645 protein-coding genes, 11 tRNA genes, 3 rRNA genes and 5 pseudogenes (1 of these 664 cut by a window edge) are annotated in these 694,978 nt (G+C 61.2%); 367 read left to right on the top strand and 297 right to left on the bottom strand.

Going from position 1 to position 694,978, the window contains the following annotated elements; all coding sequences use genetic code 11:
• Both R3E82_16755 and eda read right to left on the bottom strand, forming a co-directional pair.
• A partial coding sequence (locus R3E82_16755) for an FGGY family carbohydrate kinase (protein MEZ5552536.1) occupies nt 1–370 on the bottom strand: 370 nt, incomplete at its 3' end.
• A complete protein-coding gene (gene eda, locus R3E82_16750) occupies nt 367–1,002 on the bottom strand; it encodes a bifunctional 4-hydroxy-2-oxoglutarate aldolase/2-dehydro-3-deoxy-phosphogluconate aldolase (protein ID MEZ5552535.1) in 636 nt (211 codons plus the stop codon). The genes R3E82_16755 and eda, both read right to left, overlap by 4 nt.
• Nucleotides 1,003–1,035: 33 nt before the next feature.
• On the opposite strand from eda, the gene R3E82_16745 reads away from it, so the two are divergent.
• Nucleotides 1,036–1,866 (top strand): phytanoyl-CoA dioxygenase family protein, encoded by an 831-nt coding sequence (locus tag R3E82_16745; protein ID MEZ5552534.1) that lies wholly within the window; start codon nt 1,036–1,038, stop codon nt 1,864–1,866.
• A gap of 75 nt (nt 1,867–1,941) precedes the next feature.
• On the opposite strand, the gene R3E82_16740 is transcribed toward R3E82_16745, so the two are convergent.
• From R3E82_16740 to R3E82_16715, 6 genes are all read right to left on the bottom strand, one after another.
• Nucleotides 1,942–5,004 (bottom strand): TonB-dependent receptor, encoded by a 3,063-nt coding sequence (locus R3E82_16740; GenBank protein ID MEZ5552533.1) that lies wholly within the window; start codon nt 5,002–5,004, stop codon nt 1,942–1,944.
• Between the two features lie 262 nt (nt 5,005–5,266).
• Nucleotides 5,267–5,920: a hypothetical protein gene (locus R3E82_16735; protein ID MEZ5552532.1), complete on the bottom strand. Its 654-nt coding sequence runs from the start codon at nt 5,918–5,920 to the stop codon at nt 5,267–5,269.
• Entirely contained in the window at nt 5,917–8,640 is a 2,724-nt protein-coding gene (locus R3E82_16730; GenBank protein ID MEZ5552531.1) for a TonB-dependent receptor, read from the bottom strand. Before R3E82_16730 ends, R3E82_16735 begins: the two co-directional genes overlap by 4 nt.
• Nucleotides 8,598–8,978: a hypothetical protein gene (locus R3E82_16725; protein MEZ5552530.1), complete on the bottom strand. Its 381-nt coding sequence runs from the start codon at nt 8,976–8,978 to the stop codon at nt 8,598–8,600. The genes R3E82_16730 and R3E82_16725 overlap by 43 nt, the downstream gene beginning before the upstream one ends.
• A gap of 264 nt (nt 8,979–9,242) precedes the next feature.
• Nucleotides 9,243–10,664 carry a M20/M25/M40 family metallo-hydrolase gene (locus R3E82_16720; protein ID MEZ5552529.1) on the bottom strand — a complete coding sequence of 474 codons (1,422 nt, stop codon included), beginning with the start codon at nt 10,662–10,664 and terminating at the stop codon, nt 9,243–9,245.
• Nucleotides 10,665–11,132, bottom strand: coding sequence for an FxsA family protein (locus R3E82_16715; protein ID MEZ5552528.1), 468 nt, complete (start codon nt 11,130–11,132; stop codon nt 10,665–10,667). It abuts the gene before it with no gap.
• 95 nt (nt 11,133–11,227) lie between these two features.
• Between R3E82_16715 and R3E82_16710 the strand changes: the two genes are divergently transcribed.
• Both R3E82_16710 and R3E82_16705 read left to right on the top strand, forming a co-directional pair.
• Nucleotides 11,228–12,052: an enoyl-CoA hydratase-related protein gene (locus R3E82_16710; GenBank protein ID MEZ5552527.1), complete on the top strand. Its 825-nt coding sequence runs from the start codon at nt 11,228–11,230 to the stop codon at nt 12,050–12,052.
• Nucleotides 12,049–12,762, top strand: coding sequence for an AAA family ATPase (locus tag R3E82_16705; GenBank protein MEZ5552526.1), 714 nt, complete (start codon nt 12,049–12,051; stop codon nt 12,760–12,762). Before R3E82_16710 ends, R3E82_16705 begins: the two co-directional genes overlap by 4 nt.
• Nucleotides 12,763–12,958: 196 nt before the next feature.
• On the opposite strand, the gene R3E82_16700 is transcribed toward R3E82_16705, so the two are convergent.
• From R3E82_16700 to R3E82_16680, 5 genes are all read right to left on the bottom strand, one after another.
• Nucleotides 12,959–14,488 (bottom strand): transposase, encoded by a 1,530-nt coding sequence (locus R3E82_16700; protein ID MEZ5552525.1) that lies wholly within the window; start codon nt 14,486–14,488, stop codon nt 12,959–12,961.
• Between the two features lie 771 nt (nt 14,489–15,259).
• Entirely contained in the window at nt 15,260–15,847 is a 588-nt protein-coding gene (locus R3E82_16695) for a nitroreductase family protein (protein ID MEZ5552524.1), read from the bottom strand.
• A gap of 16 nt (nt 15,848–15,863) precedes the next feature.
• The gene (locus tag R3E82_16690; protein ID MEZ5552523.1) at nt 15,864–16,781 is read right to left on the bottom strand and encodes a pirin family protein; all 918 of its coding nucleotides are present in this window, start codon (nt 16,779–16,781) and stop codon (nt 15,864–15,866) included.
• Between the two features lie 37 nt (nt 16,782–16,818).
• Nucleotides 16,819–17,790, bottom strand: a complete 972-nt coding sequence (locus tag R3E82_16685) for a glutathione S-transferase C-terminal domain-containing protein (GenBank protein MEZ5552522.1) — start codon at nt 17,788–17,790, stop codon at nt 16,819–16,821.
• 147 nt (nt 17,791–17,937) lie between these two features.
• Nucleotides 17,938–18,834, bottom strand: a complete 897-nt coding sequence (locus R3E82_16680) for a LysR family transcriptional regulator (protein ID MEZ5552521.1) — start codon at nt 18,832–18,834, stop codon at nt 17,938–17,940.
• Between the two features lie 325 nt (nt 18,835–19,159).
• Between R3E82_16680 and R3E82_16675 the strand changes: the two genes are divergently transcribed.
• A complete protein-coding gene (locus tag R3E82_16675) occupies nt 19,160–19,612 on the top strand; it encodes a DoxX family protein (GenBank protein MEZ5552520.1) in 453 nt (150 codons plus the stop codon).
• A gap of 323 nt (nt 19,613–19,935) precedes the next feature.
• Nucleotides 19,936–20,814, top strand: coding sequence for a 4,5-DOPA dioxygenase extradiol (gene ygiD / locus R3E82_16670; GenBank protein ID MEZ5552519.1), 879 nt, complete (start codon nt 19,936–19,938; stop codon nt 20,812–20,814).
• A gap of 610 nt (nt 20,815–21,424) precedes the next feature.
• On the opposite strand, the gene R3E82_16665 is transcribed toward ygiD, so the two are convergent.
• Genes R3E82_16665 through R3E82_16650 form a run of 4 tightly spaced genes read right to left on the bottom strand, consistent with a single transcriptional unit; the run spans nt 21,425 to nt 26,967 of the window.
• Nucleotides 21,425–24,553, bottom strand: coding sequence for an efflux RND transporter permease subunit (locus R3E82_16665; GenBank protein ID MEZ5552518.1), 3,129 nt, complete (start codon nt 24,551–24,553; stop codon nt 21,425–21,427).
• Complete coding sequence (locus tag R3E82_16660; protein MEZ5552517.1) at nt 24,540–25,649, bottom strand: efflux RND transporter periplasmic adaptor subunit; 1,110 nt, start codon at nt 25,647–25,649, stop codon at nt 24,540–24,542. The genes R3E82_16665 and R3E82_16660 overlap by 14 nt, the downstream gene beginning before the upstream one ends.
• A 32-nt stretch (nt 25,650–25,681) precedes the next feature.
• Nucleotides 25,682–26,113, bottom strand: coding sequence for a PaaI family thioesterase (locus tag R3E82_16655; GenBank protein MEZ5552516.1), 432 nt, complete (start codon nt 26,111–26,113; stop codon nt 25,682–25,684).
• The gene (locus R3E82_16650) at nt 26,110–26,967 is read right to left on the bottom strand and encodes an alpha/beta hydrolase (GenBank protein MEZ5552515.1); all 858 of its coding nucleotides are present in this window, start codon (nt 26,965–26,967) and stop codon (nt 26,110–26,112) included. Before R3E82_16650 ends, R3E82_16655 begins: the two co-directional genes overlap by 4 nt.
• Here R3E82_16650 and R3E82_16645 point away from each other — a divergent pair.
• The gene (locus R3E82_16645; protein MEZ5552514.1) at nt 26,966–27,550 is read left to right on the top strand and encodes a MarR family transcriptional regulator; all 585 of its coding nucleotides are present in this window, start codon (nt 26,966–26,968) and stop codon (nt 27,548–27,550) included. The two genes, R3E82_16650 and R3E82_16645, sit on opposite strands and share 2 nt — an antisense overlap.
• A gap of 240 nt (nt 27,551–27,790) precedes the next feature.
• Complete coding sequence (locus R3E82_16640) at nt 27,791–28,039, top strand: hypothetical protein (GenBank protein MEZ5552513.1); 249 nt, start codon at nt 27,791–27,793, stop codon at nt 28,037–28,039.
• On the opposite strand, the gene R3E82_16635 is transcribed toward R3E82_16640, so the two are convergent.
• The 13 genes from R3E82_16635 to R3E82_16575 are packed head-to-tail and all read right to left on the bottom strand — an operon-like array spanning nt 28,002 to nt 41,077.
• The gene (locus R3E82_16635) at nt 28,002–29,168 is read right to left on the bottom strand and encodes an acyl-CoA dehydrogenase family protein (protein ID MEZ5552512.1); all 1,167 of its coding nucleotides are present in this window, start codon (nt 29,166–29,168) and stop codon (nt 28,002–28,004) included. The two genes, R3E82_16640 and R3E82_16635, sit on opposite strands and share 38 nt — an antisense overlap.
• Before the next feature lie 9 nt (nt 29,169–29,177).
• Nucleotides 29,178–30,377 (bottom strand): amidohydrolase family protein, encoded by a 1,200-nt coding sequence (locus tag R3E82_16630; GenBank protein ID MEZ5552511.1) that lies wholly within the window; start codon nt 30,375–30,377, stop codon nt 29,178–29,180.
• A 34-nt stretch (nt 30,378–30,411) separates the two neighbouring features.
• Entirely contained in the window at nt 30,412–30,861 is a 450-nt protein-coding gene (locus tag R3E82_16625; GenBank protein MEZ5552510.1) for a zinc ribbon domain-containing protein, read from the bottom strand.
• The gene (locus R3E82_16620; GenBank protein MEZ5552509.1) at nt 30,858–31,958 is read right to left on the bottom strand and encodes a hypothetical protein; all 1,101 of its coding nucleotides are present in this window, start codon (nt 31,956–31,958) and stop codon (nt 30,858–30,860) included. Before R3E82_16620 ends, R3E82_16625 begins: the two co-directional genes overlap by 4 nt.
• Nucleotides 31,955–32,764 carry an enoyl-CoA hydratase/isomerase family protein gene (locus R3E82_16615; GenBank protein ID MEZ5552508.1) on the bottom strand — a complete coding sequence of 270 codons (810 nt, stop codon included), beginning with the start codon at nt 32,762–32,764 and terminating at the stop codon, nt 31,955–31,957. Before R3E82_16615 ends, R3E82_16620 begins: the two co-directional genes overlap by 4 nt.
• An 11-nt stretch (nt 32,765–32,775) precedes the next feature.
• Nucleotides 32,776–33,945, bottom strand: coding sequence for a CaiB/BaiF CoA-transferase family protein (locus tag R3E82_16610; GenBank protein ID MEZ5552507.1), 1,170 nt, complete (start codon nt 33,943–33,945; stop codon nt 32,776–32,778).
• A 2-nt stretch (nt 33,946–33,947) separates the two neighbouring features.
• A complete protein-coding gene (locus R3E82_16605; protein ID MEZ5552506.1) occupies nt 33,948–34,751 on the bottom strand; it encodes a thioesterase family protein in 804 nt (267 codons plus the stop codon).
• The gene (locus R3E82_16600; protein ID MEZ5552505.1) at nt 34,748–35,596 is read right to left on the bottom strand and encodes a MaoC/PaaZ C-terminal domain-containing protein; all 849 of its coding nucleotides are present in this window, start codon (nt 35,594–35,596) and stop codon (nt 34,748–34,750) included. Before R3E82_16600 ends, R3E82_16605 begins: the two co-directional genes overlap by 4 nt.
• Nucleotides 35,596–36,846 (bottom strand): acyl-CoA dehydrogenase family protein, encoded by a 1,251-nt coding sequence (locus R3E82_16595; protein MEZ5552504.1) that lies wholly within the window; start codon nt 36,844–36,846, stop codon nt 35,596–35,598. Before R3E82_16595 ends, R3E82_16600 begins: the two co-directional genes overlap by 1 nt.
• A gap of 10 nt (nt 36,847–36,856) precedes the next feature.
• Entirely contained in the window at nt 36,857–37,966 is a 1,110-nt protein-coding gene (locus R3E82_16590) for an acyl-CoA dehydrogenase family protein (GenBank protein ID MEZ5552503.1), read from the bottom strand.
• A 44-nt stretch (nt 37,967–38,010) separates the two neighbouring features.
• Nucleotides 38,011–39,129, bottom strand: coding sequence for an amidohydrolase family protein (locus R3E82_16585; protein MEZ5552502.1), 1,119 nt, complete (start codon nt 39,127–39,129; stop codon nt 38,011–38,013).
• Nucleotides 39,126–40,316 carry a nitronate monooxygenase gene (locus R3E82_16580; protein MEZ5552501.1) on the bottom strand — a complete coding sequence of 397 codons (1,191 nt, stop codon included), beginning with the start codon at nt 40,314–40,316 and terminating at the stop codon, nt 39,126–39,128. Before R3E82_16580 ends, R3E82_16585 begins: the two co-directional genes overlap by 4 nt.
• On the bottom strand, nt 40,313–41,077 hold the full coding sequence (locus R3E82_16575) for an IclR family transcriptional regulator (protein MEZ5552500.1): 765 nt from the start codon (nt 41,075–41,077) through the stop codon (nt 40,313–40,315). Before R3E82_16575 ends, R3E82_16580 begins: the two co-directional genes overlap by 4 nt.
• Nucleotides 41,078–41,182: 105 nt before the next feature.
• Here R3E82_16575 and R3E82_16570 point away from each other — a divergent pair, with 105 nt between their 5' ends.
• Together R3E82_16570 and R3E82_16565 are read left to right on the top strand one after the other, a co-directional pair.
• Nucleotides 41,183–41,377, top strand: a complete 195-nt coding sequence (locus R3E82_16570) for a ferredoxin (GenBank protein MEZ5552499.1) — start codon at nt 41,183–41,185, stop codon at nt 41,375–41,377.
• A gap of 14 nt (nt 41,378–41,391) precedes the next feature.
• Nucleotides 41,392–42,618 carry a cytochrome P450 gene (locus tag R3E82_16565; GenBank protein ID MEZ5552498.1) on the top strand — a complete coding sequence of 409 codons (1,227 nt, stop codon included), beginning with the start codon at nt 41,392–41,394 and terminating at the stop codon, nt 42,616–42,618.
• A 403-nt stretch (nt 42,619–43,021) separates the two neighbouring features.
• Here R3E82_16565 and R3E82_16560 read toward each other — a convergent pair whose 3' ends face one another.
• The 3 genes from R3E82_16560 to R3E82_16550 form a co-directional block, all read right to left on the bottom strand.
• Nucleotides 43,022–44,446 carry an IS1380 family transposase gene (locus tag R3E82_16560; protein ID MEZ5552497.1) on the bottom strand — a complete coding sequence of 475 codons (1,425 nt, stop codon included), beginning with the start codon at nt 44,444–44,446 and terminating at the stop codon, nt 43,022–43,024.
• Nucleotides 44,447–44,682: 236 nt separating this feature from the next.
• On the bottom strand, nt 44,683–45,135 hold the full coding sequence (locus R3E82_16555) for a PaaI family thioesterase (GenBank protein ID MEZ5552496.1): 453 nt from the start codon (nt 45,133–45,135) through the stop codon (nt 44,683–44,685).
• 53 nt (nt 45,136–45,188) lie between these two features.
• Nucleotides 45,189–46,280 (bottom strand): zinc-binding dehydrogenase, encoded by a 1,092-nt coding sequence (locus R3E82_16550; GenBank protein MEZ5552495.1) that lies wholly within the window; start codon nt 46,278–46,280, stop codon nt 45,189–45,191.
• 73 nt (nt 46,281–46,353) lie between these two features.
• On the opposite strand from R3E82_16550, the gene R3E82_16545 reads away from it, so the two are divergent.
• Nucleotides 46,354–46,536 carry a hypothetical protein gene (locus R3E82_16545; protein MEZ5552494.1) on the top strand — a complete coding sequence of 61 codons (183 nt, stop codon included), beginning with the start codon at nt 46,354–46,356 and terminating at the stop codon, nt 46,534–46,536.
• Between the two features lie 294 nt (nt 46,537–46,830).
• Here the strand turns inward: R3E82_16545 and R3E82_16540 are convergent, their stop codons facing one another.
• From R3E82_16540 to R3E82_16530, 3 genes are all read right to left on the bottom strand, one after another.
• A complete protein-coding gene (locus R3E82_16540; GenBank protein ID MEZ5552493.1) occupies nt 46,831–47,319 on the bottom strand; it encodes a MarR family transcriptional regulator in 489 nt (162 codons plus the stop codon).
• Nucleotides 47,320–47,565: 246 nt separating this feature from the next.
• Nucleotides 47,566–48,039: an aromatic-ring-hydroxylating dioxygenase subunit beta gene (locus R3E82_16535; GenBank protein MEZ5552492.1), complete on the bottom strand. Its 474-nt coding sequence runs from the start codon at nt 48,037–48,039 to the stop codon at nt 47,566–47,568.
• Complete coding sequence (locus R3E82_16530; protein MEZ5552491.1) at nt 48,036–49,313, bottom strand: Rieske 2Fe-2S domain-containing protein; 1,278 nt, start codon at nt 49,311–49,313, stop codon at nt 48,036–48,038. The genes R3E82_16535 and R3E82_16530 overlap by 4 nt, the downstream gene beginning before the upstream one ends.
• A gap of 96 nt (nt 49,314–49,409) precedes the next feature.
• Between R3E82_16530 and R3E82_16525 the strand changes: the two genes are divergently transcribed.
• Together R3E82_16525 and R3E82_16520 are read left to right on the top strand one after the other, a co-directional pair.
• Nucleotides 49,410–50,282 carry a VOC family protein gene (locus R3E82_16525; GenBank protein MEZ5552490.1) on the top strand — a complete coding sequence of 291 codons (873 nt, stop codon included), beginning with the start codon at nt 49,410–49,412 and terminating at the stop codon, nt 50,280–50,282.
• A gap of 57 nt (nt 50,283–50,339) precedes the next feature.
• A complete protein-coding gene (locus R3E82_16520) occupies nt 50,340–51,212 on the top strand; it encodes an SDR family oxidoreductase (GenBank protein MEZ5552489.1) in 873 nt (290 codons plus the stop codon).
• A 24-nt stretch (nt 51,213–51,236) separates the two neighbouring features.
• Here R3E82_16520 and R3E82_16515 read toward each other — a convergent pair whose 3' ends face one another.
• Nucleotides 51,237–51,716 (bottom strand): MaoC/PaaZ C-terminal domain-containing protein, encoded by a 480-nt coding sequence (locus R3E82_16515; GenBank protein ID MEZ5552488.1) that lies wholly within the window; start codon nt 51,714–51,716, stop codon nt 51,237–51,239.
• Between the two features lie 120 nt (nt 51,717–51,836).
• On the opposite strand from R3E82_16515, the gene R3E82_16510 reads away from it, so the two are divergent.
• A complete protein-coding gene (locus R3E82_16510) occupies nt 51,837–52,793 on the top strand; it encodes a 4-hydroxythreonine-4-phosphate dehydrogenase PdxA (protein MEZ5552487.1) in 957 nt (318 codons plus the stop codon).
• A gap of 58 nt (nt 52,794–52,851) precedes the next feature.
• Here R3E82_16510 and R3E82_16505 read toward each other — a convergent pair whose 3' ends face one another.
• The 9 genes from R3E82_16505 to R3E82_16465 are packed head-to-tail and all read right to left on the bottom strand — an operon-like array spanning nt 52,852 to nt 63,980.
• The gene (locus R3E82_16505) at nt 52,852–54,519 is read right to left on the bottom strand and encodes an acyl-CoA synthetase (protein MEZ5552486.1); all 1,668 of its coding nucleotides are present in this window, start codon (nt 54,517–54,519) and stop codon (nt 52,852–52,854) included.
• A gap of 12 nt (nt 54,520–54,531) precedes the next feature.
• Nucleotides 54,532–55,662: an LLM class flavin-dependent oxidoreductase gene (locus R3E82_16500; GenBank protein ID MEZ5552485.1), complete on the bottom strand. Its 1,131-nt coding sequence runs from the start codon at nt 55,660–55,662 to the stop codon at nt 54,532–54,534.
• Nucleotides 55,659–57,344, bottom strand: a complete 1,686-nt coding sequence (locus R3E82_16495; protein ID MEZ5552484.1) for an amidohydrolase family protein — start codon at nt 57,342–57,344, stop codon at nt 55,659–55,661. Before R3E82_16495 ends, R3E82_16500 begins: the two co-directional genes overlap by 4 nt.
• Nucleotides 57,345–57,362: 18 nt before the next feature.
• The gene (locus R3E82_16490) at nt 57,363–58,469 is read right to left on the bottom strand and encodes an amidohydrolase family protein (GenBank protein MEZ5552483.1); all 1,107 of its coding nucleotides are present in this window, start codon (nt 58,467–58,469) and stop codon (nt 57,363–57,365) included.
• Nucleotides 58,466–59,857 carry an amidohydrolase family protein gene (locus R3E82_16485; GenBank protein ID MEZ5552482.1) on the bottom strand — a complete coding sequence of 464 codons (1,392 nt, stop codon included), beginning with the start codon at nt 59,855–59,857 and terminating at the stop codon, nt 58,466–58,468. The genes R3E82_16490 and R3E82_16485 overlap by 4 nt, the downstream gene beginning before the upstream one ends.
• A complete protein-coding gene (locus R3E82_16480) occupies nt 59,854–60,258 on the bottom strand; it encodes a Zn-ribbon domain-containing OB-fold protein (protein MEZ5552481.1) in 405 nt (134 codons plus the stop codon). Before R3E82_16480 ends, R3E82_16485 begins: the two co-directional genes overlap by 4 nt.
• Nucleotide 60,259: 1 nt before the next feature.
• Nucleotides 60,260–61,423: a hypothetical protein gene (locus R3E82_16475; GenBank protein ID MEZ5552480.1), complete on the bottom strand. Its 1,164-nt coding sequence runs from the start codon at nt 61,421–61,423 to the stop codon at nt 60,260–60,262.
• A gap of 51 nt (nt 61,424–61,474) precedes the next feature.
• A complete protein-coding gene (locus R3E82_16470; protein ID MEZ5552479.1) occupies nt 61,475–62,278 on the bottom strand; it encodes a glucose 1-dehydrogenase in 804 nt (267 codons plus the stop codon).
• A 49-nt stretch (nt 62,279–62,327) separates the two neighbouring features.
• Complete coding sequence (locus tag R3E82_16465; GenBank protein ID MEZ5552478.1) at nt 62,328–63,980, bottom strand: NAD(P)/FAD-dependent oxidoreductase; 1,653 nt, start codon at nt 63,978–63,980, stop codon at nt 62,328–62,330.
• A gap of 139 nt (nt 63,981–64,119) precedes the next feature.
• Here R3E82_16465 and R3E82_16460 point away from each other — a divergent pair, with 139 nt between their 5' ends.
• Both R3E82_16460 and R3E82_16455 read left to right on the top strand, forming a co-directional pair.
• On the top strand, nt 64,120–65,244 hold the full coding sequence (locus tag R3E82_16460; protein MEZ5552477.1) for a nitronate monooxygenase family protein: 1,125 nt from the start codon (nt 64,120–64,122) through the stop codon (nt 65,242–65,244).
• 41 nt (nt 65,245–65,285) lie between these two features.
• Nucleotides 65,286–67,088: an NAD(P)/FAD-dependent oxidoreductase gene (locus R3E82_16455; GenBank protein ID MEZ5552476.1), complete on the top strand. Its 1,803-nt coding sequence runs from the start codon at nt 65,286–65,288 to the stop codon at nt 67,086–67,088.
• Between the two features lie 118 nt (nt 67,089–67,206).
• Here R3E82_16455 and R3E82_16450 read toward each other — a convergent pair whose 3' ends face one another.
• Both R3E82_16450 and R3E82_16445 read right to left on the bottom strand, forming a co-directional pair.
• Complete coding sequence (locus R3E82_16450) at nt 67,207–68,316, bottom strand: zinc-binding dehydrogenase (GenBank protein MEZ5552475.1); 1,110 nt, start codon at nt 68,314–68,316, stop codon at nt 67,207–67,209.
• Nucleotides 68,317–68,409: 93 nt separating this feature from the next.
• On the bottom strand, nt 68,410–68,784 hold the full coding sequence (locus tag R3E82_16445; GenBank protein ID MEZ5552474.1) for an HTH domain-containing protein: 375 nt from the start codon (nt 68,782–68,784) through the stop codon (nt 68,410–68,412).
• A 26-nt stretch (nt 68,785–68,810) separates the two neighbouring features.
• Here R3E82_16445 and R3E82_16440 point away from each other — a divergent pair, with 26 nt between their 5' ends.
• On the top strand, nt 68,811–69,005 hold the full coding sequence (locus R3E82_16440; protein ID MEZ5552473.1) for a hypothetical protein: 195 nt from the start codon (nt 68,811–68,813) through the stop codon (nt 69,003–69,005).
• Between the two features lie 585 nt (nt 69,006–69,590).
• Nucleotides 69,591–70,430, top strand: a complete 840-nt coding sequence (locus tag R3E82_16435) for an alpha/beta hydrolase (GenBank protein ID MEZ5552472.1) — start codon at nt 69,591–69,593, stop codon at nt 70,428–70,430.
• 187 nt (nt 70,431–70,617) lie between these two features.
• Here the strand turns inward: R3E82_16435 and R3E82_16430 are convergent, their stop codons facing one another.
• Nucleotides 70,618–71,424, bottom strand: coding sequence for an enoyl-CoA hydratase/isomerase family protein (locus R3E82_16430; protein ID MEZ5552471.1), 807 nt, complete (start codon nt 71,422–71,424; stop codon nt 70,618–70,620).
• A 30-nt stretch (nt 71,425–71,454) separates the two neighbouring features.
• A complete protein-coding gene (locus R3E82_16425) occupies nt 71,455–72,012 on the bottom strand; it encodes a carboxymuconolactone decarboxylase family protein (protein MEZ5552470.1) in 558 nt (185 codons plus the stop codon).
• A gap of 143 nt (nt 72,013–72,155) precedes the next feature.
• Here R3E82_16425 and R3E82_16420 point away from each other — a divergent pair, with 143 nt between their 5' ends.
• The 3 genes from R3E82_16420 to R3E82_16410 all read left to right on the top strand — a co-directional run bounded on the left by R3E82_16420 (nt 72,156) and on the right by R3E82_16410 (nt 74,898).
• On the top strand, nt 72,156–72,908 hold the full coding sequence (locus tag R3E82_16420; protein ID MEZ5552469.1) for an SDR family NAD(P)-dependent oxidoreductase: 753 nt from the start codon (nt 72,156–72,158) through the stop codon (nt 72,906–72,908).
• Nucleotides 72,909–72,913: 5 nt separating this feature from the next.
• The gene (locus tag R3E82_16415) at nt 72,914–74,092 is read left to right on the top strand and encodes an acyl-CoA dehydrogenase family protein (GenBank protein MEZ5552468.1); all 1,179 of its coding nucleotides are present in this window, start codon (nt 72,914–72,916) and stop codon (nt 74,090–74,092) included.
• Nucleotides 74,093–74,157: 65 nt separating this feature from the next.
• Complete coding sequence (locus tag R3E82_16410) at nt 74,158–74,898, top strand: enoyl-CoA hydratase/isomerase family protein (protein MEZ5552467.1); 741 nt, start codon at nt 74,158–74,160, stop codon at nt 74,896–74,898.
• A gap of 35 nt (nt 74,899–74,933) precedes the next feature.
• Here the strand turns inward: R3E82_16410 and R3E82_16405 are convergent, their stop codons facing one another.
• The gene (locus tag R3E82_16405; protein ID MEZ5552466.1) at nt 74,934–75,740 is read right to left on the bottom strand and encodes an enoyl-CoA hydratase-related protein; all 807 of its coding nucleotides are present in this window, start codon (nt 75,738–75,740) and stop codon (nt 74,934–74,936) included.
• 230 nt (nt 75,741–75,970) lie between these two features.
• Here R3E82_16405 and R3E82_16400 point away from each other — a divergent pair, with 230 nt between their 5' ends.
• Entirely contained in the window at nt 75,971–77,590 is a 1,620-nt protein-coding gene (locus tag R3E82_16400; GenBank protein ID MEZ5552465.1) for an NAD(P)/FAD-dependent oxidoreductase, read from the top strand.
• A 75-nt stretch (nt 77,591–77,665) separates the two neighbouring features.
• On the opposite strand, the gene R3E82_16395 is transcribed toward R3E82_16400, so the two are convergent.
• The 5 genes from R3E82_16395 to R3E82_16375 form a co-directional block, all read right to left on the bottom strand.
• A complete protein-coding gene (locus R3E82_16395; GenBank protein ID MEZ5552464.1) occupies nt 77,666–78,817 on the bottom strand; it encodes an amidohydrolase family protein in 1,152 nt (383 codons plus the stop codon).
• Nucleotides 78,818–78,884: 67 nt separating this feature from the next.
• Nucleotides 78,885–80,063: a cytochrome P450 gene (locus tag R3E82_16390; GenBank protein MEZ5552463.1), complete on the bottom strand. Its 1,179-nt coding sequence runs from the start codon at nt 80,061–80,063 to the stop codon at nt 78,885–78,887.
• A complete protein-coding gene (locus R3E82_16385; GenBank protein MEZ5552462.1) occupies nt 80,060–81,760 on the bottom strand; it encodes an amidohydrolase family protein in 1,701 nt (566 codons plus the stop codon). Before R3E82_16385 ends, R3E82_16390 begins: the two co-directional genes overlap by 4 nt.
• The gene (locus R3E82_16380; GenBank protein MEZ5552461.1) at nt 81,757–82,650 is read right to left on the bottom strand and encodes an MBL fold metallo-hydrolase; all 894 of its coding nucleotides are present in this window, start codon (nt 82,648–82,650) and stop codon (nt 81,757–81,759) included. The genes R3E82_16385 and R3E82_16380 overlap by 4 nt, the downstream gene beginning before the upstream one ends.
• 26 nt (nt 82,651–82,676) lie before the next feature.
• Complete coding sequence (locus tag R3E82_16375; protein ID MEZ5552460.1) at nt 82,677–83,618, bottom strand: hotdog fold thioesterase; 942 nt, start codon at nt 83,616–83,618, stop codon at nt 82,677–82,679.
• Nucleotides 83,619–83,715: 97 nt separating this feature from the next.
• On the opposite strand from R3E82_16375, the gene R3E82_16370 reads away from it, so the two are divergent.
• From R3E82_16370 to R3E82_16345, 6 genes are all read left to right on the top strand, one after another.
• Nucleotides 83,716–84,753 carry a TIGR03617 family F420-dependent LLM class oxidoreductase gene (locus R3E82_16370; GenBank protein ID MEZ5552459.1) on the top strand — a complete coding sequence of 346 codons (1,038 nt, stop codon included), beginning with the start codon at nt 83,716–83,718 and terminating at the stop codon, nt 84,751–84,753.
• Nucleotides 84,750–85,832, top strand: coding sequence for an isocitrate/isopropylmalate family dehydrogenase (locus R3E82_16365; GenBank protein MEZ5552458.1), 1,083 nt, complete (start codon nt 84,750–84,752; stop codon nt 85,830–85,832). Before R3E82_16370 ends, R3E82_16365 begins: the two co-directional genes overlap by 4 nt.
• 75 nt (nt 85,833–85,907) lie before the next feature.
• Nucleotides 85,908–87,065 carry an acyl-CoA dehydrogenase family protein gene (locus R3E82_16360; protein MEZ5552457.1) on the top strand — a complete coding sequence of 386 codons (1,158 nt, stop codon included), beginning with the start codon at nt 85,908–85,910 and terminating at the stop codon, nt 87,063–87,065.
• A complete protein-coding gene (locus tag R3E82_16355; protein ID MEZ5552456.1) occupies nt 87,058–88,323 on the top strand; it encodes an acyl-CoA dehydrogenase family protein in 1,266 nt (421 codons plus the stop codon). The genes R3E82_16360 and R3E82_16355 overlap by 8 nt, the downstream gene beginning before the upstream one ends.
• 46 nt (nt 88,324–88,369) lie before the next feature.
• Nucleotides 88,370–89,455, top strand: a complete 1,086-nt coding sequence (locus R3E82_16350) for a hypothetical protein (protein ID MEZ5552455.1) — start codon at nt 88,370–88,372, stop codon at nt 89,453–89,455.
• A 41-nt stretch (nt 89,456–89,496) separates the two neighbouring features.
• The gene (locus tag R3E82_16345) at nt 89,497–90,705 is read left to right on the top strand and encodes an LLM class flavin-dependent oxidoreductase (GenBank protein ID MEZ5552454.1); all 1,209 of its coding nucleotides are present in this window, start codon (nt 89,497–89,499) and stop codon (nt 90,703–90,705) included.
• Nucleotides 90,706–90,740: 35 nt separating this feature from the next.
• Here R3E82_16345 and R3E82_16340 read toward each other — a convergent pair whose 3' ends face one another.
• The 4 genes from R3E82_16340 to R3E82_16325 all read right to left on the bottom strand — a co-directional run bounded on the left by R3E82_16340 (nt 90,741) and on the right by R3E82_16325 (nt 95,028).
• Nucleotides 90,741–91,880, bottom strand: a complete 1,140-nt coding sequence (locus tag R3E82_16340; GenBank protein MEZ5552453.1) for an amidohydrolase family protein — start codon at nt 91,878–91,880, stop codon at nt 90,741–90,743.
• A gap of 120 nt (nt 91,881–92,000) precedes the next feature.
• Nucleotides 92,001–92,930 (bottom strand): TIGR03619 family F420-dependent LLM class oxidoreductase, encoded by a 930-nt coding sequence (locus R3E82_16335; protein MEZ5552452.1) that lies wholly within the window; start codon nt 92,928–92,930, stop codon nt 92,001–92,003.
• The gene (locus tag R3E82_16330) at nt 92,927–94,123 is read right to left on the bottom strand and encodes a CaiB/BaiF CoA-transferase family protein (GenBank protein MEZ5552451.1); all 1,197 of its coding nucleotides are present in this window, start codon (nt 94,121–94,123) and stop codon (nt 92,927–92,929) included. The genes R3E82_16335 and R3E82_16330 overlap by 4 nt, the downstream gene beginning before the upstream one ends.
• Nucleotides 94,120–95,028, bottom strand: coding sequence for an SDR family oxidoreductase (locus R3E82_16325; GenBank protein ID MEZ5552450.1), 909 nt, complete (start codon nt 95,026–95,028; stop codon nt 94,120–94,122). Before R3E82_16325 ends, R3E82_16330 begins: the two co-directional genes overlap by 4 nt.
• Before the next feature lie 388 nt (nt 95,029–95,416).
• Between R3E82_16325 and R3E82_16320 the strand changes: the two genes are divergently transcribed.
• Nucleotides 95,417–96,496: a Zn-dependent alcohol dehydrogenase gene (locus R3E82_16320; protein ID MEZ5552449.1), complete on the top strand. Its 1,080-nt coding sequence runs from the start codon at nt 95,417–95,419 to the stop codon at nt 96,494–96,496.
• A 4-nt stretch (nt 96,497–96,500) separates the two neighbouring features.
• Here R3E82_16320 and R3E82_16315 read toward each other — a convergent pair whose 3' ends face one another.
• Nucleotides 96,501–97,661 carry a thiolase family protein gene (locus tag R3E82_16315; protein MEZ5552448.1) on the bottom strand — a complete coding sequence of 387 codons (1,161 nt, stop codon included), beginning with the start codon at nt 97,659–97,661 and terminating at the stop codon, nt 96,501–96,503.
• Complete coding sequence (locus tag R3E82_16310) at nt 97,658–97,972, bottom strand: OB-fold domain-containing protein (protein ID MEZ5552447.1); 315 nt, start codon at nt 97,970–97,972, stop codon at nt 97,658–97,660. The genes R3E82_16315 and R3E82_16310 overlap by 4 nt, the downstream gene beginning before the upstream one ends.
• Before the next feature lie 319 nt (nt 97,973–98,291).
• Between R3E82_16310 and R3E82_16305 the strand changes: the two genes are divergently transcribed.
• The 3 genes from R3E82_16305 to R3E82_16295 all read left to right on the top strand — a co-directional run bounded on the left by R3E82_16305 (nt 98,292) and on the right by R3E82_16295 (nt 100,544).
• Nucleotides 98,292–99,470 (top strand): SRPBCC family protein, encoded by a 1,179-nt coding sequence (locus R3E82_16305; GenBank protein MEZ5552446.1) that lies wholly within the window; start codon nt 98,292–98,294, stop codon nt 99,468–99,470.
• Nucleotides 99,448–99,804 (top strand): carboxymuconolactone decarboxylase family protein, encoded by a 357-nt coding sequence (locus R3E82_16300; GenBank protein ID MEZ5552445.1) that lies wholly within the window; start codon nt 99,448–99,450, stop codon nt 99,802–99,804. The genes R3E82_16305 and R3E82_16300 overlap by 23 nt, the downstream gene beginning before the upstream one ends.
• 95 nt (nt 99,805–99,899) lie before the next feature.
• Nucleotides 99,900–100,544, top strand: coding sequence for an NUDIX domain-containing protein (locus R3E82_16295; protein ID MEZ5552444.1), 645 nt, complete (start codon nt 99,900–99,902; stop codon nt 100,542–100,544).
• A 2-nt stretch (nt 100,545–100,546) separates the two neighbouring features.
• On the opposite strand, the gene R3E82_16290 is transcribed toward R3E82_16295, so the two are convergent.
• The 7 genes and pseudogenes from R3E82_16290 to R3E82_16260 all read right to left on the bottom strand — a co-directional run bounded on the left by R3E82_16290 (nt 100,547) and on the right by R3E82_16260 (nt 104,572).
• The gene (locus R3E82_16290; protein ID MEZ5552443.1) at nt 100,547–102,016 is read right to left on the bottom strand and encodes an NAD(P)/FAD-dependent oxidoreductase; all 1,470 of its coding nucleotides are present in this window, start codon (nt 102,014–102,016) and stop codon (nt 100,547–100,549) included.
• Nucleotides 102,017–102,041: 25 nt separating this feature from the next.
• Nucleotides 102,042–102,602 carry an SDR family oxidoreductase gene (locus R3E82_16285; protein MEZ5552442.1) on the bottom strand — a complete coding sequence of 187 codons (561 nt, stop codon included), beginning with the start codon at nt 102,600–102,602 and terminating at the stop codon, nt 102,042–102,044.
• Nucleotides 102,599–102,925 (bottom strand): hypothetical protein, encoded by a 327-nt coding sequence (locus tag R3E82_16280; GenBank protein ID MEZ5552441.1) that lies wholly within the window; start codon nt 102,923–102,925, stop codon nt 102,599–102,601. The genes R3E82_16285 and R3E82_16280 overlap by 4 nt, the downstream gene beginning before the upstream one ends.
• A 99-nt stretch (nt 102,926–103,024) precedes the next feature.
• Nucleotides 103,025–103,294 (bottom strand): annotated as a pseudogene (locus R3E82_16275) (nitronate monooxygenase).
• A 136-nt stretch (nt 103,295–103,430) separates the two neighbouring features.
• A pseudogene (locus tag R3E82_16270) lies at nt 103,431–103,637 on the bottom strand (nitronate monooxygenase).
• A gap of 75 nt (nt 103,638–103,712) precedes the next feature.
• Nucleotides 103,713–104,132: a hypothetical protein gene (locus tag R3E82_16265; GenBank protein MEZ5552440.1), complete on the bottom strand. Its 420-nt coding sequence runs from the start codon at nt 104,130–104,132 to the stop codon at nt 103,713–103,715.
• Nucleotides 104,129–104,572: a MaoC family dehydratase N-terminal domain-containing protein gene (locus R3E82_16260; protein ID MEZ5552439.1), complete on the bottom strand. Its 444-nt coding sequence runs from the start codon at nt 104,570–104,572 to the stop codon at nt 104,129–104,131. The genes R3E82_16265 and R3E82_16260 overlap by 4 nt, the downstream gene beginning before the upstream one ends.
• 685 nt (nt 104,573–105,257) lie before the next feature.
• Between R3E82_16260 and R3E82_16255 the strand changes: the two genes are divergently transcribed.
• The 3 genes from R3E82_16255 (at nt 105,258) to R3E82_16245 (ending at nt 107,592) form a co-directional block, all read left to right on the top strand.
• The gene (locus R3E82_16255; GenBank protein MEZ5552438.1) at nt 105,258–106,100 is read left to right on the top strand and encodes an alpha/beta hydrolase fold domain-containing protein; all 843 of its coding nucleotides are present in this window, start codon (nt 105,258–105,260) and stop codon (nt 106,098–106,100) included.
• Between the two features lie 157 nt (nt 106,101–106,257).
• Nucleotides 106,258–107,157: an alpha/beta hydrolase gene (locus tag R3E82_16250; protein MEZ5552437.1), complete on the top strand. Its 900-nt coding sequence runs from the start codon at nt 106,258–106,260 to the stop codon at nt 107,155–107,157.
• Nucleotides 107,158–107,319: 162 nt separating this feature from the next.
• Nucleotides 107,320–107,592, top strand: a complete 273-nt coding sequence (locus tag R3E82_16245) for a hypothetical protein (protein MEZ5552436.1) — start codon at nt 107,320–107,322, stop codon at nt 107,590–107,592.
• A gap of 127 nt (nt 107,593–107,719) precedes the next feature.
• Here R3E82_16245 and R3E82_16240 read toward each other — a convergent pair whose 3' ends face one another.
• On the bottom strand, nt 107,720–107,878 hold the full coding sequence (locus R3E82_16240; GenBank protein MEZ5552435.1) for a hypothetical protein: 159 nt from the start codon (nt 107,876–107,878) through the stop codon (nt 107,720–107,722).
• A gap of 174 nt (nt 107,879–108,052) precedes the next feature.
• Between R3E82_16240 and R3E82_16235 the strand changes: the two are divergent.
• The 6 genes and pseudogenes from R3E82_16235 (at nt 108,053) to R3E82_16210 (ending at nt 111,695) form a co-directional block, all read left to right on the top strand.
• Nucleotides 108,053–108,390, top strand: a pseudogene (locus R3E82_16235) (DEAD/DEAH box helicase).
• Between the two features lie 124 nt (nt 108,391–108,514).
• The gene (locus tag R3E82_16230; protein ID MEZ5552434.1) at nt 108,515–108,769 is read left to right on the top strand and encodes a type II toxin-antitoxin system RelE/ParE family toxin; all 255 of its coding nucleotides are present in this window, start codon (nt 108,515–108,517) and stop codon (nt 108,767–108,769) included.
• Nucleotides 108,766–109,098, top strand: coding sequence for a transcriptional regulator (locus R3E82_16225; protein MEZ5552433.1), 333 nt, complete (start codon nt 108,766–108,768; stop codon nt 109,096–109,098). The genes R3E82_16230 and R3E82_16225 overlap by 4 nt, the downstream gene beginning before the upstream one ends.
• A 518-nt stretch (nt 109,099–109,616) precedes the next feature.
• Nucleotides 109,617–109,964 (top strand): type II toxin-antitoxin system RelE/ParE family toxin, encoded by a 348-nt coding sequence (locus R3E82_16220; GenBank protein ID MEZ5552432.1) that lies wholly within the window; start codon nt 109,617–109,619, stop codon nt 109,962–109,964.
• Nucleotides 109,961–110,293, top strand: coding sequence for a helix-turn-helix domain-containing protein (locus R3E82_16215; GenBank protein ID MEZ5552431.1), 333 nt, complete (start codon nt 109,961–109,963; stop codon nt 110,291–110,293). Before R3E82_16220 ends, R3E82_16215 begins: the two co-directional genes overlap by 4 nt.
• Before the next feature lie 266 nt (nt 110,294–110,559).
• Nucleotides 110,560–111,695 (top strand): IS3 family transposase gene (locus R3E82_16210; GenBank protein MEZ5552430.1). Its coding sequence is split into 2 segments (ribosomal slippage): nt 110,560–110,803 and nt 110,803–111,695, totalling 1,137 coding nucleotides; the frame shifts between segments, so codons are not numbered across the junction.
• Between the two features lie 35 nt (nt 111,696–111,730).
• Here R3E82_16210 and R3E82_16205 read toward each other — a convergent pair.
• Both R3E82_16205 and R3E82_16200 read right to left on the bottom strand, forming a co-directional pair.
• Nucleotides 111,731–111,916 carry a hypothetical protein gene (locus tag R3E82_16205; GenBank protein MEZ5552429.1) on the bottom strand — a complete coding sequence of 62 codons (186 nt, stop codon included), beginning with the start codon at nt 111,914–111,916 and terminating at the stop codon, nt 111,731–111,733.
• A gap of 173 nt (nt 111,917–112,089) precedes the next feature.
• On the bottom strand, nt 112,090–113,637 hold the full coding sequence (locus R3E82_16200) for a bifunctional 3-(3-hydroxy-phenyl)propionate/3-hydroxycinnamic acid hydroxylase (protein ID MEZ5552428.1): 1,548 nt from the start codon (nt 113,635–113,637) through the stop codon (nt 112,090–112,092).
• A gap of 111 nt (nt 113,638–113,748) precedes the next feature.
• On the opposite strand from R3E82_16200, the gene R3E82_16195 reads away from it, so the two are divergent.
• The 4 genes from R3E82_16195 to R3E82_16180 all read left to right on the top strand — a co-directional run bounded on the left by R3E82_16195 (nt 113,749) and on the right by R3E82_16180 (nt 117,170).
• Complete coding sequence (locus R3E82_16195; GenBank protein ID MEZ5552427.1) at nt 113,749–114,429, top strand: TetR family transcriptional regulator; 681 nt, start codon at nt 113,749–113,751, stop codon at nt 114,427–114,429.
• Nucleotides 114,426–115,310 carry a fumarylacetoacetate hydrolase family protein gene (locus R3E82_16190; GenBank protein MEZ5552426.1) on the top strand — a complete coding sequence of 295 codons (885 nt, stop codon included), beginning with the start codon at nt 114,426–114,428 and terminating at the stop codon, nt 115,308–115,310. The genes R3E82_16195 and R3E82_16190 overlap by 4 nt, the downstream gene beginning before the upstream one ends.
• 25 nt (nt 115,311–115,335) lie before the next feature.
• The gene (locus tag R3E82_16185) at nt 115,336–115,944 is read left to right on the top strand and encodes a VOC family protein (GenBank protein MEZ5552425.1); all 609 of its coding nucleotides are present in this window, start codon (nt 115,336–115,338) and stop codon (nt 115,942–115,944) included.
• Nucleotides 115,945–116,192: 248 nt separating this feature from the next.
• Nucleotides 116,193–117,170 carry an NAD(P)-dependent alcohol dehydrogenase gene (locus R3E82_16180; GenBank protein ID MEZ5552424.1) on the top strand — a complete coding sequence of 326 codons (978 nt, stop codon included), beginning with the start codon at nt 116,193–116,195 and terminating at the stop codon, nt 117,168–117,170.
• Nucleotides 117,171–117,180: 10 nt separating this feature from the next.
• Here the strand turns inward: R3E82_16180 and R3E82_16175 are convergent, their stop codons facing one another.
• From R3E82_16175 to R3E82_16155, 5 genes are all read right to left on the bottom strand, one after another.
• The gene (locus R3E82_16175; protein MEZ5552423.1) at nt 117,181–117,429 is read right to left on the bottom strand and encodes a hypothetical protein; all 249 of its coding nucleotides are present in this window, start codon (nt 117,427–117,429) and stop codon (nt 117,181–117,183) included.
• A 165-nt stretch (nt 117,430–117,594) separates the two neighbouring features.
• Nucleotides 117,595–117,903 (bottom strand): hypothetical protein, encoded by a 309-nt coding sequence (locus R3E82_16170; GenBank protein ID MEZ5552422.1) that lies wholly within the window; start codon nt 117,901–117,903, stop codon nt 117,595–117,597.
• 106 nt (nt 117,904–118,009) lie between these two features.
• Complete coding sequence (locus R3E82_16165) at nt 118,010–118,687, bottom strand: hypothetical protein (protein MEZ5552421.1); 678 nt, start codon at nt 118,685–118,687, stop codon at nt 118,010–118,012.
• A gap of 63 nt (nt 118,688–118,750) precedes the next feature.
• Nucleotides 118,751–119,425: a hypothetical protein gene (locus R3E82_16160; GenBank protein ID MEZ5552420.1), complete on the bottom strand. Its 675-nt coding sequence runs from the start codon at nt 119,423–119,425 to the stop codon at nt 118,751–118,753.
• The gene (locus R3E82_16155) at nt 119,389–119,670 is read right to left on the bottom strand and encodes a winged helix-turn-helix domain-containing protein (protein ID MEZ5552419.1); all 282 of its coding nucleotides are present in this window, start codon (nt 119,668–119,670) and stop codon (nt 119,389–119,391) included. Before R3E82_16155 ends, R3E82_16160 begins: the two co-directional genes overlap by 37 nt.
• Nucleotides 119,671–120,035: 365 nt before the next feature.
• Between R3E82_16155 and R3E82_16150 the strand changes: the two genes are divergently transcribed.
• Nucleotides 120,036–120,521 carry a hypothetical protein gene (locus R3E82_16150; protein ID MEZ5552418.1) on the top strand — a complete coding sequence of 162 codons (486 nt, stop codon included), beginning with the start codon at nt 120,036–120,038 and terminating at the stop codon, nt 120,519–120,521.
• Nucleotides 120,509–121,354: an ankyrin repeat domain-containing protein gene (locus R3E82_16145; protein MEZ5552417.1), complete on the top strand. Its 846-nt coding sequence runs from the start codon at nt 120,509–120,511 to the stop codon at nt 121,352–121,354. Before R3E82_16150 ends, R3E82_16145 begins: the two co-directional genes overlap by 13 nt.
• Before the next feature lie 76 nt (nt 121,355–121,430).
• Here R3E82_16145 and R3E82_16140 read toward each other — a convergent pair whose 3' ends face one another.
• Both R3E82_16140 and R3E82_16135 read right to left on the bottom strand, forming a co-directional pair.
• A complete protein-coding gene (locus R3E82_16140; protein MEZ5552416.1) occupies nt 121,431–121,781 on the bottom strand; it encodes a peptidoglycan-binding protein in 351 nt (116 codons plus the stop codon).
• Nucleotides 121,782–121,847: 66 nt separating this feature from the next.
• Nucleotides 121,848–122,126, bottom strand: a complete 279-nt coding sequence (locus tag R3E82_16135; GenBank protein ID MEZ5552415.1) for a glycosyl hydrolase 108 family protein — start codon at nt 122,124–122,126, stop codon at nt 121,848–121,850.
• 295 nt (nt 122,127–122,421) lie between these two features.
• On the opposite strand from R3E82_16135, the gene R3E82_16130 reads away from it, so the two are divergent.
• Complete coding sequence (locus R3E82_16130; protein MEZ5552414.1) at nt 122,422–123,489, top strand: CHAT domain-containing protein; 1,068 nt, start codon at nt 122,422–122,424, stop codon at nt 123,487–123,489.
• A 56-nt stretch (nt 123,490–123,545) separates the two neighbouring features.
• Here R3E82_16130 and R3E82_16125 read toward each other — a convergent pair whose 3' ends face one another.
• Both R3E82_16125 and R3E82_16120 read right to left on the bottom strand, forming a co-directional pair.
• Complete coding sequence (locus R3E82_16125) at nt 123,546–124,556, bottom strand: hypothetical protein (protein MEZ5552413.1); 1,011 nt, start codon at nt 124,554–124,556, stop codon at nt 123,546–123,548.
• Nucleotides 124,553–124,840, bottom strand: a complete 288-nt coding sequence (locus R3E82_16120; GenBank protein MEZ5552412.1) for a hypothetical protein — start codon at nt 124,838–124,840, stop codon at nt 124,553–124,555. The genes R3E82_16125 and R3E82_16120 overlap by 4 nt, the downstream gene beginning before the upstream one ends.
• A 761-nt stretch (nt 124,841–125,601) precedes the next feature.
• On the opposite strand from R3E82_16120, the gene R3E82_16115 reads away from it, so the two are divergent.
• Nucleotides 125,602–126,135 carry a tetratricopeptide repeat protein gene (locus tag R3E82_16115; GenBank protein MEZ5552411.1) on the top strand — a complete coding sequence of 178 codons (534 nt, stop codon included), beginning with the start codon at nt 125,602–125,604 and terminating at the stop codon, nt 126,133–126,135.
• 225 nt (nt 126,136–126,360) lie between these two features.
• Nucleotides 126,361–126,777, top strand: a complete 417-nt coding sequence (locus R3E82_16110) for a hypothetical protein (GenBank protein ID MEZ5552410.1) — start codon at nt 126,361–126,363, stop codon at nt 126,775–126,777.
• A 71-nt stretch (nt 126,778–126,848) separates the two neighbouring features.
• Here the strand turns inward: R3E82_16110 and R3E82_16105 are convergent, their stop codons facing one another.
• The 3 genes from R3E82_16105 to R3E82_16095 form a co-directional block, all read right to left on the bottom strand.
• Entirely contained in the window at nt 126,849–127,307 is a 459-nt protein-coding gene (locus tag R3E82_16105; GenBank protein MEZ5552409.1) for a GNAT family N-acetyltransferase, read from the bottom strand.
• 56 nt (nt 127,308–127,363) lie between these two features.
• On the bottom strand, nt 127,364–127,834 hold the full coding sequence (locus tag R3E82_16100; GenBank protein MEZ5552408.1) for a VOC family protein: 471 nt from the start codon (nt 127,832–127,834) through the stop codon (nt 127,364–127,366).
• Between the two features lie 123 nt (nt 127,835–127,957).
• Nucleotides 127,958–128,389, bottom strand: coding sequence for a nitroreductase/quinone reductase family protein (locus R3E82_16095; GenBank protein MEZ5552407.1), 432 nt, complete (start codon nt 128,387–128,389; stop codon nt 127,958–127,960).
• A 1,271-nt stretch (nt 128,390–129,660) separates the two neighbouring features.
• Here R3E82_16095 and R3E82_16090 point away from each other — a divergent pair.
• Nucleotides 129,661–131,658, top strand: a complete 1,998-nt coding sequence (locus tag R3E82_16090) for a hypothetical protein (GenBank protein MEZ5552406.1) — start codon at nt 129,661–129,663, stop codon at nt 131,656–131,658.
• A 17-nt stretch (nt 131,659–131,675) separates the two neighbouring features.
• On the opposite strand, the gene R3E82_16085 is transcribed toward R3E82_16090, so the two are convergent.
• Both R3E82_16085 and R3E82_16080 read right to left on the bottom strand, forming a co-directional pair.
• Entirely contained in the window at nt 131,676–132,146 is a 471-nt protein-coding gene (locus R3E82_16085) for a DUF4440 domain-containing protein (protein MEZ5552405.1), read from the bottom strand.
• 88 nt (nt 132,147–132,234) lie between these two features.
• On the bottom strand, nt 132,235–133,272 hold the full coding sequence (locus R3E82_16080; GenBank protein ID MEZ5552404.1) for an alpha/beta fold hydrolase: 1,038 nt from the start codon (nt 133,270–133,272) through the stop codon (nt 132,235–132,237).
• A gap of 293 nt (nt 133,273–133,565) precedes the next feature.
• Here R3E82_16080 and R3E82_16075 point away from each other — a divergent pair, with 293 nt between their 5' ends.
• Together R3E82_16075 and R3E82_16070 are read left to right on the top strand one after the other, a co-directional pair.
• Complete coding sequence (locus tag R3E82_16075; protein MEZ5552403.1) at nt 133,566–134,531, top strand: zinc-binding alcohol dehydrogenase family protein; 966 nt, start codon at nt 133,566–133,568, stop codon at nt 134,529–134,531.
• Between the two features lie 151 nt (nt 134,532–134,682).
• Nucleotides 134,683–135,165 carry a cytochrome c gene (locus R3E82_16070; GenBank protein ID MEZ5552402.1) on the top strand — a complete coding sequence of 161 codons (483 nt, stop codon included), beginning with the start codon at nt 134,683–134,685 and terminating at the stop codon, nt 135,163–135,165.
• Between the two features lie 30 nt (nt 135,166–135,195).
• Here R3E82_16070 and R3E82_16065 read toward each other — a convergent pair whose 3' ends face one another.
• Nucleotides 135,196–136,056 (bottom strand): cytochrome c, encoded by an 861-nt coding sequence (locus R3E82_16065; GenBank protein ID MEZ5552401.1) that lies wholly within the window; start codon nt 136,054–136,056, stop codon nt 135,196–135,198.
• A gap of 188 nt (nt 136,057–136,244) precedes the next feature.
• Nucleotides 136,245–137,426, bottom strand: a complete 1,182-nt coding sequence (locus tag R3E82_16060) for a helix-turn-helix transcriptional regulator (GenBank protein MEZ5552400.1) — start codon at nt 137,424–137,426, stop codon at nt 136,245–136,247.
• Nucleotides 137,427–137,586: 160 nt separating this feature from the next.
• Here R3E82_16060 and R3E82_16055 point away from each other — a divergent pair, with 160 nt between their 5' ends.
• Nucleotides 137,587–138,507, top strand: a complete 921-nt coding sequence (locus tag R3E82_16055) for an alpha/beta hydrolase (protein MEZ5552399.1) — start codon at nt 137,587–137,589, stop codon at nt 138,505–138,507.
• On the opposite strand, the gene R3E82_16050 is transcribed toward R3E82_16055, so the two are convergent.
• Complete coding sequence (locus R3E82_16050; protein ID MEZ5552398.1) at nt 138,442–139,572, bottom strand: aromatic ring-hydroxylating dioxygenase subunit alpha; 1,131 nt, start codon at nt 139,570–139,572, stop codon at nt 138,442–138,444. The genes R3E82_16055 and R3E82_16050 overlap by 66 nt on opposite strands.
• A gap of 232 nt (nt 139,573–139,804) precedes the next feature.
• Between R3E82_16050 and R3E82_16045 the strand changes: the two genes are divergently transcribed.
• The 3 genes from R3E82_16045 to R3E82_16035 all read left to right on the top strand — a co-directional run bounded on the left by R3E82_16045 (nt 139,805) and on the right by R3E82_16035 (nt 141,720).
• Nucleotides 139,805–140,293: a hypothetical protein gene (locus R3E82_16045; protein MEZ5552397.1), complete on the top strand. Its 489-nt coding sequence runs from the start codon at nt 139,805–139,807 to the stop codon at nt 140,291–140,293.
• A gap of 54 nt (nt 140,294–140,347) precedes the next feature.
• Nucleotides 140,348–140,671: a hypothetical protein gene (locus R3E82_16040; GenBank protein ID MEZ5552396.1), complete on the top strand. Its 324-nt coding sequence runs from the start codon at nt 140,348–140,350 to the stop codon at nt 140,669–140,671.
• Between the two features lie 410 nt (nt 140,672–141,081).
• A complete protein-coding gene (locus tag R3E82_16035) occupies nt 141,082–141,720 on the top strand; it encodes a hypothetical protein (protein ID MEZ5552395.1) in 639 nt (212 codons plus the stop codon).
• A gap of 115 nt (nt 141,721–141,835) precedes the next feature.
• On the opposite strand, the gene R3E82_16030 is transcribed toward R3E82_16035, so the two are convergent.
• Entirely contained in the window at nt 141,836–142,291 is a 456-nt protein-coding gene (locus tag R3E82_16030) for a hypothetical protein (GenBank protein ID MEZ5552394.1), read from the bottom strand.
• 64 nt (nt 142,292–142,355) lie between these two features.
• Here R3E82_16030 and R3E82_16025 point away from each other — a divergent pair, with 64 nt between their 5' ends.
• The 10 genes from R3E82_16025 (at nt 142,356) to R3E82_15980 (ending at nt 151,191) form a co-directional block, all read left to right on the top strand.
• Nucleotides 142,356–144,203, top strand: a complete 1,848-nt coding sequence (locus R3E82_16025; GenBank protein MEZ5552393.1) for a DUF4382 domain-containing protein — start codon at nt 142,356–142,358, stop codon at nt 144,201–144,203.
• Nucleotides 144,204–144,254: 51 nt separating this feature from the next.
• The gene (locus R3E82_16020) at nt 144,255–144,794 is read left to right on the top strand and encodes an RNA polymerase sigma factor (GenBank protein ID MEZ5552392.1); all 540 of its coding nucleotides are present in this window, start codon (nt 144,255–144,257) and stop codon (nt 144,792–144,794) included.
• Nucleotides 144,791–145,189, top strand: coding sequence for a hypothetical protein (locus R3E82_16015; protein ID MEZ5552391.1), 399 nt, complete (start codon nt 144,791–144,793; stop codon nt 145,187–145,189). Before R3E82_16020 ends, R3E82_16015 begins: the two co-directional genes overlap by 4 nt.
• A complete protein-coding gene (locus R3E82_16010) occupies nt 145,173–145,421 on the top strand; it encodes a hypothetical protein (GenBank protein MEZ5552390.1) in 249 nt (82 codons plus the stop codon). Before R3E82_16015 ends, R3E82_16010 begins: the two co-directional genes overlap by 17 nt.
• Nucleotides 145,405–145,899 (top strand): DUF3106 domain-containing protein, encoded by a 495-nt coding sequence (locus R3E82_16005; GenBank protein MEZ5552389.1) that lies wholly within the window; start codon nt 145,405–145,407, stop codon nt 145,897–145,899. Before R3E82_16010 ends, R3E82_16005 begins: the two co-directional genes overlap by 17 nt.
• Before the next feature lie 12 nt (nt 145,900–145,911).
• Nucleotides 145,912–146,340 (top strand): VOC family protein, encoded by a 429-nt coding sequence (locus tag R3E82_16000; protein ID MEZ5552388.1) that lies wholly within the window; start codon nt 145,912–145,914, stop codon nt 146,338–146,340.
• Between the two features lie 848 nt (nt 146,341–147,188).
• Entirely contained in the window at nt 147,189–148,025 is an 837-nt protein-coding gene (locus R3E82_15995) for a metallophosphoesterase (GenBank protein ID MEZ5552387.1), read from the top strand.
• A gap of 153 nt (nt 148,026–148,178) precedes the next feature.
• On the top strand, nt 148,179–148,772 hold the full coding sequence (locus tag R3E82_15990; protein MEZ5552386.1) for a MarR family winged helix-turn-helix transcriptional regulator: 594 nt from the start codon (nt 148,179–148,181) through the stop codon (nt 148,770–148,772).
• Nucleotides 148,773–148,956: 184 nt separating this feature from the next.
• Complete coding sequence (locus R3E82_15985; protein MEZ5552385.1) at nt 148,957–149,433, top strand: cytochrome P460 family protein; 477 nt, start codon at nt 148,957–148,959, stop codon at nt 149,431–149,433.
• A gap of 51 nt (nt 149,434–149,484) precedes the next feature.
• On the top strand, nt 149,485–151,191 hold the full coding sequence (locus R3E82_15980; protein ID MEZ5552384.1) for a tetratricopeptide repeat protein: 1,707 nt from the start codon (nt 149,485–149,487) through the stop codon (nt 151,189–151,191).
• A gap of 99 nt (nt 151,192–151,290) precedes the next feature.
• On the opposite strand, the gene R3E82_15975 is transcribed toward R3E82_15980, so the two are convergent.
• Nucleotides 151,291–151,788 carry a hypothetical protein gene (locus R3E82_15975; protein ID MEZ5552383.1) on the bottom strand — a complete coding sequence of 166 codons (498 nt, stop codon included), beginning with the start codon at nt 151,786–151,788 and terminating at the stop codon, nt 151,291–151,293.
• Nucleotides 151,789–151,950: 162 nt separating this feature from the next.
• On the opposite strand from R3E82_15975, the gene R3E82_15970 reads away from it, so the two are divergent.
• Nucleotides 151,951–152,391 (top strand): host attachment protein, encoded by a 441-nt coding sequence (locus R3E82_15970; protein MEZ5552382.1) that lies wholly within the window; start codon nt 151,951–151,953, stop codon nt 152,389–152,391.
• 44 nt (nt 152,392–152,435) lie between these two features.
• Here the strand turns inward: R3E82_15970 and R3E82_15965 are convergent, their stop codons facing one another.
• Nucleotides 152,436–155,153: a cation-transporting P-type ATPase gene (locus tag R3E82_15965; GenBank protein ID MEZ5552381.1), complete on the bottom strand. Its 2,718-nt coding sequence runs from the start codon at nt 155,151–155,153 to the stop codon at nt 152,436–152,438.
• An 83-nt stretch (nt 155,154–155,236) separates the two neighbouring features.
• Complete coding sequence (locus tag R3E82_15960) at nt 155,237–156,364, bottom strand: hypothetical protein (protein MEZ5552380.1); 1,128 nt, start codon at nt 156,362–156,364, stop codon at nt 155,237–155,239.
• 130 nt (nt 156,365–156,494) lie between these two features.
• Here R3E82_15960 and R3E82_15955 point away from each other — a divergent pair, with 130 nt between their 5' ends.
• Nucleotides 156,495–158,495, top strand: coding sequence for a protein-L-isoaspartate(D-aspartate) O-methyltransferase (locus tag R3E82_15955; GenBank protein MEZ5552379.1), 2,001 nt, complete (start codon nt 156,495–156,497; stop codon nt 158,493–158,495).
• Nucleotides 158,496–158,568: 73 nt separating this feature from the next.
• Here R3E82_15955 and R3E82_15950 read toward each other — a convergent pair whose 3' ends face one another.
• Together R3E82_15950 and ppsA are read right to left on the bottom strand one after the other, a co-directional pair.
• On the bottom strand, nt 158,569–159,963 hold the full coding sequence (locus R3E82_15950; GenBank protein MEZ5552378.1) for a hypothetical protein: 1,395 nt from the start codon (nt 159,961–159,963) through the stop codon (nt 158,569–158,571).
• Nucleotides 159,935–162,364: a phosphoenolpyruvate synthase gene (gene ppsA, locus R3E82_15945; protein ID MEZ5552377.1), complete on the bottom strand. Its 2,430-nt coding sequence runs from the start codon at nt 162,362–162,364 to the stop codon at nt 159,935–159,937. Before ppsA ends, R3E82_15950 begins: the two co-directional genes overlap by 29 nt.
• 180 nt (nt 162,365–162,544) lie before the next feature.
• On the opposite strand from ppsA, the gene R3E82_15940 reads away from it, so the two are divergent.
• Nucleotides 162,545–163,516 (top strand): universal stress protein, encoded by a 972-nt coding sequence (locus R3E82_15940; protein ID MEZ5552376.1) that lies wholly within the window; start codon nt 162,545–162,547, stop codon nt 163,514–163,516.
• Nucleotides 163,517–163,587: 71 nt separating this feature from the next.
• Nucleotides 163,588–163,995, top strand: coding sequence for a hypothetical protein (locus tag R3E82_15935; GenBank protein MEZ5552375.1), 408 nt, complete (start codon nt 163,588–163,590; stop codon nt 163,993–163,995).
• 105 nt (nt 163,996–164,100) lie between these two features.
• On the opposite strand, the gene R3E82_15930 is transcribed toward R3E82_15935, so the two are convergent.
• A complete protein-coding gene (locus tag R3E82_15930) occupies nt 164,101–166,728 on the bottom strand; it encodes a hypothetical protein (protein ID MEZ5552374.1) in 2,628 nt (875 codons plus the stop codon).
• A 272-nt stretch (nt 166,729–167,000) separates the two neighbouring features.
• Between R3E82_15930 and R3E82_15925 the strand changes: the two genes are divergently transcribed.
• The gene (locus R3E82_15925) at nt 167,001–167,495 is read left to right on the top strand and encodes a cytochrome c (GenBank protein MEZ5552373.1); all 495 of its coding nucleotides are present in this window, start codon (nt 167,001–167,003) and stop codon (nt 167,493–167,495) included.
• A gap of 21 nt (nt 167,496–167,516) precedes the next feature.
• Here R3E82_15925 and R3E82_15920 read toward each other — a convergent pair whose 3' ends face one another.
• Nucleotides 167,517–170,165, bottom strand: a complete 2,649-nt coding sequence (locus tag R3E82_15920; protein MEZ5552372.1) for a serine/threonine-protein kinase — start codon at nt 170,163–170,165, stop codon at nt 167,517–167,519.
• A gap of 5 nt (nt 170,166–170,170) precedes the next feature.
• Complete coding sequence (locus R3E82_15915; GenBank protein ID MEZ5552371.1) at nt 170,171–170,710, bottom strand: ECF-type sigma factor; 540 nt, start codon at nt 170,708–170,710, stop codon at nt 170,171–170,173.
• Nucleotides 170,711–170,908: 198 nt separating this feature from the next.
• Between R3E82_15915 and R3E82_15910 the strand changes: the two genes are divergently transcribed.
• The 6 genes from R3E82_15910 (at nt 170,909) to R3E82_15885 (ending at nt 181,494) form a co-directional block, all read left to right on the top strand.
• Nucleotides 170,909–172,978: a hypothetical protein gene (locus tag R3E82_15910; GenBank protein MEZ5552370.1), complete on the top strand. Its 2,070-nt coding sequence runs from the start codon at nt 170,909–170,911 to the stop codon at nt 172,976–172,978.
• Between the two features lie 23 nt (nt 172,979–173,001).
• Nucleotides 173,002–173,301: a hypothetical protein gene (locus tag R3E82_15905; protein MEZ5552369.1), complete on the top strand. Its 300-nt coding sequence runs from the start codon at nt 173,002–173,004 to the stop codon at nt 173,299–173,301.
• A gap of 407 nt (nt 173,302–173,708) precedes the next feature.
• Entirely contained in the window at nt 173,709–175,955 is a 2,247-nt protein-coding gene (locus tag R3E82_15900; GenBank protein ID MEZ5552368.1) for an NADP-dependent isocitrate dehydrogenase, read from the top strand.
• Between the two features lie 139 nt (nt 175,956–176,094).
• A complete protein-coding gene (locus R3E82_15895) occupies nt 176,095–177,345 on the top strand; it encodes a hypothetical protein (GenBank protein ID MEZ5552367.1) in 1,251 nt (416 codons plus the stop codon).
• 18 nt (nt 177,346–177,363) lie between these two features.
• Nucleotides 177,364–177,780, top strand: a complete 417-nt coding sequence (locus tag R3E82_15890) for an OB-fold domain-containing protein (GenBank protein MEZ5552366.1) — start codon at nt 177,364–177,366, stop codon at nt 177,778–177,780.
• Nucleotides 177,781–177,957: 177 nt separating this feature from the next.
• Entirely contained in the window at nt 177,958–181,494 is a 3,537-nt protein-coding gene (locus tag R3E82_15885) for a DUF3427 domain-containing protein (protein ID MEZ5552365.1), read from the top strand.
• On the opposite strand, the gene R3E82_15880 is transcribed toward R3E82_15885, so the two are convergent.
• The 3 genes from R3E82_15880 to R3E82_15870 all read right to left on the bottom strand — a co-directional run bounded on the left by R3E82_15880 (nt 181,430) and on the right by R3E82_15870 (nt 182,934).
• Nucleotides 181,430–181,870 (bottom strand): (deoxy)nucleoside triphosphate pyrophosphohydrolase, encoded by a 441-nt coding sequence (locus R3E82_15880; protein ID MEZ5552364.1) that lies wholly within the window; start codon nt 181,868–181,870, stop codon nt 181,430–181,432. The two genes, R3E82_15885 and R3E82_15880, sit on opposite strands and share 65 nt — an antisense overlap.
• 117 nt (nt 181,871–181,987) lie before the next feature.
• Entirely contained in the window at nt 181,988–182,548 is a 561-nt protein-coding gene (locus R3E82_15875) for a hypothetical protein (protein MEZ5552363.1), read from the bottom strand.
• A gap of 95 nt (nt 182,549–182,643) precedes the next feature.
• Nucleotides 182,644–182,934, bottom strand: coding sequence for a hypothetical protein (locus R3E82_15870; GenBank protein MEZ5552362.1), 291 nt, complete (start codon nt 182,932–182,934; stop codon nt 182,644–182,646).
• A 218-nt stretch (nt 182,935–183,152) separates the two neighbouring features.
• Here R3E82_15870 and R3E82_15865 point away from each other — a divergent pair, with 218 nt between their 5' ends.
• The 7 genes from R3E82_15865 (at nt 183,153) to R3E82_15835 (ending at nt 188,938) form a co-directional block, all read left to right on the top strand.
• The gene (locus R3E82_15865; GenBank protein MEZ5552361.1) at nt 183,153–183,986 is read left to right on the top strand and encodes a hypothetical protein; all 834 of its coding nucleotides are present in this window, start codon (nt 183,153–183,155) and stop codon (nt 183,984–183,986) included.
• A gap of 3 nt (nt 183,987–183,989) precedes the next feature.
• Nucleotides 183,990–184,427: a DUF6152 family protein gene (locus R3E82_15860; protein MEZ5552360.1), complete on the top strand. Its 438-nt coding sequence runs from the start codon at nt 183,990–183,992 to the stop codon at nt 184,425–184,427.
• Complete coding sequence (locus tag R3E82_15855; GenBank protein MEZ5552359.1) at nt 184,417–185,487, top strand: hypothetical protein; 1,071 nt, start codon at nt 184,417–184,419, stop codon at nt 185,485–185,487. The genes R3E82_15860 and R3E82_15855 overlap by 11 nt, the downstream gene beginning before the upstream one ends.
• An 11-nt stretch (nt 185,488–185,498) precedes the next feature.
• Entirely contained in the window at nt 185,499–185,978 is a 480-nt protein-coding gene (locus tag R3E82_15850) for a hypothetical protein (GenBank protein ID MEZ5552358.1), read from the top strand.
• A 101-nt stretch (nt 185,979–186,079) separates the two neighbouring features.
• Nucleotides 186,080–186,946 carry an SDR family oxidoreductase gene (locus R3E82_15845; protein MEZ5552357.1) on the top strand — a complete coding sequence of 289 codons (867 nt, stop codon included), beginning with the start codon at nt 186,080–186,082 and terminating at the stop codon, nt 186,944–186,946.
• A gap of 316 nt (nt 186,947–187,262) precedes the next feature.
• Complete coding sequence (locus tag R3E82_15840; protein MEZ5552356.1) at nt 187,263–187,634, top strand: hypothetical protein; 372 nt, start codon at nt 187,263–187,265, stop codon at nt 187,632–187,634.
• A gap of 26 nt (nt 187,635–187,660) precedes the next feature.
• Nucleotides 187,661–188,938, top strand: a complete 1,278-nt coding sequence (locus tag R3E82_15835; protein MEZ5552355.1) for an alpha/beta fold hydrolase — start codon at nt 187,661–187,663, stop codon at nt 188,936–188,938.
• Nucleotides 188,939–189,059: 121 nt separating this feature from the next.
• On the opposite strand, the gene R3E82_15830 is transcribed toward R3E82_15835, so the two are convergent.
• Nucleotides 189,060–189,677: a glutathione S-transferase family protein gene (locus tag R3E82_15830; protein MEZ5552354.1), complete on the bottom strand. Its 618-nt coding sequence runs from the start codon at nt 189,675–189,677 to the stop codon at nt 189,060–189,062.
• A 261-nt stretch (nt 189,678–189,938) separates the two neighbouring features.
• Between R3E82_15830 and R3E82_15825 the strand changes: the two genes are divergently transcribed.
• Both R3E82_15825 and R3E82_15820 read left to right on the top strand, forming a co-directional pair.
• Nucleotides 189,939–190,625 (top strand): hypothetical protein, encoded by a 687-nt coding sequence (locus R3E82_15825; protein MEZ5552353.1) that lies wholly within the window; start codon nt 189,939–189,941, stop codon nt 190,623–190,625.
• Between the two features lie 30 nt (nt 190,626–190,655).
• Entirely contained in the window at nt 190,656–192,107 is a 1,452-nt protein-coding gene (locus R3E82_15820) for a tetratricopeptide repeat protein (protein MEZ5552352.1), read from the top strand.
• Between the two features lie 20 nt (nt 192,108–192,127).
• Here the strand turns inward: R3E82_15820 and R3E82_15815 are convergent, their stop codons facing one another.
• Nucleotides 192,128–193,546: an MATE family efflux transporter gene (locus tag R3E82_15815; protein ID MEZ5552351.1), complete on the bottom strand. Its 1,419-nt coding sequence runs from the start codon at nt 193,544–193,546 to the stop codon at nt 192,128–192,130.
• A 15-nt stretch (nt 193,547–193,561) separates the two neighbouring features.
• Nucleotides 193,562–194,953, bottom strand: a complete 1,392-nt coding sequence (gene dbpA, locus R3E82_15810; protein MEZ5552350.1) for an ATP-dependent RNA helicase DbpA — start codon at nt 194,951–194,953, stop codon at nt 193,562–193,564.
• 319 nt (nt 194,954–195,272) lie between these two features.
• On the opposite strand from dbpA, the gene R3E82_15805 reads away from it, so the two are divergent.
• From R3E82_15805 to R3E82_15795, 3 genes are all read left to right on the top strand, one after another.
• Entirely contained in the window at nt 195,273–196,223 is a 951-nt protein-coding gene (locus tag R3E82_15805) for a hypothetical protein (GenBank protein ID MEZ5552349.1), read from the top strand.
• A gap of 292 nt (nt 196,224–196,515) precedes the next feature.
• The gene (locus R3E82_15800) at nt 196,516–197,517 is read left to right on the top strand and encodes a hypothetical protein (GenBank protein ID MEZ5552348.1); all 1,002 of its coding nucleotides are present in this window, start codon (nt 196,516–196,518) and stop codon (nt 197,515–197,517) included.
• A 63-nt stretch (nt 197,518–197,580) separates the two neighbouring features.
• Nucleotides 197,581–198,762 (top strand): hypothetical protein, encoded by a 1,182-nt coding sequence (locus R3E82_15795; GenBank protein ID MEZ5552347.1) that lies wholly within the window; start codon nt 197,581–197,583, stop codon nt 198,760–198,762.
• A 38-nt stretch (nt 198,763–198,800) separates the two neighbouring features.
• Here the strand turns inward: R3E82_15795 and R3E82_15790 are convergent, their stop codons facing one another.
• From R3E82_15790 to R3E82_15750, 9 genes are all read right to left on the bottom strand, one after another.
• Nucleotides 198,801–201,257: a hypothetical protein gene (locus tag R3E82_15790; GenBank protein MEZ5552346.1), complete on the bottom strand. Its 2,457-nt coding sequence runs from the start codon at nt 201,255–201,257 to the stop codon at nt 198,801–198,803.
• 181 nt (nt 201,258–201,438) lie between these two features.
• Nucleotides 201,439–202,143 (bottom strand): hemolysin III family protein, encoded by a 705-nt coding sequence (locus tag R3E82_15785; protein ID MEZ5552345.1) that lies wholly within the window; start codon nt 202,141–202,143, stop codon nt 201,439–201,441.
• Between the two features lie 82 nt (nt 202,144–202,225).
• Entirely contained in the window at nt 202,226–203,293 is a 1,068-nt protein-coding gene (locus R3E82_15780; GenBank protein ID MEZ5552344.1) for an alginate lyase family protein, read from the bottom strand.
• Nucleotides 203,290–204,825 (bottom strand): polysaccharide biosynthesis C-terminal domain-containing protein, encoded by a 1,536-nt coding sequence (locus R3E82_15775; GenBank protein MEZ5552343.1) that lies wholly within the window; start codon nt 204,823–204,825, stop codon nt 203,290–203,292. Before R3E82_15775 ends, R3E82_15780 begins: the two co-directional genes overlap by 4 nt.
• Nucleotides 204,822–206,159 carry an O-antigen ligase family protein gene (locus R3E82_15770; protein ID MEZ5552342.1) on the bottom strand — a complete coding sequence of 446 codons (1,338 nt, stop codon included), beginning with the start codon at nt 206,157–206,159 and terminating at the stop codon, nt 204,822–204,824. Before R3E82_15770 ends, R3E82_15775 begins: the two co-directional genes overlap by 4 nt.
• Nucleotides 206,156–207,337, bottom strand: a complete 1,182-nt coding sequence (locus tag R3E82_15765) for a glycosyltransferase (GenBank protein ID MEZ5552341.1) — start codon at nt 207,335–207,337, stop codon at nt 206,156–206,158. The genes R3E82_15770 and R3E82_15765 overlap by 4 nt, the downstream gene beginning before the upstream one ends.
• Nucleotides 207,325–208,572: a glycosyltransferase family 4 protein gene (locus R3E82_15760; GenBank protein ID MEZ5552340.1), complete on the bottom strand. Its 1,248-nt coding sequence runs from the start codon at nt 208,570–208,572 to the stop codon at nt 207,325–207,327. The genes R3E82_15765 and R3E82_15760 overlap by 13 nt, the downstream gene beginning before the upstream one ends.
• Nucleotides 208,569–209,345 carry a hypothetical protein gene (locus tag R3E82_15755; GenBank protein ID MEZ5552339.1) on the bottom strand — a complete coding sequence of 259 codons (777 nt, stop codon included), beginning with the start codon at nt 209,343–209,345 and terminating at the stop codon, nt 208,569–208,571. Before R3E82_15755 ends, R3E82_15760 begins: the two co-directional genes overlap by 4 nt.
• Before the next feature lie 10 nt (nt 209,346–209,355).
• Nucleotides 209,356–210,009, bottom strand: a complete 654-nt coding sequence (locus tag R3E82_15750) for a sugar transferase (GenBank protein MEZ5552338.1) — start codon at nt 210,007–210,009, stop codon at nt 209,356–209,358.
• Between the two features lie 256 nt (nt 210,010–210,265).
• Here R3E82_15750 and R3E82_15745 point away from each other — a divergent pair, with 256 nt between their 5' ends.
• The 5 genes from R3E82_15745 (at nt 210,266) to R3E82_15725 (ending at nt 215,994) form a co-directional block, all read left to right on the top strand.
• Nucleotides 210,266–211,687, top strand: a complete 1,422-nt coding sequence (locus R3E82_15745) for a Wzz/FepE/Etk N-terminal domain-containing protein (protein MEZ5552337.1) — start codon at nt 210,266–210,268, stop codon at nt 211,685–211,687.
• A 35-nt stretch (nt 211,688–211,722) separates the two neighbouring features.
• Nucleotides 211,723–212,757 (top strand): polysaccharide deacetylase family protein, encoded by a 1,035-nt coding sequence (locus tag R3E82_15740; GenBank protein MEZ5552336.1) that lies wholly within the window; start codon nt 211,723–211,725, stop codon nt 212,755–212,757.
• Between the two features lie 65 nt (nt 212,758–212,822).
• The gene (locus tag R3E82_15735; protein ID MEZ5552335.1) at nt 212,823–213,374 is read left to right on the top strand and encodes a polysaccharide biosynthesis/export family protein; all 552 of its coding nucleotides are present in this window, start codon (nt 212,823–212,825) and stop codon (nt 213,372–213,374) included.
• 5 nt (nt 213,375–213,379) lie between these two features.
• Nucleotides 213,380–214,846 (top strand): outer membrane beta-barrel protein, encoded by a 1,467-nt coding sequence (locus R3E82_15730; protein MEZ5552334.1) that lies wholly within the window; start codon nt 213,380–213,382, stop codon nt 214,844–214,846.
• A 38-nt stretch (nt 214,847–214,884) separates the two neighbouring features.
• Nucleotides 214,885–215,994, top strand: coding sequence for a hypothetical protein (locus R3E82_15725; protein ID MEZ5552333.1), 1,110 nt, complete (start codon nt 214,885–214,887; stop codon nt 215,992–215,994).
• A gap of 13 nt (nt 215,995–216,007) precedes the next feature.
• Here the strand turns inward: R3E82_15725 and R3E82_15720 are convergent, their stop codons facing one another.
• The 4 genes from R3E82_15720 to R3E82_15705 form a co-directional block, all read right to left on the bottom strand.
• Nucleotides 216,008–216,934, bottom strand: a complete 927-nt coding sequence (locus tag R3E82_15720) for a glutaminase (protein MEZ5552332.1) — start codon at nt 216,932–216,934, stop codon at nt 216,008–216,010.
• An 18-nt stretch (nt 216,935–216,952) separates the two neighbouring features.
• A complete protein-coding gene (locus R3E82_15715; protein MEZ5552331.1) occupies nt 216,953–217,699 on the bottom strand; it encodes a peptidase in 747 nt (248 codons plus the stop codon).
• 121 nt (nt 217,700–217,820) lie between these two features.
• Entirely contained in the window at nt 217,821–219,785 is a 1,965-nt protein-coding gene (locus R3E82_15710; protein MEZ5552330.1) for a TonB-dependent receptor, read from the bottom strand.
• Nucleotides 219,786–219,871: 86 nt separating this feature from the next.
• Complete coding sequence (locus R3E82_15705; GenBank protein ID MEZ5552329.1) at nt 219,872–221,950, bottom strand: TonB-dependent receptor; 2,079 nt, start codon at nt 221,948–221,950, stop codon at nt 219,872–219,874.
• 126 nt (nt 221,951–222,076) lie between these two features.
• Here R3E82_15705 and R3E82_15700 point away from each other — a divergent pair, with 126 nt between their 5' ends.
• Nucleotides 222,077–222,451, top strand: coding sequence for a BlaI/MecI/CopY family transcriptional regulator (locus tag R3E82_15700; protein MEZ5552328.1), 375 nt, complete (start codon nt 222,077–222,079; stop codon nt 222,449–222,451).
• Nucleotides 222,444–223,403, top strand: a complete 960-nt coding sequence (locus tag R3E82_15695; protein ID MEZ5552327.1) for a M48 family metalloprotease — start codon at nt 222,444–222,446, stop codon at nt 223,401–223,403. Before R3E82_15700 ends, R3E82_15695 begins: the two co-directional genes overlap by 8 nt.
• Before the next feature lie 86 nt (nt 223,404–223,489).
• Here R3E82_15695 and R3E82_15690 read toward each other — a convergent pair whose 3' ends face one another.
• Together R3E82_15690 and R3E82_15685 are read right to left on the bottom strand one after the other, a co-directional pair.
• On the bottom strand, nt 223,490–224,476 hold the full coding sequence (locus R3E82_15690; protein ID MEZ5552326.1) for an OmpA family protein: 987 nt from the start codon (nt 224,474–224,476) through the stop codon (nt 223,490–223,492).
• Between the two features lie 77 nt (nt 224,477–224,553).
• A complete protein-coding gene (locus R3E82_15685) occupies nt 224,554–225,504 on the bottom strand; it encodes a hypothetical protein (protein MEZ5552325.1) in 951 nt (316 codons plus the stop codon).
• 190 nt (nt 225,505–225,694) lie between these two features.
• Between R3E82_15685 and R3E82_15680 the strand changes: the two genes are divergently transcribed.
• The 6 genes and pseudogenes from R3E82_15680 (at nt 225,695) to R3E82_15655 (ending at nt 230,698) form a co-directional block, all read left to right on the top strand.
• Nucleotides 225,695–226,255: a hypothetical protein gene (locus tag R3E82_15680; protein ID MEZ5552324.1), complete on the top strand. Its 561-nt coding sequence runs from the start codon at nt 225,695–225,697 to the stop codon at nt 226,253–226,255.
• On the top strand, nt 226,252–226,491 hold the full coding sequence (locus R3E82_15675) for a hypothetical protein (protein ID MEZ5552323.1): 240 nt from the start codon (nt 226,252–226,254) through the stop codon (nt 226,489–226,491). Before R3E82_15680 ends, R3E82_15675 begins: the two co-directional genes overlap by 4 nt.
• 54 nt (nt 226,492–226,545) lie before the next feature.
• Nucleotides 226,546–226,647: pseudogene (locus tag R3E82_15670) on the top strand (hypothetical protein).
• Nucleotides 226,621–228,222 (top strand): amidohydrolase family protein, encoded by a 1,602-nt coding sequence (locus tag R3E82_15665; protein MEZ5552322.1) that lies wholly within the window; start codon nt 226,621–226,623, stop codon nt 228,220–228,222. Before R3E82_15670 ends, R3E82_15665 begins: the two are co-directional and overlap by 27 nt.
• The gene (locus tag R3E82_15660; GenBank protein MEZ5552321.1) at nt 228,222–229,172 is read left to right on the top strand and encodes an alpha/beta hydrolase; all 951 of its coding nucleotides are present in this window, start codon (nt 228,222–228,224) and stop codon (nt 229,170–229,172) included. Before R3E82_15665 ends, R3E82_15660 begins: the two co-directional genes overlap by 1 nt.
• A gap of 14 nt (nt 229,173–229,186) precedes the next feature.
• Complete coding sequence (locus R3E82_15655) at nt 229,187–230,698, top strand: FAD-dependent oxidoreductase (protein ID MEZ5552320.1); 1,512 nt, start codon at nt 229,187–229,189, stop codon at nt 230,696–230,698.
• On the opposite strand, the gene R3E82_15650 is transcribed toward R3E82_15655, so the two are convergent.
• Nucleotides 230,695–232,191, bottom strand: coding sequence for an MFS transporter (locus tag R3E82_15650; GenBank protein MEZ5552319.1), 1,497 nt, complete (start codon nt 232,189–232,191; stop codon nt 230,695–230,697). The genes R3E82_15655 and R3E82_15650 overlap by 4 nt on opposite strands.
• 197 nt (nt 232,192–232,388) lie before the next feature.
• Here R3E82_15650 and R3E82_15645 point away from each other — a divergent pair, with 197 nt between their 5' ends.
• The 5 genes from R3E82_15645 (at nt 232,389) to R3E82_15625 (ending at nt 237,705) form a co-directional block, all read left to right on the top strand.
• Nucleotides 232,389–232,877 (top strand): pyridoxamine 5'-phosphate oxidase family protein, encoded by a 489-nt coding sequence (locus tag R3E82_15645; GenBank protein ID MEZ5552318.1) that lies wholly within the window; start codon nt 232,389–232,391, stop codon nt 232,875–232,877.
• 141 nt (nt 232,878–233,018) lie between these two features.
• Nucleotides 233,019–234,359: an argininosuccinate synthase gene (gene argG / locus R3E82_15640; GenBank protein MEZ5552317.1), complete on the top strand. Its 1,341-nt coding sequence runs from the start codon at nt 233,019–233,021 to the stop codon at nt 234,357–234,359.
• Nucleotides 234,360–234,395: 36 nt separating this feature from the next.
• Nucleotides 234,396–235,667 carry an ergothioneine biosynthesis protein EgtB gene (gene egtB, locus R3E82_15635; protein ID MEZ5552316.1) on the top strand — a complete coding sequence of 424 codons (1,272 nt, stop codon included), beginning with the start codon at nt 234,396–234,398 and terminating at the stop codon, nt 235,665–235,667.
• A gap of 30 nt (nt 235,668–235,697) precedes the next feature.
• On the top strand, nt 235,698–236,675 hold the full coding sequence (gene egtD / locus R3E82_15630; protein MEZ5552315.1) for an L-histidine N(alpha)-methyltransferase: 978 nt from the start codon (nt 235,698–235,700) through the stop codon (nt 236,673–236,675).
• A gap of 187 nt (nt 236,676–236,862) precedes the next feature.
• Nucleotides 236,863–237,705, top strand: a complete 843-nt coding sequence (locus R3E82_15625; GenBank protein ID MEZ5552314.1) for a universal stress protein — start codon at nt 236,863–236,865, stop codon at nt 237,703–237,705.
• Between the two features lie 61 nt (nt 237,706–237,766).
• On the opposite strand, the gene R3E82_15620 is transcribed toward R3E82_15625, so the two are convergent.
• The 7 genes from R3E82_15620 to R3E82_15590 form a co-directional block, all read right to left on the bottom strand.
• Nucleotides 237,767–238,816, bottom strand: a complete 1,050-nt coding sequence (locus R3E82_15620; protein MEZ5552313.1) for a hypothetical protein — start codon at nt 238,814–238,816, stop codon at nt 237,767–237,769.
• A 140-nt stretch (nt 238,817–238,956) separates the two neighbouring features.
• Nucleotides 238,957–240,012 (bottom strand): LLM class flavin-dependent oxidoreductase, encoded by a 1,056-nt coding sequence (locus R3E82_15615; protein MEZ5552312.1) that lies wholly within the window; start codon nt 240,010–240,012, stop codon nt 238,957–238,959.
• Between the two features lie 106 nt (nt 240,013–240,118).
• The gene (locus R3E82_15610; GenBank protein MEZ5552311.1) at nt 240,119–240,910 is read right to left on the bottom strand and encodes a VOC family protein; all 792 of its coding nucleotides are present in this window, start codon (nt 240,908–240,910) and stop codon (nt 240,119–240,121) included.
• 12 nt (nt 240,911–240,922) lie between these two features.
• Nucleotides 240,923–241,294 carry a DUF1428 domain-containing protein gene (locus tag R3E82_15605; protein MEZ5552310.1) on the bottom strand — a complete coding sequence of 124 codons (372 nt, stop codon included), beginning with the start codon at nt 241,292–241,294 and terminating at the stop codon, nt 240,923–240,925.
• A gap of 67 nt (nt 241,295–241,361) precedes the next feature.
• Nucleotides 241,362–241,742 carry a VOC family protein gene (locus tag R3E82_15600; protein ID MEZ5552309.1) on the bottom strand — a complete coding sequence of 127 codons (381 nt, stop codon included), beginning with the start codon at nt 241,740–241,742 and terminating at the stop codon, nt 241,362–241,364.
• A 134-nt stretch (nt 241,743–241,876) separates the two neighbouring features.
• Nucleotides 241,877–242,476, bottom strand: a complete 600-nt coding sequence (locus R3E82_15595) for a hypothetical protein (GenBank protein MEZ5552308.1) — start codon at nt 242,474–242,476, stop codon at nt 241,877–241,879.
• 142 nt (nt 242,477–242,618) lie between these two features.
• Nucleotides 242,619–242,789, bottom strand: coding sequence for a hypothetical protein (locus R3E82_15590; GenBank protein ID MEZ5552307.1), 171 nt, complete (start codon nt 242,787–242,789; stop codon nt 242,619–242,621).
• Between the two features lie 19 nt (nt 242,790–242,808).
• On the opposite strand from R3E82_15590, the gene R3E82_15585 reads away from it, so the two are divergent.
• Together R3E82_15585 and R3E82_15580 are read left to right on the top strand one after the other, a co-directional pair.
• Nucleotides 242,809–243,549: a glutathione S-transferase family protein gene (locus R3E82_15585; GenBank protein MEZ5552306.1), complete on the top strand. Its 741-nt coding sequence runs from the start codon at nt 242,809–242,811 to the stop codon at nt 243,547–243,549.
• A 60-nt stretch (nt 243,550–243,609) separates the two neighbouring features.
• Nucleotides 243,610–243,912, top strand: coding sequence for a DUF2845 domain-containing protein (locus tag R3E82_15580; GenBank protein MEZ5552305.1), 303 nt, complete (start codon nt 243,610–243,612; stop codon nt 243,910–243,912).
• 4 nt (nt 243,913–243,916) lie between these two features.
• On the opposite strand, the gene R3E82_15575 is transcribed toward R3E82_15580, so the two are convergent.
• Entirely contained in the window at nt 243,917–244,840 is a 924-nt protein-coding gene (locus tag R3E82_15575; GenBank protein MEZ5552304.1) for a glutathione S-transferase C-terminal domain-containing protein, read from the bottom strand.
• A 248-nt stretch (nt 244,841–245,088) separates the two neighbouring features.
• On the opposite strand from R3E82_15575, the gene R3E82_15570 reads away from it, so the two are divergent.
• Entirely contained in the window at nt 245,089–245,562 is a 474-nt protein-coding gene (locus tag R3E82_15570) for a hypothetical protein (GenBank protein MEZ5552303.1), read from the top strand.
• 174 nt (nt 245,563–245,736) lie between these two features.
• Here the strand turns inward: R3E82_15570 and R3E82_15565 are convergent, their stop codons facing one another.
• The gene (locus tag R3E82_15565; GenBank protein MEZ5552302.1) at nt 245,737–247,281 is read right to left on the bottom strand and encodes an NAD(P)/FAD-dependent oxidoreductase; all 1,545 of its coding nucleotides are present in this window, start codon (nt 247,279–247,281) and stop codon (nt 245,737–245,739) included.
• A gap of 205 nt (nt 247,282–247,486) precedes the next feature.
• Between R3E82_15565 and R3E82_15560 the strand changes: the two genes are divergently transcribed.
• Both R3E82_15560 and nhaD read left to right on the top strand, forming a co-directional pair.
• Complete coding sequence (locus tag R3E82_15560; protein MEZ5552301.1) at nt 247,487–247,669, top strand: hypothetical protein; 183 nt, start codon at nt 247,487–247,489, stop codon at nt 247,667–247,669.
• Between the two features lie 30 nt (nt 247,670–247,699).
• Nucleotides 247,700–249,016: a sodium:proton antiporter NhaD gene (gene nhaD / locus R3E82_15555; GenBank protein ID MEZ5552300.1), complete on the top strand. Its 1,317-nt coding sequence runs from the start codon at nt 247,700–247,702 to the stop codon at nt 249,014–249,016.
• Between the two features lies 1 nt (nt 249,017).
• Here the strand turns inward: nhaD and R3E82_15550 are convergent, their stop codons facing one another.
• Nucleotides 249,018–249,998, bottom strand: a complete 981-nt coding sequence (locus R3E82_15550) for a hypothetical protein (protein ID MEZ5552299.1) — start codon at nt 249,996–249,998, stop codon at nt 249,018–249,020.
• A 221-nt stretch (nt 249,999–250,219) separates the two neighbouring features.
• On the opposite strand from R3E82_15550, the gene R3E82_15545 reads away from it, so the two are divergent.
• Nucleotides 250,220–250,717 carry a lipocalin family protein gene (locus R3E82_15545; GenBank protein MEZ5552298.1) on the top strand — a complete coding sequence of 166 codons (498 nt, stop codon included), beginning with the start codon at nt 250,220–250,222 and terminating at the stop codon, nt 250,715–250,717.
• Nucleotides 250,714–251,325 (top strand): DUF6134 family protein, encoded by a 612-nt coding sequence (locus R3E82_15540; GenBank protein ID MEZ5552297.1) that lies wholly within the window; start codon nt 250,714–250,716, stop codon nt 251,323–251,325. Before R3E82_15545 ends, R3E82_15540 begins: the two co-directional genes overlap by 4 nt.
• Nucleotides 251,326–251,345: 20 nt before the next feature.
• Here the strand turns inward: R3E82_15540 and R3E82_15535 are convergent, their stop codons facing one another.
• From R3E82_15535 to R3E82_15520, 4 genes are all read right to left on the bottom strand, one after another.
• The gene (locus tag R3E82_15535) at nt 251,346–252,557 is read right to left on the bottom strand and encodes a serine hydrolase domain-containing protein (protein MEZ5552296.1); all 1,212 of its coding nucleotides are present in this window, start codon (nt 252,555–252,557) and stop codon (nt 251,346–251,348) included.
• Between the two features lie 40 nt (nt 252,558–252,597).
• The gene (locus tag R3E82_15530) at nt 252,598–254,919 is read right to left on the bottom strand and encodes a membrane-bound PQQ-dependent dehydrogenase, glucose/quinate/shikimate family (GenBank protein ID MEZ5552295.1); all 2,322 of its coding nucleotides are present in this window, start codon (nt 254,917–254,919) and stop codon (nt 252,598–252,600) included.
• A 36-nt stretch (nt 254,920–254,955) separates the two neighbouring features.
• Nucleotides 254,956–255,384 carry a hypothetical protein gene (locus R3E82_15525; protein ID MEZ5552294.1) on the bottom strand — a complete coding sequence of 143 codons (429 nt, stop codon included), beginning with the start codon at nt 255,382–255,384 and terminating at the stop codon, nt 254,956–254,958.
• A gap of 150 nt (nt 255,385–255,534) precedes the next feature.
• On the bottom strand, nt 255,535–256,605 hold the full coding sequence (locus tag R3E82_15520) for a hypothetical protein (protein MEZ5552293.1): 1,071 nt from the start codon (nt 256,603–256,605) through the stop codon (nt 255,535–255,537).
• A gap of 241 nt (nt 256,606–256,846) precedes the next feature.
• Here R3E82_15520 and R3E82_15515 point away from each other — a divergent pair, with 241 nt between their 5' ends.
• Nucleotides 256,847–258,691: an NAD(P)/FAD-dependent oxidoreductase gene (locus R3E82_15515; protein MEZ5552292.1), complete on the top strand. Its 1,845-nt coding sequence runs from the start codon at nt 256,847–256,849 to the stop codon at nt 258,689–258,691.
• Between the two features lie 4 nt (nt 258,692–258,695).
• Here R3E82_15515 and R3E82_15510 read toward each other — a convergent pair whose 3' ends face one another.
• From R3E82_15510 to R3E82_15500, 3 genes are read right to left on the bottom strand one after another with little or no spacing between them, the layout of a single operon-like run.
• The gene (locus tag R3E82_15510) at nt 258,696–259,592 is read right to left on the bottom strand and encodes a DUF4097 family beta strand repeat-containing protein (protein MEZ5552291.1); all 897 of its coding nucleotides are present in this window, start codon (nt 259,590–259,592) and stop codon (nt 258,696–258,698) included.
• 29 nt (nt 259,593–259,621) lie between these two features.
• The gene (locus tag R3E82_15505) at nt 259,622–260,122 is read right to left on the bottom strand and encodes a hypothetical protein (protein ID MEZ5552290.1); all 501 of its coding nucleotides are present in this window, start codon (nt 260,120–260,122) and stop codon (nt 259,622–259,624) included.
• Nucleotides 260,119–260,655, bottom strand: coding sequence for an RNA polymerase sigma factor (locus R3E82_15500; GenBank protein MEZ5552289.1), 537 nt, complete (start codon nt 260,653–260,655; stop codon nt 260,119–260,121). Before R3E82_15500 ends, R3E82_15505 begins: the two co-directional genes overlap by 4 nt.
• Nucleotides 260,656–260,860: 205 nt before the next feature.
• Here R3E82_15500 and R3E82_15495 point away from each other — a divergent pair, with 205 nt between their 5' ends.
• Nucleotides 260,861–262,009 carry an FAD-dependent oxidoreductase gene (locus R3E82_15495; GenBank protein ID MEZ5552288.1) on the top strand — a complete coding sequence of 383 codons (1,149 nt, stop codon included), beginning with the start codon at nt 260,861–260,863 and terminating at the stop codon, nt 262,007–262,009.
• A 48-nt stretch (nt 262,010–262,057) separates the two neighbouring features.
• Here the strand turns inward: R3E82_15495 and R3E82_15490 are convergent, their stop codons facing one another.
• Entirely contained in the window at nt 262,058–262,651 is a 594-nt protein-coding gene (locus tag R3E82_15490) for a hypothetical protein (GenBank protein MEZ5552287.1), read from the bottom strand.
• 177 nt (nt 262,652–262,828) lie between these two features.
• Between R3E82_15490 and R3E82_15485 the strand changes: the two genes are divergently transcribed.
• The 4 genes and pseudogenes from R3E82_15485 to R3E82_15470 all read left to right on the top strand — a co-directional run bounded on the left by R3E82_15485 (nt 262,829) and on the right by R3E82_15470 (nt 265,294).
• Nucleotides 262,829–263,431: a GNAT family protein gene (locus R3E82_15485; GenBank protein MEZ5552286.1), complete on the top strand. Its 603-nt coding sequence runs from the start codon at nt 262,829–262,831 to the stop codon at nt 263,429–263,431.
• A 20-nt stretch (nt 263,432–263,451) separates the two neighbouring features.
• Nucleotides 263,452–263,715: pseudogene (locus R3E82_15480) on the top strand (NAD(P)/FAD-dependent oxidoreductase).
• Nucleotides 263,716–263,797: 82 nt separating this feature from the next.
• Nucleotides 263,798–264,022 (top strand): hypothetical protein, encoded by a 225-nt coding sequence (locus R3E82_15475; protein MEZ5552285.1) that lies wholly within the window; start codon nt 263,798–263,800, stop codon nt 264,020–264,022.
• Nucleotides 264,023–264,100: 78 nt separating this feature from the next.
• The gene (locus R3E82_15470) at nt 264,101–265,294 is read left to right on the top strand and encodes a DUF3089 domain-containing protein (protein MEZ5552284.1); all 1,194 of its coding nucleotides are present in this window, start codon (nt 264,101–264,103) and stop codon (nt 265,292–265,294) included.
• Here the strand turns inward: R3E82_15470 and R3E82_15465 are convergent.
• From R3E82_15465 to R3E82_15455, 3 genes are all read right to left on the bottom strand, one after another.
• Complete coding sequence (locus R3E82_15465) at nt 265,248–266,900, bottom strand: zf-HC2 domain-containing protein (GenBank protein MEZ5552283.1); 1,653 nt, start codon at nt 266,898–266,900, stop codon at nt 265,248–265,250. The two genes, R3E82_15470 and R3E82_15465, sit on opposite strands and share 47 nt — an antisense overlap.
• A complete protein-coding gene (locus R3E82_15460; GenBank protein ID MEZ5552282.1) occupies nt 266,897–267,430 on the bottom strand; it encodes an RNA polymerase sigma factor in 534 nt (177 codons plus the stop codon). The genes R3E82_15465 and R3E82_15460 overlap by 4 nt, the downstream gene beginning before the upstream one ends.
• Before the next feature lie 221 nt (nt 267,431–267,651).
• Nucleotides 267,652–267,858 (bottom strand): hypothetical protein, encoded by a 207-nt coding sequence (locus R3E82_15455; protein MEZ5552281.1) that lies wholly within the window; start codon nt 267,856–267,858, stop codon nt 267,652–267,654.
• 287 nt (nt 267,859–268,145) lie between these two features.
• Between R3E82_15455 and R3E82_15450 the strand changes: the two genes are divergently transcribed.
• On the top strand, nt 268,146–268,514 hold the full coding sequence (locus R3E82_15450) for a DUF6316 family protein (protein MEZ5552280.1): 369 nt from the start codon (nt 268,146–268,148) through the stop codon (nt 268,512–268,514).
• A gap of 21 nt (nt 268,515–268,535) precedes the next feature.
• Here the strand turns inward: R3E82_15450 and R3E82_15445 are convergent, their stop codons facing one another.
• The 5 genes from R3E82_15445 to R3E82_15425 form a co-directional block, all read right to left on the bottom strand.
• The gene (locus tag R3E82_15445) at nt 268,536–268,970 is read right to left on the bottom strand and encodes a nitroreductase family deazaflavin-dependent oxidoreductase (GenBank protein ID MEZ5552279.1); all 435 of its coding nucleotides are present in this window, start codon (nt 268,968–268,970) and stop codon (nt 268,536–268,538) included.
• Between the two features lie 175 nt (nt 268,971–269,145).
• Nucleotides 269,146–270,051: an ABC transporter ATP-binding protein gene (locus R3E82_15440; protein MEZ5552278.1), complete on the bottom strand. Its 906-nt coding sequence runs from the start codon at nt 270,049–270,051 to the stop codon at nt 269,146–269,148.
• Nucleotides 270,052–270,064: 13 nt separating this feature from the next.
• Nucleotides 270,065–270,991 carry a hypothetical protein gene (locus tag R3E82_15435; GenBank protein MEZ5552277.1) on the bottom strand — a complete coding sequence of 309 codons (927 nt, stop codon included), beginning with the start codon at nt 270,989–270,991 and terminating at the stop codon, nt 270,065–270,067.
• A complete protein-coding gene (locus tag R3E82_15430; protein ID MEZ5552276.1) occupies nt 270,978–272,774 on the bottom strand; it encodes an ABC transporter ATP-binding protein in 1,797 nt (598 codons plus the stop codon). Before R3E82_15430 ends, R3E82_15435 begins: the two co-directional genes overlap by 14 nt.
• 65 nt (nt 272,775–272,839) lie before the next feature.
• The gene (locus R3E82_15425; GenBank protein MEZ5552275.1) at nt 272,840–273,655 is read right to left on the bottom strand and encodes an enoyl-CoA hydratase-related protein; all 816 of its coding nucleotides are present in this window, start codon (nt 273,653–273,655) and stop codon (nt 272,840–272,842) included.
• Between the two features lie 176 nt (nt 273,656–273,831).
• Between R3E82_15425 and R3E82_15420 the strand changes: the two genes are divergently transcribed.
• Together R3E82_15420 and R3E82_15415 are read left to right on the top strand one after the other, a co-directional pair.
• Nucleotides 273,832–274,710: a dienelactone hydrolase family protein gene (locus R3E82_15420; protein ID MEZ5552274.1), complete on the top strand. Its 879-nt coding sequence runs from the start codon at nt 273,832–273,834 to the stop codon at nt 274,708–274,710.
• Between the two features lie 88 nt (nt 274,711–274,798).
• A complete protein-coding gene (locus R3E82_15415; GenBank protein ID MEZ5552273.1) occupies nt 274,799–275,176 on the top strand; it encodes a Rieske 2Fe-2S domain-containing protein in 378 nt (125 codons plus the stop codon).
• On the opposite strand, the gene R3E82_15410 is transcribed toward R3E82_15415, so the two are convergent.
• Together R3E82_15410 and R3E82_15405 are read right to left on the bottom strand one after the other, a co-directional pair.
• On the bottom strand, nt 275,134–276,795 hold the full coding sequence (locus R3E82_15410) for a DUF6178 family protein (GenBank protein ID MEZ5552272.1): 1,662 nt from the start codon (nt 276,793–276,795) through the stop codon (nt 275,134–275,136). The genes R3E82_15415 and R3E82_15410 overlap by 43 nt on opposite strands.
• Nucleotides 276,796–276,971: 176 nt before the next feature.
• Nucleotides 276,972–278,342 (bottom strand): M20/M25/M40 family metallo-hydrolase, encoded by a 1,371-nt coding sequence (locus R3E82_15405; GenBank protein MEZ5552271.1) that lies wholly within the window; start codon nt 278,340–278,342, stop codon nt 276,972–276,974.
• Nucleotides 278,343–278,501: 159 nt separating this feature from the next.
• On the opposite strand from R3E82_15405, the gene R3E82_15400 reads away from it, so the two are divergent.
• Nucleotides 278,502–279,812 (top strand): cytochrome P450, encoded by a 1,311-nt coding sequence (locus R3E82_15400; GenBank protein MEZ5552270.1) that lies wholly within the window; start codon nt 278,502–278,504, stop codon nt 279,810–279,812.
• A 65-nt stretch (nt 279,813–279,877) separates the two neighbouring features.
• Here the strand turns inward: R3E82_15400 and R3E82_15395 are convergent, their stop codons facing one another.
• Both R3E82_15395 and R3E82_15390 read right to left on the bottom strand, forming a co-directional pair.
• A complete protein-coding gene (locus tag R3E82_15395) occupies nt 279,878–280,699 on the bottom strand; it encodes an enoyl-CoA hydratase-related protein (protein ID MEZ5552269.1) in 822 nt (273 codons plus the stop codon).
• Nucleotides 280,696–281,637, bottom strand: coding sequence for a hypothetical protein (locus R3E82_15390; protein MEZ5552268.1), 942 nt, complete (start codon nt 281,635–281,637; stop codon nt 280,696–280,698). The genes R3E82_15395 and R3E82_15390 overlap by 4 nt, the downstream gene beginning before the upstream one ends.
• 268 nt (nt 281,638–281,905) lie before the next feature.
• Between R3E82_15390 and R3E82_15385 the strand changes: the two genes are divergently transcribed.
• Nucleotides 281,906–282,430: a DUF1993 domain-containing protein gene (locus R3E82_15385; GenBank protein ID MEZ5552267.1), complete on the top strand. Its 525-nt coding sequence runs from the start codon at nt 281,906–281,908 to the stop codon at nt 282,428–282,430.
• On the opposite strand, the gene R3E82_15380 is transcribed toward R3E82_15385, so the two are convergent.
• Nucleotides 282,431–283,972 carry a PQQ-dependent sugar dehydrogenase gene (locus R3E82_15380; GenBank protein ID MEZ5552266.1) on the bottom strand — a complete coding sequence of 514 codons (1,542 nt, stop codon included), beginning with the start codon at nt 283,970–283,972 and terminating at the stop codon, nt 282,431–282,433.
• Nucleotides 283,973–284,092: 120 nt separating this feature from the next.
• Here R3E82_15380 and R3E82_15375 point away from each other — a divergent pair, with 120 nt between their 5' ends.
• The 4 genes from R3E82_15375 (at nt 284,093) to R3E82_15360 (ending at nt 287,464) form a co-directional block, all read left to right on the top strand.
• Nucleotides 284,093–285,610 (top strand): long-chain fatty acid--CoA ligase, encoded by a 1,518-nt coding sequence (locus R3E82_15375; GenBank protein MEZ5552265.1) that lies wholly within the window; start codon nt 284,093–284,095, stop codon nt 285,608–285,610.
• A gap of 227 nt (nt 285,611–285,837) precedes the next feature.
• The gene (locus R3E82_15370; protein MEZ5552264.1) at nt 285,838–286,050 is read left to right on the top strand and encodes a bacteriocin, lactobin A family protein; all 213 of its coding nucleotides are present in this window, start codon (nt 285,838–285,840) and stop codon (nt 286,048–286,050) included.
• A 99-nt stretch (nt 286,051–286,149) separates the two neighbouring features.
• Nucleotides 286,150–286,401, top strand: coding sequence for a hypothetical protein (locus tag R3E82_15365; protein ID MEZ5552263.1), 252 nt, complete (start codon nt 286,150–286,152; stop codon nt 286,399–286,401).
• Between the two features lie 178 nt (nt 286,402–286,579).
• Nucleotides 286,580–287,464 carry a neutral zinc metallopeptidase gene (locus tag R3E82_15360; protein ID MEZ5552262.1) on the top strand — a complete coding sequence of 295 codons (885 nt, stop codon included), beginning with the start codon at nt 286,580–286,582 and terminating at the stop codon, nt 287,462–287,464.
• Nucleotides 287,465–287,535: 71 nt separating this feature from the next.
• Here R3E82_15360 and R3E82_15355 read toward each other — a convergent pair whose 3' ends face one another.
• From R3E82_15355 to R3E82_15330, 6 genes are all read right to left on the bottom strand, one after another.
• Nucleotides 287,536–288,423 carry a sulfotransferase domain-containing protein gene (locus tag R3E82_15355; protein MEZ5552261.1) on the bottom strand — a complete coding sequence of 296 codons (888 nt, stop codon included), beginning with the start codon at nt 288,421–288,423 and terminating at the stop codon, nt 287,536–287,538.
• Between the two features lie 4 nt (nt 288,424–288,427).
• Complete coding sequence (locus R3E82_15350; protein ID MEZ5552260.1) at nt 288,428–291,544, bottom strand: efflux RND transporter permease subunit; 3,117 nt, start codon at nt 291,542–291,544, stop codon at nt 288,428–288,430.
• Entirely contained in the window at nt 291,541–292,620 is a 1,080-nt protein-coding gene (locus R3E82_15345; protein ID MEZ5552259.1) for an efflux RND transporter periplasmic adaptor subunit, read from the bottom strand. The genes R3E82_15350 and R3E82_15345 overlap by 4 nt, the downstream gene beginning before the upstream one ends.
• 244 nt (nt 292,621–292,864) lie before the next feature.
• Nucleotides 292,865–294,475, bottom strand: a complete 1,611-nt coding sequence (locus tag R3E82_15340; protein ID MEZ5552258.1) for an arylsulfatase — start codon at nt 294,473–294,475, stop codon at nt 292,865–292,867.
• 119 nt (nt 294,476–294,594) lie between these two features.
• Entirely contained in the window at nt 294,595–295,269 is a 675-nt protein-coding gene (locus tag R3E82_15335) for a gluconate 2-dehydrogenase subunit 3 family protein (GenBank protein MEZ5552257.1), read from the bottom strand.
• A 12-nt stretch (nt 295,270–295,281) separates the two neighbouring features.
• Nucleotides 295,282–296,982 carry a GMC family oxidoreductase gene (locus tag R3E82_15330; GenBank protein ID MEZ5552256.1) on the bottom strand — a complete coding sequence of 567 codons (1,701 nt, stop codon included), beginning with the start codon at nt 296,980–296,982 and terminating at the stop codon, nt 295,282–295,284.
• A 143-nt stretch (nt 296,983–297,125) separates the two neighbouring features.
• Here R3E82_15330 and R3E82_15325 point away from each other — a divergent pair, with 143 nt between their 5' ends.
• The 6 genes from R3E82_15325 (at nt 297,126) to R3E82_15300 (ending at nt 303,818) form a co-directional block, all read left to right on the top strand.
• Complete coding sequence (locus tag R3E82_15325) at nt 297,126–298,052, top strand: DUF1080 domain-containing protein (GenBank protein MEZ5552255.1); 927 nt, start codon at nt 297,126–297,128, stop codon at nt 298,050–298,052.
• Between the two features lie 70 nt (nt 298,053–298,122).
• Nucleotides 298,123–299,055 (top strand): sugar phosphate isomerase/epimerase, encoded by a 933-nt coding sequence (locus tag R3E82_15320; protein MEZ5552254.1) that lies wholly within the window; start codon nt 298,123–298,125, stop codon nt 299,053–299,055.
• Nucleotides 299,048–300,583 (top strand): MFS transporter, encoded by a 1,536-nt coding sequence (locus tag R3E82_15315; GenBank protein MEZ5552253.1) that lies wholly within the window; start codon nt 299,048–299,050, stop codon nt 300,581–300,583. The genes R3E82_15320 and R3E82_15315 overlap by 8 nt, the downstream gene beginning before the upstream one ends.
• A 51-nt stretch (nt 300,584–300,634) precedes the next feature.
• A complete protein-coding gene (locus tag R3E82_15310; protein MEZ5552252.1) occupies nt 300,635–301,315 on the top strand; it encodes a DUF1080 domain-containing protein in 681 nt (226 codons plus the stop codon).
• Between the two features lie 2 nt (nt 301,316–301,317).
• Nucleotides 301,318–303,120, top strand: a complete 1,803-nt coding sequence (locus R3E82_15305) for a GMC family oxidoreductase (protein MEZ5552251.1) — start codon at nt 301,318–301,320, stop codon at nt 303,118–303,120.
• Nucleotides 303,121–303,122: 2 nt separating this feature from the next.
• Nucleotides 303,123–303,818 (top strand): gluconate 2-dehydrogenase subunit 3 family protein, encoded by a 696-nt coding sequence (locus R3E82_15300; protein ID MEZ5552250.1) that lies wholly within the window; start codon nt 303,123–303,125, stop codon nt 303,816–303,818.
• A gap of 21 nt (nt 303,819–303,839) precedes the next feature.
• Here the strand turns inward: R3E82_15300 and R3E82_15295 are convergent, their stop codons facing one another.
• Both R3E82_15295 and R3E82_15290 read right to left on the bottom strand, forming a co-directional pair.
• Nucleotides 303,840–304,622, bottom strand: coding sequence for a hypothetical protein (locus R3E82_15295; GenBank protein ID MEZ5552249.1), 783 nt, complete (start codon nt 304,620–304,622; stop codon nt 303,840–303,842).
• A 22-nt stretch (nt 304,623–304,644) separates the two neighbouring features.
• A complete protein-coding gene (locus R3E82_15290; GenBank protein ID MEZ5552248.1) occupies nt 304,645–306,015 on the bottom strand; it encodes an MFS transporter in 1,371 nt (456 codons plus the stop codon).
• A gap of 121 nt (nt 306,016–306,136) precedes the next feature.
• Between R3E82_15290 and R3E82_15285 the strand changes: the two genes are divergently transcribed.
• Nucleotides 306,137–306,571 (top strand): OsmC family protein, encoded by a 435-nt coding sequence (locus tag R3E82_15285; GenBank protein MEZ5552247.1) that lies wholly within the window; start codon nt 306,137–306,139, stop codon nt 306,569–306,571.
• Between the two features lie 145 nt (nt 306,572–306,716).
• On the opposite strand, the gene R3E82_15280 is transcribed toward R3E82_15285, so the two are convergent.
• Complete coding sequence (locus R3E82_15280; protein ID MEZ5552246.1) at nt 306,717–307,202, bottom strand: hypothetical protein; 486 nt, start codon at nt 307,200–307,202, stop codon at nt 306,717–306,719.
• A gap of 24 nt (nt 307,203–307,226) precedes the next feature.
• Nucleotides 307,227–309,536 carry a TIR domain-containing protein gene (locus tag R3E82_15275; protein ID MEZ5552245.1) on the bottom strand — a complete coding sequence of 770 codons (2,310 nt, stop codon included), beginning with the start codon at nt 309,534–309,536 and terminating at the stop codon, nt 307,227–307,229.
• Nucleotides 309,537–309,859: 323 nt separating this feature from the next.
• Here R3E82_15275 and R3E82_15270 point away from each other — a divergent pair, with 323 nt between their 5' ends.
• The 3 genes from R3E82_15270 (at nt 309,860) to R3E82_15260 (ending at nt 319,114) form a co-directional block, all read left to right on the top strand.
• Nucleotides 309,860–317,053 carry a hypothetical protein gene (locus R3E82_15270; protein MEZ5552244.1) on the top strand — a complete coding sequence of 2,398 codons (7,194 nt, stop codon included), beginning with the start codon at nt 309,860–309,862 and terminating at the stop codon, nt 317,051–317,053.
• 68 nt (nt 317,054–317,121) lie between these two features.
• Entirely contained in the window at nt 317,122–318,228 is a 1,107-nt protein-coding gene (locus R3E82_15265) for a hypothetical protein (protein MEZ5552243.1), read from the top strand.
• On the top strand, nt 318,221–319,114 hold the full coding sequence (locus R3E82_15260; GenBank protein MEZ5552242.1) for a hypothetical protein: 894 nt from the start codon (nt 318,221–318,223) through the stop codon (nt 319,112–319,114). Before R3E82_15265 ends, R3E82_15260 begins: the two co-directional genes overlap by 8 nt.
• Before the next feature lie 21 nt (nt 319,115–319,135).
• Here the strand turns inward: R3E82_15260 and R3E82_15255 are convergent, their stop codons facing one another.
• The 4 genes from R3E82_15255 to R3E82_15240 form a co-directional block, all read right to left on the bottom strand.
• Entirely contained in the window at nt 319,136–319,951 is an 816-nt protein-coding gene (locus R3E82_15255) for a caspase family protein (GenBank protein ID MEZ5552241.1), read from the bottom strand.
• 141 nt (nt 319,952–320,092) lie between these two features.
• Nucleotides 320,093–320,347 carry a DUF2799 domain-containing protein gene (locus R3E82_15250; protein ID MEZ5552240.1) on the bottom strand — a complete coding sequence of 85 codons (255 nt, stop codon included), beginning with the start codon at nt 320,345–320,347 and terminating at the stop codon, nt 320,093–320,095.
• A 147-nt stretch (nt 320,348–320,494) separates the two neighbouring features.
• Nucleotides 320,495–320,992 carry an Hsp20 family protein gene (locus R3E82_15245; protein MEZ5552239.1) on the bottom strand — a complete coding sequence of 166 codons (498 nt, stop codon included), beginning with the start codon at nt 320,990–320,992 and terminating at the stop codon, nt 320,495–320,497.
• Between the two features lie 166 nt (nt 320,993–321,158).
• The gene (locus tag R3E82_15240; protein MEZ5552238.1) at nt 321,159–321,770 is read right to left on the bottom strand and encodes an inorganic pyrophosphatase; all 612 of its coding nucleotides are present in this window, start codon (nt 321,768–321,770) and stop codon (nt 321,159–321,161) included.
• Between the two features lie 104 nt (nt 321,771–321,874).
• On the opposite strand from R3E82_15240, the gene ribH reads away from it, so the two are divergent.
• A complete protein-coding gene (ribH, locus tag R3E82_15235) occupies nt 321,875–322,360 on the top strand; it encodes a 6,7-dimethyl-8-ribityllumazine synthase (protein ID MEZ5552237.1) in 486 nt (161 codons plus the stop codon).
• A 6-nt stretch (nt 322,361–322,366) separates the two neighbouring features.
• Here ribH and smpB read toward each other — a convergent pair whose 3' ends face one another.
• Nucleotides 322,367–322,840, bottom strand: a complete 474-nt coding sequence (smpB, locus tag R3E82_15230) for an SsrA-binding protein SmpB (protein ID MEZ5552236.1) — start codon at nt 322,838–322,840, stop codon at nt 322,367–322,369.
• Nucleotides 322,841–323,003: 163 nt separating this feature from the next.
• Between smpB and R3E82_15225 the strand changes: the two genes are divergently transcribed.
• On the top strand, nt 323,004–324,365 hold the full coding sequence (locus tag R3E82_15225; protein MEZ5552235.1) for a sodium-dependent transporter: 1,362 nt from the start codon (nt 323,004–323,006) through the stop codon (nt 324,363–324,365).
• A gap of 4 nt (nt 324,366–324,369) precedes the next feature.
• The gene (locus R3E82_15220) at nt 324,370–324,654 is read left to right on the top strand and encodes an RnfH family protein (GenBank protein ID MEZ5552234.1); all 285 of its coding nucleotides are present in this window, start codon (nt 324,370–324,372) and stop codon (nt 324,652–324,654) included.
• Here R3E82_15220 and R3E82_15215 read toward each other — a convergent pair.
• Together R3E82_15215 and recN are read right to left on the bottom strand one after the other, a co-directional pair.
• Nucleotides 324,626–325,054 carry an outer membrane protein assembly factor BamE gene (locus R3E82_15215; protein MEZ5552233.1) on the bottom strand — a complete coding sequence of 143 codons (429 nt, stop codon included), beginning with the start codon at nt 325,052–325,054 and terminating at the stop codon, nt 324,626–324,628. The two genes, R3E82_15220 and R3E82_15215, sit on opposite strands and share 29 nt — an antisense overlap.
• 146 nt (nt 325,055–325,200) lie before the next feature.
• Complete coding sequence (recN, locus tag R3E82_15210; GenBank protein ID MEZ5552232.1) at nt 325,201–326,862, bottom strand: DNA repair protein RecN; 1,662 nt, start codon at nt 326,860–326,862, stop codon at nt 325,201–325,203.
• 158 nt (nt 326,863–327,020) lie between these two features.
• Between recN and hrcA the strand changes: the two genes are divergently transcribed.
• The 8 genes from hrcA (at nt 327,021) to greA (ending at nt 338,076) form a co-directional block, all read left to right on the top strand.
• Nucleotides 327,021–328,058 (top strand): heat-inducible transcriptional repressor HrcA, encoded by a 1,038-nt coding sequence (gene hrcA, locus R3E82_15205; protein ID MEZ5552231.1) that lies wholly within the window; start codon nt 327,021–327,023, stop codon nt 328,056–328,058.
• A gap of 88 nt (nt 328,059–328,146) precedes the next feature.
• On the top strand, nt 328,147–328,767 hold the full coding sequence (gene grpE, locus R3E82_15200; GenBank protein ID MEZ5552230.1) for a nucleotide exchange factor GrpE: 621 nt from the start codon (nt 328,147–328,149) through the stop codon (nt 328,765–328,767).
• Between the two features lie 187 nt (nt 328,768–328,954).
• Complete coding sequence (gene dnaK, locus R3E82_15195) at nt 328,955–330,886, top strand: molecular chaperone DnaK (protein MEZ5552229.1); 1,932 nt, start codon at nt 328,955–328,957, stop codon at nt 330,884–330,886.
• A gap of 119 nt (nt 330,887–331,005) precedes the next feature.
• On the top strand, nt 331,006–332,139 hold the full coding sequence (gene dnaJ / locus R3E82_15190) for a molecular chaperone DnaJ (GenBank protein MEZ5552228.1): 1,134 nt from the start codon (nt 331,006–331,008) through the stop codon (nt 332,137–332,139).
• 29 nt (nt 332,140–332,168) lie between these two features.
• Nucleotides 332,169–332,981: a 4-hydroxy-tetrahydrodipicolinate reductase gene (gene dapB, locus R3E82_15185; GenBank protein ID MEZ5552227.1), complete on the top strand. Its 813-nt coding sequence runs from the start codon at nt 332,169–332,171 to the stop codon at nt 332,979–332,981.
• 185 nt (nt 332,982–333,166) lie between these two features.
• Nucleotides 333,167–334,309 carry a glutamine-hydrolyzing carbamoyl-phosphate synthase small subunit gene (gene carA / locus R3E82_15180; protein ID MEZ5552226.1) on the top strand — a complete coding sequence of 381 codons (1,143 nt, stop codon included), beginning with the start codon at nt 333,167–333,169 and terminating at the stop codon, nt 334,307–334,309.
• Nucleotides 334,302–337,541, top strand: a complete 3,240-nt coding sequence (carB, locus tag R3E82_15175) for a carbamoyl-phosphate synthase large subunit (GenBank protein MEZ5552225.1) — start codon at nt 334,302–334,304, stop codon at nt 337,539–337,541. The genes carA and carB overlap by 8 nt, the downstream gene beginning before the upstream one ends.
• A gap of 61 nt (nt 337,542–337,602) precedes the next feature.
• The gene (greA, locus tag R3E82_15170; protein ID MEZ5552224.1) at nt 337,603–338,076 is read left to right on the top strand and encodes a transcription elongation factor GreA; all 474 of its coding nucleotides are present in this window, start codon (nt 337,603–337,605) and stop codon (nt 338,074–338,076) included.
• Nucleotides 338,077–338,138: 62 nt separating this feature from the next.
• Here the strand turns inward: greA and yhbY are convergent, their stop codons facing one another.
• Nucleotides 338,139–338,450 carry a ribosome assembly RNA-binding protein YhbY gene (gene yhbY / locus R3E82_15165; GenBank protein MEZ5552223.1) on the bottom strand — a complete coding sequence of 104 codons (312 nt, stop codon included), beginning with the start codon at nt 338,448–338,450 and terminating at the stop codon, nt 338,139–338,141.
• 116 nt (nt 338,451–338,566) lie between these two features.
• On the opposite strand from yhbY, the gene R3E82_15160 reads away from it, so the two are divergent.
• The 16 genes from R3E82_15160 (at nt 338,567) to R3E82_15085 (ending at nt 354,582) form a co-directional block, all read left to right on the top strand.
• Complete coding sequence (locus R3E82_15160; GenBank protein MEZ5552222.1) at nt 338,567–339,241, top strand: RlmE family RNA methyltransferase; 675 nt, start codon at nt 338,567–338,569, stop codon at nt 339,239–339,241.
• A gap of 163 nt (nt 339,242–339,404) precedes the next feature.
• Nucleotides 339,405–341,306 carry an ATP-dependent zinc metalloprotease FtsH gene (gene ftsH / locus R3E82_15155; GenBank protein ID MEZ5552221.1) on the top strand — a complete coding sequence of 634 codons (1,902 nt, stop codon included), beginning with the start codon at nt 339,405–339,407 and terminating at the stop codon, nt 341,304–341,306.
• Nucleotides 341,307–341,312: 6 nt separating this feature from the next.
• Entirely contained in the window at nt 341,313–342,197 is an 885-nt protein-coding gene (gene folP / locus R3E82_15150) for a dihydropteroate synthase (GenBank protein MEZ5552220.1), read from the top strand.
• A gap of 48 nt (nt 342,198–342,245) precedes the next feature.
• Nucleotides 342,246–343,586, top strand: a complete 1,341-nt coding sequence (gene glmM / locus R3E82_15145) for a phosphoglucosamine mutase (GenBank protein MEZ5552219.1) — start codon at nt 342,246–342,248, stop codon at nt 343,584–343,586.
• Nucleotides 343,587–343,715: 129 nt separating this feature from the next.
• Nucleotides 343,716–344,507: a triose-phosphate isomerase gene (tpiA, locus tag R3E82_15140; protein ID MEZ5552218.1), complete on the top strand. Its 792-nt coding sequence runs from the start codon at nt 343,716–343,718 to the stop codon at nt 344,505–344,507.
• Nucleotides 344,508–344,614: 107 nt separating this feature from the next.
• Complete coding sequence (gene secG, locus R3E82_15135; GenBank protein MEZ5552217.1) at nt 344,615–344,965, top strand: preprotein translocase subunit SecG; 351 nt, start codon at nt 344,615–344,617, stop codon at nt 344,963–344,965.
• An 18-nt stretch (nt 344,966–344,983) separates the two neighbouring features.
• Nucleotides 344,984–345,070, top strand: a tRNA-Leu gene (locus R3E82_15130).
• 91 nt (nt 345,071–345,161) lie between these two features.
• A tRNA-Met gene (locus tag R3E82_15125) sits at nt 345,162–345,238 on the top strand.
• A 375-nt stretch (nt 345,239–345,613) separates the two neighbouring features.
• Nucleotides 345,614–346,072, top strand: a complete 459-nt coding sequence (gene rimP, locus R3E82_15120) for a ribosome maturation factor RimP (protein MEZ5552216.1) — start codon at nt 345,614–345,616, stop codon at nt 346,070–346,072.
• Between the two features lie 15 nt (nt 346,073–346,087).
• Nucleotides 346,088–347,620: a transcription termination factor NusA gene (gene nusA, locus R3E82_15115; GenBank protein MEZ5552215.1), complete on the top strand. Its 1,533-nt coding sequence runs from the start codon at nt 346,088–346,090 to the stop codon at nt 347,618–347,620.
• A 15-nt stretch (nt 347,621–347,635) separates the two neighbouring features.
• Nucleotides 347,636–350,188: a translation initiation factor IF-2 gene (gene infB, locus R3E82_15110; GenBank protein ID MEZ5552214.1), complete on the top strand. Its 2,553-nt coding sequence runs from the start codon at nt 347,636–347,638 to the stop codon at nt 350,186–350,188.
• Between the two features lie 5 nt (nt 350,189–350,193).
• On the top strand, nt 350,194–350,613 hold the full coding sequence (gene rbfA, locus R3E82_15105; protein ID MEZ5552213.1) for a 30S ribosome-binding factor RbfA: 420 nt from the start codon (nt 350,194–350,196) through the stop codon (nt 350,611–350,613).
• Nucleotides 350,591–351,535, top strand: a complete 945-nt coding sequence (gene truB / locus R3E82_15100; GenBank protein ID MEZ5552212.1) for a tRNA pseudouridine(55) synthase TruB — start codon at nt 350,591–350,593, stop codon at nt 351,533–351,535. Before rbfA ends, truB begins: the two co-directional genes overlap by 23 nt.
• Nucleotides 351,536–351,706: 171 nt before the next feature.
• Nucleotides 351,707–351,976, top strand: coding sequence for a 30S ribosomal protein S15 (gene rpsO, locus R3E82_15095; protein MEZ5552211.1), 270 nt, complete (start codon nt 351,707–351,709; stop codon nt 351,974–351,976).
• 41 nt (nt 351,977–352,017) lie between these two features.
• A complete protein-coding gene (gene pnp, locus R3E82_15090) occupies nt 352,018–354,117 on the top strand; it encodes a polyribonucleotide nucleotidyltransferase (protein ID MEZ5552210.1) in 2,100 nt (699 codons plus the stop codon).
• A gap of 234 nt (nt 354,118–354,351) precedes the next feature.
• Complete coding sequence (locus R3E82_15085; GenBank protein ID MEZ5552209.1) at nt 354,352–354,582, top strand: hypothetical protein; 231 nt, start codon at nt 354,352–354,354, stop codon at nt 354,580–354,582.
• 50 nt (nt 354,583–354,632) lie between these two features.
• On the opposite strand, the gene acs is transcribed toward R3E82_15085, so the two are convergent.
• From acs to dksA, 8 genes are all read right to left on the bottom strand, one after another.
• On the bottom strand, nt 354,633–356,576 hold the full coding sequence (gene acs, locus R3E82_15080) for an acetate--CoA ligase (protein MEZ5552208.1): 1,944 nt from the start codon (nt 356,574–356,576) through the stop codon (nt 354,633–354,635).
• 83 nt (nt 356,577–356,659) lie between these two features.
• Nucleotides 356,660–358,237 (bottom strand): glucose-6-phosphate isomerase, encoded by a 1,578-nt coding sequence (gene pgi / locus R3E82_15075; protein MEZ5552207.1) that lies wholly within the window; start codon nt 358,235–358,237, stop codon nt 356,660–356,662.
• Nucleotides 358,234–359,079: a pantoate--beta-alanine ligase gene (locus tag R3E82_15070; GenBank protein MEZ5552206.1), complete on the bottom strand. Its 846-nt coding sequence runs from the start codon at nt 359,077–359,079 to the stop codon at nt 358,234–358,236. Before R3E82_15070 ends, pgi begins: the two co-directional genes overlap by 4 nt.
• Before the next feature lie 115 nt (nt 359,080–359,194).
• Nucleotides 359,195–359,878 (bottom strand): deoxynucleoside kinase, encoded by a 684-nt coding sequence (locus R3E82_15065; GenBank protein MEZ5552205.1) that lies wholly within the window; start codon nt 359,876–359,878, stop codon nt 359,195–359,197.
• Nucleotides 359,879–359,989: 111 nt separating this feature from the next.
• A complete protein-coding gene (pcnB, locus tag R3E82_15060) occupies nt 359,990–361,324 on the bottom strand; it encodes a polynucleotide adenylyltransferase PcnB (GenBank protein MEZ5552204.1) in 1,335 nt (444 codons plus the stop codon).
• Nucleotides 361,321–362,586, bottom strand: coding sequence for a sigma-54 dependent transcriptional regulator (locus tag R3E82_15055; protein ID MEZ5552203.1), 1,266 nt, complete (start codon nt 362,584–362,586; stop codon nt 361,321–361,323). The genes pcnB and R3E82_15055 overlap by 4 nt, the downstream gene beginning before the upstream one ends.
• 37 nt (nt 362,587–362,623) lie before the next feature.
• Nucleotides 362,624–363,532 carry a tRNA glutamyl-Q(34) synthetase GluQRS gene (gene gluQRS, locus R3E82_15050; GenBank protein MEZ5552202.1) on the bottom strand — a complete coding sequence of 303 codons (909 nt, stop codon included), beginning with the start codon at nt 363,530–363,532 and terminating at the stop codon, nt 362,624–362,626.
• 4 nt (nt 363,533–363,536) lie between these two features.
• Nucleotides 363,537–363,995, bottom strand: a complete 459-nt coding sequence (dksA, locus tag R3E82_15045; GenBank protein ID MEZ5552201.1) for an RNA polymerase-binding protein DksA — start codon at nt 363,993–363,995, stop codon at nt 363,537–363,539.
• 238 nt (nt 363,996–364,233) lie between these two features.
• Between dksA and R3E82_15040 the strand changes: the two genes are divergently transcribed.
• A complete protein-coding gene (locus R3E82_15040; protein MEZ5552200.1) occupies nt 364,234–365,406 on the top strand; it encodes an aminotransferase class I/II-fold pyridoxal phosphate-dependent enzyme in 1,173 nt (390 codons plus the stop codon).
• On the top strand, nt 365,399–366,130 hold the full coding sequence (sfsA, locus tag R3E82_15035; GenBank protein MEZ5552199.1) for a DNA/RNA nuclease SfsA: 732 nt from the start codon (nt 365,399–365,401) through the stop codon (nt 366,128–366,130). Before R3E82_15040 ends, sfsA begins: the two co-directional genes overlap by 8 nt.
• 12 nt (nt 366,131–366,142) lie before the next feature.
• Here the strand turns inward: sfsA and R3E82_15030 are convergent, their stop codons facing one another.
• The 4 genes from R3E82_15030 to R3E82_15015 are packed head-to-tail and all read right to left on the bottom strand — an operon-like array spanning nt 366,143 to nt 370,727.
• Nucleotides 366,143–367,147, bottom strand: a complete 1,005-nt coding sequence (locus R3E82_15030) for an adenosine kinase (GenBank protein ID MEZ5552198.1) — start codon at nt 367,145–367,147, stop codon at nt 366,143–366,145.
• Nucleotides 367,148–367,200: 53 nt separating this feature from the next.
• Nucleotides 367,201–368,484, bottom strand: a complete 1,284-nt coding sequence (gene hemL / locus R3E82_15025; protein MEZ5552197.1) for a glutamate-1-semialdehyde 2,1-aminomutase — start codon at nt 368,482–368,484, stop codon at nt 367,201–367,203.
• An 18-nt stretch (nt 368,485–368,502) separates the two neighbouring features.
• Complete coding sequence (gene hemJ / locus R3E82_15020; protein ID MEZ5552196.1) at nt 368,503–368,937, bottom strand: protoporphyrinogen oxidase HemJ; 435 nt, start codon at nt 368,935–368,937, stop codon at nt 368,503–368,505.
• Complete coding sequence (locus R3E82_15015) at nt 368,934–370,727, bottom strand: chloride channel protein (GenBank protein ID MEZ5552195.1); 1,794 nt, start codon at nt 370,725–370,727, stop codon at nt 368,934–368,936. Before R3E82_15015 ends, hemJ begins: the two co-directional genes overlap by 4 nt.
• A gap of 54 nt (nt 370,728–370,781) precedes the next feature.
• Here R3E82_15015 and R3E82_15010 point away from each other — a divergent pair, with 54 nt between their 5' ends.
• From R3E82_15010 to erpA, 3 genes are all read left to right on the top strand, one after another.
• Nucleotides 370,782–371,519: a DUF6776 family protein gene (locus R3E82_15010; protein ID MEZ5552194.1), complete on the top strand. Its 738-nt coding sequence runs from the start codon at nt 370,782–370,784 to the stop codon at nt 371,517–371,519.
• Nucleotides 371,520–371,553: 34 nt separating this feature from the next.
• Nucleotides 371,554–372,006, top strand: a complete 453-nt coding sequence (locus R3E82_15005; GenBank protein MEZ5552193.1) for a polymer-forming cytoskeletal protein — start codon at nt 371,554–371,556, stop codon at nt 372,004–372,006.
• A 196-nt stretch (nt 372,007–372,202) separates the two neighbouring features.
• Nucleotides 372,203–372,529 (top strand): iron-sulfur cluster insertion protein ErpA, encoded by a 327-nt coding sequence (gene erpA, locus R3E82_15000; GenBank protein MEZ5552192.1) that lies wholly within the window; start codon nt 372,203–372,205, stop codon nt 372,527–372,529.
• Nucleotides 372,530–372,615: 86 nt separating this feature from the next.
• Here erpA and R3E82_14995 read toward each other — a convergent pair whose 3' ends face one another.
• A complete protein-coding gene (locus tag R3E82_14995; protein ID MEZ5552191.1) occupies nt 372,616–373,734 on the bottom strand; it encodes an anhydro-N-acetylmuramic acid kinase in 1,119 nt (372 codons plus the stop codon).
• Nucleotides 373,735–373,756: 22 nt separating this feature from the next.
• Nucleotides 373,757–375,181: a peptidoglycan DD-metalloendopeptidase family protein gene (locus tag R3E82_14990; GenBank protein ID MEZ5552190.1), complete on the bottom strand. Its 1,425-nt coding sequence runs from the start codon at nt 375,179–375,181 to the stop codon at nt 373,757–373,759.
• 278 nt (nt 375,182–375,459) lie between these two features.
• On the opposite strand from R3E82_14990, the gene tyrS reads away from it, so the two are divergent.
• The 6 genes from tyrS to rrf all read left to right on the top strand — a co-directional run bounded on the left by tyrS (nt 375,460) and on the right by rrf (nt 382,857).
• Nucleotides 375,460–376,728: a tyrosine--tRNA ligase gene (tyrS, locus tag R3E82_14985; GenBank protein MEZ5552189.1), complete on the top strand. Its 1,269-nt coding sequence runs from the start codon at nt 375,460–375,462 to the stop codon at nt 376,726–376,728.
• 336 nt (nt 376,729–377,064) lie between these two features.
• Nucleotides 377,065–378,612, top strand: a 16S ribosomal RNA gene (locus R3E82_14980).
• Nucleotides 378,613–378,816: 204 nt separating this feature from the next.
• Nucleotides 378,817–378,893: transfer RNA gene (locus R3E82_14975), tRNA-Ile, on the top strand.
• 127 nt (nt 378,894–379,020) lie between these two features.
• Nucleotides 379,021–379,096: transfer RNA gene (locus tag R3E82_14970), tRNA-Ala, on the top strand.
• A gap of 487 nt (nt 379,097–379,583) precedes the next feature.
• Nucleotides 379,584–382,520, top strand: a 23S ribosomal RNA gene (locus R3E82_14965).
• Between the two features lie 221 nt (nt 382,521–382,741).
• A 5S ribosomal RNA gene (gene rrf / locus R3E82_14960) occupies nt 382,742–382,857 on the top strand.
• Together the 16S, 23S and 5S rRNA genes with 2 tRNA genes alongside form the textbook arrangement of a ribosomal RNA operon.
• Before the next feature lie 270 nt (nt 382,858–383,127).
• On the opposite strand, the gene R3E82_14955 is transcribed toward rrf, so the two are convergent.
• The 3 genes from R3E82_14955 to R3E82_14945 are packed head-to-tail and all read right to left on the bottom strand — an operon-like array spanning nt 383,128 to nt 385,304.
• Nucleotides 383,128–384,648 (bottom strand): IS66 family transposase, encoded by a 1,521-nt coding sequence (locus tag R3E82_14955; GenBank protein MEZ5552188.1) that lies wholly within the window; start codon nt 384,646–384,648, stop codon nt 383,128–383,130.
• 24 nt (nt 384,649–384,672) lie between these two features.
• Nucleotides 384,673–384,999 carry an IS66 family insertion sequence element accessory protein TnpB gene (tnpB, locus tag R3E82_14950; protein MEZ5552187.1) on the bottom strand — a complete coding sequence of 109 codons (327 nt, stop codon included), beginning with the start codon at nt 384,997–384,999 and terminating at the stop codon, nt 384,673–384,675.
• A gap of 23 nt (nt 385,000–385,022) precedes the next feature.
• Nucleotides 385,023–385,304, bottom strand: coding sequence for a hypothetical protein (locus tag R3E82_14945; protein MEZ5552186.1), 282 nt, complete (start codon nt 385,302–385,304; stop codon nt 385,023–385,025).
• 11 nt (nt 385,305–385,315) lie between these two features.
• On the opposite strand from R3E82_14945, the gene R3E82_14940 reads away from it, so the two are divergent.
• From R3E82_14940 to rplQ, 51 genes are all read left to right on the top strand, one after another.
• Entirely contained in the window at nt 385,316–385,663 is a 348-nt protein-coding gene (locus tag R3E82_14940; GenBank protein ID MEZ5552185.1) for a transposase, read from the top strand.
• Entirely contained in the window at nt 385,660–385,992 is a 333-nt protein-coding gene (gene tnpB / locus R3E82_14935) for an IS66 family insertion sequence element accessory protein TnpB (GenBank protein MEZ5552184.1), read from the top strand. The genes R3E82_14940 and tnpB (R3E82_14935) overlap by 4 nt, the downstream gene beginning before the upstream one ends.
• 60 nt (nt 385,993–386,052) lie before the next feature.
• On the top strand, nt 386,053–387,591 hold the full coding sequence (locus R3E82_14930; GenBank protein MEZ5552183.1) for an IS66 family transposase: 1,539 nt from the start codon (nt 386,053–386,055) through the stop codon (nt 387,589–387,591).
• 143 nt (nt 387,592–387,734) lie between these two features.
• Nucleotides 387,735–388,691, top strand: coding sequence for a biotin--[acetyl-CoA-carboxylase] ligase (locus R3E82_14925; GenBank protein ID MEZ5552182.1), 957 nt, complete (start codon nt 387,735–387,737; stop codon nt 388,689–388,691).
• Between the two features lie 93 nt (nt 388,692–388,784).
• Nucleotides 388,785–389,552, top strand: coding sequence for an SPOR domain-containing protein (locus R3E82_14920; protein MEZ5552181.1), 768 nt, complete (start codon nt 388,785–388,787; stop codon nt 389,550–389,552).
• Nucleotides 389,553–389,579: 27 nt separating this feature from the next.
• Nucleotides 389,580–389,655: transfer RNA gene (locus tag R3E82_14915), tRNA-Thr, on the top strand.
• Between the two features lie 278 nt (nt 389,656–389,933).
• Nucleotides 389,934–390,018, top strand: a tRNA-Tyr gene (locus tag R3E82_14910).
• A gap of 44 nt (nt 390,019–390,062) precedes the next feature.
• Nucleotides 390,063–390,136 (top strand) — tRNA-Gly (locus tag R3E82_14905).
• A 96-nt stretch (nt 390,137–390,232) separates the two neighbouring features.
• Nucleotides 390,233–390,308: transfer RNA gene (locus R3E82_14900), tRNA-Thr, on the top strand.
• A gap of 77 nt (nt 390,309–390,385) precedes the next feature.
• A complete protein-coding gene (gene tuf / locus R3E82_14895) occupies nt 390,386–391,576 on the top strand; it encodes an elongation factor Tu (protein ID MEZ5552180.1) in 1,191 nt (396 codons plus the stop codon).
• A gap of 29 nt (nt 391,577–391,605) precedes the next feature.
• Nucleotides 391,606–391,682: transfer RNA gene (locus tag R3E82_14890), tRNA-Trp, on the top strand.
• A 15-nt stretch (nt 391,683–391,697) separates the two neighbouring features.
• Nucleotides 391,698–392,060 (top strand): preprotein translocase subunit SecE, encoded by a 363-nt coding sequence (secE, locus tag R3E82_14885; GenBank protein MEZ5552179.1) that lies wholly within the window; start codon nt 391,698–391,700, stop codon nt 392,058–392,060.
• A 53-nt stretch (nt 392,061–392,113) separates the two neighbouring features.
• Nucleotides 392,114–392,647: a transcription termination/antitermination protein NusG gene (gene nusG, locus R3E82_14880; protein MEZ5552178.1), complete on the top strand. Its 534-nt coding sequence runs from the start codon at nt 392,114–392,116 to the stop codon at nt 392,645–392,647.
• A gap of 197 nt (nt 392,648–392,844) precedes the next feature.
• Nucleotides 392,845–393,276 carry a 50S ribosomal protein L11 gene (rplK, locus tag R3E82_14875; protein MEZ5552177.1) on the top strand — a complete coding sequence of 144 codons (432 nt, stop codon included), beginning with the start codon at nt 392,845–392,847 and terminating at the stop codon, nt 393,274–393,276.
• A complete protein-coding gene (gene rplA / locus R3E82_14870; protein MEZ5552176.1) occupies nt 393,276–393,974 on the top strand; it encodes a 50S ribosomal protein L1 in 699 nt (232 codons plus the stop codon). The genes rplK and rplA overlap by 1 nt, the downstream gene beginning before the upstream one ends.
• A gap of 305 nt (nt 393,975–394,279) precedes the next feature.
• Nucleotides 394,280–394,807 (top strand): 50S ribosomal protein L10, encoded by a 528-nt coding sequence (rplJ, locus tag R3E82_14865; protein ID MEZ5552175.1) that lies wholly within the window; start codon nt 394,280–394,282, stop codon nt 394,805–394,807.
• A gap of 45 nt (nt 394,808–394,852) precedes the next feature.
• The gene (gene rplL, locus R3E82_14860; GenBank protein MEZ5552174.1) at nt 394,853–395,227 is read left to right on the top strand and encodes a 50S ribosomal protein L7/L12; all 375 of its coding nucleotides are present in this window, start codon (nt 394,853–394,855) and stop codon (nt 395,225–395,227) included.
• 223 nt (nt 395,228–395,450) lie between these two features.
• A complete protein-coding gene (gene rpoB / locus R3E82_14855; protein MEZ5552173.1) occupies nt 395,451–399,527 on the top strand; it encodes a DNA-directed RNA polymerase subunit beta in 4,077 nt (1,358 codons plus the stop codon).
• A gap of 73 nt (nt 399,528–399,600) precedes the next feature.
• Nucleotides 399,601–403,815 carry a DNA-directed RNA polymerase subunit beta' gene (rpoC, locus tag R3E82_14850; protein ID MEZ5552172.1) on the top strand — a complete coding sequence of 1,405 codons (4,215 nt, stop codon included), beginning with the start codon at nt 399,601–399,603 and terminating at the stop codon, nt 403,813–403,815.
• Between the two features lie 213 nt (nt 403,816–404,028).
• The gene (rpsL, locus tag R3E82_14845) at nt 404,029–404,400 is read left to right on the top strand and encodes a 30S ribosomal protein S12 (protein MEZ5552171.1); all 372 of its coding nucleotides are present in this window, start codon (nt 404,029–404,031) and stop codon (nt 404,398–404,400) included.
• Between the two features lie 281 nt (nt 404,401–404,681).
• Nucleotides 404,682–405,152 (top strand): 30S ribosomal protein S7, encoded by a 471-nt coding sequence (rpsG, locus tag R3E82_14840; protein ID MEZ5552170.1) that lies wholly within the window; start codon nt 404,682–404,684, stop codon nt 405,150–405,152.
• A gap of 73 nt (nt 405,153–405,225) precedes the next feature.
• Entirely contained in the window at nt 405,226–407,328 is a 2,103-nt protein-coding gene (gene fusA / locus R3E82_14835) for an elongation factor G (GenBank protein ID MEZ5552169.1), read from the top strand.
• Nucleotides 407,329–407,393: 65 nt separating this feature from the next.
• Nucleotides 407,394–408,584: an elongation factor Tu gene (gene tuf, locus R3E82_14830; GenBank protein ID MEZ5552168.1), complete on the top strand. Its 1,191-nt coding sequence runs from the start codon at nt 407,394–407,396 to the stop codon at nt 408,582–408,584.
• A 298-nt stretch (nt 408,585–408,882) separates the two neighbouring features.
• The gene (gene rpsJ / locus R3E82_14825; protein ID MEZ5552167.1) at nt 408,883–409,194 is read left to right on the top strand and encodes a 30S ribosomal protein S10; all 312 of its coding nucleotides are present in this window, start codon (nt 408,883–408,885) and stop codon (nt 409,192–409,194) included.
• A 223-nt stretch (nt 409,195–409,417) separates the two neighbouring features.
• Nucleotides 409,418–410,071: a 50S ribosomal protein L3 gene (gene rplC / locus R3E82_14820; protein MEZ5552166.1), complete on the top strand. Its 654-nt coding sequence runs from the start codon at nt 409,418–409,420 to the stop codon at nt 410,069–410,071.
• A gap of 12 nt (nt 410,072–410,083) precedes the next feature.
• Nucleotides 410,084–410,689 carry a 50S ribosomal protein L4 gene (gene rplD / locus R3E82_14815; GenBank protein MEZ5552165.1) on the top strand — a complete coding sequence of 202 codons (606 nt, stop codon included), beginning with the start codon at nt 410,084–410,086 and terminating at the stop codon, nt 410,687–410,689.
• Nucleotides 410,686–410,982 (top strand): 50S ribosomal protein L23, encoded by a 297-nt coding sequence (gene rplW, locus R3E82_14810; GenBank protein MEZ5552164.1) that lies wholly within the window; start codon nt 410,686–410,688, stop codon nt 410,980–410,982. Before rplD ends, rplW begins: the two co-directional genes overlap by 4 nt.
• Before the next feature lie 6 nt (nt 410,983–410,988).
• Complete coding sequence (rplB, locus tag R3E82_14805; GenBank protein MEZ5552163.1) at nt 410,989–411,816, top strand: 50S ribosomal protein L2; 828 nt, start codon at nt 410,989–410,991, stop codon at nt 411,814–411,816.
• 2 nt (nt 411,817–411,818) lie between these two features.
• On the top strand, nt 411,819–412,094 hold the full coding sequence (rpsS, locus tag R3E82_14800) for a 30S ribosomal protein S19 (protein MEZ5552162.1): 276 nt from the start codon (nt 411,819–411,821) through the stop codon (nt 412,092–412,094).
• Between the two features lie 65 nt (nt 412,095–412,159).
• Nucleotides 412,160–412,492 (top strand): 50S ribosomal protein L22, encoded by a 333-nt coding sequence (rplV, locus tag R3E82_14795; GenBank protein MEZ5552161.1) that lies wholly within the window; start codon nt 412,160–412,162, stop codon nt 412,490–412,492.
• Between the two features lie 8 nt (nt 412,493–412,500).
• Nucleotides 412,501–413,163, top strand: coding sequence for a 30S ribosomal protein S3 (gene rpsC, locus R3E82_14790; protein ID MEZ5552160.1), 663 nt, complete (start codon nt 412,501–412,503; stop codon nt 413,161–413,163).
• Between the two features lie 33 nt (nt 413,164–413,196).
• The gene (gene rplP, locus R3E82_14785) at nt 413,197–413,610 is read left to right on the top strand and encodes a 50S ribosomal protein L16 (GenBank protein MEZ5552159.1); all 414 of its coding nucleotides are present in this window, start codon (nt 413,197–413,199) and stop codon (nt 413,608–413,610) included.
• Nucleotides 413,611–413,636: 26 nt separating this feature from the next.
• Nucleotides 413,637–413,837, top strand: a complete 201-nt coding sequence (rpmC, locus tag R3E82_14780; protein ID MEZ5552158.1) for a 50S ribosomal protein L29 — start codon at nt 413,637–413,639, stop codon at nt 413,835–413,837.
• The gene (gene rpsQ, locus R3E82_14775; GenBank protein ID MEZ5552157.1) at nt 413,830–414,096 is read left to right on the top strand and encodes a 30S ribosomal protein S17; all 267 of its coding nucleotides are present in this window, start codon (nt 413,830–413,832) and stop codon (nt 414,094–414,096) included. The genes rpmC and rpsQ overlap by 8 nt, the downstream gene beginning before the upstream one ends.
• Before the next feature lie 2 nt (nt 414,097–414,098).
• A complete protein-coding gene (gene rplN, locus R3E82_14770) occupies nt 414,099–414,467 on the top strand; it encodes a 50S ribosomal protein L14 (protein ID MEZ5552156.1) in 369 nt (122 codons plus the stop codon).
• A 52-nt stretch (nt 414,468–414,519) separates the two neighbouring features.
• Nucleotides 414,520–414,825, top strand: a complete 306-nt coding sequence (gene rplX, locus R3E82_14765) for a 50S ribosomal protein L24 (GenBank protein ID MEZ5552155.1) — start codon at nt 414,520–414,522, stop codon at nt 414,823–414,825.
• 2 nt (nt 414,826–414,827) lie between these two features.
• Nucleotides 414,828–415,367: a 50S ribosomal protein L5 gene (gene rplE / locus R3E82_14760; protein MEZ5552154.1), complete on the top strand. Its 540-nt coding sequence runs from the start codon at nt 414,828–414,830 to the stop codon at nt 415,365–415,367.
• A 14-nt stretch (nt 415,368–415,381) separates the two neighbouring features.
• The gene (rpsN, locus tag R3E82_14755; GenBank protein MEZ5552153.1) at nt 415,382–415,687 is read left to right on the top strand and encodes a 30S ribosomal protein S14; all 306 of its coding nucleotides are present in this window, start codon (nt 415,382–415,384) and stop codon (nt 415,685–415,687) included.
• Between the two features lie 12 nt (nt 415,688–415,699).
• Entirely contained in the window at nt 415,700–416,092 is a 393-nt protein-coding gene (rpsH, locus tag R3E82_14750; GenBank protein ID MEZ5552152.1) for a 30S ribosomal protein S8, read from the top strand.
• A gap of 31 nt (nt 416,093–416,123) precedes the next feature.
• On the top strand, nt 416,124–416,657 hold the full coding sequence (gene rplF, locus R3E82_14745; GenBank protein MEZ5552151.1) for a 50S ribosomal protein L6: 534 nt from the start codon (nt 416,124–416,126) through the stop codon (nt 416,655–416,657).
• Nucleotides 416,658–416,737: 80 nt separating this feature from the next.
• Nucleotides 416,738–417,085, top strand: a complete 348-nt coding sequence (rplR, locus tag R3E82_14740) for a 50S ribosomal protein L18 (protein ID MEZ5552150.1) — start codon at nt 416,738–416,740, stop codon at nt 417,083–417,085.
• A 2-nt stretch (nt 417,086–417,087) separates the two neighbouring features.
• Nucleotides 417,088–417,591, top strand: coding sequence for a 30S ribosomal protein S5 (gene rpsE, locus R3E82_14735; GenBank protein MEZ5552149.1), 504 nt, complete (start codon nt 417,088–417,090; stop codon nt 417,589–417,591).
• Nucleotides 417,592–417,620: 29 nt separating this feature from the next.
• Nucleotides 417,621–417,809: a 50S ribosomal protein L30 gene (rpmD, locus tag R3E82_14730; GenBank protein ID MEZ5552148.1), complete on the top strand. Its 189-nt coding sequence runs from the start codon at nt 417,621–417,623 to the stop codon at nt 417,807–417,809.
• 2 nt (nt 417,810–417,811) lie between these two features.
• Nucleotides 417,812–418,246, top strand: a complete 435-nt coding sequence (gene rplO / locus R3E82_14725; GenBank protein ID MEZ5552147.1) for a 50S ribosomal protein L15 — start codon at nt 417,812–417,814, stop codon at nt 418,244–418,246.
• Nucleotides 418,246–419,577 (top strand): preprotein translocase subunit SecY, encoded by a 1,332-nt coding sequence (secY, locus tag R3E82_14720; protein ID MEZ5552146.1) that lies wholly within the window; start codon nt 418,246–418,248, stop codon nt 419,575–419,577. Before rplO ends, secY begins: the two co-directional genes overlap by 1 nt.
• A 35-nt stretch (nt 419,578–419,612) precedes the next feature.
• Nucleotides 419,613–419,729: a 50S ribosomal protein L36 gene (rpmJ, locus tag R3E82_14715; protein ID MEZ5552145.1), complete on the top strand. Its 117-nt coding sequence runs from the start codon at nt 419,613–419,615 to the stop codon at nt 419,727–419,729.
• Between the two features lie 38 nt (nt 419,730–419,767).
• The gene (gene rpsM, locus R3E82_14710) at nt 419,768–420,124 is read left to right on the top strand and encodes a 30S ribosomal protein S13 (GenBank protein ID MEZ5552144.1); all 357 of its coding nucleotides are present in this window, start codon (nt 419,768–419,770) and stop codon (nt 420,122–420,124) included.
• 40 nt (nt 420,125–420,164) lie between these two features.
• Complete coding sequence (gene rpsK / locus R3E82_14705) at nt 420,165–420,539, top strand: 30S ribosomal protein S11 (protein ID MEZ5552143.1); 375 nt, start codon at nt 420,165–420,167, stop codon at nt 420,537–420,539.
• A 19-nt stretch (nt 420,540–420,558) separates the two neighbouring features.
• Nucleotides 420,559–421,179, top strand: a complete 621-nt coding sequence (gene rpsD, locus R3E82_14700) for a 30S ribosomal protein S4 (protein ID MEZ5552142.1) — start codon at nt 420,559–420,561, stop codon at nt 421,177–421,179.
• Nucleotides 421,180–421,204: 25 nt separating this feature from the next.
• Entirely contained in the window at nt 421,205–422,203 is a 999-nt protein-coding gene (rpoA, locus tag R3E82_14695; protein MEZ5552141.1) for a DNA-directed RNA polymerase subunit alpha, read from the top strand.
• Between the two features lie 72 nt (nt 422,204–422,275).
• Nucleotides 422,276–422,689: a 50S ribosomal protein L17 gene (gene rplQ, locus R3E82_14690; protein ID MEZ5552140.1), complete on the top strand. Its 414-nt coding sequence runs from the start codon at nt 422,276–422,278 to the stop codon at nt 422,687–422,689.
• 636 nt (nt 422,690–423,325) lie between these two features.
• Here rplQ and uvrA read toward each other — a convergent pair.
• Nucleotides 423,326–426,169: an excinuclease ABC subunit UvrA gene (gene uvrA, locus R3E82_14685; GenBank protein MEZ5552139.1), complete on the bottom strand. Its 2,844-nt coding sequence runs from the start codon at nt 426,167–426,169 to the stop codon at nt 423,326–423,328.
• 175 nt (nt 426,170–426,344) lie between these two features.
• Between uvrA and ssb the strand changes: the two genes are divergently transcribed.
• Nucleotides 426,345–426,821 (top strand): single-stranded DNA-binding protein, encoded by a 477-nt coding sequence (ssb, locus tag R3E82_14680; GenBank protein ID MEZ5552138.1) that lies wholly within the window; start codon nt 426,345–426,347, stop codon nt 426,819–426,821.
• A gap of 52 nt (nt 426,822–426,873) precedes the next feature.
• Here the strand turns inward: ssb and R3E82_14675 are convergent, their stop codons facing one another.
• Nucleotides 426,874–427,770, bottom strand: coding sequence for an undecaprenyl-diphosphate phosphatase (locus tag R3E82_14675; protein MEZ5552137.1), 897 nt, complete (start codon nt 427,768–427,770; stop codon nt 426,874–426,876).
• 84 nt (nt 427,771–427,854) lie between these two features.
• On the opposite strand from R3E82_14675, the gene R3E82_14670 reads away from it, so the two are divergent.
• From R3E82_14670 to lipB, 12 genes are all read left to right on the top strand, one after another.
• Complete coding sequence (locus tag R3E82_14670) at nt 427,855–428,466, top strand: LON peptidase substrate-binding domain-containing protein (protein MEZ5552136.1); 612 nt, start codon at nt 427,855–427,857, stop codon at nt 428,464–428,466.
• A 136-nt stretch (nt 428,467–428,602) separates the two neighbouring features.
• On the top strand, nt 428,603–429,892 hold the full coding sequence (locus R3E82_14665; GenBank protein MEZ5552135.1) for a glutamate-5-semialdehyde dehydrogenase: 1,290 nt from the start codon (nt 428,603–428,605) through the stop codon (nt 429,890–429,892).
• Nucleotides 429,889–430,518 carry a nicotinate-nucleotide adenylyltransferase gene (nadD, locus tag R3E82_14660; protein MEZ5552134.1) on the top strand — a complete coding sequence of 210 codons (630 nt, stop codon included), beginning with the start codon at nt 429,889–429,891 and terminating at the stop codon, nt 430,516–430,518. The genes R3E82_14665 and nadD overlap by 4 nt, the downstream gene beginning before the upstream one ends.
• Before the next feature lie 24 nt (nt 430,519–430,542).
• Entirely contained in the window at nt 430,543–430,890 is a 348-nt protein-coding gene (gene rsfS / locus R3E82_14655) for a ribosome silencing factor (GenBank protein ID MEZ5552133.1), read from the top strand.
• Between the two features lie 19 nt (nt 430,891–430,909).
• Nucleotides 430,910–431,377 (top strand): 23S rRNA (pseudouridine(1915)-N(3))-methyltransferase RlmH, encoded by a 468-nt coding sequence (rlmH, locus tag R3E82_14650; protein MEZ5552132.1) that lies wholly within the window; start codon nt 430,910–430,912, stop codon nt 431,375–431,377.
• Between the two features lie 16 nt (nt 431,378–431,393).
• Complete coding sequence (gene mrdA, locus R3E82_14645; protein MEZ5552131.1) at nt 431,394–433,280, top strand: penicillin-binding protein 2; 1,887 nt, start codon at nt 431,394–431,396, stop codon at nt 433,278–433,280.
• Nucleotides 433,277–434,407, top strand: coding sequence for a rod shape-determining protein RodA (gene rodA / locus R3E82_14640; protein MEZ5552130.1), 1,131 nt, complete (start codon nt 433,277–433,279; stop codon nt 434,405–434,407). The genes mrdA and rodA overlap by 4 nt, the downstream gene beginning before the upstream one ends.
• Nucleotides 434,408–434,502: 95 nt before the next feature.
• A complete protein-coding gene (mltB, locus tag R3E82_14635; protein MEZ5552129.1) occupies nt 434,503–435,522 on the top strand; it encodes a lytic murein transglycosylase B in 1,020 nt (339 codons plus the stop codon).
• Between the two features lie 28 nt (nt 435,523–435,550).
• Entirely contained in the window at nt 435,551–436,342 is a 792-nt protein-coding gene (locus R3E82_14630; protein ID MEZ5552128.1) for a septal ring lytic transglycosylase RlpA family protein, read from the top strand.
• Nucleotides 436,343–436,439: 97 nt separating this feature from the next.
• Nucleotides 436,440–437,681: a D-alanyl-D-alanine carboxypeptidase family protein gene (locus R3E82_14625; protein ID MEZ5552127.1), complete on the top strand. Its 1,242-nt coding sequence runs from the start codon at nt 436,440–436,442 to the stop codon at nt 437,679–437,681.
• A gap of 3 nt (nt 437,682–437,684) precedes the next feature.
• Entirely contained in the window at nt 437,685–437,951 is a 267-nt protein-coding gene (locus R3E82_14620) for a DUF493 domain-containing protein (protein MEZ5552126.1), read from the top strand.
• A gap of 59 nt (nt 437,952–438,010) precedes the next feature.
• Nucleotides 438,011–438,601 (top strand): lipoyl(octanoyl) transferase LipB, encoded by a 591-nt coding sequence (lipB, locus tag R3E82_14615; GenBank protein ID MEZ5552125.1) that lies wholly within the window; start codon nt 438,011–438,013, stop codon nt 438,599–438,601.
• Here lipB and moeB read toward each other — a convergent pair.
• The 4 genes from moeB to hemA are packed head-to-tail and all read right to left on the bottom strand — an operon-like array spanning nt 438,558 to nt 442,519.
• Nucleotides 438,558–439,301 (bottom strand): molybdopterin-synthase adenylyltransferase MoeB, encoded by a 744-nt coding sequence (moeB, locus tag R3E82_14610; GenBank protein MEZ5552124.1) that lies wholly within the window; start codon nt 439,299–439,301, stop codon nt 438,558–438,560. The two genes, lipB and moeB, sit on opposite strands and share 44 nt — an antisense overlap.
• Complete coding sequence (gene prmC, locus R3E82_14605) at nt 439,298–440,158, bottom strand: peptide chain release factor N(5)-glutamine methyltransferase (protein ID MEZ5552123.1); 861 nt, start codon at nt 440,156–440,158, stop codon at nt 439,298–439,300. The genes moeB and prmC overlap by 4 nt, the downstream gene beginning before the upstream one ends.
• Before the next feature lie 5 nt (nt 440,159–440,163).
• The gene (prfA, locus tag R3E82_14600) at nt 440,164–441,252 is read right to left on the bottom strand and encodes a peptide chain release factor 1 (protein MEZ5552122.1); all 1,089 of its coding nucleotides are present in this window, start codon (nt 441,250–441,252) and stop codon (nt 440,164–440,166) included.
• 13 nt (nt 441,253–441,265) lie between these two features.
• Complete coding sequence (gene hemA / locus R3E82_14595) at nt 441,266–442,519, bottom strand: glutamyl-tRNA reductase (GenBank protein ID MEZ5552121.1); 1,254 nt, start codon at nt 442,517–442,519, stop codon at nt 441,266–441,268.
• A gap of 164 nt (nt 442,520–442,683) precedes the next feature.
• Here hemA and lolB point away from each other — a divergent pair, with 164 nt between their 5' ends.
• The 7 genes from lolB to R3E82_14560 all read left to right on the top strand — a co-directional run bounded on the left by lolB (nt 442,684) and on the right by R3E82_14560 (nt 447,771).
• Entirely contained in the window at nt 442,684–443,139 is a 456-nt protein-coding gene (lolB, locus tag R3E82_14590; protein ID MEZ5552120.1) for a lipoprotein insertase outer membrane protein LolB, read from the top strand.
• Between the two features lie 193 nt (nt 443,140–443,332).
• A tRNA-Gln gene (locus R3E82_14585) sits at nt 443,333–443,407 on the top strand.
• Between the two features lie 116 nt (nt 443,408–443,523).
• A complete protein-coding gene (locus tag R3E82_14580) occupies nt 443,524–444,456 on the top strand; it encodes a ribose-phosphate pyrophosphokinase (protein MEZ5552119.1) in 933 nt (310 codons plus the stop codon).
• Nucleotides 444,457–444,578: 122 nt separating this feature from the next.
• Nucleotides 444,579–445,244 carry a 50S ribosomal protein L25/general stress protein Ctc gene (locus R3E82_14575; protein ID MEZ5552118.1) on the top strand — a complete coding sequence of 222 codons (666 nt, stop codon included), beginning with the start codon at nt 444,579–444,581 and terminating at the stop codon, nt 445,242–445,244.
• Nucleotides 445,245–445,247: 3 nt separating this feature from the next.
• On the top strand, nt 445,248–445,865 hold the full coding sequence (pth, locus tag R3E82_14570) for an aminoacyl-tRNA hydrolase (GenBank protein MEZ5552117.1): 618 nt from the start codon (nt 445,248–445,250) through the stop codon (nt 445,863–445,865).
• A complete protein-coding gene (gene ychF / locus R3E82_14565; protein ID MEZ5552116.1) occupies nt 445,865–446,956 on the top strand; it encodes a redox-regulated ATPase YchF in 1,092 nt (363 codons plus the stop codon). The genes pth and ychF overlap by 1 nt, the downstream gene beginning before the upstream one ends.
• Before the next feature lie 89 nt (nt 446,957–447,045).
• Nucleotides 447,046–447,771, top strand: a complete 726-nt coding sequence (locus tag R3E82_14560; GenBank protein ID MEZ5552115.1) for a hypothetical protein — start codon at nt 447,046–447,048, stop codon at nt 447,769–447,771.
• On the opposite strand, the gene R3E82_14555 is transcribed toward R3E82_14560, so the two are convergent.
• Nucleotides 447,757–448,425 carry a chorismate lyase gene (locus tag R3E82_14555; GenBank protein MEZ5552114.1) on the bottom strand — a complete coding sequence of 223 codons (669 nt, stop codon included), beginning with the start codon at nt 448,423–448,425 and terminating at the stop codon, nt 447,757–447,759. The genes R3E82_14560 and R3E82_14555 overlap by 15 nt on opposite strands.
• A gap of 85 nt (nt 448,426–448,510) precedes the next feature.
• On the opposite strand from R3E82_14555, the gene R3E82_14550 reads away from it, so the two are divergent.
• Nucleotides 448,511–448,587: transfer RNA gene (locus R3E82_14550), tRNA-Met, on the top strand.
• Nucleotides 448,588–448,646: 59 nt separating this feature from the next.
• Here the strand turns inward: R3E82_14550 and R3E82_14545 are convergent.
• From R3E82_14545 to R3E82_14520, 6 genes are all read right to left on the bottom strand, one after another.
• Entirely contained in the window at nt 448,647–451,838 is a 3,192-nt protein-coding gene (locus tag R3E82_14545) for a BTAD domain-containing putative transcriptional regulator (GenBank protein ID MEZ5552113.1), read from the bottom strand.
• Nucleotides 451,839–451,953: 115 nt separating this feature from the next.
• Complete coding sequence (locus R3E82_14540; protein ID MEZ5552112.1) at nt 451,954–453,135, bottom strand: hypothetical protein; 1,182 nt, start codon at nt 453,133–453,135, stop codon at nt 451,954–451,956.
• Between the two features lie 62 nt (nt 453,136–453,197).
• Nucleotides 453,198–454,256 (bottom strand): hypothetical protein, encoded by a 1,059-nt coding sequence (locus tag R3E82_14535; GenBank protein ID MEZ5552111.1) that lies wholly within the window; start codon nt 454,254–454,256, stop codon nt 453,198–453,200.
• 13 nt (nt 454,257–454,269) lie between these two features.
• Complete coding sequence (locus tag R3E82_14530) at nt 454,270–457,776, bottom strand: autotransporter outer membrane beta-barrel domain-containing protein (GenBank protein MEZ5552110.1); 3,507 nt, start codon at nt 457,774–457,776, stop codon at nt 454,270–454,272.
• Nucleotides 457,777–458,104: 328 nt separating this feature from the next.
• Entirely contained in the window at nt 458,105–459,937 is a 1,833-nt protein-coding gene (locus R3E82_14525) for a hypothetical protein (GenBank protein MEZ5552109.1), read from the bottom strand.
• A 28-nt stretch (nt 459,938–459,965) separates the two neighbouring features.
• The gene (locus R3E82_14520; GenBank protein MEZ5552108.1) at nt 459,966–460,643 is read right to left on the bottom strand and encodes a response regulator transcription factor; all 678 of its coding nucleotides are present in this window, start codon (nt 460,641–460,643) and stop codon (nt 459,966–459,968) included.
• 159 nt (nt 460,644–460,802) lie between these two features.
• Here R3E82_14520 and R3E82_14515 point away from each other — a divergent pair, with 159 nt between their 5' ends.
• The gene (locus tag R3E82_14515; protein MEZ5552107.1) at nt 460,803–461,858 is read left to right on the top strand and encodes an alpha/beta hydrolase; all 1,056 of its coding nucleotides are present in this window, start codon (nt 460,803–460,805) and stop codon (nt 461,856–461,858) included.
• On the opposite strand, the gene R3E82_14510 is transcribed toward R3E82_14515, so the two are convergent.
• Together R3E82_14510 and R3E82_14505 are read right to left on the bottom strand one after the other, a co-directional pair.
• Nucleotides 461,855–462,571 carry a hypothetical protein gene (locus R3E82_14510; protein MEZ5552106.1) on the bottom strand — a complete coding sequence of 239 codons (717 nt, stop codon included), beginning with the start codon at nt 462,569–462,571 and terminating at the stop codon, nt 461,855–461,857. The genes R3E82_14515 and R3E82_14510 overlap by 4 nt on opposite strands.
• A 491-nt stretch (nt 462,572–463,062) precedes the next feature.
• Nucleotides 463,063–463,842: a hypothetical protein gene (locus R3E82_14505; protein MEZ5552105.1), complete on the bottom strand. Its 780-nt coding sequence runs from the start codon at nt 463,840–463,842 to the stop codon at nt 463,063–463,065.
• A gap of 146 nt (nt 463,843–463,988) precedes the next feature.
• On the opposite strand from R3E82_14505, the gene speB reads away from it, so the two are divergent.
• The 5 genes from speB to R3E82_14480 all read left to right on the top strand — a co-directional run bounded on the left by speB (nt 463,989) and on the right by R3E82_14480 (nt 470,853).
• Complete coding sequence (gene speB / locus R3E82_14500; protein ID MEZ5552104.1) at nt 463,989–464,909, top strand: agmatinase; 921 nt, start codon at nt 463,989–463,991, stop codon at nt 464,907–464,909.
• A 22-nt stretch (nt 464,910–464,931) separates the two neighbouring features.
• The gene (locus tag R3E82_14495) at nt 464,932–465,516 is read left to right on the top strand and encodes a glutathione S-transferase family protein (protein ID MEZ5552103.1); all 585 of its coding nucleotides are present in this window, start codon (nt 464,932–464,934) and stop codon (nt 465,514–465,516) included.
• 124 nt (nt 465,517–465,640) lie between these two features.
• On the top strand, nt 465,641–467,152 hold the full coding sequence (locus tag R3E82_14490; protein MEZ5552102.1) for a Na+/H+ antiporter NhaC family protein: 1,512 nt from the start codon (nt 465,641–465,643) through the stop codon (nt 467,150–467,152).
• Nucleotides 467,153–467,188: 36 nt separating this feature from the next.
• A complete protein-coding gene (locus R3E82_14485) occupies nt 467,189–469,093 on the top strand; it encodes a serine hydrolase domain-containing protein (GenBank protein ID MEZ5552101.1) in 1,905 nt (634 codons plus the stop codon).
• 29 nt (nt 469,094–469,122) lie between these two features.
• Nucleotides 469,123–470,853 carry an ATP-binding protein gene (locus R3E82_14480; GenBank protein MEZ5552100.1) on the top strand — a complete coding sequence of 577 codons (1,731 nt, stop codon included), beginning with the start codon at nt 469,123–469,125 and terminating at the stop codon, nt 470,851–470,853.
• Nucleotides 470,854–470,939: 86 nt separating this feature from the next.
• On the opposite strand, the gene R3E82_14475 is transcribed toward R3E82_14480, so the two are convergent.
• The 3 genes from R3E82_14475 to R3E82_14465 all read right to left on the bottom strand — a co-directional run bounded on the left by R3E82_14475 (nt 470,940) and on the right by R3E82_14465 (nt 474,954).
• A complete protein-coding gene (locus R3E82_14475; protein MEZ5552099.1) occupies nt 470,940–471,227 on the bottom strand; it encodes a hypothetical protein in 288 nt (95 codons plus the stop codon).
• A 102-nt stretch (nt 471,228–471,329) separates the two neighbouring features.
• Nucleotides 471,330–471,842, bottom strand: coding sequence for a hypothetical protein (locus R3E82_14470; GenBank protein ID MEZ5552098.1), 513 nt, complete (start codon nt 471,840–471,842; stop codon nt 471,330–471,332).
• A gap of 88 nt (nt 471,843–471,930) precedes the next feature.
• Nucleotides 471,931–474,954 carry a TonB-dependent receptor gene (locus tag R3E82_14465; protein MEZ5552097.1) on the bottom strand — a complete coding sequence of 1,008 codons (3,024 nt, stop codon included), beginning with the start codon at nt 474,952–474,954 and terminating at the stop codon, nt 471,931–471,933.
• Nucleotides 474,955–475,216: 262 nt separating this feature from the next.
• Here R3E82_14465 and R3E82_14460 point away from each other — a divergent pair, with 262 nt between their 5' ends.
• Together R3E82_14460 and R3E82_14455 are read left to right on the top strand one after the other, a co-directional pair.
• Nucleotides 475,217–475,756 (top strand): peroxiredoxin, encoded by a 540-nt coding sequence (locus R3E82_14460; protein MEZ5552096.1) that lies wholly within the window; start codon nt 475,217–475,219, stop codon nt 475,754–475,756.
• A gap of 102 nt (nt 475,757–475,858) precedes the next feature.
• Nucleotides 475,859–476,530 (top strand): Bax inhibitor-1/YccA family protein, encoded by a 672-nt coding sequence (locus tag R3E82_14455; GenBank protein ID MEZ5552095.1) that lies wholly within the window; start codon nt 475,859–475,861, stop codon nt 476,528–476,530.
• A 127-nt stretch (nt 476,531–476,657) separates the two neighbouring features.
• Here the strand turns inward: R3E82_14455 and R3E82_14450 are convergent, their stop codons facing one another.
• The 3 genes from R3E82_14450 to R3E82_14440 are packed head-to-tail and all read right to left on the bottom strand — an operon-like array spanning nt 476,658 to nt 480,399.
• A complete protein-coding gene (locus R3E82_14450) occupies nt 476,658–478,673 on the bottom strand; it encodes a VWA domain-containing protein (protein ID MEZ5552094.1) in 2,016 nt (671 codons plus the stop codon).
• A gap of 41 nt (nt 478,674–478,714) precedes the next feature.
• On the bottom strand, nt 478,715–479,548 hold the full coding sequence (locus R3E82_14445) for a CbbQ/NirQ/NorQ/GpvN family protein (protein ID MEZ5552093.1): 834 nt from the start codon (nt 479,546–479,548) through the stop codon (nt 478,715–478,717).
• Nucleotides 479,545–480,399, bottom strand: a complete 855-nt coding sequence (locus tag R3E82_14440; protein ID MEZ5552092.1) for a hypothetical protein — start codon at nt 480,397–480,399, stop codon at nt 479,545–479,547. The genes R3E82_14445 and R3E82_14440 overlap by 4 nt, the downstream gene beginning before the upstream one ends.
• A 113-nt stretch (nt 480,400–480,512) precedes the next feature.
• Between R3E82_14440 and R3E82_14435 the strand changes: the two genes are divergently transcribed.
• A complete protein-coding gene (locus tag R3E82_14435; protein ID MEZ5552091.1) occupies nt 480,513–481,601 on the top strand; it encodes a hypothetical protein in 1,089 nt (362 codons plus the stop codon).
• Nucleotides 481,602–481,723: 122 nt separating this feature from the next.
• Here R3E82_14435 and R3E82_14430 read toward each other — a convergent pair whose 3' ends face one another.
• The 4 genes from R3E82_14430 to R3E82_14415 form a co-directional block, all read right to left on the bottom strand.
• Nucleotides 481,724–482,026: a putative quinol monooxygenase gene (locus tag R3E82_14430; protein MEZ5552090.1), complete on the bottom strand. Its 303-nt coding sequence runs from the start codon at nt 482,024–482,026 to the stop codon at nt 481,724–481,726.
• Entirely contained in the window at nt 482,023–483,012 is a 990-nt protein-coding gene (locus R3E82_14425; GenBank protein ID MEZ5552089.1) for an alpha-L-glutamate ligase-like protein, read from the bottom strand. The genes R3E82_14430 and R3E82_14425 overlap by 4 nt, the downstream gene beginning before the upstream one ends.
• Nucleotides 483,009–484,544 (bottom strand): inactive transglutaminase family protein, encoded by a 1,536-nt coding sequence (locus R3E82_14420; protein ID MEZ5552088.1) that lies wholly within the window; start codon nt 484,542–484,544, stop codon nt 483,009–483,011. The genes R3E82_14425 and R3E82_14420 overlap by 4 nt, the downstream gene beginning before the upstream one ends.
• Nucleotides 484,545–484,779: 235 nt before the next feature.
• Entirely contained in the window at nt 484,780–485,571 is a 792-nt protein-coding gene (locus R3E82_14415; protein MEZ5552087.1) for a RimK/LysX family protein, read from the bottom strand.
• Between the two features lie 274 nt (nt 485,572–485,845).
• Here R3E82_14415 and R3E82_14410 point away from each other — a divergent pair, with 274 nt between their 5' ends.
• On the top strand, nt 485,846–486,925 hold the full coding sequence (locus R3E82_14410; GenBank protein MEZ5552086.1) for a PA0069 family radical SAM protein: 1,080 nt from the start codon (nt 485,846–485,848) through the stop codon (nt 486,923–486,925).
• Here R3E82_14410 and R3E82_14405 read toward each other — a convergent pair.
• The gene (locus R3E82_14405; GenBank protein MEZ5552085.1) at nt 486,907–488,340 is read right to left on the bottom strand and encodes an APC family permease; all 1,434 of its coding nucleotides are present in this window, start codon (nt 488,338–488,340) and stop codon (nt 486,907–486,909) included. The genes R3E82_14410 and R3E82_14405 overlap by 19 nt on opposite strands.
• A 104-nt stretch (nt 488,341–488,444) precedes the next feature.
• Here R3E82_14405 and R3E82_14400 point away from each other — a divergent pair, with 104 nt between their 5' ends.
• Nucleotides 488,445–488,705, top strand: a complete 261-nt coding sequence (locus R3E82_14400) for a hypothetical protein (GenBank protein ID MEZ5552084.1) — start codon at nt 488,445–488,447, stop codon at nt 488,703–488,705.
• Here R3E82_14400 and R3E82_14395 read toward each other — a convergent pair.
• The gene (locus tag R3E82_14395; protein MEZ5552083.1) at nt 488,659–491,349 is read right to left on the bottom strand and encodes an ATP-binding protein; all 2,691 of its coding nucleotides are present in this window, start codon (nt 491,347–491,349) and stop codon (nt 488,659–488,661) included. The genes R3E82_14400 and R3E82_14395 overlap by 47 nt on opposite strands.
• 42 nt (nt 491,350–491,391) lie before the next feature.
• Between R3E82_14395 and R3E82_14390 the strand changes: the two genes are divergently transcribed.
• From R3E82_14390 to R3E82_14380, 3 genes are all read left to right on the top strand, one after another.
• Nucleotides 491,392–494,823, top strand: coding sequence for a response regulator (locus R3E82_14390; protein ID MEZ5552082.1), 3,432 nt, complete (start codon nt 491,392–491,394; stop codon nt 494,821–494,823).
• 123 nt (nt 494,824–494,946) lie between these two features.
• Entirely contained in the window at nt 494,947–496,392 is a 1,446-nt protein-coding gene (locus tag R3E82_14385) for a coniferyl aldehyde dehydrogenase (protein ID MEZ5552081.1), read from the top strand.
• Complete coding sequence (locus R3E82_14380; GenBank protein MEZ5552080.1) at nt 496,389–497,153, top strand: phytanoyl-CoA dioxygenase family protein; 765 nt, start codon at nt 496,389–496,391, stop codon at nt 497,151–497,153. Before R3E82_14385 ends, R3E82_14380 begins: the two co-directional genes overlap by 4 nt.
• 102 nt (nt 497,154–497,255) lie before the next feature.
• Here R3E82_14380 and R3E82_14375 read toward each other — a convergent pair whose 3' ends face one another.
• Nucleotides 497,256–498,362, bottom strand: coding sequence for a hypothetical protein (locus R3E82_14375; GenBank protein ID MEZ5552079.1), 1,107 nt, complete (start codon nt 498,360–498,362; stop codon nt 497,256–497,258).
• A 79-nt stretch (nt 498,363–498,441) separates the two neighbouring features.
• Here R3E82_14375 and smrA point away from each other — a divergent pair, with 79 nt between their 5' ends.
• The gene (gene smrA / locus R3E82_14370; GenBank protein ID MEZ5552078.1) at nt 498,442–499,065 is read left to right on the top strand and encodes a DNA endonuclease SmrA; all 624 of its coding nucleotides are present in this window, start codon (nt 498,442–498,444) and stop codon (nt 499,063–499,065) included.
• Nucleotides 499,066–499,102: 37 nt separating this feature from the next.
• On the opposite strand, the gene R3E82_14365 is transcribed toward smrA, so the two are convergent.
• The 4 genes from R3E82_14365 to cmoA all read right to left on the bottom strand — a co-directional run bounded on the left by R3E82_14365 (nt 499,103) and on the right by cmoA (nt 502,442).
• A complete protein-coding gene (locus tag R3E82_14365) occupies nt 499,103–500,212 on the bottom strand; it encodes an acyl-CoA dehydrogenase family protein (protein ID MEZ5552077.1) in 1,110 nt (369 codons plus the stop codon).
• Nucleotides 500,213–500,221: 9 nt separating this feature from the next.
• Entirely contained in the window at nt 500,222–500,602 is a 381-nt protein-coding gene (locus R3E82_14360) for a hypothetical protein (protein ID MEZ5552076.1), read from the bottom strand.
• Between the two features lie 84 nt (nt 500,603–500,686).
• Nucleotides 500,687–501,697: a tRNA 5-methoxyuridine(34)/uridine 5-oxyacetic acid(34) synthase CmoB gene (gene cmoB, locus R3E82_14355; GenBank protein MEZ5552075.1), complete on the bottom strand. Its 1,011-nt coding sequence runs from the start codon at nt 501,695–501,697 to the stop codon at nt 500,687–500,689.
• Between the two features lie 16 nt (nt 501,698–501,713).
• A complete protein-coding gene (cmoA, locus tag R3E82_14350) occupies nt 501,714–502,442 on the bottom strand; it encodes a carboxy-S-adenosyl-L-methionine synthase CmoA (protein ID MEZ5552074.1) in 729 nt (242 codons plus the stop codon).
• Between cmoA and ppk1 the strand changes: the two genes are divergently transcribed.
• Nucleotides 502,354–504,633: a polyphosphate kinase 1 gene (ppk1, locus tag R3E82_14345; protein ID MEZ5552073.1), complete on the top strand. Its 2,280-nt coding sequence runs from the start codon at nt 502,354–502,356 to the stop codon at nt 504,631–504,633. The genes cmoA and ppk1 overlap by 89 nt on opposite strands.
• A 3-nt stretch (nt 504,634–504,636) precedes the next feature.
• Here the strand turns inward: ppk1 and R3E82_14340 are convergent, their stop codons facing one another.
• The 4 genes from R3E82_14340 to R3E82_14325 all read right to left on the bottom strand — a co-directional run bounded on the left by R3E82_14340 (nt 504,637) and on the right by R3E82_14325 (nt 509,985).
• A complete protein-coding gene (locus tag R3E82_14340; GenBank protein MEZ5552072.1) occupies nt 504,637–506,130 on the bottom strand; it encodes a Ppx/GppA phosphatase family protein in 1,494 nt (497 codons plus the stop codon).
• Nucleotides 506,127–508,112 carry a M48 family metallopeptidase gene (locus R3E82_14335; protein MEZ5552071.1) on the bottom strand — a complete coding sequence of 662 codons (1,986 nt, stop codon included), beginning with the start codon at nt 508,110–508,112 and terminating at the stop codon, nt 506,127–506,129. Before R3E82_14335 ends, R3E82_14340 begins: the two co-directional genes overlap by 4 nt.
• 23 nt (nt 508,113–508,135) lie before the next feature.
• A complete protein-coding gene (locus tag R3E82_14330; protein ID MEZ5552070.1) occupies nt 508,136–508,729 on the bottom strand; it encodes a LemA family protein in 594 nt (197 codons plus the stop codon).
• A gap of 62 nt (nt 508,730–508,791) precedes the next feature.
• Entirely contained in the window at nt 508,792–509,985 is a 1,194-nt protein-coding gene (locus tag R3E82_14325; protein MEZ5552069.1) for an acyl-CoA dehydrogenase family protein, read from the bottom strand.
• 158 nt (nt 509,986–510,143) lie between these two features.
• On the opposite strand from R3E82_14325, the gene R3E82_14320 reads away from it, so the two are divergent.
• Complete coding sequence (locus tag R3E82_14320) at nt 510,144–510,635, top strand: flavin reductase family protein (GenBank protein ID MEZ5552068.1); 492 nt, start codon at nt 510,144–510,146, stop codon at nt 510,633–510,635.
• Nucleotides 510,636–511,135: 500 nt separating this feature from the next.
• Nucleotides 511,136–511,897 carry a cistern family PEP-CTERM protein gene (locus R3E82_14315; protein MEZ5552067.1) on the top strand — a complete coding sequence of 254 codons (762 nt, stop codon included), beginning with the start codon at nt 511,136–511,138 and terminating at the stop codon, nt 511,895–511,897.
• A gap of 97 nt (nt 511,898–511,994) precedes the next feature.
• On the opposite strand, the gene R3E82_14310 is transcribed toward R3E82_14315, so the two are convergent.
• The 3 genes from R3E82_14310 to R3E82_14300 are packed head-to-tail and all read right to left on the bottom strand — an operon-like array spanning nt 511,995 to nt 514,438.
• Nucleotides 511,995–512,699: an SDR family NAD(P)-dependent oxidoreductase gene (locus R3E82_14310; protein ID MEZ5552066.1), complete on the bottom strand. Its 705-nt coding sequence runs from the start codon at nt 512,697–512,699 to the stop codon at nt 511,995–511,997.
• Nucleotides 512,700–512,754: 55 nt separating this feature from the next.
• Nucleotides 512,755–513,627, bottom strand: coding sequence for a TIGR03620 family F420-dependent LLM class oxidoreductase (locus R3E82_14305; protein MEZ5552065.1), 873 nt, complete (start codon nt 513,625–513,627; stop codon nt 512,755–512,757).
• A 10-nt stretch (nt 513,628–513,637) separates the two neighbouring features.
• A complete protein-coding gene (locus tag R3E82_14300) occupies nt 513,638–514,438 on the bottom strand; it encodes an enoyl-CoA hydratase/isomerase family protein (GenBank protein MEZ5552064.1) in 801 nt (266 codons plus the stop codon).
• On the opposite strand from R3E82_14300, the gene R3E82_14295 reads away from it, so the two are divergent.
• Together R3E82_14295 and R3E82_14290 are read left to right on the top strand one after the other, a co-directional pair.
• A complete protein-coding gene (locus R3E82_14295) occupies nt 514,437–515,867 on the top strand; it encodes an MATE family efflux transporter (protein MEZ5552063.1) in 1,431 nt (476 codons plus the stop codon). The genes R3E82_14300 and R3E82_14295 overlap by 2 nt on opposite strands.
• Nucleotides 515,860–516,744, top strand: coding sequence for a DNA-formamidopyrimidine glycosylase family protein (locus R3E82_14290; GenBank protein MEZ5552062.1), 885 nt, complete (start codon nt 515,860–515,862; stop codon nt 516,742–516,744). The genes R3E82_14295 and R3E82_14290 overlap by 8 nt, the downstream gene beginning before the upstream one ends.
• Before the next feature lie 19 nt (nt 516,745–516,763).
• On the opposite strand, the gene R3E82_14285 is transcribed toward R3E82_14290, so the two are convergent.
• The 4 genes from R3E82_14285 to R3E82_14270 all read right to left on the bottom strand — a co-directional run bounded on the left by R3E82_14285 (nt 516,764) and on the right by R3E82_14270 (nt 522,028).
• The gene (locus tag R3E82_14285; protein MEZ5552061.1) at nt 516,764–517,846 is read right to left on the bottom strand and encodes a hypothetical protein; all 1,083 of its coding nucleotides are present in this window, start codon (nt 517,844–517,846) and stop codon (nt 516,764–516,766) included.
• 4 nt (nt 517,847–517,850) lie between these two features.
• Complete coding sequence (locus R3E82_14280; GenBank protein ID MEZ5552060.1) at nt 517,851–518,720, bottom strand: alpha/beta hydrolase; 870 nt, start codon at nt 518,718–518,720, stop codon at nt 517,851–517,853.
• Between the two features lie 148 nt (nt 518,721–518,868).
• Nucleotides 518,869–520,620 (bottom strand): amidohydrolase, encoded by a 1,752-nt coding sequence (locus R3E82_14275; GenBank protein ID MEZ5552059.1) that lies wholly within the window; start codon nt 520,618–520,620, stop codon nt 518,869–518,871.
• The gene (locus R3E82_14270) at nt 520,601–522,028 is read right to left on the bottom strand and encodes an alanine/glycine:cation symporter family protein (protein ID MEZ5552058.1); all 1,428 of its coding nucleotides are present in this window, start codon (nt 522,026–522,028) and stop codon (nt 520,601–520,603) included. The genes R3E82_14275 and R3E82_14270 overlap by 20 nt, the downstream gene beginning before the upstream one ends.
• Nucleotides 522,029–522,145: 117 nt before the next feature.
• Here R3E82_14270 and R3E82_14265 point away from each other — a divergent pair, with 117 nt between their 5' ends.
• Nucleotides 522,146–522,511: a SirB2 family protein gene (locus R3E82_14265; GenBank protein ID MEZ5552057.1), complete on the top strand. Its 366-nt coding sequence runs from the start codon at nt 522,146–522,148 to the stop codon at nt 522,509–522,511.
• On the opposite strand, the gene R3E82_14260 is transcribed toward R3E82_14265, so the two are convergent.
• The 3 genes from R3E82_14260 to R3E82_14250 all read right to left on the bottom strand — a co-directional run bounded on the left by R3E82_14260 (nt 522,460) and on the right by R3E82_14250 (nt 525,842).
• Entirely contained in the window at nt 522,460–523,737 is a 1,278-nt protein-coding gene (locus tag R3E82_14260) for a hypothetical protein (protein ID MEZ5552056.1), read from the bottom strand. The genes R3E82_14265 and R3E82_14260 overlap by 52 nt on opposite strands.
• A gap of 21 nt (nt 523,738–523,758) precedes the next feature.
• Nucleotides 523,759–524,913: an acyl-CoA dehydrogenase family protein gene (locus R3E82_14255; GenBank protein MEZ5552055.1), complete on the bottom strand. Its 1,155-nt coding sequence runs from the start codon at nt 524,911–524,913 to the stop codon at nt 523,759–523,761.
• Nucleotides 524,914–524,981: 68 nt separating this feature from the next.
• Complete coding sequence (locus tag R3E82_14250; GenBank protein ID MEZ5552054.1) at nt 524,982–525,842, bottom strand: SMP-30/gluconolactonase/LRE family protein; 861 nt, start codon at nt 525,840–525,842, stop codon at nt 524,982–524,984.
• 164 nt (nt 525,843–526,006) lie between these two features.
• Between R3E82_14250 and R3E82_14245 the strand changes: the two genes are divergently transcribed.
• The 5 genes from R3E82_14245 to R3E82_14225 all read left to right on the top strand — a co-directional run bounded on the left by R3E82_14245 (nt 526,007) and on the right by R3E82_14225 (nt 530,671).
• Complete coding sequence (locus R3E82_14245) at nt 526,007–526,345, top strand: hypothetical protein (GenBank protein MEZ5552053.1); 339 nt, start codon at nt 526,007–526,009, stop codon at nt 526,343–526,345.
• A gap of 243 nt (nt 526,346–526,588) precedes the next feature.
• Nucleotides 526,589–527,773, top strand: coding sequence for a thiolase family protein (locus tag R3E82_14240; protein ID MEZ5552052.1), 1,185 nt, complete (start codon nt 526,589–526,591; stop codon nt 527,771–527,773).
• A gap of 228 nt (nt 527,774–528,001) precedes the next feature.
• Nucleotides 528,002–528,619, top strand: a complete 618-nt coding sequence (locus tag R3E82_14235; protein MEZ5552051.1) for a hypothetical protein — start codon at nt 528,002–528,004, stop codon at nt 528,617–528,619.
• Between the two features lie 17 nt (nt 528,620–528,636).
• Nucleotides 528,637–529,350 (top strand): response regulator, encoded by a 714-nt coding sequence (locus R3E82_14230; protein ID MEZ5552050.1) that lies wholly within the window; start codon nt 528,637–528,639, stop codon nt 529,348–529,350.
• Nucleotides 529,343–530,671 carry an ATP-binding protein gene (locus R3E82_14225; GenBank protein MEZ5552049.1) on the top strand — a complete coding sequence of 443 codons (1,329 nt, stop codon included), beginning with the start codon at nt 529,343–529,345 and terminating at the stop codon, nt 530,669–530,671. Before R3E82_14230 ends, R3E82_14225 begins: the two co-directional genes overlap by 8 nt.
• Nucleotides 530,672–530,955: 284 nt before the next feature.
• Here the strand turns inward: R3E82_14225 and R3E82_14220 are convergent, their stop codons facing one another.
• Entirely contained in the window at nt 530,956–531,792 is an 837-nt protein-coding gene (locus R3E82_14220; protein MEZ5552048.1) for a mechanosensitive ion channel, read from the bottom strand.
• A gap of 235 nt (nt 531,793–532,027) precedes the next feature.
• On the opposite strand from R3E82_14220, the gene R3E82_14215 reads away from it, so the two are divergent.
• Genes R3E82_14215 through R3E82_14200 form a run of 4 tightly spaced genes read left to right on the top strand, consistent with a single transcriptional unit; the run spans nt 532,028 to nt 534,454 of the window.
• Nucleotides 532,028–532,705 carry a DUF2959 domain-containing protein gene (locus R3E82_14215; protein MEZ5552047.1) on the top strand — a complete coding sequence of 226 codons (678 nt, stop codon included), beginning with the start codon at nt 532,028–532,030 and terminating at the stop codon, nt 532,703–532,705.
• Nucleotides 532,692–533,489, top strand: coding sequence for an enoyl-CoA hydratase-related protein (locus R3E82_14210; GenBank protein MEZ5552046.1), 798 nt, complete (start codon nt 532,692–532,694; stop codon nt 533,487–533,489). The genes R3E82_14215 and R3E82_14210 overlap by 14 nt, the downstream gene beginning before the upstream one ends.
• Before the next feature lie 45 nt (nt 533,490–533,534).
• Complete coding sequence (locus R3E82_14205) at nt 533,535–534,035, top strand: MaoC family dehydratase N-terminal domain-containing protein (protein ID MEZ5552045.1); 501 nt, start codon at nt 533,535–533,537, stop codon at nt 534,033–534,035.
• 11 nt (nt 534,036–534,046) lie between these two features.
• Nucleotides 534,047–534,454, top strand: coding sequence for a MaoC/PaaZ C-terminal domain-containing protein (locus tag R3E82_14200; protein ID MEZ5552044.1), 408 nt, complete (start codon nt 534,047–534,049; stop codon nt 534,452–534,454).
• Between the two features lie 174 nt (nt 534,455–534,628).
• Here R3E82_14200 and R3E82_14195 read toward each other — a convergent pair whose 3' ends face one another.
• On the bottom strand, nt 534,629–534,913 hold the full coding sequence (locus R3E82_14195) for a YciI family protein (GenBank protein MEZ5552043.1): 285 nt from the start codon (nt 534,911–534,913) through the stop codon (nt 534,629–534,631).
• Between the two features lie 83 nt (nt 534,914–534,996).
• The gene (locus R3E82_14190; protein ID MEZ5552042.1) at nt 534,997–535,950 is read right to left on the bottom strand and encodes an alpha/beta hydrolase; all 954 of its coding nucleotides are present in this window, start codon (nt 535,948–535,950) and stop codon (nt 534,997–534,999) included.
• A gap of 109 nt (nt 535,951–536,059) precedes the next feature.
• On the opposite strand from R3E82_14190, the gene R3E82_14185 reads away from it, so the two are divergent.
• Nucleotides 536,060–536,656 carry an ATP-dependent Clp protease proteolytic subunit gene (locus R3E82_14185; GenBank protein MEZ5552041.1) on the top strand — a complete coding sequence of 199 codons (597 nt, stop codon included), beginning with the start codon at nt 536,060–536,062 and terminating at the stop codon, nt 536,654–536,656.
• An 89-nt stretch (nt 536,657–536,745) separates the two neighbouring features.
• Here the strand turns inward: R3E82_14185 and R3E82_14180 are convergent, their stop codons facing one another.
• A complete protein-coding gene (locus R3E82_14180) occupies nt 536,746–537,489 on the bottom strand; it encodes an enoyl-CoA hydratase/isomerase family protein (protein MEZ5552040.1) in 744 nt (247 codons plus the stop codon).
• 81 nt (nt 537,490–537,570) lie between these two features.
• Here R3E82_14180 and R3E82_14175 point away from each other — a divergent pair, with 81 nt between their 5' ends.
• On the top strand, nt 537,571–538,659 hold the full coding sequence (locus tag R3E82_14175; GenBank protein MEZ5552039.1) for an FAD-dependent oxidoreductase: 1,089 nt from the start codon (nt 537,571–537,573) through the stop codon (nt 538,657–538,659).
• A gap of 13 nt (nt 538,660–538,672) precedes the next feature.
• On the opposite strand, the gene R3E82_14170 is transcribed toward R3E82_14175, so the two are convergent.
• The 3 genes from R3E82_14170 to R3E82_14160 are packed head-to-tail and all read right to left on the bottom strand — an operon-like array spanning nt 538,673 to nt 541,689.
• On the bottom strand, nt 538,673–539,917 hold the full coding sequence (locus R3E82_14170; protein ID MEZ5552038.1) for an acyl-CoA dehydrogenase family protein: 1,245 nt from the start codon (nt 539,915–539,917) through the stop codon (nt 538,673–538,675).
• Nucleotides 539,914–540,486 carry a gamma-glutamylcyclotransferase gene (locus R3E82_14165; protein ID MEZ5552037.1) on the bottom strand — a complete coding sequence of 191 codons (573 nt, stop codon included), beginning with the start codon at nt 540,484–540,486 and terminating at the stop codon, nt 539,914–539,916. The genes R3E82_14170 and R3E82_14165 overlap by 4 nt, the downstream gene beginning before the upstream one ends.
• Before the next feature lie 3 nt (nt 540,487–540,489).
• A complete protein-coding gene (locus R3E82_14160) occupies nt 540,490–541,689 on the bottom strand; it encodes a M20 family metallopeptidase (GenBank protein ID MEZ5552036.1) in 1,200 nt (399 codons plus the stop codon).
• A gap of 173 nt (nt 541,690–541,862) precedes the next feature.
• Here R3E82_14160 and R3E82_14155 point away from each other — a divergent pair, with 173 nt between their 5' ends.
• Complete coding sequence (locus tag R3E82_14155; protein ID MEZ5552035.1) at nt 541,863–542,693, top strand: enoyl-CoA hydratase/isomerase family protein; 831 nt, start codon at nt 541,863–541,865, stop codon at nt 542,691–542,693.
• A 12-nt stretch (nt 542,694–542,705) separates the two neighbouring features.
• Here the strand turns inward: R3E82_14155 and R3E82_14150 are convergent, their stop codons facing one another.
• Nucleotides 542,706–544,259 carry an acyl-CoA synthetase gene (locus R3E82_14150; protein ID MEZ5552034.1) on the bottom strand — a complete coding sequence of 518 codons (1,554 nt, stop codon included), beginning with the start codon at nt 544,257–544,259 and terminating at the stop codon, nt 542,706–542,708.
• Between the two features lie 74 nt (nt 544,260–544,333).
• Nucleotides 544,334–546,073 carry a sulfate permease gene (sulP, locus tag R3E82_14145; GenBank protein MEZ5552033.1) on the bottom strand — a complete coding sequence of 580 codons (1,740 nt, stop codon included), beginning with the start codon at nt 546,071–546,073 and terminating at the stop codon, nt 544,334–544,336.
• 134 nt (nt 546,074–546,207) lie between these two features.
• On the opposite strand from sulP, the gene R3E82_14140 reads away from it, so the two are divergent.
• Together R3E82_14140 and R3E82_14135 are read left to right on the top strand one after the other, a co-directional pair.
• On the top strand, nt 546,208–547,257 hold the full coding sequence (locus tag R3E82_14140; GenBank protein MEZ5552032.1) for an amidohydrolase family protein: 1,050 nt from the start codon (nt 546,208–546,210) through the stop codon (nt 547,255–547,257).
• Between the two features lie 11 nt (nt 547,258–547,268).
• Complete coding sequence (locus R3E82_14135) at nt 547,269–547,745, top strand: nitroreductase/quinone reductase family protein (protein MEZ5552031.1); 477 nt, start codon at nt 547,269–547,271, stop codon at nt 547,743–547,745.
• A 44-nt stretch (nt 547,746–547,789) separates the two neighbouring features.
• Here the strand turns inward: R3E82_14135 and R3E82_14130 are convergent, their stop codons facing one another.
• The 4 genes from R3E82_14130 to R3E82_14115 form a co-directional block, all read right to left on the bottom strand.
• Nucleotides 547,790–548,635, bottom strand: coding sequence for an N-acyl homoserine lactonase family protein (locus R3E82_14130; protein ID MEZ5552030.1), 846 nt, complete (start codon nt 548,633–548,635; stop codon nt 547,790–547,792).
• A 67-nt stretch (nt 548,636–548,702) separates the two neighbouring features.
• Nucleotides 548,703–550,589, bottom strand: coding sequence for a DUF3604 domain-containing protein (locus tag R3E82_14125; GenBank protein ID MEZ5552029.1), 1,887 nt, complete (start codon nt 550,587–550,589; stop codon nt 548,703–548,705).
• Nucleotides 550,590–550,658: 69 nt separating this feature from the next.
• Complete coding sequence (locus R3E82_14120) at nt 550,659–550,865, bottom strand: hypothetical protein (GenBank protein MEZ5552028.1); 207 nt, start codon at nt 550,863–550,865, stop codon at nt 550,659–550,661.
• On the bottom strand, nt 550,858–552,303 hold the full coding sequence (locus R3E82_14115) for a sodium/solute symporter (protein MEZ5552027.1): 1,446 nt from the start codon (nt 552,301–552,303) through the stop codon (nt 550,858–550,860). Before R3E82_14115 ends, R3E82_14120 begins: the two co-directional genes overlap by 8 nt.
• A 104-nt stretch (nt 552,304–552,407) precedes the next feature.
• Between R3E82_14115 and R3E82_14110 the strand changes: the two genes are divergently transcribed.
• Nucleotides 552,408–553,037, top strand: a complete 630-nt coding sequence (locus R3E82_14110; protein ID MEZ5552026.1) for a sulfotransferase — start codon at nt 552,408–552,410, stop codon at nt 553,035–553,037.
• A 26-nt stretch (nt 553,038–553,063) separates the two neighbouring features.
• On the opposite strand, the gene R3E82_14105 is transcribed toward R3E82_14110, so the two are convergent.
• The gene (locus tag R3E82_14105; protein ID MEZ5552025.1) at nt 553,064–553,360 is read right to left on the bottom strand and encodes a metalloregulator ArsR/SmtB family transcription factor; all 297 of its coding nucleotides are present in this window, start codon (nt 553,358–553,360) and stop codon (nt 553,064–553,066) included.
• Between the two features lie 197 nt (nt 553,361–553,557).
• Here R3E82_14105 and R3E82_14100 point away from each other — a divergent pair, with 197 nt between their 5' ends.
• On the top strand, nt 553,558–554,028 hold the full coding sequence (locus R3E82_14100; protein ID MEZ5552024.1) for an ArsI/CadI family heavy metal resistance metalloenzyme: 471 nt from the start codon (nt 553,558–553,560) through the stop codon (nt 554,026–554,028).
• A gap of 22 nt (nt 554,029–554,050) precedes the next feature.
• Here the strand turns inward: R3E82_14100 and R3E82_14095 are convergent, their stop codons facing one another.
• Genes R3E82_14095 through R3E82_14085 form a run of 3 tightly spaced genes read right to left on the bottom strand, consistent with a single transcriptional unit; the run spans nt 554,051 to nt 557,235 of the window.
• Nucleotides 554,051–554,476, bottom strand: coding sequence for an NUDIX hydrolase (locus R3E82_14095; protein ID MEZ5552023.1), 426 nt, complete (start codon nt 554,474–554,476; stop codon nt 554,051–554,053).
• 45 nt (nt 554,477–554,521) lie between these two features.
• Nucleotides 554,522–556,450 carry a pyrroloquinoline quinone-dependent dehydrogenase gene (locus R3E82_14090; GenBank protein MEZ5552022.1) on the bottom strand — a complete coding sequence of 643 codons (1,929 nt, stop codon included), beginning with the start codon at nt 556,448–556,450 and terminating at the stop codon, nt 554,522–554,524.
• Nucleotides 556,450–557,235 carry a PIG-L deacetylase family protein gene (locus R3E82_14085; protein ID MEZ5552021.1) on the bottom strand — a complete coding sequence of 262 codons (786 nt, stop codon included), beginning with the start codon at nt 557,233–557,235 and terminating at the stop codon, nt 556,450–556,452. The genes R3E82_14090 and R3E82_14085 overlap by 1 nt, the downstream gene beginning before the upstream one ends.
• A 125-nt stretch (nt 557,236–557,360) precedes the next feature.
• On the opposite strand from R3E82_14085, the gene R3E82_14080 reads away from it, so the two are divergent.
• The 3 genes from R3E82_14080 (at nt 557,361) to R3E82_14070 (ending at nt 562,259) form a co-directional block, all read left to right on the top strand.
• A complete protein-coding gene (locus R3E82_14080) occupies nt 557,361–557,585 on the top strand; it encodes a hypothetical protein (protein MEZ5552020.1) in 225 nt (74 codons plus the stop codon).
• A 203-nt stretch (nt 557,586–557,788) separates the two neighbouring features.
• The gene (locus R3E82_14075; GenBank protein MEZ5552019.1) at nt 557,789–558,673 is read left to right on the top strand and encodes an ABC transporter ATP-binding protein; all 885 of its coding nucleotides are present in this window, start codon (nt 557,789–557,791) and stop codon (nt 558,671–558,673) included.
• 10 nt (nt 558,674–558,683) lie between these two features.
• Nucleotides 558,684–562,259 carry a M1 family aminopeptidase gene (locus tag R3E82_14070; GenBank protein MEZ5552018.1) on the top strand — a complete coding sequence of 1,192 codons (3,576 nt, stop codon included), beginning with the start codon at nt 558,684–558,686 and terminating at the stop codon, nt 562,257–562,259.
• On the opposite strand, the gene R3E82_14065 is transcribed toward R3E82_14070, so the two are convergent.
• Nucleotides 562,251–562,838 carry a methyltransferase domain-containing protein gene (locus tag R3E82_14065; GenBank protein ID MEZ5552017.1) on the bottom strand — a complete coding sequence of 196 codons (588 nt, stop codon included), beginning with the start codon at nt 562,836–562,838 and terminating at the stop codon, nt 562,251–562,253. The genes R3E82_14070 and R3E82_14065 overlap by 9 nt on opposite strands.
• A 236-nt stretch (nt 562,839–563,074) precedes the next feature.
• Between R3E82_14065 and R3E82_14060 the strand changes: the two genes are divergently transcribed.
• From R3E82_14060 to R3E82_14050, 3 genes are read left to right on the top strand one after another with little or no spacing between them, the layout of a single operon-like run.
• Complete coding sequence (locus tag R3E82_14060) at nt 563,075–564,457, top strand: FAD-binding oxidoreductase (protein MEZ5552016.1); 1,383 nt, start codon at nt 563,075–563,077, stop codon at nt 564,455–564,457.
• Nucleotides 564,458–564,494: 37 nt separating this feature from the next.
• Nucleotides 564,495–565,895, top strand: a complete 1,401-nt coding sequence (locus R3E82_14055; GenBank protein MEZ5552015.1) for an amidase — start codon at nt 564,495–564,497, stop codon at nt 565,893–565,895.
• Between the two features lie 37 nt (nt 565,896–565,932).
• Nucleotides 565,933–566,814 (top strand): DUF4111 domain-containing protein, encoded by an 882-nt coding sequence (locus R3E82_14050; GenBank protein MEZ5552014.1) that lies wholly within the window; start codon nt 565,933–565,935, stop codon nt 566,812–566,814.
• Between the two features lie 33 nt (nt 566,815–566,847).
• On the opposite strand, the gene R3E82_14045 is transcribed toward R3E82_14050, so the two are convergent.
• Both R3E82_14045 and R3E82_14040 read right to left on the bottom strand, forming a co-directional pair.
• Nucleotides 566,848–567,327, bottom strand: coding sequence for an isoprenylcysteine carboxylmethyltransferase family protein (locus R3E82_14045; protein MEZ5552013.1), 480 nt, complete (start codon nt 567,325–567,327; stop codon nt 566,848–566,850).
• Nucleotides 567,296–567,790 carry a Spy/CpxP family protein refolding chaperone gene (locus R3E82_14040; GenBank protein MEZ5552012.1) on the bottom strand — a complete coding sequence of 165 codons (495 nt, stop codon included), beginning with the start codon at nt 567,788–567,790 and terminating at the stop codon, nt 567,296–567,298. The genes R3E82_14045 and R3E82_14040 overlap by 32 nt, the downstream gene beginning before the upstream one ends.
• Before the next feature lie 154 nt (nt 567,791–567,944).
• Here R3E82_14040 and R3E82_14035 point away from each other — a divergent pair, with 154 nt between their 5' ends.
• Both R3E82_14035 and R3E82_14030 read left to right on the top strand, forming a co-directional pair.
• Nucleotides 567,945–568,661 (top strand): response regulator, encoded by a 717-nt coding sequence (locus R3E82_14035; GenBank protein ID MEZ5552011.1) that lies wholly within the window; start codon nt 567,945–567,947, stop codon nt 568,659–568,661.
• Nucleotides 568,654–569,982 carry a HAMP domain-containing sensor histidine kinase gene (locus tag R3E82_14030; protein ID MEZ5552010.1) on the top strand — a complete coding sequence of 443 codons (1,329 nt, stop codon included), beginning with the start codon at nt 568,654–568,656 and terminating at the stop codon, nt 569,980–569,982. Before R3E82_14035 ends, R3E82_14030 begins: the two co-directional genes overlap by 8 nt.
• Before the next feature lie 12 nt (nt 569,983–569,994).
• On the opposite strand, the gene R3E82_14025 is transcribed toward R3E82_14030, so the two are convergent.
• Complete coding sequence (locus R3E82_14025) at nt 569,995–570,384, bottom strand: hypothetical protein (protein MEZ5552009.1); 390 nt, start codon at nt 570,382–570,384, stop codon at nt 569,995–569,997.
• 5 nt (nt 570,385–570,389) lie between these two features.
• A complete protein-coding gene (locus R3E82_14020; protein MEZ5552008.1) occupies nt 570,390–571,226 on the bottom strand; it encodes a MaoC/PaaZ C-terminal domain-containing protein in 837 nt (278 codons plus the stop codon).
• Between the two features lie 203 nt (nt 571,227–571,429).
• On the opposite strand from R3E82_14020, the gene R3E82_14015 reads away from it, so the two are divergent.
• Nucleotides 571,430–572,329 (top strand): L,D-transpeptidase family protein, encoded by a 900-nt coding sequence (locus R3E82_14015; protein MEZ5552007.1) that lies wholly within the window; start codon nt 571,430–571,432, stop codon nt 572,327–572,329.
• Nucleotides 572,330–572,332: 3 nt separating this feature from the next.
• Here the strand turns inward: R3E82_14015 and R3E82_14010 are convergent, their stop codons facing one another.
• On the bottom strand, nt 572,333–572,605 hold the full coding sequence (locus tag R3E82_14010) for an Lpp/OprI family alanine-zipper lipoprotein (protein MEZ5552006.1): 273 nt from the start codon (nt 572,603–572,605) through the stop codon (nt 572,333–572,335).
• Between the two features lie 133 nt (nt 572,606–572,738).
• Between R3E82_14010 and R3E82_14005 the strand changes: the two genes are divergently transcribed.
• The 3 genes from R3E82_14005 to R3E82_13995 all read left to right on the top strand — a co-directional run bounded on the left by R3E82_14005 (nt 572,739) and on the right by R3E82_13995 (nt 575,144).
• Nucleotides 572,739–573,914: a lipid-transfer protein gene (locus R3E82_14005; GenBank protein ID MEZ5552005.1), complete on the top strand. Its 1,176-nt coding sequence runs from the start codon at nt 572,739–572,741 to the stop codon at nt 573,912–573,914.
• On the top strand, nt 573,911–574,342 hold the full coding sequence (locus R3E82_14000) for an OB-fold domain-containing protein (GenBank protein ID MEZ5552004.1): 432 nt from the start codon (nt 573,911–573,913) through the stop codon (nt 574,340–574,342). The genes R3E82_14005 and R3E82_14000 overlap by 4 nt, the downstream gene beginning before the upstream one ends.
• Before the next feature lie 133 nt (nt 574,343–574,475).
• Nucleotides 574,476–575,144 (top strand): hypothetical protein, encoded by a 669-nt coding sequence (locus R3E82_13995; GenBank protein ID MEZ5552003.1) that lies wholly within the window; start codon nt 574,476–574,478, stop codon nt 575,142–575,144.
• A gap of 68 nt (nt 575,145–575,212) precedes the next feature.
• Here R3E82_13995 and R3E82_13990 read toward each other — a convergent pair whose 3' ends face one another.
• The 4 genes from R3E82_13990 to R3E82_13975 are packed head-to-tail and all read right to left on the bottom strand — an operon-like array spanning nt 575,213 to nt 580,826.
• Nucleotides 575,213–577,480 carry a hydroxymethylglutaryl-CoA reductase, degradative gene (locus tag R3E82_13990; GenBank protein ID MEZ5552002.1) on the bottom strand — a complete coding sequence of 756 codons (2,268 nt, stop codon included), beginning with the start codon at nt 577,478–577,480 and terminating at the stop codon, nt 575,213–575,215.
• Nucleotides 577,455–578,408, bottom strand: a complete 954-nt coding sequence (locus R3E82_13985; protein MEZ5552001.1) for a hypothetical protein — start codon at nt 578,406–578,408, stop codon at nt 577,455–577,457. Before R3E82_13985 ends, R3E82_13990 begins: the two co-directional genes overlap by 26 nt.
• Nucleotides 578,405–579,346: a diphosphomevalonate decarboxylase gene (gene mvaD / locus R3E82_13980; protein MEZ5552000.1), complete on the bottom strand. Its 942-nt coding sequence runs from the start codon at nt 579,344–579,346 to the stop codon at nt 578,405–578,407. The genes R3E82_13985 and mvaD overlap by 4 nt, the downstream gene beginning before the upstream one ends.
• A gap of 13 nt (nt 579,347–579,359) precedes the next feature.
• Nucleotides 579,360–580,826: an amidase gene (locus R3E82_13975; protein ID MEZ5551999.1), complete on the bottom strand. Its 1,467-nt coding sequence runs from the start codon at nt 580,824–580,826 to the stop codon at nt 579,360–579,362.
• Between the two features lie 101 nt (nt 580,827–580,927).
• On the opposite strand from R3E82_13975, the gene R3E82_13970 reads away from it, so the two are divergent.
• Nucleotides 580,928–581,947 carry an NADP-dependent oxidoreductase gene (locus R3E82_13970; GenBank protein ID MEZ5551998.1) on the top strand — a complete coding sequence of 340 codons (1,020 nt, stop codon included), beginning with the start codon at nt 580,928–580,930 and terminating at the stop codon, nt 581,945–581,947.
• Nucleotides 581,948–581,994: 47 nt separating this feature from the next.
• Here the strand turns inward: R3E82_13970 and R3E82_13965 are convergent, their stop codons facing one another.
• Both R3E82_13965 and R3E82_13960 read right to left on the bottom strand, forming a co-directional pair.
• A complete protein-coding gene (locus tag R3E82_13965) occupies nt 581,995–582,966 on the bottom strand; it encodes a quinone oxidoreductase (GenBank protein ID MEZ5551997.1) in 972 nt (323 codons plus the stop codon).
• Nucleotides 582,967–583,070: 104 nt separating this feature from the next.
• The gene (locus R3E82_13960) at nt 583,071–584,414 is read right to left on the bottom strand and encodes an MATE family efflux transporter (GenBank protein MEZ5551996.1); all 1,344 of its coding nucleotides are present in this window, start codon (nt 584,412–584,414) and stop codon (nt 583,071–583,073) included.
• 41 nt (nt 584,415–584,455) lie between these two features.
• On the opposite strand from R3E82_13960, the gene R3E82_13955 reads away from it, so the two are divergent.
• The gene (locus R3E82_13955; GenBank protein ID MEZ5551995.1) at nt 584,456–585,622 is read left to right on the top strand and encodes a serine hydrolase domain-containing protein; all 1,167 of its coding nucleotides are present in this window, start codon (nt 584,456–584,458) and stop codon (nt 585,620–585,622) included.
• Between the two features lie 36 nt (nt 585,623–585,658).
• On the opposite strand, the gene R3E82_13950 is transcribed toward R3E82_13955, so the two are convergent.
• On the bottom strand, nt 585,659–586,903 hold the full coding sequence (locus tag R3E82_13950; GenBank protein MEZ5551994.1) for a HAMP domain-containing sensor histidine kinase: 1,245 nt from the start codon (nt 586,901–586,903) through the stop codon (nt 585,659–585,661).
• 430 nt (nt 586,904–587,333) lie between these two features.
• Here R3E82_13950 and R3E82_13945 point away from each other — a divergent pair, with 430 nt between their 5' ends.
• The 8 genes from R3E82_13945 to R3E82_13910 all read left to right on the top strand — a co-directional run bounded on the left by R3E82_13945 (nt 587,334) and on the right by R3E82_13910 (nt 598,686).
• Nucleotides 587,334–588,761 (top strand): hypothetical protein, encoded by a 1,428-nt coding sequence (locus R3E82_13945; GenBank protein MEZ5551993.1) that lies wholly within the window; start codon nt 587,334–587,336, stop codon nt 588,759–588,761.
• Complete coding sequence (locus R3E82_13940) at nt 588,739–590,238, top strand: GNAT family N-acetyltransferase (GenBank protein ID MEZ5551992.1); 1,500 nt, start codon at nt 588,739–588,741, stop codon at nt 590,236–590,238. The genes R3E82_13945 and R3E82_13940 overlap by 23 nt, the downstream gene beginning before the upstream one ends.
• The gene (locus tag R3E82_13935) at nt 590,207–592,492 is read left to right on the top strand and encodes an MMPL family transporter (protein MEZ5551991.1); all 2,286 of its coding nucleotides are present in this window, start codon (nt 590,207–590,209) and stop codon (nt 592,490–592,492) included. Before R3E82_13940 ends, R3E82_13935 begins: the two co-directional genes overlap by 32 nt.
• 13 nt (nt 592,493–592,505) lie before the next feature.
• Nucleotides 592,506–593,282 (top strand): class I SAM-dependent methyltransferase, encoded by a 777-nt coding sequence (locus R3E82_13930; protein ID MEZ5551990.1) that lies wholly within the window; start codon nt 592,506–592,508, stop codon nt 593,280–593,282.
• A gap of 431 nt (nt 593,283–593,713) precedes the next feature.
• Nucleotides 593,714–594,538, top strand: a complete 825-nt coding sequence (locus R3E82_13925) for an inositol monophosphatase family protein (GenBank protein ID MEZ5551989.1) — start codon at nt 593,714–593,716, stop codon at nt 594,536–594,538.
• Between the two features lie 242 nt (nt 594,539–594,780).
• The gene (locus tag R3E82_13920; protein MEZ5551988.1) at nt 594,781–596,307 is read left to right on the top strand and encodes a DUF5666 domain-containing protein; all 1,527 of its coding nucleotides are present in this window, start codon (nt 594,781–594,783) and stop codon (nt 596,305–596,307) included.
• 22 nt (nt 596,308–596,329) lie between these two features.
• Nucleotides 596,330–597,157 (top strand): DUF6502 family protein, encoded by an 828-nt coding sequence (locus tag R3E82_13915; GenBank protein MEZ5551987.1) that lies wholly within the window; start codon nt 596,330–596,332, stop codon nt 597,155–597,157.
• Complete coding sequence (locus R3E82_13910; GenBank protein ID MEZ5551986.1) at nt 597,154–598,686, top strand: DUF5666 domain-containing protein; 1,533 nt, start codon at nt 597,154–597,156, stop codon at nt 598,684–598,686. Before R3E82_13915 ends, R3E82_13910 begins: the two co-directional genes overlap by 4 nt.
• 19 nt (nt 598,687–598,705) lie before the next feature.
• On the opposite strand, the gene purN is transcribed toward R3E82_13910, so the two are convergent.
• Nucleotides 598,706–599,305, bottom strand: a complete 600-nt coding sequence (purN, locus tag R3E82_13905) for a phosphoribosylglycinamide formyltransferase (GenBank protein ID MEZ5551985.1) — start codon at nt 599,303–599,305, stop codon at nt 598,706–598,708.
• Complete coding sequence (locus tag R3E82_13900) at nt 599,302–600,075, bottom strand: MaoC family dehydratase (GenBank protein MEZ5551984.1); 774 nt, start codon at nt 600,073–600,075, stop codon at nt 599,302–599,304. Before R3E82_13900 ends, purN begins: the two co-directional genes overlap by 4 nt.
• 96 nt (nt 600,076–600,171) lie before the next feature.
• Between R3E82_13900 and R3E82_13895 the strand changes: the two genes are divergently transcribed.
• Together R3E82_13895 and R3E82_13890 are read left to right on the top strand one after the other, a co-directional pair.
• On the top strand, nt 600,172–601,047 hold the full coding sequence (locus tag R3E82_13895) for an ArsA family ATPase (GenBank protein ID MEZ5551983.1): 876 nt from the start codon (nt 600,172–600,174) through the stop codon (nt 601,045–601,047).
• On the top strand, nt 601,037–602,149 hold the full coding sequence (locus R3E82_13890; protein ID MEZ5551982.1) for an ArsA-related P-loop ATPase: 1,113 nt from the start codon (nt 601,037–601,039) through the stop codon (nt 602,147–602,149). Before R3E82_13895 ends, R3E82_13890 begins: the two co-directional genes overlap by 11 nt.
• Before the next feature lie 7 nt (nt 602,150–602,156).
• On the opposite strand, the gene R3E82_13885 is transcribed toward R3E82_13890, so the two are convergent.
• The 3 genes from R3E82_13885 to R3E82_13875 are packed head-to-tail and all read right to left on the bottom strand — an operon-like array spanning nt 602,157 to nt 605,183.
• The gene (locus tag R3E82_13885; protein MEZ5551981.1) at nt 602,157–603,509 is read right to left on the bottom strand and encodes a TRAP transporter large permease subunit; all 1,353 of its coding nucleotides are present in this window, start codon (nt 603,507–603,509) and stop codon (nt 602,157–602,159) included.
• Nucleotides 603,496–604,035 (bottom strand): TRAP transporter small permease subunit, encoded by a 540-nt coding sequence (locus R3E82_13880; GenBank protein ID MEZ5551980.1) that lies wholly within the window; start codon nt 604,033–604,035, stop codon nt 603,496–603,498. Before R3E82_13880 ends, R3E82_13885 begins: the two co-directional genes overlap by 14 nt.
• A 2-nt stretch (nt 604,036–604,037) precedes the next feature.
• Nucleotides 604,038–605,183: a TRAP transporter substrate-binding protein gene (locus R3E82_13875; GenBank protein MEZ5551979.1), complete on the bottom strand. Its 1,146-nt coding sequence runs from the start codon at nt 605,181–605,183 to the stop codon at nt 604,038–604,040.
• Between the two features lie 324 nt (nt 605,184–605,507).
• On the opposite strand from R3E82_13875, the gene R3E82_13870 reads away from it, so the two are divergent.
• The 3 genes from R3E82_13870 to R3E82_13860 are packed head-to-tail and all read left to right on the top strand — an operon-like array spanning nt 605,508 to nt 608,307.
• Nucleotides 605,508–606,635, top strand: a complete 1,128-nt coding sequence (locus tag R3E82_13870; protein MEZ5551978.1) for a Re/Si-specific NAD(P)(+) transhydrogenase subunit alpha — start codon at nt 605,508–605,510, stop codon at nt 606,633–606,635.
• 14 nt (nt 606,636–606,649) lie between these two features.
• On the top strand, nt 606,650–606,949 hold the full coding sequence (locus R3E82_13865) for an NAD(P) transhydrogenase subunit alpha (GenBank protein ID MEZ5551977.1): 300 nt from the start codon (nt 606,650–606,652) through the stop codon (nt 606,947–606,949).
• A complete protein-coding gene (locus tag R3E82_13860; protein ID MEZ5551976.1) occupies nt 606,946–608,307 on the top strand; it encodes an NAD(P)(+) transhydrogenase (Re/Si-specific) subunit beta in 1,362 nt (453 codons plus the stop codon). Before R3E82_13865 ends, R3E82_13860 begins: the two co-directional genes overlap by 4 nt.
• Here R3E82_13860 and R3E82_13855 read toward each other — a convergent pair.
• Complete coding sequence (locus R3E82_13855; protein ID MEZ5551975.1) at nt 608,297–609,166, bottom strand: aminoglycoside phosphotransferase family protein; 870 nt, start codon at nt 609,164–609,166, stop codon at nt 608,297–608,299. The genes R3E82_13860 and R3E82_13855 overlap by 11 nt on opposite strands.
• 217 nt (nt 609,167–609,383) lie before the next feature.
• Here R3E82_13855 and R3E82_13850 point away from each other — a divergent pair, with 217 nt between their 5' ends.
• From R3E82_13850 to R3E82_13820, 7 genes are read left to right on the top strand one after another with little or no spacing between them, the layout of a single operon-like run.
• A complete protein-coding gene (locus R3E82_13850; GenBank protein ID MEZ5551974.1) occupies nt 609,384–609,674 on the top strand; it encodes a DUF1330 domain-containing protein in 291 nt (96 codons plus the stop codon).
• Nucleotides 609,675–609,721: 47 nt separating this feature from the next.
• Nucleotides 609,722–610,249 carry an NADPH-dependent FMN reductase gene (locus R3E82_13845; protein MEZ5551973.1) on the top strand — a complete coding sequence of 176 codons (528 nt, stop codon included), beginning with the start codon at nt 609,722–609,724 and terminating at the stop codon, nt 610,247–610,249.
• Between the two features lie 37 nt (nt 610,250–610,286).
• The gene (locus R3E82_13840; GenBank protein ID MEZ5551972.1) at nt 610,287–611,069 is read left to right on the top strand and encodes a hypothetical protein; all 783 of its coding nucleotides are present in this window, start codon (nt 610,287–610,289) and stop codon (nt 611,067–611,069) included.
• A gap of 34 nt (nt 611,070–611,103) precedes the next feature.
• Nucleotides 611,104–611,649 carry a GNAT family N-acetyltransferase gene (locus R3E82_13835; GenBank protein ID MEZ5551971.1) on the top strand — a complete coding sequence of 182 codons (546 nt, stop codon included), beginning with the start codon at nt 611,104–611,106 and terminating at the stop codon, nt 611,647–611,649.
• Nucleotides 611,649–612,239 carry a GNAT family N-acetyltransferase gene (locus tag R3E82_13830; GenBank protein ID MEZ5551970.1) on the top strand — a complete coding sequence of 197 codons (591 nt, stop codon included), beginning with the start codon at nt 611,649–611,651 and terminating at the stop codon, nt 612,237–612,239. Before R3E82_13835 ends, R3E82_13830 begins: the two co-directional genes overlap by 1 nt.
• The gene (locus R3E82_13825; protein ID MEZ5551969.1) at nt 612,236–612,427 is read left to right on the top strand and encodes a hypothetical protein; all 192 of its coding nucleotides are present in this window, start codon (nt 612,236–612,238) and stop codon (nt 612,425–612,427) included. Before R3E82_13830 ends, R3E82_13825 begins: the two co-directional genes overlap by 4 nt.
• 5 nt (nt 612,428–612,432) lie before the next feature.
• The gene (locus tag R3E82_13820) at nt 612,433–612,723 is read left to right on the top strand and encodes a hypothetical protein (protein ID MEZ5551968.1); all 291 of its coding nucleotides are present in this window, start codon (nt 612,433–612,435) and stop codon (nt 612,721–612,723) included.
• Nucleotides 612,724–612,782: 59 nt separating this feature from the next.
• Here the strand turns inward: R3E82_13820 and R3E82_13815 are convergent, their stop codons facing one another.
• Nucleotides 612,783–612,950: a hypothetical protein gene (locus R3E82_13815; protein MEZ5551967.1), complete on the bottom strand. Its 168-nt coding sequence runs from the start codon at nt 612,948–612,950 to the stop codon at nt 612,783–612,785.
• 332 nt (nt 612,951–613,282) lie between these two features.
• On the opposite strand from R3E82_13815, the gene R3E82_13810 reads away from it, so the two are divergent.
• From R3E82_13810 to R3E82_13760, 11 genes are all read left to right on the top strand, one after another.
• A complete protein-coding gene (locus R3E82_13810) occupies nt 613,283–613,873 on the top strand; it encodes a sigma-70 family RNA polymerase sigma factor (protein MEZ5551966.1) in 591 nt (196 codons plus the stop codon).
• Nucleotides 613,870–614,568: a hypothetical protein gene (locus tag R3E82_13805; GenBank protein MEZ5551965.1), complete on the top strand. Its 699-nt coding sequence runs from the start codon at nt 613,870–613,872 to the stop codon at nt 614,566–614,568. The genes R3E82_13810 and R3E82_13805 overlap by 4 nt, the downstream gene beginning before the upstream one ends.
• Nucleotides 614,565–616,220 (top strand): S8 family serine peptidase, encoded by a 1,656-nt coding sequence (locus tag R3E82_13800; GenBank protein ID MEZ5551964.1) that lies wholly within the window; start codon nt 614,565–614,567, stop codon nt 616,218–616,220. Before R3E82_13805 ends, R3E82_13800 begins: the two co-directional genes overlap by 4 nt.
• Nucleotides 616,213–618,168 (top strand): S8 family serine peptidase, encoded by a 1,956-nt coding sequence (locus R3E82_13795; GenBank protein ID MEZ5551963.1) that lies wholly within the window; start codon nt 616,213–616,215, stop codon nt 618,166–618,168. Before R3E82_13800 ends, R3E82_13795 begins: the two co-directional genes overlap by 8 nt.
• Nucleotides 618,146–619,180: a hypothetical protein gene (locus R3E82_13790; GenBank protein MEZ5551962.1), complete on the top strand. Its 1,035-nt coding sequence runs from the start codon at nt 618,146–618,148 to the stop codon at nt 619,178–619,180. The genes R3E82_13795 and R3E82_13790 overlap by 23 nt, the downstream gene beginning before the upstream one ends.
• Before the next feature lie 571 nt (nt 619,181–619,751).
• The gene (locus R3E82_13785; GenBank protein MEZ5551961.1) at nt 619,752–620,519 is read left to right on the top strand and encodes a hypothetical protein; all 768 of its coding nucleotides are present in this window, start codon (nt 619,752–619,754) and stop codon (nt 620,517–620,519) included.
• A gap of 88 nt (nt 620,520–620,607) precedes the next feature.
• A complete protein-coding gene (locus R3E82_13780; GenBank protein ID MEZ5551960.1) occupies nt 620,608–621,030 on the top strand; it encodes a hypothetical protein in 423 nt (140 codons plus the stop codon).
• Entirely contained in the window at nt 621,027–621,350 is a 324-nt protein-coding gene (locus R3E82_13775) for a hypothetical protein (protein ID MEZ5551959.1), read from the top strand. The genes R3E82_13780 and R3E82_13775 overlap by 4 nt, the downstream gene beginning before the upstream one ends.
• A gap of 57 nt (nt 621,351–621,407) precedes the next feature.
• Nucleotides 621,408–622,406: a CsgG/HfaB family protein gene (locus R3E82_13770; protein MEZ5551958.1), complete on the top strand. Its 999-nt coding sequence runs from the start codon at nt 621,408–621,410 to the stop codon at nt 622,404–622,406.
• Between the two features lie 46 nt (nt 622,407–622,452).
• Nucleotides 622,453–622,839, top strand: a complete 387-nt coding sequence (locus tag R3E82_13765) for a hypothetical protein (protein ID MEZ5551957.1) — start codon at nt 622,453–622,455, stop codon at nt 622,837–622,839.
• A 146-nt stretch (nt 622,840–622,985) separates the two neighbouring features.
• Nucleotides 622,986–623,342, top strand: coding sequence for a DMT family protein (locus tag R3E82_13760; protein MEZ5551956.1), 357 nt, complete (start codon nt 622,986–622,988; stop codon nt 623,340–623,342).
• 18 nt (nt 623,343–623,360) lie between these two features.
• Here R3E82_13760 and R3E82_13755 read toward each other — a convergent pair whose 3' ends face one another.
• The 5 genes from R3E82_13755 to R3E82_13735 are packed head-to-tail and all read right to left on the bottom strand — an operon-like array spanning nt 623,361 to nt 628,786.
• Entirely contained in the window at nt 623,361–624,890 is a 1,530-nt protein-coding gene (locus R3E82_13755; GenBank protein MEZ5551955.1) for a sulfatase, read from the bottom strand.
• 17 nt (nt 624,891–624,907) lie between these two features.
• Nucleotides 624,908–625,657, bottom strand: a complete 750-nt coding sequence (locus R3E82_13750; protein MEZ5551954.1) for a LytTR family DNA-binding domain-containing protein — start codon at nt 625,655–625,657, stop codon at nt 624,908–624,910.
• Nucleotides 625,657–626,799 carry a histidine kinase gene (locus tag R3E82_13745; GenBank protein MEZ5551953.1) on the bottom strand — a complete coding sequence of 381 codons (1,143 nt, stop codon included), beginning with the start codon at nt 626,797–626,799 and terminating at the stop codon, nt 625,657–625,659. The genes R3E82_13750 and R3E82_13745 overlap by 1 nt, the downstream gene beginning before the upstream one ends.
• Nucleotides 626,783–628,282: a carotenoid oxygenase family protein gene (locus R3E82_13740; protein MEZ5551952.1), complete on the bottom strand. Its 1,500-nt coding sequence runs from the start codon at nt 628,280–628,282 to the stop codon at nt 626,783–626,785. Before R3E82_13740 ends, R3E82_13745 begins: the two co-directional genes overlap by 17 nt.
• Nucleotides 628,283–628,300: 18 nt before the next feature.
• The gene (locus R3E82_13735) at nt 628,301–628,786 is read right to left on the bottom strand and encodes a DUF2141 domain-containing protein (protein MEZ5551951.1); all 486 of its coding nucleotides are present in this window, start codon (nt 628,784–628,786) and stop codon (nt 628,301–628,303) included.
• 157 nt (nt 628,787–628,943) lie between these two features.
• Here R3E82_13735 and R3E82_13730 point away from each other — a divergent pair, with 157 nt between their 5' ends.
• A complete protein-coding gene (locus R3E82_13730) occupies nt 628,944–630,467 on the top strand; it encodes an FMN-binding glutamate synthase family protein (GenBank protein ID MEZ5551950.1) in 1,524 nt (507 codons plus the stop codon).
• Between the two features lie 80 nt (nt 630,468–630,547).
• On the opposite strand, the gene R3E82_13725 is transcribed toward R3E82_13730, so the two are convergent.
• Nucleotides 630,548–631,024 carry a MarR family transcriptional regulator gene (locus R3E82_13725; GenBank protein MEZ5551949.1) on the bottom strand — a complete coding sequence of 159 codons (477 nt, stop codon included), beginning with the start codon at nt 631,022–631,024 and terminating at the stop codon, nt 630,548–630,550.
• A gap of 166 nt (nt 631,025–631,190) precedes the next feature.
• On the opposite strand from R3E82_13725, the gene R3E82_13720 reads away from it, so the two are divergent.
• From R3E82_13720 to R3E82_13680, 9 genes are all read left to right on the top strand, one after another.
• Nucleotides 631,191–632,348 carry a hypothetical protein gene (locus tag R3E82_13720; protein MEZ5551948.1) on the top strand — a complete coding sequence of 386 codons (1,158 nt, stop codon included), beginning with the start codon at nt 631,191–631,193 and terminating at the stop codon, nt 632,346–632,348.
• 158 nt (nt 632,349–632,506) lie between these two features.
• Nucleotides 632,507–632,971: a prepilin-type N-terminal cleavage/methylation domain-containing protein gene (locus R3E82_13715; GenBank protein ID MEZ5551947.1), complete on the top strand. Its 465-nt coding sequence runs from the start codon at nt 632,507–632,509 to the stop codon at nt 632,969–632,971.
• Between the two features lies 1 nt (nt 632,972).
• Complete coding sequence (locus R3E82_13710) at nt 632,973–635,564, top strand: EAL domain-containing protein (GenBank protein MEZ5551946.1); 2,592 nt, start codon at nt 632,973–632,975, stop codon at nt 635,562–635,564.
• Between the two features lie 81 nt (nt 635,565–635,645).
• Entirely contained in the window at nt 635,646–636,224 is a 579-nt protein-coding gene (locus R3E82_13705; GenBank protein ID MEZ5551945.1) for a carbon monoxide dehydrogenase subunit G, read from the top strand.
• A 71-nt stretch (nt 636,225–636,295) separates the two neighbouring features.
• Nucleotides 636,296–636,760 (top strand): (2Fe-2S)-binding protein, encoded by a 465-nt coding sequence (locus R3E82_13700; protein MEZ5551944.1) that lies wholly within the window; start codon nt 636,296–636,298, stop codon nt 636,758–636,760.
• Nucleotides 636,761–636,779: 19 nt separating this feature from the next.
• Entirely contained in the window at nt 636,780–639,134 is a 2,355-nt protein-coding gene (locus R3E82_13695) for a xanthine dehydrogenase family protein molybdopterin-binding subunit (protein MEZ5551943.1), read from the top strand.
• 34 nt (nt 639,135–639,168) lie between these two features.
• Nucleotides 639,169–639,969, top strand: a complete 801-nt coding sequence (locus tag R3E82_13690) for a xanthine dehydrogenase family protein subunit M (GenBank protein MEZ5551942.1) — start codon at nt 639,169–639,171, stop codon at nt 639,967–639,969.
• Between the two features lie 180 nt (nt 639,970–640,149).
• Nucleotides 640,150–641,190, top strand: coding sequence for a Ca2+-dependent phosphoinositide-specific phospholipase C (locus R3E82_13685; GenBank protein ID MEZ5551941.1), 1,041 nt, complete (start codon nt 640,150–640,152; stop codon nt 641,188–641,190).
• A 6-nt stretch (nt 641,191–641,196) separates the two neighbouring features.
• Nucleotides 641,197–642,609: a M20/M25/M40 family metallo-hydrolase gene (locus R3E82_13680; protein ID MEZ5551940.1), complete on the top strand. Its 1,413-nt coding sequence runs from the start codon at nt 641,197–641,199 to the stop codon at nt 642,607–642,609.
• On the opposite strand, the gene R3E82_13675 is transcribed toward R3E82_13680, so the two are convergent.
• Nucleotides 642,610–642,741 carry a hypothetical protein gene (locus R3E82_13675; protein ID MEZ5551939.1) on the bottom strand — a complete coding sequence of 44 codons (132 nt, stop codon included), beginning with the start codon at nt 642,739–642,741 and terminating at the stop codon, nt 642,610–642,612.
• Between the two features lie 131 nt (nt 642,742–642,872).
• Nucleotides 642,873–643,646: an SDR family oxidoreductase gene (locus R3E82_13670; GenBank protein MEZ5551938.1), complete on the bottom strand. Its 774-nt coding sequence runs from the start codon at nt 643,644–643,646 to the stop codon at nt 642,873–642,875.
• 121 nt (nt 643,647–643,767) lie between these two features.
• Between R3E82_13670 and R3E82_13665 the strand changes: the two genes are divergently transcribed.
• The 4 genes from R3E82_13665 to R3E82_13650 are packed head-to-tail and all read left to right on the top strand — an operon-like array spanning nt 643,768 to nt 646,822.
• Nucleotides 643,768–644,136, top strand: a complete 369-nt coding sequence (locus R3E82_13665; GenBank protein ID MEZ5551937.1) for a response regulator — start codon at nt 643,768–643,770, stop codon at nt 644,134–644,136.
• A gap of 53 nt (nt 644,137–644,189) precedes the next feature.
• Nucleotides 644,190–645,170, top strand: a complete 981-nt coding sequence (locus R3E82_13660; GenBank protein ID MEZ5551936.1) for a threonine dehydratase — start codon at nt 644,190–644,192, stop codon at nt 645,168–645,170.
• A gap of 22 nt (nt 645,171–645,192) precedes the next feature.
• Nucleotides 645,193–646,080: an alpha/beta fold hydrolase gene (locus R3E82_13655; protein ID MEZ5551935.1), complete on the top strand. Its 888-nt coding sequence runs from the start codon at nt 645,193–645,195 to the stop codon at nt 646,078–646,080.
• The gene (locus tag R3E82_13650) at nt 646,061–646,822 is read left to right on the top strand and encodes a hypothetical protein (protein MEZ5551934.1); all 762 of its coding nucleotides are present in this window, start codon (nt 646,061–646,063) and stop codon (nt 646,820–646,822) included. The genes R3E82_13655 and R3E82_13650 overlap by 20 nt, the downstream gene beginning before the upstream one ends.
• 743 nt (nt 646,823–647,565) lie before the next feature.
• On the opposite strand, the gene R3E82_13645 is transcribed toward R3E82_13650, so the two are convergent.
• The 3 genes from R3E82_13645 to R3E82_13635 form a co-directional block, all read right to left on the bottom strand.
• A complete protein-coding gene (locus R3E82_13645) occupies nt 647,566–649,440 on the bottom strand; it encodes a DUF885 domain-containing protein (protein ID MEZ5551933.1) in 1,875 nt (624 codons plus the stop codon).
• 32 nt (nt 649,441–649,472) lie between these two features.
• On the bottom strand, nt 649,473–650,648 hold the full coding sequence (locus R3E82_13640; GenBank protein MEZ5551932.1) for a CoA transferase: 1,176 nt from the start codon (nt 650,646–650,648) through the stop codon (nt 649,473–649,475).
• A 161-nt stretch (nt 650,649–650,809) separates the two neighbouring features.
• Nucleotides 650,810–651,580, bottom strand: coding sequence for a crotonase/enoyl-CoA hydratase family protein (locus R3E82_13635; protein ID MEZ5551931.1), 771 nt, complete (start codon nt 651,578–651,580; stop codon nt 650,810–650,812).
• 224 nt (nt 651,581–651,804) lie between these two features.
• Between R3E82_13635 and R3E82_13630 the strand changes: the two genes are divergently transcribed.
• Nucleotides 651,805–652,287, top strand: a complete 483-nt coding sequence (locus R3E82_13630) for a macro domain-containing protein (GenBank protein ID MEZ5551930.1) — start codon at nt 651,805–651,807, stop codon at nt 652,285–652,287.
• 201 nt (nt 652,288–652,488) lie between these two features.
• Here the strand turns inward: R3E82_13630 and R3E82_13625 are convergent, their stop codons facing one another.
• Entirely contained in the window at nt 652,489–653,235 is a 747-nt protein-coding gene (locus R3E82_13625) for a hypothetical protein (protein MEZ5551929.1), read from the bottom strand.
• Nucleotides 653,236–653,732: 497 nt separating this feature from the next.
• Here R3E82_13625 and R3E82_13620 point away from each other — a divergent pair, with 497 nt between their 5' ends.
• From R3E82_13620 to R3E82_13605, 4 genes are all read left to right on the top strand, one after another.
• Nucleotides 653,733–654,227 (top strand): (2Fe-2S)-binding protein, encoded by a 495-nt coding sequence (locus tag R3E82_13620; GenBank protein ID MEZ5551928.1) that lies wholly within the window; start codon nt 653,733–653,735, stop codon nt 654,225–654,227.
• Complete coding sequence (locus R3E82_13615; GenBank protein MEZ5551927.1) at nt 654,220–656,439, top strand: molybdopterin cofactor-binding domain-containing protein; 2,220 nt, start codon at nt 654,220–654,222, stop codon at nt 656,437–656,439. Before R3E82_13620 ends, R3E82_13615 begins: the two co-directional genes overlap by 8 nt.
• A gap of 71 nt (nt 656,440–656,510) precedes the next feature.
• Nucleotides 656,511–657,224 (top strand): alpha/beta fold hydrolase, encoded by a 714-nt coding sequence (locus R3E82_13610; protein MEZ5551926.1) that lies wholly within the window; start codon nt 656,511–656,513, stop codon nt 657,222–657,224.
• 79 nt (nt 657,225–657,303) lie between these two features.
• Entirely contained in the window at nt 657,304–657,939 is a 636-nt protein-coding gene (locus R3E82_13605; GenBank protein ID MEZ5551925.1) for a heme-binding protein, read from the top strand.
• Nucleotides 657,940–657,976: 37 nt separating this feature from the next.
• On the opposite strand, the gene R3E82_13600 is transcribed toward R3E82_13605, so the two are convergent.
• From R3E82_13600 to R3E82_13590, 3 genes are read right to left on the bottom strand one after another with little or no spacing between them, the layout of a single operon-like run.
• Entirely contained in the window at nt 657,977–658,399 is a 423-nt protein-coding gene (locus R3E82_13600) for a rhodanese-like domain-containing protein (protein ID MEZ5551924.1), read from the bottom strand.
• A gap of 23 nt (nt 658,400–658,422) precedes the next feature.
• A complete protein-coding gene (locus R3E82_13595) occupies nt 658,423–659,751 on the bottom strand; it encodes a DUF3999 domain-containing protein (GenBank protein ID MEZ5551923.1) in 1,329 nt (442 codons plus the stop codon).
• Nucleotides 659,748–662,468: a DUF2339 domain-containing protein gene (locus tag R3E82_13590; protein MEZ5551922.1), complete on the bottom strand. Its 2,721-nt coding sequence runs from the start codon at nt 662,466–662,468 to the stop codon at nt 659,748–659,750. The genes R3E82_13595 and R3E82_13590 overlap by 4 nt, the downstream gene beginning before the upstream one ends.
• A 113-nt stretch (nt 662,469–662,581) precedes the next feature.
• On the opposite strand from R3E82_13590, the gene R3E82_13585 reads away from it, so the two are divergent.
• Nucleotides 662,582–663,793, top strand: coding sequence for an MFS transporter (locus R3E82_13585; protein ID MEZ5551921.1), 1,212 nt, complete (start codon nt 662,582–662,584; stop codon nt 663,791–663,793).
• Between the two features lie 43 nt (nt 663,794–663,836).
• Nucleotides 663,837–665,252, top strand: a complete 1,416-nt coding sequence (locus R3E82_13580) for a Do family serine endopeptidase (protein MEZ5551920.1) — start codon at nt 663,837–663,839, stop codon at nt 665,250–665,252.
• A 78-nt stretch (nt 665,253–665,330) separates the two neighbouring features.
• Here the strand turns inward: R3E82_13580 and R3E82_13575 are convergent, their stop codons facing one another.
• Complete coding sequence (locus tag R3E82_13575) at nt 665,331–666,413, bottom strand: Zn-dependent alcohol dehydrogenase (GenBank protein MEZ5551919.1); 1,083 nt, start codon at nt 666,411–666,413, stop codon at nt 665,331–665,333.
• Nucleotides 666,414–666,457: 44 nt separating this feature from the next.
• On the opposite strand from R3E82_13575, the gene folK reads away from it, so the two are divergent.
• From folK to R3E82_13545, 6 genes are all read left to right on the top strand, one after another.
• On the top strand, nt 666,458–667,066 hold the full coding sequence (gene folK, locus R3E82_13570; GenBank protein MEZ5551918.1) for a 2-amino-4-hydroxy-6-hydroxymethyldihydropteridine diphosphokinase: 609 nt from the start codon (nt 666,458–666,460) through the stop codon (nt 667,064–667,066).
• A 3-nt stretch (nt 667,067–667,069) separates the two neighbouring features.
• Nucleotides 667,070–667,999 carry a hypothetical protein gene (locus R3E82_13565; protein MEZ5551917.1) on the top strand — a complete coding sequence of 310 codons (930 nt, stop codon included), beginning with the start codon at nt 667,070–667,072 and terminating at the stop codon, nt 667,997–667,999.
• Between the two features lie 66 nt (nt 668,000–668,065).
• Nucleotides 668,066–669,016 carry a hypothetical protein gene (locus R3E82_13560; protein MEZ5551916.1) on the top strand — a complete coding sequence of 317 codons (951 nt, stop codon included), beginning with the start codon at nt 668,066–668,068 and terminating at the stop codon, nt 669,014–669,016.
• 102 nt (nt 669,017–669,118) lie between these two features.
• Nucleotides 669,119–670,054 carry an LLM class flavin-dependent oxidoreductase gene (locus R3E82_13555; protein ID MEZ5551915.1) on the top strand — a complete coding sequence of 312 codons (936 nt, stop codon included), beginning with the start codon at nt 669,119–669,121 and terminating at the stop codon, nt 670,052–670,054.
• A gap of 19 nt (nt 670,055–670,073) precedes the next feature.
• Nucleotides 670,074–671,084, top strand: coding sequence for a C-terminal binding protein (locus R3E82_13550; GenBank protein ID MEZ5551914.1), 1,011 nt, complete (start codon nt 670,074–670,076; stop codon nt 671,082–671,084).
• A gap of 23 nt (nt 671,085–671,107) precedes the next feature.
• Nucleotides 671,108–672,064: an alpha/beta fold hydrolase gene (locus tag R3E82_13545; protein ID MEZ5551913.1), complete on the top strand. Its 957-nt coding sequence runs from the start codon at nt 671,108–671,110 to the stop codon at nt 672,062–672,064.
• Here the strand turns inward: R3E82_13545 and R3E82_13540 are convergent.
• From R3E82_13540 to R3E82_13505, 8 genes are all read right to left on the bottom strand, one after another.
• Entirely contained in the window at nt 672,036–672,482 is a 447-nt protein-coding gene (locus R3E82_13540) for an MAPEG family protein (protein MEZ5551912.1), read from the bottom strand. The genes R3E82_13545 and R3E82_13540 overlap by 29 nt on opposite strands.
• Before the next feature lie 107 nt (nt 672,483–672,589).
• Nucleotides 672,590–673,519: a D-Ala-D-Ala carboxypeptidase family metallohydrolase gene (locus R3E82_13535; protein MEZ5551911.1), complete on the bottom strand. Its 930-nt coding sequence runs from the start codon at nt 673,517–673,519 to the stop codon at nt 672,590–672,592.
• An 11-nt stretch (nt 673,520–673,530) separates the two neighbouring features.
• Nucleotides 673,531–675,276 (bottom strand): L,D-transpeptidase family protein, encoded by a 1,746-nt coding sequence (locus tag R3E82_13530; GenBank protein MEZ5551910.1) that lies wholly within the window; start codon nt 675,274–675,276, stop codon nt 673,531–673,533.
• Nucleotides 675,185–675,937, bottom strand: coding sequence for a queuosine precursor transporter (locus tag R3E82_13525; GenBank protein MEZ5551909.1), 753 nt, complete (start codon nt 675,935–675,937; stop codon nt 675,185–675,187). The genes R3E82_13530 and R3E82_13525 overlap by 92 nt, the downstream gene beginning before the upstream one ends.
• A 2-nt stretch (nt 675,938–675,939) precedes the next feature.
• The gene (locus R3E82_13520) at nt 675,940–676,644 is read right to left on the bottom strand and encodes an SDR family oxidoreductase (protein MEZ5551908.1); all 705 of its coding nucleotides are present in this window, start codon (nt 676,642–676,644) and stop codon (nt 675,940–675,942) included.
• Nucleotides 676,637–677,143, bottom strand: coding sequence for a 6-carboxytetrahydropterin synthase (locus tag R3E82_13515; GenBank protein ID MEZ5551907.1), 507 nt, complete (start codon nt 677,141–677,143; stop codon nt 676,637–676,639). Before R3E82_13515 ends, R3E82_13520 begins: the two co-directional genes overlap by 8 nt.
• Nucleotides 677,144–677,200: 57 nt before the next feature.
• On the bottom strand, nt 677,201–677,875 hold the full coding sequence (locus R3E82_13510; GenBank protein MEZ5551906.1) for an HAD-IA family hydrolase: 675 nt from the start codon (nt 677,873–677,875) through the stop codon (nt 677,201–677,203).
• Nucleotides 677,868–678,254, bottom strand: a complete 387-nt coding sequence (locus tag R3E82_13505; GenBank protein ID MEZ5551905.1) for a cereblon family protein — start codon at nt 678,252–678,254, stop codon at nt 677,868–677,870. Before R3E82_13505 ends, R3E82_13510 begins: the two co-directional genes overlap by 8 nt.
• A 22-nt stretch (nt 678,255–678,276) precedes the next feature.
• Here R3E82_13505 and R3E82_13500 point away from each other — a divergent pair, with 22 nt between their 5' ends.
• On the top strand, nt 678,277–678,942 hold the full coding sequence (locus R3E82_13500) for a DNA-3-methyladenine glycosylase I (protein MEZ5551904.1): 666 nt from the start codon (nt 678,277–678,279) through the stop codon (nt 678,940–678,942).
• Nucleotides 678,943–678,954: 12 nt separating this feature from the next.
• Nucleotides 678,955–680,121, top strand: a complete 1,167-nt coding sequence (locus tag R3E82_13495; GenBank protein ID MEZ5551903.1) for an acyl-CoA dehydrogenase family protein — start codon at nt 678,955–678,957, stop codon at nt 680,119–680,121.
• A 234-nt stretch (nt 680,122–680,355) separates the two neighbouring features.
• Here the strand turns inward: R3E82_13495 and R3E82_13490 are convergent, their stop codons facing one another.
• Nucleotides 680,356–681,558 carry an FAD-dependent oxidoreductase gene (locus R3E82_13490; GenBank protein MEZ5551902.1) on the bottom strand — a complete coding sequence of 401 codons (1,203 nt, stop codon included), beginning with the start codon at nt 681,556–681,558 and terminating at the stop codon, nt 680,356–680,358.
• A 134-nt stretch (nt 681,559–681,692) separates the two neighbouring features.
• Here R3E82_13490 and R3E82_13485 point away from each other — a divergent pair, with 134 nt between their 5' ends.
• On the top strand, nt 681,693–682,766 hold the full coding sequence (locus R3E82_13485) for an alpha-hydroxy acid oxidase (GenBank protein ID MEZ5551901.1): 1,074 nt from the start codon (nt 681,693–681,695) through the stop codon (nt 682,764–682,766).
• 28 nt (nt 682,767–682,794) lie between these two features.
• Here R3E82_13485 and R3E82_13480 read toward each other — a convergent pair whose 3' ends face one another.
• The 3 genes from R3E82_13480 to R3E82_13470 form a co-directional block, all read right to left on the bottom strand.
• A complete protein-coding gene (locus R3E82_13480) occupies nt 682,795–684,954 on the bottom strand; it encodes an EAL domain-containing protein (protein ID MEZ5551900.1) in 2,160 nt (719 codons plus the stop codon).
• A 91-nt stretch (nt 684,955–685,045) separates the two neighbouring features.
• Complete coding sequence (locus R3E82_13475) at nt 685,046–686,521, bottom strand: AMP-binding protein (protein ID MEZ5551899.1); 1,476 nt, start codon at nt 686,519–686,521, stop codon at nt 685,046–685,048.
• A 26-nt stretch (nt 686,522–686,547) separates the two neighbouring features.
• Nucleotides 686,548–686,883: a DUF1820 family protein gene (locus R3E82_13470; protein ID MEZ5551898.1), complete on the bottom strand. Its 336-nt coding sequence runs from the start codon at nt 686,881–686,883 to the stop codon at nt 686,548–686,550.
• A 178-nt stretch (nt 686,884–687,061) separates the two neighbouring features.
• On the opposite strand from R3E82_13470, the gene miaB reads away from it, so the two are divergent.
• The 6 genes from miaB to leuS form a co-directional block, all read left to right on the top strand.
• The gene (gene miaB, locus R3E82_13465) at nt 687,062–688,450 is read left to right on the top strand and encodes a tRNA (N6-isopentenyl adenosine(37)-C2)-methylthiotransferase MiaB (GenBank protein MEZ5551897.1); all 1,389 of its coding nucleotides are present in this window, start codon (nt 687,062–687,064) and stop codon (nt 688,448–688,450) included.
• Nucleotides 688,451–688,687: 237 nt separating this feature from the next.
• Complete coding sequence (locus R3E82_13460) at nt 688,688–689,659, top strand: PhoH family protein (GenBank protein MEZ5551896.1); 972 nt, start codon at nt 688,688–688,690, stop codon at nt 689,657–689,659.
• On the top strand, nt 689,649–690,140 hold the full coding sequence (gene ybeY, locus R3E82_13455) for an rRNA maturation RNase YbeY (GenBank protein MEZ5551895.1): 492 nt from the start codon (nt 689,649–689,651) through the stop codon (nt 690,138–690,140). The genes R3E82_13460 and ybeY overlap by 11 nt, the downstream gene beginning before the upstream one ends.
• Nucleotides 690,141–690,147: 7 nt before the next feature.
• Entirely contained in the window at nt 690,148–690,972 is an 825-nt protein-coding gene (locus R3E82_13450; GenBank protein MEZ5551894.1) for a transporter associated domain-containing protein, read from the top strand.
• Nucleotides 690,973–690,980: 8 nt separating this feature from the next.
• Nucleotides 690,981–692,525 (top strand): apolipoprotein N-acyltransferase, encoded by a 1,545-nt coding sequence (gene lnt / locus R3E82_13445; protein MEZ5551893.1) that lies wholly within the window; start codon nt 690,981–690,983, stop codon nt 692,523–692,525.
• Between the two features lie 497 nt (nt 692,526–693,022).
• Nucleotides 693,023–694,978, top strand: the 5' portion of a protein-coding gene (gene leuS, locus R3E82_13440) for a leucine--tRNA ligase (GenBank protein ID MEZ5551892.1). It continues 501 nt past the right edge of the window; the window shows 1,956 of its 2,457 coding nt (coding positions 1–1,956); its start codon is at nt 693,023–693,025; its stop codon lies off the right edge, out of view.

Below are 694,978 nucleotides of genomic sequence, written 5' to 3'. Positions count from 1 at the left end.
TTGCGCCGTAGTTGGGTGTTCCCGGTGCCTGATCCAGGATTCGACGCAGTTGGGCCGCGTGCCGGGTGTCCGACCACGGGTCGACGAAAACATGTCCGTCCGCATCCACGAAAACGGCCGCACCGGCGCGCCCGGAAAGACTGATTCCGGCGACGTGGTCGGCGCGGATGCCTTCGTGCTCCATGAGTTCGCGGGTTGCTGTCACGGCGTCGGTCCACCAGGCGTCGGCGGATTGCGCCGAGCGCTCGCCATCATGCACGTCGACATTGCGGCGGCTCACCTGGGCCACGAGTCGTCCGCGCAAATCAAAAAGTGCGACCTTCAGTCTCGTCGTACCGAGGTCGAAGGCCAGGATGAGCGCTTCAGTCATGGGTCCGGCGCCGAAAGCAGCGCGGTGCACTGACGCGCGAGATTTGTGATGTCATCGAACGCACCGGCCGCAATCAGGTCGGGCGGTGCCAGGAACGACCCGCTGACTGCGAACACATTCGGCAGGGCAAGGTACTCCCGGAAATTCCCGAGGTTCACGCCACCCGAAGGGCAAAACGAGAGAGCAGGCATCGGTCCCGCCATCGCTGAGATGAAAGCGAGGCCCGTTGGTGAATGGGCAGGGAAACACTTTATGCGCGTGTAGCCGCGCAGCTCGAGCGCCATGCATTCGCTCGCCGTGGCTGCGCCGGGCAAGAGGGGTGGTTCCCAGTTCTCTGCCTCGTCCAGTAGTTCTGTGGTCGTACCCGGTGAGACGAGAAAGCGGGCGCCAGCACTGACGGCGCGACCGATGTCCTGGACGGTCTTTATCGTACCGGCCCCAACGGTCATCCCCGGCACCTTCTCCGCGATTGCCTGGATCGCGTCGAGCGCTGCATCAGTTCGCAGTGTCACTTCGATGCAGGCGATGCCGCCCTCAACCAGCGCCCGGGCGAGGGGTACCGCCTGGTCGGCAGCGTCGAGCGCCACCACGGGAACAAGGCGGTAGGCATCGAGAAGTGACGTGGCCCTCATGGCTTGCGCCTGACGATAATCGGGAGACTTGGTATGCTAAACGTCATGATGATTGACGAGCAAGCACGGTCGCGGTTCCTTGAAGACGGTTATCTCGTCGTGCCCGATGTCGTACCTCGCGATCTCTGCCAGAACGTGGTCGACGCCATTGCTGTTTTCACCGGCATCGACCCGCATGACCCGCAGACTTGGTATGACCCGCGATTCACGGGACTCGGTATCGTACCGCTTCATCACCACGAAGCGCTCTGGGCCGTGCGGCAACACCCGGACGTCTACGAGGTCTTTCGCCGGTTGCACGGTCGGGATGAACTCTGGGTCTCGATGGATCGGGTCGGCTACAAACCCCCGGCGTCGCCCGAGACCACGGAGTGGACACGTTCCCCTTTTCACTGGGACTGCGATCCGTGGACGTTCGATGGTTTCTCGCTGCAGGGCATCGTCTACCTCACCGACACGACCGAGGACCAGGGCGCCTTCTGCTGCGTGCCATCAATTTACCGTCACCTGAATGATTATCGCCGCGAACATGCGAACGATGAGACCCGGCGCCAGCCGGTATTCCTCGAGAAAGATGTGGTGTCGGTACCGGGCACGGCGGGCAGCCTCGTGATATTCCATCGCTTGATGCCGCATACGAATGGCATCAACCGGGCAGCGAAACCACGTTATGCCCAGTACGTGACGATGGACGTCGCCGGCGGTGAAGATGAGCGCCTTGCCCGGGTGCACGATTGGCAAACCAGGATGCCGCCGGCATGGGCCGTAAAGCAGAAAATCTCGTGGCAGCAGGTGCCCGAGCCCGGCGACCCGGCGCCCCTTACCGAATTGGGTAAAAAACTAGTGGGCGTGACGCCCTGGTAGTGATCACCTGTCGGGCAAAAAAAAGGGCGAACTCCGTTCGCCCTTTCTCCCGTTTCTTGTGGACCGTTCGATCGGTCAGAACTCCTTGGAGATTCCGATTTCGAACGTACGGCCGTAAGGGTTGCCGATCCGCGGATCGTAGCCCAGTTCCTGGCGGGAAGCGGGCGGATCCTTGTCGGTGATATTGACGATGGACGCCGTAATTGTGGCGAACTCGAACGCACCGATATAGTGAACATCGAACGACAGCCAGTTCTTGCCGAACACGCCATAGTACGATGGTGTCGAGATCAACGTCGTGCCGTTGGTGCCAGCGACATAGCCAGTGGGCGGAATCAACGCGCTTTCGCTCTTGAGCTGCCCGGTCGCCTTGTCGACATAACGATCATCGTCCACACCGCTGACGAAGTTCACGCGGAACCGGACGTTGTGGACGTCACGGCTGTAGTTGATGTCGAAATTGCTACGCCATTCCGGGTGAGCCTGCGCGATGGTCGCGAAGCCCAGGTAACCGAGCTTGTCGTCGGTCGGGATCAGCGTCACGCCGTCGAGAATCGTCGGAGTGGTTTCGTACTTGAGGATGTTGGTTGCCTGCAAGGTGAAACGCATTTCGCCCTCGAAGGCCGCCATCCCGTACTCGAGCCGGATGTCCAGGCCGTTGGTGGTCTGGCCGGGGCCATTGCCGTACGCCGTCGTGATGTTCGAGAAGTCGTCAGCAGTGGTTGTGCCCTGGACGCAGGCGCCGCCGTTGAACGTCACGCGCGAAATGAATGGCGAGGAACAATCAGCGAACTTGAAGCCGCCGGAGGCCGGATTGTTGATGCTGAACACGGCGTTGGCGATGTCATTGGCTGAGGCGAGCAGGCCCAGTTCGTCCTGGGTCTTGACGCTCCAGTAATCGACAGACGCGAGTACGTCACCGTCACCCAGTTCAGACTGGAATACCGCGCCAAGGTTGTAGACCTTGGCCGTTTCCGGCTTGATGCTGTTTTCGGTGATGGTCTGTGCGCCGCGCCAGTTGCCGGCCGCGACCGTGTAACTGTTCACGCCATTGGTGATCTCACCCGGGGTGATCCCGAGGCCGGGCGCCTGGTAGTTGGTGCCGTAGGAGCCGCGGAACGTCAGCGAGTCTGTCGGCGCCCACTTGAACGAGGCCTTGTAGACGGTCGCGTCAAGATCGCCCGGACTGAACTTCTCGTAACGGCCAGCCAGGATCACGTACAGGCTGTCGAGTACCGGCAGGTCCACCTGTGCAAAGTAGGACTGTTGGTTCTGCTTCTCTGCAGTCGGCGGGTTGGTGTCGAAAAATACGAATGGACCGGGACGGTCAGGCGTACAGCCGGTGAACGTGGGATCGGTCGGATCTGCAGGATCCTGGCCTGGCCACGCACAGGGCTGGCTGCCGTTGTAGAGCGGGTCCGGCACGTTGTCGCGGAGCTTGGTGGTACGCCATTGCGTACCGGCCGCCCAGGCGATGTCACCGCCTGGCAGGGAGACACCCAGGTTACCGCTTAACACCGCATCGATGGTGGCGTTCCAGGCGATCGTCTCAGATCCACGCTTGTCGAACACCCATGCGATCAACTCGTTCGGGATTTCCGAACCGGGTACGTAGGAGGGATTCGAGAGACCCAGAACCGGCTGGCCGGCCCATGCCGAAGCAAAGGGGTTCCACCACATGCAATTGCCGGTACCGGCTGCACCCGGGTTTTGCGTACCGAACTGGGTTGTGTCCATATCCGTCGCGTTACAGTCCGGGCCGCCAAAGCCGTTCAGGGCCTCCTGCAGGCGATAGCCGATCACGTCAGGCGCGTCGACATACTCGGTCGAGTGATTCACGGTCAGCGCCACATCGTAGCCGACAGGCTGGTTGAACAGGGTCGTTCCGTCGAAGCCCGCCACAAAGTGGATGTATCGCTTGTCCACTTCCGTCGGCACGCCGAAGTTGCCGCCCTCTGCATAATAGGGATTGCCGCCGTGCGCAAAGGCGCGGTAGGTAATCGGCTTGACAACAGAGGTGAGTCCGGCGAGTGGGTTCGCGGCCCATCCTGAACGTGACGCAAACTCGGCGTAGTAGGGGTTGGTGACCGGCACCGAGAACTGGTAGGTCGCACCTTGCGCTACCGCCGGGCCACGGATGACCGGCTGGGCCGGTGAACCGAGCGCATGCGGCACGTGCAGGCGGGCGAAGTTCAGTTCCATGTGGAATTTGTCGGTATCCGTAATGTCCGAATTGACCTGGAGGAACAGACGGTAGGTGTCCGAATCCTCGACCAGGTTGTAGTACGGTACATAGTCGTAACGACAGGTGTAGCCATTGCTGTAGACGCCGCCAACCGCTTCACAGCTCGCAGGCGTAAAGTCGGATGCGAGTCCCAGTGGCGTACCGCCTGCAGTTTGGGGAACCCAGCCGGCCAGGTTCGTCAGCGTAGACCAGGGGGCCGGGTTGACGGAATAGGGCAGGCTCGCGAAATCGCGCTCGGTGCTGTCGAGCTCGGAACGGTGTTCCCACTCCGCGCTGACGATCACGTTGGTGGCACCTTCACCGAAGCCCCACAGGCCGCCCACGTTCCAGTCGCCATCGTTGCCGTAGTTCTTGTAGGAAGACTGGAGTTTGAGGCCCGTGAAGTTCTCATAAGTGATGAAGTTCACGACGCCACCCGTCGCGTCGGCACCGTAGGTGACCGCCGCACCGTCTTTCAGGATCTCGACGCGAGCGAACGCCATGCTCGGCAGCATTGCCGTGTTGACGCCGCCACCTGCGACGGTTGACGTCGTGTTGCCGATCAAGCGACGTCCATTGAGCAGTGTCAGTGTCTTGTCGGCGCCGAGGCCCCGCAGGTTGACACCGACGTCGCCACCCAGGGACGCACCGGAGAAGTAGTAGTTTTCACCGGTTGTCGCACCGGAGACAGTCAGGCTTTTGACAAACTCGAGTGCGGTCGGACCGCCCAGTTCGTCGAGTTCCGCGGAGCTGTATACCTCCACGGGTAGTGCCGTATCGAGCGGCGTTCCCTTGATCAGCGATCCCGTTACAACAACTTCTTCCATCGGCTGTTGATTTTGCGCCGCCGAGGCGGCTGCCGGAATCGCGAGAAAGGTATAGAGCAGCGCCTTGTTAACAGGCTTTAGTTTCATGAGTACCCCCTCACAATTATCGCTAGGTCTCAAAGGGGCACATCAGTACGCGATGCAGCAGTGGCACCGATCCCCCTTTGACCGGGATCGGTCAGCTGTCGCTACGGATCCCGCACGTGTCGAACGCGCCTCGCCCTCCCTTGACGGGCTGCACGCAAAATTCGACCGTAGGACTGTACACTTGAAGACGGATTGTTATCAAGTGACCTGAGTCAATGGAAAACGGTGAAGGGCGGGTCGGTGACACGAAGGGAGTCGCGTGTCAGTCGATTCGCTGTACGGTGATACGGAACTTCTGGTCCTTCAGCAGCATTGAGTAGTGCCACCGTCGTTTTTCGATTTCGACGTCCTGCTTCGCGTCGATGGGGCGCCGGCCGGGTTCGCGTTCCATCCAGACCTGGCCGTTGGCCAGTGTCATGATGCGGGTACCGGCATTGCTGGTGCGTACGCTCTCTATATGGCTTGCGATGCTGTCACGTTCCTTCGAGTTGTCTCGTTTGCCGAAGATCGTGATGCCGAAGTCTTCCTTTTCTTTCGCGGTGTAGGGCTCGGAATCGGGTGCACTCTTCTCTGGCGTGGATTGCGCCACTGGTGCGTCGTCAGGCATGTCTGTCGCTGGCGCCTGCGAAGTCGTCTCATCGTCCGCCGCAGAGGGCACTTCGGGCTCGGCCTGTGGTCTGGCGAGACGATCGTAGCAAGCGAGGCGCAGGTTGGGGTCGGCAATCGACGCGCAGTCGTTCATCGTGTCATCGGCACCCGCGCCGGCGCTCATCACGAGAATGGTCAGTAATACTGGAAGACGCATCAAGCCTTTGCTGCAAGAAGAAAAGGTGCTGACAATGTATCGAAAGGTCCCGTAAAAAAAAAGGGGCGAGAAATCTCGCCCCTTTTCGAATCGAGTGATCGGGTAGATCACAGATCCTGTTGCAGGCGAACATAGACCATACGACCACGGAGATCGTGGAGGTAGGTTTCAGCACCGCCGAGGTTGAAGATCGGGTCGGGCAACTCGTCAAAGACGTTGTTGGCGCCGACTTCAATCGTCGTTTCACGCTGGCCGAGCAGGCTCGGGAACGTGTACTTGTAGTTGAGGTCCGTATAGAGGATCGCGTCCAACTGGTCGGTACCATTGATCGCCTTCTGGGCGGCCAGCAGTGCACTGGAGTTGAACTGCAGCGTGATGCTGTCGATCCAGCGGAAACGGATGCCAGCGGCATGGTTGCCGAGGAACCAGTTTACGCCACCATTGATGCGGAACTCGGGCATCGGCGGAATCTCGATGATTTGCTCGTTCTGGAAGCCCACGCCGTCGCCCGAGTCGTTCGGGTCGGGCGTGCCGAGGTCATACGAGTATTCCAGTGCCTGCGTGAGTGCCAGGTTGAACGTCAGGTCGCCCCAGTTGTTCAGTGACAGGTTGTAGCGGCCGTACAGGTCGAGAGACCGGTTCAGCATGCTCTGGGCGTTCACCCAGTGGGTTCGCACACGAGTCACGAGGCCGGAGGAGTCACGGAAGATGTCCGGGTCAGAGGCGGAGCTTGCGATCCACGCTTCTGCGTCGTCAGAGACACCGTCCATATCCGCGTCGCCTGTTGCCGGGTCAGCACTGAAACCGGCAGCCAGGAACGCCTGGTAGTCGGCACGCAGCACGTTGTTCACCGTCTCGCGAGCGATACGATCCTTGAACTTGTATTCGGCGTAGTCGATGCCGAGGTTCAGGTCGCCGTCGAGGAGCGAGAAGGATGCGCCGATGTTCCAGACGTCAGCCGATTCCGGGATGAGGTCCGGGTTGCTGTTGACACAACCGACACGGAACGTGCCGCTGTTGTCGTTGGTCAGGCTGTCCTGGACCGTCTGCAGGCCACATACTTCGGAACCGAACTGCTGTGTCAGCGTCGGCGCGATGAACGCGGTGCTGTAGGAGCCACGCACCGAGAGCCAGTCCATCGGTTGCCACAGGATGGCGACTTTCGGGTCGAAGGAACTGCCGACCTTGCCGCTGTAGTCGGTGTAGCGACCGGCGATCTGCGCTTCCATATGCTCGATGATGGGTACGCGAAGTTCGAAGAAGCCGGAGTACACGTCCTGCACGCCGGTCCAGTCGAGTCCGCAACCACCTTCGTGCCAGTCACACTGGTTACGACCGGAGTCGATATCGTCATCGATATTTTGCTTGCGGTATTCGACGCCGAAAGCTGAACCCACCATGCCCGCTGGCATTTCAAACAAGTCGCCACTGGCGATGAGGTTCATCGTCCAGAAGGAAGTGTTCGTCACGTCATGAGACTGGATGTTGACGGCATCGAGAACCTCAACGCTGTTCGCGAAGTCCGGTGTACCGGTATAGGTACAAACCCGAAGTTCACAATGCAGTGCCTGGGTGGCAAAGGGGTTCCAGTAGGAGTAGGTCGCATCCAGCGGGTTGGCCTTCAGCTGGCCGCGAAGGCCGGCCTCGAGGGCGCTCTGGCTGGTGTTCTTGTTCTCCAGGACCGTTTCGATACGCTCGTAGATGCCGGTGAGGTTCACTTCCCAGGTGCTGTCGGGCACGGTGTAGGTCAGTGAGTCGACGACGCGATAATTGATCGTATCGAACGTGTAGTTACCCGTGTTGGATCCGTCCGGGTTCAGCGACGTTGGCTGGTTTGCACTGGGCAGCAGGCCGATCTTGCCGAAGATACGCAGCGCAACCACGTCGACATCTTCGTTGAACGGGATACCGGAGCTGGCATCGAACGGAGTGGCCGACAGGATGACGTCCGGCACGCCGTCACCGTTTGCGTCGGTCGTGCCGCGATCGGGCACTCCGTCAGCATTGGCATCCTGCGCGTACAGCTGTTCACCAGCATCGATCACGCCGTTCGAGTTTGCATCGTAGAACGCAACATACGGGTTACCCGGGTGATCACCCAGGACGATCGGGAACTCTTCGGTACGACCACCCGGGTTCTGGGGAGAACCGCGGCTGTCGGTGATCAGGCGAGAACCCTGGATCTCGAGTTCGTTGGACAGGTTCTCAGTGAACTGGAACTGGTAGTTCCCCCAGAACGAATACTGCTTCTGCGGGTTCATGAAGTTCCAGGTTTCACCGAAGTGAAAGTAGCAGGTACTGCCGCTTGCGCGTTGTCCCGCAAGGTAGTTGCCCTTTGACCCGACGTCCGTACCGCCAGGGCTTGCGTCGGTCGCGCTTTGCACGCCGCAGCCCGGGTCGACCACGGTCGGCGCCGAACCGGCATAAGAGCCATCCGCAGCACGGACCGGAACAGCCCAAGTGCCGGGGTTCGGCGTGGTCGATCGCTCATAACCGCCGCGGAGGTATTGCGGACGCTCGGTTTGCTCAAGCGTGCCACGGTCCTTGAAGGAGAACGCGACCGTGATATGCCCATCGTCGGTATCGGAACCGGCGATGAACTCATACACCTGCTCATGGAGCGTGTCGTCCTTGTCCTGCTGGTAGAACGCCGAGAACTTGGAACCGCTGAAGTTCTTGCGTGTGATCAGGTTGACCACACCGGCAACGGCGTCAGTACCGTAGATGGCCGAGGCACCATCCTTCAGGATGTCGATGCGCTCGATGGCGATCTGCGGCACGGAGTTGTTCAGGTTGCTTGCAATGGATCGCCGGCCGTCAACGAGGTCCAGCGTCGCGCTTGTGCCCAGACCGCGCAGGTTCGCGGCACTGACGTTACCGCCTGTGCGCGGGCAGCGTAAGTATTGGTCTGGAAGTCGGTTCCGTAGTTGAAGGTCTGGTTGACCATCACCTCACCGAGGTTCGGTGTCGCGTTGTCGGCAATAGCTGCCTGGTCGACGACCGTTATCGGTGAAGAGGAGTCGAAACTATCCCTTTTGATATAGGAACCCGTTACAACCACCTCTTCTATTTCTTCTGCGGCGGTTGCAGGCAATGCCGGGAGTAAGGCTAGTGACGAGACAAGCGTCGCGGCACCTGTCCAAACCCCTACTTTGCTAGGTTTAGTCATGGGTATATCCCTCTATTGGTTTTGCTCTATCGAAATCGCCAGACTCGTTGAATCCGGATTCCGATACCCCCCGACCGGGGAACCAACCCACGACAGCATAGAACGGCAATAGCTGCTAAAAGCCCCCCCGTCGCGAATCAGTCTATGCGGTAATAAGGAAGGCCGTCAAACTATTTGGGACAGTCAGGAAAGGTCGGAAGGCCGCTGTTGCTGCGGCTTTCGGCTATAGTTTGGGCGCCTTCGCGATGATGCAGGGCACAATCGTCAGTCAGCGGGTCGTGCCGCCCAGTCGTGGACGATCGATGCGACAGCCGCGGTCAGTTTCTTGGCGTATGGAATATGCAGGAATTCATTGGGACCATGTGCATTCGAGCGAGGTCCCAGCAGCCCCGTGACCACGAACTGCGCCCGCGGCTGACTCTCGGCCAGTGCCTGCATGAAGGGGATCGTACCGCCGCAACCCGTGTAAATGGCGGGCGCTCCAAAGAATTCGTTGGAAGCGTCCTGCATCGCGGACTCGAGCGCCGGCGCGGTGATGGGGGCGTGCCAGCCAGTCGCGGTGTTCTCCAGGTGAAACGCGACATGGACCCCATTGGGGCGCGCTGATTCCAGGAGCCTTTTGACTTCCTCTCCGGCGAACGCTGCATCGGTCGTCGGGGGCAGGCGCAACGATAATTTCGCGGTCGTGTAGGGCCGCAGGACGTTGCCCGCGTTCTCGATGTCGGGAACACCGTCGATGCCGGTGATCTCGAGCGACGACATCCAGGTGTTGTTCAGCACAAGTTCTGTCGGATCGCTCGTCATGGGGCCGCTTTCCCCTGCGTAGGTAAAGAGCGTCGTGAACTCGTGCTCCAGCACTCTGCCCGCGGCGATTGCTTCGATGCGGCGCGGCTCGGGAATCTGCTCGTTCAGGAACGAAGGCAGTATCTGGCCCGTGTTTTCGTCCTCCACCCGCGAGATGAGTTGGCGCATGATCCGGAAGCTGGAGCCGACGATGCCGCCGGCGGCACCGGAGTGTGCGCCTTCTTCGAGTACGCGTACCTCGAGTTTGCCCGCGACGAGCCCGCGCAGCGAGGTGGTGATCCAGAGTTGTTCATAGTTGCCGCAGGTTGAATCCAGGGCGATGACAAGACTCGGTGAGCCGATACGGTCTGCGAGCGCTTGCATATAGTCAGGCAAATCCGGGCTGCCGCTTTCTTCCGACGCCTCGATAAGGGTAACGATTCGGGGAAGGGGCGCTCCCTGCGCAATGAGACATTTGATGACGGCGACTGCGGCGTAGGCAGCGTATCCGTCGTCCGCGCCCCCGCGACCGTAAAGCTTGTCGTCGCGTCGAACGGGCTCCCAGGGCGAAAGACCGGCCTCCCAGCCCGAGAATTCCGGTTGTTTGTCGAGGTGCCCGTAGATGAGGATCGTATCGTCCAGGGTTCCCGGGTACTCCATCAGGATCGTTGGCGTCTTGCCCGGCAGGTGATGGACGCTGACATGGAGGCCGTCGACCTGCAGTTGCTCGATCCAGGCCGTAATATGATCGACAGCCTGTTGCAGGTAGCCGTGCTCAGCCCACTGCTTGTCGAAGCCGGGGGACTTTGCGGGAATACGAATGTACTCCGCGAGACTCGGGAGTATGTCATCTTCCCAGAACGTCTCCACGAACCCGGAGACGGCATCACAATCGAGACTCATTTACTTCCTCCCGTCATCGTCCACATCGACGAATTCACCTTCGATCGTCCGGTTGCCGCCCGGACCACCATTGTCATCTCTTCCGCGCCCACCTGCTGTATGCATGCGGATCGCACTGACGACGCCGCGCCGCATGATCCATCGCGCAAGCGGCCGCCGTAGTCCGGGCAGCAGGCAGATGAATCCCATGGCATCTGTGACGAAACCCGGCGTGAGCAACAACGCGCCGCCGATCAGCAACATGACGCCTTCGAGCAGTTCCGTCTCGGGCAACTCGCCCCGGTCCAGCTTCTCCTGCACGCGTGCCAGCGTGGCAAGGCCTTCGAGTCGCAGGAGCCAGATGCCGAGCACTGCGGTCAGGACGACGAGGCCAATCGTCGGCAATGCCCCGATGATGCCGCCGACCTTGATCAGCACGAACATCTCGACGATGGGAACGGCAATAAATAGGAGGAACAAAAAACGCATGTGTAGCGAGGGTGCGAACGAGGCTCCATTGTACCAGTCGGGAGCCGCAAAATCCGTTGTGATAGATTAGGCGAGAGGCACGTTGGGGCTCCTTCATGGAATACAAGGCAATCCGTTACACAGCGTCTGACGGTATCGCGATCGTCACGCTTTCGCGTCCGCACCGGATGAACGCATGGACGGGCAGGATGCACGCGGAGTACCGTCATGCGATGGCGGCTGCAGACGCTGACAATAACGTTCGCGCGATCGTCGTGACGGGAGAAGGCCGCGGGTTCTGCGTCGGCGCGGACAGCCAGGCATTGACGGGGCATGTTGAAAAGGGCGGATACGATCCCGGCACACCCGAGAAGATGGCGAACCCTGGCTACGGTGTCCGCGACGAGTACGATGTGAACTTTGCGTGGCACTTCGGGCTCACGAAGCCGGTCGTTTGCGCCATCAATGGGCCGGCGGCCGGTGTGGGACTGGTACTTGCCTGCTTTGCCGATATCCGGTTCGCCGCTGCAGGCGTCAAGTTAACCACTGCACATGGCAAACTCAACCTGCCCGCGGAATTCGGACTCTCCTGGCTCTTGCCCAGGATGATCGGCTTGCCGCGTGCGAACGACTTGCTGCTCACCTCGCGCATCTTCATGAGCGAGGAGGCGGCGGAGATGGGGCTCGTCAATGCAGTGGTGCCGGCGGGGCAACTGATGACGCAGACACTTGCCTACGTACGCAGCATGATCGACACCGTCTCACCGGGATCCCTTCGTGAGACACGGAGGCAGATTTATGCGGACCTGCATCGCGATATCGGTGCGTCCGTGGATGAAAGCGAGCGACTTGTCAGGGAGATGATGACGCAGCCCGATTACGCAGAGGGCGTGAAGGCATTCCTGGACAAACGTCCGCCAGAGTGGGGTAAGCATTCGTGAGTGACACAAGTTCAGAAGGCAACGGTGTCCCGGATACCGTGTCTGGATACGCGCTGGAATCGGCTCCTTACTACCTGCCGGTAGGCGACGAAGTCGCTATCTTCATGGCCGCCTACGACCAGCGGTTGCCTGTTCTCCTGAAAGGACCGACGGGTTGCGGCAAAACGCGCTTCGTCGAATACATGACGTGGCGCATCTACCGCGATGATGAGACGCACCCTGAGCGCGCACGTGTCGGCAACCCGTTACAGACGGTCGCCTGCCACGAGGACCTTTCGGCGACTGACCTCGTTGGCCGTTTCCTTCTGAAGGGTGGCGAGACGATCTGGCAGGATGGTCCGCTCACGCGGGCGGTAAAGGACGGCGCGATCTGCTACCTTGACGAGATCGTTGAGGCGCGCAAGGATTCGACAGTACTGATCCACTCGCTGACGGACCATCGCCGGATCCTGCCGGTCGAGAAGCAGGGGCTCATACTCGATGCGCACCCGGATTTCCTGTTGGTCATTTCCTACAACCCCGGCTACCAGAATGTACTGAAGGACCTGAAGCCGAGTACGAGGCAACGCTTTATCGCGATCGACTTCGACTACCCGGACGTGGAGCACGAGTCGGAGATCATCGCAAACGAAAGTGGCGTCGATGCCGAGTACGCGCTTGACCTTGCCCGGCTCGGCCAGAAAGTGCGGCAACTGAAACACCGCGAATAGGGAAAATAACGGGTCTTTTCTCGTGTTGCCAGGCGTATGGCAGGAGTTGGCGTAGCGGGCGGCGCTGGGCCAGCTGATCCTCATCTATAAGGATGGCTTGGAGATCGCACGGCGGTAGTAGCGGTTGTCGTACGGGTGTCGGGGTGAACGGGGAAGCCGAGAGATGGTACGCGCAGCCGGGATGGTCGCCTCGGATTTATTGGCGTTTGGCAAACAGGTCGGGATAGGTTGTATCGGAAGGTGCGCGTCGTGGCGGTAGCCCTGGTGGGGCACGCTTTTGAACGTGGTCGAGGATCTTGCGGATGAGGTCAGGATCGGTGATATCTGCGATCACGCGAAGCTGTCCGCCGCAGAGCGGGCAGAGGGTGATGTCTAGTTCGAACACTCGTTTCAGGCGCTGCGCCCAGGTCAGCGGCGCGGTGGGCGGATCAGCAGAGTCGGTGGGAGTGGCTGCGGGTTGCTGCTCCCGGGTTGCCTGAGCAGTGGCGGGGTCTTTGGACTTTCGTCTCTGCCGAGCTCGTGCTGGAGTCGGCAAGATCGCGCGGCGCATGGGCGAGCTCGGGGCGAAGACTCCGTGGTAGCGAGTGAGATTGACCCACGGGCGTGGCACGAGAGCAGCTAATCGGGCGACGAAGTCTTGCGGGCTGAAAAGGATGTGTGTGGTGCCGTCGCGGAACGGGTTCTTGAGTTGATAGACGACCTGCCCGGCGGCATTCGTTGACAGCCGCTCGAGACACAACGCCGGCCGGGTGATATAGCGGCACAGCCGCTCGAGCCTATCGCGCTGGTGGGCCTGGCAGGCAACGGCGCAGTTCAGGGAGAAGCCGTTCTGATTGGCGGTGAAGGGCTTGGGTGTCGAGTTGGTCCGGACCAGGGCTGGGTTCTTGAGGGTGAGGGTTCTGCCGCCGGCGCCTTGGCCGATCGCGATCCGGTAACGGATCGAGGCGGCGTTCAGATGATCCAGCGTGTCTGAGGGCTCCAGATCGAGCCAGGGCTGTTCAGGATCTTCGATGAGGAGCCCGTCGCCGGTGAGCCTGCGGACGATGCGCCGGACGAGCCGATTGAGGAGACGCTCGAGGCTCCGCGCGTCGGGTGCACCGACGCGATGGAATCGCGGTCCGTTCCGTTCCAGCGTATAGACACCGTCCAGAATCAGCATGTGCAAGTGGACATTGAGGTTCAGGGCGCTGCCGAAACGCTGGATCAGGGTGACGACCCCGGTGCGTGCGCCGGCGCTGGCGGTGAGTCCCGCCCGATGGGCCAGATTGGTCTGGATGGCTCGGATGATGACTGAGAGACAGCGTCCGAGAGCATCAGGCTGGCTGGCGAAGAGCAGGCGCAGAGGCCAGGGGAAGCTGAGCACCCATTGTCGGACGGGCACTTCGGGAAATACGTGATCGACCAGATGGGCTGACGTCTCAATCATCCGCCGTGCGCCACAGGACGGACAGAAACCCCGGCGTTTGCAGGAGAACGCCACCAGGTGTTCGTGCCGGCAGCCATTGCACTTTACCCGCACAAAGCCGTATTCGAGCCGCCCGCAGCGCAGGTAGTCTTGGAACTCGGTCAGCACGAATCGAGGCAGTTGCACCTCGTGACGCTGCAATTCATTCCGCAGAGCCGGAAGCTGCTGTTCGACGATGGGATAGAGCGGCGTGTTCTCCGGTTGATGGCGCTGGTAGCGGTGGCCTGCGCCGATGATCCGGTTGCCGGGAACAGTTTCCACCGGACAATGATGGCCGGCGAGGGCGGTCTATCTCAGCGGTCGATTGCCCGCAGATGCGTAAGACACGCAAGCCAATCACACGCCGCGAGCGCCGTTTTGGCCCGCGAACCATATCAGTTCCTAACAGCTTCTCATGGGGGTATTTTCGGGGGTATTTCAGGCGTTTAGCAATATAACCTGTTGATTTAAAAGGTGATGTGATTGTCGCCGCCTCCACCAAAAACGAAAAAAGCCCCATCGGGGCTTTTTTCGTTTTTGCTGAAGCTGTTGGGTTGAAACCGCGTCCGGAACGGACGTGGGGTCGGGCGCACCGCGCCCGACGGGCGAGCAGCAAATCGCCTACCGGCGATTTGCGGTGACGCGAGCCCTGGTGCTTCGCAGGATGAAGGCGCCGCGGCATGGATGCCGTGAATCATCTTCCTTACCTCTTCGCCTATTCCTGGGCCGAGCACAGTTTGGTCAGGCGAGAGCGGGCGGGCACAGACGCCCGCCCTGGGGCCAGGCTCGAAGTGTAACCTCGCTCCAGGGACGGCGCGAACAACGGTGAGCACGGTAGCATCCCGCCGCCTCCATGCCGCGCAAAAAGCGCCACCCGACGTTGAGACACGATGATGCCACTCGGATTTCAGCCCCTATCGCGATCATGCTTTCGTGCTTGTTACGCCCACCGGGCCGTTTTTCTGTCGCTAGCCACGAAGACTATCAGGAACCCGGGATCGGACCGTGCGAGCGCGACCGTCTCAACGTCCGACGGCCGACCCGGACAGGCGCTCAACCGATCGATCCTGCGAGGATGATCTCGGCGAGCGCTTTACGTTCGCGCGGTTGCCGGTCACGCTGCGCGTATTCGTCGGGAATCATGGACGCCTCGCCGGGGTAGCCGATGGCCAGACCGGTGAAAGCCTCCAGCCCGTCCGCCAGCTCGAATGTCTCACGCGCCTTGTCTGGATCGATGCCGATCATCTGGTGGACGGCCAGGCCGCGAGCCGCTGCTTCGAAGGTCAAACCGGCGGAGGCGGCGCCGAGGTCGTGAACCGCGGCCTTGTTAGGTTTGCCGTTGTGTTCGAAGTTGTGCTGCACGATGCCCAGAGCGAGCACCGGCGCATTCCTGGCCCAAGGCTGGTTGCCCTCCAGCAGCACGTTGAAAATGCGGTCACGGATCTCGGGACTGCCATCGCGCGTGCCGACAATGTAGCGCCAGGGCTGGGCGTTGTAGGACGACATCATCCAGCGCGCGGCTTCGAAGAGTGCATGCAGGTCTTCGGCAGCGACCGTGCGTTCGGGATCAAACGCATACGGGCTCCAGCGCTTGCTCAGTAGTTCCTGGATGGGGGCGTCAGTTGGCGCAACTCGATTCATGATGTATTCCTCCGATTCAGTGGGGTGCAGGGATGAACTCACGCTCATCGCCGGGCACCGTGGGAAAAAGTCCGGCCTGCCAGTCGTGACGCGCCTTCTCGATTCTGTCCGTTGAGCTGGAGACAAAGTTCCACCAGATGTGCAGCTCGCCGTCCAGCGGTTCCCCGCCGAAAAGCATGACGCGCGCACCATGCTCGGCGCTGATGCGGATCGCGCGGCCGGTCTCGAATATCAGCATGCGGCCCGGTGAGGCGCGTTCCGGCCCGCATGAAACCGCGCCTTCGACGACGTACAGAGCCCGCTCGGCATAATCGTCTGGCAGGTTCAGGGTTCCGCCGGCCGACAGGAAAGCCTCCACGTAGAACAGTGGCGAGAGCACGTGCACTGGCGAACTGGCACCGTAGGCCTCGCCGGCCAGAACGCGTAGCTGGTTGCCGTCGCGATCCACCAGCGGCAGCGAATCCGCTGGGTGATGGTGGAAGCTGGGATCGGTCTCCTCGTGGGCGCTGGGCAGCGCCACCCAGAGTTGCAGTCCGTCGAGCTGAGAGGGGTTCCAGCGCTCCTGATCGGCGCTGCGCTCGGAATGCACGATGCCGCTGCCGGCCGTCATCCAGTTGACGGCGCCAGGGCGGATTGCCTGCCGCGAACCCAGGCTATCGCGGTGCAGGATCTCACCGTCGAACAGGTAGGTAACCGTGGCCAGGCCGATATGCGGGTGGGGCCGCACATCCAGTCCCTGGCCCGCAGCAAGGTTCGCCGGACCCATGTGGTCGAAAAACACGAAAGGGCCGACCCGACGGCGAGCGGCCGACGGAAGGAGCCGCCGCACACCGAAGCCGCCGATATCGCGCGGCTTGCCATCGATCAGGGTTGCGATGTCGGGGGTCGACTCGCAGCCGTTGCAGGCGGGGTCCGCTGTGGCTTGGATGCTCATGACTTGATCTCCTGTGTTTGAATCCGAATTTCCGAGCTCAGCGTGCGATACACCGGACACTTGTTTGCGATCTCAAGCAGGCGGGCATGTAGTCGAGCGCCGGCCCGGCGGGAATGATCCCACCCGGATTCAGGGCCTTGATCGAGTAGTAGCCCGCCTTGATGTGATCCGGGCGAACGCTGGCCGCGAAGGCCGGGATCTTGAGCAGTCGGACCAGGTAGTCGTACACCGCCGGGTAGGCGGACAGCGGCATCAGGTTGCACTTGAACAGGCCGGAGTAGGCCAGTTCGAAGCGCACCAGCGTGACAAAGGCGCGGATGTCGGTCTCCGTCAACTGATCGCCGACCAGCCAGGGTGTCGTGCCAAGACGCTGCTGCATCCAATCCAGCGCCGCGAACACCTTGCCGACCGCTTCGTCGTACGCGCTTTGGCTCCCCGCAAACCCGGCCTGGTAGACCCCGTTGTTGAAGTCTGTGTAAAGGTAGGCGCTCACCTCGGCGATCTCCTGCTCCAGCGCGGCTGGGCGCAGGTCGATGTCATGGTGCGCCAGCGCGCCGAAATCGCGGTCGAAGATCTGCAGGATGTCCGCCGACTCGTTGTTGACGATGGTCCAGCGCTTGCGGTCCCAGAGGACGGGCACGGTCGCGCGGCCGGTGTAGGCGGGATCGGCCTGCGTGTAGAGTTCGTGCATGTGGCTGGCGCCATTGACGTCATCGACGTCGCTGCCCATATCGCGGGTGAACGCCCAGCCTTGGTCGCCGAGCCGCGGATCGACGGCGCGGACATCGATGACATCCTCCAGCCCCTTCAGCCGCAGGGCGATCAGCGCGCGCGAAGCCCAGGGGCAGATGTAGGCCAGGTACAGCACATAGCGCCCCCGCTCCGGCGCAAACGCCGAGTCGCCGCCGATGCGATCGCGGAATCCCGAACGCTGCCGTATGAACCGGCCATTCGCATCGCTGTTTTGGACCGGATGCCAGTTTTCGGACCAGCGGCCATTGACGAGCATGATTTCGTCTCCCGTGGGAATGCAGTATTTGAACGATGCGAAACAGCATATTTGGCCATAGATTTCGAATAAACAGGGCTTTTCGAAACTAATTGTTGCTGATAGTGAGACAGTATGGCGAGGAAGTCGCTTCCTTCGCGTCTGCGGTTAGCTGGCGGGTGTATCCGCGAAGTGCTCGCTCAGGAACGCGATCAGAGCTCGGATCTTGGGCGCAATATGCCGGCGTGACGGGTAAATGGCGTATACGCCTAGTTCGGCCGCGCGATACTCGGGCATCAACTCGACCAGGGTTCCGGCCGCGATGTCGTCGCCAACCAAGAAATCGGGCTGCAGGATGATTCCCTGGCCGGCGAGCGCAGCCCCGCGGCAGGTGTCACCGTTGTTGCTATGGATGCAAGGGCGGGTAGAGGCGATGACGGGGCCCTCCGGTCCTTCCAGTTGCCATGCGTCGCCGCTGGAAAAATAGCTGTAGCCAATGACGGCGTGATCCTGAAGTTCGTCGGGATGTTCGGGTGTGCCATGCGAGGCCAGATATTCAGGCGCCGCACACAAGATCAGCCGCGTCACCGTGAGCCGGCGGCTGACCAGGCTGGAGCTGTCCAGCGCGCCGATGCGAATCGCCAGGTCATAGCCCTCCTCGACCAAGTCGACCAGACGGTCCGCCAGCGTGATGTCGAGCCGGACCTGCGAATGGCGTTCCCGGAATTCTCCCCAGAGCGGCGCCAGCCGACGGATACCAAAAGTCACCGGCACGTTCACACGCAGCAACCCGCGCGCGGTATCGCTGCTGGCCGTAATCTCTGCCTCGGCTTCATTGAGGCTCGATAGAAGCTCCCGGCAACGGGCGAGAAAAACTTCTCCTTCCGACGTGAGTGAAAGCCGTCGCGTGGTCCGATGCAGCAAGCGGACACCGAGGCGCGACTCCAGCTCGTTAACGTGGCGCGAGACCGCGGCCTTAGACACGCCTAGCGCATCGGCGGCGCCGACGAAGCTGCCCGCATCAACCACGCAGGTAAAGGTCTGCATCTCGAGGAAGCGATCCATCGTTAAGGCACTCCAGATCAGAAAGAAGGTAGCCGCCAGGACCAGCGCCCGCCGCCTGGCCTAGCCAATACATAGTCTGGGCCAAGGTAAGTTCAGGCATCTGTTCTGGTCATGAGCGTTGTAATCACGCGCATCTGTTTAATTGTTCAATAATTCGGCACAGTCAATCTCAATCTAGCATGTTTATCTCTCCAAAGTGCGCTTTTAGAGTGACATCTCAGTCGCGAGCTTTTCGCAGCCCATTCACTCAGAGAGGAGAGTTCCCATGACAATCGCAGCAACGTCAACCACCGACACACACTTCACAGCCAATCAGGAGACATCCATGTTCAAGAATCTGATCCAGGGTCTTGTTGCGACCGATGCGAACTGGGCCACCATCGCCCTGCGTATTCCGGTCGGCATCATCTTCGCCGCTCACGGTGCTCAGAAGCTGTTCGGTTGGTTCGGCGGCTATGGCCTGGAAGGCACCGGCCAGTGGCTGGCCTCGATCGGCCTCGAGCCTGGCTACCTCATGGCCCTTCTGGCCGGCGGTGCCGAGTTCTTCGGCGGCCTGGCGCTGATCGCGGGGCTTCTGGTTCGTCCCGCCGCAGCCGTGCTGGCCTTCACGATGGTCGTGGCAATCTTCGCGGTGCACATCGGCAACGGCCTGTTCATGAGCAACAATGGCTACGAGTTCGGCCTGGCGCTGCTGGCCGCGTCGGTCTCGCTGGCGATCAGCGGCGCAGGCCGCGCATCTGTGGATCGTGTTCTTGCGGGCCGGATCGGTACTCGATGACACCCGAATTGCAAAGCGCACACCGCCGTCTCCTCGGCCGGCTCAGGACTCTGGGCCGGATCGAGGACGACGGGCCTGAATTCGAAGGCGCTTGCGCAACTGCTTAAAGGCGGCTTGGTCACACGAAGGTTTCGGACAACCATGCCCCCGTTGGCGCCGCGGGTCGAGTACATCCCGATCGACAGCGGTCGGAAGCTGGCACGAGGTGAGCCATCACAGGCATCTGGAAGAAGCCGCCAAACCTGGCGTCCGCTTCAGCAGAAATCGCGGGACGCCTTTCAACAGCCAACAGCGATCGTCCCCAGTCCGAACGGAGAGCAAGAATGGCGACAGAACACATACCAGGAACTATGCCCACGATCTTTGCGGGACACGGCTCCCCGATGAACGCGCTTGAGGAAAATCGCTGGAGCCGCGGCTTTGCGGCCCTGACGCAATCCGTTCCCAGCCCGCGTGCCATTATCGCAATCTCCGCCCACTGGTTTGTCGATGGCACGTGGGTCATGGCCAACGAGCAGCCAAGGACGATCCATGATTTCGGAGGCTTTCCGCAGGCGCTCTACGAAATCCACTATCCGGCATCGGGCCATGCGGACCTGGCGCAACGGGTATTGCAGATGCTGGGCCCGGGGTCAGCAGGGAGCAGCATGGACTGGGGGCTGGATCATGGAACCTGGAGCGTGCTGCGGTGGATGTATCCCAAGGCAGACATCCCCGTGATCCAGCTCAGCATCGATCGGCGTCTCAGTCCGAGGCGTCATTTCGAGATTGGTCGCACACTGGCGCCGTTGCGCGAGGAAGGCGTGCTGATTCTGGCCAGTGGAAATGTTGTTCACAATCTACGCGATGCCTCCTCGCGAATGCGAACAGGCGATCTCAGTACTCCGGACTGGGCGCGCCGATTCGACAACGCGGTTGTCGCAACCCTGGAACAGCGCGACTACGCGGCTCTGCTGTCGCTCGCGTCGGAGACTGATGACGGGTTGCGCGCGCATCCGACCCCGGATCACTGGCTTCCTCTGCTCTATGTCGCCGGTGCCAGTAACCCGAGTGACCGCATCAGCCACTCTTCCGATGGCTTCGACCTTGGCTCTCTGTCAATGCGCAATATATTGTTCGGAGGCGTTACCGGGTCGCCGGGCCGCATCCCGAAAAATCAACAGCGCCAATATCGAACGTCCGTTCCCGGTGCCACAGGTTGATCCGAGCTTTCGCGTTACACGGTCTGAAAGTGGCCCAATACCGGCGGCCATCCCGATGCGCGACTGACCGGCTTCGGCGATTCAGCTGATGAAACGCATCTTGTAGGGCCGCAAGATGTTGCTCCACTATGGGATAGAGCGGCGTGTTCTCTGGTTGATGGCGCTGGTAACGGTGGCTTGCGCCGAAGTCGCGGTTGCCGGGAACAGTTTCCACCGGACATGATGGCCGGCGAGGGCGGTCTATCTCAGAGGTCGATTGCCCGAAGATGCGTGAGATTCGCTAGCGAATCGCACGCCGCGAGCGCCGTTTGAGCCCGCGAACCGTATCAGTTCCTAACAGCTTTGCATGGGGGTATTTTCGGGGGTATTTCTCGCGTTTCGCAACGCAAGATATTGATTCATAAGGCGATGTGATTGTCGCCGCCTCCACCAGATTTTCTGATCAAAATCAATAAGTTATATAACGATTGAGGTGCTCTCTAGGGGCTTTCTCCTTTGCCCGCGGTCATTGAATGTGATTTCCTTTTTCGGGCGTGCCGGACCTCCACAGGGTTCCAACGAAGACACTGCTGCGTGGCGCAACAGTAGGTCACGACACGGTCTCTTTCGCTCAAGTCGATGTCTGGCTACTGGTTTTCAACCAGTGTTTCGAGTTAGCGCCAAGCTTGCGTGCCCTTTGGAGGGCGGCGCTCAAATCCGGCCCGATCACATACGCCGCCGGAACGACTAGGAGAGTGAGCAGAGTCGACGAAGCCAGCCCGCCGATCATCAACGCGCCCATGGCGTTTCGCCACTCTGACCCGTCGGCACCCGAAAGGGCAACTGGCACCATGCCGAACACGGCTGCAAAGGCTGTCATCAGCACCGGCCGCAGCCTTTCTGGCCCGGCCGTTGCCATCGCCTCGGCCGGATTCAACCCAGTAGCTCGCAGTTGATTGGCGCGATCGACCAGCAGAATGCCGTTTTTCATGACGATGCCCATCAATGCGACTAAGCCAATCTGCGCAAACAGGCTCATCTCGTGCCCCGTAAGGTACAACCCGGCAAATGCGCCTGAGAAGCACAACGGCGCAGAAAGCATGATGACCAGCGGTTGCGTGAAGCTGTCGAATTGACTGGCCAGGACGATGTACAGCGCAATGACCGCGAGCAAGAACGCCATACCAATCGCGCTGCCGGTTTCCCGCATCCGCCTGACCTGACCCTCGAAAACGATCGAGACACCGTCGGGTGGCGGCATCTCGGCCAAAGCACGCTCGACGATGGCCGTCGCATCCCCCAAAGCGGTGCCGCTTGCGGCATTGGCGAACACCGAGATCTTGCGCGTGCGGTCCTGTCGCTCGATTCGAGCCGGACCGGAACGAAATTTCAGGTCCACCACGCTGGCCAGATCCACCAGCTGTCCGCGCGCCGTCCGAACCTGCATCTGCTCGATCTGCTCGACGTCAGAGCGATCCGCGTCCCGAAGCCTGACTCTGATGTCGTATCGGGACCCGAGATGTTCATAGGTGCCGGCCTCGACCCCGCCGATCAGCGCACGGCTGGTTGCAGCGATTCCGCGCGCCGATACTCCGAGATCACCGGCGCGATCTCTTCGCACGTCCAGAACGAGCTCTGGCCTGCCCGGCTCAAAGCCGCTGCGGACATCCGAGAGCCCTGCCATCGAACCAAGTACAGCCGCCAAGCGTTCGCTGTACTGGCGAGTTACGTCTAGATCCGCACTCTGCAGCACGAGCTCGATATCGGCCGTGGAGAGTCCGCCCCCGGAAACCCAAGGAACTTCCGCAATGTTGATTGTGCGGGCATTTGGTACAACCTGGTGCGCTGCTTCACGAACGTCATCCATGACTTCGAATTGACCCACATCCCGGGCTTGCTTCGGTGTCAGCGTGCCGTAGACATCTATCCTGCTGGGCTCGCCGGCGGCGCCCGCGCCCACCGTTACGAATACCGACTGCACGTGGGTCACGGCGCTGAGTGCGCGGTTCAGCTCGTGCGCCCTCGACTTGCTCTCCTCGATGGCGGTGCCGGGCGGAAGATCCACTTGGCCCTGAAACTCGCTGCGATCTGCCTTCGAGGTAAAGCCACCGGGCACCTGCGCTGCGATTAGCGCACCGAGATACACCGAACCGATGGCGAGAAGGATTACCAGGTACCGCCATCGCATGGCAGCTCGTACCACTGCCGCATAGGCCTCGGCCATCCAATCGTGAAACCGTTCGAGCGTGGAGAGAACATGACCGGAACTGTCCCGATCGTGAGCAGTGAGATAACGCGAGCAAAGCATCGGACTCAAGGTCAGCGCCACGAGTAGTGACACGGACACCGAGAACACGATGGCCAGCCCGTAATCCCGGAAAAACTGCCCCACGACGCCTTCCATGAAGGCGATGGGAACGAAGACCGCCAGAGTGGCGAACGTACCGGCGAGCACGGCGAGACTCACCCGCCGGGTCGCTTCCGAGGCTGCCTGGGCCGCCGGCTTACCCTCGTTCACGTCCTTCTGGATAGCTTCCACCACCACGATGGCATCGTCGACCAAGAGGCCGATCGCAACGGTCAACGCGAGCAGGGTCAGAATATTCAGCGTGATGCCGGCGAGATCGAATACGAAGAAGGTGGCAATCAGTGAAGTCGGAATAGCCGTAGCCACGATGAGTGTGGCGCGCCAGCTGAGTAGAAAGAAGAACGTGATCATGACCACCAGAAGCATGGCGATCTGCAGTTCCTTGGTGACATCTGCGACAGAGGATTCGATAAACCGGCTGATATCACGTGTGGTCGTGATACTGACACCTTGTGGCGCAGATTCGCGCAACTCACCGACCGCTGTCCGGACCCGCCTCGCTACTTCCACAGTATTCAGACCACTCTGGCGCCGTACCTCGAGCGCGACTCCTCGCTGACCGTCAAGGATTGCGTAAGAGCGCTCGTCCTCGAGGCCATCCTCCACGAGGGCCACGTCACGCAGGCGGGTCGGCGGCGCATTGTCGTTGAATCGAATGACCAGATCGGCAAGCTCCGTAGTGTCCTCAGCCTCCGCGTCGGTTCGCACACCAAGCTCGATGAGGCTCGATGGGAGCTCCATACGGCCGCCAGGCAGTTCGGCGTGTTCTGCCTCGATGCCACGAACGACGTCGTCTGCGGTCACTGCCATGGCCCGCATGCGCTGCGCGTCGAGCCACACACGGATCTCTCGTTCCCGGTCCCCGACCAGGTTGATCGAGCCCACCCCCTGAATGCGCTGCAAACGCTCACGAACGACGTCGTCCGCAAAGCCAGAGAGTGACCGGATGTCGGCATCGCCCGATACCAGCACACTCAGGATCGGCGCGGCGTCAGGATCGACTTTCTCGACGACGGAGGGCTCGGTTTCCTGGGGCAGCTCCGAGCGCGCCAGCGCCACCTTGTCGCGAACTTCTTGGGCCTTGAGGTCAGCGTTTTCCTCGAGCTTGAATTCAATCGTGATCTGCGAGAGACCTTCGCTGCTCGAGGACCGGAGGCGCTCGATTCCCGAAATATTGTTGACGTAGCCCTCCAGAATATCCGTGATTTCGGTTTCCACTGTTTCCGGTGACGCACCCTCGAGCCGAGTGGCCACCGAGACGTAGGGAAACTCAACCTTTGGGAATAAGTCGACGCCGAGGTTGGTGAAGCCAAGGAGGCCGAGAACGACCAGAGAGCCAATCATCATGACCGCAAAGACCGGACGGCGTATGGAAACGTCAGCGATCCACATGCGCCAGATTCCCCCGTCCCGATGTTTCCGAAACTTGATCGCCAGGTCCAAGGAGCACCAGATCGCCCTCTTTCAGCCCCGCCAGCACCTCCACGTCGTCCGTGTTTAGATCCCGCACTTGCACATTTCGACGTTCGGTGCTCTGCCCATCCACGAGAACGACGAACTTCTGGCCCTGCGTCTCCCGAATCGTGGAACGCGGAAGAGTCAGTGCTGTCGTCTTACCAGTGAGCACCTCTGCACGCACGAATTGTCCGGGTTTGATCGCGTAGTCGTCATTGCGCACGGGCAGGCGGAACTCTGCCATCCGTGTGGCAGGGTCTACCCGGTCATTGATTATGAAAACCTCTGTTTCACGAGGAGGGCTGCTTTCACCGACGTACAGTAGCGCGCGTTGTCCGAGGCGCAGCCTGGACAGCACCGCTTCCGGCGCCTGCATGATGCCGGCAACGATGTGAGCTTCCGCCAACTCGACAACGGCCGACTGGCCGCCCATCGAAAATCGGTTGCTCATGTACACGCCTTCGTCGGCGAAACGACCTGTGATAGTTCCGTCGAATGGCGCGTGCACAATCGTGTCTCCAAGCTGCTGCTCGGCAGTGGCTAGGGCGGCTTCGGCCGACCTGAGCTGTGCCTGGGCGACCGCGACATCCGTCTCAGTGAGTTCGAACTGTTCCTGGGAGAGAAGGTTACGGGCGACGAGGCTCCGAGCGCGTACGAAACGCTTCTGCTTGAGTTCGAGCTCTGCACGAACCACGTCGAGCCTGGCCTGAGCCTCATTGACGGCCTGGCGATAGTCGTTCTGCCGAGTGCGGAACAGCGGGTCGCCCCGGCGCGGGCGGTCACCGACACGAACGAAGATCTCGTCAACCACGCCTTCCACCAGCGGGCCGATGCGACTGGTTTGCTTGGCCGCGATGGTCCCGCTGGCCCGGATCACCTCCTCGATTTCCACGCGGCGTACCGCAACGACCTCAACGCTTTGCGGTTGGGAAACGTCAGTAGGTAACCCTTCGATTCGTTCCTTGTTTGAAGCCGAACCTTCCTCCGGGCTCCCACAACCTACGACAGCGAGGACGCAAGCTACTGCGAACATCCATCGCACTTTAATCGGCAATCTGTTCATGTTCAGGGTACAGCCTGAGAACTGGCCGCGAGGTACGCCCCGCGGCCACTTGCGACGAGCAGTTCTCCGTCTTCCTGATAGACGTACACCTCCGCCGTGCTGATGCGGGAGCCGATCTTCAGCGGGCGGCCCCGCGCAAGAAGGACGCCTGGACGCGCTGGCCGGTGGAAATCCACACGCAAATCAGCGGTCGCCGTAACCGCGCCCCCGGCGGCCAAGAGGGTAAACAGCCCTGTCAGATCGACGAGCGCTGCCAAAATTCCGCCATGCGTCGACTCGAGGCGCGGGTTCGAGACCATTTCTTCCCGCCATGCGCAGCGAATTGTGGTCTCATCGGGCCCCGAGCCAAGCAGCTCGAGCCCAAGCCAGCGGTGATAAGGGGAGCTGAGCAGCGCCTGCTCAATGTCTAGCCTGCCGAGTGTCGAATCCGTCACGCGTTTCCCTCCCCCTCAAGGCCCTCGAGAAATTCCCGAACTGCCCCCGTAAACGCGTCGTTCCTGTCTCCGGCAACCATATGACCGGCTCCGGAGATGTCATCGAAGCGAGCATGTGGGACCACTTGCAGAAAGGCCTCGGCAGCCTCTGGTGTCACCAGCTCGCTCATTCGCCCGCGGATGAGCTGTACAGGTAGGCGAAGGCGAGCCGCCGCTTCCTCCAAGCGCTCAAAGCGCCGCTCTTCCCGCGTCGTGACGACATTGCGAATGAAGTTCGGATCCCAGTGCCAGCGATAGCGCCCGTCAGGCCAGCGCCGGAGTGAGCGTCGCAGGCCCTCGCTACTTCGCCGCCTGTCTCGGTGCGGCAGATAGGCGGCGACGGCTTCTGCTGCTTCGTCGACCGACGCGAAACCATCCTCCAGGTGCGCATGCATGAATCCGAGGACCTTCATCACGCCTACGGGATCCATCCGGGGGGTGATGTCCACAAGCGTCAGACTACGAAAGGAACCCGGCGTCACCTCGCCCTCGGCGATCAGCGCCGCCAGCCCCGAAAGCGAAGCGCCAACAACCGCCGGCCTGCTGGGGAGCTGACCCGCTATGGCAATCAGGTCGTCCGCAAACGCTTCTATTTGATAAGCCCCATCTGCCGCCCAGTCACTGTCTCCGTGCCCCCGAAGATCGATAGCGATAGCCAACCACCCTGCCTCCGACAGCAGCTCCGCGGTCTGCCTCCATGCGTGCCGAGTCTGGCCGCCTCCGTGTCCCAACAGAACGGGAGGTGCGCTATCGTTGCCCCAGCGGCTCCCCCGAATGACTAGACCCGAGGGGGTGTTGAACGTGACATCCTGCATGAAAAGTAGTATCTGCAAATACGATATGTTACAATACTATACGACCATGACGACAACAGCAAAGAGGCTCTCGGCAATGGGTCAGGGGAAACGCAACTCCTCCGCGGAAGAGGGCGTTCCGTTGTGGCGCAAGGCGGCGACGTGGGACGCAGAACAGGACCCCGGGTTTTTGATCGCGGACGTGGCACGGTTGCTACGTGCGGCGTTTGAACGACAGATCTTCGAGACCGGGCTCACCCGCACACAATGGCAAGCGCTGGTCTACTTGATCCGCCTAGATGGTCTAACCCAGACAGAGCTCGCACAACAACTGGACATCGGTAAGGCAACGATCGGCGGCGTCGTCGATCGGCTGGCCCGGGCAGGCCTGGTGGAGCGACGCGACGACCCGGTCGATCGCCGAGCCAATCGGGTTTACGTGACAGATGCTGCAAAGCAGCTGGTCCCTCTCATGCGTTCCAAGGCAGCCGAATTGTACGATGAGGTATTCAGCGAACTGCCTCCGAGGCAACGTGAGCACATGCTCAATGGCTTGCAACGTGTGCGTCTGAAGCTGCTAGCCCGAAAAATTCATGAATTCTGAATAAAGAGAAGGCCTGGTTGTGTTAGAAAAGCAGCCGCCAAACACACTTTTCTGCACAAGAAGGCCGTCGCGGGATGAACGATACCACACGACAGTCTGTGCTCTTCAAGGATCTGTTTACGAAGCCGGTGGTTGCCTGCTTCGACCAGCCGGATAGCAGCTCGGACGGCGGCGCGTTGTTTCTGAAGGCGTGCGATGAGCCGCTCGGGCTGACGCAGTCGTTGGCGCGCTGCCTGTTGGATGCTCGCCATCGATTTGTACGCCCGGGCTGCAGACATCGATGTGCCAGTGCACATCGTCCGCGCCACTGAAGGCCGTTTCCCGCCGGGCCTCTACGAGGCGCTGGCGGCGAAGATACCCCGTGGCCGGGTGAGCACCATGGCGGGCGGTCATCTGCTGCCGATGGAGGTCCCGGAAGCGGTGGCGGAGCTGCTGCTTCAGGACCAGGAGATCAGCGCAACGACGCGCCGAGCAGATCCCGGGCGATGACATGCCGCTGCACCTCGCTCGGCCCCTCGCCGATGCGGCGAATGCGCATTTCCCGGTACCAGCGCTCGAAGGGGAAGTCCTTAGTCACGCCGTAGCCGCCGAACATCTGGATGCATCGGTCCACCACCCGCCCGCCGCCCTCGCTTGCCACCAGCTTGGCGATGGCGGCTTCGGTGCGAAACGGCTCGCCGCGCTGAGCCTTGTGGGCCGCGTCCAGGGTGAGCCAGGTGGCTTGCCGGATGTCGATCTCGTTGTCCACCAGCATCCACTGGATCGCCTGGCGTGACGCCAGCGGGGCACCGAAGGTCTCCCGCTGCGGGACGTACTCGAGGGCCATCTCGTGTGCTTTCACGGCGACCCCGATGCAGCCGGCGGCGTACGGCAGGCGCTGTCGGGTGAGCCGGTCGTTGGCGATGGCGAACCCGCCGTTGACTTCCCCGAGCACGTTGCGATGTGGCACGCGAACGTCCACCAGCTCCAGCTCGGTGGCAGGATGGGCGGCGCGCAGCGTCGGGATCACCCGGCGCACGTGAAACCCCGGCATGTCGGTATCGACCAGAAAGCAGGTGATGCCGCCGCGCCCCTTGTCCGGGTCGGTGCGGGCGAACACCAGGCCGAAGTCGGCCTGGTGCGCGCCGCTGATGAACATCTTGGTGCCGTTGATGATCCAGTCGTCGCCGTCGCGTATGGCCCGGGTGCGGATCGCGCGTGCCGGGTCACTGCCGCCGGAAGCTTCGGTGAGGCCGAAGAAACCGCGTTTTTCCCCCTGCAGGACAGGGTACAGGTAGCGCGCCTTCTGATCGTCGGTGGCCTCGAATAGCTGCGCCAGGCCCATGCCCCCGAATACCCCGTAGCAGGGCGCGTACAGACCGGCGCGGTGCTGGCTCATCTCGATGGCGAGCAGCACGTGGGTCACCAGATCGACTTCCGGCCCACCGTATTCCGGCGGCACGCCGAGGTTGTAGAGCCCCATGCCGCGGGTGAGCCCCACCAGCCGGGCGTGGATTTCCGGATCGAGGCTGTCGGCGTCGGGGTCGAGCCCGAGCTCCAGCGGCAGGATCTCCTCACGGACGAAACGACGCACCATGCTGACGAGGAGATCCTGCTCGGCGGTGAGCTGAAGGTCCATGACCCCTTCTCAACCGGCCGTGTGGGGCCGGAACCCGAACAGCCGCGCCGCGTTGCCGCCGAGGATCTTCTCCCGCGACTCGGGCTCTAGCGCCTTCATGGTCCGCTCGATGGCCTCGGGGGAATGCGGCCAGGTACCCTCGTGGTGAGGATAGTCGTTGGCCCACATGAAGTTATCCACCAGATCGAACGGCTCCGCCAGCGCGAGCCCCACGGGATCTTCCTGGAAGCTCGAGAAACCGTGGCGGCGGTAGTACTCCGACGGCAGCGCCTGGAGCTTCGGACGCGCCCACATGTGATGCTTGCGGTAGGCCTCGTCCATGGCTTCGAGCGCCCATGCCACCCAGCCGATGCCGGCTTCGATGGTGGCGAACCGCAGCTTCGGGTGCCGTTCGAGCACGCCGGACGCGCACAGGTTGGCCAGCGGCTCGATGGTCGGCGACAGCGAGTGTGACACGTAGTTGATGACTGCACCGCCGTGCCCTTTCGACGCCCGGGGGTCGCGGCCGGTGGACACGTGAAACGTGATCGGCAGATCGACGTCTTCGATCAGTTCCCAGAGCGGTTCGAACTCCGGCAGGTTGTAGTTCAGGTGGTCGTGATCGTGGGGGCCGAAGATGGGCTTGCAGGGCAGGCAGAGGCCGCGAAATCCGAGCTTCGCACATCGGCCGATTTCCCGCATTGAGCCTTCGATGTCGGCGGTTGCCACGCACGCCATGGGTGAGAGCCGGTCGTTGTAGTCGGCAAAGGTCTCCCAGGCCCACTCGTTCCAGACTCGGCACATGGTCTGGGCGAACTCGGCGTCGCGGGTGGCCCACATCATGAGGCCTTTGTTGGGGAATAGAATCTCCGCGTCGACCCCGTCGATGGCGAGGTCGGCCAGCCGCTCCTGCGGGTCTCGGCCCGCCTGGCTGCGCGCCAGGTCTTCACCTTCGAACATGCTCTCGCGCAGCTTGGTCGGGCGAGACCCCTCGGAGACCATCCACTTGCCGGCCTTCTCGTCGGTTTCCACCCGTGGCAGGCGGCTCTTGAAGCGCTCGGGCATGCGGTCGTAGAACAGGTTGGACGGCTCGTTGACGTGGCCGTCGGCGGAGACCACGAACAGCTTGTCCGGTTCCGTGGGCCGCGCAGTTCGGGGCCAGCCTTCGGCACCCGGCGTGTCGAGGCGCCAGCGGTTCGGTTCGTTGACTTCGATCTTTCTCGCTTCCATGTCTATCCTCCTGAATTCGGGAAGTACAGGTTGGCTAACCTGTGAGCTGCCATTGCAGCAGTGTGTACGGCGGCTCTCCGTCAGGGCGATGCTCGAAAACGCCTTCGACGGCGCCGCCGATGGGCACCGGCTGGTGGGGGTCGCCCAGCAGATTGCCGACGAGCCGGACGTGGTCCGCCTGAGGCAGTTCTACGAGCACCACCAGATACGGCCCGTGCTGCGCGAGCGCCGGATGCACCGGATGCCAGACCCGCTCCCAGCTGAAGATGCGCCCGGCCGCTTCGGTTTCGGCCCAGTCCAGGTCGAAGGACAGGCAGCGGTGGCAGATCCACTCCGGCCCCCACTGCCAGCCGCGGCAGGCAGTGCAGCGCTGGATCAGCAGCTTGCCGCTCAGCAGTCCTTCGTAGTAGGGCGTATCCAGACCGTCGCGGGCCGGACGCGGCGCGGGCAGGCCCGCGGGCAGATGATTCGCTGCGGCGTTCACAGCACCTCCTCGCTGCCGAAGATGGCGTTGCTCGCCGGGGTGACCATGGGTCCCGAGGTAACCATGGAGACCCGGGCGCCGGATACCGGGTTCGGGGAATCTCCACGGATCTGCCGCACGGCCTCGATGACGAGTTCGAGGCCATGCATATAGCACTCGGCCAGGTTGCCGCCGCTGGTATTGAGGGGCAGCCGGCCGGCGGGCGCAATCAGGTTCTCGAACGTGAGCACCTCGTTTGCCTGCTCGGGCGTACAGAAGCCGTGCTCGATGATGGACATCACCACGCCGCCGGTGAAGTTCTCGTAGCTCTGCAGCACGTCGACGTCCCCGGGCGTCACCTCGGCCATCTCATAGAGCCGCGGCGCCAGCGTGGTGAAGCAGGCGGTCGCGTACAACGGCGCGTTGTGGCATGGGGCACCGGCGCGGTGCTCGGACCCGGTGGTGGCGCCCAGCAGGTACACCGGCGTGTTCGGCAGGTCACGGGCACGTTCGGCGGGCACCACGATGAGCGCCGCCGCGCCATCGTTTTCCATGCAGCAGTCGTAGAGGCGATGAGGCTCGACGATCCACCGCGCCTCGTCGTAGGCCTCAGGGAACAGGAGCTGGCCATGCATGACCGCCCGGGGATTGTTCTGGGCATGGTGATAGGCGGCCAGGGATACCGCCTTGTAGGTGTCGCGACTCACGCCGGTCTCGTGCAGGTGGCGCATGCAACGCATGGAGAACATCTGCGCCGGCGACATCAGCCCGTAGGGCATCGTATAGGCGGGCTCGCCCGAGACGCCCGGAAGCCTGGGCCCCTGGCCGAAGCGGGCGAACTGGCCCTGGGCCAGGGCGCGGAACACCACCACGCAGCGAGCCATGCCGGTGGCGACGGCGAGCCGGGAGGGGTCGTTACGATCGTTGCTGTAGGAGGCAAAGCCGTCGATCTCGCGCGGATCGATGCCGGCGTCCTGCGCCGCGGTCAGAATCGCCTTCAGTGCCAGCACGAATTCCGGATCCTCGGCGGCGCCCCGCTTGTAGTAGTTGGTTTCGCCCACGCCGGCAATGGCGGCGCGGCCTCGCAGGGTCCGCTCCCCGGCGGCTGACGTCGTCATTGTCCGATGAACCTCCCGGTTCTGCGCTCGGCCACGGCGCGCACGCCTTCGCGCGCGTCCGCCGTCTTGAGCAGCCAGTTCTGCTCCTCGAGCTCGTGCGCCGTGGCCTGCCGCACCTCGTCGGCGAGATGCCCGCGCAGGGTCTGCCGCACCGAGACCACGGCAAGCGGCGCTGCCGCGGCAATCTGCAGCGCCTTCTGCCGCGCGGCCTCGCGAACGTGGTCCCGGCTGACCAGCCGGTCCAGCAGCCCGAGCGCCAGCGCTTCATCACCTTTCACCCGGCGGCCGGTATAAAACATGTCGCACGCGGCCTGCACGCCGATCAGGCGGGGCAGCGTATAGCTCAGGCCGAACCCGGGATGGATGCCGAGCAGCGTGAAGTTGGCACTGAAGCGTGACTCGGGACAGCCGACGCGGAAGTCGGGCACCAGGGCGAGCCCGAGCCCGCCGCCGACGGCGGCACCGTGGATGGCTCCGACGATGGGTTTGCGATTGCCGAACAGTCGGACCGCCTGCGCGTAGAGGTGTCCGTCGACGCCGTCGCCGCGCGAGCTGCGCAATCCTGCCGGCTGGGCCCCCTGGCGTCCGCCCTGAAAATCGGCGCCGGCACAAAAGGCCCGCCCGGCGGCAGCGAGCACGATCGACCGGCACTCCGGCTCCTCGTCCAGCGCCTCGAAAGCGTCCGCTAGGCCGGTGAGCATGTCCATGTTGAAATGGTTGTGGTCGCCGTTCCGCAGCTCGACGGTGGCGACGTGGTCGTGGTCCAGGGTCACGTCCAGCAGTGGGTAGGGGCCGAGCTTGCGCATGAATCGTCTCCTCAGTCCGGTGGCGGTTCGGGGGCCTGGCGAATCACCCCCGCCTCTTCGAGGCGCCGCACGCGATCGGCATCGAACCCCCAGTCGAGCAGCACCGTGCGGGAGTCCCCGCCGGACGCGGCGGGCGGCCGGGTGAGCTCGCAGGGCGTGCGGCTGAAGCGGGGCGCCGGCGCCGGTTGCGGCACGCCGCCCGGGGACACGAACGTGTGTCGTGCCCGGTTGTGCGCGTGCTCGAGGCTCTCCGAGAGATTCAGCACCGGCGCAAAGCAGGTATCGCTGCCCTCGAGCAACTCGCACCACTCGTCCCGGGTCCGGGTGCAGAAAACGGCGGCGAACCGCGCCTTCATTTCCGGCCAGGCAGTGCGGTCGTGTTGAGGGGGCAGGTCCGCGGCGTCGAGCCCCAGCTTGTCGAGCAGCTCGGCGTAGAACTTCGGCTCGATCGCGCCCACGGAGACGTACCTGCCGTCGCGGGTCTCATAGACGTTGTAGAAGTGCGAGCCGCCATCGATGGCATTGGTGCCGCGGCGCTCGCGCCAGCGCCCGGCGTGCTTCATACCGTAGAAGAGCGTCATCAGGGACGCGGCGCCGTCTGTCATCGCGCAGTCGATCACCTGACCCTGACCGGAGCGGCCGGCTTCGATGAGGCCGGCGAGCACGCCCATGGCCAGATAGAGCGCACCGCCCCCGAAGTCGCCGACCAGGTTCAGGGGATGAACGGGCGGCTCGCCTTCGCGGCCGATGGCATCCAGGGCGCCCACCAGCGCGATGTAGTTGATGTCGTGCCCGGCCGCCTGGGCAAGAGGGCCGTCCTGCCCCCAGCCCGTCATGCGACCGTAAATCAGACGGGGATTCTCGGCGAGGCAGGCCTGCGGCCCCAGGCCGAGCCGCTCCATCACCCCCGGGCGGAAGCCCTCGATCAAGGCATCCGCCCGGCTCACCAGCGCCATGACCGTGCTCACCCCTTCTGGCTGCTTGAGGTCCACGGCAACCGAGCGGCGGCCGCGCAGCAGGGGATCCGCCGCCGGCTCCCGCGGCAGGCCGAGATCGGCGGGCGCCACGCGGTCGACACGGACGACTTCGGCGCCAAGGTCGGCGAGCAGCATTGCGCACATCGGCCCGGGGCCGATGCCGGCCATCTCGACGATGCGCACGCCTGCGAGCGGTCCGGCCACGTCTATCCGCCGCCTCGGCCGCTGGATCCGGGCAGCGGCAGGCACGTGGTCATGGAGGTGCCGGTGCCGAGCAGCATCTCGTCGCTGCCTACCCGGATCTCGGTGCACGCGAGGCCAGCCTCGATCTGGGCGAGCCGGCAGTAACTCTGCAGATGCGATCCTGCATAGCTGGCGCCGGAGAAGCGCAGGGCCAGGTTCGGATTCGGCAACGACGCACGCCCGCTCACTGCCCGGCCCACCGGCGGCCCGACCGAGATGTCGGCGGCGATGCACACCGCCTCGGCGGTCGCTCCCCGGACATCGAACCCCAGACGGATGCGGGTCGTCGTGCTGTCGCCGGAACTGGCGACGATTTCGGGTGCGAAGGTGTCGATCAACGGGATTGGGTGGCCTGCCGGCTGTCGCCATGGCAGCGGCTCCGCGGAGTGGTCGGCGGGTACGCAGATCGTCGGTAGAACCCTGAGAGCCTGCTCGAGCCGGTCGGCATTCACCAGAGTCACCAGCGCCGTGGTGCAGAGCGATCCCGTGTGGTCGCGCGTCTCGGTAGCGATCACGGTCAGCGTACGGCCTTCGCTCAGCGGCCGTGTGGTCACGGTTGCCGTGCCGGGCCGGCAGCCCTTCAGAAAATGACAATCGATGGCTGCAGGCACCAGTCCGTGCCGTTCGCCGCGGGCGGCGTGTAGCGAGACCGCCGCCGCAACGCCGCCGTTGGTGCCACCGAAGGCGCCGTTGAACCGTGCTTCGAGCTCGAAGGTCCAGGATCCATTCTGTCGGCGGGCCTGGAACAGGTTGGCGAACGTGCTCACGCGCGATACCGGGCCCGAGCCTGGGACAGCGCGACTTTGCCGTCCTGGGTCACGGCCTGCACGACGGCGCTGCCCGGTTCCTCGACCCATATGCGGGTGATGATCTCGTCTTCGAACTCCACGCGCTCGGAGAATCGCCCCTCGAGACTCACGAAGTTCGCGGGGTCGTTGCCACACAACTCGTGCAGCACGGCGCGGCCGACGAAGCCGTAAGTGCACAGTCCGTGCATGAACGGCTTGTCGTAGCCCGCCTTCCCCGCAAACTCGGGATCGATGTGCAGCGCGACCCGATCGCCGCTCAGACGATAGATTGCACCCTGTTCCTCCCTCGTCACGTCCCGTACCTCGTGATCGGGGGCACGGTCCGGCGGCTGATTGAGGTCGCGGGTGCTGGGCCCGGATTGGCCGCCGAACCCGCCGCCGCCGATCCAGAACAGCGTGGAGTGTGTCGAGAATACGATGCCGTCGGCGTCGCTGAAATCGGCGGTGACGCCGATGACGGCCGCCTTGCCTTTGTCCCAGATCTCCGAGATTCGGCTGGTCATGGTCAGCTCGCCGCTTGGCGGAAGCGGCCGGTGCAACGTGATGCCTTGCTCTCCGTGCAGCATCCGCGCGATGGGGAGCTCCACCACCTTGTTGATGCTGCCCATGGCCCGCATCCCGGGAATGACGGCGAAAGTCGGCAGCACCTTGGGCCCCCGCCCTTCGTAGATGAAATCGAGATCTCTGCTCGGCCGTGCGCCGACTCCCAGGGCGTAGAGCATCACGTCTTTTTCGTTCCAGCTTACCGTGGTGGGCTCGAACTCGGTCCCCACCATGTCAGGCGACAGCGCTTTTGCGGCCATCAGTTACCTCCCTTGTTGCTCGCGGACGGCATCATCTCCCAGCGACCGTTGTCGAACCGCACTTGCGGCTCACGCGGCAGCCCCAGACCACGTTCGGCGATGATGTTGCGTTGGATGTTTGCGGAGCCACCGCCGATGATGCCCGTAAAGCAGCCGAGCAGGCTTTTCTGCCAATCCCGCTCGGCCTGGTAGGGGCTGCCGTTGTAGAGCGTGCCGGTCTCGCCGAGCACGTCCACGCCCAGGGAATAGATGTCGTACGCGAGCTCGGTTGCCGAGAGCTTGGTGATCAAACCCTCCGTGCCGGTCTGCTCGCCGTTGATCGATTGCGACAGCAGCCGCATCCCGTGGTACTTGTTGGCCAGCGTACGCCCCTGAAGCCTGAGCAGCCGGTCGCGGTAGTGGTCGAGGTCCATGGCCCTGCCCGAGCCGACAGTTTCCTCCTGGAGCAGCTCCACCAGGCCTTTGATGCCGCTCTGGCCCTGATCGGCGCTGCCGAGCATGCCGCGCTCGTACTTGAGCGTCACGTTGGCCACGTGCCAGCCCTGGCCGCGGGCACCGACGATGTTCTTTGCCGGGATGCGCACGTCGTTGAGGAACACCTCGTTGAACGTCGCGTCTCCGGTCATGGTGACGAGCGGACGGATGTCGATGCCGGGCCGGTCCATGGGCATCAGCAGATAGCTGATACCGTGGTGCTTCGGCGCTTCCGGTTCCGTGCGCACGAGGATGAAGCACATATCGGCGACGTGGGCGGAACTGGTCCAGATCTTCTGGCCGTTGATGACCCAGTCGTCGCCATCGAGCTCCGCTCGGGTGCGCAGGCTGGCGAGGTCACTGCCGGCGCCAGGCTCGGAATAACCCTGACACCAGATCATCTCGCCATAGATGGTCGGGCGGATGTAGGCGGCGCATTGTTCCGCGGTACCTACTTCCAGCAGGGTCGGCACCAGCATCGAGATGCCCTGATTGCTGAGCCCGAGGGGCAGGCCGGCGGCCAGGAATTCCTCCTGAATGATGCGACTCTCGATGATGTCGGGCTTGGCGCCGTAGCCGCCGTGCTCCTTGGGGATGGTGCGAGCGGCGTAGCCGTGCTCGATGAGCTTGGCCTGCCAGGCCAGCACGTCGGGGTTCGGACGCTCGGTGACGCCTGGTATGCCGCGGCTGCGATGCTTCGCCGGACGATGGTTACGGCAGAACTCGCGAACTTCAGCGCGAAACTCGTCGTACTCCGGGCCGTAGCTCAGATCCATGAAAGACTCCTCAAGTGGCAGTGGCGGTCAGCGGCTGGACCCAGCCCTGATCGACGGCAGCGGCGTGGCGGACGGTTTCGGGGCCCCCGAGCAGCTGGCGATTCGCTTCGATGCGCTTGTACCAGAGGTGCAGGCCCAGCTCTTCGGTGAAGCCCATCCCGCCGTGAATCTCGATCGAGGAGCGGGCGATGAACTTGCCGATCTCGGAGGCCAGGGATTTGGCGTGACAGGCGTGCAGGACCCGCTCCGCCGGCTGTTCGTCGAAGACGTGGGCGGCGTACCAGATCAGCGAGCGGCACGGCTCGAGATCGGTGACCATGTCAGCCAGGAGATGCTTGACGCCCTGGAACGAGCCGATGGGGCGGTCGAATTGGAAGCGTTCCATCGAGTAATCCCGGGCCCGGAACAGCATGGCCTCGGCGGCGCCAAAGGTGTCGGCTGCGAGCATCAGCCGCCCCGCGGCCAGGAGGGCGTCGATGGCCTGTGCCGCCCCTCCAGATTCGCCGACGGTCTCGAACGGCGTGCGCTCCAGGCCGACGACGGCAAAACCGCGGGTACGGTCGACGTCGTTCAGCATCTCGATCGACACGCCTTCCGCATCACGCTCGATGACTACCAGCGTATCTGCGTTGGCGGTCAGCAGAAAATGGCTGGCGTCGCTCGCATCGAGCACGAAGTAGCAGCGTCCCCAGGCGCGATTGTCCTCGAGGGTTACCTTGCCGAAGTGGCGTGGTGCTCCAGCGACCTCGGTGAGGCCGACGCCGTAGCGATGTTCGCCGCTCGCAATCGGTGCGAGATGTCGCTCCCGCTGCTCAGGTGTGCCGGCGAGCTGCCAAGCCAGCGGCGCCAGCACCGCGGTGCCGAGATAGGGGGCGGGCGCCACCGACCGCCCCATGGATTCAGCAATCACCTCCGCCTCCAGCATGCCGAGCCCGGAGCCGCCGTGGTCTTCCGGAATCAACGCCCCGGTGACGCCGAGCTCCACCAGCGCCCGCCACAGATCCGGGTCGCATGGCTGGCCGGCCGTGCGCTTCAATGTCTCCAGATCGAGACGCTCCCCCAGGCAGCGGCGCAGCATGTCCTGGAGCATCGTCTGTTCTTCGCTCAGTCCAAAATGCATCAGTCCTCCAATGTTGTCTTCGATCGGCTGAACCGGACCCTGACTCAGGCCGCGGCTCGCAGCGTGCCGAGGTCGATGCCATATAGTTGGGCGACGTTGTCGCACAGGATGGCGCGTTTCTGCTCGTCGGTGAGCTGAGCCGTGTGCTCGGCCAGCATCTCCTGTGACCAAGGCCAGGTCGAATCCGAGTGGGGGAAGTCGTTGGCCCACATCAGCCGGCGCCAGTTCATCTGATCGGCAGAGCGAAAGGCCACCCAGTCGTCCTGGAACGTGGTGTAGATGTGATCGGCAAAGAACTCGCTCGGCAACTTCGACAGCGTGACGCCGGGCGCGAGCCAACGGCGGTGTCGCTTGTACGCATGATCCATGCGATACATGTAGTGGGGGACCCAGCCTGCGTCCGCTTCCACGCAGACGACCTTCAGATCGGGGTAACGTTCGAATACGCCCCCGAAGATCAGCGTCCCCATGATGTCCTGGTTGCCGCGGATGATGGACAGGAAGCTGTTGATGCGCGGACCGCGGAAGTGGCTCGACCCCCGGATGGTCAGAATGTGAAACGACACCGGCAGACCGAGCTCGATGGCCGCCTCCCAGACCGGGTTCCAGACCGGGTCGTCGAAGTCTTTCTCCCCCGGGTTTCCCGAAAGCATGACCCCCCGCAGGCCCAACCTCCTGATCTCCCGGAGATCTTCCACCGTGCGCTGTGGGTTCGTCGCAGCCGATTGACCGCAGCCCAGCAGACGGGCCGGGTGGGTGGCACAGTATTCCGCAATCCAGCGGTTGTAGGCCGCGAAGCAGGCATCTTTGTAGGCGAAGTCGCTGTGGTTGCACAGCATCATGCCGACCGTTGGGTAGATGATTTCTGCCGCCACGCCGTCCTGATCCTGCTCGGCGAGCCGAGCGTGTGGATCCCAACCTCCGCGATGCAGGTCGTCGAACCGAACCCCGCCTTCGGCGAGGTCGTCGGGATCCTTGCCGGCGGCGGCGACCAGGCCGAGCGCGATGGGGCGCTCCATGCCGTCAATGACGAACACGTCGCCCTGACTCTCGGTCGTCACGATGCGCGGCGCCTTGTCGCGCCATTGCTTGTCGATGTAGTCGGTATACGTGTTCGGAGCTTCCGTGATGTGGGAGTCCGCGGAGATGATGGGGTAATTCATGAGGGTATCCTACGAAGCTGTTGAACGAGGGGGGTAGGGTGAACGCCGACGTCGAATGGTCGATCGAGAGCCGCGCGTGCGCCGGATACCAGGTCGGCGAGTATATTTTCGGTAGGCCGGATGCATCGGATAAAGCCGGCGGCCGGGCCTGCGGTGCCCGGGTGGACGTCCGCGCGGCCGCTGCTGAGGGCGGCTGCCAGCACTGGGCCGGATATCCGGGCCTGGTAGGGTGCGGCGAGCGGCTCGAGCTCGGTGCGCTCCCACGTGTCGGTCCAGCGCGAGCGCAATGTTCGCAGCGGCTGACCGGTGATGGATCGGGTCACGACCGTGGAGTCGTCGCCGGCACCAATCAGCGCGCGTCGTTGAAAGTCCGGCAGGCGGGCCTCGCGCGCCGCAAGAAATGCAGTGCCGATCCACGCGCCCTGTGCACCGAGCATCAACGCGGCTGCGACACCGCGCCCGTCACCGATGCCGCCACCGGCCAGCACGGGCAGTCCGGGTCCGAGGGCGTCGACGACTTGAGGGACGAGCGGCAGGGTACCGACCGGTGCGTTCGGTCCGCCGGCCTCGTGGCCCTGAGCGACGACCACGTCGACACCGGCGGTTGCCAGCTGCACCGCGTCCCGGACAGTTCCGGCCGGGGCGATCACCAGGATTCCGTGATCGTGGAGTACCTTGAGATCGGGAAGCGGCGTTCCCAGGCCGGCAGCGAAGACAGGTACCTGTTCCTCGATCACTACCTGGAGGTGGGCATCGAGAAATGCGGGCGTGCATAGTGGGATCACGCCCGGCGGTCCGGATTCGTCCTGATGGTCGAGACCGTGCTGCTCCATGAAGGATTCGGCGAATTCGAGACAGTCGACCAGCTCGTCTGCGGGGAGGCGGGCACGCTGTCCGGGGCGCGGCAATCCGTAGGGCCGGGAATCCGGCAGGGTGAGGAAGACGCCGAACGGTCTGTCGGTGAGTTCGCGGGTGCGGCGGATCAGGGCGCGAAGCTCGTCCGGCGTACCAGCATGAACAGCCAGCATTCCCAATCCGCCGGCATTGGACACGGCGGCAGTGAGTTCTGGGCCGGCGACTCCGGGCATGCCGGCCAGCACGATAGGGTGCTGAATCCCCAGCAACTGGCACAGACGCGTCTCTATGCGCGGTTGAGGCATGGCCGGGATGGTCGAGGGCGCGCTCACGCGCGCTTCTCCGCAGGCGTAGCGTATCGGTCGAGCGTCTTTCTAAGCACGGTGAGATGCTCCTGGCGCCTCGTGGCGATCCACTCTTCGGGCGCGGCGAGACCGATGGCGGCGGGCCGGCCGCCCCGGTCCAGGTTCATCGGCACGCCCACCATGGTGGCGCCGGGTACGATCAGTCCTGTGCAGACGGCAAAGCCGTGCTCTCGCGCCTGCTTGATCGCGCGCCGCAGGTCATCGCGTGACGCCTTGCAGTCCGGGTCTCGGGCCATGGATTGTTGGAGCAGGCGTTCGGCTTCCGGTGGGTCGTACTGGCTTAGCAGCACACGACCCAGTGTGGAGGCGTGAAGCAGCCTTCGGGTGCCCGGCTTGACGTGGTAACGGATGGCCGTTGTGCCCTGCAGGACCTTGATGTACTGCACGTGCACGCCGGACCGGATGGCGGCGATGACCGTGCATTGCGTGGCATCGAGCAGCTCCTGCATGAGCCTCTGCACAGCCTTGACCGGCAGACTCTCATGCTCGACCCATTGTCCCAGCATCGAAATTCGGATGCTCGGAAAGAACTCTTTCTCGGTCGAGTCGTACTCGAGGTAACCGAGACTTTCCAGGCTACGCAGCAGAGCGGCGGCGCTGGAATGCGGATAGCGGAGGTGTTCGGCGACCTCGTTGATCGACACTGGCCTGCGCAGCTCATCAAAGAGCTCGAAGATCTCCAGCACACGTGCCGCGGACTTGACGACGTTGGCTGATGGCGGTGGCAAGATTCCTTCCTTCCCGGGGGCGGATATCGCCGGCTGACGCAACGGCTTTACTTTTAACACATATGTGCGAAAGTACAACAGGTTTATGGGATCAGGGAGATGATCATGAAGGTGATCGTTGATATGGAGCTGTGCGAAGCGAACGCACTCTGCGTGATGGAATGCCCGGAGGTGTTTCAGCTCACGGACGACGACAAGCTGATGCTGCTGAAGGAGCATCCAGGTGAGGAACTGCGGGCCAAGGTGGAAGCGGCGGCCCAGCTCTGCCCAAGGCTCGCCATTACCGTGACCGACGAATGACACTGGAGGACGACATGCAGACACCGACGGCTCCCATCGAGATCATCGATCCCGACTATTACCAGCAGAATGGCTACCCCCACGAGTTCTGGGCCGAATTGCGTCGCGACCGTCCCATCGCCTACTGCAAGCACCCGAAGCTGGTTCCTTTCTATGCGGTCACCCGCTACGAGGACATAGTCAACATCTCCAAGCAGCCGAGCGTGTTCGAGAACGCGCCACTGCTCTCCGTTCAGCCGGAGGCCGAGGAAGACCTGATCTCACGCGTGCGGACGCTATTGAACATGGATCCGCCCGACCATCGTATCTACCGTCAGCTCATGAGCCGGTACTTCACCAAGCGCCGGTTGAACGAGGATCAGCACCGGTTGGATCACGTCGCGGAGGTTCTGCTTGACAGCGTGGCGGACGAGACGGAGATGGATTTCGTCACGCGCGTGTCGGCGATCCTGCCGCTGGCCGTCATCGCGGAGCTCATGGGGCTTCCGCAGGAGGATCGCGACCAGTTCTTCCGGTGGACGAACGAGATCGTCGGCGCGAACGACCCTGAGTTTCGGCGTGAGGACGGAACGAGCGGTCGGCAACTGGCGGAGCGCGCGATCGAGGAGGTGTTCGCCTATTGCAACGACTTCGTCGAAGACCGCCGCAAGCATCCGCGCGATGACCTGACGACGGTGCTGGCCACCGCGAAGATCGAAGGTCGGTATCTTCCGCCCTTGGAGTTGTTGTCATACTTGTTTCTGCTGATCGCGGCAGGCAACGAGACGACGAGAAATGCCACGAGCGGTGGCGTGCTGGCGCTCATGGAGCATCGCGACCAGCTCGAACTGGTGCAGAAGCAGCCCGAGCTGCTCGATTCGCTGGTCGAAGAGATGGTGCGCTGGACCAGTCCGGTGATTCACTTCTGCCGTACACCGAACCGCGACGTCACCCTGCACGACGTGTCCATCAAGGCGGGCGAGCACCTGACGCTGTTCTACCCCTCTGCCAATCGCGATGAGACCGTTTTTTCCGAGCCGATGCGATTCGACGTTCGGCGCGACAAGAATCCGCAGATCGGATTCGGCATCGGTGAGCACCTGTGTCTGGGCGCGCATCTGGCGCGCAACGAGCTGCGGGCCATCTTCAAAGCATTGCTCGCACGAATGCGGGAGATTGAGCTCATCGAACCGCCTGAGCGGCTGCGATCGGGATTCATCGGGGGCGTCAAGCACCTGAAGGTACGGCTGCGGCTGGACTGAGGCCGATCGGCGAGGAGAGCGTTGGCGGTGGTTAGGTACCACCGACCACCGGTGGGCGGCCGTCGGATGGAGGGTAGTACTATGTGAGTGGCCGTACACAAGGCCCTCCGTCCAGGATCACTCACTCGAAAGATGGTTGCAAAGGGAGTAGGCGTTCCTCCTCTCGACAGCCACCTAGCCCGCTTAGCTCACCGATTTCAGTTCAGCGCGCCTTCGGCGCTCATTTTGCCGTGGACCGGGTGGTTCGAGCGGGCCCATAGGCCGATTAGGTCGCCGACGAGGGCCTTTGCGTCGTTGCGCGAGGTCTGAGTCGGGCTCTGGAGGCACTTTGGCATTCGTCGGAGCGTAGGTCTCCCTGTCAGTCGTAAATACTGACAAGCGAACGCGGCAATCACGGCAATGGCTATCCGGGCGGCGGCCAGGCGGGATGACGACGGAGGTTGGCCAGGATCTGTGCGAAGTCGCTGGCGTACGGATAGGCATCAGAGAACGACAGCCAGACCCTGCGCACGGTAATGCGCACCCGCGCACCGATCTTCAGTAGCTTCAGCCGGATGGTCGTGCACTGCGCCTTGGCGTGCTGCGTGCCGGCGAGCCCCAACCTTCTCAACCCGTGCATCAGCACGTAGGCGAAGGAGGAGAAGTACAGGCGCAGTTGATTGGCCCGCAGGGTCGCAGTGCTGGTGCGATCGGCGAACAACCCCAACTGCTGCTCCTTGATCCTGTTCTCCATCTCACCGCGTACGCAGTAGAGCTTCTCATAGAGGCGCTTTGCACCGGCCTGGCGGATCGGAAGGTTTGTCACCACGAACCGTGGGTTGGCCTTGTTCGGCAGGTATTCCGCCTTGCCCACCACCCGCCGTTCGGCGGACCAGGACTTGCGCGTCCGATAGCGGAAGTCACGGAAGCGACGGGCCGGCCGGCCGGTGCGGGCATGCTCGATGCGTGCCGCCTCCATCGCCTCGCCCAGGACCCGATTCAGTCGCGCATTACGGGCCAGGCCGAGCAAGTAGTTGACCCGGTTCTTCTCACACCAGCGCATGATCGCCTCGCGGCAGAACCCGGAGTCGCCGCGGATCACGATCCGTGTCTTCGGCCAGCGGGCACGGATCTGCGTAACGATCCGCTCGAGCTCTTCGACGCTGCCCGTAGCACCATCCTGATTCGACGGCCGCAGTCGCGCGCACAGCAGGTGCTCGCCGCAGAAGATGTACAGCGGCAGATAGCAGTAACAACCGTAGTAGCCGTGGAAGAACCGCCCTTCCTGGTTGCCGTGCAGGGGATCGTCCGTCGCATCCAGATCCAGCCAGATCTCGCGCGGCGGCTTGTCGTGGGACTCGATGAACAGATCCACCAGCAGACGATCGAACGCCTTCGGATCGGCCGCGATCTTCTTGTAGCGGTCGGACTTGGCCGATTCCGGTGTCGTCAGTTCCAGCCGGTTCAGCGTGCTCGACCCAGCGAGCGGATTGCCTTTGTCACGTTCTCGCTCGCGGTCTTCGCCCGTCAGGTCGCGTTTACCGACCAGCAGCGCCAGCACGCTATCGGCGCGCAGTGTGTCGTGATCGTTGAGGTCTTCGTAGCCCAGTGCCAACCCGTAAACCCGCTGCGCGACCAGCGACAGCACGCCGTGTTCGATGCTGTTCGGATTGCGATAGTCGGTGAAGCACCGAGCCAGCCGATCCGATAAGCCGAGCCGGTGATCAACCTCGCGTAGCAGCAGTCCGCCGCCGTCCGAAGTGATGCGACCGCCATCGAAGCGACCCACAACTTCTCGCGTTCCCAACGCGTGAAATTCCAACTGGCAGGGAATACACTCTGTCGTCATAGGCCTCTCGTTCTGTTGTGGGTAAGTGCTTGGCGGCTCTTACTTTATGCAACAGAGAGAGGCCTATTTCCATAGGGGCGGTGAGTTTTCCGGGCTAGAAAATAAGCGTACTTACTAAGTCGCGACAGTTTGGGTCCAGAACTCTCTCTTTCCTCCACGCGGAACCTGGTTGCGCGTCCGGGGCTCGGCTTTCGTTGCCTCGGGCGCGCGGCACCTTATGCTGCTTTCGCTTTACGTTACTTCTTTGGATCGCGGATCGTTACGCTGCCTTGCGCGACGGCGGCGAGACGCCCTTCATTGACCACGGCAATGTGGACGACGGCGAGTGTTCGGCTCATGTTGATGATTCGGGCAGTGGCACCGACCGTGCCTTTGCTGACGGGGGCGGTCAGGTTGATCTTGAATTCTGTAGTTGCTGCCCACTGCCCCGGCTTCATTGCCGGATAGCAGACGCATCCGAGCATGTGGTCGCAGAATGCCGACAGAACACCGCCGTGCATGTTGCCGAAGGGTGTGAGCAGTTCCTCGCGCACGTCGAGCTCTCCACTCATGGTGCCCGGTCCGGCCGCCGTGATTCTGAAGCCGAGATACTCGTGCAAGCCGCCAGCGCCGCCACGGTTCGCCAGAAAGCCGTCCGCGATCTTCTGGCTGAAGGGTACGTCGGCAACGGGTATGCTGTAATCGTTCACAATCTGCTCCTTATCTGGAGAATGGGTCGGGGGAATGGTTGGGTGAAACGTGTCTATTTCGGGGGGATCAGGCAGGAATGAATGGATTCGTCATTCTCCACCTCCCGGGCAAGCGTCCGGATCGCGAGATCCGCGTTCTCCAGGGAGAAGTCGTGGGTGTGCATTTGTTGGATGGGGGATCGGCCCGACTCGATCAGCCGAATGGCACTGCGGTAGCCGGAGGAGGTCACCCCGATCGCGCCGTGAATGGTGATCTCCTTCATGACGATTAGATCGGAAACGAAATCATCCACCGGCCGGAAACCTTTCACTCCGGCGAGCACGATTCTGCCTCCCGGCTTGACCATGTCGAGAGCATCGCGGACGGGTTTGGTCGCGTAGGCCGAGACGTCGATCACGACGTCGGCGCCGCCGTCGGTCAGGGCTCTGACTCGCTCGACGGCGGGTTCGTTGTCGACGTCGACAGTGTGGTCGGCACCGAAGGCCCGGGCAAGCGCCAGCTTACGTGCGTCGGCAGCGAGTCCAGTCACGATGATCGTTCCCGCCCCCACTTCCCGGCAGGCAATCACGCAGGACAGACCGCGCTGGCCGGGCCCAAGGATGACGACGCTCTCGCCCGGCATCGTTTTCGGCAGTTCGACCGCCCAGCGGAATCCGGCCCCCAATGGATTGAACATCACCGCCAGTTCGGCGGGTAGCGATGGGTCCATGCGATGAATCACCGAGTTAGCGTGCAGATACATGTACTGAGCGTATCCGCCCCAGAGCCCGGGCGACTCGCTCAGCGGGATGTACGAGTAGATGCGACGGTTCTCGCAGAGGTGATAGCGGCCATCGAAGCAGGTGGAGCAGTGTCTGCAGGACAGCATCGTTTCTACCGCCACCCGGTCGCCGACGTCCACGCCCCACCGCTCGGCCGCGACATCCCCGATTCGAGCGATCCTGCCCAGAGGTTCGTGTCCTGGTATCACCGGCATGGGAGTACGCAGAGCCCCCTCATACTGCTCATAGTCGCTGCCGCAGATACCGCAAGCTTCAAGCTCGAGGATGGCGCTGAACGCGTCGATGTCCGGGATCTCGATGTCGCGGGGTTCGAGGATTCGAACGCCCGTCTGCACCATGGCGAATGATTTTCTGGGCAACATGTCCGATCCCTCCGGTTCGCTTGATCACTGTATAGTAAGCTTATTTACTACGCTTGGGGTAGCAGAAACGCTGGTGAACCTGCAACTCGGTGTGCGGTCGCAGGGCGACCGCTGGGATGCACAGGTCTGGGCACGTAACCTGTTCGACAATCACGTCGAGACGCTGATCTTCGACTCGGTGTTCCAGGCGGGAAGCTTCAGCACATTCTTTGCACCGCCGCGCACCTACGGGCTGACGGTCAGCACCAACTTCTGATCTGCGGCTTCATTCGGGCTGAAACCGGCGGCGCCGTGAGGCGCCGCTTCAGCTGGGCCCCTGGCCGTGGCGGTCAGCGGCGGCATGTTCAGCTCCACGCTCCTCACGCTCGTCGTCGTGCCCGCCGTGTACTCGCTGGTGGTGGAAAATCGTCGGACCGTGGCCGCAGTGGCGGATTCTTCAGCGGTGTCTTGAACTCGCCGGAAGCCGGCTGGGAAAACTCAGGGAAATTCCGGGTGTGCATCGCGGGTCTGACCGCGGTGGCTACCGCGTGCCTTAGTCACATGCGGCGGCTCATACCGCTTCGTCAGCCGAGTCCTGAGTGACTAGTGACCCCACGTTGTGGAGGATCCGCAGCAGCACCTTCACGGTGTTTCGCAGATCTCTCGCAGAAACCCCCGTGATCGAGCCGGCATGCAGTTCCCGCGCAATCGACTCCATCTGCGGCTGCATGTCTCTGGCAGCTTTCGTGAGATGGACGCGTTTGACGCGACGATCGCTCGTATCTTCCTTCCGCTCTACCAATCCCTTGCTTTCCATTCGATCCAGCAACCCGGTCATTGCCATGCGACCGACGCCCAGGTACTCGGAGAGTTCCACTTGGGTGACCCCCGGAAAGCGCTGCACATAGGCAATGGCCCGAGCCTGGGCGCGGGAAAGATCGAGAGAGGACATGCGAGCCGCATAAGCGGCGGTGAATGCGCGCGCCAAATCGTGCACGAGAAACCCTAGATGGTCATTGAGTGGATCGGTCATGTCCACCGTACGCAGCTGTTCTCGCATGGGGTCGATTCCTCATCTGGTGTCAGTAGCAGTGGTCGCGTAGTCACTCTCGCCGCAGGCCGGGCCGTTACTGTACCCCGAGCTGCGGGAGCGTCGGGCGAAAGCGGCGGGTGACGAGGCAGTTCTCGGAAGAGCTTTCCTGACCGTCAACGCATATACTACCACGATTGGTCCAGGGCGTTGAATCCTCAACTTCTGCAGGACGGGAGGGCGCGCTGCATCACGGGTCGGCAGGGCTGGATCGACTCATAGCAGAAAAGTGATGTTCTCCTGCGGCTCGTCGATACCCAGCAGAGTGATCTGCTTGTAACGGATGGCCAGACCGCCGTTGTGCTCGACCAGGCGATAAAGACTGCGTCCCGCGTGCAGACGCTGCACGTGAAGTCGGGTCTCGAAGACGACGAAGTTCGCGGCGGCCTCGATCTCGCCGGCGGCGTCAGCATCGGCCACGACGTTTGCAACGATTCGGCGCATACGCGACGGCGGTGATTGGGCGAAGGCCTTGCCGCTGGCCAGGCGGCGCACGTGGTTTTCAAGCACGGCATGGTCGCCATAGAGGATAGAGACCTCTCGGGTGGGGTCGGCGCCTTCGCGATTCGAGGGAATCCAGTAGCGGCAATCCTCGGTAAACAACGCCAGCCAGTCCTCGTACCGGTTCTCGTCCATCAGGCAGGCTTCCTGGTACAGGAATTGCTCGACGCGATGCTGTAGGTCGCTCATGAAGTTTCCATCAGCGCTTTCCAGCGGCGCCACATGGCCCGCTGTGACACCTCGTCCGTTACCTGTCCGACAATGGTGCCGTCCTCGTCGTGTTGTTCCCGGTGCTTGCCGCGCTGAAACAGCAGCCATGGATCGTGGTCGCATTTCAGGCCTTCGGTCACGCGGCTGAACATCTCGATGTCGTCGTGAATGCCGCCGCCCTGAGGGCTGTAAAACGCTTCGTAGGCACGCAGGCGCTGGGTGTTGATCTCGTCCGGCACGCCCTCGAGCAGCGCCGGTGCCAGCAACACCTCGGTGCGGTCGTGACGGATCGGCCGGATCGTCCTGACCTGCTGACCGAGCACAACGAGATTGGGAAAAACGTTCATGTGGGTGCCGCCGGCGCTCAGGACCATCTCCGCGCGCGGTTCCCCGTGGGCGGCCACCAGGTCCTGGTAGTACTGACGGCCCCAGGAGGTTGCCTGGAGCGCTTCGATACGCGCGCGGGCATGGGTGACGTTGTAACGGCGATAATCGAGCAGCGTGTGACCGTTGCCCAGAGCCCGGCAGAGCGCTGCGGAGTTTCCGTCGAACATGTCCACACGCGCGCCGCCGGGCCCGCGCATGCCGGCGAAGAACGATTGATGGGTAAAGTTCGGATGGTAGCCGTCGATGGAGTTCTCCATCTGCAGCTTCCAGTTGCCATCGTAGGCCAGCTTGGATACGCCCGCCTGAAGGCGGATCCTGCCTTCCGGCGAGAGATCGCAGAACAGATCTATCTGCTCCATGCAGGGGTGTCCCAATTCCTCCTCGAGGCCCGCTCCATCGGCTGCGCAGCTCGCGAACACAAACCCGCGATAGCTGCTCACGCGCGGCGGCTTGCCGAGACCGAGGGAGCCCATGTCGAGGTTCTCGTAGGCCTCGGCGTAGGGCACGCGGTCCAGCTCACCGCTCAGCCGGTACTGCCAGCCGTGGTAATCGCAGTGGAACCCCTCGGCATTCCCGGAGTCCGGCAGGCAGACCAGCGCGGCCCGATGACGGCATCGGTTGAACAGCACCTGGACGCGGTGATCGCGGTCACGGCAGAAAATCACCGGCCGCGTGCCGAGGGTGCTGCGTTTGAAGTCGCCAGGGTGGGGAATCTCGCTGTCGTGTCCGATGTATACCCAGCAACGGGAGAAGATGTGGTCCAACTCCTCGCGAAAGATCCCGGGGTCGGTATAGACGTCACCATGCACGGCGTCCGGGCGGACGAGGTGATCGTAGCTGGCGACCGTCGTAGCCTTGATAAGCATGCCCCCCCCTTGTTGAATGCCAATGTGGTCCGCGACCCAGTAGCCTGATTGTATATGAAGTGACAGAATGAGATCGACAGGTTCAAAGGGGGTGGTATGGCGGTATCGGCGCTGGGTTACATCGGGCTCGAGGTGCGTGACACTGCTGCCTGGGACGGATTTCTGCACGATGCGGTTGGACTGATGCGTGGGAGACCGACGCCGGCTGGCATCGCGACCTACCGGACCGACGACCAGGCTCAGCGGCTGTGCCTGCACCACGGTGCGTCCGACGACGTGGGTTACCTGGGTTTTCAGGTGCGCGACCCGGCGGCGTTGCAGGCCGTTGCCCGGCAGCTCGAGCACGACGGCTTCGGCGTCGAGTTGGCGAGCGGGGATCAGTGCGCTGAGCGCCGGGTAATGGAGATGATCCGAACGACCGACCCGGATGGGCTGGAGGTGGAGATTTTTTGCGGACCCTATCTGGCGCCGGAATGCCCGTTTCGCTCCATCGTCTGCTCGGGTTTCGTGACGGCCGAGCAAGGACTCGGCCACGTGGTGTTGTCGGTGGCCGATTCCGATGCCGCGCGCCGCTTCTATGAGCAAGCTCTGGGCTTTTGCCTCAGCGATTTCGTCGTGCTTGGCCCACCTGGGGGGAGCATCGAAATCGTGTTTTTGCACTGTAACCCGCGACATCACACCGTAGCGCTGGCACCGGTACCGGGCGGCAAGCGGCTGCTTCACTTCATGGTGCAGATGCAGAACCTCAACGACGTGGGATCCGCGCTGGACCGCTGCGGTGCGGGAGGCGTGCCGCTCAGCATGGGTCTGGGCTGTCACACCAACGATCACATGGTGAGTTTCTACGCTGTCACGCCATCCGGTTTCGACGTGGAAATCGGCAGCGGTGCCCGAATCATCGACGAAGCGACCTGGCGAGTGGCGCGCCATGCCGCAGTGAGCATCTGGGGGCATCGGCGTCCCCACTGACCGTTCGCAGCGACGGCGGCGCCCGACACCAGTTTCACAACAGCAGGAGAGCGAGAGATGCCGACCTTGGAAGGAAAAGTGGCCCTGGTGACCGGAGCAGGCGGGGGGCTGGGTCGCAGCCATGCGCTGCTGCTCGCGCGCGAAGGTGCCGCGGTGGTAGTGAATGACCTCGGCGGCGCCCGGGATGGTACCGGTGCAGGTCACGGCATGGCGGATCAGGTCGTCGAGGAGATTCGTATCGCCGGCGGTAAGGCCATCGCCGACTACGGCTCCGTGAGCGATGAACATGATGCCGCTGCCATGGTGCAGACTGCCGTCGAGAATTTCGGTGGTCTGGATATCTGCATCTGCAACGCCGGGATTCTGCGTGACAAGTCATTCAAGAACATGACCGCGGATATGTGGGATGCGGTCATCGATGTCCATCTGCGGGGCACGTACGTCGTGTCGAAGGCCGCCTATGACCGGATGCTCGAGCAGCAGCGGGGCGGGCGGATCATCGTCACCAGTTCCACTGCGGGGCTCATCGGCAACTTCGGCCAGACCAACTACGGGGCGGCCAAAGCGGGTGTCGCCGGCTTCATGCGCTGCCTGGCGCGGGAAGGCATCCGCTACGGCATCACCGTCAACGTGCTGGCACCGGCGGCCTGGTCGCGGATGACCGAGGATCTGCTCCCGGAAGCGGCCAAGGATCGCTTCGCGCCGGAGAAGGTTTCACCGGTGGTGGCGTGGCTGTGCACCGACGCCGCGGCCGACGTGACCGGCAGGATTTTCTGCGCGAGCGGCAACCGCATCAGCATGCTGAACTGGCAGGTCGACACGCTGGCAGAGCAAGAGCAGGACGCGCCGCTGACCGTGGAAGGGGCGGGCGAGATCATGGAGTCGACCCGCGATCGCTGGCCGAAGCCGTTGAACCCGATGGATGTATGACATCGGGCCCCAGCGACGTCTCGATCAGTCGCCGCTCGAGTCTCTCAGGGTGCGCCCCGCGGAGAGCCGCAGCGGTGCGTAAGAGATCACCGTCTCGCCGCGTTGGTTGACGATGTTGTTGCGGGTACGCACCAGGCCCCGGTTGGGGTCCTTCCAGGTGGCCCGGCTTTCCAGCACTTCCACTACCACGTGCACGGTGTCTCCGACGAAGGTAGGGTCCTTGACGTCAAAGGTCATCGACAGGAAGGCAAGGCCGGTCCGCTGCAGCGTGGATTGCACCAGCAGCCCCTCGGCAATCGCATACACCAGCGCGCCCGGCACCAGGCGACCTCCTCGAGGCGCGTGTCGCGCGGCGTACTCGGCGTCCGTGAACAGCACCTCCACCATGCCGGTGGTATTGATGAAGTTGACGAGGTCCGTTTCGGTGACGGTCCGTGCGAGGGTCCGGAAGCGTCTGCCCACCGGCAGATCCTCCCACGCGATTCCGATGCCGACGATCTCCATGGTTCCTCCCTTCCGGCAGCCCGGCCCGATGCGTTCCGGAACTTGCCACGCGGACTGGTGCACGCGTAGTCTGTAGTAAAGTCACTTACGGTTCCAGGGGGGTTCATGGGAGAAAAGCCATTGATCGGTATTACCCCTGGCGATCCCTGCGGCATTGGGCCCGAGGTCGTCGCAAAGTCGCTGGCGACCGGTTTACCCTATGCGAGCTGCCGTCCCGTGGTGATCGGCAGCATAGCAGCGGTTGCACTGGGTGCCGAGGTGGCGGGGGCCGACCTGAAGATCCGGCGGATCGAGGATCTGTCGCAGGCGGGGCGTGAGGAGGGCACCGTGGATGTCTTCGATCCGGGCAACCTCGACGCGTCGGAGATTGAGCTCGGTGTGGCCAAGGAGAGCTGCGGGCGCGCCAACGGGCAGTGGCTCCAGGCCGCCGCCGACCTGGCCATGTCCGGTCGGATCGCAGCCAGTGTGATGGCGCCGGTCAACGGCGAGGCGCTGGCGAAGGGCGGCATGACAGGGGGGCTGCCAGGCACGGATCCGGGTTCCTTGTATCTGACGTTGCTGTCCGGACCGTTGCGTGTCGTGCATGTGTTCGATCACGTCCCCCTCGAGGACGTCTGCCGGAACCTCTCGCAGGAACTCGTCACACGCGCGATCCTCCGCACGGCCGAATCCCTAGAGCGCTGGGGAATCGCCAATCCGCGTGTCGGTGTCGCTGGGCTGAACCCGCACGCGCGCGGGCGCCAGGAAAGTGCGTCGATCGAGCCTGGGGTGGCGGCGGCAGCGGCGGCCGGGGTCGCCGTCGAGGGTCCCATTGCACCGGACACCGTGTTCCGACACTGCATCGAGGGCCGCTACGACGTAGTGATCGCCATGTTCCACGACCAGGGCCATATAGCCATCAAGACCTGGGGTTTCGAAGGCAACTGCGCTGTGTTCCTGGGTGCGCCTTATCTGTTTCTGAGCGTTGGACACGGCACGGCCTACGACATTGCCGGACAGGGGGTTGCCGATCACCGGATGATGCTCTCCGCCCTTCTTCAGGCTGCGAGTCTGGCATCTGGCCGCGGGTTCTGTTGAGCCGAACTCTGTCTTATCGAGAGGAGATGAAGTCCCGGAGTTTACGGTTGCAAATCTCTCAGCGTTTGGCCCCCGAGACGTTGCCGACGGCGGCCCTGGCGAATTCCGTGACAATCTTGTAATCGGCCTTGCCGTTCGGTGCCCGCAGGGGAACGTCGGAGATCAGGATCCGCTTCGGGGCCTTGTAGGGCGCGAGCTGTGACTTGACGTGCTCGCGCAGCGCAGCCTCGTCGAATTTTGCCGGATCCCCGGGGACGACGACCCCGATCACTGCCTGCCCCCAGCGCTCGTCTGGCACGCCCACCACCAACGCGTCCTCCACGTTGGGATGGGTCTTGAGCGCCTCCTCGATCTCCTCGGGATAAATCTTCTCGCCTCCAGAGTTGATACACACGGAGCCCCGGCCGAGCAGGGTCAGCGTACCGTCGGCTTCGACCACGCACCAGTCGCCCGGGACGGAGTAGCGCACGCCGTCGATCACGGGGAACGTCGTTGCCGTTTTCTCCGGGTCCTGGTAGTAACCCACCGGAATCGGGCCGGGGCGGGCGATGAAACCTGGTTCGCCGCTACCGGGCTGTACGGGACGATGATCTTCGGTGAATACTTTGCAGTGCTCGCCGATGCTGAACTTAGCCGTGGTGGCTTCCTCGTCGCCGGTGGTCCGGGACGTGCCGAAGCCTATGGCCTCGGAGGCGCCGAAAGAGTCCATCAGCACCATGTTGGGGTTGTGGCGCAGCAGCCCGCGCTTCACCTCCGGGGACCACATGACGCCCGAGCTGACGATGCCCATCACGCTGGAGAGGTCGTAGCTGCCGGGTTTCTCCTCGAGGGCGCGCAGCAGGGGCTTGGCGAAGGCGTCGCCGACGATGGCCAGCGAGTTGACCCGGTAGCGCTCGACCGTTGCCCACATGGCGTGGGGGTCGAGACTGTGTTCCGGCACCGTGACCACGCAGCCACCCTGGGTCAGCGTGTTGATGCTCGTCAGCATGGCGGTGCCGTGCATGAGCGGACAGGCGGCCAGCATCTTGCCCCGCATGGGGGCCTTGGCGACGCGCTGGGCGTGCTCCGCCGGGGACTCGGGTGCGGACTGGCCGGGATTCAGCAACGAAGCTCCAGAGCCGCCGGCCTGCCAGATGGCTTCGTGCTCCCACATCACGCCCTTGGGCATGCCGGTGGTGCCTCCGGTGTAGATGAAAAGCAGGTCCTTGCCGCTGCGTTCGATGTCGAGTGGCGAGCCGTCGCCTTCGCCGACGACGTCGTCGTAGCACACGGCGAAGTGTGCGGCACGATCTTGCGGCTGCTCGAAGTAGGGTGTGACCTCGATCCAGACACGTACCTTCGGCAGGCGCGGGCGCAGCGCCGCCACGTGCTCGCGGAACTCGGCGCCGTACACTACGGCCTCGGCGTCCGAGTTGTCGAGGATGTAGTGCAGCTCGTTGTTGCGGTAGCGGTAGTTGACGTTCACGTGGACATAGCGGCCCTTGAAGCTCGCGACCATAGTCTCGACGTACGCAGGGCAGTTGCGCATGTAGTGCGCGACCTTGCTGCCCGGACGCAGGCCTTGGGCGGCCAGATAGCGGGCCAGTCGGTTGCTGCGCCGCATCAGCTCCGGCCATGAGATCGTGATGCCTGCCGCGCCGCCCGGGCCCGCGTGGATGCAGGCCGGTAGCTCATCGTTGCTGACCTCGGCGATGGCTTCAAAGACGTCGGCGAAGTTCCAGACCATCGGATTCTCCATTCAGTTATCGGCGAAATTCGGCATCACCTTGCGGGCAAACAGGTCGAGAGAGTCCTGTAGCTGGGCCGGCGTGTGCAGACCCTGAGGAATGAGCAGGAAAGCCTCTTCGATGGGCACGCTCTTCGATACGGTTTCGATCTGCCGGTTCAAGGTCTCGGGAGAACCGACGAGCAGCTGGGGTAGCCCCTGTCCGAATGGGGTGGCCCAGGTCTTCCAGAACCACTCCATGTCTTCGAACAAGGCCTGGGCTTTGGCATCCGTCTCGGCGCACACGGCGATCCCACCCCAGCAGGCCTGTTCCCCCGGCGCCACGTCATGGCCGTGTCGTTTGGCTTCTTCTTCCCATTCCCTCCACAACAGCTCGAGGAACTCGGTGTTGCCCGACAGCACGATCGGCCGTCCCTTGTAGCGGGCCCAGAATTTCGCCGTCCGCAAACTCTGCGAGAAGCCGCCGTAGAGCGGGATGTGCGCCTGGTAAGGCTTGGGCGCAATACCCACCTCGTGCACGCGCATGGCGGCATCCACGCCCCGGCCATATTGAACGTAGACCGGATGATCGTGGGGGTTGACGAAGTCCGGGGGTGGGAACTGCCAGAATCTGCCCTGGTGGTTGATGGTGTCTTGACCGAGCGCCTTGACGACCACATCGACGAATTCGGCGAAGTACTCGCGGTTCAGCTCGTCCTCCGGCGCATGCGCGTTCCAGGGCCCGACGGCGGCAAGCTCCGGGCGGATCTTGTAGTTCTCGACCCAACGAGCCTGATAGCCGCGCACCAAGCCCACGCCGAAACGACCCTTCAACATGTGATCCATGGTCGCGATCTTCTCGGCCGTCATCAGCGGGTTGTTGACGGTGCTGACGAACCCGCAGGTGACGATGCGCAGCCGGCGGGTGTGCTGACCCAGCCACATGGCCATCAGACACGGGTCGTTGGAGATCTCGAAGCCTTCGATCTGCAGATGGTGCTCTGGGTGACCCAAAGCGAAGTACCCGGCATCGTCGGCGAACGCCGCCACTTCGCCGAGCTCGTTGAGCATTCGCTGGTAGAGTTCGGGCCGGCGGCCGGCCATGCCGGCCTCGAGCTCCGCGCGGCGCCCGATGGTGCAGTAGACGAACAGGCCGAACTTCATGCGGCCCTCCCATTGCGCAGCAGCCTGCCGGGCAGGGCACCCGGGCCTGCGATCTGATCCTCGTTCGCCTGGCGCAGCAGGATTCCGTTGACGATCACCGCCTCGATGCCGCGGGCCCGGCTGATGAGGCGCTCCGCCCCGGCGGGCTGGTCCGTGACCCGCTCCAGCGGGCTTGCCCCCACGGTGTCCGGATCGAAGACCACGATGTCGGCGGGCCGGCCGACGGCGAGCAGCCCGCGATCGGCGATGCCGAACACCGTCGCCGGCAGCGAGGTGAGCATCTGCACCGCCCGCTCCAGAGAAAGCACGCCGGTTTCCCGCACCCAATGGCCGAGCAGGTGGGTGCTATAGCAGGCATCGCAAAGCTGACTGGCGTGAGCGCCGGCGTCGGAGAGCCCCAGCACCACATGATCGTTGCTGAGCATCGTCGCCACTTCCGACTCGTCGACATTGGCCACCGGCATGCGAATCCGGGTGTCGAGCTCCTCCTCGATGACGAGATCGAGCACGAAATCGGCGATGCGTTTGTCTTTCTGCGCGGCGAGCTCCGGGAGCAGACGTTCCTGATACTCCGGGTGCAAGCGGCTGTAGGAGACCACCGCCTTGGCGAACGCGTCGGTCAGAGCGCCGCCGTCGATCATCCGGTGGAACTCGCCGCGAAAATCCTCGGAGGCGTATGCCTGCATGCGGCTGGCCGGGTCGGCGCCGGAGAGTTTGTTGAACACCGGGTTCATGTCCAGCAGGAACGGCTCCTTCAGGGTGAATTCCAGCACGAGCGGCCGACAGGCTACCTGGGGCCAGACGTCCGCGCCGCGCGCCTGGATGGCGGCGGATCGTTCGAGCTGATCCGTGACCGAGCTGTTGCGCAGCAGGCCGCCGCCGCCGAGCAGCGCCGTCCAGCTCACGCGGATGCCGTGGCTGTTCGCCAGACGCTCGAACTCGGGCAGCGCCAGGCCCTTGCCGATGGTGGCCTGCATCACGCCGCGGCCGGCGGCGGGAACGGTGGCCGCCAGCGCGTCGATTTCCTTGAAGCCCGCGAGTCGGCTCGGCACCGGCCGGCCCTCGAAGCCGACGTGGGTGGCGGCCTTCGACGTGGCGAAGCCGAGGCCTCCCGCGGCGATCGCTTCACGCACGATCCGCTGCATGGTCGTGATCTCGTCGTCCGTGGCTTCGCGCTCGGTTGCCTCCTCGCCCATCACGTAGAGACGCACCGGAGTGTGGCCGACCAGGGCCGCGACGTTGATGGCACTGCCGCGGCTCTCAATGGCGTCGAGGTACTCGGGGAACGTCTCGAAGGCCCAGTCGTCGCCGAGGCCCGCGAACAGCGCCTCGGCGGTCATGCCTTCGACCTTCTCGAGGGTCCGCAGGATGAGTTCCCGATGTACCGGCCGGGTCGGGGCGATGCCGAAGCCGCAGTTGCCCATGACGACGGTCGTGACGCCGTGCCAGGGAGAGATCGTCAGCATGCGGTCCCACAGGATCTGGGCGTCGTAGTGCGTGTGGATATCGACGAAACCCGGCGCGATCACCTTGCCGCCGGCGTCCAGCGAGCGCCTGGCCTTGCCGCTCACGTCGCCCATGGCAACGATGCGGCCGTCCTTCACCGCGATGCTACCGGGCCGGCCCGGCGCACCGGAGCCGTCTACGAGCGTGCCGTTATCGATTCTCAGGTCGAAAATCATGGCGTTGCCTCCCCGTGCTCAGTGCACCTCGATGCCGTACCAGTCAGCGACGTTGTCGTGGCAGATCCAGTCCTTCTCCTGCTCGGTCAGGTGAGCCGTCTGCGCGGCGAGCACCGATTGCGACCGGGGCCAGGTGGAATCGCTGTGGGGGAAATCGCTCGCCCACATCAGCCGCCGCACGTTCACCAGATCCTTGCACTGGAACGCCACGTAGTCGTCCTGGAAGGTCATGGCAATGTGCTCGCGAAAATACTCGCTGGGCTTGCGTTCAAGCGGCGGCGCTTTCATCCAGTAGCGGTGGTACTCGTAGGCGTGGTCCATACGGTACATGTAGTGGGGCACCCATCCCGCGTCCGCTTCTGCGCAGACCAGCTTCAGCTCAGGATGCCGGTCGAACACGCCGGAGAAGATGAACAGCCCCATCACGTCCTGACAGCCGCGGATGATCTGCAGGAAGGCATTGATCTTGGGGCCGCGCGTCGCGTTCAGGCCGCTGGAGCGTGAGGTCAGGATGTGGAACGACAGGGGCATGCCGAGGTCGATGGCCGCCTCCCACAGTGGATCGAAGCGCGGGTCGTCGTAGTCGAATTCGGTGCCCGGCTCGCCGGGCATCATCACGCCGACGAACCCCAGCTTGCGCATCTCCTCGAGCTCACGCACGGCGGCTTCGACGCTGGTCACGGCAGTCTGCCCGAGTCCGAAGACCCGTCCCGGGGCGCCGGCGCAATACTCGGCGAGCCAGCGGTTGTAGGCCTCCATACAGGCCTGCTTGTAATCGACGTCCGGATGGTTGCACAACACCATGCCCACGGTGGGGTAGAGAATCTCTGCCGCGATGCCGTCGCGCTCCTGGTCCGCCTGCCGGGCCTTTGGGTCCCAGCCGGAGCGGTGCAGGTCCTTGAAGGCAACGCCGTCGGCCTTGATGTCCTTGGGATCGAGGCCGGCTGCGGCGACGAGACCCAGAGGAATGGGCGAGGGCATCCCGTCGATGACGAACACGTCGCCGAGCCCCTGCATCTGCGTGATGTGCGGGGCCTTGTCACGATATCGGGGGCCGATGTGGGCGGTGTAGCAATCCGGGGGCTCCGTGATGTGTGAATCGGCTGAAATGATCGGCTTGCTCATGAGGCGTTCTCCTGGCGGTGTGGCGCGATGACGGTACCGTCGAAAAACCGGGGGTTGACGGCGGTGTACAGTGAAACGGCATTGCCGAACACGAAGTCGCGGAAGTTCGCGGGCGTGATCAGCTCGTGCTCGACGAGTTCGTAGGCCTCCGCCAGCACACCGCTCATGTCCGGCACGTCCCAGTGCCCGATGTCGGAGCTGAACAGTGCCTTGAGCTCGGCGCCGAACGGGTTGCCGCGGCGGTTGAAGGCAAACTGGTTGATCGGGTCGTCCGCTTCGCAGCCGAAATGGAACGGCTCGACGAAAAGCTCGACGATCTGCTCGGCGTGGTCGATCTGCAAGGCGGCGAACTCGTCCAGCGTGGCCGGATCTTCATTCGGGTTGGACAGGATCCGCAGCGTCCGGTCGAGCTGTTCCTTCTTGTCCGCGAAGGGTTTGGGGGCGTAGCGGTCGAACAGGCGCTCGAGCTCGGCCCGGTCGAGCATGGCCGGATCGTAGTGGCGCAGGGCCTCGACGTTACGCTTTTCCCAATGGCCGATCAGATCGGAGAACAGATTGCAGGCCCAGCCGACCCCGCCCTCCAGAAAAGCGAAGGTGAGGCCGGGAAATCGCCGGGTCACGCCGCCGAGGAACAGCGATCGGCAGATCGCTTCCTGGGCGGCGGCGAAATTGCCGATATGGTTGTAGACGTAACTCTTGTCGCTTGCTCGACTGCCCCAGCCCATGCCAGAGGAGTGGAACGCCGGGGCGAATCCCAGGCGCTCGCAGGCGGCCCAGACCGGGTCGTAGTCGTGGGCGTTGTCGAAGCCGACGACGTCGAGCCGCCGGCGGCCGTTCACGTCGCGCTGGCTCATGCCGCCGAGCAGCACGGCCTTCAGCCCCAGCGTTCGGGCGTGTTCCAGTTCCACAACGGCTTCCCCGGGGGTGTTCATGGGAATGACCGCCACCGGCGCCAGCCGATCGGCGAATTCGCCGTAGAGCCGGGCATGGTAGAGGTTGAAGGCCCGGCACGCCGCCTGGCGGACCTCGTCCTCCTCGAGGCCCAGAGCGAACAGCCCGTGGGTCGGGTAGAGCACGGCGAAATCCAGCCCTATCTCGTCGAGCCGGTCGTAGAGTAGGCGCGGGAACATGGCCGTGGCGCGATCGAGGGTGTTACGCGCCGGCACGGCCCACCAGGGCGGCCGGATCGCCGGCCCGGGGCCACCGTTGGCCCTGGCCTCGAGCGCGAGCGGCAGGCCATCCAGGCAGCCGCTGCGCTCGAACTGTCGCGCCACCTCGGGTCCCGCGACTTCCCGGCAGTACTCGGCTACCTGGGGCATGAACTCGACGGTGTGGCCGTCGGCATCGATCACCGGATGATCGAGCCGCTCTCGCAGTGAGCTGCTCATGTCTTCTCCAGCCGGAACACCGGCGTTTGAAAATCGTCGGTGATGCGCTTGAACGCTACTCGGACCGGGGCGCCGAGCTCCAGCTCAGCCGGATCGGCATCGATGAGCTGGCTGACGAAGCGCACCCCCTCATCGAGTTCGATCACGGCAGCGACGAAAGGTACGTCGAACGCGGGATGAAAGACCTGATGGGTAACGGTCCACGAATACAGGGTGCCGCGACCGTTCACCGGCGCCCACTCGTACGCCGTGGAGCCGCACTCGGCGCACTGGTAGCGGGGTAGATGCCGCAGCGTGCTGCAATCCGTACAGCGCTGGAAGCGCAGCACGCCGTCCTGCAGCGACTGCCAGAACTCGGCATTGATGGGGTCGACGTTCTTGGGTAAGGGCCAGTGGCTCATGTCACCTCCGGAGAATGGCTATGCTGCCGTCGCCGAGATCGCCCCAGCCTGTGACGATGCCGATCTCGGCGTCGGTGACCTGGGCGCTGGAGTCGCCGCGGAGCTGGCGTGTGGCCTCGACGACGTGGTTGAGACCCCAGACGTGGGCTTGGCTCAGGAGCCCGCCATGGGGGTTGAGTGGATAGCGCCCGCCGGGCTGCAGGGCGCCGTCCTTGACGAAGTCCCATACCCCGCCGCGCTCGGCGAAGCCCAGAGCCTCGAGCTGCAGCAGCACGACGTAGGTGAAACAGTCGTAGATGCACAGGAAATCCGCGTCCTGCGGCTGGATGCCGGCCATCTCGAAGGCCCGCGGCGCCGCATAGGAGAGACCGATGCGGAACGGATCTTTCCGGGAGGGAATGTCGTCCGCCGGGTATGGATGCCCTTCCGCGGCAGCCATCACGTATACCGGCCGGTGGTGCAGATCACGGGCGCGGTCGGCGCGGGTCAGCACCACGGCGCAGGCGCCGTCCGTTTCCAGACAGCAGTCGTTGAGCCGGAACGGCTCGGAGACCATCCGCGACTGCAGGTACTGGCTCATGTCGAGCGGCCGCTCCCGCATGAGCGCGCGCTCGTTGCTCTGCGCGTGTGCGCGGCAGGCTACTGCGACCTGGCCGGTGGCCTCATCGGGGATGTCGTAGAGCCGCTTGTGACGGGTGGCAAGCCACGCGTACATCTGCACCGGCAGGGTCACGCCGTAGGGAATGTAGAATCCCTGCATGGTCGCGGACAGTGTCGTCATGCCCATGGGGCGAGTCGGCGGCTGACCGGGCTTCGGACGAAGCGCCGAGTAGCCGTTCCAGCCCAGCACCACGAGCACGCTTTCGCAGATGCCGCTGGCGATGGCGGTGGCCGCGTTCTGCAGCGCGGCCGTCGGGCTCGCCCCACCCATATGCACGGTGGACGCGTAGCGCAGGATGGGAATGCCCAGATTCGCCGCCAGCTCCTCGGACGTCGTGTAGATCGGTGGCGGCACCAGCCCGTCGATGTCGCGAGCGGTCAGCCCGGCGTCATCGATGGCGGTGCGGGCGGCTTCCAGCATCAGGTCTACGGCCGTGCGTGCCGTGCCCTTGACGTAGTCGGTCTCGCCGATGCCGACGATGGCCGCCTGGTCCTTGATGGTCATGAACGAAAGCTCCTTCGTGTCGCTGGTTGAATTCTCATCGCCCTCGTTGCCTCATTGCGCCAGATATCCCCCGTCCACCACCAGCTCGGTGCCGGTGACGAAGGCCGCCGCATCGCTGACAAGGTAGGCGACGCCGTCGGCGATGTCGTCGGCGGCACCAAGACGTCCGAGCGGATGGCGGTTGATCACCGCGCTGCGAAAGCGCTCACCGCTGCCGGGCTCGGCTGCCTCCATACGCGCGACGCCGGCCCGAAACAGTGGCGTGTCGATGAAACCCGGATGGATGCTGTTGACCCGGATGTGCTTCGGCGCGAGCTCCAGCGCCGCCGCCTTGCTGAACAAGCGCACGCCTCCCTTGCTGGCGCAGTAGGCGGCCGCGTTCCGCCCGCCGACGAACCCCATCACGGAGGACACGTTGACGATGGCGGCGCCGCCGTGCCAGCGCCCGGCGCGCTCCGCCAGGTGGGGAATGGCGTGCTTGGTGCCGAGGAACACGCCATCCAGATTGATGCTCGTCAGGCGCCGCCAGGACTCGAGCGACAGCGTCTCCAGAGGCCTGGCAGCCGAGGCGACGCCGGCGTTGTTCACGAGCACGTCGAGCGCACCGAAGCGCTCTACAACTGCATCCATGGCCTTCGCCCAGGCTGCCTCGTCCGCGACGTCCAGCCCCAGCCCGGCGGCTTCGCCGCCGCGTTCGACGATCTCCGCCGCCGAGGTCCGGGCGCCCTCTTCCTCGATGTCCGTGACCAGCACGCTGGCGCCGGCGGCGGCGAGGCGCCGGGCGATGGCCGCACCGATGCCGCGCGCGGCGCCCGTGACCAAGGCGACCCGGCCCCTCAGGTCCGGCTCTGCCACGGCGCTCGGCCTCGCGAAATTTGCATGGTTTGCCACTCCGTTTTCATAGCTATTCGATCGTGAAACCCTCGTAACCCGCGGCCACTACGGCGTCACACCGTTCCCGGTAGCGAGGGGCGCCGCCGGCGTAGGCCATGAACGTGCGCTTTTTGTCGGGCAGGTTGCTGTTCACGCCCATGAACCACGAGTCCGCGGTGGGAATCAGCGTCAGGTTCGCCATCTCGTAGACGTGCTGGGTCCACGCGTCCTCGGCGGCCTCGGTCGCTTCCATGCATCGGCGGCCATGCTCGCGCAAGTACACCAAGGCATCGGTCACCCACTCGACATTCTGCTCGATGCATCGGGGAATGTTGCAGAAGGTGGCGGCGTTGTGGGGCCCCACCAGGGTGAACAGGTTGGGAAATCCGGCGCTCTGGATGCCGAGATAGGTCCGCGGGCCGTCGTGCCACTTCTCGCGCAGGCGCCGGCCGTCGCGGCCGCGGATGTCGATGCGGTCGAACGCGCCGGTGATGGCGTCGAAACCGGTGGCGTAGACGATCTGGTCCAGCGGATGAAACTCAGCGCTGGTGCGGATGCCCCCGGGCTCGATGTGCTGTATGGGAGTTTCCCTGAGGTCGACGAGGGAGACGTTGTCCTGGTTGTAGACCTCGTAGTAGCCGGTTTCCAGCGGCACGCGTCGCGTGCCGAAGCCGTGGTCTCGCGGAGTGAGCTTCTCCGCCACTGCCGGATCGAGGACGCGTTCCCGGATCTTGCTGCGCATGAACTCGCTGATGGTGTCGTTCGCGCGCCGGTCGATGATGATGTCGTAGAAGTTACCCATCCAGATGCCGAAGCCGGGCTGATCGTAGAGCTTTTCGTAGAAAGCCTCGCGCTCTTCGGCCGAGACTTCCAGCGCCGAGCGGGGATCAGAACGGTGAATGAAGCAGCCGTTGGATTCCCGGCAGCGGGCGAAGATTTCCGGGTAGCTCGCCTTGATCTGCCGCTGTTCCTCCGGGGTGATAGGCCGGTTGCCCAGCGGCGCGCAGTAGTTGGGGGTGCGCTGGAAGACGGTGAGATGACGCGCGGTCTTGGCCACTTCCTGGATGACCTGCACGCCGGTCGCCCCGGTGCCGATCACGCCGAAGCGCCGGCCTTCGAAGGAGACTGGCTCGTGCGGCCAGCGCGCGGTGTGATGGGACTCGCCGCGAAAGCTCTCCATGCCCTTGATGTTCGGCAGCGTATGAGCCGAGAGGATACCGACGGCGGTGACGAGAAAGCGGCACCGTGCCTGCCTGCCCCGATCGGTCTCGATGCGCCACTCGGCCGCGGCCTCGTCGTAGACGGCCGAGCTGACGCGTTGGCCGAACTCGATGTCCCGGTAGAGATCGAATCGGCGGGCCACGTACTCGGCGTACCGCAGCGTCTCGGGCTGCGGGGAGAAGTGCTCCTGCCACTCCCATTCCTCGAGCAACTCCTCGGAGAACGAATAGCCGTAGGTGTAGGACTCCGAGTCGAAGCGGGCGCCCGGATAGCGGTTCCAGTACCAGGTGCCGCCGACGCCGTCGCCGGCCTCGAACACCCTGACCGAGAAGCCGCGGTCGCGCAGGCGCTTGAGTTGGTAAAGGCCGGCGAGCCCGGCGCCGATGACGATGACGTCGTGGAGGACCGGCCGGCCGGATTCCCCCCCCGGAGCCTTGGTCGTGGTGGTGTCTGCCTCGCTCATGAGAGTCCCCTCAGTACTCGACCGCCCTGCGCGGTAGGTATACCATAAACATGTTTACTAAACTACCGGGTGGCCATTGCGGGCCCATTGGGGGAACCGGGCAGGGCCCCGGAAAAAACGTCAGAAACAAGGGGAATTCATGCAGACAGCATTGGCGAAGAAACTGGGTATCGACTTTCCGGTGTTCGCGTTCACCCACTGCCGGGACGTAGTGGCAGCGGTTTCCAACAGCGGTGGTTTCGGCGTGCTCGGCGCCGTGGGTTTTCACCCCGATCAGCTGAAGGTCGAGCTCGACTGGATCGACCAACACGTGGGAGACAAGCCATATGGGGTCGATGTCATCATCCCCAACCGGTACCAGGGACAGGAGGAGAAGGACCCGGAGAAGCTTAAGGCCCTGATCAGCGCGGCGATTCCGCGCGGCCACCGGGAGTTCGCCGACGAGCTGCTGGACGCCCACGGCGTGCCGCGCCTGCCCAAAGGCCAGCGGACCGACGACCGGCTCAGCATGACCGAAGCGACCTCGGCGCCGCTGGTCGACATTGCGCTCGAGCACCCGAACGTCAAGTTGATCGCCAATGCTCTGGGCACGCCGCCGCCCGAGATCATCCGTCAGATTCAGGACTCCGGCCGGATGGTCGGCGCGCTCTGCGGCTCGCCCAAGCACGCGCGCCGGCACGTGGAAGCTGGCCTCGACTTCATCGTCGCGCAGGGCGGCGAGGGCGGCGGTCACACCGGCGAGATCGGCAGCGTGGTGCTGTGGCCGGAAATCGTCGATATCGCGGGTGACGTTCCCGTCATCGCCGCCGGCGGCATCGGCTCCGGCCGGCAGATGTATGCCGCGCTCTCCCTCGGCGCTCAGGGCGTGTGGTGCGGCTCGATCTGGCTGACGGTGGCGGAGGCGGCGAGCGGCGACGTGGAGCGGGAACTGCTGCTCGCGGCCGGCAGCTCCGACACGGTGCGCTCGAAGAGCGTCACCGGCAAGCACGTGCGTATGCTGCGCAACGCCTGGACGGAGTCCTGGGATTCCGGCAACAATCCGCAGTCTCTCGACGCGCCAATGCAGATGATGGCGGTCGGCAATGCGATGGCGCGGATGCGCAAGTATCCCGACAAGGCCAAGGACCTGCTTTTCGTGCCGGTGGGTCAGATCGTGGGGCGGATGAACCAGACGATCGGCGCCCGGGAGCAGCTCATGGAGATCGTCGAGGAGTACCTGGCGGTGCACGAGCGGATGTGCGCTCTCATGCCGGACGCTGGATGACGTGCCGCGGATGGGGTTGGGCTGGTTTGGAGGAAACGGAGATGACTGAGCACGTGGAGCAACTGGGGTTCGATCCGGACGCGCTGCGCGAGAAGTACCGCAGGGAGCGCGAGAAGCGGCTGCGGGCGGACGGCAACGCCCAGTACGTGGAGGTGACGGGTAGGTTCGCCCACTTCCTGAACGACCCCTACACGGCGCCGGTTCAGAGGGAGCCGTTGACAGATACGGTGGAGGTGGTGGTCATCGGCGGCGGCTTCGGCGGCTTGCTGGCCGGCGCGCGGCTGCGGGAGGCGGGTGTGGAGGACATCCGCATCATCGAGAAAGGCGGCGACTTCGGAGGAACGTGGTACTGGAACCGCTACCCCGGCGCGCAGTGTGACATCGAGTCGTACATCTATCTGCCGCTGCTGGAGGAACTCGGCTACATTCCGAAGGAGAAGTACAGCCACGCGCCGGAGATCCTGGCCCACAGCCAAGCAATCGGCCGCCACTACCGGCTCTACGACAACGCCTGCTTCCAGGCCGAGGTGACCGGCATGCGCTGGGACGAGGTCGAAGCGTGCTGGATCATCGAGACCAACCGCGGCGACCGCATGCGCGCCCGCTTCGTCTGCATGTCGAACGGCCCGCTGAACCGTCCCAAGCTGCCGGGCATTCCCGGCATCGAGTCATTCACCGGCCACACCTTTCATACCAGCCGCTGGGACTACGATTACACGGGCGGCGACGCGAGCGGCAACCTGACGGGGCTGCATGGCAAGCGGGTCGGCATCATCGGCACGGGTGCGACGGCCGTGCAGTGTGTGCCGCACCTCGCGGAAACCGCCGATCATCTCTATGTGTTTCAACGCACGCCCTCGTCGGTGGACGTGCGCGGTAACCGCCCCACCGACCGCGAGTGGGCGGAGTCCCTGGAGCCAGGCTGGCATCGGCGGCGCATGCAGAACTTCAACGTTCTCGTCACCGGCGGCCAGCAGGAGGAGGATCTCGTCAACGACGGCTGGACCGACATCATCCGCAATCTCGGCGTCTCGGCATCCGCCCGGGCGGGCACGGACGGGGTGGATCCTCATGAGATGGGTAGGCGGGTAGAGCTGGCCGACTTCGCCAAGATGGAGCAGATCCGCGCGCGGGTGGACGAGATCGTACAGGATCCGGCGATGGCCGAGGCCTTGAAGCCCTGGTACCGGCAGTTCTGCAAGCGGCCCTGCTTCCACGACGAATACCTGGCCACGTTCAATCGCGGCAACGTCACCCTGGTGGACACGGATGGTCAGGGGGTCGAACGGATGACGGAGCGCGGTATCGTCGCCGCCGGCCGGGAGTACGAGCTGGACTGTCTGATCTTCGCCACCGGTTTCGAGGTGGGCACGGCCTACACGCGCCGGGCCGGCTACGAACTCGTGGGCCGCAATGGCGTCACCCTGAGCGACAAGTGGGCCGGCGGGATGCAGACCTTCCACGGCTATCAGACCCATGGCTTTCCGAATTGCTTCTTCATGGGCGTGACTCAGGGCGGGTTCACGGCCAACTTCCCGCACATGCTGAACGAGCAGAGCCTGCACATCGCCTATATCATCGAGCACGCGCGCCGCAACGGCGTTCAGCGCATCGAGCCGACGCAGGCGGCGGAGGACGAGTGGGTCGACACCATCGAGCGGATGGCGGTGTTCAACCAGCGGTTCCTGCAGGAGTGCACGCCCGGTTACTACAACAACGAAGGGCACCCCGAAGGCGGCAACTCCCTGCTCGGCAGCCAGTACGGCGGCGGGCCGGAGGCGTTCTTCCAGATTTTGCGGGACTGGCGCGACGAAGGCACGCTTCGAGGGTTGGAGCTTTTGTGATTCCCCGTCGCTCCGGCCACGCGCTTGATGAACAGCTCGCGATGCCGGGGCGAGAGGCTCGAGCGCGTCATCAGGTGGCCGGCCAGGGCATTCCAGCTTTCGAGCAGCGGCATATTGCTCATGACATCACCAGGGACGCCCGCCGCGTTCGCCCCGCATCCTGGTCGGCGAATGCCTGCTCGATGCACTCCAGAGGGTAGTCCACCACCACCTCGTCGAGGGGCAGGGAGCCGGCGTGACGACTGAGGAAGTCGATGGCGCGCTGGAGGCTCACGGCATCGTATGATGCCACCGCCTCGATACGTTGGTTCTGCATCACCAGGCGCCCCGGGTCGCACTCGAACGACGTGCCGGGATAGAACGTGCCCATCTCCAGATATCGGCCGCCCAGCCCCAGCATGCGCAGTCCTTCGTTGATCACCCCGGCGAATCCGACCACCTCCACGACCACGTCAGCGCCCCAGCCGCCGGTGAGATCCTTAACGGCCTCGACGCGCTGCCTGGGCTCCGACACCTTGCGGAAGTCGATGACGTGATCCGCGCCCATACGCTCTGCCATCGACAGACGCTCGTCGATGCCGTCGATGGCGATCACCTGCGCAGCCCCGCGCTCCTTTGCGATGGCGCAGGCGTAGAGGCCGAGGCCGCCGCAGCCCTGGATCACGACCTGATCGCCAAGCGCCACATCGACCCGTTCGAGCCCCATCACCACCTGGGCGAGCGCGCAATTGGCGCTCACCACCATGGTATCCGTGACGTTGTCCGGAACCTTGAAGAACGCCTGGTTCGGATGCAGGTAGAGATAGTCGGCGAAGGCGCCGCGAACGTACGGCCACTCGTCGAGCGGACCGCGTTGGATGGCGAAGCTGTCCCGACAGGCTTCGGTCGAGCCCCGGATGCAGCTCCGGCACCGGCCACAGGGCCGGAAGTACTGATATGCGATCCGATCGCCCTCCCGGACGGGAGCGCCGTTCCAGTCCTGGTCGACGCCCTCGCCCAGCGCGTGCACGAAGCCGGTGGCTTCGTGGCCGAGAATCCGCCCCTGAGGCGTGGCGATCTCCTTGAACCGGCCGTCGCCCCGCCAGATGTGAAGCTCGGATCCGCAGATATTGGCGCGGGTGATGCGTAGGGTCAGCCCGCCCCGTCGCGGCTCCGGGATGGGCAACTCGCGGATTTCGAACGGCCTGCCAGGCTCGAAGAACAAGGCGGCACGATTGGCTTGTGACATGCCTCCCCCTGAGGCCTGTTGCTAGACAGTAAATGCGCGTACATCATGTCGTGCAGGCGAGCGGTTATCAATAGCAGCGGGGAGGGGTGACCTTCAACACGGTCTGCCCCGGCTCGCACGGCCGGAGGATTTCCGCGAGGTGGTCAGCTTTTTCCTGTCACCGGGCTCGGGCTTCGTCACCGGGTAGACCATCGGTGTCCCCGGATTCTGTACGACGAGCGGTCGCTGCAGGCCTTTGAGCAACTGGCAGATGGAGACCAGGGCGAACAGTTCGGCGGGGCTGAACCAGAGCCCGGGCAGTTCGTAACGGTCCTGGGCGTCCTCAGCGTAGCGATAACCGTCGCGGTGGCGATCCGATTCGATGGGCGCGCCGAGGCAATTCCACATGTAGCCGATGAGCCGGCTGAGGGTGGGGCGGGAGCATTCCAGGCGCTCCATCAGGGTGGCCGCGGCGGCTCGCGCTGTCACGCCGCGGGCCGGCGGGATCGTTTCCGGTGTCGTTACGCGGCAGCGCAGTCCGCGAAGCCGGCGATGAACTTGCGCAGGGCTTCCCGGCTGTCGGGGTTGGTGAGGTTGCCCTGGTCGTCGAAAAGCCGCATGGCGCCGGACAGGCCCAGTCGGCCTCCGGCTCAGATCCGTCGGCACATCTGGTCGACCATGTCATTCCAGTCGTGCCGGTGCGTCAGTAGGTTGTCAGGCTCCCAGATCTCCGAATCGCTGCCGCGTTTCCCAGAAGCCCCATGATATCGTCGAGTCGCCGTGCGCCAGCATCGAGATCCGGTCGTTGCCCGGGTCCGGCCGCGCCGCGCGCTCGTGCCAAAGCCGCGTGAAGCATTCCAGACACTCGAGCATTTCCCGCTGCCACTCTATCCCGCGAGGTGACCAGACCGCTGTTGCTGATGTCGAACGCCACGAAGCTCCGCAGGCCCCGATTGACACGCTGACGGCGGATGTGGGAACGTCAAATGCCATTAGTCAGCGCACTTACGTTTGGCTGTCCGTCTGCGATCTGAAAAAACGAATAGGGATGAGCCATGCCGAGCCCAGAGTACGAAGCTTTCGTCGAGCTGCCCCCGTGATCCGCCCCTGGGGGTGCGTCGGCGGTCATGAAGATCGCTGTTGTCCAGGCTGTCACATCTCGGAGTTTTGAGGACCGTTTCATCATGAGTGCAGGCAGGCGATTGCCGGGAACGCCGGATCCATCCAGATATTTCGAAGGTGCCGGCGGTTGCCGGCTGGCGGCGGACTAGTGGGGTGACCCCGCAGGGCCGCTGGTGATTTTCCAGCACGGTGGCGGACAGACCCGCCACGCCTGGAAGGGCACCGGCGAGAGGCTCGGCGCTGCGGGTTATCACGCCATCGCGCTGGACGCACGCGGGCACGGCGATTCCGATTGGGCACCCGACGGCGTCTACGGCCAGGACGTCATGGTGGCGGACCTGTGCCGGGTGCTGGAACAGCTCGGCAACCGCCGTCCGGTGCTGGTCGGGGCTTCGATGGGGGGCGGCGTGAGCCTGGTCGCGTGCGGTGAGGACTATATCGACGCCACCGCGCTCGTGCTGGTGGACATCGGTCACCGCATCGAGCCACACGGCGTGCAGAAGATTCAGGCGTTCATGAGCCTCAAACCGGAGGGGTTCGAGTCGCTCGAGGAGGTTGCCAACGCCATCGCCAGCTACCAGCCGCATCGCAAGCGGCCGAAGGACCTGTCCGGGCTCGCCAAGAACGTGCGCCTCGGCGGCGACGGCCGCTTTCACTGGCACTGGGACCCCCTCTTCCGCACCGGCCATCGGGACGTCGACAAGCGTCACGCGCGCCTGACGGCGTGCGCCCGGGCGCTCAGCCTGCCGACGCTGCTGGTGCGCGGCGGGCTCTCGGACGTGCTGAGCGAGGAAGGGGCGCAGGAGTTTCTCGGGCTGTGTCCGCAAGCCGAGTACGCCAACGTGGCCGAAGCCGGCCACATGGTGGCCGGTGATCGCAACGACGTGTTCGCCAACGCCGTGATCGAGTTTCTCGCTCGCGTGGTGCCCGTGGACGGGGAGCCGGTGCAGCCGGCCCACGAGCCGCATCCGCATCACCAGGGGCCGCCGGGAGACGTGAACGACGTGCCGTGAGAGACGGCGAAACGGCGAAGGAGGTATCTTGAACCAGGTGGGGGCTCGGGCTCGGCCGGCGCATGGACAGCGTGGGGCCGACAAAGAGGCGCTCCTAGGAAGCCGTCGGAGTATTGGCGCCGCCAGTGTTATGCCACTTATCAGAGCGATCCGATCGGCATCGATCGGATGCCACCCCGGCGTACCTTTACTGCGCGCTGGGAAACTTCGGCTTTCGCTTCTCGCGCAGCGCCGCGGCCCCCTCGGCGGCGTCGTGCCCCAGGAAGTTCAGCATCTCGAAGCCGAGGCTCGCATCGAATGCCGGAGCCGCCTGCTTCACCCACAGATTGAGAGCGCGCTTGGTCCAGCGGGCCGCGTCCTGGGGCCCCGTGGCAATCTTCGTGGCCACGGTCATGGCTTCCTCCATGAGGGATTCCCGCGGTACGGCCTTCGATACGAGGCCGATCTGGTCGGCCGTTCGTCCGTCGATGAAGTCCGACGTGATGAGGTAGTACTTGGCCTTCGCCAGCCCGCACAGGAGCGGCCAGATGATGTTCGCATGATCACCCGCGGCGACGCCCAGGCGAAGGTGACCGTCGGTGATGCGCGCCTCCTCGGCGATGAGGCTGATGTCCGCCATCAGAGCCACCGCGAGCCCGGCCCCGACGGCGACGCCGTTGATGGCGGATATGATGATCTTCGAGCAGCTGCTCATGTTGTAGACGATGTCGCCGGCCTCCCGGAAGGCGACCTTCATGCCGTCGTAGTCGCCGATCATCGTCTCGATCCAGGCGAGATCGCCGCCCGCCGAGAAGGCGTCGCCGGCGCCCGTGACCACGACGACCCGCACCTCTGGGTCGTCATCGACGTCGAGCCACACCCGGCTGAGCGCATTATGCAGCGGCGCGTCCGTGGCGTTCTTGTGCTCGGGCCGGTCGATGGTGATCAGCAGGATGCCGTGGTCGCGGCGCTCGAAACGCAGACCCGCATATTTGTCGAACCAGGCGTCGGTCATGAATTGCTCTCCTTCCTCATGGCACGGACATCATCCGCCGTCGAATCCCGGTACGCCCGGCTCGCGTTTCACACCCAGCGTCTTCAGCGCCATCGCCAGCATCGCGTACTGCCCGACGGTGAAAATGGCGTCGATGCGCTGCTCCTCGGTGAGCTGGTCGGCGAGCGACTGCCAGGTCGGCTCGGAGACGTACTGCTCGTCGAGCAGCTCATCGGCGGCTTTCAGCAGCGCTCGCTCGATGGCCGGCCAACCGGGATCGTCCGGCCCGGCCTTGATGCGACGATGATCCTTCTCCGACAGCCCCGCCGCCTGGCTCATCAGCACGTGCTGACCCCATTCGTAGTCCGACCCGGTCTGCCACGCCACGCGCATGATCAGAAGCTCCCGGTGTCGCGGCGACAGGCTCGACCCGGTCATCAGGTAGCCGGCGAGAGGGTTCCAGCTTTCCAGTAGCGGCATATGGCGCATCAGTGTTTTCAGGACGTTGAAAACCATGCCGTAGCGGGCCTCGAGGGGTGCGGCCATCTGGCGCTGCTCGTCGGTCCATTGGGATTCCGGCAGTGGCTCGATGCGGGTCGGGAGGTTCACGCGCACTCTCCTCGTCTCCTGAGGGTTTGCCATACGGTAAGGTCACTTACATGGTATGTCCACACTCCGTTATGATGGGAGCGCCCCGGCGTGCGACATGACGGAAAGCACCCGGGCAAGGCACACGGCACGGGAGGGTGCAAATGAGCAAGTTCGACGGTCGCCCCATCATCGTGACTGGGGGAGCCAGCGGCATCGGCCGTGCGCTGGTGGCGCATCTTGCGGCCGAGGGAGCGCACGTAGGCATATTCGATATCAACGGTCCGGCGGCAGAGGAAGCAGCGACCGCCACGTCGGGTACCGCGTCCGCCTACCGTGTCGACATTTCGGACTACGAGGCGGTCGAGGCGGCCGTGCAGCGGTTCGAAGAGGATGCCGGGCCGGTATATGGGCTCGTGAACAACGCCGGCTGGGACGACGCACGACCGTTCGTGGACACCGGCCCCGAGTTCTGGAACAAGGTTTTGGCCATCAATCTCGTGGGTCCGTTGAACGTGACCCACGCCGTCTGCCGGCGCCTGCAGGATCGGCAGGAAGGGCGGGTGGTCAGCATCGGATCGGATGCCGGCCGCGTCGGATCGTCCGGGGAGGCGGTCTACTCGGCCGCAAAAGGCGGCATCATCGCGCTGATGAAAACCCTGGCGCGGGAGTTCGCCCGTCGGGGGGTGACCTTCAACGCGGTGTGCCCGGGGCCGACCGACACGCCGTTGCTCGCGAGCGTCGACGCCGCCGGGGGCGGAAAGCTGGTCAAGGCGCTCGAGCGGGCCATCCCCATGGGGCGCCTGGCCCGCCCGGAGGACTTCTGCGAGGTGGTCAGTCTGTTTCTGTCGCCGGCATCAGGCTACATCACCGGCCAGACCATCAGTGTGTCCGGCGGTCTAACCATGCATGGATGAGCACCATGGCAGATAGAGATGGCACGCGTGGCTATCCGATGCCGGAGCACGAGGCCGGTGATGCCGTGCGCGATGCGGCGCGCGCCTTCGCGGCGGGCGAGCTCGCCCCCGGCTACGAGGCGAGAGAGCGGCTCGGCCGCATCGAGGAGGAGCTGATCGTCCGGATGGGCGAGCTCGGCCTGATCGGCGTCGAGCTGCCGGAACGCCTGGGGGGGATGGGACTCGGCGCGCGTGTGGCGGGTGTCATCATGGAAGAAGTGGCCAGGGCGGACATGAACGTGGCCTACGTGCAGCTGCTGGCCTCACTCACCGGCAGCATGCTGGCGGCTTCGGCAGGCGAGCTCGCCGAGGAAGTGGTGCCTGCCATCTGCCGCGGCGAGTCCCTGGTGGCGCTGGGGCTCACCGAGCCCCGCGGCGGCTCTGATGCGGCGCATTTGTCGTTCCGGGCCGAGCGCCGGGGCGGCGGATATCACTTGAGCGGGGAGAAGACTTCGATCTCGCTCATCGGTCAGGCCGATCGCATCCTGCTTTTCGCGCGCACCGACCCGGACGTGCCGGGGGCCGGAGGGGTCTCGGCGTTTCTGATTCCTCTGGACCAGGAAGGCATCACCCGTACCATCTTCGACGACGTGGGTTCCGGCGCGGTGGGGCGCGGCAGCGTGTTCTTCGACGGCGTGGCGGTGCCGGAGCGCTGGCGAGTCGGCCCGGAGGGCGAAGGTTTCCGCCAGGTGATGCGCGGCTTCGATTACAGTCGGGCGCTGATCGGGCTTCAGTGTCTCGGGGCGGCTGCCGCTTCGCTGGAGGAGACCTGGCAGTATGTGACCGAGCGCGAAGCGTTCGGGGCGCCCATCGCCCGCTATCAGGGAGTGACCGAGCCGCTCGCCGAATCCGAGACGTGGCTGCGGGCGGCGCGGCTGCTCTGCTACGAGACGTTGGCGAGGCGCGATCGCGGCGAGCCACACACCGCGGAGGCCGCCATGTGCAAGTGGTGGGCGCCGAAGGTGGCGTTCGACACGGTGCACCGCTGTCTGCTGACCCACGGCCACGGTGGATACAGCAAGGAGCTGCCCCATCAGCAGCGGCTGCGCGACATCCTCGGGCTGCAGATCGGCGATGGCACGGCGCAGATTCAGAAGATGATCATCGCGAGAGAGAAGATCGGGCGCGTGGCGGTGCCGTACTGACGGCGCCGGTCGAAGCGGGAGGGGGCGACATGGCCGGGATGCTGAGGTGGAGGCACGAGCGTGGGGTGGCCGTGCTGGCGCTGAACCGCCCCGATCGTCTGAACAGCCTGTGCCTCGAGCTTCTCGACGCCATCGAGGCGCGGCTCATGGCGGCGGAGGCGGCGGACGACGTGCACGCGATACTGATCGTCGCCGAGGGACCGCACTTCTGCGCCGGCGCCGACCTCGGCGAGGTGAGCGCGCGGCGGAAAGACCGGGACCGGCTCGCCGAGTTCATCGCCCGGGGCCACGAGGTGTTGCTGCGCCTCGAGGCCTGTCCGTTGCCGGTGGTCGCGGCGGTGCAGGGCTACTGCCTCGCCGGCGGGCTGGAGCTGATGATGGCGGTCGATGTGGTGCTGGCGGCGGAGGATGCCCGGATCGGCTGCCAGCACGCGCGCTACGGCCTGGTGCCGGGGTGGGGCGGCACCCAGCGGCTGGCGCGTCTGGTGGGGCTTCGGCGGGCCCTCGAGTTGATGTACTCGGCGCGCTGGCTCGAGGTGGACGAGGCGCGGAGTTGGGGGCTGGTCAACGACGTGGTCCCCGCAACCGTGCTCGACGAGCGGGCCCTGGAACTGGCGTCCGAGCTGAGCGGCCGCAGCCGGACGGGTCTGGCCGCCATGAAGCGCCTCGCGCGGGAGGGGCTCGATCTGCCGCTGCAGGACGCACTGGCGCTGGAGCGCGAGCGGGTCGTGGACGTCTTGCTCGGCGACGATGCCGCGGAAGGCCTGGCGGCCTTCCGGGAGCGTCGTGAGCCGAGGTTCAACTGAACCCGTGACGATGACCCGGCACCTGGTCGGGGTGTTCATTCACCGCGGAACTCGGGCTTGCGCTTCTCCATGAAGGCACGCGGGCCTTCGATCGCGTCCCTCGATCGCATGACCCGGCCGGCGAGCTCGTTCTCGATGCGAAACGCGTCGTTGAGCGGCAATCCGCTGGTGCGGATGACGGCTTCCTTGCAGGCGGCTACCGCGAGCGGGCCGTTTTCGGCAATGCGGGCCGCGAGTGCTTCGGCGCGGTCGAGTACCTCGGCAGCCGGCACCACCTCGTTGATCAGCCCGATCCGGTAGGCTTCCTCGGCGCTCATGCGATCGCCGGTCAAGAGAATCTGCATGGCCTTGCAGTAGGGGATCTGCCGTGCCAGGCGCACCAGAGAGCCGCCCGCAGGGATGATCCCGCGCATCACCTCAGAGAGCCCGAACTCGGCGTGCTCGGCGGCAATCCGCAGATCGGTCGCCTGCAGAATCTCTGTGCCGCCCGCCAGGGCAAAGCCGTTGACGGCGGCGATCACCGGCTTGTACAGCTCGAAGTCGCGAAGCAGGGCTTTCTGCATCAGCGAGCGGTCAGCGAGTAGCGCCTCGTCGTGCTCGTCCTCCGGCTTGCGGGAGCCGGACAACAGCGGTATCAGCAGCCCGAGATCGGCGCCGGCGCAGAAGGCGCGGTCGCCCGCGCCGGTGAGGATCGCCACGCGCGCCTCCCGGTCGTCGCGGAAGTCCTGCCAGGCCTCGGCCATTTCCACGATCATCTGTGGGCTCAGCGCGTTGCGCCGCTCGGGGCGGTTCATGACCAGGTAGGCGATGCCGTCGCGTTTCTGGTAGTCGAGATGGGGCATGGGCTGGTTTCCTTTGCGTTGCATGGGTTGCAGGAATGATACGGCCGTTGCCGGTTCGAATCGGCCGCGGGTCTGGGGTATGATAAGCGCGCTTACGGACTATTGTCAGGCGCCCGGATCCGCGGCTTCGACGCGAGAGCGACCTATGACCGGCCCATCGTTACGGTCCCGCTTGGAATCCGTAAGCGTAGCAACCATCGAGCACAACGGCGTGGTGAGGTATCGAGGACATGGTCGACAGAGTCGAAGCGGAAACGGAACGGCTGGACGCGCTCATCGTGGGCGCGGGTTTCAACGGCGTGTATCAGCTCTACCGGCTGCGGCAGGAAGGCTTCAAGGCCCGGATCTTCGATGCCGGTCACGAGCTCGGCGGCATCTGGTACTGGAACTGCTACCCCGGCGCCCGGGTGGATTCTCACGTGCCGAACTACGAATTTTCTATTCCGGAGGTGTGGCAGGACTGGACCTGGAGCGAGCGCTTTCCCTCCTGGCAGGAGCTGCGGGCGTACTTCCAGCACGTCGACCGCAAGCTGGACATCAGCCGCGATGTCCGGTTCGACACCCGGGTGACCGAGGCGCGGTTCGACGCCGAGCAGGACGAGTGGCTGATCCGCACCGAGGATGGGCATCAGGTACGGGCGCGTTTCTTCGTCCCCTGTCTCGGCTTCGCGGCGCAGGCGTACGTTCCCGATTATCCCGGACTCGAGACCTTCGCCGGCCCCTGCCACCACACGGCCCGCTGGCCCCAGCACGGCGTCGAGCTCGCCGGCAAGCGGGTGGGCGTGATCGGCACCGGCGCCAGTGGCGTGCAGGTGATTCAGGAAGCCGGGCGGGTGGCGTCCCACACCACGGTTTTCCAGCGCACGCCGATGCTGGCTCTGCCCATGCGCCAGCGGCGTCTCGACGCGGCTGAGCAGGCCAAGATGAAGGAGGAGTATTCGGCCATCTTCGACCGGCGCAATCATGGACCGTCATCGTTCTACGACCTCGTTCCCGACCCGCGCTCGGCCATGGAGGCTTCCGAGGACGAGCGGCTGGCCGTGTTCGAGGACGCGTGGCAGAAGGGCGGCTTCCACTTCTGGGCAGGCACCTTCGCCGACGTGCTGTACAACGAGGCCTCCAACCGGGAAGCCTATCGCTTCTGGCGGGACAAGACGCGTGCCCGGATCAAGGATCCTGCACTCGCGGAAAAGCTGGCGCCTGCCGAGGCGCCGCATCCGTTCGGCGCCAAGCGCCCGTCGCTCGAGCAGTGGTACTTCGAGGTGTTCAACCAGGACAACACCACCCTCGTGGATCTGCGCGAGGACCCGATCGAGGTGATCACCCCCCGGGGCGTGCGCACGGCAGCGGCGCTACACGAACTGGACGTGCTGGTGCTGGCCACCGGCTTCGACGCCGGCACGGGCGGCTTCACGCGCATGGACGTGCGCGGTGTGGACGGCCGCCGGCTGCGGGACTACTGGGCCGATGGCGTGCGCACGCATCTCGGCTACGGCGTGCCGGGATTTCCCAACATGCTCATGCTCTACGGCCCGCAGAGCCCCACTGCATTCTGCAACGGCCCGACCTGCGCCGAAGTTCAGGGGGAATGGGTGGTCGACTGTCTGCGCCGGCTCCGGGCGCAGGGGCGGACGCGCATCGAGGCCACGGAGGAGGCGGCCGATGCCTGGGTGAAGCACATGCACGACCTCTCGGAGATGACCCTCCTGTCCCGCGCCGATTCGTGGTACATGGGCGCCAACGTGCCGGGCAAGCGCCGCGAGCTGCTGTTTCACCCCGGCGTTCGAATCTATCTGGACCATTGCGACACCTGTGCGCGGAATGGCTACGAAGGTTTCCGAATTGGGTGACCACGTCGAGACCCCGGTCTTCGACTAGGTGTTTCGGAGCGGAGGCTTCAGCCCTCAGGCAGCCCGGCACGTTGTTCAGGGCACTGCCTCTCCCGCCATCCGCCAGCTTTCCGCGCCCGCCGGCAGGTTGAACACGCGGGCCGTGTTGTCGCGCAGGATGTCCTGCTTCTGCTGCTCTGTCAGGTGCCCGGTCTGCTCGGCGATGAGCTGTTGTGAGCGTGGCCAGGTGGAGTCGGTGTGGGGGAAATCGCTGGCCCACAGCAGGTGGCGGTGATCGATCATGTGCAGGGACTGAAATGCCGTGCGGTCGTCCTGAAAGGTCGCATAGACATTGCTGCGCACGTATTCGCTGGGCAGTTTCGACAGACCTTTGATGATGCCGTCTTCCGCGTGGATCATGGCGGCGTGGTCCATGCGGTACATGTAGTGCGGCAGCCAGCCCACATCGCTCTCCGCCACCACCAGCTTCAGCTTCGGATGCCGCTCGAACACCCCGCCCAGCACGAACAGCCCCACCACGTCCTGCACGGCGCGGATGATGCCGAGGAAGTTGTTCAGGGCGTGTCCGCGGGGCTTGGTGTGCAGGCTGCCGGCGCGTGAGGTGAGAATGTGGAAGCAGACCGGAAGCTGGAGATCCACCGCACACTCCCAAAGCGCATCGTAATCCGGGTGGTCATAGTCCTCCTGAACCGGGTCCCCCGGCATCATCATGCCGACCATGCCCATCTGCCGGGCGCGACGGAAATCCGCAATGGCGGAGTCCACGTCCAGCACGGCGGTCTGGGCGAGTCCGAAGATGCGGTCGGGCGCCTCGCTGCACATGCTCTGGAGCCAGCGATTGTAGGCCTGCATGCAGGCGTCCTTGTAGTCCGGCTCGCGGTGCATGCACAGGCCCATGCCGACGGACGCGTAGATGATCTCGGCGGCAAGGCCGTCCTGGTCCATGTACGGCAGGCGGGCCTTGCCCCCGTAGGCGGCCTCGCGGATGTCGGAAAAACGGATGCGCCTGGCGCGCTCCAGACGCTCCCGGACGCCGAAGCCGGCCCCGTCGATGAAGCCGAGCGCCACCGGCTTCTTCATGCCCTTGATCACGAACGCCTCGGTGCCGTCCGGTTGCTCGACGATCCGTGGTGCGTCGTCGCGGTACTTCGGATCGATGAAGTCGACGTAGCAGTTCGGGGGCTCGCAGATGTGGCCATCGGCGGAAATGATACCTCTGGGAATCATGATTGGACCTCCGGTTTTTTCTTGACTCGTCCCGATGTGCCGCTCGAGCCTGCGGTCGGGCCACCCATCAGGCCGCCCGCCTGATGAGCAGCGCCTGCGGCCCTCGTACCACCCAGGAGGGCAGCCAGGGCACCGGCGTTTCCAGCTCCGCGCGTCGCAGCAGCGGTACGAGGTGCGTCAACGCGACCCGGGCCTCGGTGCGCGCGAGATGGGAGCCCAGGCAGAAGTGCAGCCCCCAGCCGAAGCCCACGTGGCCCCGGCAGTCGCGGCCGATGTCGAAGCGATCGGGCTCGGCGAAGCGGTCGGGATCGTGGTTGGCCGCGCCGTAGCTGACCCAGACCCGCGATCCTGCGGGAATCGTCGTGTCGCCGAGACGGGTGTCGGCGCGTACGCGGCGAAACAGCCCCTGCACCGGCGAGCAGTAACGCAGCCCCTCCTCGACCGCGCGTTCGATCAGCGCGGGGTCGCGCTCGAGGCGCTCGAGCTGATCAGGGTTCGCGGCCAGCGCAGCGGTCAGCCCGCCGAGGAGATTCGTGGTCGTCTCGTTGCCGGCGGCCAGCAGCAGTATGCAATAGGACAACACCTCGCCCGCGGACAGGCGCCCGGGTTCGCGCTCGGCGGCCACCAGCAGGCCGATCAGATCGTCGCTCGCTGCGGCGCGACGTTGGTCGGCCGCCGCCGCAAGGTAACCGGCGAGCTCGAATACCTCGGCCAGCGCCTGTTCCCGCGCCTCCCCGGAAGCGCCGTTGATGATCGCCACCAGGCCGTTCGACCAGCGCTTGAAGTCGCTTATCCGGCTCCGCTCCACGCCCAGCAGCTCCGAGATGATGATCACCGGTAGCGGCACGGTGAACGCGCTGACGAGGTCGAATTCAGGCTCGTCCGCCACGTCGTCGAGCAGTTCGCGGCACAGCGCGTCGATGCGCCCCGCCAGCGAGCGCATCCGGGCAGGAGTGAACCGCTTGTGCAGAATGCCGCGCAGCCGGTCATGGGTAGGATTGTCGGACGCGATCATGTTGGCGCCGCCGAAGGCGCGTTCGAACAGACGCTCGCGGTCGTGCTCCGAAGGCTCGGAGGAGAACGCCTCGGGACGCTTCAGCACCTCCACCACCCGGTCGAGCGCCGTCACTGCCCACATGCCGCCGGGGTCCACGGGCACTGCCTCGGCTCCGGCGCGAAGCTGCGCGTAGGCCGGATAGGGATCCGCCAGAAACGACGGCGACATCAGATTCAGCCGCGCATTCACGGGCGAATCAGCCGACCGGGCAGCGCGCCGGTCGCCTCTCCCTGCTGGTAGGTGATCTCCCCCGCAACCAGGGTGGCCAGGAATCCGTCGGCCTGCTGCTGCAGCCGCGGCCCGCCAGCCGGCAGATCGTGAACGATGTGGGGGGCGCGCACCCGAAGCGCATCGAAGTCGATGAGGTTCAGATCCGCCCGCTTGCCCGGCACGAGTTCACCCCGGTCGTCGAGGCCAACCGCGGCCGCCGTATCGCGGCTCTGCCGCCGGACCAGCGTCTCGAGACCGATCAGGCCGCCACGTTTGCGGTCCCGCCCCCAATGGGTCAGCAGCGACGTTACGAAGCTCGCATCGCAGATAGTACCGACGTGGGCGCCGCCATCGCCCAGGCCGGGCACCGTGTTCTCGTGCAGCAGCATCTCCCGACAACAGTCGAGGTTGTTCTCGGCGTAGTTGGCGAACGGCGTGTACAGGATGACCTGGCCGTCCCGCTCGAGCAGCAGATCGTAGACGAAGCTCCAGGGGTCGGCGCCGACGGCGTGCGCCCGGGCGGCTATGGAATCCTGCGGAGCGGGCTCGTAATCGGGTGGATCTCCCAGCTCCCACAGCTTCTGGCCGCCGGCCATCACGGCGAACAGTCGCGCGAAGCCCGGCATCGGCTGCTCCTCCAGGATGCGGGCCTTGCGACCCGGGTCGCGCAGGGCGGCGAGGCGTTCGCGCAGCGGCAGGTCGGCTATTTCCTTGAAGCTCGGACGGGTGGAGAACGGGTTCAATGTGGTGGCGTGCCCCATCAGGATGCCGATACCGCGAGGCGCCACCTGCCCCCGCATGGGCAGGCCGCGGGCGTTGGCGTGCTCGATCCGCTCCAGCAGCTTGCGCCAGCCCTGGGGACTGATGCCTTGGGCGAGGGAGATCGACATGGGCCGCCCGCTCGCGTGCACCATGGCCTCGAGGAACGAGAATTCCTCGTCCAGGTCGCCGAAGTCGGAGATCATCTCGATCACGCCCCGGCCGGCGTCCCGGAGGCCGGCGGCAATGCCCAGCAACTCGTCGAGCTCGGCCTTCAGCGACGGCGTCGGCTCCCCCCGGCTGCTGCGGTGGTTGAGCGTGCGGGAGCTCGAGAATCCGAGCGCGCCGGCGCGCACGGCTTCGGCGGTGATTGCGCGCATGGCGGCGATGTCGTCGGCGGTGGCAGGTTCCCGGTCGGCGCCGCGCTGGCCCATCACGTAGACGCGCAGCGCCCCGTGGGGCAGCTGGGCGCCCAGGTCCATGTCGTACTGCCGCGATCCCAGGAAATCCAGGTACTCCGGGAAGGTTTCCCACTGCCAGCGGATACCTTCGGCGAGCACGGCCGCTGGGATGTCCTCGACCCCTTCCATCAGCTCGATCAGCATCTCGTGATCGGCAGACCGGCACGGCGCGAAGCCAACGCCGCAGTTGCCCATTACAACCGTGGTGACGCCGTGGTGACTCGACGGCGACATGCGGTTCGACCAGGTGGCCTGGCCGTCGTAGTGGGTGTGGATGTCGACGAAGCCGGGCGTGACCAGCGCGCCGTCGGCGTCGATCTCCCGCTGACCACGGGCGGCCACCCGTCCGACCTCGCGGATGAGGCCGCCGTCGATGGCAATATCGGCGGTGAAGGCGGTCCGGCCGGTGCCGTCGATCACGCGGCCGCCGCGGATGACCATGTCGTGCTGTGTCATGTTCGTGTGCTCCTTGCCGGTCGCAGCGAATTCAGTCGGAGGGTGGCATCGAACCGGAACGTATCACCGTCGGCGACGATGCGACCGGAGGTGGGCGAGGCGAAGTGGGTGCCGAGTACGAGGGTGTCGCGCCCGAAGCGCTGCATGAAGGCTTGCCGGCTCGCCTCGGCGGTGGTGGAGTCGACGTCTGCGATGTCCTTCCAGTGCGGGCGCGCGAACTGCACCGGATGATGGAAGAGATCGCCGGTGATGATGGCGCGTTCGCCGGCGGACTCGATCAGCACGCTGACGTGCCCGGGCGTGTGCCCCGGAGTCGGCACCAGTCGGACTTCCGGGGTGACCTGGTGGTCCGTTTCCACCAGATCCACGAGGTCCGATTCGATGATCGGCCGGATCGAGTCGTTCTTCGCCTCGGCCCCGAACGGATCATCCTCGTGCTCCCAATAGCCCCATTCCTCGCGGCCGATCAGATACCGGGCATTCGGGAAGGTCGGCACCCAGCGGCCGTTCTCGCGCATGGTGTTCCACCCCACGTGATCCACGTGCAGATGGGTGCACAGCACCGCGTCGACGCCGTGCCGGGGCGCCCCGGCGGCCTCCAGGCGGCTCAGGAAGTCGCTCTGCCGGTGATCCCACTCCGGCAGCGGCCGCGGCTTGTCGTTGCCGATGCAGGTGTCCACCAGCAGCGTCGCGTCCCCCGTGCGCACCAGAAAAGTATGAATGCTCAAAGGCACCGAGCCGTCCGCGTTGACGAAGTGCGGACGCAGCCAGGCGCTCATGGGGGCGAGGTTCTCAGCAGTCGCATCGGGCAGCAGAAACGTGAGGTCGATGTCCTGCAGGACGTCGACCACCCGATGAATGCTGACGTTGCCGATCTGCCAGGTTTCCATGGATGCCTTCCGTTTACGATGAATGGTCAACGCCGTGGCCGCTCGACGATCCGGTAGACCGTGGAGCCGGCAGCAACCGGCTCGCCAGCGGCCGTCACCAGACTCACCTCGGAATGGATCAAATTACCCGTGCCGGCGGCGGCGCGGGCCCTGACCATGCAATCCCGGCAGATGAGCGGTGTGAACGTCTGCAGCTTGGTGTTCACGGTGGAGCCGAAGAGTCCTCGGCTGCCCAGCTTCGAAGTCATCCAGGCAGCCAGCGACCCGGCGTGATCCACGGCGGAGAGCAACGCGCCGCCCGCAATGCCATCCGCCTCGTCGCGGGCGTGCGAAGCGCAGGGCAGGTCGAATTGCACCTCGCCGAACGACCCGCTGCGAAACCGCCAACCGAGCTGCGCCATGTACGGCATGCGGCCGTCCAGATCCCGAAGTATTTCCAGGTTGCGCTCGACACGTGCGGCATCCGGCTGCGGCAGGGCGCCGAGACCGCGCGAGGTGCGAGCGCCGGGCCAGTCCGGCGCCGCCGGATCGGTCGGCGCAGCCGGGAGAGGCTCGGTCGGAGCGATCTGCGCGATGTGGTTCGCAACGGCCAGCAGTTTGCCGTCGCCATTGACGGCCCGGGCGTGGCTGTAGACGATCTCCCGGCCGCGGCGCAGCACTTCGGCCTCGCCGAAGATATCCTCTCCGAGTGCGCCCGCGAGATAACTCACGTCGCAGGCGAGGGTGCGTCCGATCTGTGATTCCATGTCGCGTTCGATGGTCGACCAGCTCGCGAGCATGGCGGCCGCGTCCAGCGTGGCGGCGATGGCTCCGCCGTGCAGCGCGGTGGCTGCTGTGGTGTTGCCCTCATGGTAGGGCAGACGCACGCGCACGGTCCCCTCGCTGGCCGATTCCAAACGAAAACCCACCCGCCGCCAGAAGGGCGAACTCTGCAGACGGCGCTCGAGGGTTGCTCCCGGCTCACCCATGGGCTTCCACGCACCTCACCAATAATAATGCCGCTCGCCACTCTAGCACCGATTCTGTCATCATGCATACAGGTAGACACACAGGGGGTAGTCGCTCATGAAGTTCGATCTGATGGCCGGAAATATGTCGTGGCGCCGCACCGCCGAACTCGCCACAGGGCTCGAGAAGGCGGGCTTCTCCGGCATGTTGTTCACCGAGGCAGGCCAGGTGCCGTGGATGATGATCACCGCTGCGGCTCTGGCGGCGCCCCGGCTCGACTTTTCCACCGGCATCGCGGTCGCATTTCCGCGCAGTCCGATGATCTCGGCCCAGGTGGCCTGGGAACTCGCGAGGAACACCGAGGGCCGCTTCCGCCTCGGTCTGGGCAGTCAGGTGAAGGCTCACGTGACCCGCCGCTACGGTGCCGTCTTCGACAAGCCGGCGCCGCAGATGCGCGACTATCTGGCCGCGGTCCGAGCATGTCTGCGTGCGTTCCGGGGCGAAGAGCGGCTCGACTACGAGGGTCCGTACTACCAGCTCAGCTATCTGCCGGCCCAGTGGGCGCCGCCGCGCCACGATCACGAGGACGTCAAGGTGGACATTGCGGCCGTGGGCCCGCTCATGTGCCGGGTGGCGGGCGAGCTCGCGGACGGCGTGCACGTGCACCCCATGCACTCGATGCACTACATACGTCAACGCCTCCTGCCGGCGCTGCGGGAAGGCGCGGAGCGCGCTGGGCGCTCGATCGACGCGGTCGATCTGATGATTCCGGTTTTCGCGGTCCCCGGCGACATCGCCGAGGAGCGCGAGCCGTTGCTCGGGCGCGCACGGATGCAACTCGCGTTCTACGGTTCGACGCCGAACTATGCGTTCCAGTTCGACGATCTCGGTTTCACCGGCACCACGGCGAAGCTGCGCGAGCGGATGCAAGCCGGCGATCTTCAGGGCGCCCAGGCGGTCATCACCGACGAGATCCTCGAGCACTTCGCGGTCATCGCACGCTGGGACGATCTGGCCGACGCCCTGTGCGAACGCTATGCCGGCGCGGCGTCGCGGCTGGTGATGTATCTGGCGGGCGAATCGATCGCCCGGAATCCCTCCGATCTGGCGCGCTGGGGGGAGGTGGCTCGCGCGGTGACGGGGCCGGCGTCATGAGCAAAACGGTCGCCCTGATACCGGGTGAGGACGCCGCGCCGGAAGCGTTCCTGCCCACCGTCGAGCTGCTCGGGCGGCTGGATCTGGACATCGGCTGGGTATGGCCGCAGGTGGGCATCCCGGCGCAGGAAGCCAGCGGCGATCCGTTTCCACCCGAGGCCCGGCAGGCCATCGACGATTCGGATGCGACCCTGTTCGGCGCCACCAGCGGTCCCAGCGGTCGGGCGCTGCGCTATCTTCGCTGGGGACGAGACACTTACGCGAACGTGCGTCCGGCCCGGTGGATGCCCGGTGCGCGCAGCCCGCTGCGCGACCCGAGCGGGGTGGATCTAGTGATCGTCCGGGAGAACACGGAGGACGTCTACGTCGGCGTCGAGGGCGATCTGCGATCGCTGGACGGGGTGGGGCTGGTCAGCCGGTTGCATCGCCGTCCGGTCGCGCAGATGGGCGAGGGGCGCTTCGCGCTCAAGGTCATCACCGAGGCGCGCACCCGCAAGATCGTCGAGTTCGGTTGCACCCTCGCGCTCGAGCGCGCCGAGCAGCGTGGACGGCCGCCGAAGGTGACGACGGGCACCAAGCACAACATCTCCCCTGTGGCGGATGGATACTTCCTCGAGGTGGCTCGCGAAACCGCACGGCAGTTCCCGGAGGTCGCCTTCGAGAGCCTGCTGGCGGACGATCTCGTGCACAAGCTCGTCATGAGGCCGCAGGCGTTCGACGTGATTGTGCTGCCGAACCTCTACGGCGACCTGTTCTCCGATGCCGCCGCGGCGGTGGTGGGCGGTCTCGGCCTCGGCCCTAGCGGCTGCTACGGCGAGGATTACGGCTATTTCGAGTCCGCCCACGGCACCGCCCCGGACATCGCGGGTACGAACACCATCAACCCGACGGCCACGCTGTTGTCGGCGGCGATGATGCTCGACTATCTCGGCTGTGCGCAGGCGGCCCGGCGGTTGACGGAGGGGGTCGAGCGCGTCTATGCCGAAGGCCGGTGCTTGACGCCCGATCAGGGCGGCGCCGCCACCACGACCGAATTCTGCAACGCGGTGGCCCGCGCGATGGGTATCGGGGGTCGATGAGCGGACGACGGTTGACGGGGCTCTATCGCAGACGGATAGTATACATGGTTACGAAACCAGATAGAGCCCGGGTCCATGAGCCAGTTGAGCTTCAGTGACGAGCAGCGTCAGTTCCGCGACTTCGTGGCCAGATTCTTCCGTGAGCAGTCGCCGGTGGCACGTGCCCGGGAATTGATGCTCAGCGAAGCGGGTTACGATCCCGAACTGTGGCGGCGGCTCGGCGGCGAGCTCGGGCTCACCGGCGTTCACGTTCCCGAGGCATACGGGGGCCAGGGGTTCGGCGCGGTGGAGCTCGGCATCGTCCTCGAGGAGATGGGTCGGGTCGCGTACTGCGGACCCTACTTCGGCTCCGCGGTGCTGGCGACGTACGCACTGCTCGAGGGGGCCACGGCGGCGCAGCAGGAACGCTGGTTGCCGGAACTGGCCGCCGGAGGCGTCATCGGCTCGCTGGCCGTCGCCGAGACCGGAGGTGGCTGGGAAGCCGAGACCGTGCGGGCCAGCGCGCGGCAGTCGGCGGGAAGGTGGCGGCTGGAAGGCACCAAGAGCTACGTACTCGACGGCCGGATCGCCGACTTTTTCATCGTCGCCGCCCGGGAGTCGGGTAGTACCGGCGCCGAGGGATTGTCGCTGTTCGTCGTGCAGGCGGGCGCCGCCGGGCTCGAGGTGGAGCCTCTGCAGACCATCGATGCCACCCGCCGGTTGAGCCGCCTGCGCCTGTCGGGGGTCGATGCGGAGCTCCTGGGAGAACCGGGGGCCGCGGCGCCCGCCCTGCGCCGGGTGCTCGACCGGGCGGCGGTGGCGCTGGCCAGCGAGATGGTCGGCGGCGCTCAGGCGCTGCTCGACTCGGCGGTGAGTTACGCCAAGCTGCGCGTGCAGTTCGGCCGTCTGATCGGGTCGTTCCAGGCGATAAAGCACAGGTGCGCGGACATGTTGCTTGCGGTCGAGCTGGCCAAGTCGGCCGCCTACGGGGCCGCGGAGGTGGCGGCTCGGGAGGCATCAGCCGACGAGCTGGGCGAGGCTGCGGCGTTGGCGAAGGCCCTCGCCGCAGAGGCTTTTCTGCAGGCGGCGGTGGATACCATTCAGATCCACGGAGGCATCGGCTTCACGTGGGAGAACGATACGCATCTGTACTTCAAGCGGGCGAGGGGCTCCGAATTTCTGCTGGGCACGCCGGCGGAGTTCCGCGACCGCTTCGTCGAGTACGTGAGCGCACGGGAGGCAGCCCATGAATGAGCCGGCCGCCGAGCAGGTACGCGAAGAGGCGCGCGCCTGGCTCGCCGAACACTGGGATTCCGAGCTGCCCCTCGCGGAATGGCGTCGGCGCCTGGTGTCTTCCGGCTGGGGCTGTCCTACCTGGCCGGCGGCGTGGTTCGGCAAAGGGCTCTCCGAGGCGCTCGGGGAAGTCGTGCAGGCGGAGTTCCGCCGGGCCGGCGCCGTGGGGGTGGCGTCGTCGGGCGTGCGCATGCTCGCGGCAGCCACGCTGCTCGAGCATGGCAGCGAGGAGCAGAAGGCCAGGCTGCTGCCGCGCATCCTCACCGGGGAAGACACCTGGTGTCAGTTGTTCAGTGAGCCCGGCAGCGGCTCTGATCTGGCGGGACTCACCACCCGCGCAGAGCTCAACCGCGATACCTGGATCGTCAACGGGCAGAAGGTCTGGACGACCAGCGCGCATCACGCCCGGTACGGCATGCTGCTGGCCCGCACCGATTGGGACGTGCCGAAGCACCGTGGCCTGAGCTTCTTCGTGCTCGAGATCGAGCAGCCGGGCGTGGAGGTCCGGCCGTTGCGGCAGATGAACGGGCATGCCTCGTTCAACGAGGTGTTCATGACCGACGCTCGCGTTCCCCGCGACATGCTGGTGGGAAAACCGGGCGGTGGCTGGCAGGTGGCGCTGACGACGCTCGCCCACGAGCGGCGGCTGGCCGACGGCATGCGCACCTGGGGGCAGGCCGAACGGGGCGAAGGCCGGGTCTACCGAGAGCTGCGGGAAGAGCAGGCCCGGGTAATGGAGCCCTACAAGTGGTACCCCCAGCGGGCTGGGCGCGTCGATCTGATTCTGCCGGTCGCTCGGGCAAGCGGACGTCTCCCGGACCCGGTAGTGCGCCAGGAGATCGCCCGGGCGTTGATGCTCGAGCGGGCGGCCCAGTGGACGGCGCGGCGCGCACGTGCGGCCCGTGCGCTGGGGCAACCGCCGGGGCCGGAGGGCTCGCTCGGCAAGCTCGCCGCCAGCGTCGTGGCCCGGGCAGCGGCCCGGGCCCATGCCGCCGCCGTAGGCCCCGATGCCCTGCTAGCCGGGGAGAATGCCCCGGCCGAGGGCATGGTGGCGGAGGTGCTGCTGTCGGTACCCGCCATCTCCATCGCCGGCGGCACCGACGAAATCCAGCGCAATATCATCGCAGAACGAGTGCTCGGACTGCCGAAGGAGCCCCGAGACGACGTCGACGTGCCGTTTCGCGACGTGCGCAGGAATCCATCGAACGTCTCGAGGTGACGACCGGATGGTCCGAGTGCGAGCAGACGCTTACAGAGGTGAGAGCATGAGCCAGTTGAACTACAGCTTCGACGAATTGATGGCCGAGCACGATTACGCGACCAAGATCCGCCACAAAGACAAGACGCTGCACGGCGGCCTGCTAGCGGACGGCACGTATCGCCCGCCGAGATCGCTGAACCGCACACCGGCCATCGAGGCGTGGTGGGGCCGCTTGAAGGCAGAAGGGCGTGATGTCGAGGTCTTGGACCGCGACGCCATCAACCGCGCCAACGTGTTCTTTCCGACAGTGGGGCAGGCGAAGCTGCTCCTGAGTCACGGCTGCAAGGATGCGTTGACCCGCATACTCACGCTGATCGGTGTGATCGAGGGCTTCGGCAACGACGGCATCCGGCTGCTGCCGGAGATAGACTTCAGCGAGCACTTCGTGGAGTCCCTCGACGGCACCTGCATTGCCCACCTGCACCGCGGCCTGCTGGTTGCCCACGGCCAGGACGAAGCGGGCAGCGACGATGAATACGGTCACGACGAGATGTGGTTTGCCATCCGTGACCGGGCGCTGGAGGATCCGACAATCACCGACGACATGTTCGAAAACCTGCCTCTGGCGCCGCCGCCGGGGTATCAGGGCAAGGCCAAGGCGGCGCCAGAGGCCACCTCGGTCGGGAGTGTCACGCGCCTGTTCGAACAGCTCGATCCGATGGTCGAGCTCACCTTCCTGGCGCTGGCGCGGATCCTTCACGTGGAGTATGGCGCGTATACGACCTTCAAGTGGGCGCGGGAGGTGCTGGCGGATCCGGATGTCTCTGCCGCTCCGGAGTGGGCGCCTGCCATGGTCGACAACATCCAGGCCGATGAGGACATCCACGTGCGCTATCTCGGCTGCGCGCTGGCCGAGGCCCGGGCACGGACATTCCGCGGCACCGACAGCAGTACTCTGCCCGGAGAGGTGGTGATCGACCGGCTGGTGGAAGCAGTCTGCAACGCCATGGGCGGTGCGCGCACCGAGCGCATGAAATCGTACCGCTACCGGCACATCGTCGATGAACTGGCGGGCCACCCGCGGGGTGACGAGATTCACCGCGAGCTGGCGAAGCTGGGGCCGCTGCCGAGCCTGCCATCGGCGGCGTGAGCCGGCCGGGGCCGAGCAATCCCCACCCATAGCAGCCATTCATGAGTTTCGGAGTCTTCTACGAGCTGCAGTTGCCGAAACCCTGGAGCGACGGCGCGGAGCATCGGCTGGTCCATGAGGCGCTGGAACAGGTGCGCCTCGCCGACCGGCTGGGAATTCACCACGCGTGGGCGGTGGAGCACCACTTCCTGGAGGAGTATTCCCATTGCTCGGCGTCCGACGTGTTCCTCTCGGTGCTGGCCGCCTGCACCCGGGACATCCGCCTCGGCTTCGGCATCCGCCAGGTGATTCCCCACTACAACCATCCGGCCCGGACGGCCGAATCCGTGGCCATGCTCGACCTGATCTCGAGCGGCCGGGTGGAGTTCGGCATCGGCGAGGGGGCGACGCGGCTCGAGCTGCACGGCTTCGGAATCCCGGCGAAGGAGAAGCAGGCGCTGTCGCTCGAGTCCGCGGAGCAGATCGCCAACATGATGGTGCTGGAGCCGTACCCCGGCTACGAAGGGAAAGGCTTCTCGATGCCCTGTCGCAACGTGATCCCGAAGCCCCTGCAGAAGCCTCATCCGCCCATGTGGCTGGCCTGCACCAACCGCAAGACCATCGAGACGGCCGCCAGGAACGGGCTCCGCGCGTTGGCGTTCACCTTCGTGGATCCGGAGGAGGCGAAAACCTGGTCGGACATCTACTACGGCATCATCCGGTCGGAGGAGTGTGTGCCGATCGGCCACCGGGTCAACGCCAACATGGCGCTCGTGGCCGGGTTTTCCCTGCACCAGGACGCCGAGGAAGCGCGGCGGCGTGGTGAGGATGGCTTCGCCTTCTTTCGGTATGTCATCAACGCGCTGGTGGCCAACGACGCCCGGCCCGGGTATTCGACGCTCTGGGAGGAATACGAGACGCTCAAGGGCCGCGATCTTCCCACCATCGCGGCACCGGCGATCGGCACGCCGGAGCAAGCTCACCCGCCACATCGAAGACTTCGAGGCGGTCGGCGTCGATCAGATCATCTTCCTTCAGCAGGGTGGCAAGAACCGCCACGAGCACATCTGCGAAAGCCTCGAGCTGTTCGGCGCCGAGGTGCTGCGCCGGTCGAGGAACGCCGCGCCCGCCGCGAGGCCGACAAGGCGCAAGCGCTGGGGCCCTATCTGGAGCAGGCGCTCGCGCGCAAGCGCCGGATGGCGCCGCTGGCGGAGGAGGACGTGCCGGTGGTGCCGGCGTCGCAAGAGCGGGAGGCCTACTACCGGAAGTAGCCGGCGTGCCGGGCTCCCGCCCGCTTTTCCTCGGTTCAGCTCAGCCGGTAGAACTCGACGGCGTTGGCGCAGGTGATGCGGTGCACATCGGCCGCCGGTAGGTGCGCGAACTGCTCGCGAATGTAGCGGTCCGACTCGGGCCACACGCCGTCGCCGTGGGGATAGTCGGAGCCCCACATCAGCGTATTTACGCCCATGTCGTCGATGAGCTTGCTGCCGACGATGTCGAACTGGAATGTGGCCTTGCATTGACGCCGCCAGTAGTCGCTGGGTCTCATTTCGAGCCCGAGGTCCTGAAAGCGATCCTCCCACTCGAAATCCATGCGCTCCAGGGCGTAGGGGATCCACCCGCATCCGCTCTCGCCGAAGGCGACACGTACGTTCGGATAACGCTCGAACACGTTGGCGGCCATGAGCGCCGAGAGAATGTTGATCAGGTTCATCTGAAACCCGGATACTACGCTGAAGAACATCGCCCGCCGCCGCTCGGCGGGGATGGCGCGCATGGCGTCCGGAGACACGTTCGGGAACGTGTGGAAGTGCAGCGGCAGGTCCACCTCGTGGACGGCTTGCCATAAGGGCTCCCAGCAGGGGTGCAGCATGGGCTGCATGTCCCACGAGCAGGACAACTCGAGGCCTTTCAATCCGAGATCGGCTACCCGGTAGGCCTCTCTCACCGCCGCGTCGATGTCGCCGTACGGCAGGCAGGCCAGGCCGATGTGGCGCTCGGGATAATGGCTGCAGAACTCCACCAGCCAGTCGTTGTAGATTCGCAGCATCTCGTTGACGGCCTCGGTGTCTCCCAGCCGGCTGGCCGCGCCGAGAATGCCGTACAGCACCTCGGCATGGACCCCGTCGAGGTCCATGTCACGAACCCGCAGGTGGGGATCGGAGACCCGGCGGATGTCCTGTTCGCCGTCGCGGTAGAGACCGGTTTCGGCCATCCGGTCGACACGCGCATGCTGGCCGGGCACATAGGGCGCTCCCGTAGGCCCCACCCCGTTCTTGAGCCCGAGATTGGCGCCGCTCGGCGTCGTCCAGTAGTCACCCTTGGAACCGGACGCGACATAGGGCATGCGGCTTTTCATCGCCGGCGTCGCCTCGTCCGTGAATAGAGTCGGCGGCAGCCAGCAGAGGTCGATGTGACAGTCGGCAGAGACGCGCGAGTACTCCATGGATCCACTCCGAGGGCACAGTAGGGACTCAGACTGTAACGCAGCATACAGTCCTGGTGCCACCGGCAACCGGTGGCCGTGCCGCCGGGGGACGAATCACCCGCTGAGCCGGATGGGTGATCAGGTTTTCAGTAGGGGCATCACCTCGTGGCTGAATCGATGGAGTTGCTCGTGGCGATCGGCCGCGGGCCCGACCAGATCGAGAATCAAGTGCCGGACGCCGGCCTCCCGGTAGCGGTGGATCGTTTCGGCGACGTCCGCGGCCGGACCGAGCGCGCCATAGCGTCGAGCGGCCTTGGAAAAATCCATGGCGTAGCGGCGGCTCAGGTGCTCCGTTGCCGTCCGGTGCGAATCCTCGAAGCGCTCGTCGAGGCGCAGGAATAGCATGTGGGCCGGCGTAAAGGCGTCGAGGCTGCGGCCCGCCGCGGCGGCGGCGCGGCGGATCGTCGTCAGGGAGGCGGAGAAGCGCTGCGGATCGACGGCGTAAGAGACATAGCCGTCGCCCAGCCGGCCCGCCCGCTCGAGCGCCGCCGGGGCTCGTCCGCCGCACCAGACCGGCGGCCCGCCTGATGACGTCGGGGGCGGCAGCATGCGGACGTCGTCCAGCGGGTAGAAGCGGCCGCTTCGGGTGACTGGCTCGGCACTCCACAGCGCCTTCAGCACGTCGATACCTTCCGTCAGTCGAGCGCCCCGCTGATGCAGCGGTACGCCGCATGCGGCGTATTCGTTGGGAAACTCCCCTCCCACCCCGACACCGAGAGCGAACCGGCCCGAGAGCATGCGGTCGAGCGTGGCGGTCTGCTTGGCCACCAGGGTGGGGTGGCGCAGGGGCAGGAGGTAAACGCAGGTGCCGAGGGTGAGACGGCGCGCGAAGGCGGCGGCGAGGGCGAGCTGGGCGAGGGAGTCGAGAATCGGCACCGGAAAGGCCACGTGATCGCCCACCCAGAGGGAATCGAAGCCCAGCCGTTCCGCCTCCTCCACGGTGACCCGGGCCGACTCCGGATCCGGAAAGCCGCTCATCACCCCGAACTGCAGATCCTGATCGCTCATCGTTCGTCTTCCTCGGCGCAGAGCACGCCGCTTGTCCTCAGCCGTTCGATCTCGTCCTCGCTGAGCCCGAGCTTTTCGGTCAGCACGGCGGCATTGTCGGCGCCGCGCCGCGCGCCTGCATGTCGCGGGCCGACGTCGTGGCCGGCGAAGCGAAAGGGCGATCGCGGCAGCTTCACTGGGGTGCCCTGGAGGTTCAACTCCACGAACGCCCGGCGCTCGACGGCCCAGGGTTGCTCGGCGACCTCGGCGAGACTGCGCACCTGGCCCAGCGGCACCCGAGCCTTGTCGAGTGCGGCCTCAAACTTGGTTACCGTGGCGAATTCCGCGGCCCACGATTGCAGCAGCGCGTGGACCTCGGCGGTTTTGTCGCGGGTATCCTCGAAGCCGTGCCAACCGCGCTCCGCAAGCGCCTGCTCCCGCCCCAGTGCCCTGGCGATGGCGAACACGCCCGTCAACGGATTGCCGGGCAACTGGACCCATGCGCCATCGGCGGTGCGAAGCAGGGCCGCTTTGCCGGGGCGGAACGGGCTGATCTCGTCACCGATGCCGCCGTTGACTTCCACCGCGGTCCACTCGTTCATGGCCAGCATCGTCTCGGCCATGGACACGTCGACGTGCTGCCCCTGGCCCGTCTGCAGACGCTGCACCAGGGCAGCCAGAATCCCTGCGGTGGCCTGGGCGGAGCCGGCGAAGTCGGCATGGGAAACGGCTTCCGGCAGCGGCGGGGTGTCGCGCTCCCTGGCGTTGAGCTCGATTAGCCCCACCTCGGCGTGAATGATCGGCGCGTGGGCCCGGCGCCTGGATGCCCTGCCCTCTTGGCCGTAGCCGGAGATGGAGCAATAGATCAGCGCCGGATTGGACTGGCGGAGCAGCTCGTAGCCGAGTCCGAGGCGCGCGGCCACACCCGGCCGGTAGTTCTCGACCACGATGTCGCATTGATCGGCCAGCCGCCGCACCAGGGCTTGCCCGGTCTCCTGGGTCAGGTCGACGCACAGATGCCGCTTCCCGGCGTTCTGCTGCGCGTAGCCGACCGCCACGCCGCCGCGGTTAGGAACCCCGCGGCGCATGAGATCGCCTTTCGGCGGCTCGATCTTCAGCACCTCTGCGCCGAGATCGGCCAGAGTGCGGGTGCAGGCCGGGCCTGCCACCACGCGGGTCAGATCCAGCACCGTGATGTCTTTAAGCAGCGTCATGAGTCCGACTCCTCGGGTGCATCGGTCGTTGCAGGTCCGCCGGCGAGCACCGAAGGCGTGTGTGCGCGGTGGAAGCCTTCGAAAGCCGGCTGTGCCGGCGGGCTCTGCAGGGGAAACATGGGGTTGTTGGTGGTGAGACCGGCGCCGCCATCCACGCGCCACACCTGGCCCGTGACGAAGCGAGCGGCCGGGCTCAGCAGAAAGGCGACGGCGGCGCTGATCTCCGCCTCGGTGCCGAGGCGCCCGACAGGCGTCACCCCAGGAAACGCGTGCAGGGCCCGGAGCATCCGCTCGTCAGTGTAGGTATCGAAGCCACTCGAGGCCACGTAGCCGGGCGCTACGGCGTTGACGCGCACGCCGTCGGCGGCCCACTCCACCGCCGCTGTGGCCGTGAGGTTGTGTACGCCCGCGCGCGCTGCGCCGCTGTGGCCCATCAGCGGCATGCCGCCGGCTTCCCCGGCAGTGATGTTTACGATGACGCCGCCGTGGTGACGCATGCTCTGCCGGTACACGGCAGTGGAGACGAGATACATCGACAGCAGGTTGTTGCGGATCACCGCCTCGAAGCCGTTGGCGGACATTTCGGCGAGCAGGGCGGGGAACTGACCGCCCGCACAGTTTACCAGCCCGTGGATCGGCCCGTTCGCAGCCCAGTTCCGCACCACGCGGTCTACGACGGCGGCATCACGGACGTCACAGATGGCCGTGTCGGCCATACCGCCGTCCGCCCGGATTTCGGCTTGCACGGCCTCGAGCTTGGCCTGGGTGCGCCCGGCAACGAGCACCTGTGCGCCCAGCGCGCACAGCTCGTGGGCGATGCACCGCTCGATGCCGGAACCGCCCCCCGTCACCAGAATGCGGTGGTCGCGAAAGAGCCCCGGCGCGAAGATCGAGGTATAGGTCAATGGTCAACCACCGTCCGGCCGCAAATACTGGCCGTAGACGCGTGGGTGCACTGCGCATCCACGCATGTTCTCAGTCTCAGTAATTGCCCATCTTGTAGCTGAGCTCCAGCCCGTAGTTACGCAGCGCCGTGACACCCGCCGCGCGGCGGAAGAGTTCCGCTTCGCCTTCCCGCAGAACCTGGAGCTATCGACGCTCATTGGAACCCTCTCCTCTCCAAGGTGGTCCGAGTTGATCCTAGTAACGTAACGTATTGTACGTCTACGTACAGCACTTTATGCTAACTCGAATCGGCCAGCGCCGATGGTGATCGCGTTCAGGTCAACGTGACTCAGTCGCGCGGGACAGGAAGGACCGAACCGGGCGCATGTAAGCAAGGGAGAGTTCAGCATGAAGGCTGCCGTGTTCCGAGGCCCAAATAGGCCCATGACCATAGAAGACGTGGACCTTGACGCTCCACAGCCCAGAGAGATCCGGGTTCGCACGCACTTTGCCGGCATCTGCCACAGCGATCTGCATTTCGTGGAGGGCATTTTTCCGTTCCGGGTGCCGGCGGTGCTCGGACACGAATCCGCGGGCATCGTCGAGGAGGTGGGGGCCGACGTCGAGTACGTGAAGCCAGGCGATCATGTGATCACTTGCCTTTCGGTGTTCTGCGGACATTGCAATCACTGCCTTTCCGGCCATCCGAACCGGTGCGGAGGACGGGCCACGGCCCGCAGGTCCGGGGAAAGGCCGCGCCTGTCCATCAACGGCGAGCCGGTCGCGCAGTTCGCGCACCTGTCGTCGTACGCCGAAGAGATGCTGGTGCACGAGAACGCGGTGGTGAAAATACGCGACGACATGCCGCTCGACCGGGCCGCGCTCATCGGTTGCGGGGTGACCACGGGCGCTGGCGCAGTCTTGCGCACCGCCGCTGTCGAGGCAGGCTCTACAGTGGCCGTGATCGGCTGCGGCGGCGTGGGCCTGAGTGCGATCAACGGCGCGGCCATTGCCGGGGCGGGACGCATCATCGCCGTGGACCGGGTGCCATCGAAGCTCGAGCTAGCACGGCAGTTCGGCGCCACCGACACGGTGAACGCGAGCGACGGCGATCCGGTCGAGCAGGTCGTGGCGCTGACCGGAGGCGGCGTCGATTACTCGTTCGAGGCCATTGGCCTCAAAATAACCTGCGAACAGGCTTGGCGCATGCTGGCCATCGGAGGGACGGCCACGGTAATTGGCATGGTGCCTGCTGATCAGGCGATCGAGATCCGCGGTATGGATCTGCTGCAGGAGAAGAAGCTGCAGGGCTCCATGATGGGTTCCAACCGCTTCCGCATCGACATGCCGCGATACGTCGATTTCTACCTGTCCGGAAAGCTGATGCTCGATCCGCTCATCTCGCGACGCATTTCGCTGGAGAAGATCAACGACGGCATGGAAGCCCTCAAGACCGGGGAGGTCGCGCGGCAGGTCATCGCCTTCTGAGTCGTCACTCGCGCTGCAGGATATGGATGGCGCATACGGACCCGGCGCCCATCATGTGCACCAGCGCGTTCCTCGCGCCCGGCACCTGAAACGGGCCTTGCTCGCCGCGTAGCTGCCGAGTCGCATCCCAGACCTGAGCGAGGCCCGTGGGCCTCCCAGGATGGCCGCGAGCAGTGAGGCCGCCGTCGGTGGAGAACGGGATGCGTCCACCGATCGCCGTGTCGCCATCGTGAACGAGGCGGTCCCCTTCGCCCGGCCCGCAGATGCCGAGCAGCTCGTAGTACATCAGCTCCTCGATGGGGAAGGCGTCGTGGACATGGACGAGGCTGAGGTCTTTCGGCCCCAATCCGGCCTCCTCGTACGCGAGCTGCGCCGTGCGTTCGGTGGAGCTCGCAGGGCCAACGACGGCTCCGAGGAAGACGTGGCCCTGGGAGTAGACCTCCGACTGCAGCTGAGAGGCGACCACCTTGACCAGGGGCCGGCCGCTGGCCAGCCGCTTGGCCCACTCCCGCGTGGCGACGATGGCGCAGGCGGCGCCGGCGCCGCTGGCGCACGCCATCATCGCCGTGTGCGGGTAGGCGACCATGGGTGCTGCCAGGACCTCTTCCACGGTGATCTCGTGGTCGGCGCGGCGCTGCGCCATGGGATTATGACGGGCGTGGTTCCAGTTCTTGGCGGCGATGGCCGCAAAGGTCTCCACCGTGGTGCCCGCCTCGTGCATGCGGCGCACCGCCCACATGGCGAAGAAGCCTGCCGGCAGCAGGATGTTTTCGAACCCCGGCACCGCCTTCTTCCGCCCCGGCGGCGGCTTGCGCCGAGGCATGCCAATGCGGGCCATGTCGTCGAACCCCATGGCCATCGCCACGTCGGCCGCGCCGCCGGAGACGGCCCAGACGGCCTCGCGAAACGCCGACGAGCCGGTGGCCGAGGCATTTTCTACGTGGACCACAGGGAGGCCAGTCATGCCCAGATCCTTCGCGTAGCCGACACCTTCCATCATCCCGCCGCCGATGTAGCCGTTGTACAAGCAGCCGATGTCGCGGAACTTCAGACCCGCGTCTTCGAGGGCGCCGACGCCTGCGGTGAAGTACATGTCTCTAAGCGGCACGTAGCCTTTGGTAAAGGGGTGCATGCCGACTCCGATGACGTAGACTTCCCGGTTCACGGCGTGCTCCTTGTGCTCGACGTACTCTGGGGAACGAACTTGAAGCCGCAATATTCCGTGCCGTCTTCATCGGTCGCGACCACGTCGGCTTCCAGCCGCATCGGCATACCGACCTCGAAGTCCTCCGGCCCGCCGTCGATCCGCGTCTGCACGCGTACGCCTTCCGGCAGGTCGATCTGCCCCACCGCATACCCGCCGCCGGGGTCGAATCCATGCTGCCCATCCTGGGCATGTGAATGAACGACCAGGCGTACAGCGTGCCTTCCCGCGAGAGCTCGACGGTGTGGACGGGCTCCTCGGTAATGGGGCAACGTTTGCGGGTGGGAAAGAAAGTGACGTCTGCGGCCGGGCTGTAGGATCCGAGCAGGCGTATGCCGTCTTCCGAGAACACCAGGTAGCCGTCTTCGAGCGCGACACGGTTTGGCATCGATGGGCGGTTGTTGTTCGTATGCTTACAGAAACTAACAGGTCTGCAAATGTCAGTCACCTCATTTCAGAATCTCCCTCTCTTTCAGCCCCACAATCGTCCCCACAAGCTGACTGCCCGCGCAAGGTGGCCAGCTGTGGCCAGCTGTTGTCATTTCGTAAGCCCGCGTACATCATGGCGCTCAACGACGAGGACATGAAACGGTGAAACACGACATCCAGGTGAGCCAGGCGAAGCGCCTGTTCGAGCTGATGGATCGGCGCACGACGGATCTGGCGCCGAGCGTGATGACCCAGCCGGTGGCCGATTACGTCTGCCACGATCTGGCGGCCTGCGAGCGGGCGGTTTTGTTCCGCCGCCTAGCACTACTGATCGCCCTTGGTTGCGAACTGCCGCGCCCCGGCGACTACCTGTGCGACGACTTCTCCGGAATGCCCATCGTCGTGCGGCGCTGCGAGGATGGCTCTGTCGCGGCCTGGCGCAACGTGTGCAGCCATCGAGGCGCCCGTCTGCTTAATGGCCGGGGCTCGTCGCCAGAGCGTCTGACCTGCCCCTATCATGCGTGGACATACGCCGCGGACTCCGGAAGGCTGCTGGCCGTTCCCTTCGAGCGCGGGTTCGAGGAGATCGACACCGGGTGTCTGGGGCTGGTGCCCTTGCCCGTCCGGGAGATTCACGGCCTGATCTTCGCGGTGCCGGAACCGGGCGTCGAGCTGGACGCGGACCGCTTTCTGGAAGAGGTGGGGGACGACCTGGCGCAATTCGGCCTCGAGGGCTATCACCACTTCGAGACGCGCGTGCTGGAGCAGCCGCTCAACTGGAAGCTCGTGGTGGATACTTTCCTCGAGACCTATCACCTCGGCACGCTGCACCGGAGCACCATCGCGCCGATCCTCCACAGCAACCTCAGCACGTTCACGCCGATGGGCCGCCATTTGCGCATGATCGCCGCCCGGCGCAGCATCGAGCAGCTGCGCACGCAGCCGGAGTGCGAGTGGGATCTGGTGCGTCACAGCGCCATGGTATACGTGATCTTCCCGAACACGGTCTTCATCATGCAGGGCGATCATCTGGAGACGTGGCGGGTCTATCCGGGTGCTTCTCCGGACGCCTCGCGCATGCACGTGTCGTTGTACACGCCGGAGCCCGCCTGCAGCGAGTCTGCCGTCCGCCACTGGCGGAAGAACCTGGATCTGTTGATGGCCACCGTGCTGGAAGAGGATTTTCCGCTGGCCGCAGACATGCAGCGGGACTTTTCGGTCCGGAACGATCATCTCTTGTTCGGACGAAACGAGCCTGCCCTTCAACACTTTCACCGGATGCTGCACGACGCACTTAGGAATTCCATAGGAGAACGCGATGACAGAGGAAGAGAAGAGTAAGCTGGCGCGAGCCATCACCGAGCAGCTGCCGGCGCCGGAGGAGATCCGCGACGACTGGGGCCGCTTCATCATCGAGACGGTGCTGCCGGAGGGCGTATGGTCACGGCCGGGGCTGGCGACACGCGAGCGGAGTCTGATCACCATTGCTGCGCTGTGTGCGCTGCACCGGCCGAACGAGCTGAAGCTGCACATCGGCCGGGGTCTGCACAACGGGCTCAGCCGGGCGGAGGTCTCGGAAGTGATCATGCACATGGCCATCTATGGAGGCTTTCCGGTCGCCGTGGAAGGCATGCGTATTGCCCGCGAAGTGTTCGACGAGCATGATGACGGCTGAGCGTGTGCGGGGCGTAGGGGCCGAATCGGGTCACAGCGGCAGCAGCGCTGCCTCCTCACGATGACCGGCAACGAGCCGATCCCCCGGCGGCCACCGTGGTGCTGCTGCGTGAGGCCCCGGAAGTGCAGGTGCTGATGTTGCACCGGACCTCCGAGGTGGCGTTCGGCGGTATGTGGGTGTTTCCAGGCGGGCACATCGATCCGCCCGACTACCCGCCGAGCGGCGATCCCGAGCTGGCTGCGCGCAATGCCGCCGTTCGCGAGGCGGCGGAAGAGGCTGGCGTGGTCTGTCGCCCGCAAGGGTTCGTTTGGTTCGCGCATTGGACACCGCCGCCCATCGCGCCGCGGCGCTTCGCCACCTGGTTCTTCGCGGCGCGTGCCGATAATCAGGCGATTACGGTGGACGGCGGCGAGATACGCGATCATGCGTGGCTCTCGCCTGCAGGGGCGCTGGCACGGCATGCTGCCGGGGAGATCGATCTGGCGCCGCCGACGTGGGTGACCCTGCATCATCTGTCCGCCGAGCGCTCCGTCACGGCTCTGCTCGAGCGCTTACGGTCGTCAGGTCCGAGGTTCTATGAGACCCACGTGGGCAAGCGGGCCGACGGCGTTCCCGTCTCGATGTGGCACGGTGACGCCGGCTACAAGGCATGGGATGCCGACGTGCCGGGGCCTCGTCACCGACTCGTGATGTCGAGAGGCGACTTCCGCTTCGAGTACACGATCGAGGACCCGGGGTAGCCTCAGGCCACCGCGAAGTCCTTCAGGTCGGGTGACCTCATCACTTCCCGGAAGCGCTGCATCGACCAGGGCCACGCGGCTGGGACGCCCCGATCATCGAGATACCAGCTGCTGCAGCCGGAGACCCATACGGTCTTCCTGGTGGCTTCGACCCGTTCGGCTTCGAACCGCTCCGCCGCCTCGGGGGTGGCGGAGAATTGCCGGAATTCCCCCTCGCGCACGCGCGCCACGAGCTGGAAAAAATACGCGAGCTGAATGTCTGCGACGTCGATGAGCGAGAAATTGCCGACGGGGCCGTTGGGTCCGTTGAGCATGACCAGGTTCGGAAAGCCGGGCACGCATACCGAGAGATAGGCTGATGGACGCTCGATCCACGCCTGCTCCAGGGTGACGCCCTCGTAGCCGATCACCTCGATGGGCCGCAGGAACTGGTCGACTTTGAAGCCCGTGGCCAGCACCAGAACGTCAAGCTCGTGCAGCCGCCCGCTTGCGGTGCGCACGCCAGCGGGCTCGATTCGGTCGATGGTGTCCGTGACCAGCTCTGCGTTCGGCCGCTGAATGGCCTCGTAGTAGTTGTCGGACATGATCAGCCGCTTGCAAGCCGCCTTATAGTCCGGACGGAGCTTCTCACGCAGCACGGGGTCTTTGATGTTGTCTTCGAGGTTTGCCAGCGTCAGCGCCTCGATGGCACGGAGCGCCTCGGGATTCTCGCCCACCACGGCAGATGAGAAGCCATGCTCGAAGATTTCCATCTGTTCGGCCCGGATCCTGCGCATGGCATCCGGGTTGCGCCGGAACTCCGCTTTCTCCTCCTCGGTGTAGGCCGGGTTCGGGCGCGGCATGATCCATTGGGCTGTGCGCTGGAACTGGGTAAGCTGGCCCACCTTTCCGGTAATCGCGCCGACCACCTGAATCGCGGTCGAGCCCGTGCCGATGATGCCGACGCGCTTGCCCTCGAGCGGAACCGAGTGATCCCAGCGCGCGGTATGAAAGCAGGGGCCCGCGAACGCGTCGAGCCCGGGAATGTCCGGGTACCGGGGATGGTGCAAAACGCCGGTCGCGGCCACGACGAGATCCACCACGTCCTTACGACCGTCCTTACACTCGAGATGCCACCTGCCGTCGGCGAAGACGATCCGGCAGACCTCGGCGCCCAGCACCACCTTGTCCGTCACGCCGTACTTCTCCGCGACCGTCTCGAAATACTCGAGGATCTCGCCGCCCGGCGCGCAGGTGTGCGACCACTCCGGATTCGGCTCGAAGTCGTAGCAGTAGGAATGGGATGGCACGTCGCAGGAAATGCCCGGGTAGCAGTTCTCGCGCCAGGTGCCTCCCAGCCGGTCCGCTTTCTCGTAGATCGTGAAGTTGGTGTAGCCGGCGTCACGCAGCTTGATGGCGCTGAGAATGCCTGCCATCCCGCCGCCGATGATGGCAAAAGAGAGTTCCTGCTGCCGAGCCGTGGTCTTCGTCATGTTCGCCTCGTTTTCGTGCTCCGTGTCAGATGCTGCGCCCACCGTCGACGTCGATGCTCGTTCCCGTGATCATGTCGGCCTCGTCGGAGGCGAGAAAGGCCACGGCGGCCGCGACGTCACGCGGCTCTGCCAGCCGGCCCCGGGGAATGGTGCTCACCAGTGCCGCGCGCTGATCGGCGCTGAGCTCATCCACGCCCATGGAGCCCTTCATGAACCCGGTGGCCGCTGCCACCGGGTTCACGGCGTTGACGCGTATGTTGTGCCTTGCGAGTTCCAGCGCGAGCCTGCGACTCGAGGTCAGCACCGCGCCATGAGAATAGCCGGCATTGTTGACCAGCACGTCGAGGGCACCGAACGTGGTGCGGTCTGTTTCGATGAGCTTGGGCACATCGTCTTCCTGCGACAAATCCGCTGGCGCGCAGTCCACCGGGCGTTCGCCGCTGCCGAGTTCGGCCGCGAGCCGCTCGACGTCGATGTCCGAGAGGCAGACGCTGGTGCCCTCGGCGGCGAAACGCCGCGCGATGGCTTCTCCGAAGCCCGAGGCCGCACCGGTCACGACCACGACCTTTCCGCTGAACCGGTTCATGAGTCACTCCTTCGCAGAGGTGTCCGCCGGGACGCGCCGATAGCCATGCATTGCTCGATCCCAGCCGCTGCCCGGCCTGCCTCCTCCATCATGCGCCGGAGGATGTCCGCAACCGGCGGGGCGTCCCGGACGAGGCCCTGGACCTGCCCGATGGGCTGAACCCCGCGCTCCAGGTCGCCCTCCTCGATGGCGCGCTGGGCAGCCCCCATCCTCGCCAGCCGGAGCGTATGCTTTGGACCGCGGCGCAGAATGCGTCCCAGCAGACCCAGCCAGGGCAGACCCAGGTCGCGTGCCAGTTCCCGGGACGCGGCCAGAGCTGCCATCAGCCCGCCTCGCTCGCGTTCGAGGCGTTCGGTGCGCGGCGTGCGTAGCACCCGGTAGTCCATGCCGTCGAAACGGTCCGTGTAGAGGGTGTCTTCCGCCTACTTCTCGAGCACGCGCTGAAGGGTTGCCGGGTGCAACGGGCTCTCGGCCGCCGTGGCGAACCGCGTCCCCATGGCCACCGCGCCGGCGCCGAGTGCCAGGGCGGCGACCAGGCCGCGGCCGTCGCCGAACCCGCCGGCGGCAATGATCGGAATGGAGACGGCGTCCCGGATGGTCGGAACGAGCACCAGAGAGCCGACGGCGCTGCCGTGGCCGGCCCCCTCGTTGCCGATGACCTGCACGGCATCGCATCCGGCCCGTGCCGCCGCCCGGGCGTGGCGTGGTCACCGTCGCGATGATCCGGCCACCGTACTCGCGGGCGCGCGGAACCAGCCAGGCGCCGTTGCCGAGCGAGAACACGACCACCGGCACCCGCTCTGCCAGAGCAGCTTCCGCGTTCTCCCTGCCCGTCGGCAGCAGCAGGGGCACGCCCACCCCGAAGGGGGCATCGGTGCGTCGTCGAATCTCGCGGATGGCGTCGGCACTCAGCGTGGTCGTGGCGAGAACGCCGAGGCCGCCGGCCTCGCTCACGGCGGCCACCAGGGCAGGCGTCGAGACCCGGGTCATCTGCGCCAGCACGATCGGGTGGCGGATGCCGAGCAGACGCGTCACCGCCGTGTCGAAGACCGGACGGTGCCGTCCGCAGGCCCACGGTGAGGCCGTTCCATCCGGGCGGGGTCCGGCGCTTCACGCGATCGGCAATCTGATGCTGGCGGTTCCGAAGACACGGTTCTCTCCTTGCGGATTCTTCACCGTCAGATCAGGCTGCACGGTGCCGGTTTCCTCGTCGATGTCAGTAACCACGCCGATTGGCGTGCAGGGTTCGTCGGCCAGCAGCGGAGCGCGAAACACCGTGTCGATGCTTTCGATCCGTGCTGCCGCCGACCAGCGGTGGATCATGCTGGTCAAAAAGCCGAGCGCCATGATGCCGGGCACCAGCGCTCCGGGCAGGCCCTCCGCGCGGGCCTGGTCGTGGTCCTTGAATCGGGCGGCCCGCCCCCAACCGACGGCGTCGGCGAAAGCGCCGGTGGCACGAAGTGAGGTGTCGGGCTCGAACGGCGGCAGCTCGGCGCCGAACTCCACGTCTTCGATGGTTGCGATGGTCATGACCGCGGCCGCTCCCGCACGACCATGCGCGCATCGCTGGTCGCCACGTGGCGCTCGTCGGGGTCGAAGATCTCCATGCGCGAGACGATGAAGATCATGCGTCCGGAGCGCCCGCTTTTGTCATAGATGTCGTGCAGATGGCTGCGCCCGGTAAGGCGCATCCCCGGGCGCACCGGGGCGATGCGCAACACCGCCTTGCCGCCGTCCATGGGGATGCCGCCGAGCGCCGGAAAATCCATCGGCAGATGCCGTGCCGCTGCCAGGCTGCCGATGAAGGCCGGCGTAGCCTGAAACTCGGGATGGTCGGGCTCGAGATACTCGGGTCGCGTTTCGCCCACCGCACGGGCCACGGCGACCAGCTTCCCGGGGTCGAGGACGAATTCCCGGGCATCGAATTCTGCGCCCAGAAACTGATTCTTCAGGGAGTCGACGTCAATCAATGATCAAACCGCCGTAGTTGGTAAGCGTGTGAACGAAGTGTACCGTCCCCGCGTGCACGAGGCGAGCGCTATTCGCTTGCACGTCGTGTCTGGGCGGATCCATGGCGATGAACATCGGCGTCTAGAAGTCTTCGTCGGGATCGTCCAGCGGGAACCTTCCGACGGGAACAGCTCCTGATGGTGATCCACCCACTTGATGTCCTCAAAGTGGGAGATGGACCAGAACCGGCCGTATCGCGACTCCGGGTGACGGAATACCGGCGCTTCGGCACCGCAACCGTAGCGAAACGGGGCCAGATGGCGTCCTTCTGGGCCAGATTCCAGTTGCTGATGTCGAGGGGGGAACCATGGTGGCTGCTCGAAGAGCTATTCGAGGCTTGCGGTTTAGGGGTTCATCAAGTTCATGAGCGGGCCCTCCCGCTCGAGCGTTGGCGAGGCATCTGCGCCGCCGGTCGCCGCGACGCCACCGACTCCGCGCACGATTGCCACAATGGCGGCAAATGTGTGAATGGCAAGTCCCAGTTAGTCAACGCGCTTACGATCTATGCGGTGAGCGAGCGATGCACGGGTGTCCGATCATCGCAGCGAAACCTGGAGGAGAGCGTGCCGAGCGCCGAGCATGAAAGCTTCGTCGAGATGATGACGTCCATCCCCCGCAGAGACGACGTTCCTCTGCAAGAGCAGCGTGACAACTACGCGGCTATTCTGGCAGGGAATCCGTTGCCCGAGGACATGGAGATCCGCAGCGTTGAGGTCGGAGCAGCCAGTGCCGACTGGGTCGAGCCGCCGGGGCCTCGCCGGATCGGGTCATGCTGTATCTGCACGGCAGCGCTACGCCATCGGCTCGGGCACCGCATACCACGAGTTCGGCGTGCGCATGGCGGGCGCTGCGGATTGCCGGGTGTTGTTGCTCGATTACCGCCTTGCCCCGGAGCACCCGTTTCCGGCTGCCGTGGACGATGCGGTGGCTGCATACCGCTATCTGCTCGAGGAGTCGGCGCGCCCGGGGCGCGTGGTCATTGCCGGCGACTCCGCCGGCGGCGGTCTCGCGTTGGCGACGCTGGCGCGGCTGCAGGACGAGGGCGAGGCGCTGCCGACGCTGGTATCTGCTTCTCGCCCTGGACCGATCTGGAGGCCACCGGTGATTCCCATCGCCCCGGGGCAGTGGACGATCCGCTGGTTCGGATCGATGGGCTGCGGGAAATGGCGCGGCTATATGCCGAGGACAACCTGCGCCATCCGCTGGCATCACCGCTACTTGCCGACTTCCAGGGTTTTCCGCCCCTTCACGTGGAGGTCGGAATTCGGGAGGCGCTCCTCGACGAACGTCAACAACAGGTTGGCGGACGCAAGGATCTTCTGCAGCGTTGTCTGGAGGAGGTCGTCGTCTACGGGTACGCCGGAGCGGCTCACGGAGCAGCTGCGGCGGCTCGAGGTCGAGCTGCCACTGGGCTACCTGCTGGCGGCGCCGCTTAGCCACGAGGGCTTTGATCTGCTGACCGAGCGGGTCATTCCGCAGCTGGGCTGAGTGGTGGAGGCGCATTGTTCATCTGGTTGACGTGGGTCCGGCGACATGATCGAAGCCTGCTACGGTCATTGTCGTTTCGCTGTCTCGTTCCGGCAGCGCTCCGCCGCGGGTGCCGGCACTCGCCCGAAATCGGCCGCCGATTCGCCAGGAGCATGCCGTGAGTGCAAGACATCGGTTACCGGGAACCCCGGGTCCAGACAGATTCCTGGCAGGTGCCGGTGGTTGCCGGCTGGCGGCGGACGTGTGGGGGAATCCGGCCGGGCCGCTGGTCATTCTCCAGCATGGCGGCGGGCAGACGCGCCACGCCTGGAAAGGCGCGGGCGAAATCCTCGGCCGGGCCGGCTATCACGCGGTTGCGCTCGATGCCCGCGGCCACGGAGACTCGGACTGGGCGCCTGACGGCGTACACGGTCAGGATGTCATGGTGGCGGACCTGTGCCGGGTGGCGCAGCAGCTGGGACGCGGCGTGAGCCTGGTGGCCTGCGGCGAGGATCACGTGGACGCGACCGCGCTGGTGCTGGTCGACGTCGGCCACCGCATCGAGACGGAGGGCGTCCAGAAGATTCAGGCGTTCATGAACCGGAGGCCGGAGGGTTTCGATTCTCTAGAGGAGGTCGCCGACGCCATCGCCAGCTATCAGCCGCACCGCCGGCGACCGCGATACCTCGCTGGACTGGCCAAGAATTTCCGCCTGGGCGACGACGGCCGGTACCACTGGCATTGGGACCCACGATTTCGCACCGGCCATCGTGACGTCGGCAAGCGCGAGGCTCGGCTGACCACGTGCGTCCGAGCGTTGCGCCTGCCCACGCTGCTGGTGCGTGGTGGGTTGTCGGACGTCTTGAGCGAGCAAGGAGCGCAGGAGTTTCTGGCCCTGTGTCCGCATGCCGAGTACGTGAACGTAACGGAGGCGGGGCATATGGTGGCGGGCGATCGTAACGATGTTTTCGCCAATGCGGTCATCGAGTTTCCGGCGAGAGTGGTGCCCGTGGACGGCGAGCCGCGGCAACCGCCCCACGCGCCGCGCCCGCATTACCAGGGGCCCCGGGGGACGTGAACGATGTGCCGTGACGCCTGCTTGGCGCCCCTAACCTTAACGACGGTGCGAAAGTGGACCCGAGCGGACGACGCCAACTATGGCGGCGAGTCCGTCCATTGACTGTGCTGAGCGCGGCTCGGATACTCGATCAGCGTGATCAGCGACAACTATTGATGTCTGGTGCTCGAGATGCTCGATGGACTTTCCGAGGATGCTTGGGAAGGAGTGGACTCCAAGAGTAAGGCCGATGTCGACCGCTTCCTCGAGGACTTGAAGGCGCGGGTCGCCAAGTTCGGGTTGACGCTGAACGAGGACAAGACGCGCGTGCTGCAGTTCGGTCGCTTCGCGGCCGAGTTGCGCGCGCGACAAGGGCTCCCGAAGCCGCCGAAGTTCGAGTTCCTCGGTTTTACCCACTCTGTGGGCGATCGCGGTCGGACGGCTGGTTCCAGCTGAAGCGGCTGACTTCGGCGAAGCGAATGCGCGCCAGCCTCAAGGCGATTCGACCGGCGCTGATGCGCCGTATGCACGATCCGATCCGAATCGTATGGCCCTTAAACACAGAATTTCCGACAGCCCCCAGTCACGTGCGTCCGCACTCGAGATTGCGAATGCTAACGCCGGCAGAGTTCGGCAAATCCTGCGGCATCGCCGCGATGACAATCGAGGCCAGATTCCAATAATCGAATGGGCCGAAGAAAGCCGGCAGGTCACTGCGGCGGCGAGGCCAGCGCGGGTTCATGCCCTGGTCCCGGTTCCTGCGTCTTGTCGACCGTTACCGTCCCACGGGTTCGGGTGCTACACCCCTATCCACATCAGCGCTTTGCGTCATGACTCAAGGCAGGAGCCGTATGCGGTAATGCTTCACGAACGGATCTGTGCGGGGGGCAGGGAGCGATCTCCGTCCCTACCGCGAACTTTGCACGGCCGAATGTCGAAGAAACAGCGAGGCGCGCTCGTTGTTCGGCTGGATGCCTTGCCGCCCGATCCGCGCATCTTGCTGGCGACTGGAAAGCTGGTCGGTGAGGGTTTCGACCATCCCCATCTCGATACCTTGGTATTGGCGATGCCGGTTTGCTGGAAGGGAACGCTGCAGCAGTACCCGGCCGCCTGCACCGGGAGCACGCCTCCAAGACCAGTATTCGGATCATCGATTTCGTCGGCACCGGCCACCCGGCATTGCTCCGAATGTGGGACAAGCGCCAGCGCGGATACCAGGCTATGGGATATCGCATCGTGGAACCCTCGGCTTGAAAGTGTACGCAAACGGCGTATACCTAGGCAATGAAACTGGTGTTCCTGGAAACCCCTTTGTTCACGCGCTTCCTCGGCCACTATCTGACCGAACGAGAGCTATCGGGAACTGCAGCGCGCGTTGATGGAGAATCCGGAACTGGGTGATGTGATGCCCGGCACCGGCGGGTTTCGCAAGGTTCGTTGGGAAGACGCCCGTCGCGGCAAAGGCAAGCGAGGTGGATTGAGGGTCATTTATTACTACCTGTCGGCCGATCACCAGATTTGGTTCTTCACGCTCTACGACAAGGATGAAGTCGCCGACCTGACGACGGAAGAGAAGAAGGTATTGAAGAAGGCTATCCAGGCCGAATTGGAGGCCAGGAGACTGAGGTCATGAAGCAAAAGCGCACGTTGTTCAATGAACTGATGGAAGGCGTCGATGCCATGCAGCAACAGCGTGAGGGGAAAATCACGCTACGCTCGCATGAGGTCGAGGACCTCCCCCCACTCGAAGTGGACGCGGATCTCATCCGCGACACGTGCAAGCGGATGCACATCTCCCGCGCCGTGTTTGCCCGCCGCCTGCGCGTGTCTACGCGTACTCTCGAAAACTGGGAGCAAGGCCGGGCTCGGCCCAATGCCCAAGCCGCTGCATTGATACTGATGGTGAGGAAGTTTCCCGATACCTTGGAGAAACTGAGCGAGTTAGGGCACCGGGCGGCTTGAATTTAATGGGACAATCAGTCGAAGCGATATGGGGGTATCTTTGGGGGTATTTCTCGCGTTTAGAAGAATAAGAGATTGATTTATAAGGCGATGTGGTTGCCGCCGCCTCCACCAATAAAATATATTTAAATCAATAAGATAGATGGAAAACCAGCCGCTCCCGAAGCGGCTTCTTTCTGCGTTGCATAAGCTGAGTGTGATTGCCACTCACAAGTGCCATTAGACTGGCCGGAGGCCTGACTTCCCTTTTAATTACCAACGTGCCTCAGTTTCGCCGAAGATTTTTACGCCTATGCGCCAAGGACTTTAGTTGGGGTCTACGGCTCGAAGAACGAAATGATCTGAGCTCGCGTCCGCGCCTCTGGGAGGGCAGGTCAGTCCACAGAAGATCAAGTTCAACCCACAGCTTCGTGATTTAACGTTTTGGAAAACTGATCCAGGAAAGCGGAGCCACCTCTCGATTCCGCATCGCGGAACCCTCTGCTTGAAAATATACGCAACTTGCGTATAGTTAGTCGATGAAATTGGTCTTCCTGGAAACGCCTCTATTCACGCGCCTCCTTGGCGACTATCTGACCGACCAGCGCTATCGGGAGCTGCAGCGCGAGTTGATGGAGAACCCGGAAATGGGTGATGTGATGCCCGGCACCGGCGGGTTTCGCAAAGTCCGTTGGGAAGACGCACTTCGCGGCAAAGGCAAGCGAGGTGGACTGCGAATCATTTATTACTACCTGTCGGCCGAAGACCAGATTTGGTTCTTCACTCTTTATAACAAGGATGAAGCCGCCGACCTGACGACGGAAGAAAAGAAGTTATTGAAGAAGGCTATCCAGACCGAATTGGAAGCCAGGAGACGAAGGGCATGAAGCAAAAACGCAAGTTGTTCGATGAGCTGATGGAAGGCGTTGATGCCATGCAGCAGCAGCGCGAGGGAAAGATCACGCTACGCTCGCATGAGGTCGAGGACCTGCCTCCTCTCGAAGTGAATGCAGACCTCATCCGTGACACGCGCGAACGTATGCACGTCTCGCGCGCCGTGTTTGCCCGTCGCCTGCGCGTATCGACGCGCACTCTAGAAAACTGGGAGCAAGGCAGGGCGCGCCCCAATGCCCAGGCCGCTGCGTTGATTCTGATGGTGAGGAAGTTTCCCGATACGCTAGAGAAGTTAAGCGAGTTAGGCAACCAGGCGGCATGAACGCATGGGACCGAGTAAAGGACTACCTTCGGAATGAAGGTAAGCCAGATTGGCTGTCTAAGTTTTTCATTTCCGAACTCGGGTTGCGTGGGGGTATCTTTGGGGTGTTTCTGACATTTGGCACCGCAAGCTATTGATTCATGAGGCAGTGTGATCGTCGCCGCCTCTGACCTGCCGGGTTTCTTCGGACCAGTCCGTTATTGGAATGGAATGCCCCGGGTTCCGCGGACACTTTCAGCCTATTCTATTTGCATAGGAGGAAGTGGATGAGTAATCAGCGATACACCCCGGAATTCAAGGACGAGGCGGTTCGGCAAATCGTCGAACGAGGCTATCCGGTAGCCGAGGTCGCCGAGCGACTTGGCGTGTCCGCTCACAGCCTGCATAAGTGGGTTAAAGCGATCAAACCCAGTAAGGCCGATGCCCATACGGCAGAGCTGAACGACGCGAAGAAGGAAATCCTCAAGCTGCGCGCGCAGTTACGCCGTGCAGAGGAGGAGCGAGACATACTAAAAAAGGCCGCGCGGTACTTCGCAAGCCAGCCCGAGTGAAGTACCGCTTTATCGCCGATCATAGTGATCGCTATCCAGTGCGCACCATGTGCCAACTGTTAGCGGCGTCCAGAAGTGGCTATTACGAGTGGCTCTTCCGGCCACACTCCGATCGGGCACTCGAAGATCAGCGGCTGCTGCCCTTGATTCGCGCATCGTATGCGGCCAGTCATGGAGTTTATGGCTATCGCCGGATCTACCTTGATCTTCGCGAGGCAGGGGAGCCGTGCGGCAAGCATCGCGTTGCGCGAATCATGGAATCAAACGAAATAAAGGCCGTACATGGGTACAAGCGGCCGCGGATCATTTATGGCCGCCCAGCAATCCTGACACCCAATTCGCTCGACCGACAGTTTACCGTGGCTCGTCCTGACGCCGCCTGGGTCACTGACATCACGTATATCCGAACGTGGCAGGGATGGCTTTACTTGGCTGTCGTCCTGGATCTCTACTCGCGTAAGGTCGTCGGCTGGTCGATGAAGCCGACGCTGGCGCGTGAGATCGTACTGGACGCCCTTCTGATGGCCGTGTGGCGTCGCAAACCCTCACATGAGGTCCTCATTCACTCCGATCAGGGCTCACAGTACGGAAGTGATGACTGGCGAAAATTCTGCCAACAGCACCATCTGACGCCCAGCATGAGCCGTCGCGGCAACTGCTGGGACAATGCGGTAGCCGAGTCCTTTTTCGGCAGCTTGAAGAAAGAGAGGATCCGCAAACGTGTGTACAAAACCCGCGAACTGGCTCGAGCCGATGTCTTCGATTACATCGAGGTGTTCTATAATCGCCAGCGGCGCCATGAACACCTCGGTGGTGTTAGTCCGGCAGCCTTTGAGGCTGCCTCAGTGTGAGGCTGGTCAGTGTCCAGAAACTCGGGGCATTCCACTCAAACTTCAACTGGTCCGAAAAAGCCAGGGCAGGTCACCTCCACCAAAAAACGAGAAAGCCCCATCGGGGATTTTTTCGTTTTTGGCATAATCCGATGGGCTGAAACCGCGTCCGGAACGGGCGACCGCTCGGCTTCCTGGAGGATCCTCACCATCTGCTCTTCGCTGAATCGAACCTTCTTCATCCCGCCTCCCTAGCGCCTCAGGGGTGCTCGGCATAGAGGCATTCATTCTATCCGGGTATCCACACCAGGCTGAGTGCTGTCTTTTTGTAACGCACGTAGCGCCTGAAATCGATCATGGGGTGATGGTGTAATCGGGCTGAAAACGGAACCTCCGGGAACTGCGGGATTAAATCTCAGCCCTCCAGCACGGCGCGCAGGCGGTCCAGTGTATCGATCGCCGAGTCCTCCGGCCGCAGCTGCGCCATCACGAACCGGTCCGGACGGATCAGCACAAGGGCGGGGTCAGCGGGATCAAGGACTCCACCAAAATCGGCTTCTGAGAGGCCGCAGGCCGGATCAACACTCACCGGATGCGGCGCCAGAGCCCGCCATAGTGAGTTTGCCGCAAAGCTTTCCGGCACCTTAGCACCACCGCAGCAGAGCACCGAAAAGCCGTCCCCCAGCAGCTCGTCGAGTCGTGCTTCGCCTGCGGGGGTCTGAATCGACGGCTGATGAAGCATGCGTCCACCACCAGCCGAACCCGAGTCGAACCATCCCTTCAGCAGACGCACATCCGCCAGCGACGCGCCTGACTCGCGGTTAAAGCTGCGGGCGGCTTCCGGATCGCGATTCAGGGCAGCGAAGTGTGCATCTCTGGCCGCTGCAGCCTCGGGATCGGTGGGTTGGATCTGGTTGCCGAGCGCAACCGCCATGTCGACCATTGCGCGCGCGGCATCGTGGCGCTCCTGGTCATAGGTGGCAAGCAGTGTCTCCGGCAGGCGCCCGTTGAGCACCCGCGCCAGTTTCCAGGCCAGATTGCGCACGTCGCGGATACCGGCGTTCAGTCCCTGGCCGGCGAATGGTGGCGTCATGTGGGCGGCGTCCCCGGCAAGCAGCACCGGTCCCTGTGCGAAGCGTTCGGCGACCACGGCACTGAAGCCATAAACGCAGCGGCGGTACACGTGCACTTGCGCCGGGTCGGTATGCGCAGCCAGCAGGGCGTCGATGCGGTCATCCTCGAGCATCTCAGCGTCGGTCTCGCCGGGCATCAGCATCCACTCCCAGCGACGCTCTCCACGTGGCCGCAGGATAGTCATGGCGGGCCGCTTAGGGTCGCAGTAAAAGCGGCACTCAGGATCATCGCCAGGATGGTGATCGATGGTATCCACCACCAGCCACTTCTGCGGTAACCGCTCACCCTGCATGGCGATGCCAAGTTGCGCTCGGACCATCGAGCGGCCGCCATCCGTGCCCACCAGGTAATCGGCCCGGATGATCGACTCCACCTCTCCCCTGGTTCGGATGCGCGCCTGCACACCTTCAGCGCCCACTTCGAAGTTGAGCAGCTCGGTGCCATGGTGCACCGTCACGCAGTCGAACCGGTCGAGCCCGGCAAGCAGGGAGCGTTCCAGGGTCGGCTGGTCGAACGCATTCTGCAGGCAGAATCCGTAGGGACGGGGACGCAGATCACTGGAGAACAGGTGGACGCCTTCCGCATTCTGATAGTCGGCGACAAAGCCCTGCCGCATATCGGCCGCCAGCTCGTCCACCAGGCCCATGGTCTGAAAGGTCCGCATGCTCTCCCCGTCAACTACCACCGCACGGGGTTCAGGAATACAACCGTCATTCCGCTCGATCAGCATGCAGGACACGCCCTCAATGCCAAGGAGATTGGCCAGAGACAGACCCACGGGTCCCGCCCCAACGATCAGCACGCTCGGATGCTCAGAGTGCCTGTTCATCTCGCCTGTCACACCTTATATTTGTAATACAACGAAAAAATACTTGCATAAGATGTCACATTGCAAGTATTTTTAGTTCATTGACGGCACTGTTGCTCGGAAACCAAGCTCATGGCGACTACCGCAAGCCCGACCAGACGTACCCAGCAACGCGCGCTGGAGACGCGCGCGACCCTGCTCGACGCGGCCACCGATGCCTTTAGCAGCCGTGGCTTCGCGGGCGTTTCGGTGCGCCAGCTGGAAGAGGCTGCGGGTGTCAATCGAGGTCTGGTTGCCTATCACTTCGACGACAAAGACGGTATCTGGAAAGCGGTCGTGGACCGGCTCTTTCAGGGAATGGCTGACGCCTTCGGTGAGCGTCTGCTGGTGCTCGCCGAAGTCGCACCGACGGAATCGGCGCGCGCGCTCGTGCGAGCTTTCGTGCGCTACAGTGCGGAGCACCCGGAATTGAACCGGCTGATGATGCAGGAGTGCATGACCGCCTCCTGGCGCGTCGACTACATCGTCGAGCGCCACGTCCGGCCCCAGCTCAACGCGCTGGAACGCGCGGTGCCTGAAGCTTCCCGTCTGATACAGGGGCTGCACGATCCGCACCGCTACTACATGTTCATCGGCGCCAGCGCGTTTGTGTTCAGCGCGGAGCACGAATGCCGCGGCCTGTTCGGAGTTTCGCCGCGCACACCAGAGTTCATCGAGCAGCACGTCGAGCGAGTGACGGCGCTGCTGATCGACAACCAGGGCGATCGATCAGACCAAATGGGGGAATACGACGAGGGAGAACAGCACGGATGAGATACGTGACTTTTACGGAATCAGGAAGCACTCGCATCGGCGTGATAAATGATCGCGGTGTTATCGATCTTTCGGTCGCGGCGCCAGATCTGCCCTCCAGCATGCGCGCACTGATCGAGGCCGGGCCCGACGCCTGGGCAGTCGCGAGGGATGTCGCCGAAGGCGTGTCTCCGCACTACCCACTGGACGCCGTTCGTCTCGAAGCTCCAATCGGTGACCCGGGCAAGGTGTTAGCCATCGGCCTCAACTATGGCGACCACATCAAAGAATCCGGAATGGAGGCGCCCAAGCACCAGGTGTGGTTCAACAAACAGCGCAACTGCATCACCGGACCCTGCGACCCGGTAGATGTTCCATCAGCAGCGCCAGATTATGTCGACTATGAGGCCGAACTCTGCATCGTGATCGGCCGACACTGCCGCCATGTGCCCCGGGAGCGTGCCCGCGAGGTGATCTTCGGCTATACCTGCGGCAACGATGTAAGTGTGCGCGACTGGCAGATGCGCACGCCTACCATGACCATGGGCAAGTCTTTCGCGACCCATGGCCCCATCGGGCCCTGGATCGTGACACCGGATGAATTCGGTGATCCCCACGATGCCGGCATCCGCTGCTATGTGAACGGCGAGCTGCGCCAGGAATCGAATACGGCTGAGCTGATCTACGACTGCTACGACCAGATTGCCGAGCTGACCCGCGCGTTCCCCCTCGATCCGGGAGACGTCCTATTCACAGGTACACCGCATGGCGTAGGCGCCGCCATGAAACCCCCGAAATTTCTGAAGGCGGGCGACGTGGTGCGAGTCGAGATCGATCGGATCGGCGCTATTGAAAACCCGCTGCTCAATGAAAACGCACGCACCATGATTGGCGATGGCTGATACGCCACATCCAGGAGATAGAAACATGACGGCAAACCTGAAGGTGAGTCTGCCGAAGACCGCCCGAGCACGTGGCAAGATCGCCCCTGGGTTGTTTGCGCACATCGTCTACAAAACGCCGCGCTACGAGCAGATGATCGACTGGTACCGGACGGTGCTGGAGGCCGAGGTGGTACTGCAGAACGAGATGCTCTGCTTCATGACTTACGATGACGAACACCACCGCCTGGCTTTTGCGAACCAGCCCCAGCTCAAGGACAAACCGGCGGACTGCGCGGGAGTGGAGCACTGTGCCTATACGTACGGGTCCCTGGCAGACCTTGCAGCGACTTATGTGCGCCTGCGTGAGGTTGGCATCACGCCGTACTGGTGTATCAACCACGGGCTGACCCTGTCCATGTACTATCGGGATCCGGACGCCAACCAGATCGAGCTGCAGGTGGACCTGTTCGACAGCGCGGCGGAGACTACCCGATGGCTGGAGCAGAGTGATTTCGCCAGCAATCCTTTGGGTGTGAAATTCGATCCGGAGGAGTTTGTCAGTCGCCTCGAGCGAGGTGACGACCTCACCGATCTACTGACGCGACGGATTATCGATCCGTCTGAGCTACTCGACCAGTTGCCGGATCGCTAGTGCGAACAGGGAAAACAACGGGTCATTTCTCTCGTTTCTCCGGTAGCCAGCGCTATTGAAGCAGTTGGGGTAGCGTGCTGTGGTCGTCCAGGTGATAGAGCTCGACCGGGGTGTCTGGGGCTCATGCTGTGGAGTTGCCCGGCGACGATTGGTGATTCCGGAAGGAAGTCATACGTTGCCAGGTTCAAATATCCACCCGGTCTGTTTATCTTGTTTCCGCAGCCGCACGGACAGGAGCCTGGAAGACTGTGAAAGCAATCACTTATTCGACCTACGGACCCCCTGAAGTCCTGGGCCTGACCGAGGTAACCAGGCCGGAACCTGAGCAGGGCGAAGTTCTGATTCGGGTGTGTGCCGCTGAGGCGACCAAAGCAGACTGTGAGATGCGCAGTTTCAGATACGCGGTGAAGTGGTTCTGGCTGCCATTACGGATCGCATTGGGAATAACAAAACCCCGGCGGCAGATTCTCGGCGGGTATTTTTCGGGAGAAATAGAATCGCTTGGAGCAGGGGTCACAGATTTCGAGCCTGGTGATCGGGTGTTCGGGACGACCCGGTTGCGGCTGGGCGCATACGGCGAGTACGTCGTCCTGCCTGCCAGTTACGCCATTGCTGCGAAGCCGCGGAACATGAGTTTCGTCGAAGCCGCGGCAGTCCCTCTTGGTGGGCTCAACGCGCTGCATTTCATGCGTCTTGCTGAAATCAGATCCGGCGAAACCGTTCTGGTCAATGGCGCGGGTGGCAGTATCGGTGCGCACGCGGTGCAGATAGCGAAGTCCATGGGTGCGAAAGTGACAGCGGTGGATCGGGGCTTCAAGGAGACCGCCGTGCGCGGGTTCGGCGCCGATGACTTTATCGATTTCGAGAAAGAACCTCTGAATGCCAGGGGTGCTGGATACGATGTCATCTTCGATATGGTTCCAACCAGTTCCTACAGCGCCTGTATCAGAATGCTCAACCCGGGTGGGCGTTATCTGGCAGGCAACCCCCGCCTGTCAGTGATGCTGAGGTGTCTGATTACCAACTGGTTTACCGACAGGACGGCCAGTTTTGCGTTTGCTGCAGAAACAAAGGCGGCTCTTTCAGAGCTCAGAACGATGATTGAGCAGGGGAAGATCGGATCGATTGTTGATCAGGTATTTCCGATGTCGCGGGCGAGTGAGGCACATAGGCGGGTGGAGACAGAACACCGACTTGGAGCGTGTGTCATTCAAATGGGAGAGTAGAGGCTGAAGCTCACCACTCGGATCGGATTGCCTGGCCTGGATACACGTCGGGCACGATCACCCCATCTCGCACGACACTCTGACCACTGACAAGGGTATGAATCATACCGGCAGAGGTTCGCTCGGGCACTGAGCAGGTGCCCTGATCCAGAGTCATTTTCTGCATGGCCAGCAGCACTGGCAGCGCCATCCCGTCCCGCACGTAGTGGCCGAGCACCCGGGCATAGGTGCCCGCACTGCGGGGATGTAAAAAAGTCACCGATGAATGGCAACCTGTCACTGGCGACCACGACATCGGGTTGCGCCACCAGCCAGGTGCTGGTGTCTTCATCGCGTCCGTGGAGGATCACACATCCCCCGTGTGCGTGGGAGATCCCGGAGATCGAACCGGAACCCCGGATGGAGTACCCGCCCTCAACCCTTGTCACTCAGTGTGGCGCCCTCGGCAACCGTCGCGCGTGAAACGCCAGGTCGAGAACTGGTTGGAGTCCCGGCCTGCGAACGGAAAACCGCCGAAGTCACCGCCATCGGCAAAGAGTGCTGTCCCGCCCCGATTGACCATGACGAGACCTGGCAGCACGGTGTCGGGCGGCAACCCGTAGGGCTCGGCATCGAGCGCCAGGTACCAGATACCCGTGGGATCAGGCGGGCGACGCGCGTCCGCGGTAGACGGCACGCCGGTGGTGATGAGCATGAGAACTAGCAGCAAGGGCAGCAGGGGTCGGATTTTCATGGTTCAGGCTTCACGGCAATTGAAGAAAGCTCAGCGTAGAACGCGAACGGGCCTGCAGACCTGGGGAAAAGCTCGGCGAAACCGCCGCAACAGCAGTGGGGGCGTCTCAGTCTGCGTCCGGCAGACCGATCCCCGCGGCGAGTTGGGCGAAGCGGGACGTTCTCCGCACCGTCTCGAAGGACGGCGCCATCTGCACGAAGTCGATCTGCATCAGATCACCCTCGGCGATGGCGTCCTCGAGCACGGAGGTCGACTCGTCGATACGTCCGGAAAGGCTCAGCAGCCGGGCGGTGACCCGCGGCGATACGTAGCGGTTTTCCGCACGGCGGTGCAGGCAGGTCGCGGCGTCGCTGAGCGCGGCTCCTGGGTCCGGTCGGGCGAGCAGAGCGGACATCTCGGCATCGGCTGCCCACACACGGCGTTCCCACTCGAGCGCCCGGGGATCGGCTCGCAGCCAGAACAGGTCTGCCGCGAGTTCCAGGGCTGGATGAAACGACGCATTCAGCTCCAGCATGCGGTGCACCTCGGATTCCGACTCCTCGTAGCGCTGCCAGCTCGACAGGCACAGCGCGCGGGCCAGGCTAACGGGTGGTGCCAGAGGATCCAGCTGTCGCGCCGTATCGATGGCCGCCAGCGCCGCGGGATCGCGCACCGTGCCCAGCACCAGACCCAGCAGGATGTGAGCGTGCGCAAGGCTCGGGTTGATTGCGATCGCCTGCTCCAGATTCTGCAGGCTGCCCCGCCAGTCGTGGCGGCAGTGGAAGCGGAACGCGCCTTCCAGCATTGCGGCTTCGGCGCTACCTGGTGCCAGACGCCGGCACCTGTCGAGCGCCTCCCGAAGCGGAGCTCAAATCTCCGTGGCGGACCGAACACCCCAGTAGCCGTAGGCGCCCCAGACGTCTGCGATCGCCGCATGGGCGGCGGCGAAACCGGGGCTATGTGCGATTGCCGACTCGAAGCAGGCAATCGCGCGGGGGAACTCGTCGGGGTCGAATTTGTAGAAGTGGAATCGGCCACGCAGGTAGTCATCGACTGCTTCCGCTCTGGCCCTGCCTTCGGGAGGACCGGCCAACCTGAAAGCCGGTTCCTGGGATACTTCGCCGACGATACCGAGCGCGACCTCGTTCTGCCAGCTCACGAGATCCGCGAGGGTGACGCTGTCGGTTTGAGACCAGCGGCACGTGCCGTCACCGGTATCGATGAGCCGAACCGCCACAGCGGCCCGTCCGGGCACGAGCGAGCTGATCGATCCCTCCACGAGATAATCGAGTCCGAGCTCGCGGGTGATCTGCCCGAGCTGCTTACCGCGTTCGCGAAGAGCCATAGCGGAGTGGCGGGAAAGGACGCGTAGAACTCGATGCGCGCCGAGCGAGCTGATCAGCAGGTCGGTGACGCCATCGGCGAGGTAGCTCTGTTCGGAATCGCCGGTGAGATTGTCGAGAGGCAGGATGGCGATCAGCGGCCTGGCCGCGGTAGTTGGTGCGATCAGGCGGTAGCCGCGCTTGGGAATGGTTTCGAGCACCCGGGGCTGTCGCCGAACGCTCTGCGTAGCGCCGATACGGCGGTTTCCAGCGTACTGTCGCTGACGAAGCGATGCGGCCAGACATTTTCCAGGATCTGGTCGCGGCTCAGTACCTGGTTCGGATGTGTGGCGAAATACACGAGCAGGTCCATGACTCGCGGCTCGAGTTTCTGCGCGCGCGTTCCCTTCGAGATGGTGTTGCGGCCAGGCGCGATCAGCCAGCCGTCGACTCGAAATTCGTCCACCCGAAAACGGTAGCACTTTGGGAGCGGCTGAGCAGCCCGCTACAGCGTAGCCACATCTGCTTCCAGATGCTCGCCACTCGGATCCGCCCGCGATTCCTCCGCCAGCCACCCGGATTACCATCAGATCGCCTGTCTGCCAGCGCAACGTGAGCCACCAGGGCTTCAAGCCGACTGAACAACGTTGGAGGCCTCCCTGCCGACGGGGACGGCTGATCTTCGCCCTGGACGACGATCTATCTCCACCGCAGCAGGTCATCCCGAAGGATCGGATTCACTTTCGGATTGTGGGAATCTCCTCACCCTGGTGTAAGGTTCTACCAGCAGATATCAGGTGGCGGCCTGCTGACGGACGGAGATGCACGGCAATGCAGAGCAGAAAAGCAACCAGCCCGCTCGTATGCGTCTGCAGCTTCACGCTGATGCTGCTCCTGGCTATATCCAGTCCCGCAGCGATCGGACAAGACAAAGACACCGCACCACCAGACCCGCTGGAGGGCTACAAGGCTCGAATCGTTTTCTACGGCGACAACACGCGATTCGTCGGGCTGCTCGGTGGCGCCTGGCGGCCGAAACTGAATATCAATGGGCGCAATGTGACCACGCCCTACGGCGTCAATGTCACGTTCTACATGGACGTTGAACCAGGTCCGATCGAAATCCGTTCGCCCACAGACCTGAAGCTCACCGCGATCGCAATTCCTGGCGAGCCCCTTTACGTGCGCATGGAGCCACGAAAGGACCTTTCAGCCCGTCAGACATACACCCTGGATCTGACCGAGATCGATTCGACCACAGGTAAACGGATCGCAGATCGATTCAAGTTCAAAGGAGCCGCGCAATGGGCCGATTGAGTTGTCCAGACGCATCCCGCCGCCGCTTCCTGGTCGCCGCGGGCACGTTGTACGTCGGGCTGCAGACACCCATTGCGATGGCCGCCAGGTCTTCACTGCACATCGCAGTGATGCGCGGCAACCTCAAACGCATTGACCGTCTGATTGACAAAGGATACGACGTGAATGGGCGCGATGGTGCCGGCGAGTATCCACTGCATTTCGGCATCTACAATGGAAACGTAGAGGCCGTCAGGAAACTGCTCGCTGCTGGCGCTCTGGTGGACGTGCCCGATCGCCGCTCAGGCGTCAGCGCGCTCACGATTGCGGCCTACCAAGGCGATGCACCCATGGTCTCGCTTCTGCTCGAACACGGCGCCAACATCGACTTCGTACAGGCGACCGGCACTGATCCCAGTGAGCAAAAAGGCGTGCTCGCCATTCCCGCGCCCTTACGGCGGCAGATACCGTCACCCCCTCTACTCGCTGCGATCGAAGCCGGGCATGAGGACATGGTCGAGTTCCTGCTTGAACGGGGTGCCAATGCCGATGCAACGGACCGACAGGGTCAGAACGCTCTGATTCTCGCTTGCCGCAACGGCAGAGTAGCACTGGCGCAAATGCTCATCGAAAGAGGCGCCTCAGTGAACTTTGTCTCACCTCAAGGAATGACGCCCCTGAACATGGCGCTGCTGGCCAGACAAAAGCCAATGGTCCGTCTACTCGTCGACCATGGCGCCGACCTTGAGCTGTCAGGACCCAACGGAATCACTCCGGCCCGCAACGCGCGCGCCTGGGACGACCCGGAGATTCTCAGTATTTTCCAGTCCCGCGGGATTGCCTTCGAGGACTAGGGTCTGGAGTTTGTAGAGTTCCCGCGCTTGCTCAGAGTGTGATCAGGCACCAGACCGATCCGGGCGGATCAGCAATTCAAGCGATCAATCCCAGTGTTCGGTAGGTAAAGTGTCCCGCAACTCCGTCAGGTTCGATCCCCCGGGCTTTCTGCCAGGCTATGAGAGCAACTTCGGTGCCCTTCCCGAAACGCCCATCCACATGAATCCTCAACGCTTCCTGCAGTTTACGTACCCACAGCCCTCTGGAGCCTTTCCTGGCTAGGCGGTAGTTCACTGAAGGAGTCACCGCTGACGGCTTCAATCCCGCTATGGTCATTGCCGTGTTGCGCACGCTTTCGATGCGTCTGTTCCAGCCTTTGCCGAAGGTGTCCCGCGTAGGCAGGCTTTGAAGAAAGGTTAATCGGCGATCACAGACACCGTCGGCCACCTGGGCCGGTTCATTTTCTCTAAGTCTGTCCAGTGTCTTCGGGCCGATGCTGGCATCCTGCCTCGTTCAGACTGAAGCCCGTAGCCACCTGATGCTGTGTCCGGGGCCGGAATTCACAGCGGCGTCGAAAACTGCATAGTCGACTCCGGAAGGTAACCTGTCGCACTGACATACATCCCAATAGCCGGCCCGATAGATCCGTTCGAGTTCCTTGTCAGAGTTATTTTTCAGCTCATTCTTGTCTTGCTTTGCACCGAAGTGGCGGCGATAGGTTGCCAGGGTGACGCCTTTCATCGTCGCGCCCCCGGGATCTCGCGGGTGATCAGCCCAGCCGCCTTCGTGCAGCAGTGCATGCTACAGTGATTCTCTGAATTTTTCCTTCATGACGAGATCTCCAGTGGACAAGACAGCTTCGGTGCCCCGATTGGCATTGGCTGTCGTATTCTTTGAATAGACTTTCGGCAAGTACTGAGGAAACCTGATACTTCCTGTTTGAATTGTAAACCCGCAGATTTTTGACTCCTGCCGGAAGAAGTGCAGGGTCCGGCGCGCTTAGGAAAATGGGAACAGAAGGATATTTGATTTGGGATGTACGCAACTTGATGTCAGGATTTCCGGCGAAGACTCCGGACACTGTACGGTGAAGTACAGTTCGCCATTGATCGACAGAGAGTCAACGCTCCTCCGAATTGCGCTGCCTGCTGACATAGAAGCAGCAGTGCTCAGTTTGAATAAGGGTATTGCGAGCCCTCTGCCTGAAAGTGCCTCGAGTTTGAAATCAATCGGCCAGCAGATGTTTGAGAGTCTGTTCCATGGCACGAATAGAGCACTTCTGCATGCGCATATTGAAGCGATGCCGCCAGATGATTTTTTGCGTTTGAATTTTGTTCTGGATGCCAGTACCGCGAATCTGGACGTACTTCACCGCCTGCCTTGGGAGGCGCTCTATGATGAGTTAGAGGCGAAATTTCTGATCATGGACGAACGAATTTCAATTACTCGCACTGTGGTTCCGGATGAGATGCACAAACGTACCGCTGTGCAATTGCCTCTTCGTGTTCTCGTCGTGATGGCAAGCCCCAAAGATCGGGAGTGGCTGAATCTGGAAGATGAAAGGCGCGAAATTGAAGAATCATGGGCGTCCTGTCCAGGTATTGGAGTTGAATACCTGGAACATGCCTCGATAGCCGATTTCCGGCGTCTGCTGCGCGCAGGCAATGTTCACGTTCTCCACTTCATGGGACATGGCGAATTCGATCCTGGAACAGGCAATGGTGCACTGGTCTTTGAACATCCGCTAACAGGAGCCTCGGACCTGCTTTCCAGTTCTGATCTGGGCGAATTGATTCGTGAACAACCTGCACTTCAGCTCGCCTACCTGAATGCCTGCAACACGGGCATTACGGGTCGAGGATCCGATGATCAGAAGTTTTCAGGTCTGGCGGCATCCCTTGTGATCGCAGGAGTACCAGCAGTATTGGCAATGCAGTTCAAGGTTACCGATGAATTTGCCATTTTTTTTGCCGAGGAATTCTACCTTCGACTGACTCAGGAACTGCCCGTTGATCGAGCTGTCGGTGGGGCCCGACAAGCCTTATCACAGGATACGGAAACTATTCTGGAATGGACGACGCCGGTGCTCTACACGCGAGTCCCTGACGGCGTGCTTTTTGATTTTGAACTCGTTTATGATTTTTCAGCTCACTGACCCGACCACGAGCTCGCCCGCAGGTAGTGAGAAGTGGATGCCAGGCTGGGCACCGATCAGCCCGGCTGCTGCCGGGCATAGGCCCCGGGAGCGATTTCGCATAAGTCGACGTGCTTTGCAATCGCCTTTGCCAGACCGGCATCGCGCAGACCCTCGGCAACGACGATTGCATAGCGTCTGTTGCCCTGTGAACTGCTCTGGGTGGACATGACCTTAAATCGGTAATCAGGGAAAGCTGCGTCCAGGTTTCGCGCCCGCTGCTCCGCTTCGCCACTGCTGGCGCCGATCGGGAGCGTCTCTGCAAACACATGCCAGGTTCCAGGCTCAGTGTTACCGACAAATGCAGATTGCCACTCCGCGCTATCGTAATCGAGCTTGCACGGATCCAACCAGACTTCGAAATGCAACGGGCGTATGTCTGTAGAGCTTTCGAATCCCTCCATGTAACTGAGGTTCCAGGCAACATCCGGCATGCCAGACTGCAGAGTAGCCATTATCTTCTGAGCTTCCGCCGACTCTGCTCTTCGAAAATACCGTAACTGAGACTGTTTCGGCCCGTAATCCACCAGAATTGAAGTATCAGGGACAACAATGCCCGCTTCTGAAAGTTTTCCTGCCAGCCTGCCGGCAAGACGATTCTGCAGGATCGAGCGAATATGGATGTAAACGCGCGCCGGCAGTGGCTTTTCCAGTTCCACCTGAGCTTCGCTGTAGTCACGCGCTTCTACTTTCTGTTTGACGGAAGACAGTTTGTCTTCGAGCCCCTGGATTTCCAGAAGCAGGCCGTCCTTGTTAGCTCGAAGTATGTTTGCCTCGGACTCCAGGAAATCGCGGGTATTCTCAAGTTTCTCTATCTCCTTTGTCTTTAGTTCAAGCTCCTGTGACTTCAACGTTATGTCCTTTGAAATCGAGCGAATCTGCTCTTCTAGAGGAGATAATCGCGTAGCGCTGTAGTAGACACTTCCGACAAGAAACGCGACGCCCAGCACCACAAAGATGAGTGAATAAATGGACCCTTTACGGAGTTCTTCGAAGGCCTGGTTCACATCTATCTGCTTCTCGCTCATTCCGATCTCCTTCGAATGAGCTCTTCTATAAGCCCGAATGCCCTGTTGAAAAACCAGGTGGTACGTGCGGATGAGGCGGTGATCAGACCCGTGCTTCCAAAAATCATAACCAGTAGCTTTGTGTCAATATCGGTTGCCTGGAACAACACGTATGCGATGTAGATCAGCAGCAGAAAAGCAAACACAGTGAGGGTCAGATAGACGTATCGTTCCACCACGAACATGCGCAACAGCCGCTCCAATGCGTCGAGCGCGCCGTCCAATTGGTCGTTCCTTTTTTTCATCGGATTTCCCGTCGGATGCCCTTATCCGGACGCCCTTGTTAGCGGCAGGCAGATGAATACCACATCTGGATTCCTATTGCTGCTGGCTGTTCCATTCATCCTATTTCGCATCGGATGGGAAAAACTCGCAATTTGCCGATGCCCCTGTAGCGCTCGGAGCTGCCGTTATGCGTGTGCCGCGCAAAGTTTGCGTTCAGCTGTGACAGCACGGTTTGTTGATCCCGCAATATCCTGCGATATCGTAACGCATTGCTTCCGCACTGACTCCGATCATTCCCCCGCCACCTGACAGCGGGCATGCATAAGCATCGAAGAGCCCCCTGGGCACTGTGACTATTCTGATCAACAATGCCGGTATTCCCGAGTACACCTGCGCGACCCGGTTGTCGCTCGTTGACATGGATCGAATGATTGAAACCAATTCGCGAGGGCTGTTCGCGCGCAGTTGCCGGGTGGGTGAGCGGCTCATTGCGGCCGGCAATGCCGAACGTATCGTCAATATTGCTTCGATAATGGCATTCGACCATTCGCTCGACAATGCAGCGTATTGGCACCGGCAAGTTGATCCGCTGCGCCGATGGGTATGGCAAAGGCCGAACGCCACTCTCGGAGGTGCCAATGATCCAGCGTACCCTCATCTCTGCCGCCTGCCTTGCCATCTTCGCCCTGTGCAATGCCACTCCTGTGTCTGCAGCCGGCAAAGGCGGTGGCGACACGGGTGCCATCAATAACAGGCCAGCGGTGCCACGTTCCCCGAAGACATGGCGAAAGCCTGCTACCGGGACGGCGTCCGGCAGAAGGAGCGTGCCTGGAAGCAGGAAGAGAAAGCCGCCAAGGAAAAAAAAGACAGAGCACGCGACAAGGCGCTGGCCCAGGCACAGAAGTCCTACAAGAAAGCGGTGGACTATCAGATCAAAGCACTGCAGATCCTTCCCACCCACAACGAGGCGGCCAACGAACTCGGTTATGCGTTGCGCGAAACCGGCGACTACAAGCGCGCGATCGGCGCCTACAACCTCGCGCTCGAGCTGAAGCCGGACTTCTGGCAGGCCTTGGAGTATCGGGGCGAGGCTCTGCTGGCCATGGGCTTTTTCGGTGAAACGAAAGAAGCCCATATGACCCTGTTTCGCGAAGAACAGGATCTCGCGGTGGAACTGATGACCGCGATCCGCACCTGTCCGGCACCTACAGTTGCGCCAGCTGCCATGACCCATCGCAACACTTTACCGACGGGCTGCCCAGGGCGATCGGCGCAACCGGGGCCACACTGCAGCACAATACCCCCACCCTGCTGAACAGTGCCGACAACGCGAGCTTCGGCTTGACGGACACCGGTCTGGAATCCCTCGAGCGCCAGCACCTGGTGCCGCTCACCAACAACGATTCTGTAGAGAGGGGATTCGATGCAGCGGTACTTGCTGGTTTGAACAAGGATGCAAAGATGCGCCAGGCTTTTGCCGCGGCATTCGGTTCACCAGAAATCACCCTGAGCGCCGTCGCCCCGTGCACTGGTAAGCTACGTGCGCACACTGATATGCGGCGGCAGCGCCTTCGACCGCCTGCTCTTCGACAACGACCAGAGCGCGCTCGATGAGTCCGCTCTGCACGGACTGGCGCTCTTCACCTCACCGCGTCTCCGCTGCACGGAATGCCATGCGGGATTCAACCTGTCCGGACCCATCCATCATGCTGTTGGTGGCGCAGCGGCCAGTTTCCATCACACGGGTGTCAGTGAGAGCGGCGAGGCTTATCGCGCACCGACGCTGCGGTTTCTGCGTTTCACGCCACCCCATATGCACGACGGCAGTCAGGCGACGCTTGAAACGGTGCTCGCATTTTATGAACGGGGTGGTGGGCCCGGACCCTCGGAGCTCACACCCTTTGTGCTCACAGACGCCGAGCGGCGGGATCTGATCGCCTTTCTGAATCAGCTTTGAGGGACGGCCCGCGTCTGCTGACGCGTGCAGGAGAAGCAGATGCAGGCCAAGTTGCAAAAACTGCTGAGGACTCAAGCCGACAGCGGCTTCTCCAGCAGGTCAAATCCAACTCTGGGAACATATCCGCGGCGCAGATAGAAACGTCGGGCGTCCGCATTCTGCGCCCCCAACTGCAGGGAGATGCTCGTGCACCCCGCCTCTGTGCAGATTCGTTCAGCCTCTTCAAGCAGTTCAAGGCCGACACCTCCGCTGCGCCAGTTGGCCGCCACGTAAAACTCATCCACTTCCGCTGTCAGACCCTTGTGTTCCAGGCTGAAAACGAAGACGACGAGCAGGTAACCAACCGTACAATCATCTGATCGAGCCACCAGTCCAATCCCGAGGGATTCCTCAGCGCTGAACCGCTCAAGCAAAGTGGTGATTGCCGGGCGGCTATAGCCGCCGATCTTCTCGAACCTCCAATACTGCTCCACGAGTCCGGCCACTGCATCGGCATCGGCCGGAGTCATTTTCTCAACAGCAATTGGCATGGCGAATAGTCCTGCGGGAACGCGGGGACGAAATACCGGATCGAGTGGCCGCGCGTCTATCTCTCATCAGCCTCCCCAAGAAACTCCGTCCCGGCTTTTACGAAGGAGATCGGATTTCCGAAGGGGTCGAGTGCGTAAAACATCGTCTCCCCCCAGGGCATCGAGTCGATTTCGGTCACCTTCTCTGCACCGGCACCGAGGCAGCGGTCGTGCGCGGCCTCGAGATCGGCAACAGAGAAATACACATACTGCAGCGGGTGCTGCCGCCACTGCTCACCATAACGGGGTGCGTCGCCATCGTCTTTCGGTGAGTAGCAGGCGAGTACGGCACCGCCAGCGCTGCCACCGCCAAAGTAGTGTCGTCCTGGAGATACACGTCGACCCGGTTCGCCCAGCACGACTGAGTAGAATTTTGCCGCGACCTCGATGTCCCGTACCGGAACGATGACCCGATAGAGCGTCATGCCACCTCCTTTCTCATTTCCGCTGCTGCTGCGTTCCGCCATCCACCAGGCCCAGACGCTCATCTGATCGCGCCTTGCGGCAGCGCGAGCAATGGCACTGACCGATGCAGCTGACTTTACCGTCGATTTCGGAGGTAACGCTTCCACACAGACAGCTGCCCGAAAGCATAGATGCCCCTTGAGCAATCAACGCATCGTAGCAGCAGGATCCAGACGCAGGATGTCCCGGAGCGGAGGAAATCCCATGAGGAACCTGACAACCAGCGGAAGGGGGTGAGTGGCAGCCACCCGCTCGAATTCCTCCCCACCCACATGCACCGCCGTGTAATCCCCCGCGACGCCGCCGATGTTTACTCGAACTTGAGGGTTCTTGAGGGCGCGCTCGTACCAGCCACGGGTCCAGTGGTGGGCGCTGACATACAGACGTCCGTCCGTTTCAAAACTTGCCAGCATCCGATCCAGAGGTTTACCCGAGTCATCGGTTGTGGTGAGTACCAACATGGGAATCCCGCCCTCTTCGAACGACGGTTGCATCGTGCCGAGGTAGCCCGCTTCGAACACCACCACAAACACCACATAGACAGCGAGGATGCCGCCCAGCCATTTCAGCAACTTCATTCAATCACTCCTGATTTCTCCAGACTCATACTGATTTTCATGCATGACTCAGCGCTCACCTATCCCAGCCGAAGCCCAGCGAAGCGATGGTGAAGCCCAGCCGGCAGGCGCCAGCCTCACGAAGGATTGGCCGAATCGCCAAGTGCACTTTAGGTCCTGGCAACCTTCCAGCAAAAAAAATCTGCTCAGTTGTAGTCTCGTTCCGCTATCGGAAACGCCATAAACTGCGGAGCCTCGCCCCCAATGTGGTCCCAGGGTGCCTTCGAGCCAACAAAGATGTGCATTTCGATTTCGACACCGGGATCACCATTCGCACAGCCCAGAGTGGGACCATGCACCTCTCCGCGCCGAAGACCGCAGAGAGTGGAACCACAGTTGCTGCAGAACCCAATCGACCACTCACCGTTCGAGTTGTAGGTGGCAGGCTCCCTCTTCGCCGTCCACCGGATGCTGCACCCCGGCACGAGTTCCGCATAGGCGGAAGCGGCACCACTGAAGGCCTTTCGACACCGCGAGCAATGGCACGATCGCTCGCGGTCGAGCGAACCCGCCAATTCGTAGGATGTTTCCGCGCAGAAGCGCTCGCCCGTTATCATCGCTTGCTCCTGTAATCCTGCAGTGGACGGTCTGGCCGCGTCGACAATCCGTTCTCGAGACAGGCGCCGCCAATGACGGATGCGAGCGGTACTTCGACAACACCCCACACTGCCGTGATCCAGGCGATCGTCGTATTGATACAGTCTGCCATCAGAAGTCCCAGCAGGACCCAGATCCAGTTAATGAAGGCCACGAACCCGCCCGTGATGACGGCAGTATATCGAGAAGCTCCGTATCTGGGCCGGACTCTGTGTGATAGAGAGAAATTCATACCAGCCACCTGATCCAGTGAAGTGCGGTCTTCAACCCATAGGCAATGAAGAGATGGGTGCCATATTCTGCACAGCCGATGTATCAGACTGCAGAAAACCTCCAAGAAGGATGCTTGCGGATTCTAGACAGGGAAGGAAGGCATAGGCAGGCACCCGTAGCTTTCCAACGCGAATTCGCGCGAACCAGTCGGCATCCAGACCAGTGCCAGGACTGTAGAAGAGCGCGCCCCGGAGATTCAACCAATGCAGCTCTGAATGCTCGAATCCATAAATCTGCGACGCCAGACCAATCCAGCCGATTAACGCAATCAACCTGATTGTTGGAGACGGTCATGCCTCCGCCGCGAACAACCAGCCAACCGCATCACGCAAGATGGCCACTGTATCTGCGATACTTGACCCATGATGGATGCGCATAGCCCACCCAGTGACGCGATCCGGGCGAGGCGGACGGTCACCTGGTTTCTGACGATCCTGCTGGTGCACACGATTCCGGTGCCCTTTTTTGCCATCCAGGTCGCCGGGCTCGTGCCGGCGATCGGGCTGCTGGCGCTCGGTGTCGGCAGCCTCATCGAACTCAGCCCGGAGGCGGTGTCCCTGGGCATGTTCGCGCTGCTGCCGGGACTGGTGTTCAGCGTTGTTCTGTGGGCACTGTCAGCCTTCGCCGCACGGCGCATCCTGGCGCGTGCAAGGCTTGTGCCGCTGACTCTGGCCGTGATCGCGCTGATCTGTGTGGGCATGGCGCTGCTGCCGGTTTATGCAATGGGCGGTCACGGCGCCACCGCCCACTCGAATCTGTTCGGTCTGCTGGCGGATTTCTCACGCTACCGGGGCTTTGTGATCGGGTATCTGGCGGCAACTGCCGGGGTGCTCGGCGCTTTGCTGCTCGAATTACAGGGTGCTCATTGGCCGCGATTCATCCTCAACCGCTGGATGTCTACCTCTGCACTGCTGGCACTCGCGGGTGGGTTGATATGGAGCAATCATGCGCTGCTGGTCTGCAGGCCCCTGGCGCTGCAGGGCTACGCGTGGGCCCAGTACTGTGTTGGCGTGGCCGTCCTGCCGAAAGAGAATGTCACCGGCGGTCATAACCCCTGGCTCGATTCACCCGGCGAGCGGTCGTGGCTGGAAATGGCGGCCGCTCAAGGGCACACCGGCGCGTTGCGGTTACTGGCAGCCAACACCTACGTTCGGGACGGCAAGGAGCGCTGGTTGCGGCCGCTCGCCGAAGCGGGCGACGCAGAAGCCCAGTTCCAGCTCTATCGACTGTTGGTGAAACAGGATGCACCACCCGAGCGCATCGCCGAAGGCTACCGCTGGGTCAGACTTTCTGCTCAGGCCCTCTACCCTGAAGCGGTCGAACATCTCGCCTATCTCAGCAACAGTGATCAGATCCTTGCACCTGAGGAACTGCGGCAGCTCATCGAGCGGGCCGCGGAAGCGGGGATGTCGTTTGCTCAGTTCATTGTTGCGGGTTGGCTGGACAACCCGTTGCATCCCGATTACGACCAGGCAGCCGCACGACGCGCGTACCAACGATTGGCCAGGGATGCGGATACCGAACAGCTGCGTCTGGGAGCAACGGATCGGCTTCGCGACATTGCAGCAACCGAGCTGGCACTGGCCGAGGCCGACCCAGAGGTGCTCTACCATGAGGCGCGCAGGCGCCTGGATAAACTGGCGCAGGAAAGCACGCGCCGGGAGGGCATGCGGCTCCTCGAGCGTGCAGCGGCAGCGGGTCAGCTGGATGCGCTGAAGGATCTGCTGCATGTCTGGGAACACGGTGGCTACGGATTGCCTGCGGCGCCCGAGCGGGCGGTTGAATACATTGCGCACCACGCCGCGGCCGGACAGATCGAGGCCATGGAACTCATCGCAGAGGGATACTTCCGCGGTGAACACGGGTTCGAGATCGATTACGCGCTGGCCCGTGAGTGGATCGACAAGCTCATCATTCACTACGAGCAAAGTGGTGAGCAACGGCTGGTCGAGAATCTCAAGCGTTATCGGGATCAGATCGACCGGAAAAGTGCAGGTATGACCTTGCGGCCAGTACCCGAGTTGCTCGAACTCGGACGCCGAGGCGATGCCGAGAGTGCGTATCAGGCGGCGTGGCAACTCGCGCTGCATCCTTCGCGCAACGCTCAGATGATCGAACTTTACGAGAGGGCCGCGCAATCAGGTCATGCCGGTGCACACTACGAGTTGTATCGATTGCTGGCATCCGACGTTGAGCAATATCCTAGCGCGCTGTCGCATCTGCGCACGGCTGCGGCAGGCGGGTTGAGGAACGCGCAGAATCAGACGTTTGCGAAACAAGCGGAAGGCAGCACGAGCCAGCGACTGAAAGTGCGCAGCCTGATTGATCGAAGATCAGACAGTGCGCTCGAAGGGGCGTGATTCGGGATCTGCGGCTGCTAGTTCAGCTCCGGCCCGAACACGCTGGTCTCCAGAATGCAACGCCACCGGCCATCGCTGTCCTTGCGCCAGATGCAGACATAATGACCGCCCCGTTCGACTACCTCTCCTGATGGCAGGGGCAGGGTCATCGTAAATGGCCCGGACGTGTAACCCAGCTCACCGGATTCGGCGACCTGTATGTCCGCTGCTTTCCAGGTCAGGCGGAAACCCTTCCGGGAGCGATTCTGTCGGACCAGGGCTTCGATGGCGGCCTTGCCCCGGACCGGTGGCGCTCCGGGAAAGTAATTGACGGCGTCGTCTGCCCAGAAGGTCAGGATCTCATCAACGTTACCGGCCGCTGCGGCCGTCGACCATGCCGCATCCGCGGCCTTCAAGCGATCGATTTCACTGTGCATCTCCGCTCCCCAGATTGCGGGTGTCACCACGGACATCAGGCCTAAGAGCATCACGCGTATCCCGTGAAGCATGGGATTCTCCCTTTGAACCGGGTCCTGATTGTGGCGGGAACTGTGCTGGAGCAGATCGCAGAGATCAGTGATCTGGCGGATTCAGCATCTACGGGTTATCTGTGATGCGGTGCCGGGACGTGGTGAGCACGTGGGCGATTGCTTCCGACCGGCTGGTTACTCCCAGTTTGCCGAAGATGTTGGTCAGATGGCGGATGACGGTGTTCACGCTGATCGAAAGCTGGGTGGCGATGGATTGATTGGAAGCGCCCGTAACGAGGAGCGAGACGACTTCGTTTTCCCGCCGGGTCAGCTCAGGCAGGATGACCGTGGACGGCGCTGCCGTTCCCAGGAAATCTTTGATTACCCGGATGGCGCCCTCACCCGGCACACCGGTATCGCTGTCAATGGCGCGCAGTTCGGCGTTGCGGATGAATGAGGCGAGTTCCTGACTGCGCTCGGCGTTCACGAGCTGATTGGCTTGATCATAGAGCACGAGCGTCTTCGCGCGAACCTGACTGACAATCGGCCGCACGTCCCAGGTCTTTCTCGCGTCAAGGTACTGGAGGAAGCGCGGCTGAGAGCTGGCCGCGCGCAGTACCTCAGCCCAGGTTCTTGCGGCGGGACCATCCTGCCATCCGAGTGCGGCCTGGGAAATCGATTCGGTGAACAGCTGCCAGTCAGACGCCGCGAGGCCAAGAACGGCTTTCATCCGTGCCTGACCACCGTGACGTGCATGGTCGGTGAAGCTGTTCCAGAGCACGAGGTGCGAAACCCGCTCCGGGTATCGGGCGGCAAAGACGATTGCAGGCAGTCCTCCGGTGATTCGACCGAACAGGGCGAACTGGTCCAGATGCAGCGCATCCACCACCGTGAGAATGTCGCTGGCTAATGAGTCCAGCGAGAAGTCGCCAGTCTGATCGCTGGACAGACCGCAACCGTTGTTGTCGAAACGAATCAGGCGATGACGCTGTGTAATCGCCTGGCACCAGCGTCTGACAGCAGGCAGTTGCCACTCCAGATGCAGGTGACTCATCTGAATGTGGGGAACCTCGATCAGCGCAGGCCCCCGTCCCAGACTCATCAGGGCGATTCGTCTGCCGTCTTTGCCGTGGGCGTACCGCACGGGCGGGGACGTACCGGTCATGATACCCCTCCTGTCCTGTCGCGGACCGCCAGTATACGTGCGTGCGGAGGTCCGTGCCTGAAGCCCGACGGGACGATGCATTGTCTGTGGGAGCCACCCACTGGCCATGGAGCGGGTACAACCGGGCAGTGACCGATCCAGAGATCGAGCAGTGAACGCGGAACTATCCCGTCGCCTCCGCCAGTTCCCCGACAAGCCGCGAGAAATCGCGGGCTGACTGATTTCCGGAAAGGCTTGCGTTTGCAGCCGCACTGGCGAGACTGGCCTGCTGAACTAATGCACGAGGAATCAACATGAAAGCTGCCGTCTACTACCAGACTGGAAATCCATCCGTACTCCAGTACGAAGACGTTGCGGACCCGGAATGCCGCCCCAAGGGTGTCCTGATAGAAGTCAAGGCCATCGGCATCCAGGGCGGAGATACGCTCAACCGGCTGGGCGGCATGATGGCGTCCAAACCCCACGTGGTCGGCTACCAGGCAGCTGGGATCATCCGTGAGATCGGCAACCAGGTGACTGACCGCAAGGTCGGAGACCGGGTGGTAGCGACCATGGCGTTCGGCTCCCACGCCGAGCTGGTTTCGGTTGCTGCATCCGCAAGCTACCTCCTGCCGGACTCCCTGGATCTTGAGCTTGCCGCTGGTGTGCCGATCGAGTTCGGTACCGCTGCGGATTGCCTGTTCGAGTTTGGTGATCTCAAGAAAGGCGAAACAGTACTGATCCAGGCCGGTGGCGGCGGCGTTGGTCTTGCTGCCATCCAGCTCGCCAAACGTGCCGGTGCCACAGTGCTGGCGACCGCTTCCAGCGACGAGAAGCTGAACAGGCTGCGCGATTTTGGTCTGGACCACGGCATCAACTACAAGACCGAAGATTTCGTCGCCCGTACCAGGGAGCTCACGGAGGGTCGCGGTGCTGATCTGATTGTAGATTCTGTGGGCGGCAGGACGCTTGAAGGCAGTGTCAGTGCGCTGGCCTATCGCGGCCGAATCAGCTGGGTTGGCAATGCCGGGCGCGAAGGCCCGGCCAATCTTGGTGGGCTTGGTCTGAAGAACGCCCGTGTCACGGGAGTGTTCCTGGGTGCAGAAATGGGAGCCAACCCGGCGCGGTGCAGGAAGATGATCGAAGGCCTGCTCGCGGATGTCGCAAAGGGGGAGCTCCAGGTGGTGATCGATCAGAAGTTTTCGCTGCGAGATGCCAGTGCGGCGCATGCGTATATAGAAGGTCGGGGATCGTTTGGTCGTGTGCTGCTGGTGCCGTAACACGGTTGCTGCGCGTGGCGGATGATTGACACCTCAGCGCGCCGGGTCGCAGGCAGATCACTTGCCGAAGCGTCGCTGTTCGTTCACCATCGCCCGTTCTGGAGCACTGCCTGCGCGGGCTGCAGGTAACGACATCATGGAGAGGAAAGGAATGAGAACAACATCGATCATCGCTGCGTCCGCAGTGAGCCTGCTGCTTGCGAACGGAATCACGGCCCAGGAAGGGCCGACGCCGGAACAGCAGGCGGTCACGGCCACCGAGAACAGACAGGCGGTCTTCAAGCTGCTCGGCGTGCACATGGGTCCGATCGTCGGAATGGCGAGGGGCTCTGTGCCATTCGATGCCGCCCTCGCGGAGCGTAATGCCAGGCGCATCGCCATGCTGGCGCCAATGATTCCCGAGCGGCTGGGTGCGATGGACACGCGTGAATTCGACGTGGAGACCGAGGCGCTGCCCGGGATCTGGGACAACATGGACGACTTCTCGGAGAAGGCCGCCGCCCTGGCAGATGCGGCCAACACCTTCGCCGGATTGGCCGCGACCGGCGACCAGGCAGCCACTCTGGGCGGTCTGCGCGCGTTCGGCGGCACCTGCGGCAACTGCCACGACTCGTACAGGGTCGATTCCGACTGACGCACCCGATAGGCTGCGTGAAATCGAGCGCTAGCGGCGGATGAAGAACGCCGCCAGCGCCTTCTGATCGTCGCTCGTGAGTCGGCTGGTGTTGTGCTCGACCACGGGTTCCATCTTACCGCCGACGAACTCGCCGTCCGGTTTCAGGCCCAGCGACAGCAGCAGGACAAAGTCCTGGGCTGACCAGTCGGCGAGCGCTGGGGCATCAATGGCTTCCACCTCTCCGTCGGGCAGTACGCCACCCGCAAACTCCCGCCGAAGGTCCGGGATGCCGAGCCCGTTTCTCGGGGTGTGACACTCACCGCAGTGACCCAGATGCCGGGCCAGATAGGCGCCACGGGCCAGGAGTGGTTCGTCTTCCTCCGGCGGCTCGGGGTTCAGCAGGGACGCGAGCAGATTCCAGCCCGCGATCGTCCAGCGGAACAACCAGGGCGGCAGCTCATGCGCCGGCGCGCTGAATTCCACCGGGGGCAGAGACTTGAGATAGGCGGCGATATCCAGCACGTCCTGATCCTTCATCCCGGCATAGGCCGGGTAGGGGAAGGCCGGATAGTAGAACCCGCCGTCCGGAGCGCGTCCGTGCCTGAGGGCCAGCAGGAAATCCGCCCCTGTCCAGCCGCCGATGCCGGTTTCGTTGTCCGGCGTGATGTTGGGCGCGTAGAACGTGCCGAAGTCCGATTCCAGGGCCAGCCCGCCGCTCAGCGAATCCGCGTGCGCCGTGCCTTCGTGGCAGCTCACGCAGCCTCCGGCGGCCACCAGATAGCGCCCGCGCTCGACCGCTGCCGGTGAATCCGGTACCTCGGGATTGCCTACCTCGGGCGCAGCGAACAGGCACCACAGGGCGGCGAGCACCAACCCCACCGCGATCAGAATGAACCCAGTTCTCGGCATTGTTATCCGCTCGCCCCATCGTCGCCATGATGACTGGCGACATTAGAGCTTCGTGGCTGGGGCTGTCCACCGCCATGGGCGTGGGGCCCGATTGGAAAGCGGATGCCCCGCCAGGGAGGGCAGGATCACCAGCCAGCGCCAGCCTGGCTCCCGGTAACTCATGATCACTGGCATCCACGGGAAACTCCTCACGAAGCCAGCCCTGCGGCGCCGCGAAATGCCGTCGGCGTCATGCCTGTTTCGCGCTTGAACGCGGTGTAGAACGACGATCGGGAGTTGAAACCCACGTCGAAGGCAATGTCGAGAATCGTCTCTTCTCCCTTCAGCACCCGCGCCTTCGCCGCGCCGATGCGCCAGTGGTTCACGTAGTCGAAAAAGCACTGGCCGATAGTTTCGTTCAGCGTCTGGGAAACGTAGTTCGGAGTCACCGCCACGTGCGCTGACAGGTCTCGCAGCGAGAGATTCGGATCCCGGTAAAGATGGTCATTGCCCATGGCGGCTGCGATTTTGTCGGCAATTCGGCGCGATTGCTCCGGCGCCAGAGCCGAGCGCTCGTACTTGCGTGTGGCCACCGCCTCAGCCGCTGTATCTGCAGCCTCGTGATGATCAAACTGGCTGATGAATCCCGGCTGCTGGCGCAGACCCCAGATCGACAGTACCCAGACGATGGCGAGAGCAATGGCGGCCTCAACGGTCTCGGACGTAATATCGACCCCGTACCCGAGTTCAGCCACCACCGACGCCAGCGTGACCAGCCAGTAGCCGCCGACGATCAACACCAGCCAGCTGAGCCAGCGCAGTTCGAGATGTTCAGTACTCGCGAATACGTCCCGCAGACGGCGTCGATAGACCACCAGGCGGCGGACGATGGCGGGGATGTACAGGCCGATCTGCACGATGCCGGCGAGTGTCATCAGCACATAGGCCATCAGGGCGAAAAACGGATGTGCAGTTGCGGCCTCCAGGTTTCCCTCCAGCAGTTGCTGTTTGCTGTCGAGCGGCAGCGCAGCGACCAGTACCGCGGTCAGCAGCCCCAGCAACGCCGGCAAGAAATGCCGCAGATCCCGTGGTGCCAGCGACCAGTCCGTCTCGGCTGTGAGGCCAACCACGTAGAACCACAGGCAGGGGGCGCCTGTGAGCAGTGCCGGGATCCCGAGCACTGCGAGGTGAACTGCCACCGTAGAGCCCAGGGACAGCGCCACCGGGCCGGCGTCGGTTACCGCATTTACGATAAAGAATCCTGTCAGAAACAGATACACGGGTCGCCGCGGGCTCCGCGCGAAGACCAGCGTGGCCGCCAGCGCGGACTGTCCCACCAGGGCGGCCGAAAGGGCCACGGCAATCGGGTCGGGAGCGGTCGCAATGTCCATGACCGTCAAATTGGCAAGGCACGCTCAGGGCGTCAAGTCCGGTGTCCGTCCTCATCGGCGCGGACACCGGAGCCTGTCCGGCCCATCCCGCCAGGGCGCGGGCAGGGCGCTGCAGCCGCAAAGATGGCGTCGTTTTCTCCAACAGCGAAACGAGGCTGAAATGACTAAGACCCACAGACTGGCAGCCACCCTGTGCCTGTTCGCGCTCAGGATACTCGGCGAAACCGCGATACTTGCTCTGGCGTCGACAGTGTTTACCGGGTGCAGCTCATTGTCGGGCGCTCCCATTGTCGACACACCGCTAGCCACCCATTCCTACATTCTGGCGGGTCAGGGCTCGCCCACCGTCGTGTTTGAAGCCGGCCTCGGTGATGGCAAGGAAACCTGGGGCCCGGTGTACCAGCAGGTGAGCGGCTTCGCGCAGGCTTTTGCCTACGATCGCGCCGGCTATGGACACAGCAGGAGCAGCAACACATCACGTGACGGGGCAACCATCGTTCGCGAGCTCGGATCGACGCTTGGCGCCCTCCAGCTGAAGCCGCCATTCGTGCTTGTCGGGCATTCCATCGGCGGGACTTATCTGGAGCTCTTCGCACGAACCTACCCACAGGATGTTGCCGGAGTCGTCCTCGTCGACGCGCGGCACTCAGACTTTACGCGCCGGTGCCTGGATGCCCATGCGCCGGGGTGCAGGCCGCCTGCTGCCCTCATGATGCTGATGCCCGGACCTGTGAAACGCGAATTCGCCGGCGCCGCCGATACAGAAAGCGCGATCAGACGTGCAGGTGAGTTCCCGGACGTGCCGCTTGCGGTCCTGTCGAGCGGGAGGACAGCGCCGCTCACCGGCGCAGGGTTCCACAAAGTCTGGCTGGCGAGCCAGGCCGACCTTGCGCAACTGAGCAGCCGATCCACTCACGAGGTGTGCGCGAGCTGCGGGCATTACGTGCACAGGGATGATCCCGAACGCGTGGTCGCGGCGATCAGAGCAGTCGTTGCCGAGGCACGCGCCCTCCGCTCAGCCCAGACCGAGCCGGTCAGCCCAGAGCTGATTGAGTTGCCAGATGCCTTTCTCGAAAGATGACAGACGCCCCTGGGTGGTCAGTCCCGCCTGGAGTCCGCGCCAGGGTCCGAGATTGGCAGCGATGTCCTCAGTATGGATGGCTCGTACACCGTCTGCGAATGCGGCCCGCTCCTCATTGCTCAGGTGTGCGGCCAGTTCCGGCCGCGCCAGCAGGTGAATGCGCAACCGCATGCGGTCATGGGCGGTGGGTTCGAGCTGGTACCACACTGCGGTCGTCGCGGTGGCGCCGAACAGAAGGGTTGGATAGACGCAGCAGGCGATCAGGTCCCGCTGCTGGGACTCATTCAATGCGGGGAACAGGGGCAGACCCGAGTCTTCCCTGTGCTGGCCGGGCATGTGCAGGAACAGCCAGGGCGCGCCGCCATTGTCCGGTACCCGCGACTGCCGTGCGGGATAGACGGGTTCGAAGGTGTGTCTATGGGTGCCGATGTGGTGGTAGGCCTCCATGAAGTTCTCGACAAGGATCTTCCAGTTCCAGGGGCTGTCGAATTCCACCGTCTCGACGATCACCAGCTGGTCGAACTGGTAGTTTTCAATGAAGCCCTCGAGACCTTCCAGCTGAGGGGCGAGGGCGGCTGCCTGGGTGTCCCGGTTCACGAACACGAACCCCTGCCAGACCTCGAGTGCGAGTGTGGGCAACCGACAGCTGCCGGGGTCGAAGTCCTGCACCCCTTCCATCATGGGCGCGCTGCGCAGCCGGCCATCGAGCTCGTAGGTCCAGTTGTGGTAGGGGCAGACGAAGCGACTCGCGTTACCGGCGCCGTCTGCAATCGGCATGGCCCGATGCAGGCAGATGCGTGAGCTGGCGTGCAGACCGCTGCTGCTGCGACTCACCACGATGGGCTGGTCGGGCAGATCGGCGCAGACATAGTCGCCGACGTTCGCCAGTTGTTCGACGCGGGCCACGCACAGCCAGTCCCTGCGGAAGAGGGTCTCGACTTCGGCTGCCCACACCAGCGGATCCCGGTAGGCCGTCGGCGGCAAGGTACAGGCCTGAGGCAGCGGCTGACGGATGCGGGCAATATCTTCCGGGTCGAACAGATCGGCGGGCTGGATCTGGCGCAAGGTCGGCTCCTGGGAAGGTGTGGGTTGCGCGTTTGTAGCGACTATGCGGTATCGAGGCAAGGTCCGGGGACGTCCCCGGCATTGGAAAGCAGCCCGCGCACACGAAAAGGGTTGGTGTGCGGGTGCAGGGGTGAAACGGAAAGCCCGGAAAACGCCAGACCTGCGAGGGACTCGACCTCGCCGGCCGGACTTGCTGGTAGGATGCGGATTCTCTGTCCGGTCGAGACCGCTTATGAGCCCCCATCGGTATTCATCCGACCCCGTACCCTATATGCGGCGTTCCCACGAGTACTACGAGGCTCAGGGTTTCGAGCGGGCCTATCGCTACGCCCATCATGAGTCTGCGCCGTTTGCCGTGCTGCCGAAGCCGCTCAGGGAGTGCACGCTCGGCCTGGTCACCACTGCAAGTACTTATGCGCGCGCGAGCCTCGAACCGCGAAAAATCGATTCGGGCACCACCAGCCCGCCGCCTGAGCGACTCTATACCGACGACCTGTCCTGGGATAAGCAGGCCACCCACACGGAAGATCTGAATTCTTTCTGTCCCATCGAGCATCTGCAGAAACTGGCAGCCGAGGCGGTTATCGGGGCGCTGGCACCACGCTTTCATTGTGCTGCGACCGACTACAGTCAGCGCACTACAGTGGAGAAGGACGCACCTGAATTGCATCGGCGCCTGCTCGAAGATCAGGCTGACATTGCCCTGTTGATTCCCTTGTGACCCGTCTGCCACCAGACCGTGAGTCTGGTTGCCCGCTATCTGGAGGAAAGGGGTATGCCGACGGTGATCATCGGCTCCGCACTCGACATTGTTGAGTACTGTGGTGTGCCGAGATTCCTGTTCGTCGATTTTCCGCTGGGCAATCCCTGCGGCAAGCCCTGGGATCGGGCGATGCAGCAGCGCATCGTGCGGCAGGCAGTGAGTTTGTTCGAAACGATCGATGCCCCGCAAACCACCATTGTCAGCAGTGAGGTGTGGGGTGATGACGGCTGGCGCGATCGTTACATGGCGGTCAACGATGCCAACCGCGATGAACTCGCGCGCAGGGGCGAGGAACTGCGGCAACGCCGATCCAGTCGTGAGCACCGGCCGCGGTGACCGGTCGCTGTCACATTGCGGCCTTTTTGTTGCTGCTGAGTTCGCTCAGTCTGGCGCAGGGGCCGAGTATCAGTGCCACCCAGAGTGCAATTGCGTATCGTCAGGAGATCGGTCGATCGCTGACAGTAGTCTGTCCGGCATCTGACGGGGCTCGTGCATCGGTCTACGGAACGGACACTTACACAGACGATTCATCGATTTGCGCCGCGGCAATTCATGCCGGCGTGCTGCCGCCGCGGCAGTCCGGCCCGGTCACGCTGCAGATTGGTCCTGGCGCGGAATCCTATCTGGCGACGGCACGAAACGGGGTCACAAGTCGAAGCTACGGTCGGTGGGCCTATTCATTCACCTTCGTTCGGGATCAGGCGCCCTGTGCGCCGTCGACGGCGGCGACGGCTGCATTCGACACGATGGCTGAAGTCATATCGAGGGAGTATGCCGCATTGGTTGCGGCTGCGGGATCCGACAGCGCACGGCAGGCGGCGCTCCTGACACAGCGCGACCAGCTGACCCGCGAGATCGACGCGTTCCGCACAGCAGCGCACGCAGCGGCATGTACCGATGCCAGCGCGCCACTTTACGTCGAGCGTGCGCTGCCGGCTGCGGCTGGACGGTCAGTCGACCTCAGTGTCACCCCCGGGAACCGCCGGCGATCGGAACCGACGGTGACTGCCGGCAGCGGGGACAGTCCCGCGCCGCTGCCGGATGCCTATGGATCGTCATGCGCCTCGGCAACAGCTCTTGGCGTCATGCCAGCTGACAGCACTCTGGTCCGAACCGGCGTCATCGAGGAAAGCGACCGGTCCGACTGGTTTCTTCTCAGCCTGGCACCGAACAGCTCAGTTGCGGTCACCCTCGATGGCGCGGGCAGCTCGGAGTATCAGCTGCGAACCTACCGCACCTGCAGTGGAATTCCCGAATTTGCGTCCAGCGGTCCCGGTGCAAAGACAGTGACCCTCGCCGGGCCAGGGAGTGTGCTGCTGCAGGTATCGGCCTCACGGTGGATTCCAGGGCAGACGACGTACAGACTGACCACAACCAGCCGCTGACTCGCGGCCATTGTGGCCCGTTGCCGGCTCTGCGCGCCTTCGAGCGTACCTGCGGGCCGGTTTCGTGACGTAGTTCACAGTTTCGTCCGACCGGGGCGAAATCTGCCCGCCGGTGTCAACCGATCCCGTTGTCGTCCGTTCCAGTACCTGAAGCCAACCGAAGTACGAGGACGACATGAACCAAACGCTCACCGCACTGACATTTGCCGGCCTGCTTGCAGGTCCCGTAGCGGCATTCGCCGACGTCGGCGACCGGGTCGAGGACCGCCTGGACCACAAAGGCGATCGCATCGAACAGCACCTCGACAACAAAGGCGACCGTATCGACGGCCGACTTGACCAGAAAGGTGACCGCATCGACGGACGCCTGGATCAGGCCTCCGACCGTGCCGACGCGGCCGGCCACGACAGGCTTGCCCGGCGCCTGGACCACAAAGGTAATCGCATAGACAACCACCTCGATCGCAAGGGCGACCGGATCGATCACCGCCTGGACCATCGCGGCAACCGGGTCGACAACAAGCTGGACCGCCGTGGCCAGCGCTTCGACGCCCGCTGGGACCGTCGCCACTGAGTCTATCCGTTGATACCGGGGCAGGCGCGAGCCTGCCCCGCCCTCACTCAAGGAGCCGATCATGAAATTCAGATTCTTCAGGAACAGCGCGCTGGCAGCGCTGGCCGTGCTGGCGACCCTCGCCGGCTGTGGTGGTGGTAGCGGCGGCAGCAGCGCTGTAGTCCCGGCGATTCCCCCGGTACAGACGACCACCGGTGACCTGGTGGTTACCCTCACCGACGCCGAAGGCGACTTTGTCGCCTATATCGTCGACGTCACGTCCATCCGCCTGCGCCGTGCCAACGGCGATCTGGTGGAAACCCTGCCGTTGACCACGCGCGTTGACTTCACCCAGCTCACCGAGGTCTCGGAATTCCTTACCGTGGCCACGGTCCCCGTCGGCACCTACCAGGAGGTGATCCTGACCCTGGACTACAGCAACGCCGAAGTGCTGGTTCAGGGTGACGACGGCGAACCGGTGGCCGCACAACTGGTGGACGCCAGCGGTGATCCGCTGACCACTTTGGACGTGACCCTGACCCTGGACGACGCCGATGTCATCCGTATCACGCAGGCGACGGTGCGGGCATTCAGCCTGGACTTCGATCTCGACGCCTCGAACAGCATCGACGCCACGACAACACCGCCAACGGTGACTGTAGAGCCGGTGCTGCTGGCCATGCCGGAGCTCGAAGAAGATCGCGAACACCGCGCGCGTGGTCTGCTCGCGGAAGTGGACGAGGTGGCGGACGAGGTCACCCTGAACGTCCGTCCGTTCCGGCATCGCACCGGAGCCTTTGGACACCTGACATTCGCCGTCGACGCTGACACCATCTACGAGATCGATGGCATAGCTTACAGCGGCGAAGCGGGTCTTGCGGCACTTGCCGATCTGGCGGATGACACGCCGGTGGTGGCCCAGGGCCTGATCGAAAACCGTGAGCTCGTTGCCGTCAGCGTGCTCGCCGGATCGAGCGTGGCCTGGTCTGACGCCGAAGTGGTGCGCGGTGTGGTCACGGCCCGGGATGCGGACAGCCTGACGCTGCGCGGTGTGGCGGTGGAGTTTGCCGACGGCCGTTTCAGCTTCCGTCAGGAGCTCACCGTGCTGGTGGGCGACGCGACCCTCGTCGCCGCCCTGGGCGTCGACGCCGGCGATCTCGATCAGCTGTCGATCTCTGTCGGCCAGGCGATTGTTGCCTCCGGCGAGTTTGCCGATGACCTGACTCTGGATGCCACGCGGGGCCGCGTCCGCATGCTTGTCAATCGGCTCTGGGGTGACGTCGTGAGCGTGGATCCGCTGGTCGTGGATCTGCAGCTGCTCAACGGCCGGCGGCCGGCCATCTTCGACTTCACCGGCACCGGTGTGACCGGGCTGGACGACGCCGATCCGAATGCCTATGAGATCGATACCGCCACACTGGGTCTGCTGCAGATCGAGCTCTCCGAGCTGGTGCAGGTGCGCGGGCTGGTGAACCGGTTCGGCTTTGCGCCCCCGGACTTCCTCGGCCGCACCGTGGTGGATGTCGCCACGGCAACCCGGGGTGCCACCGCCAGAGTGGCCTGGCCGGAAGGCTCCAGTGTGCCGTTTGTGGCGAGCGCCCAGGATCGTCTCGATCTGGATCTCACCGGCGCCCGGGTGGTGGTGAATCTCAAGGGACGCATTCGTCACCTGGCCATCGAACCCGACATGCTGGCGCTGACCGCACCCGCTGCCGGCCGCGGAATCTATGCGGTGGTGCAGCGTGGTGCTGGCACGCTGACCGTGTACCGGAATTTTGCCGACGCGGTAGAAGCTATGGTGCGGCTGCTCGATGAGGGTGCCAGCCTGCACAGGCTCACGGCCCACGGCCGTTATACTGAAGACAGTGATGAGCTGACGGCGGCACGAGCAAGTTTTGTCTTCGGGATGGCGGATAGCGCTGAGCAGTGACAGCGGGTACCCCCGGGAGTCTTCGGCTCCCGGGGGTACCGTGGGCAGGCAATGAGGCAGGCCGCCGACATCAATGCCTTCCTTGCCGGCGTGGAAAAACGGGCCTTCAACATGGCCCGATTCGCGGTCAGAAACACGGAGGACGCCCTGGATATCGTGCAGGACACCATGCTCACCCTGGTGCGGCGCTACGCTGACAAGCCGCGGGACGAATGGCAACCGCTGTTCTACCGCATTCTGCAGAGCCGCATTGCCGATCACCATCGCCGGAGCACGCTGCGCCGGCGCTGGTTTGGCTGGCTCACCAGCGATGGCACACAGGAGAGTGACGACGCCCTCAATGAGGCGGCAGATCCGGGAATGACCGATCCCTCCGAACTGGCTGCCATGGACGGTACCGTGACGGCCCTGGACAGGGCGCTGGAGGCCCTGCCGTTGCGTCAGCAGCAGAGTTTTCTGCTGCGCACCGTGGAGGGTCTGTCCGTGGCGGACACCGCCGCGGTCATGGGATGCTCCGAAGGCAGCGTCAAAACACACCATTTCCGCGCGCTCGCCACGCTGCGGGAACAACTGCAGGATTACTGGATATGAACAGGCAGCAGGACGAAGGCGGCACGACTGCGCATCCGGAGGATGATGCGCTCCTTCGTGCTGCGCGGGAGCGCGCCGAAACGGTGGAGCCCGGGGTCGCCGAACGACTCGGTCAGATGCGCCGGGCCGCAGTGGCCGAACTCGATGCGCGCGGTGCGCGCCGGGCCGGGTGGCCGCGTACGGCTGTGTTCTGGAGCGGCGGCGTGGCAGCGACGGTCGCTGCCGTAGCACTCACTTTCGCGCTGCTGCTGCCCGGGGCGACGGAGCCGGAAGCGAGCCTGCTGTTCGTCGCGGACGCGGACGAGTTCGAGGCCATCGCCGACCTCGAGGTGCTCGAAGAACTGGAGTTTCTGGCATGGCTGGAACTGGAACAGCTCGATGCCGGGCAGGGCTGAGCTTGCCGCCGGCACGCTGCTCGGACTGGTGCTCGCCAGTCCGGCGCTGGCGGCGGAGCCGCTGCCGGACGCAGACTTCCTCGAGTTCCTGGGTCTGCTGGTGGAAGACGACGGCGAGTACGTGGACCCTCTGGATATGGCCGGGCTTTCCTTTCCTGACGCGGACGTACTGGAAGTGGACGAGCCGGAAATCGACCGGCCGTTGGAGAATGACGATGAACACGCCGAATAGCGGAAGGCGACGGAGAACTTGCAGCGGGTGGCTGCGCCACGCCCTGCTCGTGCTGCTGTTGGCCGCGATGCCGGCAGCCGCACTGGAATGGCACGAGCTGAGTGCGGAACAGCAGCAGCTGCTGTCTCCCTACCAGCAGCAGTGGACCGAACTCGCCGAGGACCGCCGGCAGCGGCTGGCACTCGGCAGCGAGCGCTGGCTCAGCATGAACCCGGAACAGCGCGGCGAGTTGCATGAGCGCTACCAGCGCTGGCAGTCACTCAGCGTGGACGAACGCACCCGGCTGCTGCAGCGGCTGCGCGATTTCCGCGATCTGACCCCGGTTCAGAAGCGGCGCCTGCGCAACAGCCTGCGGCGCTTCAATGCGCTGCCACCGGAGCGGCGACAGGAACTGCGCCAGCGTTTCCAGCAGACGTCGCCGGCAGAGCGTGCCCGGGCGGTCCAGCGCCTGCGCGAGCGTCAGCGGTACCGGCCCTAGCAACACACGGCGATCTCCATACCGGATCTGCAGCGAGCGCTCGAATTCTATGTCGAGGTACTCGGCTTCGAGGAAGTGAATCGATTCGAGTGGCGAGCTGGCAATGCCTGGGCGGACGCAGTCACAGGACTCGAAGACTCGGCTGCCAGGGCCGCCATGCTCAAACTCGGCAATGCCTTTCTCAAGCTGTTTCAGTTTTATTCGCCGGTACCAGAAGCGGTCCAGGTACGGCGCCCGGTGTGCGACCACGGCATCACTCATCTGTGCCTGCTGGTCACTGATCTCGACGCGGACTACGATCGTCTGCTGGCCGCAGGGATGTCGTTCCATAATGTCCCGGATCCGCAGAACCGGGCCGTTTATGGCCGCGATCCGGATGGCAATGTCGTCGAACTGCTGGAAGTCCTGGACCCATCGAGCCCCATGGCCGTGAAAGTCTGAGGCCGTTACTCCAGGCTGAACGGCCTGCGGAACCAGGATCCTGCAATGTACGCTTGGGCAGGATGTCTCGATAGCCGTAACTATTGAACCGCAGCCAGAAGGCGCGGGTGTAAGTCCTCTGGAAGTCGGTCGGGTCGACCCTCGCTATTCAGCCAGACTTGAACCGATGTACCTTCTGCGACGAGGGTGCTGGAATCTCGCATAAGTATTTCGTAGGTAAGAACAAAGCTCCGATTGCGGACTTCGCTGAACCAGCAACGAACACGAATCCAGTCACGGTACCGCAGAGGCATCTTGTATCGACAGGTGGTCTCAGCGATCGTGAAGTGCCGCCTTTCTGCAACTTCGGGTCGCAGCGGACGGATCAATTCGAGCCGGGTCATATGCTCCAGGCGGGCTTGCTCAAAGAACTCAAAATACCGTGCATTGTTTACGATTCCGTCACCATCAATGTCCGTGGACCGAACCCGGATGTCCCACTCAGTAATCATGGCTTTACTCCCTCCGCGGATCAGGTAGTTTAAGTTGATCGGATTTCGCGTCGAAGTAATACGTGGCGACTGTCTTCCGTTTTCAACCGTGTGATTCAGTTTCACCTCTGATGGTCGCAGTATGATGACAGTCTTTCAGGGAAATGCTTTTTTGCACGTCAGTTCAGACTGAAGGATCCGATCGTACAGGGGCCAATGGCTGGTGTTGCCGGACCGGATCTGATCGCAGCCGTTGCTGAGGCTGGTGGGCGTGTTCTGGGTGAGATGCCGCTCAATGAGCTGCTCGAGTCGGTACTGTCGTTGGCCGCTCGATTGTTCAAGCCTGAGTAACAGGTTAGACGAAATCATGGACTCGCAGTGTCGAAGATAGTCTATTTCAGCGACATCCATATCGAGATCCGGAAACAGCAGGACCGAAACGGCTGGACCAGTATCTATCCGCTTGGCCTGGGGCCGGACCTGTCCGCCTTCACCGCAGACACGGATCTGGTCGTGCTCGCCGGCGACGTCGGTCGGATGCGATCAAGGCGGGATGTCTCAACGCTGCGTTATGCAGAACAGGTCGCAGACTACGTTGGAAGTCCCGTAGTCGTGGTGCCAGGCAATCACGAATACTATCGTGGTGCATTCGACGATGTGCGTGATTCCCTGCTCGCGGCACCATCTGCCCGGGTGACGGTACTCGATCGCGGTGAAGCTCGTTATTCCTGCACTGCCGGTATCCTGCGAGTTCTCGGCGCGACACTGTGGACCGACTATGCAGTCCTGGGAGATCCCGAGAGAGACATGAGCGCAGCCGCGCAGGTTATACCAGACCACAGGTTGATCAGACAGGCGGACGGATCACCGTTTCTGCCGCAGGATGCGCTGGCGCAGCATCGTCTGTCGCGCGCATGGCTGGCACAGCGACTCGCGGAGCAGCACGACGGGCCGACCCTTATCGTTACGCACCACCTGCCCCACTCTGTGGCGCGCAGTCCGATCCATGGCACGACACCACTTTCCCCGGCGTTTTACAGCGATTGTGACGATCTCATCGCCGCTGCGGCCCGGTCAGAAGTCGTTGCATGGATTTTCGGGCATCACCACTGGAGTCATGAGATCGAGGCAGCTGGCGTGCGTCTTGTGTCGGCGCAGCTGGGATATCCGGGAGAGAGGACGGCCTGGAACGGTCCCGGGATCCTCTGGATCTAGCGGCGAGTCAGTGCCAGCTGCGCGTTCGCGCCGGTGCGGATTCGGTTTACCGACTGCTGATCACAGGTGTGGGCTATGGTCGATTGGCTGGCGAAGGGCTGGTGCGGTCGCCGAGTTTGACACCACTGAACTTGATAGTTAGGATTCCTACCTATGAAGTTCGACCAGATCACCGAACCCCTCGATCGCCGACTGGCCGACGGTCTGACCCGGCTCGCCGCCGTGGCTCGTCAGCTCGATTGGCAGGCCGCTGAGCGCGCTGGCCTGTCTCCCACCCAGGCGGACATTCTGCGTTTCGTCGCCAACCGTCCGGAAGGTGCGCGGCTCACCGCCACCGCCGCGCATGTCGGTATTCGCAAGGCCACCGCCAGCGACGCGGTGGGAGCCCTGGAGCGCAAGTCGCTGGTTCGCAAGTATGCGGACGCCTCGGACGCTCGCGCCGTGGCTCTGAAGGTGACCCCCAAAGGCAATCGGGTCGCGCAGGCGTGGTCGAGCAGCTTTGCGCCGATCGTCGCTGGCCTGTCCGAGGCCGAGCAGGAAACCCTGCTCGGCCTGGTGGTCAGGATGATCCGGCAATTGCAGCAGCGGCAGTTGATTGCCCCGCAGCGCACCTGCGTAACCTGCCGACATTTCCGTGAGAATGTCGCGCCCGGCACGAACACGCCGCATTACTGTGCGTTCATCGGCGCGCCGATGGCCGGGCGGCACCTCCGCGTCGACTGCGCGGAGCACGAATCCGCCGCCTGACGGCGGTTTAACCACCCCGTTCGATGTGACCGGGGTTTCATTTGAGTTATATAGTTAGGAGTCCTTACATGAACATCAGCCCCTTCTTCTGCCACCCCGGTGGCCGCTTCTGGGTCGCCGCCGGGCAGCCATTCCACATCAACAGCGGCGCTGCGATCGCCGATCTCAAACAGGAGAGCAGACTGTGATAGCAAAGATCCTGACCCTGTTTGGCATCACCGTCGCCGCGGTAGCACTGGCCGCGGAACACGAGGTTCCCTACCCGGAGAGTTACCGCGACTGGCACCACGTCAAGAGCATGGTGATTGAAGAAGGGCATCCGCTCTATGGTGCTTTTGGCGGCATTCATCACCTCTATGCGAACGACAAGGCGCTCGAGGGCTACCGGAGCAACAGTTTCCCGGATGGGGCCGTGATCATCTTCGATCTGCTCGAAGCCGTGCACGACGGCAATGCCGTCACCGAGGGGGCCCGCAAGGTCGTGGGCGTCATGCACAAGGACGCGAAGAAATTCGCCGCAACCGGTGGCTGGGGCTTCGAGGGCTTCGGTGGCGGTGACCCGGCGAATCGGGTGGTCGGCGCTGCCGCAGCTTCCGCCTGCTTTGCCTGTCACCTGCCGCAAAAGGAACAGGACTACACCTTCAGCCGGCTGCGTGACTGAGACGCCGGCGTGGATCATCATCGCCATGTCAATGCTGCGAGGAGTCCAGAAGTGAGATACAGAATATCGCTGGTTTGTGTGCTGCTGCGCACGCTCTTCCTGGTCACACTGGTGCCATCGCCTGCTCACGCCCAGACCGCGCAGGATCCCCTCGGACCTGTCGACCATCTCGCCCTGAAGCTTGAAGCGGATGCGCGCTGGCAGACCGGCGACCATGCGGGCGCCGTACCCTTGTACGAAAAGCTGGTCGCCGCCTATCCGCAGGGGGGTGATTCGATGTTTCGTCTCGCCCGCGGTCTGCATGAAATGGGGCGGACCAGCGACGCACTGCCGTTCGCTCAGCGCGCGCTTGAGGAGGGGTTTGCAGATATCGAGGCGACGGCGCTGGTCCTCGCCCAGGCCATGGCCCAGGCGGGTGAGCGGGAAGCGGCCATGGCCTGGCTGGAGCGTGCCCTGGCAGCGCCGCTTGGTGATCGGCCGTCCCTGAAACGGGATGATGCATTTGCCGAGCTGCGGGAAGACGCGCAGTTCCGGCGGATCGCCGGTTTCGCGCCAGCGGATCTGAAAGATCGCATCGCCGGCTGGCGCTATGACCTGCGGTTTTTCGTTGACGAAGCTCGACGCCTGCACGCCGCCCCCGATCGGCGAGCACTGAGCCCGGCGTTTGCCGCCGCGGTCGCCGCGCTTTCTGAGCGTGTGCCGGAGCTGGATGACGTGGCGATTGCGGTGGAACTGCAGCGGATCATCGCAGAGCAGCTGGCAGACGGACACAGCCGGATCCGGCCGGCTCCGACGGCGCGGGTGCCGTTCCCCGGTATGCTGCCGCTCGAGTTCTATTTCTTCTCGGACGGTCTGTTCGTGATCGGTGCGACGCAGGATCATGCCGACCTGATCGGTCGAAGGGTCCTCGCGATCGGTGACAAACCGGTGGACGACATCCTGCTGGATCTTGCGCCCTTTGTGTCCCGGGACAACGACCAGGGCCTGTTGTGGCTCGGTCCGGTCTATCTGCGCAACCCGGGGTTCCTGCGCGCCATGGGCTATGCGGACACACTCGATCGGGTTTCGCTCAGGCTGGATGCGCAGGATGGACCGCGCAGCGTCGAACTCGCAGCCGAGCCACCGCAAAGCCTGTCCTTCTCGCTGCGTCCGGCACCGGCCCGCATACCGCCCCGCTGGCAGGCGCGGAGCGATGAGCCCTACTGGCACGAGTCTCTGCCCACGGTGAGCGCCGTCTACCTGCAGTTCAACCAGGTCCTGGACGCTGATCATGGCCCGTCGATTGGGGAGTTTGCCCGCCTGGTGCGCAACACCATCGAGAAGACCAGCGCCCGGAATCTGATCATCGACGTGCGCCATAACAGCGGCGGTGACAACTTTCTGCACTGGCCGTTGACACGGCTGGCTGCGTGGCACGGGCTGGCGAGTGATGCGCATCGCACCTTCGTCATTACGGGTCGCGCCACCTTCTCCGCCTGCCAGGACTTCCTGAATTTTCTCGACCGGGGAACCGATGCGATCTTCGTCGGCGAACTCTCCAGTTCCAGGCCTAACTTTGTCGGCGAGGACACCTCCGTGGAGCTCCCCTGGTCGGGGCTCCGGCTCTCCATCTCGTCACGCTGGTGGCAGGATTCCTATCCGACCGACCTGCGGCCGTACATTCCACTTTCCATGCCTGTAGCACTGTCCTCTGCTGAATGGCTGGCGGGGCGGGATCCGGTACTGGATGCACTCACCCAATATCTCTCCCGTAACTGAATCGCTTCCGCTCACGCCGTCAGGGGCGGCGGCCTCAATCTGATCAAGTTGCACGAAGGACCTGTAGACGGGACGGGTGCTGAGGCCGTCGCGGATGCTTCAATCCACCCGCGCCGCCGCCCTGGTGGCGAGCTCGATAAGCTGCGCCCTGTCGCCGCCCCTGACACGGAGAACGATCAGGTAGTTCTGCTCCGTGTACACCTGGATCATCGCGCTGTCCGGTGTGAAGTGGCTGAAGCGGCCGATGTCGATACGTTCGCCATCCTCGTCAGGATCTCCGACGCCATTTTCGATCATTTCCTGGCGATACGCATCCCACGAGGCCACGGACTGATACGACAGGCCGACGTAGACGAGCGGCACCGGTGAACCGGGGCTCGGCCACTGGCAGTTATTCAGCCCCGGATTCGCGCGCTCCGCTGCGCCTGGTGTGACTCCGGTTACCTCCGTAATCTCCGCTGCTGTGAGCAGCGTGCATGCATCGGGCTCTGCCGACGCGGTGGCCGACTCCGAAGGCGCGGACGATTCACCGCCGCAGCCCGCGAGCAGCGAAAGCAGTGCAGTCTGCAGGGCCAGGGTAACGAAACTGGTCTTCATGGTTCGATCCTCTGAACAGGGTTGGGGATTCTTCGGCGGGTAGTCGACCTGCGTCAGGAGCCGGGAAAATTGTACTCCTCCCGAACGCTGCGGATACTGCGTAATTGACGCGCCACTGTGCCTGAGCGCAGGCTTCAGCTGAGCAGAAGATGTGAGAGGCCGATGAAAAGCACCTGGATTGTCGTCGCCGACAGTACCCGCGCCCGTATTTTTCAGCAGGAAGGCGCCAGTGCACCGCTGCAGGAATGTGAAGGCATGGTCCATCCGGAAAGTGCACTTCACGCGGATGATCTGGTCAGCGATCGTCAGGGACGCACGTTCGACAGTTCGGGCCAGGGTGCGCGACATGCGATGGAACCGAAGTCCAGTGTCAAGGAGACACATGCGAAAGCGTTCGCCCGTGAGCTTGGAGCACGGCTCGAAAGTGCCCGCAAGCGCGGCGAGATCGATGATCTGGTTCTGATCGCACCGCCTCATTTCCTGGGGTTACTGAGCGCCGCTCTCAGCGACGTGACGGCAAAGCTGATCAGCAGCCGTCTACACAAGGACCTTGTGCGCCACAGCGTGGAAGAGATTGCCGCGCATCTCACCGATCCGGGTTGAGCTGGTGGATCAGAGGGATCCGCGCGGGCAGGCTGTGGCCAGCCTTACCGGCCCGCTGTGCGGACAGCCCGACGGTTCCGCAGGCGCAGGCGTACCTGCTTTTCGACTTCCAGCACAGAAAACAGCCCTACTCCGATAGCAACGATCAGCGCTCCCGCAAAGAGCGGCACGGACTCCGTCTGGAAAATCCGCTGCAGAGGCGGAAGATAGGTTATCGAAAACTGAGCCGCGGATACGCAAACCACTGTCGCCCAGACCACACGCGTGCCGCGGACGCCTTTCCATGTCAGCGATGTGCCGTACATGTTCCGTACAAAAAACAGATGAAAAATTTCCATGACCACAAGCGTGTTCAGCGCCATGGTGCGAGCCAGTTCGACCGAAAAACCCCTATCGATTGCAAAGGAGTAGATCCCGAATACGCTGCCGAGGAAAAGCGCTGACACCAGCACGATGTGCCAGCCCAGTTCAGCGGATAGCAGGGGCTCGTTTCTCGGGCGCGGTGAGCGGTACATCGTACCGGCTTCTGTCGGCTCGAATGCCAGTGCCAGGCCTAACGTGATCGCAGTAGCCAGGTTGATCCATAGAATCTGAATCGGCGTAATGGGCAAAGTCATTCCGAGCAGGAGTGCCACAATGATTGTCATGGCCTCACCAGCGCTCGTCGGCAGTGTCCAGCTGATGACTTTCTTGATGTTGTCATACACCGTTCGACCTTCCCGCACGGCAGCAACGATGGATGCGAAGTTGTCGTCCGTAAGCACCAGATCCGAGGCATCTTTCGCTGCCTCACTGCCTTTCAACCCCATGGCTATACCCGCGTCGGCCCGTTTCAGCGCCGGTGCGTCGTTTACACCATCTCCCGTCATCGCGACGGTCAGACCGTGAGCCTGTAAGGCCATGACCAGCCTGAGTTTGTGCCCGGGGCTGGTCCGCGCGAAGATATCAGTCTCCAGAACCACAGATCTGAGTTTCGCATCGTCCATCGCGTCGATGTCCTCGCCAGTCAGAGCACTCGAAGGATTCTGCAGACCGATCTGCTGTCCGATCGCAGCGGCGGTCGCCTTGTGGTCGCCTGTAACCATCTTCACGCGTATCCCTGCCCGTGTGCACTCGGCTACCGCTGCAATGGCTTCGACCCGTGGCGGATCGAGGAAACCGACCAGCGCGATGAGCGTCAAATCCGCCTCCGTATCCGAGCGTTTCAGAACCGTATGTTCCGGCGTAACGGATTTAACAGCCAATGCCAGCACGCGTTGCCCCTGCGCCGCGATGCCGCCTCCCCGGGCGGTCCAGTAGTCCGGATCCAGGGGTTGTGTCCCACCGGAAGCGGTGCGCTGCTCACGGCACATCGAAAGGATCTGCTCGGGCGCACCTTTTACGATTATGAACGCGTGACCCTCATGGTCATGGTTCAGCGTCGCCATCAACCGGTGCTGGGAGTCGAATGGTATGGTATCGGTGCGCGTCCACTCTCTCCGTTGTGCCCGGTAATCCATGTCGACCCTGCCCGCCAGCGTGAGCAGCGCACCTTCCATGGGATCTCCTTCCACCTGCCACACCCCTCCGATTTCGATGAGAGACGCATCGTTGCACAGCACAGCCGCGCGGCCGATTTCTTCGAGGATTTCGTGTTCGCGTACGCTGACGACTGTCCCATCCAGGGTGATTGCACCTCTGGGCGTATAACCCTCGCCCTCCAGAGAGAAGAGTGTGGCTTCTGTGACCACAGATACGACCATCATTTCGTTGCGGGTCAGCGTGCCTGTCTTGTCCGTGCAGATTACCGAGACGGACCCCAGGGTCTCTATGGCTGGCAGGTGTCGAACGATGGCATTACGCTTCGCCATTGCCTGAACGCCGACAGCAAGCGTGATCGTCAGCACCGCGGGTAAGCCCTCCGGTATGGCGGCAACCGACAGTCCAACTACTGCCATGAACAGCTCTGAAAACGCGAACTGTCCGGCCCGGTATCCGAATACCAGGAGCGCTGCGGCGATCAGCAGAATCACCAGCGTGAGCCATCTGGCAAAGACATTCATCTGACGGACGAGCGGCGTCGTCAGTACTTCGACCCCGGAGAGCATCCCGCTGATACGACCGATCTCTGTAGCAGTACCCGTCGAAACGACCACGCCCCTTCCAAGCCCGCTGGTCACCAGTGTGCCGCTGTAGGCCATGCAGGCCCGATCACCCATAGGCACCTTCATCTCCACCGGCTCGACGTGCTTGTCGACCGGTACGGACTCCCCGGTCAGAATCGCTTCCTGAACCTGCAGGCCTCTGGCACGATAGAGCCGCAGGTCTGCGGGCACCTTGTCACCGGCCTCGAGAATGACGATGTCTCCGGGAACCAGCGAGCTGCCATCGACGGTCCTGCGTTCGCCATCCCTCAGGACAGACGCCCTGACAGCCAGCAACCTGCGCACCGCGTCCATTGCCTTCTCGGCTTTGCCTTCCTGCGCGAAACCGATCAGCCCATTGATGAGGACGACGGCAAGAATCACCAGAGTATCGACGAGATGACCGAGGGCCGCGGTAATCGCTGCTGAGCCCAGCAGCACATAGATCAGGATGTTATGAAACTGCAGCAACAGACGAAGGATCGGGTGAGGCCTGCCGGGCTCCGGCAGCCAGTTGCCGCCGTGGAATTCAAGACGCGCAGCGGCCTCCTTTTCGGACAACCCTTCCGTACCTGTGCGCAGTGCATTCATCGCGGTTTCGGCTGCGATTGTATGCCACCTGCCCTCCAGTTCTGTCACTGCGTCCAATCCCGACTTCCGCTGATTCACCTGTTCAGAAACTGACTGCCCGACCTCCAACCCGAAGCTGTAAACCGGATACGTCAGATCTCCAGATACATCGCCGGTTCGAGACTGGTGGCGAGCATGACAGAGTTGATATCCAGATGTTCCCGCCAGTTCCGCAACTGCTGCAGGTCGGGCCGGAGCCACACCTGTTCGATCGACTTCTGCAAGCCGCTGAATGCCCGCAGTTGATCGAGGCGTCGCATGACGGATGGCCGAAGCGCGCGCCCGGCCAGCTGATCGAGAGCCTGCAATCCGATGCTCAGACCGAGTTCGCGGAAGGCAAGTCGCTGCGCAGCCGGGCGCTGCAATGCTCCGGACATCACAAAGGATTCTATGCCCCGGTGTGCGGCATCGAGGATCGGCTCGAGCAGCGGCAGACCCGTTTCCCTGCCGATTTCGCTGGTCAGCTGGACGATCCTCGCTGCATCAAACAGCAGTCCGCCGAGCCCCAGTGGATCATCCGTGAACCAGGCCTGCGTCCTGCACAGCACCCCCAGAGCGTCAGATACTGCGCGAAGTTCCGCAACGCCGGGATCCTCAGAATATTCGAGCACGACCAGCGAGGTGATCAGCCCATCCAGCGGGTCGTGCTGACCCGATGCCACGACTAGTGGATAACTGAGGTCGATGCTCATCTTCCAGTGCAGGCGGGCCGGACCCGAGGCCGCTCTGAAGCCCTGGTAGGACGCAACCACGAGTTCCTGTGCCCAGCGGCGATATCGCGCATCGCCGGTTACCGCTCCCATACGCCCCAGTGCGTGTATCCACTTGGTCAGGTAGTGGTAGTACTGACCGTCCTGTTCCCACTCACCCTGTTCGTCCACCGGGGCATTGCGCGAACGCTCCGGCCGACGCTTGCCGATTCGCAGACCGCCTATTGTCGGGTGCTTGCGGCCTTCTGCTTCGCTGAGTCCGCTGATCCATCCGGAGCGCACGTCGTCTGCACGGTGTCGGCCAAGCACCTCATGTACCTGATCGACCAGCGCAACCGCCAGGGCCAGCCACTGGGTATCGCCCTGGTATGCATGAAGCGTCAGAAAGTTGCAGACCGCGTGCGCATCTGTCCAGAGATAGCGGTGCGGCGGCGACCCGCCGCTGATGCCCGTTCTTCGTGCGAAGGACGACATCAGCTCCGCTGCCTGTGGTATTTGCGTACTTCCCATCGTCAGACCTCCACCGGGATTTAAGGCTAGCGGCCGGATCGCAGGCTCAGGATGCGGACTCCTACGTATTCAACCCGGCCATCCGAAGGACTAGTTTCTTACGAGGGCAGCGCACTGATGAGGAATGGCCATGGCCGATTATCAGCGGGAGAGAATCGCCATGGTGCGCGATCAGATACACGCTCGCGGCGTGCGCGATGCCGCAGTTCTGCAGGCGATGACCAGGGTCCGAAGAGAGCTGTTCGTACCCGAGTACCTTCGAGATCGGGCCTATCAGGATGCACCGCTCCCGATCGCAGAACACCAGACCATTTCCCAGCCATACATCGTGGCATTCATGGTGGAAGCCCTGGTGCTCAGCGCCGACTCCAGGGTGCTGGAAATTGGTGCCGGTTCCGGCTATGCCGCCGCGGTCATCGCGGAAATCGCCGGGGAAGTTGTCGCCGTCGAACGGCTGCAGGCACTGGCGGATACCGCGGCGGCCAACCTGTCCGCCGCCGGCTATCGGAACGTGCGGGTGATCCACGGGGATGGCACCCTCGGCTGGGAGGAGCGCTCGCCCTATGATGCGATCCTGGTTTCAGCAGGCGGACCGATGATTCCCGAGGCGCTGAAACGTCAGCTCAGAATCGGTGGCCGACTGGTCATACCCATCGGAACTGATCCCCGCGCTCAGGAGCTGGTGCGGATTACCCGTAACGGTGAAGATCGATTCGAGCGGGAAGATCTCGCTGATGTCCGCTTCGTGCCCCTGATCGGCGCCGAAGGCTGGGAAGTCGAAGCACCCGGGCCCCAATCCCGGCGTGGCAGATTCATCGAGCGGCGACCCCGGCAGCGCGATCCGGTGCATGCTCTGCTTGAACGTCACGGCGAAGTCTTCGAGTCTGTTGCAGACGCGCCTCTGGATGCCCTGCTGAAACGTACAGGTAACGCGCGCATCGTGCTCATCGGTGAAGCGAGCCATGGTACCTCGGAGTTCTATCGATTGCGCGCGGAAATCACCCAGCGCCTCATCACCGAAAAGGGCTTCAACATCGTCGCCGCCGAGGCCGACTGGCCGGATGCCGCGCGCATCGATCACTACGTCCGGCACCGGGAAGTGGCACCTTCGGAATGGACGGCGTTCGCCCGCTTCCCAACCTGGATGTGGCGCAATGAAGAAACCCGTGCTTTCGTCGACTGGCTGCATGAGCGTAATGCCACTCTGCCTTATCCGCAGCGTGCCGGCTTTTACGGCCTTGATCTTTACAGCCTCTACGCTTCGGCGCGTGCAGTGATCGACTATCTCGAGGATGTGGACACCGAACTCGCAGAAGTTGCCAGACGCCGCTACGGCTGTCTTTCACCCTGGGAGAGCGATCCTGCGGCATACGGTCACGCCGCACTCACCGGCGCCTACAAACACTGCGAGCAGGATGTGGCTCACGTGCTCTCCGAACTGCTGCATCAGCGTATCGCCCTGGCGGAACAGGACAGCGAGCGCTTCCTCGACGCCAGCCAGAATGCACAGATCGTATCGCGCGCCGAGTCCTATTACCGGATCATGTACTACGGCTCCCGCGCCTCCTGGAATCTGCGCGATACTCATATGTTCGAGACACTGAAGCAGGTGATGGCCTTCCACGGTGAGGGTGCCAGAGCGGTGGTGTGGGCGCACAATTCTCACATCGGCGACGCTCGCGCCACGGAAATGTCGAGCCGCGGCGAGCACAACATCGGTCAGCTCTGCGCGAGCGCCTTCGGCAATCTCTCTTATCGCATCGGTTTCGGTACGGATCACGGCACCGTGGCTGCCGCATCGAACTGGGATGCGCCGATGGAAATCAAGCAGGTGCGTCCCGCGCACCCGCAGAGCCATGAACATCAGTTTCATCTGACCGGTCGGCAGGGCCTGCTGCTGGGCATGCGCGGGGCTGCCCCGGAACTGGTCGACGCTGTCTGCAAACCCAGACTGGAGCGCGCCATCGGCGTCATCTATCGGCCTGAGACGGAGCTTGCCAGCCACTACTTCGAAGCTCAGCTCGGCCAGCAGTTCGATGAGTACGTGTGGCTGGACGAAACCAGCGCAGTGAAGCCGCTGAAAATTCAGATACTCGAAGGACTTCCCGATACCTATCCCTTCGGCGTTTGACAGCGGCGGCACAGTGCAGGGTCTGTCACCGCCTGATCGAAATACCGGCAGGAGCAGATCCACGCGCAACCAATCAGGGTTCTGCGACTCCGTGTGCAAGCAGCAGAACGATGAGCAGGAGGAAGATCGACACCATGATCGTAGTGTCGAGAATGCCCAGAGTGTGATCCTCGCGGAGGAGCTCCATCAGTACAAACAGCATCGGGAACAGAAAGAGCAGCAGGAGCATGTTTGAAAACGAAAAAAGCAGCGGCAGCTCGGCATGTGCAGGATTGAACCATGCCTGAAATACACCAATTGCGATCATCGTGAACGGCAGGACAAGGAACATCACCTGAGTAATCCCGCCGAATCCATTGGCCAGGGCGATGCCGTATTCACCTTTACGGTGAGATTGCCAGAGAATCACGTACTCGCTCATCCCGGCGAAACCGGCAAGCACCAGCGCCGTAACCATGAAATTCAGGTGCAGATCCTGGATGGCTATGGTCGCGAACTCGGCCAGCTGCTCACCACCCAGGGCAGCACCCAGCGCACCCAGCACGAGATATCCGCCGATAAGCGGCCAGGAGCTCTCATGCACCCTGCGATAGACCAGTGAACGGCGCAGCTCGATCTGCTCATCAGTGAGTGCCAGAGCATCGCTGATCTGCGCCTCCTCCAGGGCACTGTCCGCAATCAGCTTGTGGACATACACAGCGAATATGCCTATCAACAACGCACCGATCGCGATCAGATCGGCTGGCGCGAACGAACTCTTGGGGTGTTCGCTGAAGGACATCGCCATCATCGACAGGCCGAGCACCAGACCGATCGCACCACCCGCAACAAGGAGCTGAGACCCTGCCCCGGTGATCGGCAGAGGCATGAGATATCTGCCGCGTTGATCCTTCGGCAGAAAAAAAGAGTAGATGCTGAAAACCAGTGCGTTGTTGTAGATGGTGATCAACGCGACCACGAATGCTGTCACCGGGCTGACCGGAACGAGAAATCCTATGACAACCAGTTCCGGCAGGGTGGCCAGTATTTCAGCGACGGTCCCGGCAACATAGTGATCCCAGTTCAGTCTCGCTGCGAGCCGCTCCGATGCGGTGACCAGCGCATCACAGGCTGCCTGCAGTATGAGCAGCCCTACCACCAGCGCAGCGGCGGCGTGCACCCAGCCGGGCGGATGCAGACCCGCTTCCCCCGCCAGAGACAGACCAGCCCACAGGATCAGGCCCAGCAGGAGACGTGCCGCCCAGAACAGATGCACCGCGCGTCGCGCTGCGCCGGGCTTGCCGAGGTAGCTGATGGACAGTCGATCAGGATCTATTCCGGCCGCGCGCAGAGACTGATCCAGATAGACGGGAGCATCCGGAAGTCCCGCGCTGGAAGCGCGTGCGGGGCCGGACTTCAGCTCCTCGGTGTCGCTCATGCAGCGCCGTGCAGCACTGGGCTCAACCGCGCCGGATCCGACTTTCGACATCGAGCACCAGCCGTGTCGTAGCCAGCACCGAGTCGGGATTCAGGCTCAGAGAGTCGATACCAAGCCCCACAAGGAACTCCGCCACCTCGGGAAAATCCGAAGGTGCCTGTCCGCAGATACCGGAATGGCGCCCATTGCGTTTCGCCCCGGTTACTGCAAGTTCCAGCATCTTCATCACCCCGGGATCCCGCTCATCGAAGTCGAAGGCCACGATCTCGGAATCGCGATCGACACCCAGTGTGAGCTGGGTCAGATCGTTCGAGCCGATAGAGAAGCCGTCGAAGTGCCTGGAGAATTCATCTATGAGGATCACGTTATTCGGTATCTCACACATGACGAATACTTCGAGACCGTTCTCACCCCGGCACAGTCCGTATTCAGCCATCTGCTGCAGCACGGTCTGTGCTTCCGCGACACGGCGGCAGAATGGCACCATGATCTTCACGTTGTCGAGCCCCATCTCCTCGCGGACACGTTTCAGCGCCCGGCACTCGAGTTCGAATCCGTCCCGGTAGGCGGGATGGGCGTATCGTGCAGCGCCGCGGAAGCCGAGCATGGGGTTCGCCTCGGCAATCTCGAAGTCCGTACCGCCCAGAAGTGCCGCGTATTCGTTGACCTTAAAATCCGACAGACGGACGATGACCGGCTTCGGGTAGAAGGCCGCCGCGATCGTTGCGATCCCTTCGGCGAGACGGGCAACGAAATAGTCCGCGGGGGAGTCGAAATCCTCCGCCTGTTTCTGCAGAAGTCTGCGTACCGCTCTGTCGCTGATGCGCTCCGGATGTGCGGCGGCCATCGGGTGAGCGCCCACGTACTCGGTGATGATGAACTCCAGCCGCGCCAGCCCGACCCCGTCGTTCGGCAGCATGGCGGTGCGGAATGCCAGATCGGGATTGCCCAGGTTCACCATGATCCGGGTAGCGGGCCGCGGCAGATCGCTGAGGTCAGTCACTTCCCGCTCATAGTCCAGCGCGCCGTCATACACAGCGCCCACCTCGCCGCCGGCGCAGGACACAGTTACCACCTGCCCGCTCTGCAGTGCCTCGGTGGCGTTGCCAGCACCCACCACAGCCGGGATGCCCGCTTCCCGCGCAACAATAGCGGCATGGCAGGTGCGGCCGCCTTTGTTGGTGACGATGGCTGAGGCCAGCCGGATCACCGTGCCCCAGTCCGGTGCCGTGGTGTCGGCGACCAGAATCTCACCAGGCTGAAACGCCGTCAGCTCGCTGCTGTTACTGACCACGCGAACCGCGCCTGTGGCAATCCCGCTTCCCACCGCCCGACCGGTAAGCAGTGGATCTGCGCTGTCTTTCTGCAGCCGGTACCGCACCAGTTCGTTCGGATTCATCCGCGCGGCTACTGTTTCCGGACGGGCCTGCACGATGTACAGACCGCCGTCGATGCCGTCTCTGGCCCATTCGATGTCCATGGGCACCGGTCTGCCTGCAAGTCCGGTGAAGTGCGCCTCGATTGCGAGCGCGTAGTCGGTCAGCGTCAGCACTTCCTCATCTGTCAGCGCAAAGACCCGCCGTTCCGCGGCCGAGGTCGGGCGGTTGCAGGTTTCACTGCCGCTGCGCCTGCGACCGCAGACCATGCGCACCAGCTTTGCACCCAGGCGCCGCCTCAGGACACAACGGTGCCCTTTGCGGAAGGTCGGTTTGTGCACGTAGAACTCATCGGGATCGACGGTACCCTGCACGATGTTCTCACCGAGTCCGTAGGCCGCATTGACCAGCACCACATCCGGAAATCCGGATTCGGTATCGATGGTGAAGATGACCCCGCTGCTGGAGAGATCGGCGCGCACCATCTTCATCACGCCTACGGACAGAGCGACCTGCAGGTGGTCGTAACCCCGATCATGGCGGTAACGGATAGCCCGGTCGGTGAAGACACTGGCCAGACACGAACGGCAGGCTTCGATAAGCGCCTGCCCACCGGATACGTTGAGATAGCTGTCGTGCTGGCCCGCGAAACTCGCCTCCGGGAGGTCTTCCGCGGTAGCGGAACTGCGTACGGCAACGCGCAGGTCCGCGCCATACTCTTTCACCAGTTCATCGTGCGCGGCAAGGATCTCTTCCGCTGCGGCCTGGGGAAAGGGTGCGTCGTAGATGAGCCGTCGACACTGCTCTGCCTTCTGCGCGAGGTTGCGCAGGTCATCAACCACCAGCCCCTCGAGGGTTTCCCTCAGAGCTTCTGCAACGGATTGCTCAGCGATGAGCTCCCGGTATGCCCGGGTGGTCAGAATGAACCCGTTGGGAACCGGGACCCCCTGGTCGGTGAGTGTGCGGTACATCTCCCCGAGAGAGGCATTCTTGCCGCCGACCAGCGGCAGATCCGCGTGTCCGGTGTCCCTGAACCACTGAACGTAGCGCCTTTCACCCGGATCCGCTGCGTGCATGCCAGCCACCTGCCACCGTTTTCGATATCCGAAACTACCACCGCTGCGCGCGGGCTCAATAGGGGATGCTCCTGAGGGTGGTGGATGCCCATCATTGCTTTGATTCCACCGTATGAACGAGTGGGCACGAGCATCAGCGTATTGCTCGGACGACGGCTGGACAGATCAGGGAACGAACCGATGACGACAGCAAACTGGCAATCGATTCTGGTGGCGGTCCGCGATCCGCACCAGCGCCGACAGATCGCGATCACCAAAGCGGCGAATCTGGCGGCGCGCAATGGCGCAGAGCTCACTCTGTTTCATGCATTCTCGTTACCTTCAACATTGCCTGATTCAGAGATTTCTGATCCGGATGCCATTCTGCGATCCGCCACCACCGCGCATCGGGAGGGATTGCTGGAACTGGCCAGGCCGCTGCGCAGGAAAGGCATCAGTGTTCGGTGCGAGGTGGTCTGGGACTTCCCGCCCGCCCACGCCATTATCCGTCATGTGCTGGCTGAGAAACCGGATCTCGTCGTTGCCGAATCCCGTCGGCACGCGCGTATCGCGCGATGGTTCATGGCCAACTCGGACTGGGAGCTGATTCGCGAATGTCCCTGTCCTGTGTGGTTCGTGAAGCATGAGCGTATCGCGAAGAAACTGCGCATCCTGACTGCGATCGATCCTGCACACGCACACGCAAAACCTTCGGCGCTCGACGTACGGCTGCTGCGCGCGGCCGGCTCCGTGGCGGACCAGTTCGACGGTCGCTGTGGGCTGGTTCATGTCATTGACACCACGGCGGAGAAACTCCTCGGATCGCGAGCAATCGCACCAGCACCCGCGATTACGGATGAGATTGAACGCCTGGCGAAACGCCACCGGATCGCCGCAGCGGACCGGCTGATACACTCCGGTAATCCCGAGGCCGCTCTGGTGTCTGCGGCGGAGGAATTCAAGGCTGATCTGCTCGTGATGGGTGCGGTCTCCCGCAGCGGACTGAGTCACTTCCATATCGGCAGTACGGCCGAAGCGGTGATCGAAGCTGTGACCTGCGATGTGCTGGTGGTCAAACCCAGGCAGTTCAAAACCACCGTATCGAGACGACGGCCGCAATTGATGGCCGCAGGTAAGAAACGCACGAAAAGCCGCAGGAGCGTACCTGAGTGAGTGCCGTGATGGCACGCGCCTTTGCCTGGGGAGATCATGCGGTGCATTCGAAACCCATCAGGAGTCGGAATATGAAACTCAGAAGGCCACTAGCTGTAATTGCGTTCATCGCATTGGTCCTGGGCGCTGCGGGTCACGCGGCGCCTGGAGGTACTGGAGGCGGTAAGCAGGGCGCCAATCAGGGCGGCAAGGAGAAGGCGGAACAATCGACCAGATCCATGGACCGCACACAGACCAGGACACGCGAGCAGGTGGAGGAAAGCAATCCCGAAACCGGTAAACGGGTGCGGGAGCGGGAAGAGGAGGCCAGACAGATCCGCGAGGACGCGCCGGGCAAGGGCCAGGCCACGTCAGCGGAAATGCAGCAGCGTCAGCAGGAACGCAAGGAAATTCAGGAGCAGTACCGCACCTCCGAGCAGAAGGCTGACAAGGCCGGCAAGAAGCCCTGGTGGAAATTCTGGGGGGATGAAGCGGGTTGAGCGGGGCTTATGCTGCAGCGTTCGACAGCTGCGGTGCCGGGCGCAGTTGGAGTGTCTGCATTGAGCTTCGATGCCACAGGATGTGGCGTTCCTGCTCGAAACCAGTCATCGTCGCCGCGGTGACTCAACGATCACACCAGGTGCGAGTCCGACGGAGCCTGCGCGACTTGTGGGGACTGGACGAGCCGCCTGAGGCTCGAAGCGGCTGAAAGTCCGGCCATCGCTGCGTGCGACCACCTCCACCGAGATGGTCTCGTCCAGATAGGTTTCTGCACCATCGAAGTGAAAGCGCATGGGGTTATCTATACGGCAGGAAATCGTGTGGGTGCCCGGTTCGTCGAACTTCCATTGCTGCACCGTTTCGAAATCGCTCTGGTCCAGCGGTGAACTGTCCACACCGCGGGTATCTCCATCCACCGCCACTATCCCGGAAAAACGGCTGTCCGGATTGATCAGCCGCGACTGAAACCGTTGCGCCGCTTCCCGGGTGTTGTCATCGCAGACTTCCCAGCGGACGCGTCGCGACTCCCGCACAAAGCGGCAGCGGATCTGCAACTGATCCCCGACCGCGAGCGCAGCAACCGAGGCCTCCACGACCGGGGGCTGTGGCACCAGGTAAGTGAGGCCCGTGGCACATTCCGTTGCTGGTATTGCGGGAACTGCTGGTACTGCACGTGTTGCGGCTGTTGCAGGTGCAGCACGTGTCGCGGGTACTGCAGGTGTTGCACGTGTTGCGGGCGTTTCAGGTTCCGCAATTATTGCGATTGCTGCCGGCGCCTTGTTCTGCAGGGGCGTCATCGCAGCCTGCTGCTGAGCACTCCGCTGATCAAAAGGCATCATGTAGCAGCTTTCATCCGCGCCATCGTAATTCGGGTCTGCGCCACAGGCTGAGCGCACGAATTCGGCTTTCGCCGCGATCCGTTCCTGCAGATTGTCTGTTCTCAGGCACCTGATCTTCGCCTTGTCTTCGAGCATCTCGCAGCCGGGATTCTGGCCTCCCCGGGCGATGGGTGCGTTGAGCTTGTCGAGCAGCGCTTTGTTGGCGAACGCAATCTTGTAGTACTCGCTCGACTCCTCAGTGCAGGTTATGGATGTCATGGATGGCTGCAGCCGCGGTGTCGCCTTCACCAGTGCGTCGCACTGAACCTTCTTCCAGGGTCGGTGGCAGAGCACTTCGTTGCCTTTCAGCGTACAGCGCTTTGCGCCGAGATAAGCGTGGATTTCTTTCGCACGATGGGCGTCGGCGCTGGCCCGATTGACTTTGCAGATGCTGTTGCCGCCGACGAACATGACTTCACGACACTGGTCATAGCCGCCATAGGTTCCGCACTCGAATTTCAGGCCCTGCTGCGCCGTCCACCCGGCGGGAGGCGTACAGCCTGCCGACGTCAGCCTCCCGATGTTGTCCTGCAGCCGCTGCTGCTCGGCCTGCAGCAGTGCAACGAACTCAGGCTCCGCCTGTTCGCAGGCACCACGCCAGGCCGTGCGATTGACCTGCTGCGCTTTGACCTGATTCATGCAGGCATCATAGAGACCGCCCATGGCCCAGTGTGTGTTGAGTTTCTGGTACGGCGCGCAGATGGCCGGGTTCCCCGTGGTCAGCGGGTAGCCCTGTTCGAGTTCGGTTTCACAGAGACTCAGAAAGTGCTGGCGGATGCCCGAGTTGTTGTTCTTCCCGTATTCCGTAATCGCCCAGGCCCGGGCGCCGTCCTGCAGCTCTCTGACATAAACCCGCGCACCGGTGCGGATCGCTTTCGCCAGTTCCCGCGTCGACGGGGTGAAACGCTTGTTGCGCATGTCGTCGCAGGTTTTTTCCGCCGTCGACCGGTACTGGTTGTGGCTGTCGAAGTAGTCCACACAGTCATCCCAGATCCGCCGGTTGAACTCCTTCTGTCCCTGACAGTCTTCATAAACACAAAGATTCGTCGCTTTGTGCAGCCAGGGCAGCCAGTAGAGACCGTAGTACTGGTCATAGGGCATGTGCGAGTCGTCGCCGAACAGGATTTTCTCAGCAGCATCCGCGCCCTCGACGATCAGCTTCGCACCGAATTCACCCGCCGCGACGAACATGCCGCCGATCTCCGCAATGATCTTGCCGAGGAATCCGCAGAGTTCGTCGACCCCGGGCACCGGCACAAGTTTACAGGCGGTGCCGACGTTCCCTAACAGTGGAATCAGCTGCAGTACTTTTTCGACCGCCCCATCGTTACTGGTCAGAATGCCGAATGCCGCTTTCACCGTCGGCTTGCCCACACCGTTCATCACCTCCTTGAAGGGACCGCTGCAGATCCACTGCCCGATCGGCCCGCTGGGGCTCAGGGAATAGGTGCATGCCAGGGGAAACATCACATCGAGCCCGCCAATCTCGATGACTTCTACCCACTGCTGCGCCTGCACCGCCAGCACCATCTTCACCACCCCCTGCACCTTGGGATCCTCGGGCATGAAGGTGGCGGCCGCCTTGCCCGCCTGCTTCTCCGCTTCGGTAGGCAGGTTGAAGCAGGCGGTAGTATCACCGTTGTGATCGATGATGCAGTCGATCATCTCCCGGGCGTCTGCCACCGCAGGATCCACGAGTCCTGCCGCGGTCATGACCTTGAGCACATCATCGAGGGTGTCAGCGGCAGCAAAGGGGGCGGTGATCAGCAGGCAGGCTGTGAGCAGAAGTTTGCGGATGCAGGTGGAGACCAGAGTGGACAGTTCGCGCCTCGCAGCCCGGTTTCGAGATCTCATCCCTGCCCTCGATGTTTCTTTCGCGGAGTTTTTCTACGCCGGCGCGCCCCGGCTGTCAATCGACGCCAGTCTCAAACTTGATCCGACACCGGTCTGCGTGCGGGTCCCTGCCCGCGGCCCTTCGTTTTTGCCCTGACCAGCGGTTACCCGGGACTTTACAACACGCGGCCGGAATCGCAGGATCGTGCAACGCTCGCGGACGTACGCGGCTGAAGGGCATCTGGCAACCCGCACCCGCAATAACCCGCATTCGCAACAAGGAATATGGCTGAATGATCCGAACAACACTGCTGACCCTGGCTCCCATCGTTCTGGCCATGTTCGCACCCGTGATGAGTATCGCGGAAGAACACAGCGCGGAATCGCGCATAGACCTGTCTCCGGAACTGGCTCTCCTGCTGCGTGCGGAGATGAGCGAACTGGCGGGTGGTCTGCAGAGCGTTGCCTATTCCATAACAACGGCAGACTGGGCCGCCGTTGAAGCGACGAGCCACCGGATGCATGAGAGCTACATTATGAATGCGTCTCTCACCCGGTTGCAGACCGAGGAGCTCGAGCAGAAGCTTCCGGAACGGTTCAAGCTGCTCGACGCAGCATTTCACGCGCGGGCGGAAAAACTCGGTCAGGCGGCCGCAGCCGGTGATGCGGAATTAGTGACTTATCATTACTCACGACTGGTCGAAAACTGTGTGAGCTGTCACTCGGCCTACGCGACGAATCGATTTCCCGGCTTTGCTCGCGACCCGGAAGCAGCGCACGCGCACTGACGCCTCTGATCGGCCGGGGCATCACTCGCCGGCCACCCGGGTCTGCTCGAGTGCTGCAAGTTCCGCACGAAATCGTGCCGCTTCTTCTGACCGCCCCAGAGCATCGTAGGCGAGGATGAGATCATCGCGTGCGGCGCGCAGAAAGCTGATCGAAGGATTTGCCTGGGCCGCAAGTATCTCGTAGCCGGCCAGGGACTGCTGCCCGGCCTCGGCATAGGCTCCGGCCAGCCGCAGCGTCCGGCCGAGCTTGATCTGGGCAATGCCGGTATTGACGTTGTCGGCACCGAGCGTCTCGGTAAAGAGCTCGACAACGTGGCGGAAACGCCGCTCTGCCTCCGCGTAGTCGCCCTGCTGGGTGTGCATGTAGGCGACGTTGGAGAGAGTGATGGCAACGAGATAGTGCCGCTCCCCATGCACGCTGCGATAGATACCGGCTGCCCGTTCGAAGTATTCCGCGGCCTCGGTGTAACGGTCCTGCATCGCCAGCACATTGCCGAGCTCGTTCACCGCTTCGGCGACGAGGGGATGCATGGGACCGAAGGCGGCTTCCTGCACACGCAACGCGCGCTCGAGCGCGCCGACAGCCTCATCGTACTTCGCTTCATAGAGGAGCGCGCGGCCCAGTGAGGTGAGGTTGTCTGCAGTGAGTGGACTGTCTGCGCCATAGTAGGCTTCGTTGATGGCGAGCGCCTCCCGGGCAAGCGCTTCCGCCCGTTCGTAGAAACCCAGATCCTGTTCGATCGCGGCGAGGCTCGTCAGGTCGCCGGCAACCAGCGGATGCACGTTACCGACGTTCGCGCGATGCAGCGCGAGGATATCGCGGTACAGGGTCTCGCTTTCTCTGTAGTGCCCGGCGGCATAGTGAGCGTCGGCCAGTGCAGTCAGCGTGAGTGCCCGGTCCAGGTCGGCGGTACCACTGGCCGACTGCCGCTCGACCGTCTGAGTCAGCACGGCGATCGCCGCTTCGTACTCGCCGCGTTCACGCAGCACCCGGCCAAGGGAGAGGTTTGCGGTGACGATTTGAGGATGATCTGCCGGTCGCAGCTGCTCGGCGACAGCAAGACCTTTCCGGATCAGCGGCTCGGCGTCGTCGAGGCGCGCCTGATCGATGCGCAGCGAGCCGGTGGCGACGAGGGTCGCGGCGACCTCCGAACTGTGCGGGCCGAATGCCTTCTCACGAAGTTCGAGCGATCGCGCGTAGAGCCGGTCGGCTTCATCGAGCCGGCCCAGCTGCTGATAGATGCCGGCGAGGTTGAACAGCAGCTCCGCCTGCATGGGTGGATCGGAGGCCAGGGTTTCCGCGTCGCGGGCGCCGCGCTCGAGCATCTCCACCACGCGCATGTCGTCGCGCGGGCCGGCGAGAGCCTCTCCACCCTGAAAGAGATTGGTCATGAAGCGCTGCACGCGTTCGGTACGCGCTGCCTCGGCCCGGGCGGTATCGCGCGCGGCCGTGAGACGCAAAGTGAACACCGTGGTCAAGCCGAGCGCGACGATCAGGGCGGCCGCCGTGACCGCTACCACCGGCCAGTGCCGCCGCAGGAACTTGCCGGTGCGATAGCCGAGGTGGTCGGGCTGCGCGTCGAGCGGCTTCGAGTGCAGATAGTGGTCGACGTCGCGGATCAGTGCCTCTACCGAGCTGTAGCGCCGTGCCCGGTCGGCGTGCAGCGCGGTCAGACACAGCACATCGAGGTCGGTCCAGGCAGCGCGACCGGGCACATCGGGTTTTCCGGAATGCGCGCCGCGAACGGAAGGCTTCACCGGTGTAGTGCCGGTTACGGCGCTAATGGCCTCGAGTGGGGAAAGTTCCTTGAGATCGAAAGGCAGTTGTCCGGTGAGGAGTTCGTACAGCACCACACCGAGTGAATAAACGTCGGCCTGCACTCCGAGCTCCTCACCGCGCAGCTGCTCGGGTGCGGCATAAGCCGGTGTCATCAGTCGGGTCATGGTGCGTGTCTGATCACTCGCGCCGTCAAGTGCGTCCAGCTGTCTGGCGATACCGAAATCGAGCAGCTTTGCGTTGCCGTCCGCATTGACAAGTACGTTCGAGGGTTTGATGTCGCGGTGAATGACCGCATGGGCGTGCGCGTAACGCACGGCTTCGCAGGCCTGACGGAACAGCTGCAGGCGCCCCTCGACAGAAAGATCGTGCTTTACGCACCAGGCGGTGAGCGGCAGACCCTCAATGTACTCCATCGCAAACCAGGGTGTGCCGTCGGGGAGGGTGTCGGCGTCATAAAGGCGTGCGATGCCGGGGTGATTGAGTTGTGCGAGCACGCGCTGTTCGCTGCGGAAGCGCTCGCGTCGTGCCGGTGAGAGCCAGGCATCGCGCAGCAACTTGATCGCGACGACGCTGCCGAGATCGCTGCGTTCGCCAAGACAGACGATGCCCATGCCGCCTTCACCGAGCACGCGTCGGATGCTGTAGCGACCGATAGATGTGCCGGGTGGCGGCGCACCGTTGCCGAGCATCGCGCTGGCTACCTCGCCGACGCTGCGATCGAGTAGTGAATCGGCGCCGCGGTCCGCCTCGAGCATGCCAAGGATCTGGGCTGTCAGTTCCTCGTCGCCGTCGCAGGCGTCGGACAGAAAGCGCCGCTGCGCGTCGGCGTCAGCCAGAGTGAGCGCTTCGCGGAACAGGCGCTCGATCAGCTGCCAGCGTTCCGCGTCCATCCCTGTCAGTCAGCCGCCTGCAGGGCCTGAGCCAGCCAGGCCCGGGCCGTGCGCCAGTCGCGGGCGAGGGTGGCTTCGGACACCCCCAGCGATTCGGCCGCTTCGGTCACGCTCTGGCCGCCGAAGAAGCGGCATTCGATCATCTCGGCCTGGCGCGGCTCGGCCTGGGCGAGTTCATCAAGGGCCGCATCGAGGGCAACGAGTTCACGCTCAGAAACGGCATTGAGGTGCGTCAGTTCGTCGAAGGTCACCCACTGCACGCCATCGTCGCCGCCGCGTTTTGTCGCCAGCCGGCGTCGCGCAGCTTCGACCAGCAGCTGGCGCATCGCCCGGGCGGCAATGCGCTTGAAGTGCAGCGGCGATTCGATCGCGAAATCCGGGGACCGGGCGAGTTTGAGCCAGGCTTCGTTGACCAGGGCGGTCGGGTTCAGGGTCTGGGAACGTTCGTCGCGACGAACGGCGAGGGCGAGCCGGCGCAGCTCCTCGTAGGTGGCGCTGAACAGATCATCGAGATTGCGACGATCGGAGTTTTTTTCTCTCCCCATGACAGTTTTTCACCTGCCTTTGCGCACTGTGGGTTGAAGGCCGGTTGTGATCGACGGGTTCTGGCGGGGACAGCCCGTCGGGCCTGGATCGATGGTACACCCGGATCGCGGAGGAGGAATACCGGACGCTGCGCGGTATGACCGTGCACGACGGAGCGGCCCGCTCTGCAGTCGCAGCAATTTCAGGGGGAAACCGACGTGAAAGCTTCAGTGATAGCCGTGACCACCATCGCCGTACTCGTGCTGACGGGCTGCGGCAGTGGCAGCAGCGAGTCGACCGACAGCGGACCCCTCGAGGGGCGCGAGGTCGGCCGGGCCAGCCAGCTCGAAGGCACCTGGCTTGGCGCCAGCGAGGGCGATTTCGTCGGCTTCGAGTTCATGGAGGACGGCAAGGTGCTGGCGACGCCGTTCACGGCCGCGCTGACCGGCTACGGCGGCGGCGTCATGTACAGCTACAGCATTCTCGAGGGCGGACGTCTGTCGCTGATGACACCGAACGGTCAGACCCAGGTCTATGGGGTGAAAATTGCCGGCGATCAGATGGAGCTTTCGGGTGCGATGATGCTGTCCCAGACCAACTCCCAGCGCTTCCGCCGGCTGCCGCGCGGGCAGACTATCGAACAGGGTATGGAGGAGCAGGCGCGCCTCGACGCCGAGGATTACGAGCGCCGTTACAAGGCCCTGATCAAGTACCTTGATCGCGACGATCTGGTTATGGTGCCGAGCACGCCGGCCCCGAATGCACCGGCGGCGATCGCCCTCGACCTGGTCCCCAGCGGCACCGGCCGGGGCTGGTATGACGACAAGCCGCCCCACCTTGATGCGATCTCCACCGCGATTGAACCCACAGAGCGCGACGGCAGCGTGCCCGCCGTGCGCATCCGTTTCGGCGAACAGCTCGATCCGCCGCCGAGCCAGGCGCGCGGCGGTGGTCAGATCACCTTCGATTCCTCCGGCGACGTCGATGCGCCACGGCTGGTCGCCAATGTCAATTACGGCGGGCAGAGCTTCGAGCTCGAGATCCGCCGCGACGCGGGTCTGCATCGCGACATCGTCGGCCGCTTCGATGCCGAAAAGGCGCGCATCGAAGCGCTGCGTGCGCCGCTCCTGGCCGCGCTCAAAGACTACGTGGTGATCGAAGGTCGCAGCGGCGCACAGATGCCCACCCAGGCGACCGAAGACCACTTTGTGCTGGTTCGCGATGCCGCAACTGGCGCCTTCGCGGGCCAGGGCATGCTGCGCTATGAGAACCGCGCGCCGCAGGAAGAACAGATTACTGCCGAGGTGGTGGTATTCGGTGAAGTGGCGACGCTCGTGATCAAGGGCTTCTATCGCCAATATCAGCTGACGCTGGCGAATGCCACATCCGGGGAGTTCGCCGGCGCGTGGTTTCCGAGCGGCCAGCAGAACGGCTGGCAGACGTCGCTGTCGATCACCGAGGCGATCGACAGCGCAGAGCGCGAACGCCGGGCCGAAGCGCAGCGCGCTGCACTGCGCGCAATCCCTCCGGGTGCGCAGTACATCGGCCGCGCTTCGATACTGAATGAGTCCTGGGGTGTGCCGCAGCCGTTTGTGGTTCTCACTGTGACGCCGAGCGGCGATACGTTCAACGTCGCAGCACGCTATCCATCGATCGATCTGAGCGTTGCGATGACGGGTCTGATCGCCGAGGCGCCTACGGGACCTGCGCTGCAGTTGAGCAACGGCAGGATGGAGATCGGTTCCCAGATCAGCGGTATCCTGGCGCTGAACCACGTTGAGCGACAGCTGCAGGGTCAGGCATGGTCGCTGCGCGTTGCGGAACCCGGCAACGCGGAAAGCCATCTCGTGGGCAGCGGCACCAGAATGGGCACGATCGATCTGGAGCCCATGACAGACGCCTGGAAGCGACGACAGGCTGAAACGATCCGCAATGCACTTACCACTGGAGCGAAATTCCATGCCTGGGTGACGACAATGCGCCATGAGCAGGCGTCGGTGTTTGAATTCAAGCTCGACGCCGCGAGCGGCCAGCTGACTGGTGCCAATCCGGAAATGTCGCGGACCTTTTCGCTGCGCCCCGGCACCAACTTCATCGGCAGTCTGAGCGAGGATCTGGGCAGTTTTCACGGCACGTTCAAAATGGCCCAGGCCAATCTTGCGGATCGCTCGATGGACTGGTGGGCTTTCGTGGAACCGGACAACAACATTCTGCTGATCGGCAGTTTCGGCCAGATCAGCACGAACCGGCGAATGAAGCCGAGCTTCGAAATGACCCTCGTCCGCTGAATTCACCGCCCAGGGAGGACAAGATGACTGACAGGAATTTGTGGCCTTTCGCAGCCCTCGCACCGGCGCTGTTTATCGCCGGCTGCGGCGGCGTGTCCGGCGAGTACGGCGGCGAGGAGTGCCTCTACGACAAGCTGGATTTTCAGGACGGCGGCACGGCATACATCACCTTCGTCGGCATGGAAACACCCGCCAGCTATCGCATGGATGGTGACCGGGTGATTCTCACGGCCCAGAACGGTCAGGCGGTGGTGTTCACCCGGAACGGTGGCAACCTCGAAGCCAGTCTGCTCGGTGAAACCATGGTGTGCAGCCCGCTCTGACAGCAGTCCGCGGCTTATTCACTACGCGGAAGCACTGGATTGAATATATACGCGATCTGCGTATATTCCGTCGACAACCCCGCGAGTCCTGGGAAGCAGGCTTTGCAGAATGCCCGCCGCGCGGCGCTGGTGGCGAGCGGACGAAAGCCCTGCAGGCCATGAAAGCTACGAAAGATTAGCGCAGGTTGCGCGATGAACCCATGGCAGGGGCAGAGGCCATAAGGCCGCATCGCGAGGGAAAGATTACCCTGTGCTCCCATGACATCGAGGCGCTGCCGCCGCTCGAAATAGACGCAGAACTCATCCGCGACAGCCGGGATGCCGGGGCGATAGCACGTATAATGTGCCGCAAATTCCGGGCTGGTGAGCCCCCACCAGATGTAAAACCTACTTGAGTCAGGAAAAAAATGACAAGCAGAAAACTGAAAATCGTCTACACCCTTACTGACGAAGCCCCCGCACTTGCCACCTATTCATTGCTGCCGTTCATCAAAAAATACACCGAGGCGGCTGATGTGGAAGTTGAGCTGAGCGACATCTCGCTCGCAGCCCGCATTCTGGCGACCTTTCCGGATGATCTGACACCGGAGCAGCGTGTCCCGGACGCCCTTGCGGAGCTGGGCGAGCTGACCAGGGAAGAAGGCGCCAACATTATCAAGCTGCCCAATATCAGCGCATCGGTACCGCAGCTGATCGAGGCGATCGCGGAACTGCAATCCCAGGGCTACAGGATTCCGGACTACCCGGAAGAACCGTCGAACGAAGCAGAGAAAGCCATCAACAGGCGTTATGCCCACGTGCTCGGCAGTTCGGTCAACCCGGTGTTGCGCGAAGGCAATTCCGATCGCCGCGCTCCGGAATCAGTGAAAGAGTTCGCCCGTAAACACCCCCATTCGATGGACAAATGGAGTCAGGCGTCCAGTACCCACGTCGCGCATATGCGTCATGGTGATTTCTATCACAGCGAAAAGTCCGTCACAGTCGACAAAGGTGGAAAGCTCAGGATCGAGCTGGTGCAGGACGATGGTTCTGTCAGGGTGCTCCGCGATGCAGTTCCGGTTGACGATGGGGAAGTGATTGACGGCAGCTATATGAATGTCGCCGCTCTGCGTGAGTTTCTCGATGAGGAATTTAACGGCGCCAGAAGGGCGGGGCTGCTTGCATCATTGCATCTGAAAGCCACGATGATGAAGATCTCAGATCCGATCATCTTTGGACATGCGGTTGAAGTCTACTACCAGGAAGCGTTCGACAAACATCGCGCAACCTTCAAAGAACTCGGTGTCAATCCCAATCTTGGACTGGCCAGTGTGCTGGAAAAAGTGAGTCAGTTGTCTTTTTCGCTGCGTAATGAAATCGAAGCGGATCTGCGCCGCTGTCACGAAAGCCGTCCAGGACTCGCGATGGTCGATTCGGATAAAGGTATTACCAATCTGCATGTGCCCAGCGACATCATTGTCGATGCCTCCATGCCGGCGATGATCCGGGTGGGTGGCAAGATGTGGAGTGCAGACGGTAACCTGCGTGACACCAAGGCGATCATTCCGGATTCCTGTTACGCAACCATCTATCTCGAAGTGATCAACTTCTGCAAACACCACGACGCCTTTGATCCCACCACCATGGGCACGGTTCAGAACGTTGGTCTGATGGCGCAGAAGGCGGAAGAGTACGGTTCGCACGACAAGACCTTCGAGTTGCCTGCCGGCGGTACCGTGCGAGTGATCGATGAATCCGGTCGAGTGCTCATCGAACATGCGGGCGTCGAAAAAGGAGACATCTGGCGCATGTGTCAGACCAAGGATGCGGCGATCCGGGACTGGGTCAAGCTGGCGGTTAATCGCAGCCGACAATCCGGTATTCCGGTTGTGTTCTGGCTGAACAAACATCGCGGGCATCCCGATCAGCGCGGCCATGATGCGGAAATGATCAAAAAGGTCGAAAAATATCTGCAGGAACACGACACCAGCGGCCTCGATATCCAGATCATGTCGCTGGATCTGGCCATTCGACACACGCTCGAGCGGGTTCGGCATGGCGAGGACACCATATCCGCCACAGGCAACGTGCTGCGGGACTACCTGACCGATCTGTTCCCGATCATGGAACTGGGCACCAGCGCCAAGATGTACTCCATCGTGCCGCTGATGGCGGGTGGTGGTCTCTACGAGACTGGCGCCGGTGGCTCGGCGCCAAAACACGTCCAGCAGTTCAACGCGGAAAACCATCTGCGCTGGGATTCACTGGGAGAGTTTCTGGCGCTCACCGTTTCACTGGAAGATATTGCGGCCAAAGCCAATAACAAGCGTGCGCAGGTTCTCGCCGATGCGCTGGATACGGCAACCGGTAAACTGCTCGAGAACAACAAATCGCCGTCGCGCAAAACGGGTGAGCCTGACAATCGCGCGAGCCATTACTATCTTGGCATGTACTGGGCCGAAGCTCTGGCCGCGCAGAATGAGGATCCGGCATTGAAGGAACAGTTTGCGCCGCTGGCCAAAGCGCTGGCGGAGAACGAAGAGCGGATCATCAAAGAACTCGTCGAGATCCAGGGTGGTCCTGTAGATATCGGGGGTTACTATCATCCGGACGTGAAAAAAGCGGCTGCAGCCATGTGTCCAAGTAAAACGTTGAACAGCATTCTGGCGAAGTAGACCGGCGCACTGCGGGTTGGCCTCGCCTGCGGGCAACCGCTGCAGGTCAACCAGCCGGAGCTGAGTGCCGCAGAACGCTACCACCCCCTGATAGAGTCCCGTACATTGTCTCCTCGGGATTCACAGTCAGGGGGAGCACATGAACCAGGACACCGACGCCACGTCGCCGAAGTACCTGCGGGGCAAATACGCCATCGTCGGGGTGGGCGAGACGGGCTACACCCGGGGTAACGACTGCACCACCCGGGCGCTGGGCACCCGGGCGGTGCGCGCCGCGGTGGAGGATGCCGGGCTGACCATGGCGGACGTGGACGGCATGCTCTCCTACAGCTACAACGATTCCACCCCCTCCACCTTCATCGCCGGCGATCTCGGCATCCGCCTCAACTTCCACATGGACGTCTACGGCGGCGGCTCGAGCATCGAAGCCCTGATCGGTATCGCCATGGGGGTGATCGAGGCGGGCATGTGCAACACGGTCGTCATTTACCGGGCCATGAACGGCTACAGCCAGGTGCGCATCGGCGGTACCGGCCGCGCGGGTGGTAGTGCGCTGTCCGGACCAGCGCTGCTCACCGCCGGCAATGGGCTCACCAGCGCCGGGCAGATGTTCTGCCAGTCCTTCATGCGGCATATGTACGACTACGGCACCACACCTGCGCAGGTGGCCCATGTGAAGGTGATTCATTCCGAACACGCCTCGAACAACCCGAAGGCCTATTACCAGAAGCGGGTGAGTGTGGACGATGTGCTCGGCAGCCGCATGATCGTCAAACCCCTGCATCTGCTCGACTGCTGTGTGGAGACCGACAACGGCACCGCCCTCGTGGTCACCCGCCTGGATCGCGCGAAGGACTGCCGGCACACACCCGCGGTGATCCAGTCCGTGGTCGGCCGCTGCTGCAAACCCCGGGCCGACATGCACTACCAGTCCGGCCCCATCTCCACCGTGGCCGGGCACTACGCGAAGGAGATCCTCTGGCCGAATGCGGGCGTGGGCCCCGAAGACATCCAGGTGACCGGCTCCTACGACGCGTTCACCTTCACCACCATGCTGCAGCTCGAAGACTACGGTTTCTGTAAGAAGGGTGACGGCGGCGACTATGTGAGCTCCGGCGTCATGCGCTTAGGCGGCGCACGGCCCAACAACACCAGCGGCGGCCACCTCTGCGAGGGCTATACCCACGGCATCAACATGGTGATCGAAAACGTCCGCCAGCTGCGCCACGACGCGGACGACAGCTGCCCCATCGGCGCGGACGGCAGACGTGCCCATACCTACGACTACCGCGAAGGCGGCTGCCGCCAGGTCAAGGATGTGGAACTCTCGGCCAACATGGGCTGGGGCACGCCGGGCATCGGCTCGGCCCTGGTAATGGCAAGAGGGTGATGGCGAGGGGAGGCTGACATGGCACTGACTGGTGAATATCTCGGCATGCGGGTGCACGTGGACGAACTCGACCAGGAGCACCACGCCTTTTTCGGCTGGTGCGGCAGGCACGAGCTGCGCCTGCAGCGCTGCACGAAATGCCACCTCATGCGCTGCCCGCCCACCACGGCGTGTCCGTTCTGCGCCCATGGCGAATCCGAATGGGTGCCCGTCTCCGGCCGCGGCACCGTGTATTCCTATGGCGAGGTGCATCATGCGATCCAGCCGGTGTTCAAGGCATACACGCCGTACATGCTGCTGCTGGTAGAGCTGGATGAGCAGAAGGGAGCGCCGGGGAAGTTGATGGGCTCAGGCTGCAGGGAAACCTGGCGACGGCGGACGGGGAGCTGGCGCCGCCGGAACTGGTGGAGCAGGTGGGGATCGGGACGCGGGTGAAGGTGGTGTTCAGGGAGATTGGGGAGGGGATTGCGGTGCCGTTGTGGGGGGTGGATGAGGGGGTGGGGCAAGGGGAGGTTTGGAGATACCCGTAGATTAGGATTTAGAAATCGAGGAATTGTCGTTGCTGCTTCCGTGTTGGTGTAGCAGTGATGTACTTCACTAGGTGAGCACAAATTGAGTTGTCCTTTCTGTAGCTTCGATCGAGGCCGAGTTTTCTACGAAGATGAATCGGTACTGTGCGTGTGGGATCTGTACCCGGTTTCAACTGGCCACGCGCTCGTAGTCACCCGGCGGCATATTTCGAGCTGGTTCGATGCGATCCCTGAAGAGCATGCGGCGCTCCAGAAGGGAATTGAGGTAGCTAGAGATTCAATCATTAAGCATCACATGCCGGTTGATGGTTTCAACATCGGTGTGAATATCGGCGAGGCGGCGGGGCAAACCATCGATCACCTGCATGTGCACGTGATACCTCGTCGCACAGGTGACGTTGGGGACCCTAGGGGTGGTATTCGCCACGTCTTCCCAAGTCGAGCGAACTACCTTACAGCAGCAAGCGTTCGAGACGCGGAAGCCGAGTATGTGGCTGAGAGATCCGTATCTGGAACAGGCAAGCTGCCATTTCTGAACGCACTCCAACACGACCTCGAACGCGCCATCCGCTTCGACCTTGCGGTCGCATTCATAACTGAAGCCGGCTTGGCAGAGTTAAAACCCTATCTAGAGGATTTGCTATTCCGCGAGGGGAGAATACGGCTACTCACGGGTGACTATTTGGATGTCACGGAACCTCGTGCACTCTATCAGATACTCGACTGGACAGAGGAGTACCCTGGCCGCATCAATGCTCGTGTGTTCGTCACGAAACCATTGGGGTTTCATCCCAAAGCATACGTTGTTTACGACAGCTACCGCTCTACCGCCTATGTAGGAAGCTCCAATCTAACGAAGCATGCATTGCTGAGCGGAATCGAGTGGAACCAGCGCATCAGCGCGGATCCTGCAGACAGAGTCATTCTTCAGATTGAATCGGAGTTCGAAGCACTATTTGCGCATCAAAACACGATCGAGCTCAATGCCGATTGGGTAGCCGAGTACGGTAAGCGTCGGCCGTCGCGCCCGATGATAGAGGCTGGATTGGATCTCGATGAAGAACCGATTGCGCCGCCGGTCGAGCCCCACGGGACCCAGAAAGAAGCGCTAGAAGCTCTGGATTCCACCCGGCGCGCCGGTAATAACGCTGGCCTTGTAGTGCTCGCTACGGGGCTGGGAAAGACTTGGTTGTCCGCCTTCGATAGCGCGTCGTACGAACGTGTACTATTCGTTGCTCATCGCGAGGAAATCCTTGAGCAGGCGCTCAACACCTTTCGCCGAATCAGGCCCACAGCAGCGCTTGGTGTTTACGCTGGTGGCCGTCGCGATCGCCAGGCTGATGTCTTGTTTGCGTCTGTGCAGACGCTTGGGCGAAGGGAGCATTTACAGCAGTTCGGCGCGAACTCCTTCGACTACATCGTTATTGACGAATTCCACCATGCGGCCGCGGCAACTTACCGCAGGCTCATCGATCATTTCGAGCCCGACTTCCTGTTAGCCCTGACAGCCACCCCAGAACGATCGGACGGAGGCGATTTGCTCTCACTTTGCGGAGAGAATCTAGTGTTTCGCTGCGACCTGGTAGCGGGTATCAACCGAAGCTTGCTGTCTCCGTTTCGATATGTGGGTGTACCCGATGATATCGATTTTGCGAACATCCCCTGGAGAAGCGGTCGATTTGATCCAGAAGCATTGGAGCACGCTGTCGCAACGGAGAAGCGAGCTCAAAACGCCTATGATCAGTGGCGAAAACACGCGAATCAGAAGACGCTTGCCTTCTGTGTTTCTAGGGGACATGCGGACTTTATGGCGACCTTTTTCGCGGAAAGAGGCGCACGATGCGTTGCGGTACATTCTGGCGAGACTTCAGCTCCGCGAACGCAATCTCTGAAGAAACTCGAGTCGGGAGATCTAGAGATCGTCTTCGCGGTGGACATGTTTAATGAAGGCGTTGATGTTCCGACCATCGACACCGTCCTCATGCTTCGGCCTACAGAATCCAAGATCCTTTGGTTGCAGCAGTTCGGACGAGGGCTGCGAAAAGCTGAAGGCAAGGATCACCTGAAGGTGATCGATTATGTTGGTAATCATCGGTCCTTCCTTCAGGTCCCGATGATCTTGTTTTCAAATACGCGTACACCAGGCGAGATACGTCTGGCATTGCAGCGCCTTGAGGCGGGCACTCTGGAACTGCCGCTGGGGTGCTCGGTGGAGTACGAACTGCAGGCGATCGAAATTTTAAAGACGCTGGCTCAGCCAACAGCAACCGCGGATCAAATCAATTACTGGTATGAGAGTTTCCGGGAAATTCACGGACGACGACCCTCTGCCGCTGAGGCCTATCATGAAGGATACGACCCCAAACGGCTCAGAACTACATTTGGATCTTGGTTAGGTTTTGTCAACGCCCAAGGAGACCTGGATCAGGAACAGCGCCAGGCATTCGAAGAGAGTCGGGACTTTTACGAACATCTAGAAACCACGCCGATGACCAAGAGCTTCAAGATGGTCACGTTGCTCGCAATGATCGCGGCGGAGAAGTATCCAGACGCTATTCCGATCGATGTGCTGGTGCGCGCCGTAACTCAACTCGCCTCAAGGGTTTCTACGCTGAAGGAGGAGTTTGGCGAATCACTCACAAATGCAATCCAAATGCGGCGATTGCTCGAGAACAACCCAATCAATGCTTGGGTCGAAGGGCGAGGAACAGGGGGTCAGTCGTACTTCAAGTTCGAGAACGGAGAGTTTCAGTCTCTAATTGGGTCGGACGACGATCTGGCGATGGCACATCAGGAAATGACTCGAGAGCTCTGCGATTGGCGGATGGCGCAGTACTTAGACCGTTCTTCAGGGAGTTCGCGTGCGCTCAGTATTCTCTGCAAGGTTAGTCACTCAGGGGGCAGGCCAATCATTTTCCTCCCTGATCGAGCGGAGACCCCAGGCATTCCGGAAGGTTGGACTCCTGTCGATGTGGACGACGATAGGTTGGAGGCCAATTTCGTCAAGATTGCCGTCAACGTGATGCGAGCGCCAGGTACCGAAGGCAATGTCCTTCCAGAGATTCTACGACGCTACTTTGGGGAGGATGCTGGGCAGCCGGGAACGAATCATTTCGTCCGCTTCAGTCTCAGTGACGGCACGTATCGCCTGATTTTAGAGCGTCGCGATGAGAGTGTTGCGGAGGTCGGGCGGGAGTACATGCGGGCAGAGATTCCGGCGCTCTGGGAATTGGGTTTCTCCCGCTCAAGGTGGAACCAGGGGTTTGTGCGTGTTGATGGGCATCTATTTCTACTCGTCTCGTTGAACAAAAAGGCAATGAGCGAGAAGTTCAAATACGAAGATAAATTTCTCTCAACTGATACCTTTCAATGGGTGAGTCAGAATCGCACGAAGCAGGGCTCTCCTGCTGGGAAGGCTATTCAAAATCATGGAAGCGACGGCACAAAAGTTCATCTCTTTGTCCGACGGGAAACAAAGACCCCGCGGGGGACTGCTGCACCTTTCATCTACTGTGGTGATCTGCAGTTCATCGACTGGGAGGGAAATCAGCCGATCACCGTCCGCTGGCGTCTGAATAACCCCCTGTCACAGTCAATGCTTCGGAGATTCCAGGAATAGAATCCAGGTACGCCATCACAACCGGAATATCCGCCTCCGCCCAGTCCAGCCTCATCAGCTCCTCTCGGCCTGCCCAGAGGATCTCCTCGTGTTCGAGCGGTTTGGGATCGCCATCGGTCGTTCGGCATAGCAGGGGTATCAGACGGATCGCGAAATCCGCGTACTGATGTTCGTGTGGTGCAAGTTCAGCGAGAACGGCCAATCCGCATCCGAGTTCCTCACGGATCTCGCGCGCGATTGCGGCCTGCGGATCTTCCCCGGGTTCGATCTTCCCTCCTGGAAGTTCCCATTTGCCCCCCATTGACTTGTCCGAAGGCCGCTTCGCAACGAGGATCTTTCCGTCCCTTTCGATAATCGCGCAGACAACATTAATCATGCCGTCATCATACGGAAACACAGGCCGGGGAGCGCCAGGCTTCGGGATTCGTTAAGAGATGCTCAGCGGGCGTGCAGAACCCGCCCGGCCACCGACTGGCCAGGCGGGTCAGCCGATTCAGCCATGCACCGCAGCAAAGATCTCCGCAAAAGTAGGCGCCCGGTCTTTGCTCAGGTTGGCGTGCAGACGCCGCTCCATGTCGCTCGCGGCGATCAGCCCGCGGATGCTGTGGGTCTCGCCTTCCACCACCAGGCAGTGGCTCTCGCCGCTGTCCTGCAGGGTGTCGACAAGGTCCTTCACGCTCGCGCGGCTCAGATCGTCGTACCACAGGGCCCGGTGCTCGTGGCGATGTTTCATCACATCCATCACCAGCAGGTCCTCACGGGTCATGCCGTTCGCCACCCGGCGCAGCAGATTCACCTCCGAGAGCTCGCGCAGGGTGACGGTGCCGATAAACTCACCAGTCCGGTCCACCACCAGGCGTAGCCTCGGGCGGCTCTGCCGCAGATCGAGTGCTGCATCTGTCGCGCGCATCATGCCGTCGAAGGCCACCGGCTCATGTTTTCGAAAGTCGGTGAACACACTCAGCGCAGGCGAATGCAGATTCACGTCAGAATATTCTGTGGGTGAGACGAGATGGTCGATCGTCTCCACGGTATGTAGTGCAAGTACTGTCATTTCTGTCTCCTCCGGCACCCACCGGTGTGCCGGTGGTGCCGTGAATTCCTCAAGGGCAGCTCGCGCCGCCCGCCGTCGTTCGGAAATTCGGACGTTCAGAGTCCGGGTGGTGCCCGGGCGAAATGGATTCTGCGCGATTGTGCAGGCGATGCATTGGCCTCGCCCGGCGCCTGGGGTGCGCGATAGCCGGTGTCGACGGAGTGGTCAGCCTTGGAGGGGAGAGGGATTTCCGGGTCGATCGCCGAGGCCAGCGCGTCGCTGTGGACGTCTGCACGATCACCAGCAAAGTGTGGGTCTGCGGAGGTGGTAGCGCGGGACTCCAGCGCCAGCAGCATGCCCGTGATGAAGAACACCACCGCGAGAGTCTGTATCAGCAGCCTGGGCATGGCCTGCATTCCTTCGGATGACCGGTTGCTGCCGGCTCATCACGTTTGACTCCAGCTGGCCGGCAAGGTCTGCCTCCCCTGGAGCTACTGGAGATTACCACTGCGCTGTGCGCGTTACAGCCCCTCTCGCTGCCACTCAAGGTTCTGTCGGTTGATTTTCCCGCCTGACGCACTCAAAAACTGACATCAGGCCGCCTATGCCGGGAGTAGTGGATTCAATGACACGTTGTGCAGCTGTAGTGCTGCTGCTGGCCTGTTGCGGGTCGGGAATGGCCGCCGAGCTGGCTTATGAGCCGCCGCGCATGGATAACGGCAGGCCGGATTTCAACGGTGTCTGGCAGGTCCTCAACAGAGCCAACGACAATCTGGAGGATCATGGCGCGCAGGCGGCGCGGGTGTTGCGCAAGGGGCCTGTCGTGCCCGTACCTGCAAAAGAAGTCGTCGCGCTCGGTGCGGCAGGGGCGGTACCGGCGGGATTGGGTGTGGTGCTTGGTGGCCCGATTCCCTACACGCCCGAGGCACTGGCGCAACGGGACCGCAATCGAGCCGGCTGGCTGGAGTCGGATCCTGAGATCAGGTGCTACCTGCCCGGTGTCCCCCGGGCAAATTACATGGATTTCGGCTTTCAGATCTTTCAGAACAGCAACGCTCTGGTGTTTTCCTATGAATACGCAGGTGCTGTGCGCAACATCCACCTGGCGGATCCCGGCCCTGCGCCCATCGACAGCTGGATGGGCCAGTCCTGGCTGCACTGGGACGGGGACACCATGGTGATCGAGACAACGGGCTTCAACGGACTGACCTGGCTGGATCGATCGGGGAATTTTCACAGCCCGGCTCTCAAAGTCACCGAACGCTTCACCCGCACCAGTGCGCACACCCTGGATTACCAGGCCACGCTCGAAGACCCGGCCGTGTTCACCCGGCCCTGGACCATCAGGATGCCGATTTACAGACGCGTGCCGCCGGATGATCGGCTGATGCAGTTCAACTGTGTCGAGTTCGTGGAAGAACTCATGTACGGCCATCTGCGCAAACACCCGCTGGAGTAAAAGATGTTGCGTAATCCCATCCTGCTTGCCGCTGTGCTCTCCGCGTGTCTGACATCGAGCACGGCGTCTGCCCATCATGCGTTCTCCGCGGAGTTCGACGCCGAGGTGCCTGTGAGCGTGCGCGGTCGTATCACCCGGGTGGACTGGATAAATCCGCATGCCTGGATCTATCTGGCTGTCGAGCAGAGCGACGGCACCACCATCGACTGGATGTTCGAAGGGGGTACCCCCAATACGCTGGTGCGGGCCGGTCTGGACAGACACTCCCTGCCCGTGGGCACCGAAATACTGGTTCGCGGTTATCAGAGCAGGGATCGCAACTGTGTACCGGCGTGCAAAGCCAACGGCCGGGATCTGGCATTCACGGATGGCCGCAAGGTGTTCATGGGTTCCTCAGGCACGGGTGCGCCGCAGGATGGTGCCGATCCGAATGAACGCTGACCGGCCCCGCCACCTGCGCTGGCTGACGATGCCAGCGCTGCTCCTGCTGGCTGCATCGGCCGCTGCGGATATCTGGCAGACGCCGCGCATGCCCTGGGGCGATCCGGATCTGCAGGGTACCTGGACCAATGCCACCGTAACCGGTCTCGAGCGTCTGAAAGGCATCGATGATCTGGTGATCAGTGAGGAAGCGGCACGGGCTCTGGAGGCGCGTGATGCACAGAACTCGTCGGCGATCGACAACCTTCCCGCAGGCGAGCTTCCCAGTGGAGAAATTGTCGGCGGCTACAACACCGCCTGGCTGGAACGCGGCACCAGGGTTCTGCGCATCGATGGTGAACCGAGAACGTCCATCATCGTCGACCCGGCGAATGGCCGGGTTCCCTATTCGCTTAACGGGTGGGTGCGATTCTGGTGGAACATGGTGCAGACCCAGAAGCGTAATAATCCGGAAGAGCAGCTGACCGGCGACCGCTGTCTGGTGGGATACGGCTCCACGGGCGGACCGCCCATGCTGCCGGTCCTCTATAACAACAACTACCAGTTCGTGCAGACGCCGGAGCAGGTGATGATCCTGGTGGAAATGAATCACTCGGTACGAACGATACGGCTCGACGCGCAGCGACTGCCCCCGCAGATTCGGCCCTGGCTGGGTGATTCCATCGGTCACTGGGAAGGGGACACGCTGGTTGTGGAGACCACCCAGTTTCACCCGCAGCAGAGTCTGCGTGGCGCGATCAAACATCAGCTGTATGTCGGGCAGGACAGCAGGGTCACCGAATACTTCACACGGATTTCCGCGGACGGGATCCACTATGCGTTCGTCGTCGAGGATGACGGGATCTACCGCCAGCCCTGGCGCGGGGAACTCATGTTTTCACCGAGCAACGGCGAGATTTACGAATACGCCTGCCATGAAGGCAATTACGGCATGGTCAACATGCTGGCCGGTGAACGGGCTCGGGGAGTGAACGGCGTTCGCTGGCTCTGGGATCTGGCCACCCACATGCCCGAAGAGGTGAATCATCCGCAGCTGAGCGGCTCACGGTTCGACAAATAGAGGGCGATTGAGTGAATCGACCGGTCCATCAGATTCTCCTTCTGGCGATCACGCTCGTCTGCTCCAGCGCTCATGCGGAATCATTGCTGGGCCCAGGCGACCACTTTCCTGAATTCGAGGCCAGCGACCAGCATGGTGAGACCTACCGCTTTGGTACGGATACAAGGACAGTGCTGATCGCTTTCGACATGTCTTCCAGCAAAGCCGCCAACGGGATTCTCGCCGACAGAGGCGCGGCATATCTGGATGACCACAGGGCCGTCTTCATCTCGAACATCTACGGAATGCCGGGCATCGGCAGAGTTTTCGCGATCCCGAAAATGCGGAAGTATCCGCATCGCATCGTCCTCGCCGACGACATGGCGCTGCTGCAACCTTTCCCGCAGCGAGCGGGCCATATCACCGTGATGCGGCTGACTGACGGTGGGGTGATCGAATCTGTCCGGTTCTGGGATCCGGCTGCGGATATGCTCGAAAAATATCTTGAATAATTCGCTTCGGACCGGACGGCTGACCCGTTTACCCGAGCAGATTTGACTCGCCGGTCTCACCCGCCGAAGATCACGCATCCCCAGCAGAGCGTGTAACCAGAATGCAGATTGCAGTCGTGACCGGCACCAGTACCGGCATCGGATTCACCACCAGCCTCCACCTTGCCCGCAACGGTTACCGGGTGTTTGCCGGCATGCGCAATCTCGGCAAGGCCCAAGCATTGCAGGCCGCGGCTGCAGCGGAATCGCTGCCGGTGAGCGTGGTGCAGCTCGACATCTGCGATGCCCAGTCGGTTACCGACGCTTTCGCGAAGGTAGCCGAAACGGGGCCCGTTGATCTGCTCGTCAACAATGCCGGTATCGGCGGCGCTTCACCGCTGGAGCTGACACCGGAAGACGAACACAAGCAGATGTTCGAGACCAACTACTTCGGCGCGGTGCGCTGCATCCAGGCGGTACTGCCCTCCATGCGTGAGCGCAAAACGGGATGCATCGTGAACATCACCTCGGCGGTGGGCCTGCTGGCCACGCCGAACCAGATTCCCTATTCCGCTTCCAAGTGGGCGCTGGAGTGTCTGGGTGAAGCACTGGCGCACGAGGTGTACCGCTTCGGAGTGAGAGTGGTGAATGTCGAACCCGGTGTGATCATGACCAGTATCTTCGAGAATTCCGCCGAGCAGACCCGTTACGACAAGACCTCGCCCTATCAGCCCATCATGCGTCGTAACGGCAAGGTGTTCGCCGCCGGTTTCAAACGTGCGGTACCGCCGGAGAAGGTGGCTGAAGCCATTCTGCAGGCGGCCACCACCGACGACTACCGGCTGCGCTGGCCGGTGGGGCCGGATGCGGAAGGCATGCTGGCGGCCCGGCAGCGGCTTGCTGCCGAGGACTGGGTGCAAATGGGCGATGATCTCAGCGATCAGGAATACAACGCCCGCTTCAAGGCCCACTTCGGTATCGATATCTAGGGAGATTCCGAGGTGCTGATACTTGATCAGAGGCTCCCTGGACCTCTCGGCGCTCCTGTTTCCCCTTGCGCGCCAGGTGCCAGCGAACCTTACGGTTACCGTGTGCCGCCGCGTTATGTGCCCGCCACTGTGCAGGGTCTGCGGGCGCCGGGTGGTGTGATCGCGCCCGGTCCGAACCCGCGGCAGCCTTCGCGGTCAAACCAGGCCGGCCTACTTTCTCACTGTATTGCAGCGAGTCTGTCGCGAATCGGTCGTTCCGTTGCGTGGTTGCTGGCAAGGGCATAGGATTATTGGGATCCGGGGAAGGAGAACTGCCATGCCATTTTTGCAAGTCATGTCGAATCGCGCCAGTGAAGCCTTCAGCTTCGATAGAATTCAGGAGCTGAAAGTGAGAGTTCAGCCCAACACCGATCTGGGAAATCTGCTGGGCCGATTGGGTATTGTGCAGACGGCCCAGGAGCGCGCCGCGCTTCGCGCCTTTCCGAAGTCCATTAAGGATTCGCTGCTGGCTGTGATCCGACGTGCGCTCGAGCCACCCGCAGGAGAGAGGTTGCAGATCACGGTTTCCTGGGCGCCCGCCTACGAGTACGGCGTGCACATCTGGGAAGCCAGAAGTGTCTGTGGCAGCCCGTCGGCGATCACGATCCATCTTGAAGGACCCTATCCGGAAGCTGCAGCCGAAGAGTGATCTGACTCGATCGAGGTTGCGGGGTGATGCCGGATCGCAAATTTTTCATGACCAGAGACGGTGTCCGGATCGCTTACGCAGAGCATGGATCCGGACCACCGCTGGTTTACGTGCGAGGCTGGTTGAGTCACCTGGATCTTTTGTGGGAGCGTGAAGGATACAGAACTTTCATCGAGACCCTATCCACCCGCTTTCGAGTAGTCCGGTTTGATATGCGGGGTAACGGCGTATCGGACCGGGATGTATCGAATCTGTCGATCAAGGTGCTGGTGGCCGAACTCGAAGACCTCCTCAATCATCTCGGGCTGGACAGAGTTATCCTGTGGGGGTCGTCATTCGGCGGCCCGATCGCAATGAGATTCGCATCGCTGTATCCGGAAAAGGTGGAGCGCCTGATTCTCGATGGCACCTATGCCCGCGGCAGTGCGATCACCCAGCCGGTGAGACGCTTTCTGCTGGTCAACGCCTTGCGGTTCTTTCCTGAGATGGGCTTTCTGCTGCTGAGCAATGCCACGCATCCCGATCCCAGGCGCTCGGCTCAGCGCACTCTGGAGATCGGTACACAGATGGTCAATCCGAAGGTGGGCGCCAGACTGTATCGGCTGGCATTCCGGGTTGATGTGAGCAAATTCCTGAGTGCGATTCAGGCACCCACTCTGGTGCTCCATGCGATGCGCAGCCGTTCCGTGCCGGCCCGACTGGGGCAGGATGTTGCTGCGCAGATTGCCGGTGCCAGTTTCGTCGGGCTCGATTCCGATCAGCAGAATCTGTGGGAAGGCGATCTGAAAAGGCTCTTCATGGCTGTGAGTCCCTTTCTTGGTGTTCCTCTGACCATCAACCCGGCCGAGGTTTCGCTGTCCCACATCCGCGAGCCGCAGCCCGTCCCCGAAGAGCCGTTTCTCTTCCTGTGTTATTCGCATCTGGATGCTTCAGAGCTCGGTGATATCGTCAGAAAGCTCCAGCAGCAGGGCTTCCCGTCGTGGATTGATTCAAGTATTTCCCCCGGGGCGGTCTGGCGTGAGCAGATTGCCCGGGCGGTGGAAGCCTGCGATGTGTTTCTGCTGTTTGCTTCAAAGCACTCGCTGGCGTCACCGTACTGTATACAGGAAGTGAATTTTGCCGTTGATGAGAATAGATCCATCCTGGTCGTCTATCTGGAAGACGTAGAGCTTCCCCGGTCCCTGCGGATGTCCCTGAGCAGCCGGCAGGCCATACATATGCGCGATTACTCCCGCGCGATCTTCGAGGAAAAACTCATTCAGGGCGTGCGCGGACTGATGAGCCGATCCCGGCCGTCTCAGTAGCGGCCTGCTGCCGGGGACTGGGTGCGCATGGGTGATGATCTCAGCGATCAGGAATACAACGCCCGCTGCAACACGCTGAGGCGTTGATACTTGATCAGAGGCTCCCTGGACTGCTCGGCGCTCAGCCAAATCCCCCGGTCCGCTCCAGCGCTCGCTGGAACGCGGGCCGCTCTTCGAGCCGCCCGACGTAGCGGCCGAGTTCGCTGTCCACCTGCACGATACCCAGCAGGCGCGCCGCCAGCAGTGTGAAACCGAGCATGATGTCTGCCGCGCTGAAATGCTCACCGAGGATCCAGGCACGGTCTGCGAGCTGCCGTTCCAGTAACTCGAAGGCGGTGCGGGCACGCTGCCGCGCATCTTCGATCAGCGCCGGGTGCTGGTCAGCGTCGTCGCGATATACGGCCAGCCAGATCACGATACCCAGCGGTGGGAAGGCCGTGCCATCGGCGAAATGTACCCACTGCAGCCACTCACCTTTTTCACGGGAGCCCGGCGCCGGGAGCAGTGTGGTGTCCCCATGCTTTTCCAGCAGGTATTCGACGATGGCACCGGACTCGAAGAGGATGAAGCCGTCGTCGTCGATGGTGGGAAACTTTCCTGTGGGTGTCTGCTGGATGAAGAACCGGGACCGGGTGGGCACGAAGTCGGACAGAATCACTTCGTACTCTGTGCCCAGCTCTTCGAGCAGCCAGGCCACCCGCAGGCTGCGGGTGCGCGGCGCGGCGTAAAGTTTCAGCATAACGTACTCCTGCGCTCATCGATTTGCGTCAGCTTAACCGCTCACCAGCACGTGGCCGATTACTCCCGGGGTAATTCCACAGCCGCCTGTATCGACACCAGCGGCAATCGCCACAGGAGATCACTTTGCTGCCTGCGCAGACGCCTGCGAGGCCCGGGCGGCTGCGTGCAGGCGGTACCGCCATCCATGCGCACCCCGACTCTTGCGCGATGCCCCGGATGGCACATACTACGGCGCCGTTTAGCGTGCGGAAACGCTCCGATGTTGGATCGCTGGCTGGCCAATCTCAGGCGTCGCAAGGTGCTTCGTGTGGCAGGTGCTTATGTGGTCGCCGGCTGGGGTGTGGTGCAGGCGGTAGAAGCCGCGGCGTCCCTTCTTTCCCTGCCGGTCTGGACCGTGGGTTTCGTCGCTGTGCTGCTGGTCGCCGGTCTGCCCGTGGCCATGATCATTGCCTGGGTAGTGCAGGCCGAACCGGCAGCAGCGACTGGAGACACGGACACTGCATCCCCGCCCGCGGCACCCGGCTGGCTGGATCTGGCGCTGCTCGCCGCAGTGATCCTGGTGGTTGCGGTGACCGTCGTACAGGTCATCAGCTGGCAGGGAGATGCGACACAAACGACGACCGCCGGTCCGACACCCGACGCCGTCAGCGCCGATCAGCGATCGGTGGCTGTGCTGCCCTTTGCCATTTTCTCCGACGACCGGGAAGACGGTTATTTTGCCGACGGACTCACCGACCAGCTGATCAACGGCCTGGCGCAGCTTGAAGGTCTGAAGGTGCCGGGTCGGACTTCGTCTTTCTACTTCAAGGACCGGGACCAGGATCTGCGGGAGATCGGCAGACAGCTCGGTGTGGCCCACCTGCTGGAAGGCAGCGTGCGGCGCGCGGGTGAACGCGTACGGGTGACGGTGCAGCTCGTGTCTGCGCAGGACGGGTTTCATCTGTAGTCGCGTACTTACGATCGCGAGCTCACCGATGTGCTGGCCATTCAGAACGACATAGCCGCGCACGTGGCGGCAGTGCTGAAGACGACTCTGCTCGCTGACAGCCACGATCACTCGGCACAGGGTGCTTCCAGCACCCACTCACGCTTTCTGGTGGCGACCGGTCTGCTGCGGGAACGCAGCAGAGAATCGCTCACCCAGGCGCGTGCGCTGTTCAGCGAAGTCCTCGAGCAGTCTCCGGATGATGTGGAGGCGCTGGCCGGTTATGCGCGAGCCACCATTCTGCTCGCCGGCGCCTTCCTGACCCTGGATTTCGAACCCGCCGCCGCTGCCTCGATCGAAGCTGTCGAGCGCGCTGTGAAGCTGGCGCCGGACAGTGTCGCGGCGAATCTGACCGCCGGACAGGTCTACGATCTGCTGGCGCTGCGCACCGACGAAGTGCAGTACTCGACACTGGCCGAGCGCTTTCTCGCCAGAGCGCTCGATCTGGCACCCGGCGATCCGGAAGTGCTGCGCAGCTTCGGTGCACTGCTGGTGCGGCTCGGTCGCTGGGAGAGCGCGGTGAGGATCACCGAGCTGGCGGTCGCGAGTGATCCCCTCGATCGTGGGGTGCGACTGCAGCACGCCGAAGCGCTGCGCGGCAACGGCCGCCTGGGTGAAGCCCGGGATGTGCTGGAGCGGGTGCTGGCGCTGAGTCCGGACCATGCACCGGCGCATCTGGAGCTGGGCGAGCTGCTGGTGGAATCCGGCGCGCTGGATCTGGCTCTGCCGCATCTGCAGCAGGCCCACGCATCCGGTGTCTCACCCCGGGGCAGCTTCGCGCTGGCGCACCTGTATCTCAATTTCGGGGCACCTGGTCTGGTGCTGAAAACGCTCGATGAGATGCACGATGTGCCCTACTCCCGGGCAGTCGCGGAAATGGTGCGCAAGGTGATGGCCGGAGACGACGAGGCGGCACTGCGCCATGCCGAGGCGGAACTCGAACAGAGTGGCGACCGGATCTGGCGACCGATGCTGGTGCTCGCGGCCCTCAACAGCGGCGCACTGGACAAGGCCCGCGAGCATCTGCGCCGTCTCGAGCCGACGCTGCTGGGCCCGGCTCCGGAGCTGACCCGCATCGAGCCGGGGAATGTGCTGCTGGCGGCCAATCTGCTGATGCTCGAGGAACACCCGGAGCAGGCCAGGCTGCTGCTCGAGCGGCTGCTGGAGGTCAATGCGCCGAATCCCGAAGGCTACGATCCCATCTTCCGCAAGCTCATCAGGGCACAGGCACTGGCGCGACTGGAACGTAAGGAGGAAGCGGTGGCTGAGCTGGAGGATGCCTACCGCCAGGTCTACCGGACGCTCTACGATTTCGACAACTTTGTGCGCCTGGACCGCTACCCGTCGTTCCTGCCGCTGCGCGATGATCGCCGCTTCCTGCAACTGCTTGCGAAGATCGAAGCCGACGTGCGGGCCCAGGCGCAGCGGGCCGGAGCAGTCTGAGTGAGATGCAACAGACCCGCTCAGGGTACAGCGACAGACCTTCTCAAACCGGGAAAATACCGCAGCAGGGCTGCCGCCCGCGCACACACATAGATTACGAACGCCAGCCACAGGCCATGGTTCCCGGCGAAGCTGACCAGCGGCCCGCTGACGGCGATGAAAACCGCCACAGACTGCAGGGACGCATTGCGCATGTCGCGTGTGCGGGTTGCGCCGATGAAGATGCCGTCGAGCTGAAATGCCGGGAAGGAGCAGAGCACGTACAGCGCCGCCAGCGGCAGTGCGGCGCCTGCCGCCTGCCGGACCGGTTCGATGTCGGTGAGTGCGTGCAGTGCCGGTGTCTGCAGCAGCAGCAACGCCAGCGTCAGAAGGATGGCAGTACCGGCGGCCAGTTCGGTCGAGCGCCGCACCGCCAGGTCGAAGTGCGCACGATTACGGGCACCGATCGCCTCGCCCACGACGGCTTCAGCGACGAACGCGTAACCGTCGAGGAAGAAAGCCGAAAACGACACCAGCTGCAGCAGAATGTGGTTGGCGGCGAGCACCACGTCGCCGAACTGACTGCTCTGGCGCAGAAACCAGCTGAAACCAGACACCAGCAGCAGGGTGCGGATCATGATGTCCGAGTTGACTGCCAGCATGCGCTTGAGCTTTGCAGCATCGCGCAGCCAGGCCCCTGCGAAGAGGGGCTCCGGATCCCGATGACGATCCTTCAGGATGCGGATCACAATCGCCGCCGCCACGAACAGGCTCGCCCATTCGGCGATCGCGGTGCCGAGGGCGATACCCTGCGACCCCCAGCCCAGCACGCCCGCAAACCAGACATCCAGCACGATGTTGGTGCCGTTGAGCACCAGCTGCACCAGCAGCAGAGCCCGGCTGCGTCCGAGTCCGATGAGCAGACCCATGAGCGCAAATGTGCCCAGCGTGGCGGGTGCAGCCCAGATACGGATCACAAAGTAATCGGCGGCCAGCCGCTCCACCTCGGTGCTGCCGTCAAGAAACCACAGGGCGCCGCGGAGGATGGGCCACTGCAGCAGGATCAGGCTGACCCCGAGCACGGCAGCCAGCGCCAGTGCGCGCGCCAGAGTCGCGCGCACTTCCGCCTCATTGCGGGCGCCCACAGCCTGGGCGACGAAGCCCGTCGTGCCCATGCGCAGAAAGCCGAAGCCCCAGTAGACAAAACTCATGATCAGCGCACCGAAGGCGATGGCGCCAAGATCGGCGATACCGCCGAAGTTGCCGATCACCGCGGTGTCGACAAGACCGAGCACGGGCACCGAGGCATTGGCGAGGATGATCGGCCAGGCGCGCTGGAAGATGGCGGGGCGGGTGAGGGGTTCGGGAACGTTCACCTGGACATCGGTACTGCGTTTCCGGGCATGTCCGACCTGCTCACTCGCAGGTTGATGCTGCTGGCCAACGACGAAGCCCGGCACTGCGATCTCTTCCGCTCAACGGATTCTCCGGGCACGGATGCTGCGGCCCTTGACCTTGCCGTCTGCCAGATAGGCAAGTGCCGCTCTGACGACGCTGCGGTCCAGTGCGACAAAGCTGCGCATGTCGAAGATATCAATTCTGCCAACGCAGGCGCCGTCGATCTGCGCATCACCGGTCAGCGCGCCGAGCAGATCCCCCGGGCGCAGTTTCTGCTTGCGGCCTGCATTCAGCTCGATAGTGGCCATGCGGCCGCTCAGGGTGAAATCGGGACTGCGATCCAGAGACTCGACGACGTCGCAGATACAGGACTCAGACAGGTATTCCTCGATGGCATTCAGGCGAACCTGCTCCGCGTCTGTGTAGATTGACAGTGCCATGCCGCGTTCGCCGGCACGACCGGTGCGGCCGATGCGATGGACGTAAATTTCCGGATCCCGGGGCAGCTCATAGTTGATGACGACCTGCAGCGATTTGATGTCCAGGCCGCGTGCGGCAACATCGGTGGCCACCAGCACCGGGCAGCTGTTATTGGCGAACTGCACCAGCACCTGATCGCGTTCGCGCTGATCCAGATCGCCGTGTATGGCCAGCGATTCAATGCGATGTTCGGCGAGAAACCGGGCGGTTTTGTCGCATTGAACACGGGTCTGACAGAACACCAGCGCCGATTCAGGTTGGTAGTGCTCAAACAGCGCCAGCAGTGCGTCGTCGCGCTCGTGTTTCTTTACCTGATAGAAAATCTGCTCGATCACGCCGGGCTTGTGCATCGATTCGACAGTCACGGTCACCGGATCGCGCTGAATGCTGCGACTGATCCCGGCTATGGCATCGGGGTAGGTTGCAGAGAACAGCAGCGTCTGTCGCTGTCTGGGTGTCTGCGCGATGATCTGCAGCATGGCGTCGGAAAAGCCCATGTCGAGCATCCGGTCGGCTTCGTCGAGCACCAGTGTCTGCAGGCCGGTGAGGCTGAGTGTGCCCCTGTGCAGATGATCGAGCACTCTGCCGGGTGTGCCGACCACGATGTGCGCACCGTGCTCGAGACTGCCTTTCTGCGGCCCGAACGGTTTGCCGCCAACTAAGGACACCAGTTTGATATTGGGGATGGCCTGAGCCAGTCGGCGCAGCTCCTTGCCCACCTGGTCAGCCAGTTCCCGAGTCGGGCACAGCACCAGTGCCTGCGCGCCGAAGAAGGCGGGGTTGATCTGTTCCAGCAGTCCGATACCGAAGGCGGCCGTCTTGCCGCTGCCGGTTTTGGCCCGGGCGATCAGATCTCTGCCCGCCATGATCAGGGGCAGACTGCGTGCCTGAATCGGGGTCATGGCGGCATAACCCAGGGATTCCAGGTTTTTCAGCATGGCACTGGAGAGTTTCAGCGTTGCGAAACTCGTGGCGGTATCTTTTTTCACAATTCCTGCGGGTCAGATGCTGGCAGCTCTCCCGGACTCCGGGTGATCGGTTCGATACCAGTCATTCTGTAAATCCCCCTGGTGTCCTGCGCAGCAGTATGTCAGGTGCGCATTCGGATAAGTAAATTCCGGTGATCGAATCAGTACCCGGCGCGGGCACGCAGTCGTGGCATAATCCGGCCCGATCGCGCCATCGCGCTGGCCGTCTCAAGGAGCCGCCATCCTACAAACGCTCGCAGAGCACTTCGGTCATCTGTTCGGCCCGCTGCGGCTCTTCACCAGCTACCTGTTCCTCGCCGGTTTTGCCGGCGCGACTGCGGTGGTGTTGACCTTCTGGCTGCTGCCCAGGTTCTGGCATCTGCTGCCACGGGATCAGGGACGCGCCCATGCGATAGACGCGGACAAGAGCATCGGCAAGCCCATGTCAGCGGGCGTCATTTTCGTCCCGATATTTGCCGTGATCGCGCTGCTGGTGATGCCCCTGGAGTGGCCGTATCTGGCGGTGATCGGTTGCATCGTCTTCGCCATGTGGATCGGGTTTCTCGACGACAGAACCCGCGGCGGCTGGAGCGAGTACACCCTGGGTGCCTGCGATCTGCTCGTGAGCATCATCGCTGCGAGTGCCGTGTGTCGCTTTGCGGGGTCCGAGGTATGGCTGCCGTTCCTCAAGACGCCGCTGCTGATCGAGCCGTGGCTGTTCATCAGCGCGGGCGCGGTGCTGATCTGGGTGACCATCAATTCGACCAATGCCACCGATGGGGTCGATGGCCTCTCGGGCAGCCTTTCGGCGATGGCGCTGACCTTTCTCGGCGCCTTCCTGTATGGCGTGGTGGGCCATGTCGATGTATCGAAGTACCTGCTCGTGCCCCACTATCTGAACGGACCGGATTGGGCACTGCTCGCCTTTGCGATGGTCGGCTGTCTGGCGAGCTATCTCTGGTACAACTGCAATCCAAGCATGGTGCTGATGGGCGATGCCGGGTCACGGCCGATCGGACTGATGACCGGTGTGCTGGTGCTCGCCTCCGGTAATCCGTTCCTGGTGTTTGTGGTGGCGACCGTGGTGCTGGTCAATGGCGGCACGGGTCTGCTCAAGGTCGCGCTGCTGCGCTTCTTCCGGATTCCGATATTCCGGAATGTCCGCTATCCGTTGCACGATCATGTGCGCAAGAACCTGGGCTGGACCAACACACAGGTCCTTGTGCGTTTCATGCTGCTGCAGGCGGTGGGGACCCCGCTGCTTCTGGTGTTGATGCTGAAGCTGCGCTGAGCCGCGTTCTGCCGGTCTCCACAGTGCGAGGAAGCTCGTCAGCACACCCGCAAAGCCCTGCAGCGGCTGCTGATCGGGGGAATCGGCCTCTCCGCAGGCCGCCGGCACGCACCAGACTGTTTGATCACCCGCTGGCCGATGGTATGGTCCGGAGGCTTAAGGGATGCCGCCGGCGTGCCGCTTCCGGGTTGGCGACGGTATCCGGGTTTGGCCTGTCCTGCGCCGACGCCTGCTGCGTTGAGCCTGGCGGGCTGTGGATGGATTTTCAAGAGTACAGAGAGCGGAGAAAATCATGAGTGGAACGAAGGAAACAGGTCCGGGTAGTGTGAGGTACACACTTGCCGCGATCCTCGGTGCGGCAGGTCTTGCGCTGCTGAGTGTGTCGGCCCTGGGCGGTGTGCACCCCTACGAGAAGTGGGCCTCTCAGCTCGGCATAGACATGAATGTGTCCTACGACGGTACGCGCGTCATGGAAGTGAAGGACGCTCAGATAGAAGCGATCGAACGTCGTGCGCCGGGGAAGATGTACACGGAACTACAGATGAGCGGCATGTCGAGCGCCGTGATCCTGCGCGAAGATCTCGGCAAGAGTTTCATTCTCCTCCCGTCCATGGGCTACTACCGTGAGGATACGCTGGAAGGTGGGCTCATGCAGACCTCCAACGGGCTCGAGTTCAGCCGCATCGAACGCACTGGCCGGGAGGCGATCAATGGTCACGATGCCACCAAGTACAAGACCCAGTTCAAGGACAAGGACGGTAAGGGCGCCGGATTCATCTGGGTGACGGATACGGGTGTGCCCATCAAGATGGACATGATCTATTCGAGCAAAGGCAGCAAAGGTCAGCGGATATCGATGGAGTTCACTGAGCTCAATCTGCGGCCTCAGGATCCCGGGTATTTCGAGTTGCCCCCCAATCTCAAGCCGATGGATATGGGCAGCATGGCGGGGCTCAGCGGGCTGTTCGGTCAGGGTGCGGCTGGCTCGGCGCCTGCTGTCGCGTCGACTGCAGGCACCGCGCCGGCCCAGGGTGGGACGAGCGATCTGGCCACCCGCCAGCAGGAATGCCTGCGCGAGGCCCAGGAGGCAGCCCAGGGGCAGCAGCAGACCAAGCGCGGTCTGGGCCGCATGTTCAGTGCTGCATCCCGCGTGGCGCGACGCTTCGGTGGCCCGGAACTGGGTCAGGCGGCGGCGGACATTTATGAGGCTGATGCGACAGTCTCCGACGTGTCTGCTGCAGCGAAGGATCTCGGTATCAGCGAAGATGCGGTGGAGCGCTGCAAGAACCCCTGAGTTTGTGCGGCTGCCGCAGGCGACCAGCGCCCGCGGACTGGGAAGTCAGCAGAGGAGGCGGAAGTGAATAGATATTCAGCAGTGGTGGCGATCCTGCTGGCTGTGGTGCTTGGCCTATCGGTCCCGGCAAATGCAGCTCAGTGGTCGCCTGAGCCGGGGACATCGGTTCGCAACGACTTCGGTCCGAAGGTCGGCAATCGCGCCAATCAGTGCCGGGGCGCCTGCGGTGCCGGCTGTCCGGACAGCTGTACGAAGTCGGTCAGCTATGAATGTGCCGGGCCCGCGCGGCTGCAACGGGTGGTGACCTACGAGTGTGGAACGCACAACGGCTGCCGCGTGCACGACCAGTGTCTGGACAACTGTCTGCTCGATGGTGCCCGGGGTGGTGACTGCCAGGCGCAGTGCGATGCCGATATCATCGATCAGTTCGGTCTCGATGCAGGCTCCTGGCTCGTCGGCAAGGGGCCTTATGATGGCTATATCACTTACGAATACACCCGCGACGACGCCGGCGCGCAGGAACCCGCTTTCCGGTGTCCGGACGGTGCAAGTCGTCAGTGCGGGGGTGATTCAGTGTGCGTTGCGGCAAATGGCGGTTCGGTCGAGCCGGTGTTCGATTCCTATCCGGGTGTCACTGTGGATGCGATGCGCATATCCGAATTTCGTGCCGGGCCGCTCTGCGGTGAGAGCGTGTGTGAGCAGTCGGCGGACATCCGTGTCGGCGGTCAGGATGTCTGCGGCGGCAACCGGTGTACGAGATTCGGCATGGAATTCGACTACCGCAACGCCGATCCGAGCAAGCCACTCGAGTGTTCCGTCTCGACCAGTGGTGGAGAGGAAGACTTTATCGGCAGCCTGCTCAAGCTAGGCGCCGACGCCCACCAGACCCGGACCCAGGAAGAAAGTAAACCCGCCGGTCAGGAAGATGGCATGGCGCAACTGCTGGGCATGTTCTCAAAAGTCATCGCCAGCGCCGATTCCCCTGAAGATCTCCAGATCAGCATGGCGCCGCTGGATGAGAACGGAAAGCCGATCGAATCCCAGCGGGTGGGCAGCGCTGCAGCCAGTGCTGACCCGCCGATACCGCGCAGCGTCGACCTGCCGTCGGCGAGCGGCCACCTGTTTGTGCCCATGTACCAGGTCGCCGATCAGTCTGTTTCCGGCGACGGCAAGGAACGGCTCGTCCGCTGCACACACAATGGCGCGCCGGTGCTGGAGACCACCTTCAGGCTGCGCGCCTATTGATGCTCTGACGGCCACCCGCTGCTGATCAGGAAATTGCGTTACTCGCAGAGAGCAAATTCTTCTTCACACAGCAGACTGCACAGCTCGTCTGCGAACGGCTGCATCTCACACTCGCAGGTGCAATCGTGAATAACCTGCCCGGAACCGCTGGAACCCGCCGATCCATCTCCCGAGCTCGAGGATCCGGTCCCGGGTGTGGGCCGGCGTCTGACTCCGAGCGTGTTGGCGATATCCTCGGCCATTTCCTCCTGGGTGTCCGGAATGTAGGTCTGCACCCGTTCGTCCACCTGCCAGGGAGCGACCGAGTTGAAGGTGCCGTGGACGGTGTCGCGCCGCACGTAAATGGCTGGCGCGTCACTGCCCGAAGGCACGAACTCTGCCAGCGGTGCGGTGAAGCTGCCACGCAGATTGAACGGCGTGTATTCAAGGATGGTGACCTGGCCGGTGAGCGGTGGCCATCCGGATGCATCCGGCGGCCCGATCGCCCGAAAGGTGCGGTCACCCGACATGTCGACGTGAATGGATGCGTTGTCGAAGGAACCACTGAAGCCGTAGTCGATCAGCGGAATGGCGATGGACACGTTGCTGCCGTCGATCTGGTCCAGTTGCGCCACAAGCTCCTGCATCACCGGTTGTGAGTCCCACAGGCTGGTGGCCGACATGGCCTGCAGGCCGCCGAAGACCTGGGCGGCGATGCCGCCTGCGGCAGTGGTCTGGCCGGGCGCAGCATAGGTGCCCGGCACTACCGACAGCAGGATCTCCAGGCGCGGACCACAGGCCTGGTAACGGAAGGGTTCTGTGCAGGGCGGTATCTGCGTCTTTCGCGAAACGCTCGTGGAGCCATGGGTGTGCGCGTTCAGAGAGCGTTTGTCGGCATCCATCTGCTCGGCAACCATCTTCGCCGTGTCTGCGCGCTGCTGTCGCACCGATTTATTGCGCTTGTCGTAGGTTGGCGGTTTGGGGGCCGGCGCTACCGGAGCGACCGGCAGCGTCGCATCGTTACGAGTCGATACCGTATTCATCGGCAGCGAAACGCTCAGATCGAACTGTCTGGCCCTGCTGCTCGACGGCGTCGTGGCAAAGTTGGTGACGACATATAGCGTCCGCTCGCTGCCGTCCTGGGGGTAGTCGCGCCAGCTGCTGACATACGCCGAACCAGGCCCCCCGAGTTGCCCGATCGGAACCGCACGGCTGAGCAGTGCCGTTCCCGCGCGGCCGATGGAAATGTCTTCGAGCAGTTGCCGATCGGTGCTGATGGCCTGGAATGAGATCTGTACCAGCCCGGGCCAGTTGGTCGGATTCACCCACACACAGCGCCCGGCCAGCGGCTCGATCTCGAGGCTGACCAGATCGCTGGGACGGTCATTGCTCAGCGTAACCTCGCGGCAGTCATCGAAAGCCATCTGCACCCATTCATCCACATTGTCTTCCGCCGGCTCGCCCTGGAACCGGCTCAGCGGCGGAACCTGGTGGGCGAACTGATTGGCGAACAGCCCGAAGAGATCGCGGAGACGGTAGGTCAGGCGGTTACGCAAGCCGCGGTCCAGCCAGTCGACTTCGTTGCCCGGGCTTACCTGATTCGGCATCGATGTATGCAGGATGCCGGTATCCCTGCCGTCGCTGCTGTTGGTCAAGATGCGCCAGCCGACGCCGGAGGCATCTGCGATATAGCGCCAGAACGAGCTGGTCTGGTAGCCGGCCAGCACCGTTGCATTCTGCGTGTTGGGTACCGGCACTTCTTCCGAACGGGTGAGCGGTATGCTGTAGGGGCGGGTGCCGTACCGTTTGGATACGGCATTGTCGTCGCTGGCAAAGATGAACCGGCCGGACCAGATCTCTTCCATGATGTCGAAGCTGATGGCATCCGCCAGGCCTTCACCGAGCCATTTGCCGCGCTGACAGCTGCTCGGACCACCCAGTGCCGTGCGTTCCGAGATGGCGTGCATCATCTCGTGGGCAATCGTCTGGTAACCGTTCGCGTTCAACCGTCCGTTGGCGTCGGTCGTTCTGTCCAGATTCAGATAGAAGAACTGATTGCGATTGTAGTTGCCGCAGATGGAGGTGTAGGCGCCGGACTTGTCACAGAAACTGTACGGAGAGGAAGCGACCGCAGCGTTCTCACCGAAAACGGCGCCCAGCAGGCCCTGCAGAAGACCCTGGGCAACCCATCGCTCACTGCACGCGTAGACCTGAAAGGCTGGCCCTTCCGGTGTATCGACGACAGGAAACAGCACTGGCTCGGGAAAATTACGCGACTCGTACCACTGTGCTGCGTCGCTCAGCGCTGCGGCGATCTCGTCGAGGGTGTGCTGGGGGATAGAGTCGTCGCGATTGTTTGCTTCTTCCGCAAAGATATCAACGCTCGGGCCGAGCAGCTCAGGATTTACCAGCGGTGGCCCCGGCGACACGGAAAAGCGTGTGGTCTGCCAGGAAGCAGCAAAAGCCACCTGGGAGAACGCCAGTACGGCGATGATCAGGCTACTGCGCCACATCATGGCGCATGCCGGATGGGCGACGGCCAGTTGCTGTCACGGAGGGTTTGCTGCATGTCCTCACTCGATGCTGAACCGGCGCTGCGCACAAAGGCTGCTCGTGCCCGACCGGTGATGGATGCCCCGGCCCCGAATGTAGCCGCTGACTGTTGCAGAAGTCCAGCCAGAATAGACCGGCGAGCAGCTACCGCCGCTGATACAGATCCGTGATGGGTGCCTGGATGGTGATGCGGCGGATGTAGGTCCAGTGCATGGCAACACCGATGAGGACCAGCACGTGAAAAATCTCATGGGGACCGACAATGCCTGAAGCGAGGGTTGGTACTCGCGCATACTCGAGCGCTGCACCCAGTGTGTAGGCCAGGGCACCGCCGATCAGCGGGAACAGCGGTCTGAGGCCGACCACCCGATACAGACCGATGGCGGAGATCAGACCCGCCCAGCCAAGACTCAGATACAGTGCCAGGCCGAGCCGCTCAGGCATGGTAGTGAAGTACAGCGATTTCACGACGATTCCGGTGATCGCCGCACCCCAGACGAGGGCGAGAATGCCCCAGCGCATGAAGCCTCTGAACTGGATGATGTGGATCGGTGTGTAGCTGGCTGCGATGAGGAAGAAGATGCCGGCGTGATCGAGAATCACCAGAACCTCCCGTGCCGCAGTACCTCTGGCGGTGAGGTGAAACACGCCGCTGAGAGAGAGCGCGGAAACCACGCCGCTGAGATATGTAGCAATCGCGGCGACCCGCAGGCTGCTACCCCTGGCGCGCAGCAGCAGCCCGACACCCAGCACAGCGAATACTGCGGCGCCGCCGAGGTGCAGAATCGAGCTGATGGGGTCGGCGATGCCCAGGTATGGCGTGGGATCGACGGAGGACGAATCGAGCATGAAGCGATCTCAACCTGGTGCCGTGGCACTGTACGGCCCTGGCCAGCCAGTGAAAGGCCGGAACAACGCTGGAAGTTAGGGATCAGTACCCTTCTGTCCAGTCAGTGTATCCCATGCCCTTGCCGGGGGTGGCGGCCGGGGCTGCCGGAAACCGGGTTGCGTAGACTCGATTGATGACGTGGGGCATCCAGGTGTCGTCGCCGACCGCCGGAAAATCGGCCTGCTCGTGGAGCCAGCGGAAAGCGCGCAGCAGTGCCTGGTCGCCCCAGTTCCACACGTCATACCCCTGCTTCTCGAGAAGGAGTGCTTGAGTAACAGCACCCTGCAGCGCCTCATACACGTAGTTTTCGCGCGGCGGGGGCCAGCGGAATCTGCCGCCGCGGCGCTGATCATCCGGTAGTACTCCATCGATGGAAAAACCACCGCGCACTGCACCGGCAGGGTTGATGCCGTAGTTGCGAAATCCCGCTGGTTGCCACCAGGTCGCACCGAACTCGAATCCCCGCCAGGCATCGGCCTCACCGAGCCAGCCTCGAAAAACATTGGCGCTGCGTTTGACCTCGTCCTGGTCATCGAGATACAGGGCGATACCAAGACGGGTGGCACCTGCATGCGTGCCCCAGTTGTTCGGTCGATCCTCGTGGGTGGATCGCAGCGTGCGACCGGAAAACTCCCTGTTCTGAATCTGCGTTAGCCAGAGGCGAAAAGTGAGATCATCCTCTGCATCGAGCCCCACAATGTCGGCGGCGAGCACATAGGCTATGAGTTCCCTGCCCACTGCGAGCGCCCGGGCCCTGCGTTCAGTACCCTGTATGCGTCGGCAGAAATCCCGTACCTGCCGTTTCATGCCTTCATCGCCAGTTCTGGTCGCATAGAGTGCCATTGCCAGTACCGTAACGTTGTCCGGATTGTCCTGATCGGCAAGGGAAAGAGAGGTAACCGGTTCGCGCGCACGGCGCGCCAGGGCGTCCCAGGCCGGCCCCTGGGTCGGGAGCTGGTCGATCTGTGCCCTGGTGAGCCAGATTCCAGCCTCCGCCGGGAGCGGCTGAGCGAGCAGAGCAAAGCACAAGGGCGCGACGAAGCGGATCCAGGCTACATTCTGAATGCAGCGGCACGTCATCTGCAGATCCCGATATCGCACCAGCTTCACCCGCGCGCCAGTATTCGGCTCAGCAGTGGAAGTCTCAACAGTTCCGGAAATGTCCTGGTGATATCCAGGCTGCGTGCACAAACCTTGAGGAGACCCAGGCAAACCAGGATCACCACCAGCATCTGTATCAGCAGCGCAGGCTGCCAGAACCAGCCGACCACTGTTACCGCCAGGGATGCAAGAAAGATCTGCAACCACATCAGCCGAATGGTTGTCGGTGTTTCGCTCATGTGCGGAGACTTCACCAGTGCAATCTGCCGGATCAGGACCCCTGCCATTCTGGCACTGGTAACCGCGATCGCTGCACCGAGTGCACCGAACAGCGGACACAGCAGGACCGCCAGCAGGACCGAAGACACTATCATCAGCAGGTTCGACCACACCAGTGGCCGGGTGGTGTGCAGAACCTGGAGGGACTCGGCACTGAATGCCGTCACCACTGAGGCATAGCTGCCCAGGGAAAGCACCGCAAGAACAATCGCAGAGTCGGCATACTCCTGGCCAAACAGCAGCGTGACCAGATTCGGTGCAATACAGAAGGTCAGTGCGAAAATCGGAAAGCTGAACACCGCTACCCATGCAACTGATTCCCAGTGGTGCTGACTCATCGCAGCGAAATCCCTGCGTGCAAACAGTCGCGCAGCACTGGGGAGAAAGAGTATTCCGAAGCTCTGAACGATCAGCAGGTTCAGCACCGCCGCAGGTGCGACCGCGCGCATCGAGGCAACTTCAATTTCACCACCTGTGTACATCAGCAGAACTGTCGTAACACCCGTCATGGTGATCACGACCAGGTCAGAACTGATCAGCGGTAACGAGTAACGTAACAGCGGCGACCAGGGTATTCGAAAACTGTGAAGATGGCCGGGGAGCATGCCCTGATTGAAAAGCTCCTTCAGCACGAGATGCGCGCAGATCAGCACACCGAAAACACCACCCGCCAGATAGGCGGCCGCCAGAACGTCCGGCCGGCCATCCACGAGGAAGGCGGCGCCCACCGCGAGAAGCCGCAACATCGGGCCGAGCAGATGTTTGCGGATCAGTATCTGCCAGGGTTTGGCGAAACAGGCGAGCGTCTGTACGCAGAGCTGATCGAGTGCCTGTACGGGTGCGAGCAGTGACAGCATCAACACTACAGATCCGCCAGTTCCGTCCGGAAAGCCCTCCAGTCCCTGTGCGGATATCCACCAGATCAGACCGAACCCGCCCGCTCCAAGGACGAGGATGGTTGTCGCGACAAGAACCAGCGTACCCAGCAGTTCATCGAATTCGCGACGCTCAAAGTAGTAGGGTACGAAGCGATTCGCCCCCTGACCAAGGCCCAGCTTGACCAGCACTTCTCCTGCGGCAACCAGCGCCAGCCCGTATGCGAATGCGCCGAAGTCGTCCTTGGTCAGCATCCGGATGATGGCCACCTGGACACCGAAATTGATGAACTTTGATATCAGGCGTCCGGCCAGCAGCAGACTTGATCCTCGAAGCTGCCGATCAATGTCTTTGCGGTCGATACCCGATACGCCTTGTGTGGTCATTGTCCGGCTCGAACTCGCTGGGCGGTCTGGGCGAGCATGCGGGCCAGCAACCGGAGGAGTACGGGTGCGCGTTCCGCCGTTGACACCACCACACACAGGCCCAGCAGCAGCCAGAAGTAGCGGATGTAGGCTGAGTGAAGAAACAGACTCGTACCCAGATAGATGATCAGTCCCAGTTCCATGCCGCAGACCATGCCCCAGAGAGTGGGGTCTCGACCTTCCAGACGTTTTCTGGCGTGCTCAAGCCCGGCAAAGGCGAAGACAATGATCGCTGTGAACACAGCCAGTCCAATGATGCCGGTTTCAGCGGCGAGCTGAAGATAGAGGTTGTGCGATTGTCGGGTACCCGCACGGACGTTGCCGCCGACTACGGGCGCGTACTCCGGATAGTGCATCTGCGCCATGCCCATACCCGCTCCGAGGAGCGGGTGATCGGCGAATACCAGCACGGTTGCCTTCATCTCGGTCAGACGGCCTCGCGCGGCCCCGTCCGCATTCCGCGTTCCTCCCGGGGAGACGCCCAGGGTCTGGACTGCCACCTCGCCGATACTCCAGACCCTTTCCGCATAGTGGGGCAGCATTGCGAGCAGTGTGATGCCGGCCGCCAGGCCTATCGCGATATGTCGCAGCTTCAGAATTCTGAAGAAGAGGGCAAAAGGTACAGCGAGAATCATCGCGACAATCACTCCCCGGGAAAAAGCGAGAGCCATTCCGCCGCTGATGAGCAGTGTTGCGATTATGTAGGCGTAGCGGAGGAGCCCGCCGCGAACCACAGCCATAGCGGCTGATACGGGTATCAGCACCGCCATGACCTGAGCAAACCGATTGGTTTCTCCGATTGGCCCGGCCAGGCGACGCTGTGTCTGCCCCTCGTCATCGACCATTGGCGAATCGAGCTGACCGAAGCCCATGAGGTTGTGATCTGTAGCACCCAGTGCCTGCTGCAGCAGCACGATAGCTCCCATGATCGCACCCGCCGCGATGACCGCATTGACCGCAGCGATGGCGTCTGCACGGGTTCGAAAAATATTGACGATGAGCAGTGTCAGCAGTACCCCTTCCAGTCCCCATTCGATCACTACACGCAGCGACTCTTCCGGGTAGATGGCCAGAAAGGCCCCTGTGGCCTGGATGCAGAGCAGTACCGCGGCGGCGATGATCAAGGCCGGGAACCGCAAGGGCTGACTCTGCAGGACGATGCGTTCGAACATGGGGATCAATAACAGCAGCGGAATCGCCGCGCCCGCCACGAACGGAATGCCATACTCCCTGACAGCCACCGCCGGCACGTTCAGATAGATCACGAACAGGATAAAGGCAGCGAAAGCGCTCACGGACGGGCCTTCGGAGAATTCGATCCAGCGCCGGAATTGCCGCGCGGCAGGTGCCATTGTGAGATGCGATGGCCTCGCAGCAGGTTGTACAACGCAAGGATGCAGGCGGAGTTGACGAGGAGGACATAGCCTGGGATCGAGAACAGTTTCAAGCGTCTCAATCCGGGTACCATGAGTGCGCTTAGACCGAGAGCAACGCAGATCAGTATCGCGAGTGCGATGAGCATCGACGTGCCGCCCTGCTGGATGGCCCAGGGGGTGGAGAGAATGAGGAGCACCGCAGGAATCCACACGAGACGCCGCCACAGTTTATGCACCAGCAGCTGCAGCGCATAGCTGCCAGTGCGGCGGGGATTCAGAAGGCCTCTTCGATAGTAGATGCCGCGCAGGCCACGGGTGATCACGCGGACCTTACGATCAAACTCGAGTCCCGAAGACGCAGCGACCGGCTCGAAGGCCTGGGCTCCTTCAGCGAAAGCGAGCCGATACCCCGCTGCGATGACTCCGGTGGAGATCATGAAGTCGTCCGTGGCGTCGGCGGGGGCCGGTTTGAACAACGGTCGACGGATACAATAAATGGCGCCTGTAGCGGAGGTGGCACTACCCGCCAGTGACTGCCAGCGTTTCAATGCGCGGTCGAAACTCCAGTAACTGCGCTCGCCACTCAGATCCTCCGATGCCCTGTGCGCATTGGCTTTCTGATAGCGCTGATCTCCGGCGACGCCGCCAACCCGTGGATCGTTCAGAGGTGCCACCAGTGCCCGCAGCGAGTCGGGCGTCCACTCACTGTTGGCGTCTGAAAAGGCGACAACTGGAGCACTTCCGGCAGCCACCGCAGCATTCAGGCTGGCTGCTTTTCCCGCTCTGGGCAACTCGAGAATTCTGATTCGCGGGTCGTCAATGGCTTTCGCGGCGGCCACCGTATTGTCGGTTGATCCGTCTGAAGCCAGCCAGATAGTCAGATTCTCAGACGGATAATCGAGTGCCAGTGCATTTTTCAGCTTCCGCCCTATGGACCCGGCTTCATTGTAGGCGCAGATGATGAGATCGACTTGCGGAGTAATCGGCGCGCTCAGCAGCGGCATCGGATACAGCCTGGCACGAAGCCAGAGCAGCAGCGGATAAACCACGAAGGGCACGCCGATCATCAGCAGCAACAGGAGCATTATTCCGGGCATGTGACACATCGATCACGGATGAGCCGCCGCAGCGTGGTGACGCTCACCTGCAGCGAAAAATTTTCCCGCACATTGGCAGCGGCCGCCTCGCCCAGTCGCTTTCGGGTCGATGGATCCCGTGCAAGAATTTCCAGCACTCGGGCAATGTCTTCGCTGTCGCCCGGTTCTGTCAGCATCCCGGTCTGGTTGTCCAGCACCAGCTCGGGAATGCCGGACAGGCGGCTGGCAACAAGCGGCAGGCCGCAGGCAGCGGCCTCTATGAGCGCCACCGGGATACCTTCTCTGCGGCCATCCGAGGTGGGCACGCTCGGTGCACAGGCCAGATTCATTCCGGCCAGCAGACGGCGGACCTGTTCGCGATCGCAGGCGCCATGGAAGGTGACCCGGTCTGGGATGCCGAGTTTTCCCACCAGTGCGATCAGTTGCTCCCGGTCCGGACCATCACCGATCAGGTGGCAATGCCATTGCACGCCCCGAGTGGTCAGTTTCGCGCAGGCCTCGAGCAGGTACCTTTGACCTTTCACCTCATGCAAGGTACCGATACAGACGATCTCCAGGGCGGCCGAGTGGACTGGTTGTATTTTGAAACTGTCGGCATCCACGCCGCAGTGAACAACCCTGATCTTGCTTTCCTGCTGCGAGCCCAGCCGGTCGAGGATAAAGCGGCGGTTGTAGTCGGATATGGTGACCACGAAACTGGCTTCCCGGACCTTTTGACCGAGCATGGCCTGTTCACGATGCAGGTCCGATCCATGCGCGGTGAAACTCCAGGTCAGCCCGGTGAGTCTGCCGATTACCAGGGCTGCTGCTGCGGGATGACTGGCGAAGTGGGCATGAATATGGGAGACCCCAGCGATCTCCATTCGTTTTGCCATGGTGCAGGCCTTTGGAAAAATGACCAGGCTGCCGGCCAGAAAGCGCACACTCCTGCAATTCTCCCGGATCAGGGTGGCGAGCGCCTGCAGCAGTTTCCGGGGACTGCGAACAAGCCAGTAGATCAAGTCCCGAAGAATTTCCAGATTCAACAACGGCAGAAAGTGCGCTCGAGCAACAAGGGGAAGGGCATCGGGATGAATCACCTGCGCCCGTTCTCGCCACAGAGGAAACACTTCAACCGCAACACCCTGACGCTGCATCTCGAGCATCTCGTCGAGCACAAATGTTTCGGTCAGCTTCGGAAAGCGCGACATCATGTAGGCGATTTTTGTGTCCCTGCCTCGTGCCTCCAGGGTCATTGCGAGGGGAGCTGTCCGCCGTGATGCCTGCCACCTGCCGTTCCGTCCAGGTGAGGACTGAGTCGGGAACTGGCCTGCTGCGTATGAAGGTCTACCTCGGTCATCTCAATCAATCCGGAAGCGGTTAACTCCTGGTCGGGAAAACTGGCGCTGGTGATCAGAATTGTATCGAGGTGCACGGCGCTTGCCGCCTGCAGGATACGGTCTCTGAGTGCATGGCAGTCGTCAGAGGCAAGTTCGGGAGCAATCACCAGCACTCTGTCTCTGACGACAAATGTCTGAACATATATGTGCACAACGGATGCCACTGCAGTCTCAAGAGCGCTCAGGGACCTTTCCGGATGTCCGCAGGTCACCGCAAGTAGAGTCAATGGTCTTTCGTAACGACGCGCGCGCCCTATCTCCCGCGCCATCGTGCGTTGGAAATCTTCTTCTGCGAACTGGGTATCCGAAACTGGCCGATCGATCGTTCCTTCCCTGCCGGATATGGGAACCGGGGCCAGCAGCATTCCGAACAGAAAAATGATCGGCGGAATCACGATTTCAGTCCAGTGGATGTCGCCAGCCAGAATGATGGTCGTCAGCATCGCAAACAGCACAGCGGCGGTCAGGTGTCTCGCACCGACCGCAGGCACCAGCTTCCGCAGGAGCGGTCCGACCGCTGCCAGCCAGCCGAGCAGCCCGTAAGGTCCCAGTGGAAAGGCAGTAAAAACCGCGGAAGACAGGGTAATCCATGCCAGCCAGACAATGAGTCTTTCAGGGATATGAACCATCGCCGCAGCCTCAGTAGGCGCCCTGTCTGCGCAATACCGCGGGGATAGTCCGCAGAAAGATCCAGAGATCGAGGCGGAGACTGCGATTGCGCAGGTAAGCGATGTCGAGCCGTACCCGCTCATCGAAATCGAGATCGCCCCGTTTCACCACCTGCCACAGTCCAGTGAGCCCGGGCTTTGCCTCGAGCCGCTCGGTATGCCACAGCCTGTAGGTGTCTGTGCCGAAAGATGTCGGCCGGGGCCCGACCAGACTCATGTCTCCGCGCAGCACGTTCCAGAGCTGAGGCAACTCATCCAGGCTGGTCTGGCGCAGGATACGGCCGACGCGGGTAATTCTCGGATCATTCAGCAGTTTGAAATCAGGACCGGTTGCGTTGTTCTGCGCTTTGAGGTGATCCTTCAGCGCGCTCGCGTTTGGCACCATGGAGCGGAATTTGAGCATGGAAAACTCTCGACCGTCCGCACCGGTGCGTGTCTGTCTGAACAGGATTGGACCGGGCCCGGACAGGCGTATGGCGAGAGCGCAGACAGCCAGCAGCGGCAGGGTCAGAGCAGCGGTGGCAAACACCACGACCAGGTCGAAGATGCGCTTCTGTTCGTGATAGACGCTGGGCATTGTGGAGGGCTGGTGCAGGCGCAGGGGCTTCGGGATCGGATGGGACATGAAACTACCTGTACTGCTGCAGACCGGGATGCCGTACCCGTTGAATCCGGGTGGACGAAGGAGCATAACAACCAAACCGAGTTCACAGACAGCCCCAGATACAAGCCGCTCACACTCTTCGCACAGAGATATCCTGGCATTCTTCAGGGGATCTGGCAGGGTCACGCATCCACAGCATTCCTCAGTCAGGAAGGGTAAAAGGGAAGGGTTACCTGTAGTGCTGTCCGGGTGACGCCCAGAAATTGCGGGAATACTGATGAACACGCCCAACCTGCCGGACTCACCGGATTCGGAAAAGGACTCCAGCGTGCCTGAAGTGCGGCTCGAGCTGACTCAGGCTGGAGTGCGTCAGGTGCTGTCGCTGTACGCCGAAGAAACTGCCGGGAGCGCCACCTATCGCGGTGTACAGATCAGTTTCAGCGACATCCTTCACGCCATGGTGGCCAGAAAGGGCACGGTTGCGCTGTCACTCTTGGCTGGTCTCGGGCTGGCTCTTGTCGTCCTCGGAGTCACAACTCCGCTGTATTCAGTGACATCTCAGGTTGTACTTGACCGGCAGGACACTCTGGAGTCGGCTCTGAATGCCGGTGGCGGGGGCTCTGCCTTCATTGCAACCCAGGCTGAGATCATGCAGAGCCGGTCTGTCATCGAAGATGCGGTCGCTATGCTCGAAGCGACGGGCGGGGATGCCGATCCTGTCGACGCAGCACTCGAATCGCTGCAGGCGAGTCCGATTTCCGGAACTCAGGTGGTTGCTCTCAGCTATCTGGGTCCGGATCCGGTCTATGGCGCGGAACTGCTCGAAGCAACTGTGAATGCCTACCGGAGCCGCCTGCAGGCGGACGAGCAGCGCAATCAGGCCGAACGGCTGGACGCCAAAGAGATTGAATTTGCCGCGTTGATCGAGGAAGTGCAGCAACTCGAAGAAACGCTGCAGAGTATTCGATTCACCTACTTCAATGGCAGCAGTGCTGAAGACAGCATTGAGGCCAGAAATCAGATCATTCGAAGCCAGCAGCAGCAGTTGCAGGATGCACGACAGAGGCGCATCGAGCTTGAGAGCCAGCTGCTGGCCGGGAGTGTTGCTTCACTGTCAGAAGACCCGGTCACCCGTTCTCTGCAGGATCGACTGATCCAGGCCGAAGCGGAGCTGTCCAGGCTCACACACACCTTGAAGCCCGGGCACCCCTCACGCGAAGCGGCTCAGAGGGAGGTTGCGCTGCTGAAGGCGCAGGCTGCGGAGGCCACCCGGGCGATGCCGGTGCTCCGGCGGCGGGAGATTGAAGCGATCAAAGGGCTGGAGGCGACCCTGGTTGCGGAACTCGAAGCGGAACATGCTCAACTGTCGGATATCGAACGGCGACGACGGGAAGAGCAGCTGGTGATGGATGATCTGGAGCAGACGAAGCTGCTGGTGGAACAGCGACGTCGTGCACTGCTCGATCAGAAACTGTTCTCGCGGCTGGCGAAAAACGGTGAGGTCGGTGTGACTGCGAGGTTGATCGCCAAGCCTGTTCAACCACTTGCTCCTATCTGGCCGAATTCGCTGCTGGTATTGGCACTCGGAGGACTGCTCGGACTGCTGGTTGGAGGAATCTGGGCAGTCACGAAGGAGCGTCAGCGGGAAGTCTGGCTTGCATCCGATCGAACCGGCATCGCCGGCAAGCGCGACAGGTAGTCGCGCATGGCGTGTGCGACAGGGGCAGATGGGCGATGAGAAAGCTTGTTGAAGCGTTGACCCGCCCGCTCGGATCGAGCAGCTTTCTGACGTTGCTCGAAAACTCCGAGCGTAATTCGAACAGGCTGCGCATCCTCACGTATCATCGGGTAGCGGAACTCGATGCCGACCCGGATCTCGAGCCCGGCCTGATCAGCGCGACGCCTGAAAGATTCCGGATCGAGATGGCGTTCCTTAAGGGTCGCTACAACCCAATTTCTCTGTCGGCACTGCTGGACGCCCATGCCAATCGCGCACCGCTTCCAGTCCGCGCGGTACTTGTAACCTTTGATGATGGCTATCTGGATTTTGCGGAGAATGCCTGGCCGGTCATGCGGGAACTTGGTATTCCGGCAACGCTGTTCGTGCCTACCGACTTCCCGGACGGCCGGCCGGAAGGATTCTGGTGGGATCGCATTCATGCGGCGTTGAGGCGCACAACCCGGCGAACGCTCGCCATCGACCCGCTGGGACAACTCGATCTGGAGACGCCGGTTCAACGCAGGCATGCATACCGGATTATCCGCAACTTTGTGAAATCGATGCCTCATGCTCCGGCAATGACCTGGGTGGATGGGCTCATCGATCGGCTGGCAGAGCTGCCACCGCTGAATCGCGTTCTCGGCTGGGAGGCGTTGCGCAGGCTTGCTGAGGGAAGTGTCCACATCGGTTCTCACAGCCGTGAACATGCGTTGTTGACCCGATTGGAGGCCTCGCAACTTGCTGAGGATCTCAGTGAGTCGCTGGAAAAAGTGCGCAGCGAGCTGGGCGCCAACGCACCACCTCCGGTACTGGCTTACCCGTCGAATGCGGTCAATCCGGCAGTACAGGAAGCGGCTTCACGAGCGGGCTACCTCCTGTCATTTGGCGGAGAAAGAAGGCTGAATCGATTACCGCTCAGAAACAGCCAGGCGCTCAATCGAATGCCTGTGCAGCGTTACGAGCAGGGTCTTTACCGGGCACAGTTGCGGCCCACGATCTCCTTTGTCGGCGGCGCACTCACTGCAATTAGAGGGAAAATACGAGCATGAACTGCATCAGATTTCGAATCCCGGCGGTTTTCACACTGAGGTGCTGCGCGGGAATCTGTGCGCAAATGTGCGTGCTGTTCTGCGTTGCAGGGGTTGCGTCTGCCGAACAGACAGACGCCCCTGCCAATGAGGTATACCGGATTGGAGTACCCGACCTTCTGAGTGTACGTGTCTGGGAGCAGGCTGAACTCACTGGCACGGCGCTGGTTCGCACAGACGGCAAGATATCCGTTCCACTGATTGGAGATATTTCTGCTGAAGGGCGTACACCCGAAGAGCTTGCGGATGCGATAGAAGCTGCGCTGGCGGAATTCGTATCCCAGCCCAGAGTGGACATTGCTGTACTCGAAATGCGCAGCCAGGTGGTCAGCGTGATCGGCGGCGGTATCGAGCGCTCGGGCGTTCTCGAACTGCGGCATGAGATGCGCGTGCTGGATGCCATAGCAGAAATGGGCGGGTTCACCCCCTTCGCCAAGAAGAGGAAGATCAAGGTTCTTCGCAGTTCGGGTGATCGTGAAGTCGAGCTGAATTTCGACTATCCAGCCTTTCTCGATGGAAAGGCACCTGGCAGTAATTTTCTGCTGCAGCCAGGCGATACCATTATCGTTCCGGAGTAACCCAGATGAACACACGCAGGCTTCTCGCATTCTCCACCATCGGTTTCTTCTCGATCAGTTCCCAGGCGGGAGAACTGTCCAGTTCGATCATCACCGCAACGTCTTACGACTCGAACGTCTACTCGACGGACAGCGGCAGCGAAGTGGACGACACGATTTTCCAACTGGGCGGGGAGCTGGATCTGCGAAGCGAGACAGAGCAGCGTTTCGATTACCAGCTGAGCCTGCGTGGACTTTACGACTGGTATTCACAGGAAAGTGACCTGGACGACATGCAGTTCCGTGAACGGTTGAGACTGGGATACGACTTGAGCAGAACAACCCGGCTCACACTTGATCAGAGTTTCCGTCGGGTGCCGAACCTGAATTTCGATCGGGAGGATTTCATAGCAGGCGATACGGGTATCGACGTCAGGAAGAATCGCTATTACCGCTCTGATATGGATCTGAATCTGGAACACGCGCTGTCGAACCGCTGGAAGGTGGACTTCTCGCTCGAACACCAGGTTGTGGACTTCAAGGAAAACCAGACGCGCAGTGACAGCGACACAATCGGGGTTCGAGGCCTGCTCAGCTATACGCTGTCGGATCGGCACGATCTGGGGTTCGGCATGCGCTATGCCAGCCAGGATTTCGACAGAGCACCGAGTCGCCTGGGGGCGAAGAGTGAGTATCTTGGTGCACTGGTATCCTGGACCTTTCGCATCAGCAGCAATGCACGTCTCGAGTTCGAAGGTGGGCCGACCCACATCGACGCCAGGCAGAAGACCACAACCACAACCCAGGCATCGACATTTGCCGGGGTAGATCTGGGCGACAGGGTGCTTCGCGCGAACTTTGCGGCCTGTACGCCTGGGCAGGGGCAGACTCAGCCGATTGCCAGTCGCTGCCGCTTTGACGATCCTGTAGCCCCTCCGATCGAAGCAGACGATCTCGGCGCGCAGCAGGCTTATCCGCTGAATGTCACCGGGGCAGACCTGTCCAACGACGACGTGGTATTTTTCGGTCGTCTTGCACTGAATGTCGAGGTGTCTGACTGGGAAATAGAAGCACGTATGGTGCGTCGCCCCAGTGCGATATCCGGGGAGTCCCTTGCTTCCCGACTCGATGAAATCGCCTTAAGCCTCGACTACGGGCCGGCTTCGACACGCTGGCGCACCTACGGCGAATTCCGCTGGGAACAGCGTGATGATCTGACTCCGGCTGAGGAGATCGACTACACCCTGCTCCCCGGCCCGAACGGTCAGGCGCTCCTGGACGCATCCTTTCTATCCGCGACCGGCGGCGAGAAGCGGGACTCCTATGCGATCCTGCTTGGTGCAGGGTACGCCATATCGCGAAGTTTCCAGGCCTCGCTTGAAGGAAGGTATCGATTCATTGATCGCGACGACCTGTCTGCAGGTGGACAGGACTCAGACACTTATGTCATCAATCTGTCGCTGCGTTACGACCTGGCTCCGAAAAGATTCTGAACCGCTCGACCAGAAAAGCACCAGGCAGCCGAACTCCTGTGATCAGCGTCCCTCCGGATCCGTTCGAAGAGTTCATGAGCCTTCCGGTGGGTGTGCAGTGTTCGCATCCGCAATTCGATGTGGTCCGAATAACCGATACGGAGTATGAGCGTGTGTACGGTTGCATCGACGCCGCCTTCGGCATCAGGCGTCCGGTCGCACACTATGAATGGCTCTATCGTCAGAACCCCTACGGCAGAGCTCTGGTCTGGGCTGTCGAAGACAGACGATCGGGTGCGATTCTGAAGACCGGTGCGAAGTTTCCGTGGCCTATCTGGCGGGGAAATGAACCTCTGCAGGGTGTCATCGGTGGCGATGCCGCAACCCAGCCCGAATGGCAGCGCAAAGGACTTGCGAGCATTCGGCGGGAAGTTGTGCGATCGCACCCTTTCTATAATGAGCTCTGCGACATTTCCGGCCCCAACGCGAATTCCCGCGCCGCGATGATCCATCGTGGTGATGGCGATTCAATACTCGGCCGGTTGAAGGGAGGTGTGATCGTGCTTCGCGCCTTACCGGCGCGGTCAAAAGTACCGGCATCGCTGGTTACTGTGGCGAATGCAGTAGTTGACCGCGTACAGGCGGGATATCGGTGGATTACGCTGCCGCGAACCAGCTCCGCGTCCTTCGACTTCACTACACTTGACCGATTCACTGCCCCATTTGATGAGTTGACACTGGCCACCATGGCGTTTCCAGGCTACTGGTCTCCGCACAGCTGGCAGTTTCTCAACTGGCGCTATCTGGACCACCCAGTGGAATCCTATTCGGCTTTTGTATTGCGTGAAGACGGCAATCCGGTCGGCTATGGGGTGCTGAGATTCGCAGGCAACCAGGCGACGCTTTCGGAGTTTGCGGTGGACGCGCGCTCGACCCATCGTTCCAGTGCACTGCTGAAAGGTCTGATCGACGTGGCGAGGCAGGCAGGCTGCAGTTTTCTGACGTTTTTCGGTACGCCCGCGTGGCGCCACTGGGGATTGTTTCACAGAGCAGGTATGGTTCCCTGGCTGACAAACAACTACCTCGAAGTCGAATATAACAAGGACATTGTGGGTTCGCGTGATATTGGCAACTGGCAGCTCATGCCAGGTGATCGCGACTATCATTGAGTTGTTTCCGCTCCTAGAACATGTTCCAGCCTGAGGTATGAACGAAGGCTTCCAATGCGGCGGTGCCCACCAGTGAGTTTCCCGCCTTATTGAGTCCCGGAGACCAGACTGCGATCGCCGCACGACCGGGAACGACGGCCACGATGCCGCCACCCACCCCACTCTTGCCGGGAAGACCCACTCTGAAGGCAAACTCTCCCGACGCATCGTAGTGACCGCAGGTCAGCATGATGGAACAGATCCGCCGGGCCCGGCGTCCATTCACCACCCTGTGTCCGGAAGCCGGATCAACACCACCGTTAGCGAGAAACAGTGCTGAGCGCGCCAGCTGCTCGCAGGTCATGGCCAGTGCGCATTGATTGAAATAGACCTCAAGCACTTCATCCACGTCGTTTTTCAGATTGTCGAAGCTCTTCAGAAAATTCGCGAGACTCGCGTTTCTGAATCCCGTTTCTTTCTCCGAGGCTGCGACCTGCTGGTCGATGTGTACGCTCGTATCGCCACTCAGCGTTCGCAGCAGTGTCAGCAGCTCGGCGATCACCACGGCGGGGCTGCTGTCACCAAGCAGCACGTCACTCACCACCAGCGCCCCGGCGTTGATGAAGGGATTGCGCGGTATACCCGCTTCCCGCTCCAGCTGCAGGATTGAGTTGAAGGCGTTGCCCGACGCCTCGACCCCGACCCGCTCCCACAGATCCTGCTGAACCTTTTCGAGCGCGAGGGTGAGAGTGAAAAGCTTCGAAATGCTCTGCACTGAAAAGGGTTCTGCCGCATCACCGTACAGCGCGCAATCCCCCTCCACGGTCACTACCGCTGCGCCGAATCTTCCGGGATCTACGTGAGCCAGCGCGGGTATGTAGTCGGCCACTTTGCCTTTGCCGATCTCCGTGCGAACAGAATCACAGGCACGGGCAAGCAGCGAATTCAGATCGGATTCCATCGAAGGGTCTGCGGACTATCAGGGCTGGCTTTCGGCCAGGGGTATGAGCGGCAGCTTCTCGAATGCCTGCTCGAGCAGCCTGTTCCAGGTCTTCGAAAGCGAGCGAAGATATTCGCTGTCCTGGTCGAATGAAATGTATCGCGGGGGCTGCAGGCTGCCGGCGGTGTAAATGCTGAGTTCGATCGGCGGACCAACGGTGAGATTACTGCGCATGGTGCCATCCATCGACACCAGCGCGCAGAGAGCGGCGTGATTCAGGTCGGTACTGCGACTGATGACACGATCGAGAATGGGCTTGCCGTACTTGATTTCACCGATCTGGAGGAAAGGCGCCTGTGATGAGCTCGCGATGTAGTTGCCTTCCGGATATACGAGGTACAGACCCGGCTCGGATCCGGCCACCTCGCCTGCAATGATGAAACTCGAAGAGAACATCTGCATCCCGCCCGGGTCCAGGGTCTGTTCGGCGTGCTTCTTCTGTTCTTCGATACTGAGTCTGCCCAGGTAGGCGGCGGCCTGGGTGAGGCTCGATACGGTCATCAGGCTGGTTTCCGCACCTTCCTTCGCATCCCGTTTGACTTCGTTGAGTACCGCCTGGGTTGTCGCGAGATTTCCGGCGGAGCAGATCATGAACTGACGCTCGCCAGGTACCCCTACGGACCACATCTTGCTGTAGGTGCTGACCTGATCCACGCCCGCATTGGTCCGCGAGTCGGAGACCATCACCAGCCCTTCGTCTACCTGAACGCCGACACAGTAAGTCATTCGTCCACCCAGCCTGATTTAACGGGCGCGAAGTGTACTCCTGCTTCCGCGCAGCGCTATCGAAATGTTCGCAACAGCCCACCGGGGAACCACTGAGGCGTCGTAACCTGATCAGACGCCCTCAGGATCCCAGACGAATGCGCACGCCGGCATTGGCAATGAATCCCTCCAGCGGTTCCCAGGCGTCCACCGTCCAGCGGCCGTCCGGTGCGCGCACCGGGCGTACCAGCGGCTCCGACCTGGACTGGCGATTGTTCAGCAGATTCTCGAGATTCAGGAACAGTCCGTAGCGGCCCAGCACGATCTCTCCGAGCAGGCCGATGTGCAGATAGGGCTTGCCTTCGCTTCGATACGGATTGTCCTCGAGAGGCTGGGTGCCCGTGTAGTACAGCTCGAGACCGATCCTGCCCCGGTCATGCTGCTCCCACATGGCCACGACGCCAGCCGAATGTCGCGGGGTCAGCGGCACTGTGCGGCGACCGGGTGTATCCCCCGCCGGTTCGCTGGCATCCAGGTAGAGATAGCTTGCAGTCACCACATAGGGTGCATGTCGCCAGCGCAGCAGTGCCTCCACGCCCCGCGTGCGGGTGACCCCGTTCTGATTGACGAGCCGCACCTGATCCGCTGACACAGCCTCCAGCCGCACCGCGTCGTCGATATCCGATGCGAACAGCGTGACGCCCGTCTCCAGCGCGCCAGCTGCATAACCGAAGTCGATCGACAGAGTCTCCGCTTTCTCGGCATGGAGGCCGGATAAGGGTTCGAGGCGTGACAGTCCCGCCGCCTCCGTCTCCTCGACGAACGGGGTCGGTGCATAGAATCCGCGTCCCCAGGAGGTGCGGATCGTCCAGGGTCCGGGGCGATAAAGCAGCGACAGCCGCGGGCTGAACCGGCCGCCGTATTCACTGTGATCATCCCAGCGGGCGCTGGCGGCCACGCTGACAGCGGAACCGAGATCGCGGTCGAGCTGGGCGAACAGGGCCGGTGATTCGTAGCTGTAGTCGAAGACCGGGAAGGTTTCCGCGTCGTAGTCATCGCTCTGATAAGCGAGGCCGCCCACCCAGGACGTGGTGAGCGTTTCACCGGCCAGGGAGGCTTCAATCAGCATCGTCTCGTGTTCGTCTTCCTCGAGCAGTTGCCCGAAACGGTGGTTGTGGGACTGGCGCATCCCCGAGGCGCGCAGCTGTGCGTATCCCCAGTTGGAGACCGGACGCTCCAGCACCAGGCCGCCGTCGTAACGGTGAGTCTCCTGATTCTGTGCAAAGGGCGCTCCGTCCGGCGCCAGCCCGCCGCTGACCGTACCCCCGCGCCGGTCTTCGCTCATGGCGCCAGCGGTCAGATAGATGCGGGAACCATCCGAGCCGTCGAAGAATAATCGCGGTCGGATCGAGTAGCGGTCGTAACCGGGCATGTCGATCCAGTCATCGTCGTCCAGATCCTGCACAGACTGCCGGTTGTAGCCGGTGAGCACCGAGCCGCTCCAGCCCCTGCCGAAGGGACTTGCGAAGTAGGCGGAATAGTCCTGGGCATCCCGGGTGGTGGCATTGCCGATGAACTCGCCCCCGGCTTCCGGACCCGGGCGTTTCGACACCAGGTTGATCACACCGCCCAGTGCCTGGCCGCCATACAGGGCGGACGCCGAACCCTTGATCACCTCCACCTGACCGAGGTCGCTCGGTGGCACCTGCAGCAGTCCGAGGGACGCGGCCTGACCGCCATACAGCGGCAGTCCGTCGGCCAGCAACTGGGTGTAGCGACCGCGCATGCCCTGCACGCGGACATTGGCGGAGCCGAGCGCGGCGGAAGTGACCTGAACCCGCAGGCCGCCGGTCTCGTTGAGCATCATCGAGATGTTGCCGGGGCGCATGAGCAGCTTCTCTTCGATCTCCTCCTGGGACAGCACCTCGACCCGGATCGGCTCGTCCTGGACCCGGCGCCGCGAACGGGTGGCCTGGACGATGATTTCCTCGATCTCCTCGGCGTGGTCATCATGTGCATCACGATGTTTCTGGTCGCTCGCCTTCGATGGGGCCGCGAACGCAAACAGCGGGAACAGGATGAGAGTCAGTAATTGGTTGGACGTCATTCGGATGCTCGGTGTTGCTGCGGATATTTCGACTGCACCAGGATGATTGTCCCACACAGTGTCGCCGCATCCGAAGCCTGGTCGGACTATTGCCAGTGCCAGGTAACCGAACCGCGGATACTGCGAGGTTCGAGTGGGTGGAAGTGGATGTCTTCGATTCCTGCAGACGCTTCCCCGGGCAGTCGTGAGGCGTAGAAGTAGGCGATGTCGTTGTCGCTGGAGTCGAGGAGATTAAACACATCCAGCCGGAACTCCGTGCTGCCTCTGCGGTAAGCCACCGCAGCGTTGACCAGCAGAGACTCATCATGGCGCACTGAATTGTCTTCTACCAGAGGTGCCTCCCCCAGCCAGCGCACCCGCGCACTTGCGGAGATGCCGTTGTCCCAGACAGCGTTCAGGCCGAGGGTAAAAGTGGATTCCACCGCACCCGGAATCTCCCGACCGCCGCTCTGGTCCTTCTGGTATTCCGCATTGGTTACGGCATACGCGGTGTTCAGCGCAAGCCAGTCGTTAGCCTGCCAGAACAGTGCAGCTTCGAAACCCAGCCGTTCGGTTCCATCACTTGCTTCCGTCGCGCCGGCATCGGCGACGAAGACCAGTTCGGAATCGAGTTCCAGCCAGAAAAACGTCAGCGTCGCGTTGAAGTCCCGGCTGCGCTCGAAACGCAGGCCAAGTTCGCCACCTTCCGATCGGACCAGCACCGGGACGGACTCAGCAGGCGCGCCGGTGGCCGGGTCAACGGAAATCGTAGCTCCGCGTACATCGTTTGAGTGAAAGCCGCGACCGTAATTGACGTACGCCTCGAAATTGTCAGAGAACCGCCAGGCGATGGCGGCCTTCGGGCTCCATATGGAGTCGTCACCGGCACCGGAATTCACGGCACGAAACGCATTCACGTCCCAGTCGTACCAGTCGCCACGTAAGCCGAGCAGCAGGCGCAGGCGTTCGGTCACATTCCATTCGGACTCACCCCAGGCGCCCAGGGACAGTTCCTCGATCCGGTCCTGGCGGACAGTGCTGGTTCTCACACGAGCGTCTGTGCGGTAGAGGCCCAGATTGTCGATGTCGTCGTAGCGCAGATCGGCTCCCCAGCGAAGCGCGATGACACCTGCAGGTGGCGTTGTCTCTTCACCGCCGCGAATTCCCAGACCGTAGATCCGTCGATCGTCGCGCTGCTCGAATGCATCGCCCACCAGCGGATCGTCGAGGAAGTAGGTGAAGTTCGAGAAAAGCCTGAAGTCATAGTCGATCGCATAGCCGGTGATGGACCAGTCACCAAAGTCGACCAGGCCGGTAACCGCATAGCGCGAGGTTCTGCCACCCAGATCTTCGTCAATGCTGTCCAGAGGACTGATCAGCCCGGACTGCACTGCCCGCCGGGGGATCTGATCCGTGGCATTCCAGTTGCTGTCGAATCCCTGCAAGGTAACCCGCAGATGGGTATCCCCGAGATTGCCCGAATAGGCGCCGAAGAACTTGAGCTGGTCGAGGTCCTCGTCGAGATTCCATGGACCATCGTAAGCTGTGATATCCACGGCTCCGGTAAGGGAGCCTTCGCCAGTCCCGGTAGAACCGGCACCGAGCGCACGGTAGTGGCCGTACTCGCCCACCGTCGCTGACAGCAGTCCCTCATCGAGTCTGTCGTAGAGTTCAAATTCCACACTGGCAGCCGATGAGAAATCACCCACCCGGGCAGAATACGGACCGCGCCGGTAAGCAGTTGTTTCCACAAGCTCGGGGATCAGGAAGTTGAGATCCAGGTAACCCTGTCCGTGTCCGTGACTGCGCAGATTAACAGGCACGCCTTCGACGCCTACGGCGAAGTCCGTGCCGTGATCAAGATTGAATCCGCGGATAACGTACTGATTGGCCTTGCCCGTGCCGGAGTGCTGGGTAGCGACCATCCCGGGAACTGCCTCAACAAGCTCTCCGACCCGCAGCAGGGGAGGCAATTGGATGTCGTCATAGCCGACGAGACCCTCCGAGGCCGAGCCTGCCTGTCCGATCAGACGCTCTGCGCGACCGTATACGACAATCTCTTCGACAACGCCATTTGCGGAGAGCACATTCTCCGCTGACGCTTCCAGGGCAACTGCCACCGCACTTACCATGCTTACGCCACAGGCGATGAGACGAATGACTTTCAGTGGTACTTTTTTCCGCATCCTGCCTTGTCCATACTCCCGCCGGGATGCTAGGAAATCTGCGATGATCCGAGAACAGATCGGTTTTTCATGGAATTGAAGAAACACATGCTGAGGTCGTGGCTGCAGGGCATTCGAGGAGATCCGATGCCGTTGCTCGGCCCCCGCGAGCTGGAGATCCTCGATCGCCTGTGGCGGGACGGCAGTCTTTCCGCCCAGGAGTTGCAGGAACGTACTGCCAACGCTGCTGTATCGTTGAACACCATCCAGAGCACGGTGGAACGGTTACGCGGAAAAGGACTGGTCGAACGCAGGAAGGAAGGCCGTGCCTATCGTTATGCGGCGACTCTGACCAGAGCGAATGTGGTCGAAAAAGCATTGAACGATCTGACCCGCGATGTGGGCGGCGGTGAACTTGCACCGATCATCTCAGGCTTCGTCGGGCTCTTCGCCGGCGGCGATCCGGCTATAGAGAATGAAATCATGCGACTCCTTGAATCATCGGAGCAGCCTGATGATTGAAATACTGTCGTTCGCGATGCAGCTTGCCGGTGTAGTGCTGGTTGCGGCAGTCCTGTCGTCGGTCCTATCCGGCGTGTTGTACCTGCCCTTTCGCCAGAGCATCAGGTTGTTCGATCCCTCAACGCGGTCGCTGGCAACACTGTGTTTTGCATTGATCGCACCAGCTGCCAGTATTGTCACTGCATTGCTCTACCTCGTTCCGGGTCACGCCCAGCTGCTGGTTGTTCAGCATTGTCACGGCGGCGATTGCAGCATTCATGCACCGCTAGTCGCCGCCCGATCTCCTGGCGGCATCGGCCTTTTCACTGTCGCGTCGTTCCTGATACTCGGTTTGGTAGCGGGAATCGCCCGGGTGGTCATCGTTGGCCGGAGGCGACTGGCTGTGCTCTTTGTCCTGGGAGTGCAGAACCGGATACCGGATCATCTGATACTGGAGAGCGACCGGCTGTTTGCCTGGTGCTGCGGTCTGCTCAGACAACGTATCGTGATCTCTCGAGGGCTCCTTGATCGGTTGAGCCCACCGCAGCTCGACGTGGTCCTTGCACATGAAGCAGCGCACGCTGCACGATTCGACAACTTGCGCAGCCTTGCCGCCCAGTGGTCCACAAGACTGTGGCCGTCGAATTTCCGGGACAGGATCCTCGCCGATCTTGTTGCTGATTGCGAACAGTCCTGTGACTCCGCTGCCTTGTGCGTCGCGGCTGACCCCGCGTTGTTCCGCCAGGCAGTTGACGTTATGACACAGGAACCGTCGGTCCACCGCGGGTCAGGGGTCGTGCAGTTTGGATCGCAGGTGTCGGCTTATCGTATCTCTGCTGCGTCTGCAGGTACTGAACGTCGTCCGTCCATTGCGTATCTGACAGTCGCGTTCATGTGGATCCTGCAGTCTGCAGTGGCGATTGCCGCCAGCCATCCTATTGTGGAAACAGTGGCGGCCATAGGGTTCTGGTGAGGCCCCCGGTTTTGTCGGGATGCAGGAACTGCGACGGGGATGCCGCAGCCCATCTTTCCTGTACTGATTACCGGTTTCGCGCCTGTCTACCGCTCGACCAGTTCCACCCGCCGGTTCCGATCCCGGCCGGCATCGCTGCCATTGGCAAACACCGGCACCAGGGGCCCGACCCCGTGCGGCTCCAGCCGGTCGGAAGCGATGCCATAGTCCTTCTTCAGCGCCTCAGCGACGGCCAGGGCCCGATCTGAAGACAACTTGCTGTTGTATGCGTAAGTACCCTTCGAGTCGGTGTGACCGACGACGTAGAAGCGCTTGTCCGGATTGGCATTCAGGTATTCCGCGATCGCATCGAGCGCGGCCTTTGATTCGGACTTCAGCGTGGCTTTGTCGAAATCGAAGACGATCCCGTCGAGTACCACACGGCCGTATTCATCGATGTCGGAGCCCATGGCTTCTGCGTCAACGACAACCAGCCCCGTTTCGGCGGCCTCGACCTCAACAATGTCTATCAGGGTGCCGATGTAGTTCTTCGAATGCTGTTCGACATAAACCACCACGTAGGCCGTGCCCGCGGCACGTTCCTTAGTTGCGACCACGACGCCCGCACCCCCCGATGAGGACGTGCCCGAAAACATCGTACCCACTGCACCAGGCTTGGTTGCGGGGTTCGCGCGGAAGGTAACTTCCATCCATTGCTGGGAGCCGATGCCATTACCTCTGCGATCTGCCGACATGCCTTCGCCAAGGATCGTGAAACCCTCGGCCTTCAGCGCATCGAGATAGTTTTTATAGATCTCGGAATAGGTCCGGTCTTCGCCTTCGTACTTGTAGAAGGTGCGTGTCACCCGGCCTTCGGTCTCGATCCAGTCTGAAATCGTGCGGTAACCGGTTACCGGGCCCACAGCGACTTTGTAAGGCTGATAGTTTTCAATATGCTGCCAGGCGATGACCTGGCCTGGGTAACGCTCGATCATCGGATGTTCGATGGCGCCTTCAATATCCTGCGCCAATGCCGCGGCAGACAGGAAAAAGACCATGAGTGCTGCGGCTGCAGAATGAAAGCACTTCAACATCTGTATCGCTCCTGGCTATGTGAAGTGGACCGCGGGTTCTCTCTCAAACCCCGCCCCGCCATCCACGGGGGACCAGCCTATAACTGATCGAGAAACTCGCTGAGCCCGTAGCCCTTCCGATCACCGTCCAGCGTGTATTCGGTCATGCCTTCACCGACATGGGTGTTGCTGCCGGCGCGCCGGTTGCGCAGCGGGATGTAGCCCATCACTCGACCTTCCACGACCCGCTGGCGCCCATCCTCCAGGGTCAGTTCCGCGCGCAGTGACTTATGGTAGTTGGTGTCGGGCTGGTATTCCGCCTGGATCACGGCTTTGTCGATTTTCACCAGTTCATCGCCTTCCTGAAACAGTCCCCGGCCCTCACCTTCGCCATTGGTGGTGATGATCATGCCGAGGTCGTCGCCGAAGTTACCGGTAATCCAGCGGTAAGAAGGGGTGGACTGCCAGTAGCGCGGACCCCAGGAGTGATCGCGCAGGCCCCAGCCGGAGAAGTCGATGGGCGCACCCTCGCCGAGTTTGAGGGTGCCGGCGACCCGCATGTGCTGCTCGGTATGGGCGCGGGCGAAATCGTTGCCATCGCCCGGTTCGCCGACGTGGCCATACAACGGGCCGACAGCCGTGTGCTCGAGATCGATCACGATCTCCTGGCGGGGATTGCTTTTGAATGCCTTGCCGGGATCGCTCATGTCCCGGGGATCGGCCATGAACAGCGCCTTGCCCCGGTAGGTGGTGCGGACCCGCTCCGCCGGAGTGAGGATCTCGATTTTCAGGCCGCCCGCATCCCAGCCGTTGTTGTGGCTGATCTCCGGTTTGGCGTAGTTGAAATAGGCCGAGCCGTCCGGATTCCAGACGATCACGGTCATCTCCGCATAGCCTTCGTTGGCGCGGTTACCGATGCGCACGAAGCCGCCGCGGTTCTGGGTCGGATCGAAAAAGTTGAAGTAGACCGACTCGTTGAAATTCTCCTCCGGCCCCAGTTCGTGGGTGTAGTCGTCCTCGGGATTGATGTTGCCGATGATACGAACCATGCGTGCTCTCCTGTTGGTGATCCCGAGTTCCAGTAGCCTGGTGCGGAGACGGGACCTGGTCCGGCATTTTTCACCACCACGATAAAAAACTGAACACGTTTCAGTTTTCCAATGAAATCTGTTTCAAAAAAAGCCAGTATGCGGTGCAGCCTGCTGCATCTCAACCGCACCGTCGACCAGGGATCATCACATGTCCATCCGCGAGGAAAGCAAACAGCTGCGTCGCGACACCATCGTTGCCGCCGCCCGGGCGCTCCTCCGCGAGTCTGATGGCGCCTGCGTTTCCAGAGATGGTGGACCTGAGCTCCAGTTCATGACCTCCGGGCCACGCTTCCTGCTCTGGAAAGGCATGCTTCGTTCGGCAATCGAGTCGGGACAGCTTAAGGACGAAGTCGACGTGGATGTACTGACTATCACCATCGGTCAGCTTCTCTTCGCCGGTACCTGCCAGTGGTCCCAGGGGCTGGTGTCTCTGCGGGAAATGCTGGCTCGGGCCCGATTCGGCGTATCGACCCTGCTGCCCGCGATCGCGGCAGACAGCGGTCAGCCACTGCTGCGCGCGCACATGCAGGATGCCCAGAGCGAACTGCAGAACATCTGGCGTGCACATCTCACCAGACGGCTGCAGGAAGGTACCCTGGACGAGCAGGCGCAGATTCTGCTTGCGGATCAGCTGCAACGCTTTGCGCCGGAAGCACTCAACACGACCGGGAGGTACAGGACCGGTACCCATAAAAGGAAGACGGTATGAACGACACCACCTTGCGCACCATCCGCCGCAGCACGATGCCGGCAGAAGGCGATACCTGGGCGAGCATCGCGCGGAGAGCTTTGCCGGATCTCGAGGAAAGCGTGGCCGTAGGCCAGTTGCAGAGCTGGAATCTGCATGTCTTCATGCGACCTGCGGCGCCACAGGGCTCGCCTCGAGCCGGTAATCCCATCCTGCCGAGCGATGTGATTTTCCTGGAAGCACCACTGGCCGGGTAGCGCCTGACAAACAACAAACAGCAAGAGAGCTGAAACAAAGAACGCAGAGAGGAGAAGGTGATGTTTGATCTGGTGATAGAAAATGGCCGCATCGTCGATGGTACCGGGCTGCCGGCCTATACGGCGGATCTGGGCATTAAGGACGGCCGGATCGCAAAGATCGGCCGTCTCGCAGGGCAGGGTCGCGAGACACTCGATGCCACCGGTAAGGTGGTCTCGCCCGGATTCATCGATCCACACACCCACTTCGATGCGCAACTGCTGTGGGATGGCTGGGCAAAGCCTGCGCTGAGTCATGGAGTGACCACCATCGTTCCGGGCAACTGCTCTCTGTCACTTGCGCCGCTGAAAGAGAAGCATCGGATGAAACTGGTAGGCATGTTCAATCAGATCGAAGAGATGCCGCTTAAGGCTTTTGAGCAGGGTGTGGAATGGAACTGGGAAACGTTTGATGAATATCTGCAGCGGATCCGCAAGGGGCTGGCGCTCAACGTGGCACCTCTGGTGGGCCACAGCCTGCTGAGATTGTGGGTAATGGACACAGCCGCCATGGAGCGTACGGCAACCGATGCGGAGATTGTCGAGTTGCAGACACTGCTGCGCCAGTGCCTGGAGGCGGGTGCGATCGGGCTGTCCACCAGCTTTGTGGACATGGACGAAACCCTGCAGCCGGTGCCGAGCCGTTACGCGGACAATCGGGAGCTCAAGGCACTATCGAGTGTGCTGGGGGAATTCGGCCGCATTCTGCAGATCGTGCCGGAATTCTATGATGCCGATCTGACCATTGCGCGGGTTGATCAGCTCGCGGAACTCAGCCTCAAGCACGGTATTCCGACCACGTTTTCTCCCCTGTTTGTGAATGGCGACAATGTGCAGGCGGTGGAGCGGGTCATGCAGCGGGTGGATGAACAGTTTGCCCGGGGTGCGCGTGTCTGGCCCCAGGTGCAGACACGGCCCATCGACATCAGCTTCAGCTTCGCGGTGCCGAGTCTGCTCTTCATCCGATTGAGAAGCTGGTACCAGGTCATGCGCTTCGGTACCCACGATGACATCATGGCCGCGTTTCAGGATCCGGATCGCCGCAGCGCTCTCGCCGCCGAAGCGGCAGCCCTCAACGCGCTATGGTCGCGTCTTGTTCTGCGCAAGGTGAACACGGCAGCTAACCAGCCGCTCACAGGAAAGACGCTGGCGGAGATCGCTGAGATCCGAGGCACTACGCCCATCGAGGCCATGATCGATCTGTCGCTGGAAGAGGAGCTGGACGCCCATTTCCTCGCCGCCGACATGGGCCATAACGACGACGGGCGGGTCAGTGCGCTGCTGAACCATCCGCGCGTGCATGTGGGTGCCAGCGATGGTGGCGCCCACATCCTGTCTTTCTCCACCTACGGCGATACCGGTTATCTGCTCGGGCACTTTGTGCGCGAAACTCGGAGCATCGGCCTGGAAGCTGCGATAAAGAAAATCACCAGTGATACTGCGGCGATCTGGGGCATTCCTGAGCGCGGTCAGCTGCAACCCGGGTTCGTTGCTGACATCGCCGTGTTCGATGCGAGCCAGGTGGATCGGGGTGCCGAGTATTACGCCGATGACGTGCCCGGCGATGGCAGCCGCTATGTGCGCGATTCGGTAGGTGTCAGTGCGGTGCTGGTCGGTGGACGGCTGGCCTGGAGCGCGGCTGACGGTTACACGTCGGCAACCTGTGGCACCATCCTGCCGGGTGCCAGTTGATGGGCATCACCGAGCGACGGGTACCCACCAACGGGATCGAACTCAATATTGCCGAACAGGGGGAAGGCCCCCTGGTGCTGCTGTTGCATGGCTTTCCGGAGTCCTGGTATTCCTGGCGGCACCAGTTCAAACCGCTCTCCGACGCCGGCTACCACGTGGTGGCGCCCGACATGCGGGGTTATGGAAAGAGCGACAGACCCCAGGCCATCGAAGCCTACAACCAGGTCGAAGTGGTCGCCGACATCATCGGACTGATTCCCGCCCTCGGCTACGAGACGGCGGTGGTGATCGGTCATGACTGGGGCGCGCCCACCGCCTGGAGCAGCGCGCTGAATCATCCGGATCGGGTGACCGCTGTGGGTGCCTTGTCGGTGCCTTTCTCGCCACGTTCTCCCGTGCAACCCATGCCCGCGATGCGGGAGATCTTCAAAGGCCAGTTTTTCTATCAGCTCTATTTCTTCGAGCCGGGAGTGGCAGAAGCGGAGTTCGAGGCGGACATTCGCACAGCATTGAAGAAGTTTCTGGTGATGGGTGCGGGCGAGACAGATCTGACCGCTTTGCCGGTACGAAGCCCGGATGGCGATCTGTTAAGCGGATTACCCAACCCGGATGTCCTGCCGGCATGGCTGAGTGAAGCGGATCTGGATTTCTACGCTGGTGAGTTCACCCGCTCCGGCATGCGGGGACCTCTCAACTATTACCGCAATCACGATCTGACCTGGACGCTCACTGAAAATGCGCCGACCACTATCAGCCAGCCCGCCATGTTTGTAGCCGGTGACAGAGACGGTGTGATCATGATGGCGGCGGAAGCATTGAAAAACATGCCGAAACACGTGACCGACCTGCGTATCAACGAGCTGATCCCCGGAGCGGGACACTGGACCCAGCAGGAGGCGCCGGCCGCAGTCAACGACGCCCTGCTCAGATTTCTCAGCCAGCTGCCATGAGGGAAAGTGCTGCTATGAGCCTTGTGAAAGCGCCCGTGCAGGAGAACATAGTGGTTGTCGGGTGCGGCATTTCCGGCATGTGCACCGCACTTGCGCTGGCCAAGCGCGGTCTGTCTGTCAAGGTGATCGAGCGTGACACACCACCGCCGGAGGGAGATGCGGATAAAGCCTTCTTCGAATGGCCACGCCGCGGCGCAACACAGTTCCGCCACCCCCATGCCTTCCTCGGACTGATGTGCAATATCCTGGCGGAAAACTACCCGGACCTGCTGGAAGAATTTTACGCTGCCGGTGCGCGGCGCGTGAACTACACGGATCTGCTGTCACCGGAACTTGAAGCTCAGTATCGGCCTGAGGCGGGAGATGAAAAACTCTGGATGCTGATGTGCCGGCGGGCCACCATCGAAACGGTGCTGCGGCGCTATGTCGAATCCATCCCCAACATTGAGGTCATCAATCAGCTCACCATCGATGGCGTAATCACCGAACGCAGGGGAGATCAGCTGTCGGTTGCGGGGCTCAAAGTTCGCAGAGACTGTCAGGATCGCTTCGGCACTGAAATAGCGGCAGATCTGCTGGTTGATGCCAGCGGCCGTACCACCCGCTTTCCAAAATGGTTCGCAGAAGCGGGCACAGAAATCCCGGAAGAGAACCGGGATGCGGAAATCGTCTACTACACGCGCCACTACCACCTCCTGCCGGGTGTGGACGAACCACCTCGAAATGGCAAGGATCGCGCGGCCGGCGATCTGGGCTACATCAAGTTCGGGGTCTTTCCCGGCGACAAAGGTAATTTTGCGGTCATCGTCTGCCTGCATACCTGTGAGCTCGAGTTGCGGGAAGCCATCAAATCCGGTGATCGGTTCGATACTGTCTGCAGGAGCACGCCGGGACTCGCGCCCTGGGTGGCAGAGGGGAAAGTAGAGCCGACGACCGAACCCTTCGGTATTGGTGACATCCGCGCGGTGTGGCGCCACTACGTGAAGAACGATGAGCCGCTGGTGCTCAACTTCTTTGCGGTGGGCGATGCTGCGCTGCGAACCAATCCGCTGTATGGCCGGGGCTGCAGCACCAGCATCCTGCATGCCCACATGCTCGCCGAGGTGCTCACGGAGCACACAGATCCCGTCCAGCGTGCCCGGGTATTCGACAGACTCACCGAAGAAAAGCTGCGACCGATATTCGAAACAAGCTGGCAGGAGGATCAGAACGGTATCCGTCGTGCGCTGGCCGTGCATGAAGGGCGCGTGCTGGAGACCCCGGACACTTTCAAGAAGCGTTTCGGAATGGCGTTTGGCGATGCCCTCGCGGCCGCCGCCCGCTACAACCTGCATGTGCATCGAGGCATGATGCGAACAGTCAATCTACTGGAGAAGCCGGGCGCTTTCCTGGAAGACTGGCGCATCCGCATGATCATCTTCGGCTATATGCTCAAAGGCCGGAAGCGCAACGCAGCAGCGCGCATACAACGAGGACCGAGCCGCAGCGAAATGCTGGCACTGGTTGGTGCTGAAGTTCAGCCCTAGCTGCTGGTATTGTCTGCAAACCGCCGGGCAGTCAGCAGCCGACGTACTTCGATATGCTCTGAGCGGGTTATCCGGCAGCGGAGTGCAAGGGACATCCACACGACGTTAGCCAGCGGCACTACGAAACCATCGACCACGCCGAGGCGGAAGATGACCTCCGGGTCAACGCCCTGTTGTCCTGCCCCTTGCGGAAAGTCGATGACGATATCGAGCAGTGCACCGGCGAGCAGAAGGCCGATACCTGAAGTCGCTTTGGCGGAAAAGGTGATGGCAGAGTTGAATACGCCCTCCTGACGTCTGCCGGTTTCCAGCTCCTGTACATCCAGAGTGTCTGCCACCATGGAAATGAACATCACCAGAGCAACGGTAGCGAAGAGCGCCCGGACGATGCTGTCGCCAATCAACAGATACAGCAGCAGATCGGAGCCGTTCGGCGGAAGTACATCCAGAAACCGCAGACCCACCAGCAGCATGCCCTGCAGCATCAGCGCCACGCTGCAACCGACCAGGAGGTACTTCTTGTCAAACCTGGCCTGCAACGGGGCCACAAGCAGGAAGGCGATCAGTGCACCGGTAAAGGACAGTGAAAGCCAGCGCAGACTCGCCGTGTCGAATCCCCAGAAGTAAGTGCGCATATAGATTTCGAATGCCTGATTCGTACCGATCACCACGGAGCTGGTCAGCACCGCCGCGAACAGCAGCAGGAAGTCCCGATTGGAGAGTGCATCGCGCAGGTCTTCGATCACACTGGAGAACCGGAAACGCTTAACTTCGCCGCGGGGCTGCATGAGAAACGGTATCTGATCTCTGGTCAGATGCGTTGTGATCAGGACGGCCAATGGAATGCATACAGCGAGTACCAGGGCGAGATTCCGGTAGCTGTCGGGGTTGAGCTGGCCAAGCGGAAATTCGGCGCTGGCCGGGAATACCCAGGAAAATACCGCAAAGGTGATACTGATACCGCCCATCCAGGCGAAAAAAAAGCGGTAGGTTACGATGACGCTGCGTTCCTCGTAGTCTTCGGAGAACTCTGCGAACAGTGCGCTCCAGGGAACGTAGAAAAACGTCATGGAGACTCGCGCAGCCACCACGAAGAACAGCAGCCAGGCCAGCAGCAGGGGCTCGCGGGGCAGATCGGTCGGGATATCGGGTGGTGCGAAAAGAAAGTAGACGGTCAAGCCAAGCGGCAGAGCGGCCGCGTACATGAACGGGTGACGTCGGCCGAGCCTGGAGCGAAATCGATCGGAGTAGGAGCCTACGATTGGATCGGTAATCGCGTCGACGATCAGTGCAATAAACAGCGCGCCTGATACATAGAGGGCCGGCAGGCCCAGCACCTGGTTGTAGTAGAGCAGCAGAAAGGTCTTGATTGCGAAGTCTTTGAACACCTCCGGCAATGCGCCGATTCCCTGAAAGATGCGTGCCGCAGTAGGGACTTTTCCCCGTCGCTGTTGATCCCGGCTGAACATCGGGGCGGCGGGCGTGGTTGTCACCTTGCTGGTGTTGTCCAAAAGTTGCGTCTCGACATTTCGAAAGTGGTTTAACAATCGGACTCTGATAAGTGCGTCCGATAGGGCAGGACGGATGTAATCATGCTTCCTGCTGATTTCATAGAACCTGTCGAGCATACTGATCTGCTGTGTCGTGATTGCGGTACTCTTCCCCTGTAAATGTCAGAAGGACCACCACCGTGCCTATATCCCGCAAGCTTGCACTCGACGACGCCCAGGTCGAAGAACTCCTTACCACGACCTGGAACTGCCGCATTGCCACACTCGGTCCCAAAGGCCGGATCAATCTCACCCCCATGTGGTTCGGCTGGGCGGGGGGCAAGATCTACATCTACGGCCGAGGCCAGAAAGTTGAGAATCTCCGCCGCGATCCGACCTGCACCATACTGGTGGATCGGAATGAGAAATTTCCCGAACTGCAGGCGGTGGTGATGCAGGGTGTCGCCCGGGTTCTCGAGGATGCCGCGGCGGAAGCGGCGGACACAGACCTTGTGCTCGCGAGGGCGCAGATCGGTCGGAAGTACAATGGCGGCCACGGCCAGCCGCCGGTGGCGGACCCGCCGCCCATGGCGGCCACTGCCCAGGGCCGCAATGCCCGCTGGATGGTGTTTACCCCCCAGGGACAGGTTACCTGGGACAATTTCAAGCTGGCCACCTTGCGTCGCTGACGACGCCCGCTGGTCTGTGCACAGCGGCGGTCGATGCTGACGGGCGGTCGATGTTGACCCCAGGGGTAGAAAAGCGCCGCTCGATGCCGTTCGGCTGGTATCCTTCGCGGTTCCAGAATTTTCGCGATTAATACCTGACCCATGGCCACAATTCTTCAATCTCTCCCCATCGGTGAAAAAGTCGGCATCGCCTTCTCCGGCGGACTCGACACCAGTGCAGCGCTGCACTGGATGAAGCAGAAGGGTGCGCAGCCCTATGCCTACACTGCCAATCTGGCACAGCCGGACGAATCGGATTACGAGGAGATCCCCCGCAAGGCCCTGGAATACGGCGCTGAACAGGCGCGGCTGGTGGATTGCCGGAAGCAGCTCGTCAAAGAAGGGCTCGCAGCGATCCAGACCAGCGCGTTTCATGTCACCACCGCGGGCGTCACCTACTACAACACCACCCCGCTCGGGCGGGCGGTCACCGGCACCATGCTGGTCGCCGCCATGAAAGAGGATGACGTCAACATCTGGGGAGACGGCAGTACCTACAAAGGAAACGATATCGAGCGCTTCTATCGCTACGGCCTGCTCACCAATCCGGCCCTGAAAATCTACAAGCCCTGGCTGGACCGGGACTTCATCCGTGAACTCGGCGGACGGGCAGAAATGTCTGCTTTCATGACCGAAGCCGGATTCGGTTACAAGATGTCGGCGGAGAAGGCCTACAGCACAGACAGCAACATGCTCGGTGCAACACACGAGGCCAAGGATCTGGAATTCCTCAGCAGCGGCATGCACATCGTCAATCCCATCATGGGCGTGGCGTTCTGGAAGCCGGAGGTCGAGATCGTACCCGAGGTGGTCAGTGTGCGTTTCGAGCAGGGTGTGCCGGTTGCGCTGAATGGCAGCAGCTTCCCGGACCTCGTTGAGCTCCTGCTCGAAGCCAATCGCATCGGCGGCCGTCATGGCCTGGGTATGAGCGATCAGATTGAAAACCGGATCATCGAAGCGAAGAGCCGCGGCATTTATGAAGCACCAGGCATGGCCCTGCTCTTCATTGCCTACGAACGGCTCGTTACCGGCATTCACAATGAAGACACCATCGAGCAGTATCGGGAAAACGGTCGCAAGCTCGGGCGGCTGCTGTATCAGGGGCGCTGGTTCGACCCGCAGAGCATCATGCTTCGGGAGAGTTCCCAGCGCTGGGTCGCATCAATGGTTACCGGTGAAGTCACGCTGGAGTTGCGCCGAGGTAACGACTACTCGCTGCTGAACACGGAAAGTCCCAACCTGACCTATCACCCGGAGCGACTGACCATGGAAAAGGGAGACTCCATGTTCACTGCTGAGGACAGGATCGGTCAGCTCACCATGCGCAACCTGGATATCGTGGATACCCGCGACAAGCTTTCGCTGTACTCGAGCAGCGGTCTGCTGAGCATCGGTCAGGGAACCCAGGGCGTGCCGAGGCTCGAAGAGCCGGGGAACGATTGATCTGCACTCACTCCACTCATTGCATCATCGGACGTTATGGCCTCACTTGTTACTGCTTCCGGGTCTGCAGAACCCGCCGAGACACTCTCTGATCGATACCGGCGGGTCCGCAGCGCCAGCCTGACACTCACCGCGCCGCTCACCGTAGAGGATCAGGTTGTGCAGACCATGCCTGAGGTCAGCCCGACCAAATGGCATCTGGCGCATGTCACCTGGTTTTTCGAACGCTTCTGTCTTCTTGAGCACAGGCCTGACTACCGAGCCCGCGACGAACGGTATCTGCACCTTTTCAATTCCTACTACTACACAGTCGGGGACATGTTCCAGAGGATGGATCGCGGGATCCTGAGCCGACCCACTGTCGCCGAGATCCATGCGTATCGCGCGCACGTGGACGAGTGCATGATCGACCTCATCGCTGAGCGCGCCGGCGATGCGGATTTCGAGAAGCTTGTGGTGCTCGGCCTCAACCATGAACAGCAGCACCAGGAACTGATTCTCACCGACATCAAGCAGGTGCTGTTCATCAATCCCCTCGGGCCGGCTTATCGGAACCTGCCGGCGCCGCCACCTTCACACTTCAAGCCTCTCACGTTTACGGATATTCCGGGCGGTATCGAGCACATCGGCTTCGCCGGTGAAGGGTTCAGTTTCGACAACGAGACCCCACGGCATCGCGTGCTCCTGGAGGATCACGCGCTCGGTGATCGGCTGGTCACGAATGCCGAGTATGCGGAATTCATGGCAGATGGCGGCTATGGGGAGCCGGCGCTGTGGCTTGCGGATGGTTGGGCGAAGATCCATGCGGATGGCTGGAATCGGCCGCTGTGCTGGTCCGCAGATCTGTCGCGCGAGTTCACGCTGGGCGGCTGGCAGGATATGGACGCGAACGCCCCTGTGTGTCACGTGAGTTTTTATGAAGCCGATGCCTTTGCCCGCTGGGCCGGGGCCCGGCTGCCAAGCGAAGCGGAGTGGGAGCTCGCAGCCGCACGCAGCGAAGTCGGCGGCAACCTGCTCGACAGTGACCAGTTACGGCCGCTGGCGGCGAGCGGCAGGGTGCAGGGTATTACCCAGCTCTTCGGCGATGTCTGGGAGTGGACGGCTTCAGGCTATAACCCCTATCCCGGCTTCGAGCCACTGGCCGGCTCGCTCGGCGAATACAACGGCAAATTCATGTGCAATCAGATGGTGGTGCGCGGCGGCTCCTGTGCAACCTGGAGTGAGCACATCCGCGCCACCTACCGGAGCTTCTTTTATCCACAGGACCGCTGGCAGTTTCTCGGCATTCGTCTCGCCAGGAACACCTGAGCCGGTCCGATAACCAGGGAAAATTCCAGCATGAGCAGAGTCTCGGCACTGACCATCGCAAACGACTCGGCCCCTGAACTGGCAGAAGACAGGGCTATGGTTCTGCGGGGTCTGACTGCGCAGCAGAAGCGCATCTCGCCAAAGTATTTCTACGATGAGCGCGGCTCGGAACTGTTCGACAGGATCTGTGAACTGCCCGAGTACTATCTGACCCGTACAGAACTCGCGCTCATGGATGAGCACCTCGAAGAGATCGCATCACTTGTCGGCCCGCGGGTCGCGGTGATTGAGTTTGGCGCAGGTTCCAGCCTCAAGATCCGCAAGCTGCTGGACCGGCTCGATGCACCTGCGGCTTATGTGCCGGTAGACATCTCGGTCGACTATCTCGTCAAGCAGGTCGAAGATCTGTCACGCGACTATCCGGATGTGCACGTGCAACCGGTGTGTGCAGACTTCACGAGGCCTTTCGAACTCCCTCGCCATCCTGTGGAACCTGCGCGCAATCTCGTGTTTTTCCCGGGCTCGACGATCGGCAATTTCACACGGACCGACGCCCTCGAACTGCTCAGGGTCATGCGGCTGGAAGCCGGGCCGGGCGGAGCCCTGCTGATCGGTGTTGACCTGCGCAAAGACCGTGAAACAGTAGAAGCTGCTTACAATGACAGTCAGGGTGTGACTGCCGAATTCAATCTCAATGTGCTGAGGCGCCTGAACCGGGAACTCGACGCAGACTTCGACTTTCGGCACTTCAGACACCAGGCCGTTTATGACGGAGATGAAGGCCGGATCGAAATGCGGCTCGTGAGCCAGACTGACCAGCGGGTGACCGTGGCAGGACAGGCGCTCTCTCTGGAGAAAGACGAGTTCATCCTTACCGAGTACTCGCACAAGTACTCGATCGAGGAGTTTGAAGGTGTCGCGGTTCGCGCAGGATTCACACCGGGAAAATGCTGGGTGGATGCGAGTGGGCTGTTCAGCCTTCACTACATGACGGTGGATTCGGAGTAGCTGCCACCGTTCGCGACCCTCTGGCGCGCTGATGGTGAAACTGGCAGGAAAAGTTCAAGCTCATCTGGAAGGTTTTTCCGAAACTCTGGTTGCGTGGATCCGCGCGGTACCATAAGGGAAACTATCCATAGCAAACCAATATCAGATCCCTGATTCTTGGCCAGTCTGTTTACTCTGAGCGACACTGATGGCCGAAAAAACTAAGATATTCGTGGTGCTTGATCCGACCTGCATGGAGCAGGCTGCACTTGAATGGGGAGAACAGATTGCGCACCAGTTCCGTGAACGGCGCGCAACGGAGGCGGTGCTGCACGTGTACTGCTGTATCAATGAGGACAGTGTGGCGATGGTATCCGGTGACGACAGCGCCCACTCCCAGGCGGAGACAGAGAAGCGGGTGCGGAACTGGGTTGAACGGCTGGTTGCCGCACCCCGGGCCGACGGTCTGGAGATCGAGGTTGAGGTGGAGTGGCACCACGACTGGCGCAAGGCACTGGTCGTTGCGGCAGAACGATGCGCCAGTTCACTGGTTGTGAAGAACATGACGCAACACACCAAGTTCGTGCGTATGGTCAGGGAAACATCGGACTGGACGCTGATTCGTCAGTGCTCGAGTCCTATTCTGCTCGTTAAAACGGGCCGTCCCTTCAAGATTGAAAAAGTGCTGGTTGCGGTCAAACACAGCCCTGAAGAGGATGTTTACGAGAAGGCCAACGACGAGATTCTTGCTGCGGCAAAGCGTCTGACCACCGATCTCGGCGCGACTCTGCACGCGGTCACAGCCTATACAGGCGGTTACCCTGACCGCCAGAGATTCGCCGATCGTTGCGGGCTTGAGCGCTCCCAGGTGAGTGCGGCAGTGGGCGCCCCGGAAAAAGTCATCGCCGAAATTGCCGGGAAACAGGGCAGCGATCTGCTCGTTATCGCCCGGGTGGCACGGTCGGATTCAGTAAAGGAGATCGGCGCTACCGCGAGAAAAGTGATCGATACAATCGACACTGAAGTGCTGATTCTTCCGGTTGCTTCGTAGCCGAGGCCGGGAACCGGTAGGACAGCAGATGGTGCGCCAGTGACAGGCGCACCGGACTGAGTCACTTTCCGCCCGGGTATTCGCTCTCCAGCAGTCGCGCTCCCCGCAGGATGTTGCCCATCGCATAGTTACCTTCATGGCAGGCATATTCGTAAACCAGATCGTCCGGTTTCGCCTGCCACACATATCGGCCGCTCCAGGGCCTGGTCCAGACTGTCTCGTCGGTCACCGTGAAATCGTAGTAGAGGTTACCGTCTTCCAGCGGGGTGAACCGCTCCACCACCTGAAGATTTTCATCTGCGCCCGGCAGCCCGCTGATATCCCGGAACCCGCGAGTTTCGACGACCAGAGTGTCACCTTCCCAGCGACCGATGGAATCGCCCAGCCACTTGCGGTTGGACTCCGGCGAATGCTGCGCATCGAGGCGGATGATCCGTGCATCGTGAACCATCTCCTGCAGTATCATTACGTGAGTGTCGGTCTGTACGATGCGCTTGTAGTTGTTGTAGAGACTGGAGATGGTCGGCACGGTGGAACCGAAGGAGATCAGGCAGCGTTCAGACGGCGCCAGACTCTCCGGACCGTCGAAAGGCCCCGGTCCGTCGTGATCGAGCCAGGTCGCCTCGCCAGTGTTTTCGTGGGCGAAGCTCTGATAAATGGTTCCAAACCGGTCTGCAACGCCGGGCCGGGTTTCCGGATAGCGGCCATTGGGCGGATCGTAGATGATCGAGGTGGGTACCTTGCCATCGATCTCACCCAGCGAGCTGCCCGGGTCGATGTAGAAGAGGTTATAGCCCCCCACACCACCCGCGCCGCCGATATTGTTCCCGTCACCCCCGGCGGGCGGTGCTTCCCGATCCGGATCGCTCTCATCGGTGAGCGCCCAGTCCGAAGCGATACCAAAGACCCAGTTGAGTGCGCTGGCCACCCAGGGATAGAGATATTCCGTCTCACCGAGCCATTCGGGACGCTGGGTCGGGGTCAGTGTGCCGGTGTCGTAGACGCCGGTCAGATCCGGTGTACCGGACGCGGTGCGTCTGATTTCCGCGCCCACAGGCGCGGCGATAAGTATGACTGCCAGGAAAAGAGCGGGCTGACTGAATTTGTACATACTGTTGCCGGGGGCTTGTCTGATACTCGAAGTCTGCAATCAGGCACCCTGCAACGCAACTCCGGAGCGCCGTGGCCGGTGGACGCATTGTGAGCCCGCCAGGAGCTGTCTCTGAGCGGGACAGCAGAGGTCGCTCTCCATCAGATGGATCTGAATACGTCCGCCCATCTTTCGATTGCTGACTCATGATTGTGCACGAGTTGCACAGTCACCTGATCGTAGCCGGCTGCCGCCAGCGCCCGCATCCGCTCGACCAGTTCCTCACGGGTGCCACTCATGGTGGTCGCCTTCACGAGGTCTTCGGACAGGTGGGTCTCCTCCGGCCGCACAAACATGAGGTGACCGCGATGGTTCGTCAGATACCTGGCGTCGGCCGGCTCATAGCGTTCGTGAGTCTGCATGTATTCGCTGAGCAGATTGCTGAGTGTTCCGGTTGGCAGGTTGCGTCCGCCCATTGCGCCGACTTCGTCTGCCATGTTGTGAAACATGACTGCGGTCAGCGGTGCGGCTTCTGACATCAATCGCGCCCGATCCGCGTCCGGGTCACCGTCCAGTACAGCGCCAAGGAAAAACAGATTGGACTGAAGTGCTTCAGTTTCGCTGCCGGTATCCGTCCAGATATCCTGCATTTCCTGGAGGCTCTCAATGGCTCCCTGGGCGCCGAAGTTCAGCCAGCCAGCCCGAAGATCGGCAGCCATCCGTTTGGCGCCGGGGCCGAAAGCGGAAAACCACAGAGGAATGTCCTGCCCGATATCGATCAGTCCCAGGTCGGGATTGAGGAAGCGGATCTTCCGCGCCTTCCCTTCGAAATCCCACTCGATCGTTTCGCCGCGCAGCAGTTGCTGAACGCGTTCAATATAGCTGCGTGTCTGTGCGAGTGTGATCGCGCCCAGACCCATGGTGCGCCTGGCCGTAAAGCCGGTCCCGACTCCGAAATCGATACGTCCAGGGGCAATCTTCGAAAGAGATGCGAAAGCGTTCGCTGTCACCGGCTCAATCCGGTTGGAGGGCACCAGAACACCAGTGCCCAGGCGAATCCTGGTGGTCTCATGAGCCGCCAGCGCCATGCAGATGAAGACGTCGGGATTAAGCAACTGAGTGTCGTAGAACCAGGCTGCGTGAAAGCCCAGCTCTTCTGCGCGCTTCGCCCAGCGCCAGGAATCGACTTCGGATGCGAATGCGACAGAATATTTCATAACCTTGACCTGCTCAGCTTCGAGATCTGTCGCTGGACGCCTCCATCTGTTCACGACCGAGCATTCACGCTCAGGCATTCACGCCGGAGCATTCACACGCGTGTACTCACGCGCCTGCACTGACCAGACCGAAGCGTGCACCCTGAGGATCAGTTGCGATGATGATCCAGTCCCCACCGGGTACTTCCATCGGCCCCATGAGCACTGTGCCGGACTTCGATTCGACTGTGGCTTTCGCAGCGGTCACCGAAGGCACCCGGAAATACATCTGCCAGCTGGCTGACTGACTCCGATCCTGTTGTTGAAAAACTGCACCGAGACGGCGGCTGTCGTGGTCTATGAAGCAGTAGTCGCCCATCTCGCCCATGTTCATGCTTTCGTTGAACTCGAAGCCGAAGTGATCCGTATAGAAGCGCTTCGATTCTTCGAGATCCGGACTCTCCAGTTCGTTCCAGCCGACCCGCTGCAGCGCGTCGGGGGAAAAAACATCGCTGCCGGTATCCGGGGCACCATCCGGCGGAATGGGATCCATGATGTAGATCGGCACGCCCTGGGGATCGGCGATCATGGCGATTCTTCCTACCGGCAGATCGGTTGGCGGCATCTGCAGGACACCACCAGCCTTTTCGATTGCACTGATCGTTGCGTCCACGTCCGAGCAGTACAGGTAGGGTATCCACAGCGGTCCGGCGCCCCCGTCGATCATCTCCTGCGTCAGCTCGAGCATGCCGCCGGCGTTGCCCTTGTCGTCGCGAACGATCATGCGATAGTCGGTTTCTGCACCATCCGCCGGAGGTTCGATCTTCCATCCGACAACAGCACCGTAAAATGCCGCTGCAGCGTCGGAATCCGGCGTCATCAGTTCATACCAGATAAAGTCAGCCTGTGGTGCGGACATGGGTGCTGTCTCCTATTTCTCGAGTGTCACGACCGGAACGAAACCACCGAAAATCAGTCTTGTGCCATCGAAGGGCATTCTGTTCTTCTCCGGATCCATGCGTGGATCTGAAAAATCCGGTGCGCGCAATTTCTCCATCGCGGCATCCCGGGTCTGCCTGTCCGGCCACTCAATCCAGGAAAACAGCACCGCCTCATCATCCTTCGCCTGCACCGCCATGAAGAAATCCGTGGTCTCACCTTTCTGAACATCGTCCTGCCAGCATTCCAGAATCCGGGTAGCCCCCAGATCCATGAAAACACCGTCTGCTGTTTCTGCGTGTCTGATGAAGTCCTGCTTGTTCGATTTGGGGCAGGCGATCACAAATCCGTCTATATAGGACATATCGAGTCCTCCTTTCCTGCTCGGGTGGTGTCAGGAGCCTGCTGCGGTGCTCCCACTGATGCCGCGATCATGAGGCCACATAGATGGCGATCTTGTTGCCTGTGGGATCACGCAGGTAGGCGCCATACCAGGACTGCTTCTCGGGTGGCCGAAATCCTGGCGCGCCTTCGTCGGTGCCGCCATTGGCAAGGCCCGCTCTGTGAGCCGCGTCAACCGATGCTTTTGAAGGCGCTTTGAACGCGATCATCATCCCATTACCGGCCGTCGCTGGCTCTTTATTGAATGGGGGGCAAACATAGATGCTGTGCGAATCGTCTCCCTTTGTGCCATAGCCAATCCAGCCGCCGTCTGCAAACTTGCGCTCACAGCCACATTCTCCGAGCACCGCATCGTAGAACACGCCGGACGCTTCGCTGTTCAGCGCGCCGATGGTGATATAGCCGATCATTTTTCTCTCCCCTGAAATGCACAGATCAATTGACGCAGAACATGTGCGTCAGTCACTTGAATCCCGCCTGCATCGGCTCTGCTGCCGTGCGCGTCGGCCTCCAGGAGGGTTCCCCCGCGATCATGCAGCCGGCGCTAGCCGGACTGGAGCATCGCCTCGAGCAGACGTGCCAGTACGCCTCTCGGTGGTCTGGCGGACCTGCGGATGTCTACGTCGTAGATCAGCGTACTGTCGCCATATTCCACCACTTCGGCGCCGGCGCCGGCAAGCAGCGATCTGATGCGCTCGTTCTCGCTGAGCACGTGGGATCTGAAATGGCTGATCCCATTCGCGCGCGCTGTTTCCGAGAGTCTGCGCAGCAGCAGTTTGCCGAGTCCGAGGGTATGAAGTTCATCCACTACCGCCACCGCAGGTTCGGCGACATAAGGCGCCCCGGCAGTTCGAAAATACCTGGCTACGCCGACAATCGGTGGCGCGATTTCACCATCTGCGGACAGCAGTCGGGCACCGATAGCCACATGGTTGTGAGTGTCGGTGTTGAGCAGACCGTCGGTGATGAAATCGGGCAGACTCGGCATCGCCGAGAAAAAGCGCAGATAGCGGGATCGGGAAGAAAGACCTTCGAAGCCCGCCAGCAGGTCCGCGCGATCGGCCGGGCCGAGAAAGTCGAAACGGACCTCGCGGCCGTCGTGGAGCCGATCCGAGTATTCGATGCCGGTTGACCTGGTCTTCATGGCGGATGTCTCCAGCCCGGAACGCCCGTTCGGTGAATGTGCGTTCGGTCCAGTTTGTGCGACGCAACAAAATATAGCACCGGAGCGTCCGGGTCTGCACCCGGAATTTACTTGCCATGCTGTGTGCCGGCTTCCAGCTCCTTTACTGCAGCGTGATGGCAGGCGCGGCTGATTTGCCGATACGAATGACGTCTGGTGTAAGGGTGGTGAGCACGCATCTGCCAGACCCGAGAGCAGTGGCGTCGACCGCCAGCGCATCCCTGCTCTGCGTCGTGACAATGCCGGGCACGAATATCAGTATGATGATCATCATATTAAAAGCGCCGATCAGTATGCTTATCCTGCATCAGTTCGAAAGCTCGCACTTCAACGACAAGGTTCGATGGGCGCTGGATTTCAAAAAGATCCCCCACAATAGGATCAGCTATCTGCCGGGTCCGCATATTCCGCAGATCCGCAGGCGTTCCGGTGGACCGACGACCACCCCCCTGCTGCAACATGCGGACGGTTTCGTGTCGGGATCGGCAGCGATCATCGACTGGCTTGAAGCAGAGCACCCACACCCTGCCCTGTATCCCGAAGGTGAAGCCAGCCGCACCCTCGCGCTTGGCGTCCAGTCGCATTTCGACAGTATTGTCGGACCGGCAACGCGCACGGCCGTGTTTTCCGTTTTCATTCACGAACCCGGATATCTGTGCAGAACTTTCGCCGCTTCGAAAGGGCCACTGAAGCGCCTCGCCTATCGGGCCACTCTGCCGCTGGCGATGCCGCTGATCCGTAAAGGCAATCTTGTCTATCCGGATAACATCGCCCGATCGATTGATCTGTGCCGATCGACACTGGACCAGCTTGCCGAAGACATCGCCGCGACTGGCTATCTGGCAGGTAACGGGTTTTCCATCGCCGACCTCACCGCCGCGTCCCTGCTCGCCCCCCTGGCAAACGTGTCTCACCCTGACATGCAGCGACCGGAGCCGATTCCGGAAAGTCTGCGGACCTTTCTGGCCCAGTGGCAGCCGCACCCGGCAATCCAATGGGTGCATCAGATGTACGCAAGGCACCGCTCTCAATAGTCGACGCTGTTCATTGCACGTTCAGGCCGACTGGAATAGCGTTGTGTCATGATTCGAGGAGTGGCAGTACTGATCTTCCTGTGTACGGCGGTTCACAGCCGTGCAGAGATGCGCTGTGATGAATCACTGGTACAGCGCGGTTTCAATTTCATTGAAGTACTCGAGCGTTGCGGACCACCGGACGCCGAGTATCGCCGTGTGAGTTTTCTGGCCGCTGGTGTATACCTGCCGGTAGAGGAGTGGTTCTACGAACAGGGGTCGAACCGCTTCCGCCGGTTGCTTACCTTCGAAAACGGCCGGCTGGTCCGGATTGAGCTGCGTCCGAAGCCTGAAGTGCCGATTTCAGAACTGCACCTGCCCTGACAGGTTACGCACGACCGTGCGGAATGGAAAAATCTATCTCGGGTCCTTTCGGCAGCAGGAAGGGCGGACGGCTGCCATAGTAAATCCCTTTGATCGCATTCACATCGACTGTCTCAGCGACTCCCGGATACTGATAAAGATCTCGCGTATAGGGCCAGAGATTCCTGAAGTCCACCAGTCGGTTGCGATTACAGAGGAAGTGGCCGTAGTAGGCTATGTCGAAACGGACCAGGGTCGAGAACAGCCGCCAGTCCGCTTCGGTGATACGGCTTCCGCAAAGATATCGGTGTGTCGATAATCGCCTGTCGAGATCATCGAGTGTGTTGAACAGGGCATCGTACGCAGCTTCGTAGGCGCTCTGGGATTGTGCGAACCCACATCGATACACACCATTGTTGATATTCGTGTAGATGATCCCGTTCAGGCTGTCTATTTCCGCTGCAAGATCCGTCGGATAGAAAGTGGTGCGACTGACGCCCGGCAACGTGTCGAAAGCGCTGTCCAGCAGGCGAATGATGTCGGCGGATTCGTTGTTGACGATGGTCTCGCCCGCTTTATCCCAGAGTACGGGCACCGTGACCCGGCCTGTGAATGCAGGGTCCGCCCTGGAGTAGATTTCGTGCAGGTGTTGCGCGCCCAGCAGCGGTTCAGCGATTTCCCCGAAAGTCCAGCCTTCCGGCCCTGCTGCAGGTTGAGTGAAAGTAATGCCAATACTGTCGGTCAGTCCCTTGAGCGATCGATACAGTATGGCCCGATATGCCCATGGACACCCTGCGTTGACGAACAGGTGGTAGCGGCCTGCCTCGGCTGGAAAGCGTGGGTTTCCGTCGCCGATCACCTCCCGGAAGGATGAGCGGGTGCGAATAAATTCACCGTTGCCATTGGTTCTGCGCAGGTCATCGGACGTCCAGCGACCTTCAATCAGCATTCCCACTTTCTATCACCTCGCCGGCCTGTGGAGTGGAATCAGTGAAGTCGAGACTAGAGTGCGACAGGTCGCAGATCAATGGGACAGGCTGGTTGCAACTCCGATGCTGTCAGCAGAAACTTGCCCGGTCAGTGTTTCGAGCTCGGGGGGTAACCGATGAAAATGCTGGCATTCACCTATGGGCTGACGGCGTACGGCTGAGGAGGACGGGGGCTTGAATCATCGGTATCAATAACGGGAGAGGGGTTATGGAACGCTTGCAGAGAATTACGCTGTGTCATGGATTTCTGGTCATCCTGATCGCCATGCTGGCAGGGTTCATGCTGATGTTCTCTCTGCTGGGAGGACTGGAAATCTGGCCGGGCCACATCCTCTCGATCCCCACCTACGGCACCAGTGAGGGGTGGGTTCGTGCGCATTCCGGCGGGACGATGAATGGTCTGCTGGTGATCGCCGTGGGGCTGTCTCTGCCGAAGACCGGTTTGTCCTCGAGGATGCAGCGGCTGACAGCTTACGGCTTTATCTATGTTGCCTGGTCGTTCACCGCCTTTTACTGGCTGGGTAATGCTGCAGGCAATCGCGCACTGAGCATTGGCGACAATCCCCTGGGGCCTTCCGACATTTTCGGAGTGCTCGGCTTTCTGCCGGGTCTGCCGTCGGTACTGATCGTCGTACTGCTGCTGGCTGTGGTGGTGAAAGGGATCTGGTCGACTTCAGATTGACTGCAAATCAGGGTTGCTGTGCTTCCTGACACTGTGCGTACCAGAGCGGGTCTTCAGCGCACGCGAAATCGCGCAACACGTCTGTCAGCCCGCCAGTACCCTCTATCGGCAGCCTTACGAGCAGACGACCTCGAGCGTGTCGAGGGTCGTCTGCTTACCGCTGAGAAGTGTGGCTTACGCGACGCTGGCCTTCCGCTTGCCTTTTGCTACCGATCGGCGTTTGCCGTCGTAGAGAAACTCCGGGCCGTCCATGTCGGTTGCGGGAATCTCCACCCTTTCGGTCCAGTAGTCCTGATTATGCCGCCACTCGGGTTTGTCACCGCGGCACGGCAGCTGGTCGAGCCCGCGCATGAGATAGCCCGGGTTGAAGTTTTCCTGCTCGATCCAGGGCAGAATCTCCATATCCTGGTCTTCGTCGCGAAGGGCCACCTCGACCCGTTTCGCGCCGATCTCATCCATATGGTTGAGCAGCTTGCAGACGAAATCACCCAGCATGTCGACGCGCAGGGTCCAGCTCGCACGGAAGTAGCCAAACACCCAGAGCAGGTTAGGTACACCAGTGAACATCATGCCCCGGTAGGTCACCGTGTCGTGCCAGTCGATCGGCTTGCCGTCCTTCTCAAACGGGATGTCCCCCATGACAGAGAGGCGGAAGCCGGTAGCTGCAACGATGATGTCCGCTTCAAGCTCCTCTCCGGAGACTGTGCGTACACCTTTCTCGGTGAAGGTATCCAGCGTGTCGGTAACGACGCTCACCTTGCCTTCGGCAGCTGCCTTGAAGATGTCGCCATCCGGGCAGAATGCCAGCCGCTGCTGCCAGACCCGGTACTTCGGAACGAAGTGGGGTTCAAACTGGAAGTCTTCTCCCGCGAACTGACGGACCAGGGCTTTCAGCTCCTCGAACACGACGTCGGGCTCGGTGAGGCAGCGTTTGGTCATCAAGTCCTGATCGTGCATGATCTGGGCGCGCACCACCCGGTGGATGGTCGGTTCATCGATTCCGATTTCGCGCAGTCGATCGGCCAGCTCATTCCTGTTTTCGGCGCAGAAAAAATAGGTCGGGGAGCGTTGCAGCATGGTTACATGCGCGGCTTTCTCAGCAAATGCAGGGATCACCGTTGCCGCAGTGGCGCCGGAACCGATGACCAGGATGCGTTTACCGGTGTAATCGATCTCCGGATCCCAGAGCTGGGCGTGGATAAACTTGCCTTTGTATCGGTCCACGCCGGGCCAGTCGGGTATGTAGGGCGATTCGTGGTTGTAGTAACCCTGGCACATCCACAGGAAATTGCAGGTAAAGGTAACGCTCGCGCCGTCTGCACTTCGCGTTGCCTCGACGCTCCAGAGGTTATCGCTGCTTGACCAGCTGCATCGGGTGATGCGGTGGCCGTAGCGGATGTGTTTGTCGATTCCGTTGTCTTCGATGACCTCGCCCATGTATTTGAGGATTTCATCCGCGCTGGCGACCGGTGTGCCGACCCAGGGTTTGAAGCGGTAGCCGAAGGTGTAGAGATCGGAGTCGGATCGGACACCCGGATATTTGTGGGTTTCCCAGGTGCCGCCGAAAGTGTCCTTCATCTCCAGAATCACATAGCGCTTGCCCGGGCATTGCTCCTGCAGGTGATAGGCGGATCCGATCCCGGAGATGCCCGCTCCGACGATCAGGACGTCGACATGCGTTGCTGCATCTGCCTTGGGTTTCTTCAGGGTGTTAGGCACGAATAGTCTCCTTTTTCGATATCAGCGAGCGTGCGCCTGCCGAAAATTAACTGTCCACAGGCCGATTCTCCCGGCCAGTCTGGCGATGGTGACTTAAGATAGCAGCAGTACCCACCCCGCCGGATCTGCTTCGACACCCTTCTTGAGCCCTTTCAGGAAGCGGGTAAATCAGGGAAAGTCCCGATAGCCAGAACCAGTCGACACGATGGCGGGCATATCTGCTGGATATCCACCATCCGCCGGTTACTATCCGGCGCTGTTGACGGGGGGCATGAAGTCCCTGGCCGGGTATTCCTCGGCCGCATGCGGAGAAGAAGTGGCCCGGCGGGTCATCGGCGAGATGCAGGTCGCGCCTGCTCAGATGATGGAGACTCGCAATCAGGGCTGACGGATCCGGTTCGAAGAAGAGGAGAGTGTAGTGGACCTGACGACACACTGGGTAGGCGTTGCCTCCATCGCGATATTTGTCTTTGCCTACGGTGTGGTGATCGTCGAGGAATTCACGCACCTGCGCAAATCCAAACCGGTGATGCTGGCCGCAGGAATCATATGGGCCCTGATCGGATACCAGTATGCCGGTGTGGGACCGGGTCATGAGGCGGAGGAAGCGGTAAAGCGCTTTCTTGTGGAATTCGCGGAGCTGTTCCTGTTTCTTCTGGCCGCAATGACCTATGTCAACGCCATGAGCGAGCGCAATGTTTTCGAAGCATTGCGATCCTGGCTGACGTTGCGTGGCTTCAGCTATCAGCGGCTGTTCTGGATCACCGGATTTCTGGCCTTTTTTCTCTCGCCCATCATCGACAATCTGACGACGGCTCTGGTCACCTGCGCCGTGATCATGGCGGTGGGTCGGGACAACAAACGCTTCATCGGAATCGGCTGCATAAACATCGTGGTGGCCGCCAACGCGGGAGGTGCATTCAGCCCGTTTGGTGATGTCACCACACTGATGGTCTGGCAGAGCGGGGTGCTGCCGTTCCAGACCTTTTTCCTGCTGTTTCTGCCTTCGCTCGTTAATTTTCTGGTTCCGGCAGGCTGCATGTACCTGGCACTGCCGAAGGGCTCTCCGACGGTTGCGGATCGGCAGATACCTATGAAGCGGGGTGCACGCAGTATTGTCGGCCTGTTTGGCTGCACCATCGTAACAGCGGTGTCCTTCCACCAGTTTCTGCACCTGCCGCCCTTTCTCGGCATGATGACGGGCCTGGCCTATCTGAAACTCTTCGGTTACTACCTGCGGAAGACACATCTGCCGTTGAGCACGGATACTCCGGGCTATGGGGACGTCGGAGAAGTCGAGCCGTTCGACAGTTTTCGAGAAGTTGCCCGGGCGGAGTGGGACACGCTGCTGTTTTTCTTCGGAGTCATCATGTGTGTGGGCGGGCTGGGTTTTATCGGATACCTGGATAAGCTTTCCGTATGGCTGTATGAAGGTCTTGGGCCGCTCTATGCAAACAGTCTGGTGGGTGTTCTGTCGGCGATCGTGGATAACATCCCGGTGATGGTCGCCGTGCTGCAGATGTCGCCGGATATGGACACCTCACAATGGCTGCTGGTTACTCTGACGGTCGGGGTCGGCGGCAGCCTGCTTTCTATCGGCTCCGCCGCTGGTGTTGCACTGATGGGTCAGGCCCGGGGCTTCTACACGTTCTTTGGTCACTTGAAATGGAGCCCGGCGATTGGTCTGGGTTATGCCCTGAGCATATGGGTGCACATGTTGCTGCACGGGCCTTGAGTCACAGCGAAACCGCATGCCAGTGCTCGGCGATCCCGTATCCCGTCTGCTCACCCCATTGAAATCGAGTCAGCCCTTCGTTCACGAAGGTGGCACCCCCGGGCATCGGGATCTTGGTGGGGCACTGGTTCAGAACTTCTCCCGTGATTTCAATTTTTTCCTGATCGTCGAGTTCTGCGCGCAATCGAATGGACTTGTGCAGGATGGAGTCTGACTCGTATTCGGTTTCGATGGTGACATTTCTGAGAGTGCTGGAGGTGCCGTCGCGCTGCAGCCACCCTTCACCCCGCATCACACCATCGCGACTTCTGAAACAGGAACCGCCCAGCGCTGCGTGTGTTCCGAAGTTCATGGAAAACCAGTTCACGAATGGTGCCGGTCCTTGACCCGGAGCCGAAGTTGCGGCCTGTCCCCGATCACCTGCACCCCAATCCCGTGGTCCCCAGGATTTATCCCGAACACCGTAGCCGTCCACCTCCCAGCGTTCAGCTCCCAGACCCACGCTGCCCCGCACACGACCACTCTGTTCGAAATGCCCCCTGGCCCCGGAGGCAGCGTAATGGGGTTCGGTCAGGCATTCGAAGCTCACTGCCATATCCAGCCGGGATGGTTTGAACCAGCCTTCGGGGCGACTCTTGCTTCGCTGCAGAAGAATGCGTCCATCGGCGATGTCCTGAGCAGGACCGCGATAGAGGATATCCCAGCGCTTGTGCGGTTCAGAGCAGATCAGCTTCAGGTTACCGGCGGTCAGATCGCCATCGTAGGCGCTCAGATCCGCCCCGATATCGCGCCGGCCATAGGTGAAGGCCACTCGTCGGCCGGGAAGGTAGATCACGTGCAGTGCGTCGGCCCAGCCGCTGCCGGGACGAAAGCCCATGCGGGTAAACATGCCCAGTCGGGAGTTCGGGTCCACAAAGTTGAAGTAGTAGCTTTCACTCCAGGCAGGGTCATCCTGGGTGGGATGCATGTGTTCATCGGACATAGACTGCTCGCTTCCTTCTGATTGCCTGCATGAGTTTAGCGCCCATTTCGCTTTTCCGGCTCTTCCACCGGCCTGGTGCAACAGACCTTCACGCGATATTCACGCCCCGTCACCCATTCTGCAGCGGTACGACAACATTAGCACTCATGATGTACCACAAATTCAGTATCCGAATGGGGTTGATAGGCACGTTGCTGTTCACCGCAGGATGTCAGGCACCGATGAGCATGAAGACAGTTGAGCACGTCGATCTCGAGCGTTTCATGGGCGACTGGTACGTGATGGCGGCGATACCTACGCCTTTCGAGCGGGGTGCGCACAATGCTGTCGAAAGCTACACGCTTCGGGATGATGGCACTGTCCTCACTGAGTTCAGTTACAACAAAGGCAGCCTGAATGGTCCGGAAAAGCGAATGGTCGCTACAGGATACATTCTCAATGATGAAACGAATGCCCGCTGGGGTATGCAGTTCGTCTGGCCGTTCAAGGCCGACTACCGGATTATCTATCTCGACCCGGCGTATGCAACGACGATCATTGGACGGGAGAGGCGGGACTACGTCTGGATCATGTCCCGCTCGATACTCGATCCGGACAGTCTGGAGCGACACATCAGCTGGCTCGAGGGTATCGGCTACGACATCTCCCGGATCATTCGCATTCCTCATGGCGGTATCGAAAACAGACTCCGAACGGAGTCTGCAGGGGGCGTTGAATGAAACTGGTTTTTATGCTTTTCGTACTTGTGGTCATCGCGCCTGCTGCCCTGAGCCGTGCCGTACAGTACGACTTCGGCGTGTATCTTGACGGCAAACGCATTGGTGAACATACGTTTGTGGTGGAACCGACCACGGGTGGTGGATATACCGTGCAGTCAGATGCCCGCTTCGAGGTGAAAGTGCTGATGGTGCCGCTGTATCGCTATCGACATACCGCGCATGAAGTCTGGGAAGGTGGCTGCCTCCAGTCGATTTCCAGCAGCACGATGGTCAATGGCAGGGAGTCCGCGCTGCGAGGAAGCCTTCAGGCGGACGGATTTGCGCTCGAAGTGGAGGAAGCCGGAGCGGTTGAGAGCAGATCCCTGCCTGGCTGTGTGGCGACCTTTGCCTACTGGGATGCAGCGACGCTGCAGCAGCAGGAACGCCTGCTCAACAGCCAGACAGGCGCCTACGAGCCGGTGACCTTCAATCGCGAGAGCGCTGGCCGGGTCGCCATCAACTCCGAAAAGTTCGTGATCAATCTCGAATACGCGGCGGATCAGTGGCGCGGACTCTCCACCCTGCGGGATGGGCGGCGACTGGAATACCGATTTGAATCCCCGGTTTAGAGCGGCGGTCAGTGGTCACTTCATGAGGCAATCTTGTAGGCAAGTCTCTTGAAATCGTGGCTGAACGGATGCCAGAAGCCGGGCATGCGTTGAGTCATACAGATGCCGCTGATGTTCGCCTGCGGCGACCACCAGAAGTGTGTACCGGCCATTCCGCCCCAGTGGAACTCACCGGCCGCGCTGTCCGGCTCACCTTCCGCCGGCTGGCCTTTCAATGCGAATCCGAGTCCGAAGGTGGTGCCCGGCATGCTCCACATCGGGAAATTGACCACCACGCCATCCGCGCACTGATTGGTTCGCATCAGCGCCAGGGTTTCCGGTTTGATGATTGTCTGGCCGTTGTGACTGCCATTGTTGACGATCATCCTGCTCAGCGCGAGATAGTCGACGAGTGTCGACATCAACCCGCCGCCGCCCGAGAGAAATGTCGGGCGCTGGGCATGGGAGGTGGTTTCCGGTGCATCCATCGGACCCGCGCATTCGCTCATCGGATCCAGGGGGTCGGCCGGCAGGTACAGAGTGCTGAAGCGGCCCAGCTTTTCCTCCGGCACATAAAAGTCCGTATCGATCATTCCGAGGGGCTTGAACAGTCGCGCCTTAAGGAATTCGTCGAAACGCTGACCGCTGATGACTTCGATGAGCCGCGCTGTCACATCCGTGGCGAAGCTGTATCTCCAGAAGGCGCCAGGCTCGTAGCACAGCGGCAGCTGGCCGAGCCCTTCACACAGGCTTTCGAGGGTGAGGCCAGTGCCAGGCATGAGCGGGTTGATGCCCGCCTGGTTGTAGGCCTGATCGATCACTGATTCCGGCTCGATGAAACCGTAAGACAGTCCGGCGGTGTGTGAAAGGATGTGGCGGATTCGAATCGGACCCGCTGCGGGACGGCTGTCTTCCAGTGCTTTCGCATCCGGCTTGAGTACCTGCATGTCGGCGAACGCCGGGATGTATTTCTCCAGAGGATCGTCGAGGGAGAACCGGCCTTCCTCCCACAGCAGCATGGCCCCCAGAGAGCAGGCGATCTTGGTGCTCGAATGCATGCGGAAAATCGTGTCCTCGGCGACGCGCAGCTGCGTCGCGTTACCGGGCGCGCCGTAGTAGTGAAGGTCGACAACCTGGTCGCCCTGCATCACCAGAGTGCTGGCGAAGGGAATGATGTTCTGATCCACATAGCCCTGTATCTGCTGATGGAGTTCAGAAAAATCCAGGTCCGTTGCTTTTGTTTGAATGGTCACAGTTGTTCTCGCTTCACCAGAATGTTTACATCGGAATCGTCTATCGGGGCAGCGCGTAGGCGATCACCCTGCCACCGGTCTGCTCTGTACTCACCGCACCTTCCCCGCTTGCGGTGTCGCCGGGTCCGCCCTGACCGGGCACGGTAACCAGCACGTACTGGCGGCTGGTCCTGGGGCTGACGTAGCTCATGGGGGTGGCATCCGAACCGCTGCGCAGCTCGCTCTGCCAGATGGTCTCCCCGGTCAGAACGTCGAACGCCCGGAATTTTCCATCCATCACCCCGGCGTTAAAGATCAGGCCACCGGCGGTGACGATCGAACCAGCAGAGTAGGGGAAGCCCAGTTCCAGCAGGCCCATGCCCCGGCGCCAGACGATCTGCCGGGTGGTGAGATCCACCACTGCGATCTCGCCGTAAGGGGGTTTGATACAGGGCAGGAAAAGCGGCGATGCGAACATGTTCACTTTCGCCGCAAAGGGTGTGCCGCGCTGTGGACCCCCGATGCCGTAGCCGCGTGTGATGCCTTCGTTAGAGGTCAGCAGATCTTCCTCACGCGGGATCATGTGTACGGTAAAAGGCAGATGCATGTTGTTGACGACCATCAGCTGGCGTTCTTCATCCACTGCCACGCTGCCCCAGTTCATCCCCCCGGCAGGCCCGGGATAAAGCAGCGTGCCCTGAACCGAGGGGGGTGTCAGAGGTCCTTCGTAGCGCAGTCCGTAAAACTTCCTGCGGCAGGCCATCTGGTCGAATGGTGTCACGCCGAACAGGTCCTGCTCGCGAATCCGTGGATGGGCAAAGGAAGGCATGCCGGTTGAAAACGGCTGGGTGGCGCTGGAGCGCTCGTCCGGCAGATCGGTCTGTGGCACAGGCCGCTCGGTGACTTCGGCGAGCAGTTCACCGGTGGCGCGATCCAGCACAAACAACTCGCCGCGTTTGGTGGGCACGATTACCGCCTTGCGGCGCTCCCCGTCCCAGGTGAGATCCACGAGGGTCGGCTGGGAGGGGACGTCGTAGTCCCAGATATCGTGGTGGGTGGTCTGAAAGTGCCAGCGGGTGAGGCCGGTCCGGGCGTCGATCGCGACGATCGAGCTGGAAAACCTGTCCATCGCCGCGCTGCGATGCCCGCCGAAATAATCGGGCGTGGCATTGCCGGTTGGCACATACACAAGGCCCAGTTCGTCATCCGCGGATGTGAGACTCCAGACATTGGGCGTGCCCCGGGTATAGGTGCCACCCTCCGGCGGCAGATCGGTCTCGCCTTCCCGCCCGAGATCCCAGGCCCACAGCAGATCCCCGGTGCGTGGATCATAGGCACGCACCACACCCGAAGGTTCTTCGATTTCCTGGTTGTCCGCCACCCATCCGCCGACCACCAGCGCACCGCTGGCGACGGTGGGAGGTGAGGTGACAAAGTAGAACAGCGGCTTGACCTCGCCCATGCCAGCCAGCAGGGAAATCTGACCGCTGCCGCCGAATTCTTCGCAGGGCTCACCGGTTGTTTTGTCGACTGCAAGCATCCGGGCATCGGTTGTGGCTGTGTAGATGCGCTCGGCACACAGTTCGCCCCTGGGTCGTTCCGGGATGTGGTAATAGGTCACACCGCGGCAGTTACCGATGATGCCGTAAGGCGGTGTCTGGTTCTTGGGGTCGAAACGCCAGCGTTCGGCACCCGTGTCCGCGTCGAGTGCCAGCATGATGTTCTGAGCTGTGCACAGGTAAAGGGCGTCGTCTATCTGAATGGGGGTCGCGCTGAAGCGGCCCACCTGGCCCGTATCAGCCTGCCAGACCTGCGTCAGCCCGGCGACGTTCTCCCTGTTGATCTGGTCATGGGGCGCATAGCGTGTACCTGCCTGACTGCCACCATAGGCGGTCCAGTCGGAAGAGTTCTGAGGCGGACCATACTTTGTGTCGGTGATGGGCAGGATCGGGGTGTTGAGCAGGTTCACCGTCATCGCACCCAGCACCAGAACACTGGCCGCCGCGCAGACCTGCACAGTTCGGTCGCTCAACAGGCGGGGGGCATCTCCGCCCCACAGCGGCCGCCGGATCAGCGGTGTACAGAGCCACAGTGCGAGCAGACCGATGATCCAGATTCTCGATCCGACCAGCCAGAACTCGGTACCTGCCTCGTAAACGGCCCAGGCCAGGGTCAGCAGGAGTGCGGCGGCAAACAGATAGAAGCCTCGACGGTTCCGACGCCACAGCTCAAACGCACTCAGCGACATGAGGATACCGGTGACAGCGTAATAGAGCGTGCCACCGATCAGAGCCAGTTCGACTCCGTACCAGATCATCGGCAGTCCGATCAGCGCGATCAGGACCGCTGTGATTTTCAGGGTCCAGTTGCCTTGTGTCTGCATGCTTGCTTGCGTCCGCCTTTTACCGAACGGCGAAGCCTACCATTCCTGTGAGGGTTTGCGTGATCCATCAGAGGATGTGCAAGCCGGCGCACTGAGACTGAAGTGGAGTACCGCGCCGGAACGGCTGTCGATACCGATTTCTCCTGTGAGAAATTCGAGGATGCCGTCGTTCGGGCTGCCGGTGGGCTGGGGCTCGAAGCGGTAGGTGGTGGATTCCGAAGTCTGCTGAACCAGTTCTGCGTTTTCCGGTACGCTTTTCAACATGCGTGCGCACCAGTATTCCTGGGGTGCCAGGCGGTCCCTATCGGCAACCACAGCAGCCAGGCGTCTGGCCTTCACGCCTTCGGCGAGTGTGGAGCTGCGAATCCCGATGCGGGTTCCTTCATCGGCCCTGGGATCGACGACTGCACCGAGCTTCACTGAGAGCGAGGTGTAGTCGATTGCGTAGCGGTAGCCGGAGAGCACAGACTCTTCCGCCGCGGCCACCGCATAGGCGAGGGCGAGTGGCCTTGATGCCGTGAAGGCGTCATCCGGCCATCCAGCTGCAGGAACCGTGGTCAGCAGCGTGCCAGCAGGATCCGCCGGCTGCGCGAATTCCCTGACCCCGCGCGAACCCTACTTGCCCGCATCATTGACACTCGCGAGGCCCTGTTCTGCCTCCTGCTCCAGCAGCCGGGCTCCACGCAGTATGCCGCCCATGGCGTAGTTGCCTTCGTGGCATGCGTATTCATAGACCTGCTGGTCGCTGCTGCGCCAGGAATACTCGCCGCTCCAGGGCGCTTCCCAGGCGGTTGGATCGGTCACGGTGAAATGGTAGAGCAGGTCGCCGTTTTCCAGTCTGGAGAATCGCTCTACCAGATGCAGGTTTTCATCAGCGCCATAGAGGCCGGTTTCCCTGCGGAAGTTGGTTGTGTCCACCACCAGCGTGTCGTCCTCCCACCAGCCGATGGAATCTCCCAGCCAGCTCCGGTAGGAGGCGGGCCGGTGCTCGGAGTTCATGCGCACGATGCGCGCGTCATGCACCATTTCGAGCAGGATCATCACGTAATCATCGGTCTGCACGATGCGGGTGTAGTTGTTGTAAAGGCTTGGCAGGATGGGCGGACCACCGGCAAAACTGAGCAGGCAGCGTTCGGCCAGTGCGAGATCTTCGGGGCCATCGAAAGGGCCAGGGCCCGGATGGTCGAGCCAGGAAGCGGTGCCGGTGTTGGCGTGGGAAAATGAACTGAAGTTGTCCGCCATCCGGGCCTCACCTTCCGGCGTCCGCTTCGGCATGCGACCGTTGGGCGGATCGATGATGATCGACGTCCGGTATTTGCCGTCGATCTCGAAAGCTCTGTCACCCGGATCGATCCAGAAGGTGTTGTAGCCACCCACATTGCCCGCGCCGAAGGCTTCGCCGGAGCCGTCGCCACCCACGGGCGGCGCTTCCCGGTCCGGATCGCTTTCGCTCGTCGATGCAAACTCGAGTCCGAGTCCCGCGGCCCAGCTCAGCAGTTCCGCCACCCACTTGTACAGGTGCTTGGTCTCGCCGAGAAATTCGGGTCTCTCCAGCGGGGTCAGGGTTGCGGTGTCGTAGGTACCGCTGAGATCGGGGCGGGTGTTCACAGGCTCCTCAGCGCGGATCGACTGCTCTGGGACCATGATCAGAAAGCCGAGCAGGAAAGGGATAAGAAGTTTCATCATCAGTCTCGCTGTGGGACCAGTCTCCAGCCGGAACTCCGGATTATAGATTTGCTCAGGGCGACGGCGCGAGCCAACCTGTCGAGCGCCGGGGGAGACCGCGGGCGACAGGCTTGGAGCAGGGTCTATTTTTTGACTCATGCGCCGGGTCGGTCCGTTGTTGCGGAAATTTCGGTATCTTTGTGCCAGGAAATGCCATGCACAGCTGCGCTGTGCGGATCTAACCCGTAAACGAGGCCCGGCGATGACGACCGAACGCGAAAGACTCCACAATCTGTTTCCCGATCTGGATTTTGACCCGACGGAACTGCGCAACAGATACCGTCGCGAGCGCGACAAGCGACTGCGCTCGGATGGCGAAAGTCAGTACCTGGAGGCCGCCTCGGAATTTGCGCATTACGCGGACGATGATCCCTATGTCGAGCCGGGATTCGAGCGCGAGCCTCTGGATCTTGAAGTAGACGCGGTGATCATCGGCGGTGGTTTCAGTGGTCTGATGGCGGCCGCCCGCCTGAAGGAAAGGGGGATCACCAACTTCCGTCTCATCGAGGCCGGGGGCGACTTCGGCGGCACCTGGTACTGGAACCGTTACCCCGGGGCACAGTGCGATATTGAATCCTACTGCTATCTGCCACTGCTCGAAGAAACCGGTGTGATGCCGAAGGAGAAATATTCCTTCGCGCCTGAGATATTCGAACACACCCAGCGGATCGGCAGGCACTTCGGGCTATATGAGAATTCTATTTTCCAGACCCGGGTAACCGAAGTGAAATGGGATGAGAGCCAGCGCCGCTGGCAGGTTTCAACGCATCGCAACGACAATATCCGGGCGCAGTTCGTCATTCATGCCACCGGACCGGCGAACCGGCCGAAGCTGCCGGGTATTCCCGGTATCCGGGACTTCAAAGGCCACACATTCCATACCTCCCGCTGGGACTATGAGTACACCGGTGGGGATCACACCGGTAACCTCCACAAGCTGGCGGACAAAAACGTCGCCATCATAGGCACAGGCGCCACAGCTATTCAGTGCGTGCCTTTTCTGGGCAAACACGCGAAAAACCTCTATGTCTTTCAGCGCACCCCCTCATCCGTGGATCTGCGCGGCAACAAACCGACGGATGAGGCCTGGTACAGAAGTCAGGAGTCCGGATGGCAGCGGGCACGGCGGGAGAATTTCGCCGCGGTGCTGGCCGGACAGAACTTCACCGAGGATCTGGTGGCGGATGGCTGGACCGACATCGTGCGCAGAATCGGTCTGTCCCTGATGAACCGGAACTCTGATTCGGGTGATCTGGATATGCAGGAGATCGCGCTGCGATCGGAGATCGCCGATTTTCAGAAGATGAACGAGATCAGAGCGAGGGTAGACGAAACGGTTAAGAAGGAAGACGCAGCCGAAGCATTGAAGCCCTGGTATCGGCAGTTCTGTAAGCGCCCGACCTTCAATGATGACTACCTGGAGACGTTCAATCGTCCAAACGTCCACCTGATCGATGTGTCCGAAACCAAAGGCGTCGAGAAAATTACGGACCACGCCGTAGTCGCCAACGGGCAGGAATATGAAGTGGACTGTATTATTTACGCCACCGGTTTCGAGATCACCACATCGGCCCACCGCAGAGTCGATTTCGACACCATTGGCCGCAATGGTCAGTCGCTCTACGATCACTGGAGAGAGGGTTTCAGAACCCTGCATGGACTGAGCTGTCATGGCTTCCCGAACTGGTTCACCATCGGTATCAATCAGAACGGCCTGTCTCCGAACATGACCGCCATGTTTGATGACCAGGCGGTGCATGTGAGCTACATCATCGATCAGGTCAAAAAGCGGGGGCTGCAGGTGGCTGAAGTCAGCGAGGCTGCCGAAGCAGCCTGGGTAGCCGAGATTGTACGACTTGCCGGCAGCGGAGCTGGGGCGGCAGAGTTCCTGGAGTCCTGCACGCCCGGATACTACAACCGCGAAGGTACTTCGAGCACCACGGCCAACAGGCAGAACTCGCCCTATGCGCCGGGGATCAATGCGTTCAACGCCCTGCTGCAGCAGTGGCGGGAAGACGGAAAGCTCGAAGGAATGGATCTGAGCTGAACACTCAGAAGCCTTCGATCGTCAGAGTGCCGCTTACCGTTGATGCGCGGACATAACCGCTGCTGTTGCCGAATCGGGCATCGAGGCGTTCCCCGGTTCCCGGTCCGCGGTTGACCACGGGCGTATCGTCGAGCCGGTTGCGGATGTCGCCACCCGGACCGCCGAAGATTTCGAGCCGCAGGTCCAGATCGCCACCGAGGGCGATGGTTCCCGAGCCACTGACAGTCTCCAGTTCGATTTCCCCATCGGGTGCTGCGAATGTGGCAAGACGCAGCGAACCCGATACGCTGGTTATCCGACCGCGAACGAGTTCGGTGTCGTTGTGCACTTCGACTCTTCCGGAGGTCGACCGCGCTGAGATCCGCTGTGCGGAAGTTTTTGCTGTGATTCTTCCGCTGACCGTTTCCAGTCTGATTTCGCCACCGGCACCTTCTACGCTGATGCTCCCGCTTACCGAACTGATTTCGGTTTCGTCACCGGAGCCGCTCATCCTGACCGAACCGCTCACGGTAGACAGACGTGCCGGACCTGCCAGCTCTGACACTTCCAGGTCGGCGGACACGAGCTGGGTGCGCACCCTGCTGCCACGGGGTACTTCGACGGTGATCATCGTGCCCGGGCCACTCCTCGTCCGCTTTGGCAGCCTGTCTTCAATCTGCACAACATCGCCGGTGCGCTCGAATATGAACTCTTCGGATTGATGATCCCGGGTGCCGGTCACGGAAACCTCATTGCCGTCTACACCCACCACCCGGACTTCGCCGCGGGTGACGAGAATGGAGATCTCTCCGGTGGGGTTTGCCGTCAGCGCACCCTGAATGGACTCCGCCGCAAGGACGGGCAGTGCCGGGAAAATCAGGACGAACGTAAGCGGCAGAAGGCGTGTGGAAAGGAAATGCATGGTCGTATGCTCCTGGGTTAGCCAATGGTTCAAAGTGTGTAACCCGCTACTTTGGTGCCGGATTTGATGAGGTCTGTCTCCTGCCCCATGACCTGCTGCATCAACTGGTGCAGTGCAGGATCGGCAGGATCGTTATGCAGGGCATCCAGCAACAGCGCTCGGGCGGCATCGAGCTTGTCCCGTTCGGCGCTGAACAGCGAACGCGTCTGTGGATCGAGCCGGGCGGCGAGCGCCTGCCAGCGCGCTGCCGCCTCTGCACCGGCCTGTTCGTAGGGGGCCAGCAACCCGGCAATCATGACGGCTGTTGCCGCGCGCTCGGATTCGGCATTGCGGTAGGCCTGCCAGCCGAAGAGAGAGAAACCTGCGCTGATCACCAGCACGGCGGCCATCGCGAACTTCTCCCGGCGCAGGCGTGACCCGCCCGTAAGACGCTGTGCGACCCCTGGCCAGAGGTCCCGAGGCGGGTCGATCTCCTCCGGCAGGTCATCAAGGTGCCGGCGCAGCCAGTCCGGCTTTAGGCTGTCGTTCATTCAAGCAGCTCCCGTAACAGTGATCGTGCTCGAAACAGGTGTGCCTTGCTCGTGCCGGGTGCGATCTTCAGCGCCGCAGCGGCTTCGTCATGGGTGTAGCCCTCGACATCCACGAGCACGAATACCTGCCGGGCCCGCTCAGGCAACTGCACGATGGCGCTTTCGAGATCCCGCTGGGTTCCGGGGAATTCGGCGGGAGCGGGGAGTTCCGGAACCGTGTCCGGCGACTCCCGGCGCCAGCTCAGCCAGTGACGGTGCCGGCGGGTATGGGAGATCACTGTATTGACCGCGATCCTGTGCAGCCAGGTTGAAAACTTCGCACCGCCTCGAAAGCTGTCCAGATTGCGCCAGACCCGCACGAAGGTGTCCTGGGTCAGGTCCTCCGCGCTGCCGGTGTCTCCGGTCATCCGCAGACACAGGGTAAAGATGCGCCGGTGATGGCTGCGGAAGATGGCAGCGAACGCATCCCGGTTGCCACCCCGGGCTGCCTCGATCAGCGCGAGGGTTGCCTGTTCGTCGATGCCGATGGTCATTTGTGTCCGCCAAGGCGCATTCACCGCGGGATCCCTGATCCTCTTCCTCCGTTCAGACGCTCCCTGCAACCGGATGGTTTAGTGACTGTGCGGAAAGAGTTTCCGACATGCCACGCCTGAATGGCGGAGTCGCCTTCGATCAACCGGCTGTCCGGATATCCCATGCCCGCTAGAATGGTCCTTCCGATCCGGGATGGAGCCCCCATTGCAACAGTCGCTGAAGATGACCCGGCGCCGCGCGCTCACCGGCCTGGGGGCTGCTGCGGCGGCTTCGCTGACCGGCTGTGCTGCCGTGCCTGCAGCGGTCAGGCTCGATCGCTATTCACGCCCGCTCTCCCGCAGGCCGTTTGTTGCGCCAAGGATATCCATGGACCGTATAGTGCGGGTCGTTGTAGGGCTGCGACCTTACCGTCGCTCGGGTTTTGTGGTTCGCCGGGAGCGGCTCGACGACAAGGAAATCGTCCACAACTACGGCCACGGCGGCGGTGGCCTGTCCCTGTCCTGGGGGTCCTCTGCGCTGGCCGTGCGCGAAGCACAGTCGTTGCCGGCAGGAGATGCCGCCGTGCTCGGCAGCGGCGTCATGGGGCTGACCACCGCTCGATTACTCCAGGATGCCGGCTGGCGGGTAACGATTTACACAAGAGACACCCTGCGGCACAGCACTTCCAGTGTCGGTGCGGGTCAGTGGGCGCCGACCAGCGTATTTGAAGAGGCCTTCGCCACACCGGCCTTCGAGGCGCAGTTTCAGGCGGCCGCCCGCATTGCTCATCACGCCTACCAGAACCTGGTCGGGGCCGACTACGGGGTGCGCTTCATCGAGAACTATTATCTGAACCGGCGATCCACCGAGCCGCCGTACTACCTGCGGGTGATGCCGGAGCTTTTTACTTCGGTCGCCGATCTCGATACCGATCAGCATCCCTTTCCGGCGCCTTATGTGCGGCGCGCGGTTTCCCTGTTCATCGAACCGGCACGCTTCCTGCGGCGGATACGCGATGATTTTCTGCTGGCAGGGGGGCGGATGGTGATCCGCAACTTCGAAAACCTCGCTGCAGTGCTGGGTCTCGAAGAGGGGGTGATCTTCAACTGCACCGGTCTCGGCAGCAAGGCGCTGTTTGCAGATGACGAGCTGACGCCGATCAAAGGACAGCTCGTGTTCATCCCACCCGATCCGGCGGTCGATTACCTCACGGTCGGTGGTGGCAGTGGTAATACCTACATGTTTCCGCGTGTGGGAGAAATCGTGCTGGGGGGTTCCTACCAGAAGGGCGACTGGAGTCGTAATCCCGAGCCCGAAGTCACCGAACGCATCGTCGGCGATAACCGGCGGCTGTTCGATAATCTGCGGATCTGACCGAGTCCTGGTGTGCCGGACCCCGGGTGCTCCGCTGGACCTGGGGTCTCAGTTGCCGGACGCCCCGCCCATTGACGCTCTCAGCGCCTCAAGGGCTGCGGCCTCTTCGGCTTCCAGCGCCATGGGTTCACAGCGCGGATCCGTTTTCTGAATCGCTCTGATCACAACCGGTGTCAGCGGAATGGGATCACAGCCGTGGTCCTGCTCGCAGATCATGTCCCACTCCGGCCGGGCCTGGGCATGACAGGCGAAGCAGTTGCCGCCGAAGCGATTCACCACTTCGGCGAAACCCCGGGCGCGGATGCTGCTGCCTTCAGCGGAGACGTCGAGTTCGAAGAATTCCCAGTCTTTCGTGGCAGCGTTGAACCCGGATTCGCGCTTGACCATCACTTCCGTTGGCACCAGCTGTACCAGGGAGCCGGGAGGATAGATGCCGCCGGTGCTCGAATTCGCTACTGCCAGGGTCCCTTCGAGATTGCCATCGAGATTGTCCACGTAGAAACCCCGCACCGGAGTCATGTCGCGAATGCACTGAAAGGTATCCGCATCGATGGACTGGGTGTCTGCCAGCGCGCTGACGCTGCACACGATACCGGTGCCAGCCAGGATCAGCCATGAAGTCATTCTGTGAAGTGTCGGCATACCGTTCCCCATCTTGAAGCGGAAAAATGACGGACCACTGTAGCGATTAGGCGGGTGGATCGCCATAGACCAGCGGCGGTGCGAGAATGGCGCCTGACCTGAAGTCGATGGCCTGCGGTCTGTCGCAGCCGGGTTTGAAGTCCAGTAACGGAGGAAGACCGGGAAGACCGGGAAGGGATGAAGGAACTGAAAGCAGTGCGTCTCGAGGGCAACGGCCTGAGGCTTGAACCCATGACACGGGATCACACACAGGGACTGATTCAGGCGTCAGCAGACGGCGATCTGTGGAAGCTCTGGTTCACGTCGGTCCCGCAACCGGAGGAAGCCGCGGTAGGCAGATACATCGATCAGGCACTCGATGGCTTCAAGGCCGGGCATATGCTGCCCTGGGTGGTCCGTGATCGTGCCAGTGGTGATGTGCTGGGCACCACACGCTATCACGACGTGATGCCCGCGGTTGACCGGGTGGAGATCGGCTACACCTGGTATGCGCAGCGCTGTCAGCGTTCCCATGTGAACACTACCTGCAAGCTGCTGCTGTTCGCCCATGCCTTCGAAGAGCTCGAATGCAGGGTGGTTGGACTGCGGACGGACAATTTCAACTTCCGTTCCCAGCGCGCCATAGAAGCACTCGGCGCGAAGAAAGATGGTGTCATCCGTCATCATGCGGTACGCCCCGATGGCACGGTGCGGGACACGGTCATGTACAGCGTGCTGGCAAGCGAGTGGCGTGACGTCAAACATCACCTCGAATTCAGACTTGAACGTCACAGGGATTGAAACTGCCGGAATCAGGTGATGTGATTTCCACCATCGGAAAAGATGGCCGGCGCTCCATCGCCATCGTCGGCGCAGGACCGGCGGGTCTGGCTGCTGCGGAGGTGCTTGCCCCGCACGCGGACGTCCATGTGTTCGAGGCAAAGCCGTCACCGGGCCGAAAATCTCTGCTCGCAGGGCGCAGCGGACTCAATCTCAGTCGAGCGGAGAGTCTCCCGGAGTTTCTCGAGAGACTCGGGGCTGCGCGCGATTTTCTCGCAGCTGCCCTGGCGGCATTTCCACCCGAAGCGGTTCGAGCGATCCGGCTCATCTGTGACGATCGATCCCGACGTGGAGATTTCGTGATCACCAGCACCGGTGTGGAAGGCAATGCCGTTTACGCGATGTCTGCGCAGATCGGCGGGTCTGTCTGCGGTGAAAGTCGCCCTGCTGCGGGAGTGTCTGCAGGGAGAGCTGCTGATCGACCCGCGGCGGCTTGCCCGTTCGATCGAAGCATTGCCCCTGAATCTGGAGCGCGCGCGCCCCCTCGATGAAGCGATCAGCAGTGCGGCGGGACTGGGCGCATTCGAATGGATCCGGCGGGCAGCTCGCTGAAAATTTACGGATAAGCTAGTCTTCGCCGGTGAACCGGATGTGACAGAGCGATGAACGTTGTATGACAGGAGAGCGCTGGTGAGAGTACTGAAGATTCTGGTGTTGAGTATTGTGGTTGCGCTGGCTGCCACCCTCGGTGTGGTGTATGTCACCGGCAACGGCGCGATGCTCACCCTGGCCTGGGCCTATCTGTTCGGAGCCCCGGATCTGCCATTCGATCCCGAAGACGCGGTGGCAGCGCCGGATTACTCGGACCCGGAGAACTGGGCAGCGCTTCCCGGGCGCGAAGGACTGGAGGATCGGGTCCCTGCGGGGGTAAAAAATGAAGTGACCCAGGGCAGTGCGCCGGTGGACGTATTCTTCATCCACCCCACCGGATTTCTGCGCGGCAGCAGCTGGACCTTTTCGATGGATCCGGACACTGCTACCGAAGAAAACACCCAGTGGATGATGGCGAATCAGGCGAGCGCCTATAACGGCTGCTGCAACGTCTATGCACCCCGCTATCGACAGGCGTCGATTTTTTCCTACTTCAAAGGGCCTGATATCCGGGAAAAAGTACTGAGCTTCGCTTATGCGGACGTGGCCCGGGCCTTTGACTACTTTCTCGAGAACTACAGTCAGGGCAGACCCTTCATCATCGCCAGTCACAGTCAGGGTACTCACCATGGGGCGCGCCTGCTGAAAGACCGGATCGACGGTACTCCGCTTGCGCAGCGCATGGTGGCTGCCTACATCATCGGCGGTGGAATTCCGGAGAGTCACTTCGACGACATGCAGGACATCGGTCTGTGCAGCAGCGCGACCGACCTGCGTTGCGCCGTGCACTGGGACACCTACAGCGAAAGCGTCATCGACGAAGCGCTGGCTGACCGGGTTGGCAACGTCTGCGTGAATCCACTGACCTGGACCCTCAATGGCGGACTGGCGGACAAGGAGCATCACGCCGGTGCTGTGCCGGTGTCCGGTAGATTTCAGGTTGCTCTGACCGGCGCAGATCGGGCCACCGGTATCGTCTTCGAACCCCTCGGTGCCCCTGTGCCGGAGATGCTGCAGGCCCAGTGCAGAAACGGCGTGCTCTACATTACCGATCAGAGCGACAACCCTTTCGGCAGCGTCGCTGGATCCTTCGGTGGCGGCAACTACCACGGCCTCGACTATCCCGTGTTCCACATGGACATCCGCGAAAATGCCCGGGCGCGGGTTGCCACCTATCTGGCCGGTCTCACACCGGCCGCGCTCTCCACCACACAAAGCCCTGCTGAACAATGAGGCCGAGACCGACGACGATCGTCAACAGGCGCAGCGGGCCGCCGAGGAAGGGTAAATTGATCAGCACGAACACGATCACCAGGCCCATCAGCAGCGGCAGCACCCGGGCCTGATTGTCAGTTGCAGGGCCACGTCCAGCGAGCAGCAGATTCCCGATGAAGCTGGCTACCACGATGATGGCCGCGTAGAGACACATCAGCCACAACAGGAAGGTCGCAATACCGAGTGGTGCACCAATCAGGGTCACCACCGCGACCACTGCCAGCACGGGGGTGGCGATCAGGGTGACCGCACCGAATCCTGCCGCAATCAGCAGTTCTGCACCGGACTGGATCCGCAGTGACCGCAATGCGGGGAACAGCGCGAAAAGTACAAGACCGCTCGCCAGGGTAGCCAGAAACAGCACCGTCTGACCCAGGTAGTAGTCGAGGTTCAGATACCTGCTGGGTTCTTCGGGCCAGACGTCGATCCGGGTGGTGCCCGCAACGAGGGCGCCGTCCGCGAGCACCAGACTTTCGAGCCTTTCGAGTTTGCCGGTCAGATCACCACCCACCCGGGCGGAGTCGGCCAGATCAGCGCTTCTGGCGTAGATGCTGAGGTTGCCATCCACCGAGCCGAGCAGATCGAGGTGTTCTGTCCCGGCCAGCAGGTCCCGCTCGATCACACCCTGTACGTCGACTTCTCTTCCGGCCATGAAAGCATTCCCCGCAACCCTCGCGCCGGAATGCAGCGTGAGGGTCTCGCCAGCGCCAAAGAGATTGCCTCCCAGGCTGGTGCTGCGGATAGTCACCTTCTCACCGAAACTGATGACACTGCCCGACACCTGCCCTTCGATGTCGAGTTCTTCACCGCCGACCAGCAGGTTGCCGCCTACCACGCCGCGCACCGTCACCCGTTCGCCGAATGCGATGAGATCGCCGGTTACGGTGCCTTCGATCAGAATGTTGTCGGCATGCACCAGCAGGGTATCGTCTATCGTCTCCCCAGCCGGCACAGTGACCCGGTCGTCGTGACCGCGAATCACGAAGGCGTGACCGGGTACGGCGGCGGTGAGAAACCCTGCCAGGAGACACAACTGCAGACAGAGCGTTGCGGCAGGTTGTCCCTTGCGGCGGACGAGGAACCAGCAGATCCCTGCCAGCCCGATTGCGCCCAGCACGATGTTCCGTGCTGCGGTGATCACACTGTCCAGTGCCGAGCTGTCGCCATTGGCGAACTGCAGCAGCAGGGTGAGCAGCAGCCCGATCGTCAGATCGAACCCAAGTTCTCCAGAGTCCGGTGTCAGCCAGCTGAGCCAGTCAGGCAGCAGTCGGGAGGCGCTCAGTGTTTCCCAGGCGACGTTGACCACCCACGCCAGCAGCGCGGCCCAGCCGACTCCGGCGAGTGCTGGCGAAACCCTGGGGCGGGGGGAAAACGCGGGTATTGTCTGGGGTGCGTCCATCGTCTGCAGGGCGCTGCGCAGAACCTGCCGCTCAGTGGCAAGTGCCTCGACGGACGCACTGCAGGCGGCGCATCCGGCGAGATGCTGTTCAAGCTCTGCGGCTTCATCTTCCGAACAGGCGCCGTCGGCATAGCGGAAGCGGATCAGCTCGGTTGGACAGTTCATTGCTTTATCTCCTCGTCGAAGTCAGTCAGGTCACGCCGCAGCCGCTGACGTCCCCGCAGCAGCAGGATGCCGACGTGATTGCTGGTGATGCCCAGGGTCTCTGCGATCTCGTCATAGCTGGCGCCGTTGTAGTAGGCCAGCACGATGGGCAGCCGGTACTTTTCGGGTAACTCGTCTACCGCACGGTTGATGGTTTCCGCCTTGTGAGCGGAGATCAGCGTGCCGACACCATCCGGCTGGGGATCGACCGGTTCGCCGGCATCTTCTGCGGTATCTGCAAATACCGTGGCCAGCCGACGATGACGGCGCAGCTGATCAACACAGTAGTTGGTGGCAATGGCGCTGATCCAGGGTCCGAAAGGATCCTCTGGTCGATACTTTGCGTAGGCCCGGTAGCCGCGCATGAAAACCTCCTGGGTGGCGTCCCTGGCCGCGTCCGAATCAGACGCGCCGCCAAGCACGCGCCGGCAGAGGCCCAGAACCCGGGCATAGTGCTCTCGATAGAGATTGTCGAAATCGGCCCTGCTCATCGAGTCCTGGTCCCTTCAGTCCCGAAGCGCCTCCGCACCCCTGGTGGGACACGGGAGGCTCTTCTGCTGCCTTACCTTGATCTACGAACGGCGTGGCGGAGTATTACAGAGGGATCTGCAGATTTCGGAAAAAACACGAGCCACTATCCCCGGTATCGGGCGATGCCGGGGATAGTGGAGGGAATCCGGCCCTGCCAGCCGGATTCCGGCGGTGGGCAGGATCAGCGGCTGGTGTTGGACTCGGTCTCCGGAATCCGATCAGAAATTTTCAGGATGCTCGCCCTGCGCGGCTTCAGCACGATGCTCTGATGAGCGCGGGACACACTGACATCGTCGCCCAGTTCAGCCAGCGACAGGCGTTCGAGATCCGTCTCAGGTGTGAAATTCACCGAAATGTGACCGTCCTGAATGGTGATGGTTGATTTCATGCGACTACTCCCTTAAGTGACCTGGTTCTCACTCAGGCTGAGAACCAGTTCCAGGGGGCCATTCTGGCGCGTCGGGTGGCGCGATGCTGTAATCCGAGCGTGTGCAGATGTCAGTGATCTGTGGCGGGATGTCAGGGTTTCTTGAGGCCGGTAGTGGGGAAAAGTGCATCGGGCGAGCCACTGAGTCACACTTTTCAGGATGAAATCAGGTTCTGTGATCCAGTTGGCAGATTGGCGTCCAACCAGTTCTTACACTTGAGGCCGATTTATTCGTCATGGACTGCGTTATGACTCCGAACATTTCAGCTACTGCCAACCGCATCGAAGGACGGCTGTTTTCCGAAGGGAATCGCCTGTGCATGGTGGTACACGTCGACTCCGAGGGAGGCGTTGCCCAGGTAAGCAGTCGGGTTAACGGCAAGCGCCAGCTGCTGCCGATGTCGATTGCGGAGGTAACGGACAGACTCGCTGCAGGCCTGCAGCTCGATGCGCTGGGTGCCGCGGAAGCCGCCAGTCGGATCGTCGAAAAAGCCGATGGCTGGTTCTTCCAGGCCAGGGAGGGACACAAAGGTCCCTATCCGACTTCTCTCGAGGCCAAGCGGGCACTCAGTAAGCACATCGCAGACGCGCAGCTCACCAATAACAAAGCCCGCTGATCGGCACCGCGTCCGCGGGCGCTACACGGGTTCTGCGATGAAGACCGGGATTTTGCGGCTCGTCCTGGCCTGGTAGTCGTTGTACGGCGGATAGGCTTCGGCGCTGGCTGCCCAGAGACGCGCGCGCTCCGGATCTTCCTCCACCTCTCTGACCCGCATCTTGAAGACCTCTGTTGCGTCGCGAATCTCGACTTCCGGATTGGCGCGCAGGTTGTACACCCAAACCGGATTTTTCGGCTGTCCGCCCATCGATCCAATCAGCACATAGGCATCACCCACTTTCACTCGCATCAGCGGGATCTTGCGGATGGCGCCCGATTTGTTGCCCATGTGAGTGACGATGATGCAGGGCATCCCGGTCTGGAGCAGCGTCGTGCCTTTGGTGCCGCCGCTGCCTTCGTAGACTTCCACCTGTTTACGAACCCAGTCCAGTGCGGGTGGGATGTATTCCGTCATGAGAATTCCTTGGTCCATACGCTGGACGATGATAGTACCATTCCGTTCGCCCAAACCCCGCTGTCCCCACTCCACCCGAGCCTCGATATCCGCTCCAATAACAGGTCCCGCCATGCACCAGCCCAGAGCAATCAATCGCCCGTGCCTTCAGCCGTGAATCATTGACGGAGGCGGCTCAGCGATAGGCGGACGCCTGTATCTCATAGAGCTCTGCATACTGGCCGCCCCTGGCCATCAGTTCGTCGTGACTGCCGGCTTCCACCACCTTCGCACCATCCAGGACGATGATCATGTCTGCCATCCGCACGGTGCTGAAGCGGTGGGAGACGAGCAGCGTGATGCGGCCGTTGGGGGCCATGTCCGAGTTGCGGCCGCCGCGCGCAGCACTCGCATAGCGCTCGAAGAGGGCGTGTTCGGTCTCCGCGTCCAGCGCGGCGGTCGGCTCATCGAGCACGAGCAGCAGCGGATCTTCCCGCATGAAGCCTCTGGCCAGTGACAGTTTCTGCCATTGTCCGAAGCTGAGTTCCACACCCTGTGGCCAGGTCGGGCCAAGCTGGGTTTCCAGTCCTGCTGTCATGGCAGAGACCACATCCGCGGCCCCGGCTCGGCCAACGGCCGCCTTCACCGCAACGTCGTCTTCCATGTTGGGCACATCGCCGACACCCACCGTCTGCTTTGCCCGCAATTCGAAACGGAAAAAGTCCTGGAAGGCGCCTGCAAGTCTGGCCCGCCATGCTTCGGTGCGGATCCGGCGGAGGGGCTGGCCGTCTATGGATATCTCTCCGGTAGTGGGTTCGTACATTTTGCAGAGGAGCTTCACCAGCGTGGTTTTACCCGCTCCGTTTTCGCCGACAATGGCGATCACACTGCCGGCCGGCAGGTGCAGATTCACATCTTCCAGAACAGGCTTGTCTGTGCCCGGGTAGGTGAAGTTCACGTGAGACAGCGCGATACCTTCACGCAGCGCATCCGGCGCGGGCTGATCCGCCTGTTCGGTCTTTGCCGCTGCGTAGTCCTCCAGCCAGGCCATCCGCTGGGAGCCATCCATCCAGATGCCACGCAGAAAGCCGATTTCACCCACGGTTGCGCCAATGTTAGGCCGACAGGCGCGAACCCGCGGCGAGCACGAGCAGTGTCTGCCCGGGTGTGCCTTCAATCCCGTAAGCGACGAACACGATTGCGCCCACAAAACCCAGCGCGAAAAACGCCCAGCCCAGGGTGTGCCAGCCCGCACTGCCCCAGCGCGCCCGGGCAACGGGACGATACCAGCGCTCCCAGGCTTCGCGTCGCTCACGCAGCAGGCGCCTGCCGATACCGGTCACCCGCACTTCCTTTCCCGGGGGTGCGGTGGTCGCGGTATCGAACAGATGGCGCGCGAGCCGTCTGGCCGGTGCGCCGCGTTCGTCCGCCGCGCGCTCCACCGCCGGTCGCCAGCTGGAGGTCAGCACAGTGGGCAGTGCGAAAAGTGTCAGCAGCGCGAGCGCCGGATGCACAGCAACGAGCAGCACGATCGTGACACCCAGTCGCAGAATCCATCCCGCTGTGGTGAACAGCGACATGTACATATGGTCGAGCACAAAGACCTGATCCCGGAGGATGGCCAGGCGATCGAGAAACTCCGGGCGTTCGTGATGCTCCACGGTAGCGACACTGGCCTGGAGGCGGGCGACGTGGGATTCCAGTGCAATGGTCACCCGATCCCGGAAGCGTCGCTGGGTGCGATCGCTGACCACCCGCAGCAGCCAGGTGAGGGTGGCGGACAGGCCGAGCCCCAGCGCGGCGATCAGCACCAGGTCAGGTAGGTTGTCGAGCAGCCCGTCCGCCAGCAGCTTGAGCCAGAGGGCCATCAGTGCATCCGGCAGCGCCGCCAGCAGGGACAGGGCGAAGGCGATACTCAGAAGCGCGGGTTCGGCAACATAGCCCCGCTTGAGGGCGCGCCACATGGACGGCAGTGCCGCGGGCAGTCCGCTCAGTGCATCTGCACCTGCATCTGCAGCGGCCGGCCGATCATTCGAGGACATCGACGGCTCCTGCTGCGGCGTCGCTGGTAAAGCGCTGGGCCTGAAGGTCGAACATGGTGCGATAGCGGCCACCCAGCTGTATCAGTTCTGCATGGGAGCCGAGTTCAACCACACGCCCTTCCTCCAGCACACAGATCTGATCGGCGTGCCGCACGGTGGAGAATCGATGCGACACCAGAATGGTGGTGACACCCCGGGTGGCTTTGAGAATGCGATCGAATATCTCCGCTTCGCCCCGGACGTCGAGCTGAGCGGTGGGTTCATCCAGGAGCACGACGGATGCGCCCTGTTTTACTGCGGCCAGTGCACGCGCGAGGGCCACCCGCTGCCATTGTCCACCGGATAGGTCGGTACCCTTTTCGTAGGCGCGCGCGAGTACCGTATCCAGGCTCGCCAGATTGGCCGCACCGGCCTCCACCAGGGCAGCTTCGATGATTTCGTCCGGTGCACCCGCCGGTGCGACGTTGTCGCGCAGACTCAGTTCGAAACGTACGAAGTCCTGGAACACCGCGGCCACCCGCTGGCGCCAGCCTGCAATGTCGAAGTTCCGCAGATCCGTGCCATCGATTTCGATCGCACCGGCGCTGGGGTCATAAAGGCGACACAGCAGTTTGGCGAGGGTGGTTTTACCCGCGCCGTTCTGTCCGACGATGGCCATCGAAGAGCCTGCGGGGATTCGCAGATTCAGCCCATCGAGGATCAGTTCACCAGTGGTCGGATAGGCAAATTGCAGGTCTCTGAAGACGATATCCCGCTGTGGCCGGTTGTCCGCGGACAGGGTGCCGGGCGTCAATGCGCCAGCGGTCTGCATGGTGCCACCCAGGCGCAGCACCGCGGCGGCGGGTGCGCCCGCGCCATCCAGCGCCCAAGACAAACCCCCGAACGCGATCATACTGGTGGCGATCGCGGCGCTGGCGAAAGTCACCATGCGATCCAGCTCCAGTGCACCGGCGTTTGCCGCCATTGCCATCGCCCAGAACACGCCCGCATTGGCGGCCAGTACCAGGACCAGACTGGAAACCACCGAACGTTCCCGCAGGCGGGTGGCCTGCCAGCGCAGGTCGTGCAGTATCCGCCGATGGCGCTGAAAGCGCTCGACGATCCAGTCGGCGAGGCCAAAAAGGCGCAGTTCCTTTGCGGAAGGTGTGTCCACCGCCAGGCGATAAGCGTAGTCCGCGTGGCGCTGGGCCTCCCTTACCTGGTCGGTATTGCGGTCCTTCCAGACCCCACTCTCCCTGAGCAGCCAGTGGGTCGACAGCCAGGCGCCAATCAGTACCAGCGGCGCCCACCAGGCGAATGCTGCCAGCACCATGGCCGAAGTGATTCCGGCCAGAAATTCCACGAGACCGGAGGCAATGAAGTCCATGGAGATACTCAGAGGTGGCCCGCTGATGCCGAGGTCGAAATCCCGTGCCATGGTGAGATCGCTGGTGAGCGCCGGGTTTTCGAGGTGCCCCATACCCGGGGGCTCGATACAGGCACGGGTGAGCTGATCGTAGAGCCAGGCGGCGGTGCGGCTGCCCAGATTCGCGCCGATCACCTGATGCAGAGGGGCGAGGGTCTGCAGCAGAACAAACACCACTCCGACCAGAGTCAGAGGGCCGGCGAGGGCATCGCCGCGCTGCACCGCGCCGACCAGCCAGCCCATGGCAATGGCGAAACCCGCCGGCAGGATGCCGCGAACGATGAGTACGACCCACCAGGCACAGGCCAGTAGCGGTGCTGCCTTTGGCAGCACCGTCATGAACTGCCATTCCTGTCGGGCCTTGAGTGTCTGAATCATGAATCACCAACCGTTGCTGCCCGTGGCGTGGACTCGATGGCGGGTAAGTTCAACCGCGCAGGGTCTCAGCTGCCTTCAAAGCGGGGGGGCTGCTTGTCGACAAAGGCCTGGGCTGCCCGGGCATGGTCTTCGGTCATCATGGTGCGGACCATGTGCGCGGCTTCCAGATCGAGCACGTCAGCCAGGCCGGCGTGATCGGCGGCATTCAGATTCTTCTTCATGTAGCCGATGGCGATGGTCGGCAATGCGGCCAGACGCAGAGCAAACTGCTGTGCCTCGGCCGCGAAAGTCTCAGCAGGATAGGCGTAGTTCACCAGCCCCAGCCGTGCAGCCTCCTCGCCGGAGATCACATCCGCGGTGAAATACAGTTCACGCGCCTTCGCAGCACCCACCAGACGTGGCAGAAAGTAGGAGCCGCCGTAATCGCCGGATGCACCGATCTTTGCAAACGCCGTGGTCAGTTTGGCGCTCGACAGTGCCACCCGCAGGTCGCAGGCGAGGGCAAGACTCAGGCCGGCGCCTGCCGCCGCGCCGGGGATGACCGCCAGGGTCGGCTTCGGCATTTCATGGAGCAGGCGCGTGAGTTCCATGCCCGAGCGCAGCCCCTGCACCCGCGCCTCGATGTTCACCGGTGTGCGGGAGGAATTGCTGGATCGGTCCGATGCCGCCCGGGCCTGGCCTTTGACATCGCCGCCCGCACAGAACGCACCGCCAGCACCCGTCAGGACCAGGCAGCGCACTTTGGGGTCAGCGGCGGCTCGTGCCACAGCGGTGTGGAGGGCCGACATCATTGCTCCGGACATTGCATTGCGCGCTTCCGGCCGATTCATGGTCAGTGTGGTCACACCCTGCTCGAAGCTCTCTAACAGATGATCGGTCACGGGCCCCCTCCTGCGTCGGTTGAAAAAGCGGGCAGGAACGATAGCACAACCGCTGCGGCCACCGTCGCCGCTGCGCCCTGCCATGGGGTGCGCGACGATAATCCCGGGTGCGGGTTCGCAAGGGCAGCGAATTCGAGCACAATCGATGCGCTCAATCAGGACAAAAGGGGAATGGAATGTGTGACGAAGATACGGTCAGAGATAACGAGGCGGTCCTGGGCCGCGGCACGGGTGTGTCGAGACGGCAGTTTCATCGCATGGGTGCTGCGGTGGCAGTCGGTGCACTGCTGCCGAGAGCTGCCAATGCACAGACAGTGACCGACTCGGAGGTCAGTGTCGCGACACCGGACGGGCTTGCGGACTGCTATTTCGTGCATCCCTCCAGTGGTCGTCACCCCGGGGTGATCGTGTGGCCGGATGTGCTCGGACTGCGACCCGCCTTCCGGCTGATGGGTAAACGTCTGGCGGAAAGCGGCTACTCGGTGCTGGTGGTCAACCCCTATTACCGCAGTGCCCGCGCACCGGTGATTCCGGAAGGCGCCAGCTTCCAGGATCCCGCCACACGTGCGACGGTGATGCCCCTGGCCCAGTCCCTGTCTGCTGCCACCCATTTCACCGATGCAAAGGCTTTCGTGTCTTATCTCGACCAGCAACCCGCGGTGGATACCGCGCGCAGGATCGGCACCACCGGCTACTGCATGGGGGGACCGATCACCATGCGCACCGCGGCGGCTGTACCGGAGCGAATCGGAGCCGGCGCGTCCTTTCATGGGGGCAGACTGGTCACCGACGGACCGGACAGCCCGCATCTCCTGATACCGCAGATGCAGTCCAGTTTCCTGTTCGCCATCGCGGAAAACGATGATGAGAAGGAGCCGGAAACCAAGAACGTGCTGAAAGCTTCCTTCGCGGATGCCGGTCTGCTGGCGGAAATTGAGGTGTACGCCGGTGCCATGCATGGCTGGTGTCCGCCGGACTCTGCGGTATACAACGAGGCCCTGGCGGAAAAAGCGTGGTCCAGGCTGCTGCATCTGTTTGCCACGGCACTGGCCTGAGTATGGTGCTGTTTGATCGGGTAACCCTGCTGTGGACGGGCTCTGGTGAAGTCTCCGACCGGCTGCCTTCGGATCGCTGTGCAATGCGATGACACCCGTTGTCCCGCTGAATGCACTGGCTGATGGCGAGATGCTGGCCTGTCGGGTTGAGAATGTGGACGTATTGCTGTGCCGGGTCGACGGCCGTTGCTACGCCCTGGCCAATCGCTGCAGTCATGCGCAACAGAATCTGCATACAGGACGGCTGCGCGGTCATGAGATCGCCATAAACCGGCTCGATGTGCTGCGCTATCCGACCGTTCGCCAGGGCCCGGTGCTGCCCGGTGACTTCGAACAGGAGGGGAGCAACTGCAGACTCAGTGCCAAATCCGGACTGTCTTCGGTGGGTCTTCCAGCCGGATCCACCGGGGCTTTAACCCGGTTTCAGAACCTGAGCCGGTCAGCCAGTGTGCGAAGAAAGGTCTGAAGCCTCGCCAGATCTTCGAAGGATTCGATGAAGCGGGCATCGGCGGACACCCAGTCGCCACGACTGTCCTGTGCAAGTATGCGAGCGAAGCGCGGCACACTGTCGATGAGCAGTACGAGTGCGGTCACCGCCTCCGGCGCAAGTACGATGCTCAGGATTCGGAGCGTCTCCTTCGCCTCTTCGAATTTCCGTGTCTGCACTGTGTTGACGAAATCCGGTTGACCGAGCAGTGCGTCGACCTCTTCGAGCAGCCATGTTCTGTCGTCGAACCTTGCGCGGACAGCATCGGCGCGGAACTGATTCCTCAGCTGACGGGCAGCCTGGAGAGGCAGCTGGGATATCAGGTGCCAGCCGATCCGGAACAGATGGATCAGACCGGGCTCTGCTGCGATCCAGGTCTCGATCGCGGCATCCGCTGATTCGGCGGAAGCTTCCTGCCAGTGCAGGTAGGTCCCGCCCAGATTGCAGGACGCCATGGCCAGATTGGCCGCCTCGGTCTCGGTCAGGCGGCGACTGTCGAGCTCGGTGCCGGCCACCAGCAGGTTGGCCAGATAGGCGAGTTCATCCATGCGCGCAGCGAAGGCAGGAGGTCGATCCTGCAGGCGGGCGATGGCTGCGCGCACCGGCTGGCGCTGCTGCAGCCCCGTCATGTGCGGCCCTTCGAGCAGGAGGGTGTTGCGGGTGTGTGCCCGCTCATAGGCGGCCAGTTCTGCGCGGAACTCGGCCTGCGTGCCTGAGTCTCCTTCTCCCTGCACAGGCTCCGCCTCGACACCCGCTGTCGGTCGGTTCTCCGTGTGCTCGATGTCTTCCTCCGGGGCGTGGCGATCAGCCGGATCTGTGTCGGAGCGCTGCGCAAGGAATGTGCGACGATTGAAATAGGCGGCAGTCTCCGGATCGTAGGCTGCTTCGCCGACCAGCATCTCCAGCTCTGCGTGCATCACTGTCTGGAGGTAAGCGCCGGCCATGGCAGAGGTCACGTAGCCGGATCGTTCACGACTCTGTTCCCGCTCGAATTCTGCGTCGATACGCAGCAGGCGCAGGCCGTCCAGTTCACCTTCGATGCGGAGAATGGAATGTCTGAGGATGAGCCGTTCCAGAATCGACTCGAGAAAATCCGGATATTCTCCCCACAGGGCGTTCAGCACTTTCTGCACGCTGTCCCACTCGTCGGCGTATCTGGCACACACACAATATATGCCCAGTATCTGACACTGTTCGTCCGTGCCTTCGAGTCCGGCAGGGTCGTCTGTCACCTGGATAAGGCGCGAGAGTGCCAGCGCGCAGAACTCGCTGCCCAGGTCGTGCAGAATTTCCGCCGCAGCCTGGTCCCCCATGTCTGACCACAGATCGAACCAGCGCATGAGCATTTCCATGCTCATGGTCTCCGGGTCACCCGGTCTGGCACCTGTCCAGAGCGTGCTGTCGAGCAGCTCGACAATCTGCCGGGGAGAGGCATGCGCCACCAGAGGGGCTGCGTCTTCGATACCCAGTTCGGTCACCAGATGGTGCAGGGTGGTGGGGTTGAGGTCCTGCACGATGGTCGAAAGATCGCGGCTCTTCAGCAGCGCGTCCACGACCTTTTTCGCAGTGGCGGGTCGATGCCCGGATACCTGGGACATATTTGCCCTCGCGATGGATCCGTCTGGTGGCGGCGAACCATAGGTCCGGGAGACGTTCAGTTCAACATACTCATTCCTGAGTACGCGTGGGATAATGTTCCCGCCCGGCGGAAAGTGGCTGCCGGCTTTTCAGGCCGGCTTTGTTCTCCGTCTCACGCCCGGTCTCATCCCCCAGCTCATTTCCCGGCGAGAAGACTGATCAGCGTATACCAGTGGGTCAGGCCGTCGTAGAAGGCCCTGACTTCGATGCGCTCATTCAGCCCGTGCGCGAAACTGTCGCTGTCTCTGATGAACAGTCCGCTCACCCCGTAGGTCGGAATACCTGCAGCGCGGAAGATACTGCCATCGGTGTAGTAGGAAGCCTGGTCCGGGACGATCTGTATTCCGGGATGGGAGGCATGCACCGCTTCGGTCACGGCATGCAGTACATCCTCGCGCAGTGGGGATGCCACCGAGTCGAATTCGCGGCCGGCGAGCTGCACCGCCACCTTGCTTCCTGCGACCCGCTGCAGCTCGAGGCGCACTTCTTCGGTGCTGGTGCCGGGGAAGATGCGACAGTTCACCGTGGCGGTGGCGGTCTGCGGCAGCGCATTCTCCGCATGTCCGCCGCTGAGCATCGTTGCGACACAGGTGGTGCGGGTGCGACCCACATAGGAAGGCTCACCGGCCAGCAGCTGTGCGGCTGCTGTGTCCCGGGGATTGCCGGCGAAGCGGCTCATCGCAGCTCCGAGCTCGCCGGGTGTCGCAGGACCCGCGGCTGCGAAACTGCCGAGAGTCCATTCGTTCCACATCACCGGGAAAAGGTGGGACTGCAATGCGCCCAGAGCATCCGCCAGGTCGTAGATGGCGTTCTCAAGGCGTGGTTCCGAACTGTGGCCGCCGGGGTTGCGCGCAGTGAAGCTGAAAGTGGCATAGGATTTTTCCGCACCCTGAAGATAGAACAGCCGCGCAGCACCGCTGTCTTCAGCATAAACGCCGCCACCGCCGTCTCCGTTCAGGCAGAACTCCGCATCGATCAGGGCCCGATGGTTTTCAACCAGGTCCCGGGTCGTTGCCTGTTCGGTTTCCTCGTCGCCGGTGAAGGCGATGATGAGATCCCGGGAAGGCGTGAAGCCTTCCCGCTTCAGGCGCATGAACGTGGCGGTAATGGTGACGATGTCCGCCTTGATATCGGAAGTGCCGCGCCCGAAGAAATAGCCGTCTTCTTCGACCAGGGTGAAGGGGTCGCGCTCCCATTCCTGCGGGTTGGCGGTGACCACATCCATATGCGCGGCGAACAGGATGGGTCTGCCGCCGGTGCCGTCTCCGCGGTAGCGGACGACCAGAGACGCAGTCTCACCCAGCGGGAGAATGTGAATGTCCTTGTCCGGGAAACCGGCATCACGCAGGCGTGCCGCCAGGTAGCGGGCCATGGTCGGTACCTGGCCAAGACCCGTGGAAGTTTTCATGCCGATGACGTCGGCGAACATATCCCGTGCCTCGGATTTCACAGGATCCGGCGTTGCCGCCTGCAGCGAAAAGCAGGTCAGTCCGATCAAAGCGGCCATTGCTCTCATGGTTCAGGTGCTCGGGCTGGATAGAGTCGCAGCATATGAAGATCGCAGAGATCTTGCCAGCTAGGGTCTGTCGTCACGGTTTCCCGCTGCCGGTGTACGCTATGCTACCGACAGCGTTTCCCTGGCCACCCTTTGCAGGAGGAGTATTCGATGAGCGAGCAGACTGCCAGTAAACCGAAAGTCGGACGGCCGACACCCGAGGATTTCAACGACAAACCCCTGCCTGTCGATCCCTATGCCGTGCCCATTGAAGAGATCAACATGATCGATGGCCGGTACTTCCAGCAGAATCGCCAGTTCGAATTCTTCCGGCGTCTGCGTGCTGAGGATCCGGTGCATCTGAACGAACATCCCTTCACCGGTCGTTACTGGTCGATCACCAAGTTCGACGACATCATGTATGTCGACAAACACCACGAACTCTTCTCCTCGGCACACGGCATCGGTATAGGACCGAAGCTGGGTCTCGAACCGGATCCTGAGGAGCTCGCTGTGTCCATGTTCATTGCCATGGATCCGCCCAAGCATGATCTGCAGCGGGCGACCGTGACCGGGGTAGTGGCACCTTCCAATCTGGCGAAGCTCGAGCCGGTCATCCGGGAACGCGCGGGGCGCATTCTCGATGCGCTGCCGGTGGGTGAGACCTTCGACTGGGTCGATACCGTGTCGATCGAGCTCACCACCCAGATGCTTGCCACCCTCTTTGATTTTCCCTTCGAGGAGCGCCGCAAGCTGACCCGCTGGTCGGATGTGGCCACTGCTGCGCCCGGGACAGGCATCGTCGATTCGGAAGAGCAGCGCCGGGGTGAGATGCTCGAATGCCTCGCCTATTTCACGGAACTGTGGAATGACCGGGTGAAAAAAGCACCGGGCAATGACCTGATCTCCATGCTGGCACACGGCAAGGACACGAAGGACATGCAGCCCTTCGAGTTCCTGGGCAACCTCATCCTGCTGATCGTTGGCGGTAATGATACGACGCGCAATTCCATCAGCGGCGGGGTCATAGCGCTGAACGAGAATCCCGGCGAATACGACAAGCTCCGGGCAAACCCGAAACTCATTCCGAACATGGTCTCCGAGATCATCCGCTGGCAGACGCCACTCCCCTACATGCGGCGCACGGCAAACGAAGATGTCACCCTGCGCGGAAAGCACATCAAAGCCGGCGAACAGCTGCTCATGTGGTACATCTCGGGCAATCGGGACGATGAAGTCATTGATCGGCCGGACGAGTTCCTGATCGACCGTGCCAATGCCAGGCACCACCTGTCTTTCGGCTTCGGCATTCACCGCTGCATGGGTAACCGTCTGGCCGAAATGCAGCTGCGTGTGGTCTGGGAAGAGATCATGAAGCGTTTCGATTTCGTCGAAGTCGTGGGCAAACCGGAACGGCTGCTGTCGAGCTTTGTGCGCGGCATCACCCATCTGCCGGTGCGTGTGCATCCAAAGCAAGCCTGATCGCGCGGGTGGTGCGCGTGAATGCGCGCGTCGGGTTAACAACGCATGAGCTCGGTGTATCCCGTTCAGTCCAGCGGTGGCAGATCCGGGTACTCGGGATCGGTGCCCGCCTGCTTGGATCTGAAGTAGGCGGCCATCTCGTCACCCTGGCTCACTGCGCCCATCCACAGCTGCTGATAACTCAGGGTGTCGGCGATACTGTGGTCGCGCCCGTAGTTCAGCAGGTGCTTGGTGCTCGAGATGGCCAGCGGTGATTTCCGGGCGATTTCGGCGGCGATACCCTGGACCTGCTCGAGCATGACCTCCTGGGAGTCGAAGACCTGGTTGACCAGGCCTCGCTCCAGCGCTTCGCTGGCCGAAAGGCGCCGGCCGGTATAGGCGAGTTCCCGCATCAGACCTTCCGGAATGAGTTTCGGCAATCGCTGCAGCGTACCTACATCGGCGGCCAGGCCGATATTGATTTCCTGAATGCAGAAGAAGGCATCCGCCGTGCAGTAACGGATATCGCAGGCTGCCACCAGGTCGACCCCACCACCGACGCAGCCGCCCTGAATTGCCGCGAGCACCGGCATGCGCAACGACTCGAGCCGGGAGAAGACACCCTGCAGCCGATCCAGATTGCGTCGTGCGCGTTCCCCGGCGCGGCCGCGATCCAGGGAGGACTCCCGGGGGCCGGTAAAAACGGATACATCCATGCCGGCTGTGAAGTGCTTGCCGGTGGAGGAGATGATCAGGGCGCGCACGTCGCCTCGACTGTCAGCTTCTTCCAGGGCTGCCGGAAATTCCGTCCAGAACGCCGGTGGCATGCGGTTGTATTCATCCGGCCGATTGAGCTGCAGATGTCCGATCCTGTTTTCGATGCTGAGCTTCAGGCGGGTGTTGGTCATGGGATCTCCGGATGTGAAGAAGCGGATTCAGGATGGATGGTTCGGGAGTCGTGCTGTGCAGTTACCATCGGTAACTGGTTCACGCCTGCCCGAACTTCCCCAACCCGGGTGTTGCGGCAGTTCCAGTAGGCCTCATTACGATCCAGAAGACTGGCTCGGTGCCCGGGAGAACTGGTCATCACCGACTCGATGGCCTGGGCAGCCGAGAGCGGTGCGGGGCAATCGGCGAGCAGGGTGTCGAGTGCCGGAGTGCGGCCGGAGAGTTCGCCTTTCCCGGTCCAGTCCAGCCAGCCATCACTGCGGGGTGCGCCTGCCGCGGTATTGATCTCCCGGTCAGCTTCCACTTCCAGCAGTCGACTGATCCAGATCGGGTCGATCTCCATGTCACTCAGATAGTCGGCTGCCTGGCTGCTGCCGGAAGCCAGGCCATGGTTGCCGAGCCGTCCTTCGATCGCCCGTCTGTCGGCCCCAGCGAGCCAGATCAGCAGGCAGGCACCCGTGCATTCGGCGACGGCCACACTGGGAGAACAACCGGCAAGGCGATCGTCACCGGACAGGCAGACGGCGTCGGATTTTCGATCGAAGTCGTAGACGCCGTCGGGGCGCTGGACGAAACGGTAATTTACTTCCGTCGTGACCAGGAGTTCCCGCACCCGCCGACCTATCGCCATGGCCTCCTGCAGATCGCCGCCGGGACTGTCGAGTTTCAGTGTCCACAACAGTTCCTGGTTCTGCACCAGGGGCAGCGAGTTGCTGTTCACGAAGCCTGCGAACCGGGCGGAGAATCGATCTGCGTCGCCAGGTTCGATCGATCCTCGAATCAGCATCTGCTGGCCGTTGCACTCGTCTTCGAGAATAATGAAATCTGCTGCCTGGACGGTGCTGCTCAGCAGTACGGCTGCGGAAAGCAGACGGATTCCGGTCTGCAGGGTACTCATACGACCCGCACGCAGGAGCTTCGCGATTCGAGGTGTGTCAGCAATTCGGTCGGGAGTGTCCACGCCGCTATGTTGCCACAGGCCGCGGCAGGTTCCGACTCCCGGCGGCCGGATGCGCGCACTTTGATACGATTGCCAGCAGGCATTGCATGGTGGCCGGATGGATACCATGCTGATATGAGACGGGTGGCTACTCCCGGCCTGAGGGAGGTGCGGATTGCAACCACCTTCAGAGACATGAATTCAACAACCGATTGGAGAACTGGAAATGGCTGTTTCTATGTACGACATCAGTGTCGCCGCTTATCTGCAGGTGCTTGGCGCGGTCGAAGGCTTTCTGAAGAAGGGTGCCGAGCACTGTAACAAGAATGATATCGATCCAGCTGATCTGATGGAGACCAGTCTGTATTCCGACATGCTGCCGCTGCGCTTTCAGCTCATCTCGGTTGTCCACCACTCGCTGGGTACGATCAAAGGCATGCAGTCCGGCACGATCTCGACCCCTCCGAGCATGCCCGATCTCGACTATGCCGGGAGCCAGAAGCTGATTGCGGACACCCGTGCCGAGGTGAGCAAAGTCGCCGCTGCAACAGTGAACGCGCTCGCAGGTAAGGACATAACCTTCGTGATCGGCGATCGGAAGATGCCTTTTGTGAACGAGGATTTCGTGCTGACTTTCTCACTGCCGAACCTCCACTTCCATGCCACCACCGCCTACGACATTCTGCGAATGAAGGGTGTTCCCCTGGGCAAAAGGGATTATCTGGGTGCGCTGCGGATGAAGTCGCAGTAGTCAGACCATCGGCGCCAGCCGCACGATCTGACTGCCGGTCTCGTGTTCGAGCAGCAGATAGATCAGGCCATCGTAGCCGATTTCGACATCCCTGATCCGGGCGAGATCCCTGAGCAGTAACTCCGTGTGCACGTGGACACCGTCCTCGATCACGACCCGATACAGCTCGGTGGCCTTCAGGCTGCCGACGATGAAACTGCCGCGCCAGGCTGGAAACAGGTCGGCGTCGTAAATGACAAAGCTCGATACGGCCGGGGATGGCGTGAGATCGACCACCGGCTGTTCGATGTCATTCAGGTTGAACTCGATACCGAGATCTTTCCAGTACTCGACGGGTGTACCGTCGTAGTCCACACCCTTCGAATACAGTGGCCAGCCGTAGTTCCTGCCGGCTTCGAGCAGATTGATTTCGTCGCCACCCCGCGGACCCATTTCTGATCCCCAGAGCTGTCTGCTCACTGGATCGAATTCGAGACCCTGGGGACTGCGGTGTCCGTAGCTCCAGATGCTGGACTGCGCGCCGGGTGTGTCGATGAACGGGTTGTCAGTGGGGATCTCCCCGTCGTCCCGGATTCGATGGATCTTTCCATAGGGTGTGGCGAGATCCTGTACACCCAGGTAGTTGCTCAACGCTTTGATGCCGACGCTGAGAAAAACGTAGCCTTCCGGGTCGAAGGCGATCCTTCCACCGGCGGCGATATCCGGCATCGAAGTGTAGAATTCCCGCGCAACCCGCCAGATGACTTCTTCATCTACCCAGGCGCCGTCTTTTATCCGGCCTCTGACCAGACGATTCATGGTCTTGGGGATCAGGCCGTCTTCCTCTTCCCCATCCCCGCAACCGCTGCACAGATCCGTGTGCAGCAGATAGATCCAGCCGTTGTGCGGGTAATCGGGATGGGGCTTTACATCCAGGTGCCAGCCGAGGCCGTAGTCGAGACCGAGCACTTCGAAGCCCACATCGGAGGTCTTCGGGGTGTGTTCGATCAGTGCGGATTGCACCCCGTGCGGAGAGATCACCGACAGACCGCGTTTCTTCTCGGTCAGCAGTATGTTGCCATCGGGTAGCGGTGCGATCGAAAAAGGGAACGGATCCAGGCCGGTCGCCACGATCTCCAGGCGGAATGTGGCCAGTTCCGTTTTGATCGGCTCGAGTGGAATCTCCAGAGGCTGACTCGTTCTGAAGTCCGTGAAACGTCGATTCACCCGGCGTTCGGCGATCAGGATGGCGAGACTCCGGATCTCGGCTTCGCTCAGCGTGTCCGACCAGCCGGGCATGCCCTTCTGCGGAAATCCCCTGGCGATGCTCGCCGACAGGTCTGCGACGGTGTCGCCATGCACAAGCGCGCCGCCGACGAGTGGGCGGCCCAGAGCCCCGCCCGCCATGTCTTCGCCATGACAGCTGCTGCAGTTCTCGACATACAGCGGCATGAAGGGATCTGAAGACAGCGCCCGGCTGATACCGTAGTAGATGCCGATACTGCTGAGGATCAACACAGCAGTCGTAATGCTGAGGATCTTCAGGAAGGGTCCTTTCTTCATGGTCCAATCCCGGGCCGGGATTGCCCTTGTAGCAGGAGAGTGCCCTGTGAGCCACCGATTGGATGGATTTTTTCCGCTTCTATCCGCTACCCTGCCTCAGAGAGGGAGGAGGAATTTCCGATGCAGGGAATGATTGTCGACTGGATCGCGCACAACGCGATCAATCTTCCGGAAAAGACCGCAACCGTAGAGCTGCCCAGCGGGCGGCAACAGACCTATGCGCAGATGCATGAACGGGTCGGGCGGATCGCAGGCTGGCTGCAAACGCTCGGCGTGCGGCGCGGTGACCGGGTCGGTGTGCTGGCACTGAACTCGGTGGACACTCTGGACATTCTGTTCGCCACCTGGCGGCTGGGGGCCGTGCATCTGGCGCTGAACTTCCGGCTGACACCTTCGGAACTGGACTACATCATCGGCAACGCCGAACCGGATGTGCTGATCCACGACCGCGCACTCATCGACACCGTGGATGCGCTGACCGTGACGATCGATCATGCGATCGAGACCGAAGGGCAGGGTGCGGAGTCTGCTTTTGAAGCCGCTATCGCGGAGGCGGATCCGATCCTTGAGATGGTGGAGCTCGAACCGGAGGATCAGTGCATGCTGATGTATTCCTCCGGTACCACGGGCCTGCCCAAGGGTGTGATCATCAATCACGGCATGATGCACTGGGCACAGTTCAACGCGGGCGCAGCCATGTTCTGCACCGAGGACATGGTCAGCCTCGCGGTGATGCCCCTCTTTCATATCGGCGGGTTGCAGGTATTCACCTGCCCGGCGCTCTTCGCGGGAGGCACCGCGGTGATCATGCGCAGTTTTGATCCCGGCGCTGCGCTGGATGCTTTCGACAGCGCGGACCTGGGTGTGACCCATTTTCTCGGGGTGCCCGCGATCTTCAATGCGCTGCGTGATCATCCGAAGAATCCGGGAACGGATTTTTCCCGTGTCCGGGTGATGCTGGCCGGTGCCGAAGCCGTGCCGGAAGCCCTGGTCAACTGGTGGTACAGGCGCGGCGTGGTCATCCAGGAGGGCTATGGCATGACCGAGAATGTGGCGAGCTGCTGTGTGCTCGCCCGCAAGGATGTACCGGCGCGGGTCGGTTCCGCGGGCAAGGCACTGCGTCACATACAGATCCGCATCATGAAAGAAGATGGCAGGGAAGCTGCGCCGGGCGAGTCCGGCGAGATCTGGTGTCGGGGGCCGGTGGTGACGCCCGGCTACTGGCGGCGGCCGGAAGCCAACGCGGAAACCTTCGTGGATGGCTGGTTGCGTACCGGCGATATCGGATCGAAGGACGCCGAAGGCTTCATCTCTATCGAAGACCGGCTCAAGGACATGTATATCTCCGGGGGCGAAAACGTCTATCCGGCAGAGATCGAGAACGTCCTCTACGAACTGGAGGAGATCCGGGAGGTGGCTGTGATCGGTGTGCCCGACGAGCGCTGGGGAGAAACGGGCTGTGCGGTGGTGGCGCTGCAACCGGAGGCGGCGATCACCGTAGAGGACATCCTCGCTCATTGCCGCCCGAAGCTGGCCCGATTCAAGCAGCCCAGCCACGTGGTTTTTGTCGAAGCCCTGCCCCGCAACGCGACCGGCAAAGTATTGAAGTTCGAACTCAGACAGACTGTCAGCATCTGACGGGTACGGGTACGGGTACGGGTACGGGCAGATCGGCAGTTCGCGGATGAACTGGGCCGGTTCGAGACTCTCTTACACAGCTGCGGGTGCTCTTCTGCTGTCGCGTGGTGCTCCCGGCTGCTCGCCGGGAGATGACGGTGCCGTGACACTGACTGCACCACTCAGCCGGAGAACCGATGCAGGGTGGCAGAGGCGGTTACTGTCAGATACTGAATTGGAGAAATCATATGCGGGAACTTACCGGTCAGGAAATTGAACAGGTCAGCGGAGGATCGATGGCGCAGATAGCAGCCGGTGTACTGATGGGTGCATCGGCAAGTGTGGCCTCTGGTGCCATTGCCGGAGCCGTCTGGGGTGCCCGGGTTGGCGGCTGGGTTGGAGCTGGCGTAGGGGCTGCCGTAGGATTTGGCTACGGTCTCGCCCACGATGAAGACAGTTGAGGTAGAAGACTGCTCCTGGGCGGTGTGATACCGCCCGGGCTTCGAGCTGGATGTGTCGAGGTACGGTGCGCAGGAGGTGTGCGCAGGAGGTGAATAGACATGGAAGAAACGCGGGATCGACCCCCTCGATTCGAACCGGGCCCGCGCATCAACACGCCCATTTTCCTTCTCAGTGTGTTTCTAGCCGTCTCACTGAACTCCGATCTGCTGCTTTACTTCGAGTCAGATCCAGCATTCCGCTCGACACTGCTGGCGTTCGCAGGAATGAAGTATGGCTTCGTCGGGCTTGCCTGGCTGCTGCTGATCGCAGCGGGAAAAATTGCCCGCCGGATACGGGATTCACGCAAATGAGCGCAGAGTGCCCTGACCTTCACTGAGACTGCCAGTCACTGCGCCATATCCTGAGTATCGATCAGATCCGGACCCTTCTGCAGGCTGTGCACATCACAACTCCCCTGCGGTATCCGGTAAAGTCCCAACATTCGAACTCAGACAGTCTGTCAGCATCTGGCAGAGATGGAGAAGATCGGTGAAATGGCGCGGGCTGCGGCGCAGCGCAAACGTCGAGGATCGACGCGGCCAGCGGGCCGTGAGAGGTGGTGCATCCGGCCTGCGGCTGCCGATTGGCGGTAAAGGTGGGCTCGGTATCGTCGCTGTGCTGGTGGTTGCCTATCTGCTCGGCGGCCCCGAACTGGTGATGAACCTGCTCGGTGGTGGTATCCAGACACCGGCTGCCGTGGAAACCCAGCCAACGCGCGCTGGCTCGAGGGCACCTGTCGCTGATGAGGGCGGGGATTTCATCAGTGCCATACTTGGCAGCACGGAAGACGCCTGGGGTGCATTGTTTGATCAGGGCGGAGCCCGGTATCAGCCGCCGATCCTGGTGCTGTTCACCGACGCTGTCGCATCTGCCTGTGGTTACAACTCAGCGGCGGTTGGACCCTTCTACTGTCCCCCGGATCAGAAGCTCTACATCGACCTGTCTTTCTTTTCCGAGCTCGCCCGCATGGGGGGCGCCGGTGACTTCGCCCAGGCCTATGTGGTTGGTCATGAAGTAGGCCACCATGTGCAGAACCTGATGGGTACTGCGCGTTCGGTCCGGGCCCGTCAGCAGCAGACAGATCAGCAGGGTGCCAATCGACTGCAGGTGGCGATGGAACTGCAGGCCGACTGTTATGCGGGGGTGTGGGCACACCATGCCAACCGGGATCAGACGCTGCTCGAACCCGGGGATGTGGCGGAAGGACTCGCCGCCGCCGCGGCGATTGGCGATGACACCCTGCAGCGCAATGCGGGCCGCCGGGTGACCCCGGAGGCCTTCACCCATGGTTCCTCGGCGCAGCGTCAGTCCTGGCTCGAACGCGGTCTGAAGACGGGAGATCCCTCCGCCTGTGACACCTTCGCTGCCCGATAGCCACAGCGATATGACTGGTGTTTACCTCGGCACCCGGGTTTGCACCCATACCGTTGTCTGCAGGGGCAGGGCTACTGCCGAAGCGAATCGACCATCTGCTGATAGCTGGTAAAACCGAATTGCGCTTCGATGTCGGTGCGCCAGATTTCGTCCATCTCCGCGAGTACATCTGCGCTCAGTACTGCTTTGTGGCCACCGACCTTTCCTTCCCGAACCTTGGATGAATCACTGCCCGGGGGCAGGTCGGCGAAGCGTTCGCTGAGTTCCCGCATCAGCAGATCGTCGAATTTGTCCTTGTGCTTGAGCATGTAGGGTAGCGATGAATTCTCCAGGGTGATCGCCAGCAGCGCGTCGTCCAGCGCGATGCCACAGAAGTCTGCGACACGACGGATGGTGCCTTCGGGATCCTGATTCATCAGTTCATAGGCGAGCAGCAGCACGCTGTCATCGTCGCGATGCTTCCACCAGGACGCGAGATGGGCCCAGTAGCGCTTCGCTGGTCCTCGCAGGTAGTTCCCGGTGGCAAATTCATCGATGGAGATCGCGCCGGCTTCGAGAAACCAGCCCTCCATGAACCTGAACATCGATACCAGTGCATCCCGGGGATCGCGTATGGAAACGATGTAGCGGGCACCTTTCGGCACTTCGTCCCAGGACAGATGGCTCTTGAATCCCCGTGGCTCTGCACGCTGCGGGGCATTGATGTCGATCTGCAGCGCGGCGGCAGTTTCTATCCAGGGGACCACGCGGGAGATGTCATCATAGTCGGTATCGCCCCGGGTGCGCAGGGTGTGGAAGATCTGCTGCAGCCAGGTTGTGCCGCACTTTCCGAAAGGAGCGATAACCACATCAGTTGGCTGTGGCACATAGGCCTCGGCGTCCGGATCCGCTGCTGCGAACATGCGCATCATTTTCTGCTGCAGTTCGGGAATCGATCGGGCTCTGCGAAGTTCGCTCATGGGATCACCCTCCGGAGACCGGCTGCTGGGCCAGCTGCTGGTCGAGTTTCTGAGAAGTCGCCCGGGGTGAGCCGGCATTGCGGGCAAGCAGACGGTAGGCGGCAGGGACGACGAACAGAGTGAATGCCGCTGCAGCCGTCACGCCGCTGAACACAACGATGCCGATCACATGCCGGGTCTCGGCACCCGCCCCGGAACCAAAGATCAGTGGCAGTGTACCGGCCGCGGTAGTCAGGGTTGTCATGATGATCGGACGCAGTCGCACCTCACAGGCAGTGACCAGCGCATCCATGAATTCCAATCCTTCATCGCGGAGCTGATTGGCGAACTCCACGATCAGGATACCGTTCTTGGCAGCCAGACCGACCAGCATCACCAGTCCGATCTGGCTGTAGATGTTGATAGTGTTGCCTGTCAGCCAGAGACCGGCGAGCCCGCCGGCAATCGCCAGTGGCACCGTGAGCATGATGATCAGGGGATGCCTGAAACTTTCGAACTGTGCGGCCAGTGCCAGGAACACAACGGCGATCCCCAGCAGCATCACGAAGAGGATGGAGCTGCTGGCATTGCGCAGATCCAGCGTCTGACCTTTGTAGTCAATGACGACACCTTCAGGCAGTTCGCTGCGCACCAGGCCCTCCATATGCTGCACGGCATCATTGAGGGTGAAACCTTCGGCGAGGCTGGCTTCGAGGGTGATGGCGCGAACCCGGTTGTAGCGGTTCAGACTGTTCGAGTCTGCGAATTCTTCCAGACGTACCAGATTCGAAATAGGAATCAGCTCCCCGCTGGTGCTGGACCGGACATAAATGTTTTCCATGCTGGACGGTGTACGCTGCGTACTGCGTTCGCCTTCAAGTATCACATCGTACTCCTCCCCACCCTCGATATAGGTGGTTACCCGGCGCGAACCCAGCAGTGTTTCCAGGGTGCGGCCGATGTCGGCAATGGACACTCCGAGGTCCGAGGCGCGGTTGTAGTCGATCTGCACCCGGATCTGGGGCTGGGTTTCCTTGTAATCCCAGTCGAGGCCGATGAAGCCCGGGTTGTCGGCGTTGATCGCGTCGATGAGCATGTCTCGCCAGGCGGCCAGCTCTTCGTAGGATCCACCGCCGATTACGAACTGCAGCGGCTTGTCGGCGGAAGACCCGAATCCCTGGCGCATCACGGGGAAGGCGAACACCCCCGGCAGATCCGCAAGCCTGCCGCGGATCTCGCTGAGGATCACATCACCGGAGCGCCGTTCGCCAAAGGGAGAGAGTACGATCACCGCGATACCGCTGTTGTAACGCGGCACCCCGCCGAATCCACCCGGGGTGCGTATCAGCAGGCGCTGTATCTCGCCATTTTCGATATAGGGTGTGAGACGACGCTCTATTTCGTCCATATAAGGCTTCATGTATTCGAAGGTGGCCCCCTCCGGCCCCTGCACGAAGGTGAAGAAGCTGCCCCGATCCTCGTTTGGTGCGTACTCCTGGGGCAGGACGCGGTAGAGGAGGGCGCTGGCAGCCACCAGCAGCAGGAAGGCGACTACGGCGATTACCGGGAAACGCAACACGAATTTGAGCATTGTGCTGTACCAGCCGCGCACGACGTCAAAATTGTGATCGACCATCTTCGTCAGCCGATTTTCCACCAGGGCCGGTCGCAGCAGTTTTGAGGCGAGGGCGGGTGCCAGTGTGAGGGCTACGATGCTGGACAGCACCACGGCCGCGGCCATGGTGAGTGCGAATTCGGAAAACAGCCGGCCTGTGTCTCCCTCGAGAAAGGCGATCGGGACGAACACGGCTGCCAGCACGGCAGTCGTTGCCACAATGGCGAAACCCACCTGTCTGGCACCCCGGTAGCTGGCCACCAGCGGTGTCTCGCCGTACTGCTCGATGCGGCGATGGATGTTTTCCAGCATCACGATGGCGTCGTCCACCACCAGCCCGATGGCGAGCACCAGCGCCAGCAGGGTGAGCAGATTCACCGAAAAATCCAGGGCGTAGAGCGGTATGAAGGTAGCGATCAGACACACCGGCACCGTTACAGCGGGCACCAGCATGGCGCGGAAGCTGCCCAGAAACAGAAAAATCGCCAGCACCACCAGTCCGATGGCGATGAACAGGGTGCGATAGACCTCGGTCACCGCACCTTCCACGAACACCGATGAGTCGTAGCTCATGCGGAACTCCATGCCCTGGGGCAGGCTGGGGCCGAGTAACTCGGTCTCCTTTTTGGCAAGCCGGGCCACGTCGAGCAGATTGGCCGTCGACTGGCGCACAACGCCGAGACCCACCTGGGGGACTCCGTTGCCGCGGAAGAAACTGCGATCGTCTTCGGTGCCGCGTTCGACCCGGGCGACATCGGCGAGTCGTACCAGGTAACCGTCCGATCCGGTGGCGATCACCAGCTGCCGGAACTGATCCGGGCTTTCGAAGTTTCGATCGACTCGCACAGTGAAGCGGCTGGCCTGGGATTCCACGTTGCCGGCCGGCAGCTCCACGTTGCTGGCACGCAGTGCACTCTCCACGTCGGCAACTGTGAGACCGCGGGCGGCGAGTTCCATGCGGTCCAGCCAGATACGCATGGCGTAGCGCTGGGCGCCACCGATGAAGACCCTGGCCACGCCGTCGAGTACGGAGAATCGATCCACCAGGTAACGCTCGGCGTAATCGGTCAGTTCCGGAACCGTCATCCGGTCACTCACCAGATTGATCCACATGATCACGTCTTCGTTGGAGTCAACCTTGCGGATCTCCGGCGGATCCGCCTCCACGGGCAGGTCGGAGACGATGCTGGAAACCCGGTCGCGGATATCGTTCGCGGCCGCGTCCATATCCCGGCCAATATTGAATTCCACGGTAATGGTGCTGCGTCCGTCCTGACTCGCGGACTCGATGAACTCGATACCTTCGACGCCGGCGATCCGATCTTCGATGGGCTGAGTGATGCGGGTTTCCACCACGGTGGCGGCTGCTCCCCGGTAGAGGGTTTCGATGCTTACTACCGGCGGGTCGATGTCCGGATACTCCCGCAGCGGCAGACGATCGAAGGCGATCAGACCGAAGGACAGCAGCAGCATCGAGAGGACGGATGCCAGGATCGGACGGCGTACGGAGAGATCCGTGATGATCATCGGGCGGGTCCTGCCGGTTTACTGGTGATCAGCTCTGAAATCGGTTCACTGCCATCGTCCACGGCGCGGATTCTCACCGGAGCACCGGGACGCAGCTTGAAGGTGCCGTGCTTGACGATCATTTCGCCCTCGGTGAGCCCGGAAATGACTTCCACCCGTCCGGGCAGCCGTGCACCCAGCTGCACCTCCCGCTGCTCGGCGGTCGGCTGCTCTGCAGTGGTGTTGACGACGTAGACAAAGGTCCGGTCACCCCGGGGGACAATGGCCTCTTCCGCAATCAGCAGCGCCTGGCGCTGACCGCGCTGCAGTTCGAGGGTCATCAGCATGCCGGGCACCAGCCGGTGATCGGTATTGGGAATCAGGGCACGCACCGTGATCGAGCGGGTCACCGGGTTGACCACACTGTCCACAGAGGAAACGATGCCGGTAAATGTCTCTCCCGGGAAGGCCTGGGTGGTGGCCTGTACCACGGTGTCTGCAGACACCGAACTGAGGTAAAGGGAGGGGATGGTGAAATCCAGCTTCATGGTGCTGTCGTCGACCAGTGTGGTGATCAGTTCACCGGGAGCGACCAGCGCACCGGGACTCACCTGGCGCAGACCGACCACGCCCGCGAAGGGTGCGGTGATGATGCGGTCCTCCAGTCTCGAGCGCACTGCGGTGACCCGTGCCTGAGCGGTCTGGGATTCCCGCTGGCGCTCGTCAAGCAGGGACCTGGCAGCGGTGCCCTGCTCCACGAGGGAGCGTACGCGCTGGTACTGGCGCTCGGCCTCATCCGCCAGGGACTGGGCTTCGAGCAGCAGGGCGGCTTCTTCCGCATCCGACATCTGCACCAGCAGCGCACCGGCCTTGACCCGTTGCCCATCCCGAAAATGGATCGCGGCGATCACATCGGAAACCTGGGCGGTGATCCGCACAGTCTCGTTGGCACGGAGTGTACCCAGAGCCTCGAGGGGATCGGCAATCGGGCCGGAACGGACCGGCTCCAGCAGCACGGCGGCAGGCGGCGGACCCTGGGCTGCGATGACCCAGGCGGGGTAGAGGAATGCGGCAAGGAGGAGGGAGCGGACGGGCATGGGGGACAAATTCCTGATTCTGGGGAGATCCTGAGGCGCTGTCGGGACTCCCCGGCGCCGCCGGAGCGGGCGCCGATTAAGTGTTGCGTGATTGGCGACGCATGATTCTCGCCAGGATTCGCGCGGTCAAGGCCGGGTTGCGGGAATCAGGGCCGGAGGTTGGACTCCGGGCAGACGTATAGGTTCGGTCCGGGTGGTCCGCAGCCGCCCGGGTCCACCTGCAGAGAGAACCCGGTGTTCTCTCCTAGCGCGCCTGCTGCTGCAGCATCAGCTGCTGCTGCTGGAATCTCTCCATCACCTGGTCGATGGTGAAGCTTGCCGGTCGCTGTCGCTGGGGGAATTCCGCAAAACTGGAAAGGAACTGCTGCACCCACACCATGCCTTCCCGCAGTCGCGGTGTGCGCTCGTCCCACCACATGTTGTAGGCGTTCGAATCCGTATCCGCGCGCTCGAATGGATCCCTGCGCAGGTTGAAAAGCTTGGGGATCCGCAGTTTCACGAAAGGTTCGCGCCAGACGTCGAAACGATGCGCGCGCTGCTCGGCGTACAGGGATTTCCAGTCTCCCACCCGCAGGCTCACCAGATCGCCGTCATCACTGAAATAGAAGAATTCCCTGCGGGGCCCGTTCCCGCTCTCCGGATTGGAGAGATAGGGGAGAAAGTTGTAGCCATCCAGGTGCACCTTGAAGCGTTTGCCCCCTGCCTGATACCCGCTCTTCAGCTTCTCTTTGATTGCCGGCTCCCCGACTGCAGCCATGAGCGTGGGCACCCAGTCGAGGTGGGACATGATTTCGTTGGATACAGTCCGGGCGGGAAAGCGGTCCGGCCAGCGGACCATGGCGGGTACCCGGAAGCCGCCCTCCCAGTTGGTGTTCTTTTCACCCCGGTAAGGTGTGATTGCCGCATCCGGCCAGGTGTTGAAGTGGGGACCGTTGTCGGTCGAATAGACCACGATGGTGTTCTCAGCGATACCCAGCGCATCGAGCCTGGCCAGCAGGGTGCCGACCTGCTCGTCGTGCTGCATCATCACATCGTTATAGAAACCCTGACCGGATTTACCGAGCGCCTTTGGATCAGGGTGGGTGTAGTAATGCATGGCGGTGGAGTTGAACCAGACGAAAAAGGGTTTCTGCGCGGCGTGAGCACCATCGATGAAGTCGACAGCGGCGCCGAGGAATTCCGCGTCTATGGTCTCCATGCGCTTCTTCGTCAACGGGCCGGAATCCTCGATCCGGCCGTCCGCATAGGAGTGAATCACACCCCTGGGTCCGAAGTTCTCGCGGAAGCCGGGATTGGCGGGATAGTCGGGGTGTTCGGGTTCTTCCTCGGCATTCAGATGGTAGAGGTTGCCGAAGAACTCATCGAAACCGTGATTGGTCGGCAGGAAGCGGTCCTGATCTCCGAGATGATTCTTGCCGAACTGACCGGACGTGTAGCCCAGGGGTCGCAACAGTTCCGCCAGGGTCGGGTCTTCCGGCTGCAGACCGAGATCGGCGCCGGCAGTGCCCACTTTGGTGAGGCCCGTGCGCACCGGATGCTGACCGGTGACAAAGGCGCTGCGGCCCGCGGTGCAACTCTGCTCGCCGTAGTAGTCGGTGAAGATGATGCCTTCCCGGGCGATGCGATCGATGTTCGGTGTGCGATAGCCCATGCCGCCCATGTTGTAGGCGGAGAGATTCCAGATGCCGATGTCGTCGCCCCAGATCACCAGGATGTTGGGTCGATCTGCGGCCAACACGCTGCCCGCTGTCAGCAGCGCTGCGATCAGCAGGGTTGTGGTCAACCAGGTCCTGGTCTGCACAGCCGCTATCGGCAGCCGTCGACACAGAGCTGCAATCGGGTGTACTGATTCCATGGGCAATCCCCTCCTTGTTCAGAGTGTATTCATGGGGCGGCTCGACCGCGCGCGCTTGCGATCGATGCGGCCCTGCTCAGGATGGCGGGCTTGCTGCCACAGACAGCGCCGCGCACCCTTCAGAATGGCAGACTCGTATCCGTAGCCCAGGTTCTGCCATTGCCCGTTGCGGCGAGGGGCAGGCAGGCTTCAAACGCACCGGGTACAGGGTCGTACTGCAGTACCCGGGTGGCGCCGATTTCGGAGGTGAAAAAGCCGAGCAGGGTCAATTCCCGAACCATGAGGATGAAGGGGCGCTGCTCCCAGGCGGGCGGCATGCCGTTGTTCGAAGCGAGCGCCTCGCTGAGCGTCGCCTGGACCAGCCCCTGCCGCTGTTCTCCGGAGAGATCCAGGAAAGCGCGGCCGGTCTGTGTCTCTGCCGCCTCGACCAGCGCGGCAAGTCCTGAGAGGAATCGCTGCTGGTGCTCGACTGCGTAAACGCCTTGCAACATACGGTCTATGAATACCGGCACACCCACATCAAGTGCACCGGGTGTATCGGTTGCGGGAATCATGAGATCCGCGACAGCGGCAACGATTTCGTACTGGGCCGGGGTCAGCAGCTGCAGAGCGGGTGGGTTGACGGCATCTGCCGCTGGCGCTTCGGTGCTGCAGCCACTGAGGACGCCGAGCACCGCGGGTGCTGAGAGCGCGCCGCCGAACATCAGCGCGACACGGCGCAGCATCTCGCGCCGGTCGATGGGCTGCAGCAGTCGGTCTGCAGACGAGGTGGCCTGTGGCTGCTCGGTGTTCATATCACTCGACCTCTACAGATTCAGGCGTTTGAGTTCGTCCACCGCGTGGTGGACGGCCCGGGCGGTGAGCGCCATGTAGGTCAGGGAAGGATTCTGGCAGGCGGCCGAGGTCATGCAGGAGCCATCGGTCACGAACACATTCGGGCTTGCGTGGACCTGATTCCAGGCGTTCAACACGGAAGTCGCGGGATCCCGCCCCATCCGGGCTGTGCCCATTTCGTGGATGCCCAGGCCGAAACCGTAGGGGCGATCGTAGGATTCCACGTTCCGATAACCGGCAGCATCGAGCATGGCGGCCGCTTCCCCCGCCATGTCCCTGCGCATGGCGAGTTCGTTGTCGCGTATCGCACAGTCGAAAGCGAGCACCGGCAGGCCGTTGATGTCGGTGCGGCGGGGATCGATGCGCACCCGGTTGTCGTGGTAGGGGAGTATTTCTCCGAAGCCGCCGATGCCGATCCGCCAGGGCCCGGGTTCCATGGCCTGCTGTTTCAGAGCGGCGCCCATGACGTCATCGTTCATGAGCCGGGTCCAGCCGGAACGACCGGCGCCGCCCTGGTAACCGAATCCGCGCAGATAGTCGCGTTTGTCCGTGCCCAGATTGACGAATCTCGGGATGTAGATGCCGTTGGGTCGGCGGCCGGAATAGTAGCGGTCGGCGAAGCCTTCTACAGTGGCAGAGGCGCCGGCGCCGAGGTGATGGTCCATGACATTGCAGCCGAGTTCGCCACTGTCGTTGCCGAAGCCATCCGGAAAGCGCTCGGAAGTGGAGTTGAGCAGGATGAAAGTGGAGTCGAGGGTGGAAGCGCACAGAAAAATGACCCGGGCGTGAAACTCGAGCACCTCGCCTGAGCTGGCATCCACGGCTCGTACACCGGTGGCCCTGGCCTGTTTCGGGTCGTAGATCAGTTCGTGTACCACCGTGTCTGGCCGCAGGGTCATGTTGTTCGTCTTCTCCGCGGCGGGCAGGGTGCTCGAGTTGCTGCTGAAGTAGGCGCCGTAGGGACAGCCGCGCATGCACAGGTTGCGATTGCGGCAGATTCCCCGCTCAGGGCTGTGGTCCAGTGGTGCGGTGAGATGCGCGGTACGTCCAATGGTCAGGGGGCGTCCGAAGCTGCTGGCGATCCGGGACTTGAAATCTTCTTCCACACAGTTGAGCGCCATCGGTGGCAGAAACTGACCATCCGGCAGGTGGGCGAGTCCCTCGGCCGCACCGCTGACACCGATAAAACGCTCGACATGGTCATACCAGGGGGCGATATCGGCATAGCGGATGGGCCAGTCCACGGCGATGCCTTCCCGGGCGTTGGCCTCGAAATCCAGATCGCTCCAGCGATAGCTCTGTCGACCCCAGATGAGCGATCGGCCACCCACCTGATAGCCGCGCACCCAGTCGAAGCGCTTCTCTTCCGTATAAGGATGCTCGGTGTCGTCTACCAGCCAGTGTTTGGTGGCCTGGGTCACCGCATACCCGGTGCGTGCGGCGACGGCATAGTGGTCGAGGTCTTCCGGTGTGGCGCGACCGGCGTAGGGCAGTTCCCAGGGATCCCTGGTTGCGGTGGGGTAGTCGCCGTGGCGCACCATGCGACCGCGATCCAGAACCAGGGTCTTCAGGCCCTGCTCGGTCAGCTCTTTTGCCGCCCAGCCACCGGTAATTCCCGTGCCAACCACGATGGCGTCATAGACGCCGTGGCTGCTGGCCGCCTGCGCTGCCATAGTTCTGCCCTCCTGCCCCGTCGGGCGAGTATACCCGCTTGTCGAGCCTTGCCCACCCGGACGCCAGCGGGTAACGTCCGGGTGCGATGTGTGCACCCTGGACAACGGTGCGCTGCATCGGGTGACAAACCGGGGAGGGGTGCTTGTCGCAATTCATTTCTACTGTAAGTGTGTTGCTGTTCGTGGCCGGAATGTTCAGCGGGCCTGGCACCACCAGTGTGTTTGCGGCCGCTTCGGATCTGTCCGGTGGCAGTACTGGCGGGTCGACCGAAGACTGGATCCCACTCTTCAATGGCCGCAATCTCGATGGCTGGACGCCGAAAATCACCGGCCATGTGCTGGGTGACAACTATGCCGACACATTCCGGGTCGAAGGTGGAGTGCTCAAGGTCGACTATGCAGGTTATGCGGCGTTCGAGCAGCGCTTCGGCCACCTCTTCTACGAAAGACCCTACTCCTACTACCGTCTGCGCATCGACTATCGTTTTACCGGTGTACAGGCCCCCGGTGGTCCGGGTGCCTGGGCGGTGCGCAACAGCGGCGTGATGGTGCACGCCCAGTCTCCACAATCGATGCTCCTCGACCAGGATTTCCCGATCTCGATCGAAGCCCAGTTTCTCGGCGGGCTCGGTGATGGTACCCCTCGTCCGACGGCCAGCGTATGTACCCCGGGGACCGAGATCGTCTTTCGCGGTGGCCTCTACCCTCAGCACTGTCTGGTTGCAGACGCGCCGACGCAGGACGGCGATCAGTGGGTGAGTGTCGAAGTCGAAGTGCTCGGCGCAGCGCAGATCAGTCACCGGGTCAACGGCGAGCTGGTGCTGGCCTATCAGCTGCCCCAGATTGGTGGCGGTGTAGTACACAACTTCGATCCGGCCGAGAAGCCGGACGGCCGGCTTCTCGATACCGGCTATATTGCACTGCAGAGCGAATCCGCGCCGATTGAATTCCGCAGGGTGGCGCTGCTCAATCTCGAAGGTTGTATGAATCCCGAAGACCGCAACTACAGAAAGCACTTTGTCAGATCGGACAGCAGCGCCTGTCTGGTGGCGGGGCAGCCGCGCCAGTAAGCATTGCGCCGGCAGGCATCGAAACCGGTCAGCAGGAGAGACGCTGATCAAGTATCCCGGGGAGAAGGGCATGATCTCGCGACGGCAATTTGTATCCATATCGGGCGCGCTGCTGGCGGCCACGGCGCTGCCGATTCCGCCACGGGTAAACGCCGGTGCTGCGACTTCCGGCCCGCTCGGTCGACCGATCGGCATCCAGTTGTACACGGTGCGTGAGCAGGCGTCCGCCGACCTTGCCGGTACGCTCGCCGCGCTTGCCGCGATCGGTTATCGCGAAATTGAACTTGCCGGATTGCATGAACGGTCCGCACACGAGTTCGCCCGCCTGCTGAATGCGCATGGACTCAGAGCAACAGCCGCCCACTACAGCATGTTTGCGCTGCAGACCGATCTGGGCCAGAAGATCGAAGATCTTAAGACTCTGGGTGTCGAGCATCTGGTCTGTTCCTTTCCAGGCACACCCGATGTGGCGCGACTGGCTGGCGAGCCGGGCGGCCCGGGGGCTGCCATTATGCGGGGCGGCCTGACGCTGGATGACTGGCGCTGGAATGGTGACGAGATGAACCGCGTTGCGGAGGCAGCGGCAGCCTCCGACCTGCGTTGCGCTTATCACAATCATGCGATGGAGTTCGTCGACTACAACGGGGTCCGGGCCTTCGACGTACTGCTCCAACGAGCGGATGCGCAGCTGGTGGATGTGGAGCTCGATTGCGCCTGGGTGGCAGCGGGTGGTGAAAATCCGGCCGACTACATCCGCCAGCTGGGAGGTCGGGTGACCCTGCTGCACATCAAGGACCTGCTCTCAATCCAGGGCCCGAGCTTTGAAACCACTCCCGTCGGCTCCGGTGTCATTGACTGGGCAGCAGTGTTTGCTGCGGTGAATCCCGGTCGCCTGGCCCATTATTTTGTCGAGCAGGAGCATTTCAGAATGCTCCCTCTGGCAGCCGCGCGAGCGAGTTTCGAGTATCTGACCGGACTGGCTGCGGAGCAGGCGCGTGGCTGAACGCACCCCTGCCGACCCCGTCGCCACACGGCTTTTCATCACCTGTTTCACTGCCCTGGTCGCCACCGCTTTCTGTTTCGTACTGCGGGCGTTCGTGATCGATGACTGGGGACGGGAATTCTCCCTGTCCGCGACCCAGAAGGGTGAACTGCTCGGCGTCGGCCTCTGGCCGTTTGCCATCAGCATCGCGCTGCTGAGCCTGGTCATCGATCGGATCGGCTATCGGATTGTGTTGTGGTTTGCGGTAGCCGGCCACCTCGGCGGTACCCTGATCACCCTGTTCGCCGATGGCTACTGGTCACTGTATATCGGCACCTTTGTGCTGGCCCTGGCCAATGGTGCGGTGGAGGCGGCGGTGAATCCTCTGATCGCCACCGCATACCGTACCGACAAGACCAAGTGGATCAACATGCTCCATGCGGGCTGGCCAGGCGGCCTGGTGCTGGGTGGCCTGCTCGCCATTGCCGTAGGTGCGGATGTGGACTGGCGCTGGAAAATCGGACTGGTGATTCTGCCTGTGCTTGCCTATTCGACTCTCCTGCTGCGTCAGTCCCTGCCCGTGCACGAGCGTGTTGCGGCCGGCGTCAGCTACCGGGCCATGCTCGCAGAAGCGGGTTATCTCAGTGCACTGGTGGTCTCTGCACTGGTGGTGATCGAGATCGGCCGGGTGTTCGCACTGCCGATTGCCCTGCAGATCGTCCTGATCGCGGTAATGACTGCCGCTTATGCCTTCTACGCACGCGCACCCGGGCGACCGCTGTTCATCCTGCTGCTGATTCTGATGGTGCCCCTGGCAACGACAGAACTCGGCACCGACAGCTGGATCACCTCTCTGCTCGAACCGCAGATGGTGGCCATGGGTCTGCATCCGGGCTGGGTGCTCGTCTACACCTCCGCGCTCATGCTGGGCCTGCGGCTGTCCGCCGGCCCGCTGGTGCATCGTTTCTCGCCCCTGGGTCTGCTGGCCATCTGTTCGGCGATAGCGGCGGTGGGTCTGTACGGTCTTTCGGAAGCCACCGGTATGGGTCTGCTGGTCGCAGCGACCATCTATGGTGTCGGGAAGAGTTTCCTCTGGCCCACCACACTCGGCCTGGCTGCTGAACAGTTTCCGAAAGGCGGTGCAGTCGCCATCAACGTCGTCGCCGGTGCGGGCATGCTGGCGGTGGGCATCGTGGGTTCGGTATTTCTCGGAGCGGTTCAGGACACAGCAACCGGAGTTGCTCTGGCGGATCGGGATGCCGTACAGGGCACGCACCTTCATGACACCTATTTCACCCAGGAGCGACGCGGCCTCTTCGGCACTTATCTGTCTCTGGACGAGGCCGCCGTGGCTGCTGCGGATGAAACCACCCGCCGGGAAATCGCCCGGGCGGTCACGGACAGTAAAGGTGCCGCACTGCGATCCGTGATCGTTCTGCCCCTGATCATGCTCGGCACCTATCTGCTGCTGATGCTCTATTTCCGGCGTCGTGGCGGTTACCGGCCCGAGGAGTTGGCGGGTGGATCTGCGACCGAAACGTCTTCCTAGGATGCACTTCCACGACGCGCCTGCTTAACGCGCCTGGATAAGGAGAAACTCATGCCAGAAACCAGCGTTCGATGCTCATCCGCCGCACTGCGGCTGGTGCTGCTGCCCCTCCTGTCTGTGCTGCTGGTACCGGCAGCAGGACAAGCCGCCGAGGATGAATGGCGGTCACTATTCGATGGCGAAAGCCTGACCGGCTGGGCGCAGGTCGGCCCGGGCAGATTTCTGATCGAAGACGGCGTGCTGCACAGCGAAGGCGGTATGGGCATGCTCTGGTACACGGGCGAGAAATTCTCCGATGTGACCTTGCGGCTGGAATTCAAACTGGGAGTCCCCGAGGCGAACTCCGGCGTGTTCGTGCGGATACCCGGGGAGCCCGAAAATCCATGGACGGCCGTCAACGGTGGTTATGAAGTCCAGATTGACGAAGGCGGCGACGACTATCACCGCACGGGTGTGCTCTATTCACTGACGAAGGCGCTCGTGCATCCCCGGTTGCAGGAATGGAACCGCCTCGAGATCACGCTGGACGGTCCCGTCACCCAGGTGCGGGTCAATGGCGAACTGGTCACCGATTTCACCGAAGGCGATCCGGTGCCAGAGAAACTCCAGCGTTACGAACCGGATCGAGGCCCGCGGCCGCTCGCCGGGTACATCGGCCTGCAGAACCATGCCACCCGGGATCTCGTCTATTTCCGGAACATAGCCGTGCGGCCGCTCGCTGCAGGCCGGTAGTCGTGCCGCACATTTCACCCGACGGGCTGCGCGACGACTATGACGTGATCGTGGTGGGCTCCGGTGCCGCCGGTGGTCAGACTGCCTATACCCTGACCATGGAAGGCGCCCGGGTGCTCATGCTCGAAGCCGGCCGCAACTATGTGCCGGAAACCGAGACACCGATGTTCAACACACCGGACCAGGCACCGCTGCGGGGCCGCTCGACCGACGACAAGGAGTTCGGCTTCTACGACGCCACCGTGGACGGTGGCTGGCAGATGCCGGGTGAGCCTTATACCAATGCATCAGACACGGCAGAGTCGAAGTTCTGGTGGTGGCGGGCACGCATGCTCGGCGGACGCACCAACCACTGGGGCCGCATCTCCCTGCGCAATGGTCCCTACGATTTCAAGCCCCGCAGCCGGGACGGACTGGGTTTCGACTGGCCCATCGACTATGCGGACCTGGCGCCCTGGTATGACAAGGTCGAGATGCTCATCGGCGTGTACGGTGACAACAACAACCTGGAGAACACGCCGGACTCTCCGGCGGGCTGCCTGCTGCCACCGCCGGCCGCCAGAGTTGGTGAGCGACTCATCGCCCAGGAAGCAGGCAAGCTCGGGGTACCGGTGATTCCCATCCACCGCGCGGTACTCACCCGTGCGCTCGATGCGGATCGACTGCCGGCGCTTCTGCATCCCGGCAACACCAGAGCCCAGCGCATCCTCGCAGCAGACATGCGTGCCCGTGCGGTCTGCTTCTGGGCCACACCCTGCGGACGCGGCTGTTCGATCCGCGCGACATACCAGTCCACCACGGTGCATCTGCCGCCGGCGCTGGCCACCGGCAACCTGGACCTGCTCACCAATGCCATGGTGCGCGAGGTACTGCTTGGCGGCGATGGGCGTGCCCGGGGTGTGGAATTCATCGATGCCCGCAATGGCGAAATGCATCGGGTCTCCGCGCGGGTGGTTGTGCTTGCAGCCAGTGCCTGTGAAACCGTGCGCCTGTTGCTCAACTCGAAATCCCCGGCGTTTCCCCAGGGTCTGGCGAACAGCAGTGGCAAAGTGGGCCGCTACCTGATGGACACGGTGGGTGCGAGCCTGAGCGGTCAGATTCCCAGCCTCGAGGATCTGCCCCTGCACAACGAAGACGGCGCCGGTGGTTCACACGTCTACTCACCCTGGTGGCTGTACCCGGAGCAGCGGGCGGGACGTCTCGACTTTGCGCGGGGTTATCACATCGAGATGGGCAGCGGGCGTCAGATGCCGGGTACGGGCACCCTGGGCACTCTGGACGAACTCGCAGGGCCCGGCTACGGCGCAGGCTATCGGGAGTCGATGCGCCGCTACTACGGATCTCTGGTCGGGTTCGCCGGCCGCGGCGAGATGATTCCGAATGATCACAGTTACTGTGAGATCGATCCGGAGGTGAAGGACCGCTTCGGCATCCCGGTGCTGCGCTTTCACTGGCGCTGGTCCGAACATGAAACCAGACAGGCTGCCCACATGCAGCGCACCTTCGCCGACATCATTGCCGCCATGGGTGGCCGGGTACTGGGCACGGTGCAGTCCGATGGCGCCAGGGCGATCGAGCCCGGTGGTTACATCATCCATGAAGTCGGCGGCACCATCATGGGCATGGACCCGGCCGATTCGGTGACCAGCTCCTATGGCCAGACCTGGGATGTGCCCAATCTCTTCGTCACCGACGGTGCGCTGTTTCCATCCAATGCCGACAAGAATCCAACCCTCACCATCATGGCGCTGGCCTGGCGCGCGGCGGATCACATACTGGGTGCGCTGCGCAGGAGGGATATCTAGACATGATTGGACGACACATCGACACCCGCATGGACCGGCGCAGCGCGGTGAAGTGGATGCTGGTGGCTTTCGGCAGCCTGCACGGTGCGCCGGGTGCTCTCGCGGGTGGATCGGTTGCGGAGCGCACCAACCCCGCGACGGTGGCGCCGGCAGCCGCAATTGAATCGGCAGCGACGCTGCAAGGCTACGGCAAGGATCCGGACCTGCTGCGCAGCTATGTGCCGGGTGAACTCTGGCCCCTCACTTTTACCCGTACTCAGCGTGCAGGCGCGCGCTGGCTTGCAGAGCAGATTCTGCCCGCGGCCGGGTCGGCACCCGGGGCAGGCACTCTCGGTGTGCATGACTTCATCGACGAATGGGTGAGTGCACCCTATGACCCCTGTCGTGCTGACCGCGCGGTGGTGCTGGAAGGTCTCGACTGGCTCGACACCGCGTCCCGGGCCAGACACGGCCACCCGGTCGAGGAGTTGCCTGCGGATTCCGGGCGGGCAGTGATGGAACTGCTTGCAGATTCCCGGCGTGCGGCTCTGGATGGCGCGCCTGCAGGATTCTTCGGGCGGTATCGCAAACTGGTCGCCATCGGCTATTTCACGACGCCGCCGGGCATGCAGGATCTGGGTTATGTCGGCAACCGGCCGACAGACAGTTTTGAAGGTCCCCCGGATGCCGCCTTGCGCAAGGCGGGTGTAAAAGTCTAATCGGCTGCAGTGAAGCCCGGGTCAGGCGTCTGCATCGCGCAGATAAAACCGGGTGCCGCACACATCTACCCGCTCGTCGGAGACATAGCAGCCCCGGGCCTGCGCGGTACGCAGCACCTGCGCGCGATCGGCCACCGCGATATCGATGCCGCCGAGTCCGGGTCCGCGGCCATCTTCCGCGGTGACGAAGCGCAGCTCGGCGTTGTTGAGCCGCAGCTCGAGCGCGCTGCCTTTGCGGCTGACCGGCAGTCCGGTCACCCGCCCCCAGAGTTCGGCGAGAGAGACCGGGTCATCGCTCTGCAGCTCGACCCCGAGAAAGTCCCGGGTCACATCCTGTTTCACCTTGTCTTCCCAGCCAGTGCCGCCCACCGGCATCCAGTTGCCCTCGAAATCCTCGAACCGGTCATATTCTATTTCCAGAAAGGCGGCCTTCATGTCCCCGGGATGAAGCTGACACAGATGCCAGCCGTCGCGCTCTGCTTCATGTGCGATGCGCACGCCCGCGTCGAGCGCGTTCTGGCGGATGCGGCGCTGATTGGCGAGGGTGTCGGCCTGGGTGATGACCATGTATCCGCCGTCTCCGCCCCGTCGCTCGAGATAGCGCCCGGCGGCGGTTTGTTTCTGTACCGGCGCTACCACCTCGAGAAAGTTGCGGCCGACGGCCATGAGCGTATTTTCGAGCCCGAAATGGGCGACTGCCGGATCGATGTAGCAGGTGTTGATCCCCAGCACGGCGGTGAGATCGTCGATTGCAGGGGCGAGCTTTCCGGCAACCAGGCAGATCTGACGCAGCTGTAGGGTCATCGGTCGTTCTCCGTTGCGGTGATCAGAGTGTGCCTTCTGTGCGTTGTGACCACCAGGGTCCCTTGCCGGTGGCGACGAGCAGGCTGACGCAGAAGCAGCAACCGCCGGCGATCAGCATCCAGGTCGACCAGCCCCAGTGCGCCACCACGCGCGGCAGCCCCAGATTGAGAAACAGACCGGCGATGGGTGACAGGGTGGCGGTGATACCGAAGGCTCGCCCCACACCATGAGGACTGATCTCCTCGGCGGTTTCAGAATAGATGGCGCACCATGCGGGATAGATGAAGCCGGCGAAAAAGCCGGTGAGTGACCAGATGAGCACCAGCGTCGATTCGGCGGTACCCACCGGCAGGGTCGCACCGACCACGAAGCAGGTGCCCGTACTCACGCCACCAAAGGCCGTGACGGTCTTGCGGACCAGAAATCGATCAGACAGCCAGCCTGAGAGAAACACGCTGACGGTAAAGACGATCCAGAAATAGGAAGTGACGGAAGCCGCCCGGGCCGGCAGCAGACCATAGTGCTGGGCAAGGTAGGTGGGCACGTAGGCTGACACGGTGACATAGGTGAGGGACCAGAACACGATCACCAGGGACAGCAGCCAGAGCCTCGGGCTGCGATAAATGGCGCGACCATCGTCGTAGGCAGAGCGTGGTTCTGTCGTCACCGTGTGAAGAGGCAGCCCGCCTGCGCTGAGCGCATCAACACCCGGCAGAGTGGGCTCAACCTCAGTCAGTGATTCACGAATCTCTCCCCGTACCCGGGTGCTCAGATCCCGGTAGAAAATGAACAGAATGGTGGCGGTGGTGCCGCCGAGACCGGCTGCGATCCAGTACTGGGAGCGCCAGCCTGGCCAGATCGGCAGCGTCTGTGCCGCGACTGCGGTGGACATCAGCGCACCGATCGTGAAGGCGAGTGACACCCAGGCGTACACCATTGCTCGACCCATGCGCGGGGTCAGATCCCGGGACGCGGCATGCACCGCGGGATTCATACCCGCCATCATGAAACTGCCGGAAGCCACCAGGAATGCGAGAGCCCAGAAACTCCCGGTCAATGCCCCGGCGACGGAAATCAGGGTGTAGGCGACGACAGGCCAGATCATCAGCGGACGCCGTCCGAATCGGTCGGCTGCGCGAGAGAGCAGCATGGCGCCTGCGCTGTAGATCAGCCCGGCAATCGCGGCGACGTAGCCCCACTCCACCAGGGATTTGTCGAATTCCTCCAGAATGTAGACGAGCACCGGACCGTTCTTGAGTGCTTCGTACTGCTCCACCGCCCAGCCGAGGATAATCAGGCCGAGCAGCCACCAGCGCAGCAGACCGGTCGGAAATCGATCGACTTCGGGTTGACGCAGATAGCGCCAGAATCCTTGCGGTGTGGATTGATGCATCAGGAGCCTGCTCAGGCCACCACCGCTCGGGAGGGGGCGTTGTGGATTGTGTGGATCTCCCGGATGTGGCGGAGACCTCCCCGGACTTATGATGCGCGAAATCCTCTCAGGAGTCCCAGCAATGCAGCCATTTCCTCATCAGTATCAGGTCCGTGCTAACGCGGGTCCCGATGACCTGGTTCGACTCAGCAGCGCCGGTATTGAAGATCTTTCCAGCGCAGCACCGGTTGAATTCGATGGCCCCGGAGGCCACTGGTCGCCTGAAACCCTTCTGCTTGGTGCAGTGGCCGATTGCTTTGTGCTTTCGTTCCGCGCAGTGGCAACCGCGTCGCGCTTCAGCTGGGTCGAGTTGAATTGCGAAACCCTGGGCACTCTGGATCGGGTAGACCGGACTACCCGCTTCACCAGGCTGACTACGAAGGCCCGCTTGAAGATCGGTCAGGATGCGTCGGTTGAGCGTGCCCGCGCGCTGCTGGAAAAGGCGGAGCAGGTCTGCCTGATCAGCAACTCGTTGAATGCGGAGCGGTTTCTGGAAGTCGAAGTACTGGTCGAGTAACCGCCAGCTGCGTCTGGCGTATCTGCCCGTATGAGCGGAGTGTAAAGAACGCCGTCGGCTCGGCTGTGAGCCGGAAGTAGGGATGTTCATCCGGGAAGGGGACCCGTTGGCCCCGACCCGGATCGTTTACCAGACGAATGCCAGCTCAGATCGTGGGAACTGGATCCGGCATGGGCATGACTTCCGGTGGTGTTATCGCGGCTGCTGCGGGTGCGCTCCCGCGCTTCGCAGTGCCGCCGCCGCGCTTCGCAGTGCCGCCGCCGCGCTTCGCAGTACCGCCGCCGCGTTTCGCCGTGCCGCCACCGCGCTTCGCTACGGTCTTTTTCCTGGCCTTCTTTTTTGCAGCCTTTTTCTTAGGTGCTTTTTTCTTGGCGGCCTTTTTCTTGGCGGGTTTCTTTTTCGCAGCCTTCTTCTTAGGCGCCTTCTTCTTGGCAACTTTTTTCTTGGCTACTTTCTTTTTCGCGACTTTTTTCTTGGCGGCTTTCTTTTTTGCCGCTTTTTTCCTGGCTGGTTTACGTTTGGCGGCTGCCTTTTTTGCAGCTTTTTTCTTCACGGTAGCAGCCTTCTTCGATTTGGCTGCCTTCTTTTTGGGCGCCTTTTTCTTAGCGGGGGATTTCTTTTTCGCTGCCATCTGGCGTTCTCCACTGGGTTGGTTTCACTCGGCGTATGCAGGGATAACTGTTTCCATCGTGCAAATCAAGCGTTCTGTTATGGCGGATTGCACCCGGCAAGTGGTCGCTTCACTGAGAAACGGATTGGTCTGCAGCAGACGCGATGGGTAATTGAGTGACTGGAGTTGCCCGCGGAGTCTCTCTTCAGATTTCAGATCGCCGATCTGATGTGCGTACAGCAGCGCAAGTTCCAGTGCATCCGGATTGCCGGGCTGGAGCTTCAGCATGCGTTCGATCATTGCATCGGTACCTTCCGTGTCACCTGATCTGGCCAGATAAAGGGCTTTTGATCCGATGGACTCCCAGTCATTCGGGTTGATGTTCAGCTCTTCGTCGGCACGCATGATCGCGCGGCGATACAGAGTCCTGCTTACTTCGTCTATCGCAGCATCAGGGCTGCCCAGTTGCAGCTGGCAGGACTCGGCGAGTCGTCCAAACAGGCGGTGGTCGTTGGGAGACATGCGGATTGCCTGCTGCTGCCAGTAGGCGGCATCTTCGTAGCAGCCCTGATTCAAGCGACTGATGCCCATCCAGGTTGCCGCCTGCCAGAAAGCGCGGGACTCCGATTCGGGTGACTCGGTCAGCGCCTCGCGCCAGGCGGCTTCCGCTGCCGGGACGTTCTCCAGCATGTACTCGGTTGCCCCGATGCTCACCAGCGCGAGCCCGTTCATCGGGGTCAGCTCGTGCACTTTTTTGAACTGCTCCAGAGCTTCGGTGTATCTGCCTCGCTCGTAGAGGAAATCACCGAGGTCGGCATAGCCACCCCAGAAACCTTGATCGAGTTCGATTGCGCGGCGCAGCATGACCTCAGCGCGTTCCGGCTGATCGAGAACCGCCAGGATTTTGCCCAGCTCATGGTGGATTGCCGCACTGTTCGGCTGCAGCGTATTGGCGAGGCGGATCTCTTTGAGAGCTTCCGGGAAACGACCCGCATCCCGGTACAGCACTGCGAGTGATTTGTGGCTCGCGGCAAGCGTGGCATCCAATGTGATTGCCCGGTCGCAATGCTCCTTTGCCCGGTCATGGTGCAGATCCACATCCTCAGATCTCACCATTCGAAAAAACACCAGATGGGTTTCGCACAGTGCGGCGTAGCCCCTGGCGAAATCCGGCTGTTCCCGGATCGCCTGTTCGAAGTGAAGCTGTGCTGCGCTCAGCACCTCTGGAGATGGCGGCTGGCTGAGGAAGTCGAGACCCTTCAGGTAGGCCTGATAAGCGCCTGCAGACACCGGAGAATCGCGGGAGATGGAGGGTACTGTCTCCAGTCTTATTTCAGGACGCAGATGACGCGTGATCGCTGCTGCAGCCTGAGCCGGTACGGAACTCACCGCCTCGACCCCGGTCTCGAAGCGCCGTGACCAGATCTGTTGTCCGTTGTCCGTCCGAAACAGGGCGATGCTGATGATCAGGCGCTGCTGTTCGGGTCGAATGCTGCCTTCTATGGCATGGGAGACACCCAGTCGACTGCGGATGTCCGTAAGTAAGGCTGGCTGGTTCCGGTAGTAGAAAGAGGAAGTGCGTGAGGACACGCTCAATCCTGTAACGCCACCCAGGAGGGTGATCAGCTCATCGGCCAGTCCGTCGGCCAGATAGTCGATGTCAGGATCCCCGGAAATATTTTCGAAAGGCAGCACGGCGATGGATGCCTCCTCCGAAGCCGCATCGGCGGGTGAGCGAAGATAGAAGGCTACCCCGGCTGCCAGCACCAGCAGGGCCAGCAATACCGGCCAGAATCTGAATGCCCGGCTGGTGGCTGTCTCTGCTGCCTGCCCGCTACCCCGACGGCGTACTGTGCGAGGTGCGCGGTCCGGCGGCGGAATGCGCGAATCCGGGACGATGTGAGCCTGCGATGGATCGGCGGATTCGCCTTTGCGCGCAGCTTCCAAAGCAGACAGCAGGCGTGTGCGGTAGTGATCTTCGGTAAAGCGGTACTTGAGGATGGACTGTCGGTTGCCGATGTTCAGCTCGATACCCGGGGGCAGCTCCACCGGTTCCAGCTCCACTGCGAGAAAGGGACGTTTTCGTCGCAACGCAAAGTCGATCTCATTCAGACAGTTTTCCGAACGCACTGATGCCTCGGTGAGAAATACGAGGAACATCGTGCACTCTTCGATGGCCCCGGCCAGTTCTTCGGACCAGCGGCTGCCGGGAGTGATGCCCTCGTCGTACCAGATATTGATGCCCGCCTTATGCATCCACAGCATTTCCGGGTACACGATGTCCGAGTTGATATGGGCGTAGCTGACGAATACGTATGCGCCGCCGTCGGAATGTGCCGGAAAGGGCAGTTTCATCTATGCGGGCCGGTCCGTATCTGCATCGGGTGCGTTGAGATACATGTTGATTTGTCTCCTCGAGTGACTAGACTCGAATGCCCGCCTGATAACAAGGGGGCAGTTTAGCGCTCGGGGGAGGTGCTGAACAAAGTCGATCGCGGGAAGCAGGTCGGCGGATCAGATAACAAGCAGAAGAATGCAGGACTTCGGGGGAGGCGATCGGCCATGGGAGCCAGGGGGAACCTGTCACCAGATCCTGTCCGATGCGGGCGCCGTGTCGTCTGGCGCTGTGTCGGCTGGTTTGACAGCGCGACCGACATTCTGCAGTTCCCGGACTGAGAATGCCGGGTCGGAGAATTTCCGTCGCGCTGCTGTTGTGGCTGTCTGTGCCGCAGGCTGTTGCGGTGGGTTCGATCGGCGGTGGTGATGAAGCTCTGCTTGAGCTGCACAAATCGGCGGGGCCGGTAATTGCTGATTCTGATGGCACCTACCGCGCGGAGTTTGAGATTCTCCTGCGGAACTCAGGCACCACCAAGCTCTACGAACTGCAGGTCCTGGATGCAATAGCTCAGCAGATTGCACCGGCGCGGGTGGTCCGGATTGAGGCGCTGTCGGTGACCGGCGATCTGAAGACACTCAATCCTGCCTACAATGGAGATGATCAGTCAGCGCTGCTCGATGGTGGGGAGTGGCTCAAGCCTGGCACCGGGGCGGTCATCCACTTCACCCTCGTTTTTGATCCCCAGGGCGCACCGGGCCCGTTCCACAATGTGGCGAGTGCTCATGCGGTCGATGCGCAGGGCCGCCCCGTTGTCGGCCAGTGCGCCGGGCGCGACCCTGCTGGCTGCGGAACCACGCTGATCGAATTGCCCGCCTCGGCCGTCCCGCCCAGGATAGGTCTGGCGAAGAGCGCAGCCGAGTCTGTGCTCCTGCCCTCGGGTGAATTCCTCACCACACTGAGCTTCGTCCTCGCCAACCTCGGTAAGCGCGAAGTTGGAGATCTTGCCCTGATTGACGATCTGCGAGAGACCTTTGCGCAGGCCCGGGATTTCCGGGTGGTGGACGGTTCAATCACAGGTTCGGCTGTCGCTGTGAACCCGGACTACAACGGCCGGGATCGCTCGAATCTGCTCGCGCCAGGCAATCGGCTCCAGCCGGGGGCCACCGCGACTCTGTCATTTGGCGTCGCCTTTGACCCGGGGCCGGCGGATCCGCCCTTTTATAACCGGGCCCTGCTGAGCGGTGCAGATCCGCAGACAGGTACCAGGATCGAGGAATGGTCTCATGCGGGCTGGGACCCCGAGTCCCCCGGGAGTACACCTACGCCGATCCAGTTCGATCCAGCTCTGCGCGACGCTGCCGCCCTCGGGGTCAGTAAGCTGGTGGAATCTCTTGCGGTGTCCGCAAACGGTTACGAAACAGCTTTCCTCATCCGGGTGAGAAACCTCGGTCCGGTGCGCATAGACAGTGTGCAGGTGGAGGACGATCTGGGGCTGGCGTTTCCGGACCCCGCCCGGGTTTCGGTGATCTCTGGCCCAATTGTTACGGGCGCCTTGGGCAAAGTGAACGCTAACTTTGGTCCCGGTCAATCCGCCCTGCTCAGTGGCACCGAATTCCTCGAACCGGGTGAAACAGCTGACATCCGCTTCGCTGTGCACCTGGTACTCAATGGTGCCGCTGGTCCCTTTACCAATCAGGCCATCGCTTCCGGACTGGATCCGCTGGGAAATCCGGTGGTCGATGCCAGCAATGCAGGCTCGGATCCGGATCCGGACGGCGACGGTGATCCGGGCGGCGAGGGTGAAGATGACGCCACCCCGATAGATCTGCCTGCCGGAATCAGCGGATCGGTGTATCGGGATCATAACCACAATCGGATCCGGGATGACGGGGACAGCCCGGCTGAGCGCTGGACGGTCATTGTCAGCGACGGGCTCGACGGGCAGCTCGCGCGGGTTGTGGTCGATCCACTGGGCAGATTCGAAGTCCCGGAACTTCCGCCGGGCGACTATCTGCTCACCTTTTATAACCCGGACAATGGCGTTGCCTGGGGGCAGACGTCGGTCGAAGTCGAGGCGGGGGCGCGGCCGCGAGTCGAAGCACTTGTGGATGCCCAGGGCGTCGTCTACGAAAGCGGGCGCCGGATACCGCTGCCGGGGGTGGTGTTGTCACTCGGCCTCACGGCAGGGGGTGAGCTTCCGGCCGCCTGTCTGCTGCCGGGACAGCAGAATCAGACCGTCGACTCGGCGGGCGCCTACAGGTTCGATGTTCGTTTCGGTGCCGACGGAGGCTGTCCGGTCAGCACGACAGGGTTTCAGCTGAGGATCCTGGAGGCACCAGGGGGATTCATCGCTGCGGCATCCCGCGATCTCCCGCCCGAGACCGAAACCCTGATTCTGGTTGAATGCGCACCTGCCGCCGTAGTGCCCTGTCTGGTGCAGCCGCAGTCCGGGCCACCCGCCGTGAGCGCGGACAGCAGCTACTACCTGAACCTGCAGTGGGGGCCGGGGGATGCGGGCACGGCCAATAACCATATTCCGATCGATCGCCTGGCCCTGAGCGCGCCCGGTGGCGAAATTCTGGTGGAACACAGCGTCGACCGTACCCGCGCCACGATTGGTGACGTTCTGGGCTACCGCGTCGATGTCCAGAACCTCTCCGACGTGCCGCTGAACGGGGTCACCACGCTGATCAATCCACCGGCAGGGCTGCCGTCCATCGATGGGTCGCTGGTACTGGTGCGGGCGGGGCCGGATCACGAACTGGAGACCGCCGACGACCTCGCGACACGGCTGCCCATGGCGGATCCGCGGGATTTCGAAGCCGTCATTGGCCCGCTGGCGGCCCGGGAGAGGGTGGTTGTCCGTTATGCCGCACGGGTGAGTCCAGGTGTTACGCCCGGTGTGAAAGTGAGTAAGGCCGATGGCCTGGTGGAAAACGGGGTGGGAGACAGCGCGAGCGTCTCGGTACGTATCGAGGCGGATCCGATGCTGCAGAAGACCACCATCATCGGCAAGGTGTTTCATGATCTGGACGGCGATGGCCTTCAGGGTGCTGGTGAACGGGGCATTGCCGGTGTGCGACTGGCAACCCTCGAAGGCCTGCTGGTGGAGACAGACGCCCAGGGCCGCTACCACATCGCGGATGTGGACACCGGCCGGGCGGACCGGGGTGCCAATTTCATGATCAAGCTCGATGCCCTTTCCCTGCCCGAAGGACTGGATGCGCGCCGGGTATTGCGCCAGGTGGTGAGACTGACCCCCGGGCTCATGACCCGTATCAATTTTCCGCTGAGGACAGCCGCTCAACCCGACGAACCCTCGCTCGAAGAATCACCACAGGTGAGAACGGACAGGCTGCGCGCTGAGGCGAGAACGGACGGGTTGCGTGGTGAACCCAGACTCGACGTGCTCGCTCTGCCGGGATCGCTGCCAGCCAGCGAGCAGGGGGTGCAGAGCGCCGAATTTGCCGTATACAGCAACTACGGGCTGTTCATTTCGGGATACCAGCTCGCCCTTTTCGATCTGACCGATCCAGGGTTTCCACGCCCGATCGGGCCACCCGAGCTGTTGTTCCTCAGGCCGGTCGATGGCCGGACCGATCTGCAGACGGCCACAGTGGATGTGCCCGTGGGAGCGGACATCCGGCGCATCGGTTACCGGCTGATTGCACTGGGAAGCTGCGAATCGGATGACAATCTGCCGACCGGGGACATGCTGCGTCTGCTCGAAGACGGGGCATTCGATCCCGCAGCCGTCCGGCAGGCACGGAGCAGCCCCCGCCCTCCCGGTATGGGTGTGCGCTGGGTGTTCGATCGGACCGCAATGCGGCTGCTCGACGTTCGCAGAGATAAAGAGCCCGTGCTGAATGCACGATCGCCCTGGGAGATCTTCGGACACAGCAATCTGGAGATCCAGACGATTCCCGTCCGCGGCTACCAGACCATTCAACGGCGCCGGCCGGATACAGAAGACATCGTGGTGGATGTGGAGCCGGTTCCTGTCCCGGAGCTGCTGCGAGTCGGCGGTGAGGCCGGAGATCTGCAGGCCAGCTATGCGCTCATCGACCAGCAGGGTACCCGCAGCGACAGACGTCCGCTGCCGCGCGATGCTGAAACCTGGGCTGTGTTCGATCACGAAGGTCTCGACACAGCACAGGGCGGCATCGTGGAGTTCGATCCCCAGCGCGCTGTCGGCAGCATCAGGAAGGAACTCCGGTTCGAAGATGCGGCGGGTGCCCGCGGCCTGCACAGGACAGTCATGGAGTGCGGCTGTACTCTGATGGCCGCAGACACGATCATCGACCGGCAAAATCAGACTCTGAGCCTGCGCCTCACCAACTTCAGTGAACTGAGTCAGACGCCCACGCTGGTATTCGACGGTGAGGATGCGGCATCCGGACGGACCCTGCAGCCCATGGGCCTGCACATGTCCCAGGAGATTTTCCTTGGCAGGTTCGATCCCGCCGGTTACGCATCGAGCCCCGTGTGGCGTGATCTGCGGGTGCGTTTCCCCACCGCAACACCCGCCGGGTACGTGCCGGAATTTCAACTCGAGCGAACGAATACCTTCGAGCCGAAGATCCGCGCGAGCTGCGATGGCGTAGGCGCCTGGCCGGATACGACCAGGCAGGAAAACCTGCTCGCGGCGATGGTGGTCGGCGGCCGGGATGAGCCACAGGCTCCTCCACCAGACGCGCTGTTCGCGATGGGACTCGTCAATCTGACAGTCGGTGTCAACGATGTCTCAGGAATCCTCGAAGCGCTGGACGCAGACGATCATTACGATGAGAGCGTGTTCGTCGATGGTCGGATTGCCGGCTACCTGCGCGGTAAAATCCGCGGCCGCTACCTGGTGACGGCCCAGATCGACAGCACCGAGGATGAACTGAAAAATCTCGGTGATAATCTGCAGCGCAAGGATCCCGAGCGCATATTCCGGCAGCTCGACCCGGATCGCTATTACCCCGTTTACGGCGATGACTCGACGACCACTGCGGACGTTGAGAGTCAGGGCGCCATGTATTTGCGGGTGGACTGGGATGCGTCGAGCGGGTTGTGGGGAAACTACAACACCGGTTTCACGGATACGGAATTCGCTCAGTACAACCGCTCCCTCTATGGTGCGAAGCTCGACTACAGCAGTACTCAGACCAACCAGTATGGTGAGCACCGGCAGAGCCTCAAGCTGTTTGCTTCCGAAGCCCAGACCCGGTCCGCTCAGGCATCTTTCCGGGCGACCGGCGGATCCCTCTACTACCTGCCCCACCGGGACATTGTGCAGGGTTCGGAGAAACTCTGGATTGAAGTGCGCGCCAGAGACAGCGAGCGGGTACTCGATACCGAGATACTGTTGCCCGGTCGAGACTATGAAATCGACGATCTGCAGGGGCGGATCCTGCTGTCACGACCTCTGTCGAGCGTGGTGCGCGAGCGCAGCAACAGCATCGTGCGGTCGGCTCCACTGGAGGGAGATCGGGTCTTTCTTCTGGCCGACTATGAGCATGTGCCCGATGATTTCGCAGCGGACGATCTCTCATCGGGCATCCGGGGGCGCTGGGCGTCAGATACCCTGGCCCTGGGTCTGACCCGGGTGGACGATCAGCGTGACGGTCGTGACTACACCCTCACCGGTACCGATGCACACTGGCGATTCAGTGAACGCAGCTTCATCAGAGGTGAGTATGCCCGCAGCGAGGCCAGGCAGAATGACGTCAACAGCCTGTCCTTCGATGGTGGACTGACCTTCACAGACGCCCTGCTGCCGGAGGCGTCCGATGACCTGTCAGGCACTGCCTGGGGCCTCGAGGCGCACATCGACCTGGCAGATCTGCCGCTGTCGGGAGCGGGGGGTGACAGCTCCGGCGCGGCTCAGGAAGGTGCACTCGGTCTCTGGCACAAGAAGCGGGATGAAGGTTTTTCTTCCGGCCGTCTCGGTGAAAGTGGTGAAGTGGTCGATTCCGGTATGTCCCTGGATGTCGCCGTCTCCGAGGTTCAGACGCTCAGTACCAGTCTGAGCAGGGTGGAGCGGGAACTCGGTCCGGATGAGTCCGTGGTGCGGGCTCAGACCGACCTGCGACTGGGTTGTGACAGCCCGGCGGGCTGTGTTGATCTGGGTCTGGAGGCGCGTTACGAATCCTTCGAACCCGGCAGCCCCGACGACCTTCTGACACAGGGCGATGCGCTGCTCGTCGGTGCGCGGCTCGGCAAGGCGCTGGGCGAGGAAACAGCCGTCTATGGATCTGCCCAGACGGCCGCTCACAGCTCCAGTGATTATGAAGACAACGACCGTTTCAGCCTCGGTGTGAACCGGACCTTGAGTGAGCATGTCGGCATCAGCCTGGAGGCGAGTGACGGAGACCGCGGCGAGGCGCTCATCGCCGGTGTGGACTATGTGCGTGAAGACGGCACGGCGCTCAATCTCACCGGCGGGGTGGGTTCCGGTGCCATGACCCAGTTCGGCACCCGCTATGCGCTGGCGGAGGGTAATGAGCTCTATGGCACCTATACCGTGGATCCGGATCGCACAGACGGTGCGCGTAATCTGCTGACCCTGGGCCAGCGCCGGCAGATGGACGACTCCGTGGGGGTGTTCACGGAGACGACCTTCGGGCGTGATGACGGCTATGCGGACAGCGCACACGTCTTTGGGCTCGACTATCAGGCAGATCAGAACTGGCTGATCAGTTCACGGTTGCAGGCCAGTGATCTGAGGCGGGAAGGTGTGGACGTGGAACGTCAGGTAGTGAGCGTGGGCGCCAGTTACCAGGTGGATGGCACGCGCATTGCTACCCGCATCGAAGCCCGCAGGGACCGGAACAGTGGCCTGGACACATGGCAGTACCTGACATCCAGCCTCTTCGGGTTGAAGAGCGAAGCGGGTGACCAACGCTGGATCGGCAAGCTCAATCTGGCATGGACCGATAACGATGGGGCGGGCATGGACAACGGGCGTTTCGTGGAATTCGATCTCGGCTATGCGCTGCGCCCGGTCGATCACGACCGGATCAATCTGCTCGCGAAATACTCCTATCTCTACGATCTCGGCAGCAACGGCCAGCTGGGACCGAACGGTCGTGCGGGGAATCAGCTCGAGGAACGCAGTCATGTGGTGTCTGCTGAGGTCCTCTACGATCTGAGCGAAAGCGCATTGCAGGCCGATGGTGTCGAGGTGGGGACCAGGATTGCGGGAAAGTTCGGCGAGCAGCGGGTCTTCGAAGGCGGTGACTGGTACGACACGCGCCTGGCATTTGCCGCCGTCAGGGCCCGCTATCGGCTGGTCGGAGCAGAAGAAGAAATCGACGATGGCCATTGGGAAGCACTTACCGAGTATCGGCTGATGAAAGACTTCGAGGATGACAGCCTGCGTCATGGTGCGCTGCTGGGCGTCTACTATGTGAAGCCCGTCGCCGTACGGAATGAACATGTGCAGATGAGGGTGGGCGTGGGCTACAACTTCACGGATTTCGACAGTGATCTGCGGCGGGACGGTTACCGCAGTGGCGGCTGGTTCATCGACGTGTCAGCGGCGTACTGACCACAACAGCGGGTGTGATTCGACAATCGGATCGATTCGCAGAATCGCACTTGAAGAGGGGGAGAGGGATGAAAGTACTGCATTTTTCCGCGGAGCCGGTCGGTGAGCCGGATCTGGCGCTGTCCGCTGAGCTGAGAGGCATCGCCGATGCGCTCCTGCCCGGTCGTGCACGCAAGGACACATCGCTCGATGTGGTGCCGCAGACCAGACCGAGTGACGTTGTCTGCTATCTCGAGACCATGCAGCCGGACATCGTACAGTTCAGCTCTCACGGTACCAGGGTAGGCCTCGAACTCTGCGATGCCTATTTCGACCCGGTCACATTCAGTCCTAAGGAGCTGCGCGATGCGCTCGAGGGTCGCCATGTGCGATTGCTGATACTCAACTGCTGCTCCTCCTGGCACATTGCGGAATGGGTGCTGGGGAGAAAGATCCCGGCGAGGGGAAAACGGGACGATGGCGAAGTTCCGGAAGAAATGCGCCTGATCACCGGCCCGGAGCCACTGACCGCCGTTGTTGATGTGGTGGTGTTCACGGAGCGGAAACTGCCGGAAGACAGGGCGCATATTTTTTCCGAAACCTTTTATCGGAGCCTGCAGGCGGGGATGAGGATTGGAGATGCCTTTGCGATGGCGCAGCGGGAACTCGGTTCCGGCTATTCCGATCTCTACGGTTGTGAGGCGAAGGAGGAGGCTGGCAAGGCCTTGTCTCTGCTCACGAATCCGGCAGAGACCGGTAGCGACGTGCCGTCCGCCCAGCGGCGGTCTCTGACAGGCTCTGGTCGCTTCGAAGAAGAGCGCATAGGTGCGCGATTGCTTGCGCGGGAAAACGGCTTGAAGCTCGGTCTCTGGGTGATCGTCGCGATTGCGGTGAGTTGCGTCGCAAGGGGGGGCTGGGATACCGGTATCCTGAGCTGGCTGACGGCGACATTCGGCTGGGTGAAGTTGGAGCCCTGGTTGCTCTTCACTTTCTTCGCAGCACCACCGGCGCTCTACCTCGCTGAATACCTGTGGCTTAAACGTGCGCTGACAGACGCCGAGCGGGCCGCCTTCTGGCTTGCGCTCAGTCCGCCTCCATCCGAAGACACGACCACGATAGCCGATCGAATCGAGGCCATGGTCGCCGAACTCGACAGCGCCAGAGACGCGCTGGGAGGAGGGCGAAAAAATGACTGATCGGCTGAATGAGTCGTTGCCGGTGCGCAGGGAGGATCGCCTTCAGCAGGGTCAGCCGATCAAGACTCTGCATGCGTATGCGCTTGTCCGTCTAGCCCGCAGTGAACCGAAGATCATCGGCTCTGCCAGACGGGCGCGGATTCGCGATATCGCAATCGGTACTTTGCAGGCGGTTACGCTGCTCGGGGCGGTGCTGATTCCTGTGCTGAGGCCGGACCCTCCGGAGAACAGCGAGGATTCTCTCCCCACGGAACCGCAGCCGATCACTCTGGTGGTCAGCCCGCCTCCGGTATCCACCGCACAGAGCCCGGCTGAAGTGAATCTGGATCTCAATGTCGCAGCCGACAGTGGCACCGGGAGCAGGAACCAGTTCCAGGTGGTCGGTCTCCAGCCGGTGTATGTGAAAAAAGAGAACGTACTGGTCGCGGGTGTGGCCATGCCGCAGGACTACTGGTATCGCACGGAACTGGCTGTGGGAGACGTGTTCTGGGCGTTGCCGGACGGACAGTTTTTCTTCGAGATGATGGGCTTTCAGGGTTGCGCGACATCGAGCACCGGCTGCAGCATGACCCTTAATTTTGCCTTCAATTCGGGAAGCCTCAGCGCGAGGGAAACCGGCAGACTCACATTCGGGCCTTCAGGTGTGGCAGCGGTCGCTGAGCAGGATAATTCTGCTGTCAGTTGTGGACTCGATTCAGTTGAGGTTTATCCGATCAGCAGAACGCCCTATCAGCCGACCTTTTGTCTGTTTAATGGGCTCAAAGTATCGCTGCGACAACCCGAGCCGGACTTCAGAGCTGTTAACAGCGCTGGCAATGCAGCCCTCGAGGTCAAGTGGTGCAGGCCCGCCGGCACGGCCGGTTGTCCGTTGCCTGCGGAGAACTGATCAGTGTTTCCAGTCGCGGAGTCAGATCGTGAACGGCTTTTCCTTCTTCAGCGGAGATCGGTCAGGGTAAATGTTGGGATTCTGCCATTCGGGCATGTACTCCCGGATGGCTTTGTGCAGATCGGCGTAAGTGCCTTCGAAGCCGCCGTCCTGCCACAGATCCATCAGCGCGAAGGTGAAATTGCCGTGCCCGATTTCCGAATCCTCGCCTGACTCTTCGTGGTCCTGGCAACCAGAGAGCAGCAGCAGATCGGCCTCGATCTTTTCGGGGTCGCGTTGCAGGCTGTCGTAGAAAGCTCTGTTCTTTGTGTAGGTGGCGTCCGCGGAGGTCCGTGATACCGATCGCTTCTTGAAGCCCTGCGGATGCGGCACAATATCGGCGCTGCCTCTTGCGGCTGTGCCACTGTGGCAGGAGTCAGACAGAATGCAGATGCGCACCCCTTTTTTGAACCTGCTCCAGAGCTGGCCGCGTTCATCATCCACCTGCTGTGCATCGTAGAGGCACCAGGTCTCATCTTTACGATCGAGTTTCGCGCCTCTGCGCTTTTCCCGGCTTTCATCACGGTTGATATCCGGTACAGAGCTGCCATGGCCCGCATAGGTGATCAGAAAGATATCGCCGGATTCGAGTTCGGCTGCTGCGCGTTCGATAGCTTCTGTAACACGCCCACGGGTGGCCTGTTTCGACAGCAGCAGCTGTGTTTCGAATCCCTGCTTTTCGGCAAGTGCCTGCATGGAAATCGCATCCGCTTCGCAGAAGCTGAGATCTTCGATGCCCACATAGTGATTGCCGTCCACGATATTTACGCCGATGTGCAGTGAGATGCCTCGTGCCATCCGTCGTCTCCCCCAAAGACTGTGCGGGTAAGACTAGGCCGACCGCGCTGCTGGAGGCAAGTCGCGGGGAGATCTATGTTACAGGCGCGCGGAGGGTGAGGTGCGATGTCTGGCGCGAGCGGTGTGCGGAAAGTGATGAGCTCAGGGTGTGGCTGCAGCCCGTGCGTCGGTCCAGCCGGCGAGATAGCTTGTGCGTCCCGGAGTGATACCGTGCAGGGTGCAGCCGTTGTGATAGTCGAGGAATCGGCCAGTGCTTGCTCCCGCGGCGGCATCCGCGTAGCCGCGCTGGTACCAGTTCTGACCGGCGCATTGTTCAACGGGTACCGCGGCGCAGCCGCTCACCGCCGGAATGGCGCAGCAGATGAGCAGCGTTTGAGGGAAGGCACGCAGGGACACAGGGAAATCGTCCTGGAGGATTCCCTGCAGACTAGAATGCCCGGCGTCCCTGATCTGAGACAGCAGTCACGAACCGGCGACTGACAGATCAGGCAACCCATTATTGAACCCGGCGCCTGCGTGGCGCCGGGATCTACTGGTCGGTGTTCAGGCGGCTGCGGAAGTGTCCGGTGCGGGCGTGTCCTGCACCAGCTTATGTGCAGATTCCTGCGCCGTCTCAGTGTCCGAAGACACTGCACGGATCTGGATCTTCCTCGGTTTGAGCTCTTCGGGGATCTGACGGGCCAGGTCGACATGCAGCAATCCGTCTTCAAAGCGCGCTCCGCAGACCTGCACATGTTCGGCGAGCTGGAATGCACGCTCGAATGACGGGGTGTCGATACCGCGATAGAGCAGCTGATTGTCTTCCATATCAGCAGGGACACCGGCGACCCGCAGTACCGAGCCGCGGACTTCGATCGAAAGATCCTGCCGGCGGTAGCCGGGCACGGCGATGCTGATTCGATAGTTATCATCGCCCGTTCTCAGCAGGTTGTACGCCGGGTAGCCGCCGGCGAGCACGCGCAGAGCGGGCTCCGCTGAATCGAACGGACGGGAAAATCCGGGGGTGGACCGGAACAGGGGAGACAGTTCAAGTGTAGCCATCACAAAGTTCCTCCATTGTTTGACTGCTGAAAGTGCCGCTGGCGCCGGACTCGCCGGCTGCCAGCAACCCGGTGACTGCCGGGTCAGCGGTCAATCTGGAGGCGCCTGGAAGATTTTCAAGAATTGCCCCTTAAAAATTTCCGGCCGGGCGGTTGCGGGACACCCGTCAGCCGGCGGAAGGCTGATATTCCTCTTCGTAGTCGGCCAGCGCAGCTTCTATAACCTTCAGGGCATGGGCTCTGGAGTAGGCGTGTCCGACAGACACCGTGTGGTCTTCTCCGGGCAATGTCTTATAGGTGGTGAAGTAGTGGCGCAGTCGCGAGACCATCTGTTCAGGAAGGTCCTTGATGTCCCGGACATTTTTCCAGATCTCATCCTTGGCCAGCACCGCGATGATCTTGTCGTCGGCCTCGCCGCCATCGAGCATCGGCAGTCCACCCACCACCCTGGCGGTGAGAATGACCTCTGCGCGGGCAATGGGCCGTTCGCTGATCACACAGATGTCGAGTGGATCGCCGTCTCCGCAGTTCGCCTCCGGCATCAGGGCCCGGACCCGCTCTCCGCAGTAGGTGCGCGGCACGAAGCCGTACAGCGTTGGTGGCAGGGATGAGGTTTTGTTGGGTCGATCCACCCGCAGATAGCCGGTGGCCTTGTCGACTTCGTATTTCACGAGGTCAAAGGGAGTGATTTCGATGAATGCATCGATACGTCCCTGGCCATCCGAGCCGGACTCCAGGCCGTGCCAGGGGTGCGGGCGCCATTTGATGAAATCGGTCATGGGGTCTCCTTTCGGGGGGCGAAAGATACTCCCCACCTCCCCCTTAAGGCCAGTCCGTCTGGCCTGTGGTAGGCTCCCGGCCTTTGCAATTTTCAGGCTGTGACATGGCAAAAACCGTGGTAGATCTCACCGGGTTACCGACCATCGACCGACCGGGGCGCATCGAAATTCTCAAGTCCAAGTGGTACCCGGACGTCGTCGACAATCTGGCAGTTACCTGTGAGCGGGTGCTCAGGGAAAGAGGCTTCGCTGAGGTGACAGCGCACACGCTGCCTGGTTCGCTGGAGCTGCCCCTGGCCGCTGCCGATCTGCTGGCGACCGACAGCGGTAAAGAGATCGACGCCATCATCTGCTTCGGTGTCATTCTCAAAGGTGAGACGCTGCATTTCGAGATGATCACCAGTGAGTGCATGCGGGGCCTGGCCCAGGTGATGCTGCAGTACAGACGGCCGGTGATCGTCGAGGTGCTGCCGGTGCTCGACATCGAACATGCCCGGGCGCGGGCCGCCGACGATGAGTTCAATAAGGGCTATGAAGCTGCGGCAGCTGCGATCGAGATGATCGCCTGGCGGCGGGGGATCGGTGCCTGAAGCGTCTCAGCCATGCTTCATCAGGCGATCCTTCTGCCGTTCCCAGTCCCGGTCCCGGTCGGTGGCGCGTTTGTCGTGCAGCTTCTTTCCTTTGCCGAGCGCTACTTCGCATTTCACCCGGCTGCCTTTCCAGTACATGGCCGTGACCACACAGGCGTAGCCTTTCTGCTGAGTCGCCACAAACAGCCGCGCCAGTTCCTTTTCATGCAGCAGCAGTTTCCGGGTCCGCTGGGGGTCGGCGATGACGTGGGTTGATGCGCTGACCAGAGGGGAGATATTGGCGCCGATCAGCCAGGCCTCGCCGTTGCGCAACAGCACATAGCTGTCGGTGAGCTGGACCTTACCCGCCCGGATCGCCTTCACTTCCCACCCCTGAAGCACCAGTCCCGCCTCGAAGCGCTCCTCCAGTGCATAGTCGTGACGTGCGCGTTTGTTCAGCGCGATGGTGGTCGATGGTTTCTTGCCGCCGGTTTTTTTCATGGCGCGATTATAGGCCCTGTGGATCGATTGCAGGCACCGTGGCCTTGTGAAAGGCGGTCGAGTGCCGGATAAGCCGAAGCCGGTGACTTGAGCACGCGCAGGCCCTGCGCCAGAATGCCGGGCCAGCGGCCACCCGTTCAGTCACCACTCAGAGGTTCCACGGATGTCAGAGAGCACCGAATCGAAGCATGGCATGTGGTCGAATCGCTGGCTGTTTGTGCTGGCCGCTGCCGGTTCCGCCGTCGGTCTCGGCAACATCTGGAAATTTCCCTATATTGCGGGTGAAAACGGCGGCGGTGCCTTCGTTCTGCTCTATCTGCTGTGTGTAGGCTTTGTCGGTATTCCGATCATGATGGCCGAGGTGCTGATCGGCCGGGAAGGCCGCCAGAGTCCCATCAACACCATGCGAGCGCTCATCAAGCAGCATCACCGTAATCCGGCCTGGGTTCTGATCGGCTGGTCGGGTGTGATCGCCGGTTTTCTGATCCTCTCCTACTACGTGGTCATCGCCGGCTGGTCGCTCTTCTACATCTGGCAGATGGCCAGCGGAGCGCTCCACGGAGCGACTGCCTCGACTGCAGACCAGATATTCAGTGACTTCCTGGCAGATCCCTGGCAGCTGATCTTCTGGCAGACCCTGTTCATGGTGGCCACGGTATTCATCATTGCCCGGGGTGTGATCAGCGGTATCGAAACCGCGATCCGCTGGTTCATGCCCGCGCTGTTTGTGCTGCTGCTGGTGTTGCTCGGATACGCAGTTACCTCGGATGGCTGGGCCCAGGGCTGGGAATTCATGTTCCGTTTCGATTTCGACGCCCTGTCTACGGATTCCGTCCTGATTGCCATGGGTCAGGCTTTCTTTACTCTGAGCCTGGGCATGGGGGCGATCATGGCCTATGGCGCGTACCTGCCGAGCGGTACCTCCATCGGTTTTTCTGTGACCACCATTGCACTGCTGGACACGCTGGTGGCGGTCGCGGCGGGGCTGGCAATATTTCCCATTGTTTTTGCCAACGGTCTCGAACCCGGCCAGGGGCCTGGGCTGATGTTTGTCACCGTCCCCCTCGCCTTCGGCAATATGCCGTTGGGTGCCCTGTTCGGCACGGCGTTTTTTGTGCTCGTCAGTTTTGCTGCGATTACGTCCGCGATTTCGATCAGTGAGCCGGCACTCGCTTACCTGGTCGAGGAATACAACGCGAAGCGCGCCCGGGTAGCCATCTCGCTGGGTGTCATCAGCTGGGTGCTGGGTATCGGTACCGTACTGTCATTCAATCACTGGGCCGAGGTGCACATTGTCGGCACGCTGACCTTCTTCGATTTTGTCGACTTCGTATCCCAGAACGTGATGCTGCCGCTGGGCGGCATGTTCATCGCTCTGTTTGCAGCCTGGGGGCTGCCAAAAACCGTGATCGGCGCCCAGTTGCGGATTCACAGTGGCTTCATGGCTGTGGTCTGGAAGCTGCTGTGCGGTGTGGTCGCACCTGCGGCCGTGCTGACCGTATTCCTGGCAACGGTGTTCGGCTGAGGGTATGCACATCGAGGTGATCTACGCCCTGGCCGATCACCAGCATCTGGTGCATGTGGAGCTTCCGGTCGGAGCGACCGTTGCTGAAGCACTGGCAGCCGTCTCGCGGATGGCGCCTTTTTCCGGGCTCGATCTCCAGGGCGACAACATTGGCGTGTTCGGCCGCAGGGTGAGCCATTCGACAGCTCTGCAGCCGGGTGATCGGGTGGAGATTTATCGCCCGCTGCTGAACGATCCGAGGCAGGCACGTCTGCAGCGGGCTAGCCGGCAGCGGCCTCAGGCTCGCTGACGGCTTCCGCCGGTCCGCTCTCGCCGGTATCCGGGGCCGCTGCGGGAGTGGGAACGGCAATGAACCGGCTCGGTACCACATCGCCTGTCATGTACGTGAGGGCGTCTTCAATGAAGAACAGGCTGAGTCTCTGGGCCTGATTCAGTACTCCGGGGATCTCGATGGTGTAGATGAAATCCCAGCGATCGTCGTTGAACGCACTGCGAAACACCGGCTCACCCATGATGAAGGCGACCTGGGTGCGGCTCATGCCGGGTCGCAGCTGATCGACCATGTCCTGAGTGATGACGTTGCCCTGCTGCACGGTCTGTTTATAGACCCGCGGCATCCGCAGCTTCGGCACACTGCAGGCATTGAGCAGCAGGGCGACAACGATGAGTGTGGGGACGAGCAGGCGCATGGGCGCGGATGATACTGAGGATGCTGTGACTAATGAAGCGCGCATCCGCGTGAAACGCACCACCGCATGAAACGGACATCCACCCGCAGCAGGCTGCGGTGGTGTACGCCAGCGGTCAGTGCCGGGAGCGCCCTCCCCCGGCGCGTTCAGGTCGCCAGGGGTACGGCGTCTGCGGCTTCAGCCAGCAGTGTGCGGGCGTAGTCCCTTGATTTGTCGGTGATTCCCGAGCCGGCGAGCATACGGGCGAGCTCGTCGACCCTGTGATCGTGATCGAGCTGCTGGATGCGGGTGTCCTGCTCGCTGCCCTTGTGGACCCGCAAGTGGTGCTGACCCAGCGCGGCAACCTGAGGCGCGTGGGTGACACAGATCACCTGGGTGTGACCGGCCAGCGCGCGCAGCAGTCGTCCGACCACATCCGCGGTAGTACCGCCCACCCCCACGTCCGCTTCATCGAGGATCAGGCTCGGCAGCTGGCTGCTGCGGGCGGCCACGATCTGAATCGCCAGACTGATGCGTGACCGCTCACCACCCGATGCGATGCGGGCGAGGGAGGCAGGGGGGTATTTGGGGTTGGTGATGCAGTAGAACTCCACACCTTCGAGCCCGTGCTCCGATTCTCGGTCTTCGAAGTTCAGGACCAGAGCGCCACCCTGGATACCCAGAGTGTTCATGCATTCGCTCACTCCACTGGCGAATCTGTCGGCCGCAGCCCGCCGCTGTCTGCTGATCCGGGCCGCCCGCTTGCGGTATTCGGCCTCCTGGACGGCTGCTGCTGCGGCCAGCTCGGCCAGCGTCGAGCGGTCGGTCGACAGACCATCCAGTTCCGCCTGGAGTTGCGCCATCAGTTCGGGCAGCCGCTCCGGCTCCACACGGTGCTTGCGGGCCAGGGTATGCAGGGCGGCCAGGCGTTCCTCCATGAATTCCAGCGCTTTCGGATCGCCATCGAGGGTGTCTTCGTAGTCGCGCAGCTCCCGCAGGACGTCTGAGCTCAGGTCGACGATGGCGGAGAGGGCGTCCCGGGCGGCGTTGAGCGCCGGATGATCGTCGTCTATGCGTTCGAGCTGCCGCAGGGCATGGCCGAAAACGGTGGATTCATCGATCTCGGACTGGGTGCGGCTGACGATGTCCTTGAGATGCTGGGCCTGGGTCAGGCGTTTGTGGCTGCTTTCTATCTGTTCGAACTCCCCTGCCCTGGGGTTCTCCTGACTCAGCTCTTCGAGCTGGTAGCTCAGCAGGGATGCGCGATCTTCCTGGCTGCTGACCGATTGCTGCAGCGCGTCGAGTCGGGCAAGCGCCGACTTCCAGGCCCGGAAAGCATCGCGGCAGGCACTGAGGTCGCCGCTGTCTACGCCGAAGTCGTCGAGCAGTGATAGCTGGGTTTCCGGCTCGGCAAGACGCTGGTTTTCATGCTGACCGTGCACATCGATGAGATTGCCGGTGAGTTCGCGCAGTACCTGGAGTGTGACCGGGCTGCCATTGAGAAAGGCCCGGGAGCGGCCGTCCTCGCTGACTACCCGGCGTACCAGCGCACGGTTGGGCTGATCCGGGTCATCGAGTTCGAGTGCCTGCAGGCCTTCGCGAAGGCTGCTGATGGCGGACAGATCGAATTCAGCGTTTACTTCAGCCCGGGAAGTGCCGGGGCGAATCATGTCCGTGCTGGCACGCTCACCCAGGACCAGGCCCAGCGCGCCGAGGAGAATGGACTTGCCAGCTCCGGATTCACCGGTCACCACCGTCAGTCCCGGACCGAAGTGGATCTCCAGGGCGTCCACCAGGGCGAAATTTCGAACACTGAGTGTTTTCAGCATGGGTTGACTGGAATCGGCCGTTTGTCCGTAAAATCAATCAATGGTAACGGATAGGCGGCCTCGGATCGTAGTCCAACCTGCTGCCGGACGTGCGGGCATACGCGCGCAGGCTTGCGCAGCGTGCAGCGGTCCGGCGCATAGACAGGGCAGAGTAACAGATGGTAGATGCGGTTAACGATCGCGCGCAGACGCTGTTCAAAATGCTGGTGGAGTGCTATCTGGCCGACGGCGTGCCGGTGCCCTCCAAGCGGCTCGCCTCCCACCCTGGCGTGAAAGTCAGTTCGGCGACGATCCGCAACATCATGAGCGAGCTGGAATCCCGTGGCCTTGTACGTTCGCCCCACACCTCCGCCGGGAAGATTCCGACCAATCAGGGGTTGCGGTTTTTTGTCGATTCCCTGCTCAGGGTGGAGCCGCTCGATGAAGAGAAGGTCCAGCATCTGGAGCATCAGCTCAGCCCCGATCTGTCCCCGGATGAGCTGATCACCAAGGCATCGAGTCTGCTCTCCCGGATCACCCAGATGACCTGTCTGATCTCGCTGCCGCGCCGGGATCATGTGGCGCTGCGCCTGGTGGAGTTTCTGCCCCTGTCCGGCGACCGGGTGCTGGTGATCCTGGTGCTCAACGACCGGGAAGTGCAGAACCGGGTGATCCACACTGAGCGGGAGTACTCGGAAGTGGAGCTGACCCAGGCGGCCAACTTCATCAACCGCGAATTTGGCGGATTGTCACTGATGAGCATCCGTGCCGCGCTGCTGGCCAGCATGCAGGACGACAAGGATCGGATGGACACCATGATGCAATCGGCGCTGGACATGGCATCCCAGGTGTTCGTCGGAACCGGGGAAGGGGAAAATGAGCGTCGGGTCGTGGTCTCCGGAGAAGATCGTCTGCTGCGGACGAGTCTGGACGACAGTGTGATCCTCAGTCTCTTCGACGCTTTCTCCCGGAAGGGCAGCATTCTCCACCTGCTCGATCGCGCGCTGGACAGTGACGGCATTCAGCTGTTCATCGGCGAAGAGTCCGGTTATGAGCTCTTCGATGATGTCAGCGTGGTGACCGCGCCCTACGAAGTCGGTGGCCGTTTCGCCGGTGTTCTGGGCGTGGTCGGTCCGACTCGAATGGCCTATCAGGACGTGATTCCCGTGGTCGATGTGACCGCCCGGGTGCTTGGCGCCGCGATCAGCCAGTCCTGAACTCACCTTCTGGTGGCCCCGGTTGCTTGAATTCCTTCCCGGCGCCCCCATCCTAGCCCGCTGAACTGCAAGGAGTTAAGGGCTGCTCATGGCCGACCAACCTACCGGCGCCGACGCCGAACCCAATCTGACCGACCCGGCTGCTGATCCGACAGCGCAAGGGACTGAGTCCGGTCCCGATGCGTCTCCCGTCCAGGATGCGCCTCTGGACCCCGAGGCGCTTGCCGCGCACCTGGCCGAGATGGAAGCACAGCTCGCCGAGGCGCGGGATCAGGCGTTGCGCTGGCAGGCAGAATCCGAAAACAGCCGCCGCCGCGCCGCCCGTGAAGTCGAGAATGCCCACAAGTTCGCTCTGGAGAAGTTCACTGGCGAGCTGCTGCCGGTACTCGACAGCCTTGAAAAGGCCGTCGATGTCGCGCGCTCGGCGAGTGATGCGACCGAGGGTGCCGCAGCGGAGGGTGCAGCAGCCATAGCGGAAGGGGTGGAACTGTCTCTCAAGCTGTTTCGTGCGGTGCTGGAGAAGTCCGGGGTGACCCTGATCGATCCCCTCGGCGAACCCTTTGATCCCCAGGTGCATGAGGCCATGGCGATGGTGGAAAACCCCGACGTCGAGCCGAATACCGTGATTGATGTGATGGCCAGGGGCTATTCACTGAACGGCCGGCTGGTCCGGGCCGCCATGGTGATTGTCAGTAAAAACACCGGCTGAGGGTCGCCGCGGGCGGTTTCCAGCCGGAACAACGCCGGAAGAATTGAGTAAAAACCCGTATCGGACCTTGAACTGGCGGCCTTACGCCCAAATATTGCGGATCAACGGACGATTGAACGCGTCTTTTTATAGTCGGGCTCCGGATGGATGAGCCTCAGGCGCATAGCTTAACTGGAGATTGAAAATCATGGGTAAAGTCATCGGCATAGACCTCGGCACCACCAATTCCTGTGTGGCCGTGCTGGAAGGCAAGGATGCCAAGGTCATAGAGAATTCAGAGGGTGATCGCACCACCCCGTCCATCGTCGCCTACACGGAAGACGGTGAAATCCTGGTGGGGCAGAGCGCCAAGCGTCAGGCCGTGACCAATCCCAGCAATACGCTGTTTGCGGTGAAGCGTCTCATCGGCCGCAAGTTCAACGACGCCGTGGTCCAGAAAGACATCAAGATGGTGCCTTACAAGATCGTCCAGGCGAAAAACGGTGATGCCTGGATCGATGTGAAGAGCGAACAGCTTGCTCCCCCGCAGATTTCGGCCGAAGTGCTGAAAAAGATGAAAAAGACCGCGGAGGAGTATCTGGGCGAAACCGTCACAGAAGCCGTGATCACGGTGCCCGCTTACTTTGACGATTCTCAGCGTCAGGCAACCAAGGATGCCGGACGTATCGCGGGCCTCGAGGTGAAGCGGATCATCAACGAGCCGACCGCGGCGGCCCTGGCATATGGTCTGGACAAGAAGCGCGGCGACAGCAAGATCGTGGTCTATGACCTCGGTGGTGGCACCTTCGACGTCTCTATCATCGAGATAGCCGAAATCGATGGCGAGCATCAGTTCGAAGTGCTTTCCACCAATGGCGACACCTTCCTCGGTGGCGAAGACTTCGACCTGCGCGTGATCGACTACCTGGCGGATGAATTCAAGAAGGCCAACGGGGTGGATCTGCACAGCGATCCGCTGGCGCTGCAGAGACTGAAGGAAGCGGCCGAGAAAGCCAAGATCGAGCTGTCCAACAGCCAGCAGACCGAAATCAATCTGCCCTATATCACCGCAGACAAGTCCGGCCCCAAACATCTGGTGATGAAGCTCACCCGAGCCAAGCTCGAGTCTCTGGTAGAGGATCTGGTCGAGCGCACCATGGGGCCATGCAAGACGGCGCTGTCCGATGCCGGCATGTCGGTGTCGGATCTCAATGAAGTCATCCTTGTCGGTGGCCAGACCCGGATGCCGCTGGTGCAGGCCAAGGTGAAGGAGTTCTTCGGCAAGGAACCTCGCAAGGACGTCAACCCGGACGAGGCAGTGGCGGTAGGCGCAGCCATCCAGGCCGCGGTGCTGTCCGGTGAAGTCAAGGACGTGCTGCTGCTCGATGTCACCCCCCTGTCCCTGGGCATCGAGACCCTCGGTGGTGTGATGAGCGTGCTGATCGAGAAAAACACCACCATTCCCACCAAGAAACAGCAGGTGTTTTCCACCGCGGATGACAATCAGACCGCGGTGACCATTCATGTGCTGCAGGGTGAACGCAAGCAGGCAGCACAGAACAAGTCGCTGGGACGATTCGATCTCGCAGACATCCCGCCGGCACCCCGGGGCATGCCTCAGGTCGAGGTGAGTTTCGATCTCGATGCCAACGGTATCCTGAACGTATCCGCCAAGGACAAAGCGACCGGCAAAAAACAGTCTATTGTGATCAAAGCCTCCTCCGGACTTTCCGATGAGGAGATCGATCAGATGGTTCGGGATGCCGAGGCGCACTCCGAGGAAGACGCCCGCTTCGAAGAGATGGTGGGCCTGCGCAATCAGGCGGATGGCCTGATTCATGCGGCGCGTAAAACCGTGAAAGATGCGGGCGACCAGGCGAGCGAGGAAGAAAAATCGGCCATCGAGTCTGCGGCCAGTGCTCTGGAGGAGTCGATCAAGGGATCGGACAAGGCAGATATCGAGGCCAAGATACAGGCGCTGTCCGAAGCCTCGGCGTCGCTGGCCCAGAAGATGTACGCTGCCCAGGCAGAGCAGGCAGGCGCGGACGGTGCCGGTGATGCAGGAACAGACAGTAATCCGGACGACAATACCGTGGATGCGGAGTTCGAAGAGGTCAAGGACGACGATAAGAAGAACTAATGAATCAGCGGGTCGATGCAGGGGGTGCGCGTGCGCATCCCCTGTCTGCTATCCGAAGATAAGAGAATTCAGAATAACGGATTCATAAAAAGCGCTGAATCGGGAATCGCGGGCAGGTAATGGCGAAACGAGACTACTACGAAGTGCTGGGGCTGCAGCGGGATGCTTCAGAAGCAGACATCAAGAAAGCCTACCGGCGTCTGGCGATGAAGCACCATCCCGATCGCAACCCGGACGACACCTCGTCCGAGGAAAAATTCAAGGAAGCGTCGGAAGCCTATGAGGTTCTCTCTGACGCGGAAAAGCGACAGGCCTACGATCAGTTCGGTCATGCCGGTGTGGATCCCGGTGCCGGTGGCATGGGCGGTGGCTTTGGCGCGACCAGCTTCAGTGATATTTTCAGCGACGTTTTCGGTGATATCTTCGCTGGTGGTGCACGGGGCGGACGGGGTTCCGTGCGTCGCGGTGCAGACCTGCGCTACACCCTGGATCTCACCCTCGAACAGGCGGTTGGCGGCGACAACGTCGAAATCGAGGTCCCGGTGCTGGTGGCCTGCGAGGATTGCGAAGGCTCGGGGGCCAAGGCAGGCACCGGCCCGACCACCTGTCCGGATTGCCAGGGCGCCGGTCAGATCCGTGTCGCCCAGGGATTTTTCTCGCTGCAGCAGACCTGTCCGCGCTGTCGCGGCGCAGGACAGGTGATCTCCGATCCCTGCCGTCGCTGCGGTGGCAGCGGCCGGCAGGAAAAACGCAAGCGGCTCTCTGTGCGTATTCCCGCCGGGGTGGATACCGGCGACCGGATCCGGCTCACCGGTGAAGGGGAGGCCGGTCTGCACGGCGGTCCGCCGGGCGATCTGTATGTGCAGGTCGAAATGCGCGCGCACCCGATCTTCAGTCGCGACGGCAAGCATCTGTACTGTGAAATGCCCATCTCCTTTGTGGATGCGGCACTGGGCGGTGAGATTGAAGTTCCCACGCTCAACGGCCGTGTGAAGCTGAAAATCCCGCCAGAAACCCAGACCGGCAAGTCCTTCCGCTTGCGGGGCAAAGGGGTGACTCCGGTTCGCGGCGGTGGGGTTGGTGATCTGGTGTGCAAGGTCAACGTGGAGACACCGATCAACCTCTCCGATCATCAGAAGAAGCTGCTCAAGGAATTCAAGGCGTCCCTGGGCCAGGGGGGCTCGCGACATTCACCCCAGGAGACCTCATGGTTCCAGGGTGTGAAGGATTTTTTTGATAATCTGAAGCTCTGACTTCAACCCGGCAGGACTCCACTATGACAATGCGTATCGCCGTGACCGGTGCAGCCGGCCGCATGGGCAGGACGCTGATCGCGTTGATCGATGCCGCACCGGATCTGACCCTGGGTGCCGCCTTCGAGCGATCCGACAATCCGGCGATCGGCGCCGATGCCGGTGCGCAGGCGGGTGTAGGTGAACTCGGGGTCAGCATTGCTGCTGATGTTGCCTCCCGTCTCGACGCTTTCGATGTCCTCGTCGACTTCAGTGTGCCGGCGGCTTCCCTCGAATTCCTGGCTGCCTGTCGCACCGGTGGTCGCCGGATGGTCATCGGCACCACCGGATTCGACGCCGAGGGGCAGCGGGTCATCGAGGCGGCGGCAGCCGAGATCGCCATCCTGAAATCACCCAACATGAGCGTTGGTGTGAATGTCTGTTTCAAGCTCATCGAACTCGCTGCCCGGGTACTGGGTGATGAGGTCGATGTGGAAGTGATCGAAGCCCATCACCGGGACAAGATCGATGCGCCCTCGGGTACCGCTGTCCGCATGGGAGAAATTCTCGCGGCTGCACTGGACCGGAATCTGGAGACAGACGCAATCTACGGTCGCCAGGGGGTCACCGGTCCGCGCGCGCGCCGGACCATCGGATTCTCGACCGTGCGGGGTGGTGACATCGTCGGTGAGCATACTGTGCTGTACGCGGGCACCGGCGAGCGCATCGAGATCACCCATCGTGCCCAGAGCCGGGCGAACTTCGCCCAGGGCGCATTGCGCGGTGCGCGCTTTCTCGCCGGACAGCCTCGGGGTCTGTTCGATATGCAGGATGTACTAGGCTTGGCGGGGTCGCTCCGGTAGACTACGCCACCCAAATCCAGGCGGGATCGACGCTCCCTCGATCTGCATAAGACAGGTGTCGAGGTGTTCGGCTGCACTCAAGTCGCGCACTCACACCGGGCAGAGTGTGCGCACATCAGCAGAGTGCGCGGGGAAAATCGCTCTCGCCTTTTTGTGGGTCGGCCAAGAGCAGCAGTTTGGGGACAATAGTGACACCGGCGATACTCGCCCTTGAAGACGGCAGCCTGTTCCAAGGGGTGTCGATCGGCATTGAGGGGACGAGTGTCGGGGAAGTCGTGTTCAACACGGCGATGACCGGCTATCAGGAAATCCTCACCGACCCTTCCTATGCGCGCCAGATCATCACCCTGACCTACCCTCAGATCGGCAACACCGGGATCAATCCCGAAGATGTCGAATCGGACAGGGTGTGGGCCAGCGGTCTGGTCATTCGTCAGACACCAAGACTCGCCAGCAGCTGGCGGATGCGGGAAACCCTGGGCGATTACCTGCGGCGTGAACGTGTCGTCGCCATCGCTGATGTGGACACGCGCCGGCTCACCCGGCTGATCCGGGAAAAAGGTGCCCTGGCGGGCTGCATCGCCGCCGGCTCGGCAGTCACCGAAGCTGCGGCCCTGCAGGAGGCCCGCGCGTTTCCCGGTCTGAAAGGCATGGATCTGGCGCGGGAAGTCAGCCGGGAACAGTCCGGCACCTGGACTGAAACGGGCTGGGTGCTGGGCACCGGATACGGGCGCCAATCGGCTCCGAAGTTCCACGTAGTCGCTTACGATTTTGGCGTGAAGCGCAACATACTGCGCCTGCTGGCAGAGCGGGGCTGTCGGATTACCGTGGTGCCTGCCACAACCGGCGCCGCTGCGGTACTCGCCCTCGAGCCGGACGGCGTCTTCCTCTCGAACGGGCCCGGCGATCCGGAACCCTGCGATTACGCCATCAGCGCCATCCGCAGTCTGCTGGATGCCGATGTGCCGATCTTCGGTATCTGTCTCGGCCATCAGCTGCTCGCACTGGCCAGTGGAGCGCGGACCATGAAGATGTCCCATGGCCACCACGGCGCAAATCATCCGGTGAAGGATCTCGATGCTGAGCGGGTGATCATCACCAGTCAGAACCACGGTTTCGCAGTGGATGCGGACTCCCTGCCCGACTGTCTGGAAGTCACCCATACCTCTCTGTTCGACGGCACGCTGCAGGGGGTACGGCGCAGAGACCGGCCGGCCTTCAGCTTTCAGGGGCACCCCGAAGCGAGCCCCGGCCCTCAGGACTGCCAGTACCTGTTCGACCGCTTCATCGAATTGATGGCTGCACGCACGGGAACTTCGAATGCCTAAGCGCACAGACCTCAAGTCCATTCTGATTATCGGCGCAGGCCCCATCGTCATCGGTCAGGCCTGTGAGTTCGACTATTCCGGAGCCCAGGCCTGCAAGGCGCTGCGGGATGAAGGCTATCGGGTGATTCTGGTGAATTCGAATCCGGCCACCATCATGACCGACCCGGCCATGGCGGATGCCACCTATATAGAGCCGGTGGAGTGGTCGACCATCGAACGCATCATCGACAAGGAGCGGCCGGACGCCCTGCTCCCCACCATGGGTGGCCAGACGGCGCTCAATTGTGCGCTGGATCTGGTACGTGAAGGCGTTCTGGAAAAATACGGTGTCGAACTCATCGGCGCCAGTCAGGATGCGATTGACAAGGCAGAGGACCGGGAACGGTTCGATCGTGCGATGAAGCGCATCGGCCTCAACACTGCGCGTTCAGCGATCGCCCACAGCATGGAGGAGGCGATCCAGGTCCAGAGTCAGCTCGGTTTTCCCTGCATCATCCGGCCGTCCTTCACCCTCGGTGGCAGTGGTGGCGGTATCGCCTACAACCAGGAAGAGTTCGAGGAAATCTGCGAGCGGGGACTCGACCTTTCACCGACCAATGAGCTGCTGATCGATGAATCACTGCTCGGCTGGAAAGAATTCGAGATGGAAGTGGTGCGCGACAGGCGCGACAACTGCATCATCGTGTGTTCCATCGAAAACTTCGATCCGATGGGTGTGCATACCGGCGACAGCATCACTGTGGCACCGGCCCAGACCCTGACAGACAAGGAATACCAGATCATGCGCAATGCATCGATCGCGGTACTCCGCGAAATCGGCGTGGAGACCGGTGGGTCGAACGTGCAGTTCGCCATCAATCCGGACGATGGCCGGATGGTGGTGATCGAAATGAATCCCCGGGTGTCACGTTCCTCCGCACTGGCTTCGAAGGCGACCGGATTCCCGATTGCGAAAATCGCCGCGAAGCTGGCCGTCGGTTTCACCCTGGATGAACTGATCAACGACATCACCGGCATCACCCCGGCATCTTTCGAACCCTCGATCGATTATGTGGTGACCAAGATACCGCGCTTCACCTTTGAGAAGTTTCCCCAGGCGGACAGCCGCCTGACGACCCAGATGAAGTCGGTGGGCGAAGTCATGGCCATCGGCCGGACGTTCCAGGAGTCGCTGCAGAAAGCGCTGAGAGGTCTGGAAACCGGCATGAGCGGCTTCGACCCGGTACTGGATCAGAAAGGTGAAGATGTTCGCGGCACATTGCGGCGCGAACTCGCGAGCCCGAGCGCGGAAAGGATCTGGTATATCGCCGAGGCGTTCCGGCTGGATATGACCATTGCGGAGATATTCGAACTCACCAAAGTGGATCCCTGGTTCCTTGCGGAGATCGAAGATCTGATCCGCAGCGAAGGCGCGGTGATGAACAGTACTCTGGCCGGAATTGATAAAGGGACGATGTATCAGCTCAAGCGTCAGGGCTTCTCGGATGCCCGGCTGGCGAAACTGCTTTCAGTGAGTGGTGCGAAACTGCAGGAGCAGGCTGTGCGCGAGCACCGGCTGAAACTCGGCGTACGCCCCGTGTATCGCAGGGTTGATACCTGTGCGGCGGAATTTCCGTCCAGCACCGCCTACATGTACAGCACCTATGAAGAGGAATGCGAGTCCGCCCCCAGCGATAGACCCAAGATCATGGTGCTCGGTGGCGGGCCCAATCGGATCGGCCAGGGTATCGAGTTTGACTACTGCTGTGTGCATGCCGCCCTGGCGATGCGGGAAGACGGCTATGAAACCATCATGGTCAACTGCAATCCGGAGACGGTTTCCACCGACTACGATACTTCCGATCGACTGTACTTCGAGCCCGTGACCCTTGAAGACGTGCTGTCCATCGCAGAGATTGAGCGCCCGGAAGGGGTGATCGTGCAGTTCGGCGGCCAGACACCGCTGAAGCTGGCGGAAGACCTCGAGCGCGCCGGAGTGCCCATCATCGGGACCACGCCGGATGCCATCGACCGCGCGGAAGACAGGGAACGGTTCCAGAGTCTGATAGAGAAGCTCGGCCTGCGGCAGCCGTCGAATCGCACAGCGGTGGACGCGGAGTCCGCTGTCGCTGGCGCCCGGGCGGTTGGTTTCCCCATCGTGGTGCGACCGTCCTATGTGCTCGGCGGGCGCGCGATGGAGATCGTCTACAACGAAGAAGAACTGCTGCGTTACATGACCCAGGCGGTCATCGTTTCCAACGACTCTCCCGTGCTGCTCGATCGGTTTCTCGATCAGGCGGTGGAAGTGGATGTAGACGCGGTCTGTGACGGTGAACAGGTGGTGATCGGTGCGATCATGCAGCACATCGAGCAGGCCGGTGTGCACAGCGGGGATTCCGCCTGCGCGTTGCCACCGTACCGACTCGATGCGGCGATTCAGGATCGTATTCGCGAGCAGGTCAAAGCCATGGCCCTCGAACTCGGTGTCGTGGGGCTGATGAACGTGCAGCTGGCGGTGCAGGAGAACGAAATCTTCGTGCTCGAGGTGAACCCGCGGGCCTCGCGAACGGTGCCCTTCGTGTCGAAGTGTATCGGTGTATCTCTCGCCAAAGTGGCGGCGCGCTGCATGGCCGGGAAGTCGCTGGCCGATCAGGCGTTCACCCGGGAAATCATCCCGACGACTTTCAATGTGAAAGAGTCTGTTTTCCCCTTCAACAAGTTTCCCGGTGTAGACCCCATTCTCGGACCCGAAATGAAGTCGACCGGGGAGGTGATGGGCGTGGGCGACAGCTTCGCAGAAGCCTTCGCGAAAGCGGTTGCGGCTACCGGGGTGCGGCTGCCGGATGGGGGTCGCGCCTTTCTCAGCGTGAAGGAATCCGATCAGCACAATCTCATCACGATCGCCCGGGATATGGTGGATCTGGGCTTCCGGCTGGTCGGCACCCATGGCACGGCCAAGGTGCTGCAGGAAGCGGGTGTGCCGATTGAGATCGTCCACAAAGTGGGTCAGGGTCGACCCAATGTGAGCGATCTGCTGAAGAATGAACAGATCGATCTCATCGTCAATACCACCGAAGGCCACCAGTCCATCCGGGACTCCGCACTGATCCGTCGGCTCGCACTGCGCAACAAGGTCTGTTATACGACCACTCTGGCAGCAGGCGAGGCCTACTGTATCGCCATCCGCTATGAGCGCAGCAAAGGCGTCGAGCAGGTAAGACGCCTGCAGGACCTCCACAGGCTGACCGCCTGAACTGCTGGCAGTCGCCCCCATATTGCGGGCAGAATTTCCGAACCGGACTCGAGGCTAGTCGATGCCCACACCCATGACAAAAGAAGGCGCCGAGGCGCTGCGCGAGGAGCTCAAGCAGAGGAAATCGGTGCTGCGCGCTGAAATCACCCAGGCCATCGCCGAAGCCCGTGCGCACGGCGACCTGAAAGAAAACGCCGAATATCACGCGGCCCGCGAGCAGCAGAGCTTCAACGAAGGCCGGATCAAAGAGGTGGAAGGGAAGCTGGCCGATGCGCAGATCATCGACATCAGTCGGATACCGCCGGGCGACAAGGTGATATTCGGCGTCACGGTGACCCTCGTAGACGCGGAAACAGGAACCCGGATGCGTTATCGGATCGTCGGTGAAGATGAGGCGGATCTGAAGCTTGGCAAGATCTCGGTCATGTCACCGATTGCCCGGGCGGTAATCGGTAAGAGTGTGGGTGATGTGGGCGTGGTTGAAACACCGAATGGCCGGGTCGAATACGAGATCGACGCGGTGGAGCATGGTTAGACCGGTTGCGGGTCTGCTGCAACGTTAGACGGTACGGCGTTTCCCCGGATCACGCGGCTTTTTCAGCGTGTGGCCCTGCTGCGGGCAAGGTTCGACAGATTCGGATTGGCCTCGGGGTTGCGGCGGAACAGTACGATCACCTTGCCGATCTTCTGCACGATTGCAGCGGTGCAGGCGGCGGCCAGTGTCTCGCCCATCAGCTCGCGTTCGTCCCGATCCTCGCCATGAATCTTCACTTTGATGAGTTCGTGATCCTTCAGAGTCCGATCGGCTTCGGCGATCACGGCAGCGCTTACGCCGGCATCCCCTACGGTGACGATGGGATGCAGGTGATGGGCGATCTGCTTGAGCTGGCGCCGGGTCTGATTGTCCAAGGACCGCGTCCTCCGCGTCGATCTGACAGGGCGGGCATTCTAGCAGGCCTGGCGCATTCATCGATTATTGTGGGCGTACCCCGTGCGACCCCGGCGGATTCTGCAGGTGGGAGAAGATGAGTCAGCGCAAAGATTCGAAAAAAGGCATCCGCCGCAGCAAAAGCGGCAGCCGCAGTAAGTCCAGTGCACGCTGGCTCGAGCGGCAGCGGAAGGATCCTTTTGCCCGGAAGGCCAGCACCCAGGGCAGGATCTCCCGGGCGCATTTCAAGCTTGAGCAGCTGGATGCGCGCTTCCGGCTCCTGAAACCCGGGATGCGGGTGCTCGAGCTGGGTGCGGCGCCCGGCGGCTGGACACAGTATGTGGAAAGCCGCATCGGCGGGAGCGGTCTGCTGGTTGCCTGCGACTATCGGCCGATCGCGGCGGCGGCCGCAACCCGGGTCGTGGTGGGGGAGGTCGGCGCGCCGGAAGTCGATGAGCAGGTGGATAAAGCGCTCGAAAGCGGGAAGGTGGACCTTGTTTTGTCTGATATGGCCCCAAATATCAGTGGTATCCGCGCTGCAGATCAGGCCCGTTCGATGCATCTCGTGGAGGTCGCCGAAGCCGCCGCCCGGCGCTGGTTGAAACCGACGGGCACACTTGTGGTCAAGATATTCCAGGGCGGTGGTGTGGAAGAATGGATCCGGCAGATGCGCAAGCAGTATGCGGGATTCAAGGTGGTCAAGCCGGAAGCGTCCCGGAGTGATTCTAGGGAAATGTACGCAGTTGCTGAGCGGTTCCGCGACCTGGGGTAGTGGTGTAGGCTAGGTTTAGAGCAGGCCTCGATTCATTATCAGGGGTGCGACAGAAATTTCACGATGCGGGACGTAAATTGTCCCGGATCTCTCCTGCGGGAGACAGACCCTCAGGGAAGTCACTTCCCGGGGGCGATACAGAGAGGATAAGTCTTTGACGGATATGGGAAAAAATTTGCTTCTGTGGCTGATCATCGCGGCGGTGCTGCTGACGGTGTTCAACAATTTCAACGTCAAACCTGAGCCACAGACTCTCAGCTATACCGATTTCATCGAACAGGTTCGCAGCGATCAGGTCGAGCAGGTCGTCATCGAAGGTCTGATCATCAACGGCGTTCGACGCAATGGAGAAGAGTTCAGGGTCGTGCGACCGGACATCTATGACCAGAAACTCATGGATGACCTCTACAACCATCGCGTCCGGACGTCGGGCAAACTGCCGGAACAGCAGAGCATCTGGTCTCAGCTGCTCATTGCCAGCTTCCCGATACTGATCATCATTGCTGTTTTCATGCTCTTCATGCGTCAGATGCAGGGTGGTGGCGGTGGCCGCGGCGGTCCCATGGCTTTCGGCAAGAGCAAGGCGCGTCTGCTGTCGGAAGATCAGATAAAGACCACCTTCGCCGATGTCGCTGGTGTAGATGAAGCCAAGGAAGATGTGCAGGAACTGGTCGAGTTTCTGCGCGATCCTGGAAAGTTTCAGCGCCTGGGCGGGCGGATTCCGCGAGGCGTGCTGATGGTGGGCCCGCCGGGTACAGGTAAGACCCTGCTGGCGAAGGCGATTGCGGGAGAGGCCAAAGTCCCCTTCTTCTCCATTTCCGGGTCCGACTTTGTCGAGATGTTTGTGGGCGTAGGTGCCTCCCGGGTTCGGGACATGTTCGAGCAGGCGAAAAAACAGGCCCCCTGCATCATCTTCATCGACGAGATCGATGCGGTCGGTCGGCATCGCGGTGCCGGCCTCGGCGGTGGCCACGACGAGCGTGAGCAGACACTCAACCAGCTGCTGGTGGAAATGGACGGCTTCGAAGCCAACGATGGCATCATCGTGATCGCGGCAACCAACCGGCCCGATGTGCTGGATCCGGCGCTGTTGCGCCCGGGTCGATTTGACCGCCAGGTGGTGGTGGGTCTCCCGGATATCCGTGGCAGAGAGCAGATTCTCAAAGTCCACATGCGCAAAGTTCCGCTGTCAGACAACGTCGATGCCTCGGTCATCGCGCGGGGTACACCGGGCTTCTCCGGCGCCGACCTGGCCAATCTGGTGAACGAGTCCGCGCTCTTCGCTGCCCGTGCAGGCAAGCGTCTGGTGGAGATGGATGAATTCGAGAAGGCCAAGGACAAGATCATGATGGGCGCCGAGCGCAAGAGCATGGTCATGTCGGAAAAAGAGAAGCGCAATACGGCTTATCACGAGGCAGGTCATGCGATTGTCGGACGCATGATGCCGGCCCATGATCCGGTCTATAAGGTCAGCATCATTCCCCGTGGCCGGGCACTTGGTGTGACCATGTTCCTGCCCGAGGAGGATCGCTACAGCCTCTCCCGGCAGAGTGTGAAGAGCCAGATCTGCAGCCTGTTCGGTGGCCGGATTGCGGAAGAAATGATCCTGGGGTCCGAATATGTGACCACAGGCGCATCCAATGATATCGAACGTGCCACCAATCTTGCCCGCAGCATGGTGACCAAATGGGGTCTCTCCGAACGCATGGGCCCGATCATGTATGACCAGGATGACGGTGAGGTCTTCCTGGGCATGTCGGCGGGCGTTCGGCCCAAGGCCCAGTCGGAACAGACTGCCAGGGCGATCGACGAAGAAGTTCGCAGCATCATTGATGGCTGCTACAAGGAGGCCCTGCGCCTGCTTGAAGAGCACAAGGACAAACTGCATCTGATGGCGGAAGCCCTGATCGAATTCGAAACCCTCAATGCCGATCAGATAGACGACATCATGGCGGGTGCGAAGCCCCGTCATCCCAGTGATCTGCCCCCCCCGGGTGGTGAGTCAGCGTCGAAGCCGGAGCCATCCGGCGATGCACCGATCGGAGGCCCCGCCGGAGAGCATTAGACGGCGATGGGCGCTGCCACGCTCGATCCGGCATCCCGACTCACCTGCCGACTGGAATGTGGCTCGCGGGCTCTGAGCCTCGCGGGCCCCCGGGTGATGGGAATTCTCAACCTCACTCCGGATTCCTTCTCGGACGGCGGCCGTTTCAGCGCCGGTGCAGGGTCAGGCACTGTCGACCTGGGCCGAGTGCGCGCTGCGGCCGAAGAGATGCTCGCGGCGGGTGCCGACATCCTCGATATTGGCGGTGAGTCAACCCGTCCGGGTGCTGCTCCCGTCGCTGAGTCTGAAGAACTGGGGCGGGTGATGCCCGCGATTGAAGCACTTCTCGAACTCGATACCATCCTTTCCGTGGATACCCGCAAGGCGGGCGTGGCGCGTGCGGCACTGGCAGCCGGTGTGCAGATGATCAACGACGTCTCCGCGCTCGATGATCCGCTGATGCTCGAGGTGCTGGCGCAGTCTTCGGCAGCCGTATGCCTCATGCATATGCAGGGCGAGCCGGCCACCATGCAGCAGCAGCCACAGTACGACGACGTGGTGGGGACCGTGCGCGACTTTCTGGAGGAGCGGGTGGCCCGCTGTGTGGCGGCAGGTATCGGGCCTCAGCGGATCTGCATCGATCCGGGATTCGGTTTCGGAAAGCGCCTGACGCACAATCTGACCCTGTTGCGGGGGCTTGCGTCGGTGCGGGTGCGCGACCTGCCGATTCTCGTGGGGCTGTCGCGCAAGCGCATGATCGGGGATCTGACCGGCCGGGGGCCGGAACAGCGTCTGGCAGGCAGTGTGGCGGCGGCGTTGCTTGCGGTGGAGCAGGGGGCCAATATCGTGCGTGTGCACGATGTCGCAGCCACGGTGGATGCACTGAAAGTACTCGATGCGCTGACATCCTGAGTGATGCGGATGCTGAAGCTGAAAAACAGAACAGGGAAGTCATAATCCATGAGCAGGCGTTACTTCGGGACCGATGGAATTCGCGGGCGGGTCGGTGAACCCCCCATTACACCGGAATTCTGTCTGCGACTCGGCTGGGCCGTGGGCCGGGTATTTGCGGAAGCAGCATCCAGTACACCGAGGATCCTGATCGGTAAAGACACCAGAATATCGGGCTACATGCTCGAATCGGTGCTGGAATCAGGACTGGTTTCGGCGGGCGTGAACGTCAGTCTGATGGGCCCGATGCCGACTCCGGCGGTCGCCTATCTGACCCGCACCCTGCGCGCCGAGGCCGGCATCGTGATCAGTGCATCCCACAACCCCTATTTCGACAACGGCATCAAGTTCTTCGATGGCTCGGGAAACAAACTTCCGGACGCCTTCGAAAAGCGGATCGAAGCCCAGCTCGATGCTCCGATGCATTGCGTGGACTCGCATCAGCTCGGTCGGGCCATGCGTATCGAAGATGCCGCCGGTCGTTACATCGAATTCTGCAAAGCGTCCGTCAACCGGGGCTTCCGGCTCAGCGGGCTGAAAATCCTGCTCGATTGTGCCAATGGGGCGACCTACCACGTCGCACCCGGTGTTTTTGAGGAACTGGGTGCGAAAGTCACTGTGATCAATGCTGAGCCCGATGGCTTCAATATCAACGAGAACTGTGGCTCCACCTCGCCGGAGCGCCTGGCAGAAGCCGTCCGGGCGGCGGGTGCCAGTGTGGGTATCGCCTTTGATGGCGACGGTGACCGGGTGGTGATGGTGGATGAGCAGGGTGGCGTGGTGGATGGCGACGAACTGCTGTTCATCATCGCACTGCACAGGGCGAAAGCCGGCCTGCTCGCAGGTGGCGTCGTCGGCACGGTGATGTCCAATTTCGGACTGGAGCGGGCCCTGGGCGAAGCGCGTATCGATTTCGTGCGGGCCAAAGTGGGTGACCGCTACGTGCATGAAGCGCTGCGGGAGCGGAACTGGCAACTGGGCGGTGAATCTTCGGGCCACATCCTCTGTCTGGATCTGACCACCACGGGAGATGCGATTGTTGCCGCACTTCAGGCGCTCTGCGCGATGATCGATTCGGGGGCACCGCTGAGCGAACTCAAAGCCGGTATGCACAAACTGCCCCAGACCATGCTCAACGTGTCAGTCCCCAGTCCGCGGGAGCGCGCGATCGCGGCTGACGTGGCTTCCGCGGTGGCAGCCCAGTCCGCACGTCTTTCCGGGCGTGGCAGGGTCCTGATCCGGCCTTCCGGGACCGAACCCGTGGTCCGGGTCATGGTGGAAGGTGAGCGCGAAGACGAGGTCTCCCGAATTGCCGAAGAACTGGCCGAGGTGGTGCGGAACGGCGGCTGACCACCCAATTCACGCAAAAAGCGCCGGATTCGACGCGGCAGGGGATCAGGGGCCCCCTGGCCAATCTGTTTGCCCGACCGGATGCGAGTGGGTAACATTGCGCGCCCCAAAAACGCCTGCGGGTGGTGCATGCGTCGTTTGATCGTGGCAGGCAACTGGAAGATGTTCGGTTCGAAGCGTTTTGTGGCCGAATATGCGGCGACGCTCGCCAGGGTCAGAACTTCTCTGCCTGGAAAGCGCTTTCCGGAGGCGATATCTCTGGTGCTGTTCCCGCCGGTCGCCTATCTGGGCTATGTACTGCGGCAGCTGGATGAGCAGGGGCTGGTCGACAGTGTCGAAGTCGGCGGTCAGGATCTGCATGCGGCGGCAGAAGGCGCATATACCGGCTCGATTGCCGGCGAGATGCTGAAGGATATCGGGGCAACCTGGGTGCTGGTCGGTCACTCCGAACGGCGCCAGGCCGGTGAGACCGATGAAATGGTGGCAGAAAAATTTGCTGCAGCGCTCCGGGCTGGTCTGAAGCCGGTGCTGTGCATCGGCGAGACCGAATCCGAACGGGACTCGGGCAATGCCGAGTCGGTGGTGCTCCGGCAGATCGAGCAGGTTGCCGCCAGAGTCGGCGCCGAGGGCCTGGGCCGTGGAGTGATAGCCTATGAGCCGGTCTGGGCCATCGGTACCGGGAAGACGGCCACTCCGGCGCTGGCTCAGGCCATGCACCGGGTGATACGCCAGGCGCTTGCAGGACTTGCGCCCGATCTCGGCAGGGATCTGGCCCTGCTGTATGGCGGCAGTGTGAAGCCTGCGAATGCGGCCGAGCTTTTCGCTCAGCCGGACATAGATGGTGGGCTGATTGGTGGTGCTTCTCTGGAAGCCGCGCAGTTTCTGGAAATCGCCCAGGCTGGCAGGTCGGCAGCGCATTAGCCGGCAGAGAGTGAAGGGAAATGGTATGCGCAGAATGGCCACCGGTAAGGGTGGTGAGTTCGAGGCGCGATTGAAATTGGTGTGAATACGAGGTTAGCACTCAAGTGATGTCCACATATGAAACGGTTCTGATGATGCTGCTGGTGGCCGATGCCATCGCACTCGCTGCGCTGGTACTGCTTCAGCAGGGTCGTGGCGCCGATGTGGGCGCAGCGTTCGGCAGCGGCTCGTCCAACACCATGTTCGGCAGTAGTGGATCGGCCTCTTTCCTGACCAAACTGACCGTGTGGCTGGCAATCGGCTTTTTCCTGATCTCATTCGGCCTGGCTTACACGGCCAAAGAGCGCGCAGAAACCGCCGGCTCACTGGGGATTCCCCAGGTCGTGGTGCCCGAGACACCCGTGGAGCAGTTGACTCCCGAATCGAAACCTGTAGATTCCGACATCCCTGACCTCTGATGGGCCAGGGCCTCATTAGCCGAAGTGGTGAAATTGGTAGACACGCTACCTTGAGGGGGTAGTGGGCTAACGCCCGTGGAGGTTCAAATCCTCTCTTCGGCACCAACACTCTGATCCTTCACTCAGGCGAACCTGAGTCCTTTACTCAGGCTGTTGCCTGCGCCCACCCAGATCCCTATAATCCGCCCCTTGCTGATGCGGGGTGGAGCAGTCTGGTAGCTCGTCGGGCTCATAACCCGAAGGTCGTGGGTTCAAATCCTGCCCCCGCTACCAAAGGAAAAACCTCGAAAGAGGTCGAAGAAATTTGCCCCGAGAGGGGCAATTTTCTACGAGCCGGGAGCCTCACCGCCCCGGTCATCGGGATCCTGGCGGTAGCGTATCGCGTACCGGCAGGTCGCCCACCACAGGTGGCAAACCTCTAGGCGGAAGCCTTGAAGTATTCCCACCGGTGGTAAGCCACAGGTAGTTCAGGCGGGTGTGATCGTCAAGGAGTCAGTTGCTCCTTCGCGCGCCGCAGGAACGTTTTCGGGAATGGGCGTAAGCCCATTTTTTATTGGTGCTCCGGAAAACCGGTGTGCCAGAGAGTGATGACGAAGCAGTGCAGTCGCCTGGTGCATGAGACCGTACTGCCTGGTCAGATTAGACAGAGTGAACAGAAAAGAGGCGGATATCGAAGCATTGCTGACACCGGTGGTCGAGCTGGAAAACTGCAGTATCTGGGGTGTGGAGTACCTGACATCGGGGCGCCATACGAAGCTGCGACTGTACATCGACCGGGACGGGGGTGTCAGTGTTGAAGACTGTGAGCGGGTCAGCCGCCGGGTCGCCGACCTGCTCGATGTGGAAGACACCATTTCGAGCAGATACACCCTCGAAGTCTCGTCGCCGGGTATGGATCGGATTCTGTTCAAACCGGAGCAGTACGCGGCGAGTATCGGCGAACAGGTGGAAGTGCGATTGAGCTTCCCTTTCGAAGGCCGGAAACGGTTTCTGGGGATTCTGGCCGGCCTGGAGGATGGCGAAGCCGTCGTACGGGTAGATGAAGATGAATATTTGCTGCCATTGGAAAATGTCCAGCGGGCGCGCGTCGTCCCGCGGTTTGATTGAGGTTCGAGCAACGACATGACGAAAGAAATTCTCCTGGTCGTGGATTCCGTTTCCCACGAGAAGGGTGTCCCGAAGGACGTCATTTTTGATGCCATCGAGGTTGCGCTGGCGACTGCCACAAAGAAACGATATGGCGAGAGCGCTGAATTCCGTGTGGCCATTGATCGCGAGACTGGTGAGTACGAAACCTTCCGGGTGTGGCACATCTGCGACCCGGACGCTGTAGTCGAAAGTGAGGATGAGGAAGAAAAGCAGGAGTGGAATCCGGATGCTCAGTACACGCTGGAGGAAGCGCAGGCTAAGGATCCTGCTGCGCAACTCGGTGGTGTGATCGAAGAGGCCGTGGACTCCGTTGAGTTCGGTCGGATAGCCGCCCAGACCGCCAAGCAGGTTATCGTGCAGAAAGTGCGCGAAGCCGAGCGGGCGATGGTGGTCGAGGCCTATCTCCCGCGCGTCGGTGAGCTGGTTGGCGGCACTGTGAAGAAGCTGGGTCGCGACAGTGTGATCGTCGACCTGGGCAACAATGCCGAAGGACTTCTCACCCGCGAGCATCTGATCCCCAGAGAGACTTTCCGGATCGGAGATCGCCTGCGCGCTCTGCTCCTGGAGATCCGCCCTGATAATCGCGGACCACAGCTCATCCTCACCCGGACCTCACCGAAGATGCTGGTGGAGCTGTTCAAGATTGAAGTACCCGAGATTGCCGAAGATGTAATCGAGATTAAAGGCGCTGCGCGGGACCCGGGCTCGCGGGCCAAGATTGCGGTGAAGACCAACGACGGACGTATAGATCCGGTAGGGGCGTGTGTCGGCATGCGTGGTTCGCGTGTGCAGGCTGTTTCGGGTGAACTGGCCGGTGAGCGCATAGACATCGTGTTATGGGATGAAAATCCTGCGCAGCTCACAGTCAACGCCATGGCTCCGGCTGAAGTTGCTTCCATCATTCTCGATGAAGACGTGCACGCGATGGACATCGCGGTCAGTGAAGACAATCTTGCGCAGGCCATAGGCCGTGGCGGCCAGAATGTCAGACTGGCCAGTGAGCTTACGGGCTGGAAACTCAATATCATGACCGAAGAAGATGCGGTCAAGAAGCAGGAAGAGGAAGCGGGTAAGTTCATCACCGATTTCATGGAAGCGCTTTCGGTTGACGAGGATGTTGCTGTGGTGCTGGTGGAAGAAGGTTTCACCACGCTTGAAGAAATCGCCTACGTGCCGATCGAAGAGATGACGGCGATCGAAGGATTCGACGAGGAAATCGTTGAAGAGTTGCGAACCAGGGCGCGGGATGCGCTGCTTACCAAGGCCATCGCTACGGAAGAAGCGCTCGGTGAGCATCAGCCGGCAGACGACCTCCTCAATATGGAAGGAATGGATCGTCGCCTCGCTTTTCATCTCGCCAGCCAGGGTGTGGTGAGCATGGAAGATCTGGCGGAGCTTGCGGTAGCAGAGCTCCAGGAACTGGTGGAAGAGCTCGACGAAGAGGCTGCCGCTGCATTGATCATGACGGCCCGGGCACCTTGGTTTGCAGAGGCCGGGGAGCAGTAGTCAGGGGGATCGAAGATGTCCGAAGTCACGGTAAAACAACTCGCGGAAACGGTGGGAACACCCGTCGACCGCCTGCTCAAGCAGATGCAGGAGGCTGGCCTTTCCCATAAGAGTGATAAGGAGCCTGTTTCGGATACGGAGAAGCAGACGCTGCTCGCTTATCTGCAGAAGAGCCACGGTGGTGCAGAACCCGGCCCGAGCCGCATCACTCTCAAGCGTAAAACGGTTGGCACGCTGCGTACAGGCCAGGGTCGTGCCGGCCGTGTTGTAAATGTTGAGGTGCGCAAGAAGCGCACCTATGTGAAGCGTGCGGAAGCCGAGGCGGCAGACCCGGCACAGGTCGCGAAAGCCGAGCAGGCACCCAGTGCTCTGGAGCTTGAAGCACAACGCAATCGCGAAGAGGAACTCGCGCGCAAGTCGGCAGAGGAAGAGACGCGCCGACTCGAAGCCGAGCGCAAAGCGGAAGAAGAGCGCCGTCGGGAAGAAGTCAGGGTCAAGGAAGAAGAAGCCCGGGCAGAGGCGGAGCGCAAGGCAAAAGCCGCAGCAGCGCCGAAACCTGCAGCCAAAAAGGACACGGCGGTTGCCGATCCGGCTGCGGCCGAAGTCGAGGCGCAGGCCAAGCAGCAGTCTACCGAGCGGGGTGGCAAGCGTTTCAAAGGCAAGGATCGTGAGCGTGATCGGGAGAGAGCCAAGAGCGAAGGCGGCCGCCGGGAACTCTCACTGAAGCCGGGGCGTCGCGCCAAGCGCAAGCATCACCCGGTAACCGCAATGAAGGTCGATCAGCAGGGTGGCGAGTTCCGCCCGACGGATTTCATCGCCCGGGAAGTCGAAATTCCTGATGTCATTAGTGTCGGCGACCTGGCTCAGCGGATGTCTGTGAAAGCCGGCGAGGTGATCAAGACCCTGATGAGCATGGGGATGATGGCCACCATCAACCAGCCTATCGATCAGGACACAGCCATTCTCGTGGTGGAAGAAATGGGCCACAGGCCCAAGCTGATCCACGCGGATGCGCTTGAGCATGTGCTGGAACGATCGCTCACCGTGGAAGGTGATGCCACCGGGCGACCCCCGGTTGTCACTGTCATGGGACACGTTGACCATGGTAAGACGTCGCTGCTCGACTACATACGCAAAACCCGGGTGGTCAGTGGCGAAGCCGGTGGAATCACCCAGCACATCGGCGCCTACCGGGTTGACACCAGGGGCGGTCGGATCACCTTTATCGATACACCCGGCCATGCAGCCTTCACAGCGATGCGTGCGCGGGGTGCTCAGGTCACGGATATCGTGATCCTGGTCGTCGCGGCGGATGACGGAGTGATGCCGCAGACCATAGAGGCCATCCAGCATGCCAAGGCAGCCGGGGTGCCAATCGTGGTGGCGATCAACAAGATGGATCTCGAAGCAGCGGATCCGGAGCGGGTTACCAATGAACTCGTGACCAAAGACGTGATCCCGGAAAGCTACGGTGGTGATACCCAGTTCGTGAAGGTATCAGCAATCACCGGTGAAGGTGTCGAAGCACTGCTCGAAGCGGTACTGCTGCAGGCCGAAGTGCTCGAACTCAAGGCGGTGAAAGAAGGTCCGGGGCGGGGTGTCGTCGTCGAGTCCCGTCTCGATCGCGGTCGCGGCCCGGTTGCGACCGTGCTGGTACAGAACGGAACGCTCAAGCAGGGAGACGTGATCCTTGCCGGCCAGTTCCACGGCCGGGTTCGGGCGATGCTCGACGACCATGGTGAACCGACCAGGGAAGCGGGGCCTTCCGATCCCGTTGAGGTGCTGGGTCTGACCGGTACCCCGGGTGCGGGAGACGATTTTTCCGTGGTTGTTGATGAAAGAAGCGCGAGAGAACTTGCGCAGTTTCGCCGCGATAAGCATCAGGAGCAGCGGGTTGCCATGCAGCAGGCGTCCAAGCTCGACAACATGTTTGCGAATATGGCAGAAGGCGAGAAGCGCATCCTCAAGATGGTGATCAAGACCGACGTGCGCGGCAGCCTGGAGGCCATTCATCAGGCGCTCACCGAGATGGGCAACGATGAGGTGGCAGTCAACATTCTTGGCTCGGGTGTGGGTGGCATCACCGAGACCGATGCCAACCTCGCACTGACTTATGGCGCCGCAGTATTTGGCTTCAATGTGCGGGCAGACAACTCGGCCAAGGCTATCATCGAACGCGAAGGTCTGGACCTGCGCTACTACAGCGTGATCTACGAACTGCTGGACGATGTCAAACAGGCTCTGTCCGGCATGCTGGAACCGGAAATCCGGGAAGAGATCGTCGGCATTGCCGAAGTTCGGGATGTGTTCCGCTCACCGCGCTATGGTCAGGTGGCCGGGTGCATGGTCACCGAGGGCAGTGTCTACCGGAACAAGCCGATCCGGGTGCTGCGTGACAACGTCGTCATTTTCCAGGGCGAGCTGGAATCGCTGCGTCGCTTCAAGGATGACGTAAACGAGGTCCGCAGCGGTACCGAATGCGGCATAGGTGTTCGCAACTATAATGATGTGCGTGTCGGTGACCTCATCGAAGTGTTCGACTCGACCAAGGTTGCCAGGGAGCTTTGAGCGCAGTGCGGCCCTTCGGTAGAGACCTGAGAATCGCGGATTTCATCCGCGATGAAGTTGCCGCGATCATCCTGAGGCAGATACGCGACCCCAGGGTGGGAATGGTGAGCGTCAATGAGGTGACTGTCAGCCGGGACCTTTCCTACGCTGATGTATACATCACCACGCTGGACGCTGAAAGCGCAGAGGATCGGAGTGAAGTGATCGAAGTCCTGAATAAGGCGGCCGGTTACTTCCGTACGGAACTGGCCAAACGCCACAGCATGCGGACAACTCCGCGTCTGCGTTTTCACTATGACGAAGCAGCTGAGCGGGGCCCGCGGATGGATGCCCTGATCGACAGCGCCATGCGTTCGAATAAGAACCAGGCTGCGGACGACGCTGCAGACAGCCAGATCGAGGATGACAGTGGCCCGGCGCAGTAAAGGGCGGGATGTGAGCGGCGTTCTGGTGATCAACAAGCCACCGGGATTCAGCTCGAATGATGCAGTGCAGAAGGCCAAGCGCATGTTCAACGCGCGTAAGACCGGTCACACGGGGGCGCTGGATCCTCTGGCCACCGGTGTCCTGCCCCTGTGTTTCGGAGAAGCAACGAAATTTTCCCAGTATCTGCTCGATTCAGACAAGAAATACTGGACCCGGGTGAAGCTGGGTGTGGCGACCGACAGCGGCGATGCCGACGGCAAGGTAATACAGATACGTCCGGTGCAGGATGTTGATGCCGCCCGGATCGAAGATGCGCTGCGTTTTTTCCGCGGCGGGATCGATCAGATACCCTCAATGTTTTCGGCGGTCAAACACCAGGGTCAGCCGCTGTACAAACTTGCGCGTCAGGGGATTGAGATCGAACGTGCAGCGCGGAGAGTGACGATCTTCTCGAACGAGCTGGTCGCGTTTTCCGGAGATGAGCTGGAGCTCGAGATTCACTGCAGCAAAGGCACCTATATTCGAACCATCGCTGAAGAGCTCGGTGAGATTCTGGGTTGCGGCGCTCACGTTACGGCCCTGCACCGACGCGCAGCCGGCCCTTATACGGAATCCGATATGGTGACCTTCGAGGAGCTGGAGAATGCTCTCGAAACCGGTACTGACAGCAGCTCACTGGACTCGTTCCTGCTTCCCGTCTCGAGTGCGGTGAAGGAATGGCCGGAAGTCAGGCTGACGGACAACACCGCTTATTATCTGCGGCAGGGTCAGCCGGTTATCGTTGCCCATGCGCCGACCAGCGGCTGGGTGCGGCTGGCGGAAGTACATGATGATGCGTCGATCCATTTCATTGGTGTCGGCGAGATCCTCGACGACGGACGGGTAGCGCCCCGTCGGCTGGTCGCGGGTCTGGGAAAATAGCGGCGAACGGATCGACAGCGAACAGTTCAATGAAGAACAGATCAACAGCGCAGATCAGAATGAATTCAGGGTCGAACCCGCGTACTACGTCGGGCCGGATCCTCCACAGCGAGGCCACTGTAAATATGCACGGTGGCCCCGATTTTATAGACGCATATTGGAGAAATGAGAATGGCACTTACAGCCGAAGGTAAAGCAGGAATCATCAAGGAATATCAGCGGGAAGACGGCGACACCGGCTCCCCTGAAGTGCAGGTTGCATTGCTGACACATAACATCAATGCACTGCAGGATCACTTCCGAGATCACCAGAAAGATCACCATTCTCGACGCGGATTGATCCGTATGGTCAATCAGCGACGTAAACTGTTGGATTATTTAAAGAGCAAAGATGCAACTCGCTACTCGGATCTGATCAAGCGCCTGAATCTGCGCCGCTGATTGAGACGGAGAAACACGCGAGAAATGTTGGAGGTAGGAAATTGAAACCGATTACTAGAGAAATTCAGCTGGGTGGCCAGAAGGTCATACTGGAGACCGGACGGATTGCCAAACAGGCAACCGGTGCTGTGCTGGTCAGTATTGGCGATACGGTGGTTCTGAGCACCGTTGTCGGAAACAGAGGCATGCGTCCGGGACAGGACTTCTTCCCGCTGACCGTCAACTACCAGGAAAAGACCTACGCCGCGGGAAAGATCCCCGGTGGTTTCTTCCGTCGTGAAGGTCGACCGAGCGAAAAAGAAACACTCACATCGCGCCTGATCGACCGGCCGATACGCCCCCTGTTCCCCAAAGGCTTCATGAACGAAGTGCAGGTGATCTGCACGGTGATGTCTGCGGAGAAGGATCAGGACCCGGATATCGCTGCGCTCATTGGTGCTTCGGCCGCGCTGGCCATTTCCGGTCTGCCGTTCAACGGTCCGATCGCCGGAGTGCGGGTCGGCTACAAGGATGGTGCGTACCTGCTGAATCCGGGGTATGCGGCCCTGGCAGAGTCGCAACTGAACATGGTGGTAGCTGGAACGGATACTGCGGTGCTGATGGTGGAGTCCGAAGCCAAGGAACTGTCCGAAGACGAGATGCTCGGCGCGGTGCTGTTCGGGCATCAGGAGATGCAGGTAGTCATCGAGGCAATCAAGTCTCTGGCTGCTGAAGTCGGCAAGCCCCGCTGGGAGTTTGCCGCAGCCGAGGTGAACGAAAGCCTGAAGTCAAAGGTTGAAGATGCGGTCAAGTCTGATCTTGGCAACGCATACCGGATTACAGACAAGATGGAGCGTCAGGATCGGGTAAGCGCACTGCGCAAGCAGGTCATCGAGACTCTCGCGGGTGGCGAGTCTGCTGAATACTCAGCAGATCAGGTGTCTGAGGTTTTCAGCAAGATCGAGAAAACCATCGTCCGCCAGCGTGTGCTCAATGGTGAACCGCGAATCGACGGTCGCGATCTGAAAACCGTCCGGCCGATCGCTGTGGAAGTCGGCATGCTGCCGAAGACCCACGGATCTGCACTGTTCACCCGGGGTGAAACCCAGGCGATAGTGGTTGCCACACTCGGCACTTTGCGGGATTCGGCCATGATCGACGCCCTCGAAGGCACCTACAAAGATCACTTCATGCTGCATTACAACTTTCCCCCCTACAGTGTCGGCGAAGCCGGCTTCATGGGTGGTCCAAAGCGGCGTGAAATCGGCCACGGCCGCCTGGCACGACGGGGAGTCGCGGCGGTTCTGCCGGATCTCGAGTCGTTTCCCTATACCCTGCGCGTGGTTTCCGAAATCACCGAGTCGAATGGTTCGAGTTCGATGGCATCGGTGTGTGGAACCTCTCTGGCGCTGATGGATGCGGGTGTACCGCTCAAGGCACCGGTGGCCGGTGTTGCCATGGGTCTGGTGAAGGAAGGCAACCGCTATGCGGTACTGACCGATATCCTCGGTGACGAGGATCACCTCGGTGATATGGACTTCAAGGTTGCCGGTACTGCCGCTGGTGTCACTGCACTGCAGATGGACATCAAAATCTCGGGTATCACCGAAGAGATCATGGAAATCGCACTGGGGCAGGCGCTGGATGCGCGGCAGTTCATCCTCGGCGAGATGAACAAGGTCCTCGACCGCTCCCGGGAAACGATTTCTGACAACGCTCCGGCGATGCGCGTGCTGAACGTACATCCGGACAAGATTCGCGACATCATTGGTAAGGGTGGTGCGATGATCCGCTCGATCACCGAGGCGACCGGCGCGGACATCGATATTCAGGACGATGGCAGTGTCCGTATCTACGCTGCAGACGGCGAGAGCATGCTGGCGGCTGTACATCGGATCGAAGAAATCACGGCAGAAGCCGAGGTTGGCCGGGTTTACACAGGTAAGGTTGCGCGCATCGTCGATTTCGGTGCGTTCATCACCATACTGCCTGGCAAGGACGGCCTGCTGCACATTTCTCAGATCGCTGATGAGCGGGTGGAGAATGTCAGCGACTACCTCAAGGAAGGCCAGGATGTGAAGGTGGTCTGCCTCGACGTCGACCAGCGCGGCCGCATCAAGCTCTCCATGAAGGAAGTGGAAAACTACGCCGAGACCGCATAGCGGTCTCGCAACCGCATAGCGGTCTCGCAAGCGCATAGCGGTCTCGCAACCGCACAGCGGATGCGCATACACCCAGCGGATTCGTTCATGAGAACAGCGCCCGGAAGCGGGCGCTCATCGTCATCTGACTTCTGTTTGTAGGAGATTGCCCCTGGTTTGACGGGGCGATCTCCTGTTTTTCGAACAGACCCCGGCTTCTATACTGCACCGTCAATCATGGGCGGGAATGCATCCATGCACGACGCTAAGCCACTGCCACCACGGGCGATCGGCTTCAGCATGATGTTCAGTACGGTTTTCTGTGCGCTGATCCAGTGCGTCCTGAAGGAGGCGTGGGACTGGTGGCTGTTCTTTATCCTGCTCGCATTCGGAGCCGCCTTGAGCGGGGCAGCGATGGTCCTTGTGACACTCATCAACAACGTCGCTCTGCATCATCCGGGTAACCGGTACCTGCCGCCCGAATAACTGGAGCGGTTTACCGTGGCAGAGATGCGTAGCGGAGGATAAATTGTGGATCAGGCCCCTGCGCGATTCGCCACCAGCTCGTCCACGACGGAAGGATCCGCGAGAGTGGAGGTGTCTCCGAGATTGTCGAGTTCGTCTGACGCGATCTTGCGCAGAATCCGGCGCATGATTTTTCCGGACCGGGTTTTCGGCAATCCGGGTGCCCATTGGATATGGTCAGGTTTTGCGAACGGGCCGATTTCCCTGCGGACGAGGTCGACCAGCTCCTGCCTGAGCTGTTCGCGATCTTCGTTGTTGCCCTGCATCAGGGTCACGTACGCGTAGATCGCTTCTCCCTTCACCGCATGGGGGAAACCGACCACGGCGGCCTCGGCCACCGCATCGTGGAGCACCAGGGCACTTTCCACCTCAGCGGTACCGATCCGATGGCCGGAGACGTTCATTACGTCGTCGACACGGCCCGTTATCCAGTAGTAGCCGTCCGCATCCCGGCGGGCGCCGTCTCCTGTGAAGTAATATCCCTTATAGGTTGAATAGTAGGTATCGATCGCGCGCTGGTGATCGCCATACACGCTGCGGATCTGCCCGGGCCAGCTCCGGGTGATGACCAGATTGCCGACCGCTTCGGTCTCCTCGATGAGTTTGCCCTCGGCGTCCATCAGCGCCGGTTCCACGCCGAAAAAGGGTCTGGTGGCACTGCCCGGTTTGAGAGTGGTTGCACCAGGCAGCGGGCTGATCATGATGCCGCCTGTCTCAGTCTGCCACCAGGTATCGACGATGGGGCAGCGCCCGTCACCAACCACCCTGTGATACCACTCCCAGGCTTCGGGGTTAATCGGCTCACCCACGCTGCCGAGCAGCCGCAGACTGGCCCGTGAACTGCGGGTGACCGGCGCACTGCCCTGGCCCATCAGCTGCCGGATAGCGGTGGGTGCGGTGTAGAAGATGTTCACCTGGTGCTTGTCGATCACCTGCCAGCAGCGTCCGGCGTCCGGATAGGTGGGTACTCCCTCAAACATGAGAGTGGTCGCGCCATTCGCCAGGGGTCCGTAAAGGATATAACTGTGACCGGTGATCCAGCCGACATCGGCCGTACACCAGTAGATGTCGCCGTCGTGATAGTCGAAAACATATTTGTGCGTCATGGCCGCGTGCAGCAGATAGCCCGCCGTGCTGTGCTGAACGCCTTTCGGTTTGCCCGTCGACCCGGAGGTGTAGAGAATGAAGGAAGGATCTTCTGATGCCATTGCCTCGGGCGGGCAGTTAGCTGACTGATCGGAGATCAGCTCGTGGTACCAGATATCCCGGGAGGGCTGCCAGGTCACCTCGCTGCCGGTGCGCCGGACCGTGATCACAGTGTGAACGTCCGGGCAGCCGGCGAGCGCGAGCTCGGTGTTCTCTTTTAACGGGACAGGTCTGCCACCGCGAATGCCTTCGTCCGCTGTGATGACTACCCGGCAGTCCGAGTCGAGGATCCTGTCTTTGAGTGACTGGGGCGAGAATCCACCGAATACCACAGAATGCACCGCACCGATCCGGACACAGGCCAGCATCGCGTAGGCGGCCTCCGGAATCATCGGCATGTATATGCACACCCGATCCCCTTTTTTCACCCCCCGGGATTTCAGTCCGTTGGCGAGCAGACAGACCTGGTCGTGCAGCGCCTGGTAGCTGACGTGCTTGCTGTCTGCAGGATCATCGCCCTCCCAGATGATGGCGGTCTGTTCCGCTCTCTGCGGCAGATGTCTATCAATGCAGTTGTAAGAGATGTTCAGGCGACCGCCGTCGAACCACTGAATGCGTCCGGCCGGCATGTCGGCCTCCTGCACGCTGTCCCACTTGTGGTACCAGTTCAGGAAAATGTCCGCCTGCTCCGACCAGAACCCGTCCGGATCGGTGATGGAGCGCTGGTACATGGCCTCGTACTGGTCCTGGTTGATGAAGCACCGGTTCAGAACATCGGCTGGTACCGGTACCAGGTGCACTTGCGACATCTCTATGTTCCTCCTTTCGTGGCTGTGGTTTTAGGGGTGTCTTTTTGTGGCTGTGCGTCTTTGCGGATCTGGTTGTGTGTTTGTCAGCCGGTCGTTGTCTGTTCGGGTTTGCTGCGCAGCCGGCTGATCAGCCCACGGGTGGATGCATCCTGGCCGAGTGTGGATTGTCCACCCAGCTGCTGGTGTATGGGGACAGCGAGTCTTTTACCCAGTTCGACCCCCCACTGATCAAACGAGTTTATGTCCCAGATTACCCCCTGGCAAAACACCTTGTGCTCGTAGAGGGCCAGTAGAGCGCCGAGACTGAAGGGAGATATGTCGGGCAGCACCACTGTGGTGGTGCCATGCGCCCCGGGGACGTCGCGGTGCGGATCGCTGTCCCGATGTCCCAGGAGCATGGCCTGTCCCTGGGCAAGCGCGTTGGCCAGGAGCCATTCCTGATGGTCCGGGAAGCTCTGGGGCTCAGAAGCGCTGATTATGAAATCCGCGCTGAATGATCTCGTACCCTGGTGGAGCAGCTGGTGGAAGGCATGCTGGCCGTTGCTGCCGCGTCCGCCCCAGAGAATGGGCGCTGTGTGTATGGCAGCGGAGGTACCATCCATGTGAACTCTTTTGCCATTGCTCTCCATCTCGAGCTGCTGCAGATAGTCCGGGAGCAGGCGCAGTCTTTCGCTGTACGCCAGTACAGCGTGGTTCCCGATACCGAGAAAGTTGCTGTTCCAGATTCCGGTCAGCGCCAGCAGCAGCGGCAGGTTCGCTTCTGCGGGAGCATGTCTGAAATGGACGTCCATTTCGTGGGCACCGGCAAGCATCCGGGAAAAGCCGTCGTTGCCGATGGCCAGCGCGACGGGCAGGCCGACCGCAGACCACAGAGAAAATCTGCCACCCACCCAGTCCCACAGCTCGAACACGTTCTCCGGCGCGATGCCGAACGCCGTGGCTGCGGCGACGTTGCTGGAGACGGCGACGAAGTGTCGGGCAATGGCTGCGCGATCATTCACTCGCTCCAGAAACCAGTGTTGTGCAGAGGTCGCATTGACTCTGGTTTCGAGCGTGGAGAATGATTTGGACGCGATGATGAACAGCGTGCGCTCCGGGTCGCAGTTGCGCAGCACACGATGCAGGTTGAGGCCGTCTATATTGGCCACGAAGTGAATTCGCGGAGTAGCGTGTGAACTGATGTTCAAGGCATCGACGGCCAGTTCGGGTCCGAGGTGTGATCCGCCGATACCGATGTGCACCACGTCGGTGATTGCCCGGTTGCTGTAGCCGCGCCAGTGCCCGCTACGCACTGCATCTACCACGGTGGCAGTCCGCTGGTTCACCGTTTCCACCACGGCTGCCAGAGGTGGCCGCTCCGCAGGCGGCGCGCGCAGAGCGGTGTGCAGTACCGAGCGGCGTTCAGTAGTGTTCAGCCGCGCCCCCTCGAACAGTGCCTCGCGCTGTTCCGGCAACTGCCTTTCGGCAGCCAGGGCGATCAGTTGCGACAGAACCTCGCTCGTCATCCGTTGCCGCGACAGATCCAGCAGCAGACCGGCCCCACCGAAGCTGAATCGTTTGAATCGCTCCGGTTCGGCGAGCAGATTCTCCAGCGGATGCGCGATCAGATCGGTGGCGAGTCGGCCCAGAGCTTTCCAGGCGCCCGTACGTTCCGGGTTCACAGATCCACGCCGACGTTGTCGATCAATCGCACACCGCCAAGGCTGGCAGTACCAAGGATGCGGAAGTTGTGGGTCCTGTCCTCCGGCAATGCCAGAGACTGTGCGTCGCGAACGGTGACTTCCACATTCCCGAAGCCGCCTCCCCGCAATGCCAGGCGTGCCGTATGCTCGAGCTTGTGAAAATTTCTCGCTCCGGTCGTCAGTGCCACGGCCACATCCTGGAGCGTCTGCTGCAGGATGGGCGCCTGACGACGCTGCTCCAGAGTCAGACTGGTCAGTTCACCACCCAGGGCGACGCCGTCCGCATCGCGTGCGATGGGCACGCCGATAAGACGGGTGTCCAGAGTGAATTCTGTCAGTACTCTCTGCAGTCCCACCATATGGGCATAGTTCTTCTCACCACAGATCAGGATCTCGGGACGAACAATGTTCAGCAGCTTCAGCCAGACGGTGGCCCGGGCTTCGAAGTCCCGCCCGAAGGTCTGCTGTACCACGGATGAGCTGGGGGAGACGGAAGTGATCTGCAGACAATCGAGTGTTCCTGTGGGGAACATCTCTTCGTCGGCAGGAGCGAAGAGGACGTCGACCTTCAGATTTTCGAGATGCTGCACGTCCGCGGCCAGAGCCCGGGGGTGCGCCAGGAAGGCATCGTCCGAATCGAAAAGGAGCGGGTTCACGTAGGAGGCGACCACCGAAATATCGGCGCGCTCGCGACAGGCCTTGACCAGTGCCAGATGGCCCTCGTGCAGGTTCCCCATCGTGGTGAGCAGGCCGACAGTTCGTTTGTTCCTGCGCCACTCCAGTGTACTGCGACAGGCTTCTATGCTGCGGATCAGTTCCATTGGACCACCTGGAAAGCCTTCTGAGATCTCTTCAACCGGGCGCCGCAGGAGCGGGGGTCCGGGCCGCACAGCATAGAGCAGGGTGGGCAGACCTGCTCCGATTCAGTGCACAGAATCACAGCAGGGTGGGATGCGGATTGAAGTACTGACGAGGCGAATCCATGGAAAGGATCTGCGCCACCAGAGCGTCAAAGTGGTCCGCATTGTTGGCGATGTCGATTTCGGTGGCGTTGACCACCAGCAGCGGTGCAGCGTCATAGAAGTGGAAGAATTCGGTATAGGTATCAATCAGAGATTCGAGATAGTCAGTACGGATCTCTGATTCATAGCGGATTCCACGTCGTCGGATGCGCGAAAGCAGGACCTGGGCAGGCGCCTGCAGATAAATCACCAGATCAGGGTGTGGTGCCTTCAAGGCCAGGCTTTCGTGGATCTGCCGGTAGAGGGCGTATTCGTTGTCATCGAGTGTCAGGCGTGCGAACAGATCATCTTTCTCGATCAGAAAATCGGCCACGAGCGTCGGTTCCAGGAGATCGCCAGCGCTGATGTCTTCGATCTGGCGGGCCCGGTGCAGCAGAAAATACAGCTGGGTGGACAGTGCGTGGCGTTTTCCTTCCCGGTAATAGCGGTCCAGAAAAGGGTTGTCTTCCGCCGGTTCGAGCAGCAGGGGGCGGTTGAAGATCTGCGCGATCTTGCGAGCGAGCGTGGTCTTGCCGACACCAATAGGGCCTTCTATCGCGATATAGCGGGGTGGTATCTGGTTCTCAAATTTCAGTAGAGCACCGGCTTCGATATCCATCGTCGAAGCCCCGGAATACGGCGTCTGGGCCTGGGTAGTCATGGCTGCCGGTTGGCCCGCGGGATGGCTCGCTGGATGGAAGAGATCGATATCATCGTCATTCGCCGGATCTCAATCAACCGGAACGTCGGAGCCTTTGCGGTTTCCGCCGGGTGAGGGTGTGTCTGCAGTGTCTTTGCGTCGTCCCCGCCGACGGCGTTTTTTGCGTGCCGGCTGAGACGGGTCTTTGCGCAGTGCGTCGACCATCTCCTTCTGCGTGGTTTCGTCGGCAAACTGGTAGGTCGTCCACCATTCTGCCACTTCGCTCAGGGGTTCACCGGCATCGGCGCGCAGGACCAGAAAGTCATAGGCGGCCCGGAATTTCGGATGAGCAAGCAGTCTCTGGACCGTGCGCGGGGAGCGGGATTCGAGGCGCACCTGCAGGCCCCAGACGTCTCTCGCGAACTGTGAAAAGCGCCTGGGAATGGTGATGACCTGGTGCTGCTCGGCGAGGCAGTCGACGCTGGCGTGGGCGCGCGCCTCTGCCGGTTTCATATCCTCTTCGAGCTCCGGGATCCGGGCCAGATAGTCCTGCCACAACATGACCGCGATCAGGAATCCGGGAGTAACCGGCTTGTCTTCGGCGATCCGCAGATCCGTATTGCGCATGGCCAGGCGGATCAGCTCCGAGCCTGGATCACTGGCGGGAAAAAGGGTGGCCCGCAGCGGGGTATTGGCGAGCTCCAGCCAGGTTTTCTCCGCCTGACCGGACATCAGCAGCTTGAGAGTCTCGTCGAACAGCCGGGCAGGTGGAATATCTGCCATGAGTTCGGCCGCCTCATCGAAACAATCAACGATTGCCGGATCAATCTCGAAACCCAGCTTGGCCTTGAAGCGGATGGCGCGCAGAACCCGGACCGGATCCTCGCGGGTGCGTGTGAGCGTGTCGCCGATGAAATGGATCCGGCGCTTCGCCAGGTCCTCCAGGCCACCGACAAAATCGAGTACTTCTTCGGTCTGCGGGTCGTAGTAGAGGGCGTTGATCGTGAAGTCCCGACGGAAGGCATCTTCCTCGAGTGTGCCGTACACGTTGTCGCGGAGAATCCGGCCGGATTCAGAATGACTGCGCTCGTCCGCATCCTCCGCATGGGCGCGTCGGAAGGTCGATACTTCGATGAGCTCTCTACCGTAACGCACGTGGGCAATCCGGAATCGACGGCCGACCAGCCTCGAACGGCGGAACAGGGCGCGCACGTCCTCCGGGGTGGCGTCCGTTGCCACATCAAAATCTTTGGGTTCGATACCCAGGAGCAGATCCCGGACGCATCCGCCTACCAGGTAGGCGAGAAAGCCCTCGTCCTGCAGGCGTGCGGTAACGTCGACGGCATTTTCATTCACCAGCTCCCGGGGGATGCTGTGTTCGCTCACTGTGAGCTTGCGGGATTTGCGTGACCGACCGCCGCTCAAGAGATATCCCGCCGACGTCCGCGCTTGGGAGTTTTCTTCCTCGGAATGTTGAGCCGCTGCCGTCGTTCCCACAGGCTCTTGCGACTGATGCCGAGTTTCTCTGCCAGCTCGGTTTCGGTCATCTGGTCCTGGTGGCTGGTGACAAAATTGACGAAGTAGTCCTCTATGGTCTGATCGGGCGGTGCCGCCGGTTCCGGAATACTGGCCTGCGCGGGTTCGATTGCCAGCAGGTCGGCCTGAATGAGGTCACTGTCGCTGAGAATCACCGCCCGCTCGACAGCATTCTCCAGTTCCCGCACGTTGCCCGGCCACTGATAGGCCCCCAGGGTGCGGCACGCTTCCGCTGAGAATGACAACAGGGGTTTGCTCAGTCTTGCCGCGGTGCGTCGCAGGGCGGCTTCCGCCAGCAGCTGAATATCGCCTCCCCGGCTGCGCAGGGGTGGAATCTTGAGCACGACCACGTTGAGGCGATAGTAGAGATCGCCTCGGAACTGCTCACTACGCACAAGCTCCGCGAGATCCCGATGACTTGCGGTGATCAGACGCACATCCAGACCTGCTTCGAGCCTGCGCAGCAGCCTGGCCTGTGCCGCCTTCGGCAGCTCGCCGATTTCATCGAGAAACAGGGTGCCACCTGCGGCCGTCTCGAGGAGACCGCGCTGGCCCGTCTTGCCATTGACTTCGTGACCGAAAAGTTCCGCTTCAATGTAACCCGACGGAATGGTTGCGCAGTTTACTGAGATGAGTGGCGCCAGACGGCGGGTGCTGGCTGCATGCAGTGCGTGGGCAACCAGTTCCTTGCCGGTGCCGGATTCACCGCAGATCATCACGGGTGAATCGGTAGGTGCCACTTTGGCGATGTGGCTGATCAGCTTCCGCATCGGCGGGCTGTCGCCGATGATGAGAATGCGACTGCCCGGCTCCTGGGCTACGTGCTCGGTGAGCGCGCGGGGAAGGGTCGTCTGCACCTGTTCGTCATCGGCAAGGTAGTCTGCCGCGCCGGCCTTCATCAGACTGACCGCGATAGTGACATCCGGTTTTCGATCGATCACGATGAATGGACAGTGTCTGGGCTGTTCAAGGAGTTCGGCTGCCCAGCTGCGCTCGCAGAGGATGGCTGCGAGATCCCGCTGTTGCAGCGCCTCTGAGGTCACGGCCTGCCGTTCACCGAGCACGGTGGCCGAATAGCCGCCGGTGGAGGTGAGCTGGGAAATCCGCTGATTGGAGGCGGGATCCGGGCCGAGGATGAGTATCCGATTCATGCTGGGCGGATCTTAGCAAAAAGGCGGCCCTGGCGACTCAACGCTCGTGTACGTCGGTGCGGGGGACACTGGCCAGAGACCAGTTGGCAACTGCCCAGTCGAGTATCTCGGCGACCGGCCAGCGGGCACCTTCCGGGGGCGGTTCCATGCCCAGGTAGCCGAGCGTGCGGATCAGGTTCGCCCCCGCCTGGTCCGCGGCCAGGGCCGGCGACAGGTTCTGTTTGGAGAGCTTGTGGCCGGCAGCGTTGAGCAGTGTGGGTACGTGGGCGTACTCGGGTACCCAGAGGCCGAGACAGGACATCAGGAAGATCTGCCGTGGGGTGTTGTCGAGGAGGTCTCGACCGCGCACGACGCGGCGGATAGTGACCGCGCCATCATCGACGGCCGTCGCCAGCTGGTAGGCGATCTGCCCGTCCCGTCGTCTGACCACGAAATCGCCGCAGGTCTCCTCCAGGTTTACCGAGCAGGGCCCGGCGATCAGGTCGTTAAAAGTCACCGGCACCCCGCTGGTGCGGACTCGGATCGCCAGATCGGCAGTCTTCAATGCGGTCGAATCGGCGGTATTCCCGGAGCCCGAGGGAGAGAGGATGCGCTGGCGGCAGGTACCGGGATAGCGGCCCGCCTCGGCCAGCTGACTGCGGGAGCAGTCGCAATGGAACAGCAGGCCCTGTCGGGCAAGGCTGGCGAGCGCTTCTTCGTAGGCATCGAGGTGGGCACTCTGGTGATCGACTGGTCCGTCCCACAGCAGGCCGTGTGCCCGCAGATCTCTGAGAATCTGTTCCTCGGCACCCGGTACCACGCGTGGTGTATCCAGGTCATCGATACGCAGGAGCCATCGGTCGGCCTGGGAACGGGCATCGAGGAAGCTGGCTGTGGCAGCCAGCAGGGACCCCATGTGCAGGGGCCCTGTCGGGGACGGGGCGAACCGGCCAGCTGCCGTGCCCACTGGCTCAGCCGTGGAGCTGTTTCTCTTTGATTTCGTCGAGGGCTTTGCAGTCGATGCACTGAGTCGCGGTGGGCCGGGCTTCGAGTCTGCGTAACCCGATTTCGACACCACAGGTTTCGCAGTAGCCGAAGTCACCCTGGTCGAGGTTATCGATGGTCTTATCAATTTTCTTGATCAGTTTACGCTCCCGATCCCGGGTGCGGAGTTCGATGCTGAACTCTTCTTCCTGGGTGGCCCGATCCGCGGGGTCCGGGAAGTTTGCGGCCTCGTCGCGCATGTGATGCACGGTGCGATCCACTTCCTCCATGAGTTCGAGGCGCCATTTGTTCAGGATCGAGCGGAAATGCTCGACCTGGGCCTCGCTCATGTAGGGCTCTGATTTCTTGGGTTTATATGGAGTGAAGTTCTTGAACGGTGAGTCTGCGGACTTGGAGGCTGGTTTCTTTCGTGCTGTACGCGCCATGGCTGTTTTTGACCCTCTCTGACTACTACCCATCACAATCGATGCGACACGGTGGCTGTGCCTGCATCGGGCCGGTCGCCCGCCCGTCGAAGTCGAATTGCGAATCGGCCCAAATCGAAGGGCGCGTACCCTACCAGAAGCCCCGGGCGGGCACCAGATGACCGGGAGAAGATTTTGTCCCCGTGAAGGGGCGGTGATGGTTGTCATGTGACCCGGGAGAAAGCATGATTTTTATCTGATGTATGCCGACCGACTGAATCGAATCGCGCCTTTCCGGGTGATGGAGCTGATGGAGCGCGCGAAAGCACTCGAGGCGGACGGACACACACTGGTGCATTTCGAAGTCGGAGAACCGGACTTTCCCACCGCACCGTCGATCCTGGCGGCGGGCCATCGGGCCCTCGATGAAGGGCATACCAAGTACACACAGGCACTTGGAATTCCGGCGCTGCGACGACGGATCGCCGCCTATTACGAAGCAGAAATCGGTGTCGAGGTGGACCCCCAGCGGGTAATTGTCACCAGTGGTGCCAGCGGAGGCCTGCTGCTGCTGTCAGCCTTGCTGCTGAATCCGGGCGACGAACTGCTCATGGCGGACCCGGGATATCCCTGTAATGAAGTGTTTGTGGGTCTGGTTAACGGAGTGCCCGTAAGACTGCCGGTTACCGCCGCCCGGGGCTTTCAGCTCCAGCCAGAACAGATTGCGGCGCGCTGGTCTGCAGTGTCGAAGGGGGTATTGCTGGCTTCTCCCGCCAATCCAACCGGTGTCGTGATGAAAGCTGCCGTACTGGACGGCCTCATCGATATCACACACCGGCTCGGCGGTGTAGTGGTGCTCGATGAGATCTACCAGGGACTGACGTATGGCGCGACGGCCGAGTACCGCAGCGGCCTGGCATTGAACGATGATCTGTTTGTCCTCAACAGTTTCTCGAAGTACTTCGGGATGACGGGTTGGCGGCTGGGCTGGATGGTGGTACCGGAGCATGCCCGCGAAGGAATTGCCCGACTTGCCCAGAATCTTTTCATCTCACCGTCGAGTATCGCGCAGCACGCTGCCCTGGCGGCCTTCGAGCCGGAGGCGATGGCGGACCATGAGGCCCGGCGGATGCGCTTCGCGAGTCGTCGGGATCGACTGCTGGCGGGACTGCGTCAGCTGGGATTCGCGATACCGGTAGTGCCCGCAGGCGCTTTTTACCTCTATGTGGATATCGGCCACACGGGAATGGATGCCAACACATTCTGCTGGCGCCTGATCAATGAATTCCAGGTGGCGGTAACTCCCGGAGTCGACTTCGGCAGCCACGAGGCAGAGCGTTACGTGAGGTTCGCGTACACCACATCCGAAGCGTCCATCGAACTGGGTCTGGAGAGAATTTCACTGGCGCTGCAGACCTGGGGAGTTGCGTGATCGGTACCGCGCACTGATGCTGCTGACACCGCCCCTGTCTGTCGGCGTTCTGCAGCGTCGGTACAAACGTTTCCTCGCCGATATCACCAGTGCGGAGGGAAAACCGCTGACTGTGCATTGCCCGAACACGGGTGCCATGACCGGTTGTGATCAGCCCGGCAGCGAGATCTGGTACTCACGCTCGAATAATCCCGCGCGCAAGTATGCGCACACCCTCGAGGTGGTGGTCACCCGCACGGGTACCGCCGGTATAAACAGTGCGAGAGCCAACGGGCTGTTTGCAGAAGTCCTGCAAGTCGACCGAACGACGCTTCCCGAGCTTGCGGAAGTTGAACTGGTGCGCGCGGAAGCTCCCATTCCGGATGACCGGGGCAGATTCGATTTCCTGCTCAGCGGAGGCGGCCGTGACTGCTATGTCGAGGTGAAGAGCGTGACCCTCTGTGATGAGGCGGGTACAGGGCTCTTCCCGGATGCGGTCAGTACCCGGGCCCTGAGGCATATCGAAGTGCTCCAGCGGCGGGTCGAGGCGGGAGATCGCGGCATTCTGATTTTCTGTGCTCAGCATTCCGGAATTCGACGGATCAGACCCGCAGACGAAATAGATCCGTCCTACGGTGCCGCACTGCGTGCAGCAATGCGCATGGGAGTCGAGATCTATGGCTGCGGCTGTCGGCTCAGCCCTGACGAGATCCGTATCGATCGGCGACTGCCGGTCGAGTTCTGAGTCTCCAGTTTTCTAGCCTGGTGTCAGGCTGGAGAAAGCCTTCAGGGTCTCCGGATACTCGGGAAGTGTCCGCAGTCGCGCACCATAGTGAGCCACCAGTCGCGCAGCAGCGTAGTTGCCGAAGGCTGCGGCCTGTTCGCTGCTCATGCCGACTGACCAGCCGTACAGGCAGGCACCAGCGTACATATCGCCGGCACCCGTGGTGTCGACAGCCTGAGTGGGATATCCGGTCAATGTGTGCCTCGTGCGCGCGTTCACCACCAGGCAGCCGCGACTGCCCAGAGTCACGTTCAGGTTCCGGGAAATGTCACTCAACTCCTTGACCGCGATATCAAGGCGATCCGTGCCCGCCCAGGTCAGTGCTTCTTCTGCGTTGCAGAAAAGATGATCGACACCATTTCCGAGGATCTGAATCAGGCCGTCTCTGCAGAATTCGACCATCGAAGGATCGGACAGCGACAGCGCTGTCTTCACGCCTTCGGCTTCGGCGATTTCCCGGGCCAATGTTGCTGCTGCGCAGCTCCCGGGGGATGAGCTGAGATAACCTTCCACATAGAAGTAACGGGACCGGGCCAGCGCTTCGGTGTCGATGTCCCCGGTACTGAGCTCACTCGAAATTCCCAGGAACGTGTTCATGGAACGCTCCGCATCCGGAGTGATGAGCACCAGGCAGTGGCCGGATTTGCCGCTGGCTGCCTGAGCGTTGGTGTTTATTGTTACACCTGCTGCGGCCATGTCTTTCAGGAAGTAGTTCCCGGTCGGGTCATCGGCCACTTTGCAGGTATAAAAGGTCCGGGCGCCGAAGGCCTGCACAGCGATGATCGTGTTGGCGGCAGATCCACCGCTCAGCTGCTCAGGCCGAAGTCCGTCGAGATCGCCGATCAGCGCATCGAGGCGCGCCTCATCCACCAGAGTCATGTGTCCCTTGGGAATGCTCTGACGCTGGAGGAAGCTGTCGTCTACACGAAACTCCATGTCGACGAGCGCATTGCCCAGTCCAAATACATCGAACATCATCAGTCTGTTTCCCCGATTATCAGAAGTGCGTGGTGTCGTCCGTGACCGTGCGCTCAGGCAACCGCTGCGAATGCCCGCTCGGCTGCGTCCAGCGTTGTGTCCAGTGTCCGGGTCGAGTGGGCGATGGAAACGAAGCCTGCTTCGAAAGCGGAAGGCGCGAGATAGACCCCGAGATCCAGCATCGCGTGAAAGAAGCGGTTGAAGCGCTCCACGTTGGTGTTTGCGACCTGGTCGAACTCTGTGACTTCGCCTGCGGTGAAGAAGAGGCCGAACATGCCGCAAACGGAGTTGATACGCACAGGAATTCCGGCAGCGTCGGCGCGCTGCTGCAGCCCCTCACAGAGGTAGTCGGTCTTCTCAGCAAGTGCTGCGTAGATCTCTTCGTCCAGGGCTCGCAGCATGGTCAGTCCGGCAACGGTGGCCAGGGGATTCCCGGAGAGTGTGCCCGCCTGGTAGACGGCTCCGAGCGGGGCGATATGCTTCATTACCTCCGCACGTCCTCCAAAAGCGCCGACCGGGAGGCCACCGCCGATGATTTTCCCCATGGTCGTCAGATCAGGCGCGATATTATAGAGCGCCTGGGCACCACCCCGTGCTACCCGGAAGCCGGTCATCACCTCGTCGAATATCAGCAGCGCACCGTGCTCGGCCGTCTGCTGCCGTAAGCCTTCGAGAAACCCTGGCAGGGGTGGGATACAGCCCATGTTCCCAGCTACGGGTTCCACGATGATCGCGGCAATCTGATCCGGATATTCGGCGAAAGCCTCTGCCACCGGATCGAGGCGATTGAAGGGGAGGGTGAGCGTGCTGGCTGCTACGCCTGCTGGCACTCCGGCAGAGTTGGGAATGCCGAGGGTAAGTAGCCCGGATCCGGCCTTCACCAGCAGAGCGTCGGAGTGACCGTGATAGCAGCCGGAAAACTTGATTATGAGGTCGCGACCTGTGAAACCCCGGGCAAGGCGGATCGCGGACATGGTTGCCTCTGTGCCCGAATTGACCATGCGGACCTGCTCCACGCTGGGGACCATGGAGACGACCTGCTCTGCAAGTTCGATTTCGAGTTCAGTTGGCGCACCGAAACCCAGCGAGCGCGCGGCCTGATGCTGAACGGCCGCCACCACGTCCGGGTGCCCGTGGCCGAGGATCATCGGACCCCAGGAGGCGACATAGTCGATGTAGCGATTACCATCCACGTCAGTGAGGTAGGCGCCCTCACCCCGTTCGAAGAATATCGGGGTGCCGCCAACACCTTTGAAAGCCCGCACGGGTGAATTCACGCCCCCCGGAATGGATTTCTGGGCGCGGCTCATGAGTTGCTCGGAGCGATTTCGATTCATAAATGGGCTGTCACTGTTTCAGAAAGGTTTTACGACGACCAGGATCACGATGAGAATCAGGGCCAGGGCCGGTACTTCATTGAAGATCCGATAGAATTTTTCGCTGTGTCGATTGGAATCTTTTGCAAAGTCGCGAATCAGCACGGCGCAGTAATGATGGTAGCCGAGCAGGGCGACCACGGCTGCGAGCTTCAGCCATAGCCAGCCGCTCGCTGCAAAAGCATCCCAGGCCAGTATCAGCAGCCACGGCCCGAACACCATGGTTGCGATCATCGAGGGTCGCATGATGATGCGGTAGAGTTTCGCCTCCATCACCCGGAACCGCTCCTTACCAGATTCGTCGACTGTAGCGCTGTGGTAGACGAACAGCCTCGGCAGATAGAAGAGTGCGGCAAACCAGGTCACTACTCCGATGATATGAAGGGCTTTTACCCAGAGGTACGTGGTACTCACAGGTCAGCATCCCGATAATTGTCGATGTCCTGCTGGGTGATTACGCCCAGCACCGAGGCGATCATAGGGGCGGTCACACGGCGCACGCAGATGGCCTCGGACTCCTTCAGCGCGTGCTGGGCTTCTGCCAGGGTAGCGCGATAGTCGATATTGGCGACGTCCAGGCGCTGTCCGGGTATCTTCATCAGATCGATCATCCGTTCTTCAGTTTCGTCCTCCGGCTCACCTTCGAGCGGAAACTCTTCGTTCACATATACCAGCAGATCGGTGGCGCTGAGTACGCAGCGTATCCGTCCAGCTGACTTTTCTATCACGATCCAGCGTGGCTTCTGCGCCAGGGCCTGGCGCACGTCGGCGATCGAGCTCTGCTGGGAGAGCCGCACGAGGGCGCGATTCATGATTGCTGTGACACCGGCGCGCTGCAGATGAAGGGTGACCGGGTCGGCGGGGTATTGTAGCCCCAGAGTTTTCAGGGTCGAGATAAAAACGGACTTTTGTTTGAAAGCGACGCCGGTGACCAGGGTGGCCACCACGATGATGAGCATGGCAGGGAGAATCAGATTCGGATTGGCGGTCAGCTCCATCACCGCCAGCAGAGCGGCGAGTGGCGCCTGCAGCACGGCGCCCATCATTGCCGCCATCCCGAGCATGACATAGAAACCCACAGAGATTTCCTGGATCGGAGTGAAGGTACTGCCGATGAATCCAAGTACGCCGCCGACCGCAGCGCCGATGACGAAAGTCGGTCCGATGGTTCCGACCGGCAGGCCGAGACCAACGGCTGCTGCGCTGGCCAGTGTTTTGAGTAAGACGACGAGCAGCAGGGTGGTCAGGGTGAGCTGACCGAGCATGGCGGAGTTGACGGTGTCGTAGCCGATTCCCATCACTTCCGGTGCGGTAACACCGGCCAGACCGGTGATTGCACCGGCGAAGAGCGCGCGCAGCCAGAATGGCCAGTCAGACAGTCGTGCAAACATCTGCACGGCCGTGATGAACGCGGCGGCGATGCAGCCGATGATCACGCCACCGACCACAATGAAGGGTATCTCGAGCCAGGACTGGAGGTTCACCGAGGCAACGATGAAGGCGGGCTCGTTACCGATGAAGAAATGAGTCAGCAGAGTTGCAGTGACCGACGCGATGATGACGGGAATGAAACTGCCCATGGTGTATTCCATCATTACCACTTCCATCGCGAAGATCACCCCGGCGATCGGTGTGTTGAAGGATCCTGCGATTGCAGCGGCTGTGCCACAGGCGACCAGAGTCCTTATGCTGTTGTTCGGCAGATTGAGGGCCTGACCGATCATGCTGGAACTCGCGGCCCCGAGGTGCACGGCGGGTCCTTCCCTGCCGCCGGACTGACCACTGATCAGGGCGATGAGACCGCCGAAAAACTGAATGATTGCGTTACGGGCGGGCAGGTGACCCTGATGCCGGCTCAGGCGTTCCATAACGTGTACGACGCCCACCCGCCGGTCTGCCGCTGTGAAACGGGTGAGCAGAATGCCGATGAGGAGCGCGCCCGCGACCGGCAGCAGCAGTCTGCCAATGTAGGGCAGTGATTCGAAAGACTCGCCGCCGTTCTGGAGGATCCACTCCGCAAGGACAAAGTCTATGGAGACCCGGAAAGCCAGGATCACCAGGCCTGTCAGCAGACCCGCGACAATCGCCAGGATCGACAGTTGAGGCAGCGCGTCGACATTCGCCAGCTGACGCCGGAAGAACTCGGGGCTGAGGAGACGTGGCAGTTTCAGTGGTGACTTAGTTCTCGTGGATGGAAGGGTCAATGCATCACTACAGGCGCATTAGTATAAGCTGCGGCCGATGAATAAAGGCAGGTTATGGCGCCAGGCAAGGTCAGCGGTCTGAGAAGTGCTTCGGAATATCGGGTGGTGTCTCACCATCCACTGCGACGAGCGTTGATGGTCGTGGCTGTTGCCGGGATCTGTGCGCTGGGTGTGTTCGGCGGGTACTGGTTCGGCGGCGCGGAGTCCGAATTGGATTCCAGCTATGTGGATTCTCTGGAGTCACTCAAGCGCGCCAATGCGGCGGAGCTGAAGACGCTCAAGGGTGCTCTCGTGGAAGCCGGCCTGGCTCGTGAGGTAGATCGGCAGGCGGCAGAGGAGTTGCGCGAGTCGATTCGAGCTTTGCGAAACGAAGTGGCGGCTTTGCAGGAAGAAGTTACTTTCTACAAGAGTCTGATGGCGCCCAGTACTGTCGCCAAAGGGTTACAGATCGCAGAGTTCGATCTGTCGAAAGCGGGTGCGGAGCGCCAGTTTCTCTACCACATCCTTCTGACACAGGTTGAATCCCGGCGTGACTGGATCCAGGGTGAAGTTCGCCTGGAGGTCTTCGGGATGCCGCCGGGTGCGGAGGTCGAACAGGTGCTGCCGTTCACAGAACTCGCGGGCACAGAACCTTATCCTCTGAAGTTCCGGTTCCGCTACTTCCAGGATCTGAGCGGCCTGGTGACGCTGCCGGCCGGCTTCCAGCCTACCCGCGTGGTGGTTGTCGCCAGAAAGCGGGGGGGTGGGAATGTGGACGTAAGCCGGACATTCGGCTGGACGGCATCGGGATGAGCGTCTTTAATCCGTAAGGAAAGGCAGGAACAGCATGGCAGGATTCACAATGGCAGGACCCAGGAAGACCCGGAGTGGCGAAAAGGGTGTGACCCTGATTGCGGCCAACACTGAAATTACCGGAAATGTGGAATTTGTCAACCAACTATACATAAATGGTATAGTGCGAGGCAACATCCTGGCCAATGCGGATTCCGACGCTACGGTCATCATCAGTGAAGAGGGATCGGTGATTGGCGAGATCCGTGTGCCCAATGTGGTCGTCAATGGCAAGGTCGAGGGTGATGTCTACGCAAGCACCCGACTGGAGTTGGCGGCCAAGGCCGAAGTAAAAGGCAATGTTTACTACAAGCTGATTGAAATGCAGCTTGGCGCCATGGTTGCGGGCCAGCTGGTACACGATGATGCCCTGGGTAGCGCCAGCAAACCCAACGTCCACAAGTTTCCTGCCGAAAACAACGAGGCGACCGCGGCCAGAGGGCACTGACTCGGGGCTCGCATCGCGTTCAAGGTGGCGGCCCGCCTTACAGGCGTCGGCATGAAACATTCGAACTGGCAGTGTCGGACAGTCAGTACCGCAGCTTCCGGTTGACCCTCCCCGATCAGATTGCATATTGTGTTGGCCTCCCGGGCAACCGCCCGGCTCGCAGAAACGCATAGCCAGTACAGATACATAGATCAACATGGACATCCAGTTTTCCAGCCAGGCGGCCGCAAAGGTCAGGAAGCTCATCGAAGCCGACGGCAATGATGAGCTGAAACTGCGCGTGTTCGTTTCGGGTGGGGGATGCAGCGGGTTTTCCTACGGGTTCACCTTCGATGAAGAAGTCGCTGAAGACGATTCCGTGATTGTGCAGGACGGGGTGACGCTGCTGGTGGATGCACTCAGTTATCAGTATCTGCTGGGGTCACAGGTCGACTATGTGGAAAACCTGCAGGGTGCCCAGTTCATCGTCAGCAATCCCAATGCATCGTCGACCTGCGGCTGCGGAAACTCCTTCGCCGTCTAGACTGAGCTCCCTGGCTGGCGCGCCTCGGTACGGACCCTCCAAGGGCGCGGCTGCGACGGCTTGAGGACCGGTAAGGGGCCAGCCGCTCACGGCGGGTAGATGGCCCCGAGAATTCGACTTCCTCTCGCGCCCGTGACCGAAGGGGCGTTGCCCGTCAGTTCTGCCAGTCTGCGCATGGCCAGCCAGGCGAATGTGGCAGCCTCGATGCTGTCTCCGTCAACGGCCAGATCTTCGCTGACAATCACCGGTGCGCGGGCATGGTCAGCGATTCGTGTTCGCAGCAGATCGTTGTGGCGGCCACCGCCGCAGAGGATGACTCTACCGGCATCCACGGACCAGGCGGTGATCGCGTCGGTGATTGAGACGGCTGTCAGCTCCAGCAGGGTGCGCTGTACGTCCGCCGCCGCCGCATCCCCGGATCCGATTACCCTGTTGAGCCAGGCCAGATTGAACTGTTCCCGGCCGGTGCTCTTTGGCGGGCTGCGTCTGAAAAAGTCATCAGCCAGGCATCTTTCGAGCAGGTCCGGCAGTACCCTGCCGGTGGCCGCCCAGCGCCCCCCGGCATCGAAGGCCGTGCCCTCATGCAGGGCACACCAGCTGTCCATCAGGCCATTGCCGGGTCCGGTGTCGAATCCCCGAATCTGCTGACCAGATGCTTTCGGCAGAACACTGATGTTGCCGATTCCACCGATATTGACCACCACCCGGGTTTCTTCCGGGGTGCGGAACAGCGCCTCATGGAAGAGGGGTACCAGTGGAGCGCCCTGGCCTCCCGCCGCCATGTCGCGTCGTCGGAAATCGGCGATCGTGGTGATGCCGGTCGTCTCAGCAACGAGATTGGGATCGCCAATCTGCCAGGTGAATGGGGATTCATGGAATGGTCGGTGTCGAACCGTCTGACCGTGACTGCCGATTGCCTGAATGTCCCTTGCCGCGCAACCTGCTTCGTTGAGAAATTCGAGCACCGCCTCGCCGATAAAAAGACCCAGATCCCTGTCGAGACTGCCGATCAGATCCAGATCGTCGTTGCCGGGTTGTCCGGCAGCGAGCAGATCGAGCCTGAGCCGGTCGGGTAGTGGTTTCGTGGTTGCGCGGACAACCTCGGGGCGTGCACCGGATTTGAGAAGGGCGAGATCCAGGCCATCGACACTGGTGCCACTGATCGCGCCGACAAAGAGCTGCCCCGATATGGGTTGTGCACTCAATGGGAATGCACGCCTGACGTCCTCATCGTGCGAGGGCGAGCTGGATCTGCTGCTTGTAGTTGCCGAGCAATGCCAATAAGGGTGACACCTGGGTAGCGAATCGGTCTTTTTCGTTGCCGGGAACTGGCGTGGCATCGGGCAGTTTCACGGTACGTGGATTCTGATGCACACCATTGACCAGAAACTCGTAGTGGAGATGAGGGCCGGTGGCCCATCCGGTGGCTCCGACATAGCCGATGATCTGGCCTTGTCGCACCTTGCTGCCGGCTCGGATGCCTCGGCCGAACTTGGACATGTGAAGGTACTTGGTCATGAACTGCTCGCCGTGCTGGAGCACGACATAGTTGCCGTTTGAACTTGAGCGGGTAGCAGCTGTGACCCGGCCGTCACCCGAAGCGAGGATGGGTGTGCCGGTTGGTGCGGCGTAGTCAATGCCCCGGTGCGGCATGGTGCGATTATGTAATGGGTGCTTCCGACGCAGGTTGAAGTTCGAGCTGATCCTCGAGAATTCGACCGGTGCGCGGAGAAAGGCCTTGCGCATATTCCGGCCGTCGGGGCCGAAGTAGCCGGGCTGGCCGTTGGCATCCCGGTAAAGCACTGCCTGATAGCTCTGTTTCTGGTTGATGAACTCTGCGGCCAGGATATCGCCGTAGCCGACAAACTCGTCACCCAGATAAAGCTCTTCGAAGAGCACATAGAACTCATCACCTTTTCTGATATCCAGGACGAAATCGATATCCCACTGGAACATCTGAGCCAGTCTCATGGTGAGGGCGTCGTCCAGGCCTGCCTTCTGGCTCGCCAGGAAAAGACTCTGGTCGATCACCGCATGGCGATGTGCGGTCAGCCGCTCAGGCTCACGGAAGATCTCCTCACCAATGAAACCGCCGTCTTCCCGATTGAACACCAGTGTTTCCAGCGGCCCTGGTGAGTAGGTCATCCCCAGAAGTCGATCGTCGGCGGTGAGGCTGAACGTCAACTTGTGGCCGGGGTAGATTCTTTTCAGCCGTGCACCCAGCGGTTTGCTCGCGAGCAGGTTGGCCAGTTCACGCTGGGGGATTCCCTCACGCTTGAAAATCAGCGCCAGGCTTTCACCGGGTCGCACCGCGGTTTCCCGGAAAATGGAATCCGGCTGAGCTGCAACTTTCGTCGCAGCTTCCGGCAGGGTGCCGGTATCCGGGCCGGCTGGTGCAGGAAGGAGTGTGGCCGCTTGAGCAGGTTCCGCAGATCCATCGATTGCGGGTGTCACGCCGGCTGATTCGGTTGAAAGGGCCGTGTCTCTGGGGCTCGGTGAGGAGGTCCCGGTTAAAGGCGGGAGACTGAGCTGCTCAGAAACGGTCACCGGGCGGCTCTCTGCACCCTGATCCTCCATGGTGAAAAACACCATGATGGCCAAACCAAGCGCTAACACGCCGCAGATAATGAGATGACGATACGGGATGATCACGCGGGTCGCTGTCCTTCTCAACTTCACCAAAAACGCTTCAAAAACGGGCGGTTACACCGTGTTTTTCGAACTGAGGCTGGCTTGGCCGGGCTAGTATAGGCGATTGTTTCCCGTTGAGAAGCCCGGAATGGGTGATAGCTTTTAAAAGGTCCAGCTGCCCGGGGCCCTCCTGCTTGTGCGGGAATCCCGTTTTGGTATGGTGGCGCGCTTGTTCTGTCTGGCGAGAGAATGGCCCGGCAGCCGCTGAAAAATCAACAATCGAGAGTCGGGCGAAACCCATGCAGAGCGGATTGCTGGAAGATTTGAGGGAGCGGGGTCTCATCGCACAGGTATCCGATGAGGCCGGGCTTGCTGAGCATCTGCACGGGGGTGTACGGACACTCTACTGCGGATTTGATCCCACGGCGGACAGCCTGCACATCGGTAATCTGGTGCCGCTGCTGACATTAAGGCGGTTTCAGCAGGCGGGCCACCGTCCGATCCTGCTGCTTGGAGGCGCCACCGGACTTATTGGAGACCCCTCTGGAAGGACCGACGAAAGGTCGCTGAATCAGGCTGAAATCGTCGCTGAATGGGTTGAAAACATCCGCCGCCAGGTCGAGCGGATGGTGAGTTTCTCCGGTTCAAATGCGGCAAAAATTGTAAATAATCTTGACTGGACCCGCGATCTTGACGTGATTTCCTTTCTGCGAGACATAGGAAAACACTTTTCCGTTAATGCGATGATTCAGCGGGAGTCGGTTCGCAGCCGGCTGGATCGGGAAGGTGAGGGCCTGTCCTTTACCGAGTTCAGCTACATGCTGCTCCAGGCGATGGATTTTCTTCGTCTGGCAGAACAGGAAGCGTGCACCCTGCAGATCGGTGGCAGCGATCAATGGGGCAATATCGTCTCCGGTATGGATCTGGTGCGGCGGAAGCTGGCTGCGCCGGCATTTGCGCTTACCCTGCCGCTGATCGCCAAGGCAGACGGCACGAAATTCGGAAAAACCGCAGCCGGGGCTGTCTGGCTGGATTCCCGGAAAACGTCGCCCTACCGGTTCTATCAGTTCTGGCTCAACACAGCAGATGCGGATGTCGAACATTTCCTCAAAGTGTTCACCTTTATCAGTCTAAAGGACATCGCCACACTCCTCGCCAGCTTCGAGTCTGCACCCCAGCAGAGGGTGGCGCAGAAAGCCCTGGCGGACGCAGTCACCCTGCTGGTACACGGGGAAGAGGCCCTGAATTCCGCTCAGCGGATCACAGAGGCACTTTTTTCCGGCGAGACCGCCAAGCTGACCGAGGAGGACTTCGCCCAGCTGCGCCAGGATGGTATCGACTGCACGGCCGTTGCGGACAGGCCTGCCGGTCTGCTTGCTGTGCTGGTTGATGCGGGCCTGTCACCGTCCCGGGGTCAGGCTCGTAAGCTGATTGAAGGCGGGGGCGTCAGGATAAACGGAGCGGTAGAACGGGACCCCGAGCGAAGTCTCGACTTCACAGATGCCTGGTTCAATCGCTACTATCTGCTGCGGAAGGGAAAGAAGAACTGGCACCTGCTGGTCGGTTGAGCCCCGAAAAACGGGCTAAAACAGGCCGGAAATCTTTTTGCGGTTATTTCTCGAACGGCGCTTGCCAGTCAAGGTCGCCTGCGTATAATACGCCTCCCTTGCCACGGGGTCAGAAGATCCCGGGCCGCTCTTTAACAAAGAAATACTGAACAAGCCATTCGTGTGGGTGCTTGTAATTCATTGGTGTTTTCACGTTGATCAGACGTGATTACCACGAAATGCAATGCACAATCACCAGCCGGTTTCGATCGGTTCGGTGAGCGAAGTAATACATTTAGTTGAGCAACCTATGATCTTTAGCGAACTCGGAGTAATCCGAGGGCGCGATTTCAGTAAAAACTGAAGAGTTTGATCATGGCTCAGATTGAACGTTGGCGGCACGCCTAATACATGCAAGTCGAACGAGAAAGCACTTCGGTGTGAGTACAGTGGCGGACGGGTGAGTAACGCGTAGGAATATGCCTGGTAGTGGGGGACAACTCGGGGAAACTCGAGCTAATACCGCGTACGCTCTTCCCCTTAAAAGGAAGAGGAAAGTGGGGGATCTTCGGACCTCACGCTATCAGAGTAGCCTGCGTTGGATTAGCTAGTTGGTAGGGTAAAGGCCTACCAAGGCGACGATCCATAGCTGGTCTGAGAGGACGATCAGCCACACTGGAACTGAGACACGGTCCAGACTCCTACGGGAGGCAGCAGTAGGGAATCTTGGGCAATGGGCGAAAGCCTGACCCAGCGATGCCGCGTGTGCGAAGAAGGCCTTAGGGTTGTAAAGCACTTTCAGCAGTGAAGAAAGGCCGGGGGCTAATATCCCCCTGGTCATGACGTTAGCTGCAGAAGAAGCACCGGCTAACTCCGTGCCAGCAGCCGCGGTAATACGGAGGGTGCGAACGTTAATCGGAATTACTGGGCGTAAAGCGCGCGTAGGTGGTTCGGCAAGTGGGATGTGAAAGCCCCGGGCTCAACCTGGGAATTGCATTCCAAACTACCGGGCTAGAGTATGGTAGAGGGAGGTAGAATTTCCTGTGTAGCGGTGAAATGCGTAGATATAGGAAGGAATACCGGTGGCGAAGGCGGCCTCCTGGACCAATACTGACACTGAGGTGCGAAAGCGTGGGGAGCAAACAGGATTAGATACCCTGGTAGTCCACGCCGTAAACGATGAGAACTAGCCGTTGGACACCTTAGAGTGTTTAGTGGCGCAGCTAACGCGATAAGTTCTCCGCCTGGGGAGTACGGCCGCAAGGTTAAAACTCAAATGAATTGACGGGGGCCCGCACAAGCGGTGGAGCATGTTGTTTAATTCGATGCAACGCGAAGAACCTTACCACCCCTTGACATACTCGGAACTTTCCAGAAATGGATTGGTGCCTTCGGGAACCGAGATACAGGTGCTGCATGGCTGTCGTCAGCTCGTGTCGTGAGATGTTGGGTTAAGTCCCGTAACGAGCGCAACCCTTGTCCTTATTTGCCAGCGGGTCATGCCGGGAACTCTAAGGAGACTGCCGGTGACAAACCGGAGGAAGGTGGGGATGACGTCAAGTCATCATGGCCCTCACGGGGTGGGCTACAAACGTGCTACAATGGGGAGTACAAAGGGCTGCAAACCAGCGATGGTGAGCGAATCCCAAAAAGCTTCTCGTAGTCCGGATAGGAGTCTGCAACTCGACTCCTTGAAGTCGGAATCGCTAGTAATCGCGAATCAGAATGTCGCGGTGAATACGTTCCCGGGCCTTGTACACACCGCCCGTCACGTCATGGGAGTGAATTGCACCAGAAGTAGCTAGTCCAACCTTCGGGAAGACGGTTACCACGGTGTGGTTCATGACTGGGACGAAGTCGTAACAAGGTAGCCGTAGGGGAACCTGCGGCTGGATCACCTCCTTAAACCTTATGGCCTGAGTATCTGTTCGGTAGATTTCGTTAACCTGAGCATTCGTGTTCAAGTTTCGGGATTCACCTGCAGATGCAAGATCGGCCCAGCTCACAATGAATGGAAACGAGGGGACAGTTTACTGTCCAGCCATCGCTCACGCGGTGGCCGCCCACACGAATGGTTTGTCAGTATTCTTAAGAGCAGACATCCGAACAGGGTCTGTAGCTCAGTTGGTTAGAGCGCACCCCTGATAAGGGTGAGGTCGGTGGTTCAAATCCACCCAGACCCACCAGATATCCGGTCCCGCCAAGTAAGCCAGGCGATTTCGGCTCATAGCGAGCGGAATTGCTGTGCGGTGGAGGATATTTCGCGGTTCTCGGCGGAACTGCCGGTTGCGATCGCGACTGCATCTTCGAAGAGGGGCCGTAGCTCAGCTGGGAGAGCGCCTGCCTTGCACGCAGGAGGTCAGGAGTTCGATCCTCCTCGGCTCCACCAACACTTGTTCGGTCGCCCGCCTTCCAGTTCCTGCTTTAGGCTGGGCCTATGTCGCAACGCGCACCGTTTGAGCCAACATCTAATGGTTCCAGTCTGTGTCATTGCTCGGATTAACCTCGAATGGTTAGACCGGGACAGTCTGAGAAGATCATTAGATGTTGGTTTGGCAGGAATCCCTTTTCCTCGGGATGAGGGTATTCGGAAGTCGCCACGTTCTTTAAAAATTCATTAGATATGTAGCCGCATTGTTATTCCTGAACTTCATGCTGATTTCAGCGTGACTTTCAGTCGATAACAACGCGGGTAACCTGTTAACTGCATACCCGCAGTTAGCAGATTCAAGATGCGTCTTGGAAGTTCGAGGGGCGTGTGGTGAAAACCGTGCGTGATACTCGAATATTCTGGCAAACGTTACCGATCCAGCCTGCCGTGGTAAGCGATACCGATGTTGAATAAACATCTGTGCGCAAGGTGGACTGGGTTATATGGTCAAGCGTTTAAGTGCATCTGGTGGATGCCTAGGCAGCTGAAGGCGATGAAGGACGTTGTAGCTTGCGATAAGCCTCGGGGAGTCAGCAAACAGACTTTGATCCGGGGATTTCCGAATGGGGAAACCCACCGCTCTCGAGCGGTATCAGCACCTGAATACATAGGGTGTTTGAAGCGAACCCGGGGAACTGAAATATCTAAGTACCCGGAGGAAAAGAAATCAACCGAGATTCCCTTAGTAGCGACGAGCGAACGGGGACCAGCCCTTAAGCATTCGTACTGTTAGTTGAAGTGTCTGGAAAGTCACGCGATACAGGGTGATAGCCCCGTAGACGAAAACAGTGTGTTTGTGAAATCGAGTAGGACGGGGCACGTGAAACCTTGTCTGAACATGGGGGGACCATCCTCCAAGGCTAAATACTCTCAGCTGACCGATAGTGAACCAGTACCGTGAGGGAAAGGCGAAAAGAACCCCTGTGAGGGGAGTGAAATAGAACCTGAAACCAGATGCATACAAGCAGTGGGAGCCGGTGTCGCTTGCGACATCCGGTGACTGCGTACCTTTTGTATAATGGGTCAGCGAGTTACTTTTACTGGCAAGGTTAACCATTTAGGGGAGCCGTAGGGAAACCGAGTCTTAACAGGGCGTGCTCTTCGCAAGAAGAGTTTAGTCGGTAGGAGTAGACCCGAAACCGGGCGATCTAGCCATGGGCAGGTTGAAGGTTGAGTAACATCAACTGGAGGACCGAACCCACTAATGTTGAAAAATTAGGGGATGACCTGTGGCTCGGAGTGAAAGGCTAATCAAGCCCGGAGATAGCTGGTTCTCCTCGAAAGCTATTTAGGTAGTGCCTCTTGTATCACCATCGGGGGTAGAGCACTGTTTGGGCTAGGGGGTCATCCCGACTTACCAACCCCATGCAAACTCCGAATACCGATGAGTGCAATCAAGGGAGACAGACAGCGGGTGCTAACGTCCGTTGTCGAGAGGGAAACAACCCAGACCGCCAGCTAAGGTCCCGAAATCACAGTTAAGTGGGAAACGATGTGGGAAGGCATAGACAGCCAGGAGGTTGGCTTAGAAGCAGCCATCCTTTAAAGAAAGCGTAATAGCTCACTGGTCGAGTCGGCCCGCGCGGAAGATGTAACGGGGCTCAAACTGTGTACCGAAGCTGCGGATGCGCGTCCTTCGGGACGTGCGTGGTAGAGGAGCGTTCTGTAAGCCTGTGAAGGTGAATCGAGAGATTTGCTGGAGGTATCAGAAGTGAGAATGCTGACATGAGTAACGATAAAGGAGGTGAAAATCCTCCTCGCCGAAAGACCAAGGGTTCCTGCGCAACGTTCATCGGCGCAGGGTGAGTCGGCCCCTAAGACGAGGCCGAAAGGCGTAGTCGATGGGAAGCTGGTTAATATTCCAGCACCGATCGTAGCTGCGATGGGGTGACGGAGAAGGCTAGACTGGCCTGGTGATGGTTATCCAGGTTTAAGCAAGTAGGCTGAGATTCCAGGTAAATCCGGAGTCTCCCCTTCAGTGGGAAAGTCGAGATGTGATGACGAACCGCTCTTATACGAGCGGGAAGTAGTTGATGCCATGCTTCCAAGAAAAACCTCTAAGCTTCAGGCTACGGGCGACCGTACCCCAAACCGACACAGGTGGTCGGGTAGAGAATACCAAGGCGCTTGAGAGAACTCGGGTGAAGGAACTAGGCAAAATGGCACCGTAACTTCGGGAGAAGGTGCGCCGCTTGGGGTGATCGGACTTGCTCCGTAAGCTCTGGGCGGTCGAAGATACCAGGTGGCTGCGACTGTTTATTAAAAACACAGCACTCTGCAAACACGTAAGTGGAAGTATAGGGTGTGACGCCTGCCCGGTGCCGGAAGGTTAATTGATGGGGTTAGTCTTCGGACGAAGCTCTTGATCGAAGCCCCGGTAAACGGCGGCCGTAACTATAACGGTCCTAAGGTAGCGAAATTCCTTGTCGGGTAAGTTCCGACCTGCACGAATGGCGTAACGATGGCCACACTGTCTCCACCCGAGACTCAGTGAAATTGAAATCGCGGTGAAGATGCCGTGTACCCGCGGCTAGACGGAAAGACCCCGTGAACCTTTACTATAGCTTCACACTGGACTTTGACTTAACTTGTGTAGGATAGGTGGGAGACTTTGAAGCAGTCACGCCAGTGATTGTGGAGTCAACCTTGAAATACCACCCTGGTTACGTCGGGGTTCTAACTCTGACCCGTTATCCGGGTCGAGGACAGTGTGTGGTGGGTAGTTTGACTGGGGCGGTCTCCTCCTAAAGAGTAACGGAGGAGCACGAAGGTGCACTCAGCATGGTCGGAAATCATGCGTTGCGTGTAAAGGCATAAGTGCGCTTGACTGCGAGACTGACAAGTCGAGCAGGGTCGAAAGACGGTCTTAGTGATCCGGTGGTTCTGTATGGAAGGGCCATCGCTCAACGGATAAAAGGTACTCCGGGGATAACAGGCTGATACCGCCCAAGAGTTCACATCGACGGCGGTGTTTGGCACCTCGATGTCGGCTCATCACATCCTGGGGCCGAAGCCGGTCCCAAGGGTATGGCTGTTCGCCATTTAAAGTGGTACGCGAGCTGGGTTTAGAACGTCGTGAGACAGTTCGGTCCCTATCTGCCGTGGGCGTATGAGATTTGAGAGGAGCTGCTCCTAGTACGAGAGGACCGGAGTGGACGAACCTCTGGTGTTCCGGTTGTCACGCCAGTGGCATTGCCGGGTAGCTATGTTCGGAAGGGATAACCGCTGAAAGCATCTAAGCGGGAAGCCCACCTCAAGATAAGATCTCACTAATCTTCGGATTCTAAAGGGCCCTCGTAGACTACGAGGTTGATAGGCAGGGTGTGTAAGCGTTGTAAGGCGTTGAGCTAACCTGTACTAATTGCCCGTGAGGCTTGACCATATAACCGAGTCTGTCGGTCCCTTCGGGGCCCTGCAGAGCTGGTTAGCAGGTAACAAGCCAGATTAGAAACCAGGAACGCATCTTGCTACATATCTTCTGAATGACCTTGTTTCGTCTGAAGCAGACGGAGCAGGCAAAAGAATTCTCACCGTTGATGGTGGGTAGCGACGGAGTTTTCGCAGAAAACTCCTTAGGTACTCACCGAAGGTGAGTACCCTTTGTCTGACGACCATAGCGAGTTGGAACCACCTGATCCCATACCGAACTCAGTAGTGAAACGGCTCAGCGCCGATGGTAGTGTGGGGTTTCCCCATGTGAGAGTAGGTCATCGTCAGGCTCTTATTCCTAAAAAGGCTCAACCAGCAGGTTGGGCCTTTTTTTTCGGGCAATCAGCAGTTGCTGGCAGACAATGGCGCGGACAGATCCTCTGGCCGTAACCGTCCGGTAAACCCATCTAGCGCGATCTGAATCGGGTGCCGAGGATAGTGTCCACTTAATCGATAGGTGGACACAAAGATGGCAGGAGTGCGCGGTACGCGTCGCCGTCATAGCGCAGAGTTGAAGACCAGAGTTCTGGATGCCTGTAACGAACCTGGGTAAGCGCCGACTATTCCCCGTTCTTGAAGTTAGCAGGTAGTAGTGCTTCGAAGTCACTGATGTTGACAGCCTTGGGTAGCTCTGCGAACAACTGCAGCAAGTAGTCGTGTGGATTCAGTCCATGCCCTTTGGCCGTCTCGATCAAGCTGTAGAGATTTGCGCTGGCAGTGACCCCGCGCTGTGATTGAGAGAACAACCAGTTTTTCCTGCCGATCACGAACGGCCGGATCGCATTCTCAGCACGGTTGTTGTCGATGGGATAAACACCGTTTTCCGTATAGCGCGTCAGCCGTGGCCACTGATTGTGCAGATAACTCATCGCCTTACCTGTCGCCGTGCCGGGCGCTGTCCTCGGCAACGCTTTCTCCAGCCAGACGTGAAGTCGGTCAAGCAGCAGGATAGCCTGCGCCTGGCGAGCATCATGCACTTCGTCTGTCGTTGCTCCTTTGAGCGAGCGTTCCACCCCATAGAGTTTGTTGATCAGCGCCAACGCCTGGTCCGGTGTGCCGGTTTTTCCTTTCGGCTGCAGCCGCTGTGCCTCAACGAACTTACGCCGTGCATGCGCCCAGCAACCGAGTCGCTCGATCTGCGTTGTCGTGCACAGCCCATCGTAGCCCTCATAGCCATCGACCATCAGAGCGCCGGCATAGTCGCCGAGCAGATCCTTCGGTACCTGCCCGCTGCGGGTCGGCGCATAGTGGAACAACACGGTCCCAGCGTTCGGTGGTCCCGCCGCCGTGACCCACATGTAACTCTTCGATTGTGGTTTGCGGCCTGGCTCAGCGAGCACCTGCACCGGGGTCTCGTCCATATGCACGACCGGCATCTGCCGGATCTGATCCCACAGCAGATTGATCAGCGGCTGTACCAGCTGCCCGCAGGCAATCATCCAGTTCGCCAGGGTGGTGCGGTCCAGGTGCACGCCGAGGCGTTCGAAGATCGCACTCTGGCGATACAGGGGTAGCGCATCCTGGTATTTGGAGACGGTGATCCACGCCAGCAGGCTGGGGGTCGCCATGCTCTTGGGGATCGGTTGCGGCGGCTTCGCCGCCGTCACCACATGGCCTTCGCAGCACGGGCACGTGTATTTCTTCTGGATGTGACGCAACACGTACAGTTCGGCGGGCTTGAACTCGAGTTGTTCACTCGCCTCTTCACCCATCGGGGTGAGCGCACAGCCGTGCTCGGCACAGACCTTCTCGGCCTCGGTCAGATCATGGATCACGTCGACTCGCGGCAGATCGTCTGACAGACGTGGCCGGCCACGGCGTGCTCGTTGATGACCTTTGACCGCGATTGGCTCGGCCGCAGCCGGAACCTCTTCCAGATCTGCGCCTTGATCGAACAGGCGCTCCTGCTCCGGTGGGGTTTGTTCACTTGAGGATCCGAACTGACGATGACGCAGCGCGCGGATCAGTTCTTCAAGATGCTGGATGCGGCGGTCTTTCTGATCGATCGTCGTGGCTTGCTGATCAACGCGCGAACGCAGCGTGACGTTTTCTTCAAGCAGTGCTGACGTTGATTTCGCCATGCGCGCAGTGTAATCGAGCGCGACTCAGACGGCGACATATTCCAGCGCACTGTGCGGCTGCATGCGCGTGATATCGAAGCCACGCAGCAGCCAGTGGAACTGTTCTTCACTCAACTCGATCACCGCCGCATCGAGCTTCCTCGGCCACAAGAACTTCGCCCGCTCCAACCGCTTGTACCACAGACAGAACCCGGTCTCGTCCCAGTAGATAACCTTCAGTTTGTCGCGACGCCGGTTGCAGAACACGAACACGGCATCTGCATAAGGTGACAGAGCCATGCTGTGCTCGATGATCACCACCAGGCCGTTGATGGCCTTGCGGAAGTCGACCGGTTCTCGGTGCAGGTACACGGTCGGTACATCCTGGAACAGTCTCACGTGCGCAGTGCACGGATCAGTTCACGAAGCCAGGTCGACGAGGTCCCGGCATCACAGCGGATAGTGACATCCTGAACCTGGATCGTGACCGAGCGGGATGCAGCAGAGACTCGGACCGGCACAAAGTCACTCGGCTGCTTGCGCAGCCGAGCTCTGACCTTGGAGAAATAGCCGGCGTTCAGATCACGCTCGGAGCAGAACGCTGCGGCACTCTGGGAACCTGATTCGAACTCGGCTATCAGTGACTGCCAATCGGCAGAGGATCGACGACGGGGCATGATTAGACCTCCTGATTCGGGAGGCCGAAACTATCGAACATCGTTCAGCTTCAGAAGGACGGGGATTACTCGGCGCTTACGAACCTGGAGCCTCGGTTGCGCGGATCGCGATGGAGCACGGGCTGAACGCGAACCTGGTACACAGGTGGCGTCGGCTGGCGGGACCAGGGCAGCGGGCGGTTAAGGACATTGATCCGATCAACGAGTTCATCGCCCTGCCGGTGTTACCGCCGACCGGATCGATGCCGGCAGGCGACATCCGGATCTCGATCCGTCGAGGTGGCACGACGCTCGATATCCAGTGGCCAGTCGCGGGCGCAGGGATCTGTGCCCAGTGGCTGAGTGAGTTGCTGCAGTGATCCGTATCGATGAGATCTGGCTCGCCGTCGAGCCGCTCGACATGCGGGCAGGCCCCGATACCGCGCTGGCCCGGGTGATCAAGGTTTTTGGTGAGGCGCGTGCGCATCACGCCTACCTGTTCGCGAACCGGCGGGCCAATCGGATGAAGGTGCTCGTGCACGACGGCTTTGGTCTGTGGTTGTGTGCCCGACGTCTGCATCGCGGCGGCTTCATCTGGGCGGGTGTACGGTCAGAGGCTGCGGTGACGCTGACCGCCGAGCAGTTGCAGGCACTGGTGGTTGGACTGCCCTGGCAGCGACTGGGCGCGGTCGCCATCCGGCTTGCCTGAGCCGGATATTTTTCTCGCAATGGATCCCGTTCGGTTGCCTGTTGTGGGATACTGCCCGCCATGCACTCGGCCGATCAACTTGCCACCTTGGACGCAGAATCGCTGCGTGCGCTGGCCGCGCAGCTACTTGCCGAAGTGGTCGAGATCCGCCGCGACAACACGCTGAAGCAACTGAAGATCGACCAGCTCACCCACGAGATGGCGATCCTGAAGCGCTGGAAGTTCGCTGCACGTAGCGAGCGGTTGAACCCCGCCCAGCGTCACCTGTTCGAAGAGACGCTCGAAGCCGATCTGGAAGCCATCGGTCTAGAACTCGAGGCGTTACAGAGCATCGAACAGCGTACCCCGCTCAAGGGCAAGCCGCGCCGGGCCGCCTTGCCCGCCCATCTGCCCCGCACTGAGGTGCGCCACGAGCCGGAGTCGACCCTTTGCGCCTGCGGTTGTGCCATGAAGCGCATCGGCGAGGATATCAGCGAGAAGCTCGACTATGTGCCGGGCGTGTTCAGCGTCGAGCGACACGTCCGCGGCAAGTGGGTGTGCGGGCGCTGTGAGATCCTCGTCCAGGCGCCGGTACCCCCGCACGTGATCGACAAAGGCCTGCCGACGGCAGGCCTGCTGGCCCAGGTGCTGGTGGCCAAATACCTGGATCATCAGCCGTTGTACCGACAGGAAGGTATTTTTGGCCGGGCGGGGGTGGCGATCCCGCGCTCAACCCTGGCGCACTGGGTGGGTCAGTGCGGCGTTCAACTGCAGCCGCTGGTGGACGCCTTGCGAGAGCAGATGCTCGAACGACCCGTTTTACACGCTGACGAGACGCCGGTGGCAATGCTGGTACCCGGCAAGGGTAAAACCCATCGGGCCTATGTCTGGACCTACGGGACGACGGTCTATGATCCACTGCAGGCCGTGGTCTACGACTTCGCCGAGGGTCGTGCTGGAGCGCACGCCAGGCGCTTCCTCACCGGCTGGCAGGGCAAGCTGGTGTGTGATGACTTCAAAGGTTACAAGGCGCTGTTCGCCGGTGGCGTCACAGAAGTGGGATGCCTGGCACATGCCCGGCGCAAGTTCTTCGATCTGTGGACGAACCACCAGAGTCCCGTTGCAGAAGAGGCCTTGCGCTTCTACGCGGCGATCTACGACATAGAACGAAGCCTGCAGGCGCTCGATGTCGATCAGCGCACTCGACTGCGAACACTGAAGACCCGGCCGATCGTGGATACCTTCCACGACTGGCTGGTACTGCAGCGTCAGAAGGCGACGGATGGCACGGCGATTGCCAAAGCCATCGACTACAGCCTGAATCGCTGGAGTGCACTCGTCCGGTTCGTCGAGGACGGCAATCTGCCGCCGGACAACAATCACATCGAGAATCGCATCCGGCCGATCGCGCTGGGGCGTTCGAACTGGTTGTTCGCGGGATCTCTGCGCGGTGGGCAACGTGCCGCTGCTGCGATGAGCCTCATCCAGTCAGCAAAGCTTAACGGGCATGACGCCTACGCATACCTTAAGGACGTGCTCGAGCGACTGCCGACGCAGCCGGCGAGCCGGATCGAAGAGTTACTGCCGCACTGCTGGAATCCCGACACCAGCGCTACGTAGACAAAATCCTTCTAAAGGCAAGATGGGTTCACCGGACGGTTACCTCTGGCCGGCACCAGACCGGCCAGTCGGGGCAGGCGCTGGTTGTTCGTGTCGATGGCCCGGCCCTAAACTAGCGGACCAGGATGCGAGGGGGTGAGCCGATGTCCGATCCGCAACAGGTCGAAGAGGATCTGCTGATGGCGCGGCTGAGTCCCCTATTGAATGGCGGATCGCCGACCCTTGCCGAGCTCGGCATGACTCTGGATCGTGTTCAGGAACTGGGATTTTCCGTTTCTGAAGATCGTGTGCGGATACCCGATGGCATCGAGCGACTGGATGGTTCCAGAATTCGGGATCAGCTGAGCGGCCGGGCGTTGCGCTGGCTTAATGACCTGGAAGTATTTCCAGTGGTCGGTTCTACAAACGCTCACCTGATGAGAAAGACGGCGGGAGGCTCAATCGCCGGACTCGTCGCAATAGCGGAGCTGCAGGTAAAGGGTCGCGGGCGGCGGGGTAGAGGCTGGCAGAGCCCGTTCGGGAGCAATCTGGCGCTGTCAGCAGGACTGTCTTTCCCGCACAAGCCTGCGGATCTTGGCGGCTTCAGTCTCTGCATCGGCCTCGCGCTGGTGGATCAGCTCCTCGATCTTGGAATTCAAGGTGTCGAGGTCAAGTGGCCGAATGATGTGCTGCTGCATGGACGAAAGCTGGCAGGTGTACTGATTGAGCTCGTTTCCTGCCCTGACAGGACGGACGTCGTCGTTGGAGTTGGGATCAATCTGCAGTTGACCCCGTCGGTCCGTTCTCTCATCGATCAACCGATTGCCGACCTCCATGAAACGGGGTGCATCGTGTCCAGAAATCTGCTGGCCGCCCGTTTCCTGTCCGGCATCGTGGATTACGCTCAAGGGTTCGCACAGCAGGGCTTTCGTCCCATGGTGGAGGCGTTCAACTCCCATCATCGCTTCCATCGGAAGCCCGTACGCCTGATACAGGCCGACGGGGAGTCCTGTGGAGTCGTGCAGGGGGTCACAGAGACCGGTGAGCTGATCCTGGAAACTGTGTCTGGTACCTGTGTGTACAACGCAGGTGAAGTATCGATGCGTGACGCGAAGGCCTGATACCCGGTTGTCCGCTCGATTCCAGGACGACTATACTGCCGGCGCCCGCATGATGCGGGCACCCAGCAGTCTCGAGGTGGTTACCAGTCCCGGATGGATCCTGCACAAAAACCCGATTCGCGAAGACTGCTCACCCTGGGCACCCTCTGTGTAGCACTGATAGTGGCTGCCAATCTCCTTATCGTTCCATGGTTGCATGAACCTGCGGGTGAAGACCGTGCGGACAGCGGCGCTGAAGAGTTTCCACTCGAAATACGATTGCTCCAGGAGCTTGGCCCCGAGGCTATCGAACAGCTTGACGATCAGACAGCCGACGCGGATGTACCTGCTCAGGGGGCTGCTTCGGCTGAGATGCTCGACGACGGCGTGCCCAACAGTGGCTCAGGGCAGCTCGGAAGTGGTGATGACGTCGTGCAGTCTGCGCTCGCCTGTCGGGTCTGGGGGCCGATCGGGGTAGAGGGGGTGGTAGAAGCGCTGCGCCAGCAGATCGAGTCCGCTGGAGATGTCATTGACATACAGGCCTCAGAGTTGAGCAGCGATCCGGACTACCTGGTATATATCGACACCGACCAGAATATTGACAATGCCCGTCGCCTGCTTCAGGAACTGGAATCCCAATCAATAGACGCCTACGTGATTTCGGGTGGATCGCTGGTGAACTCGGTATCGGCAGGCGTTTTCAGTCGCCGCTCCCGGGCTGAAGCGCATCAGCAGCGATTGACCGGACTGGGGTACGAGTCGATTGTGGAACCTCTGGAAAGAGCTCACACCGTTTACCATCTCTATGCCCGGGTTCCCCAGGGATTCGAAACCGAAGGTCACCCGTCGAAGGATTGTGCCGCGATTGCGTCCCTGAGGTAGTTTCTATAGAATCCCGCTCCCATTTTGGCCGCCATAGCTCAGTCGGTAGAGCAGCTCACTTGTAATGAGAAGGTCCAGGGTTCGACTCCTTGTGGCGGCACCAATCGCCACCCGGAGGGCCGGGTAAAAGCCCGGAAACACTGGGCTACAGGGTAGCGGCCTGATTTTGGGATGGTAACGGGACGGTCGAAGCGAGACGGCGCAACGGGACCGGTTGCTGGCAGGAGAGTGCATACACTGTGTCGACACATGGGGTTGGCAGGGTGGCTTTTTGCGTCTTCCGCTGGATGAATGTTGGCCGTGATTGACACGAATTTGATGCAGGAGTGACCAGCGGGGGTATCAGCAAATCACCAGTACGTTGTGTGGACGCGAAGACGCGGAGGGGTTCCCGAGCGGTCAAAGGGATCAGACTGTAAATCTGACGGCTTAGCCTTCGAAGGTTCGAATCCTTCCCCCTCCACCATTTTGCCCCTGCGGATTGTTGGAGGCCGAAACTGGTGAAAGTGCGCGGGTATAGTTCAGCGGTAGAACCTCAGCCTTCCAAGCTGATGACGCGGGTTCGATTCCCGCTACCCGCTCCAGTCCGTGGCTGGCAGATGGGCTGACTGGCAGAAAACGTAAAGAAGCTTGGTTGACGGGATTGCGTCAGCAGATCGAGAAGGTACGACAGGGGCGCGGCTCACATAGCTCAGTCGGTAGAGCACTTCCTTGGTAAGGAAGAGGTCATCGGTTCGATTCCGATTGTGAGCACCATATTTCGGACTCGACCAGCTGGTCGGGGATTGGGACGGATGAGATTCGGAAAGAGATAAGAGAATTGAGGAAGAACGATGGGCAAAGAAAAATTTGAGCGTAAGAAGCCGCACGTAAACGTTGGGACGATTGGTCATGTAGACCATGGCAAGACGACGCTGACGGCGGCGCTGACGAAGGTGTGTTCAGAGACCTACGGTGGCACCTTTCTGGCGTTTGACCAGATTGACAATGCACCGGAAGAGCGCGAGCGGGGCATCACGATTGCGACCGCGCACGTGGAGTACGAGAGCGCGAAGCGTCATTACGCCCATGTGGATTGCCCGGGACACGCGGATTATGTGAAGAACATGATCACCGGGGCGGCACAGATGGATGGAGCGATTCTGGTGGTATCGGCGGCGGATGGCCCGATGCCGCAGACGCGGGAACACATTCTGCTGTCGCGGCAGGTGGGTGTGCCGAAGATCGTGGTCTTCATGAACAAGGCGGACATGGTGGACGATGACGAGCTGCTGGAGCTTGTTGAGATGGAAGTCCGCGAACTGCTGGACCAGTACGAGTTTCCGGGTGATGACACACCGATCATCATTGGCAGTGCGCTGAAGGCCCTGGAAGGGGATGCGAGCGACATTGGTGTACCGGCGGTACAGAAGCTGGTTGAGGCGCTGGATGAGTACATTCCGGAGCCTGAGCGGCCGGTGGATCGTCCGTTTCTGATGCCGATCGAGGACGTGTTCTCGATATCGGGTCGGGGTACGGTGGTGACGGGTCGAGTGGCCCGGGGCATCGTGAAGGTGGGTGATGAGATCGAGATTGTCGGGATCAACCCGACGTCGACGACGACGTGCACCGGGGTAGAGATGTTCCGCAAGCTGCTGGACGAAGGTCGGGCAGGGGAGAACATCGGCGTGCTGCTGCGTGGCACGAAGCGGGAAGAGGTTGAGCGGGGTCAGGTACTGGCGAAGCCGGGATCGATCACGCCGCATACGGTGTTCGAGTCGGAAGTCTACGTGCTGTCGAAGGATGAAGGCGGGCGTCATACGCCGTTCTTCAAGGGGTATCGTCCGCAGTTTTTCTTTGAGACGACGGATGTGACGGGCACCTGTGAGCTGCCGACGGACGTGGAGATGGTGATGCCGGGAGACAACGTGAATATGGTGGTGACGTTGATTTCGCCGATTGCGATGGAAGAAGGCCAGCGTTTTGCGATCCGTGAAGGTGGCAGAACGGTCGGCGCCGGCGTGGTAACCAGCATCAAAGAGTAAGTCTTCGCAGGCAGGGCGGATTAAGCATTAGGCCAGTAGCTCAACTAGGCAGAGCAGCGGTCTCCAAAACCGCAGGTTGGGGGTTCGATTCCCTCCTGGCCTGCCAGACGACGGGAATTTGATGAGCACGACGACAGAATCGCAGGGTTTCGACTGGCTCAAGTGGCTGGTGGTATTCGGCATCCTCGGTCTTGGGATTTTCGGCAACTGGTATTACCAGGATCAGTCATTGCTCTACCGCGTGCTGGCGATGCTGGTACTGGCCGTAGGTGCATTTGCGATGGCGGTGCAGACCGAGCGGGGCAGAAACGCCTGGACTCTGATCAAAGAGTCTCGCAGTGAAATCCGTCGTGTGGTCTGGCCGAGCTGGGATGAGACCACCCAGACGACGATGATCGTGCTGGTGCTGGTCCTCGTTTTCTCGCTGATTCTGTGGCTGCTGGATTCTGCGCTGAGCTGGCTGGTTTCGATAATTATCGGCTGAACGCCGGAGTAAATGGCCGGTGGGCTGGACAGGATCAAATAAGCGGATGCCTTATGTCTAAGAAGTGGTACGTGGTGCATGCCTATTCGGGCTTTGAGAAATCGGTTGCCCGGGCACTCAAAGAGCGGGTGAATCTCTCAGCTCTGGGTGACTTCTTTGGCGAAATTCTGGTACCGACAGAGGAAGTGGTCGAAATGCGTGCCGGTCAGAAGCGGCGCAGCGAGCGCAAGTTTTTCCCGGGATACGTGCTTGTGGAAATGGAGCTCAACGACGAGACCTGGCACCTGGTGAAAGAGACCCCCCGGGTCATGGGATTCATCGGTGGTAAAGCCGACAAACCGGCCCCGCTCACCGAGGCAGAAGCCCGTGCCATTCTGGATCGGGTGGCAGCAGGCAGTGAGAAGGCGACCCCGAAGACCGTCTTCGAGCCCGGCGAGATTGTTCGAGTGATCGATGGTCCGTTCAACGACTTCAATGGTGTCGTTGAAGAGGTGAATTACGAAAAGAGCCGGCTGCATGTGGCGGTCACGATTTTCGGGCGTTCCACGCCTGTGGAGTTGGATTTCGGGCAGGTCGAAAAGGGCTAACGGCCGGCATCAGGTTTCTTGGACCACCTGCCGGTATTCAGACCGTCGGGCGGGAAGTTGAAAAGAACGCGGACGAAGTGTCCGCAAGAACGCGGACGAAGTGTCCGCATTAACGCGGACCGGGCGTCCGCAACGGGGAGTGCAGTCGCGTCGGAGTCCGAAGGGCGATGCACGCTGGAACCCACAAGGAGTGATTGATGGCTAAGAAGGTAACCGCCTATATCAAGCTGCAGGTTGCAGCTCAGAAGGCAAATCCCAGTCCGCCAGTTGGCCCGGCTTTAGGCCAGCATGGCGTGAATATTATGGATTTCTGCAAAGCGTTTAACGCCCAGACCCAGCATCTCGAGGAAGGTCTGCCCACACCTGTGGTTATCACCGTGTACGCGGACCGCAGCTTTACCTTCATCATGAAAACCCCGCCGGCGGCGGTGCTGCTGCGCAAGGCAGCCAAGATCACCAAGGGCAGCGCTACACCGAACACCAGCAAGGTCGCCAAGGTGAACCGTGCGCAACTCGAAGAAATTGCCCAGATGAAGATGCCTGATCTCACTGCGGCCGATATGGATGCCGCGGTGCGGACCATAGCCGGCAGTGCACGCAGTGCGGGTATTGAAGTGGAGGGCGTGTAATGCCGAAGCTGACCAGAAAGCAGAAGCTGATCGCCGAGAAGGTTGATCTGCAGAAGAGCTATCCGATTGAAGACGCTGTTGCGCTGCTGAGCGAACTTGCGCGGTCAAAGTTCAAGGAATCCTTCGATATCTCGGTGAATCTGGGTGTTGATCCGAGGAAGTCCGATCAGGTGGTGCGCGGTGCGACGACGCTGCCCCACGGCACCGGTAAAACCGTTCGGGTTGCCGTATTCGCCCAGGGCGAAAACGCGGACAAGGCGACCGCTGCCGGTGCAGACCTGGTGGGCTTTGAAGATCTGGCGGAATCGATCAAGGGTGGCGTCATGGACTTTGATGTCCTGATTGCTACACCGGATGCGATGCGGCTGGTTGGCCAGCTGGGTCGGGTTCTCGGCCCCCGTGGCCTGATGCCGAACCCGAAGACCGGGACCGTTACGCCGGATGTCGAAACCGCTGTAAAGAATGCCAAAGCCGGCCAGATTCAGTTCCGAACCGACAAGGCCGGAATCGTCCACGGTCGGGTCGGACAGGTCGGTTTCGAAAGTATCAAGATCAAGGACAACGTACAGGCACTGCTTGACGATCTGCGTAAGGCCAAACCCGCATCGGCGAAAGGCATCTATCTGAAGAAGATAGTGCTATCGACGACCATGGGTCCAGGTCTTCTGGTGGATCAGTCGAGTCTGTCCGTCGGTTGAGGAAGCGTTAGAAAGTTTTGAAGGTCCGGAGCGTAAGTTCCGGAGCCGTCAAAAACCGTAGGTGGGCGACTCGCGGAGCGAGTCGCTTGGGAGTTCCGGCTCAGCCGGAACTCCTGGCGGCGACCGCAGGAAGCGGCCGCTCCAGGGGCGCCCTTAATTTCCTACGCAGACGGTGTTACCTGGGTAAGTGTGTGCGTGCTTCGTGCCACAGGCTTTTGGGTCGCCGTAGTTTGGAAGTTCGACCATTCGTGGTCGTTATGTGGATATCGGCGATATCCGCTTGAGGTTCTCAATAAGGAGTAACCATGGCATTAAGACTTGCAGAAAAACAAGCGATTGTTGCCGAGGTTAACGAGGCCGCGACAAAGGCTCTGTCTGCCGTTGTCAGCGATTATCGTGGACTGACTGTCGAACAGATGACCACGTTGCGGGCGAAAGCGCGTGACACGGGCGTCTATGTGAAAGTGGTCCGTAATACGCTGGCTCGGCGCGCCATTGAGGGTACTGATTTCGAGTGTCTCAAAGACACACTGGTCGGCCCCACGATGTTTGCCTTTTCGCAGGAAGATCCAGGATCGGCGGCGCGTCTGCTGAAAGGGTATGCCAAGGATTGGGAGGCTTTGCAGGTCAAAGCTCTGTCAATCGGTGGCCGGCTTCTCAGTGCAGATCAGATCGATCGTGTGGCAGCGCTGCCCACGAGAGATGAGGCTCTGTCACTGCTGATGGCCGTCATGCAGGCTCCGATCGCCAAGCTCGCCCGCACTCTCAATGAAGTGCCAGGCAAGCTGGTGCGCACGATGGCAGCGATCCGGGATCAGAAGCAGGCTTCGTAAGCTTCAGTACAGCTAACAGCCCAGAGTATTTAGGAGAATAGTTAAATGGCACTGTCCAAAGACGATATGTTGAATGCCATCGCGCAGATGAGCGTGATGGAAGTCGTGGATCTGATTTCCGCGATGGAAGAAAAGTTCGGGGTTTCTGCGGCCGCAGCTGTGGCAGCCGCTCCCGCAGCAGCAGCACCCGTTGCTGCAGCGGAAGAGAAGGACGAGTTTGATGTGATGCTGATCTCTTCCGGCGAAAAGAAAGTGAACGTCATCAAAGTGGTACGTGCGATCACTGGTCTTGGCCTGAAAGAAGCGAAGGCTCTGGTTGACGAAGCACCTTCCGCGGTCAAGGAAGGCGCAAACAAAGCCGAAGCCGAAGACTTCAAAAAGCAGCTGGAAGAAGCTGGCGCTACGGTTGAGCTCAAGTAGTCTGAAAAATATCAGACCAGCGCGTTCGACAGGCTGGGGGTGTATGCGCCTCCGGCCTTTCGGCGTTTCGCGAAATACAGGCTGCCAGCAGCATGCTTCGCGACAGACAGAATTCGATTAGGAAGAACACGCGTTAGACGCAGGGTGGATGGAGGCGGCTGCATCGCAAGGTCGCTCACCCAGGAACCTGACACCGGTCGGTTGAAAACCGCAGGAGATTGGAATGGCTTATAGCTTTACCGAGAAGAAACGAATCCGCAAAGACTTCGGAAAACTCTCCGAAGTAATGGATATCCCGTATCTTCTTTCGATTCAGGTCGATTCGTACAACAGATTTCTACAGCTCGATCGGTCTCCGAAGGATCGGGAAGAAGTCGGCCTGCACGCGGCATTCCGCTCTGTGTTTCCGATTGTCAGCTACTCCGGCAGCGCGGCCCTGGAATATGTCGAGTACCGCCTCGGCGAGCCCACCTTCGACGTCAAGGAATGTGTACTGCGCGGGATCACTTATGCAGCACCACTGCGCGTGAAAGTGCGTCTGATCATCTATGACAAGGAGTCTTCCAACAAGGCGCTTGTCAAGGATGTGAAAGAGCAGGAAGTGTACATGGGCGAAATTCCGCTCATGACCGAGAATGGTACTTTTGTTATCAACGGCACTGAGCGCGTAGTCGTTTCCCAGCTGCATCGTTCTCCCGGCGTGTTCTTCGACCATGACCGGGGCAAGACCCACTCATCCGGCAAGCTTCTTTATTCCGCCCGGGTGATTCCGTATCGCGGCTCATGGCTGGATTTTGAATTCGATCCGAAGGATTGCGTGTTCGTGCGGATCGACCGGCGTCGTAAGCTGCCGGCAACTATCGTGTTACGCGCGCTGGAGTTCACCTCCGAGCAGATGCTCGATATGTTCTTTGAAAAGAACGTCTTCCATGTCAAGAAAGACGGCTTTTCAGTCGACCTGCAGCCGGAACGCATGCGTGGCGATGTCGCATCCTTCGATATCGTCGGGCGTGATGGCGAACTGATTGTGGAAATGGGCCGTCGGATTACTGCCCGTCATGTCCGTCTGCTGGAAAACAGCGGCATCAAGCGGCTTGAAGTGCCGCGGGAATATCTGCTCGACCGCATCACGGCAAAGGATCTCGTGGACGAGTCCAGTGGCGAGATCCTGTTGCCCTGTAACTCCATCATCACCGATGAGGTGCTCGACACTCTGCTTGAAGCAGGCGTGAAGAACATCGAGACGATCTACACCAATGAGCTCGATCGGGGCTCATACATCTCCGACACGCTGCGGATCGACCCCTCCCGCAACAAGCTGGAAGCGCTGGTTGAGATCTATCGCATGATGCGTCCTGGCGAGCCGCCGACAAAGGAAGCAGCGGAGAATCTCTTCAACAATCTTTTCTTCTCGAGTGACCGCTATGATCTTTCTGCGGTTGGCCGCATGAAGTTCAATCGCCGCCTGGGTCGGGAAGAGATCATCGGTGAAGGCATCCTCGATGCTCAGGACATCGTGGATGTACTCAAAACGCTGATTCAGATCCGTAACGGTAACGGCGCCGTCGACGACATCGACCACCTGGGTAATCGTCGCGTACGTTCTGTCGGTGAAATGGCGGAAAACCAGTTTCGCGTGGGAGTGATCCGCGTCGAGCGGGCGGTCAAAGAGCGTCTGAGTCTGGCGGAGTCTGAAGGTCTGATGCCGCAGGACATGATTAACGCCAAGCCGGTGGCTGCTGCGATCAAGGAATTCTTTGGTTCCAGTCAGCTTTCGCAGTTCATGGACCAGAACAACCCGCTTTCCGAGGTCACTCACAAGCGCCGTGTCTCTGCGCTTGGACCGGGCGGTCTGACGCGGGAGCGTGCAGGTTTCGAAGTGCGTGACGTGCACCCGACCCACTATGGCCGGGTATGCCCCATCGAGACGCCGGAAGGTCCGAACATCGGTCTGATCAACAGCCTGGCCACCTATTCCCGAACCAACAACTACGGTTTCCTCGAGACGCCGTATCGTCGCGTCGAGAACGGCAAGGTCACGGATAATATCGAGTTCCTGTCCGCTATTGACGAAGCTCAGTACGTGATTGCGCAGGCAAGCGCGAAGCTCAATGCGAAAAAAGAGTTTGTTGAAGATCTGGTGGACGTGCGGCATCAGAACGAATTCACCAAGACTGCGGCGGAAAACGTTAACTACATGGACGTTTCACCCAAGCAGGTGGTGTCCGTTGCAGCTTCACTGATTCCGTTCCTGGAGCATGACGACGCCAACCGTGCGCTGATGGGTTCGAACATGCAGCGCCAGGCGGTGCCGACTCTGCGCTCCCAGACGCCCCTGGTGGGAACCGGCATGGAGCGTTATGTGGCCCGGGATTCCGGGGTGTGTGTGATCGCCAGCCGAGGCGGTGTGGTAGACAGCGTGGATGCAGGCCGCATCGTGGTGCGTGTGGATGATGCTGAGACAGCATCAGGCGAAGCCGGTGTGGATATCTACAACCTCACCAAATTCACCCGTTCCAACCAGAACACCTGCATCAACCAGCGTCCGCTGGTTACGCCGGGTGACAAAATAGCCAGAGGCGACATTCTCGCAGACGGCCCTTCCTGCGATATGGGAGAGCTGGCGCTTGGTCAGAATATGCGCATCGCCTTCATGGCCTGGAACGGCTACAACTATGAAGACTCGATTCTGGTATCCGAGCGTGTGGTACAGGAAGACCGCTTCACCAGTGTGCACATTCAGGAACTCACCTGTATCGCCCGGGACACCAAGCTGGGACCGGAAGAAATTACCTGCGACATCCCCAATGTCGGCGAAGGGGCGCTGTCGAAACTGGACGAGTCCGGAATCGTCTATATCGGCGCGGAAGTGGAAGCTGGAGACATTCTTGTCGGGAAAGTGACTCCGAAGGGTGAAACACAGCTCACCCCCGAGGAGAAGCTGCTGCGTGCGATATTTGGTGAGAAAGCGTCCGATGTGAAGGACACCTCGCTGCGCGTTCCCACCAGTGTCAAGGGCACTGTGATCGACGTGCAGGTCTTTACCCGGGATGGTGTTGAAAAGGACCAGCGGGCGAAGGATATCGAGCGCTCTCAGCTGACCCAGATACGCAAGGATCTGGACGACGAATATCGTATTGTCGAGACAGCGACCTTCGAACGTCTGCAGCGTTCGCTGATGGGCCAGAAAGCGGCCAGTGCACCTGGCAGGACCAAGGGGCTCACGATCGACGAAGGCTACCTGGCGGAAATCGCCCGGGATGACTGGTTCAAGATCCGCATGTCCGACGATGACCTCAATGGTCTGCTCGAGCGTGCCGAAGCCCAGCTCAAGAAGCGCAAGGAGCAACTCGACGCGGTCTACGCGGACAAGCGTCAGAAGCTCGAAACCGGAGACGATCTCGCACCCGGTGTGCTGAAAATCGTGAAGGTCTATCTGGCCATCAAGCGCCGCATCCAGCCTGGCGACAAAATGGCAGGTCGACACGGCAACAAGGGCGTGATCTCGGTGATCATGCCGGTCGAAGACATGCCTTTCGATGAGAATGGTGAGCCGGTGGATATCGTGCTGAATCCGCTGGGTGTGCCGTCGCGGATGAACGTGGGCCAGATTCTGGAAGCTCATCTCGGTTGGGCAGCCAAGGGTATCGGTGAGCGGATCGGCAGGATGATCGAGGCGCAACAGAAAGCCGCGGACATTCGTGGTTTCCTGGAGAGCGTCTACAACACCGTCGGTGACCGCCCTGAGAACCTGAAGGCACTGAATGACTCGGAACTCCTCGAACTGGCCGGTAATCTGCGCAACGGTGTGCCGATGGCGACCCCGGTGTTCGACGGTGCCGCGGAGTCCGAGATCAAGAAGATGCTGGAACTGGCCCAGTTGCCGGCCAGCGGTCAGACGACGCTTTACGACGGCCGCACAGGAGATAAGTTCGACCGGCAGGTGACCATTGGTTACATGTACATGCTCAAACTCAACCACCTGGTTGACGACAAGATGCATGCCCGCTCCACGGGCTCCTACAGCCTGGTAACCCAGCAGCCGCTGGGTGGCAAGGCTCAGTTCGGTGGTCAGCGATTTGGAGAGATGGAAGTCTGGGCACTGGAGGCTTATGGCGCCGCCTACACCCTCCAGGAGATGCTCACCGTCAAATCAGACGACGTCGCCGGCAGGACCAAGATGTACAAGAACATCGTGGACGGCGACTTCAAGATGGAACCGGGTATGCCCGAATCCTTCAACGTGCTGATCAAGGAAATCCGCTCCCTGGGCATAGACATTGAGCTCGAAAACGAATGAGTGCCTGCCACTCACTGGAATCAAGTAGGAATCGCGAACTACCGTCACTCCAATCCAGATCGGAGGAGAGAACTTGAAAGACCTGTTAAATCTGCTGAAGTCTCAAAGTAGCGTCGATGAGTTCGATGCATTGCGAATCGGACTGGCGTCGCCTGAGATGATCCGTTCGTGGTCGTTCGGCGAAGTGAAGAAGCCGGAGACGATCAATTACCGGACCTTCAAACCCGAGCGCGATGGCCTTTTCTGCGCACGGATTTTCGGACCGATCAAGGACTATGAGTGCCTGTGCGGAAAGTACAAGCGTCTCAAACACCGCGGTGTAATCTGCGAGAAGTGCGGCGTTGAAGTTACTCTGACCAAAGTACGGCGCGAGCGGATGGGCCACATCGAGCTGGCCAGCCCGGTCGCTCACATCTGGTTCCTGAAGTCGCTGCCTTCCCGTATCGGACTGCTGCTGGACATGACCCTGCGCGACATCGAGCGGGTCCTGTATTTCGAATCCTTCGTGGTTGTGGACCCGGGACTCACCGATCTGGAAACCGGTCAGCTGCTGACCGACGAAGAATATTTCCAGAAGCTCGAGGAATTCGGCGACGAGTTTGATGCCCGGATGGGTGCAGAGGCCGTTGAGGCGCTGCTCAAGGCGCTGGATCTGGATGCGGAAACTTCCCGTCTGCGCGAAGAAATTCCGGCGACCAACTCTGAAACCAAAATCAAAAAGCTGTCGAAGCGCCTTAAGCTCATGGAAGCTTTTGTTGAATCCGGCAACCGTCCCCAGTGGATGATCCTGACAGTGCTGCCGGTGCTGCCACCTGACCTGCGGCCCCTGGTTCCTCTCGACGGTGGACGTTTCGCGACCTCCGACCTGAACGATCTGTATCGACGGGTCATCAACCGCAACAACCGCCTCAAGCGACTGCTCGACCTCTCTGCGCCGGACATTATCGTCCGCAACGAAAAGCGCATGCTCCAGGAGGCAGTCGATGCGCTGCTGGATAACGGCCGGCGCGGCCGGGCCATCACCGGCTCCAACAAGCGTCCGCTGAAGTCGCTGGCAGACATGATCAAAGGCAAGCAGGGTCGTTTCCGCCAGAATCTGCTCGGCAAGCGGGTGGACTACTCGGGGCGTTCGGTCATCGTGGTCGGCCCGACACTGCGCCTGCATCAGTGCGGATTGCCGAAGAAAATGGCACTCGAACTGTTCAAACCGTTCATCTTCGGAAAGCTCGAAGCCCGGGGAATGGCCACTACCATCAAGGCAGCGAAAAAGATGGTGGAGCGGGAAACCCCGGAAGTCTGGGACATTCTGGCTGAGGTCATCCGCGAACACCCGGTGCTGCTGAACCGCGCACCAACCCTGCACCGGCTGGGCATTCAGGCATTCGAGCCCGTGCTCATCGAAGGTAAGGCCATTCAGCTGCACCCTCTGGTCTGCACAGCGTACAACGCCGACTTCGACGGCGACCAGATGGCCGTGCACGTACCGCTCACTCTCGAGGCGCAGCTGGAAAGCCGTGCGCTGATGATGAGTACCAACAACATCCTGTCCCCGGCGAGCGGTGAGCCGATCATCGTGCCGTCCCAGGACGTGGTGCTGGGTCTGTACTACATGACCCGGGAGATGGTGAACGTCAAAGGCGAAGGCATGGTTTTCGCGGACACCAACGAGCTCCATCGGGCGTATCACTCGAAGCAGGTCGATCTGCATGCCCGGGTGAAGGTGCGCATTGTCGAGCAGGTTCAGGACGAAGACGGTTCCATTCGTGAAGTTCGCAGCCTCAAGGACACGACGGTCGGCAGAGCACTGTTTTACGACGTGGTGCCGAAGCTGCTGCCCTTCGAGATGGTCAACAAGCCTCTCGACAAGAAGTCCATCTCCGGACTGATCAATGCCTGCTATCGGAACGTCGGTCTCAAGGACACTGTGATTTTCGCCGACCAGCTGATGTACACCGGTTTTGCGTTCTCGACCTCCTCCGGCGCCTCCATCGGGGTGGACGATTTCGTGATCCCGCATCAGAAGGCCCGGATTATCGATGATGCCCAGTCTGAAGTTGCTGAGATTGAATCCCAGTACGCCTCCGGCCTGGTGACCCAGGGCGAGAAGTACAACAAAGTGGTGGATATCTGGTCCCGGGCCAACGATCTGGTTGCCCGGGCCATGATGGAAGGTATCTCCAAGGAAACGGTGAAGAATCGGGAGGGCAAAGACGAGCAGCAGGCCTCCTTCAACTCCGTATTCATCTACGCCGACTCCGGCGCCCGGGGTTCCCCGGCCCAGATCCGACAGCTCGCGGGTATGCGCGGCCTGATGACCCGTCCCGATGGCAGTATCATCGAGAATGCGATCACGGCGAATTTCCGTGAAGGCCTGAACGTAAACGAGTATTTCATCTCGACACACGGCGCGCGCAAAGGACTTGCGGACACCGCGCTGAAAACAGCGAACTCCGGTTACCTCACCCGCCGTCTGGTGGATGTGGCCCAGGATGTGGTGATCACAGACCTGGATTGCGGTACCGAAGAAGGGCTGCTGGTCTCGGCCATCATCGAAGGCGGTGATGTGGTTGAGCCACTGGGTGACCGTGTGCTCGGCCGGGTGGTCGCTCAGCCTGTTTACGATGCGGATGAGAAGACCATTCTTATCGCCGCAGGAACCATGCTGGATGAGTTCTGGGTCGATCAGCTCGACGAGATGGGGGTGGACGAGATCGTCGTGCGGTCCGCCATTACCTGTGAAACCCGCTTCGGGGTCTGTGCCGCCTGTTATGGTCGTGATCTGGCCCGTGGCCATCAGGTCAACGTGGGTGAGGCGATTGGTGTCATCGCGGCCCAGTCCATCGGTGAGCCGGGCACCCAGCTGACGATGCGTACTTTCCACATTGGTGGTGCTGCGTCCAGGGCGACCGCCATCGACAGCATCCAGGTGAAGCATGGCGGCTATATCCGCCTGCATAACCTGAAGACGGTCACGAAGGAGAGCGGTGAACTGGTTGCGGTATCCCGCTCCGGTGAGATTGCGGTTGCCGACGAGCATGGCCGCGAGCGCGAACGCTACAAGCTGCCCTACGGCGCGGTCATTACCGTGGACGAAGGGGACGCAGTAGATGCTGGCCAGGTCGTTGCCCAGTGGGACCCCCATACACATCCGATCGTCAGTGAAGTTGCCGGTAAAGTGGTCTTCGAGGCGATGGAAGAAGGTCTCTCCATCAACCGGCAGACGGATGAGCTGACCGGTCTGACCAACATCACGGTACTCGACCCGAAAGATCGCCCCAGCGCGGGTAAGGATATGCGCCCGGCGGTCAGTCTGGTCGATGCCAAGGGCAAGCAGGTCCTGCTGCCGAATACCGATGTACCCGCGCACTACTTCCTGCCGTTCGATTCGATTCTGAACATCGAAGACAACGACAAGATCGGGGTCGGCGACGTCATTGCGCGGATTCCCCAGGAAGGCTCGAAGACACGGGACATCACCGGTGGTCTGCCGCGGGTGGCCGACCTCTTTGAAGCGCGCAAGCCGAAGGAGCCGGCAGTACTGGCCGAAGAAACCGGTACCGTCAGTTTCGGCAAGGAAACCAAAGGCAAGCGCCGTCTGGTGATCACACCGATCGATGGCGATCCGGTGGAAACCCTGATTCCGAAGTGGCGCAACATCGGCGTGTTCGAAGGCGAGCATGTGGAGCGCGGAGAAGTGGTCTGCGACGGCCCGCCGAACCCCCACGATATCCTGCGTCTGAAAGGTGTCGAGGAACTGGCCAAGTACATCATCAATGAGATCCAGGAGGTCTATCGTCTGCAGGGCGTGAAGATCAACGACAAGCACATCGAGGTGATCGTGCGGCAGATGCTGCGCAAGGTTGAGATCCTCGATTCCGGCGAGTCGAACCTGATCCGCGGCGAACAGCTGGAGTACACCCGGCTGCTGGAAGTGCAGGAACTTCTGGATGCGGAGCGCAAACAGGAAGTCGGCTATCAGCGGGTCCTTCTGGGGATCACCAAGGCCTCGCTGGCCACCGAATCCTTCATCTCGGCGGCCTCCTTCCAGGAGACTACCCGGGTGCTGACCGAAGCCGCCGTGACCGGTAAGAAGGACCACCTGCGGGGTCTCAAGGAGAACGTGGTCGTGGGTCGTCTGATTCCCGCTGGTACGGGCCTCACCTATCACAGCGACCGTAAGCGACGCCGTGAAGAGGAGCTGGCCGCGAAGCTCACCCGCGAACAGGGTGTAACCGCGGACGACATCGAGCAGGCCCTGACCGAGGCGCTCAGCGGCGAGGGAAATTAAAAAAAGAGACCGAGGCGCTCAGCGGCGAGGGAAATTAAAAAAAGAGACCGAGGCGCTCAGCGGCGAGGGAAACTAAAAAAAGAGACCGAGGCGCCGATGAGCCGGGTTTGTGAGCCGGCCATTGCGTCCCGGGTTTCAGGTGATTAAACTGCCGCGCTCTTTTCCCCGGGCACAGGCCCGGGGCAATGGAAGTATTCAAGAGGTTATAAGTAGATGGCGACAATCAGCCAGCTGGTGAGAAAACCGCGCAAGCGCAAGGCCGACAAGAGCATTGTGCCGGCGCTGCAGGGCAGTCCGCAGAAGCGTGGCGTCTGCACCCGGGTCTATACCACCACGCCAAAAAAGCCGAATTCGGCGCTCCGCAAGGTCTGCCGTGTGCGCCTGACCAATGGCTATGAGGTGTCGTCCTACATTGGTGGCGAAGGCCACAATCTGCAGGAACACTCTGTGGTGTTGATTCGCGGTGGCAGGGTCAAGGATCTCCCCGGAGTCCGCTATCACACAGTACGCGGCACTCTGGACACGTCCGGTGTCTCGGATCGCCGTCAGGCACGCTCCAAATATGGTGCCAAGCGGCCGAAGTAACAGACGAAATGCCTGTAGATGCTGAGGTTTCCTGGGGTGCCCCGGTAGATACTGATTCAACAGATAGACGCCGGTCCGACAAAGACCTGGCTCAATAACAGACACTGCTCCAGTACAAGGGAGTTCAATCCAGCCACATAGGTGTATCCAACCAACAGATGAGCGGTGTGCCGGAGGGTACCGGCCACCCGCCGTAAAGGCGCGAAACGCGCCTGCGGTTTTCATCTCCAAGTAAGGCCCCGGTCTGATCTCGGGGGTCCACCTGAAGCTAAGGAGAAATCATGCCAAGACGTAGAGTCGTTGCGAAACGGGAAATCCTTCCGGATCCCAAATACCACAATCAGACGGTCGCCAAGTTCATCAACCATGTGATGGTCAGCGGAAAGAAGGCCGTGGCTGAGCGTATCGTTTATGGGGCTCTGTCCCGGGTCGAAGAGCGCGGCAATCCGGATCCGGTGGAGGTTTTCACCAAGGCACTGGATGCCGTGGCACCCTATGTGGAAGTGAAATCCAGACGGGTGGGCGGCGCGACCTACCAGGTTCCGGTGGAAGTCAGGCCATCGCGCCGGGAAGCCCTCGCCATGCGCTGGCTCGTGGACAGCGCGCGCAAGCGCGGGGAGAAATCCATGGCCGCCCGGCTCGCGGGTGAGCTGATGGATGCGGCTGACGGTCGCGGCACCGCTGTTAAGAAGCGTGAAGACACGCACCGTATGGCCGATGCCAACCGGGCGTTCTCCCACTATCGCTATTGAGTCTGCATCGCCTTCATCTGCATGTAACTCGAGATCTGTAGCCAGGTCAGAATCAACTTAATCGGAGAGCATCATGGCTCGTAAAACCCCTCTATCCCGCTACCGCAACATTGGTATCGTGGCGCACGTCGACGCGGGTAAGACCACGACGACCGAGCGTGTGCTGTTCTACACCGGTCTGTCTCACAAGATTGGTGAAGTGCACGACGGCGCAGCGACCATGGACTGGATGGAGCAGGAGCAGGAGCGCGGGATCACTATCACTTCTGCGGCCACGACCTGTTTCTGGAAAGGCATGGACCAGCAGTTCGATGAGCATCGCGTCAACATCATCGACACCCCCGGACACGTGGACTTCACAATCGAAGTGGAGCGGAGTCTGCGGGTACTCGACGGTGCGGTCGTGGTCTTCTGCGGTACATCCGGTGTGGAGCCTCAGTCTGAAACAGTGTGGCGGCAGGCAAACCGCTATGAAGTTCCCCGTATCGTTTTTGTGAACAAGATGGACCGGCAGGGAGCAGACTTCCTTCGGGTAGTTGCTCAGATCAAAAACCGGCTCGGCGCCAATCCTGTGCCGATTCAGCTGTCAATCGGCTCGGAAGAAAAATTCAAGGGCATTGTCGACCTCATTCGTATGAAGGCCATCTACTGGAATGAAGAAGACCAGGGTCTGACCTACGATCTGAAGGACATTCCGGCCGACATGCAGGCCGAGTGCGAGGAGTGGCGCGAGCACATGGTCGAAGCGGCTGCGGAAGCCAACGACGAATACATGGAGAAGTATCTCGATGGCACTCCGCTGACCAACGAAGAGATCAAGAAGGGTCTGCGTATCCGCACCCTCAACAACCAGATCGTGCCCGCCCTGTGTGGCTCTGCCTTCAAGAACAAAGGCGTGCAGGCCATGCTCGATGCGGTAATCGAGTATCTGCCGGCACCTCCGGAAGTGAAGGCGATCGACGGCATCCTGGAAGATGGTGAAACCCATGGCACCCGGGAAGCCGACGATGCGGCACCTTTCTCGGCGCTGGCGTTCAAGATCGCCACCGACCCGTTCGTCGGTACTCTGACTTTCTTTCGCGTTTACTCCGGCGTATTGAGTTCCGGCGACCAGGTCTATAACCCGGTCAAATCCAAGCGTGAGCGGGTTGGCCGGATGGTGCAGATGCATGCCAACGAGCGAAATGAAATCAAGGAAGTGCGGGCCGGCGACATTGCCGCCGCGATCGGCCTGAAGGACGTCACCACGGGTGACACGCTCTGCGCCATGGACTCGATTATTACCCTCGAGCGCATGGAATTTCCGGAGCCCGTGATCTCCGTTGCCGTGGAGCCGAAATCGGTTCCGGACCAGGAAAAAATGGGCGTCGCGCTGGGCAAACTGGCTCAGGAAGACCCTTCGTTCCGTGTGCACACGGATGAGGAATCCGGTCAGACGATCATCTCCGGGATGGGCGAGCTGCACCTGGACATCATCGTCGATCGGATGAAGCGGGAATTCGGTGTCGAGGCCAACATCGGCAAGCCTCAGGTGGCTTACAGAGAAACGATCCGGGCCACGGTCGAACAGGAAGGCAAGTTCGTTCGACAGACCGGCGGGCGCGGCCAGTACGGCCATGTCTGGGTCAAGATCGAGCCGCTACCGGAGAACGAGGAAGGCACGATTTACGAGTTTGTGGATGCTGTCGTGGGTGGTGTGGTCCCGCGGGAATATATCAGTGCGGTATCGAAAGGTATCGAAGAGCAGATGAAGAACGGTGTTATCGCCGGTTATCCGCTGATCGGCGTGAAGGCGACCCTGTTCGACGGCTCGTACCACGAAGTCGACTCCTCGGAAATGGCATTCAAGATTGCCGGATCCATGGCAATGAAAGAGGGTGCCCTGAAGGCGCGCCCGGTACTGCTCGAGCCGATCATGAGCGTGGAAGTGGTGACACCGGAAGACTACATGGGAGATGTGGTCGGCGATCTGAACCGTCGTCGCGGCATCATCCTGGGTATGGATGAAAATCCTGCAGGAAAAATCGTACGCGCGGATGTGCCGCTCGCAGAAATGTTCGGCTATTCGACCGACCTGCGATCTGCGACCCAGGGTCGCGCGAACTACACGATGGAGTTCGAAAAGTATGCCGAGGTGCCTGACAGCATCGCGGAAGGCGTGATCAAGCGTAAGTGAGATCCTTGGGGCTGGAGGACGCTTGTGGTCCGCCGACTACTGAAACTGGAGATTAGGAATTAGCCATGGGCAAAGAAAAATTTGAGCGTAAGAAGCCGCACGTAAACGTTGGGACGATTGGTCATGTAGACCATGGCAAGACGACGCTGACGGCGGCGCTGACGAAGGTGTGTTCAGAGACCTACGGTGGCACCTTTCTGGCGTTTGACCAGATTGACAATGCACCGGAAGAGCGCGAGCGGGGCATCACGATTGCGACCGCGCACGTGGAGTACGAGAGCGCGAAGCGTCATTACGCCCATGTGGATTGCCCGGGACACGCGGATTATGTGAAGAACATGATCACCGGGGCGGCACAGATGGATGGAGCGATTCTGGTGGTATCGGCGGCGGATGGCCCGATGCCGCAGACGCGGGAACACATTCTGCTGTCGCGGCAGGTGGGTGTGCCGAAGATCGTGGTCTTCATGAACAAGGCGGACATGGTGGACGATGACGAGCTGCTGGAGCTTGTTGAGATGGAAGTCCGCGAACTGCTGGACCAGTACGAGTTTCCGGGTGATGACACACCGATCATCATTGGCAGTGCGCTGAAGGCCCTGGAAGGGGATGCGAGCGACATTGGTGTACCGGCGGTACAGAAGCTGGTTGAGGCGCTGGATGAGTACATTCCGGAGCCTGAGCGGCCGGTGGATCGTCCGTTTCTGATGCCGATCGAGGACGTGTTCTCGATATCGGGTCGGGGTACGGTGGTGACGGGTCGAGTGGCCCGGGGCATCGTGAAGGTGGGTGATGAGATCGAGATTGTCGGGATCAACCCGACGTCGACGACGACGTGCACCGGGGTAGAGATGTTCCGCAAGCTGCTGGACGAAGGTCGGGCAGGGGAGAACATCGGCGTGCTGCTGCGTGGCACGAAGCGGGAAGAGGTTGAGCGGGGTCAGGTACTGGCGAAGCCGGGATCGATCACGCCGCATACGGTGTTCGAGTCGGAAGTCTACGTGCTGTCGAAGGATGAAGGCGGGCGTCATACGCCGTTCTTCAAGGGGTATCGTCCGCAGTTTTTCTTTGAGACGACGGATGTGACGGGCACCTGTGAGCTGCCGACGGACGTGGAGATGGTGATGCCGGGAGACAACGTGAATATGGTGGTGACGTTGATTTCGCCGATTGCGATGGAAGAAGGCCAGCGTTTTGCGATCCGTGAAGGTGGCAGAACGGTCGGCGCCGGCGTGGTAACGAGTATCAAGGAATAGTGAGCAAGCCGACCGTTCTGCTTAGCTGATCCGCAAAGCGGATCAGCCGGGGGCTAGAACGGTCGGCGCCGGCGTGGTAACCACCATCAAAGAGTAGTCGGGAAACAGGCGCCGGGGGCGGCAAAACCGCCCCGCGGCAACTCGCTGTTGCTAGATCAGAGCCTGATCTGTATTATCCGCGCTCCGTTTTGCGCATGAAACGGTGGGGACGAAAAGTCTGCCAGACCGCCACAATTAGTACTCAAAGCGGCTGCCAGTTACCTGTTTTTATAGTGAATTTTATTGGAGTTGGGGCCAGGTGCAGAACCAACGGATCCGTATTCGCCTGAAGGCGTTTGACCATAAGCTAATTGACGTTTCCACTCAGGAGATCGTTGATACGGCCAAGCGTACTGGTGCCCAGATCAAAGGCCCGATTCCGCTGCCGACCCGTAAGGAGCGGTACACGGTGCTGGTATCCCCGCACGTCAACAAGGATGCGCGGGATCAGTATGAGATCCGCACCCACAAACGCCTGCTGGACATCGTCGAGCCCACGGAAAAGACCGTGGATGCCCTGATGAAGCTGGATCTGGCAGCGGGCGTAGAGGTGCAGATCAGTTTGAATTGACTTGGCGCCGGCCTTTGCAGCCGGCGTTTTTGTGCCTGATGGCGGACTCGCCGACAGGCCGCAACAGGGCCCCGATAGGGGGCCAGCGAACGTAAACGGACCGTTTACCGGCGCCATCCCTCCAGTTCGCGGAGGTGGATTGCAGGTAAGCGGTTTTGGCATCTTGAGCGAACGCGACGGTAACCCGCAGCGCTCGCCGGATTGAGAAGACTGGGAACTACGAATGACAATCGGTCTGGTAGGTAGAAAAAGTGGCATGACGCGCATCTTCACTGAAGACGGCGTATCTATTCCTGTCACCGTCATCGAAGTGGCGCCGAATCGGGTCACCCAGGTGAAGACCCTCGACAAAGACGGCTATGTCGCCATTCAGGTGACAGCCGGCGAGGTCAAGCAGAACAGGGTGAGCAAGCCGCTGGCAGGTCATTTTGCCAAGGCGGAAACCCCGGCAGGTCGCGGTCTCTGGGAGTTCCGGGTGGACGAAGTCCCGAGTGAAGTCACGGTGGGCTCTGAGATCAGCGTCGCGCAGTTCTCGCCGGGTCAGCTGGTTAATGTCCGCGGAGTCTCGAAAGGTAAGGGCTTTGCGGGTGTGGTGAAGCGCTGGAACTTCCGTACCCAGGACGCCACCCACGGGAACTCGGTCTCCCACCGGGCACCGGGTTCGATCGGGCAGAATCAGTCGCCAGGCCGTGTATTCAAAGGCAAGAAGATGTCCGGGCACCTGGGCGACGTCCAGGTCACCACAGCGAACCTGGAAGTGGTGCGGGTAGACAGCGAGAGAAACCTGCTGCTGGTCAAGGGTGCGGTTCCTGGTCCGGCTGGCGGCGATGTGTACATCCGCCTGTCGGTGAAAACCAAATCTTCCGGGGCTGCGTAAGGAATAGATGACATGAACCTGAACTTGGCAGCAAGCGGTGGCAGCGTCGAAGTATCCGAAACCGCCTTCGGTCGTGAATTCAATGAGGCACTCGTCCACCAGGTGGTCGTGGCCTATATGGCCGGAGGCCGGCAGGGCTCCAAGGCCCAGAAGACCCGCGCGGAAGTCCGCGGTGGTGGCCGCAAGCCCTGGCGTCAGAAAGGTACCGGCCGTGCGCGCGCCGGCAGTATCCGCAGCCCGATCTGGCGAGGAGGCGGCACCACGTTTGCGGCGCGGCCCCAGGATCACTCCCAGAAGGTCAATCGCAAGATGTACCGGGGTGCGCTGCGCTGCATCCTCTCGGAACTGGTGCGCCAGGAACGTCTCGTGGTCTGCGAGGATTTCGGTCTCGAGTCACCCAAGACCAGGGGTCTGCTGGCGCGGCTGAAAGACCTGCAGCTGGATAGCGTGCTCATCGTCAGCGAGGAAGTGGATGAGAATCTCTATCTCGCTTCCCGGAATCTGAAGAGCGTGGATGTGCGTGACGTGCAGGGTGTGGATCCTGTCAGTCTGATCAGCCACGACAAGGTGCTCATGACTGTGGGCGCGTTGCGAAAGCTCGAGGAGGCGCTGGTATGAACGCAGAACGTCTGTATACCGTGCTCGTTGAGCCGCACTTTTCGGAGAAGGTCTCCGCTCAGGGTGACATTGCCAATCAATACGGCTTCAAGGTCTCCGTTGATGCCACCAAGGCCGAGATCAAAGAGGCGGTGGAAAAGCTCTTTGGTGTGACAGTAGACAAAGTCACCACATTGAACGTCAAGGGTAAGACCAAGAAAACCGTTCGCGGCGTTACCCGTAAGAAGAACTGGAAGAAAGCCTACGTGCGGGTTGCTGCTGGTCAGGAACTCGATTTCATGGCGGCGGATTAGTAGCAAATGGCTGTAATCAAGACAAAACCGACATCACCCGGCCGGCGTTTCCTGGTCAAAGTGGTTAATCCGGAGCTCCATAAAGGCGCGCCGTACAAACCGCTGCTGGCTCCGAAATCCCGGAATGGCGGTCGCAACAACGCAGGTCGTATCACCACCCGTCATCAGGGTGGCGGACACAAGCAGCACTATCGCATCGTCGATTTCCGTCGCAACAAGGACGGTATTCCTGCGGTGGTGGAGCGGCTCGAATACGATCCGAACCGGACCGCGAATCTGGCCCTGCTCAAGTACGCCGATGGTGAGCGTCGCTACATCATTGCACCGCGTGGCGTCAGCGCCGGCGATCAGCTGATGAGCGGTACTTCGGCGCCAATCCGTTCCGGCAACACCATGCCGTTGCGGAACATCCCGCTGGGTAGCGTGATCCACTGCGTGGAGCTGAAGCCGGGCAAGGGCGCTCAACTCGCACGCAGTGCCGGTGCATCCGTTCAGCTGGTTGCCCGGGAAGGCACCTATGCCACCCTGCGGCTGCGTTCCGGTGAAATGCGCCGCGTGTTTTCCGAATGCCGGGCAACACTCGGCGAAGTGGGCAACAGCGAACACAACCTGCGCTCCTACGGCAAGGCGGGCGCAAAGCGCTGGCTTGGTATCCGCCCGACAGTGCGTGGTGTGGCGATGAACCCGGTTGACCACCCCCACGGTGGCGGTGAAGGAAAGACATCCGGAGGCCGCCACCCGGTAAGCCCCTGGGGGCTGCCGACCAAAGGCAAGAAAACCCGGAGCAACAAGCGCACCGATAACCTCATCGTACGCCGCAGAGGCAGGAGATAAGCATGCCCAGATCGCTGCGCAAGGGTCCGTTCGTTGATCTGCACCTTTCGAAAAAGGTGGAGACCGCTGTAGCCAGCAATGACAAGAGACCGATCAAGACCTGGTCGAGACGTTCGATGGTGCTGCCCGACATGGTGGGTCTGACAATCGCCGTGCATAACGGCCGTCAGCACGTGCCGATACTCATCAACGAAGACATGGTTGGACACAAACTGGGCGAATTCGCGCCGACCCGGACTTACCGTGGTCATGCTGCGGATAAGAAGGCTCGCCGTTAGGCGGGTGCGCAACGTGCGTGCAACAGCTGCATGCGTGCAATAACTGATTGGTCAGGTGATACGAAATGGAAGTAAGTGCAACCGCAAAAAGATTGAGCATCTCGGCGCAGAAAGCGCGCCTGGTTGTCGATCAGGTGCGCGGGAAGCCGGTCAGCGACGCACTGGATATCCTCAGTTTCAGCCCCCAGAAGGGTGCTGTGCTGGTGCGTAAAGTTGTCGAATCTGCAATCGCCAACGCGGAGAACAACGAAGGCGCGGATGTGGATGAGCTGAAGATCTCGGCGATCTTCGTGAACGAAGGCATGTCGATGAAGCGGATTCGGCCGCGTGCCAAAGGCCGTGCGGATCGGATTGTGAAGCGGACCAGTCACATCACTGTGACTGTCTCGGACGAGTAGGAATTTATATGGGTCAGAAAGTTAATCCCACCGGGTTTCGATTGGGGATTGTCAGAGAGCACACCTCAATCTGGTATGCGGACAAGAAAAACTATGCCGACTATCTGCTGAACGATATGGCGGTCAGAGATTTTCTGCGTCAGCGCCTGTCCCAGGCGTCGATCAGCCGGATCGATATCCAGCGCCCGGCGCAGACCGCGCGGATCACCATTCATACAGCTCGTCCCGGGATCGTGATCGGGAAGAAAGGTGAAGACGTGGAGCGTCTTCGTAAGGAAGTCGCGGTGATGATGGGTGTGCCGGTACACATCAACATCGAAGAGATCCGCAAGCCGGAACTCGACGCCCTGCTGGTCGCACAGAATGTGGCTCAGCAGCTTGAGCGACGCGTGCAGTTCCGTCGTGCGATGCGCCGGGTGATCCAGAATGCCATGCGGCTGGGCGCGGAAGGTATCAAAGTGCGCGTAGCCGGCCGTCTCGGTGGTGCGGAAATCGCCCGCAACGAGGTTTACCACGAAGGCCGGGTACCGCTGCATACCCTGCGCGCCGACATTGACTATGCAACATGGGAGGCGAAGACCACCTATGGCGTCATCGGTATCAAGGTCTGGGTCTTCAAAGGCGAAGTGATTGGCGGCAGCGACAAGGGTAAGGCGGCAGCATCCGCTTAGAGGGTGCGCGGCAGGAATTAAAGGAAGAGCGACGTGTTACAGCCGAAAAGAACCAAATTCAGAAAGATGCACAAAGGACGCAACCGCGGCCTGGCATTGCGCGGCAGTCGTGTGAGTTTCGGTGAGTATGGCTTGAAGGCGGTAGGTCGCGGGCGCATGACCGCGCGTCAGATCGAAGCCGGCCGGCGTGCCATGACCCGACACGTGAAGCGTGGCGGAAAAATCTGGATTCGCGTGTTCCCCGATAAGCCCATTACCAAGAAGCCGCTTGAAGTCCGGCAGGGTAAGGGTAAGGGCGCAGTGGAATACTGGGTGTGTCAGGTACAGCCCGGCAAAGTCCTCTATGAGATGGAAGGGGTTACAGAAGTAGTGGCGCGCGAGGCATTCACGCTTGCGGCCGCAAAGCTGCCGTTCAAGACGGCGTTTGTTAAGCGGTCGGTGATGTAGCGGCGGAATACAGCGGCGGAATAGTAATGAAAGCGTCAGAAGTGAAAGAACTGAAAACCAAGAGCGTCGACGAGCTCACCAAGGAGCTGCTGCGCGTGCGTAAAGAGCAGTTCAACCTGCGCATGCAGAAGGCCAGTGGTCAGCTGGGCCAGGTGCATCTGCTGAATGAAGCTCGGCGCGACATAGCTCGAATCAAGACAGTGATCCGGGAGAAGCGGGATGTCTGAGGATCTGAAAGTTACGCGCAGCGCCACGGGCACTGTGGTCAGTAACAAAATGAACAAGACGATTACCGTTCTGATCGAGCGGCGGGTGCAGCACCCGGTCTACGGCAAGATCATCCGTCGATCGTCGAAGCTTCATGCCCATGATGAAGACAACAGCTGCAACATCGGCGATCTGGTCACCGTGACCGAGTGCCGGCCGCTGTCGAAGACGAAATCCTGGAAGCTCGAGAGCATTCTCGAGCGTGCGGGCGAGGTGTAACGGTGATTCAGACAGAAAGCATGCTGGAGATCGCCGATAACAGCGGCGCGCGTCGTGTGCAGTGCATAAAGGTGCTGGGCGGTTCGCATCGTCGGTATGCGTATATCGGCGACATCATCAAGGTCACCATCAAGGAAGCGATCCCCCGTGGCCGGGTCAAGAAAGGCCAGGTGATGAATGCTGTAGTTGTACGTACCCGGAAAGGCGTGCGCAGACCGGACGGCTCGATCATCCGGTTCGATACCAACGCCGCGGTGCTGCTGAATGCACAGAACCAGCCGGTAGGCACCCGGATATTTGGACCGGTAACCCGCGAGCTGCGCACTGAAAAGTTCATGCGCATCATCTCGCTGGCACCGGAAGTACTCTGATTCGAGAGACCCCAGAGGTCAGCGAATAAAGACTGATTGAGAAGCTTTAACGATGTTGAAGATTAAGAAAGACGACGAAGTGATCGTGATTGCGGGCCGCGACAAGGGCAGGCGGGGCGACGTGCTGCGTGTGCTGGATAACGGCAAGCTGATCGTTGCCGGTGTGAATATGGTGAAAAAGCACCAGCGCCCCAACCCCAACATCGGTCAGCAGGGTGGCATCGTCGAACAGGAAGCGCCGATCGATGTTTCCAATGTGGCGATCTGGAATGGCGAGCGGGCAGACCGCGTGGGTATCCGGGTGGAAGACGGTAAGAACGTCCGGTACTTCAAATCTACCGATAAGGCGATTGACTGATCATGACGACTCTTTATCAAAGATATATGGACGAGATCCGTCCGAAGCTCCAGGAGGAGCTCGGGCTGAAGAACGTCATGGAGGTTCCGCGACTGCAGAAGGTCACACTCAATATGGGCGTGGGCGAAGCGGTTGGCGACAAGAAGATCATGGATAACGCGGTTGGCGACATGACAGCGATCGCCGGTCAGAAGCCGGTAGTCACCAACGCGCGCAAGTCCGAAGCGGCGTTCAAAATCCGCACCGGCTGGCCGGTAGGCTGCAAAGTCACGCTGCGCCGCGACCGCATGTACGACTTCGTCGATCGTCTGATTGGCATCGCGATTCCCCGGATCCGGGACTTCCGTGGTCTGAATCCGCGCTCGTTTGACGGCCGTGGCAATTTCGCGATGGGACTGCAGGAGCAGATCGTGTTCCCGGAGATCGAATACGACAAGATCGACAAGGTCCGGGGTCTCGACGTGATCATCACCACCAGCGCGCGAACCAATGAAGAAGGCCTGGCCCTTCTGCGGGCGCTCAACTTTCCGTTCAGAAACTAGGTAAGACGCGAGTTATGGCAAAGACATCAATGATCGAGCGGGAAAAGAAGCGAGCCAAGACGGTCGCCAAATATGCCGCGAAGCGGGCCGCGCTCAAAGCAATCATAGCTGATCGCAATGCGTCCGACGAAGAGCGCTGGGATGCTCAGCTGAAGCTGCAGGCGCAGCCGCGAAATGCCAGCCCGAGCCGGCGTCAGCGCCGCTGCGGACTGACCGGCCGGCCCCATGGTGTGTACCGCAAGTTCGGTCTGGGTCGAAACAAGCTGCGCGAAGCAGCCATGCGGGGCGATGTGCCCGGCCTGGTCATGGCCAGCTGGTAAGGGAGTACCCCAATGTCGATGCAAGATCCGATTTCCGACCTGCTGACTCGAGTGCGCAATGCGCAGCGTGCGGGGCATGTGGATGTTTCGATGCCGAGTTCCAGTGCCAAGGTTGCCGTCTGCCAGGTACTCAAGGATGAAGGGTACATCGCCGACTTCAATGTCGACGGCGATGCCAAGCCCCAGCTTCAGGTGCAGCTCAAATATCACCTCGGCAGACCGGTAATTGAAAAAATTGACCGGGTCAGCCGTCCCGGGCTGCGGGTCTACAAGGCCTGTGAGGAACTGCCGAAGGTTGAAGGTGGGCTCGGCGTTGCGATTGTGAGCACCAACCGCGGCATGATGACAGACAGAGCAGCTCGGGCAGCGGGTGTGGGCGGCGAAGTCGTCTGCACCGTGTTCTGATCGCCGGGTCTGATTTCAGCAAGGTAACAGCATGTCACGTATAGCGAAATATCCGGTCGATCTGCCCAAAGGGGTGGAAGTAAAGATCAATGGCCAGCACATCAGCGTGAAAGGCGCAAAGGGCTCCATGGAAATGGACGTCCACGGCGATGTTCAGGTGGTACTGGAAGACAACAGTGTCCGTTTCGCCGCACGCAGTGGCGGGAAGCTGGCTAAGGCGCTTTCGGGTACGACTCGGGCACTGGTGAACAACATGGTCACCGGGGTTTCCAAAGGCTTTGAGCGTCGTCTGCAGCTGCAGGGCGTTGGCTATCGCGCCCAGGCACAGGGTCGGAAGCTGAATCTCCAGCTGGGTTTCTCCCATCCGGTCGAGTATCAGCTCCCGGAAGGCATCACAGCCGAGACGCCGACGCAGACCGAGATCATTGTCACCGGATGCGACCGCCAGCAGGTTGGTCAGGTTTCGGCAGAAATCCGCGCGTTCCGCCCGCCGGAGCCTTACAAGGGCAAAGGAGTGCGTTATTCGGACGAGCGGGTACGCCGCAAAGAAGCCAAGAAGAAATAACAGCAAGAGTTAACAGACAGCACTAAGTAGTCGGGAGACGTAGCCCGAATACGTAAAGAGACGAACAGGTAACGACACAGATGGACAAGAAGTCAGCGAGATTGCGAAGGGCACGCCGGGGGCGTTCCAAGATGCGTGAACTGCGCGTCATGCGGCTGAGCGTGCACCGCACACCGCGGCACATCTATGCCCAGGTGATTGCGGCTGAAGGTGATCGGGTGCTGGCCGCGGCTTCGACTCTGGACAAGGATCTGCGCAGTGGCAGCACCGGCAATGTGGATGCGGCAGCCCGGGTCGGCACGCTGATCGCGGAAAGAGCCAAAGCTGCCGGTATCACCTCGGTGGCATTCGACCGCTCCGGGTTCAAGTACCACGGACGGATCAAAGCGCTTGCTGATGCGGCGCGTGAAGGCGGATTGGAGTTTTAGCGATGGCGTATACCGAAGAAAGTCGGGAAGAAGGACTTGTCGAGAAACTGGTGCAGGTGAATCGGGTTGCCAAAGTGGTCAAAGGTGGCCGCATTTTCGGCTTCACAGCACTCAGTGTGGTGGGCGATGGCAACGGCCGGGTTGGTTTCGGTCGTGGCAAAGCCCGGGAAGTACCGGTCGCTATTCAGAAGGCGATGGAAGCCGCCCGTCGCAATATGGTCCAGGTGGATCTGAATGGTTCGACCCTCTGGTATCCGATGGTGGGGCGCCATGGCGCATCGAAAGTGTTCATGCAGCCTGCATCAGAAGGTACCGGCATCATCGCCGGAGGCACCATGCGCGCACTGCTGGAAGCCGCCGGTGTGCACAACGTGCTGGCGAAGTGCTACGGCTCCACCAATCCGGTGAACGTCGTGCGGGCCACCTTCAAGGCGCTGACGACCATGCGGTCGCCCAATGCGGTGGCAGAGAAGCGCGGTAAAACGCTGGAAGAGATCGGCGCCTGATCTCGAAGATAAGGATTTAGGTAGCAGTCATGAGTGGAAATTCGATTCGAGTGACACTGGTCAAGAGCACGGCCGGTCGGCTCAAGAAGCACAAGGCCTGTGTGGCGGGCCTGGGTCTGCGCCGCATCGGCCACTCGGTGGAAGTGGAAGACACGCCTGCGAACCGGGGCATGATCAATCGGGTCAGCTATATGGTCCGCGTGGAAGGAGAGCAGTAGAAATGCATCTCAATAATTTGAGCCCGGCGGAAGGCAGCCGGCGCAGAAAGCGACGCGTTGGTCGCGGACCGGGTTCCGGCTGGGGCAAGACCTGCGCGCGTGGTCAGAAAGGACAGAAGTCCCGCAAGAGCGGTAATGTGCGGCCAGGCTTTGAAGGCGGTCAGCAGCCTCTCAAGCAGCGCGTTCCGAAGTTCGGATTCCGCTCGCGTGTTGGATTGTCCACGGCAGAAGTTCGACTGAGTGAAATCGATGCGCTGGGTGCGGATCTGGTCGATCTGGACGCGCTGAAGACGGGCAACGTGGTGTCGCGCAACATGAAGCGCGCGCGTGTAATTCTGTCCGGTGATATTCATCGTGCGGTTACCGTCAAAGGCGTGGCCGTCACCAGGGGCGCTCGCGCTGCAATTGAAGCCGCCGGGGGCAAGGTAGAAGACTGATGGCGACCAATCCGGGACAACTGGCGGGTGTGCAGGCGGGCTTGAGTGAGCTCCGCAGCCGGCTGCTGTTCGTCTTCATGGCGCTGCTCGTCTACCGGATGGGCACACATATTCCGGTACCCGGCATCAATCCCGATCGCCTGGCTGCGCTGTTCGACCAGCAGCAGGGTGGCATCCTCGATCTGTTCAACATGTTTTCCGGTGGTGCGCTCGAGCGGATGAGTATTCTCGCGCTTGGCGTGGTGCCCTACATCACCTCCAGCATCATCATGAACCTCATGACGATGATGTATCCGAGCCTGCAGCAGCTGCGCAAGGAGGGTGAATCCGGCCGTCGCAAGATCACCCAGTACACACGCTACGGCACACTGCTCATCGCACTGATTCAGGGCACGTCTCTGTCAGTCACACTGGCGAATCAGGGTCTGGCATTCACGACCGGATTTGCGTTCTTTTTTGTCGCCACGACAACTCTGGTAACCGGCGCATTGTTCATGATGTGGCTGGGTGAGCAGATCACCGAGCGGGGTGTCGGTAACGGTATTTCGCTGATCATCTTCTCCGGAATTGTATCCGGGTTCCCGTCGGCAATCGGTCAGTCGTTCGAGGCTGCACGGCAGGGTGATATCAACATCATTGCGCTGCTGGTGATCGGCATCCTGGCAGTGGGTCTGGTTGGTTTCGTGGTCTACGTGGAACGTGGCCAGCGCCGGATCGCGGTCAACTATGCCAAGCGTCAGCAGGGGCGGCGTGTGTTCCAGGGCCAGAGCAGCCATCTGCCGTTGAAAATCAACATGGCGGGCGTTATCCCTGCGATTTTTGCTTCCAGCCTGCTGCTGGCGCCGGCATCCATGGCGCAGTGGTTCGGGAATTCCCCGGGCATGGACTGGCTGCAGCAGATCTCGCTGGTACTTTCACCCGGCCAGCCGCTGTACATCCTCATGTTTGCAGGCGGGATCATTTTCTTCAGTTTCTTCTATACCGCCATCATGTTTGATCCGAAAGACATGGCGGACAACCTGAAGCGGCAGGGTGCCTACGTGCCCGGTATCCGCCCGGGTCAGCAGACGGCCAAGTACATCGACGATGTGATCACCCGGCTGACCGTATTTGGTGCGCTTTATGTCACCGCGGTGTGTCTGCTGCCGGAGTTCATGATCGTGGCGTTCAACGTGACCTTCCAGCTCGGCGGCACCGCAGTGCTTATCGTTGTGGTGGTGGCGATGGACTTCATGTCCCAGGTGCAGGCGCACCTGATGTCCAGTCAGTACGCAAAGCTGATGGAAAAATCGAATCTGAAAGGGTACGGCCGTAACGCCCGGGTGCGCTGAAGCACCCGGAACGAATCAGGCCTTCGAGGTTAGCAATGAAAGTAAGAGCATCGGTCAAGAAAATCTGCCGCAACTGCAAGATGGTTAAGCGGAATGGCGTGCTGCGGGTGATCTGCAAAGTAGAACCCCGCCACAAGCAGCGTCAGGGTTAACCGGCGTCAGGTCAGAGAGAAGTTAACGGAGCATATAGATGGCACGAATAGCCGGAATCAACATCCCGGACAACAAGCATGCGGTGATCGCGCTCACTTATATTTTTGGTATCGGGCGTACCACAGCGGCACAGATCTGTGATGCGGCTGGAGTCGAACCGAGCCAGAAGATCCAGGATCTCACCGAGGAGAAGCTGGACGTGATTCGTGGTGAGATCGCCAAGCGCTCGGTCGAAGGTGACCTGCGCCGCGAAAAGGCGATGAGCATCAAGCGTCTGATGGATCTGGGTTGCTATCGCGGTATCCGTCACCGGCGCGGTCTGCCCGTGCACGGTCAGCGGACACGCACCAATGCGCGTACCCGAAAAGGTCCGCGTCGTCCGATCAGAAAGTAGTCAAAGACAGGCAGCAAGGAATTCAAGGGAAACTTTAGGCATGGCTGAGAAGAAAGGCGCCAAGCGGGTTGTGATCGATGGAGTGGCTCATATCCACGCTTCGTTCAATAACACCATCATCACGATCAGTGATCGGCAGGGCAACACCGTGAGCTGGGCAACCAGCGGTGGCTCGGGTTTCCGCGGATCGCGGAAGAGTACGCCGTTTGCTGCGCAGGTTGCTGCGGAGAAAGCGTCACTGGTCGCGGTCGAAGGCGGCATGAAGAGCGTCGATGTGCTGGTCAAAGGCCCGGGGCCTGGCCGTGAATCCGCCGTGCGTGCACTGAACAATGCAGGACTGAAGATCAACAGTATTTCCGACGTGACCCCGATACCGCACAACGGCTGCCGACCGCCGAAGCGGCGTCGCGTCTAGACCATTGGGAGAATAGACAATGGCCCGTTACACAGGACCGAAACTCAAGCTGGCACGCCGCGAAGGAACAGATCTGTTCCTCAAGAGCGGTGTGCGGCCGATCGATTCGAAATGCCGGATCGACAACCCCCCGGGCCAGCATGGTGCGCGACGGACACGCCTGTCCGACTACGCCGTGCAGCTGCGCGAAAAGCAGAAAGTCCGCCGGATTTATGGAGTGCTCGAGAAGCAGTTCAGCAACTACTACAAGCGGGCGGACCGCCAGAAAGGTGCTACCGGTGAGAACCTGCTGCGCCTGCTCGAGAGCCGGCTGGACAACGTCGTCTACCGTATGGGCTTCGGTTCCACCCGGGCGGAAGCACGCCAGCTGGTTTCTCACAAAGCGGTTCTGGTGAATGGTTCGGCTGTGAACATTGCCTCGTATCAGGTGCAAGCCGAAGATGTGATCAGAATCGGCGAACATGCGCGCGAACAGCTCCGCATCAAAAGTGCACTGCAGCTCGCCAGCCAGCGTGCGCCAGTGGAATGGGTCGACGTTGACCAGGACAAGCTCGAAGGCGTATTCCGTCGGCTGCCCGACCGTGTGGAGCTTCCTGTCGAAATCAACGAAAACCTCATCGTCGAGCTCTACTCCAAGTAGACCAGGCTCAAGGAGACTAAAGTCAATGGCACAGTCCGTTACAGAATTTCTGACCCCGCGTCATATCGATATCCAGGAAATCAGCGCGTCCCGCGCTCGGGTGACCCTGGAGCCGCTGGAGCGGGGCTTCGGGCACACGCTGGGCAACACGCTGCGACGCATCCTGCTGTCGTCCATGCCGGGTTGTGCCATCACCGAAGTGCAGATCGACGGCGTTCTGCACGAATACAGCACCATGGAAGGCGTGCAGGAAGACGTCCTGGATATCCTGCTGAACCTCAAAGGTGTGGCCGTGGTTCTGCATGAGCAGGACGAAGTCGTGATCAGCCTGAGCAAGGATGGTTCCGGCGCAGTGACTGCCGGTGACTTCCAGCTCAGCTCGGGTGTTGAGATCGCGAATCCCGATCATCTGATCTGCACATTGAATGACAACGGCTCCATCCGCATGGAGGCGCGTGTCACCCGTGGCCGTGGATATGTACCGGTCGACAGTGTAGTGGACGAAGAAGCAGACTCCCGCCAGATCGGCGTCCTCCGTCTCGATGCGACTTACAGCCCGATGCGCCGTGTTGCCTACAGCGTGGAAAGTGCACGGGTCGAGCAGCGCACCGATCTGGACAAACTGGTACTGGATCTTGAGACCAATGGCACCATAGATCCGGAAGACGCCATCCGTCGCGCGGCAACCATTCTGCAGCAGCAGCTTGCAGTGTTTGTCGATCTGGAAAGCGAAGGTGAAGTTGCGGTCGAAGAGAAGGAAGACGAAGTCGATCCGATCCTGATCCGCCCGGTGGACGATCTGGAATTGACCGTGCGTTCCGCCAACTGCCTGAAAGCGGAAAACATCTACTACATCGGTGATCTGATTCAGCGCACCGAAGTCGAACTGCTGAAGACGCCGAACCTCGGCAAGAAATCGCTGACAGAGATCAAGGACGTGCTGGCATCCCGCGGCCTGTCCCTGGGAATGCGGCTGGAAAACTGGCCACCGCCGAGCCTGCGCTCGGATGACAAGGTCGCTTAGGAAAAGCGTGAGTCGCTTAGGAAAAGCGTGGGTCGCTTAGGAAAAGCGCGAGTCGCTTGAGGAGAATAAAGAATGCGTCATCGTAAAAGCGGCCGGCAATTGAACCGGAACAGCTCGCACCGTCAGGCAATGTTCCGCAATATGGCGGTGTCTCTGATCGCGCACGAAGTGATCAAGACGACTCTGCCGAAGGCGAAGGAGCTTCGTCGTGTGGCTGAGCCGCTGATCACCCTGGCGAAGTCCGACTCCGTCGCCAATCGGCGTCTGGCCTTCTCCCGTACCCGGGACAATGCCACGGTCGGGAAACTGTTCACCGAAATCGGCCCCCGCTACGCCGATCGCCCCGGCGGCTATACCCGGATTCTGAAGTGCGGCTTCCGCCCTGGTGATGCAGCGCCCATGGCTTATGTGGAACTCGTGGACCGCCCGGTCGTCGAGTTGGATGACCTCGAAGGCGCGGAAGAGGTCGAGACCGAAGACAAGTAGATGCCGACCCTGCCGCGCCTCCCTACCCGGGACAGCGCGGAAGCCTGATCAACGCCCGCTGCAGAGTCTGCTGCGGGCGTTGTCGTTTCAGCAGCCCGTACTTATCGGATCGGAGTCTGCTCTGGAAAGTTGAGTCGATGGGTGACGGTGTGACAGGGTCTTCAGCGCCTCACACTGCCGCTCCGCGGTTCCGCCTCTTAAGCGAACTTGCCTCGCTCAGGGCAGCGAGTCAATTCGCGGCCGAGGCGCAGTGCTACACGGCGCTGAAGACCCTGTCACCCCTCCACCCTTGCAATTATCTTCCCGGCAAAACGCTGTCAGCGAGCTGTGGCTCTCAGCCACACGGACAAAGCGTTGCGCTCGGCTCGGGTTCCTCACCTAACACTTCACACATAGCTCAAACCAGCCACTGGGAACGAAATACGAGTGCGGCGGGCCAACGGGGGGTTCGGGACAGTGCTGCGGCGCTGAGGGCGGCGGATTGACTCGCGGCTCTGCGCGAGGCAAGTCCGCCAACCGAAGGCAGCCGGGACGGCCGCCGCAGTGTCTCGAACCCCCCGTTGGCCCGCCGCACCTGGATCACCCTTCCAAAGCCCTGATTTGAGCGACGAGCGACGAGCCGACTGTGCCGCGAGCCTATGCCGCGCTGGCCCGAGCCTTGAGCAGCGCCTTGAGGTACTTGCCTGTGTAGGAGCGCCTGTTCCTGGCGAGTTCTTCGGGTGTACCCGTGGCAATGATCTGCCCGCCGCCCGATCCGCCCTCGGGTCCAAGATCGATGATCCAGTCCGCGGTCTTGATGACATCGAGGTTGTGCTCGATGACCACGACGGTGTTGCCGTCGTCCCGCAGGCGGTGCAGTACGTCGAGCAGCTGGGAGATATCCTGGAAATGCAGACCGGTGGTCGGTTCATCGAGGATGTAGAGGGTCTTACCCGTGTCGCGTTTCGACAGCTCCCGGGACAGTTTCACCCGCTGAGCTTCGCCGCCGGAGAGGGTAGTGGCGCTCTGGCCGAGCCGGATGTAGGAAAGGCCCACGTCCATCAGGGTCTGCAGTTTGCGGGCCAGCATGGGCACCGCATCGAAAAATTCCCGGGCGTCTTCCACGGTCATATCGAGCACTTCGTGGATGTTCTTACCCTTGTAGCGGACTTCCAGGGTCTCCCGGTTGTAGCGTTTGCTCTTGCAGACATCGCAGGGCACATAAATGTCCGGCAGGAAGTGCATCTCCACTTTGATCATGCCGTCACCCTGGCAGGCTTCACAGCGTCCGCCTTTCACATTGAAGCTGAAGCGTCCGGGTTTGTAGCCCCGGGCGCGGGCTTCCTGGGTCTGCGCAAACAGATCCCGGATCGGCGTGAACAGGCCGGTGTAGGTGGCCGGGTTGGAACGGGGGGTACGGCCGATGGGGCTCTGGTCGATATCGACCACCTTGTCCAGATGCTGCAGACCGGTGATGGACTCGTGGGGTGACGCGGTGAGGGTCGTCGCCTTATTGAGTTTTGCGGCACTGACCGGAAACAGCGTGTGATTGATCAGCGTCGATTTCCCGGAACCGGACACTCCGGTCACGCAGGTCAGCAGTCCGCAGGGAATGTCCACCGTCAGAGACTGCAGGTTGTTGCCGGTAGCACCGCTTACCCGAACGACCTTCTTCGGGTTATAGGCGGTGCGTTTCGCGGGTACCTTGATCTGCTTTTTCCCGGAGAGATACTGACCGGTAATCGATTTCGAACTCCTGAGAATGTCTTCGATTTTTCCGGAAGCGACGATTTTGCCGCCGTGTACGCCGGCACCGGGGCCGATATCGATAATGTGATCCGCGCTGCGGATTGCCTCTTCGTCGTGTTCCACGACGAGCACCGTGTTGCCCAGATCCCGCAGATGGACGAGGGTTTTAAGCAATCGCGCATTGTCCCGCTGGTGCAGGCCGATCGAGGGTTCGTCGAGAATGTACATCACCCCCACCAGCCCCGCGCCGATCTGACTGGCAAGTCGGATTCGCTGGGCCTCACCACCGGAGAGGGTATCCGCGCTGCGATCCAGGGTCAGATAGTTGAGTCCCACGTCCACCAGAAACTGCAGGCGGGCGCGGATTTCCTTCTGAATCTTGTCCGCGATTTCGCCACGGCGGCCGGTGAGTTTGAGGCCTTTGAAGTAGTCGAGCGTGTCTTCAACGGACCCTGAGGAAATTGCCGGAAGATTCACCCCATCGATAAACACGTGCCGGGACTCCTCCCGCAGTCTGGTACCGGCGCATTTCGGGCAATCCCGCACCCGCAGGTAGCGCTGCAGATTCTCGCGCACCATGGTGGAGTCGGTTTCGAGATAGCGGCGCTCCATGTTCGGAATCACACCTTCGAATTTGTGCCGGCGCTGGATCACATCGCCCCGGTCGTTCACATAGCTGAAATCGATCCGCTCGCCGCCACTGCCGAAGAGAATGGCATCCCGGTGTTTCTGCTTCAGGGTTGCATAAGGCACTTCCACATCGAATTTGTAGTGCTCGGCCAGTGAGGTCAGCATGTGGAAGTAATAGACGTTGCGCCGATCCCAGCCGCGGATCGCGCCTTCCGCCAGGGTGAGTTCCTCATCCTGGACTACCAGCCCGGGATCGAAGAACTGTTTCACCCCGAGGCCGTCGCATTCTTCACAGGCGCCGGCGGGATTGTTGAAGGAGAACATGCGCGGCTCGAGTTCGCTGATGCTGTAACCGCACTGGGGGCAGGCGAAACGGGCGGAAAATACCAGCTCAGGCGCTTTCGGGTCATCCATGTCCGCCACCCGGGCGACGCCATCGGCCAGATTCAGCGCGGTCTCGAAGGACTCGGCCAGGCGCTGCTGGATGTCATCCCGGACCCGCAGGCGATCCACCACCGCCTCGATGGTGTGCTTCTTTTTCTTGTCGAGTTTTGGTGCTTCGTCCAGATCCACCACCAGGCCGTTGATCCGTGCGCGGATGAAGCCGTTGCTGATCAGCTCTGCAAATACATGCAGGTGTTCGCCCTTGCGCTCGGTCACCACCGGTGCCAGCACCATGATCCGCCTGTCCTTCGGCAGACTCAGCACCTGATCCACCATCTGGCTCACGGTCTGGGCATCGAGGGGCTCGTCGTGTGTCGGGCAGCGTGGCTCGCCGACCCGGGCGAACATGAGCCGCAGATAGTCGTAGATCTCGGTAATGGTGCCGACGGTGGAACGGGGGTTGTGCGAGGTCGATTTCTGCTCGATCGAGATGGCAGGAGACAGGCCTTCAATGTGGTCGACGTCCGGCTTTTCCATCATGGACAGGAACTGCCGGGCATAGGCGGAAAGCGATTCCACGTAGCGGCGTTGACCCTCCGCGTAGAGGGTATCGAATGCCAGGGACGACTTGCCGGATCCCGACAGCCCGGTAATCACGATCAGCTTGTCCCGGGGGATGTCCAGGTTGATGTTCTGGAGGTTGTGGGTGCGCGCACCCCGTACGGAAATAGTGTCCAAGGCGGGAAATCCGGCTCATCTGCAAGGGAACGGGACAACATAGACGGATCGATTCGACGGAGCAAGCTCAGCCGTGACTGACATCCTGAGAAGGGAAACTCTTCGGCTTTGGCACAGCTCATACGATAAACTTCGCCCCTGAAAGGGCTAACCAGGAATTGAGAGGCAAGAACTCATGGCACGGGGTATCAACAAAGTCATTCTGATCGGCAATCTGGGCAGAGACCCGGAAACCCGGTACACCCAGGGTGGCGGTCCGGTCACTAATTTCAGCTTGGCGACATCAGAGAGCTGGCGCGACAAGGCTTCCGGCGAGCAGCAGGAGCGCACCGAGTGGCACAACATCGTCTGCTTCGGGCGTCTGGCTGAAATTGCCGGTGAGTATCTGAAAAAGGGCTCCAAGGTGTTCGTGGAAGGCAGCCTGCGTACTTCGAACTGGGAGAAAGACGGTCAGAAGCATTACCGCACCGAGGTGATGGCGCGGGAGCTGCAGATGCTGGACAGCCGGGGTGGAGCAGGCGGCGCGCCGTCGGGCTTCGAAAACGAGCCGATGGGCGGCAGCTCGCGAGGCAGTTCGGCCGGCAGCAATACGCGGGACAATGCCCCGACTCTGTCAGACGATGGGGATTTCGACGACGATATCCCGTTCTGACCCACAGCCGGTCGCAACCAATACGGGTTGGCTCCCGGCCCGGCCCTGAGCGCTACACCAGCAACCAGATCAGCGCGGCACCCAGCACCAGCCGATAGATGACGAAAGGCATCATGCCGATGCGTTCGACCAGCGCCACGAAGGCGGCGATACACAGGTAGGCGCTCACCGCGGCCAGCAGAAATCCGGCGCCGAAGCCCAGCCAGGGCACCGGGTCTGCCGAAGTGACCAGATCGGTACCCAGGAGCACTGCAGCACCGCCGATCGCCGGTATGGCCAGCAGGAAGGAAAAACGCGCGGCGGTCGTCCGGCTCAGTCCGAGCCACAGGGCCGCTGTCATGGTGATACCCGATCGTGATGTGCCCGGAATCAGCGCCAGCACCTGAGCCGCACCGATCACCAGCACCTGGGTCCAGGTAAGCGCCTGCGGCGGATTGTTAAGCGCCTGCGGCGGATTGTTAGAAGACTGCGGCGGACGGTTAACAGCCTGCCCCGCGGACTCTGGCCTTCCCGCAGCCGTTCCCCGGTAGCGATCGGCGAAGCCGAGCAGCAGACCGAAGCCTATGGTGGCGGCGGCGATCACAGCCACGCTGCGCAGATTGTCACTGACCCAGTCCTTGAGCAGAAAACCGGCGAGTACCAGAGGCAGCGTGGCGACGCTCAGTTTCAGCAGTTCATCAAGCCGCGGATCCAGTGTGCGACCGTTCTGTCCCGGGGAAGTCCCGTCGAACAGCGTGAGGAAACCCTGCAGATAGCCGCCCAGTTCGGTGCGGAAATAGCCCAGCACTGCCATGAGAGTGCCCAGATGCACGGCAACGTCGAAGGCCAGGCCCTGGTCCGGCCAGCCGAGTATGTGGGAGGGAAGTATCAGGTGAGCCGAGCTGGAAATAGGCAGGAATTCGGTGATTCCCTGTACGAGCGCGAGTGCGATGATCTGCAGCCAATCCACGCCGGGCAGTCTATCGGTTGACCCCGGTCCGGGACAGGCCCGGATCACTCCACCCCGCGGGCGCGGCGGTGTAAAGTGCCGGGCATGAGTGCTGTATCCCACTATCCGGAGCTGCCCCTCTTCCCGCTCGGCACCGTGCTGTTCCAGGACGGCCTCCTGCCCCTGCAGATCTTCGAGCCGCGCTATCTGGATCTGGTCGCCCGGTGTATGAAAGAGCAGGCACCCTTCGGCGTGGTGCTCATCCGCAGCGGCCGCGATGCCAGGGCTACGGCTGAGGAGGCGGCGCCTGAGATCTTTGATATCGGGACCGCCGCGCACATCGTCGACTTCAATCAGCTGAGCAACGGGCGCCTGGGTATCACCGTGCAGGGCGGGGAGAAATTCCGCATACGGCGGGTTCGCGAGGCAGACGATCACCTGCTCATCGGTGAGGTCAGCTACCTGCCGGAAGAACCGAAAATCGGGGTAGGTGAGGAGCACCAGGATCTGGTGGACCTGCTCAACCAGCTGATGATCCACCCGGGGGTAGCCCGATTAAAACTGCAGATCGATTTCAGCGATGCCCGCTCCGTGGGCTGGCGGCTGGCCGAGCTGCTGCCGATCGATGCGGAGATCAAGCAGAGTCTGCTGCAGCTGCAGCTGCCCAGGGAGCGACTGCAGGAGTTGACCCGCCTGGTCCACAAGCTGAGGGGTTGAGCGGAGCCGGCCTTACCCGGGCTCGACCGCCGATCGCGGTGGGGAATGAGGGTACTGCGCCCGTGAGTGGCATGCACATGGACCGGGACAGGCTGGCGCGTATAATTCCGGGTCCCATCACGCCCGGGCTGCCGGAATGAAGACCGCCGAATCTCTATCTGAAGCACCAGCGGACATTGCCGGTTATATGCAGGCGGCGGGCCGTGCTGCCCGGGCAGCCTCCCGGGTCATTGCCGCAGCCAGCACCGCGACCAAATCGACTGCGCTGAAGGCCATCGCCCGGGCCCTGGATGAGTCGCGTCTGCCGCTCAAAGCGGCCAACAGCACAGACATGAAGGCGGCGACAGCCGGCGGTCTGGACCAGCCCCTGATCGATCGATTGCTGCTGGACGATGCCGCCATTGATCGGATGATCGAAGGGGTTCTGCAGGTGGACAAGCTGCCGGATCCGGTCGGCGAAATCAGCGGGCTGTCCTACCGGCCTACCGGTATCCAGGTAGGTCGCATGCGAGTACCTCTGGGTGTAATCGGCATCATTTATGAGAGCCGGCCTAATGTCACCGTCGACGCGGCGAGCTTGTGCCTGAAGTCCGGTAATGCCTGCATCCTGCGAGGTGGCTCCGAAGCCATCGAATCCAACCGGGCGATCGCAGACTGTATCCGTACCGGGCTGGCGGCTGCCGGTCTGCCGGAAGCTGTGGTTCAGCTTGTAGCTACCACGGATCGGCAGGCGGTCGGTGAACTGCTGCGTCTGCAGGAACATGTCGACGTCATCGTACCGAGAGGGGGTAAAAGCCTTATCGAGCGCATCAGTCGGGAGTCCCTGATCCCCGTGATCAAGCACCTCGACGGCATCTGCCATGTCTACATCGACAGTGACGCGGATGCGGCCATGGCGGTCGAGATTGCCGTAAATTCCAAGGTGGAAAAATACGCGGTCTGCAATGCGCTGGAGACTCTGCTGGTCGCTGACTCGATGGCCGCCACGGTGTTACCGGAGCTTGCGCGGCGTTTTGCGCAGGCGGGTGTAGAGCTGCGGGGATGCGCAGTTACCCGCAGGCACATCAAGGCGGAATCCGCTTCCGAAGCCGACTGGCGGGAGGAATACCTGGGTCCGGTGCTTGCCATCCGGGTGGTTGCCGGACTCGATGCTGCGATCGCCCATATCAACGAGTACGGCTCGGCGCATACCGATACCATTGTGACCGCCAATTATGGCCATGCGCGGCGCTTCCTTGCGGAAGTAGACTCGGCCACCGTGATGGTGAACGCTTCCACCCAGTTTGCGGATGGTTTCGAATTCGGCCTGGGTGCCGAGGTCGGTATCTCCACGGACAAGCTTCACGCCCGGGGGCCCGTGGGACTGGAAGGGCTGACTTCCCAGAAATACGTGGTCCTCGGCAACGGGGAAGTCCGGCACCGTTGATCTGTCTTTTTGGCGGCACCTTCGACCCGATTCACCTCGGCCACCTTCACGCCGCGCTGTCGGTGTGCGACGCGCTGGATGTGCCGCAGATCCGGCTGATTCTGTCCGCGCGTCCGTCGCACCGCACAGCACCGGGTGCCAGCATCGCGCAGCGCTGGGAAATGCTGAAGCTCGCCTGCGCGTCGGATCAGCGGCTTGTCCCGGACGATCGGGAGATGCGCCGCAGTGCGCCTTCCTTCACCGTCGACACACTCGCCGAAATTCGCGGCGAAAACCCCGGGGAACCGCTGGTCTGGGTGATCGGCAGTGATGCCTTCGCGCTGCTGGCGAGCTGGTATCGATGGGAGCAGGTGTTGGAACTGTGTCATCTGGTCGTGCTCAATCGACCCGGGCATCCGCTTACACTCGAGCCCAGGCTCAAAGCGCTGATGGCGCGGGCACAGACGACGGCTATCGCGGACCTCCATGAGCAGTCCGCGGGTCGTATTCTGGTTCTCGAAAGAGACATGGAGCAGGTTTCCGCAGAGGCGATCCGCAAGGCGCTGAGTCAGGGCGCGGAAGTTGCTCATTTGCTCCCGGCCGCCGTGGACACTTATATTAGGACCCATCGTCTCTATGGAGCATGAAACCCAGTTGAAATGGAGCCCCCTGTGACCTCGCAAGCGTTACGTGATCTGGTGCTGGACGCACTCGAGGAACTCAAAGGCCGCGACATCGTCTCTCTCCCTGTCGCGGAAATCACCGATATCACCGACTACATGGTTCTGGTCAGCGGAACTTCCAACCGCCACGTAAAAGCTCTTGTCAATCAAGTGGTAGAGATGGTGAAAGAAGAGGGGGTGAACCCGGTGGGGATCGAAGGGACCGAAACCAATGAGTGGGTACTCGTCGACCTCGGCGACGTCCTGGTTCATGTCATGCAGTCCGACACCCGAAAATTCTACGATCTCGAGCGCCTCTGGACGGAGATTCCGTCGGATTCTGAATCCCTGGTCTGAGCACCAGACCCCACATGCAATGAAACTCAAGGTGCTGGCGATCGGGACCCGGGCGCCCTCCTGGGTGAGTGCGGGATTCAACGAATACGCGGCCCGCATGCCGCCACACATGGCGATCGAACTCGTCGAGGTTTCCGCACCCGCCCATCGGGGCTGGACGGCAGAAAGACTGCGCGAGGAGGAAGGCGGTCGCCTCCTGGGCCGGGTCGGCGATGGCGACCGGATCGTCGCCCTGGATGGTGGTGGCAAGACACTGAGCACGGAAAAACTCGCCGCCAGGATGGATGATTGGCGCATGCTCGGCGGCGATGTGATATTCATGATCGGCGGTGCAGATGGTCTGCACAGTCGTGTGCTCGCCGCGGCCCAGGAGACCCTCTCGCTGTCGGCGCTGACCTTTCCCCACATGCTGGTTCGAGTCATTCTGGCCGAGCAGTTGTACCGGGCCTGGACCTTGCTCGAAGGTCACCCCTATCATCGCGGCTGAACCCAGGCACTGATTCATGGCTTCATCCCTGTCACTGAAGGATCCGGCAACCGAGCGACGCGCGTTCGTCGTGCGTGCTGCCTGGTTGTTTGCCATGGCGATGCTGCTCATCGGTGTGCTGATTCTGCGGCTGCTGCAGCTGCAGGTCTGGGAACACGAAACCTACCAGACCCGCTCAGAAGACAACCGCATCCAGATGCAGCCCCTGGCGCCCTCACGGGGTCTGATTTTCGACCGTAACGGCGTCCTGCTGGCAGACAACCGGCCGATCTCCTCCCTCGCCCTGGTATCGGAGCGGATCGCCGACATGGATGCGCTGCTGGCGGATCTCGATGCCCTGGTGGGGGTGAGTGAAGACGACATTGAAGGTTTCCAGGACCGTCGCAAGCGGCGCCGGCGACCCTACGAGCCGGTGCCCTTGAAGCTCACCCTGGATGCGGAACAGATCGCCCGGCTGGCGGTGAACCGTCACCGGCTGCCCGGTGTCGAGGTGGTGACCCAGCTCGCCCGTCACTATCCCTTCGAGTCTCTGATGGCACACGCGGTCGGGTCGGTGCGCCGGGTCACGGAAGACGATCTGCGGCGCCTGGACCCGATCCGCTACAGTGCAACCCGCTTTGTCGGGCGGCTGGGTGTTGAGAGATTCTACGAGTCCTTCCTGCACGGCGAAGTGGGCTACCAGCAGGTGGAGATTGACGCCCACGGGCGCATCCGCCAGGTGCTGGAAATCAAACCACCGGTGGCCGGCGGCAACATCACCCTGCACCTGGACAGCCGGCTTCAGCTTGCGGCAACCGCCGCTCTGGGCGACCGGCGCGGCGCCATCGTTGCCCTGGACCCGAGAAGCGGCGGTGTGCTGGCCCTGGTCAGCAACCCCGGCTATGACCCCAACCTGTTCGTGAGCGGCATTTCCAGCAGTGACTACCAGGCGCTGGTCAAATCCCGGGATACGCCGTTGTTCAATCGGGCACTCAATGGCCAGTATGCCCCGGGTTCCACGTTCAAACCCATCGTCGGACTCGCTGGTCTGTCGTTGGGTATCACGACCTGGGATGACACGATAGAGGATCGGGGCTGGTTCAAGTTACCCAACCAGAAGCGCATTTATCGGGACTGGAGCTGGACAACCAACAACTCCGGCGGACAGGGCACGGTGGATCTGCACCGTGCGATTTATCGCTCCTCCAACGTCTATTTCTATAATCTGGCAAGCCGGATCAGGATCGAGGATCTGGACGGATTTGCAGCTCAGTTCGGCATTGGCGCGCGTGTCGCGGCGGACATTCCGGAGACCAGTCCGGGACTGCTGCCTGATCCGGTGTGGAAGCGCGGTGCGAAGGGCGAAGCCTGGTATCCGGGTGACAACGTCAACATGGGCATCGGTCAGGGCGATCTTCTTGTCACCCCCCTGCATCTGGCGCTGGTGGCGAGCACCATCGCCAGCCGGGGCCGTGTCGAGCGGCCACGGATGCTGATGTCGAGCAGCAGCCCGCTGTTTGAGTTCGATCTGCCGAAGCCGATGCCACCGGTTGCGGGTCCGTCCGCCGAGGACTGGGAACGCATGGTGGACGCCATGGAGGATGTGGTGCACCGGGGTAATCAGGGTTACCGTCAGAACGGCACGGCCTGGGCGCATATCGGCCAGAACATCAGCTATCGGATGGCTGGTAAATCCGGTACGGCCCAGGTGGTGGAGATCCGCCAGGGGGAAGAATACGAAGAGGACGAACTCGACGAATACAGCCGCAAACACGCCTGGTTCATCGCCTTCGCACCGGCGGATGATCCGGTGATTGCCCTGTCGGTACTGGTGGAGAATGGCGGTGGCGGCAGCTCCGTTGCAGCGCCCGTTGCCCGGGAAGTACTCGACGCCTACCTGCAGCCCCAGCTGGTTGCCCGATGAGCAGTCAGGATTTTGTCCGCCGCCTGCCGGCCGGGTCAGGGTTGAGTGCCGGTGAACGCCTTACCCGGGTCCACCTTGACCCTCTGCTGCTGGTGGTGCTCCTGGCCATCGTAGGTTTTGGTCTGGTCGTGCTGTACAGCGCACTGAACCGCAACGTCGAAGTCTTCGAAAATCAGGTCCTGCGTCTCGCTATTGCCTTCGTGGTGCTGATCCTGGCGGCCCAGTTTCAGCCCGGTTTTTACCTGCGCTGGACGCCGATCATCTACATGCTCGGTGTGATCATGCTGGTGCTGGTGCTGCTGGTCGGGGTCACGGTGAAAGGCTCCCAGCGCTGGCTGGAAATCCCGGGACTGCTCCGATTTCAGCCATCCGAAGTCATGAAGATCGCGGTGCCGATGATGGTCGCCTGGTATCTGCACGAGCGACCACTGCCGCCCAGTTTCGGGGACCTCTGTGTTGCCATGGCCATCATCGCCATCCCTGCGGGCTGCATCATCGTGCAGCCGGACCTGGGTACCGGGATCCTGGTCGCCGGTGCCGGGGCGGCAGTCATTGTGCTCGCCGGTGTGCGCTGGCGCTGGATTCTTTATGCGTTGATGGCCATGGCGGTCGCCGCTCCGGGGCTCTGGTACACGCTGCAGGAATACCAGCGCAAGCGCATTCTGACCCTCTTCGATCCCCAGAGTGACCCGCTCGGCGCGGGCTGGAACATCATTCAGTCCACCACGGCGATCGGCTCCGGTGGGGTCTACGGCAAGGGACTGTTTCAGGGTACCCAGAGTCAGCTGGACTTCCTGCCGGAAAGCCAGACCGATTTCATCATTGCGGTAGTCGGAGAAGAACTTGGATTGATCGGCGTGCTGACGTTGCTGATACTCTACCTGCTGATCATCGCGCGCGGCCTGTACATTGCGACACAGGCTCCGAGCAGTTATGGCCGCCTGCTCGCCGGGGCTCTCACGCTGACCTTCTTTGTCTACGTGTTCGTGAATATCGCCATGGTCTGTGGGCTGCTGCCCGTGGTCGGTGTGCCGCTGCCCCTGGTGAGCTACGGCGGGACATCTGCGATCACACTGATGGCCGGGTTCGGGATCATCATGGCGATCCGGACGCATCGGGCCTGGTAGCCGCTCAGGCGGGGAAGAATTGGCTAATTGGACCGATGACTGGAAGAATCGGTTTTCGCTGACAACAGGATCGAGAGGGACAGACGATACTCATCATGACGCTACGAATCGGTTTCATTGTCGGCCTCACCACGCTGATGCTCTATGGGTCTGCGCATGCGGACTATGCCGACCGGCCGGATGTCCGAACCTATATTGGTGCGCTGGTTGCGGAACACGGATTCGATGAAGCTGCGCTGCTGGAACTCTTCCACGACACCGAGCGTCAGCAGAGTGTCCTGGATGCGATTGCGCGCCCGGCGGAGCGCACGCTGAAATGGCACGAGTATCGGGACATCTTCCTGAAGGAGCCGCGCATCTCCCAGGGTCTCGAGTTCTGGAACAGCAATGCAGAAACCCTGGCTCGTGCCGAAGCAAAGTATGGTGTGCCGGCCGAGTACATTGTCGCCATCATCGGCGTGGAAACCCGGTACGGACGTATTCTCGGCAACTATCGCGTGGTCGACTCCCTCACCACGCTGGCCTTCGATTATCCTCCGCGCTCGGACTTCTTTCGAAAGGAGCTGACCCAGTATCTGCTGCTGGCCAGAGAGGAGAAGATGGACCCCCTGGTGCTCAAGGGTTCCTATGCCGGCGCCATGGGCTACGGGCAGTTCATTCCCTCGAGCTTCCGTGCCTATGCGGTGGACTTTGATGGGGATGGCGTGCGGGACATCTGGGCCAATCAGGTTGATGCCATCGGCAGTGTGGCCAACTACTTCGCCCGCCATGGCTGGCGCAGTCAGGCACCGGTGGTGGTGCAGGTGGCTGTGACAGGAACCGAAGCGGACGCGCTGGCGAATGAATCCCTGAGTCTCGACTACACGGTCGGCCAGCTGCGGGCCGCGGGTGTACAGATTGACGACCTTGCCGCAGAGGAAAAGGCCGCGCTGTTCCGCATGGAAATCGAAGACGGACGCGAGTACTGGCTGGGGCTGAACAACTTTTATGTGATCACCCGTTACAATCGCAGCCGCCTCTATGCACTGGCCGTGCACCAGCTCGGGCAGGAGATCCGGTCCGGATGGGAAGCGAGACAGGATGCGCTGGTTTCGAGTCACCGGACATTCGACTGAGAGTGGAGATGGTGGACACGGTGGAGACGTGGGAATTGTCACAGTGCGCCTGATCGTTCTGCTTGGCCTTTCCGCCCTCCTGCTGTCCGGTTGCCAGACACCGGGATCTGATCGGCACGACCCTGCCCGGAGTACGACAGCGGCGGAACCCGGGGATGGACCACCGCTGGTGATTCCGCCGGATCTTGCACATCTGCCGGACCCGGTGGTGATCAGTGAGCCGCGCAGCAAACGCGGAAACCCGGAAACCTATACGGTGTTCGGCAAGACCTATCGGGTGATGGATTCGGAAGTCGGCTACTACGCAACCGGGCTCGCCTCCTGGTATGGAAAAAAATTCCACGGCCGACCGACTTCGAGTGGCGAGCCCTTCGACATGTTCAAGCTCACCGCGGCCCATCCTTCCCTGCCGATCCCCACCTTCGCCCGGGTCACCAATCTCGACAATGGCCGCTCCACGGTTGTGCGGATCAATGACCGCGGACCCTTCCATGCGAACCGGCTCATCGATCTGTCCTACGCTGCCGCGGTGAAGCTCGGTTACGCCGAGGAGGGCACTGCAAGGGTCCGGGTGGAAGTTCTCACTGCGGCGAAAGACTTCTTCCTGCAGGCGGGCGCCTTCAGGGATCTCAACAGTGCGGACCGACTGAAGGCGGAGCTGGAAGCGCTCACGGGTCAACCGTCCTTCGTAGTGCGGGTCGCTGACGACGCCCTGTACCGGGTGCGGGTCGGCCCGGTGGCGGGACGGCAGGAGGCAGAGCGCCTGCGCGGCCTGATCGTGGCGGCGCGACACCCGGAACCTCTCATCCTGCCGAACTGAGGTCACCGGCCCGGCCCCGGGGCAGCACCGCCGGGTCTGTCTCCGGGACCGGTGGTAGACTGCGCCGGTCGTGTCATTCAAAACCAAGAGGACAAGCATGCAGCGAAGGCTCTGCGTCGCTAATTTTCATACGCTGAAGGCTCCTTACCCGCTGAAGGCTCTATTTCCGCTGAAGGCTCTATTTCCGCTGAAGGCTCTTGTTGCGCTGGTGATTCTTGTGGCCTCGGCTGCCGCGGTGGCGATGGAAGCCCAGGTGATTCCACCGCCGCCGTCGGTTGCGGCCAGCTCTTATCTGCTGATTGATGCGGATACAGGCAAGGTGCTGGTCGAGCACAATGCCAGGGAGCCGCTCCCGCCCGCGAGCCTCACCAAGATCATGACCGCTTTTATCGCCGCCGTAGAAATCGAGTCCGGCCGTATCAGCCTCCAGGATCAGGTCCCCATCAGTGTCAACGCCTGGCAGACGGAAGGCTCCCGCATGTTCGTGCGGGAAGGCACCACGGTGTCACTGGAAGACCTGTTGAAAGGCATCATCATCCAGTCCGGAAACGACGCCAGTGTCGCCGTGGCCGAGCATATAGCGGGCAGTGAAAGCGCCTTTGCTGACATGATGAACCAGCAGGCCGCTCTGCTGGGGATGACCACCACGCACTTCATGAATGCCACCGGACTGCCGGATGAAGAACACTACACCTCTGCCTGGGACCTTTCCCTGCTCACCCGGGCACTGATCCAGCGCTACCCCGATCACTATGCGATGTATGCCGAGCGTTCGTTTGTCTTCAATAACATCGACCAGCCCAATCGCAATCGACTGTTGTGGCGGGACCGCACAGTCGATGGTGTCAAGACCGGTCATACCGAAGCTGCCGGCTACTGTCTGGTGGCTTCCGCGGTCCGGGAAAACATGCGCCTGATTTCGGTGGTGATGGGGACCGAAAGCGACGAAGCACGGATGCGCGAAAGCCAGAAACTGTTCTCCTACGGGTTCCGTTACTTTGAAACCCAGCAGCTCTATGAAGCCGGTGTGCCGCTGAAGACGGTGGCAGTATGGTATGGCGAAACCGATAGTGTAGAACTGGGTGTGGCGGATTCCGTGCGGGTGACCATTCCACGCGGCCGTTATGAAAACCTGGCTGCGGAACTCGAGGTGGTGCGGGTGGTTGAAGCGCCGCTGACTGCCGGCGAGCGGGTTGGCGAACTGATTCTGTCGCTGGATGACGAAGTTATTCAGCGTGCTCCCCTGATTGCGCTCACCGATGTTGCCGAAGCGGGCCTTCTCGGCCGGTTCTTCGATGGCGCAAGGCTGTTCTTCGCCAGTTTTTTCGCGGACGAGTAGTCGATGGAGGATACGCCATCCATCGTTTTTCCCTGTGCAAGCTACCCGCTGAAGGTGATTTCCCACAGCGCTCCCGAGCTTGTCCAGCGTGTGGTGGAAGTCGTGCGTATTCACGTCGACGATTTCGATGAACAGACCCTGAGTCTGCAGCCCAGCCGGGCAGGCAACTACACATCCGTGCGCCTTTTGATCACTGCACGCAGTGAAGGGCAGCTGCGGGCACTGCATGGAGACCTGATGGCCCTGCCGGAGGTCAAGCTGGTTCTGTGAAAACTCCGGTGCAGATCGTCGACCTGGGGCGAACGGATTACGAGGCCGTGTTTGACAGAATGCGGCGGTTCACCGAACAGCGAACCAGCGTAACCGAAGACCAGGTGTGGCTGACCGAGCATGAACCCGTTTTCACCCAGGGGCAGGCAGGACGGCCGGAGCATCTGCTGGCACCAGGCGACATCCCGGTGGTGCAGTCAGACAGAGGCGGCCAGGTCACCTATCATGGCCCGGGCCAGATTGTCGGATATCTGCTGATCGATCTGCGCCGCAAAGGGCTGAGTGTGCGAGGCCTTGTCAGTGGCATCGAGGCGGCCGTCGTCAGGGTGCTGGCCGGCTACGGAATCGAAGGTGCTCCCAGGGCGGATGCTCCGGGTGTCTATGTCGCGGGTGCGAAGATCGCCTCCCTGGGTTTACGGGTTCGGCGCGGCTGTTCCTATCACGGCCTCAGTCTCAATGTGAACATGGATCTGGAACCTTTCGGCCGCATCAATCCCTGTGGGTTGCTGGGCATGACGGTGACTCAGATGGTCGACCTGGGTGGTCCTGACAGTCCCGGTCCAGTGCGCGAGAGACTGATCGCCGCCCTGGCAGAGACCTTTGCGTTCACTCCGCACAGGTCGGGCATTGCGGATATTTCGGCAGTCTGAGTTTGCGCCACTCCATGTGCTTGCCATCGAAGTAGAGCACATATCCGGTAAGAGATTCTCCGACACCGGTGATCAGTTTCATGGTCTCCAGTGCCTGGGTCGTGCCGATCACCCCCACCAGTGGCGCTGCCACACCATTCTCCGAGCAGTTGAGGGCGGCATCGTCACCGGTAGCGTAAAGGCACCGGTAACAGGGCGAGTCAGGCACCCGCGGATCGAAGACGGCGACCTGGCCTTCCCAGCGTATGGCAGCGCCTGAGACAAGGGGTACCGAGCTGGCCCAGCAGACATCGTTCAGCGCATAGCGGATGCGGAAATTGTCCGTCGCATCCACGACCACGTCGGCACGCGATACCAGAGCGTGCAGCGCCACATCATCCAGATCCGCGTCTATGGTTTCGATGCCGATGTCCGGATTCAGGGCAGACAGGGTTGCCGCTGCTGATGCCACCTTGCGCCGGCCAAGCGAAGACTGCCGGTGCACGATCTGGCGCTGCAGATTGGAAAGGTCCACCTCATCGTGGTCCACCAGCAGCAGTCGGCCCACACCGGCGGCGGCGAGATAGAGCGCAACCGGCGAACCGAGACCGCCGAGGCCGACCACCAGCACGGTGGCAGCCAGCAGTGCTTCCTGACCGGCGATGTCAACTTCCGGTAGCAGGATATGTCTGCTGTAGCGCAGCAGCTGTTCGTCATTCACGTTTCATCGCTTCCGCGTAACTCGCCCGCAGTCACAGGGTACGCTTTTCTGCCGAAAGTCACCCTGTCCAGACCCGCCAGATCCTGGCGGGTTGCCACTTCGCAGTAACCCTGGCGCAGAAAGCAGTCGGTCACCGGCCGCTTCTGATTCCAGCCGTGTTCGACCAGCAGCCAGCCTCCCGGGTGGAGAAAGCTGTCCGCGCTGCCGATGATCCGGGCGAGATCGTCCATCCCCTCCGCACCACTGACCAGTGCGCCCTTGGGCTCATGGCGCAACCCGGGAAGATGGGGATCGTCGGCTGCGACATAGGGTGGATTCGCAGCAATGAGGTGGAAGCGTCCGGGGACCTGTTCGAACCAGTCGCTTTCGAAAAAAGTCACCGGGGCGTTATGGCGCCCGGCATTGTCAGCGGCCACCTTCAGGGCGGCGGGGCTGACGTCGCTGGCCCAGACTTCCAGCGTCAGGCTCTTCGCCAGAGCAATGGCGATGGCGCCACTGCCGGTGCCGAGATCGAGCACGCGGTCACCGGAATTCACAAGCGGCAGCGCGAGTTCGACCAGGGTTTCCGTCTCCGGCCGCGGAATCAGTACATCTGGCGTGACCCGCAGACTCAGTCCCCAGAATTCCCGCTCCCCGAGCACATAGGCCAGGGGTTCACCCTCCTGCAGACGGGCGGCGAGTGACTCGAGTGTGCTCAGTGCTGCCGCGTCGATGATGCGTTCAGGCGCCGCCATCACCTGAGCCCGGCTCAATCCCAGCCGATGACACAACAGGAGTTCGCAATCGAGTCGGGGCAGCCGGCGATGGGCTCGCAGCCAGGACCTGACGGAGTGTGCCGGGTCGGTGCCTGTGCTCACCTGTGTCACCCGGCCTCACCCAGTGACTGCAGAAGGTCTGCCTGGTGCTCCTGTACGAGCGGCTGTATCACATGATCGAGCAGGCCTTCGATCACTTCATCGAGTTTGTAGATGGTGAGATTGATGCGGTGATCGGTGACCCGACCCTGGGGGAAATTGTAGGTGCGTATGCGCTCGGAGCGGTCCCCGGAGCCGACCAGCGTGCGGCGGGTTTCGGCCTCCTCGGCCTGCTGCTTGCTGCGCGCCATGTCCAGCAGCTTGGCCTTCAGCAGTGCGTAAGCGCGGGCGCGGTTTTTGTGCTGAGAGCGCTCGTCCTGACATTCCACCACGATGCCTGTCGGCAGATGCGTAAGGCGGATGGCGGAATCGGTCTTGTTCACATGCTGGCCACCCGCACCGGAAGCGCGGTAGGTATCCTCGCGCAGATCGGCCTTGCTGATCTCGATCGAATCGATTTCGTCTGCTTCGGGCATGACGGCGACCGTGCAGGCGCTGGTGTGGATGCGGCCCTGGGATTCGGTCTCGGGTACCCGCTGTACCCGATGGGCGCCGGATTCAAATTTCAGCTGGGAGTACACGTTCGCGCCGGTAATCCGGGAGATGATTTCCTTGTAGCCACCGTGTTCGCCCTGGCGGGCATTGAGTATCTCGAGCTGCCAGCCTTTCTGTTCTGCGTATTTGCTGTACATGCGGAAAAGATTCCCGGCAAAGATCGCCGCTTCATCTCCCCCGGTACCCGCACGGATTTCGAGGAACACGTTCGCACCGTCGTGAGGATCTCTCGGCAGCAGGAGGGTCTGCAGGGCCTGCTCCGAACTTGCCAGTTCCGCTTCCAGCCGCCCCAGATCCTCCTGGGCAAGCTGGCGAATTTCCGCATCCGCATCCCGGGTCATCTCGGTGATCTCTTCGATTTCCCCAACCAGCCGCTCGTATTCGGTGAAGCCTTGTATGACCGGTTCGAGCTCGGCATATTCCCTGGACAGCGCGGTGAACTGGTCCCGGTTTGCCATCACCTCCGGATCGGACAGGAGCGCACTCACCTCTTCGTGACGATCGGCGAGGCCCGACAGTTTGTCCACCATCGATTCAGTCAGACTCATCGATCATTCAATCCAGATGGTAGAGGGTCTTGAGGTAGTCGAGGAGATCAGCGCGGCCATCCGCTGCGGCGTTGCGCAGGGCGGTGGTGGGTGCGTGGATCAGTTTGTTTGTCAGGCCGCGGCTCAGCGTGGCGAGAACCTGTTCGGGCGGCGTTCCTCTGCTGAGCTCCCGCAGGGCCCGCTCCAGCTCCGCGGTCTGGATGCTCGCTGCCTGATCGCGGAACTTCCGCAACAGCGCCTGGCCATGGTGCGCGCGCCGCTCACGCAGATAGTGATTGGCGCCGTCATCCACCAGGGTTTCTGCTTCCTCCGCGGCAACCCGGCGGTTCTTCACGTTTTCTTCGATGATGTCGTCGAGGTCGTCGATCGTGTAGAGAAACACATCGGGAAGTTCTGCCGCTTCCGGTTCGATATCCCGGGGCACGGCGATGTCGACAATGAACATCGGTTTGCGGCGGCGCTGACGGATTGCAGCTTCCAGGGCTCCTTTGCCGACCACGGGCAGGGAGCTGCCGGTCGATGCAATGATGATGTCGTAGTTGGCCAGGTGGGCGGGCACATCGGTGAGCTGCAGGGGCAGAGCATCGAAGCGTGCAGCGAGGGCTTCCGCATTTGCCAGGGTACGGTTTGCGATGGCCATCCCGGCCACCCCGGCTTCCGTGAGGTGCTCGGCCACCCGTTGAATGGTATCCCCCGCCCCCAGCAGGAGTGCCCGGGTATCTTTCAGATCGGTAAAAATCTGTTGCGCCATGACCACCGCTGCGTAGGCCACGGAGACGGGATTGCGGCCGATGTCCGTATCGGTGCGCACCCGTTTGGCGGTGGACAGGATGATCTGTGAGAGCAGGCTCAGCTCCGGACCGAGAGTGCCCGCCTGGCGCGCCAGGTCGTAGGCCGATTTCACCTGGCCCATGATCTGTGGTTCGCCGAGAACCTGGCTGTCGAGACCGGAGGCCACCCGGATCAGATGGCGGGCGGCATCCAGATCCCAGTGGCTGTAAGCGACGCTGTCCAGCTCGCTTAAGGGGATCTTGCGGGCTTCCGCCAGCCAGGTACCGACTTCACGCTCATGGGCCGGATCCAGAGACAGATACAGCTCGGTGCGATTGCAGGTCGAAATGATGGCCGCCTCAGACACGCTGGGAATGTGGTGAGTGGCTTCCAGCAGAGCGTCTGCCAGGGTCCCTTCCGGGAACGCGATACGCTCCCGAAACTCCACGGGTGCCGTGCGATAGTTAACGCCGTATGCCAATATCGCCATCAGCCGATGCCAAGGTGGACGCTGTGCTCAGGATGACGCGCGATTCTAACAGAGTCTTCACTCTGGCGAACGTGTATAAGCTCTTATTTTTAAACATATTTTCCGTTTCCATCGGCGGAGGCTGCGCGTCCCTGCCCGCGCCGGCCCCTGAGGATGACTTTCTTTTGCGGGGAAAGCTGGCGGTTGAAGAGGCGGGCGAGCGACATACCGCCAATCTGCTCTGGCGCCAGCAGGGCGAGAATTTCGAGGTCGATCTCTGGGGACCCATGGGACAGGGCCGCATCCAGCTGGTGCGCCGTGGCAGTGCAGTGGCCATCCTCGACGGGGCCGGTATGGTGGTGACCGAAGGCCCTTCGGAGCAGGTCATGCGGGAGCAGCTCGGCTGGAGCCTGCCGCTTGCGGTGTTGCCCGCCTGGCTGCAGGGTAACCCGCTGGCAGGGATCCCTGCCCATGACCTCGAATACGACGACCAGGGGTTACTGGCGGCATTCACTCAGCTCGAGTGGCGGGTGGTTTACGAGCAGCATCGCGAGGCGGCGGGACAATGGTTGCCACGCCGGCTCAGCGCGACCGGCCCGGCGACCCGGATCCGTCTGGTGATCGCCGAGTGGCAGTTTTAACTCGTTGATTTACAGGGTAAATCCCCTGTATTCCGGCGCGCAAATGGGTTTGACAGAGACCGGACGCGTCAGCACAATAGCGCCCCTCGCGAAGCGGGGGTAAGGCAGCACGCCGCTTTTGTCGAATTTTGTCCAGTATTGCGCCCACGCCTGCACCCCGGGCGTCGGCCACGACCGGGTTCGGTTCAACCATTGGGGTGTCGCCAAGCGGTAAGGCAGCAGGTTTTGATCCTGCCATGCGGAGGTTCGAATCCTCCCACCCCAGCCATACCTCCGCGCAACAGGAAAATGGCCCGCCGTGCGGTGGAGGCCTCCGCACAGCGGCAACCGGGTAGCAGGTACATCGTGTCGACAGCCACAAAGGATCCGAACGAGCCGAACCTGATGCTGTTTGCGGGCAGCTCGAATCATTCGCTCGCGAAAAAAGTTGCCTGTCAGCTGCGCATGGCGCTGGGCGATGCCAAGGTGGGCCGGTTCAGCGACGGCGAAGTGGATGTCGAGATTCACGAGAATGTGCGGGGCCAGGACGTCTTTCTGCTGCAGTCCACCTGTGCCCCGACCAACGACAATGTCATGGAACTGATGATCATGGCAGACGCCATCCGGCGAGCGTCTGCGAGTCGGGTGACTGCGGTGATTCCCTATTTCGGTTATGCCCGCCAGGATCGTCGACCCCGATCCGCCCGGGTGCCGATTTCTGCCAAGGTGGTGGCAGACATGCTCGGCAGTGTCGGTATCGACCGGCTGCTGACGGTGGATCTCCATGCGGATCAGATCCAGGGTTTTTTCAACATGCCGGTGGACAACGTGTACGCCTCGCCCGTGCTTGTCGACCATATGACTTCCGCAGGCTATGAGCGGCCGATCATCGTCTCACCCGATGTCGGCGGGGTCGTGCGGGCCAGGGCGATTGCAAAACAGGCGAATGATCTGGATCTGGCCATCATCGACAAACGCAGACCGCGGGCCAACGAGACCAAGGTGATGAACGTGATAGGCGATGTCGAAGGGAAGACCTGCGTGCTGGTGGACGACATCGTCGACACCGCAGGCACCCTGTGCACGGCGGCGCGCGCGCTGAAAGAAGAAGGGGCAGTGAAAGTGGTGGCTTATATCACCCACCCGGTACTGTCCGGACGCGCGATCGAACAGATTTCAGCCCCCGATCTCGATGCCATGTTTGTCACCGATACCATTCCGCTGAACGCGGAAGCGGGGGCCTGCAGAAAGATTACTCAGATCAGTCTCGATCGGGTGCTTGCGGAAGCCATCCGACGGGTAAGCAGCGAAGAATCCATCAGCGCGATGTTCCGGTGACTCACTGGTAGACGGCGAAGCACGCGTGGGATAAAGGCGTTCGGATCTGGTCGCGGATTTGAACTGTCAGTAACAGCTGCGGGGATCGAACCCCACAGCGTTTTAATCAGGAAGGAAACGAAATGTCCCAGAAACTAGCAATTCACGCATCGCGGCGTGCTGACGTGGGGAAGGGTGCGAGCCGCCGCCTGCGTCGTTCCGGCGATGTGATTCCAGCCATCATGTATGGTTCCCAGGAAGCAGCGATCTCGCTGACACTGAATGTCAATGAGATCAACAAAGCCATGCAGAACGAATCGTTTTTCTCGCAGATCATTGATGTGCAGGTGGAAGGCGGTTCTCAGCAGGCGCTCGTCCGGGACGTGCAGCGCAATCCGATCAACGGCAAGGTGCTGCACATGGACTTCCTGCGCGTCAGCGCAGATGTGGAAATCGAGGTCCATGTTCCGATCCACGTCATCGGTGAAGAAGCCTGTGTAGGCGTGCGTCTGGGCGGCGGTGTGATCACCCACCTCATGACGGATGTCGAAGTACGCTGTCTCCCGGCAGATCTGCCCGAGTTCCTCGAGGTCGATGTGACCGAACTCGAGCTCAATGACCTGGTGCATCTGTCCCAGCTGAAAGTGCCCGCAGGTGTAACGATCATCGCCCTTGAGCACGAAGACGACGACCGTGCGGTTGTCAGCGTCCAGCCGCCGAGAGTGGAAGAAGCTGAAGAAGAGCTGAGCGATGAAGCTCCGGAAGCGCCACCGACGATTGGTGAGAAGGACGAAGACGGCGACGACTGAGCCATGTCAGGCGTCCGCCTCATTGCGGGCCTGGGCAATCCAGGTCCGCGATACGCCGATACCCGCCACAATGTCGGTGCGCGTCTGGTACGGAACCTGGCGGACCGTTTCAGAATCCCGCTGGTAAACGAAAGCCGCTTCAAAGGTGAACTGGGCAGGGGCGACCTGCTTGGTCATGACATACGGCTGCTGATCCCCGCTACCTATATGAATCTGAGTGGCGAGTCCGTCGGTGCGGTTGCCCGGTTCTACAGGATCGAAAGCCACGAAATCCTGATCGCCTATGATGAAATGGCCTTCGAACCCGGTGTTGTGCGTCTGCGGCAGGGTGGCGGTGCGAATGGCCACAACGGCATCACCAGTGTCATTGCCGGTCTTGGCAATGACCGCAATTTCCATCGACTGCGGATCGGAGTCGGCCATCCAGGCAGCAGGGAAATGGTCACGGCCTTTCTGACCTCGATCCGCATGCCGGAATCCGAGCGCGCACTGGTGGATGCGGCCTGCACACTGCCGGATGCAGTACTCGCCGAACTGCTGGACGGCAACTTTGCAAAAGCCATGAACCAGCTTCATGCGCCGGCGGAAAAGCCGTCGCCGGATCAGAAGGAGAAACCGTAGTGGGCTTCAAATGTGGCATCGTAGGACTGCCTAACGTCGGCAAGTCGACCCTCTTCAACGCACTGACGAAAGCGGGCATCGATGCGGAAAACTTTCCCTTCTGCACCATCGATCCCAATACCGGCGTGGTGCCTGTACCGGATCCGCGCCTGGAACAGATAGCCGCACTGGCCAAGTCACAGAAGATCGTCCGCACAGCGATGGAGTTTGTCGATATCGCCGGCCTGGTGGCAGGTGCGAGCAAGGGGGAAGGTCTGGGTAACCAGTTTCTTGCCCACATCCGCGAGACAGACGCCATTGCCCATGTGGTCCGCTGCTTTGAAGACGACAATGTGATTCACGTATCCGGTTCGGTGTCGCCAAAAGACGACATCGAAATCATCGACACGGAACTGGCTCTGGCGGACATGGAGACCGTCGCCAAGGTATTCGAGCGCACGCGGCGGGTAGCGGGCTCCGGAGACAAGGACGCCCGAACGCTGCTGGCGGTTCTGGAAGTTGTCCAGGCGGGACTCGATGAGGGACGTCCGGTACGCAGTCTGGGACTGCCTGCAGAACAGCTGGCCCAGCTGCATGAGCTGCATCTGATTACCGCGAAGCCCGTGCTGTACGTTGCCAACGTTTCCGAAGAAGGCTTTGAAAACAATCCCCTGCTGGATCAGGTGAAGGCCGTCGCGGCTGCCGAAGGTTCGGAGGTGGTCGCGATCTGCAACAAGATAGAGGCAGAAATCTCCGAGCTCGAGGAATCCGAGAAAGCGGAGTTTCTCGAAGCGCTGGGCATCGAGGAGCCCGGGCTCAACAGAATGATCCGCGCCGGATATGAACTGCTGGGCCTGCACCACTATTTCACCGCGGGTCCCAAAGAAGCGCGCGCCTGGACCATTCCCATCGGCACCCGTGCGCCCCAGGCGGCGGCCGTCATACATACCGATTTCGAAAAAGGCTTCATCCGCGCCGAGGTCATCGGCTTCGATGACTACATCGCCTGCAATGGCGAACAGGGTGCCAAGGATGCGGGCAAGTGGCGGCTTGAAGGCAAGGAATATGTGGTACAGGATGGCGACGTCATTCTGTTCCGGTTTAACGTCTAACGCTTCACTGGGAACGGCTGACAGTATCCTGCACAGTGCATGCGGCCTGTGTGGACTGAGAAAATCACCCAGACAAACGGGGAAGACAAATGAGCGACTATGACACCTCTGGCAGCCAGGGCGGTGCAACCGGCCAGACCACGGGCGGCTCCATTGAACGCACACTGGCGGGTCAGGCGGACCTCGATCTGTCCGATGTACTGCGGGAGGCCTGGGAGAAGTCCGCCGGGGTGAGATCCATCGTGCTGATCAGCGGTGTGGTGATGGTGCTGATCGCGATGTTCGTCTCGGGCATTTTCGGATTGATGTTCGGTTATGCGGATCAGACCTTTGTCGAATCACTCATTCTCCAGTGTCTGAATTCCGCCGCCACCTATCCGCTCGTCGCCGGCATATTCATGGTCTGCCTGGCTCACAGCGTGGGACGGTCTGTGGATCTGAACATGGCGTTCGGCTTCTATTCTCTGTTTGTGCCCCTGGCAATTATCGGCATCATCCAGTCGGCGCTGACCGCCATCGGCATGCTGCTTCTCGTGTTACCGGGACTGTATCTGGCACTCGCCCTGTCGCTGGCAATTCCGCTGAAAGTGGAGCGGGATCTGCCCATCGGCGATTGTCTGATGATGTCGCTGAAGCTGGTGAACGCGAAGTTCGTCAATGTGCTGCTGATCGCCCTGATGGGTGTGGTGGCGATGGCGCTGGGATTCATCACGCTGATCGGCTGGATCTGGACTGTGCCCTGGACGGCGATGATGTTCGCGATCACCTACCGGCAACTGGCGGGTGTGCGCGGCGAAGGATCAGTGGCGGGCTGAATGTGTCGGCTGCGCTCTGAATGCGTCAGCCCTGCGCTGACGGGTCAGCAGCGGGGGGAGGAAGAATTCCTCGACCAGCAGACGGCTGTGCGGCGTTGCGCGGTTCCACCAGAGGCTCACCCGTCCGGGTACGCGGCGCGCCCGATCCCGCATTTCGAGTGCGAACGGCGGGAATACCCGCTGCCAGCGCCGATCCCGGAACAGGACTTCCGCCAGGGGCTGGCGCTGCAGCTGACGCAGCACCCTGACCGAGGGGTCGTCGAGGAGGGTCAGCGTGCGGGCGAGCAGGACCGGCCGGGCCTTCACGCTGAGCACGACCTCCCGGGCGTAGAGGGTCCGTCTGCCGCTGTCCAGCAGGAGACTCTCCCAGAGCGCACCGCGAGAGGGGCCTTCCCGGACGGGCTCCACCTCGGGTGCCTGGCCCAGAAACTTACCGATTGCAGCGGTCATGGAACCGGGAACATCCACCCAGATCCTGGCTGCGGGCGGGATATCTGACTGCAAAGGCAGGATACGCGTGGTGTGGGGGGAGACGGCGGGGTTCGGGTGCGCAGGACAGGGTGTCAAGTTCGGTGCCAGTTCGACTTCGGGGCGCGGACTATAGGGGGCTTCCTGTCGCGGTTCAATTTCCCGCTCAAGCTGATACGGTAGCATCAGCTGGCGGGGCGGGAGAATTGACATCCCGCAGCCGCTCCCCGAAAATTCCGCCCCCATCGGCCACCAGGCGCCGGTGATCCGTGGCTACGTAGCTCAGTTGGTTAGAGCACAGCATTCATAATGCTGGGGTCGGTGGTTCGAGCCCACCCGTAGCTACCAACCCGTTTGCCTGCGGTGCGCATCCGAGAAAGCGCTTCGCTGAACAACCTGTTCGACATCTACTGCCAGGGTGCAATGAGATCCCGGAGCAGGCGCCCCGGGGGTCCTTCCCCTTCTTTGCGCATCGCTGCACAACAGTTCACATACACGGCGACTGCCTCCGAGTGACGTTCGATCTGGAGCAACAATCCGATGCACTCGATTGCCAGGATCTGTTGTTCAGGGTGCAGTTCAATTGCGCAGCGGCAACCTTCCAGGGCCGCGGTAATTTCGTTGCGGTCACGCAACTCCCGACACAGCCGGGCTACGGCAGCAGCGAATAACCCGGCCAGCCGGCGCCTGGCTGGCAGGCTCACTTCGTCCTCTGCTGCGTCAGCGAACAGGCGCCCCCGGTATACAGCCAGGATGCGCCGCAGCCGGTCAGCGACATCGCCCCTGGTTTCATCCAGGGCGACAAGGCGTTCGAAGGCCATCACATCCAGCCAGACCAGTTCTTCGTTGATCCGCAGTCGGCCGCCCTGCTGGATCACCGTGCACTGCCCCAGCAGACTGCGCAGGCGCTTCACAGTCGTTTTCAGCGCAGCTCGGGCATGGTCGCCGTCGGATTCAGGCCACAGTGAATCGGCCAGCTCGTCCAGCGAGCGGGATTCTGCGCCGGCGCTGAGCAGGGCGCGGAGAAGTTCCAGAGGTTTGCCTGGCAGCCGCGCCGGAAACTCCTTACGCACACCGTTCTCATAGATCTGCAGAGGCCCCAGCGCATGAATGCGAATCGGCCAGGGCCAGCGTTCGGCTGGAAGACCCGACGGCGGTCGCAGTCGATTGGCGCGTATCAGGCTTTTTGTATAGTCGGGCTCAATGTTCAGATCACACGCCAGCGCCACCACGGTTGCAAGTTCATCGGGGCTGACAAAGACACAGCGGACAAAGCCGCCCTGGCGCCCCACGGCCATCGCCGCTGCCACCGCCCGATTGCACAGCAGGTGACGACCGGCTTCCTTGAGACACACCGCGAGCTGGAGACGTGCCAGAAATTCCAGATTCCAGGATCCGAGGAGTCGAGTCAGGCGGCGTCCGCGCCGCAGCAAAGAGAATCCCTGCTGCCTTGCGCCGGAACGGAACAGCGTCCGACCGAGCAGAATCGAGGAAACCGCGTCACCGGCGAGGTGCTTGTTCCTGAACAGTCTGCCGATCACGGCGTCCAGTTGTTCACGGGCGGCGGATAGCTGGCCATCCTGCAGGTCGGCCCAGGCGCGCAACAGGTGCCTGTGGCCGGAGTCATGTTCCCGCTCGGCATCTCCACTGGCTGCCATGTCATCCAGGGCGCCGTGAGCATCCTCGGTGCGACCCTGGGCAAGTGCATCGTAGGCAATCTGACTGACCACCAGAGTGTGCACGGCCGTAAGACCTGCCTGACAAACTTCCCGAGCCAGTGACTCCAGGGATGAGCGCGTGAAATCCGGTTCGGGATCAAACCACATCCGAAAGCTCTGCCCCTGAACCGCGCATCCCGCCCGCAGGTGTAAGGGCAACTCGTCCAGTATGCTCTCGAGAGCGTTGAGTGCGTCCGCGGCCGGCCGGCGCCGTCCGAGATGCCAGATCTGGCGGATCAGAAAGGAGGCGGCTGTGCCGCCACGGATAGTGGCCGGCAGAGTGGAGTTGGTAATCACTCCCAGCGCTGCCGGGTCGAGTTCGTCGAATTCCTTATTGAAACCCGCCGACCAGAGTGCGGCCGTGTAGCGTCCCTCGACTATGCGGACGTGCAGCAATGGATCGGCAGGCAACGGAAGTACCCGCTCAGCCTGTTTGAGCCGATTCACCAGAATGTCCATTGTGGGACTCAGGCTCCACAGCATACGGTGGCCTTCAAGGCAACGACTCCAGGCGAGGTAGGCGAGCCGACTGCATCCTCGCTGCACCAGAATGTCGAATGCAGCCAGCAGCACCTCAACAGCGCGGGATGGGTTTCTGGGCAGCAGGCACGCACCCTGCCAGTACTGAACTTCAGGCGAGTCCGCGATACGCTCCGCGGGTAAATGCCGCAGCCAGTGGGCGAGACGATCCACACGACCGAGCGAAAGTTCGTCTTCGGCATGAAACGCGATGACAGCCTGCAGTTCATCGAACGCGCCGATCTCGGCAAACCGCTCGATGGAGCGATCGGGGTCACCGGCAGCCGCCAGCAGTGTCGCCGATCGATGAATCAGTGCCCGGATCTCATGCGCTGGCAAGGTGCTGCGCGCAGCTTCCTGCAGGGTTTCGATCAGCAGTGTGTGATACCGGTAGCCGGGAGTAGTGCCGGGCAGCCGGGTGACCAGTGCATGATCGCTGACCAATCGCTCGAGGACATTGGCGGCATCTTCACGTCCACTGAGTTCGTTCGCCATGGCCGGGCTCACTTCTGGCAACCAGGCGGTTCGCATCAGGAATCGACGCAGCGCGCCACTCAGCGGATGCAGGATCAGGTTGTGGAGGTAGTCGGATACCAGTGACTGACCGGTTGCCAGCATGGCGGCCAGATGATGTTCGTGCAGCAGCAGCACTACACCGGCCGGCCAGCCCTCGGATCGCTCCCACACCTTGTGGGCCAGCTCCACCGTGGTCCTCGCCCGGTTTTCCCGCCGCATAACCTGGGCGGTCTCGTCTTCCGTAAAGCGCAGGTCTTCTATCCCCAGCACAGTCAGACTGCCATTGCCGAGCAGGGTGGCCATGCGACCGACCGGGGGGTGTCGGCTGGCGATCAGCCAGCTGCCCGGCGGCAGACGGCTGATACCTTCGCAGACAAGCACATGCACAGGAGAGTCGGCGGCCAGCACCTGATGATTGTCCAGGATGATGAGTGTCCCCACCGGCAGCCGCTCGGCCAGCGCGTCGAAGAACAACCGCGCAAAGCCGTCGATGCTGAGACCCTCTTCGGGGGTCAGGGCAGGCAGCACCCGTATGTCGATCAGCTGCAGTGCCTCGGTCAGCCGGGCTGCAAATAAAAAGGGGTCGGCATCCTCCGATTCCAGGTGATACCAGACAGGGGTCAGTTGGCGGTGAGCCTGATAGCCGGCCGCCAGACTGGTCTTGCCATATCCCTGCGGCGCTGCCAGCCACACGGCCCCACACTGACGGCCCAGATCTATCGCGTCGTAAAGGCGTTCCCGGGCAACGAGGTCGCTGCGCACGGGCGGGCGCATACGTACCGAGCGGTGTGTGCCTGATTCCCGCGGCAGAGGCTCGACATCGCGCTCTATCACCCGGGCCATCATTGTGCGCAGCCTGAATGGGATACCCGAAAAGATATCCCCAAGGCCGGGCGATGTCGACTGCCGGCTTTAACCCACGGTCGCGGCGTACGCCGCTAGCGGCTGCCTGATTCTCCGTTCACTGTATACCGGGGCAGGTCCCTGCGCTGGCATAGCTGGCATGGATCTGGGTCATTTCTTCGTGCAGCGCGATCATCTGATCCTGATCCTCCTCCAATGCCTGAAACGCGGTTACAAGGCGGGTTTCCCCGGGTCGGTCGGGGTCCTCCCGCTCGACCATCGTCGGCCGGTCACCCACAGCGGCCAGCGCTTCCAGCTGGCGTTCGAAGAATCGGCTCGTCCACCAGATATCCGCATACATCTCAGTAATGAAGGCGCGCGCGCGAACGAAAGCGTCAGCCAGAGCCCGCTGTTCGAGCAACACCTGCGCCGTATGCGTCGGTACCACCATACGTGTGGCGTAGTCCCAGACTTCCTCTTCGGTTGGAGGTACCAGGAAGCCATTCAACTCGTCCTGCAGATTGGTCTGCAGCAGGCGCGCCCGACCTTCGCTGCGGACGGCAAGGGCGGTAGCCTCCTCCGGGGTGGTAGGTGGAATCATGATCTGGGGCGCGCGACCGTCGGCCATGTTTGCCCGATCCCGGGCTTCGATCAGCGACAGCTCGGTGTAGTAGGCGTTGCGTGACTGTGGCGACAGTTCATTGACAAAGTTGGTCATGGCGTTGGCTTCCAATCGGGTCCGGGTCGCCAGCAGGCGAGTCTCCTGGATCAACTGATGGACCTGCTGGTCGCGCAGGTCCGTATACTGCGCAATGCGCTGTTCTGTGTCCCCAAAGATTGCCTGGAGCAACGCGGATACTCCAAAACCACCGATCGCTACTACAGGTGCGAACGGGCCGGATACGAACATACCAACAGCGTTGGTGAGCAGCCCCACACTCCGATCCACCACAATGTCGGCGAGCTCATCGGCCTGACGGCCGCTGAAGTAGAGCGTCTCCAGTGTGCTGTTGATGTCATCGATTAGGAGCAGGCTTGACATTGCGGCACCAGCGGTCTGGCGCGTTGCACGTCTGGGGTCGGTGTCGACCAACTCAGCGATCTTCTCGCGATCATGCTCACCCTGAGCTTTCTCCTGACTGGCCTCTCCGGACAGCCGGCCGATGACGCGCGCCTCCGCCTCGATCTCGTTTGCACGGTCCAGCACTGCAGCAGGCACAAGACCGTCCTCGACGTCCTGCACGTCGTCATTCATGTCGATGATTTCATCGAGCAGCGTCTGATTGGAATTAGCGGTCATGGTCGCGCAGCCGCCCATCAGCAACATTGCGGACAGTCCGATAAGAGGGAGGATGCGCATCGCTAGAGCCGCCCCGGACACAGTATCGCGGTATTCAGATCTTCACCGCCTGTCTCCGCAGCGTCTCGGGCCGTGACCGCCGCCCGGGAGTCGTCACGCAGCCCGTCCATCAAACCCAGAATGGATGCGAGGTTCTCATCAGCACTGGCCGCGCGCCCGGTGTCAGAGATACCGAGTTCCATCAGTTGCTGATCTCTGTTAGCGAGATCAGATTCCATCCGGCTGTACGTCGATTCGATCGAATCCAGCCACGCGACCATCGCCCCCTGGCGCTGCCGAGACTCTATGAATTGTCCTTCTCCGAGGTCGCTGCCGATTGCGGGTATAGCCGCCACATCCTGGCGCATTGCGTAGGTCTGCAGATTGAGTCCGGCAAGGTCGTATCTTGTGAAGTCGACGTACTCGGATGCCGTATCGAATACCGTGAGTCGATCGATTGAGTTGAAGGTTTCGACAACGAGTCCTTCGGTGTAGTACAGCAGTTGCTCCAGCACGCCCTGGCGCAGACGTTGCAGACGTTCATAGGCGGTCTCGGCACCGAGCAGCGACAGAATTCCGTTGACGATCCCCTGGACGACGGTACCGACTCCCAGGGTGGCCGCTCCCAGCATAAGGCTGTCCATCCTGTCGGAGTCCGAGGCGACAAACCAATCCTCTTCCTCCCGCAATGCCTCTTCAAAGTATGCGAGCGCCTTCAGCAGATCTCTCACAATGGATACGGCCGAGGCCATCCGCCGTCGTTCTTCCTGCACCAGGGACAGACCTTGTGCTACCTCGTTGCGCTCGTCGATCAGCGAATAGTCGGATTCGGCCGCGTTGCGTGAATCGTTGACCGAGGTGCTGGCCAGAGCCATGAGATCCCTTGCCTCGGCGCGGCGTCGCTCGATCTCTTCTCTGCACTCAGTGGTTGAACAACTCGCGTACAGATCGTCGAGGTTGGCCATGGTCTGAGCATACGACTCCTCGATTTCCGAGTAGGTGCGTTCGCCACTCTGGGTATAGAGCGTCAGGCAGCCACCCAGCAACCAGGGAAGACACAGGAGGGTCAGTCTGCGCATCATTTCAGCTTCCTCCTCAGAAGCGCATCCGCGCGCCGAGCGTTGCGGTACCGATGCGCTGGTCGTCGTTGCCGACGACCACATCGTAGGAAATTCCGATCACTGTCGCGGGCCGGATGATGAAGCTCATCGACGCGCCGATGCGTTCCCAGTTGCGATCGGGATCATCCAGATCCGCCAGGATCAGGTCGCCGCCACCGGCGTTATCCGTCACCCGCAGCCGGTTGCTGGCGTGTTCGAACTCGTGTTCGTAGGACGCACGCAAGGCCAGCGCCCAGTGGCCCCAGGGCTGTGACGAAAGCCAGGCCCAGCGGGCTCCCAGAGCGCCGACGCGGGAGTCATTTGAGGTGCTGTCTACCTCGAACACATCATCACTGCCCGCGGGTCCCCGCTCGGTGTAGCCGTCGACCTTCACATGGGTGTCGCTGTAGCGCGCGTGGGCGCCGAAGACCTGATTACCCCAGGTGACGTCGCGACCCACCAGGAGTGAAAGGCTGCGCTGGTCGCTGTCGGTCGAGGATTCGACCCGGCCTGGGATTGACCCGTCGGGGTCGAGCGGTCGCCACTGGTCGTAGTCGGTCACACCGTAGGTCAGGGTGCCGTTGGCGTAGTAGCCGCTGGTGTCCGCCCAGCCTGCGTAGAGCACCCCCCCGCTGCTGTCACTTTCGAGTTTGCCGCCATCGCGGTAATCCGCATCACCGACCGAATAGCTCACACCACCTCCCACCACCAGCCGCGGTGTCACGAAGTAATCGAGTCCGAACAGCAGATTGACGCCGGTGAAATCGAAGCCGGTGGAGCCCGCCGAGCGGCTGAAGTGGCCGCGGTCGTAGCCGCCGCCGAGGTAGGCCGTCCAGCGGTCTGCGCTGGCCAGATTGACCGACCCCTTGCTCTCGCCGTTGGCGAACAGCGGCTCGGCGGCCGTGGCGAGGTGCTCGCGCTCGAAGTCGCCGGTCAGGGTCATGGCTGCCAGGGCGCCCAGCAGATCCGCACCACCGTTCCACTCAGAAGCGGTTCCACAGGCTCCGCGTCCATCGTCGCTGGGGAGCGCTCTGGCCATCCAATCCTGGGTGAGGCCGGCGGCGGGACCGCAGCTCACCGGAGCACCTGCGGCCAGTCGCCGCTGCGCGATATCGGCGACGGCATTGGCCGTCTGCTGAGCGACGGACTGGGGCGCGGCAACCTGTGTCTGGCGCACACGGCTGGTGGCCGGTGTGCTGCCGGTGCCGGTGCCCGGGGGTGACCCCGCACCCGGATCAGTGCCCGGGTCAGTGCCCGGGTCAGTGCCTGGATCGGGATCCGGAGTCGGGTCGGGATCCGGGTCGGGGTCAGGCGGGGGACCTGATCCCGGCACCGAGGTCAGCGACACCCGAACCCGGTTAGGCTCGAACAGGATGTCTGCACTGGAAACATGATCGGGTATTTGAACGTCGCTGAACTGCCCGGCAACACCACCGCTGGCTGTGAGGATGACGAAATCGAAGTCACCATCCAGGCTTGCCGGCATGGTCAGACGCAGGGTGCCGGAGAGGGTTGCTGTGCCGGTGATCTCGAGCAGACCGGCATTGACCCCGTCGAACTCGATTTCCATCACACCGTTCTGATCGAGGGTGAAATTACCGCTGATGCGCAGCCGTCCCGTGCTACCCACCGGACCGACCAGGCCACTGACCAGCAGGCTGCCGCCCACCAGGCCGGTGCTGCGCAGCATCCCATCGGGCCGCACGTTCACGTCGCCGGTTCGAATACCGGTGGAGAAATCGTTGAAGTAAAGCTCACCCGCGATCACCTCGACCGTGCCTGGTACAGACTGTTCGTCCATGACGTCGATGAAGCGTTCCAGCGTTACACGGCCGACACCGTCGATCTGCAACTCCTCAAAACCCGAAACCAGCATGTCGTTACGGAGTCTGATACCGCCGTTATCAGGCTCAAGGAAGAGTAGATCGCGGCCGGCACCGCCACGGATCTGCGCGCCCGGATCGGTGGCAACATCACCTCCTGCAAGCCAGTTGAACACATCGTCGCCACTGCCCAGCGTGACGAAACCTGTGATCTCGCCGGAGTTATTGACGGTATAGCTGGCATCGCCGGTTGAACCTGCGATCAGATCCCCGTCGATAAGCCCGGCGTTGAGTACGGGTACCGCCGCAGTACCCACGGAACTGGCGAGGACCACGGACCCCAGAATTTCCCCGCCCGCCCGATTGGAAAATGACATTGAGGGCGAAGGTGAAGTACCGACGATGAAAAGCTCCACCGCAGTGGAAGATGCAGTCTCGATGAGGCCACTGTTGTCAAAGGTCAGATTGGTGCCGTACAGGTCTACAGCTGTCGAATCGCCCGCAACGCTGATCGTACCTTCGTTGTAGAGACCGACCGCGGCGTTGCCCGTGAAGTTGGCGTTCGCCACCCCCCTGCCGTTGAGGCCAGTCGTTCGGGTGGCGATCGTTCCGGTGTTGCGGATGTCCACGGACTGAGTCGAATTCCAGAAGATGCCGCTGTTCAACCCGTTTCCAACACCGGTGGTCTCGATCAGGCCCGCGTTGATCACCGACACCGTGCCGCCGGGTAGGAACCCACCCATGAACTGCAGCGCACTGCCGTCACCACCGATCCCAGAGCGGATCACACCAGCCGCGTCATTCTGAACAGTGATGCTCGATCCACCAGCCAGCCACAGCCCGGAACGGCCCTCGATCGTGCCGCTGTTGGAGACCGAGACGGAAGCGAAGACCGAATTACCCAGGCCAACAAAGACGGCGTTGGATACCGCCTCTCCGCGACTGATGAGCTGGCCGGTGTTCGACAGAGTGAAGGAGCGCCCACCGGCGCTGGCGCCGAGTCCCCCGACCGAATTGCGAATCACCTCCGCTCCCGCCTCGATGCGCCCGCTGTTGGCAATGCGCACATCGACTGTCCCGCCCGCAGTGATCGCCGGCTGGGTGTTGAAGTAGAGGCCGAAACTGCTAGTCAGTCCGCCACCAGGCGCTACAGACGAGGTGCTGTGGATCAATCCGTTGTTGGTGATATCGAACAGGATCGGAGCACCGCCGTTGTTGTTGGTAGCGGTGGAAAAGCGCATGCCATTACCGGACAGGTTCTCGATCACGCCTCCCACCCGGTTGAGAAGGACGGCACCGTTGACGTTCTGCAGATCGACAGAGCCGACGCTCCAGCTGGTGCTGCCGAGTGTGCCCGACCGAATTAGGCCGGAGTTGTCGAGGCTGAAGTTGCTGCCCAGAGTTGCGACGACGGCGGACAGGTCGGCGCCGCCCGCGGTGACACCGCCGCGGATCGTGCCAAGGTTGTTCAGGCTGTGATCATCGCCGCGCAGATAGATGGCACCGTTGGAGGTGGCCGTCACCGAAGCGTCGGCCTGCACCAGCACGCTCAGATCAGAGATACCCGCCGCCACCACCCGGAAGCCATCGAGGTCGTCGCCGCTGCAGGTGACGCCGTTGCCGCTGGCTGGCGGATCGGGGAGGCAGTCGGCGACGGCCGTGCCGCCCGCCCAGATCACTATCACTCCGATCCAGATCGAGAACCGTCGCGATGCTCGCGAACCCGAATTTGCGTCAGTCATATCGCTCACTCGACCCTGTTGTGTTCTGCATTTCACTTCCCCCGAAGCCCCGCGGTTTACGCTAGCGTTCAGCAGGGGACAGATAGGTAACACCGGGGGGGAGCGCCGGGATCTCTTCAGGGTATCGACGGGAGCGGCTAGCCGGATGGCCAGTGCCGAAAAAAAAGATGCCATTTCACCCTCCAGACCAGCTGCTCAAAAATCGATGAACAGTATGGAAAGGGTTGTGGCTGCGATGAATCACCGGAACTGGTGAGTGCCTGGGTCAGGTTTTCTGGCGTGGGTACCAGATACATTCAACGCGGGTTCCTGGATTGAGAGGAACCAGTTTGAGGACCCCTTTGAGCTCTGTGGCGCGGCTTTTCATCGTCGTCAGTCCGCGGCCCGCGACCGCACCGCCGGTACTGAACCCACTGCCGTTGTCGGAGACAGACAGGGTCGCTCTGCCGGCAACGGGCTCGTATGCGGCAAGGATGGTGAGTTCAGTTGCACCAGAGTGCTTGACCACATTGGTCACGGCTTCCTGGACGATGCGTCCGAGGGTCAGCACGTCGTGGGGATTCAGCTCGAGATGGTCGAATGCGGGATCAAACTGCCAGGTAAAACGCATTCCGAGTGCACTGGCGGTATGCGAAAAGCGAGCCCGCAGCGAGCTGAACACTGCACCGAAAGCGCTTTCACCCGGATCCAGTGAATCGATGATCAGGCGCAGGTCTTCCAGGGCGAGTTTCAGCGGCGACACCATGGGTTTGAGCTGCACATCGCGTTCCGCGATTGCCAGGGCATGGACAATGTGACCGCCGAGTCCATCATGCATCTCCTGTAACAACCGTTGCCGCTCCCCGAAAAGTACCTGCTCATTTTCCAGAGCAAGATTGCGGGCGTATTGCCTGTCCAGTTCCCGGGTTTTCTCTTCGACCCGTGTTTCAAGCTCATCGTTGAGCTGCTCGGCGGTATCGAGTGCGGCTGCAAAGCGCCGGATCAGGCTCACGGAAAAGACGATCAGGGCGAAACCGGCGGCGAATGGCAGATACAGCACGTTGCCGTCGATGATGGTGAGGTTGTTGTAGGCGTAGTCCCGTAGCCCGACCAGAATCAGGAAGCACGTCAGGATCAGGAGGCTTTTGTTCTCCGCTGTCGGCTGCTGGCGGAGACTACTCAGCAGATTGATGAGAATGATCAGGCCAACTCCCAGGAGACCCGGGACCCAGATCCGGGTCTGGAAGAACAGGCTGTAGGAACCGAGCAATCCCGGCGCCAGTATCAACAGAGTGCCCACCAGCCCGAAAACCATGAGTCCGCGTTCGAGTTTCGGGTGGTGTTGATCGGTGAGCCGGTTTACGAAAACAAAGGCCGCAATTACGAACCAGCCGAGGGTAATGAGGGAGATGTTGAACCAGAGCCTGACACTGATGAGCGGCGGGTATTCGATCTGGGAGTGCATCAGATGTACCGCCCACAGGAACAACAGCAGCGAGTACCAGCCATAGACCGTATCCCGCCCCCGCCGTAACAGCCAGACCGACGTCATGATCGTCGCCAGCAACGCCATCGCGGCGATGATGGCCTGAATACTGAAGCGCTGCGCCCAGTCCAGATAGTCTGCGTACCCGGACAGCTCGGTCTTCGGACCGATGATGACCGAAGACATGGCTATTGAATCCAGCGGCGATACGGTTCGCAGGAATACGACCTCGGGCGGTGACGCAGCGAGGGGGTTGATGACGGAAAACGATACGGGATTGCGGGGAGTGGAGCGCTTTGAGTGAAGGTCACCGTGGGTTGCCAGCGGGCGCTGATCGATCCATAAAGCCAGATTGGAGAAGCGCGGGGAGGGCACAACCAGCATCCACTCGAGACCGGGAGTTTTCAGTGCATCCGGCAGGTCGAAGCGCCACCACAAACTGGAACCGCCGGGAGTGCCGTTGTAGTTGCGCGGGATCGGCACCCGGTCCCAATCCGCGTCCGGTCCAGGAGGTCGATCGACATCGGCGATGACACCCTCCGCCTCAGTCATCCGCCAGCGTTCGCTGACCATCCTCTGGCCATCGACGAGATACATGAGCGCGAAGAAGAGAGTCGGAATGCCAAACAGCAAGACCCAGAACGTCGGCCCGGGGCGACGCTCAGGTCCGGCGCCAGGGCACATCCACGAGTCCCAGCCGGGCCGCTTCGAACACCGCTTCGCTGCGTGAGCCGACCGCCAGCTTGCGATAGACGATGCGAGTGTGGGTGCCGACCGTGTTGACACTGAGCCCCAGCAAATCGGCAACCTCCTGGTAGGTGTAACCTTTGGCGGCGAGCCTGAGCACCTCGAGTTCCCTTTCGGTCAGGCCCGCCGATTCGGTATCGACTCCTTCTTGAGCGCTATCCTCGCGGAAGTGGCGGATCAGATAGCGGGCAATGACCGGACTGATTGGTGCACCGCCCGCCAGCAGTTCCTCGATGCTGGCGCAGATATCATGGGCTGGATCGGTTTTCAGCAGGTACCCGGAAGCGCCGGATCTGATCGCACGCAGCACCCGCTGCTCATCCCCGAACACCGTGATGACCATGATGGCCGGAACCCTGGACAGGCGCGTCGCGTACTGGATGATGTCCGCGCCATCACCATCCGGCAGTCCCAGATCCACCAGCAGCACGTCTGGCTGAACTTCCGCCAGTCGCGCCAGGGCTTCCGCGCAGCTCGCAGCTTCGCCGACTACAGCCAGGTTCGGGCAGGTGGCAATCTTGTCGATAAAACGTGCGCGCGTCTGCTCGTCGTCTTCGACGATCACGACAGTGCGAATCTGCGGCGGTTTCATTTACGCTACTTACACCTGCCGGGGTTTGCCAGCAAGCTTATGTTCTCACCAGATCCGGTGATTCCGCACGGGCAGCTTCGGCTTCCGGCGCGCGGGGTCGGGTACTGCCGGGTGTAGAAGTGCCGGTCGAAAAGTTCGTTTTATTCCAGGGAGACACTGATGATACGAGTGCTGAAACTGACCGTGGTCGCGGTCTTCGGGCTGGGGGTGCTGGCGCTGCTCGCCCTCTGGATCGGCGCGTCGATGAGTCTCGATCGTTCCTATTCCCACACCCGGGCAAGTGCGGCACTGCCCGCGTTTCAGCCAGGCACCTCACAGCGACAGGTGCAGATCGCCGCCAGTGGGCTGATCTTTCGCGCCCGTATCGGCGGCTTCGACAACCCCGCCCCGAAAGGCGATCTGCTGCTGCTCCACGGCTTCCCCGAAACCTCAGTGATGTATCAACCGCTCATAGAAGCGGCAACCCGGGAGGGCTATCGAGTGGTCGCCTTCGACCAGCGCGGCTACTCACCAGGTGCCCGGCCCGAAGGCAGATCCAGCTACGGTATGGCGGAACTGACGGCGGATGCACTCGCAGTGGCCGACGCCGTCGGTTTCACCCGGTTTCATCTGGTGGGACACGACTGGGGAGCGGCTGTCGGCTGGCAGCTTGCCTTCGAGGCGCCCGAACGCCTGCTCACCTATGGCGCGCTGTCTATTCCCCACGTCGCTGCGTTTGCGGCGGCCATCGCGAAGGATCCGGAGCAGCAGAGTCGCAGTTCCTATATGGCTTTCTTCTGGCTCCCCAGGCTGCCGGAACAGACCTTCGCCATTAACGACCTGGCGGCACTGCGCGAACTCTACGCCGGACACCCGGCCAACCACCTGGAGGAATATCTGGCCGTATTCGGTGAACCTGGTGCCATGACCGGCGCGCTCAACTGGTATCGCGCTGCAGCCGATGGTCCTGCGAAGCCGGTGGGCAATGTGTCCCTCCCCATCCTCTTCATCCGGGGCAACGAAGATATCGCGGTCGGTCGCACTGCGGTCGAAGGTCAGGAAGAGTTCATTGAAGGACCCTTCGAATCCCTCGAACTGGATACCGGCCACTGGCTGATGGCGACCGCCACGGAAGCGGTGGTGGAAGCCGTGCTGGATCACCTGGATCGCTACGCGGTGAGTCGGTCCGGCGAAAAGGCGGCGGAGGCGTTGCAGATCGAAGGGGATGCAGGTTAGGGGTTCTGCGGTTTAAGAGCGTTGTCGATGTAGTTCGCGAGCAGGTCACCAAGCAGGCGGTGATACAGCGCCGAAGGGTGTGAATCTTTCACACTCACCGTGAGAGGTGATCCGAGATAGTCCGAAATCCCACGCTGTGCCAGGTATTCCAACGCGACAGGATCCGCATCCAATGTTTCGAATCCTGCGCGCTGCAGGATTGCCAGCGGCTCTGCGTCGAAGCCGCGATGGGCGAAAAAAAGTACCCGGAAACCATGGTCCTGGCTCAGCCGCTGAAGTTCTGCGATCGCCGAACGGAATGCGTTGATACCGATCAGATCCCGGTACGCGTTGGGAATCAGATCGTTTTCGCCCTCGAAAGCCCCGGTGCGGAAAGCGTCCGGCGGTCGCTGCAGTGTGTGGTCTGGGACGTGCAGCCCATCAAGGCTGTGTCGGACGAACCGTGCCAGAAAAGAATAGTCGACCGTGAAATAGGGTTGTCGGGTGCGTATGAATCCCGGCACATGAAGATCGTTGCCGACGTAGTCGACAACCACCAGATCCGGATCGTATATCAGTAGTTTGCTCTTGAGAGTCTCAACTTCGTTGACTGTGTTGTAACCTGGGACAGCAGAATTGATCCAGTCGATCTGCCGATCCGGGTGCGATGCTTGCGGGCGTAGTCCGGTGTGGTGGAGATAAAAATCTCTATCGCCGACCCCCCAACCAAACATTACCGAGTCTCCGAGACCCGCAATACGATATCCGCCCACTGGCTTTACAATCGGGACCTGGGGGCCGCGAAACCGTCGGAGTTGATCTCCAGCCGATGGCCCCGGAAATTGCCGCGCAAACCCGGGATCAGTTCGTAGATGATCTTCGGATTCTCATGCCAGCGGATGACATGCTGGAGACTGAGGTCCTCGCTGCTGGTTTTCGCCGACTCCCGCCAGACCCTGTTGCAGACGGTTGTCTGACCAATAAGCGTGGACTCTGAAGCCAATCTCGAAGCCTGCGAGCACGATAAGGACGGGCAGGCCAAGAAAAAGGTTGAAGATGATCCGTTTCACCGCGGCGATGGTACCCGCTTACCCTTCTCAAACCACGAGCTTCGAATCTGCGCTTCGCCCGCCGCGTCCGCCGTGGAGTCAGGCGTTTCGGAGCGGCGGGTGCGGATCGCAGCCGATTGCCGCATCTTTCGCGCTCCAGCCGGGACTCACCTGCTTTACCGCTTTATCAGCTTCAGCAGAAATCGATCCGTCTTGCCGCGCACCTCCGGAGCGAACACCATCCTGGTGTGATCGTCCTCCGGGTTGGCCAGCAGATCGCTGTCGCCGGCGACCTCGAAACCCGCCGTTGCCGCCGCTTCGATCGCCTGGGCTTTCTCCATGCGATGAAGTTCGGCATTTGCAGCGCCCGGATTGCCCGCGTGGTCGATGATGCCGAACACGCCACCCGGTTTCAGCAGACTTTTGATCGCGCGCAGCATACCGACCGCGACTGCGGGGTCGCGATTGTACAGGTCATGGAGATTCAGGGCGGTGATTGCGGCATCCAGGCTGCCTGGCTCGATGCCCAGATCATCGATTTCCCGGTCCCAGCGGATCACGTTGGCGAGTCGATTATCGGCCAGCCGCGCGGTGATTTCCTTGTCGTTTGCGCCGTCACGGAACTGCAGCACCACGGCGGGATTCTGTGCATAGACCCTGCCGCTCTCGCCCACGGCGACCGACAGCACTTCGGTGTAGTAACCACCGGCGGCAATCACATCCATCACGGTCATGCCGCTCGTAATGCCGAGAAAGGTCAGTACTTGAGCCGGCTTGCGGCCCGCATCTCTGGCTTTGTCCTCTGCGGGTCGATCTGCACTGGTGAGCGCAGCCTCGAGGGCGGCCGCTGCGTGCTGATCGGCGGTCGCGAGTGGTGCGGCCAGCAGCAGGCAGATGGCGAGCAGGCGTGCAGTCTGTTCGCGGCCGATCATCGCGGTTCTGGAAATCATGGTCATCGTCATGTCCCCTCATGTTCTTCCCTGTAGAGCCGGCTACTTTACCCCCTTATCCGATGCTGCGCGAAATCTCTCAGCAGCCTGTGGCATCCCCGCCTCGGCTGCCTTAGCCTGCACGTTCTTCTCCGAATCGAAAAGACGAAATCATGCCTTCATCCGACCTGCTCGGTGCCGACAGCAATACCTACGGCAATATCTTCACTTATCTGGGACTGCCGCTGAGCCGGGACCTCGGTCCGGACGTGGACGCGGTGGTGATGGGGGTGCCCTATGACCTCGGTACCAGCGGCCGATCCGGTGCCCGCTTCGGACCCACGGGTATCCGCCAGGCGTCCGCCCAGCTGCGCTGGGAGACACGGCGCTGGCCCTGGCGCTTTGCGCTGGGAGATCTGCTGCGGGTGGTGGACTACGGAGATCTGGTATTCGAAAACGGCGACAGCGACGACATGATCGCCCAGGTAACCGCCCATGCAGAACGCATCCTCTCGGCTTCGAAAACCCTGATCACACTGGGTGGTGATCACTTCGTGACCCTGCCTCTGCTGCGAACAGCGCATCGGCATTTCGGCGAACTGGCGCTCCTGCACTTCGATGCCCACACCGACACCGAAGCCAGCACCACCAAGTACTACCACGGTGCCATGTTCTATCACGCGGAGAACGAAGGGCTGATCGACCCGGGCCACAGTGTGCAGATCGGCATCCGCACCGAATACGAATATGAAACCCATCCCTATGCGGTACTCGATGCGGTATGGACGAACGCCCACTCCGCGGAAGAGGCGGTTGCGCGCATTGTCGAGACGATCGGCGATCGGCCGGTATACCTGAGTTTCGATATCGACTGCCTCGACCCGGCCTTCGCACCGGGCACCGGCACACCGGTTGCGGCCGGTGTCAGCACCGACAGAATCGCCCAGATCATCCGCGGGCTTGGTGGTCTGGATATCGTGGCCATCGACATGATGGAAGTGGCACCCGCGTACGACCATGCGGAACTGACTTCACTGGCTGCGGCCACACTGGTACTTGATGCGCTTTATCTGCTGGCGAGCCAGCGCGGCTGAATCTCACAGAGGAGTTACAGGGATGAAAATTTATGGTGATCTGATCTCCGGAAACTGCCTGAAGATCAAATACACGGCCGATTTCCTCAGGCTGCCCTATGAATGGGTGCCCGTGGACATCATGAAAGGCGAATCCCGCACGCCGGAATTTCTGGCGCGCAATCCGGCTGGTCAGGTTCCGGTAGTGGAACTGGACGACGGTCGCTGCATCGCCCAATCCAATGCCATCATCGGCTACCTGGCCGAAGGCAGTGCGCTGCTGCCCGGAGATGCCTATCTGCGGGCGAAGGTTTATGAGCTGATGTTCTGGGAACAGTACAGCCATGAGCCCTACGTGGCCGTCTGCCGCTTCGCGATGCTCTATCAGGGTAAAACCCGGGAGCAGCGGGAGGGCTGGCGGGTCGAGCGTGGCGAAGCTGCGCTGAATTTCATGGAAGCGCTGCTGGCCGGGCGGAGCTGGTTCGTGGGTGATTCCATCACCATCGCGGACATCGCGCTGCTTGCTTATACACGGGTGGCGGCGGAGGGCGGCTTCGATCTCAACACGCGGCCGGCAGTCAGCGCCTGGATTCAACGCTGCGAGCAGACCCTGTCGATCAAGGCCTGACAACCGCACTGGCCGACGTCCAACCGCACAGCGATGCCCGCAGGCTACGCTTGCCGCGGGTATCGCCAGGCGCGGCAATGACTCCCCCGGGCAGGGTAGTCCGGGAATCAGTACACTGCACAGCGTGTCTGCCCATCTGAACAGCCCCATCACCCGCTGGAGCATGCTCGGTCTTGCCGTGTTTCTGCTGCTCATCTGGGTCAGCCGTCCGGAATCCACGGGCGAACATTACGGGCTCTGGTCGCTGCTGCCTGCGCTGACCACCATCGTCATCTGCTTCGCTACCCGACATGTGATCCTGGCGCTGCTGGTGGGCGTAGTCGTGGGCGGTCTGGTGATGGGTCGGATCAACATCATCGATGCCTTCCTGGTACCCGCGCTGGGTACCGAGAACTATGCGCAGATCCTGCTTGTTTACCTCTGGGCACTCGGTGGCCTGCTCGGCCTGTGGAACCGTAATGGCGGGGCTACCTATTTCGCCCGCACCGTGGCCAGGCGCTTCGTGCGCGGTCGGGTCAGCGCAAAAACTTTTGCCTGGATTCTGGGACTGATCTTCCATCAGGGGGGCACCATCAGCACGGTGCTCACCGGCACCACGGTGAAGCCGGTGGCCGATCAGCACAAAGTGGCTCATGAGGAGCTTGCGTATGTGGTCGACTCCACGGCATCCCCCGTCGCCACACTGATTCCTTTCAACGTCTGGCCGATCTACGTGGCCGGCCTGATTACCATCGACAGCCTGGCGGAGACTGTCCCGGATCAGGAGACGGCCATCGGCTTCTTTATTGCCGCGATTCCCTTCAACTTCTACGGGTGGATCGCGGTGAGCATGACCCTGCTCTTTGCACTGGATCGATTGCCTCTGCTGAACACGCCCATGCGCAAGGTGGTGGAGCGTGTCACCAGCACCGGTGCGCTGGATGCGCCGGGTGCCCAGCCGGTCGCGGCCGCCGAGCTCACGAATGCGCGGGTGATCGAGGGATACCAGACCTCGATGCTCGATTTTCTCGCCCCGATCCTGACCCTGATGGGCTTCTGCATCCTGCCCTGGGTGATGGGCGGCTCGCCGATGGTTTTCGAAGGCTTCGGCCTGGCGGTGGTAGCCAGCGCGGTTGTGAGTGTGATCAAGGGGATGCCGGTGGGCGCTGTGTTTGATGCCATCGTCAGTGGCATCAAGGGGGTCACGGTGGGGGCGATCGTGCTCGGTCTGGCGGTAACCCTGGGTGCGGTGTCGGATCAGCTCGGCACGTCCGGTTTTGTCATCGATGCTGTGGGCGGCTGGATGAGTGAGGTTCCCTTCGTGTTGCCGGCACTGCTGGTCGCGGTGTGTATGATCATCGCCTTCTCCATCGGCTCGTCCTGGGGCACCTACGCGGTGGTGTTCCCGGTCGCCCTGCCTCTGGTTCTCGCCCTGTCCGCGGATCCGACCTACTTCCTGCTCTGCTTCGGCGCCATAGTCGGCGGTGCAACTTTCGGCGATCAGTGCTCGCCGATTTCGGACACCACCATACTTTCCGCTCTGGCCTGCGGCTCCGACCTGATGGATCATGTGAATACCCAGCTGCCCCTGGCCATGATTGCGGCCGGCCTCGCAGTGGTGCTCTATCTGGTGTTCGGCTACCTGCTGCTGTCCTGAGCCGGTATTCTTGTCAGCACCCAGGGGGAGGTTCGCATGACCCGAACAGCAGCATGGATGGCAGGCATTCTCTGTCTGACTTCTGCATCGGCGGCATTCACTGAAGATGCTGTCGGGCAGACAGACGACATCGGCCGCTTCGAGGCATACCTGGACGGTGTGATGGCCGCTCAGTTCACCGACTACCGGCTCGCGGGTATGACCTTTGCCCTGGTGCGGAACGGCCGCCTGGTGTTTTCCAAAGGCTACGGGCATGCGGATCTGGCCGCGGCTGTACGGGTCGATCCCGCTCGCCATCTGTTCCGGCCCGGTTCGGTTTCCAAGCTGGTCACCTGGACCGCCGTGATGCAGCTCGTGGAGCAGGGCAGACTGGATCTGCAGGCGGATGTCAGTCAGTACGTTCCCCAGTTCGAAATCCCCAATGCGTTTGGGGTGCCCCTCACGCTGACGCACATCATGACCCACACCCCCGGTCTCGAAGACGGTGCCGCCGGCTTTCTCTTTGCGGATGAGCCGACAGACCTCGTCCCGCTGGCCGAGTCGCTGGCCGCACATATCCCGGCTCAGGTCCGGGCGCCGGGCACTTTCGCCTCCTACAGCAACTGGGCGAGTGCGCTGGCCGGACTGATCGTCGCAAACGTCACCGGGAGGGCTTTCGAAGACTATGTGCGCACAGAGATCTTCGAGCCCCTCGGCATGCAGCACGCTACCTTCGAAGAACCCCTGCCGGCGGACCTCGCCGAAGATTTCGCCCAGGGTTATGTGCTCAAGTACGAGGGGCTGGAACCCTTCGGCTTCGAATACATCCACAACTTCGGACCCGCCGGAGCGCTCTCCGCCAGCGCCGAGGATATGAGCCGCTTCCTGATTGCCCATCTGCAGGACGGTGCCTATGGCGGTAGGCGAATCCTTCGTGAAGAGACAGCCCGGCTGATGCACGCGCGGCTGTTTGCCCATCACCCGGATGTCGCGGGTATGGCCCACGGGTTCTACGAGATCCGGCGCAACGGCGAGCGTTTCATCGGCCATGGTGGCGACACCATTGCCTTCCACTCGGAACTGGTAATGCAGCCTGAGACGGATTTCGGCTTCTTCCTGTCCTTCAATGCCGCGGAAGGGGCCATGGCCCGCACTGCGGTGACCGATGCCGTGCTCGACTACTTCTACCCGGGTCATCCTGAGCGACTGCCCGCCTTCCCGGCTGCCCCCCTCGAAGGCAGTGCAGCAAGGATCGCGGCCGTCGTGGGCGCCTATCGTTTGAACCGTCGCTCCTACACGCAGCTTGAAGGTATCACCGGGCTGGGCGGTGACCTGTCGGTGGTACCGGCAGGTCCAGGTGAAATTTCCATTCCGGTGCCGCGCTTTGGTGGCCGGTTTATCGAAGTAGCCCCCTACGTTTTCCGTGAGCAGGGACGGCAGGAATTGCTGGTATTCGAAACGAGCCCCTCCGGGCAGGTGCAGCGTGCCCTGATCGGCTCATTGCCGGTCATGGTGGCCGATCGCCTGTCGTTTCCGCACCGGGCCAGCACCCATCAGCTGATCATTGCGCTGGCGCTGCTGGCCAGCCTCTTCGTGGTGATCAATGCCATCCGCAATCGCGGCCGGCAGGCGCTTCAGGGCGCCGCAGCGCACGCGAAAACTGCAATGGTCGGCGCCGCGGTTGTGAATCTGCTTTTCCCGATCGGCCTGGTCGCCGTCTTTGCTGGCGTTGATTTCAACGCGCTGATTTTTGACTTTCCGCCCGCCGGAACCGGTGCTGTGCTGGTGCTGCCACTGCTGACCGCGCTGTGCACACTGATCTGCCTGGCGCTGCTGGTTCCGGTCTGGCGGGCACCCCAGTGCAGCATCTGGCAGCGCGTGCGCTACACCTGGGTGACGCTGCTCTTTACCCTGCTGGTCCTGGTCATGTGGTACTGGAACCTTCTGGGCTGGAATTACTGATCAGGCAACCCACGAAGAGAAGCGATCGCGTGTCAGCCGTAGACAGACTCATCGACGGGATGCCGGAATTGCAGCGTGGACTGCTCATGCTCTCCAACCTGCAGGGGCCGGAGTATCTGCAGAAGTGTGCCGAGTGGCTGCAGCAGGCGCTCGGCGTACATACCGTCTCTATCGGCGAACTTGACGGTCCGGATGTCGATCGTATCCGGATCCTTGGTTTTGCCAGCAGAACTGCGGGTGAAAGGCCAGCGAGCTATGGGCTGCAGGGCACACCCTGTCTTGAAGTGATCAGCAGGGGACAGCCTCATTGTCTCGTCAATGATGCCTCCGCCGCCTATCCTCAGGATAAGGGCTTCCGGGACAAATCCATCGTCAGTTACGCAGGGCTGCCGCTGCGGGACGGCTTCGGCCGGCTGTTCGGTCTCGTCTGCGCATTCGATGACAAACCGCAATCCGCGCCGGAGGACACTCTGGCACTGCTGGAATGGCTGACACCGCGACTGGGAAGAGAAGCCGGCGTACTGCGCACACAGCGCAATATTCTCAACTCTGTGCGCTGGATGGCCACCAGCTCGAGTGAGCAGGTTTTCACCCATGCGGTCGCTCACCTGTGTGAAGTGCTGCAGGTGACCACAGCCTTTCTGATCGAGAACAGTGATGAGGATCCATCATCAGGTGTGGTGCGCGCGCTGTTGCATAGAGGCAACAGACTCGTCGACTATGAAGGCACCCGGGTCGAGTATTCGGGAAGACCGTTTGCGCAGCTGAGCAGCGAAGATCGGGTGTGCATTCCCGAGGGGCTGCCGGAGCGATACCCGGGCTGGGGCATGGTGCACAGGCTCGGGGTTCAGAGTCTGATCGTCTATGGCATGCGGCATCCGAATGGCCAGCCGATCGGGAGTCTCGGTGTGGGGCACACGAGGACTCTGGAGCCAGGGGTGATCGAATCCCCCGTCTTCTCGCTGTACATCGCGCGTGTGGCGGCGGAGCTTGCCCGCCTGCGAGACGAAAGAGAGCGCCTTGAAATGGAGCGGGTGCTCAGTGTCAAGCACAAGATGGAAAGTCTCGGGCTCATGGCAGGCCACATCGCTCATGATTTCAACAATCTGCTGATGGCCATCCTGGGTAACGCCAACCTGGCCTCCGAGGTTCTCGATGCGGCGAGCCCGGCACGACGCTTTATCGACAATATCGAATCCGCCTCGCTGGCCGCGGGCGAGATCGTCGGTCAGCTCCTCGACTACGCCGGAAGAAAACCCTCGAAACCGATGCTGGTGGAGGTGAGCGAGCTGGTGAGCAGTGCCAGTGCCCTGGTAGAGCTGTCCCATTACCCTTCCGCCCGCGTCGTCTATGAACTGCAACCAGACCTGCCTCGAGTAGAAACAGATCCTTCCCAGCTGCAGCAGGTGATAGTGAATCTGGTGCTCAACGCAGCAGAAGCGCTCGGTGGTAAACCCGGGCGGATTCGCATCAGAACCGATCTGGTGACGCTGCAGGCGCGGCAGATCGGGCGGCTCATACAGGGCCGCGACCTGCATCCCGGGCGCTACGTGTGCATCTCGGTGACCGATGATGGTGTGGGGATCGAAGAGGCAGCGCTGAATCGGATATTCGATCCATTCTTCACCAGCAAGAAGGAAGGCAGGGGTCTGGGACTCTCCGCGGTGCGGGGATATGTCGAGAGCAGTGGTGGCGGGCTGGCGATTTCGAGCCGCGTTGGCGCGGGTACTTCGGTGCGGCTGTATTTACAGCCTGTGTAACCCGACCCCTGCAGCCTCAGCCCCGGCAACCCTGGCCACTGTAACCGCCGCTGTAAGTGTCGTGCGCAGGGCTGTGGCGAAACCGATCAGTCTTTGTCTGAACCCGTCATGGCTTCCTGATTACCGCAGACATCTGCGATCTGCATGAGTGCGGTACGCAGCCGTTCATATTCTTCTTCGTCGATGGCCTCTTCGTCCAGCGCGCGCTTCAGATCGATCAGCTGCTGGCCGACCGAAACATCGCCCATGCGCAGATTGATGTTTTCGCCATTCCAGCAGCCGGACAGCAGACTCAAACTCAGGAGGATCAGTGCAAGATTGCATCGAATCAGACGCACGGGCGGATGTTCTGTTTCAGACAGAGTAGAAATCATAGGGATATCTTATGTTTTGAAGTGGGCGAATGGTTTCCGAACAAAGAATAGACCTCAAGTGGTGATCTGAAATTGATTATCGAGTGGCTGCAGGGATACCTTCTATTCAACTCGACGAACTCTTGTCGCTCCACCTCTGGCAGTACTCAACATATAACCGCCAAAGGTAGTGCGCTCGATGTGAATCGGGGTGCCTTCGCTAAATTGGCCTCGACCGGTGCTGATTTCGGTCCAGACCTGACCATTTGCGAGCTCAAACAGATACTCACCGCGTGGTCGGCGAACTAATTTGACCAGAACTGAGTCGATGGAATCTAACTCATCCTCTGAGGGTTTTGCAGTGGCTGGAAGTGTCTCTCTCCCGAACCGGTCAGTCGAGGTGAGGGCCTCTTCGGTAGGCAACTCGATTGCCGACTGGTCTGCAGATTCAGCCCTATCCTTGATTGGCGGTGGCAGTGAGGTGCTCGGGTCTTCGTCGGAAATCATGGCGAGCGCCTCAAAGCAGGCGAGCCTTTCAGCTGTCCCGACTACAGCAGCGCAGCGCGCGATCTCTTCTCTCCATTCGATGGCAAGAACCGGCGCACTCGAAACCATCAATATAGTGGCAGGTGCCACCAGCTTCAGGTAATACAAACGGAACAGGGGCGACCGAAGTCGCCCCTTTCGAGTGAACGACACGACGGAGCGTGTCTGGATATCCGTTTTAGAGCTGCATTGTGTAGCGTGCATACCACATCGCGCCACGGGCATCGTGCACAAACGGGTCGAATCCACCATCAAAGTTGAGCTTCGGTGGGGTTTCATTGGTGACGTTTACACCGCCAATGGTAACCCGGCTTCCTTCCGCCTGTACGCCCCAAGCAGGCAACTCGTAGCTGTACTGTAGATCCAGCGTAGTGAAGCTGTCGACCTTGTCGTCCAGCAAATCAGAAATGCCGAAGTTAACCGCCCGCAAACAGCTTCCGACGCAGAGAGGATCACCTGTCGAGCTACGCTGGACCGCTTGATCGTCCTTATAGCTGTGGATGTACCGTACCAGGGCGAACACACTATGGCGATCCTTCAGCCAGCTGAGGGAGTAGTTTACCTTCCATTCAGGCAGTGAGCGGCCGATAGTGGTACCGATATTGCGCTTGCCGGCGCCATCGAAAGTATCGCCATTTATATCTGTGATTTCGTACTCCCTTGTCCAGCTGGCGGCAACTCCAGCCTTCAGGAGGCCATAGTTTCCGGCGTCCCATTCATATCCGATATTGAAATCCATACCAGATGTTTTCAGTTCCTGTGCGTTCAAAAACGTCGGCTCGGCTCTGAGATAGTTGCCGAACTGATCACGGATTATCTGGTCTGGAATGCCGGGCCCGCCATTTGGATCGAAGGCGATCTGGCCTGCGAGCGGCGTGCCTGCAGCCTGTATTCCACAGTTCGGTCGACTTGGATCGGTACCGTTGTTAAGACCTTGAGGACAACGTGAAGCGATATCCTGATTGATCAATGTAGAGGTACCTGGTCGAGCGATCAGGTCGTCGTAATCGTAGCTGTAGTAGTCGAGATCGACGGACAATCCCTCCAGAGCCCCTTCAATTGGCGCCCAGGACAATCCCACGTTCCACACGAAGGCCGATTCAGGTTTGAGTTCTGTATTGCCCTGAGCGATCTCGGGCCGAAACGCTAAACCTGCGCCTGAGAAAGGATCTGCGATGTTGATCAGTTGAGTGGAGAAACCGTTGGTTTGCAGCAGCGACCCCACACGATATGAGGTACCAAGAGATCCTCGCACAGTCAGACTATCTGTCGCCATCCACAAGGCGGTGAGTTTGGGGTCAAACGAATCCTGGTCAATCTCGTCAAACTTTTCGTAGCGGCCGGCAAGTTGCAGTTCCAACCTGTCCGTGAGCGGAATCGCAAACTCCAGAAATGCTGCATAAGTATTTTCTTTCCCATCCCAGTTCGTGCCACCATAAATGAAAGAGAAACCACCATCGTTGGAAGTATCATCGATCTCGACGGATTGCTCGTCATTGCGCCACTGCAACCCGGCAGCCATGCCGACTGTCTGCCCGTTCGGCAGGGTGAGCACATCGCCGGTCGCCACGAAATCCCAGACCAGCTGTGTAGTTTCAGCTCCGGTGCGGAACTCGCCGATCATCCATTCGTACAGTGCACGAGGGTTCGCAAGCATGGGGTCACTTTGAGGCGTGCCATCCGGTGCGAAGAAGCCGCTGAAGAATGGGTTGTAGTAGTAGCACTCCCGACCTGCGGCGATATTGCCTGCGTTGCCACTGCCCGGTACCGACCCGGCAAGATTGGGATTACAGTTTGCTCCACCGAATCCACTTATTGCGTTCAACAGGTTCTGCTGATTAGTGTCTGTACCACGGGTTGATTGATTTCGCTGGCTACGGGTGAAAGAAGTATCGAAAGTCCAGCTGTCGCCGAAAGGCAAATCACCACGCATACCAAGAATCGCACGGTATGTCTCGCCAAACTCGCGAGTATCAGTATCGATCGGCCGGATGTCGGATCCGGTGTCATCCGGAGTGAAACCGAGCGGGCGACCGAAGAACACAGCACCACCCACGTTTCCTGGTGTTGTCAGAACTCCGGCAAGCGGGGAGCCGGCGGCGACCAGATTTGCATCTCTTCGAGCAAGGTCCGCCTGCAACCCGGGATGGCTTGCCGGGAGGACCGGGAAGCGAACGAGTGGGAACATGGAATTCTCTCGGGTGAAATTTTGGTCCGCATAGGACATTTCCCCATAAACCTGCAGGGAGTCACTTACATCGAACTCTCCGGAAACATGACTTAGAAATCGTGTTTCTTCGCCCACCAGAGCGAAAAATGGTGAGAAGTCATAGATACAGCCATTGTTGGCTTCGAGAGCACTGCCCGCTAAGGGCGTCCCGGATACGGGTGAACGAAAAGACTGCCGGTGCTGGCTGGCTGCCAGATCGCAATCGATATCTCCGAGACCCCCGCCACCGACTACGTATGCAGGTGCCACTAACGCCGCACTGGCTCCGAGTCCGATTGGCGAAAAGCTGCCTGGGTTCCCGAGAGTAGAGAGACCCGTGCCACCGAAGTCGCTATAACGGTCGTCAATCTGCAGCGGCTTGCGATCCAGATATTCTGCGGATGCTACGAAACTGCCACGCTCACCAGTGATACCCCAGATACCGGAGAAGGTCACATCGTCCTGCTTTCGAGTTTCCTGGTCCGTCCGGCCGTCCAGGCTGAGCTCCATGCCATCGAAGTCATTGCGTGTAATAAAGTTGACAACACCTGCGACTGCGTCTGAGCCATAAAGGGCGGAGGCGCCGTCTTTGACTACTTCCACTCGACCGATTGCGATAGACGGAATCAGCGTGGAGGTATTGACATACGCATTTCCGCCCGAATCCGTGCTGGTTTTCGCGTAACGCTTGCCGTTGATCAGGACGAGTGTGGAACCTAATCCCAGGTTTCGGAGGTTGATGTTCGTTTGTCCGGTCGAATTGTCGCCACCCGAAAATGCGTTGGTCTGATTGGTTGAACCTGAATTGAAAGTCATACGGTTGACAATGTCTGCAACCTCTATCGCGCCAGTCTGTTCGATTTGAGCTCGGTCAATCACAGTTAGAGGTGAAGGCGAATCTGCAGTACTGCGTTTTATGTATGATCCGGTGACTACGATCTCTTCAATTGCGCCTTCTTCGCCTATCGCCGGTGCGATACTCGCACACAGCATCAGCGACACAGAGGCACCGACAAATGCTTGTCGTATATGGGCTGATCTCATTTCGTTTCCCCTTGTTAATCCACTCTCCAGAATCCCGGTTGGAGAATTAGGGCAGACGGACTTTCGCCGTCTTACACTCTCCAACCCGGGGGCGAGCATAACCCAAGCGTTCTCGGATGCAACTGAAGTCGGACACGGAGCCCGCTCTTGCAGCGTCCATGCACGCCTCGGGTTATGATACTTTCGTCGGCCTATTCATCGGGATCACTTCATGCGCCATCACCACACGAACCTCGTTGCCTGCGCCGGCCTGCTGCTGATCCTGGCCGTTTCGAGTTCCGCCTTTGCCTCCACCCTGGCCGTTGGCGATCGGGCGCCGGACTTCGAACTGCAGGGTTCGGATGGCCAGACCTACCGATTGTCTGACTTCCGTGGTAGGGAGGCAGTGGTGCTGGCCTGGTTTCCGAAAGCCTATACCAGTGGTTGTACCATAGAGTGCAAATCCCTTGCGCAGAACGGCCATCTGCTGCGCAAATATGCGGTCAGCTACTTCATGGCGAGTGTGGATCCGCTGGCAGACAACGTCGGCTTTGCGAAGGAGCAGAACGCGGACTTTCCGCTGCTCAGCGACCCGGAGAAGACGGTCGCTGCGGCCTACGGCGTGCTGACTGCGCGGGGCTACGCCGCCCGGCATACCTTCTACATTGATGTCGATGGCAACATCGCCGCCATCGATACCGCCGTGCGTCCTGAAACTTCCGCCGAAGATATGGCGGCGACTCTGGGTCGCCTCGGTGTCGCCCGCCGCTGAGCAGAGCATTCTGGTCTGACCACCGTTCGGCGGGCTGACCTTGCAAAACCCGGGATGAACCCATATATACCACTGCAGGTTACTTGAAATTGAGGTTAACCAATGGCTGAACATCCCACGAGTTCTCTCCGTACGGCACCGCGCAGCGCGGCGGTCGAGATCAACAGAGTTCTGCGTAACACCTATCTTCTGCTCGGTATGACCCTGGCTTTCAGTGCAGTCGTGGCTGGTGTCTCCCTGACATTGAATCTGCCCCATCCGGGCATCATTCCCTGGCTGATCGGTTTCTTCGCCCTGCTGTTCATCGTGCACAAGACGGCAAACAGTTCCTGGGGCCTGCTGTCGGTATTCGCCTTCACAGGATTTCTGGGCTATGGGCTCGGTCCGATACTCAACATGTATCTGGGGCTGCCGAACGGCGGCACCCTGGTGAGTTCGGCGCTGGGGACCACCGCCTTCGCCTTCGTTGGTCTGTCGGCTTATGCGCTGATCACCCGCAAGGACTTCGGTTTCCTGTCAGGCTTCCTGATGGTGGGTTTCTTCGTGCTGATGGGCGCGGTGCTGCTGAGCCTGTTCGTCGATCTGAGCGCCTTCCAGGTGGCCATTTCCGCGGGCTTCGTGCTGTTTGCCTCGGCAGCCATTCTCTGGCAGACCAGCGCGATCATTCACGGCGGAGAGACCAACTACATTCTCGCCACCGTGACCCTGTACGTGTCGATCTATAACCTGCTGCTGTCGCTGCTGCACATCTTCGGCGCACTGGGCGACGATTGAGCCGGACCCGCGGCTGCGCGCAAGCAGGCGCCACCGTGGAATGATGATTGTGTCGGGGCGTTGATCGAGAAGGTTCGCGCCCCGGCATCTCATTGAAAAGACAGCGCCTCGACATCACCTCGATAAATCAGCGACCCGCCAGGGTTCGATACACTCCGGACAGCACCTCGGGCAGCTGTTCGATCTCATCCAGAATCAGGTAGCGTGACTCGGCGCACATGCGCCGCAGATAGTCGTGACCTGACTTGTCCACGGTGACACAGAAATATTCCACACCCTTGGCCTGGGCCTCCTTGAGTGCTGCGGCGGTGTCCTGCACCCCGTATTCATGCTCGCCCCGCTGGGGCCCGTAATCTGAATCCTGGGGAAAGCCGTCGCTTAAGATGATCAGGAGCTTCAGTGCATTCCCCGAAGCGATCAGTTTTTCCGTGGCGTGACGTATGGCAGGTCCCATGCGGGTACTGCGTTTGGGTTTCATGCTGGCGATGGCCTGCAGCGTGCGCCGTGTAAAGGGTTCGTCTGTCTCCTTTGCGACAAAGAACTCCACGCAGTCCCTGCCGTAGCCGGAAAAACCGTAGATGCCATAGCTGTCGCCGAGCTTCTCCAGCGCGGCGGACATCACCAGCATGGACTCCCGCTGCACATCGATGATGCGCCGTTCCGGGGCCTCGGGCGCAGTCTCGACGTTCACGGCCAGCACATCGTCGTAAGGATCCCGCAGGTTCACAATCGACTGGGCGGTCAGATCGTCGGGATCCGGATGGGCAGCAGGCGGCGGGGGGTTGATTGGATCATCGGTGGATGCGGAGAGATCCACCAGAAATACCGCACACAGATCCCGCTGTACCCGCTCTCTTCGGGAGTACACGCGTTCATCCGGACTCACCCCGGCACGCACATCCTGGCGTGCCTCGATCAGTGCGTCGATGTCCAGTTCGTCGCCATCGGCCACCCTGCGCAGTCGCTGGAAGCCGAGCGGGCGGATGTGTTCGAGCTGCCGCTGCACTTCCGGTGCGTGGTGTGCGATCACCCGCAGCAGCTCTGAGATGTCCACATCGGCTTCGAGTACCAGCTGCTCTTCATAGAGCCGGCACCAGTGGCGCAGATAGCGCCTGTTCAGATAGTCCCACTCATCGTAGCGGTAGCTGCGTGCCAGCGGCCGCACCGCACCCAGGGCGTCGCGGATGGCAGCGCGTTCCATGTCGATGCGCCGGGACAGATTGTCCCGATCGGTCTGCAGGGCGCGCAGATCCACATCGTCGGGGCGCAGTTCACCCGCGAGATTGTCTCCCTGGGCTGCGTCCGCATGATCCCCTTCGAGGAATTCGAGCATCAGCGCGGATTCGGCTGCGGCCAGGGCTTCTTCCCAGTCCTCCAGCTTGGCATCCCGCTGCAGCCAGTCGATGGTGCCCGACTGCCCGGCGTCTTCATTCAGGCTTACCGGTTCGATGGCCGTCAGCTGCTGCGTCCACAACTCATAGATCGTCAGAGCGACCGCGGCTGAGTCGTAAACGTCGGTCGTGGGCAGCAGCAGGGTGTCCAGCGGGAGCAGGCTGGGGCCGAGGAGGCCGGTGACATCCAGGGCCAGCAGCAGCTCCCGGTCCGCACCATCCACCAGTTCACCCAGTGCGGTGACCAGGGTGGCGATGGAGACGATGGCTTCGATGGATTCTCCGCCGCGTTGCGCAGCCGTGTCGAGCAGACGGCGTGCGCCCGGATAGCGGGCCATGACCCGTGCCATGATCCGCGCGCGTTCGCAGTGGGCGAACAGGTCCCGCAGTAACCAGTGCACGGGCACATGCCGGTACAGCAGGGTGAAATCACTCTGCCTGGTGCCGGTGGTGGGCAGCGGCCAGGCGGCGAGGGCGGGAATGCGGCGCCGCGCCTCGTCGATCTGAAAACGGAAGGTGCCGAATTCCCGTTGTCCGAGCTGTTCGAGCGTGAGCAGGCGGAATCCCGTGGATCCGACCGTTTCCAGGGTCGAGGGCAGATAGATCGTATCCAGGGTCTGGGCGGCCCGGTCCGGGGCCAGATGAAAGTGTCGCCCTGCGAATTCCTCTGTGGCCTTGATGTGGTAGTAACGGCCGGCGATACCTTCGGTGAACAACGCCAGCCGGGATTCGACATCCGCCAGTTCGATCATGCCACAACCCCGGGTTCAGGAAAGCTCATGTCAGCACAACGTCAGGGCAGCACAACGTCGATGATGTCGGCGATCGCCTGCTGCACGATGGCATCGTCCGATACCGCACTGACAATGGCGATCTCAGCCGCGCGGCGTGCGGCAACACCGCGTTTCACCAGGCTGCCGGTGTAGATCAGCAGGCGCGTGCTCACACCCTCTTCGAAGCCATGCTCCCTGAGGTTGCGGACTTTGGCGCCGATCACCGCCAGGCGTTCGGCGAGCTGCCCGTCCACGCCGGCCTCGTGGGCGATGATGGCGGCTTCCCGCGCCTCATCCGGGTAGTCGAAGGCGAGGCTCACAAAGCGCTGGCGGGTGCTGGTTTTCAGATCCTTCAGCACACTCTGATAGCCGGGGTTGTAGGAAATCACCAGCAGGAAGTCCGGGTGTGCGGCCAGCAGTTCACCGGTCTTGTCGATGGGGAGCAGGCGTCGGTGGTCGGTGAGGGAGTGGATGAGCACCGTGGTGTCCTTGCGGGCTTCCACGATCTCGTCCAGATAGCAGATAGCACCGCTGCGTACTGCCCGGGTCAGGGGACCGTCCTGCCACACTGTTTCATCGCCCTGAAGCAGAAAGCGCCCGACCATGTCAGTCGCGGTCAGATCTTCATGACAGGAAATGGTCAGCAGCGGTACTTCGAGTTCGCTGTGGTGTTCGCTGCGGTACAGACGCCAGGCCATATGCTCGACGAAACGGGTTTTCCCGCAGCCGGTCGGACCTTTCAGCAGGATGGGCAGACGCGCATCGTAGGCGGCGCGGAACACTTCCACCTCGTCGCCGAGGGGCAGGTAATAGGGTTGCTGGGCCAGTGTGGCCAGCTTGGCGGCTTCACTCATGACGGGGTATAGATCTCCTTGCCCTTCCGGTAGGTGAAGAAGTTCACCGCCGGGTTGCGGTTGACCAGCGGTCGCCGGTACATGGGGTGACTCAGACTGCGTACTTCGTGTTCGAGCTCGGTGAGCGTGTGGCCGGTTTCGGGATCGAATATGGCCTGAAAGCGGTACTGGCAGCGATCGGATTCTTCGGTGATCAGACCCCGGGTGTCGATGAGGTCATGGGGTGTGGAGAAATCTGCGACATAGATGGCGATGTGATGCCCGTCGTATGCGGCGATGGCCGTGTCGGTTTCGCTGAACTTCAGTATCTGGTTGTAGCCGACCTTGATCGAAGCCACACCTGCCCGGGCACAGGCGGCGCAGCCCATGATCTGCCGGTAGAAGCGTGCGATGCGCTCTGCCGTACCGGGAGGGACCTGAAGATCGAGGCAGGGCATGCCGAGATCCATGAGCGGAAACTGCCCGGGTTCGAAAGCGCGGATATCGTTGCCCCAGGGACAGCGGGTGGCGATGTGATCGTCGCGGCGTTCGAAGTCGAAGGCGGTACCGGCCAGGGGTTTACGCAGAGCCTCGAGGCGCCGCAGCAGATCATCCAGATCGGGGACCACGATGCTGATGTGACCGCGGATCACCTGGGCGCTCGACCGGGGCAGGTGGAACTGCTGTTCGCCGGCGTTTATCCACATGTTCGCGGTGCCGAAATCGATGTAGGGATCCCGGGTAAAACCCAGACCGCTGACATAGAAAAGGGCAGCCAGCCCCTGGTCGGGTACCGTCAGATTCACATGCTCGAGCAGCAGAATGTTGCCGACATCCTCGGCGCTGCGATCGAAAGACCCGGCGGTAGGCATGGAATGGACCCGTTGGCGTGAGCGATCGACTTTACCGTTCCCGGCATGCCGATGCGAGTCGCTGATGCGGGTCGCTGATGCGGGTCGCTGATGCGGTCGGCTATAGTAGGACGATGAGTGATGCCGACGATGTGCTTCTCGACGCCACCACCGCACTGGTGCCCGCGCTGCTGGGCGCGCTGGACGGTCTGGCCTGGGTCGGACGTCGGCTCAATCCCCCGGATCTGAACGAAGTGGTTGCCGCCGTCGCATCCCTGGGGGCGCCGGTGGCTGCGGGACTCGAGCGGTTTAAAGTGGCACCCTGGCCCGAGCATCTGAGCCGCTTTTCCGACCATGTCATCCGCTCGGCGACAGAAACCCTCGAAGCCTTCGCGAGTCTCGAGCGCGCGCTGACGTCGAGCAATCCGATCCTCGGCGCCTATCGGGCCCTTTCCTATCAGACCCGGGCGGTGGAGGTACTGTACCCGGTGTCATTCATGTTGCCGCCGGTGAGCCGCTTTTTCCTGAGCGATGCGCATCGCGGGGATGAAGCATTGCAGGCGCGGCTCGCGGCTGCGGACCCGTCCCGGGAAGAGGTGGGCATCATGCATGCGTCGAATGGGGTCGGAGAGCGGGGCGGATTCTCACTCTATGTGCCGGAATATTATGACGGCAGCGCGGCACTGCCGCTGGTGGTTGCTCTGCACGGCGGCAGCGGCCATGGCCGCAGCTTTCTGTGGAGCTGGCTGAAAGACGCCAGAACACGGGGCGTGATCCTGGTGACCCCCAGTTCCCGGGACAGCACCTGGTCGCTCATGGGCCCGGACATCGACAGCGCCAATCTCGCGGACATCGTCGATCACATTCGCAGCACCTGGCGGGTGGATGCATCACGCATGCTGCTTACCGGGATGTCGGATGGGGGCACCTTCTCCTATGTGAGCGGCCTGCAGGACGACAGTCCTTTCACCCATCTCGCACCGATCTCCGCGAGCTTCCATCCTCTGCTGATTGAGGCCGCATCAGTCGGACGCCTGCGTGGCCTGCCGATCTATCTCGTGCATGGCGTACTGGACTGGATGTTTCCACCTGAGGTGGCTCGTATGGCCAGAGACACGCTCACAGCGGCAGGCGCAGATCTCGTTTACCAGGAACTGGAGGATCTTTCTCACACCTATCCACGGGAACAGAATGATCTGATTCTCGACTGGCTGTTGCGCTGAACGGCGCACGCCAATGCGGCATCGGCGTTGCCGGGATTGAGAAGTTGGGGCGGCTTGCAGCCGTCTGCGCCTCCGCCCTGGAGCGGCAACCGGCTGGTCGTGACGCCTCCCTGTCGCAGTCTCTACCTCGGAAGGGGAATCTCCCGCGCTTCGTAGCACTTCACGACCAGACTTCTCGGTGGATGGCTGGCGATGGCCGCGTTGAAGGTGGCCATGTGCTCGGTTCCAAAATGGTCCTTCAATGCCTGGACATCCCGCCAGCGCTCGGTGATGCGCAGGCGGGTCGAGTCATTCAGCTCCACGCTGAAGGTATAGTCTTCGCACCCGGACTCGGCGCGGGACGCTGCCTCTATCGCAGCGATAGCCTGTTTCAGCGCGGCGATGTCTCTCTCGGTTGAATCTATGATCACATTCACGACGATCATGCGGGCTCCTCAAAAAGCTGCTGCTGCAGCACGGGCTCTCGACTGAACCATTCCATCGAGTTGTCCACCCGATCCTCCACCGCCATGTAGGGTGAGTCCAGCGCTTCGATGCGCCGCAGTCGTGGCAGCAGGCCTTCGTTGTTGGCGATCTGAATACTCAGTCCGGGTCTTGCGTTGAGTTCGAGCAGCATCGGACCGTGTTCCTGGTCGATGACGATGTCGCACCCGAGATAGCCGAGCCCGGTAGCTTCATGACAGCTCGCGGCGAGAACCAGCAGCTGGCGCCAGTTGGGTACCTTTACCCGCACCAGTTCAGCGCCGGTGTCCGGATGAACAGTGACCAGCTGGTTGGACTGGACAGCGGCAATCGCCCGTCCGCTGCCGATGTCGAGACCGACACCGACAGCGCCCTGGTGCAGGTTGGCCTTGCCGTCCGACTTGTGGGTGGCCAGACGCAGCATCCCCATCACCGGAAAACCCTTGAACACGATGAGGCGGATGTCCGGCACACCTTCGAAGCTGAAGTCTTCGAATATCGGTGAGACTTCGATCAGTGTCTCGATGATCACTTCGTCGGGTCGGCCGCCGAGGGAGTGCAGGCCGCTGATGATATTGGTGACGTGGCGTTTGATGCCCTCGAGACTGATCGTATCGCCGCTGGCCTTCACGAATCCTGCCTCAGAGCGTCCGCGGATCACCAGAATGCCCTTGCCGCCGGAACCCTGTGCCGGTTTCACGACGAACTGCTTGAGCGTGGAGAGTACCCGGTCTATGTCTTCGACTTCATGCTGGGTGCTGATCACGTGCAGGAGCTTTGGTGCGGTGAGTCCCATCTTCTCTGCCACAAGTTTGGTCTTCACCTTGTCGTCCACCAGTGGGAACCTGGATCTCGGGTTGTAGCGCGCAATGTAGGCGACGTTACGGCGGTTCATGCCGAGAATACCGAGGCGGCGCAGTTCCAGTGGAGATATCAGATTGAACTTCACGATTTCTTGAAAGTCGCGAAACGGAACAGCTCGGTCAGCCGGTATCCGGTGTAGCGCCCCAGGATCATGACAAACGCCAGCACACAGAGGTGCAGTTCCGGGAAATTGAAGGCAAGGTGCCGGACCAGACCCTGGTCCATACACAGAAAGGCAAGGATGGCGACCAGCATGCTGCCGCCACCCTGAACCAGCACTTCCTTCGGGCCCTGCTCTTCCCAGGTGATGGACATCCGCTCGATGGTCCAGGCGAGAATGATCATCGGGAAAAAGGTGAAGGAAAGACCGCCGATGAGGCCGAGCTGGAAACTCACCACGCTGAAAATCGAAATCATGCCGATCACGAGCACCACCAGGGTGGCGATGCGCGCCACCAGCAGGAGGTTCAGTGCCGAGAGATAGGATCGGATCATCAGACCGATGGCCACGACCAGCAGAAAGCTGGTCACGCCGAGCAGCAGTTCTGTCTGAAGAAAAGCCAGCGCGATGAGCACCGGCATGAAAGTGCCAGAGGTCTTCAGACCAATGAGTACACGCATGAACACCACAACCAGTGCGCCCACGGGCAGCAGCATGATCATCTTGAACATGCCCTGTTCGGCAATGGGCAGGCTGTAAAGTGAAAAGCCGAATCCGGGAGCATCGACTTCCTGGGCAAGTTCGAGCATGGACCGACTCTGGCTGATCATCGAGTAGCTCACCCTGGAGTTGGTGCCGCCGATGACCTCGAGTATCGTGGGCGTCGCCGTCTGCCACAGCAGCAGGTTGTCGGTCTGGGTGACTGCTCCATCGCGGGGGCTGTAGAGACGCCAGGAGTCCCCCTGCCAGACCTGCACGTATGTCGCCAGATCCTGGCGACGGCGGCCATCTTCGAGCTGCAGTACTTGCACGGTGCGCGCCGGAATTGCCGCAGTTTTCAGGAGATTGGCCAGCAGCTCCGGGTCTGCATAGCGATCTCTGAGCAGGCTCACACTCTGATCCGGCGGATTGCGGTGCAGTGCGCGGATCAGTTGCACGGTCATGGAATGCGCATCCGCCGTGATCGGCATCAGGGAGTCGATCAGCTGCCGCGCGGCGGTCCGATAGGGCTCATCCCAGCGTATCGAAGGCTCATACGCCGGCGGGATGTCTGTCACCCTGTGACCGGGGTCCGCAACCACTTCGAGCCCGAAGAACAGTGTCTGCGGGCCGCGGGCCGCGCGCTTGGTCCAGTGTGCACGGCGCTGTTCGGTATCCTGTTCCACATTGAAACCGAAGCCCGGGGCTGCGCTGTTTTCCGCGATGATGCGGTAGCCCGACTGCTCGGGAGGCAGCGTCAGCAGCGCCTGGGTTTCGGTACCGCGTGCATTGAATTCGACCCGCGCCTCGACCTGCCACACAGTCTGCTGCTCTCCGGGCAGCAGCGGTATGCCATAGGACTGATGGCGGAAGGTGGCCGTACCGGCGCCGGCAAGCAGCAGCAGTCCGACGAGAAACAGAAAGGGTCCGCGTTGCGTCACGCCGCAGCCTCTGACCGAATACCAGGCGTCACGCAATCACGGTGCATCATGCACACCCCCCACAATGGCATTGATGTTATCGAAGGAAGCCGGCGGCTGATCGTTGTTGTCCCCCGACTTTTTGTATCTTGCCTGTCTATATTTCAGGCCTGTCTTGTTATCTCAGCTCTGTCTTTTTATCTCAGTCCTGTCTTGTTATCTCAGCCCTGTCTTTTTATCTCAGCCCTGTTTTTTTATCTCAGTCCTGTCTTTCCTGTTTCAGGCTCGTCGGTTACTCGTCGTCCGGCTCGTAAACAGGCTGAATGAACCGCTGGCCAACGTCAACCAGTGCGACATCGCTCAGAAAGTTCCTGCCGAGAATCACTTCGTTCTCCAGATGAGAGCGGTCGGCGAGTGTGAAGTCGACCGTTTCATCCAGATTGCCGATGCGGATTCTCAGCTGTACCACCGGTCTGCGGGAACCCTCAGGATCCGCCTGCTGGATGACCAGAACGTGGCGCAGAACACGTCGTTCAACTTCGATGGGCTGCTTCTCGACCTGCAGCTCGAAACGCACCCATTCTTCGCCATCCCGTTCGAACTTGGTGAGATTCTGTGCGTGCAGCGAGCTCGACGTCGCCCCCGTGTCGAGCCGGGCCACCAGAGAAGCCCCCGGCGGATCCAGCCAGACATTCTCCAGCTCTCCGAGCATCAGTTTGTCTGAGTTCATGATCACGGTACGCAGCGGCTCACCCGGTTCGCAGGTTGCAGATGCCGGCGCTGGTTTCGGTTCGGGTGGTCGGCACAGTTCGGCCACCGCAGTCGGCAGCAGTTCGAGATCCAGTGACAGCTGATCGAGACTGTCGCCGAGTGCCTGGGCGGAGTTCAACTGGGTGGCCTCAAGGGTGGAGAGATTGTCCTGGGAGGCTTCGACCGCACTGCCGAGCACGGCGATCTGCGCTTCGATGCTGGCGAGCCTCTGCAGCTGGGCCTGATTCGCTTCCGCACCCGGGCTGTAGGCGCACCCGCTGCCGAGAAGGAAGCTGAGGCTACCGAAGACAAGCACGGGGATCCGATGGTTCATGAATTTCCGAAAGGCAGTCAACGCCACGCTTTCCAGGGCAACTGGCAGGCGGCGTAGTCTATGCTTTCTCTTTCTGCACACAATAGGCGCTGCGATACCGGCAACGCCGGCTCGCGATCTCGCGGTATGCAGATACTGTACGTATATACAGTTATGCATGCTATCCTTGGCCCCGGGCTGAAACCACAGTGTAACCGAGACCGCCGCAGTGTCAGATCAGAGCAGTGAGTTCCCTGGTTGGGAGTCCGCCTCAGATGTCCCCGAAAAAGCGCCGTTGCAGATCCGCAGGGGTCGCGGTGCCCTCAGTAATGAGGGCAGCCGCTATCTGCCGACCCGCAGCGAATGGCTGGACGATGAGAGGGCGGACAATGGCTGGGCGGTAGACGAAATTGTGGACGCTGGCTGCGCGCTCGAAACCCGGCTGCTGGCGGATCGCACGGTGCGTCTGATCACCCGCAACCGCTCGCCGGACATACCCTTTGATCGCTCGATCAACCCTTTCAAAGGCTGTGAGCACGGCTGCGTTTACTGTTTCGCCCGCCCGACCCACGCCTACCTGGATCTGTCGCCCGGTCTCGATTTCGAAACCCGCATTTTCTACAAGACCGGGGTACGGGAGCGCCTGCAGGCAGAGCTGTCTCACCCCGGGTATCAGGTGCAGCCGATCGCTCTGGGCACTAATACGGATCCCTACCAGCCTGCCGAAAAGCAGCTGCGGGTTACCCGGGAAATACTTGAGCTGCTGCTGGAATGGCGTCACCCGCTGACGATCGTGACCAAGAGTCAGCTGATTCTTCGGGATCTGGATCTGCTCGAAGAGATGGCTCGAATGCATCTGGTCCAGGTGCATCTCAGCGTGACTACGCTCAGCAATGATCTGAAAGTGAAACTCGAGCCACGCACTGCATCTCCCGCGGCCAGGTTGCGGACCGTGCGGGCACTCTCCGAGGCGGGTGTGCCTGCCGGTGTGATGGTCGCACCGGTCATACCCTTCATTAACGATGCGGAAATGGAGGCGATCATCGCCGCAGGCGTTGCCGCCGGCGCCCGCAGGTTCGGCTACATACTCCTGCGGCTGCCGCTGGAAGTAGCGCCTCTATTCGAGGAATGGCTCGATACCCACTATCCGCTCAAGAAAACCCGTGTCCTGAACGCCGTCCGCCAGACCCGGGGCGGCCGGCTCTATGACGCCGCCTGGGGCACACGGATGACCGGACGGGGAGAGATCGCACAGCTGCTGCAGAACCGTTTCCGCCACGCCTTGCGCAAACAGGGTATCGATGCAGGTGGCTTCGATGCGGCTCTGCGCAGTGATCTGTTTTCACACCCCGGTTATCAGGCCAGTCTGTTCTGACCTGCGCCACCGGAGTCCGAAGGGCTCCTTGTTCGCAGCCGATAGCGGATGAAGAGGGCGATGCCCAGCAGGGACCAGATTGTGATCGTCATCCACTCATAGGGCCAGATGAGCGCAGAGGGGCTGCCCGGCAGGTAAGCGGTGATCAGCGCCAGTGCGAGCAGCAGGCCCCCATAGCCGACCAGGCGCGGATGACTCACCCGGAAAGGTCTCGGGAGTTCCGGTTCCCGGCGGCGTAAGGCCAGGAATGCGAGTGGCACGAACAGATAGGCAATGATGGTCGCGAATCCACCAGCGTCGATGAGCCACACCAGCACCGTCCGGCCGAAGAGGGGAGACAGACACGACAGCACACCGATGGCGATGATGCCCACATAGGGTGTGTGATATTTCGGATGCAGTCGGGCAAAGGCGGCGGGTACCAGACCGGACCCGGCGAGTGCGTACAGCAGCCGGCTGCCGCCGATCACAAAGGCATTCCAGCTGGTGAGAATCCCGGCAACACCGCCGAGCACCACCAGAGATCCGGCAATCGGATTACCCCACAACAGGGAGGCTGCGTCTCCCGAGGCCATACTGCTGCCCGCCAGCGCACCCGGAGGCATCGCCATGGCGACGGCGAGGGAGATAACCCCGTACCAGGCGACCGCGAGGAAAACCGAAATCACCAGCAGCATGCCGATCCGCCTGGGTGGCAGGTTGATCTCTTCGGCGGACTGAGGGATCACATCGAAACCCACCAGAAGCGCGGGCACCATGATAAGGACACTGAGAATGCCGGTGGCGGGGGTGGCGATCCAGGGCTGCGCGTTTTCGAGACTGCCGCTGCCGATCGCGCCGGTGATCAGAAGTATGCCGGCGATGAGGATGAGGATCAGGGCGAAGTTCTGAAATCGGGCAGCAGGTTTGATACCCAGCACATTGATGATGGTGATCAGCACGGAGGTTCCCGCGCCGATCAGGACGAAGCCGATGTCGACATCCGAGCCGAAGACATTCCACAGAGTGCCGATACGGATACCAGGCGCGAGGTATTCGACCGCGGTAGGCAGTGCGACTGCTTCGAAGAGGCAGACATTCACGTAGGCGAGCAGCAGGGCCCAGGTGCAGCAGAAGGACGCACCGATACCGAGTCCGCGGTGTGTGTATACGTGCTCACCGCCGGCGCGGGGCATTGCGGATACCAGTTCGCTGTAGGTCAGCCCGATCAGAGCAATGGCAAGACCACCACCGAGGAAGGCAAACAGGGTGCCGAGTGAACCCGCCTGCTCCACCCACAAACCCGTCATGAGCACCCAGCTCCAGCCGATCATCGCACCGAAAGCGAGGGTGAGCACATCGCGGGTGCGCAGTACTTTATTGAAGCGAGCCTGGGCTTTGCCTGAACTCGAGTGCTCTTCAGAGGGGTGGGTCATGCAGTGGCTGCCGGTTTTTTTTCGAGGATACACGAGTGTGCGTGTGGTTTGATTCGCATACTATCCCCCCGCTACTTCCGCACAGCTGTTCAGAGGGCCGCGTCATGCAGCAGTTTGATTTTCAGCATCGACACAAACATTTCTTCGTGCGGCTCACCGATGGTGGCACCCTGCAGCTTTATCTGGACAACTGCCTTCGCAAGGAGCGCGCACCCGGACCCCAGGAGCCGCAGTATGTGTGGACGAATGTGGAACTGGAGTGGGAGGAGCACCACTATATTGAAGCCCGCTACTGGGCGAGCGGGCGGCGGCTTCAGGTCACGATAAACCGGGAGCCGATTCTGGACGAGGTCCTGTCTGCTTGAGGATTGCGGCCAGCAGCACCTGACGGTCGACGGGTTTGGTGACGTAGTCCGACATGCCGACAGCGGCGGCACGCTGACGGAACTCAGGAAGCACATGGGCGGTCAGGGCGATGATGGGCGTCGACTTCAGGTTGCCCTCCGCTTCCATCCGGCGGATGCGTTCGGTTGCCCGGTAGCCGTCCATTTCCGGCATCTCGCAGTCCATCAGCACCAGGTCCACTTCCCGGTGATCGGTAGAGTAGAGGTCGCTGGCTTCGAGGCCGTTTTCGGCGAAACGGACGTTGGCACCCCAGTTACTGAGGATCTTCCCGACCACCAGCCGATTGGTGGGATTGTCTTCTGCCACGAGGACATCCATGTTCGCCAGCGGGCGCTCCGCTGGCGAGGGATCTTCATGCCCGGCATCCAGCCGTTCGCCGATCGCCGCAGAGAGTTCGCCGATGGAGAATGGCTGGATGAGATCTTCGCCGTCCAGGTTGACCACGCTCGCTCTGACCGGGTGATCTACCCGATCGTCCGCAAGAATCACATCCCTGTCAGTGAGTGCCTCCAGCCGCAGAGTAGTCTCGTCATTGAAGCCACGCAGATGCAGAAAAGGCTTCTGCCAGCGGGCGGCCAGCAGCCCGATGGACTCTGCGAGTCGATCGTCGTGTGAGAGAAGGCACAGTGTCTGGATTTCCGGATACTGGGTACTGAAGCGGCAATCCTGAAAGTCGATCTCAAAACCGAAAGCCGAACCCGCCCCCGGCTGGCTCTTGACGTCAATGTGGCCACCAAACAGTTCCACCAGGTATCTGCAGATTGCCAGCCCCAGGCCGGTACCCCCGTACCTTCGACTGATCGATGAATCAGCCTGGGAGAAACGGTCGAAAAGACGGGCCTGAGTTTGCGGATCCATGCCGACACCCTCGTCTGAGATCACAAAGGAGAGGCGGCCGGGACGCAGCAGCTTCACCCTCAGACTGATCTCACCTTCTTCAGTGAACTTCACGGCGTTGCTGAGCAGATTGTTGAGCACCTGCTTGAGTCGGGTGGGGTCTGTGCAGATCCATTCCGGGACCTCCGGATGCAGGTAGAGATGACAGTCCAGCCCCTTGCGGGTTACCGGTTCGCGGAACAGCACGATGAGGTCATCGAGCAGCTCTATCAGATTGGTGTCGATGCGTTCGAGTTCGAGCTTGCCGGCTTCCACTTTCGAGTAGTCCAGCACATCGTTGAGTATGTCCATCAGCGCGTGGCCCGAGCGGGTCAGGGTGGCGAGGTAGTAAGCCTGCTGCTGATCGAGGGATGTATGCATCAGCAGATCTGCCATTCCGAGAATGCCGTTCATCGGTGTGCGGATTTCATGGCTCATGGTGGCCAGGAAGGCGCTCTTTGCAGCGTTTTCGCGGGTAGCGGCTTCGGCCTTCACTTCAGAAGCGTGCACCTGGCGTTCAGCGGACAGAATCTCCTCATAGGCAGCGTCCCTCTCGCTGTTGATACGACGTATGCGCAGCGCCAGCACCATGGCCAGCCCCATGGCCAGCATAGCGAAGGAGATGAGCAGGAGGGATTGAATGACGATCCGTTCCACCCCAATGCCGAACAGCTGGTTCATCAGAGTGAAGGTGAGAACGCCGAATACCGGCGAGACCGCGACGAGAAAGTGCAGACCATCGGCATTGTGTCTGCGCCAGAGCTGGAAGGCCCGTGCAAGCGGTATCAGGAGCATGGGCACATTCACCGCCAGCAGCAGATTGATCATGGGGATGGAAGGATTCCCGATCAGAATGGCTGCCATGATCAGGTTGAAGGCGGCGGTGATTCGAGCGCCGACGCCAACCACCCCCCGGCCGTTCATATCCAGCAGTTTCTGGCAGAAGGAGCTCAGCGACATCAGAGCGAATGCGAGCACCGGACCCAGCAGCAGGCCGTTCATTGACGGATGTTCCGGCCAGAGGTAGCTGGCAGCCCATCCTTTCATGATGAGCAGCAGGAGCAGCAGGTTGCCGAGGAGTATCGCCAGACTCAGGTACACCCTCTCCCGGGCGATGACCCAGAAGAGGAGGTTGTACAGGCCCATAATGAATATCGCGCTGAACACCAGCGCTTCAATCAGCGTGCGCCGCATCTGGGATTCGTAGAATGCGGAAGGATTCCAGAGCCGGATTGCCGGAATGGTCTTCTCTCTGGTGTGCAGATACAGATAGAGGACAGCGGTGCTGCCAGGCTCGAGGCTGAACGCGAATGCAGGTTGCGGCTGATTGAGGGATTTTTCCGAAACGGGATTGAGGAGCCCGCTGCGCATCCGCAATACAGGCTCATTGCTGCGGACGAGGATCAGCTCTGCCTCAGCGAGCAGTGGATTGTCCAGCTCCAGAACCCGACTGACGATCCGCTCCGAGTCATTCACCAGCTGTGTTTTCAGCCAGACGATTTCCCCGGGCAGCTCCGCGCTGCTCGATGTGGAAAATGACAGCCGGTTGTCCGGCAGTGCACGACTGCCGGAGTCCGCCTTGGCGACAGACCAGCTGTGCGTGATATCCATGGGGGGGGCAAAATCCCGCCCGATTTCCGTGACCACTTCGCGGGCAGGCAATGGCTCTGCGTGCACGGCCGCAATGCCGGTACAGCCGAACAGCAAAAGAGTGAAGAACCGCTTCATCAGTTTCAGTGTAGTTGCGGTTCCAGTGACTATGCTTAATCAATGCCAGCCAGTGTTGACAGCAGGTTGAAGCGGCGCGAACACCTCTTTTTCCGGATTGCGAAACCCATTCTCGGGTTCGGCATCGTCTTTGCGGCGCTGGTGCTGCTGGTGCAGGGTGCTCAGCAGGAAAAAAATCTGACACGGGAACTGCAGGATCGTGCCGGGATTCTGACGACGACCTTCGAGTCTCTGCTGGTTGCCGCGAGCCCCGAGGAAGCTCTCGAGGTCCTGGCAGGACACAACGAGGGCGGTGTCGGTATCGCCCGACTTGCACTGCTGAATGCACAGGGATCCCGGGTAATCGCGAGTGTGCCGCCCGACTGGTCCGGTGCCCTGTGGACGGACATTGCGGAATTGAACCCGCTGATTGAAGGACGTCACGCCTGGTGGCTGGATGGGCCTTCGCTGCAGACCCTGGTGTTGCCTGCCTCAGGCCCTGGTCTTGGTTCAGACAGCCAGTTGCTTGTCACGCTCGATGGCACTCTGATCGTGGACAAAATGCATGAAACGCTGCGGGCGAGTCTGCTCACAACGCTGGTTGGCGTGCTCCTGTTCGCGCTGGGCGCATCACTGATCGTGCGCACACAGGTATTGCGTCCGATCGACGCCATCAAGGATGCCGTGGAGAAACGCAGGCAGGGCAACGTGGTGCCGATTCCCAAGCTTCGTGACGATGAAATCGGCGCCCTCGCAGAGCTCCTCGAGACCTCGCTTGCCGAAGGGGAGAGGCTTGATGATCAGCTGAAGCTGATGAGTCAGGCCATCCAGGGCAGTCGCAACGAGGTATACATCATCGATGCGGACGATCTGCGACTGCACCTTGCTAATCGATCTGCCCAGAAAAATCTGGGTTACACGAAGGAAGAGCTGACCGGCATGCAGGTGCCGGAAATCGCACGGGAGCTGCAGGACGAAGCCTATCTCTCTGAGCTGGCGGGTTATCTGGCAACCGGCGGCGAGCTTACCCATCGTTACACCCACACCCGCAAAGACGGCACAGTGTATCCATTCGAGTTCACCGCGATCCCGGTGATACAGCATAAACGCGCCTGGCTGCTTGTGCTGGGTAACGACGTCACGGAGAAGCACGCCCAGGAAGAGGCACTCAGAGCCAGTGAAGAGCGGCTCAAACTGGCCGTGCAGGGATCTAACGACGGCGTGTTCGATTACGATATCGAATCGGAGGAGCTTTATCTCTCCGAAAGATTGCGTGGCTGGCTGGAACTGGAAGATGAAGACAGTGGAATCCAGTTGCCTCCCATCGAGTGGGCGAGCTCCCGGGTACACGAGGAGGATCTGTCGACGGTCAGAATGGCGGTGCAGAGCTGCCTGAGCGAAGGGCAGGAATTCGATACGGAGTTCCGCTTCCGCAACAACTCAGGCGTGTACCGGTGGATGCAGGTGCGAGGCCACAGCGCGAAGGGGGAAACGCGGGAAACACGACGGATCACCGGATTCGTCTCCGATATCACCCGTCGTAAGGTCGCGGAGATTCTGTTGAAGGATACAGTCTCCCGTCTGGGTGCGGTGCTCGACAACATCACGGACGGCATTGTCACGCTCAACGAGGCGGGCGAAGTCTGCGCCATCAATCCCGCCTGTGAAGTCATGCTGCAGGTCAGTCGGGACGTGCTGATCTCCCGGCCTTTTGCTGAGCGGCTTACCATTGGCCAGACCGGTTGGGATGCGCTTGCGGATCGACAGCTGCGCGAGTGTGTTGCTGCGCGGGGTGAAGGCGATCTGTTTCCTGTGGAGTTTTCAGTCACCCGCCTGGACACGGGATCTGACGAACGGTTCATCGTGGTATTCAGGGACATATCCCAGCGTAAGCGTGCCGAAGATGAGCTGCACCAGGCAGTCGCCAGAGCTCAGGCAGCCACGCTTGCCAAGGGCGAATTTCTGGCCACGATGAGTCACGAAATACGAACGCCGATGAACGGCGTGCTGGGTATGACTCAGCTGCTGATGGATATGCAGCTGAACGAAGAGCAGCGCGAAACCGCGGAGGTTATCCACGCCTCCGGAGAAGCCTTGCTCACAATCATCAACGACATTCTCGATTTCTCGAAAGTCGAATCCGGCAAGCTGCAGTTCGAAACCATGCCGTTCGATCTCAGGGTGACGATCCGCGAAGTCATGGATCTGCTGTCGGCCAACAAACGGCAGATTGAGCTGTATATCGATTTTGCGCGGGATGTGCCGGGTAATCTGCTGGGTGATCTCGGGCGCGTACGCCAGGTGCTCATGAATCTGATAGGCAATGCGGTCAAGTTCACGCAGGAAGGTTCCGTGGTGGTGCGTGTGACCGATGAACAGGCAGATCTTCAAGGTTCAGGATTGCAGCAGCGCACGTTCGCGAGACTGAAAGTGTCGGTCAAGGACACGGGTTGTGGAATTGCAGAGCGCGCCCAGTCCCGGTTGTTTGACTCCTTTACCCAGGCAGACGCGTCTACCACACGAAAGCACGGCGGCACCGGACTCGGCCTGGCCATCAGTCGCAGACTGGTCGAGTTGATGGGTGGCGAAATCGGCTTCAGCAGTGTCGAAGGAGAAGGGTCCGAGTTCTGGTTTACCCTCAATCTGCCGACCTACAGCGAAGAGGCAATTGTTGTGCCGGCGAGTCTGGCGGGTCAGCGCCTGCTGCTGGTGATCGAAAGCGATGTGGGGCGGCGCATCTACCAGTCGGCGCTTCGCGAAGCCGGGCTGACCGTGGAAGCGGTCAGAGATCTGTCCCAGGCCGACCGATTGCTCAGCTACGGCGAATATCGGTTCGTGCTGCTCGATCAGAAATTTCTGATCGATGACCATCTCGAGGCGATCGCCGGCTGGAAGCAGCAGGATCCGGATCTCAGGATCGTGGCTTGTGTCGCGGCGGATGCGCGCAGTGGTGAGATCAGAGCGGGGGTTATCGATGCAAGAATCATCAAGCCGGTGTTGCCCGGAACGCTGGTGACTCTCCTGGATGATCTGGTTTCCCGCCCGGATGATGCCCGCAAGCCGAAGGCTGCAGGCAGGCGCATGGAGATTGCCTCCCAGGGCCATCGACGTCGAGTTCTGCTGGCCGAAGACAATGTGATCAACCAGAAGGTTGCCGTGCGCATGCTGGAGAAGCTCGGCTGTCGGGTTGATGTGGCCGCCAACGGCGAGGAAGCGGTCAACATGTGGGAACAGTTCCCCTACGAGATCATTTTCATGGATTGTCAGATGCCGGAGGTGGATGGCATCGAAGCGACGCGCCAGATCCGCCAGCTCGAGATCCTCGACGGCGCGCATACCCCGATCATAGCCATGACCGCCAATGCCATGGAACGGGATGAGCAGAACTGCCGTGCCGCAGGTATGGACGACTACCTTTCCAAACCCGTGAAAGCGGACCAGTTGAGGGGGATCCTGGAACGCTGGGGTAAGGCGACCGGCGCTCGATCTGCCTGACAATATTGATTCTTGCCGGCGGATGCACAGCCCGGTTCCACCCGCCCTGTCCTTGCACAATCCTCATTTGGGATATGATCGCCCTCTACTGGTTTTCCAGGCCGACAGAAGGAAGGAGGCGATATGCACAACCAGACCTCAGAGTTCACAGCTGCGCAGATGCGCGATCTGCTCGACCGCCAGCGGGCAGCCTATCTGGCAGAAGGCGTGGTCAGTGCGGCCACCCGTAAAGACCGGCTGGAGCGCGCCATCGGGCTTCTGATCAGACATCAGGATCATCTGGTGGCGGCCATGCGCGAAGACTTCGGCCACCGCAGCGAGCACCAGTCCCTGTTTACAGATATCGCCGGATCGGTGGGTCCCCTGCGCCACGCGCAGAAACACCTGGCACAGTGGATGCGACCGGAGAAGCGCAAGGTCGGGCCCTTCCCGCTCAATCTGCTGGGTGCGAAAGCCCGGGTCGAATACCAGCCCCTGGGGGTGGTCGGGGTGATCAGCCCCTGGAACTTTCCGGTCAATCTGACGTTCACCCCGCTTGCCGGCATTCTCGGCGCGGGCAACCGCTGCATGATCAAACCATCGGAATTCACCCCGGCGACCTCGGCACTGATGGCGGAAATCTTTCCGACCGCGTTCGATGAACTGGAGATTGGCGTTGTTACCGGTGGCCCCCAGGCCGGTGCCGATTTTGCCGGGCTGCCCTTCGATCATCTGCTTTTCACAGGGGCCACTTCAATTGCCCGACATGTGATGCGTGCAGCTTCGGAAAACCTGGTACCGGTCACCCTCGAACTCGGCGGCAAATCGCCGGTGGTTGTCGGCCGCTCCGCCGATATGCAGAAAACGGCCGATTCGATCATGACCGGGAAGATGATGAATGCCGGACAGATCTGCCTGGCTCCGGATTACGTCTTCGTGCCGGAGGAACGGATGGATGACTTTGTGGCATCGGCAACCCGCTCGGTGACCCGCATGTATCCCACCCTGCTGGACAACCCGGATTACACCTCTGTCATCAACCAGCGCCATTTTGAACGTCTGAACGCCTATATCGAGGAAGCCAGAGCGAAAGGTACGACCGTGGTCGAGGTGAATCCGGCGAACGAGGATTTCCGTCAGCAGCCGCACCACAAGATCCCGCCGACCTTCGTGTTGAATCCGACGGACGACCTCAAGGTGATGCAGGACGAGATCTTCGGACCGGTTCTGCCAGTGAAGGGTTACAAGGCCGTGGAAGAGACCATAGCCTATATCAACGGACATGCGCGGCCACTGGGGTTGTACTACTTCGGTCAGGATGGTGCAGAGGAAAGGGAGATGCTTACCCGCACCACTTCCGGCGGTGTGACAGTGAATGACGTGGTCATGCATGTCGCCCAGGAGGACCTGCCTTTTGGCGGTGTCGGACCTTCCGGGATGGGCGCCTATCACGGCCTCGATGGCTTCCGCACCTTCAGCCATGCGAAAGCCGTGTTTACTCAGACGAAAGTGAACGTGGCAGAACTCGCCGGCCTGAGACCGCCCTACGGAGAAAAAATGCTGAAGGCTGTGAAGATGCAGATGCGATGAAAACGGCAGCGGGCATCGAAGCTGCTGCGTTCGAGCGTGACGGCTACCTGGTGGTGCGCGGGCTCTGCCCGCCCGCTCTGCGGGAGGTACTCAAGGACGCGGTGAAATCACAGCTCGATCCACTGCTGGGTCCGGTGGAGTACGAAGCGGATGTAGGCTATCCGGGTGCGCCTGCGAATCGCCACGTCGTCGGCGGGGATACACCAAGACGTCTGCTCAGCGCCTGCAGCCGTGACCCGGTACTGCGGCAGTGGGCGACGGGCCCGCAGGTCGGCAGCGTGTTGCGTGAGCTTTTCGGTCAGGCTGAGATATTCGTCTCCCAGTCCCATCACAATTGTGTGATGACCAAACACCCGGGTTACAGCAGTGCCACCCTGTGGCACCAGGACATCCGCTACTGGTCGTTTGATCGACCGGAACTCATCTCTGTGTGGCTGGCACTGGGCAGGGAGACGGTGCGCAACGGTGCGCTGAAGGTGATCCCCGGCAGTCACCGCGCACAGATTGATCGAGGCAGACTCGACAGCGTGCTGTTTCTGCGGCCCGAACTCGAAGAGAACCGTAAACTGATCGAGCAGGCGCGCACCGTCGAGCTGGAAGCGGGGGATACTTTGTTTTTCCATTGCCGGCTGTTCCACGCGGCGGGCATGAACCTCACTGACGACGTCAAACTCAGCGCTGTGTTCACTTACCACACGGATGACAACCAACCGATCCCGGCGACACGCTCTGCTCAGCTGCCGAGTATTCCGCTGGGCTAAGGGAGCCTCTGATCAAGTATCAACGTCTCAGCGTGTCGTACCGGCGTTCTGGCGAGAAGCTCTGAGGCGTTGATACTTGATCAGAGGCTCCCTGACCGGAGTTCAGGGTGCCGGCCCCGGCCCCTTGCGACGCCCGATGATCCTGCGCCGGAACTCCTGGATGACCGGCAGAGCGTTGATCCAGGGGGAAGCGTCTGCCCGGAAGGGGTCAACCGTGCTCTGCGCACCCGCCCAGCCCGCTGGAATCTGGGAGAACAGTTCCGGTGGTTCCTCGCGGTCGTCCATGAAGTGAAATTCGAAACCCGGGATGAAAATGTCCTCATCGGCCTGAATATGCAGCGCCCGGACGCCGTAGCTGGTGATGGCCGGATCGAAGGCCTGGGGCGGGTTGATCCACAGATGGGTGGGTGATTCCACGAACTGGTATTGCACCAGATTATTTGTCGAGCGGATGCGATGTTTAAAAATTTCCCCACCGTAGAGATTGCTGCGGGAAACGCCTGTCTCGATCAGCCCGGTATCGAAATCCGGCTCGAAACCCTTCGCGAATTTCAGTGAGCCGGGGTCGTCCCGTCGGGTCAGACGGACGATGGGCCGGCCTGAATTGATGTTGTGTAATTGTGCTGCGCGACGGCGCGGACGGCTGAAATCCGCGTAGGGATGCATGCGCCCTGGCGGGGCGTTGCGCAGCACCAGTCCCAGCGCGGTTGACACCTTCCTGGGCTGGCTCCTGCGGCTGACGACATCGAAGGCGCTCTGAATTTCGTAGGGCAGATTGGTGCTGCTTTCATCTGACGACAGACAGCTGCCTTCGGCGCGCTCTTCGACAATCACGTCGCCTTTGCCGATCCATTGTTCTTCCGGGGAATCGATGATGTGACTGGCTACCCGCCAGATCAGTGAAGAGTCCTTGTAGAAAATGCGTGGATAGAGCCAGCGGCGGCCGGGTGGTTGGGATTTCTGGAAAACATATCCGACAAAAAAATTCAGATCTTCGATGTAGTAGAAGTCCGTGAGCAGATAGTCGGCAGCGAAGAGCGAAACCGCGTGCCTGGGGATGAACGGCGCTTTCAGCAGTTTTTCTGGAGCATGACGGGCCCGACCGGCGGGTCGCAGACCCCGGCCGGATCGTGCCAGCGTGCGGTACTGTGCTGCGACCTGCTGACGCGACAGCGGACAGGGTGCCACGCCGACGACACGAAAGTTCATGGCTCACCCCTGCTTCTGTCCGGTGAGGCCATCATACATCGGGCTTGAACTGTTGCCGGTGTCGGGTTCTCCTAGGCGCATGGCAGATGTGGACGATGACGACGCAGACTTCAGGAGCGCGATGGGCGATGTGGCCCCGCTGCCGCCGTCGAGTCGCAGAAAGGATCGGGTGCTCACCGGTGAAAGCGCCAGAACCGGCCAGCTCACCCCTGCACAGGAGGAGCGCCGTAATGCGGCGCTGGGAATTACCCGCCATCCTGCAGTTGACCCGAATCCCCTGACGCTGGCAGAAGTTGTGCCCTGTGATCCTCGCGAAATCCTGGCCTGGAAAAAAGACGGTGTGCAGCACGCCGTGTTTACCCGGCTGCGTGGCGGTCAGTATCCCGTCGAAGGCTCGCTTGATCTGCACCACCACACGGTGAAGGAGGCGAGGGAGGCCGTGTACCGGTTTTTTCTGCAGGCACAGGCGCGCGGCTGGCGAACCGTGCTGATTGCCCATGGCCGAGGCGAGCAGAGCCGCACTCCGGCACGGCTGAAAAGCTATGTGAGGCACTGGCTGGGTCAGTTACCCCAGGTGATCGCCTACCACAGCGCCGATCAGCGGCGGGGTGGCACCGGCGCTGTGCTGGTGCTGGTCAAGAAGTCCGCGCAGGCCAAGGAGCAGACCCGGGAGCAGTACGGATTGAAGTCGCCGCCGGAGTAGTCTCGGGTCGGTGGCAGTCGGCGGCTGCCGGGTTCGCTCAGATCACGCCCTTGCCCAGATCCAGTCGCCCGCGAGCGAGATTGAGGCGCAGCACATCGTTACCACCCTCGGCGAGGCGCAGTGCACGGACCTGGCGGTACAGCCGCTCCAGCGGGTGGCCCTGGATCAGTGCGTTGCCGCCCACCAGTTGAATGGCGTTGTCGACCGCATCGCCAATGGCTTCCGTCGCAAAGACTTTGCAGGCGATGGCTTCGTTAACGATGTTGGCACCACGATCGGCCAGCCGGGCGGTGCGATAGACCATGCTGCGCGCTGCAAAGGAGTGGATACGGGCCTCCGCATAGCGCAACCGTACGCCTTCCTTGTCTCCCCGGGGTTTGCCGGTGCGATCGGGTGATTTGAGGTGGCCGGTCAGGTATTCGTCCACCCAGCGCAGTTGACCTGCACAGGTCGCTGCAAAGGCCAGCCGGGTATCGCCGATCTGGCGCATGGCCCGCGGCAGTCCCTCGCCGGGCGTTCCGATCAGATGATTGGCGGGTACCAGTGCGTTGTGGAAGCGGAAGGCGGCGTGATGGCTGCCATCCAGGGATTCGAAGCGTTGTGTCAGTTCCACCCCGGGGGTGCCGGTATCGATGACCAGCATGCCCGGTCCCCCGTCCGGAATCTGCACCAGGGTGTTGATGAAGTCCGCGTCCGAGCCGCCGGTGACATAGGACTTCTGGCCGTTGACGACCCAGAAATCGCCGTCCCGCACGGCGGTGGTGGGCTGGGGGGCGTCGTCCGGCTCGGTGAAGCCGAATGCGCCGCGCAGCCGGCCCTCGAGCAGAGGCTGCAGATGACTGTCCCGCAGCGGCCCGCTGGCGCCTCCGAGTACGCCGGGACCCGGGCCGAAAACGAGTCCTGTGAAAGGGGCGTTAGTGGCGGCAAGTTCATCGCGCACGATGGTCAGCGCCAGCGCGCCCGCTTCCGTGCCACCGAAAGCGGCAGGCTGGGTCATCGCATAGAAACCCGCCTTGCGGGCCGCGTCGATGATGAGCGCTCGCGCCTTGCCGGGCTCGAGATCTGCCGCAGGCAGGAGCACGTCGACGGCGAACGCCCTGGCGCGCCGGGCGAGTGCAGCTTCGGATTCGGTCAGAGACTCGGGCATGGGGGATCCTCAGTTGAAGATTGGGGCGATGATGGCCAGCACGATGAGCAGAATGAAAAGCACCATCGTGCCGAAGGCGTAGAGCAGCAGCGATTCCTTGCGGTCCGCCGTGATCAGAAGCTTTTCGACCTCTTCGGGTGTGCGTGTGGCTGTGGAACTGGTGAGCCGGTAGCGGGTGAGACCATCCGGCCGCCGCGGCAGCTTCACAAACAGTTCAGGCGTGGACTCGAGCCGCGTGTTGACCTCCGCAAAACCGATGCCCGTGTGGCGGGCAATCTCGATCGGATGCATGGCTTTGTCCGGATGATCCCGGAAACACTGATAGATCTGCGCGAGTCGGCGTAGTTTGCCGCGGAAGCGGAAGGAGATGGGTACGATGCCGATCATCATGAGGGCAGGCTTCCAGAGGGCCTCGGACCTGGTGGACTGTACCGAAATGCCCGCCACAGTCCACCAGGTGTCGTTGCCCGGAGTCTACCGTGTTCGTTGCTGCGGGGCGCAGTCCGGCTGATCGGGGCGACGGGCGATGGCGATGGCGCGTACGGGTGCCGGGAGGCCCTCGATTGTGCGCGATGGATCCTGTGGATCCAGCGCTTCGCTGAGTGAATCGAAGGTCATCCAGTCTGTGCGGCGCTGTTCGGCTGGCCGGGTTACCGTGATATCGACGATCCGCACGTCGGTAAAACCCGCAGTCTCCAGCCAGCGGCGCATGAGAGTGGTCGAAGGGATCTGCCCGAGATTGCGCATTCGGGCATAGCGGTCAGTGGGAGCCAGACCCCCCTCGGCAGCCACCACCAGCGATTCCAGCACCACGCGACCGCCAGGCCGGGTGAATGCGAAGAGCTGACGGACGTGTTCCAGTGGATCCCGCCTGTGGTACACCACGCCCATGCTGAGCACCGTATCGAAGGGGGTGACCGGCAGGGCCTCGAAGGGCAGGGGCAGCAGCCAGTTGCGCAGTTCGGGCCGCAGCGCGTGCACATAGCCGCTCAGTGCCAGATGCTGCAGGTAGAACAGGGCGGTCGGATCGACACTGACCACTCTGGCCGCACCTGCTCCCAGCAGCCGCCAGCCGAAATAGCCGTTGCCGCTTCCCACATCGAGCACGGTCTCGCCCTGCAGATGCGGCAGATGGGGTACGAGTCGCTGCCATTTCCAGTCGGAGCGCCATTCGCTGTCGATGAACACATCGAACAGCCGGAAGGGCCCCTTACGCCAGGGATGCAGGTCGAGCAGCGCCTGTCGCAGGCGGGCCTCCTCCTCAGAACTCGCTGTACCACCGATAGTTACGGTGTCGTCGAGACGGATTGTGGTGGGAATCAGCCGCGGCAGTCGATCGAGGGCGGCAAACCAGTCGGAACTGGTGCCGTGCCGGGTGATCTGCTCGCACGCCGGCTCGGCGAGGGCGCGCCAACCGGGGAATGCCTGGAATAACGGGCCCAGATTTTCTGTTACCCGGCGCTCGATGTGCGTTCGGCCGTTCACCCTCTGCGTAGGTCGCTCAAGGCTGCACAATAAACGCTGCCCAGTTCAGGCAGGTGTACCACTGTCGGCAGCGGGTAAAGCCGGCCGCGGCGAAGCGTTTCATGTGCGCTGCGGGGGTGTCGACGATCATTACCCGCTCCAGTGCACTGCGTTTACGGCTGATCTCCAGTTCCGAGTAGCCGTTTGCGCGCTTGAAATCCAGATGTGCCGCGTCGTTGAAGGCCTGTTCCTCAGGGTCATCACTGCGGACCTTTTCGGCGAGGATGAGGGCGCCCTCGGGAGCGAGGCTGTCATGGATTTTCCGCAGCAGGCCGGTCCGGTCTTCCGGTGGGATAAACTGCAGTACAAAGTTCATCAGCACCGCAGCGCAGGGTTCCAGGGGGAGCTGGCGCACGTCCGCCTCGATGAACTCGACCCGGTGATCGTCGATCAGGGTCTGGGCCCGATCGAGCATGTCGCGGGAATCGTCTACTGCGCGGATACGGATTGCCTCGATGCCGAGCGCGTCGGCAGCGCGCAGGGTGGCGATGGCGGTGGCGCCCAGGGAGCAGCCGAGATCGTAGACGAGCGGCGTAGGGGAGCCGGTCAACTGGCGGGCAGCCAGCAATCCGCTCATCGGCACCACCAGTTCGTATCCCGGTACCGAGCGACGGATCATGTCCGGAAATACGGCTGCCACCCGCTCGTCAAAGGCGAAATCGACGAGCTGGGGCTGGGCGGTGCGGAAAACGTCGTCGCGGCTCATGGCACTTCCATTGTCAGAATTTCCTCATGGTGCGGATGCTAAGCTGTGCGGTCGCGAGCAATGCACCCACCGGCCTGACCTGGGGTGCCGCCAGTTAAACAGGTGCAGGGAGCACACCCGCCAGATGGAAGCTGATCTCACACGTCCGGAACTTTACATCAATCGAGAGCTGTCTCTGCTCGAATTCAACCGTCGCGTGCTTGCCCAGTCCCGGGACGAAGGTATCCCGCTGCTGGAACGGTTGAAGTTTCTGTGTATTGCGAATTCGGTGCTGGATGAATTTTTCGAGATCCGGGTCGCCGGTCTCAAACAGCAGGAAGCCTACGGGGCCACCCAGCGTGGTCCGGACAATCTGTCTCCCACAGAGCAGTTGCGCCAGCTGCGCCCGATTGCCGAGAAACTGGTGGCGGAGCAGTACCGGATCCTCAATGAAGTGCTGCTGCCACAGCTCGATCTGCAGGGCATCCGGCTGCTCGATCGAAAGGTCTGGAATCCGAAACAGCAGCAGTGGCTGAAGCGTTTCTTCAATCGTGAGCTGGCGCCGATCATCAGTCCGATCGCACTGGATCCCGCGCATCCCTTTCCCCAGCCGCTGAACAAGAGCCTGACCTTCATCGTCGATCTTGAAGGTGACGATGCCTACGGACGTCGCAGCGGCCGGGCCATCGTGCAGGCACCCCGGGCGCTGCCCCGGGTGATCCGGCTGCCGGAAAGCTGCGCTCAGTCAGAATACGAATTCGTGCTGCTGTCTTCGGTGATCGAGGCACATGTGGATGTGCTGTTTTCCGGCATGACCGCCGCGGGCTGCTACCAGTTCAGAGTGACCCGCAACAGCGATCTGTTTGTGGATCTCGAAGAAGTGGACGATCTGCTGAGGGCACTGGAGGGTGAGCTGCCATCCCGGCGCTTCGGCGATGCGGTGCGGCTTGAAGTGGCCGATGACTGCCCTGAAGAACTGATGGCCTTCCTGGCAGCCCAGTTCCGCCTTACCCGGGAAGACGTGTACCGCTGCAGTGGTCCGGTGAATCTGATGCGGCTGGCGGCCATACCCGACCTGGTGGAACGGGGAGAGCTCAAATATCCAGGCTTCACCCCGAAAGTACCGGAACGCCTGCGCGGCAGTGCCGACATCTTCGAGTCCATCCGTGAAGGCGACATCCTGCTGCTGCATCCCTTCGAGTCTTTCGCGCCTTTCATCGACTTTCTGCGCCAGGCTGCGGCCGATCCCCAGGTGCTTTCCATCCGCCAGACACTTTATCGCACGGGCCTGGATTCAGCGGTAGTTGAAGCGCTGACCAGCGCTGCGGCCAGCGGCAAGGAAGTGCTGGTGGTAATCGAGTTACGCGCGCGCTTCGATGAGGAAGCCAATATCGAACTGGCCAACCACCTGCAGAGTGTCGGCGTGCAGGTGGTCTACGGTGTGGTCGGACACAAAACCCACGCCAAGATGAGCATGGTGATCCGGCGGGAAGGGCGCAGTCTGCGACGCTATGTGCATCTGGGTACCGGCAACTATCATCAGCGCACTACCCGCCTCTACACGGATTACGGGCTTTTCACCTGTGATCCGGATATGGGTGAAGACGTGCAGCAGCTCTTCCAGCAGCTCACTTCCATGGGCAAGGCCGGTCGGCTGAAGAAGCTGCTGCAGTCACCCTTCACGCTGCATAAGTCGATCATCGGCATGATTGAGCAGGAGGCGGATCGTGCAAGAGCGGGAGAGCGTGCCTACCTCTATGCGAAGATGAATTCGCTCATCGAGCCCCAGGTGATCCAGGCGCTCTACCGCGCCTCCCAGGCCGGGGTAAAGATCGATCTGGTCGTGCGCGGTATCTGCTCGCTGCGGCCGCGGGTGAAGGGCGTGTCGGATAACATTCAGGTGCGTTCCATCATCGGGCGTTTTCTCGAACACACCCGGGTGTTCTATTTCCAGAATGGCGAACAGCCCCGCCTCTATCTCTCCAGCGCAGACTGGATGGGCAGAAATTTCTTCAACCGTGTGGAAACCTGTTTTCCGATAGAAAACGAAGCGCTGCGCAGCCGCATCCTGCGGGAGTGCCGCTACTACCTTTCCGACAACTGTCAGGCGTGGCTGCTCGGCGCGGATGGCGGTTATGAGCAGATCCAGCCGGGTACTGCAAAAAAACGCAGTGCGCAGGAAGCCCTGCTGGCTGAACTCGCCGGCGACTGACGATCAGCCGGCGATAGACAGCTCCAGTCCGACCGGCTTCAGATAGCGGGTCTCCTGTTCGATATCCAGGCGGGTGAGCGGGTGATCGTCCAGCCAGCCGTGCGGAAAGCCCAGTTCGATTTTCTTCGGGCCAACCCGCAGATTGATGTGGGGTAAGGGACTGGTGCTGCGGCTCCGGTGCAGCACCACACTGATCCGCAGCAGTACCGAGAGGTGGATCAGGCGATCGTTCATATCCGGCAGATCGGTCGGAAACTTCCGGCGATGGGTGCGTACCAGCATGGCAAGGTAGTGCTGGTCGAGGCGCGAAAATCCCTGCATGTCCATGTTGTTGAGAAGATATTCGCCGTGCTTGTGGTACTGGCTGTGGGCGATGTCCATGCCGATCTCGTGCAGTTCCGCAGCCCAGCCCAGCAGCAGGCGATCTTCCGCTTCGGTCAGCTGCCAGTCCCGGGCGGCCTGGGCAAGCAGTTCGATGGCCGATTCCCGCACTCTGCGGGCATGTGCCTGGTCCACGTGATAACGGCGGGAGAGATCCTGCACGCTGCCTTCGCGCACATCCTGATGATGCACGCGGCCCAGCATGTCCTGAATGAGTCCCTCCCGAAGTGCGCCGCTGGTTGCCTGCATCTGTTCGATGCCTAAGGATTCGAACACGCCGATCAGCACCGCGAGTCCGCCGGCGAATACCGGAGCACGTTCTGAAGGCAGACCCGGCAGGTTGAGCCTGTCGATGGACTTTGCTTCCTGAATGACTTCGCGGAGATGGTGCAGGGCTTTGAGTGTGATGCCTGAGCCTCCGGGCAGCAGTTCGCCGAGGATGGTCTGGGCGGTGAGAATGGTGCCTGATGCACCGATGACGGTGTCCCACCCGGCCTCCCGGTAGCTCTGCTCGATGGGCTCCAGTTCCTGACGCGCGGAGGCGATCGCTGCCTTGAACTGACTGCCGCGCAGCCGCCCGTCGGAAAAGTGCGCGCGGGTGATTCCCACACAGCCCATGTAGAGACTCTCCATGCGCTCCGCCCGGGAATGTCTACCCAGGATCAGCTCGGTGCTGCCGCCACCGATGTCGATCACCAGGCGTCGGTCCGCGTTGTCTTCCAGCGCATGGGACACACCCAGATAGATGAGGCGTGCCTCTTCCCGTCCGGAAATGATCTCCACCTTGGCGCCAAGCAGTGCTTCCGCACGTTTGATGAAATCAGCCGAATTGCGCGCACGGCGCAGGGTATTGGTGCCGACAATCCGGATATTTTCCGGCTCCAGCTCGCGCAGTCTCTGCCCGAAGCGTACCAGGCAGTCGAGGGCGCGCTCCGCGACTTTGGGGTCGAGCTGGTTGTCTTCGTCGAGGCCGTCGGCGATGCGGACCATCTCCCGGAGCTTGTCCACCACCTGGATGCGCCCTGCGGACTCCTGGACCACCAGCAGATGGAAACTGTTGGAACCCAGATCCAGTGCGGCCAGCTGCCGCTCCTGCGGGGCTTCTGCTTCTGTCATCGCGAAGCGCTGTAGATAGAGGGCGGCAGCGGGCAGTCGAGTGCGGCCGCAACGCCCTGCAGCAGGGCGCCTTCCCGGGCGGAGATCCGCTCATCGTCGAGAGCGGTAGCCGCGCAGGCCTTGATGAGCCGGGGCTTGACCAGGGGTGCGAGGGTTCGCAGGACGCTGATCGCGGCGTTGAGTCGCATGAAGTTCGGATCGTGGTTCGGATCAAAGGGCAACTCAATCTCCAGGGTGGCCGCACCAGCCGTGTAGGCACGCTGCTGGGCGGCAGCATCACCTTCGTTTCCTGAGCGTGCAAGCGCAGAGAGCAGCTCGGATGTTTCTCTGTGTACGGTCTTCATTTTTCGATGCCGGACCCGTACCGGTCGATGGTCTTCGAAATGCGCGGTCACTTCCTTCAGCAGCAGCCGGTGCAGGACCCACTCGAAGAGGTCAATCACCCGATCAGACTTGATCAGCCCGATCAGATTACCGATGAAGCGCTGATACTGCGGATGGGAGAGTGACTTCAACGCAGGAATGGCCATCTCCACCAGCAGCAGTCTGTGCGGATCGTCCAGATGCCGGGTCAGTGGCCAGAGGGCATCCAGCAGGTCGGGGACACCGTTATCCGCGTGCTCCTTGAGGAAGCTGAGTTGACGCTCACGATGGGCGGAATCATCGGCAAGCAGCAGCGCATAGAGCAGCGCGCGGCAGCCCCAGGGGTCGTGGGCGGCTGCTCTGAGCCGGTCGTCTGTGCCAGCAATCAGTGTGCGTGCGGCATCCAGAGCGGATGCATCGAGGCGACCCACGCTGTCGACAACCCGAGCCGGTGCGCCCGGATCCCCCGGCGAGGTTGCAGCTCCCGGCGCCGATGCCGGGGCGGTGGGTGTGTCGACCGAGCCTGCGAAGGCAGCAACCGGTCTTTCCCTGTCTGCCTGCAGTGCATCCGTCTGGCCTTCGCCGGGCGTCGCCATGGTCCGGGGAAAGCGGCCGTCCCAGGCCGGATCGATCGCCCTGATGCGTCGTTCCAGAGGGGGATGGGTGGCCATCAGTGAGTTCAGGAACAGGGTGCGTACCTGACCGAAAAACATATGGCTCGCCTCGGCGGCGGCCGGCAGATCGATGCGGGAGCCACTGCTGAGTCCGCCGATTTTCTTCAGTGCACCCGCAATACCCGAAGGATTGCGGGTGAACTGCACTGCTGCGGCGTCTGCGAGGTATTCACGCTGACGGCTCACAGCGGATCGGATGAGGTTACCGAAGAAGGTACCCGAGTAACCGATGACAAGCAGCCCCACACCGAGCAGCAGAATCGGCAGGCCGCCACCCGACGAACGGCGACGACCGGAAAAAGCGCTGCCGCGCAGAATGCCGTAGCCGATCATGCTTAAGAACACGATGCCGTGAAGAACGGCAATCAGGCGCAGATTCAGTCGCATATCGCCATTCAGGATGTGGCTGAACTCATGGGCGATCACGCCCTGCAGCTCGTCCCGGCTCAGATGGTCCAGCGTGCCGCGGTTGATGCCGATCACCGCATCATCGGGACTGAATCCGGCGGCAAAGGCGTTGATGCTGGGTTCGTCGATCAGGTAAACGGGTGGTACCGGCACGCCGGAGGCGATGGCCATTTCTTCGACCACATTGAGCAGGCGCCGGGCCGGCAGATCCAGGGTGTCGTATCCCAGGGGCCGACCACCGAGAGATTCGGCAACTGCGCGGCCGCCGCCCCGCAGCATGAGAAATTTGTAGAGACTCGCGACCGCGATCAGACCCACCACGCCGGTGGTTATGAACAGCCAGGTTGCCAGGGGCAGCTGACCGAGCAGGTCGGGAAGGCTCATCGGTTGTGGATAAGCGTAATTTCGCGTCCACAGGAAGACGGCGGCGACCAGCAGGTTGGTGAGCACCACCAGCGAGATCACCGCGGCGCCGAAAAGCACCGCGAGACGGAAGGTCTTGCGCCTGGCGTCGTCCTGGGCCTGGAAGAAATTCACTCAGGCAACTCCAGGCGCTGCTGTCAGTTGAAAGATACCTTGGGCGCCGCCTGCATCGCTTCCCGATCTTCGTACTCGAGCAGTGCGGCCTCGCCGACATGGCCGAACAGGTTGGCGAACAGCACCGGTGGGAACGTCTGCTTGTAGGTGTTGTACTCGGTTACCTGGTCGTTATAAGCCTGGCGCGAGAAGGCCACCTTGTTTTCCGTGGTGGTGAGCTCCTCGGACAGCTGCATCATGTTCTGGTTGGCCTTGAGGTCCGGATAGGCCTCCATCACCACACTCAGTCTGCCCAGAGCGCCACCCAGCGCACCTTCCGCACTGCCGAGCTGCCTGATGGCATCTGCGTTTGCCGGGTCTCTGGCGGCAGCCTGCAATCCCGCCATCGCCTGGTTCCTTGCAGCGATCACCGCTTCGAGGGTCTCGCGCTCGTGGCTCATGTACGCCTTGGCAGTTTCGACCAGGTTGGGAATCAGGTCGTAGCGACGCTTGAGCTGTACTTCGATCTGGGAGAAAGCGTTCTTGAAGCGGTTCTTCAGGGTCACGAGCTTGTTGTAGATGCTGGCGATCCAGAAGGCGATCGCAGCGATCACCACGAGGACGACAATAGTTTCCATGCAGTTTTCCTCTTAGTCTTGTGGAGATTCGAGAACTGTCGGGTCGAATACTACCCTGATTGTCAGTCCGGCAGTCCGAGCACACGTTTGGCGATCACATTGAGCTGCACCTCACTGGTGCCACCTTCGATGGAGTTGGCCTTGGAACGCAGCCACTGACGGGTGGTGTTGAGCTCCCGGGCGCTGAAGCCATCGCCTTCCCAGCCCACCGCCTGACTGCCCATGGTGTCGAGCAGCAGTTCGTATTTACGCTTGTTCTGCTCGGTGCCGTAGTACTTGAAGATGCTGGCAAGGTTGCCATCAGCCTTGCCGGCCTTCGCCTCGTCTCCCGCGCGCTGCAGCGTGAATTGAAAAGCGTGGTCGTTCATCCGGTGGCGGATCACGTCGCCGCGCAGGGCAGGGTCGCTGATGCGGCCGTCCTGCTCACCCGCATACTCACGGGCAATATCTTCGAGGTTTCGACCTGAGCCACCAAGGGCGGAAATACCTCCAATGCCGGAAATCATCTGCCGTTCGTGCTGCAGCAGGCGTTTCGCGATTGTCCAGCCTCTGTTGAGTTCTCCCACCAGATGATCTTTGGGGACCTTCACATTGTCGAAAAAGGTCTGACAGAAAGGCGAAGACCCGCTGATGAGACCGATGGGAGTGGTGCTCACCCCGGGTGACTCCATGTCGAAAAGCAGGAAGCTGATGCCTTCATGTTTCGGCGCGCTCAAGTCCGTGCGCACGAGACAGAAGATCCAGTCCGCCTGGTCGGCATAGGAGGTCCAGATCTTCGAACCGTTCACCAGGTAATAGTCACCCTTATCTTCCGCCCGGGTTTTCAGGCTGGCGAGATCCGAGCCGGAACCGGGTTCGGAATAACCCTGACACCAGCGGATCTCTCCGCGGCAGATGGGTGGCAGGTAAGTGAGTTTCTGCTCGTGAGTGGCGAACTCGAGCAGTGCCGGCCCGAGCATCCAGATCCCGAAACTCTGCAAAGCCGGCCGGGCGTTGATGCGGCGCATCTCCTGCTCGAGTATCTTGTTTTCCTCCGCCGAGAGGCCACCGCCGCCGTACTCTCTGGGCCAGGTGGGGCAGGTCCAGCCGCGCTCTGCCATGCGCTCGAGCCAGACCCTCGAATCCGGATTCACAAAGGGCTCCCGGCGCCCGCCCCACACGGTTTCTTCCTCGGTCATGGGAGTGCGCATGGAGGCCGGACAGTTCTCTTCCAGCCAGGTGCTGACTTCTTTGCGGAATGCGCTCAGATCGGTCATGGGTCTACTCTCGGTATGAATTCAGATTGGTGCGCATTCTAAGGGAATTTGATCCTGGATTGGTTGCGCTCCCGCTCGACGGGACTCGGCCGGGACAGACGCTGCAGGGTGTGCGGGCTGGGGTATAGTCGTGCCTCGTCGCTGCAGGAATGTGTTTCATGTCACGGATCGATGCCCGGGAGTTCCGCACGGTGCTGGGCCAGTTCTGTACCGGGGTGGTGATCGCGACCGGTTGTGTGGACGGTGAGCCGGCCGGCTTCGCCGCTCAGTCCTTCACTTCCCTGTCACTGGATCCTCCACTGATCGCACTGTGTCCTGCAAAGACCAGTACCAGCTGGCCCAGGCTGCGCGCATCGGGCAGCTTCTGTGTCAATGTGCTCCGTGCCGACCAGCAGTCACTGTGCGATCTCTTTGCCCGCAGCGGCATCGACAAATTCGACGGCCTCGACTGGCGGCCGGGGATTACCGGCTCGCCGGTGCTCTCAGGTGTCGTGGCCTACGTGGATTGCGACCTCGAGGCGGAACACGAGGCGGGTGACCATACCATCGCCGTGGGTCGGGTGCGGGACATATACATTCTCGACCCGGAATCCCCGCCGCTGCTGTTCTTTCGCGGGCGGTACGGTTCCTTCACGCCTGATTTGAGTTGATCGGAATCCGTAGTCTCTGAGGGTGATCCAAGGGGCTCGGAATAGCGTGCCGAGCCTGCGGGTTGGGGGAGGGCAGTGCGGAACCTCGCTCAGGTCCTCCGGACTTCCCTCCTCGGCCGACCAGCCCCGAAGCGGGTCTGGTCGGCGTCGTCGGCTTTGCTACACGGTTCCGCACTGCCCTCCCCCAACCCGCATCCGTAACGCATTCCGAGAATCCTGGAATGTGCTCAAGTCTGGAATTCGCAGCCAGCTAAGGCGAGGACACGGAAGTCCGAAAGACGGTGTCAGGGAACCTGACAGGGAAATGAGGCCGGACTGCAAATTCTGTCGGATAGATTTACACAAATTCCGTAGAGCGGCGGATTATCAGAGCTAACCGATTGATAAAAAAGGAATAAAATTTCTGGCGCGAGACTTGCCTTGTATTTGGTGCTCGTCGAGTGCGCCGCGGATGTGGCACAACGAGCCAGTTATCCAACAGGTTCAACAGGGGAAAGATCTTGGCAGTTTCGAAAAGCGTGCAGGTCGCCGGAGTGAAGGGTCTGACAGGGGGGCTGCGATTGCTGTCTCGCAGGTGCGTCGCGTTTCTAGTGGCAGCGGGCTTTCTGGGGATGGCGCTGCCTTCCCATGCGGTGATTATTCAGATCGGTGATACCTCCGGCAACAACGGCACGGCGGTGTCCGGAGAACTGGACTTTTCCGTGTCGAACATCGGCACCAACCTCTATCGGATGAGCTTCTCGATCGACAACACCAGCAATACCGGCGTCGGCGGCAGTGCTTTCAACAATGTGCGTCTGACCGGTGTCGCCTTCGACACCCTGGGCTCAATCGTCATGGTGTCTACACCAACCGGTTGGAGGGCGCAGACAGACGGTACCGCTACGCTTCCGGGTGAAGCCTCCACATTCGATGCCTGTTTCTTCTCCGGTCCGAACTGCGGTGCAGGGGGCAATGGTGGACTGCTGGCATCCGCAGGCTCGCTGAGCGGCTTTTCCGTTAGTTTCTCACTGAACGGCTTCGCCAATAACGCCGGAAACGTGCAGTCTGCGCTGCTGGCAGGCTTCAACAGCGGCCAGTTGGCGGCCTGTATGAGATTCATTGCGATTCCCGGTTCAGGTCCGGGTGCGGGTAATGGATCGGGCTCGGATGTTGCCTGCAATGGCGGGTCCACGGTTTCCGTTCCTGAGCCGGGCACACTGGTCCTGCTTGGCACCGGACTGCTCGGGGTCGGTCTCTTCCGCCGTCGTCGAACCACCTGAGCTGTCAGAATTTCTGACACCTACCCTGGTCTGAAAGCCCGCGCTCTGCGCGGGCTTTTCATTACGGACTTTTCATTTATCGGCTGGCTGATATCCGCTAGCTGAGACCGGACACCGGCAACGCCACCCCATGAAGCGGATCCGCCGCACCGGAGGCGAGGAAACCGATCACCCTGGCCATTGCGGCCGGCGTAACCCAGGCATCGAAGTCCGCATCCGGCATGTCGGCGCGGTTGCGCGGGGTGTCGATGATGCTGGGCAGCACGCAGTTGACGTTGATGCCTTCCCCTTTGAGCTCGTCGGCCATGGCTTCGGTGAGGCGGATGACCACGCTTTTCGAGGCGCTGTAGGCCCCCATGCGGCCACCGGCCTTCTGGCCGGCACCGGCGCCGATGTTGACGACTTTACCGCGGGCGCCGCCGATGCCGGTTGCGGTGGTGTTCTTCAGCATGCCGGGAATCACGGCTCGGGCCATGTTAAGCACTGAGCGGGCGTTCAGGCCCATGAGGAAGTCCCAGGTTTTGTCTGTGGTCTCGTGCACCCGTTCACCCATGGCGAAGCCGCCGGCAATGTTGGCGAGCACGGACACCGGCCCGAACTCGGCGATGACGGCGTCCACGGCCTGGCGGCAGGCATCCACGTCGGTCAGATCGCAGATCCGGCTCGGATGACCGTTGTGAATCGCCACGACATCGAACTGCACTACCAGAGCACCGGCGGCTGCGAAGAAATCCACCACTGCTGCGCCCAGCGCACCGGCGGCGCCGGTCACCAGGACGACTTTGCCTTCGAATTCACTCATCAGCTTTCCTTGTGCCCCGGTTCCCGTCGATAGATCCCGCTGCTATTGCTGTACCTCAGGCAGCCAGAGCTTCGAGGGCTTCCCAGTGCAGGTCGCCGAACTGGCCATTCGGATTCACCGGCTGAATGCAGACATGGGTGGCACCGGCATCGTAGTGCGCCTTGAGTCGGGTGCGGATCTGTTCCGCGGTACCCCAGGCAAAGGTTGTGTCGATGAATCTGTCAGAGCCGCCGTTTTCGAAGTCGCTTTCCTTGAGTCCCATGCGCAGCCAGTTGTTGCGGTAATTGGGCAGGCCGAGATAAATCTGTGCCACCGGTCGGGCCAGAGCGCGGGCCCTGGCAGGATCTGCTTCGAGAATCACCTTCTGCTCCACGCAGAGCATCCTGTCTGTTCCGAGGATCTCGCTCGCCATCGCGGTGTGTTCGGGGGAGCTGAAATAGGGGTGTGCGCCGTCGCAATGTTCCCTGGCGAGTTCGAGCATCTTCGGACCGAGAGCGGCGATGACGCGGCGGGGTTCTTCGGACAGGGGCAGGCCCTGGTAGGGTGCCTTGTCCATGCCTTCGAGATATTTCCGCATGGTGGCGACGGGCGGGCCGTATTTGAGGCCGCGCACGCCTTCCACCAGAGGGGCATGGGACACACCAAGACCCAGAAGAAAGCGGCCGCCCGACTGCTCAGCGAGGGTGCGCTGGGCCTGCTTGGTTACTCCGGGTTCCCGGTTGTAGATGTTGACGATGCCGGTGGCGAGGGTGAGTTTTTTTGTGCCCGCCAGCAGCCAGGATGCCGTCACCAGGGGGTCCCGGCCGATGGACTCGGGAATCCACAGTGCACCATATCCCAGCGATTCGATACGGCGTGCGGCCTCCGCCGCTGCCGTTGCGGGCAGACTGTCGAAGAAGTACCACACACCCAGCTTTCCGATATCCATCCCGTTGTCCCTACTTTCCGGTGAAATTTCCAGCGCGGCGCTCGGCGACCGAACGGATGCCTTCCTGGGCGTCCGCCGTTGCGCGCAGCCACTGCTGTTCCTTGAGTTCGTGTTCGGTGGCGGCCACGACAGCGTCGGCGAGTCCCTTCCGCAGCGTTGTACGTACCGAGGTCACGGCCAGCGGTGCGTTCCCGGCAATCTCCCGGGCCAGGGCGGTGGCAGTATCGCGAAGCGAAGCCAGATCGGTGAGCACATCCACCAGGCCCATCGCCAGGGCTTCCTCACCACTCACCCTGCGACCGGTCAGCAGCATCAGAGCGGCCGCCTGCTCGCCGATGATGCGGGGCAGTGCTACGGAGATCCCGAAACCCTGGTGGATGCCGAGCTTCACGAAGTTGGCGGCGAAACGGGCCTCAGGGGCAGCCACTCGGAAATCCGGCACCAGAGCGAGACCCAGCCCGCCGCCGATCGCCGCACCCTGAATGGCGCCTACCACCGGGGTGCGGTTGCCGAACAGCCGGGCTGCTTCCCGATACAGCTTACCGGTGGTGTTCCTGAAGCCATCCTCGGTAAACTCACTGCTTCCGGAATCGTCTTCTCTACCGGTGCCGAAATTGGCACCCGCACAGAAATGCTTGCCCTGTGATGCCAGCACGATCGCGCGGCAGTCGGAACTTTCGTCAGCTGCTTCGAAGGCATCGGCGATCTGTCTGATGAGGCTGTGATCAAAGAAGTTGGTGGGCGGTCGCTGAATTTCGACTGTGGTCACATAGTCGGCGTGTGTCACCGCGATGTCGGTGTATTGAGTCATGGCGTTCCCCGTTTTCGAAGCGGGGAATAGTAGCAGCGTGTTGAGTAAAGTGCAGACAGAGCCGACCAGCGAAGACGAGGAAGGGCAGCGACCGGGTATCTGGCAGCTGGCTCTGCCGTCTATTCTCGGCAACCTGTCCTTCACCCTGGTGGGCATGGTGCAGACCAAGTTCATCGGGGAACTCGGTGCCCAGGCGCTTGCCGCTGTGGGCGCCGGTCAGCGCGTGTTCTTTGCCATGCAGGCGATACTCATGGCGGTCAGTGCAGGTACCACAGCACTGGTAGCCAGATCCTGGGGCGCGCGCGACTACCGGGAAGCCAGCCGGGTCACCATGGCCTCGCTGGTGCTCGCAGGCTCCCTGTCGCTGGTGGTGGCCGTGCTCGGTGTGCCGCTGGCGCCCTACGTGGCCGGCGTCTTCGGACTCGATCCCCACACCCTCGAGATGGCTTCAGACAATATCCGCTGGCTGTGCGTCTTCAATGTCGCCTTCGCGGTCAACTTCATTCTCAGCGCCGCGCTGCGTGCTTCCGGCGATGCATGGACACCTCTGTGGATCAGCGGTGCGGTGAATCTGATCAACATTCCTCTGCTGTATCTGTTTGTGTTCGGAAAATACGGCTTCCCGGAGATGGGCGTCGCTGGCGCCGCGGTAGCTGCCGGACTGTCTTTCACGGTCGGCGGCTTCCTGCTCGTGGCGCTGTGGATGAAGCAGAAGTTCCGGGTCAAGCACGTCAGCGGTGGCTGGTGGCGCCGCGAGCGGCTCAGGCGTCTGCTCGACATAGGCTATCCGGCAGCACTCGAGCAGTTCGTATTCCAGCTTGGCTTCTTCGTGTTTCTCATGCTCATCGGCAACTTCTACGGCACCGAGGCGTTTGCTGCGTACAACATTGGTGTGAATGTGCTGCAGGTCTGCATGACGGTGGGCTTCGGTTTCTCGATCGCGGGATCGACCCTGGTCGGGCAGCACCTCGGGGCCAATGATCATGATGCCGCCACTCGCAGTGGCTGGCGCTCCATGTGGCTGGCCATGGTGACGATGGGCGCGCTGGGTGCGCTGATCATGTTGTATGCCCGTGAGATCACTACCTTTTTCATCGGAGATGATCAGGTCACGATTGCGCGCACCGTTGAGTTCATCTATCTGCTGGGTGCCATGATGCCGATGCTGGCGGTAGACTTCTCCATCGGTGGCAGCCTCCGCGGCGCAGGCGATACCCGTTTTCCGCTGCTGGCCACCATGTTCAGTCTCATCGGCATGCGTTGCGGGCTGGCTGCGCTGTTCACCTTCCTGGGCATGCCGGTGGTCTGGGTCTACGCCGCACTGGTGGGGGACTATCTGCTGAAAACGGTGATGCTCATCTGGCGCTTCCGCAGCGGTCGCTGGAAGACGGTAGTGCGCATCGAGGCCCCTGGACCCCAGAGTGCCTGAGCTGCCGGATCTCACTGTTTATCTGGAACACCTTGAACGGCGCATCTCTGATCGTGCACTCACCGGCATCCGCATCAGCAGCCCCTTTCTGCTTCGTACCGTGTCCCCGACCGTCGACGAAGTGGTGAACCGCAGGGTGGCCGGATTGCGGCGGATGGCCAAACAGCTGGTGATTGAGCTTGAAGGGGAGATCTTTCTGGTGCTGCACCTGATGATCTCCGGCCGACTGCAGTGGGGTCCGGCTGGTGCGGCAGTACCGAAACGCATCGGGCTCGCGGCCTTCGATTTCGAGTCCGGTACGCTGCTGTTCACCGAGGTGAGTAAGAAGAAGCGCGCATCGCTGCGGCTGGTGCAGGGCCGGACCGCGCTGGCGGAGCTCGATCCGGGCGGACTCGAGGTCTTCGACATCGATCTGCAGACCTTCCGCCGGCAACTTGCGGACAGTAACCATACGCTCAAACGTGCTCTCACCGACCAGCATGTCTTTGCAGGCATCGGTAATGCTTACTCGGATGAAATTCTGTTGCGGGCACGGCTGTCGCCCTTTCAGAGACCGGTGAATCTCTCAGCGCAGGAGAGTGAAAGACTCCATACCGCCTGCCGCGATGTGCTCGAGGAGTGGACGCAGCGGCTGCGCAACCAGGTGGGTGATGAATTTCCCCGCAAAGTCACCGCGTTCCATCCGGAAATGGCCGTGCACGGTCGTTTCAGGCAGCCCTGTCCTGTCTGCGGATCTCCCGTGCAGCGGATTGTTTATGCAGAGAACGAGAGTAACTACTGCGCGAAGTGTCAGACCGATGGGCGCCTGCTGGCCGACCGTTCGCTGTCACGTCTGCTCAAAGCCAACTGGCCGAAACGGCTCGAGGATCTCGAATAGTCCCCTCAGCCGGGTGGCTTCAGAGGCCTGACTGGCGCTCCGCTCCTGAGCGCAGCTGAGTCGAAGAGACCGTATCGTGAAATTCCGTCTGACCGATCTCGATACAGCGACTGCGCAGCGATTCCGGCAGGTCCTGCGCGATATCACTCAACACCACAAATCCCGCTGCCACCTGCCGGCCGAACACCACAAAGTGCGTGTCACGGGAGATGAAGGAGCTGAGCGCTTCGGTCATGATGCGTTCACTGGTGTAGTAGTGCGGATCGATGATGCGCACCAGTGTGTCTACCCCCACCACGAAATGCGCCCCGGGAAAACGCGCGGCTTTGGCAGCGAAAGTCGGCAGTCGGGTGAGCCACACGGGTCGGTCGAACTGATCCAGGCGCTCTCTGATGGTGAGGTAATCCAGGGGTGGCTTGTCGACATTGAGCAGAGACAGTTCATAGGCGCCCCGCAGACCCGTGCGTGCCTCGGCGATGGCCAGCATTTTTTTGTGCCCGGTGTGGAGCGGATTGAAGGCGCCAGGCAGCAGCAGTAGACCATCGTGAGCCGAGCTCGGGTGGGCGTCGAGAGAACCTTCGATGAGTCGCCGCCATTCCGGCTCAGCGGGGCCGCGCTCGTGAGGCGTCTCTGCCTGCCGGAAATCCAGCTGCAGAGTCTCGAACAGCAGCTGCCAGAGCCTGTCGGTGATCAGCCGTTCCTGCTCGGCGCGGTCATTGCCGGGAAGTTCCCAGTAAGCGCCAGCGGTGACATCCAGCGTCTGCACAGCGGCATGCGCCCGGTGTGTGCCTTTCTTCTTTCTGTCTGTCGCAATGCTCGCGGTGCAGGACAGCCCGAAAGGTGTAGGGCTGCCGAGGCGGATGGCGCGCTGCATTGCCGCCATGGCCAGTGCCCGGGCGGTCTGAGCGGAACAGGCCTGCTCCGGCTGCCTGCCGAGCAGCTCGCCGAGGGCGGCGGTGGAATAGGGAATGTGGGCATCGAGCAGAGTCCGGGATGCCCCGGGCACGGCAAGCAGTTCCGTGAGCAGTCCCGTACCGCCGCCGGTAATATGAATCACGCCCTGCCAGTCGGCGGCATGGAGTCTGGCGGCGCGCTCGGACAAGTGGCTACTCGGCGAGAAATGCCCGCACGAGGGTAAGGAACTCGTCGAGCTGATCGTGGTGGACCCAGTGGCCGGCCTTCGCGATGTTCGCTACCCGTGCATTCTGAAAGTGCGCGGCACGTCCGTCCTTTTCCGGGTCGGAAGCCCAGGACTCCGTGCCTCGAATCAGCAGAGTGGGGCAGGTGATACGCCCCCAGAGTTCGTGCTGCTCTTTGAAAGGCAGGCCGACCGGGGAGAACACGCGCACGTAGTTGTCGAATTTCCAGCTGTAGGTGCCGTCTTCGTTCTGGTTGCTGCCGTGGATGGTGAGGTGACGCGCCTGGGCCTCGGTGAGATGCGGGTTTTCGGTCTGCATCCGCTCGTAGGCCTCTTCGAGGCTTGCATAGCGGCGCGGCATCCGCCCCGAGGACTTGCGCAGATCGTTCACCCAGTGCAGCAGGCGGTTTTCGATCGGCACATTGATCCGCTCTTTGATCATTTCGGGCGGAGGCCCCATGCCTTCGATGGCCACCAGTTTCACGACATTTTCCGGGAACAGTCCCGAGTAGGTCAGGGAGATGGAGCCACCCAGCGAGTGGCTGATGATGGTCGCCGGTGTCTTGCCGGTCTGATGCAGCAGCTGGGCGATATCGTAGACGTAGTCGATCTGGTTGTAGTTGCCACCCAGCATCCACTGGGAATCACCGTGACCGCGCAGATCCGGCGCGATGATGTGGTAGTCCTTGCGCAGCGCCTGAGCCACCCAGTCCCAGTTGCGGCAGTGGTCGCGACCGCCGTGCACCAGCAGCAGGGTAGGCGCGTCCTCGTTACCCCAGTCGACATAATGCAGCCGCAGTCGCTGGGAGAAATAGGAGTGGGATGTTGGACCTTCCATAGGGGCAGGATCTCGGCCTGAATGCTGTGAAAAGGAGGCGATTATAGCCGTTCGCTCGGAGGTCGCGAGTTTGCCGGCAGAAATGGCTGCCGCTGTCCCGCCGGGATCTCCGTGTCTTTGTGAGTGGCGTGATCGAGGCGGACGCCGGTTACGGAGCCTGCCCTGCGGACACACCCGCGAAAACCCTGGTGCCGTGGGACCAGGTTTCTGAGATCTCGAGATCGAGCAGGTCCTCGGTCGCCATGGCCAGCGGGTCAGCCGAGACGATTACCAGATCCGCCAGCTTGCCGACAGCCAGTGTGCCTTTGCGATCCTCCTCGAAGTACTGATAGGCCGCGTCCCGGGTCACCGCGGCGAGTGCTTCATGGATGCTCAGGCGCTGATCCGCACCAAGGACCTGTCCGCTGCGCGTGATCCTGTTGGTGGTGGCCCAGAGCAGGCGGATCATGTCGGGCGGCACGATGGGGGCATCGTTGTGCACGGTAAATGGCAGGCCACGCTCGATACTCGAGCGGGTCGGGCTGATCCGGCTGGCGCGCTCCACACCGAGCACCGAGTCCCGGTGCCAGTCGCCCCAGTAGAAGGTGTGTGCAGAGAAGAAGGACGGCATCATGCCGAGTTCGAGCATCTGATCGAGCTGATCATCCCGGACGGTTTGAGCATGGATCATCACGGTGCGATGGTCTCTGCCCGCTCGACCGGGAGCCGCTGCCACGGCATCGATGAGCTGTTGCGCGGCGGCGTCGCCATTGGCGTGGGCAAGTACGGGAATGTCCCGCTCCATCAGCGAGGCCACCATGACGTTGACGGTGGCGGCCGGGAAGGTGGGATAGCCGTGGTAATCGGCATTCTGGCCATGGGGTGGTACTGCATAAGGCCTGCTGAGATAGGCGGTCTTACCCTGGGGTGAACCGTCGAGTACCAGCTTCACTCCGCCGTAGCGAAGGCGATTGCGATAGGGGCCGAAAAGGTAGGCCATGGCATCGGCACTTTCGAGATTCTGCGCGACCGGATAGACGACCACATCAAGGCTGAGCTGGCCCAGATTGGCGGCGGTTTCCAGGAGTTCGACAGCGGGTGGTGATATCGCACCGTCCTGGGCTGTGGTGATGCCGTGGCTTGCGTAAATCGACAGGGCGTGCCTCAGGTCCGCCAGCGGATCTGCACTCGGCTGCATCAGCACTGCCCGCAACGGATAGGTGGCGGTCTCTTCCAGCACACCGTTGGGCGTTTCCGAACCCGCCTCCCGGCGGATGTGACCTCCGGGTGGATTCGGCGTTTCCGCGTTGATACCGGCGGCAGCCAGCGCGGCAGAGTTTGCCGCGAGCAGATGGCCGGACACATGCAGCAGGGCGATGGGGTGTTGGTTCGAGACCGCATCCAGTTCCTGGCGTGTCGGATGGCGCTGCTCGGCCATCAGGGAGTCGTCGTAGCCCTGACCGATCACCCAGGCACCGGGTGCGGCTGCGGTGGCCGCGAGATGGGCACGCAGCGTGGTCTGCAGTGAGGCGATATCCGTCACGGGACCCACCGGTGGTGACGCCAGATTCGCCCAGCCCAGCGTTGCGGCGAGATAGGTCAGATGCCCGTGTGCGTCGATGAATCCCGGCAGCAGGGCGCGCTCTCCGAGTTCATGCACCTGGGTGCCGGTCCCGATCCACGCGTCGGCCTTCGCCCGGTCACCCATCCAGACGATCTCCTCGCCGGTCACCGCCAGGGCGGTGGGCTGAGGCTTCTGGTCGGTCATGGTGATGATGTGGCTGCCCAGAAATACATGGCTGGCACCCTCAGCAGTCACCCCGGCTGCGGAGTTCGTTGCTGCAGACTGAGCGGTCTCTGTCTCAGGCGCGCAGGCGGCCACCAGCAGCAGCCAGATCAGGTTAAGAAATTTTCTGCTCATAGTTCTGGAGCTCCTTGCGGATGAGAGGGGCCAGCAGGTACAGGCCCACCAGATTCGGAATGGCCACCACGAAGACCAGCGCATCGGAGAGGTCCACAACAGCGCTGAGCTGCACACTGCTGCCGATGACCACGAAACACAGGAAAAAAACCTTGAAGCCGAGATCGGCCCAGCGATGGTGACCCACGAGGTAGGTGAACGCCTTCAGGCCATAGTACGACCAGGCGATCATGGTGGAAAAGGCGAACAGTACTGCGGCGATCGACAGAGGTATGGGCGACCACCAGAGGGTACTGGCGAAGGCCCGGGTGGTCAGCTCGATTCCGCTCACGCCCACCGCCGTCATGCCGGGCTCGTAGACTGTCGTGACGATGACCAGCGCTGTTATCGAACAGATCACCACTGTATCGATAAAGGGTTCGAGCAGAGCGACATGACCTTCGCTGGCGGGCTCAGGAGTTCTGGCTGTGGCGTGGGCGATAGCGGCCGAGCCCAGCCCGGCTTCATTGGAGAATGCCGCCCTGCGGAACCCGGTGATCAGCGCACCCACAGCACCCCCCGCGACACCTTCTGCGGAAAACGCACCGGTCCAGATGGCCCGCAGAGCACCCGGGAGCGCTTCGGCGTTGAGAGCGAGAATGGTGAGCGCGCTGATCATGTAGAGAAGCGCCATGCCGGGCACCAGGCGCGACGTGGTCTGAGCGATGGAACGGATACCGCCGATGATCACCAGGCCGACTGCCAGAGCAAGGCCCACACCGATCAGCCAGGCTCGATCGGCAAAGAAACTGGTTTCACCGCCGGTAAGCCCGATGAGAACCGTCGCCGCCTGGTTTGACTGAAACATGTTGCCGATCCCGAGGCAGCCGAACACCATCGCAAGCGCGTAGAACAGTCCGAGTACCCGACCGGTGCGCGGCAGCCGTAAATCGGCGAGACCGTGCTCCAGGTAATACATCGGGCCCCCCGACACCGAACCATCTTCCAGTATCCGACGGTATCGCACACCCAGAGTGCATTCTGCGAACTTGGTGGACATGCCGAGCAGACCGGCCACCAGCAGCCAGAATGCAGCACCCGGTCCGCCCATGGTAATGGCCACCGCCACACCGGCAATGTTGCCGATACCCACGGTTCCGGAGACTGCCGTGGTGAGTGCCTGGAACTGGGAAATCTCCCCGGGATCTCCTTTCTTTGCGTAGCGTCCGCGCACCAGGGCCAGGGCGTGGCCGAAGCCGCGCAGGTTGATGAAGCGAAGATAGCCGGTGAAGAACACGCCGCCTGCGATGAGCCATGCAACGATCAGGGGTATCTCGGTGCCGAAGGCGGGAACGGAAAAGAAGATGAAACCAGCCACAGTGTCTGCGACGGGGCGCATGGTGAGGTCGATGGCCTGGTCAATGTCCATTCAGCAGTGCCGGGTTCCTGGGGATGATTTTTTTCGGGAATTGATGCGATGAAGACTGGTGAGCGGATGTCGCTTTGTTATTCTTCCCGCCCCTGCGTACCGGACGGATCATAGACCATGTTGAAGAGCTTCCACATCATGCTGGCCTACCTCACTCTGGTGAGCTTTGTGGTGAGAGGTCTCTGGGCCATCGTGGATTCACCGCTGCGCAACGAGAAGTGGGTGCGCATAGCGCCCCACGTTATCGACACACTGCTGCTCACACTCGGTGTGACCATGGCGATCAGCATTGGTGCATCACTTACGGAAGGCTGGCTGGGCGCCAAACTGCTGGGTCTGCTGGCTTACATCGGCTTTGGTGTGGTGACCATGCGTGCGGGTAATCGCGGTGTGAAAATCGCCAGTTTCGTCGCTGCACTGGTCTGCGTCGGCTATATGTTCGCGGTGGCCTTCACCCGCTCGCCCTGGCCTTTCGCTGCCTGATAAACAACGGCGGCTTCGATCAGGAAGCCGAACAGCAACAGCGCAGATGCGCTCAACGAGTTGAGCAGGTCCAGCGAAAACAGCACCTGGGCCCCGGCATAGATGCCTGCCACCCGCAGGATGCTGCCCACTGCCATGCCCGAAGTACGGCGTTCCACCATCAGCCGGCCATGGAAGTAGTTGCGCAGGATGATCACCGTGGGCATGAGACACATGATCAGAAACACATCTGTGGACAGAGCCCGGACATCGTCGGGAATGCGCATCAGATCACGCCAGATCAGATTCGATACCGGCGTCAGTGCGATCAGCAGCATGATCGCGGTGAGCCCCGCCCAGATGAGCATCATGAAGCGCCGCTTGGTGGCAAGGTCGTCCAGACCGAAAGTGACGAAGAAGTGGCGGAACTGGTTGGCCGCCTGCTGAAACAGCATCGCGAAGTCGAAGGCGACACGCATGGCGGCGATGGCGAGAATGCCGTCGGGTGTGCGGCTCACGAAGGCGTAGAGCACGGGCCGGCTCAGCGCAAACATCACACCGGTAAGCGACACAGGGATGAAAAACCGGGTCAGTTCGCCGTAGGTGAGGGACTCGTGTTCCGCTGTGGCGGGCAGCCGGTAGTAGCGACGTTTTACGTAAATCGTTGCGATCAGTTGAATGAGTATGGCGACAGCTTCTGAGCCCACCAGTACATGGACCGGGCGCAGGCCAAGCTGGAAGCCGGCGATGAGTCCGACGATCACCATCACCAGAAAAAAGACATTGAGACTGGTGACCCAGCCGGTGAGACGCGCCTGCACCAGGAGACCCGTGTAGTAGAAGCGTTGCGCGCCGAGGAGAATGATCGGCGCCAGGTAGATCAGGTACTCCTGCACGCGTCCGGTCAGATCGGCATCGATACGGAAAACGACTGCGAGCAGCTTCGCTCCGGCGGTACTGTGACCCAGCAGTATCAGCGGCAGCATGATCAGGATACTCGCAGCGACAACGAAGCGGTGGCATCTTTCGGTCCCGGGCTGGCTGCGGGCGAAGACATTGGAGAGCTGGGCGATGAAATTCAGACTGGCGCGGAAGAATCCGAAGGTGCTGTAGGCCAGAGCAAAAATGGCGAGCTCGGTGATCGCTTCCGGATAGCGGGCCAGCGCTGCGTTCTGGAACTGCACAGACAGCACCATCGCCAGTCCCATGAGGGCCAGCGGCCAGTAGAAGCGCCAGTAGGCGAGCATGTCGCAGGCCGCCGGCTGCGATCAGCCGAGGGTCCGGCCGACCAGCTCCTTCATGATTTCGTTGGTGCCACCGTAGATCTTCTGCACTCGTGCGTCTGCATACATGCGGGATATTTCGTATTCGTCCATATAGCCGGCACCACCATGCAGCTGCAGGCACTCATCGATGATGTCGCACTGTTTCTGGGTGCACCAGTACTTGGCCATCGAGGCGGTGGCTGCATCGAGTTCACCTTTGAGCAGCTTCAGCACGCATTGATCCACGAAGGTGCGGCCGATGAGAGCCTCAGTCTTGCACTCGGCGAGCTTGAACCGGGTGTTCTGGAAATCCAGTACTCGCTGACCGAAGACCTGGCGCTCCTTCACGAAATCCAGAGTCAGCTCGATGGCGCGCTCAGCCTGCACGACGGCCGCCTGAGCAATGTTGAGTCGCTCCTGAGGCAGCTGCTGCATGAGCTGGATGAAGCCTCTGCCTTCGGCGTCACCGAGCAGGTGAGTGACCGGCACGCGGCAGTCGGCAAAGAACAGTTCCGATGTGTCGGCCGCTTTCTGGCCGAGCTTCTTCAGATTGCGACCGCGCTGAAAGCCCGGAGCATCACCTTCCACCACGATGAGGCTGATGCCCTTGGCACCCAGAGAGGGATCGGTTTTAGCGACCACGATGATCATGTCCGCGTGCTGACCATTGGTGATGTAGGTCTTGGATCCATTGATGATGTAGTCGTCGCCATCCCGGATGGCTGTAGTGCGGATGCGCTGCAGATCCGAGCCGGTGTTGGGTTCGGTCATCGCGATGGCGCCAACCATCTCACCGGTGGCCATCTTCGGCAGCCAGCGCTGCTTCTGCGCCTCGCTGCCGTAATTGAGGATGTAAGGCGCCACGATGGCGCTGTGGACCTGGTTCCCGAAACCGCCGATACCGGCCCTGAGCATCTCCTCCATGATGACTGTCTCATGCCGGTAGTCACCGCCTGCGCCACCGTACTGCACTGGAATCTCTGCACACAGCAGACCGGCGGCACCGGCCAGATTCCAGGCGTCGCGATCCACTTTGCCCTGATTGATCCAGGCCTCGTTGCGCGGGGCGAACTCGGCTTCGAAAAATTTCCGGGCCGCGTCCTGAAGCATGCGCAGCTCGTCGTCGAGCCAGGGGGACTGATAGTTGTCGTAAAGCATGGATGAGTTTTCCGGTTCGTGGATTGATGTGTGATCGGGCCGGGGCGTTGCTCCCGGCGTTCCGTCTTTCAGGGCAGGCCGGCCCGGCCGTAGGGAGCATGGACAACTTCGATTTTCCCCGAGCGCCGGGCCTGGCATTCGTCCGGCTGCGAGGAGCCTGCGGTCAACATGTAGAGCGACTCACCCGCCTGCCCGCCCAGCATGCAGGCGAAGGCACCCTGGTCGAGTGCCACGCGATGCGTGATCAGGCCGCCTTCCTCCTGTCGGATGCATTCGTTTGTCGTCGGAGAGGCTGACCAGATACCGCCGCCGCTGTCCAGACAGATGCCGTCGGGCACGGCGCCGGCGGGCAGCTGAGCCCAGAGACGGCGGCCCTGCAGATCCCCCCGGGCATCGATGTCGAAGGCGGTGAGTCGTGAGGCGAAGGTTTCCGCGACGATGAGCGTATTGCCATCCGGGGTGATCACCATACCGTTTGGAAATACCAGGTCATCGGCCACGATGCGCGCAACCCCATCGACGCCCACACAGATGAGCTCAGTCGCCGCCTGTGGTGCGCCACCGTGCAGATCGAATCCGAAATTACCCACCCAGGCCCGGCCCTCGCGGTCGACCACCATGTCGTTGCAGTGCCAGCGGGCGAGATCCGACAGATCGGCATGTTCTGTCAACTCCTTGCCATCCCAGCGCAGCAGGCGCCGGTCCAGCATCGAGACAACCAGCAGACTGCCATCCGGCAGCCAGCCGAGCCCGGATGGCTGATTTTCGACTCTGATCACAGGGGTGACCGCACCCTTGTCGGATACTTGGATGACCTGGTGGGCGTGCATGTCCGAGCACCAGAGGTGACCGTTGTGCCAGCGCGGCCCTTCGCCGAAACACAGGCCCCGGGTCAGTGTGTGGTGGGGAACCAGCTCAACTGTGGTCATGAATGCCTCCTGGGATGGTGGAAATCTATGGTGATGTCGTAAGGGAGTGATCCGTGGTATTCCGGAGCAGCCCGCGAGCTTAGCATGTGGGATTGGGGCGCCATCACAGGCCGGTAAAGGCCGTGGCGCCCGGTTCGGATGGAGAATCTACAGGAGCAGTTGTTATGGTCGGAATAGAAAGCGCAGCAGTGATGCGCCTGCTGCCGGTTGCCGGCAGCGTGCTGGCGTTGTGCCTGGGAATGAGTGGCTGCGAACAGGCTGGGGATACGTCGGCGGAGGGTCAGAAGCAGACTATGGCGGCCCCGGCCGGGTCGAGCACCACTGCGCCCGCCGCCGGGCAGACCCCCGCTGCGGGAACGACGATGTCCACAAAGGAGATGTCCCCAGAGGAGATTTCCCGCCACTTCAAAGTGAAGACCACAGACGCAGCCAGAGCGGCGGCGGACGCCGTAGAGGCGTCTGGAAAGAAGACCGAGACGGCGGTGGATGCAGCCACCCGCTGACCACCAGCTGGCGACGCCCTGAAAACGGGGCGGTTGAGTGTCCGCGCCCCCACGTTCTGGTGCCTGCTGGCTCATAGGGTTATTATTGGCCGTTACCCAGATAGCCGGCACCGATCGGCTGCTGGTGGCCAGCAGGCTCTGATACAAATGATAAGACGCTGATCGCCAGGCACAGAACTAATAACTACCACCAATAGAGATCAGGGCAGCAGCCCTGCAACGATAAATCCTTAGGGGGAATCAATGAAAGACGTCGTAATAGTCGACAGCATCCGTACTGGTCTGGCGAAATCGTTTCGTGGCAGCTTCAATCTCACCCGTTCCGACGACATGCTGGCCCACTGCATCGATGCGCTGCTCGAGCGTAATCCGAAGATGAGCCCCGACGAGGTCGAGGATGTCGTCGTCGGCTCGGCAAGCCATGCCGGCGAACAGGATGGCAACCTGGCCCGTCTGGCGGTGATTCTCTCCAAACTGCCCGTCACCTCGGCAGGCATGACCATCAACCGCTTCTGCTCCTCCGGACTGCAGTCCATTGCACTGGCCGCCAACCAGATCGCATCGGGTCAGGCCCAGGTCGCCATCGCAGGTGGCGCCGATTCGATCTCCATGCGCAATCGACAGGAGCCGGCAAAGGCCAAGGCAAACAAACGCCTGCTCGAAGAAAAGCCCGATATTTTCATGGCCATGGGCAACACGGCGGAAGTCGTAGCCCGTCGCTATCAGGTGACCCGGGAAGCCCAGGATCAGTACGCTCTGCAGAGCCAGCAGCGCTACGCCGCGGCGGCTGAGAAGGGCCTGATTGCCAGCGAAATCGCACCGATGAAGGCCACCATGCTCAAGGTCGACAAAGCGACCGGCGAAGAGAGCTTCGTGGATGTGATGGTAGACAAGGACGAGTGCAATCGTCCGACGACCACCCTCGAAGCCCTGGCTTCCCTGGCACCGGCATTCGAAGAAGATGGCTCCGTGACCGCCGGTAACGCCTCCCAGCTCTCGGACGGCGCCTCCATGACCCTGCTGATGAGTGCCGAACGTGCCGCCCAGCTGGGCATCGAGCCACTCGGCATCTTTCGTGGATTCACCGTGGCCGGCTGTGAGCCGGACGAAATGGGCATCGGACCGGTATTCGCGATTCCCCGGCTGCTGAAGAATGCCGGACTGAGTCTGAACGATATCGATCTGTGGGAGTTGAACGAAGCTTTCGCTTCCCAGTGCCTTTACTGCCGTGATGCTCTGGGTATTGACAACGAAATTTACAATGTCAACGGCGGCAGCATCAGCATCGGCCATCCCTTCGGCATGACCGGATCGCGTCAGACCGGTCTGATACTGCGCGAGCTGCAGCGCCGCAAGAAGAAATATGGTGTGGTGACCATGTGCATCGGTGGTGGTCAGGGCGCAGCGGGCCTGTTCGAAGCAGCCTGAGCCCGCATTCCGTCCGGCAGCTGGCTGTCCGGCAGATGGCCGCCGTCTGCCGGGCGGACCTTTCCTAACGGCCGGTAACAAATTGAAACGGTGGGGAAATGGCGACGAAACAGCACGTGGTGAGAATACCGTCGGCGCGTGCCCTGTGTTTTTCGGTTGCTGCCAGCCCGGCCCTGAATTGCCGGATGCAGGATCCTTCAACAGAGCGGATGGAGTAGAGACCCCGGAGTGTCTGATACTTTTCGACCAGTACAGCGCCGTCTGAGCGGCCTGCGGCCAGGTGGTCGTCGTCGAATTTCTGCCCTGACGCTCGCAGGTATGGTGCTCTGCTGGCTGGCTCCCTTAAGTATCGCGGAGACCGCGGACTCCACACCAGGCAATCTCCCCGACTATTCAACGAGCACCCACAGCGAACTGACGGCACTCGGCGCCCGCTGGGACGAGCTCGCGGATCCGGAACGACGCGCTCTGCTGCGGGAAGTGAAACTGCGCATGGCGCAGCGCAAGGATGCGGACGGAGTGCTCATGATTCGCACCCAGCGCCGCTACGGTCGGATTTACCGGCACTCCGACGGGCGGGTGCTGCGGATCGAGACTCAGGTTGTACAGGTGCGGCCGGTGGCGCCTGGTGAAGGGCGCAGCGGATTCGGTGTTGGCTATGAAAGGCGCAGTGCCGTGGTGTCGGAAGTCGGCGCAACACCGGAAGTTGGCACAACGCCGGATGCCGGCTCTACACCGGATGCCGGCTCTCCACCGGATACCGGCAGGGCAGGCGAGTCCGGTCGTCCCCAGCCTCAGGACAATCTACCGCCTGTAATGCTCGTCAACGACCCCGACCGCCGCTGATTCCGCAGATCGTGAGCATGGAAGGAGAAGGCGCAACACTGCTCGTCGTCGACGATGATCCCGAGATCCGCGAACTCACCCAGCAGTACCTGCAGCAGCAGGGATTCACTGTGCATTGCGTGGCCAGTGGTGAAGAAATGGATGCATTCCTCAAGACCACCGAGGTAGACCTCGTGGTGCTGGATCTGATGCTGCCGGGTGAACATGGTCTCTCGATCGCACGACGACTCAAGAATGAGGGCACGATTCCGATCGTGATGGTGTCGGCCCAGGGCGATGACATCGATCGAATAGTCGGGCTCGAGGTCGGAGCAGACGACTATCTTGCCAAGCCCTTCAATCCCCGCGAACTTCTCGCGCGAATTCGTGCGGTGTTGCGGCGTGCCCGTGGGGCCCGGACTGAAGAGACCACTGGCGATGGCACCGTTCGGTTCGGGGCCTTTCAACTGGACACCGGCGCTCATCGCCTGTCCCGGGAAGGCGAACCTGTGCCCCTGACCTCGGGTGAATTTGATCTGCTTTCGATTCTGGTTGCACACCCGAACAAGGTTCTGGACAGGGACCGCATTCTCGATCTGCTGACCGGTGCGGAACGTTCACCCTTCGATCGGAGTATCGATGTACGGGTAACCCGTCTGCGCAGCAAGATCGAGCCGGACGCGTCGGCACCGGTATTCATCAAGACGATCTGGGGTAAGGGCTACATGTTCTGTCCCGACGGTGATGCCTGACTCCTCGATCTCTTTCTTTTCCGGATCGCTGCTGGCTCGCACGAATCTCACCCTGACTGTGAGTTCTCTGCTGATTGCCGTGGTGGCGATCGTAGCCCTCAACAAATTCGTGATTGATCCCATCGCCCGGCAATCGGCGAACGATGAGGCCGCACTGCTGGTGCTGTCCATTCAGACCTGGGTCGAGCTGCCACCGGCTGCGCGACCCTATTTCGAACTGGAACTTGCCCAGAACCACGATCTGATCGTCAGCGCCCAGCCCAGGCAGCTCCAGCCCGCAACACTCGAACAGCCTTATCTGAGTCTGCTCGAGGAAAGCCTGAGTGAGCGGCTCGGCGAACCGGTACATCTGATGGAAGGGGATGAACTGGTCTGGGTGGACATCGATATGGGCGGACACGATCTGCAGATCGGATTCTCACCCGGACGACGCGACATCCAGCCACTCTATGTGGGCATCATCATTTTCGGCCTGGGTGCGGCCATCGTATTCGTCACTTCGCTGATCATCGTGCAGCGTATTACCCGGCCACTGGTGCAGGCAGCGGAGCGGGTGGAATCCTTCAGAGGCGGTGAAAACTTCGAGCCACTACCCGAAAGCGGGCCGCGCGAACTGGTATCGCTTGCGCGCAATTTCAATACCATGGCGCGGGAGATATCGGCACTGCTGTCCAATCGCACTACGCTGCTGGCCGGTATCTCCCACGATCTGCGGACACCTCTGACCCGAATGCGGCTGGCTTTGGAACTGCTGCCGGAAGAGGTTGACCCGAAACTCGTGCAGCGATTCGAACGCAATCTGGGTGCCATGGACACGCTGATCGGAGATGCACTGAAGTTTGCGCGGGGCACTGGTGAACCACCCCGGCTCGTCTGTCTGGAGCCATTCATCCGGGACCTGGCTGATGGATTCGAGCCTCCGATACCCGTGGAGTTTGAACGCGTCGACACCGCGCCGCGGTCACTGGCGCCCGGCGCCCTGGAGCGGGTGCTGCAGAACCTGATCAGCAACGCCCGACACTACGGCTGCAACGTGCGTGTGCGCGTGGACGGTACAGAAATTCACGTACTCGATGATGGTCCCGGGATCCCGGATGAGTACAAGGAGCGGGTTTTCCAACCGTTCTTCCGGATTGAAGACTCCCGCAACCAGGCAACCGGTGGCAGCGGCCTGGGTCTTGCCATAGTCCAGCAGCTCTGTCAGGCCCATGGCTGGCGGGTGCGGATCGCAGATCGCAGGGGTGGTGGCACAGATGTGGTGGTCTCTCTGGGTGGGGCGATGTCAGGGGAAGCGAGTCGATCCGATGGGCTTCGCAGCTGATCTGAAGCACTTCCGCGCGGTCTGGTAACAAAATGTCACAATAATCCCGGCTTGCGAAATTGCCGGGAAACAGCTTTCGTCGATAGTAGCACTCAACGCGGTTGAGGAAGACGTCCACTCGACGGAGGTTTACCAGAGACCGCGGTGATGATCCCCTTGAGACCTTTCTGAAGGTCGACCCCCAAAACCGCCGGCTCCCTCTCCAGGCCGGCGGTTTTCCTGTTTATGGCCCTCTGGTTTTTGCGAAGCCTTTCCAGAGGACTCCCGGAAGCCGGGGCTGAACCTCAGCCGCTGACCTGATGCAGATGCACGTCCCGTTGCGGGTAGGGAATCGAGATGCCCTCTGCGTCAAAAGTAACTTTTACCTTCTCGGTCAGGCTGAAGAAGAATGCCCAGTAGTCGGGTGATTTCACCCAGACCCGTGTGGTGATGTTTACCGAGCTGTCTCCGAGGGAAGACACCACAATCAGCGGAGCGGGCTCGCTCAGTGCTCTGTCATCGCTGGTTACAAGACGCTCGATGATGGCCTTGGCCTTGCTGATGTCATCGTCGTAGCCGATACCAAACACGAAATCGACGCGGCGGGTAGCCTCTTTGGAGAAGTTCGTGATGATGCCGTTTGAAAGTGACCCGTTCGGTACCACGATGACTTTATTGTCACCCGTCTTGATGACGGTGTGAAAGATACCGATTTCTGAGACTGTGCCGGACACGCCCTGGGCGTCTATGAAATCGCCGACCTTGAACGGCCGGAACATCAGCACCAGCACCCCACCGGCGAAATTGGCGAGGCTGCCCTGGAGAGCGAGGCCGACCGCCAGTCCGGCAGCACCCAGAATTGCGATGAAAGAGGTTGTCTCGATGCCGATCATCGAAGCAACGCTGATCAGCAGCAGTGCTTTGAACCCGACGGATACCAGATTGCTGAGAAATTTGGCGAGCGTCGGCTCTGTATTGCTGCGTTCCATGCCTTTGCCGATCAAGCGGACGAATCGATTGATCACCCAGAGACCGACGAAGAGAACGACGAGCGCCAGTACCAGCTTGGGTCCATAGCTCATCGCCATCTCGATACCGATATCCATGTACTCGGCTGCCTGTTCCGTAGAAATTTCTTCCATGTCTGTCCTCACTGTCTCCTGAAGTGGTTGTTGTGTTGCGATCCTGGCATTAGAGGTACCATTGCTGGCGAAACGCGCCGGGGCAATTGCGGGACTCGATGAGTGCCAGAAATCACGGCGCACACACTACCCCACTCGGGACCAGTTTTCAGTTGCCGGGGTGAAAAGAGCTGAGGTGAAAAGAGCTGAGGTGAAAAGAGCTGAGGTGAAAAGAGCCGCGGTGAAAAGAGCCGCGGTGAAAAGAACAGCCAGCAAGCGACTGCGTCGCAATGTGGCCCTGCTCCTCACCGCAGGCGTCTGCGTCACTGGCTGTTCCGGCGCTTACTACGGAGCCTGGGAAAAGCTGGGTGTACACAAGCGCGATATCCTGGTGGAGCGGGTCGAAGCTGCATCGGAAGCCCAGGAAGCGGCGAAGGAGGAATTCCGCAGCGCGTATCAGCAGTTTGCCAGTGTCGTCCAGGTTTCACCGTCCAGGCTGCAGAGCACTTACGAGTCGCTGCAGGAGGTCTACGACGATGCCTCGGAGCGGGCCGATAAGGTGACTGACAGAATCGATGCGGTGGAGTCAGTGTCCGAAGCCCTGTTCGATGAATGGCAGGATGAGATCCGGCTGATCTCCAGCGACAGTCTGCGCTCCCGGAGTGCCAGCCAGCTGAAGGCTTCCAGACGTCAATACTCGGATCTGATCCGGGCGATGCGACGCGCCGAGGCGAAGATGGCGCCGGTGCTGGATGCTTTCCGCGATCAGGTCCTGTTTCTCAAGCACAATCTCAATGCGCGGGCGATAGCCTCCCTGAAGGGAGAGCTGGTTGGCATCGAGAAAGACGTGGCGGCGCTGATCCGGGACATGGAAGCTTCCATCGAGAAATCGCAGAAATTCATCGAGGACATGTCGGTGAGTGACGCAGGCTGACGGTGCAATGAAATACCAGAACATTCTTTATGCGGTGGAAGGCCATATGGCGCTTATCACCATCAACAGACCCGATCGACACAATGCGATCTCGCTCGCCACGCTGGAAGAATTGAGACATGCCGCCGCAGTCGCGGCTGAAGATACGGCTGTGCGGGTGATCACCATCACCGGCGCGGGCGAGCGCGCTTTTGCTTCCGGATCAGATCTGGAGGAAGTGCTGCATCGGGATTTCCGCAAGGCACTGGAGCCTATCGTGCAGGGACTCGCGGATCAGCTCGAACGCACGCCTAAGCCGACCATCGCTGCGATCAACGGCATCTGCATGGGGGGCGGACTCGAAGTCGCCCTGGGTTGCGATCTGAGAATCGCCACTCCCAATGCCCGCTTCGCGACTCCGGAAGGCAAACTCGGCATAATTCCCGGCGGCGGTGCGACCGCACGGTTACCCCGCATCGTCGGTCGAGGATGGGGCATGGAGATGCTGCTCATGGGTGAGGCGATCGATGCCGAACGAGCGCTGTCCATTGGTCTGATTACCCGCATAGTACCGGCACAGGAGCTCCTTGAAGAAGCCCGTCGCATGGCCGCCCATATGGCCGGATTTGCACCTTTCGTGCCCCGGACTATGAAAGCCATGGTGCATTTCGGGATGGAGGCCAGCCTTGCCGGCGCGCTCATGTTTGAGAAATACGCTCAAGGTGCGCTGGTGCAGACGGAAGACAAGATTGAAGGGATCAGCGCCTTCCTGGAGAAGCGTGATCCGGATTTCAAAGGGCGTTAGACTCAGACCGATTCGATACCAATACAACCAGATAAGGGGGAAACCATGGCAGTCGAAAAATTTCCCGTGGAAGCGAGCCACATCATGATGTTTGCGCGCTCCATCGGGGACGACAATCAGATCTACTACGACGCGGATTACGCAAAGAAAACCGAGCCTGGCTCGATCATAGCTCCGCCGACCTTTCCACAGTCCAGTGCCCAGTTCGACCCGGACTATTTCCTGCGACCGAAAGTCGGCCAGCCCTGGTTCGGATCGGGTAAGGAGCCGACCGGTATCAAGAAATCGTCTGGTGGTGGCGGCGGCGGTGGTGGTGGCGGCGGGCTTCACGCCGAGCAGCACTTCGTCTACCACAGACACCTCAAGCCCGGGGATGTGCTGACCGCAAAAAACAAGCCCGGCAAAAGCTGGGAAAAGGAGAGCAAGCGCGCCGGTAAACTGATGTTTTCTGAGTCGGTAACAGAGTATTACGACCAGAACGGCGAACTGGTGATCACTGCAACCGGCGTCGGCGTTCGTACTGAACGTCCTGTTGATCAGAAGTAGGAGACATCAGCATGGCATTGAAAGCAAAAGACCTGAAGATTGGCGACACCTACAGCGAATGTCTCGTTGAAGATCTCAAGCGCACCCAGATCGTGCAGTATGCGGGCGCCTCGGGTGACTACAATCCGCTCCACACGGATGAAGTGTTCACCACCAAAGTAGCCGGCTATCCGAGTGTTTTTGCGCACGGCATGCTCACCATGGGTATGACCGGTCGCATGCTGACCAACTATGTGGGTGACGGGCGCCTGACCAAGTATGGAGTGCGCTTCACCAATCAGGTGTGGCCTGGCGACACCCTCACCGGCACCGCGACCGTGGAGTCACTGGAAGGCAACAACCTTCGACTCACCGTGGAGACGAAAAATCAGGATGGTGCAACGGTGCTGTCCGGTTATGCGGAAGCGCGCGTCGACTGACAGGCGCTCTGCCTCGCGGGCAGGGACCACACGGATCGGTCGGCGTGTCAGGACGTCGACCGATCAGCGTTCCGTCGAGTCCTGGCCCTGGTCTCCTGGTCTCCTGGTCTCCTGGTCTCCTGGTCTCCTGGTCTCCTGGTAAATGGCGCGACAGTCGTTGTCGCCATCGCGAGGTCAGACTTTCGGCACGACCTGGCGGAAGGCGTGTATGACCACCCGCTCCCACAGCCCGGCACCGGTGTAGGGGTCGGCTCTGTTGAACGCCTCAACAGCGGCCCGGTCCGGGGCTTCGAGAATAAACATCGAGCCACACATCTTCTGGCCGTCGTCACTCAGCATCGGACCGGCCAGACGGATCATGTCGGATGCGGTGCCGATATAGGCCAGATGAGCCTCCCGGGTTGCCAGCCTTACTGACTCGGCACCCGCTTTGTCTTCGCAGAACAGCACGAATTGCATCGGTTCTCCTATTTTCGGTTGTTCCGGGCCGGACCCAGCCGTTCCGGTTGCCGTCTTCAGTTCAATTGCGGCTTCGCACGACCTCAGGCAAGCGCGGCTTTGAGTTTCTCCGCCACCTGAGCGAAGGCCTTCCTGCTCACTTCGAAGATGCCGGCTGTGGCCAGGAAATCGTGCACCAGTCCATCGAAGCGGATGGCTTCGACCCGATTGCCCGCATTTTTGAGACAGGCGGCGTAGGCTTCGCCTTCATCGCGGAGGGGGTCGAATTCCGCGGTAAGGATCAGGGCCCGGGGCAGGTTGCGATGATCCTTCGCGAGCAGCGGTGAAGCGTCCGCTTCTGCGCGCCGCGCCGGCTGCGGACAGTAGCTGTCCCAGAACCAGCGCATGGTGTCGGTTTCGAGGAGATAGCCGGTGCCGTTTGCCGCGTAAGAGGCGCGGCTCAGGTCATGGTCCACCACCGGGTAGGCGAGCAGCTGGAAATCGATGGCGGGCCCCCCCTCGTCTCTTGCCTTGAGCGCCACTACTGCAGCGAGATTGCCACCCGCACTCTCTCCCCCTACCGCCAGTCGGCCATTGCCACCCAGGCTTTCCGCGTTGTCCGCCACCCAGCAGGTTGCCGCATAAGCGTCCACCACAGCCGCCGGATAGACGTGTTCCGGAGCCAGCCGGTAGTCCACCGAGACTACGATGCAGTCGGCGGCCACGGCGAGGCTGCGACAGGCGGCATCCGCGGTATCCAGATCGCCGATCACCCAGCCGCCCCCGTGAAAGTTGACGAATATGCCTTTCCTTCCGCCAGTTTCGCTGGCCCCGCCAGTCCCGCGGGCGCCAGCGGGACGATAGATGCGGATGGGAATCTCCCCGTCAGGCCCGGGAATTCGACGATCTTCGACCTTTCCGATCGGCAGATCCGGATTCAGTGGCCGCATCATCCGGTAAAACTCCCTGCCCTGGGCGGGTGGCAGGGAAGACAGGGGCGGTGCGGGTGTTTCCGCGATCTGGGCGAACATCGCCTGATACTCGGGTGCTAGTGGCATGGTTTCCCTCTGGATTGGCGTTAGAATGTGCGGCTTTCAAGGTTATCAAATCCCGAGCGCATCCTGCGCCCGACCACTGGGTGGATGACCCCATCAATCTGGAGAAGTAATGAAGACCACGCAGCTTGGCCTGGAAGACGGCGCGATCGAGGCGGTGAAGCAGTTTCAGTTTCTCGACAACACCCTGCTCAAAGCCCGTACCATCACCCTGTTCGGTGAAATCGATCAGGATGTTGCCCGCCGTACTACGGAGCGGCTGCTGGCGCTGTCTTTTGAATCCGACGCCCCCATCACCCTGTATATCGGTTCTCCCGGCGGCCATGTGGAATCCGGCGACACGATTTTCGACATGATCCGCTGCATCAAGCCGGTGGTCCGCACCGTGGGTACCGGCTGGGTAGGATCGATTGCCACCCACATTTACCTGGCGCCCGAAAAGGAAAACCGGTTCTGTCTGCCAAACACCCGCTTTCTGATTCATCAGCCCGCCGGTGGGTTCGGCGGTACCGCGTCGGATGTGGAAATTCATGCCCGGGAAATCCTCAAGACCCGGGAGCGGATCAACACCATTATCGCCGAACGCACCGGTCAGCCCCTGGAGCGGGTGGAGAAGGATACCGACCGCGATTACTGGATGAGCGCGGAAGAATCGGTCGCCTATGGCATCGTCGGACGGGTGATCAGCAGTCTCAGCGACATCGGCTGATCCCCGGCGTCCGCAGCCGGGAGCGCCAACGCTTCATTGAGACAGCCGGCCTTACGCCGGCTCTGCCGGGCCCGATGCGGTTTGCGTCCTCAACGTTTCGAAAACTTTGCGAGCCGTTCCTGCATGTCCGGGCCCGCCCCCGGACTGGTGCGGCGCTCAAAGGCCAGTCCCTCCTCAAGACCCCGGTTCAGTCCGCCATTCACCAGCTGCTTATCCATGCGCAGGGTGAACCAGGAATTCTCCAGAAAGCTTCGAGCCATCTGCCGTGCGGCGGTCGACAGCTCCGCTGCTGCCACACAGCGATTCGCGAGACCGAGTCGGACCGCCTCTGCACCCTCCACGACCCGTCCGCTGTACATGAACTCCTTGGCAGCCAGCGGCCCGATGCGGCGTGGCAGGCGCTGACTCATGCCCCAGGTAGGCGACATGCCCCATTTGCCATGGGTATCCGCAAAGCGGGCGTCGTCGGCAGCGATGAGCAGGTCGCAGGCGAGTGCGAGTTCCAGGGAGCCGGTGTAGCAGTGCCCCTGCACCGCGGCGATCACCGGCTGGGGCAGGGCTTCCAGGGCATCCAGGGTCTCGGCCTGAAAGGTCGGGGTTGGTGCACGTTCGCCGGCCTGAATCGCCTTCAGGTCGTTTCCGGCAGAGAAGGATCGTCCCTTACCGCACAGTATCACCACCCCGATCTCAGCGGTGGCGGCGGCAATGGCGTCTATGTGCGCACGCAACTCGACGAAGAGTGCAGGGGACAGTGCATTGAGCGCATCCGGTCTGTTCAGGGTGAGGGTGCACAGACCCGCATCGTCTTCGCGCAGTACCAGTGATTCCGTCATCTGTTGACCTCCCGATGATCTCCCAACTTCTGCTGCATCCGATCATAATGGATCCTGTCCCTTAACGTATCTGGAGTCTCCATGGCCCGCCCCAGGCTCGCCGTGATCGGCGGTGGCATCGCAGGCGTTTCACTGGCAGCACGCGCCGCCGCCGATTTCGACGTCACTGTGCTCGAAGCGGAATCCCAGCCCGGTTATCACAGCACCGGGCGATCCGCGGCGGTGAGCATCGAGTGTTACGAAAACGAAGTCGTGCGCGAGCTCACCCTGCCCGGAATACCCTGGCAGATTCAGTGCGGGGCGCGACAGATCGGCTGTGTAACCCTCGCTGACAGGGATCACCTCGGTATGCTCGACGGCTTTCTTGCACGCTGGCAGCCGGTATGTGAAAGCCTCGAGGAAATCAGTTTTGATGAGCTGCTGCGCTGGGTGCCGGTGATTCGTCCCGAGGCGGCGGTCCGGGTCGTGGTGGAGCGGGGAGCGCTGGCGCTGGATCCGCACGCCCTGCTCGAAAGCTTTCGCCGGATGCTGCAGAGTGCGGGTGGACGCATTGTCGGCAACGCGCGTGTCAGCCGACTCGAGCGTCACAATGGCTGCTGGCAGCTTGGCTGGAACGGCACCGGCAGCGACCCGGCCACGCTTGAAGCCGATGTGGTCGTCAATGCTGCCGGGGCCTGGGCGGATCAGATCGGCAGACTGGCGGGTGCAGAACCCCTTGGTCTGGAGCCGCGGCGGCGCACGGCGTTGCTGCTGGATACCGGTCTGAATGTCTCCGGCTGGCCCTTGCTGCATCGTGCCCAGGAAGGCCTCTACTTCAAACCCGAAGGCGGTCTGCTGATGGTGTCTCCCGCGGACGAGCATCCGGTTGCACCCTGCGATGCGCAGCCTGAAGAGCTCGATATCGCCATAGCTGTCGAACGCTTTCAGGAGACCACTACCCTGGAGGTCAAACGCCTGTCCCGAACCTGGGCTGGCCTGCGCAGCTTCCTGGCCGACGAAGTCCCGGCGGCCGGTTTCGATCCCGGGGTCGAGAATTTTTTCTGGCTGGCAGGTCAGGGCGGGTTTGGACTGCAGACGGCCCCGGGATTGAGTGAAATGGCCGCCGGTCTGCTGCGTGGCGCAGACCATCCCCTGGCGGCGGTTCTGTCCCCCGCTCGGTTTACAGCCTGAACATAAAGCCGGGTCAGAGCCCGAGAACCAGCTTTGCCATGATGTTTTTCTGCACTTCGTTGCTGCCTCCGGCAATGGAACTCGCGCGCAGGTTGAAGTAGCGCGCGAAAGCCACCTGCAGGGTCGGATCATCGGGAGAGGGGTTGCTCGCGGCAGGTGCAGTACCCGCCGGGGTCGGGCCCGTTCCGTTCGGTTCATTGTTTCCCGGCCGCGCGGCCAGCGCGGGAGCTGCGTAGTAGCTCGCACACTCCACGGCGAGTTCGGTCAGATGCTGACCGATGTCCGCGCCGAGATTCTTCATGATGGAAGACTCCGGACCCGGATTCTGGCCCTGGGAAAGCGCCGCCATGATGCGGAACTCGGTGTACTGGATGGCATCCAGACGTACCGCGGCGGCATTCAGCTTCTGTCTGAAGTCGGCTGTATCCGCCAGGCAGCCGTTCCCTGCCGGTGTCGCTGCTGCCAGGCGCCGGATCCGCTCCAGCGCGGACTGATACGCGGCAGCACCACCGCCACCGCGTTCGAATTCGAGCAGGTACTTTGCGACCGTCCAGCCCTCATGGACGCTGCCCACCACATTTCCCGCCGGAACCCGGACATTCTCGAAAAAGACCTGGTTCACCTCGTGGGTCCTCGAGGCGAACAGGATCGGCTCGACGCCGATGCCGGGCGTGTCCATGTCGATCAGCAGGAAGGTGATCCCCTGCTGGGGTTTGCCGGTACTCGCGGTGCGCACCAGGGCAAACATCCGGTTCGCGTAGTGGGCGTGAGTGGTCCAGATTTTTGAACCGTTGAGCACGAAGTGATCGCCGTCCATCCGTGCCGACAGCCGCAGCGATGCCAGGTCCGAACCGGAAGCCGGTTCGGAGTAACCCTGACACCAGTAGTCTTCCCCGGACAGAATGCGGGGCAGATAAAAGGCTTTCTGTGCCTCACTGCCGCAGCCGATCAGCATGGGCCCGCACATTCCCAGACCCATGGGTGCCAGCGAAGGAGCGCTGGCCAGGGTGGTTTCCCGGGTCCAGATGAAGCGCTGCACCAGATCCCAGCCGGTGCCGCCGTACTGTACAGGCCACGCCGGCGCGACCCAGCCCTGATCGTGAAGTATCCGATGCCAGCGGATGTTGTATTCATAGTCGAGAAAGATACCCGGACACAGGCGTTGTGCCTGGACGAGATCGGCCGGCAGATGGCGCTGCAGGAAGGCCCGGACTTCTTCCCGGAAGCGCTCGTGGGTTGAACTGAATGTCAGGTTCATTCGTGTGCCTCAATGTGCATTGCCCGACCACCAGCGTTGACAAGCTGGCGCACCGCCACTTCGAGTTCGAAAACATGGGGATCCTCGAAGCCCAGTTCCCGCAATGCGCGAGCGAGATCGAAGAGATAGTCGCTGTTGAGTCCGCTCGGCCCTTTGCTTACCGCGATCTGTTGCGCCATCTCTGCCAGAGATGTCTCGCCGAGGAAGGCATGGTTGTCCTGCCTGGCAACGTAGACCAGGCCGTGGCGTATTGAATTGTCATGATGAAACTGCAGTGGCAGTTCGTGTCGTTCATAGCCGTTCTTCTCGCGATGGTCGAGGGCGGCGAAGGTCTCGGCAGCGGTAGCGGCATCCACCAGGTAGGCCATGCCGTCACAGTACGCGGCTGGCGCTTCGATGAGGGTAACCACGCGCCCCGGCTGCGAGGGCATGCCGCGGTGGTCGTGTGAGCCCTGCCAGAAGCGTCGACTCCAGCCCCGCAGTTGCGCCGGTCGCCGCTCGATGTAGTCGATGTCCGGTCGCCAGATCAGAGAACCGTAGCCGAACAGCCACTGGTGGGCCGAAGACATGCCTCAGGCGAGTCCTTTCGAGACATCGAAGGCCCGTCGGGTTTCTGCCTGCAGGGACGGATTGAGCAGGTATTCTGCGGCGGTCAGCGCCAGTGTCCGGGCACCGTCCAGCGCCGCGGCATCACCCATTTCGGAGCCTGCCCAGGTTGCGAAGTCGGGATGATGTATCACCACGTTGCGCGGTGCGCTGGCGATCATCGGATGTATGGACGGTACCCGGTAGCTGACATTGCCCATATCCGTGCTGCCGGCGCCGCCGAACTGCTCGGGGGTCAGGAAGGCGCGACCGAGTGATTCGCCATGCTTCTGGAAGCAATGGGCAAGGGGCCAGTTGGTATTGAGATCCAGGTAGTCGACGTCCGCCCACTTCACCTCGAGGTCTGCGCCGCTGCCTTTTGCACCGGCTTCAAAGCAGCCCTGCACCCGGGGTTTGAGTGCGGCCAGCGCCTTTTCATCCGCGGCGCGCACATAGAAGAGTCCCGCAGCCCGATCCGGCACGATGTTCGGGGCAGCACCACCCTCGGTGACGATGCCATGAATGCGCTCCACATCTCTGATGTGCTGCCGCAGATTGGAGATGGCCTGATAGGCGAGCAGCAGCCCGTCGAGTGCGTTGATTCCGCGATGGGGCATGGCAGAGGCGTGGGCCGAGCGGCCGTGGTAGATCACCTGCACTTCGGCAACACAGATACAGGGCATGGTGGTGAGGTTCACCCCGGCGGGATGAATCATCATCGCGGCGTCGACCCCGTCGAAAGCGCCCGCCCGGGCCATGAGCTCCTTGCCGCCACCCTGTTCTTCGGCTGGTGTGCCGAGCAGACGGATGGTGCCTGGCAGTCGCTGCGCCAGTGGGGCCAGAGCAAGAAAAGCACCCAGTGCAGCCGTGGCAATCAGATTGTGGCCACAGGCATGACCGATACCCGGCAGCGCATCGTATTCCGCGAGCACTGCGACGGTAGGGCCTGGATTGCCTTCGGGCAGATCGGCCTCGAAAGCCGTCGGAAGTGTGTAGACGTTGCGATTGGACTCGATGCCCTGTTTCGCCAGTGTGTCGCAGAGCAGTCCGGCGGCACGATGTTCCTTGAAGGCCAGCTCCGGATGGGCGTGGATCTCGTGGGAGACGGCCAGGAGTTGTTCACTCAGCTCAGCCACGGTGGCGAGGATCGTGTCACGGATCCCGGCAGGAAGCTGATAGGTCGCCACTTGAATACCTCTGCTGGAGCGACAAAAGACGAGGGGTATTATGCAGCAATGGATCGGCGGAGCCATTGTTGCGGCTCAGTGGCTGGATTCCAGGAATCTCCGGAAGGCTTATGGCGTTGTATGCGGAACTCTGGGACCATCCGGCAGAATAAGGATGAGAGGAGAACACAGCCATGGCCTACCAGTACCAGCTGCTCAACGTAGAAACCGAAGGCCGTCTGGCCTGGGTAACGGTTGCAAATCCTCCGATCAATCTGATCACGGTGGAGCTGTTTGCGGAGCTCGCGGCGCTCAGCACAGAACTTGCCCAGGATCCGGCGCTCACCGTAGTGGTGATGAAGAGTTCGAATGCGGATTTCTTCCTCGCCCACTTCGATGTAGCGGCCATTCTGGCGTTCCCCACCGACCAGCCGGCAGTCCGGGATACCCGGCTCAACGACTACCACCAGATGTGTGAGCGTTTCCACACCATGGACAAAGTCACCATCGCCCAGATCGAAGGCCGGGTGGGTGGGGGTGGCAGCGAACTGGCGGCCAGCTTCGACATGCGCTTCGGCGTCCGCGGCAGGACACGCATCAATCAGATGGAAGTCCCGCTCGGCATATTGCCCGGTGGCACCGGCACCCAGCGGCTGCCGCGCCTGGTCGGGCGAGGCCGCGCGCTGGAAATCATACTGGCCGGGGAAGATCTGGATGCGGATACCGCCGAGCGCTGGGGCTATCTCAACCGCATCTATGCCGCGGACGAGATCGGCCCTGCGGTTGCTGCGCTGGCGCGGCGCATCGCCTCTTTTCCGGTGGACGCGGTGCGTCTGGCCAAAGAGTCAGTGACAGCCGCCGAGAAACCTCTGGAGGAAGGACTCCTTGATGAAGCCCATCTGTTTCAGAAGCTGCTGCGTACCGAGAGCGCCCAGAACAACATGCGGAAGTTTCTGGAGATCGGTGGCCAGACCCGGGAAGGAGAACTCCGGGTGGATGAACTCTCCCGCAGACTCGGTGAGTAAGTCCGGCGCTGCTCAGACGATGCGCGACTTCGTTTTAGCCCAGTAGGCGTCCTTGATCAGCCGCTTGTAGAGTTTGCCGGTGGGCAGTCTCGGCAGCTCGGCCATGAAGTCCACACTGCGCGGGCATTTGAAGCGCGCGATGTGTTCCCGGGCGTAGGCCAGAATCTCCTCGGCGATCTCATCGCCCGGGGTCTGATCCGCCGCCAGCTGCACCACCGCCTTCACCTCCTCTCCCATCTCCTCATTGGGAACCCCCACCACGGCAACATCGGCGATCTTCGGATGCATGATGAGTACGTCTTCGATCTCCTGGGGATAAATGTTCACACCGCCTGAAATGATCATGAAGGTGGCGCGGTCGGTCAGGTAGAGAAATCCATCCTTGTCCATGTAACCCACATCACCCAGTGCGCTCCAGTTGGCGTGCTGGGGATGCTGGGCACTGCGGGTCTTTTCCGGATCCTTGAGGTACTCGAAGGGCATCTGGGGCAGTTCGAAATACACCAGTCCCGGTTCCCCGACAGGCAGTTCGGCGCCTTCCTCGTTGCAGATATGCAGGGTGCCGATCACCGGCCGCCCCACAGTGCCCGGATGGGCGAGCCATTCCTCAGGTGTGGTGTGGGTCAGTCCGTTGAGTTCGGTACCACCGTAGTACTCATAGAGAATGGGCCCCCACCAGTCGAACATCTGCTGCTTGATGCCCGCCGGGCAGGGTGCGGCCGCGTGAATGGCCACCTTGTGGCTCGACAGATCGAAACCTTCCCGATCTTCCGGCGGCAGTTTGAGCATGCGGGTGAACATGGTAGGCACCCACTGGCTGTGGGTGACCTTGAAGCGTTCGATGGCGCGCAGTGCGCCGATTTCATCGAAGCGGGGCATCATGATCACGGTGCCACCCAGCGCCTGTACCGCCGTGCAGAAGCCGATCGGCGCCGAGTGGTAAAGGGGGGCGGGAGACAGATAGACGGTGTCTGTGCCGAATCCCCACAGGGCTTTCTGCAGCGCGCCGACCGGACCGGCATCCTGATGAATCTTCAGGCCGGTGAGCGGACGCAGTATACCCTTCGGCCGGCCGGTAGTGCCTGAGCTGTAGAGCATGAACGCTCCCGCGGGCTCGTCATCCAGCACCTTGGCCGGGAAGCTGGCGAGCGTGGCTTCATAGTCCTCATAACCCGCGGCGGCATTCCCGACCATCAGCCAGCGTTTGCAGCCGGGTGCAAAGCGGGGCAGTTCGACAGCGATCTCGGAGAGTGCAGCAGAAGTAACCAGCGCCTGTGCTTCGCAGTTGTCGAGAATGTAGCCGGCTTCTTCGTCTGTGAGGTAGCGATTGATGGTGGTGATATACAGGCCCGAGCGCAGCGCCGCCCATATCACCTCGAAGTAGCTCAGATTGTTTTCCATGAACACCGCAACGTGATCGCCGCTGCGTAACCCGTCTGCCCAGAAAAGCTGAGCGAGCCGGTTGGAGCGGTCATTGAGCTCCCGATAGGTCAGTGATGCGCCAGTGTCCGAATTCAGCGCAGCGACCTTGTCGGGAAACTGGCGCGCCCACTTGCCTGGATACATCTGTGATCTCCCCCGCTGCGATGATGCTGGCCCGAGCATACTGCGAGCGGGAGGCTCGGAACAGTCAGTCGGCTTCAGCGGCGATCGGCCAGAATCCGCATTGCCTGGTCGGTGGTGAAGAACACGCTGCCGGTCAGGCGGAGAATCAGCTCGGTGCCTTCCAGCTGCTCCATCACCGGATTTTTCACATCGGACAGATGCAGCGTGATGCCCATCTGCTCAAGGTTCGCGTTCATCCGATCGAGCATCTCCACCCCTGTGACGTCGATCAGATTGACCGCGCTGCACACGAGCAGCACATGGCGGGTGCCCGGGCGCCGCTGCACGATTTTCAGCAGTTTGTTTTCCACCTGGTTTGAATTGGCGAAGAACAGACTCTCATCGATGCGGATGGCGGCGATGTGCGGGAATGTCTCCACGTCGTAGCGCTTGGCCGCCCGGAAATGCTCCGTGTTGCCGATGCGTCCAACGATGGAGATGTGGGGTCTGCTGACCCTGCGCACGAAAAAGGCGATGGAGAGACTCACTCCGGTGATGAGGCCTGCTTCGACGCCGAACATGAGAACCGTGAGCAGCGTGGCGATCTCGGTAATGGAATCATTGCGATAGACGCGCCAGTGAGCCCTCACCGATGCCACATCGATCAGCCCGAACACCGACACGATCACGATGGCGGCGAGCGCAGCGTGGGGCAGCAGGGTGAAGGCGGGCATGAACAACAGCAGAGTCAGCACGATCACTCCCATGCACACCACAGAACTGATCTGGGTCCTCGCGCCGGACTGATAGTTCACTGAGGAGCGGGTGAAACTGCCGGCCACCGGATAGGCGCCGGTGAAGGCGGCGCTGATATTGGCGGCGCCCAGCGCAATGAGCTCCTGGTTGCTGTTGATGCGGGTCCGTTCTCTTGTCGCGAGTGTCGTACCGATGGAGAAACTCTCCACGTATGAGACCAGGGCGATCATGGTCGAGGTGGGCAGCAGATCGGTCCAGAGATCGAGATCGAAGGGTGGCAGGGTGAAAGCAGGCAGGCCACCGGGAATGGTACCGATCACGGCAACATCCCAGACCTCGTGTATGTTTCCCAGCGACACGGCGAGAGCGGCTGCCACCGCAACAGCCAGGGGGCCAAGGCGGGTCAGGGGATGATCGGCGGCGATCTGAATACCGAGCAGACCCAGGAAGCCGGCGAGACGCCGGGTAACAAGCCACATCAGTCCGGCACTAAAGAGTCCGATAACGAGACTTGCGGGATTGATCTGGTCGATGTTTTCGGCAAGCTGAATCAGGCGCTGCAGGGGGTTCTGATCCGCTTCGCTGGCGATGCCGGTCAGGGGCCCCAGCTGACTGATGATGATGAGCAGCGCGGCGGCGTTGACGAAGCCGATGATCACCGGGTGGCTCAGCAGGTTTACCACACCCCCCATGTTGGAGACCCGCAGCAGCCAGAGAATGATGCCGCACTGCAGACAGAGGATGGTGGTGATACCCAGATAGGCGTCGCTGTAGGCGGGCGCATGTTCGCCGACAGCGGCGGCCACCATCAGAGCGGCTACCGCCACAGGTCCGACCACCAGTTTCTTCGAAGAACCCAGCATGGCGTAGATCAGCATGGGTGCGAGGCAGGCGTACAGACCCGCCTGGGGGGGCAGTCCGGCGAGGAAGGCGTAGGCGATCGCCTGGGGAACCGTGATCATGCCGACGATGACACCGGCGATCAGATCATGGGGGAAATCCGACTTTCTGTAGTCGCGCACGACATCCAGGATCGGCAGATAGCTGCGCCAGTTTTTGACCCGGAGTTCGAACGCCAAGAGAGGAGACCCATGCCTTTAGGCGTACGCATTGTACTGGGTATTGTTTATCCTTTCTCACGACGGGCTCACATCGGGCATCGTAAGAGGAGGGGACAAAGCATGAATACCCGGGCGGCGGGCGCAGCAGCGCTATGACAATTGCTACTCAACCCTGGCTGGATCTGGTCGTTGAAGACGTGATCGAGCCCGAGCGGCCTATCTGCGATCCGCACCACCACCTCTGGGATCACCCGGACAGTCGCTATCTTCTGGATGAGCTCCTTGCGGACACCGGTGGTGGACCGGGTGACGCCAGACACAATGTGGTCAGCACCGTCTTCGTCGAATGCAGCAGCATGTACCGCCTGGATGGGCCGGAAGCGCTGCGCCCGGTGGGCGAAACCGAGTTCGTCAATGGCGTGGCAGCGATGTCGGCCAGCGGTGCATACGGCGCGACCCGGGCCTGTGCCGGTATCGTCGGCTTTGCTGATCTGACCCTCGGTGCTGCGGTGGCGGAGGTGCTCGACGCGCATCTCCGGGCCAGTCCCAGATTTCGAGGCATCCGCCACGCGGCCGGCTGGGACGCCAGCCCGGCGGTGCGCAATTCACACACAAACCCCTTCGAACACCTGCTGCTGGATCCCGACTTCCGCGCGGGTTTCGCCGAGCTGGGTCCACGAGGGATGACATTCGATGCCTGGCTGTACCATCCCCAGATTCCTGAACTGATCGATCTCGCGCGGGCCTTTCCGGAGACCACCATCATCCTCGATCACTTCGGTGGTCCGCTGGGTATCGGACCCTATGCCGCCCGCAGGGAGGAGATCTTCGAGAACTGGAAATCCGACATCCGGAAACTCGCGGAATGCAGCAATGTGGTTGCCAAGCTCGGCGGGCTGGTGATGCCGGTGAATGGATTCGGATTCCACAAACTCCCGGCACCGCCGGATTCGGATGCCATAGTTGCGGCGACCGGCCGCTATCATCTGCACGCGATCGAGTGCTTCGGCGCGGACCGCTGCATGTTCGAGAGCAATTTCCCGGTGGACAAGCAGAGTTGCTCCTATCCGGTGCTGTGGAATGCCTTTAAAAAACTCGTTTCCGGGGCGTCCGCCGCGGAGAAAGACGCGCTCTTCCACGATACCGCGGCCCGCGTCTATCGGTTGAGTGATACCACAGACTCGACCGGCAGCCGGTACTGAGGCAGCGGGAAATGCGCGAAGCCCTGTGGCGGTCTTTCAGTCACCTGATTGCCGTTCCCTGGGTGAGCCGTATCGCGCTGCGCCTAGCCACCCTGATCGATCGACCCCTGATGCGTGTCAGTGACGGGCGCTGGCGGCTGAGCTTCATTATTCCCTGTGTCCTCATCGAGTGCCGCGGTGCGCGCAGTGGTCTCCTGCGCGAGGTCCCCCTGCTGTGTGTGCCGGATGGTGAAGATCTGCTGGTAGTCGGCTCCAATGGTGGTGCAGAACGGGAGCCTGCCTGGTGTGCGAATCTGCGGGCATTTCCGGAGATTCAGGCCAGGTACTCGGGGCAGGAAATGGGTCTGCGCGCGGTCGAACTCGAGGGGGCGCAGCGCGCAAGAGCCTGGCGGCTCGCCACAGACGCCTATCCGGGTTATGTGCGCTACCAGGCGCGCCTGTCGCGACAGATTCCGCTGTTCCGATTGAGCCGATCAGAGGCACCCTGACGCCGGGATCTGCGCGTGCTCAGCCGTGCAGCAGATTAGCCTCGTCAATCATAGTACGCGGGTGCCTTCTTCAGGGTGTCCGCCAGTGCCTTTTCATGCTCGATCCACAGCGTCGCGCCGGTCTCCACCAGGAGTGCTTCAACTTTGTCCATGGCGGCGAAAGTCTGCTCGGCACTGAAGTTGAAAACAGGAGCCCGACGCAGTGTGCGGCTTTCACGGAAGTGATAGAGATCGCCGGAAAGCATGAGCCGACCCGTATTCGCGAGATTCAGCAGCAGTGTCTGGTGTCCGGGTGTGTGACCCGGTGCACTGATGAGCATCACGCTGCCGTCGCCGAAAACGTCGTGGTCTCCGCTGAGCAACCGGCGTTCACTTTCGGCCAGCCCGAGATAGAGATCAGGTTGAAACAGCTCTGTGTTCTTATCGACGAAGCCTGACTGATACTCGGTAGTCTGTATCAGCAGTTTCGCTGTGGTGAACAGATTCGCGGCTCCCACGTGATCGAAGTGCAGGTGGGAAAAGGCGATCAGATCAATGTCTGAGGGTGCCAGCCCCATGCCGGCGAGCTGATCCACGATTGAACTTTCGTAGCGCATGACAGCGCCGGGTTCCATTTCCACATCGCCCTGCCCCGCGAGGGCAACCGGCAATCCCGCATCCCAGAGCAGACGGCCTTGCGGGTGTTCAATGAGGTAACAGGGCACGAACAGTTCGCGCACCGGGGTCTCTTCGCTGGTGAGACCGAAAAGGGTGACATCGTCCAGTTTCAGACTGCCGCAGTCGAAAACATACAGCCGCAGATTGTCTGTCGCTGCCTGGCTGGCGGCGGCCGGCAGGGCAGCAAGCAGCATCGAGCAGAACAGCACGGCGATGACAGGTCTCTGGCTCATGAATGGCCCCCCGGTGAATAAATACCAGCAGATCCGCAAATGCGGTCGCGCCCGCCGAGTGAGCCGATCAGGGCACGAACCAGATCGGCGATGACCAGGCGCGCTCCTGGATGGTGGCATGCAGGCTGGCTCGCGGCGGCACCCCGGCCCGGATGGCGTCCCAGGTCGACCAGCGGCAGGTCGGGTTTTCGAGTGCGCGTACATAGTAGAAGGCGCGCTGGGCGGCGTCGAAGTCCGGATCCTGCCATAAAGTGCTCAACTCGCCCGCCCCCCGATCTTGGGTGAAGCTGCAGTCCGTCAGATCCACCTGCGCTCCGTTGTCCGGGCAGCGCCGGGTGGCGGGATCCACACTCAGTCCATCCGAGCAGGCGACATCGAATACCTGCTCCGCACGCTCACCATTTTCGTACCAGCCCTTGATCACCTGCAGGCGCTGCAGCGGCGCCGAGTCCGGGTCCCGTGCGGCGGACACGAAGAAGGTTGGCTGCTTGTCCATGTCACGCATCAGGTCTCCGCCCATGCTGACCGCGCTGTCGTAGAGTTTTGTGATGCGGGCAACGTCGTCGACGATGCCTGCGGGAAGATCATAACCCGCAAAGAAGCGCACACGGATTCTCGGCCCGGTGGTGGCGAAGGTTTCCTTGCGGCGGAAGGCATCGTAGAGCGCGTCACGGGTATTGGATTCCGCCCACACACCGGCAAGTCCCGAAGCACTCCAGTCCTGGAAGCCGCCGATGTCTCCGCCGACATAGCGGTCGCCGTTCGCAGCGGGTTCCGGCATGGGCACCGAACCGCGCAGCACGGGCGTGGAATCCACGATGCCGACCTTGCTCCAGTAGTTCGCTTCGTCGAAGGAACCGGCACCGACATGGGTGTCACTGGAGCCGATGAGCCCGAAGCGATAAGGATTGAAGCCCTGGCTGGCTTCCATTGCCAGGCCGTTCAGATAGGCCTCGCGCACGTAACTGCCCTCGGGCCGGCTGGGCAGGACTGTGGCGATCTTCACCTGCATGAGTTCGAAGTCGGCCCATTCGTCGTTGGGTGACAACAGGGGATGTGTGTCCGAGGTGCCTTTCACCTGGGTGATCTCAACCAGGGGCTCGTTGCGCATGCGCTGATCTGCATAGGCGCTGTCCATGGGTGAGCCATCGGTCTGGGTGAGTTCAAACATCAGACCATCGGAACCGTTGGAATTATGGGGAATGGCGAGGGCTTCAATGCCGTTTTCCCGCTGTGCGTCCAGCCAGTCCCAGAGGTCCTCGGGATTGGACGAATCCATGCTCGAAAAGGGGATGGTCGGGCCTGCGTCACGGAACACCACATTGCGATGCAGGTTTTCCCGCTCCGCGCCCGAAGCGGTGTATTCGTAGGCAATGAAGGTGGTGAAGGTGCCCGGATCGTTGTGCCGCTCTGCTGCGGCGATGGTGTCATCCCAGGCGCTGCGGACCACGTTCAGATCGAGCAGATCATCTTCTCCGTCGAGCTGCTTGCGCAGGTAGGGGAACATGCCCTGGAAGGCCTGAGTACGATCTGCCGCGGTCTTCGCTTCGCGAATGGCCACCGCCACCGGATGCTGACCGGCTTTGGTTTCGGGACGATTCATCTCGGGCAGCATGCCCATGTACATGGCGTGGTCTGTCACCCCGAGGAAGTCGAGCGGCTTCTTCAGACGCATGTCGAATCCGCCGGGATGGGCGAGGGCGGCACCCTTGGCGTATTCATACGCGGTGTCGGGTGTCGAGCGGGTACCGAAGATGAAGGCGTCGAAGGAGAGCTGGGTATGCACGTGCAGGTCGCCGAAGTAGGCGTTGCGCTCAGGATTTGCGGTGATCGCTGCGGTGGGTGCAGGCGTTTTCGCTGCAGGCGCGGGTGTTGAAGGCGGCGGAGCCGCGGCATCTTCCGTGCAGGCGCTCAGCAGCAACAGTATCGCGATGACAGGAATGATCTGTCTCATAATTTCCCCCCCGGGAAGTGAAAGGCTGCAGTGATCCTAGGCAGTCCGGGAGCAAGTATCAATGTCCGGCTATCCGAACAGGACATAGATGCCCAGCTGCACGGTTATGAGTCCCAGCGCCCACCAGCGGATGTCGCGCCAGCCCGATTGATCCGGAGCGTCCTCGAAGATCCGCCGTTTCGGAAACAGGAAGACGGCGCTGCCGATGCCGACGAAGAGCACGACGGTGATCGCATTCGCCCACCACAGGGGCAGTGTCTGGACCCACTCAACCACGTCCATACACCAGTCGATCGAGCAGGTCGGGGCTCAGCTTCCGGGTCCGATAACTGCTCAGCCAGAGTATGAGCAGCGAACTGCAGAAGGTGAGAAAGGCGACATAGAGCATGTTCATACCGTTGTACATGAGTATGGCTGCCACGATGAGGCCGGACACGAGGGTCAGCAGCCCGCCGGCTGGTGTCACATGTCGGGTGAAGGCGCCGAGCACCAGCAGGGCGAGCATGGGACCCTGAAACAGCGACAGCAGCGTCTGCAGGAACGCGTAGATACCTCCGAACTCACCGATGTAAGGCGCAAAAGACATTCCGCAGAGCAGAATGACCAGGGTCAACCAGCGTCCGATGCGCAGCTCGTCTTTGCTGTCGGCGTTTTTCAGCAGCACGCCACGGATGTCACGGGTGATCATCAGGGCCGTAGAGTTGATGCCGGAATCAATGGACGACTGCAGCGCGGCGATCAGCGCAATGAACATCAGCCCGGACAGGCCTGGCGGCAGTACGTTCTTCACGACCCAGGGCAGCGCCATGTCCGGGTATTCGATGTTGGCATGCATCACCAGGGCCAGCAGACCGGGAAACACGATGAGCAGGGGAATGAGGGTCTTGGCGATGGCGGCGAACATCATCGAGGCGCTCGCATCCCACTGGGTTCTTGCGCCCAGAGTGCGCTGCAGGATTGCCTGACCACCACACCAGTACGCGGGTGACAGCACGATGGCGAGCCCCAGCAGCACACCCGGCCAGGGGAAGTCGGCATGGTCCGCCGGCAGATAGGCCTGCAGGTGAGTGGGATTTTCACCGATGAGCACCTGACCGAAAGCGCTCGCACCACCGGCGTCGTTGATACCCAGTGCGACGATGGCGATTCCGCCGAGAAACATGATCACCACCTGCAGGGCATCGGTGTACGCGACCGCAGCCAGGCCACCGGAGATGCTGTAAAGACCCACCACGGTGCCGGTCACGACGATGCCCACCCAGATCGGCCAGTCGAGATAGGACTGCAGGGTCAGCGCGATCGCCCAGAGTGCAACGGCAATCGCAAACAGGGCAAAGGTGCTGGCAATCACGGCCGCGAGTACCCGCACGGGCTGGTTGTAGCGCAATCCCAGATATTCCGGAATCGAGTACACGCCCGCCCGCCAGTACAGAGGAATGAAGACCAGTGATGCGAGGATCATCGCAGGAATCGCGCCGATCCATTCGAAGTTGGCCTGAGCGATGCCTACACGGTAAGCGCCACCGGATGCTCCGACATAGTCGTTGGCGCCTATGTTGGTGCCGATGATGGAAAGGCCGATGACCCACCAGGTCAGGGAGCGGCCGGCGAGAAAGTAGTCCCGCGCATCGTGTACCCGGGTGCTGATCCTTAAACCCACAGCCACAATGATGACCAGATAGGCGATGATGATCGTCAGATCGAATGGATGCACTGGCAGGAAAACTCCGGCCGCCTGGTGAGGGCAGGAATCCCATCCTGCCGAATCCGGCGCTGGCATGGCAAGCTGCGCATCAGATTTACAGGTGAGGAGGGGTCATGGCAATCAAAGTGATAGGGGCGGGGTTCGGACGTACAGGAACCCTGTCGTTGAAACAGGCACTCGAGAAACTCGGATATGCGAAGTGTTACCACATGATGGAACTCGATATCACCCGGGATGAAGATCTCGCCTGGTGCGCGCTGCACCGCGGCGAAGCGGTTGACTTTGATCATCTGTTTGCCGGCTATCAGTCTTCTGTTGACTGGCCGTCGTGTAATTTCTGGCGGGAACAGCTCGCCCATTATCCCGCGGCGAAGGTGGTGTTGAGCGAACGCGATCCTGAACGCTGGTACACCAGTGTGATGAGCACCATCTACCCGTCCAGCAAAGCGATGCGCGATGTACCCGATGCCGCCGTGCAGCGGCGGGTGAAGATGGTTTACGAAGTGATCTGGGACGGCGTTTTCGGCGGTCGGATCGAAGACAGGGATCACGCCATCGACGTTTACCTGCGCCATAACCAGGCTGTGAAGGATGCGCTCCCCGCAGACCGGCTGCTGGTATTCGAAGCGCATCAGGGCTGGCCACCGTTGTGTGAATTCCTCGGGACTGCAATCCCGGACGAAGACTTCCCGCGGGTGAATACTACGGAAGACTTTCAGGCCATGCTGCGCACACGCAGGTAGCGCTACGCGCCCCGGCAGTCGGCACATCAGCAGCAGCCGGCATCCTCGCAGCACTCTTCGATCAGGTAGTCCACCAGAGCGCGCATGGTCGGATAGTTGGCCGTGCAGCGCAGCACCCGCCCTTCCCGGTTCTGGGAGACCAGACCCGCGGCGACCAGATGGGCGATGTGATGCGACAGAGTCGAGCCCGGAATCTGGATACGCTCCCTGAGCTGACCGACCGGGAGGCCTTGCGGACCAGCGCGCACCAGGGTGCGGTAGAGGGCGAGACGGGTTTCGTTACCCAGACTTTCCAGCGCGGCTGCAGCGGCAGTGAGTTCCATGGTGGCTCCCTTTTTCCTCTTCCTTGGTCCCCGCGCCTCCCGTCGCCTGTGGCATGTTTTCCCGGGAGACGGGTGTCTGCACGCTTAGATCGGCTTAGATAATTCTATAAAACTAGAAATAACGAAATGATATTGGACGTGCTGCCAGTGGTGCGTATTATTTCGAACATTCTCGAAATTACCAACAGGAAATGATCATGCGGGTACAACTGGCACTCAATGTCGACGATCTCGAACGCGCCATCGACTACTACAGCGCTGTTTTCGGCGTCGGGGTCAACAAGCGGGAACCCGGTTATGCCAACTTCGTGGTGCAGAACCCGCCGCTGAAACTGGTGCTGTTCGAGGCACCGGGCGCGGAACGACTGAACCATGTGGGTTTCGAACTCTTCGACGATGCGCCCATCGAGGCGATGGCCGAGCGGCTGGCGGCTGCCGGTCTGCTCAGCGAACGTCAGCAGGGGGAAGTGTGCTGCTACGCCAGACAGAACAAAGCGATCAGTCACGACCCTCAGGGTCTGATGTGGGAGTGGTACCGGGTGCTGGAGGACTCACCGACGTTCTTCGCAGTCGACCGCGAAGGCGAGGCCGGTAACGGGCAACACGAGAAGACTCAGCCATTCGTTGGCGAACTGACAGCCTGTGGTACCGGGCGCGGTTGCTGCTGACAGCGGCTGTTGCTGAGGGTGGTCAATTCTCGAGCTTCTGCAGCAGGGCGCGAATCGCATCGAGTTCATAGCTCGCGTGCAGCGCATCGTCGGAGTGCAGGGTGGCGACACCTGCCTGGTTAAACCAGCGCACGTCCAGCAGCTCGGATTCGTCCCACGCGCCGATGGGGTCGTCCATCGGTGCGGCATAGACCATGTGCAGAGCGCGTTTGTAAGGGTAGGGCCCGATCTCGATCAGCTCGGGCACATGAATGGACAACTCCTCTTCGAGCTCCCGTTTCACTGCGTATTCCGGCGATTCGCCCCGTTCTATGCGACCACCGGGCAGCCCCCAGCGGCGGTCTTTCTTACCCCAGAAGCTCGAATGCACCGCCAGCAGGTATTCGCTCTCGGCGCTGAGCTGCTGGCGGAACAGGATACAGCGGGCGGTCTTGTAGGGGTGACGCATGGGAACAGTATCCCAGCCCTCCCTGCCCCGGGCCAGGCACGCGGGTCATTCCGGCAGCGCGAATGCCATCAGGTGATCGCCCGGTGGATTGACCCCGCTCCAGTGACCGCCTGCGGCAACCACAACATACTGGCGTCCATCGGGACGCAACTGATAGATCATGGGGGTCGAATTGGCGGCCGTGGGCAGATCGGCTTCCCAGAGGGTTTCCCCCGTCGCCGCACTCAGCGCCCGGAATTTGTGTTCATTTGCGGCGCCGATGAACACCAGCCCTGAGGTGGTGATGCTCAGTCCGCCGATACCCGGCACGCCTTTAATCCACCAGAAGGGGAAGGGGGCCATATTCCGTGTGGTACCCAGAGGCACGCTCCACAGCAGCTCACCGCTCACCAGATCGATGGCGTCGATCGTCGCCCAGGGGGGTTCTGTGCAGGGCACTCCGAGGGGGGAGCTGACGATGCCGGTGTCCACGCAGTAGGGTGTGCCTGCCTGGGTCTGGCCGAACTCGGGGCAATCCTTGCGCGGGATGAGCCGACTCCAGGCGGCCATGCGCCAGGTGATCACCACCATGAGCTTGCGATCCGGATCGATGGCGGGTGAACCCCAGTTGTTTCCGCCGCCATTGGTCGGCATCAGAATCGAGCCCTGCAGGGACGGAGGTGTGTAGATGCCCTCATTGCGCAGTTCGGCGATTCGATCCCGGCACACGCCCCGGTCCCAGAACGTGAAACCCCAGGCATCCTCCGGTGTGATCGACGACACCAGGTGCGGCAGATGGGTGGGGAAAGGCTGGGTCGGCGAGAGATACTCTCCGGGCACCGGATCCTGGGGTACCGGCCGCTCCTCTACCGGATACAGCGGCACACCGGTTTCCCGGTTGAGCACGAACGTCATCCCCATCTTGGTTACCTGCACCAGAGCGGGAACCGTGACGCCGTCTATTTCCAGATCGATCAGGGTGGGCTGTGCAGGGGTGTCGTAGTCCCAGAGGTCGTGATGCACCATCTGATACTGCCACACGACCCGACCGGTATCGCCATCGAGAGCGATGACCGAACTCGAGTAGGCGTCCAGGCCTTCGCGGTGGCCGCCGTAGTAGTCCGGATTGGTGTTGCCGGTGGGCACAAAGACCAGGTTGCGCGCTTCGTCCACGGCGATGATCGACCACACGTTGGTGGTACCGCTGCGGTAATTGCCATCGGGATCCCGGGAGGCCATTTCCGGTGGGACCGGGTTCCAGGCCCAGGCCAGTTCTCCGGTGCGCACATCGTAGGCTCGGACCACGCCGCTGGGTGCATCGATCCGCTGGTTGTCCAGGACCATGGAACCCGTTACCGCCAGATCGTGGATGATGGCGGGTGGAGAGGTGACGCCATACTCCATGGCGAGATGACGGGAGATGCCGGGAGTGATATCGACCTCGCCGTCCTTGCCGAAGTCCGGACAACGCTTTCCGGTCGCGGCATCGAGCGCGAAGATCCGCGCATCCAGTGTGGCCGTTATGATCCGGTGTTCACAGAAGCCCTCCTCTCCCGAGCGCCAGCTGCTCACACCCCGGCAGTTGGGCAGTACGGCCTCCGCATCCATGTCCACTTCCGGATCGAACGACCAGCGCTCTTCGCCGGTCTCCGCATCCAGGGCGAACACCCGGTTGAAGGGCGAGCAGTAGTAGAGGGTGTCGTCGATGAGGATTGGCGTGGCCTGGAAGGAGGACTGACTCAGAAAGCGGCCATCGCCCCGTGCGGCTTCGCGGTAGTCGCCCGAATTGTGCACCCAGGCTTCGGTGAGCCATGCCACGTTCTCGGGCGTGATCTGATCGGCGCGGGAAAAATGGGTGCCGCCGGGTGTTGCGCCATAGGCGGGCCATCCCGCGACGGTGCCACCAGTGACCAGACCGGTTGGAGCATTCTGACTGCAGCCCGCCAGAGCCGCAGCTAGAAGCAAGGAGCAGAGCATTCCGGCAATCTGTTTCATCAGGTTATACCTAGCAGGGATCGAATCTGTTCGACGGGTAAACGCCGCCCGTATTCCGAGAGTTCGAAGGCTTCCGCGTAGCGGCTCTCTTTCCGGTAACGTCGGGCGATCGCGCGGGGACGACGGCCATAGAAATCCGCCAGCCAGTCGCGACGTGGCTCGCGCACCGGTGTGTTTTCCACATGAGGCAGCCACTCGAAGACCTGGGACTCATGGCACGCCAGCAGGCCCACGACCGCGTCGAAAACCGGATCGATGTCGAGCACCACATCAGCCCGGAAGGGTGCAGGCCGGGTGAAGAAATCGGCCATGGCGAGCACCACAGGATCTGCCGGCAGCGCGGAGACTGAGGGTTCGACTGCTGGTACCCGCAGGAGATAGCAGGCGTCCTGCACCAGCAGTGCGGTCGCGCGATGATCGGGATGGTAGTCGCAGGTCCGGTGGGTGACCACCAGGTCTGGCGCGAAGCTGCGGATGCTGCGGATCAGGCGACCGCGCAGCTCGAGGTCTGTCGTCAGCTCGCCGTCCTTCACATCCCAGATTTCGAGTTCGGCGCCCACGGCGTCTGCGGCCCGGGCGGCCTCTGCAGCACGCCGGGTGGCGAGGCTCGCCCGATCCAGCAGATGGTGGCCGGCCGAGCCGTCGGTGAGACAGAGTATGCCGATCCGGCTGCCCCGGGCGGCCTGGGTGATCATCAGACCACCCGCATGAAATTCCGCGTCATCCGGGTGGGCGCCGATAACGAGAATTCGTTTGAAGTGCGTATCCTGTGAAGGCTGGCCCATTAACGAGATCCGCTTACAACTGCCCGCCGGGGTTTTACATCAACCGGTCGCGTACTGGATAGACTCTGCCTCTCCAGGGTCAATGCGATCAGGATGTGACTGCGGACGGGACACAGACTAGCAGAATGGGCAGAGACTACCGATTCCTCATCGGACGCCAGTTCCTGGCGGACGGTGGGCTGTATTTCGTGCAAGGCCTGTCCACCGGTGACAGCCCGCCGGTCATCGAAGCCGGACTGAGCCCCGATGATCCCCCTTCCCATCGTTTTTCCATCGGCGACGTGATCCGCGGGCTGCTGGTGGAAGAAGAAATCGAACTCTTCAATCCCAACTATCTCAGCGCACGCTGAGGCGTGCATGCCATTGTTCCGAGTCTGTCCGGTCGCGCTGCTGGTCGTTTCAGCCGGCATGTGGTGAGATTGGCCACCCGTTGAGGGCCTGAACGACTGGACGTCCGTCCCAAGGCCCGCTTCGCTGCGGTTTGAGGGACATCGCAGAGTTGGAACACCTGTTGCTTGTCTTTCCTCCAGCATCGACCCGATGAGAGAGAGCCATGCTCAGAATCCAGACCTTATCGAAGACCTACCCTAACGGCGTACGCGCCCTCGATGGTGTCAGTCTCGACATTCCGAAAGGCATGTTCGGCCTTCTCGGTCCCAATGGTGCCGGTAAATCCACACTGATGCGCACGATCGCCACGCTGCAGGTTCCGGATGCGGGGGCCATCCGGCTGGATGATATCGACGTACTCGCACAGCCCATGCGACTGCGTCGGACGCTGGGTTATCTGCCTCAGGAGTTTGGTGCATATCCGCGGACCTCGCCGCTGGTGATGCTCGATCACATTGCGACACTCAAGGGTGTCGGGCGAGGTGAGCGCAGGGAGGTGGTGGAACAGCTGCTGGTGCAGACCAATCTGTGGGACGTGCGGAAGAAGAGTATCGATTCCTTCTCCGGCGGCATGCGCCAGCGCTTCGGCATCGCTCAGGCGCTGATCGGCGATCCGCATCTCATCATCGTGGATGAACCCACTGCCGGACTGGATCCGGTGGAACGGAGGCGTTTTCACAACCTCCTGACCAAGATCAGTGAGGAGGTGGTGGTCGTGCTGTCCACACACATCGTTGAGGATGTGGCAGACCTCTGTCCGCGCATGGCGATCATGGGAGAAGGTCGCATCCTTATCGAAGGGGAGCCACAGCAGCTGATGGGCCGTCTCCAGGGTCATCTCTGGCGACGAGTGGTCGATCTGGATGAAGCGCCCGGCCTGCGGGCAGAACTGCCGGTGGTGTCCACACGGCTGACCGGCGGTCGCATGGAGCTTCGTGTGGTGTCCGAAACGGGACCTGGGGACGGCTTCGAGGCGGTGGGTGCAACCCTCGAGGACGTCTACTTCGCAACGCTGAAACAGCACGGCCTTGGCCTGGATCTGGACTGAGGCGGCGCAGATGTTTCTCTCCGTATTCGGTTTCGAGTGTCGCTACCAGAGCCGGTCGCCTCTGTTCCTGGTGGTTGCCGGACTGTTCTTCCTGCTCGGCTTCCTGATCATGGCATCCGAATCGGTGAGCGTCGGTGGTGTCGGTGACAACCTCAATTTCAACGCCAGTTTCGCCATCCTGCAGATCCAGTACACGCTTTCGATCCTCGGTATGTTTGCCGCCGTCGCCTTCGTGGCGAGCGCGATCACCCGTGACTACGAAACGCTGACAGCCGAAATACTCTTCGCGACCGGTGTAGACAGGGTCAGTTATCTGCTCGGACGATTTGCCGGTGGCACACTGTTTGCTGTGCTCACCGGACTGGCGGGTCTGCTGGGTACACTGACCGGTTCGCTCATGCCCTGGCTCGACCCGGAACGCCTTGGCCCCTTCACACTCGCGCCTTACGTCTTCGGTATCTGGGCAGTGATCGTGCCCAATCTGCTGGTCATCTGTGCACTGTTTTTTGCTGTCGCGGCATTGACCCGATCCCTGCTCGCGGCGTATGTGGCGGCACTCGGATTCATGATTGCCTACATTGTGCTTGCTGCGGTGACCGACCAGGAAACCATCGGCACCATGGCACTCGCCGATCCTTTCGGCATGGTCGCCTTCGATGAAATCACCCGTTACTGGACGGTTTTCGAACGGAATTTCGCCATGCCGGCTTTTGCGGACACTCTGCTCATCAATCGGCTGATCTGGCTTGCGATGGCAGCGGGCGCGCTGCTGTTCACCACCTGGCGCTACCGTTTCTCACTGGCACAAAGCAGGTTCCGCTGGCCACGCCTGGGGCGGGTCCGTAAGGACCGGAGTGCACCTGGCAGCCGTCTGGCTGTGCTGCGCACGCCCGCCGGCGAGGGCAGCACGATTGCGCGTCTGCTTTCCCAGTTGCGCATCGATGTACGGGGCATGACCCGCAGCGTGCCGTTTTACGTACTGCTTGCCTTCGGCATGCTGCAGGTGATCGGCAGCTACATCGGAGCGGCCACCCAGCTTTTCGGCACTCCCGTGTACCCCGTGACCGGCCTGCTGGTGCAGGTGGTTGGCGGCAGTTTCAGCCTCGCTGTGTTCATCATCATCATCTACTACTCGGGTGAGCTGGTACATCGGGAGCGCCAGGCGAAGCTGCACGAGATCATCGATGCCACACCCTTCCCCAATGTGGTGATGGTGCTTTCGAAGGTTGGTGCATTGTGGTTTGTGATCACCGCACTGCTTGCCATCGTGATGCTGACCTCGATCATCGTGCAGTGGTTCATGGACTACCATCGCCATGAACTGCTGCTGTATGTGCAGAGTCTGTTTGGTGTGCTCGGGAGCTGGTATTACCTGTTGTGCGTACCGGCAGTGCTGATTCAGGTCCTGTCGCCGAACAAATTCCTCGGCATGGTCATCTTTCTCGCAGTATTTCTCGGGCTGCTGACGCTGCCCAGCCTGGACTTCGAACACTTCCTGTACCGCTATGGGATACCGGATGCACCCTACTCGGACATGAATGGCTACGGTCATTTTATTGTGCCGATGGTGAATTTTGCCCTCTACTGGTTTCTGTTTGCCGGTCTGCTCCTCACCTGTGCGCACCTGTTCTATACCCGGGGCTATGCGGGGGGATGGCGGGAGCGCCTGCGGACTGCGAGATCCCGGGTCACTCCGCGGGTGGTCGCGGTCAGTATTGCGCTCTTTTCAGGCTGGGTCGGATCGGGGGCCTGGATTTTCTACAACACCAATGTACTGAACGAGTATCTGACCAGCGATGACCGGGAAGCGCGCAGCGCCGACTATGAAAAAGCCTATAAGGCTATCGAAGACCTGCCGAAACCCGAAGTCGTGGACGTCGATCTGCGGGTCGACCTCTATCCGCAAGAGCGACGCCTGCACTCAACAGGCGCTGCTCGACTGGCGAATCGCAGCGAAGGCGATATGCACGCCGCCCATTTCACCCTGTCTCCGCTGCTCAAAGTCGAGTCCCTGCAGCTCGAAGGCGCCGAGCTGGTCGAAGCAAACGAGCTTCTTGGTTACCGGCAGTTCAAGTTCGATTCACCGCTCCCTCCGGGTGCCGAAGCAGTGCTTCGCTGGGATCTGGTCTGGACCAATGAAGGATTTCCGAACAGCGGTTCCACTACCCGGGTCGTGGCAAATGGCACCTTCGTCAACAATTTTGAAATCATGCCGCTGCCGGGGTACGTGCCGAATCGGGAACTGCAGGACAACAATGTCCGCCGTAAGTACGGTCTGCCCCCGGTCGAGCGACTGCCGCCGCTCGGGGACCCGACGGCGCTGAAGATCGGTCAGTTCGGGGTCGTGAACCGCTCCCGCTTCCGCGCCACGGTTTCCACAAGTGCGGACCAGATCGCGCTGGCGCCCGGATACCTGCTGGATGAGACGCTGGAAGACGGCAGGCGCACCTTTATCTATGAGATGGATGCCCCCATCTGGCCGTTCGTTTCCATCACTTCGGCACGGTATGCGGTGGCTTCGGATCACTGGAACGATGTGGTACTCGAGGTCTATCACCATTCCGCTCATGGCTTCAATGTGGCGAGCATGATCGAGAGCAGCAAGCGCTCGCTGGATTATTTCACCCGTGAATTCTCGCCCTATCAGTACCGCCAGTTCCGTATTCTTGAATTTCCTGCCTACGAGCGATTTGCCCAGTCCTTCCCGAACACGATTCCCTACTCTGAGGCGATCGGTTTCATTGCCGATCTGCGCGACGAGAAGGACATCGACTATGTCTTCTATGTGACTGCCCATGAGATGGCGCACCAGTGGTGGGGCCACCAGGTGGTAGGTGCACAGATGCAGGGCATGACGCTGATTGTCGAAACCCTTGCGCAGTACTCGGCGCTGATGGTGATGAAGGAAGCCTTCGGTGATCAGAAAATGCGCCGCTTCCTCAAGTATGAGCTCGACCGCTATCTGCAGGGGCGCGGCGGTGAACTGATCGAGGAGCAGTCTCTGCAGCGGGTGGAGAATCAGGGCTATGTGCACTACCGGAAGGGCAGCCTGGTGATGTACGCCCTGCAGGACGCCATCGGCGAGGATCGGGTCAATGAAGCATTGCGCGCGTTCATCGCGACCTGGGGGTATCGGGAAGATCTGTTCCCCACTTCGACCGACCTGATCGAAGCCTTCCGCGCGGTTGCCGGCAGCGAGCACCAGCAGCTGATCACCGATATGTTCGAGAAGATCGTGCTCTACGACCTCAAGGTCACCGCAGCGTCGGTCGAGCCCGCAGAACACGGCTACCAGGTTGAGATGACGATCTCAGCCCGCAAGTTTGAAGCGGACGGCGCCGGTGCCGAAACCGAGATGCCCCTGGAGCAGACCCTCGAAGTGGCGGTGTTCCCCGCGAAGACTGAAGAAATGGGGGATGAGGATCTGCCGGAACCTCTGCTCCTCGTGCGGGAAGTCATCCGCAGTGGCGAGCAGACCCTGCGTTTCGAACTGCCGCCGGACTCAGCCCCGCCGGATCGTGTCGGTGTGGATCCCTTTGTGAAGATGATCGACCGCAATCCGGACGACAATCTGCGCTCACTCTGAACCGAGTATTTCCAGAGTCCACAGCGTGACGGTAAGGGGGCGCTTGAGATAGAGGCCGCCACCAGCGGCGATGTAGTGCGGCAGCAGGCGCTTCCGGTACCAGGCTGCGGGACGGGTAATCTGAGCCCGGTCGGTACGCTGCCGATCACATACCGCGAGGTCTTCTTTTGTCAGCACTCCGAGAAACAGCGCGCCTCCTGTCAGCGCTGCAAGATTGCCGATGGCCCGCTCACATGCAGCGTCGTCCAGGTAGGCGAGCACGTCGTTGCAGACGACCAGATCGGCGCTGACTGTGTTCTGATAATCGACCACTGAACCTCTGGTCCAGCCGTAGCGTTCACACAGATACTCACTGAATTCCACCCCTTCGCAGCGGGCGCGCGGAAAGCACCGACCGAGGGCTCTGAGTACCGTGCCTGTGCCACAGCCGATGTCGATGATGCGCTTGACCGGCACTTCCAGATGACGCAGATAAGCGGCAATGAACTCCGCCTGACGGCGCGCCGCGGCAGGCGTGACCGCCCGGGTGTCGGGATTGCGGTAGAAGCGATCATAGTAGGCTTTGTCGAATCGGGGCATGAGCGGGAGGTCTGGCGGCGTGACAGCCCGCATTCTACAGGCGCGCGAGGCGCGCGGCTTCCGTCTCCGCTGCCGGACAGATCGATCTTAAAAATCTGCGGTGATCTGAGATAAGCTGGCAGTCCGGGCAGGGAGGCTGGAGTGTCCAGCCGGGCTCGCGACGGAAAAAAAGTTGGATCAAAGGTCTGACAGAAGTCCGGTTAGACAAAGTCCGGTTAATTGCAGGGGGACAGGCGATGGGTGATGTGATTGCAGAACTGATCCAGGCGTTGGGCGCAGATTGTGTGATCACCGGAGATGCGGTGCAGGAGCGCGCTTCGGGTATCTGGCGCAAGGATCCCATCCAGGCCAAAGCGCTGCTGCGACCGAGAAACACCGGGCAGGTGAGCAAGGCGCTCGCGATCTGCAACGCCCACGGTCAGAGCGTGATTGCACATGGCGGACTGACCGGGCTGGTCCAGAGCTCGATCACCCAGCCTGCCGATATCGCGCTGTCACTGGAGCGCATGAATGTGATCGAAGAGGTGAATCCTGTCGATCGCATCATGACGGTGCAGAGTGGCGTGGTGCTGCAGAAAGTGCAGGAGACCGCTGAAGAACACGGTCTGCTGTTTCCGCTCGATCTGGGCGGACGGGGCAGCTGTACCATCGGCGGGAACATTTCCACCAACGCCGGTGGCAACCGGGTGATCCGCTACGGCATGGCCCGGGATATGGTACTGGGTCTGGAGGCCGTGCTCGCCGACGGCACCGTGGTCTCCTCGATGAATCAGATGATCAAGAACAATGCCGGCTACGATCTCAAGCAGCTTTTCATCGGCACTGAAGGCAGTCTGGGTGTGGTGACCCGTGCGGTACTGCGGCTGCGCGAGAAACCGACCACCCAGGCAACCCTGTTTGTGGCAACCGACGAGTTCGGCAAGCTGGCGAAATTCCTTAAACATATGGACTCACGGCTCGGCGGGACACTGTCTGCGTTCGAAGTCATGTGGAACAACTTCTACACCCTGGTGACCACCCCCCCGGCCACCAATCAACCGCCGATCGTCCAGGACTACCCGTTCTATGTGCTGGTCGAGGCGATGGGCAGCGATGAAGCTCAGGCCGAAGCGGCGCTGGCTGAAGCCTACGAGCAGGGTCTCATCGTGGATGCGGTGGTCGCGCAGTCCGAGGCTCAGCGCATGCAGTTGTGGGCCATGCGCGATGACGTGGCCCAGACATTCCGCTATGCGCCCAACTTTGCCTTCGATGTGAGCCTGCGCATCTCACACATGGAAGACTATCTGAAGGAGGTCAATGCCCGCCTCGCCGCCAGTTACGGCGAAGTCCACAATTTCACCTTCGGTCATATGGGTGACGGCAATCTGCATCTGGTGATTTCGGTGGGTGAGGGTGGTGCCGAGGTTCGTGAAGAGGTGGAGCGCAGTGTGTATGAGCCTCTGGCGGCGATTTCAGGATCAGTCTCCGCCGAACACGGTGTCGGTCTGGAAAAAAAACCCTATCTTGGTATATCCAGAAGCGAGACAGAAATCGGGCTGATGCGTGCACTCAAGCGCACACTGGATCCGAAGGGCATCCTGAATCCGGGGAAGATCTTCGATATGACCGCATCGACATGATGGTTACAGCTCGAAACACGTTCACCGGCGACGCCATATGGTGAAAGATCTCCACTACGCTTCACTGTCCGAAGTCTGTGCGCGCATAAAGAGCGGTGAACTGACTTCCGTGCAGGTAACGACGGCACTGCTCGCGCGCATCGGCGATCTGGACCGCAGCCTGCACGCCTATGTGCGGGTGCTTGCGGACAGGGCACTGGAACAGGCCGCGGCACTTGATGCGCGGCGTGACGCCGGCGCACCCCTCGGCGCGCTGCACGGTGTGCCGATTGCGCTGAAAGATCTGTTCCATACCCGCGGTATCGCCACTGCGAGCGGTACCCTGGTGATGGCGGATTTCGTGCCGGATACGGACGCCACGGTGGTCACGCGTCTGCAGCAGGCAGGTGCTGTGATCATCGGCAAGACCCAGCTCACTGAAGGCGCATTCGGTGTCCATCATCCCGAGGTTGAAGCGCCGCGCAACCCCTGGAACCCGGACTACTGGCCGGGTGTCAGCTCATCGGGTTCCGGTGTTGCCGTGGCCGCCGGGCTTGCCTACGGCGCGCTGGGTACGGATACCGGAGGCAGCATCCGTTTTCCGTCGGCCTGTTGCGGCATTGTCGGTATCAAACCTACCTACGGAAGGGTGAGCCGCCACGGGGCATTCCCCCTGGCGGAATCCCTCGACCACGTAGGGCCCATGACCCGCTCGGTTGCGGATGCTGCACGCATGCTGCAGGTGCTGGCGGGTGCGGATCCTCTGGATCCCACCAGTCTGTCCGATGCGGTACCCAACTACTCTGCCGCCCTCGGTGATGGGATTCGCGGTCTTACCCTGGGTGTGGACTGGGACTATGTGTCGGAAGGCGTGGAAGCCGCGGTCGTAGACACAGTGCGTGAGGCTGTCCCGGTATTTGAAACTCTTGGTGTCAAGGTACGGGAGGTGAGACTGCCGGCGGCCTATCGAAGGCTTGTGAAAGAGTGGGGCATCACCTGCGCGGTCGAGTGCGCGCGCGCCCACCGGCAGTACTATCCGGCCAGCAGGTCGCTGTATGGTCCAGTGCTCTCCGGACTGATTGAACTTGGCCTGCAGCCGCCTCCTGGCGCCTACGAAAGCCTGGCTGAGCTGCGGGTGCAGTTCCGTACCGAACTGGATGCCCTGCTTAACGAAGTCGAGATGCTGATTTCGCCCTGCATGCCGATGCTGCCACCCACCGTGGCGCAGATGGCCGGGCAGTCCGAGGCGATTGTCGGTGGCGCGGCAGATTTCATCACGTTCACCGCGCCATTCGATTATTCGGGGCATCCCACCCTCACTCTGCCCGCCGGACTGGCGGCGAACGGACTGCCGAAATCCTTCCAGCTCATAGGTCGCTGGTTGAGTGAGGCCAGGATGATTCAGGCCGGTGCGGCCTATGAGCGGGTGGTGGCATTCGACCGGCACCCGCCGCTCTGAGTGCGCTTTTCGAATAGGTTGAGTGTTCGGGTGTCTCATGTCCGGAATTCTCGAAGCCACGCCGTACGACGAACTCAACCAGGTACTCACCTATCTGGTCTCGGGGGTTCAGGACGTTCTGCGCAGTAATTTTGTCGGCGCCTATCTGCAGGGTTCCTTTGCCATTGGTGATTTCAGCGAGTTTTCCGATTGCGACTTCATTGTCATCGCGGGCGATGACCTTTCAGACAGTGAGCTCACCGCTCTGCAGAAGCTGCATAAAGACCTTCAGCGATTGCCTCACCCCTACTGGCCGGTCAACCTCGAGGGGTCCTATGCGCCGAAAGACATATTGCGCCGCTGGACGGTTGAGCCAAGGGATCCGCCGGGAGAACCGCGCGATGCGGATTGGGGAGATCCCGGCATGGATGGGGTGCCCGCCCGCTGTTACCCATTCTGGTATCTGAATCATGGATCCAATACGCTGATTCGCTCAGAACATGACAACAGTCAGGTGGTCCGCTGGACCTTGCGGGAAAAAGGCGTGCGCCTGAGTGGTCCTGACATTGCCAGTCTGATTGACCCGGTATCAGCTCATGATCTGCAGGCGGAGGTGCGGGAAACCATGGATATCGCCATCGATTCAGGTCTGTCGATGCCCATGTTTGCTTACCAGGCTTTCTGGGTCGGCCTGTTCTGTCGCATCCTGCACACCATGGCAACCGGCCAGGTGACGTCAAAAAAAGAGGCGATGGGGTGGGCACAGGCTGCACTGGATCCCTCCTGGCAGGGTTTGATTGTCCGTGCACTTTCGCTGCGCAAAGGTGATGCCGAACAGGCAGCCATGCCACCCGACCCGGAGGATGAGGCAGCAACACGCGCGTTTGCTGCCTGTTGCAGGAACATGGCGGATGCCATGGTGCAGGAGTGTGCTGTCTGATCGGGCCGCAGCCTCAGCAATCTGCGCGATCCCCTACAGCCAGCGTCTTACCTTCGCCCGATAGTCGAGGTACGCCTGACCGAAGGTCTGGGCCATAAGTTTCTCCTCATGGCGGACAAAGCCGAACTGGAGAATCAGCACGAAGGGAATCAGTACCAGCCAGCAGAGCGGATTGTTGAGCAGCAGCGCGGTTCCCGCGAGGGTCAGGATCATGCCGCTGTACATGGGGTTTCTGGTGAAGGCAAAGGCGCCGCTGGTCACCAGCGCGGTCGATTCGGTGAAAGGGATGATGTTGGTCCCGGCTTCTGCAAACAGGCGCGAACCCCACACCGCCAGCCCGATGCCCAGCCCGATGGGGAGGATGCCGAGCAGAAACCACGGGGCAGGCAGCAGGCTGCCTGCTGTGGTGAAACCGATTATGATCATCGCAAGCAGTGCCACCACGAAATAATGGGGTGGCAGAATCTTCGGCGGGGTCACTTCAGCCTCCGCGTCGATGGTTGATCTGATCATTCAGCAGCGTCTGCTGTGCCGGTGTGAGGGAGGCGTAGAACGCATCGAAGGCCGGTACCAGAGCCGTCATGGAAGTCTGGGTTATTGTCATTGCCCCCGCCATTTCCCTCAGGGCGCTGGGAGCATCGGTGACGTTCAGCCCCTCGCAGCGTTGCTGCATGCCGCTGCGCCATTCGTCGATCACCGTGATCGCGGGCGCCAGGGTGGTGCGCTGCGCGTCGCTCAGATCCAGGGCGACGATCAGGTATGCCTCCAGCAGCTGCACGCCCACAGGATCCAGACGATCGCAGTGTTCGCCGATCTCGCTGGCAGCACCCCGATCCAGGGCAGAATGGCTGGTGCCGCCACCGTGCCAGGCTGCAATGGCTGTGCCGGGGAGGAAGGTACTGGCGAGCACGGCACCGAGTGTGGCCAGGAGTGTGAGGCTGATCAGAACGCTGAGGAAAAGGTTGCGAATAATCATGTTGAGAGTCCGCTTGTGAGGAGGCACTAGGATCCCGATCCGGCGGCGCCGGATCATCTCCGGCGCGAGACATTTTGTAACAACAGGTTGCAGAAGCCGCATCCCGCAACAGGCTGTAACAGGGTAGTCCGGTCGGGGTGCCTATAATGGCACCATGAACGGTGCAGAGCACAGGATTCGTGTACTCCTTGTCGATGACGATGCGGAGATCCGCTCTCTGGTGCGTGAATACCTGGACGGCTATGGGCTGGAAGTGCTGACAGCCGGAGACGGCGCGCGGATGCGCCGCCTGCTGGAAACCGGCTCCCCGGACATCGTGCTCCTCGACATCATGCTGCCGGGTGAAGATGGCCTTACCCTGTGTCGTGAGATCCGCGCGCAACGGAATCTGCCTATCATTCTGCTCACCGCACTGGCCGGGGAAAGCGATCGGGTGGTCGGGCTGGAGATGGGTGCGGACGATTACCTGGTGAAGCCCTTTTCGACCCGTGAACTGCTTGCCCGAATCCGCGCGGTGCTGCGGCGCAGTTCGGACCGGATAGCCGTGCACCGCCCGGACAGTGTGGATCGATACACATTCTCAGGCTGGAGGCTGGCGCCGGGGCGGCGGCAGCTCTTCGATCCGGAAGGTGTGCTGGTCTCCCTGAGTGGCGGAGAGTTCGATCTGCTGCTGGCCCTGGTGCGGCATCCGCAGACCATCCTCAGTCGCGAGCGTCTGCTCGAACTCACCAAAGGACGCCCGGCGGATGCCTTCGATCGGAGCATCGATGTGCAGATCAGCAGACTGCGCCGCAAGCTGCGTGATCCCGAACTGATCAAGACGGTGCGTGGTGGTGGCTATGTGCTTGCGACGCAGGTGCAGGGTGACTGAAGCCGGCCGTTCCTTCGCGCGGATAGCCTGGGGCATCGTCGCAGGGTTCGTGTGCCTGCATGTCGGCAGTCTGCTGTTCTATAACCATGAAAAAATGGTATCCGAAGCAAATGCCTTCGCCATGGCGACGGTCGAGCGGGCGCTGTCGATTCACACCAGTCTCAGAGCACATCCGGAGCTGCTGGAGATGCTGCAGACGCCGCTGTTCAGCCTGGTGTACGTCCAGGAACCGCTGCAGTCACCGGAGCGGATCTGGCCGCACAGTGACGAAGTGCGTGTGGCGGTAGTCGCCATGCTGAAGGGGAGTGACAACGGCATACCTGCAGATGTGGGCGCGCGCGCGGCTGCGACCCGGCTCTGGTACACGAGTCGACCCCATGCGCCCGAACTGGTGGTACAGATGCAGCTCGGTGATCGCAGCTGGCTGCGGATCCGTGCCGGATCGCCGGGTGTGACTCAGGGTCATACTCTGGCGGCCGTCTTCGGGACGTCCATCCTCGGCGGGCTGGTGATGCTGATAGTGCTTTTCGCGACCCGTCGCTTCAGTCGGGCACTGCCGAAAATTACCGAAGCGGCGGACCGGGTCGGTCGTGAGTCCCGGTTGCTGCCCGTTGATGAGGCGGGACCGAAGGAGCTGCGGCGTCTTACGGAAGCATTCAATGCCATGCAGGCGCGGGTAAGCGGCCTTCTTGATGAGCGTCGTCTGATGCTCGGTGCTCTCTCTCACGATCTGCGCACCCTGGTCACCCGTCTCAGCCTGCGGATGGATGCCATTGCAGACGAACACCAGCGCGCACGAGCGGGACAGGATGTTGCCGCCATCTGTGAGCTGCTGGATGAAGCCATGGACTTTGCCAGGGAAGACGCCAGCGATGAGCAGCCGATCCCGGTGAATGTCTCTTCCCTGCTGCAATCCCTGGTGGATGATGCGCGCGACGCTGGCAAATCCGCCACCTGGGAAGGGCTGGATGATGTGGTGGTCACCGGTCAGCCTGTCGGCCTGCGTCGGGCCTTCGGGAATCTGCTCGACAACGGGCTGCGCTATGGTGATTCCGTACGGGTCAGGCTGTCTCAGGTGGGACTGATGATCCGCGTCGATCTGGTGGATGCCGGACCGGGTATTCCGGATACGGAGCGGACCCGGGTTCTGCTGCCCTATGTGCGGCTCGAGGGCTCCCGGAGCCGGGATACCGGGGGCAGCGGTCTGGGTCTCGCCATCGCCAGCAACGTGATCCGTCGTCATCGCGGCACTCTGTCTTTCGTGGATGCGGACGACGGATTCACGGTGCGGGTAGAGCTTGGGTGCAACCCGGCGGCTTAACCGCACACCGGACTACTCAGCCAGTGCGCAGTGCGGACACCAGAGGTAGTAGCGGAACAGCCCCATCACCGCCCCGCCGGACAGCAGCACAATGGTGGCGTAGGTCGCGATATCGGCAGTCGGATTGCCGAATGCATTCAGCATCCCCGCCTGGGCGATAACATGGGTTGCAACGTAAATGACGGGATTGCGGGTTGGCTCCCGCGCGAAGAGCTTCCAGAGCACCACTGCCATCAGCAGATGCAGGAACAGTACGGTGGGTATCACCACGGACAGATAGTAGCTGCCGGTGAGATCGAGGTCAGCGGGTGCCAGGCCCATCCAGTAGATACCGAGCAGGTCTGTGAGTGGTGCACTCAGCAGACCGGCGAGTATCACCAGAATTACTCTGAGAATTCTCATGATCGCTACGCGAAGGTGAACAGACCCTGGTCGATCACCACATCCTGGTTCTGATTGGTGGTACGGAACAGCGCCCTGTTGCCATCCACCCACATCGAGACTGTCAGTGTGTCACCGGGCAGTACCGGCTTGGAGAACCGGCTCTTCATGCTCTTGAAGCGCGACGGGTCGCTCCCGCAGAGCGTGTGGAGGAGGGCTCGGCCGGTGAAACCCCAGCTGCACAGCCCGTGCAGGATCGGACGATCGAAACCCCCCATGGCGGCGAACGAGGGATCCGAGTGCAGTGGATTACGGTCGCCGGAGAGCCGGTATATGAGCGCCTGATCTTCGCGTGTCCTGTAGGTCACGGTATGGTCGGCGGGCCGCTCCGGAAACTGCAGTTTTTCCGCAGGCCCCCGGTCACCACCCCAGCCGCCTTCACCGCGGCAGAACATGCTCATGCTGGTCTTGAGCAGAGGCTTGCCGGTCGCCACGTTGGTGGACGTCGACTCGAACTCGACAACGGCCGCTGACCCTTTGTCATAGATGCCGGTGATTTTTCCGACGCTTTCGATTTCGCCGTCGGGCGGAATCTCACCGTAAAGTTCGATGGACTGTTCCCCATGCACCATCAGTGCCGGGTTGAACGAACCGATCTCGCCCATCGGCACGCCGCCACCGCCGATGATCACGGCAAAGGTCGGCAGCACTTTCTGGGGCAGATCCCGGGTGTTCTCCGTGGTGAACTGGAGTTCATCGGTACCGGCGCCAACACCCACGGCGTACAGCAGAGCGTCTTTGGAGGTCCATTTGCGCTTCACGGGTGTGCCGACGGCGCCGACGGCATTCGGATTGATAGGCACAGGTGCATCCTTAATATCGAGTGAGCAGGCCGGGTAATGTAGCGCATGCCCGCAAGCCGATGCCAGCGGATGGGCGGTTGTTGTCAGTTGAGATACACTTGGCGCGCTTTGCGAGGGCGGACAGCGGCAGCTGGAGCGCCGAATCTGCTGGATCTGCACCCCGCCGGCGCATTTACTCTTGATCGACTACAGACGAGCGATAGATGAATCACCCCCTGAGCCGCTTTGCACCTGCCTGGCTGCTGCTCCTGAGCCTTTTCCCGGTGAGTCCCGCGACCTGGGCGGCCGCCTATCAGTTACCCGAAAATGGTGACAACGTGATTGGCGCTGTCACCCGGCTGCGGCTGACCTACGACAGCACGTTCGCGGCGATCGCCGAGCAATATGGTCTGGGATTCCAGGAACTCATCGATGCGAATCCCGGCGTGGATCCCTGGATACCCGGGGATGGGACAGAAATCGAACTGCCGACTCAGTACGTGCTGCCCGATGCGCCGCGTGAAGGAATTGTGATCAATCTTGCCGAATACCGTTTGTACTACTTCCCACCCGGGGCCGATCATGTGATCACCTACCCGGTGGGCATCGGCCGTACCGAGTTTCCGACACCCCTCATCGAAACCCGGGTGGTGACCCGTATCGCGGAACCGAGCTGGACGCCGACCGCCGACGCGCGCAGGGAGCATGCCGAGCGGGGAGACATCCTGCCGCAGGTGGTGCCGCCGGGCCCGGAGAATCCGCTGGGGCCGCTGGCACTGCAACTGGCTGTTCCCGGTTACTTCATCCACGGTACCAACAAGCCTTTCGGTGTTGGCCAGCAGGTCAGCCTTGGCTGTATCCGCCTCTACAATGAACACATCCTGACGCTGTCAGAATTCGTATCCAGAGGCACGAGGGTCACGATTGTGAACCAGCCTGTGAAGGTGGGGACGCGTTACGACGAGTTCTATCTGGAGAGCCACCGGGAGCTGTTTGTGGAAGGCAGCGTGCCGGAACGGCGGGAGCAGGTGGGGAAACTGGTAAAAGAACGAGCTGCCAGTCTTGACTGGCAGCTCGTCGACGTCGCTCTCGAAAGCCTGACCGGTGTACCGGTCAGAATCTGACGATTACTTACGTGCGCAGCAGGTCTCAGCCATGCGCTTGGCGCGCTCGTTGGCTTCGTTCGCTGCGTTCAACGCGCGTTCTGCGGCAGACTGGGCGGCGCTGGCATTGCGGCTGGCGCTTTGAGCTGCTGCGGAAGCATCGTTGGCCGCGTTAGCGGCGGCAGATACCTGGCTCTCGAGTGCAGTCAGGCGATCCTTCATGGAGTTGATATCCGATGTGGACGCGCAACCGGTAAACAGGAGGGCCGCGGTTAGGGCTAAGAACAGATTTTTCACTTAAGGTCTCTCATGCTGACTAACAGGGCAGGCGCACCCTACCATAGTTGTAGAGAAATTAAAGAGGCTTGTAGGCATATTTCGTTGTTCTCAGACGGAAAATTCCCTGGCGACTGGTAATAAAGGAGGCAGTATGAACCGCTCACTCAGGGGTTCGGTAGCCGTTGTCGGGGTCGGGGAAACCGCTTACTTCAAACGCGGTGAAGCGCCGGATGCGGAGATCAAACTGGCCCTGAAAGCCGTGCTGGCCGCCTGCCAGGATGCGGGCATCGACCCCCGGACTATCGACGGCTTTTCATCCTTCAGCAACGACCGCAGTGATCCCTCGAGATTGTCGGCCGCCCTGGGCTGCCATGAGCTGCGGTTTGCCTGTATGCAGTGGGGCGGAGGCGGGGGTGGCGGCTCTGCTGCACTGGCGAATGCCGCGGCGGCAGTGGCAACCGGAATGGCGGACTGTGTGGTGGTATTGCGTGCCCTGGCTCAGGGACAGTTCGGCCGTTTCGGGCAGGGACCCCGGCGTAATACCATCAGCGGTGAATTTGCCCACACCGTACCTTACGGCCTCATGTCTCCGGCGCAGATGTTTGCAATGAAGGTGCAGCGCTTCATGCACGAACAGAGGGTATCGCAGAGCGCGCTGCGGGCAATCGCACTGGCGTCATACGAACACGCACAGAACAATCCGCGCGCGATCACGCACGGTCGACCCCTGGACGAAGCCACCTACGATGCATCCCGCTGGATCGTGGAGCCGTTTCATCTGTACGACTGCTGCCAGGAAAACGATGGCGCAGCGGCGATGGTTGTCGTCTCTGCAGAAAAAGCGAAGCAGTTCGAAAAGCCCGTGTACCTGCTGGGTGCGGTCGCGGGATCGCAGCATCGTGCGGGTGCGCCGGTGCACAACGCGCCCGATTACGCGACTTCGTCTTTCAAGACACTTGCGCCTCGGCTTTATGAAATGGCCGGTGTCGGCCCCGCTGACATCGACGTACTGCAGAGCTACGAAAACTTCACCGGCGGTGTGCTGATGAGCATTGTGGAACATGGTTTCTGTGCACCGGATGCCTGCAATGATTTCTTTGTGAAGGATCGGCTGCTCGCAGCCGGTGGCTCGCTGCCGCTGAATACCAGCGGCGGAAATCTTGCGGAATGCTATATGCACGGACTCGGTCTCAACATCGAAGCCGTGCGCCAGTTGCGCGGGGAATCCACCAATCAGGTGACTGATGCCGAGGTTTCCATGGTGATTTCCGGGCCCATGGTCACTCCGGTGAGTGCCTGTATTTTCGGGCGGGAGGCGACACTGTGAGCTATCTGAATGCAGGACTCCCCGCGCCGGCAGCCGACGCACTGGACGGGCCGTACTGGGAGGGTCTGCGCGGGGAAACCCTGTGCCTGCAGCGTTGCCGTTCCTGTCAGCGTTTCCAGTGGGGGCCGGAATGGTTATGCCACCGCTGTCTCAGTTTCGATCTCGACTATCAGCCCGTTGACCCGATCGGCAACATCTACAGTTTCGAACGGGTCTGGCATCCTGTCCATCCAGCCCTCCAGGCGCAGGGACCTTATCTGATCGTACTGGTACGCCTGCCCCAGGCGGATGATGTCCGTGTGGTCGGCAACCTGCTGGGAGATCCCCGGCAGGTGGTGCCGATCGGTGCACAGGTCCAGGGGGTGTTCGAGCACCATCCGGCGGGGGAATTCACACTGCTGCAGTGGCGCCTCCAAGTGACGGTGTAGGACGGTGCACCAGGCGGCATTCTCCCCGTGGCCGAGCTGATCACAGGCCATGGCACGATGGCGGAGTCTGCCGACAGGCGTTTTGAGACGCAATAATCTGAAAAACAGTGAACGCTGCGCTAGTATTTTCCCGATGGATGACCGATTTCGACTCGTGTTCCGTGGAGAGGTGCTCGAAGGGCAGCACCCTGCTGTGGTTCGCAAGCGAATTGCACAAGCGCTGAAACTCAGCGATGAGAAGAGCGAGGCCCTGTTTTCCGGCAAGGCTGTCGTGCTGAAGCGGGATGCCGATGAGAAAACCGCGAGCCGCTATCAGGCATTGTTTCAGAAGGCCGGTGCACGGCTGAGGCTGCTGCCGGTTGAAGCATCGTCGGTTGAAGCAGCGGTACGCAACGACCCCTCGGCCGATGACGCTGCAGAAGTTCCCGCCGAATCTCCAGCAGATGATGCACCCTCGTCAGCTACAGCTTCATACGAATCCAGTCTGTCTGTCGCGGTGGACTACGTTGTGCCGCCTGCCGTACCCGCTGCCGCAATCGAAGCGCCGGATTTTGCGGTAGCGGAACCCGGAGCCCTGATTAGCGAGCCGCGGCCCGGTGCTGCAGCAGATATTCCGGATGTGAACTTCGATCTGGCGGAGCGGGGTGCGGATCTGGGTTCGAAGAAGAGCGTACAGCCGGTTGTGAATCTGGCGGACATTCATTTCGAGGTGGCGGAAGTCGGCGCAGATCTGGGTGAGCTGCGCAGGTCTGTCGCGGCGGTCAATCCCGATATCTCGCACCTGAAACTTGTCGATGCCTGATTCTGTGTCGTGCGCGGTGTTGCAGGCGTGCGCCTTCCTGAGCGTGCTGCACACGCGGGAGCTTCAGTTCAACCCACGGTGACCTTCAGCGTCCGGTAACCGGCGTTCTCCATGGCCGTCGCCACCCGATCCTGGGTGTCAGGGCACAGCGCGATCATGGATCCGCCGCCGCCCCCACCGGTGAGCTTGGCACCCAGAGCACCGTTGGCACGGGCGATGTGTACCAGTTCTTCGAGTTCGGGTGTAGAAAGCTGCAGAGCGTTCAGATAGCCGTGACACAGGTTCATCAGCTCGCCGAGTTCCTGGAAATGGCCGTCGCGAAGTGCGTCGATGCCGGCGCCGGTGAGTGCGGCAATCTGGTCGAAGATGCCGTCGTAGCGTGACTGATAGTTCTGCCACGCTTTGCGGACACGGGCCACGGTATTTGCGGTTAGACTTTCCTTGCCCGTGATACCCACCACCAGCTGTACCGGATCGTTGATGCGCAGGCTGTCGAATCTCGCCTGCACGTCTCCGCTCTCACCATCCTGCTGACTGAGGCGCTGATAGACCAGCGGTGTGCCGTAGGTGGCGATGGTGTTGTCGATACCGGACGGTGTGCCATGGGCGGCTTTTTCGCACTCGTAAGCCAGGCGATTGATGGCGGCGCTGTCCAGTTTGAGTTCGTAGGCCCGATCCACCGCACGGATGATCGCGACAGCCAGCGCCGAAGATCCACCCAGGCCCATCGCCCGGGGCACGTGCGGTATCACCTCAATGGTCATGCTCTGCTGATCGAGCTGCAGTTGTGCAAGCACCGTATGCAGAATGCCGCTCAATCCCTGGCCGCTCCCGGCTTTCACTTTCTGCTCGAGACCCCAGCGCGGGATGACAAGATTGATACCCTCGCCGCCCTTGCGGACGAGAGATTCCACCGCCAGCGGAATGGGCAGAGCGATCGCCGGTCTGCCGTACACCACCGCGTGTTCGCCCAGCAGAATGATCTTGCCGCAGGCGGAGCTGCGTTCCGTGTGTTCGGGCAGCACAGTTCTGCGCGCGAGGTTCTTGACGATTTCCTGGGCTTTCCAGACTTTGATCTCGCCGCTTTCAATCAGCGCATCGACCACGTCATCAAAGAGATCTTCCGGTACTTTGGCGGAGCTGGCGACACTGCGTGCGTGGAGGGTCATGTGATTCTGCTGGATGCCGTCTGTCGACAGAGCCCGCAGAGCCGCGAAGTTCTGGGCGAGGCCCACCGTTGCCATGATTGCGGCAAGCTCCGGTGCATTCGGTGAGCCGAGCAGACGATGGTTGATGCGCACACTGGGATTGGTTTCCAGGCTGCCACCCACGGTGCCCACCTTCATCGGAATTTCGATCTCGCCGACCAGATCACCCTGCTCGTTTTTGTACCAGCGGGTCAGTGCGCTGTACCGGCCTGACCGGGCGGCGTACGCGTGGGCGGCGGCTTCGATGGCGCGCCAGTCGTTGCCGGTGGCGATTGCCAGGGCGTCGACACCGTTCATGATGCCTTTGTTGTGGGTTGCTGCCCGATAAGGATCCACCACAGCGAGGTCGTTGGCGAGGATGATGCCGTCTCTCACCTCTTCGCCGGTAAAGCCCTTGCCTTCGAGGTTTTTGCAGGGGATGCGCACACTGGCCCGGGATATCGCCCGGTCGGTGAGATTCGAGAGAATGCGCAGGAAGACTTTGCCCCCGGTGATGGTCTCCACCAGAGAGGCGATACCTTCACACATGGTATTGACCAGATTTGCACCCATGGCGTCGCGGGTATCCACCAGCAGGTGCAGCACCACCATGTCCCGACCGTCTTCGGGCGCCTTGTGCAGATACACCTCAACGTCGAGCGCACCGCCACCCCGGGCCACCATCTTCGGGTGCAGGCTGTTGGCGAGGGCGAGGATGTCCTCGCGGTGCTCGAGCAGGCGGTTCCGGGCAACCACCGGATCGGCAACGTTCACTGTCTGAACCTGGCCGATCAGGATGGGATCCGTGCTCTCGGCGTGAAAGCCGCCACCCAGTCGGGCCAGGCGACCTGCGCCCGAGAGCCCGGCGACGATCGAAGGTTCCTCGACCACGAGTGGCACCACATAGTCCCGGCCATTCACCAGAAAATTCAGTGCCAGGCCCATCGGCAGGCCAAACACGCCCACCACGTTCTCGATCATCTTGTCTGCCACCGGCAGGCGCAGGGTATGGTCGGAGGTGGCCAGCGCGCGGACGTCCTCTTCGCTGAGCAGGCCGCGTTCGCGCAGGGCAGCAATCCGCTCGGCGATGGTCATCCTGAAGAAATTGGGTATCCGGGAGCCGCTATTGGCTGGTTGGCTGGACGCCATGGTCAGCAATCTCCAACGCTAGAGTCTTGAAAGAATTCTGTTCGGCAAGCTTGCGGAAGTGATGCAGGGCCTGCGGATCCCGGCTGAAGGCGACTCCGATGTCGCCCCCTCCGGCGCCGCAGGGTTTGTAGACTACTTGGCTGGTAATGGCAAGTTCGTCGAGGTGCTCGTGGGGGCCGGTGTAGATGCCGACCTCAGCGGCGGCGTCGAAGCGCCGCAGGGTGAGTCGGTAGTGGTGCAGGGCCGCCATCTCAGGATTTGTGAACAGTGCCTCGCTGGCAGCTCTGAGTTCCGCGAGCGGCTGCTGGTCCCCGCCGGCCTTCCAGACCCGGAAACGGCCCAGATGGTCTGTGGTCCGGGCGCTGTTGCCTGTCCACACGAACTGGTAGTGCAGGCCGTCTGGCCAGCCGACCGGGGTGGCGGTGCCATTCTGGAACCGCAGCAGGCCCCCATGGAAGGCGGCGGCGACGTCGATCCCGCTGCCCTGGGTGCCCTGCAGCAGCCGGTGTGCCTGCAGTGCGGTGGCGTAGCTGAACGGCGCGTCGAGGAAGCTGGCGAGTGCGGCACAGGTCGCAGTGCAGATGGCTGCACTCGAGCCGATACCCAGTTTATTGCCGTCGGAGTAGAAGGATCCGGTGTCGGTGGTCACTGCTGCCCCTGCAGGCAGCGCGGAGACAGCCAGGGCTCTGATTGCGGCAGTGACGACACCGGCGGGACTTTCCGCCGCAACAGGCTGGCTGAGCAGCGCTTCGCAGTTCAGCCGCACCCGGCCCTCCATGCCCCGGGCAATGCACAGCCAGTCGGCCGATCTGGGCTCGACGGTGCACAGGGCGTAGCGGTCGACGGCCATCACCATCGCGGGTGCGCCGTCCAGCACGGCGTATTCCCCCCACAGAACGGCTTTACCGGGTGCGGCGAAACGATTCAAGCAGGAACCACCCTGGCGCCCCCGCCAAGGCCGACCACCCGGGTTGAGAGCACACCGGAAACTGCGCTCAGTGCGCGCTCCACCGCACCGGCGGCTTCGGGAAGACATACCGCTTTGAGTTGCGGACCGGCATCGATGGTAAAAAAGACCCGGGTACCCTCCGCACGCAGATTGCGCACTGCTTCGATGCAGGCGAGGGTAGCTGGCCGCCAGTAGATCATCGGCGGTCGCGTGCTCAGCATCAGTGCGTGCATTTTCAGACAGCTGGCTTCAGCGAGCTCAGCGAGGGCAACGAAGTCCCTGGCAGCCACAAGCGCCAGTGCCGCCTGGTAGTCGTCGGTGGTGCTGGACACCCAGGCAGGGAAGTAGGGTGAGGTGGCTTCTGCAGCCCGCATGCCTTCGGTCGAAGAAACCGGCTTGCGGCCTTCATCCGTGACGGCGATGACCACCTTCAGGGGCCACTCGGAAGGGCCGAGCACCGGCTGTGCGACCCAGTCAGGCCCGCACAGGCCCACAAAACCCCCGAATATCGAGCGTGCGGCGGATCCGGAAGCCTGTCGCGCGAAACCCGAACGCACTGTGTCGCTCATACCCAGTTCGCAGTGGGCGTCGATTGCGGTAACCAGGGCGGCGAATCCGGAGGCGGAGGAGGCAAGTCCGGCAGCCGTCGGGAAGTTGTTCTTTGTCTCGATCCGGAGTTTGGGCACGGTGTAGCGCTGCCGCAGCGTGTGCAGAAATCCGAGGATCTTGCTGTCGCTGGTGGACTCACCGTTCAGCAGGATCCGGTCTTCTTTCGCTTCCTCCACCCGGGTGGTGGTCGTCAGGTCATCGAGCGTGATCGACAGCGAAGGGGATGCCGGCAGATTGCCGGCACCCGCCTGCTTACCCCAGTACTTGATCAGGGCGATGTTGGGGTGGGCGCACGCCGTCGTGCTCATGCCGCTGACCGGCTCAGAGGTAAGCGGGTGGTGGCGTGAAACGGAAGCCTTCAGCTTCCAGAGCCCGGGCGACACCAATGGTGATCAGATCGCCAAATTCCGGCCCGATGAACTGCACGCCGATGGGCAGGCCGGCGCCGTTCAGCCCGGTCGGGATCACCGTCGAGGGCAGGTAACTGACCCCGGACAGACCGGCCCAGAACACCTGCTCGAAGTAGGGGCGGGTATCGTTGTCGACCTGCAGCGTGCGTTCGCCGAAGGGTCGGTGGTCATGGGGAAATGCGGCGGTCGGCATGATGGGAGTCAGCACCACATCGTAGTCGTCGAAAAACGCGTGCCACTTCCAGCGCAGATGGTGGCGCAGTTCGTTGTTGCGCGACCAGTCCTTGAAGGATGCGACCTGGGCTCGCAGCACCTGGGCGGTCGAGCTGTCGTCGTCGGGTGAGAGTGTGGCCACGTAGGACTTCAGGCTTTCGTAGCTCTCATCCGGCATTCTCGACGCCATCGTCGTCTGCAGCAGATTCTGATAGACCTCGTGGCTGTGGGTGGAGGTGAAGTCCGGACGGGCATCCATGTCTACACGGGCGCCGGCAGCCCGGCAGGCGTCGGCTACCTTATCCACCCGGGCAGCAACCTCCGCACTGACCGGGCACATTTCGTCTTCCTTCCAGACCGCGATCCTGAGGTCGTGAAGCCCCTTCGCCGGCATCTCCGGCAGATTGAGCCTGTAGCCGCGGCTGGCGATGTGATCCGGTCCAGCCAGCAGACGCAACACGGTCTCGAGGTCGGCGGCTGAACGGGCGAGCGGTCCGATCACAGAGATGTCCGGTGTACCGCGCATGTCGCCCGGGGGTGAATGGCCGCGCATCCACACGAGGTTGTGGGTGGGCTTGTGACCGAATACCCCGCAGAAGTGGGCCGGATTGCGGATCGAGCCGCCAATATCCGAACCGGCTTCCAGACCGGTCAGCCCCGCGGCCAGTGCAGCCGCTGAGCCGCCGGAAGAACCGCCGGGGATTCTGCTGTGATCGTAGGGGTTGTTGGTGGTGCCGTAGACATCGTTGTAGCTCTGAAAATCGGCCAGGGAAATGGGCACGTTGGTCTTGCCGAACACGATGGCCCCCGCATCTTTGAGCTTCCTGACCGACTCGGCGTCTTCGGTCGGCACGTTGTCCCGCCAGTCCGGATTGCCCCAGGTGGTGGGTGTGCCGGCCAGGTTGTAGGACTCCTTTATGGTCATGGGTACGCCATGCAGGGGCCCGATGGCTCTGCCGCCTTTTGACGCCGACTTCAGCGCAGCATCTGCAGCACGTGCCTGCTCCAGAGCTCTGTCACGCACATCGACCACGATGGCATTGAGTTTGCCGTTGTACTTGTCGACCCGTTCGAGGTAGTGATCCAGGAGTGATTCGCAGGTGATCTCACGACGCCGGATTTTTTCAGCCAGCTCCAGCGCAGATGCAAAGGCAAGCTCGGACATTGGATTCCCCCGGTGTTTTTTTTTGCCGCTTTGACAGGTCGTCGAGAACTTGCGACTGTGACCCCAAGCAGGATTTTATTCAACCTCTCAGGAGGCGACGCATGAACGTCAATCGACAGTGGGTGCTTGCCAGACGGCCGTTCGGTGAAGTCAGTGAAGCGAACTTCGAATATCGGGAAGTACCGATTCCTCAACCCAGGGAAGGGCAGGTGCTGCTGCGCAATCTGTACCTCTCTTTCGATCCCACCCAGCGGGGCTGGATGGAGGACCGGGAGAGTTACCTGCCGCCGGTCGGTCTCGGTGAGGTCATGCGGGCGGGGTCGGTCGCTCAGGTGGTGGAATCGAAGCATCCGGATTTTGCGAAAGGCGATCTGGTGCAGACCTCTGGCGGCTGGCAGGACTTCCTGGTTTCCGATGCGGCACCTGGCGCCCTGGGCGTTTCAAAACTGCCGCCGGGGGTCACCCCGGTGCAGGCGCTGGGTGTGTTTGGAATCACCGGTCTTACCGCGTACTTCGGCCTGCTGGATCTCGGCAGACCGCAGGTGGGTGAAACGGTGCTCGTGTCCGGTGCTGCAGGCGCCACCGGCTCGGTTGCAGGTCAGATCGCGCGAATCAAAGGCTGCCGGGTAATCGGAATCGCGGGTGGCGCTCAGAAGTGCCGCTGGCTGAAGGAGGTCGCGAAGTTCGATGAAGTGATCGACTACAAGTCGGAGAATGTGGATGCACGCATCGGAGAACTCTGCCCGAACAAGGTCGACGTGTTCTTCGACAACGTGGGCGGGAAGATTCTGGAAGCGGCTTTGAACCACATCAACATGCATGCGCGCGTGGTCCTGTGCGGAGGAATTTCCGGATACAACGCCACGGAGCCGCTACCCGGCCCTACCAATCTGATGAATCTCGTCCTCATGCGGGCGCGCATGGAGGGCTTCATCGTGATCGACTATGTAAGCCGCTTCGCCGAAGGCGCGCTCGCGCTCATGGAGTGGATCAACAAAGGCGAGCTTGTGCATCTGGAAGACATCCAGGAGGGGTTCGAGAACATTCCGAACACTCTCAATCGACTGTTCACGGGAAAAAACCAGGGCAAGCAGCTGCTGAAGATCGCCGATCCCGTCTGAACTTCACAGACGCGGTCGCTCGGAATGAGTGCCCTGGGCAGAATCCCTCAGGGCAGGATTACGGTCGAGCCGGTGGTGGTGCGAGCCTCGAGATCCCTGTGGGCCTGCACAAGTTCACTCAGTCGATAGCGCTGATTGATGTGGATCTTCACCCGGCCGTCTGCGACGACGGCGAAGAACTGCTCGGCCATCGAAAGGAGATCACCGGTGCTGGCTGAGTAGTGCGCGAGTGATGGCCGGGTAAAAAACAGGGAGCCACGATTCTGCAGTTCGTGAGGTGGCACGTCCGGAGCATTACCGGAAGAATTCCCGTAGCTCACGAACATGCCCAGCGGAGCGAGACTGTGCAGTGACGCATCGAAAGTGTCTTTTCCCACCGAGTCGTACACCACACTCACACCTCGACCGCCTGTCAATTCCCGCACTCTCGCAGCAACGTCCTCCCTGCGGTACAGCACCGTGTGATCTGCGCCGTTTTCTCGAGCCAGGGCCGCTTTTTCCTCACTGCCAACGGTGGCGATCACCGTCGCGCCAATGGCATGCGCCCACTGGCACAGAATCAGGCCGACCCCCCCGGCACCGGCGTGCACCAGAATCGAGTGATCGGCGGTAACCGGATAGGTGCGGGTCAGCAGGTAACAGCTGGTCAGACCTTTCAGGAGGCTGGCAGCGGCGATTTCATCGCTCACCTCATCCGGAACCGGCACCAGTCTGCCTTCCGGCATGAGGCTGGCCTTCGCATAGGCGCCGAGGCCACCAGCGAATGCGACACGATCTCCAGGCTTGATTGACCGCACCTCACTGCCCACGGCTTCGACAACACCCGCGGCTTCGACACCGAGCCTGGTGGGCAGAGGAAGAGGATACAGGCCGCTCCGGTGATAGACGTCGATGTAGTTCAGTCCAATGGCAGTATGACGAATACGCACCTGGGATCCGGTTGGAGCCGGGATGTTTTCATCCTCCCACCGCATGACTTCCGGAGCACCCGCCTCATGCATTCGATACACACCAACCATCAACCTCTCCTCGACACTGTTCTTATTGGATTGGACTGATTCTATCCGCGGAGGGTAGGGCAGGAAACAGCAACCGCGGCCGGATCCGGCCGTCCTGTGAAGCCTCAGGCATTCTGCGGTACCGGGTCTGATGCATAGCTGCGCTTGAACCAGAGATATCCCAGCGCACCGGTCAGAGCGTTTCCGATCGCGGAAGCGATGAATATCCCCTGATATCCCCAGAGTCCATTCAGGAGCACGGCGATCGGGATGTAGATGATAAACATGCGCGAGAAAGACAGAGCGGTGGATGGCAGAGGCTTACCCAGCGCATTGAACGAAGCTGACGACATCATCAGTACCCCCCAGATACCGTAGGTCCAGGGCACCACAGCGAGATAAAACGCGGCGGTGCTGATCACGGACGGATTGTCATCCACCAGCCCTGCGAAAAAAGCCCCGGTGAAGAAGAGGGCTACGGCAGCCACCAGTCCCCAGGCAAGGGAAAACTGATACGCCACCCGAACGCCGTCGCGAACCCGCTGGGGATGGCGGGCCCCCCAGTTCTGACCGACAAAGGGACCGATGCTTCCGGAGAGGGCGAAGAGCAGCATCACCGCCACAGCTTCGATCCGTATGGCGACCCCGAACCCGGCGACAACCACCTCACCATGCCCGGCCAGCAGTCTGGTCACCACAGCAGCCGACACCGGGCTGATCAGCTGGGTAGCCATGGCGGGAAGACCAATGTGGAGGATGCTGCGCGCGGAACGAACGAACCCATTGAGGATTTCCCGTGTGTTTATCAGTCCGCCGCCCACCACGTAGTAGAGCAGCACACCAACGGTCATGACACGGGAAACAGCGGATGCGATTGCTGCGCCGGTAAGCTCCAGACGAGGCAGACCGAACCAGCCGAAGATGAGAATCGGGTCCAGCGCAAGATTGAGGAGCGCACCGAGGGTCATTACAACACCGGGAATTGTTGCACTGCCATTGGCCCGCATGATGTTGCCGGCGACCATGGTCAGAGTGAACAGCAGAACGCTCGGATAGTAGATGTCGAGATAACTGTGGATGAGGGGCAGCAGTTCTTCGCTGGCGCCGAGTGCGGTAAAGAGCGGATCGATTGTAAGCCATCCGATCGCCGCCAGGATCGCCATCGAACCCGCAACCAGAAGAATGCTGTGGGTACCCAGACGTTTCACTTCGTCGATGGTTCCGGCTCCGACACTTCGCGCGATCACGGAGGAGGTGCCGATGCCGATACCAAGCGCGATACTCGAAAGAATCATCACCACGGGGAAAGTGAAGGTGATCGCGGCAACATGTTTTGTGCTGAGCTGGCCGATGAAACCCATCTCCAGCATCGAAACCAGAATGTTGCTGGAGACCGCCACCATCATGGGTGCAGTCAATCGAAAGAGAGAGCCGGGCACGGAACCCTGAGTCAGATTGAGAGCGGACATTTACTGCTATGCTGCGCGACTCGTTCGCGGTGCCTGGATGAGTGGGGGGATGCGCTATTCAACTTGAACTCCATGGCGATGTCGATCGGCGGTTTGCACCGGTCGCCGATGCGCTTCGTGCAGGCTTCGAGTCCGGTGAGGAAGCTGGTGCTTCCCTGGCAGTAGTGCTGGAGGGCCGTCTGGTGGTGGATCTGTGGGCCGGAACCCGGGATCGCCGTGGTCAGAAATCCTGGGAACAGGACACGCTCTGCTGCTTTTTCTCCATCTCCAAGGCCCTCACTGCGCTTTGTGTGCTGCAGGCCGTTGCCGATGAACTGATCGATCTGGAAGCGCCTGTCGCACGCTACTGGCCTGAGTTTGCGGCTGAAGGTAAGGACGGGATCCAGATTCGCCACCTGTTGACCCATCAGGCAGGCCTGGTGGGCTTCCACGAGGCGCTGGATGCCGAGGATTTCTACGATTGGGAGATCGTGACCCGGCGGCTGGCGGCAGAGCGACCCTGGTGGTCACCGGGGGAAAAGCACGGCTATCACGCCCGGACCTTCGGCTGGCTGCTGGGTGAGGTGCTCAGGCGGGCGACCGGCAGCAGGGTTGCCGAGTGGCTGCAGGATCGAATCAGCGGTCCCCGCGGTCTCGACATACACCTGGGTCTGCAGGAAGCGCAGCTGCCTCGATGCGCCGACATGCTGCCGGCTCGTATCCGACCCGGCAGCGGGGCGCCGCTGAGCCCCGAGGCTCGTGCAATGCTGGCGGATTTCAGGAACCTGGACACTCCTACAGGCGCCGCGTTTCAGAATCCAGCGCTGGGCCCCGGATACATGAACACAGAACGATTCAGGCGCCTCGAACAGCCGGCAATCAGTGGTCACGGCACTGCACGAAGTCTCGCCAGGCTCTTCGGGGCGCTGGATGAGATCCTGCCAGCTCAGTTGCTGGCGGAGGCGACGCGGGTGCATTCCTTCGGCACTGATGCTGTTCTCAAGGCTGTGAGCTGTTTCGGACTTGGGCTGATGGTGTACGACCCGCAGGCGCCTATTGGAGTACGCCCTGGAACCTTCGGCCATGCGGGGGCTGGAGGATCGATGGCTTACAGAGATCCAGTGGCTGGGGTCGGATTCTGTTATCTGATGAATCAGATGCAGGAAGGTGCGATCACGGGAAATGTATCGGCAATGCGAACGGCAGAAGCTGTTTATTCCTGCCTGTAGCGGGCGACGATATCCGTGTTGGTTGGACTCAGATAGCTAGGATTGAGTCGGCGTCTGCAGAGGGTTTTTGAAATGGAGGGTGAAGGTAGTGTATTCGCCTTCCACAGAGTCGCATTCGATGGATCCACCAATCGCATCCATTACCATCCGACAGAAGCTGAGTCCGATTCCTGCACCCTGCCCGGTTGTAGTGGTCGTGTAGAAACGTTCAAAAATGTGCGCGCGAACGTGTGGCGGAATGCCGGGCCCGTTGTCATGAACGGTAATTGTGCTGTTACTTTCCCGCTGTTGCGCCGAGATCAGAACACGGCCTTTGCCGCTTTTCTGGGTGTAAAGAAGTGCGTTCTTGATCAGATTGAAGAGGACATGCACGATCAGCAGTCGCGGCGCGTTAATTTCGAAATCCTGCTCCAACCTGAACTCAATTAGATTCCGCTCGTCCTGGTTGTTGAATGGGTACCGGGAGATAGCCTCTTCAATACAGCCTTTGACAGAGAATTTTTCGGTCTGAACATCTGTCAGAGATTTGTCAGCTGTGTTCAGCAGCAGCATGTCTATGATTGTGTTCGAGTAAGTGACTTCGTTCCGAATCCGTTCCAGCACATTCGAAAGCGTTTCAACCTGGCTCGATCTCAGATTCCCAACTTCTATACCGTTTTCCTTTGCCTTTTTGTAGGCGTCAGTCAACGTAGGAAGGAGGTTGTCGGTACCTTGTGCAAGATTTCTGATACTGGCGAGCGGTGTGCGGAGTTCGTGGGCCAGGTTGGCGCCGATGGCAGCGGCAGTTCTCAGTTTCTCGAAGTAGATAATATCTGTGTGTCGGCTAGTTAAAATTCCGAAAAATATCGCAGTAAGGTAGGCAGAGATAGGGTAGAGAAGCACTCTCTTTAGCTCGAGAAAATTTGGAGAATCTACCAGGACGATGGGTAGCAGGGCGGTCGTGCTAGTGATAAACCAAAGGACTGTTGCGAGCGGTCCGTGGATAATTAGTTGAATAAACAGGAACAACGCGATGAAGTATTGGAGAATCCAAATGAAATGGATTTCGAAATCAACTGGCGCAAGCACGGCGTTGGTGGTTAGCATAATTCCATACGTAAATGGTAAAGCATAGGCGGCGATTCCTACGAAATAGTATGGGAAGAAATTCCTGAATCTTGGAGGAAGGGATTTGTAGAACAGTAATGGTATCGCGAGTACCGCTGCAGATAGTCGGATATAGAACGTGTTGAAACTGGTGTTGCCGACGATGTAGTCAACAACACCCGCGAGGGGGATCACCCAAGCGGCTAATCCTAGTGCGAAATAATGATCCTCTGAGTATCTGGCACATCGCGAGATTGCCTCTTGCAACGAACTGCTGGCGCGCCAATGTCTGGATATCAGACACCCCATATTTCAGTCCTATTGGTACTTGCGGAAGCCTACTGCGACTGCGTTTGACCGAAAAATAGTTAATAGGATTTCTTCAGAGGGCAAGCAAGTATGTAGGAAATTAGCCACTCTTTGTCGGGCTTAGTGTGCCGTCCATCAGGAAATCGCAACGACCTAGTGGCAATCAACGATGCTTAGATTATTCTGAAATGAGACAGAGTTCACGTATTGGTAGCGAAGGCGGCCTAAACTCGGTGTAGAGCCAGTAAGTGGCTATCACAGTCTATGAAGGAGCAGAGACTGGGCGGACCTAGCGGTTCGGTCCCTATTCGGGAAGATGAAGTGGTTTGAATCAATGATTGCTTGGCTATTTCCTTCGGTTCTCATCGATGGAACGCCTTGGAAGGGTCTCTGGGAAGAGAAAGACCGAGAGTCATTTCTGCTGGTCGCTAGAGGATTCTTCCCCTTGGTCGCAGTCACCTATGTCGCTCACTATTTCTTCTACGATGTCCCAAACCAGCTGGAGCCATTGGAGAGTTGGCTTATATTCCGGCTTTCCATGGCAGGTTTAGCGCTGCTTGTTCTAGGGTACTACCTGTCGCCGCTCGCAAAGTATAGATTCTATCGCCTTCCAGCGTTGATCGCTTGTTGGTGCTGGTGCCAATCTCAGGCATACGTCGCGCTTTGGCATGGGCTTGAAGCGTGGGTGTTTTGCTATATTCTCATCGCATTGGCTGCGATCCCGCTTAGATTATCTGCTCTTAACAGCGCGCTATTCGTAATTTTTACGGCGATGACTCAGGCGCCAATTCTGCTCGACGCACGTATTCCCGAGACATATATCTACACAGGTACGTTGGTCGCAGTGTTGTTCGTCGTTGTTGTGCGCTCTTCTTACCTATCAGAAGTAAAAACGTTTTTACTTAATCAGGAAAATGTTGCAGCACAAAAGAAAATCATTGAACTAAATATGGAGTTCTCTGAAAGAATCAGATCATTCATACCCCGAGTCATTGCTCAACGAATGGAGCAGTTTGTAGAGCAAGCAAGAATGACTGTGCTCGAAGCCTCGATTGAGGTGTTGGCACCTAGAAAAGTCGACGTGGCATGTTTGTTTAGTGATATTCGTGGTTTTACAGAGAACTCCAAGTCACTCGATGAATTCGTAGGTCAAAGTGTTTTGCCAGAGGTCAAAGCTTGCTCGGAGTTGATCGAAAAGCACGCGGGTATACCTCGAAAAATCGGTGATCTGATTTTTGCGTACTTTGATGATTCTAGAATTGAACAAAATTTGCTGAGCGCCATTGCTAGCGGGATTGAAATATCAAGACTGAATCAAGATATGAATGCTACCTCCTCCAGTATCGCCATTAAACGCTATGTGCTGATTTCTTGTGGCGAAGCTCTTGTAGGGAATGTGGGCGGATTAGATTCGTCGATCGAAATCACTGCGCTTGGTTCTCCTGTAAATTATTTGAGCAGGATTGATGAGCTAACTAAAACCCCGGCCTTGGCAAACAAATTGAAGCCAGGCGATATTGTGCTTTGTGAGCGTTCAAGTGCGCTATTGATTGAACTGGCGCCGTTGGTGGCTCAAAATCGGATAGATCTGGCTGAGTCCGCGGTCAGAGATTTCCCTGAGGTGAGAAGTATATACTCGCTGAAGCCTACAGACGCGAACTACGAGGCTGTATTGACAGCCTTTCAGATGAAGAGAGCAGAACGGTATGGAGTCACGGGGTGTGATCGGCTTTTTGCCGCGTGATTTGAAAGATTCGGACTTTGGTCAGATTCACTCGGAAGTACGACCCACAGACATTCGCTCGAACGACCGCATCTTGGCTCGAATTCGAAGGCGATCATCAGAAAACCTCGACTACGCTCAGGCCCGGGTCTGGCGATTGAGTCCTCTGGGAATTGAGCTACTTCAGCCCGACGGGGAAACCAGATTCTCACAAGGCGACCCCGTAGATTTGGAGATCGTGTTAGCGGGACAGAGAGCCACTTTCCAGGGTCTGGTAGTTGATCTTGTTGAAAACAACCAAGGCCAAGAAATCGTTGGGATTCGACTCTCGAGGAGGGATCCTGTAGATACGTCTTCATCAAACCGTCGAAAGGCGGTTCGTTGGCTTTGTAGTGATGAGTTTTTCCCGACTTGTATGGCTCCCACTCCCGGTCGATTTGATGACTTTATCTATTTCCAGATTAGAGATATATCACCTGAAGGTTTACAGCTGGTATGTAGTCTGAGGAATAAATTCCTGATTCCGGGGATGAGTCTATCGCTTACCGCAGTATTCCCATTTGGGAGTGTTGTAAATATTCGGATCGAACTAACTCGAGTCGGAATTACTTCTGTTGGGGGTAGAGATCGACTGGTTGTCGGGTCGAAGTATGTGGAGCTATCAGATCATGCCAAGCAAGCGCTAGGTCAGTATCTAATCCAGTTCAGCAATGTCGATTCTTTAGAAACGCTTCGAGTTGCAGGAATGGCTCCAAAGTCTGTGGCTTTAGGTGTTGACTTCTATAATCTGAAAAAAGAAGAAGACTATTTGGAAGTGCTCGAGTTGCGGCGCCTTGCTCACACACTGGATGGAAACCTAAAAAGAGAAGTGACGTCGTTGGAGATGGGCGACATCAATGATGCGCGAGCACGCATCGTGATCGGTAAGTATCGAGGGAAGGTGGTTGCGACAGCAAGGATCCGCTACAACGAATTGGAGCAACCAATGGAGCATGAGGCCCATGTGCCCTGGCCCAGAGAGCTTCCTAGGAGGGATCAAATTATCGAGATTTCTCGAGTTGCCACGCACCCTGACTTCCGGAGAAATGATCTTCTAGCGGCCCTCATCCGGCATATATGTGACAACGTAGTCCAATCAGATCGCCCTTGGTTAATTTTTTCGTGTCTGGATAAGATGATCCCATTTTATGAAAAACTAGGATTCCGGCAAACAGGATTACGACACACGGAGCCAATCTGGAAAGAAGATAGGGTACTGAACGTAATGATCGTGAACATATTGGATATGGTAGTCGGGCGAAACGTAAATCCGTTTTATTGGAATGTCGTGTGGCGTCAGGTTGCAAATTTGCTAGTCGAACAGAGCGTTATTCGACCGACGGGGATGGATAAAGTGAGGATGCTGGTATATAAAGCGATCGCGCCGATTGTGGACCTCCTTTACTACATCAAGAAGCCGAGAAGGAATGTTAGATCAAACCGTCGGAGTGCTAGTTGATAGTCTTAATCGACGGAAGTTAGTCCCTCTATTTATTTGGGTGCTGCTGATCTGCGTCTCGATTTTTGGGGCGACACATCTAACCATTAATCCAAACAACCGCGTCTTTTTCTCGAATAGCGATAAGGAGTTCTCTGAGCTCCTAGCGTTTGAGTCTGCGTTTTCTTCCAACACCAATATCATTTTCAGCATTACTTCCAGCTCGACGATCTTTGATGATCCTCAGTTGGTCACTGCCGTTGAATGGGTAGTAGATGAAGCGTGGAAAATTCATGGGGTGTCTAGGGTCGACTCACTTGAAAACTATCCGTTTGGAGAGTATTCGGAGGATGAGATCGTACTTTCGAACGTGCTTGAGGTTCTATGCCCAAGTGCTAACTGCCTCAAGAGCCGCGCAGATGAAGTTTTAAAGCCCCATCTCATAAATCGATTCATTAGCGAAGACTACAGAACACTGGCTGTAGTTGCGTCAGTGGAATTTGATTTAAAGGACCAGGAAGCCGTTTCTCGTCTGGACATGGGGGCTCGACTTCTTTCGGAAACGTTTAATTCGGCTTATCCAGAACTAGCGTTGCACTATTCAGGCGCTGTGCCAATGATGCAAGCATTCGTGGATGCATCAAACAGTGATCTCTCGGTACTAGTTCCAGTTGCGACTCTGGCCTTCTTCCTTTTATTGTGGATTTTCCTAGGGAATTTCGTACTTTCGCTAATAATGGTTCTATTGGGTTTGTTCTCAATCGTGCTTACTTTGGGTTGCGCTGGATGGTTTGGGCACATCATAAATACCGCGACCGCAACCGTCCCTCTAGTTATTTTCACACTTGTTACAGCTGCGTCGATGCACGTCTTCCTATACATTGCGCGCGATTATTCGTACACAAGGGAAGATGTATCCAAGGCGGTTCGTCGCGCCATCGTGGCGAACTTCTGGCCTGTTGTTCTATCTGGACTAACCTCCGTTGTAGGATTACTTTCATTGACCTTTGTTTCTTCACCTCCAGTTCAGCAACTAGGGCTTCTATCTGCAGTGGGGGTCGGTTTTGGGACTCTTCTTCTTTTGACCTTTGCGCCCCCGCTTCTTTCACTCGTCACCAGAATCGAGCCTTCGAGATCAATCGTTGCGATTCAAAGGATTTTAAATTGGAGGGCTAGAAAGATTGAAGCTGGGGAAGATAGTGTGATTGTGGCATCTCTTCTCCTCGCGCTGTGTTGCGTTGGTCTACCTTTTCTTAAGATCGACGAGGATTTTGTCAGGTATTTCGATCCTTCGTATTCATTTAGGGTGAACACAGAAGCAATTACGGCTAGCTTATCGAGCCCGTATCACGCAGAGGTGATTGTTGATACTGGTGTATCAGGCGGCATATTTTCTCCCGACGTTGTTCGTTTCGTCGAACATCTCGAGAGAGAAATTCAATCAAGATCTGTGGTGGTCAACGTTTTATCGATGGTTGACGTCCTGGAGGAAGCAGCTCGCGTATTGGGAGGGCAGTCGGACTTGGCGAAACTAACCGCCGAAGAGCTCGCTCAGTATTTTCTTTCGTTCGAACTCTCGTTGTCTAAAGGTCAAAGCACTGCGGACTTTGTCGATGTTGATCTCCGCAAGTTACGAATTTCGGTGCTATTTGGTGATACAGCGATGCGAGGTATTCGAGATTTCGAGGCCAGTCTTAGGAAATGGATTGATTCCAATAATAAAAACGGACTAGAAATCCAGATTACAGGCGAAGGAATACCAACTGCTCACCTGTCCAGCGAATCTATTCGAGAAATGTCAGCAGGAATATTCGTCAGTTTGCTGTTTTCTTCATTTGCCTTAGGAGTCGTGTATCGAAGCGCCAAAGTTGTGTTGGTGTCTCTGCTTGCTATAGCTGTTCCCGTCCTTGCCGGATTTGGGATATGGGGAGCAACTGTAGGGGAGATCGGAATGGCTGCGACGATGGTGGTTGCGGTCACGATCGGTGTAGTGATCGATGACGCAATCCACCTGCTGTATCGGTATAGAGATGGTTATGCAAATCTTGATCTGTCTCCACACGGCGCTTCGGCCTATAGCTTACATAGAACAGGCGCGGCAGTCTTGGCAACGTCGATTGTACTTGCAGGAGGGTTTTCGGTTCTCATGCTCTCAGGCTTTCGAATGAATAGTACATTCGGTATTTGTTCCGCGCTGGTAATTGTTTTGGCGCTCGTGTACAACATTTCGATTATGCCGCGCTTCCTAGTTTGGTCAGGACAGCCAGCGCCGTAGTTGGAGATCTACATTGATTAGAAGTGAAGTCGAGAATCTTCCGAACCCCTCTGAATTAGATAGTTCCACTGGAATAGACTGGGATGCTTATGCCAGTCAGTACGACCTCCTTGCGAAGTACAATCCTAGCTATCATGAAAACGTGGAGATGTTGAGGAAAGGAGTACTGGAATGGTCGATTCCAGATGATGCCCGAATCTGTGACTTAGGAGCAGGTACTGGGAACTATATTACAGCGTTGTCGAAAGTCAGACCAATGGCGAAGTATGTTCATGTCGATTTCGATCGACCGATGAATGAAATCGCACGCGAGAAATACGTAGCGAATGGCATTTCTGATGTTGTTATTGTCGAAGAAAATATCCATAAAGTAGATTTTACACCCCAGACGTTTGATTTAGTTGTATGCGTAAACGCCCTTTACGCAGTATCACCGCAGGCGGATGTGCTAGCAAAAGTGCGGAAATGGTTGAAACCATCCGGTGTCTTTTTTGTAATCGACTTTGGTCGTCGTAATAGAATGTGGGACTGGAGCTGGTACATACTGAAGAATCTGGTAAAAGAACATGGCTTCATCGAATGTGCAAAATTTCTGTCCAATAGCGCTGAGATGATTCGCCAGAATAACAGAGGTCAGAAAAACCAGGCTGACGGAAAATATTGGCTGCACAGCACCCACGAATTTGGTAAGGCGATGACTGAAGCGGGTTTCTTAGTCGAAGAGCTTAGACCTTGTTATCGGGACTATTGCGATTTGGCAGTATGCCGGAAGGCTCCTACCCCGCCCTAGACACCGCCCGAGTCCCTGGTATCGCCAACCCGGTGCATCCGGCAGCGGTCCATTCTGGCCAGGGCTCCGCTCGAACTCATCCTGGACCTTCATGAATGCACGCAGGTAATCCTGGAGGTCCACATGAAGCCTGTGTATTCGATGATGTCCTCGTATCCGCTACCTGCATCTTTGAGTACGACACCAATCTCCTCCCTGGCGCTTCTGAATGCTCATTTGGCAGTGGCAGAAGTGCTCTTGGTATCTGCGCCGATCTCCCCTGAGCAGATGACCCGGTCGTTATGCCGAACTGCCGCGGTGAAGTGGTAGGACTTGTACTGAACCCATCGATTCTATCTGGGCGATTATGTTTCCTGTCAGATGGGATCTGCTGATGTTTCTACTAGCCTGGTGAAGTAGGATTGCGGCCAATCCAGCGGCAGACGATAGTGGTGTCGGATTTCCAGTACACAAAGACTTTTCCATTAAACGATCAGGAACGGGTGGATCTGCTTGAGTTCGCGGTGGCACTCGCGGTCAAGGCGGGTGAAGCGACCTTGCCGTTTTTTCGTGGACCCGTAGAGATCGAGAACAAGCTGACCGATGGTCGCTTCGACCCGGTTACCCAGGCCGATACGGCGGCGGAGAAGATCATCCGGGGTGAGATCGAGCAGCGGTTTCCTACTCATGGGATATTTGGCGAGGAATTCGGTCATCGGCCTGGTCAGGGTTTGACCTGGGTAATCGATCCGGTTGATGGTACTCGATCATTCATGTCCGGGTTATTGCACTGGGGCCTGCTGCTGGCGCTGTTTGACGGTCAGCGACCGGTGCTGGGCGTGATGTATCAGCCCTACACCCGGGAGGTATTCTGCGGGGACGGTCGCTCGGCAGAGTTCCGTTGCGGTGGCATAGTCCGCCCTCTGCGGACAAGGCAATGCGCCCGGCTGGAGGACGCAGTACTGGCCACCACAAGCCCTCGTCTTTTCGATTTGAAAGAGGATCTCAGCGGATTCAAAGCACTCGAAAAGCGCTCCAAGGTGACCCGGTACGGTGGCGATTGCTACATCTACGCGATGCTTGCTATGGGATACATCGATCTCGCTACCGACGCCCAACTGAAGCCCTATGACATCCAGGCCCTGATTCCCATTATCGAAGGTGCTGGAGGCGCTGTGTCCACCTACCAGGGCGGGGATGCCTGTATGGGTGGCACGGTGCTGGCAGCCGGCTCACCCGCCCTGCTGGAGTCTGCGCTCGCCGCGATCTCTGCCTGAGTTCCCTTTCGGAAGTTGGATCTGCAACGCACTCAGTGAGTTCGTGTGTGGCGGGCAACTTCCGGTCAATCTGCCTTCCTGACCGCGGATCCTTCAGTTGTGGTCTGCGTCACGACTACGCCCTCTGTCTCGGAGTTCGGGATTGCATTGGCTGGAATATGGGAATATATTCCCATATTCTTTGAAACGGGAAATATTTCCCATATCGAAGCCGTAATGATTAAACTTCCTGAGAGGCGAAGATGAAAACTCCTGTGAAAATACCGAACTTCCTTCGATTAACGGCAATATGTCTGACATTAACTGTTGTCACAGCCTGTGGGGGCGGAGGTGGGAGTGGCAACAGCGCACCTGCGCCGGTTGCCGCGACACCTGCACCTGCGCCCGTGAGTTCTGTACCTACCGTGGTGCGGCAAGGACCTATCACCGGATTCGGCAGTGTATTTATCTCCGGGACCAGATTTGAGACCAATGGGAACACCGATTTCCGCAAAGACGATCACTCCATCTCAGAGAGCGACTTGAGGGTCGGAATGATCGTAAAGGTGAAAAGCCGGTCGCGAAACTCTGCGGGCGAGTGGGTGGCTGAAAAGGTCGAATTCGACGAGGACGTGAAAGGTCCGATCGATGCCATCAGTGGAAATGCCCTGACTGTGCTGGGTCAGACAGTGAATGTCAGCGCCGAAACCCGCTTCGACAATGGACTCACCCTTGGCGATCTGGCAGTAGCGGACCTGCTTGAAGTCAGCGGCCACCGGATCGCAGACGATGCAATCGACGCACGGTTTATTGAACGCAAGAGTGCGCTGGATGAGTACGAAGTGCTGGGCCAGGTACGTGATCTGAACACTGCGAACGAGACTTTCCGTGTCGGAGGCCTCACCGTCAGATATGGGAGCATCCCCGCGGTTCTCGATGATCTGGAGGGTGGACTCGCAAATGGTCTGCTGGTGGAGGTAGAGGACGCAAATCGGGCGTATGTGGCCGGTGATCTTGCATTAGACGCCACCAAAGTAGAAGGCGAGAGACGCTTCCAATTCGACGATGAAGACGACAATGATGCTGACGAAGACGGTGATGATTTTGAAGTCGAGGGTGTGATCAGTGAAGTACTGAGCGATTCGCAATTCAGACTCGGCGATCTGCTGGTTACACATTCACCTGAGCGTACGCAGTATCTTTACGGGTCACCAGCTGATCTCGCGGTCGGTACCAAAGTCGAAGTAGAAGGGGACTTTGGTCAGAACGGTCTCACTGCAGACAAGGTGAAATTCAAGAAAAACAGTGCTCGTGCAGCGGGTCTGGTGAACAGTGTCGATGTTGCTGGCGAGAACGTGATTGTTATGGGTGTGTCCGTTGATCTCGGCGATGTAGTTGACTTCGAAGATGATCGTGATGACCAGTCGCCCTTCACTATCGCAGACCTGGCTGCAAACGACTTCCTCGAAGTACGTGGTGTGCAATCGGGTGACGTCATAAGGGCCGTTCGGGTTGAGCGGGATGACAGTGATGACGATTCTGAACTGCGCGGTACTGTTCAGGCCTTCGATGCGACTGCCAGAACGGTAACTCTGTTCGGTCGAGTGATCATCACGAATTCGAGCACCCGGTATGAGGATTCAGATGATGATGACGAAAGGGACAGTAACTTAAGCGCGGATCAGTTCTTCCAGAGACTGCACGCGGATCAGACCGTAATCAAGGCGAAATGGAATGGTGCAGTGAGCGATACGAACCTGCCGGTTGAAGAATTGAGCCTCGAAGACTGAGATGTGAATTTGAGGCAGAACTGTGGCTATTGAACGGAAACTCCTGAATGCAGCACGGCGGATACTGCATCCGCTAGTGCGCATTCTGCTGCGCAATGGCATTCCATCGGATGCGTTGACCGAGCTGGTCAGACAGACGTACGTGGATGTTGCGGATGAGGAATTCGGTATTGACGGAAAACGTCAGACAACGGCTCGAATATCCGTGATCACAGGACTGAACAGGAAGGAAGTTGCCCGGCTGCGAGGCCGGGATCCACTTTCCACGGAAGCTGAAGTTCAATGGAACAGAGCTGCGACCGTGCTGGGTGGGTGGCTGAGAGACGGGACATTTCTGGATAAAAAGGGAGATCCGCTGGATCTTCCTTTCGACGGCGACGGTCCGACATTTCAGATGCTGGTAAAGCGGTACAGCGGCGACATGCAACCCAGGGCAGTTGCAGACGAACTGTTGCGTGTGGGGGCAGTCGAAGAGGTTGATGGCCGATTGCGGATGACAACCCGTGGCTATGTTCCCTCAGGAGATCCGGAATCTGTCGCCGATATCCTGGGTATTGACACTGCAGAATTCATCGAAACTGTGGATCACAACATGACTTCCGAAGACAAGCTGTATCAGATGAAGGTGTTGTCCACAAACGTTCCGGCCCGTTACCTCGAGGAGTTCAATGCGTACTCCCGCAGGCTTTCCCATCCGGTGCTGGAAGAGTTGAACCGGTGGCTGGCCGCAAGGGACATGAAACAGGACTGGACCGGCGACGATGAGCGGGTGGTTCTGGGACTGGGAATATATCAAGTGAATCGACGGGCTGATCGGCCGGATTCGGAAGCAGAAGAGAGATCAGAATGAATATTCGAAGTAGTGGCCTGCTTTTCTGCCTGCTCCTTGCTGCCTGTGGAGGCGGTGGCGGTGGCAGCAATGGCCAGCAGGTTGTCGTCAGCGCCGGTGGTGGCGCCCCAGGCGGTGGTGGTGGTGGGGCGCCTGTGGGTGGCGGATTGCCGACGCCCGGCTTTTTCTTCTCCTTCGATACCGGCCTGGGCGGGAGTGGAGCTCTGATGGGAAGAATCAGCGGATTTGGCAGTGTGATTGTCAACGACCGGCAGATGGCAACAGATGACGCAGCCTTCTTAGTTGAAGGGGCGCAGGGAACCCAGGCGGATCTGCGCGAGGGAATGCTGGTGGTGGTAGTCGGAGATATCGGCCAGCTGGATGCTGAGGCAGTCTATTACCGCTCCAATATCAAAGGTCCTTTGTCAGCCCCACCGGTGATCACTGATCCGTCGGTTGGTCGCGCGACACTCGTTGTGCTCGGACAGACAGTTAGAACCAATGCCGAAACGATTTTTAATGCTGTCGATCTTCTTACACTCAGTGAAGGTGATCTGCTGGAAGTCAGCGGATCTGCCAGCAGTACTGGGGAGATCGTGGCGACCTATATCGAGTTGCAGTCTTCGCTCTCTGAGTACAAGGCGATAGGTGTGACTTCAGATCTCAACACCAGTGCGGGAAGCTTCAATCTGGGGGGGTTGCAGGTTGACTACAATTCAGCCGTCCTCAATGACTTCGATGGCGCAGCACTCGCGAATGGCCAGCACGTCGAAGTAAAACTCAACGCTTCCGGTTTCACTGCGCCCGCATCGGCCCAGGTTCGAGAGGTGGAACTGCTGCCTTCACCGAGCATCAGCGAAGGCGCGGAGGTTGAGACAGAAGGCTTGATCGATTCGTTTTCTTCCGCTTCTGACTTCCGTGTGAACAGTATCCCGATCACGACGGATGCGAATACCGTGTACGAAGATGGCGCTGCCACATCGCTTGCTGCAAACGTGAAAGTCGAAGTCGAAGGGACCGCAAATGCCAATGGTGTTGTCGTTGCAGAAGAGGTCAAGTTCAAGCAGACCATGGCGATCCGGGTAGAAGGCAGTGTTACCGCTGTCGATGTCAGCGCAGCTTCTGTTTCCACCAGCCTCGGCGTTACATTTCAGATCAGACCGTTCACTGAGCTTGAGGATGATTCGGGAATTGGTGCTGATCCCTTCACGCTGGCGAGTGTGCAACTCGGAGATCGAGTGGAAGTGCGCGGCTATGTAAGTGGATCGGCAGCGATAGCAACTGAACTGGATCGCGAAGATGCGGACACGTCAGCGCTCCTGCGCGGTCCAGTCAGCGGTTTCGACGCTCCCGCCGGAACTGTTCAGCTCTTTGGAGTGAATCTGGTAGTGAGTGATGGGGTTACCAGCTATCAGGATGACAACGGACCTCTGAGCCGTGCAGAGTTCTTTGCTCTGCTGCAGACAGGGGTAGAGGTGACTGCCACCTGGGTTGATTTCGGCTCCCTGGCAGATCCCGTTGATCAACTGGAGCTTGAGGAAGCGGACTGATCCTGCTCAGGATCAGGGCTCAGTACCCGGCCGCTGCTTTTGGTGTACTGAGCTCAGCCAGTGTGGTGATGATAAGTCTGCGCTCTGCCACTTTCACACGCTCCTCAAGCGCTTCCACCGTGTCGCCGGCGTGCACCGGAACACGGACCTGAGCCAGTATCGGGCCGGTATCGTAGTCGCCTTCCACCAGATGCACGGTGGCTCCGGATTCCGTCTCGCCTGCATCCAGAACTGCCTGATGGACCCGGCGTCCGTAGAAACCGGCGCCTCCGAATTTCGGCAGCAGGGCGGGGTGGGTGTTGAGAATCCTGTCGTGGAAGGCGGCAAGGGTTTTCGGGCCGAGTTTTTTCATATATCCCGCCAGCACCACCCAGTCGACGCTCGCGCTCTGTAGTGCAGACACCATGGCCTGATCCAGCGCCTCGCTGTCAGGATGAGTCTGGCTGCTCAGATGGATTGACTCGATGCCCTCTGCACGTGCTCGTTCGAGCGCGCGGGCTCCACTGTTGTTGCTCAGCACCAGCGCGACCCGCGCCGGGATTTCTCCAGACGCGCAGGCATCCATGATGGCCTGCAGCACGGACCCGCCGTGGGATGCGAGCACTCCGATCCGCATCATTGCGCCACCCGGAAGATTGCAGTGTGAAAGATTTCGGTGGTGAGAGTGTGCTCCCGGGTATAGGTAATCTGCAGTCGAACGAATTGATGACCCTTACGCTCCCACTTCTCCAGCGGTACCGCCCGCACACCCAGAGTATCGCCGACACGCACCAGTTGCCGGTGACAGATCTCCGAGCCCACATGGATCCACGCGGGCATGATGTATTCGCGGGTCAGCGTGTGGTTGGCTTCGGCGAGAAGCAGGTGCGGGTGGCAGAGGTGATGATAGAGGGGGAGTTCGTCCGCGATCTCACTCGTGTATTTCTGATTCACGTCGTCGGTGACCTGAAAGTGCCATTCCCGGAAAGGTTCGCCTTCGTGCACCGTATCCCACACCATTTCAACCCGACCCGAAGGCTTTACGGGTGCCTGAAAAACCCGGTCGTCCGCCGCCGGAGGCAGAGCGTCCGGCATGCTGGTGGTGAGTTCCGCCAGCAATGTGCCCTGCTCATTGACTGCGCGGGCCAGATAGCCGTCGCCGGATTCTTCGAGGCTGATACTGAGACGATCGCCGTGGTAGGCGGGTTTGAGGAAGCGCACGTTGCTCAGAGAACCGCTCAACCACTTCTCGCCGAATCGGGCCACCAGTGGCTGAGTGAGATGTCCATAAACGGCTACACCCGGTACCAGCGCGCCTGTAAATCCGTATTTTTTCGCGATGTCGTCGCTGTGGATCCTGTTCTCGTGGGCGCTTGAGAAATTGCGGGCGACAACCTGGTATGCGCTCATGGCTTCGGTCCTTGGGTCAGGGAGCGGTATCCGGACTATTCTGACGCATCCATTGCGAATGGAAACCCCGGGGGAGCACAGGGTAAAGTTGAGCCCGTGTTTTCATCCCAGCTCATCATCGTCACCGGCAAGGGGGGCGTCGGCAAGTCGGCGCTTGCCAGCGCCATCGCGCTGCGTTCCGCCCGCTCTCGCCCAACCGTACTGGTCACTCTGGAGACCCAGGGTCGAATTCATCCGTTTCTCGATGTCCGGCTCGACTATGAACCCGTCTCTGCGGCCCCCGGGCTTTCTGTCTGCCAGGTCGCAGCATTACCCGCGATCAGGGAGTACGTCCGCCGCAAGGTGCCATTCTCGGGCGTGTACGACGCCTTCCTCAGAAGCCGGATGTTCCGTGACTTCGCAGAAGCTGCGCCGGGCTTTGAAGAGCTCATGTGTCTGGGAAAGGTTTACGATCTCGCCACCAGCCGGGATTTCGAGCAGGTAGTGTTCGACGCCCCCTCCACGGGCCATTTTAAAACGCTCATGGAGGTTCCCGCTGCCACCCTCGATGCGGTTCGTGTGGGTCCCCTGAATCATAACGCCCGCCGCATCGAAGACCTTCTGCTCGATCCGGAGCGCTGCAGTGTCGTGCTCGCCGGATTGCCGGAGGAAATGGCTGTGCGCGAGGTGCTGGATCTGCGCACCTTCTGCGCCGAACATCGGATCGCGGTCGGGGGAGTATTGATCAATCAGTGGGTGGCCGAACGGTTTCTTACAGAAGAAATCGCACAGCTGAAGAATGTCACTGGTGGCTCCCCGGCACTCACCGGAGCGCTGGCGGCCGCGATAGCCGAAGCAGAACTGGCAGCCAGTCAGCGCAGCGCTCTGGGTCTGCTTGGCGAGTCGGTCCGTCATCTGAAGATCCCCCGTTTCATTGATCAGACTCCCCAGGCGCTCATCGAACACATCGGAGGCGTGCTCGATGCCGGATAACCTCCTGGATGTCCGGCGTATGGTGCGCGACCACCGGGTTATCGTGTGTTGTGGTGCGGGTGGTGTCGGCAAGACCACGAGCGCCGCTGCACTGGGAGTACTCGCCGCGCAGGAGGGCAGGTCGGCAGTGGTGATGACCATCGACCCGGCGCGACGGCTTGCCCAGGCGATGGGACTCGATGCTCTCGACAACGATCCGCGTCCGGTCGCCCTGGATGCACCCGGCAGTCTTGCCGCCATGATGCTCGACAATAAGCGCACGTTTGATCGGATGGTCGAGACCTACGCGCCCAATGATCGGGTCCGTGAGACGATTTTTGCCAACCGCTATTACCAGCAGCTGTCGAGCACACTGGGAGGCTCGAGAGAGCTCATCGCCATGGAGCGGGTGCTGGAGGTTGTGAGCAGCGATGACTATGACCTGCTCGTCGTCGACACGCCGCCGGCTCAGCACGCCCTGGATTTTCTCGATGCTCCGAAGCGCCTGATCGATCTGCTCGACGGGTCGCTGACCCAGGCGCTGGTTGCGCCCTACGGTCTGGCTGCGAAGGCACAGTTCAATTTCTTCCGGCAGTCATCGGCCGTGACACTGAAATTTCTCGAACGCCTGACCGGATTGCAGATGCTGGCAGACCTGTCGGATTTCCTGCTCGCCTTCTCAAGCATGTTCGACGGCTTGAAGGAACGCTCCCGCAATGTGATGGGCATGATGACGGAGCCGACCACGTCGTTTCTGCTGGTCTGTGCGCCGGAGGCGGTGAGTCTCGGCCAGGCGGCTCAGTTTGCAGAGCGGCTCGACCGGGATTCGATTGGTATCAGTGGGGTGCTGGTGAACCGGGTGCATCTGCCGATCGCGAACCCCGACCCCGATCCGCAGGAACTCAGCAGCCTCGACTCTCTCTCGAGCAGGAGCGTAGACGGTCTTGGCCTGTCGACGCGGGTCATGGCAGCGCTCACCGATGCGCGAAGACTCGCCAGCGTGGATGGGGCGGCGCTGGAGCAGTTGAGCGCGCTCAATCAGCCTCGCCGGCTGGTGCCCCATTTCAATCGCGATCTCCACAGCATGGCGGATCTCGAGGCCTTCGCGGCAAGGCTCGCCTGACTTCCGCTCAGTTGCCGTAGGCCTGGGCGGGCAGCCAGGTCACCAGCGACTCCCAGTAAAAGATCATGGCCAGCCCCAGAAGCTGCAGCACAATGTAGGGCGTCACGCCGCGATAGATTGTCCGCACATCGACGCCTGGCGGTGCAACCCCCTTGAGATAAAAGATTGCGAAGCCGACCGGCGGGGTGAGGAAGCTTGTCTGCAGACACACAGCGAACAGCACCGTGAACCAGACCGGATCAAAACCGAGCCCGATCACCACTGGAGAGACCAGTGGCAGGATGATGAGAGTGAGCTCTATCCAGTCGAGGAAAAAGCCGAGTAGAAAAGTGGCGATGAGAATGGATATCAGTATGCCGGTCGCATCGAATGGCAATGCCAGCAGCGCATCCTCGATCAGTTCATCGCCACCGAGACCACGCAACACCAGGGAAAAAGCGGTCGCACCCAGCAGCACCGCAAAAATGAATGCGGTGGTGCGCGTGGTTTCTTCGATGACCTGGCGGTGCACGCCCTTTCCCAGCGCACGCTTCCAGCCGGCGAGAAGGAGTGCGCCCGCAGCACCGACGCCGGCAGCTTCGGTCGGTGTGGCGAGTCCGAAAAAGATACTGCCAAGCACCGCCAGAATGAGGAAGGCCGGAGGCAGAATGGCCTTGAAGAGATCGACAATGGCCTGCCAGTCCACCGGTTCATGTTGTGCCGCGGGTGCGCTCTCAGGTCGCAGCCAGCCATAGATGAGAATGTAGAGGATGTAGAGCGCACCGAGCAGCGCACCGGGGAAAACCGCACCGAGAAACAGATCTCCCACACTCATGGACATGCGGTCCGCCATGAGCACCAGCATGATGCTGGGTGGAATCAGAATGCCGAGTGTGCCGACCGCACATACCGTGCCTGCGGCGAGTGCGGTGTCGTAGCCCTGCTTCATCATCACCGGCAGGCCGAGCAGGGCGAGCAGAACCACAGAGGCCCCTATGATGCCGGTAGTGGCCGCGAGCAGCAGACCGATCAGCGTGACTGCGATGGCGAGTCCACCGCGAATCCCGCCAAACAGCCGCGAAAAACTCACCATCAGCTGGTTGGCGATGCCGGAGCGGTCGAGCAGCAGACCCATGTAGATGAACATGGGCAGCGCCACCATCACCCAGTTCTCCATCACATTCCAGATGCGGTCCACGGTGAGGGACGTGTAATCCCAGTCCATGCCGATCGGAAAGCCGAGATCCACATCCAGCACAATGGCGAGTGCGGTGAAAAACACCGACAGCCCGCCAAGAATCCAGGCCACCGGAAAACCGGTAAACACCAGCGTGATGAAGCTGGCGAACATCAGCAGCGCGAGGATTTCATTCGCCGGCATGCGACTCCCGGGAAAACAGAAATGCCCATACCTGGGAGAGTCGCGAACAGGCGGAGAGCAGCAGCAGCAGGAAAGACAGCGGCAGCAGCGCTTTGATCGCCCAGCGGTAGGGCAGACCGCCGGGCGCCTGGGAGACCTCAGACAGTTCAAAGCTCTGCTGCACGAAGGGAATCGAGAAGTAGAGAATCAGGATCACGAAGGGCAGCACCAGAAGCAGAATGCCGTAAAACTCCACCCAGGCTTTCCTGCGCGGTGGGAAACGTTCATAGAGCACGTCCACCCGGATGTGCGAGTCCGCCTGGTAGGCATAGGCCAGACCGAGCAGAAAACCGCCGGAGTAGAGGTGCCACTGGATTTCTTCGAACTCGATACGGCCTTCACCGAAGGCGTAGCGCAGTACAACGTTGAGCACGATGATGATCAGCAGCACTACCCACAGCCAGGAAGTGAAGCGGCCGATCTGCAGCACCAGAGGGTCAATCCGGCGCGACAGTGCGGTAGCGGGAAGTTCCAGCGCTCCCCCCACCCTCAGAAATCTCTCGGCAGGTAAGCGCGGGATTTCCAATGGGCATAGCCCTTACGGAAGGCCCGCTGGGAGGCCAGGATCTCTGCGAAGTCGGCGTTTGCTGCGGCTTCCTCCTCGAGCACCCGGTTGGTAATGGCCTCCAGTTCGCGCAGCACGTCTGTCGGCAGCATTTCCGCAGACACCCCCACCGCGGGGAACCCCGCGATTATCGCCCCCTGCAGGGCTTCAGAGCGGGCCAGGTTACGCAGGGTGCCCGCAGTGCAGGTGGTTTCGAGCAGTGCCTGATCCCGGGCTTCGAGGCCGTTCCAGGTCGCCAGATGCACGGCCAGGTGCAACGAGGTGGAGGGCTGATGCCACCCCGGATAGTAGTTGTAGGGCGCGATCCGATTGAATCCCAGGGCCTGGTCGACGATGGGCAGCGCGAACTCGGTGGCGTCGATGGCGCCTTTTTCGAGGGCCTGGAAGATCTCGCCACCGGGCAGCATGGTCACGGATGCGCCGGCCTGCTCGATCACCTTGCCGCCAAGCCCGGCGAAGCGGATCTTCAGGCCTTTGATATCCGCCAGCGAACGCACAGGTTTGCGGAACCAGCCGGCGGTTTCCGGGCCGGTCAGGCCACACAGCAGTATGTGTGAACCCTGCTTGTGGTAGAGCTTCTGGCCGAGTTCCGCGCCACCGGCCTCATACCACCAGGCAGCGAATTCCCAGGGCTCCATGCCGAAAGGCACTGCTCCGATCAGCGTGGATGCGGGGATCTTGCCCTGGTCGTAGCCGAGCCAGGTATAGCCGGCCTTGACCTTGCCGTCCCGCACCGCGTCCGTGATGCTGAAGGCGGGCACGATTTCGCCGGGCTCGAAGAGGGTGAGGTCTATCGCACCGCCGGAGGAAGCTTTCAGCTGCTTGACTACATAGACGGGGTTGTCGCCGAGCACAGGCATGGTGCTGGAGAAGGACACGGGCAGCCGCCAGGTGATCCGCACCGGCACGCGATCAGAAGGTCCGACTTCCCGGGAAGCGACCACACCGCCCGGGGAACGGATCGCGAGACTGCCGAGAATTCCGACAGCGAAGGCGACCGTCATCGCCAGCAGCATCGCCCTGCCGCTGACTGATCCAGTCCGGTTGTGTCCCTGACCCTGCGATGACATCGCTCCACTCCCCTCATTCAAGCGCCGCCCGATTGTGGAAAGCACCTGCACGGGTTGCAAGCAGGCATTCTGCCTGGCACCCCTGATCCGCGGCGTATTCGCGCGGCAAGCCACCAGGACCGATCGAAGAACAATTTCCGAGTTGTGTTACCGGCGGTGTTTAGCTAAGTTGCCGGGTTGCTGCGGTCTGAGCGCCGCTGGGGTGGCGGATACGCCACGAAGAACAAGGCTGACACGCCAGAAAACAGATACGCGCGCCCATCGCAGGCGCAGGCCCGGCTGGCAAGAGCGGCGGGGGACCACAATCAGAACTTGGGGGGTTGAATGCTCATCGGTGTGCCTAAGGAAACCTGGCAGGGTGAACTGCGTGCCGCGCTCGTGCCTCAAAACGCCAAAAAACTCATCGGTGCGGGATTCGAAGTCGCGGTTGAAGCGGGTGCCGGAATCGCCTCGGGGTACCGGGACGAAGACTATGCTGAGGCCGGTGCCGCCATAGAATCTGACCGGACCCGCCTGCTGAGTTCAGCCGACATTCTGCTGCGCGTGCGCAAGCCCGATCTGGCGGAAGTCTCTCAGCTCAAAACCGGCGCTGTGCACATCAGCTTCCTCGATCCGTTCAACGAGAAGGGTCTGGTGGACGCGCTGGCCGCACGGGGTGTCACCGCGATCTCGATGGAAATGATTCCCCGCACCACCCGTGCCCAGAAGATGGACGCCCTGTCGTCCCAGGCCAACCTGGCCGGTTACGTCACTGTAATACTGGCAGCGACCCAGTCACCGAAGATATTCCCGATGATGATGACCCCGGCCGGTACCATCGCGCCTGCCCGGGTGTTCGTGATCGGCGCTGGTGTGGCCGGGCTGCAGGCCATTGCGACGGCCAAACGGCTCGGGGCCAGAGTGGAAGCGTTCGATACCCGCCCGGTGGTGGCAGAACAGGTGCAGTCGCTGGGAGCGAAGTTTGTCGAGATCGATCTCGGCGATACCGGCCAGACTGAGCAGGGTTACGCGAAAGCCCTCACTCCGGAGCAGATCGAACGGCAGAAGGCTGGTCAGAAGAAGGTGATCAGTCAGTCCGATGTGGTGATCACCACCGCCCAGCTGTTCGGCCGTCCGGCCCCCCGGATTGTCTCCCGGGACATGGTGGAGTCGATGCGCCCCGGCAGCGTGGTGGTCGATATGGCTGTTGAAACCGGTGGCAACGTCGAAGGCTCGGTGCTCAATCAGGTGGTCGACATCAATGGGGTCAAAGTCATCGGCCAGGGCAACCTGCCTTCTGAAGTGGCGCGTAATGCCAGCGACATGTACTCCAACAATCTTTTCAATCTCATCGGTGAGTTCTGGGATCCGGAAGCGAAGAAACTCGATCTGGATCCTGAAGACGACATCATTAAAGCGTGCGTGATCACCCGCGACGGGGCGATCGTGAACGAAACCATCAAGAATCTGTAAGCGGGACTCGAATCATGGAAGCGGTATATCTCGGTTTTGTGTTGATGCTTTCCATCTTCCTGGGCTTTGAACTCATCTCGAAAGTACCTGCCACACTGCACACACCGCTGATGTCGGGTGCTAATGCGATTTCAGGTATCACCCTGGTGGGTGCGCTCACTTCTGCCGGTGCCGGAATGGAAGCCTGGGCGACCTGGCTGGGTGCGCTGGCGGTGGTGTTTGCGACCATCAACGTGGTGGGCGGCTACATGGTAACCAATCGGATGCTGGCGATGTTCAAGAAAAAGGGCAGCCAGCCCGGGGGTAAAGCATGAGTGAAGCTCTGATCAATGGCGTCTACATCATCGCCGCGATCCTGTTTATCTATGGACTGAAAGAGCTGGGCTCTCCGGCGACCGCAGTCCGGGGTAACCTGCTCTCCGCGGTGGGCATGCTGCTCGCGGTGGTGGTGACCCTGTTTTCCCGTGACATTCTCGAATTTCAGTGGATCGCTGCCGCAGCGGTAGTGGGCGGCCTCATCGGCTACATAGCCGCGCAGCGGGTCGCGATGACCAGCATGCCCGAGATGGTGGCGCTGTTTAACGGCTCCGGTGGTATCGCCAGTCTCTTCGTGGGCTGGGCGGCGCTCTACAACACGGGCAATACCACCTTCACGATTTTCACCATCCTGCTGTCGATTCTGATCGGTGGTATCACCTTCTCCGGCAGTCTCGTTGCCTGGGGCAAACTGGCCGAAGTCATGACCAGCCGCGCCATCGTCTTCGGTGCACAACGTCTGGTGAATGCGCTGATCCTGCTGGGTCTTGTTGTCTGCGGTGTGATGTTTGCGATGGATCCGTCGCTGACCTCGCCATATCTGTATGCGGTGATCGCACTCTCCCTTGTGTTTGGCGTGATGGCCGTGATTCCCATCGGCGGTGCCGACATGCCGGTGGTGATCTCTCTGCTCAACAGCTACTCGGGACTGGCTGCCTGTGCCGCCGGCTTCGCGATTCACAACAACATCCTCATCGTCGCCGGGTCGCTGGTCGGTGCGGCGGGCATCATCCTCACCAACATCATGTGTAAGGCGATGAATCGCTCACTCGCCAATGTGCTGTTCTCGGGCTTCGGGGCGGTGAAAACCGCCAGCAAGGTGGAAGGCGAGGTCAAGCCGATCAACACCGAAGACGCCTATCTCATTCTCGAGTCGGCCTCGTCCGTGACCTTCGTACCCGGTTACGGCATGGCGGTTGCTCAGGCCCAGCATGTGGTGCGGGAACTGGGCGAACTCCTCGAAGCCAATGGCGCCGAAGTGACCTATGCCATCCATCCGGTTGCCGGTCGCATGCCGGGACACATGAACGTGCTGCTCGCGGAAGCGAATGTGCCCTACGATCAGCTCGTCGAGATGGACGACATCAATCCCAGAATCGAAGGCATCGATGTGGCGGTTGTGATCGGCGCCAACGACGTGGTGAATCCGGCGGCGCGGGAAGATGAAAACAGCCCCATCTACGGCATGCCGATCATCAATGTGGACAAGGCCCGCACGGTGTTCGTGCTGAAGCGCTCCATGGCCTCAGGCTTCTCCGGCGTGGACAACCCGCTGTTTTTCGGTGAAAACACCCGCATGCTGTTTGGTGATGCAAAGGCGTCGATCGCGGCCGTGGTTGCGGAGTTCAAGAACTAGCCAGGCGTTCGACGGCTTTCTCCACAAAGATCACCAGCCGCCCCCGAACGTCTGCGGTGGTGAGCGAACCCAGCCCGAACTGAGCCCAGGGTGGATAGGGCTTCAGATCCGGCAGGGTGCTGAGTGCCTCCTCCACATCCCATCTTGGATGGTGCGCGTATTGCGGCTGTCCCCTGCGGTAGGCGTTCAGAAAAGCGTCTGCCGCATCCATTCCATACATGAGCGCCAGGTTGAGCCGGCAGTGGGCGACGTCGACGCCTACCGGCCCCATGCAGGCGTTGATCCAGTCCACCACACCGCTGATACGCCTGCCTTCCCACAGGACATTCACAGGATGGTAGTCCCGGTGAATCAGCCGCCAGTCCTCCTGTGGCATGCGCCGCAGAACAACCTGAGCGGACTGCCACAGTGGCAGATCCGCCCACCAGTCCGGCGCCGGCCGACCGACCTGGTCGTTCCAGGACGTATACCGGTAGGGCAGTTTCAGGGGTGAGGCGTGGATGGCCACCAGGCGGGCAGCCAGCTCGCTGATCCAGTAGGGCTCAGGCCGCTTCGGCAGATAGACGTGGCCCGGCACCTTCTGCATGAGCACACCGTTGTCGGTCAGAGTGCCGATACACTCCGGAGCGAGCAGCCCGCCATTGGTCAGGGTTTGGAGGATGTGCTCTTCCCGGGCGCTGAGCTTCGGCGCGCTGATCTCCCAGCGTTCCGGGATGAAGCGGCGAATGATCCAGCGATTTTCACCGGAGCGGACTTCGAAAATCTGCGAAGAGGTCGCGCCCTGCAGCGGAATCAGCTCCACGGGCGCAACCCCGAGCATCTCCTGCAGTTCTACGCTGAGTGGCTCGATCACACTCATCGGTCTCTCAAGTCCAGTCCCTGGTTGGCTCGTATTATCCCGAAGTTCGGCGAGGCTTAAAGGGGCAACACGCGGATGGTCTGAATTTACAGCGCAGACCAGAGAACGGCCTGGTCGGGGAAGCCCGCCTGGTTCGATGGCGTCCTGCGATTGGGGGCGTTATTGTGCTCCGCAGCAGATCCAGTTTTCTGCGAGATTCAACCGGGGAGAATGCACCGTGTCGGTTTATCTGATTGCCAGGATCACCATTCGGGACCGGACGGAATACGCGAAATATGAGGCCGGTTTCATGGAGATCTTCACCGGCACGGGAGGCGAAATGCTGTCGGTGGATGAGGCGCCGGAAGTACTCGAAGGGGCATGGGCCTGCACCCGCACCGTGCTCGCCCGGTTTCCCAGCGAAGCCGCAGCGCTGGGCTGGTACAACTCAGACGCCTATCAGAAGCTGGCCAGGCATCGCTTCAATGCCTCGGATGGAGAGGTCGTGCTGGTCAAGGGCATGGGCTGAGTGGTGAAAACGCGGGTTGCAAAACCGTTGCAGAGAAAGACTCCCTGATGCGCCTCCTGGGTGTGTCCGGCAGCTTGCGTGCGGAATCGTCCAACACCCGACTGCTTCGTGCTGCCTGTGAGTTTCTCCCGCCTGGCGTCACCCTGAAAATCTCGACCCGGCCGGGCAGACTGCCCTGGTTCAGTCCGGATGTGGCCGTGGATTCCCATCCGGCGTTGCTCGAGTGGGTAGACGAGATTCGCAGCGCTGATGGGCTTGTGGTATCCACGCCTGAATATGCCCGGGGCTACCCGGGGGTACTGAAGAATGCCCTGGACTGGCTGGTCGGCACAGACGCATTCGTCGCGAAACCCTTCATGCTGCTCAACGGCTCAGCGCGATCGACCGTTGCCCAGACCACGCTGACGACCGTGCTGGAAACGATGTCCGGGATCCACATTGCTGATGCATCTGCCACCCTCGCGCTCCTCGGCACCGGTCTGCAGGTCGGTCAGATCGTTGCGCATGCCGAGCATTCGGCCCGACTTCGCGCGGCGCTTGCGGTGTTCGCCGCGGCGATCGCGGCCCGTGCTTGAGGAGTCCAGCCTGTGAGTATCCGGAAGGATGGGACCCATGCTGACGCTGTCTGATACGCGCAGCGCGGCCGCATCGCGGCTGCGTGACTACTTCGATCTGCAGTTGCGCTTCGCGGAGGCGGTTGCTGCGGGTACCGATGTCGATTTCGCGGAGGCGGTCACCTTTTACACCAACCTGCACAGACGCTTCGGCTACGGTCGGATCGTGGACGGCCAGGTGGCAGACGGCTGGCGCGGCTATCTCGGACAGCTCACCGGCCTGGATTCACATGACGCCAGGGTGGCACTGACCCAGGCATTCTTCTGCTCTGCACCGCCAGAGCCGCTGCCCGGCGGTGATCGGCAATTCGGCTGCTTTGGTTACGATGTACCGGACGGGCAGGGCGTGGTGCGGATTCATTTCGGTAATTTCGACAGCGCGGACGGCACCGGACCGCTCGATCGCTCAAAACGCGATCGTCGGATGAGCGAACTTGCGCGCATGTTTCTGATGATCCGCAGGCGCCATCGGGATGCCAGGACTGTGGTGGGCACCTCCTGGCTCTACCATGTGCCCGCCTATCGCCGCCTGTTTCCCCGGCAATACGTGCAGGCACGGGAGGTGCTGACCGCAGGCCATCGATTCGACGGTATGTCCAGCTGGGGTCAGTTCATCGATCACACAGGCCGGGTCAAAGCGCCTGTGAGAGTGGCGTTTCTGCGGAATCTGACCCGCCTCGATCCACAGCGACTCTGGACCGTCTTCCCCTATCCTGCGCTGCGCACCGAAGCACCCGTAGAAATATTTCACGACCACTTCAGCGTGAATGTCCGGACATGAGCGCAGTTGAACCGCCAACCTGTGAGCGCCGCTCATGACACCCGTGCTGGAAGGATTCGATCTGGCGCTCAGACCCTTCGCGATCGAAGACGCAGCGCAGCTTGCGGCGGCGGTGGTCGCTTCCCGGCAGGAGATCGGGCGATTCATGGATTGGGCACACCCGGAGTATGGCGTGGACGACGCGCGGACATTTATCCGCTCGACGCTGTTGAATCGCCGCGCCGCTGTCGCCTTCGACTACGGTATTTTTTCCGCAGACGGGGAACTGGCCGGCGTGGTGTCGATCAACAACCTCCATGAGGATCACCACAGCGGCAATGTGGGCTACTGGGTCCGAACGTCGAAGACCCGGCAGGGCCTGGCGAGTGCGGCGGTGAAGGCCATCGTGCCCTATGGATTCCAGGTGCTGAAACTCGTCCGGCTGGAGATCGTCGCGGCCGAGTCGAACACCGCCAGTCGCAGAGTGGCAGAGAAGGTCGGGGCACGGTTCGAGTGCATTGCGCGTAATCGGCTCGTAATTCACGGGCAGCCAGCTGCGGCGGCCGTCTATTCGCTGATTCCACCGGGTGTGACAGGCTAGTGGACCCGGCGGGCAATCAGCAGTCGCGAGGTGACGGCCTGCCGCGCGGATGTGGCAATTGCCTGCTGCGTCGGCTTTCCGCCGAGGATCTGCGGCCTTTCCAGGCCTACAGGTCAGATCCGCAGGCTGGTCAGTTTCAGGGCTGGGAACCGCTGGACGATGCGGCGGCTGCAGAATTCCTTGCGCGCATGGCGCATGCGGAAATGTTTGTCCCGGGTGTCTGGCAACAGCTCGGAATTGCGACACCTGAAGAGGCTCTATTGATCGGCGATATCGGCATCTGCCTGTCCGGGAACGGCAGGCAGGCCGAGGTCGGCATCACCCTGAATCCGGACTGGCAGGGCCACGGGATCGCCACCGCGGCATTTGCTGGTGCGCTCGATCTGGTGTTTGAACGCACCTCTGCGGAAAGGGTGGTCGCCATCACCGATTCGAGAAATACTCCATCGATCCGGCTGCTCGAGCGGGTCGGTATGGTGAGGGCGAAGGTGTATCAGACCCGATTCCGGGACGCGCCCTGTGTGGAAATTGAATTCACCCTGAGCCGACCCGCGGGTGTATTGAAACCTGCTGAGGTGCCTTCCCGATGATTGCGATCATTACTCTCATCATTCTCGCCAGTGTCCTTCTCTGTGGCTACGTGGCGAAGGCGCGTGGACTTTCACTGCCGCGCTGGATTGCCATTTCGCTGCTGTTCGGACCGCTGGCTATTCCGTTCGTCTACCTGGTGCGTGCAGGGAACGAAGGGGAAGGCGGGAGTGGAGGGGCCAGTGAATAAAAGCTGTGGATAGAAGAAAAGACAGACAGACAATAAAAGCCGGAGTTGCCCTCCTTGCCGGCCGCATCATCATCACGATCCGCATCACACTGGTGAGTACCCTGCTGATTACCTCAGGCTGCTCGTCCCGCGGCTGGTTTAATTTCGGCAGGGAACTGGGTGAGAGCAAGGCGGATTGTGCCGCGCTGGTCAGTGTCAGCGAGCGCCGGCGGTGCGAAGAGAGCTTCGATCTCGACTACGAGCGGTATGAAAAGGAAAAAGCTCGGATCGAAGCGCGGGACACGCAGCCGGACTGACGGTCTTCCGCACGAACCCCCGGCGCTCCGGCTTCCGTCCCCGGCGTGCCAGCCGACGGCTACCAGTTGAAGCGCAGCGTGGCCGGCTGATGGCGGGCTTCGAGGCGCTGCCAGGCGCGCTGTCGTGCGCACAAGCCTTCCCGATCTTCGTCCATCCAGAGGCTGAGCAGTTCCCGTTCAGCATTGGTGTCGGCCTGGGCCAGCAGCTGTTCTCTTACTGTGATCATGATTGGCTCCCTGATGTGGTGCGCGTTGTGGTCTGTGATGGATGTGTCACAAGCACTGCCCGACAGGTTCAAATCGATTTCCGGCAGCAGCGACGGTGCTGGTTCCCGGGAACTCCGGGGGGATCCGGGTGCCGGCCGGTCAGGTTGAATCCTCGATTTCAGGGGCGTTTAATGAAGCGGCTTCTGGGGGGAAGCGTCCATTCGAGCGGTGAACGGCCGGTACACGGCGACAATTCGCGATTCCATTGAACGTTTTTCCTCGTGGCGGTGACCTAAGGGGCGTATTGCATTCAACCGGCTGCAATTCGCGCAACAGGATCAGGCTCTGGGGCATGTCAGAAACCGAAACCGCTGATATCGAAGACGCGAGGCTGGTCGCCGCTGTTGCTGCCGGCGATCGGCAATCGTTCGAGCGGCTGTTCCGGAAATATGGTGAACGAGTGTTTCGCTATGCCCATCGCCTGATCTCGGACGTCACCAAAGCAGAAGAGGTCACCAACGACGTGATGATGGAAGTCTGGAAAACCGCGGCGCGCTTCGAAGGCCGCTCCAAGGTCAGTACCTGGATACTGGGGATCACCCGGCATCTTGCGTTGAATGCCGTGCGCAGAAAGCAGCTGGACACGGTGGAAATGGACGACGCGCCGCCACTGCTGGCAGATGACGGCCAGTCGGCGGCGCTGGACCTGGATCAGGGCACCCTCGCGGATGGACTGAAGACCGCGCTGGCGAAGCTCTCTACCGATCATCGGGATGTCATCGAGCTGACGTTCTTCCATGGCTGTTCCTATCAGGAAATCGCCGCCATCGTGGGGTGCCCGGAAAACACCGTGAAAACCCGGATGTTTCATGCCCGTAAACAGTTGCGTGTGCTGCTTGCGGCGGCGGGACTCTCACCCGGCAGCGTGGAGATGGCGTCATGAACCGTCGGGAAGCCGAAGAGCTGTTGCCCTGGTTTGTTGCCGGGACCCTGTCTGCAGAAGAAACCCAGGCAGTTCAGGCGTTTATCGACAACGGCGCCTTCAGCCGTGCAGAACTGGACGCGCTGAGTGAGTTCGCAGACAAGGTCGCGCGGACCACCCCGGATGAGCCCGCTTACGATCCCGCCATTCTCGATCGGGTGATGAACAGGCTCGACGAGGTGGTCCAGGACGAGGCGGAAGCCCCTCTGGTTGTGCGCGAGTCTGTCGACGGAGCAGGGTCGAACTGGTTTGCCGATCTGATCGAACGCCTGCAGTGGTCGGCCACACCGCGGCTCGCCAGAATCGCCATCGGCGCTCAGTTCGCTTTACTCGTCGGACTGACAGTGGCTCTCACCAGTGGCACGGAGGATGCTTCCGCACCCGGCAATGAAGCACCCGGCAATGAAGCACCCGGCTATGCAACAGTTGCTGCGGGTGAGATGCGGGGAGACCTGACACTGCGCTTTGTCGACGGCACGACGGAAGCCCAGATCCGCAGCCTGCTGCTCGCAGCGCAGGCGAGTATCGTCGCCGGGCCCTCTGCGCTGGGCATCTACACGGTGGCCATCGGTGAATCGGGTGATCGTCAGGCAGCCGTTGCCCTGATCTCGGACAGCCCCCTGACTGACTTCGTGCAGCCGGTGCTCAAGCCATGAAGCGCGGGTTGAACCGGCTTCTTACCCGGCAGGTCATTCGACTGGTCGCCAGTCTCATCACCGGTCTGTTTACCAGTCTCGTTGGGGTCAGCGCTATGGCTGCACCCAACGACCCGTTCTTCTCCAGCGCCGGCAGCTGGGGACAGGCAGAGGACGATCAGTGGGCGCTCAGGAGCCTGCGCGTTCACACCGATATGGTCGACAGCAGCAATACCACCGACAGCAGCGCCGGTGGCGGCCGTGACAGCGCAATGAGCGCAGATCGGGTGGTGGTGGCGGTGATCGATACGGGCCTCGACTACACCCATGAAGACTTCGCCGCCAGCCAGATCTGGCGCAATGCCCGGGAGTTGCGCAACGGACAGGATGACGATGGCAACGGTTACCGGGACGATCTGATCGGCTGGAACTTTGTCGACAACAGCAACAATCCCTGGGATCAGAGCGGCCACGGTACCCACATCGCCGGCATCATCGCCGCCTGCACCGACAACGGCCTCGGCATTGCTGCCGTGCATCCCCAGGCGCTGATCATGCCGCTGAAAGTGGCCAATTTTGCCGGTCAGGCCCGCTCCGCCGCGGTTGCAGCCGCCATTTACTATGCGGTGGATCATGGCGCCCGGGTGATCAATCTGAGTCTTGGCGGTGAACTGGTCACCGAACTCGAGCGGGATGCCGCCCGCTATGCGGCACAGCGGGACGTGGTGATGGTTGTCAGTGCCGGAAACACAGGCCTGAATGCGGCCTATACGGGCTATGCCAGCCTGCCGGGGGTGCTGGTTGCCGGCGCCAGCGATCTCAGCGGCGAGCGTGCCGGGTTTTCCAGTTTCGGATCAGCGGTGGACGTGCTGGCTCCGGGGGTGGATGTGCTGTCCCTGCGCGCCCGGGATACGGATTTTATCGCGCTTTCGGAGCCGCCCGACTATGTGCAGGGCGGCGCCTTCGTTGGCGCTGAAAGCGCCTACTACCGGGCATCCGGTACGTCGTTTTCCGCGGCGCTGGTTTCCGGTATGGCGTCCCGGCTGATCGCCGCCCGTCCCGAGCTCAGCGGAGTCGAGGTGCGGCGTACACTGCAGCAGTCGGCCGTCGATGTCGGCGTGGCCGGCGTTGATCAGTTGTCCGGCTACGGCCGGGTGGATTTCACCCGCGCGCTCTCACGTGTGTTGAGTGCGGATGCGGAGGCGTTCGTCGAGGCCCGTCTTGCCGGAGTCGAACTGGAGTTGCGGGATCAGCAGGTGTGGCTGCATGTGCAGGGCAGCGCGGCCGCCGGCCAGCTCGATAAAGCCGAGCTTCTGGTGCGGGCAGCCCCGGGAGCGGTTGCAACCGACGCTGAGGTGGATGGCGCTACAAAGCGCACTAGGGGCAGGGATGAGGGACGTCGCAGGGAAGACCGTCGCAACAGGAGCAAACAGCCGCCCCAGGTCGATCCGACACAGTGGCAACCGCTGGCTGCCTCGGTAGCTGTGCCCACAACCGACGGTACCCTCGGCAGTATCGGGCTTGAGCAGCTGATCGCCATGACCGGCGGAGCCACAGCCTGGGAGCTGCGCCTGCTGGTTCAGGACCGGGCAGGCAATGCCCGGGAATCCCGCCTGGCCATGGCGTTGCCGGTCCCCGACAGCGGAGCAGCCGGGGGTGAAGACGGTGAATAAGCCTCTGCTCGGAGCGCTGCTGCTCGCTCTGCCAGCCGCCGGTCTGGCAAAAGGGGCTGAAGAAGCCGCCGCCTGGGCACAACCCTTCAAGCTGCAGCTGCCGCCACCGGCGCGGCAGCTGATCCTCGCGCCAGACGTTGACGCGACCACCTGGGTTGCGGCCAAGGGTCTGAACGCGGCCCGCATTCTGCCGCGCGGCAGGCAGGGGGCGATTGTCGAACTGCCCATGGAGGACACAGCCTGGGCGCAGGTGCAGGAGTCCCTGTGTGGCAGTCCCGAAGTATCGAGCTGCGAGACATCGGTGTGTCAGACCGTTCAACTGCAGGGTGAGATTGCAGCACCCGGTTCTGAAGATGCGGGCGGTGTGCAGGCCCGGCTGGTGAAGAATCCGCCGGAGACTGTGCCCGAACCGGGCGATGCGGAGTCAGGCACCTGCCGGGGACCGGCGCTGGCCGGGCTGCTGGACGCCGCCGATCCCGCGGCCGGTTCGGGACTGACGCTGGATCTGTCGGTGATCGGCCGGGACGGTGGCAGCTCGAATTCCCGTCCTCAAGGGAGCGCTCCGGCGGCAGGCAAACGCAGCTTCGAGCTGGCACTGCAGCGGCGCGCCGGTGCATCCGGCAGCACCAGTCTCAGTGCGGAAGCGCTGCCGGCAGACACCAGTGACTGGACACTGGTCGCAGGCGCGGACTGCGCTGAAGTGCAGGTGCCTCTCGATGCGCTGACACCGGCGCGGATGCCGGGTGTGGTGCTGGCGCTGGTCGACCAGACAGCCAGCGGTGCGGTCGCTGCCGCTTACGGTCTGACGCTGTTGCGGGAAATCCGCCTCGACAGCACCGGCGAAAATCTCGTGCTCTATCTCAGTACGGCTCCTCTGCCCCAGGTACTGGCGCAACTGGCCCTGGATGGGCGGGTACGGGGCGCGCAGCCGGATCACATCTTCACCACTACCGCGGAGGCAGGTACCACAGGGGATGTCGCAAGCTCCGGCAGCGGTGCGGCGGCGGAATACTCGGATCCTTATGCCGCCCTCACCTATGGTCCCGACCTCACCGGCGCCAGGGCCCTGCAGCAGCTTGCAGGCGGCAGTGGAGCGCTGATCGCGGTGATCGACACCGGTGTGGCTCAGTCGCACACCGAGTTCAAGGATCGTCTCGAAGCGGGCGTGGACACTACCGGATCAGGGTGGAGTGAAGACGTTCACGGTACCGCAATCGCCGGCATCATTGCTGCGGCCGCTGACAATGGCGTGGGCAGCTACGGTGTGGCACCGCGGGCGAAAATTCTGCCCATTAAAGCCTGCGAACCAAAAGAGGCCGGCAGCCTGGGGGCACGCTGTCGTACCAGCGCACTGGTCAAAGCCCTCGACGTGGCCATCCAGCGTGACGCCGCGATCATCAACATGAGTCTGGCCGGTCCTCCGGACGACCTCCTCGCCCGCTTCGTTGCCCTGGCCGTGAGTCAGGATCGGCTGGTGGTCGCCGGAGCGGGTAACGGTGGTGCCCAGGCAAGACCCGCTTTTCCGGCCGCACTGCCGGGTGTGATTGCGGTGACCGCGGTGGATGCGGCCGGCAGGCTCTTTGATCGGGCCAACGAAGGCAGCTATATCGACCTGGCAGCACCCGGTGTGGACATTGTCGCCCCGGTGCCTGGCGATCTGTATCCCGCACTGTCCGGCACCTCCATGGCGGCCGCCCACGTCAGTGGAGTGCTGGCACTGCTCAAAGATCTCATACCGGCCGGCCTGGATGTTCCCGGGACGATCAGCCTGCTGCAGGGCACCAGCCGGGATCTGGGCGCACCTGGTGCGGATCCACGCTTCGGTGCCGGTCTGATCGATGCCTGTGCTGCCGTCGCAGGGGCCACGGCCCGATCCGTCGCCTGTCCCGCCGCGCTGGCCGGGGCTTACGAAAGAGGAGTCGCGTATGAAACCCAGAACGCTGATTAGAGCAGGTGTGCTGACAGCGGGGCTGCTGGCCACATCCCTGGTACTGGCACAGACTGCGCCTGCGTCCTCCCTCGTCGCCTCACCGATCGTCTCGAGTGACAAGGGCGGCTTCCAGTATTCCGAGCCCCCGGCGTTTCCCGAACTTTATCTGGACCTTGCGCCCGTTGAACGTGCAGTCGCTGCCGAAGCCAGGCAGTACTGCGCTACACCGCTGGCGGCGGCCCCCCTGGACCTGGGTGATGCGGACAGCTTCATGAGCGAAGTCATGGGGAAGGCAGCGGGTGCTGTGATCGGTCAGCTTGTCGGCGGACTGTTCGGGGGTGGCGGAAGTAAGGAAAAGCCGGACCTGTACAAGGATCCGATCAGGAACAAGTACAAACAGAAGATCGCACACCCCAGTGGGGATGCCCGCATCCGCATCGGCGGGCAGGCCTATGAGGATGGTCTGCTGATGAGCGCCAAGGTCGACAAAGCGGCGGGGCAGGGTACCTTCCACACCATGTTTCTCGAGATGCCCGACTGCACCCGCATCTGGCCGGAACAGTATCTCGGTTACGATCTCTGGGGCAGCTGGAGTCTGTCGGTGTCCGTTACCAAAACCAGCAGCAGCTACCGCAATGGTGAACTGGTGGATCGGTCGGTATCCCAGTCCTCGTGGAGCAAGTCCGGTGATTTCGATTTCTCCCGGGGCTTCTCGCTGTGGGATCAGATTCCCGGTGAGGCACAGCACATGATTCTGCAGGGGGATCAGGCTTATCTCAGTCAGTTGCGACGGGAAATCGATGTGCCCGCCTGGCAGGCCATGGGATTCGGTGAACCCACGGAAGGGATTCGCTCCGCCGGCGGACTGTTCCGGGTTGCGCCCGAAGACCTGGCGCCGGGCACCATCGCCGTGGTGCACATCACCCATGTCGACAAGGGCCGCTATCGGACGGTGGGCTTTCCGCTGCAGTTCGAGTTTGTCGAGGATGGGCGCATGCAGTTCGAGCAGATGGCCGAGGCGCAGGACTGATTCGAATCCGTCACCCGGTTCGGGAGCTCGGTCGGGAAGTTCGGAAGTAGGTTGATCAGCGCGTGGTCGAGGACCTGTTATCCCAGGCCTCGCTCGGCAGCTCCGCTGTACCCTCGCATGGCTTTTTGCCTCGCGCAGGAACGCGAGTCAAAAAGCCACACTCGGCCTCGCTACACGGCCCGGGATAACAGGTCCTCGACCACGCCTTGTACATCGTTCCGAAGTTCCTGGCCGCGCTTCTGGTTGGTGGTCGGAGAATCACGCGGCTCTGATCGTGGGCGTGTAGTTCCTGGGTTGCACAGAATTGTGTATGGCGTGCCTGCGTTGAACGGGTGCTGGGCGGTCTGTCCCGGAACCCCCTCTTCACCCCAGCCTCGACATCCGCTCCGAAAACAGACCCCCACGAGCTCCAGCTCCCATAGCAACAACACCCCTACTCCGAACACCACAGAAAAAACTTCGATCCGCTTTTGAACCCCGTTCTCCGATGCCGTTACTCATGATCCGAGGCAGGCAGCAGTCGCCCGAATCCGGTCACTAATGACCTCAATCGCATCTCTAGGAGAACCTGATGAAAAAAGCACCCTTTACCCTGAGCCTGGTCCTGGCCGGCATCGTTGCAGCAGGCAGTGCGGCAGCAGCCACACCTTATGCCTCCTGGCAGTCGGTGGCGTCCGACGACGACAGCCTCAGCATCGCCGATTCCTTCAACCGTGAGTCGAGCTATCGTTCGAGCTGGGAGTCGACCTCAACCCATGTCGAGGACAACGACACCACAGTGTCTTCGGATGACGATGTATCGATCCGCGAGGACTTCGACTACACGAGCATCTACCGGACCAGCGAAGACAACGACGTGACCACCACGGTCACGGAAGACAACGACAGCTCCTGGGAGCAGACCACCGAGCTCGACTTCCAGATTGCCACGCCGACCCTGACCTCCCACAAGTATCAGGATCAGGATGCCGGACATCAGGCGGATACCGCCGTGTACGGCTCGGCAAGCGGTCACTCTGTAGGCGTTGAGGGCGGGACCAACCTGGTGAGTGCCGGCAACGACGAGACGGTGTACTACGGCCCCGCGCTGGTGAATACCAACGTCAACCAGCTGCCCCAGAACAACCTGTTCATCCAGGGCAGCAACGGTGCACCGATCAGCCAGGCGAATACCTTCGCCGGTCGTGACATGGGACCGAAAGGCGTGTTCGCGCCGATCGGCAACACCTCCGCCAGCGTGCTGGGCAATGTCGGCAATCAGTCCGGCGCCTCGGTTGACCAGAGTGGCGACTCCGCGAACTCCATCGCGGATCCCATGAGCTCGGTCATCGGCCGCTGAGTTGAGTCTTCCGGGCTGCCCGCGACCCGGAAGTTAACCCAATCGACGAGGGGGCCTTAAGTGCCCCCTCTTTTTTCGGAGAACAAACATGAATGCCAGACAGAGGCTCCTGTTGGTGCTCGCCCTGTGTCTTACCCCGATAGGCCTTGCGGCGGAGACCCAGACGCCTGCGGATGGGGCGACGGACGCGCAGCTGCTGCGGCGGATCTACGAACTGCGCATGCGCTTCGAACAGGAAAGGGCCATGGCGGAGAACGAAGCCAGAGCCAACGTGCGGCTGGTGACTCAGAGCGGTGCCGCCCCGGTGGACAGCCCCACGGTCAGCGGCCTGCGCGCCCAGACCAGTGTGCAATTGTCCCGGTTCGAACAGCAGTTCCGCTGCCTCGATGTCGACGTTGCACCCGAAAGCGGCAACACGGTGGTGATCTGCGGTGACAACACCGGCGACATCTCCGGCAGCAACGTCTCCGCGCAGCGGGACATCGTCACCGTGCAGGGAGCAAATCCATGAACATTCGATCCCTGTCCGCAGCGATGCTGCTCATCGGTCTCAGCACGGGTGTTGCAGCACCTGGGCACAGCCATGACGAAATCTTCGCATCGACAGACTACCCCGGCCTGATTGTGCTCGCCGAGTATCGATTCGATCCGCTCGTGCAGAGAATCATGGCAGAGCGGGCGCTGAAAGCCCTGCCGCTGCGCAATGGTCAGCTCTTCTACCTGTATCCGATCGGCGCGGATCCACGCCTGGAAGAAATGCAGATCCGCTATCTGGAAGTGCTGCTCGACAAACGTGCTGCAGCCCAATCGATTGAACCTGCGGGCGAGTGAGTGTGACCCATGTACGGACATCACACGCAAAACCCCGTTGCCAGGAAGGAATTCACAATGACCAGGACCCATCGTCTGATACTGCTCACACTGATCGGACTCATCTGCCTCGGTGTTACCGGGCTCGCGGATGCGAAGCAGAAAAAAGCGAAGCAGCCCAGCGCTGAAGAACTCAGTGCGGCACTGGAAGCCGTCGACTGCTCAGGACCGAAACCGCGTGTTGCCATCTACGGCTTCTATGCAGCGGGAAAACTGGGTGCCTTCGAAGGCTACAACGTCGGTGATGGACTGGCTGCCCAGCTCGCCACCGAGCTGACCCGCACCGACTGTTTTCTGGTGCTGGATCGGACAGGTCTTTCCGACATCCTGCGCGAGCAGGAACTGGGCCTTGCCGGAGTTGTGAATCGGGATTCTGCACCGGGTGCCGGGCGCATGATCGGCGCGGAAGTGATCATCAAAGGCACGATCACCGAATTCGACCCCAACAAACAGGGTGGGGGTCTGACCCTGGGCATGGCGTTGCCGAAAACACCCTTCGGCTTGCGTCTGGGCCGCAATGGCAGCAAGGCGCACGTCGGCCTGGACATCAGCGTCATCGACGCCACCACCGGTCAGGTGAAACACGCCCATCGGGTCACAGCCGATTCCAGGACCGGTGGCTGGACCATTGGCCTCGATTTCGAGCGGGCCAGTATCGGCGGTGACACCTTCGCCAAGAGTCCGCTCGGCATCGCCTCCCGCAACGCGCTGGGTCAGGCGGTGCTGAAACTCGCGGAAGATCTCAGCGCCAGCACGGTGCGGCGCTTCCAGATCGCCAGCCTGGATGCCGATGAAGTGTTCCTCAACGCCGATATTGCATCGGGCGTTCGGGAGGGCGATCTGTATCGGGTGTCCACGGTCGTGCGAACACTGGTGGACCCCTCTACCGGCCTGCTGCTCGACACCATTGAGCGCGAGGTAGGTCAGGTGCGCATCGTGGAAGTGACCGAACGCTATGCCAGAGCCGAGCTGCTCGATGGCGCCCGGGTGAAACGCGGCGACTTTGTGCATCTGTAGGAACGATTTCCGGTACCCCCGTTAAAAACCTGTCGAGGAGAGAAACATGAGTAATCTGAGTGCGCGAATTGTACTGACTGCTGTTCTGCTGTTGGCATCGGCGCTGAGCCAGGCCAGCCCCCTGTCCAGCCCGGCTTCGGGTGTGGCGATCAACGGTGTGCGTCTGACCGAAGGGCAACTGTATGCGCTGCAGATGCAGCTTCGCACCTTGATTCCCGCCGGCAGCTATCTGCTTGCGGAAACCGGCTGCTGGGTGAACCTGAGCACGGGCGCATCCGGGTGCTTCGGTGCCGGTGATGTCCACTCCCGTTACGGCAGTGGCGAGCGGACGACAGACGGCAGCTGGAACCACTACAGCGGGGCAGCGGATATGGGTGTGGGTGGCACCGCGGATGGTTGTATCTACACGACCTCCGGCTGGTCGAACTGCTGAGCCGTCAGGAAGAGGCTGCGGGGAGCGGGCCCACTCCCTTGCAGTCCTGCCTTGCCACCCATTGCAAGTACCGACAAGGTGCGCGGTAATTCAGCAGCTCCAGCCGGAGCGATCGGGCCCGGAGCCCCTGCCTGAGGAACAGACGAATGCGCGCCTTTGGAACCACCGTGTTGCTGCTGTCGCTGAGCAACGTCTTCATGACCTTTGCCTGGTACGCCCACCTGAAAGAACTCAGCCATAAGCCCTGGATCGTTGCGGCGATCGTCAGCTGGGGTATCGCGCTGTTCGAATATCTCCTCCAGGTGCCCGGTAACCGGATCGGTTACTCGGTGATGAACATCGGCCAGCTGAAAATTCTCCAGGAAGTCATCACGCTTTCCGTGTTCGTTCCCTTTGCTTTTTTCTATCTCCGCGAACCGCTGAAACTCGACTATCTCTGGGCGGCGTTGTGTATCTGCGCAGCGGTGTTCTTCATCTTCCGCAGTCGCCTCGTTGGCGGATGATCTGAATCAGGCGCTGGATCAGGCCACGCCCAGACGCTGCAGCTGCTCTGCCGGTGCCTGTACCGCATCGAGTGCTGCACGCAGCAGATCCCGCATGCGCGCTTCCTCGGGACCACCGAGGCGATCTTCAGCCTCGGCGGGATCGTTGACCAGGTCGAACAGACAGTGGGCGTCTGATTTCTGGCCGAAACACCAGTAGGGGAGCATGTCTCCCGGCTGGAAGCACTGCCGGATCACGGGAATGTCCGAACCCGGCATGAAATCCAGGAACGCCCGGTGATCCGGCATCGGCAGTTTCAGGTCCGGCATCTGATGCACGGGCATGGTCGACCAGCGGTTCGACCACATCGACAATGGCAGGTTGCTGTCGGCCACGGGTCCTCGCGCGTATTTGAACCGCCCATCGAGCACGTGCACCCAGCGGCCATAAACGCCAGCCAGCGCCCACTCCCTGACGCTGCCGCTGCTGCACTCCAGCAGCGGCAGCAGTGAATGACCGTGAGTGACATGGGCGGGTGTGACATCGAAGAGATCACACAGGGTGGCATGGATGTCCACATTGGTGGTGAGCGCGGAGGTCGTTCCAGCCGCCACCCCGGGTGCCGCGATCATCAGCGGGGTATGTCCGAGGGGTTCGTAGTGCGGCACACCCGGTTTGCCGAAAATGTCCCGCTCACCGAGGTAGTGGCCGTGATCGGTGCAGACGATCACCGTGGTGTCCTGCCAGAGATCGAGCCGATCGATGGTGTTGAGCACCTTGCCGAACCAGTGATCGATCATGCTCAGTTTTGAGCCGTAGTTTGCGCGCACGTGCCGGGCCTGCTGGTCGGTAAGCACACCGCGTTCCACGGTTTTCACCGAATAGGGTGGCCAGATCATGAGATCGCCGTCCCAGTCAGGATCGTAACGATTGGCCCAGGGTGCCGGGGTGTCGAAAGGTTCATGGGGGTCGAATTCGTCCACGAAGAGCAGGAAGGGCGCCTCGTCATGGCCGTTGAGTTCGAGCCAGTCACAGGCGCTCTGCATGGTCCGCGGTCCGGGGAAGTCAGCCTCTTCGCGAAACCAGGTTCTCGACTCGCGATAATACTGACCGCGACCATCGCTGGCGGGCAGTGCCGGGGTTCCCAGCCAGGAGGGATCGGGTCGGGTTTTCCAGGGATCGTTCTCGTGACCGCGCACATAATCCCAGGCGCGGAAATCGGTGTGATAGTTTTCACCTCCGGTTTCGAACAGGTGGGGATGATCGCTGACCAGCATGGTGGTCACCCCTTTCGCGCGCAGCGGTTCGGTGATTGCAGACTCCCAGAGTTCGATGGAGCCCCAGGGTCGCCAGAGAAAATCCAGGGCGCCGACCAGGATGTCGTGGCGCGCCGGCATACAGGGCAGGGAGCCGACGAAGTGATTTTCGAAACGCAGTGAGCGGGCAGCAAAGCGGTCGAGATTGGGCGTTGCAAATTCGCTTCCACCGTAGCAGCCGAGCATGTGCCGGTTCAGGCTGTCCAGCAGAACGACGATGGTGTTTTTGCTCTTCTGCCGGGTGTCTGTCACGGTGAGTCCTGGTCGGGTTACATGCTTCGAAACAGGCCGGCGTAGGTTCGCGATGTGCGGATCTGTTCGGGCCGGCTGCGCAGGGTGAGTGTATACCGGCCACCCAGGTCCCGTTGCGCCTGAAGAATTTCCTGCACTCTCACGATGATGCCTCGATGGATGCGCCAGAACTGGTCAGGATCCAGGGAAGCCTCGAGTGTGGCCAGCGGGGTTCGGATCAGATGTTCCTCTGTCGGTAGCACAACCGAAGTGTATTTGTGCTCGGTGCGCAGATAGACGATGGATTCCACCGGAATGAGATGGGTGGCTTCTCCGCGCGTGGCGCGCAGCCACTTCAAGCTGCCTCCGGCGTCGGGCCGCGCGTGGCGGCCGAGCATGCCGGCCAGTTCTTCCCAGGCCAGCGCCGGAACGGCTGCCCGGGCCTGGAGGCGGCGGACGGTCGCGGCCAGTCGATCCTCCTCCACCGGCTTGAGCAGATAGTCCACTGCCGCCTGTTCGAAAGCGGCCACAGCGTATTCATCGTGGGCGGTCACGAACACCACACGTATGCCGGGTGGCAGCGCGGCTGCGACATCGAGACCTGACAGTCCAGGCATATGAATGTCGAGGAACAGAATGTCCGGGGTCTGTACGCGTATGAGATCCAGAGCCTCCCGACCGTTGCTGGCTGTCCCCAGTATTTCCAGCTCAGGCCACAGCAGCTTGAGTTTGCGGGCCAGATACTCGAGCAGGTTGGCTTCGTCATCCACCAGTATGGCGGTGGTCATCAGGATCCCGTGGTCAGCGTTTCCCGCCCGGATGTACTGGCAGCGGTTTGATTCGGCAGTTCGCAGGGTAGCGTCATGAGGGCGATCATACCGTGCTGGCCTTCCCGGAGGTCCAGGCGCGCCCTGCTGCCATAGAGAGCGAGCAGGCGGGCCTGCACATTGGCAATGCCCGTGCCCCGGCTTTCACCGGTGGAAAAGAGATCCAGGGAGGCGGGCTGCATGCCGCTGCCACCAGGGTTCCCCACGCCGCTGTCGCTGACCTGTACTGTGAAAGTGTCCTGCATGCGGTCGCAACGGATGTGAACCTCGCCGCCGGCTTCGAGCGGCTCGATGCCGTGTCGTATTGCGTTTTCCACCAGAGGCTGCAGGATCATGGGTGGCAGGGGCAGATCGAGGAGGTCGTCTGCTACATCGATCGTGTAGCGCAATCGCGCGCCCATGCGGATCTGATTGATGTGCAGCAGCGCGCGTACCACCTCCAGCTCGTCGCCGAGACGGGTCACTGTCTGGCGGGTGCGTTTCAGGGTCACTCTCAGCAGCCGGGTCAGGTCCAGCAGTGCTCGTTCGGCTGCCTCCGGTTCGGGACGGATCATGCTGACGATGTTGGAGAGGGTGTTGAAGAGGAAATGGGGTTCGATCTGTGCCTGCAGCAGTCGAAGCTGGGTTTCGAAATGCTGCCGGTCTGCGGCGAGCTGCTGTGCCCGGGTAGATTCGAGCTCTCCATGGGCGAGCGTGAGACGCTCCCGGGTGTGGAAAAACAGGTAACCGAGCACACCGAAAAAGAGTCCGAGAATGATGCCCCGGTAGTCCTTACCGAAGAACAGCAATGCGTCCGCTTCGATTATGAGACCCGCAATGATCAGGCCCGCGGCGATCCCTGCGGGCGTGGCCACCAGCAGAGACAGAGAAATCGGAAGCCGGGACCTCGAGAACAGGAAGGCAAGTGTGACCGCTGAGTTCACGCAAAGTCCGATACTGAACGAGATCACCGCAGACACCCACAGGGGCGATGCGATCTCGAGCAGCCACAGACACAGCGCGATCGCGGCACAGAACAACAGTGTGTGGGCGTAGCTTTGCAGCAATCCACCGGGACGCAGGACGCCAGGTGCCAGGCGCTTGAAATCAGATGAATTTGCCATGCAGGCCCAATGGTAGCGCGTAAGGAAGCTCGGCGGTCACCAGCGGACCCCCGGTGAGATTGTTCACATCGAATATCCTGAACTCCGTGCGAGCGGTCGCGCAGTTGAGTGAACTGCCGATGATCCAGCCGCTGGATTCGGGCGCACTGCCGGGCTCGGGCACGAACAGGTGTTCTTCCGGAATTACCGAGGCCGGGTAACGGAAAGTGCTGAGTCTGTCCATCGCAGCGTCATAGAGACTCACGCAGTTGAGTACCCCGTCCCGGGCATCACTGTGCGGATCCGAGCTGAGCATCAGCAGTCGACTGTTGTGACGGCAGCTGACTCGCGGGTCGATCACCGGAAACTCTGTATCGAGACTGTCCGTGAACATAGGCGTTTCGGTGGCCGAACCGGATCGGGTATCGATTCGATACAGATGGTGTCTGCTGTGCGTCGGAGTGGAAGGTGCGCCACTCATGATCGCCCTGAAACTGTCGATCATCACCATCGGATCGATGGCACGCGCACCGTCGAAGCGGATCACACCAGCTTTATCCTCCCAGGCGTTGCCAAAATGGAACACCCACTGAGCCGGCAGTTCCAGCCACCGGACCCGGGAAAAATCGTTCTTATCCACCAGCATCACCCGGGTCGGGCGCTCGGGGTGCCAGGTATGTGCGTCGAGAAACGTAGCGCCGCCTCGATTCTCATATTCGAAAGGCGGAATGAGTATGACGATGTGGCGCTCGGTCACCACGAAGTCGTGGGGCATGCTGATCGGATCGCAGGGCACGGTACCGATGTTCTTCAGCCGGCCATCTGCTGCGATATGCCACAACACGATGAGGTGGGCGGCGGAAACGTAGCCGAAATTCCACAGGGTGCCGTCCGGCTCAACCCGCGGATGTGCGGAGAAGGGCAGACCCTGACTTTCCGGGGAGAACACCTGCAACCCTTCGGTCTCCAGAGTGTCCGGATTCATCCGCCAGGCAGAACCTGCTTCCCACAGGGCGTAGAGGTTGCCGCCGTGCGGGAGCACGCTGATGTTTCCGGAATTCACCGTGTCCGCACTGGTGACCGGCGCGGGGTTCGGCGGCACCGAGGCGAAGCCCGGATAGAGGGCGCGACCGGCAGCCTGCTCGGCCTGATACTTCCGGGTCTGGATCATCCTGGCCTGGTGCCGGATGCCATCCGGAGTCAGCCGGAAGGCCTGCAGCATGCCGTCCCCATCGAACCAGTGGCCGTACCTGAAATCGCCGATCTCGTGGCGGGCGGGACCATTGCGGAACAGAGTGCCTTCCAGTCCGGCCGGTACCGAACCCGTCAGCCTTGCCTGGGAGTCGAAGGAATCTGCTGCGGCGCTGCGGTAAGCGAGCAGGGCCGGATTGTGCCGCAGCGCTTCCGCGAACCGGGATTTCGTGTCGTTGGCAAATACCCGGCCCGGCAGCAGCGCGGCGGTGCTCAAGGCGAGCGAACGGGTGAGAAAACTGCGTCTGTCCATGAGGATCACTCCCGGAGATCAGGGGTTCAGGTGAATGATCTGAGCGGCGGAATCGTCCAGGGTGAAACGGGCATCTTCCCATTTCGGCGGTCCGAAATTACCCGCGGCGTCGTTGGACATGCCCCAGGGCTCCGTGGGCATGCCGATCAGGTTGCTGTCCAGTGCGCCGTTACCGTTGCGATCATGCATGACCCGGATGGCGTACTCACCGGCAGGAAGGGCGTCTGTGGAAAAGCGCACCCCGCCAGCCTTCGGTGGCAGGATGAGGGACATCAGGGGTGCTTCGTCGCCGGCGAAGGCCGCCCGGGATGCCAGCACGGCAACCATCAGCTGTCCTTGAGTGGATTCGATGTTCAGTATGCGCACGTCGAGTTCCGCGGCACTGGCGGAGGGTGGCGCGAATACCAGCAGCAGCGCGCTGAAGATGCCGATCAGCAGTAAAGTGACCGGAAGCGGCGGTTGTCGGTTCAGCAGACGTCTGCGCAGGATCATGGCATTCATCATTCGGACTCCCATTCGAGGTCGGTTGAGCGGGACTGCAGGACTTCGATGAACCACCTTAGCGCTTTGCCCGGCCGACGGCGCACCGTTGCGACGAAACGGCGGATCCGGGTCTTTAGGGGTATTCTTGGCGCCCGAATCAGCACCGAGGAACCTGCGCATGTCGGCGATGGATCTGCCTCTGTTCATCCTTTCCACCTTTGCAGAGCTGCTGCTGTTTGCACTGGGTGTGCTGCTGGTGGCCGTGATCGTGATGTACGTGGTGGATGTGAACCAGACTCAGCATGCGGTGCGCCGGAACTTTCCGGTAATCGGCCGGTTCCGTTACCTGTTCGAAAATCTCGGCGAATTCTTCCGTCAGTACTTCTTTGCGATGGACCGGGAAGAGATGCCGTTCAACCGGGCCGAGCGCTCCTGGGTGTACCGGGCGGCCAAAGGGGTGGATGCCACTGTGGCCTTCGGCTCGACCCGGGATCTGAAACCGGCGGGCACGGTGATATTCGTGAACTGCCCTTATCCGACACTGGAGCGGGATGCAGAGAGCGCTGAACCGCTCACCATCGGGCCCTATGCAGCGAAACCCTTTACCACGGATCGCTTCTTCAACATTTCCGGAATGAGCTATGGCGCCATTTCGCGACCAGCGGTGCTGGCGCTGTCCCAGGGAGCTAAAAAGGCCGGATGCTGGATGAACACCGGCGAAGGCGCGCTGTCACCCTACCATCTCGAAGGAGGCGCGGACATCGTCTTCCAGATCGGTACCGCGAAATATGGTGTGCGTGATCAGGCCGGCTATCTCTCCGATGAACGCCTGCGGGAAGTGGCCGCCTACGAGCAGGTGCGCATGGTGGAGATCAAACTGAGTCAGGGTGCCAAGCCGGGTAAGGGCGGCATTCTGCCGGGTGACAAAGTCACTGCGGAGATCGCCCGCATCCGCTTCATCCAGCCTGGACAGGACTCGATCAGCCCCAACAGACATCTGGAAATCGACTCGGTGCAGAGTCTGCTCGATATGGTGGAGCGGGTGCGGACCGTGACAGGTAAGCCCACGGGCTTCAAGTGTGTAATCGGCACCCACGACTGGCTCAACGAGCTCTGCGAAGAAATTCATCGTCGGGGTATCGAGCGCGCGCCGGATTTCATCACCATCGACAGCGCGGATGGCGGCACCGGTGCAGCACCCATGAGTCTGATCGATTACATGGGATTGCCCATCCGGGAGAGCCTGCCACTGGTGGCTGACATTCTCATCCGTTATGGCCTGAAGGAGCGTATCCGGCTCATTGCCAGCGGCAAGCTGATCACACCTGGCGAGGTGGCCTGGGCACTCTGTGTGGGGGCAGATTTTGTGGTCAGCGCGCGAGGATTCATGTTTGCACTGGGGTGTATCCAGGCCCTGCAGTGCAACAAAAACACCTGCCCGACCGGAATCACCACCCACGATCCAAAGCTGCAGCAGGGACTGGTGCCGGAAGACAAGGCGGAACGCGTGTACCGGTATCAGACGATGATGACCAAAGAGGTCGGGGTGATTGCGCACTCCTGCGGCGTCACGGAACCTCGCGGTCTGAAACGCATGCACTGCCGGATTGTCGCTTCAGATGGGCGCTCGAGGGGCCTCGACGAACTCTACCCGACGCCCGAAGTGAAGGCGCTCAGCGGATTGAACTCCGCCGTACGCTAATGGTGCACGCGCACCCGGCTTTGCAGCTGTGCACTCGCCCGCCTGCGCTTCCTGGGCACAGGCGCCGCGCCCAGCGGCTGTCAGCCGCCGGTGACTGTGCGCTTGCGTCCCGGAGGATGCCGCTCGCCGATGACGGGTCCCCAGTCAGCCATCAACGCGCGACGCATCTGGCTGATGGATTCGTAACCTACCCGCATCGCCAGTGCCTGCTCGGCCTGGCGCAACGTGGCGAGTGCGGCGTTGATCAGCTCCGAACCTTTCGCGCTGAACACGATGCGATTGGCGCGTCGGTCGCTGGGATCCGGGATCTGGGTCACCAGCTCTTCACGCTCGAGCTCGTTGATCTGCTGCTGTATGGCCTGCCGACTCACACCCAGCACCCTGGCGAGTTCTGCCGCCCTGGTGATGCCGTCGGATATGTTGATGAGAATCATGGTCTGGGTTCGGGTCCGGGGTGCATAGCCGGCCTGCTGCAGCCCGTTCTGGAGGCTCTCATCCATCCAGTAATAGGCGCGCAAGAGTCCGCGCATCAGCAGCTCGGGTGGTTGATCTTCCATATCAATCCCTCCTGTTTTGGGGTAATCACTCCGCTTACACGGGTATCGGATCCATATCGAGTCTGTCGATCCCTCTCAGGGTTCCGGTCTTTAGTGCCAGAAACCTGTCTAGCGACTCGATGATCGGGTATTGTTTCGCAAAGGATCTTGTCAGGCAACCACTCAAATGAGCAATCGTGTAATTCGGGAGTCCTACGGTGTCGTTTACCGGGAGCAGGCCCAGTTCAAGGACACCTACGGCGGGGAGCCGGGGACGGTCTTCATCGAGTGCATGCGCATCCTGCCCGAAGGGGTGCCCTCTACCACCGTACTGGTGTTCAGCCACCCCATCGGGGGTGGTGCCTTCCTGCCGATCATGTCCCAGCTTGCCCGCCAGGGCATGCATGTCCTTTTCGTAAACACCCGCTACCGGGGCAACGACAGCGCCCTGATCATGGAAAAGTGCCTGCTCGATCTGGGTGCCGGAATCCGGGATGCGAAAGAGCGCTTCGGCTACGAGAAAGTCGTGCTCGGTGGCTGGTCGGGGGGCGGTTCCCTGGCGTTGTTTTACCAGGAACAGGCGGAACACCCGAGCATTACCATGACCCCGGCGGGGGACCCGGTTGATCTGGTGGAGGCGGCACTCATCCCCGGTGACGGTCTGATACTGATTGCCGCCCATGTGAGCCGCTCGGTCACCCTCACCGAATGGCTGGATGCATCCATCCGCAACGAGAAGGATCCGGAGGACCGGGATCCGGAACTCGACCTGTACAACCCCAAAGGCGTACAGCCGCCCTACAGCGAAGATTTTCTCGTACGCTACCGGGCAGCGCAGATCGCCCGCAGTGAGCGCATCACCGGCTGGGTGCAGGAGCAGCTCGCGCGCCGGATCCGCGCCGAGGGACCGGGTGCCGAGCTCGGCTTTGTCGTGCATGGCACCATGGCGGACCCCCGCTGGCTCGATCCCGCCGTCGACCCCAACGATCGTGTGCCGGGTACCTGCTATCTGGGAGACCCGCGCACGGTGAACATGGGTCCGGTCGGACTGGCCCGCTTCTGCACCCTGCGCAGCTGGCTTTCCCAGTGGAGCCTGAGTCAGTCACGCGCACATGGTGAGAAGAACGCAGCTTCGGTGAGCTGCCCGACCCTGGTGATCGGCAACACCGCGGACAATGCCTGCACGCCCAGCCACACCCAGAGACTTTTCGATGCGATACCGCACAAACGAAAAGTGCGCACGGACATCGAGGGCGCCACCCACTACTACGCCGGTCAGTCTGAAAAATGTGCCCAGGCCGCCCGGGTGTGCGCGGCGTGGCTTGCGGAAAAAGGGCTGGCCTGAGCTGATCAGGCACGGATTGACGTGATACCCGTCACACTTCTGGAGTGCGCGACGCCTAGAAATTACCGACGCGGCCCTTATTCCGGAACCGTTGACACAAATGTTAAGGGCGATCGGACTAAAGTCAGTTGTCGCTGAAATGACCTGTTATTGTGCCAATGCCATTCCCGAGCGTGAAAGGATTTACCCTGCTCGAGCTGATGCTTGCGCTTTCGATCGTCGCATTGCTGGGGGGCATATCTGTCCCCATCTATGGCGCCTTCGTGCAGCGGGCGAATGTTGCCCAGGCGATCGCCGACATCGGGGTAATCGACATGCGCATCGAGCGACACATTTCGAATACCTTCAGCCTGCCGGATTCACTGGATGAGCTGGCGGGCACAGCACTCACTGACCCCTGGGGACGCCCCTACCAGTATCTGCGAATTGCGGGCAACGCCACCCCCGGCCTCAGGGGTCGACTCCGCAAGGATCGCAACCTGGTACCGATCAACAGTGATTACGACCTGTACAGTATCGGTGAGGACGGAGACAGTCGACCACCATTGACCGCACGACCCAGCCGCGATGACATAGTCCGGGCAGCAGACGGAAGTTTCGTTGGTTCCGCCGAGGACTTCTAGAATGCTCGGCCGACTGGATATCCATAGTAGCCTCGAGCGCAAAATCGTGTTGCTGGTGCTGCTGGTGGGAATCGCACCGCTGGCACTCATGACCCAACTGGCCATGCGGGAAATCGAGTCCCAGACACTGGTCCTTGCCGAGAAGCAGCTCAGAGAAAGCACGAAGACCTATGCGTTGGACCTGCTGGACCACCTTGCTCATGCCGCCAGCGAGATGCGGATCAGGCACCTCGGAAGTCGGGACCTTCCTGGAGAACTTACGACCACACTGTCGGTAAAACCCGCACCCAGTGGCTTCGAGCGTGCCCGACTGGATGTGATCGATCAGGGCATTGCGCTCTCGATTCTCGATGGTGACAGTGTGCTGACAGGACTGGTTGACTTCGACGGCCTTCTATCCAACCTCGGTCACTTGCCTTTTGGCGTTGAGAGATGTGTCGAGATCAATGGCCGGACGAAACGCTGCGCGGGTTCTGAGGTGTCCGGTGAGATACTGAAGTCGAGCTGGACGCTTCCTTTAACCTCGGTCTACGAGTCTGCCGATCGTCTGGAAATTATCAGCAGACAGCAGACAGATACCGCACTAAGCCATGTAAGTCTCATTTCTCAGGTGCTGCCGCTCGGCCTGCTGGCGGTCGCGGCGATTGTCGCTTTACTGCTGGTGTGGCTGATCCGCCAGCGTATAGCCCCACTTTCTGTGCTCGAGTCTGCGACAGAGAGAATCAGCAGAGGTGAATACGATGCCCGAGTGACCATCGGGACGGGAGATGAGCTCGAGCGCCTGGGTGATGCATTCAATCTCATGACCGGCCGGCTTGGCGAATCCTTCGATCGGCTCCGGGCTATGTCTCGAATGGACCGGCTCATTCTTTCGGGTGCTTCAGTGGAAGAAGTGATACGAAACGCTCTGATACTGGCGGCCGAGTATTCGGAAAGTGAAAGTTACGTGTGCCTGATGGACGCTTCCTCGGAACGTGGGCGCCTGTTCCGTGTCGACGCAGACAATCTGCGAATCAAGGAAATCGATCGCGATTGTCTGATAAAAAATGCGAATGATGCTGCATGGACCGAGGCGTTGACCCGTCTACTGGGTACAGCGGCAGTAGAGCGATTCGAACTCCGGGTTGATCACGATCTGGCAGGCTGGCTGCTGACAACCACTATGGATGAAATTGTGGATTGGCGCGAGACACTCGCGGAACTGGCCGACCGGATTTCTGTTGCTGCGACCAATGCCAGGCGTGCAGAAGTGCTCTATCGACAGGCGAATTACGACGGACTCACAGGGCTGATCAATCGTCAGGCATTTCTCGACCGTCTTGGCGAGCGGGTAGCTATCTCGGCGCGCTCAGGCACCCGAGGAGCGTTGCTGTTTCTGGATCTGGATCGTTTCAAACAGGTCAACGATACGCGGGGGCACGTTGCCGGTGATGAGCTACTGCGAGCGGTGGCCGAACGGCTACGGGCTAAGGTGCGGTCGTCTGATCTGCTTGCGCGGCTCGGAGGTGATGAATTTGCGGTGATCGTGCCGGAGTTTCAATCGGAGTCGGAGCTGACGGTACTTTGTCAGAGGCTCATCGGGACAGTCAATGAACCAATCCGGGTGGGCGAGATTACTCACGAAATTGATGTGTCAGTAGGTATCAGTGTTTTTCCCAGGGACGGGGTAGATCCGATTTCGCTGCTCATGAAGTCAGATGTGGCGATGTACAAAGCCAAGGAGCAGAGTGGCAGTTCTTTCACTTTTTACGACCAGGAACTGAACAAGGCCACTGAACTGCGCGTGAAAATCGAAAGCCGTCTGCGCGGCGCGTTGGCGTCCAAACAGCTGTGTCTGCACTTTCAGCCAAAGATGGATCTGTGCGATGGCCGGATCGTTGAAGTCGAAGGTCTCATGCGCTGGATCGATCGCGGCGGTGTAGTCTATCAGCCGTCTGATTTTGTGCCTATTGCCGAAGAAACTGGTCTGATACACCAGTTCACTTCGCTGCTGGTCGAAGAGGCAAGTCTGTGTCTGAAAACTCTTCGATCGAACGGGGTAATGCTGGACAGGGTAGCCGTCAACATATCCAGCAGACAGTTCAGCAGAGAGGGCTTTGCCGCACGGTTTCTTCAGGCAGTTGAGCGGGCAGGTGCGCACGCTTCACAGTTTGAGATTGAGGTTACGGAATCGCTGTTCATTGAAGACGCGAATCGAGTAGTTGAAGATCTGCACACCCTGCGTTCCGCCGGTGTCCGGATCGCACTCGATGACTTCGGCACCGGGTATTCCTCGCTGAATATACTCCGTTCATTGCCGCTGGACTCTTTGAAGATCGATCGCTCGTTTATCACGCCGCTTCTGACATCCGCCCATGCGCAGAAAGTCGCGGAGAAGATCATCGAAATGGCCAAGGCCCTGGATCTTGCCGTCGTGGCCGAGGGAGTTGAGAATGAGGCCGAAATCAAGTTACTGAAGGGACTCGGCTGTCACTACGTACAGGGTTATCTGATTGCCAGACCCATGGCGCTGGATGCGCTGGAAACGTTTCTCGCCCGCCATCAGAGCCAGTCACGACCGCGCCTCGCGGCGGGACCACCCGGCCGCTACTGACCTTTCGGGGGCATCCGTTGCTCGCGTCCGGGAATCATGCGAACCTTGCCAGCCCGTTGACACCCGGGGAAGGGGACGCACGTGGAGCAATCTGGTGAGTACCGCATCGATGCGGCACTCGATGTGGTATGGCATGGTCTGAACGACGCGGATCTGCTCGCGCGCTGTATCGACGGCTGCCAGAGCATGGTCAAGGTCTCCGACGAGCAGTTCGATGCCTCGGTCAAGGCGCGGATCGGACCGGTCAGTGCGACCTTCCAGGCTGAGCTCCTGCTGACCGATGTACAACCCCCCGAAAGCTACACACTCAACGCCAGTGTCAAAGGCGGTGCTGCCGGATTCGGTAAAGGCACCGCCCGGGTACGGCTGCGCGAAGCGGATGATCGCTCCGGCGCCACACTGCTGACTTACGATGTTACCGCCAGTGTCGGCGGCAAACTGGCTCAGGTGGGCTCCCGGCTCATCGACGGGGCCGCCAGAAAGATGGCAGATGATTTTTTTTCCGCTTTCGGTGAGGCGGTGAGCGGCAGTGTGCCGGTTGCCACAGCCTCCGGGAGCGCAGCCGCAGACGGGGCGGCAAACTACGAAAACGGCGGTCAGTGGAAGATCTGGGTGCTGGTGTTCATCGCACTCGCGCTGGCGATGCTGTTTGCCTGGTAGAAGGCGCGACGGGCCGGGAGCGGTAACCGTCGCCGGAAAAACTGATTTGATCGTTCTGGGAGGGAGATCAGATGAAGGTAACGCTCACCGTTAACGGTACCGCGCACAGCCTCGAAGTGCCGGACAACACCCTGCTGGTCGAAGTGCTGCGGGAACACCTTGGACTTACCGGTACCCATGTGGGATGTGATACCTCCCAGTGCGGCGCCTGTACCGTGCATGTAAACGGTCGCGCGGTGAAGTCCTGCTCGCTGCTCGCCGTGCAGGCGGCGGGGGCCGAGGTCACCACGATCGAAGGCATAGGCACAGTCGATGCACTGCATCCCATGCAGGCGGCGTTCCGGGACTGTCATGCGCTGCAATGTGGTTTCTGCACCCCGGGCATGATCATGCGCGCCATCGATCTGGTGAACGTCCAGCCCGATCTCGACAACCGCGCCGTGCGGGAAGGTCTGGAAGGCAATCTGTGCCGCTGCACCGGCTATCACAACATCGTCCGGGCCATTCTCCAGGCAGCACCGGAAATGCAGGCGTAAGCGACTTAAGGAGATCACCATGGCTGAAGCGATCAGAACGGGGATCGGAGCGTCGGTGAAGCGTCGTGAAGATGCACGATTCATCACCGGCAGTGGCCGTTACACAGATGACATCAGCATGCCCGGGCAGGTCTACGCGGTATTTCTGCGTTCGCCCTACGCGCGGGCCCGGATCAATGGAGTGGATGCGGCAGATGCGCTCGCCGTAAAGGGTGTGCTGGCCGTGCTTACCGGTGAAGACACGGCGGCCGACGGGCTCGGTGATCTGCCCTGCGGCTGGCTGGTGAAGCAGAGCGACGGCACCGATATGGTGACCGCGCCACACCCGCCCCTCGCGGTGAAGCAGACCAACTACGCTGGCGAGCCTTACGGGCTGGTGATTGCGGAGAGCCTGGCAGCTGCGAAACAGGCCGCGGAACTGGTTGAGACCGACTTTACCGAACTCGATCCGGTGGTGGATCTGGCGAATGCCGAGCATGCCGAAGACATCCATGAAGGGGTGACAGGCAATCTGGCTTACCTGTGGGAACTCGGTGAGCGGGCGGCCACAGATGCAGCGCTGGCAAGAGCCGCGCACATTACCCGCATCGATCTCACCAACAACCGCCTCATTCCCAACGCCATCGAACCCAGGGCCGCGCTCGGCGTCTACGAACGCGCCACCGGCGACTACACGCTGTACACCACCAGTCAGAACCCCCACCTGGAACGGCTGATCCTGTCGGCATTCGTGCAGGTGGCACCGGAGCACAAATTACGGGTGGTCGCACCGGACGTGGGTGGCGGTTTTGGCTCGAAGATCTTCATCTATGCGGAAGAGACCGCGGTGATCTGGGCGGCGCGCAAGGTCGGCCGGCCGGTGAAGTGGACGGCCGAACGCAGTGAGTCGTTCCTGTCCGATGCGCACGGCCGCGACCACATCACCCATGCGGAACTGGGCCTGGACGCGGACGGCCGCTTCCTCGCGCTGAAAGTGCACACCACGGCCAATCTCGGCGCCTATCTCTCCACCTTCGGTTCCTCGGTGCCGACTTACCTTTACGGCACGCTGCTCGCAGGTCAGTACACGACCCCCAATATCCATGTCGAGGTACACGGTGTGTACACCAACACGGCTCCGGTCGACGCCTATCGCGGCGCCGGACGCCCCGAAGCCACTTATGTGGTGGAACGGATCGTGGAAACCGCCGCCCGGGAACTGGGCCGGGATCCGACCGAACTGCGCCGGCTCAATATGATCAAACCGGATCAGTTTCCCTACCAGACACCGGTTGCTCTTGAATATGACACCGGCAACTACGAGGCGAGCCTCGACAAGGCGCTGGATCTGATCGACTACGCCGGTCTTCCCGCGCGCAGGAAAGCATCGGAAGCGCAGGGCCGACGCCGTGGTATAGGGTTTGCGTGTTACATCGAAGCCTGCGGCCTTGCGCCGTCTCAGCTCGCGATTCAACTGGGTGCCGGGGTCGGCCTCTACGAAAGCGGTGAGATCCGGGTCAATCCGACCGGCTCGGTAACGGTATTCACCGGCTCCCACAGCCACGGCCAGGGACATGAGACCACCTTCGCCCAGGTGGTTTCCGATAAATTCGGCATCCCTTTCGAGAATGTCGAAGTGGTGCATGGTGACACCGGCCGGGTGGAATTCGGCCTCGGTACCTATGGTTCCCGCTCGCTGGCGGTGGGTGGATCCGCACTGGTGATGGCGGCAGACAAACTGATACAGAAAGGCCGCCGCATCGCAGCTCACATGCTCGAAGCGGAGCTCGATTCCGTGTCGTTCGAAAATGGCGAATTCACAGTACGCAACAGCAATCAGGCGCTGTCCTTCGGTGAGGTCGCCTTTGCCGCCTACGTGCCCCAGAACTATCCCCAGGATATTGAGCCCGGTTTTTCGGAGAAGGCCTTTTACGATCCGAAGAACTTCACCTATCCCGCAGGCACCCACATTGCCGAGGTGGAGGTGCAAACGGATACCGGGGTCACCCGGGTGGTGAACTTCGTCGCCGTGGACGATTTCGGACACATCATCAATCCCATGATCGTCGACGGCCAGGTTCACGGCGGCGTTGCCCAGGGTCTCGGCCAGGCACTGCTTGAACACGGCGTGTACGACGGGCAGGGGCAGTTGCTCACCGGGTCCTACATGGACTACTGCATGCCCCGGGCGGACGACGTGCCGGACTTTGTTGTCGATACCACGGTAACGCCCTGCACCCACAATCCGCTGGGGGTAAAGGGCTGCGGAGAGGCGGGTGCCATCGGCTCACCGGCAGCCATCATGAATGCCATCACCGACGCGGTCGGTACCAACGATCTGTCGATGCCTGCAACGCCGGAGAAAGTCTGGCGCGCACTGCAGGCATCACGCTGAGCGACGCAGACAGGGTCAGTAAGGAGCACAATTGATGTATCAATTCAATTATCACAAGCCGGAGAGCGTCGAAGCGGCGATCGCCCTTCTTCAGAAATCGGATGACGGTCTTTATCTCGGCGGCGGACAGACTCTGATTCCGACTCTCAAGCAGCGTCTCGCGGCTCCCACTGACCTGATCGATCTGTCTGCCATCGAGGCATTGAGTGGTATCACGGTTTCTGCAGACCGGGTCCGGGTCGGCGCTTTTACCCGACATTCGGCGGTAGCCGGTTCTGCGGACATCCGGCGTACCCTGCCGGTGCTGGCAGATCTGGCGGGGCTGATCGGAGATGCCCAGGTGCGCAACATGGGCACCCTCGGCGGCAGTGTGGCCAACAGCGACCCGGCCGCCGACTATCCGGCGGCCGTCATCGGACTTGGTGCGACCGTGCATACGCAGAAGCGCGCGATCAGGGGCGACGACTACTTCCGCAATCTGTTCGAGACAGCACTGGAGCCCGGCGAGATCATCACCCACATCGAGTTTCCGGTGCCGACCCGGGCGGTTTACAAAAAATTTCCCAACCCGGCATCGCGCTATGCGGTGGTGGGTGTTCTGGTGGCGGATTTCGCAGGCAGGATCCGGGTCGGTGTAACCGGCGCCGGCCCCTGTGCTTTTCGAGCCTCGGAAATCGAGGAACTGTTGAACAAGCGACTGGATCCGGCCGTGCTGGATGCCCTGGAGGTTCCGGATGCGGGCTTCAACACCGATCTGCATGCATCGGCCGAATACCGCGCCCATCTGGTCAAGGTGATGGCGCGCCGTGCAGTCGAGGAACTGATCCGCCTCTAGCTTGTGAGGTGCTAACACTTAATCAGAGGTTTCCTGGGGAGGCATTGATACCTGATTCGGGTCTCCCAGGGGAAACCTTCATTCCCTGTTAGAGGTTTACCGATGCGCTTTCCGCTGTTGTCTGGCATTTTTCTCAGTCTGTTGTCCGCCACTCCAGCCCTGGCTGATGGTCCCCTGCTCATGAACCAGATACAGGTGCTCGGCAGTCACAACAGCTACAAGAAAATGATGCGCGCAGATGCATTTGCGGAGCTGCAGGCCGGCAATCCCGAGGTAGCAGCTACCCTCGAATACGGTCATCCGTCCCTGACCGAGCAGCTGGAACTGGGCCTGCGCAAACTCGAACTGGATGTGTTCTACGATCCCCAGGGTACGCTGTTTCCCGCTGCGCAACCGGGCAACGGACCGCACAGTCTGTTCCCGGTGCTGCACGTGCAGAACCTGGACGATCAGAGCAATTGTGTGAATCTGCTCGTGTGCCTGGACGAGATTCGAGCCTGGTCCGAGGCAAATCCGGATCATCTGCCACTGTTTCTCTCGATCAACGCGAAGGATGATGTGATCGATCGGCCGGGGTTTCTGCATCCCCTGCCGTTTGCCGAAGATGCCTGGCTTGCGCTGGATGCGGAGCTGCGCAGCGCACTGGGACCGGGTGCATCGGATAGCGGCGCTGCGGGTCCCGGAATGTCCCCCGAGCCGCGCTCACTGCTGATCACACCGGCGGAAGTGTTTGCAGATGGCGGTCTGCGCTGGCCGGAACTCGACGCTGCGCGCGGACGGATACTGGTAGTGCTCGATGAAAGTGGCGAGAAACTCGCCAGCTACAGCAGCCGCTGGCGCGAACGCGCCATGTTCGCCAATCTGCCGGAAGATCATCCAGGGGCTGCGATCCTCATCGTAAACGATCCGATCAACGACTATGGGCGCATTCAGCGACTGGTGCTGGCCGGTTTCATCGTGCGTACCCGGGCCGATGCGGACACCCGGGAAGCGCGCAGTGGCGAAACTCTGCGGCGCACCCGGGCATTTGCATCCGGTGCTCAGCTCATCAGCACAGACTACTATCTGCCGGCGGAGCATTTCGGCACGGGTTATGTGGTGGCCATCACCGGCGGTGCGCGCTGCAATCCGCTGCTCACCGCGACCGGCTGCACGATCAACAAAGTGCCTCGCGAGGAGCCGGTACTGGTCGAGCCCTATCTACAGATACCGCAGAGGTAAAGCGTTTTGAAACTGACAGTCTTCACCGCAGCCGCTGTACTCGCCGCAGGTGCGGTCAGCGCATCGGCACTCGCCGCCCCCGCCGTCACAGAAAGCCTGGACGCCCATCAGCAGCTTGCGCGGGACATCTACCGACAGCTGATCGAAATCAACACCACGGATTTGGCCGGCGACAACACGGCGGCCGCGCGCGCCATGGCCCAGCGACTGCTGGCGGCAGGCTTTGCGTCGGAAGATGTGCAGGTGGTCGAACCCGTACCCCGCAAAGGTAATCTCGTCGCGAGGCTGCGCAGCCCGGCCGCTACCGCTAAACCTGTTCTGCTGCTGGCGCACATCGATGTGGTGGAGGCGGATCCGGCGGACTGGTCGGTGGATCCGTTCACCTTTCTCGAGAAGGACGGCTACTTCTACGGACGGGGGACGAGCGACGACAAGGCCATGGCGGCAATCTGGACCGCCAACCTGATCCGCATGAAGCGGGAGGACTATCGACCGGACCGGGACATCATCCTGGCGCTCACCGCAGACGAGGAGGGCGGCGCCCACAACGGGGTGGTTTATCTGCTCGCCGAACACCGGGATCTGGTGGATGCTGCCTTCGTGCTCAATGAAGGCGGTGGTGGCGCGATCCGCAATGGGGTGAGGGTTTCGAACTCGGTACAGGCTGCGGAGAAGGTGTATCAGAGCTATCGGCTCGAGGTGACCAATCCGGGTGGCCACAGCTCCCTGCCACGTGCAGACAATGCCATTGTGGAGCTGGCGGAAGCCCTGATCCGGATCGCGGCGTTCGAGTTTCCTGTGGAATTCAATGAAGTGAGCCGGGCGTTCTTCGGGCAGAGTGCGGAAACTCTGCCTGTGCGGGAGGCGGGCCTGATCCGTGGACTGCTGCAGGATCCGCCAGATATCGAGGCGGTCGCTTACTTTTCGAAGATTCCTGCCTACAACGCACGGATGCGCACGACCTGCGTGGCTACTCAGTTCGATGCGGGTCATGCGGAGAACGCGCTACCGCAACGTGCCCGGGCCACGGTCAACTGCCGCATTCTGCCCGGTGTGGATCCGGCCACGGTGCAGGCGACCCTCGTTCAGGTCGCAGGCAATCCGGAAATAGAATTCACCCCGATCGCAGAAGCCCGACCCAGCCCGGCTTCGCCACTCACCGAAGAAATCATGGCGCCCATTCAGACACTCACCGAGGATATGTGGCCGGGTGTGGTGGTGATTCCCAGCATGAGCACAGGCGCCACGGATGGTCTGTATTTCCGCAACGCGGGGATTCCCGTGTACGGGGTGTCCGGTCTGTTCGGCGACATCGACGACGTACGCGCGCACGGACGGGATGAGCGGATGGCGGTGACGTCCTTCTACGAAGGACTGGCATTCCTTGACCGGCTGGTGCGTGCCTACACCTCAGACTGATCAGCGGCTGGCCGGCAGTGCGCAGGCCACCAGATGATCATCCATCTTTGATCCCCTACGGGCATGTCCGCCCGCAGCGATCACCACGAACTGGCGGGTAGTACCGTCGGCGAGATTGACGCTGCAGGTCATCGGGGTCGCCTGGAGACTGGCGGGGTTCCCGCTCGGTGGCCAGGGTAGCCTCGAAACTCTCACCACAGCCAGTGAGGCCGATGCTCAGTGTGAGCAGCATGGCGCGGCAGTAGGTATTGCGCAGTGATTTCTCATTGGGCCTGATCTGTCGTGTAGCGTTCCTGGAGCCGGCGCATGCCGTGCAGCCAGCGATCGTAGTCGCCGGTTTTGCGTTTCATGTACTCGGCGACTTCGGGATGGGGCAGTACCAGAAAGGTCTCATTACGCAGTGCTTCAATGACTGCATCCACCGCCTGTTCAGGTTCGATCATGCCATCGACGCCGGCGACGCCCGGCCCGTTGGCCGTCATCGCGGTGCGCACGGCCTGGGGGCAGAGCACGGAGACCTTGATGCCGTCTGCACCATGGGTGATCGCGATCCATTCTGCGAGGGCGACGGCGGCGTGTTTGGTCACCGCGTAAGTCACCGACCCGATCTGTGACAACAGTCCTGCGGCAGATGCGGTGTTGAGCAGGTAGCCACCCCCCCGGGCCTTCATGCGCGGCACCAGATGCTTGGCGGCGAACACATGGGACAGGGTGTTCACTTCCCAGATCTTCTGCCACACCGCCACCGGTTCATCGAGCCCGCGACCGATTCCGATACCCGCATTCGAACAGAACAGATCGATGGGTCCGAACTGCGACTCGGTGGATTCGATCAGCGCCAGGATCTGCTCTTCGGATCCGACATCGACCGCCATGCTCCAGCCGTCGATGCCCTCTGCCACCTTGCGGGCACCTTCGCCGTCCAGATCCGCTACCACGACTTTGCGGGCACCTTCCTTGTGAAACCTTTGGGCCATGGCGCGACCGATGCCGCTGGCGCCCCCTGTGACCACGATGACTTTTCCGCTGACTTCCATGCTTGCCTCTTTGATTTCGCTCAAGTAATGCGCAGGAGAACATTAGACCTCGACGGGGATTGAATCTATAGTCAAGGCACCTCATCAATTTCCACAACCAATGCAGAACTCACCCCAGAGTGTGAAGCGAAGAAAAATACTCGTGGTCGACGATGACGAGGCCGTGCGGCTGGTGACCTTCGAGATGCTCAGGCGTCTGGGATTCGATGTGACCACCGCGGATTGCGGTGAGCGCGCACTGGAGCAGACCAGCCATCAGTCCTTCGATCTGGTGCTGCTCGATCTGGCCATGCCCACCATGTCGGGCATGGAAGTCTTCAGCTCGCTGCGGGAAAGAGAGCCGGAAGCCCGGGTGATTTTCATGACCGGTTACTCAAAAGAAGAATTCAGCGACGTGCTTGCCGCCAACCAGAAAACCACATCTGTGTTGTCCAAACCTTTTCCGATGCAGGAATTGAAGAGCTCTGTCGAAACCATGCTGGCGCGCTGAGGCTGGCCGATGCCGCGAACCCAGCGGTCGGAATTTCCCGGGATGCATCCATCATGACGGCCCCGTTCACGCTTTCTGATCTGGAATCCGCCGCTGCCATCGTCGGCGAAACCATGGCGCCGACACCGGCGCTGGCCTGGCCGCTGCTGCGCGAGCGCGCTGGTATCGAGGTATGGGTAAAACACGAAAATCACACCCCGACCGGCGCCTTCAAGGTACGCGGCGGTCTCGTGTACGCGCGGCGACTCAAGGAGCAGGGATACCGCGGTGGACTGATCACGGCAACCCGGGGCAACCATGGTCAGAGTGTGCCATTCGCCGCATCCAGAATCGGTGTGCCGGTCACCGTGGTGGTGCCGGAAGGCAACAGCGCGGGTAAGAACCGGGCGATGCAGGCCTGGGGTGCGGAGCTGGTGGTACACGGTAAGGATTTTGATGAGGCGCGGGAGGAAGCCGGACGACTCGCTGCAACCCGGGGCTTGCGCTTCACACCTTCTTTTCATCCGGACCTCGTCTGCGGTGTGGCGACCTGTGCGCTCGAGCTGTTCCGGGCGGTAAAAGATCTGCACACAGTGTATGTACCCATCGGTATGGGCTCCGGTGTCTGTGCCCTGATCGGCGTGCGGGACCTGTTCGGGCTGCCAACCCGCATCGTCGGTGTGGTCTCCGCCCATGCACCCGCCTATGCCCTTTCTGTGGCCCAGGGTCGAGTGGTGAAGACCAGTGAAGCCCGCACCTTCGCCGATGGTATGGCCTGTCGGGTCCCGGATCCCCAGGCGCTGGACATCATCCGCGCGGGTGTCGAACGCATCCTGCTGGTGACAGACGACGAGGTTGCGAACGCGATGCGGGTGTATTTCGAAGACACCCGCAATGTTGCGGAAGGCGCCGGTGCTGCCGCGCTGGCTGCCCTGCTGCAGGACCGTGACAATGGTCTGCTGGAGGGTGAACGTGCCGGCGTGATCCTTACCGGTGGTAATGTGGACAGCGGGATTTTTGCAGAGGTGCTCAGTGGCTCCACACCCAGGGTTTAGGCTGGGCTTGTGCAGAGCCTGGGTGCTGCCTGTTCTGCTGATCTGGCTGCCCTTCGCAGCCGCCGCACCGCTTCGCCACACAGTCAGCGCAGACGGCCACGACCTCGCGCTGTGGTCGAAATCCCCGGACATGCCACGCGCCGTGATGGTGCTGATCCATGGGCGCACCTGGAGCGCACGCCCGGACTTCGATCTGCAGGTTCCGGGAGAGGACCTTTCACTCATGGACGGGCTGGCTGCCGCCGGCATCGCCAGTTACGCAGTCGATCTGAGAGGCTATGGCGAAACACGGCGGGATGCATCCGGCTGGCTGACTCCCGCCAGAGCGGCGGCGGATGTCAGTGCGGTGGCGGGCTGGGTGGCGGAGCGCCACCCGACGCTGCCCGGGCCCTGGCTGTTCGGCTGGTCTTACGGCGCAATGGTTGCCCAGCTCGTTGCCCAGCTCGTTGCCCAGTCAACGCCTGAGCGACTTGCCGGGGTGATTCTGTTCGGATACCCGGTGCGTCCGGGTGTGGACGTGTCACCGGAGTCCGCGGAGGATCCACCGCGTGTGCCCACCACCCGGGCTGCCGCCCTTGCCGACTTCATTCTGCCCGGCACCATCAGTAGCCCCGCCCGGGAGGCCTTCGCGGTGGCTGCGCTGGCTGCTGATCCCGTGCGCGCCGACTGGCGCGCCCTCGAACAGTGGCGCCGGCTGGATGCGCAGGCGGTGACTGTGCCCGTACTGCTGTTGCAGGGGGAGAAGGATCCGCTGGCGCGAGCCGACGTGCACAGCGAACTGTTCAACCGTCTGGGCACCGCAGACAAAGCCTGGGTAGTCATTCCCGGCGGCGACCACGCCGCCTTCCTTGAAACACCCAGACCCTATTTCCTCAGCGCACTGACCAGCTTTGTCTTCCGCGGCCGTTGAACAGCCGTTCCTGAGTGGCGGGGGACACCCCACTGCGACGGAATTCGATGCTCTGCAGCGTGCGGGCGTTGCCCTCGAACATCGCGGTGAAGGCCGCCCTTCCATGATCCGGCTGGCGCTGCAGGGATCCGATGCGCTGATGGTGAAGCTCTGGTATCCGAAGAAACTGTGGTCGTCAGATCGGTTGCGGCCCTACAGCGAGCGCTTCCGTCGTAATGCCCAGCGGTTTTCCGAACGGGGCTTCGATGCACCGGTGGTACTGGGCTGGGGCAGGCTGTCCGGGACGAATGTGCGCTACCTCAGCTACCGGGAAATACCGGGGGACGCCCTGCGTGATGCTTCCGGTGCACTTGATCTCGACGCGCTCTCAGGATTTCTGCTGCGCCTCCACGATGCCGGTATCAGTTTCCGCGCGCTGCATCTGGGCAATCTGCTGCGCACACCCGGCGGTTTTGCGCTGATCGACATTTCCGACTGTCGTTTCCGGCGGGGGCCGTTGAGCTTGCGGGAGCGTGCCAAAAACCTGAGCGGTCTGTGCGCGCATCCCACAGACACGGATCGATTCGGCAATGGTGCCTGGTCGGACCTGGTGATCGCCTACGCGCGTCTTGCCGGGATGTCTCTGCAGGATGCCACCCGACTGCACCACAAGGTGCGCACCCATGTGAAGCGCTGGGATGCCCGGCGTGCCCGTGCGCGTGCCCGCACGCGCAGGCGACAGGCGGTGAAGGAGAGGGTTTAGGTCGGCGGTTGGAATGTCGAAGCAGGAGGGTGGCAGGGGTGTACCGGGACCTCGCGCAGCCCTTCCAGGGTGCCACTGCTCTGCGGACTAGCAGCCTGTTGATAAAGTCTCGAAAGCTCAGAGGTTCTGGCGCGCGGGCTGGCAAGAGGCACCTCGAAGGCAATGTTGGTTACCTTGCCAAGAGGTGCAACGTAGTCAGCGCGCGCGCCGGAGCCTCCCGGAGGGCGCGTCATACGGGGTCTGTGGACTGCGTTGCCCTCCTTGCCAAGGTAACCAACATTGCCTGCGGAGTGCGCCTTGCCACAAACCCCGTATGACGCGCTGAGCAAACGAGACTTTTTCAACAGGCTGCTAACCTCGTGAGGAACACGAGTCAATCCGCTGCCGCAGTGCTGCGCTACACGGTCCCGGCACCCCCCTGCCACCCTCCTGCCGCTACAGCCTTCCGGTGCTCGTTATCCATCCTCCCCCGATATCTCGCTTCGTAAGAATTCGCACGTGCTCATTATTCCCAATCCACGGGCGACTGACTGGATGAGGAACGCTCGAAAGGAAAGAACACAGATTCTGAGGCGGACTCGGAAGCGCGCTGCAGATGCGGGTGTGGGGCGGGGTATGGCGGACCGTGTAGCGACGCCAACGACGCCGAACAGACCCGCCTCGGGGCTGGTCGGTTGAGGCGGGCAGCGCGGAGCGCCGGAGCGAGGTCCGCCATACCCCGCCCCACCCCCGCATGTGGATCACTACTCAGCCAATGTCTCGTCTTCGAATGCCTCCACCCACTCCCGCACCCGCCGCTCGAGTATCTGCAGCGGCATAGCGCCACCACCCAGCACTACATCGTGGAATGCCCGGATGTCGAAACGATCGCCTAGCGCCTTGCGTGCATATTCGCGCAGCTCGAGGATCTTCATCATGCCGATCTTGTAGGCGGTGGCCTGACCGGGCCACACCAGGTAGCGACGCACTTCTGACCGGGCGGCACCATCGGCGATGGCGGTGTTGGCTCTGAAGTAGGCGACGGCCCCTTCCTCGGTCCAGCCCTTGGCGTGCAGACCGGTATCCACCACCAGGCGCACTGCGCGCCAGATCTCGGTGGTGAGCCTGCCGAAATCGGAATAATCGTCCTGATACGCGCCCATTTCCTTCGCGAGCTGCTCCGCATAAAGTCCCCAGCCCTCCGTGAATGCCGTGTAGAACGACTGTGTTCGGAACCGGGGCACACTCGTGAGCTCCTGAGCGATGGAGATCTGCATGTGATGCCCGGGGTTGCCCTCGTGATAGGCGACGGCTTCCATCTGGGATTTCGGCATGGCGCGCATGTCCGAGAGATGGGCGTAGTACACACCGGGCCGCGAACCATCCGGCGCGCCACGGGAATAATGCTGGGCGGCGCCGTCCTGTTCGCGGAAGGCTTCCACCCGCTTCACCACCAGATCGGCTTTCGGGAGGAGGCCGAAATAGTCGGGCAGGCGTCTGCTGATGAAGGCGAGGTAGGCTTCCGTGTCGTCAATATAAGCCTGCCGGCCGCTGTCTGTGTTCGGATAGTAGAACTGATCATCTGTTTTCAGGAAGGCGAAGAACTCCTGGAGATTGCCCTGAAAGCCGACCCGTTTGCGGATCGCTTCCATCTCACCGGTGATGCGCTCGACTTCCCGCAGTCCGATCTCGTGTATTTCTTCCGGATTGAGATCGGTCGTGGTCATGGCTTTCAGGCGCTGCCGATAGTAGGCGTCGCCGTCCGGCAGAGCGGCGACGCCGCGGGCGCGCTCATCGGCGTTGTCGATGTCGGTGTTGAACCAGTCGATGAGCCCCTGATAGCTGGGCGCAAACTGAGACAGCAGAGCCTCACGCACTCCCGCACGCAGTGCCTGCGCCGTCGTCTCATCGATACTGTTCGATTCGCGCAGTGCATCAATTTTGGAGTTCGCATCCGCCCACAGCGGCGCATCCTCGCCATCGCTGGTGAACGGCGCGCCGGTGACGAGGGCGGTTGCTTCTTCGATTACGGCTTCGTAGGCGAACGCCGGTGGGCGCACGCCTTCGGCGGCATGCAGCTTCGCCCGTTCGAGAAGTTGCGAAATGCCTCGGGAGATGCCGCCGATTCGCTGGATATAGGCGCGCATATCGCTTTCGTCGTCCACTTTGTGGAACCGGATCAGGAACTGGGCTGCGCCGGACTGGGCGCCCTGCATCTGGGTGAACACGTAACTCCTGCGACGGAATTTCCGGGCTTCCAGCGCGGATTCGTACTGGTAGATCCACAGGTCATATGAAGTTTTTGCTTCTGCTTCGAGGGCATCGTAGTCGAAATTCGATCTGAGTTCCGCGACGCTTCTGCCCAGCCACTCGAGCTGGCGGTCGCCTTCCGCTTCACTCAGATCATCATATTCATCGTAGCGTTCTTTGCGCGCGAGCTGTGTCAGTGCAGTGGGGCTCATCATCAGCCGCTCTTCGAAGCGGACGTCGAACCAGTCGTTGAGACGTTCTGTTTCGGTCCGGGTTGCTGCGGCTTGCGTTGTCGAGGTGTGAGGTGCTGCGCCATTGTCCGCAGGGACTTCCTGCTGGCAGGCACCCAGGGTGAGAAACAACAGCGCCGCGGCCGTGGTTCTGATCATTGGACTGGTCCTTTTCACAGGCCGCATTGCACTCAGGCCACCACACCGGCCCGGGTGAGCGCGTCGATTTCGGTGCTCTCGAGTCCGGCGGCAGCCAGCACCCGTCGTGTGTGCTCACCATGTGCAGGACTGTCGGAAGCTGCCGGCAGTCGATCGCCACCGAATTTCGCGGGTGAACGCACCCGCCGGATTCTGCCGAGGTGCGGATGGCGGGTTTCGTCGAGGGTGCCGTTTGCGGCCACCTGAGCATCGGTGAGCACTTCTTCCTTCGTCAGGCAGCGCGCGCAGGGCACATCATTGTCTGCCAGTCGAGTCAGCAGTGTTTCAGTGTCCAGCGCGGCGAAGGCGGCCGCCATCAGGCCGCGGTATTCGGCCATGTTCTTCATCAGTTCCGGCAGCGTGGAAAATCTCGGGTCAGTGGCCATCTCCTCCTTGCCGAGCGCGCGATACACGCCCATGCGCTGCGCGGGTGTGCTGGCGGAGATGGTCACCGCCCCATCGCTGGTGAGCGTGAGTTCATAAAGGAGATCGGCGAGCAGCGGCTGGAAGACGGCGTCTTCGTCGAGCAGGGTGTGATTCATGAAAGCATCCGGGAACAGGAAGAACAGACTCGAGTCGAGCATGGAGAGATCGATGTGCTGTCCCGTATCCGTTCGCTCCCGCTGAAACAGCGCCGCGGTCAGTGCCTGACAGGCGGTATACGCGGTGATTTTGTCGCACATCAGGTTGCGTACGAAGGCCGGGGTCTCACGGCCCTGACTCGCCGCGATACCCGCATGCGCCTGCACCACCGGATCGTAGGCGGGAGCATTTGCCAGCGGACCCTGGGTGCCAAAGCCGGTGATGGCAACATAGATGAGTCTGGGATTGGCGGCCCGCAAGGCATCACTGCCGAGGCCCAGCCCGTCCATCACACCCGGGCGGAAGTTGTGGATCACCACATCGGCGTCCCTGGACAGTTGCGCGGCCAGTGCCTGGCCGCGAGGATCCTTCAGATCCAGACGCACAGATTCCTTGCCGCGATTGCAGTTTGCAAACAGCCCCGACATGCCCGCCTTGCTTGTGCCGATCCCGCGCATGGGATCGCCGGTCTCGACGGGCTCTATCTTGATCACTCGCGCACCCTGCTCGGCCGCCATCATGGCAGCCAGCGAGGCGGTGATCATGGTAGAGAATTCGATGATGGTGATGCCTTCGAGGGGTGCCATGTCAGCTCTCAGTGGACTCAGGTCGGGGGAGGGTCCCGCAAGGTGAGGCCGTTGGCAAGCGCGGGGGGTGTGAGAGGCGGGGTCGCGTCGATCGAGCTGGGTGTGCGGCCTGGATCAGCAGCCGTGAAACGGGCGGCTGCAGGAATCATCGCGCGTCGACATCAGCTGCCCGTCCAGTTCGGTGCACGTTTTTCGGCAAACGCCTTCGGTCCTTCCTTGGCGTCGTTGGAGCTGAACACCTTGCGGGAGAAGGGCTCCTGCATTTTCCACAGCGTTTCTTCGTCGTACCCCTGGGCGACGGCGCGCACCAGCGACTTCGACGCTGCGACAGCCAGTGGCGCATTTTCAGCGATCCGATTCGCCCATCCGATGGCGGCTGCCAGCGCGCCACCTGGCTCTGTCAGCTCACTGAGCATGCCGGATGCCATCGCTACTTCTGCGGTGATCGGCTCACCTGTGATCGCCATCTCCATGGCCCGGGTATAGCCGACCCTCGCGGGCAGACGAAAGACGCCACCGGCTGCTGCGAAGAGTCCCACTTTCACCTCGCGAATACCGATCTTGGCCCCCCTCGAGGCAACCAGCAGATCGCAGGTCAGCGCGATCTCGCAACCGCCTGCAAGTGCAAAGCCTTCAATGGCAGCGATCAGCGGTTTCGAGCTGCCTTCGCGTATGAAGGTGGTGAGTGGACCGATGTCTTCGCCCCGTGCGAACGCTTTGAGATCCATACCGGCGCAGAATCCGCGACCGCTGCCGGTGATGATGCCCGCCGTCAGCGACTTGTCTTCGTTGAGCTCCTGCACTGCGTTCAGGAGCCCGTGGGACAGCGCTCCATTGATCGCATTCATTGCTTCCGGGCGATTCAGCGTGATGATCATGACACGATCCCGTCTTTCGACCAGGACGGCTTCTTCTTGGGTGGACTGGGTCATGTTCGGGTCGTCCGATGGTGGCGATGTCTGCATGGTCGCTGGCACTCAACGAGAGTTCAAGTCCCGATCCTGCCCATTCTGATCCTGATAGATGTCACAGGGCGCAGCAGAGTTGCTGCTCGGAGGTGCGCAGGCATCCCGTACAGCCGTGGGATCCCACTATTGGCGGGCTCACGCAGGTGATCAATGATGCTTCATTATTATTCTGCAAACGGGATGATTGGATGATTCAGGAAGTTTCCGGCGACATTCTGCTCAGCAGCGCGCAGGTCATCGCCCACGGCGTGGCACCCGGAGACCATTTCAACCAGGGACTTGCGCTGAGTCTGCGTGAACGCTACCCGGCGATGGCCAAGGACTTCCGCCATTACTGCCAGCTCTCGCATCCAAAGTCCGGAGAGCTGTGGACCTGGGCAGGCGCCGATGGCAGGTGCATCGTGAATCTCATGACCCAGGAGGCGCCCGAGTCGAAACAGTCCCACCCGGGGCCGGCGACGACGCACAATGTGAACACGGCGTTACGTAACCTGCGCCATCTGATCGAGGCCGAAGGCTTTACGAGCGTGGCACTGCCAAGGCTTGCCACCGGGGTCGGCGGGCTGAGCTGGGAGGAGGTTCGGCCGCTGCTGGATAATCATCTCGGCGACCTGGATATTCCGATATTCGTGTACACGATCTACCGTGCTGGAGAAGCCGGGGAAGGCTGAAACAGTTTCTCGAAACGGTTTCGAGCGACACTGGACAGTCCCGATGCCCTGCCCGATTCTCGATTGAGAATACCTACCAGTGGCTCACCGTTCTAACACGGTGCTGGTCAATACTCCCTCTGTTTCAGCCAGTATCCCAATCTCTGCATCGCTGATTTAGGTTTTCCACGATGCAGAAATCTGATGGCGTGTAATCGATTCCTATTCGGCCGCCGGTGCAATCACCCGTTGCGAATACCACAATGCCAGATCGCAATCGGCCACAGCCCGGAAATGGCGACCAAGGCTCGGTCCACCAGGGCTGGCACGTACTGCACTGGTGAATTGTGCCCAGGATGAGACGCTGTCGTTTGCTGCGAGTAATATCGCATCAGCGGAGGTTGGCCCCTGAGTTATGGGATTCATCATGAACATCGCGTTCGGGGCGTTACCGCCCAGGCTACCGAGTACGTCTGCGATGTGGCTACGAAGGTCCTGCCAGTCTTCAGGCCCGAAACCGGAGTTGGAACTGCAGGCAAAGGCTGAAACGAAACCCGGCTTACCATCGGGCGTATAGCCATCGCGTTGGAACACAGTAGTCAGATTGTTGAGACCTGCGGAACAGTCAACCACCGCATCGAAACGGGCCCCCACGTCTGCCATATCCGCTGACGCGGTTTCTGCTTCTGTCGCGGCTGCGAAGGCAGCCAGACTGCTGTGCGGAGTCATCCACACCATCTCAAAAGGCAGATTTCCCTTGAACAGTGACAAAAGGTAAGACGCGCCCAGCTTGATGCCAGCCTTATCTGCCTGTCTGACGTAGTAGTCCCGGGCAGCCAGCAGATCCTTCATGCCTTTTCCGGCGTTAAAGTTACAGGTGTAGGTTTCCATGACCGGTGTCTGCGGTGGTTCAGCAGCGTTTGCGCTGAAACCCGCAGCCACCAGGATCGGTAGTGTCGAAAACACCATTGTTTTCTTTAGTCGATTCGTTATCTTCACAGGATATCCTCTCATTTCGCGTTATTAGCTTGATGAAGAAGGATGAAAGGAAGGTAATGCAGATGATTCGACAGGCTTTATAGGCAATCTGCCGGCGCTCCTTGATCTCAGCCTCTCCCGTGAAGGAGTATACAAAGATAACAAGCTTGTTACGAGATTCAGTGATCCGGTGGATTCACGACATGAACAGCAGATGTCTCAGGGTGTGTCCGGAAGCTGGTTTCTGAACAGAGTTCGGATCGTAAATCTCCGCAATCAGGGCAGAGTGCGTTCACCTGGAAGGCTCCCGCCGATGGTCTGCCAGGCCAGCAGCGCCCCCGGACCTCAGGCAGGCTCCGCGCCGCGCGACCTCGAGGCACATGAGGTAAGACGGGTCAGGACAGAAAGCCGAAGCTTGTGGGTGGATTCTTGCACCACCGCCGGCATTAGCGTTACCTTGGGTAACACCTCTGCTTACCGGAACCACCATGCTGAGATTGAACGTCAATGGCACCGACCATGAGGTCGATGTGGACCCTGCCACCCCGCTGCTGTGGGTGATCCGCGAGCAGCTCGCGCTCACCGGCACTAAATACGGCTGCGGCATCGCCCAGTGTGGCGCCTGCACCGTGCATCTGAACGGTAAACCCGTCCGGTCCTGTGTCACCCCTGTGTCGCGCGCGGCGGGCTCTGTGATCCGTACCATCGAAGGTATCGCCGAAGGCGAACAGCTGCATCCCGTGCAGGCGGCCTGGGTCGCCGAGCAGGTACCCCAGTGCGGCTACTGTCAGTCGGGTCAGATCATGTCCGCGGTAGCCCTGCTCGCGGACAATACCACCCCCACGGATGAGGACATCAACGCAGCGATGAAGGGCAACATCTGCCGCTGCGGCACCTATCAGCGCATCAGAAAGGCCATAAAACGCGCGGCAGGCGAACTCACCGGCGTGCAGACATTCGACCCGGAGGTGCAGCGTGGGTAAGTGGACCAGACGGGGATTCATCGCCGCCGGTACTGTCGCCGGTGGTGCGCTCATCGTCGGAGTCGCGCTGCGACCGGGCAATCGCAATTCGAAACTGGCACCGCTGGTGACCGGAGACGGTGAAGCGCTGATCAATACCTTCGTGAAGGTCGGTGCAGACAACACGATCACCGTGATCGCACCCCATTCCGAGATGGGTCAGGGTGTGCACACCGCCCTTTCGCAGATGCTGGCGGATGAAATGGACGCAGACTGGGATCTGGTCCGATTTCTCGAAGCGCCCGGCGAACCCGAGTTCGCCAATTACGCGCTGGGCAAAGGCTTTGTGCTCGGGAATATGAAAGTACCGGCGGTCCTGATGCCCACGGTGGATGGCGCCTTCATCCAGATCGCTGAAGCCATGGATCTGCAGATCACCGGCGGCAGTACCTCGGTGCAGGCGACCGGGGTGCATGGACTGCGGGTTGCCGGCGCGGCAGCCCGTCAGCTGCTGATCGAGGCGGCCGCCCGCCAGTGGTCGGTCCCGATATCTGAACTCACTGCACAATCGGGCCAGATCCTGCACGTCGCGAGTAACCGCAGAGCACCCTTCGCAGAGTTCGCCGCGTTAGCGGGCACGCTGACACCGCCGGTGAACCCTGTGCTCAAGCGCCCGGAGCAGTTCACCATCATGGGTCAGTCGAAGCCCCGCCTGGATATCCCGGCGAAGGTGGATGGCAGCGCGTCTTTCGGAATCGACGTGGTGCTCCCCGGTATGAAATACGCCGCGGTGCGTGGCGCCCCCGTCTTCGGCAGCAAGGTGGTTTCTCTGGACCCGCAGCGCGCCCTGGCCATGCCCGGCGTGCTGGATGTCGTGGACCTGGGTGATGCGATCGCGGTGGTGGCGGACGGCTACTGGCAGGCGGAGCAGGCGCTGCAGGCCGTGCAGGCGACCTTCGCGGATGATCATGCGAAGGACGTCGATCAGGATGTCATCTTCGCCCAGTTCCGCCGCGACATGGATGCTGGCCAGGGGAATGAGGACCGGGTGCGCGGTGATGTGGCCGCAGCTTTCTCGAGTGCTGACAGCGTGGTGGAAGCCGAGTACCGGGTGCCCTATCTGGCCCATGCGTGCATGGAGCCGCTGAATGCCACGGCACGCATTCTGGATGGCCGCTGCGAGGTCTGGACAGGCTCGCAGAATCCGCTCGGTTTCAAGATGGCAGTGGCCGAGGCCCTCGACCTGCCGGCTGAGCAGGTGACACTGCACAACCAGTATCTGGGCGGCGGGTTCGGTAGGCGTTCGCAACCGGACTATGCGGTGCAGGCGGCGCGAATTGCGCAGAAGACGGGCCACCCGGTGAAGCTGATCTGGAGCCGGGAGGAGGACATCCGCCAGGACCGTTACCGCCCTGCGGTGTTGAGCCGCTTCAAGGCTGCGCTGGATGCGTCCGGTCAGCCCATGGCCTGGCAGAATCATTTCGTGGATAAGCACGAACCGGCGGAAGCGACCCACATTCCCTACGCCATCGCCAATCTGGATGTGCGGGATTTCGCCAGTCCTACCCACGTGCCCTTCGGACCCTGGCGCAGCGTGGATCATTCCCAGCACAGCTTCTTCACTGAATCGTTCATTGACGAACTGGCCCACGCTGCGGGTGCGGATCCCTATCAGTACCGTCGCGGGCTGCTCGAAGGGGAACCGCGCATGCGCACCGTGCTCGATCGCGCCGCCACGGAAGCCGGCTGGGATCGGCCGCTGCCCGAAGGCTGGGGCCGGGGCATTGCCCTGCAACGCTCCTTCGGCACCATCGTTGCCCAGGTGCTGGAGATCGAGGTGCTCGCCGGCAAGGTGCGGGTGGACCGGGTGGTCTGCGTCGTGGACCCGGGTTTCGCAGTCAGTCCCGATGGCATCGCCGCCCAGATGGAATCCGGCGTGATCTACGGACTCACCGCCGCCCTCTATGGCGAAATCAGCATCGAAAACGGTGCGGTGAAGCAGAGCAACTTCCACGACTATCCGATGGTGCGCATGGACGACACCCCGAAGATCGAAGTCCATGTGATAAACAGTGGTGAGGTATGGGGTGGCGCCGGGGAGCCCGGTACACCGACGGTGGCACCGGCGCTGGCCAATGCGGTGTTCGATGCCACCGGTACCCGGATACGGCAGCTGCCGCTGCGCATCTACGACCTGCAGTTCCGGGTCGAAGAGCGGGAGGTTTCTGCTTAACCGCTCTCCGGCGATCCTGTTCCCGAGGAAAATTCACGCCGCGTTGACCTCGGCTATGGGTGAATGGCTCCATGAACAGAAAAATCCGTGCACCGGCCCCCCATACCCTGCTGAGGGAAGCCCTCACTCCCCTGCAGTTCTCGCTATTGCTGCTGCAGGCGCGGACCCTGGCCCTGGCACCCCGGGGCAACGGCGAGCGGGTGTTCGTCTGGCCCGGTTTCGGCGCGGGGAATACTTCCACCGCCACCTTACGCAGGTACCTCCGCTATCTCGGCTATCAGGTGGAAGGCTGGTCCCAGGGTAACAACAATGGTGATGTTCTGAGCCTGATAGACCGCCTGAAAGCGGACCTGTCCAGAGACGCCTCCGGGTCCGTCACCCTGGTTGGATGGAGCCTGGGTGGTTACCTTGCCCGGGAAGTGGCCCGCGATTGTCCTGAGCGGGTCAACCGGGTGATAACACTGGGCAGTCCCGTGGTCGGTGGTCCTAAATACACGGCGCTCGCCAACACTTTCGCACGGCGCGGAGAATCCATGGATGAGATCGAGCGTCTCGTGGACGCACGCTACGAGACGCCTCTCGAGGTCCCCGTGACTGCCATCTACTCGAAGTTGGACGGTGTGGTGGCCTGGGAGGCCTGCATCGACAACCGCAGTCCGAACGTGGAACACCATGAAGTGTTCAGCTCGCATGCAGGACTCGGCTTTTCGCCACAGGTTTATCGCATCATTGCAGGGCGGCTGTCCGGTCAGATCGCCGTGCAGCAGCCCGCTGGTGTGGTCTGAGCGTGAAGCAGCTGCAGTTGCGGAATACCACTGGACGAGCTTGCGGGCGCTGCATTGCAGCTGACAGAGCCATCAGACCATGCGCATAGGCTGCACTCATGCCGCGCTTTTCACCCTGCTGCTGACGTACGGCGGGACAATCCTGGCCTACGAAGAGCCCGATTTTTCGGTCGTTGCGACCGTCAATCACGTGGAATTCCGGCGCTATGAACCGTACCTGGTTGCCGAGACGACGGTGGTTGGAGAGACGGACCGGGACCGGGCGGTCAATACCGGCTTCCGTCGGTTGTTCAACTACATCAGTGGCGACAATATCCTGCGCACTGAGGTGACGACCACAGAAGGTGCGGCCAGAGGCACAAAGATCTCCATGACCGTCCCCGTGCAGCAGATCCGCCAAGCCAATGGGTGGACTGTTTCGTTCGTAGTACCGAGTGAGTTCGAGTGGGAAAGCGTGCCGCTGCCGGCTGATTCACAGGTACGGATTCGACAGGTACCAGGTGTGCTTATCGCCGCACTGCGTTATTCCGGAAGGTGGAATGACAGAAACGTGGAACGCCATGAAGCAGAACTCATCGGGCGTCTCAATGCACTCGACATTGTCCGAAAAGGACCGGCGGTGACCGCATTCTACAATGCTCCGTTTTCGCTGCCATTCATGCGACGCAATGAAGTCATGTTCGTCGTGGATCGAATACCGGCTGATGCGCCTTGAGGTGCAGTCTTCTCGCAACCTGTCACGGGATAGCCTTTCAGGTTTCCCGCCGCACCCACCTGCTGGTCGAGCGCACATCTTCGATCTCTCGCCCTGCTTTTTTCCAGCCGGAGAAGCCCGTTTCGATGTGTGCGACGTTCTTAAAGCCCATATCCCGGAGTGCCAGCACGGCGAATACCGAGCGGCCTCCACCGGCGCAGAAGAGGATGGTGCGGCGATCTTCCTGGAAGTAGTCGCGGTAGTAGGGGCTGGCCGGATCCGCCCAGAACTCAAGCATGCCGCGCGGTACGTGAATCGATCCCGGAATCGTGCCGAGATCGACCCGCTCCTGCAGTTCGCGCAGATCGAGCACGAGCGCGTCCGTGTTCTGCTGGGTTTCGGCAACGAACTCGTCGATGCTCAGGTTCTCGATCTGCTTTTTGTGTTCTTCAATGGTTTCGAAAATGTTTCTGATGGCCATGCCTCTGCCTCCTTCTCTCTCTGTTATCTGCTCTGACCCCGCACCAGACGGAATGCCAGCAGCCCGACACCGCCCACCCCTGCGACCAGAACCACCCAGAGCAGGATTGACTGCCAGTCGAGCGGCGCGGGTCGGGGCACAAGTGCCGCTTCACCCGCGAGTGTCCGGGCCTCGCTGAGCCCGGTCAGTGGCAGGCTGTCCCAGGTTGCGTCTTTGTCGAGGCGGTCAAGCATTTCCTGGACCGGCCACTGTCGACCCGGGGTATCCGCCTTACCGTAAGCGAGGGTATAGGGGGCGGGCCCCTGGCGCAGGAACAGCAGTTCATCCGGCAGCCAGCCGATACGCAGGCTCAGGGCGAGTCCGGGATCCGGTGTCGGTTCGGCCCGCCAGTAGCGATCCCGGGTGGTCGCATAGGAAACCGGGTCGCCGGTCACCGCGGCGGTGCCCTCGTGGTCCACGGCGACCCGGTAGAAATTGCGCACGCCGCGGTCCTGCCAGGGACCGGCAGGTCGATTGCGGGAGTACAGTTGCGCTTCGATCAGATAGCTGGCGCTTTCCATGGTGAGTGAGACGCGGTCCGTGGCAAACAGTCCGCCTGTGTCGAATTCGTACCCTCCCTCAACCGGACTGGCGGGGAGTGTTTTCCAGTGCCGTTCGGGTGCTTGTGAGTGTTTCGAGCGTACCCGGATGTGAGTGATGGGAATGGGTTCTGTGCCGGCCAGTGAGGTCAGCCTGAGATAGCGGCTGCGGACCCCGTTCAGCGCGATGCGATTCACCTGCACACGCTGCCCGTTCGTCTCCAGGGCGGCGAGCGTTGTCGAGTTCAATACAGTCGACCACTGGTCGAGATCGTCGCTGGACTCGACCCGGAAACGGCTGATGCGGTTTTCGAGATCCGCCTGCCAGCCTACGTCGATCTCGGCAACAGGAAGGTCGTAGTGGCTCGCATCGATCAGAAAAGCACGGCTGTGATCCACACTGGCGTTGCTGCCGTGTACGGCGACCACGGCGCCGCCGTCACCCAGTTCGATATTCACCGCAGCGGCGCCTTCCAGTGCCTCGGCAACCGGCAGCTGAAACAGCGGCAGGGATTGCCATCCCGTATGTGCGGAAGTGACCGCCGGTCGACGCAGTGCATATGGAATTTCTTCACCATTGCCATTGAAGACCCGCAGATCGCCCAGGTCTTCCCGCACCACCCACTCATAAACATCCTGGTCCAGACTGGCGCGCTGCACGAGATTTTCGGTATCCAACAGCACCCGGCCACGCGCGAACTCGGTGGGACCGGCAAGAACACTCACGCTGCAGGCAAGTGTCAGCAGGATGAATGAGTAACGCAACGGGGTCATGGGGTCGCCTCCTGGTGCTCGGCTGCACGGCTTGGGGGTAGTGGCGCCAGAAACCCGATGAAAAGCATCAGAGCGCCCACACTGATGAAGGAAATGATGCGGGATATCACACCGAGATTCGACAGATCCACGGTAAACAGTTTCAGAATCACCACGGCGAGCAGCACGGCACCCACGATCCAGACAGTGCGCAGGCGCCGGCGCGCGCCTGCGCCCATCGCCACCAGTGCGATCAGTGTCCAGAGAATGGAGAGGGTGGTCTGGAAGGCGTCCGACCCGGCGAGTGCGTCGATCGGGTAGTCCACCCCGGCATAGAAGTGCACGGCGCGGGCGGCGGTGAGGTTCAACCAGAGAAAACCGACGACCGCCAGGATACTCACCGCCACCCGATTGTCGATGCGCGCGCGGACGCGCGCGACCCGCAGCACCCAGACAGCCATCGCCAGCAGAACGCCCAGCTGAGTCAGCTCAAGCGGGTTGACGATCACCAGGTAGGGCAGGGGCGCGGGATCGGCAGGAAGCACTCCTGCGAGCAGCAGCCAGGCAATGAGTGCGAGGAACATGGTCGCCATGCCCCGGCCCAGGTAGCTGTCCCAGTAGTCGATCAGCGGCCACCGGGCGAGATCGCGCGCACGCAGCAGCCCGGCAATCAGGAGCAGAGGCGGCGCACCCCAGGCGGCCAGTGTCCAGGCCGAGTCCGGGTAAGCGCTGTGGGCCAGGGCAGCGGTGCACCAGGCACAGAAAGCGGAGAAGAACCACCAGAGGGCGGCATGCCACAGCGGCAGTAGCCGTGGCCATCCCACTGTCGTACGCAGGTGCCAGATCAGCACTGCGAATCCGGCTGGCCAGGCCAGCCACCCGAACTCGGTGAGCGGGATCCCGCTGTGCCAATCCTTATCCAGACCCAGCAGTGAGCTCACCAGCAGCGGCAGCAGAAAAAACCCGGCCAGCTGCGCATCCCGCCAGCGCAACCAGCGGCTGAGCTGAATCACTGCGGCAAAGGAGGCGCTGGCTGCGAGCAGGAACAGGTGTGTGTTGAGGTTGGTTGCCACGAACTGCGGAGAGGCGGGTGCTTCGAAGCGATCCCATTCCATGTACAGGCCAGCCAGCCACCAGAGGCCGCCCCAGAGCAGAAAAAACCAGGACAGCGGGCCCTCGAGGCGGTGCACAGACGCCTTACCGGCCGACAGCAGATAGGCTGTGAAGGCGGCGGCGAGGCCGAGGATGGCCATACCCAGCCAGGCGCTGTTGAGGAACAGTGTGCCGGCGTGTTCCGTGCCGATCTCCGCCACATAGGCCACGGCGGCCGCAAGCTGCAGGAGGACACCGAAGCAGCGTGTCAGCGTCTGCCGTTGCCGCAGGCCCACCCACAGCAGTCCGGCGCCTTCCAGGGCCCAGCTTGCCGCGGTGAAGCGGTGATTGTCGAAGGCAAAGGGAATCGCGAGTGTTGCGAAGATGACAGCCAGTGCGAGGAACGACTGACCGAGCAGAGAACCCGCGAGCGGGGCGTTCTCCAGCGGGGCCTTCGCGAACGCAGCGTTCGATGCAGATGTACGTCTGAGCCACAGCGCCAGCAGCACATAGAAGACGGCGGCTGCCAGGGCGGAGTAGGCCAGACCGAAAGGCATGTCGGCGACCAGCGCCGCCTGCAGGGCAAAGGCGATGATGGGGGTGCCGAAAACCAGGGTCCCGTCCACCACGGCTTTCAGATTCACGCTCTGTCTGCGCGAAAACAGCACGCTCACCGCCACGTAGTAGACGAAGAACAGCAGCAGGAAGGGCTCGGTGCTCCGGAAGTATTCGGGCTGGTAGTACTGATAACCCCAGGTGGCACCGATCGCGAAGGTGAAGACAAAACCGATCCAGTTCAGCCAGCGCCAGTAGCGGAACCAGGCCATGGCGAGGATGCCGGCGTTGAGCAGTGCATAGTAGGAAAACAGTGCCACATGGCTGCCGGCCCCGGTGGAGGTCAGCACCGGTGCAAGGAAGCCTCCGGTGGTGGCGAAGATGGCCAGTGACTGGGCGTTCTGCAGTACGGCGAGGATACAGGATGCTGCCGCAAGCACTACGAGCAGCGCGAAGGCGGCTGTAATCGGCAGCAGGTCGTACATGCGCGCGGCGGCGAAGATGGTCAGATACAGCAGGCCGACACCGGCGCCCTGCAGCACCACACCGTAGGTGTCCGTGCGGGCGCGGAAGCGCCAGCCGAGTGCGGTGAGGATGACACCGAACACCGAACTGCCCGCAAGGCGCAGTTCGATGGGCAGCATTGCGTTTTCGTAGGCGAAACGCAGCAGGAAGGCGACGCCGAAGAACAGCACCACCACGCCCACCCGCACCACCAGGTTGCCGGTAGTGAAGAAGCGCACGACCACCTGCAGGAGTTCGCGCACGGTGGATTCGAATCTGCCGGGAGGTGCGGGTGATGCATCGACCGGCGGGTGATACACCTCCCGGGTTTCATCGGCAGTTGCGCTCACCTCGGGACGGTAAGTGTCCTGTGTCGCAGCCGGTGCTGATGTCTCTGCGCTGGCAATGGGCGCAGAAGGCAGTCGGGATTCGATTTCCTGCAGTCGCGCAGCGATGGCTTTGAGCTCGTTCTGCTGGCGGTATACGTAGGCGGCGACAGAGCCCAGCACCGCACCGAACAGCAGTCCACCGGGTCCGAACAGACTGCCGCCGATGATGGCGAAGGCGAGGCCGATCAGGATGAGCATGTACGAGTATCCTCAGCGGCTCCCGGAGTCGGTTCAAGCCTGCCCGATGGGTGCTTACAAATCCACCGGATATACCGCATTCTCAAACCTCAGCAGGGATGTTGCGGGGAGCCATGACACAGCAGGGATTCGATCGCGGCTGGTTCGTGGTGGCCGGTCTGTTTCTGGTACTCACCATCTCCTCCGGCTTCGGCTTCTACAACCTCTCTGTGTACATCGCCGTGCTGGCAGCGGAGCAGGGCTTTGCGATCTCCCAGGTGTCGGTGGCGGTCAGTCTGTTCTTTGTGGTCGGCGGTGTGGCCGGTATTGGTGTGGCGCAACTGCTGGATCGATTCGATGTGCGCTGGATCATGGTGGGTGGCGCTGCGCTGGCGGGGGTCGGTCTGGGTCTGTCGGGATACGCGCGCAGTCTCAGCGAGTTGTATGCACTGTTTCTGCTTTTCGGGGTCGGCAACGCTGGTGTTTCCATCGTGGTCAGCACTACTCTGGTGACCCGCTGGTTTCCGGGACGGCAGCGTTCGGTGGCGTTGTCCGTCGCATCCACGGGTCTGTCGATGGGTGGCGTGATCGTTACCCCGATCTGTGCCCGGCTGCTCAATGACGCAGGCGCTGTCACCATGATGCCCTGGTTTGGTGCCGCCTTCTTTTTCTGCATCGTACCGGTGGTGCTTGCCGTGATCCGCGATGGCCGGATGCTCTCCAGCACAGGGTTGCAGACGCTGGAAGTCCAGGGCTGGCTCTATCGGGATGCTGTGAAGTCCCGCTTCTTCCGACTCATCACAGCCGCTTATCTGCTGTGCATGCTGTCCCAGGTGGGTGGCATCAGTCACCTCTACAGCCGGGCGGAGATTGCCACCGACTATCTGATTGCTGCGACTGCGGTGCAGGCATTGAGCGCCATGAGTATCGTCAGCCGGATTCTCGGTGGTTTCATCGTGCAGCGGATATCGTTGCGCAGTTTTGCGCTGGGCAATCTGCTGGGTCAGGCCAGCGGGCTTGCTCTGCTCGCGCTGGCGGAGGGTCCGGTGCTGGTGCTGGCGGGTGCGGGACTGTTCGGTGCAACCGTGGGCAACCTGCTCATGCTGCATCCCCTGTGGCTGGCGGAAGCCTTCGGTGGCAGGGCTTATGCGAAAATTTTCTCAGTCTCCAATGCCTACACGGTGCTCGGTGTCGGCGGTGGCCCGATACTGCTCGGGCTTCTGTATGATGCTTCCGGTTACCGGCTCTCATACGGCTTTGCAGCGGCCGTCAGCCTGCTGGCTGCGGTACTGATGTTCGCCGCGGGGCGTGGACCCGGGAAGAGCCTGGTGCCCGCGGGACAGTGAATATTCGGACAGAGAAGGTCCTATGGTGATGGAAACAGGCAGGATGGCCCTGAGAGTCGAAGTATGCGCGGTCGCAAGAACCGCCTCGGGAGCGCAGACGTTGCTGCAGCTGCTGCTGCTCTCCCTTCTGTTTTCCGCCACTCTCGGTCAGGCCGCGATCCCCGCACGCCTTGGGGACGGTCAGGCGCTGCCGAGTCTCGCGCCCATGCTCGAGCGGACCTCACCGGCGGTGGTGAACATCGCTACGTATACCACCTACCAGGTGCGCAACCCGCTTCTGGAGGATCCCTTCTTCCGGCGTTTTTTCAACGTGCCGGATGAGCGGCGTTATCGCCGGACCCAGAGCGCGGGCAGCGGTGTGGTGGTGGATGCGGATAAGGGCTACATCGTCACCAACAACCACGTGGTGCAACGGGCGAACGAAATCACCATCACCCTGGCCGATGGCCGCAGCCTGCCGGCAACCCTGGTCGGTGCGGATCCGCAGGTCGATCTCGCCGTGCTCAAGGTCGCGCCGGAAGATCTCACCGAGATCGACTTCGCCGACTCCAGTGCCCTGCTGGTGGGGGACTTTGTGGTTGCCATCGGTAATCCGTTCGGCCTGAGTCAGACCGTGACCAGCGGCATAGTCAGCGCGCTTGGCCGGAGCGGGCTCGGTATCGAAGGCTATGAAGACTTCATTCAGACCGACGCGTCGATCAATCCCGGTAACTCGGGAGGGGCGCTGGTGGATCTGCGCGGAAAACTAGTGGGGATCAACACGGCCATCATTGCGCCAACCGGAGGGAACATCGGGATTGGCTTTGCCATTCCCGCCAACATGGTGCGCGCCATCATGGCCGAACTCATCGAAAACGGCGAGGTACGCCGCGGTTATCTGGGCATCACTGTGCAGGGATTGAATCTGCAGTTAGCCGAGGCGCTGGGTCTGGACCGCTCGGAAGGCGTGGTGGTCGTCGAAGTGGAACCGGAAAGCGCCTCCAGCGAAGCCGGTCTGCAGTCCGGCGATGTGATCGTTCAGGTGGGCGATCGGCAGATCAACCGCCTTGCGGATTTCCACAGTCAGACTGCGGTGATGTTCGTGGGCGACCGGGTCAAAGTGCAGATCCTGCGCGATGGCCGCAAGCGCACGGTGACGCTCAACATCGCAGACGATGATCAGAACCGCATGCGGGGTGATCGCATCGATCTGCGTCTGGAAGGCTGTGTGCTGCAGAATTTCCACAATGAGGAAGGTGGCGGGGCAGCCACACTGGGTGCCGGCGTACTCGTGACCGAGGTGGACGAAGACAGCGTGGCCTACCGTTCCGGTCTGCGTCCGGGCGATGTGATCGTGGCCGCCAACAGACGCGGTGTGCGCAACCTGGGAGAGCTCCGCGACGCCGCGGGGACATCCAGCCAGCAGTTACTGCTGCGCGTTTACCGGGCGGGAGAATTCGGTTACGTGGTGATCCGCTAGGGCACCTGAAGCGGCAGGCCCCCGGGGAAAACCCGGGTTGCCTTTGATGCCCTTTGCTGCGGCGCCAGGCGGTTCGGGCTATTCGAACATGATCACCGAGCGGGCGACCTCACCCGTCTTGAGGGCGTCGAGCCCTTCGTTCACATCCTCCAGCTTGATGCGCCGTGAGATCAGATCGTCCAGGTGCAGGCGGCCCTGCAGATAAAAGTCGACGAAGCGCGGCATGTCCACCCGGAAGCGGTTCGAACCCATGTTGGAGCCCTGCATCTTGCGCTCCATCAGAAATTCGGCGCCATGGAGTTCGATGTGTGTGCCGACCGGAATCATGCCGATCACTGTCGCAGTGCCGCCGCGACGCAGCATCTTGAATGACTGTTCGGCGGTGACCTTCAGACCGATGGCTTCGAAGGCGTAGTGCACACCACCGCCGGTGAGTTCGCGTACGGCTTCCACAGGATCGCTCGATTTCGCGTTGACCACGTCGGTTGCACCGAACTTCCGGGCCAGTTCCAGTTTCGACGGCACCATATCCACCGCGATGATGCGCGCGGCACCTGCGATGGCAGCACCATTGATGGCAGACAGGCCTACGCCACCGCAACCGATCACCGCCACAGATGTCCCGGGCTCGACTCTGGCCGTATGAATCACGGCACCGACGCCGGTTGTCACACCGCAGCCGATGAGGGCTGCCTGTGCCATCGGCATGTCTTCACGGATCTTGGCGACTGCATGTTCGTGCACCAGCATGTACTCGGCAAAGGAAGACAGATTAAGGAACTGCCACATGCCTTCACCGTCTTTGGAGAGTCTGGTGGGCTGATCGGGCGGCCGCTGCAGTTCCGGTTCCTGACACAGCGACATATGGCCGGTGAGGCAGTGTTCGCAGTGACCGCAGAATGCCGACAGACAGGTGATCACACGATCGCCGGGCTTCACGTAAGTCACCATGCTGCCAACCGCTTCGACCACACCGGCGGATTCGTGTCCCAGCACGGCGGGCAGAGGATAGGGGTAGGCGCCATTCTGAAAATGCAGGTCCGAGTGGCAGACACCGGCTGCTACCGTGCGCACCAGCACCTCTCGCGGCCCAGGATCGCCGTGCTGAATATTTTCGATCACCAGGGGCTTGTTTACTTCTCTGAGTACGGCAGCTTTCATTGCCTCTTCCTTCCCGTTTTTAAAGCCTGTAAGAGCGCTGGAGTTTGCCAAACCGATGTCGGGATTACTACTATCCCCGGACGGTAGACGCCCTCGAGCGCGGAATTCAGGTGCGGGCCGCTGCCTTTGAGTTCAATCGCGGAGTTGCCCAGATCGTGGTGCTGGTCGGAATCGGCTCGAACAGAGGAGACTCGCGGCACATTGTGCTGGACGCCATGGGGCGCCTGAGTGAATTCGCCCAAGGCGCCGTGCTCTGCTCCCATCTCTGGCAGACCTCGCCGGTGGACTGTCCGCCGGACTCTGCGGATTTCATCAATGCGGCAGCCGCCTTCGAACATCGGGCCGGACTGACCCCGGAAGGGCTGCTGCAGTGCCTGAAGGCGCTGGAGCGGGAGTTCGGGCGGGCGCCCAACCCGCCGCGCAACGCACCGCGGGAACTCGACCTGGATCTGCTGCTTTTTGATGAAGAGGTGCGGGACTCGAGCACGTTCACCCTGCCGCATCCGCGCGCCATCGATCGGCTCTTTGTGCTCGCCCCCGCGGCAGAGGTGGTGCCGGATCTGCGCTGGCCGGGTTCGGGAAGGACAATCGCCGAGCTGTTGGGCAGGCTGGACACCGCTGAGCGCGTGATCCGGCTGGCGGCGGGGGGCTGAGGGATGCGCAGGGTCCTGCTGATCGCCTGTCTGTGTTCTGCAACCAGTGCCCTGGGTTACGAAGCCTCAACGCACCAGTATCTGACTTTTTTCGCTGCGCGCCATTTCAATCATTGCGTGACTGAAACCGATATTCCCCGGCTGACACCGCTGGAAGTCCGCTATATGGCCCGTGCCAGTGCCGGTGTCGCCGAGACCGGCTTCTTCCTGCGCATGTTCCGCTGGAACTATTACGACCCGAAGGGTCAGTCAGGGAAGAACCTTCTCTGGCTGGTCGAGACCCGTTTTCACAAACACTTCAATGAACTCACGGAGGGGCTCGAGCGCACCGGGGATCCCGTAGACGCCTATCGGGATCTCGGTCGCCTGCTGGGTTACATCCAGATGGTGACGTCTCCTGCGCATGCGGTCCCGGTGTTCACCGCCCGCTTCTGGCGATTCAGCTTCTCCGATCGTTTCGACAATCACCCGGTCGACGAGGCCGGTGTTGAGCTTCGCATGATCGACGATTGCTCATTCCTCGAGGGTGCAGGCGACGTACCGGGGGAGTCGATTCAGGATGTGCTGGTCGCCACGGCCGAACGCACCATCGCGTCGGTGCGGGAAACCATCCCGGGCATACCGGCGACCTGGGAGGCTTTCTGGATGCCGAGTCGCAGAGGGGGCGACTTTGGCGAATATGGTGATGCCGGCAACAGTTTCGGTCGCCGGGTGGAGTTCCGCTGCGGGGGTGCCCATGCCCGGGACCTGAATGAAGCCACACAGGCTTCTGACGCCGGCGGGAGCACCCGGCAGCACTGTGTGCTGCTCAATGATGACCCGCTCTATGACGAATTTGCCCTCGCCCGCCATGTGGACGCGATTCGTGCTTCCCTGCGTGTGATGCTGATCATGCAGACCGGCAAGCGGCTGAGCCTGCCAGCGGTGGACTGAGGCTCGGCAGCGGCCACCATCTGGCGCGCCCCGGGCGCAATCCGCAGCCCGTGCTATCTTTTTGAGATGGCCCTGCTGCAACTCTACAGCGCGCAGGAAGACCGGCACCGGGCGGTACTACTGGCCGAATTCCTGAACTCGCTCGGCACCCGCTGCGAGCTGATTACTGCCGAAAGCGCACCAGCCGGCGATACGGTGCTGGTGGCGTGGACGGCGGCTGCCTCCAGGAAACCCTGGCTGCTCGATCTGTTTGCCCGAAGTCCGGACACGGTGGCGCTGGTGATCGACCCGGTACCGCTGCCGGTGCGTTGCGAACGGGCCGTGGATCTGTCCACCTGGCCTGCGCGGTCTGCGGACACCCAGGTTGCGGGCCTGGTGAGGTGGCTCGAATCCGGCGATCGCAGCAGCGACTTCGGTCGAGCGGCAAAGCGCAAACTGCAGAGAAGCCACGGCAAAAAATCGGCCGCCGCCGGCAGGCGGCCATCCGTTGACAGAACCGGTCTGGGCGCTCTGGGTGTATTGCTGCTGGTGGTTGCCCTGGTGGTCGGCGTTGCCATGCGGGAAGATGGCCCGGAGCCCGTCGCGCAACCGCAACCGCGACGGGTCGTCGACCAGCCCGGTATCGATGGCGCCGGCACTCCGGTGCTGCCCGGGAAGGGTGCAACGGCTTCCGGGATCGCAGCCGGGCCGGTGACCGCCGGGCCGGGAATCGCTCCGACAGCCGTCGGCCCGGCAGGCACCAGCGACACCACAGTCCGGGTCCCGGGTCTGGGAGATCCGATGATCGAATCACTCCCCCCGGAAGAGGCATTGACCGTGCCACCGCCGCCTGCCTCGCAGAATGCCGGCAGCAGTCTGGCGCACCTGTGTCGAGCCGGCAGTCCTGCAGCTGCACTGGCCTGGTACGGCGTGCTGACCCGGCAGCAGCGTGAGCTGGCCAGCCGCGCGATCTGCGTGCGTGAACTGCTGCAGCGACCCGGTTATGAAGCGCTGGGGGAACTCATCGCGCAAACCTGAGCGGGCGGTGGAATAATGACCACGGCATTGGCGGTGCATTCAATCTGTCCGCACCGCGTCCATGACGGGTCACGCACACAGCCGCGATCTCACGGGGGGAATTTGAAACTCGGCACCACACCCTGGAATTTTGCCGACCGCAGCGCGGGTGGACTGGCAGCACAGGCCGTACGGGCCGAAGCGCTGGGCTTCGACTCTTTCTGGCTGCCTGAGAACCACTTCAACCCCCACGCGATTCCTGATCCGCTGATGCTGCTGGCCGCGGTTGCCAGCAGCACCCGGCACATTCGACTCGCCACAACCTCGTACCTGCTGCCGCTGCGCAACCCCCTGCAGGCGGCGGAGCAGGTGGCGGTGCTGGATCAGCTCTGCAACGGCAGGGTGATCCTCGGTATCGGTCGCGGCTATGCCCCGTCGATGCTGAAAGCCTTCGAAGTACTGCCGGCGGAAAAGCGCGAACGCTTCGAGCACTGTCTGGGGGTGATGCGGCAGGCCTGGTCAGGGCAGCCGGTAGTGATCTCTGAAGCAGGAGATCAGGTCGTAGTCGACCCGCTTCCCGTACAACGACCCCACCCGCCGCTGTGGGTTGCCGCCTTCGGGCCGAAAGCACTCGCTCAGGCAGGCCGGCTCGGTCTGCCCTATCTGGCCTCTCCGGTGGAAACGCTGCAGCAGCTCGAAGCCAATTACTCACGCCATACCCTGGCGGCCAGCGAGGCAGGTCACCCCCGGATCGACACGGTGCCGATCATGCGCGCCGTTTTTGTCGTTACCCGCAGCAGTCAGGCACGAAGACTGCGCGAAACCGTGCACAGCGAAGCGCTGAAATCCGGTCGGCTGCCTGCAGATGCGGAAATCGATGACTGGACCATCATTGGTGACGAGCGCTTTCTCGAAGACCGGCTGGTGGAGTATCGCGAGCGTCTGGGGGTCAGTCATCTGGTGGTCAGCCGCATGCGGATGGGTGAGATGGATGCGCAGGACATCGAACATTCGATGGCGAGGGTGGCCGACATCGCAGGAAAAATTTCGGGCGACTGAAAAAGGGGAGGACCCAGGAGTGACATTTCGTGTTCTGTGGCCGGCGATGCGCTGGCCCGACAACCGGCAGATCGAAACTGCGAGCGTAGGTAAAGACGGCTGGGCTGAATTCTGTGAAGCCTTTGCCGAGGTGACCGACGAACAGTGGTCGAACTGCGACGCCGTGGTCACTGTCATGGATATACCCGCGCAGTACCGCCAGAAGATGACCAGATGCCGGATTCTGGTCACGCCCAAGGTGGGCTTCGACAACCTGGATGTTGCCGCCTGGGGCGCCATGGGCATACCTGTATGCAACGTGCCCGACTATGGCACCCAGGAAGTGGCCGATCATGCTCTGGCGCTGCTGCTGTCTCTGATGAAAGGCATCACTTTTCACACCCGGGAATTGAAGAAGGATCCGCAGCGTCACTGGCGACCCGCGCTCAATCCGTTCGGCAGGCGATTGTCTGCCTGCACCTTCGGTGTGGTCGGTCTCGGGCGCATTGGTACCGCGGCGGCGCTGCGTGCCAAGGCCTTCGGTATGGACGTGGTGGTCTACGACCCCTACATAAGCAACGGCTCAGAACTGGCGGTGGGCGTACGCCGGGTGCATTCGTTGACCGAGCTGTTCGGACAGTGCGATGCGGTGAGTCTGCACCTGCCGCTGTCTGCCGAAACAGAAAAGCTGATCAACTCGGGCGTGCTCGCTGCCAGCAAACCGGGCCTGATTCTGATCAATACAGCGCGAGGACCGATCATCGATCTCGATGCGCTCCACGATGCCCTGCGGGAAAACAAAGTGCAGGCGGTCGGTCTCGACGTGTTGCCCGAGGAACCGGCTAATCCCGGGCACCCGCTGATCAGAGCCTGGGCGGCAGACGAGGACTGGATCGACCATCGCCTGCTGATCACACCTCACTCAGCGTTTTTCACGCCTGAAAGCGTCTATGACATGCGCTTCAAGGGGGGTGAGGTAGCCATGACCTATCTCCGCGAAGGTCGGTTGCAGAACTGCGTGAATGGTGCGTTTCTCAAGGAACGGCGCTAGAAGCCTCCGGCGGAAGTCTGTTGATGGGCGGAGCCGAAACCGAGCTTGCTATCGAACACGACGGCGCAACCTTGCGCGGCACCCTCCGTCTACCTGCGGGCAGATCCGGGGTGCCGCTGGTGATCATGGTTCATGGCAGTGGCCCGCTCGATCGCGACACGAACATGCCTGGTCAGCGGCTGGATGTGTTTAAAACCATCGCAGGGTGTCTGGCGGACATCGGCGTTGCCAGCCTGTGCTATGACAAGCGCGGATGTGCGGCGAGCACGGGAGATTTCCTCCGGGCCGGGCATTCGGATCATGTGCAGGATGTGGTGGCCTGGGTCGACAGGATGGGCGCCGAGCTGCGGATCGACCCCGGTCGGATCCTTGTGCTCGGTTACAGCGAAGGATGTCTCATCGCTCCCCAGGTATTCATACAGCGCTCCCGAGTCGCCGGATTGATCCTGCTGTGTCCCTTTGTTGATCGCATCGAATCCATACTGCTCAAGCAGGCAGCGCAGTTGCAGAAGGAATCAATGCAATGGTCAGGACTCTCGGGTTTTCTGCAGATGTGCATGATGCGGATCCAGGGCATGCATGTGGAAGCCCAGCGAAAGCTGATTGACCGGGTCAGATCCAGCAGTGGAGATGTTCTGCGTGCCGGTCTGAAGCGCATGCCGGCGAGGTGGCTGCGGGAGTTGCTGGCTATCGAGCCCCGTGCGCTGTTTGCGCAGGTCACCTGTCCCGTGCTGGCCATCGGTGGCGGCAAGGACCTGCAGTGCGAAGCTGGAGACGCAGAGGCAATCAAAAGCCTGGTGTGTGGAGGGAGTGAGATTCACGTCGTACCCGACCTCTCACACGTACTCCGCCTGGAAAGAGAGATGCCGACTTTCGCCCGCTATTCTGAATTGATCCGGGAACCAGTGGCGCCGGTGGTGCTGGATCTGATCGCTGACTGGCTGCAGCGGCTCAGCCGATTACCGCCAGCAGCGCGTTGACAGCCAGCACGACCAGGGCGCCGGTCGCCGCGAGAAACAGCACGAAACGCACAGCGACCCGGTTCCACAGCGCCTGTACCAGACTGTGGATGATCCGCAGTCCCACATAGACCCAGGCGAGCACAACATTAGTGGCGCCGTCGGCGCCCGCAAACACCAGAATCATGATGGTGGGGTAGAAAATCGTCGGCTGCTCCATGAGGTGGGTGTAGTTGTGGGATATCCAGGATATGCGCTCGGGCAATACACCCTCCAGGTCAGCGCCGCGGCCACCCACCTGGGTGGTCAGGTTGATGCCGGCTTCCGGCAGGGCGGGCAGTCTGCTGAGCGCGACCCACGCCAGCATCACGAGCGACCAGAGCACGAGAACCGCGGCGGGGATGAGAATCGGGCTGCCGGTGATTGCCTGAACTTCCATCCTTTTTTGCCTTCTGCCATCCGGAGTGTTTTGACAGTGCGATTTCATCGATCGTCTGTCAATGAATTCGGAAAGGATGTTTCAGGCTGACCCGCGGTGGTGACTGGCTACCAGCGGGCCTTGAATCCCCGGGCATCAATATGCACAAACGGGCCGTGACTGGGCGTACTGTCATAAATACCGATACCGCCGACGGATTCCCCGAATGTACCGTTCCGCTCCAGGCGGTCTACGAAGGTGGCCAGCCACTCTGAGTCGGCTCTGCTGATCCTGCCGTCCCGATTGAGGTCATCCATCGCACCATTGCGATCCATGTCGACAAAGACATCTGCCGCGTCTCCCCAGACATGCCGGCTGTACTCGCCATTGCCGATACTGCGGTTGTATGCAGGTGTGCGGAAGCCGCTCATCACCGTCAGATCGGTAACACCGGGGTTATCAGCATTCAGCCTGGAGAGGACGATTTCGAGTTTCTGAATCAGTTCGGGTCGCAGTACCAGGTACTTCGGAAATCCTGATGACTGTTTACAGAGGAAATGACCGAGGGTGAAGTTCGGCGAAACCCGTGTATCGGCGTTTTCCGGGGTTGCTTCAATGAATGCACGCGGTGCTTCGTAGATCGTCAGCCCTTTGAGTGGTTTCCCGGGATAGGCACCGAGGCGGTAGCCGTTGAGTACATCTGTTGCGAGGCCTGATTCGGTCCACATGACAAACACGTTCAGGCGCATCTCCTCACCCGACCGGGTGCTGATCTCCAGGCGATGGGTGCCGGGATTTTCCGGCATCCTCACAGAAAGGCTCCCACCCTGGGGGTGCAGGACTCTATCGTCGAAGTGGAATTGAGCGCCTTCAGCGGTCAGATCCAGAAGTTCGATGTTCAGCCGCTGACCGGGGACGGCAAAGACCCCGAATACTTCGTAGCGATTTTCGATACCGTTGACTTTGACACCGAAGGACAGCTGGGACTGGGGTAACGCACCCGCACCAAGGCTGATCGACAGCCCCAGGACGGCGAAGCACAGTTTCAGCGGGGACATGGCTGGATTCCTCAATCTGGCGGGCGGCGCAATGCGGCTGTGATCCTGGTATCCCGATCGTAGATATCGCGATGCAGGATGAGGTTGCCCGAATCATCGGTATAGGCGGTGAAATATACAATATAAACGGGTGTCGGCTCTTCCAGTACGATCGTTCGAGTTTCTCCTGACGTGATCGCGTTCTCGATTCGGGCACGATCCCAGTGGTCGGGGTTCCCGGCGAGAACCCACTCGGCCAGCGCGACCGCATCATCAATCCGGATGCAGCCGGAGCTGAAGGTTCGTTCGGTGCGCTCGAACAGTGCTCGGGCAGGTGTATCGTGCAGATAGATTGCGTGTTCGTTTGGCAGCATGAATTTGATGAAACCCAGCGGGTTAGCTGGTCCTGGTTTCTGGCGCAGTCGATAGGGGAAAGCGTTTTCGCTTACCTGCGCCCAGTTGATAGTGTCTACACTCTGCATTCTTCCGTCGTCAAGGCGGGCAGCTTCGAACCCCTTGGCTGCCATTGCCCTGGCGTCGGCGCGCAGTAGTGGCAGTTGATCACGAATCGCGAGATTCCGTGGAACATCCCAGTACGGATTGATTACCAGGTATTTCATGCTTTCCGTAAACACCGGTGTCTGGCGATAGGGTCGACCGACGATGACCCGCATGCTCAGTTCGACCCGTTTACGTCGAACCGCGGTCAGCCGGTAGTCGGCGGCGTTCACCCAGATGTAGCGATCGGGAAATTCCCGGGGCAGCCAGCGCCAGCGCTCCAGATTGGCTTCGATCTGAAGGATTTTCTCTTCACGTGTCCGATTCAGTGCAGCCAGGGTAGCCGGACCCAGCACACCGTCGGGTTCGAGCCCGGCTCCGGTCTGAAAGGCGGAAACAGCAGCTGCGAGCTGCTGGCTGTAGAGGAGATCTCCGGAATCACTGAGACCAAGGCGGCGGCGCAGCAGCGGAACTCGATCGTCGCTTGTCCCCGGCTTCAGCGTTTTTCCGCCCGGGATGCGTATCTGAGGTGTTGTATCTGGCGCGGCGAGGAGTCCTGTCCGGGCTTCGATCAATCGCCAGTACCCGCTCGACTCAGGCCAGAGTGCATTCAGACTGCGGATCACGTCGCGTCCCCGGGTGATATCCGTCAGCAGAGACAGCCCATCGGGCTGGTCCGATCTGAAGTACCAGTCGGGATCAATCCGGGTCGGATCCGCAATTCCCCCCTGGGCTCTATCTCTCGAATGCCACAGAAATGTCTGGCTCAGCAGCAGTTCTGCATCAGCCAGTGCACCGTCGCCGAGGGCTTCGTCAATCTGCAGGAACGGATAGCGTCGTGGGTCGAGTCCGTGTTCCTCGGCTTCGGTGATCTCCTGGCGCAGTCGGCGTGCGCGCTTTGTCTCTCCGCGTGTGGTTACCCAGAGTGGTTTGAAGCGTTGCTGAGCGTAGAACGCGGACAGCGTCGGGTGATCGGGCAGTGTGATGCCGCGGATTGTGATGCGGTCATACAGGTAGGCCGACTCAAGGTGATTGATGATACTGGAAGGAAGTTCTTCATCGTTTTCCGCACAGGCAGGATTCGACAGCCCGAATTGCAGAAGAACAAATACGATTCCCGCGATTGATCGCGCACTGCAGCGAAGGCTGCGAGAACCGCTGAGTTTTCGAGACTTTTTCAGCAGCCTGCTAATCCATAACCAGAGTGGTATCGATCTGCAGATAGCGCCGCAGCCGGCCGGTGAGATAGTAGAAGGGCAGCGTGTCTGCGAGCGCGACACACATCTTGAACAGGTAATTGCTGCCCATCAGAACCAGCATCGCTCCGAGGGTGATGCTGCCGGCGAAAAAGGCCGCGCCGAAGGTCACTGAAATTACCATGATCGAATCCACCATCTGGCTGGTCAGCGTCGAGAAATTGTTGCGCAGCCACAGGTGGCGGCCCTTGGTGAGTCGTTTGAAATAGTGGAACAGCTGTACGTCGCAGAACTGAGCTGCGATGTAGGCCATCATCGAAGCGAAGACGGCACCCGATGTACAGGCATAGAGCAACTGAAAAAGTTCCACACTGCCAGTCATGACTTCGCCATTCGGCAGGGCGATGGATTCGGCCAGATGGATCACCTGCCAGGGCGGCTGTGACTCGGCGGGTACCGCGGGAATCAGATTCCCCAGCCACAGCATGCCGAGTATGAAAAAATTCAGGGAGAAGCCGACCCAGACGAGAAAATTGGCGCGACGACGACCGTAGAGCTCGCTGATCAGATCTGTGCACAGAAAGGTGAGGGGATAAGGCAGCACGCCGACCGCCAGCGCCATGGGCCCGAGCTGCACAAAGCGTGTGATGCCCACCACATTGAGCAGCGTCATGGCACAAAGAAAGAACCCGGCGAGCACGATGAACACACGCTCCCGGCGTTCTGTCAGATCGATTTCCGCCACTTTCAATGCTCGATCTGACCCAGATTGGCATGCAGTACTGAGCCGTTGATCACCGGATTGACTGCAGACCAGTAGAGAGTTTCCGCTATTTCGTCCGGGTCGATGAGCCGATCGAAGGCGGACATGGCCTTCACCACGGCCATCGCATCGTCAGGGATATGTGCGCGCAGCATTTCGGTATCGGTGAAGCCCGGACAGATGCAGGCGGTATGAATACCGCGACCGGCTAGGTCCTGACAGGTAGCCCGCATCATGCCGACCATGGCGTGTTTACTCACCACATAGGTGTAGCTGCCAGGCACAGCTTTTTCCGCCAGTGTGGAGCCGACGTAGAGCACGGCGGAACCGGTTTTCATGTAGGGAATGATGAAATAGTTGAGGGAGTTCGGCGCTACCAGGTTGACTTCGAGAACCTGTCGGAAGCTGTTGCTGGGTGTCTCCACCGCGCTGTCATTCATCATGCGGGCCGCGTTGTGAATCAGGACGATCTGATCGGCTTCACGGATGATCGGAGTCAGCTGCGCACTCAGGTTTTCCATGAAGCCGGGCGCGGCGAGATCGCAGTTGATGTGATTTACTTTCGGCAGTGGGCAGCGCCGACGCGACAGATTGACTACCGTGTAGCCTTCGGCGAGAAAGCGCTGTGCCGTGTGCAGTCCGATTCCTGCACTGGCGCCGGTGATCAAAAGACATTTCACGTCAGCCATTTTCTATCCTTTGATGCCACTGTGCGCCTGCCCACTGGCCGGGGCCGGATGCGACCCGGATTTCGACCCGCACCAGATCGAGGGCTGCGATTGCCGGATCGTTCAGCAGACCCTCGAGGAACCAGGGAGCCAGTTCTTCAACCGTGATGTTGCGTACGGGCAGTATCAGGACGTCCCGCGGCAGAAAGGGCATCCGTTCTCCATTGAATCGGGCGACCAGATAGCCGTCGTCCTGGTTCAGCAGCAGATGTGGCGAAAACTCCGGGAGCAGCACCTTCTCGTCTATGGAATCGCAGAGACTGGCCAGGCGTGCTTTGACCAGATTGTAGTCGAAGGCAAGTCCCTGTTCGTCCACCAGGGAGTCGATGAAGGCACTGACATAAAATGTGTGCCCGTGCAGATCTTCGCGCTCGGTGGATGAAAAAATCGTGAAGTGCGCAGCGTTGAAATGCAGGTAGTCTTTGCTGATTTCAATGGTGGTCAGGCGGCGTGCAGTCATCGGCGCATGCTATCACAGGGTGCGGTCGCTCCCCGGTGCGCAGGGTAACTGTGAATCCTACTGCCAGGCTGCGGCGAAGTCCTGCAGCGAGGGGAAGGTCCAGGTGGGTTTCGCCTCCACAACCCGGGTGGCCCCCAGGCTCGGACGATCGATCCAGACCGTGTCGAGCCCGGCAGCGGCGGCTGGCAGAATGTCGTGAAATCTGCTTTGAGCGACGTGCAGGATGGGGCCTTGTACCTGCTTCCGCAGCGCTTTAAACATGCGCGGATCCGGCTTATAGGCGCCCACCTGCTGGGCGGTGATCACCCGGGCGAATGGGTCTCCCATTGCCCGGGCACTGTGCGCAAACAGGTCGTCGTCGATGTTTGACAGTGCCACCAGGTCGAAATGCTTTGCGAGACTGCCCAGCGCAGCGGTCGTATCGGAAAACGGTTGCCAGTATTCGATACTGCGGGCCAGGCCCTCCATGTCATCGTCGGAAGGGACGAAACCGAGGCGGGTGCCGAGGGCGGCCACCACACCACCCAGCACATCGCGATAACTGCCGCCCTGCGCCTGCAGACGCGGTTCCGCTTCGGCATGAAATTCCAGCAGCCATTCATCGATCACATGGGCGTCCCGGGTTTCCAGCAGCGGCCGCAGGTAACCCAGAAGGCCGTTTTCCCAGTCGATGAGGGTGCCGTAGCAGTCGAAAGACAGGGTGCTGTAGTTGGCGTAGTGCAGTTCAGGCATTCTGGATGTAGTCCAATACAAGTCCGTAAAAGTAGACGTCGCGCCGGTCGAAATACCAGCCCAGGTGGCGATGGCACTCTTCGCAGCTGGCGATCCGCCAGGAGAACCCGGGAAACCAGGTATCTGCCGCGACCGGGGTGCCGGAAATGGCGCAGCCGAGAGCCTCTCTGAAGCAGCCCAGATGGAACTGCAGGCCATAAGGGTTGGTGAAGCGATGGTCGTGAGCGCCATTCACCTCGATTCTGTCCGACTGGCGTGCGATCACGTGAGAACAGGTGCCACACACCAGATAATCGCCATCACCTGCCTCTGCATCCTCGACGATGCGCCTGAGTCCAGGCTCAAGACCTTGACGCTGTTTGTCCACCACGTCGATCATGTCGGCTCGAAGAGGATCTCAGATGGAATCGTTCGACAGCATCTTTCAGCGGGCGGCGGAGCGCAAGGGGGGAACTGCAGCCCTGGAAGAACTGCTGCCCGAAGCCGCCAGTGCGCGCAGTCTCAAACGCAGAAAAGACGATCGTTATCTGTCGGAGATGACGGCCTGTGTCTTCCGAGCCGGCTTCGTATGGCAGATCATCGAACGCAAGTGGCCGGGTTTTGAGGAAGCATTCGATGCCTTCGATGTAAGTACCTGCGCGATGCTCAGCGATGAACGTCTGGAGCAGCTCATGCGGGATGACCGGGTCGTGAAGAATCGCAGCAAGCTTGCGAGCGTGCGCAGAAATGCCGGCTTCATCCTCGAGGTCCGGGAAAGTCACGGCAGCTTCGGCGCCTATCTTGCCGACTGGCCCGGGGCAGACATCACCGGGCTGTGGGCGGAGCTGAAACGGCGGGGTGACCGGCTCGGGGGTCAGACAGGACGTTACTTTCTCCGTTTCGTGGGTAAGGACACGCCGGTTCTGGCCCAGGATGTGGTGACTGCTCTGAAGCTGCAGCGTGTGATTGACAGGGAGCCCACCAGTAAGAGGGCGCTGGCCCAGGTGCAGGCCGCATTCAATCAGTGGCGGGAAGAGAGCGGTCGGGATCTGTGTCAGATCTCCAGAGTGCTCGCCGCGAGTGTCTGAGGAAGCGGGACGTTGAAAATTTCACTGACCAGCCGGCAGCTCGAGCTGCGTGATCAGTTCGAAGATTTTCTCAGCCGGGAACTGCCGAGCGAACTCGCCCGGCGGGTGAAACTCGGCAGGTCCATCAGTAAGGACGATCAGCAGCACTGGACCCGCACACTCAACGCCCGCGGCTGGGCGGCCCCGCACTGGCCGGTCGAACATGGCGGCACAGGGTGGTCGCTGGTCGAACGCCATCTGTTCGATGTCGCCTGCCGGGAGGCGCACGCACCGGTGCTTTCCGGATTCGGATTCAACATGGTGGGGCCGGCCATCATCCGCTATGGCTCTGTGGCCCAGCAGCAGACGTTTCTCCCGCGGATCCTCAATGCAGACATGTGGTGGTGTCAGGGCTATTCGGAGCCCCAGGCCGGATCGGACCTGGCTTCGGTACGCACCCGGGCGCGGCGCGAAGGCGATGACTACCTGGTGAGCGGGCAGAAGATCTGGACGAGCGCGGCGGAAGTGGCGGACTGGATCTTTGCTCTGGTGCGCACGGATCCGACGGCACAGCCCCAGAAGGGCATCAGCTTTCTGCTCATCGATATGACCTCTCCCGGGGTAAGCGTTGAGCCGCTGCTGGCCTTCAACGGCAAACGGTTGTGGAATCAGGTGTTTTTCGATGGGGTACGGGTCCCGGTGATGAATCGTCTCGGCGAGGAGAACCGGGGCTGGACCGTCGCCAAGAGTCTGCTCGGCGATGAGCGCCTGATGGTGTCACGGGTGGCGGAAAACCGCCGTCTGCTCGGCCGCCTGCGGGAACTGATCCTGGGGCAGTCGCCCGGTGTGGATCCGGAGAGCCGTCGACGGCTGGCGGAACTCAACCTGCGGCTGGACGCTCTCGAGGCTACGAGCCTGCGTATCCTCACCGAGGCGGATCGAGGCGGACGCATCGGGGCGGAGCCTTCGATGCTCAAGCTCAAAGGCAGTCAGCTGGTGCAGGCCATGGACGAAGCCCTGCTCACCCTCGCCGGCTACTGGGCTGTGCCGATGGACTCAGGATCTGCTGAGCGTCCTGTGGGTCCGGACTTCGCGGAATATCTGGCTTCCGGCCTCTTCCATCACCGGGGCTACACGATCGCTGGAGGTACCAGCGAAGTGCAGCACAACATCATCGCCAAGCAGGTTCTGGGGCTGTAGCGGTCCGGAAATGCTGGTTGCAGGCCACCAGGGAGCCTCTGGCGACTGCGAACAGGCAAAAAAAACGCCGGATCTTGCGACCCGGCGCCGTGTAGGCAGGCGGATGGGGAGAGGAGGAGACGTACCCACCTGCTACTGACAATATTGTCAGTGTCGCTGCGGTCCGTGGACATCAGGACATCCACCTAGACACCGACTTTTCTCCCTCAATGTGCCATGGCGGGAGCCGTACCGTCATTTCAGCAGGGACTTCAGGTCCGCGTCCGGATCTGCCAGAACCGCCGGGTCGACGGGTTTGCCGATCAGCTGCTTGCAGATCATGAACTCCTTCGGACTGTTAACAGCGTCGGCTGCGACGACCCTGCCATCTTTCAGATAGAAAACGGCGAACTGATTGGCGGCCATATCACCGCGCACAATCTGGGTGTCACCATCCGCTGAGAAGCCGAGCATCTGCAGCTTGAGTTCGTACTGATCGGACCAGAACCAGGGGATGGTGGCGTAGACCTTGTCTCCGCCACAGATGTTTGCTGCGGCTACCCGGGCCTGATCCATCGCATTCGGTACGGATTCGAGTCGCAGGCTGCGTCCGAGCAGTGCATTGGGATGGAAGGTGCAGTCCCCTGCCGCGTACACGTCCGGAGCCGATGTCCGGCAGTGGTCGTCCACGAGAATACCGTTGCCGCAGTCGATCCCGGCTGCCTGGGCCACCTCGATGTTGGGCACGATGCCGATCCCCACGATCACGATGTCGGCGGAAAAGGACTGCTCGCCGCACTGCACTGAGGTCACCTGTCCGGAACCACCGAAGCCGCTGACCATGGTGGAGGTGTGGATATTGACGCCCCGGCTGCTGTGCAGCTCATGGTAGTAGCCGGACATGGTGGGTGTGGTGACCCGCTGCAGGATGCGCGCTTCCATTTCCAGCACGTGGACTTCGAGGCCGCTGGTGACCGCGACCGACGCAACTTCCAGGCCGATGTATCCCCCGCCGACGATCACGAGTTTCCTGCCCGGTGCCATCTCAGCCCGGATTCCGTCCACATCCTCTATCGAGCGCAGATAGTGGATGCCTTTCTGATCACTGCCCGGAATGCTGAGCTTGCGCGGTCGACCACCGGTGGCGATGAGCAGTTTTTCGTATGTGATGGTCTCCCCTTTGTCGGTACTGACCGTATGCACGGCGGTATCGATCGCGGTTACCCGGGTGCTGGTTTTCACGCTGATATTGTTGTCGGTGTAGAACTTCTCCGGCCGCAGATAGACACGTTCGATCCCTTGTTCACCGGAGAGGTATTGTTTCGACAGTGGCGGACGCTGGTAGGGAACATAAGGCTCGTCGCCGATCAGAATGATCTCGTCGGTGTAGCCTTCCTGTCTGAGACTGGCTGCCGCCTGGCCTGCGGCATGTCCCGCTCCTGCGATCACGATTGCCATCGGTTTGCTCCTGGATTTCTGTAGAGCGGGCATTCTACAGGGGAGCATTCGATCAAGTCTCGGCGTCTCAGATATACGATGCGGCGTGATAGCATCCCGGCATTACAATCCAGCAGGCCTGTGAGCGTGAGCCCATGACCCAGTTCAATACTCTGCATGAAATCGTCAGGAAAGCACGGGCCTCAATCAGCCGCGACTACTGGGATTACCTGGTCGGTGGCGCAGATACGGAAAGCGCACTGAAGCGCAACCGGTCCGGCGTTGACGCCTGGGTATTCCGTCCGCGTATTCTCAACGATGTCAGTGATGTGCAGACGCGCAGCGAGTTTCTGGGAGTGGAACTGCGTATTCCCGTGCTGCTGGCTCCGATCGGTTCTGTGCAGGTGTTCGAGGCGGGCGGTGGAGAGTCGGTGGCCAGAGCCGCTGCAGAATTCGGTGTGCTGCAGATCTTAAGTTCGGTGTGCCGGCCCGATTTCGAGGCAGTTGCAGGCGCGGTGCCCGGCCCGCGTATCTATCAGCTCTATCTGATGAGCGATCAGGCCTGGATGGACGACGTCATCTCCCGCGCCATCGATGCGGGTTATACCGGGTTCTGTCTGACCGCGGATACCCAGACCTATTCACGCCGCGAGCGTGACATCCTCAAGGGGTTCGTGCCGCCCTCCGGCAGCCGTACAGACAATGCGGATTTCGGCTATCAGGCCCGCATGACCTGGGAAACGGTGGCCCATATCAAGAGCGAATTTGACCTGCCGCTGATCATCAAAGGGGTAAACGTCGCCGAGGATGCCAAACTCTGCGTGGAAGCCGGTGTGGACGTCGTTTATGTCTCCAACCATGGTGGACGGCAGCTCGACCACACCCGGGCCTGCATCGACGCGCTGCCGGAAGTGGTGAGCGCGGTCGATGGCCGGGTACCGATTGTTGTGGACGGCGGCTTCATGCGCGGTGCAGATGTGGTGAAAGGTCTCTGTCTGGGTGCCAGTGCGGTGGGACTGGGCCGTTTCGAGGCGCTGGCGATGGCGGCGGGTGGCAGTGCCGCACTGGTGCGTGCGCTGGAAATTCTCGAACATGAAATCCGTACCACCATGGCACTGCTCGGCGTCAGTCGGCTCGAAGGTCTGCATCCCGGACTCCTCGAAAGAGCAACGCACCTGGTGTCGCCACAGGTACTGAGCGCTTTCCCCCTTCTGGAGGAAGGCTACTGATCCTTGCCGGGCGGCTTCGGTCGAGTGCTCAGACCAGGGTCAGTTGAGCGCGACCCTCATTGCCGTCCCGTTTGTGTAATCCCTCCTGTGCAGCCACCGCCGTCTCTTCCCAGTCGGCGACCAGATGCAGGAAGTCCTCCAGAGTACGCGCCTTCGAAATGAGGAAACCCTGTACATAGTGACAGTTGGCGTTTTCGAGATGGGCCAGCTGCACTTCGGTTTCCACCCCTTCAGCGACCACTTCCTTACCCAGGGTGGTGGCAATGCTGATCAGATGCCGCACGAGTACCCGTGCCTGATCCGAGTTTTCGATTTCGGTAATGAAGGAGCGATCGATCTTCACCACGTCCAGGGGCAGTTCCCTGAGCATGTTCAGAGAAGAGAACCCGGTACCGAAGTCGTCCAGTGCGATTTTTATTCCGGCATGCTGGAGAATTTCCAGTTCCTGCACGACCGTCTGTTTGTCGTGGGCGAATACGGATTCGGTAACTTCGATCTCGATCCGGTGATGCGCGAGTGCACGGCGGTCGAGCATCGACAGCAGGGAGATTGCGAAACCGTCGGTCATGAGCTGTTTCGCCGACGCATTGATGGCGATGTGATCGAGATGCAGACCGATGCTGTCTGCGGCGGCAAACAGATCCGCGGTACGGTCGACCTGAATAGCGGTGAATTCGTGTATGAGATTGGTTTCTTCGGCGATCGGTACGAAGACCTCCGGACTCACCTGGCCGAGCTCGGAATCGGTCCAGCGCAGCAGGGCTTCGGCGCTGGTCACCTTGCGATCGGAAAGCCGCAGCTTCGGCTGAAAGTGCAGTTCCAGTTCCCCCTGTTTGAGCGCGCGTCGCAGGCGGCTTTCCACCAGCACCCGGTGGCGGTTGGCTTCATTGAGGGTGTCGTCGAAGAAGGCGAAGCGCGCACGGCCGGTTTCTTTCGCGCGGTACATGGCTGAATCGGCCTTCATCACCAGTTCGTCTTCCTTCTGCCCGTCGTCCGGGAAAAGGGCAACACCGATGGAAGCTCCTACGGTGTGCTCCATTCGCGCCACCACGATGGGTTTCACCAGCGCGGCGATAATACGCTCGCAGAGGTGGGAGACGGATTTTTCGCCATCACAGCCCGGCACGATCACCGCGAACTCGTCACCACCCAGTCGGGCGATGGTGTCGACTTCGCGCAGGCATTCCTTCAGACGCTCACTGATCACCACCAGCAGGCGATCGCCCGCTTTGTGGCCTTCGGTGTCGTTTACTTTCTTGAATCCGTCCAGATCGATGAACAGCACCGCGCCTTTCTCACCGCGCCAGGACCGGGAGATCTGTTCCTTCAGCTTGTCCTGAAACGCATGGCGGTTGATCAGACCCGTCAGATCATCAAAGTGTGCCTTCTGGAAGAGCACCTCGGAGCGGTGAATGTTGGTCATGGCCACGGCCAGACGGTCGGCGAGTTCAGCGAGCTGCTTGAGTTCGGTGCTGGCGATCGCCCGTTTGCTGCAGGCGACCAGTACACCGGAGAGCTGGCCTTCCGGTGCAACCGGCAGGCAGGAGGAGACGCTTTCGCCGTAAACCTGGCGTGCCAGGCGCTGATACCCGTCGATATCGAGCAGACTGTCGCTGGACAGGTTGCGCAGGCGGACGTGCTGTCGCTGCAGCTGGCGGGATTCGAGTCGATAGCTGATGTGTTTCAGATCACCGCGCTTCGGTCTCAGCAGCAGAGCGACATCCACATTGTCCATGTGGGCGGAGAGCAGCACTTTGCGCACCACGGTTTCGAGATCGGCCGCGTCGAGAATCAGCCGGTCGATGTCAGCCACGGACTGGCTGGAGCGTATCGAGGCCTCCAGCTGGCTGGTCATGTCGTTGAGCGCAGCACCCAGGGATTTGAATTCGTCATCCTGACGCACTCTCACCCGCTGGGAGAAGTCGCCCTGGCTCATCAGCCGGGTGTGGGATTCGAGCCTCGAGAGCAGTTCGAAACGGTCACGCAGCGTGCGCAGAGTGAGGAAGACAGTCAGTGCAAACATGCCCAGACAGACGCCGGTGAGCAGCCAGTGGTACTGCCGCATCGACTCCAGTGACATCTGCACGAGGGCGGCCAGCGATACGCAGCCCCACAGACACAACAGCAGCAGCACCAGGCGCTCGATGCGCGCTCCTGCCCGGGTTTGTGTTGATTCGCGGCCTGCCACCGTTCAGCGGGTCCTTCACTGATTCGTCCCTGACCCCGGATGAGAACACAGCGATTACAGCGGTTCTGTGACGGTCTCGGCGTTCGTGCATTCAGCCGGAGGTACTGGCAGGCCAGTAGGGGGCTTTGAGCGCTTCCTTGTAGAGCTTGCCGGTCTGATGCCGTGGCAGTGCATCGTGAAAGTCGATGCTGCGGGGACACTTCAGGTGTGCGATCCGCGCCCGGCAGAACCCGATGATTTCCTCGGCAGTCACCGTTATTCCGGGTACCGGCTCGATGGCGGCTTTGACTGCTTCGCCGAATTCCTCATCCGGGACTGCAAACACGGCTGCGTCCTGTATTGCGGGATGAGAGAGCAGCACGTCTTCTACTTCTCTCGGATAAACGTTCACGCCCCCGGTGATGATCATGTGGGAGGCGCGATCAGTCAGGTAGAGATAGCCGTCTGCATCGACGTGACCGATGTCGCCGAGGGTGGACCAGCCCCGGGCATTGTAGGCCCGGGCCGTTTTTTCGGGATCTTTGTAATACTCGAAGCGGGGTCCATCTGAGAAAAATACGGTGCCGGTCATCCCGGTTGCGACCTCACCGCCTGTGGCGTCTGTGATCCGCACCCGGCCGAGAATGGACCGGCCCACGGAACCTTTGTGGTTGAGCCATTCTTCGGGAGAGATGGCTGTCTGGCCGTTGCCTTCGGTTCCGGAGTAGTACTCATGCAGGATCGGACCCCACCAGTCGAGCATGGCTTCCTTCACGGCGATCGGGCAGGGGGCTGCGGCGTGTACGGCGATGCGATGGCTCGACAGATCCCGGGCGGTGCGCACATCTTCCGGCAGCCGCAGCAGCCGCACAAACATCGTCGGCACCCACTGGCTGTGAGTGACGGCGTGTGCCTCGATGAGTGCAAGGCTCTGTGCTGCGTCGAAGCGCGGCATGATCACGCTGGTGGCGCCGCTGCGCTGCATCATGGCGTTGTAGCGCAGCGGCGCAGAGTGATAGAGCGGGGCGGTGGAGAGATAGGTGGCGGTATGGTCGATCTGGTGCAGGTCGAGTCGGCGTCTGAACAGTTCCGACACGCTACCCAGAGCAGCACCCGGAGGGCTCGCCCGCACCCCTTTGGGCTTACCTGTGGTGCCGGAAGAATAGAGCATCTCGGCACCCTCCGCGGCGTCGTCGATCAGGGTCGCAGGTTCCGCGGCGATGATGTCGAGCCAGTCTTCGATGTGCAGGTGGTGGGACTGGGGGCTGTCCTGGATCTTCTCTGCCTGGGACGCTGAACTGATCAGCAGGCCGGCATCACAGTCGTTGAGAATGTGGCTGACTTCCGCCTGCTGGAATTGAATGCTGATCGCCGTGTAGTAGAGCCCGGCGAGCTGGGCGGCCCAGAACAGACTCAGGCTGTCCGGGTGATTCTCCGCAAGTACCACGATCCCGTCGCCGGTGTGCAGTCCCAGTTTCCGCAACGCGTGTGCGCCTTGCAGGGCGCGTTCGGCGAGTTGTGCGTAGCTGGTGATGCGGCCGTCGAAGATCCAGGCGGCTTTGTCCGGCGTGCGATCCGCCCAGTGCAGGGGGTGCAGCGGGCTCGAAACTGCCGCTATGACGTGCCCCCATCGCGGGGCATGGGCACGGGAAAGGGTGTGATATTGGTGCCGCGACTGTCGGTGACCTTGGCGATACCTTCCTTTTCCACTTCGTCGATCCGCACCACGGCGTGCATCGGAATGAAACTGCGCTGCACACCGTCGAATTCGTTGCGCAGCTTCTCTTCACCCGGATCGATTACCAGTTGGGCCTTCTTGCCGAAGATGTACTCCTCGACTTCGATGAAGCCATAGAGGTCGCTCTGATAAATGTTGCGGGCATAGACCTCGTAGATCTGGCCCTGGTTGTGGAAGAGCACCCTGTAGATGTTCTGCTGGCTGTCGCTCATGAATAAGTACCAAGTAACCTGCTTGAATCGGCAGCCCGAGGGCCAGAAAACGCAATGTTCGTGGAAGTGTTTATAGAGGTGTCTGTTCGAAATTCAAGTCATTATAATCGCCGGCCCCGAAAATGAACCCTCTAATGGGTCACTCCAGCCAGACCAGGCCATGGAAATCAGGTAAGAAATGAACGATCCGGTTCACCCAGCCCCCAGCCACGATCCCCAGGGACACCGCAGCGAGCCGAAAAAGCTGTTCATCCAGACCCACGGCTGTCAGATGAACGAATACGATTCGGCCCGGATGGCTGACCTGATGCGGGAATCCGGCGGGTACCGGCGGGTAGACGACCCGACTGAGGCGGATCTGCTGCTGCTGAACACCTGCTCCATCCGTGAGCGGGCTCAGGAGAAGGTGTTCCATCAGCTTGGGCGCTGGAAGGCACTGAAAGCGGCGAATCCGGACCTGGTGATCGGTGTGGGGGGCTGTGTGGCGAGTCAGGAAGGCGGTGCGATTCAGGCCCGGGCTCCCCATGTGGACCTGGTCTTCGGGCCCCAGACCCTCCATCGCCTGCCCCGGATGCTGGCCGGGCTCGCGCAATCCGCACAGCCGGCTCGTGTCCCCCTCGTGGATGTGAGTTTCCCGGAGATCGAGAAGTTTGACCGGCTGCCGGCACCCCGGGCCGAGGGTGCCAGCGCCTTCGTCTCGGTCATGGAGGGCTGCAGCAAATACTGCAGCTTCTGTGTGGTGCCCTACACCCGGGGCGAGGAAGTGAGCCGGCCGGTGGCAGACGTGCTGCGCGAAATCCGGCAGCTGGCGGATCAGGGTGTGCGGGAAGTGAATCTGCTCGGACAGAATGTGAACGCCTACCGGGGCGGGATAGAAGGGGATCAGGCGGATCTTGCCGAACTCATCCATTACGTGGCCGGGATCGAAGGTATCGATCGTATCCGCTATACCACCTCGCATCCTGTGGAATTTTCGGACACGCTGCTGCAGGCCTATGCCCGAGTGCCGGAACTCGTGAGCCATCTGCATCTGCCGGTGCAGTCCGGATCGGATCGGATTCTCCAGCGCATGAAGCGCGGACACACCGTGGACGAATACCGGCAGAAAATCGATCGGCTGCGCACCATCCGCCCCGGCCTGAGCCTGTCGTCCGATTTCATCGTTGGCTTTCCCGGCGAAACTGAGGCGGATTTCGAGGCGACGCTCGCACTGGTGGAGGCCGTCGGTTTCGATATCTCCTACTGTTTTCTCTACAGCCCGAGACCGGGTACGCCGGCATCCGGACTTGCGGATGACACTCCGGAGTCGGTGAAGAAGGAACGACTGACACAGCTCCAGGCATTGCTCAATCGCCAGGCTGCCCGGATTGGAGAGTCGATGATCGGGCGGGTCGAGTCGGTACTGGTGAACGGTCCGGCCAGGAAGGATGCAGGAGAACTGCAGGGACGCACCGGCAATAACCGCGTGGTCAATTTCCGCTGCGCGGATCGGAGCCTGATCGGGCGCTTTGTGGATGTCCGCATCGATGCCGCACCCTCGAACTCGCTGCGTGGCAGCCTGCTCTGAATCTGTTCGACCTCAGGAGCGACCCGGCTGATCCGCCGCAAGGCGGCCGGTCAGCAGGTCCGGCCGGCTGTCACGAAAGTTGATTTGACACCCGACATTGGAGCGATATTCTTTGAACCTGACCGCAATACAGGCATCAGCTTGACCGACCAACCTGCCGGAGAGAATGCCGGTACCGAACCGCGAGTGGTGGCACTGACGACGACGGTGACACTGGAACCCAACGATACTCAACGTATGGCTGCGCTGTGCGGGCCGTTCGACCAGAACCTCAACCATCTCGAAAAGCGTCTCGGTGTGCACATCCGCAATCGCGGCAATCTGTTTCAGATCAGCGGGCCTCAGCACCGGATCAAGGCAGCCGGTGCGATTATTTCTCAGCTGTATCGGGAAACCGTGGGCAGGGAGACCATTGAGCCGGATACTGTGCATCTGTTCCTGCAGGAATCCGGCGTCGACGAACTGCTTGCGCGGGAAGGCCAGGATGATGTGCCGGTCGGTTCCGACGTCATCAAGACGGTGCGCAAATCCATCAAACCCCGTGGCGGTAACCAGACCGCCTACACCCAGATGGTGCGCAACCACGACATCAATTTCGGCATTGGCCCCGCGGGCACGGGAAAAACCTATCTCGCGGTCGCCTGTGCGGTGGAAGCGCTCGAAGAGCACCAGGTCAGTCGCATCATTCTGGTGCGGCCGGCCGTAGAGGCTGGAGAGAAACTGGGCTTTCTCCCCGGAGATCTCGCACAGAAGATAGATCCCTACCTGCGGCCGCTCTACGATGCACTCTACGAGATGATGGGTGTCGAGCGGGTCAACAAATACATTGAGCGCAATGTGATCGAGGTGGCACCGCTCGCGTACATGCGGGGCCGCACGCTGAACAATGCTTTCATCATTCTGGATGAATCCCAGAACACCACGATCGCTCAGATGAAAATGTTCCTCACCCGCATAGGCTTCGGATCCACCGCGGTGATCACAGGGGACATTACCCAGATCGATCTGCCGAGGGGTGAAAAATCCGGTCTCATCGATGTGATGAATGTGCTGCGTGGTATTGAGGGAATCAGTTTCACACGCTTCACATCCCGGGACGTGGTTCGTCATCCTCTGGTGCAGAAGATAGTCGACGCCTATGCACGCACTCAGGATCGCAACCGGCGTGGCAGCGACGATTCCGGAGAAACGGAACGCGATGCCGGTTGATGTCCAGTTCGCGGTGGTGGTCGCGGATCTGCCGGATGCGTCCAGAATCGAGGAATGGGTGATCGAGACCATGCGGGCAGTGGCGGTGCATCAGCCGGAAGCGCATGCTGGCGAAGAGGTCTGTATCCGGGTGGTGGACGAAGCGGAGTCGAGGGATCTCAATCACCGCTACCGGCACCGGGATCGATCTACCAATGTGTTGAGCTTTCCGGCAGACCTGGATCTGCCGGATCCGGCTCATCCGATAACGCGAATACTGGGGGACATCGTTGTCTGCGCGCCTGTTGTGATTGCAGAAGCACTACAGCAGGGCAAGACAATCACCGAGCACTTCGCCCACATGGTGGTGCACGGCATGCTGCATCTGTATGGCTACGACCATCAGGTCGAAAGCGATGCGGATGTGATGGAACAACTTGAAAGGGAAATACTGGGAAGGTTCAGTATCGGTGACCCCTATCGGGAAACCGAGCCAGCCTGATCGGATCATGAGCGAAAACAATCTGGGGCGCCGGTCCTTCCTCGACTGGATGTCCGACATTTTCTCCGGGGAGCCCAGCGATCGGACCGAGCTGATGGACTCGTTGCGGGATGCCGCCGACCGTCAACTGATCGACGCAGAAGCGCTCAACATCATATTCGGTGCATTGCAGGTTTCGGACATGCGCGCGCGGGACATCATGATTCCGCGCACTCAGCTCGTGTATCTGCGCGACGATGTGCCGCCGGAAGAACTGCTGCGAACCATCATCGATTCACAGCACTCGCGCTTTCCGGTGATCGGCGATGATCTCGACGATATCCGGGGCATTCTCCACGCCAAGGATCTGCTGCGGCTTGCCATCGAGCGGGAGGGTGAGTTCGACATCAAGGACTGGATCCGCCCGGCTGCGGTAATTCCGGAGAGCAAGCGTCTCAATATTCTCCTGCAGGACTTCCGCTCGACCCGCAATCACATGGCAGTAGTGGTGGATGAGTACGGCCATGTGAGTGGTGTGGTGACGATCGAAGACGTCCTCGAACAGATCGTGGGGGACATCGAGGATGAACATGATGTGGACGATGAAAGCTACATCAAGAAGATCGACGAGCACACCTACAACGTGAAGGCCACCACGACGGTGGAAGACTTCAACGATTACTTCGATGCGGAGTTCGATGAAGAGGAATTCGATACTATCGGCGGCATCGTTCTGAAAACCTTCGGCCATCTGCCACAGCGCGGCGAGGTCACGGTGATCAACGAACTGCGCTTCAAGATTCTCAGCGCCGATTCCCGGCGGGTGCGGCTGATGCAAGTCAAGGTACCTTGAGGCAGGCGATGCTCGCGCTCATCGCGGGCGCCCTGCTGCCGCTGGCCTTCGCACCCTTCGACTTATGGCCGCTCGGCATCCTTTCCGTCGGGTTGTGGTTTCACCTGCTGGAGCGCGATCCGGGTCGCGGATTGCTGCTCGGGTGGCTCTACGGGGCTGGCAAGTACGGGGTCGGTGTGTCCTGGGTGTATGTCAGCATCCATGAGCATGGTGGCGCCCCACCGCTGCTGGCAGGATTGCTCGTCGTCCTCTTTGTGTCCGGACTTTCCCTGTTCACCCTGGCGAACGGCTGGCTGTTTATCCGCTGGCGCGGGGTACGCACGGCGCGGAGCGGGTCTACCGCGGTCAGCGAACACCAGGGCCGCAACGCCCTCAAGTTCCTGCTGTGCTTCGTGCTGTTCGAATGGCTGCTGACCTGGGTACTCACCGGGTTCCCCTGGCTGCTGCTGGGTTACGGGTTTCCCGATACGACGCTGCGAGGTTTTGCTCCGCTTGGCGGTGTGTTTCTGGTGTCGGGCGTCGCGGCTGCAGTTGCCGTGGCGCTGACACTGCTCGCCCGGGGAATTGCGGCCGGCCGGTGGCGGAGAATGGGTGCTTTCGACGGTCAGGCTGCTGCACTTCTGCTGGTGATCCTGTTGCCCTGGCTGATCGGCGCCGGCCTGACTCAAATCCGCTGGTCCACACCCCAGGCGGCCCACCGGGTGGCTCTGGTACAGGGCAATGTCCCCCAGACGGTGAAGTGGCAGCCGGAGACCCGTGCGCCGATCATCGAAAAGTATCTGCGACTGAGCGAGCCTTACTGGGGTGCGGATCTGATTCTGTGGCCGGAAGCCGCGCTCACCGCATTTGAACATGAGATTCCCGATCTGCTGGCGCGGCTGAACGCACGCGGGCAGCGCACCGGTACCGCGCTCGTTCTCGGCATACCGGGGCTCGAGGTGCGTCCCGGAGATGAAGTGGTTTTCCACAACACCACCCTGGGACTGGGCATGGCGAGCGGTCGCTATGTAAAACGGCGCCTGGTGCCCTTTGGTGAATATGTGCCCCTCGAGGACCTGCTGCGGGGTCTGATCACCTTTTTCGATCTGCCCATGTCCCGTGCTGAACCCGGAAACTGGCGACAGCCCCTGCTGCAGATCCATGGCGCACCTGCAGCGATGGCCATCTGCTATGAGGTCGTCTATCCGGAACTGCTGCGTGAATCGGCTGATGTGCTGCTGACCGTGTCCAACGACACCTGGTTCGGCGATAGTCTCGGGCCCCGCCAGCATCTGCAGATGGCCCGGATGCGGGCGCTGGAAAACGGACGCTGGCTGCTCCGCGCGACCAATGACGGGCTGACCGCCATCATCGATCCCCGGGGTCGGATCGACGCCGTACTGCCCCGGTTCGAAGAGGGGGTGCTGGTGGGCGGATACCGCTCGATGCAGGGCCGCACACCCTACAACCGCCTGGGCAACTGGCCGCTGCTGGGGACTCTGGCCTTCGTGGCGCTGCTGCTCGTTGTGCTGGATCGGCGGGCACGCAGTCGTCGCGACGGTGTTGCAGACTGAATCCGGATCAGCAGCGGGTCTGTGTTCGGAGCTTATATCGAGGCTGGGGTGGTGAGGGGATAGTGGCGGACCTACGCTCGGGCCCTCCGGGCTGCCCTCGATCAGCGGAGTTGCCTCGCGGAAGCCGCGAGTCAATCCGCCTCACTCGGCCTCGCTCCACGGTCCGTCACTATCCCCTCACCACCCCAGCTTCAAGATGGTTCCGAGACAGGCAGGTTAGATCAGGACAGCCCGGAACGCCCTGCTCAGTTGGAGCACAGCGGAGCTGCCGAGCGAGGCCCGGGGTAGCAGGTCCTCGCCCACGCTTTGATCAACCCCCTTCCGAACTCCTCGGCCGAACTCCTCGGCCGAACTCCCTGGCCGAACTCCGAGGCTCTACGGTGGCCAATCGGCAGTGGATGAGGGCGCGACCAATTGGCGCTTAAACCCCCCAACCTTAGTTGGTATCCTTGCGCCCCCTTTCCAGCGGCCTGAAAACACCAGGCAGATGCAGTCTGATGAACGAGTCTTATGATCCGAAAACCGTCGAGCAGGATGCCCAGCAGCGCTGGGACGCAGCCGGCTGTTTCCAGGCCCAGGAGTCAGAAACCCGGGATAAGTACTACTGTCTGGCCATGTTCCCTTACCCCAGCGGCCAGCTGCACATGGGGCATGTGCGCTGCTACACCCTCGGTGATGTCATCAACCGCTACTACCGCCTCAAGGGCCTGAATGTCATGCAGCCCATGGGCTGGGACGCCTTCGGGCTGCCCGCGGAAAACGCCGCCATCAAGAACGGTATTCCACCGGCACGCTGGACGAAGGACAACATCGACTACATGCGCCGCCAGATGAAAGCGCTGGGTCTGGGTATCGACTGGTCCCGGGAGTTCGCCACCTGCGAACCCTCCTACTATCACTGGGAGCAGTGGTTTTTCACCAAGCTCTACGAAAAGGGCATGGTGTATCGCAAAAGCTCGGTCGTGAACTGGGATCCGGTGGATCAGACCGTGCTCGCCAATGAACAGGTTGTGGACGGGCGCGGCTGGCGCTCCGGGGCTGTGGTGGAACGCCGGGAGATGCCCCAGTGGTTTCTGAAGATCACCGATTATGCAGAAGAACTGCTCGGTGAGCTGGATAACCTCCCCGGCTGGCCCGAGTCGGTGAAGGCCATGCAGCGCAACTGGATCGGCAAGTCGATGGGTGTGGAGATTGACTTTCCGGTGGTCGGTGCAGCGACCGAAAAACTCACCGTGTATACCACCCGGCCGGACACACTGCTCGGGGCGACCTATGTGGCCGTAGCTGCCGAGCACCCCCTCGCCCGGCAGGCGGCGGCCGCGGATCCCGCGATCGCCGAATTTGTCGCCCGCTGTAAACAGGCCACCACCGCGGAAGCGGATATGGCCACCATGGAAAAAGCCGGCATCGCCACCCGTTTCAAGGTCGCACACCCGCTCACCGGCGACCCTCTGCCGGTCTGGGTCGCGAACTTCGTGCTGATCGAATATGGCTCAGGTGCGGTGATGGCGGTGCCCGGGCACGATCAGCGGGACTGGGAGTTTGCGACCAGGTACGGTATTCCCATCCGCCAGGTGATTGAACCGGTGGACGGGGCCGACTGTGATCTGCAGCAGGCGGCCTTTGTGCCCTACGGTCGCCTGGTGGATTCCGGCGAATTCACCGGACTGAGTTCCGAGGCTGCCTTCGATGCAATTGCCAGCGCGCTGGAGGCCAGGGGCCTCGGCCGGCGCCAGACCAATTACCGGTTGCGCGACTGGGGCGTGTCCCGGCAGCGCTACTGGGGTTGCCCGATTCCCATGATTCACTGCCCGGACTGCGGCACGGTGCCGGTGCCCGATGAAGATCTGCCCGTGGTGCTGCCGACCGAGGTGAAATTCGAAGGGGTGCGATCGCCGCTGACCACCATGGCGAGTTTCTACGAAGTGAATTGTCCGACGTGCGGCGGTAAGGCGCGCCGGGAGACGGATACCTTCGATACCTTCATGGAGTCGTCCTGGTACTACGCGCGTTTCGCCTCGCCGGATTCCAACAGACCGATGGTCGACGAGCGGGTCGACTACTGGACACCGGTGGATTACTACGTGGGTGGCATCGAGCATGCAATTCTCCACCTGCTCTATGCGCGCTTCTATCACAAGCTGATGCGCGATCACGGCCTGGTGGCATCGGATGAACCTTTCACCCAGCTCCTCATGCTCGGCATGGTGCTCAAGGACGGCAGGAAGATGTCCAAGTCTGCCGGTGATGCGGGTAACCCCCAGCACCTGCTGGAAAAATATGGCGCCGATGCAGTACGCACGGCCATGATGTTTGCCGCACCACCGGATCAGTCCTTCGAATGGTCCGAAGCAGGTGTCGAGGGCCAGGGCAAATTCTGCAGGCGGTTGTGGACACTGGTGCAGGACCATGTGGCCGCCGGTCGCGCTCCCGCACTGGATAAGAGTGCGCTC

This window comes from Pseudomonadales bacterium, assembly GCA_041395945.1.
Taxonomy (GTDB): Bacteria; Pseudomonadota; Gammaproteobacteria; order Pseudomonadales; family Azotimanducaceae; genus SZUA-309.
Note: the sequence above shows the minus strand (reverse complement) of the source record. Positions and strands in the feature narration are given on the sequence as shown.

What these genes read in the sequence shown, in the direction of transcription:
- eda (MEZ5552535.1), bottom strand. Translation starts at nt 1,002, where the DNA reads ATGAGGGCCACGTCACTTCTCGATGCCTACCGCCTTGTTCCCGTGGTG.
- R3E82_16745 (MEZ5552534.1), top strand. Translation starts at nt 1,036, where the DNA reads ATGCTAAACGTCATGATGATTGACGAGCAAGCACGGTCGCGGTTCCTT.
- R3E82_16740 (MEZ5552533.1), bottom strand. Translation starts at nt 5,004, where the DNA reads ATGAAACTAAAGCCTGTTAACAAGGCGCTGCTCTATACCTTTCTCGCG.
- R3E82_16725 (MEZ5552530.1), bottom strand. Translation starts at nt 8,978, where the DNA reads ATGACTAAACCTAGCAAAGTAGGGGTTTGGACAGGTGCCGCGACGCTT.
- R3E82_16720 (MEZ5552529.1), bottom strand. Translation starts at nt 10,664, where the DNA reads ATGAGTCTCGATTGTGATGCCGTCTCCGGGTTCGTGGAGACGTTCTGG.
- R3E82_16715 (MEZ5552528.1), bottom strand. Translation starts at nt 11,132, where the DNA reads ATGCGTTTTTTGTTCCTCCTATTTATTGCCGTTCCCATCGTCGAGATG.
- R3E82_16710 (MEZ5552527.1), top strand. Translation starts at nt 11,228, where the DNA reads ATGGAATACAAGGCAATCCGTTACACAGCGTCTGACGGTATCGCGATC.
- R3E82_16695 (MEZ5552524.1), bottom strand. Translation starts at nt 15,847, where the DNA reads ATGAATCGAGTTGCGCCAACTGACGCCCCCATCCAGGAACTACTGAGC.
- R3E82_16690 (MEZ5552523.1), bottom strand. Translation starts at nt 16,781, where the DNA reads ATGAGCATCCAAGCCACAGCGGACCCCGCCTGCAACGGCTGCGAGTCG.
- R3E82_16685 (MEZ5552522.1), bottom strand. Translation starts at nt 17,790, where the DNA reads ATGCTCGTCAATGGCCGCTGGTCCGAAAACTGGCATCCGGTCCAAAAC.
- R3E82_16680 (MEZ5552521.1), bottom strand. Translation starts at nt 18,834, where the DNA reads ATGGATCGCTTCCTCGAGATGCAGACCTTTACCTGCGTGGTTGATGCG.
- R3E82_16675 (MEZ5552520.1), top strand. Translation starts at nt 19,160, where the DNA reads ATGTTCAAGAATCTGATCCAGGGTCTTGTTGCGACCGATGCGAACTGG.
- ygiD (MEZ5552519.1), top strand. Translation starts at nt 19,936, where the DNA reads ATGGCGACAGAACACATACCAGGAACTATGCCCACGATCTTTGCGGGA.
- R3E82_16665 (MEZ5552518.1), bottom strand. Translation starts at nt 24,553, where the DNA reads ATGTGGATCGCTGACGTTTCCATACGCCGTCCGGTCTTTGCGGTCATG.
- R3E82_16660 (MEZ5552517.1), bottom strand. Translation starts at nt 25,649, where the DNA reads ATGTTCGCAGTAGCTTGCGTCCTCGCTGTCGTAGGTTGTGGGAGCCCG.
- R3E82_16645 (MEZ5552514.1), top strand. Translation starts at nt 26,966, where the DNA reads ATGAAAAGTAGTATCTGCAAATACGATATGTTACAATACTATACGACC.
- R3E82_16650 (MEZ5552515.1), bottom strand. Translation starts at nt 26,967, where the DNA reads ATGCAGGATGTCACGTTCAACACCCCCTCGGGTCTAGTCATTCGGGGG.
- R3E82_16640 (MEZ5552513.1), top strand. Translation starts at nt 27,791, where the DNA reads ATGCTCGCCATCGATTTGTACGCCCGGGCTGCAGACATCGATGTGCCA.
- R3E82_16635 (MEZ5552512.1), bottom strand. Translation starts at nt 29,168, where the DNA reads ATGGACCTTCAGCTCACCGCCGAGCAGGATCTCCTCGTCAGCATGGTG.
- R3E82_16630 (MEZ5552511.1), bottom strand. Translation starts at nt 30,377, where the DNA reads ATGGAAGCGAGAAAGATCGAAGTCAACGAACCGAACCGCTGGCGCCTC.
- R3E82_16620 (MEZ5552509.1), bottom strand. Translation starts at nt 31,958, where the DNA reads ATGACGACGTCAGCCGCCGGGGAGCGGACCCTGCGAGGCCGCGCCGCC.
- R3E82_16615 (MEZ5552508.1), bottom strand. Translation starts at nt 32,764, where the DNA reads ATGCGCAAGCTCGGCCCCTACCCACTGCTGGACGTGACCCTGGACCAC.
- R3E82_16600 (MEZ5552505.1), bottom strand. Translation starts at nt 35,596, where the DNA reads ATGGCCGCAAAAGCGCTGTCGCCTGACATGGTGGGGACCGAGTTCGAG.
- R3E82_16595 (MEZ5552504.1), bottom strand. Translation starts at nt 36,846, where the DNA reads ATGGATCTGAGCTACGGCCCGGAGTACGACGAGTTTCGCGCTGAAGTT.
- R3E82_16590 (MEZ5552503.1), bottom strand. Translation starts at nt 37,966, where the DNA reads ATGCATTTTGGACTGAGCGAAGAACAGACGATGCTCCAGGACATGCTG.
- R3E82_16585 (MEZ5552502.1), bottom strand. Translation starts at nt 39,129, where the DNA reads ATGAATTACCCCATCATCTCCGCGGACTCCCACATCACGGAAGCTCCG.
- R3E82_16570 (MEZ5552499.1), top strand. Translation starts at nt 41,183, where the DNA reads ATGAAGGTGATCGTTGATATGGAGCTGTGCGAAGCGAACGCACTCTGC.
- R3E82_16565 (MEZ5552498.1), top strand. Translation starts at nt 41,392, where the DNA reads ATGCAGACACCGACGGCTCCCATCGAGATCATCGATCCCGACTATTAC.
- R3E82_16560 (MEZ5552497.1), bottom strand. Translation starts at nt 44,446, where the DNA reads ATGACGACAGAGTGTATTCCCTGCCAGTTGGAATTTCACGCGTTGGGA.
- R3E82_16550 (MEZ5552495.1), bottom strand. Translation starts at nt 46,280, where the DNA reads ATGTTGCCCAGAAAATCATTCGCCATGGTGCAGACGGGCGTTCGAATC.
- R3E82_16540 (MEZ5552493.1), bottom strand. Translation starts at nt 47,319, where the DNA reads ATGCGAGAACAGCTGCGTACGGTGGACATGACCGATCCACTCAATGAC.
- R3E82_16535 (MEZ5552492.1), bottom strand. Translation starts at nt 48,039, where the DNA reads ATGAGCGACCTACAGCATCGCGTCGAGCAATTCCTGTACCAGGAAGCC.
- R3E82_16530 (MEZ5552491.1), bottom strand. Translation starts at nt 49,313, where the DNA reads ATGCTTATCAAGGCTACGACGGTCGCCAGCTACGATCACCTCGTCCGC.
- R3E82_16525 (MEZ5552490.1), top strand. Translation starts at nt 49,410, where the DNA reads ATGGCGGTATCGGCGCTGGGTTACATCGGGCTCGAGGTGCGTGACACT.
- R3E82_16520 (MEZ5552489.1), top strand. Translation starts at nt 50,340, where the DNA reads ATGCCGACCTTGGAAGGAAAAGTGGCCCTGGTGACCGGAGCAGGCGGG.
- R3E82_16515 (MEZ5552488.1), bottom strand. Translation starts at nt 51,716, where the DNA reads ATGGAGATCGTCGGCATCGGAATCGCGTGGGAGGATCTGCCGGTGGGC.
- R3E82_16505 (MEZ5552486.1), bottom strand. Translation starts at nt 54,519, where the DNA reads ATGGTCTGGAACTTCGCCGACGTCTTTGAAGCCATCGCCGAGGTCAGC.
- R3E82_16500 (MEZ5552485.1), bottom strand. Translation starts at nt 55,662, where the DNA reads ATGAAGTTCGGCCTGTTCGTCTACTGCACCATCGGGCGCCGCGCGGAG.
- R3E82_16495 (MEZ5552484.1), bottom strand. Translation starts at nt 57,344, where the DNA reads ATGATTTTCGACCTGAGAATCGATAACGGCACGCTCGTAGACGGCTCC.
- R3E82_16490 (MEZ5552483.1), bottom strand. Translation starts at nt 58,469, where the DNA reads ATGAGCAAGCCGATCATTTCAGCCGATTCACACATCACGGAGCCCCCG.
- R3E82_16485 (MEZ5552482.1), bottom strand. Translation starts at nt 59,857, where the DNA reads ATGAGCAGCTCACTGCGAGAGCGGCTCGATCATCCGGTGATCGATGCC.
- R3E82_16480 (MEZ5552481.1), bottom strand. Translation starts at nt 60,258, where the DNA reads ATGAGCCACTGGCCCTTACCCAAGAACGTCGACCCCATCAATGCCGAG.
- R3E82_16475 (MEZ5552480.1), bottom strand. Translation starts at nt 61,423, where the DNA reads ATGACCATCAAGGACCAGGCGGCCATCGTCGGCATCGGCGAGACCGAC.
- R3E82_16465 (MEZ5552478.1), bottom strand. Translation starts at nt 63,980, where the DNA reads ATGAGCGAGGCAGACACCACCACGACCAAGGCTCCGGGGGGGGAATCC.
- R3E82_16460 (MEZ5552477.1), top strand. Translation starts at nt 64,120, where the DNA reads ATGCAGACAGCATTGGCGAAGAAACTGGGTATCGACTTTCCGGTGTTC.
- R3E82_16455 (MEZ5552476.1), top strand. Translation starts at nt 65,286, where the DNA reads ATGACTGAGCACGTGGAGCAACTGGGGTTCGATCCGGACGCGCTGCGC.
- R3E82_16450 (MEZ5552475.1), bottom strand. Translation starts at nt 68,316, where the DNA reads ATGTCACAAGCCAATCGTGCCGCCTTGTTCTTCGAGCCTGGCAGGCCG.
- R3E82_16430 (MEZ5552471.1), bottom strand. Translation starts at nt 71,424, where the DNA reads ATGACCGACGCCTGGTTCGACAAATATGCGGGTCTGCGTTTCGAGCGC.
- R3E82_16420 (MEZ5552469.1), top strand. Translation starts at nt 72,156, where the DNA reads ATGAGCAAGTTCGACGGTCGCCCCATCATCGTGACTGGGGGAGCCAGC.
- R3E82_16415 (MEZ5552468.1), top strand. Translation starts at nt 72,914, where the DNA reads ATGGCAGATAGAGATGGCACGCGTGGCTATCCGATGCCGGAGCACGAG.
- R3E82_16405 (MEZ5552466.1), bottom strand. Translation starts at nt 75,740, where the DNA reads ATGCCCCATCTCGACTACCAGAAACGCGACGGCATCGCCTACCTGGTC.
- R3E82_16400 (MEZ5552465.1), top strand. Translation starts at nt 75,971, where the DNA reads ATGGTCGACAGAGTCGAAGCGGAAACGGAACGGCTGGACGCGCTCATC.
- R3E82_16395 (MEZ5552464.1), bottom strand. Translation starts at nt 78,817, where the DNA reads ATGATTCCCAGAGGTATCATTTCCGCCGATGGCCACATCTGCGAGCCC.
- R3E82_16385 (MEZ5552462.1), bottom strand. Translation starts at nt 81,760, where the DNA reads ATGACACAGCACGACATGGTCATCCGCGGCGGCCGCGTGATCGACGGC.
- R3E82_16380 (MEZ5552461.1), bottom strand. Translation starts at nt 82,650, where the DNA reads ATGGAAACCTGGCAGATCGGCAACGTCAGCATTCATCGGGTGGTCGAC.
- R3E82_16375 (MEZ5552460.1), bottom strand. Translation starts at nt 83,618, where the DNA reads ATGGGTGAGCCGGGAGCAACCCTCGAGCGCCGTCTGCAGAGTTCGCCC.
- R3E82_16370 (MEZ5552459.1), top strand. Translation starts at nt 83,716, where the DNA reads ATGAAGTTCGATCTGATGGCCGGAAATATGTCGTGGCGCCGCACCGCC.
- R3E82_16365 (MEZ5552458.1), top strand. Translation starts at nt 84,750, where the DNA reads ATGAGCAAAACGGTCGCCCTGATACCGGGTGAGGACGCCGCGCCGGAA.
- R3E82_16360 (MEZ5552457.1), top strand. Translation starts at nt 85,908, where the DNA reads ATGAGCCAGTTGAGCTTCAGTGACGAGCAGCGTCAGTTCCGCGACTTC.
- R3E82_16355 (MEZ5552456.1), top strand. Translation starts at nt 87,058, where the DNA reads ATGAATGAGCCGGCCGCCGAGCAGGTACGCGAAGAGGCGCGCGCCTGG.
- R3E82_16350 (MEZ5552455.1), top strand. Translation starts at nt 88,370, where the DNA reads ATGAGCCAGTTGAACTACAGCTTCGACGAATTGATGGCCGAGCACGAT.
- R3E82_16345 (MEZ5552454.1), top strand. Translation starts at nt 89,497, where the DNA reads ATGAGTTTCGGAGTCTTCTACGAGCTGCAGTTGCCGAAACCCTGGAGC.
- R3E82_16340 (MEZ5552453.1), bottom strand. Translation starts at nt 91,880, where the DNA reads ATGGAGTACTCGCGCGTCTCTGCCGACTGTCACATCGACCTCTGCTGG.
- R3E82_16335 (MEZ5552452.1), bottom strand. Translation starts at nt 92,930, where the DNA reads ATGAGCGATCAGGATCTGCAGTTCGGGGTGATGAGCGGCTTTCCGGAT.
- R3E82_16330 (MEZ5552451.1), bottom strand. Translation starts at nt 94,123, where the DNA reads ATGACGCTGCTTAAAGACATCACGGTGCTGGATCTGACCCGCGTGGTG.
- R3E82_16320 (MEZ5552449.1), top strand. Translation starts at nt 95,417, where the DNA reads ATGAAGGCTGCCGTGTTCCGAGGCCCAAATAGGCCCATGACCATAGAA.
- R3E82_16300 (MEZ5552445.1), top strand. Translation starts at nt 99,448, where the DNA reads ATGACAGAGGAAGAGAAGAGTAAGCTGGCGCGAGCCATCACCGAGCAG.
- R3E82_16290 (MEZ5552443.1), bottom strand. Translation starts at nt 102,016, where the DNA reads ATGACGAAGACCACGGCTCGGCAGCAGGAACTCTCTTTTGCCATCATC.
- R3E82_16285 (MEZ5552442.1), bottom strand. Translation starts at nt 102,602, where the DNA reads ATGAACCGGTTCAGCGGAAAGGTCGTGGTCGTGACCGGTGCGGCCTCG.
- R3E82_16280 (MEZ5552441.1), bottom strand. Translation starts at nt 102,925, where the DNA reads ATGGCAGCTCTGGCCGCGTCCCGGGAACTGGCACGCGACCTGGGTCTG.
- R3E82_16265 (MEZ5552440.1), bottom strand. Translation starts at nt 104,132, where the DNA reads ATGACCATCGCAACCATCGAAGACGTGGAGTTCGGCGCCGAGCTGCCG.
- R3E82_16240 (MEZ5552435.1), bottom strand. Translation starts at nt 107,878, where the DNA reads ATGAACCCGCGCTGGCCTCGCCGCCGCAGTGACCTGCCGGCTTTCTTC.
- R3E82_16230 (MEZ5552434.1), top strand. Translation starts at nt 108,515, where the DNA reads ATGGAGAATCCGGAACTGGGTGATGTGATGCCCGGCACCGGCGGGTTT.
- R3E82_16225 (MEZ5552433.1), top strand. Translation starts at nt 108,766, where the DNA reads ATGAAGCAAAAGCGCACGTTGTTCAATGAACTGATGGAAGGCGTCGAT.
- R3E82_16220 (MEZ5552432.1), top strand. Translation starts at nt 109,617, where the DNA reads ATGAAATTGGTCTTCCTGGAAACGCCTCTATTCACGCGCCTCCTTGGC.
- R3E82_16215 (MEZ5552431.1), top strand. Translation starts at nt 109,961, where the DNA reads ATGAAGCAAAAACGCAAGTTGTTCGATGAGCTGATGGAAGGCGTTGAT.
- R3E82_16205 (MEZ5552429.1), bottom strand. Translation starts at nt 111,916, where the DNA reads ATGAAGAAGGTTCGATTCAGCGAAGAGCAGATGGTGAGGATCCTCCAG.
- R3E82_16200 (MEZ5552428.1), bottom strand. Translation starts at nt 113,637, where the DNA reads ATGAACAGGCACTCTGAGCATCCGAGCGTGCTGATCGTTGGGGCGGGA.
- R3E82_16195 (MEZ5552427.1), top strand. Translation starts at nt 113,749, where the DNA reads ATGGCGACTACCGCAAGCCCGACCAGACGTACCCAGCAACGCGCGCTG.
- R3E82_16190 (MEZ5552426.1), top strand. Translation starts at nt 114,426, where the DNA reads ATGAGATACGTGACTTTTACGGAATCAGGAAGCACTCGCATCGGCGTG.
- R3E82_16185 (MEZ5552425.1), top strand. Translation starts at nt 115,336, where the DNA reads ATGACGGCAAACCTGAAGGTGAGTCTGCCGAAGACCGCCCGAGCACGT.
- R3E82_16170 (MEZ5552422.1), bottom strand. Translation starts at nt 117,903, where the DNA reads ATGAAAATCCGACCCCTGCTGCCCTTGCTGCTAGTTCTCATGCTCATC.
- R3E82_16165 (MEZ5552421.1), bottom strand. Translation starts at nt 118,687, where the DNA reads ATGCTGGAAGGCGCGTTCCGCTTCCACTGCCGCCACGACTGGCGGGGC.
- R3E82_16150 (MEZ5552418.1), top strand. Translation starts at nt 120,036, where the DNA reads ATGCAGAGCAGAAAAGCAACCAGCCCGCTCGTATGCGTCTGCAGCTTC.
- R3E82_16145 (MEZ5552417.1), top strand. Translation starts at nt 120,509, where the DNA reads ATGGGCCGATTGAGTTGTCCAGACGCATCCCGCCGCCGCTTCCTGGTC.
- R3E82_16125 (MEZ5552413.1), bottom strand. Translation starts at nt 124,556, where the DNA reads ATGAGCGAGAAGCAGATAGATGTGAACCAGGCCTTCGAAGAACTCCGT.
- R3E82_16120 (MEZ5552412.1), bottom strand. Translation starts at nt 124,840, where the DNA reads ATGAAAAAAAGGAACGACCAATTGGACGGCGCGCTCGACGCATTGGAG.
- R3E82_16115 (MEZ5552411.1), top strand. Translation starts at nt 125,602, where the DNA reads ATGGCGAAAGCCTGCTACCGGGACGGCGTCCGGCAGAAGGAGCGTGCC.
- R3E82_16105 (MEZ5552409.1), bottom strand. Translation starts at nt 127,307, where the DNA reads ATGCCAATTGCTGTTGAGAAAATGACTCCGGCCGATGCCGATGCAGTG.
- R3E82_16100 (MEZ5552408.1), bottom strand. Translation starts at nt 127,834, where the DNA reads ATGAGCGTCTGGGCCTGGTGGATGGCGGAACGCAGCAGCAGCGGAAAT.
- R3E82_16095 (MEZ5552407.1), bottom strand. Translation starts at nt 128,389, where the DNA reads ATGAAGTTGCTGAAATGGCTGGGCGGCATCCTCGCTGTCTATGTGGTG.
- R3E82_16090 (MEZ5552406.1), top strand. Translation starts at nt 129,661, where the DNA reads ATGATGGATGCGCATAGCCCACCCAGTGACGCGATCCGGGCGAGGCGG.
- R3E82_16085 (MEZ5552405.1), bottom strand. Translation starts at nt 132,146, where the DNA reads ATGCTTCACGGGATACGCGTGATGCTCTTAGGCCTGATGTCCGTGGTG.
- R3E82_16080 (MEZ5552404.1), bottom strand. Translation starts at nt 133,272, where the DNA reads ATGACCGGTACGTCCCCGCCCGTGCGGTACGCCCACGGCAAAGACGGC.
- R3E82_16075 (MEZ5552403.1), top strand. Translation starts at nt 133,566, where the DNA reads ATGAAAGCTGCCGTCTACTACCAGACTGGAAATCCATCCGTACTCCAG.
- R3E82_16070 (MEZ5552402.1), top strand. Translation starts at nt 134,683, where the DNA reads ATGAGAACAACATCGATCATCGCTGCGTCCGCAGTGAGCCTGCTGCTT.
- R3E82_16065 (MEZ5552401.1), bottom strand. Translation starts at nt 136,056, where the DNA reads ATGCCGAGAACTGGGTTCATTCTGATCGCGGTGGGGTTGGTGCTCGCC.
- R3E82_16060 (MEZ5552400.1), bottom strand. Translation starts at nt 137,426, where the DNA reads ATGGACATTGCGACCGCTCCCGACCCGATTGCCGTGGCCCTTTCGGCC.
- R3E82_16055 (MEZ5552399.1), top strand. Translation starts at nt 137,587, where the DNA reads ATGACTAAGACCCACAGACTGGCAGCCACCCTGTGCCTGTTCGCGCTC.
- R3E82_16045 (MEZ5552397.1), top strand. Translation starts at nt 139,805, where the DNA reads ATGAGCCCCCATCGGTATTCATCCGACCCCGTACCCTATATGCGGCGT.
- R3E82_16040 (MEZ5552396.1), top strand. Translation starts at nt 140,348, where the DNA reads ATGCCGACGGTGATCATCGGCTCCGCACTCGACATTGTTGAGTACTGT.
- R3E82_16035 (MEZ5552395.1), top strand. Translation starts at nt 141,082, where the DNA reads ATGGCTGAAGTCATATCGAGGGAGTATGCCGCATTGGTTGCGGCTGCG.
- R3E82_16025 (MEZ5552393.1), top strand. Translation starts at nt 142,356, where the DNA reads ATGAAATTCAGATTCTTCAGGAACAGCGCGCTGGCAGCGCTGGCCGTG.
- R3E82_16020 (MEZ5552392.1), top strand. Translation starts at nt 144,255, where the DNA reads ATGAGGCAGGCCGCCGACATCAATGCCTTCCTTGCCGGCGTGGAAAAA.
- R3E82_16015 (MEZ5552391.1), top strand. Translation starts at nt 144,791, where the DNA reads ATGAACAGGCAGCAGGACGAAGGCGGCACGACTGCGCATCCGGAGGAT.
- R3E82_16010 (MEZ5552390.1), top strand. Translation starts at nt 145,173, where the DNA reads ATGCCGGGCAGGGCTGAGCTTGCCGCCGGCACGCTGCTCGGACTGGTG.
- R3E82_16005 (MEZ5552389.1), top strand. Translation starts at nt 145,405, where the DNA reads ATGAACACGCCGAATAGCGGAAGGCGACGGAGAACTTGCAGCGGGTGG.
- R3E82_15990 (MEZ5552386.1), top strand. Translation starts at nt 148,179, where the DNA reads ATGAAGTTCGACCAGATCACCGAACCCCTCGATCGCCGACTGGCCGAC.
- R3E82_15975 (MEZ5552383.1), bottom strand. Translation starts at nt 151,788, where the DNA reads ATGAAGACCAGTTTCGTTACCCTGGCCCTGCAGACTGCACTGCTTTCG.
- R3E82_15970 (MEZ5552382.1), top strand. Translation starts at nt 151,951, where the DNA reads ATGAAAAGCACCTGGATTGTCGTCGCCGACAGTACCCGCGCCCGTATT.
- R3E82_15960 (MEZ5552380.1), bottom strand. Translation starts at nt 156,364, where the DNA reads ATGGGAAGTACGCAAATACCACAGGCAGCGGAGCTGATGTCGTCCTTC.
- R3E82_15955 (MEZ5552379.1), top strand. Translation starts at nt 156,495, where the DNA reads ATGGCCGATTATCAGCGGGAGAGAATCGCCATGGTGCGCGATCAGATA.
- R3E82_15950 (MEZ5552378.1), bottom strand. Translation starts at nt 159,963, where the DNA reads ATGTCGAAAGTCGGATCCGGCGCGGTTGAGCCCAGTGCTGCACGGCGC.
- ppsA (MEZ5552377.1), bottom strand. Translation starts at nt 162,364, where the DNA reads ATGCACGCAGCGGATCCGGGTGAAAGGCGCTACGTTCAGTGGTTCAGG.
- R3E82_15940 (MEZ5552376.1), top strand. Translation starts at nt 162,545, where the DNA reads ATGACGACAGCAAACTGGCAATCGATTCTGGTGGCGGTCCGCGATCCG.
- R3E82_15935 (MEZ5552375.1), top strand. Translation starts at nt 163,588, where the DNA reads ATGAAACTCAGAAGGCCACTAGCTGTAATTGCGTTCATCGCATTGGTC.
- R3E82_15930 (MEZ5552374.1), bottom strand. Translation starts at nt 166,728, where the DNA reads ATGAGATCTCGAAACCGGGCTGCGAGGCGCGAACTGTCCACTCTGGTC.
- R3E82_15925 (MEZ5552373.1), top strand. Translation starts at nt 167,001, where the DNA reads ATGATCCGAACAACACTGCTGACCCTGGCTCCCATCGTTCTGGCCATG.
- R3E82_15920 (MEZ5552372.1), bottom strand. Translation starts at nt 170,165, where the DNA reads ATGGACGCGGAACGCTGGCAGCTGATCGAGCGCCTGTTCCGCGAAGCG.
- R3E82_15915 (MEZ5552371.1), bottom strand. Translation starts at nt 170,710, where the DNA reads ATGGGGAGAGAAAAAAACTCCGATCGTCGCAATCTCGATGATCTGTTC.
- R3E82_15905 (MEZ5552369.1), top strand. Translation starts at nt 173,002, where the DNA reads ATGACTGACAGGAATTTGTGGCCTTTCGCAGCCCTCGCACCGGCGCTG.
- R3E82_15900 (MEZ5552368.1), top strand. Translation starts at nt 173,709, where the DNA reads ATGACAAGCAGAAAACTGAAAATCGTCTACACCCTTACTGACGAAGCC.
- R3E82_15895 (MEZ5552367.1), top strand. Translation starts at nt 176,095, where the DNA reads ATGAACCAGGACACCGACGCCACGTCGCCGAAGTACCTGCGGGGCAAA.
- R3E82_15890 (MEZ5552366.1), top strand. Translation starts at nt 177,364, where the DNA reads ATGGCACTGACTGGTGAATATCTCGGCATGCGGGTGCACGTGGACGAA.
- R3E82_15880 (MEZ5552364.1), bottom strand. Translation starts at nt 181,870, where the DNA reads ATGATTAATGTTGTCTGCGCGATTATCGAAAGGGACGGAAAGATCCTC.
- R3E82_15875 (MEZ5552363.1), bottom strand. Translation starts at nt 182,548, where the DNA reads ATGACAGTACTTGCACTACATACCGTGGAGACGATCGACCATCTCGTC.
- R3E82_15870 (MEZ5552362.1), bottom strand. Translation starts at nt 182,934, where the DNA reads ATGCCCAGGCTGCTGATACAGACTCTCGCGGTGGTGTTCTTCATCACG.
- R3E82_15865 (MEZ5552361.1), top strand. Translation starts at nt 183,153, where the DNA reads ATGACACGTTGTGCAGCTGTAGTGCTGCTGCTGGCCTGTTGCGGGTCG.
- R3E82_15860 (MEZ5552360.1), top strand. Translation starts at nt 183,990, where the DNA reads ATGTTGCGTAATCCCATCCTGCTTGCCGCTGTGCTCTCCGCGTGTCTG.
- R3E82_15855 (MEZ5552359.1), top strand. Translation starts at nt 184,417, where the DNA reads ATGAACGCTGACCGGCCCCGCCACCTGCGCTGGCTGACGATGCCAGCG.
- R3E82_15845 (MEZ5552357.1), top strand. Translation starts at nt 186,080, where the DNA reads ATGCAGATTGCAGTCGTGACCGGCACCAGTACCGGCATCGGATTCACC.
- R3E82_15840 (MEZ5552356.1), top strand. Translation starts at nt 187,263, where the DNA reads ATGCCATTTTTGCAAGTCATGTCGAATCGCGCCAGTGAAGCCTTCAGC.
- R3E82_15835 (MEZ5552355.1), top strand. Translation starts at nt 187,661, where the DNA reads ATGCCGGATCGCAAATTTTTCATGACCAGAGACGGTGTCCGGATCGCT.
- R3E82_15830 (MEZ5552354.1), bottom strand. Translation starts at nt 189,677, where the DNA reads ATGCTGAAACTTTACGCCGCGCCGCGCACCCGCAGCCTGCGGGTGGCC.
- R3E82_15825 (MEZ5552353.1), top strand. Translation starts at nt 189,939, where the DNA reads ATGTTGGATCGCTGGCTGGCCAATCTCAGGCGTCGCAAGGTGCTTCGT.
- R3E82_15800 (MEZ5552348.1), top strand. Translation starts at nt 196,516, where the DNA reads ATGAGTGGAACGAAGGAAACAGGTCCGGGTAGTGTGAGGTACACACTT.
- R3E82_15790 (MEZ5552346.1), bottom strand. Translation starts at nt 201,257, where the DNA reads ATGATGTGGCGCAGTAGCCTGATCATCGCCGTACTGGCGTTCTCCCAG.
- R3E82_15785 (MEZ5552345.1), bottom strand. Translation starts at nt 202,143, where the DNA reads ATGCTCGATTCGTCCTCCGTCGATCCCACGCCATACCTGGGCATCGCC.
- R3E82_15775 (MEZ5552343.1), bottom strand. Translation starts at nt 204,825, where the DNA reads ATGACCACACAAGGCGTATCGGGTATCGACCGCAAAGACATTGATCGG.
- R3E82_15765 (MEZ5552341.1), bottom strand. Translation starts at nt 207,337, where the DNA reads ATGCCCGGAATAATGCTCCTGTTGCTGCTGATGATCGGCGTGCCCTTC.
- R3E82_15760 (MEZ5552340.1), bottom strand. Translation starts at nt 208,572, where the DNA reads ATGACCCTGGAGGCACGAGGCAGGGACACAAAAATCGCCTACATGATG.
- R3E82_15755 (MEZ5552339.1), bottom strand. Translation starts at nt 209,345, where the DNA reads ATGGTTCATATCCCTGAAAGACTCATTGTCTGGCTGGCATGGATTACC.
- R3E82_15750 (MEZ5552338.1), bottom strand. Translation starts at nt 210,009, where the DNA reads ATGTCCCATCCGATCCCGAAGCCCCTGCGCCTGCACCAGCCCTCCACA.
- R3E82_15745 (MEZ5552337.1), top strand. Translation starts at nt 210,266, where the DNA reads ATGAACACGCCCAACCTGCCGGACTCACCGGATTCGGAAAAGGACTCC.
- R3E82_15740 (MEZ5552336.1), top strand. Translation starts at nt 211,723, where the DNA reads ATGAGAAAGCTTGTTGAAGCGTTGACCCGCCCGCTCGGATCGAGCAGC.
- R3E82_15735 (MEZ5552335.1), top strand. Translation starts at nt 212,823, where the DNA reads ATGTGCGTGCTGTTCTGCGTTGCAGGGGTTGCGTCTGCCGAACAGACA.
- R3E82_15730 (MEZ5552334.1), top strand. Translation starts at nt 213,380, where the DNA reads ATGAACACACGCAGGCTTCTCGCATTCTCCACCATCGGTTTCTTCTCG.
- R3E82_15720 (MEZ5552332.1), bottom strand. Translation starts at nt 216,934, where the DNA reads ATGGAATCCGATCTGAATTCGCTGCTTGCCCGTGCCTGTGATTCTGTT.
- R3E82_15715 (MEZ5552331.1), bottom strand. Translation starts at nt 217,699, where the DNA reads ATGACTTACTGTGTCGGCGTTCAGGTAGACGAAGGGCTGGTGATGGTC.
- R3E82_15710 (MEZ5552330.1), bottom strand. Translation starts at nt 219,785, where the DNA reads ATGACGTCCAACCAATTACTGACTCTCATCCTGTTCCCGCTGTTTGCG.
- R3E82_15705 (MEZ5552329.1), bottom strand. Translation starts at nt 221,950, where the DNA reads ATGCGGAAAAAAGTACCACTGAAAGTCATTCGTCTCATCGCCTGTGGC.
- R3E82_15700 (MEZ5552328.1), top strand. Translation starts at nt 222,077, where the DNA reads ATGCCGTTGCTCGGCCCCCGCGAGCTGGAGATCCTCGATCGCCTGTGG.
- R3E82_15695 (MEZ5552327.1), top strand. Translation starts at nt 222,444, where the DNA reads ATGATTGAAATACTGTCGTTCGCGATGCAGCTTGCCGGTGTAGTGCTG.
- R3E82_15690 (MEZ5552326.1), bottom strand. Translation starts at nt 224,476, where the DNA reads ATGTTGAAGTGCTTTCATTCTGCAGCCGCAGCACTCATGGTCTTTTTC.
- R3E82_15685 (MEZ5552325.1), bottom strand. Translation starts at nt 225,504, where the DNA reads ATGGTTCGTATCATCGGCAACATCAATCCCGAGGACGACTACACCCAC.
- R3E82_15680 (MEZ5552324.1), top strand. Translation starts at nt 225,695, where the DNA reads ATGTCCATCCGCGAGGAAAGCAAACAGCTGCGTCGCGACACCATCGTT.
- R3E82_15675 (MEZ5552323.1), top strand. Translation starts at nt 226,252, where the DNA reads ATGAACGACACCACCTTGCGCACCATCCGCCGCAGCACGATGCCGGCA.
- R3E82_15660 (MEZ5552321.1), top strand. Translation starts at nt 228,222, where the DNA reads ATGGGCATCACCGAGCGACGGGTACCCACCAACGGGATCGAACTCAAT.
- R3E82_15655 (MEZ5552320.1), top strand. Translation starts at nt 229,187, where the DNA reads ATGAGCCTTGTGAAAGCGCCCGTGCAGGAGAACATAGTGGTTGTCGGG.
- argG (MEZ5552317.1), top strand. Translation starts at nt 233,019, where the DNA reads ATGGCCACAATTCTTCAATCTCTCCCCATCGGTGAAAAAGTCGGCATC.
- egtB (MEZ5552316.1), top strand. Translation starts at nt 234,396, where the DNA reads ATGGCCTCACTTGTTACTGCTTCCGGGTCTGCAGAACCCGCCGAGACA.
- egtD (MEZ5552315.1), top strand. Translation starts at nt 235,698, where the DNA reads ATGAGCAGAGTCTCGGCACTGACCATCGCAAACGACTCGGCCCCTGAA.
- R3E82_15625 (MEZ5552314.1), top strand. Translation starts at nt 236,863, where the DNA reads ATGGCCGAAAAAACTAAGATATTCGTGGTGCTTGATCCGACCTGCATG.
- R3E82_15620 (MEZ5552313.1), bottom strand. Translation starts at nt 238,816, where the DNA reads ATGTACAAATTCAGTCAGCCCGCTCTTTTCCTGGCAGTCATACTTATC.
- R3E82_15615 (MEZ5552312.1), bottom strand. Translation starts at nt 240,012, where the DNA reads ATGAAATATTCTGTCGCATTCGCATCCGAAGTCGATTCCTGGCGCTGG.
- R3E82_15610 (MEZ5552311.1), bottom strand. Translation starts at nt 240,910, where the DNA reads ATGTCCGCACCACAGGCTGACTTTATCTGGTATGAACTGATGACGCCG.
- R3E82_15605 (MEZ5552310.1), bottom strand. Translation starts at nt 241,294, where the DNA reads ATGTCCTATATAGACGGATTTGTGATCGCCTGCCCCAAATCGAACAAG.
- R3E82_15600 (MEZ5552309.1), bottom strand. Translation starts at nt 241,742, where the DNA reads ATGATCGGCTATATCACCATCGGCGCGCTGAACAGCGAAGCGTCCGGC.
- R3E82_15595 (MEZ5552308.1), bottom strand. Translation starts at nt 242,476, where the DNA reads ATGAAGACCAGGTCAACCGGCATCGAATACTCGGATCGGCTCCACGAC.
- R3E82_15590 (MEZ5552307.1), bottom strand. Translation starts at nt 242,789, where the DNA reads ATGATGATCATCATACTGATATTCGTGCCCGGCATTGTCACGACGCAG.
- R3E82_15585 (MEZ5552306.1), top strand. Translation starts at nt 242,809, where the DNA reads ATGCTTATCCTGCATCAGTTCGAAAGCTCGCACTTCAACGACAAGGTT.
- R3E82_15575 (MEZ5552304.1), bottom strand. Translation starts at nt 244,840, where the DNA reads ATGCTGATTGAAGGTCGCTGGACGTCCGATGACCTGCGCAGAACCAAT.
- R3E82_15570 (MEZ5552303.1), top strand. Translation starts at nt 245,089, where the DNA reads ATGGAACGCTTGCAGAGAATTACGCTGTGTCATGGATTTCTGGTCATC.
- R3E82_15560 (MEZ5552301.1), top strand. Translation starts at nt 247,487, where the DNA reads ATGGCGGGCATATCTGCTGGATATCCACCATCCGCCGGTTACTATCCG.
- R3E82_15550 (MEZ5552299.1), bottom strand. Translation starts at nt 249,998, where the DNA reads ATGTCCGATGAACACATGCATCCCACCCAGGATGACCCTGCCTGGAGT.
- R3E82_15545 (MEZ5552298.1), top strand. Translation starts at nt 250,220, where the DNA reads ATGAGCATGAAGACAGTTGAGCACGTCGATCTCGAGCGTTTCATGGGC.
- R3E82_15540 (MEZ5552297.1), top strand. Translation starts at nt 250,714, where the DNA reads ATGAAACTGGTTTTTATGCTTTTCGTACTTGTGGTCATCGCGCCTGCT.
- R3E82_15530 (MEZ5552295.1), bottom strand. Translation starts at nt 254,919, where the DNA reads ATGCAGACACAAGGCAACTGGACCCTGAAAATCACAGCGGTCCTGATC.
- R3E82_15520 (MEZ5552293.1), bottom strand. Translation starts at nt 256,605, where the DNA reads ATGATGAAACTTCTTATCCCTTTCCTGCTCGGCTTTCTGATCATGGTC.
- R3E82_15515 (MEZ5552292.1), top strand. Translation starts at nt 256,847, where the DNA reads ATGACGACCGAACGCGAAAGACTCCACAATCTGTTTCCCGATCTGGAT.
- R3E82_15510 (MEZ5552291.1), bottom strand. Translation starts at nt 259,592, where the DNA reads ATGCATTTCCTTTCCACACGCCTTCTGCCGCTTACGTTCGTCCTGATT.
- R3E82_15505 (MEZ5552290.1), bottom strand. Translation starts at nt 260,122, where the DNA reads ATGAACGACAGCCTAAAGCCGGACTGGCTGCGCCGGCACCTTGATGAC.
- R3E82_15500 (MEZ5552289.1), bottom strand. Translation starts at nt 260,655, where the DNA reads ATGACCATCGGCATCGACGAACAGGCAACCCTCGCGCTGATCGAGGCA.
- R3E82_15490 (MEZ5552287.1), bottom strand. Translation starts at nt 262,651, where the DNA reads ATGCCGACACTTCACAGAATGACTTCATGGCTGATCCTGGCTGGCACC.
- R3E82_15485 (MEZ5552286.1), top strand. Translation starts at nt 262,829, where the DNA reads ATGAAGGAACTGAAAGCAGTGCGTCTCGAGGGCAACGGCCTGAGGCTT.
- R3E82_15475 (MEZ5552285.1), top strand. Translation starts at nt 263,798, where the DNA reads ATGCCGTTTACGCGATGTCTGCGCAGATCGGCGGGTCTGTCTGCGGTG.
- R3E82_15465 (MEZ5552283.1), bottom strand. Translation starts at nt 266,900, where the DNA reads ATGAACTGTCCAACCGAGCTGATCCGCTTCCGCTATGCCGACGGCGCC.
- R3E82_15460 (MEZ5552282.1), bottom strand. Translation starts at nt 267,430, where the DNA reads ATGAGCAGGGCCGATTTCGACAATCTCTATCGAGAGCACTATGCCCGG.
- R3E82_15455 (MEZ5552281.1), bottom strand. Translation starts at nt 267,858, where the DNA reads ATGAAATCAACCATCACCATTCAGGACGGTCACATTTCGGTGAATTTC.
- R3E82_15450 (MEZ5552280.1), top strand. Translation starts at nt 268,146, where the DNA reads ATGACTCCGAACATTTCAGCTACTGCCAACCGCATCGAAGGACGGCTG.
- R3E82_15445 (MEZ5552279.1), bottom strand. Translation starts at nt 268,970, where the DNA reads ATGACGGAATACATCCCACCCGCACTGGACTGGGTTCGTAAACAGGTG.
- R3E82_15435 (MEZ5552277.1), bottom strand. Translation starts at nt 270,991, where the DNA reads ATGTCCTCGAATGATCGGCCGGCCGCTGCAGATGCAGGTGCAGATGCA.
- R3E82_15430 (MEZ5552276.1), bottom strand. Translation starts at nt 272,774, where the DNA reads ATGATTCAGACACTCAAGGCCCGACAGGAATGGCAGTTCATGACGGTG.
- R3E82_15420 (MEZ5552274.1), top strand. Translation starts at nt 273,832, where the DNA reads ATGTGTGACGAAGATACGGTCAGAGATAACGAGGCGGTCCTGGGCCGC.
- R3E82_15415 (MEZ5552273.1), top strand. Translation starts at nt 274,799, where the DNA reads ATGACACCCGTTGTCCCGCTGAATGCACTGGCTGATGGCGAGATGCTG.
- R3E82_15410 (MEZ5552272.1), bottom strand. Translation starts at nt 276,795, where the DNA reads ATGTCCCAGGTATCCGGGCATCGACCCGCCACTGCGAAAAAGGTCGTG.
- R3E82_15405 (MEZ5552271.1), bottom strand. Translation starts at nt 278,342, where the DNA reads ATGGCCGCTTTGATCGGACTGACCTGCTTTTCGCTGCAGGCGGCAACG.
- R3E82_15400 (MEZ5552270.1), top strand. Translation starts at nt 278,502, where the DNA reads ATGAGCGAGCAGACTGCCAGTAAACCGAAAGTCGGACGGCCGACACCC.
- R3E82_15395 (MEZ5552269.1), bottom strand. Translation starts at nt 280,699, where the DNA reads ATGACCAACACCCGCCTGAAGCTCAGCATCGAAAACAGGATCGGACAT.
- R3E82_15390 (MEZ5552268.1), bottom strand. Translation starts at nt 281,637, where the DNA reads ATGAGTACCCTGCAGACCGGAATCCGTCTGCTTTCCGCAGCCGTACTG.
- R3E82_15385 (MEZ5552267.1), top strand. Translation starts at nt 281,906, where the DNA reads ATGGCTGTTTCTATGTACGACATCAGTGTCGCCGCTTATCTGCAGGTG.
- R3E82_15380 (MEZ5552266.1), bottom strand. Translation starts at nt 283,972, where the DNA reads ATGAAGAAAGGACCCTTCCTGAAGATCCTCAGCATTACGACTGCTGTG.
- R3E82_15375 (MEZ5552265.1), top strand. Translation starts at nt 284,093, where the DNA reads ATGCAGGGAATGATTGTCGACTGGATCGCGCACAACGCGATCAATCTT.
- R3E82_15370 (MEZ5552264.1), top strand. Translation starts at nt 285,838, where the DNA reads ATGCGGGAACTTACCGGTCAGGAAATTGAACAGGTCAGCGGAGGATCG.
- R3E82_15365 (MEZ5552263.1), top strand. Translation starts at nt 286,150, where the DNA reads ATGGAAGAAACGCGGGATCGACCCCCTCGATTCGAACCGGGCCCGCGC.
- R3E82_15355 (MEZ5552261.1), bottom strand. Translation starts at nt 288,423, where the DNA reads ATGAGCGAACTTCGCAGAGCCCGATCGATTCCCGAACTGCAGCAGAAA.
- R3E82_15350 (MEZ5552260.1), bottom strand. Translation starts at nt 291,544, where the DNA reads ATGATCATCACGGATCTCTCCGTACGCCGTCCGATCCTGGCATCCGTC.
- R3E82_15345 (MEZ5552259.1), bottom strand. Translation starts at nt 292,620, where the DNA reads ATGCCCGTCCGCTCCCTCCTCCTTGCCGCATTCCTCTACCCCGCCTGG.
- R3E82_15340 (MEZ5552258.1), bottom strand. Translation starts at nt 294,475, where the DNA reads ATGGAATCAGTACACCCGATTGCAGCTCTGTGTCGACGGCTGCCGATA.
- R3E82_15335 (MEZ5552257.1), bottom strand. Translation starts at nt 295,269, where the DNA reads ATGAACACCGAGCAGCCACAGGCCACCTCGTCTGCAGACCGACTGCTG.
- R3E82_15330 (MEZ5552256.1), bottom strand. Translation starts at nt 296,982, where the DNA reads ATGGCAGCGCAGGCGGCCAGCAGCCACGGCGTCTATGACGCCATCGTG.
- R3E82_15320 (MEZ5552254.1), top strand. Translation starts at nt 298,123, where the DNA reads ATGATCTCGCGACGGCAATTTGTATCCATATCGGGCGCGCTGCTGGCG.
- R3E82_15310 (MEZ5552252.1), top strand. Translation starts at nt 300,635, where the DNA reads ATGCCAGAAACCAGCGTTCGATGCTCATCCGCCGCACTGCGGCTGGTG.
- R3E82_15300 (MEZ5552250.1), top strand. Translation starts at nt 303,123, where the DNA reads ATGATTGGACGACACATCGACACCCGCATGGACCGGCGCAGCGCGGTG.
- R3E82_15295 (MEZ5552249.1), bottom strand. Translation starts at nt 304,622, where the DNA reads ATGACCCTACAGCTGCGTCAGATCTGCCTGGTTGCCGGAAAGCTCGCC.
- R3E82_15290 (MEZ5552248.1), bottom strand. Translation starts at nt 306,015, where the DNA reads ATGCATCAATCCACACCGCAAGGATTCTGGCGCTATCTGCGTCAACCC.
- R3E82_15285 (MEZ5552247.1), top strand. Translation starts at nt 306,137, where the DNA reads ATGCAGCCATTTCCTCATCAGTATCAGGTCCGTGCTAACGCGGGTCCC.
- R3E82_15280 (MEZ5552246.1), bottom strand. Translation starts at nt 307,202, where the DNA reads ATGGCAGCGAAAAAGAAATCCCCCGCTAAGAAAAAGGCGCCCAAAAAG.
- R3E82_15275 (MEZ5552245.1), bottom strand. Translation starts at nt 309,536, where the DNA reads ATGAAACTGCCCTTTCCGGCACATTCCGACGGCGGCGCATACGTATTC.
- R3E82_15270 (MEZ5552244.1), top strand. Translation starts at nt 309,860, where the DNA reads ATGCCGGGTCGGAGAATTTCCGTCGCGCTGCTGTTGTGGCTGTCTGTG.
- R3E82_15265 (MEZ5552243.1), top strand. Translation starts at nt 317,122, where the DNA reads ATGAAAGTACTGCATTTTTCCGCGGAGCCGGTCGGTGAGCCGGATCTG.
- R3E82_15260 (MEZ5552242.1), top strand. Translation starts at nt 318,221, where the DNA reads ATGACTGATCGGCTGAATGAGTCGTTGCCGGTGCGCAGGGAGGATCGC.
- R3E82_15255 (MEZ5552241.1), bottom strand. Translation starts at nt 319,951, where the DNA reads ATGGCACGAGGCATCTCACTGCACATCGGCGTAAATATCGTGGACGGC.
- R3E82_15245 (MEZ5552239.1), bottom strand. Translation starts at nt 320,992, where the DNA reads ATGGCTACACTTGAACTGTCTCCCCTGTTCCGGTCCACCCCCGGATTT.
- R3E82_15240 (MEZ5552238.1), bottom strand. Translation starts at nt 321,770, where the DNA reads ATGACCGATTTCATCAAATGGCGCCCGCACCCCTGGCACGGCCTGGAG.
- ribH (MEZ5552237.1), top strand. Translation starts at nt 321,875, where the DNA reads ATGGCAAAAACCGTGGTAGATCTCACCGGGTTACCGACCATCGACCGA.
- smpB (MEZ5552236.1), bottom strand. Translation starts at nt 322,840, where the DNA reads ATGAAAAAAACCGGCGGCAAGAAACCATCGACCACCATCGCGCTGAAC.
- R3E82_15225 (MEZ5552235.1), top strand. Translation starts at nt 323,004, where the DNA reads ATGTCAGAGAGCACCGAATCGAAGCATGGCATGTGGTCGAATCGCTGG.
- R3E82_15220 (MEZ5552234.1), top strand. Translation starts at nt 324,370, where the DNA reads ATGCACATCGAGGTGATCTACGCCCTGGCCGATCACCAGCATCTGGTG.
- R3E82_15215 (MEZ5552233.1), bottom strand. Translation starts at nt 325,054, where the DNA reads ATGCGCCTGCTCGTCCCCACACTCATCGTTGTCGCCCTGCTGCTCAAT.
- recN (MEZ5552232.1), bottom strand. Translation starts at nt 326,862, where the DNA reads ATGCTGAAAACACTCAGTGTTCGAAATTTCGCCCTGGTGGACGCCCTG.
- hrcA (MEZ5552231.1), top strand. Translation starts at nt 327,021, where the DNA reads ATGGTAGATGCGGTTAACGATCGCGCGCAGACGCTGTTCAAAATGCTG.
- grpE (MEZ5552230.1), top strand. Translation starts at nt 328,147, where the DNA reads ATGGCCGACCAACCTACCGGCGCCGACGCCGAACCCAATCTGACCGAC.
- dnaK (MEZ5552229.1), top strand. Translation starts at nt 328,955, where the DNA reads ATGGGTAAAGTCATCGGCATAGACCTCGGCACCACCAATTCCTGTGTG.
- dnaJ (MEZ5552228.1), top strand. Translation starts at nt 331,006, where the DNA reads ATGGCGAAACGAGACTACTACGAAGTGCTGGGGCTGCAGCGGGATGCT.
- dapB (MEZ5552227.1), top strand. Translation starts at nt 332,169, where the DNA reads ATGCGTATCGCCGTGACCGGTGCAGCCGGCCGCATGGGCAGGACGCTG.
- carB (MEZ5552225.1), top strand. Translation starts at nt 334,302, where the DNA reads ATGCCTAAGCGCACAGACCTCAAGTCCATTCTGATTATCGGCGCAGGC.
- greA (MEZ5552224.1), top strand. Translation starts at nt 337,603, where the DNA reads ATGCCCACACCCATGACAAAAGAAGGCGCCGAGGCGCTGCGCGAGGAG.
- R3E82_15160 (MEZ5552222.1), top strand. Translation starts at nt 338,567, where the DNA reads ATGAGTCAGCGCAAAGATTCGAAAAAAGGCATCCGCCGCAGCAAAAGC.
- ftsH (MEZ5552221.1), top strand. Translation starts at nt 339,405, where the DNA reads ATGGGAAAAAATTTGCTTCTGTGGCTGATCATCGCGGCGGTGCTGCTG.
- folP (MEZ5552220.1), top strand. Translation starts at nt 341,313, where the DNA reads ATGGGCGCTGCCACGCTCGATCCGGCATCCCGACTCACCTGCCGACTG.
- glmM (MEZ5552219.1), top strand. Translation starts at nt 342,246, where the DNA reads ATGAGCAGGCGTTACTTCGGGACCGATGGAATTCGCGGGCGGGTCGGT.
- tpiA (MEZ5552218.1), top strand. Translation starts at nt 343,716, where the DNA reads ATGCGTCGTTTGATCGTGGCAGGCAACTGGAAGATGTTCGGTTCGAAG.
- secG (MEZ5552217.1), top strand. Translation starts at nt 344,615, where the DNA reads ATGTCCACATATGAAACGGTTCTGATGATGCTGCTGGTGGCCGATGCC.
- nusA (MEZ5552215.1), top strand. Translation starts at nt 346,088, where the DNA reads ATGACGAAAGAAATTCTCCTGGTCGTGGATTCCGTTTCCCACGAGAAG.
- infB (MEZ5552214.1), top strand. Translation starts at nt 347,636, where the DNA reads ATGTCCGAAGTCACGGTAAAACAACTCGCGGAAACGGTGGGAACACCC.
- truB (MEZ5552212.1), top strand. Translation starts at nt 350,591, where the DNA reads ATGACAGTGGCCCGGCGCAGTAAAGGGCGGGATGTGAGCGGCGTTCTG.
- rpsO (MEZ5552211.1), top strand. Translation starts at nt 351,707, where the DNA reads ATGGCACTTACAGCCGAAGGTAAAGCAGGAATCATCAAGGAATATCAG.
- R3E82_15085 (MEZ5552209.1), top strand. Translation starts at nt 354,352, where the DNA reads ATGCACGACGCTAAGCCACTGCCACCACGGGCGATCGGCTTCAGCATG.
- acs (MEZ5552208.1), bottom strand. Translation starts at nt 356,576, where the DNA reads ATGTCGCAAGTGCACCTGGTACCGGTACCAGCCGATGTTCTGAACCGG.
- R3E82_15070 (MEZ5552206.1), bottom strand. Translation starts at nt 359,079, where the DNA reads ATGGAACTGATCCGCAGCATAGAAGCCTGTCGCAGTACACTGGAGTGG.
- R3E82_15065 (MEZ5552205.1), bottom strand. Translation starts at nt 359,878, where the DNA reads ATGGATATCGAAGCCGGTGCTCTACTGAAATTTGAGAACCAGATACCA.
- R3E82_15055 (MEZ5552203.1), bottom strand. Translation starts at nt 362,586, where the DNA reads ATGAATCGGATACTCATCCTCGGCCCGGATCCCGCCTCCAATCAGCGG.
- dksA (MEZ5552201.1), bottom strand. Translation starts at nt 363,995, where the DNA reads ATGGCGCGTACAGCACGAAAGAAACCAGCCTCCAAGTCCGCAGACTCA.
- R3E82_15040 (MEZ5552200.1), top strand. Translation starts at nt 364,234, where the DNA reads ATGTATGCCGACCGACTGAATCGAATCGCGCCTTTCCGGGTGATGGAG.
- R3E82_15030 (MEZ5552198.1), bottom strand. Translation starts at nt 367,147, where the DNA reads ATGATGTTCGATGTATTTGGACTGGGCAATGCGCTCGTCGACATGGAG.
- hemL (MEZ5552197.1), bottom strand. Translation starts at nt 368,484, where the DNA reads ATGAATCGAAATCGCTCCGAGCAACTCATGAGCCGCGCCCAGAAATCC.
- R3E82_15010 (MEZ5552194.1), top strand. Translation starts at nt 370,782, where the DNA reads ATGGCGCCAGGCAAGGTCAGCGGTCTGAGAAGTGCTTCGGAATATCGG.
- R3E82_15005 (MEZ5552193.1), top strand. Translation starts at nt 371,554, where the DNA reads ATGGCAGGATTCACAATGGCAGGACCCAGGAAGACCCGGAGTGGCGAA.
- erpA (MEZ5552192.1), top strand. Translation starts at nt 372,203, where the DNA reads ATGGACATCCAGTTTTCCAGCCAGGCGGCCGCAAAGGTCAGGAAGCTC.
- tyrS (MEZ5552189.1), top strand. Translation starts at nt 375,460, where the DNA reads ATGCAGAGCGGATTGCTGGAAGATTTGAGGGAGCGGGGTCTCATCGCA.
- R3E82_14955 (MEZ5552188.1), bottom strand. Translation starts at nt 384,648, where the DNA reads ATGGCGAAATCAACGTCAGCACTGCTTGAAGAAAACGTCACGCTGCGT.
- R3E82_14945 (MEZ5552186.1), bottom strand. Translation starts at nt 385,304, where the DNA reads ATGCCCCGTCGTCGATCCTCTGCCGATTGGCAGTCACTGATAGCCGAG.
- R3E82_14930 (MEZ5552183.1), top strand. Translation starts at nt 386,053, where the DNA reads ATGCACTCGGCCGATCAACTTGCCACCTTGGACGCAGAATCGCTGCGT.
- R3E82_14925 (MEZ5552182.1), top strand. Translation starts at nt 387,735, where the DNA reads ATGTCCGATCCGCAACAGGTCGAAGAGGATCTGCTGATGGCGCGGCTG.
- R3E82_14920 (MEZ5552181.1), top strand. Translation starts at nt 388,785, where the DNA reads ATGGATCCTGCACAAAAACCCGATTCGCGAAGACTGCTCACCCTGGGC.
- tuf (MEZ5552180.1), top strand. Translation starts at nt 390,386, where the DNA reads ATGGGCAAAGAAAAATTTGAGCGTAAGAAGCCGCACGTAAACGTTGGG.
- secE (MEZ5552179.1), top strand. Translation starts at nt 391,698, where the DNA reads ATGAGCACGACGACAGAATCGCAGGGTTTCGACTGGCTCAAGTGGCTG.
- nusG (MEZ5552178.1), top strand. Translation starts at nt 392,114, where the DNA reads ATGTCTAAGAAGTGGTACGTGGTGCATGCCTATTCGGGCTTTGAGAAA.
- rplK (MEZ5552177.1), top strand. Translation starts at nt 392,845, where the DNA reads ATGGCTAAGAAGGTAACCGCCTATATCAAGCTGCAGGTTGCAGCTCAG.
- rplA (MEZ5552176.1), top strand. Translation starts at nt 393,276, where the DNA reads ATGCCGAAGCTGACCAGAAAGCAGAAGCTGATCGCCGAGAAGGTTGAT.
- rplJ (MEZ5552175.1), top strand. Translation starts at nt 394,280, where the DNA reads ATGGCATTAAGACTTGCAGAAAAACAAGCGATTGTTGCCGAGGTTAAC.
- rplL (MEZ5552174.1), top strand. Translation starts at nt 394,853, where the DNA reads ATGGCACTGTCCAAAGACGATATGTTGAATGCCATCGCGCAGATGAGC.
- rpoB (MEZ5552173.1), top strand. Translation starts at nt 395,451, where the DNA reads ATGGCTTATAGCTTTACCGAGAAGAAACGAATCCGCAAAGACTTCGGA.
- rpsL (MEZ5552171.1), top strand. Translation starts at nt 404,029, where the DNA reads ATGGCGACAATCAGCCAGCTGGTGAGAAAACCGCGCAAGCGCAAGGCC.
- rpsG (MEZ5552170.1), top strand. Translation starts at nt 404,682, where the DNA reads ATGCCAAGACGTAGAGTCGTTGCGAAACGGGAAATCCTTCCGGATCCC.
- fusA (MEZ5552169.1), top strand. Translation starts at nt 405,226, where the DNA reads ATGGCTCGTAAAACCCCTCTATCCCGCTACCGCAACATTGGTATCGTG.
- tuf (MEZ5552168.1), top strand. Translation starts at nt 407,394, where the DNA reads ATGGGCAAAGAAAAATTTGAGCGTAAGAAGCCGCACGTAAACGTTGGG.
- rplC (MEZ5552166.1), top strand. Translation starts at nt 409,418, where the DNA reads ATGACAATCGGTCTGGTAGGTAGAAAAAGTGGCATGACGCGCATCTTC.
- rplD (MEZ5552165.1), top strand. Translation starts at nt 410,084, where the DNA reads ATGAACCTGAACTTGGCAGCAAGCGGTGGCAGCGTCGAAGTATCCGAA.
- rplW (MEZ5552164.1), top strand. Translation starts at nt 410,686, where the DNA reads ATGAACGCAGAACGTCTGTATACCGTGCTCGTTGAGCCGCACTTTTCG.
- rplB (MEZ5552163.1), top strand. Translation starts at nt 410,989, where the DNA reads ATGGCTGTAATCAAGACAAAACCGACATCACCCGGCCGGCGTTTCCTG.
- rpsS (MEZ5552162.1), top strand. Translation starts at nt 411,819, where the DNA reads ATGCCCAGATCGCTGCGCAAGGGTCCGTTCGTTGATCTGCACCTTTCG.
- rplV (MEZ5552161.1), top strand. Translation starts at nt 412,160, where the DNA reads ATGGAAGTAAGTGCAACCGCAAAAAGATTGAGCATCTCGGCGCAGAAA.
- rpsC (MEZ5552160.1), top strand. Translation starts at nt 412,501, where the DNA reads ATGGGTCAGAAAGTTAATCCCACCGGGTTTCGATTGGGGATTGTCAGA.
- rpmC (MEZ5552158.1), top strand. Translation starts at nt 413,637, where the DNA reads ATGAAAGCGTCAGAAGTGAAAGAACTGAAAACCAAGAGCGTCGACGAG.
- rpsQ (MEZ5552157.1), top strand. Translation starts at nt 413,830, where the DNA reads ATGTCTGAGGATCTGAAAGTTACGCGCAGCGCCACGGGCACTGTGGTC.
- rplX (MEZ5552155.1), top strand. Translation starts at nt 414,520, where the DNA reads ATGTTGAAGATTAAGAAAGACGACGAAGTGATCGTGATTGCGGGCCGC.
- rplE (MEZ5552154.1), top strand. Translation starts at nt 414,828, where the DNA reads ATGACGACTCTTTATCAAAGATATATGGACGAGATCCGTCCGAAGCTC.
- rpsN (MEZ5552153.1), top strand. Translation starts at nt 415,382, where the DNA reads ATGGCAAAGACATCAATGATCGAGCGGGAAAAGAAGCGAGCCAAGACG.
- rpsH (MEZ5552152.1), top strand. Translation starts at nt 415,700, where the DNA reads ATGTCGATGCAAGATCCGATTTCCGACCTGCTGACTCGAGTGCGCAAT.
- rplF (MEZ5552151.1), top strand. Translation starts at nt 416,124, where the DNA reads ATGTCACGTATAGCGAAATATCCGGTCGATCTGCCCAAAGGGGTGGAA.
- rplR (MEZ5552150.1), top strand. Translation starts at nt 416,738, where the DNA reads ATGGACAAGAAGTCAGCGAGATTGCGAAGGGCACGCCGGGGGCGTTCC.
- rpsE (MEZ5552149.1), top strand. Translation starts at nt 417,088, where the DNA reads ATGGCGTATACCGAAGAAAGTCGGGAAGAAGGACTTGTCGAGAAACTG.
- rpmD (MEZ5552148.1), top strand. Translation starts at nt 417,621, where the DNA reads ATGAGTGGAAATTCGATTCGAGTGACACTGGTCAAGAGCACGGCCGGT.
- rplO (MEZ5552147.1), top strand. Translation starts at nt 417,812, where the DNA reads ATGCATCTCAATAATTTGAGCCCGGCGGAAGGCAGCCGGCGCAGAAAG.
- secY (MEZ5552146.1), top strand. Translation starts at nt 418,246, where the DNA reads ATGGCGACCAATCCGGGACAACTGGCGGGTGTGCAGGCGGGCTTGAGT.
- rpmJ (MEZ5552145.1), top strand. Translation starts at nt 419,613, where the DNA reads ATGAAAGTAAGAGCATCGGTCAAGAAAATCTGCCGCAACTGCAAGATG.
- rpsM (MEZ5552144.1), top strand. Translation starts at nt 419,768, where the DNA reads ATGGCACGAATAGCCGGAATCAACATCCCGGACAACAAGCATGCGGTG.
- rpsK (MEZ5552143.1), top strand. Translation starts at nt 420,165, where the DNA reads ATGGCTGAGAAGAAAGGCGCCAAGCGGGTTGTGATCGATGGAGTGGCT.
- rpsD (MEZ5552142.1), top strand. Translation starts at nt 420,559, where the DNA reads ATGGCCCGTTACACAGGACCGAAACTCAAGCTGGCACGCCGCGAAGGA.
- rpoA (MEZ5552141.1), top strand. Translation starts at nt 421,205, where the DNA reads ATGGCACAGTCCGTTACAGAATTTCTGACCCCGCGTCATATCGATATC.
- rplQ (MEZ5552140.1), top strand. Translation starts at nt 422,276, where the DNA reads ATGCGTCATCGTAAAAGCGGCCGGCAATTGAACCGGAACAGCTCGCAC.
- ssb (MEZ5552138.1), top strand. Translation starts at nt 426,345, where the DNA reads ATGGCACGGGGTATCAACAAAGTCATTCTGATCGGCAATCTGGGCAGA.
- R3E82_14670 (MEZ5552136.1), top strand. Translation starts at nt 427,855, where the DNA reads ATGAGTGCTGTATCCCACTATCCGGAGCTGCCCCTCTTCCCGCTCGGC.
- R3E82_14665 (MEZ5552135.1), top strand. Translation starts at nt 428,603, where the DNA reads ATGAAGACCGCCGAATCTCTATCTGAAGCACCAGCGGACATTGCCGGT.
- rlmH (MEZ5552132.1), top strand. Translation starts at nt 430,910, where the DNA reads ATGAAACTCAAGGTGCTGGCGATCGGGACCCGGGCGCCCTCCTGGGTG.
- mrdA (MEZ5552131.1), top strand. Translation starts at nt 431,394, where the DNA reads ATGGCTTCATCCCTGTCACTGAAGGATCCGGCAACCGAGCGACGCGCG.
- rodA (MEZ5552130.1), top strand. Translation starts at nt 433,277, where the DNA reads ATGAGCAGTCAGGATTTTGTCCGCCGCCTGCCGGCCGGGTCAGGGTTG.
- mltB (MEZ5552129.1), top strand. Translation starts at nt 434,503, where the DNA reads ATGACGCTACGAATCGGTTTCATTGTCGGCCTCACCACGCTGATGCTC.
- R3E82_14625 (MEZ5552127.1), top strand. Translation starts at nt 436,440, where the DNA reads ATGCAGCGAAGGCTCTGCGTCGCTAATTTTCATACGCTGAAGGCTCCT.
- R3E82_14620 (MEZ5552126.1), top strand. Translation starts at nt 437,685, where the DNA reads ATGGAGGATACGCCATCCATCGTTTTTCCCTGTGCAAGCTACCCGCTG.
- lipB (MEZ5552125.1), top strand. Translation starts at nt 438,011, where the DNA reads ATGCGGCGGTTCACCGAACAGCGAACCAGCGTAACCGAAGACCAGGTG.
- hemA (MEZ5552121.1), bottom strand. Translation starts at nt 442,519, where the DNA reads ATGGCGATATTGGCATACGGCGTTAACTATCGCACGGCACCCGTGGAG.
- R3E82_14580 (MEZ5552119.1), top strand. Translation starts at nt 443,524, where the DNA reads ATGCTGTTTGCGGGCAGCTCGAATCATTCGCTCGCGAAAAAAGTTGCC.
- R3E82_14575 (MEZ5552118.1), top strand. Translation starts at nt 444,579, where the DNA reads ATGTCCCAGAAACTAGCAATTCACGCATCGCGGCGTGCTGACGTGGGG.
- pth (MEZ5552117.1), top strand. Translation starts at nt 445,248, where the DNA reads ATGTCAGGCGTCCGCCTCATTGCGGGCCTGGGCAATCCAGGTCCGCGA.
- R3E82_14560 (MEZ5552115.1), top strand. Translation starts at nt 447,046, where the DNA reads ATGAGCGACTATGACACCTCTGGCAGCCAGGGCGGTGCAACCGGCCAG.
- R3E82_14555 (MEZ5552114.1), bottom strand. Translation starts at nt 448,425, where the DNA reads ATGCTACCGTATCAGCTTGAGCGGGAAATTGAACCGCGACAGGAAGCC.
- R3E82_14545 (MEZ5552113.1), bottom strand. Translation starts at nt 451,838, where the DNA reads ATGATGGCCCGGGTGATAGAGCGCGATGTCGAGCCTCTGCCGCGGGAA.
- R3E82_14540 (MEZ5552112.1), bottom strand. Translation starts at nt 453,135, where the DNA reads ATGACCGCTAATTCCAATCAGACGCTGCTCGATGAAATCATCGACATG.
- R3E82_14535 (MEZ5552111.1), bottom strand. Translation starts at nt 454,256, where the DNA reads ATGATGCGCAGACTGACCCTCCTGTGTCTTCCCTGGTTGCTGGGTGGC.
- R3E82_14520 (MEZ5552108.1), bottom strand. Translation starts at nt 460,643, where the DNA reads ATGAAACCGCCGCAGATTCGCACTGTCGTGATCGTCGAAGACGACGAG.
- R3E82_14515 (MEZ5552107.1), top strand. Translation starts at nt 460,803, where the DNA reads ATGATACGAGTGCTGAAACTGACCGTGGTCGCGGTCTTCGGGCTGGGG.
- R3E82_14510 (MEZ5552106.1), bottom strand. Translation starts at nt 462,571, where the DNA reads ATGTTTGGTTGGGGGGTCGGCGATAGAGATTTTTATCTCCACCACACC.
- R3E82_14505 (MEZ5552105.1), bottom strand. Translation starts at nt 463,842, where the DNA reads ATGACCATGATTTCCAGAACCGCGATGATCGGCCGCGAACAGACTGCA.
- speB (MEZ5552104.1), top strand. Translation starts at nt 463,989, where the DNA reads ATGCCTTCATCCGACCTGCTCGGTGCCGACAGCAATACCTACGGCAAT.
- R3E82_14495 (MEZ5552103.1), top strand. Translation starts at nt 464,932, where the DNA reads ATGAAAATTTATGGTGATCTGATCTCCGGAAACTGCCTGAAGATCAAA.
- R3E82_14485 (MEZ5552101.1), top strand. Translation starts at nt 467,189, where the DNA reads ATGACCCGAACAGCAGCATGGATGGCAGGCATTCTCTGTCTGACTTCT.
- R3E82_14475 (MEZ5552099.1), bottom strand. Translation starts at nt 471,227, where the DNA reads ATGATTTCTACTCTGTCTGAAACAGAACATCCGCCCGTGCGTCTGATT.
- R3E82_14465 (MEZ5552097.1), bottom strand. Translation starts at nt 474,954, where the DNA reads ATGCTGTGTGCGAGTATCGCACCGGCGATAGGCGAAGAAGGCGCAATT.
- R3E82_14460 (MEZ5552096.1), top strand. Translation starts at nt 475,217, where the DNA reads ATGCGCCATCACCACACGAACCTCGTTGCCTGCGCCGGCCTGCTGCTG.
- R3E82_14455 (MEZ5552095.1), top strand. Translation starts at nt 475,859, where the DNA reads ATGGCTGAACATCCCACGAGTTCTCTCCGTACGGCACCGCGCAGCGCG.
- R3E82_14450 (MEZ5552094.1), bottom strand. Translation starts at nt 478,673, where the DNA reads ATGATCGAACTGGCGGATGTCGAATCCCGGCTGGCGTTGTTCACCGAA.
- R3E82_14445 (MEZ5552093.1), bottom strand. Translation starts at nt 479,548, where the DNA reads ATGAGTGAAGCCGCCAAGCTGGCCACACTGGCCCAGCAACCCTATTAC.
- R3E82_14440 (MEZ5552092.1), bottom strand. Translation starts at nt 480,399, where the DNA reads ATGCCTACCGCCGGGTCTTTCGATCGCAGCGCCGAGGATGTCGGCAAC.
- R3E82_14435 (MEZ5552091.1), top strand. Translation starts at nt 480,513, where the DNA reads ATGAGTGATGCCGACGATGTGCTTCTCGACGCCACCACCGCACTGGTG.
- R3E82_14430 (MEZ5552090.1), bottom strand. Translation starts at nt 482,026, where the DNA reads ATGATCGTCGTGAATGTGATCATAGATTCAACCGAGAGAGACATCGCC.
- R3E82_14415 (MEZ5552087.1), bottom strand. Translation starts at nt 485,571, where the DNA reads ATGAACCATCGGATCCCCGTGCTTGTCTTCGGTAGCCTCAGCTTCCTT.
- R3E82_14405 (MEZ5552085.1), bottom strand. Translation starts at nt 488,340, where the DNA reads ATGACCCACCCCTCTGAAGAGCACTCGAGTTCAGGCAAAGCCCAGGCT.
- R3E82_14400 (MEZ5552084.1), top strand. Translation starts at nt 488,445, where the DNA reads ATGCAGCAGTTTGATTTTCAGCATCGACACAAACATTTCTTCGTGCGG.
- R3E82_14395 (MEZ5552083.1), bottom strand. Translation starts at nt 491,349, where the DNA reads ATGAAGCGGTTCTTCACTCTTTTGCTGTTCGGCTGTACCGGCATTGCG.
- R3E82_14390 (MEZ5552082.1), top strand. Translation starts at nt 491,392, where the DNA reads ATGCCAGCCAGTGTTGACAGCAGGTTGAAGCGGCGCGAACACCTCTTT.
- R3E82_14385 (MEZ5552081.1), top strand. Translation starts at nt 494,947, where the DNA reads ATGCACAACCAGACCTCAGAGTTCACAGCTGCGCAGATGCGCGATCTG.
- R3E82_14380 (MEZ5552080.1), top strand. Translation starts at nt 496,389, where the DNA reads ATGAAAACGGCAGCGGGCATCGAAGCTGCTGCGTTCGAGCGTGACGGC.
- R3E82_14375 (MEZ5552079.1), bottom strand. Translation starts at nt 498,362, where the DNA reads ATGAACTTTCGTGTCGTCGGCGTGGCACCCTGTCCGCTGTCGCGTCAG.
- smrA (MEZ5552078.1), top strand. Translation starts at nt 498,442, where the DNA reads ATGGCAGATGTGGACGATGACGACGCAGACTTCAGGAGCGCGATGGGC.
- R3E82_14365 (MEZ5552077.1), bottom strand. Translation starts at nt 500,212, where the DNA reads ATGCCCGAGTCTCTGACCGAATCCGAAGCTGCACTCGCCCGGCGCGCC.
- R3E82_14360 (MEZ5552076.1), bottom strand. Translation starts at nt 500,602, where the DNA reads ATGATGATCGGCATCGTACCCATCTCCTTCCGCTTCCGCGGCAAACTA.
- ppk1 (MEZ5552073.1), top strand. Translation starts at nt 502,354, where the DNA reads ATGTCCGGAAATACGGCTGCCACCCGCTCGTCAAAGGCGAAATCGACG.
- cmoA (MEZ5552074.1), bottom strand. Translation starts at nt 502,442, where the DNA reads ATGAGCCGCGACGACGTTTTCCGCACCGCCCAGCCCCAGCTCGTCGAT.
- R3E82_14340 (MEZ5552072.1), bottom strand. Translation starts at nt 506,130, where the DNA reads ATGACAGAAGCAGAAGCCCCGCAGGAGCGGCAGCTGGCCGCACTGGAT.
- R3E82_14330 (MEZ5552070.1), bottom strand. Translation starts at nt 508,729, where the DNA reads ATGGAAACTATTGTCGTCCTCGTGGTGATCGCTGCGATCGCCTTCTGG.
- R3E82_14325 (MEZ5552069.1), bottom strand. Translation starts at nt 509,985, where the DNA reads ATGACCGATCTGAGCGCATTCCGCAAAGAAGTCAGCACCTGGCTGGAA.
- R3E82_14320 (MEZ5552068.1), top strand. Translation starts at nt 510,144, where the DNA reads ATGTCACGGATCGATGCCCGGGAGTTCCGCACGGTGCTGGGCCAGTTC.
- R3E82_14310 (MEZ5552066.1), bottom strand. Translation starts at nt 512,699, where the DNA reads ATGAGTGAATTCGAAGGCAAAGTCGTCCTGGTGACCGGCGCCGCCGGT.
- R3E82_14305 (MEZ5552065.1), bottom strand. Translation starts at nt 513,627, where the DNA reads ATGGATATCGGAAAGCTGGGTGTGTGGTACTTCTTCGACAGTCTGCCC.
- R3E82_14295 (MEZ5552063.1), top strand. Translation starts at nt 514,437, where the DNA reads ATGGCGTTCCCCGTTTTCGAAGCGGGGAATAGTAGCAGCGTGTTGAGT.
- R3E82_14300 (MEZ5552064.1), bottom strand. Translation starts at nt 514,438, where the DNA reads ATGACTCAATACACCGACATCGCGGTGACACACGCCGACTATGTGACC.
- R3E82_14280 (MEZ5552060.1), bottom strand. Translation starts at nt 518,720, where the DNA reads ATGGAAGGTCCAACATCCCACTCCTATTTCTCCCAGCGACTGCGGCTG.
- R3E82_14275 (MEZ5552059.1), bottom strand. Translation starts at nt 520,620, where the DNA reads ATGAGCAGAAAATTTCTTAACCTGATCTGGCTGCTGCTGGTGGCCGCC.
- R3E82_14270 (MEZ5552058.1), bottom strand. Translation starts at nt 522,028, where the DNA reads ATGGACATTGACCAGGCCATCGACCTCACCATGCGCCCCGTCGCAGAC.
- R3E82_14265 (MEZ5552057.1), top strand. Translation starts at nt 522,146, where the DNA reads ATGTTGAAGAGCTTCCACATCATGCTGGCCTACCTCACTCTGGTGAGC.
- R3E82_14260 (MEZ5552056.1), bottom strand. Translation starts at nt 523,737, where the DNA reads ATGCTCGCCTACTGGCGCTTCTACTGGCCGCTGGCCCTCATGGGACTG.
- R3E82_14255 (MEZ5552055.1), bottom strand. Translation starts at nt 524,913, where the DNA reads ATGCTTTACGACAACTATCAGTCCCCCTGGCTCGACGACGAGCTGCGC.
- R3E82_14250 (MEZ5552054.1), bottom strand. Translation starts at nt 525,842, where the DNA reads ATGACCACAGTTGAGCTGGTTCCCCACCACACACTGACCCGGGGCCTG.
- R3E82_14245 (MEZ5552053.1), top strand. Translation starts at nt 526,007, where the DNA reads ATGGTCGGAATAGAAAGCGCAGCAGTGATGCGCCTGCTGCCGGTTGCC.
- R3E82_14240 (MEZ5552052.1), top strand. Translation starts at nt 526,589, where the DNA reads ATGAAAGACGTCGTAATAGTCGACAGCATCCGTACTGGTCTGGCGAAA.
- R3E82_14230 (MEZ5552050.1), top strand. Translation starts at nt 528,637, where the DNA reads ATGGAAGGAGAAGGCGCAACACTGCTCGTCGTCGACGATGATCCCGAG.
- R3E82_14225 (MEZ5552049.1), top strand. Translation starts at nt 529,343, where the DNA reads ATGCCTGACTCCTCGATCTCTTTCTTTTCCGGATCGCTGCTGGCTCGC.
- R3E82_14220 (MEZ5552048.1), bottom strand. Translation starts at nt 531,792, where the DNA reads ATGGAAGAAATTTCTACGGAACAGGCAGCCGAGTACATGGATATCGGT.
- R3E82_14205 (MEZ5552045.1), top strand. Translation starts at nt 533,535, where the DNA reads ATGGCAGTCGAAAAATTTCCCGTGGAAGCGAGCCACATCATGATGTTT.
- R3E82_14200 (MEZ5552044.1), top strand. Translation starts at nt 534,047, where the DNA reads ATGGCATTGAAAGCAAAAGACCTGAAGATTGGCGACACCTACAGCGAA.
- R3E82_14195 (MEZ5552043.1), bottom strand. Translation starts at nt 534,913, where the DNA reads ATGCAATTCGTGCTGTTCTGCGAAGACAAAGCGGGTGCCGAGTCAGTA.
- R3E82_14190 (MEZ5552042.1), bottom strand. Translation starts at nt 535,950, where the DNA reads ATGCCACTAGCACCCGAGTATCAGGCGATGTTCGCCCAGATCGCGGAA.
- R3E82_14185 (MEZ5552041.1), top strand. Translation starts at nt 536,060, where the DNA reads ATGAAGACCACGCAGCTTGGCCTGGAAGACGGCGCGATCGAGGCGGTG.
- R3E82_14180 (MEZ5552040.1), bottom strand. Translation starts at nt 537,489, where the DNA reads ATGACGGAATCACTGGTACTGCGCGAAGACGATGCGGGTCTGTGCACC.
- R3E82_14175 (MEZ5552039.1), top strand. Translation starts at nt 537,571, where the DNA reads ATGGCCCGCCCCAGGCTCGCCGTGATCGGCGGTGGCATCGCAGGCGTT.
- R3E82_14170 (MEZ5552038.1), bottom strand. Translation starts at nt 539,917, where the DNA reads ATGAACCTGACATTCAGTTCAACCCACGAGCGCTTCCGGGAAGAAGTC.
- R3E82_14165 (MEZ5552037.1), bottom strand. Translation starts at nt 540,486, where the DNA reads ATGTCTTCGGCCCACCAGTGGCTGTTCGGCTACGGTTCTCTGATCTGG.
- R3E82_14155 (MEZ5552035.1), top strand. Translation starts at nt 541,863, where the DNA reads ATGGCCTACCAGTACCAGCTGCTCAACGTAGAAACCGAAGGCCGTCTG.
- R3E82_14150 (MEZ5552034.1), bottom strand. Translation starts at nt 544,259, where the DNA reads ATGTATCCAGGCAAGTGGGCGCGCCAGTTTCCCGACAAGGTCGCTGCG.
- R3E82_14140 (MEZ5552032.1), top strand. Translation starts at nt 546,208, where the DNA reads ATGACAATTGCTACTCAACCCTGGCTGGATCTGGTCGTTGAAGACGTG.
- R3E82_14135 (MEZ5552031.1), top strand. Translation starts at nt 547,269, where the DNA reads ATGCGCGAAGCCCTGTGGCGGTCTTTCAGTCACCTGATTGCCGTTCCC.
- R3E82_14130 (MEZ5552030.1), bottom strand. Translation starts at nt 548,635, where the DNA reads ATGAGCCAGAGACCTGTCATCGCCGTGCTGTTCTGCTCGATGCTGCTT.
- R3E82_14125 (MEZ5552029.1), bottom strand. Translation starts at nt 550,589, where the DNA reads ATGAGACAGATCATTCCTGTCATCGCGATACTGTTGCTGCTGAGCGCC.
- R3E82_14110 (MEZ5552026.1), top strand. Translation starts at nt 552,408, where the DNA reads ATGGCAATCAAAGTGATAGGGGCGGGGTTCGGACGTACAGGAACCCTG.
- R3E82_14105 (MEZ5552025.1), bottom strand. Translation starts at nt 553,360, where the DNA reads ATGGAACTCACTGCCGCTGCAGCCGCGCTGGAAAGTCTGGGTAACGAA.
- R3E82_14100 (MEZ5552024.1), top strand. Translation starts at nt 553,558, where the DNA reads ATGCGGGTACAACTGGCACTCAATGTCGACGATCTCGAACGCGCCATC.
- R3E82_14095 (MEZ5552023.1), bottom strand. Translation starts at nt 554,476, where the DNA reads ATGCGTCACCCCTACAAGACCGCCCGCTGTATCCTGTTCCGCCAGCAG.
- R3E82_14090 (MEZ5552022.1), bottom strand. Translation starts at nt 556,450, where the DNA reads ATGAAACAGATTGCCGGAATGCTCTGCTCCTTGCTTCTAGCTGCGGCT.
- R3E82_14085 (MEZ5552021.1), bottom strand. Translation starts at nt 557,235, where the DNA reads ATGGGCCAGCCTTCACAGGATACGCACTTCAAACGAATTCTCGTTATC.
- R3E82_14080 (MEZ5552020.1), top strand. Translation starts at nt 557,361, where the DNA reads ATGGGCAGAGACTACCGATTCCTCATCGGACGCCAGTTCCTGGCGGAC.
- R3E82_14075 (MEZ5552019.1), top strand. Translation starts at nt 557,789, where the DNA reads ATGCTCAGAATCCAGACCTTATCGAAGACCTACCCTAACGGCGTACGC.
- R3E82_14070 (MEZ5552018.1), top strand. Translation starts at nt 558,684, where the DNA reads ATGTTTCTCTCCGTATTCGGTTTCGAGTGTCGCTACCAGAGCCGGTCG.
- R3E82_14065 (MEZ5552017.1), bottom strand. Translation starts at nt 562,838, where the DNA reads ATGCCCCGATTCGACAAAGCCTACTATGATCGCTTCTACCGCAATCCC.
- R3E82_14060 (MEZ5552016.1), top strand. Translation starts at nt 563,075, where the DNA reads ATGGGTGATGTGATTGCAGAACTGATCCAGGCGTTGGGCGCAGATTGT.
- R3E82_14055 (MEZ5552015.1), top strand. Translation starts at nt 564,495, where the DNA reads ATGGTGAAAGATCTCCACTACGCTTCACTGTCCGAAGTCTGTGCGCGC.
- R3E82_14050 (MEZ5552014.1), top strand. Translation starts at nt 565,933, where the DNA reads ATGTCCGGAATTCTCGAAGCCACGCCGTACGACGAACTCAACCAGGTA.
- R3E82_14045 (MEZ5552013.1), bottom strand. Translation starts at nt 567,327, where the DNA reads ATGATCAGATCAACCATCGACGCGGAGGCTGAAGTGACCCCGCCGAAG.
- R3E82_14040 (MEZ5552012.1), bottom strand. Translation starts at nt 567,790, where the DNA reads ATGATTATTCGCAACCTTTTCCTCAGCGTTCTGATCAGCCTCACACTC.
- R3E82_14035 (MEZ5552011.1), top strand. Translation starts at nt 567,945, where the DNA reads ATGAACGGTGCAGAGCACAGGATTCGTGTACTCCTTGTCGATGACGAT.
- R3E82_14025 (MEZ5552009.1), bottom strand. Translation starts at nt 570,384, where the DNA reads ATGAGAATTCTCAGAGTAATTCTGGTGATACTCGCCGGTCTGCTGAGT.
- R3E82_14015 (MEZ5552007.1), top strand. Translation starts at nt 571,430, where the DNA reads ATGAATCACCCCCTGAGCCGCTTTGCACCTGCCTGGCTGCTGCTCCTG.
- R3E82_14005 (MEZ5552005.1), top strand. Translation starts at nt 572,739, where the DNA reads ATGAACCGCTCACTCAGGGGTTCGGTAGCCGTTGTCGGGGTCGGGGAA.
- R3E82_13995 (MEZ5552003.1), top strand. Translation starts at nt 574,476, where the DNA reads ATGGATGACCGATTTCGACTCGTGTTCCGTGGAGAGGTGCTCGAAGGG.
- R3E82_13990 (MEZ5552002.1), bottom strand. Translation starts at nt 577,480, where the DNA reads ATGGCGTCCAGCCAACCAGCCAATAGCGGCTCCCGGATACCCAATTTC.
- mvaD (MEZ5552000.1), bottom strand. Translation starts at nt 579,346, where the DNA reads ATGAGCACGACGGCGTGCGCCCACCCCAACATCGCCCTGATCAAGTAC.
- R3E82_13975 (MEZ5551999.1), bottom strand. Translation starts at nt 580,826, where the DNA reads ATGTCCGAGCTTGCCTTTGCATCTGCGCTGGAGCTGGCTGAAAAAATC.
- R3E82_13970 (MEZ5551998.1), top strand. Translation starts at nt 580,928, where the DNA reads ATGAACGTCAATCGACAGTGGGTGCTTGCCAGACGGCCGTTCGGTGAA.
- R3E82_13965 (MEZ5551997.1), bottom strand. Translation starts at nt 582,966, where the DNA reads ATGGTTGGTGTGTATCGAATGCATGAGGCGGGTGCTCCGGAAGTCATG.
- R3E82_13960 (MEZ5551996.1), bottom strand. Translation starts at nt 584,414, where the DNA reads ATGTCCGCTCTCAATCTGACTCAGGGTTCCGTGCCCGGCTCTCTCTTT.
- R3E82_13945 (MEZ5551993.1), top strand. Translation starts at nt 587,334, where the DNA reads ATGAAGTGGTTTGAATCAATGATTGCTTGGCTATTTCCTTCGGTTCTC.
- R3E82_13935 (MEZ5551991.1), top strand. Translation starts at nt 590,207, where the DNA reads ATGTTAGATCAAACCGTCGGAGTGCTAGTTGATAGTCTTAATCGACGG.
- R3E82_13920 (MEZ5551988.1), top strand. Translation starts at nt 594,781, where the DNA reads ATGAAAACTCCTGTGAAAATACCGAACTTCCTTCGATTAACGGCAATA.
- R3E82_13910 (MEZ5551986.1), top strand. Translation starts at nt 597,154, where the DNA reads ATGAATATTCGAAGTAGTGGCCTGCTTTTCTGCCTGCTCCTTGCTGCC.
- purN (MEZ5551985.1), bottom strand. Translation starts at nt 599,305, where the DNA reads ATGATGCGGATCGGAGTGCTCGCATCCCACGGCGGGTCCGTGCTGCAG.
- R3E82_13900 (MEZ5551984.1), bottom strand. Translation starts at nt 600,075, where the DNA reads ATGAGCGCATACCAGGTTGTCGCCCGCAATTTCTCAAGCGCCCACGAG.
- R3E82_13890 (MEZ5551982.1), top strand. Translation starts at nt 601,037, where the DNA reads ATGCCGGATAACCTCCTGGATGTCCGGCGTATGGTGCGCGACCACCGG.
- R3E82_13885 (MEZ5551981.1), bottom strand. Translation starts at nt 603,509, where the DNA reads ATGCCGGCGAATGAAATCCTCGCGCTGCTGATGTTCGCCAGCTTCATC.
- R3E82_13875 (MEZ5551979.1), bottom strand. Translation starts at nt 605,183, where the DNA reads ATGTCATCGCAGGGTCAGGGACACAACCGGACTGGATCAGTCAGCGGC.
- R3E82_13870 (MEZ5551978.1), top strand. Translation starts at nt 605,508, where the DNA reads ATGCTCATCGGTGTGCCTAAGGAAACCTGGCAGGGTGAACTGCGTGCC.
- R3E82_13865 (MEZ5551977.1), top strand. Translation starts at nt 606,650, where the DNA reads ATGGAAGCGGTATATCTCGGTTTTGTGTTGATGCTTTCCATCTTCCTG.
- R3E82_13860 (MEZ5551976.1), top strand. Translation starts at nt 606,946, where the DNA reads ATGAGTGAAGCTCTGATCAATGGCGTCTACATCATCGCCGCGATCCTG.
- R3E82_13855 (MEZ5551975.1), bottom strand. Translation starts at nt 609,166, where the DNA reads ATGAGTGTGATCGAGCCACTCAGCGTAGAACTGCAGGAGATGCTCGGG.
- R3E82_13845 (MEZ5551973.1), top strand. Translation starts at nt 609,722, where the DNA reads ATGCGCCTCCTGGGTGTGTCCGGCAGCTTGCGTGCGGAATCGTCCAAC.
- R3E82_13840 (MEZ5551972.1), top strand. Translation starts at nt 610,287, where the DNA reads ATGCTGACGCTGTCTGATACGCGCAGCGCGGCCGCATCGCGGCTGCGT.
- R3E82_13835 (MEZ5551971.1), top strand. Translation starts at nt 611,104, where the DNA reads ATGACACCCGTGCTGGAAGGATTCGATCTGGCGCTCAGACCCTTCGCG.
- R3E82_13825 (MEZ5551969.1), top strand. Translation starts at nt 612,236, where the DNA reads ATGATTGCGATCATTACTCTCATCATTCTCGCCAGTGTCCTTCTCTGT.
- R3E82_13815 (MEZ5551967.1), bottom strand. Translation starts at nt 612,950, where the DNA reads ATGATCACAGTAAGAGAACAGCTGCTGGCCCAGGCCGACACCAATGCT.
- R3E82_13810 (MEZ5551966.1), top strand. Translation starts at nt 613,283, where the DNA reads ATGTCAGAAACCGAAACCGCTGATATCGAAGACGCGAGGCTGGTCGCC.
- R3E82_13805 (MEZ5551965.1), top strand. Translation starts at nt 613,870, where the DNA reads ATGAACCGTCGGGAAGCCGAAGAGCTGTTGCCCTGGTTTGTTGCCGGG.
- R3E82_13800 (MEZ5551964.1), top strand. Translation starts at nt 614,565, where the DNA reads ATGAAGCGCGGGTTGAACCGGCTTCTTACCCGGCAGGTCATTCGACTG.
- R3E82_13790 (MEZ5551962.1), top strand. Translation starts at nt 618,146, where the DNA reads ATGAAACCCAGAACGCTGATTAGAGCAGGTGTGCTGACAGCGGGGCTG.
- R3E82_13785 (MEZ5551961.1), top strand. Translation starts at nt 619,752, where the DNA reads ATGAAAAAAGCACCCTTTACCCTGAGCCTGGTCCTGGCCGGCATCGTT.
- R3E82_13780 (MEZ5551960.1), top strand. Translation starts at nt 620,608, where the DNA reads ATGAATGCCAGACAGAGGCTCCTGTTGGTGCTCGCCCTGTGTCTTACC.
- R3E82_13775 (MEZ5551959.1), top strand. Translation starts at nt 621,027, where the DNA reads ATGAACATTCGATCCCTGTCCGCAGCGATGCTGCTCATCGGTCTCAGC.
- R3E82_13770 (MEZ5551958.1), top strand. Translation starts at nt 621,408, where the DNA reads ATGACCAGGACCCATCGTCTGATACTGCTCACACTGATCGGACTCATC.
- R3E82_13765 (MEZ5551957.1), top strand. Translation starts at nt 622,453, where the DNA reads ATGAGTAATCTGAGTGCGCGAATTGTACTGACTGCTGTTCTGCTGTTG.
- R3E82_13760 (MEZ5551956.1), top strand. Translation starts at nt 622,986, where the DNA reads ATGCGCGCCTTTGGAACCACCGTGTTGCTGCTGTCGCTGAGCAACGTC.
- R3E82_13750 (MEZ5551954.1), bottom strand. Translation starts at nt 625,657, where the DNA reads ATGACCACCGCCATACTGGTGGATGACGAAGCCAACCTGCTCGAGTAT.
- R3E82_13745 (MEZ5551953.1), bottom strand. Translation starts at nt 626,799, where the DNA reads ATGGCAAATTCATCTGATTTCAAGCGCCTGGCACCTGGCGTCCTGCGT.
- R3E82_13740 (MEZ5551952.1), bottom strand. Translation starts at nt 628,282, where the DNA reads ATGGACAGACGCAGTTTTCTCACCCGTTCGCTCGCCTTGAGCACCGCC.
- R3E82_13735 (MEZ5551951.1), bottom strand. Translation starts at nt 628,786, where the DNA reads ATGATGAATGCCATGATCCTGCGCAGACGTCTGCTGAACCGACAACCG.
- R3E82_13730 (MEZ5551950.1), top strand. Translation starts at nt 628,944, where the DNA reads ATGTCGGCGATGGATCTGCCTCTGTTCATCCTTTCCACCTTTGCAGAG.
- R3E82_13725 (MEZ5551949.1), bottom strand. Translation starts at nt 631,024, where the DNA reads ATGGAAGATCAACCACCCGAGCTGCTGATGCGCGGACTCTTGCGCGCC.
- R3E82_13720 (MEZ5551948.1), top strand. Translation starts at nt 631,191, where the DNA reads ATGAGCAATCGTGTAATTCGGGAGTCCTACGGTGTCGTTTACCGGGAG.
- R3E82_13715 (MEZ5551947.1), top strand. Translation starts at nt 632,507, where the DNA reads ATGCCATTCCCGAGCGTGAAAGGATTTACCCTGCTCGAGCTGATGCTT.
- R3E82_13710 (MEZ5551946.1), top strand. Translation starts at nt 632,973, where the DNA reads ATGCTCGGCCGACTGGATATCCATAGTAGCCTCGAGCGCAAAATCGTG.
- R3E82_13700 (MEZ5551944.1), top strand. Translation starts at nt 636,296, where the DNA reads ATGAAGGTAACGCTCACCGTTAACGGTACCGCGCACAGCCTCGAAGTG.
- R3E82_13695 (MEZ5551943.1), top strand. Translation starts at nt 636,780, where the DNA reads ATGGCTGAAGCGATCAGAACGGGGATCGGAGCGTCGGTGAAGCGTCGT.
- R3E82_13690 (MEZ5551942.1), top strand. Translation starts at nt 639,169, where the DNA reads ATGTATCAATTCAATTATCACAAGCCGGAGAGCGTCGAAGCGGCGATC.
- R3E82_13685 (MEZ5551941.1), top strand. Translation starts at nt 640,150, where the DNA reads ATGAACCAGATACAGGTGCTCGGCAGTCACAACAGCTACAAGAAAATG.
- R3E82_13675 (MEZ5551939.1), bottom strand. Translation starts at nt 642,741, where the DNA reads ATGACCTGCAGCGTCAATCTCGCCGACGGTACTACCCGCCAGTTCGTG.
- R3E82_13670 (MEZ5551938.1), bottom strand. Translation starts at nt 643,646, where the DNA reads ATGGAAGTCAGCGGAAAAGTCATCGTGGTCACAGGGGGCGCCAGCGGC.
- R3E82_13660 (MEZ5551936.1), top strand. Translation starts at nt 644,190, where the DNA reads ATGACGGCCCCGTTCACGCTTTCTGATCTGGAATCCGCCGCTGCCATC.
- R3E82_13645 (MEZ5551933.1), bottom strand. Translation starts at nt 649,440, where the DNA reads ATGATCAGAACCACGGCCGCGGCGCTGTTGTTTCTCACCCTGGGTGCC.
- R3E82_13640 (MEZ5551932.1), bottom strand. Translation starts at nt 650,648, where the DNA reads ATGGCACCCCTCGAAGGCATCACCATCATCGAATTCTCTACCATGATC.
- R3E82_13635 (MEZ5551931.1), bottom strand. Translation starts at nt 651,580, where the DNA reads ATGACCCAGTCCACCCAAGAAGAAGCCGTCCTGGTCGAAAGACGGGAT.
- R3E82_13630 (MEZ5551930.1), top strand. Translation starts at nt 651,805, where the DNA reads ATGATTCAGGAAGTTTCCGGCGACATTCTGCTCAGCAGCGCGCAGGTC.
- R3E82_13625 (MEZ5551929.1), bottom strand. Translation starts at nt 653,235, where the DNA reads ATGGTGTTTTCGACACTACCGATCCTGGTGGCTGCGGGTTTCAGCGCA.
- R3E82_13620 (MEZ5551928.1), top strand. Translation starts at nt 653,733, where the DNA reads ATGCTGAGATTGAACGTCAATGGCACCGACCATGAGGTCGATGTGGAC.
- R3E82_13610 (MEZ5551926.1), top strand. Translation starts at nt 656,511, where the DNA reads ATGAACAGAAAAATCCGTGCACCGGCCCCCCATACCCTGCTGAGGGAA.
- R3E82_13605 (MEZ5551925.1), top strand. Translation starts at nt 657,304, where the DNA reads ATGCGCATAGGCTGCACTCATGCCGCGCTTTTCACCCTGCTGCTGACG.
- R3E82_13600 (MEZ5551924.1), bottom strand. Translation starts at nt 658,399, where the DNA reads ATGGCCATCAGAAACATTTTCGAAACCATTGAAGAACACAAAAAGCAG.
- R3E82_13595 (MEZ5551923.1), bottom strand. Translation starts at nt 659,751, where the DNA reads ATGACCCCGTTGCGTTACTCATTCATCCTGCTGACACTTGCCTGCAGC.
- R3E82_13590 (MEZ5551922.1), bottom strand. Translation starts at nt 662,468, where the DNA reads ATGCTCATCCTGATCGGCCTCGCCTTCGCCATCATCGGCGGCAGTCTG.
- R3E82_13585 (MEZ5551921.1), top strand. Translation starts at nt 662,582, where the DNA reads ATGACACAGCAGGGATTCGATCGCGGCTGGTTCGTGGTGGCCGGTCTG.
- R3E82_13580 (MEZ5551920.1), top strand. Translation starts at nt 663,837, where the DNA reads ATGGCCCTGAGAGTCGAAGTATGCGCGGTCGCAAGAACCGCCTCGGGA.
- R3E82_13575 (MEZ5551919.1), bottom strand. Translation starts at nt 666,413, where the DNA reads ATGAAAGCTGCCGTACTCAGAGAAGTAAACAAGCCCCTGGTGATCGAA.
- R3E82_13565 (MEZ5551917.1), top strand. Translation starts at nt 667,070, where the DNA reads ATGCGCAGGGTCCTGCTGATCGCCTGTCTGTGTTCTGCAACCAGTGCC.
- R3E82_13560 (MEZ5551916.1), top strand. Translation starts at nt 668,066, where the DNA reads ATGGCCCTGCTGCAACTCTACAGCGCGCAGGAAGACCGGCACCGGGCG.
- R3E82_13545 (MEZ5551913.1), top strand. Translation starts at nt 671,108, where the DNA reads ATGGGCGGAGCCGAAACCGAGCTTGCTATCGAACACGACGGCGCAACC.
- R3E82_13540 (MEZ5551912.1), bottom strand. Translation starts at nt 672,482, where the DNA reads ATGGAAGTTCAGGCAATCACCGGCAGCCCGATTCTCATCCCCGCCGCG.
- R3E82_13535 (MEZ5551911.1), bottom strand. Translation starts at nt 673,519, where the DNA reads ATGTCCCCGCTGAAACTGTGCTTCGCCGTCCTGGGGCTGTCGATCAGC.
- R3E82_13520 (MEZ5551908.1), bottom strand. Translation starts at nt 676,644, where the DNA reads ATGGCTGACGTGAAATGTCTTTTGATCACCGGCGCCAGTGCAGGAATC.
- R3E82_13515 (MEZ5551907.1), bottom strand. Translation starts at nt 677,143, where the DNA reads ATGACTGCACGCCGCCTGACCACCATTGAAATCAGCAAAGACTACCTG.
- R3E82_13510 (MEZ5551906.1), bottom strand. Translation starts at nt 677,875, where the DNA reads ATGCCTGAACTGCACTACGCCAACTACAGCACCCTGTCTTTCGACTGC.
- R3E82_13505 (MEZ5551905.1), bottom strand. Translation starts at nt 678,254, where the DNA reads ATGATCGACGTGGTGGACAAACAGCGTCAAGGTCTTGAGCCTGGACTC.
- R3E82_13500 (MEZ5551904.1), top strand. Translation starts at nt 678,277, where the DNA reads ATGGAATCGTTCGACAGCATCTTTCAGCGGGCGGCGGAGCGCAAGGGG.
- R3E82_13490 (MEZ5551902.1), bottom strand. Translation starts at nt 681,558, where the DNA reads ATGGCAATCGTGATCGCAGGAGCGGGACATGCCGCAGGCCAGGCGGCA.
- R3E82_13485 (MEZ5551901.1), top strand. Translation starts at nt 681,693, where the DNA reads ATGACCCAGTTCAATACTCTGCATGAAATCGTCAGGAAAGCACGGGCC.
- R3E82_13470 (MEZ5551898.1), bottom strand. Translation starts at nt 686,883, where the DNA reads ATGAGCGACAGCCAGCAGAACATCTACAGGGTGCTCTTCCACAACCAG.
- miaB (MEZ5551897.1), top strand. Translation starts at nt 687,062, where the DNA reads ATGAACGATCCGGTTCACCCAGCCCCCAGCCACGATCCCCAGGGACAC.
- R3E82_13460 (MEZ5551896.1), top strand. Translation starts at nt 688,688, where the DNA reads ATGGCTGCGCTGTGCGGGCCGTTCGACCAGAACCTCAACCATCTCGAA.
- ybeY (MEZ5551895.1), top strand. Translation starts at nt 689,649, where the DNA reads ATGCCGGTTGATGTCCAGTTCGCGGTGGTGGTCGCGGATCTGCCGGAT.
- R3E82_13450 (MEZ5551894.1), top strand. Translation starts at nt 690,148, where the DNA reads ATGAGCGAAAACAATCTGGGGCGCCGGTCCTTCCTCGACTGGATGTCC.
- lnt (MEZ5551893.1), top strand. Translation starts at nt 690,981, where the DNA reads ATGCTCGCGCTCATCGCGGGCGCCCTGCTGCCGCTGGCCTTCGCACCC.